Annotated in this window: 754 protein-coding genes, 26 tRNA genes, 3 rRNA genes, 2 other RNA genes and 13 pseudogenes (1 of these 798 only partly in view); 369 read left to right on the top strand and 429 right to left on the bottom strand. The window is 33.8% G+C overall.

The annotated features are described in order from the left end of the window. The 3 genes in view from RMAG_RS01625 to RMAG_RS01635 are tightly spaced (each overlapping or abutting the next) and all read left to right on the top strand, a layout consistent with a single transcriptional unit that may run on beyond the window. A protein-coding gene (locus RMAG_RS01625; RefSeq protein ID WP_011737720.1) for an AmpG family muropeptide MFS transporter crosses the window boundary here: on the top strand, positions 1–493 show its end. The gene continues 809 nt to the left of window position 1, outside the view; only the last 493 of its 1,302 coding nucleotides appear in the window; its start codon lies beyond the left edge, outside the window; the stop codon is at positions 491–493. Further along, on the top strand, positions 490–1,473 hold the full coding sequence (gene nagZ / locus RMAG_RS01630; protein WP_011737721.1) for a beta-N-acetylhexosaminidase: 984 nt from the start codon (positions 490–492) through the stop codon (positions 1,471–1,473). The genes RMAG_RS01625 and nagZ overlap by 4 nt, the downstream gene beginning before the upstream one ends. Next, positions 1,470–1,745 carry a hypothetical protein gene (locus tag RMAG_RS01635; RefSeq protein WP_011737722.1) on the top strand — a complete coding sequence of 92 codons (276 nt, stop codon included), beginning with the start codon at positions 1,470–1,472 and terminating at the stop codon, positions 1,743–1,745. Before nagZ ends, RMAG_RS01635 begins: the two co-directional genes overlap by 4 nt. 41 nt (positions 1,746–1,786) lie before the next feature. On the opposite strand, the gene uvrD is transcribed toward RMAG_RS01635, so the two are convergent. Continuing rightward, positions 1,787–3,943 (bottom strand): DNA helicase II, encoded by a 2,157-nt coding sequence (gene uvrD, locus RMAG_RS01640; RefSeq protein ID WP_011737723.1) that lies wholly within the window; start codon positions 3,941–3,943, stop codon positions 1,787–1,789. A 117-nt stretch (positions 3,944–4,060) separates the two neighbouring features. Here uvrD and RMAG_RS01645 point away from each other — a divergent pair, with 117 nt between their 5' ends. Then, the gene (locus RMAG_RS01645; protein ID WP_011737724.1) at positions 4,061–4,246 is read left to right on the top strand and encodes an Alvin_2107 family globule sulfur oxidation protein; all 186 of its coding nucleotides are present in this window, start codon (positions 4,061–4,063) and stop codon (positions 4,244–4,246) included. Between the two features lie 57 nt (positions 4,247–4,303). After that, positions 4,304–5,251: a KamA family radical SAM protein gene (locus tag RMAG_RS01650; protein ID WP_011737725.1), complete on the top strand. Its 948-nt coding sequence runs from the start codon at positions 4,304–4,306 to the stop codon at positions 5,249–5,251. Here the strand turns inward: RMAG_RS01650 and RMAG_RS01655 are convergent. Then, positions 5,243–5,797, bottom strand: coding sequence for a TlpA family protein disulfide reductase (locus tag RMAG_RS01655; protein ID WP_011737726.1), 555 nt, complete (start codon positions 5,795–5,797; stop codon positions 5,243–5,245). The two genes, RMAG_RS01650 and RMAG_RS01655, sit on opposite strands and share 9 nt — an antisense overlap. A gap of 12 nt (positions 5,798–5,809) precedes the next feature. On the opposite strand from RMAG_RS01655, the gene arsC reads away from it, so the two are divergent. Beyond that, complete coding sequence (gene arsC / locus RMAG_RS01660; protein ID WP_011737727.1) at positions 5,810–6,157, top strand: arsenate reductase (glutaredoxin); 348 nt, start codon at positions 5,810–5,812, stop codon at positions 6,155–6,157. Between the two features lie 25 nt (positions 6,158–6,182). Here the strand turns inward: arsC and RMAG_RS01665 are convergent, their stop codons facing one another. From RMAG_RS01665 to RMAG_RS01680, 4 genes are all read right to left on the bottom strand, one after another. After that, positions 6,183–6,842, bottom strand: coding sequence for a glutathione S-transferase family protein (locus tag RMAG_RS01665; protein WP_011737728.1), 660 nt, complete (start codon positions 6,840–6,842; stop codon positions 6,183–6,185). Between the two features lie 447 nt (positions 6,843–7,289). Next, on the bottom strand, positions 7,290–7,622 hold the full coding sequence (rsfS, locus tag RMAG_RS01670) for a ribosome silencing factor (RefSeq protein WP_011737729.1): 333 nt from the start codon (positions 7,620–7,622) through the stop codon (positions 7,290–7,292). Continuing rightward, positions 7,619–8,296, bottom strand: coding sequence for a nicotinate (nicotinamide) nucleotide adenylyltransferase (gene nadD / locus RMAG_RS01675; RefSeq protein ID WP_011737730.1), 678 nt, complete (start codon positions 8,294–8,296; stop codon positions 7,619–7,621). Before nadD ends, rsfS begins: the two co-directional genes overlap by 4 nt. Then, positions 8,293–9,015 (bottom strand): MBL fold metallo-hydrolase, encoded by a 723-nt coding sequence (locus tag RMAG_RS01680; RefSeq protein WP_011737731.1) that lies wholly within the window; start codon positions 9,013–9,015, stop codon positions 8,293–8,295. The genes nadD and RMAG_RS01680 overlap by 4 nt, the downstream gene beginning before the upstream one ends. A gap of 96 nt (positions 9,016–9,111) precedes the next feature. On the opposite strand from RMAG_RS01680, the gene RMAG_RS01685 reads away from it, so the two are divergent. The 6 genes from RMAG_RS01685 (at position 9,112) to RMAG_RS06120 (ending at position 10,810) form a co-directional block, all read left to right on the top strand. Further along, a tRNA-Ala gene (locus tag RMAG_RS01685) sits at positions 9,112–9,187 on the top strand. 21 nt (positions 9,188–9,208) lie between these two features. Then, positions 9,209–9,283, top strand: a tRNA-Glu gene (locus RMAG_RS01690). 63 nt (positions 9,284–9,346) lie between these two features. Beyond that, positions 9,347–9,421 (top strand) — tRNA-Glu (locus RMAG_RS01695). A gap of 32 nt (positions 9,422–9,453) precedes the next feature. Continuing rightward, complete coding sequence (gene rluD / locus RMAG_RS01700) at positions 9,454–10,398, top strand: 23S rRNA pseudouridine(1911/1915/1917) synthase RluD (RefSeq protein ID WP_011737732.1); 945 nt, start codon at positions 9,454–9,456, stop codon at positions 10,396–10,398. Positions 10,399–10,614: 216 nt separating this feature from the next. Next, the gene (locus tag RMAG_RS06230) at positions 10,615–10,689 is read left to right on the top strand and encodes a hypothetical protein (protein WP_422851292.1); all 75 of its coding nucleotides are present in this window, start codon (positions 10,615–10,617) and stop codon (positions 10,687–10,689) included. Continuing rightward, positions 10,679–10,810 carry a hypothetical protein gene (locus tag RMAG_RS06120; protein WP_268745598.1) on the top strand — a complete coding sequence of 44 codons (132 nt, stop codon included), beginning with the start codon at positions 10,679–10,681 and terminating at the stop codon, positions 10,808–10,810. The genes RMAG_RS06230 and RMAG_RS06120 overlap by 11 nt, the downstream gene beginning before the upstream one ends. A 358-nt stretch (positions 10,811–11,168) precedes the next feature. Here the strand turns inward: RMAG_RS06120 and RMAG_RS01705 are convergent, their stop codons facing one another. Together RMAG_RS01705 and mutM are read right to left on the bottom strand one after the other, a co-directional pair. Beyond that, on the bottom strand, positions 11,169–11,564 hold the full coding sequence (locus tag RMAG_RS01705; protein WP_011737733.1) for a S24 family peptidase: 396 nt from the start codon (positions 11,562–11,564) through the stop codon (positions 11,169–11,171). Continuing rightward, complete coding sequence (gene mutM / locus RMAG_RS01710; protein WP_011737734.1) at positions 11,552–12,361, bottom strand: bifunctional DNA-formamidopyrimidine glycosylase/DNA-(apurinic or apyrimidinic site) lyase; 810 nt, start codon at positions 12,359–12,361, stop codon at positions 11,552–11,554. The genes RMAG_RS01705 and mutM overlap by 13 nt, the downstream gene beginning before the upstream one ends. Positions 12,362–12,439: 78 nt before the next feature. Between mutM and RMAG_RS01715 the strand changes: the two genes are divergently transcribed. From RMAG_RS01715 to RMAG_RS01780, 14 genes are all read left to right on the top strand, one after another. Further along, positions 12,440–13,027, top strand: coding sequence for a urate hydroxylase PuuD (locus RMAG_RS01715; RefSeq protein ID WP_011737735.1), 588 nt, complete (start codon positions 12,440–12,442; stop codon positions 13,025–13,027). A 307-nt stretch (positions 13,028–13,334) separates the two neighbouring features. Beyond that, complete coding sequence (locus RMAG_RS01720; RefSeq protein ID WP_011737736.1) at positions 13,335–14,378, top strand: hypothetical protein; 1,044 nt, start codon at positions 13,335–13,337, stop codon at positions 14,376–14,378. Positions 14,379–14,746: 368 nt separating this feature from the next. Beyond that, positions 14,747–15,169, top strand: a complete 423-nt coding sequence (gene ygfZ / locus RMAG_RS06000) for a CAF17-like 4Fe-4S cluster assembly/insertion protein YgfZ (protein ID WP_235093698.1) — start codon at positions 14,747–14,749, stop codon at positions 15,167–15,169. 12 nt (positions 15,170–15,181) lie between these two features. Further along, positions 15,182–16,555 carry a sodium:proton antiporter NhaD gene (nhaD, locus tag RMAG_RS01730; RefSeq protein WP_011737737.1) on the top strand — a complete coding sequence of 458 codons (1,374 nt, stop codon included), beginning with the start codon at positions 15,182–15,184 and terminating at the stop codon, positions 16,553–16,555. After that, positions 16,542–17,246: a type III pantothenate kinase gene (locus RMAG_RS01735; RefSeq protein ID WP_011737738.1), complete on the top strand. Its 705-nt coding sequence runs from the start codon at positions 16,542–16,544 to the stop codon at positions 17,244–17,246. Before nhaD ends, RMAG_RS01735 begins: the two co-directional genes overlap by 14 nt. Before the next feature lie 30 nt (positions 17,247–17,276). After that, positions 17,277–18,476 carry a tryptophan--tRNA ligase gene (locus tag RMAG_RS01740; RefSeq protein WP_011737739.1) on the top strand — a complete coding sequence of 400 codons (1,200 nt, stop codon included), beginning with the start codon at positions 17,277–17,279 and terminating at the stop codon, positions 18,474–18,476. A gap of 2 nt (positions 18,477–18,478) precedes the next feature. Further along, complete coding sequence (locus RMAG_RS01745) at positions 18,479–19,207, top strand: pseudouridine synthase (RefSeq protein ID WP_011737740.1); 729 nt, start codon at positions 18,479–18,481, stop codon at positions 19,205–19,207. 356 nt (positions 19,208–19,563) lie between these two features. Next, the gene (ileS, locus tag RMAG_RS01750) at positions 19,564–22,332 is read left to right on the top strand and encodes an isoleucine--tRNA ligase (RefSeq protein WP_011737741.1); all 2,769 of its coding nucleotides are present in this window, start codon (positions 19,564–19,566) and stop codon (positions 22,330–22,332) included. After that, positions 22,333–23,412 carry a 3-dehydroquinate synthase gene (gene aroB, locus RMAG_RS01755; protein ID WP_011737742.1) on the top strand — a complete coding sequence of 360 codons (1,080 nt, stop codon included), beginning with the start codon at positions 22,333–22,335 and terminating at the stop codon, positions 23,410–23,412. Between the two features lie 6 nt (positions 23,413–23,418). Then, positions 23,419–24,009 carry a hypothetical protein gene (locus tag RMAG_RS01760; RefSeq protein WP_011737743.1) on the top strand — a complete coding sequence of 197 codons (591 nt, stop codon included), beginning with the start codon at positions 23,419–23,421 and terminating at the stop codon, positions 24,007–24,009. 2 nt (positions 24,010–24,011) lie between these two features. After that, positions 24,012–24,299 (top strand): Asp-tRNA(Asn)/Glu-tRNA(Gln) amidotransferase subunit GatC, encoded by a 288-nt coding sequence (gene gatC / locus RMAG_RS01765; RefSeq protein WP_011737744.1) that lies wholly within the window; start codon positions 24,012–24,014, stop codon positions 24,297–24,299. Between the two features lies 1 nt (position 24,300). After that, positions 24,301–25,743 (top strand): Asp-tRNA(Asn)/Glu-tRNA(Gln) amidotransferase subunit GatA, encoded by a 1,443-nt coding sequence (gatA, locus tag RMAG_RS01770; protein WP_011737745.1) that lies wholly within the window; start codon positions 24,301–24,303, stop codon positions 25,741–25,743. A 1-nt stretch (position 25,744) separates the two neighbouring features. Continuing rightward, entirely contained in the window at positions 25,745–27,175 is a 1,431-nt protein-coding gene (gene gatB, locus RMAG_RS01775; protein ID WP_011737746.1) for an Asp-tRNA(Asn)/Glu-tRNA(Gln) amidotransferase subunit GatB, read from the top strand. Between the two features lie 4 nt (positions 27,176–27,179). Further along, positions 27,180–28,553, top strand: coding sequence for a protein adenylyltransferase SelO (locus RMAG_RS01780; RefSeq protein WP_011737747.1), 1,374 nt, complete (start codon positions 27,180–27,182; stop codon positions 28,551–28,553). Here RMAG_RS01780 and RMAG_RS01785 read toward each other — a convergent pair. Continuing rightward, positions 28,550–29,182: a site-2 protease family protein gene (locus RMAG_RS01785; RefSeq protein ID WP_011737748.1), complete on the bottom strand. Its 633-nt coding sequence runs from the start codon at positions 29,180–29,182 to the stop codon at positions 28,550–28,552. The two genes, RMAG_RS01780 and RMAG_RS01785, sit on opposite strands and share 4 nt — an antisense overlap. Positions 29,183–29,217: 35 nt before the next feature. On the opposite strand from RMAG_RS01785, the gene RMAG_RS01790 reads away from it, so the two are divergent. Both RMAG_RS01790 and asd read left to right on the top strand, forming a co-directional pair. Continuing rightward, a complete protein-coding gene (locus tag RMAG_RS01790; RefSeq protein WP_011737749.1) occupies positions 29,218–30,897 on the top strand; it encodes a proline--tRNA ligase in 1,680 nt (559 codons plus the stop codon). Positions 30,898–30,904: 7 nt separating this feature from the next. Beyond that, positions 30,905–31,717: an archaetidylserine decarboxylase gene (gene asd, locus RMAG_RS01795; RefSeq protein ID WP_011737750.1), complete on the top strand. Its 813-nt coding sequence runs from the start codon at positions 30,905–30,907 to the stop codon at positions 31,715–31,717. Here asd and RMAG_RS01800 read toward each other — a convergent pair. The 7 genes from RMAG_RS01800 to ppa all read right to left on the bottom strand — a co-directional run bounded on the left by RMAG_RS01800 (position 31,692) and on the right by ppa (position 39,023). Beyond that, on the bottom strand, positions 31,692–32,948 hold the full coding sequence (locus tag RMAG_RS01800) for an HlyC/CorC family transporter (protein WP_041194918.1): 1,257 nt from the start codon (positions 32,946–32,948) through the stop codon (positions 31,692–31,694). The two genes, asd and RMAG_RS01800, sit on opposite strands and share 26 nt — an antisense overlap. A gap of 35 nt (positions 32,949–32,983) precedes the next feature. Beyond that, complete coding sequence (gene eno / locus RMAG_RS01805; RefSeq protein ID WP_011737752.1) at positions 32,984–34,261, bottom strand: phosphopyruvate hydratase; 1,278 nt, start codon at positions 34,259–34,261, stop codon at positions 32,984–32,986. Positions 34,262–34,278: 17 nt separating this feature from the next. After that, positions 34,279–35,373 carry a molecular chaperone DnaJ gene (gene dnaJ / locus RMAG_RS01810; protein ID WP_011737753.1) on the bottom strand — a complete coding sequence of 365 codons (1,095 nt, stop codon included), beginning with the start codon at positions 35,371–35,373 and terminating at the stop codon, positions 34,279–34,281. Between the two features lie 76 nt (positions 35,374–35,449). Beyond that, positions 35,450–37,357, bottom strand: a complete 1,908-nt coding sequence (gene dnaK, locus RMAG_RS01815) for a molecular chaperone DnaK (protein ID WP_011737754.1) — start codon at positions 37,355–37,357, stop codon at positions 35,450–35,452. A 76-nt stretch (positions 37,358–37,433) separates the two neighbouring features. Next, entirely contained in the window at positions 37,434–37,910 is a 477-nt protein-coding gene (coaD, locus tag RMAG_RS01820; protein ID WP_024792206.1) for a pantetheine-phosphate adenylyltransferase, read from the bottom strand. 23 nt (positions 37,911–37,933) lie between these two features. Beyond that, positions 37,934–38,551 carry a 16S rRNA (guanine(966)-N(2))-methyltransferase RsmD gene (gene rsmD / locus RMAG_RS01825; protein ID WP_236608576.1) on the bottom strand — a complete coding sequence of 206 codons (618 nt, stop codon included), beginning with the start codon at positions 38,549–38,551 and terminating at the stop codon, positions 37,934–37,936. Continuing rightward, positions 38,493–39,023, bottom strand: a complete 531-nt coding sequence (ppa, locus tag RMAG_RS01830) for an inorganic diphosphatase (RefSeq protein WP_011737757.1) — start codon at positions 39,021–39,023, stop codon at positions 38,493–38,495. The genes rsmD and ppa overlap by 59 nt, the downstream gene beginning before the upstream one ends. A gap of 2,636 nt (positions 39,024–41,659) precedes the next feature. On the opposite strand from ppa, the gene RMAG_RS05805 reads away from it, so the two are divergent. The 6 genes from RMAG_RS05805 to RMAG_RS01855 all read left to right on the top strand — a co-directional run bounded on the left by RMAG_RS05805 (position 41,660) and on the right by RMAG_RS01855 (position 49,207). After that, complete coding sequence (locus RMAG_RS05805; protein WP_187145681.1) at positions 41,660–41,812, top strand: hypothetical protein; 153 nt, start codon at positions 41,660–41,662, stop codon at positions 41,810–41,812. 308 nt (positions 41,813–42,120) lie between these two features. After that, the gene (locus RMAG_RS06130; protein WP_268745597.1) at positions 42,121–42,243 is read left to right on the top strand and encodes a hypothetical protein; all 123 of its coding nucleotides are present in this window, start codon (positions 42,121–42,123) and stop codon (positions 42,241–42,243) included. 1,372 nt (positions 42,244–43,615) lie between these two features. Further along, on the top strand, positions 43,616–45,778 hold the full coding sequence (locus RMAG_RS01840; protein WP_011737758.1) for a sensor histidine kinase: 2,163 nt from the start codon (positions 43,616–43,618) through the stop codon (positions 45,776–45,778). Positions 45,779–45,790: 12 nt separating this feature from the next. Further along, positions 45,791–46,366: a response regulator gene (locus tag RMAG_RS01845; protein WP_011737759.1), complete on the top strand. Its 576-nt coding sequence runs from the start codon at positions 45,791–45,793 to the stop codon at positions 46,364–46,366. A 6-nt stretch (positions 46,367–46,372) separates the two neighbouring features. After that, positions 46,373–47,746, top strand: a complete 1,374-nt coding sequence (gene trkA / locus RMAG_RS01850) for a Trk system potassium transporter TrkA (RefSeq protein WP_011737760.1) — start codon at positions 46,373–46,375, stop codon at positions 47,744–47,746. Between the two features lie 12 nt (positions 47,747–47,758). After that, positions 47,759–49,207, top strand: coding sequence for a TrkH family potassium uptake protein (locus RMAG_RS01855; protein WP_011737761.1), 1,449 nt, complete (start codon positions 47,759–47,761; stop codon positions 49,205–49,207). 21 nt (positions 49,208–49,228) lie between these two features. Here RMAG_RS01855 and dinG read toward each other — a convergent pair whose 3' ends face one another. From dinG to rlmE, 3 genes are read right to left on the bottom strand one after another with little or no spacing between them, the layout of a single operon-like run. Then, positions 49,229–51,286 carry an ATP-dependent DNA helicase DinG gene (dinG, locus tag RMAG_RS01860; RefSeq protein ID WP_011737762.1) on the bottom strand — a complete coding sequence of 686 codons (2,058 nt, stop codon included), beginning with the start codon at positions 51,284–51,286 and terminating at the stop codon, positions 49,229–49,231. Between the two features lie 4 nt (positions 51,287–51,290). Next, positions 51,291–52,262 carry a polyprenyl synthetase family protein gene (locus tag RMAG_RS01865; RefSeq protein ID WP_011737763.1) on the bottom strand — a complete coding sequence of 324 codons (972 nt, stop codon included), beginning with the start codon at positions 52,260–52,262 and terminating at the stop codon, positions 51,291–51,293. Positions 52,263–52,317: 55 nt separating this feature from the next. Further along, complete coding sequence (gene rlmE, locus RMAG_RS01870; RefSeq protein ID WP_011737764.1) at positions 52,318–52,941, bottom strand: 23S rRNA (uridine(2552)-2'-O)-methyltransferase RlmE; 624 nt, start codon at positions 52,939–52,941, stop codon at positions 52,318–52,320. Between the two features lie 70 nt (positions 52,942–53,011). On the opposite strand from rlmE, the gene typA reads away from it, so the two are divergent. Together typA and RMAG_RS01880 are read left to right on the top strand one after the other, a co-directional pair. Beyond that, positions 53,012–54,829 (top strand): translational GTPase TypA, encoded by a 1,818-nt coding sequence (typA, locus tag RMAG_RS01875; protein WP_011737765.1) that lies wholly within the window; start codon positions 53,012–53,014, stop codon positions 54,827–54,829. A gap of 83 nt (positions 54,830–54,912) precedes the next feature. After that, a complete protein-coding gene (locus RMAG_RS01880; RefSeq protein ID WP_011737766.1) occupies positions 54,913–57,966 on the top strand; it encodes an efflux RND transporter permease subunit in 3,054 nt (1,017 codons plus the stop codon). Between the two features lie 2,319 nt (positions 57,967–60,285). Here the strand turns inward: RMAG_RS01880 and RMAG_RS05535 are convergent. Beyond that, positions 60,286–60,469: pseudogene (locus tag RMAG_RS05535) on the bottom strand (DUF255 domain-containing protein). 1,944 nt (positions 60,470–62,413) lie between these two features. Here RMAG_RS05535 and RMAG_RS05655 point away from each other — a divergent pair. Further along, positions 62,414–62,575, top strand: a pseudogene (locus tag RMAG_RS05655) (hypothetical protein); the annotation flags it as partial. Positions 62,576–62,882: 307 nt separating this feature from the next. On the opposite strand, the gene leuD reads toward RMAG_RS05655, so the two are convergent. Both leuD and leuC read right to left on the bottom strand, forming a co-directional pair. After that, the gene (gene leuD / locus RMAG_RS01890) at positions 62,883–63,497 is read right to left on the bottom strand and encodes a 3-isopropylmalate dehydratase small subunit (protein WP_011737767.1); all 615 of its coding nucleotides are present in this window, start codon (positions 63,495–63,497) and stop codon (positions 62,883–62,885) included. After that, positions 63,497–64,897, bottom strand: a complete 1,401-nt coding sequence (gene leuC, locus RMAG_RS01895; protein WP_024792211.1) for a 3-isopropylmalate dehydratase large subunit — start codon at positions 64,895–64,897, stop codon at positions 63,497–63,499. Before leuC ends, leuD begins: the two co-directional genes overlap by 1 nt. Before the next feature lie 54 nt (positions 64,898–64,951). On the opposite strand from leuC, the gene RMAG_RS01900 reads away from it, so the two are divergent. From RMAG_RS01900 to RMAG_RS01910, 3 genes are all read left to right on the top strand, one after another. Next, the gene (locus RMAG_RS01900; protein WP_011737769.1) at positions 64,952–66,727 is read left to right on the top strand and encodes an N-acetylglutaminylglutamine amidotransferase; all 1,776 of its coding nucleotides are present in this window, start codon (positions 64,952–64,954) and stop codon (positions 66,725–66,727) included. Next, positions 66,720–67,160 carry a ribonuclease HI gene (rnhA, locus tag RMAG_RS01905; RefSeq protein WP_011737770.1) on the top strand — a complete coding sequence of 147 codons (441 nt, stop codon included), beginning with the start codon at positions 66,720–66,722 and terminating at the stop codon, positions 67,158–67,160. The genes RMAG_RS01900 and rnhA overlap by 8 nt, the downstream gene beginning before the upstream one ends. 1,294 nt (positions 67,161–68,454) lie before the next feature. Further along, positions 68,455–69,330, top strand: a complete 876-nt coding sequence (locus RMAG_RS01910; RefSeq protein WP_011737771.1) for a DUF3530 family protein — start codon at positions 68,455–68,457, stop codon at positions 69,328–69,330. Positions 69,331–69,457: 127 nt separating this feature from the next. On the opposite strand, the gene RMAG_RS05810 is transcribed toward RMAG_RS01910, so the two are convergent. From RMAG_RS05810 to RMAG_RS01920, 3 genes are all read right to left on the bottom strand, one after another. Further along, positions 69,458–69,604, bottom strand: coding sequence for a hypothetical protein (locus RMAG_RS05810; protein ID WP_157834502.1), 147 nt, complete (start codon positions 69,602–69,604; stop codon positions 69,458–69,460). Positions 69,605–69,969: 365 nt separating this feature from the next. After that, positions 69,970–70,155 (bottom strand): pseudouridine synthase family protein, encoded by a 186-nt coding sequence (locus RMAG_RS05440; protein WP_024792213.1) that lies wholly within the window; start codon positions 70,153–70,155, stop codon positions 69,970–69,972. Positions 70,156–70,293: 138 nt separating this feature from the next. Further along, positions 70,294–70,725, bottom strand: coding sequence for a type II toxin-antitoxin system RatA family toxin (locus RMAG_RS01920; protein ID WP_011737772.1), 432 nt, complete (start codon positions 70,723–70,725; stop codon positions 70,294–70,296). Here RMAG_RS01920 and smpB point away from each other — a divergent pair. The 6 genes from smpB (at position 70,724) to ispG (ending at position 74,690) form a co-directional block, all read left to right on the top strand. Next, positions 70,724–71,221, top strand: coding sequence for an SsrA-binding protein SmpB (smpB, locus tag RMAG_RS01925; RefSeq protein ID WP_011737773.1), 498 nt, complete (start codon positions 70,724–70,726; stop codon positions 71,219–71,221). The genes RMAG_RS01920 and smpB overlap by 2 nt on opposite strands. Before the next feature lie 170 nt (positions 71,222–71,391). Then, positions 71,392–71,685 (top strand): HU family DNA-binding protein, encoded by a 294-nt coding sequence (locus RMAG_RS01930; protein WP_422851290.1) that lies wholly within the window; start codon positions 71,392–71,394, stop codon positions 71,683–71,685. A 95-nt stretch (positions 71,686–71,780) separates the two neighbouring features. Further along, entirely contained in the window at positions 71,781–72,206 is a 426-nt protein-coding gene (ndk, locus tag RMAG_RS01935; RefSeq protein WP_011737775.1) for a nucleoside-diphosphate kinase, read from the top strand. Positions 72,207–72,254: 48 nt separating this feature from the next. Beyond that, positions 72,255–73,325, top strand: coding sequence for a dual-specificity RNA methyltransferase RlmN (gene rlmN / locus RMAG_RS01940; RefSeq protein ID WP_011737776.1), 1,071 nt, complete (start codon positions 72,255–72,257; stop codon positions 73,323–73,325). Then, positions 73,309–73,614, top strand: coding sequence for a hypothetical protein (locus RMAG_RS01945; protein WP_011737777.1), 306 nt, complete (start codon positions 73,309–73,311; stop codon positions 73,612–73,614). The genes rlmN and RMAG_RS01945 overlap by 17 nt, the downstream gene beginning before the upstream one ends. Beyond that, entirely contained in the window at positions 73,614–74,690 is a 1,077-nt protein-coding gene (gene ispG / locus RMAG_RS01950; protein WP_011737778.1) for a flavodoxin-dependent (E)-4-hydroxy-3-methylbut-2-enyl-diphosphate synthase, read from the top strand. The genes RMAG_RS01945 and ispG overlap by 1 nt, the downstream gene beginning before the upstream one ends. Here the strand turns inward: ispG and RMAG_RS01955 are convergent. The 3 genes from RMAG_RS01955 to trhP form a co-directional block, all read right to left on the bottom strand. After that, on the bottom strand, positions 74,677–75,171 hold the full coding sequence (locus RMAG_RS01955; protein WP_011737779.1) for a DUF2062 domain-containing protein: 495 nt from the start codon (positions 75,169–75,171) through the stop codon (positions 74,677–74,679). The genes ispG and RMAG_RS01955 overlap by 14 nt on opposite strands. Further along, positions 75,168–76,970: a 1-deoxy-D-xylulose-5-phosphate synthase gene (dxs, locus tag RMAG_RS01960; RefSeq protein ID WP_011737780.1), complete on the bottom strand. Its 1,803-nt coding sequence runs from the start codon at positions 76,968–76,970 to the stop codon at positions 75,168–75,170. The genes RMAG_RS01955 and dxs overlap by 4 nt, the downstream gene beginning before the upstream one ends. 61 nt (positions 76,971–77,031) lie before the next feature. Further along, complete coding sequence (trhP, locus tag RMAG_RS01965; RefSeq protein ID WP_024792215.1) at positions 77,032–78,387, bottom strand: prephenate-dependent tRNA uridine(34) hydroxylase TrhP; 1,356 nt, start codon at positions 78,385–78,387, stop codon at positions 77,032–77,034. Between the two features lie 59 nt (positions 78,388–78,446). On the opposite strand from trhP, the gene RMAG_RS01970 reads away from it, so the two are divergent. Together RMAG_RS01970 and grxD are read left to right on the top strand one after the other, a co-directional pair. Continuing rightward, on the top strand, positions 78,447–79,034 hold the full coding sequence (locus tag RMAG_RS01970) for a class I SAM-dependent methyltransferase (RefSeq protein ID WP_041194934.1): 588 nt from the start codon (positions 78,447–78,449) through the stop codon (positions 79,032–79,034). Between the two features lie 50 nt (positions 79,035–79,084). Further along, positions 79,085–79,414 (top strand): Grx4 family monothiol glutaredoxin, encoded by a 330-nt coding sequence (grxD, locus tag RMAG_RS01975; RefSeq protein WP_011737783.1) that lies wholly within the window; start codon positions 79,085–79,087, stop codon positions 79,412–79,414. A gap of 944 nt (positions 79,415–80,358) precedes the next feature. On the opposite strand, the gene RMAG_RS01980 is transcribed toward grxD, so the two are convergent. The 13 genes from RMAG_RS01980 to dnaQ form a co-directional block, all read right to left on the bottom strand. Beyond that, positions 80,359–81,006, bottom strand: coding sequence for a M48 family metallopeptidase (locus tag RMAG_RS01980; RefSeq protein ID WP_034416090.1), 648 nt, complete (start codon positions 81,004–81,006; stop codon positions 80,359–80,361). A gap of 405 nt (positions 81,007–81,411) precedes the next feature. Continuing rightward, on the bottom strand, positions 81,412–85,236 hold the full coding sequence (gene purL, locus RMAG_RS01985) for a phosphoribosylformylglycinamidine synthase (protein ID WP_011737785.1): 3,825 nt from the start codon (positions 85,234–85,236) through the stop codon (positions 81,412–81,414). A 1,335-nt stretch (positions 85,237–86,571) separates the two neighbouring features. Continuing rightward, on the bottom strand, positions 86,572–87,312 hold the full coding sequence (locus tag RMAG_RS01990; protein WP_011737786.1) for a YebC/PmpR family DNA-binding transcriptional regulator: 741 nt from the start codon (positions 87,310–87,312) through the stop codon (positions 86,572–86,574). Positions 87,313–87,350: 38 nt separating this feature from the next. Continuing rightward, entirely contained in the window at positions 87,351–88,301 is a 951-nt protein-coding gene (gene nadA / locus RMAG_RS01995) for a quinolinate synthase NadA (RefSeq protein WP_011737787.1), read from the bottom strand. A gap of 6 nt (positions 88,302–88,307) precedes the next feature. Next, entirely contained in the window at positions 88,308–90,059 is a 1,752-nt protein-coding gene (gene aspS / locus RMAG_RS02000; protein ID WP_011737788.1) for an aspartate--tRNA ligase, read from the bottom strand. A gap of 4 nt (positions 90,060–90,063) precedes the next feature. After that, positions 90,064–90,666 (bottom strand): DUF502 domain-containing protein, encoded by a 603-nt coding sequence (locus RMAG_RS02005; RefSeq protein WP_011737789.1) that lies wholly within the window; start codon positions 90,664–90,666, stop codon positions 90,064–90,066. Between the two features lie 54 nt (positions 90,667–90,720). Then, positions 90,721–91,497 (bottom strand): type I methionyl aminopeptidase, encoded by a 777-nt coding sequence (gene map / locus RMAG_RS02010; protein WP_011737790.1) that lies wholly within the window; start codon positions 91,495–91,497, stop codon positions 90,721–90,723. Further along, positions 91,497–92,435 carry a M48 family metalloprotease gene (locus RMAG_RS02015; RefSeq protein WP_235093717.1) on the bottom strand — a complete coding sequence of 313 codons (939 nt, stop codon included), beginning with the start codon at positions 92,433–92,435 and terminating at the stop codon, positions 91,497–91,499. The genes map and RMAG_RS02015 overlap by 1 nt, the downstream gene beginning before the upstream one ends. 232 nt (positions 92,436–92,667) lie before the next feature. Then, positions 92,668–93,276, bottom strand: coding sequence for a LemA family protein (locus RMAG_RS02020; RefSeq protein WP_011737792.1), 609 nt, complete (start codon positions 93,274–93,276; stop codon positions 92,668–92,670). Positions 93,277–94,315: 1,039 nt separating this feature from the next. Continuing rightward, positions 94,316–94,391: transfer RNA gene (locus tag RMAG_RS02025), tRNA-His, on the bottom strand. 1,799 nt (positions 94,392–96,190) lie between these two features. Then, positions 96,191–96,267, bottom strand: a tRNA-Arg gene (locus tag RMAG_RS02030). A 48-nt stretch (positions 96,268–96,315) separates the two neighbouring features. Further along, a tRNA-Pro gene (locus RMAG_RS02035) sits at positions 96,316–96,392 on the bottom strand. Between the two features lie 1,310 nt (positions 96,393–97,702). Beyond that, positions 97,703–98,371, bottom strand: a complete 669-nt coding sequence (gene dnaQ, locus RMAG_RS02040) for a DNA polymerase III subunit epsilon (RefSeq protein ID WP_011737793.1) — start codon at positions 98,369–98,371, stop codon at positions 97,703–97,705. Positions 98,372–98,441: 70 nt separating this feature from the next. Between dnaQ and rpoZ the strand changes: the two genes are divergently transcribed. From rpoZ to RMAG_RS05540, 4 genes and pseudogenes are all read left to right on the top strand, one after another. Next, positions 98,442–98,681: a DNA-directed RNA polymerase subunit omega gene (gene rpoZ / locus RMAG_RS02045; RefSeq protein WP_011737794.1), complete on the top strand. Its 240-nt coding sequence runs from the start codon at positions 98,442–98,444 to the stop codon at positions 98,679–98,681. Positions 98,682–99,044: 363 nt separating this feature from the next. Next, positions 99,045–99,185 carry a hypothetical protein gene (locus RMAG_RS05815; protein ID WP_157834517.1) on the top strand — a complete coding sequence of 47 codons (141 nt, stop codon included), beginning with the start codon at positions 99,045–99,047 and terminating at the stop codon, positions 99,183–99,185. Between the two features lie 904 nt (positions 99,186–100,089). After that, positions 100,090–100,215 (top strand): hypothetical protein, encoded by a 126-nt coding sequence (locus tag RMAG_RS06135; protein ID WP_268745603.1) that lies wholly within the window; start codon positions 100,090–100,092, stop codon positions 100,213–100,215. A gap of 38 nt (positions 100,216–100,253) precedes the next feature. Then, positions 100,254–100,427: pseudogene (locus RMAG_RS05540) on the top strand (AMP-binding enzyme); the annotation flags it as partial. 234 nt (positions 100,428–100,661) lie between these two features. Here the strand turns inward: RMAG_RS05540 and RMAG_RS02050 are convergent. Both RMAG_RS02050 and hemB read right to left on the bottom strand, forming a co-directional pair. Next, complete coding sequence (locus RMAG_RS02050; RefSeq protein WP_024792311.1) at positions 100,662–100,874, bottom strand: hypothetical protein; 213 nt, start codon at positions 100,872–100,874, stop codon at positions 100,662–100,664. 35 nt (positions 100,875–100,909) lie between these two features. Further along, entirely contained in the window at positions 100,910–101,896 is a 987-nt protein-coding gene (gene hemB, locus RMAG_RS02055) for a porphobilinogen synthase (RefSeq protein ID WP_011737796.1), read from the bottom strand. Positions 101,897–101,936: 40 nt separating this feature from the next. On the opposite strand from hemB, the gene thiC reads away from it, so the two are divergent. After that, on the top strand, positions 101,937–103,805 hold the full coding sequence (thiC, locus tag RMAG_RS02060; RefSeq protein WP_011737797.1) for a phosphomethylpyrimidine synthase ThiC: 1,869 nt from the start codon (positions 101,937–101,939) through the stop codon (positions 103,803–103,805). 243 nt (positions 103,806–104,048) lie between these two features. Here the strand turns inward: thiC and waaA are convergent, their stop codons facing one another. Beyond that, positions 104,049–105,305, bottom strand: a complete 1,257-nt coding sequence (gene waaA, locus RMAG_RS02065; protein ID WP_011737798.1) for a lipid IV(A) 3-deoxy-D-manno-octulosonic acid transferase — start codon at positions 105,303–105,305, stop codon at positions 104,049–104,051. A 53-nt stretch (positions 105,306–105,358) separates the two neighbouring features. Between waaA and cgtA the strand changes: the two genes are divergently transcribed. The 8 genes from cgtA to thiL are packed head-to-tail and all read left to right on the top strand — an operon-like array spanning position 105,359 to position 111,282. Next, entirely contained in the window at positions 105,359–106,366 is a 1,008-nt protein-coding gene (cgtA, locus tag RMAG_RS02070; protein ID WP_011737799.1) for an Obg family GTPase CgtA, read from the top strand. Further along, on the top strand, positions 106,359–107,129 hold the full coding sequence (proB, locus tag RMAG_RS02075) for a glutamate 5-kinase (RefSeq protein ID WP_011737800.1): 771 nt from the start codon (positions 106,359–106,361) through the stop codon (positions 107,127–107,129). Before cgtA ends, proB begins: the two co-directional genes overlap by 8 nt. Beyond that, positions 107,123–107,596 (top strand): 2-amino-4-hydroxy-6-hydroxymethyldihydropteridine diphosphokinase, encoded by a 474-nt coding sequence (gene folK, locus RMAG_RS02080; RefSeq protein ID WP_011737801.1) that lies wholly within the window; start codon positions 107,123–107,125, stop codon positions 107,594–107,596. The genes proB and folK (RMAG_RS02080) overlap by 7 nt, the downstream gene beginning before the upstream one ends. Beyond that, on the top strand, positions 107,593–108,375 hold the full coding sequence (gene panB / locus RMAG_RS02085; RefSeq protein WP_011737802.1) for a 3-methyl-2-oxobutanoate hydroxymethyltransferase: 783 nt from the start codon (positions 107,593–107,595) through the stop codon (positions 108,373–108,375). The genes folK (RMAG_RS02080) and panB overlap by 4 nt, the downstream gene beginning before the upstream one ends. Continuing rightward, entirely contained in the window at positions 108,375–109,211 is an 837-nt protein-coding gene (gene panC / locus RMAG_RS02090; protein ID WP_011737803.1) for a pantoate--beta-alanine ligase, read from the top strand. Before panB ends, panC begins: the two co-directional genes overlap by 1 nt. Positions 109,212–109,213: 2 nt before the next feature. After that, positions 109,214–109,792, top strand: a complete 579-nt coding sequence (locus tag RMAG_RS02095; protein WP_011737804.1) for an NfuA family Fe-S biogenesis protein — start codon at positions 109,214–109,216, stop codon at positions 109,790–109,792. A 51-nt stretch (positions 109,793–109,843) separates the two neighbouring features. Continuing rightward, a complete protein-coding gene (locus RMAG_RS02100; RefSeq protein ID WP_011737805.1) occupies positions 109,844–110,353 on the top strand; it encodes a hypothetical protein in 510 nt (169 codons plus the stop codon). Further along, complete coding sequence (thiL, locus tag RMAG_RS02105; protein WP_011737806.1) at positions 110,353–111,282, top strand: thiamine-phosphate kinase; 930 nt, start codon at positions 110,353–110,355, stop codon at positions 111,280–111,282. Before RMAG_RS02100 ends, thiL begins: the two co-directional genes overlap by 1 nt. A gap of 37 nt (positions 111,283–111,319) precedes the next feature. On the opposite strand, the gene dksA is transcribed toward thiL, so the two are convergent. Further along, the gene (gene dksA / locus RMAG_RS02110) at positions 111,320–111,730 is read right to left on the bottom strand and encodes an RNA polymerase-binding protein DksA (protein WP_011737807.1); all 411 of its coding nucleotides are present in this window, start codon (positions 111,728–111,730) and stop codon (positions 111,320–111,322) included. Between the two features lie 90 nt (positions 111,731–111,820). Here dksA and RMAG_RS02115 point away from each other — a divergent pair, with 90 nt between their 5' ends. From RMAG_RS02115 to RMAG_RS02135, 5 genes and pseudogenes are all read left to right on the top strand, one after another. Beyond that, positions 111,821–112,582: an HAD-IA family hydrolase gene (locus RMAG_RS02115; protein ID WP_011737808.1), complete on the top strand. Its 762-nt coding sequence runs from the start codon at positions 111,821–111,823 to the stop codon at positions 112,580–112,582. Then, a pseudogene (ilvA, locus tag RMAG_RS02120) lies at positions 112,566–114,062 on the top strand (threonine ammonia-lyase, biosynthetic). Before RMAG_RS02115 ends, ilvA begins: the two are co-directional and overlap by 17 nt. Positions 114,063–114,426: 364 nt before the next feature. After that, on the top strand, positions 114,427–115,677 hold the full coding sequence (gene icd, locus RMAG_RS02125) for an NADP-dependent isocitrate dehydrogenase (RefSeq protein ID WP_024792305.1): 1,251 nt from the start codon (positions 114,427–114,429) through the stop codon (positions 115,675–115,677). 639 nt (positions 115,678–116,316) lie between these two features. Continuing rightward, positions 116,317–116,841: a hypothetical protein gene (locus RMAG_RS02130; protein WP_011737810.1), complete on the top strand. Its 525-nt coding sequence runs from the start codon at positions 116,317–116,319 to the stop codon at positions 116,839–116,841. Positions 116,842–117,001: 160 nt separating this feature from the next. Continuing rightward, positions 117,002–117,077 (top strand) — tRNA-Asn (locus RMAG_RS02135). 74 nt (positions 117,078–117,151) lie between these two features. Here the strand turns inward: RMAG_RS02135 and RMAG_RS02140 are convergent. After that, on the bottom strand, positions 117,152–118,330 hold the full coding sequence (locus tag RMAG_RS02140; protein WP_011737811.1) for a pyridoxal phosphate-dependent aminotransferase: 1,179 nt from the start codon (positions 118,328–118,330) through the stop codon (positions 117,152–117,154). 60 nt (positions 118,331–118,390) lie between these two features. Here RMAG_RS02140 and uvrB point away from each other — a divergent pair, with 60 nt between their 5' ends. Both uvrB and queE read left to right on the top strand, forming a co-directional pair. Then, on the top strand, positions 118,391–120,385 hold the full coding sequence (gene uvrB, locus RMAG_RS02145; RefSeq protein ID WP_011737812.1) for an excinuclease ABC subunit UvrB: 1,995 nt from the start codon (positions 118,391–118,393) through the stop codon (positions 120,383–120,385). Next, complete coding sequence (gene queE, locus RMAG_RS02150) at positions 120,382–121,023, top strand: 7-carboxy-7-deazaguanine synthase QueE (protein ID WP_011737813.1); 642 nt, start codon at positions 120,382–120,384, stop codon at positions 121,021–121,023. Before uvrB ends, queE begins: the two co-directional genes overlap by 4 nt. On the opposite strand, the gene RMAG_RS02155 is transcribed toward queE, so the two are convergent. The 4 genes from RMAG_RS02155 to RMAG_RS02165 all read right to left on the bottom strand — a co-directional run bounded on the left by RMAG_RS02155 (position 121,024) and on the right by RMAG_RS02165 (position 124,496). After that, positions 121,024–121,371 (bottom strand): Hsp20/alpha crystallin family protein, encoded by a 348-nt coding sequence (locus RMAG_RS02155; RefSeq protein ID WP_235093716.1) that lies wholly within the window; start codon positions 121,369–121,371, stop codon positions 121,024–121,026. Between the two features lie 230 nt (positions 121,372–121,601). After that, the gene (locus tag RMAG_RS05820; protein ID WP_157834516.1) at positions 121,602–121,739 is read right to left on the bottom strand and encodes a hypothetical protein; all 138 of its coding nucleotides are present in this window, start codon (positions 121,737–121,739) and stop codon (positions 121,602–121,604) included. A gap of 976 nt (positions 121,740–122,715) precedes the next feature. Next, positions 122,716–123,813, bottom strand: a complete 1,098-nt coding sequence (gene aroC / locus RMAG_RS02160) for a chorismate synthase (protein WP_011737815.1) — start codon at positions 123,811–123,813, stop codon at positions 122,716–122,718. 606 nt (positions 123,814–124,419) lie between these two features. After that, positions 124,420–124,496: transfer RNA gene (locus RMAG_RS02165), tRNA-Arg, on the bottom strand. Between the two features lie 179 nt (positions 124,497–124,675). Between RMAG_RS02165 and pyrF the strand changes: the two genes are divergently transcribed. The 4 genes from pyrF (at position 124,676) to pdxH (ending at position 128,238) form a co-directional block, all read left to right on the top strand. After that, positions 124,676–125,371: an orotidine-5'-phosphate decarboxylase gene (gene pyrF / locus RMAG_RS02170; protein WP_011737816.1), complete on the top strand. Its 696-nt coding sequence runs from the start codon at positions 124,676–124,678 to the stop codon at positions 125,369–125,371. A gap of 19 nt (positions 125,372–125,390) precedes the next feature. Next, positions 125,391–125,467, top strand: a tRNA-Val gene (locus tag RMAG_RS02175). A 939-nt stretch (positions 125,468–126,406) separates the two neighbouring features. After that, positions 126,407–127,600 (top strand): 5-demethoxyubiquinol-8 5-hydroxylase UbiM, encoded by a 1,194-nt coding sequence (gene ubiM, locus RMAG_RS02180; RefSeq protein WP_011737817.1) that lies wholly within the window; start codon positions 126,407–126,409, stop codon positions 127,598–127,600. Positions 127,601–127,605: 5 nt separating this feature from the next. Further along, a complete protein-coding gene (gene pdxH, locus RMAG_RS02185) occupies positions 127,606–128,238 on the top strand; it encodes a pyridoxamine 5'-phosphate oxidase (protein WP_024792303.1) in 633 nt (210 codons plus the stop codon). On the opposite strand, the gene aroE is transcribed toward pdxH, so the two are convergent. The 3 genes from aroE to RMAG_RS02200 all read right to left on the bottom strand — a co-directional run bounded on the left by aroE (position 128,227) and on the right by RMAG_RS02200 (position 131,855). Next, positions 128,227–129,030 (bottom strand): shikimate dehydrogenase, encoded by an 804-nt coding sequence (gene aroE / locus RMAG_RS02190; protein WP_011737819.1) that lies wholly within the window; start codon positions 129,028–129,030, stop codon positions 128,227–128,229. The two genes, pdxH and aroE, sit on opposite strands and share 12 nt — an antisense overlap. A 31-nt stretch (positions 129,031–129,061) precedes the next feature. After that, a complete protein-coding gene (locus tag RMAG_RS02195) occupies positions 129,062–130,816 on the bottom strand; it encodes an Rne/Rng family ribonuclease (RefSeq protein WP_011737820.1) in 1,755 nt (584 codons plus the stop codon). A gap of 319 nt (positions 130,817–131,135) precedes the next feature. Continuing rightward, a complete protein-coding gene (locus RMAG_RS02200) occupies positions 131,136–131,855 on the bottom strand; it encodes a pteridine reductase (RefSeq protein ID WP_011737821.1) in 720 nt (239 codons plus the stop codon). Positions 131,856–131,869: 14 nt separating this feature from the next. On the opposite strand from RMAG_RS02200, the gene RMAG_RS02205 reads away from it, so the two are divergent. The 14 genes and pseudogenes from RMAG_RS02205 to RMAG_RS06235 all read left to right on the top strand — a co-directional run. After that, a complete protein-coding gene (locus RMAG_RS02205; RefSeq protein WP_011737822.1) occupies positions 131,870–132,964 on the top strand; it encodes a class I SAM-dependent methyltransferase in 1,095 nt (364 codons plus the stop codon). A 16-nt stretch (positions 132,965–132,980) separates the two neighbouring features. Then, positions 132,981–133,781 carry an undecaprenyl-diphosphate phosphatase gene (locus tag RMAG_RS02210; protein ID WP_011737823.1) on the top strand — a complete coding sequence of 267 codons (801 nt, stop codon included), beginning with the start codon at positions 132,981–132,983 and terminating at the stop codon, positions 133,779–133,781. Between the two features lie 715 nt (positions 133,782–134,496). Beyond that, entirely contained in the window at positions 134,497–137,034 is a 2,538-nt protein-coding gene (pepN, locus tag RMAG_RS02215) for an aminopeptidase N (protein ID WP_011737824.1), read from the top strand. Further along, on the top strand, positions 137,031–137,489 hold the full coding sequence (locus RMAG_RS02220; RefSeq protein WP_011737825.1) for a CinA family protein: 459 nt from the start codon (positions 137,031–137,033) through the stop codon (positions 137,487–137,489). Before pepN ends, RMAG_RS02220 begins: the two co-directional genes overlap by 4 nt. Next, the gene (gene dusA / locus RMAG_RS02225) at positions 137,476–138,444 is read left to right on the top strand and encodes a tRNA dihydrouridine(20/20a) synthase DusA (protein WP_011737826.1); all 969 of its coding nucleotides are present in this window, start codon (positions 137,476–137,478) and stop codon (positions 138,442–138,444) included. The genes RMAG_RS02220 and dusA overlap by 14 nt, the downstream gene beginning before the upstream one ends. Further along, positions 138,434–139,654, top strand: coding sequence for a cell division protein FtsA (gene ftsA, locus RMAG_RS02230; protein WP_011737827.1), 1,221 nt, complete (start codon positions 138,434–138,436; stop codon positions 139,652–139,654). The genes dusA and ftsA overlap by 11 nt, the downstream gene beginning before the upstream one ends. Positions 139,655–139,659: 5 nt before the next feature. Continuing rightward, positions 139,660–140,571 (top strand): UDP-3-O-acyl-N-acetylglucosamine deacetylase, encoded by a 912-nt coding sequence (gene lpxC / locus RMAG_RS02235; protein ID WP_011737828.1) that lies wholly within the window; start codon positions 139,660–139,662, stop codon positions 140,569–140,571. Positions 140,572–140,638: 67 nt separating this feature from the next. After that, positions 140,639–142,378 carry a biosynthetic-type acetolactate synthase large subunit gene (gene ilvB, locus RMAG_RS02240; protein ID WP_011737829.1) on the top strand — a complete coding sequence of 580 codons (1,740 nt, stop codon included), beginning with the start codon at positions 140,639–140,641 and terminating at the stop codon, positions 142,376–142,378. Next, complete coding sequence (gene ilvN / locus RMAG_RS02245) at positions 142,375–142,851, top strand: acetolactate synthase small subunit (protein WP_011737830.1); 477 nt, start codon at positions 142,375–142,377, stop codon at positions 142,849–142,851. The genes ilvB and ilvN overlap by 4 nt, the downstream gene beginning before the upstream one ends. A 44-nt stretch (positions 142,852–142,895) precedes the next feature. Next, positions 142,896–143,900 carry a ketol-acid reductoisomerase gene (gene ilvC / locus RMAG_RS02250; RefSeq protein WP_011737831.1) on the top strand — a complete coding sequence of 335 codons (1,005 nt, stop codon included), beginning with the start codon at positions 142,896–142,898 and terminating at the stop codon, positions 143,898–143,900. A gap of 52 nt (positions 143,901–143,952) precedes the next feature. Next, on the top strand, positions 143,953–144,699 hold the full coding sequence (gene pssA / locus RMAG_RS02255) for a CDP-diacylglycerol--serine O-phosphatidyltransferase (protein ID WP_011737832.1): 747 nt from the start codon (positions 143,953–143,955) through the stop codon (positions 144,697–144,699). Positions 144,700–144,853: 154 nt separating this feature from the next. Beyond that, on the top strand, positions 144,854–146,389 hold the full coding sequence (locus RMAG_RS02260; RefSeq protein ID WP_011737833.1) for a 2-isopropylmalate synthase: 1,536 nt from the start codon (positions 144,854–144,856) through the stop codon (positions 146,387–146,389). After that, complete coding sequence (locus RMAG_RS02265; RefSeq protein ID WP_011737834.1) at positions 146,386–146,805, top strand: uracil-DNA glycosylase family protein; 420 nt, start codon at positions 146,386–146,388, stop codon at positions 146,803–146,805. Before RMAG_RS02260 ends, RMAG_RS02265 begins: the two co-directional genes overlap by 4 nt. A gap of 37 nt (positions 146,806–146,842) precedes the next feature. Then, positions 146,843–146,963 (top strand): annotated as a pseudogene (locus RMAG_RS06235) (epoxyqueuosine reductase QueH); the annotation flags it as partial. 213 nt (positions 146,964–147,176) lie between these two features. On the opposite strand, the gene argF reads toward RMAG_RS06235, so the two are convergent. The 3 genes from argF to RMAG_RS02280 all read right to left on the bottom strand — a co-directional run bounded on the left by argF (position 147,177) and on the right by RMAG_RS02280 (position 149,514). Continuing rightward, on the bottom strand, positions 147,177–148,076 hold the full coding sequence (gene argF, locus RMAG_RS02270) for an ornithine carbamoyltransferase (RefSeq protein ID WP_011737835.1): 900 nt from the start codon (positions 148,074–148,076) through the stop codon (positions 147,177–147,179). Between the two features lie 12 nt (positions 148,077–148,088). Next, complete coding sequence (locus RMAG_RS02275; protein WP_024792301.1) at positions 148,089–149,246, bottom strand: aspartate aminotransferase family protein; 1,158 nt, start codon at positions 149,244–149,246, stop codon at positions 148,089–148,091. 64 nt (positions 149,247–149,310) lie between these two features. After that, the gene (locus RMAG_RS02280; RefSeq protein ID WP_024792300.1) at positions 149,311–149,514 is read right to left on the bottom strand and encodes a hypothetical protein; all 204 of its coding nucleotides are present in this window, start codon (positions 149,512–149,514) and stop codon (positions 149,311–149,313) included. Positions 149,515–149,673: 159 nt separating this feature from the next. Here RMAG_RS02280 and hpf point away from each other — a divergent pair, with 159 nt between their 5' ends. Together hpf and mgtE are read left to right on the top strand one after the other, a co-directional pair. Next, positions 149,674–149,970 carry a ribosome hibernation-promoting factor, HPF/YfiA family gene (gene hpf / locus RMAG_RS02285; protein ID WP_011737837.1) on the top strand — a complete coding sequence of 99 codons (297 nt, stop codon included), beginning with the start codon at positions 149,674–149,676 and terminating at the stop codon, positions 149,968–149,970. Between the two features lie 57 nt (positions 149,971–150,027). Next, positions 150,028–151,380, top strand: a complete 1,353-nt coding sequence (gene mgtE / locus RMAG_RS02290) for a magnesium transporter (RefSeq protein WP_011737838.1) — start codon at positions 150,028–150,030, stop codon at positions 151,378–151,380. Positions 151,381–151,504: 124 nt separating this feature from the next. On the opposite strand, the gene RMAG_RS02295 is transcribed toward mgtE, so the two are convergent. Continuing rightward, complete coding sequence (locus tag RMAG_RS02295) at positions 151,505–152,875, bottom strand: phosphomannomutase/phosphoglucomutase (protein ID WP_041194920.1); 1,371 nt, start codon at positions 152,873–152,875, stop codon at positions 151,505–151,507. A 58-nt stretch (positions 152,876–152,933) separates the two neighbouring features. Here RMAG_RS02295 and RMAG_RS02300 point away from each other — a divergent pair, with 58 nt between their 5' ends. The 3 genes from RMAG_RS02300 (at position 152,934) to RMAG_RS06310 (ending at position 156,267) form a co-directional block, all read left to right on the top strand. Further along, on the top strand, positions 152,934–153,311 hold the full coding sequence (locus RMAG_RS02300) for a SoxR reducing system RseC family protein (RefSeq protein ID WP_011737840.1): 378 nt from the start codon (positions 152,934–152,936) through the stop codon (positions 153,309–153,311). Between the two features lie 105 nt (positions 153,312–153,416). Continuing rightward, complete coding sequence (gene aceE, locus RMAG_RS02305) at positions 153,417–156,068, top strand: pyruvate dehydrogenase (acetyl-transferring), homodimeric type (protein ID WP_011737841.1); 2,652 nt, start codon at positions 153,417–153,419, stop codon at positions 156,066–156,068. A 25-nt stretch (positions 156,069–156,093) separates the two neighbouring features. Then, complete coding sequence (locus RMAG_RS06310; protein ID WP_148196286.1) at positions 156,094–156,267, top strand: HopJ type III effector protein; 174 nt, start codon at positions 156,094–156,096, stop codon at positions 156,265–156,267. Positions 156,268–156,397: 130 nt separating this feature from the next. On the opposite strand, the gene RMAG_RS02310 is transcribed toward RMAG_RS06310, so the two are convergent. The 5 genes from RMAG_RS02310 to RMAG_RS02330 form a co-directional block, all read right to left on the bottom strand. Further along, a complete protein-coding gene (locus tag RMAG_RS02310) occupies positions 156,398–156,721 on the bottom strand; it encodes a SlyX family protein (protein ID WP_011737842.1) in 324 nt (107 codons plus the stop codon). A gap of 461 nt (positions 156,722–157,182) precedes the next feature. Beyond that, positions 157,183–159,270, bottom strand: coding sequence for a polyribonucleotide nucleotidyltransferase (gene pnp / locus RMAG_RS02315; RefSeq protein ID WP_011737843.1), 2,088 nt, complete (start codon positions 159,268–159,270; stop codon positions 157,183–157,185). A 1,771-nt stretch (positions 159,271–161,041) separates the two neighbouring features. Next, a complete protein-coding gene (gene guaB / locus RMAG_RS02320) occupies positions 161,042–162,502 on the bottom strand; it encodes an IMP dehydrogenase (RefSeq protein ID WP_011737844.1) in 1,461 nt (486 codons plus the stop codon). After that, the gene (locus RMAG_RS02325; protein WP_011737845.1) at positions 162,502–163,152 is read right to left on the bottom strand and encodes a TIGR04211 family SH3 domain-containing protein; all 651 of its coding nucleotides are present in this window, start codon (positions 163,150–163,152) and stop codon (positions 162,502–162,504) included. Before RMAG_RS02325 ends, guaB begins: the two co-directional genes overlap by 1 nt. After that, complete coding sequence (locus tag RMAG_RS02330; protein ID WP_011737846.1) at positions 163,149–165,896, bottom strand: valine--tRNA ligase; 2,748 nt, start codon at positions 165,894–165,896, stop codon at positions 163,149–163,151. The genes RMAG_RS02325 and RMAG_RS02330 overlap by 4 nt, the downstream gene beginning before the upstream one ends. A 75-nt stretch (positions 165,897–165,971) precedes the next feature. Here RMAG_RS02330 and RMAG_RS06240 point away from each other — a divergent pair, with 75 nt between their 5' ends. Beyond that, on the top strand, positions 165,972–166,061 hold the full coding sequence (locus tag RMAG_RS06240) for a GIY-YIG nuclease family protein (protein ID WP_157834514.1): 90 nt from the start codon (positions 165,972–165,974) through the stop codon (positions 166,059–166,061). A gap of 825 nt (positions 166,062–166,886) precedes the next feature. Here the strand turns inward: RMAG_RS06240 and dnaX are convergent. The 8 genes from dnaX to RMAG_RS02365 all read right to left on the bottom strand — a co-directional run bounded on the left by dnaX (position 166,887) and on the right by RMAG_RS02365 (position 174,471). Further along, positions 166,887–168,476, bottom strand: coding sequence for a DNA polymerase III subunit gamma/tau (dnaX, locus tag RMAG_RS02335; protein ID WP_011737847.1), 1,590 nt, complete (start codon positions 168,474–168,476; stop codon positions 166,887–166,889). A gap of 33 nt (positions 168,477–168,509) precedes the next feature. Further along, an RNA gene (gene ffs / locus RMAG_RS05460) (signal recognition particle sRNA small type) lies at positions 168,510–168,604 on the bottom strand. Positions 168,605–168,617: 13 nt separating this feature from the next. Continuing rightward, positions 168,618–169,292, bottom strand: coding sequence for an N-acetylmuramate alpha-1-phosphate uridylyltransferase MurU (gene murU / locus RMAG_RS02340; RefSeq protein ID WP_011737848.1), 675 nt, complete (start codon positions 169,290–169,292; stop codon positions 168,618–168,620). Continuing rightward, positions 169,280–170,224, bottom strand: a complete 945-nt coding sequence (locus RMAG_RS02345) for an aminoglycoside phosphotransferase family protein (protein WP_011737849.1) — start codon at positions 170,222–170,224, stop codon at positions 169,280–169,282. Before RMAG_RS02345 ends, murU begins: the two co-directional genes overlap by 13 nt. Then, complete coding sequence (locus RMAG_RS02350; protein WP_011737850.1) at positions 170,217–171,050, bottom strand: aminotransferase class IV; 834 nt, start codon at positions 171,048–171,050, stop codon at positions 170,217–170,219. Before RMAG_RS02350 ends, RMAG_RS02345 begins: the two co-directional genes overlap by 8 nt. Further along, positions 171,050–172,177, bottom strand: coding sequence for a D-alanyl-D-alanine carboxypeptidase family protein (locus RMAG_RS02355; protein WP_011737851.1), 1,128 nt, complete (start codon positions 172,175–172,177; stop codon positions 171,050–171,052). The genes RMAG_RS02350 and RMAG_RS02355 overlap by 1 nt, the downstream gene beginning before the upstream one ends. A 795-nt stretch (positions 172,178–172,972) precedes the next feature. Further along, positions 172,973–174,112: a rod shape-determining protein RodA gene (gene rodA / locus RMAG_RS02360; protein WP_011737852.1), complete on the bottom strand. Its 1,140-nt coding sequence runs from the start codon at positions 174,110–174,112 to the stop codon at positions 172,973–172,975. Further along, positions 174,109–174,471: an Mth938-like domain-containing protein gene (locus RMAG_RS02365; RefSeq protein ID WP_011737853.1), complete on the bottom strand. Its 363-nt coding sequence runs from the start codon at positions 174,469–174,471 to the stop codon at positions 174,109–174,111. Before RMAG_RS02365 ends, rodA begins: the two co-directional genes overlap by 4 nt. Positions 174,472–174,550: 79 nt before the next feature. Here RMAG_RS02365 and RMAG_RS02370 point away from each other — a divergent pair, with 79 nt between their 5' ends. From RMAG_RS02370 to RMAG_RS02415, 10 genes are all read left to right on the top strand, one after another. Continuing rightward, positions 174,551–175,000, top strand: coding sequence for a tetratricopeptide repeat protein (locus RMAG_RS02370; protein ID WP_011737854.1), 450 nt, complete (start codon positions 174,551–174,553; stop codon positions 174,998–175,000). A 5-nt stretch (positions 175,001–175,005) separates the two neighbouring features. After that, positions 175,006–176,370, top strand: coding sequence for a glutamate--tRNA ligase (gene gltX, locus RMAG_RS02375; RefSeq protein WP_011737855.1), 1,365 nt, complete (start codon positions 175,006–175,008; stop codon positions 176,368–176,370). Between the two features lie 37 nt (positions 176,371–176,407). Next, complete coding sequence (gene glnD / locus RMAG_RS02380; protein WP_011737856.1) at positions 176,408–178,927, top strand: [protein-PII] uridylyltransferase; 2,520 nt, start codon at positions 176,408–176,410, stop codon at positions 178,925–178,927. Between the two features lie 95 nt (positions 178,928–179,022). Beyond that, positions 179,023–179,349 (top strand): thioredoxin TrxA, encoded by a 327-nt coding sequence (trxA, locus tag RMAG_RS02385; protein WP_011737857.1) that lies wholly within the window; start codon positions 179,023–179,025, stop codon positions 179,347–179,349. Positions 179,350–179,468: 119 nt separating this feature from the next. Beyond that, positions 179,469–180,731 (top strand): transcription termination factor Rho, encoded by a 1,263-nt coding sequence (gene rho / locus RMAG_RS02390; protein ID WP_024792294.1) that lies wholly within the window; start codon positions 179,469–179,471, stop codon positions 180,729–180,731. 212 nt (positions 180,732–180,943) lie between these two features. Further along, entirely contained in the window at positions 180,944–182,059 is a 1,116-nt protein-coding gene (gene lptF, locus RMAG_RS02395; RefSeq protein ID WP_011737859.1) for an LPS export ABC transporter permease LptF, read from the top strand. Positions 182,060–182,109: 50 nt separating this feature from the next. Then, positions 182,110–182,496: a preQ(1) synthase gene (gene queF / locus RMAG_RS02400; RefSeq protein ID WP_011737860.1), complete on the top strand. Its 387-nt coding sequence runs from the start codon at positions 182,110–182,112 to the stop codon at positions 182,494–182,496. Between the two features lie 20 nt (positions 182,497–182,516). Continuing rightward, positions 182,517–183,656, top strand: a complete 1,140-nt coding sequence (pcnB, locus tag RMAG_RS02405; RefSeq protein WP_011737861.1) for a polynucleotide adenylyltransferase PcnB — start codon at positions 182,517–182,519, stop codon at positions 183,654–183,656. A 641-nt stretch (positions 183,657–184,297) separates the two neighbouring features. After that, a complete protein-coding gene (locus RMAG_RS02410; RefSeq protein WP_011737862.1) occupies positions 184,298–184,522 on the top strand; it encodes an exodeoxyribonuclease VII small subunit in 225 nt (74 codons plus the stop codon). A gap of 49 nt (positions 184,523–184,571) precedes the next feature. Next, on the top strand, positions 184,572–185,426 hold the full coding sequence (locus tag RMAG_RS02415; protein WP_011737863.1) for a polyprenyl synthetase family protein: 855 nt from the start codon (positions 184,572–184,574) through the stop codon (positions 185,424–185,426). Here RMAG_RS02415 and RMAG_RS02420 read toward each other — a convergent pair. The 5 genes from RMAG_RS02420 to RMAG_RS02440 form a co-directional block, all read right to left on the bottom strand. Further along, positions 185,423–186,367 carry a beta-ketoacyl-ACP synthase III gene (locus RMAG_RS02420; protein ID WP_011737864.1) on the bottom strand — a complete coding sequence of 315 codons (945 nt, stop codon included), beginning with the start codon at positions 186,365–186,367 and terminating at the stop codon, positions 185,423–185,425. The two genes, RMAG_RS02415 and RMAG_RS02420, sit on opposite strands and share 4 nt — an antisense overlap. After that, on the bottom strand, positions 186,360–187,379 hold the full coding sequence (gene plsX, locus RMAG_RS02425) for a phosphate acyltransferase PlsX (protein ID WP_011737865.1): 1,020 nt from the start codon (positions 187,377–187,379) through the stop codon (positions 186,360–186,362). The genes RMAG_RS02420 and plsX overlap by 8 nt, the downstream gene beginning before the upstream one ends. A gap of 5 nt (positions 187,380–187,384) precedes the next feature. Continuing rightward, entirely contained in the window at positions 187,385–187,582 is a 198-nt protein-coding gene (gene rpmF / locus RMAG_RS02430) for a 50S ribosomal protein L32 (protein WP_011737866.1), read from the bottom strand. 16 nt (positions 187,583–187,598) lie between these two features. Continuing rightward, complete coding sequence (locus RMAG_RS02435; protein WP_236608574.1) at positions 187,599–188,024, bottom strand: YceD family protein; 426 nt, start codon at positions 188,022–188,024, stop codon at positions 187,599–187,601. 798 nt (positions 188,025–188,822) lie between these two features. After that, positions 188,823–189,524, bottom strand: a complete 702-nt coding sequence (locus RMAG_RS02440; RefSeq protein WP_011737868.1) for a lysophospholipid acyltransferase family protein — start codon at positions 189,522–189,524, stop codon at positions 188,823–188,825. 65 nt (positions 189,525–189,589) lie between these two features. On the opposite strand from RMAG_RS02440, the gene RMAG_RS02445 reads away from it, so the two are divergent. From RMAG_RS02445 to RMAG_RS02455, 3 genes are read left to right on the top strand one after another with little or no spacing between them, the layout of a single operon-like run. Then, positions 189,590–190,225, top strand: coding sequence for an HAD family hydrolase (locus tag RMAG_RS02445; RefSeq protein ID WP_011737869.1), 636 nt, complete (start codon positions 189,590–189,592; stop codon positions 190,223–190,225). Continuing rightward, positions 190,225–191,361 carry a DNA recombination protein RmuC gene (locus tag RMAG_RS02450; protein ID WP_011737870.1) on the top strand — a complete coding sequence of 379 codons (1,137 nt, stop codon included), beginning with the start codon at positions 190,225–190,227 and terminating at the stop codon, positions 191,359–191,361. Before RMAG_RS02445 ends, RMAG_RS02450 begins: the two co-directional genes overlap by 1 nt. Further along, the gene (locus tag RMAG_RS02455; protein WP_011737871.1) at positions 191,361–192,113 is read left to right on the top strand and encodes a YciK family oxidoreductase; all 753 of its coding nucleotides are present in this window, start codon (positions 191,361–191,363) and stop codon (positions 192,111–192,113) included. Before RMAG_RS02450 ends, RMAG_RS02455 begins: the two co-directional genes overlap by 1 nt. Before the next feature lie 21 nt (positions 192,114–192,134). Here RMAG_RS02455 and RMAG_RS02460 read toward each other — a convergent pair whose 3' ends face one another. Beyond that, a complete protein-coding gene (locus tag RMAG_RS02460) occupies positions 192,135–192,935 on the bottom strand; it encodes an inositol monophosphatase family protein (RefSeq protein WP_011737872.1) in 801 nt (266 codons plus the stop codon). A 13-nt stretch (positions 192,936–192,948) separates the two neighbouring features. Between RMAG_RS02460 and RMAG_RS02465 the strand changes: the two genes are divergently transcribed. Further along, positions 192,949–193,692, top strand: coding sequence for an RNA methyltransferase (locus RMAG_RS02465; protein WP_034416048.1), 744 nt, complete (start codon positions 192,949–192,951; stop codon positions 193,690–193,692). A 41-nt stretch (positions 193,693–193,733) separates the two neighbouring features. Here RMAG_RS02465 and htpG read toward each other — a convergent pair whose 3' ends face one another. Beyond that, entirely contained in the window at positions 193,734–195,584 is a 1,851-nt protein-coding gene (gene htpG, locus RMAG_RS02470; RefSeq protein WP_011737874.1) for a molecular chaperone HtpG, read from the bottom strand. A 136-nt stretch (positions 195,585–195,720) separates the two neighbouring features. Here htpG and RMAG_RS02475 point away from each other — a divergent pair, with 136 nt between their 5' ends. From RMAG_RS02475 to bioB, 6 genes are all read left to right on the top strand, one after another. Continuing rightward, positions 195,721–195,936 carry a tyrosine-type recombinase/integrase gene (locus tag RMAG_RS02475; protein ID WP_024792291.1) on the top strand — a complete coding sequence of 72 codons (216 nt, stop codon included), beginning with the start codon at positions 195,721–195,723 and terminating at the stop codon, positions 195,934–195,936. Next, the gene (locus RMAG_RS02480; protein WP_011737875.1) at positions 195,933–196,469 is read left to right on the top strand and encodes an L-threonylcarbamoyladenylate synthase; all 537 of its coding nucleotides are present in this window, start codon (positions 195,933–195,935) and stop codon (positions 196,467–196,469) included. The genes RMAG_RS02475 and RMAG_RS02480 overlap by 4 nt, the downstream gene beginning before the upstream one ends. After that, complete coding sequence (hemF, locus tag RMAG_RS02485) at positions 196,466–197,374, top strand: oxygen-dependent coproporphyrinogen oxidase (protein ID WP_011737876.1); 909 nt, start codon at positions 196,466–196,468, stop codon at positions 197,372–197,374. Before RMAG_RS02480 ends, hemF begins: the two co-directional genes overlap by 4 nt. Positions 197,375–197,386: 12 nt before the next feature. After that, complete coding sequence (locus tag RMAG_RS02490; protein ID WP_011737877.1) at positions 197,387–197,611, top strand: sulfurtransferase TusA family protein; 225 nt, start codon at positions 197,387–197,389, stop codon at positions 197,609–197,611. Positions 197,612–197,721: 110 nt separating this feature from the next. Further along, entirely contained in the window at positions 197,722–199,137 is a 1,416-nt protein-coding gene (glnA, locus tag RMAG_RS02495; protein WP_011737878.1) for a type I glutamate--ammonia ligase, read from the top strand. Between the two features lie 96 nt (positions 199,138–199,233). Continuing rightward, positions 199,234–200,202 carry a biotin synthase BioB gene (gene bioB / locus RMAG_RS02500; RefSeq protein WP_011737879.1) on the top strand — a complete coding sequence of 323 codons (969 nt, stop codon included), beginning with the start codon at positions 199,234–199,236 and terminating at the stop codon, positions 200,200–200,202. Here the strand turns inward: bioB and murG are convergent. Together murG and RMAG_RS02510 are read right to left on the bottom strand one after the other, a co-directional pair. Further along, positions 200,165–201,181, bottom strand: a complete 1,017-nt coding sequence (gene murG / locus RMAG_RS02505) for an undecaprenyldiphospho-muramoylpentapeptide beta-N-acetylglucosaminyltransferase (protein ID WP_011737880.1) — start codon at positions 201,179–201,181, stop codon at positions 200,165–200,167. The genes bioB and murG overlap by 38 nt on opposite strands. Then, positions 201,174–202,307 carry an FtsW/RodA/SpoVE family cell cycle protein gene (locus RMAG_RS02510; RefSeq protein ID WP_011737881.1) on the bottom strand — a complete coding sequence of 378 codons (1,134 nt, stop codon included), beginning with the start codon at positions 202,305–202,307 and terminating at the stop codon, positions 201,174–201,176. The genes murG and RMAG_RS02510 overlap by 8 nt, the downstream gene beginning before the upstream one ends. Before the next feature lie 128 nt (positions 202,308–202,435). On the opposite strand from RMAG_RS02510, the gene RMAG_RS02515 reads away from it, so the two are divergent. The 8 genes from RMAG_RS02515 (at position 202,436) to RMAG_RS02550 (ending at position 209,316) form a co-directional block, all read left to right on the top strand. Then, complete coding sequence (locus RMAG_RS02515) at positions 202,436–204,049, top strand: ABC-F family ATPase (RefSeq protein WP_011737882.1); 1,614 nt, start codon at positions 202,436–202,438, stop codon at positions 204,047–204,049. 952 nt (positions 204,050–205,001) lie between these two features. Then, the gene (locus RMAG_RS06245; protein WP_422851293.1) at positions 205,002–205,145 is read left to right on the top strand and encodes a YhjD/YihY/BrkB family envelope integrity protein; all 144 of its coding nucleotides are present in this window, start codon (positions 205,002–205,004) and stop codon (positions 205,143–205,145) included. Next, positions 205,146–205,724 (top strand): riboflavin synthase, encoded by a 579-nt coding sequence (locus tag RMAG_RS02520; protein WP_011737883.1) that lies wholly within the window; start codon positions 205,146–205,148, stop codon positions 205,722–205,724. 9 nt (positions 205,725–205,733) lie between these two features. Next, positions 205,734–206,807 carry a 3,4-dihydroxy-2-butanone-4-phosphate synthase gene (gene ribB, locus RMAG_RS02525; protein WP_011737884.1) on the top strand — a complete coding sequence of 358 codons (1,074 nt, stop codon included), beginning with the start codon at positions 205,734–205,736 and terminating at the stop codon, positions 206,805–206,807. A 10-nt stretch (positions 206,808–206,817) separates the two neighbouring features. Beyond that, positions 206,818–207,321, top strand: coding sequence for a 6,7-dimethyl-8-ribityllumazine synthase (gene ribH, locus RMAG_RS02530; protein ID WP_011737885.1), 504 nt, complete (start codon positions 206,818–206,820; stop codon positions 207,319–207,321). 2 nt (positions 207,322–207,323) lie between these two features. Then, positions 207,324–207,746 carry a transcription antitermination factor NusB gene (gene nusB / locus RMAG_RS02535; protein ID WP_011737886.1) on the top strand — a complete coding sequence of 141 codons (423 nt, stop codon included), beginning with the start codon at positions 207,324–207,326 and terminating at the stop codon, positions 207,744–207,746. 423 nt (positions 207,747–208,169) lie between these two features. Then, positions 208,170–208,538 carry a hypothetical protein gene (locus tag RMAG_RS02540; RefSeq protein ID WP_011737887.1) on the top strand — a complete coding sequence of 123 codons (369 nt, stop codon included), beginning with the start codon at positions 208,170–208,172 and terminating at the stop codon, positions 208,536–208,538. Positions 208,539–208,923: 385 nt separating this feature from the next. Continuing rightward, positions 208,924–209,316 (top strand): HIT family protein, encoded by a 393-nt coding sequence (locus RMAG_RS02550; protein WP_011737888.1) that lies wholly within the window; start codon positions 208,924–208,926, stop codon positions 209,314–209,316. Between the two features lie 11 nt (positions 209,317–209,327). Here the strand turns inward: RMAG_RS02550 and ssb are convergent, their stop codons facing one another. Genes ssb through RMAG_RS02565 form a run of 3 tightly spaced genes read right to left on the bottom strand, consistent with a single transcriptional unit; the run spans position 209,328 to position 211,795 of the window. Further along, positions 209,328–209,819, bottom strand: a complete 492-nt coding sequence (ssb, locus tag RMAG_RS02555; protein WP_011737889.1) for a single-stranded DNA-binding protein — start codon at positions 209,817–209,819, stop codon at positions 209,328–209,330. A gap of 14 nt (positions 209,820–209,833) precedes the next feature. Beyond that, positions 209,834–211,009, bottom strand: a complete 1,176-nt coding sequence (locus tag RMAG_RS02560) for an MFS transporter (RefSeq protein WP_011737890.1) — start codon at positions 211,007–211,009, stop codon at positions 209,834–209,836. 24 nt (positions 211,010–211,033) lie between these two features. Next, positions 211,034–211,795 (bottom strand): outer membrane protein assembly factor BamD, encoded by a 762-nt coding sequence (locus RMAG_RS02565; RefSeq protein WP_011737891.1) that lies wholly within the window; start codon positions 211,793–211,795, stop codon positions 211,034–211,036. A gap of 157 nt (positions 211,796–211,952) precedes the next feature. Between RMAG_RS02565 and RMAG_RS02570 the strand changes: the two genes are divergently transcribed. The 6 genes from RMAG_RS02570 (at position 211,953) to RMAG_RS02595 (ending at position 218,089) form a co-directional block, all read left to right on the top strand. After that, entirely contained in the window at positions 211,953–213,995 is a 2,043-nt protein-coding gene (locus RMAG_RS02570; RefSeq protein WP_235093706.1) for a RelA/SpoT family protein, read from the top strand. 78 nt (positions 213,996–214,073) lie between these two features. After that, positions 214,074–214,268 carry a Fe-S cluster assembly protein IscX gene (gene iscX, locus RMAG_RS02575; protein WP_011737893.1) on the top strand — a complete coding sequence of 65 codons (195 nt, stop codon included), beginning with the start codon at positions 214,074–214,076 and terminating at the stop codon, positions 214,266–214,268. Further along, positions 214,265–215,539, top strand: coding sequence for a Tol-Pal system beta propeller repeat protein TolB (tolB, locus tag RMAG_RS02580; RefSeq protein ID WP_011737894.1), 1,275 nt, complete (start codon positions 214,265–214,267; stop codon positions 215,537–215,539). Before iscX ends, tolB begins: the two co-directional genes overlap by 4 nt. Positions 215,540–215,549: 10 nt before the next feature. Then, on the top strand, positions 215,550–216,122 hold the full coding sequence (locus tag RMAG_RS02585) for an OmpA family protein (protein WP_011737895.1): 573 nt from the start codon (positions 215,550–215,552) through the stop codon (positions 216,120–216,122). Between the two features lie 6 nt (positions 216,123–216,128). Then, entirely contained in the window at positions 216,129–216,797 is a 669-nt protein-coding gene (locus RMAG_RS02590) for a tetratricopeptide repeat protein (RefSeq protein ID WP_011737896.1), read from the top strand. A 2-nt stretch (positions 216,798–216,799) separates the two neighbouring features. Next, on the top strand, positions 216,800–218,089 hold the full coding sequence (locus RMAG_RS02595) for an aminodeoxychorismate synthase component I (RefSeq protein WP_011737897.1): 1,290 nt from the start codon (positions 216,800–216,802) through the stop codon (positions 218,087–218,089). A gap of 301 nt (positions 218,090–218,390) precedes the next feature. Here RMAG_RS02595 and RMAG_RS02600 read toward each other — a convergent pair whose 3' ends face one another. Beyond that, positions 218,391–219,014: a MarC family protein gene (locus RMAG_RS02600; RefSeq protein ID WP_011737898.1), complete on the bottom strand. Its 624-nt coding sequence runs from the start codon at positions 219,012–219,014 to the stop codon at positions 218,391–218,393. A gap of 390 nt (positions 219,015–219,404) precedes the next feature. Beyond that, positions 219,405–221,285: an NAD+ synthase gene (locus RMAG_RS02605; RefSeq protein ID WP_011737899.1), complete on the bottom strand. Its 1,881-nt coding sequence runs from the start codon at positions 221,283–221,285 to the stop codon at positions 219,405–219,407. 319 nt (positions 221,286–221,604) lie between these two features. Between RMAG_RS02605 and RMAG_RS02610 the strand changes: the two genes are divergently transcribed. From RMAG_RS02610 to RMAG_RS05560, 5 genes are all read left to right on the top strand, one after another. Beyond that, positions 221,605–222,030, top strand: a complete 426-nt coding sequence (locus tag RMAG_RS02610) for a Fic family protein (RefSeq protein WP_011737900.1) — start codon at positions 221,605–221,607, stop codon at positions 222,028–222,030. A gap of 44 nt (positions 222,031–222,074) precedes the next feature. Further along, positions 222,075–223,049 carry a ferrochelatase gene (gene hemH / locus RMAG_RS02615; protein ID WP_102030523.1) on the top strand — a complete coding sequence of 325 codons (975 nt, stop codon included), beginning with the start codon at positions 222,075–222,077 and terminating at the stop codon, positions 223,047–223,049. Positions 223,050–223,324: 275 nt separating this feature from the next. Continuing rightward, the gene (gene nrdA, locus RMAG_RS02620; RefSeq protein WP_011737902.1) at positions 223,325–225,598 is read left to right on the top strand and encodes a class 1a ribonucleoside-diphosphate reductase subunit alpha; all 2,274 of its coding nucleotides are present in this window, start codon (positions 223,325–223,327) and stop codon (positions 225,596–225,598) included. 82 nt (positions 225,599–225,680) lie between these two features. Next, the gene (gene nrdB / locus RMAG_RS02625) at positions 225,681–226,817 is read left to right on the top strand and encodes a class Ia ribonucleoside-diphosphate reductase subunit beta (protein ID WP_011737903.1); all 1,137 of its coding nucleotides are present in this window, start codon (positions 225,681–225,683) and stop codon (positions 226,815–226,817) included. Positions 226,818–226,825: 8 nt separating this feature from the next. Next, positions 226,826–227,089, top strand: a complete 264-nt coding sequence (locus RMAG_RS05560; RefSeq protein WP_011737904.1) for a 2Fe-2S iron-sulfur cluster-binding protein — start codon at positions 226,826–226,828, stop codon at positions 227,087–227,089. A 349-nt stretch (positions 227,090–227,438) separates the two neighbouring features. Here the strand turns inward: RMAG_RS05560 and RMAG_RS02630 are convergent, their stop codons facing one another. The 3 genes from RMAG_RS02630 to RMAG_RS02640 form a co-directional block, all read right to left on the bottom strand. Further along, a complete protein-coding gene (locus RMAG_RS02630) occupies positions 227,439–228,113 on the bottom strand; it encodes a dUTP diphosphatase (protein WP_011737905.1) in 675 nt (224 codons plus the stop codon). Positions 228,114–228,527: 414 nt separating this feature from the next. Next, positions 228,528–229,115, bottom strand: coding sequence for a ribonuclease T (rnt, locus tag RMAG_RS02635; RefSeq protein ID WP_011737906.1), 588 nt, complete (start codon positions 229,113–229,115; stop codon positions 228,528–228,530). Further along, on the bottom strand, positions 229,105–229,527 hold the full coding sequence (locus RMAG_RS02640) for a GNAT family N-acetyltransferase (protein WP_011737907.1): 423 nt from the start codon (positions 229,525–229,527) through the stop codon (positions 229,105–229,107). The genes rnt and RMAG_RS02640 overlap by 11 nt, the downstream gene beginning before the upstream one ends. Positions 229,528–229,587: 60 nt before the next feature. Here RMAG_RS02640 and ilvD point away from each other — a divergent pair, with 60 nt between their 5' ends. Further along, on the top strand, positions 229,588–231,267 hold the full coding sequence (ilvD, locus tag RMAG_RS02645) for a dihydroxy-acid dehydratase (RefSeq protein WP_011737908.1): 1,680 nt from the start codon (positions 229,588–229,590) through the stop codon (positions 231,265–231,267). Positions 231,268–231,600: 333 nt separating this feature from the next. Here ilvD and rnr read toward each other — a convergent pair whose 3' ends face one another. The 5 genes from rnr to hflK are packed head-to-tail and all read right to left on the bottom strand — an operon-like array spanning position 231,601 to position 238,067. Then, positions 231,601–233,718, bottom strand: a complete 2,118-nt coding sequence (gene rnr, locus RMAG_RS02650) for a ribonuclease R (RefSeq protein WP_011737909.1) — start codon at positions 233,716–233,718, stop codon at positions 231,601–231,603. Between the two features lie 4 nt (positions 233,719–233,722). After that, complete coding sequence (locus RMAG_RS02655) at positions 233,723–235,039, bottom strand: adenylosuccinate synthase (protein WP_011737910.1); 1,317 nt, start codon at positions 235,037–235,039, stop codon at positions 233,723–233,725. 57 nt (positions 235,040–235,096) lie between these two features. Beyond that, positions 235,097–236,053: an ATP phosphoribosyltransferase regulatory subunit gene (locus tag RMAG_RS02660; RefSeq protein ID WP_011737911.1), complete on the bottom strand. Its 957-nt coding sequence runs from the start codon at positions 236,051–236,053 to the stop codon at positions 235,097–235,099. Positions 236,054–236,058: 5 nt separating this feature from the next. Continuing rightward, the gene (hflC, locus tag RMAG_RS02665) at positions 236,059–236,916 is read right to left on the bottom strand and encodes a protease modulator HflC (RefSeq protein WP_011737912.1); all 858 of its coding nucleotides are present in this window, start codon (positions 236,914–236,916) and stop codon (positions 236,059–236,061) included. After that, complete coding sequence (hflK, locus tag RMAG_RS02670; protein WP_011737913.1) at positions 236,916–238,067, bottom strand: FtsH protease activity modulator HflK; 1,152 nt, start codon at positions 238,065–238,067, stop codon at positions 236,916–236,918. Before hflK ends, hflC begins: the two co-directional genes overlap by 1 nt. A gap of 127 nt (positions 238,068–238,194) precedes the next feature. Between hflK and RMAG_RS02675 the strand changes: the two genes are divergently transcribed. From RMAG_RS02675 to aceA, 4 genes are all read left to right on the top strand, one after another. Next, complete coding sequence (locus tag RMAG_RS02675) at positions 238,195–240,399, top strand: LPS-assembly protein LptD (protein WP_236608564.1); 2,205 nt, start codon at positions 238,195–238,197, stop codon at positions 240,397–240,399. A 1-nt stretch (position 240,400) separates the two neighbouring features. Beyond that, positions 240,401–241,297: a peptidylprolyl isomerase gene (locus RMAG_RS02680; RefSeq protein WP_011737915.1), complete on the top strand. Its 897-nt coding sequence runs from the start codon at positions 240,401–240,403 to the stop codon at positions 241,295–241,297. Then, positions 241,298–242,041, top strand: a complete 744-nt coding sequence (rlmB, locus tag RMAG_RS02685) for a 23S rRNA (guanosine(2251)-2'-O)-methyltransferase RlmB (protein ID WP_011737916.1) — start codon at positions 241,298–241,300, stop codon at positions 242,039–242,041. It abuts the gene before it with no gap. A gap of 422 nt (positions 242,042–242,463) precedes the next feature. Beyond that, positions 242,464–243,768 carry an isocitrate lyase gene (gene aceA, locus RMAG_RS02690; protein WP_011737917.1) on the top strand — a complete coding sequence of 435 codons (1,305 nt, stop codon included), beginning with the start codon at positions 242,464–242,466 and terminating at the stop codon, positions 243,766–243,768. 365 nt (positions 243,769–244,133) lie between these two features. Here aceA and RMAG_RS05825 read toward each other — a convergent pair whose 3' ends face one another. The 5 genes and pseudogenes from RMAG_RS05825 to RMAG_RS02700 form a co-directional block, all read right to left on the bottom strand. Then, on the bottom strand, positions 244,134–244,295 hold the full coding sequence (locus RMAG_RS05825) for a hypothetical protein (protein WP_157834512.1): 162 nt from the start codon (positions 244,293–244,295) through the stop codon (positions 244,134–244,136). After that, positions 244,250–244,987 carry a hypothetical protein gene (locus RMAG_RS02695; protein WP_049752793.1) on the bottom strand — a complete coding sequence of 246 codons (738 nt, stop codon included), beginning with the start codon at positions 244,985–244,987 and terminating at the stop codon, positions 244,250–244,252. Before RMAG_RS02695 ends, RMAG_RS05825 begins: the two co-directional genes overlap by 46 nt. After that, complete coding sequence (locus tag RMAG_RS06250; RefSeq protein ID WP_422851291.1) at positions 244,951–245,142, bottom strand: hypothetical protein; 192 nt, start codon at positions 245,140–245,142, stop codon at positions 244,951–244,953. Before RMAG_RS06250 ends, RMAG_RS02695 begins: the two co-directional genes overlap by 37 nt. Positions 245,143–245,150: 8 nt before the next feature. Further along, positions 245,151–245,300, bottom strand: a complete 150-nt coding sequence (locus tag RMAG_RS05830) for a hypothetical protein (RefSeq protein WP_157834511.1) — start codon at positions 245,298–245,300, stop codon at positions 245,151–245,153. Further along, positions 245,293–246,307, bottom strand: a pseudogene (locus tag RMAG_RS02700) (P-loop NTPase family protein). The gene RMAG_RS05830 and the pseudogene RMAG_RS02700 overlap by 8 nt, the downstream one beginning before the upstream one ends. Before the next feature lie 62 nt (positions 246,308–246,369). Here RMAG_RS02700 and RMAG_RS02705 point away from each other — a divergent pair. Genes RMAG_RS02705 through lipA form a run of 3 tightly spaced genes read left to right on the top strand, consistent with a single transcriptional unit; the run spans position 246,370 to position 248,194 of the window. Further along, positions 246,370–246,648 carry a YbeD family protein gene (locus RMAG_RS02705; RefSeq protein ID WP_011737918.1) on the top strand — a complete coding sequence of 93 codons (279 nt, stop codon included), beginning with the start codon at positions 246,370–246,372 and terminating at the stop codon, positions 246,646–246,648. 6 nt (positions 246,649–246,654) lie between these two features. After that, positions 246,655–247,269 carry a lipoyl(octanoyl) transferase LipB gene (lipB, locus tag RMAG_RS02710; RefSeq protein WP_011737919.1) on the top strand — a complete coding sequence of 205 codons (615 nt, stop codon included), beginning with the start codon at positions 246,655–246,657 and terminating at the stop codon, positions 247,267–247,269. Next, positions 247,247–248,194, top strand: coding sequence for a lipoyl synthase (gene lipA, locus RMAG_RS02715; protein WP_011737920.1), 948 nt, complete (start codon positions 247,247–247,249; stop codon positions 248,192–248,194). The genes lipB and lipA overlap by 23 nt, the downstream gene beginning before the upstream one ends. A 90-nt stretch (positions 248,195–248,284) precedes the next feature. On the opposite strand, the gene RMAG_RS02720 is transcribed toward lipA, so the two are convergent. Beyond that, positions 248,285–251,689 carry an efflux RND transporter permease subunit gene (locus RMAG_RS02720; RefSeq protein ID WP_011737921.1) on the bottom strand — a complete coding sequence of 1,135 codons (3,405 nt, stop codon included), beginning with the start codon at positions 251,687–251,689 and terminating at the stop codon, positions 248,285–248,287. 7 nt (positions 251,690–251,696) lie between these two features. Next, positions 251,697–252,872, bottom strand: a complete 1,176-nt coding sequence (locus tag RMAG_RS02725; RefSeq protein ID WP_011737922.1) for an efflux RND transporter periplasmic adaptor subunit — start codon at positions 252,870–252,872, stop codon at positions 251,697–251,699. A gap of 196 nt (positions 252,873–253,068) precedes the next feature. Between RMAG_RS02725 and pdxA the strand changes: the two genes are divergently transcribed. The 4 genes from pdxA to RMAG_RS02745 are packed head-to-tail and all read left to right on the top strand — an operon-like array spanning position 253,069 to position 255,964. Next, positions 253,069–254,067 carry a 4-hydroxythreonine-4-phosphate dehydrogenase PdxA gene (pdxA, locus tag RMAG_RS02730; protein WP_011737923.1) on the top strand — a complete coding sequence of 333 codons (999 nt, stop codon included), beginning with the start codon at positions 253,069–253,071 and terminating at the stop codon, positions 254,065–254,067. Then, the gene (gene rsmA / locus RMAG_RS02735) at positions 254,060–254,812 is read left to right on the top strand and encodes a 16S rRNA (adenine(1518)-N(6)/adenine(1519)-N(6))-dimethyltransferase RsmA (RefSeq protein ID WP_011737924.1); all 753 of its coding nucleotides are present in this window, start codon (positions 254,060–254,062) and stop codon (positions 254,810–254,812) included. The genes pdxA and rsmA overlap by 8 nt, the downstream gene beginning before the upstream one ends. After that, on the top strand, positions 254,796–255,167 hold the full coding sequence (gene apaG / locus RMAG_RS02740) for a Co2+/Mg2+ efflux protein ApaG (RefSeq protein WP_011737925.1): 372 nt from the start codon (positions 254,796–254,798) through the stop codon (positions 255,165–255,167). Before rsmA ends, apaG begins: the two co-directional genes overlap by 17 nt. Beyond that, positions 255,167–255,964: a symmetrical bis(5'-nucleosyl)-tetraphosphatase gene (locus RMAG_RS02745; RefSeq protein WP_011737926.1), complete on the top strand. Its 798-nt coding sequence runs from the start codon at positions 255,167–255,169 to the stop codon at positions 255,962–255,964. Before apaG ends, RMAG_RS02745 begins: the two co-directional genes overlap by 1 nt. Here RMAG_RS02745 and dapF read toward each other — a convergent pair. Beyond that, positions 255,961–256,776 (bottom strand): diaminopimelate epimerase, encoded by an 816-nt coding sequence (gene dapF, locus RMAG_RS02750; protein ID WP_011737927.1) that lies wholly within the window; start codon positions 256,774–256,776, stop codon positions 255,961–255,963. The two genes, RMAG_RS02745 and dapF, sit on opposite strands and share 4 nt — an antisense overlap. Positions 256,777–256,863: 87 nt before the next feature. On the opposite strand from dapF, the gene RMAG_RS02755 reads away from it, so the two are divergent. The 16 genes from RMAG_RS02755 to fabF all read left to right on the top strand — a co-directional run bounded on the left by RMAG_RS02755 (position 256,864) and on the right by fabF (position 272,920). Next, positions 256,864–257,217: a gamma-butyrobetaine hydroxylase family protein gene (locus RMAG_RS02755; RefSeq protein ID WP_011737928.1), complete on the top strand. Its 354-nt coding sequence runs from the start codon at positions 256,864–256,866 to the stop codon at positions 257,215–257,217. Between the two features lie 6 nt (positions 257,218–257,223). Continuing rightward, a complete protein-coding gene (gene rseP, locus RMAG_RS02760) occupies positions 257,224–258,561 on the top strand; it encodes an RIP metalloprotease RseP (protein WP_011737929.1) in 1,338 nt (445 codons plus the stop codon). Between the two features lie 3 nt (positions 258,562–258,564). Further along, a complete protein-coding gene (gene bamA, locus RMAG_RS02765) occupies positions 258,565–260,853 on the top strand; it encodes an outer membrane protein assembly factor BamA (protein ID WP_011737930.1) in 2,289 nt (762 codons plus the stop codon). Between the two features lie 42 nt (positions 260,854–260,895). Next, on the top strand, positions 260,896–261,894 hold the full coding sequence (gene lpxD, locus RMAG_RS02770) for a UDP-3-O-(3-hydroxymyristoyl)glucosamine N-acyltransferase (protein WP_011737931.1): 999 nt from the start codon (positions 260,896–260,898) through the stop codon (positions 261,892–261,894). A 1-nt stretch (position 261,895) separates the two neighbouring features. Further along, positions 261,896–262,339: a 3-hydroxyacyl-ACP dehydratase FabZ gene (fabZ, locus tag RMAG_RS02775; protein ID WP_011737932.1), complete on the top strand. Its 444-nt coding sequence runs from the start codon at positions 261,896–261,898 to the stop codon at positions 262,337–262,339. 23 nt (positions 262,340–262,362) lie between these two features. Next, positions 262,363–263,154 carry an acyl-ACP--UDP-N-acetylglucosamine O-acyltransferase gene (lpxA, locus tag RMAG_RS02780; RefSeq protein WP_011737933.1) on the top strand — a complete coding sequence of 264 codons (792 nt, stop codon included), beginning with the start codon at positions 262,363–262,365 and terminating at the stop codon, positions 263,152–263,154. 17 nt (positions 263,155–263,171) lie between these two features. Then, on the top strand, positions 263,172–264,701 hold the full coding sequence (murJ, locus tag RMAG_RS02785; RefSeq protein WP_041194921.1) for a murein biosynthesis integral membrane protein MurJ: 1,530 nt from the start codon (positions 263,172–263,174) through the stop codon (positions 264,699–264,701). Beyond that, a complete protein-coding gene (locus tag RMAG_RS02790) occupies positions 264,698–264,967 on the top strand; it encodes an oxidative damage protection protein (RefSeq protein ID WP_011737935.1) in 270 nt (89 codons plus the stop codon). Before murJ ends, RMAG_RS02790 begins: the two co-directional genes overlap by 4 nt. Then, positions 264,960–265,571 (top strand): guanylate kinase, encoded by a 612-nt coding sequence (gmk, locus tag RMAG_RS02795; protein WP_011737936.1) that lies wholly within the window; start codon positions 264,960–264,962, stop codon positions 265,569–265,571. The genes RMAG_RS02790 and gmk overlap by 8 nt, the downstream gene beginning before the upstream one ends. A gap of 48 nt (positions 265,572–265,619) precedes the next feature. After that, complete coding sequence (gene rpoH / locus RMAG_RS02800; protein WP_011737937.1) at positions 265,620–266,462, top strand: RNA polymerase sigma factor RpoH; 843 nt, start codon at positions 265,620–265,622, stop codon at positions 266,460–266,462. A 69-nt stretch (positions 266,463–266,531) separates the two neighbouring features. After that, a complete protein-coding gene (locus RMAG_RS02805; RefSeq protein ID WP_011737938.1) occupies positions 266,532–266,819 on the top strand; it encodes a co-chaperone GroES in 288 nt (95 codons plus the stop codon). A gap of 12 nt (positions 266,820–266,831) precedes the next feature. Next, positions 266,832–268,466: a chaperonin GroEL gene (groL, locus tag RMAG_RS02810; protein ID WP_011737939.1), complete on the top strand. Its 1,635-nt coding sequence runs from the start codon at positions 266,832–266,834 to the stop codon at positions 268,464–268,466. Positions 268,467–268,702: 236 nt separating this feature from the next. Beyond that, positions 268,703–270,586, top strand: a complete 1,884-nt coding sequence (gene parE, locus RMAG_RS02815; RefSeq protein WP_011737940.1) for a DNA topoisomerase IV subunit B — start codon at positions 268,703–268,705, stop codon at positions 270,584–270,586. Further along, on the top strand, positions 270,579–271,271 hold the full coding sequence (gene queC, locus RMAG_RS02820; RefSeq protein ID WP_011737941.1) for a 7-cyano-7-deazaguanine synthase QueC: 693 nt from the start codon (positions 270,579–270,581) through the stop codon (positions 271,269–271,271). The genes parE and queC overlap by 8 nt, the downstream gene beginning before the upstream one ends. Positions 271,272–271,376: 105 nt before the next feature. Further along, positions 271,377–271,604 carry an acyl carrier protein gene (gene acpP / locus RMAG_RS02825; protein ID WP_011737942.1) on the top strand — a complete coding sequence of 76 codons (228 nt, stop codon included), beginning with the start codon at positions 271,377–271,379 and terminating at the stop codon, positions 271,602–271,604. Positions 271,605–271,681: 77 nt separating this feature from the next. Then, the gene (gene fabF / locus RMAG_RS02830; protein ID WP_011737943.1) at positions 271,682–272,920 is read left to right on the top strand and encodes a beta-ketoacyl-ACP synthase II; all 1,239 of its coding nucleotides are present in this window, start codon (positions 271,682–271,684) and stop codon (positions 272,918–272,920) included. A 49-nt stretch (positions 272,921–272,969) separates the two neighbouring features. Here fabF and RMAG_RS02835 read toward each other — a convergent pair whose 3' ends face one another. From RMAG_RS02835 to metG, 4 genes and pseudogenes are all read right to left on the bottom strand, one after another. Beyond that, positions 272,970–273,173 carry a hypothetical protein gene (locus RMAG_RS02835; RefSeq protein WP_011737944.1) on the bottom strand — a complete coding sequence of 68 codons (204 nt, stop codon included), beginning with the start codon at positions 273,171–273,173 and terminating at the stop codon, positions 272,970–272,972. Between the two features lie 23 nt (positions 273,174–273,196). Further along, positions 273,197–275,107, bottom strand: a complete 1,911-nt coding sequence (locus RMAG_RS02840) for a M3 family metallopeptidase (RefSeq protein ID WP_011737945.1) — start codon at positions 275,105–275,107, stop codon at positions 273,197–273,199. Positions 275,108–275,119: 12 nt separating this feature from the next. Continuing rightward, positions 275,120–275,207, bottom strand: a tRNA-Ser gene (locus tag RMAG_RS02845). Positions 275,208–275,248: 41 nt separating this feature from the next. Next, positions 275,249–277,230 (bottom strand): annotated as a pseudogene (gene metG / locus RMAG_RS02850) (methionine--tRNA ligase). Positions 277,231–277,314: 84 nt separating this feature from the next. Here metG and apbC point away from each other — a divergent pair. Continuing rightward, positions 277,315–278,397 carry an iron-sulfur cluster carrier protein ApbC gene (apbC, locus tag RMAG_RS02855; protein ID WP_011737947.1) on the top strand — a complete coding sequence of 361 codons (1,083 nt, stop codon included), beginning with the start codon at positions 277,315–277,317 and terminating at the stop codon, positions 278,395–278,397. 1,045 nt (positions 278,398–279,442) lie between these two features. Here apbC and fdx read toward each other — a convergent pair. The 17 genes from fdx to RMAG_RS05445 all read right to left on the bottom strand — a co-directional run bounded on the left by fdx (position 279,443) and on the right by RMAG_RS05445 (position 294,951). Further along, entirely contained in the window at positions 279,443–279,781 is a 339-nt protein-coding gene (fdx, locus tag RMAG_RS02860) for an ISC system 2Fe-2S type ferredoxin (protein WP_011737948.1), read from the bottom strand. Positions 279,782–279,804: 23 nt separating this feature from the next. Continuing rightward, the gene (hscA, locus tag RMAG_RS02865; protein WP_011737949.1) at positions 279,805–281,649 is read right to left on the bottom strand and encodes a Fe-S protein assembly chaperone HscA; all 1,845 of its coding nucleotides are present in this window, start codon (positions 281,647–281,649) and stop codon (positions 279,805–279,807) included. A 15-nt stretch (positions 281,650–281,664) separates the two neighbouring features. After that, entirely contained in the window at positions 281,665–282,180 is a 516-nt protein-coding gene (hscB, locus tag RMAG_RS02870; protein WP_011737950.1) for a Fe-S protein assembly co-chaperone HscB, read from the bottom strand. Between the two features lie 12 nt (positions 282,181–282,192). Next, complete coding sequence (gene iscA / locus RMAG_RS02875) at positions 282,193–282,516, bottom strand: iron-sulfur cluster assembly protein IscA (protein ID WP_011737951.1); 324 nt, start codon at positions 282,514–282,516, stop codon at positions 282,193–282,195. 6 nt (positions 282,517–282,522) lie between these two features. Then, entirely contained in the window at positions 282,523–282,900 is a 378-nt protein-coding gene (iscU, locus tag RMAG_RS02880; protein WP_011737952.1) for a Fe-S cluster assembly scaffold IscU, read from the bottom strand. Positions 282,901–282,959: 59 nt separating this feature from the next. Further along, complete coding sequence (locus tag RMAG_RS02885) at positions 282,960–284,174, bottom strand: IscS subfamily cysteine desulfurase (RefSeq protein WP_011737953.1); 1,215 nt, start codon at positions 284,172–284,174, stop codon at positions 282,960–282,962. A gap of 2 nt (positions 284,175–284,176) precedes the next feature. Beyond that, a complete protein-coding gene (locus RMAG_RS02890) occupies positions 284,177–284,596 on the bottom strand; it encodes an Rrf2 family transcriptional regulator (protein ID WP_011737954.1) in 420 nt (139 codons plus the stop codon). Positions 284,597–284,681: 85 nt separating this feature from the next. Then, positions 284,682–285,380, bottom strand: coding sequence for a serine O-acetyltransferase (gene cysE, locus RMAG_RS02895; protein ID WP_011737955.1), 699 nt, complete (start codon positions 285,378–285,380; stop codon positions 284,682–284,684). A 64-nt stretch (positions 285,381–285,444) separates the two neighbouring features. Continuing rightward, on the bottom strand, positions 285,445–286,284 hold the full coding sequence (locus RMAG_RS02900) for a lysophospholipid acyltransferase family protein (RefSeq protein WP_024792271.1): 840 nt from the start codon (positions 286,282–286,284) through the stop codon (positions 285,445–285,447). After that, the gene (locus tag RMAG_RS02905; protein WP_011737957.1) at positions 286,277–287,068 is read right to left on the bottom strand and encodes a tRNA 2-thiocytidine biosynthesis TtcA family protein; all 792 of its coding nucleotides are present in this window, start codon (positions 287,066–287,068) and stop codon (positions 286,277–286,279) included. Before RMAG_RS02905 ends, RMAG_RS02900 begins: the two co-directional genes overlap by 8 nt. 596 nt (positions 287,069–287,664) lie before the next feature. Continuing rightward, a complete protein-coding gene (locus RMAG_RS06255; protein WP_157834510.1) occupies positions 287,665–287,799 on the bottom strand; it encodes a M61 family metallopeptidase in 135 nt (44 codons plus the stop codon). A 119-nt stretch (positions 287,800–287,918) separates the two neighbouring features. Beyond that, on the bottom strand, positions 287,919–289,310 hold the full coding sequence (locus tag RMAG_RS02910) for a TolC family protein (protein ID WP_011737958.1): 1,392 nt from the start codon (positions 289,308–289,310) through the stop codon (positions 287,919–287,921). Then, positions 289,307–289,828, bottom strand: a complete 522-nt coding sequence (locus tag RMAG_RS02915; protein ID WP_011737959.1) for a shikimate kinase — start codon at positions 289,826–289,828, stop codon at positions 289,307–289,309. Before RMAG_RS02915 ends, RMAG_RS02910 begins: the two co-directional genes overlap by 4 nt. A gap of 196 nt (positions 289,829–290,024) precedes the next feature. Next, positions 290,025–290,954, bottom strand: a complete 930-nt coding sequence (locus tag RMAG_RS02920) for a branched-chain amino acid transaminase (protein ID WP_011737960.1) — start codon at positions 290,952–290,954, stop codon at positions 290,025–290,027. Between the two features lie 2 nt (positions 290,955–290,956). Then, on the bottom strand, positions 290,957–292,180 hold the full coding sequence (locus RMAG_RS02925; protein WP_011737961.1) for an aspartate kinase: 1,224 nt from the start codon (positions 292,178–292,180) through the stop codon (positions 290,957–290,959). A 1,789-nt stretch (positions 292,181–293,969) separates the two neighbouring features. Next, positions 293,970–294,131, bottom strand: coding sequence for a hypothetical protein (locus RMAG_RS05840; protein WP_162146612.1), 162 nt, complete (start codon positions 294,129–294,131; stop codon positions 293,970–293,972). Positions 294,132–294,756: 625 nt separating this feature from the next. Continuing rightward, complete coding sequence (locus RMAG_RS05445; RefSeq protein ID WP_148196292.1) at positions 294,757–294,951, bottom strand: hypothetical protein; 195 nt, start codon at positions 294,949–294,951, stop codon at positions 294,757–294,759. A 255-nt stretch (positions 294,952–295,206) separates the two neighbouring features. Here RMAG_RS05445 and RMAG_RS02935 point away from each other — a divergent pair, with 255 nt between their 5' ends. From RMAG_RS02935 to rsgA, 3 genes are read left to right on the top strand one after another with little or no spacing between them, the layout of a single operon-like run. Then, the gene (locus RMAG_RS02935) at positions 295,207–296,457 is read left to right on the top strand and encodes a M48 family metallopeptidase (protein ID WP_011737963.1); all 1,251 of its coding nucleotides are present in this window, start codon (positions 295,207–295,209) and stop codon (positions 296,455–296,457) included. Between the two features lie 34 nt (positions 296,458–296,491). Further along, on the top strand, positions 296,492–296,770 hold the full coding sequence (locus RMAG_RS02940; RefSeq protein WP_011737964.1) for a hypothetical protein: 279 nt from the start codon (positions 296,492–296,494) through the stop codon (positions 296,768–296,770). Between the two features lie 18 nt (positions 296,771–296,788). Beyond that, positions 296,789–297,745 carry a ribosome small subunit-dependent GTPase A gene (rsgA, locus tag RMAG_RS02945; protein ID WP_011737965.1) on the top strand — a complete coding sequence of 319 codons (957 nt, stop codon included), beginning with the start codon at positions 296,789–296,791 and terminating at the stop codon, positions 297,743–297,745. A 542-nt stretch (positions 297,746–298,287) separates the two neighbouring features. On the opposite strand, the gene RMAG_RS02950 is transcribed toward rsgA, so the two are convergent. From RMAG_RS02950 to RMAG_RS02980, 8 genes are all read right to left on the bottom strand, one after another. Then, positions 298,288–298,596: a DUF423 domain-containing protein gene (locus RMAG_RS02950; protein WP_011737966.1), complete on the bottom strand. Its 309-nt coding sequence runs from the start codon at positions 298,594–298,596 to the stop codon at positions 298,288–298,290. 848 nt (positions 298,597–299,444) lie between these two features. After that, a tRNA-Lys gene (locus tag RMAG_RS02955) sits at positions 299,445–299,520 on the bottom strand. Positions 299,521–299,606: 86 nt separating this feature from the next. Next, a complete protein-coding gene (locus RMAG_RS02960; protein WP_024792107.1) occupies positions 299,607–299,885 on the bottom strand; it encodes an HU family DNA-binding protein in 279 nt (92 codons plus the stop codon). Between the two features lie 47 nt (positions 299,886–299,932). Next, entirely contained in the window at positions 299,933–301,636 is a 1,704-nt protein-coding gene (gene rpsA, locus RMAG_RS02965; RefSeq protein ID WP_269077363.1) for a 30S ribosomal protein S1, read from the bottom strand. A 68-nt stretch (positions 301,637–301,704) separates the two neighbouring features. After that, positions 301,705–302,382, bottom strand: coding sequence for a (d)CMP kinase (cmk, locus tag RMAG_RS02970; protein WP_011737969.1), 678 nt, complete (start codon positions 302,380–302,382; stop codon positions 301,705–301,707). A gap of 279 nt (positions 302,383–302,661) precedes the next feature. Next, entirely contained in the window at positions 302,662–304,155 is a 1,494-nt protein-coding gene (lysS, locus tag RMAG_RS02975) for a lysine--tRNA ligase (protein WP_011737970.1), read from the bottom strand. Between the two features lie 237 nt (positions 304,156–304,392). Then, entirely contained in the window at positions 304,393–304,533 is a 141-nt protein-coding gene (locus tag RMAG_RS05845) for a hypothetical protein (protein WP_187145675.1), read from the bottom strand. A gap of 60 nt (positions 304,534–304,593) precedes the next feature. Beyond that, positions 304,594–305,031 carry a cytochrome c-type biogenesis protein gene (locus RMAG_RS02980; RefSeq protein ID WP_011737971.1) on the bottom strand — a complete coding sequence of 146 codons (438 nt, stop codon included), beginning with the start codon at positions 305,029–305,031 and terminating at the stop codon, positions 304,594–304,596. A gap of 35 nt (positions 305,032–305,066) precedes the next feature. On the opposite strand from RMAG_RS02980, the gene RMAG_RS02985 reads away from it, so the two are divergent. Further along, entirely contained in the window at positions 305,067–306,914 is a 1,848-nt protein-coding gene (locus tag RMAG_RS02985) for an ATP-binding cassette domain-containing protein (RefSeq protein WP_011737972.1), read from the top strand. After that, entirely contained in the window at positions 306,911–307,540 is a 630-nt protein-coding gene (locus tag RMAG_RS02990) for a haloacid dehalogenase-like hydrolase (protein ID WP_011737973.1), read from the top strand. Before RMAG_RS02985 ends, RMAG_RS02990 begins: the two co-directional genes overlap by 4 nt. 280 nt (positions 307,541–307,820) lie before the next feature. On the opposite strand, the gene uvrC is transcribed toward RMAG_RS02990, so the two are convergent. Further along, on the bottom strand, positions 307,821–309,605 hold the full coding sequence (uvrC, locus tag RMAG_RS02995; protein ID WP_011737974.1) for an excinuclease ABC subunit UvrC: 1,785 nt from the start codon (positions 309,603–309,605) through the stop codon (positions 307,821–307,823). 127 nt (positions 309,606–309,732) lie between these two features. Between uvrC and RMAG_RS03000 the strand changes: the two genes are divergently transcribed. The 4 genes from RMAG_RS03000 to hisD are packed head-to-tail and all read left to right on the top strand — an operon-like array spanning position 309,733 to position 313,503. Next, positions 309,733–310,317, top strand: coding sequence for an MlaC/ttg2D family ABC transporter substrate-binding protein (locus RMAG_RS03000; protein ID WP_011737975.1), 585 nt, complete (start codon positions 309,733–309,735; stop codon positions 310,315–310,317). After that, on the top strand, positions 310,317–311,576 hold the full coding sequence (gene murA / locus RMAG_RS03005) for a UDP-N-acetylglucosamine 1-carboxyvinyltransferase (RefSeq protein ID WP_011737976.1): 1,260 nt from the start codon (positions 310,317–310,319) through the stop codon (positions 311,574–311,576). The genes RMAG_RS03000 and murA overlap by 1 nt, the downstream gene beginning before the upstream one ends. A 5-nt stretch (positions 311,577–311,581) precedes the next feature. After that, positions 311,582–312,199, top strand: a complete 618-nt coding sequence (gene hisG / locus RMAG_RS03010; protein WP_011737977.1) for an ATP phosphoribosyltransferase — start codon at positions 311,582–311,584, stop codon at positions 312,197–312,199. Then, the gene (gene hisD / locus RMAG_RS03015) at positions 312,196–313,503 is read left to right on the top strand and encodes a histidinol dehydrogenase (RefSeq protein WP_011737978.1); all 1,308 of its coding nucleotides are present in this window, start codon (positions 312,196–312,198) and stop codon (positions 313,501–313,503) included. Before hisG ends, hisD begins: the two co-directional genes overlap by 4 nt. Before the next feature lie 569 nt (positions 313,504–314,072). Here hisD and ffh read toward each other — a convergent pair. Continuing rightward, a complete protein-coding gene (gene ffh / locus RMAG_RS03020; protein ID WP_011737979.1) occupies positions 314,073–315,467 on the bottom strand; it encodes a signal recognition particle protein in 1,395 nt (464 codons plus the stop codon). A gap of 62 nt (positions 315,468–315,529) precedes the next feature. On the opposite strand from ffh, the gene RMAG_RS03025 reads away from it, so the two are divergent. Then, positions 315,530–316,315: a cytochrome C assembly family protein gene (locus RMAG_RS03025; RefSeq protein ID WP_011737980.1), complete on the top strand. Its 786-nt coding sequence runs from the start codon at positions 315,530–315,532 to the stop codon at positions 316,313–316,315. Between the two features lie 44 nt (positions 316,316–316,359). Here the strand turns inward: RMAG_RS03025 and lepA are convergent, their stop codons facing one another. Continuing rightward, a complete protein-coding gene (gene lepA, locus RMAG_RS03030) occupies positions 316,360–318,147 on the bottom strand; it encodes a translation elongation factor 4 (RefSeq protein WP_011737981.1) in 1,788 nt (595 codons plus the stop codon). Between the two features lie 41 nt (positions 318,148–318,188). Between lepA and RMAG_RS03035 the strand changes: the two genes are divergently transcribed. From RMAG_RS03035 to RMAG_RS03045, 3 genes are read left to right on the top strand one after another with little or no spacing between them, the layout of a single operon-like run. Then, positions 318,189–318,638, top strand: a complete 450-nt coding sequence (locus RMAG_RS03035; protein ID WP_011737982.1) for a peroxiredoxin — start codon at positions 318,189–318,191, stop codon at positions 318,636–318,638. Beyond that, positions 318,635–319,339, top strand: a complete 705-nt coding sequence (gene ubiG / locus RMAG_RS03040; RefSeq protein ID WP_011737983.1) for a bifunctional 2-polyprenyl-6-hydroxyphenol methylase/3-demethylubiquinol 3-O-methyltransferase UbiG — start codon at positions 318,635–318,637, stop codon at positions 319,337–319,339. Before RMAG_RS03035 ends, ubiG begins: the two co-directional genes overlap by 4 nt. Positions 319,340–319,350: 11 nt before the next feature. Further along, a complete protein-coding gene (locus RMAG_RS03045) occupies positions 319,351–319,659 on the top strand; it encodes a hypothetical protein (protein ID WP_011737984.1) in 309 nt (102 codons plus the stop codon). Here the strand turns inward: RMAG_RS03045 and acpS are convergent. The 4 genes from acpS to rnc form a co-directional block, all read right to left on the bottom strand. Then, complete coding sequence (acpS, locus tag RMAG_RS03050) at positions 319,656–320,039, bottom strand: holo-ACP synthase (RefSeq protein ID WP_011737985.1); 384 nt, start codon at positions 320,037–320,039, stop codon at positions 319,656–319,658. The genes RMAG_RS03045 and acpS overlap by 4 nt on opposite strands. Further along, entirely contained in the window at positions 320,036–320,761 is a 726-nt protein-coding gene (gene pdxJ / locus RMAG_RS03055; RefSeq protein WP_011737986.1) for a pyridoxine 5'-phosphate synthase, read from the bottom strand. The genes acpS and pdxJ overlap by 4 nt, the downstream gene beginning before the upstream one ends. A 665-nt stretch (positions 320,762–321,426) precedes the next feature. Beyond that, positions 321,427–322,353 (bottom strand): GTPase Era, encoded by a 927-nt coding sequence (gene era / locus RMAG_RS03060; RefSeq protein WP_011737987.1) that lies wholly within the window; start codon positions 322,351–322,353, stop codon positions 321,427–321,429. Next, positions 322,350–323,015, bottom strand: coding sequence for a ribonuclease III (gene rnc, locus RMAG_RS03065; protein ID WP_011737988.1), 666 nt, complete (start codon positions 323,013–323,015; stop codon positions 322,350–322,352). The genes era and rnc overlap by 4 nt, the downstream gene beginning before the upstream one ends. A gap of 76 nt (positions 323,016–323,091) precedes the next feature. Between rnc and RMAG_RS03070 the strand changes: the two genes are divergently transcribed. Next, positions 323,092–323,754 carry a type I-MYXAN CRISPR-associated protein Cas6/Cmx6 gene (locus RMAG_RS03070; protein ID WP_011737989.1) on the top strand — a complete coding sequence of 221 codons (663 nt, stop codon included), beginning with the start codon at positions 323,092–323,094 and terminating at the stop codon, positions 323,752–323,754. A 968-nt stretch (positions 323,755–324,722) separates the two neighbouring features. On the opposite strand, the gene RMAG_RS03075 is transcribed toward RMAG_RS03070, so the two are convergent. The 5 genes from RMAG_RS03075 to RMAG_RS03095 form a co-directional block, all read right to left on the bottom strand. Beyond that, on the bottom strand, positions 324,723–325,517 hold the full coding sequence (locus RMAG_RS03075) for a thymidylate synthase (protein ID WP_011737990.1): 795 nt from the start codon (positions 325,515–325,517) through the stop codon (positions 324,723–324,725). After that, positions 325,514–326,293 carry a prolipoprotein diacylglyceryl transferase gene (lgt, locus tag RMAG_RS03080; RefSeq protein WP_011737991.1) on the bottom strand — a complete coding sequence of 260 codons (780 nt, stop codon included), beginning with the start codon at positions 326,291–326,293 and terminating at the stop codon, positions 325,514–325,516. The genes RMAG_RS03075 and lgt overlap by 4 nt, the downstream gene beginning before the upstream one ends. Before the next feature lie 15 nt (positions 326,294–326,308). After that, positions 326,309–326,385, bottom strand: a tRNA-Arg gene (locus RMAG_RS03085). 27 nt (positions 326,386–326,412) lie between these two features. Then, positions 326,413–326,718, bottom strand: coding sequence for an ArsR/SmtB family transcription factor (locus RMAG_RS03090; protein WP_011737992.1), 306 nt, complete (start codon positions 326,716–326,718; stop codon positions 326,413–326,415). Positions 326,719–326,746: 28 nt separating this feature from the next. Further along, complete coding sequence (locus RMAG_RS03095; RefSeq protein ID WP_011737993.1) at positions 326,747–327,328, bottom strand: ABC transporter substrate-binding protein; 582 nt, start codon at positions 327,326–327,328, stop codon at positions 326,747–326,749. Positions 327,329–327,431: 103 nt separating this feature from the next. Between RMAG_RS03095 and RMAG_RS03100 the strand changes: the two genes are divergently transcribed. Continuing rightward, positions 327,432–328,772 (top strand): S41 family peptidase, encoded by a 1,341-nt coding sequence (locus RMAG_RS03100; protein ID WP_102030520.1) that lies wholly within the window; start codon positions 327,432–327,434, stop codon positions 328,770–328,772. A gap of 631 nt (positions 328,773–329,403) precedes the next feature. Here RMAG_RS03100 and lepB read toward each other — a convergent pair. Continuing rightward, positions 329,404–330,288: a signal peptidase I gene (gene lepB / locus RMAG_RS03105; protein WP_011737995.1), complete on the bottom strand. Its 885-nt coding sequence runs from the start codon at positions 330,286–330,288 to the stop codon at positions 329,404–329,406. A 68-nt stretch (positions 330,289–330,356) separates the two neighbouring features. On the opposite strand from lepB, the gene RMAG_RS03110 reads away from it, so the two are divergent. Continuing rightward, positions 330,357–330,683 (top strand): TusE/DsrC/DsvC family sulfur relay protein, encoded by a 327-nt coding sequence (locus tag RMAG_RS03110; RefSeq protein WP_011737996.1) that lies wholly within the window; start codon positions 330,357–330,359, stop codon positions 330,681–330,683. A 646-nt stretch (positions 330,684–331,329) separates the two neighbouring features. On the opposite strand, the gene aroA is transcribed toward RMAG_RS03110, so the two are convergent. The 11 genes from aroA to msrA form a co-directional block, all read right to left on the bottom strand. Then, positions 331,330–332,637 (bottom strand): 3-phosphoshikimate 1-carboxyvinyltransferase, encoded by a 1,308-nt coding sequence (aroA, locus tag RMAG_RS06020; RefSeq protein ID WP_011737997.1) that lies wholly within the window; start codon positions 332,635–332,637, stop codon positions 331,330–331,332. A 6-nt stretch (positions 332,638–332,643) separates the two neighbouring features. Beyond that, complete coding sequence (locus tag RMAG_RS06025; RefSeq protein WP_011737998.1) at positions 332,644–333,498, bottom strand: prephenate dehydrogenase; 855 nt, start codon at positions 333,496–333,498, stop codon at positions 332,644–332,646. Continuing rightward, on the bottom strand, positions 333,495–334,559 hold the full coding sequence (gene hisC, locus RMAG_RS03125; protein ID WP_011737999.1) for a histidinol-phosphate transaminase: 1,065 nt from the start codon (positions 334,557–334,559) through the stop codon (positions 333,495–333,497). Before hisC (RMAG_RS03125) ends, RMAG_RS06025 begins: the two co-directional genes overlap by 4 nt. Positions 334,560–334,662: 103 nt before the next feature. Further along, positions 334,663–335,742, bottom strand: a complete 1,080-nt coding sequence (gene pheA / locus RMAG_RS03130) for a prephenate dehydratase (protein WP_011738000.1) — start codon at positions 335,740–335,742, stop codon at positions 334,663–334,665. A gap of 10 nt (positions 335,743–335,752) precedes the next feature. Beyond that, positions 335,753–336,910: a phosphoglycerate dehydrogenase gene (locus tag RMAG_RS03135; protein ID WP_011738001.1), complete on the bottom strand. Its 1,158-nt coding sequence runs from the start codon at positions 336,908–336,910 to the stop codon at positions 335,753–335,755. Then, on the bottom strand, positions 336,910–337,989 hold the full coding sequence (serC, locus tag RMAG_RS03140) for a 3-phosphoserine/phosphohydroxythreonine transaminase (protein ID WP_011738002.1): 1,080 nt from the start codon (positions 337,987–337,989) through the stop codon (positions 336,910–336,912). The genes RMAG_RS03135 and serC overlap by 1 nt, the downstream gene beginning before the upstream one ends. A 1,433-nt stretch (positions 337,990–339,422) precedes the next feature. Next, positions 339,423–339,872, bottom strand: coding sequence for a transcriptional regulator NrdR (gene nrdR / locus RMAG_RS03150; RefSeq protein WP_011738003.1), 450 nt, complete (start codon positions 339,870–339,872; stop codon positions 339,423–339,425). Positions 339,873–339,883: 11 nt separating this feature from the next. After that, positions 339,884–341,137: a serine hydroxymethyltransferase gene (gene glyA / locus RMAG_RS03155; protein ID WP_011738004.1), complete on the bottom strand. Its 1,254-nt coding sequence runs from the start codon at positions 341,135–341,137 to the stop codon at positions 339,884–339,886. A gap of 1,801 nt (positions 341,138–342,938) precedes the next feature. Next, positions 342,939–343,015, bottom strand: a tRNA-Pro gene (locus tag RMAG_RS03160). Next, positions 343,006–343,752, bottom strand: a complete 747-nt coding sequence (locus RMAG_RS05580) for a HesA/MoeB/ThiF family protein (protein WP_011738005.1) — start codon at positions 343,750–343,752, stop codon at positions 343,006–343,008. Before RMAG_RS05580 ends, RMAG_RS03160 begins: the two co-directional genes overlap by 10 nt. Continuing rightward, positions 343,749–344,240, bottom strand: coding sequence for a peptide-methionine (S)-S-oxide reductase MsrA (gene msrA, locus RMAG_RS03165; protein WP_011738006.1), 492 nt, complete (start codon positions 344,238–344,240; stop codon positions 343,749–343,751). Before msrA ends, RMAG_RS05580 begins: the two co-directional genes overlap by 4 nt. Before the next feature lie 41 nt (positions 344,241–344,281). Between msrA and RMAG_RS03170 the strand changes: the two genes are divergently transcribed. The 3 genes from RMAG_RS03170 (at position 344,282) to RMAG_RS03185 (ending at position 346,914) form a co-directional block, all read left to right on the top strand. Beyond that, positions 344,282–344,986 (top strand): DNA alkylation repair protein, encoded by a 705-nt coding sequence (locus RMAG_RS03170; RefSeq protein ID WP_011738007.1) that lies wholly within the window; start codon positions 344,282–344,284, stop codon positions 344,984–344,986. A 308-nt stretch (positions 344,987–345,294) separates the two neighbouring features. Beyond that, positions 345,295–346,377, top strand: a complete 1,083-nt coding sequence (locus tag RMAG_RS03180) for an AI-2E family transporter (RefSeq protein WP_011738009.1) — start codon at positions 345,295–345,297, stop codon at positions 346,375–346,377. A 66-nt stretch (positions 346,378–346,443) separates the two neighbouring features. Further along, positions 346,444–346,914, top strand: coding sequence for a hypothetical protein (locus tag RMAG_RS03185; protein ID WP_011738010.1), 471 nt, complete (start codon positions 346,444–346,446; stop codon positions 346,912–346,914). A gap of 99 nt (positions 346,915–347,013) precedes the next feature. Here RMAG_RS03185 and RMAG_RS03190 read toward each other — a convergent pair whose 3' ends face one another. The 15 genes from RMAG_RS03190 to RMAG_RS03260 are packed head-to-tail and all read right to left on the bottom strand — an operon-like array spanning position 347,014 to position 358,586. Beyond that, positions 347,014–347,301, bottom strand: coding sequence for an integration host factor subunit alpha (locus RMAG_RS03190; RefSeq protein ID WP_011738011.1), 288 nt, complete (start codon positions 347,299–347,301; stop codon positions 347,014–347,016). Beyond that, on the bottom strand, positions 347,301–349,643 hold the full coding sequence (gene pheT / locus RMAG_RS03195; protein ID WP_011738012.1) for a phenylalanine--tRNA ligase subunit beta: 2,343 nt from the start codon (positions 349,641–349,643) through the stop codon (positions 347,301–347,303). Before pheT ends, RMAG_RS03190 begins: the two co-directional genes overlap by 1 nt. Continuing rightward, positions 349,640–350,659 (bottom strand): phenylalanine--tRNA ligase subunit alpha, encoded by a 1,020-nt coding sequence (pheS, locus tag RMAG_RS03200; RefSeq protein ID WP_011738013.1) that lies wholly within the window; start codon positions 350,657–350,659, stop codon positions 349,640–349,642. The genes pheT and pheS overlap by 4 nt, the downstream gene beginning before the upstream one ends. A gap of 8 nt (positions 350,660–350,667) precedes the next feature. Continuing rightward, positions 350,668–351,144, bottom strand: coding sequence for an outer membrane lipoprotein (locus tag RMAG_RS03205; RefSeq protein WP_011738014.1), 477 nt, complete (start codon positions 351,142–351,144; stop codon positions 350,668–350,670). A 22-nt stretch (positions 351,145–351,166) separates the two neighbouring features. Beyond that, the gene (gene rplT, locus RMAG_RS03210; protein WP_011738015.1) at positions 351,167–351,526 is read right to left on the bottom strand and encodes a 50S ribosomal protein L20; all 360 of its coding nucleotides are present in this window, start codon (positions 351,524–351,526) and stop codon (positions 351,167–351,169) included. Positions 351,527–351,543: 17 nt separating this feature from the next. Then, positions 351,544–351,741 carry a 50S ribosomal protein L35 gene (gene rpmI, locus RMAG_RS03215; protein ID WP_024792114.1) on the bottom strand — a complete coding sequence of 66 codons (198 nt, stop codon included), beginning with the start codon at positions 351,739–351,741 and terminating at the stop codon, positions 351,544–351,546. A gap of 42 nt (positions 351,742–351,783) precedes the next feature. Further along, entirely contained in the window at positions 351,784–352,317 is a 534-nt protein-coding gene (gene infC, locus RMAG_RS03220; RefSeq protein WP_081425171.1) for a translation initiation factor IF-3, read from the bottom strand. Next, a complete protein-coding gene (gene thrS / locus RMAG_RS03225) occupies positions 352,311–354,209 on the bottom strand; it encodes a threonine--tRNA ligase (protein WP_011738018.1) in 1,899 nt (632 codons plus the stop codon). Before thrS ends, infC begins: the two co-directional genes overlap by 7 nt. A 31-nt stretch (positions 354,210–354,240) precedes the next feature. Next, positions 354,241–355,962, bottom strand: coding sequence for a single-stranded-DNA-specific exonuclease RecJ (gene recJ, locus RMAG_RS03230; RefSeq protein WP_011738019.1), 1,722 nt, complete (start codon positions 355,960–355,962; stop codon positions 354,241–354,243). Beyond that, positions 355,952–356,503 (bottom strand): Lcl C-terminal domain-containing protein, encoded by a 552-nt coding sequence (locus tag RMAG_RS03235; RefSeq protein WP_011738020.1) that lies wholly within the window; start codon positions 356,501–356,503, stop codon positions 355,952–355,954. The genes recJ and RMAG_RS03235 overlap by 11 nt, the downstream gene beginning before the upstream one ends. Continuing rightward, positions 356,496–357,482: an NAD(P)/FAD-dependent oxidoreductase gene (locus RMAG_RS03240; RefSeq protein ID WP_011738021.1), complete on the bottom strand. Its 987-nt coding sequence runs from the start codon at positions 357,480–357,482 to the stop codon at positions 356,496–356,498. Before RMAG_RS03240 ends, RMAG_RS03235 begins: the two co-directional genes overlap by 8 nt. Beyond that, on the bottom strand, positions 357,479–357,937 hold the full coding sequence (lspA, locus tag RMAG_RS03245) for a signal peptidase II (protein WP_011738022.1): 459 nt from the start codon (positions 357,935–357,937) through the stop codon (positions 357,479–357,481). Before lspA ends, RMAG_RS03240 begins: the two co-directional genes overlap by 4 nt. After that, on the bottom strand, positions 357,934–358,149 hold the full coding sequence (locus RMAG_RS03250) for a hypothetical protein (RefSeq protein ID WP_024792115.1): 216 nt from the start codon (positions 358,147–358,149) through the stop codon (positions 357,934–357,936). The genes lspA and RMAG_RS03250 overlap by 4 nt, the downstream gene beginning before the upstream one ends. Continuing rightward, positions 358,149–358,334: a hypothetical protein gene (locus tag RMAG_RS03255; protein WP_024792116.1), complete on the bottom strand. Its 186-nt coding sequence runs from the start codon at positions 358,332–358,334 to the stop codon at positions 358,149–358,151. Before RMAG_RS03255 ends, RMAG_RS03250 begins: the two co-directional genes overlap by 1 nt. Before the next feature lie 3 nt (positions 358,335–358,337). Further along, positions 358,338–358,586 carry a PucC family protein gene (locus RMAG_RS03260; protein ID WP_041194924.1) on the bottom strand — a complete coding sequence of 83 codons (249 nt, stop codon included), beginning with the start codon at positions 358,584–358,586 and terminating at the stop codon, positions 358,338–358,340. 235 nt (positions 358,587–358,821) lie between these two features. Between RMAG_RS03260 and RMAG_RS03265 the strand changes: the two genes are divergently transcribed. Beyond that, positions 358,822–359,604, top strand: a complete 783-nt coding sequence (locus RMAG_RS03265) for an enoyl-ACP reductase FabI (protein WP_011738023.1) — start codon at positions 358,822–358,824, stop codon at positions 359,602–359,604. 164 nt (positions 359,605–359,768) lie between these two features. Here the strand turns inward: RMAG_RS03265 and RMAG_RS03270 are convergent, their stop codons facing one another. From RMAG_RS03270 to RMAG_RS03310, 12 genes are all read right to left on the bottom strand, one after another. Beyond that, positions 359,769–360,170 carry a hypothetical protein gene (locus tag RMAG_RS03270; protein WP_011738024.1) on the bottom strand — a complete coding sequence of 134 codons (402 nt, stop codon included), beginning with the start codon at positions 360,168–360,170 and terminating at the stop codon, positions 359,769–359,771. A gap of 228 nt (positions 360,171–360,398) precedes the next feature. Continuing rightward, entirely contained in the window at positions 360,399–362,246 is a 1,848-nt protein-coding gene (locus RMAG_RS03275; protein WP_011738025.1) for a SurA N-terminal domain-containing protein, read from the bottom strand. 159 nt (positions 362,247–362,405) lie between these two features. Further along, a tRNA-Asp gene (locus tag RMAG_RS03280) sits at positions 362,406–362,482 on the bottom strand. A gap of 10 nt (positions 362,483–362,492) precedes the next feature. Further along, positions 362,493–362,568, bottom strand: a tRNA-Val gene (locus RMAG_RS03285). 133 nt (positions 362,569–362,701) lie between these two features. Then, positions 362,702–362,812 (bottom strand): hypothetical protein, encoded by a 111-nt coding sequence (locus RMAG_RS06260; protein WP_422851287.1) that lies wholly within the window; start codon positions 362,810–362,812, stop codon positions 362,702–362,704. A 194-nt stretch (positions 362,813–363,006) separates the two neighbouring features. Beyond that, positions 363,007–363,369, bottom strand: coding sequence for a DsbE family thiol:disulfide interchange protein (locus RMAG_RS06030; protein ID WP_340616146.1), 363 nt, complete (start codon positions 363,367–363,369; stop codon positions 363,007–363,009). Continuing rightward, entirely contained in the window at positions 363,348–363,536 is a 189-nt protein-coding gene (locus RMAG_RS06035; protein ID WP_235093652.1) for a hypothetical protein, read from the bottom strand. The genes RMAG_RS06030 and RMAG_RS06035 overlap by 22 nt, the downstream gene beginning before the upstream one ends. Continuing rightward, positions 363,536–363,958 (bottom strand): cytochrome c maturation protein CcmE, encoded by a 423-nt coding sequence (gene ccmE, locus RMAG_RS03295; protein WP_187145685.1) that lies wholly within the window; start codon positions 363,956–363,958, stop codon positions 363,536–363,538. The genes RMAG_RS06035 and ccmE overlap by 1 nt, the downstream gene beginning before the upstream one ends. Next, a complete protein-coding gene (gene ccmD, locus RMAG_RS06140) occupies positions 363,952–364,128 on the bottom strand; it encodes a heme exporter protein CcmD (protein ID WP_011738027.1) in 177 nt (58 codons plus the stop codon). Before ccmD ends, ccmE begins: the two co-directional genes overlap by 7 nt. Next, the gene (locus RMAG_RS03300; RefSeq protein WP_011738028.1) at positions 364,128–364,868 is read right to left on the bottom strand and encodes a heme ABC transporter permease; all 741 of its coding nucleotides are present in this window, start codon (positions 364,866–364,868) and stop codon (positions 364,128–364,130) included. Before RMAG_RS03300 ends, ccmD begins: the two co-directional genes overlap by 1 nt. A 47-nt stretch (positions 364,869–364,915) precedes the next feature. Beyond that, positions 364,916–365,575: a tRNA (adenosine(37)-N6)-threonylcarbamoyltransferase complex dimerization subunit type 1 TsaB gene (tsaB, locus tag RMAG_RS03305; RefSeq protein WP_011738029.1), complete on the bottom strand. Its 660-nt coding sequence runs from the start codon at positions 365,573–365,575 to the stop codon at positions 364,916–364,918. Between the two features lie 4 nt (positions 365,576–365,579). After that, complete coding sequence (locus RMAG_RS03310; protein WP_340616148.1) at positions 365,580–366,179, bottom strand: transglycosylase domain-containing protein; 600 nt, start codon at positions 366,177–366,179, stop codon at positions 365,580–365,582. A 207-nt stretch (positions 366,180–366,386) separates the two neighbouring features. Between RMAG_RS03310 and rpsF the strand changes: the two genes are divergently transcribed. From rpsF to der, 10 genes are all read left to right on the top strand, one after another. Further along, on the top strand, positions 366,387–366,728 hold the full coding sequence (rpsF, locus tag RMAG_RS03315; protein ID WP_011738031.1) for a 30S ribosomal protein S6: 342 nt from the start codon (positions 366,387–366,389) through the stop codon (positions 366,726–366,728). After that, a complete protein-coding gene (gene rpsR / locus RMAG_RS03320) occupies positions 366,728–366,982 on the top strand; it encodes a 30S ribosomal protein S18 (RefSeq protein ID WP_011738032.1) in 255 nt (84 codons plus the stop codon). Before rpsF ends, rpsR begins: the two co-directional genes overlap by 1 nt. Positions 366,983–366,991: 9 nt before the next feature. Continuing rightward, positions 366,992–367,444: a 50S ribosomal protein L9 gene (gene rplI / locus RMAG_RS03325; RefSeq protein ID WP_011738033.1), complete on the top strand. Its 453-nt coding sequence runs from the start codon at positions 366,992–366,994 to the stop codon at positions 367,442–367,444. A gap of 30 nt (positions 367,445–367,474) precedes the next feature. Continuing rightward, entirely contained in the window at positions 367,475–368,920 is a 1,446-nt protein-coding gene (dnaB, locus tag RMAG_RS03330; protein ID WP_011738034.1) for a replicative DNA helicase, read from the top strand. Positions 368,921–368,934: 14 nt separating this feature from the next. Next, a complete protein-coding gene (alr, locus tag RMAG_RS03335) occupies positions 368,935–369,987 on the top strand; it encodes an alanine racemase (protein WP_011738035.1) in 1,053 nt (350 codons plus the stop codon). Beyond that, positions 369,984–370,688: a metallophosphoesterase family protein gene (locus RMAG_RS03340; protein WP_011738036.1), complete on the top strand. Its 705-nt coding sequence runs from the start codon at positions 369,984–369,986 to the stop codon at positions 370,686–370,688. Before alr ends, RMAG_RS03340 begins: the two co-directional genes overlap by 4 nt. A gap of 349 nt (positions 370,689–371,037) precedes the next feature. Further along, positions 371,038–371,928, top strand: coding sequence for a 5'-nucleotidase (locus RMAG_RS03345; protein WP_235093666.1), 891 nt, complete (start codon positions 371,038–371,040; stop codon positions 371,926–371,928). A 1,636-nt stretch (positions 371,929–373,564) separates the two neighbouring features. After that, on the top strand, positions 373,565–374,833 hold the full coding sequence (gene hisS, locus RMAG_RS03350; protein ID WP_011738038.1) for a histidine--tRNA ligase: 1,269 nt from the start codon (positions 373,565–373,567) through the stop codon (positions 374,831–374,833). Then, entirely contained in the window at positions 374,830–375,438 is a 609-nt protein-coding gene (locus tag RMAG_RS03355) for a tetratricopeptide repeat protein (protein WP_011738039.1), read from the top strand. Before hisS ends, RMAG_RS03355 begins: the two co-directional genes overlap by 4 nt. Before the next feature lie 5 nt (positions 375,439–375,443). Then, positions 375,444–376,841 carry a ribosome biogenesis GTPase Der gene (der, locus tag RMAG_RS03360; protein WP_011738040.1) on the top strand — a complete coding sequence of 466 codons (1,398 nt, stop codon included), beginning with the start codon at positions 375,444–375,446 and terminating at the stop codon, positions 376,839–376,841. 460 nt (positions 376,842–377,301) lie between these two features. Here der and RMAG_RS03365 read toward each other — a convergent pair whose 3' ends face one another. Both RMAG_RS03365 and RMAG_RS03370 read right to left on the bottom strand, forming a co-directional pair. Beyond that, positions 377,302–377,508: a hypothetical protein gene (locus tag RMAG_RS03365; RefSeq protein WP_024792146.1), complete on the bottom strand. Its 207-nt coding sequence runs from the start codon at positions 377,506–377,508 to the stop codon at positions 377,302–377,304. Then, the gene (locus RMAG_RS03370) at positions 377,489–379,126 is read right to left on the bottom strand and encodes a CTP synthase (RefSeq protein WP_011738041.1); all 1,638 of its coding nucleotides are present in this window, start codon (positions 379,124–379,126) and stop codon (positions 377,489–377,491) included. Before RMAG_RS03370 ends, RMAG_RS03365 begins: the two co-directional genes overlap by 20 nt. Before the next feature lie 3,050 nt (positions 379,127–382,176). Here RMAG_RS03370 and msbA point away from each other — a divergent pair. Beyond that, positions 382,177–383,898 carry a lipid A export permease/ATP-binding protein MsbA gene (gene msbA, locus RMAG_RS03380; RefSeq protein WP_024792149.1) on the top strand — a complete coding sequence of 574 codons (1,722 nt, stop codon included), beginning with the start codon at positions 382,177–382,179 and terminating at the stop codon, positions 383,896–383,898. Between the two features lie 970 nt (positions 383,899–384,868). On the opposite strand, the gene RMAG_RS05850 is transcribed toward msbA, so the two are convergent. The 7 genes from RMAG_RS05850 to RMAG_RS06270 all read right to left on the bottom strand — a co-directional run bounded on the left by RMAG_RS05850 (position 384,869) and on the right by RMAG_RS06270 (position 388,259). After that, entirely contained in the window at positions 384,869–385,054 is a 186-nt protein-coding gene (locus RMAG_RS05850; protein WP_157834491.1) for a hypothetical protein, read from the bottom strand. Between the two features lie 392 nt (positions 385,055–385,446). Next, positions 385,447–386,511 carry an anthranilate phosphoribosyltransferase gene (locus RMAG_RS03385; protein ID WP_011738043.1) on the bottom strand — a complete coding sequence of 355 codons (1,065 nt, stop codon included), beginning with the start codon at positions 386,509–386,511 and terminating at the stop codon, positions 385,447–385,449. 4 nt (positions 386,512–386,515) lie between these two features. Then, positions 386,516–386,812, bottom strand: a complete 297-nt coding sequence (locus RMAG_RS03390; protein WP_024792150.1) for a Rieske (2Fe-2S) protein — start codon at positions 386,810–386,812, stop codon at positions 386,516–386,518. 5 nt (positions 386,813–386,817) lie between these two features. Beyond that, positions 386,818–387,426: a transglycosylase SLT domain-containing protein gene (locus tag RMAG_RS03395; RefSeq protein WP_011738045.1), complete on the bottom strand. Its 609-nt coding sequence runs from the start codon at positions 387,424–387,426 to the stop codon at positions 386,818–386,820. Continuing rightward, positions 387,423–387,737: a cold-shock protein gene (locus tag RMAG_RS03400; protein WP_011738046.1), complete on the bottom strand. Its 315-nt coding sequence runs from the start codon at positions 387,735–387,737 to the stop codon at positions 387,423–387,425. The genes RMAG_RS03395 and RMAG_RS03400 overlap by 4 nt, the downstream gene beginning before the upstream one ends. 172 nt (positions 387,738–387,909) lie before the next feature. Then, positions 387,910–388,101 (bottom strand): class I SAM-dependent methyltransferase, encoded by a 192-nt coding sequence (locus RMAG_RS06265; RefSeq protein WP_081425172.1) that lies wholly within the window; start codon positions 388,099–388,101, stop codon positions 387,910–387,912. Further along, positions 388,029–388,259, bottom strand: a complete 231-nt coding sequence (locus tag RMAG_RS06270; RefSeq protein WP_422851289.1) for a class I SAM-dependent methyltransferase — start codon at positions 388,257–388,259, stop codon at positions 388,029–388,031. Before RMAG_RS06270 ends, RMAG_RS06265 begins: the two co-directional genes overlap by 73 nt. Before the next feature lie 90 nt (positions 388,260–388,349). On the opposite strand from RMAG_RS06270, the gene RMAG_RS03410 reads away from it, so the two are divergent. Genes RMAG_RS03410 through RMAG_RS03420 form a run of 3 tightly spaced genes read left to right on the top strand, consistent with a single transcriptional unit; the run spans position 388,350 to position 390,525 of the window. Then, entirely contained in the window at positions 388,350–388,832 is a 483-nt protein-coding gene (locus tag RMAG_RS03410; RefSeq protein ID WP_011738047.1) for a redoxin domain-containing protein, read from the top strand. Next, entirely contained in the window at positions 388,814–389,488 is a 675-nt protein-coding gene (gene ung / locus RMAG_RS03415; protein ID WP_102030513.1) for a uracil-DNA glycosylase, read from the top strand. Before RMAG_RS03410 ends, ung begins: the two co-directional genes overlap by 19 nt. Beyond that, positions 389,488–390,525 (top strand): 4-phosphoerythronate dehydrogenase, encoded by a 1,038-nt coding sequence (locus RMAG_RS03420; RefSeq protein WP_011738049.1) that lies wholly within the window; start codon positions 389,488–389,490, stop codon positions 390,523–390,525. The genes ung and RMAG_RS03420 overlap by 1 nt, the downstream gene beginning before the upstream one ends. Here the strand turns inward: RMAG_RS03420 and RMAG_RS03425 are convergent. The 4 genes from RMAG_RS03425 to nirB are packed head-to-tail and all read right to left on the bottom strand — an operon-like array spanning position 390,522 to position 397,549. Beyond that, a complete protein-coding gene (locus RMAG_RS03425) occupies positions 390,522–391,979 on the bottom strand; it encodes a molybdopterin oxidoreductase family protein (RefSeq protein ID WP_011738050.1) in 1,458 nt (485 codons plus the stop codon). The genes RMAG_RS03420 and RMAG_RS03425 overlap by 4 nt on opposite strands. 9 nt (positions 391,980–391,988) lie before the next feature. Further along, positions 391,989–393,689 carry a bifunctional protein-serine/threonine kinase/phosphatase gene (locus tag RMAG_RS03430; protein ID WP_011738051.1) on the bottom strand — a complete coding sequence of 567 codons (1,701 nt, stop codon included), beginning with the start codon at positions 393,687–393,689 and terminating at the stop codon, positions 391,989–391,991. 2 nt (positions 393,690–393,691) lie between these two features. Then, entirely contained in the window at positions 393,692–395,158 is a 1,467-nt protein-coding gene (locus RMAG_RS03435) for an MFS transporter (RefSeq protein ID WP_011738052.1), read from the bottom strand. Positions 395,159–395,173: 15 nt separating this feature from the next. Further along, entirely contained in the window at positions 395,174–397,549 is a 2,376-nt protein-coding gene (nirB, locus tag RMAG_RS03440; RefSeq protein ID WP_011738053.1) for a nitrite reductase large subunit NirB, read from the bottom strand. Between the two features lie 279 nt (positions 397,550–397,828). Between nirB and RMAG_RS03445 the strand changes: the two genes are divergently transcribed. Further along, on the top strand, positions 397,829–398,278 hold the full coding sequence (locus tag RMAG_RS03445) for a molybdenum cofactor biosynthesis protein MoaE (RefSeq protein ID WP_024792154.1): 450 nt from the start codon (positions 397,829–397,831) through the stop codon (positions 398,276–398,278). 5 nt (positions 398,279–398,283) lie between these two features. On the opposite strand, the gene mobA is transcribed toward RMAG_RS03445, so the two are convergent. Further along, on the bottom strand, positions 398,284–398,868 hold the full coding sequence (gene mobA / locus RMAG_RS03450) for a molybdenum cofactor guanylyltransferase MobA (protein WP_011738055.1): 585 nt from the start codon (positions 398,866–398,868) through the stop codon (positions 398,284–398,286). 82 nt (positions 398,869–398,950) lie between these two features. Here mobA and RMAG_RS03455 point away from each other — a divergent pair, with 82 nt between their 5' ends. From RMAG_RS03455 to mog, 5 genes are all read left to right on the top strand, one after another. Next, positions 398,951–400,216: a molybdopterin molybdotransferase MoeA gene (locus RMAG_RS03455; protein WP_011738056.1), complete on the top strand. Its 1,266-nt coding sequence runs from the start codon at positions 398,951–398,953 to the stop codon at positions 400,214–400,216. A gap of 25 nt (positions 400,217–400,241) precedes the next feature. Beyond that, positions 400,242–400,724, top strand: a complete 483-nt coding sequence (gene moaC, locus RMAG_RS03460; protein WP_011738057.1) for a cyclic pyranopterin monophosphate synthase MoaC — start codon at positions 400,242–400,244, stop codon at positions 400,722–400,724. Further along, the gene (gene moaA / locus RMAG_RS03465) at positions 400,717–401,712 is read left to right on the top strand and encodes a GTP 3',8-cyclase MoaA (protein WP_011738058.1); all 996 of its coding nucleotides are present in this window, start codon (positions 400,717–400,719) and stop codon (positions 401,710–401,712) included. The genes moaC and moaA overlap by 8 nt, the downstream gene beginning before the upstream one ends. 34 nt (positions 401,713–401,746) lie before the next feature. Beyond that, positions 401,747–401,983 (top strand): molybdopterin converting factor subunit 1, encoded by a 237-nt coding sequence (gene moaD, locus RMAG_RS03470; protein WP_011738059.1) that lies wholly within the window; start codon positions 401,747–401,749, stop codon positions 401,981–401,983. Positions 401,984–403,866: 1,883 nt separating this feature from the next. Beyond that, on the top strand, positions 403,867–404,397 hold the full coding sequence (gene mog / locus RMAG_RS03475) for a molybdopterin adenylyltransferase (protein ID WP_011738060.1): 531 nt from the start codon (positions 403,867–403,869) through the stop codon (positions 404,395–404,397). Between the two features lie 307 nt (positions 404,398–404,704). Here mog and RMAG_RS03480 read toward each other — a convergent pair whose 3' ends face one another. The 12 genes from RMAG_RS03480 to RMAG_RS03535 form a co-directional block, all read right to left on the bottom strand. Next, complete coding sequence (locus RMAG_RS03480) at positions 404,705–406,948, bottom strand: nitric oxide reductase activation protein NorD (RefSeq protein WP_011738061.1); 2,244 nt, start codon at positions 406,946–406,948, stop codon at positions 404,705–404,707. A 12-nt stretch (positions 406,949–406,960) separates the two neighbouring features. After that, entirely contained in the window at positions 406,961–407,770 is an 810-nt protein-coding gene (locus RMAG_RS03485) for a CbbQ/NirQ/NorQ/GpvN family protein (RefSeq protein ID WP_011738062.1), read from the bottom strand. A gap of 98 nt (positions 407,771–407,868) precedes the next feature. Further along, the gene (locus RMAG_RS03490; RefSeq protein ID WP_011738063.1) at positions 407,869–409,251 is read right to left on the bottom strand and encodes a ribulose-bisphosphate carboxylase; all 1,383 of its coding nucleotides are present in this window, start codon (positions 409,249–409,251) and stop codon (positions 407,869–407,871) included. Between the two features lie 961 nt (positions 409,252–410,212). Continuing rightward, on the bottom strand, positions 410,213–410,560 hold the full coding sequence (locus tag RMAG_RS03495) for a hypothetical protein (RefSeq protein WP_024792157.1): 348 nt from the start codon (positions 410,558–410,560) through the stop codon (positions 410,213–410,215). Positions 410,561–410,950: 390 nt separating this feature from the next. Further along, positions 410,951–412,180, bottom strand: a complete 1,230-nt coding sequence (argJ, locus tag RMAG_RS03500; protein WP_011738064.1) for a bifunctional glutamate N-acetyltransferase/amino-acid acetyltransferase ArgJ — start codon at positions 412,178–412,180, stop codon at positions 410,951–410,953. A gap of 77 nt (positions 412,181–412,257) precedes the next feature. Further along, positions 412,258–413,874, bottom strand: a complete 1,617-nt coding sequence (locus RMAG_RS03505) for an ABC transporter permease (protein ID WP_024792158.1) — start codon at positions 413,872–413,874, stop codon at positions 412,258–412,260. A gap of 89 nt (positions 413,875–413,963) precedes the next feature. Next, a complete protein-coding gene (locus tag RMAG_RS03510) occupies positions 413,964–414,983 on the bottom strand; it encodes a Fe(3+) ABC transporter substrate-binding protein (protein ID WP_011738066.1) in 1,020 nt (339 codons plus the stop codon). A gap of 60 nt (positions 414,984–415,043) precedes the next feature. Further along, positions 415,044–415,700 (bottom strand): ABC transporter ATP-binding protein, encoded by a 657-nt coding sequence (locus RMAG_RS03515; RefSeq protein ID WP_011738067.1) that lies wholly within the window; start codon positions 415,698–415,700, stop codon positions 415,044–415,046. A gap of 62 nt (positions 415,701–415,762) precedes the next feature. After that, entirely contained in the window at positions 415,763–417,460 is a 1,698-nt protein-coding gene (locus tag RMAG_RS03520) for a multicopper oxidase family protein (RefSeq protein WP_011738068.1), read from the bottom strand. 942 nt (positions 417,461–418,402) lie between these two features. Next, positions 418,403–418,717: a hypothetical protein gene (locus tag RMAG_RS03525; RefSeq protein ID WP_148196294.1), complete on the bottom strand. Its 315-nt coding sequence runs from the start codon at positions 418,715–418,717 to the stop codon at positions 418,403–418,405. Positions 418,718–419,086: 369 nt separating this feature from the next. Further along, the gene (locus tag RMAG_RS03530; RefSeq protein ID WP_011738070.1) at positions 419,087–420,454 is read right to left on the bottom strand and encodes a di-heme oxidoreductase family protein; all 1,368 of its coding nucleotides are present in this window, start codon (positions 420,452–420,454) and stop codon (positions 419,087–419,089) included. Beyond that, on the bottom strand, positions 420,432–421,739 hold the full coding sequence (locus RMAG_RS03535; protein ID WP_011738071.1) for an imelysin family protein: 1,308 nt from the start codon (positions 421,737–421,739) through the stop codon (positions 420,432–420,434). Before RMAG_RS03535 ends, RMAG_RS03530 begins: the two co-directional genes overlap by 23 nt. A gap of 2,001 nt (positions 421,740–423,740) precedes the next feature. On the opposite strand from RMAG_RS03535, the gene RMAG_RS03540 reads away from it, so the two are divergent. Together RMAG_RS03540 and trxA (RMAG_RS03550) are read left to right on the top strand one after the other, a co-directional pair. Continuing rightward, positions 423,741–424,895 (top strand): cation diffusion facilitator family transporter, encoded by a 1,155-nt coding sequence (locus tag RMAG_RS03540; RefSeq protein ID WP_011738072.1) that lies wholly within the window; start codon positions 423,741–423,743, stop codon positions 424,893–424,895. A 513-nt stretch (positions 424,896–425,408) separates the two neighbouring features. Then, positions 425,409–425,762: a thioredoxin gene (gene trxA, locus RMAG_RS03550; protein ID WP_011738073.1), complete on the top strand. Its 354-nt coding sequence runs from the start codon at positions 425,409–425,411 to the stop codon at positions 425,760–425,762. A gap of 9 nt (positions 425,763–425,771) precedes the next feature. Here trxA (RMAG_RS03550) and RMAG_RS03555 read toward each other — a convergent pair whose 3' ends face one another. From RMAG_RS03555 to RMAG_RS06050, 10 genes are all read right to left on the bottom strand, one after another. Next, complete coding sequence (locus RMAG_RS03555) at positions 425,772–426,101, bottom strand: Spx/MgsR family RNA polymerase-binding regulatory protein (RefSeq protein ID WP_024792161.1); 330 nt, start codon at positions 426,099–426,101, stop codon at positions 425,772–425,774. Next, positions 426,098–426,727 carry a hypothetical protein gene (locus RMAG_RS03560; protein ID WP_011738075.1) on the bottom strand — a complete coding sequence of 210 codons (630 nt, stop codon included), beginning with the start codon at positions 426,725–426,727 and terminating at the stop codon, positions 426,098–426,100. Before RMAG_RS03560 ends, RMAG_RS03555 begins: the two co-directional genes overlap by 4 nt. A gap of 3 nt (positions 426,728–426,730) precedes the next feature. Continuing rightward, positions 426,731–427,141: a PGPGW domain-containing protein gene (locus RMAG_RS03565; protein WP_011738076.1), complete on the bottom strand. Its 411-nt coding sequence runs from the start codon at positions 427,139–427,141 to the stop codon at positions 426,731–426,733. Positions 427,142–427,182: 41 nt separating this feature from the next. After that, positions 427,183–427,308, bottom strand: coding sequence for a D-aminoacyl-tRNA deacylase (locus RMAG_RS06275; protein WP_148196298.1), 126 nt, complete (start codon positions 427,306–427,308; stop codon positions 427,183–427,185). Positions 427,309–427,504: 196 nt separating this feature from the next. After that, entirely contained in the window at positions 427,505–429,541 is a 2,037-nt protein-coding gene (gene glyS / locus RMAG_RS03570; protein WP_011738077.1) for a glycine--tRNA ligase subunit beta, read from the bottom strand. Positions 429,542–430,056: 515 nt separating this feature from the next. Then, a complete protein-coding gene (locus tag RMAG_RS03575; protein WP_011738078.1) occupies positions 430,057–430,449 on the bottom strand; it encodes an antitoxin Xre/MbcA/ParS toxin-binding domain-containing protein in 393 nt (130 codons plus the stop codon). Beyond that, entirely contained in the window at positions 430,449–431,330 is an 882-nt protein-coding gene (tolA, locus tag RMAG_RS03580; protein ID WP_011738079.1) for a cell envelope integrity protein TolA, read from the bottom strand. The genes RMAG_RS03575 and tolA overlap by 1 nt, the downstream gene beginning before the upstream one ends. Continuing rightward, on the bottom strand, positions 431,330–431,782 hold the full coding sequence (tolR, locus tag RMAG_RS03585; protein WP_011738080.1) for a protein TolR: 453 nt from the start codon (positions 431,780–431,782) through the stop codon (positions 431,330–431,332). The genes tolA and tolR overlap by 1 nt, the downstream gene beginning before the upstream one ends. Then, on the bottom strand, positions 431,779–432,450 hold the full coding sequence (gene tolQ / locus RMAG_RS03590) for a protein TolQ (protein WP_011738081.1): 672 nt from the start codon (positions 432,448–432,450) through the stop codon (positions 431,779–431,781). The genes tolR and tolQ overlap by 4 nt, the downstream gene beginning before the upstream one ends. A 279-nt stretch (positions 432,451–432,729) precedes the next feature. Beyond that, on the bottom strand, positions 432,730–432,867 hold the full coding sequence (locus RMAG_RS06050) for a hypothetical protein (RefSeq protein ID WP_422851288.1): 138 nt from the start codon (positions 432,865–432,867) through the stop codon (positions 432,730–432,732). A 98-nt stretch (positions 432,868–432,965) separates the two neighbouring features. On the opposite strand from RMAG_RS06050, the gene RMAG_RS03595 reads away from it, so the two are divergent. Then, a complete protein-coding gene (locus RMAG_RS03595) occupies positions 432,966–433,190 on the top strand; it encodes a S1 RNA-binding domain-containing protein (RefSeq protein WP_024792163.1) in 225 nt (74 codons plus the stop codon). Positions 433,191–433,756: 566 nt separating this feature from the next. Here RMAG_RS03595 and RMAG_RS03600 read toward each other — a convergent pair. Beyond that, complete coding sequence (locus tag RMAG_RS03600) at positions 433,757–434,269, bottom strand: lipoprotein insertase outer membrane protein LolB (protein WP_011738082.1); 513 nt, start codon at positions 434,267–434,269, stop codon at positions 433,757–433,759. Positions 434,270–434,346: 77 nt separating this feature from the next. On the opposite strand from RMAG_RS03600, the gene hemA reads away from it, so the two are divergent. Together hemA and prfA are read left to right on the top strand one after the other, a co-directional pair. After that, complete coding sequence (hemA, locus tag RMAG_RS03605) at positions 434,347–435,597, top strand: glutamyl-tRNA reductase (protein WP_011738083.1); 1,251 nt, start codon at positions 434,347–434,349, stop codon at positions 435,595–435,597. Then, positions 435,597–436,688 carry a peptide chain release factor 1 gene (gene prfA, locus RMAG_RS03610; protein WP_011738084.1) on the top strand — a complete coding sequence of 364 codons (1,092 nt, stop codon included), beginning with the start codon at positions 435,597–435,599 and terminating at the stop codon, positions 436,686–436,688. The genes hemA and prfA overlap by 1 nt, the downstream gene beginning before the upstream one ends. On the opposite strand, the gene RMAG_RS03615 is transcribed toward prfA, so the two are convergent. Beyond that, positions 436,680–437,468: a metal ABC transporter permease gene (locus RMAG_RS03615; RefSeq protein ID WP_011738085.1), complete on the bottom strand. Its 789-nt coding sequence runs from the start codon at positions 437,466–437,468 to the stop codon at positions 436,680–436,682. The genes prfA and RMAG_RS03615 overlap by 9 nt on opposite strands. 5 nt (positions 437,469–437,473) lie before the next feature. Further along, positions 437,474–437,881 (bottom strand): ferric iron uptake transcriptional regulator, encoded by a 408-nt coding sequence (gene fur, locus RMAG_RS03620; RefSeq protein ID WP_011738086.1) that lies wholly within the window; start codon positions 437,879–437,881, stop codon positions 437,474–437,476. A gap of 55 nt (positions 437,882–437,936) precedes the next feature. Here fur and RMAG_RS03625 point away from each other — a divergent pair, with 55 nt between their 5' ends. Further along, on the top strand, positions 437,937–438,395 hold the full coding sequence (locus tag RMAG_RS03625; protein WP_011738087.1) for an outer membrane protein assembly factor BamE: 459 nt from the start codon (positions 437,937–437,939) through the stop codon (positions 438,393–438,395). 102 nt (positions 438,396–438,497) lie between these two features. Here the strand turns inward: RMAG_RS03625 and RMAG_RS03630 are convergent, their stop codons facing one another. Beyond that, a complete protein-coding gene (locus RMAG_RS03630; protein ID WP_011738088.1) occupies positions 438,498–439,445 on the bottom strand; it encodes a S49 family peptidase in 948 nt (315 codons plus the stop codon). Between the two features lie 15 nt (positions 439,446–439,460). Between RMAG_RS03630 and ccmA the strand changes: the two genes are divergently transcribed. From ccmA to miaB, 8 genes are all read left to right on the top strand, one after another. Further along, a complete protein-coding gene (ccmA, locus tag RMAG_RS03635) occupies positions 439,461–440,057 on the top strand; it encodes a cytochrome c biogenesis heme-transporting ATPase CcmA (RefSeq protein WP_011738089.1) in 597 nt (198 codons plus the stop codon). Next, complete coding sequence (gene ccmB / locus RMAG_RS03640; protein ID WP_011738090.1) at positions 440,054–440,719, top strand: heme exporter protein CcmB; 666 nt, start codon at positions 440,054–440,056, stop codon at positions 440,717–440,719. Before ccmA ends, ccmB begins: the two co-directional genes overlap by 4 nt. Before the next feature lie 153 nt (positions 440,720–440,872). Then, complete coding sequence (gene metK / locus RMAG_RS03645) at positions 440,873–442,006, top strand: methionine adenosyltransferase (protein WP_011738091.1); 1,134 nt, start codon at positions 440,873–440,875, stop codon at positions 442,004–442,006. 121 nt (positions 442,007–442,127) lie between these two features. Then, positions 442,128–443,498 (top strand): adenosylhomocysteinase, encoded by a 1,371-nt coding sequence (locus RMAG_RS03650; RefSeq protein WP_024792165.1) that lies wholly within the window; start codon positions 442,128–442,130, stop codon positions 443,496–443,498. An 87-nt stretch (positions 443,499–443,585) separates the two neighbouring features. Beyond that, entirely contained in the window at positions 443,586–444,509 is a 924-nt protein-coding gene (locus RMAG_RS03655) for a glycine--tRNA ligase subunit alpha (RefSeq protein ID WP_011738093.1), read from the top strand. Position 444,510: 1 nt separating this feature from the next. Then, a complete protein-coding gene (locus tag RMAG_RS03660; protein WP_011738094.1) occupies positions 444,511–445,083 on the top strand; it encodes a YqaA family protein in 573 nt (190 codons plus the stop codon). A gap of 486 nt (positions 445,084–445,569) precedes the next feature. Next, a complete protein-coding gene (locus RMAG_RS03665; RefSeq protein WP_011738095.1) occupies positions 445,570–446,595 on the top strand; it encodes a mechanosensitive ion channel family protein in 1,026 nt (341 codons plus the stop codon). Positions 446,596–446,601: 6 nt separating this feature from the next. Further along, positions 446,602–447,936 (top strand): tRNA (N6-isopentenyl adenosine(37)-C2)-methylthiotransferase MiaB, encoded by a 1,335-nt coding sequence (gene miaB / locus RMAG_RS03670; protein ID WP_011738096.1) that lies wholly within the window; start codon positions 446,602–446,604, stop codon positions 447,934–447,936. 67 nt (positions 447,937–448,003) lie between these two features. Here miaB and RMAG_RS03675 read toward each other — a convergent pair whose 3' ends face one another. Together RMAG_RS03675 and RMAG_RS03680 are read right to left on the bottom strand one after the other, a co-directional pair. Further along, positions 448,004–448,678 carry an SCO family protein gene (locus tag RMAG_RS03675; RefSeq protein ID WP_011738097.1) on the bottom strand — a complete coding sequence of 225 codons (675 nt, stop codon included), beginning with the start codon at positions 448,676–448,678 and terminating at the stop codon, positions 448,004–448,006. Next, positions 448,679–449,146 (bottom strand): copper chaperone PCu(A)C, encoded by a 468-nt coding sequence (locus RMAG_RS03680; RefSeq protein ID WP_011738098.1) that lies wholly within the window; start codon positions 449,144–449,146, stop codon positions 448,679–448,681. Positions 449,147–449,483: 337 nt separating this feature from the next. On the opposite strand from RMAG_RS03680, the gene RMAG_RS06145 reads away from it, so the two are divergent. The 17 genes and pseudogenes from RMAG_RS06145 to RMAG_RS03755 all read left to right on the top strand — a co-directional run bounded on the left by RMAG_RS06145 (position 449,484) and on the right by RMAG_RS03755 (position 460,914). Then, a complete protein-coding gene (locus RMAG_RS06145) occupies positions 449,484–449,609 on the top strand; it encodes a hypothetical protein (RefSeq protein ID WP_268745591.1) in 126 nt (41 codons plus the stop codon). Between the two features lie 5 nt (positions 449,610–449,614). Then, positions 449,615–449,743: a PhoH family protein gene (locus RMAG_RS06150; protein ID WP_268745594.1), complete on the top strand. Its 129-nt coding sequence runs from the start codon at positions 449,615–449,617 to the stop codon at positions 449,741–449,743. A 131-nt stretch (positions 449,744–449,874) separates the two neighbouring features. Beyond that, positions 449,875–450,161, top strand: a pseudogene (locus tag RMAG_RS06155) (PhoH family protein). Then, positions 450,145–451,236, top strand: coding sequence for a tRNA 2-thiouridine(34) synthase MnmA (gene mnmA / locus RMAG_RS03690; protein ID WP_011738099.1), 1,092 nt, complete (start codon positions 450,145–450,147; stop codon positions 451,234–451,236). The pseudogene RMAG_RS06155 and the gene mnmA overlap by 17 nt, the downstream one beginning before the upstream one ends. Next, on the top strand, positions 451,236–451,850 hold the full coding sequence (gene hflD / locus RMAG_RS03695) for a high frequency lysogenization protein HflD (RefSeq protein ID WP_011738100.1): 615 nt from the start codon (positions 451,236–451,238) through the stop codon (positions 451,848–451,850). The genes mnmA and hflD overlap by 1 nt, the downstream gene beginning before the upstream one ends. Positions 451,851–451,926: 76 nt before the next feature. After that, complete coding sequence (gene rpsT, locus RMAG_RS03700) at positions 451,927–452,187, top strand: 30S ribosomal protein S20 (protein ID WP_024792166.1); 261 nt, start codon at positions 451,927–451,929, stop codon at positions 452,185–452,187. Positions 452,188–452,534: 347 nt separating this feature from the next. Further along, a complete protein-coding gene (xseA, locus tag RMAG_RS03705; protein ID WP_011738102.1) occupies positions 452,535–453,935 on the top strand; it encodes an exodeoxyribonuclease VII large subunit in 1,401 nt (466 codons plus the stop codon). Continuing rightward, positions 453,922–454,743 (top strand): peptidoglycan DD-metalloendopeptidase family protein, encoded by an 822-nt coding sequence (locus tag RMAG_RS03710; protein WP_024792167.1) that lies wholly within the window; start codon positions 453,922–453,924, stop codon positions 454,741–454,743. The genes xseA and RMAG_RS03710 overlap by 14 nt, the downstream gene beginning before the upstream one ends. Beyond that, positions 454,743–455,150 (top strand): RDD family protein, encoded by a 408-nt coding sequence (locus RMAG_RS03715; RefSeq protein ID WP_024792168.1) that lies wholly within the window; start codon positions 454,743–454,745, stop codon positions 455,148–455,150. Before RMAG_RS03710 ends, RMAG_RS03715 begins: the two co-directional genes overlap by 1 nt. Before the next feature lie 77 nt (positions 455,151–455,227). After that, the gene (locus tag RMAG_RS03720; protein WP_011738105.1) at positions 455,228–455,467 is read left to right on the top strand and encodes a hypothetical protein; all 240 of its coding nucleotides are present in this window, start codon (positions 455,228–455,230) and stop codon (positions 455,465–455,467) included. A 17-nt stretch (positions 455,468–455,484) separates the two neighbouring features. Then, positions 455,485–455,838: a cell division protein FtsB gene (locus RMAG_RS03725; protein ID WP_011738106.1), complete on the top strand. Its 354-nt coding sequence runs from the start codon at positions 455,485–455,487 to the stop codon at positions 455,836–455,838. A gap of 18 nt (positions 455,839–455,856) precedes the next feature. Further along, a complete protein-coding gene (gene ispD, locus RMAG_RS03730) occupies positions 455,857–456,576 on the top strand; it encodes a 2-C-methyl-D-erythritol 4-phosphate cytidylyltransferase (protein WP_011738107.1) in 720 nt (239 codons plus the stop codon). Next, positions 456,573–457,043, top strand: a complete 471-nt coding sequence (gene ispF / locus RMAG_RS03735; RefSeq protein WP_011738108.1) for a 2-C-methyl-D-erythritol 2,4-cyclodiphosphate synthase — start codon at positions 456,573–456,575, stop codon at positions 457,041–457,043. Before ispD ends, ispF begins: the two co-directional genes overlap by 4 nt. Next, positions 457,043–458,452, top strand: coding sequence for a UDP-N-acetylmuramate--L-alanine ligase (murC, locus tag RMAG_RS03740; protein WP_011738109.1), 1,410 nt, complete (start codon positions 457,043–457,045; stop codon positions 458,450–458,452). The genes ispF and murC overlap by 1 nt, the downstream gene beginning before the upstream one ends. Before the next feature lie 11 nt (positions 458,453–458,463). After that, on the top strand, positions 458,464–459,297 hold the full coding sequence (gene murB / locus RMAG_RS03745; RefSeq protein ID WP_024792171.1) for a UDP-N-acetylmuramate dehydrogenase: 834 nt from the start codon (positions 458,464–458,466) through the stop codon (positions 459,295–459,297). Beyond that, positions 459,294–460,175 carry a D-alanine--D-alanine ligase gene (locus tag RMAG_RS03750; protein WP_011738111.1) on the top strand — a complete coding sequence of 294 codons (882 nt, stop codon included), beginning with the start codon at positions 459,294–459,296 and terminating at the stop codon, positions 460,173–460,175. Before murB ends, RMAG_RS03750 begins: the two co-directional genes overlap by 4 nt. A 55-nt stretch (positions 460,176–460,230) precedes the next feature. Then, positions 460,231–460,914: a cell division protein FtsQ/DivIB gene (locus RMAG_RS03755; RefSeq protein WP_187145676.1), complete on the top strand. Its 684-nt coding sequence runs from the start codon at positions 460,231–460,233 to the stop codon at positions 460,912–460,914. 5 nt (positions 460,915–460,919) lie between these two features. Here the strand turns inward: RMAG_RS03755 and RMAG_RS03760 are convergent, their stop codons facing one another. The 4 genes from RMAG_RS03760 to RMAG_RS03775 are packed head-to-tail and all read right to left on the bottom strand — an operon-like array spanning position 460,920 to position 464,470. Next, complete coding sequence (locus tag RMAG_RS03760; protein ID WP_011738113.1) at positions 460,920–461,597, bottom strand: hypothetical protein; 678 nt, start codon at positions 461,595–461,597, stop codon at positions 460,920–460,922. A gap of 4 nt (positions 461,598–461,601) precedes the next feature. After that, the gene (locus tag RMAG_RS03765; RefSeq protein ID WP_024792173.1) at positions 461,602–463,116 is read right to left on the bottom strand and encodes a LysM peptidoglycan-binding domain-containing protein; all 1,515 of its coding nucleotides are present in this window, start codon (positions 463,114–463,116) and stop codon (positions 461,602–461,604) included. 35 nt (positions 463,117–463,151) lie between these two features. Then, positions 463,152–463,460: a BolA family protein gene (locus tag RMAG_RS03770; protein ID WP_011738115.1), complete on the bottom strand. Its 309-nt coding sequence runs from the start codon at positions 463,458–463,460 to the stop codon at positions 463,152–463,154. Next, the gene (locus tag RMAG_RS03775) at positions 463,457–464,470 is read right to left on the bottom strand and encodes a CDP-6-deoxy-delta-3,4-glucoseen reductase (RefSeq protein WP_024792174.1); all 1,014 of its coding nucleotides are present in this window, start codon (positions 464,468–464,470) and stop codon (positions 463,457–463,459) included. The genes RMAG_RS03770 and RMAG_RS03775 overlap by 4 nt, the downstream gene beginning before the upstream one ends. Before the next feature lie 80 nt (positions 464,471–464,550). Here RMAG_RS03775 and miaA point away from each other — a divergent pair, with 80 nt between their 5' ends. Next, entirely contained in the window at positions 464,551–465,468 is a 918-nt protein-coding gene (gene miaA / locus RMAG_RS03780) for a tRNA (adenosine(37)-N6)-dimethylallyltransferase MiaA (protein ID WP_011738117.1), read from the top strand. Between the two features lie 1,057 nt (positions 465,469–466,525). Here miaA and murD read toward each other — a convergent pair. Next, the gene (murD, locus tag RMAG_RS03785; RefSeq protein WP_011738118.1) at positions 466,526–467,827 is read right to left on the bottom strand and encodes a UDP-N-acetylmuramoyl-L-alanine--D-glutamate ligase; all 1,302 of its coding nucleotides are present in this window, start codon (positions 467,825–467,827) and stop codon (positions 466,526–466,528) included. A 58-nt stretch (positions 467,828–467,885) separates the two neighbouring features. Here murD and RMAG_RS03790 point away from each other — a divergent pair, with 58 nt between their 5' ends. The 7 genes from RMAG_RS03790 to RMAG_RS03820 all read left to right on the top strand — a co-directional run bounded on the left by RMAG_RS03790 (position 467,886) and on the right by RMAG_RS03820 (position 473,986). Then, entirely contained in the window at positions 467,886–468,545 is a 660-nt protein-coding gene (locus RMAG_RS03790) for a Bax inhibitor-1/YccA family protein (RefSeq protein WP_011738119.1), read from the top strand. A 19-nt stretch (positions 468,546–468,564) separates the two neighbouring features. Then, complete coding sequence (locus RMAG_RS03795; RefSeq protein WP_011738120.1) at positions 468,565–469,104, top strand: RNA pyrophosphohydrolase; 540 nt, start codon at positions 468,565–468,567, stop codon at positions 469,102–469,104. 84 nt (positions 469,105–469,188) lie between these two features. Further along, the gene (locus tag RMAG_RS03800; protein WP_011738121.1) at positions 469,189–470,466 is read left to right on the top strand and encodes a homoserine dehydrogenase; all 1,278 of its coding nucleotides are present in this window, start codon (positions 469,189–469,191) and stop codon (positions 470,464–470,466) included. Positions 470,467–470,476: 10 nt separating this feature from the next. Then, a complete protein-coding gene (thrC, locus tag RMAG_RS03805; RefSeq protein WP_011738122.1) occupies positions 470,477–471,541 on the top strand; it encodes a threonine synthase in 1,065 nt (354 codons plus the stop codon). Between the two features lie 35 nt (positions 471,542–471,576). Beyond that, positions 471,577–471,801 (top strand): AAA family ATPase, encoded by a 225-nt coding sequence (locus RMAG_RS03810; protein ID WP_011738123.1) that lies wholly within the window; start codon positions 471,577–471,579, stop codon positions 471,799–471,801. 26 nt (positions 471,802–471,827) lie between these two features. After that, complete coding sequence (gene cysM, locus RMAG_RS03815; protein ID WP_011738124.1) at positions 471,828–472,715, top strand: cysteine synthase CysM; 888 nt, start codon at positions 471,828–471,830, stop codon at positions 472,713–472,715. After that, on the top strand, positions 472,712–473,986 hold the full coding sequence (locus RMAG_RS03820) for a chloride channel protein (RefSeq protein WP_011738125.1): 1,275 nt from the start codon (positions 472,712–472,714) through the stop codon (positions 473,984–473,986). Before cysM ends, RMAG_RS03820 begins: the two co-directional genes overlap by 4 nt. On the opposite strand, the gene RMAG_RS03825 is transcribed toward RMAG_RS03820, so the two are convergent. Next, positions 473,973–474,395 carry a CopD family protein gene (locus tag RMAG_RS03825; RefSeq protein ID WP_011738126.1) on the bottom strand — a complete coding sequence of 141 codons (423 nt, stop codon included), beginning with the start codon at positions 474,393–474,395 and terminating at the stop codon, positions 473,973–473,975. The two genes, RMAG_RS03820 and RMAG_RS03825, sit on opposite strands and share 14 nt — an antisense overlap. Positions 474,396–474,738: 343 nt before the next feature. On the opposite strand from RMAG_RS03825, the gene RMAG_RS03830 reads away from it, so the two are divergent. Both RMAG_RS03830 and RMAG_RS03835 read left to right on the top strand, forming a co-directional pair. Further along, a complete protein-coding gene (locus tag RMAG_RS03830) occupies positions 474,739–474,921 on the top strand; it encodes a hypothetical protein (protein ID WP_024792176.1) in 183 nt (60 codons plus the stop codon). A gap of 333 nt (positions 474,922–475,254) precedes the next feature. Continuing rightward, positions 475,255–475,548: a hypothetical protein gene (locus RMAG_RS03835; RefSeq protein ID WP_011738127.1), complete on the top strand. Its 294-nt coding sequence runs from the start codon at positions 475,255–475,257 to the stop codon at positions 475,546–475,548. A 436-nt stretch (positions 475,549–475,984) separates the two neighbouring features. Here RMAG_RS03835 and RMAG_RS03840 read toward each other — a convergent pair whose 3' ends face one another. The 3 genes from RMAG_RS03840 to RMAG_RS03850 are packed head-to-tail and all read right to left on the bottom strand — an operon-like array spanning position 475,985 to position 478,942. After that, positions 475,985–476,320 carry a gamma-glutamylcyclotransferase family protein gene (locus RMAG_RS03840; protein WP_011738128.1) on the bottom strand — a complete coding sequence of 112 codons (336 nt, stop codon included), beginning with the start codon at positions 476,318–476,320 and terminating at the stop codon, positions 475,985–475,987. Between the two features lie 10 nt (positions 476,321–476,330). Further along, a complete protein-coding gene (locus tag RMAG_RS03845) occupies positions 476,331–477,620 on the bottom strand; it encodes a M16 family metallopeptidase (RefSeq protein ID WP_011738129.1) in 1,290 nt (429 codons plus the stop codon). Beyond that, the gene (locus RMAG_RS03850) at positions 477,617–478,942 is read right to left on the bottom strand and encodes a M16 family metallopeptidase (protein WP_011738130.1); all 1,326 of its coding nucleotides are present in this window, start codon (positions 478,940–478,942) and stop codon (positions 477,617–477,619) included. The genes RMAG_RS03845 and RMAG_RS03850 overlap by 4 nt, the downstream gene beginning before the upstream one ends. Positions 478,943–479,754: 812 nt before the next feature. Here RMAG_RS03850 and ftsY point away from each other — a divergent pair. Together ftsY and RMAG_RS03865 are read left to right on the top strand one after the other, a co-directional pair. After that, on the top strand, positions 479,755–480,711 hold the full coding sequence (ftsY, locus tag RMAG_RS03860; RefSeq protein WP_011738131.1) for a signal recognition particle-docking protein FtsY: 957 nt from the start codon (positions 479,755–479,757) through the stop codon (positions 480,709–480,711). A 1,142-nt stretch (positions 480,712–481,853) separates the two neighbouring features. Next, on the top strand, positions 481,854–482,060 hold the full coding sequence (locus tag RMAG_RS03865; RefSeq protein ID WP_011738132.1) for a hypothetical protein: 207 nt from the start codon (positions 481,854–481,856) through the stop codon (positions 482,058–482,060). 1,258 nt (positions 482,061–483,318) lie between these two features. Here RMAG_RS03865 and hemC read toward each other — a convergent pair. Further along, on the bottom strand, positions 483,319–484,233 hold the full coding sequence (gene hemC / locus RMAG_RS03870; RefSeq protein ID WP_011738133.1) for a hydroxymethylbilane synthase: 915 nt from the start codon (positions 484,231–484,233) through the stop codon (positions 483,319–483,321). A 464-nt stretch (positions 484,234–484,697) separates the two neighbouring features. Here hemC and argH point away from each other — a divergent pair, with 464 nt between their 5' ends. Beyond that, positions 484,698–486,140 carry an argininosuccinate lyase gene (gene argH, locus RMAG_RS03875; protein WP_011738134.1) on the top strand — a complete coding sequence of 481 codons (1,443 nt, stop codon included), beginning with the start codon at positions 484,698–484,700 and terminating at the stop codon, positions 486,138–486,140. After that, the gene (gene fmt / locus RMAG_RS03880) at positions 486,140–487,102 is read left to right on the top strand and encodes a methionyl-tRNA formyltransferase (protein WP_011738135.1); all 963 of its coding nucleotides are present in this window, start codon (positions 486,140–486,142) and stop codon (positions 487,100–487,102) included. Before argH ends, fmt begins: the two co-directional genes overlap by 1 nt. A gap of 771 nt (positions 487,103–487,873) precedes the next feature. Here the strand turns inward: fmt and RMAG_RS03885 are convergent. Then, on the bottom strand, positions 487,874–488,335 hold the full coding sequence (locus tag RMAG_RS03885; RefSeq protein ID WP_011738136.1) for a tRNA (cytidine(34)-2'-O)-methyltransferase: 462 nt from the start codon (positions 488,333–488,335) through the stop codon (positions 487,874–487,876). 80 nt (positions 488,336–488,415) lie between these two features. Between RMAG_RS03885 and clpB the strand changes: the two genes are divergently transcribed. From clpB to RMAG_RS05855, 4 genes are all read left to right on the top strand, one after another. Then, entirely contained in the window at positions 488,416–490,974 is a 2,559-nt protein-coding gene (gene clpB, locus RMAG_RS03890; protein WP_024792181.1) for an ATP-dependent chaperone ClpB, read from the top strand. A 556-nt stretch (positions 490,975–491,530) separates the two neighbouring features. Then, on the top strand, positions 491,531–492,184 hold the full coding sequence (locus tag RMAG_RS03895; protein ID WP_011738138.1) for an electron transport complex subunit E: 654 nt from the start codon (positions 491,531–491,533) through the stop codon (positions 492,182–492,184). Between the two features lie 502 nt (positions 492,185–492,686). Further along, positions 492,687–493,472 (top strand): peptide chain release factor N(5)-glutamine methyltransferase, encoded by a 786-nt coding sequence (gene prmC, locus RMAG_RS03900; protein ID WP_011738139.1) that lies wholly within the window; start codon positions 492,687–492,689, stop codon positions 493,470–493,472. 315 nt (positions 493,473–493,787) lie between these two features. Beyond that, positions 493,788–493,940, top strand: coding sequence for a hypothetical protein (locus RMAG_RS05855; protein WP_157834493.1), 153 nt, complete (start codon positions 493,788–493,790; stop codon positions 493,938–493,940). Positions 493,941–494,625: 685 nt separating this feature from the next. Here RMAG_RS05855 and rnpB read toward each other — a convergent pair. Next, positions 494,626–494,968, bottom strand: an RNA gene (rnpB, locus tag RMAG_RS05470) — RNase P RNA component class A. 86 nt (positions 494,969–495,054) lie between these two features. Beyond that, the gene (locus RMAG_RS03905) at positions 495,055–496,545 is read right to left on the bottom strand and encodes a fumarate hydratase (RefSeq protein WP_011738140.1); all 1,491 of its coding nucleotides are present in this window, start codon (positions 496,543–496,545) and stop codon (positions 495,055–495,057) included. Positions 496,546–496,624: 79 nt separating this feature from the next. Here RMAG_RS03905 and RMAG_RS03910 point away from each other — a divergent pair, with 79 nt between their 5' ends. From RMAG_RS03910 to mrdA, 4 genes are read left to right on the top strand one after another with little or no spacing between them, the layout of a single operon-like run. Next, positions 496,625–497,656 (top strand): rod shape-determining protein, encoded by a 1,032-nt coding sequence (locus RMAG_RS03910; protein ID WP_011738141.1) that lies wholly within the window; start codon positions 496,625–496,627, stop codon positions 497,654–497,656. A 35-nt stretch (positions 497,657–497,691) separates the two neighbouring features. Continuing rightward, positions 497,692–498,486, top strand: a complete 795-nt coding sequence (gene mreC, locus RMAG_RS03915; RefSeq protein ID WP_011738142.1) for a rod shape-determining protein MreC — start codon at positions 497,692–497,694, stop codon at positions 498,484–498,486. A 3-nt stretch (positions 498,487–498,489) separates the two neighbouring features. Then, complete coding sequence (mreD, locus tag RMAG_RS03920; protein WP_011738143.1) at positions 498,490–498,957, top strand: rod shape-determining protein MreD; 468 nt, start codon at positions 498,490–498,492, stop codon at positions 498,955–498,957. 38 nt (positions 498,958–498,995) lie between these two features. Further along, positions 498,996–500,795 carry a penicillin-binding protein 2 gene (mrdA, locus tag RMAG_RS03925; protein ID WP_268745592.1) on the top strand — a complete coding sequence of 600 codons (1,800 nt, stop codon included), beginning with the start codon at positions 498,996–498,998 and terminating at the stop codon, positions 500,793–500,795. 560 nt (positions 500,796–501,355) lie between these two features. Here the strand turns inward: mrdA and RMAG_RS05860 are convergent. Then, positions 501,356–501,532: a hypothetical protein gene (locus tag RMAG_RS05860; protein ID WP_157834494.1), complete on the bottom strand. Its 177-nt coding sequence runs from the start codon at positions 501,530–501,532 to the stop codon at positions 501,356–501,358. A gap of 37 nt (positions 501,533–501,569) precedes the next feature. Next, the gene (locus RMAG_RS03930) at positions 501,570–503,363 is read right to left on the bottom strand and encodes an ABCB family ABC transporter ATP-binding protein/permease (protein ID WP_024792182.1); all 1,794 of its coding nucleotides are present in this window, start codon (positions 503,361–503,363) and stop codon (positions 501,570–501,572) included. An 849-nt stretch (positions 503,364–504,212) separates the two neighbouring features. Between RMAG_RS03930 and ribD the strand changes: the two genes are divergently transcribed. The 3 genes from ribD (at position 504,213) to RMAG_RS03945 (ending at position 507,610) form a co-directional block, all read left to right on the top strand. Further along, positions 504,213–505,262, top strand: coding sequence for a bifunctional diaminohydroxyphosphoribosylaminopyrimidine deaminase/5-amino-6-(5-phosphoribosylamino)uracil reductase RibD (gene ribD, locus RMAG_RS03935; protein ID WP_011738146.1), 1,050 nt, complete (start codon positions 504,213–504,215; stop codon positions 505,260–505,262). Continuing rightward, positions 505,259–506,452 carry a bifunctional phosphopantothenoylcysteine decarboxylase/phosphopantothenate--cysteine ligase CoaBC gene (gene coaBC / locus RMAG_RS03940; RefSeq protein WP_011738147.1) on the top strand — a complete coding sequence of 398 codons (1,194 nt, stop codon included), beginning with the start codon at positions 505,259–505,261 and terminating at the stop codon, positions 506,450–506,452. Before ribD ends, coaBC begins: the two co-directional genes overlap by 4 nt. 945 nt (positions 506,453–507,397) lie before the next feature. Beyond that, positions 507,398–507,610, top strand: coding sequence for a hypothetical protein (locus tag RMAG_RS03945; RefSeq protein ID WP_041194926.1), 213 nt, complete (start codon positions 507,398–507,400; stop codon positions 507,608–507,610). An 846-nt stretch (positions 507,611–508,456) separates the two neighbouring features. Here RMAG_RS03945 and dnaE read toward each other — a convergent pair. The 25 genes from dnaE to RMAG_RS04075 all read right to left on the bottom strand — a co-directional run bounded on the left by dnaE (position 508,457) and on the right by RMAG_RS04075 (position 536,627). Continuing rightward, positions 508,457–511,891: a DNA polymerase III subunit alpha gene (gene dnaE, locus RMAG_RS03955; protein WP_011738149.1), complete on the bottom strand. Its 3,435-nt coding sequence runs from the start codon at positions 511,889–511,891 to the stop codon at positions 508,457–508,459. 161 nt (positions 511,892–512,052) lie between these two features. Further along, positions 512,053–512,373, bottom strand: coding sequence for a hypothetical protein (locus RMAG_RS03960; RefSeq protein ID WP_011738150.1), 321 nt, complete (start codon positions 512,371–512,373; stop codon positions 512,053–512,055). Between the two features lie 9 nt (positions 512,374–512,382). Then, complete coding sequence (gene soxA, locus RMAG_RS03965; RefSeq protein ID WP_011738151.1) at positions 512,383–513,198, bottom strand: sulfur oxidation c-type cytochrome SoxA; 816 nt, start codon at positions 513,196–513,198, stop codon at positions 512,383–512,385. Between the two features lie 27 nt (positions 513,199–513,225). Further along, entirely contained in the window at positions 513,226–513,528 is a 303-nt protein-coding gene (gene soxZ / locus RMAG_RS03970) for a thiosulfate oxidation carrier complex protein SoxZ (RefSeq protein ID WP_011738152.1), read from the bottom strand. Positions 513,529–513,560: 32 nt separating this feature from the next. After that, a complete protein-coding gene (soxY, locus tag RMAG_RS03975) occupies positions 513,561–514,004 on the bottom strand; it encodes a thiosulfate oxidation carrier protein SoxY (RefSeq protein ID WP_011738153.1) in 444 nt (147 codons plus the stop codon). A gap of 10 nt (positions 514,005–514,014) precedes the next feature. After that, the gene (gene soxX, locus RMAG_RS03980) at positions 514,015–514,362 is read right to left on the bottom strand and encodes a sulfur oxidation c-type cytochrome SoxX (RefSeq protein ID WP_011738154.1); all 348 of its coding nucleotides are present in this window, start codon (positions 514,360–514,362) and stop codon (positions 514,015–514,017) included. A gap of 315 nt (positions 514,363–514,677) precedes the next feature. Continuing rightward, positions 514,678–516,132 carry an anthranilate synthase component I gene (gene trpE, locus RMAG_RS03985; RefSeq protein ID WP_011738155.1) on the bottom strand — a complete coding sequence of 485 codons (1,455 nt, stop codon included), beginning with the start codon at positions 516,130–516,132 and terminating at the stop codon, positions 514,678–514,680. Between the two features lie 104 nt (positions 516,133–516,236). Continuing rightward, positions 516,237–520,424, bottom strand: coding sequence for a DNA-directed RNA polymerase subunit beta' (rpoC, locus tag RMAG_RS03990; RefSeq protein ID WP_011738156.1), 4,188 nt, complete (start codon positions 520,422–520,424; stop codon positions 516,237–516,239). 13 nt (positions 520,425–520,437) lie between these two features. Next, positions 520,438–524,520 carry a DNA-directed RNA polymerase subunit beta gene (gene rpoB / locus RMAG_RS03995; RefSeq protein ID WP_011738157.1) on the bottom strand — a complete coding sequence of 1,361 codons (4,083 nt, stop codon included), beginning with the start codon at positions 524,518–524,520 and terminating at the stop codon, positions 520,438–520,440. Between the two features lie 168 nt (positions 524,521–524,688). Then, positions 524,689–525,066, bottom strand: a complete 378-nt coding sequence (gene rplL, locus RMAG_RS04000) for a 50S ribosomal protein L7/L12 (RefSeq protein WP_011738158.1) — start codon at positions 525,064–525,066, stop codon at positions 524,689–524,691. 30 nt (positions 525,067–525,096) lie between these two features. Next, positions 525,097–525,609, bottom strand: a complete 513-nt coding sequence (gene rplJ / locus RMAG_RS04005) for a 50S ribosomal protein L10 (RefSeq protein WP_011738159.1) — start codon at positions 525,607–525,609, stop codon at positions 525,097–525,099. Between the two features lie 189 nt (positions 525,610–525,798). After that, entirely contained in the window at positions 525,799–526,494 is a 696-nt protein-coding gene (gene rplA / locus RMAG_RS04010; RefSeq protein WP_011738160.1) for a 50S ribosomal protein L1, read from the bottom strand. Between the two features lie 4 nt (positions 526,495–526,498). Further along, on the bottom strand, positions 526,499–526,927 hold the full coding sequence (gene rplK, locus RMAG_RS04015; protein ID WP_011738161.1) for a 50S ribosomal protein L11: 429 nt from the start codon (positions 526,925–526,927) through the stop codon (positions 526,499–526,501). Between the two features lie 88 nt (positions 526,928–527,015). Continuing rightward, positions 527,016–527,549 carry a transcription termination/antitermination protein NusG gene (nusG, locus tag RMAG_RS04020; protein ID WP_011738162.1) on the bottom strand — a complete coding sequence of 178 codons (534 nt, stop codon included), beginning with the start codon at positions 527,547–527,549 and terminating at the stop codon, positions 527,016–527,018. Positions 527,550–527,559: 10 nt separating this feature from the next. Continuing rightward, on the bottom strand, positions 527,560–527,931 hold the full coding sequence (gene secE / locus RMAG_RS04025; RefSeq protein ID WP_011738163.1) for a preprotein translocase subunit SecE: 372 nt from the start codon (positions 527,929–527,931) through the stop codon (positions 527,560–527,562). 16 nt (positions 527,932–527,947) lie between these two features. Next, positions 527,948–528,023, bottom strand: a tRNA-Trp gene (locus tag RMAG_RS04030). Between the two features lie 76 nt (positions 528,024–528,099). Next, positions 528,100–529,290 (bottom strand): elongation factor Tu, encoded by a 1,191-nt coding sequence (gene tuf, locus RMAG_RS04035; RefSeq protein WP_011738164.1) that lies wholly within the window; start codon positions 529,288–529,290, stop codon positions 528,100–528,102. Between the two features lie 39 nt (positions 529,291–529,329). Continuing rightward, a tRNA-Thr gene (locus RMAG_RS04040) sits at positions 529,330–529,405 on the bottom strand. An 18-nt stretch (positions 529,406–529,423) separates the two neighbouring features. Beyond that, positions 529,424–529,494 (bottom strand) — tRNA-Gly (locus RMAG_RS04045). Between the two features lie 17 nt (positions 529,495–529,511). Further along, a tRNA-Tyr gene (locus tag RMAG_RS04050) sits at positions 529,512–529,596 on the bottom strand. A 93-nt stretch (positions 529,597–529,689) separates the two neighbouring features. Beyond that, positions 529,690–530,910, bottom strand: a complete 1,221-nt coding sequence (locus RMAG_RS04055) for a malic enzyme-like NAD(P)-binding protein (RefSeq protein ID WP_011738165.1) — start codon at positions 530,908–530,910, stop codon at positions 529,690–529,692. Between the two features lie 594 nt (positions 530,911–531,504). After that, entirely contained in the window at positions 531,505–531,696 is a 192-nt protein-coding gene (locus RMAG_RS04060) for a hypothetical protein (RefSeq protein WP_041194927.1), read from the bottom strand. A gap of 1,263 nt (positions 531,697–532,959) precedes the next feature. Further along, positions 532,960–533,094 (bottom strand): hypothetical protein, encoded by a 135-nt coding sequence (locus RMAG_RS06160; protein ID WP_268745588.1) that lies wholly within the window; start codon positions 533,092–533,094, stop codon positions 532,960–532,962. Between the two features lie 272 nt (positions 533,095–533,366). Then, positions 533,367–536,180: an aminomethyl-transferring glycine dehydrogenase gene (gene gcvP, locus RMAG_RS04070; RefSeq protein ID WP_011738166.1), complete on the bottom strand. Its 2,814-nt coding sequence runs from the start codon at positions 536,178–536,180 to the stop codon at positions 533,367–533,369. 108 nt (positions 536,181–536,288) lie between these two features. Further along, positions 536,289–536,627, bottom strand: a complete 339-nt coding sequence (locus tag RMAG_RS04075) for a histidine triad nucleotide-binding protein (RefSeq protein ID WP_011738167.1) — start codon at positions 536,625–536,627, stop codon at positions 536,289–536,291. Positions 536,628–537,062: 435 nt separating this feature from the next. On the opposite strand from RMAG_RS04075, the gene RMAG_RS06175 reads away from it, so the two are divergent. Continuing rightward, positions 537,063–537,236 (top strand): hypothetical protein, encoded by a 174-nt coding sequence (locus RMAG_RS06175; RefSeq protein WP_187145677.1) that lies wholly within the window; start codon positions 537,063–537,065, stop codon positions 537,234–537,236. Positions 537,237–537,273: 37 nt separating this feature from the next. On the opposite strand, the gene RMAG_RS04080 is transcribed toward RMAG_RS06175, so the two are convergent. Then, positions 537,274–538,404 (bottom strand): NAD(P)/FAD-dependent oxidoreductase, encoded by a 1,131-nt coding sequence (locus tag RMAG_RS04080; protein ID WP_011738168.1) that lies wholly within the window; start codon positions 538,402–538,404, stop codon positions 537,274–537,276. A 537-nt stretch (positions 538,405–538,941) separates the two neighbouring features. On the opposite strand from RMAG_RS04080, the gene RMAG_RS04090 reads away from it, so the two are divergent. Further along, a complete protein-coding gene (locus RMAG_RS04090) occupies positions 538,942–539,523 on the top strand; it encodes a malonic semialdehyde reductase (RefSeq protein ID WP_011738169.1) in 582 nt (193 codons plus the stop codon). 425 nt (positions 539,524–539,948) lie between these two features. Here RMAG_RS04090 and RMAG_RS04095 read toward each other — a convergent pair whose 3' ends face one another. The 7 genes and pseudogenes from RMAG_RS04095 to kdsA form a co-directional block, all read right to left on the bottom strand. Then, entirely contained in the window at positions 539,949–540,659 is a 711-nt protein-coding gene (locus RMAG_RS04095; protein WP_011738170.1) for an MBL fold metallo-hydrolase, read from the bottom strand. Continuing rightward, positions 540,656–540,955 (bottom strand): annotated as a pseudogene (locus RMAG_RS04100) (YciI family protein). The gene RMAG_RS04095 and the pseudogene RMAG_RS04100 overlap by 4 nt, the downstream one beginning before the upstream one ends. Positions 540,956–541,507: 552 nt before the next feature. Beyond that, entirely contained in the window at positions 541,508–542,251 is a 744-nt protein-coding gene (gene dapB, locus RMAG_RS04105; RefSeq protein WP_011738171.1) for a 4-hydroxy-tetrahydrodipicolinate reductase, read from the bottom strand. A gap of 1,339 nt (positions 542,252–543,590) precedes the next feature. Next, complete coding sequence (locus RMAG_RS04110; RefSeq protein ID WP_024792101.1) at positions 543,591–543,923, bottom strand: hypothetical protein; 333 nt, start codon at positions 543,921–543,923, stop codon at positions 543,591–543,593. A 162-nt stretch (positions 543,924–544,085) separates the two neighbouring features. Then, positions 544,086–544,265 carry a hypothetical protein gene (locus RMAG_RS04115; protein ID WP_024792100.1) on the bottom strand — a complete coding sequence of 60 codons (180 nt, stop codon included), beginning with the start codon at positions 544,263–544,265 and terminating at the stop codon, positions 544,086–544,088. A gap of 311 nt (positions 544,266–544,576) precedes the next feature. Further along, entirely contained in the window at positions 544,577–544,720 is a 144-nt protein-coding gene (locus tag RMAG_RS05870) for a hypothetical protein (RefSeq protein ID WP_157834484.1), read from the bottom strand. Between the two features lie 283 nt (positions 544,721–545,003). Beyond that, positions 545,004–545,837, bottom strand: a complete 834-nt coding sequence (gene kdsA / locus RMAG_RS04120) for a 3-deoxy-8-phosphooctulonate synthase (protein WP_011738173.1) — start codon at positions 545,835–545,837, stop codon at positions 545,004–545,006. Positions 545,838–545,905: 68 nt separating this feature from the next. Here kdsA and trpC point away from each other — a divergent pair, with 68 nt between their 5' ends. The 9 genes from trpC (at position 545,906) to RMAG_RS04165 (ending at position 552,327) form a co-directional block, all read left to right on the top strand. Continuing rightward, complete coding sequence (gene trpC, locus RMAG_RS04125) at positions 545,906–546,703, top strand: indole-3-glycerol phosphate synthase TrpC (protein ID WP_011738174.1); 798 nt, start codon at positions 545,906–545,908, stop codon at positions 546,701–546,703. Further along, on the top strand, positions 546,700–547,110 hold the full coding sequence (locus tag RMAG_RS04130; protein ID WP_011738175.1) for an OsmC family protein: 411 nt from the start codon (positions 546,700–546,702) through the stop codon (positions 547,108–547,110). The genes trpC and RMAG_RS04130 overlap by 4 nt, the downstream gene beginning before the upstream one ends. Beyond that, positions 547,103–547,324: a hypothetical protein gene (locus tag RMAG_RS04135; protein ID WP_024792099.1), complete on the top strand. Its 222-nt coding sequence runs from the start codon at positions 547,103–547,105 to the stop codon at positions 547,322–547,324. Before RMAG_RS04130 ends, RMAG_RS04135 begins: the two co-directional genes overlap by 8 nt. 321 nt (positions 547,325–547,645) lie before the next feature. Beyond that, a tRNA-Ser gene (locus RMAG_RS04140) sits at positions 547,646–547,737 on the top strand. 17 nt (positions 547,738–547,754) lie between these two features. Then, positions 547,755–548,537 carry a thiazole synthase gene (locus RMAG_RS04145; RefSeq protein ID WP_011738176.1) on the top strand — a complete coding sequence of 261 codons (783 nt, stop codon included), beginning with the start codon at positions 547,755–547,757 and terminating at the stop codon, positions 548,535–548,537. A 332-nt stretch (positions 548,538–548,869) separates the two neighbouring features. After that, positions 548,870–550,009 carry an aminotransferase class I/II-fold pyridoxal phosphate-dependent enzyme gene (locus RMAG_RS04150; protein ID WP_011738177.1) on the top strand — a complete coding sequence of 380 codons (1,140 nt, stop codon included), beginning with the start codon at positions 548,870–548,872 and terminating at the stop codon, positions 550,007–550,009. Beyond that, positions 549,996–550,733 (top strand): alpha/beta fold hydrolase, encoded by a 738-nt coding sequence (locus tag RMAG_RS04155; protein ID WP_011738178.1) that lies wholly within the window; start codon positions 549,996–549,998, stop codon positions 550,731–550,733. The genes RMAG_RS04150 and RMAG_RS04155 overlap by 14 nt, the downstream gene beginning before the upstream one ends. Before the next feature lie 14 nt (positions 550,734–550,747). Further along, positions 550,748–551,239 carry a 5-(carboxyamino)imidazole ribonucleotide mutase gene (purE, locus tag RMAG_RS04160; protein ID WP_011738179.1) on the top strand — a complete coding sequence of 164 codons (492 nt, stop codon included), beginning with the start codon at positions 550,748–550,750 and terminating at the stop codon, positions 551,237–551,239. Further along, complete coding sequence (locus RMAG_RS04165) at positions 551,236–552,327, top strand: 5-(carboxyamino)imidazole ribonucleotide synthase (protein WP_011738180.1); 1,092 nt, start codon at positions 551,236–551,238, stop codon at positions 552,325–552,327. The genes purE and RMAG_RS04165 overlap by 4 nt, the downstream gene beginning before the upstream one ends. A 3-nt stretch (positions 552,328–552,330) precedes the next feature. Here RMAG_RS04165 and RMAG_RS04170 read toward each other — a convergent pair whose 3' ends face one another. The 6 genes from RMAG_RS04170 to RMAG_RS05875 form a co-directional block, all read right to left on the bottom strand. After that, entirely contained in the window at positions 552,331–552,705 is a 375-nt protein-coding gene (locus RMAG_RS04170) for a glutaredoxin family protein (RefSeq protein ID WP_011738181.1), read from the bottom strand. Continuing rightward, entirely contained in the window at positions 552,702–553,535 is an 834-nt protein-coding gene (folD, locus tag RMAG_RS04175; RefSeq protein WP_011738182.1) for a bifunctional methylenetetrahydrofolate dehydrogenase/methenyltetrahydrofolate cyclohydrolase FolD, read from the bottom strand. The genes RMAG_RS04170 and folD overlap by 4 nt, the downstream gene beginning before the upstream one ends. A gap of 3 nt (positions 553,536–553,538) precedes the next feature. Then, complete coding sequence (gene kdsB / locus RMAG_RS04180; RefSeq protein ID WP_011738183.1) at positions 553,539–554,273, bottom strand: 3-deoxy-manno-octulosonate cytidylyltransferase; 735 nt, start codon at positions 554,271–554,273, stop codon at positions 553,539–553,541. Next, entirely contained in the window at positions 554,273–554,452 is a 180-nt protein-coding gene (locus tag RMAG_RS04185; protein WP_011738184.1) for a Trm112 family protein, read from the bottom strand. Before RMAG_RS04185 ends, kdsB begins: the two co-directional genes overlap by 1 nt. Then, entirely contained in the window at positions 554,449–555,396 is a 948-nt protein-coding gene (gene lpxK, locus RMAG_RS04190) for a tetraacyldisaccharide 4'-kinase (protein WP_011738185.1), read from the bottom strand. The genes RMAG_RS04185 and lpxK overlap by 4 nt, the downstream gene beginning before the upstream one ends. Before the next feature lie 254 nt (positions 555,397–555,650). Further along, positions 555,651–555,800, bottom strand: a complete 150-nt coding sequence (locus tag RMAG_RS05875; protein ID WP_157834483.1) for a hypothetical protein — start codon at positions 555,798–555,800, stop codon at positions 555,651–555,653. Positions 555,801–555,871: 71 nt separating this feature from the next. On the opposite strand from RMAG_RS05875, the gene RMAG_RS04195 reads away from it, so the two are divergent. Continuing rightward, the gene (locus tag RMAG_RS04195) at positions 555,872–557,107 is read left to right on the top strand and encodes a lipoprotein-releasing ABC transporter permease subunit (protein ID WP_011738186.1); all 1,236 of its coding nucleotides are present in this window, start codon (positions 555,872–555,874) and stop codon (positions 557,105–557,107) included. Further along, positions 557,100–557,780 carry an ABC transporter ATP-binding protein gene (locus RMAG_RS04200; RefSeq protein WP_011738187.1) on the top strand — a complete coding sequence of 227 codons (681 nt, stop codon included), beginning with the start codon at positions 557,100–557,102 and terminating at the stop codon, positions 557,778–557,780. The genes RMAG_RS04195 and RMAG_RS04200 overlap by 8 nt, the downstream gene beginning before the upstream one ends. 1,633 nt (positions 557,781–559,413) lie before the next feature. Here the strand turns inward: RMAG_RS04200 and panD are convergent. The 6 genes from panD to infA all read right to left on the bottom strand — a co-directional run bounded on the left by panD (position 559,414) and on the right by infA (position 563,339). Next, positions 559,414–559,773, bottom strand: coding sequence for an aspartate 1-decarboxylase (panD, locus tag RMAG_RS04205; protein ID WP_011738188.1), 360 nt, complete (start codon positions 559,771–559,773; stop codon positions 559,414–559,416). Between the two features lie 9 nt (positions 559,774–559,782). Beyond that, positions 559,783–560,913 carry a sodium ion-translocating decarboxylase subunit beta gene (locus tag RMAG_RS04210; protein ID WP_011738189.1) on the bottom strand — a complete coding sequence of 377 codons (1,131 nt, stop codon included), beginning with the start codon at positions 560,911–560,913 and terminating at the stop codon, positions 559,783–559,785. A 15-nt stretch (positions 560,914–560,928) separates the two neighbouring features. Beyond that, a complete protein-coding gene (gene oadA / locus RMAG_RS04215; protein ID WP_011738190.1) occupies positions 560,929–562,758 on the bottom strand; it encodes a sodium-extruding oxaloacetate decarboxylase subunit alpha in 1,830 nt (609 codons plus the stop codon). Then, entirely contained in the window at positions 562,751–563,005 is a 255-nt protein-coding gene (locus RMAG_RS04220; RefSeq protein WP_011738191.1) for an OadG family protein, read from the bottom strand. The genes oadA and RMAG_RS04220 overlap by 8 nt, the downstream gene beginning before the upstream one ends. 23 nt (positions 563,006–563,028) lie before the next feature. After that, a tRNA-Leu gene (locus tag RMAG_RS04225) sits at positions 563,029–563,113 on the bottom strand. 7 nt (positions 563,114–563,120) lie between these two features. Beyond that, the gene (gene infA, locus RMAG_RS04230; RefSeq protein WP_011738192.1) at positions 563,121–563,339 is read right to left on the bottom strand and encodes a translation initiation factor IF-1; all 219 of its coding nucleotides are present in this window, start codon (positions 563,337–563,339) and stop codon (positions 563,121–563,123) included. Positions 563,340–563,508: 169 nt separating this feature from the next. Here infA and metF point away from each other — a divergent pair, with 169 nt between their 5' ends. After that, the gene (gene metF, locus RMAG_RS04235) at positions 563,509–564,330 is read left to right on the top strand and encodes a methylenetetrahydrofolate reductase [NAD(P)H] (RefSeq protein WP_011738193.1); all 822 of its coding nucleotides are present in this window, start codon (positions 563,509–563,511) and stop codon (positions 564,328–564,330) included. Positions 564,331–564,698: 368 nt separating this feature from the next. Here the strand turns inward: metF and RMAG_RS04240 are convergent, their stop codons facing one another. From RMAG_RS04240 to RMAG_RS04250, 3 genes are read right to left on the bottom strand one after another with little or no spacing between them, the layout of a single operon-like run. Continuing rightward, positions 564,699–565,142 (bottom strand): hypothetical protein, encoded by a 444-nt coding sequence (locus tag RMAG_RS04240; RefSeq protein ID WP_011738194.1) that lies wholly within the window; start codon positions 565,140–565,142, stop codon positions 564,699–564,701. Positions 565,143–565,180: 38 nt separating this feature from the next. Continuing rightward, entirely contained in the window at positions 565,181–565,927 is a 747-nt protein-coding gene (locus tag RMAG_RS04245) for a uroporphyrinogen-III synthase (RefSeq protein ID WP_011738195.1), read from the bottom strand. Positions 565,928–565,930: 3 nt separating this feature from the next. Next, on the bottom strand, positions 565,931–566,524 hold the full coding sequence (locus RMAG_RS04250; RefSeq protein ID WP_011738196.1) for a hypothetical protein: 594 nt from the start codon (positions 566,522–566,524) through the stop codon (positions 565,931–565,933). 59 nt (positions 566,525–566,583) lie between these two features. Between RMAG_RS04250 and RMAG_RS04255 the strand changes: the two genes are divergently transcribed. Next, positions 566,584–567,537: a calcium/sodium antiporter gene (locus RMAG_RS04255; protein ID WP_011738197.1), complete on the top strand. Its 954-nt coding sequence runs from the start codon at positions 566,584–566,586 to the stop codon at positions 567,535–567,537. After that, positions 567,522–567,992: a tRNA (adenosine(37)-N6)-threonylcarbamoyltransferase complex ATPase subunit type 1 TsaE gene (gene tsaE, locus RMAG_RS04260; protein ID WP_011738198.1), complete on the top strand. Its 471-nt coding sequence runs from the start codon at positions 567,522–567,524 to the stop codon at positions 567,990–567,992. The genes RMAG_RS04255 and tsaE overlap by 16 nt, the downstream gene beginning before the upstream one ends. Before the next feature lie 1,015 nt (positions 567,993–569,007). Here tsaE and RMAG_RS04265 read toward each other — a convergent pair. From RMAG_RS04265 to RMAG_RS04330, 14 genes are all read right to left on the bottom strand, one after another. Beyond that, entirely contained in the window at positions 569,008–570,708 is a 1,701-nt protein-coding gene (locus tag RMAG_RS04265; RefSeq protein WP_011738199.1) for a cobyrinic acid a,c-diamide synthase CobB, read from the bottom strand. Positions 570,709–570,730: 22 nt separating this feature from the next. Continuing rightward, the gene (nrfD, locus tag RMAG_RS04270; protein ID WP_011738200.1) at positions 570,731–571,933 is read right to left on the bottom strand and encodes an NrfD/PsrC family molybdoenzyme membrane anchor subunit; all 1,203 of its coding nucleotides are present in this window, start codon (positions 571,931–571,933) and stop codon (positions 570,731–570,733) included. Between the two features lie 25 nt (positions 571,934–571,958). Then, positions 571,959–572,690 carry a sulfate reduction electron transfer complex DsrMKJOP subunit DsrO gene (dsrO, locus tag RMAG_RS04275; protein WP_011738201.1) on the bottom strand — a complete coding sequence of 244 codons (732 nt, stop codon included), beginning with the start codon at positions 572,688–572,690 and terminating at the stop codon, positions 571,959–571,961. Then, positions 572,687–573,070 carry a hypothetical protein gene (locus RMAG_RS04280; protein ID WP_011738202.1) on the bottom strand — a complete coding sequence of 128 codons (384 nt, stop codon included), beginning with the start codon at positions 573,068–573,070 and terminating at the stop codon, positions 572,687–572,689. Before RMAG_RS04280 ends, dsrO begins: the two co-directional genes overlap by 4 nt. 29 nt (positions 573,071–573,099) lie before the next feature. Continuing rightward, positions 573,100–575,064: an NAD(P)-binding protein gene (locus tag RMAG_RS04285; RefSeq protein WP_011738203.1), complete on the bottom strand. Its 1,965-nt coding sequence runs from the start codon at positions 575,062–575,064 to the stop codon at positions 573,100–573,102. Between the two features lie 66 nt (positions 575,065–575,130). Further along, entirely contained in the window at positions 575,131–576,687 is a 1,557-nt protein-coding gene (dsrK, locus tag RMAG_RS04290; protein ID WP_011738204.1) for a sulfate reduction electron transfer complex DsrMKJOP subunit DsrK, read from the bottom strand. 1 nt (position 576,688) lies between these two features. Continuing rightward, positions 576,689–577,462 (bottom strand): respiratory nitrate reductase subunit gamma, encoded by a 774-nt coding sequence (locus tag RMAG_RS04295; protein WP_011738205.1) that lies wholly within the window; start codon positions 577,460–577,462, stop codon positions 576,689–576,691. Between the two features lie 73 nt (positions 577,463–577,535). Then, positions 577,536–577,859, bottom strand: a complete 324-nt coding sequence (locus RMAG_RS04300) for a TusE/DsrC/DsvC family sulfur relay protein (protein WP_011738206.1) — start codon at positions 577,857–577,859, stop codon at positions 577,536–577,538. 26 nt (positions 577,860–577,885) lie between these two features. After that, positions 577,886–578,182, bottom strand: coding sequence for a sulfurtransferase complex subunit TusB (gene tusB / locus RMAG_RS04305; RefSeq protein WP_011738207.1), 297 nt, complete (start codon positions 578,180–578,182; stop codon positions 577,886–577,888). A gap of 12 nt (positions 578,183–578,194) precedes the next feature. Continuing rightward, on the bottom strand, positions 578,195–578,593 hold the full coding sequence (tusC, locus tag RMAG_RS04310; RefSeq protein WP_011738208.1) for a sulfurtransferase complex subunit TusC: 399 nt from the start codon (positions 578,591–578,593) through the stop codon (positions 578,195–578,197). A 1-nt stretch (position 578,594) separates the two neighbouring features. After that, the gene (gene tusD / locus RMAG_RS04315) at positions 578,595–578,996 is read right to left on the bottom strand and encodes a sulfurtransferase complex subunit TusD (protein WP_011738209.1); all 402 of its coding nucleotides are present in this window, start codon (positions 578,994–578,996) and stop codon (positions 578,595–578,597) included. A 12-nt stretch (positions 578,997–579,008) separates the two neighbouring features. Further along, complete coding sequence (dsrB, locus tag RMAG_RS04320; RefSeq protein ID WP_011738210.1) at positions 579,009–580,082, bottom strand: dissimilatory-type sulfite reductase subunit beta; 1,074 nt, start codon at positions 580,080–580,082, stop codon at positions 579,009–579,011. Between the two features lie 72 nt (positions 580,083–580,154). Then, a complete protein-coding gene (gene dsrA / locus RMAG_RS04325) occupies positions 580,155–581,456 on the bottom strand; it encodes a dissimilatory-type sulfite reductase subunit alpha (RefSeq protein ID WP_011738211.1) in 1,302 nt (433 codons plus the stop codon). A gap of 218 nt (positions 581,457–581,674) precedes the next feature. Next, a complete protein-coding gene (locus RMAG_RS04330) occupies positions 581,675–583,108 on the bottom strand; it encodes a glutamate synthase subunit beta (protein WP_011738212.1) in 1,434 nt (477 codons plus the stop codon). A 165-nt stretch (positions 583,109–583,273) separates the two neighbouring features. On the opposite strand from RMAG_RS04330, the gene rplS reads away from it, so the two are divergent. After that, positions 583,274–583,627 (top strand): 50S ribosomal protein L19, encoded by a 354-nt coding sequence (gene rplS, locus RMAG_RS04335; protein WP_011738213.1) that lies wholly within the window; start codon positions 583,274–583,276, stop codon positions 583,625–583,627. A gap of 446 nt (positions 583,628–584,073) precedes the next feature. Beyond that, the gene (locus RMAG_RS05880) at positions 584,074–584,223 is read left to right on the top strand and encodes a hypothetical protein (RefSeq protein ID WP_157834488.1); all 150 of its coding nucleotides are present in this window, start codon (positions 584,074–584,076) and stop codon (positions 584,221–584,223) included. A gap of 1,225 nt (positions 584,224–585,448) precedes the next feature. On the opposite strand, the gene greA is transcribed toward RMAG_RS05880, so the two are convergent. Genes greA through carA form a run of 4 tightly spaced genes read right to left on the bottom strand, consistent with a single transcriptional unit; the run spans position 585,449 to position 590,960 of the window. Next, complete coding sequence (gene greA / locus RMAG_RS04340; protein WP_011738214.1) at positions 585,449–585,925, bottom strand: transcription elongation factor GreA; 477 nt, start codon at positions 585,923–585,925, stop codon at positions 585,449–585,451. Beyond that, positions 585,925–589,134 (bottom strand): carbamoyl-phosphate synthase large subunit, encoded by a 3,210-nt coding sequence (carB, locus tag RMAG_RS04345; RefSeq protein WP_011738215.1) that lies wholly within the window; start codon positions 589,132–589,134, stop codon positions 585,925–585,927. Before carB ends, greA begins: the two co-directional genes overlap by 1 nt. Positions 589,135–589,155: 21 nt before the next feature. After that, complete coding sequence (locus tag RMAG_RS04350) at positions 589,156–589,842, bottom strand: MlaA family lipoprotein (protein WP_011738216.1); 687 nt, start codon at positions 589,840–589,842, stop codon at positions 589,156–589,158. Beyond that, entirely contained in the window at positions 589,839–590,960 is a 1,122-nt protein-coding gene (gene carA, locus RMAG_RS04355; RefSeq protein WP_011738217.1) for a glutamine-hydrolyzing carbamoyl-phosphate synthase small subunit, read from the bottom strand. The genes RMAG_RS04350 and carA overlap by 4 nt, the downstream gene beginning before the upstream one ends. A gap of 118 nt (positions 590,961–591,078) precedes the next feature. On the opposite strand from carA, the gene RMAG_RS04360 reads away from it, so the two are divergent. Next, positions 591,079–591,348 carry a heavy-metal-associated domain-containing protein gene (locus RMAG_RS04360; protein ID WP_011738218.1) on the top strand — a complete coding sequence of 90 codons (270 nt, stop codon included), beginning with the start codon at positions 591,079–591,081 and terminating at the stop codon, positions 591,346–591,348. After that, complete coding sequence (thiS, locus tag RMAG_RS04365) at positions 591,345–591,545, top strand: sulfur carrier protein ThiS (RefSeq protein ID WP_011738219.1); 201 nt, start codon at positions 591,345–591,347, stop codon at positions 591,543–591,545. The genes RMAG_RS04360 and thiS overlap by 4 nt, the downstream gene beginning before the upstream one ends. Before the next feature lie 42 nt (positions 591,546–591,587). Here the strand turns inward: thiS and RMAG_RS04370 are convergent, their stop codons facing one another. Both RMAG_RS04370 and RMAG_RS06280 read right to left on the bottom strand, forming a co-directional pair. Further along, positions 591,588–592,634 (bottom strand): tRNA (5-methylaminomethyl-2-thiouridylate)-methyltransferase, encoded by a 1,047-nt coding sequence (locus tag RMAG_RS04370; RefSeq protein ID WP_034415865.1) that lies wholly within the window; start codon positions 592,632–592,634, stop codon positions 591,588–591,590. Between the two features lie 82 nt (positions 592,635–592,716). Next, positions 592,717–592,896 (bottom strand): 50S ribosomal protein L11 methyltransferase, encoded by a 180-nt coding sequence (locus tag RMAG_RS06280; protein WP_081425173.1) that lies wholly within the window; start codon positions 592,894–592,896, stop codon positions 592,717–592,719. A 587-nt stretch (positions 592,897–593,483) separates the two neighbouring features. On the opposite strand from RMAG_RS06280, the gene RMAG_RS04375 reads away from it, so the two are divergent. After that, positions 593,484–593,774, top strand: coding sequence for a TusE/DsrC/DsvC family sulfur relay protein (locus RMAG_RS04375; protein ID WP_011738221.1), 291 nt, complete (start codon positions 593,484–593,486; stop codon positions 593,772–593,774). An 8-nt stretch (positions 593,775–593,782) separates the two neighbouring features. Here RMAG_RS04375 and alaS read toward each other — a convergent pair whose 3' ends face one another. Beyond that, the gene (gene alaS, locus RMAG_RS04380; RefSeq protein ID WP_011738222.1) at positions 593,783–596,380 is read right to left on the bottom strand and encodes an alanine--tRNA ligase; all 2,598 of its coding nucleotides are present in this window, start codon (positions 596,378–596,380) and stop codon (positions 593,783–593,785) included. Between the two features lie 719 nt (positions 596,381–597,099). Here alaS and glmS point away from each other — a divergent pair. From glmS to galU, 3 genes are read left to right on the top strand one after another with little or no spacing between them, the layout of a single operon-like run. Further along, a complete protein-coding gene (gene glmS, locus RMAG_RS04385) occupies positions 597,100–598,947 on the top strand; it encodes a glutamine--fructose-6-phosphate transaminase (isomerizing) (protein WP_011738223.1) in 1,848 nt (615 codons plus the stop codon). A gap of 9 nt (positions 598,948–598,956) precedes the next feature. Next, positions 598,957–600,192, top strand: coding sequence for a glucose-6-phosphate isomerase (locus RMAG_RS04390; RefSeq protein ID WP_011738224.1), 1,236 nt, complete (start codon positions 598,957–598,959; stop codon positions 600,190–600,192). Next, positions 600,189–601,019 carry a UTP--glucose-1-phosphate uridylyltransferase GalU gene (gene galU, locus RMAG_RS04395; RefSeq protein WP_011738225.1) on the top strand — a complete coding sequence of 277 codons (831 nt, stop codon included), beginning with the start codon at positions 600,189–600,191 and terminating at the stop codon, positions 601,017–601,019. Before RMAG_RS04390 ends, galU begins: the two co-directional genes overlap by 4 nt. 23 nt (positions 601,020–601,042) lie before the next feature. Here galU and RMAG_RS04400 read toward each other — a convergent pair whose 3' ends face one another. The 21 genes from RMAG_RS04400 to RMAG_RS04490 form a co-directional block, all read right to left on the bottom strand. Continuing rightward, positions 601,043–602,941, bottom strand: a complete 1,899-nt coding sequence (locus RMAG_RS04400; RefSeq protein WP_011738226.1) for a polysaccharide biosynthesis protein — start codon at positions 602,939–602,941, stop codon at positions 601,043–601,045. A gap of 14 nt (positions 602,942–602,955) precedes the next feature. Next, entirely contained in the window at positions 602,956–603,516 is a 561-nt protein-coding gene (locus tag RMAG_RS04405) for a sugar transferase (protein ID WP_011738227.1), read from the bottom strand. After that, positions 603,513–603,716, bottom strand: a complete 204-nt coding sequence (locus RMAG_RS05885; RefSeq protein WP_024792137.1) for a hypothetical protein — start codon at positions 603,714–603,716, stop codon at positions 603,513–603,515. The genes RMAG_RS04405 and RMAG_RS05885 overlap by 4 nt, the downstream gene beginning before the upstream one ends. Further along, positions 603,700–603,957, bottom strand: coding sequence for a Rossmann-fold NAD(P)-binding domain-containing protein (locus RMAG_RS05455; protein WP_049752795.1), 258 nt, complete (start codon positions 603,955–603,957; stop codon positions 603,700–603,702). The genes RMAG_RS05885 and RMAG_RS05455 overlap by 17 nt, the downstream gene beginning before the upstream one ends. 446 nt (positions 603,958–604,403) lie before the next feature. Next, positions 604,404–605,147: a glycosyltransferase family 2 protein gene (locus RMAG_RS04415; RefSeq protein ID WP_011738228.1), complete on the bottom strand. Its 744-nt coding sequence runs from the start codon at positions 605,145–605,147 to the stop codon at positions 604,404–604,406. Continuing rightward, positions 605,144–606,292 (bottom strand): glycosyltransferase, encoded by a 1,149-nt coding sequence (locus tag RMAG_RS04420; protein WP_011738229.1) that lies wholly within the window; start codon positions 606,290–606,292, stop codon positions 605,144–605,146. Before RMAG_RS04420 ends, RMAG_RS04415 begins: the two co-directional genes overlap by 4 nt. A gap of 995 nt (positions 606,293–607,287) precedes the next feature. Then, complete coding sequence (locus RMAG_RS04425) at positions 607,288–608,160, bottom strand: glycosyltransferase family 2 protein (protein WP_024792140.1); 873 nt, start codon at positions 608,158–608,160, stop codon at positions 607,288–607,290. 409 nt (positions 608,161–608,569) lie between these two features. Continuing rightward, positions 608,570–609,208 carry a LicD family protein gene (locus RMAG_RS04430; RefSeq protein ID WP_011738231.1) on the bottom strand — a complete coding sequence of 213 codons (639 nt, stop codon included), beginning with the start codon at positions 609,206–609,208 and terminating at the stop codon, positions 608,570–608,572. After that, positions 609,198–609,653 carry an adenylyltransferase/cytidyltransferase family protein gene (locus RMAG_RS04435; RefSeq protein WP_011738232.1) on the bottom strand — a complete coding sequence of 152 codons (456 nt, stop codon included), beginning with the start codon at positions 609,651–609,653 and terminating at the stop codon, positions 609,198–609,200. Before RMAG_RS04435 ends, RMAG_RS04430 begins: the two co-directional genes overlap by 11 nt. Before the next feature lie 4 nt (positions 609,654–609,657). After that, the gene (locus RMAG_RS04440) at positions 609,658–610,602 is read right to left on the bottom strand and encodes a hypothetical protein (protein WP_011738233.1); all 945 of its coding nucleotides are present in this window, start codon (positions 610,600–610,602) and stop codon (positions 609,658–609,660) included. A gap of 90 nt (positions 610,603–610,692) precedes the next feature. Further along, positions 610,693–611,286 carry a hypothetical protein gene (locus RMAG_RS04445; protein WP_148196304.1) on the bottom strand — a complete coding sequence of 198 codons (594 nt, stop codon included), beginning with the start codon at positions 611,284–611,286 and terminating at the stop codon, positions 610,693–610,695. 131 nt (positions 611,287–611,417) lie between these two features. Beyond that, positions 611,418–611,579 carry a hypothetical protein gene (locus RMAG_RS05890; RefSeq protein ID WP_157834490.1) on the bottom strand — a complete coding sequence of 54 codons (162 nt, stop codon included), beginning with the start codon at positions 611,577–611,579 and terminating at the stop codon, positions 611,418–611,420. A 3-nt stretch (positions 611,580–611,582) separates the two neighbouring features. Further along, the gene (locus tag RMAG_RS04450; RefSeq protein WP_011738235.1) at positions 611,583–612,716 is read right to left on the bottom strand and encodes a class I SAM-dependent methyltransferase; all 1,134 of its coding nucleotides are present in this window, start codon (positions 612,714–612,716) and stop codon (positions 611,583–611,585) included. After that, positions 612,716–614,287 (bottom strand): glycosyltransferase family protein, encoded by a 1,572-nt coding sequence (locus RMAG_RS04455; RefSeq protein ID WP_011738236.1) that lies wholly within the window; start codon positions 614,285–614,287, stop codon positions 612,716–612,718. Before RMAG_RS04455 ends, RMAG_RS04450 begins: the two co-directional genes overlap by 1 nt. Position 614,288: 1 nt before the next feature. Then, a complete protein-coding gene (locus RMAG_RS04460; protein WP_011738237.1) occupies positions 614,289–614,636 on the bottom strand; it encodes a cupin domain-containing protein in 348 nt (115 codons plus the stop codon). 10 nt (positions 614,637–614,646) lie between these two features. Beyond that, positions 614,647–615,792: a hypothetical protein gene (locus RMAG_RS04465; protein ID WP_011738238.1), complete on the bottom strand. Its 1,146-nt coding sequence runs from the start codon at positions 615,790–615,792 to the stop codon at positions 614,647–614,649. 26 nt (positions 615,793–615,818) lie between these two features. After that, the gene (locus RMAG_RS04470; RefSeq protein WP_011738239.1) at positions 615,819–616,310 is read right to left on the bottom strand and encodes an HAD hydrolase family protein; all 492 of its coding nucleotides are present in this window, start codon (positions 616,308–616,310) and stop codon (positions 615,819–615,821) included. Beyond that, positions 616,300–617,628, bottom strand: coding sequence for a flippase (locus tag RMAG_RS04475; RefSeq protein WP_011738240.1), 1,329 nt, complete (start codon positions 617,626–617,628; stop codon positions 616,300–616,302). Before RMAG_RS04475 ends, RMAG_RS04470 begins: the two co-directional genes overlap by 11 nt. After that, the gene (locus RMAG_RS04480; RefSeq protein WP_011738241.1) at positions 617,618–618,574 is read right to left on the bottom strand and encodes a GDP-L-fucose synthase family protein; all 957 of its coding nucleotides are present in this window, start codon (positions 618,572–618,574) and stop codon (positions 617,618–617,620) included. The genes RMAG_RS04475 and RMAG_RS04480 overlap by 11 nt, the downstream gene beginning before the upstream one ends. 10 nt (positions 618,575–618,584) lie before the next feature. Then, the gene (gene gmd, locus RMAG_RS04485) at positions 618,585–619,676 is read right to left on the bottom strand and encodes a GDP-mannose 4,6-dehydratase (RefSeq protein WP_011738242.1); all 1,092 of its coding nucleotides are present in this window, start codon (positions 619,674–619,676) and stop codon (positions 618,585–618,587) included. Between the two features lie 53 nt (positions 619,677–619,729). Next, complete coding sequence (locus tag RMAG_RS04490; RefSeq protein ID WP_011738243.1) at positions 619,730–621,148, bottom strand: mannose-1-phosphate guanylyltransferase/mannose-6-phosphate isomerase; 1,419 nt, start codon at positions 621,146–621,148, stop codon at positions 619,730–619,732. 394 nt (positions 621,149–621,542) lie between these two features. Here RMAG_RS04490 and RMAG_RS04495 point away from each other — a divergent pair, with 394 nt between their 5' ends. Both RMAG_RS04495 and RMAG_RS04500 read left to right on the top strand, forming a co-directional pair. Continuing rightward, entirely contained in the window at positions 621,543–622,247 is a 705-nt protein-coding gene (locus RMAG_RS04495; RefSeq protein WP_011738244.1) for a hypothetical protein, read from the top strand. 1,434 nt (positions 622,248–623,681) lie between these two features. Then, positions 623,682–624,470, top strand: a complete 789-nt coding sequence (locus RMAG_RS04500; protein ID WP_011738245.1) for a glycosyltransferase family 25 protein — start codon at positions 623,682–623,684, stop codon at positions 624,468–624,470. Positions 624,471–624,480: 10 nt separating this feature from the next. Here the strand turns inward: RMAG_RS04500 and RMAG_RS04505 are convergent, their stop codons facing one another. After that, positions 624,481–625,716: an O-antigen ligase family protein gene (locus tag RMAG_RS04505; RefSeq protein WP_011738246.1), complete on the bottom strand. Its 1,236-nt coding sequence runs from the start codon at positions 625,714–625,716 to the stop codon at positions 624,481–624,483. A gap of 42 nt (positions 625,717–625,758) precedes the next feature. Here RMAG_RS04505 and RMAG_RS04510 point away from each other — a divergent pair, with 42 nt between their 5' ends. After that, entirely contained in the window at positions 625,759–627,408 is a 1,650-nt protein-coding gene (locus RMAG_RS04510) for a glutamine--tRNA ligase/YqeY domain fusion protein (RefSeq protein WP_011738247.1), read from the top strand. Between the two features lie 1,335 nt (positions 627,409–628,743). On the opposite strand, the gene surE is transcribed toward RMAG_RS04510, so the two are convergent. From surE to lptG, 4 genes are read right to left on the bottom strand one after another with little or no spacing between them, the layout of a single operon-like run. Then, positions 628,744–629,487: a 5'/3'-nucleotidase SurE gene (surE, locus tag RMAG_RS04515; protein WP_011738248.1), complete on the bottom strand. Its 744-nt coding sequence runs from the start codon at positions 629,485–629,487 to the stop codon at positions 628,744–628,746. A gap of 23 nt (positions 629,488–629,510) precedes the next feature. After that, entirely contained in the window at positions 629,511–631,733 is a 2,223-nt protein-coding gene (gene clpA / locus RMAG_RS04520) for an ATP-dependent Clp protease ATP-binding subunit ClpA (RefSeq protein ID WP_011738249.1), read from the bottom strand. A gap of 7 nt (positions 631,734–631,740) precedes the next feature. After that, on the bottom strand, positions 631,741–632,076 hold the full coding sequence (gene clpS, locus RMAG_RS04525) for an ATP-dependent Clp protease adapter ClpS (protein WP_235093694.1): 336 nt from the start codon (positions 632,074–632,076) through the stop codon (positions 631,741–631,743). Continuing rightward, positions 632,043–633,125, bottom strand: coding sequence for an LPS export ABC transporter permease LptG (gene lptG, locus RMAG_RS04530; protein ID WP_011738251.1), 1,083 nt, complete (start codon positions 633,123–633,125; stop codon positions 632,043–632,045). Before lptG ends, clpS begins: the two co-directional genes overlap by 34 nt. A 42-nt stretch (positions 633,126–633,167) precedes the next feature. Here lptG and guaA point away from each other — a divergent pair, with 42 nt between their 5' ends. Continuing rightward, on the top strand, positions 633,168–634,733 hold the full coding sequence (gene guaA, locus RMAG_RS04535) for a glutamine-hydrolyzing GMP synthase (protein ID WP_011738252.1): 1,566 nt from the start codon (positions 633,168–633,170) through the stop codon (positions 634,731–634,733). Then, positions 634,724–635,194, top strand: coding sequence for a tRNA adenosine(34) deaminase TadA (gene tadA, locus RMAG_RS04540; RefSeq protein WP_011738253.1), 471 nt, complete (start codon positions 634,724–634,726; stop codon positions 635,192–635,194). Before guaA ends, tadA begins: the two co-directional genes overlap by 10 nt. A 593-nt stretch (positions 635,195–635,787) precedes the next feature. Here tadA and fabG read toward each other — a convergent pair. The 4 genes from fabG to rplU all read right to left on the bottom strand — a co-directional run bounded on the left by fabG (position 635,788) and on the right by rplU (position 638,132). Then, a complete protein-coding gene (gene fabG, locus RMAG_RS04545) occupies positions 635,788–636,534 on the bottom strand; it encodes a 3-oxoacyl-ACP reductase FabG (RefSeq protein WP_011738254.1) in 747 nt (248 codons plus the stop codon). Beyond that, positions 636,531–637,463 (bottom strand): ACP S-malonyltransferase, encoded by a 933-nt coding sequence (gene fabD, locus RMAG_RS04550; protein WP_011738255.1) that lies wholly within the window; start codon positions 637,461–637,463, stop codon positions 636,531–636,533. The genes fabG and fabD overlap by 4 nt, the downstream gene beginning before the upstream one ends. Positions 637,464–637,551: 88 nt before the next feature. After that, on the bottom strand, positions 637,552–637,809 hold the full coding sequence (gene rpmA / locus RMAG_RS04555; protein WP_011738256.1) for a 50S ribosomal protein L27: 258 nt from the start codon (positions 637,807–637,809) through the stop codon (positions 637,552–637,554). 11 nt (positions 637,810–637,820) lie between these two features. Further along, the gene (gene rplU, locus RMAG_RS04560) at positions 637,821–638,132 is read right to left on the bottom strand and encodes a 50S ribosomal protein L21 (RefSeq protein WP_011738257.1); all 312 of its coding nucleotides are present in this window, start codon (positions 638,130–638,132) and stop codon (positions 637,821–637,823) included. 127 nt (positions 638,133–638,259) lie between these two features. On the opposite strand from rplU, the gene RMAG_RS04565 reads away from it, so the two are divergent. Both RMAG_RS04565 and RMAG_RS04570 read left to right on the top strand, forming a co-directional pair. After that, positions 638,260–638,748 (top strand): peptidylprolyl isomerase, encoded by a 489-nt coding sequence (locus RMAG_RS04565; protein ID WP_011738258.1) that lies wholly within the window; start codon positions 638,260–638,262, stop codon positions 638,746–638,748. Then, positions 638,748–639,467: a UDP-2,3-diacylglucosamine diphosphatase gene (locus RMAG_RS04570; protein WP_011738259.1), complete on the top strand. Its 720-nt coding sequence runs from the start codon at positions 638,748–638,750 to the stop codon at positions 639,465–639,467. The genes RMAG_RS04565 and RMAG_RS04570 overlap by 1 nt, the downstream gene beginning before the upstream one ends. On the opposite strand, the gene RMAG_RS04575 is transcribed toward RMAG_RS04570, so the two are convergent. The 5 genes from RMAG_RS04575 to RMAG_RS04595 are packed head-to-tail and all read right to left on the bottom strand — an operon-like array spanning position 639,432 to position 643,602. Beyond that, positions 639,432–641,237: a ribonuclease catalytic domain-containing protein gene (locus tag RMAG_RS04575; protein WP_011738260.1), complete on the bottom strand. Its 1,806-nt coding sequence runs from the start codon at positions 641,235–641,237 to the stop codon at positions 639,432–639,434. The two genes, RMAG_RS04570 and RMAG_RS04575, sit on opposite strands and share 36 nt — an antisense overlap. A 7-nt stretch (positions 641,238–641,244) precedes the next feature. Then, complete coding sequence (gene gcvH, locus RMAG_RS04580) at positions 641,245–641,619, bottom strand: glycine cleavage system protein GcvH (protein WP_011738261.1); 375 nt, start codon at positions 641,617–641,619, stop codon at positions 641,245–641,247. Between the two features lie 43 nt (positions 641,620–641,662). Continuing rightward, complete coding sequence (gcvT, locus tag RMAG_RS04585; RefSeq protein ID WP_011738262.1) at positions 641,663–642,739, bottom strand: glycine cleavage system aminomethyltransferase GcvT; 1,077 nt, start codon at positions 642,737–642,739, stop codon at positions 641,663–641,665. Next, positions 642,739–643,389 (bottom strand): inner membrane-spanning protein YciB, encoded by a 651-nt coding sequence (locus RMAG_RS04590; protein WP_011738263.1) that lies wholly within the window; start codon positions 643,387–643,389, stop codon positions 642,739–642,741. Before RMAG_RS04590 ends, gcvT begins: the two co-directional genes overlap by 1 nt. Before the next feature lie 3 nt (positions 643,390–643,392). Then, positions 643,393–643,602, bottom strand: a complete 210-nt coding sequence (locus RMAG_RS04595; RefSeq protein ID WP_024792227.1) for a PP0621 family protein — start codon at positions 643,600–643,602, stop codon at positions 643,393–643,395. An 85-nt stretch (positions 643,603–643,687) separates the two neighbouring features. Between RMAG_RS04595 and RMAG_RS04600 the strand changes: the two genes are divergently transcribed. From RMAG_RS04600 to RMAG_RS04645, 10 genes are all read left to right on the top strand, one after another. After that, a tRNA-Leu gene (locus tag RMAG_RS04600) sits at positions 643,688–643,774 on the top strand. Between the two features lie 220 nt (positions 643,775–643,994). Continuing rightward, on the top strand, positions 643,995–644,402 hold the full coding sequence (locus tag RMAG_RS04605; RefSeq protein WP_011738265.1) for a Rid family detoxifying hydrolase: 408 nt from the start codon (positions 643,995–643,997) through the stop codon (positions 644,400–644,402). 78 nt (positions 644,403–644,480) lie between these two features. Beyond that, a complete protein-coding gene (gene recG, locus RMAG_RS04610; RefSeq protein ID WP_011738266.1) occupies positions 644,481–646,541 on the top strand; it encodes an ATP-dependent DNA helicase RecG in 2,061 nt (686 codons plus the stop codon). Between the two features lie 31 nt (positions 646,542–646,572). Continuing rightward, on the top strand, positions 646,573–647,046 hold the full coding sequence (locus RMAG_RS04615) for a chorismate--pyruvate lyase family protein (protein WP_011738267.1): 474 nt from the start codon (positions 646,573–646,575) through the stop codon (positions 647,044–647,046). A 36-nt stretch (positions 647,047–647,082) separates the two neighbouring features. Continuing rightward, the gene (gene cmoA, locus RMAG_RS04620) at positions 647,083–647,796 is read left to right on the top strand and encodes a carboxy-S-adenosyl-L-methionine synthase CmoA (RefSeq protein WP_011738268.1); all 714 of its coding nucleotides are present in this window, start codon (positions 647,083–647,085) and stop codon (positions 647,794–647,796) included. 8 nt (positions 647,797–647,804) lie between these two features. After that, the gene (locus RMAG_RS04625; RefSeq protein ID WP_011738269.1) at positions 647,805–648,392 is read left to right on the top strand and encodes an anthranilate synthase component II; all 588 of its coding nucleotides are present in this window, start codon (positions 647,805–647,807) and stop codon (positions 648,390–648,392) included. A 3-nt stretch (positions 648,393–648,395) separates the two neighbouring features. Further along, positions 648,396–648,815, top strand: a complete 420-nt coding sequence (locus RMAG_RS04630) for a rhodanese-like domain-containing protein (RefSeq protein WP_011738270.1) — start codon at positions 648,396–648,398, stop codon at positions 648,813–648,815. Between the two features lie 6 nt (positions 648,816–648,821). Next, positions 648,822–649,070 (top strand): glutaredoxin domain-containing protein, encoded by a 249-nt coding sequence (locus tag RMAG_RS04635; protein WP_011738271.1) that lies wholly within the window; start codon positions 648,822–648,824, stop codon positions 649,068–649,070. A 2-nt stretch (positions 649,071–649,072) separates the two neighbouring features. Beyond that, positions 649,073–650,041, top strand: a complete 969-nt coding sequence (locus RMAG_RS04640; protein WP_011738272.1) for an NAD(P)H-dependent glycerol-3-phosphate dehydrogenase — start codon at positions 649,073–649,075, stop codon at positions 650,039–650,041. A 500-nt stretch (positions 650,042–650,541) separates the two neighbouring features. Beyond that, the gene (locus tag RMAG_RS04645) at positions 650,542–650,727 is read left to right on the top strand and encodes a hypothetical protein (protein ID WP_024792223.1); all 186 of its coding nucleotides are present in this window, start codon (positions 650,542–650,544) and stop codon (positions 650,725–650,727) included. Between the two features lie 434 nt (positions 650,728–651,161). Here RMAG_RS04645 and rpsI read toward each other — a convergent pair whose 3' ends face one another. From rpsI to RMAG_RS04660, 3 genes are all read right to left on the bottom strand, one after another. Further along, entirely contained in the window at positions 651,162–651,557 is a 396-nt protein-coding gene (gene rpsI / locus RMAG_RS04650) for a 30S ribosomal protein S9 (protein ID WP_011738273.1), read from the bottom strand. Positions 651,558–651,571: 14 nt separating this feature from the next. After that, positions 651,572–652,000: a 50S ribosomal protein L13 gene (rplM, locus tag RMAG_RS04655; protein ID WP_011738274.1), complete on the bottom strand. Its 429-nt coding sequence runs from the start codon at positions 651,998–652,000 to the stop codon at positions 651,572–651,574. Positions 652,001–652,115: 115 nt separating this feature from the next. Then, on the bottom strand, positions 652,116–653,711 hold the full coding sequence (locus tag RMAG_RS04660) for a phosphoethanolamine transferase (RefSeq protein ID WP_011738275.1): 1,596 nt from the start codon (positions 653,709–653,711) through the stop codon (positions 652,116–652,118). Positions 653,712–654,407: 696 nt separating this feature from the next. On the opposite strand from RMAG_RS04660, the gene RMAG_RS04665 reads away from it, so the two are divergent. Beyond that, entirely contained in the window at positions 654,408–654,971 is a 564-nt protein-coding gene (locus tag RMAG_RS04665; RefSeq protein WP_011738276.1) for a thioredoxin family protein, read from the top strand. A 664-nt stretch (positions 654,972–655,635) separates the two neighbouring features. Here the strand turns inward: RMAG_RS04665 and RMAG_RS04670 are convergent. From RMAG_RS04670 to RMAG_RS05895, 3 genes and pseudogenes are all read right to left on the bottom strand, one after another. Next, positions 655,636–655,821 (bottom strand): hypothetical protein, encoded by a 186-nt coding sequence (locus RMAG_RS04670; protein ID WP_024792221.1) that lies wholly within the window; start codon positions 655,819–655,821, stop codon positions 655,636–655,638. Positions 655,822–655,993: 172 nt separating this feature from the next. Next, positions 655,994–656,143: pseudogene (locus tag RMAG_RS06285) on the bottom strand (PhnA domain-containing protein); the annotation flags it as partial. Between the two features lie 31 nt (positions 656,144–656,174). Next, positions 656,175–656,339 (bottom strand): hypothetical protein, encoded by a 165-nt coding sequence (locus RMAG_RS05895; RefSeq protein WP_157834505.1) that lies wholly within the window; start codon positions 656,337–656,339, stop codon positions 656,175–656,177. A 336-nt stretch (positions 656,340–656,675) separates the two neighbouring features. Between RMAG_RS05895 and RMAG_RS04680 the strand changes: the two genes are divergently transcribed. From RMAG_RS04680 to RMAG_RS04690, 3 genes and pseudogenes are all read left to right on the top strand, one after another. After that, on the top strand, positions 656,676–658,496 hold the full coding sequence (locus tag RMAG_RS04680; RefSeq protein WP_011738277.1) for a DEAD/DEAH box helicase: 1,821 nt from the start codon (positions 656,676–656,678) through the stop codon (positions 658,494–658,496). Between the two features lie 163 nt (positions 658,497–658,659). After that, positions 658,660–658,827: pseudogene (locus RMAG_RS06290) on the top strand (SulP family inorganic anion transporter); the annotation flags it as partial. A 1,302-nt stretch (positions 658,828–660,129) separates the two neighbouring features. Then, complete coding sequence (locus tag RMAG_RS04690; RefSeq protein ID WP_011738278.1) at positions 660,130–660,333, top strand: cold-shock protein; 204 nt, start codon at positions 660,130–660,132, stop codon at positions 660,331–660,333. A 135-nt stretch (positions 660,334–660,468) separates the two neighbouring features. Here the strand turns inward: RMAG_RS04690 and RMAG_RS05900 are convergent, their stop codons facing one another. Together RMAG_RS05900 and RMAG_RS04695 are read right to left on the bottom strand one after the other, a co-directional pair. Next, positions 660,469–660,630, bottom strand: a complete 162-nt coding sequence (locus RMAG_RS05900) for a hypothetical protein (protein ID WP_157834504.1) — start codon at positions 660,628–660,630, stop codon at positions 660,469–660,471. Positions 660,631–660,736: 106 nt separating this feature from the next. Continuing rightward, the gene (locus tag RMAG_RS04695) at positions 660,737–660,988 is read right to left on the bottom strand and encodes a hypothetical protein (protein WP_011738279.1); all 252 of its coding nucleotides are present in this window, start codon (positions 660,986–660,988) and stop codon (positions 660,737–660,739) included. A gap of 286 nt (positions 660,989–661,274) precedes the next feature. Here RMAG_RS04695 and RMAG_RS05905 point away from each other — a divergent pair, with 286 nt between their 5' ends. The 5 genes from RMAG_RS05905 (at position 661,275) to RMAG_RS04710 (ending at position 665,604) form a co-directional block, all read left to right on the top strand. Continuing rightward, positions 661,275–661,442: a hypothetical protein gene (locus tag RMAG_RS05905; protein WP_157834503.1), complete on the top strand. Its 168-nt coding sequence runs from the start codon at positions 661,275–661,277 to the stop codon at positions 661,440–661,442. Positions 661,443–662,267: 825 nt separating this feature from the next. Then, positions 662,268–663,683 carry an exodeoxyribonuclease I gene (gene sbcB / locus RMAG_RS04700; protein ID WP_011738280.1) on the top strand — a complete coding sequence of 472 codons (1,416 nt, stop codon included), beginning with the start codon at positions 662,268–662,270 and terminating at the stop codon, positions 663,681–663,683. Between the two features lie 67 nt (positions 663,684–663,750). Then, positions 663,751–664,383, top strand: coding sequence for an endonuclease III (gene nth, locus RMAG_RS04705; protein WP_011738281.1), 633 nt, complete (start codon positions 663,751–663,753; stop codon positions 664,381–664,383). A gap of 254 nt (positions 664,384–664,637) precedes the next feature. Then, on the top strand, positions 664,638–664,760 hold the full coding sequence (locus RMAG_RS06295) for a DUF1841 family protein (RefSeq protein ID WP_422851294.1): 123 nt from the start codon (positions 664,638–664,640) through the stop codon (positions 664,758–664,760). Next, positions 664,750–665,604 carry a fructosamine kinase family protein gene (locus RMAG_RS04710; protein WP_011738282.1) on the top strand — a complete coding sequence of 285 codons (855 nt, stop codon included), beginning with the start codon at positions 664,750–664,752 and terminating at the stop codon, positions 665,602–665,604. Before RMAG_RS06295 ends, RMAG_RS04710 begins: the two co-directional genes overlap by 11 nt. A gap of 216 nt (positions 665,605–665,820) precedes the next feature. Here RMAG_RS04710 and hisH read toward each other — a convergent pair whose 3' ends face one another. The 9 genes from hisH to folB all read right to left on the bottom strand — a co-directional run bounded on the left by hisH (position 665,821) and on the right by folB (position 672,691). After that, positions 665,821–666,441 (bottom strand): imidazole glycerol phosphate synthase subunit HisH, encoded by a 621-nt coding sequence (hisH, locus tag RMAG_RS04715; RefSeq protein ID WP_011738283.1) that lies wholly within the window; start codon positions 666,439–666,441, stop codon positions 665,821–665,823. 6 nt (positions 666,442–666,447) lie between these two features. Beyond that, the gene (hisB, locus tag RMAG_RS04720) at positions 666,448–667,026 is read right to left on the bottom strand and encodes an imidazoleglycerol-phosphate dehydratase HisB (RefSeq protein ID WP_011738284.1); all 579 of its coding nucleotides are present in this window, start codon (positions 667,024–667,026) and stop codon (positions 666,448–666,450) included. A gap of 238 nt (positions 667,027–667,264) precedes the next feature. Then, on the bottom strand, positions 667,265–668,290 hold the full coding sequence (locus tag RMAG_RS04725; protein ID WP_011738285.1) for an aspartate-semialdehyde dehydrogenase: 1,026 nt from the start codon (positions 668,288–668,290) through the stop codon (positions 667,265–667,267). Positions 668,291–668,706: 416 nt separating this feature from the next. Then, positions 668,707–669,447, bottom strand: a complete 741-nt coding sequence (locus tag RMAG_RS04730; RefSeq protein WP_011738286.1) for a Nif3-like dinuclear metal center hexameric protein — start codon at positions 669,445–669,447, stop codon at positions 668,707–668,709. Further along, entirely contained in the window at positions 669,434–670,495 is a 1,062-nt protein-coding gene (gene hisC / locus RMAG_RS04735) for a histidinol-phosphate transaminase (RefSeq protein ID WP_011738287.1), read from the bottom strand. The genes RMAG_RS04730 and hisC (RMAG_RS04735) overlap by 14 nt, the downstream gene beginning before the upstream one ends. Beyond that, positions 670,492–671,244 (bottom strand): bifunctional hydroxymethylpyrimidine kinase/phosphomethylpyrimidine kinase, encoded by a 753-nt coding sequence (gene thiD, locus RMAG_RS04740; RefSeq protein WP_011738288.1) that lies wholly within the window; start codon positions 671,242–671,244, stop codon positions 670,492–670,494. The genes hisC (RMAG_RS04735) and thiD overlap by 4 nt, the downstream gene beginning before the upstream one ends. Next, positions 671,237–671,854 carry a thiol:disulfide interchange protein DsbA/DsbL gene (locus tag RMAG_RS04745; RefSeq protein ID WP_011738289.1) on the bottom strand — a complete coding sequence of 206 codons (618 nt, stop codon included), beginning with the start codon at positions 671,852–671,854 and terminating at the stop codon, positions 671,237–671,239. Before RMAG_RS04745 ends, thiD begins: the two co-directional genes overlap by 8 nt. A gap of 2 nt (positions 671,855–671,856) precedes the next feature. Further along, complete coding sequence (gene folK / locus RMAG_RS04750) at positions 671,857–672,339, bottom strand: 2-amino-4-hydroxy-6-hydroxymethyldihydropteridine diphosphokinase (protein ID WP_011738290.1); 483 nt, start codon at positions 672,337–672,339, stop codon at positions 671,857–671,859. Then, a complete protein-coding gene (gene folB, locus RMAG_RS04755; RefSeq protein ID WP_011738291.1) occupies positions 672,332–672,691 on the bottom strand; it encodes a dihydroneopterin aldolase in 360 nt (119 codons plus the stop codon). The genes folK (RMAG_RS04750) and folB overlap by 8 nt, the downstream gene beginning before the upstream one ends. Positions 672,692–672,745: 54 nt before the next feature. Between folB and plsY the strand changes: the two genes are divergently transcribed. Then, positions 672,746–673,339, top strand: a complete 594-nt coding sequence (plsY, locus tag RMAG_RS04760) for a glycerol-3-phosphate 1-O-acyltransferase PlsY (RefSeq protein WP_011738292.1) — start codon at positions 672,746–672,748, stop codon at positions 673,337–673,339. 674 nt (positions 673,340–674,013) lie between these two features. Next, positions 674,014–674,115 (top strand): hypothetical protein, encoded by a 102-nt coding sequence (locus RMAG_RS06300; RefSeq protein ID WP_422851295.1) that lies wholly within the window; start codon positions 674,014–674,016, stop codon positions 674,113–674,115. A 100-nt stretch (positions 674,116–674,215) separates the two neighbouring features. Here RMAG_RS06300 and RMAG_RS04765 read toward each other — a convergent pair whose 3' ends face one another. Continuing rightward, the gene (locus RMAG_RS04765) at positions 674,216–674,974 is read right to left on the bottom strand and encodes an ABC transporter permease (RefSeq protein ID WP_011738293.1); all 759 of its coding nucleotides are present in this window, start codon (positions 674,972–674,974) and stop codon (positions 674,216–674,218) included. After that, complete coding sequence (locus tag RMAG_RS04770) at positions 674,974–675,891, bottom strand: ABC transporter ATP-binding protein (protein ID WP_011738294.1); 918 nt, start codon at positions 675,889–675,891, stop codon at positions 674,974–674,976. Before RMAG_RS04770 ends, RMAG_RS04765 begins: the two co-directional genes overlap by 1 nt. 109 nt (positions 675,892–676,000) lie before the next feature. Here RMAG_RS04770 and RMAG_RS04775 point away from each other — a divergent pair, with 109 nt between their 5' ends. The 8 genes from RMAG_RS04775 (at position 676,001) to purH (ending at position 686,401) form a co-directional block, all read left to right on the top strand. Continuing rightward, entirely contained in the window at positions 676,001–677,509 is a 1,509-nt protein-coding gene (locus tag RMAG_RS04775; protein WP_011738295.1) for a dihydrolipoyllysine-residue acetyltransferase, read from the top strand. Continuing rightward, positions 677,509–678,921: a dihydrolipoyl dehydrogenase gene (lpdA, locus tag RMAG_RS04780; protein WP_041194943.1), complete on the top strand. Its 1,413-nt coding sequence runs from the start codon at positions 677,509–677,511 to the stop codon at positions 678,919–678,921. The genes RMAG_RS04775 and lpdA overlap by 1 nt, the downstream gene beginning before the upstream one ends. Then, positions 678,918–679,571, top strand: a complete 654-nt coding sequence (locus RMAG_RS04785) for a protein-L-isoaspartate O-methyltransferase family protein (RefSeq protein ID WP_011738297.1) — start codon at positions 678,918–678,920, stop codon at positions 679,569–679,571. The genes lpdA and RMAG_RS04785 overlap by 4 nt, the downstream gene beginning before the upstream one ends. A 3-nt stretch (positions 679,572–679,574) precedes the next feature. Further along, positions 679,575–681,956 (top strand): efflux RND transporter permease subunit, encoded by a 2,382-nt coding sequence (locus RMAG_RS04790; RefSeq protein WP_011738298.1) that lies wholly within the window; start codon positions 679,575–679,577, stop codon positions 681,954–681,956. A 55-nt stretch (positions 681,957–682,011) separates the two neighbouring features. Further along, positions 682,012–683,595: an L-aspartate oxidase gene (gene nadB / locus RMAG_RS04795; protein ID WP_011738299.1), complete on the top strand. Its 1,584-nt coding sequence runs from the start codon at positions 682,012–682,014 to the stop codon at positions 683,593–683,595. After that, the gene (gene def, locus RMAG_RS04800) at positions 683,564–684,124 is read left to right on the top strand and encodes a peptide deformylase (RefSeq protein WP_041194929.1); all 561 of its coding nucleotides are present in this window, start codon (positions 683,564–683,566) and stop codon (positions 684,122–684,124) included. The genes nadB and def overlap by 32 nt, the downstream gene beginning before the upstream one ends. A 464-nt stretch (positions 684,125–684,588) precedes the next feature. Beyond that, positions 684,589–684,819, top strand: a complete 231-nt coding sequence (locus tag RMAG_RS04805) for a helix-turn-helix domain-containing protein (protein WP_011738301.1) — start codon at positions 684,589–684,591, stop codon at positions 684,817–684,819. A 40-nt stretch (positions 684,820–684,859) separates the two neighbouring features. Continuing rightward, positions 684,860–686,401 (top strand): bifunctional phosphoribosylaminoimidazolecarboxamide formyltransferase/IMP cyclohydrolase, encoded by a 1,542-nt coding sequence (gene purH / locus RMAG_RS04810; protein ID WP_011738302.1) that lies wholly within the window; start codon positions 684,860–684,862, stop codon positions 686,399–686,401. 563 nt (positions 686,402–686,964) lie between these two features. Here the strand turns inward: purH and RMAG_RS05735 are convergent. Both RMAG_RS05735 and RMAG_RS05620 read right to left on the bottom strand, forming a co-directional pair. Beyond that, positions 686,965–687,141 carry a hypothetical protein gene (locus tag RMAG_RS05735; protein ID WP_148196308.1) on the bottom strand — a complete coding sequence of 59 codons (177 nt, stop codon included), beginning with the start codon at positions 687,139–687,141 and terminating at the stop codon, positions 686,965–686,967. 150 nt (positions 687,142–687,291) lie between these two features. Continuing rightward, complete coding sequence (locus RMAG_RS05620) at positions 687,292–687,450, bottom strand: DEAD/DEAH box helicase (RefSeq protein ID WP_081425175.1); 159 nt, start codon at positions 687,448–687,450, stop codon at positions 687,292–687,294. Positions 687,451–687,709: 259 nt separating this feature from the next. Here RMAG_RS05620 and RMAG_RS04820 point away from each other — a divergent pair, with 259 nt between their 5' ends. Then, positions 687,710–688,267, top strand: a complete 558-nt coding sequence (locus RMAG_RS04820) for a 5-formyltetrahydrofolate cyclo-ligase (RefSeq protein WP_011738303.1) — start codon at positions 687,710–687,712, stop codon at positions 688,265–688,267. 409 nt (positions 688,268–688,676) lie between these two features. Here RMAG_RS04820 and RMAG_RS04825 read toward each other — a convergent pair whose 3' ends face one another. The 11 genes from RMAG_RS04825 to RMAG_RS04875 form a co-directional block, all read right to left on the bottom strand. Next, a complete protein-coding gene (locus RMAG_RS04825) occupies positions 688,677–689,858 on the bottom strand; it encodes a UbiH/UbiF/VisC/COQ6 family ubiquinone biosynthesis hydroxylase (RefSeq protein ID WP_011738304.1) in 1,182 nt (393 codons plus the stop codon). Then, entirely contained in the window at positions 689,858–691,177 is a 1,320-nt protein-coding gene (gene pmbA, locus RMAG_RS04830; protein WP_011738305.1) for a metalloprotease PmbA, read from the bottom strand. The genes RMAG_RS04825 and pmbA overlap by 1 nt, the downstream gene beginning before the upstream one ends. 7 nt (positions 691,178–691,184) lie before the next feature. Continuing rightward, complete coding sequence (locus tag RMAG_RS04835) at positions 691,185–691,946, bottom strand: sulfite exporter TauE/SafE family protein (protein ID WP_011738306.1); 762 nt, start codon at positions 691,944–691,946, stop codon at positions 691,185–691,187. Then, a complete protein-coding gene (locus RMAG_RS04840) occupies positions 691,946–692,794 on the bottom strand; it encodes an HlyC/CorC family transporter (protein ID WP_011738307.1) in 849 nt (282 codons plus the stop codon). The genes RMAG_RS04835 and RMAG_RS04840 overlap by 1 nt, the downstream gene beginning before the upstream one ends. A gap of 38 nt (positions 692,795–692,832) precedes the next feature. After that, positions 692,833–693,129, bottom strand: a complete 297-nt coding sequence (locus tag RMAG_RS04845; RefSeq protein WP_011738308.1) for an RnfH family protein — start codon at positions 693,127–693,129, stop codon at positions 692,833–692,835. Then, complete coding sequence (hisA, locus tag RMAG_RS04850; RefSeq protein ID WP_011738309.1) at positions 693,119–693,850, bottom strand: 1-(5-phosphoribosyl)-5-[(5-phosphoribosylamino)methylideneamino]imidazole-4-carboxamide isomerase; 732 nt, start codon at positions 693,848–693,850, stop codon at positions 693,119–693,121. The genes RMAG_RS04845 and hisA overlap by 11 nt, the downstream gene beginning before the upstream one ends. A gap of 597 nt (positions 693,851–694,447) precedes the next feature. Further along, a complete protein-coding gene (locus tag RMAG_RS04855) occupies positions 694,448–694,879 on the bottom strand; it encodes a VOC family protein (protein ID WP_011738310.1) in 432 nt (143 codons plus the stop codon). Between the two features lie 1,978 nt (positions 694,880–696,857). Then, positions 696,858–697,907, bottom strand: coding sequence for a tRNA (adenosine(37)-N6)-threonylcarbamoyltransferase complex transferase subunit TsaD (tsaD, locus tag RMAG_RS04860; RefSeq protein ID WP_049752802.1), 1,050 nt, complete (start codon positions 697,905–697,907; stop codon positions 696,858–696,860). A gap of 13 nt (positions 697,908–697,920) precedes the next feature. Then, positions 697,921–698,646: an LPS export ABC transporter ATP-binding protein gene (lptB, locus tag RMAG_RS04865; protein ID WP_011738312.1), complete on the bottom strand. Its 726-nt coding sequence runs from the start codon at positions 698,644–698,646 to the stop codon at positions 697,921–697,923. A gap of 312 nt (positions 698,647–698,958) precedes the next feature. Further along, positions 698,959–699,711 (bottom strand): biotin--[acetyl-CoA-carboxylase] ligase, encoded by a 753-nt coding sequence (locus tag RMAG_RS04870; RefSeq protein WP_011738313.1) that lies wholly within the window; start codon positions 699,709–699,711, stop codon positions 698,959–698,961. Beyond that, positions 699,690–700,046: a diacylglycerol kinase gene (locus RMAG_RS04875; RefSeq protein ID WP_011738314.1), complete on the bottom strand. Its 357-nt coding sequence runs from the start codon at positions 700,044–700,046 to the stop codon at positions 699,690–699,692. Before RMAG_RS04875 ends, RMAG_RS04870 begins: the two co-directional genes overlap by 22 nt. A 47-nt stretch (positions 700,047–700,093) precedes the next feature. Between RMAG_RS04875 and truA the strand changes: the two genes are divergently transcribed. Beyond that, positions 700,094–700,837 carry a tRNA pseudouridine(38-40) synthase TruA gene (gene truA / locus RMAG_RS04880; protein ID WP_011738315.1) on the top strand — a complete coding sequence of 248 codons (744 nt, stop codon included), beginning with the start codon at positions 700,094–700,096 and terminating at the stop codon, positions 700,835–700,837. A gap of 1 nt (position 700,838) precedes the next feature. On the opposite strand, the gene metE is transcribed toward truA, so the two are convergent. Then, complete coding sequence (gene metE / locus RMAG_RS04885; RefSeq protein ID WP_011738316.1) at positions 700,839–703,115, bottom strand: 5-methyltetrahydropteroyltriglutamate--homocysteine S-methyltransferase; 2,277 nt, start codon at positions 703,113–703,115, stop codon at positions 700,839–700,841. A 98-nt stretch (positions 703,116–703,213) separates the two neighbouring features. On the opposite strand from metE, the gene RMAG_RS04890 reads away from it, so the two are divergent. The 3 genes from RMAG_RS04890 to RMAG_RS04900 all read left to right on the top strand — a co-directional run bounded on the left by RMAG_RS04890 (position 703,214) and on the right by RMAG_RS04900 (position 706,786). Next, positions 703,214–704,107, top strand: a complete 894-nt coding sequence (locus RMAG_RS04890; protein WP_011738317.1) for a LysR family transcriptional regulator — start codon at positions 703,214–703,216, stop codon at positions 704,105–704,107. A 102-nt stretch (positions 704,108–704,209) separates the two neighbouring features. Beyond that, positions 704,210–706,153, top strand: coding sequence for an SLC13 family permease (locus RMAG_RS04895; RefSeq protein WP_011738318.1), 1,944 nt, complete (start codon positions 704,210–704,212; stop codon positions 706,151–706,153). A gap of 27 nt (positions 706,154–706,180) precedes the next feature. Further along, positions 706,181–706,786: a carbonic anhydrase gene (locus RMAG_RS04900; protein WP_011738319.1), complete on the top strand. Its 606-nt coding sequence runs from the start codon at positions 706,181–706,183 to the stop codon at positions 706,784–706,786. A gap of 32 nt (positions 706,787–706,818) precedes the next feature. On the opposite strand, the gene rimM is transcribed toward RMAG_RS04900, so the two are convergent. The 3 genes from rimM to purB are packed head-to-tail and all read right to left on the bottom strand — an operon-like array spanning position 706,819 to position 709,077. Next, the gene (gene rimM / locus RMAG_RS04905; protein WP_011738320.1) at positions 706,819–707,388 is read right to left on the bottom strand and encodes a ribosome maturation factor RimM; all 570 of its coding nucleotides are present in this window, start codon (positions 707,386–707,388) and stop codon (positions 706,819–706,821) included. After that, positions 707,366–707,641 (bottom strand): 30S ribosomal protein S16, encoded by a 276-nt coding sequence (gene rpsP, locus RMAG_RS04910; protein WP_011738321.1) that lies wholly within the window; start codon positions 707,639–707,641, stop codon positions 707,366–707,368. The genes rimM and rpsP overlap by 23 nt, the downstream gene beginning before the upstream one ends. A gap of 59 nt (positions 707,642–707,700) precedes the next feature. Further along, positions 707,701–709,077, bottom strand: coding sequence for an adenylosuccinate lyase (gene purB, locus RMAG_RS04915; protein ID WP_011738322.1), 1,377 nt, complete (start codon positions 709,075–709,077; stop codon positions 707,701–707,703). Positions 709,078–709,187: 110 nt separating this feature from the next. On the opposite strand from purB, the gene acnB reads away from it, so the two are divergent. Continuing rightward, positions 709,188–711,746, top strand: coding sequence for a bifunctional aconitate hydratase 2/2-methylisocitrate dehydratase (gene acnB / locus RMAG_RS04920; protein WP_011738323.1), 2,559 nt, complete (start codon positions 709,188–709,190; stop codon positions 711,744–711,746). 52 nt (positions 711,747–711,798) lie between these two features. Here the strand turns inward: acnB and rpmG are convergent, their stop codons facing one another. Together rpmG and rpmB are read right to left on the bottom strand one after the other, a co-directional pair. Continuing rightward, positions 711,799–711,954, bottom strand: coding sequence for a 50S ribosomal protein L33 (gene rpmG / locus RMAG_RS04925; protein ID WP_011738324.1), 156 nt, complete (start codon positions 711,952–711,954; stop codon positions 711,799–711,801). 9 nt (positions 711,955–711,963) lie between these two features. Continuing rightward, positions 711,964–712,200 carry a 50S ribosomal protein L28 gene (rpmB, locus tag RMAG_RS04930; protein WP_011738325.1) on the bottom strand — a complete coding sequence of 79 codons (237 nt, stop codon included), beginning with the start codon at positions 712,198–712,200 and terminating at the stop codon, positions 711,964–711,966. Positions 712,201–712,320: 120 nt separating this feature from the next. Here rpmB and RMAG_RS04935 point away from each other — a divergent pair. Continuing rightward, positions 712,321–712,410: transfer RNA gene (locus RMAG_RS04935), tRNA-Ser, on the top strand. A gap of 518 nt (positions 712,411–712,928) precedes the next feature. Here the strand turns inward: RMAG_RS04935 and pyrE are convergent. Continuing rightward, complete coding sequence (pyrE, locus tag RMAG_RS04940) at positions 712,929–713,567, bottom strand: orotate phosphoribosyltransferase (protein ID WP_011738326.1); 639 nt, start codon at positions 713,565–713,567, stop codon at positions 712,929–712,931. 24 nt (positions 713,568–713,591) lie between these two features. Between pyrE and RMAG_RS04945 the strand changes: the two genes are divergently transcribed. The 10 genes from RMAG_RS04945 (at position 713,592) to fabB (ending at position 725,319) form a co-directional block, all read left to right on the top strand. Next, entirely contained in the window at positions 713,592–714,362 is a 771-nt protein-coding gene (locus tag RMAG_RS04945; protein WP_011738327.1) for an exodeoxyribonuclease III, read from the top strand. A gap of 842 nt (positions 714,363–715,204) precedes the next feature. Continuing rightward, positions 715,205–715,762 carry a tRNA (guanine(46)-N(7))-methyltransferase TrmB gene (gene trmB / locus RMAG_RS04950; RefSeq protein WP_011738328.1) on the top strand — a complete coding sequence of 186 codons (558 nt, stop codon included), beginning with the start codon at positions 715,205–715,207 and terminating at the stop codon, positions 715,760–715,762. 1 nt (position 715,763) lies between these two features. After that, entirely contained in the window at positions 715,764–716,216 is a 453-nt protein-coding gene (locus tag RMAG_RS04955) for an FxsA family protein (protein ID WP_011738329.1), read from the top strand. After that, complete coding sequence (locus tag RMAG_RS04960) at positions 716,204–717,418, top strand: bifunctional folylpolyglutamate synthase/dihydrofolate synthase (RefSeq protein WP_011738330.1); 1,215 nt, start codon at positions 716,204–716,206, stop codon at positions 717,416–717,418. Before RMAG_RS04955 ends, RMAG_RS04960 begins: the two co-directional genes overlap by 13 nt. Positions 717,419–717,465: 47 nt before the next feature. Then, the gene (locus tag RMAG_RS04965; protein ID WP_011738331.1) at positions 717,466–718,314 is read left to right on the top strand and encodes a CvpA family protein; all 849 of its coding nucleotides are present in this window, start codon (positions 717,466–717,468) and stop codon (positions 718,312–718,314) included. A gap of 10 nt (positions 718,315–718,324) precedes the next feature. Continuing rightward, positions 718,325–719,842, top strand: a complete 1,518-nt coding sequence (purF, locus tag RMAG_RS04970) for an amidophosphoribosyltransferase (protein WP_011738332.1) — start codon at positions 718,325–718,327, stop codon at positions 719,840–719,842. Positions 719,843–721,430: 1,588 nt separating this feature from the next. Then, positions 721,431–721,586, top strand: a complete 156-nt coding sequence (locus RMAG_RS05910; protein ID WP_157834487.1) for a hypothetical protein — start codon at positions 721,431–721,433, stop codon at positions 721,584–721,586. 814 nt (positions 721,587–722,400) lie between these two features. Next, positions 722,401–723,564, top strand: coding sequence for an O-succinylhomoserine sulfhydrylase (locus tag RMAG_RS04975; protein WP_011738333.1), 1,164 nt, complete (start codon positions 722,401–722,403; stop codon positions 723,562–723,564). Between the two features lie 28 nt (positions 723,565–723,592). Next, entirely contained in the window at positions 723,593–724,102 is a 510-nt protein-coding gene (fabA, locus tag RMAG_RS04980; protein ID WP_011738334.1) for a bifunctional 3-hydroxydecanoyl-ACP dehydratase/trans-2-decenoyl-ACP isomerase, read from the top strand. Next, positions 724,102–725,319 carry a beta-ketoacyl-ACP synthase I gene (gene fabB, locus RMAG_RS04985; RefSeq protein WP_011738335.1) on the top strand — a complete coding sequence of 406 codons (1,218 nt, stop codon included), beginning with the start codon at positions 724,102–724,104 and terminating at the stop codon, positions 725,317–725,319. Before fabA ends, fabB begins: the two co-directional genes overlap by 1 nt. Before the next feature lie 39 nt (positions 725,320–725,358). Here fabB and secF read toward each other — a convergent pair whose 3' ends face one another. The 4 genes from secF to serS are packed head-to-tail and all read right to left on the bottom strand — an operon-like array spanning position 725,359 to position 729,798. Continuing rightward, complete coding sequence (gene secF / locus RMAG_RS04990) at positions 725,359–726,285, bottom strand: protein translocase subunit SecF (RefSeq protein WP_011738336.1); 927 nt, start codon at positions 726,283–726,285, stop codon at positions 725,359–725,361. Beyond that, positions 726,282–728,129: a protein translocase subunit SecD gene (gene secD / locus RMAG_RS04995; protein ID WP_011738337.1), complete on the bottom strand. Its 1,848-nt coding sequence runs from the start codon at positions 728,127–728,129 to the stop codon at positions 726,282–726,284. Before secD ends, secF begins: the two co-directional genes overlap by 4 nt. 16 nt (positions 728,130–728,145) lie before the next feature. After that, positions 728,146–728,487 carry a preprotein translocase subunit YajC gene (gene yajC / locus RMAG_RS05000; RefSeq protein WP_011738338.1) on the bottom strand — a complete coding sequence of 114 codons (342 nt, stop codon included), beginning with the start codon at positions 728,485–728,487 and terminating at the stop codon, positions 728,146–728,148. A gap of 21 nt (positions 728,488–728,508) precedes the next feature. After that, positions 728,509–729,798, bottom strand: a complete 1,290-nt coding sequence (gene serS / locus RMAG_RS05005) for a serine--tRNA ligase (RefSeq protein WP_011738339.1) — start codon at positions 729,796–729,798, stop codon at positions 728,509–728,511. An 84-nt stretch (positions 729,799–729,882) separates the two neighbouring features. On the opposite strand from serS, the gene RMAG_RS05010 reads away from it, so the two are divergent. After that, positions 729,883–730,170: a rhodanese-like domain-containing protein gene (locus RMAG_RS05010; RefSeq protein ID WP_011738340.1), complete on the top strand. Its 288-nt coding sequence runs from the start codon at positions 729,883–729,885 to the stop codon at positions 730,168–730,170. Between the two features lie 29 nt (positions 730,171–730,199). Next, positions 730,200–730,832 carry a hypothetical protein gene (locus RMAG_RS05015; RefSeq protein ID WP_011738341.1) on the top strand — a complete coding sequence of 211 codons (633 nt, stop codon included), beginning with the start codon at positions 730,200–730,202 and terminating at the stop codon, positions 730,830–730,832. A gap of 403 nt (positions 730,833–731,235) precedes the next feature. Here the strand turns inward: RMAG_RS05015 and rrf are convergent. The 10 genes from rrf to gshA all read right to left on the bottom strand — a co-directional run bounded on the left by rrf (position 731,236) and on the right by gshA (position 742,601). Continuing rightward, a 5S ribosomal RNA gene (gene rrf / locus RMAG_RS05020) occupies positions 731,236–731,351 on the bottom strand. Positions 731,352–731,515: 164 nt separating this feature from the next. Beyond that, positions 731,516–734,420 (bottom strand): 23S ribosomal RNA (locus RMAG_RS05025). 326 nt (positions 734,421–734,746) lie between these two features. After that, positions 734,747–734,822, bottom strand: a tRNA-Ala gene (locus tag RMAG_RS05030). Positions 734,823–734,946: 124 nt separating this feature from the next. Next, a tRNA-Ile gene (locus tag RMAG_RS05035) sits at positions 734,947–735,023 on the bottom strand. A gap of 217 nt (positions 735,024–735,240) precedes the next feature. Further along, positions 735,241–736,786, bottom strand: a 16S ribosomal RNA gene (locus tag RMAG_RS05040). Together the 16S, 23S and 5S rRNA genes with 2 tRNA genes alongside form the textbook arrangement of a ribosomal RNA operon. Before the next feature lie 338 nt (positions 736,787–737,124). Beyond that, on the bottom strand, positions 737,125–737,625 hold the full coding sequence (locus RMAG_RS05045) for a rhodanese-like domain-containing protein (RefSeq protein WP_235093686.1): 501 nt from the start codon (positions 737,623–737,625) through the stop codon (positions 737,125–737,127). Further along, the gene (locus tag RMAG_RS05050) at positions 737,616–738,245 is read right to left on the bottom strand and encodes a response regulator (protein ID WP_011738343.1); all 630 of its coding nucleotides are present in this window, start codon (positions 738,243–738,245) and stop codon (positions 737,616–737,618) included. The genes RMAG_RS05045 and RMAG_RS05050 overlap by 10 nt, the downstream gene beginning before the upstream one ends. After that, complete coding sequence (locus RMAG_RS05055; protein ID WP_011738344.1) at positions 738,242–739,726, bottom strand: GAF domain-containing sensor histidine kinase; 1,485 nt, start codon at positions 739,724–739,726, stop codon at positions 738,242–738,244. Before RMAG_RS05055 ends, RMAG_RS05050 begins: the two co-directional genes overlap by 4 nt. 33 nt (positions 739,727–739,759) lie before the next feature. Continuing rightward, entirely contained in the window at positions 739,760–741,103 is a 1,344-nt protein-coding gene (mnmE, locus tag RMAG_RS05060) for a tRNA uridine-5-carboxymethylaminomethyl(34) synthesis GTPase MnmE (protein WP_011738345.1), read from the bottom strand. Between the two features lie 7 nt (positions 741,104–741,110). Further along, complete coding sequence (gene gshA, locus RMAG_RS05065) at positions 741,111–742,601, bottom strand: glutamate--cysteine ligase (RefSeq protein WP_011738346.1); 1,491 nt, start codon at positions 742,599–742,601, stop codon at positions 741,111–741,113. 111 nt (positions 742,602–742,712) lie between these two features. Between gshA and RMAG_RS05070 the strand changes: the two genes are divergently transcribed. Further along, on the top strand, positions 742,713–743,636 hold the full coding sequence (locus RMAG_RS05070) for a Nudix family hydrolase (RefSeq protein WP_011738347.1): 924 nt from the start codon (positions 742,713–742,715) through the stop codon (positions 743,634–743,636). Positions 743,637–743,853: 217 nt separating this feature from the next. Here the strand turns inward: RMAG_RS05070 and RMAG_RS05075 are convergent, their stop codons facing one another. From RMAG_RS05075 to RMAG_RS06075, 4 genes and pseudogenes are all read right to left on the bottom strand, one after another. Continuing rightward, a complete protein-coding gene (locus tag RMAG_RS05075; protein ID WP_041194930.1) occupies positions 743,854–744,066 on the bottom strand; it encodes a hypothetical protein in 213 nt (70 codons plus the stop codon). A gap of 16 nt (positions 744,067–744,082) precedes the next feature. Continuing rightward, positions 744,083–744,298, bottom strand: a complete 216-nt coding sequence (locus RMAG_RS05080) for a hypothetical protein (RefSeq protein ID WP_041194931.1) — start codon at positions 744,296–744,298, stop codon at positions 744,083–744,085. A gap of 399 nt (positions 744,299–744,697) precedes the next feature. Further along, positions 744,698–744,826 (bottom strand): hypothetical protein, encoded by a 129-nt coding sequence (locus RMAG_RS06165; RefSeq protein ID WP_268745596.1) that lies wholly within the window; start codon positions 744,824–744,826, stop codon positions 744,698–744,700. Between the two features lie 606 nt (positions 744,827–745,432). After that, positions 745,433–745,804: pseudogene (locus RMAG_RS06075) on the bottom strand (YaaA family protein); the annotation flags it as partial. 384 nt (positions 745,805–746,188) lie between these two features. Here RMAG_RS06075 and gltB point away from each other — a divergent pair. Continuing rightward, positions 746,189–750,688: a glutamate synthase large subunit gene (gltB, locus tag RMAG_RS05090; protein WP_011738348.1), complete on the top strand. Its 4,500-nt coding sequence runs from the start codon at positions 746,189–746,191 to the stop codon at positions 750,686–750,688. Positions 750,689–751,105: 417 nt separating this feature from the next. On the opposite strand, the gene RMAG_RS05095 is transcribed toward gltB, so the two are convergent. Continuing rightward, a complete protein-coding gene (locus RMAG_RS05095; protein WP_011738349.1) occupies positions 751,106–751,597 on the bottom strand; it encodes a dihydrofolate reductase in 492 nt (163 codons plus the stop codon). A gap of 53 nt (positions 751,598–751,650) precedes the next feature. Between RMAG_RS05095 and RMAG_RS05100 the strand changes: the two genes are divergently transcribed. Both RMAG_RS05100 and mfd read left to right on the top strand, forming a co-directional pair. Further along, positions 751,651–752,256, top strand: a complete 606-nt coding sequence (locus RMAG_RS05100) for a Maf family protein (protein WP_011738350.1) — start codon at positions 751,651–751,653, stop codon at positions 752,254–752,256. Positions 752,257–752,261: 5 nt separating this feature from the next. Next, on the top strand, positions 752,262–755,690 hold the full coding sequence (gene mfd / locus RMAG_RS05105) for a transcription-repair coupling factor (RefSeq protein ID WP_011738351.1): 3,429 nt from the start codon (positions 752,262–752,264) through the stop codon (positions 755,688–755,690). 32 nt (positions 755,691–755,722) lie between these two features. Here mfd and RMAG_RS05110 read toward each other — a convergent pair whose 3' ends face one another. The 7 genes from RMAG_RS05110 to RMAG_RS05140 form a co-directional block, all read right to left on the bottom strand. Continuing rightward, positions 755,723–756,664 carry a carbohydrate kinase family protein gene (locus RMAG_RS05110; protein ID WP_011738352.1) on the bottom strand — a complete coding sequence of 314 codons (942 nt, stop codon included), beginning with the start codon at positions 756,662–756,664 and terminating at the stop codon, positions 755,723–755,725. Between the two features lie 62 nt (positions 756,665–756,726). After that, entirely contained in the window at positions 756,727–757,647 is a 921-nt protein-coding gene (ispH, locus tag RMAG_RS05115) for a 4-hydroxy-3-methylbut-2-enyl diphosphate reductase (RefSeq protein WP_011738353.1), read from the bottom strand. A 359-nt stretch (positions 757,648–758,006) separates the two neighbouring features. Then, positions 758,007–758,855, bottom strand: coding sequence for an acetyl-CoA carboxylase, carboxyltransferase subunit beta (gene accD / locus RMAG_RS05120; RefSeq protein WP_011738354.1), 849 nt, complete (start codon positions 758,853–758,855; stop codon positions 758,007–758,009). 19 nt (positions 758,856–758,874) lie between these two features. After that, entirely contained in the window at positions 758,875–759,672 is a 798-nt protein-coding gene (gene trpA / locus RMAG_RS05125) for a tryptophan synthase subunit alpha (RefSeq protein WP_011738355.1), read from the bottom strand. A gap of 6 nt (positions 759,673–759,678) precedes the next feature. Next, on the bottom strand, positions 759,679–760,722 hold the full coding sequence (gene hemE / locus RMAG_RS05130) for a uroporphyrinogen decarboxylase (protein WP_011738356.1): 1,044 nt from the start codon (positions 760,720–760,722) through the stop codon (positions 759,679–759,681). A gap of 109 nt (positions 760,723–760,831) precedes the next feature. Then, the gene (gene rpmE / locus RMAG_RS05135; protein WP_024792196.1) at positions 760,832–761,044 is read right to left on the bottom strand and encodes a 50S ribosomal protein L31; all 213 of its coding nucleotides are present in this window, start codon (positions 761,042–761,044) and stop codon (positions 760,832–760,834) included. Positions 761,045–761,116: 72 nt separating this feature from the next. After that, entirely contained in the window at positions 761,117–763,519 is a 2,403-nt protein-coding gene (locus RMAG_RS05140; protein ID WP_011738358.1) for a heavy metal translocating P-type ATPase, read from the bottom strand. 233 nt (positions 763,520–763,752) lie between these two features. Here RMAG_RS05140 and RMAG_RS05145 point away from each other — a divergent pair, with 233 nt between their 5' ends. Together RMAG_RS05145 and glmU are read left to right on the top strand one after the other, a co-directional pair. After that, positions 763,753–764,385 carry a hypothetical protein gene (locus tag RMAG_RS05145; RefSeq protein WP_236608567.1) on the top strand — a complete coding sequence of 211 codons (633 nt, stop codon included), beginning with the start codon at positions 763,753–763,755 and terminating at the stop codon, positions 764,383–764,385. Positions 764,386–764,393: 8 nt separating this feature from the next. Further along, a complete protein-coding gene (glmU, locus tag RMAG_RS05150; protein WP_011738360.1) occupies positions 764,394–765,752 on the top strand; it encodes a bifunctional UDP-N-acetylglucosamine diphosphorylase/glucosamine-1-phosphate N-acetyltransferase GlmU in 1,359 nt (452 codons plus the stop codon). Positions 765,753–765,973: 221 nt separating this feature from the next. On the opposite strand, the gene trpB is transcribed toward glmU, so the two are convergent. The 8 genes from trpB to RMAG_RS06315 form a co-directional block, all read right to left on the bottom strand. Next, on the bottom strand, positions 765,974–767,179 hold the full coding sequence (gene trpB / locus RMAG_RS05155) for a tryptophan synthase subunit beta (RefSeq protein ID WP_011738361.1): 1,206 nt from the start codon (positions 767,177–767,179) through the stop codon (positions 765,974–765,976). Beyond that, a complete protein-coding gene (locus tag RMAG_RS05160) occupies positions 767,176–767,784 on the bottom strand; it encodes a phosphoribosylanthranilate isomerase (protein WP_011738362.1) in 609 nt (202 codons plus the stop codon). Before RMAG_RS05160 ends, trpB begins: the two co-directional genes overlap by 4 nt. Next, positions 767,784–768,491, bottom strand: coding sequence for a hypothetical protein (locus tag RMAG_RS05165; protein ID WP_011738363.1), 708 nt, complete (start codon positions 768,489–768,491; stop codon positions 767,784–767,786). Before RMAG_RS05165 ends, RMAG_RS05160 begins: the two co-directional genes overlap by 1 nt. Positions 768,492–768,501: 10 nt before the next feature. After that, a complete protein-coding gene (locus tag RMAG_RS05170; protein WP_024792194.1) occupies positions 768,502–768,684 on the bottom strand; it encodes a hypothetical protein in 183 nt (60 codons plus the stop codon). 700 nt (positions 768,685–769,384) lie between these two features. Further along, entirely contained in the window at positions 769,385–771,718 is a 2,334-nt protein-coding gene (gene topA / locus RMAG_RS05175) for a type I DNA topoisomerase (RefSeq protein WP_011738364.1), read from the bottom strand. Beyond that, positions 771,718–772,209 (bottom strand): Smg family protein, encoded by a 492-nt coding sequence (locus tag RMAG_RS05180; RefSeq protein WP_011738365.1) that lies wholly within the window; start codon positions 772,207–772,209, stop codon positions 771,718–771,720. The genes topA and RMAG_RS05180 overlap by 1 nt, the downstream gene beginning before the upstream one ends. Positions 772,210–772,215: 6 nt before the next feature. Beyond that, positions 772,216–772,488: a DprA-like winged helix domain-containing protein gene (locus RMAG_RS06305; protein WP_034415916.1), complete on the bottom strand. Its 273-nt coding sequence runs from the start codon at positions 772,486–772,488 to the stop codon at positions 772,216–772,218. A gap of 50 nt (positions 772,489–772,538) precedes the next feature. Further along, positions 772,539–772,655, bottom strand: coding sequence for a hypothetical protein (locus RMAG_RS06315; protein WP_479722934.1), 117 nt, complete (start codon positions 772,653–772,655; stop codon positions 772,539–772,541). A 731-nt stretch (positions 772,656–773,386) separates the two neighbouring features. Between RMAG_RS06315 and rpmH the strand changes: the two genes are divergently transcribed. From rpmH to kdsC, 7 genes are read left to right on the top strand one after another with little or no spacing between them, the layout of a single operon-like run. Beyond that, a complete protein-coding gene (rpmH, locus tag RMAG_RS05190; RefSeq protein ID WP_011738366.1) occupies positions 773,387–773,527 on the top strand; it encodes a 50S ribosomal protein L34 in 141 nt (46 codons plus the stop codon). A gap of 9 nt (positions 773,528–773,536) precedes the next feature. After that, entirely contained in the window at positions 773,537–773,857 is a 321-nt protein-coding gene (gene rnpA / locus RMAG_RS05195) for a ribonuclease P protein component (protein ID WP_011738367.1), read from the top strand. Then, the gene (yidD, locus tag RMAG_RS05200) at positions 773,858–774,073 is read left to right on the top strand and encodes a membrane protein insertion efficiency factor YidD (protein WP_011738368.1); all 216 of its coding nucleotides are present in this window, start codon (positions 773,858–773,860) and stop codon (positions 774,071–774,073) included. It abuts the gene before it with no gap. Between the two features lie 28 nt (positions 774,074–774,101). Then, positions 774,102–775,727: a membrane protein insertase YidC gene (gene yidC, locus RMAG_RS05205; RefSeq protein WP_011738369.1), complete on the top strand. Its 1,626-nt coding sequence runs from the start codon at positions 774,102–774,104 to the stop codon at positions 775,725–775,727. Between the two features lie 8 nt (positions 775,728–775,735). Then, positions 775,736–776,596 carry a TauD/TfdA family dioxygenase gene (locus RMAG_RS05210; RefSeq protein ID WP_011738370.1) on the top strand — a complete coding sequence of 287 codons (861 nt, stop codon included), beginning with the start codon at positions 775,736–775,738 and terminating at the stop codon, positions 776,594–776,596. A gap of 15 nt (positions 776,597–776,611) precedes the next feature. Further along, on the top strand, positions 776,612–777,136 hold the full coding sequence (ampD, locus tag RMAG_RS05215) for a 1,6-anhydro-N-acetylmuramyl-L-alanine amidase AmpD (RefSeq protein WP_011738371.1): 525 nt from the start codon (positions 776,612–776,614) through the stop codon (positions 777,134–777,136). Then, positions 777,123–777,656 carry a 3-deoxy-manno-octulosonate-8-phosphatase KdsC gene (kdsC, locus tag RMAG_RS05220; RefSeq protein WP_011738372.1) on the top strand — a complete coding sequence of 178 codons (534 nt, stop codon included), beginning with the start codon at positions 777,123–777,125 and terminating at the stop codon, positions 777,654–777,656. The genes ampD and kdsC overlap by 14 nt, the downstream gene beginning before the upstream one ends. Positions 777,657–777,919: 263 nt before the next feature. Here the strand turns inward: kdsC and RMAG_RS05225 are convergent, their stop codons facing one another. From RMAG_RS05225 to RMAG_RS05265, 9 genes are read right to left on the bottom strand one after another with little or no spacing between them, the layout of a single operon-like run. Continuing rightward, positions 777,920–778,336, bottom strand: a complete 417-nt coding sequence (locus RMAG_RS05225) for a F0F1 ATP synthase subunit epsilon (RefSeq protein WP_011738373.1) — start codon at positions 778,334–778,336, stop codon at positions 777,920–777,922. Beyond that, the gene (gene atpD, locus RMAG_RS05230; RefSeq protein ID WP_011738374.1) at positions 778,337–779,716 is read right to left on the bottom strand and encodes a F0F1 ATP synthase subunit beta; all 1,380 of its coding nucleotides are present in this window, start codon (positions 779,714–779,716) and stop codon (positions 778,337–778,339) included. Between the two features lie 21 nt (positions 779,717–779,737). After that, positions 779,738–780,601, bottom strand: coding sequence for a F0F1 ATP synthase subunit gamma (gene atpG / locus RMAG_RS05235; RefSeq protein ID WP_011738375.1), 864 nt, complete (start codon positions 780,599–780,601; stop codon positions 779,738–779,740). A 13-nt stretch (positions 780,602–780,614) separates the two neighbouring features. Then, entirely contained in the window at positions 780,615–782,156 is a 1,542-nt protein-coding gene (atpA, locus tag RMAG_RS05240) for a F0F1 ATP synthase subunit alpha (protein ID WP_011738376.1), read from the bottom strand. Between the two features lie 27 nt (positions 782,157–782,183). Further along, positions 782,184–782,735 (bottom strand): F0F1 ATP synthase subunit delta, encoded by a 552-nt coding sequence (locus RMAG_RS05245; protein ID WP_011738377.1) that lies wholly within the window; start codon positions 782,733–782,735, stop codon positions 782,184–782,186. 6 nt (positions 782,736–782,741) lie between these two features. Next, the gene (locus RMAG_RS05250; protein WP_011738378.1) at positions 782,742–783,215 is read right to left on the bottom strand and encodes a F0F1 ATP synthase subunit B; all 474 of its coding nucleotides are present in this window, start codon (positions 783,213–783,215) and stop codon (positions 782,742–782,744) included. A 33-nt stretch (positions 783,216–783,248) separates the two neighbouring features. Beyond that, entirely contained in the window at positions 783,249–783,482 is a 234-nt protein-coding gene (gene atpE / locus RMAG_RS05255; RefSeq protein WP_011738379.1) for a F0F1 ATP synthase subunit C, read from the bottom strand. A 24-nt stretch (positions 783,483–783,506) separates the two neighbouring features. Next, positions 783,507–784,361 carry a F0F1 ATP synthase subunit A gene (gene atpB / locus RMAG_RS05260; protein WP_011738380.1) on the bottom strand — a complete coding sequence of 285 codons (855 nt, stop codon included), beginning with the start codon at positions 784,359–784,361 and terminating at the stop codon, positions 783,507–783,509. Beyond that, positions 784,361–784,708 (bottom strand): ATP synthase subunit I, encoded by a 348-nt coding sequence (locus RMAG_RS05265; protein WP_011738381.1) that lies wholly within the window; start codon positions 784,706–784,708, stop codon positions 784,361–784,363. The genes atpB and RMAG_RS05265 overlap by 1 nt, the downstream gene beginning before the upstream one ends. Positions 784,709–784,892: 184 nt before the next feature. On the opposite strand from RMAG_RS05265, the gene RMAG_RS05270 reads away from it, so the two are divergent. After that, a complete protein-coding gene (locus RMAG_RS05270; RefSeq protein WP_011738382.1) occupies positions 784,893–786,188 on the top strand; it encodes an NAD(P)/FAD-dependent oxidoreductase in 1,296 nt (431 codons plus the stop codon). A gap of 481 nt (positions 786,189–786,669) precedes the next feature. Here the strand turns inward: RMAG_RS05270 and RMAG_RS06170 are convergent, their stop codons facing one another. Both RMAG_RS06170 and RMAG_RS05275 read right to left on the bottom strand, forming a co-directional pair. Continuing rightward, positions 786,670–786,804, bottom strand: coding sequence for a hypothetical protein (locus tag RMAG_RS06170; protein WP_269077361.1), 135 nt, complete (start codon positions 786,802–786,804; stop codon positions 786,670–786,672). Between the two features lie 570 nt (positions 786,805–787,374). After that, positions 787,375–788,193: an NAD(+) kinase gene (locus RMAG_RS05275; protein ID WP_011738383.1), complete on the bottom strand. Its 819-nt coding sequence runs from the start codon at positions 788,191–788,193 to the stop codon at positions 787,375–787,377. A gap of 123 nt (positions 788,194–788,316) precedes the next feature. Between RMAG_RS05275 and grpE the strand changes: the two genes are divergently transcribed. From grpE to tsf, 20 genes and pseudogenes are all read left to right on the top strand, one after another. Further along, on the top strand, positions 788,317–788,859 hold the full coding sequence (gene grpE, locus RMAG_RS05280; protein WP_011738384.1) for a nucleotide exchange factor GrpE: 543 nt from the start codon (positions 788,317–788,319) through the stop codon (positions 788,857–788,859). Positions 788,860–789,794: 935 nt separating this feature from the next. Continuing rightward, on the top strand, positions 789,795–789,992 hold the full coding sequence (locus RMAG_RS05920; protein WP_157834496.1) for a hypothetical protein: 198 nt from the start codon (positions 789,795–789,797) through the stop codon (positions 789,990–789,992). Between the two features lie 1,863 nt (positions 789,993–791,855). Continuing rightward, the gene (locus RMAG_RS05925; RefSeq protein ID WP_187145678.1) at positions 791,856–792,005 is read left to right on the top strand and encodes a hypothetical protein; all 150 of its coding nucleotides are present in this window, start codon (positions 791,856–791,858) and stop codon (positions 792,003–792,005) included. 195 nt (positions 792,006–792,200) lie between these two features. After that, the gene (locus RMAG_RS05285) at positions 792,201–794,426 is read left to right on the top strand and encodes a protein-disulfide reductase DsbD (protein ID WP_011738386.1); all 2,226 of its coding nucleotides are present in this window, start codon (positions 792,201–792,203) and stop codon (positions 794,424–794,426) included. 89 nt (positions 794,427–794,515) lie between these two features. After that, positions 794,516–794,965: a type II 3-dehydroquinate dehydratase gene (gene aroQ, locus RMAG_RS05290; protein WP_011738387.1), complete on the top strand. Its 450-nt coding sequence runs from the start codon at positions 794,516–794,518 to the stop codon at positions 794,963–794,965. Next, complete coding sequence (accB, locus tag RMAG_RS05295) at positions 794,966–795,373, top strand: acetyl-CoA carboxylase biotin carboxyl carrier protein (RefSeq protein WP_011738388.1); 408 nt, start codon at positions 794,966–794,968, stop codon at positions 795,371–795,373. Positions 795,374–795,378: 5 nt separating this feature from the next. Further along, positions 795,379–796,734 (top strand): acetyl-CoA carboxylase biotin carboxylase subunit, encoded by a 1,356-nt coding sequence (gene accC, locus RMAG_RS05300; protein ID WP_034415923.1) that lies wholly within the window; start codon positions 795,379–795,381, stop codon positions 796,732–796,734. Next, complete coding sequence (argC, locus tag RMAG_RS05305) at positions 796,727–797,749, top strand: N-acetyl-gamma-glutamyl-phosphate reductase (protein ID WP_011738390.1); 1,023 nt, start codon at positions 796,727–796,729, stop codon at positions 797,747–797,749. The genes accC and argC overlap by 8 nt, the downstream gene beginning before the upstream one ends. A gap of 9 nt (positions 797,750–797,758) precedes the next feature. Next, positions 797,759–798,112, top strand: a complete 354-nt coding sequence (gene erpA, locus RMAG_RS05310) for an iron-sulfur cluster insertion protein ErpA (RefSeq protein WP_011738391.1) — start codon at positions 797,759–797,761, stop codon at positions 798,110–798,112. 3 nt (positions 798,113–798,115) lie between these two features. After that, positions 798,116–799,252, top strand: a complete 1,137-nt coding sequence (locus RMAG_RS05315) for a citrate synthase (RefSeq protein ID WP_011738392.1) — start codon at positions 798,116–798,118, stop codon at positions 799,250–799,252. Between the two features lie 2 nt (positions 799,253–799,254). Next, a complete protein-coding gene (ubiE, locus tag RMAG_RS05320) occupies positions 799,255–799,995 on the top strand; it encodes a bifunctional demethylmenaquinone methyltransferase/2-methoxy-6-polyprenyl-1,4-benzoquinol methylase UbiE (protein WP_011738393.1) in 741 nt (246 codons plus the stop codon). A gap of 126 nt (positions 799,996–800,121) precedes the next feature. Next, positions 800,122–800,442 (top strand): SCP2 sterol-binding domain-containing protein, encoded by a 321-nt coding sequence (locus RMAG_RS05325; RefSeq protein ID WP_011738394.1) that lies wholly within the window; start codon positions 800,122–800,124, stop codon positions 800,440–800,442. 2 nt (positions 800,443–800,444) lie between these two features. Then, positions 800,445–802,049 carry a ubiquinone biosynthesis regulatory protein kinase UbiB gene (ubiB, locus tag RMAG_RS05330; protein ID WP_011738395.1) on the top strand — a complete coding sequence of 535 codons (1,605 nt, stop codon included), beginning with the start codon at positions 800,445–800,447 and terminating at the stop codon, positions 802,047–802,049. A gap of 153 nt (positions 802,050–802,202) precedes the next feature. Then, a complete protein-coding gene (locus tag RMAG_RS05335) occupies positions 802,203–802,871 on the top strand; it encodes a 50S ribosomal protein L25/general stress protein Ctc (RefSeq protein ID WP_011738396.1) in 669 nt (222 codons plus the stop codon). A gap of 16 nt (positions 802,872–802,887) precedes the next feature. Continuing rightward, positions 802,888–803,463, top strand: coding sequence for an aminoacyl-tRNA hydrolase (gene pth / locus RMAG_RS05340; RefSeq protein WP_011738397.1), 576 nt, complete (start codon positions 802,888–802,890; stop codon positions 803,461–803,463). Between the two features lie 23 nt (positions 803,464–803,486). Next, on the top strand, positions 803,487–804,578 hold the full coding sequence (gene ychF / locus RMAG_RS05345; protein WP_011738398.1) for a redox-regulated ATPase YchF: 1,092 nt from the start codon (positions 803,487–803,489) through the stop codon (positions 804,576–804,578). 31 nt (positions 804,579–804,609) lie between these two features. Then, complete coding sequence (gene gpmI / locus RMAG_RS05350; RefSeq protein ID WP_011738399.1) at positions 804,610–806,148, top strand: 2,3-bisphosphoglycerate-independent phosphoglycerate mutase; 1,539 nt, start codon at positions 804,610–804,612, stop codon at positions 806,146–806,148. Between the two features lie 26 nt (positions 806,149–806,174). Beyond that, positions 806,175–806,846 carry a ribulose-phosphate 3-epimerase gene (rpe, locus tag RMAG_RS05355; protein ID WP_011738400.1) on the top strand — a complete coding sequence of 224 codons (672 nt, stop codon included), beginning with the start codon at positions 806,175–806,177 and terminating at the stop codon, positions 806,844–806,846. Positions 806,847–807,074: 228 nt separating this feature from the next. Next, positions 807,075–807,761, top strand: a pseudogene (gene rpsB, locus RMAG_RS05360) (30S ribosomal protein S2); the annotation flags it as partial. 330 nt (positions 807,762–808,091) lie between these two features. Continuing rightward, positions 808,092–808,982, top strand: a complete 891-nt coding sequence (gene tsf, locus RMAG_RS05365) for a translation elongation factor Ts (protein ID WP_011738402.1) — start codon at positions 808,092–808,094, stop codon at positions 808,980–808,982. 2,089 nt (positions 808,983–811,071) lie between these two features. On the opposite strand, the gene RMAG_RS05370 is transcribed toward tsf, so the two are convergent. From RMAG_RS05370 to tpiA, 4 genes are all read right to left on the bottom strand, one after another. Continuing rightward, positions 811,072–811,596 (bottom strand): hypothetical protein, encoded by a 525-nt coding sequence (locus RMAG_RS05370; RefSeq protein WP_011738403.1) that lies wholly within the window; start codon positions 811,594–811,596, stop codon positions 811,072–811,074. 1,422 nt (positions 811,597–813,018) lie between these two features. Beyond that, positions 813,019–813,104: transfer RNA gene (locus tag RMAG_RS05375), tRNA-Leu, on the bottom strand. Positions 813,105–813,123: 19 nt separating this feature from the next. Further along, complete coding sequence (secG, locus tag RMAG_RS05380) at positions 813,124–813,489, bottom strand: preprotein translocase subunit SecG (protein ID WP_011738404.1); 366 nt, start codon at positions 813,487–813,489, stop codon at positions 813,124–813,126. Between the two features lie 2 nt (positions 813,490–813,491). Continuing rightward, on the bottom strand, positions 813,492–814,238 hold the full coding sequence (tpiA, locus tag RMAG_RS05385; RefSeq protein ID WP_011738405.1) for a triose-phosphate isomerase: 747 nt from the start codon (positions 814,236–814,238) through the stop codon (positions 813,492–813,494). Positions 814,239–814,754: the final 516 nt, after the last annotated feature.

Below are 814,754 nucleotides of genomic sequence, written 5' to 3' on the forward strand. Positions count from 1 at the left end.
TATAGCCACTTATTCAAAACTTCTAGGCTCAACTTTGACTATTATTTTTTCAATTATTGCAAGTTTTGTTAGCATTCGTTTTGGACTTCTTAAGGGCTTATTTATTGGTGGCGTGTCAATGGCGCTTACTAATTTGATGTATAGTTATCTAGCAACAATTGGTGCAGATAAGGAGTTTCTAGCATTAACCATATTTTTAGATAATTTCACTTCTGCCTTTTCAACTGTGACATTTGTGGCGTTCATTTCCTATTTGGTTAATAAAACTTATACTGCTACACAATATGCTTTAATGTCTTCTATGGGTAATTTGGGCAAAATTTTATTTGCCAGCAGCAGTGGCTTGTTGGTAGATAGCTTAGAAGGTAAGGATTGGGTCATTGCTTTTGGCGGTGAATGGGCGGTATTTTTTGCCATTACGACACTCATGGTAATTCCTAGCCTTATTATGCTATTTTGGATTGGTAAAAAATTTAAAGATTTATTTATATGATGGGTCCTATTATGATGGATGTGTCAGGATTGGCATTGACCACACAAGAGAAACAACAATTGATTAAGCCATCTATTGGTGGTGTTATTTTGTTTGGGCGTAATTTTGAATCTATTGAACAAGTAACTTTATTAATTAAAGACATTCGTCAAGTTAACCAAAACTTACTGATTGCTGTTGATCATGAAGGTGGGAGAGTACAGCGTTTTCGATACGGATTTACTCATCTACCAGCCATGTCAAAATTAGGTGCATTGTATGATAAAAATCCAGATATAGTGATAGATAAAGCATTTTCTTGTGGTTTTGTCTTAGCATATGAGTTGTTGGACATTGGTGTAGATTTTTCTTTTGCACCTGTGTTGGATATTAACTATGATACTTCCCAAGTGATTGGCGACAGAGCTTTTCATTCTAATCCTGATGTGATTGTAAAATTAGCAGGCAGTTTAATTAGTGGCATGCACAAAGCGGGTATGAAATGTGTTGGCAAGCATTTTCCAGGGCATGGATTTGTTACGGCAGATTCACACATTGACTTGCCAATAGATGATAGACCAATGAGTGATTTGTTACAAGATATGAAACCCTTTAAGAGATTAATTAACCATGGACTTGATGCGCTCATGTATGCTCATGTTGTTTATACTCAAGTAGATGACAAAATAGCAGGATTCTCCTCTAAGTGGATTAAAGATATTTTGCAAAATCAACTCAAATTTAAAGGTGTTATTTTTAGTGATGATTTATCTATGCAGAGTGCACATTTCATTAAAGATATAACCAATAGAGTGAAAACATCATTAGATAGCGGTTGTGACATGGTACTTATATGCAACCATCCAGAATTTGTTGCACAAATCATTGATAAAGATTGGGGCGTGAGTAAAAAATTACAATCAATGCAAGGTTTTTATAAGTTTAAATCAGATAAAATTAACCATCAACAACATTTAGCAAGCATTAGAGATTTATTATGAACAATGACAACACACAAAATTTTGAAATTAAGCTTCTAGGCGCAGTCAGAAAAACCCTTATTGCTGTTGCTAAAGACACCATGACCAAACCAGGATTAAAACACCCACTTAGCCAAGTAACGCAAAAAATGATAACCGATTGTTTAGATATCGTAACTAGTAGACAAATCGCTATTGAAAAATCCTTAGGTACGCACACTAGGATGAAGCCTGTTTATACTGATGAACAGGTTGTGCAAAGTTTTTCAGTTGATGATTTGAAAAAAGCTTGAATTAAAAACAATGTAATTACTGTTAATTTTATTCTTACAGTTTAAATAAATTCTAAATTAGCATATGAATTAATCAGCCATTTTGTACCCACTTGCTTAAATTTTATTTGCACTCTAGTAGAATCGCCTTGCCCTTCAAAATTTAGCACTGTACCTAATCCAAATTTGGCATGTTTAACCAAAGCGCCAATAGATATTTGGTCATCAGATTTTGGTGTAATATTTTTATTAAAAGTATTGTCATCATTGTAATTCTGTATTGTTGCACCAAATTTAGCTTTAATCTTATTTAAATATTTACTTGGAATTTCGTTTAAAAAACGTGAAGGATAAGCGTATAAAGATTGTCCGTACAAAAAGCGTTTAATGGCATAAGAGAGTGATAGTTTTTTCATAGCGCGAGTCATACCCACGTAGCATAATCGTCTTTCTTCATCCGTTAAATGAGGTTCATTCTTACTTTGTCTAGAAGGGAATAGGTCTTCTTCCATGCCAACCAAAAATACACAGGGAAACTCTAGACCTTTAGCTGAATGTATAGTCATGAGTTGTACATTTTGGTTAATAGACGCATTGGTATTGCCACTAGAATCTAGCGATGTTAAAGAAATAAATCCCATAACTTCGCTCATCTTATTATCTTGTTCATGGTTGTATTGTTTCGTTATGGTGATTAACTTTTTTAGATTTTCTTTTTTACTGCCGATTTTATCATTAGAATAATGCATAATTAATCCTGATGTATTAAGCAAGTTAGTTACTTTTTCAGATAAATTTAGGTGCTTTGTGTCGTCTGTTATTTGCTTAATTAGATTAATAAAGCTACTTAATGCATTGGCAGCGCGAGTTGGCAGGATGGATGATATTTGTATGGCTGCTTGAAAAAGACTGGTGTGGTTGTCTTGTGCAAATGTACGTATTTTTTTAACCGTTACATTGCCAATACCGCGAGTTGGAAAATTAACTACGCGTTCAAAGGCAACATTATCAGCCGAGTTCTCTATTAAACGTAAATAACTTAAAGCGTCTTTAATCTCGGTATACTCAAAAAATTTTAAACCACCATAGATAATATAAGGAATATTGTATTTTATTAGTGCCTCTTCAAAGATACGAGATTGAGCATTAAATCGGTACAAAATAGAGCAATCACTGGGCGATGCACCATTAGTGATTAATTTTTGAATATTGCTGATAACATAGTTCGCCTCATCCGTTTCAGTTCGCGCTTCATAGACATCAATCAATTCACCATTACCAGCATCAGTCCAAAGAGATTTACCCATACGATTGACGTTATGAGTAATCAAGGCATTAGAGGCGTTTAGAATATTACCAGTTGAACGATAATTTTGTTTTAAGCGGATGGTTTCAATGGGAGTAAAGTCTGTGCATAGTTTGGTAATATTTTCAATTTTTGCACCGCGCCATCCATAAATAGATTGATCATCATCGCCCACACAAAATATTTTATTATGACCATTAAACAATAATTTAATCCATTTGTACTGCACCGTATTGGTATCTTGAAACTCATCCACTAAAATATGCTCAAAGCGCGCTTGATAATGATTAAGCAAGTCTGTGTTATTTTTTAACAACTCATAACTACGTATCAGTAGTTCTGCAAAATCAATTAAGTCGTTTTCTTGGCAATACGCTTCATAAAGTTCAAACACTTCAAGATTTTTTTTAATAAAATAGTTATAATCAGGGTCAATATCTTGTGCGCGAATATCTTCGTTTTTTTGATTATTAATAAACCACTGCACTTTTTTAATGGGAAACTTAGATTCATCAATGCTATTTTCTTTCATTAGACGTTTGACAATACGAAACTGGTCTTGTGCATCTAAAATTTGAAATCCAGAAGTCAACTTAGACTTTTCGTAATGAGTGCGTAATAATCGGTGTGCCAAGCTATGAAATGTTCCCATCCACATACTTTGAATAGGGCGCCTTAATAAAGTACTTAGCCTTTCACGCATTTCAGTAGCAGCTTTATTGGTAAAAGTAACTGCTAAAATGGCATCAATACGAATATCTTTTTGTGTAATTAAATAGGCAATTCTATGGGTTAAAACTCTAGTTTTACCACTACCTGCACCTGCTAGTATTAAAGCATTTTTTTCATTATTGAATGTGACTGATTGGCATTGTTTGTCATTTAGGTCGTTTGTTATTTCGGATAAATTCATTATTTTTTTCTTGTCTTGGAATTAAATGGTTATAATATTATCTTTCTCTTATATCGGTTTAAAAGATGGGCTGATATAAGTAAACAAAATTATAAATACTATTAAGGAGTATCAGCAATGACTTACTATGAAGGCGTTAAAAAAATGGAAGAGATGGGTGTAAATGATAACTATATTCAAGGTTGGGTTGCAGGTTTTTTAAATAATCCTGAAATTGAAGAACAAAGAATTACTGATGAATGGGAGTCAGGCTATGAAGATGGTAAAGAGCATACAGATGCTAACTTTACTAATTTCTGCTAGATATTAAAACACTTATAAAAACTCTGTTATCGGAGTTTTTATGCCCCGCTAATAACTATGATGAAAGATAACTGGCAATATTATGCGAGATATACCCTTAAAGGCGCTAATCAAAGTAACGATTTTTTTAAAATAGAAGCATTTAAAGACCAAGATTTTCCTATTAAAATTCCCTTAGAATTTGCACAATTGATTGATAAAAGTAACAAGAATGACCCCTTGCTAAGACAAGTTATCAGTTCTAAAGTTTTATCAAAAAGCGAAAATTTTAGTTTGTTGCCACTAGAAGAAGAAAAATACTCTCCTGTGGCTGGGCTTATTCATAAATATCCAAATAGAGTGTTATTAATTACTTCACAAGTTTGCGCTATTCATTGCCAATATTGTTTTAGACAAAACTTTAACTATTCTGAGCATGATGCTATCAGCAATTGGAATGAGGTGCAAAATTATATTGTTAATGATGTAAAAATCAATGAAGTAATATTAAGTGGCGGTGATCTGCTGAGTTTGAGTGACGATAAACTTAGCATATTGATTGATAATATTGCAAATATTGCACACATAAAAACACTACGTATTCACACGCGCAGTATTGTTGTGATGCCTAGTAGAATAACTGACAAATTAGCAGATACACTTAACCAATCAAGATTAAATGTTGTCATAGTCTTGCACACAAATCATGCGCAAGAGTTGTCTGTGAAATTTGCACAAAAAATAACCAAACTAAGTGGCGTTACTTTACTCAATCAATCAGTTTTATTAAAAGGCGTGAATGATTCAATAAAAATATTGACAGAGCTTTGTTTGAAGTTGTTTGATTTGGGCATATTACCCTATTATTTACACATGTTGGATAAAGTTCAGGGTGCACAAGATTTTTTAGTTAAAGATGACGATGCCATTCAACTGCATCAGCAATTAAAAAACAACTTAAGTGGATATCTGGTACCTAAGTTGGTACGTGATAATGGTAATCATTCTAAAGATTGGTTACTTTGAAATGGCCTTTTCTAAAGCCATCATATCCATTTCACCCATTTGATAATCAACTAAATTTCCGTTTGGTCCATAGATATAAGTCGTTGGCATGCCAAGTATTTCGTCAAATTTTTTGAATTGAGCGTAGTTTTTATCGTCAAAAAGGATGATGGGATAATTTACCATAAATGTATCAGTGAACTCAATAATAGCTGCTTTGCCAGCCTGTTCATAATCAAGTCCTAAAATAAGAACTTTGTCCTTATTTTTTTCATAAAACTTAACAAAATCTGGAATTTCTTTTAAACAAGGTGGACACCAAGTTGCCCAAAAATTAACTACTAAATATTTACCCAGAGTGGATTTATTAGTGTGTATATTGCCGTTAAGGTCGGTTAGAGAAAAATCAGGCACTTTGATTTTTCTTTCTTTTTGCCACATGTCATCAATGCTGATTGCCTGAGCAACATTAAAAGCTAAAAATAGCGAGCATATAAAACCAATTTTAGCAATTTTATTGCCTAATTGAAATGCGAGCCTTGGGGGTATAATGAGATTTTTTGTCATATTTATTTAGTCATGAGTACAGTTATTTATCACAATCCAAGATGTTCTAAATCAAGAGCAATGTTAACTATTTTAGAACAAAAAAATGTTGATTTTGAGATAATTAAATATTTAGAAAATCCACCCACCAGTAACGAACTCAAGCAATTATTAACTGATTTAAATCTTGAAGCCAGATCACTCATGCGTAAAGGAGAGCCTGAGTACAAAGAACAAGGTTTAGATGATGAAGCTTTAACTGAAAATCAATTAATTAATTCCATGATCAAAACCCCAAAATTAATTGAACGACCCATTGTAAGAACAAGTAAAGGTGTTGTTATCGGTCGTCCACCTGAAAATGTTTTATCTATTCTTTAAAAAAATCTTGCTTAGTTGTAAGGCTTTAGTCAATAAGTAGGGTTAATAGATGGCCTTCACGTGCTTCAATGTTGGAATAATAGACATCATTTAGTCTCTCAACCACTGAATTTTTAACCACATCTACTTGTAATAACTCTTTACTCCAAGTACTTAGATGTTTAAACTCATTAAGTGATAAGATATTATTGGTAAATTCATTAATCCAGTTTAGACGCATAAATATTGGCGCAAAGGCTGCATCAATGATTGAAAAATTATTACCATTAAAAAACTTAGTATTGTTTTTAACAACTTCAACTTTGGCTAGTTTGTCAAACAAAGATTTTTTTGATGTATGAAATTTTTCTTCATCACCTGTTACTATGCCAAATAAATTATCAAATAGGGTTGATGAAAATTGAATCCATGAACGATTTTCAGCTTTTTGAATAGGATCGCTAGGGTGTAGATTAGTTTTACTAATATCATTAATAAATTCAGTAATCACAGAAGATTCAAAAATAATTCTTTCATCTACTTTTAACAAAGGTACTTGTTCAGTTGGGGAAATCTGCTTAAACCAATTAGGCGGATTCATTGGATTGATATGATTTAATTCAAAGTCAAGTTTTTGTTTATTTAGTAAAATAATAGCGCATTGTGCAAATGGACAAAGTTTAAAGCTGATCAGTTCTAGTTTCATAATTCCTCGATTGATTGTTGTATTATTCCTTGTTATAAGGATGCTTAGTAAGTAATGAACGGGTAGGATAAATTTTCTCTAGTAGTCTTGCATTGGATAATTCCATAATTGATGAGTAATATTTTTGATCAACTCTCTCAATTCATCAGCGCTATCAATTAGCAACATTATTGCTATTTTTTGTCAATTTAATAAAAAATGAGTCATAGATTTAGTGTTGTGTTGCTTGACACACTCATCAAATGCGATGATTAAATTAGAGCTTTCTATAGTTTTAACAAGTAATTCACCTTCTAATTCTTTAATTTACTACTATTTTTGACGGTTCAAAAGTAATCAAGTTAAAACTAAGAAAGGCGAGTAAGTAATTGTTTTTTATAATGATGAATTCTTGTTTGTATCTAGTCTAGCATTTTTTTACCAATTATAATTAGGTTTATTTTTATATTAAGTGTTTTTTAATTCTGACCAAAGTTTTTCTAATTTATAAAATTCCCTGGTTTTTCCCGTCATCACATGAACTACAACCTCTGCTAAGTCTATCAACACCCAATACCCAGTCTGAATGCCTTCAATACCTAGCATTTTCATATTAAGACGCTTGGCCTCAATTTTAAGATTATTGGAGATGCCACGTACATGTTGAATGGATCTACCTGTGGCAATAACAATAGCTTCAATATCAGCACTTTGTTCTAAAATTTTTAAGGTGACAATATCTTCGCCTTTTAATTTTTCAATGGTGTCGGTAACGGTTTTTAATTGTTGTTTTAAATTCATAAGGTGTCAATATAATCAATGATAGATTTTGGTAATAGTTTAGATAAGTTTTGTTGGTCGCGTATTTTATTACTCAAGGTGGTATTTATACGCCTTTGTAGGATGTTTAAAAGAATATCGTGAATAGCACTTGAAGAAATATCAAGTATTTGATTATTTGCAAAAAAGACAAATCCAGTCTTTTGTTTTGCTAAGTCACCAACTGTACTAGTTAATTTAAAACCATATTTTTCTTGATGTGTAAAAGTATCAGCTCTGGCAATTACTACTAGGTGGCAATATTGATAAAAAACTTGATATGCTTTCCAACTGCTCAGCGTATTAAAACTATCCACCCCCATGATTAAACAAATAGAGTCATTTTGATAGTCTGATTGAATGTGTTTGAGTGAGTCAATGGTGTATGAGTCTCTATTGTGGTTAACTTCTCTAGTATCTATTGAAAGTGTATTAAATTCTTCAACAGCCAAGCGCAACATATCCATACGTTGATTAACATTAAAATTAAGCTGCTTTTTATGTACAGGTTTAGCGCAAGGCATTAAAAATAATTTTGATAATCCTAGTTCAGTTTTAAGTTGAGTGGCATTTTTTAAATGTCCATAATGAATTGGATCAAACGAGCCGCCAAAAAAGCTAATCATTTTAAATCTAGGCTCTTTTGCAATGCTCATAACATAGCCTTAATTTCTGTTTGGGTGACAGCATCTGTGGGATAAGGAATTTTTCCTTGTTGCATGCTGTTAACATAATTTAAAAAATCGGCTTCGTTATCAATCAATAAAAAAGCATTTCCTTGTTTTTGCTCACCCATTGTTGTGTTAACTCTTGAGCCATAATCATGTCCACAATGTAGCATTACATTATCATCAATGCGCTTGAGTTTTTGCATGGAATGGAACAATTCATTAATATTGCCACCAGGCAATGAACAATGACCCGCCCCATAAACAAACAAAGTATCACCGGCAATAATATGCCCATCTAGTAAATAACAGATACCACCAGCACTGTGTCCTGGTGTGTTGATAATTTTAGCTGGTGTATTACCGATAAAAATAGTGTCGTTATTATCAACAGTTTCAGGCAAGCTATCAATTTGCAAATAGGGTACTTCATTAACACCCACTGTTATTTTAGCGCCTGTTGCTTTTACAATTTCATCAACAGCATTGGTATGGTCAAAGTGCCAATGAGTTAGCCAAATATCAGTGAGTATGTAACCTTTATTGTGTATCCGCTGAATAAACAAAGGTGCATCCCATGCTGGATCAACAATGGCACAGGTTTTTGTGTTATGGTCGAAGATAAAGTGAATAGAGTCTTCTAAAACACCGATGCAATAGAGAATCTCTAGTGTGTAACCTTTTTCTTTAAAAATTTGTATGTCCATGATGTTATTTTACCAATTATATCTTGACTAATTCAACTTAGAGATTATAATTTACGTTTTTTGCTGACAAGTCAGTAATTTGGTGGTGTGTTTTGTGGGGCTATAGCTCAGCTGGGAGAGCACGACACTGGCAGTGTCGAGGTCAGCGGTTCGATCCCGCTTAGCTCCACCATTGTCTTGATGTAAATTTTATGTCGCCTTCGTCTATCGGTTAGGACACCAGGTTTTCATCCTGGTAAGAGGAGTTCGATTCTCCTAGGCGATGCCATTTTTTTATCTACTTGTAAAATATTTAGTTTATTTACTTAAAGTTCTCAATTAAAATACCTTTGTCGCGTTCGTCTAGTCTGGCCCAGGACATTAGGATTTCATCCTAATAACAGGAGTTCAAATCTCTTACGCGACGTTATTTTATATCCATGTAAGTACTAAATCAACATGAGTTTGTTAAGTGTTATTATTCCAAATCGCTTCATTGGTCAGCGTATTGATGCTGCAATGGCACAAATGTTACCTAATTATTCACGTGTTAAAATCACCTATTGGATAAAATCTGGTGATGCCTTAATTCATCATAAAACTTTTAAACCTAAGGAAAAAGTTTTAGGTGGTGAAGTGATTACTTTATCAATAAAAATTGAAAAAACCAATGCATGGCTAGCGCAAGATATTGTCATTGATGTGGTGTATGAAGATGAAGCGATTATTATTGTTAATAAGCCAGTAAACTTGGTAACACACCCTGGTGTAAGTAATTGGACAGGAACGCTCGCCAATGCATTATTACATTATGATTCATCTTTAGCTAATCTTGATCGAGCTGGCATTGTTCATCGTTTGGACAAAAACACTTCAGGATTGATGGTCGTTGCGCGTAGTGAATATGCACAAAAGTATTTAACTAGACAATTACAAACCCATAGTATTTCACGAGAATATTCAGCCATTGTCTATGGTCATATGATTTCTGGCGGCACAGTTGATAAGCCAATAGGACGTGACCCTAAAGATAGAATTAGACAAACAGTGACTGAGAGTGGTAAAGATGCACTTACTCATTATCGCGTTATTGAACGTTTTGCACACCACACTCACGTTAAGGTAATGTTAGAAACAGGACGCACTCATCAAATTCGAGTGCACCTATCATTTATTGGACATCCGCTGATTGCTGACCCGATGTATGGTGGTAAAATTCGTTTTCCAAAAAAAGCAGACAAGCAATTAAAAAACTCACTTAAAAATTTTAATCGTCAAACTCTTCATGCCAAAAAACTCACCCTAATTCACCCAACATCTACTGAATTAATGTCATGGAAAGTACCATTGCCGCAAGACATGCAAGATTTATTGCAAGTATTGGCTAAATTTGATGCAAACTAAGTGTTAAGTTGTTTTCAAACCCGTGATATCTAGAAGATGACGCGAGTGTTAGTTATTATGATAATTTTAATCTCGTAACGCCGATACTACTGATGACGTATTTTAACTTACCTAACGTACCAAATGGCTGAATCAAACGCATTCTAATATGTCCAGTCTAATGATTATGAAGGAGACGCCATTATTACTTGCAAAAAAGGTATGGTTTGCGTAGTGATGACAGCAGATTGTTTGCCAATTTTTGCCTTTAATCAATTAGGCACACAAATTGGTGTTACTCATGCAGTTTGATGAGCGTAATTTATTAATACATTTTAGTGCAGCAATTTCATCAAAAAACCTTGAAATGAGTAAGGAAGTATTTGAACGATTTATTACCAAGGATAAAAAATTAAATGCAGCACTCATTTAAACAGGCGAAAAATTCCATCTGAACATCTATCAAGCTACAGACATTATTCTTAATGATTTAGGTATTAAGACAATCAGTGGCGGAAACCAATGTACCGTTGAACAGAAAAAAAGATTATTTTTCCTATCGACAAAATGGCGTATTTTATTTGGATGTGTTGACTTAATAATAATTTTTTTAAATATGGGCAAAAAATATATAATAGTGGAAAGGCAACAGTCTAAACAATAGTAAAACTAGACAACCACTTGTCAATGATTTTCTCAGTCTAGACAATATTAAGATTAGTAACCATAAACAATGACATAACAATGCTAAATGTTAAATGTATTTTATTTTTCATGATTATTGTCCTTTGTTATCTGAGTTTTCCACTTGCGTAAAAATCCATCTCCTTAGTAAATGGATTAAGGTGGTAATAATGCCGTGGTTTTTGTTTGCGCTGTTTTTGTTGCACTACACAGCCTATGATTTCAAACTCTCCTTTGAGTTCAATGTCATCATGTTGAGTATTTAAACAAATCAAAAATTTATTTGAGCCACGTTCAATATACTGACGAAAATATAGTTCATCATCAAAACGTACAACAGCGTAAGCACGATTATGAATTTGTATGCTAGGATCAATAATAACAATGCAATTTTCACTAAATTCTGGCGTCATATAGTTGCCTAAATTTTGCAGTGCAAATGGCTCAGAGTTGGTTGAGCAATTTGTTTGAAATAGTTTTTGTGGCGTATCTAAGTCTGACATTTTCTACAATAGAATGTGGATCGTTGGTTTTGTACAATTTTAATTATTTTACTCTTGCAAAAATGACATGTTTTATTTTCACAACCATACACAGACAAAGTCTGTGTGAAATATCCAGGATTACCATCAACTTGAGAAAAATCTTGCAAGGTTGTGCCGCCTGCTTTAATGGCCTGAGTCAAAATATCCTTAATACATTGAGTCAAGATTTTATATCGAGTCTTAGACACGTTACCTGCTTTACGTTGCGGATTAATACTCGCCATAAACAAACTCTCACAAGCATAGATATTACCAACACCAACTACGATTTTACTATCCATAATAAAATCCTTGATATTTTTCCGTTTGTTTCGTGATTTTTGATATAAATACCCATTATTAAATACCGCTTCCAAGGGCTCAACCCCTAATGAGTCTAGTAATTTGTGCGATCCATCTTTTGAAAACAGCACTGCACCAAAACGTCTCGGGTCATTCAAGCGCATACTTGTACCATTGTTAAATTGTAATTCAAAATGTTCATGCTTGAGTAGTGGTGTTTTAATATCAACCACCTTAATTGAGCCACTCATACCTAAATGGATAATTAACGTACCCGCCTCAAATTTAATCAATAAGTATTTAGCACGACGCTTAATTGTCTTAATTTTTTGATTAGCCAATATTGTTATTAAATTTTTAGGTATAGCCCAACGCAAATTTTCTCTATGTAGTATTACTCGGCTCACTTCTTGATTGATAATTAAAGGTACAAGCCCACGTTTAGTGATTTCTACTTCTGGAAGTTCAGGCATATAAAAAGGTTAAAAATTAACACATATCAAAAAAATACCCTATTATAATAATCAACTTTAACAACTATGGAGAGAAATATGTTTGATCGTATCAATTTAGTTCAGTGTAAAATAATACTTGGTTTTGTTACTACTGCGATTGTGGTTTATTTTGTAGGCATGGATGTCATTATTAATCAGCATTATGCTTTTAGCGTGTGGCTACATGTATTGGCAGGTATTGTTTGGATTGGTTTGCTTTATTATTTTAACTTTGTTCAAGGGCCAGGTATGGTTCAAGCGCTAGCCGATACTGATGGCCCTGGGACAGCAGCCATTGGAAAATATATTGCGCCTCGTGCTTTATTGTGGTTTCGCATGGCAGCAGTAACCACTTGGATTTTAGGTTTGGTATTATTAGTACTACAATCTCGTGGCATGGACGGTATTATTGGAGCGTTTACTCTTGCACAGGGTTATCAAGTTATTGGTATTGGCGCATGGATGGGCACCATCATGGCATTTAATGTTTGGTTTATCATTTGGCCAAATCAGCAAAAGATTTTATGCATGAAAGAGGCAACTGCAGAAGAAATTGTAATAGCAAAGAAAAATGCAGCATTGGCATCAAGCGTTAATGTTATTTTATCCATTCCAATGTTATTAACCATGCTTGCATGGCACTAAAATAAATCGTAGATTACAAAAAATAGAGTAAAACCTCAGTTTTAGCTATTTTTTAATTAGTGTCTATCTGTTGTATTTTTAACAAAAAGAATTTAGGCTTAGTTATAGAAGGATTTAAAGCATTTTAAAACAAGTAAAATTCATATTTTTGTAGTATTTTTACAATTTTTGTATTTTTTTTACAAAAAACTTGACTATTTAAAATAAATGCGTATAATTTATCACATCTTTGTAGTAATGCGAAGTAATGAAAGCTAAAAGCTGAAAATTTCTTTTGGCATAATTTTTAAATTTTTGGAGACAAAAAATGAAAAAACAATTATTAATTGCTGCTGTTGCAGCAACAATGTCAATAGCTGCTACAGCAGATGTTTCAATTACAGGTGATTCTTATGTATCTTTTGCTTCACGAAAAATTGGACTAGCTAATATTGGTGTTAATAAAAATCACGATAGCCAAGGCGTTCGTTTAAAGGTAGTTGGTTCTACTGGTGATACTAAAATTACTGCAGTTATTCGTAATGGTAGTCAAACTCGTGTAAATGAAGAACCTAAGGAAATAGATAAAAATAGAGGTCTTCACATGGATAGTCTGTATGTTACAACTAAAGTAGGTCCTGTTAATATTAAAGCTGGTGACTACTGGGGTACAATTGGTTTAGGTGCACGTTTTTCAAGTAGAAGTAAACCAAATTCATTTGCCGCATCAACTAAAATTGGCAATTGGAAAGTTGGCATGTATACTGGTGACGGTTCTAATAGTCTTGGTCGTGACAACAACACTAATATAAGTACTTCTGGCAAAGTTGGTCCAGTTACAATCGGTTTAGTGCACAACCCTAAAGATTTTACAGATATAACTCTTAAAGGTATATTTAGAGATATTTCAGTTGAAGTTGAGCGCTGGATCGATAAAACAGAAGTTAAAAACGATACAACTTTCGTTCGCATTGGTGGTAAGGTAAATAACTTTAAGTGGGATGTAGCACAAATTAGAAATGACGTTGTATATAGTGCTTTTGTTGAGAACAATGACAAGTTTACACCATTAGGTTCTATGTTAATCGGTAAAGGTGCTCGTGGTGGTACAGCAACAGCTACTGTTAACGTTGGTGACTTTACTAAAATCTTAGGTGTTGCAGTTAGTACTAAGTTAGCAGGTAATACAGTTAAAGCTATAATTACTAAAAATACTTATGGTACTATTGATGAAGTGACAGGTACAGAGTTAATTATTAGTCGTTCTGTAGGTGGCGCTACTTTTACAGCTAATATTGCTAAGCTTTCTGGTGTTGAGGCTCGTAATCTTAATGCTGCTAACAAAGGTCTTAGACTTGATGTTAAGTTTTAATTAAAGCTGCAAAAATCTAACTTAGATTTTTAGGAGTTTAAGTTAAGGTTAAAACCCTTAGTCTCTTATTTGAAGACTAAGGGTTTTTTATTTCTCTTTTTCATAAAAACATTAAAAACATTAAAAACATTAAAAACAGAGTAACTTTAAAAATAAGTGGTGTAGATGCACAGAGTTTTCTGCAAGGACAGTTAAGTAATAATATTGCTATTATTGAAGAGAATGAATGGCAATTAAATGCTTATTGTCAACATCAGGGTAAAGTAATTGCTTTATTTTGGGTTACCAAAGTTAAAGATAATTTTTATTTGAATTTTCCTAATAGTTTACAAAAAAAGGTACTAAAGCACCTTAATATGTTTATATTAATGGCAAATGTTGAAATAAAACAAGCTACTTTAAATATTAATCCACCGATTGATGTGATGAAACATCCTGAAGTGTATTTAATAACTAGTGAAAAGTTTGTGCCACAAGAGTTAAATTTAGACATTGATGAAGTTGGGGTTAGTTTTTCAAAGGGCTGTTATCCTGGGCAAGAAGTGGTTGCACGTTTACATTACTTGGGTAAGCCAAAACGATGTATGCGGTTATTTGAATGTGAGCAAGTGCTTAATGTGGGCGACAAATTGATTGCACTTGGCTCAAAATCAGCAAAAGCATCAGGTATTGTAGTACGTTGTGTAAAATTAGCTGACAAATTAAGGTATTTAGCAACGATTGAAGTTAAATATCAAGATAGTGAAATTACATGTAACTATGCTAAATTAAAAAGGATTAAAAAGGATTAAAAAGGATTAAAAATGATTAAGTTATTTAAGTTGTTAACACTTTTACCCATGAGCGCTTTTGCAACTAGTGAGCCGTTTTCAACCTTAGACCTAACCAGTCATTGGGTAGGTTATATGGCACTTATGTTGTTTGTGTTGGCTTATATTCTGGTAATGGTGGAAGAATTTACTCATTTTAGAAAATCCAAGCCTGTTATCTTGGTGGCGGGTATTATTTGGGGGTTAATTGGCTGGGTTTATTCCAGTCAAGGTTTACCACATTCTGCTGAAGTAGCGCTTAGACATAATATATTAGAATATTCAGAGTTGTTTTTATTCTTGTTAGTGGCGATGACTTACATTGAAGCCATGCGTGAAAGACAAATATTTGAAGCGCTTAAAGTTTGGCTGGTTAATAAAGGCTTAACTTTTAGACAACTTTTTTGGCTAACAGGGTTTTTGGCTTTCTTTATTTCTCCAATTGCTGATAATTTAACCACAGCGCTTATTATGGGCGCAGTTGTGTTAGCAGTAGGTGTGGGTAATCCACGTTTTGTATCTATTGCTTTTATTAATATTGTTGTGGCTGCCAATGCAGGTGGTGCGTTTAGTCCATTTGGTGATATTACAACGCTTATGGTATGGCAAAAGGGTATTGTTGAGTTTTCGCAATTTTTTAGTTTGCTAGTGCCATCATTGATTAATTTTGTTGTGCCAGCCGCTATCATGCATTTTTCTATTAAAAACGAGGTAGCCACGGTCAGTCAAAGCAAAGTTGATATTAAATTGGGTGGTATTGCCATTGTTGTTCTCTTTATTATTACCATTATTACCGCAGTTAGTTTTCATAATTTTCTACATTTACCACCAGCAATGGGCATGATGACTGGTTTGAGTTATCTTATGATTGCTGCTTATTTTATTCGTAAATCTGAACGTAAATTGCAACAAGATGGATTTGATGTGTTTAAAAAAGTAGCAAATGCAGAGTGGGATACTTTGTTATTTTTCTTTGGGGTGATTTTAAGTGTTGGTGGATTAGGTTTTATGGGTTATCTGGCGCTTACTTCTGAGACCATGTATTTATCCTTAGGGGCAACTTATTCCAATATTTTGGTGGGCGTATTGTCTGCTATTGTCGATAATATCCCAGTGATGTTTGCGGTATTAAGCATGAATCCTGATATGTCATTAGGTCATTGGTTGTTAGTAACACTCACAATAGGAGTGGGTGGTAGTTTGCTTTCAGTGGGCTCTGCTGCAGGAGTGGCACTAATGGGCCAATCAAAAGGACTTTATACGTTTGGCTCACATCTTAGGTGGACGGGCGTGATTGCACTGGGTTATGGTGCAAGTATTGGTGCACATTTATTAATGAACGGTACTTTATTTGATGTGCCAGTCTGAGTTATGTTTATTAGTTGATATTGGTAATACTGCTATAAAATGGCGCTTGAATGATGAAACTAATTCAGCACTTATTAAAGAATTCAATATAACTGAATTACCAAAAGCAGATGAAATTTTTGTTAGTTGTGTGGGTGATTGTCATATATTAAACGGGCTTAATAATGTGCATTTTGTTAAGACTGAGCGTATGTTTAAATCTTTAGAATGTGGCTATCAAATTCCGTCTACATTGGGTTCTGACCGTTGGTTGGCAATGCTGGCTAGTATTGAACGTTATCCCAAACAAAATTTGCTAATTATTGATGCAGGCACTGCTTTGACTTTTGACTTAGTATTAGCTAATGGCAAACATCAAGGAGGGCTTATTATGCCTGGTTTGAGTGTATTAAGACATAGTTTTTCTCAATTTTCTAGCGGTGTTCAACAACTATCTTTAAGCTTAACTGCAAACAATACTCAAGAAGGCTGGATATTTGGTACAAGCCAGATGCTGATGGGCGCTATTAATACACAAATTGAGCAACATTTGGATAATTACAGTGATTTAATTGTTGTACTAACATGTGGCGATGCTAAAATAATTGCATTAAAACTTCATTATCAGGTTAAACTTCATCAAAATTTAGTGTTAGAGGGCTTATCTAGCTATGCACAAACATATAAAGTCTTACATTCAACCTTGGTATAATTCACTCATTTAATTTTAAATCAAGACACAATGCAAGACAAACGAGTTTTATCAGGCATGCGACCTACGGGCCAACTTCATTTGGGTCATTATTACGGTGTTTTGAAAAATTGGCTAGCACTACAAAATGAATATGATTCTTACTTTTTTGTGGCTGATTGGCATACATTTACTACGCATTATTCAGATAAGATAGATTTAAATACTAACGTCATGAAAATGGTAGTTGACTGGTTGTCTGTAGGTATTAACCCAAACACTTCAACAATTTTTGTACAATCTAAGGTGCCTGAGCATGCAGAACTACACCTGTTACTTTCCATGTTAACGCCTTTAAGTTGGTTGGAGCGTGTACCCTCATATAAGGATCAACAGCTTAAATTAAGTACTAAAGATTTAGCAACTTATGGATTTTTGGGTTATCCTTTATTGCAAAGTGCAGACATCTTAATTTATAAAGCAGGACTTGTACCAGTCGGTGAAGATCAAGTGGCACACATTGAGCTGACACGTGAAGTGGCTAGGCGTTTTAATTATCTTTATGGTCGTGAAGTTGATTTTGAAGAAAAGGCTGAAATTGCCATTAGTAAAATGGGTAAAAAACAAGCTAAATTGTACCGCTCATTGCGTAAAGTCTATCAAGAAATAGGTAATGATGATGCTTTAATAAAGGCGCAAGCACTGCTACAGCAACAACAAAATATTACTCTGGGTGATAGAGAACGGCTTTTAGGTTATATTGAAGGCGTGGGCAAGATTGTTTTGCCTGAACCTGAATCATTACTAACAAAAGCTTCAAAAATGCCAGGTCTGGATGGTCAGAAAATGAGTAAATCTTATGGTAATACGATTTCCTTGCGGGATACTGCTGAGCAAATACGAGCCAAGATTAAGCACATGCCAACTGACCCTGCTAGAATTAAACTAACCGATATAGGCAATCCACAAAAATGCCTAGTATGGCAATTACACAAAGTGTATTCAAATAAATCAACTTGTGATTGGGTGGTGGAAGGCTGTACTAAAGCGAAAATAGGTTGTGTAGAATGTAAACAGCCTATTATTAATGCCATTGAAGAGGAATTAACTCCTATACAAGAGCGTATTGCTAAATATCAGGCAGACCCAGGGCTTATTAAGCAAATTATTTTTGAAGGTTCTGAAAAAGCTAGAAGTGTCGCCAAAGAAACCATGATAGAGGTTCGAAAAGCAATGGGCATTAATTATTAATCATGGCTGATAGGTTACAAAAACTTATTGCCAATGCTGGTTATGGCTCTCGTCGTTGGGCAGAACATTTAATTGAACAAGGACGTATTGAAGTTGATAATAAAACTGCCAGCATTGGTGACAATGCTGAAATAACCGACTGTGTTAAGATTGATGGGCAGAAAATTGATTTAAGTCGTTATCTTGAACAAGAAATAAAAGTGATTATTTTGAATAAGCAAGCAGGTGTTATTTGTTCTAATTTAGATGACAAAGGGCGAAAAAGTGTTTATAGTTTATTACCTAAAGAGTCACGCTGGGTTATGGTAGGGCGCCTTGATTTGAACACTTCTGGGTTATTACTTTTTACGAATAATGGCGATTTAGCTAACAAGCTCATGCATCCTAGCTCGCAAATTGATAGGGAATATGCTGTTAGGGTGTTGGGTCAGGTTGAGGATGAGGATTTAAAAAAATTGACTCAAGGCGTTAAGCTTGATGATGGCTTTGCTAAGTTTAGCCAAATAATATTTGGTGGCGGTCAAGGTGCTAATCGCTGGTATAAAGTCGTACTTAAAGAGGGAAGAAAGCATGAGGTTAGACGTTTATGGGAAGAATTAGGGTTTAAAGTATCACGTCTTATCCGTATTCGTTTTGGTGAGATTCGTCTTCCTAATAATCTTAAGGCTAATCAATATGATTATTTAAAACCTAGGCAAGTGAAGTTATTGCTTGATATTGTAGAACGATAACAATCCTATTTTTTTTGTAAAAACCTGATGCAAATCAATTACTGGCATAAATTTTTATTGATGGTTAGCTTGGCAATTACCTCGTTTTTATTGTTCTTTTTTATGAAAATGTTTAAAACTAAATCTTAGTTTTAAACAAAACATTCAAATATTTTTGTATTTTAAGGTTTGTGGTAGAATGAACTTATTATTCAATTAAAAAAATTCACATACCAATCATTAAATTAATATAGATAGTGTTTTTCTTTTAGTTTTAAAAAATGTTGTTTTTATCTTTTAGCGATGAATTGTCGTTTTTAAAAAACAGCTCTATCATGTATAATTGAAAGTTTAATCTTTATTTTTTTAAGAATTAAATGTCTGATTATAAATCTAGTTTAAATCTTCCAGCCACCCAATTTCCCATGAAGGCAAATCTTGCTAATCGTGAAGGTGGGTTTTTGAAAAAATGGCAAAATGATGGGCTTTATGATCAAATTCGTCAGCAGAATCAAGGCAAACCAAAGTTTGTTTTACACGATGGTCCTCCTTATGCGAATGGCGATATTCATATTGGTCATACAGTCAATAAAGTTTTAAAAGATATGATTGTCAAATCAAAATCTTTATCAGGTTTTGATGCACCGTACGTTCCAGGTTGGGACTGTCATGGCTTGCCAATTGAGTTTAATGTTGAAAAAAAATACGGCAAAGTAGGTGTTAAAATTGATGCTAGCACATTTAGGTCAAAATGCAGAAAATATGCTGACCAACAAGTGCTCAAACAAAAGCAAGACTTCCAACGCTTAGGTATTTTGAGTGATTGGGATAATCCATATTTAACCAAAGATTTTCAATATGAATCTGATATTGTTCGTGCTCTAGGTCGAATTGTTAAAAATGGTCATGTATCTAAAGGCTACAAGCCCGTACATTGGTGTACTGAGTGTGGTTCTGCTTTAGCAGAGACAGAGGTTGAGTATAAAGATAATCAATCAGAGGCGATTGACGTTAAATTTAGAATCATTGATGATTCAGTTTTTAATATGAATAAGCCAGTTTCAGTGGTTATTTGGACAACAACACCTTGGACATTGCCTGCTAATGAAGCCGTAGCACTTCATCCAGAGCTAAATTATGTATTGGTTGATATTGGTGATGAATACTTATTGCTTGCTCAAGCATTGGTAGAGACTTCAATTAGTCGTTATGGTATTGAAGCCACTATCGGCGAACAAACTTTTTCTGGTAGTGAGTTAGAAGGGTTAAAAATAAAACATCCGTTTTACGATAAGCAGGTGCCTATTATTTTGGGTGAGTATGTAACAATTGATGCTGGTACAGGTGCAGTGCATACGGCTCCTGCACATGGTCAAGAAGATTTTATTGTGGGATTGAAATACAATTTACCTGTTGAGTGCCTAGTAGATATCAAAGGTGTGTTTTTCAAAGAGACTGAACTTTTAGGCGGTCAGTTTATTTTTAAAGCCAATGATAGTGTGATTGAAATTCTTAAGCAGGCTAATACCTTAGTTAAGCATGAATCACTAATGCATTCCTATCCACATTGTTGGCGACACAAAACGCCTGTTATTTTTAGAGCAACCCCTCAGTGGTTTATTTCTATGCAGAAAAATGGTCTTATAGATACAGTTAATAGAGAAATTTCAAAAGTACAGTGGATGCCAGATTGGGGCAAAAAACGTATTGAGTTAATGATGGATAGTCGTCCTGACTGGTGTATTTCTCGTCAACGATTTTGGGGTGTGCCGATTACTTTGTTTGTACATAAACAAACAGGTGAGCTACATCCAAATACTCAAGCGTTGTTTGTTAGTATTGCAAATAGAATTGAAAAAGAGGGTATTGAAGCCTGGTTTAAGTCTGATGCTCAAGATTTTATTGGCAATGATGCAAATGACTATGATAAAACCACGGATATACTTGATGTCTGGTTTGACTCAGGCGTAAGTCATTTTACTGTGCTAAAGGCAAGAAAAGAGCTGTCTAATGTAGCTGATTTATATTTAGAAGGCGCAGACCAGCACCGGGGCTGGTTTCAGTTATCACTTATTTCTTCGGTTGCCATTAATGGTAAAGCGCCTTACAAAAACGTATTAACCCATGGTTTTGTTGTTGATAAAAACGGCAAGAAAATGTCTAAGTCGCTTGGTAATGTGATGAGCCCCCAAAAAATAGTCAATAATTTAGGTGCTGATGTTCTACGTTTGTGGATTGCTAGTACTGATTACACAAGTGAAATGACGGTTGGTGATGAGATTTTAAAACGCTCAGCTGATTCGTATCGCCGTATTCGTAATACAATGCGTTTTATGTTGGCAAATATGCAAGCTTTTAATCCTGTTGAACATTTGCTTGATAATAAACAGATGCTAGATTTAGATAAATGGATTGTTGCTAAAACTGCTAATTTACAAACTCAAATTATCAAGGCGTATGAACAATATAATTTTCATCATGTGGTTCAATTGATTTTAAATTTTTGTAGCAATGACCTTGGTGGTTTTTATCTTGATGTTATTAAAGACAGGCAATACACCACACAAGCAAACTCTTTAGCTAGAAGAAGTGCACAAAGTGCATTACATCATATTACGGAGGCAATGGTGCGTTGGTTAGCTCCAATTTTATCATTTACAGCTGAAGAAATTTGGCAAAATATGCCGAGTGAAAAAAATACTAGTATTTTTTTAGCATCTTGGTATCAAGATTTAACATTCGGCTATGAAAATAAAGCTATTGATATCACGCGTGAAATTAGTCCATTTATTCGTAAGCAAATGGAAGGTATGCGTGGTGAAAAGATAATTGGCTCTTCGCTTGAGTCAGAGATTGATATTTATTGTGAAACTGATATTTTTAGCACACTTAGTCAATTGGATGATGAACTAAGATTTATTTTTATTACTTCCTATATTAGAATTCATTCACTTAATGAAAAAAATGATGATTGTATTAAGGCAATAGAGGGTGTATTTATTAAAGTGAGTAAATCAAGACATGAAAAGTGTGTACGTTGTTGGCATCATAGAGAAGATGTGGGCAATAATGCTAAACACCCAGAACTTTGTGGTCGTTGCGTTGAAAATGTGGACGGTAAAGGCGAAATAAGGAAATTTGCTTAAATGAAAACACTTAACCTTGATTTGCAAGAAAAATCTTATCCTATATATATTGGTCAAGATTTATTGTCAGAAGGTAAGTTATTAACAAAACATATTAGTGGCAAGCAAGTCATGATTGTTACTAATACCACAGTGGCGCCCTTGTATCTTGAGAAGGTGCAAAACTTACTTTTATCGTTTGAATTTGCGCAAGTTATTTTGCCAGATGGTGAAAAATATAAGACGCTTGATACACTTAATTGCATTTTCAATGCGTTACTTAAGAATAGATTTGATCGTAGTTGCACATTAATTGCCCTTGGTGGTGGTGTAGTAGGTGATATGACTGGGTTTGCAGCGGCTAGCTATCAGCGTGGTGTTAATTTTATTCAAATTCCCACTACGTTGTTGTCTCAAGTTGATTCTAGTGTGGGTGGAAAAACAGGCATTAATCATGTGCTTGGTAAGAATATGATTGGGATTTTTCATCAGCCAAAGTGTGTATTGATTGATATAGATACACTTGATACTTTGAATAATCAACAATACTCAGCAGGTATGGCTGAGGTGATTAAATATGGTTTATTAGGTCATTTAAATTTTTTTAATTTTTTGCAAGAAAATATTAGAGATTTAATGGACAGAAATAAGCCTTTAATGGCTGAAATAATTTATCAGTCTTGTCAGTATAAAATCAATATCGTTGTTCAAGATGAGTTAGAAGTGGGTAAACGTGCTTTGTTAAACCTTGGACATACTTTTGGGCATGTGATTGAAAACATACTTGGTTATGGCATCTTCTTGCATGGTGAAGCAATTTCAGTGGGCATGTTAATGGCAGTAAAGTTATCTCATCTTGAAGGGTATTTGTCTATCAATCAAGTTGCTCAAGTTCAAGATTTATTAGAAAAAGCTAATTTACCTATCTTTATTATCGGTAAAATTAGTGCTTCTGATTTTATGAAAGTAATGTTAGTTGATAAGAAAGTGATTAATGGTAATATTCGCTTAATTTTATTAAAAGAATTAGGTCATGCTTTTGTTTGTAATCATTATAAAGATCAACTTTTAAATCAAGTAATTAATGAATTTTGCCAGTAGGATGATATGACAGATAAAAAAAACCCGGGGGTTGAAGATGATGAAGTGATGATTACTTCTAGTATTTCTGATTTAGAAAAAATGCTTGAAAGTGTTGAAAAACACGCAGATCTACGTACTGACACTAAGTTTGAAAAATTTTTTCTACCAGCACTTGCTGTATTTAGTGCTATCATTATAGGATTTTTTGTTGTTATTTATTCAATTACTTTGGATATGACGCGTTTGGCTAATTCAATGGATCCAGATATGGGTGGTAATATGTCATCTATGGTTAAAAGTATTAATAACTTGTCAAATAATGTTGAACAAATGACTGTTTCTGTGGCTTATATGCAAAAAGATTTTCAACGAGTTAATAAAAACATGAATATTATTGCCAGTAAACTTGATAATTTAGATGCTATTGCAGTAGACTTAACACAGGTAAGTTTAAAAATGGACTCTTTAGAGCCAATGCTTATTAATATGGAAGAGATGAATAAAAATATGGCAAATATACAAAATTCTATGCAATGGATGCAGCTCGATTTAAATATTTTACGTTCTTCATTTTCTAAGCCACTTAGGATTTTTAATAACATTCCAATGTTGTAGTCATGTCATTATCTGAAAAACAAATAAATCAGATTGCTTATCTCGCGCGTTTGTCATTAAATGAAGTGCAACTCAAAAACAACACACAAGATTTAAATGCTATTTTTAGTTTGATTGAACAGTTGGCTAATATTGAGACTGATGGTATTGAGCCAATGTTACATCCACTACATATGTTTCAACGTCTTAGAAAAGATGTTGTTATTGAAAAAGAGCAATCCGTATTATTTCAATCGGTTGCGCCAAAAACCAGAAATGGTTATTATTTAGTGCCTACCGTTATTGAATAATATGCATACAAAAACTATTGTTGAATTAGCACAAGGCTTTAAAGATAAAGATTTTTCTTGTGTTGAATTAACGCAGTATTATTTAAATCGCATTGATCAGTCAGATTTGAATGCTTTTATTACAGTAACTGACGAATTAGCATTAGCCCAAGCCCAAGTAGCAGATGATAAAATTGCTTCAGGTAATGCAAATATATTAACAGGTATTCCATACGCTCATAAAGATATCTTTTGTACCAAGGGTGTAAAAACCTCAGCAGGCTCTAGAATGTTAGATACTTTTGTATCGCCTTATGATGCAACCGTAAGTCAAAAACTTAATCAAGTAAATTTAGTGATGTTGGGTAAGACTAACATGGATGAATTTGCCATGGGGTCTAGCAATGAAAACTCGTTTTATGGTGCGGTTAAAAATCCGTGGAACTACTTAAAAATACCAGGAGGTTCATCAGGCGGTTCTGCGGCGAGTGTTGCTGGCGGGTTAAGCTGTTTTGCTACAGGTACAGATACAGGTGGCTCTATTCGTCAGCCTGCAAGTTTATGTGGTATTACAGGCATTAAACCTACTTATGGCCGAATATCAAGATATGGCATGATTGCTTATGCATCAAGTCTTGACCAAGCAGGACCGATGACTAAAACAGCACAAGATGCAGCTATTGTGTTAAATGTTATGGCTGGATTTGATGAAAAAGACTCAACCAGTGTTGAGCAAAAAGTGCCAGATTATACGACTCATCTTAATGATTCGATTAAGGGGTTAATCATTGGACTGCCAAAGGAGTTTTTTTCATCTGGATTGGATGATGAAGTGGCTAATAATATTATGGCTGCTGTTAAAGAGTTTGAAGCCATGGGCGCAATTGTTAAAGAGGTATCGTTACCTAATTTAGCCTATGCTATTCCAGTTTATTACATTGTTGCTCCTTGTGAATGTTCATCAAATTTATCGCGTCTAGATGGTGTTAGATATGGATATCGTGCTAAAAATGTAAAAAACTTAGAAGATTTATATTTGCGTTCGCGCTCAGAAGGCTTTGGTGAAGAGGTTAAACGTCGTATTATGATCGGTGCTTATGCTTTATCAGCGGGTTATTATGATGCTTATTATCTTAAGGCGCAGAAAGTACGCCATTTGATTAGTGATGATTTTAAAAAAGTATTTGAGCAGATTGATGTGATTATGGGGCCAGTTTCCCCTACAACTGCATTTGATTTAGGTTCAGTTAAAGACCCGGTTTCTATGTATTTGGCAGATATTTATACACTCAGTGCCAACTTAGCAGGCTTGCCAGGTATGAGTATTCCAGCAGGTTTTGCGCAAAATTTACCAGTAGGGTTGCAACTTATTGGTAACTTTTGGTCAGAATCTAGGTTACTTAATATTGCACACCAATTCCAATTACAAACTGACTGGCACTTAAAAACACCACAGGAGTGCTAGTATGGAATGGGAAACAGTTATTGGTTTGGAAATTCATGCACAATTAAATACCAAATCTAAGATTTTTTCAGCTGCCTCAACTCAGTATGGTCAAAAGCCCAATTCACAGGCTTGTGCCGTTGATTTAGGATTACCAGGTGTTTTGCCTGTACTTAATGTTGAAGTTATTAATAAGGCAATTAAATTTGGCGTGGCAATTAATGCGCATATTAATCAACGTAGTATATTTGACAGAAAGAATTATTTTTATCCAGATTTACCAAAAGGTTACCAAATTTCACAAATGGACAGGCCTATTGTGGGCGAAGGTAAGATTGAAATTACGTTTGATGATCAAACCAAGATAGTTGGTATTACACGTGCGCACTTAGAGGAAGATGCGGGAAAGTCTATGCATGATATGTTTGATGATGATACTGCAATTGATTTTAACCGTGCAGGTATACCATTGCTTGAAATTGTTTCCGAGCCTGACATGCGTAGTGCTAAAGAGGCGGTGATATATGCTAAAAAAATTCACGCCTTGGTGCAATATATTGATATTTGTGATGGAAATATGCAAGAAGGCTCATTTCGTTTTGATGCGAATGTTTCTATTCGCCCTAAAGGGGAAAAAGAGCTTGGTACACGTACAGAGTTAAAAAATATCAACTCATTTAAATTTTTAGAACGTGCGATTAATTTGGAAGTTGAACGTCAGCAAGACATTCTTGAAGAGAGTGGCAGTATTGTACAAGAAACTCGTTTGTATGATTCTGTGAAACATGAAACTCGTTCTATGCGCTCAAAAGAAGAAACCAATAATTATCGTTATTTTCCAGATCCAGATTTACTGTCTGTTGAGATTTCTAATGAATTATTAGAAAAAATTAGACAAACTTTACCAGAATTACCCACTCAGAAAAAAGCAAGGTTTGTTTCAGAATTAGGTTTAAGTGACTATGATGCAGATGTACTTACTTTGCAAAAACCTTTGGCTGATTATTTTGAGACTATGCTTGAGCATCATGCTAGTAATGCTAAGCTTTGTGCCAACTGGATCATGGGTGAATTATCAGCCTCTTTGAATAAGCATAAAATTGACATTCAAAACTCGCCTATTACTGCGCAAGCCTTGTCACTATTAATCAGTCGTATTAGTGATGATACTATTTCTGGAAAAGCTGCCAAAGATGTGTTTAAAGCCATGTGGAATAGTGAAGGTAATGCAGATGAAATTATTCAAGCCAAAGGCCTAAAGCAAATGATTGGTATGGGTGAAATTGAAGCAATTGTAGAACAGGTGATTGCTAATAATGCGCGACAAGCAGTTCAGTTTAAATTGGGTAATGATAAGATTTTTGGCTTTTTTGTCGGTCAAATCATGAAGCTTACTGCTGGTAAGGCCAATCCTAAACAAGTTAACGAACTACTTAGAAATAAGTTGTTTTAAAAACGTGCTAGATTTTGCCACGCTAGGTAGTGATTTTTTCTCAAACATTGATACTCAATCATTAAAACAACCTTTTTTGATTCATAAAAATCAAGCATTACAAGACAGACTTAAATTATCTATTAAGGATAATGAATTGTTAAATATTGCCTCAGGCAAAAATAAATTCCAATGTATGCAACCTATTGCTAGTATTTATGCGGGGTATCAGTTTGGTCATTTCGTACCCCAATTAGGTGATGGACGTTCTTGCTTAATAGGGCAAGTGCAAGGTCTTGAGTTATCACTTAAAGGCGCAGGACAAACTCCTTATTCACGTGGTGCGGATGGTCGTGCAGTGTTGCGTTCATCTATTCGTGAATATTTATGTTCAATCGCTATGAAAGGCTTAAATATTCCCACTACAGAAGCGTTAACATTAGTTGGTAGTCATAGCGAGGTTTATCGAGAAAATATTGAAACAGGAGCGATTGTTATGCGTTGCGCACCTAGTCATATTCGTTTTGGTCATTTTGAATTATTTGCCGTGCGTGGCCAAATTTCTCAAGTGAGACAATTAGCTGATTTTGTGATTGAACATCATTACCAGTATTGTCAAGGTGAAAATCAATATATTGATTTTTTTAATGAAGTAGTGCAGAAAACAGCAATTATGATTGCGCATTGGCAAGCGCAGGGTTTTGTACATGGAGTGATGAATACGGATAATATGTCAATTCTTGGATTGACGATTGATTATGGACCATTTGGTTTTTTAGAAACTTATAATCCTAAGTTTATCTGCAACCATTCTGATCATGAGGGTCGTTACAGCTTTGATCAGCAACCAAATATTGCTTTGTGGAATTTATCTCGTTTGGCTGATAGTTTATCAAGTTTAATTAATACTAAACAAGCGAAATTAGTGTTAGATAAATATCAAAACTACTTAGTTGAGTCGTATTCTGTATTGATGAGACAAAAATTTGGCTTGCATGAAAAAGACAAGCAAGATCATGTATTAATTACGCAATTTTTTGACATGTTGTATCAACATAAAAAGGATCGTACTAATTCCTTAAGGCAGTTGTCTAATGTGGATAAATTGGCCATTAATACTGATTTTAATGATTGGATTGAGTTGTATGATAAGCGCGTATCTCAAGAAAATAATCGCAATAGAATCAGCATGATGAATAGCGTAAATCCTAATTATATTTTACGTAATTACTTAGCAGAGGTGGCAATTCGAAAGGCAGAAGATGACAAAGACTATACTGAGATAGAAATTTTGTTTGATTTATTAAGTAAACCCTTTGAAGTTCATCAAGATATGGAATTTTATACTTATGAAGCACCTGATTGGGCGCAAGGGCTTACAGTAAGTTGTTCTTCTTAAATGAGACCAGTAACGCTAAACATAAATTGTTGGATGATTTTAACAATGGGAAAGACAACCCATTGAAATACACCTAAAAATAATAAACCCAACAAAATATACAAACCATAAGGCTCTAACTGGTCGTATTGATAAGATAGTTTTCTTGGTAGTAATGAGCTTACAATACGACCACCATCGAGTGGTGGCAAAGGCAATAGATTGAGCACTGCTAATATTAAGTTAATTTGAACACCAACTTGACCCATATCAATTAGAAATTGTGAGTCGATATTATTAACTACCAGTAAAATTATTACCAGCCATATAATTGCCATGATGAAATTTGACATGGGTCCGGCAATTGCTACCCAAAGCATGTCTTTTTTAGGCGATCTAAGTGCATTAAAATTAACAGGTACAGGCTTAGCCCAGCCAAAAATAAATCCTGAGGTAAGGTATAAAAATGCAGGTACTAAAATAGTACCAATTGGGTCAATATGTTTGATGGGATTAAGGGTAAGTCTGCCCATCATTCTAGCACTATGATCCCCAAGTTTTGAGGCAATCCAACCATGCGCTGTTTCATGCACAGTAATTGAAAATAATACGGGAATTGTCCAAATTAAAAGTGTTTGAATATCGAGCATAGGTAAAATTAGGTGTTTTCTTCTTGTTATTATAAATGAAAACAACGAAGCTTTTAATCCCGACTCAAAAAGAAGTGCCAAATGATGCTCAAATTATTTCGCATCAACTCATGATTCGAGCAGGTCTTATTTCTAAATTGGCATCGGGTTTGTACTCATATTTGCCAATGGGGGTAAGAGTACTACACAAAGTTGAAAATATTATTCGACAAGAAATGAATAAATCAGGTGCCCAAGAAGTGTTTATGCCTGTTGTTCAGCCTGCAGAACTTTGGAAAACTTCTGGAAGATGGGATAAATATGGCACTGAGTTATTGCGTTTTACCGATCGCCATCAGCGTGAATTTTGCCTAGGACCAACACATGAAGAAGTCATTACACACTTGGCAGCACAATATTTACGTAGTTATAAACAACTGCCAATGAATTTTTATCAAATTCAAACTAAATTTAGAGATGAAATTCGTCCTCGCTTTGGAGTGATGCGTTCACGAGAATTTATCATGAAAGATGCCTATTCGTTTCATCTTGACCAATATTCTTTACAACAAACTTATGATGTAATGTATCAAACTTATTGTAATATTTTTGATCGATTGAGTCTTGATTATCATGCAGTTTTGGCAGATTCTGGCTCAATTGGTGGAGATGCTTCGCATGAATTTCATGTGTTGGCAGAAAGTGGAGAAGATACCATCTGTTTCTCAGATGAGTCAAATTATGCGGCTAATATCGAAAAGGTTTCTTTTTTAAAACAGGAAAAAACTTGTAAGTCTACACTGACTGAGGAAAGAGTTCTAACCAAGAAAAAAAATAGTATCGAAGAAGTTGCTGAGTTTTTGAATGTTAATAAATCAGATTGCGTTAAAATTTTAATCATTAAAACCAAAGATGGTTTTAAAGCTTTAGCATTACGTGGCGACCATGAATTAAATGAAATCAAAGCGCATAATTTGTTTGGCAATTTTGAGTTTGCAATAGATGATGAAATTAAGAATTTAGATTTAAAAAAAGGCTTCATAGGTATTAAAGATTTAGACATTGATTTGATTGTTGATTATTCAGCTAGCGTATTGTGTGATTTTGTTTGTGGCGCAAATGAATGGGATTATCATCTAATGAGTGTCAATTGGCAAGGTATTGAATTTGTTGATGCTGATTTACGTAGCGCTGTAGAGGGAGATTATTCCCCAGATGGTAAGGGAAAGTTGATTATTAAACGTGGTATTGAGGTGGGGCATATTTTTCAGCTGGGTACTAAGTATTCTAGTGCTATGAAAGTTAATGTTATTGGAGAGTCTGGTAAAGCGATTACAACTACAATGGGTTGTTATGGCATTGGTGTGACACGTATTATTGCAGCCTCTATTGAGCAAAATTATGATGACAAAGGGATTATTTTTCCTCAAGCGATTGCGCCTTTTCAAGTCGTCATTGTGCCGATTAATTATAACAAGTCCACTCGTGTGAAAGCATTGTCTGATAAGCTTTATCAGCAGTTTATTGGGGCAGGCATTGAAGTCTTACTGGATGATAGAAAAGAACGTGCTGGTATTATGTTTGCTGATTCTGAGCTACTTGGTATTCCACATAGAATGGTGATTAGTGACACTCATGCTGATAATGGCAATGTGGAATACAAGGCAAGAGATAAAATAGATAAAATGCAAATGAAATTTGATGATGCCTTATCATTTATTCAATTCAAGCTATAAAAAAATTATGATTTGGTGGCAGTACGTTATTCCTCAGCATTGGCTATCAAGGTTAATGTTGCATTTTGCATGCATTAAAAATATTTGGTTGAAAAATAGGTTTATTGCTTGGTTTGTTAAGTCTTACCAGGTTAATCTATCAGAGGCAGTACGTGAAAATATTGAAGATTACCAGAATTTTAATGATTTTTTTACCAGGGCATTAAAACCAGATGCTAGAAAAATTGCCGACAGCCTGATTGTTTGTCCCGTTGATGGTAAGGTATCGAAAGTTGGTAATATTAATAATACTCAAATCATTCAAGCTAAAAACCATAAATATAGCGTTGAACAGTTGCTGGGCAATGATATTAGAAGTGTTGAATTCAGGGTAGGTTTTTTTATCACTATTTATTTGTCACCTAAAGATTATCATCGCATTCACATGCCTTATTATGGCAAACTAATTTCAATGAGTTATATTCCAGGTGATTTGTTTTCAGTGAATCAAACTACTGCTGAAAATGTGGACGGGTTGTTTGCTAGAAATGAACGTGTTGTGTGTTATTTTGAGACTGAATTTGGTTTGTGTGCGTTTGTTTTAGTGGGTGCTATTTTTGTAGGTTCAATGCAAACTGTGTGGCATGGTCAAATTAATCCACCTTATAAAAAACAAATTCAACATTTTGATTATTCAAATGAAGGAATAAGTCTTAAAAAAGGTCAAGAACTGGGTCGATTTAATATGGGCTCAACTGTAATTATGTTGATGCCAGATCAAACTAATAAATTTTCCTTAAAGGAAACTGAGGTAGTTAGGATGGGACAGGCTTTAGTCTGATTTTAACTAGTTTAATAGTTTGCTCAGAAATATGCATAATTTCAATCAATACATTGTCAATTTTTAAACTAACATCACGTTTAGGAATGCTTTGCAGTGTTTCTAAAATTAAGCCATTTAAGGTTTTTGCTTTAGTGACGGATAAATTTAATTGTAATAAATTGTTTAATTCTCGTATACTAATTCTAGGGTCGATCAAATAACTACCATCTTTTTGCTTGATGATCTCATCAATACTTTCATTTTGGTTTGAGGTGAATTGCCCTACAATTTCTTCTAAGATATCTTCTAATACAATCATGCCACACACCTCTCCATATTCATCCACAATCAAACCAAGTCGTCTTTTTTGTTGTTGAAAATGCGCTAATTGGTGAGCAAGGCTGGTACCTTCTGGCACAAAATAAGGTGTGCGAACCAGTGCTAATACATTGTCAATACTAAAATCACCCTTGGCGTATAAATTTACAATATCACGCATGTGCAATATGCCAGTAATATTATCACTTGATGTCTCATAAGTGAGTAATCTAGTGTGCTGTATACGTTCAAATTGTTTTAAAATTTCGTCAGGCTTGTTAATATCAATGCTGATTAACTCGTGTCTAGGAATCATAATATCTTCAACTTTAACCTTCTCTAAGTCAATAATATTAAGCAACATTTTTTGATAATTAGAAGCAATAATGGGCTTGGCATCATTAACCACCATTTTTAACTCCTCTGAGCTAATAAGATTGTCATGTGGTTCGTTTTTTATGCCAAATAATATCAATATCATCTTTGATAATTTGGCAATTAGCCAAACAAAAGGCTTAAATAACTTGATTAACGCTGTAATTATAATTGAGGCTGGTAAAGCAATTTTTTCAGGATTTTTAGCAGCAAATGTTTTAGGAGTTGTTTCTGCAAAAATCAAGATGATAAAAGTTAACGTCAAAGAGGCTGGTACAATTGAGCCTTCACCCCATAGTTTAATGGCTAGTATAGTTGTAATACTAGAGGCAAAAATATTAACAAAGTTGTTGCCTAATAAAATTGTACCAATTAGATGATCTAAGTCATTAAGTAAATGCTCGGTGCGTTTTGCATTTTTATTATTTTTGCTTAAGACTTTCAGACGATAGCGATTAATTGCCATCATTGAAGTTTCAGTACTAGAAAAAAATGCAGAACTTAATATCAGTCCAAAAAGGATGGTGCTAAGCCAAAAAGTTGAGAGTGATTCCAATCAGTTGTGTTGACTTATTATATAAAGTGATGAGTTTAATTTAAATGATTGAAAGCATCAAGCCCTGGATAAACTGCCTTAGCCCCTAACTCTTCTTCAATACGAAGAAGACGGTTATATTTTGCTAAACGATCTGATCTTGACAATGAACCAGTTTTGATTTGACCACAACCAGTGGCTACTGCTAAATCGGCAATGGTCGTATCTTCAGTTTCACCAGATCTATGCGACATAACTGAGGTATAACCAGCATCTGTCGCCATTTTCATGACTTGAAAGGTTTCAGTTAGGGTGCCAATTTGATTGACTTTAATTAAAATAGAGTTGGTAATGTTTTTCTCGATACCTTGTTTTAAAAACTTACTATTGGTTACATATAGGTCATCACCAACCAATTGTACTTTGTCACCTATTTTTTTGGTTAATAGGTTCCAGCCATTCCAATCATTCTCATCCATGCCATCTTCAATTGAAATAATTGGATAGTTTTCTACCCAGTTGGCTAAATAATCAACAAATTCTTCAGAATTGAGTGATTTGTTTTCAGAAACTAAATTGTAAGTGCCGTTTTCATAAAATTCTGAACTTGCTGCATCAATGCCAATAAAAATATCTTTACCTGCTTTGTAGCCTGCATTGTCAATCGCTTCTAAAATAACTTTAATAGCATCTTCATTTGAAGACAAATCAGGGGCAAAACCACCTTCATCACCCACTGTAGTATTCATGTTTTTAGCTTCTAACACTGCTTTTAAATGATGAAACACTTCAGCCCCATAACGTAGCGCTTCTTTAAAACTTGGCGCACCAGCAGGAATAATCATAAATTCTTGAATATCAACATTATTGTTAGCGTGCTCTCCACCATTAATAATATTCATCATAGGCACAGGAAGTTTGTAATTTTCACCTTGATTTAATGACATGTATAATGGCTTATGTTGTCTATTAGCGTTAGCATGAGCAACAGCTAATGAGACTGCCAAAATTGCGTTTGCACCTAATCTTGATTTGGTTTCGGTGCCATCTAAATCAATCATTGCTTGATCAATCTTGCCTAAATCCTCAATGCCAAAGTTAATTAAAGTATTACAAATTTCTGTGTTGACAAACTCAACGGCTTTTAAAACCCCCTTTCCTAAATAGCGCGTACCTCCATCGCGTAACTCTAAAGCTTCACGTTGACCCGTTGATGCACCAGATGGCACCATTGCACTACCGATTGTGTCATCATCAAGGATGACATCCACTTCAACAGTTGGATTGCCTCTAGAATCAAGAACTTCTCTTGCTTTAATTTGTTTAATGTTCACTAAATATCTCCTGTTTTTTATCCAAAAAATGATTTCATTTTATCAAAAAAGGAGTCTGATTCAGGATGATGTTTTTTACCACATGAGCTGGAAAACTTTTGTAGTAAATCTTGTTGTTTCTTATTTAGATTAACGGGGGTTTCAATCTTAACTTGACAGATTAAATCTCCAGAACCATCACGTTGAAGGTGGCTGATACCTTTGTCACGCAAGCGAAACAGTTTTCCAGTTTGTGTACCTGATGGAACTTTAATTTTTAATTTGTTCTCAAGTGTAGGCACTTCAATTGAGCCGCCTAGTGCTGCAGTTGCAAAGTCAATAGGAACTTCACAATATAAATCGTTATCTTCACGTTCAAAAATGGCGTGTTTTTTAACGTGGACTTGTACGTATAAATCACCACTAGAGCTACCTATAGTGCCTGCTTCGCCTTCACCACTCAAACGAATTCGATTACCTGTATCTACCCCTGCAGGGATTTTTACTGACAGTGTTTTTTGTTTACGCACCAAGCCTTGTCCACGGCAAGTGCCACAAGGGAATTCAATTTTTTGACCTGTGCCAGAGCAAGTACCACAAGGGCGTTGCACGGTAAAAAATCCTTGTTGTGTTTGTACTTGCCCTACGCCACTACAAATTGAGCAAGTTTTAACATTGGTGCCGGATTTTGCACCAATACCTGAACAGGTATCGCAAGTTTCATTTTTTGGAATGCGAATTTTAACAGTGCTGCCTTGTGCAGCTTTCTTTAAATCAATTTCTAAATCATAACGTAAATCTGAGCCACGATTGTTGGATTGTTGAGAACCACCACCAAAAATATCACCGAAAATATCACCGAAACCACCTCCGAATGGGTTGCCACCAGCAGATCCCACATTGGCGTTACCACCTACATGACCAAATTGGTCGTAGGCTTGACGTTTTTGAACATCAGATAAAATAGCATAAGCTTTTTGAATTTCTTTAAATTTTTTTTCAGCTGATGCCTTGTCGTTTTTAACACGATCAGGGTGGTGTTTCATTGCTAAACGCTTATAAGCTTTTTTAATTTGCTTAGCGTCTGCATTTTTTGCAACACCTAGTATTTCGTAATAATCTTTTTGTGACATGTTTGCCTTATTATTAAAAAACCCTCCTCAAGTGCTATCTCTTAGGGGAGGGTTTAGAGGTTAGATTTTAAACCTTTTATTTATCGTCTTTAACCTCTTCAAAATCAGCATCAACCACATCGTCATCAGCTTTTGACTTTTCTTTAGAAGTATTTTCAGCACTTGATTTGGCTTGTACTTTTTCAGTTAATGGTTGTGCTTTTTTACTTAAGGTTTGAATCTTGGCATCAATGGCTTTTTTGTCATCATTTTTAATGGCTTTTTCAAGTTCGGTAATAGCCATTTCAATCACTGATTTTTCATCATCAGAAACTTCATTTTTTAGTTCTTCTAGCGTTTTTTTGGTTGAGTGTATTAAAGAATCTGCCATATTTTTACTGGCGACCAATTCTTGGAATTTTTTATCCTCATCAGCATGTGCTTCAGCATCTTTGATCATTTTTTCAACTTCTTCATCGCTCAATCCAGATGAGGCTTTAATGGTGATCGACTGCTCTTTACCAGTATTTTTGTCTTTGGCAGATACATCTAAAATACCATCAGAATCAATGTCAAATGTTACTTCGACTTGAGGTTGACCTTTAGGCGCATTTGGAATGCCCTCAAGATTGAATTGACCTAATGATTTATTGGCACTAGACATGTTACGCTCTCCTTGTAATACATGCACAGTTACTGCAGATTGATTGTCAACCGCGGTTGAAAATATTTGGCTTGCATTAGTAGGTATGGTTGTGTTTTTCTCAATTAATTTAGTCATAATACCACCCATGGTTTCAATGCCTAAAGACAATGGTGTTACGTCTAGTAACAATACATCTTTAACATCACCACCTAATACGCCTGCTTGAATTGCAGCACCCATCGCTACTGCCTCGTCAGGGTTAACATCTTTTTTAGGCTCTTTACCAAAGAAGTCTTGTACCATTTTTGTTACTTTAGGCATACGTGTTTGACCACCTACTAAGATAACTTCATCAATATCACTTGCAGATAAATCTGCATCTTTAAGTGCAGTTTTGCATGGCTCAATAGTGCGTTTAAGTAGATCTTCAACCAATAATTCTAATTTAGCACGAGTAATTTTGATATTAAGGTGTTTAGGGCCTGAGGCATCTGCAGTCACGTAAGGTAAGTTGACGTCAGTTTGTTCAGAAGAAGACAGTTCAATTTTGGCTTTTTCAGCTGCTTCTTTTAGGCGTTGTAGTGCCATAGGATCATTGGTTAAATCAACACCTTGGTCTCTTTTGAACTCATCTACTAAATAGCCAATAATACGTTGATCAAAATCTTCACCACCTAGAAAAGTATCACCATTGGTAGAGAGTACCTCAAAGTGCTTTTCACCATCAATATCTTCCATTTCAATAATAGATACGTCAAATGTACCACCGCCTAAGTCATAAACAGCAATGGTTTTGTTACCTTTAACTTTATCAACACCATAAGCCAATGCTGCTGCAGTTGGCTCATTGATAATGCGCTTAACATTAAGACCTGCGATTTTTCCAGCATCTTTAGTTGCTTGACGCTGTGAGTCATTGAAATAAGCAGGAACTGTGATAACTGCTTCGGTGACTTCTTCACCCAAATAATCTTCAGCAGTTTTTTTCATTTTACCAATGACTTTTGCTGAAATTTCAGGTGCAGCCATTTTTTTACCTTTAACTTCAACCCAGGCATCACCATTGTCAACTTTAACAATTTTATAAGGTACAAGGTTAATATCTTTTTGTACAGCATCTTCGTCAAAACGACGACCAATTAAACGTTTAATTGCGTATAATGTATTTTCTGGATTAGTAACTGCCTGACGTTTTGCCGGCTGACCAACCAAAACTTCTTCAGAATCTTTTGGATAAGCAATAATGGATGGTGTGGTGCGATCACCTTCAGAATTTTCAATAATTTTAACGTTACCGCCATCCATAATAGCTACGCACGAATTGGTTGTACCTAAGTCAATACCGATAATCCTTGACATTTTTTACTCCTTAATATTTAATATACGCCCTATATAGGGATGGGCATTTTTTTTTCAAGGATTAGGGGTAAAAATTTTATAAGCGTTGCTTGAGCAATGCCTCTACTGATGTAGGTACAAAAATACTAATATCACCCCCCAATGTTAGAATTTCTCTCACTAAAGAAGAGGAAATATTAGCATACTTCTCAGCAGACGTCATAAATAGAGTTTCAATATTAGGATTAAGGTGTTTGTTCATGCTTGAGAGTTGAAATTCATATTCAAAGTCACTAACAGCGCGTAATCCACGTAAAATTACTTGTGCGTTTTGCTTAGCTACAAAGTCAACCAATAGCGTGTTAAAGCTTAATACTTTAATATTGCCAATATCTTTAAGTGTGGTATTGGCTGCATTAATTCTATCATCAATACTTAAAAAAGCTTTTTTTTTACTATTTTGAGTAATGCCAATAATAATTTCATCAAATAATTTACTGGCGCGTTTGATTAAATCAATATGGCCATTGGTAATTGGATCAAACGATCCTGGGTAAATTGCAATTTTTTTCATCATAAGATAATTCAGTTAAGATTTTATAATGGAGTTATTAAGCAATAATGCACTTGCCCTGTATGTTTTTGTTTATTAATTTGAATGTTTGTTGATAGCCATTCAGCTGCTTCATTTTTTAAAATTTTAAATTCAGATTCTATATAGATTTTTGTATTTGAAGTCATAAAATTACCTTTTGAAAATGCTTTTAAAGTTTTTGGCAGATAATTTTTATTAAAAGGCGGGTCTAAAAAAATAAAATCAAAAGTTTGTGTGCTTTTTTTAGATAAGAAATTTAGTGCATCTTGATTAAAAATACTTATTCTGTTTGTTTTTAGCAGCGTTTTATTTTTTTTCAAACTTTGATAGACATTGAAGTTTTGTTCAATACTAACGACTTGTCTAGCGCCACGAGATAGTGCTTCAAAGCTTAAGCTCCCACTGCCAGTAAACAAATCTAGGTAAGTTTTGTTGTGTGATTCAAATTGAATCCAATTAAATAAGGTTTCTCTTATTTTACCTGATGTAGGTCTTAAACTAGGCGTTTTTGGAAAGTTAAATTTTCTGCCCTGATATTCACCTGATACAATTTGGAAGGAATTATTGATGATAGGCGTCAAAAGAGTTTTGAAGCTCTTTTTTGGCTTCAATAGAATCACTCCAGCCATCAATTTTTACCCACTTGCCTTCTTCAAGGTCTTTGTAGTAAGTAAAGAAGTGTTCGATTTGATTTTTAAGGGTAACATCGACGTCGTCAATGCATTTGATATTATGATAAGATTTGCATGATTTATCAATAGGTACGGCTAAAATTTTAGAATCCTTTCCTGCTTCATCAGTCATGCGTAAAATACCAATCGGGCGCACTGTAATAACGCTATCATGGATTAGTGGGTAAGGAGTAATCACCAAGACATCGGCTGGATCGCCATCATCTGCCAGTGTTTCTGGCACAAAACCGTAGTTACAAGGATAGAACATAGGTGTTAATATAAATCTATCTACAAACATTGCACCTGTTTCCTTGTCAATTTCATATTTAATGGGTGATGAATTTGCTGGAATTTCAATAATAACATTAATTTCATTAGGTACATTACCTGCTGAGACTGGTTTTAAACTATTTTGCATTTTTCTGATTCCTTTTTAAAGATTAAAGCGAAACCTATTAAGAAAATAACTGAGCACTCACCATGAGTAAAACTTAACGATTATTTACTATTGGCAATGGTTCTATCGTATAAATTATACTAATTTTCTATATTTTGTATCAGTTTTTGTTGTTAGTGTTGTGTATTAACAATAATTTTAGCTTCATTCAGCTATTCATTTCTAACTAAAAATTCATTAAATGTAATTTTATACCAAAAAATAATGGCTCTTTTTTGAGCGCATAGCTGATTAATTTATCGTCACTCATTATTCATTTTCTAAGTTTATTCTTATGAATAGTCTGATGTTCTCTAAACATGACTAATTGTACGGTACAATAATATGTTTTTTGGTTAAACATGAAAATCTTTTGACGTTTTCCATGCGTTTTTAACGTCAGGATCTTAAAGATTGATATTTAATAAAAATTAACCTTCTTGTTTAATCCAGTATAACTCATGTTAAGTTTTTAATTGGTTTTCAAGTTGGTAGAATTTTTAAATAAATATCGTACATTATCTAACGTATACTCAAGCTCTTCATTTGGCAATGGACGTATGGTTCAATCTAGGTGGATATAAGTTTTTATAAATAGAAATTTTATAAGATTTGAGTCAGTGCTTGATAAGAAATTTGCATAGGTAAATTTATGCTGCAATTTTAGTGTCAAACAAACGTTTAGGGAGTTATTTGGACAAATAGTGCATGATCTTAATATCTTGACGTGCTGTGCACAATTCATAAGCAATCTTTTTGATAAAGCTTTTCAAATAGCGGGTTTAAATCTTCAATTGCTAAGATGTCGATATAATCAATTACACTTTTAATGATTATTTGTACCAAGTATAGTATTGGATAGTAAGTATTAACACGTTTAAATTCAGTATCAATGGCTAGTTTGATTTCGTGTTTTTAAATTTAGAAACTGACTTAGTTGTGCTTACATTTGAACCATTTGTCGTATTTTATATCGACAAAGCCACTCATTTACCAAATTATAAATTGATTTTTATGTGATTAATTTTAGATTATAAATTTTTTTATTGCATTCAAAATACTATAAAGTACAAAAATTTTCCTGATATCGAAAAGGCTTCGATACAAATGAATATTATATTATAGTAATGTATAAAAATTGTTAAAATTTGGAATGCACATACACATATTCGGACGAGTAAGCGGTTGATTTTACTAATCAGTATTTTTATAAAAATACGGAGGAAATAGTATGAAATTAAGACATATTGTCATAATAGTTATAAGTGGGTATTTTTTGTTATCTACAGTAATAGTTTAGATACAAATAAATTTTGTTATTGCAATAGTTAATAATGAACATATGGTTGAGATGCAAAAGTTAGGAAAATATTTTGAGGCGGATAATCCTAATATTAATCTTGAATGAGTAGCGTTAGAAGAGGACGTTCTGTGTCAACGTGTTATAACAGATATTACAATGCAAGGTAGTTAAGAAAAAAACCTTATCTCCAAACAGTATGGTTGATCGAATTACACTACGATTAACAAAAGAAATTGAGAGGTGAGTGCTTGAAGCAACAGGTTGTGTTGATAAGACCTCGGCTATGAGCGAGATATTTATTCAATGGGCGGAGAAAGATGTTGTTCTTTTTTATGTGCGTACCTGAGGATTTTTCAATGGCAATTTTTATACTGGCTAGATATTTAAGTATTTTTTGTATTTTATTATTTTGTAGATTAGCAGGTGATATGCGTCTCGTAAAATCGTTGTGTCAAATTTATAAAAAAGTTAACAAGTTTTGTATAAATTCTTATTAACCAATTGATTAATGCCTTTTTTGGAAAATATTTTGTTAATGTTTTGATGTATTAGCTAATGTCTAAGAGAAAATTAGTACGTAACTCAAAGATGGAATATAAGTTTCAGCATAATCCTAATCTTGGTTATGAGCCGAAGGTTCTTTTGGTTATATGTGTTATTTAGAACATGGTGCGTCCAATCCTCTAATTCATTGACATTATCATGAAGAGTATGAGTTATATTACATCGATAACACTGTAACAAGGTATTGTGGATGACTATATTGGCCTTTTAAGCCAAGTAATTTGACCGATACTAGCACATATTTTTCGTCATACTGTTGATTTTTATAATAATTTTAAGAGGCTTTACCGTTATTAGAACGCGCCAAACATGATGTGGAGTTTTTGGTATTAGTAATTTTTTGCAAAAAAATTAACACGTATTCAGCATACAACAGTCTTGCAATGCTTTAGTGAGTGTTAGATTTATTGGCTATCAGGAATACAACTCGTTGCTAAATAAACAGTTGCAGAATTTTGATGATGACGTAACATTGCACAAATCATCGAAATGGTGGGTTATATTATTGTTCATTATGCAGATGTATTCACGATATCAGAAGCTGCTGATCAATTTAGAATGAACTAAAGTTATTTTTCTAGGTACTTTTAACGAACTGTATGACTAACCCTCTTACTAATGGAAACTGATTAATATAATTAGTGCTGTTTGTTATGATGTTAGTTTTAATAATGTGCTAATTTTAATCGCTATTTTTAAGAAATTAAGGGCATTATATCTAATGAATTTAGACGTCAAAGTGAAGATAAATATGGGTTTACTTAAGTATATGGTGTGTGACGAGACTTTGTTTAATATGTTTGTTAAACAAGGTGAAGTCATTAGCAACATAAAGGGTGAGTTTCCTGTTAAACAGGTATTTAAAATGATTTTTAGGAGAGCGTTTGATGACAGTATTTGTTAAAGAGCTAGTGTTGACTGAATTTATCGGTGGTGTTATTAAAGTTAACGATGAAGGTTTAGAGGCTTTATATCCATAGAAAACACTTGAAATGATTATTGCACTATGATAGTAGTTGATTAATGCTGCGTATGTTGTTGCAATAATCTGTACAAAACTCGGTATTAACTTTTCATTGGAAAGCAGAGATAATTGTATGTTTGCAACTTCCATAAGCTTAAAAAATAAATGTCTAATATAAAATTATGTACTTAGATTTAGATTTAGGCATTTCCTGATTGAAAATAGTATTGATTAATATATAAAGGTAAATGATTGTTCAGAACAGGACCCAGATGATTGCTGGGAAGATTATGCGTCAGTTGTTAATCAACTTAAAGGCAAAAGGGTATCAATTAGAATGTATTAAATCAATGGGTACGGTGGACATATGATATGTATTAATGGATAGGTGTTAAGACCTTGTATTTTGTGGAATGATGAACGTAGCTTTTCAGAGTGTGAAATACTAACCAAAAAAGTGCACAATTGTTCACAATGTAGTGTTATTTGGTTACTGTATCAAAGTTACTTTGGGCTGTTAAAACGAAGTGTAATATTTCTTCAAGGGTTGATAAATTTTTTTACTAAAGGATTATTTAAACTATAGTTTTACGGGTTTATTTTGTAGTGAGTAATTATCATGCCAATTTAAAGCATACAATACATGCTTTTGCCTCACTGTCAGGCACTAGATACCTCTGTCTTTAAGCGTAGCAAATTCTCTATCATGGTTTGCAAATTTGGTATAAATAAAAGCGTTTTAATTATTACAAGAGTTAAAAAATAGCCATATAAAGAACGTCTATTTCTCTTTTACTATATTTGTCTTGAGAGCGTACACCTCATAATAACCCTTTAGCAATAGAATTGTTTCTTGAAATAATGACCTTTGCAAAAGATTACAAATATTTTAGATGGTAATTTGAGATTTTTTGATATTTTAAAAAAGTTTTCCTACCTCCCGCTGTTGTATTCATTCATAAAACTGACTTTAGTATGCAGTATATTACAAAAAATAGCGTCAAAAATATCAAGATTTGTATCAACAAACACGAATGCTTAATCATTAAAAGTAATGGACTAAATTTTCTTAAATTTATCGGTTATTATCAAGGAGTGTGTGTGATACGGTTTAATTTAATAAATATCAAAGTTTTTAATACTTTGTATATTTGTTTAAAGCAAACTTATGAGTTTATTTCAAGATTTTTAAACTATTTTTTAAAAGGACTGCAATGTTAATAACATTGCATTTACTCTTAACAAGATCGCTATAGTTTTGTTTTAAACTATAAGAAACTTTTAGCGTATTAGTTGTCACTGATGATGTATTTTTTAACTTATCGCTTTCAAGAGAAAGTTTTACGCCCTTTATTTGGTATAATATTGTAAGTAATATTTGTTTGCTTTTTATTACCTACTGCTGTATTTTCCTTATATCTCATATTTTTTAAAAAATTAGTTTTTGTTGAGTTAAAACTAACGATACTATACTATCTACAAAGTTTTGTATAAAAGTAATATGATGTTGTCAACAGGCGATACTATCTTGCCATGGGTAGCACTAACATTTTAATAATCAATAATTCAATATAGATACAATAGGTGTTATGTTTTATTAAAAATAGTAAGTTCAAGATTTGAAAAATGATGTTTTATTTATCAAAGTATTTAAATAGTAGACTGAGTTATTTGAGCTATCTTTAATGAATAACTTGTGAAGATATTTATTTAAAAAAATTATGACTATCTGCATTGTTTTCTATGATTTTTAGCCAATATTTAAGTTTAAAAAAAACACCGCCAGCATGGGTTTGGGTGTTTGTTTTTTTACTGTCTATTTCTGGCACGTTTTATTTAGGACTTAACCCTGATTTTATTGAACACTGGTGGGGGTATTTGGTTGGGTTTAATATCATTATGAGTTTTGTTGCTATTTATTATGTTTATGCGGATGTATTACGTCTTAAGCGTGATGTTAAGGGCGGTATTGTGGGTTCTAAATTTACTTGGTCATTTGTTAAAATTGTGCCGGTTTTGGTGATTGTTCCAGTGTTGTCTTTTTATATATTCTCATTTCAAACGATTCAAAACAACGTTAAAGATTCAGAAAAAGCTTTTAATGTTTTTAGTCAAAATTTTATTCAACAAGTCAATGGTTTGTATAGTGGTGTGCAAAAAATTAGAGATGAGCGTTATACTGAACAGACAAAAAGATTACTAACTTTAATTACCTCCTTTGGTAGCTTTCAAAAAGATGCTGAAAATTATGCACAAAGTATGCAGATATTTCTTGATGGTTTAATTGATAAGGGCTGGGCTTGTCAAATTACATTATTAAATGCTCAAGAAGAGGTGGTTGCTAAAACAGCAGATGTGACTAATTGTATGGCGATTGAAGAACAGCCATTGCCAGGCACACAGCCACGTATGATTAACGAAGACGAGACTGCAAACGTTATTCAAGTAAAAATGTCAACACGTTATCTTTCAAATATATCAAACCAAGATTTGTTTGTGGTTGATATGGTGTATGCAACTGATCCAGGGCTTTTAGGGTTTTTGTCACAAGTTAGAGGGTTTGCCAATGCAGCACAAAATATTAAGTTTGAAATCAACACTTCAATCACTCAAAAACGTTTTATGATTGATTTTTCATCTACTGTGTTACTGGCAATACTTAGCGCACTTATGGTAGTTTTTCGCATGATTGAACGGTTAATGAAGCCGCTGAATAATTTGTCCATAGCTACGAAAGAAATTGCTAAAGGTAATTATGATGTGCGCATTACTAAACAAAAAGAAAGTGAAGATGTACGTAGTTTGATTGAGCAATTTAATACCATGTCTAGACAAATCAAGGCATCTCGTGAGGGCTTGGATACGCATAATTTGTATTTAGAGACGATTCTTAAATATTCTTATGGTGTGATTGCACTCGATCAAAATAGGAAGATACGTCTTATTAATCCAGTGATTGGTACAATGCTGGGCATTGAAGATGAGAAATTATTTTTTGGTAAAAAATGTAGCACTATTGTTGATCGATATTCAAATTTAGAGCCTCTATTTTTAATGACACAAGATAAATTTAAACGAGATGAAAGTGAATGGAGTGAAGAGATTAAAATTACTTTAGCTAATCAACATTTGTTATTATCATGTCAAGGTGCAGCACTTAAAAATGACAATGAAACCTTGGGTTTTGTCATTGTGATTAAGGACATTTCGAGGTTAAATAGGACTCAGAAAAAAGCTGCTTGGGGAGAAGTGGCAAAGCTCATGGCACACGAAATTAAAAATCCACTAACGCCTATTTTATTATCTGCTCAGCGCCTTAGAAATCGATTTATGGACTCTTTAGAAGGCAAAGATTTAGATGTTATTGATAAAACTACAAATACTATTATTCACCAAGTTCAATCTATGGATACTATGGTGAGTGCATTTGCTGATTATGCTAACACCCCACAAATTGAAAGGAAGCCTTGTGATTTGAATATGTTAATTAAACAATCTATCGCACTTTATGACTCTCAAAGTAATATGAATATTGATTTTGATTTATTTGCTGGTATTCCACTACTACTTTTAGATAGTCATAGTATTTCTAGAGTGTTGATTAATTTAGTGAAAAACGCCAGTGAAGCAATGATTGACGGGCGTGATTTAAACGTTAAAATCATAACAGAATATTTACCAAAACAAGCCATTGTGCGTTTAAACACCATAGATGATGGTGATGGCTTTGATAAGTATGTACTTGATAGGGTATTTGAGCCTTATGTAACAACTAAAATTAAGGGTAGTGGGCTAGGAATGGCAATTGTGCAAAATATTATTAAACAGCATGAGGGTAAAATATTTGCTAGTAATGTTAAGCCCCATGGCGCTATGATTACCATCGAGTTTAATTGTAATAAATAAAAGGAAAGGATTATGGATAGGACATTAGCTATTGGTAGAATTCTTATCATTGATGATGAAAATATTAATGCAGAAACGATGATGGATACATTGGAAGATGTTAATTATCATGTGGTTCTTGCGGCTAATGCTAACCAAGCTAAAACTATTGTAGAAGATCAAATTTTTGACTTAGTTATGATGGATGTTTGGATGCCTGCTCAGGATGGTATGTCATTGTTAGAAGAATGGACTCAATCTGGTTTTTCTACACCGATTGTGATGATGTCTGGACATGCAGAACATCAAGATGTAGTCAAGGCAATTAAACTAGGTGCGGTTGATTTTTTGGAAAAACCACTGCATGATATTTTACCATTGGTACGTAAAATTCTATCTGAGCAAGTACTAGAAAAGTCTGAACATACTATTAATGGTATTGAATTTAATGCACCACTTAAAGAGGCAAGAAATATTTTTGAAGTACAATATTTCAATCACCATCTGCAAGAGAACAAGCATAATATTGCTAAAGTTGCAATCCTTGCAGGATTAGAAAGAACCACTTTATATCGTAAGTTAAAAGATTTAGGTATTGATAAAAAATAAAATAGTATGAAAATATTAATTTTAGGTGCAGGACAAGTTGGTGCAACATTAGCTAAATATTTAGGCTCAGATAATGATAATGACATTACCATTATTGATAAAGATGAATCTAATTTGTCAAATTTGCAACGTCATTTAGACATTAAAACTATATGTGGACATGCCTCGTATCCTAATGTTTTAGAAGAAGCGGATATTAAAAATATGGATATGATGATTGCCGTAACACGTTCTGATGAAGGTAATATGTTGGCTTGTCAGATGGCGCACACCTTGTATCAAGTAAAAAAGAAAGTAGCACGTATACGTACTGCTGAATATCTACATAGAAAAGAATTGTTCTCTCCTAATGCCATCCCAATTGATTTTATTATTACACCTGAAGAGTTGGTGACTAACTATATTAAACGTGTAGTTGAAGAACCAGGTGCTGAACAGGTGTTTGAGTTTGAAAATGGTTTGGTTCAATTGGTAGAAACTAGGGCTTATGCAGGAACGCCAATTGTAGGGCATCCTATTAAAGATTTGCATGAGCATTTGCCAAAAACACGGGTGCGTATTGTAAGCTTATATCGTAATGGTAGAGCAATTCCTGCATCAGGAGAGACGGTTATTCGTGACGGTGATCGGGTTTATTTTATGACGAAAAAAGCTAGTATTTCTAAAGTGATTAAACAATTTAGGCGTGAAGACAAGACTTATAAAAATATTATTATTGCTGGTGGTGGACGTATTGGCCTTAATTTGGCAAAGTTCTTAGAAAAAAACCATCACGTTCGTATTATTGAGATGAATAAAAAGCGTGTTAGTGAAATTGTTGATGAGCTTGAAAATACGTTAGTGCTTTTAGGTAATGCCTCAGATGAAGAGTTATTATTAGAAGAAGGTATAGAAAATACAGACTTATTTTTAGCCTTAACAGATTTTGATGAAATCAATGTTATTGTTTCAATTTTGGCCAAACGTTTAGGTGCACATAAAACAGTCGCTTTGGTGAAACGTAATGTTTATGAAGATTTGGCCAAACAAAGCGAAGATGTAGATATGGTTATATCACCTGACCAAATTACAGTTAGCGGCATTCTGGCACACATTCGTAAAGGTGATACTATGATGGTGTATTCATTGCGTCAAGGTAAAGCAGAAGCAATTGAGATTATTGTGCATGGCGATAAACACCATTCAGATGTTGTGGGTAAAACCATTGAACAAATTAATTTACCTGATGGTGTAGTTGTGGGCTCAGTGGTTAGGAATCATGAAGTGATTATGGGGTCGCGTACTTTAATAATCAAAGAAGGAGACCATGTATTGTTAGTGTTGACTGATATTAGTAAAATTCATGAAGTTGAAAAGTTGTTTGAAAGATATTTTGATTAATGATTGTTAAAAATGCAATTTAGTATTGTTTTTAAAACTATTGGTTTGTTGCTAATGGTGTTCAGTTTAACTCAATTACCACCCATTGTTGTTGACTTTATTTATGCTCAAAATGAAGCTTTATCTTTTATGGTTGCTTTTTCTTTAACACTACTCAGTGGTTTTGTTTTGTGGTTTCCTTTTAGAAACTCAACTAAAAATTTTAGAATTCGTGAAGGTGCGTTGGTGGTAGTGAGTTTCTGGTTTGTTTTATCCTTATTTGCTACCACACCATTTTTATTATCGGTATCTTTGGATATGTCCTTTAGCGATGCATTTTTTGAATCCATGTCAGGGCTAACAACCACAGGTGCAACGGTTCTTTCTGGGTTAGATGATTTACCTAAAGCGCTTTTATATTATCGCCAGCAGCTTCAGTGGTTAGGTGGTATGGGTATTATTGTTTTAGCAGTTGCAATTTTGCCAATGTTAGGTGTTGGCAGTATGGAGCTTTACCATGCAGAATTAAGTGGTATTTCTAAAGAAAGATTGACACCAAAGCTAACTCAAACCGCCAAAGCATTGTGGAAAATTTATATCAGTTTTACTGTCGTTTGTGCACTAGGATATTATTTTGCAGGCATGAATGCATTTGATGCAATTGGGCATAGTTATGCAACCGTTGCTATTGGTGGTTTTTCTACTCATGATGCCTCTATTGGCTATTTTAATTCTTATGCAATTGAGATGGTAGCAATGATATTTATGCTACTAGCAGGTATTAATTTTTCGCTACATTTTCTTGTTTGGCGTAAGAATAATTTATTTTTTTATTTAAAAGATTCTGAATTTAAAGCCTATTTATTAATTTTAAGTGCATCAATTTTATTAGTATCAAGCTATTTATTTGATAAAGGTTATTATCAAACCATTGAAGAGTCAATTAGATATGGCATATTTCAAAGTATTTCTATCATAACTACCACGGGTTTTTCTGGTACTAACTTCTCATTGTGGCCATTTGTGTTGCCTGTATTTTTAATTTTTGCTAGTTTTATTGGTGCTTGCGTTGGCTCTACAGGTGGCGGTATTAAAGTTGTTAGAATATTATTAATGTTTAAGTTAGCGATGAAGGAGATTAAAAAATTTATTCATCCTAATGCACAAATCAACATCAAGCTTAATCAAAAAAGTGTTCCTGAGAATACTTTGATATCAGTCTGGGGGTTTTTTTCTTTGTATGTAATCGTCTTTGTTATGTTAATGTTAATGTTAATGTTTACTGGTCTTGACCAGGTCAGTGCATTTTCAGCAACAGCAGCATCTATTAATAATTTAGGTCCAGGATTGGGTGACGTTGCTGATAATTATGGTAATATCAATGATACTGCTAAATGGATTTTAAGTTTTTCAATGTTATTAGGGCGCTTGGAAATATTAACTTTAATGGCCTTGTTACATAAGTCTTTTTGGCGTTTTTAATATATTCCAAACCAAGGAAAATTATTCCACTATAATATTGTAGCTTGGTAAAGCGTTTAATAGTTGTTTTCCATAAAATTTAGAAACTAAACGATTATCAAAAATGGTGATCTTTCCTGTGTCAGTTTCTGTGCGAATCAAGCGACCACAGGCCTGAATGAGTTTAAGCGACGCATCTGGTAAGGATATTTCCATAAAAGGATTCCTATTTTGTGATTCAAGATAAGTGGCTAATGTTTTATCAATGGGCGAAGTTGGTACACTAAAACGTAATTTGGCAATGATAACATGGGTAAGGTTGTCGCCTTTTAAATCTACTCCTTCAGCAAAACTATCTAGTCCAAAGATGACGCTACCTTTACCTTGTTTACGTAAGTCAGTGTGTTTTTCTAAAATGTACTTTTTGGGATATTTACCTTGAACAAACAAAGTGCAATCTAGCTTTTTTTCTATCAAATCTGCTACTATTTGCATTTGCTTATTAGAGGCAAATAATACTAATGAACCTTCATTACTATCAAGTCGTTTAAGTAATTGTAATGCTACTTCTTGTGTGTGCTCATACACTTGAGTTGGGCTGGCTTTAAGTTTAGCAGCGATAAAATCTACTTGGTCAAATACAAAAGGTGAGGGTAGACGTAAATATTGGTTTTCATTTCTTAGTAGACCTAATTGTTTGTTTAAGCGCTCAAAACTACCCAGCGATGTTAGAGTGGCTGAAGTGAGAACAGCACCTGAAACTTTTGACCAAATAAGCTGGTCTAGATTTTTTGAAATATTGGTTTGAGCACTATTAAGCAAGTAGCTATTTTTTTTATTTGCGAGTGTGCTTTTTTCAATCCAACGTGAATGTGGTGCTTTGTTTGGCTCGTCTGTTTGCAAGAAAGATGAAAATAAAGCAATAATACTGAGTAAATGTTGTTCGCATTCACCAGTTGCATTATTAATAGAATCACTGATGCTTTTGTCTATAACTGTTATTTTTAAATAGTCGTCCCAGGATTCTTTTAAAAGCATGAATTTAGTTTGAATGGCACCAATAAGTGTTAGAATATTTTCACTTATTTGGTTGATAGATTTATCAATAATACCCTGGTTGAATAAATAAATATTGTCATTAAATTCTAGTTTTTTAAATAATTGAATTAAATTAGTCAAATAATCATCAATTTGTTTGATGTCAATATCAGGCATATCTTGTTTGCTGATTTTGCATAATTGTTCACTAACTGCTTTAGTTTGTTTAACGCTGGTTTTAATAAGTTCAGTACTGGTAGTTAATGAAAAGTGAGACAGTGCCTTTGAATTTAAGTGGTGCGCCTCATCAAAGATAAAGATTGATTTGTTAACATTAGGTAGTATGGTGTTTCCTGTGCTAAGATCGGCCAAGACTAAATCATGATTAGCGACAATAACATCTGCTTTAGTAATTTTCTGTCTGGCTTTAAAAAAAGCACAGTTTTGATAAAATTCACAGCTTTTTGTGGTGCAAGTAAAACGATTGCAAGCTATTTTTTTCCAAATAGAGTGATCTGGAACACGCATTAAATCATCAATTTCTCCATTCCATTTTTTGGTTGAGTAATCATTTAGCATCTCATTGAGTTGCTCTAATTGATATTTTCCTGGCGGCTTATCAAACAGTGGTATTGATTCAAATAAAAAATTATCACTCGTGTTATTTTCACACACGTTAATTAAATTGTGAATACAAACGTAACGTGAACGCCCCTTAACTAAGGCATACTCAAAATCAATGCAACAATATTTTTGTACTTGTGGTATATCTTTAAAAAATAATTGTTCTTGCAAAGAGACATTAGCACTAGAAATAATCAGTTTCTTTTTATTGGCTTTAGCGATAAGAATACTACCAATTAAGTAAGCAAATGTTTTTCCTGTACCTGTAGGCGCTTCAATACATAGAATATTATTATTGCCTTTGTATTCTCCTGATAAAGTTTTAGAGATTTCAGCAATCATTCTATTTTGTGTTTGGCGTACTTTAAAGCCATCCATGTTTTTTTTTAAGCTCATAAATGACTGACGGATTTGAGCTTTTAGCTCATTTGAAAGCATGATTTTATGATTGGCGCTGTAAGGAAAGATCGCACAATAAAATCAATGCGTCTTTATAATCTGAGTCAGGTATTAGCTTGAGTGATTGCTTGGCAAGTTGGGCTGATTTGTGTGCTTGATTGCGAGTATAGTCAAAGGCTTTTATAGATTGCAGAATTTTAATCACTTGTACTATTTTGGAATTATCTGCTTGGTTAATAGCATCTTCTAGAAGTTGTCTATTATCACCGGAAGTATGGGCAAGTGCATAAATCATAGGTAGCGTGGTTTTCCCCTCACTTAAATCATCACCTACTTCCTTGCCCATTGTTTTTACATTTGACTCATAATCAAGCACATCGTCAATAATCTGGAAAGCATTACCAAGATGTAAGCCGTAGTCTTTTAATGCAGATTCTTGGGCTTTATCAACACCTGATAGTAGCCCACCAATTTGAGTGGCTGCTTGAAATAAACACGCCGTTTTTCGCTCAATCACTGCGTAATATTCAGTCTCAGTTAACTCAGTATTTTTGCAATTTAATAATTGTAATACTTCACCTTCAGCAATGCTATTGGTTGTTTTAGAAAGAATACGTATAATGTACATTGAATTAGGTTCAATCATCATTTCAAAAGCGCGAGAATATAAAAAATCACCCACTAGAACACTAGGTGCATTACCCCAAACTTCATTAACTGTGTCTTTCCCTCGGCGCGTTATAGACTCATCAACAATATCATCATGCAGTAAAGTGGCAGTGTGAATTAACTCTATCACTACTGCCATAAGGTAGTGGTGTGTACCTTGATATTCAGTTGCACGTGCACAAAGCAATAACAGCAGTGGACGTAAGCGTTTACCGCCAGCGTGAATAATATAATGACCCATTTGATTAATCAAAGCAACATTTGAACTTAAACGATTAATGAGTATTTCGTCTGTTTTTTGTAAATCTAATTTTAAGAGGGATTGAATATCGCTTAAACTTTTCATGGTGGTTATTTTACACGTACGTAGTATGGGTTATTAAAAAAACCAATGCTTGTACTCAAGTTAGCTTTAACTTACTTGTAAGCAAGTACACCTCTTTAGATCTTAATTTTGAGGCTTTTGGTTTGCGGATAGTAACAAAAGAAAAAGAAGATCTACACAATTTAACAAACTCGTTAAACCCATTTCCTTGAAAAACTTTGACAAAAAAATAGCCTAAAGGTGTTAAGGTTTTAATTGCCATATCTAGTGCCAGTTCACACAAGTACATGGATTTAGGAATATCAATTGAAGATTGACCGCTCATATTAGGTGCCATATCGCTTAAAACAACATCAACTTTTTTACTCATAGTGATATCTAGAAGTGTTTCATAAACACTATCTTTAGTGAAATCGCCACGTAAAAAATCAACTCCATCAATGGGCTTTATGTCCAATATATCGCTAGCAATAACTTGACCAGATTTGCCCACAATTTTTATTGCCACTTGACTCCAGCCACCAGGGGCGGCACCAAGGTCAAGCACTTTATCTCCTAATTTGATAAATTTATCTTTATTTATCACTTCTATAAGTTTGTAAACGGAACGAGAGCGATAGCCTGATTTTTGTGCCTTTTTTACAAACTCATCGTTTATATGTTCGCTCATCCAACGTCCTGAACTGCCTTTTTTTACCATATCAATAATTCCTAATATTGGAGAGTATTTTACGGGATAATGATATTTTTTTGCATTGACTTATCCCTGCATGAATACTAAATTAAGAAACATTGCCATTATTGCACACGTTGACCACGGTAAGACAACTTTGGTTGATAAATTACTTGAGCAATCTCAAACGTTTGATGAACGTTTTGAATCAACGGATCGAATGATGGATTCAAACGATCTTGAAAAGGAACGTGGTATTACCATTTCTAGTAAAAATACTGCGATTAAATGGCATGATTACCATATTAATATTGTAGATACACCGGGCCATTCTGATTTTGGCGGTGAAGTAGAGCGTGTATTGTCTATGGTTGATAGTGTACTTTTGCTTGTAGATGCACAAGAAGGCCCAATGCCACAAACACGCTTTGTGACGAAAAAATCCTTTGACCAAGGCCTAAATCCGATTGTGGTTATTAATAAAATTGATAAAGATGCAGCACGCCCTGATTGGGTAATTGACCAGGTGTTTGATTTATTTGATCAACTAGGTGCAACTGACGAGCAATTAGATTTTCCAATTATTTATGCTTCAAGTATTAATGGCTACGCCTCGTTAGAAGATGACGTACGTTTAGGTGATATGACACCTATGTTTGAAACCATTATAAAACACGTTAAAGCACCAGAAGTTGATATTAATGCGTTTTTACAAATGCAAGTTACTGCACTTGATTATTCCTCATTTATTGGGACAATTGCTATTGGTCGTATTACGCGTGGCACAATCAAGAAAAACATGCAAGTTGTAGTGGTTGATACACAAGGTAATGAACACAAAGCTAAAATTGCAAACCTTCAAGGTTTTCTTGGTTTAGAGAGGATTGATACAGATAGTGCACAAGCAGGCAATATTATTGCCATTACTGGAATCGAAGGTATTTCAATTTCAGATACAATTTGTGATCCTGAGGCTATTGAGGCGTTACCACCTTTGAGTGTAGACGAACCAACCATTTCTATGGCATTTCGTGTGAATGATTCTCCATTTGCTGGGCAAGATGGTAAGTTTATCACTTCACGAAATATCTGTGACCGACTAGAAAAAGAGCTCATTTACAACGTTGCACTTCGAGTTGAAAGTACAACTGATCCATCTGAATTTATTGTTTCAGGTCGTGGCGAATTACACTTGTCAATTTTAATTGAAACCATGCGTAGAGAGAGTTTTGAGTTGGCAGTGGGTCGTCCACAGGTTATTTTAAGAGAAATTGATGATGTGATTTGTGAGCCATTTGAGGATTTAAGTGTTGATGTAGAAGCCCAACATCAAGGCACTGTGATGGAAAAGTTGGGTGAACGTAAGGCTGAGCTAACTAATATGATTCCAGATGGTAATGGTAGAATAAAGCTGTATTTTAATATTCCTGCACGTGGCTTGATTGGTTTTAGAACAGAATTTTTAACAGCAACGACAGGCACAGGTCTGATGAATTCAACCTTTGATGCTTATAAACCTCAAAAGCAAGGGAAAATTGGTCAGCGTTCTAATGGTTCTTTGATTTCTATGAATCAAGGACAAGCAGTTGCTTATGCTATTTTTAACTTACAAAAAAGTGGTAAATTTTTTGTAGAACACAATACCGATATTTACGAAGGTATGGTAGTTGGCATTCATACACGTGATAAAGATTTAGTGATTAATGTTATGAAGGGTAAGCAATTGACCAATGTACGTGCATCAGGTACTGACGAAGCCATATCACTAATACCTGCTATTAAGCTTGATTTAGAACAAGCGTTAGAATTTATTGATGATGATGAATTGGTAGAAATAACGCCCCATAACATCCGTATTCGTAAACGTTTATTAACAGAGAATGAACGTAAAAGGGCGCGTAGAAAATCTAAATAAAAGGTAGCTTTTGCTTTTTTGTTATCAGAACCAGCATTAGTGCTAATGGTATACTCCTGTTATATTTTTTTGATTAAACGTTTATGGACAACATTCTTAATTTTTTCGTTAAGCAGAAAAAGTTAGCACTGGTCTTTACGGTTTTCATTATTGCTCTTGGTCTTTTGACATTAAGTGGCATTCAAAGAGATAAATTTCCAGCGGTAGATTTTGAAGAAATGAGCATTGTAACCATCTATCCTGGTGCCTCTCCTGAAGATGTTGAGCAGAATGTTACCAATCCAATTGAAGACGAACTGAGAAGTATTTCAGGGATTGATAAATTCAACTCAACTTCTAAAGAGGGAAAATCTAGCATTATCGTCACACTTTCTCAAGATATTAGTGATATTGAATCGTTAAAGCAAGAGATTAGGAATGCAGTTAGTCGTATTAAGTCATTACCAGAAGAAGTGAATGATTTACCTTGGGTAATTGATCGGAAAAATTCACTAAAAAGTATCTTAAAAATAAACATTAGTAGTGGTGAATTATCTTATCAAGCGTTGAGAGATATTACTGATGATATGGCTAATTCTTTAGCACTGGTTGAAGGTGTATCAAAAGTTGTTAAAGAGGGTTATCTTGACCGTGAAATTCAAATTAAGGTTAATCCTGATAGTCTGTATCAACATAAGCTGTCTTTGCCTCAAATAATTGAAGCGATTAAAAAGCGCAATAAACGCTACGCTGTTGGTAGTAATCATGATTACATTAATGAAAAAACTATTGTTGTTTTGGCTAAGTTTGATGAAATTCAAGCTGTGGGGAATGTGATTATCAAATCAACATTTGATGGACCTATTATTCGCCTAAAGGATGTTGCAAGCATTGTTGATGGAAACAAGGAAGAAACTTCTATTACTCGTGTGAATGGCACTAAAGGCTTTATTCTGAAAATTCGTAAACAAGAGAATGCCGATATAATTACCACGGTTGATTTGATTAAAGAAAAAGTGTTGAATTTAAGGGTTAAATATCCAACTAATCTGCAAGTTTTTTATTCATCAGATGAGTCTAAACATGTTCGTAATCGGCTTAATATCGTGATCAATAATGGCTTAATTGGTTTATTTTTAGTGTTGATTATATTGGCTTTATTTTTGTCACTTAAAACAGCTTTTTGGGTATCAATTAGCTTGCCAATATCTCTTTTGGGCACAGTGACTTTATTAGGTGCAACGGGCGAAACCATTAATCTTATTTCACTAGCTGCGATGATTCTAGTGCTTGGTATTGTGGTGGATGATAGTATTGTGATGGCAGAGAGTATACATCATTATAAACAATTAGGAAAAGATAGATATCAATCTACTGTGCGTGGGTTTAAGCGTGTCATTGCACCTGTAATAACGACAATTTTGACCACGATTTTAGCTTTTTCTTCGATGTTTTTAATGGGTGGTACAATGGGTAAATTTATCTATGTCATTCCTTTAGTGGTTATTTTTGCTTTAACCCTTTCTTTTTTAGAAATTAGTTTAGCATTGCCAGCGCATCTTGCTAGTAGTGATGAAAAAACTAAAGGCAAGATATGGTTTGCGTGTATTGAAGATTGGTTTGAAGGTTTTTTAACAAAAGTATTGAAATGGCGTTATGGTGTTGTTGTTATTTTTAGTCTTGTTCTGATAGGTACTTTGTATTTTGCTAAAACTCAAATGAAGTACGTACAATTCCCTTCAGTTGGAGCAGATAGTATTAGCGCAAGATTGCAAATGTCTGTTGGTACCTCGTTAGAACGTACAGAATCTATTTCCAAACAAGTAGAGAAAATGATTATAGAAGTTGTGGGTGAGGATTTAGACTCATTAACCAATAATGTTGGCCATTATTTTACTCATGTGGCTAAGTTTACTATTAAACTAGTACCATTTAGCATAAGAGTGCAAACGCCTAAAGCTTTACTTGTACAGTTAAAAGCACGTGTTAAGAACATAAAAGCTGCACAAAAATTAAAGTTTTCAATAGGTAGGCCAGGTCCTCCACAAGGTGAAGATGTAGAGATTAATTTGGTAGGTAGTGATAATATTCAGCGTCAGAATGCTGCTGATTCTTTAGAAAAAATATTATTAAATATTGATGGTATAGATAACATTGAGCGAGATGATGAACCGGGTAAAACACGTATCGAGGTGGTAATTGATTTTGAAAAAATGGCCAGATTCGATGTTGATTTTTCAACGATTAATGATTATTTAAAAGCAGCTTTTACAGGTATTAATGTCACTAACGTACGTTATGGTGATGATGACGTTGATTTTAGAATTTATCTGGGTAGTGATAAACAATCAGAGGACTTTCTAGCATTATTAAAAGTTAATAACCGCCAAGGCCACCCTATATTGCTTAAACAATTTATTTCGTTGCAAAAAATTAAGGGTGAGCCAAATTTTAATCATTTTAATGGGCAGCGCTCAGCCGTACTTAGCGGTAGTGTTGATGATGAGATAACTACTTCTAGTATGGTTGTTAGTCAAGCACTCAAGCGCCTAGATTTAGCTAACAAGTATCCTACAATTAGAGTGACTAGTGAGGGTGGCGATAAAGATACAAAAAAAGCAATGGATAACTTTAAAAAGGCATTTATCATGGCAATTTTTGTCATATTTTTATTACTAATCTTGTTATTTAATTCTTATTCACAACCAATACTGATCTTAATCATTGTGCCTTTTTCTATTATTGGTGTTATTTGGGCCTTTTTTTTTCATGGAGAGACGCTTAGCTTTTTTGCAATATTAGGTACACTAGCATTAGTGGGGGTTATTGTGAACGATTCTTTAGTGATGGTCGCCCATTTGAATTATTTAAAAGCAAAGTTTGCATCTACTATGAGTGTTTACGAGTGGGTTGTTCAAGGTGCAAAAGACCGATTACGCGCTGTTGTGTTAACAACATTAACGACTTTAGCAGGTGTAATGCCACTTGCTTATGGTATTGGTGGTACTGACTTTATTTTACAACCCATGGTGCTTTCACTTGGCTATGGCTTGTTGTTCGGCACATTAATAACACTTATTCTATTACCTTGTTTGTATTTAATTAATCATGATTTAATCAGCTGGGTAAAAAATTTTGGAGCGGGCTTTAAGATTTAGCCAATAAGTTGTTTTCAAGTAGTGTTTTACTTACTTAATCAACACAAGGGGCGTTACATACCTCATAAACCTTAACGGGTTCCTAGTACCTACTTCTCATTTTCGTATTTACTAATAAAAGATTATGACATTTGTTTAGCTTTTAAACTAATTAATCTTATTTGATTAATAATTTTTAACAATAGACGTTTGTGTTATATGGATTTAGTTTAACTAAATCCATATATGGTAGTAGGCTTTGTTGTGATGGATGCAGTTTCATCAACTACTTTGAAAAACGGCAAAGACTTTTACGATTATAATAAAAAATATAACTTAATGCTAAACCGCTAATACGTATGTCTATGAGTCGTTAAAATTTACCGTATTGAACAAAAATATCTGCAGCGTGATTTCAGCAACAAAGAGTTTCTTAGAATAGCAAAAGAACAATTTATTATTAATCAGCAAGAATAAAACATAATAACAATGATATAAAAAAATAGTAAGAATGAATAGAAAATTTATCACATTAAAGTGTTTATTTATAATGTTCTTTTGTGTTTCAGTGTTGTTTTGGTTTGCCAATGTAATTACCGATGATAATAGAAGTAAAAATTGTGATAATTTAAAAGTTAGTTTGCTAAAATCGAAAAATGATTTTTTAAGCTAAAAAAGTTATTTTCGTTGAAAAGAGAAAAATCGACAAATATTATGGTTAATGGTAGTAGAGAATTCGATTAATACGTTTTACGAAGTGGAAATAGATAAAGCAATATGAAAAAGTTAGGGTTTGCTTAGCTTACTATTTGAATGGTTGTGCTAATAATAGTGGAATATTGTTAGACGGTGAGTTTCGAGTGCTAGACATATTTTATCGCTACAAACTTGTAAAGTTTGCGAGTGACTTTAGTTTATATTTTATTATTGTAAATAGAAATTTTTTCTTTTTAGAAGCCTAAATCAAACAGTTCACCTTGCGGATAAGTGATATGGTTTATCGTTCAATAGTTAGTGTCAGTGTTGAAAATTTTAGTAGCAATTAAAGTATTTTTGTAGAGGTTTGTTAGAATTAATGTGCCAAAGTGGTTATAGTGTCCAAGGTTGATCAAACTGACTATTATGAAAGCAAGAATGTACACGATGTCTATTATAAATCGCTTAAATAGAGCTCAATTCTTCATTTAATTGGTTATTAATACCTAAAAATGAAGCCTTGTATTTTGGTTAATTTGTTTAGCTTTATCAATACCCTATAAGTTATTACGTTGGTAAAAAGAATTGCACCATCAAAACTTTATTTTTGGTTTATGTTAAATATTTTTTGTTATTGCTTGCATTAAAACTATTCTATCAAAGCCATTTTTTATCATTGGTTTGGTCAAACACAAATAAATAAGCGTAGTCTTTATAATAGAATAGAGGTTCAAAGTTAATTGACACTCTGTAAAGCTAGTTATTTTTATTGATTTGCCTCAAATAAACTACGAATCATTAGCGCATTCGATGACAGTAATATCTTGTTACCCGTAATAGGTCACTTTTTGTTTCTAATTTAATATAGCTTATTTAATAAGGTATCGATTGCTTTATCGTCTTTTGAATTGACATTATTGATATTTTTAAAGCGAATAACATGGCCCGATTCAAAATCGGTATTGTTTAAATTACGTTAACTTTTGTTGATTAAAAATAGTGTTTAGTTTATCAATTGATCAGATAAAAAAATACGCTTTCTTCACCTTAAGAATCAGCATTAATGGTAGAGAAAAATCCACCATTGGTATCTTGCATTTCTGTCAATATGTAATTTAAGGTTTACTTGGAAATGTGTTTGTATAAAGTATTTCTTGTTAGTACATAGGCGTAAGCATAAACTAGTTAAAGTTGTGCTTGATTGTATAACATTTTTTCAAAGTGTGTTACAAATCAAATGTTATCTGTTGAATGCCGATGAAAACCACTATCAACAACATATAAACCGCCACTTACCATCATATCTAGTGTTTAATTTATTCGCACTAGGATTTTATTTAGCAATAGCAATATAGATTCGTGTGGAAATTTTAGCGCTTATTCAAATACCCATTCAAGTTCATTAAAGTTCTCCAATATGGTTTTAATAGATTTGACAACAATGCTATTATCAACAATTTGGTGGGATGTTGTTTTTGGTTGATTGAGCTTTTGATTAATTTTAATTTCTTATTTGTTTAACTCACTTGCTTCATTCTTCCATAAATTTTGTACTTGTATCAAGATGTTTAACAATTATTTTTTAGGAAAATAAGCCTCTGTAAAAAATGTTTTACTATTAGGGAGTAGAATCGCATTGAGCGGCTAACCATAAGAGCGATTTAACAGTTGTGATACATTCATGTAGGTGTTATCAATATCAGAATGAATCTCATGATCCGCTTTAATAGTAACAAAATATTTGATTAAAAATGTTGCTATTTCAATATCATCAAAACTTTCCTTTTTCATTATGTGGCACCAATGAAATAGCGTAGCCAATAGAAATAAAAACAGGTTTATTTTTACGCTTTGCTTTGTCAAAAGCTTCATCTGAAAACTTATACTAATTAACAGGATTATGAATATGTTACAATGAATAAAGCTAGAATGATATGATCAACAAATTTAGCATGACTTTTCTGATTGAGATGTTGTGTTCTAGGTATGTAATCTTTACCCTTATCACGATAAGTTATTCTAACTCATTCATAAGGTGTGCCCATGTTGTTAGTATGGATATAAAAATCAAAGATATAAATATTCTAAACATACTTTGATGTCAATTTTTTGCATCAATTGGTAATATGCAGGTTATTGTTCATTTTAATAATCAAAAATTATCAATCGAATTTAAATATAAAATTGACACAAGTCTTAATCAAGGTAAGATTCATTTAAGTATTTGATTTTGTTGTCTAAGACTTGCTTGATTTTTAAATTTTATTAAACAAAGTAATTATTATTCAACATGCTTCTCTTTATGTAGTTTGACGAGTTAACTTGTAATTAGGTTTGAAGACTATTTTTATAATTAGCGACAGTAATCTATCTCAATTATTATCCAAACAATTAGACATTGAATGTATAAAACTGTGTTATTTTTCTTGTCTCGTCCTTGTAGTATTGGCGATGCTAAAATTGGTTATTTTAGAGATAGTGCGAAGTTATGTTAATACTTTTTAAGGAGTTATAGATGGAATGATGCTTACAAATATCAATAAGATGAACATATTAAATTTTATCTAGGTCGTATATTACTAGGAGAAACGAAAGTAAAATGTATTTTGTATCCCATAGATATTGTTATACGTACAGATTATGCCGTTAAAATTTCCCAAATATTGGATGTTGATGACAGTCTAGATAATGTCATTGATGTAAAAGAACAATTTGAAAATACATAAGGTAAAAAATTGTCTGCAAACGAATCTGTAATTCATATTCTATCTACTGCTGATACAGAGGTTTTAAAATTAAAATACAGACAAGTAGTGCCTATTTTTAGGCGTCTTGTTGTCAGCTATCTGTGAGTAGAAAATAGCATACACAAGGTTGTTGAAGATGATGAAAGCTTTATAAGATTCATTACATAAAGTAATGATAGTGGCGATAACATTGACAATCAAATTGTTAGAAGAGCGGTGTTATTATCTTAATTATTTTATTATCAGTTCACGAGTGTTAGGTGATTTTAAAATAAACAAACAGTAAAAAAAGATGGCAAAATATATGAACATTTAGCAGTAAACTAAAATAGATAGTCGTTTCTATTTGAATAATATTAGTCGTTGTGACAATGGACTTACTACAAACGTAAACAAACCTTAAAATCTATTGGAGCAAGAGAACTTAAACTTACTAGACATAGTGTCGAGTTGGCTGAGAGGTTAGAGTAATTAGGAGTTGATGCACATGCAAATTCTATTGTGGTTTATGATAATCAAGGCTCTCTTATTGATTATCTATATCCTCGTTTTAAAACATCAAACACTAGCTCAAGTTTTCTCAATTTAATGCTCTTTATTTTGGTAATAGTATTTGTTATTACACATCTGATAAAGGATATGATAAAAGCTTATTTTCAATTGTTAATGTTGTTGTTCATGAGTGAGGATATGCCATTACTATCAGGACTTTAATTTAATATATTTGAGTGAATCAGGTGTATTAAATGAAGCCTTTTAGATTGCTTTGGGTTTTATTACTATAGAGCGTTTTACGAGAACAGATAATTGGCTTATTTGTTTCGTAGATAAACCTTAGAGATCAATGAATAACTCAGAAGATAAGTATCACATCAAGATTATTTTGATTATGAAATAACCAAAGATGATTCTGTTTATTAGCCAATGGCAGAAGAAAAGGTTTATTATCCAAATACTCACAAAATCGATAATTAGGTTTTAATAGATGTGACTAATGTACTACGCCAACGGATTATAATGACTTTTGTGGTGTTCATATCAATAACAACGTGGCAAATAAAATGTTTTATTTGTTATCTGTGGGTTTGGTTATGCATAATAGCGTTAATGTTACTGGTATTGAACGAATATACAAGAATAGATTAGATTGGTTTAGGAAAGCGGTTGGTGTAACTGATGACAATTAATGATTTTTTTAAATGCTAAATGGATAATATCTTCAGTGGAAAGTGTTTTGTCATTGATAACAGGCAACATCGACATTTATTTGTGAGACAAAATAGCTAACGTTACTTTAGGAACAAAATCATTTACTCTAATTAGCTATCTAAATAAGGTTTTTCATCTTTGGAGATAAAGCCAGGTGTGTACATCTTCTTTAATTGATAAGTGAGTGTTAACGAGAATTATTTTTCGTTACCTATTGCATAAAAACTGGACATTTGGCATAGAATTTGGCACATTTTTTTTAAAAAATACCTGTGAATTTATCAATCATAACCAGTTGTATTTATTAAAATAGTCTTTCTCAAAAGCTTTAATATCATCTGTGTATTGTAAGGTTAAACCAATATCATCAAGACCATTGATTAAGCGTCTTTTTCGTTCTATGTCTATTTCAAAAAAATAAGTTTTACTATTCGTATGGATACTTTGGGCATCAAGATTAATCATAATTTCACCACTTAAAGTAAAAAATTCATCCATAATGTTATTATCTTGCACAATAGGTAGAATACCGTTTTTAAAACAATTGTTATAAAAAATATCTGCAAAACTAGGGGCAATAATTGCTTTAAAACCATAATCCTCTAATGCCCAAGGTGCATGCTCACGGCTTGAGCCACAACCAAAATTTTCTCGTACCAGTAGTATTTTAGCACCTTGATATTTTGCCTGATTCAACACAAAATCCATATTAAGTGGACGTTTAGAGTTATCCATGCCAACTTCACCATGGTCTAAATAACGCCACTCATCAAATAAATTAACACCAAAACCAGAACGTTTAATAGATTTTAAAAACTGTTTTGGAATAATCGCATCAGTATCAATATTGGCACGTTCAAGTGGTATAGCTATTGAAGTAAATGTAGTAAATTTTTGCATTATTTAACCTCTGAAAAATGACCAGTAATAGCACTTGCAGCCGCAATAGCTGGGCTAACTAAGTGGGTAAATGAGCCTTGACCTTGACGACCTTCAAAGTTACGATTTGAGGTGCTTATGCATCTCTCGCCTACTTTTAGCTTATCGGCATTCATGGCTAGACACATTGAGCAGCCTGCTTCACGCCATTCAAAACCACTATTTATAAAAATCTTATCTAATCCTTCTTTTTCGGCTTGTTTTTTAATTAATCCTGAGCCAGGCACAACCAAGGCAAGTTTAATATTGTTGGCAATTTTTTTATCTTTTAAAACACTAGCTACAATACGCAAGTCTTCAATTCGTGAGTTGGTGCATGAGCCAATAAAGACTTTGTCAATTTTAATGTCTGATATTTTTATATCAGCAGTGAGTTGCATGTAATTAAGTGCATTTTCCCAACTAACCTTTTCGGTATGATTTTTGGCGTTAGCAGGGTTGGGTATATACCCATCAATTGTTATTACCATTTCTGGAGATGTGCCCCAAGTTACTTGGGGCTTAATATCTTTTGCATTAAAATGTGCGATTTTTTCAAAATGTGCGTTTTTGTCAGAATGTAGTGTGTGCCAATATTCTACTGCTTTGCTCCATTTAGCACCTGAAGGTGCTAGTATACGACCTTTGACATAGTCAATGGTTTTATCATCAACAGCAACCATACCTACACGTGCACCTGCTTCAATTGCCATATTGCATAAGGTCATACGACCTTCAATAGATAAGCTTTGAATGGTGTCACCGCTAAATTCAATCGCATGGCCTGTGCCACCAGCGGTGCCAATTTTGCCAATAATGTAAAGCGCAATGTCTTTTGCGCTGACATGTTTGTTGAGTTTACCACTGACTTCAATATTAAAGTTTTTAGATTTAGATTGCCACAAACAACCTGTGGCTAAAACATGTTCAACTTCACTGGTACCAATGCCAAATGCTAATGCACCAAGTGCACCATGAGTTGAGGTGTGTGAATCACCACAGACAATGCTCATGCCTGGTAGGGTAAAGCCCTGTTCAGGGCCAACCACATGTACAATGCCTTGGCGAATGTCATTCATGGGTATTTCATTAATACCAAAAGTTTTGCAATTTTTGTCTAAGGTTTCAATTTGCAATTTTGAAATAGGGTCGCTAATACCATTAATACCTGATGAACGATTGGTTGTTGGTACGTTATGATCAGGCACTGCCAGGTTGGCACTTGTACTCCAAGGTTTTCTGCCTGCTATCGCCAAGCCTTCAAATGCTTGAGGCGAGGTTACTTCATGAATGAGTTGCCTGTCAATATAAATAAGTTCCGTTGAATTATCTCTACGTATGACGTGCGCATTCATCAGTTTATCATAAAGTGTTTGAGTCATTATTGATACGCAATACTTGATAAAATAACTCATTTTACATTTTCATTAAACTTTATGTGCGGACTTTGTGGGCAGTTAAGATTTGACAGCCAAGTGGTGAGTGGCGATGAACTTAAGGTAATGATGCAAAAAATTGCTCGTCGTGGCCCTGATTCTAGTGGTCTTTGGGTTGATGATAATATTGGTTTTGGGCATCAAAGGCTTGCTATTATTGATTTATCTAATCATGCTCATCAGCCAATGATTGATAAAAATCTTGGTTTGATTTTGATTTTTAACGGTACGATTTATAATTATCAAGCTTTACGTCAAGATTTAACCAAGCAAGGTTATCAATTTTTCTCGCATTCTGATACTGAAGTGATTATCAAAGCTTATCATTATTGGGGTGAGAGTTGTGTCACGCATTTAGATGGGATGTTTGCTTTTTGTATTTGGGATAAGATTCAAAATCAATTATTTATTGCTCGTGACCGAATGGGGATTAAACCGCTTTATTTTAATTTAACAAATCAAGCATTTAGCTTTGCTTCTAACATGCAGGCGTTGATAACACAAGGTATAGATAAAAGCATTAATCCTATCGCTCTACAGCAGCAACTTTCATTGCATGGTGTTGTGCCAGCACCTAATACGATTATTAATGGTGTGAATAAAATTAAACCAGCAACCACGTTAACCATTAGCGCTAAGGGTAAAGTTGTTGAAAGAACTTATTGGAAGCCAAAGGCCATACGCCCAAAGGAGACATTAACGGATGAGCAGTTTATTCAGCGCACGCATGAACTTTTAACAGACAGTGTTTTAAAACGCATGAATGCTGCAGATGTACCAATTGGCGTGTTGCTTTCTGGCGGTCTAGATTCATCACTCTTAGTAGCATTACTTAGAGAGGCAGGACATGAAAATGTGCGTACATTTTCAATTGGTTTTGAAAATATTGATGATGAGGTCGGGTCTGAATTTGAATATTCTGACCAAATTGTTGCCCAGTTTAAAACCCGACATGAAAAATATGTCATTAGTAATTCACAAGTGTTACCACGCCTTGGTGAAGCAGTTTCAAATATGAGCGAGCCAATGGTAGCTCAAGATGCAGTGGCATTTTATTTATTATCTGAACAAGTATCTAAGCATATTAAAGTGGTGCTTTCTGGCCAAGGTGCAGACGAGGCTTTTGCAGGTTATTTTTGGTATGAGCGCATGCAAGCACAGACAGGCTCTGAGATTGAACGTTTTACCAAGCATTATGTGGACAGATCATACGAAGAGTATTTGCAAACGGTTAATCAGCAATATCACAGTAACAATCATACCGAAACTTGGCTTCATTACGAATTTGCTAAGGCAAGTGCAGATACATTTATGGATAAAGTATTTCGCACTGATATTACTCGTTTAGTGGTAGATGATCCTGTGAAAAGAGTAGATAACATGACCATGGCTTGGGGTTTAGAGGCGCGCGTTCCATTTATGGATTATAAGTTAATAGAACATGCTTTGAGCGTATCACCGAGTTTAAAAATGCTTAATAAAGGCAAACATCTCCTTAAACAAATTGCTAGAGGTTTGTTGTTGCCTGATAGTGTAATTGACCGTAAAAAAGGTTATTTCCCAATGCCAGCACTCAAATATGTGCGTGGTGAATTTTTAGACTTTATGTCAGGCATATTAACTTCAAGCAAATGTATTAATCGTGGTGTGTTTAATCAGACATTTATTGCTAAAATAATTAATAAACCGCAAAATTATATGACTGCACTTAATGGTTCACGTTTATGGCATTTAGCATTATTGGAATATTGGCTGCAAATAAATATTGATGAATAAAATAATCATTTATACAGATGGTGGCTGTCGTGGTAATCCTGGTATTGGTGGCTGGGGTGTATGGCTTAAATACGGCGATTATGATAAAAAACTTCAAGGTGTGCAACAAGATACCACTAACAATCAAATGGAGTTGACTGCAACCATTAAAGCACTAGAGGTAATTAAATCTAACGACATTGCCATTGATTTATTTACCGATTCTAAATATGTGATAACAGGTATTAGCGAATGGATTAAAAACTGGAAAGCCAAAGGTTGGAAAACTGCCAATAAAAAACCAGTTAAAAATATAGACTTATGGCAGCGCTTAGATGTGCTTAATAATCAGCATAATGTTACCTGGCATTGGGTCAAGGGCCATAGTGGTGATAAGGGTAATGATATGGCGGATGCATTGGCTAATTTAGCCATGGATAAAATCAGTACTTGAGTTAAAATGTTCAATTAATAATTAAAATATTTAAATAACCTCAAAGAAGCTTGCAATCAAAAATAGTTATAATATAACGACAATTCCTGATTATTTAAATAAAAAATTAAGTGTGAGGAAATTAGTTATATTGTTCAGATTTTTTAAGTTTTAACGCTTTTTCTGATGTAAAAGATAGGGTTAAACCATTAAATGTTTATGGCTACGAAAGCATAAAGAGAAGTTATTCATAATGCTGTAAAAGATTCTTGCGATAGTAAAGATGATGAACGTGTTATGAATTATCTCTCAAATCACAATTTGGAAGACTATCAATAAGAAACTCAAAAAAAGGAGAGAAGTATGAAATTTCAAACATTAGTAATTAGCGTCATATTAGTGGTATTTTAATATTAACAGTAGTTAATGACAAATCAGTTAGCTTTGCATTCAGCCAATATATTCGTTTGCTCTAACTGTCGTTGAAACGGTAACAGAGTTAAATGTTATTCACGCTGTGTGTGATATTGTTAATGGTGATTGATGCGTGTACGTCAAGTTGGATTAAGAAAGACACGATTCCACAGTACCGTTTACCAAACTAAATTCTAAGGCGTTAGCTAAGGGACCTTATTGCTGTGGTAGAAATTTTAACCGAATGTTTTGGTATTTAAGACATGAATGGCGTATTTAAACTATAACAATATTAAAACTTTGTGTTTATTCTCTAATGGTTCATAGTGTGTTCAATCATCCGTAGCAATTAGAACATTGTTAACAATGGATTATCTGCAAAGTAAAATCAAATATTATCGTGATGGTATGAATGATTGGAGATTGTTAAGTTTGACAACTAAATAATTGATTGTCATTTGTTTCAAAAAAGGAGTGTTAATAGTACTCCTTTTTTATCTTAAATCTATCTTTTGTTAAGGTTCAAATTGCGTCTAATCGCTGGCATCAAATTGGTTATGATTTTATTCGTTCAAGGTCGTAAATGCTTTTAATTAGATCTTGCATACTACTCAGGAAAGTCATATTGGTTTAAGTGATTTGCTAAACAAGTCTTATCTTATGCACAAAATGAGCTTGCTATGTTTTATTATCAAAGTAAAAGCGTTAAGAAAAATATACAAGGTATATGGTTGGTAGTTAATTACAACTAAACAAGAAGATGAGTATGCGTAATTTAACCTTATCTCATTATTGTTAGAAAAAATAAGGTCAAATAAGTGTATTATTGGTTTAATCAAGCAACTAAAAACAATCATTCTTAGTGCTCAAGGAGTGTTGAAAAAATTAGGAGAGAAGATGTATGTTAAGTAAATATTTATTGGTTTTGATTGTATTATTTTCTCAGGTGAGTATTGCGTTCATTCCCAATATACTGCAATTACCAGAATTACCTATGTTTGGTGATTTTAACCCGAACCAGCTTAGAAGAAATTTCAATAAATTTATAGGTATTGAGCCTGACTATGCTCGTGAAGCACGTATGGTTCTTCAAATTGAAGACGCTGTTTTAGATGGGGAGGTTGAATACCTAACCTTAAAAAATAAGAATCAAGTTTTTAGTATTTATATACAAAGCGAGTTAGATAAATCTAAAGGTGGGGTGATTATTTTGCACAATCGTGGACAACACGCGAATTGGGGTGATTTGATCAAGCCACTTAGAGTTGGACTTGCAGAAAAAGGTTGGGATACTTTGTCAGTACAAATGCCAGTATTGGATAAACAGGCAAAATATTATGATTACGTTTCTATTTTTCCATATGCTCATGAGCGCATAGAAGCAGCGATTAATTTTTACAAACAGCTTGGTATTGATAATATTATTCTAATAGGTCATAGTTGTGGTGCTCATATGTCAATGAGTTATATTGATAAGTTTGGTGATGATAAATTTTCAGCTTATGTTGGTATTGGTATGGGTGCCACTGATTATAAGCAAAAAATGGTTAAGCCATTTCCATTGGATAAAATGCACATCCCAGTATTAGATGTATTTTCTGAAAATGATTTTGCTAGTGTTATTCGTCTTGCAAAGTTTAGAAAGGTTTTAGTGGAGGCTACTGGCAATACGCACAGTGCACAATTAGTTATTGAAAATGCAGGTCACTATTATCAAGAACAAGGTGCGGCTAAAAATCTAACTAATCAAGTGGGTATCTGGCTTGATACGCTGTAAATTTTTGTACCTAAAGTTTTACAAAAAACAAACTTCATTTTATTTTAAAATAAGGTGAAGTTTGTCTAGAATTTTAAATAATCTAATTCTTGTTGAAAAAAATTAGTAAGTTTTCTGGCTTTAATATTTAAAAAGCCTCTAAGTTGATTGCCAGTGTGGTTTTTAACCAATTGGCCTGGGTTTGTGTTGGGTTTAAAAAGCGTTGTTGATAGAGGACGTGAAACCAATAATTGCCTATTTTTACTAATACACCATAATTGGTATCTTTTGTCATTTTTTACAAACTATTATGCGTCTAAAAGTTACCATACTGATAGCTAATTTTAATTAAATAATGATTAATCAAGCTAAAATAGCTAAGATTCTTAACAAGTGACTTGTGTTCAGTTTTAGAAATCATTTAATCTATTTATAAAATTGATTTTTTCATCAATTCCTGTACTCATTAGCTTGATAAGTTAGTTTTAAGAGCTTCATAAGCTTTTTATCAATTTGAGATCTAATTAATCGTAAAGTTAGAAAATCAATATGGACTGTCATACGCCTAATTTGATGATTCTTACCTTCGGTGAAGGTTAACTCAATTCAAGAAGTGAGGATATTTTTACGTATACGTATGGGTTGCATACGATTTTACAGTCAACTTAGTTGTTTGGTAATTTTTGCTTTTGAGGATTTAATTTTAGCATCTTTTAATACAATATCAAGCATCAGGCTATTAATATTAGCATTAGTAATATTGTCATCAACTTGCATAATATAGGTTTTTTCCTTATCAAATTTTTGATTGGAAATTTTATGTTGTAATTTATCATCATCAGTCAATATAATTGAACTTTATGAGTCTTTGTCTATCAGTTTAATAGGACAAATATCTTTCATAGTAATATAAAACCAGACAAGGTATTATACTTTCACCATTAAATTGGTATAAAACGCTAAATGGCTTGTTAAAGATAGGTTTTAGCTATAGACTTGTTTGGCCCTTGTTACAAACGCATCCAGTTGAGAATTGGCAATCGAAGTAAAAATGGGCGATATGGCGATGTCTACTAGTTTTGATGAAAAATTAAACGCCAAATTGAGTTCAATTTTGCAGGCGTTACTACTTAGTTTTGTAAATATCCAAGCACCATTTAGATATTTAAATGGCCCCTCCTTAAGTCGCATATCAATTTTTTTATGGGGGATTAAAGTATTGATTGTTGTGAAAGTTTGATTGAAAACCCCTTTATTAATTTTAACCGAAGCTATAATTTGGTCATTAGATTGTTTTAAAATAGAAGCATCTGAACACCAATTAAGAAATTGAGGGTATTGATTAACTTGATTAATTAATTGATACATTTGTTCACAAGAATAAGTAACAATAGCATTTTTAGAAATATGATGCATGGCTAAAAACAATAAAAAAATAAAAACAAGTTTAAACATCATTGCGCTTAATAAAAAGGCAAGACATAACTATTTTATCGAACAAACCTTAGAAGCTGGTTTAAGTTTAGAGGGTTGGGAAGTAAAAAGCTTGCGAGACTCTAAAGTCCAAATCAAAGAAAGTTATGTTATTTTAAAAAATAACGAACTATTTTTGTTTGGTGCACATATTTCACCACTTAAGAGCGTGTCAACACATGTTAATTCCGACTCTACTCGTACTCGAAAATTATTACTCAATCGTTTAGAAATTAATCGTATTAAAGACAATATTAACCAAAAAGGAGCCACTATTGTACCACTTAAGCTTTATTGGGCTAGGGGCAAGGTGAAGTTAGAAATTGGCATGGCTAAGGGTAAAAAATCTCATGACAAACGTCAAGACATTAAGTTAAAAGATTGGCAAAGAGACAAGCAAAGAACGCTAAAAGAGACAAATAAAATTTTTAATTTTTAGTTTTGATTGGTGATTATTTATTTTTTATAAATTTGTAATTTACTAAGAAAAATGCCTTTATAATTTGAAGGTCTAAATGTTGGAGGTTGGCAATAGATAGTTTTTATTTGCTTTTCATTCTCTACCTCCTTTAATGGCCAACCTTTAGCATTTAGTATTTTTACAAATTAATTTTTCGAGGAGAAAAAATGAATAAATCAGAATTAATCGATGCAATTGCATTAGCAGCAAACTTATCTAAAGTAGACGCCTCTCGTGCATTAAATGCAACAACAGATGCTATTACTGGTGCTATGGCTAGTAGTGATGGTGTGCAACTTACTGGCTTTGGTAGTTTTGTTGTCAGAAATCGTGCAGCACGTACAGGTCGTAATCCACAAACAGGTGCAACGATTCAAATCAAAGCATCAAAAGTGGCTGCTTTCAAAGCAGGCAAAGCATTAAAGGAAGCGGTTAATAAGTAGACTTATTAATTAGTTTTAAAAAGCACCTTTAGGTGCTTTTTTATGTCTAAAATTTAGAAAAATTTTCGTTTTATTTACGATTAGTGGAGATTTCTATGGAACGTACTTTATCAATTATCAAACCAGATGCGGTTGCAAAAAACATAATCGGTCAAATCTATTCTCGTTTTGAAGAAGCTGGTTTTAAAATTGTTGCCAGCAAAATGATTCATCTTGATAATTATTTGGCAGGTGGTTTTTATGCAGTGCATAAGAATCGTCCATTTTATGGTGAGTTGATTGAATTTATGACATCTGGCCCAGTAATGGTTCAGGTTTTAGAAGGGGAAAATGTTGTTGTTAGACATCGTGAAATTATGGGCACTACTAATCCTAAAGAGGCTGATTCAGGCACTATTCGTGCTGATTTTGCAAAGTCTTTAGATGAAAATGCAGTACATGGCTCTGATTCTTTAGAAAATGCAGCTATTGAAATCGAGTATTTTTTTGGCAAAGATGGTGTATTCCCAAGAACTCGTTAACACTAATACACCTTTCTTGTATTAAGCAAGGATTGATGCAAAAAATATATGAATAAGAAAAATCTTTTAAGTTTTAATCAGAATGCACTGAATGATTTTTTTGTGGGTTTAGGTGAAAAGCCTTATCGTACTAAGCAAATCATGCAGTGGATTTATAAAGATCATGAGTTTGATTTTGAAAAAATGCTTAATTTTAGTAAATCTCTAAGAGATGAATTAAGTAAGGTAGTTTGTGTTGAGTTGCTCAGAGTTGTTAAACAAAATTTTATTCTAGATGGGGTAATTAAATGGGTATTGGCATTGGATAAAAACAATCATATTGAAATGATTTATATCCCTGAAAAAAACCGTGGCACACTTTGTATTTCTTCCCAAGTTGGCTGTGGCTTGGCTTGTACTTTTTGCTCAACTGGTATGCAAGGGTTTAACAAAAATCTCACAACGGCTGAGATTATTGCCCAAGTATTGATTGCCAGTAGGTATCTTAATTCCAAAACCAAACGTATTTCTAATGTTGTGTTTATGGGTATGGGCGAGCCTTTATTAAATGAACACGCAGTGTATAATGCTTGTGATTTATTACTTGATGATTTGGCGTTTGGTTTATCCAGGCGTAAGGTGACCATTTCTACTTCTGGTGTGGTACCAGCTATGCTACGTATGAGTGAACGAACTCCTGTGAGTTTAGCTGTTTCCTTGCATGCATCTGATGATCATCTGCGAAATGAATTAGTACCTATTAATCAAAAATATTCACTTGAAGAATTGCTAAAGGCTTGCAAAGTGTATTTGCAAGCTGGCACTCAGAAGCGCCATATTTTGTTTGAATATGTCATGCTTAAGGGTGTGAACGATTCTATTGAACATGCTAATAAGTTAGTAAAATTATTAAAAGGTATTTCGGCTAAAATAAACCTAATTCCATTTAATTCATTTGAGAAAACTCAATATCAAACATCAAGTGCACAGACCATTGAAAAGTTTCAAAATATTTTATATCATCAAGGCATTCGCACCATGACGCGCCGCACTCGTGGTGAAGATATTGGTGGCGCTTGCGGGCAATTGGCTGGAAAAGTGTTGGATAAAACCAAAAGAACTTATGATAGAAGGCATTGATTACTATCCCAAAAAAAGAAATAAAAAGCTTAAATTAAAATGGTGGATACTACTTATTTTGGCTTTTATGATAAGTATTTTTTGGTATTTAAATCAAAAATATGACACTAAAAAAATAAAAGAAGCACCTATTTTAATTATTATTAGTAAGGGCGAAAAAGAACAAAAAGAGATTACGAGTACCGTTATAATTGATAATCATTCATCGCTTGATTCAGATTCTAATAAAAAAATTATTAACCCAAAAGCACTAGATGAAGCAATTTATAATTATATCAAAAAGAATTAATGAAGCCAGTATATATAATTCAAAGAAGAAAATCTAAACAAGTATTTGTAGGTGATGTTGCAATTGGTGGTGATGCGCCAATTTCAGTACAAAGTATGACTAATACTGAAACGACTGATGTCAAGGCAACAGTTGCGCAAATACAGGCCATTCAAAATGCAGGTGCTGACTTGGTACGTGTATCTGTACCGACAATAGATGCGGCAGAAGCTTTTAAAATCATAAAGAAACAGGTCAATATTCCATTGATTTCTGATATCCATTTTGATTACAAAATTGCACTCAAGGTAGCAGAATATGGCGCCGATTGTCTGCGAATCAACCCAGGCAATATTGGACGAGAAGACAGAATAAGAGAAGTAGTGGCAGCAGCTATAGACCATAATATTCCCATTAGAATTGGTGTAAATGCAGGTTCTTTGGAAAAAGATTTGCAAAAAAAATACACAGAGCCAACGCCTGAGGCAATGGTTGAATCTGCCTTTAGGCAGATTGACATTTTAGATAAACTAAATTTTGATAATTTTAAGATTTCACTCAAGGCCAGTGAAATTTTTATGACTGTATTTGCTTATCAGCAACTAGCTTCTCAAATTGATAATCCATTACATTTAGGTATTACTGAAGCAGGATCTCTGCGTTTTGGTACGATTAAATCTTCGATTGGCTTGGGTTTGTTATTATCAGAAGGTATTGGTGATACAATTAGAATTTCTTTAGCCTCTGATCCAGTTGATGAAGTACGTGTTGGTTTTGATATTTTAAAATCTTTAAATTTACGCTCAAAAGGAGTTAATTTAATTGCTTGTCCATCGTGCTCTAGACAGAAATTTGATGTGATTAAAATAGTTAATGAGTTGGAGTCTCGTCTTGAAGGCATTACTGCGCCAATTGATGTGGCAGTGATTGGTTGTGTGGTTAATGGGCCCGGTGAAGCAAAGGCAGTGTCAGTCGGCTTAATAGGTGGTGAGCCGAATCTTTTGTATCTTGATGGTAAAACCCATTCTAAAATAACTAATGAAAATTTGGTGAATGAACTTGAAGCTCAGGTTAGAAATAGGCTTAAAAGCCCTTAACCCTTTTGTAAACCTTGTAGCGATAAATAAATTGTATCAATAAATAGCTAAGTACTGAACTGACGATAGAAACAATCAAACACCCAAGTAAGAAAGGCTGCCAAATAACATTAAATACTTGCCAAACATACTCAAGTGACATAACAAGGTCTTTCTCGATACTAACATCCAAGATCCAAGAACCAAGTTTATAGCAACCATAAAAAATAACTGGCATAGTAATAGGATTGGTAATCCAAACTAGTGCAATAGATAGTGGTAAGTTTGCACTAGATATAACTGCAATTGGTGCAGCCAATAGCATTTGGAAGGGTATGGGAATAAATGCACAAAATAGCCCAATTGCAAATGCTTTAGAGATAGATTTTCTATTAAAGTTCCACAAGCTTGAATGATGTAAATGCTTACCAAGCCAGCCTAAATGCTTATGATTTTTTAACTCATCTGGATTAGGACTGTAGCGTTTTAATAGTTTTTTCATGAATGTACAGCATTTATAATGCCTATTTCGTTTAATTCATACAAATCATACAATTCTTGTTGCTCACCTTGCTCGCTGAATTTGTCTTGCAAGCCTAAAATGCTTAAAGGTGTGTTGATATTTTTTTGATGTAGCAGTTCACTGATTGCACTGCCTGCACCACCTATGATGACATTATCTTCAATAGAGATAAGTTTGGTGTGTGAACTGGCTAATTTAATAATTAGTGCTTTATCAAGCGGCTTAACAAAACGCATATCAACCACAGTTGCATTTAGTTTTTTACCTGCGGTAAGTGCACTTTTGACCATAATACCAAAAGCAAAAATTGCTACATTAGAGCCTTCAAGTATAATTTTTGCTTTACCCAATGGAATTTTCTCATCAGTGATGTAATTTTTAATATCTGATGTTCCTTTAGGGTAGCGTATACAAATAGTACCGTTAGTTTCAAATGCAGTATTAAACATTTGATACATTTGCATTGCATTGCTTGGCACCATAATAGTTAAGTTGGGAATGCATCTTAAAAAACTCAAATCAAAACTGCCTGCATGGGTTGCGCCATCACTTCCTACTAATCCAGCTCGGTCAATTGCAAAAATAACATTTAGATTTTGCAATGCAATGTCATGAATAAGTTGATCATAACCACGTTGCAAAAAAGTAGAATAGATAGCTATTATCGGTTTTAAACCTTGAGTGGCAAGTCCACCTGCAAAAGTAATAGCATGCTGTTCTGCAATACCCACATCAAAATATTGCTTAGGATAATTTTTTTTAAATTCGCTCATACCAGATCCAGTGCACATAGCAGGCGTAATAGCAATTAGGTTTTTATGATGAAGTGCGGTGTTATTTAGCCAAACACCAAATACAGTACTATAACTGGGCAGATTGGAAGAGTTTGATGAAATAGGTGACACACTATGAAATTTGCACGGATCGTTCTCTGCTGTTTTAAGCCCGTAACCTTTTTTGGTAATAATGTGTAAGAGTCTTGGTTTTGTTTGTTGTTTTAGGTTTTGTAGCGTTTGGATTAATGTGGGTAAATCATGTCCATCAATAGGCCCAAAATAATCAAGCCCCAACTCCTCAAATAAAGTACTAGGCAGAACCATGCCTTTAAGGTGTTCTTCTGAACGTTTGGCAAATTTATGGATTTTAGGCATTTTTTCTAAAAATCCTAGTGACTTTGATTTCATGATTGAATAAACCTTTCCAGAGATAAGCTTGGTAAGATATTTATTCATAGCACCCACATTTTTTGATATTGACATATCATTGTCATTTAAGATAATGAGTAAGTCTGCATCACTATCACCTGCATGATTGAGTGCTTCAAATGACATGCCGCCTGTGAGTGCGCCATCGCCAATCATAGCAATAGATTTACTATTATTATTGTTAATACCGTTACCAATAGCAATACCTAAAGCGGCACTAATTGAAGTTGATGAATGTCCAGCACCAAAGCTATCGTGTTTGCTTTCACTACGTTTTGTAAAACCTGACAAGCCGCCCTTTTGACGTAATGTGTGCATTTTATCAAAACGACCTGTGAGGATTTTATGGGTATAAGCCTGATGCCCAACATCAAAGACAAAGCTATCATTAGGTGTGTCAAACACATAATGTGTGGCAATGGTCATCTCAATTGTGCCAAGATTGGGCGCTAAGTGGCCACCTGTTTTTTGAATACTCTCAATTAAAAACGTACGTACTTCTTCAGCTAAAGATTGCAATTTTGCAATGTCAAGTTGTTTAATATCTAGAGGAGACGTTATTGAATTTAACACCAAATTTAAATTTAACTTAAAAAAACATCATTATACTGGTAATAGTAAGGCTATTTTAAAACTACCAGGAAGGGCGGCGAATTTTTAGCAAAGGATCTTTTTGAATGTTTTTGTTTTTAATTTTAATCTTTTCATCAAAATTTCTAGCGATAAAGCCAAGTTCTGGCTTGATATCACGCATCGGAATCCACACTCTATAGCCACTACCCTTGGCAACATTTAACACTTCGTTATGTTCAGTTAGCATCGATTTAATAGTGGTATTAAAACAACCATTAGGCAAGATAACTTCAATAGAATCACCCACACTAAATTTATTCTTAGCTTCGATAAAAGCCTTGCCATCTTTATAATCTAGGATTTCTCCCACTACTTGTTGCTTATTTGAGCGTGAATAATTATCAAAATAAGTTTGTAATTCTTCTGGTTGGTGTCTTTGATAAAAGCCATCGGTATACCCTCGATTGGCAAGATTTTCTAGCACACCAAAGGCATCTTTATTAAATTCATGACCAGCAACAGCATCATCAATGGCTTGTCGATATACTTGTGCTGTGCGTGCAGCGTAGTAATGTGATTTGGTTCTACCCTCGATTTTGAGTGAATCAATCCCAATAGCTGTGAGTGTGTGTACGTGCTCAACGGCGCGTAAGTCTTTAGAATTCATAATATAAGTACCATGTTCATCCTCAAAAGCTGGCATCAACTCACCAGGACGACTTTGTTCTTCAAGTAGCACAATTTGATTTTCAGAAGTTTTAATTTCAACTGCTTTAATATCACCCTCAAGAGTTTCTTCGGCTTGTTTGACGTCATATTTCCAACGACAAGAATTGGTGCATGAACCTTGGTTTGGGTCACGGTGATTAAAATAACCTGATAACAAACAACGACCAGAATAAGCAATACACAGTGCGCCATGCACAAATACTTCTAATTCAATATCTGGGCATTCTTGGCGAATTTCTTTAACTTCATCTAATGACAACTCACGCGAAAGAATAATGCGATTAATATCCACATTTTTCCAAAATTTTACCGTTGCGTAATTAATCGCATTTGCCTGAACTGATAAATGAATAACTTGATTTGGAAATTTTTCTTTCACCATCATGATTAAGCCAGGGTCTGCCATAATCAAAGCATCAGGATTAAGATTAACGATAGGTTCAATATCTTTCATGTAAGTTTTAATCTTGCTATTGTGTGGAATGATGTTTGAGGCAACAAAGAATTTTTTATTATTTGCATGCGCCTCAAGTATACCTCGTTCTAAAGTCTTACTATCAAATGAGTTATTACGCACTCTAAGGCTGTATCTTGGTTGTCCTGCATAGATAGCATCTGCACCGTAAGCATAAGCATAGCGCATATGTTTAAGACTGCCAGCAGGAGAGAGTAGTTCTGGTTTTTTCATAGTTGTATATTTTATCATCAGCAGTTTATTAAATACCCTTATGTATAATGAGACGTGATATGTTTACAAAAAAAGATATTCCAAGATTAAAGCAAGATTTAACCATTCAAACAAATTTACTTGGGATTGATTTAACTCTAAAAACTCGCTGGGGTGTGTTTAGTCCTCGTTCTATTGATGATGGCACTGAATTATTCATGAAGCATTTAAGAATTTCCAATGATGATAAATGCCTTGATTTAGGCTGTGGTTATGGCCCTATTGGTTTAGCAGTCGCCAAGTCTTGTCCACAAGGAGAAGTGCACATGGTAGATAAAGATTTTGTTGCTGTTGAGTTGTCAAACATCAATGTCAAACTTAATCATATTAACAATGCACAGGCTTATTTGTCAAATGCGTTTTTAAGTGTTAACAAAACAAATTATTTTGATAAAATATTATCAAATGTACCTGCGAAAGTAGGCAGAGAACAGCTTAGTATTATTTTGTATGATGCTTATGATGCGTTAAAACCAAATGGTAAAATAATGTTTGTAAGCATTAATGGCTTAAGACATTTTATTAAAGACAATTTTAAATCCGTATTTGGTAATTATAAAAAACTCAAACAAGGACAAAAATACACAATTTCTCAGGCGATTAAATAGAAAATATGAGTAAAATACTCAGCAATTAAGTATTAAAGGAGTAATACAAGATGGACGTAATGGACAGAATTCAACAGCAAGTAGACAGTGCAGCAATTATACTTTATATGAAGGGTACGCCACAATTTCCACAATGTGGCTTTTCCGCTACAGCAGCGAGAACGCTTGCCTCAACAGGTGTTGAGTTTACCTATGTTAATATTTTTGAAGACCAAGAAGTCTTTCAGAGCTTACCTGTATTTGCAGACTGGCCAACATTCCCGCAAATTTATTTCAACTCAGAGTTAGTGGGTGGTGGCGATATTATTGTTGAAATGGCTGATATGGGTACTTTAAAGGGTGAAATGGAAAAAGCTAGCGAAAAATTCGACACCAAGTAGTGTTTTATAGTTATACATAGTAGTATCATTTTTTAAGAGTTTTATCTACTTTATTCTTAAAGTAGTAGGGAGTGGAGTTTTAACTATTTTTATCATGATAATAATAAAACTCTATCCTCTACTGCACACTTATTATTGTATCTGTATAATTCCTGTCAACAATAAATATCCAATATTTATTTAACTAAACCAAATGAAATATTTTATAGTAAAAAATTTGCCTAGAAATAAATAAGTCGCGCCGCTGGCAAGAGTAAATAAATCACAGATTAGTTATATTAGTGATTGTTAATCAATTTTACTTGGCCACAAATTATGATTTGTAGAGATACCTTGGGGATAAAGTTAAAATCTTCTTAGCATCACCTTTTAAGCTGGAGTGTAATTTAATTGTGTATGCCTTGGACAAGGTAAATAGTGCTTTAAAAGAAGGGCAATATTTCTTTATTGATTTAAGAGCGGAGTTGTTCCTATATGAGTTAAGCAGAAAAGAATTGATAATACTTGGGAATTTAACCTAAGAAAAATGTAAAAAAAATGGTGATTTTTGATTATGATGAGTGGTTTTGTAGTATGAATGAATTTTTTCTAATTTTTAATTCTGTTTTTTGATAGAGGAAATTTAAAATAAGCAATTTTTATATTTTATTAAGTAGTAGAAAATTGTTACTCTTGTCTATTCTTAGTTTTAGCTTAATATAAACCTTATACTCATAATTTATAACATGGTGGTTCATCAAGATGAAATATTAATTGATGTTTTTTACAAAATAACAAGTTTAAGCGTAGTTGTTTTCAGTTGCTTAAATAAGCCTATGTTAAAGCACACTATTCTATACATGATAAAATCATAGAAGAAGAATTAAACTATTTGAGTGAAAGAACAACTCACTTACAAACTTTAACCAAATAACTTTTCGAGAAAAAATTAAATTGAATATATTTTACAATCTTCTTAATTGATGGCCTTGTTCTTTAAGCCAATTCTTGGCTTGATGATAGTTAGGCAAAATAGATTTAACTAATTGCCAAAACTCACTTTGATGATGCTTGTGTTTGATATGGGCAAGCTCATGTACAATAACATAATCAATTACATTCATTGGTGCCATGATGAGTAGATAATTTAAGTTAATATTATTAACGTGACTACAAGACCCCCATTTGGTTTTTTGTGCTTTAAGATACACCTTTTTGTAATTAAGTTGGTGTAAGTCGGCATAGTAATCAAGTCTGGGTAGAGCAATGTTTCTAAATGTGTTTTTATACCATGTGTGAAAATGCGTTTTACCATCGCCACTTAAATAAAAGTTCGTACCATCAAAATGTATTTGTGGTTTTTGCATGTGTATGAGTTTAAGTGGGTAGGTGTTACCTAAATACAAAAGATCTTCGTCCTCATGGTAATGCATTTTTCGTTTGGTGTTTTTAATCAGCGCTTGTTTTTTTTCAATCCAGTGTTGCTTTTCACGGATAAAACTTTCAATTTTTTTGATACTTAGCCTGTTTGGTGTACGTATCAATAGTTCTGCATTGTCAGAAATTTGTAAGCTTAGTGTTTTTCGCTTAGAGCGAATAAGTTGATATTTCATGAGTTGAATCATTTATTAAAACCAGTATAGAATGTTATTTTAATTTGTATATGAAAAGCTCTTATCTAAAAGATAGTGGAGAAATCATGGCAATAAATAATAAAAAGGCAGATAATGACAATATACAAAATTCTTAACCAATAAAACTAGAACATGAAATATATGTTTATGATGCAATGGTGAATTAGTTTACATTCTGGCGTGACTAAGATTGATTTTTATAAAGTACTTGGCATGATTGATGGAGATGTGTAAAGTATTCAACGTTTTGTATTATCAATTGTTGGTTTGTTTAAATTAAATGGTATTTTTGAAAAAATATTTGAAGTAATTAAAGATAACGATACAGCACAAAAACTAAGTAGCAATTAATCATAACTTTTTAAATAATTGTTAAAGTTTGTATTAATCAACCCAAGCTCTAGCGTTTTCAAATATTCTCATCCATGGGCTGCGTTCATGCCAGTTTTTTGGATAGTGTGAGTTTTGTACCGTTCTGAATACTCTTTCTGGATGTGGCATCATGATGGTAACTTGTCCAGATTTACTGGTAACACCTGCTGTGGCAAAATCTGAGCCATTTGGATTGTGTGGGTAATTTTGTGTTGGTTTGCCACCATGATCAACATATTGCATGATTGAATGGTTTTTATCCATTTTAGGTGCAAAGCTTGCACGACCTTCGCTATGAGCAATGGCAATTGGCATGATTGAGCCTGCCATATCTTTTAAAAAAATTGAGTTTGATTGTTTAATTTTAACTGAGGAAAAACGCGCTTCAAACTGCTCTGAAACATTACGATGAAAACTTGGCCAGTGTGATGAGCCAGGGATAATGTCTGTTAAATTAGACATCATTTGACAGCCATTACAAACACCGAATGCAAAACTGTCTTTTCTAGAAAAAAAAGCTTCAAATTCATCTTTAGTACGCTCGTTGTACAAAATAGAGCTGGCCCAACCACGTCCTGCACCAAGCACATCGCCATAAGAAAAACCACCACAAGCTACCAAACCTTTAAAATCAGCTAGGAAGACTTTATCAGATAAAATATCACTCATATGTACATCAATGGCATCAAATTCAGCTTTTGTGAACGCAGCACTCATTTCTATCTGTCCGTTAATACCTTGTTCTCTTAGAATAGCAATTTTTGGTTTTACTGAGCTTAGGATATAAGGTGCTGAAACCGATTTATTAATATCAAAACTAGGGTTAATTTTGATACCTGGAGTATTATGAGCTATATTATTAAATTCTTGTTCGGCACAATTAGGTTTATCTCTTAACTTAGCGATTTCAAATGAAGTGGTTGACCATAAGGATTGTAATTTAGCCCTTGGTTTATTGTAAATAATTTTATCATTTACAATGATTTCAATTGTATCAGTATGATTAATCGAAGCAATTTTGTGTGTACAGTTTGACAATCCAACGTAGTTTAAAAGGTTAGTAACAGTCTGTTTATTTTTCGCTTTAACTTGAATAACACAACCTAACTCTTCATTAAACAAATCCTCAATTTTACCATTAGAAGTAATATTTAAGCCACAATGTGAAGCAAATGCCATTTCCATTAAAGTGGTGATAACACCGCCATCACTCCTATCATGATAAGCACTGATTAAGCCCTCTTTATTAAACTGATTGATGACTGTAAAAAAGTTTTTAAACACAGAAGCATCATCAAGATTAGGTGCATCTTTACCGACTTGGTTATAAACTTGTGCCAAACAAGAGCCCCCCATTCTATTTTTTCCAAAGCCAAGATCAATCAACAATAACTCGCTATCTTGGTCAGTTTCAAGTAGTGGTGTAAGTTGCAAGCGAACATCAGGGGTTTTAGAAAAAGCAGTAATAATGAGCGAAAGTGGAGCGGTGACTGATTTATCCTCACCTTGTTCCTGCCATGAAGTTTTCATGCTCATTGAGTCTTTACCTACAGGTACTGTCAAACCTAATTCTGGGCATAAATCCATACCTATAGCTTTAACGGCTGAGAATAATTTTGCGTCTTCATTTGTATGTCCATTGGCACTCATCCAGTTGGCACTTAAACTAATGTGGTGAATATCTTCTACAAAGCCACCTAATATATTGGTTAAAGCTTCACCAATTGTCATTCTAGCTGCAGATTCAGCATTACACAATGCCAAAGGTGTTTTTTCACCCAAAGACATGATTTCACCTTGGTAGTTTGTGTAGTCTGCTAACGATATAGCACAATCTGCAACAGGTACTTGCCACGGCCCTATAAATTGGTCACGTGCGACTAAGCCGGTGACGCTTCTATCGCCAATGGTAATTAAGAAATTTTTACTGGCAATGGTTGGAAGTTGTAATAGTCTAGAAATACCGTCATCAATAGTGATATTATTAGTATTCAATGCATTAAGATGATCACTTTCTGAGCGTACATTAATACTGATTTTTGGTGGATTGCCAAGCAGAACATCCATGGGTATATTAATGGGGTTGTTGTCAAATAATTCATCGTTCAAGATAAGTACTTGTTCCTTGGTTGATTCACCTAGCACTGCAAAAGGCGCCCGCTCACGAGTACAAATATCTGTAAATATCTTAAGATTTTTTTCCTCAATCGCTAACACGTAACGTTCTTGTGATTCATTACACCAAATTTCAAGTGGTGACATTTTAAAATCATCATTGGGAATAGCACGCAATTGGAATCGTCCACCTCTAGCAGAATCATTCACCAGTTCAGGCAAGCCATTAGACAAGCCACCTGCGCCAATATCGTGAATAGAAACAATCGGATTGTCTTTGCCCATATTGGTACAGCTATCAATCACCTCTTGAGCGCGCCTTTGCATTTCAGGATTAGCACGTTGCACTGAAGTAAAATCTAAATCCTCGTTTTGCTCACCACTTTTAATACTTGATGCTGTACCACCACCCAAGCCGATTAACATTGCTGGGCCACCTAAAACGATAATCTTACTTCCCACTGGAATATTACCTTTTTTAATGTGTTGTTCTTGAATATGCCCCAAACCACCTGCCAACATAATTGGCTTATGATAGCCACGCACGTCGCCATTCGGTGTTTTTTGTTCAAAAGTTCTAAAATAGCCCAAGGTGTTTGGACGACCAAATTCATTATTAAAACTAGCTGTCCCAATTGGTCCTTCAAGCATAATATCAAGTGCTGATTTAATTTTATTGGGCTTTCCATAATTAATCTCCCAAGGCTGTTGAGCATTTTTAATGTTTAAATTAGAAACACTAAATCCACATAAACCTACTTTAGGCTTGGAACCTTGACCTGTCGCGCCTTCATCGCGAATTTCCCCACCAGAGCCTGTGGCTGCTCCTGAATGAGGCGCAATAGCAGTAGGATGGTTATGAGTTTCAACTTTCATCAAAATTGCTCGATGTTCTTTTGAAGTGACGTATTTGCCCTTGGTATTTGCATAAAAACGTTCACCCTGATAACCCGCCATCACCGCTGAATTATCTGAATAAACACTTAATAACCCTTCTGGATGTTGATGATAAGTATTGCGGATCATAGAAAATAGGCTTTTTACTTGAGACTTGCCATTAATCATCCAATCCGCATTAAAAATTTTATGCCGACAATGTTCTGAGTTTGCTTGTGCAAACATCATCAATTCAATATCTGTAGAATTGCGCTTTAGTTTGGTAAAACTATCCACTAAATAGTTAATATCACCACTCGATAATGCTAGACCCAATTCTATATTAATACGTTCTAGTATAGATTTTCCCTCAGCTAAAATATTAATATTTGCTAATAGTCGAGGCTCAAAATTGTCAAAAATTAAATGCGCATCATCAATTGAACTAAGTTCTGATTCGGTCATTTTGTCCATGATGATAGATAAAATTGCCTTTTTATCTGTGATTTTTTTATCAAGATGATAAATCACCCCACGCTCAATACGATGCACCTTTTCAAGCCCGCACAAATGCAAAATATCACTCGCCTTTGACGACCAAGGCGAGATTGTACCAAGGCGTGGAATAATAATAATTTGCATGTCATTGGTTATTTCAACATAAGAGCCGTAACTTAAAAGTTCTTCAAGTGTAATTACTTCATTATCAGTCAGTAAACTTTCATAATTTACAAAATGCACAAACTCAGTATTGATTAATTTGACCCCAAGCCGAGCTATTTTTTTATTAAGCATATCTTGCTTAAAATCACTTAATGCTTGAATGTGTTGAATAGTTTTTATCATTTAAAATATTTTTATTCTAATTTTATTTTTGCACTTTTGGCAACTAAACCACCTTTTCTAGCAACAGTTTAATTTTTATTTAAACCTTTTATTTATTCATTTTTACTAGTCTCAGCAGTGGATGCTTCAGCTAACATATTGAGCAGCAATTCTAAACTACTTATATTATTCCTTAACGACTCTTTGTGTAGTCCTTTAAATTTTTTGTATTCTTGGGTATTTATCTTACTCCAAGATTGTAGAATTTCATTAGTTAAAATAGCATATTCAACATCTTCTTTGGTACTACATTTTTATCATTCATTAATCAAATTTTTGCGAATTTCAATAGATTTTAGTCTCTGATTAATTCATTTCCCATTATAACTCTTTTGATGATAACTTTGAATAGCATGATTAATTACAAGTTCTAAGTCGTAAATTTTATCAACTATATCATTACCAATCTTAGCTAGTCAAAATTTAAATGGCTTGACTTTTAACGAGGGAATAGATTAAATTAGTCTAAAAATAGCTTTAGTATTTGCCACATTAGTTAAATAATATTTTCAACTGCCATAATCTGGGGACAGCTCATATTCATTTTGTTTTAGTTTTTTAAAAAGTATTCCAATATTTACATGTAGGAGGTCTTAGCATTCACCATTGAAAATATCATTTTTGTTGATCTTCCTCCAATTTTTACGGATAGATTTATCTTGAAATATAATAGGCTGAGTTTTTTAAATGACTTACTTGGTATTTTGTAGTTGTACCACAGTCTTTATTAATAGTTACTTGGACTTGAATTTTAACTATCTTCTAAAACGTCAGTAATACAATCATTTAGTACATTATAATTTGGATCAAGACTCTTCTTATCTTTGATAATTGCTTGCATATTTTGACACTAATAATCAGACAAATAAGACTTAGAATTTTCAATGATCTTGATTGTATTTTTTAACTTAATATTTTTTTTACAAAATCTCGTACACCTGAGCCTTTTCTTTAAATAAAAGATTAATGGTGATTTGTATTTCATTTGATGGATGTTTACTATATTTTTTTGAAATGCTTCTTCATTGGTTTTTGAGCGAATATGCGAACACAAAATTTGTGCAATTTGTTTACGATATTTCTTTTCCTCTATATTTCAGTTTATATAAGGTATAAATTGCTTTTATATGTTAGAGGCTTCATTTTATTTTAAACCTTTCATTCATTCGCTGTTCAATTTGAATGTCAATTTATTTTTTTGTTTTTGGACGTATAGAAAATAAAATTAAACCACTATTAATATTTACAACAGTAATATTCCAAAATTTTTTAATCATTCATGTTTCATAAATCACATTATAACCGCACCATTACCTTATCGGAAATATCTGCATTATGATAGATTTTTTTGGTTTCGTCTAAATCTTCTAAGTGGTCAATTAATTTCATGAATTTTTCTGCATCACTCAGATTAAGTTCAACACGGCTGGCAGGTTCCATCGTTACTTCTGCGTGACTTGGTTCAAGCCCTGATGTTGTAAGTACATCTTTAATGGTGAAAAAATCTTCAGGTGTAGTGATGACATCGATGGAATCATCGTCATTGGTGATGATATCTTGCGCACCTTCATCAAGGGCTATTTCCATAATTTGGTTTTCATTGCCTGTATCGAAACTAATAAAACCCTGTTTGGTGAATAGATAAGATACCGAGCCATCTCTTCCTAAATTACCGCCGTGTTTTAAAAAAGCGTGACGTATATCAGATATCGTGCGATTACGATTATCACTCAAACAGTCAACCATAATAGCAGTGCCACCTAAGCTATAACCCTCATAACGAATTTTTTCATAATTATTCCCATCAAAATCGCCATTACCACGTTTGACGGCATTTTCAATGGTATTACGCCTCATGTTTACTGCTAAGGCTTTATCAATTATTATTTTAAGAGAATGATTATTTTCAATTCTACCACCACCTATTTTGGCAGAGATGACAATTTCTTTAATCAGTTTGGTGAATATTTTTCCACGCTTAGCATCTTGTGCGCCTTTTCGGTGTTGAATATTGTGCCATTTACTATGTCCTGCCATAATGATATTTCGTTAGTGAGGGTATAAATTTTTACTTTTTATACGGTAAAGTCAAGCAATTTTTGAATTGCATTTTTTGCTTTTTTGCAAATGTCGGTATTAATAAATATTTCGTTATTACCTATTTGCAAAGTATTTAAACAGTTTTCCAGTGTATTCATTGCCATCCATTCACAGTGCGCACACGACTCACAATCTGCGCCTTCGCCCATAGTGGGGGCTTCTATTAGTTTTTTATTGGGTGCAACTTCATGCATTTTATGAAAAATACCATTATCAGTTGCCACGATAAAAGTAGTTTCAGGCCTATTTTTAACCGCATCAATTAGTGCGCTGGTTGAACCGACAACATCTGCTAGATTTACTACAGATTGAGGGGATTCAGGATGAACCAAAACAGCCGCCTCAGGGTGTAATGTTTTTAAGACTTTTAGTGCATCTGCTTTAAAACGTTCATGTACCACACAAGCACCTTGCCACAAGAGCATATTAGCATTTGTTTGAGTTTGCACGTAGTGTCCTAAGTGCTTATCAGGCGCCCATAAAATTTTTTCCCCGTTGTCTTTAAGGTGTTTGACGACATTAAGTGCACTGCTTGAGGTAACAACCCAATCAGCGCGTGCTTTAACTTGTGCTGAAGTGTTTGCATAAACCACCACTATTCTATCAGGATGCTGGTCACAAAGTTCTGAGAATTGATCAATTGGACAATCTTCATCGAGTGAGCAGGTTGCATGGGAATTTAAGACCAATACTCTTTTTTCAGGCGAGAGAATTTTGGCAGTTTCTCCCATAAATTTAACCCCTGCAATAATAATAGTATGTGCATCACAGTTTTGACTAAAGCGTGCCATTTCTAATGAGTCAGATACAATACCGCCCGTTGCTTCTGCTAAGGTTTGCAATTTAGCATCTACATAATAGTGCGCAACTAAAACTGCATTGTGAGTTTTTAATTCAGTCTTAATTTGTTCTTGGGTTGATAACACGAATGATTAGTCTTTTTCTGGAAGATTGATCTTAACACTTAATTCACGCAATAATTTTCTTGATATACTGGTAGGTGTATCGGTTAAAAGACAAGCGGCAGTTTGAGTCTTTGGAAAAGCAACCACATCACGAATAGAGTTTGCACCTGTCATAATCATCATCAAGCGGTCAAGACCAAATGCCATACCACCATGAGGTGGGCAGCCATATTCTAGCGCATTCAGAAAAAAACCAAATTTATCTTGTATCTCTTGGTCGGAAATACCTAGTAGCTTTAGAACAGTTTTTTGCATATCAATTTGATGGATACGAATAGAGCCACCACCCACCTCAGAGCCATTAATGACTAAGTCATATGCTTTGGATAGGGCGGTAGTGGCAGTTTTTTCTAAAGTTTTAGCATCAACACTAGGAGCAGTAAATGGATGATGAGTGGTATTTAATGAGCCATCGTCACCCACTTCAAACATCGGAAAATCAACCACCCAAATAGGAGCCCATTGTGTATCGAATAAATCTAAATCTTTAGCAAGTTGTTCACGCAAATTACCCAAAGCTTCATTAACAATTTTGCTTTTATCAGCGCCAAAGAAAATAATATCCCCTGTTTTTGCATCTGTCATTTCGATAACTTTAGCGATTACTTCATCGCCTAAGAATTTTAAAATAGGGGATGCTGGACCGTTTTTATTAAGCTTGATATAAGCCAAACCTTTTGCGCCATAAATGCTAACGTATTTTGTATATTTGTCGATATTTTTACGGCTAATACTGGCACCATTTGGTACTTTTAAAGCGGCAACACGAGAATCATCGTAATTAGCCGGACCTGAAAATACTTTAAAATCAACGCCTTGCATTATTTTGTCTATGCTGACTATTTGCATTGAAATACGCATATCTGGGCGGTCTAGCCCGTATTTTGCCATGGAATCTGCATAAGTAATGGTGGGAAAATTATCACCTAAGTCAACATTAATGACTAATTTAAACAAGCCTCGTGTCATTTTTTCCATCATTGTCATGATTTCATTTTCACTCATAAATGAAGTTTCAACATCAAGTTGGGTAAATTCAGGTTGGCGATCAGCACGTAAGTCTTCATCTCTAAAGCATTTAACAATTTGATAATAACGCTCAAATCCTGACATCATTAAAAGTTGTTTGAATAATTGTGGTGATTGTGGCAAGGCAAAGAATTTACCTGAATGAGTGCGCGAAGGCACTAAATAATCACGCGCACCTTCTGGGGTGGCTTTGGTTAAAAACGGGGTTTCGATATCTAAAAAATCATGCTCATCCATAAATTCACGCATATAACGAGTAACGCGTGAACGTAAACGTAAGCGATTTTGCATGGTATCACTACGTAAGTCTAGATATCTATATCTAAGTCGCACTTCTTCTGAGGTGTCAGTTGCATCAATCTGGAATGGTACGGGTTTGGAAGTGTTAAGAATTTCAATATTTTGCGCTTTAATTTCAATTTTACCAGTGCTTAGTTTTGGATTAGTTAAACCCTCGCCTCTGGCAATAATTGTGCCTGTAATTTTTAATACAAATTCGTTACGAACGGTTTCAGCCAAAGAAAAATCTGCATTATCAGGATTGATAACCACTTGAGCAATACCGTGTTTATCACGCATGTCTAAAAAGATAACACCACCATGATCACGCCTGCGATTAACCCAGCCATAAATTTCTACTGTTTGGCCTATATTGTCTTTGTTTAGTTCGCCACAAAAATGTGTTCTCATAGTTTTACCTTTTTTGTATTGGCGTTACTACACCAGTAGAAATAATCAGTTTGAATGCTTCATCAACACTCATGTCAAGCTCAATCACATCATTTTTTGAAAGCATAATGAAAAAGCCAGAAGTAGGATTGGGAGTGCTAGGTACGTAAATATTAATAATTTTTTGTCCAACTTTTCTCTCTACTTCGCCACCATAGTTGCCTGTTTGAAAAGCAATAGTCCACATACCTTTGCGAGGATATTCAACCAATAGTGCTTTTTTAAGACTTTTACCAGAAGGGCTAAACACGGTATCTGAAAGTTGTTTAAGTGCGCTATAGATACTTCTAAATCCTGGAATTTTATTGAGTAGTTTTTCCCAAAGTTGGATTAGCTTACGACCAATAAAATTATTAACTAAAGCACCCGTTATTAGCATGATAAAAATAACCCAAATAATGCCAGATCCAGGAATGGTGTTGTCTAAATTAAATAAAGCTTCTGGTAGGTATTGGGTGGGAACAATATTATTGACTAATTCTAAAAAGAATTTAATAACAACAATACTAAGCCCTAAAGGTATCCAGAATAATAGACCAGAGATAAAATAATTTCGTAAGCGTTTCAACGGTTCAAAACAATAGCGATAAAAGACTATTTTAGCATAAGCACTGTACTATTTTTATACCGACTCTTCATCTCTGAGAGTTAAGATCTCGCATCCGTTTTGCGAGACTAAAATAGTATGCTCCCATTGTGCAGAAAGCGTGTGGTCTTTTGTGGTTACTGTCCAGTTATCAACTTTAGAAGTAATAACTTCAAACCCCCCTAGATTAATCATAGGCTCAATTGTAAAAGTCATACCTGCTTCAAGGATTGGACTAATGTCTGATTTTCCATCATCATAATGAACCACTTGAGGTTCAGCGTGGAACTCAGTTCCAATGCCATGTCCACAATAATCACGCACCACGGCGCAATTATTTTTATTCGCATGAGTGCCAATTGCCTTGCCAATTTCACCCAAATGAATACCAGGTTTTACTTGTTTAATACCGATGTATAAACATTCTTGTGCAATTCTACAAATGAGTTGTGCTTTGACGCTGGATTTACCAATGATGAACATTTTTGAAGTATCACCATGAAAGCCATCTTTAATAATGGTGATATCAATATTAATTATATCCCCTTTTTTAAGTCTCTTAAATCCAGGAATGCCGTGGCAAACTACATGGTTAACACTGGTACAAATAGATTTTGGAAAACCGTGATAATTAAGTGGCGCAGCAATTGCTCCCTGATGATTAACAATGTAATCATGGCAAATTTTGTCTAATTCATCAGTACTAATGCCAGCCTTAACATAAGGCGATATCATATCAATGGCATTAGCTGCTAAATATCCAGCCACACGCATTTTTTCAATATCATCCTTTGATTTAATAGCTATTGACATTAGATTCTATTTTGGATTCTTTTAATGCGCTTATCTAGTGGTGGGTGTGTGGCAAATAACTCACCAGACATTCCAAACAACATGGCATGAGTGTATTCTTCGGTATTGGGGTTTTCAAGTTTAGTTTTACCACTATTACCACTATTTTGCATAATCTCAAATGCCTCAACCAAACCATTAGGATAACGAGTAAATTGAACAGCAGAGGCATCAGCTAAATATTCACGTTGGCGTGACATTGCTGCTTGTAAAATACGCCCGAACCAAACCGTCATCATTCCAATTAATGCAATGATAGCGGCAATTGCAAATAATATTAATTTTGCTCGACCATCCATGCGGCGATTATAAGCGGCTTGATAAAATATCATTCTGGCGAGAAAAAACAATGCAGTAAAACCAAATACAAATGCACTGATTTGGATGTTAAGTTTGATGTCATGGTTGACAATATGTCCAATTTCATGAGCAATGACACCAGATAATTGAGTGCGATTAAAACTCACCATTGAACCTTGAGTAATGGCAACAATCGCTTCTTGAGTGGTTTTTCCTGCAGCAAAGGCGTTAATGGCATTATCTGGAATGATGTATAAGGCGGGAGCAGGAATGTTGGCTGCCAAGGCTTGTTCGGCAACAATATTAAGTGTTTGTTTTTCTTCAATTGACAGCTTGTCTTCATCACTAATTAGTTTGCCACCAAAGGCAAGTGCGACTTTATGTCCATTTGATTTTTGATAAAAACCAAATGCAGTGGCACTCAGCATTGCCAATAATACCATTAGTGAAAACTCCAAAAAACCAAGTAACTGCTCTTGATTCTGAAAGACGATTTGATTGGCAGCAATAAACTTTTCATTAAAGCTGTATTGTTGATATTCAGGCTGATAAAACTGTGCTAAATTCAGCCCAATAAACAAAGTGTAGCCAATTAACATAGACGAAATTAATAATAAAATAAGATATAAAGACCAAATGATTATCGTGTTCTTTTTGGCCTTGTCTTGATGTTCCCTAAAGTCCATTGTTAAAGATGTTTCCAGAAATCTCAGTGTGATTTAGAGAGTGTACTCCTTTTAATGCCCCTTTGAGGGATGGAAAAAAGCATTGTTTTATGTATTTCAGTGCGAGACTTGCCATTGCCCATAGGAGTGTAAATCGTATTAAGGTTTAAGCAAACAAGTCTTTAGGTGCTTGGTTTAATTGTTCCAAGTTTTCGCTAAATTCTAAATTTTGTGCATCTATACCAAAGCCAAATACACCAGCAAACAGTACATTCGGAAATGATTTTTTGTACTCATTAAACTTTTGAACTAAGTCGTTATACCCCTGTCGAGCACTGGCAATACGATTTTCTGTGGTGGTCATCTCCTCACTTAGTTGCATCATATTTTCGCTTGCTTTTAAATCAGGGTAGGCTTCCATTTTTAAGTTAAACCCACTCATTGCACTATCCAATGCTATCTGAGAACTGGCTAGATTTGTCATAACACTTGACTCACCTGGATTTTTTTTTGCCACTTTGTTGGCTTGTGTTAATTCTGCCCTAGCTTCAGTAATAGCAGTTAACGTTTCTCTTTCATGCTCCATGTATTTTTTGGCAACATCAACCAAATTGCCAATTAAGTCTAAGCGTCGTTTAAGTTGTATTGAAATTTGCTCAAAGCTATTTTGATACTGAGTTTTGTAAGAAATCAAGTTGTTATAAATGTTGATAATCCAAATAAGCAAAACAACAACAATTGTAATTAGCAACCAGTTTTGTGTTAAAAATTCCATCTTAAACCTTTTTAAAAATTAATCAATATTAATTATATAAGGCTATTACTATTTAAATTCAAGTCTTTTATTTCCTTTAATTTAATTTTGAGCGTTTTTATATTTAATGGGGAAAATAAATTCAATTGAAATTGCTTGTAGTTATAAACCTTATACATATACTTTTTCAATTCTGCTATAAAGTCTATCATGAATAATTGGATAGTCATAGCCACTTAAATGTTTTCTTATTTGATGGTTCCTATTTATTTTTATGTTGATTTATAATAAGGATTTGTTATGATTATGCGCTACTAAAGTCGCAAAATTAAATGCATTTTTTCATCTAGTGTAATAATGCCACTTTAGAAATTTTTCATTCAACAATGGCAATAGATAATTTTTTTCCAGTTTTTAGATACACAACCCTTATCCAATGCTGATTTTAAGGTTTATTTTAGCAAGGTAGTGGTAATCACTCAAAGTATCAAGTAATAATTAATTGTTATTTTTAATGATGATTTTTTTCTCAATCGTGTCGTGCATAATTTTTGTTTTAATTAAAATATCTCTTATTGGAGAGTATTAGAAGATTTTTATTCAAAGAGTTAGACGTCCGTGGGCAGCAGATGATTGAGAATTGTAGTTATTCTAAAGTGGTTTAGCAGCTATTTTGTGAATTGAGCGTACTGGCAATCATATTGGTAAATGGCATAAGCATAAAAATAAAATTACCATGCAACTTTAAGGGGGATGGTGTAATTAGTTTATTACTGATTGAAGTGACCGAAGTTATTGATAAGTATGATAACTTTGGTTAAATTTTAAGTAGAGGGAAAATTATTATCACCTTATACAATGCACAAACTAAGCGTAATTTTTCAGTCAGAAAAATTAGAGAAAAATTATCTCTAATTTAGGTGAAAAAGACGCTAGAGATTTGTTTAAAGAACATAGTGAAATTGCTATTCATAATGAAATGTGCATTTATTTTTTGATGATAGTGATTTAAATAAAATATTCTCTAATTGAACGTGTAAAAAATATTGCGAAAGCAAGATGGGGCGAGAAACGGGGTTTGAACCCGCGACAACCGGAATCACAATCCGGGGCTCTACCAACTGAGCTATTCCCGCCATAAACTATTACCTCAGGCTTCTTACCTTGAAGCGGTACTTCCAGATTCGAGTGTATGAGCTACGATTTATAAGGCCAATATTTTATACTTAAAAATCAAAAACTTAACTATTTTGAAGTATAATACTGCCAAAGCTACAGACCGCGCCATTAAAGGGTAAAAGAATATATTATACATATTTTAAGTGCGTTTCCGAGGACTTTAAATATAAACAATCATTTTGTTAACGTTAATAAAATGATTGTTTATATAATGAGGCAACATGACTGCCATAAAAAAGAATAGACGAATTATTTAATGTAGATAGAAGTGTTGTTAGCAAATATTTAAAAAATATTCTTAAATCTCAAGAACTATCTAAAAAACGAGTATGTGTAAAATTTACATATACCGCTCAACATGTTGCTATTAAAGAAAACATAAATTTAGAATACTATAACTTAGATGCTATCTTATCAGTTGACTACCATGTTAATTCATACCAAAGCCACTCAATTTAAAGAATTTTTAGAGCGTCTCCCCCAATCAGAGCCAAATACACTAGCAAATAACTGATATATTTTCTGAGTGCTGTGGATTATGATAATACTTTTGAAATCACTAAAAAATTTTCTAATGCAGGCTTGTAAACTTGTGGAAATGCTCCTGATGGTAGAATATTGAAGTCAGATATAGTTGTGGTAAAAAATTACTCAACAAAGATAACGTATTCACGCCTGAAACAGGGCTACTAAAAAACTTATTGATGATTTTATATTCTTGTCGTTTTTATTTGTCAAATTCATTTATTAAACCTTTAATAATGCTTTCTTATTGCTCTTACCATTGCCAGATAGTGCCACCCATTCTCTTTTGTTCTTTGGTTAGAGTTTCAACAGAGGCTTTTAATTTTTCTTTGGACTCAAGGTTTAAACGTTCTAGTTTTGCGTTGATTTTCCTTGTATTAGTGACGCCATCATTATCACTACAGTCTTATAATCTATTCTTTCCATCAATTCCATTTGCTTAATCTACAAACCTTGACGAATATGCCAACTCTTTAAATCCTTTTATTCTGGTACGTCATTTTTTCTAAGTTTTTCTATAATCTTGATAACTTTTTGTTCAATTTTGCAGATTAACTTTTGGAATAACTCATAACCTTAAACACTTCATTTTAATCATTAATTCTTGTGTTTTAATGCAAGCTTTCAAATTTAAGTTGTTCAAGCTCATACGCCATTTGTAACCTACTGTTTAGTAAATTATGGCAACAATAAACCTCATGAATACAGTCCATCTTTATACTCATGTCTCTACCATTTAAATGGGTAAAATAAACTTTGTTATTTTCTACTCCGCTATTATAGCCTTGAAGCCTTAGTTGACAGGTTTATTCTCTGACTGATTTTGTATATTTACTCAACTTTTAAAACTCCTTCTAGAGGATGACAGAAAGTAAAATACTGAATGCTAAAAGAATTGTTACACCTCTGGTTGTATTTTGTTTAATCGATATTATTAGTGCGGGGGTAGTTTCATAGATTTAAGATTGAAATCGAGTAACAAGTGTCGAGAATTGAAGAGGTATTATTTCATTTAGCTGGCAGTAGTAAGCCTCTCAGTCAATCTACTAACAAATTTGATAAATCAGTTAGGTTCTTTGAGAGAGATAGCATATACATACCACACCAAGGCATTGTCACAATTCAAGAAAATGTTATATGAGCGAATACTCAAAAATATGAATATGTTATATTTTTTTTGGTTTTTAAAAAAAGTGTATCTCCGTATCTTTTTGTTTATATCATTTTAAAGTGGCACGCCCAACACGATTCGAACGTGTGACCTACGGCTTAGAAGGCCGTTGCTCTATCCGGCTGAGCTATGGGCGCATACCAAAAGTCATTATTAAAGTCGCTCTAAATGCAAGGTATTTTTTTTGGTCGGAGTGGAGGGATTTGAACCCCCGACCACCTGGTCCCAAACCAGATACGCTACCAAACTGCGCTACACTCCGAAAAAAATGACAATTATACTTTGTTAAATTGAAATGTAAATGATTAAATTGCTGATGATTTGCAATTAATCAATCCCTAATTCATGACAAATAGCATCAATTTTTTGTATTACGCTTTTGTCAATTTCAATGGGCTCTTCCCATTCTTGATTAGTTTCACCAGAAAGTTTATAGTAGTATCAATGCCTATTTTTGAGTCAAGACTAGAGACTGGAGAGGTAAAATTAAAATAATCAATGAGTGATTATCAAAAAAAATAGCGCCATGATTTGAGTCCAATGTGTACGCTCAACGTCCAAGCTCTCCATTATTATACGCTTGGTATATTCTGGATATTGCTGTTGTAAAAGTGATATAAACACTTCATTAAGCAGTAGGTTCATCGATGGTTTTGCCTGTATAAGTGGAGTGATAAATGGAATTAATTCTGGTGATTATTCTTTACACCGTAAAGACAAGAAATTTTTCTACTTTGTTATAATAACCAGTATGGTCAACCAAAAGAGTCTTCGTTTACTATCTATTTGGATGGATGACACCTTCTAGGATAACCTCAATATTTTCAGGAATCTGTAAATCATTGTCCAAACACGTATAGACTTTGGTTTTTATGCCTTACAAAAGTTCCCAGCAAAGCCGTACACTTAATGTATCGGAAATGGGTACGTTGTAGTAAGATTAGCCCAAATGCTACAGCAACTGAAAAAGATTCGTTGGAATTTTTTTGTACCAATCTTTAAAATCGAGTGCAGCACTCATGATGCAATGGCTAACGTATAATGAGTTTATTTTTTCCAAAGACTTACTGGCAATAAATACCTAAATTTTGTCGTTTTTTATATGTTTCTTTTGTGAGTAGTACGGTGTTTTTAGATCAACAAGTTTGAATGGGTAATTTAGACAAATCAACCTTATTCTTTTCAATAAAGACAACTTGGCACTGAACTTTTTTTGACTAATTTAACAGACATATTGAGTACTTTTTTGTACTGGAAGTTTTTTAATGGTATCTTTAAATCTTTTAGGTTGTTTTAATTCAGTTAGCAGTTTTTCCAATTCTATTAATGTGATTAAATCTTTAATGACCAAATTCCAACAACATGCTTAATTGTACCAAATAAATTTTCAAATATTGGCATTTTTAAATAAAAGCTCAGGACCTTGTTTATTCAGTGTTCGGTGACAAATTTCAGTAATTTTTAAATAAGTGTCAATTTATGTTTGAATACGTTTGAGTTCACTTTATTTTTCTAATTTAATGATAAACTCACGTAAATCTTAACATTGCATTGGTATTTTCTTTAAATTAATTAAATTTTTTCAAAGTAACTAGCATGTGCTGCCAGTTCTTGTTTATTTGCATAAACAACTTTGATTTTGCCAATGGCGCGTTCTACTCGAATAATGTTATTAGTATTGGCTTGTTCATTGATCGTTTGTTCATTGTTAAATAAAGTCGATTGTCCCCCAGTCATCGCCAGATAAACTTGTGCTAAAATTTTTGCATCTAGTAGTGCGCCATGTACAGTTCTTGCGCTTGAGTTGATTTCGAATCGTCGGCACAAGGCGTCGAGATTGTGTAATGTTCCAGGTCGTTGTTGTTTAGAAAGTTCTAATGAATCAATAATGTTGCATTTATCCTCAATACGTTCATCAATGCCTATAAGTTTAAGTTCATGGTTTAGAAACCCAAGGTCAAATGGAGCGTTGTGAATGATAAGTGTTGCTCCTTCAATATAGGTTAAAAACGTCTTAACAATGGCTTTAAATTTAGGCTTGTTTGTTAAAAATTTATCAGTAATGCCATGAATTCGTACCGAATCGCCAACATTACGACTGGGCTGTATATATTCATGATACTCATTATTTTCAGTGATTTGTCTGTCTACAATTTCTGTACAACCAATTTCAATAATGCGATGACCTTCGGAAGGCTCAATACCCGTGGTCTCAGTATCTAGTACAATTAGTCTTTCCATCGAATATTCCTCGGACTTATTTTTGGTGTAAAATTATTTGATTTTATCATAAGTAATATTTATAAAAATTATGGCAAGAGTAACAGTTGAAGAATGTTTAGAACATGTGGAAAATCGTTTTGAGTTGGTATTGGTTGCAGCAAAACGCGCACATCAATTAAGTTCTGGTGATTATAAACCACTATTAGATGCAGGCAAAGATAAACCAACAGTAGTGGCATTAAGAGAGATTGAGGCAGGACTTATTGATGCTTCAATTTTAAGTGAAACTTATGAAATGCAAGAACAATTATCAGCACAGCAAAAGTAGCAGAGATAGTGCAAAGATGTCTGAAATTGAAGTTGAATTATCAACAATAGTAGTTGATAAAGTTACTGATGAAGTGACAGAAATTGAGTAGTAATTAATACTTGATTGCTTAAAAATGACGTATTTGCGTCATTTTTTTGTCTACAAAAACTTGCTATCTATATTAATAATACGTGATAGTTAACAATTTGATTTCTTATTATGCTAAGAAAATGAATCAAATTGATAAGTAGCTCAATGTGTGTATGAGAAATAGGATTAAGAGGAGAATATTATGGATTTATAATCATTAACTTTTTTATTTATAAGGGCGACTTTTGTTCTCTACGTCGATATTGCTTTCTGAGCAAAGGTAGAGACTGGATGAGCTCTGTAACTGATGGCGACATTCATCTAATTGCTAATGGCATGACAACAGCAGACTGGATGAGTGCAATATCATTCATATTCATGAAGTTTAATTATCTTTTTGGTTGCGGCGGTTCGGTTTTATTAATAAATTGAACGGATAATTATGTCTTATTAGTAATGTTATTTACCCATTATTTAAGAAAATACAACAACTGCACGCGTTGTTGCTATGATTTGTTTAATTATTACCTCAGTGAACTATGTTATTGGTCAAATGATATGAATATCTAAAGCTAATAATACTTATTTTTTTGGTAAGCTAATCAAGTGACAGAATTAATGACTTAGCACTACATAACTTCGTTGATGGTTACTCATCAGCAAAAATTGTGTGGTATCATCACTGACAGAACGTTTTGTACTAAAGTTGTGGCGTATAATACCCATGTTTAAAACATCATGACACATACATCCTATTACAGTGCCAATATTTTAGAATTGCTTGTTAATCTATAAGTGATATTGCTGACCTTTATTATACAAGTGGCATGGAAGCTATACTGTTAACGGTAAATATGCAAATTAAACATTTGCCTTTTATTAAAAAATAAGTGGTTGACGTAGTAGCGGTAGCGGATTTATTAAGAAAACAAAGTCATAACGTGGTATTTTAATTAATGAAATTCACTGTGCAGTTAGGCTTGAATAACTGGTTAAAATTTCCAAGCAAGTATCACTGCTATTGGTGAACACTTTGGATTCTAATGTAGATTAACATGACATTGCTTATTCTATTAGTTCAATAGGACGAGCTATTAATTAGTAATTATTAAAACAGACTGAAGAGCGTCCTGGTCAAACACCAGTAGCTTATGTATGGTTGGTGACTGGTTCATTGTCAAGATTAGAGTATAGAGTAAAGCATACATTCTGATCAAGCTTATTGACCAAAAAGGTTTGAGTAGTTCAGGTAGTAAAGACTTGATTTTGGTGTGTAAATTTATTAATTTTGCAACGTATTAAACATCAGACACGTCAAATTTAAGAAGAGCGTGATGTGAATAATTATGTATTGCTTGAAGAGAATTTTCAATTGGATAAAAAATATTTAAAAGATGCTTTTCATATTGTAGAACAAATGCAAAGTGCGATGGCTTCTCAGTACAAAACTACCTTGTTATAATTGAAAAGATTTAAGGGTCGTCAGGGGCACGTTGTGTTTATGTGTCAATTATGAATGGTGTTGAACCAATGAATGATCTTAAAACTGAATTGATTCAGTTGGTACGTCGTGAAATTGGATCTATTGCTACTGTGAATAAAATCCAATTTGTGCCGGGTTTTCCTAAAACGTGTAGTGGTAAGATTATGTGTAGAATTCTAAGAAAAATTGCATAAAATGATTATGATAATTTTAGCAATACTTCAACCTTGACAGAGTCAAATTATCAGAGATTTATAATTTTTCTTGAGCTGAAGTTAGTGAATTGTTTAAGGTTTTTGTCTTGATTCTTGTGTTATTTTTTGTAAAATTTCATCATTCAAAACATGGCTTTTACTGGTTGCTAATGAAAGCTTATCTTGTGTTTTTAATACTGAACGCATTTTAATTAGCTGGTTATTGAGATTTTACAATGTGTCTGTACTGCTGCTAGTGGCGGCAGAAGATTTGGCAACTTGCTTAGTATTATTAGGTTGAAGCGCTGTTAGTTTAGTGTTGTATTCTTGTGTAAGACTGCTGATTTCATTATTAAGTTTAATGACTTGGTTATTATGGATAAAATAACCAGCAACCAAAGCGATTGTTAAAACAATTGAGCTAAATGATGATTTATTTTTCATAATAACTCCTAAAAGAATTAAGATATATAATATTTTTACTTTAGCCAACCAGCAGCTTGTTTAGCATAATAAGTTAAAATACCATCGGCACCAGCACGCTTGAACGCCAACAAAGTTTCTAATACCACTTGTTCTTCCTTGAGCCAATTATTTTGTACAGCCGCTTTTAACATAACATATTCACCACTTACATGATAAGTAAAGGTAGGTATACCAAAGGTTTGCTTGACCCGATAAACAATATCTAAGTAGGGCAATCCAGGTTTAATCATGACTATATCCGCACCTTCATCAATATCTAAACCCACTTCACGAATAGCTTCATTAGAATTAGCAGGATCCATTTGGTAAGTTTCTTTGTTAGACGTACCTAAATTAACTGAAGAGCCAACAGCATCCCTAAAGGGGCCGTAATAATGGGAGGCATATTTTGCAGAATAAGCCAAAATACTCGTATGAATAAATCCATTTTCTTCAAGTGCTTTACGAATGACACTTATACGTCCATCCATCATGTCACTTGGTGCCACGATATCGCTACCTGACTGTGCATGAGAGAGGGCTTGTTTTACCAAGACTTTAATCGTTTCATCGTTGAGCACATAACCCTCATCATTAATCAAGCCATCCTGACCATGCGTGGTAAATGAGTCAAGTGCTACATCGCTAATCACTGCTAAATTTGAATATTTTTGTTTGATAGCGCGTATAGCACGTTGTGCCAAACCATTTGGATTAAATGCTTCTTGTGCATGTAATGATTTTTTTTTTGATGGAACAATAGGAAAAAGTGCAATGGCTTGAATACCCAATTCAATCAATTCGGCCGCTTCAATTAATAATTGATCAATACTTAAACGCTTAATATCTGGCATTGAATCAATACTTTGTCGTTTATTTTCACCTTCAATGATAAAAATTGGAAAGATTAAATCACTAGTTGTTAGGTTATTTTCACGTATTAATTTACGGGTATGTGCGTGTTTTCTCATACGACGTGGTCTATGGGTTAAAATTGTCATTTTAATTTCAATTTATAATATATCCATCGATTATACGTCAATGAGCCAATCAAGCAAAACTTTAAAAAATATGTCAAAAGTTAATGAAGCGTTTATCAAACCATTTCCCAGTTCTAATAAGATTTATGTGCAAGGGTCATGCAAAGATATTCAAGTACCTATGCGAGAGATTATACTCACAGATACCATTGGTGAGTTGGCAGAAAAGAATGCACCCATTCATGTTTATGATACCTCAGGTGTTTATACTGACCCTAATGTTAAGATTGATTTGCGTAAAGGTCTTGGCAGTATTAGATCCACTTGGATTGAACAGCGAAATGACACTGAAATATTAACCAAACTGAGCTCTAATTTTTCTAATGAACGACGAGATGATGCGGAATTAGATGTGTTACGCTTTGAGCATCTACAAGTGCCACGTCGTGCCAAAAATACCAAAAATGTATCACAGATGTATTATGCTAAACAAGGCATTATTACTTCTGAGATGGAATATATCGCTATTCGTGAAAATTGCAAATGGCAAGAATACAAAGACCAAATTGGTCAGAACGAAGGTGAGAGTTTTGGTGCTAATATTCCTGATGTAATCACATCTGAGTTTGTGCGCGATGAAGTGTCCAAAGGACGTGCGGTAATTCCTGCTAATATTAACCATCCAGAAACAGAACCGATGATTATTGGTCGTAATTTTATGGTTAAAATTAATGGCAATATCGGTAATTCTGCACTAGGTTCAAGTATTGAACAAGAGGTTGATAAAATGGTGTGGGGTATTCGCTGGGGTGCAGATACCATTATGGACCTTTCAACTGGTAAAAATATTCATGAAACTCGTGAATGGATTATTCGTAATTCACCTGTACCTATTGGTACTGTACCTATTTATCAAACATTAGAAAAAGTTAATGGTATTGCTGAGGATTTAACTTGGGAAGTATTTCGTGACACATTAATTGAACAAGCTGAGCAGGGAGTAGATTATTTCACCATTCATGCAGGTGTGCGCTTACAATATGTGCCACTGACCATTAATCGTATCATAGGCATTGTCTCTCGTGGTGGCTCAATTATGGCTAAATGGTGTTTAGCACACCACACAGAGAGTTTTATTTATACACACTTTGAAGATATTTGTGAAATTATGAAGCAATATGATGTTACTTTTTCACTAGGCGATGGTTTACGTCCTGGCTGTATTGCTGATGCCAATGATGCAGCGCAATTTGGTGAATTAGAAACTTTAGGAGAACTTACCAAAATTGCTTGGAAGCATGATGTGCAAACTTTTATTGAAGGCCCTGGCCATGTTCCTATGCAGATGATTAAAGAAAATATGGATAAGCAACTAAAAGAATGCGGTGAAGCACCATTTTACACACTTGGTCCATTAACGACTGATATTGCACCTGGTTATGACCATATTACCAGTGCTATAGGTGCCGCGCAAATTGGCTGGTATGGTTGTGCCATGTTATGCTATGTTACTCCAAAAGAGCATTTAGGCTTGCCTAATCAAGATGATGTCAAGCAAGGCATTATTGCTTACAAAATTGCAGCCCATGCGGCTGACTTAGCTAAAGGACATCCAGGTGCACAAATTCGTGATAATGCCCTTTCTAAAGCACGTTTTGAATTTAGATGGGAAGACCAATTTAATTTAGGATTGGATCCAGATACAGCACGTAAATATCATGATGAAACCATGCCTAAACAAGCTGCAAAAACCTCTCATTTTTGTTCTATGTGTGGCCCTAAATTTTGCTCTATGAAAATTACTCAAGAGATTAAAACCATAGATGCAGGAGAGATCGCTAAGATTAAAGCCATTCAAATAGAAATGGACAAAAAATCGGCAGAATTTTTAAAAAATGACAGTGAAATTTACATGAAAGAAGGTGCTTAAATTTTTTGTCAATTTAATTAGAAATTGATACTTAATTTGTTTAACTGTTATCTTAAATCTTAAGGTTTTTACAATGACAGTAGTCGTGTTTTGTGAAATACAACAAACTCTTTTTAGACATTTTTTTTCCTTGTTTTATGGCTTCTATATAGACAATTTTAGTAATATTAAAATAATAACATAACTGCTTTTACTTGGTTTTGATATCACTACAACTCATTTTTTTATATTGCAAGTTTAAAATCACGAGGTAAGAAATTTCTTGATTAATTGTAACGTATTTTTAACTGCACCTTGCTTACTATAAAGGTATTGTTGAGCATTATTGCCTAATACTTTGCATTGTTTTTCATCATTTAATAGCATTACTATTTTTTTAAATAAACCTGCCACATTTTGAATTTGAATGGCGGCGTTTTGTTTTAGTAGGTCTGATGATATTTCGGTAAAGTTAAATATATTAGGGCCAAATATAATAGGCTTGGCAAGAGTAGCAGGTTCAAGCATATTATGTCCGCCAGTGTTGCTTAAACTACCTCCCATAAAAACAATATCAGCAATATTAAAATAAGACATCATTTCACCCATAGAGTCTCCTAAAAGAATTTGAGCATTTTGAGTAGGTTGGTTTTCTGAGCGACGAATAACATTAAGATTAGCACTTTTGAATGATTTATAAACTACATCGAAACGTTCTGGATGTCTTGGAATAATAACAAGTAAGGCATCAATGGTGTGTTTATGCTTTAAATATTCATTAATAATTTGAGCTTCTTCACCTTCATGAGTGCTGGCAAAAATAACAATTTTACGTCTGCCAACCATTGCTTGTAATATATTATTTATTTTTATGTTGGGTTTTGTGCTTTGGTCAAATTTAATATTACCAGTTATGATTACATCATCATTTTTAGTACCCAATTCAATAAAACGATTAGCAGAATTTTTATTTTGAGCAGCGATTAAGGTGAATTTGTTTAAGGTTTGTTTGATTAAATTAGAGGTAAATCTTTGGTATTTTTCTTTTGATTGTTGCGACAATCTGGCGTTGATAAGTAGTATTGGAATGTTATTTTTGTTGAGTTCATGGGTTAAATTAGGCCAAATTTCTGTTTCTAGTAATAGGCATATTTTTGGGTTAATTTTTTTAATATAACGTTTGACAATTAGTGGCAAATCATAAGGAAAATAAAGATGAAATACCTTATTTTTATAATGATTAATCACTGCATTAGAACTTGTAGGTGTAGTCGTGGTAATCAATAATTGATGATTTGGATATTGTTTGATAAGTTGGTCGATAATAATAATAGCTGCTTTAAATTCACCCATAGAAACACAATGCACCCAAATAATAGACGTTTGTATCTTAGCAATTAAGCCAAGTCGCTCGTTAATTCTTTGCCTAAATTCAGGTGTTTTTATGCTTTTAATTATTAACCTTAAAATTATAAAGGGTAATAAAAGATATCCTATGATGTTGTAGAGACTTCGGTTCATTTGGGCAGTGGTATAATACAGCGTATTGTATTTTAGCGGTTTTGAAGTCCTTTATGAAATTTGTTGATTCTGCCAGTATTCGTATCGAAGCTGGCAAAGGCGGGGCAGGATGCTTGGGCTTTCGTAGAGAGAAATATATTCCTGACGGTGGCCCTGATGGCGGTGATGGCGGTGATGGCGGTCATATATATTTTCAAGGACAAGAGGGGTTTAACACACTTAGTGAATTTCGTTTTAAGCGTTTATTTAGGGCAAAAAACGGCCAGCCTGGATCAGGTCAAAACAAACGTGGGAAATCAGCGCAACATTTAACGGTTGAGATTCCATTGGGCACCAAAATTTACGACCTTGAAACCGATGAGTTGATTGGCGAGATGATTGAGCATGAACAAATCATACTAGTTGCTAAAGGCGGTTTTCATGGCTTGGGCAATACACGGTTTAAATCTAGCATTAATCGTGCACCACGTAAAACTACACCAGGCTCACCAGGAGAAATACGTGAGATTGGTTTAGAGTTAAGTATTATGGCTGATATTGGCCTTTTAGGCATGCCTAATGCGGGTAAATCAAGCTTGATTAGACAAATTTCAAATGCAAAATCTAAGGTAGCTAATTATCCATTTACCACGTTGCATCCTTCGTTAGGTGTGGTGTCTTATTATGATGAGCATATTATTATGGCGGACATTCCAGGTTTGATTGAAAATGCCAGCAAAGGTGTGGGTTTAGGTTTTGAGTTTTTAAAACATTTGTTTCATACAAAAGCATTGTTACATGTCGTGGATATCTTTCCAGTTGATGGATCTGACCCAGTTGAGAATTTTTTAACCATTGAAAAAGAGTTAAAAAAATACGATCAAAAACTGGCCAAAAAGCCAAGATTATTAGCGATTAACAAAATGGATTTGTTATCAGGGGGAGATAGAGAGACTGTGGTTCAAAGTTTATTAAAGGGCACTCGTTATAATGGAAAGGTTTATAGAATTTCTGCTTTAAATGGCCTGGGCTGTAAAAATTTAGTGGCTGGATTGTTTAAATTAGTGAAAGAAAATGAGTAAGCAAAGGTGGGTTATTAAAATTGGTTCTGCACTCTTAACCAATGATGGTAAAGGTCTGGATAAAACCGCTATTATCTCATGGGTAAGGCAAATTAAAGAATTAATCCAACAAAATATTGATATTATTTTGGTTTTAAGTGGTGCGATTGCCGAGGGTATGAAGCGTCTAGGTTGGAATGAACGTCCTGAAAATATACATAAATTACAAGCAGCAGCAGCGGTAGGACAAATGGGCTTAGTGCAAACTTATGAAACTTTATTTGCTCAGTATAATATTCATACCGCACAAGTGCTATTAACACATGATAATTTAGCTAATACTAATCAAAGTGATAATATTTCTGCCACTTTAAATACACTATTAAGTCTTGGCACAGTGCCAATTGTGAATGAAAATGACACAGTTGCTACAGATGAAATTAAATTTGGTGATAATGATACTTTAGCGGCATTAGTAGTAAATTTAGTGGGTGCAACTCAATTGGTTATTTTGACTGATCAAGGTGGTATTTATGATGCTGATCCACGTCAAAATGCTAATGCTAAATTGATTAACAAAATCCATGTGAATGACGAAAAATTAACGCAAGTTGCTAGTAGAGCATGTGGTTCACTAGGTTCTGGCGGTATGTATACCAAAGTATTAGCAGCCAAAATAGCCGCTAAATCAGATGTAATTACTATTATTGCCTCAGGCAGACAAGTCGATGTTTTGTCTAAACTGGGGGCAGGTAAACATATTGGGACATTGATTCATTGCTAGCATATATTGGATTAGGGTCGAATCTTAACCGTCCTAAAGAACAAATTAAAAATGCGCTGATTACGCTCAATTCTACTAAAGATGTTAAAGTGGTGGGTTTATCGAGTTTGTATCAATCCAAGCCGATTGACGATTTAAAGCAGCCTGATTATATTAATGCTATATGTCAGGTTGATACGCATTTAACTGCATTAGAGTTGCTGTATGTTTGTCAAGGTATTGAGACCAAACAGCATCGTGTGCGCGAAAAAAAATGGGGTGCAAGAACTATTGACCTGGATATTATTATTTATGGAGTGAAAGTGATTGCTTCTAAACAATTGATTGTCCCGCATTTACAAATGATAAATAGGGCGTTTGTATTGGTGCCATTAGCAGAATTAGAGCCTAATTTTAAAGTGCCAGTTTTAGGACATATTCAAGATTTGATTGCTAAACTAGATATCACTAAATTGATTAAATTATGAACATTGAAGCGCTAAATAATTTTAAACAATCTGGCGAGAAAATTACTTGCTTAACTGCTTATGATGCTTCATTTGCATCAGTTTTTGACGTATGTGGTATTGATATTATTTTAATAGGGGACTCACTCGGTAACGTTATCCAAGGTGGTGAAAATACATTAAATGTAAGTATGGATGATATGGTTTACCATACGAAAGCAGTTACTAAAGGTGCACAAAACGCATTAAGGATTTCAGACATGCCTTATCAAAGTTATACCAATTCTGAACAAGCTTTAACAAATGCCAAGCTCTTAATAATAGCGGGTGCACAAATGGTAAAATTTGAAGGTGGGTGTGAGCATGAAGCGTCTTTTAAAATCTTTCAGAACAATGACATTCCCGTTTGTGGTCATTTAGGCTTGCAACCGCAATCGGTAATAGAAATGGGTGGTTATAAGACGGAAGGTAGAGATAAGCAAAGTGCTGATAAAATTATTAAAGATGCTTTGGCTTTGGCATCTTGGGGTGTTAAAGTAATTGTACTAGAATGCATCCCTGCTAATCTGGCCAAACAAGTGTCACAATCTTTAAGTATTCCCACTATTGGTATTGGTGCTGGCGTGAATTGTGATGGACAAATATTGGTAAGCTATGATATGTTGGGTATTCATGTAGGATATGTGCCAAAATTTGTCAAAAATTTCTTAATTGATAGTGGCGATATAAAGTCTGCTGTTAATGCTTTTATCGAGGCGGTAAAAGATAAGTCCTTTCCAGGTGAACAGCACAGTTATTAATGCAGTTGTGTTATCAAAATACTCAAATAACCAAGCTGGTTAATAATTGGCACACGCAAGGCAAAACCGTTGCATTTGTGCCTACAATGGGTGGATTGCACCAAGGACATTTGTCATTAATTGACATTGCTAAACAAAAAGCTGATAAAGTTATTGTTAGTATTTTTGTTAATCCGGCCCAATTTAGTAAAAATGAAGATTTAGACAGTTATCCACGTACGATTAATGCTGATTTGACAGCATTAAAGGTAAACGTTGATGGTGTTTTTATTCCAAATATTAAACAAATTTATCCAAAGGGTATAAGTAAATATATTGATGTTGGTAAGATTGGACAAATTTTATGTGGTAGAACACGTCCGCATTTTTTTAATGGGGTGGCACAGGTTGTTGAAATATTGTTTGGAATTGTACGTCCTGATGTTGCAGTTTTTGGTCAAAAAGACTATCAGCAACTGTTGGTCATTAAGCAAATGGTCAAGAATTTATCACTGAATATATGTATAGAATCTGGTGAAATCATTAGAGAAAAAAGCGGTTTAGCAATGAGTACTCGAAACCAGTATTTGTCTAAAAATGAAGCTAAAATTGCCACAAATTTGCACAAAACTTTGTCTTATTTTAAACATGAAATTTTACAAAATAAAAAAGTTTATGTATTAAATGAATTGGCAAAGTTGGACTTAAAGCAACACTTTAAAATAGACTATCTTGAGGTATTAGATGCAAATAACCTTAAACAAATTACTGATAATACACATCAAATTGTTATATTATCTGCAGTGTTTTTAGGTTCTGTGAGACTCATTGACAATATAATTTTTAAAAAAGGATAATCATGTTTGATATTACTGATGAAGCAAAAGTTTATGTGGCTGATTTATTTGCTCAACAAGATGAAAAAGACCTTGGCTTAAAGGTGGATGTTGAAAAAGCCGGCACACCTGCTGCTGTAGTCACTTTTAATTTTTGCTTTCCAAAAGAGTTAAGTAAGACGTATAAAAAATTTGAATATGAAGGATTTTATGCCTATATTGATGAATTAAATTTTGAATATTTGAAAGATTCAGAAGTGGCATTAAAAGATGCAGGCACTGGCAAGAAATTAACCATTACTGCGCCTAATACCAAAGGCAAAGAGCCAAAAGAAGACGCTCCTCTTGAAGAAAAAATTAAATACGTTATTGCTGCTAATATTAATCCTGGACTTGCTTCTCATGGTGGTTTTGTTGAACTGGTTGAAATTACTAAGCATATGGATGTCATTCTTAATTTTGGTGGTGGTTGTCAGGGTTGTTCATCGGTTAAATCTACTTTAGAACAAGGGGTTGAAGCACAACTTAAGATGAGCTTTCCAGAGATTAAATCGGTGCGTGATGTAACAGACCACTCCAATACTGATAATGCTTATATATAAGTAACACTCTACTTGGTTTTGGGATAGTATAGTGTAAAATTAGAGCGGCCTATGATTATTACTATTGATGCTAGTGCTAAAGAGCGTAGAGACGCTAAAGTAGCACACGAATTGTTCACTATTAATATGGTTGTTGTCCATTTATTTCTTACCCTAGGCTTGATTAAATTGCTAAATACTAATATGAGCAGTGCAATTGGGTTGTCTATTTTAATTTCTTTTATAATTATTATTTATACTTATTTTCGGACTAAAAAAGCTAAAAGCAATGACCAGTATTTAATTTATTTACATTGGCAGCTTTCACTTAATCGTTACAAATTACTTATTGGTGCTTATATTTTTTATTTTTTAGTCACTTCGTTAACATTGATTATTTCAAACGATGCGCCTGTAAGTATGGATAGCACAAGAATTATTGATTCAATTTTGAATTTGTTGGGTGTGGTGCCATTATTTTTTTGTATTTTGATATCTGTCGTGCTAGGATCTGGCTCAATGTTTAATGCGGGTCGTGGTGAGGTTGATCAAAAATTGGCACAAAAATACCCACAAAGTTAGTGAATGAGTTTTCTTTAATTGAAACCTATTTTAATTGGGGTGGTTCAAATTTAGCTAATTTGGGTATCGGCGATGATTGTGCTGTTATTGATATAGACGCTAATTATCAATTAGTAACCAGTGTTGATACTTTTATTGAAGGCGTGCATTTTCCTTCAAATACCAGTGCCAGTGATATTGCTTACAAATCTTTAGCAGTTAATTTAAGTGATTTGGCAGCAGTGGGTGCACGTGTAAAATATTTCACACTTGCACTAACATTGCCAAATATTAACAAAAAATGGCTTAGTCAGTTCTCTACCTCACTTAAATCTTTAGCAGATGAATTTGGCATTGTATTGGTTGGTGGTGATACCACAAAAGGCATGCTCAGCATTACCATCAATGTTACTGGCGTGGTTAAAAAGAACAAAGCTTTATTACGTTCATCTGCCCAAGTTGGGGACTTAATTTTTGTGTCTAATACGATTGGTGACGCGGCTTATGCTTGGAAACAATTACAAAACAACCAAACGCCTTCTGAGTACGTTATTAACCAATTTAATAGACCAAAACCGCAACTATTTTTAGGGCAACAACTATCAGACATTGCCAATGCTTGTATTGATATTTCTGATGGTTTAGAGCAGGATTTAACACATATTTTGACTCGTTCTAATGTAGGTGCAAGTATTAATCTTGATGATATTCCATTGACCTATGAAGTTAAAACTTATATTGAAAAGACTAACGATTGGTGCTTAGTGCTTGCTGGTGGTGATGATTATGAATTATGTTTTACTGCACCAGTTAAAAATATGAATTTACTAAAAGCGTTACAAAATAAAAACAATATCACAGTCACTCAAATTGGTATTATTAACGATTCTATGGCGTTAACCAAAATTGGGTTTTTTGATAAGCAATGTTGTTCTTATCAACATTTTTAATTGGCGAACAGATATTTTCTGCTCATGGAATATATTTTTAAACTTCTTTTTTCTCTGCGATAGTTTTGCAATCAATACATTCATCAGCAGTAGGGCGTGCCTCTAGTCGCACTAGAGAAATTTCAGCACCACAAGTTTTACAAAAGCCATAATCGCCCAACTCGATAATATATAAGGTTTTATCAATCTTGCCAATTAATTTTCTTTCACGGTCGCGTGTCCTTAATTCTAAAGCAAATTCTTCTTCAAGGGTGGCTCTGTCGTTAATATCGGCAACTTGATTTGAATCTTTTTGGATATGATTGATGGTTGATTCGGCATCATCAACCAATTGTTTTCTCCATGTGTTTAATTTTTTTCTAAAATGTTCAAGCTGAGAATTGTTCATAAATTTTTCATTTTTTTTAGGCTGATAATTAGGAATTTCTTGGTAGTTTGGTTGTGACATAATAACTAGATTAATTAAAAAAAGTGTACTTATACCTAAACTGCCTTAAAATAGCAATTTATTTTTTAAGTTTTTCATTATAAATTTTTTATGGCATTAGAAGCATTAATTTTTGACGTTGACGGAACTTTAGCAAATACTGAGCATTATGGGCATTTGAAAGCCTTTAATCTGGCATTTAAAGAATTAGGTTTAGATTGGCATTGGTCAAACGAGATTTACCATAAATTACTCAATGTGACAGGAGGACAATTACGGATTAAATATTATCTAAAAAAATATAACCCAACGTTTGAACATCAATATTTGGATAATTTTGTTGCCTCTATCCATCAATTAAAAACTAAAATTTATGTACGTTTAACGAATCAGGGTGCAGTACCGTTGAGAACGGGCGTTAAGCGTTTGTTTAATGAGGCAAGAAAAGCCAATCTTAGGTTAGCAATTGCCACAACCACAACCCCTGAGAATGTTGATGCCTTGATTGCAAATACATTAGGATCTGAAGCACTAGATTGGTTTGAAGTGATTGGCGCTGGTAATATTGTGTCAAAGTTAAAGCCATCTGGTGATATTTATACTCATGTATTAAAGCAGATGAACTTAGATTCAACGAAATGCTTAGCATTTGAAGATTCACACAACGGTATCATCTCAGCAACACAAGCTGGACTTAAGTCCATTATTACGGTTAATGAATATACAGATAAGCATGAATTTGATGGTGCGTTGGTTGTGCTTGACCATTTAGGCGATAAATACAAGCCTTTTAACTTAATCAAAGGTGATGCGACTAATACAAGTTATGTTGATGTGGCATATCTACGAGAATTACATGCAACGCATTGTTGATTTAGTAAACGATACACGTGTTTATGATGTGGTGAGTGTTACGCCGTTGTCTTTTGCAGCTCAATTATCTAAGCAAACTTGCAACAGAATTTATCTTATAAAGAGAAGATAAACTGATTATTCATACCTTCAAACTTCGAGGTGCATATCAGAAAATTTTAAACCTATCTGCCGAGCAAAGCCTCTATAAGGAGTTGTAGCGTCAAGTGCAGGTAAGTCATGCACAAGGCGTTGCCTTATCTGCTAAAAAAATTAGGCATCAACGCAATTATTGTTATGCCACTTTCAACATCTAAGATTAAAGTTAACGCTGTTGAGCAATTAGGTGCAAAAGTCGTTCTGCATGGCGATGTGTATGATGACGCTTATCAATATGCCAAACAGTTAGAAAAAAGCCAAGATTTAGTCTTTATTCATGCCTTTGATGATGTTGAAGTCATGGCGGGATAGGCAACCATTGCTAAGGAGTTATTAGAGCAACTACCAAGCATGAATAAGGTTTTTATTCCTGTTGGTGGCGGTTTGATTGCTGGCATGGCAACTTATATCAAGCATTACATCTAATATTAAAGTAATTGGCGTTGAACCAGAAGATTCACCCACGCTTTATCAAGCATTGAAAAATAACAAGCGTGTGATATTAAAAGATGTGGGACGTTTTGCTGATGGTGTAGCGGTTAAACAAATCGGTAAGCAGACTTATCCTATTGCCAAGCAGATGGTTGATGAGGTAATTTTGGTTAATAATGATGAGATTTGCACCACCATTAAAGGTATTTATGAAGATGTGCGTTTAATTGCTGAACCTGCAGGCACATTGGCAACTGCAGGGGTGAAGAAATATATTAAAAAATAATAGTATAAAAAATGAAAATATTGTTTCAATTGTATCAGGTGCAAATGTTAATTTTGACTGTCTGCGTTATATTTCAGAACGTGCTGATTTGGGCGAGCATAATGAAGCTATTATTGCTGTTACTATTGATGAAAAACCAGGAAGTTTTTTAACATTCTGTCAGATGCTAGATAACCATGTAATCATTGAGTTTAATTATCGTTTTGGGTCTGATGCTCAAGCACGTATTTTTGCTAGTGTAGCTTTGAATGAGGGATTAAGCGAAAAGAAAGCCTTGCTGAATAAATTATCAAAATCATTCGATATGCTCTAGATATGAGTGATAATTCAATCGTAAAAACGCATATTAGTTACATGGCAGGTGGTCGTGCAGCTTGTGAAAATGAAGTTATTTATCGTTTTGAATTTCCTGAACGACCAGGCGCTTTACTTAATTTTCTAAAGAAAATTGGTAGTTATTGGAATATTTCATTATTCCACTATCGCAATCATGGCACTGATTTTGGTCGTGTATTAATTGGTTTACAAACCAGTGATACGTCCAAACTTGAGCAAAAATTTGATAAATTAGGCTATTTTTATCAAAATGAAACCAATAATAAGGCTTATCAATACTTTCTTTAAATGTAGTGAATATTGTCTAGATTTCTTTTAAAAAGGCTAATGCTGGTTATTTTAAAAAACTTTATCAACTAGATTGATCGAGTGATAAAAATTATTATTGAAAGCTGTCTTTTAATCATCAAGATTTAATGAAAATTGTAATAATTATCAATCAAATTGTTGGCTTTGTGGTGTATCACAAATAACACAATACATTATTATTTTAAAAACCAAGGTGTGACAGCTGAGTTTCTAAAGAGTAATTTTAAGTCCTGTTAAATATATCTAAAATTTAGATTTGAATAAATTTACAAAGCAAAAGAAATACTATTTAAATGGAAAAGGTGTTAAAATTATGCAGTTTTCAACTGCAAATCTAATCAGTATGAGTTATCAACATATTCAAGTACCCCAAAATGGTGAAAAAATTAGCTTTAAAAAGAGTGTTATCAAAGTACCAAATTATCCAATTATTACCTATATTGAAGGGGATGGTATTGGTACAGATGTATCACCAGTTATGAAAAAAGTAATTAATGCCATTGTTGCTAAAGCCTACAACGGTTCAAAAGCAATTCAATGGATGAATGTTTATGCAGGAGAAAGAGCAAATGATATTTATGGTGAATACTTACCACAAGAAACCTTGGATGCCATAGAAGAGTTTTCAGTGTCTATTAAAGGTCCACTAACTACACCAGTGGGTGGTGGTATGCGTTCTTTGAATGTAGCTATTCGTCAAACGTTGGATTTGTTCATTTGCCAGCGTCCAGTTAAGTATTTTGAAGGAACGCCTTCGCCAGTTAAAGCACCTGAAAAGATTGATATGGTTATTTTTAGAGAAAATTCTGAAGATATTTATGCAGGTATTGAATATCAGGCAGGTACTGCTGAGGTAAAAAAAATCATTGATTTTTTACAAAATGAAATGGGTACGACAAAAATTCGTTTTCCTGATACTTCAGGAATTGGTATTAAGCCAGTTTCTAAAGAGGGTACAGATCGTTTAGTGCGCAGCGCCATTCAATATGCCATTGACAATGATAAAGATTCAGTAACTTTAGTACATAAAGGTAATATTATGAAATTCACCGAAGGCGGATTTAGAGATTGGGGTTATCAGTTGGCATGTGATGAATTTGGTGCAACTACTCTTGGTCATGGACTGTGGAAGTCTTTTAAAAACAAAAATACAGGCACAGTAATTACAATTAAAGATATTATTGCAGATGCTTTTTTGCAACAAATTCTTTTGCGTCCTGAAGAATATTCGGTCATTGCTACGCTTAATTTAAATGGTGATTATATTTCAGACGCATTGGTCGCTCAAGTGGGTGGTATTGGTATTGCACCAGGTGCGAATCTTTCAGGCACAACAGCTGTATTTGAAGCAACACATGGTACAGCGCCAAAGTATGCAGGACTTAATAAGGTTAATCCAGGCTCAATTATCCTTTCAGCAGAAATGATGCTTAGGCATATGGGTTGGACACAGGCGGCTGATATGGTTTTAGAGGCAATGTCTAATGTTATTCAAAATAAAACTGTAACTTATGATTTAGAAAGACTTATGGATGATGCGACATTATTGTCATGTTCTGAGTTTGGTGATGCAATCATTGATTCTATATTATAAAATTATTGTTTACTAAAAGAGTTGCACTCTGTTTTCTAATTTGTACTATTCGTTCCAGTAGTCGCATTATCTGCATCGGCATTTTTGAATAACAATAATGGACTTTCTAACATGGGTCCGTTTAATGACGCTCAGGAGCGAGCTTTAATTATCAAATAATATGAACAATGATTCAGATTAGAGTTTTCTTATAATAATAAAAATATCACTAAAAACACACCTTATGCCTCAGAAGATGGCAATGTAACTGATTTATTTTCTACAATACTAAAGCGCAAGCCGATGGTTTTACTAAAGATTATGAAGATGGAAAGTTTGCATGAAATGCTGATAGCAGAAGTCAATAACTTCAGATAGTGTTAAATTAAAATCATCCTAAAGTAACTTTTTGTCCTTACTATATTTATATGCTGATTAATGATTAAATATTAACTAAATTTTGAATATTTTTTATCTAAAACTTATCTTTTTCACGCTTAATTTAATTAGTTTTAGTGAGCTTTTCTGGTTTCATTATTAATTAATATCATTGACTTCTAATATATTTACCATATAATGCTCTTATCAAGACCACAAAGTCTGATACTTAAAAACCTCTTTACAATAAGAGCGTTAATATTTTTAAATTTGGAGATTAATATGAAAAAAATAATTGCGATTGCTACTTTAGTAGCTGCTACATCAGCATCAGCTGGTTTCTTTAACAATGGTTCAAACAACAACGGTTACGGCTATGGTAACGGTGCTGATAACTGGGGTCCTTTTGACGGTGGTTCTAATTTTGGTCCAATGAATGGCGGTTCTAACTGGGGTCCTTTTTCAGGCGGTAATAATATGGGCCCTTTCAACGGTGGTTCAAACATGGGTCCTTTCAACGGCGCTAACAACTGGGGTCCTTTTTCAAATAACAACGACATGAATAATGATTCTGACTGGGGTTTCCATTACAATAACAAGAACAAAACTAAGAATATTTCTAATGTAACTGCTGATGGTAAATATTCAGGTAATGCTAATGCTAATGCTAATGGCGTTGCTAACGCTTATGCTAAAGGTCAAGCTAATGCATTTGCTAAAGCACAAGCTGACGCTTATGCTAAAGGCTATGCTGATGCTAAAGCTAACGTAACTGTTGACAGCCGTGATCAAGTGATTGCTAAGTAAGATAAGACGCCTAGTTAATGATTGTGATTGGGAGCTTTTTATTATAATAAAAACTTAAACTAAAGTGAATGGATAATATATAGGTGGATTTTAAAACTAAAAAAATAACTGATTTTTAGATTGCTTTAACGTGAATATATCATTATAATTTCACCTTCATTCCTCGATAGCTCAGTTGGTAGAGCAATGGACTGTTAATTCATTTGTCGCTGGTTCGAGCCCAGCTCGAGGAGCCATTAATGCGAGAAAAATCCTATCTATATGATAGGATTTTTTTATTTTAAAATATACTGATTTAGTGTGGTATTTTTTAGATCTTGTTAAGTTTTTCAATAGCTTGTTTTATGTTGTTCATACTTGTGGCAAACGAAAAACGTACATAGCCTGGTGCGCCAAAGTCTGAACCTGAAACTAATGCAATGTTTAACACTTCTAAGCAGTAAGTAGAGAGTTCAATATCATTTTTTAAGCCAAGACGACTAATTAATCCTTTAACTCTTGGAAAAGCATAAAAAGCACCTTGTGATTTTGAGCATTCAACGCCATCAATTTCATTTAATGCGTCAACAATAAAGTCATGTCTTTTCTCAAAAGCGTGAATCATTGTATTAATAATGCTTTGATCACCACTTAGAGCCTCTAAAGCAGCTGCTTGAGCAATTGAGCAGGGATTAGATGTGGATTGTCCTTGGATTTTTTTCATGGCTTTAATAATATTTTCTGGACCTGCGCCATAGCCTATACGCCAACCAGTCATCGCATAGGATTTAGAGACGCCATTGAGGATAATGGTACGATTTTTCAATGTTTTATCAGTCATAACGATATTAACAAAGCCATCATCATTACCCCAACGAATATGCTCGTAAATATCATCAGTGATGATTAATATTTTTTGATGTTTTTTTAATACGTTTACCAGTGCTTGTAATTCAGTTTGAGAATAAACTGCGCCTGTAGGATTAGAAGGGCTGTTAATGACAAATAATTTAGTGTTGTTAGTAATACTTGCCTCTAGTTGTTCTGATGTAATTTTAAAATCTTGCTCTAATCCTGTTTCAATAATGACTGGTGTTGCATCAGCCAAAAGAACTATATCTGGATAACTTACCCAAAATGGCGCTGGAATAATTACTTCATCACCTTGATTTAGCACAGCTTGGCATAGGTTATAAAACACTTGTTTACCACCTGATGAAACCATGACCTCAGCACTGGTGTAAGTTAGATTATTTTCTCGTTTAAATTTATCAATAATCGCTTGTTTTAATATAGGTGTACCATCTACTGCTGTATAGCGAGTTTGGCCGTTTTTAATTGCGTGTATGGCTGCTTTTTGAATATTTTCAGGTGTGTCAAAATCTGGTTCTCCTGAGCCCATGGGTACAATTTTAATGCCTTGAGACTTTAATTCATTGGCTTTTGCAGTAACGGTAAGTGTGGCTGAAGGTTTAACTTTTTGAACTCTATCGGAAAGATATACTGACATGGTTATTAATAAGAAAATAGATTAAAATTGAGTGTTTATGTTAATGAAAAAATCTTGCGTGTGAATAATAAATTTCAACTGATATCGAAATTTTCCCCTAGTGGTGATCAGCCAGAAGCGATTAAAACTTTGATTGATAGTGTGAATGCTGGCGTTAAGTTTCAAACCTTGCTTGGTGTAACTGGTTCGGGTAAAACCTTTACACTGGCTAATGTTATTCAACAAACTAAACGTCCTAGTTTGATTATGGCGCCTAATAAAACATTAGCAGCACAATTGTATAGTGAGATGAAAGAGTTTTTTCCGTATAATTCGGTGGAATATTTTGTTTCTTATTATGATTATTATCAGCCAGAAGCTTATGTACCTGCCTCTGATACTTATATCGAAAAAGACTCTTCTATTAATGAGCAAATAGAGCAAATGCGCTTATCTGCTACTAAGGCCTTATTAGAGCGTGATGATGTTATTATCATTGCTAGTGTGTCTGCTATTTATGGCTTGGGTAACCCTGAAAGTTATATGGCCATGTTGCTGCATTTGAGCGTTGGAGAAGTTACTAATCAGCGTGAGATACTTTTACGTTTGTCGCAAATGCAATATTCGCGTAATGACGTTACTTTAATACGTGGTCATTTTAGAGTTAAAGGTGAAGTGATTGATATTTTCCCTGCTGATTCTGAAGAACAGACCATACGGATTGAAATGTTTGATGAAGAAATTGAACAACTTTATTGGTTTGATCCTTTAACAGGGGAAAAACTAAAGTCTTTACAAAGAGTTACCATCTATCCACAAACGCATTATGTTACCCCAAAATCTAAAATTTTGAATATGTTAGATGATATTAAAGCAGAACTAAAAGATCGAAGAAGCGAGTTATTATCTGTTAATAAATTAGTTGAGGAGCAGCGTTTAACACAACGCGTACATATGGATATTGAAATGATGCGAGAGTTAGGGTACTGCACAGGTATTGAGAATTACTCACGTTATTTATCCAGTCAAAATCCTGGAGATCCACCCTCAACATTGTTGGATTATTTGCCAGATAATGCATTGGTAATTTTAGATGAATCGCATGTGACTGTTAGCCAGATTGGTGGCATGTATAAAGGTGATAGGGCGCGTAAAAAAACGCTTGTTGATTTTGGTTTTCGCCTACCAAGTGCTTTGGATAATCGGCCACTTAAATTTTCAGAATTTGAAGACAGAGTTCATCAATGTATTTTAGTATCTGCTACGCCTGCACAATATGAGTTGGAAGTTTCTAGTGTGATTGTTGAACAAGTAGTAAGGCCAACAGGATTGTTAGACCCTGAGATTGATATTCGCCCTGTGGATACACAGGTGGATGATTTGCTGAGTGAAATACGAATGCGTGTTAAAGCAGGTGAACGAGTATTGGTGACAACTTTGACTAAAAAAATGAGTGAGCAATTAAGTGATTATTTAAACGACCATCATGTTAAAGTTCGTTACTTACATTCTGATATTGATACAATTGAAAGGGTGGAAATTATTCGTGATTTGCGCTTAGGTATATTTGATGTGCTAGTTGGTATTAACCTATTACGTGAAGGTTTGGATATTCCTGAGGTATCTTTGGTGGCTATTTTAGATGCAGATAAAGAAGGTTTTTTACGTTCTGAACGCTCGTTGATTCAAACCATGGGGCGAGCAGCTAGAAATATAAATGGGCACGTCATTTTATATGCTGCTCGCATAACTAAATCGATGCAAAAAGCAATGGATGAAACCAAAAGACGTCGAATTAAACAGCAAGCTTATAATCTGAAAAACAACATCACACCTGAAGGTATTGCTAAGCCTATTATCAATATCCTTGATACAGATTTAACTAGCAACCAAATAGAAGAAGATAATGTTCAGAAAGTTTTTATCCAACTTTCACCTGTACAATTAGCAAAAAAAATTAAAATATTAGAAAAGCAAATGTATAGTTTTGCCAACGATTTGGCGTTTGAACATGCAGCAGATATGCGTAATCAGATTAAACAGCTGAAAGACACTCAATTTAAAAAAATATTTTGATTAACATCAAATTAAACATTAATGAAATATTTTATTCCCTTCAAGGTGAAGGGCGTGAAGTTGGCTTGCCAAGTGTGTTTATTCGTTTAACAGGCTGTCCACTTAGATGCACATACTGTGATACTGAATATGCATTTAAGGGTAATAACTTAATGGCAATTGATGAAATTATTAAAAAAATAAAGCAATACGATACCCCTTACATTTGTGTGACAGGTGGTGAGCCATTAGCACAAAAAAACTGTTGTTTATTGTTGAACGAATTGGTTAAAAATAATTATCAAGTATCTTTAGAAACAAGTGGTAGTATTAATATACAAGATGTTAATGTTTCAGTATCAATAGTTATGGATATTAAAACTCCAGATTCTGGTGAATTTGAACAAAATAAATACACAAATATTAAAAAATTAACCACCAAAGACCAACTTAAATTTGTCATAAGGTCACGTGCTGATTTTGATTGGAGTGTGGCTATTTTAAGCCAATATCCTACCGCTGCAGGTACATTATTCTCACCCGTATTTGGCGATATTACACCAACGCAATTGGCAGATTGGATTTTAGATCAACAATTAAATGTGCGAATGCAATTACAATTGCATAAACTACTTTGGGGTGATGAAAAAGGCAAGTAACTATTGAATAGTGATTTTTCGTACCTGTAGTTTTGGCTGCTTACGTTTTGGAATAGAGATAATTAAGATTTTATTGTTAAAGCTTGCATTGATATTATCAGTATCAACATCATGTGGTAACGTAAATGATTGGTAAAAACTGCTAGATGAAGCACTTGAATTATGAATGGTGTTTTGTATGTTCTTAACATTTCCCTTGATAAAAATACTACTATTGTTGGTAGAAATATCAAGGTTCTCTTTACTAAGCCCATTAACTTTTATTTGAATAATATAGTTGTTTGTTTGATTATCAAAGTATCTTCTACTTTTTGTGTCAAAGTTACTAAAGTTTTGTATTTGATTCATTTTGTAATTGAATTGTCGAAACTGTTGTTCGAAATCGCACCAAACATTATGATTTAAATCATTACCAAAGTGGTTATTATTACTATTGGCATTAATTACGCTGGAAATTATTAATATAGGTAGTAGTACTTTATTCATCATTTTTTTAGTAGTTGCTGATAAATGTATTATACTAACTAATACTTATGTTTTCAAGTCAATATGTCATCAGTAACATGATATATTGGATTTTATAATAATACATTCACCTCAACTAAGTCTTTAGCAATTTTTAGTAATAATTTATATTCAATACTTAGGTGTTTTAAGTAAAATTTCTTTCCTGATAATTTATTAAAAGCTTGTGAATTTTTTAAACTAATAGACATTTTCAGAGTCGTTTTTTAGGCTAAATAATGTTTATAAATTATATGTATTGGTAAATTTTGATGACCACAATAAACATCATACCAAGCAATACAGTAATAGGAATTTATTCAAAAAATTGAGAAAATAATAGAATGAAACTTAGCAAAAAGTACCTTACACAAAGACTGATAAATGATTATGACTATCTGACTTTGATATTAATAATATTTTGTCCTGCTATTATATAACCGCTCTATGCCACATAAAAATCCTGTGACTGTAAAGACAAGTAAGCTTTCAATTAAGCTAATGAGCACCAAAATTATACTATAAGGCAAAATGTCTACGGTTGTTAGAAATGGAAAAACTGGATAAACTGTCAGAGATGAATGTCATGTCATCCACTATTTTGGTGTCAAGATTAAAAATAATCGTTATAGCCACTAAAGTTAAAAGTAGGGTAGTTATTAGTTTTGGTAAATAATGAATAATTTCCATAGAGTAGAATTAATCCACCCGTGATCATTAGCACATTATTAGTAATCCAGTCTCTATCAGTCGTTTTAAAATGACCAATTTGTGCAAAAAAGATCATACTGTTTACGAAATCCTAAGAAAATAGGACGTGGTATTAGGCGAATGAATTTATCCAGTTTTAACAAACTAAATGCAATTTGCAAAAATCCCATCAATATCATAGTTGCAAACAAAGTATTGCACACCGCGTTATACAGCTAATGCAACTATCATTATAGTAAACGCATCTGTTGCATCCGAAATAATTCCTGGAAGACTGTCCAGTATTGAAAAATCATACCAACCATAAAGGTAGCTACAAATCCATTAAGGGGTGAGCAATCAGTGCAAAAAGCCACTACCTTTGATACTAAGGAAAGTGCAACAGTTAAACTTGATAAAAATTATTCTTGATATTATTAGGAGCGTATTAATTAATAAAAATGTATGTTCTTTATTTTGGGATTTGGGTGAATAAATTTATATTGAGGCTGGAATAATGGGCGTGATTGATGCAACATTTGAGTTTTGAGCTCGGTGGCGCATAACATGGTCCATAATGGTTATTGCTAACATGGCTTCAGCAATAGGTGTTGCACGAATACCTACACAAGGATCATGACGGCCTTTAGTAACCACTTCAATAGGTTCTCCATTTTTATCAATACTTTCAATTGGCAAACGTAAACTTGAAGTTGGCTTTAGTGCAATAGACACCAAAATATCTTGACCTGAGCTAATTCCACCCAAAACACCACCGGCATGATTTGACTTAAAACCTGATAGAGTAATGGCATCACGATGTTCAGTACCTTTTTGAGTAATTGCTTTAAATCCAGCGCCAATTTCAACACCTTTTACGGCATTAATACTCATCATACCATGGGCAATATCTGCCTCTAATCGGTCAAAAATAGGCTCCCCTAATCCGACAGGCATATTATTTGCTGTGATATTAATTCTAGCGCCCACTGAATCGCCTGATTTTCGTAAAGCGTCCATATATTCTTCTAATGTCCTAACTTTGCTAGCATCAGGGCAAAAAAATGGGTTATTGTGCACTTCAAACCAATCAAAATTTTCAGCCTTAATAGGACCTAATTGAGATAAATAGCCTTTAATTTCAATACCGTATACTTGTTTTAAATATTTTTTAGCAATACCACCACAAGCAACACGCATGGCAGTTTCCCTTGCAGAAGAGCGTCCACCACCACGATAATCTCTAAAGCCGTATTTTTGATCATAGGTGTAATCAGCATGGCCAGGACGAAATGTGTCTTTAATATTGCCATAGTCTTTAGAACGTTGGTCGGTATTTTGAATGATGAGTGCAATTGTTGTGCCCGTTGTTTTTCCTTCAAACGTGCCAGATAATATTTTCACTAAATCCTCTTCATGACGTTGGCTGGTATGACAAGAAGTGCCTGGCTTTCTAAGGTCTAAATCACCTTGTAAATCAGCTTCAGTAAGTGCCAGTCTTGGCGGGCAGCCATCCACAATGCCAATTAATGCTTCGCCGTGAGATTCGCCTGCTGTGGTGATTGTGAATAATTTTCCAATCGTATTACCACTCATTTACTACTCCTTGTTTGGACAATCGTGTCACAAATATTATCCAGTTTACTTTTTAGTTTGTGAAAATATGTTTTCCAATAAACTCTTTTATATCATTTGTAATTATGACTAGTCTAATTTTTACGTAGTTTGAATTATTTTTTAGCTTTGCCATAGGGTAAATTACAAGTTTTACAAAAAAAAATCGATTTTGTTGACATTTTCTTTAAATTTAGTTAATTTGTTTTCACCACTTATAAACTCAAAGTTTTCATTTTTTATATTACCATTCGTTACAAAAGACCATGCCTTGAACTTTTCGATATTTAGAACAATGGTATATGACAATATCGATAATTTTTTGATGTAGCTTAAATTGTACTGATCCACACAAGCATTAACCTTGATTCATAATAATTTCAGAAAAAATTCTAATTATACCTGTCTATTTAGTCAGTTTGTTATACAGCTAAACAAATCACAAAGTCACCATTAAAGGCCTCAAAAAATGCCCAAACTATGTCAATGATAATACCAATTAAATTTGTCACAATTGAAATTAATAACAGACCAATAGAGTATATAGCACCTAATACTAGAGTTTTTGTTATATTTTGAGATCTTTAATGGTGTCCTCGATGCGATTTGAACACATGACCTGCCGCTTAGGAGGCGGCTGCTCTATCCAGCTGAGCTACGAAGACAATGTGATTATTATCCATGATATGACTATTCATTGAAATCTTTACATTATTTTTTATCTACTCTTATTCGTATGGGTATCGAGTATTTTTTAAAGTGAACTTATGTTTTACAAAACTTCGTAATTGAAATCATAGTATAATTCAGATATTTTTTTACGTAGTATTTATTTCAAAATTACATGAAAAACATCAAGGTTGAAGACAGGCTTATTTTTGCCCTAGATGTACCAGAAGTTGAACAAGCTAAAGATTTAGTTATCCAACTGGATGGCAGTGTTAATTTTTATAAAATTGGCATGGAATTATTAATGACAGGACAATACTTTAGCTTGCTTGATTGGTTATTAGAAAAAGATAAGCAAGTCTTTATAGATTTGAAGTTTTTTGACGTACCAGAAACTGTAGGTAGAACAATTAAACGTTTAAGCCAATATGGGGCTACTTTTGCTACTATTCATGGTAATCAAGCGCTTATGGAAAAAGCTTCTGAAAATAAAGGTGAACTTAAAATTTTAGCAGTAACTGCACTCACCAGTCTTGATAGAGGTGATTTAGATGATTTAGGTTTTGATTGTGATGTGCAAGAATTGGTTATTTCTCGTGCCAAACGCGCTTTTGAAGCAGGCTGTGATGGTGTAGTATCTTCAGGCCTTGAAGTGCCATTTTTACGTGAATATGTTGATAACAAATTAATTGCTGTTACTCCAGGTATTCGCCCTGTGACTAATAATGACGATCAAAAACGCGTGGTTGACGTGGTAACCGCATTTAAGTCAAAATCAGATTATGTTGTTGTTGGTCGTCCAATCAAAAATGCCACTAGTCCATACCGAGCGGCACAAGATATTCAATTGATTATTAAAAGTTGTTTTTAAGTATAAAATCCATTTTTTTAGTCGCGTAGCTCAGTTGGTTAGAGCACTACCTTGACATGGTAGGGGTCGGTGATTCGAATTCACTCGCGACTACCATCAAAACTCTTAATTTTTTAAACACAGATTTATTAGAATAAAAAGTATTTTTTTTAAGTAAAGTTTCTTCATGTTAAAACTAGAGAGGTTAAAACCAGATCAATTTTTAAAAAGATATGTTTATTTTTAAGTTGAAATAATTTATATTTGCGGTTATTTTTACATATTGGACTAATTAAAAATAGTGTGAAACTAAAAGTCATTTGATACAAATGATAGGAATCATTCACAATGCTTGCATTTTTTCTTGTTACAAAGATTTAAAATTAGTTGTTATGTTGCTCTTATTGAACTTTTCCGTATTCTCTAGTAGAGATTTGTATGATAGAAGTATGCAATATTATGATGATGTAGAGCAAAATTATACCAAGGCTTTCAGTGCGTTTGAGTATGTACTAAAGTTGATTGATTTGGATGTACAAACTATATTAGGCATTATGATCAAACTCAAGTTGTTGATAAAAATTTGAATAAGACTTATCAATTTATGATCGTTGCAGTTAGAAAAGACCACAAACTTTCTCAATATAAGGTGTTTATTATGTACAAAAAAGCATTACTTAATAGGTTGCAAAAGGTAAAAATATACTTGTATAGTTTTTATATTGCTTAAAACGTTTATTAAGCAATTTTTCTTCTAAATTTAATTTAAGTATCAAATCAATAATAAAAATTAGAATCAGCAATTGAGAAATTGAATGAGCATTAAGCCTGAAGATAATAATGCACTGATATACATAGGCGGATAAATGCCGTGGGTTGTTAGTTTGTGTTGTTTTTTTAAGGGTAGAGGTGATATAGTAATAAAGGTTTAAGACTAAAGCCACTAATTTGTGAATTAATTATCAAATAGATAGTATGATTAAATTAGATAACAACATAAATCATGGCAAGTACTCATGGTTATAATAAGCCTATTATCTCAAATTTTTTTGTTTAATGAAAATTGATATTGTAATTATTGGTGGTGGTCCAGTAGGTTTAAGTTTTGCTAGTGCTATGTTTGATTCTAATGTTAAAGTGCTATTGATTGAAAGATCAAGTCTTGATTCTATTGCTGATCCTCAAGTAGATGGTAGAGAAATTGCATTAACGCATTTATCATTAAAAATTTTAAAGAAGTTCGGTGTTTGGGATTTGATTAATCAGGCAGAAGTCTCTCTTTTAAAAGAAGCGAAAGTGTTTGATGGAGATTCATCTTCTTTGTTAAATTTTACAATTAAGAATACTTCAATAGATGCTTTGGGTTATTTGGTGCCTAATTATCAAATCAGAAAAGCACTTTATACAAAGGTTAAACAGGCAAAAAATATTGATATTATCACTGATATAAGTGTTAAAAATGTAACTCAATTGGAGGATTATTCACAAGTTATTTTATCTAACGGTGATAAGATTAAGACTAAATTAGTCATTGCTGCCGACAGTCGTTTTTCAGACATTCGTCGAAAAGTTGGTATTCCAGCCCTAATGAAGGATTTTTCCAAAGTGATGATTGTTACCCAGATGAGTCATGAAATATCACATAACAATGTTGCTTTAGAGCGCTTTTATTATGGGCGAACACTGGCATTATTACCAATGGTAGACAAGTTTTCGTCTGTTGTATTAACAATTAAAACTGATCAATCTCAAGCAATGCTTGAGATGAGTGAGGTTGATTTTAATCAAATGATGACGCAATCGTTTAAAGGTGAATTAGGGCAGATGATGCAAGTAGGTGAGCGCCATTCCTATCCCTTAGTTGCAACACATGCACAAACTTTTATCGCGAAGCGTTTTGCTCTAATTGGTGATGCTTCAGTAGGTATGCACCCTGTGACTGCGCATGGGTTTAATTTAGGATTAAGAGGGCAAGATATATTAGCAAAATTGGTTAATGAGGCTTTGGATAATGGCCAAGATATTGGTGCTGAATCATTACTAAAGTTGTATGAGAAAAAGCATATTAATTTAACTAGATTGATGTTTTTTGGTACTAATGGTATTGTGGCACTATTTACTAATGATACGCCAGTGATTAAACAAGTAAGGCGATTTGTGCTTAAGTTTGTCGAGCATTTTCCACCTATTAAGTATCTAATTTCTCATCATTTAACACAAGATAAAAAACACAAATTTTTACCATTTTAATGAAAATTGATTTAACCAGTCTTAGGCATGAATTTACTCAAAGTGGCTTAAATCGAGCTGATTTGAGTAGTAATCCCTTTGAACAGTTTAAGTTGTGGTTTCAACAAGCCCAAGAAGCAAATGTGGTTGAACCAAGTGCCATGAGTTTAGCAACAAGTGATGATAGTGAAATAAGCATTAGAGTTGTATTGCTCAAATACTTTGATAGACATGGTTTTGTATTTTTTACAAACTATAATTCTAAAAAATCTAAACAACTTCAAATCAATCCAAATGTGGCTTTATTATTCCCATGGTTGGCCTTAGAAAGGCAGATCAAGATTTCTGGTTATGTAAAAAAAGTCAACACGTTTGAATCTTTAAAATATTTTTCTTCCAGACCAAAAGCATCTCAACTAGGTGCTTGGGCATCGCAACAATCATCAAATTTATCTTCAAGACAGATATTATTATCTCAATTTGAATCAATGAAGGTTAAATTTAGTAAAGGTGAGGTGCCATTACCTGATTTTTGGGGTGGTTATCGTGTCATACCATCAAAGATTGAATTTTGGCAGGGCAGAGAAAATCGATTGCATGATCGATTTATATATCAATTAAGCGAAGATAAGTGGAGAATTGAGCGTCTAGCTCCTTAAATTACTTAGAACTTGTTCAGTATTAGGTTTTACACCTGTCCAAAATTCAAAAGCTACTGCTGCTTGTTCAATCAACATACCTAAGCCATCGCTAATCATTGAGCCATGGTTGATTGTTGCCCAATCCATAAATGGCGTTTGTTTGCCATACATTAAATCGTAACAAATTGCATTATTGGCAACGCCAGAGGCGATATCAGGCATTTTCCCATAAAGTGATGTACTGGTGGCATTGATAATAATATTAACAGGGTCGTGTTTAATTTTATCCAAATCAAAACCGCAAGTCTTGCCAAATTTAGCAAAGTCTTTAGCCAATTTAATTGCTTTAAAAGGGGTCCGATTGGCAATCATAACGTGATTGGGCTGTTGTTTTAAAAGAGGCAATAAGATACCTTGTGTTGCACCACCTGCACCTAAAATTAGGATAACTTTATCTTTTAATTCAATACCAAGATTGTGAGTTAAATCATTGACTAGCCCAATACCATCAGTATTTTCACCAATGATTTTATCTTGTTCTATTTTTATAGTATTAACTGCACCTGCTATTTGAGCATTTAGTGTAAGTTCACTTGCAAATTTAAATGCATCTAGTTTAAAAGGCACAGTAATATTAAAACCATTTGCACCTTGATTGATAAATGCTTGTGCCGAAGATGAAAAATCATCAATAGGTGCTAAGATTTTATCATAACTAACTTCAAACCCAGTCTGTTGAGCAAACTGAATGTGAATATTTGGCGATAAACTATGTTTAATTGGATTGCCAAAAACAGCAAATTTATACATTATTAATCTTACTTTTTATTCACTTCAGTTTTTATTGAGATTTTTGTTGTTTGGTAGTATTATTTTGATTGTTATTCACATTGGGCCTCCTATTGTTAGGATTTATTCTATGTTTATTGGGTTGTTTTTTCTTCCTTCCAAACAAAACATTTTTTATTTTCTCAAATAAAGAAATTTTCTTTTCAGGAACGCGCGTGCTAGGTCTATTTACATTAATAGCTGGAATTTCAGCTTGATCTGAAAGACCATTCTCGGCTAGTACATGTTGTGGCTTTGAAATACTTTGATAGCTTTTATGCTGTGACCTTTTACTTCCTTTTTGTTTATTAATGGTGAAATTAGGAAATTGCATATATGGATTGGGTAGTAAGGTGATTTTAATGCCATGCTTGCCCTCTAATTTTATTATTTCTTGACGTTTTTCATTCAAAATGTAAGTAATGACTTCTATACTTGATTGAATGGTTAAGTGTGCTGTTTGCTTGGCAGCATTACAACCGTCTTCAAGCTGTCTTAAAATGGTTAATGCTAAAGTTGGAATGGTTGGTGTAGTGCCACGACCATGACAAGCAGAACAAGGTTTTTCGACTGATTCAGTGACTGAATTCATCAAGCGTTGTCTTGACATTTCAAGTAAACCAAATTGAGAAATAGTGCCGATTTGGATACGCGCTCGATCTGCATTAGTGGCTTTTTCCATGGCTTTTTCGATTGATACTCTATGTTCTTCAGAAGCCATGTCGATAAAATCAATCACGACCAATCCACCAATGTCCCTTAATTGTAGTTGTAGAGCAATTTCTTTAGTTGCTTCAAGGTTGGTGTTATAAGCGGTTTCTTCAATGTCAGCACCTTTAGTAGCGCGAGCAGAGTTGATATCAATGGCAGTAAGTGCTTCAGTCGGATCAAAGACAATGATGGCGCCTGTTCGTAGCGATACTTCTCGATTAAATACGCTTTTAACCTGAGCTTCAATGCCCATATGGTTAAATAAAGAATGTTCAGAAACATCAAAAAACTTTATGCGGTCCAGGTAATGTGGCAACACAAAACTGACAAATTCTTTGGCATTTTGAAAAGCTTCTAATTCGTCAATAATAACACTGTCAGTATCAGAACGAAGATGATCGCGTAATGTACGAATAATAATATCACTTTCTTGATAAATTAAGAAAGGCGCGCTGCGTGTTAAAGTCGCTGTATTAATTGATTTCCATAAGTCAGAAAGATAATCCACTTCCCATTGCAACTCTTCAAAACTTTTACCAGAACCTGCAGTGCGAATAATTAAACCTGAATGGTTAGGTAGAATAATTTTGCTAATAATTTCTTTTAAAGATTGTCTATCTAAAGCGACTATTTGTCTTGATATGCCATGATTTTTCGGATTATTTGGCATTAAAATCATATAAGCACCAGCAAGATTGATATAAGTGCTGAGTGCTGCACCTTTATTACCACGCTCTTCTTTTTCAATTTGAACAATAATTTCTTGCCCTTCTTTTAAAACATCAGAAATAGTTAGTTTTTCACCTTTAGCTTTGACATCATTGTGTAACGTTTCTGCAACTTCTTTAAAAGGTAAAAATCCTTGCTTTTCTTTACCGTAGTCAACGAATGCTGCTTCTAGTGATTGTTCTACTCGAGAAATTTTGCCATGATAGATATTACCTTTAGTTTTTTTATTAAGGCTAGTTTCTATATTAAGGCCAGTTAGTTTTTTGTTTTTGACAATACCTACTCTGATTTCTTCGGAATAAATTGCATTGATTAAAATATGATTCATGATTAAGTCCTAGTGTGAATGGATTTTGTTGCGCATATAAAGGCTCAACACTGGTGTGCTGATTTAGTGTTGAAATGTGATTTATTCTTATCATAAAATAATTAAAAACTTACCCCTTTAGGGGTAATTCTTTTTATTTAATCACTCAAAAATAGTTAATTTATTTTTGTATGGCAACAAAAAGTTCAAAAATATTTGTAGTATTTCTTATTTATTTTTGGCACTAAAAATATTTGAAACAATCTTTTTAGATGATGGAAGTTTAAACATCAATTTTACGAATTATATCATAAAATAGTATGAGATTTATCAAAAACCCTTATTGGTTAAGTGTACGACCGCCATCAACATTAATAATTTGCCCAGTAATATAGGTAGAATTGGCTAAAAATAAAATAGTATCAGCAATATCTTGCGCACTACCTTGCTTTTTTAGTGCAATTTTTTTTAGTATTTTGTCTTTTTGAACTTGTTTAAGTTCAGCTGTATTTTCTGGCCACAAAATTGACCCAGGAGATATTCCACAAACACGAACATTAGGCGCTAATTCTTTAGCTAGTGTTTTGGTCGTCATAGCAATGGCTGCTTTAGAAATGTTATAAATTGCATAATTTTTTAAAGGACGCTCGCTATGAATATCTACAATATTGATAATGCAACCTTGGTTTTGAGCTAATTTATCACTTAAAGTGCTGGATAAAAATAAAGGAGCCATAACATTGGTGTCCATAATGGATTGATAGTCATGCTGATTTAATTTACTGACGGGTGTTGGGTAAAACACTGATGCATTGTTAACTAAAAGATTAAGTGACTTAATGATATCGCAAAGTTTACTAACTTCTTGAATGTTGGATAATTCAGCTTGCAAGGTACTAGCAGAATTTTGGCGAATGTTGTTAAGCTTATTTGTCAAGTTTTTAGCATCTTTTGATGAATTTCTGTAATGAATAATCACATGGTAATTATTTTTGTGCAAGGTATGGCAAATTTGCGCACCAATTCTATGTGCCCCGCCTGTGACTAACGCTGTTTTCATATAAAATACGCCAAGTGAGTCTTGAACAAATTATTAAAAACACTATTATACAAAATGCTAACCCTATAAGTTTCGATGAATTTATGGATTTGGCACTTTATCATCCTACATTGGGCTACTATCGATCGGGTTTGGAAAAATTTGGCGAAAGGGGTGATTTTATTACCGCACCAGAAACTTCAGATTTATTTGGATTTTGCTTAGCCCGTCAATGTGCGCAGGTGTTAAATGGCACTAACGATATTTTAGAGTTTGGTGCTGGTAGTGGTGTTCTTGCTACTCAGATACTTTTCAAACTAGGAAGATTAAACAGCCTACCAAAGAAGTACTATATTTTAGAGTTAAGTGCTGAACTTAAACACAGGCAAGCGCAAGCCATTAATAAAATATTACCAGAATTAATGGATAGAGTGGTTTGGCTTGATGAACTGCCAGCAGATTTTTCTGGTGTAGTGATTGCTAATGAAGTGTTAGATGCCATGCCAGCAAAACGCATTGTCTATAAAAATAACCAATTTTATGAATTAGGTGTTGATTATTGTGGAAATGAATTTTGTTGGAAAATATTTGATTTACCTTATCAAAGTGATAAGACACTCTTGCCTAATAATATGGTTGAAGATTATAAAACTGAAGTCAATCTTCGTGCCATGGCGTGGATTAACTCATTATATATGGCTACCAATGAGGTACTAGTATTGTTGATTGATTATGGCATGGGTAGAAATGAATATTTTCATCCACAAAGGTTAAACGGCACCTTAAGGTGCTATTATCAACATAAGGCGAGTGAAAACCCGTTTGTAAATATAGGAGAGCAAGATATTACTACATCGGTTAATTTTTCTGATATTGCCGATCAGGCAAGTGTTAGTGGTTTTAAGGTTAGTGGTTATGCAACACAGGCGTTATTTTTGATTTCATTGGGCATTGATGAGTATTTGTTTGAACAGCTAGATGAAAATAAATATATCAATTTAGCGCAACAAGTTAAACAATTGGTTTTACCTAGCGCAATGGGCGAGAGTTTTAAAGTGTTAGCTTTAAGTAAAAAACTATCGATAAAATTAACAGGATTTATTGAACAAGACTTAAGCAATAAATTGTAAAAGGCTTTTATAAAATATGAATATTTTCCAAACAATCGTTTTGGCATTGGTTCAAGGTTTAAGTGAGTTTTTACCTATTTCCTCTTCAGCGCATTTAATTTTAGTGCCAGAATTAACCAATTGGACTGATCAAAGTTTAGCATTTGATGTGGTGGTACATATGGGTACTTTAAGTGCGGTGATATTTTATTATCAAGCTATGATTAAGTGTTTGTTTTTTGATTTTTATCACTCAATAATTAAACGTCAAACCATTGGAGAATCAAAGTTGGCATGGGGTGTGTTATTAGGTACTATTCCAGTAGGACTGGTTGGTATGATATTTAGAGATTCTATTGCAACTGATTTGCGTTCAGTAGAAATTATTGCTTATGCAACACTAGTATTTGGCGTGCTTTTAGGCTTTGCCAGTTGGTTTAGTCATAGAAATAAAAATCAAAAAAGTACAATTAGTTGGGTAGATATTGGTTTTATCGGTATGGCGCAAACCTTAGCATTAATTCCAGGAACTTCTAGATCAGGAATAACAATCACGGCTTGTATGTTGGTGGGGCTATCTAGAAAATTATCAATACAATTTGCATTTTTATTATCCATTCCTGTGATTAGCCTGTCATTAATACTTATATTGATTGATTTGTATCATCAGGCGCAATTGGTGAATGTTAGTTTATTGGCCATGGGCTTCGTGGTTGCAGCAATTAGTGCTTATGTAACCATTGTTTTTTTTATCAAGTTAATAGATGCAGTTGGTATGATGCCATTTGTTATCTATAGATTAACTTTAGGCATATTTTTATTTTTTTTCATTTTATGAAAACATATCAATTTTAATTTAAATCTTTTTTATCCTTAACTTTTCCCCTTGTTGTTATTTAATTGGAACAATGTTACTATCCGAAAATATTGGGATTATTTAGAACGTCAGACGTTTACTGCACTTAATCAATAACTTGTTGAATTTCACTCAATATGGAATGATTTTTTTGGCAATACTCAGTGTTCTGGTTGCTGACTTTATTCCGCTATTTTTTATTGGTTTGTTTTTTACTTTAATGATGGTTTATTTAAAAATAAATACAAAATGATAGGGCTGATTGGCTTTATTATTTTGTTAGTTTCAATGTTGTTTATACGTGAGATAATGAATCTAATATGTGAAGTATACAAATTTAGGTAGAAAAACCCTATACTAGTTGCAAATTCAGCACTTTGTTTGTTTTTGATGATTCCTTAGTTTAGGTTTAAAATACATGTCTGAAAATAGCTTTACAGGAGACCATGCTGCGGTTTTATTTACTTGGCCTGGATATTATTTATTTTTTGTTCATAATCGATGGCGTTGGCTCATTTTTATTATTGTTCTGGTTTTTTCATGTTAAGGCCGATGGCCGGCGCTCACTGGTTTAGTGATATTATGGTTGGTGATATTGGTATTGCCACAACGACTTTAGCGTTTGTGCTATATATACGCTGCTACCTAACTATATTAATAAAACACTTGAAAGCATAGTCTCTAAATTTTTAATAAAATGAATAAACTGCAGCCTATTTATCGTAAAGACTATACACTTAGTGAGTATTTAATTCATACCACAGAACTTGAGTTTGATTTAACTGAAACGCAAACTATCGTTACTTCTAAGATTAGTTTTTATAAAAATCCGAAGTCCAATAAAAAAACTAATATTTTGTTTTTAGATGGTATCGACCTTGAGTTGATTTCTATTTTAGTTGATAAGGCCAAGCCTGATTATAAGTTGGTTGAACAAGGGCTTGAGATCAATAACCTTGCTGATGAGTTTATTTTAGAGATTAAAAATTGCATTCACCCAGAAAAAAATACTAGTCTTTATGGTCTATATCAATCTAATGGTAATTTTTGTACGCAATGCGAGGCACATGGTTTTAGACAAATTACCTATTATTTAGATAGACCTGATGTGTTAAGTGTGTTTACTACTCACATCAAAGCTGATAAACAAAAATATCTAGTACTGCTCAGTAATGGTAATTTAATCAAGCAAATAAATGGCAGTACAACTTGGCATGATCCTACGCCAAAGCCTTGTTATTTATTTGCTTTAGTGGTGGGTAATTTTGCACTCAAAGAGGATACTTACATCACATTATCAGGCAATGAAGTAACATTAAAGATTTATGTTCAAGCGCATAATATTAATAAAACCCAATTTGCTATGGCGGCACTAAAGCGTTCATTTGCTTGGGAAGAGAAACGCTTTGGACTTGAATACGATTTAGACATTTATATGATTGTAGCCGTTGATGATTTCAATATGGGTGCAATGGAAAATAAAGGGTTGAATATTTTTAATACTACTTACGTATTAGCTAGTATAGACACAGTAACGGATAAAGATTTTATTGATATTGAAGCAGTGATTGGTCATGAGTATTTCCATAATTGGACAGGAAATAGAGTTACTTGTAGAGATTGGTTTCAGCTTAGTTTAAAAGAAGGCTTAACAGTTTTTAGAGATCAAGAATTTACCTCAGATTTACATACACGTTCTATTAAACGTATTGAAGACGTGAATACTCTACGCACTTTGCAATTTGCAGAAGACATGAGTTCAATGCAGCATCTAGTCAGACCAGAGCATTATATCGAGATGAATAATTTTTACACCTTAACTGTTTATGAAAAAGGTGCAGAAATTATTCGCATGGTACATACATTTCTAGGTGAGGTTGGGTTTCAAAAAGGTATGCAATTATATTTTCAGCGATTTGATGGTGATGCCGTCACTATTGATGACTTTATTCAAAGTATGAGCGATGCTAATAATTTTGATTTTGATCAATTTATGTATTGGTATTCGCAATCTGGTACACCTGAAGTCAGCATTGTCTCTGATTATAATCACAATGATAAAACGTTTAAAGTTTTCATTAGACAGCATTCGCAATGTGATTATTTTTTTCCGCTTAGATTTGCACTACTTGATGATACTGGCACTAAACTTGAAAGTGGCATATTAACAGTTAAAGACAAGGAGCAAATATTTATTTTCAACAATATGGATGTAGAGCCAACACCCTCATGGTTGCGAGGTTTTAGTGCGCCCATTAAACTGAAATCTGATTTAACTTTCAAACAAAAAATATTTTTAGTTAGGCATGATTCTGATGCTTTTAATCAGTGGGATAATGCGCAGCAATTATGGCTGTCTTTAATCCTAATACCTTCAAGTATTAACCAAGATTTGTTTTTTGATGCCATTGAAAAAGTTCTAAAAAACACTTTCCTAGATGGTAGCTGTGTATCGCTTGTACAAGATAAATCCTTAATATGTGAAATTTTAACCCTACCATCTGAACAATTTTTACATCAGCAACAAGAGATTATTGACGTATTTGAGGTTCATGACAAGCGTGAAAAAGTAATTAATAAAATTATTGAGAGGTTTAAGTTATTGTTTAGCAAAATTTATTCAAAGCTTAACATTTATCAACCTTATGAGTTAACGCCTGAAGCTGTTGGAAATCGAGCATTAAAAAATATTTGCTTATATTATCTAGCAATCAGTGGTGAATTTGAGTTAGCCTTTGAGCAATTTAAATCAGCCAATTGTATGAATGATAAAATGGCGAGTTTAAAGGCGTTAATAGTTAGTGATAATTCGTATAAAAATATCGCACTTGATGGATTTTATCATGAGTTTAAAAATGATACACAAGTTATGGATAAATATTTCTCTATTCAATCGTCTGCGTCAACAGCCAATGTTGAAAGCATTAAGGTCCTCATGCAACACAAATTGTTTTCATTTAACACACCAAACCGTTTGCGTAGTGTTATAGGTAGTTTTTCACAAAATTACGTTAATTTTCATAATCAACAAGGCTATGAACTTTTAACTAATATTATCATTAAGCTTAACCAGTCAAATCCACAAATAGGCGCAAAATTAACTTCAGTTTACAATCATTGGCAGCGATTTACCCCAAAATTAAAAGCCTTACAAAAACAACAATTAGAGAAAATTTTAGCTATTGAGAATTTATCTAATAATATTTTTGAAATTATTCAAGCAGCACTAAAGTGAACACATTAATTACCCTGTTAAAACAAAAGTCTCTCACCATTGCAGTAGCTGAATCTTGTACAGGTGGCAACTTATCTGCATTACTCACGAGCCAGAGTGGCTCATCATCCTATTTTGACAGAGGGTTTATTACTTATTCTAACCAAGCTAAAATTGATATGCTGGGTGTTAAGTCTACAACGCTAGACAGGTTTGGTGCAGTTAGTGAGCAAGTTGCATTAGAGATGGTACGTGGTGTAATTAAAAACTCATCTGCTAATATTGGTGTAGCAATCACAGGCATTGCTGGACCTACTAGCGGTATAAAAAATAAACCTATAGGTATGGTTTGCTTCGGTTTTTGTACTTTAAAAAGATGTTTTACTAGCATTAAACAGTTTAGTAGTAATCGAGCTGAAGTAGTACATACAAGTGTTGATTTTGTGATTAAAACGTTGGTTTATGAATTATCATAGTAAATTTTCAGTAGCGCCAATGATGGATTGGACGGATAGACATTGTCGATATTTTTATCGGCTAATATCAAAAAATGTTCAACTTTGGACTGAAATGGTAACAGCTAGAGCGATACTTTATGGGAATAAAAACCGTTTGTTGGATTTTAATGTGTGCGAACATCCGCTGGTGTTGCAATTAGGTGGCAGTGAGCCAAAAGAGATGGCGCAAGCAGCAAAAATAGCGCAAGATTGGGGTTATAATGAGATCAATATTAATGTAGGTTGCCCTTCTAATAGAGTGCAATCAAGTAACTTTGGAGTGTGTTTGATGCAAACACCGCAGGTTGTGGCGCAATGTGTTGATGCAATGAGACAAATGGTAGATGTGCCAATTACGGTTAAGTCACGTATTGGTGTGGATAATATGGATAGCTACGATGAATTGGTTAATTTTGTTGCAACAGTTGAAAGTTCTGGTTGTGATAATCTTGTGATTCATGCAAGAAAAGCTTGGCTAAAAGGTTTGAGTCCTAAGGAAAATCGTAGTGTACCAAAACTTAATTATGAGAGAGTGTATCAGATTAAGCGAGACTTTCCTCATCTTGCTATTGGTATAAATGGCGGCATTATGGACATGGAAAGTTCATTACAGCATTTAGAACACGTGGATAGTGTTATGTTGGGCAGGGCAGTGTATCATCAGCCTTATCTATTAAGAAAAGTTGATGGTTTGATCTACCAGAAAAAATCATCAATATTGAGTCGTGAACAAGTGTTATTAGCATTCATTGAATATATGAAAGTTCAACATGCTAATTCTGTACTAATTAGATCTATGACACGGCATATTTTTGGTTTGTATCATGGGCAAAAAAATGCTAAAAAATTTAAACGTTTGTTAAGTGGTAAAATAGTTAAGTTTGAGCACCTGTATGAATGGTTAGAATATACGGATAAAAATAATGACCAATAGTGATAATTTTTTTGCAAGTATTGACATAGGTACAAGCAAGATTGTAGTGTTAATTGCTGATGAGGAAGATGGCAAAATAGAGGTATTTGGCCATGGTATTGGACCATCAGATGGGGTAAAAAATGCGCTGATTGTTGATATTGATAAAGTGACAAAAGCAATATTAAAGGTGGTGAAAGCTGCTTATCTTAGTTGTAATACTAGAATCCATAATGTATCCACTAATATTTGTGATTTGCATCTAAGTACGATTAATCAGGATAGACAAATATCAGTTAGCGGTAAAAAAATCACCAAAGAACATGTTATTGAGGCAATTAAGACGGCATCAGCTACACCTATGCCTGCTAATAAGCAAATGCTGAGTGCGAGTATTAATCGCTTTACTATTGACCAAGATACAGCAACAATTGACCAGCCAATTGGACTTGAGGCAACTGTTTTGGGTGCTCAAGTGCATGTAAGCATTGTTTCAAACCAAGCCATGAATAGCATCCATCAAGCAGTTGAAAAAAGTGGCTTAGGACTTAGTGAAGTTGTTTTGAATTCTATAGCCAGTAGCAGAGTTTGTATTACTCAGGATGAGAAAGATAGCGGTGTTTGCTTGCTTGATATGGGGGCAGGTGTGAGTAATATTTCTGTGTTTATGGGCGGTGGTATTGCTTATAGTCATGTTTTTAAAATGGGCGGCAATCAAATTACCCAAAATATTGCCAATGCCTTTAATACCTCATTTAAAGAGGCAGAAAGACTCAAAATTGAACATGGATATGCCCAATTAAAGATAGCACCAGTAGATAAATTAATCCAGTTAAAACAGTTGGATTCTATTGAAAATCGCTATTTATCATTACACAATTTAGTTGAAGTCATAGAAAATTCTTATTTAGATATCTGCCACTCGATCAAGCAAAATCTAAAAACTAAAAAGTTAGATAGATCGCTTAAATCAGGATTTGTATTAACAGGTGGCGTGTCTTTAATAGATGGTTGTGAAGGGTTGTTTGTTAATTTTTTTAGAATAAGAACTAAGCTGGCTAAAGTTAATGTGAATAAAATCACAGGTAAAGATATGATTGTTTCCAACCCTATTTATACTTGCGCATTAGGTTTATTGATGCATGCTGATAATAACGCTTATTTAGAAGTAGTGCAAGCGTACCAACAAACTAACTTTGTGAGTAAAATAAAATCATTATTGGAATTATAAATATTGTGATTAAACAAAGAACCATTAAAAAAGAAGTGAAAGCCAGAGGTGTTGGCATTCATAGTGGCAGTGTTGTAAATATGACTTTAATTCCTGCAAAAGAAGACCATGGTGTGGTGTTTAGGCGCATGGATGTTGGTGGTAAATTGGTACGTGCGCATAGTGCGTTTGTTAATGAAGTAGTACTTTCTACGGGGCTTGAAAATCAAGGTGTTAAAGTGTCAACGGTTGAACATTTGATGAGTACATTTTCAGCCCTTGGGATTGATAATGTTTTAGTAGAACTTGATTCGTTTGAGGTGCCAATTATGGACGGCTCATCTGCTCCTTTTATTTTTCTAGTTCAATCTGCTGGTATTAAAGAACAAGATGCCTATAAAAAGTTTTTTGTCATCAAAGATACTATACGGGTGGAAAATGGTGATTCATGGGCACAAGTATCTAAATATGAAGGTTTTAAAGTGTCACTTGAGATTGATTTTGATCATAAAAAAGTTAAAGAAAGTGGGCAGAAGTTGAGTATTAATTTTTCTAAACAGTGCTATTTAAAAGAAATTTCACGTGCCAGAACTTTTGGTTACATGAAAGATGTAGAAATGATGCAAAGGCAAAATTTGGCATTAGGCGCCAGTATGGACAATGCAATTGCTTTGAGTGATGATGATGTTTTAAATGAAGATGGAATGCGTTATCAAAATGAATTTGTTAAGCATAAAATTTTGGATATTGTTGGTGACTTGTATTTATTAGGTAGCAATCTAATTGGACATTATGAAGGATACAAGACAGGGCATCTACTTAACAATCAACTATTATCAGTTATCTTAGCAAAACCAGATACATGGTCTATTGAAACATTCGAAGAAGAAGGCTCACCCATTCAATTTTATTCTGAAGATTGGAAAAATTCCTTGTAATAGTAGGTTTATGCTGACATTTCATTAGGTATAATTAATAGGTTTTTTACGCTCACACTGAAAAATAATGAAGTTAAATGGTGCTCAAATATTAATTAACAGTCTTAAAAGTGAGGGGGTTAAGTATATCTTTGGCTATCCTGGTGGTGCAGTTTTACACATTTATGATGCACTAAATGCGTGTAATGAGATTAAACATATTCTTGTTCGCCATGAGCAAGGCGCTATGCACGCAGCAGATGGCTATGCACGTACCAGCGGTAAGTGTGGCGTAGTGCTTGTTACTTCAGGACCGGGACTTACTAATGCAGTAACAGGTATTGCCACAGCCTATATGGATTCTATTCCCATGGTTGTCGTTTCAGGTCAAGTCTCTTCTGCAGTTATTGGTAATGATGCTTTCCAAGAGGTTGATGCGGTTGGCATTACTCGTTCGTGTGTTAAGCATAATTTCTTAGTAAGAGATATTAATGATTTGGTAGATGTTGTTAAAAAAGCATTTTATATTGCGACTACAGGTCGTCCTGGTCCTGTTCTTATTGATATTACCAAAGACACAACGATTGCTGAGGTTGAGTTTGAGCTTGGCGATTATCCTAAGTCAATTGATATGCGTTCATATCAGCCTAAGATAAAGATTGAAGCGGATCAAATAACCAAGGCAATTACGTTAATCGTTCAAGCAAAAAAACCTATTATTTATTCAGGCGGTGGTAGTGTGATTGGTAATGCTGATAAAATACTGCGTATTTTTACTCGTCATACAGGTTTTCCAATCACCCAAACTTTAATGGGATTGGGTGCTTACCCTGCAAGTGATAAACAATCATTGGGTATGTTGGGCATGCACGGCACTTACGAAGCTAATATGGCAATGCACGATTCGGATTGCATTATTGCTGTAGGTGCGCGTTTTGATGACCGTATTACTGGTAACTTAGACAAATTCTGCCCTTATGCAAAAATTATCCACATTGATATTGACCCGTCTTCTGTGGGTAAAAATGTGGGTGTTGATGTATCGATTATCGGACAAGTTAATGATGTTTTGAGTATATTAATACAAGCACTGAAAGACAAGCAATTGGCTGATATTACTCAATGGTGGGCTCAAATTGAGACGTGGCGTGCTGTTGATTCATTGGCATATAAAACTAAAATAGGTGTAATTAAGCCGCAAAGTGTGATTGAAGTCTTGTATGAAATAACCAAAGGTGAGGCGATTGTTACTAGTGATGTTGGACAGCACCAAATGTGGGCGGCGCAATATTACCCATTTGATAAGCCACGTCGTTGGATTAACTCTGGCGGTTTAGGCACAATGGGCTTTGGACTACCTGCAGCGATGGGTGCAAAATTAGCAGAACCTGAAATGGATGTCGTTTGCGTAACAGGCGAAGGTAGTATTCAAATGATGTTACAAGAACTTTCCACTATGTTGCAATACAACACTCCAGTAAAGATTATCAATCTGAATAATGGTTATTTAGGCATGGTACGCCAATGGCAAGAATTTTTTTATGACAAACGTTATTCAATGTCATATATGGATGCATTACCTAATTTTGTGAAGCTAGCAGAGGGTTATGGGCACATAGGTATTAAGATCGAAAAAGAGCTAGATTTAAAGCCAGCATTGATTAAAGCATTCACAGAAAAAGACAGAACGGTATTTTTAGATATTTTAACCGACCCTACGGAAAATGTATTCCCAATGATTCCATCAGGTGCAGGACACCACGAAATGTTGTTAGCAGGTCGTGATAAAATGACGTCAACTAATGATAAAGGGTTGAATTTAATATGAGATACATTATTTCAGTATTGTTAGAAAATGAAGTAGGTGCTCTTTCTAGAGTAGCAGGGTTGTTTTCTGCTCGCGGGTTTAACATTGAGTCATTCACAGTTGCAGCAACTAACGATTCAACTTTGTCACACATGACCATTGTCAGTATTGGCAATGATGGTATTATTGAGCAAATTGTTAAACAACTTAATAAATTGATCGACGTGGTTAGAGTGATAGATTTAACTGCCACTGAGCATATTGAACGTGAGTTGTTACTGGTTAAAGTGGATGTCAATCAACAAACACAGGCTGATATTGAGAAACAAATTGATGCTTTTTCATGCAAAATAGTTGATGTATCAGAAGATATTTATATAATTGAGTTGGCAGGAAGAAGTCAAAAAATTAATGATTTTTTAGCAAGCTTAGATGTGTCAAAAATTTTAGAAGTTTCTAGAACAGGCGTGACGGGTGTTTGTATAAAAAAATAAGTTAACAAAAAGCGTATTAGGCGTTAAAAAATAGAGGAAAAAAAATGAACAGATATTACGATAAAAATGCAGATTTAAATATTATTAAAGGCATGAAAGTTTCTATTATTGGTTATGGCTCGCAAGGTCATGCGCATGCAAATAACTTAAAAGATTCTGGTGTTGAAGTAGTTGTTGCACTTCGAGCTGATTCTGCATCTACTGAAAAAGCATTTGTTGCTGGATTAACTGTTAAATCAATTGAAGAGGCGACTGATTGGGCAGACTTGGTTATGGTTCTAGCGCCTGATGAATTTCAAGCTAAAATTTATACAAATAGTATTGAACCAAATCTTAAGCAAGGTGCAACTTTAGCATTTGCTCATGGTTTCAACATTCATTATAATAGAATTATACCACGTACTGATTTAGACGTTATCATGATTGCTCCAAAAGCACCTGGGCATACAGTACGTTCAGAATTTGTTAAAGGCGGCGGTATTCCGGACCTGATTGCAGTATTTCAAGATGCTTCAGGTAATGCTAAAGCTACTTCATTATCTTACGCCTGCGCTATTGGCGGTGGTCGTACTGGTATTTTAGAAACTTCATTTAAAGATGAAACTGAAACGGACTTATTTGGTGAACAAGTAGTATTATGTGGCGGTACAACTGCTTTAGTTCAAGCAGGTTTTGAAACCTTAGTAGAGGCTGGCTATGAGCCAGAAATGGCATATTTTGAGTGTCTTCATGAATTAAAGTTAATTGTTGATTTAATGTATGAAGGTGGTATTGCTAATATGCGTTATTCAATCTCAAATACAGCTGAATATGGTGATGTTACTCGCGGTCCTCGTATTGTGACTGCTGATACTAAAACTGAAATGAAAAAGATTTTGAGTGAAATTCAAGATGGTACTTTTGCTAAAGAATTTGTGGCTAATGTGGACGAGCTTCCAGCGCATCGCGATGTCCAACGTAAGCATCAAATTGAACAAGTAGGCGAGTCACTTCGCTCTATGATGCCTTGGATTAACAAAAATAAGATTGTTGATCAATCCAAAAACTAGTCATTTTAATCAAACTCTCAATTTGATTGGACGTTTTAGCGAATAACATATAATGGAAAGAAAAGCAAAAAGAGGCATTTACTTACTGCCCAATATTCTCACAACATTTGGGTTGTTCTCTGGTTTTTTTGCCATTATTCTTGCTACTAAAGGTCAGTATACTGATGCTGCTATTGCAATATTTGTTGCCATGTTATGGGATGGGCTTGATGGTCGCGTAGCTCGTCTAACAAACACTCAAAGTGAATTTGGCGCACAGTATGATTCTATGGCTGATATGATTTCATTTGTTGTGGCACCCGCGCTATTGATATATTTTTGGCTGTTGTCTGATTTAGGAAAAATTGGCTGGTTGGCCACTTTTGTCTATGTAGCGGCAGGTGCACTTCGTTTGGCTCGTTTTAATACACAAATTGGTATTGAGGATAAACGTTATTTCCAAGGATTGCCCTCTCCTGTTGCTGCTGCATTAATTGCAGGTTTGGTTTGGACCTTTGATGTGATTGGTGTAACTGATTATGATCAATATTTAATTTTAGCCAGTTGGATTATTTTAGTTGGCTCTGGCGTGTTAATGGTTAGCAATATTCGTTATAATAACTTTAAAGAGGTTAATCTAAAAGGTAGATCCTCGTTTAAATTATTGTTATTTACCACCTTAATTATTATTGTTGTTACTTTAGAGCCTAGTGCTATTTTATTTGTTTTCTTTTTTGTTTACGCATTGTCAGGTCTATTAACAACAATAATTGAAGTGAGAAAAAGACGTCATTTAAAAAAACGCACTAAAAAGGGTTGAATTTACCCTATAATTCCTCTCAGTATGACTAATCAATTTAAATTTTATTCTCCTATAGAAAGCATTTTTTTATTTCCACTAAGATTATTGCCTTAGAGTAATTATTATTTTGTGCACGATTGAAAAATCTTGTTTCTCACAATTTATAAACTAAATGCCTAATAAACTAATTATTTTTGATACAACCCTTCGTGATGGTGAGCAATCACCTGGTGCGTCCATGACTAGGGATGAAAAAGTACGTATTGCCAAAGTGCTGGAAAAAATGCAAGTAGATGTCATTGAAGCAGGTTTTGCTATTGCATCAGTGGGAGACTTTGAAGCTGTACAAACTGTGGCTAATGTGGTGCAAGATTCGATTATTTGCTCATTGTCCAGAGCGCTTGATAAGGATATTGATTGTGCAGGAGAAGCGTTAAAAGGTGCTAATGCATCGCGTATTCATACTTTTATTGCCACATCTGATATTCACATGAAGATGAAACTACAAATGACTCCTGATCAGGTCGTAGAACAAGCGGTTCGCGCTGTTAAGCGAGCTAAACGATACACGAATGATGTTGAGTTTTCGCCAGAAGATGCAGGTCGATCAGATGAGGATTTTTTGTGTCGTATTATCGAGGCGACGATTAATGCAGGTGCGACAACCATTAATATTCCTGATACGGTGGGTTATAACATTCCGCATCAATTTGGTGTAACCATTAAATCTTTGATTGGGCGTGTGCCAAATTCTGATAAGGCTATTTTTTCAGCGCATTGTCATAATGATTTGGGCTTGGCAGTAGCCAATTCGTTGTCTGCTGTACTAAATGGTGCAAGGCAAGTTGAGTGTACCATTAACGGTCTAGGTGAGCGTGCAGGGAATACATCACTAGAAGAGTTGGTCATGGCAGTACGAACTCGTCAAGATATTTTTGATTGTGATACCGATATTAACGCCACGCATATTTTGTCAGCCTCACGCTTAGTTTCAAGTGTGACAGGTTTTATTGTGCAACCTAATAAAGCAATTGTTGGTGCAAATGCTTTTGCCCATGAGGCAGGTATTCATCAAGATGGTGTGATTAAATACCGTGAGACTTACGAGATCATGCGCGCTGAAGATGTTGGCTGGAATGCCAATCAATTGGTTTTGGGAAAACATTCAGGTCGCAATGCGTTTAAAGTAAGATTGGCTGAACTGGGTGTTGAATTTAATAATGAGGAAGGTCTAAATGATGCTTTTAGACGCTTTAAAGAATTGGCAGACAAAAAACATGAAATTTTTGATGAAGATTTGCAAGCATTAGTATCTGAAACACAAACAGAGGCTTATGAAGCTATCAAACTAGTGTCTTTGAAAGTATGCACGGAAACGGGTGAAAAAAATACAGCAACTGTCGTGCTATCAATTGATGATAAAGAACAAACAGCAACGGCTAATACTTCAGGCGCAGTAGATGCTACTTTTATTGCGATTAGTTCATTGACAGGCATTAAAATAAATCTGCAATTGTACTCTGTTTCAAATGTTACTCAAGGTACAGATGCACTTGGTGAGGTGAACGTGCGCTTAGAATGTAATGGTCGTATTGTTAATGGGCAAGGAGTTGATACTGACATCATCACTGCCAGCGCAAAAGCCTATGTTCATGGTTTAAATAAAGTACTGGCTGCAACTAATAAGGCGCAGCACCCTCAAATATGAATGCGTCATTAAGATCTCATTATTTAGAGGTGTTTGGTATACCTGAGTTTTTACATATTCAAGTAAAAAATCAGGATTTAAACGTATCAAAAATTAATACACAATGCTTAGCGATTGAAACCAACCCCGTCCATTCATTTTGTAAAATAGGCAAGACTCAAGATTTTTTATTTAAAATGCTAGGCGCTATTGGACTTGAAAAATCTAATATTAGATATGTTAGCGCTAACATTAATGATTTAAATCAAATGCTTAAGCAATATAATGCAAAAATAGTATTATTGATGAGTTCAGACTTAAAGTCATCTTCATATAAGCATTTTGTTACCCACCACCCAAGTGAGGTTTTGACAAACGAGCAACTCAAACGTGAAACTTGGGAAGTTCTAAAAAGGGTTAAACAGTACCTCAAGTAGATTACAGTTTATCGGGTTCAAATGTCCTGTATTAATCATGTATTCTTGCTGTACACCTTGCTTGGGAAATGTCTTAGCTATCAAATATAGGCACTATAATATTCTTTTACAACCAGAATATTCATCCAATAGAAGAATATGAATTACGCAAAAAGAAAATATTTGTTTTGTGCTACCTGTTTTGATATGTACTTTGAAGCAAATACCCAAGATCAAGGGTCTAATATTGGTATCATCTTCCGCTATAAAGACATGAATTAAATTAACAACTAAGGGTATTTTTTGTTGAGATTTTAATTGGCACAAGAAGAATGTTAGAATTGTCTAAACGTGAAGTGTTCTATTAACAAGCAATAGAGCTTTAAAAATGATTAATTCAATAAATATAATAGCAATGCTTTTTGCACGTGCAAACGGTTTTCAGCTTCAAGCCAAACCAAGCTTTGACTACCATCAATCACATTAGTAGACACCTCTTCACCACGGTGTGCAGGCAAGCAATGCATAAATACAGCACTAGGTTTGGCTTTTGACATTAAGGCTGCATTAACAGAAAAGTCTTTAAAAGTAATTTTACGTTTTGTTTGTTCAGCCTCTTGTCCCATGCTTGCCCAGACATCAGTTACTACCAAATCAACCTTTTGGCAGGCTTTTTGTGCATCGGTGAATAAATGAATATGATTAGCATATTTTTCAATAAAATCTTGATCTGGTTGATAATTTTTAGGTGTGGCGATGTTAAGTTTAAAGTTAAAGCTTTTTGCTGCTTGCATATAAGTGTGACACATGTTGTTGCCATCACCAATCCAAGCTATGGTTTTATTGGCAATTGAACCATTGTGTTCTTGGTAAGTCATCATGTCGGATAGTAGTTGACAGGGATGGGATTCATCAGATAGGGCGTTAATAATCGGCACAGAGGAGTTTTCAGCAAAGGTATGAATATCCTTATGAGAAGAGATGCGCATCATGATGACATCAACCATTGAACTAATCACAATTGCACTGTCAATAATTGGTTCACCACGACCCAATTGAATATCTTTATCGGATAAAAATAAAGCGTGTCCACCTAATTGGGTCATGCCAGCTTCAAAGGAAACACGTGTACGTGTGGAGGATTTGTCAAAAATCATAGCTAATGTTTTATGCTCTAATATTTTGTTGATTTTTCCAGATTTATATTGCTTTTTGAGTGCAATTGCTTGTTTAATGATTTGAGTTAAATCATGATTTGGTAAATCATCCAGATTAATAAAGTGTTTTATCATGATATTTCCTGCTTATAAAGCATTGACCAAATCACTAACTTTTTTAATAAGAATATCAGCGTCAGATTTGTCAATAATTAAGGGTGGCAGTAAGCGTATTGATTGCCCGGTGATGTTAATTAAGAGTTGATTGTCTAGTGCTTTTTGTAAAAGCGTAGAACAGTCTTGGTTTAGTTCAATGGCAATCATTAGGCCTTTTGAGCGGATTTCAAGCACTTTGTCTGAATCTTTAAGTTTGTTTTTAAAGCTTGATGTGATATATTCACCCATCATTAAAACATTATCTAAAATATTGTCTTTTTCAATAACATCTAATACGGTTAGTGCTGTTTTGCAAACCAATGGGTTGCCACCAAAAGTAGAGCCATGTGTACCAGGTGTGAGTAATTTTGAGGCCTTACCTTTTGTAAGACAAGCGCCGATTGGTACACCATTGCCAAGCCCTTTTGCTAAAGTGAGTAAATCTGGTGTTATGTTATTATAAAAATGTGCAAATAGCTTGCCAGTACGACCTATGCCTGTTTGTACTTCGTCAAGAATTAACAACCAATTGTTATTAAAGCAAATTTCTTGAACTTGGTTTAAGTAATGCTCGTCTGGAATAATAATACCACCCTCGCCTTGGATAGGCTCAAGCATAATTGCAACAATGTTGTTATTGTTTTCATGGACTTTAATAGCGTTAATGTTATTAAAGTCAATGTGAATAAACCCGCTAACTAATGGTTCAAAACCTGTTTGTATTTTAGAATTTCCAGTGGCTGAAAGTGTTGCCATGGTGCGTCCATGAAAGCTTTGATTAAATGTAAGTATGGTTGGGTTGTTAATGTGTTGGGAGTGAGCATGTAACCGTGTAATTTTAATGGCTACTTCATTGGCTTCAGCACCAGAGTTAGCAAAAAAAGCGGCATCCATATTAGACAATTGACATAACTTTTCAGCTAAGTCTTCTTGGTGTTGAATATGGTACCAATTGCTGGTATGTAGTAAATTCGCAGCCTGTGTTTGAATGGCTTTTGTAATGTCTTGATGGCAATGCCCAAGGCCAACAACACCAACACCACAAAGTGCATCTAGATATTGCCTGCCTTTGTCATCTGTTAGATAGCAGCCCCTACCTTTGACGAAGGTAACTTTAAGCGGCATATAGTTTGACATTAAATATGACATTGTGTTTATCTCAAAAAAGCAAAAAGCCCCGAAACGGGGCCTTTTATTACCAATCAGAAAGTTATTATGACTGGTAGGTTAATGGAGGTGCCATTTCATCGTTAATTTCATCTAATTCTTTTTTGTAACCTTCATAAAAAGAACCTATTGGTGGATTAATCCACTCTTCATAGGAAAAGCCATTGGCTTGTGTATGAGCTCTGAACGTATTTTGTAATGCAATTCTTTTTGCACTTAATTCATTAGAATGTTGATTCTTTGCGTCCATTTGATCTCCTAAATTTCTAGGTAAATAAAACTGTTATTATATACCTTAAATAGGATTTAAGTGGGGTTTATTTGCTTTAAGCATGCACAAATACTTCACAATTTGGTTGGAGTTATGCTTTAATATAAGTTATTTTTCAATAACATTTAAGGAATGTGTATGCAGTTAAATATTTCTGGCCATCATCTTGATATTACCGAAGCAATTAAACAATATTCACTTGCAAAATTATTCAAAATAAAGCATCATTTTAATCAAGTAATTAATATTAATATGATTTTAGGGGTTGAAAAAGATGTACAAAAAGCCGAGGCAATAATCCATGTTAGTGGTGCAGATTTATTTGCAAAAGCAGAAAGTAGCGATATGTACAATTCTATTGATCAAATGGTTAATAAGCTAGATGCTCAAATTAGAAAATATAAAGAAAAATTAAACTATCATAGAAAAAATTAATAACAATCTAAGAAATATTGAAATATTCATATTGCTCAACAGATAAGAATAACGCCCATGTCAGAAGTTGAAAACACTTCTTTTAAAAATTGCCTTCGAAGATTAATGACATCTTTAGAGGACTTGGAGTATGAAGAAGCCACTTCCCAACTTGCAGCTTTATATCCAGCTGAAATTGCTCGTCTATTAGAAAGTGTACCACCTAAAGGTAGAACTCAACTTTGGTTGAATATTGACTCTGAAACCCAAGGTGATATTCTTAAATATTTAAATGAAAATGTCCAATCTAAATTGTTAAGTGAAATGAATGTTGACGGTATTGTAAAAGCCACAGAAGGCTTAGATATGGATGATTTGGCTGATATTGTTCCTGTATTGCCTGAATCTGCATTACACAATTTGTTATTAAGGTTGGATTATAAACATAAAAACCATTTAAAACAAGTCCTGTATTATCCTGAGAATTCTGCTGGCGGTTTGATGAATATTGATATTATTACTGTTCGTAGTGATGTGACAGTGCGCACAGTTATTCGTTACTTGCGCTTGTTAAAAGAAATGCCAATTGATACTGATCAGGTGTTTGTGGTTGATAGAACTTATCAATATTTGGGCTCTATTTATATTTCTACTTTGTTAACCAACGAGGCTGAGCAAAATATTGACTCACTTATTAATAAGAATTTAAGACCCATTTTAGCCACTACTAATGATAATGAAGTTGCTAGCCTTTTTGAAAAACGAAATTTAATATCCGCCCCTGTAGTTGATGAAAATAATCAACTAATTGGTCGTATTACTATTGATGATGTGGTTGATGTTATTCGTGATGAAGCTGAACATTCAGTGATGTCAATGGCAGGCTTGAATGAAGAGGAAGATGTATTTGCACCTGTTATGCAAAGCACTAAGCGTCGTAGTATCTGGCTTGGTGTTAATTTGATTACAGTCTTTATTGCTGTATTTTTTATTGGTCTTTTTGAAGCCACTTTACAAGCAAAAATTGCACTAGCAATTTTGATGCCAGTCGTAGCTTCAATGGGTGGTATTGCTGGTACTCAAACACTTATTTTGGTAACACGTGGTATTGCAATGGGCAGAGTAACAACATCTAATCTTAAAGTATTAATGAATAAAGAAGTGGCAATCGGCTTTTTTAATGGTATTGTCTGGTCTTTGGTTATTAGTGTGGCAACTTATGTTTGGTTTGCAGATTTGATGTTAAGTTTAGTGATTGCATTGGCGGTTATTGTTAATTTAATTTTTGCTGCTTTTTCAGGCGCATTTTTACCCCTATTATTAATTAAATTCAAAATTGACCCCGCACTTGCTGGTGGTGTTATTTTGACGACAATTACTGATGTGATTGGTTTTGTGGCTTTTTTAGGATTGGCAGCGTTGGTTATTTAGGATTGATATGTATTCATTAAAGGTTTTAAATGGAAATATAACTGTCTTTTAATCAAAGTTTAAATTTTTTTGTTCTCATGAAGTGATACTATGTTGATACTTCTCGTATTTTGTAAAGTGTTTTTTAAAAGTCAATAAGAATATCATTATTCTTTAACCATGCTTTGAATTTTTCTTGAATTTTTTTTAAGATTTTTTCATCATCTGCTTCAAAGCGCAACACCAAACATGGCGTGGTGTTAGAAGGGCGGACTAGCCCCCAGCTATTTTTATAATCTATGCGTACACCATCAATGGTAGTGATTTTTGCGTTTGGGAAATCAATATTTTTAGCCAATTTATTCATTGCATCAAATTGTTGACCTTGTTCGTCAAAGTGAATGTTAATCTCTGGTGTATTGATATTATCGGGTAATTCGGCAAATACTTCGGTACAAGTTTTTTCAGTTTTTGATAAGATTTCTAGTAGGCGTGATCCTGTATATAAAGCATCATCAAACCCATACCAGCGCTCTTTAAAAAATATATGCCCACTCATTTCGCCGCCAAGTGCTGCGTTAATTTCTTTTAATTTAGCTTTAATGAAACTATGCCCTGTGCGTGACATAATTGCTTTGCCACCATGTTGAACAATGTCTTTTGGTAGTAGTGATGAGCATTTAACATCAAAGACAATTTTAGCGCCTTGATTGCGTTTGAGAATGTCTCTTGAATATAGCATCATTTGTCTATCAGCCCAAATTACGTTACCTTTGTTGTCAATTAGACCTAGTCGGTCGCCATCGCCATCAAAGGCAAAACCCATATCTGCACCTGTGCTTTTAACTTTTTTGATAATATCTTCAAGATTATGAAGCTTAGAGGGGTCAGGGTGATGGTTAGGGAAATTGCCATCAACTAAGCAAAATAATTTTGTTACTTTAGCGCCTAGCTGCTCAAATAGTTTTGGTGCAATATTTCCTGCAATACCATTGCCTGCATCAACAATAATACTAAGTGACCTATCTAATTTAACATCACGTGTGATACGCTCAATATAATCTTGTTCAATGTCCATCTTAATTGAAGTGCCGTGACCTGAGGAAAAATTACTAATCTGAATACGCTGATAAAGCGCTTGAATACGTTCACTAGAAAGTGTCTCGCCTGCAATTATGATTTTAAAGCCATTATATTCTGGAGAATTGTGTGAGCCTGTAATCATCACACCTGAAGTACTGATTTTAGTATACGTTGCAAAATATACCAAAGGCGTTGGTACCATGCCAATATCCACAATATGACAACCACTTTCTTGAAGACCAACTTTTAAAGCTTGCATTAAATCTACGCCACTTAGACGACCATCACGACCAACAACAACATTACGCTCACCTTTGGCAATAGATTCACTACCAATTGCTAAACCGATGAGGTTGACATTTTTAGGGGATAAATCTTGCTTAACAATACCACGAATATCGTAAGCTTTAAATATTGACTGCGAAATACTCATTTTTTTGATAGAATAACGTAAAAGTAAAAGACTTATTTTAAACATAAAGGTTAATTAAGTGAAAGAACAGTTCGAAGTTATTGAGATTGATAATGAAATAATGACACTTAAAGTTAATCAAACAGGTGGTTGTCATAGTTGTGAAGCGAGTAGTGGCTGTGGTACAGGTATATTGGCTAATTATTTTAATCAGTATTCTGTTTTTAACAAGCCATACCAAAATGGTGTATCAGTGGGTGATTTTGTAACATTAGAAATTTCCTCAAGTGAATTATTTTTGCGTGCATTTATGCTTTATATTGCTCCGATATTGACCTTATTTTTAGGCGCTGCTATTGGTATGGCGTTTTTTCCTCAACAAGAGTTCTGGCATATTTTATTTTCAGGTATTGGCCTTATTGTAATGTTATTTAGTTGTCGATGGTTTTTCAAGTAGAAACTTTTATTTAATTTAAATGGTTATTTTCTTTTCTATAAAAATGCTTATGTTTCGTTAATTTATGGATAATTAAACCATTTATATAATATAAATTCTTAAATTATGCCAGGTCAAGACATCGATCCTTTAGAAACCCAAGAATGGTTAGAAGCTTTTAAATCTGTTGCTCGTGTTGAAGGCGATGATCGTGCTAAGTTTTTATTAAATCAATTAATGGACATGGCACATCATGAAGGTATGGATTTACCAACGGGTGTTAATACCTCCTATCTCAACAGTATTTCCAAAGAAAAAGAAGTAGCAACAGACATTAATGCAGACATTGAAGAGAGAATTTCAGCCATTATCCGTTGGAATGCAATGGTAATGGTTGTGAAGGCTAATCAATTACCATATGATTTAGGTGGACATATTGCTTCATTTGCATCAAGTGCAACTTTGTACGAAGTTGGTTTTAACCATTTTTATCGTGGTCCTGACGCTGAGCAAGGTGCAGATTTGATTTTCTTTCAAGGGCATATTTCACCAGGTATTTATTCTCGTGCTTATTTAGAAGGTCGCTTGACTGAAGCACAAATGTTGAAGTTCCGTCAAGAGGTTGGAAAGGAGGGATTATCTTCTTATCCACACCCATGGCTAATGCCAGATTTTTGGCAGTTTCCAACAGTGTCAATGGGTTTAGGGCCAATTATGGCAATTTATCAAGCGCGGTTTATGAAATATCTTCATCATCGTGAAATTAAACAAACTAACAAGCGCACTGTTTGGGCATATTTAGGCGATGGAGAAACTGATGAGCCAGAATCATTAGGCGCTATTTCAATGGCAGGCCGTGAAAAGTTAGATAATCTTATTTTTGTTATTAATTGTAATCTTCAGCGTCTTGATGGGCCTGTGCGTGGTAATGGTAAAATCATTCAAGAGTTGGAGGGTATGTTTCGTGGTGCAGGTTGGAATGTGATTAAGGTTATTTGGGGTGGCAAGTGGGATGCATTATTTGCTAAAGATACTCAAGGGCTTTTAAAAAAACGCATGGAAGAAGTTGTGGATGGTGAATATCAGGCTTACAAAGCCAAAGATGGTGCCTATGTACGTAAGCATTTTTTTGGTAAGTATCCTGAATTATTAGCCATGGTTGAGCACATGAGTGATGATGAAATTTATCATCTTAATCGTGGTGGTCATGATCCTTATAAGGTATTCCAAGCTTATCATGCAGCTAAAGCATGTCATGATAAGCCAACAGTTATTTTAGCTAAAACTGTTAAAGGTTATGGCATGGGTGAAGCAGGAGAAGGTCAAAATACGACACACTCTCAGAAAAAATTAGGACTTAAACAAGTTGAAATTTTTGCCAAACGTTTTGATGTGCCAGTTACTGAAGAAGATGTTAAAGCTTTAAATTTTTACAAGCCAGCACCTGATAGTGAAGAAATGGTTTATATGCGAGCTAGACGTGAAAAACTGGGCGGCTCATTACCAGTACGTGCATTTGACTTAGAACAAATAAAAATACCTGAATTGAGTGTGTTTGAAACACTACTCAAATCCAGTAACAATCGTAAAATGTCAACTACAATGGCACTTAATCGAGTGATGACGTTACTAGTTCGAGATAAGCAATTAGGTCCTAAGATTGTACCGATCATTCCTGATGAAGCGCGTACTTTTGGTATGGAAGGCTTGTTTAGACAATTGGGTATTTATTCTGCTTCTGGACAACTTTATCAGCCTGAAGATTCAGACAAGGTTATGTGGTACAAGGAGGATAAAAAAGGTCAAGTTTTGCAGGAAGGTATTAATGAAGCTGGTGCAATTTCTAATTGGATTGCTGCAGCTACAGCTTATGCAACACATAACACCACCATGATTCCGTTTTATATTTATTACTCAAAATTTGGTTTTCAACGTGTTGGAGATTTGGCTTGGGCAGCAGGGGACATGCAAGCTAAAGGCTTTTTAATTGGTGGTATAGCAGGGCGTACAACGCTTAATGGTGAAGGTTTGCAGCATCAAGATGGTGATTCTCAATTGGTGGCAAATACAATTCCAAATTGTGTTTCTTATGACCCAACTTATAGCTACGAATTAACGGTCATTATTCGTTCTGGACTTTATAGAATGTATGAAAAACATGAAAATATTTTTTATTACATCACCACAATGAATGAATTATACACACACCCAGAAATGCCAAAAAATACTGAAGAAGGTATTATTAAAGGCATGTATAAACTAAGTGTCATTGGTAAGAGTACTACACAAGTACAGTTAATGGGCTCTGGAACCATTTTAAGAGAAGTGGAAAAAGCCGCACAGATGTTAGCTGATGATTGGAATGTGAAATCCAGTATTTGGTCGGTGACAAGTTTTAACGAATTAACACGTGAAGCACAAGCTATTGATAGAGTGAATCGTTTTAATACAACCAGTATTGCACAAGTGCCTTATATTACAAAATGTTTAGAAAATGCCAAAGGCCCAGTCATTGTAGCAACTGATTACATGCGTAATTTTGCTGAGCAAGTGCGTAAGTATGTACCTAATCGATATGAAGTATTAGGTACAGATGGTTTTGGACGCTCTGATTCAAGAGCCGCACTTAGAGAATTCTTTGAGGTTGATGCTAGATATGTAACGATAGCAACATTAAAATCACTTGTAGATGAAGGTGAAATTGAAATCTCAATTGTCGCAAAAGCGATTGAAAAATATAAGCTCAATATCAATAAGCCCAATCCAATGACGGTATAAGTTTTAAATTAAGATAGGAAAAAACATGATTCAAATAAGTGAAGTGAACTTAAGAAAATTAGGTGTAATTATGAAATTTAAAGATCTAATAATGCTAATTAATGATGATTATGATTACACACTAACTGTATTTACCAATGATGAATTAGAAAATACAGTAGATGAGAATCAAGACAACGCTAAATTACTTTGCTACTAATTAATAGTACTAGAAACACCACATTGTTTTGGTCAACACCAAGAAGTATTTAGGACTACGTATAGTAACTTACATAGTAATATTTGTAACTTTATTACTTATGGCTGGGATAGATTGACTTTTGATGTTTCTATGTTGAATCGTAAATAGGTAGCAACCATTGTTCAAATAATTGGTAAGTTGTCAAATGCGGCGTCTGGTTGTTTGGTTGTTTATGACGACTCTCTTGAGTATTGTTAGATTGTCTAATTTTTATGGATAAATGTTTAAGTATTTCTTCCAATTCATCAATTTTTTTAGTTTGACGAAATGCCACATTGTTTAACGTCTCAATAGCATGTTCAAAGTGAACTAGTTTTTTTCTAATTCTATTATTTTTTATCCACAGCACTTTCCCGCTATATTCATAAACACCAAAACCAATCAATACAAGAATAATACCGCTTAATTGCACATTAGTTAAGGTTTTATGATTAAGTGTTGAGCTAAGTAATAACGCAAATCCAGGCGTAATAAGTGATTACAGTGCTATAAATAATAGAGAAGTTAGCTTTGGATATTGTTTCCAGTTAAGAGTCAACTGATTATAAATAAAGGTGTATTTATTATGAGTGCGTTAGTTGTTTGTTTCAAGTGCTGATATGTACACATTAATATATTTGTTTTACCGAGATAAATGCTTGAAAAGCCATGGTTTTAGTCATTTAGTACTCCTGGAATGAGTAGGTTTGAGGTGTTTAATAATGAATACAAGTCTAAGCAAAGCCAATTATTTTACTAAAACTCTTACTCTTGAGGTAAATAATACCAGATGACAATCACTAATAAAAAGACTGAAATTATTTGTATGATAATAAGCTAACCATATTAAACCACCCATTGGGTGGTTTAATACAAAACTAATTAGTTTTTAAGTTACTTTTCTAATAATACTTTACGAGATAATTTAATACGGCCTCTGTCTAAACTTAAGACTTTAACGTCAATTTCATCACCTTCTTTAAGGTGATTTTCTACTTTATCAACGCGTTCATGGGCAATTTCAGAGATATGTAACAAGCCATCTTGATTAGGTTTAATATTAATAAAAGCACCAAAATCAACAATTTTAACAACCTTGCCAGTGTAAACTTTACCTATCTTAGGTGTGGTAGTCACATCTTTTACCATTTGCATGGCTGTGTCAAAAGATTTTTGGTCATTGGAAAAAATATTAACATTACCATTATCATCCACATCAACACTAGCACTAGAAGTTGAAATGATACCTTTAATGGTTTCTCCGCCTTTGCCAATTAAATCACGGATTTTATCAGTTTGAATTTTAATAACGGCAGTTTTAGGTGTATTTTTGTTTGACGTGTTAGGTTCGCAAATGACTTGATTCATTTGCCCTAAAATATTCAATCTTGCTTCTTTGGCTTGTTTTAAAGCAATCTCCATAATTTCACGAGTGATGCCTTGGATTTTAATGTCCATTTGTAATGCATTTATACCACGTGATGTACCAGCTACTTTAAAGTCCATATCACCTAAGTGATCCTCATCGCCTAAAATGTCAGTCAATATGGTAAATCTATCACCTTCTTTAACCAAACCCATAGCAATACCAGCAACTGGTGCTTTGATTGGAACGCCTGCATCCATTAATGATAATGACGCACCACAAATACTGGCCATAGAGCTAGAACCATTAGATTCAGTAATTTCTGATACCACACGAACTGTATATGGAAATTCTTCAATTGAAGGTAAACAAGCAGCAATACCACGGCGCACTAAACGACCATGGCCAATTTCACGACGTTTGGTGGTGCCTACACGACCAATTTCACCCACGCAGTATGGTGGGAAGTTGTAATGCAATAAAAAGTAATCATTTTGACGTTCAGAAGATTCTAATTTTTCAATTAACTGAGCTTCACGTTTAGAACCTAGTGTGGTTACCACTAAAGCTTGCGTTTCACCACGAGTAAACAAAGCAGAACCATGTGTATTTTCTAAAACGCCTGTTTCTATTTTTAACTCGCGAACGGTTTCATTATCACGACCATCGATACGTGGATCGTTATTTAAGATACGCTCACGTACAGTTGATTTCTCAACTTTATTAAAGTATTTGCTGACTTCATCAATAGAATTTCCATTTTTATCTTCATTTACTAACGCTTCAATTGCAGCTGTTTTTATTTCACCGACTTTGACATGACGGTTAAGTTTTTCTTTAATTTTGTAGGCTTCGTTAATCTGCTTACCAAATTGTGATTTGATATTGCTTAACAAGACTTCGTTAGTAGCAGGTGCTTCCCAATCCCATTTTTGTACACCAACTTGTGTGACAAACTCAGCAATATTGGTAATGGCAACTTGGTATTGTTCATGTGCGTATATAATCGCATCTAGTATAATCTTTTCAGAAAGCTCGCTCGCTTCTGATTCAACCATTAATATCGCCTTATCAGTGCCTGCAACCACCATATCTAAATCTGAATCAACCAGTTCAGTATAAGTTGGGTTAAGGGTGTATTTTCCATTAGAATAACCAACACGAGCACTACCAATTGGCCCGTTAAACGGAATGCCAGAAATGCTTAGCGCGGCAGATACACCTAACATTGAAATAATATCTGGATCAACCTCTGAGTTTGCAGAAATAACTGTAATAAGTACTTGTACTTCGTTCATGAAACCGTTTGGAAACAGGGGGCGAATGGGACGGTCAATCAGTCTAGAAGTTAGTGTTTCTTTCTCGCTAGGTCTTGCTTCACGTTTTAAGAAACCGCCAGGAATTTTGCCAGCTGCGTAAGTTTTTTCAATATAATCAACAGATAACGGAAAAAAATCTTGCCCAGGATGCATTTTTTTAGAACCAACAACTGTTACCAATACTTGCGTGTCATCCATGCTTACTAATACTGCACCATGTGCTTGCCTGGCAATACGACCTGTTTCTAATGTAATTGTGTGCTTGCCCATGACAAAGCTTTTTGTGTTAATACCCATGAAACCTCCAAATAAAAGTTAAAAATAAGTTTATGGTTTGAACCTAATAAGCTTTATTTGAAATATATTCTAAGTACTGAAATAAGCAAATTTTTCTTTGCCTATAGTGAACACATTTTTAGATAAAACTTAAACTCAAATTAAACCATAAAACGAGGTCATTATACCCACGACAAAATATGGCCAAATTTAATATTGGACTGTTTGCTAGTGCTTTTGATTGTTTTTAAATTATTTTTTATATAATCAGACCCTAAATTTTCTCTTTAAGCAGGGTGAAGAGGGTGAATGAAAGAAAAAGACAATTATACTGATTATGTTGCTATTTTTCGGTATTATTGGTAGGAAAGTGTTTTGGCTCTTGGGTGTGTTCAATTAATATTGTGCCTGTACTGTTAATTAAGCATACAAAACGAAAGTGGTGGCATTTTTAATAAAATGCGTTATTGACTGTTAGAAATGAATTTGTTATTAGTGTAGTTAAGAAGTGTACTTGTTTGGAAATTGGTTTGAGAGCCTAATGTTTATGTTAATGAAAGTTGATTGTTAATGATTTAAAGTTGCTATTGTTTTTAATGAATAAATTTAATTGATATTGGTATTTTTTGAAGAGAATAAATAAATGAGTATTACAAGAAGAGCGTTTATAAAAAATAGCGCAATAGTAGTCACTGTAATAACTACTTGCATGACAATAGCAAGTGTATTGTGATTTAATAAGTTCAATATTCCAGAGTGACTAAAACTTCAATTAAGGGTAAAACCATTTATGATAAATACCATATCAACATTCATTGATATGGCGTTATTTTCCATTTAAGCGTGTTTGTCATATCACACACCACTTTTCACTATCAGAGTAAAGCTTTTATTATTGTCTAATGATTTTTTAATACTTCGTCAATGGGCATTACCGATTGTAATAATGATGCAAGTTGACGAGTGATAATGTTCATAAGCAATGCTTAATCTAGGTCAAAACCAAAATTTTGCATTTACTTTGTCTAACTGCAAAATAGTGAGCTTGTTGGCTTTGTAATTGTTGGTAGGTAGATTTTTAGTGTCGCTTTCAATAAAGCCTGTACTTTGTTTACCATTAACATCACTGGCTTTTTGTATTCAAAAATATTCATATTGACACAGCTCTAATGGACTCATCAAGGCTAGTATCACCACTCAAGCAAAGTTGAATGATTACCAGCAGTATTTAGAATTTGAGCTTTTGACTTGGTTGTGAATGAGTATTTTTATTTTTTCGTTAATGGTTAACAACTCATGCAACCCACTGCTTGATAAATAACACCGAATTTACTAATGTTTAATTTTTGTTGTTCTTTTGTGCCAGTTGTGTGCTTGTTTGTGTTTCTAACACAAGGCCTGAATCAAGCGTTATGTTAGTATACGCCTAGGAAACTAGGAGAAAGTAAAAGCTGGACTCCACACCCATATCTCGCAGGCGTGTAATTGCACTAACTATGTGGTATTTATACTTCGAGTCTTCAGTAGTGGTTATTAAGTTCAGTGTTATTTAATTCCGTCAACGCTGTATACAGCATAATTGTTTTTCCAGAGTAGATCCAGTGACCAATAAAATACGATGAGGTTTGTGTATTGAAGGTATTAAAGTCTACGTATATAGGAGGTGGATCTAATATACTTAGTTACTTAGTTGTAAACGTTCTGTTTGTCTATCAAGTAAGCGTAATATAAATTTTTCCGCATAATGAATGGTGGAAACATGCATATCCACAGATAAAAGAAAGCCTAATGATTATTGATGATAATTTGGTGCTTCTTTTGTAATGGAGACATCGTGAACATGGGATTCAACCATGCCTGCTGAGGTGACCTGTACAAATTGTGCATTTGTGCGCATTTTTTCTAATGTATCACAACCAGTATAGCCCATAGAAGATCTAACGCCGCCAACCATCTGATGAATGATAGAGCGCATAGAGCCTTTAAATGGAACGCGTCCTTCAACACCTTCCGGTACTAATTTGTCAGCTTTAAAATCTGATTGGAAATAGCGATCAGATGAGCCATGTGCTTGGTTCATTGCGCCTAGTGAGCCCATGCCGCGATAGGATTTGTAAGAACGTCCCTGGTAAAGTTCAATTTCGCCTGGAGATTCTTCAGTGCCCGCTAGCATTGAGCCTAACATAACGCAGTATGCGCCAGCAGCGAACGCTTTGGCAATGTCGCCAGAATAGCGAATACCACCATCGGCAATAATTGGTATACCCGTACCTTTGAGTGCATCTGCTACTTCTGAAATGGCGCTGATTTGTGGCACACCTACACCAGCAACAATGCGAGTGGTACAAATACTACCTGGACCAATACCAACTTTTACACAGTCTGCACCCACTTTTACTAAATCTAGTGCTGCTGCACCTGTGGCGATATTACCGGCAATAATAGACAAGTTTGGGTGTTTTCTTTTGGTTTTTACAACTCTATCAAGAACACCTTGAGAGTGTCCATGCGCAGTGTCAATAACAATAACGTCCACACCCGCTTCAACAAGTGCATCAATACGCTCGCTTGTACCAATAGTAACACCAACAGCAGCACCTACGCGTAAACGCTCTTCTGAGTCTTTACAAGCATTAGGAAAATCTGTTGATTTTTGAATATCGCTGACATTAATCATGCCTTTAAGGTTAAAGGCATGATCTGTTATGACAACGCGCTCAATGCGGTATTTTTGTAATAACGACCTTACTTCGCTCATGCCTGTTCCTTCTTGAACGGTAATTAATTTGTTTTGTGGGGTCATGACGTTTTCAACCAATTCACCCAAACGGGTTTCGAACCTTACATCTCTACTTGTCACTAAGCCGACAATAATATTACCCTCAAGCACAGGTAAAGCAGAAATATTATGCTGTTGCTGCATTTTTAAGACATCAGAAATGGTTTTTTTTGGTGAGATAGTGATTGGCTCTCTGATAATGCCTGATTCAAAACGTTTGACGCGACGTACTTCATTGGCCTGCTCTGCCACTGACATATTTTTATGAATAATACCAATACCACCTTCTTGGGCAATGGTAATAGCTAGTTTGGACTCGGTGACGGTGTCCATTGCTGCTGAAAGAATGGGTATATTAAGAGTGATATTTTTAGTTAATTGTGTTGTTAGGCCTACTTCTTTTGGCATAGTTTTTGAATGTGCGGGGGCTAACAATACGTCATCAAATGTGTATGCGGTTTTTAGTAAATTCATTAATATCTCCTACGATTAACAAAGTTTGGAAAAATGAAACCTATCATTATGCCAAAAAATAATACCAAGCTACCTACAATGAACCAATTACGAGAACTAGAATCTTGCGTGGCGGTACTGTTGCTTTCTAACAATTGAATCTCAGCTTTTAATTGTAATACTTTCGTGGTAAGCTTTTCGTTAGAATATTCAAGTTTTAATGCGTCTTTATAAATTTGCTCAATGTGTTGCTTTTCAGCTTGAGATTTGCTAATTTGCATAGAAAGTTTGATATTTTTATTTTTTAGTGTTTTAATTTGTTTTTCAAGTTCCGTGTTTCTTTTGCTTTGTTTGGTGGTTAGTAATTGGTTGGCATTGTGTCTTTGTCTAAGTTTTTCTAATTGTACTCTTGCTGGTGGATTGTTAGATAGATATCTTGAAATAACCCAACCTGTTGAATTCTCATACTTAACTTGACTCCAGCCGTCTTCAGTGGCTTGTAGGATGGAAAGTTTTGAGCCAGAAGATAAAGAACGCAATATGTTACCACCAAATGTTTTATCTTCGCGCATTGGAATGTCTACTTGGTCAGTGATGTAGACAAATGACCTGGCATTAGCAAGCGTACAGAGTAGTATGAGTGTTAATAATAAATGTTTAATTAAATTCATAAGTTGGATATTTTTTTAAGTTGATTGTTGAAATCATTAATAGTAGACAGTGTTATAGCTAGTCTTTTTTTTTCTATATTAATGATTGTTTTAGGTGCACCTTTTATAAAATTTCCATTGTTTAATTTACCCTCAAATTGACTTTTTTGTTTTTCTAATTTGTCAATTTCTTTATTAAGGCGTGCAATTTCTTGGTTTTTGTTTATCAAGCCAGCCAATGGAATAAAAATTTTCATACCACCAACCAAGGCGGTGGCTGATTCTGGTGCTTGCTCTGTGATGGTTAGCTTGTCAATACTTTCCATTTTTACTAGTGAGTTTAGGATGTTTATATTATTTGCTAGATATTGCTTATCTGTAGTATTAAAGTTTTGCACAAAACAAGGTAGTGGCTTTAAAGGTGGAATATTCATTTCACCACGAATTTGACGAATACCTAAAATAAAAGTTTGTAGCCATTTAATCTCTACCTCGGCTTTGACAGATATTAAATTATTAATTACTTTCGGATAAGATTGAGTCATTAAACTGATGTTATCATGGTTTGCAATGATATTACATTGCTCAAAAATTTCCTCAGTGATAAATGGAATGATAGGGTGTAACAAAGTTACTATTTCTCTTAGTACTTTGATTAAAGTGGCTCGTGTGCCTGCTTTAGTCGTATCATCTTGTAATAACGGCTTAGACAATTCAAGATACCAATTGCAATAGTCGTGCCAAACAAACTCATATAAAGTTTGGCTCATTAAATCAAGGCGATAATCATTTAAGTGCTTTTCAACGTTGGCTTTGGTATTTTGTAAACGAGATAAAATCCACTTATCAGCGGTTGATAATTGTGCATTAATATCAATGGTTTCACCTTCAAGTTTCATCAATACGAAACGTGAAGCATTCCAAAGTTTGTTGCAAAAATTGCGATAGCCCTCAACTCGCTTTAAATTAAATTTAATATCACGACCAAAAGAAGCTAAGGCAGCAAAAGTAAAGCGTAGCGCGTCAGTACCAAAGGCGGGAATGCCATCAGAAAACTCTTTTTTGGTTTGTTTTTTGGTTTTTTCTACCATTTTGGGTTGCATTAACCCTTGCGTGCGTTTTTTAAGTAAATCTCTCAAGGTAATACCATCAATTAAATCAATTGGGTCGAGCACATTGCCGTTGAATTTAGACATTTTTTGCCCTTGTCCGTCTTTAATTAAGCCGGTGATATAAATGTCTTTAAAAGGTATCTTACCTGTAAATTTAAGTCCAAACATAATCATGCGAGCAACCCAAAAAAAGATAATATCAAAGCCAGTGACCAACACATCGGTTGGATAAAAACGTGACAAATCAGACGTTTTTTTAGGCCAGCCTAGTGTTGAAAATGGCCATAGAGCTGAAGAGAACCAAGTATCAAGCACATCTTCATCTTGAATGAGTATTACACCTTCTCCTGCTTGTTTTTGCGCTTGTTCAAGTGAGTCTGCAACAAAGATATTGCCTTTGTCGTCATACCACGCAGGAATACGATGTCCCCACCAAATTTGGCGAGAAATGCACCAATCTTGAATGTTGTCCATCCAGTTAAAATAAGTTTTGTTCCAGTTTTCAGGAATAAAACGAATATCTCCATTTTTAACCGCATCAATGGCAGGCTGGGCCAATGGCTTTATTTTAACAAACCATTGGTTGGTTAAATAAGGCTCAATGACTGCATTTGTTCTATCACCACGCGGTATTATTGATTTATGTGGCTCGATTTTCTCTAGTAAATTTTGATTATCTAAATCTTGAATGATTTGCTTACGAGCCTCAAATCTATCCATACCTATGTAAGAACTATAAACTACGTTGTTAATTTTAGCATCATCAGTTAAGATGTTAATAACCTCTAAATGATGGCGTAGTCCCATCTCAAAATCGTTAAAGTCATGAGCAGGGGTGATTTTAACGCATCCTGTACCAAATTCCATATCGACATAATCGTCTTTAATGATTGGGATTTTTCGATTAGTTAAGGGCAAGTCAATGGTTTTGCCAATCAGATGTGTATACCGCTTATCATCAGGATGAACAGCAACGGCACCATCACCCAGCATGGTTTCAGGGCGTGTGGTTGCAACAACTATCACCTTTCCAGTATTGGTAACAGGGTAACGCATATGCCAAAGTGATCCTTGTTCTTCGGTGCTAATGACTTCAAGGTCAGATATAGCAGTGTGTAATATTGGGTCCCAATTAACCAAGCGCTTGCCGCGATAAATCAGTCCCTCTTCAAAAAGTTGTATGAATACTTTTTTAACAGCATTAGACAAGTCATCATCCATGGTAAATCGCTCTTTTTTCCAATCAACTGACGAACCAAGTCTGCGCATTTGTGAAGTGATTGTACCACCATATTTTGCCTTCCAATCCCAAATCTTATCAATAAACTTATCCCGACCAACCTCATGACGAGTCATGTCTTGCATTGTTAATTGGCGCTCAACCACCATTTGTGTGGCAATACCTGCATGGTCTATACCTGGTTGCCAGAGGGTTTGATCGCCATTTACACGATGATAGCGCGTTAATATGTCCATAATCGTATGCTGGAAAGCATGACCCATGTGTAGCGAACCTGTAACATTTGGGGGTGGTAGCATAATACAGTAAGCATTTTTGCTGGTGGTATTTGAATCAGACGAGAATAAGTTTTTATCTTCCCAAAGTGAACGAAATTTTGCTTCAATTTGTTCTGGATTGTAAGTTTTTTTCATTAAAAGAGTAAGATAGATTAAACCACTTGATTATATTATATCATCAAAATTAAATTGGTTAATAAAGCTTGGTTTGTGTATTTACTTCATTATGTCAACAACCCGCTTTATTGTGGTACTAGTAATGATATTAGCAAACGTATCAGACAACATAATGGCGAATAAAAGATGATGCGAAGTACACAGGTGTGTGAGTTGGTTTGTCAAGAAAAAGTGAGTAATAAAAGCCAGATACTTAATAAGTTGGTACGAAATTAAAAAAATGACTTACAAATTTTCTGTGAAGATTATAGAAGTCATTTTAAAGTTGTTATTAATTTATGAGTTAGTCATCATACGCTCATAATCCATAAAAGTTTTTATCGATGAGATTATTTAAACTAGGCCAAAAGATATCATCATTAAATTCACAGAAGAATTTTTAATTTTTTTAGATTAGCAGTGTGTGAAACAAAAAATAATTAAAATCTTACGTATTTCCATTTGGGTGAGAGTGAATTTCAGAGATGATTCTTATTAATTTAAAGTTGTCATCTAATAATTGCATAATTTTTTTTATATCATATTGCACAAAATTAAGCTTTAAATAAAACTTGGAACTATTGGGTGATAATATAGATAGTAAGGAATAATCATCTTTTTTAACTTGGTTAGTTTTTCAATATGAGATTTTCGGTTTTTTCATCTATTAAAAAGTGAAATACAGAACGATCATGTTTAAGAGTTAAACTCTAGAATATTTTCATGATGCTTTAACATTATTTGAAAGTTTTAATAATGATAAATTAATATAATTCTTGTCAATCAAATTATCATCCATTATTTCATTAAGGATTTTAATATCAATCATTATGTATTCACCGTTTAGGATGATTTCAACAGAACTGAGGTGGCTTTTCAGTGGCGAATAGATTTTTGATTTCTGCTTATGCTTTTTTCATATTGTCTTGTGCACTTTCTGGGCTTTTCATTGTCCCGGCTATTCCACCTTTAAACATGATTAATCTTCTTGATTGAGTTGATGTTAATTTTTGTATCGAATATTTTTTCTAATTTTTGCACGCCTTTATCATTCAAAAATTGTGTTTGTATTTTTGCCATTTTTTCATTATGCGCTTGAGTTTGTTTTTGTGCCAATGTTTGAGCATTGGGCTTGCCAAGATTAATCACTAAATTTAATGTTGAATTTTTTTGTCTAAGTGTTGTTAACATGCTTTTTTGTACTTGATCACTTAGTAAATTAGCAAATTGATTATCTAGAGTTAGTGTTAACGTTGCATTATTAGTATTGTCAAACAGTGTATTTTTTACCAATATTTGCGCACCGTTTTTAAACTCCAGTGTCTGGATAAGTGTTTCCCATTGTTGCTGATTGTTAATGTCAAGTATAGTGGGTTTTGTAATGCCTGGTTTTTCTTCTACTTTTGGTTGTAATTTTTCCTCAATTGGCGCTGATATTTTAACTTCAGACTTAATTTCTATCATTTTTTTTTCTGTGTTAGGTTGAGTGTCACTACGAAATGCTAACATTCTAAGTAGTGTCATCTCAAATCCAATTTGTTCACTAGGGGCTAGTGCCATATCTTTAGAGCCGTTGATTGACATTTGATAAAAAATTTGTAAATCAAAGTTTGATATTTGTGTGCTAAGATTTTGGATGGTCTTGTTGCTTTCAGTATTAACAATTTGTGAAATAGATATTTTGTGAAATAACGAGCTTAAATCTTTAAGTGCATTGCTAAGGTTTTCACCACGGCGAGATAAGTCTTTAATAAAATCAATTACAGCTTTGGCATCTTGGCTAAATAAATGTGTTGTTAATTTAATAATATCATCATGATGCACCAAGCCCAGCATGGCTTTAATGTCAGCGTTAGTTACCGTACCTTTACCATAAGAAATTGATTGATCAAGTAAACTCAGTGCATCGCGCATTGAACCATTACCAAAATCAGCAATTTGACCAAGAGCTGATTCTTCATAGCTTAGTACTTCAGCATTCATGATAAATTTTAACTGTTCTAGAATTTCATCATGAGTCAGTTGTTGTAATGTGAATTGCAAGCAACGTGATAAAACGGTTACGGGTAGTTTTTGTGGATCTGTGGTTACTAATAAGAATTTAACGTGTTCTGGCGGCTCTTCAAGGGTTTTTAAAAGCGCGTTAAAGCTGTTTTTGGAAAGCATATGCACTTCATCAATAAGATAAATCTTATAGCGATTTTTGCTTGGCATATATTGTGCATTTTCTAAAATATCACGCATGTTATCCACCCCTGTATGTGAGGCAGCATCAAGTTCAATTAAATCAATAGATTGACCTTTGTCAATTTCAACACAAGTAGCGCATTTGTCACAAGGCTTTGAGCTAATACCTTGTTCACAATTAATAGATTTGGCAAGAATTCTAGCAATCGTGGTTTTGCCAACACCACGTGTACCTGTGAATAAAAAACCGTGATGCAAATTATTAGCATCAAGTGCATTGATTAGGGTTTTTTTGGTGTGTGTTTGACCTACCAATTTAACAAAAGAATGCGGACGATACTTCCTAGCTAGAACTTGATAGTGCTCACTCATAAAAAATAGGATTGATTATATTAAAAGTGATAGCACCAAAAATATAATCCAACACAAAAAAAGTTATTACCGTTGCTTCTTTCCAGATCTGGCGGGTTTCATAACCATTCATTGTCGGCATACCTTTGATACCATCAAAAGTTATTTTACATTTAGTCTGACTAATTTGTTGGCTAATTCTAAACGTTTTGGTGTACCTATATCTTGCCAGTATCCAGTATAGTGTTCTGCACTAATTTGATTTTTAGCGATGGCTACTTTTAACACCTTTGAAAGTGCTAATTTTTTCTCAAATAAATAAAACTTGAATAGAGTGGGATGGTAAATACCAATACCAGAAAAAGTATAGGTTTTTGTGTTTGCTAAGATTAATTGAGTGTTGTTTAATGAAAAATCACCTGCTGGATTGTGCTTAGGATTGTCAATTAGTACAAGGTGAGCTAGTGAGTTTATTGGGAGTGTTAGAGTTGACAAATCATAATCACAAAGTACATCGCTGTTAATAACAACAAAAGGATTGATGCCTAACAAAGGCAATGCTTTTATAATACCACCTGCAGTTTCTAACGCGCCTTTTGATTCGTCACTATAGTGAATGTTGACACCAAATTTTGAGCCATTACCAAGATAAGACTTAATTTGTTCGCCTAAATGTGAAATATTAATGACTATTTTGGTAATACCAGAATTTTTTAAGGCGTTAATTGAATGTTCAATGAGTGTTAAATCACGAACCTTAATTAAAGGTTTTGGTATGTTTTTAGTCAGCGGCATCATGCGTTTTCCTCGACCTGCTGCTAGAATCATACCAAACATAAAAGTTCTTTAAGTACTGCAAGTTCTGGGTATTTATTGGCTATTTGTTGTACGTACTTTTTAACCAATGGTAGGTCATTTAAGTATTGGTGTTTGTTGTCTCTAATTGATAGACGTTTAAAGATACCCAATATTTTCAAATGACGTTGCAATCCCATCAATTCAAACTGTTTTTCAAATTGAAGAAATTCAATATCAATATTAGCTTGGTTATAGTAGTATTGTAAAAGCGCTTGCAATTCAAAGGGTTGCAATTCAAAGTAAGCATCTTTAAGCAGTGAACATAAATCATAAGTATTTGAACCAATTAGTGCATCTTGAAAATCAATCACACCCAAATCATTATCTTTTAGCGCCATTAAGTTGCGACAATGATAATCACGATGTACAAACACTTGTTCTGAATTGAGTGCATTATCAGACAATAACCGAAAAATATTTTGCAAATTTTGAAGATGAGCACTGGATAGTATTTTTGGTAAGTACCAGTCTATTAGTAGTTGCATTTCAGCGTTAAGCAGTTGTTTGTCGTATTTTTTAAGTGCTAGGTTTTTGGTATTAATAGTTTGTATTTTGATGAGTTCATTAATGGCTATTTTATATAAATCAAGATTAAAATTTCCATTTAAAGCTTGTAAAAATGTGGTTGATCCCAAATCCTCTAATAGTAAAAAACCTTGTTTTAAATCTACGCTGATTATTTTTGGTGCGTGAATATTATGCCGGTTAAGCAGTTTAGCAATTTTGATAAAAGATCCAATATTTTCCTTTAAGGAAAGTGCATCCATGGCAATAAAAGTTTCTTGCTGATACTGAACTCTAAAATAACGACGAAAACTAGCGTCGTCACTTGCATGTGTGAATTCAAAATTTTGATGACCAAAGAAATTTTTAAGCCAAATGTCTAGTTTATCAGGGTGTTCATCATACATTTTTTAAACTTTGGTAGTAATCATAAATACAGTTCCAGATATTACCAATATTGCCACGGTTGATTAACTTACCATCAACTTTGGTAATGGGCATAATTTCACGCGTAGAGCTAGAAATCCATAGCTCGTCTGCAATGTTTAGCTCATTCATTGAAAATGAGGTTTCTTTAATAGGAATATGACATGCTCTTGCACTTTTTAGTACTAAATCGCGAGTAATGCCAGATAGGATGTGAGCACTAGTCGGATGGGTAAATAGCGTGTTATTTTTGATTATAAATACATTAGAAGTCGCACCTTCAGTCACTTGATTGTCTCGATAAAGAATAATTTCTTCAACGTTTTTTTCTTTTGCTTGTTGTAAATACATGACATTGGCTAAAAGAGAAGTGGATTTAATATCACATCGATGCCAGCGAATATCTGGCTGGGTGATGGCTGAAAATCCTGCTTTAAGTGCTTGCTTGGTTTTGGTTAGTAAAGGATTAGATTCGATATAAACTGTTGGTGTTAAATCATTAAAACTGTATTTACGTTTATCACTTACACCACGACTTATTTGTAAATAAATTGATTGCTCTTTGTTATCGTAAAAGCCAAGAAGTTTACTCAGAATATTGTACCATTCTTTTAGATTATATGGGTTTTTGATTTTGACTGAATCAAGGCTTGCTTGTAAGCGTAATAGATGTGCATTAAGGTGAAATATTTTGTTGTTATAAACAGGAATGATCTCATAAACACCATCGCCAAACAAAAAACCTCTATCCATCACAGAAATATGTGCTTGGTTTTTTTCAATAAATTCGTTGTTTAAAAATATCACTAAAACCCAATAGCTCCAAGCATACGAGAGAAAAAGCTTGCTTGTTGTATATTTTCAAGCGCAATTAGTGGAATACTTACTATGGTTTTACCTCTAAATTGGATGAGTAATTTTCCAACAATATCACCTTTTTTGATAGGTGCTGACAAAGCTGTATCAAGTTGAATCACTTGGTCTGAAAGTTTAAACTGGCCACGTACTAGAGTAAAGCTGCCTACCTTTGATGTACCTACCTTTAGTGTATCTTTGGTTGCACTGGCAATAGGCACTTCTTTTTTGATATCTTTAATGGTTTGAGTTTCGAAAAAACGAAAGCCATAATCAAGAATTTTTTGTGTTTGAGAGGTTCGAGCGTTCACGCTACTAGACCCTAAAACAACAGAAATCAAACGCATACCAGCGCGTTTAGCACTGGCTACTAAGTTATAACCTGCTTTTTTAGTAAATCCAGTTTTTAGACCATCCACTGTATGATCGCTCCATAGTAGTTTATTACGATTACGTTGTTTAATGCCGTGGTAAGTGAATTCTTTTTGTGAGTACCACTGATAGAATTTTGGAAAGTCTCTGATCGTTGCTATTGCTAATAGTGTTATATCAGCGGCAGTGGTGTATTGATTATCGTTTGGCAAGCCAGAAGCATTCTCAAACCAAGAATTATTCATACCAAGTTGACGTGCATATTCATTCATATAAGTGGTAAACGTACTTTCAGTTCCTGCAATATGTTCAGCCAAGGCGACAGCAGAATCGTTACCAGATTGAATAATCATGCCTTTAAGCAATGTTTCAAGTTTAATGCTTTTGCCCACTTCTACAAAACTTTTTGAGCCACCTGTTTTCCACGCCTTTTTACTGATACGTACTTCATCTTCTAAGCTGATACGACCATCGTTAATAAATTGGAAAACAACATAGGCTGTCATTAGTTTGGTTAGACTTGCTGGTGCACGCTTGTCATGTTGTTTGCTACTTGCAATGACTTTTCCGGAATTATAATCAACAATACTATAAGCAGCAGTAGATATTTTCGGTGCTTTTGGAGTGATAAAGATTACTGCTTGAGTATTTAAGACAAGAGAAGATATAAGGATGACCAATGGTTTGATGATTAATTGATATTGCATAAAGTATTAGTTGTTTAGTTGTTTAATGCTTGTCTGAACTTATTTGATAGTTGATAAATTACCACAGTACATCTATTATCATGATTATAACGCGTTAGCACGTAAAAATTCTAAAAAGTGAACCAAGTTTCATTGATTTCATCTTATGGTGGGTAAACGCTAATTTGATTTTATTTTTAATATCTTGATGAGTATTCAAACTTTTATTGTGCCAATATTTGGATATTTTTTAGATTTGTTGACGCTTAATCTAGTGTATTTTCAGTGTTTTAATTGAAACGTAATAGGTCTTGCAAATTCACCCACATCATGCCACCATAAGAGTTTTGTATGAATAAAGATAGAATGAAGTTTTCACATGATATAAACTAGAATTTTTTTTCTATAATTGCCAAAGTTGAATACGTGTCTTTTTTGTTGCCGTAATTGGTCTCAATTAAAAATAGTAACAATAATTTTTGCAGATACATTATTCTAAGTTAATAGGGTAATGACATCGACCGACACTAATACCTGCTAAGGTATTAGCAATCAAAGAACAAATGATACCTAGGTTTATTTTTTGCCAATTAACCCAGTATTTACTTTTCAGTATGTTTAAGCGTTATTAAGTTACCTTGTCAAAAGTTGATGTCATTTTTAATACGTTGTTTAGTAATAAACAAATTTTTATCTACAAGTGTTAGCTCTTTATTTAAAAAAATAAAGAGTAATTCATCTTTGTTAAAACCATTTTTTTAATAAAATCATGAGTCGCTGGTAAAGTTTTAGCAGCAATCAAGCTAGAAAAATAAATTAATTTTGTAAATATCTTGGTGTTTTGTGCTTGCGAATTGCCATGACAATGCCAAAGCTAGACATTAAAGTGATGAGTGATGAACCGCCATAACTAATCAGTGGTAATGGCACACCCACTACAGGTAATAGCCCAGATACCATGCCAATATTAACAAAAATATAAGTAAAGAAGATGAGAGTTAAACTCGCACCTAATAGTTTTGAAAAATTATCTTCTGACTGGAAAGAAATTACCAATAATCGATAGATAATTAGCCCGTACAAAATAAATAAGAATATAACACCTATAAAACCCAATTCTTCAGCGATCACAGCAAAGATAAAATCAGTTGCATGCTCAGGTAGGAAATTAAGTTGAGATTGAGAGCCTTGCTCCAAACCTTTGCCAACCAGACCGCCAGATCCAATCGCAATTTTTGATTGCAAGATATGATAGCCAGAACCTAACGGGTTAGAACTTGGGTCAATCAAAGTTAGGATGCGTTTTTTTTGATAATCCATTAATAGATAGCTCCATGTAACATAAGCACCTGAGGTGATAATTGATGAAATTAGTGCAAAATTCAACCAATTATTTTTAAGAATTTGAACATGGATGCCTGAAAAAAACAACACGTAAAAGCCAGAAGCGCCAATTAATAGCGAAGTGCCCAAATCTGGCTGTTTGGCAATGAGTATTACGATTAAAATAATGGCAACAATGGATAAAAAAATAGGTAGTGGTTTTGGCGGCAAGGTTTTTTCACTAAGAATTGAAGCAATGGCGATAGGGACGATAACTTTCATAATTTCAGAAGGCTGAAAACGTATAAAACCCAAATTAAGCCAGCGTTGAGCGCCACCACTGCTTGAGCCAAAAACTAAGACTAAAATCAGTAAAAAGATACCAAACAACATCAAGTAAGGAGAAAGACGCCTAAGTTGGTAGGGTGGTATTTGGGCAATTACTAGCATCGCACTAATTGCTAGTACAAAATGAAACACTTGTTTATAAATAGTTTGTATAGAGCTCGCTGAGGCTGAATAAAGCACAACAAGTCCAAATCCACTGAGTATTATAATCAATAAAAATAAAGGCGTATCCATCTTAAAGTAATGCCAATAATGGCGTATTTTTGCAATACTTAATAATTTCATAACAATAACAAACCAACAGATCTGGTATCAGATAATAGTAAGTTAAAACTTCGACATGCTGATTTATTATTCATACTTTCAGTGCCAATACCCATTTGCCGAATAGCCTCTTGTTGTTTTGGGTGTAAAAATTGATGTGTTGCACCTGTGCCGATAATTAGTAAATCAATATCATCTTGATTAGACAGGGGAAATAATGAAATTTTATCAATATCATCAAGATGAGCCATATCAACTTCACAATAATAACGAGAAGAAATAAAACAAGGAATTTTAAACTGTGCATGTGCTAATTTAACATAGCGTTCTTCGATAGAAACAATACTGTTATAACTTGCTTCTTGTTGGTTAAATTCCATGATATTACAGTGACTATTTGGTGAGTAAAAGCATATTATAACAGTGTAAAATTAATTACTTTCTATATTAGAGAGGCAGATGTCAAATTTAAGCAATACAGACATATACGATGCAGATTTATCCAGCGGCGTTACTGCATTTGATACTAAGAATTTTACCATGGCGTATCAATTATTAGCCCCACTTGCCACAAAGGGTAATACTGAGGCTTTATGGCGTGTTGGTATGATGCAAATGAATGGTTTAGGTATGGTCGAAAACCAGCCTTTAGGATTTGAAAACTTCCTGCAAGCAGCAAGTCAAGGGCATGCATTTGCTCATCACATGCTAGGTGTAGCATATATGACTGGCGAAGGCGTAGAAAAAGATATTGTAAAGTCTATTGAGTGGTTTGAAAAAGGCGCTGAATTTGGCATTCCTGGTCCGATGTATGCACTAGGCATGTTGTTTGAAGATGATAAAGAGGTTAAACAAGATTTAGAAAAAGCGAAATATTGGTTTGACAAAGCTGATAGAGTAAGTCCATAATAATAATGAAATCAAGATTTGCTCCATCCCCAACAGGCTGCCTACATATAGGCGGTGCTAGAACTGCACTTTTTGCTTGGGTTTGGGCCAAAAAGCAACATGGTAAATTTGTATTACGTATTGAAGATACAGATTTAGAGCGCTCAAACCAAGCATCCGTTGATGCAATTTTACAAGGTATGAATTGGCTTGGGCTTGACTATGATGAAGGCCCTTTTTATCAAACAGATCGTTTTAATCGGTACAAGCAAGTTGTTCGGCAACTATTAGATGAAAAAAAAGCCTATTATTGTGAATGCTCTAAAGAGCGCCTACAAATCTTACATGAAGATTTAATCAAGCAAGGTAAAAAAGTCAGGTATGACGGTTGTTGTCGAGATAAGAATCTAAATGATGGTGTTGTACGTTTTAACAATCCAGAAGATGGTTTGGTGATTTTTAATGATGTGATTAAAGGGCAAATTTCAATCAATAATAAAGAATTGGATGATTTAATTATCGTTCGCAGCGATGGCACACCAACTTATAATTTAACTGTGGTAGTTGATGACCATGATATGCAAATTGATTGTGTTATTCGTGGTGATGACCATATTAACAACACCCCCAAGCAAATTAACCTTTATCAGGCATTAGGCTGGCATTTACCAGAATTTGCTCATTTACCCATGATTTTAAGCAGTGATGGTGCACGTCTTTCAAAACGTCATGACGCTGTAAGTATCATGACTTATCGAGATGCGGGATTTTTGCCTGAAGCTTTGCTTAATTATTTAGCTCGTTTGGGTTGGTCGTATGGAGACCAAGAAATATTTTCTATGGATGAAATTGTTAAATTATTTGAATTAAAGAGCATCAATAAGGCGCCTGCAAGTTTTAATCAGGATAAGCTTTTATGGCTCAATCAAAAAATTATTAAAAATTCTAGTGTTGAAAATTTGCTTAATAATTTAACTTGGCATCTGCAAAACCAGGCAATTACTATTACAAATGCGCCTAATATTGAAGCGGTTGTTCAATACTTGCAAAATAGATGTAAAACTTTGGTTGACATGGCAGGTGAAGTAAAAATGTTTTATCAAGATTTCGATACTTTTGATGAAAAACTTGCCAAAAGATACCTTAAAGATAAAACACCACTCAAGCATTTATTTGCAAAACTAGAAGCTCTAAGAATCTGGAAAGCCAACAACATTAAACAAGCTGTTAAAGAAGTGTGTTTTGAGCTTAACATTAGTTTTGGTAAAGTAGGCCAACCATTCAGGCTTGCACTAAGTGGTAATGGCAATGCAGGTAGTATTGATATTGTAGCTGAACTGGTTGGTAAAAATAAAGCGTTATCACGTTTAAAAATGGCGATTGATTCTTAAAAGATAGAATAAGCAATAGTAAAAAATACCCATAAATATGATAGATTTATCAATATTTAAAACTCAGTATCAAGCACTACAAGATTCAATCAAGGTTATTTTTTTAAATAATCCAGAAGTAACTCAAACACTTGTATTGTCTAGAAGTGAGGGGATTGATCAATTACTTAAAGATATTTGGCAAAGCTTGAACCTTTCAAATCAGTTATGTTTGGTGGCTGTTGGTGGTTATGGTAGAAGCGAATTGCATCCGTATTCGGATATAGATTTGTTGATTTTAATTCCTGATGATGCGCATGATACCTATCAACAAAGTATTGCTAGCTTTTTAACATTTTTATGGGATGTGAATTTAGAAGTAGGACATGCAACTCGGGATTTAAAGGATTGTATTAGTGTGATTGATGATATTAGTGTGGTGACTAGTTTATTAGAATCTCGTGTTATTTTAGGTAAAGTATCTTTATTTTTAAAGATGAAGGCTGTGATTAAATCTAGCGTTTGGTCAAATCAATCATTTTTAGTTGAAAAGCAAAAAGAACAACACAATCGTCATCAAAATTTATCCAATACTGCCTATAATTTAGAACCAAACATCAAACAAAGTCCTGGCGGTCTAAGAGATATTCAAACAATTGTTTGGGTAGCAAAGTGGTATTTTGATGTCAATACTTTGTTTGAACTGGTCGATAAGCAATATTTAACAACGACTGAGTATGAGTTATTAAAAATATCACAACTGTTTTTATTTAAAGTCAGATTTGCACTGCATATTATCGCTAATCGACGTGAAGACAGGCTTGCATTTCAATATCAAAAATCTGTGGCAACCATGCTGGGTTATGTTGATGGAGATTCTTTGTCAGTTGAAGCTTTTATGAAGGATTATTATCAAACTGTGACTAGAGTGTCGCGCCTTAATGACATTTTGTTACAATTATTAGAAGATGAGATTTTAAATACACAACGTTTGAACAGTCGCTTTATGATTAGTTATGGTTATATTTATTCAATTAATGATCAAGTTTTTATTCAAACGCCATCTGCTTTTATGGAAATATTTTTACTCATTGCTAAGCATAATTATGTGCGTGGCATCAGTGCAAAAACGCTTAGACAAATGCAAAATAGCATTAGTTTAATTGATTTTCATTATTACAAAAAGCGCAAGAATAATCGCCTATTCATTGAGTTATTACAACAAAATCAAGGAGTTAATAAAGCGTTAAAACTCATGAATCGTTATGGTATTTTAGAGCACTATATTCCTACTTTTGGTAAGATTATGGGTCTAATGCAGTATGATTTATTTCATGCTTATACAGTGGATCAGCATACGTTGTTTGTGATTCGTAATTTGAGGCGTTTTTTTGTACCTGAGTTTGCTAAGGAATTTGCGCTTTGTAGCGAGATAGCACAAGGTATTCAAAAACCAGAATTATTATTATTGGCAGGGCTTTTTCATGATATTGCCAAGGGTAGAGATGGAGAACATGCTCAGTTGGGTGCAATTGATGTGCGTGAGTTTTGTCAGCATCATCAATTAAAAACGAGCGATACTGATTTGGTTTCAAAGTTAGTTGAAAAGCATTTACTCATGTCAGCGGTTGCGCAAAAGCAAGATATTAGTGATTTTGAAGTGATTGAGCATTTTGCTGAACAGGTGGTCACAATTAAATTTTTAGAATTTTTGTATTTATTAACAAACGCTGATATTCGTGCAACAAAAGACGATTTATGGAATAGTTGGAAAGACTCTTTACTAAAAAAACTATTTTATAATACCAAAAAATACCTAGAAAGTAATAATGATCAGCGCCCAAGTGTAGATCAAAGAGCACAAGGTATTAAACAAACTATTATTAAGGATTCTATTGCTCAAGGTTATCAAATTAGTGATGTTGAAAGGGTATTGTCAGCTTTACCTAAAGACTATTATGTGCGTTATGAAATTGATGATATTTTATGGCATTTGAGTTTTGCCATTAAAATAACTTCGGATAAGATTATCGTTAGTTCTAAAATTTCACAACACAATGTGGTTGATATTTTTGTGCTGTGTGATGATTTTAAAGGCTTATTCTTTAAATTAATTAGTATTCTTGAAAGACTGGGTCTTGATATTGTGGATGCTAAAATTTTAACCACAAAGAATGGAAGAGTGTATAACACGATTAGTGTTTTGCAAGATGCAGCTCTTAAACACATCAATATAAATCAAGAAATCAAAAATGATCTGGATAATTTTGATGTGAGCATAAGAACAACTCATGATATATACACATATCGACACTTTGATCATAAAATGAAAGTTAGCTTTAATGTGAATGAACAGTGGAACTTAACCCAATTAGAGATCAATGTGATTGATAAGCAAGGCATACTTTCTAATATTGCCTATGTTTTCTTTGAATTAGATATTTCATTAATTAATGCTAGAATTGCCACTATGGGGGAAAGGGTTGAAGATGTGTTTTTTATTAGCAATGCTAAAAATCAACCATTAAGTATGGTAGAACAATTAGCGCTTAAAGAGGCCTTGGAAGAAAGATTGTAAAAAAATATTATGCGAGTTAAATAATGATATAATCTCATGCAGTCAGCAGTCCTGCTATTTCTTTTTTTCATTATCAGAAAAACATTACAAAAAATATGAACGATAAAATTAAAGTAGTGACTGACGCTTCTTTTGAAGCAAATGTTGTTAACTCATCACAAGTGGTATTGGTAGATTTTTGGGCTGAGTGGTGCGGGTCATGCAAGGCATTAATGTCTGTATTAGATGAAATTGCTGATGAATATGATGGTAAAGTCATTATTACCAAAATTAATATAGATGAGAACGATCAAACATTATTAAAGTACGGTATTCACGGTATTCCAACGATGTTGTTATTTTCTGATGGTGTTGTTCAAGCAACTAAAATGGGTGCACTTTCAAAAGCGGAACTTAGTACATTTATTGATGCCAATATTTAAAAAATTAAATAACTGATTGTTTTTATTTTAAATACTTAGTTTAACAAAACCTTCTAGGCGTTTTAGGTACATATCCTCTAGTTAAGTAAAAATGCTTAGCCCTTAATATGGACACATTCATGAAATTATCAGAACTCAAAAAATTTAGCCCAGAAGAGTTATTAGAATTAGCACAATCTTTAGGTGCAGAAAATATTTCTAGAGCTAAAAAACAAACATTAATTTTTATTATTCTAAAAGCTAAAGCGGCTAATGATGAAGAAATATTGGGCGATGGTATTTTGGATGTGCTGCAAGATGGTTATGGTTTTTTAAGATCAAGTGATGATTCTTATACCTCGGGTGCAGATGATATTTATATTTCTCCTAATCAAATTAGACGCTTCAATTTATCAATCGGTGATTTAGTTTCAGGAAAAATTAGAGCACCTAAAAAAGGTGAAAAGTACTTTGCTTTGATTAAAGTATTGGAAGTGAATGGTGAAGATCCAAATAATGTCAAAAACAGGGTGCTGTTTGCCTCACCTACACCTATTCATCCTAATGAAAGACTCAATTTAGAAATTGGCAATGGTGGTACCGAAGATATTACTGCTAGAGTGATTGATCTTGTTGCACCATTTGGTAAAGGGCAAAGGGGCTTATTGGTTGCACCACCTAAGGCAGGTAAAACCATGATTATGCAGAATATAGCTACATCTATTTCAGTTAATCATACAGAATGTGAATTGATTGTGCTTTTAATTGATGAACGTCCTGAAGAAGTAACAGAAATGGCACGCACCGTACGTGGTGAAGTGATTGCTTCAACATTTGATGAGTCAGCAAAACGCCATGTGCAAGTCGCTGAAATGGTGATTCAAAAAGCTAAACGGCGTGCAGAGCAAGGTAAAGACGTGATTATTTTGTTAGATTCAATCACACGCTTAGCACGTGCCTATAATACGATTGCCCCTTCATCAGGGAAGGTATTAACAGGCGGTGTTGATGCTAATGCGCTACAACGTCCTAAACGTTTTTTTGGCGCAGCTAGAAACATTGAAAATGGTGGAAGCATTACCATTATTGCTACTGCATTGATTGATACCGGTTCAAAAATGGATGAAGTTATTTATCAAGAATTTAAAGGTACGGGTAATATGGAGCTTCATTTAGAAAAACGTTTGAGTGAGAAGAGAATTTTTCCAGCAATTAATATTAATGCTTCTGGTACACGTCGTGAAGAATTAATTACTAATGAAAAAGAATTACAAAAAATATGGATTTTGCGAAAAATCCTGCATCCTATGGACACTGTTGAGGCAGCTGAATTTTTAATTGATCGCTTAAAATTGACCAAAACAAATGATGAATTTTTCGCTTCAATGTCGCAAAAAAAGTAATAAATTGATTTTAAAAATCATTGTCTAATTATGCTGAGCACTTATCAATCACTTTAAGTATACTCAAGGAGACTACCACACCAACCTAATATAATTTATGAACTCCATAAACAGCATTTTTCTTTAAAAGTGCACTATTTCTTATCTCTCATGAGGCGCTAAAGAGTGTATTTTCTAAGTTGTACTGGGTTGGTGTAGTGATCTCTTAAAATATGAAACTCCCTCCTATAGTAATTAGAACTTTTAAATTACAAAATAGCATTCTAGCTAGGTACTTAATGCGTAATGTATCGGTGCTTTTGAGTGTGGTATTTATTGTGATTAGTTTGGTTGTTTTTGGTAACCAATTAGTGCTGATAATTAAAGAAACTTCAAAGGAAGGTATACCTATTGCAGACTTGTTGCCATTGGTTGGTTTGAATATGATTAGAGATGTTGTTCTAATTTTGTCTTTATCTTTGTTATTGGCTATTATTTTGAGTGTTAGTAAGCTTTACAAGGCTTCAGAAGCCATTGTGATGAACTCATTAGGCCTAGGTGACAAGCATTTTATGGTGTTCATTCAGCCGCTTGTTATTGTTATTGTTATTTTTATTTTTATTTTAACAACAGTTGTAGTGCCTTGGTCTAAGCAACAAAGAGGCTTGATTATGGAACGTAGTGAAAATACACCTGAATTTTCTTTTATTAAAAAAAACGAGTTTCAAGAGTTTAAAAATAATGATATTGTTTTTTACGCATCAAAGGTCAGTGATGCTGATAATGCTAAAGAACAAAATATGGAAGAGATTTTTATTTATACATTGGTCAATAATGAGCCAGTTATAACTTTAGCAAAGCAAGCTCAAAAATACACCAACTTTAACACCAACAGTGTGTATTTACGTCTTAAAAATGGTACACGTTATCATGGCTTTCCTTCGAATAAAAATAAAAAAATCTTAAATTTTAAACTATATGATTTGCAAATTATTGATGGTAAGATGCAAAAATCTATTAGTACAGTTACGAAAGTAGAATCAAAGTCGACGTTTGAATTGTTATTTTCTAACAAACTTACAGAAATAGCAGAGTTTCAATGGAGAATATCTCAGCCTTTGAGTATTTTAATATTATCAGTACTTGGTGTATTACTTGGAAAAACTTCCCCACGGAGTGGTAAAAATTTAGGCGTACTGGTTGGTGTTGTTATGTTTATTGTATATAATAACGTTTTATTAATTGCTAAATCAACCTTAGAGCGAGGAGAATCTTCGCCAATTGTTGGGCTATGGTGGGTGCATTTAGTGATGTTGTTGCTGATTTTTATTTTTTATAAATGGAATTAAGAATTTTTTGAAGTGTAAAATCGCCTTTTTTCTTTGAAGGAAAAAGTTTAATGTCATATCAACCTAATAAAGTCTTAGAGGTTTTTGATAATCCTAAAATTGAACGAGATTTTATCATTCAAATTAATATGCCAGAGTTTACGTGCTTATGCCCAAAAACAGGACAACCTGATTTTGCCACATTGCATTTTGCATATATTGCTGATAAAGCATGTATAGAATTAAAATCACTGAAAATGTATATTTGGTTGTATCGAAATGAGGGTGCATTTCATGAAGCAGTCACTAACCAAATTCTTGATGATTTGGTTCAAGTAAGCAATCCAAGATTCATACGCTTAAAAGCAATTTTTAATATTCGTGGAGGTGTTTATACAACCATAATTACTGAACATAAACAAAAAAACTGGACACCTAAAGCCAAAGTTGATTTATAGCACTTGAGCTAGTATTTTTTATGAAAGCTATTCATCAAAGTATTAAGTTTGATAAAAAACTTCTAGACAAAGACGCTTTAAGGGTTATTAATGTTATTAATAAAGCAGGATTTAAAGCCTATCTAGTAGGTGGCTGTGTTAGAGATTTACTCTTAAATTTAAAGCCAAAAGATTTTGATATTGCAACTAATGCTAAGCCAGAACAAGTGCATAAATTATTTAAACGCTCACGTTTAATTGGTAGGCGATTTCGTTTAGTACACGTTGTGTTTTCAGCACGTAAATTTATTGAAGTGGCTACTTTTAGGTCGGGTAAGGTGCAAACCGCTAAAAACGGTGTTGTTATTCGTGATAATTGCTATGGTAATATTGAAGACGATGTTGTGCGTAGGGACTTTAATATTAACGCGCTTTATTATGATATTAAAACACAAGAAATTATTGATTATGTGGGCGGACTTGAGGATATAAAAGCGAAAGAAATGCATATTATTGGCAATCCAGGTATAAGGTTTGAGCAAGATCCAGTGCGCATGATTAGAGCTATTAGGTTTCAAACTAAATTAGAGTTCCAATTGAGTTATGAAATTAAGTCGGCTATTTTTGAACAAGCATCACTTCTTGGTAATATTTCTACAGTGCGTTTGTATGAAGAGTGTATTAAATTGTTTCATAATGAGTATGGGTTTGAAGTGTATGAGCGCTTAGAAAAATATGGTTTATTAAAATATTTATTTAAACAAACTCATAAGAATGAATTTATCAAAAAGGCCTTGTTAAACACATCGGATAGAATTAAAAAAAATCAATCTGTCACGCCTGTATTTTTATTTGCTGTATTTTTATGGCGGGCCTATAATGAGCGTTTTATTGCGCTTAAAAAGAAACAAAGTTGCTCGTCTTTAGCAATGAAACAGGCTTCTGAGGAGGTGATTATTAATCAAATTAAACAAGTTTCGTTACCCAGGTGGTTAAGTGCTATAATTAAGGATATTTGGCTAATGCAATCAAGATTGGAAAAAATGCAACCAAAAAAAGTCAAAGTATTACTAAGCAATCCACGTTTTAGAATGGCATACGATTTTTTATTATTACGCTCTATGAGCATTAACCCAGAATTAGTTGAAGCGGCTAAATTTTGGACCAAAGCCCAACAGTGAAATCAGTTTTAATTACAGGCTATTTAAGTGGTATTGGCTTATGTTTAGCTAAAGGATTAAAGCAAAAAGGCTATCGAATATTTACCACTGTCAAAAGTAATGGGGATATTAAAAAGTTAAAAAACTTTTGTCTTCTTATGTATCCATTCAACGTGTTATGAATCATGTTTATGAAAAATTTGATTAATATAATGGTACTTAACCAATGTATTTGTCTTGCATGAATTAACTAACTTGATGTTAGCAAAAATAAAAGCTAACAATCAAGACAGAATTATTTATTTAAGTTTAGTTTTATATTTTGTGGCAATGCCTTTTATGGGGTTTCGTATAACGCCTCTAAATTTTCCATTAAAAGTTTAATCGATACATTAAAAACTGGGATTATCAAATATCAAATACCAACATCCAGAAGGTTGATTGAGCCTAAGTTTAGAAAAAATATTGACATAGACGCTAGTGATTATCACAGCTACCAGTAAATGATTAAGCGTCTAAATACTGATAAATTAGCCGTTTATACTTTGCTTACAAATTTGGGTTACTTTTTAAATTAAATTATTTTCTATACTTGAAAAAATACTATCAATAAAAATAATAGATAAAATACTAAAAAAACAAGTAGTTGAGGAAAAGGTAAAATGGCAAAAAAATTTGATTTTAATCAGGGTTTAATCGATTTAGAAAAAATTGTAAAAACCATGGAATCTGGTGATTTAAGCCTTGAGAATTCGCTTGATTACTTTTCTAAAGGTGTGGCGTTAACCAAGCTATGCCAAAGTGCATTAAATGAAGCAGAACAAAAAATTTTTATGCTAACTGAGCAAGATAATTATACAAACGAAAATCCATTAAAGGATTTGTAAGATTTTGTACTACTCTAAGCGTTAAATATCGAACTAGGGTTTTTAAGAAATGGATTTTAATATTTACATCACAAGGGTTAATGCTAAATTAGACCAACACTTATCAGCACAAGGTTCTTTGGCTAAAGCAATACGCTATAGCACACTAGCTAATGGTAAACGCTTTAGACCTATTCTTGCTTATTGTGTTGCTAATATTTTTAACACAAATTTAAATTTGGTCGATTCCAGCAGTTGTGCTGTTGAATTTATTCATACTTATTCTTTAATTCATGACGATTTACCAGCCATGGATGATGATGATATACGTCACAATCAGCCAGTTTGTCACAAACGCTTTGGTGAAGCTCAAGCAATTTTAGCAGGTGATGGGTTGCAAGCATTAGCATTTGAAGTATTGGTTAATGATGATTTAATTAGTGCTGATATCAAAATTGAGTTGTTAAAGTCTTTGACTCACGCCTCATTTGAAATGGTAGAAGGTCAAGCAATTGATTTATCTATTATTGCAAAACAGGTGAATATTGCAACGCTAGAAACCATGCACCGAAAAAAAACAGGGGCACTACTAAGCTGTGCAGTTAATTTGGGGGCAATCGTTTCTAAAATGTGCAATAATAAGGACAGCGTTATTCTAAATACTTTCTCTAAGGATATTGGTTTGGCGTATCAAATTCAAGATGATGTGCTTGATATTGAAACGCCTGATGCGTTATTAGGTAAAAATCAATATTCTGATGAGTGTAAAGACAAACCCACCTATCCATCTTTATTGGGTTTGGATAAATCAAAACTTACCTATAAGAATTTATACAAAAAAGCCAGTGACGATTTGGGTTTGTTAAGTGTAGATGCGACAGAATTACAACAATTAACGGCTAATTTACAAACAAGATTGTTTTAAAATTGAACTAAGATACTACCCCAACTAAAGCCAGCACCAATCCCTTCAAATAATAGACTGTCACCTTTTTTAATGCGACCATCCCTAACTGCTGTATCAAGTGCCAATGGAATAGAAGCGGCAGAAGTGTTGCCATGATTTTCAAGGGTAACAATGACCTTGTTTATTGGGATTTTTATACGTTTGATAACGGCTGATATAATACGAATATTAGCCTGATGTGGCACCATCCAATCTAACTTGTCTGAGTTTAAATTGGCCTCTTTAAGTGTATCTTCTGCCAAAGAAGATAAACGGTTTACGGCAATTTTAAAAACTTCATTGCCAGACATTTCAATAAAGCCAATTTCATTAATATAATTATTACTAACTTGGAGTGAAGATAAGTAACTACCATCACTGAATAGTTTTGAGTGCAAGATACCAGTATCATTACTACCGCTTAACACCACCGCACCAGCACCATCACCAAATAAAACTGCAGTGGAGCGGTCATTCCAATTAACAATTCTTGATAAGGTTTCACTACCAACCACTAATACTTTATTAGCAGCGCCAGTTTTGATATATTGCTCAGCTGTGGTTAGTGCAAAGATAAAGCCTGCACAAACGGATTGTAAATCAAACGCAGGACATGAAGCACCAATTGCAGTTTGTAGCATAGTTGCTGTTGCAGGAAAAATTTTATCAGGTGTGGTGGTTGCTAGAATAATCAAATCTAAGTCTTTAGCATCAATACCAGCCATTTGAAGTGCATGATTGGCCGCTTTTTCGGCTAAATTACAAGTTGTTTCATTAGTAACTTTATGCCTTTGTTTAATGCCTGTACGTGTGATAATCCACTCATTTGTTGTATCAATAGTTTTTGATAAATCATCGTTGGTGACAATAGTGGATGGTAGGTAACTACCCGTACCAATGATTCTTGCAAATTTATTCATTGTGTTCTAATTCTTTTGAAATTTGAAGTGATATTTTGTCGCTGATTTTAGCATGAGCCTCAACGTAGGCTTCAGTAATCGCTGCTAAAAATGAATCAACATTTGCACTACCATGACTTTTAACAACAATACCTTGAAGCCCTAATAAGGAGGCACCATTATATTTACCAGGGTTTAAGCTAGATTTAAAATCTCTAAGTACGGGGGTTGCGATTAAGGCAACTAGTTTGGTTAATAGGTTTCGAGTAAATGCTTGTTTTAGATAGTATCCCATCATTAAAACCACACCTTCACTGGCTTTTAGTGCAATATTACCTTCAAAACCATCACAAACAATTAAATTTACTGTGCCTTTGTAAATATCATCACCTTCGACAAATCCTACATAATTCAGGTTAGAAGCTTTTAGTAACTCAGCAGTTTTTTTGATTTTTTCACTACCTTTCATGTCCTCTTCACCAATATTGAGAAGGCCAATAGTAGGTGATACAATATTTTCTATGTGTTTGACAGCAATTGAGCCCATTGTTGCAAATTCAATCAAGGCTTCAGGCTTTGAATCAACATTAGCACCCAAATCAAGCATGTGTGTATGTCCAATCATGGTTGGCATACGACCCATAATAGCAGGGCGGTCAATACCTTTAATGGTTCTTAATACAAAACGAGAAATGGCCATGAGTGCGCCAGTATTACCCGCACTAACGCAGGCATTTACTTTAAGTGTTTTGACTAGATTAATTGCAACACGCATAGAAGAATCTTTCTTTTTGCGTAATGCAATTGCTGGAGATTCGTTCATTAGCACAACCTCACTTGCGTGAATAATTGTATATCTTGAGCTAAATGTATTTGATAAATGTTTATTTAATTCAGCTTTGATGCTAGACTCATCACCCACGAAATACAAATATAAATCCTGAAATACATCTAATGCTTTAATACCTGCTTTAATAGTAACAGATATGCCATAATCTCCCCCTGAGGCATCAATTGATACCTTTATTGTCATGGGATTTAAGCGTTTATTTCTTGAATATCTTGCGTTTTTTTGATTACTTTTTTACCACGGTAATAACCGTCAACTGTAATGTGATGACGCAAGTGAATTTCACCCGTTTCTTGATCTTCTGACAATGTAGGATTTGTTAGTGCATTATGTGAGCGACGCATACCTCTTTTTGAGGGGGTTTTTCTACTTTTTTGTACAGCCATTTTCTTATTCCTTAGATTATTTGTGTGAGTTTTTTAATTGTTTTAATATCGCAAAAGGATTATGTTTCTCTTGCTTTATACGTTCTTTATCTTGGTACGATTGACATTTGTGTGGATGCATCGGACTCATTGGAATGGATATTAGCACCTCATCCGTTATAAATTCAATGGTTGAAAATGCCTCATCAGCATTAAGAATTGTCTCAAAGCTTGAATCTAGTGTCTCTCCCTGTTGTTCATTTTTCAAAAATCCAAGTTTAAAACTAGGGCTTAAACGAAGATTTACCTTATTTAAACAGCGCTGGCAATTAACCATAGCATTTAGTTTAACAACACCTTCAATACAAGGAATTGAATTGTTTTCAATATAAAAACTTAATTCTACTTTCATTTCATCATCAATATTGCTAAGTAATTTTTTCATTCTAGGAAAATCTTTCACTTGATATATATGTGAAAAATTTAATCCTTTTTTAGAAAAATTAAATAACTTTATAGTGTCTGGTATTCCTTGCATCAACCTTTACCAAAAAAAACAACCTGATCATTCTACCAAAAAATAGCTAATAATTTTATTCTTTATAGAAAAAAAATTATTCAAGCAGATTGTTGACTTGGCCGTACTTTTTCTTTTGAAGATGTATTAATTAGCTTATTTATCAAATTGTTGTAATTGATTATGTTGATTTGATAAGCACTTACAGCATCAATATAATCTAACTGAAATTGTTTTTTCTCATATTAGTGTGTTCAATTAATTTTTTTATTTTTATGCTTTATATTCCTTACAGATATTGTTAATAAACCAAATTTTTTCTGATAGCTTGCCAAGATTAAAAATTGTTCAATGTTTGCCTAAGTAGTCTTCTTATTATTCATAAAAGAGAGTTTTTATAGGTCAGGTTCAATATATTTCGATAATTGAAGTAATAATAATTTCTGTAGTTATAAAGCCCATAGCTATCATAAGAATTGAATTGCTTATTTCTTTTTAGGTTTTCGTTCGATAGTTAGTGCCTAATTAACCTTGCTTTTCAATCAGAAAATTTATATTTATTATTGTCCCACTCTGTTTTTAAAATTTTAAAGATCTTTTCTTGTTGTAATAAAGTAATTATTTTTTGATTAAATTTCTCTGTGCCTAAGTTTAATATACTAAAAAGTGTTAGTAGAGTGCTTAGTCCAATAATGTACTTTTTACAATGAGGGCAGGAGAGAATCGAGAGAAGGAAGTGTTGAATTAAAATTTTTCACTTTGTTTTTGAGTCCAATTTCTAATATTTTGAGTTAATTCTTTGACGGATTTTTCTTTTATATTAATTGGTTTTCCAATAATCACAGTGATAGTACCGGGGGTTTTTATGAAACTACCTTTGGGCCATATTGCGCCAGCATTGTGATAAACAGGTATGACATTACAAGAGGTTTTTTTAGCAATAGCTATAGCGCCATTTTGATACCGCCCTAATTTTTTATAGGGTTGGCGAGTGCCTTCTGGAAAAATTACCACAAAAATACCTTTTTTTAGTCGAGCCTTTCCTTCCTTTATAATTGTTTTTAACGCTTTTAATTTTTTGTCACGATTAATGACGATAGGTTTGAGTAACGCCAATCCCCAGCCAAAAAATGGTATCCATAATAATATTTGTTTAAGTACCCAAGTTTGCGGTGGAAATATTTGCTGAAATCCAAGTGTTTCCCAGGTAGATTGATGGTTAGAAATAATCACACAAGGTTTAGATGGAATATTTTCTTTGCCAATTACTTGAAGCTTGACATCAAGTGTGAATGCCAACCACCATAAGCAAAACATTGACCACTTAGATAAAATAGCGTAGCGAAACTTAAATGGCAAGAAGAACAAAATTAATGTAGTGGTTGCTAAAATTATCAAGGTAATAAATGAGCCTAAAAAATACAATAATGATCTAAAAAACAGCATGAGGAATTGCGAGCGTAAACGTTATAATTTATAATTCTAGAATTTTAACTGATAGAGATTGTAATATGAGTATTAACACCATTTTATTTGACTTAGATGGCACGCTAATTGACACCGCGCCTGATTTGGCTTATGCATTAAATATGTTACTTAAATATAATGGTCTAAGTAAAAAACCTTATGAAAAAATCAAGCCTCTAATCACGTTAGGATGCAAAGAATTAATTAAATTTGGCTTTGATTGTGATGAGTTTCATCCTGATTTTATTGATAGGCATCAAAAAATATTAAATATTTATAAGAATAATATTAGTCAATTTTCTAAAACATTTTCAGGTATTGATGCATTTATTAAAACCATTAAAACTAGGCAGATGTTTTGGGGGGTGGTTACCAATAAGCCTGAAAATTTGACTCATCTATTGTTAGAAAAACTTGATATAAATCCTGATGTGGTGGTTTGTGGTGATATATTAGCATTTAACAAGCCACATCCAGCGCCGTTATTGTATGCTTGCGCACAATTGGCGATTAATCCAAATCAATGTTTATTTGTGGGTGATGATAAAAATGACATGTTGGCAGGACAAAATGCCAATATTAAAACTGTAGCTGTTACTTATGGTTATTCAGAGGTGAAAAGAGATTGGCATTATGATTATTTAATTAACCAAGCAGAAGAATTATTGGCGTTAATATAGTGGATATACTAAGTTTATTATTGGGATTGACTATTGGTGTAGTGGTTGTTTATTTCTATTTGAACGCCCGATTGCAGACACTAAAATCTGATAAAATTCGTCTTGAAGTGTGTCTGGATGAAAAAATCAAGTCTTATGAAAATCAAATTGATTTAATTAATATTGCCAAAGTGCAGATAAGCAAAGATTTTAAAGCCATAGCGGGTGATATTTTGGTAAAAAATCGCTATGATTTGAGTATTAAAAATTCTGAATTGTTAACCCCTTTACAAGTGCAACTTAAAGAATTTAGAGATAAAATTGAAACAATTACTAGCGAGCAAATTAAAGAAAGAGCAACTCTATCTGTGCAGATAGAAAATTTGAAAAAAACCAGTATTGAAATACAAGAGACCACACAAAATTTAACCAATGCTTTGACTTATGACAACAAGCAACAAGGCGATTGGGGTGAGATGATTTTAAGTTCTATTTTATCTAGTTCTGGCTTACGAGAAGGGTATGAATTTGACGTACAAAAACAGTTTAAGAATGAATCAGGTGAGATACTTAAGCCTGATGTGGTTTTACATCTTCCTGAAGAAAAAGACATTATTGTTGATTCAAAAGTTTCGTTAAAGGCTTATAACGATTATATTACTAATCAGTCGAACAAACAATTGCTTAAAGCACATGTAGCCTCTATTGAAGCGCATATTAATGGTATTAGTATTAAAGAGTATGAGAATTTACAAGACGTACTAACGCTTGATTTTATTTTTGTGTTTATCCCAATTGAATCTGCACTTTTGATAGCGCTTGAGAAAAAGCCAGGCTTATTCACCATGGCATTGAAAAAGAACATTGTTTTAGTATCACCTTCAACGTTGATGATGAGTCTTAAAACTGTGCATCATATTTGGCAAACTGAGCGTCAAAATCAAAATTCTGAAGAAATTGCACGTCAAGCAGGTGCGATGTATGACAAATTATTTGGCTTTATCCAATCAATGGATGATATTGAGAAGCACCTTGATAAGGCCTCTAAAAGTTACAAAAAAGCCAGGGCTAAACTCTCTGATGGTAAGGGTAATCTTATTGGTCGTGCTAAAAAATTAAAAGAATTAGGCGTTCAAAGTAAAAAGAAACTAAATTAATGGAAATTTCAACTAATTATTCAATTACTAAAGGTGAATTAAGGGACAAAGTTATTTTAGTGACAGGTGCAAACCGTGGCTTTGGCAGAGCAATAACACTGAATCTTGCCAAAGCAGGTGCAAGCGTTATTATGCTAGGACGTGATTTAGGCTCGCTAGAAAGCACTTATGATGAAGTGTTAGATTTGGGCTATCAAGAGCCTATTCTTTATCCGCTTGATTTAGAAGGCGCGACCCCTGAACATTATAAGCAGTTACAAAAGGATATTTTGGATAGTTTTGAGCAACTTGATGGGCTTATTCATAATGCTAGTATTATTGGCACAATGATGCCAATTGAACAATATGATATTAAATTATGGTATTCAACTATGCAAATTAATGTTAATGCACCTTTTATGCTCACCCAAGCGTTAATTCCTGCACTTAATAAATCAAGTGATGCTCGTATTTTGTTTTTGTCTTCATCAGTAGGACGTTTTGCCAAAGCATACTGGGGTGCATATAGTGTGAGTAAATTTGCCATTGAAGGCATGAGTAAAACCTTATCTGAAGAATTAGAAAAAACCAATATCCAGGTAAATTCACTTAATCCAGGGCGGATGCGTACCAAAATGCGACAAATTGCTTATCCTGCTGAAAATGCAGATAATAATCCATTACCTGAGATAAAAAGCCCAGCGATTGTATATCTAATGAGCAAAAAAGCTAAAAAACTAAATGGAAAACAACTTATTTTATCTAGCGTTTAATGAAATTTAAAACTTTATTTTTTAACGTTGCAAATCAGCCGTTAAATGTGGATGAATGGTTTTTAAAATGGCCTTAAAAACTTGGTCATTTCCAGCCACCACGTTGCCTGTTTTTAGGTATTTATCTCGTCCTGAAAAGTCACCTACAAAACCGCCAGCTTCTTTGACTAAAAGCACACCAGCAGCAATATCCCAAATATTAAGCTCAATTTCCCAAAAGCCATCTAGACGACCCGCGGCCAAATAAGCTAAATCAAGTGCAGCAGAGCCAGCACGGCGAATGCCAGCAACTTTTGGGTGAATAGCTTTAAACATATTTAAATAAGCATCTAAATACTGTGGCGTTTTGAATGGAAAACCTGTGCCGATTAATGTATTTTCAAAACCATTGGTATGAGTGGTACGAATTCTTTGTTCATTTAAATAAGCACCTTCGCCTTTAGAGGCGGTAAACAACTCTTCTTTAAAAGGGTCATATACTACGGCGTGTGTCGGTTCATTATTTTCATACAAGGCAATGGATACTGCATATTGTGGAAAACCATGCAAATAATTAGTTGTGCCATCTAATGGGTCAATAATCCATTGAAAACGATTGTTACTTAAAATTTCACCATTTTCTTCACCTAATATTGAATGATTGGGAAAGGCGTATTTTAACTCGTCTATAATAGCACCTTCAGCGGCTTTGTCCACTTCGGAAACAAAGTCATGAATTGCTTTATTTTCAATCGTTAAAAGGTCAATTTGATTGTGATATCTTAAGATAATGTCGCCAGCTTTTCGAGCGGCTTTAACGGTAATATTAAGCGTAGGATGCATAACAGAAAATAAAATGAAAAAAGAAATGGATTATACCTTTGATAACGTACGTGTGGTTATGGTTAATACTACTGAGCCTGGAAATATCGGTGCAGCAGCCCGTGCGATGAAAAATATGAGTCTATCGTATTTGTATTTGGTTAATCCAAAAGGCTATCCATCAGCCATAGCCACAGCTAGGGCTAGTGGTGCAGATGACGTGCTTTCAAATGCCGTAGTTTGTGAGTCTCTAAAAGAAGCTTTGCAAGGTGTATATTTAGTGATTGGTGCTAGTGCGCGTCAACGTAATATTAAATGGCGGCAAATGGATGTTGTGGGTGCTTGCAGTGAAATTCAAAAAACCATTATGGCTGAAAGCCAAAAAGTTGCGGTGATATTTGGTACAGAAAGAACAGGATTGACTAATGAGGAATTAGACTTGTGTCAAATACTCATGACTATTCCTGGCAATTCTCATTATTTTTCTTTAAATGTTGCATCAGCCATTCAGGTATTTGCCTATCAAAATTACGTTTACAACACCACAATTGAATTTAAAAAAAGTACTAATAAATTGGCCAACTTTGACGAATTAGAAAATTTTTACGCACACCTTGCTCAAGTGTTAGAATATATTGAATATTTTGAAGATAAGCGTCCAAAAGCTTTGTTAATGCGTCGTTTGCGTCGTTTTTTTACTAGAGCGATGCCTGAAAAAGAAGAAGTGGCAATTTTTAGAGGTATTTTTAGAAACATTAAGCCTTTTAAAAAACTATAAAAACTCTATTTTCCAGGCTTTTATAGTTAATCTAAAACTGATTAATTAATCAGTTTATTTATACGCTTTACGAATTCAGCTGGATCTTTAAGTTGTACACCTTCTGATAAAACGGCTTGATCAAATAAAACTTTTACTAAGTCTTCATCAATTTTGGTTTTAAGTTTTTTAACCAGTGGATGGTTTGGATTGATTTCAAGAATTGGCTTAGTGTCTGGTACGTCTTGACCTAAGGATTTCATGATTCTTTCCATGTTACCACCCATTTCATTTTCATCAACCACTAAACAGGAGGGGGAGTCACTAAGACGAGAAGATACTTTAATTTCTTTAACCTGAGTATCAAGAATTTTCTGCATTTTTTCAATAACTTTTTCAAAGTTTTTAGAAACTTCCTCTTTGGCTTTCTTTTCCTCTTTAGAATCAAGACCCTCTAAGTCACCTTTGGTTATTGATTTCAGCGGAACATCTTCAAATTTTCCAAAATTATTCACCATCCACTCATCAACACGGTCAGACAGTAGTAGCACTTCAATATCTTTTTGGTTAAAAATTTCTAAATGTGGCGAACCTTTGGCAGCTTCATAAGTTTCAGCAGTGATGTAATAAATTGCTTTTTGGTCTTTTTGCATACTTTTTACATAGCACTCAAGCGTTGCTGTTTGTGCAGCACTTTCACTTTTATTAGTGGTAAAGCGTAAAAGTTTTGCAATTTTGTCTTTATTGGCAAAGTCTTCAACCACACCTTCTTTCATAACCATGCCAAATTCTTGCCAAAATTTTTCATAATCTTCAGGTTTATTTTTAGCCATTTTTTCTAATTCTTTTAAAACTCTACTGACTGAGGCTTTGCGGATAGTGTCAACTACTTTGTTGCCTTGTAAAATTTCACGAGAAACATTTAACGGTAAATCAGCCGTATCAATCACGCCTTTAACAAAGCGCAAATACAAAGGCATTAGGGCTTCATTATCCTCCATAATAAACACACGTTTGGCATAAAGCTTAATGCCACCTTTGCGCTTAGGTTCCCACATATCATGAGGGGCTTTTGATGGGATGAATAACAATGAAGTATAGTCTATATTGCCTTCAACTCTATTGTGTAACTGTGTTAGCGGTGCTTCAAAATCATAAGTGAGTGATTTATAAAACTCATCATAATTTTCCTGTTTAAGATCGCGTTTATCTTGACTCCAAAAAGCATTGGCCTTATTAATACGCTCATACTCTATGTCTTTGCCATCTTCACTGGCTTTAATCATCATAATTGGCACGGTGATGTGGTCTGAGTATTTTGAGATAATACCACGTAAGCGATAATCATCTAAAAATTCTTTTTCATCTTTTTTGATGTGTAGTGTCACTGAAGTACCGAAATTTAAACAATTAACTCTTTCTATTGAATATTTTCCCTTACCAGTAGAGGTCCATTTTGTACCTTTTTTACTTTTACTACCAGCTTTTCTAGTAATTAACTCAACTTTGTCAGCAACAATAAAACTAGAATAGAATCCTACGCCAAATTGGCCAATTAAGTTAGAGTCTTTTGTTTGTTTTTCATCTAAGCTTTTTAAGAATTTTTTAGTGCCAGAATTGGCAATGGTGCCGATGTTTTTATTAACTTCTGCTTCAGTCATGCCTATGCCATTGTCAGTAATGGTAATTGTGCTGGCATCCTTATTTGTATTAATGTGAATTTGTAACTCTTCTTTACCTTCGATCAAAGTATCATCTGATAAGGATTTAAATTTTAATTTATCAACCGCATCAGAGGAGTTAGAAACCAACTCACGCAAGAAAATTTCTTTATTTGAGTATAAAGAATGAATCATCAAATCTAATAGTTGCGAAACTTCCGTTTGAAACGTATGTATTTGTTTTTCTGCCATTTTTTATTCCTGTTTTGTGCGTGAAATATATCAATATGGGTGAATTACAAAAAAACAAGGGTTATTTTGTATAAACAAATTACTAATCTTGTTTAATATTTGAAAGTTGAGCGTCATTAACATGCAACAGTCTTATATGATAGTAAGAACTGTGCAAAATATGGTCAAAAAACGTGCACTAGAAGTCGGTATTAAAGTTAATATGTATCTACATATGTTACGCCATGCAATGATAATTCACTTTTTACAATCTAGTCATGATTTACGTTCTACTCAAGAATTTTTAGAATATTCTAGTATTAAATCTACCAAAGTGTATGGTCAGTGTTACCCAAAGGTTAAAAAATCATGAATTTTCAAACCAGACTTGCGGCATCTTTTTTAAAAACAGGTGGTGTGATTAGTAATCCTACTGACACTATTCAGGGAATGACTTGTTTACCAAAATTTGAGTCCTCTATGGCTAGAATATTGCAACTTAAACGGCGTTCAAGTGCTAAAGGCTTGATACTACTAGCCAGTGATATGCATTATTTTATTGATTATGTTGAAGATATCGCTTTATTGGTTGATGTAGTAATTAATGTTCAGCCAACCACTTATTTACTCAAGGCGAATGAGTATACCTCTGAATTATTAACAGGTAGTTTTGATACAATTGCACTTAGATTGACCAATAATCAACTCATTACTGATTTGTGTGTAGCCACTAATAGTGCCTTAGTTTCAAGTAGTGCCAATATTACGAACAAGCGTAGCGCAATAACTATGTTGGATTTAAAAGAATTCTTTAATAATAAATTAGATTTTATTATCCCGCCAAAAACTTATAATACTCAAGCATCAAAAATTATTGATCTGCAAACTAGAGAAAAAATTAGGTGATTGAAGAAATTAAAAAATATTTATTAATGTTACAATTCAATATTTGTGAACAGCTTGAACAAGTAGACGATAATGCTGAGTTTATTAAAGATGTTTGGGAAAAACCAAATAATACAGGTAATGGATTAACCAAAGTCCTAAGTAATGGCGCTGTGTTTGAGCAAGCAGGTGTTAATTTTTCAATCATTCATGGCAATGATATGCCAGCCTCAGCTACTGTATTAAGACCAGAGTTATCAGGGCGTAGTTTTACCGCTTTAGGTGTGTCATTAGTGGTTCATCCGCAGAATCCTTACGTGCCAACTTCACATGCTAATGTTCGATTTTTTTTCGCTGAAAAGGAAGGCGAAACTCCTATTTGGTGGTTTGGTGGTGGTTTTGATTTAACGCCGTATTATGGTTTTGACGAAGATGCTATTTTTTGGCATCAATCAGCCAAACAAGCGTGTGATCCATTTGGTAAAGATGTCTATTCAAAGTACAAAAAATGGTGTGATGATTATTTTTATTTAAAGCATAGAAGTGAACAACGTGGTATTGGAGGTTTGTTTTTTGATGATCTTAATGAAGGTAGTTTTGATGAGTGCTTTTCTTTTATGAAAAGTGTGGGTGATGGTTATATTAATGCGTATCGACCTATTGTTGAACGTAGAAAGGACACACCTTATACAGACCATGAAAGACAGTTTCAGCTTTACCGTCGAGGACGTTATGTTGAATTTAATTTAATTTATGATCGTGGTACTTTATTTGGTTTGCAAACAGGTGGTCGTAGTGAATCAATTCTTATGTCATTACCACCATTGGTGCGCTGGGAGTATAGATACGAACCAGATCCAGGTAGCGAAGAAGCAAGGTTGTATACACATTTTATTCAACCTCAAGATTGGATTAACATCCCTTAAGAGCTGAATAGAGTGAAACATAATCTTGATGCCAAGCGTTTGTTGTGTCCTATGCCAGTGATTCGCTTGAGCGAGATGATTGAAAAAATTAAAAATAGTGACATAATTGAGATACTCGCCACTGATCCTGGTGTATTGTATGACATACCTGCTTGGTGTAAAGTGCACGGGCATAGAGTGATTTCAATTAATGAAAAAACTAATGAGATTATTCTACTTGTAGAGAAAATAGGGTAGAATTACGTCCTGTTTTTTTAAAAAAAAATCAACAAGAACAATGCTTGCAACGGCGCAGGCTATTTTGACAAAGACTGTCAGAAAATATAAATAGTCAAAAAGGAGAAAGTATGTCTGCTAAAAATATAATGAAAATGATTGAAGATAAAGAAGTGAAATTCATTGATTTTCGTTTTACTGATACCATTGGTAAAGAACATCACGTGAGCGTTCCAGCACACGCCGTTAATGCTGAAAAATTAGAAGAGGGTCAGATGTTTGATGGCTCATCAATTGCTGGTTGGAAGCCTGTTAATGAATCTGACATGATTATGATGCCAGATACATTAACAGCAGTAATGGATCCATTTACTGCAGAGTCTACCCTTAATATTACTTGTGATATTATTGAATCAAATGACATGAAAGGTTATGAAAAAGATCCTCGTTTTATTGCAAAAAAAGCTGAAGCTTATTTAAATGAAACTGGCATTGGTGATGCTGCATATTTTGGTAACGAGCCAGAGTTTTTTATCTTTGATAGTGTTAAATGGGATACAGGCTTTGGTTTGGGAAAGGCATTTTATGAAATTCGTTCTGAAGAAGCTGACTGGGAGTCAGGCTCTGATTTAGAGGGTGGCAATAAAGGACATCGCCCTAGAATTAAGAGTGGTTATTTTCCAGTCCCACCAGTAGATTCATTGCATGATTTACGTTCGCAAATGTGTTTAGCAATCGAAGAAATGGGGGTGACTACAGAGGTTCATCACCATGAAGTTGGTACTGCTGGCCAATGTGAAATTGGTGCATTATTTAACACGTTAGTGAAAAAAGCTGATGAGACTCAAATCTTAAAATATTGCGTACATAATGTCGCGCATGCTTATGGTAAAACAACAACGTTTATGCCTAAGCCAATTGCTGTTGATAATGGCAATGGTATGCATGTTCATCAATCAATCTCTAAAAATGGTAAAAACTTATTTGATGGCGATAAATATGGTAATTTAAGTGAAATGGCATTGTATTATATTGCTGGTATTATCAAACACGCTCAAGCACTTAATGCTTTTACTAATGCTTCTACCAATTCGTACAAGCGTTTAGTTCCAGGCTTTGAAGCACCAGAAATGTTGGCATATTCAGCTAAAAATCGCTCTGCCGCTATTCGTATTCCTTTTGTATCTAACCCAAAAGGTCGTCGTATTGAAGTACGTTTTCCAGATCCAACAGCTAATCCATATCTTGCATTTTCAGCGATGCTAATGGCAGGCCTTGATGGTATTAAGAATAAGACTGAGCCAGGAAAACCAGGTGATAAAGACTTATACGAATTAACAGAAAAAGAAAAAACCGCTATTCCTAAAGTTTGTGGCTCGTTAGATCAAGCACTTGAGGCGTTAAATAAAGATCGTGAGTTTTTAAAAAAAGGTGGTGTGTTTACTGATAATGTTATTGATTCATTCATTGAATTAAAAATGACAGAAGTGACTGCACTGCGTGCTTCTCCTCATCCTGTAGAATTTGACATGTATTATAGTGTGTAATATTTAATAAAAATAAAAAAAAGCCACATAATTATACGGATTTTTTATTGTTTTAAACGGTAAAACACCGATAATAAATTTTACACTAACTTTATTATGGAAGAATTAAGAAACGATTGGACTTTAAAAGAGGTTGAGATACTATTTTCATTACCTTTTAATGATTTATTATTTCAAGCGCACAGAATTCATAGACAGAATTTTGATCCTAATCAAATTCAAGTTAGTTCATTATTAAATATCAAAACTGGTGCGTGTCCAGAAGATTGTTCATATTGTTCACAAAGCTCTAAATATGATACAGGTCTTGAACGTGAAAAATTGATGGAAATTGATTTGGTTCTTCAGCAAGCTAAAGAGGCGCAAGATATAGGTGCCACGCGGTTTTGCATGGGTGCTGCATGGCGAAATCCTACTGATAAGAGTCTAGCTAAAGTCATATTAATGATTCAAGGTGTTAAAACCATGGGTATGGAAACATGCGTAACCTTGGGTATGTTGACTCAAGAACAGGCATTTATCTTAAAAGAAGCAGGCTTAGATTATTACAATCATAATATTGACACCTCAAAAGAACACTATTCAAATGTGGTCACTACGCGTAATTTTCAAGATCGTTTGAACACTTTAGAGTCAGTACAAAATGCTAATATTCATGTTTGTAGTGGTGGTATTTTAGGCTTGGATGAAAGTCAGACTGATCGCGCTTCTATGCTTAGGTCATTGTCTAATTTAAGAACACATCCAGACAGTGTACCATTTAATTTATTAGTACCAATTCCAGGCACGCCTTTTGAAAATATTGAACCACCAACAGAAAGTGAGTTTGTACGCACTATTGCAGTAGCACGAATCATGATGCCAAAATCAGTTGTACGTTTATCAGCGGGGCGCACTAAAATGGGTGAGGCTATGCAAGCACTTTGTTTTTTTGCAGGCGCTAATTCTATCTTTTATGGCGAACAATTACTTACCACTGATAATCCAAATATAAACAGCGACAAAGATTTATTTGCAAGGCTAGGGATTAATCAAAAGAAAGTAAATAATTTACAATCTGTTTAGCTGCATTGGGCTTGGCAAGTTTGAGTGCATTAGTAGACATTTGTTTAATTTGATTTTTGTTAATATTGAGCAAAGTTTTTTCTAACAATTCAATCGTTAAATCTTTTTGTTCAATCAGTATGCCAGCGTTGCTATCTGCTAAAATCTTGGCATTGTAAAATTGATGATTATCAATGGCATGAGGCAGTGGGATTAAAATACTAGGCGTGGCTGACAGCATCAATTCTGATACTGTCATTGCACCTGCTCTACAAAGTACAACGTCTGCCCAAGCATAAGCGTTTGCCATATCTTTAATAAATTCGGTTACTTTCACAACGTTGTTTTTATACTGAGCTTTAACTGCATCAAAATGCAGCCTTCCAGTTTGATGCCAAATATTAATATTAATATTAAGCTGTGTGGAGATATCATTAATAGGCTTTGAGCCTAAAGAGCCACCGATGATTAATAAGTTTAATTTTTTGTTATTAGTTTGTTTGTCAACAGAACTGAACGCGATAGGATTACCAGAAGTGGTGGCGCTTTTAATAAAAGTATCATCAAATGCTTGAAAAGTTTTTTTAGCTATTTTGTTGAGTATTTTGTTGGTTGTTCCTGATATAGAGTTCTGTTCATGAATCACCAGTGGTATTCTAAAAATACAAGCCACTAAGCCACCAATACCAGAGGTAAAACCACCCATGCCAAGCACAATATTAGGTTTAAATTTTAGAAAAATGCCCATTATTTGCAACGTAGCGTAACTAAGTAAAAAAAGTGCTTTTATTAGGCTAACAACGCTTTTACCACGCAAGCCAACACTATTCACTGTGTGTAGCTTAATGTTGTGTTTAGGTACGATTTCGTTTTCTATACCAACATTTGAGCCCAACCATTGAATATGAGTTGAGTGATTTTTAAGCTCATTGGCAATGGCAAGTGCAGGAAATATATGTCCTCCAGTGCCGCCAGCCATAATGAGAATTTTTTTAGACATAGTGTTTTTGTTTAGAGTATTCACAGCGATTTTCCATATCAATTCTGAGCAATATAGCCAGTGATATCAGTGTAAATATCATACTTGACCCACCATAACTGATCAATGGCAAAGTAAACCCTTTTGGTGGAATTAAGCCAAGATTCATGGCGATATTAACGCTAAATTGCATACTTAGCCAAGTACAAATACCAAAGCCAACATAAGAGCTATATTTGCGATTATTTTTAAGCGCATTTTTGGCAATTTTAAACCCTTTAAGAACAATGTAAGCAAAGGCAAACAACACAAACCACATACCAATAATGCCTATTTCTTCACCAATAATAGCAAAAATCATATCGGTATGTGGCTCGGGTAGTTTGGTGTATTTTTGAATGCCATTGCCTAGTCCAACACCAGTCCAATCACCTCTAGCGATACCGATTAATGCTTGTTTAGTTTGCCATACTTTTTCAGATTCGTTAAGCCATAAATCTTCTCGCCAAAAAGAAATTAGTCTTTCAACTCGATTGGGAATTTGAAAAAGAATAGTAATAAAAATAGTAATAACGCTTGCACCGACTATGAATAATTGTTTTAAGTAAACACCAGCAGTTAGTAGCATAGCAAAAGCAGTTGCAGAAATAATAAAAGTTGCACCTAAATCTGGCTCTAGTAATGACAAAAAACTTGATGAACCAATGATAATAAGTGTTTTAATAAAGCCCATATAAGGTTTTCTTAAATCCTTTTCTTGTCTAACCAAAAAGCCTGCCATGAATAAAATCATCACCAATTTCATCATCTCAGAAGGTTGAAACTTAAACAGAACAAAATTAATCCAGCGTGTTGAACCCTTGACAGTTTTACCGATAGGTTCTGGTAAAAACACCAACGCTAGGCATATCAGCGTAATTATAAAAAATAATTTAGAGTGATTTTTATAAAAATATAAGGGAATTTTAAGCACAGTGTAACCAAGGCTTAAACCTAAGATAATAAAAACAGTTTGTTTTATAAAGTAAGCATAACTATTAAAATGTCCAAGCGAGGCAGAAAAAGACAATATCCAGCCAAAGGTTAGTAGTGCAAAAATTGCAAAAAGTAGATTTTTATCAGGTAGTTGTCCAGTTTTTTCAAACATGAGAGATTAATAATTTTATTATTTTCTAAGCCATTCGAATTATACGCTCAAGAGTGGATTTATTCATATTAGTTAAGAACTGTGTTACTATTATGGGATAATATTTGTTTTGTAAAAACAACAAACTTATGATTTCTACTGCCAATATCACCATGCAGTTTGGTGAAAAACTTTTATTTGAAAATATCTCTATTAAATTTCAAGGTGGCAACCGATATGGTTTAATTGGTGCGAATGGTTGCGGTAAGTCAATTTTTATGAAAATTTTGACGGGTGAACTTACGCCTAGTAATGGCACCATTCATATTAGTAATGGAGAGCGTTTGGGTGTTCTTCGCCAAGACCAGTTTGCTTTTGAGAATTTTCGTGTGATTGATATGGTGATTATGGGCCATAGTGAATTATGGGAAATTAAAAAAGAAAGGGATAGAATTTACGCTTTGCCTGAAATGAGTGAGAAAGATGGTATCAAGGTTGCAGAACTTGAAATGCAATTTGCAGAAATGGATGGCTATATGGCGGAGTCTTCTGCCAGTGAGTTGTTATTAGGCTTGGATATCCCAGAAGAGCAACATTATGGGTTGATGAGTGAAATTGCACCAGGTTGGAAATTACGTATTTTGCTGGCTCAGGCACTGTTTTCAAATCCAGAAATTCTATTACTTGATGAGCCAACAAATAATTTAGATATTAACTCAATTCGTTGGCTAGAAGGCGTATTAAAAGAACGCAAGGCGACAATGGTTATCATCTCCCATGATAGACACTTTTTAAATGGCGTATGTACACACATGTCTGATTTAGACTATGGTGCGCTTAATATCTTCCCTGGTAATTACGATGATTTTATGATTGCATCAACCGCTATTCAAGAAAAAATGCAAACTGACAATGCTAAAAAAGAAGCCAAAATCAAAGAACTTAAGCATTTTGTTTCTCGTTTTTCAGCCAACGCCTCTAAATCTAAACAAGCCACTTCAAGATTAAAACAATTAGATAAAATTATACTGGACGATATTAGACCCTCTTCAAGGATAAGTCCTTATATTATTTTCAATCAAGAAACTAAGTTACACAGAAATGTATTAGAAGTCGAAGGTTTGTTTAAAAGCTTCACTCTTCAAGGAGATACTGAAAAAGATAATAAACTTGAGGTTTTAAAAGACATTAGTTTCTTGTTTGAGGTGGGTGATCGCATTGCCATTATTGGTCAAAATGGTATTGGTAAAACCACATTACTGCGTACTTTGGTTGGTGAAATCAAGCCCGATAAAGGAAAAATTAAGTGGAGTGAAAATATTAACATTGGTTATTATGCACAGGATCATAGTAAAGATTTTGAAACTGATATGAATGTACTTGATTGGATGAGTCAATTCAAAAGTGAAAAAGACAACATACAGGCAATGCGTGCAGTACTGGGTAAAATGTTATTTGGTAAAGAAGACATTGGAAAGAGTATTAAGTCACTTTCTGGTGGAGAGAAAGGCAGAATGCTATTTGGCAAACTCATGCTACAAAACCCCAATGTATTAGTGATGGATGAGCCTACCAACCATCTTGATATGGAGTCTATCGAAGCCCTTAATCTAGCACTGGATAATTACAAAGGCACTTTAATTTTTGTTAGCCATGATAGAGAATTTGTTTCTTCACTGTCTACCAAGGTGATAGAACTCAAAGAGGATAGTATGCATTATTATTCTGGTAATTATGAGGACTACTTGGGCAATAAAAAATAAAGAGTTTGTTAGTGTTTGATATAATTATTTTTAACTTTTTGATAAAATAGAGCGAATAGTTAGGGTTAAAATACGATTATCAAAGGAATTAAATAATGCAAGACAATTCAATTTTTACAATCATAGTAGGTATTAATGGTTCAGGAAAAAACTTTGATACTGTATTTATCGCTAACCAATGTTAATATTAAGCAATTTTTAGAAACAAAATTAATGCCTAAAAAAAATGATCATAACATCAAACAGTGTAATAGTTTTGAAATTGAAACTATACTTGTGGGTAAAAATTATTAATCAATAAAAACAACAAGAATGGAATATTGAGCTTATTTATTTGTATTTACTAATGTTGATTTATCAAATTCAAAGAGTGGATGAACGAGCTAAAAATGGCAGTCATGATATTAAGATTATAAATATAAAAAAGAAGATACAACAGAAGTATTGGTAATTTAATCAATGAATACTATTAAGCTGTTGATAAAATTAAAAATAGTTGACGATATTTTGGAACATAAAAATGATGAATGAGAAGACAAAAAAAGTTAAAATAATTGAGGTAAAGGATTTTCTGGAATATCGCTATAAAATAGAATGTGTATTCTAATATTAACCTTTCACCATTTAAAATTAAAAAAGTTTTGATTCGGTAACTGTATTGACATTTTCAACTTTGTTTGCCATTGTTTCAATGCTAACTTTGGTGTTAGGTCTTTTATTTTTAGTCACGTCTTTATTGATGAGTTCTTATTTAAGCGTGTCAAAATTATTTGTTTTTATACGGATTGGCGGTATTTTTTATATCAAGTTTGCCAATTATTCTTTCAGCCATTGGGTTAAGCTTGTTGTATTATTTTATTCTAAATGAAAAAGTATCATTCAAAAATATGATTAAATCTAGTTTTGTTACTACATTTTTTTAAAGGTTTTAAAATGAATACTGTTAATTTATATCAACTATTTTTCTTTTTATGAAGTGATTTATGGTGCATTATCCATGCTATTGTTATTTATACTTTGGATATATTTTTCTTGGGTTGTGGTGTTATTTGGTGCAAGTAGCAGTTTTTGCTTTCATCAGACAAAGAATCAATAAATGTTTACAGGTATTATTCAAATCGTTGGTAAGATTAAAAGTATCAAGGCAGGCGTATTTTGTTTTGAGGCACAAGGTTCGTTTTTTAACGAGGTTAAAATTGGCGACAGTATTTCTGTGAATGGAGTGTGTTTAACCGCTATTGAGATAGGTGATGATTATTTTAAAGCCGACATTTCACAAGAAACATTCAGGTATACAATTTTTAATCACTTAGGTATTAACAATTCAGTTAACCTTGAAAAAGCACTAAGGCTTAATCAAGGCATTGATGGGCATTTGGTCAGTGGCCATGTTGACGGTATTGCTAAAGTTGTTGATCGATTTATTGAAGGTGAATCAACACGTTTTAAAATTAGTACGCCTAAGAATTTGATAAAATACATCTCTAAAAAAGGTTCTATTTGTATTAACGGTGTGAGTTTAACAGTCAATAATATTAACGATTGCGTGTTTGATATCAACATTGTGCCGTACACACTAAAAGCCACAACATTAGGTGGATTGAAAATAAATAACGAAGTTAATCTTGAAGTTGACATTATCGTCAGATACCTTGAACAATTATTACATCATTAAAAATTAGTTATGAAATCTAGTATTGAAGAAATTTTAAAAGACTATAGCCAAGGCAAAATGATTATCCTAATGGATGATGAAGATCGTGAAAATGAAGGGGATTTAATAATCCCTGCTACAACTGTTACTAAAGAAGATATTAATTTCATGGCGACTCATGGTCGCGGTTTGATTTGCTTAACCTTAACACAAGAGCGCTGTAAACAGCTTAATTTATCACTTATGGTCGCGCAAAATAATGATACGAATGGTACTAACTTTACCATTTCAATTGAGGCGGTAGAAGGTGTAACCACAGGTATTTCAGCAGCAGACAGAGCTAAAACAATACTTGATGCAGTGGCAAAAGATGCTAAACCTGATGATATTGTACAACCAGGGCATATTTTCCCACTTATGTCACAACCAGGTGGGGTTTTAATTCGAGCAGGACACACAGAAGCAGGGTGTGATTTAGCACGCCTTGCAGGACTTGAACCAGCCAGTGTGATTGTTGAAATCCTCAATGAAGATGGTTCAATGGCTCGACGTGATGATTTAGAAATTTTTGCCAAAAAACACGACATTAAATTAGGTACGATTGAAGATTTAATTTCTTATCGAGTTGAAAACGAAAAAACCATCGAACGTATTAATGAACGTGAATTTAAAACTGAATTTGCCATTTTTAGATTAATTTCATTTCTTGATAGTATTCACAATGAAACTCACTTAGCCTTGATTAAAGGAAAAATTAGCAGTAATACTGATACTTGCGTGCGTGTACACATGGAAGATGCTTTTAAGGATGTGTTACAAGAAAAGTCAAACAGTTTTAGCGTTATCGCTGCATTAAAGTACATTGCTAAATTAGATAGTGGTGTTTTATTGCTACTTAGAATGCAAACCGACCAAAGTATTTTAGAAAATATTGACAACGTTAATGGCAATATTCGTGATGATATCAAAACATATGGCGTTGGTGCACAAATCTTATCTGACCTTGGCATTAAAAGAATGAAAATTTTAGGCAGTCATAGAAAGCTTTATGGCTTAAAAGGCTTTGGTTTAGAAGTAACTGAATACATAGACACCAGCAAGTAAAGGAATAATAATGAAATTTAAATTTAATAAAAACGGAAATAACAATTTTCTTGCAAAAGCAAAAGTTGCGATTATCGTGGGTTATTTTTACCAAGATATTGGTGACAAGCTATTATCAGCAGCACAAGAAACCTTAGCTAAATATGGCATTAATGCCAATAATATCAATGTGTTTTACGTCCCTGGTGCATTTGAAATTCCGTTATTGGCTAAAAAATTAGCAAGTCAAAAACTAAGTAACAAAAATTTATACGATGGTATTGTGGCTTTAGGTGCAATTATCAATGGTGAAACCCCGCATTTTGAGTTTGTTTGTAACGAATGTGCTCGTGGCGTGTCAGATGTTTCTTATCAATATGAAATCCCCACTGCTTTTGGTATACTTACTACAAATAACATGGAGCAAACCATCGGTAGAGCTGGTGGTTATAAGGGTAACAAAGGTGAAAAGGCAACCATGGCAATGATTGAAATGCTCTATTTAATGCAACAAGTAGACACTCAAACTTTTTAACCATGACCTTTAAAACCTCAAAGCAACGCTCTCGAGAGCGCGTAGTACAAGCTCTATATCAATATCTAGTATCAGGTGGAGAAATATTGCAAATTGAACAACAATTTTTAAACCAAAAACAAGGCAAAATCTCAAAAGCTTTCTTTTCAAATTTATTCATCAATATTCTAAAAAATAAATCTTTACTAGATGAGATTATCGCACCTACCATTAACCGAGAAACTGAACAACTAGGCGCTGTTGAACACGCTATTTTATATCTAGGCGCTTTTGAGCTCAAATTTAGCCCAGGAGTGCCTTATAAAATCGTGATTAATGAATCACTTGAATTGGCAAAACTGTACGGTGCAGAGGGTGCGCATAAACTTATTAACGTTTCATTGGACAAACTGGCTCAAACACTACAACCTAGAATAGACGAATAGATACTCAAAGGTTATACTTTGATATCTTAGTTAATAGGCTTTACAATAAAGAACCTAGTTTTAGATTGATAATCTCCTAACAGCACTTGTTAGATATTAATATGTATACTTTCTTATCTTTTTTGATATATCTATAAATCCTGAGTAAGCCGTATTTGAAAGAAATACTATTTTTTTGATGTTAAGTGGATAAATCATTTTTGTTAAACTTATTTAAAATACTTTTGGATGTATGAGGTACCTGTAAACCATGTTGTTTACTAATCCTAATCATGTACCAGTAGAACAACCTTGAGTTGCCAAAACTTTATGTTGATTATCGATATTTAGATGATCCTCACCTTTTTAAATTTAAAGCTTAATTTGCATAAATATATTATTATGTTATAATATAAATTGAATTAATTAAATGGAGATATGACAATGAAAAAGATTTTTACAATAGTGCTATTGACATCCACTTTAAGTGCGAATGCATTTTGGAGTAGCAACAATACCCCATGGGGTAATGGTTACAACAATTATAACGCTTATGGCTATCAAGAAGATAATGGCATATTTGGCTACAACCCATATGATTTTTGGGATCCTCGTTGGTATGCAGAAGAAATGGGTAATATGTTTGATGAATTTGATAATAACGGTTGGAACAACAACAACTATTATGGTTATGGTCGTAATGGTTATGGTCGTAATGGTTATGGTTTCGCACCTAATGGTTATGTAAATACCCCATGGGGACCTGGTGTTGCACCTGAAATGACTATGCCAGTAGTACCAATAGCAAGATAGTATAAAAGTTATGGTTAAAATCAGGCATTAGGTTTTTAATGACGATTGATTAATAATTAAGGAGTGAGAAAATAATGACAGTTTTCTTGCTAACATTGAAACTTAATGCTACTGCAAATTGGGGTATTAATTGGAATAGTAATATTCCTATAAATTTTGGAAACAACACACCCTGGAACGGCAATAGTTTTAACAATCCCGTTGAAGTAATGAATAACAAACCTTTGGAATTATGTCTACAACCAAGAAATTACAGTAATCGTTGAAACAGAAAGTGACGAGCCTTTCAGCATCAATTTCATAGTAAAACTGGCTATACCGGTTTTTTATTGTCTAATTTGCCCAAAACATTATGTTTATTAATATTAGCTTAGAATAATAAAAAATGGATATAAATTGTTTATTTTGTCAATTGAGTGAAGAAAGAATTATTGGACAATGTGATTTAACCATTACGTTTTTAGACTCTTATCCTGTTTCTCCTGGACATACGTTGATTGTCCCTAAAAGACATGTTGCTACTTATTTTGATATTACCGAACAAGAGCAAAATGCAATTGCCAAAGCCATTCAAAAATCAAAATTGATTCTTGATGAGGAGTTTTCTCCAGATGGTTTTAACATTGGTATGAATAATGGTGAAGTAGCTGGGCAAAGTATTATGCATTTACATGTGCACATGATTCCTAGATATAAAAATGATGTTAAAAATCCTAAAGGTGGTGTGCGCTGGGTGATTTCAAATAAAGCTGATTATTGGAGTAATTCAGATAAATAACACATCCTTTTTTAAAAAGGAATGTCATCATCAAACTCAGAATTATCAACAGGTGCGATAGGATCTAGGACTGGCGCTGTTGCGGTTTGTTGTTGTGGTACAGGTGTAGAAGATGCTGATTGTTGAGTTTGAGGTGCACCACCACCTATATCAACATTGTCGTGACGATCTAACATTTGTAATGTACCATTAAAACCAACAACTATTTCAGTTGTGTAGCGGTTAGTACCAGTTTGGTCTTGCCATTTACGTGTTCTTAAATTACCTTCAACGTAAACTTTAGAGCCCTTATGTAGGTATTGGCTAGCAATCTCAGCTAATTTGCCAAATAAACTAACACGGTGCCATTCAGTTTTATCAACCTTTTGCCCTGTGTTTTTGTCTGTCCAACTTTCACTGGTTGCAACAGATAAAGTGGTTACTGCTTTACCATTAGAGGTGTATTTCAATTCTACATCTTGGCCTAAATTGCCTACTAAAATTACTTTGTTGATTCCTGCCATTTTTTTTGCTCCGATTAATTTTCTGTTACCTGTTTTATGGGTATTTTTTGCTTTGTTATTAGAATAATTATCCACCAAATAATTGCAATAAATGTGGTAAGTAAGAATACATTATTTAGATTAGATATGTTGTAAATCCATCCACCAACAATCCCGCCAACGAATGCACCTAAAAACTGTGATGTAGCGTATAAACCCATTGCTAAGCCGCGTTTATCAGAACTTGCACTTGAGGCTATGAGTGAAGGTAGAATGGCTTCTAATGTATTAAAAGCAATAAAGAATAAAGTTAAAAGGATGAAAAATAAAGTATAAGTAAGCTGTATTTGATAAAACAAAATTTGACTGATAATCAGTAGTGCAATGGCGCTTAAAAATATAGGTTTAATTTTTTGATATTTGGAAATCAGAATAATCATTGGCAACATGCCAATAAAGGACAAAATAATAATAGGTAAATACATTTGCCAACTGTCTTTAATCTCAACAATATTGTTTTCTCTTAAAAAGATCGGTATAGCGATAAAAGCACAAGTTAGAATTAAATGTAGTGCAAAAACGCTAAAATCTAGCCGTAGTAAATCAATATTGATTACTTTTTTGATGTTTGCAATTGACAAGGAATATTGCTCTTTAGGTTTGGCATTGGGTAGAGTGCTAACAATGATCAACGCAATAACAGAAAGCAAAGCAATCACCCAAAATAAACCAGATATGCTCAGATTAGAACTGATGATAGGGCCTAGTAGTAAGGCTAACATAAAGGCTATGCCTATTTGAACACCCACAAAAGCATTGGCTTTAGAGTGTTGATTTTCACTAACAAAATCTGCTAAAAACGCCATCAATACCGCTGAAATAGCACCTGCACCCTGCAGAGCCCTGCCAATAACAATGCCTATGATGTCTGTTGATTTAGCAGCCACAACACTACCAATAAAAAAGATAATAAGACCAATAATGAGCATAGGTTTTCGACCATACTTGTCTGATAAATAGCCAAAGGGAATTTGTAATAATGCTTGAGTTAAGCCATAAATGCCAATAGATAAACCTATTAAGTAAGGCGTGGTACTGGTATATTCACTGGCATAAACTGAAAATATAGGAAAAATCATAAATAAACCTAGCATACGTGTGGCCATGATTAAAGAAATCTTAAACGCGAAAGCTCTTTCTTGTTTGTTCATTGAAGTAAATTAAGAATCTTAGTCCTATAAAGAGTAGTGTGGTGTGTACAAAGGATAACTATTCTTTAGTACGCGGCGCGCATCTTTTGCCAGTATGTTTGCGCTAATAGCGTCATAATTATAGGCCATTAAATGTAGTGCTGCAGGTACTGAAGGTGTGTTTGGATATTTTTCAATGATAAACTTAGTACGGTTGATGGCAGCAATATTAGCCCCTCTTTTGGTGTAATAAATAGCCACAAACAGCTCATGTCTTGATAAAATGTTTCTAAGTATAACTAAATGGATTTTGGCTTCTTCGGCATATTCAGTTTTTGGGAATTTATAAATCAATGCTAGATAGTAGTTAAAGGCATCACGCACTGAATTAACATCGCGTTGGGCGCTATCAGTAAGATAGTCATCTAAAAACGAGCGAGACTTGTCTTGTGAAACAGCGCCACGTAAATAATAAGCATATGGGGTTGAAAAATGCTCTGGATAAAGCTTAATATAGCTATTTAAGCGATCAATTGCTTGATTGTAATCTTTGCTCTTGTACAATGCATAAGCAATTTCTAATTTAGATTGTAGTGCATATTTTGAGCCAGGGTAAGCTGCTTGCAGTTGTTCAAAAATCTCAATAGCTTTGTCTGTTGAGCCTGATGAGGCCTCTTCTTTAGCTTGAGCGAAGAATTTTTTTGGCAGCCAACCTTTGGTAATAGATTCTCTTTTGGCCTCTTCTTGCCAAAAACAACCATTAAGTAATAATGTTAAAAAAGGTAGAATAATGAATAATTTTTTCATAACTCAATGTATTATTTATTGCAGATATGTGAGGGCATTATACTGATGTGGTTGTATTATAATGGTAGAAATTTATCCTTAAATTTAACTATATTGAATGAATTTGCCTGATAGAAGAATTCTAATTAGTGAGCTGTGTAATACGTTAGAAAATTATATGTCTAAAGAACAGATTGAGGGTGTTTATCAGGCTTATATTGTTGCAGCAACAGCGCACGATGGTCAATATAGACAATCGGGTGAGGCTTATGTGTTTCATCCCATATCAGTTGCTATGATTTTGGCAGAGTTAAAACTAGACTACTATTGTATTGTTGCGGCAATATTGCACGATTGTATCGAGGATACTTCGGTTACTTATGAGCAAATTAAGCGTGATTTTAGTGATGAAATTGCACATATCGTAGAGGGTGTATCTAAACTAACTGGGTTAGAATTTCACTCAAACACGGACAAGCAAGCACAAAATTTTAGAAAGTTGTTCTTAGCCATGAGTGATGACATGCGTGTTATGATAATTAAATTAGCAGATCGTTTGCACAATATGCGAACACTTGGCTTCATGCGTCGGGATAAGCAACTTAGAATTGCTAAAGAAACAGTAGAAATACATGCACCCATTGCGCGTCGTTTAGGTCTTAATAGTATTAGGGTTGAACTTGATAATTTGTGTTTTGCTATTATTTATCCATTTCGTAATAAGGTTCTGGTCAGTCAAATTAAAAAACAATGTGGCAATCGTAAGAAAATTATCAGCCACATCCAAACTGAAATAAAAAACCGATTAGATCAAGAAGGTATACCTAATGCTAAAATTAATGGTCGTAGAAAGCAACCTTGTAGTATTTATAAAAAAATGAAAATTAAACATTTAAAATTTTCTCAGGTATTAGACATGTATGCACTTAGGGTTATTGTAGCTGATGTTGCACAATGCTATCAAGTTCTAGGTATTATTCATAATTTATATAAGCCACTACCAGGTAAGTTTAAAGATTATGTGGCACTACCAAAATCAAACGGCTATCAGTCGTTGCATACAGTACTATTTGGCCCTAATAAAATTTTTATTGAGGTGCAAATTCGTTCATCTGATATGCATTTTATTTCAGAATATGGGATTGCTGCGCATTGGCACTATAAGAGTAACTCTAATCATAAATTAGAATTGGCTGATAACTGGTTAGGCTCATTGCTAGATATTCAGCAAAATTCGGGTACTTCTATTGATTTTTTGGAAAAAACTAAGGCAGACTTATTTCCTTCCGAGGTGTTTGTTTTTACCCCAGATGGGGACATTATTCAGCTACCTTATAAATCAACTATGCTTGATTTTGCCTATATGGTACATACTAGTATTGGCAATCACACCCTTAAAGCCAAGGTTGACCAAGTTAATACATCCATTTCTACCGAATTAAAATCAGGACAAACCATTGAAATTATCACTGATGATAAGGCAACTCCTAGGTCTTCTTGGTTGCAAATTGCTATTACTGTAAAGGCCAGATCCTCAATTAAAACGTATCTTAAAAACGAATCTGCTGCTGAACTAATCCAACTAGGAGAGTATTTATTAACCAATGCACTGGATTATCAAAATATAAACACAGATGGCATTGATGAGATTCAGTGGTTAGCATGTCTTAAAGCGTTAAATTGTGACTCTAAAGAAGACATGTATATGAAAATTGGACTCTCTGAGATTTTAGTATCAGTTGCACTAAACAAGTTGCAAGGTACTAATGCCAAGCATGTAATTCAAAAAATTAGCATTCATAAAGCACAAGGCAAAGCCATTAGTTTTGCCTCTTGTTGTCATCCTATTCCTGGCGATAAAGTGGCTGGCGTTTTAAGCACTTCTAAAGGCATGGTAGTGCATAGAGTAATTTGTGCTAACTTGGTTCGTATTAAGAGCAAAAATGCACAATGGCTTAACATTGATTGGCAAACGGATAAAGACGAGGAATTTAAAGCAATGATTAATATTAATGTTGCCAACAACAGAGGCACACTTGCCTCTATTGCCAGTATTATTTCAAAAATGAATATCAATATTGAGTGCTTAGAGATTCAAGAAAAAGACAATTCTATCAAATCACTCAATATGGTAATTAGTGTTACACATATCACTCAATTAAATGAGGTCTTCGTGCAGTTAAAGATGCTTAAATTTATTCGAGATGTAAGTAGAGTGTGATTTAAAAAAGCTACTAAATTTTTATCCATACCAAGCCTTAGTTTGGTTAAAATTAAGATTTTACTAAAGGTATTTTTTATGAATTGGACAGACTCCCTAGATATTGCAATAGCTTTAGATGAGATTCATCCAGGGATTAATCCTAGTATTGTTAATTTTGTTAATCTTAAACAGATGGTAATTGCACTAGATGGTTTTGATGGTGATGAAAATAAATCAGGTGAAAAAATCCTTGAAGCTATCCAAATGAACTGGATAGAGGAAAGAGAATGAAGCAACTGCTTGTTCTTATTTTATCACTTTATACTACTCTTGCTTGGACAGTATTAGAAGTTACCATTCTCAAACAAGATGAAAACGCTTTTCCCATTGTTATTTCTGATTTTTCTGTTATAGGTGATGCAAATCAAGGCAAAATCATTGCACACGTTATACGTAATAACTTTAATCGATCAGGTGAATTTAGTGCCTCTAGTGTAAATTATGTGATTAATAATAAGCCCAATTTTGATAAATGGAAAGCAAAAAAAATTGAAGCCATTGTGCTTGGTAAGCTAGAAAAAATCAGTAAAAAAGTTTTTAATGTAGAAATTGAACTACTAGATGTTTTTTCTAAGAAAATACTTTATAAAGATAAATTTGTCGTACACAATAGAGGTATCAGAAGAATTGCACACTACTTGTCTGATCAAATTTATCATGTCTTATTAGGCGAAAAAGGCTCTTTTGATACGCGCTTAGCTTACATTTCCGTTACCAATAAAGGCAAAGGCGAACGTGAATATCGTTTAGAAATATCAGATTCTGATGCGCAAAATCCACAAACCATCCTAAAATCTAAGAAACCTATTTTATCACCCGTTTGGTCACCTGATCAAAATAAAATTGCTTATGTTTCTTTTAAAAACGCTCGCTCAGAAGTGTTCATCCAATATCCATTTGTACGTCGAAAAACACAAAAACTGCCTTATTTTGATGGTATTGCCTCAGCACCATCTTGGCATCCAAATGGAAAAAATCTTTTGCTTACTCTATCCAAAAACGGCAACAAAGATATTTATTCTTATCAATTATCCTCTAAAAAACTAACAAGGCTAACCACAGATGTGGGCATAGATACTGAGGCAAGCTATTCATCAGAAGGAGATAAAATCGTATTCACCTCCAACCGTTCTGGGCAGGTGCAAGTTTATATTAAAGATTTAAAAACTAATAAAATTAACAGAGCAACCTTTAAAGGCAGATATAATGCCAAAGCCGTTTTTTCACCTGATGATAAAAGCTTGGCTATGGTGCATAGGGTAGGTAAAGATTACCGTATTGCTTTATTAGATATTGCCACTAAGAATTTGACCATTATGACAAATAATCAATTAGACGAATCGCCGTTTTTTTCACCAAATGGTAGTATGATTATATTCGCTACCAATAAAGGTAGTTCTAGTGTACTTTCTGTGGTTTCAATATTGGGTCGTCAAACTTTTGAACTGGCTAGCAAAGCAGGTGAAGTTAGAGAGCCAAATTGGTCACATTATTTAAAATAGGAGGCGTTAAATGTCAAAAATAATATTTCTAACAACAACAATAGTGCTGTTGTCATCATGTTCATCAGTGGATGATTTGTATAAAAAAGTATTGTTCAAGCCAAGTGTTGTTGTCATTGAAGACAGGACGGAAAATACACAAGAAAATGTTATTGAGGTGGATCAATCTAGTTTTGAATCGCAAGGGTTTTCTAGAAGTAGTGTAGATATATCAAGTATTGTCGAGCCAGTTGTTGTAGCAGATTTTAGAAAAACAAACGTTAGTTTTGTTTTGTATTTTTCCTATGATGACACTGAGATTGATGAAGACTCAACCAAGCAAATCGTCAAACACGCAAACTTTATGCGTAACAATCCAGAACTAAATTTACGTCTAGAAGGGCACACAGATGAGCGTGGTACACGTGAATATAACTTAGCACTGGGTGAAAATCGGGCTTTAAGTGTTAAAGAAATATTAGGCTTGTATGATCTTTCTTCAAGAGTTAAAGTTATTAGTTTTGGTGAGGAAAAGCCCATACTGCAAAGACATGATGAGGATGTATGGCAGAAAAACAGACGTGTTGAGTTTATTTATCAATAAAGATTAATGTACTATTTTGGTTTGATTACTTTTTTAAGTATTTTTGCTTGGCAGCCTGTCAGTGCAGGCATTAATACCGATAAGATGGTAATGAATCACAATCAAAAAATAAAGCGCTTGATGCGTAAAAATAAATCTTTATTGGGAAAGATTGAGCTTTTAGAACAACAGCAAAAAATAAGCACTGGAAAAATCAAAGAGTTATTTAACTTAATCACTTATCAAAAATTCAGTACCACCATTGGAAAAACCACGCTTAGAGTCAGAGAGTATGATCAAAAAGCCAAGCGCATTTATACGCAAGCACGCAGTTTATTAGTGACGGATCAATACGATCAAGCTATTAAATTGTTTAAACAATATTTAGCTACTTATCCAAATAATAATTACACTTCAGATGTGCAGTATTGGTTAGCTAAGTCTTATTTAGCTAAAGATAATTTTTACAATGCTAGAAATGCTTTTGTTGCATTTCAAAAACAAAATCCATTACACTATAAGTTTTCAAACTCTTTGTTTGAGTTGGCTAGAGTATATATAGAACTTAACCAACAAGATAAAGCACGTAGTTTGTTAAACACAATGCTGGTTAAATTTCCATCGCATAAAATAATTAATAGAGCCAAACAACTGCTTAGTAAAATCATCATTTCTAAGCCAAAAATAAATAAATAAAAATGAAGGTTATGCCCATTCCTGATGTTACTTTAGAGGCGTTATCTTACGCTAACCCTGTACGTTATCCATTTTTGTTAGAAAGTGTTAAACATAATGCTAATAACCGTTTTTCGATACTATTTGCACACCCTGGTAAACAAATTGTACTAAACCACTTAGAAGAATTTAATTTTTTAGACGAGCTCACTGTTAGTATTGATACGCCATTTATTCACAGCGACTTACCCTTTACTGGTGGTTGGTTTGTATATCTTTCTTATGAATTAATTGGGCAAATAGAGCCTACTTTAAAGCAAATAATGCACACAAGTGGCCAGCCTATTACTATTGCCGTGCAAATTTCCACAGCCATTATTATTGACCATACCAGTCATAAAACTTATTTATTAGACCAATTTGACAACCAACATAGAATAGAGCAAGTGTTAGCAGATATTGGACAATTAAAAGCCATACCTGAACGTAAATTAGTGGGCACTTTGTTTTCTGAAAAGGGGAGTAAATTTTTATCAGGCGTAGCAAAAAGTCGTGAGTATATTAAAGCAGGGGATGTTTTTCAAGTCAACCTCTCAAGACAGTGGCAATATCATTTAACTAATGACATTGCCCCAACCCAAATTTACAAAGCATTAAAAAAAACTAATCCCGCTCCATTCTCCGTACTGGCACAATTCCAAACGTTTAGTATTATTTCCTCCTCTCCAGAGCGTCTATTTAGTGTGGATGGTAACGTTATACAAACCCGACCCATTGCAGGTACCCACCCTCGTGGCATAGGTAGTGAGGACAAACGCCTAAAACAACAACTCATCAATCACCCTAAAGAACGAGCAGAGCATATTATGCTGCTTGATTTAGAACGTAATGATTTGGGCAGAGTGTGCGAATACGGCAGTATCAAAGTTGATGAAATTATGGTGTTGGAAAGCTATCCTTTTGTGCATCATATTGTTTCAAACATCAAAGGAAAAATCAAGCCAAATACCACTATTAAACACTTAATCAGCGCACTATTTCCAGGTGGTACCATCACCGGTTGTCCTAAAATTCGTTGTATGCAAATTATTCAAGAACTTGAACAAATGCCACGCCAAGCATATACAGGTTCTCTGGGTTATATTAGCAGTAACGGAAAAATGGATTTTAACATTCTTATTCGTACCATTAGCAAACAAGACAATCTATTAACTTTAAGGGCGGGGGCGGGTATTGTATTTGATTCTATTGCTAAACAAGAACTGCAAGAAACTAAGCATAAAGCCAGGGGTATGCTTCAGATTTTTACATAACGCTTAAATTCAACTTTTTTATTAATTCTGAATTTTTGTTTTTTACATCATATTCAAGCATACTTGCTCAATAATGAAACCTTTGATCTTTATTGAATATAACTCTTTTACTTAGCTTTTTGTTAAGTTTTATTTTGTGTAAAAGTATCAATTAATGACTTATTTCATATTCAATTTTTTCTAAGATATCAAGGAAAAGGTCTTTAAACATTGAATATAAAAATACTGTTTTAAAAAATATATTAGGCATGTGAGTGTTTTTAAGTAATTAATGTTTTCCTTGATATCTTTTAGAAATTTATTAGTTTACAGTCGAAATATAGATAGCACCATCAATACCAACTATCAACATTTGCACCCCAATTACAGCCAAAATCAAACCCATTAAACGAGTAACAATACCAAGCCCATCTCTGCCTATTATTAATAATATTTTCGAACTAAAAATAAAACAAAAAAAAGTGATGAGACATAGGAATGCAAATACAGATATTGTTACAGAAGTTTCTCCCCATCCTTCTGCTGCTGAATAATTCATTGCTGTTGCAATAGTTCCTGGCCCAGCAAGAAGTGGTACAGCTAGAGGTGATACGGCTACATTTGAATGATTACTTTCTTGAGTTGTATGTAATTTTGAAACATTTCCTTGAAGCATATGATATCCAACAAGAAATACTAAAATACCTCCAGCTATTCGTAATGCAGGAAGAGTTATTCCAAAAAGGTGGAAAATTGATTTACCTAAAACAGAAAATAGTAAAATTATAACAAAGGTGATAATGAGAGATTTAATGGCAACTTTAGTTTGTTCATGTTTTTCCATGTTTCTTGTTAATCCAGCGAAGACTGCTGTGCTTGCAATAGGATTCATAATGGCAAAAAATGCCATGAAAATTGTCACTGCATGCTCAAATAATAGATTCATTTTTCTAATACCTTTAGTGAACTAATGCCAAAACTCAGCTGACGACTTGGAACCAGCGGAAAGACGGCCATCAGATAGAGTGCCTTAGTGGTTTGCATAGGGTTTGTTGAGGTTTGCATGGTTTATTTTTACTCTTCTTAAAAATGATAAATATTTTTTGTTGTATGTTTTTTCTTTTAGAATGATGCGTGTTTTTAAACAAATTATCTAGAGTCTGCTTTATTTTAAATTCTCAAAATCGGGTTAATCGTCTGTTATACACAACCGCTCTGCGGTCACATCTAATTACAGTAACAAAAAATAACCAACTCAATTCACGATCTCAATTTAGCAAATATAATAACAGAATAATTAAAATTTTTAGTTGATATTCTTTGTATTTTAATAGTGTTAAGGTTGAAATTTTGATGTTATGGGGTAGCGACGTTCTTTACCAAAGGCATTTTGGCTAATCTTAGGTCCGGGTGCACTTTGTCTGCGTTTGTATTCGTTGTTAAGTACCATTTGGATGATACGTTTAACAGTTTGTTCATTAAAACCCTGTTTGATGATGCGTTCAACGGAATATCTTTGTTCGATAAACAGTTCCAGAATTGCATCTAGTTCGTCATAGGGGGGTAGTGAGTCTTGGTCAATTTGATTAGGAGTAAGTTCGGCAGAAGGTGCTCTGTCGATAACACGCTTTGGAATGATGGTTGATAGGGTGTTTCTGTATTTGGCAAGTTGATAAACTAAGGTTTTACTAACGTCTTTAAGAGGAGCAAAGCCTCCAGACATATCACCATATAAAGTAGCATAGCCTACTGCCATTTCAGATTTGTTGCTCGTGGTGAGTACGATTTTTCCTAATTTATTAGAGATTGCCATTAGTAGTGTGCCACGTATACGAGCCTGTAGGTTTTCCTCAGTGGTGTCAGCTTTCATGCCGTTAAATAATATGTTAAGTTGTGTGTTAAAGCTATCCACTATAGTGTGAATGCTGATTTCATGATAATCAATATTCATTGCTGTGGCTTGAATTTTAGCATCTTCAAGACTCATGCTTGAGGTGTATTCATAGAACATCATAATGGCTTTAATGTTCCTAGTACCAATGGCATCAGCAGCAATAGCAAGGGTTAGTGCAGAATCGATACCGCCAGATAAGCCCATTACCACGCCATTAAAAACTCCGTTTTTTTCAATGTAGTCTTTAGTGGCAAGTACCAAGGCATTATAAATGGTTTTTTCAATAGGATCAGTGTCAGGTAGTGTGGTAGGAGAGGTAAAGCTAACACTTTGAATTTTTTCTTTAAATAAAGGCAATTGCAAAGTGATATCGGCATTTGAGTTCATGACAAAAGATGCGCCATCAAATACCAATTCATCTTGTGCGCCAACCATATTAACGTAAATAAAATTAGTTTTGGTTGTCAATACGCGTTGTTTAATTTGTTCAATTCGTTGTGAGTGTTTACCAACTTGGAATGGAGAAGCGTTAATACTAATGATGATTTGTGCACCCTGATTAGCCGTGGTAGAAATAATCTTTGGTGTCCAAGCATCTTCACAGATGACTAGCCCAATTCTTTTACCTTGGCATTCAAAAATAAAAGCCTTATGACCCGGTTCAAAATAACGTTTTTCATCAAACACGCCATAGTTTGGAAGGTTTTGCTTGTGATAAACCCACAGTTTCGAGTTTTGAACAAGATAAGCACCGTTGTATAAAACGTCGTTTTTCTTTGAGGGCGCGCCAAATATAATAGAAATATCTTCAGAGATAGTTTGGCTGATCAAGGTTACTTTATCTTGAACTTGTTGGATAAACTCTTCACGCAATAATAAATCTTCAGGAGGGTAACCAATCAGTGATAATTCTGGGAAAACCAACAAATCACAGCCTCGAATATGTGCCTCTTTAGTTAACTTGATAATTTTTTGAGTATTCCCATCTAAATCGCCAACAATGGGGTTAATTTGTGCAATGTCTATTTTGATAGATTTTGAGTTATTTGCAAGTTTTTCTAGTTGCTCTTTCCAAAATATGGTCTTTGATTTACTGCCAGTAATTTTTGCATGTTCCAGTTTAGTGTGGGCGACGACTTCTGCAGGATTGATGTTTAAAATATTAGCAAACAGCCAAGCATGTGTTTCAGAAAGAGCGGCTTTTCCTGATTTATATTTGCTTAAATTGGATTGATTAATTGAATACTTTTGAGAGATTTTATAGTCTGAAAAGCCAGTTTTATTGCGCACTTTAGATAGATAATCCTTAGTTTTATTTGTCATTATTAACACCTTTATTTGAATGTAATTTTTACTTATTATAGTTAATTTTTACTACTTATATTTGAACATTAAATTAGTTAAAAAATACTAATCATGGTAAAAACACCATAAATACTATATAAGCTATTAATTTATGATGAGATTATAAATAATCAACTAAACAATAAATGAGCCAAATTCATAAACATTTATTGACGGAATCAAGCTTAGCAAGTTTAAATTTAGCCGTCTAATTTAACATCTTACAAGTTTAACAACCAAAAAATCAGAAGTTTTTGGGTAAACTGTTCTTATTGTCTTTAAATTAATTTATCTAGTGATGGGCTTATTCAGTAAACATAAAAAAAAACGAAAGTTTGATAAAAATCAGGACTGGAGTAAAGGTTTTAAACGCAATAATACGTTTAAAAATATTGTAAAACAACAAGGTTTAAATTTTAAAGAAAACATTGATATAGATAGTGATTTATACGTATCTTGTACTAAGAAAGGACTAAGTTGTAATTATGCAGAAATAAGCTCAGACCAAATAAAAATTTTAAAACAATGTAGCATTGAAAGTAGTGCTGATGAGTTGATGAAAATTTTAAAAAGAACACATAAGACGAGATTTAAAAATGATATTTTAAATCCACTACTTGAATATGGCTTTTTTGAACGAACTATTCCAGAAAAACCTAAAAGCCCAAAACAAAAATACAGACTTACTAAACAGTTTGTTAATGTTATTAAGATAACAAATTAGCAAATTGATATTTCAATGTAGTGATGTTGGCCTTGTATGATCTAATGAAAATAGGTATTTTACTAACCAATCTTGGTACACCAGATGCACCTACAAAGGCTGCTTTAAGGAGATTTTTGTCTGAATTCTTATCAGATCCTAGAGTGATTGATCCGCCTAATAAATTAATATGGTGGCTGGCATTAAATGTCGTTATTCTCAATATAAGGCCTAAAAGATTAGCCAAAAATTATGCCAAAATTTGGAATAAAATTGGCATCGGTTCTCCATTATTAAGTATCACCAAATTGCAATTAGAAGGTGTTAAAAAAATATTACTTGAACAGCACGAAAACTTAGTCTTTGAAATGGGCATGCGTTATGGAAACCCTTCTATTTCATCAGCTTTAGATAAGTTACGTGCCAAAGGTTGTGAAAAAATCATTGTTCTGCCACTTTATCCTCAATATTCGAACACAACAACACTTTCAACATTAGATGCCATTAACCAAACATTAGACTCTTGGGTGCAAAAGCCAGAAATAGCCTTCATTGAACATTATTATGACAATAATGGCTATCTTCAATCTCTTACTAATTCAGTGTTAGAGCATCAAACTAAGCATGGAAAGCCAGATAAATTAATGATTTCATTTCATGGCATTCCTCAACGATATGTTGATAATGGCGATGTATATTATGATCATTGTGTTAGTACGGCTAAATTACTCGCTAAAAAGCTAGATTTGGATGAAAGTGACTACTTATTCAGCTTTCAATCTATTTTTGGACGAGAGCCGTGGACTAAACCACAAACTAAAGAAAGATTAAAAACATTGGCCGGTGATGGTGTTGTACATATTCAAGTTATTTGCCCAGGGTTTTTGGCCGATTGTTTGGAGACCTTAGAAGAGATTGAATGTGAAAATCGTAATTATTTTATCCAAGCTGGTGGTCGTCAGTTTAGCTACATTTCTGCATTAAATGACAGAGACGACCACATAAAGATGCTCATCGATTTAATTTCCACTCATTTATAACTACGTTAAATAATGATTTTTTAAACTGGACTTTACAAGAAAAACAAATGAAGTTAGCGAAATAAGTATTAGAAGCCTTCAGGTAATGGTACCTTAATGGATATTTTCTTAGTTATGTTGGTATTAAATATGAAATAAATGATCAAATTGTCAAAAAGTATTTTTACTCATAAATTGCAAAATTTAGTACTTGCAAAAATAATTCAAATACACTATATTTAGTTTTAATTAACTTTTATTAACACTATATGTAGTGTTTTTTACTAGGAGTACTAATGAACCAAGACATTAAAGTCATCAAACGTAATGGACAACAAGAATCCATTGATATGGAAAAAATTCATCGTGTTGTGCACTGGGCTTCACAAGATTTAAAAGGCGTTAGTGTGAGCCAAGTTGAAATTAACGCACAGTTGGCATTTTTTGATGGTATTAAGACGGAAGACATTCATGAAACCATTATTAAATCAGCAGCAGATTTAATCTCAATAGAGGTGCCAGATTACCAATATTTAGCGGCACGTTTGACTATTTTTCATTTGCGTAAAAAGGCATTTAAATCCTTTACCCCGACCCCGCTTTTTGAACATATTAAAAAATTCACAGATTTGAGTATTTATGACAAAGAGATTCTTAATAAATACTCAAAAGAAGAAATTGAAACCCTAGGCGCCTATATTGATCATTGGCGTGATATGAATTTTTCCTATGCCGCAGTTAAGCAATTAGAGGGCAAATACCTAGTCCAAAATCGTGTTACTGGAGAAATTTACGAATCTCCACAATTGCTTTATGTATTGATAGGCATGTATCTATTCCAAGAGTATGAAGCCAGTATACGTATGGATATTGTGAAACGCTTTTATGACGCAGTAAGTTTATTTAAAATCTCTCTTCCTACCCCTATTATGGCGGGTGTTAGAACGCCCATACGCCAGTTTTCATCTTGTGTATTAATTGAGGTGGATGATGACTTAGATTCAATTAGTGCTGGTGCTGGTGCTATTGTAAAATATGTTTCTCAGCGTGCTGGTATTGGTATTAATGGCGGCAAAATTCGTGCAATTGGCAGTCCTATTCGTGGTGGCGAGGCAATACATACGGGTTGTATTCCTTTTTATAAACACTTTCATACTGCGGTTAAATCTTGCTCACAAGGTGGGGTACGTGGTGGCGCAGCCACTTTATTTTATCCTTTGTGGCACTTGGAAGTTGAAAGCTTATTAGTGCTAAAAAACAACACAGGTACTGATGAAAACCGCATTCGCCATCTTGATTATGGTGTGCAATTTAACGGACTAATGTATCAACGCTTTCTAAAAGATGATGATATTACTTTATTTTCACCACATGATGTACCTGGTTTATACGATGCTTTTTTTGCCAATCAAGAAGAATTTAAGCGCTTATATGAGCAATACGAACAAAATGATTCGATTAGAAAACAAGCTATTAAGGCCAGAGAACTATTTGCTAAGTTCATGCAAGAACGCGCTAATACAGGCCGCATTTATCTACAAAATGTTGATCATTGCAATACCCACAGTGCCTTTGATGCCAAGCAAGCACCTATCAAACAATCTAATCTTTGCATGGAAATTACTCTGCCAACTAAACCTTTGTACTCAGTTCAGGACGAGCAAGGTGAAGTGGCACTTTGTACACTATCAGCAGTCAATCTTGGTGCGTTAGACTCTTTAAATGAAATGGAAGCACTAACTGATATTATTGTGCGCTCATTGGATTGTTTGCTTGATTATCAAGACTATCCAATTAAAGCGGCTGAACTGTCTAGCAAGAGCCGCCGTACACTTGGAATTGGTGTTACCAATCTAGCTTATTATTTAGCCAAAAATGGCGTGAAATACTCTGATGGATCAGGTAATCAACTTATTCACAAAACTTTTGAGGCGTTGCAATATTATTCATTAAAGGCTTCAAATACATTGGCAAAAGAATTAGGCGTTTGTCCATTATTTTCTCAAACTCAATATTCACAAGGTATTATGCCCATTGATTCTTATAAAAAAGACATTGATGCGTTCTGTGATTGTAAATTAGAACTTGATTGGGATACTCTACGCCAAAATATTAAATCAACAGGGCTTAGAAACTCAACTTTAACAGCTCTTATGCCATGTGAAAGCTCATCACAAATTTCCAATTCAACTAATGGTATTGAGCCGCCTAGAGGGTTTGTCTCTATCAAACAATCTAAAGACGGTATTTTAAAACAAATTGTTCCAGAGTATGAAAGATTAAAAAATCAATATGAATTACTTTGGGACATTAAAGATAACGAAGGTTATCTACAACTTTGTGGGATTATGCAAAAGTTTGTAGATCAATCTATTTCTACCAATATGCATTATGATCCTTCACAATTTGAAGGCAATAGAGTTCCGATGAAATTATTTTTAATGGATTTGTTTAGGGCTTATAAATATGGCATTAAAACACTTTATTATCATACAACTCGTGATGGTGGTGATGACTGGCAAGAAAAAGAAGAAGATAATGCATGTGCAGATGGTGTTTGCAAATTATAAAGTGAATATAAACCATCAATATTAAATCCTAAACAAAAGATTAAAAGTTTTTGCTTAGAAATAAAAATAAAGGAGTTATATTATGTCGTACAGCATCTTTAACAAAAAAATTAGTAATACATTAATTCAACCTATGTTTTTTGGTGATAGCATGAATGTTACGCGTTTTGATAAGCAAAAATTTGAGATATTTGAAAAACTTACCGAAAAACAACTTTCATTCTTTTGGCGTCCAGAAGAGATTGATGTTTCCAAAGATAAAATAGATTTTTCTAAATTACTGCCTAATGAAAAACATATTTTTGTCTCCAATTTACAATATCAAATTTTGCTAGATTCAGTACAAGGCCGTGCCCCTAATATTGCTTTTTTACCGATTGTATCATTGCCGGAAGTAGAAAATTGGATTGAAACTTGGTCATTTTCTGAAACCATTCATTCGCGTTCCTATACACATATTATTCGCGCTATTATTAATGAGCCAGGTGTGATATTTGACGATATTATGAAAACGGATGAAATTATTCAACGTGCTGAAAGTGCCTCCAAACACTATGACGGGCTTATTAAATATACTCAGGCGTATTTACTACATGGCACAGGCAAGCTTAAAATTCAAGAAGAAGAGGTGTCAATTGATTTATATTGTTTGAAAAAGCAACTCTATCTTACGATTATGTCAGTCAATATTCTTGAGGCAGTACGATTCTACGTTAGTTTTGCTTGTTCATTTGCTTTTGCTGAACGTAAGGTTATGGAGGGTAATGCTAAGATTATCAAAATGATTGCTCGTGATGAAGCGCTCCATTTAACAGGTACTCAACACATGCTTAACTTGATGAGTAGCGGCAAAGATGATCTTGATATGCAAAAAATTTCCAAAGAGTGCCAAGATGAAGTAATCACCATGTTTAGAGAAGCTTGTGAGCAAGAAAAAGATTGGGCAGAATACTTGTTCCGTGATGGTTCCATGATTGGCTTAAATGCGCAGATTTTAAAACAATATTTAGAGTATATCACTAACGTACGTATGAAAGCTTTAAATTTAAGCCTCATATTTGATGAATGCACTAATCCATTACCTTGGATTAACCACTGGCTAGATTCTGACAATGTTCAAGTTGCGCCGCAAGAAACTGAAATTACCTCTTATTTGGTCAGCGCTATTGATAATACTTTAGATGAACAAGACTCTGATTTTAACGACTTTGAATTGTAGTTAATTAAATGTTTAGAATAGAGGTTGATAATATTAATAGCAAAACTGAGTCATTATATGTCTATGGAGATCGTTCCATTCTTACCGAGCTTGAACAGCATAACGTGTTTATTAACCACTCTTGTCGTCAAGGGTATTGTGGTAGTTGCATATTGCAACTCTTATTTGGTGACGTCATTCATCAGGATTCTTTTATACCTTTATCGAAAGGGGAAATCTTAGCTTGTAGAGCGATACCAGTTACAAATATTAAAATTGGTTCAAGAGATTAAGCGAGTTTAAATATTCCAAGACTTCACTAGCTTTGAGCACACTCTTCTTTAGTTATAATTTCACCAATTGCTTTTAAGTTAAGATCAGCAGCTTGAATTTCATCTTCCGGTATAATTTTTTTGTTTTTGCGTTGTGGTTAAAATACCAATGTCCAACCAAAAATAGAAATTGACTATTTATTTAGAAATCTGTTGTACTAATGATTGCTTCACTTTACCATTGCCAAGATCATACATAATAGGTGGATTAATAGTGTCAATTTTAACAAAGATGCACTATACTTACGTGTTTTTAATATAAAGAATGAATTTTAATATTCTCGGCTTAATTTAAAAAAATGTGTACAATTTAGCCACTTATTAAGCAAGGATTTATAACCAAATTGTACTCTTTTTCTAATTCTTTGTACAATTGTTCTGGCATTAAATCAGGATGTTCTTTCATGATACGAAAGGCAATAACGTTGTCCTCCATCGTGCCCCAATTCTTAATATAAATACCTTCTTTATAGCCATGTTTTTGTCTAAAGGTATTGAGTTGATTCTTAACAAGATAGCGTTTGTAAAGTTCTGGCACATCCATACTCATCGTTGCTAGCGCTTTAAAGAAAAGTCCTGTAATTTCATATAAAGTATTTTTAGATTTATCTACATTAGCACCACTTGCTGCGGCCACCAGTTTTTCTAAAATTTCTATCACAAGTTCTGGGTTTGCCTCTCTTTCTGGCTTTATATTTTCATAATTTTGAGCAAATTGAGTATCACCAAAATGAATGGCCTCAGACATAATAAAATGCCAAATATCCACCAATTCAACTTTGGCGTTATCCAAATCGTGCGCTCTTTCAATATCTTTCCAGTGTTTCCAATTAAACGAATCAATCGCTTCAGTGGCTTCCATATAAATACAACGCAACCAAGAAATGTAACGCCCATCTTTGGTTATGCCGCTACTCCACTCAGGGCCGTTAATGTTGTTATTTAATTGCTTTTGCAATTCAAACATTTGCTTAATTTGATTCATTAATAAACCCTTATAGTAATTAATATGAAAAATATCAAGAATTATAATGTAACACTTATCAAGTAAAAAAATAATTATGATTTGGGTGAGTATTTATAAATTTGATATCTATCCAATACATACAAAATTACATACTTATTATCTAATTATCAATTTAATGAATTTAGTATTAACCAACATGATTTATTTTTTAATAACTTACTGAAATGATTTCTGGATGCACCAACTATTAGTAGCTATTCACTAGACTTAGCCAAACTTGCATAAAAACAACCGAATACTCAACCTAGATTTGAGTTAATCAATTTTTTAACATTTAACATTAGGTTTTTTATTACCATGCTTTCTTATAAATCGTTTCGTTTCTAGATTTTGAGAATAGACAAGGATTAATTCACACGCTTATTTTGGCATTTAAATTGGTTTGGTATTAAAAATCTTACAAAATAATTCAGCTGTTTTTTGTGTATCGTATAGTGCAGAATGCGCACAAGAATCGTCCCATTCAATATTAGCCTTACGCATAGCCTTAGCTAGTACAGTTTCGCCATAATGTAAGGCTGATAAGCTAACGGTATCTAGAGTTGAAAACTGATGAAATGGACTCTTGAGTTTGCACCTATCAGTTGCAGCGTGCAAAAAACCCAAATCAAAAAAAGCATTGTGCCCTACCAAGATAGCACGAGTACAGCTCTCTTGCTTGAGCTCAGCATACACCTTGGTGTAAATTTGCTTAATGGCGTCAATTTCTTTAACCGCCATTCTAAATGGATTGTCAACATCAATGCCATTAAACTTTAGCGCACTAGATTCTAACATACCACCTTTAAAAGGTTCAATGTGAAAATGCTGCGACCCTTTTGGATATAAATTATTCATTTTATCAATACCAATCACAATAGCGCAAATCTCCAACATAGCATCAGTTTTCTCGTTAAAACCACCTGTTTCAGTGTCAATAACTACTGGCAAATAGCCACGAATTCTGTCTTTAATTAACATCTTTAAAAAAAATTGATGAGTTACGATCTTGATTAAATAAGACTTGACGTTTTTTGGGCAAATCAGTAATTTTCATTTGGATAAAGCCATTTTTAATAAACCAATCTGTGCCATATTTAGTCAATGCAAAAACCTTAGAAAATTTTTCAGCTTTTGCTTTTTTCATAATCTTATTAAGCAGTTTTAATGAAAGTCCTATTTTTTGCGATTTTTTAGACACCGCTAATGAATAAATCTCCCCTACATCCTCTTTACAGTTTTTAAGACCTGCACAAGCAAGTAATTGATTATCGTCTATTAAATAAACAAAATCCCCAATGTTTTCATTGATTTGAGCCTTGGTTCTGGGTAATATTTTTCCCTCCTCAACAAAAGGCTTAACTAGGGTAAAAATTTGTTCGGCTTTAATCAATCTGACGATTCAAATGTTTAATGAAACGCCTATTTTAGTCTAAAATTTAATCTTTTTATCATGCGAAGAAAAATTATGTACAACCCAAGAAAATACTCCTCACAAGTTGTTGACGGATTTGAACGCGCGCCAAGTCGTGCCATGCTTTATCCAGTTGGATTTACAAAAGAGGATTTTAACAAGCCTCAAGTCGGCATAGCAAGCACTTGGTCAATGGTAACACCGTGTAATATGCACATTAATAAATTGGCTGATGAGACATTAAAAGGGGTAAATGCCACAGGTGGTAAAGCCATTATTTTTAACACTATTACTATTTCAGATGGTATTTCTATGGGCTCTGAAGGCATGAAGTACTCTTTAGTCTCACGTGAAGTTATTGCCGATTCAATTGAAACTGTGGTTGGTTGTCAAGGTTTTGATGGTGTGGTTGCAATTGGTGGTTGCGATAAAAACATGCCTGGTTGTATTATTGGTTTGGTACGTCTTAATCGCCCTAGTATTTTTGTTTATGGAGGCACAATCCAGCCGGGTAAAAATCATACAGATGTGGTGAGTGTTTTTGAAGCAGTTGGCCAATTTGCCAATCATACAATTGATGCGATTGAATTAGAAAATATTGAAAAAATAGCTATCCCTGGTCCAGGCTCTTGTGGCGGTATGTATACGGCTAACACTATGGCATCAGCGATTGAAGCATTAGGTATGAGCCTGCCAAATTCTAGTGCGCAAGATGCTATTTCAGATGATAAAAATAACGACTGTGTTCAAGCTGGACAGGCCGTCCTTAATTTATTAAACAAAGACATTAAACCTCGTGACATTATGACCATGAAGGCATTTGAAAATGCTATTACCGTAATTATTGCATTGGGTGGCTCAACTAATGCTGTATTGCATTTAATTGCCATGGCAAGTGCTGCTGAGGTTAATCTTAAAATTGATGACTTTACTCGCATTGGCCAAAAAGTACCCGTTATTGCTGACCTTAAACCATCAGGCAAATACATGATGAGTGAATTGGTTAAAATTGGCGGTACATTGCCGCTAATGAAAATGTTACTTGATGCAGGATTATTGCACGGAGACTGCCTAACAGTAACAGGAAAAACTCTAGCTGAAAATTTAGAAAATGTTAAGCCATACGCTGATTCTCAAGAAATCATTAGAGCACTAGACAACCCAATAAAAAAAGATTCACACCTTAGAATTTTACGTGGCAATCTTGCAACCGATGGTGCTGTTGCAAAAATTACTGGCAAAGAAGGTTTGAGTTTCAAAGGCAATGCGAAATGTTTTTCTCGTGAAGAGGATGCGCTTGAAGCCATTTTAAATAATCAAATAATAACAGGTGATGTGATTGTTATTCGCTATGAAGGCCCTGTCGGAGGTCCTGGTATGCGCGAAATGCTCGCCCCTACTTCTGCAGTTATGGGCAAAGGCTTAGGTGATAAAGTTGCGTTAATTACCGATGGTCGTTTTTCTGGCGGTACACATGGTTTTGTAGTCGGTCACATCACCCCTGAAGCCTTTGAAGGTGGTGTACTGGCTGTGGTTAAAGATGGAGATGAAATCTTAATTGATGCACAAAACAACGTTTTAGAGTTATTAGTTGAGCAAGCAATTATCGATAAACGTCTATATAATTGGACACAACCCAAACCAAACTACACCAAAGGTGTATTGGCTAAATTTGCAAAGTTGGCTAAATCTGCCTCTGAAGGTGCAGTGACTGATTAGTCGCTTAACTTTAAAATTATACGCATAAGCGTCATTGGTGTAAATCTCATAAATGGTCGACTGGAATAATTTATTAGGAGCGCAGCTTACACAATGTTATTTTTTCAAGTAGAGCTTGAAACTAGAATATTTTATTTTTTAGAAAATATTAATGTAGTACTTTCCATTTATAGCATTTAACTATTATCATAAGGACATATTTCTTCCTTATATCACTATTTTAAAAATAAAACCTATACAAACGTAATAATATTTTTATCTAATTATGCTTTTTATAAAAATATTACTATAAAATTCAGTTTTTAATCGTTCTACTAGAAAAATTATCGCACATTATTTAGTTGGTACAAATGCCATCTGTCTATCGTCAAGATTAACAGAGGCGACTTGAATTTTTATGGTATTGCCTAGTTGGTAAATTTTTCCAGTGCGTTCACCTTTGAGTTGATGGTGAATATCATCGAAAATATAATAGTCATCTTTCATGTCACGTATGGCAATCATACCTTCTACAAATACGTCGGTAAGTTCGATAAAAATACCAAAACTAGCAACGCCAGAAATAACACCATTAAAGGTGTTACCTATTTTGTCACGCATGTATTCGCATTTTAGCCATTGTTCAACATCACGTGAGGCGTCGTCTGCTCTACGTTCGGTCATGGATAAGTGTGCGCCAATTTCAAGCATTTTTTTGCTAGGTTTTCTGCTCTTTTTATCTAAAACGCGCTTAATGGCACGATGTACCAAAAGATCAGGATACCGCCTTATGGGTGAGGTAAAGTGGGTATAGTTTTCAAATGCCAAGCCAAAGTGTCCTTCGTTAACAGGGGTGTAAACGGCTTGTTTCATGGTACGTAAAACAACTGTTTTAATGATGGTTTCATCGTCTCTACCTTTGGCACTTGCAAGCACTTTGGCAAAGTCTTTAGAATCTGGCTGCGTACCACCTTCAAGTGTTAAGCCAATGGCAGTTAAAAATTGGCGAGTAACTTCTACTTTTTCTACTGTGGGTTTGGGATGAATTCGGTATAAAAAGTCCTCATTATGATGGTTTAAAAATTTAGCACTTGCTTGATTGGCCATCAACATGCATTCTTCAATCAGTTTGTGAGCATCATTACGAGAGCGAGCAATAATGTTATCAATTTTGCCGTTATCGTTAAATAAAATTTGTGATTCAATGCGATCAAAATCCATTACCCCGCGCTTAATTTTAGCGTATTTAAGTGCTTTGTATAAATCATACAGTGTGTTTAAATTATCCATCACTGATGCGTATTGTTGAGTGAGGTCTACATCATGGTGTTCTAAAATTTGGCTAACCTTGGTGTAGGTTAATCGCGCGTGTGATAACATAACGGCAGGATAAAACTTATAATCCAATAAATTTCCATGAGTATCAATATTCATTTCACAAGTCATACACAAGCGCTCAACATCAGGGTTAATTGAACATAAGCCGTTCGATAAGACTTCAGGCAACATTGGTACAACGTGGTGTGGAAAATATACCGAATTGCCACGATCTGTAGCATCTTTGTCTAAGTATAAGCCTTCTTTTACATAGTGTGATACATCGGCAATAGAAACAACCAATTTCCAGCCTTTGCTGGTGGTTTGTGCGTAAACAGCATCGTCAAAATCACGAGAATCTTCATCATCAATAGTGACTAATTTCATTTTAGTAATGTCAATTCGACCTTTTTTATCACTATCGGTTACTATACTTGGTAATTTATCGGTTTGTATGAGTGCTTCTGGTGAAAAATCAACCGGAATTCCATTGCGATAAAGGGCGGAATCTGTCTCTACGCCTTCATCCATGTAACTACCTAAAATTTGGACAATTTCACCTACTGCTAGGCTTTTTAGGGTTGGGGATTTTGTGATTTTAACAATTACGATTTGCTCATCAAGATGCTCTCTATTAATCTTTGAAATGCTAATATTGTGCTTAATACGCTTGTCGTCAACTACAACATAAGCTCCATCTTTTTCAAGATGTAAGCGTCCAACCACAGTTTCAATACTTTTTATAACTTTAATAATTTGTGTGTCACCGCGTTGGTTAAGCAAGCGTACTTTAACTCGGTCGCCATGAAAAACCAATTGCATTTGCTTTGATGATAGTCTTAAATCTTTACCACCTTTATCTAGTGTAATAAAACCAAAGCCTTTTGGATTGGCAATCACTGTACCGGTCATCACCCAGTTTTTTTCACTAAATTTGTGATACACACCACGCTGATCACAATTTAGCTGCTGATCACGAACCATAGCCCTAAGGCGGTGCGTTAAGGGTTTTTTTTGATGATGGTCAATGGACAATAAATTGCATAGTTCGTGTAATTTATGTGATTTTTTTTCAAAAAAACTAAGGATATATCCTCTTGAAGGGATTGGTTTGTTGTATTTTTTTGACTCTCTTTTATAATAGGGATCTGACATTTAATTACTCAAATGGATGTTTTAAAATTAGGGTTTGTAAGCGGTCTGGACCAGTGGATAAAATATCAACTGGAAGATTGGCTAATTGTTCAATTTTTCGAATATAGCTTTGTGCCTCAACGGGTAATGAATCAAACGAATCAGTACCAATGGTTGAGGTTTTCCACCCGGGTATTTTAATATAGATTGGTTTGGCTTTAGCATAGTCTTCGGCAGAAAATGGGGGGATGGTTGTTTCAACACCATCAATCTCATAAGATGTGCAAATTTTGATTGTTTCCAAGGTGTCCATCACATCAAGTTTGGTTAAGCAAATACCCGTCACCGCATTTAAGTTAAATGAGCGTTTGAGCGTTACCATATCTAACCAACCACAGCGACGTTGACGACCTGTGGTTGCACCAAATTCATGGCCAACTGTGCCCAGCACTTTGCCAATTTCATCACCCTTATCAAGGGCGACATCATAAATCAATTCAGTTGGGAATGGACCACCACCCACACGTGTTGTATAAGCCTTAACAATGCCTAATACATAATCAATATCTGTTACGCCAATACCTGAGCCAGTGACTGCAGCACCAGAGGTTGTGTTTGAGGAGGTGACAAATGGGTAAGTGCCTTGATCAATATCTAATAATGCACCTTGTGCGCCTTCAAATAGTATATTCTCATCATTAGCAATGTGTTGATGAATTTGCTCTGTTACATCAACAATCATATGTTTGGTTTGCTCTACTTGAGATAAGACTTCATCTAACGTGGTTTGATAATCAACAGGGTTTGCATTATAGTAATGAGTCAGAAAAAAATTATGGTATTCCATCACCTCTTTAAGTTTTGAAGCAAATAGGTTTGGATCTAATAAATCACTAACACGTAAACCACGACGAGCAACTTTATCTTCATAAGCAGGACCAATACCATTACCTGTAGTGCCAATCGCAGCCTTGCCACGCTTTATTTCACGAGCATTATCAAGCTCAATATGATATGGTAAAATTAAAGGACAGCCTGGGCTAATTTTTAAGCGCTTTGTTGTATCAATATCAGCAACTTCTAACTCTGCAATTTCTTTTAACAAAGCAGACATTGATAACACTACACCATGACCAATTAAACACTCAACATGGTTGCGTAAAATACCAGAAGGAATAAGGTGTAATATAGTCGTTTTTCCATTAATTACCAAGGTATGGCCAGCGTTGTGTCCACCTTGAAAGCGTACTACACTAGCCACTTTATCTGTGATTAAATCAACCACTTTTCCTTTGCCTTCATCACCCCATTGGGTGCCAATAATAACTACATTTTTTGACATGCTAATTCCTAATTATAACTAATGTTTTTTAAAAGTAAATTTACTTAAAGTTATTTTCTAAAAATGATTTTGAGATAAAAATTTCAAATCAAATGAAAAGCCAGTGGCTGCTCTTGATTTACCAAAAGATTTGCCAATACCATTATAACGACCACCTTGTGCCAATGCTTTAGAATAGTTTTCGTTATAAGCTGAAAATACAATACCGGTGTAATACTCATGAATTTGCAATTCGCTAAGGTCAAAAATGGCTTTAATACCTTTGGTATTGAGTTGTTTATCAATAGCAATTAAATCCTCAATGGCTACCTTGGCTTGATTAAGATGGCTAAATATTGTCAATGCCTCGCTTAAAATATCCGACTTTCCTTCTAGTTTTATCAAACGAATAAATAAATCAGCATTTTTAAGCGCATTTTTGTTTAAAAATACTGCTAAATCTGGGGTTGAACGGCATGAGAAAATTGTTCGTAATTGTGCAACGGTTTGTATTGAAATGTTTTCTTGTGCTATCAGTGCATCAAAAATTGTAACATTACCCAAACTAAGCACAATTGGGCTAATTGATAATAGTTTTAAGCTTTTTAGCATTAACCCAATCACTTCAACATCAGCGCTAATTTTATCTGAGCCATATAACTCAGCACCTGCCTGAATGGGAGATCGTGAGGCATAAAAATCATCCGCTTTGGTTTTTAGGATTGAATTGATATAACAATATTTTTCGACTAAATCGCTACCACGTTTGGCATCAATGCGTGCAATTTGTGGGGTAATATCAGCATGCACGCCTAACATTTTACCACTAATAGGATCTAATAATTTAAAAGTTTTCTCATCAATAGTATCACTGGTTAGCAGTAGTGAATTAACATGTTCAACCATAGGTGGGATAACCAAGCCAAAACCCTTGTCAGCATATAAGTCTAAAAGCTGACGACGCAGAGACTCAAAAACTAATGCTTGATCGTCAGTGAGTTCATCTATGCCTTCAGGTAGCTGCCATGCCCCCATTTTAATTATTTAATTTGCGGGCTGAAGTGACGGAAAAATTCTGTATTTGGATTGAGTATTAAAATATTGCTTTGATTGGAAAATGATTTCTTATATGATGCTAACGCACGATAAAAAGCGTAAAAATCTGTGTTCTTATTATAAGCTTGTGCATAGTTATTTGCACTAGCTGCATCGCCCTCACCTCGAATTTTCTCAGAATCACGATAAGCATTTGCCAAAATAATGGTACGTTTTTTGTCAGCAGCAGCTCTAATAATTTCAGCCTTTTCTGCACCTTTCGATCTAAACTCTTTAGCCACTCGTTGGCGTTCTGCTTGCATACGACGATAAACTGAATTAGATACCTCTTGTGATAAATCAATTCGCTTAATACGCACATCAACAATTTCAATACCAAATTGAGCAATGTCTTTTTTAGCAAGCCTGACAATATTGGACATAATTTCACTACGTTCGTTAGAAACTACATCAGCAATCGTACGTTTTGAAAATTCACTTTTAAGGCCAGTTTTAATAATTTGTGTTAAACGATTATTGGTCCTTACTATATTACCACCTGTTGATTTGTAGAACTGCTCAGCGTCAATAATACGCCATTTAACATAAGAATCTACAATTACATTTTTCTTCTCACTTGTTAAAAATCTTTCGGCTGGTTCATCTAAAGTTTGAATGCGATTGTCAAATTTTATAATGTTATTAACAAATGGCATTTTGAATTTAAGACCTGGAGATTCCTCAACGGTAATAATTTCACCTAAACGTAATTTAATAACCGTTTGGGTTTCGTTTACTGTGTAAAGTACTGAACTTAATACTAAGAATAAAACAGCAATTATTGCTAAACCTATTTTTTGCATTATCTAGCTCCTCTATTACGGAAAATTTCTCTAACATTACCACCTTGATTGTTGTGTTGTGTTGATGATTCTTGGGTATTTATTTGTCTAGCATTAATCAATTTGTCAATAGGTAAGTACATCATACTATTAGCTTTAGAATCAACCACTACCTTACTGGTAGAGGCCAGTACATTTTCCATAGTTTCGCGATATAAGCGTTCCCTAGTAACTTTAGGTGCTTTTTCATACTCAGCTAAAATTTGTTTAAAGCGTGATGCTTCACCTTCTGATTTAGAAATCATTTCAGATTTATAAGCTTTTGATTCCTCAAGCATACGTGCAGCCTTACCACGAGATTTTGGCAAAATATCATTGGCATAAGTTTGCGCTTCGTTAATCAAACGTTGTTTGTCTTCACGAGCTTTAACCGCATCAGAAAAGGCAGATTGAACCTGTTCTGGTGGCTGTGCATCTTGCATATTAACTGTTGTTATCAACAAACCAGTTTTATATTTATCCAATAAGTTTTGAGATTTTTCTTTAATATTATCAGCGATATTAGCTCGACCCTCAGTTAAGATGTAGTCCATAGTATTTTGACCAACAACTTGTCGAATAGCGCTTTCAGATACGTGACGAAGTGTTGTGTCTGGATTAGCAACATTAAACAAATAAGCTTGAACATCATTTATTCTATATTGAATCGCAAACTTAGCTTCAATCATATTTTCATCTTTAGTCAGCATTAAAGATTCGGATGAAACATTACCACCAAAGCGTCGATTGTTATTAACCACATTACGATAACCAATTTCAGCTGTTCTGACTTGTTCAACATTAATCCTATTTAAAGTTTCAATTGGATAAGGGATATGCCAATGAGGCCCTTGAGAAGTTTCTTCTTGGAATGCGCCAAAACGCAACACAACACCTTTTTCAGCTGGATCGATAATATAAATACCTGACAACAGCCAGACCAATAAAACCAAAATTAATATATATTTAAAGCCACCTCTTGAAGGAATTTTAGATGTGCCAGCGCTTGATAATTTTTTATTATTAAAGAGACCATCAAATTTATTTTTAAAATCTTTAATCACTTTCTCTAATTCTGGTGGTGTTTGATTACTACCAGACCAAGGGTTTTTATTATTGTCATTCCAAGTCATTTTATTTATGTGTGTCCAAATATAGTGAAAATCGGGGTTATTTTACCCAAACTAAAGCAAGTTTATGCAATTTATTATTACGGCATATAATGTTAAAATAATAATTTTCATAAAAATTACAACCATCATGAAAAAGCAATTAGCTCTTTATTTATTGTTCATTCTATTGTCTAGCATCATTAGTGCCGAAAGTTTAGTGTTAGACTGCCAAAACAATGCTTTACTTTTTCAGAAACAAGTACTTTCAGACAAAATTAAAGATCTTGATGTTCAAGCAAATTATAGTGAAGTTGTTAAAGATGATCATTACCTTTTAAAAGGTAATGTTTCACTAAATTCAAGCACATATTTTCTAAGTGCTGACGAAATTAGTATTAACAAGTTTAGTAAAACATCTATAGCAACTGGTCATGTTAAATTTCAAGACAACGAACTTATGCTTACTGGTGATAAGGCTGTGGTTGAAAAACAAGGCGAAGTAACTCATACAACACTAAATAAGGTCAAATTTCATTATCCTAATTCAATGATAAATGGTCGCGCTCAAGTTGTGACTAATGATGGCACTAAGCAAGTATTTAGTTCAGGTAGCTATAGTTTATGCCCACTTGGTAATTCTGACTGGCAAATGAAGGCTGGCAAAATCACATTAAATTCTTCAGCAAACAAGGGTGTGGCAGAAGATGTTACTATTGAGTTTTTAGGAAAGACTATTTTTTATTCTCCTCATTATGAATGGGTGTTGGAAGGTCGTGGTTCTGGATTTTTAGCACCAACATTTGGTAGTTACAATGAATCAGTCACCAATAAGGGCAACAACTACCAAGTTAGAATTCCTTATTACTTTAATGTTGCTCCTGATCGCGATTTTCTTTTAGTACTAAACCAGTTATCAAGTCGTGGTAGTGCACTTGAAGGCAAATATCGTCAACTTATCACTAACAATGGTTACTTAGGTTATGGGCGTTTTGAAATTGAAGGTCTTTATTTAGATAAAGATAAAATTACTGACAATAGGCGCTGGCTATTAAATTCAAAATTAGACTTATTTAGTACCAAAACTAATTTAAGTATTATTACTAATCGAGTGTCAGATTCGAATTATTTTAAAGAAATTACTCATAGTAATATTTCGGATACAAAATTGCAATCTCATGTTGATTTATCTTATAAAAACCAAAAGAAAAATTTAACCATGTCTTTATTTGCTGAGTCAGAGCAGCTCATTAATAATGGTAGTGCTTCGTACACGCGTGCACCAGAATTATCTTTTAACAAAGGTTATAAAGTTTTAGGTGGGCGCAATGTTAATTTATCATTGATTAGTACAAAATTTATACATAAAAACTCAAACATCACAACCAATAAAACTGGAGTGCGCACTTATGTACAGGCAAAATTTAGTCGTTCATTAAGGACTAATAACTATTCACTCACCCCAAGTTTAAATTTATCAACAACCGATTATACGATGAATGATGTTGCTAATCAAAAGCGCAATATTGCTAGTTTTAATCTTGATTCTAAATTTTTCTTAGAAAGAAAAATATCCTTATTTGGTACAAATTTAACCCAAACTCTAATTCCAAGACTGGCTTACAATTATACACCTAAAAAAGACCAAAGTGTACTTCCTAATTTTGATTCAGATGATAAAAATGATTCATATGAAGGTTTATTTTCAGGGAAAAAATTTACAGGTATTGATAGAATTGCCAGTGCTAATGACCTTACCTTTGGTCTTGAATCAGATTTTATTGACGAAGAAATGGGTGATACTTATTTAAGTTTAAAAATAGCTCAAGTATACCGATTTGATGACATAGGTATGAATGGTAGTGGCGTTTTAACTAGCCAAAGAAAATATTCTGATGCTACCATGTCGGCTAATTTAATGATACGTGATTTTGCTTTTAATAATTCACTGCAATACAATCCAAAAACCAACAAAATAAGTAAACGTAATAGTTCGGTTGGTTACATTCTAAGCCCTAAAAAATTTTTAACTTTGGCACATCATAATGATAATGGTAAAAAATTAGCTGAATTATATGGCGCTTATCCACTAACACAGAAAATACATGTGTTTGCTGGCATTAATCGATCCATTAGTGATTCAATTACTAACAAAGAAACCACAGGAATTGCTTATGCATCTTGCTGTTGGGCGATGCGTTTAGCGCACTTTAAAGAACATGTTAGTGGTAATGATTATGCTTATGTGACCAAATTCGAGCTGGTTCTTAAAGGATTGAGCGTTACCTCTTCAAATTTATACAAACGCCTAAAAGAAGATGTACCTAATTACTTAGTTAATCTTGATAATTTTTAAAATGAACAAAACTTTACTACTAATTTGTGCATTTTCATTGAATGCATTTACCATACCTAACAGTATTATTGCCATTGTTAATGATGATTTGGTCACTTTTGACCAAATTAGTGTTGACATTAAATCTAATCATACCAAAGTGCAAAAGTTAGTCTTGGTCAATCAACAAATAGACTTAATTTTGCAACTACAGAAAATTAAGCAACTAAACATTACGCCAAAAGAAAATGCGATTAATAGCATGTTAGGCAACATTGCCTCAAATAATAATTTAAACTTAATGCAATTACAATCTCTACCTAAATTTGATGAAGTTATTGACCATGTAAAACAAAGTTTATCGTTAGAGGGTCTTAGACAATTTATTGTTGAAAATCTTGATATTAAACTTACTGAGGTTGAAATAATTAAGCAATTGATTAAAACCCCTAATCATTCAAACAAATTAACGCAACAAATAAAAATTGCACAAATCGCCGTTAATTCTATTGATCAAGTAGACTCATTATTGAGATCAAAAGATAGCTTGATTAAAGACTTCTTAATTGATCTAAGCGAGAAAATTAACAAAGGTGATTCATTCTCTACTTTAGCAAAACTTTATTCGCAGGACGCTTCTTATAAAAATGGTGGTAAATCTGATTGGCTTAATCTATTAAAATTACCGGAAATTTTTAAACAGAATTTAAAAAACCTTTCAGTAGGTGATTTATCACAGCCATTTAAAATAGGACAAGTCTGGAGAATTGTTAAAATTATTGATAAACGTAGTGTTGATAACTACTTGATTGAACTTAAAACTAAATTAATACGTCAAAAAGAAAATATCTATTTTAATGATTGGATAAAAAAATTAAGAAAAGAGGCTTATATTGAAATTTTTGACAATAAGTTATAGATGTCAAAATCAATTATTATCACTAGTTTTCACGCTGTTCAAGCGCAGTTAAAATCAAATCCTACATGTTTTATTAAGGTCTTTATATTAAATAAACGGTGTGATAAACGCTTAAACACTCTCACCTCTGAGTTTAACAATTTTGGTATTAGTGTTCAGCGGTGTACCAAAATTCAATTAGATAAATTAAGTAATCATCAAACCCACCAAGGTGTTGCAGCTGAAATATTATTACCTACCCTACCCGACCAAGGCGAGTTAATCTCTTATGTGTCTAAATTGGATAATGCTGGTTTTATTTTAATACTTGATTCTATTCAAGACCCTAGAAATTTAGGCGCTTGCTTGCGTAGTGCTAACGCAGCTGGGGTTCATTGTGTAGTCATTAACAAAAATGGATCAGCGCCTATTAATTCACTGGTACATAAGACTTCTGCAGGTGCGCTTAATCAGCTAAAAATTTTCCAGGTAACCAATCTATCTCGCACCATTAAGGCGCTACAACAAAAAAACATTTGGGTAATCGGTTTAGATGGCTCTGTTAATATCTCCATTTATCAAATAGATTTAACTATACCAAATGCTATTATTATGGGCGCTGAAGGCTCTGGACTTAGAAGGTTAACCAAACAATCTTGTGATCAATTAGCTAAAATTCCCATGCAAGGCAAGGTGGAAAGTTTAAACGTATCTGTTGCCACAGGAGTGACACTTTTTGAGGTAAATAGACAGCGTCTTCTATAGGCTCAAATTATGTGAATTTTACGCACATATTTGGTTAGCAATGAAAACAACTATTATCAGTTAAAATTGAAAATAAAAAACGAAGCTGTTTCATCACAAGCATCCAGAATGATTAGTGTTTTTAAATGGCACTTAAAAACAAAGGTTGTGTATCAATGCAATAGTTTTGGTTTACAGTACGTATAACGTAGTTATAATCAACAAAAGTTTGTGGTATTTGATACGTGGTTGAATTCTACTCTAGTGCAAATTTTTTTCAAACTTAACATGGTCTTTCCTATAGAAAAAATATGTAAATTTTTTCTATTTATTGTTTTTTCACTACATGAAAAAACAACCTTAAATTCAAATCACCTATGTATGATTGATCTTGAAATAAACGTATAACAAACTATTTTAAAATAACACTAGGGGGATTGTTTATGAATAGACAAGAACAAACAAATGTATTGACAAAAGACTGGGCTGAGAATCCACGTTGGAAAAATGTGAAACGCGCTTATAATGCGAAAGACGTTGTACGTCTACGTGGCTCCATACAGCCTGAATATACTTACGCACGATTAGGTTCTGAAAAATTATGGAAACTGATTAACGATTCTTCTAAAAAGGGTTATGTTAATTGTATGGGCGCAATCACAGCAGGTCAAGCGATGCAGCAAGCAAAAGCAGGTATTGAGGCAATTTATTTATCAGGTTGGCAAGTTGCTGCTGACGGTAACACATCAGAAACCATGTATCCTGATCAATCCTTGTATGCGTATGACTCAGTACCAACAATGGTGCGTCGCATTAACAATACCTTTAAACGTGCTGATGAAATTCAGTGGGCAAAAGGTATCAATCAAAACGATCAAGAGTATGTTGATTATTTTCTACCTATTATTGCTGATGCTGAGGCTGGGTTTGGTGGTGTATTAAATGCTTATGAGTTGATGAAAAATATGATTGTCAATGGTGCAGCAGCCGTTCATTTTGAAGATCAGTTAGCTTCGGTTAAAAAATGTGGACACATGGGTGGCAAGGTTTTAGTTCCCACTCAAGAAGCGATTCAAAAACTCACTTCAGCACGCTTAGCAGCAGATGTAATGGGTATTCCTACGATTGTATTAGCACGAACTGATGCTGAGGCAGCAACCCTATTAACGTCTGATGTAGATCCTAGAGATGAAAGATTTGTGACTGGTAAACGTACTCCAGAAGGATTTTATATTGTTAAAAATGGTCTTGAGCAAGCCATTTCACGCGGTATTTCATACGCACCATATGCTGATTTAGTATGGTGTGAAACTGGAAAACCAGATTTAGGTTTTGCTCGTGAATTTGCTCAAGCAGTATTAGTTAACAATCCAGAACAACTATTAGCATATAATTGTTCGCCCTCATTCAATTGGAAAAAAAATCTAAACGATAGTCAAATAGCCTCCTTTCAAGAGGATATTGCCGCCATGGGATATAAGTATCAATTCATCACTCTAGCTGGTATTCATAATATGTGGTATAACATGTTTGAACTTGCTCATGAGTATGCTCAAGGTGAAGGCATGAAACATTATGTTGAAAAAGTTCAGGAGCCTGAATTTGCAGCAGCAGAAAAGGGCTACACATTTGCTTCTCATCAACAAGAAGTGGGGGCTGGTTATTTTGATGATGTTACTACTGTTATTCAAGGCGATACATCTTCGGTAACCGCCTTAACAGGTTCAACAGAGGCGGCGCAATTTTAAAGTGTTAATCTTGTTTCAAATTTGCTTGAAGTAGCATCTTTTTAGAAAAATTACAAAAAAGTAGTTCTTAAAAGATAATTAACTAAAATGTCAGGTGAATCTGCTATAAGATTGATGTTATTAGTGCGTAATAGGATTTATATTTTAACAGATTTAATTAAAAATAGCAATGGTTATGAGCTTTGGTGAGAGTATTTCGGACGTCATGATAATAACATTAATTAGCATGCACGACCTAGAAAAATCACTCATAATTTCTCTCATGAGAAGTTACTTTACCTTATCAAATCCATAGACTATATTGTTCGCGAAACATCTAGCATTAATGAATAATTGTGTTTTATGGCATAAAATTTTTCATGTGATTAATTTAATTGAATACGATGACCACACGGTATATTTTCCTTGCCTTTAACAAGCCACATCGCTGGATAGCTTTGTTCAAATTCTGGAAACTTGCCTTTGGCATCAGTAAAATAAATCAGTACACTGGGTATGGTATCTTGTGTATTAACATAATCAAACACAGGATTAAAATTAGTGCCTTTACCCGCCGCCTAATGATGCTGGAAATGTCAGCGTCCCAAGCTTCAAAATGCCATATCAGTTCTTTACTAACTTTTTCATCACAAGCAATTAATGTAATTGAGGCGAGTATATTGCTTTTAATGGCATTAATTTCTGTTATAAATTCATCAATTTCATCTTGATGAGATTGAGCCAGAAGTGTCAATGGCAACAGTAATATCAATTTGGTTAGATCTAAGTGATGACAATATTGCATTGCCACACTAAGACGTGATGGTCTAGCATAGGAGAAATCAATTAATTTAACAAATCCACCGTCTAATTTTCCCACTTGTTGTGCACTTGAAGCAAGATTTTTTTGCCATTTACTGCTTAATTGTTGAATTTCATCTAGTGTTAAAGGACTTGGCTTATCTACCAAGCCAGAAGAGTTTATATTGTTTTGGTGATTATCTTTGTTATTGTCTTTTAGACTATCCTCACGCAATCCACCATCAGACTCATTTGCGTCATCTTTTGGATTGTCATCATATAAATACTGATCCATAGGTTTAGTATCAATACTATCATCAATCATTGGGTATATTACTTCTGCAATCATGCCTTGATATTTATGAAAAATAGGTAAATCAAGTGGCGGATGAAACCCTTCTTTTACCAAAAGTGGATTAATGGCAAAATCACAAGCCAAATCCCATTTGCGTTAATGCACAATTGCATGGCTTCATGAATAAGAACAAACTTAATTTGCTGGTCAATAAAACTTGGATTATAATAAAAGCTTTTAGCGTCAGTTGCACTCGTCTTACACCAAGAATCAGCGGTTTTAAGTGGTAGCCGAAGCACTAAATTACCTAAAAAGGTTTGTCAAGAATAAGTTGTGTACGTGCTTTAATTAGCTTTTCCTCAACTGCTTGCAAATCAATCTTATCAATGTTATTTTCAATCACAACATCTTCGACAATAACCCTTTCCTGTGGTTCAAGTTCAATAGCTTTAATCAAACATGATATCAGCAATTTTATTTGCCCAATCAGTAAATTCAGGGATGGTAAAAATATCGCTACCAATACCACGTTGCATATCTGATACCAGCATAACACCCAATTCTTTTTGTGGAAAGTTTTTAGCAAAATTAAGAATATGGCCCCATACTTTTTCAGCATAATTAGTGTCTTAAACGCTGATTGCTCTACCTGCTATTGCTGCACAAATTGCATATTGCAAATCAAGCTCTTTAGGAATTGAGACACTTTCGCCATTAATAATAGCTTCAAGATCAGGCAAATTAGACATGTGTTCAACAAACGTAGTAATTTCAAACCCCTACCACTTCGCCAACACAAGCACTAGCAGCTTGTCTAAATAAAGATAAATCAGTGCCAAATTTATTCAACGCTCTATGTACAAATTCCCAAGTTCTTGATGATGGAAAAGCAACTGGGTTGTGTTTAGCGTCAAACTCAAATAAATGTTCAGGACGATAACGTAAAAAACCAATAATACGTTCATCAATGTTGTTTTTATATGCCCACGTCACCCAATCATTCAAGTCAACATCAAGCTCAAAATGCGAAAATCGATTTGCCAAAGGTGCAGGCATGGCCTCGATCACCTTGGCGATTTCCTGCAGCAAATATCACCCCCCAGCCCTCAGACACAATATAATCGCCTAAACGGCGGTCAAGAATAAGCTGATATGGTTGGTGGTGCTGAGGTAATTTCATCAAGAAATAAAATACCTTGCTCGCCATGACGCTTTGAATCGGGTAATAATGAAGGCACTGACCAGTCAACTAAATCTCCATTTTTAAATGGTATACCACGAAGGTCACTAGGCTCCATTTGTGATAAGCGAATATCAATAATATTAACCCTATTCTTGGTTGCCACTTATAATTTTGGACTTTCCAATTCCTGGTGCACCCCATAACATAACGGGTGTATGATAACCTTGCATCACTGATACTAACTCTTCATTAAGAATTTTACTGACTTGTTCTGGACGCATGAATACTTGAAATTATTAAAACAGGCCCTATTTTACAGTAACAAAATATAAAATCACTTGACATGACTACCATTAATCTTACTTCAGAAACACTATTCAATTTTCCTTGTGATTATCACATTAAAGTACTTGGCAAGGATTGTGAAGCACTTCAACGTACTATTTACAGCATTGTTGAGCGTTATACTGACAAATTACATCCTAATCAAATAACAAAAAAGCACAGCTCTAAAGGTAATTATATGTCTTTTAGCATTCATATTATCGCCAGTAGTAGAATTCAATTGGATGCCATTAATCAAGATCTACAAGACTGTCATTTAGTGTCTTATGTTTTATAAATTCTTATGCGTATTATCGACCTAGGGCGTCAAAATTATTTAAACGTTTGGGAACAGATGAAAATATTTACTAATGCTCGTAATAAAAATACTCAAGATGAACTGTGGACTGTAGAACACAATCCTGTGTTCACACAAGGTATTTCTAGTAAATCAGAACATATTTTGTCAAGTAGTGACATTCCTATTATTCAAACTGATCGTGGCGGACAAATTACTTATCACGGTCCTGGTCAAGTGGTTATTTATTGCTTAATTGACCTTAAGCGTCTTGGTGTTGGAGTTAAAAAAATGATTGAAATCATTGAAAATTCAATCATTGATTTATTAAAAACCTATGCTATTAAAGCACATCTAAAATCAGACGCACCAGGTGTGTATGTTGATAATGCTAAAATTGCAGCACTAGGTTTAAAGATTAAACAATCAAGAACTTACCATGGCTTGAGTCTTAATGTGGATATGGATTTATCTCCGTTTATGCAAATTAACCCTTGTGGATATCAAGATTTGAAAGTAACACAACTCTGTAATTTAACGGAAAATAGAGATACCTTAAATACCATTGCTGAGAAACTTAGCCAAATACTCATTAATCATGTTGCAAGAAATAGACATTAAAAGCCTAAAAGGTAAATCTAAAGTGGTGCGTTTAAAAATTAAGCCTGATTCCGAGAGATTGCCCATTAAAAAACCAAATTGGATTCGCATTAAGCACGTTGCTAGCCAAAAAGTTGAGCAATTAAAAAAAACACTTCGATCACAGAAACTATTTACAGTTTGTGAAGAAGCACAATGTCCAAATTTAAGTGAATGTTTTAACCATGGTGCTGCCACTTTTATGATTATGGGGCAAATTTGCACGCGTCGTTGTCCATTTTGTGATGTTGCTCATGGCAAACCAAAAGCACTCGACGTAGATGAACCTAAACATCTGGCTAATACCATTAAAAAAATGCAGCTTAAGTATGTGGTAATTACTTCAGTGGATAGGGATGATTTACGTGATGGTGGTGCTCAACATTTTAAAACGTGTATTGATAATATCCGGCTAAGCACACCCAAAGTGAAAATTGAAATTCTAACTCCAGATTTCAGAGGTAGGATTGATAAAGTGCTTGAAGTCTTTAAATCTTGCTCACCTAATGTATTTAATCATAATCTGGAAACAGTACCAAGCCTATACCAAAAAGTACGTCCTGGTGCAAATTATAATTATTCATTGAGATTGCTAAAAGCATTTAAACAACAACACCCATTTGTCATTACCAAATCAGGATTAATGTTAGGAGTGGGTGAAAGTGAAAAGCAAGTTATTAATGTTTTAAAAGACTTACGCAAACACAATGTAGATATGCTAACTTTAGGTCAATATTTACAGCCAAGCAAACATCATTTAGCTGTTGAGGCGTACATTCATCCGAATCAATTTGATAAATACAAAAAAATTGCACTTAAATTAGGATTTTCTCAAGTTGCTAGCGGACCTATGGTGCGCTCTTCTTATCATGCTGATTTACAAATCAAAGGCGAATTAATAAGTTAAAAATTAGTAGGAAAAAATATAAACAGGAAAATTTTCTGAGTGTCATCTTTCTCTTTTGTGTAATAAAAGGTGTGAATGTAACGTTTCGAATCATAAATCGCTCTTGTCTTCTTTCTTCAATAATTCGTTTTTAGCTTGATCTTTTCTATCTAAAACCGTTTTTATCCACTCTTTAGGATCTTTGTCTATTTTTTTAGCTTTGACTGGTTTTTCAACATTGTATTTTACATCTGCATCTGCATCACCAGGAAGAAGTCCCATGTTAACTGCAATATTTCTACAAGCAGCCTCACCAGCAGATAAAGTACCTAGTGGGATTACGACCAAAGTAAGCACAGTAGAAACTAGCACACCAAACAATAACGAAATTGCCATGCCTTGAAAGATGGGATCTGACAAAATAACACTAGAACCTCCAACCAATGCAAATGCAGTAATCATGATAGGTCGTGTGCGTGAAGAGCATGAATTAATCACTGAATCAAAAAACGGCATACCCTTGGCATATTCTTGAACAGTAAAGTCAACCAATAGAATAGAATTTCGTACAATAATACCTGCCAATGCAATCCAGCCAATCATTGAAGTGGCTGTAAATTCTGCACCTAACAACCAATGACCTGGAACAATGCCTAGTAATGTTAATGGAATTGGTACCATAATAATAGCTGGGATAATAAAGTTACCAAACTGCCATACAACTAACATATAAATTACCACCAGTGCTACAGCAAATGCACTTCCCATATCACGAAAAGTCTCATAAGTAACCGTCCATTCACCCGTCCATTCAAAACTTGGAACAGTTTGATCTGTTGGCGGTCCTAGATATTCACCTTGTAATTGTTTGCCATCAATCGTTTGATATTTAAGCAACAAATCATCCACACCCATCATTGCATAAATTGGCGCGCTTAAGCGACCTTTAGGCTCTCCCAACACATATTCAACATCTGCTAAGTCTTTGTGGAAAATTAAGTCATCTTCCTTTTTATAACTAAACGAACCCAACTCTGAAATTGGAATCATACCACCATGTTGCGAAGGTACAGGTAATTGAGTTAAATAAGACAATTGAGAGCGTTTAGATAACGGTATTTGTAGGCAAATACGAGAAGGTTCAAGTGCATTCTTTAATCGAATCGTGCCTACATTAAAACTACTCATAGCCATAGAAAGTGTTTCTTTAATGGTCATAACACTAACACCAAATCGAGAAGCTTTTGCCGTATCCACTTGAAAATTAATAACTGGATATTTATCACGCATTAAATTATCAATATCTGTCATTGTGTTAGATTCTTTAAATAATTCCGTCAAATCATTTGCAAGTTTATGACGTGTTTCTTTATCTGGACCATATACTTCAGCAACTACGGGGCGTAATACCGGAGGACCTGGTGGCATTTCAACAACAGCATAATTAGCACCTGCATCTTCCACAATTTGTTTAACCAAAGTTCTTGCTTCTAAAGAAATCTCATGACTAGAACGATCTCGCTCTGACTTTTCAACCAACTGAATTTGCAATTCACCCTCTGAGGGAGATTGTCTTAAATAATAATGCCTTACTAGTCCGTTAAAATCAAAAGGCTTGGCAGTACCTGAATAAGATTGAACGGCAACCACTTCTGGCATATTACGCAATACTTGTGCCATTTTATGTAAGGTTGAAGCAGTATTCGCTAATGCTGTACCATCAGGCATGTCTAACACCACGCCAAATTCAGACTTATTATCTAATGGCAACATTTTTACAGGAACCGAAGTGGTATAGAACATTGACATTGATATAAAAAAAACAACAACCAATCCAATTAAAAAACTCCAGCCATATGCCTTTATATTGAACAGTTTAGAAATGGTTGAATGAAAAAAATCAAACATAATCTTCGTTTCTTTTTCTTCTTTTTTGTGCATTTTTCGCAATACATTTAAAGGTGGCGCAAACACCATAATAAAATAAGGCGTAAAAACGAATGCTGCAAATAATGAAAACATCATTGCAACCGATCCCAGTACTGGGATTGGAGCCATATACGGACCCATCATACCACTCACTGCTGCCATGGGTACCAAAGCCGCCACCACAGTAAAAGTTGCTAAAATTGTTGGGTTGCCCACTTCACGTACTGCGTCAATTGCAGTGCCAATGGTAATTTTATTATCAATCAGCCATCGCCTATAAATATTTTCGGTAACAACAATTGCGTCATCCACCAAAATACCAATTGAGAAAATCAAAGCAAATAAACTCACCCTATCAATGGTCATGCCTAACATCCATGCAGAAAAAATGGTCATCAATAATACAACTGGAATAACCAGTGTGACAACAATAGCTGGACGAATACCCAAAGCAAACCAAACAAGCATAGTCACTGCACCTGTGGCAATAAATAATTTTTTAATCAAAGCGTTTACTTTGTTTTTTGCAGATTCTCCGTAGTTTCTAGTAACACTAACCTCTACATTATCAGGAATTAATCTGCCCTTTAACGCTTCAACTTTGGCGAGAATATTTTGTGCTACTTCCACGCCATTGGTGCCATATTTTTTTGCAATAGCAATGGTTACAGCTTGTTCGCCAGTAGCTTTTTTACCTGTTTTGTTTGCTTTTCCAGTATAATAACTAACCATATGCTCGGCATCTTCTGGAGCATAATACACATCAGCTACATCACGTACATAAATTGGCTTACCATCGCTAACTGTAATTACCAGGTTTTCAATATCTTCAACTTTACTAAAAAAATCACCTGAATAAACCTCCATCCTAAAGCCATTTAGCTCAATATTGCCTGTGTGTCCCCTGACGTTAGCATTACCAATTGTGTTGGCGATTTGTTGAATAGAGATACCATGTCCAGCTAAACGACCTGGATAAGCATCAATATGAAAAATTTCCTTACGCCCCCCAACAATAAAGCCATTGTTAGTATCTTTAACCTTAGCAAGTTGTTGTAACAACTCCAAGCTCAATGAGCGTAACTGTCCATCATCAAGTGATTTTGACCAAAGCGTTAAATTAATAATTGGCACGTCATCAATTTCTTTGGGCTTAATGAGTGGTTGCTTAGCACCTGGCGGCATAAAATCAAGATTTGCCAACATTTTGTCACGTACTTTGATAATAGAGGCGTTCATTTCCTGGCCCACATCAAACTCAACAGTAATAATGCCATGACTTTTATCACTAACAGAATAAACATGCTTAACGCCCAAAATATTTGACATTAAACGCTCTAAAGGCTTAACAATAATATTTGACACTTCCTCAGAAGAAGCCCCTGGATATTCGACAAATAAGTCAATAAGTGGCACAGAAATTTGAGGGTCTTCTTGTCTTGGGGTTGAAATTAAACCAATAATGCCTGCACTCAACATAGCGAAAAATATGATAATGGATAATGGCGAAGTAATGAAAGCCTTAGAGAGCTTTCCAGCAATACCTAACTCAAAATCTTCATAGACCTCGTAATTTTTATTTGTCATAATTAAATTAAATACTCATGCCTGAAACCATTAAGATGTTTGGATTAGCCACAATTCTTTCACCAATTTTCAAACCTGACAAAACGCTTTTTTTATTTTTGCCAACTTGTTCACCTAAACGTATGAATCTTAATTCTGTTTTATTGGTTGATGAATTAATAACGAACACGCTTGGCAATGAAGAACGCCACATAATAGCCACTTCAGGAATGGTGGGTGTTAGTACACCAGAGTCTGTTTCAAAAATTTCTACTTCTGCATATGCGCCTGACAATACTGGCACATTTGCTGGCAAATCAAACTTAACTTTAACACTGTGTTTGGCATTATCTGCAATGGGATAAATTTGTGAAAGTTTAGCATCAACCACAATGTTGGCAATATCCAATTTAATACGGTATGTTTTGTTAAGTTTTAGACTTCTGACTAGTCTTGAAGGCACATTCACTTCAACTTGAAGATTTTTAATATTGGCAAATTTTATTAAAATTTGACCAGGCTGAACAACATCACCCTTATTAATACTTTTAGCCACAATCACACCGTCAAATGGTGCACTAATGTTAACATCTTTTAAGCGTGATTCAACTTGCTTTAAGCGTGATTCAACTTGCTTGAGTTTATTTTTGGCTTGCTGATAGTTTGTATATCTAGAGGTTCTATTAGCAAACTTGTCAAAATCTGGATTACCTTGACCTGATATTTTTAACATAGGATCAGTAAACATTGAAAACATACCTGGTACGCTACCAAACATACCACCTGAGTTTGGGGATACGATTGATTGTGAATATTGAACACCTGCATTTCTAAGTGCTTCATTGGCTGAGGCAATTTCTGCATAAGCTGAATCTCTTTGTGCTTGAATAGATTCTTGTTCTAATGTGACTAAAATCGAATCTTGTTTAAACATGTCACCTTCTTGACCACCAATGCTTAACACATCGCCAGAAACTTGAGCAACCAAATTAACCTGCGAAGAAGAAATGACTGAACCGCCTAAAAGTACTCTTTTATCAAGTGACATACCACTCACAACCTGGACATTATAAGCAGATTCAAAATTATTAACACTTTGATTTACGTTTCTAAAAGGTGCACCAAATGATGTGATTTGCGTCTGAGAAGATAACGAAAACATCAATAAAATTGATGTGAATAGTAGTAAAACTGATGAGTTCATAATTGGTTTGTTTTTTTTAAAGTGAAAAAAATAAACTTTAACGAGAATTTTATATGATTAAAATACACTGTATCTATTATTTTCTTTAAAAAAGACAAATTGCTTTTATCATAATTGGTATAAATATTTGTTTTTAAATAACTTTATTTACTTTTATGGACAAATTTCGCTATAAAAACCTCACAATATTGACCTAATGACGACCATTGCTTTCACCGTTGGAGAACCATCAGGCATCGGACCTGATTTGGCTGTTATTTACGCTCAAAAAAAATCAAATAAAAATCTTTTGTTATTTGCAGATCCAGATGTCTTATTAAATCGTGCAAAACAACTTAATTTAAATATAAAAATCGTTGAATCTGAACAAGCTAGTTCAGCTTATGAACTGCCTATCTATCCAATTAAAGTTAACACTCCTGTAAAGTGCGGTATTTTAAACAAAAACAATGCGCAATATGTGTTAAATACACTTGATCGCGCAACTGAGTATTGTCTTAACGCACAATGCGATGCTTTGGTTACTGGACCGGTACATAAAAGCATTATTAATCAAGCGGGAATTCATTTTACAGGCCATACTGAATATTTAGCTAACTTATCTAATACTGATAAAACAGTCATGATGTTGGCAACAAGTGACTTAAAGGTAGCACTAGCAACCACGCACATGCCACTTTCAGAAGTACCTCAAAATATTACCACGCAATCTTTACAAAAAACCATTAGTATTATTCATCAATTCTTATTAAATGACGGTATCGATACACCTAAGATTATTGTGTGTGGTTTAAACCCACATGCAGGCGAAGATGGCTATTTAGGCATGGAAGAGATTGAAATTATCAACCCTTTAATTAAAAAACTAAATAGCCAGGGGTGCGATCTTGTAGGTAGTGTACCTGCTGATACAGCCTTTACACCTGATGCGCTGATTGGTGTTGACTGTGTACTTACTATGTATCACGACCAAGGTTTGCCAGTACTAAAAACATTAGGATTTAAAAAAGCGGTTAACATCACACTGGGTTTGCCATTTATCCGAACCTCAGTGGATCATGGTAGTGCACTTAGTCTTGCTGGTACTGGAAATATTAGCCTTGGTAGTTTGAATACTGCGCTGAATTATGCACAAATACTAATAGCCAATCGTAAAAAACGCCAACTTTCACAAGTGGCATCGTCTTATGCATAAAGCCTGTAAGCGTTTTGGACAAAACTTCCTTGTTGATCATAGAATTATTGATCGTATTATTGCCACCATCGCCCCAAAACGTGATGATAATTTATTAGAAATCGGTCCTGGACAAGGCGCCATAACACTACCTTTATTAGATTATGTAGACCAATTAAACGTCATTGAAATTGATCGAAATTTAATTTCAATTTTAGAATCACTTAAACATTCTAATTTAATCGTTCATCAGGGCGATGTGCTTAAATTTGACTTAAACGTCGTACCCATACCAATCAGGGTGATTGGAAATTTACCTTATAATATTTCCTCTCATGTTCTTTTTTATTTACTTAAAAATTTAAACAAAATAAAAGACATGACCTTTATGCTGCAAAAAGAAGTTGTAGAAAGGATAGCAGCAAATAATGGCTCTAAAATATATGGACGTTTAAGTGTCATGATGCAGGCGTTTTTTGATGTTCAGATGATTTTTATTGTACCACCAGAATCATTCAATCCTGCACCAAGAGTAGAATCTGCCGTTGTGCATTTAAAACCCTTAACACAGCCAAAAACTAAAGACATTAAAATACTTGAAAAAGTTGTAAAATTAGCATTTTCACAACGCAGAAAAACGCTTAAGAATTGCTTAAAATCAATACTAACTCAAAAGCAAACTAATATTGACTTATCTCAACGTGCCGAAATGTTAACAATTGATAATTTTATTACCTTAACAAAAGACTATGAAAAACAACATTGAAATAGAGGTTAAAGTGACTTATTTGGAGCATCAGTCTGATGTTTATGCAAGTCAGTACTCCTATGCTTACACCATTACAATTATTAACAAGGGCAATGTTGGCGTGCAACTTTTAACACGTCATTGGCGTATTCAAGATGAAACTGGATATATTGAAGATGTTATTGGCGAAGGTGTGATTGGTCAACAGCCTCATTTGGCGTCAGGAGAATCTTTTCAGTACGCCTCAGGTGCTATTATCAAAACCTTAACTGGTTCCATGAAAGGCTCTTATGGTATGGTTGATGACTATGGCGAGCGTTTTAATGTGCAAATTCCTGAATTTGTGCTCAGCAAACCTTATACGCTACATTAATGTCAGATTATTTAATTGGCGATATTCAAGGTTGTTTTGACGCTTTACAAGCCTTGTTAAAAACAATTAAATTCTCAAGCGATAAAGACCGACTATTTTTTTTAGGCGATGTAGTTAATAGAGGTAAAAAATCTCTAGCAACATTGCGTTTTATTAAAGATTTAAAAAACAATGCTTCAATGGTGTTAGGTAACCATGATTTTTATTTATTGGCCTGCTCACTGGGCAGCAAAAAGCCCAATGAGAAAGACACATTTATGGACATTATCAATGCCAATGATGCAGATTCATTGCTAGATTTTCTGCATAACCAACCTTTAGTAATTAAATACAAAAATGTCCTTATGATTCATGCTGGCGTACCACCAAATTGGGATATTGATAGGCTTCTTCAACAATCTAAGCAAGTGCAAAAACATCTTCAAAGCACTAACATTTCACAGTTTTTAGATAAAATATATGGCAACAAACCTAATATTTGGTCTAAAGATTTAACCGAACTGGAACAATGTCGATATACTATTAATGCTCTAATGCGACTACGCTTTTGCAAAGCAAATGGTGAATTAGAATTTAGTCATAAAATGAATTATACACATCCACCAAAAGGTTTTAAAGCTTGGTTTATACACAAAAATCGATTGTTAAAAAATATCGATATATTCTTTGGTCATTGGTCTAGTTTGTCAGACGTTAATCAAACACATATTTATCCTATGGATCATGGCTGTATTTGGCACGGACGATTAAGCGCTATCAGACTAAAGGACAGGAAAGTCTTTTCTATCAGTTGTTAAATTTCTACCTTACCTTCAAATACAAATTGTACAGGACCTGATAAAAATACATGTCCACCTTGTATGTATTCAATCAAAGTATCGCCACCATTTAAGTGAGCAACCACATTTTCTTTTAATAAGCCTTGTTCAACACCATAAACCACCGCTGCACAGGCGCCAGAGCCACAAGCTAAAGTTTCACCAGAACCACGTTCATAAACACGTAAGTTAATTTCATGAGTATTCAGAATTTGCATAAAACCAATATTAGCCTGATTGGGTAGCAATTCACTTTGTTGAATTCTGAGTGCAATACTACTAACATCAACTGTATTAACATCTTCAACCAACATGACACAATGAGGGTTGCCAATTGAGACAGCACCTAAATCAAACCCTTCAATTTGATAATACGTGCTTTGTTGGGGAACTAGGAGTAGGATATCAGCTGGATTAAAACTTGGTTTCCCCATGTCAACACGCACTGTATTGTCATCATTCAAGTACAAATTAATAATACCAGAACGAGTTTCTACAACAATTGGATTGTTGTTACTTAAACCTTTTTTACTAACAAAAAACGCAAAACAACGTGCACCATTGCCACATTGTTCCACCTCTAAACCGTCAGCATTATAGATAACATAACGAAAATCAACATTTTTTGTGTTGCTAGTTTCAACCAACAATAGTTGATCAAAGCCAATGCCTAAATGTCGATTGGCTAAATTTGCTATTTGTTCAGCATTAAAAGTAATATCACCAGCAAGGTTGTCAACCATCATAAAGTCGTTACCAAGTCCATGCATTTTTACAAAATTAATCAGCATATTATGTATTATCCACTTATAACTCTCAAGGTTAAGAATAATTGAGTTCTGATAAAATACTGCTTAATTTTCATGTAAAGGCAGCCAATGCAAACACCAACTAATATTAATTTAAACAAAGTAAAAACCTTATTAACCATCACCTTTGACAAGATTGATTATCCACTTAGTGCTGAATATTTGAGAGTTTATTCACCCTCAGCTGAAGTAGTTGGCCATGGCAAGGGGCAAGAAATTTTGCAACTTAATAAAAAAAACGTAACTATTCTACGTATTCAGCCAACAGGTAATTATGCCGTTATTTTATTTTTTAGCGATAATCATGATAGTGGTATTTATTCCTGGTCACACTTGCATAAACTTGCTTTGAATCATGACAAACTTTGGCATAAATATTTACAAAGACTCAAAGATGCTGGACACACTTACCCACAATTATAAACCCTAATGGCTTTTATTTCATCCCTAGGGTTTTTCTTAATTACCATTGGTATTTTGGTAACTGTTCATGAATTGGGTCATTTTTTAGTTGCTAAAAAACTTAACGTCAAAGTGTTGCGTTTTTCTATTGGGTTTGGCAAGATTTTAAAATCATTTAAGTATGGCGAAACGCAATACACACTGTGTGTGCTCCCTTTAGGTGGTTTTGTTAAAATGCTTGATGAAAATGAGACACTAGTTGAAGCGTCAGAAAAACACCGTGCTTTTAATCAGCAAAGCGTTTATAAACGTATCATGATTGTTGCAGCTGGACCGATTGCTAATTTTCTTTTAGCTGTTATCCTCTATACTGTTGTTTTTGTTATCGGTGTTAATGGCGTTAAGCCTATTGTGGGTACACTTGAAAGTCCTAGTATTGCCCAGCAATCAGGCATTAAAATAGGCGATCAACTACTGAGTATTAATGGCGTTTTAACACCAACTATTAGTGAATTTTCAATTAATTTTATTCAGTCACTGGATGAGAATCATCTTTATGTTGATGTTATTTCCGGCGCTTCAAATCTTAAAAAATTAGAATTTAACTTATCTGGTGATTTTTTATCTAATCCAGAACAAGGTGTTGATCGCTACTTAGGGTTTAAATTTGCCATGCCTAAACTTGAGGCTATTATTGACCAAGTTGTGCCTAATTCGCCTGCTTCAATAGCAGGCTTACAAACAAATGATAAAATTTTAAGTGCAAACCATGTTTATATCAACTCATGGTATGATTTTGTTAATGTCATTCAAAATAGCTCAAATAAAGAAATTAATTTGCAAATTAAACGCAATGGTAATATTTTAAATACGATACTGACACCAAAAATTGAGAACGGTTTAGCCAAAGCAGGTGTTAGAGTTTTGGTGCCTACTGGTTACTTAAATAAATGGCTTGTGCTAGTTAAAAAAAATACATTTGACGCTTTTATAGCAGCTAATGAGAAGGTCTATCAACTCACTCTGCTTAACTTAAAAATGATTAAAAAGATGATTATGGGTGACACATCGCTTAATCAAATTAGTGGTCCTATTAGTATTGCTAACTATGCCGGAAAAAGTGCTCAAGTTGGCTTTACATCATTTTTATCTTTCTTGGCACTTATCAGTATTGGTCTAGGTCTGCTTAATTTATTACCCATTCCATTATTAGATGGTGGACATTTGTTTTTCTACTTAATAGAGCTTATTAAAGGCTCAGCTATTAGCCAATCATTTCAACAAGTTTTAACAAAATTTGGCTTATTTATTGTTATATCACTAACGGTTGTTGCTCTGTATAATGATTTGTCACGTTTATTATAATTTATGAAAAAAATTATCACCTTATTTATCTTAGTAGCAAACATTTTAGCTTGTTCAGTTACGTTAGCAGCACCTATTAAAAATATTGAAATACTAGGCCTTAATGTTATTTCTAGGGGTACAGTTTTAAGCTATCTTCCAATTGAGAAAGGTGATAATTATAACAATCAAGTATCAAGACAAATTATTCGAGCTCTGTATAAAACTAATTTTTTTAAAGACATTGAGGTTTCTCAAGAGACTCAAATTTTGAAAATTAAGTTAACAGAAAACCCGCATATTAAATATATTGAGGTGATTAATTATTCAAATAAAGTAATTCAAGAAAAGTCATTAAATCAAATTTTGAAAACCAGGGGACTTTCTCAAGGTAAAATTTTCAATAAAAGACAACTTGATAAATTAATTACCCAACTAAAAGCTGTATACACATCAAAAGGTTATTATGACGTTATTATCGCCAAAACTATTAAGATTGATACACAAAATAGAGTGGGTATTGAGCTTAATATTAGTGAAGGTAAAGTAGCAAAAATTAGCTCAATGAAAATTACTGGCAATCATATTTTTGATGAAAACGAGTTATTAAATTTATTTGAAATTGGACAGGCTGACTTTTTTGTTATCAATTATTTCACCGAAAAAGACCATTACTCTAAAGTGGCATTAGATGCTGGCATTGAATCTATGAAATCATTCTATATTAACGCTGGCTACCTTGATTTTAAAATTAATGAAGTCAAAACAGATTTATCAGAAGACAAGCAAAGTATTAGTATTAACCTTCAGATTAGTGAAGGCATTGAATACAAAATTGGCACCATTCAATTTACAGGAGACTTACTTAATAATTCTATTGAATATCTTAGAAAATTATTGAGTTTTAAAAAAGGTGATGTGTTTGAACGCAAAAAAATGATGCAAAGTTTGCAAGCCATTAACGACATATTCTCCAATCAAGGCTATGCTTTTTCTGATGTCAAAGTTGCAACATTAGAAAACACAAGTGCACATACGATTAATTTAAGCATTGACATAGCGCCCAATAAAAAAGTTTACATTAACCGTATCACTATTGTTGGCAATACTCGTACTCAAGATGAAGTTATTCGTCGTGAAATTAACATTCATGAGGGCAGCTTATACTCTAATACTGAACTTAATGAATCTATCGAAAAAATAAAACGCTTAGGTTTTTTCTCCGATGTAAAAATGCAAGTTTCAAAACTTGAAGGCTTTAAAGATAAAATTAACTTACATTTTAGTGTTGAAGAAATACAAACCGGCATTTTTTCAATTGGCTTGTCACACTCCAATAGTACAGGTGCATCGCTCAACTTAGGTGTACAAGAAAGAAATTTTTTAGGTACAGGTAATACACTAAACCTTTCTTTATCTAATTCTAAAGCAGCAAGAGATATTAGTTTTTATTTTTCTGATCCATATTTTACTCAAGATAGACACAGTATTAGTTACGGCGTATTTTCAAAAAAATTAGACGCATCTGAACTAAAGTTGGATGAATATAAGATTGATGAAAATGGCTTTAGTTTAGGCTATAGTGTACCAATAACAAAAAAAATAAGAATTGGTGCTGACTTAAGAGCTTCAAAGCGTGATATTAACTGTGGAACAACCCTTTCTGATGATCATGAACCAATACAATGTGCCAGTGAAGATGAAACTGAACTGAAATTGGGCTTGAATTGGAGCAACAATACACTAAATGACTTTAATTTTCCAACCAAAGGACAAAAAAATAGTTTAAATTTTAGTCTGGCCTTACCTGTGGCAGATTTTCGTTATTATAAGTTAGATGCTTCTCATAAAAGTTATTATCCATTGAAAAATGATTTAATTCTCTCCTTTAAAGGTAATCTAGGCTTTGCTCAGGGTTATGATGATAAAGAGCTCCCTTTCTTTAAACGTTACTATGGTGGTGGTTCTTCATCAGTGCGTGGGTTTGACTTTAACTCCTTAGGAATAAAATACATAGGTAGTGATAAAGTCAAAGGTGGTGAACTTTCTTTTCTGACTAGCGCCTCAGTCATCTCGCCAATAAAATTTATAGATGATAATAAAAACATGCGTATTAGCGCCTTTGTTGATTTAGGGTCGATTAGTGAAAAAGCCTCTGGTTTTGACTTGTATGAATTACGTCTTTCAATAGGTGTTGCATTTTCTTGGCTAACACCTATTGGACCATTAGGCTTTTATGCTGCCAAGCCTTTAATTAAAAAATCAGGCGACAAAATCAAAACGTTTGACTTCACATTAGGCACTAGTTTCTAAATCAAACGTATAATTGTATTTTGATTTAATCTAAATAAAATAATGTACACATTGGGGGAAATTGCTAAAACTATTAACGCCAAACTCGTGGGTGACGCCAATATTGAAATTACAGGTATTGCTACAAGTTTATCTGCCAATCAAACGCAACTAACCTACATCAACGGTAATAAATACAAACAAATGTTAATAAACTCTAAAGCTGGTGTTGTTATTCTTAATAATAATTTGTTAAAGAACTGTCCTACTAATGCTTTAGTGGTTGATAATGTCTACTTAGCATTTGCAAAAGCCACACACTTATTTAAAAAACAAACTGTGCATTGTCAAGGTACTCATTCAAGTGCCAAAATCAATTATGCAAAAATAGCACCAAACTGCATTATCGGTAAAAATGTTGTCATTGGGAATCACTGCACCATTGCTCCAAATGTTGTCATTGAAGATGATGTTATTATCGGTAATTACACTTTGATTCAGCCAAATGTAAGTATTTTACAAGGCTGTTCAATTGGTAACAATGTTGTTATATCCCCTGGCGTAGTGATTGGTTCAGAAGGATTTGGTAATGCTCAAGATCAACAAAAACACTGGTATAGTATTGCACATCTTGGTTATGTTATTATTGGCAGCAATGTGAGCATTGGTGCCAATACAACCATTGACCGAGGCACGATTGAAGACACTCAAATTCACAATGGTGTGCAAATTGACAACTTAGTACATATTGCACATAACGTTATTATTGGTCAAGACTCTGCCATTGCTGCTACAGTGACCATTGGTGGTAGCTGCACGATAGGAAAAAGATGTATGATAGGTGGTGGTGCAACTATTGCCAGCCACATTAGTTTAGTAGATGATATTATTGTGACAGGTGCTAGCACTGTTGATAAAAATCTATCTGAGCAAGGACATTACACAGGTTTCACCTCTATTAATAAGCATCAAAAATGGAAGAAAATACAAGTATGGCTGTTAAATCTTGATAAAATCGCTCATTATTTAAATATTAAACTTAAAGAATTAAAGGGAAAATAACATGGAAATGAGCATTCAAGACGTCAAAAACTATCTACCCCATCGTTATCCTTTTTTACTCATTGATAGAGTACTAGAGCTAGAAATTGGAAAATCAATTGTGGCATTAAAAAATGTTACCTTTAATGAGCCTCAATTTACTGGGCACTTCCCTGAACAACCAATTATGCCTGGCGTTATGATTGTTGAAGCCTTAGCCCAAGCAACAGGAATTTTGGCCTTTAAATCTGAGGCAGGTAAGCCAATTGATGGACAAATATATATGCTTGTTGGTATTGATAAAGTCAGATTTAAACGCATGGTTGAACCTGGAGATCAGTTACGTTTAGAGGTAGAGGTCATAACAATTAAACGTGGTATTTGGAAGTTTAAATGCAAAGCAACTGTAGATAATCAAATTATTACGAGTGCTGAACTAATGTGCACTCAAAGAACAGCAGGTTAATTAAAAAAATTAAGGAGTGTAAGGTGGCTATAGATCCTAGTGCAATTATAGATCCTAGTGCAAAAATTCATAAAAATACTGAAATATGTGCTTATGTCATTATTGGTGCTAATGTAGAAATTGATTCTGGCACAATTGTTGAGGTGCACGTTGTTATTCAAGGCCCAACTAAAATTGGAAAGAATAACCATATTTATTCTTTCGCCTCAATAGGTGGAGATCCACAAGATATTACTTATGTAGAAGGTCAAGAGTCTAGTTTAATTATTGGCAACGACAATCTCATTCGTGAATTTTGCACCATTAACCGTGGCACCGAAAAAGAAAATTCCATCACTCGAGTGGGCTCTAATAATATGTTAATGGCTTATGTTCATATTGCCCATGATTGTCAGGTAGGTGATCACATTATTATGTCCAATAATGCCTCTCTTGCAGGTCATGTTAGAATCCATGATTGGGCAATTTTGGGTGGCTTCACCTTGGTTAAACAATTTTGTATGATTGGCATGCATACCTATGTTGGTATGGGTTGCCAAATCAACAAAGACATTCCTGCTTATATGGTCGCCTCTGGTGTGCAAACTCGGGTTAGAAGTATTAACGTCGAAGGCATGAGACGACGAGGTTTTAGCCCTAATGCGATTGCAGCCATTAAACGTGCCTTTAAGGTTGTTTATCGTGAATCTGGCTTATTAGACCAATCTCTTAAAGAATTAGAACAATCAGAATCTGACCATCCAGAAGTGGTACAATTTGTTAAATGCATTCGTAGTTCTAAGGTTGGTATTATGCGTGGCCCAACTGAAGAATAATATTTTAGAGATGCTTTTTGGATAAGTCTTTTTTAAAGTCCAACAGTATTATCGCTGCCATGACTTTTCTTTCACGCATACTAGGCTTGGTGCGTGATTATTTTATTGCCCGATATTTTGGTGCCAACGGTCTAACTGATGCCTTTTTAATCGCTTTTAGAATCCCCAATTTTTTTAGACGTCTATTTGGCGAAGGTGCTTTTTCACAAGCTTTTGTACCTATTTTAGCCGAAGCTAAAACCAACAATACACAGGCCGAGGTTCAAAATATTATTAACCACATTGGTACAAAATTTCTTTTTGTGTTAATTCTGATTACACTCATTACAGTTGTTATTGCACCCGTCATCATTTTTATGTTCGCTTGGGGTTTTTACTTTTCACCCGACCCAATGCAATTTAACCTGGCATCAGATATGTTAAGAATTACCCTTCCTTATTTGTTATTCATCTCTTTAACAGCTTTTTCTGGTGCTATTTTAAATACTTATGATCAGTTTGCAGTGCCTGCATTTACACCAGTTTTACTCAATATTTCTATGATTTTGAGTGCTATATATTTATCTAAACACATGGACACCCCCATTATGGCACTGGCATGGGGGGTATTTTTTGGTGGCATTACACAGCTTTTGTTTCAGATACCTTTTTTAATAAAAATAAAAAAACTACCCAAATTAGCACTTGGCGATCATCAAGCAATTAAAACCTTAAAAAAACGTATGTTACCCGCTCTATTTGGGGTTTCAGTATCACAAATAAATTTACTAATCGATACCATGATTGCTTCAGTTCTTGTCAGTGGTAGTGTTTCATGGTTATATTATTCGGATAGGCTATTAGAACTACCTTTAGCACTTATTGGCATTGCTTTAGCAACAGTATCTTTAGCCAAATTAAGTCAGCATTTTGCTGATAAAAATGATGAAAAATTTGCACAAACAATCAATAATACTTTAACAATTGGATTATTACTTGGACTACCTGCTTGTGCTGGATTGGTATTGCTTGCTGAGCCTCTGATTATTACCTTGTTTCAATACGATCAATTTGATGCATTTGCTGTATTCCAATCATCATCAAGTCTGATGGCTTATGGTTCAGGATTAATGGCTTTTATTTTTGTTAAGATTTTAGCGCCTATTTTTTTATCCAGAGGAGACGCCAAAACACCAGTTAAAGTTGGGGTCATTGCAATGATATCTAATGTTTTCTTAAACGTTATTTTAGGTTTTTATTTTGCTCATGTAGGTCTGGCAATAGCCACTTCTATTTCTGCTTTACTCAATGCCAGTTTGCTCTATTACTATTTAAACAAGCAATCTATTTTTAATGTTTCTAGTAACTTATATCAAACTTTTTTTAAAGCCCTGGTTGCAAGCTTTATAATGACTGTCTTTATTTTGATTTTTGGATCAGAGGTTGAACTTTATTTAAAAGCTGATGTTAGTTCAAGAATAACATTGCTTGGCACAACTATTGTGCTTGCAATTATTATATATTTTGCCAGCTTAAAACTGTTAAACATAGGAATAAAAAAACAATGAATACTGTAAAATGCATTAAATTAGGCCAACAACTTGAAGCCTTGGATAGAGCGCCTTATCCTGGTGAATTAGGTCAAAAAATATTAAGTAACGTATCCAAACAAGGCTGGAAACTCTGGCTTGAATACCAAACCATGTTGATCAATGAAAACAACTTAAATTTGATGGATTCAAATGCACAAAGTTATCTTAAAGAACAAATGGATAAGTTCTTCTTTTCAAAAGAAGACGTAGATGATATTCAAGGTTACAAGCCCAATGAGTAATGGCGTGTTGTTTGTTATTTCCGCCCCTTCAGGGTGTGGAAAAACTTCATTAGTTAAAGCGCTCATTAAAAAAATTGATCATTTGTGTGTTTCAGTTTCACACACCACAAGAGCGCCACGCTTAGGTGAAGTACAGGGTGAAAACTACTTTTTTGTTTCTAAAGATGAATTTAATAAAATAAAAAATAACAACGGCTTTATTGAATCAGCACAAGTGTTTGATAATGATTATGGTAGCGCCAAACAATTGGTTCAAAATTTGTTAAATAATGATTCTGATGTTATTTTAGAGATTGACTGGCAGGGTTTTAGACAGATTAAACAAACTTTTAATCACTCAGTTGGTATTTTTATTCTCCCACCTTCTCAAGCGGTATTAAAAAAACGCTTAACCGATAGAGGACAAGACAAACAAAGTATTATTGGCAGAAGAATGCATGATGCAGACAATGAAATGCAACATTTTAATGAATTTGACTATCTAATTATTAATGATAATTTTGACGTAGCTCTGAATAATTTATCAATCATTGTTCAAGCCGAACGTCTAACGTTAGCACAACAATCAATCAAACACAAAGATTTGCTTAAAACATTGATATAGCCTATAATATCGACCCTTTCTAATATTTATCGTTAGTTATTTAACAAAATGAATCAAGAATTCGCATTATTACCTGCTAAAAAAATCTCAAATTTGGAGGTTCAAAAATATCCACCTATCTTAAACAGTGAACAAGAACATGAATTAGCCGTTAAATTGTATGAAAATCACGATTTAAGTGCAGCCAGAAAATTAGTTTTGTCGCACATGCGTTTTGTCGCCTTTATTGCCCATGGCTACAAAGGCTATGGCCTTGAACAGGCCGATCTTGTGCAAGAAGGTACCATTGGATTAATGAAGGCAGTTAAGCGTTTTAATCCAAATAGAAATGTACGTCTTGCCTCATTCGCGGTGTATTGGATTCGTGCAGAAATTCACGAATTTATTTTCAAGAATTGGAAAATCGTTAAAGTTGCCACAACCAAAGCACAACGCAAATTATTTTTCAAACTTAAACAAGCCAAAGCACATATTTATAGTTCATTGAACGAAGAGCAGGCAGATAAAATTGCTAATGATTTGGGTGTACGTCGTAAAGATGTATTGGAGATGGAATCGCGTTTGCAATTTAACGACGTAACATTTGAAGTGTCTGATGATGAGGATTCTCTCGCACCAGAACAATACTTAACCAATGAAAACGTCCAAACACCTGAACAGTTGTTACTAATAAACGATTCAAAACAGAATCAACAGCAGCAACTTTATAAAGCCTTATCATCATTAGATGAAAGAAGTTTAGATATTTTACAATCTAGATACTTGAAAGAAGAAAAAACAACCCTACATACTTTAGCAGACAAGTATGGTATCTCAAAAGAAAGAGTGCGCCAACTTGAAACTAAAGCTATGCAAAAGCTTAAATCAAACTTACAAGAGCAATCTCTTTAAAGACTGATTTTTAAGTTCAAGCATTAAGCTTAAAAATTATTTATTTGTTTATTAATCTAGGAGAAAAAAATGAATATTCGTCCCCTTCACGATCGTGTGATTGTCCGTAGAACACAAGAGGAAAAAACCACTGAAAGTGGATTAATCATTCCAGATTCAGCCACAGAAAAGCCTTCAAAGGGTGAAATTTTGGCGATTGGTAACGGCAAAATTAACGATAATGGTGATGTTATTGCATTAGATGTTAAAGTTGGAGACCAGGTATTATTTGGTCAATATGCGGGTAACGAAATTAAAGTAGATGGTGAAACATTGCTAGTTGTACGTGAAGACGATATTGTCGCAATTATTGAATAAAGGAGATTAAAAATGTCAGCAAAAGATATAAAATTTGGCTCAGAAGCTAGAAATTTAATGTTAGATGGTGTTAATATGCTAGCTAACGCAGTTAAAGTAACACTAGGACCTAAAGGTAGAAATGTTGTACTAGATAAATCATTTGGTGGTCCCACAATTACCAAAGATGGTGTTTCTGTTGCTCAAGAAATTACCTTGGAAGGTAAATTTGAAAACATGGGTGCACAAATGGTCAAAGAAGTGGCATCAAAAACCAATGATATTGCTGGTGATGGAACTACAACAGCAACTGTACTTGCACAAGCGCTTGTTATTGAAGGTGTTAAATCAGTAGCGGCAGGCATGAACCCTATGGACCTTAAACGAGGTATTGACAAAGCAACAGAAACTGCTGTTAATGCGTTGCGTGAGTTCTCACAACCTTGTAATGATACAAAAGCCATTGCCCAAGTTGGTACCATTTCTGCAAACTCTGATATTTCTGTGGGTGATATTATTGCTGATGCCATGGAAAAAGTGGGTCAAGCTGGTGTTATTACAGTCGAAGAAGGTTCTGGTTTTGAAAATGAACTTGATGTGGTCGAGGGCATGCAGTTTGATCGCGGCTATTTATCACCTTACTTTGTTAACAATCAAGAATCAATGACTGCTAATCTTGAAACACCTTTTGTATTATTACATGACGGTAAAATTTCAAATATTCGTGATTTATTGCCTACATTAGAAGCAGTTCAAAAATCAGGCAAAGCTTTGCTAATCATTGCCGAAGACATTGATGGTGAAGCGTTAGCCACGTTAGTAGTTAACAATATGCGTGGTATTGTTAAAGTTGCAGCGGTTAAAGCTCCTGGCTTTGGCGATCGTCGTAAAGCAATTTTGGAAGACATTGCCGTACTAACAGGTGGTATGGTTATTTCAGAAGAAGTTGGTTTGTCTTTAGAAAAGGTAACTGAAGAACATCTTGGTACTGCTAAACGCATTGAAATTGGCAAGGAAAACACTGTCATTGTTGATGGTGCTGGCAAAAAAGTCGATATTGATGGCCGTATTGCACAAATTAAAGCACAAATTGAAACTACAACGAGCGATTATGATAAGGAAAAATTGCTTGAACGCTTGGCTAAATTATCAGGTGGTGTTGCTGTGATTAAAGTAGGCGCTGCTACTGAAGTTGAAATGAAAGAAAAGAAAGGCCGTGTTGATGATGCGTTACACGCCACTCGTGCTGCTGTTGAAGAAGGTGTCGTTCCTGGTGGTGGTGTTGCCTTGGTTCGTGTTATTAAAGCCTTAGATGGATTAACGGGTGATAATCATGATCAAAATATTGGTATTGACATTGCTAAACGCGCTATGGAGGCACCATTACGCCAAATTGTAACAAATGGTGGTGGTGAGGCTTCTGTTATTCTTAACGAAGTTGCCAAAGGTAAAGATAATTATGGCTACAATGCAGCAACAGAAAAATATGGTGATATGCTTAAGATGGGCATTTTAGATCCAACAAAAGTTGTTCGTGCAGCGTTACAACATGCTGCCAGTATTTCAGGTCTTATGATTACAACTGAGGCGATGATTACTGATACTCCTCAAGATACACCTGCTACTGCTGCAGCACCTGATATGGGTGGCATGGGCGGTATGATGTAACAATTTTTTTATTTAAGTAAATAAAAAGCTCCATAAAATGGAGCTTTTTTTTGGTATGATACTTGTAAAATTATCATATTCAAACATTAAGACCACTGCATTAGCCTAGCATAACCTATGAAGCACATAAAACAAGGACCCCTCTTACCTAAAAGCTCGTCAAATAGTGAGCTATTCGCCTTATTTTTGTATGGGGAATGCACTATTTTTTACACCCTAAGTTGTATTAATTCATTATGAGTAACTACGATTCATCCTCTATTGAGATTTTAACAGGTCTTGAAGCAGTACGTAAACGTCCAGGAATGTACACTGAAACTGAGCGCCCAAACCACCTTGCCCAAGAAGTTATTGACAATAGTGTTGATGAAACAATTGCAGGATATGCTTCTAAAATTAGCGTTATTTTATACAAAGATGGTTCTTTATCCGTTGAAGATAATGGTCGAGGTATGCCTGTGGATATTCACCCTAAAGAAGGAAAATCAGGTGTTGAAGTTATTTTAACCAAACTCCATGCAGGTGGAAAATTTTCAAATGATTCATACCAATTTTCAGGCGGCTTACATGGTGTTGGAATTTCAGTGGTTAATGCCCTATCCACCTTAGTAGAAATCTGGATTAAAAGGGACGCTAAAGAACATTACATCACTTTTTCAAACGGTTTTAAGCAAACAGAACTTGAAATAACTCGCAAAGTTGGAAAACGTAACACAGGTACCACTGTTAAATTCAAACCTGATGCACAGTTTTTTGACACCATTAAATTCTCTGTAACCAAATTACGCCATAATCTACGCTCTAAAGCGGTTTTATGTCCAGGTTTGGAGGTTAATTTTTATAATGAAATAGATGAAGCAACAGATAAATGGATTTACAAAGAAGGCTTAAAAGATTATCTGTCTATATCTTTAGATGTTTTAGATTGCCTACCACCCACACCATTTATTATTGATTATAAAACTGACGAACAGCAACTTAATTGTTCGCTTGCATGGACGCAATACAACACCAATGTTGTGGCTGAAAGTTATGTTAACCTTATTCCAACCATTGGTGGTGGTACACATGTTAATGGGTTAAGATCAGGGCTTAATGAAGCCCTAAAAGAATTTTGCGAATTTAGAAATTTAATCCCCAAAAACATCAAACTCACGCCTGATGATATCTGGCAAAAAATTGCTTATACATTATCTATTAAAATATTAGACCCTCAATTTTCCGGACAAACTAAAGAAAGACTTTCCTCTAGAGAGAGTGCTAGTTTTGTTGCCAATGTCGTTAAAGATGCCTTTAGTCTTTGGCTAAATCAACATACTAGCATTGCAGAGCAAATCGCTCAATTGGCTATTGCCAATGCACAAGCAAGACTTAAAACTAATAAAAAGGTCATTCGCAAGAAAATAATTAGCGGTCCTGCCCTGCCTGGAAAATTATCAGATTGTACTAGTACTGATCTTAATCAAACAGAAGTATTTTTAGTTGAAGGTGACTCTGCAGGCGGTTCTGCCAAACAGGCAAGAGACAAAGAGTATCAGGCTATTTTACCACTACGCGGTAAAATTTTAAACACTTGGGAGGTTGATTCTGAGCAAGTATTGGCCAGTAACGAAATTCATGATATTGCCATTGCTATTGGTCTTGAGCCTAATAGTGAAGATTTATCTGGCTTGAGATATGGAAAAATTTGTATTCTTGCTGATGCCGATTCAGATGGCGCACATATTGCTACGCTCATTTGCACTTTATTCGTAAAACATTTCCAAAAACTTATTCAAAAAGGACATATATTTGTTGCAATGCCACCCTTGTATCGTGTGGATGCAGGAAAATATGTTCATTACGCCCTTGATGACAATGAACGAGATGCTATTATTAAAAAAATAGAAAATAAAAACAAGCATGTTAAAATTCAAGTTCAGCGTTTTAAAGGTTTGGGTGAAATGAATCCATATCAACTAAGAGAAACCACCATGCTACCTGATACTAGGCACTTAATTCAACTCACATTAGATGATCCATTGCAAGTTTTTCAAACTATGGACATGTTGTTAAGTAAAAAACGCGCAGCTGATCGAAAAAAATGGTTAGAAGAAAAAGGTAATTTGGCTAATGTCTAATACTAGACATAAAATCAAGGCCGTTATTCTTTTATCTGGTGGGCTAGATTCTACTACAACTTTAGCTATTGCCAAAACAAAAAACTTTGAATGTTATAGTCTGAGTTTTGATTATGGACAAAAACAAAAGTCAGAGTTAAAATCTGCTGAGAATTTTGCCAAAATTTTTGGCTCTATTAAACATAGAGTTATGAAAATATCTTTATCTAATATTGATTTCTCTGCCTTAACAGATGATAAAATAGACATACCAAAATTTTCTAAAAGCGATGATATTCCGATCACTTACGTACCTGCTCGTAATACTATTTTTTTATCCTATGCACTATCATGGTCAGAAGTATTAGACTGTCAGCATATATTTATTGGTGTTAATACACTGGATTACTCAGGTTATCCTGATTGTAGAGAGATTTATATCAAAGCATTTGAGGTAATGGCTAATCTTGCCACTAAACAAAGTATTGAAGGGAAAAAATTAACCATTCATACGCCGCTAATTCATTTGAATAAAGCACAAATTATCAAAAAAGGACTTTCTCTTGGCATTGACTATTCACTAACAACAACATGCTATCAGGCAGATAAAAGTGGAAAAGCTTGTGGCATTTGTGATGCGTGTGAATATAGAAAATTAGGCTTTATAGAAGCAAAAGTAGCAGACCCAACCCGATATCAAATTTAGCATTATTTACATAAAATACTTTAATAAAAAATTTTAAATTTAATCTTGTATAACCTCTTTTTGACGATAAAATAATAGCTATTAAAATAGTTAAGGAAATAACAAATGAGTATTGAACAAAGAGTAAAAAAAGTTGTAGCTGAACAATTAGACGTAAGCGGCGATATTGATAACAATGCTTCTTTTATTGATGATTTAGGTGCAGATTCTTTGGATACTGTTGAATTAGTTATGTCTCTTGAAGAAGAATTTGACTGTGAAATTCCTGACGATCAAGCTGAAAATATTACCACAGTTCAACAAGCAATTGATTACGTTAACAATAATTTATAGTTTTCGTTTATCAACTTAACGCAATAAAGTTATTTTTCTTAAAATTAAGTGCTTTTTATATTAAGTTTTAAAACATTATGGGTAAAAGAAGAGTTGTTATTACAGGTATGGGTATGGTTTGCCCAGTCGGTTTAAGTGTAGATGAATCTTGGGATAATATTCTTAAGGGTCATTCTGGCATTGCTTCACTTACTAATATCGATACCAAAGGTCAATCGGTTACGTTTGGTGGCTCGGTCAAAGGTTTTGAAATTACCGACTACTTAAAGCCTAAAGATGCCAAAAAAATGGACACTTTTGTCCATTACGGTATGGCCGCTGGCATTCAAGCTATTGAAGACAGTGGTATTGAAGTTACCGAACAAAATGCCCATCGTATCGGTGTTACTATCGGTGCTGGCATTGGTGGTCTTGGTACAATTGAAAAAACTGCAGATTTATTCAGAGAAAAAGGAGCAAAGCGCATTTCACCTTTTTTTGTCACCTCTTCAATTATCAACATGATTTCAGGCAATCTTTCTATAAAATATGGCTTAAAAGGCCCTAATTTTGCTATTGTGAGTGCCTGTAGTACAGGCACTCACAATATTGGCGGCGCTTCTCGTTTGATTGAATATGATGATGCTGATGTAATGATTACTGGTGGTGCTGAAATGTCAACCACCAACTGTGGTTTAGGTGGTTTTGCTGCAGCACATGCATTGTCTACTCGTAATGATGACCCAATAAACGCTTCTCGCCCTTGGGACAAAGACAGAGATGGTTTTGTGCTTGGTGATGGTGCAGGTGTTGTGGTGTTAGAAGAGTTCGAATACGCTAAAGCACGTGGTGCAAAAATTTATGCACAAGTTTCAGGATATGGCATGAGTAGTGATGCTTATCACATAACACTACCTTCAAAAGGCGGAGAAGGTGCGGCCAGATGCATGCAAAATTCACTAAAAAACTCAGGTATTAACACCGATCAAATTGATTATATTAACGCACATGGTACTTCCACGCCATCAGGCGACCAAGCAGAAACAGATGCTACTAAATTGGCCCTTGATAAGCACGCTTATAACATTGTCATGAGTTCAACCAAATCTATGACTGGGCATTTATTAGGTGCTGCTGGTGGCATTGAAGCCATCTTTACTGCACTCGCCATTAAAAATCAAATTGCACCACCAACCATTAACATCATCAATCAAGACCCAAATTGTGATTTAGATTATTGTGCTAATGAAGCACGAGAAATGACAATCAATCATGCCATTTCTAACTCATTTGGATTTGGTGGCACTAATGGCTCAATTGTATTCAGCAAAATTTAACAGCTTCATTCACATTAACGAAGATTAAAAAATTACTTGAAAATGTTGATTATTTTACTGTTGTCAAGTCAACACTTTTGATTTTATCAGCATCAGAAATTAACTCATAGATTGTAATTGTACCATTTTGAATACTATTAAGTGCAACTTCCTTATTCATGACTAAAGACCAGCTTTCATCAGTTGCAATAAACTGTACAGCGCCACCAATCAATGCTAAGATAATAACAATACTGAGAATAAATTTAATCATATTTTTCCTTAATTAAGTATGTGCTAAAAAATACCATTTGCTTGCAATAAAGCATTAATCGAAGGCTCTTTACCTCTAAACTTTATATATTGTTGCATAAAATTCAAACTACCACCTATCTCCAAAATATTATACAAGAAATCTTTAGAGGCGTTAGAGCCAATACCGCCTTCCCCTTGTACATAATAATAAGCATCAGCTGCTAAAACTTCTGCCCATTTATAACTAAAATATCCTGCTGCGTAACTCCCTGAAAAAATATGACCAAAAGTGTTTAAAAATCTATTTTCATCAATGCTATCCATCAGCGCTGTTTCTGATCGAACTTGGGTTAATACTTCATAAGTATCTGAATTTGACATGTGTGTTTTAAGATCCCACAATGAAAACTCACACTGTCGTAACATAGCCAATGCTGAATGGAAATTTTTAGAAGCAATGAGTTTATTAAACAAATCATCGGGCAAAGATTGCCCAGTTTTGTAGTGCTTTGAAATTAAGGCTATGACTTGTTTTTCAAACGCATAAAATTCCATATATTGGCTAGGAAGTTCCACACCATCCCATGGCACACCAGATATACCTGCAGCACAAGGGTATTTAACCTTAGTCAATAGATGGTGTAACGCATGTCCAAATTCATGAAATAGAGTAACAATCTCATCAAATTCAAATAAAGCTGGTTTGTCTTTAGTGTAGGAATTAAGGTTACAAACCACAAAAGCAACAGGTTTATGAGGTTCAATTAAAGGTTGATAATCTGTCATCCATGCGCCAGAACGCTTGTTTCTTCTAGCGTATAAATCAAGATAAATTCTACCAATGAGTCCATTTTTATCACTAACATTTAAAACTTTAACATCAACATGATAGCTATCTTGCTGTATTTTCTCAATTTTAATTTGATATAAATTTTCAATAGTTGAGAATAGTCCGTTTAATACACTACTCTCTGGGAAGTATGGAGTTAGATCAGATTTTTTAAATCCAAATTTTTGCTCTTTAAGTTTTTCACTATAAAACCCAAAATCCCACGGTTTTAAATCAATTCCTGAAAGCTTCTTTAGTTCTTCTAACTCTAATTGCGCCTGAGGCTTTGAACGCTCTACCAAATTATACAAAAACTGAAGCACTTCATCAATTGTACTAACCATTTTAGACATAATAGATAACTGCGCATAATGCTCAAAACCTAAGATATTAGCCATTTCAGCGCGCAATGATAAAATCTCATCCATAATTGGCTTGTTATTATAATCAGTTGAAGTAATACCCAATTCTGAAGCTCTTGATACATAAGCTCTATACACTTCTTCTCTTAAATCTCGGTTGTCTAAATAAGTCATAACATCCATATAAACAGGCATTTGTAAACTTAACTCATAACCCTTATCAGTTTTAATTTTTTCTAGTTCATTATCACTATAGCCTTTTAACTCATCTTTATCTACAATTTTTTTCCACTCATTAGTGGACTTTAAAACGTTTCTAGAAAATTCATTACTAAGTAGACTTAGTTTTTTCTTAATGGATTTAAATCTATGCGCAAAATTGCCTTCCAAGTCCACACCTGAAAGCTCAAAGCTCTTTATGACATCTTTAACGATATGTTGTTGTTGCTTATTAAGATTAGTTTTTTTGAGTGTTTTATAAGCTTGATATAAACCTTTGTTGGTAGATATATTAGAATAAAAATTAGTAATGATTGGCAATGTTTTTTCATATTGTTGATTAAATTCATCACTAAACATGACTGCATTTAAGTGTGAGTTAACACTAGTGAACTTATCCAATTCAAGAGCCGTTTGATCAGTAGCTGCAACCACACTATTCCAACTAGTACCAAGGCTTGCTTTTTCTACCACCTTAAGCCCATTTCTGGTTAATTTTTCAATGGTTTTGACAATATTTTTAGGTTGGAAATTTGGTTTCATAATAAATTAATATGGTGGAAGGAGTGGGATTCGAACCCACGGTACACAAAGGTACACACACTTTCCAAGCGTGCTCATTCGGCCACTCTGAAATCCTTCCGAAAAAAATTATTTTAATCAAAAATGGCTAATATTTCAAGGTTAGCTGATTTTCATACCTAGTTTGACATTAGAATCAACTGACAAAATATGCAATGATTCACCATCACCTGCTGCAAAGCACCATACCTTGTGAAATACCAAAACGCATTTTTCTAGGTACTATGTTTGCAACCATAATGGTGAGCCGTCCTTCTAATTCCTCATTTGTATAATACGCTTTAATGCCTTGCAAACACATTGCGTGTTTCTTGTTCGCCAATATCTAATGTTAATTGTAATAATTTATCCGTGCCTTGTACATTTTTGGCTTTGATAATTTTAGCAACACCTAAATCAATTTGAATCATATTATCATTCTAGTATTTATTCTACGCAACTACTTGCATGTTTTGTTTTGAAGCTTCAATAACTTGCTCAATTTTTTCATCTTCAATACGTGACATTAAAGGTTTGAATGTATTAATTTGATGCTTGGTTAAAGGACGTTTTAAATCCTGCCAATTGAACGCATCTATATTTAAAAACATCTCAGCTTGTTTTGCCATAACAGGCAATACTGGTTTAAGATAAGTCATTAACACTCTAAATAAATTAATAGCAAGTGAAGTCACGTCATGCACTTGTTTAGTATCTTTTTTTACCAGTTGCCATGGCTTATGCTCATCGATATATTGATTAGCTTTATCGGCTAATTTCATAATCTCACGCATAGCTTGATTATAATTACGCGCTTCATAGTGTTTTTTAATGATATCACCACAAGCAACAAATTCATGATAAAGCTCAGGATCAATAGCATAATCAGATAAAGTTTTGTTAAATTTCTTAACAAGAAATCCCGTACTACGTGAAGCAATATTAACCACTTTACCTACTAGGTCTGAATTTACACGTTGTTTAAAATCAGTCAAATTAAGATCTATATCGTCAATTTTAGCAGACAGTTTATAGGCGTAATAATAACGCAAACATTCAGGATTAAGATGATTAAGATAAGTTCTAGCCTGAATAAATGTGCCACGAGATTTGCTCATTTTTTGTCCGTTCACGGTTAAAAATCCATGTACAAAGATTGCACTTGGCGTACGATAATTCGAGCCCATCAATATAGCCGGCCAAAAAAGTGCATGGAAATAAACAATGTCTTTACCGATAAAATGATAAAGCTCTGTATTTGAGTCTTTATTAAAGTATTCATCGAAATCCAAACCCTGTTCATCACAAAGCTTTTTAAAACTTGCCATATAGCCAATCGGTGCATCTAGCCAAACATAGAAATACTTGCCTTCCACATCAGGAATTTGAAAACCAAAATACGGCGCATCACGAGAAATATCCCATTGTTGAAGGCCTTGTTCAAACCACTCAGATAATTTGTTGCTAACTTCATCTTGTAAATGCCCTTCTTTGATCCACGCTTTAAGTTGCGTTTCAAATTGAGGCAAGTCAAAGAAATAGTGTTCCGAGTCTTTAGCGATTGGAGTTGCATCTGAAATAATAGATTTGGCATTTTTTAGTTCTGTTGGCGAATAGGTTACCCCACAAATTTCACAATTATCACCATATTGGTCATTAGCACCACATTTAGGACAATCACCTTTAATGAAGCGATCGGGTAAAAACATCTGTTTTTCAGGATCAAACGCCTGAGAAATGATACGTGTTTTAATAAAACCAGCATCATTTAACTTGTGATAAATATTAGCAGAAATGTCTTTATTTTCCTGACTATGAGTTGAGTGATATTTGCTAAAACCTATTGAAAATTCTTTAAAATCTGCTTGATGGCGTTCACTCACACCCTTAATTAACGTCTCAGGAGTAATACCAAGCTCATCAGACTTAAGCATAATGGGCGTGCCATGTGTATCATCAGCACAAACATAATAACACTCATTACCCATCATTTTTTGAAAACGCACCCAAATATCAGCTTGAATGTATTCCAATAAATGCCCCAAATGAATTTCACCATTAGCATAAGGCAATGCTGAGGTAACGAGAATTTTTCGCGATGTCATGTTAATAGGCTTGTTAATATTAAGGGTGGCTTATACCATTATACGATAAAATATCGCTATTTTACTTAATTGGATACAACAAAGATGGCAGATTTAACGAACAAGGAAATTGAAAATATTTTATCCAAGGTTGTTGATATTTATACCGAACAAGATATTGTTTCTTCAAATATCATTAATGATATTAACATTGATGGTGATAAAATTCAGGTTAACATTGAACTTAATTATCCTGCTAATAGTTACCACGCTATCTTATCCAAAACCATTACCGATACATTAGCAAAAAATGGTATTAACCATGTTAGTGTTGATATTAAAACCAAAATTGTTAAGTACATAGTTCAAAAAGGTGTTGATGTCCTGCCAGAAGTTAAAAATATCATTGCAATTGCCTCGGGTAAAGGTGGCGTTGGCAAATCAACCACTGCAGTTAATTTAGCATTAGCACTACAAATGGAAGGCGCAAAAATTGCTATTTTAGATGCTGATATTTATGGCCCTTCTCAACCTAGAATGCTAGGCGTTAGCAAAGTAAAGCCAGAATCCACTGCTGAAGGAAAATTATTACCTATTTTGGGCCATGGTATACAAAGTATGTCAATCGGCTACTTGGTGGATGAAGACAATCCTATGATTTGGCGTGGTCCTATGGTTACTCAAGCTTTAGAGCAAATGCTAAGAGACACCTTATGGCGTGGTATTGATTATATGATCATTGACTTGCCACCAGGCACAGGTGATACACAACTAACACTATCACAAAAAATTCCAGTAAGTGGTTCTGTGATTGTAACAACCCCGCAAGACATTGCACTAATTGATGCTAAAAAAGGCTTAAAAATGTTTGAAAAAGTTAACATTCCTATTTTGGGTATTGTTGAAAATATGTCATTACATATTTGCTCAGAATGCGGACACCAAGAGGCTATTTTCGGAACAGGTGGTGGTGAAACTATGGCTGCTGATGCGAATGTTGAATTTTTAGGTGCTCTCCCTTTAGAGATGGATATTCGAACTGATGTTGACGAAGGTACGCCAACAGTTATTAAAGATCCAGAAGGCAGAATATCTGAGATTTATAAAGAAATAGCTAAAAAAGTCAGTGCCAAATTAACCCAACAATCTCGCGCAACCAATGCTTTCCCAAGTATTACCATTGAATAATATTAAATAAGTAAATATGGATTATACAAAGTGGCTTTAAGGTAGATTTATTTGGCATCATATAATGTGTGGATATGATTGCCCATATACTGTTCAGCAATCAAAATGACTGGTATCTTATATGACACGTACTAAAAGCGGTTGCCAATACAAATGAATCTATTAACACATTAAGTAGTATTAAGAAATCATTAAAAGTGAACATCAATAAAAATATTGTGATACTATTTATATCAATGGTTTAGACAGCCTTGATTTTGTCAAAATATTTCACTCAAATAATCTAGAAAAAACTTTGTTAATATAGTGAAAAATCCGCCAATTAATGGGCTTGAGTAGTCAGTTGGATGTCATAACCTGTGCTAAGTCCTTTCAGTATTAATCAGCGATAAAGTTAGTACGTTGGTATTCTAGACCAATGTTTAAACGTTTATGTGCAGATTTTTGATTTCATAATCGGTAAACTCTAATACCCACGATTGCCATGTCATTTTCAACCAAAATACGATGACCAATATCTAAGTTAATGGTTTCACCAGGGGTGAATTGATCTTGAAAAAGATTAAGTCTTTGCTGTTGTAGTTAGCTAAGTTGAATGGTTTTAAATACTATAGTCAAGTTCTTTTGAATTAAATCCATGAATATTAATTTCAATACGACCATAACCAAACTGATTAAAAAACTTGTTAGCTTTGTTATTAATCAAACCTTCGGTTTTAGTAATGGCTTGTGCTTTTTAAGTCTGAAAATATTTTATTGCTTAATTCTTTAGTATCCATAGTGTACCATAAAGTTCTTTGAATAAGGTGGTGATTGTTAGCTATCTTTTGTGCTCAGTGTTTAAATATAGATAAGTAAATTTATAAAAAATATTGGTGTCTTATATGCTAATGGAGAATAAAAAGGTAGAAAAAGTGAGTGATGGCTTGAAGAAAGCTCGAGTGTCTGGGGTATTTTTGAACGTGCTTGTTGCTAAATTTTATGATATTAAGTGCTTCTTGTATTTGAAAGTATTTTTTAGTGTTTTACTTTAAAAAATAATATTTTAGTGGTTTTCAGAGACTTGGTTAATGGTGTATTTTGGAATTTCAATCACTAAATCAGTGTCACCCATAATCGTTTGGCAAGATAGACGAGAATTCGGGTCTAAGCCCCAAGCTTTGTCTAATAAATCATCTTCTATTTCATCTGATTCCTCCACTGAATCAAACCCCTCACGTAGGTAAATATGACAAGTTGTACAAGCGTTTGACATTTCACAAGCGTGTTCGATTTCAATGTCATTAGCAAGTAGCGCATCGCAAACACTAACACCTGATTGAGTTTCAATAACAATGCCTTCTGAGCATAATTCATGATGGGGTAATACAATGATTTGTGGCATATTAGGTTTCCTAAATATTTTTCTTAAAATTCATCAACATTATGACCTTGCATGGCTTTCATAACGGTGTTGTTCATACGCATTTCAACAAATTTTGAGCAGGTGTTCTCAAGATTTTCAAGGGCAGTTTTAATAGCTTTTTCATCATCAGAATGAGCCATGTTAAACAGTATCGTTCTTGCAGTTAAGATATTGTTAAGCATTTTAACATCAAGCATGTGCTTATCTTTTTTAAGTGCTAAATCTATTGCTTGAATAGTTCTGTTTGCCTCTACTTGTGTTTCATGAAGTTGTCTAGTTTGAATATCAGTTTTGGCAAATAAAATAGAATCTTTTAGCATCTTTTCCATTTGTACATCTGTTAACCCATAAGATGGCTTAATGGTGATATTTGTTTTAACACCCGATATTTGCTCAACAGCACTCACAGATAACAAGCCATCAGTATCCACTTGAAACTCAATTTGAATACGAGCACTACCTGCTACCATTGGTGGAATACCTTGCAAATCAAATTTAGCTAATGAGCGACAGTCCTTAACCAACTCCCTTTCACCTTGCAATACATGGACACTCATTGCTGTTTGCCCGTCTTTAAAGGTGGTAAATTCTTGTGCGCGAATAATCGGAATTGTAGTATTACGATGAATGACCTTTTCCACTAATCCACCCATCGTTTCAAGCCCAAGTGACAATGGCAATACATCTAATAACAACACATCACCTTGTGATTTATTACCAGCCAAAATATTGGCTTGTATCGCCGCACCTTTAGCAACAACTTCATCTGGATTAATGGAGCACAAAACCGGTTTATTGAATAAATCACTTACCATAAAGCGAACTAATGGCATACGCGTGGAGCCACCTACCATAATAATGTCCTTAATATCTTCAACATCAACTTGCGCATCTCTAATAGCTCGTTTGGTTAACAATAAGGTGCGTTTAATAAGTACTTTGGCTAAAATTTCAAATTTTTTCTTAGTAATGCGATAAGATTTTTCAATACAGTTAAATTTTGCAAACTCATGGTTACTCAGAGTTTCTTTGGCGGTGCGTGAAAATTGCTTAATTTTCTGCATTTGAGTAGGTGTAAGTTTATTAATACCCAATTGCTTGATGCAATCATCAACAATCAGTGCATCAAAATCATCTCCACCCAAAGTGGAGTCACCGCTTATTGCTAATACTTTGAACACACCCTTGCTAAAGCTTAAAATTGAAATATCAAACGTACCACCACCTAAATCATAAATTGCATGTACACCCTCTTCACCAGATTCCAAACCATAAGCAACTGCTGCTGCCGTTGGCTCATTAAGCAAGCGCAAAGTTTTAAGTCCAGCTAAAGTTGCTGCATCTTTAGTTGCTTGACGTTGTGCATCATTAAAATAAGCAGGTACAGTGATTACTGCGCCAAATAGCGCACCACCCAATGATTTCTCAGCACATTGCTTAAGTGAAGCTAAAATACTAGCAGAAATTTCAACTGCAGATAGATCCCCTGTAGCAGTATGAAATAATACATTATTGCCATTTTCAAGCAATTGATAAGGGCAATTTTTAAATGTACTAACTTCTTTATAACTCATGCCCATAAAGCGTTTCACTGAAATAATAGTATTAGTCGGATCAGTTTTTGCATAATGGTAAGCATTACAACCAACTGTTAATTTATTATCCTTACCACAATGCACAACCGAAGGTAAAATTGTCTCATTGTTCTCATGGATGAGAACTTTACTTTGACCACTCATCACAGATGCAACCAATGAATTAGTCGTGCCTAAATCAATACCAATCGCTAACTTATGCTGATGTATTGCGGATACTTGACCAGGTTCTGATATTTGTAATAAAGCCATTATTGATATTGATTGCTACAACCACTCATCCATTAATTGTTTTGCATGAACATTTAATTGCTCATAAAATTTTAATTCCCTAACTAAGTCTTTAATCTCATTTAATGCTTTTATATTAGCAAATGAAGCTCTAATACTGTCTATATTGTGTTTAATTTTTTCATCTATTCTTTCAGTAAAATTATCTAAAGCTGTTTCGTCTTTGCTGATTTGAATTGACTCTAAAACCTCTCTTAGCTCAATTTGAGACATTAAAAAATCAACCGTCATTGTTGTGTCTTTTTCGTCAAATACGTTAATACCATTTAATTCTAATAAATAACTAGCACGATTAAGTGGAGATTTTAAGGTGTCAAATGCTGTGTTAATTAACGAAGTATTTTGTAATGCCAAAGCCCTTTCTTTATTACTACCAGAGACAAATTTATCGGGATGAAATTTTACGACTTGTTGTTGGTATTCAATGTTAAGCTTAGTGATATTTATATCAAAATCAGCTGCTAATGAAAACAACTCAAAATAGTTTTCCATTTTTTTAAAAAACTAAACCGTAAAAGATTCGCCACAGCCACATTCAGCTTTAGCATTTGGATTGTTAAACTCAAAACCCTCATTTAAACCTTCTTTAATATAATCAACTTGCGTACCATCTAAATAAATTAAACTCTTTGCATCGACAATAACTTTAATGTCGTTGCCTTCAAATACAGTATCATCGTTGTTTGTATTATCAACAAATTCTATGTTGTAACCAAGACCAGAACAACCTGTAGTTTGTACGCTCAAGCGAATGCCTATGCCAAAACCACGATTAGTTAAAAAATCAGCAACACGCTCTACCGCACGATCAGTTAAAGTAATTGCCATTATTGATTAGGCTTTGCTTTTTATATCATTAATGGCTGCTTTTATGGCATCTTCAGCCAAAACTGAACAATGTATCTTAACGGGTGGTAAGGATAACTCTTCTGCAATATCAGAATTTTTAATTTCTGCCGCTTCATTTAGTGTTTTTCCTTTAACCCATTCTGTTAATAATGAACTTGATGCAATGGCAGAGCCACAACCATAAGTTTTAAACTTAGCATCTTCAATCACGCCATTATCATCAACTTGAATTTGCAAACGCATCACATCACCACATGCGGGTGCACCCACCATACCTGTGCCAACATTTTTAGCGTCTTTGTCTAATACGCCTACATTACGTGGATTTTCATAATGATCCATTACTTTTTCACCATATGCCATCTCTTTTCTCCTTTTTAGTCTTGTTGTTAGTCGCTAAACCATGTATTTATTACATTCATTTAATGCGCTGTCCATTCAACTTTACTGATGTCAATGCCATCCTTGAACATATCCCAAAGCGGAGATAAATCACGTAATTTATCAACTTTAGTACGTACCAAATTAATAGCCTTATCAACTTGTGCTTCAGTTGTATAACGTCCAATGGTAAATCTAATTGATGAGTGTGCCAATTCATCACTCAAACCTAGTGCACGCAAAACATATGATGGCTCAAGACTTGAACTAGTACAAGCTGAACCTGAAGACACAGCAATATCATTAACAGCCATCATTAGTGATTCACCTTCAACATAGTTAAAACTGATATTTAAATTGCCTGGAATACGATTTTTCATATCACCATTGATCACAACCTCTTCCATATTAACAAAACCTGCTAATAAACGATCACGTAATTGTCTAATTTTTGAGTTTTCCTCTTTCATCTCAGCTTGTGCAATCGCAAAAGCCTCACCCATACCAACAATTTGATGTGTGGCTAAAGTGCCTGAACGCATACCTCGCTCATGCCCACCACCATGCATTTGTGCTTCAATGCGCACACGTGGTTTACGACGCACATAAAGCGCACCCATTCCTTTAGGTCCATAAATTTTATGGGCTGAAAAACTCATTAAATCAACGGGTAATTTTGATAAATCAATCGTCACTTTTCCTGCTGATTGTGCCGCATCAACATGAAAGAAAATCTTATTTTCACGACAAAGATTACCAATAGCCTCAATATCTTGAATCACGCCAATTTCGTTATTAACATGCATGATTGACACCAGTATAGTATCTTCACGTATTGCTTTTTTTAAAACATTTAAATCCAATAAGCCATTGGGCATCGGATCTAAATATGTTGCTTCATAATTTTCACGTTCTAATTGCCGACAAGTGTCTAATACAGCCTTGTGTTCAGTTTTTAAAGTGATGATGTGGTTACCTTTTTTGTGATAAAAATGCGCAATACCTTTAATAGCTAAATTATCAGACTCAGTTGCGCCTGAAGTCCAAACAATTTCTTTTGAGTCAGCGCCCACTAAATCAGCCACTTGATGTCTAGCTTTTTTAACAGCCTCATCAGCTTTCCAGCCGTAATAATGAGAATTTGATGCTGGATTACCAAAATTACCATCCGTAGTTAAATATTGCATCATTTTTTGAGCAACACGCTCGTCAACGGGTGTTGTTGCTGAATAATCCATATAAGTAGGTGTTGACATATTTACACTCCTTTGTTTGAGCTATGATCGTCAATCACCATTTGCAAGGTTTTACCGTTCAAAAATGTTCTAATTTGTTGACTAACTTCGCACCATAATTGGTGAGAAATGCACTGACGCCCATTGTTACATCCTTTAATGCCTTTACAACGACGCAAGTCAATATTTTCATCTACCGCTTCGATAATTTGAGTTAAATTAATATCAGAAACCTTGGCATCAAGCAAATAACCACCGCCTGGACCACGTACACTTTTAACCAATTCAGCACGACGCAATTTAGCAAATAATTGCTCCAAATAAGACAATGAAATATTTTGTCTTTGTGAAATAATATCTAAAGTAATGGGTTTTCCAGTGTCGTTAGATGCCAAATCTAACATTGCAATTACTGCATAACGACCTTTGGTTGTTAATTGCATATCATTCCTAATCCTAGTTAATAACAGGATTGATTATACACTTAACCAAGTTATTTAGTCAAGTAAAAAATTTAATATTAAATGGTTATTTACTTTCAATCTCCAAATCGTTTACAGAAGTGTCTTGCTGATCTTTGATGTTTAATTTTTTTGACACTTTGTGCAATTGAGAATCCACGTCATGCAGGTGTGCTAAGATAGAATTAATAGCCTTAACAGTAGGATCATAAACATCACCACCCACAGCATAAGAATCAAAATGGTTTGATTTAACTTGTTGGTCTTTCAATACACGACCAGGTACACCAACAACCGTTTGAAATTCATTGATAGACTTAACCACAACAGAATTTGAACCGACTCTAACATGATTACCAAGTGTAATAGGACCTAGTATTTTTGCACCAGCACCAATCACGACATTATTACCTAGGGTAGGATGGCGTTTACCTTTTTGCCAAGTTGTACCACCAAGTGTAACACCATGATATAAAGTACAGTCATTACCAATTTCAGCAGTTTCACCAATAACTACGCCCATACCATGATCAATAAAAAAACGCCGACCAATAATAGCACCTGGATGGATTTCAACACCTGTAAACCATCTTGCTAGTGATGATATAAATTTTGCCAACCATTTAAATTTTAATCGCCATAATCGATGGCTCAAGCGATAAAATAACATAGCTTGTACACCTGAATAGCAAGTTATAATTTCAAAGGTGTTTCTGGCAGCAGGATCACGATTAAAAATACTTTTAATATCTTCAAAAAATTTCATGTTCAAATTATATCACACAACCCTAATGTCTTAAATTTCGTTTATATGTAAAAGTCTTTATTGACTAATATTTAACGACCGATTTAAAACGCTTGTAATTCCACAAATATTGTTCTGGTTGGGTTATGACCAAATCTTCAATGGCTTTATTCATCAGCGACACATCATCTTCAAGTGTATTGGTGTCAGACAGTATTTTTACTGGTTTAAGGTTAAGCTCATAGCCTTTAGCGATGGGCAAGCGTTTTGCCCATGCCATTACTACTTGAGCATTATTCTTTCTAGCAAGTCTAGCCAATAAGGTCATTGTACGTGTATTTTGAGAAAAAAATGGTGCCAAAATACTGCCTACTTCTCCAGGGTCTTGATCGGGTAATATAGCAATAAGTTGCTTATTATTAATTGCTCTTTGTAATTTAATAATGCCTTTTTTATTGGCTGACGCCATGAATAAATCGCCCTGCTCCCGTTTTGAAAGTAATAATGCGTTTTGCTGCTTGTTTTTTAACGCCTTATACATAAATACGACTGGTTCAGATAATGATACCATTCTAGCCACCAATTCCCAACAACCAAAATGAGGCACTAATAAGATAACAGTCTTGTCGCTTTTAAGATATTCTATGCCTATTTTTTTTGTAATATACTTGGCATTATCATCAAAATTTCTAAACCAAATAAATCCAGACTCACTTAAACTCTTACCTGACTCTATCAGTGATTTTTTAATTAGTATTTGTTGTTGCTCTAGGTTAAATTTTGGAAAACAAAGTTGAATATTCTTACTCACCACAGCTCTGGAATCAGACTTTGTTAAATATAAACATTGGCCAATCAATGTACCAATAAAATGGTTTAATCTCAGTGGCATAATTGAAAAAACCCAAAGAATAAGCCTAATCATTCAAACATTCCTTAGCCTCATTTAGCATGGGTTTCATAGCACTTAGTAGATTTTTATACAAATTTGGCGTACGCTTTTCTTCAGTTAACAACCAATGTTTAAAATGTACTCGTTCGGTAGGCATTTGGTAGCAAGCTGGGCAAGAATCTTTAATTACAGGCAAACATATTGTTTTGGCAAAATTAGCTAATTGTCTTTCTCGAACGTACGCTAATGGTCGAATAATACGCAAATCCTTTGCGTCGTTAATATAATGTGCTTTCATGGTCTGAATTTTGCCATTATGACATATTGACATTATTAATGATTCAGCCAAATCATCTAAATGCTGTCCCAATGCTAAAACATTATAGCCTTCACGCCGTGCCACTTGATACATTAGTCCTCGTTTAATACGAGCACAAAAAGAGCAATATGAATTACCCTTCATGCTTTTTTCGGCTTGTTTCATAATTGGAAAGGATTCAAAAAAATAAGGTACGTCAAATTTTTTAAAAAAACTTTTCAAAGCCTGTGGCTCAAAACCATCTACTTGAGGGTCAATCGTGACTACACCAAGTTCAAAACTAATTGGGGCTGAAGCAAGAAAATGGCGCAAAATATGGAATAAACTCAGCGAGTCTTTACCACCAGATACTGCCAAAAGTATTTTATCCCTCTCTTTAATCATTTTAAAATCACTAATTGCACGCCCGACTGGTTTAACTAATAATTTTGGTAAAATCATTCTAAGTTTAATAGTGTGTGTGTTTTTAGGATTATTTATTTTACTTGTGAAGACCATTTTTATCTTTCTAGGGTTTCTGCACTCAAATAATTTTGAGTGCTTAGCATACAAGAAGTCTTTTCGCTATTGATTATGTTAACGAATATCTAAAATAACAATTCATCTCCTAAAATCTCTATTTCAATTACTTCATGAATAGCGTACTAATTGATTGTTGCCAGCCAAACTATGCTTACTCACTTTTTCACGGTTAACCATGATGATTTTATCACTTAATAGTATTGTCTTCTAGTCCAATGTGTCATAACTAGACTCTGCTAAAGATTGTTGCACTCGCGTTATGGTTTAGGCAAAAAGGGGTTAAGTATTTCTTTGGCGTTAAAATTTGGACGTATAATAAAGATAGTTTATCATAATATGACATAAAACCTTCAAAAATACACAATTGACACGTGTAGTTTTTCTGTTAATGGAAAAGCAGATTTGATGGTTTTTAAAAGTTAAAAATAAATATGATGAGTGTACATAATTGACAAATCCTTTGCTAAACATTTGATATCTACATTGTACTTTCTAGTAATTACCATTTTATGGTTAGTCTCTTACATCAAACTCTAAATCTACCATTTCTACAGGATAGTCAATCTTGATAATTATAAGCGATAAAGTTCATATAATTTTTTAACTGGTATTTTCTGGTGGTGGTTTTTGGCTTTAATACTGATAATATTTTTAGCAAAATAACGAATCAGGTAACTACCAGGAGTCCAATTGGATGATAAGAACAATTGCCCTATAATGAATTAGAGTTATTTTAGTGTTAGTAAAACCTTAAAAACATAAGTATGAGCGTTTTATAGTAACCATGTATTTAATGTTCATAAAGCGTTTCTTAAAGCAAAATTCATCATGGCAATAATTGATCAATAGTCGCCTTGAAATCAAGCACTGATTGTTGATATTTTTTTGCTACTTGGATGTGGTTAAGATTTACACTTTGCTCATTGTTTTGTGCTGAAATAACAAAACTTGTTTGAGAGTTGGTGTTGTTGTATCTTCGTTTTTCCTCTTTAGTGCGCGCCTTGGCAATTTTGATTTGCATTTTATTGGATTCAAGTATTTCCACCAAATACTGAATTTTTTGCTTTAATGCTTTTGCTTTGGCATGGATGTTTAATAATTTCTCTTGCTTTTGCTCTTTAGCTCTAGCAAGTTTTATTTGTGTTTTTTCAATGGTCGACTTGGCTTGCGTACTACCAATAGGATAACTCAACTCCAAACCAATATTCCACGATGGACTTTGATTAAAAATAGAATCTATATAACGACTATCTTCACCTTCACTACTAATACCAAATTTCAAGTCAAGTTGTACTTTCGAATTATTTCTGTCACTCTTTAGTTGACGTTTTAGTAAGTCTTGACTTAAATCAGCTATTTTTAATATTCTAGAATTAGTTAACAAATATTGTTTAAGATTGTCATCATTAGTTGTATAGCGTTGATATAAATCAAATTCAGCTTTAACATCAGAAAAACTAATGTCTAAAGTAATGGCCATTTCATGGCGCAAAATATTTAAATCTTGCTGGGCTTGAAGTTGTTGCTGTTTAGCACTTTGATAAGCATCTTCTTGTAACAATACATCAACCTTATCAACGACTAACATGGTAAATTTTTGTTTAACCAGAGTCAATTCTTGAATGGCTAAATTTAGCCGTTGATTATTAATCATTAAACGCACTTGAGCATAAGCTAAATCAATAAATTTTTTTAGTTGGGTAAGTATAAAAACCTCTTGTTGCTCAGTAGCTTCAAGCTTAGATATTTGTATGTCAATATTAGATAAATCTATATTTAGACGATCATTAATACCACTTGCATTTTTCAAAAGTGGATGAACATAATCAATAGAAAATTTATTTCTATTGGTGTTTAAACTGGCAGTTGTAGCCTTATTTTTATCTTTCCAACTATGCTTGAGAGTAATATTAGCACCTAAACTTACTATTTTTTTAGTTGCTGAAAAATCAACTAAAGTGGTATTTAAATTATTATAAGTCGTTATGGATGAAATATTATTCACATCTTCACTCTTAAAATTAGTGTTTACGCTAACGATCCAATCTTGATTAGCCGTGGTTGCTTGTTGATCAATTTTCTTAATTTGTACAGATAAATCAAGCTGTGTAAAAAAAGGATGCGTATCTTTTAAACGCTTAATAAATTCATTTTGTGTTATTGCTTGAACATCAAGACAAGTAATAAAAATCAACGCAGTCGTTAGGTTTTTTTTCATGCTGAAACGACCTTTTTAATCTCGTTAATAATAACATATAACTTCTTATCTGTGGTATCAATCACCACATCTGCTACCTCTTGATATAAAGATTCACGCTTTGATACTAAATCACGAATGATTTTTTCTCGATTGCTTGATTGTTCAAGTAGTGGCCTAGATTTAGAATTTATGGTACGTTTGAGCAATTGTTCAATTGTTGATGATAAATACACTACAAAATTATCATGTTTAAGCATTTCTCTATTTTTAAGATTAATGACAATACCGCCGCCAGTGGCAATGATAATATTCTTAATCTCACATAAATCAGCCAACATTTGTGTTTCGCGTTTGCGAAAGCCTTGTTCACCCTCTACATCAAAAATATGCTCAATGGCCACACCTGTACGTGCTACTATTTCAAAGTCTGAATCAAAAAAATCACGCTTAAGAGAGCAGGCCAAACGACGACCAACTGATGTCTTGCCAGAGCCCATCGGTCCAACTAAAACAATATTTGACGAATTACCGCTCATTAAAGTTTTTTCCCGTAACTGGTACTACAGTACAACAAGATGCTTTATCATTACTGTTGTATTTTAAAAATGTCTTGGGGTGCAGGTGCATGTTTCACTTTTGCGCCTTTAGTGGTGGACAATGAAATGACAAATATTTTTCTTCCACAACACTAAAACTCACATGTTTTTTGAAAATTATCTACGAATAAATCCATTAACAAAACCCCTTGGCAATCCAGTGTTGGTATTGCTCATTTCTACCATAAACAGAATCAAAATATAAGGTTTGCAACTGTTCAGTTACTGGACCGCATGTACCTAAACCGATTGTACGATTATCAAGTTCACGAATAGGGGTTATCTCTGCCGCTGTACCTGTAAAAAATGCCTCATCTGCAATACACACTTCATCACGAGTGATACGTTTTTCAATCACTTCATAACCCAAATCAGTTGCCAATTTGAATACAGTATCACGGGTAATACCTGCCAGTGCTGAAGTTAAATCAGGTGTGTAAATAACATCATTTTGCATAATAAAAATATTTTCACCACTACCTTCAGCCACAAAACCATCAACATCTAACATTAATGCCTCATCATAGCCATCAGTTAAAGCTTCTTGCAAAGCCAGCATTGAGTTAATGTAATTTCCATTGGCCTTGGCTTTAGTCATAGCAACATTAACATGATGGCGCGCATAACTTGAAGTGCGAATGCGAATGCCATTTTTCATATTATCTTCACCTAAATACGACCCCCATTTCCAAGCAGCAATAATGGTATGCACTTTAAGTCCATCAGCACGTAATCCCATGCCTTCCGAGCCATAAAAGCACATAGGGCGAATATAGGCACTATCAAGATTATTTTTAACAACTGCATCTTTTTGGGCTTGGTTAAGTTCGTCTTTGGAAAATCCAATATTCATGTTCATAATTTTGGCAGAATTAAACAACCTGTTGGTATGTTCTTCAAGGCGAAAAATTGCTGGTCCTTTTTGGGTTTCGTATGCACGAACTCCTTCAAATACGCCCATGCCATAGTGCAGAGTATGAGTTAATACATGGACTTTGGCCTCACGCCAATCTACCCACTCACCATCAAACCAAATTAAACCATCCCTATTGTCAAATGTATGCATTTTTATTCCTTATCCAATTCAAACACAACGTGTAATGAACGCACTGCCAATTCCAAATACTTCTCATCAATCACCACTGAAATTTTAATTTCGCTGGTGGAAATCATTTGAATATTAACACCCTCATTATGCAATACCTCAAACATTTTCGAGGCAATACCCACATGAGAGCACATACCAATACCCACTAATGATACTTTAACTACTTTATTATCACTTTGAACAGCTATTGCGCTTAATTCTTGACACAAACGATCTAGAATTTTACTAGCGATTTTAAAATCATTTCTATGCACAGTAAAAGCAAAATTAGTCAAGCCTTCACGTGCTGATACACTTTGCACAATCATATCAACTTCGATATTAGCTGCGCTAATTTGGCTTAAAATTTTAAATGCAATACCAGGCTTATCTGGTACACCGATTAAACTTAATTTTGCCTCATCTTTATTATAAGCAATGCCTGAAATAACTGCCTGTTCCACAATATTCTCCTCACTGGTAATTAACGTACCTACTGGATTGTCAATCAAAGATGACAATACCCTTAATGGTACTTTATATTTTGATGCAAGCTCCACTGAACGAATTTGCAAAACTTTTGAGCCAAGCGACGCCATTTCTAACATCTCTTCATAACTCACAACATTCATTTTTCTAGCATTTGGCTCAATACGAGGATCAGTTGTAAACACACCATCTACATCAGTATAAATTTGGCATTCGTTAGCCTTAAGCACAGCCGCAAGTGCCACAGCAGTAGTATCAGAACCACCACGACCTAACGTGGTAATGTGTCCATTTTCATCCACACCTTGAAATCCTGCTACAACAACAACTTTGCCTTGAGCTAGGCTTTGACAAATACGATGATCATCAATCGACTTGATGCGTGCTTTACTATGTTCAGAATCAGTCATAATACGTACTTGCGAACCTGTATAAGAAATCGCATCACAACCTAACTGTTGCAACGCCATAGTAAGCAAAGCAATCGTCACTTGTTCACCAGTCGTTAATAAAACATCCATTTCTCTTAGAGAAGGTGTATTTTGAATAGTTTGTGCAAGTGCAGTCATTCGATTGGTTTCACCACTCATGGCAGATACACTTACTACCAATTGATTGCCTGTTTCTTTAAATGCTTTGATTTTTTGTGCAACCGCCTGAATACGTTCAGCCGAAACGACTGAAGTGCCACCGTATTTTTGTACAATTAACGCCATTAATTATAATTCAATCAATAATTATCAAAATTATACGTTAGCAATCACGCTTTCAGTAATAAAAAAGCACTCTATCCATTATTAAAATAAGTCTTGTTTGTCAATCAAAAAAGTCCACAAAAGCAACCTTTTTTTAAAAAATTAACGTTTAATTATTACTTATTATTAAAGACATATTTTGGCTTGAAAGTATAAACTAGCAATAAAATGGTTGTTAGTGCAATCAGCACATCAATAATTAACGCCTCAGAAATAAAAATAGCTAATACCTAAATATTTACTAATTGTGTCATCAATAATGGAATAAAGCTTACTAATAATACTAAAATAGATGCAAACACTGTGTGTAATGCTCGTTATTTCTAGCGTATTTTTAAGAGAAGCAACCCATTTTTCACCAGTAGAGAGTATTTCTTACTGGTATTGGTCTCTAACAAGTCATTAAAAACCTCAGCATTGTTAAATGCACCTTGCGGACTATCCTCTTTCTCATTCCAGCAACGATTTTCTTTTACCATTGCTATCTACACACACAAGTCGGCAACATTGGAAAATACTTCGACTTATCTTTAATCGAAATGTCGACTGCTACCATTCCCGGTATTATCCTGTCCAAACGATATAAGTCAATATTAGCATCAGAATCATACTAAAACGTAGTGCGTGAATAATTAAATCCCTATTTCAATTTCTGGTATTACAGATTCTGCAGTAGATGTTAATATTTTAGTTTATATAATCGACCAAACAATTGGAATAAATTTTAGCTTGTCAGTAATAAATTTAGTTAAAAAATTAATCATTAGATTTTCTAATTTAGAGGTTTCGCATAGATATTTTTTTATCTTTTGGGCAAAAAGTTACCATAAAAATTGGTATAATGGTGGTCATGGTAATCAAAATTGTGAACATATTAAAATAAGTATCAGACCTATTAAAAGAAAATATCCGCAAACAATAAAGTAAAAAAATCAATCATGTTGCTTACAATCGCTAAAGTTTCAAGAATAATAGTGGCAGCAATTACACTTTGTGTTGCATCAACTGGACTCAGATTTTAAATATGTAACTCATTCACCACCTAACAACTTACACTGCACGCCCTGTCAATAGCAAGCAACAACATTAGTTTCAACACCATCATGGTGGTAAGTTTATATTCGGTAAATCTTATTAAACCTAGCATAATTAGATTTGTTAATTACGTCAATGAGTTGGAAAATCGAGCCATAATAGACTTTATTTAACTGCTAAAGTGCAATGATTACAACTAAAAGTGAGATTAAAAACAAACGCCATTTCTGTATCAAGTTATATAACATAAATACTAAGAAATATGGTTCACCATCAATTTTGTTACCAGATCAATCGTAGAAGAAACCCAAAGCAAATAATCGGTTTTAATTGTGTCAGCACTGAATTATTTTCAATATATTAATAAACCACGATTGATACATATTAGATGAAATATCCCACTTACCGCCTGCATTTTCACAAATTTCTTGTGTCATTTTTACTGGTTCAGATTCGTTAAGTCGTAATTCTATTTCAAAATCATAATTGACAATTTCATCCGAATCAACATAAGGATTATTGCCACTAATACAATCTTTCTCAACATTTAGTATTCAAGTAGTAATACGCAAATATTTTATTTGTTTTATGCTGTATCAGAATAATCAGTTGGATTAATCGTATCTAATAGCTTAATATCAACTACCTTATCATCAAACACATCTTGAATCTCCACATGAAAAGTAGAATCTTTAATATCTCCATCAAAAAATATTTATATTTTGGCTTCTGATTTAGATAAATCACCTAAACTATATGAAAGTGTGTGGGTTGTTGTGACCAAACCATACTGAGAGTTAGTGGCATCAACAGTTGAATTGCCAAAATTACCAATGGTTGAACTAAATCTACTAAACGTAGAGTCTTCATAAATCATTTTGTCTATCACTTTTGTTTGATTGTCAACGAACTGGTAAATAATGTCACCAAAGCAATGGTTAGTATTTTATTCATCTGTTTCATTTTCTTTCCTCGTTTAAATCGTTCAGTATTGACAGTTATTTAGTTTTTTAGACATTTTTTTAGCGTTCTAGTCGACCATAAATTTTTTATTTTGTACTTAAAGGTTTTTCCATGCCAATAGTACAAAACCACCAATAATTAACATATTTATCAACTAAATTGTCCGAAACCAAATTTCTCTCAATTGCTTTAATCTTATTACCATTTTTTTAAAAGTAAAAAGTACAATAATCAACAAATATTATATCAATATAACTAATACGATTGTCATATCACTAATTAAATTTTTTAGTAGTTGGCTTGAGTTTGTGAACTTTTTACCATCGACAGAACAATCTGCTTTAATGTCGGTATTTTAAATGTAGTTACGTTTCATGTTTTCCATCATACCCAAGCAGTCATAAAAACTATAGGTTTCATGTTTAAGTTTTCGTAAAATAACATCACCAAAAGTAAAGTCTGAAACGCCACCGTATTATCACGTACAGGCTGGGTAAACGGCGAACTTTGCGAATAGAATGAATAAAAATTTCATACGACTACAATTTATTTTGATTTTTAAAATCAGTAATCGGCATACCCGCACCTTTAAGTTTATCTGAGCGAAAAATTGGCAAGTCTTGTGCATTAATAATATTAGCAGATTTTGGTTTATTATTTAAATAACGCTCTAATATTAGCGTTAGTGGTTTTGAATCTTTTGACCTTGAAATAAGTGCAGTAATATCTTTCACCTTACCTGGTGATAGTATAATTATTAAAACAATAAAAATGATTAACAAAATGAGTTTGTATCATAATATCATCAGCTAATAAATAATTAGATGAGTACACTAAGTTCTTATTAATGCTTACTTAAGCCTACTCCTGTATTAAAACAATTGGTAAAAATACTAATAATACTATTTTTTTTAAAAATAAGCAAAATTATAATACTTATCAAAACCTGTTTATCTAGGTAAAATAGCAGTTTTTTGTTTCAAAAAAATATGAAATTTAATCTATTCACTCTAATTTTTTTAATAGCTACTTTTAGCTATGTTATTACTTTGTTGTGGCTAAATGTTAGACAAAGTAAGGTAGTTATTCAATCATTTGATAAAATACCTAATGAATTTAGAAAAAAAATTACGCTAGAAGAACACCAAAAAGCAGCTAAATATACACAAGCAAAGCTTAAACTAAATTATTTTGAAATTATATTTTCAACTGCCGTGTTACTACTATGGACACTTGGTGGTGGATTGAATTACTTAGATAATATTTGGCAAGCGCAAATCAACAATATTTTGTACACAGGTGTGGGTTTTGTAATAAGTTTGATGGTAATAGGCAGTTTGATTGATTTGCCATTTAGCATATATCGAACTTTTGTATTAGAACAAAAATTTAAGTTTAATCAAACCGATACGAAAACTTTTATCATGGATTTACTTAAAGGCGTACTACTCATGCTGATTATTGGCTTACCACTGATTTTTGCCATTCTTTATTTAATGAGTGTTATGGGTGAATATTGGTGGATTTATGTTTGGTTGGTTTTCACTGGATTTTTGCTATTGATATTTTGGCTTTATCCCATTTATATTGCACCCATTTTTAATAAATTCAAGCCACTAGATAATGTTGAGTTAAAAACCAAAATTAACAATCTACTTGAACGTACAGGATTTAAAAGTAATGGCGTGTTTGTGATGGACGGATCTAAAAGGTCATCGCATGGTAATGCCTATTTTACAGGTATTGGAAAAAACAAACGTATTGTATTTTTTGACACACTACTTAAAAGCATGAATGACGATGAAGTTCAAGCAATTCTTGCTCATGAACTGGGGCATTTTCACTATAAGCACATAAAAAAGCACATGATTAGTTCATTTACAATTTCCTTGCTTGGTTTGGCCTTTCTTGGTTATTTGATTAATCAAGATTGGTTTTTTCATGGGCTTGGTATTAGCAATCCATCAAATCATACAGCTCTTATTTTATTTACACTAACTATACCAGTGTTTAGTTTTTTTATTGCACCTGTTAATAATTACCTATCACGAAAATATGAGTTTGAAGCTGATGCTTTTGCTGCTAAACATACCAATGCAGACGATTTAGTATCTTCGCTGGTGAAGTTATATAAAAATAATGCCATAACCCTCACGCCAGATTATTTATACTCAACTTTTCATGACTCTCATCCAAGCGCATTAATTCGCATTAATCAGCTCAAGACTTACAAACAATAAACGGTATACTTAAAATCGATTAGAGGAAGAATCTATGAACCAATTATTGTTAAGCACAATGTTAATTGCATCAAATGGCACACTTGCCAATGAAGAAGGTAGGGAGTTACACAAGGAATCTTGTATTACCTGTCATATTATTGAACATGACGATACTTTTTACACACGAAATAATTCGCGTTTACACAATCATTTTGAGTTACGTCATCAAGTGAGAAATTGTGTTAGTGTATTTAGCATTGATTGGTTTCCTGATGAGGAAAAATCAGTTGTGGATCATTTAAACAGTGAATATTATAAGTTCAAAAAATAGTACACAACTTTACCTCTAATGCACCATCAAAAGTGGCGACTTAAAAAAACTCAAGTTGAACGTATTGCTAGAACAAATAAAGCCTCAAATAATTTTGAAGAATTACCCGTTAATACTAATAAAAAACAAACAGGCTTGGTCATTACTCGTTATGGACAACGTTTATTAGTTAAAGCAAACTCAGGTGAGTTATATCAATGCACTGCTAGGCGAAATATTGACTTATCTATTGCTGGTGATCAAGTTATCTTTCAAATAACGCAGTCCAATCAAGGTATTGTCACCGCCCTGATTAAGCGTCATAATCAACTTCATCGCGCACATAAACTCATTGCTGCCAATATTGATCAATTATGGTTGGTGGCTGCCATTGAACCGCATTATCAATTTGAATTAATTGATCGCTATTTAGTGGTAGCTGAAAATGCAAAATTGCCTATTAATATAGTAGTCAATAAAATTGATCTGGCAAGTGATATGAAAAAAATTAAATTTGATTTTTCTATGTATGAAAATATCGGCTATTCTGTGAATTATTTAAGTGTTAAAAAACAAATCAATATTAATCAACTTAAAACTCAGCTTAATAAAAAATCTAATATTTTTTTAGGTCAATCTGGTGTAGGAAAATCTTCATTAATCAATGAGTTAATACCTAATTTAAATTTAGGTGTTAACGAAATATCTGCTAAAAGCAAACTTGGTAAGCATACAACAACTAACACCATACTTTATAACATACCTTCAGGTGGTGATTTAATTGACTCTCCAGGCATTCGTGAATTTCAATTAGATGAACTCATCAATCAAGAAATTTTAAATGGGTTTAAAGAATTTAAACCGCTCATTAATGCCTGTAAATTTAGAAACTGCGCTCATATCTTTGAACCAAAATGTGCAATTAAATTAGCAGTCAAATCAGGCAAAATTCACCAGAAACGTTACCAATCTTACTTGACTCTAGTTTCATCATAAAACAAGATTAATCATTCAAATTTTATCAAGTAAATCATTATCTAATATTTTACTAACTTGAGTGCGCATATAAACCAAATAATTTTTAGTAAATTTAATAAAGACTGCCAAATCTATTAGTACACTATGTCCTGGATGATTATTTTAGATTGTAAGGTTTCAAGCCTATCCTAGGATTTAATTTAGCCAACTCAGAAAGGTATACGTACAGTCTTTTGGTCAGTAGAAGGGTTTTTAATTCATCTGTGTTAATTATTGACGTAACTGATTCTAACATTTAATTGCCACTAATAATGCCAATATCAGCATGAGTGTCAATCAGTATAAAAATGCAACTAATTGCTAAAAAAATAACGATACATCATTCCAATTTTTGGATGAAAAAAATATTTATTAGTTATGACAGATAAGAACTCAATATTTTGGAATTATCTTTTTTACAAAATAAAGATTGAAGTAGATAGATGTTATTTTAGTTTGTTAAAAATAAAAGAAAGTCTTACCAGGCTTAGCCAGCCAAGTATCAATAGCACACCGCCTATTTATGTAATAAAGAAAAAACCTTGTAGTTTGGTAAAAGTATATAAGTACAAACTACCTGAAAATAACACAATACCTGCTATAAAAATCCAAATACTTTGATCGATAGACCTAGACTTAAATGAGACACGCTGCGAATACATAGCTAATATTGCAATCATTAAAGTATGATACATTTGATAAGTTATCGCTGTTTGTATGCGTGTAATATCTTCTACTTGCATAATACCCTTTAAAATATGCTCTGACATTGCGTCCATTATCACTACTAAAGCACCACCTAATGCTATAAATATCCAAAAAAAATTCATCAGCTATTTTTCTTATTTATATAAAATATTTATAATTACACGTTTAAATTAAACAGGTTGTCTGTTTGAATTTTATTTAAAGAATAAAACAGTATCATCACCATAAATACGCCTCATTTATTGACAGGATAGTTCAAATAGTCATTTTTCTAAAAAGCATATATGTATTGAAGTTGAGCACGTTGATCATATCAACATAGTAAAAGGCCTATCTAACTCAAATCCAAGCTTGTCAAAATATTCTATCATTTCAGTTAAGGCAATAAAATCATAATGATTATTAAAAATTAAGGTGTGGTTTGCATAGAAATTGTCGATAATGTAAATCGTATCTATATTTTTCTTGAATACCGCTTAAATAACATTCAACAAGTACGAAAATTAACTCACATTGAGTACAAATAAAATAATCTAAATCTTTGTTCTTAACAATAGTATTTTAAATCAGTTGATTGGCATAAACTGGAATATACACATGCTCCATGTGTACAGTTTATCCTTTGGGTCTCTTTATGTTTCAATACTTACACTGAAATGCAATGTTTCGTCTGCCAATTATTTTCTTATTAATGCATTTAACATGAAACAATAAATGGATTTTCTTGTTCATCTTGAGATTACAACTCCTCCACCTACTATTAAATTATCAATACTTCGCAAGGCTTTCATAGGAATATCTTGAACGGCTTTTGGATGATGAATACCATATAATCATATTTCGGCTTTACTGACACCTCTTAAGAGTAACCTATTTTTCATGTCCTCCAGTGCGCCTCTCTAATCCTAGAATAATGTCACCAAAACCTTGAATAAATGACATACAATAATTTTGAATCCATTTTAAGGCATGGTGGGGCGTGAGCGACTTGAACGCTCGACCAGCGGATTAAAAGTCCGATGCTCTACCAACTGAGCTAACGCCCCTATTTATTTAACGATCTAAAATTTTAACACTTTACGTAAAAAAAATGAAATTATACATTAATCACACCTTATGAATTAATCAAAAACTAGGTTTTATTAACGATTTCTTTAAGTAATTTACCAGGCTTAAAAAACGGTACAAACTTCTCACCTACTTGTGTCCTTTCACTAGTTTTAGGGTTAATACCTTGACGAGGCTTACGATGTTTCTTGTAAAAACCACCAAAACCTCTTATCTCAATACCTTGACCAGAAACAATACCTTGCGTTAATTCTTGCAAAATTACTTCAACCGCTATTTTGGCATCAATTTTAGACAAATCAGAACTATCTGATAAGTTTAAAATAAGGTCAGTCTTTTTCATATATAGGTAAAAACAACCACATATCATTATATAATTGTTTTTAAATACTACTTATTGTCTTTTGCTTCTTTTAGTAAATCACCTAATGTAGAACCAGATGCATCAGAAGATTGTTTGTTGTAATTTTCCATTGCTGCTTTTTCTTCAACTGAGTTTTTAGCTTTAATACTGACTGAAATATTACGAGTCCTTCTGTCAACATTCACAATCGCAACCTCCACTTCTTCGCCAATTTTTAATATCGAGGTTACGTCATCAACACGATTTTCTGAAATTTCACCTGCTTTCAAATAGCCTGTAATATCTTCACCCAAACTAATGATTGCACCATGTGAATCAACTTCCATAATCACACCCTTAACAATTGAACCTTTTCTATTGGCAGATGCGTATTGCATGAAATTATCTTCTAAAAGTTGCTTAATACCTAAAGAAATACGTTCTTTTTCAGCATCAATATTCAAAATAATCACTTCCAATTCTTGTCCTTTAGAATAACTAGATACCAACTGGTCTGAGGATTGTTTTTCCCATGAAATATCAGCTAAGTGAATCAAACCATCAATACCACCTGGAAGACCAACAAATAAGCCAAAGTCAGTGATTGATTTAACACTAACAAGGATTTTGTCACCTTTGTTATGTGTTACCTCAAATGATTCCCAAGGGTTTTCTTGGGCTTGCTTCATAGATAATGAGATACGGTGCTTGGACTCTTGAACATCTAATACAACCACTTCAACTTCTTGACCTAATTTAACAATTTTAGAAGGACGGGCATTGGCATTTGTCCAATCCATTTCACTCACATGAACTAAGCCTTCAACACCCTCTTCAATACGCACAAATGCACCATAATCTGTTAAGTTAGAAACCGTGCCTGGTACTTTCTTGCCGATAGGCAAGCGATCTGAAATATTGTCCCAAGGGCTGGCAGTTAATTGTTTAAGTCCCAATGATACACGTATTTTTTCTTTATCGTAATTAAGCACTTTAACGATAATTTTATCACCAATTGTTAATTTTTCAGATGGGTGGTTAACACGTTGCCAAGAAATATCTGTAATATGCAACAAACCATCAACACCACCAAGATCAATAAATGCACCATAATCTGCAAGATTTTTAACAAGACCTTCGATTTCCTTGCCTTCTTCAAGACCTTCAAGTAGTATTTCTCTATCGGCAGAGTTGGCTTCTTGTAATACAGCTTTTCTAGAAATCACAATATTGTTTCTAATTTCGTCCATCTTAATAACAGTAGCTTCAATTTCTTGACCTATTAAGTATGAGAAATCTTTTACTGGGCGTATATCAACTAATGAGCCAGGTAAGAATGCTTTAACTACACCAATATCAACCGTCAAACCACCTTTAACAGCACCAGTTACAACGCCAGTTACAACTTCCTTAGAATTCATCGCCAATTCAAGTGATTGCCATAATTTAATACGCTTAGCATCTGTATATGACAACAAGGTATTGCCTAAGCCATCATCAATTGATTTAAGTGCAACTTCGACAATATCGCCCTCCTCAACCTCTAATTCTCCTTGTGGATTTTTAAATTCATCTAGAGAGATAAAACCCTCTGATTTAAGTCCAACATTAATAATCGCTTTTTCACGATTAATACTAACAATAGTCCCCATTAAAAGAGAACCAACTTTTACGTTTTGTTGTTCTACACTATTTTCAAATAACTCAGCAAATGATTCTGACATATTATTATTTTGATATTGACCGGTAATTTTTAAGCTATTTACGGTATATACGCTTAATACATTATCGGATAAATTTATTAAAAAGGCTTAACCGCTTAAGCCTCAATTAATGCTACCACTTGAGTGATAACCTCATCAATAGATAACTTAGTGGTATCAATGATAAGTGCATCTTTTGCAGGTTTAAGTGGAGAGTATTTGCGCAAACTATCATGCTTATCTCTTACTTTCACCTTTGCTAAGATTTGTGAAATTATACCCTTACTACCTTGCATTTGCATTTGTCTTAAGCGCCTATTAGCTCGCTCATCAGCACTTGCAGTTAAATATACTTTAAATAGTGCATTAGGAAAAACAGTTGTACCCATATCTCTACCATCTGCTACCAGACCTGGAGCTTTGGCAAAGTCTTTTTGCCACTTTAAAAGAGTAGCACGAACCATGCCAATAGAAGCAATTTTTGAAGCCATCCCTCCTATTTTCTCTGTGCGTAAAATATTAGAAACATCTTTACCATTAAGATAAACACTCACAAGTTCATTACCTAGTTTGGTTTTAAATTCTAAATCAATGGTTTGTGCAATTTTCTCCAAAGCCTCTTCATTAGAAATATCAATTTTTCTAGCATCAACCGTTAAAGCAAAAGCACGATAAATCGCCCCAGAATCTAACAAATTCCAGTTTTGTTTTTGTGCTACAATTCTTGCCACAGTACCTTTTCCAACCCCACTTGGGCCGTCAATGGTTAAAATTGGTATTGTATTTTGACTCATTTATCCACACCTCGAAATTCAGACACACTGACGTTTATCAAGTTTTTTATAAAAGTCCTGATTAAGGTCAAAATTAGCACTAATTGCTGTACCTATTTAGTAGAATCAACAAATCTTCTGATTTTTTTGACAAATTTTCATTTCGTGAAATGATTGTACGATTACCAACATAGACTAATAAGAATCTTGATTCATTTGCTTACACCATTAAGTTCAAACAATTAATATTTTTCATTTTACTTCAGAACTCCAAAAGAACACTTTTTTAGTTGGCTCGTTTTACTTACCAATTTCGGAGCGCATATGTGGAAACAGAAGTACGTCACGAATTGATGGTGAATTAGTGAATAACATTACTAATCTATCAATGCCAATACCCTCACCTGCTGTAGGCGGCATGCCATATTCTAGAGCACGAATATAATCAGCGTCATATTGCATGGCTTCATCATCGCTTGCATCTTTTTCTTCAACTTGTTTTTTAAAGCGTTCAGCTTGATTTTCAGCATCATTTAATTCAGAAAAGCCATTGGCAATTTCACGACCACCAATAAACAATTCAAATCGATCAGTAATAAATGGGTTATCGTCATTGCACCGTGCTAGTGGTGATACTTCAGTTGGATATTCAGTGATAAAAGTAGGTTGAATGAGCTTTTCTTCAACAGTAGCTTCGAAAATTTCGATTTGAATTTTGCCCAAGCCCCAATTTTCTTTGACTTGAATACCTAATTTTTCTGCTATTTTTTTAGCGTTGTCCTGATTTAAATTGGTTGCTGTTAGATTTGGGTTGTATTGTAAAATTGAATCAAACACACTAATACATTCAAATGGCTTTGAAAAATCAAAATCATTACCTTGGTAATGAATATTGGCGCTACCATAGACATCAAACGCAATACCGCGGAATAATTTTTCTGTCAAATTCATTAAATCATGATACGTAGCATAGGCTTGGTAAAATTCAATCATGGTGAATTCTGGATTGTGCCTCGTGGAAAGCCCTTCGTTTCTAAAGTTACGACTAACTTCAAATACCCTGTCCATACCGCCAACAATTAAACGCTTCAAATAAAGCTCAGGTGCAATACGTAAATACATAGGCATATCTAATGCATTATGATGAGTCTCGAATGATTTGGCTATTGCGCCACCTGGAATAGTTTGCAACATAGGTGTTTCTACCTCGATAAAATCATGATTATTAAAAAAATTACGAATATAGCTAACAATTTGACTACGGCGTTTAAACGTATTGCGTGACGTCTTGTTCATAATCAAATCAACATAACGCTGACGATAACGAGTTTCTTGATCGCTCAGTCCATGAAATTTTTCAGGCAACGGGCGCAGTGATTTGGTTAATAATTTAATATCACTAATACGAATTGATAGTTCACCTACACTGGTTTTGAATAAAACACCTGTAGCACCAACAATATCACCAATATCCAATTTTTTAAACTGCTCATTATAAAAATTTTCTGGCAACTCATCACGAGTGATAAAAAGCTGAATTTGTCCACTAGAGTCCTGTACATGGACAAAACTAGCTTTGCCCATCACACGTTTGAGCATCATCCGACCTGCTATAGATACTTGTACGTTTTTTTGCGCTAACGCTTCTTTAGAAGAACTATCAAATTTTTGAATAATATCTTGCGCTAAATTTTCAGGCTTAAAATTATTAACAAATGGATTGCCAGCCTCTCTTAATAAAGCCAATTTTGATTTTCTTTCAATAATTAATTTGTTATTATCTTGGTCGCTCACTAGGCCTCCTTTTATATGTGTTTCTTGTTCTAGTTCTATTTTGTGCCAATACCTTTGCTTTAATGATTAAATCACTTAGTTCATTTTTATTACTCATGATAACATCATAATCAATTTTATGACGTTATCATCGGCTCGATATTCGTATAAAACAACCTTTAAAATTGTGCAAATATACCCTGACATATTAAAATCACCTTCGTTGTTATGTCGATATTATAGGGTTTACATTTAGCACTATTTTTGCAAATAATCTTCAACATCCAACAATATATCTAAATCTTCACTGGTAATAATCATGAGTGATGCTGAACTGTAAGCAATAAACAATAGATGACACAACTCAATTAAATGACCTTGTGTAATAATATTATTCACTTTTTATGTAATTTCAAACAACGCTATGTTCACAGATTTTAATAAGCAGTTACTACTGATTCATTTTAATAAATTTTTAGCCTTAGATGTGTCCACAGTGCTTTTAATACTAGACTTTTTAACCAATAAAGAACGTACCAAAAAGAACAAGCCTAAAACCAAAAATACAAAAGGTGCAAACCATAATAAATAGGTATTTTTATTAACTGGCGGTTTAAACACGATAAAATCACCATATCGATCAGTCATAAATTTACGAATATTATCATCGGTATTTTGCTTTAATATTAACTCTCTGACTTTTTCACGTAAATCTTTAGCCAATCCTGCGTTTGAGCTGCCAATGCTTTGACCCTGACAAACTGGACAGCGAATTTCGTTGATTAATGCTTGATAGCGTTGTTGTTGATTATTAACAAAACTTTTAACTTCAACATTCTCAGCATGGGCAGGATTAATAAGTTCTAATAGAAACAAAAATTGAATAAAATAACGCACAATAAAATTGTGTTTTAAATTAATAATTTTAACCTATGCCATTGATTACGCTTGACAATATTTCTCTTAGTTTTTCTGACAAACCTATCCTAAACGAGATAAATTCAACCATCCATAAAGGCGATAAAATCGCACTTATTGGTAGAAATGGTGAAGGAAAATCTACTTTTATGCGTATTCTTGCTGGCACAATTGAGCCAGATGATGGTAAATTAAAAATAAAAAAAGGTACCAAAATTAGCTATTTAGAACAAACACTGCCACAAGATAATGATAAAAATCTATTTGACATTGTGGCAGAAGGTCTGGGAGAAATTGGCATTATTCTCAAAAAATACAAGCATTTAATTAATGATGGAAAATTAGAAAAGGTTGACGAGGTACAAGAAAAAATTGATCAGTTAAATGGTTGGCAATATTTACATAAAATTCAAGCTATTCTTAATCGTTTTACACTCAACGCTGATACGATTTTATCCACACTTTCTGGTGGTTGGAGAAGGCGTGTTATGCTAGCTCAAGCGTTAATTCAAGAACCAGATGTGTTATTGCTTGATGAACCAACTAACCACATGGATATTACTGCCATCCTTAATCTTGAGTGTATGTTAAAAGATTATCATGGTACTTTAGTACTTATTAGTCATGATCGCTCATTTGTTAAAAGTATTGTTAATCGTGTGTTTGATCTTGATCGTGGAAATTTATCAGTATTTAATTGTGATTATATTGATTATGTCAAACGCAAAGGTGAACAACTGCACGCCGAAGAAATTGCTAACACACGATTTGATAAAAAACTTGCACAAGAAGAGACTTGGATCAGACAAGGCATTAAAGCTAGACGCACTCGCAATGAAGGACGCGTTCGCGTTTTACAATCTATGCGTGAATTATTTATAAATCGCCGTACGAAAAAAGGCCAAGTTAAAATCCATGCACTAAATGATGAAAATCGCGCCTCCAAATTGGTGTTTGAAGTTAAAAAAATTAACTATCAAATTGCCGACCTAACCTTGATTAAAGATTTTTCTATGCCGGTACTCAAAGGTGAGAAAATTGGTATTATTGGCGACAATGGCACTGGAAAATCAACCTTTATTAAGCTTTTACTTGATGAGTTGCAACCCAATAGTGGTTTTATTCGTCGCTCTAAAACCATTCAACTAGCCTACTTTGATCAAATGCGTGAGCATCTTGATCCTAACATGAAAGCTATGGATTTCGTCTCTGAAGGTCGTGAACGTATTGATATTGGCGGAAAAAATAAGCATATTATTGATTACTTACGTCAATTCTTATTTACTGGAAAGCAAGCCATGACAGCAATTAAAATGTTCTCTGGTGGTGAAAAAAATCGTCTCATGTTGGCTAGAATCTTATCCAAACCCGCTAATTTATTAGTGCTTGATGAACCAACAAATGATCTTGATGTAGAAACACTTGAATTGTTAGAAGAAATGTTGATAGATTATAGCGGTACTTTAATTTTAATCTCTCATGATAGGACTTTTTTAAATAATATTGTTGGCTCTACAGTTGTTATGGATGGTAATGGCATTATCAATCAATACGCTGGTGGTTATAATGATTATCTGATTCAAAAACAAGACAAATTAAACCAGCAAAAAGATAAGCCTAAAATTAAAATAACTAAAAAACCAACAGAAAATACTAAAAAATTAAGTTACAAACAACAGAAAATACTAAAAAATTTACTAAAAAAAATTGAGAAAGTTGAAATAAAAATTGAGAAAGTTCAATTACAATTATTAGACCCTGAGTTTTTTCAACAAGAAAAATCTCAAGATTCCTTAATCGCACTTGCCAGATTAAAGTTTGATCTTGAAAGATATTATGAGAAATGGGAAGCTTTGGAATGATACCATTAATCGTTGACTTGGACCATACATTAATTAATACAGACTTATTGTATGAGTCTTCAATGGGTGTATTAAATAAAAATCCACTACTTATTTTTATTTATCCCTTTTGGTTCTTGCATGGAAAAGGCCACTTAAAAGAACAATTAACTAAGCGATTTTCTATTGATGTCAGTACCTTACCTTACAATCAAAATGTCATTGACTATATCAAAAAACGTAAAAAACAAGGTGACAAAATCATCCTTGCTACTGCTTCACACAAACTATACGCTTTTGCTGTTAGCAATTATCTTAAAATAAAAAAAACTCAGGCAAAAAATAAACAACAAGATTTTGATCTTTTTACTCACAATGACCAACAAACAACCGTTAAAAAAATTGATTTATTTGATGACGTCATGGCAAGCAACAAAAATTTTAATCTATCTTCATACAATAAAGCAGAAAAACTAATTGAACGTTTTGGCGATAAAGGTTTTGACTACATGGGCGATCATATGCGTGATTTACCTATTTGGGAAGTATCCAATTTGTCAATTTTAGTTAATGCTTCAAACAAAGTGATTAATAAAACTAAGCATCTTAATACGCTAATTTTATCAAAAAAAGTGCACTATTTTTAAAACTGCTACTTTTTTAGTACAATTCTAAAAGATAAAGTGTTAATTTACGCAACTTAATATTCGCTTTTTAAATAAAAAAGTTCAAATCGTTATATCTTATCTTTAGACCCTTTCAATTAAATATGATAGAATACCTAAAAGCAGGTATATAAAGCTTGTAACAATAAATGTGACAATAATTACTCTGGTTATTTTTAAATTTTTTCCAAAAACTCGATTGTTAATCCACCACACAAAATAGCTAATAACAAAAACAATGATAAGTATTCTAATAAACATATTAACTTTTTATTTTTTTAACTATTTTAGTCGCTAATACTAAATTAATACCGCTGACTTTTTGAATTTCATGAATAGATGCTTTTTTTATTTCTTGCAAACCACCAAAATAATTAAGTAACGCCATTCTGCGTAATTTTCCTACACCTTTAATAGATTCTAATATTGAGGTTGTACGTCTTGAAGCGCGTTTCTTTCGATGATTTTTAATCGCAAAACGGTGTGATTCGTTTCGAATGTGATTGACTAACATAAGCGCAGGGTCATAAGGTAGTAGATTGATTTTATTGACATTATCATCTTTAATCGTAATTAAAGTTTCAAGCCCTGCCTTTCTATTTTCTCCCTTGGCAATGCCTACCAATTGCACATCATCCACGCCAATTGAATTCATCACCATAATAGCCTGATTAAACTGTCCTAATCCGCCATCAATAAAGATAATATCTGGTAAAGGCTTTTTATCCTTTAGTAGTTTAGAATAACGCCTATACACAACTTGATTCATTGCAGCATAATCGTCACCAGGGATAATGTTTTTAATATCAAATTGGCGATATTGACTCGCTTTTGGTACACCTTTTTCAAACACCACGCATGAGGCAACAGTTGCCTCACCCATCATATGGCTAATATCAAAGCATTCAATATAATTAGGTAATTTGCCCAATCCTAAAATAACTTGCAAATGAACAAGTGTTGATTTTTTTCTAAATTTTGATAATAAATTTTGATTAAGATTTTCCTTAGCGGTTAAATTGGCAATATTTAGATAATGCTTTTTGTCTTTGTTCGGTGTATCAATAATATGTGTATTTAAAGCCGAAGCAATTATTTTTTTATCACTCAATTTATGGCTAATTAATATTTGTTTTGGGGTATTTTTACCCAAATAATATAAAGGCAAAAACGCAGATAAAACTTGCTTAATATCTTGGTTATTTGAGTTTTTAGGTAAAATAAATACTTGCCCAATTTGCTTACCAGAGCGTATAAATAACACCTCAACACCGTTTACCCCATCTTGTTGAGCGATACTAACCACATCTAAATCATTACTAGAACTTGAGGTGTGTTGTTCTTGGATGGTGCGTAAATCAATCAATTGGTCACGTAAACGCGCTGCCAATTCAAACTCTAGATTTTTAGAGGCAAGTTGCATTTTTTTTGACACTCTTTCTAGGGTTTCTCTGCCTTTACCAGATAAAAATAAAGACATCATCAATACATCTGATTGATAATTTTCATCGCTAATTTTGTTAACGCAAGGTGCACTACATAGCCCTATTTGATATTCTAAACAAGGTCTGGAACGTGAGCGATAAGTGCTATTGGTACATTGTCTAACTTTAAAGATTTTTTTAAGTAGACTGAGCGAATCTCTAACCACATGAGCCGAAGGGTAGGGACCGAAATATTGAGCACTCTGACACTTTTTTCCTCGATAAAAACCCACTCTAGGATGTTTGTCATGGCTGATAAAGATATAGGGATAACTTTTTGAATCTTTTAATAAAATATTATATCTTGGCATATGTTGCTTAATTAGTTCAGATTCTAATAATAAAGCCTGAGTTTCCGTTGCAGTAACGATTACTTTAAAATCTTTAATATTTGCAACTAAAACCCTGGCCTTGTTCTGCTCATGTGTTTTAACAAAGTAGCTTGATACTCTATTTTTTAGATTTTTAGCCTTACCGACATAAATCACTTGATCTTGTTTATCAAACATTTGATAAACACCAGGATTAGTAGTTAAATTCTTTAGCTTTTCTTGAATTAGCATCTATACAAAAAACACTTACAAAGGTAAAATTTGGTTTAAGTTGACTTCTCTTTTAAAAATTGTGATTAAAACACTACTCATTATATTGTCTATTTTTCCTATAAATTTTGTTTTAGCAATAGACAAAATGTCAAATATAACTCATCAAGCAATTGTGAATATTATTGATCCGCCTAATTCAGCTGCGCTTAATATTATGGTTAGCGTCCTAAGCTCTTTAAAAGAATTAAAAAAACAAAAAAAAGACACTAAACAAAATGTTGAAGCCTTAGTTCGATTAAAACTTCTACCTAATATTGCTATAGGTGTGTTCACTAAAATTGCATTAAGTAAACATTGGGATGGCTTGAATATCCAACAAAAACAGTTCTTTCAATACTATTTTTCAGAATCTTTAATTCAAGATTATGTGGGTATTTTATCCAATTATGACAAACTTGATAGTGTTCAAATCTCAGTAGACCCTGACATTAAACATAAGGATCATAAAGCCATTGTAAAATTAATTATTAACATTAACGATAACCTAAAGCCTAGTATTATTTTTCTAAGAATGATACGCCTAAATATTTGGCATATATATGACATCGTGTTTTCTGGCGTAAGTATTGTTAAAAATTATCGTGCTCAATTTAACTCATATATTAAACACAAAGGTATTGATAGCTTGATTCTAAAGTTAAAAAAGAAACTTGAAAGATTGTCTAAATAATGTATAAGCTTATTATTAATGGTGGCATTGCGCTAAATGGCCACGTTAAAACCGCAGGATCAAAAAACTCATCTTTACCCATTTTATTTGCCTCAATATTGGCCAATGGCCCCATTACTTTAACCAATACACCACATTTAAGTGATGTTTCAACCACACTTAGGTTATTAATGGACATGGGCGCAGAATTTATACTAGAATCAGATAATTCTTTGTTTATAGATAGCTCAAATTTAACCAACTTAGTTGCTCAGTACAATTTAGTTAAAACCATGCGTGCTTCAATTTTAGCACTCGGGCCAATGCTTGCTAAATATTGTAAAGCAAAAATATCTCTACCTGGTGGCTGTGCAATTGGTTCACGTCCTGTTAATTTACACTTAAAGGCATTAGAAGATTTAGGTGCTTTTATTAAGGTTGAAAATGGCTATATTTACGCCACAGCTAAAAAACTCATTGGCACTGAAATACATTTTGACCAAATCTCAGTAACTGCCACTGAAAACATTATTATGGCAGCAACTTTGGCAACGGGCATAACTACAATTTATAATGCCGCACAAGAGCCTGAAATTGTAGATTTGATTAATTGCTTAATTAAAATGGGCGCTAAAATTTCTGGCGCTGGTACTTCAATTATCACCATTGAAGGGGTTGATGAATTATCAGGTGTGACTTATGCAGTTTGTCCTGATCGGATTGAAGCAGGCACTTATCTTGTTGCTGCAACCATCACAGGTGGCAAAATTACAATTAAAAATGTATGTTATCAATCAATGCGTGCTATTCTTGTAAAATTACTTGAAACTGGCGCGGACATTAAAACTGAAAAAAATTCAATCACACTTGATATGAAAGGAAAACGACCCAAGGCTGTTAATATCAAAACCAGTACGTATCCAAATTTCCCAACAGACATGCAAGCACAATTTACAGCACTCAACGCTATTGCTGATGGTTATAGTACCATCACAGAAACCATTTTTGAAAATAGATTTATGCACATTCCTGAATTATCACGTATGGGCGCAAGTCTTGTTTTAGAGGGTAACACTGTTGTCTGCAAAGGGGTAAAATCTTTAACGGGTGCGTATTTAATGGCAACTGACTTAAGAGCTTCAGCATCCTTAGTATTGGCAGGACTAGCAGCAATAGGCACCACAACGATTGAACGTGTTTATCACCTAGATCGTGGTTATGAAATGATTGAGGAAAAATTAAAACTATTAGGCGCTCAAATTGAACGTGTACAGGATTAAAAATTATGCTAACGATTGCATTATCCAAAGGTAGAATTTTAGAACAAACACTGCCTTTACTTGAAAAATCAGGTTTAATCATTGCTAAAGAAGAACTAAACTCACGTAAATTAATTCTTGATACTAATCTTACTGACGTTCAAGTCATTATCATTCGTGCAACTGATGTACCTGTCTTTGTACAACACGGCGCTGCCGATATAGGTATTGCTGGAAAAGACGTCTTGCTTGAGCATGGCGCTAATAATTTATTCGAAGTGCTAGATTTAGACATTACTAAATGCAAACTGATGGTGGCTGCTGAGTCAAAAGACAAGCTCAAGCAAAACACACTTAAAATAGCCACCAAATATGTCAATTCAACTAAACGTTATTTTCAAAATAAAGGCCAGTCTTGTGAAATAATCAAACTTTATGGTGCAATGGAATTAGCACCTAAGGTTGGCTTGGCGCATTGTATTGTTGACTTGGTCGATACTGGAAACACCTTGAAAGCCAATGGTCTTATTGCAGTTGAACGCATTGAAGAAATTAGCTCACGCTTGGTGGTAAATACCGCCTCGTTTAAAACCAAAAATGCACAAATTAAGTCTTGGATTCAAAATATTGAGTACAACTTGTGATTACTAAATTAACCTCAACACAATCTGATTTTCAAGAAAAACTTACTTCATTGCTTGTATGTAATAGCTTTTATAACAAAGAGGTCACTCAAACAGTTGATGATATTATTACTAATGTTCGTAATAATGGCGACAGCGCTTTAATTGATTACACAAATAAATTTGATGGTGTTAATGTCTCTAACATGAAAAATTTAACTATTAAATTGCCTGCGCTTAAACAAGCATTTAATACACTAAATAAAAAGCAGAAATCCGCACTAACCATAGCAGCAAACCGCGTACACCTTTACCACGAAAAACAAAAGCAAAGCACTTGGACCTATATAGAAGATGATGGCACAATGTTGGGACAAAAAATCACACCACTTGATCGTGTTGGTTTGTACGTTCCTGGTGGAAAAGCAGCTTACCCCTCTTCTGTTTTAATGAATGCTATTCCAGCTAAAGTTGCTGGTGTAGAGTCCTTAATTATGGTTGTGGCAACGCCCAATGGAATCAGCAATTTATTGGTATTAGCAGCAGCATACATTTCAGGCATCACTCAAGTATTTACAGTGGGTGGCGCACAAGCAATAGCAGCACTTGCCTATGGCACACAAACCATACCAAAAGTAGACAAAATTGTAGGTCCTGGTAATATTTATGTGACAACAGCCAAGCGTGCAGTATTTGGCCAAGTTGGTATTGATATGATTGCTGGCCCTAGTGAGATTTTAATTATTTGTGATGGAAAAACTAATCCTGACTGGATTGCCATGGATTTATTTTCTCAAGCAGAACACGATGAAGACGCACAATCAATCTTATTATGTCCAGATACTGACTTTATTAATCAAGTTGAAAAAAGCATTGCTAAATTACTACCTACCATGGATAGAAAAGCCATCATTAAGACTGCACTTAAAGACCGTGGCGTACTCATTCACACAAAAGATATGAATGAAGCCATTACTTTATCTAACCAAATTGCACCTGAACATTTAGAGCTGTCTGTTGAAGATCCACAAGTTATGTTAAATGACATAAAACACGCAGGCGCAATTTTCATGGGTCGCCACACTTGTGAATCATTAGGGGATTATTGTGCAGGGCCAAATCACGTACTACCCACATCAGGAACAGCACGCTTTTCATCCCCTTTAGGTGTGTATGATTTTCAAAAAAAATCAAGTTTGATTATGGTATCACGCCAAGGCGCAAATACATTAGGTAAAGTAGCTGCTATTTTAGCGGATGGTGAGGGTTTACAGGCCCATGCTCAATCTGCAAAATATCGAATAATTCATCAACACAAAATATGACATTAACCATCTGTCAAATTAATGTCTTTTCAAAAACTAAACTATTTTAAAGTAACCATATAACAGCTTGTTCACTTTAAAAGCGCTCATCTGATGAACTTATGTAATCAATAACAAGTGAACATGATTAAGTATTCCACGCTAAATTAATCAAATTAGGTGATTCACGCCCTCTAAAAATAGAGAATTGTCAGAAATAGATTTTACAGATTAACAAACATTCGAACAAATTTTAAGCTCATTTTCAATAGCATCCATTGCATGTCTCAAATTTGAAGATTATATTATCATTTTAAAACGGACAAAGCATATTAACTGCAAAACTAGATTTATTTTTATTAAGACAATGGCTTTTAGAGCTGTTGTTATCACAACAAAAGGACGTAATTTCAACTTTGTCATTCAATATTTTACACCAAAATATGGTATTAATGAAAATCCTGTTACGTTGCAAGATAACTTTCAAAACAAGATGGTTAAATTAGACGTTAACAATCTAAATTAGAGAGTAAAAATTTCTGATAAATCTGTAAAATACATGGAAATGTTCTATTAAAATTTAGCAATCCTTAAAAAAGAAATTTGTTACCAACACCCATATTAGACAATTTAATTTTAGAAAAATCAGGCATACCATCAGTACCTGCCATTTTAGCCATCATTTTTTGAATCTTCCCGCTACTCATTTTTTTTTGCATTTTTTCAAATTGTTTGATAAGTTTATTAACTACTTGAATGTTCGTACCAGAGCCATTAGCAATGCGCATCTTGCGCGAACCTTTAATCAGTTTAATGTGGTTACGTTCTTTAGGTGTCATAGAATTAATAATAGCGATCATTTTCTTAGTTTCAGTCCCAACTATCATTTGATTTTTAACATTTTGTGGAACTTGACCCATGCCTGGAAGTTTGTCCATCAACGCTTCCATGCCACCCATTTGCTCCATTTGCAAAAGTTGATCACGCATATCAGATAAATCAAATTGACCTTTGGCCATTTGCCGAGTGTACTTTTGCACTTTTTTATGGTCAACCTTGCGTGAAATTTCTTCTACCAGAGAGAGTACATCACCCATACCCAAAAGCCTTGAAACTACACGTTCTGGATGAAATGGCTCCAATGTATCAATTTTTTCACCAACACCTAAAAACTTAATCGGTTTGCCAGTAATATGACGTACAGACAATGCTGCACCGCCCCTAGCATCACCATCAATTTTGGTAAGAATAACTCCTGTTAATGGTAACGCATCAGCAAACGCTTTGGCAGTATGTGCCGCATCCTGACCAGTCATAGAATCAACCACAAACAAGGTTTCAATTGGATTGACTTTTTTCTGTAAGACTTTAATTTCATCCATCATTTGCTCATCTATATGCAAACGTCCCGCAGTATCAACCAATAAAACATCAAAAAACTGTTTTTGTGCATACTTTTTAGCACTAGCTACAATATCTGAGGGCTTGTCATCAATCGTTGATGGGAAAAAATTCACTTCAACTTGCTTGGCCAATACTTCTAATTGCTCAATGGCAGCTGGACGATAAACATCAGCACTAACTACTAATACTTTTTTGTTTTCACGCTGTTTCAAATAAAGCGCAAGCTTAGCAATTGAGGTGGTTTTGCCCGCACCTTGCAAACCTGCCAGCATAATAACAGCTGGCGGTTGAATTTTTAAATCAAGCGATTCAGCCTCTCCGCCAATAATCTCAGTTAATTCAATTTCAACCAATTTAATAAATGCTTGTGCTGGTGTTAATCCTTGTCCAACCTTAAGACCTAATACTTTAGTTTGAACTTGATCTAAAAATACTTTAATTACCTCAAGTGCAACATCAGCTTCAAGCAGTGCACGGCGTACTTCACGAATCGCCTCTTTAATGTTAGATTCAGATAGTTTATTTTTTCCTTGTAAAACTTTAAAACTATTTTGTAGACGCTCGGTTAAATTATCAAACATTTTTTAATAAATAAAACTAAAGTACCGTATTATAGTGCTTTATATTAATTCAAAAGTTAATTATGTTTTTATCTTACTTTGCAATAGCTTTGTATTTGGCTGCAGCCCTTTTACTAATGCGTTATTTTGTGAAAAATGAAACCCAACACCAGCATCAAAAAACCATTTTTTTATTGGTCAGTTTTGCCATAATTGTACAAGCGCTCACTTTTAACCATTTTTGGAGTGAAAAAGGTATTATTTTTGGTCTGGCAAATAGTGCTTCATTTGTTACTTGGATGATTGCTGTTTTGTTGTTTTTATCATCATTATCCAAACCTGTGCATGTATTAGGTATATTGGTTTATCCATTAGTGGCATTCACACTAGTCTTTAGTATTATCTTTCCAGATACAACAAGTAAAGTCATTCCGCTGAACATTTCTTTACACGTATTTTTATCAATAACTGCCTATGCCCTATTGGCTTTAGCAGTGTGCCAATCTGTATTGTTAAAAATTCAAGAAAAGCACTTACACGCAAGAAAAGTTAATGACTTTATTAACAAACTGCCAGCATTACAAACCATGGAGACGTTACTATTTCAAAGCCTTAAAATTGGTTTTTATTTATTAACCTTATCACTACTTTCCGGTTTTATTTTTATACAAGATATATTTGCTCAGCACTTGATACATAAAACCGCTCTTTCAATCATTGCATGGATTATTTTTGCCACACTTGTATTTGGTAGAAAAGCCTTTGGCTGGCGTGGAAAGCAAGCCATCACTGCCACACAAATTGGTTTTGGTATTTTGGTTGTTGCTTATTTTGGCTCTAAGTTTGTTTTAGAGCGCCTTTTGAACTAATACTTATTTAAAAATAATACTTTAAATTTGCAAACTTAAAAACTTTAGTCAATATGTAAAACAGCTAGAAATACCTCTTGAGGAATGTTTACCTTACCCACACTACGCATACGTTTTTTGCCTTTCTTTTGTTTATCAAGTAGCTTTCGCTTACGCGAAATGTCACCACCATAGCATTTAGCAGTCACATTTTTTCTGAGTGCTTTTACATTTGAGCGTGAGATAATCTTAGAACCAATACAGGCTTGAATAGTAACATCAAACATTTGCCTCGGAATGAGCTTTTTCATCTTTTCAACCAACTCTCGTCCTTTATGTACAGAATCATTTCGATGAATAATAAGTGCTAACACATCTACTGGCTCTTGATTAATCATGATGTCTAAACGAATTAAATCAGATTTTTGATAACGCTCAAAACGGTAATCCATGGAAGCAAAACCACGTGATATAGATTTTAATCGGTCAAAAAAATCAAACACAACTTCATTAAGTGGCAATTCATAAACAAGGGACACTTGCCCACCCATATAAGTAATATTTTTTTGTACACCACGTTTTTCTACACACAAACTAATTATCACACCTACGTATTCGTCAGTCACTAAGATATTTGCAGTAATAATTGGCTCTCTAAATTCAGCAATACTTTGATTGATTGGTATTTTTGAGGGGCTATCTATTCTATAAATAACCCCTTTAGTGTCAAGAATTTCATAAATAACAGTCGGTGCAGTGGTAATTAAATTAAGATTGTATTCGCGCTCCAAACGTTCTTGAACAATTTCCATGTGTAGTAAACCTAAAAATCCAATGCGAAAACCAAAGCCCAGTGCATCTGAATTTTCAGGCTCATATTGTAACGCTGCATCGTTTAGGCGAAGTTTTGCCAATGCATCACGAAACTTCTCATAATCTTCGCCAGAAATGGGGAAAATACCTGAAAATACACGAGGTTGTACTGGTTTAAAACCTTCCAAAGGTTTTGATGCAGAATTTTTAGCACCTGTAATAGTATCACCCACTGGTGCACCATCAATATTTTTAATACTGGCAATTAAAAACCCAACCTCTCCTGCTTTTAAACTGTTTGTTTTTTTACGCTTAGGTCTGAACACACCCACTTCATCTACTAAATGTTCTTTACCATTTGAAAAAATCTTAATTTTTGTTTTGGTTCTAATTTCACCATCAATCACACGAATTAAAGACACTACACCTAAGTAATTATCAAACCAAGAATCAATGATTAAAGCTTTAATGGGTGAGTCAATATTACCTTTTGGGGCGGGTATTTTTTCTACAATTTGTTCTAAAATATCCTCAATACCCATGCCTGATTTAGCACTAGCATAAACCGCATCATGCGCCTCAACACCAATTACATCTTCAATTTCATCCACCACACGATCAGGGTCTGCTGCTGGCAAGTCAATCTTATTAAGTACAGGTACTACTTCTAGCCCTTGATCTAGTGCAGTATAGCAATTTGCAATCGTTTGCGCCTCAACCCCTTGCGATGCATCAACAATAAGTAGTGCACCTTCACAAGCAGAAAGTGAGCGAGATACTTCATAAGAAAAATCCACATGACCAGGTGTATCAATAAAATTCAGCTGATAAGTTTCATTATTTCTAGCCTGATAATCAAGCGTAACACTTTGAGATTTAATCGTAATACCACGTTCTTTTTCAATGTCCATAGAGTCCAGTACTTGTGCTGACATTTCCCGATCGCTCAAACCACCACAAAATTGAATAAAGCGATCAGCAATAGTTGATTTACCGTGATCAATATGAGCAATAATTGAAAAATTACGAATGTTTTTCATGTGATAAAATATGGTTTTTATAAAAACATCATTATACAGTTATGAATAAAGTTCAACCAATTACCTGTACTGCTACAAGCGATTTAGAAATAAATATTCCTGATACTCAAGGACGTCATATCGTCTTGTATTTTTATCCCAAAGACGCCACCCCAGGGTGCACCACTGAAGGACAGGATTTTAGAGACAATCATCAAGCCTTTGCAGATGCCAATACGGTGATTTATGGTGTTTCAAAAGATGATTTAACCAAGCATGAAAAATTTAAAGCCAAACAAAATTTCCCTTTTGAACTGATTACTGATGTTGGTGGCACTTTGTGTGAATTGTTTAATGTTTGGCAGTTAAAAAAGTTTATGGGGAGTGAATATATGGGTATTGTAAGATCAACTTTCTTGATTGATGCCAATGGCAATATTCTTAAACATTGGAATAAGGTTAAGGTTAAAGGTCATGCTGAGGAAGTTTTAGCTTATTTACAAGCATTATGAGCAACATTGATTTTAACGAGGTTGATAAATTCGCTGCTCTAGCATCACGCTGGTGGGATAAAAACTCTGAATTTAAACCCCTACACGACATTAATCCACTCAGGCTAAATTATATCAAAGAGAAATGTGGCTGCTCACTCAAAGGAAAAAAAATCCTTGATGTTGGCTGTGGTGGTGGTATCTTAGCAGAGTCTCTTGCTTTAGAAGGCGCGATTGTGACAGGTATTGATATGGCAGAAGCAGGTTTAGAAGTTGCTAAATTACACTTAATTGAATCGGACTTAGAAGTGGATTATCAAAAAATACCTGTAGAAAAATTTACCGAGCAATACACCGAAAAATTTGATGTTATTACCTGTTTAGAAATGTTAGAACATGTGCCTGACCCCAGTTCAATTGTCAAAGCTTGTAGCAAATTAGTCAAACCTAGCGGACAAGTATTCTTTTCAACCATCAACCGCAACATCAAATCTTATTTGTTTGCTATTATCGGTGCAGAATACATCCTCAAACTCCTACCCAAAGGTACGCACGACTGGAATAAATTCATCCAACCTAGCGAAATGGACGAATGGGCAAGAGACTCATCTTTATCACTTAAAAGCATGATTGGAATAACCTACAACCCCTTAAAAAAAACCTACAAATTTGAGAATGATGTAAGTGTGAATTATTTGTCTTATTATCAAAAACAACTGTAGATAAATAAAAAATGAAAAAAATACTCACTTTTTTATTACTTACCACTACTGGTCTTAATGGATTAGCACTTTCACCCAACAAAATGCTAGCAATTGTTGGTGCGGTGAAGTATTACAATGAAAACTGTGGAGGGTTAAATTTAGCAGGTTTACGCAGAATGAATAAAGGCTTGAAGCGCTTTAAAATGCATAAAATCCCTAGACCCTTACTAGAACAACATCCTTTATCTATATCTAGTTATCAAACCGCAGAAAAATTTGGCTGTACTGGCACTAAGAATGAGGCTTATAAAGCGGGGTTTGGTCAATATATCAATTAGTCTTCTGTTTCTAGAATGACAAACGCTACAGTGTTAAATTTCTCATCCGATAGGCTTAAATGCGCCTGTTTAATGTTTTTATTTACAAGATATAAACGTAATTTTTCGCTAAGAAAAAAATTCGGTTTACCATTTTCATTATTACGTACGGTTAAATCTTGAAAACTAATAATCTTGCCAATGCCCGTACCTAAAGCCTTTGCAAAAGCCTCTTTAGCGGCAAAACGCTTGGCGCAATAAGCGGCACTATCGCCTTTATTGGCGAATAGGGCTTGTTCGTGTTCGGACAATACGCGCTTGACAAAACTTTGTTTGTTTTTGCTTAATATATGTTCAACACGTTTGATATTGATAATATCGATACCTACGCCATAAATCATAATCTCGCCTCTAGCATTAATGTTTTCATCTCACGAGTAGCAACTTCAAGACCAACAAACACGGCTCTGGCAATAATTGAATGTCCAATATTGAGCTCAACAATTTCAGGTAATTTAGCAATAGAGGTTGTATTTTCCAAGGTCAATCCATGGCCTGCATTGACTTGCAAGCCAATTGAGTGCGCATAAGTGGTCATGGTTTTAATTTTTTCAAATTCTACTAGTTGCATCTCATTAGTTGCATTAACATAATGTCCAGTATGTAACTCAATCACAGGTGCACTACACTCACGCGCTGCATCAATTTGATCTTTTTGCGCGTCAATAAACAAAGAGACAATAATTTTTGACTCGCTCAAACGTAGGCAAACATCTTTCATTCTGGATATTTGCGATGCTACATCAAGTCCACCCTCAGTGGTTAACTCCTCACGCTTTTCAGGTACTAAACAACAATCTTGGGGTTTAATTTTGCTAGCAATAGTAATCATCTCATTTGTTGCTGCCATTTCTAAGTTCATTTTTGTGGTGAGTTGATTACATAGAATTTCAACATCAGCATCTTGAATATGACGCCTATCCTCACGTAAATGTAGCGTAATACTGTCTGCACCTGATTTTTCACACAATAAAGCCGCTTCTATCAGCGAGGGGTAGTTTGTACCTCTGACCTGTCTAATGGTGGCAATATGATCAATATTAATGCCTAAATAAATACTCATTGTTTTTATGGTTTAGTAAAAAGAACTTATAGCCTAAAAGAGAGTGTGATCACTGTTTGTTCAAATCACGATAAACCTTTAATTATTGTGAATTTGGACTATTTTCAATTACTTCTATTAATAATTCGTTAATTAATTTTTCCGATATTTTACCCAAATAATTGGATATAAATTCTACTTGGGACTAATATTCGTAATAGCTATTTAGGTTAATTTCATTGTCATTAATATCAGTTTCAAAATTAATGTCGTAATCTAACTCAGTTAATAGACTATTTTCAAATATCCTAAAATACCAATGCCTAGCACTTTGCTTTAAATATCCCAGACGCTTGACTCAAAAATTATTGATAACGTTCAAATAACCCAGAATATAGGTCTTATTCATGTAATAATCTTGATATTAACTCATTTACATACATACCCAATATCAATTTCTTCGCCCTTAAAATTTTTAAATACATCATCAATTTATCAATGGCTTAATATCTTTGACTCAACCCCCACTACCTGAAAATAAAATACTTAAATGTTGAAATATCTAAAATATAGGTTTTGAGCTTATCCACTAAACGAATTTTTCCAAAATTATAGGTAAAAAAATCAAGCAGTAGATGAATCTTAAAAGTCCGACGATGAATTAAAAAATAGGAGTTGGTTCAACTTTAATTATATCCCAATGAAGCCAGTGCGCGCTTATCATTAGACCAACCTTGTTTGACTTTGACCCAAAGTTTTAAGAATACTTTTCTATCTAAAAAGCCTTCAATACTTTTTCGTGCTTCAGTGCCAATTAGTTTGAGCATTACGCCCTTGTTGCCAATCACAATATTTTTTTGTGAGGCTTTGTCAACAAAAATACGGGCAGAAATTCGCTGTAGGTTGCCATTTTGTTCAAATTGTTCAATTTCAACAGTTAAATCATAAGGCAACTCATCTTTTAAATGACGCATAAGTTTTTCTCGAATAAATTCAGAAACAATAAATTTTTCACTTCTATTAGTTATATAATCAGCATCAAAAATAAGAGCTTGTTCTGGTAAATAATGCAAAACTAATTTACGCAATGCGTGGATATCATTCTTTTTAAATGCCGATAAGGGAAATAAATCTGTTGGTTGGTATTTTTGAGAAACTTTATCCAAAAATGGCAATACCTCTTTCGCATATTTTAATTTGTCAATTTTGTTAATACATAAAATAACGGGCGTCTTTATTCGAGTAATATGTTCTAAAACCCTTGAATCCTCTTTGGTCCATTTACCCACCTCTGTCAGCCACAAAATAACATCCACATTTGCTATGGTTGAACTGGCCGCTTTGTTCATATAAGAATTAATAGCTTTGCAATTACCCATATGAATGCCTGGCGTATCTACAAATACCATTTGATAATCATCAGTTGTGTCAATGACATGGATGCGGTGACGCGTAGTTTGTGGACGATGCGAAGTGATGGATAATTTCTGCCCAATTAATTCATTAACAAGCGTAGATTTACCAACATTAGGTCGTCCAACAACTGCAATAAAACCTGACTTAAAATTTAACTTAGTGGTTTTATTGCTTATTTTAAATTGTTTAGGATTCATGATTCTTTTAATTTTTTTAATAAGGTTTGTGCACAAGATTGTTCCGCTTTTTTAATGCTTTTGGCAGATTGACTAACTTGCAAGTTTTGGTCCTTTAAAAGGCAATTTATTGTAAATATTGCATTATGATCTTTGCCTATTGTATCAGTGAGTTCATATTTTGGCAAAACATTACCATATTTTTGCAAGTATTCTTGTAATTGTGTCTTTGGATCCTTTAGCGAATCATCTGGACTAATATTGTTTAATAACATCTCAAAAAGATCTAAAACAACTGTACTCGTGGTCTCAAAATTAGAATCTAATAACACCGCACCAAATATTGCCTCAATAGCATCTGCTTGAATAGATTCTCGTCTGTAACCACCGCTTTTCAATTCACCAAAGCCTAAAATTAAACTGTTTGATAATTCTAATCCAGCACTTAACTGTGTCAAGGTTTGATCTCTAACTAAGTGTGATCTTAATCGGGAGAGTTTACCTTCATCAATATTTGGAAAACGCTGATAAAGCTCTTTTGAGATTATCACACCTAAAATACTATCACCTAAAAATTCTAAACGTTCATTATTGTTTTTTCCCATGGAACAATGTGTTAAGGCAAGTTTTAACAAAGACAAATCTTTAAATTGATAATTAATTTTTTTTTGTAATTTTTTCATTACTTTGTATCAGGTTTTGTAAACGAGCAATTCGTTTATAATATGTTTTTTCTTATTACAACTTAAGTATTTTTTTATGTTTTGGCAAGAAGACACTAAAAAGGAACATTTTACGCTGCCTGAAACCATACAAGATGCGGTGTTTAATATCTTTGCTAAGATTTTACCTATTAATCATAGCTTTTTACTAGCACAAACACTACTTAAACACTTACCATGGCTTGATGAGGTGGATGCTGGTATATTTAATATTAGTGTGGCAGATGGTAATGGCTGGACACAAAATCACAAAGATGGGTTTTATTATCCTTCCAAACGCTCAAAACTAACCATTAGAGTGCCAAAAGACAAACTTTATGAAACCCAGCAATTACTTGGAAAAACACTAGATTTAGGCAAATATCAAATAAAAATTATCAAATCTTTGAAACCAAAATTACTCAGTGACATGCCTGTACTGTTTTCAAAAAATATTGCTTGTAATGAAGCAATGAGTGAAGACGATTTCTTACAGGTGACTTTTGAACAATTAAAAATACTTGGTATTTCTGTTAAAAAAATGATGGTTGGTCTTGAAAAGAACATTAAAACCGACACTCACATTATTCACACTCGTTCACTAATGATAGCTGATTTAAAAAAAGATGAATCAGTATTATTACAAGAAAAAGGTCTTGGTGATTATCGATTATTAGGCTGTGGGTTGTTTATTCCTCACAAAGACATCACAAGCATTTAACTTACACTAAAAATATTTTTGTACTACAATTAATTAACAACTTCTAAAAATAAATTGTGCGTGCTTTAATATATTATTTTCTTTACTTCTTTCATTTTAATCTATTGCAATTAAATCTTTAGGTGTCAAAATCGTTCACGAGATGCCTAATTGGTTTAAAGCTTCTTTTGTAGATTTTTCTGAAGGTTTGAAAAGTAGGTAGCAAACAATAACAAATATATGATGATTTACTTTTATCAAAATAGCTGCCCTTATTACACTAAATTTATTGAAGATAATTTTCACAATACTTCTTTATAGTCTAAAAACTACAAAAATATTTTGACATTTTTGACTAATTGTCAAGGTAAAGAATTGATGGAAAAATAATTTTCAGCTTTGATGAAAGTACAATTCACCTCCAATCAACGTACTTAAATTCAATGGCTATCAATCAGTTGAAAATTTAAATCAAGGTTTTTACAATTATACTAATAACCTTAAAAAAAAGATAAAACGGATAACCTAAACAAAAATTCATTATTAAAAACAGAACCACATATGCTATCTCGTAGAAAAACCTTGCATATACAAAACTATTTAGTTGTTTTTTGAAGAGCCTAATTGTTAAGAATGCAACACCTTTTATCAAACGCTCATGCAGATAGAACAAACCAAAGCCTTATTAAAAACCATGCAAATGGTATAACTCAATACTCTATCAGACACTAAAATTATTATTCCATCAGATAAATGAACCACCCCTAAAAAATGGAATGAAGATTTAAAACTTACTTATAAGCTAGCCATTATGTTTTTAAAAAAACAAGATAAAGAAATTATCAGAAAAGATGCTTTTTAAGGCTTATCACTTCCACGGTATTATGACTTACATCACTTCAGGGAATACAAACACCAACTAAACTTTCAGTGTTATTTATAAGATAAGTTTTACGCTCAAGATATTACAGTGAATATTTAGAAATAATTTAAATTGCAACTGTCGCTTTAATGTATGCATCAAACACGTAATTTATAAACTCAAAATCCTCAAAATTGTAATCAAAAATACTGTCAGGCTTGTTATTGATTTTAAGTGTTGCTAGTGTTTTTGGAGTGCGAGCTAATTGTATTTCTACTTGTTTAGTATGATTGGAATAAATATGACAATCACCGCCACTCCAAATAAAATCACCCACTTCCAAATCACACTGTTGCGCCATCATGTGGGTTAGTAATGCATATGAAGCAATATTAAATGGTACACCAAGGAAAACATCTGCACTTCTTTGATACAACTGACAAGATAGCTTCCCAAGCGCAACGTAAAACTGAAAAAATGCATGACAAGGTGGTAATGCCATATTTTCCAATTCACCAACATTCCAAGCTGAAACAATAATTCTACGAGAATCTGGCGTATTCTTAATTTGCTCTATCACTTGCATAATTTGGTCAATACTTTCACCTCTAACATTTTGCCAATTTCGCCACTGTACACCATAAATTGGGCCTAAATCCCCGTTTTTATCTGCCCATTCATTCCAAATTCGCACACCATTTTCTTGTAAGTATTTAATATTAGTAGCACCGCTAAGAAACCACAACAACTCGTGCACAACTGAAGGTAAGTGTACACGTTTGGTGGTTATAAGTGGAAATCCATCAGATAAATCAAAACGCATTTGGTATCCAAACAAGCTGGTTGTTCCTATGCCTGTTCTATCGGTTTTATTGGTGCCAGTATTTTTAACCAGCCTTAAAAAATCTAAGTATTGTTTCACATTGTTTCCTTTTTAAGATATGCTTTTCTCAATAGCATAATGCCAAGTGCTACCATTGGTAGACTTAATAATTGTCCCATGGTAAGCCAACCAAAAGCCAAATAACCTAACTGCGCATCTGGCACTCTAACAAACTCAATTATAAATCTAAACAACCCATAGAAAATCAAAAATAATGCTGAAATTGACATAGATGGATACAATTTATTACTAAATACCCAAAGAATAATAAATAAAATTAAACCCTCTAAAAATGCTTCAAGTAATTGTGATGGATATCGACTCACACCTTGTTGTTCAATGTACATACCAAATGGACTAATCGTTGTTTTGCCCCAAAGTTCGCTATTAATAAAATTACCTATTCTACCAAAGCCTAATCCTAATGGCACAAGTGGTGCAACAAAATCCATTGTGGTAAAAAAAGCTTTGTTATATTTTCGATTAAATAAAATCATTGCCAATAACACGCCCAAAAAACCACCATGAAAAGACATGCCACCATTCTGAATAGAAAAAATTAACAAGGGGTCGGATAAAAAATTTGGTAAATTGTAACACAACATGTAGCCCAAACGACCACCAGTAACCACACCAATTGCACCATAAAAAATTAAATCTTCAACTTGTTGTGCATTCCAGTTGTTGAGTTGCTTAATACGATAACTTGCTAATAAGTAAGCTGTAAAAAAAGCCATTAAATACATCAATCCATACCAATATATTTGTACAAAACCTAAATCTAGTGCAATTGGATTAATAACTGGGTAAGTCATGCTTAATACTCCTAATGGTGCGCTCGAGGTGATTCGAACACCCGACATTTAGCTTCGGAGGCTAACACTCTATCCAGCTGAGCTACGAGCGCATAGATAAAAGTTTGTTAAAATTAACTCTACTCAGAGCAGAATACTGCTTGTATATTGGACATCAATTTTAAAACTTTTGCATCTTTAACCCTACACAGTATTTTATTACCATCACGCCGAGATTCGACAATATTTTTAGTTCTAAGAATGTCAATATGTTGTGAAATATTAGATTGTGAAGAGCCTACTTTTTTTACAATTTCTAATACGGGCAATTCGTCATTCTTTAGTGCACATAAAATCTTTAAACGTAGTGGGTGTGCCATTGCCTTTAAAGCTCTTGTTGCTTTTTCAATATCTTCTCCTTTTTCTAGTAATGCTATTTCACTCATAATTAACTCTCTATTTCTTAAAAATTAATTAAAGTCTACCTAACATGCCATAAATACCATATCGCCTAACTTTGATTAATACCATCTTTTGATAATAGTTGATTAGGCTGCCATTATTAAGCACAATATCAAAAACTTGCCATTGCTTATTTTCGTTTTGATGGAATAACAAATCAAGATAAATATCACCAAATGAAGCATATCTATTAACTTTAAGTTGTACTGAAATTGAACCACCCATCATTAGCCTAGCAGATATAAATTGAAACGAGGTAGAATTTATTTGGGATAATCTTGTTAATAAAGTTGACATCATATTGTTTTTTATCCTATTGACAAAAAACCTGGTCTCTTCTTCATCCAAGCGATTATTGGTCACCAATAAAACCTCACTGGCAATGTGTTTAAAGTCAAACAATGGTGCAATTTCTTTTTCGACAAAAAAATTAAGCATTTTTGGCGAATACGCTACCGTTGTTAACTGATTAAGCTTTATAATTGCTGTTTGTATTGCCTGAACTGGACTATTATCTTGTGCTACTTTTTCCGCAAAAGAAGTTAATGAGGTAAACATCATTAAAGCTAACAAAATTACATTTAATCTTTTCATTTTTTCTCCATTTGTTAAAAACAAAACCAAGTAAAATTAATTATTAATAATATTGATTTCACAGTATTATATTTAAACTTTCTATAAGCAGATGATTATATCTATGACTTTCTTAAACTTTTTTAAATATTCACTATTTTTAACTCTTTTTTGTACATTTTTTGGCATTTGTGCACCAGTATTAGCTAAAAATGATGTTGAAAAACAAAAAATAGAAGCTTTCTTTAAAGACCTAAAGACGTTTACTGCTGTTTTTAGTAATATTAAACAGCTATACGTTGATGATGTTGATAATAAAAAATTATTTAACCATGCCATAAAAGGTATGGTCAATGGATTAGACCCACATTCAGACTATCTTGAACCTGAAGAACAAAAAAACCTACTTGAAAACGCCTTAGGAAAATTTGGTGGTCTTGGTATTATTATTGGTATGAAAAATAAGACCATTCAAGTTATTTCTCCTATTGACGATACGCCGGCTTATAAAGCCGGCATCCAAACAGGTGATTTAATTGTCAAAATTGGTGATAAGCCAGTACGTGGTATGACTTTGGAGGATGGTGTTGGGTTAATGCGTGGCAAAGCGGGTACTGACATCAAAATTACTATTGTGCGTAAAAATAAGAAACCATTTGTTGTTAATATTACTAGAGAAATAATTACTATTATCTCAGTTAAAGGCTATTTATTGGAAAAAAATATTGGTTATATACGCATCTCTAGTTTTCAAAACCCAACAGCGAAACTACTCAAACAGACTTTTAATGACTTAGTTAAAGAAAACAATGCCCAACTTAGTTCATTAATTCTTGATTTAAGAAACAATCCAGGCGGTGTTTTGAATGGTGCAGTTGATGTATCAAATTTATTTCTTGATAAGAAGGGACTGGTGGTTTATACTAAAGGCAGAATTCCAAGTTCAAACCTCAAATTTAAAACAAAACCAGGTGACATCATGCAAGGATTGCCTATTGTTGTGCTAATCAATGAAGGCTCAGTTTCTGCATCAGAAATTGTTGCAGGCGCATTGCAAGATCATAAACGTGCTATTATCATGGGCAGTACTTCGTTTGGAAAAGGTTCAGTACAAACTATTCTTGAACTTCAAAAGGGTTATGGACTTAAACTCACAACTGCCAGATATTACACGCCAAATGGACGCTCTATTCAAGCTAAAGGTATTGTGCCTGACATTAAACTAAAAAACATTAGTCTAGAAAATGAAGCAGAAAAATCAGTGGTTGAGATCAAGGAAAAAGACCTTAATGGTCATTTAGAGGCTGAAAATCCTTCTGAATTATCCCCTGAGGAAATATTAAGCACCCAAAAAAAGAATAAAGAAAAACAAAACAAAACAATCATTGAAAAATTGAAAAAAGATTATTTTGTGCATGAAGCTACAAATTTATTAAAAGCTTTAACGATTTTAAACAATCAATAATAACAATTACTCTTCCGTTACAAACAAAAAAGTCGATTGTTTGGAAGACAATAACAGCTGTTAATTACAGTATTAAAAGCTATAAAGAAGGGGCAACTGTTGTATTACTTCTTCAAGGCAATGTAACGATAGGTTGTTGTTGATAAATACAACCTTATCACTCTTCTATACGAGTTGCTATTAGACAAGTTTTGAATATATTATTAAGATAAGTGCCTTCTATAGGAGAGTAAACTGATTTTGAAAATAACTTAAAAAATATTAAATGTTTATTGGTTGCAACGAGGAAAATTACAACCTAGAAACGACATTAACCACGACACGCTAAAAATGAATTGGCTAATTTTATTATTTCACAAGATGTCATTCAGCCATTGGCTGTACGCAAAAATTAGGCTGTTGTCGAAGCCGCAAAAATTTCCGGTTTAAATGAAGCTTCCGTTATCATTCGTTTACTATTGACCTGATTGAAAATATTCAATACGAATCCTTGATGATATAAATAGATCATGCTCGATCTTTTTATTACTAACAAAAGCAGCAACCTCTAAGTAAAATATGGCTTCAAAAACTGAAATTAAATCAAACGGTAATCAATAGATGAATTAGATAATATTCTAAATCACATTAACTAATCAAAACTACCGATTCTATCAAGCTTTAAAGATTCATCCCAATGCATCCAAATGCCAAATGCTTTGCCAAAAATATATGATTCTGGTACAAAACCCCAAAAACGAGAATCACTGCTACGAGCGCGATTATCACCCATCACAAAGTAATGCCCTTCTGGTACAGTTAACCTGACATCTTTAGAGTGGTAATTTGGGTTTAGTAAAATATCATGCGGATTGTTGTCTAATAATTCACGCTTATGCTTAAAGCCAGTCATGGTTGAACCAGACTCAATACCTCGATATGTACCAATATTTTTATTGTCAATTTTTACATCATTCACATACAAGCTATCTGCACGGTAAATTATTTTATCACCTGGAATACCAATGACACGCTTAATAAAATCAGCACCCTGATATTTTGAATTTTTTTCATAATTAGGATACCTAAATACAACAACATCACCCCTTTTAGGCTTTGAAAACTCGATTATTTTTTTATTTAAAATTGGAATACTAACGCCATAATCAAACTTTGATACCAAAATAAAATCTCCTGTTAATAAGGTTGGCATCATTGAATTTGAAGGAATTCTAAAAGGCTCAATAATAAAACCTCGAAACAAAAATACCAATAACAATACTGGGAAAAATTCAGCTGACCACTGTACTATTTTAGGGCGATTTAGATACTTTTCAGATTTATTAAAACGCAGAAATAAAGAAAAATAAAGAAACCTCAAAAAAATTGATTTTTGCGCTCTATTTGTAACTGGTGTTTGTATGTGATTAAAAAATAATTGATCAATAGTCACAATAAAAAAAGCCAATGCTAGAAATAAAGCCAAGAATGAAGAAACATCCCATGCAAAAAAATGTGAAGCGTTTTCAATTGTCATAATAAAAATAAGCGAATTCAAAAAGTAATTATTATATAATAATTACTTTTTAATTTATGGAGAAAGAAATGGCATTAGCTAATTTAGAAAGAGATGACCATGGTTACCTAAAAGATCTTAATGAGTGGAACGAAGACATTGCTCGTGAGTTGGCAGAAGAAGAAGGTGTCAACTTAACAGATGATAGCTTTAAATTAATTAATTTTTTACGTAATGAATACATCAATAATAATGCCAACCAGCCTAACGAGCGTAATATAGTTAAAGGCTTAAAAGATAACTGGAAAGGCAAGTTAAAAACTAAAGAGTTATATACATTATTTCCAAAAGGCCCTGCCAAGCAAGCGGGTAAAATTGCTGGATTACCTGAAACTAAACGTAAAGGTGGTTATTAATCTTTAATAAAATCTGGCGTTGATACTTTTTGGCATTACTTGCTGAGCTAGCTTATCTCTTTCACAAATTCATTAAAATCTTCTAGAACACTTTAAGAAGTTCTTAAGCACCCTTAAACCATCATTCAAAAAATGGAGCCAGATATACTTTTCTAGTTTCATTATCCTTTCAACACTTGCTAAAAATGAATTAACTACACCTACATTAATATCAAAAAATGATAAAATCTTGATGCTTAAATCTTAATTACACATATGATAAGTTGATTTAATCATTACATCATCATTTGCACACCAATTGAACCATCCTATTACCTTCAACTATCGTGTTAATTTACGGATTTCTTTCAATGATTTTTACAAATTTGTATATTGATTAGTCCCTTCATATAAACCTTTTTACCAAGTACTCCACTCCAAACTGTGTTATTTATTTTAGTGTTCGTGCATAAAATCTTACTAATTTCTTTATTAGTTGCGTCTGATAGTGATTTTGAAGGATGCTAACTAAACAATGTAAAATAATCAATATCGATGTAAACAACTTTGCGACAAAAACAAGATGACATAGCCTGGCAACAAAATCTAATACAATCAAAATACGACATAATAAGCAAAAACAAAAGATGAGTATATTGATAGTACTTTATGAATTAACTAAATTAATATTCATTCCTATTTGGTTTGCAAGCTCAACAAAATTAGGAAATGAAGTTTTAACATTATCTACATCTTCAATTTCAATAATGTACTGGCATCTTAAAGAGGCAATGGCAAATGACATAGAAATGCGGTGGTCATGATGAGATTCAATCACAATGCCTGGTTTTGAAAAAACCCCACCTTGAATCTTAATGCCATCTTCAAGCACTTCGTTTTTGATACCAAGAATGCTTAAACCGTCTGCCATCACTTGAATACGGTCAGATTCCTTAACTCTTAATTCTTTAGCGTCAGTCAGTATGGTTTCGCCCTTGGCGCAGCTTGCTGCAATAAAAATAACAGGGAGTTCATCAATGGCTAGTGACACTAATTCCTCAGGGATGCGAATACCTTTTAGCTGCTCTGATTGAATACGAATATCAGCTAACAACTCTCCACCAATTTCACGCTCATTTGATAAGCTTAAATTAGCACCCATTAACTTCAAAATATCAATAACACCTATTCGTGTTGGGTTAATATTAACACCAGTAAGGGTTATATCTGCTTTTGGTGCGATTGATGCTGCCACCATAAAAAATGCAGCTGAAGATATATCACTTGGCACTTGTATTGCAAAAGCGTTTAACTGGGTACCACCTATTAAACATATTTTATTTTTATTAACATCTATCTTGTAACCAAAACCTTTTAACATGCGCTCAGTATGATCTCGTGTGGGTGCTAATTCTTTAATGCAAGTTTCGCCTTTTGCATATAAACCTGCTAAAAGCACACAAGATTTTACTTGAGCTGAAGCCACTAGCAAATCATAATGAATACCATTTAACGCTTGTCCGCCCTTAATTTTAAGTGGTAATTTGCCATTATTACTTTCAATCATCGCACCCATTTTGGTTAAAGGATTAATAACCCTACCCATCGGACGTTTTGAAAGTGACTCGTCTCCGCACAATTCACTATCAAATTTTTGCGCCGCTAATATGCCAGATATTAAACGAATGGAAGTGCCAGAATTACCTAAATCAAGTGGCGTCAAAGGTTTCTTTAACCCATTAAGGCCAACACCATAAATAGTAACATTGTCACCATTGTACTCAATTTTAACCCCCATGTCTTGAAAGGCTTTTAACGTTGATAATGTGTCTTCTCCTTCTAAAAAACCACTAATTTTAGTAACACCATTAGCTAAAGAACCTAGCATAATGCTTCGATGGGAAATTGATTTATCACCAGGAACTTTTAAACAACCAGACAATGAATTGGTTGGCTTTACAACAAATTTACTCATATTTTTTTAACTATCCAACCAGTTATCTCGTGCAGATTTAGCCTCTTGAAAAAGCTTTTCCAGTGCTTGTACTTGATTATTTTTAATCAAGTTTGATATTTTTTCTAACGTTTGTTGATAGCCTTCAATGTGCTTTACAATTTCCTTAGAATTATTAATGCAAATATCACGCCACATAAGTGCATCTGATGAGGCAATACGTGAAAAATCCTTAAACCCTCCTGCCGCATAACGACAAGCATTTGGATTGTTGCTGATTAAATAATCCATCAACCCATACACCAACATATGTGGCAAATGAGAGGTCATGGCCAGTAAATTATCATGCTTTGTATCACTCATAATTTCTACTTTAGCACCGAGCGAACGCCATAGACTACTTAATATATCCACTGCTTGAGCATCTGCATTTTCTTCTGGCGTTAAAATAACACGTTTATGGTTAAATAATTGAGCATCAACTGCCTCAATACCGCTTTTTTCCTTGCCAGCAATTGGGTGAGCTGGGATAAACCTGGCTGGCATTTGAGAAAATACCAATTTAGCAATTTTTATCACACTACCCTTGGTACTACCAACATCAGAAATAATAACCGATTCATCAATATGAGGCTTAATCAATTCTAAAATAGCTTGAAAGCTATTCACTGGCGTTGCAATAATAACCATTTGCACTTGTTTTAAAGCTTGAGCAATATCTAAACTATACGCATCAATAATGTCCATTTCTTGTGCTTTCTTTAGATGTGACTCCTGCCTAGAAAAACCAATAATAGTTTTAACTTGATTAACTCGTTTTAATCCAGCTGCAAAAGAACCACCAATTAACCCAACTCCAATAATGCAAATTTTATCTATCATAAGATTGATTTTAATGCCTTTAAAAAATCATTATTTTCTTTTAACGTACCAACAGACACTCTTAAATAATTCCCCATTTCCACTGGTCGTACAATAAAGCCCTTTATCAGTAACTTTTGATAAGTGTCGGTTGCATTATCAACCTTTAGTGCAATAAAATTTGCAAAAGATTTAATATAAGAAAGTTTTAATTCATCAAGCCCTTTTGATAATTGAATTAATCCATTTTTATTAGCGAGTACTGACTTTGTTAAAAAAGAATCGTCAGCTAATGCTGATATAGCAGCTGTTTGCGCAATATGATTAACATTAAATGGCTGGCGAATACGGTTTAAATAATCAGCTATCTTGGCGCTTGATACGCTATAGCCCACTCTCAATCCTGCTAAAGCATAAGCTTTAGAAAAAGTGCGGGTAATGATTAAATTATCAAATTCTTTTAGCCATACAATCATTCTATCCTCAACATTTAAATATTCAAAATAAGCCTGGTCTAACACCACAACAGCTGATTTTGACACTTTTTTTAAAAACTGATGAATGCTCTCATCGCTTAAAAGCGTGCCTGTTGGATTGTTTGGATTGGCAATGAAAATAAGTTTGGTTTTATCACTAATTGCCACAAGCATTGCGTCTAAATCATGCCCAAAATTCTTAGATTTTGTCACCACTGCCTTTGCACCAAGCGCTTGAGTCACCAAAGAGTAAACCATAAACGCATATTCTGAAAACACCACTTCGTCATCAGCATCACAAACATAAATCCTAGCAACCAATTCTAAAATATTATTTGAGCCATTACCTAATGTAATGCAATTAGTATCAACATTCAAATGCTCACTAATTGCTTGTTTTAGTTCAAAGCCATTGTTATCAGGATATCTACTAACCTCGGTGATGGCTTTTTGTATGGCTTTTTGAACTCTAGGCCCGATACCCAATGGATTTTCATTACTAGCAAGCTTAATAATATGTTCCAGCTCCAGTTCACGACGCAACTCAGAAATGGGCTTACCACCTTGATAAGGTCTTAAAGACTTTATTGCCAAGCAAACACTCATAGTAAAAATTCTTCAAATAAAAAAGAGTTTTGTAAATGTATAAAAGAAAAAGCCATTCCTTTAAAAATCAATATTTTCATAACGATTAATACGAAAAATCACCTTATAAAACAGCAACAGGATACGAGCCAAGTACACTAACTTTAAGTACTCTACTAGCAACTTCTGCTAATGCTAGTTTTACTTTTTTATCGTCTTTATGCCCTTCAATATCAATTAAAAATAGATACTCCCACTTAACACCAGGCATGGGGTGTTTTGCCAGTTGTATTATATTAATATCTTGCTGTTTAAATGGCTCTAATAAATCAAAAAGCGCGCCAGATTCATACTTGGTCACAACCAAAAGCGAAGTTTTATCTTCACCAGAAGCAGGAACACCATCTTTGCCAAGAATTAAAAAGCGAGTAACATTGCCAACCTTATCTTCAATATTTTTAGCAATTCTTTCTAACCCATATAAACTTAATGCCGCTTCTGAAGCAATAGCTGCAGCACCGACTTCATCTTTAACAATACGCGCAGCCAATGCATTTGATGCCACTGACTTTAACTCTGTGTTTAGATAGTGATTACTTAACCAACGCTGACATTGATCTAATGCTTGAGAGTGAGCATAAATAACTTTAATCTCTTGTGATTGATTTGCACTCATTAATTGATGCTGAATTGAAATTTCTACCTCGCCACAAATTTTCAAATTTTGAGAATAAAGCATATCAACCGTAGCACCAATCACACCATTAGATGAATTCTCAATAGGCACAACGCCATAATGTGCATCACCCTTTTCAACTTGATGAAAAATCTCATCAATACTTGCACAATCAAGTGTGGATACACTATGCCCAAAATATTTAAGTGCTGCCTCTTGTGTAAAAGTGCCTTCAGGACCTAAATAAGCAATACTTAATGGCTGCTCAAGTGCAAGACAAGCTGACATAATTTGGCGAAAAATATACGCCATGTCTTTATCTTTTAATAAGCTGTCATTTCTTTTAATAATTGAACGTAGCACTTGTGCCTCACGCTCAGGTCGATAAAAAACACTATTATCGTCTGAGTCTTTTTTCACTTGTGCAACCTCAGAAGCTAATTGCGCACGATTACCAATTAGTAATTGGATTTTTTTATCCAATGCATCAATCCCATCGCGCAATTCTAACAGTGTTTTTTTACTCATACTTTATCTCTTAAAGACCCCTAACAGTCAATATATCTTTTACTTGTTTTAAATTATTAAAAACCGAAGGTGAAATTTCATGCTCCAAATCAACCAAAGTATAAGCAATATCACCTTTCGATTTGTTAAGCATATCAACAATATTAGCACCAGAATCTGCAATGGTTGTTGAGATTTGACCCACCATATTAGGAATATTTTTATGGGTAATAGCCAGTCGTTCCTTGCCTGCTCTTGGCATTGACGCTTCTGGAAAATTCACCGAGTTGAGAATATTACCATTTTCCAAATAATCTCTTACTTGATTTATTACCATAATAGCACAGTTATCTTCAGCCTCTACTGTTGACGCACCTAGGTGTGGCAAGGCAATCACTCTGTCATGATTTTTTTTATCATCAATCGGAAAATCAGTCACGTAATACTTAACTTTACCACTATCAAGTACAATCATTAAAGCCTCCTCATCAACAATACCATCACGGGCAAAATTAAGAATTGTTGCATCTTTTGGCAATAAAGCGATACGCTCTTTATTTAATAAGTTTTTAGTACCTTCAAGTAATGGTATGTGGAATGAAACAAAATCACTGCGTAAAAACAACTCATCAACACTTAACACTTGCTCTACACCTGCAGATAACTTCCATGCACTTTTAATAGTTATATTTGGATCAAAACCAATAACGTCCATCCCCAAAGCATATGCTGCATTAGCAATTTGTACGCCAATCGAACCCAAACCAACAATCCCTAAAGTTTTACCTGGTAATTCAGAGCCAGTATAATTTTTCTTGCCTTCTTCAATAGCAGTTTTTAAATTATCAAGTGGCAAACTGTTAACATAATTCCAAGCTTGGCAAATATTACGACTTGCCAAAAGCATAGAACTAATGACCAATTCTTTTACTGCATTAGCATTCGCACCCGGTGCATTAAAAACCACCACACCCTTGTCGCTCATTTTATCCAGTGGAATGTTATTAACGCCTGCACCAGCACGACCAACAGCTTTAAGGTTGTCATTAATTTCTATATCATGCATTTTTGCACTACGCACTAAAATTGCATCAGGATTACTCATTTCTGCAGCAATTTCATAATCCTTCCTTGGTAATTTTTCCAAGCCAATTAGTGAAATGTTATTAAGCGTAAGAATCTTAATCATTAGGTATTTTCCTTTTCAAATACTTTCATAAAATTCACCAATTCATTAATCCCATCTTGTGGCATAGCATTATAAATACTAGCACGCATACCACCTACACTACGATGGCCTTTTAAGGTGATTAAATTATTAGCAATTGCTTTTTCCAAAAAAAAGCCATTGAGGCTTTCATCAGCTAGCAAAAATGGCACATTCATCCAAGAACGATATTTTATTGCTACAGGATTTGAATAAAAATCAGAACCATTAATAGCATCATAAAGGGTTTTTGCCTTAGTTTGGTTAATCTTGGCCATAGCGCTCAATCCGCCTTGTTGTTTAAGCCATTCAAACACGCGAGAAGCCGCGTACCAAGAATACGTTGACGGTGTGTTATACATCGAATCATTATTCGCTTGAGTTGTATAGTCAAACAATACAGGTTGATTAGCCAGCACATTACCCATCAAATTCTCTCTAACAATTACAATGGTAAGTCCTGCAATACCAATATTTTTTTGCGCACTTGCATAAATAACACCATACTTTGACACATCAACCTCACGCGACAAAATACTTGATGACATATCAGCCACAAGCGGCATGTCTACCTCTGGCACATAGTCAAACTCTAAACCTGCAATGGTTTCATTAGGTGTATAGTGCAAATAAGCGCCATCAGGATCAATATTCCAATTTTCAAAGACATCGATATCGGTGTATTTATTGTCTGAACTATCGGTGCAAATATTTACCTCGCAATAACGCTTACCTTCAGTAATTGCCTTTTTAGACCAATGACCAGTATGTGCATAATTAGCCTTAGTTTTTCCCTGAAGTAAATTAATCGGTACCATTGAAAATTGAGCCGATGCACCACCTTGCAAAAACAAAACTTTATAATGGTTGGGAATGCCCATTAAGTCTCTTAAATCTTGTTCTAATTTTTGCGCCATTGCTATAAAATAAGGATCACGATGCGAAATTTCCATCACTGATGCTTTAGTATTGCCATATTCTAATAACTCATCTTGCATTTGTTTTAGTACCTGTGTTGGCAACATAGCAGGGCCAGCACTAAAGTTATAAACTTGGCTCATTTTTACGAACTCCTTGTTTAATAAAATTAAAAGCTTAGATGATTTTATCAGAACTCAGATATTTAAGCATATTTAAGCATATTTAAATTTGCACTTTTTTAGTTATATGGAAGTAGGTAAAAATCTTACCCATAATATAATGTTTACCGCTAGTCTTAATGCAAATATAGTTTTAAGATCTATTCCTATTTATCTTAACACCGAATATCATACTGACAGCCAAGTTATTAGTTCGATTTCTTCGACACTTACTTTAATGCAAGTAATATTAAAGCAACAGACATTTCTAATAACTATACCAAGCGTTGGTTTACACCAAGTAGTGCGCCTACTATCTTTATGCGTAGACTATTCAGTCCATACTTTAGTTTTTTTGTTGATTGTGAGTATTAAAGCACTGCATTAATAAATGACGCAGTGAAATACGGATCAACAAGTATTACGCTTAAACAATATTAAGATTAAAATCATCAAAGACTCTAGTTCTATTTTATATAACTCTAGCATTAGTATTATCACTAAAAAAAGGTGCTAATAGCGAAAGCGTACACTAACACTAAATTTGACACGCAACTCTAAAACTTACACACTATCAACAAGTAGTGTCAATAAAAATAGCTTTGTGAAATTTACTCATAATAAATACACAACTGATGGTATTGATACGCGCAATAGTGACACAATTAATGACAAAAACGCTACTGTTATTAACTGGAAGTACTTCACCTGTTAAATCCACTTCACCAAAAACAACCTAATCTTTAGGAATAACCCTATCCCGCAAACTAGACATAATTGCCAGCATGACTACCAAATCTGATACAGTTTCATTCATCTTAACCACCAAACACATTAACAAATACATCATTAAAGTTGATTTACAAAACACTACCATTATTAATGAGTTACTCTGACTCAGAAAATACTAGGGTCACCACCAATCAACAACCTAAAGTACGATTAAGCTCACTTAGCCCTATTTTCTGATTTGATATCTGATAAATTTTTGATTTTAGAGGTAGACAGGTCTTTAAAAATTGTATATTTTGATGGCGTAATTTGTAACAATACAATCTCTTTTAGCGTATTCCAAGATTTATAATCTAGGTACTCTTACCCATTGATAACGCGAAGAATCACATTCACAAAAGACAAATTCAATTTTTGTTTTTTGTCATTGTTCCAACACACCCTTGTCAAATAATAATTGATAAAAGCGTCTTAGTTGTTTCGCCAGATATGTCCGCATTAATAATCTTATAACGGGTTAATTTTGATAAAACTACAGGATAACTTTTATTTTTAATAACGTCTTTACCAAAAGTTAAACTATCGCCAAACGCTAAAATAACACTTTGAGGTAGTATTAGCTTAAATGTTTTTCACCACAAGCGCTTAATAATAAAAAACACAGACCTTAAAAAACGCATAAATTATCTCATTAATCTATCAATTTCTTTTTTAAACGCCTCAATATCTTGAAACTGACGATAAACTGACATAAAACGAATATATGCTACCTTATCCAACGCTTTAAGCTCTTCCATTACCCACTCGCCAATCTTAATACAAGACACTTCACGATCAGCTTGAGTCATTAATTTTAGCTCAATGCGTGCAATGGAGGTTTCAATTTGCGAGGTTTTAACAGGGCGTTTTTCTAAGGCTTTTAATAAGCCAGAACGCAGCTTGTCTTCACTAAACGCTTCTCTAGAATCGTCACTTTTAATCAAGTGTGGCAAATTAAGATCAACCGTCTCACGCGTTGAATAACGCTCACCACAAGAAACGCATTCACGACGACGACGCACTTGAGAACCATCATCAATTAAACGTGTGTCTAATACTTTAGTATCATCAGATTGACAAAATGGACAACGCATATAGGCTTAATTTAATTATAAACTGGGTGCTTAACACAAAGACTAGTGACTTTTTCTCTAACCTGGTCAATCATAGCCTCATTCTCTAAATCTGCACAAATATCACACATCCACATGGCTAAATCGGCACAATCAGCTTCATTAAAACCACGCGTTGTCACCGCTGGCGTACCCACACGAATACCACTAGTTACAAAAGGAGACTGTGGATCATTAGGTACAACATTCATATTAACTGTAATATACGCACTATCTAAGGCAGCATCTACTGCTTTACCTGTTAGCCTTTGGTCAATAAAACTTACTAAAAACAAATGGTCATCCGTACCACCAGACACCACATCAAAACCGCGTTCAATAAATATATTAGCCATCACTTGTGCATTAATCTTTACTTGCTTTTGATAAACTTTATATTCATCACTCATTGCCTCTTTAAAACTCACCGCTTTAGCAGCAATAACATGCATCAGTGGCCCACCTTGAATACCAGGGAAAATAGCAGAATTAAGTTTCTTCTCAATTGCCTCATTGGCCTTAGCCAAAATTAAACCACCGCGAGGGCCACGAAGTGTTTTATGCGTAGTTGTTGTAGTCACATCTGCAATTGCCACTGGAGATGGATACTCACCCGTTACCACCAAACCCGCAACATGTGCCATATCAACCATTAAATAAGCGCCAGCAGTATCTGCAATTTCTCTAAAATATTGCCAATCAACTACACGTGAATACGCTGAAAAACCAGCAATAATCATTTTGGGCTTATGCTTCTTTACCAAAGCTTCAACTTGCTCATAATTAATCTCACCTGTTTTCTCGTTCAAACCGTACTGAATGGCATTAAAATTTTTACCCGAAAACGAAGGTGCAGCACCATGCGTTAAATGCCCGCCATGCACCAAACTCATACCTAAAATTGTATCTCCAGGTACTAACAATGCCTGAAAAACCGCAGCATTCGCTTGAGAACCAGAATGCGGTTGAACATTCGCATAATCTGCACCAAATAATACCTTAGCACGATCAATCGCCAATTGTTCAACTGTATCAACATATTCACACCCACCATAATAGCGCTTACGAGGATAACCCTCAGCATACTTATTCGTCAATTGCGAGCCTTGCGCCTCCATCACTGCAGGTGAGGTGTAGTTTTCACTAGCAATTAACTCAATATGTGCCTCTTGGCGAACCTTTTCTTGTGTAATCGCCTGATGGATTTCAATATCTACTTTAGCTAACGTTTGAGATTTATTGAACATAATTTTCCTCGCAATATAATGTTTAAAATTTAAACAATCAATTTTAACGTACAAATATAAATAAAGAATAAATTATCGCTCAAATATTAACAACCTTTAGCTGTTGAATTTAAAAATAGTCAAAGTATAATATTATACTTTACCAAAAAATGGACACTATGAAGATAAAGTCTCACTTTCGTATTTCTTGCATATGAGATGTATATCATTACTTATTAGTGGCTGTTGGAGAAAATTACAAAAATAGCCCCATCTTTTACTATTGTAACGACACGAACTGCATATACCAAAAGTTTTCATATTATTTGCTTGTAATAAAATCTTGAGTGAGTCTATTATTTTTGATTGCTATTCATCAGACAATACCTCATACGCTTTAACAAACATAACAGTTAAGGTTATTTTATTAAATATCTGTTACCATTTAAGAGATATTTTTAAATGATAAATACATTTATCACTATTATCAACCTGCTTAAATAATAACCTTTTCTTAAAAACTTTCAAAGTTTGAGAAATAGTATAGTACCATTGGCTTACTATCTTGTGGAAAAACATCTATTAATATTTAATTTAAAAAATTACCATCGAATTAAGTTGTTGTAAATTATGGGTATAGGATTTATATTGAGTCAATACTAAAGACAAAATATGAATAGTAATATTCTGTGGTTTGATGAAGTTCAAAGACTATTATTTTATATTTCTTCTTCTTAACAGTGTATTTGTGCTATCTGAAAAACCATTGACACTATTAAACCATTTATCATACCCAATAATCGCTATTTTCTTACACTTTCCCTGAATCAAATTCCCTGCTGCAGCCAACTCTTTCCTATCGAACCCATACAATAAAATTCTCTAATCTTCAATATTGGTAAAAAAATATTGTCCTTTTTTAAGTGCATTGTTAACTTCATCCAAGGCGTATACAATTAAGTTACCTTCTGGCTTAGCTTAAAAAGCGGTAGCAAAAAATTCTAATTCTATCTTCAATAGTATTCCACAAATCAAGTTTTACTACTAAGATATATTGATTTACAATCACTAAAATATAATAATTATTGATATAGTTTATTCACCAACTTGCCTGTAGCATGGAGACCATAAAAAATAATCTTAATCAACTTACTCGTTTTTCTTTTATTCAAAGTTGCACTCACAACTGCATAAACTCCTCAGGAATAACTTGTAGAATTCACCTTATGTGGGTGTGAGATAGAGAATGGATTTTGTGGTTTCATAGTTTTTAATGTTAAGATAGTAACTTAATACTTAAATTTTAGACGCTGTGTTTAGCGATCGAATGGAATGATTTATTACAATTGACACTCACTACGCATAGTTTCTAAGATTTTTTTGCTTCTTTTACTTTATTTCCCATCATATTTTTTTAAAATATTTTAAATTTATTTCATTACAAAAATATATAGAAACTAGATTTTTTTATTTTTAAAATCTTACATTGAGTTCAAATATTTTTATAACATGATTCAATTGTCTTTCCACGCACTTTTACTGTAATACAAAAATTATCAATTGCTTGAATTACTGCTATTTGAAAATATGCTACTCTTAAAATCCTATTAATTTTTGGAACAAAGTAGAAAATTTTTGCAGACTTAGAAAAAAATAAACTTAGTATAGAGATAGAATACGAAAAGCCACAGTGATTAATCATGTTGCTATGTTATCGCCATAATTAATAAACACATCTAAATCAAGCATTGTGGCAAATATGTCAGCTATGATGATTTTAGGTTAATCGCCAACCAAACACTTTATTCACATCGCTTTTAATTGGTCGGGACGACAGGATTTGAACCTGTGACCACCACACCCCCAGTGTGATGCGCTACCAGACTGCGCTACGCCCCGTTAGCACAGATTTTACAAGATTCATCTTTATTTATTTTAATTTTTCTAAAAGAAAGATCTAACGCATCAATTAGCATTAATTTTCCTACTAATTTCTCGCCCAAATTTAAAAGGACTTTAATGGCTTGCAAGGCTTGCAACGAACCCATTATACCTGCAACGGGTGACAATATACCATTGTCAACACAATTCTCATCAAAATTTCCCTTTACTGAATACAAACATTGATAGCAGGGCTGTGTTTGCTCGTAACCTTTAAATACAGATAATTGTCCTTCAAAACGGATAACTGCTGCTGATACTAGAGGTATTTTTTGCATAACACAAGCCTTATTAACTTTAAAACGAGTGTCAAAATTATCAGTGCCATCTAAAACCACATCAGCTTTAGCCACCCAATCATTTAGATTATTTTGATGAAGTGCTGTAATCGTCGTGACTTTGATATTAGGGTTAATAGCAAGCATTTTATCTTTAGCAGAGTCAACTTTTTTTCTACCAATATCATCTATAAAGTGGATAATTTGCCGTTGTAGATTTGACAATTCAACTTCATCAAAATCAGCAATGATTAAATTCCCAATTCCGGTAGAGGCTAAATACAAAGCACTGGGTGAGCCCAAACCGCCCATGCCAATTAAAAGTAAAGTAGAATTTTTAAGGGTTTGTTGCCCTTTTACTCCAATCTGGGGTAAAAGTATCTGACGAGCGTATCTGATTAGTTCTTGGTCGTTCATTGATTAAAGTACTTGTTTAGTTTTGGTGCAATTAGCATTTGGCAATAAGGTTGTGATGAGTTGTTATTAAAATAGTTTTGATGATAATTTTCAGCAGGATAAAACACATCTAGTTTTATAATCTGCGTTACAATTTTATCACTCATTTGATTAACCATATCAATTGCTTGGGATTGTTGCTCGTCATTAGTATAAAAAATGGCAGAACGATACTGCGTGCCACGGTCATTACCTTGTTGATTTTTTGTGGTCGGATTATGTATTTCAAAAAAAATGTTTAGTAACGTCTTGAAAGATACTTTTAACTCATAAAATTCAACTTTAACTACCTCAGCATGTCCAGTTGTACCTGTACAAATATCTTGATAAGTAGGGTCAACAGTGTTGCCATTACAATAACCAGAAGTGAGCTTAACAACCCCTTCAATGCGCTGAAAAATTGCCTCAACACACCAAAAACATCCACCAGCAAAGTAGGTTATTTGCATGTATGATTGTCCACTAATAAATTAAAGTATTAGTATAACTGATGAGCAGTGATAAGATTATCTTGCAACTAAAATATTTTACAACCGAGCAAAGACGGCAAACCAATGAGTGGTTTTTTAAAACTGGTAAGGGTGAGTATTCTGAGTTTGATCAATTTATGAATGTACGTATGCCTCAAATTAGGCAAGTTGCTAAACAGTATTTTAAGGATATTGTTTATGATGAAATAGACAAACTTATTCACCACCCCATTCATGAAATACGCCACTGTGGTTTGATTATATTAGTGAATAAATATCAATCGGGTGATGAGGCGTCTGTTTTTAAGTATTATCTAAAAAATATCAACTCAGTTAATAATTGGGATTTAGTTGATACCACCACGCCTCATATTATGGGGGATTATATTTATCATCATCAAGACCAATTACCATTGTTGTTCGAGTTTTCAAAATCTAATGATTTATGGAAAAAACGCATTGCTATTGTCGCTACCTTTGTGTTTATTAAGCAAGGTGAATTTAAGCCAACTTTTAAAATTGCCAAAACCTTATTGATTGATACTCATGATTTAATTCACAAAGCCACTGGTTGGATGCTCAGAGAAGTGTACAAAAAAGACCATCAAGCAATGCAGCTATTTTTGCAAGAAAACTATAAGCAACTATCCAGAATAACTTTAAGATACGCCATAGAGCTCATGGTCGAAAACCAAAGATTACTCTATTTAAAAGGTAAATTTTAATGTTTCAAATCAGTTTTTATATTCCTGAAACAAAACTAGAAGTTGTAAAAAATACTATATTTAAAGCGGGCGATGATAGGGTTGATGATTATTAAAATTGCGATTAAAAAACGATTGGAATGGGTCAATTTAGATTCATTAAAAATTCCAACTCAGAGATTGGACACTTTGGATAAACTTGAAACTGTAAAAAAATACAAAGTAGAAATGGTATGTACAAATAATCATCTTAACTCGGTTATCAGTGTCATAAAATTTACACACCCTTACGAACAAGTGGCTTATTTTATTATTAAAATGGAGAACCAATGAATACTAATACGCAAAAACCTTTTGAACATGGATTTATGTTAAGCTTATTATTCTTGGCTATTGGCGGATTAATTTGGCTATTCACCCCTTTTATCTCGGCCTTATTTTTATCACTCATGATTGCTATTACAACTTTTTCAAAATATGAACAATTACAAAATAGATTCTCATCCAATAACTCAGCATTACTAACAACACTACTGGTAACGATTGTTTTAATTTTACCACTAGGTTATATTTTATTAATAAGCACGTTGGAAATTTCCACTTTAATACAAACAATCAATCATGATTTAAACTTTGATAAAATTACTCAAATTTTAAATCAAACTGTTACTAAACTCCCCTTATCAGACTTCATTAAAAACACTTTAAGCAGTACATTAAATAACAATTTAGAAGCCTTGTTCATTGGTGTTAAAGATTTCTCAATTGTCATACTTAAAAGTATTGTATCACTATCGTCACATTTTATATTATTTTTAATCATTGTTATTTTTACACTTTATTACTTTTATATCGATGGTAAAAAAATTGTAACACGTATAAAAAGCTTATCGCCACTTGAAGCACATTTAAACAATATTTTACTAAATCAATTTAAAAATTTATCCATTACACTAGTAGGTAGTGTGTTTTTAATTGCACTATTACAAGGCATGATATTCTCAATCACGATTATAATTATTGGATTACCTGCTTTATATTTTGGTATTGCGATGGCGATGGCTAGTTTTATACCCTTATTGGGTGGTTTAATTATTTGGCTACCATTGAGTTTGTATTTATATGCCCAAGGTCAAATCACTGATGCGCTAATTGTTGCACTCTCTGGAGCTGTTGTAATTGGTTTTATTGTTGATAATTTAGCTCGACCTAGCATCATCAAATTCTTATCTAAAAAATCCAATGGTACAAATACACTAGACCACACTCTAATCACGGTATTATCTACCCTATCTGGCATTATACAATTTGGTATTTTAGGTTTGTTTATTGGTCCTATTATTGCTGCAATGGCAATTAGTATTTTTGATATTTATAGCATTAGATATAATAAAGATAGATTTGGCTTATAGTATGCTTACCAAAAATTGCTTATTATATTTGACTATAATAGTGAATTTTAACCAAGCGTTATAACCATGCTCAAAAGACTTGTTGAATTTTTAAAAAATAATTATCCTAATTATAATATTAAAGAATATTTAGATGCAAAATATATCCAACTTAACAACCCTCAACTTAAACAAATTGCTAATGCACTTCAAAGTGGCGAGTTAAATACAAAGCCTGCATCAAATTGCAGTGCAAGTCACTTTATTTTTCATTTTGGCTCAACCCTTGTTTTGCTACAAAAATATACAGCAAATTCAGACGCTATCTATCAAGCAGAACTCGCCTGGGAAACTGACTTTATATCAGTTAGATCTGTTAGAAATAAAGTCAAAGGCTTTTATTTTATTAATTTTGAATTTGATGATGATTACAACACAACCTTGCAAGAGACAAAAAAAACTATCGAAGGTCATGTGAACAATACTGATAAAAATCAAGAAATTATTAACAAGATAATGCCAGTATTAAAAGGTTTTATGTCGGCTATAAGTGATTGACATATAGTTTATAAATATCACTTATAGATTAACAAGCAATTCTAAAATATTGGTAAAATTTTAGCACTGTAACTTACACTTTTTAAGATACGTTTACGATTATTCTCCTTTTTGAGTAGCTGATTTAAGCTTTAATCCTGATTTAAATACTACTACTTTCCTGGCTAAAATTTCAACCAATTCGCCAGTTTTAGGATTCCTGCCTGGTCTGGAAGATTTCTCTCTAATAACAAAGTTACCAAAACTAGATAGCTTTACTGACTCTCCAGAGGCTAGAGTTTGTTTGATTTGATCAAAAAAATCATGCGTAATTGCCAATGCTTGAACATGGGTTATGTCCATACTTTTTACCAATGCACTGGCAATATCTTTTTTAGTAATTGACATTATCTGAGTATGGCTGAATATTGAGCTTGCATTAACACCAGTACTTCATCAACTTTAGCATTAAGTTGGGCCTCTGTTAATGTTCCTTCTAATGATTGATAAGTTAAACTAAGTGCAACACTTTTTTTGCCTGACTCAACCACTCCTCCTATGTAAACATCAAACAAGTTAACATCAACAAAATATTGCTGCTGCATGGCTTTAACACTTTGAATTAATTCAGCCACAGGCACAGCTTCATCAAGCACCAAAGCAATATCACGCCCAGATTGTTGGTACGGTGAAAGTGCTTTATATTGAGCAATATTACGAGATTTTATACTGACCAAGTCAATTTCAAACAGATAACATTTAGATAATGATAATTGTTTTTGCACCATTGGTGATAGCGCACCTATCCAACCTACTTGCTCACTATTTAATATAATTTTGGCTGTTTGCCCTTTTTGTAAAGCTGCGTGTTGTGCTGTTTCAAAGGAAAATTCAGCATTTGTTAATGCCAGTAATGATTCCAAATCAGCTTTAATGTCAAAAAAATCTAAAGGCTGTAAATCAGACGACCACTGTGCATCAAAGCGATTACCTGTGACAATAGCGGCTAATTTATTAGATTGTTTATCTGTCTTAATACCATCAAAACACAGACCAATTTCAAAAAATCTAGCATCCGTATGTCCGCGCCTTTGGTTAGATTCTACTGTTTGTAATAAGCCTGATATAAGTGAGGAGCGCATGATTGACATATCAGCTGAAATTGGATTTGAAAGCCTGATTTTTTTTGTATCTGGGCTGATTAAATTTTGATACTTTTCAGAAATAAAACTATAGGTAATGACTTCTTGATAACCGCGATTAACCAAGCTTTGCATAATATCATACTGGTCAACATTAGTCTCAGAAGTGGTACTAATGTTGGATTCTAAAGACAGTTTTTGAACGGGTAATTTATCATAGCCATATAGCCTTGCCAATTCTTCAATTAAATCAACAGGAATGCGAATATCAAATCTAAAACTTGGAGGGATAATGGTCCATGAATTATTGGTTTGTTGTGATATTTCAAATCCAAGATTAATAAATTTTTGTTCAATCCATTTGGCATCTAACTCAAGACCTAAAATCTTTTTAATTTTTTCTTGGCTGATCGTAATTGGCTTTAATTCTGGCAATGCGTTCTTATCAATACAAGCATTAACTTTACTTGCTTGACCACCACAAATTTCAACAATAAGTTGTGTGGTACGATCCATTGCCAACTCAGTTATATTAAAATCCACACCACGCTCAAAACGCAAGGATGACTCGGTATGTAAGCCATAACTTCTGGCCTTTCCTGCAATAAATACTGGCTCAAAAAAAGCACTTTCTAATAAAATATTGCTAGAATTATTTTTAATAGAGCTAGTCATACCACCCATAACACCTGCAATAGCAAGCACTGAATCACTATCAGCAATGACTAAAGTATCTTCTTTTAACTTTAGTGTGGTTTCATTCAATAATTCAAGTTGTTCACCAGATTTTGCCATTCTGACTTTAATATCACCTGTTAACTTTGACAAATCAAACGCATGCATTGGCTGACCCAACTCTAACAAAACAAAGTTGATAATATCAACCACAGGGGAATGAAGTTGTTGACCAGAGTGTACTAATTTATCAGCCATCCACTTGGATGTTTTAACTGTATTGTCAATACCTATAATGGTTCTTGTTAAATACTTTGGACAAGCTTGCGTATCGCTAACACTAGCACCAATGACACAATCACCTTGTGTAAATACTTCAAATTCTGGCAAATCAAAAGCCAAATTATAATGAGCACTCACTTCACGTGCAACACCTAAAACTGAAAAACAATCACCACGATTAGGTGTAATATCTAATTCAATAACATGATCATCAAGATTTAAATACGTTTTAATATTCTGTCCAATGGGTGCATCATCTTCAAGCTCAGCCATACCTAATTCAGATTCTGAGCAAATCATACCAAACGACTCAACACCTTTAAATTTGGTTTTTTTAATCTTAACACCACCTGGAAACTTAGCACCAACCGTAGCAACAATCACTTTTAAGCCTGAACGAATGTTTTTAGCGCCACAAATAATTTGTAAATTTTCAGCCTCACCCACATCAACTTGGCACAAATTTAGTTTGTCAGCATCAGGATGTTTATCACAAGAAATAATCTGACCCACTACAACACCTTTAAAAGCTAATGCAATAGGCACAATACCATAAACTTCAAGCCCTGCCATAGTTAATTGTTCTGCTAATGCTTCATCAGTTACATTAGGATTAACCCATTCACGCAACCAATTTGATAAAATATTCATCTAAATTGCCGTAAAAAACGACTGTCATTTTCAAAAAAAAGACGTAAATCATTCACACCATAACGCAACATTGCCAAACGCTCAATCCCTATACCAAATGCCAATCCGGTATAAACTTCTGAGTCAATATTGACTGATGATAATACATTAGGATGAACAACACCACAACCTAATACCTCAAGCCAACCCATTTTTTTACAAACTCGACAGCCTTTACCACTACAAATAACGCATTCAATATCAGCTTCTGCAGATGGCTCAGTGAATGGAAAATATGAAGGACGAAAGCGTACTTTCAATACTTCTTTTTCAAAATAAGCACGCAAGAAATCAATCAATAAACCCTTAAGTTGTGCAAAATTTGCATGTTTATCAACAATCAAACCTTCAACCTGGTGAAACATAGGGGTGTGTGTAATATCTAAATCACGACGATAAACCCGCCCAGGTGCAATGATACGCACTGGTGGTTTTTGTTTTTCCAACGTGCGAATTTGCACAGGGGATGTGTGCGTTCTTAATACCGTATTTTTATCAAAATAAAACGTATCATGCATAGCACGTGCCGGATGATGTTCGGGAATATTAAGCGCGGTAAAATTATAAAAATTGTCTTCTATTTCAGGACCCAGTACCACTTCAAAACTATTTTTTACAAATAGAGATTGAATACGATTAAGCGTTATTGTGATTGGATGTAACCCGCCCATTTCAGCATGTCTCCCTGGTAAAGACACATCAATTTTTTCTGCCAAAAAACGCTTTTCTAATGCAATAAGTTCTAAATTATTTTTTTTATCAGCTAGTAATACTTGTATATTAACTTTAATCTGGTTAATGGCTTCGCCCATTTTAGGACGCTGCTCTTTTGAAAGTTTACCTAGACCTTTTAATAAGGTAGTTAGTTCACCTTTTTTGCCTAAAACATTGGTTCTTAAATCTTCAAGATCTTGAAGATCTTGTGCTTTTTCAATAAAGATCTTAGCTCTATCAAGAATAGCCTCTATCACAACCATTAACCAAATTATTGACGTGTCAAACGCACTGTTTGTTCACCATAAGTAACATAAACTTGATCGCCTACTCTTAACTCTTGTTGAGATTTTTGCACAAAAGATTTGATTTGCCCACTACTCAACTTAATCAAAAATTCAAATCCAGTTTCAGTAGTTACATTTTCTTCAATAATTCGACCCACCATAGCACCAAATAAACCACCTACAATAGCAGCAGGTATTTTATCTCTTTTACCACCCACTGTACTTGTAGAAACAGAAACACCTAAGGCCGTACCAACACCAGAGCCTAAAGCTTTAGAACCAGATAATATAATAGGTTTAATAGAAATAATACGCCCTTCTAATACACTAGACAATTGACCAATTTCGGTAGAAGAATAAGTATTTGCACCTCTTTCATCTTGGGTAAATCGATTCATTGACGATTGACAAGATGAAAGAAATATAATGGATAACGCTAAAAAGACAATTTTATTCTTCATATTTAGCTCCTATTATTATTTATTATACAACTAAAGCCTGTTTTGCTTGATCTGCAATTTTTGCAAATGCCGTTTTATCAAAAATAGCAATGTCTGATAAAACTTTACGATCAATTTCAATATCTGCTTTGCTTATACCATCAATCATTCTTGAATAACTTAAACCGTTATTACGTGCCTCAGCATTAATACGCACAATCCAAAGTCTGCGAAATTTACGACGTCTTTGACGACGATCACGATACGCATATTGTCCTGCTTTAATAACCGCTTGTTTAGCGACGCGATATACTTTAGATCTTGCGCCATAATAACCTTTAGCTTTCTTTAAAATTTTCTTATGTTTAGCGTGCGCTTGCACACCTCTTGATACTCTTGCCATTTTCTTATGCTCCCAAATTAACTATAGGGTAACATTTTACGAACCATTGCTACATCGGCTTTCTCAACCATGTCTGGTGCGCGTAAATTACGTTTTCTAGAAGAACTCTTCTTGGTCAAAATATGACGTAGGTGAGAGTGTTTACATTTATAACCACCACTGGCAGTTTTTTTAAAGCGTTTTGCAGCTCCTTTATTGGTTTTTAACTTTGGCATCATTTACTCCTTTTATTGTCCACCCTATCAAACTTTTAAGTCTTACTTTTTCTTTGATTTAGGCGCCAGCATCATGCCCAGCTGACGACCCTCTAATTTTGCCTTTTGTTCTACATTGGCAAATTCTTCTGTATCCTTTTCAATTCTGTCTAACATTTCCATGCCCAGCTCTTTGTGTTGTATTTCGCGACCACGAAACCAAATACTAACTTTAACTTTGTCACCATTGTCTAAAAATTTCACCAAATTCTTAAATTTAATTTGATAATCGCTCTCTTCAGTACCTGGACGATACTTAATGGTTTTAACTGTGTTTCTTTTTTGTTTCTTTTTAGCTTCCTTCTTTTGTTGCTTTAATTCATAAAGAAATTTACCAAAATCCATAATTTTGCAAACAGGTGGCTGAGCATTCGGGGAAACCTCTACTAAATCTAATTCAGCCTGCGTTGCTTTTTGCTTCGCAATATCGATATTAACAATACCAAGCTGCTCACCTTTGGCGTCAATCAATCGAATTTCTGCTACTCTAATGGCATCATTAATTCGAGTTTTTATTTTATTTGTTTTTTTTATAATATCTCCTGGTTTATCTTTTCTACAAAAGCTTCAATACTCATTACACCTAAATCTTTACCACCACGTTGTCGCACTGAAATTTGATCTTTTTCCATCTCACGATCACCAACTATTAAAATATAAGGATAACGTTGTAATGAATGCTCGCGTATTTTAAAGCCTATCTTCTCATTTCGCAAGTCCGAAATGACTCTAAGTCCTTGTTTTTTTAACTTTTTAGTTATATCAATAACAAAATCTGCCTGTTTTCCAGAAATATTAATAACAACTGCTTGGATAGGCGTCAACCAACAAGGGTACGCGCCCTCATAATGTTCAATCAAAATACCCACAAATCGCTCTAGAGAACCTAAAATTGCACGATGTAAGACAACAGGGGTTTGTTTTATATTATTTTCATCAATAAACTGTGCATCCAAGCGTTCTGGCATAGAAAAATCTACTTGCAAAGTACCACACTGCCACTGTCGTTCTAGGCAATCTTTTAATACAAACTCAATTTTAGGTCCATAAAATGCACCTTCGCCTTTTTGAAATTCCCATTTAATGACTTTGGCATCAAGTGCTTCTGCTAACGCTGCTTCAGCCTTATCCCATACCTCATCTGAACCCACATGATTTTCTGGACGAGTTGAAAGTTTGATATCAACTTTATCAAAACCAAAATGCTTATACACAGCAAAAGTCAAATCAATAAAGGTTGAAACCTCAACTTGAATTTGCTCAGGCGTACAAAAAATATGGCCATCATCTTGTACAAAATTACGTACACGCATAATACCATGCAACGTACCTGAAGGCTCATTACGATGGCACGAACCAAACTCTGCCAAGCGTAGTGGTAAATCACGATAAGATTTTAAGCCTTGATTATAAATTTGGATATGTGCAGGACAATTCATGGGTTTCACTGCATAATCACGATTTTCAGAGCTAGTAGTAAACATAGTATCGCCAAATTTTTCCCAATGACCTGACTTTTCCCAAAGGCTTTTATCAATTAATTGTGGTGTATGCACTTCTTGATAGTCATTGTCTTTGAAAATACCACGCATATATTGCTCAATCAATTGGCATAATGTCCAGCCTTTAGCGTGCCAAAATATCATGCCAGGTGCTTCTTCTTGTATGTGAAATAAATCTTGAATTTTACCAATTTTACGATGGTCGCGTCTTGAGGCTTCTTCCAATCTGTGTAAGTGTTCTTCTAAATCTTGCTTGGTAGCCCAAGCTGTACCATACACACGTTGTAACATTTCATTATTAGAGTCGCCACGCCAGTAAGCACCTGCTAATTTCATTAATTTAAAAGCTTTTAACTTAGCAGTCAAAGGCACATGTGGCCCACGACAAAGGTCAATAAAATTCCCTTGCTTGTACAAAGACAGTGTTTGGCCCGCAGGAATTGATTCAATAATTTCAGTCTTATAGTACTCGCCCTTATCTTTAAAAAATTGTATCGCCTCATTACGACTCATTTCAAATCTTTCAATTTTAAGATTTTGTTTAACCAGTTTGTGCATATTTTTTTCAATTTTAGCTAAATCACTCTCTGAAAAACCATCTTTATATACAAAATCATAATAAAAACCATTGTCAATCACAGGTCCAATTGTCACTTGCGCCTTTGGGTAAAGCATTTGCGTGGCTTGTGCCAATAAGTGCGCTGTAGAGTGGCGAATAATCTCAAGCCCTTTGTCATCATTCGCTGTAATAATCGCAAGATTAGCATCTGTTTTGATTAAAAACGAAGTATCAACCAACTGGCCATCAACCTCACCAGCCAATGCAGCTTTAGCCAGGCTCAAACCAATAGACTTTGCTACTTGTGTCACGCTAACTACTTGCTCAAATATTTTTTGAGTCCCGTCTGGAAGAGTAATAATTGGCATTACAAGAATATGAAAATAAAAAGGCTGTATTTTACCTTGATAATATGTTTATTTGCTCAATCATTAGTTGTAATGAAATACTACCTCGCCAACTATTAATGGATAATTTATAAGCCACTAAAGCTTGCATGGATAACAATGGTGGTTGAAAAAATGCAATAGCGTCAAATACTTGAGTATTACCTTTAAGTTTCAAGAGAAATTTTAGGTGTTTTTCGCCAACTATTTTTTGCTCAATAATTTCAAACTCACCATAAAAAATTGGTTCGTCAAACCCTTGACCCCAAGGTCCAGCATCGACTAATAATTGTGCATTGTCTAAAGACAAGTCAAATGCTTCTAATTCGCCATCAGTTAGTAACTCAACTTTAGGCATTCGATTATCTAGATGAGTTTGAATAACATTTTCAAAAGCTTGCTTAAAATCAGTGAAATTTTCAGGTTTGATACTCAATCCTGCTGCCATGGCATGGCCACCAAATTTTAAAATTAAATCAGGGTTTTGCCTATCTAATAAATCTAATAAATCTTTAATATGTACACTTGGAATAGAGCGAATAGAGCCTTTTAAGTCACTATCAGACTGGGCAAATATCGCAACTGGACAATGATAATCCTCTTTAAGTTTACCAGCTACAATACCGATAATACCCTCATGCCAAGAGGGATCAAATAAACTAATGGCAAACCTATCACTACTCATATTTTCTTGTGTAATAGATAATTCTTGCGCATCAACAATAGCTTGTGCTTGGTCTTGCATGCGAGCTTGTTCTTGTTTGCGCTGTTGATTGAACGCTTCTAACTCTTGAGCATAGCGCCTAGCATCATTAATATCTTCAGTTAGCAAGCATTTAATACCACGAGAAATATCATTCAAACGCCCAGCTGCATTTAGGCGTGGTGCGACTGAAAAACCTAAATCACTAGCACGTAAGGTTGCACTTGGTCGATTTGAGATTTCCAGTAGTGCCAAAATACCTGGAGCGCATTTTTTTTGTTGAATGCGTTTAACGCCTTGGTTGACCAAAATTCTATTATTTTGGTCAAGTTTTACCACATCAGCTACTGTACCAAGTGCAACTAAATCCAACATATTTCGCAAATCTGGCGGGGTAATTTTATAATTGGTAAAATAATTACACTTAATCAAATGAGTTTTAAAAGCTGAAAACAAGTAAAAACACACGCCAACACCTGCTAAATTTTTGCTTAAAAACTCACAGCCTTTAAGATTGGGATTGATAATGATATCTGCTTGTGGCAGAGTCTTACTGGGTAAGTGATGATCAGTGATAATCACCTGAATATTTGATGATTTTGCCAGTTTTACTCCGTCAAAACTTGAAATTCCATTGTCAACTGTGATGATCAAATCTGGTTGTTTTTCTTGAATGGCTAATTTTACAATCTCTTCACTCAAGCCATAACCATGTTCAAAACGATTAGGCACTAAGAAATCAACAAACTTTGCTCCCATCATACGTAATGACTTAACTGCTACAACAGATGCAGTTGCCCCATCACAATCAAAATCGCCAACAATTAAAATACGTTTTTGATTAAGTAGGGCTTGCTCAAGTAAAACAAGTGCAACATCTAGTTGGAGAAAATTAGGTTTTAAAAGATGGATAAGATTCAAAGACAAATGCGACTCATTAATACCACGAGCGGCGTAAATTTTCTTTAAAAAAGTGGGAATGTCATCTGAATATGAATCAAGTAAATTTTGATCTATTATTCTAGTAAGCATCACTCACTGCTCGAATATGAGCATCAAAAGATTTGTCAGAACTTTTACTACCACCATAAAAAAATGGTAAATCAATCGCAATATTAACATCTTGCTCGTCCGCGCTCCAATAAGATTTGCGTTTGGTGTTTGGAAAAAAATCTGGATTGATAAGCAAGTCATTATCACCATAAATCAATAAAGTTCTCAATTCTGACTCACTGGGTAAACGCCAAGCACTTTGTTTACATAACTTAACTGTATTTAACGCATTAATAAACGCCTGAGTATTGCAGTTTTTACCCCAGTGGCAATGATGGCTATAATCGCCATTATCAACCCCTGATTTACCATCAAACCAAGTATAAGTGTTATTCGTATCTTGTAATCCTTTATCGCTTAATTTGACCTCCCATACCAATTTAGAATGCTGGTCAAGTACACACCGATGATTTTTAAATTCGTTTTCAAGAATATTCCCTTGCGCTGAAACCCTAATTAACTGCGCATTCACAATTGAAACACAAGCAAAGAATGACAAAAAAGCGATTATTTTATGCATTGATAATCAGCTGTTTAATTTTATCTGCACTGGCAGGTGCCATATTTAAGCCATTACTAAAATGCCCAGTATTTATTAATAAATGCTCAAATTGCTCATGCTTACCTAGTATAACTTTACCAGAAAGGCTTGCCGGTCTAAAGCCAGACCACTGATATTCAATTTTCGCATTAAGTAAAGCTGGAAACCTTTGATAGGCGAATTCATGAAGTAATTTTTGCACACCAATATCAATACGACCATCAAAACCAACATTTTCCATAGTGGAACCCACCAGTATTCGCCCATCTGCCCTTGGGATAATGTACCTACCTTGATCTAGCACAATATTTTCTACCACGTCCTTAGTTGATTTTAGAACAATCATTTGTCCTTTCATCGGAAAAACCTCATCAGTAAGTCTCAGCAACTTTGAGCTCCATGCACCAGAACAAACAATAACGTCCTGTGCAAAATAATCTTTATTTTTGGTTTTCACACCAATCACTTGATTGTCTTTTATCAATAAATCATTTGCTTGAATATGTTCAATGATATTCACCCCTTTATTCAAAATATCAACCTTTAAGGCTTTTAATAATCTTGGATTTCGAACCTGGGCGATATTAGCAAACAATACACCATCAGCATGATGTTGGTAATAAATATTGTATTTATTTATCCATTGTATTGCCAGAGGCAAATCATATTCATCCATCATCAGCAAGCCAGATTTTAGATATTGAGCGTCAATGCCTGTGTCTTCAAAAATTTGCAAACATAAGTCTGCATAAACCAATTGTGAAGCAAAACTTAATTCATTGGTCAAATCATCATAATGCCAAGGGTACAATGGACTAATAATACCACCACCCGCCCAAGATGATTCTTTACCACACTCACGTTGGTCTAACAAGGTAACACTAGCACCTGCCATTACTAGCGTTCTTGCACTCATCATACCAATAACACCGCCACCAATCACTAAACAATCACTCATTTTTTCCAATCCACTATAATCAACACCACCACGCCAACACTGATAAAAATATCAGCAAAATTAAAAATTGGGTAATTAAATCCAGCATAGTAAAGATCAATAAAATCAACAACAAAGCTATTGGCAATTCGGTCAATCATATTGCCAATCGCACCTGACAAAATCAACACCAAACTGACAAGTTTTAACTGATGCTTTAAAGATGTTTTTAATATCAAAACACTAATAACAATACTGGCAATCGCAGAAACACTTGATAAAAAATAACGCTGCCAACCGCCACTGTCAGCCAAAAAACTAAATGATGCACCGTAATTACGAGTAAAAGTAAGCGACAAAAATTCATTAATGGCAATTGAGTTGCCAATGCTTAAATATTCACAAGCCAATAATTTTGTTAACTGGTCAAAGACAACTAGTAGTGCAACTAATAAAAAATAATGTTTTATTTTCACGCTTTATTTGGGTTAAATTTTAATATAACAGCAATGGGTATCACAAACCATACACCAATAACAATCCAAAGTAAACTACCGAGCTTTCTGTAATTTTGTACACTAGTTATAACACCGTTTGTAATAATTTCTTTACTAACAACAAAAAATTTGTTTAAATATTTAGTGAGTAAACCACCAGCGGTAAGTGCAATATTCATCAAACTTGTCATCAAGGCAAACCAAGTGCCTTTTCTCCTTCTGGAGCATGAATAGCCACTAACGTTAACATAAACACTTGGGATATATAATTAAAAGGTGAAGAGATGGCCACACCTAATGAAAATCTTGCGAAAACCTGAATAGTAGCAAGTTCTTGATTGATTTTATCCTGACTTTGAGATTTATCAGCAGCCACATCTTATATAATAAATCCTACTATAGTGATGATACTGGCAACCACATAAATAAACTTTTTACCCTGCACAATAACGTAATCACCGACAACAGCAATCATAAGTACAGAACTCAGTGTAATTAGAATAGCACCTATATAAACATAAGACTTTCGATTAGATCCAAAAATTTTAATACTATCAACCATCTGTCCAAAAATCATCTTAACAGTCCATGGAACCGTCAGTCCATACAACAAGCTCGGCCAAGTCAAATGCTGACATGTCTAAAGCATTCTTCACCCAAAATTCTCAGCAATGGCAGTAAAAACACTACTACCATAAGAAAAATAAATCAATAATAGCAGGATATAGCCCATTCTAAGCATTCGAATGGGCGTTAAGAAAATATCTAACATTTGTAAAATAATAATAGTAAGAAACAGTTAGGTATTATAGGTGTTGTGTAGGTTATAATTTATTTTTTATCAAAAACAAAATTGGAGATTTATGGGCTTCTTAACTGGGAAAAAAGCACTTATTGTTGGTGTTGCATCAAATCGCTCTATTGCTTGGGGAATTGCACAAGCAATGGCTAATCAAGGCTGTGAAATCGCACTTACTTATCAAAACGAAAAGCTTAAAAAACGGGTTGATAAATGCGCTATAGCTTGCCAATCAACCATTGTTATTGAATGTGATGTTGCTAGTGATGAAGGTATTGAAAAAACCCTTAAAAGATTAAAAACTCATTGGGATAATTTTGATATCATCATTCATTCAGTTGCATTTGTACCGCGTAAAGCGTTAGATGGTAACTACATCCAAGCAACTACTCGTGAAAATTTTGCCACGGCACATGATATTAGTTCATACAGCTTTACTGCACTTGCAAAAGCCGCTTATTCCATGCTTAATGACAATGGCGCTTTATTAACAGTCAGTTATTTAGGTAGTATCCGCGCCATTCCAAATTATAATGTAATGGGTGTGGCAAAGGCTTCACTTGAAGCTAATGTTCGTTATATGGCGGCAGCCTTAGGGCCTGAAAGAGGCATTCGCGTTAATGCAGTCTCATCAGGGCCAATTAAAACTTTAGCGGCATCTAGCATTAAGGATTTTGGCAAACTGCTTGATTATGCTGCAGATAGTTCCGCACTTAAACGCAACGTAACCACTGAAGAAGTGGGCAATGCTGCTGCATTCTTGTGTTCTGATTTAGCCTCAGGCATCACTGGCGAAATAACTTATGTTGATTCTGGTTATAACTTTTATGACAAAGGCCCAAACTAATAAATAAAAACAACCACTAATCAAATAAACCCTGCCTCTAAAAACCTATAGAGACTAACAAAGGATTGTTTTTAAAGGTACTCTATGATATTGACTTTTACTTGTTTTAAAATACTTTTTATGCCTTCTTGCCAACGAAAAATAGCCATACGTTTTTCATTCGTTTAAACCAATGATAAGAGTCTAATTGGTGACATGGTAATCATTAAAGTATATGTGCCCCTTCTATTACTGTAATCCTTAATAGAAAAATGGCATAATTTAAAAAAATTTATCGGATTTATAATAACATTCATTAAGCGCAAAATAACAATGCTGTAAGTAAGCTGGCTTGTAATGATAGACTCTGGTTCTAATAGTTTTATCAAAACTAACCAAACATATGAAAATTTCGCATTAACACGTTCAATTAAAAGCTCTTCATGTCCTGTAAATACTGAATCAGATAACAATATCATGTGCAATATTAATTTAATCATTTGGTCTTTTGCTAAATATAAAAGTCCTAATTTAGCAAATATTGATGACAAGCCACCTATTCTTTTACCAAGAAAAAAAATTTCCAATACCTTTAACCCGTGACATCTTTGATAATACTGTTCATAAGAGTATATTATTTAGTTTCAATATTACCTGTCGTATTGTAAACATCTATCAGAATAGTTTTGGCAATGCTTGAACTGTATAATGGCAAAAGCCTAAAAACCTTGACAATTTTCACAAAATTCGCTATAAATTATTTTTTAAATTAAAGGAATACTATATTTTAATAGTTAAAAATAAATAATTCTAGATTATAAATTTCTACTAAAAATTTTAATTTTTGCTTGAGATTTAAGCGTTTCAAGGATATTTGCAAATATCTCATTTGATTCAAAAATTAATAAAGACCTTTCAAGAGTGGTATTAACTGTCTTTGTATCTGTCGTTTTAACACCTAATAATTTAATTATAACCACATTACTTTCATCCAAATCTTGAGCGCTATAGCTAAAATTACCATTAGTTGACTTAGCCAATGCAAACACTTTATTGATAATGGCCATCTTAACTTTGCTGGAATCTCGTTTCACCCAATCAACATGATTCCATTTAAGTTTATTCTTATTCATTAATTTTTTAAGTGTATCTTTATCATTATGAACCAATAAATCAACAACATTCTTGGCAAGATTATCAACAAAAATTTTAGCCAGTAGTGTCATTAAATGTGCATTAATTTCATCTTTAACTTCAATAAAGGATTTTTGTCTTTGTGCTAATTTTTCTCGTACACGAATAACCATTAATTTATTTTTTGATAATTCTAAAATTTCTGAGTTTTCACCTTTGTTAAGAACCGTATCACTAAATGCAGTAACAACAATTTTTTGGTTTAATTGAGTATTCTTCCTGTCAAAAAAATCACTCACTTGAAGCTTTAAATTCATTTGATCAACAATTTCCTCTAAATTTACCTCGTAAGCCAAGTGGGTTAATTGTTCAGTTAAACTGTAAAACACTTTTTGTGCTTGTGTTTGAGTGTATAAATCAAGTAATTCTGATTTAACCGCATCAAATGGTTTAAGTGTTTTGACTTTAATATTGTTAAGTTTAATAATATGATAACCGAACTCAGATTTAACTAAATCACTAACCTCGTTAAGTTTCATTGCAAATACTTTTTTCTCAAATTCTGGCAACATAACACCACGAGTAAAAAAGCCTAAATCTCCTGCGTTAGCTTTAGAAGCCGTATCTTGAGAGTATTGCTCAGCAAGTTTAGCAAATTTACCACCATTGTTTAATAGGGCAATAACTTTTTGTGCAGTTGATTTATCTTCAAGCAAAATATGTTGCGCTTGTCTTTCTTCCTCTCTAGTAAAACGCTCTTGCTCATCTTTATAAAAATTAAACAATTCATCATCACTTACTTTAATATTTTTTGAAATTTTATTTAATGACAACTCAACAAATTCTATTTTTACTTGCTCTGGTGCGAAAAATAACGCTTTTTTATTATTATAAAAATTTTTGACACTTTGCACATCAACCTTAACTTCTTTAACGTAATCATCAGCGTGAATAGCAATATAACTGAATTGTCGTTGTTGATCATTCAACTTTTGTAATTTCGCAAGTTCTGTTGGTATTACGAAAGCAGAATCTAATAAATTGTATTTAATTTGAGTTTCGGTTAATTCTTGTAACTTTATCGCCTCATATTTTATTGTTGTATAACCATTGAGTCTTAATAATTGCTTATATTTTTCTAATGAAAATCGCCCTTTTTTTTTGAATAAATTATTGGCTTGAATAATAGTATTAAGTTCATTGGCAGTTGTTTCATACGACAATTCGTTAGATAATTGCTCAAGCAAATATTTATCAATCATTTGATTAAGAATGGATTGCTTTAACATGGCATCAAATTCTGTGTCATATTTTTTGTCCAGCTCTTGTTGTAAGCGTCTTTTTTGCGGATTAAATTTTGCAAGAAATTCTGCTTTTGAGATGTCAACACCATCAACAGAAGCAATAACAATATTTGAAACACCAGTGAAGTATTCACTAATACCGAATAAAACAAAAGGAATGGTAATTAAACCAACAATTAAATAAGCGACCCAGCCCTTGGTTTTGTTTCTAATTGAACCTAGCATAATGATGTGTGTTAACGGTTAATTGATTAATAATCTAAAAACCGTTTATTTAATAAAAAACGAGAATTATAAACGAAAATATTTGTATTCTACATGGGTTTGTTATGTTTTTAAAATTCGGATGTTGGACAAATCGGAAACCATAACAAAGAAAAATTATGGCGGAGCGGACGGGGTTCGAACCCGCGACGTCCTGCGTGACAGGCAGGCACTCTAACCAGCTGAGCTACCGCTCCGAAATTTTTTTGGTGGGCGCTACAAGATTTGAACTTGTGACCCTCGCCTTGTAAGAGCGATGCTCTACCAACTGAGCTAAGCGCCCAAAAAATATATCCATTATACGAAGTACCGAACGAATTATACTTAAAAAAATTCTAAGAATTAACCGATTCTTTAAGTAATTTATCTGTTTTAAATGCAGACTTAGAAGTCTCAATTTGGATTACTTCGCCTGTTTAAGAATTACGAGTAGTATACGTTGTATGATCACGAATAACAAAACTGCCAAAATCTGTAATAGCTATATTATCGCTACTGGCTAATACTGAGGTAATTACGTCTATCATTGCATTCAATACATAAGCTTGCATCTACTTTTGTTAAATTGAAAATTTGTGCAATTTCTACAACTAAATCTGATTTATTCTTTTGTATATGAACCTTATTTTTATTTAAAAAACATCAAGCTTTAAATTAAACTTAAATTATTTATTAAATATCAGAACTGTCAATGGATCTTGATAAAAAATATACTAAATTTTTATCTTGTACTATTTTTTAGTTGGCTAATTAGTGGCAAGATCTGCCTTTCCCAAATTCGTGGCGTTAATTCACCAACACACTTAAAACGAATAATACCTTGCTGGTCGATAATAAAAGTTTCAGGTGTGGCATAGACGCCTAACTCAAGGCTAAGTTTACCTAATTGGTCAAATACAATCGAATCATACGGATTGCCAAGTCTAGTTAAAAAGATATTGCCATCATTTTTGGTGTCTTTGTAATTGATTCCCAATATTTGCAATGAATTAGTTTTGGCTATTTGCATGAGCATTTCATGTTCTACTCTACAAGTAACACACCAAGAAGCCCAAATATTAACTAAAGATATTTTTTTTTTAATTTATCTTGAATAGCATAAATTTCAGCAGTATTAAAGTCTTCAACTTGTAAATTTGGAAATGTTTTACCAATCAAAGGCGAAGGCAATTTTTTAGGATTAAGTCCAAGACCTATATATAAAAATACAGCTAATACAACAAATAAAACTAAAGGTAGAAATTTTTTCATTATTTATTTTTAGCTTTTTCTAATGCATCGGCCACTTCTGGTGGCATGTAGCTCTCATCATGCTTGGCGAGCACTTCAGTTGCTATGAAAATACCATTAATTAAAGAACCAGTTGTAATAATACCCTGACCTTCTTTAAATAAATCAGGCAAAATTCCTGAATAATTAACACGAAAGGTGTTGACATAATCGGTGACATCAAACGTAACTTTAACACCGTCACGCTTAACACTATTTTTAGCGACCATACCACCTAAACGAAAACTCTTACCTTTTGGGGCTTTGCCTTCGGTAACATCAGTAGGAGAAAAAAAGTACAATAAATTTTCGTTAAAGGCTTTTAAGCCTAAATAACCTGTCAAACTCACACCTATTACCAATAAAGCAACCAATGTCATTCTATTTTGTCGTTTTGTCATGATTGCCTCTCTCTTAAATATTTAATACGTAACTGTTTGATTGCATTTTTGTGAATAGAGTGCGTGCGTATAAATAAAGTTGCAATCACAATCAAGGTTGTCAAATAAGAAAACCAAATATAAAAAGCGTACTTTCCATACGGAAGAAAAGAAAAATATTCTGCTAAGATCACTATCTATGCTCCATAATTATTTTTTTAACCCAACTAGAGTTTTGCTCTGTCACCAATACCTCGTCTCTAGCCCTCATCAACATAAGCGTGCCATATAAAAACTTAAATGCTACGCCCATTAATAATAATGCAATCAACATATTAGCATCTTGAATAGCCACTTTATTAATACTGACTGATGCACCTTGGTGTAATGTATTCCACCACTTAACCGAATAATGAATAATAGGTAAATTAATCAAGCCCACAAGGGCCAATACTGAAGAGGCCTTAGATGCGGTTTTAGGATTGTCAAATGCATTATTAAGTGACATATAAGCCAAATATAAAAACAGCAAAATCAACTCTGAAGTTAGGCGTGCATCCCACACCCACCAAGCACCCCACATCGGCTTACCCCAAACTGCACCAGTAATCAAAGCTAAAAAAGTAAACGCCGTCCCAATGGGTGCTGACACTTTAGCAATTACATATGCTAATTTAATTTGCCAAATTAAGCCAATACCGCCAGAAATCACCAATACCAAATAAATAAACATACTCATCCATGCAACAGGCACATGAATAAACATAATACGATAAATCTCACCTTGCTGGTAATCAATAGGTGCAACAATCAATCCCCAGTACAAACCAATCAGTGTTAAAACAATGAAAGGAAATAAAAACCAAGGGATGATTTTTTGACTAATTTGATAAAAGTTTTTAGGCGAAGCAAACGCTTTAATCCATTTCCACATAAACCAATCCTGTTAGTTATTTAAACTTGAGACCTTTGATAAACACATTATTTTAGCGACTTATGCGCAACATTATTACGTAAATAAGTTGGCAATGCTAACTTATTGCTAAAATTAATGTTGTTGTTAATATGGACTAAGTAAAGTGCTATAAGGTTTTCAGCTTTTGGATAAAAATCGGCAATATAAGTACTAATGCCTGTTTGTTGAATAAGCTCATTTTCATAAGCACCCCATCCACTACCCACGCCAATAAAATCTTTTCCAAGTATGTCCACCTCATTAGGCTTTTGTAAACTTTCCTTAGATAAAACTTGGTTTTGATAAATACCCCAATATATCTCATTCATACGCGCATCAAATGCAATGGCAATCTTGTTAGTATTGTATTTTTTAAACGCACCAAATCCAAGTAACTCAAGTGTTGAAAACCCTATTGTAGGAATATCATGTGCCAATGATATACCCTGAACTACACTAACGCACATCCTAACTCCTGTAAAAGAACCAGGGCCTTTGGTGTAAATAATACCACCCAAGGCAGATGGTGATAATTGGCCCGCTTTAAAAACCTCATCACAAAGTGATAATATTAGACTTGAACTTTTCTCCACACCTTGAACAAAACGAGAAAATATTTTATCTTGAGTGTGCAGACTCACTGAACACGTATCAGTACATGTATCAATTGCCAATAAATTCATCATTTTGCTATTTTACAATTTTCTCAAACTTCTGATAGATAGATAAAACCAATTGCTTACGTTTAAGTAATCTTAACGAATGTCTAACTGGATGATAATAATCAGGACCTTTAACCAAAGCCACGAGCATAGCCATTTCTTCTAAGGATAACAATGCCAATTTTTTATTAAAATAAAACCGAGTAGCATTGGTAAAACCATTAATACTTATATTGCCTTTTTGACCTAAATATACAGTATTTATATAACGATTGAGTATGAATTTTTTATCAAACGAATGTTCTAATAATAATGCCATCAATGCTTCTTTAACTTTTCGCCCTAAACTTCGTTCTCTATTTAACAAGGTATTTTTGATTAACTGCATCGTTATGGTGCTCGCACCGCGAAGTGGCTTGTCATAAAATATATAGTCACGAACAACTCTAATAATTTCTTTAAAATCTACACCAGGATGTTTAAAAAATGATTGGTCTTCCACCAGTAAAAGCATATTAATCATCGATTTTGGTTGTTGCTCAAAACTCAAAGCATTTGTGCTTGTATTATAAGAGAACGCATCATAAAGCAACTGGCTTAAATGGTTTAAATACACGACAAAAATCACTGCACTTAGTAAAATTAGAGTGATGAAAAATTTTGTAATAGTTAATTGTTTAAACAAAATAGTAAAATTAGCTGAATTTTAACAAAATTCACTCAATATACATCGTTAAACGATTGTTAAAAACAAATAACTAGTATAAAATTCCCCCTTCCTTGCTTGAGAGCGCAGTGTTCCAAGTTACTATATAACCATAAGGAGACACAACTCATGAGACATTATGAGATTACACTTATTGTCCACCCTGATCAATCAGCTCAGGTAGGCACAATGATGGAGAAGTACAAAGAAATCATCACTACTGGTGGTGGTAAAATTCACAGAAAAGAAGACTGGGGGCGTAAACATTTAGCATACCCAATCAAAAAAATTTATAAAGCACATTACTTAATGATGAACATTGAATGCGATCAAGAGGTACTTGATAAGCTTAATTATAATTTTCGTTTTAACGATGCTATTCTTCGAAATTTAATCATTTCTGAAGATGGAGTAATCACCACACCTTCGATAATGATGGCTAATAAAGACAAAGAAAAGGGGAGATCATAATGGCCAAGCAAGTAAAAAGAAAACGCAGACCTCAAATTAAAATTAACACTTTTTGCCGTTTTACGGCAGCAGGTATTACAAGAATTGATTATAAAGATGTTGATACACTGCTTAAAAACATTAATGAAAGTGGAAAAATTACACCATCAAGAATGACAGGCACCAGTGCCAAATTTCAACGTCAACTAACAACTGCCATTAAAAGAGCTAGATTTTTAGCCCTTATTCCTTATACTGACAAACACAAAAAGTAGGAGTCTATCATGCAAGTAATTTTATTAGAAAAAATTCAAAAATTAGGCGACTTAGGCGATTTAGCCAATGTTAAGGCGGGCTATGCTCGTAACTTTTTAATTCCTCGAAGTAAAGTTAAGCCCGCAACTAAAACAAACTTGGCTAAATTTAAATTAATTAAAGCCGAACTACAGGCTAGCGAAGCTAAAATACTTAAAAATGCACAAGTGATTGAGAGTAAGATGACAGGTACTGTTTGTACCATTCAAGCCAATGCAGGGGAAGAGGGCAAATTGTTTGGTTCTATCAATACCAGTGATATTCAAATAAGCCTTGCAGCAAGCGGTTTTGAAGTTGAAAAGCGTAATATTAACATGCCCGAGACAATTCACCATACAGGTAAATATGAAATCAGTGTTGATTTACATACAGATATTACGGTGAGTATTAAAGTTGTTATTGAGGGCTTTCAAGAAGCATAAAAAGCCAACTAAAAGGTACTTTAAAAGCCAATGAATACCAAAAACGTCAAAATACCACCCAATTCAATTGAATCAGAACAATCTGTTTTAGGTGGCTTATTGCTACACAATGAAGCATGGGATCGTGTCGCAGATATTTTGACCGAGGCAGATTTTTACAATGCCTCGCATAGAATTATTTTTAATGCCATTACCATTCTATTACAACACGAGCAACCTGCTGACATTCTCACAGTTAAAGAACAAGTTAAAAAAATAGGCTCTGAAGAAACCATTGGTGGCTTTGTCTATTTAGCTCAAATTGCTGAAAATACCCCTAGTATTTCTAACATTGAAGCATATGCTAAACACGTACGCGAATTATCCGTTTATCGTCAACTGATTGTTGTTAGTCACGAAATTGCTGACACTGCCTATCATCCAAAAGAAATTGAAGTTCAGGAGCTTATTGATTTTTCTGAGAAAAAAATATTTGAAATTGCTGAACAAGTGACTCGTGGAAAACAAAACATTACTAATGTAAGAGACATTATTAAAGATGTTGTCAATCACGTACACGAAATGCAAGAATCTAGCAGCATAAGTGGTTTAGAAACTGGTTTTAGTGAATTAGATAAATTAACTTCTGGCTTACAAAATGGCGATTTAATTATCATTGCTGGACGCCCTTCTATGGGTAAAACTGCTCTTTCAATGAACATTATTGAGCACGTTGCTATTACTGCTAAAGAACCTAAACCAGTCGTAGTATTTAGTTTAGAGATGCCAACTGAACAGTTAGTAATGCGTATGATTTCATCATTTGGTCACATTGAAGGCTCAAAATTACGCAATACTATGACTGAAACTGACTGGAATAGCTTTAATCATGCCGTATTAGCCTTGGAAAAATCTACAGTTCTTATTGATGAAACCCCTTCCATTACACCAACAGAAATTCGCGCAAAATGTCGGCGACTAAAACGCCAATATCCTGACTTGGCACTAATTATGGTAGATTACTTACAACTGATGACCGTACATGGAAAAAATGAAAATAGGGTACAAGAAATCTCTGAAATTTCCCGTTCTCTTAAAGCCTTAGCCAAAGAAATTAACATACCCGTACTTGCTTTGTCACAACTTAACCGTGCTGTTGAATCACGCCCCAAGGCTGGTAAAGGTCGTATACCACAAATGTCTGATTTACGCGAATCAGGTTCAATTGAACAAGATGCTGATATTATTGGTTTTATTTATCGCGACCAACAATATCATGATGACACCTATTCAAATCCAGAAGAGGTAGGTAAGGCAGATTTAAAAATTGCCAAGCATAGGAACGGCGCTACTGGACTAATCAAACTAGCTTTTATTGGCGAATATGCACGATTTGAAAATTTAGCCAACGAAGAGCAATTTCACGACATAACTGATGAACAAATAGACACAGTTTATGCACATAATATGGCTAATTTTGACCAAGAGCCTTTTTAATAAAAACTTTACCCATGCGCGCCATTGCCTCAATTTCGCAATCAGCATTAAAACACAATCTTTCAGTTGTAAAAAAAAATTCACTCAATACTAGAATAGTTTCCATGGTGAAAGCCAATGCTTATGGCCACCATATTGATTTAATTGACCCAATTATTAATCATTCTGATTTGTTAGGTGTTAGTGAAATCCTGGAAGCAGAAAAATTACGCAAAACTACAAATCAGCCAATTTTACTTCTATCAGGCGTCATTAAAGACCAAGAACTACAACAAGCCATTAAACTAAATTGCCAAATTGTTGTACACGATAAAACTCAACTATCCGTTGTTAATAACACCAAACAAGCTATAGATATTTGGATAAAAATTAACACAGGTATGAATCGACTGGGCTTGTCTACCAATGAATATAATCACTGTATAAAGTTACTAGGAAATAATCCACTGATTAATATCCAATGTATCATGAGTCATTTCGCTTGTGCTGATGAAATTAACCACCCAATGAATCAATCCCAACTCTTTGAATTTAAAAAATTAACAGATCCTGTTGTTGCCAAACGCTCAATGGCAAATTCTGCTGCAATTTTGTCAAATTCAGCCTCACACTTTGATTATGTTCGCCCTGGAATTATGTTGTATGGCGTTTCTCCTTTTAACATTATTAATCACAATCTTAAACCAGTTATGCAACTATCGGCACCAATTATGTCAATTAAAACCATCAAAGCTGATGATTCAGTTGGCTATGGCGTTACTTGGACAGCCGACAAATCAACAGCCATAGCAACTATCGGCATTGGCTATGGTGATGGTTACCCACGCCATGCTAAAAATGGCACACCTGTACTAATTAATAACACCTTATGTCCACTTGTTGGTCGCGTATCAATGGATTTAATTTGTGTTGATATAAGTAACATTAATGCTAGTGTTGGAGATAATGCAATTCTTTGGGGTAATAAGCAATTACGCATCGAAACCATTGCAAAACATAGTGCTACTATTGCTTATGAACTACTAGCAGGTATTAGCTCTCGAGTTACCTTCATCAATGCTATATGATGAGCCATAGTTTTGTTCAAATTAGTGATTGTCATATTGATAATGTTGAATACGCTATGGGTGTTAATACCCATGTCAATTTAAAAAAAATCATCAATAAAATCATCAATATCGATACTGATGCCTTATTAATTAGTGGCGATCTTACCCACAATGGTACAATCACCTCTTATAAAACTTTACAACAAATACTTTTTCCTGTTCAAATAAAGCTATTAGTAATATCTGGCAATCATGATATTGATAACAATCTGAATACTATTTTTTCTAAAAATTTATTCAGCCAATTCACACTTAGAAAATGGGAAATTATCAGTACAAATTCAGTGCAAACATCAAAAACCAGTGGATTTTTAACAAAAAATGAACTTAAAAAACTAAACTTTAATTTAACACAATCAATTGCCAAATATATACTCATTGTCTTACATCACCCTATCGTACCAATGAACAGTACTTGGGATGATTCACTGTCTTTAGAAAATCCAAAAGCATTGTTTAATGTGCTTGATAAATACCCTAAAATACAAGCCATACTGTTTGGCCATGCACATCAAGCTGCTGAATTTAGCAGATTAGGGGTAAAAATTATTTCATGTCCATCAACTGCCTTACAATTTAACAATGAAACTAGAATTGGCTTTAATCATTACACGCTATATGATAATGGACAACTAACAATTGACACACAATGGATATGAAACAACATTTTTTAAAATCTTTACACAGTCAATAAAAGCCAAAAATTTACGCCTAAGTTTCGCAGTTGTTTGAATTGAACTATCAAAAAATTTTAAAGCTTATTCCATCATTAAAACAAACCACTCATGATCGTATCAATTAAGCACAATAGCGAAAATGACTTACACTTTCCAAACATCAAATTTAAAATCTATTTTGACGCAAAATTATTAGAAGTCATCTCTGTACACAATCAAACTACACTTAATCGCACCCATATTTAGCACAATGTCCTGATATACATATATAATAAGAAAAAAAATTTGAAAAATAGTTGAATTTTTGTTTTAAAAAATGCCAAGAAAAACCATGAGAAACACTACAAAAAATAAATTGGTCATTGCAATTTCATCAAGGGCCTTATTTAATCTTGATGAATCGCACAAAATCTTTAAAGAACATGGGGTTGAGGCTTACGCCAAACATCAAGAAAAAAACGAAAAAGTTGTTTTGCAACCTGGAGTTGGTTTTTCACTGGTTAAAAAATTATTAGCACTCAACACCACAAAAAACCCCATTGATGTCATCCTACTTTCACGTAATAGCGCTGACACAGGCTTACGTATTTTTAACTCCATTGAACATTTCGGCTTAAATATTTCAAAAGCAGCCTTTACCTGTGGTGAAAGTACGCACAATCTTGTAAGTGCATTTAAAGCAGATTTGTTCTTATCAAGTAACTACCAAGATGTGCAAAAAGCTTTAGAATCAGGTTTTGCAGCAGCATCAATCGTCGGTTCTAGCTCACAAAAACCACATGAAACTCAATTGCGTATTGCCTTTGATGGCGATGCAGTTATTTTCTCAAACGAATCAGAACGAATTTTTCAAGAAAAAGGATTAAGAGCCTTTGTAGAAAACGAAAAAAATTCAGCCAATATTGTACTCAAAGCTGGACCATTTAAGTGCTTTTTAATGTCATTACAAAAAATACAATCTGCCTTCCCAGTAACAAACAACCCAATCAGAACTGCTTTAGTAACCGCACGCTCAGCGCCATCACACAAACGCGTTATTCACACCATGCGTAAATGGGGTATTCGTATTGACGAATCTTTTTTTCTAGGTGGACTAGACAAAGGCATATTTTTAAAAGAATTTGGCGCTGATATCTTTTTTGATGATCAACATCAACACTGCCAATCAGCCTCCAAATACGTACCAACAGGACACGTCCCTAACGGTATTAGTAATCAATAAAAGATTTATGTCTATCATTAAAAAACAGTAGCACTAAATTTATTAATGCAAAAAAGTATGAATGTATTCTTTGGTTAGGGTGATTTGACTGATATAATGACAAGCTTTGTTTATATTCAGTATGAGTGAGTTTATTTGATTGTTCATAAAAAGATTAAATCTAAGCGAAATCTAAATTATCATGACCTTGTAGATTAGCCTTTACTACTTTCGTCGTAAGTAATAGTGTTATTGGTTGTAACGTTGGATACAACTTAACCGAGATCATGTATGTTTGATATTGGGATCAGCGCCAAGAATACCTCTAATGTAAACGGATGAGTCGTTCTCAATGATTTGTAATTTAGCTCTTGGTAACAATAGATTTCTAATCTAATTAAACCTACAGTTTGGTTTAATTAAACATAGAATCATTGTTGCTCGTTATCTAGATTTCTATCAAACACTCGATCAGGTAAGTCATTGTCATTCATATCAATTAACATAGAATATCTATCATTTTTGTGGATTAGGCAGTTTTTTCAATCAGCATCTAAATTGCTTTACCATTGTTTACCTGAATAAAGCCTTGAAATATTTTTTTTTCAGCATTTAATCCCTCTTAATATACTTTTTCGTAAACACTTACTTTTATTAGGCAAACATTCTTGTATGCTAAAAACCCTATGTCATTATTTATATTATAACAAAAATTATTTATTCTAAGATAGTCAATTTTATAAGTGAGCATGTTTGTTTCCTACTTAACGTATCCTTATATATCGTAATAATAATTTTTTATAGAGTAAGAGGAACTTTTCTAAATTTTTATAAACACTACTATTTGATCTATCCAAATTATAATTAAACGACACTCTATTATCTTCATAATTAATGTGAAAAATTATTGGACACAAACTAAAATATTTACTCCTACATAACCGATTTTTATAGAATTTTATGCTATTTATCTGTAATCAATAATTTTATTAACCACTCAAACCATAACAATATTGCCTTGAGTTTCAATCTTTGAATCTATGGTATTACCATATTCAAAGGTTTGTAGTAATTTGGTTTGTACTATCCAGTAGTTGCCATTATATTTAATTTTTCTGAAGTTGTTAATTTCGGTGCAATATTCTGAACTAGCTTGTCCATTGTTACCTAATATTGCTATGAGTCGTTGATATCATTGGTAACAATGATTTTTGAACAGCGGTTGATTGTGGATAAATCAAGTGTTGTAATCAGATCGTTCATCTCAGTAACGATGGTAATCTCCTTTAGAAATTAGGCCATTGATTTATTTGAGTTGGTCTTAGTTTAGTGAGGGCAGAAAGCCCAAGAGTAGTATTTAGATTATATTCATCACCAACAGCATTAATGAGATTGTTACTATTGAAAGTGTTTTTGGATTGATTGGATAAAGATTGACGGAGATATTATTACTAAGTTCAAGAAAAAGATGATAAGAGCAAAAACAACAATACCAAAAGATAGATAGCGGTAATTAATAGACATGAATACTCTTAAATGTTTGAGGAAATTTATAGGAATCCTATCATATAAATATATACTTAATTTATTTTTTATTTTTCTAATCTACAAGATAGAAATTGGTAAAATATTAAGAACTTATAATACTTACCAATAGATGAGTAAAAAAATCCAAGCCATTCGTGGCATGAGTGACTTATTACCTAAAGATTCTGCGTTTTGGCTATCCTTAGAAAGGACAATATTTGATTTGTTTATTAGTTATGGTTATCAAAATATTCGCACGCCGATTGTTGAAAAGACGGATACTTTTTGTCGTGCGATTGGCGGGGCTACGGATATTGTTGAAAAGGAAATGTATTCGTGGATAGAGTCAGGTGGTGAGTCATTAAGCTTAAATCCTGAAGGAACAGCCGGTTGTGTGCGTATGATGATTGAACATAATTTACCCAGAGAAGGGATTCAAAAAGTCTTTTATCAAGGGGCGATGTTTCGACGTGAACGACCACAAAAGGGGCGCTATCGACAGTTCCATCAAGTAGGGCTTGAGGTATTTGGCGCAACTAATGCCAAAGTAGATGCTGAACTTATGATGATTACACATACTTTGTGGCAAGTTTTAGGTTTGAAAAATATTGTATTGGAGATTAACACTTTAGGCTCTAGTGAGACCAGGGTTGCTTATAGAAAAATATTGATTGCGTATTTTAATCAGTATAAAGACCAGCTTGATGAGAATAGTTTAAAACGATTAAAAACCAATCCTTTACGAATCTTAGATAGTAAGAATAAAGCAATGCGCTCTTTAATTAACAATGCACCTAAATTAATGGATTATTTAGACAAAGAATCAGCACAACATTTTGAGCAATTTAAGACTTATTTAGATGCCTTGAACGTCACTTATATAATTAATACCTGCTTGGTTCGCGGATTGGATTATTATAACCGCACTGTGTTTGAGTGGACGACAACTAATTTAGGTGCACAAGGTACAATTTGCGCTGGTGGACGATATGACGGTTTAGTTGAAAAAATGGGTGGCATACCCACACCAGCAGTTGGCTTGGCGATTGGTTTAGAGCGTTTGATATTGCTATTAGAAGTACAAAACTTAATGGCAATTGAGCCCACTTTGTCTATTTATTTAGTTGCATTAGGTGAAAAAGCACAAATTAAATCGATGCAAATAGCCAGTACTTTGCATGATGCATTGCCTAATGTAATCCTTTATAATGACCTCACTTTGGGTAGTTTTAAAAGTCAGTTAAAAAAAGCAAATAAGATCAAAGCATATTTTGCATTAATCTTGGGTGAACAAGAGTTAAACAATAATCAAGTTAGTATCAAACCTCTAAAAGGTCAAGGAACGCAACAAACCATGGATTTAGAAGAAGCGATTAAATATTTAAAGGAAAACAAATGAAAAATTTTATTAAAGCAGACAAGACTGAAGAAGAACAAATTAAACGATGGATTAAAGAAAATACGTTACAAATTGTTGTTGGTGTTGCCTTAGGTTTGGGCGGCATTTTTGGCTTTGATGCTTATAAAAATTATCAACACTCTCAATTGATTAAAGCACGAAGTATTTACTTAACACTTGTCTCTAATCCTAACGACACACAAGCCTACGAACAACTAAAAAACAACCATGCAAGTAGTGGCTATCTTGATCAGGCGACATTAATTTTAGCTAAAAATGCAGTGGCTAATAAAAATTATATGCAGGCACTTGAATACCTTGCTCCGTTGAGTGATACAAGTAATATTTCTATTGCTAAAGTTGTCAATATGAGAATAGCCAGCTTATATTTAGAAATGGGCCATTATAAACAAGCACTTGGTGCGCTAAACACTGTACCTAATAGCGCATTTGATGGCTTGTATAATCAACTTAAAGGAGATATTTATTTAGCTGATAAGCAAATTGACAATGCTAAAAAACATTATAAATTAGCTCTAAATCAAATTTCTAAAGACTCTAAATTGCAAAATTTGATTAAAATTAAGTTAAACGACCTTAACTAATTCCTATGGGTTTGCCTATTATTTGCCTTGTTGGACGACCTAATGTTGGTAAATCCACGCTGTTTAACCGCCTAAGCCATTCACGCCAAGCATTGGTATCTGATTTTGAAGGGTTAACTCGCGATCGTCAATATGCAGAAGTGCTTTTGGATAATGATACGCAAACTTTTGCCACAATTATTGATACAGGTGGGCTTACCAATAAAAACAATCTAGTTGATAGTAGTATCCAAGGTCAAGTACTGAATGCGTTAGAAGAGTCAGACATTATTTATTTTATAGTTAGTAGTCGAGATGGTGTGATTGGTCTTGATTTAGAAATCGTATCACGCCTTAGAAAGCTAAAAAAAAATATCATCTTAGTCTGTAATAAAGCTGAAGGTTTAAATCCAGCCTTAGCTGCTGAATTCTTTGAGCTTGGACTGGGCGAACCTATGTTGATTTCAGCCGAGCATGGTCAAGGTATTGCTGATTTAATTGACACTACTCTGCCCCTACTACCTAAAGTCACCATTGATGAAATAGTGGAGGTAGAAGGTATTACTGTAGCCGTACTTGGTAGGCCTAATGTGGGCAAATCAACATTAATTAACCGTATTTTAGGGCAAGAACGCGTACTGGTAATGGATTTTCCAGGCACTACACATGATAGTATTTATATCCCTTTTGAACATGAAGGACAAAAATATACATTCATTGACACAGCAGGCATTCGTCGTAAACGTTCAACCCACGAAAAAGTTGAAATATTCTCCATTATTAAAGCCATTGATGCCTTAGAAAGGGCTCATGTTGTTATTCTTGTATTAGATGCACAAGTTGGAGTGATTGAACAAGACGCAACCCTATTAGGTATGATTATAGATAAAGGGAAAGCGCTACTTATTGTCATTAACAAATGGGATGGTTTGGATGATTATCAAAAGCAAGAAGTTAAACGCAAATTGGAAATTAAACTTTCTTTTATAAATTATGCTAGCGTGCATTACATTTCTGCTCTACACGCCTTTGGTGTGGGTAAATTATTTACACCCATCAACCAGTCTTATCAAAACGCTGGTGAACAACATTCAACCTCAGTATTGAATAAAATTTTAGAAAAAGCCAATCAGGATCATCAACCACCACCTGTTAAAGGCAGAAGGCTAAAAATTAAATACGTTAATCAAACCGATGTATTTCCACCTACATTTACTTTTCATGGTAATCACTTACAAAATGTGCCAAATGCCTATGAGCGTTATTTAAAGAATTTTTTTATTAATGCCCTACAGTTGACCAACACCCCTATCAAGATTAAATACAAAAGTAGTGACAACCCTTTTAGAGATAGAAAAAATATATTGAATGCCAGACAAATTGGCAAAAAACGTCGTCTCATGAAATTTGTTAAAAAACGTTAAGATGTCTTAAAATTAGCATGTACTAAAGAGCACGCTTACGTTGGCTTTTTTCTGCCTCAATTACTCAAAGTTTCACCACGTTTTGATAAAAACACAGCATTATTCGTTAGCAGTGTTTTATAATTTTTATTCATTTTAAAGACAAAAACAACTCTAAATAGTCGCTATGATAACTCAGACTCGGCTAGCTTTTGCGTAACATGTAAGGCTTTCCTATCAGCGTTAAGTGGTCATGCACAATCTTGTCTTTTGAATCACTTACCTAATTTACTTGTATGCACGTCCATCAACGATAAAAGCATTCCATTGATGGTTGTCAATTAAGCGCACTTACAAAGGTGAATCTGTTCTACACGTGGCTTTTTAAGCAGATTCAACATATGTTGAATACTAAAAAATATTTATTTTGACTATCAATTTTTATTTTTTTTACCTAAAATCAACAATAATTTTTTTTACTTTATTCATTTGCACGTTTAATCTCTTGTGTTTTAGATTTAAAGTTTATTTCATATTTACCTGTTACTGGATCAACAAAACTAATGGTATTGCTGGATAACATAAGTACCATGTCAATCGTTGATAAGCACAAAGATAATAAATAACGCGTAAAAAGAGCAGTCGAGTCAATATTTTTATAAATTGGTTTAAGACAAAATAAGGTCATGTGCTTTATTGGCAGCTTTAATAAAACTTTCAAACAGTGGGTGTCCATCACGTGGATTTGAAGTGAATTCTGGATGGAATTGACAAGCAACAAGCCAAGGATGGTTTTTAATTTCAACCATTTCAACTAAAGTACCATCGATAGAACGCCCAGAAACTATTAAACCTGCTGTTTCCAGCTGTTTAATTAATGAATTATTAACCTCGTAACGATGGCGGTGGCGTTCAGTAATAACCGACTTGATATAAATCTCTTGTGAATTGGTACCCTCAACTAAAACACACTCTTGCCCCCCAAGACGCATTGTACCACCAAAATCTGAGTCTTTATTTCGAGTTTTTTTATGTCCATCCATATCTTGCCATTTTGTTATTAAATCAATTACAGGATAAGGTGTGCTGCCATTAAATTCTGTACTATTGGCGTCAGTCATATTCGCCATATTGCGTGCATATTCAATCACAGCAACCTGCATGCCAAGACAAATACCCAAATAAGGCACGTTGTTTTCACGAGCAAATTTAACTGTGGCGATTTTTCCTTCAACGCCACGATTACCAAAACCACCTGGCACTAAAATCGCACCCATCTCAGATAAACAATCAGTGCCATTTTTTTCAATCTCTTCAGAATCAAAATAATGAATATTAACTTTAGTTTGTGTGTGTATGCTAGCGTGGATTAAAGCTTCAGACAAAGACTTATAAGACTCTGTCAAATCCATATATTTGCCCACCATGGCAATATCAACACTAGATTTAGGGTGTTGTAATTTTTCAACCACATTATCCCAATCACTCAAATCGGTTAGCTTGCAATTTAGTGATAATTTTTTCACCACCACATCATCCAAACCTTGCTCATGCAAGGCTCTTGGTACTTTATAAATCGTATCAACATCCAGTGAAGTAAACACAGAATCTTGCGGAACATTAGTAAATAGTGCAATTTTGGCACGCTCAGCGTCTGGTAACTGATACTCAGATCGACAAATCAAAATATCAGGCTGAATGCCAATACCTCTTAGTTCTTTAACAGAATGCTGAGTTGGCTTAGTTTTTAACTCACCTGCTACTTTAATATAAGGCAATAATGTTAAATGAATAAACAACACATTATCACGACCTAGCTCAAAACCCATTTGCCTAATTGCTTCCATAAATGGTAGCGACTCAATATCGCCTACCGTACCACCAATTTCAACCAAAGCAACATCAGCCCCTTGTCCACCTACTTGAGTCAAGCGCTTAATTTCATTGGTAATGTGTGGAATGATCTGAACCGTATCACCCAAATATTCACCACGACGTTCGCGTTCAATAACATTTTCGTACACACGGCCTGCAGTAAAATTATTTTTCTTGCCTAGTTTAGAGTGAATAAAACGCTCATAATGGCCTAAGTCAAGATCTGTTTCAGCGCCATCATTGGTTACAAAAACCTCACCATGCTGAAATGGACTCATGGTGCCAGGGTCAACGTTAATATAAGGATCAAGTTTGAGCATGGTAATGTTCAATCCACGTGATTCTAAAATTGAAGCTAATGACGCACTTACAATACCCTTTCCTAAAGAGGAAACCACACCACCAGTAATAAAAATATATTTTGTTGACACAAGAAAATTAGCAAAGTTGAAAGGGTTATAATACCAAAAAAACACTTGCCTAAATTTTAAATCTTACCGCTACTCAAGATTATTAGGATTGTATTCATAATCATTGTCATCATGAAACTTAAATAATCCGTTTCTAGATAAACCAACAATACCACCCCCAAAGCTTTAAATCACCGCTTTTAAAAAACCTTTAACTTCTTTGCTTAATATTTCAATTAGGCCACTACCTTTATTATTTTGACAATACTAATAAAGTGCCTTTACTTTTTCCGTAGTATTTTTATAAATCTATCCAAATTTTATATAAAAAATACTAATTCTATCACTCTGTTAAATAACAAAATCTAGATAAAAATTCTTAATCCTCCATATTGGCTTTCATATTGAATTATCAATCTTCTCGTCCACTATCTGCATTTTTATATCATAAACTAATACTATCTTGGTTTTCTAAATAATGTACGAATGTTTTTTAAAAATCAAATACATAGTTCAAATAATACTTATCTAGTGCATATTTTTGTACGCTTATTTAACTCATAATTATCAGAATACGTATATTTTGGCAAAATAAAAAATCAAATCTATTCTATATTTTTTTAACTTTTTCTAATGCCTTATCATTTCGTATTGGCTTGTACTCTTTTAAAGCTCACTCAATCACTATCAATATCTTTTAACAAATCGTTACAAATAATGGTATAAAATAGTTTTTTTAAAAAACTGTTTTAACCAAACATTCATTGCAGATTTTAATTTACCATATGAGCGATAACGTTACCAAACTTACTTTACTCCTCTTAATTGACAATATCAAGATAAAGCAATAAATCATAAAATTTCTTAATATCGTTATATGAAAATTCATGATTCAATATATTTGCATTTTTTAACTGATTGATAAAATCATCAAAAACCCTAATATTGACATTAATAATTAAATTATTTTGAACACTTTCCCCAGTATATCGTTATTATAAATACCAAAAATTGATTAGCAAGTTTAACAAAAGCTTGAGTAAAACTATCACCATTATCATTATAATCAGCACGTGATAAAAATATAGATAGAATAGCAATATCACTCAAATCTGGTTTAATATTTGCGTGATGAATTTTGGCTTATTATCACCATCTTTTCTCATTATAATTGACGTTTCTTCCTTTGAATATGAAGGAAGTATAGCAATAACTATGATTTAATAAATTATTTTTATAATGCTTCACCTCAGGCATACACAACACCCTACCTAATACTTGCATCCTTGGAAAGTTTCATCCTGTAGTAACCATGCTTGAAAATTAGAATCCTTTCAAAGGTGCTATTTTTACAACATTATCTAGATTTTCTTTTATTTTATTGGCTGAATTACCATTGGGTATCCACACAAAATACTTATCAACATCAACCATCATAATAGTTTTTTCACTATTTATTATGGATTTAAACACCAAAAGAATACTTTGATTTCCACCCTGAAAAAGTTGATAAAAAATTGTTTTTAATTGTTTTACTGCTTTATCTTAGAAGTTTTTTAATTGTATTAGACAATCCCTATACTTTTATAAATACCTAAGTTTGGTTCGAAAATATCCTCAGCAATAATATTACTGTATTCACTAAATTTATTCTTATATTCACCTTTAACCTATGAAAATACATGTAATTTGCAAAGTTTGTCTTGAATGATTAAAAATTCAACCAGCTCAGATGAATCTACTTTATTTACACTAAAATAAATGGCTGTTAATTGCTCAAATGATAAAAATATTCGGCTTTTGCCTTGTTAAACGTATTTTCTTAAAGTGCTAATACACGCCACCTAATAAGTTAATTTTATTTTCGTCAGAAATAGTATCAGTTTTATAAAATTTTTTACACTTTTAGCGTGATATAAATCTTATATAATCCGTTTAATACACCCATAAGTAACCTGATCACAAATATCATTTTCATTGTTAATAAAAAGAATAAATAAAAGATTAAGCTTTCTATCTTAGGGTATTCAAATGCCTTTTGTTCATCAATAATATCAAGTAAGGCATTACTACCTCTTTCACTTGTTCCAATAACATTAGAAAATCTTGAAACCACACAAAATTTATTTTAGTAATTCTTTAGAAGTTTTTCCATCATTATAAATCTCATGAATAGTAAATCCATCACTCTTAATCTAAAAAATTGTGCCTTTTCTATTTCTTCATTAACTGTTTTTGCGACTATCTAAAATTAAAATGATTTTTAACTTTCACATGATTGAGTGGCGTATTTTTGTATTTATAATTTTTAACATTAAAATATACACTTCCATTGAAGAATGTTAGAGAATTTAACGGATTAAAAGCGTCATATAAGTAGCCTCATGCTCTTTTTTTAAATTTTTTTGTATAAGAAAAAATATAACCTACATTTAAATAAAAATTAACTTTTTTACCTTCTAAGGTGTTGGATTTTTCCTATATATATTTTATAAAAAAATTTTTCTCTCAAAAAATATTGTCACAAAACAGTCTTAACTGAGCTTGCTCATTATCGTCAATGAAGATAAAAATCATTCCATCATCAAGCAAATATTTATCAAGTATAAGGTGTTTTGCCATAAAACTTAGCTATTTAGAATGGCTAAAACTATTCTCTTTGTCTGCAAATCTGTTGTTATATTTAAAATCTTTATTATTTGTGTGTAGGGTGGATCGATATAGGTGACATTGATTTTATTTTTATAAATGTAACTTAAAATAAATAAGAAATGATAATTCACCCTCAATTAGAATATGTTATTTTTTAACAGACAAATCTACCTCATCATTCACAATATTCACATTTATATCTGAATATGAATTATCATTTTTGACTTTTTAAATAGGAAAAGTATTTTTTTCTATGGTTTCAGGATAAACTGCATCTCTCGCGTGATTGAAGGTGTTTAATTTTATTTTCAAATTTTTCAATCTTTTGTTTCAACTTATTTTCTTGTATGTTTATTGTCTATCAAGGATTGATAAAACTAAAGTCGCTATAATACCTTAATCCAAAATTAATAATGCCCATGCAATACAAACAATTCATCTACCATCTATTTATTTATTTAAAACCGCACGTTGGTAAACTGGTCTTTACCTCAGTCATGATAATGCTGGCAACAGTGCTTGAGAGTTCGGTGCCAGAAATCACAGGTAGAATTGTTGATGAGTTATTTGCAACTCAACGTGAATCAAGAACTGCGTTTATTTATGCTTTTGCTTTGTTTGGTATTGTTGTTCTTAGTTCATTGTTTGCACTTACTTCTACTGCGGTTAGTTCTTGGGTATCTAATAAAGTGATTATGGATTTACGCGTTACCATGTTTGCTAAATTACTGAAATTACCTAAGTCGTATTTTGATCAACACCCTACGGGAAAAACATTATCTAAACTAACTTTTGATGTTGAGCAAATTGCAGACAGTGCTTCAACTATTTGGCTAGATTTTATTAAATCATCAATGACTGTCGTTATTCTAATTAGTTATTTATTTTATAAAAACTGGCAGCTAAGTTTAACGCTTTTAGTGCTTCTACCACTGATGTATTTAGCTGTTAAACTGTCTTCTAATCGTATGCGTCGTTCAAGTATCAAGGTGCAGAAATCAATGGGTGATATGACACATTTACTTAATGAAAATATTTCTGGCAACACCTTGGTTAAAATTTATCACGCTCAATCTCAAATAAGTGAAAAATTTAACAGCCTGATTAAAAATATTCGTCAACAACATTTTAAAGTTGATATGAGTAGTAGCTTTAATACCGCTTTCGTTAATATTTTAATTGGCTTATCTTTAAGTAGCGTGGTGTATTTTTCCTCCACTTCACTACAAATGAGCGCAGGTGAATTTTTGTCTTTTTTTACTGCAATGGGTATGCTACTTAAGCCTGCTAAAAGTTTAGTTAATATCAACAAACCTTTACAAAATGCAATGGCAGCGGGTGAAAGTGTATTTGGACTTATTAACGAAAAAAAAGAATCTAATGTTGGCACTAAAAAACTAAAAAAACCTAAAGGCGCTATTCAATTTAACGACGTATCATTTGGTTATAACCATAATACAATCGTTCTTAAACGTATCAATCTAGACATCAAATCAGGTGAAACAATTGCATTTATTGGCGCAACAGGTAGTGGTAAAACTACTATTATTAAATTATTGATGCGCTTTTATTCACCAAAACAAGGTTCTATTACTGTTGATGGTATAGATATTAATCAGTTTGAAATTGATTCATTTCGCTCAAATATTGCCTTTGTTGATCAAAATGTGCAATTATTTAATGATTCTATTAGAGGCAATATTGCTTTAGGACAACTAGGAACCATGTCAGATAAACAAATCAAACTCTCAGCAATTGCTGCCAATGCTGATGAATTTATTCAACAACTAGAACATGGGTTTGATACGCAAATTGGTGAAAATGGCGTGTCACTTTCAGGCGGACAACGCCAACGACTTGCTATTGCAAGGGCAATTGCTAAAGACAGCCCTATCTTAATTTTAGACGAAGCGACCTCAGCATTAGATAACGTTACTGAAAAACAAGTACAAAATGCGATTCATGAAATGCAAAAAGACAGAACTACTATTATTATCGCCCATCGGCTAAGCACCATTCAAAAGGCCGACCGTATTATTGTACTGCGTCATGGTAGTATCATTGAACAAGGAACTCATCAAGAGCTATTAGAGCATCGAGGTGAATATACTCAACTGTATAAACACCAATTTGAAAATTAATGTTTAATAACAATTATTTTACACTCATGTATATCGTACATAATATGGTTAATACCGCAATGCCATAGTTTGAATGTTTGCATTCTAAAAATAGCATCTAATCGACCGTAATCATTAATTGAAATAATCTCTACATGTCGATTGAACGAAATAGAATCCTCAGCCGTGCTAATCACGAATTTCAGAAATTTACTTAGTTACTTTTTATTTTGTAAAAATACCGCACTTATCTAGTTTAGCTCCTTGATTCATCTTAATTTCAAGCAATTTTTCATCACAAAACACCATATTTAGACACATCAATTTGAAAAACAATATCTACACCACTTTCGTCATTGTATTACATAAATTAGGTAATTTTTCCATTTTCTCCCATTAGTATTAAAAAATCTAACTGACTTATTTTATTAACCACGACTTCTAAATTTCTCTTGACTATTAAAAGATACTGCGCTTGTTCTGCAAGGTTTAAACCTTTGCTACTTTCATTTAATTGTCAAATATATACAATTGGATAAATAGAATGTATTAAAAATTGGTTATCCCACTCAATTTGGGTTGAATTATGATTTTTTGGTACAAGCCCCACCACACCTGATCACTCACTTTAGAACCGTAATCGTCAATATAGAATCGCCCTTCTTATAAGCGTTCATCGTATACCCTACTTAGATGCATCTCAGCCACATACTTCACTATTAATGACATTTAAGTAATATCAAATACATCACAATCAAAATTTTAACAATTAATAGTAATTCTCAACCCTATCATAAATACTTGTTTGGTATAAAATTTATAATTCAAAAAACACCTTAAACTATCAACACGACGATCACATTGCAATGAAACAATACCTAAATTAACACCATTATCTCTACCATCTTCATAAGTGCACGAATAAATACTGATGGTTTAATAAAAGTAAATAAGGGTTTTTGATTAAACAGTTCTTACTTTTTTATCTCCTTCAATACTGATTACGCGCAAACATATTGGTATTACTCAATTCTATTACCATCTGCCTCTCGCAGTTTTTAAAACCTACTATGTCAAGCATATACTTAATCATGTATTTTTTCATTAACGTCACAACAGATGCAGATTCAAAAGTGTAGTTTGAAGTATTACTTAACGCAGTCACAATTTCACCCATAATAAAAAAGGTTGATTAGATTTAAAAAAATTTTAAGTGATTAAAATCTGGCTATTTTTTTGTAAAATATTCTGATCTTACATCAATTATGCTCGTCTATTCAGAATAATCATGACAATATCTAGATCTAAAATAGACAAAGTTGTACTTACTAAATCTGAGTTAGTTTATATTTGTCCATTCTCACTTAACCACACAGCAACTCAACGGAGTAAAAAAATGAAAAAATACTACACTCGCCAATACAATGTAATTTTCCTCTTCGACGTCACAAAATTTATACGGTAATGAGCTTAAAAAAATACGATACCCATAAATTAATTAACAACAATTTTAATATTATTATTCATTTTTTCTACTTTTTTTGTTTTATGATGCTTTTTAAAGTTTAGTCATAAACGATTCAATGCTTTACCAGAGTCTAAGACTACTCTTGTTATATGAGCAGCTTCAACTAATGAACTAACTTTTTTAGTATGCCAAAGAATCAAACTAGCAGCCAAAACTAAACCATCATAAAACAGCCCTTTTTCACCTGAAAGGGCATATTTTCCTAATTTAACTGTGTAATCTGCCAAGGCTTTAATGTCATTATATACATCTAATTCACTAGGAAATGAAATAGTGCGCATGTCTTGATTAATACCCAACGACTTGGGGTCAATATCTACTCTGTCTTGCTCAACCAAACCTTGATAAGAAATCATTAAACCTTTTTGACGAAGTGAGGGAATTACGCCACCTTCAACGCCACGAATTAGCAACGATGTATCCATGCCTGAAGCAGTTACTAAGTGTGCATAAATAGGGGGATAAGGCTTATGCACATAACCCAAAATAGAATGCGTTTTTTTACCACGCAATGGTCCAATTAAGGTTTCTACTGTATTAATTACACTGCGTTTAATAATTTTATTACGCAAAGGAACAAGGTTGTGTAAACCTTGGCAGTAATTTTCTTGATCAATATATGACCAACCAATATTATCATCTTCAAGTCGAGCTTTTGCTTGTATAGTTGAATGTTCAACCTCTAAACCCAAAGCCTCATTAATATGTCGATGAGTAAGTCCATATTTTGGTGATACACTATTCAAACCATGAATAACGGTGGGTAAACCAAGCTCAGCCAATAATGCTGGTAAAAATGATGAAATTGGGATGGATCGATTATAACCACTATAGGGATCACCTAAATCTACCAAATCATTAACCATTACCTGTTGCTGATCAGATTCGTTAAGAATAGCAGCAAGAATACCTTCATTCTCTTCACGTGTTTCATGTTTCATACGAAGTGCAATTAAAAAGATAGCTGATTGAACGTCATTAATCTCACCACACAATATACCTTGCATGCCTGCTTTAGCTTCTTCAAAATCAATATTTTTACTCAAATCAGGACCTGTTGCTATCCGTTGAATAATTGAGTGTATCAGTGTTTTGGACGTTTTCATAATTTTAAATATTAATAAAAATTTTATTATTTTCTTGTTTAGCAGGATAGACGCGTAAATTATCAACATCTACCTGTGCACTATCCCCTGTACTCAAATCAAAGCTAAATCCATGTAATGAACATTTGATTCGATTGCCTTTTAAACAACCTAGCGTTAATTTAATATCTTCATGTGGACAGCGATTATCTACACAATACAACTCACCTTGATTAAGTGTAATCAATAAATTCCTATTTTCTACGATAACTTCAATCATTGTGCCTTCTTTTGGTGCCTGGTCTAAAATTTTTACCCACATAAAATCTAGAAGAGTCTCCAAACATTATTACCATCTAATTGCAAGGCACATTGTTTAAGTTGGTGTTTATAACGCTGTGCATTGTCATCAACACTGCGTGCTATTTTTAGCAGCCATGGTTTAGCAGAATAAGTTTGTTTATTAAAACCAGCATGTCCTTCATGATAAGCAAGATACTGATTGTAAGTATCTGATTTATCAATGTTAGAACGCTCACTGGACTGATCAATATACCAACCAATAAAGTCTATAGCATCATCAAAATTATCACGATTAGCATTTTTATTGTTCGTTTTTAGCTGATACCATTCCCAGGTCGTGTCTTTAACTTGTGCAAAACCATAGGCACTACTTACTCTAAACCATGGTAAGACACCAAATAGCTTATTTCTTGGTGGTTTTGCATCAGATGCAAAATGAGATTCTTGATACATAATGGCCAACTGAACATGTATAGGCGAACCATACCTTCTCTCGCTAGCTTTAACTGCTTGATACCAACTCACTTGCTCATCCATTAAATGGCAAATATTGTTCACTTGTATGGCAGGCGTTGAAAAACATCCGTTAAGTGTTAGTGAAATTAACACAATGAGTAAATATTTTTTTATCATACAAATATTTTATAAACAACAATCGCTTGAATTATAAATAAAATGAAAAACATACCTTTAACAGAAACATTTGATAACGGCTTAGACTCAGAACTAGGCATCTTAGCACCTTTTTCTAGATTAACATCCATTGCCACCCAGCCCTTCTCAGAGTTTTGTGCGCTAAACACAACGTGTGTATTAACTTTTAGACGAGATTTGTTAAAAACATTTTTTTGATGAATGAAATATTTTTCACCATCATCACCCGTAATAAAACCATATCCTTTAGTGCCAAATTGCGCCACTATTCCTTTTATTTTCTTTGTCATTTTTCCTCTTATTTTTTACGCAAATAATATGTTTCTTTTTCAAAAAAATCAACATTTTTAATGTCATTAAAACATTGTAACTGCTAACACTAAACCCTTTAAAACGCAACCACCTCCACTTTATTAACCGCATAAAGTGGCCCACTTACTTGTGATTGAGGATAATTTAAGGTTAATAATAACGTCCACAATCAATGGGCATTATAGCGTATAAGTGGAATGCATATTTCGCTCTTAAAATTAAAGACAATGCGATTAAAAACGTCCTATCATACACAACACTAACATGATTCAAAACATTAGCATCAAGGTTAAAATAATTACCACAATAAATATCAATATTTTTGAAGAAAAAACCACAAATTTATCACTTTTCTTAGTTGAAAAAAGCTTATTCTCTACAAAAAACTGTTGAGCAATAAACTCATTTAATTCAACACTCAACACTTTAAAACTTTTTTCTAAAAAATACAACATATTAACGCTTTTCCCACATAATGGTACAAATACACAAACATTAATACTTAGTTTTAAGCTAGATTAATTTTTATATTAACCTATTTTTTCTTCTTGTTAGCATGCAATCCAATCGGTCATATATAATAATAATCCATGAAAAAAAGAAAAATAATTTTACAATGGCTACTGGTTATTATTGCTATTTTTAGTTTTCGTGCTTATCAGCAACGTAATTTGAATAGTGGAATTGTACCAAGCTTTAATAGCAAAACTTTAAACGGAGTGATTGTTTCATCACACTCAAATGAGACGACTTTGATACATTTTTGGGCCACTTGGTGTAGCATTTGCCAACTTGAAAATGACAATATTCAAACCATAAGTCGTGACTATAGAGTGCTTAACATTGCCATGCAATCTGGCTCTGATACTGACTTAAAAGCATATACACAAGAACACAACATGAAAATAGACAATATCATTAATGATAATTCTGGCTCTTTGTCAAAATTACTTGGCGTTAAAGCAACACCAACGAATTTTTTCATCTCGAAAGATAACCAAATTAAATTTAGCGAAATAGGTTATGTGAGTACGCTTGGTTATCGCTTAAGGTTATGGTGGACAAGTTTATGAATATACAAAACTGGCATCCAAGCATCAAAACATTGCTTGAAACACAATCAATGATTGATTTAAAGCGATTTTTACAACAGCAAAAACAAGCCAAAAAAGTCATTTTACCCTATTCCAAAAATTGGTTTAAAGCGTTTGAGTTAACTGCATTTTATAAAGTTAAGATCATTATTCTTGGACAAGACCCTTATCATGGATTGGAACAAGCTCATGGTTTGAGTTTTTCAGTCGTCCAAGGCGTAAAAAAGCCACCATCACTTGACAATATCTTTAAAGAATTATATAGTGATTTAAATATTGAGCCTAACCAAAGTAGCGATTTAACGCATTGGGCAACACAAGGTGTTTTACTGCTTAATAGTGTTTTAACTGTTGAAGCTCACAAGGCAGCTTCTCATGCTAACCAAGGTTGGGAGGTATTTACTGATAGCATTATTAAAACCCTAAGTGAAGAAAGGCAACATTTAGTATTCATACTTTGGGGCGCTTATGCACAGAAAAAAGCAATATTTATTGATAAAGATAAGCACTTAATCCTTACTACCACACACCCCTCTCCTTTATCAGCGTATCGTGGTTTTTTAGGATGTCGGCATTTTTCAAAAGCCAATGATTATCTTAAAATGCATAATCAACAAGTGATTAGTTGGTCATAATGAAACTGGTTATTGACGATGCTTGCTATGCTTATAGGGAAATTTTTGACCATTTTGGTGAAATTACAGCTATTTCTGGTAGCGATATTAATGCCAACTCAGTTAAAGATGCAGATGTATTGATTATACGTTCACGCACCAAAGTTAATCAAGAATTATTGAGCGGTAGTCAGGTGAAGTTTATCGGCTCAACAGTTGTTGGGTTGGATCATATTGATCAAAACTATTTAAAGACTAAGGGTACTCAATTTTTCTCAGCTCAAAGTTGTAACTCAATGGCAGTGGCAGAATTTGTGATAAGTACTATTGTTAATTTAGTAGATGAATTGAATTTTGATTATCAAAAAAAAACTTTAGGCATTATTGGTGTCGGCAATGTGGGCACAAAATTAGCAGAAAAAGCCAAATTAATGGGTATTAAAACTTTGTTGAATGATCCACCACGCCAAATACGTGAAAATCTAGACAACTTTGTTGATTTAAATACAGCATTAAGCGCTGATATTGTCACCTTCCATACACCATTAACCGTTAATGGTGAACATCCATCCTATCAACTGCTTAATGAAAATAATTTTCATCACATTACAAACAAAACTATTCTTTTTAATGCAGCACGTGGTGGTGTAATAAAAGAAACAATATGGAAAAAACATAAAACACTTGCTAATATTATTGACTGCTGGGAAGATGAGCCCAACATTAATCCGAGTTTACAAAATACTGCCTATTTAGCCACGCCACATATCGCTGGACACTCAGTTGATGCAAAATTTATGGGTAGCTTTATGGTATATGAAGCATTATGTACTTTCTTAGGTAAAAAACAAGATAAAAATATCAGAAATTTAATTAATCTTAGTGAGTTATCCATCGATAAGAGCAATTTAAAAGATACTTTAAATGAAATTTATGATTTTCAACAAGATGCAAACGCCATTAAGGATGTCAACAACTTTGAAGACTATCGTAGAAACTATCCCATTCGTTATGAATGGCATCATTTTAAAAGCAAAACCGTCCTTCCCATTGCTTAACCTTTAAAACAAGGTTGTTTAGAATATTTATCCAATTCAACGGTTTTGTTTTTAAACAATTCAGAGTTGGTTACATGATGCATAGAAATAACTTCATTAGAAACCTTTGTCATTTTATTAAGAGTTTTGCTTTTTCCTGTCCGTGACATTGAGTGCCACTGGGTTAAAAGTCTAACATTGTTAATTGAATCATTATCGGTACGGTTAGTGACTTTAATATCTACCAATTCTTCTTTAACTTTAATTCTAGGCTGCCAAGACTCATCAATATGCATTTGTTGCCAAATATCATCTGCTGATTGATAATCAAATCCATCAAGCCCTAATTCTTTAGCAAGTAAACAAATAATCTCCCAATCAGGTTTTGAGTAACCAGCTGGCGGTAAAAAGGCATTTTGCTTTAAGTATCTGCGTTCTGAGTTTTTTATGTGCCCTATTTTTTCTGACCAACTACATGCTGGCAAAACAATATCTGCATCGTCAGTGGTTAAGGTTCTTGTAAAATCAGACACAATTAATGTCTCAAATTGTCGATAGTTAATCATACTATGTGCAGGATTTGTTGCCATTACCCATAAGGTTTTAATTTGATTATTGGAAAAAAATTCAGTTGCGGTTAAATCATTTGTTCGTATGCCAATTTCACGACCACCCATGGCATTACATTGCCCTGTTAAAGACAACACGCCACAGCCAGGTTTATTGATATTTCCAGTGATAATATGTGCATTAATTAAGGCATTGACCTTATCAGTTGCATCGGTTGATTGGGTTAATCCTTGAGAGTAAACACTAAGTACTTTTTTCTCTTTAAACCAAAACTGGTGTGGCAGGTTATTAATAATGTCCATGTCTTTACCAGGTTCAACTTGAATAAATAAATCAGATTTTTTAGCTGTGGTACTTTCATAGACATCAACACAAACCACAAAAGCCTTGGATTTTTTAATATGATTAAACACAATAGGGTGACAATCCGCAGTATTACTGCCAATAATAAAAATAGTTTGTGCCTGATAAATATCATCAAATGACACAGGTACAATATCAGCACCATAGGCTCTTTTATTGGCTTCAACAGTAGAGTACATGCACAACCTTGAATTACTTTCAATATTGTCAATGCCGTAAGCCTCTGAAAATTGTTTAGCAACATAAAAATCTTCCATTAACATTTGCCCAGACAAGTACAAAGCTATTTGATGTTTTGGTGTTGATTCAAACGCTTTGGCTATGGCTTTAATGGCCTTATTCCAACTGCCTAATGATGGATTGATTAATCTCATATTATCCGTACCTACTGTTTCTAATAAAGTCTGCCCTTTAATACAAAGCATACCTTGATTAACAGGAGAGTCTTTATCTCCTGTTAATTTTAATACAGACCCAGTTCGGGTAATTTCAATGCCGCATCCCACACCACAGTAAGGACAAGTTGTCTTAAAATTCATCATTCTTCTCTTTTACTTAATAGCTAACATTAACAACAAAATAAAATTTAATGCAAACGATAACACACTTAATAGTCGATATTTTGTTAACTTTAATTTTGGTTGTTTATTCTTTTGAGGTGATAAAAATACTGAATTTGGATGTTCTAAGTCATATAAAAATTCTGACAAAGTCTCATACCTTTCCGCATAATCTAGGCAACACGCCTTGCGTATAGCGCCATCAATCCACACAGGTAAATTTGGATTGTATATCAACACTGGCTCATAAATTAATTTAGATAATTTTTTAAAACTCAAACTCTTATCTAATTTATTTTGATAAGGCAGATGAGATGAAAACATCTCATACACAATCACACCTAAACTAAATTGATCAGAGGCTTGTGAAACACTTTCATTTAAAATTACCTCTGGCGCAGTATAACCCTGCGTACCCTGATTGCCTATGAAATTAATAGGATTAACTAATTCTGCCACACCTGCAATTCTGGCTGAACCAAAATCAATAATCTTAATTTGACCAATTTCATCAATCATGATATTTTCTGGTTTTAAATCACAATGCAACATTTCTTGACGATGAAACGCTCGAAGTCCTTGAATAATTTGCTTCACAAAACCAACTACCACTTCAATATCAGAATGTTTATTTTTATCCATCCACGCTCGTAAAGTTTGTCCCTTAACATACACCATAGCATAAGCCAAAAAGTTAGCCTTTTTATGACTGTTATAAATTTTAACAACATTGGGGCTTTGCACTCGTTGCCCTACCCACTTTTCATACATAAAATGTTGTAAGTATTCTGGCTCATCTTCAAAATTAATAGAAGGGGTTTTAAGGGCAACTAACTGCTCAGTACTAATATCTTTAGCTAGATACAGTTGCATTTTTGCACTTGAAATAATTAAAGATTTTATCTCAAAGCCATTAATTTTCATTCCCTTGGTTAATTCAGGTGGTACAGGTTTTTGGGTTAACTCATCAAATACTTCATCTAAATTTTTCTTTGGCAATTGCTTAATCGTTATGATCATAGCCGAAGCATTATCTTGAGAGTCTTGCTTAATTGCTCGCTCAACAATCTTATCAACAGACGAGGCTTTGTTCATTAATGTTTCTAGTAATGTATGTTGCAAATAATCATGCACACCATCAGTTGTCATTAAAAATTGATCACCCAATTCAAGATTAAAAGTTTGGTAGTCAACATTAATGCTTAAATCAAAACCCATCGCTCTTGTTAAATAGGTTTTTTCCTTGTTAAGGCTTAAAATATGATCTTTAGTCAGTTGTATTAACACTCCTTTTCTATAACGATAGATTCGTGAATCTCCTACATGAAAAATATGTGCGATATTTGATTTAATAATAACCACACTAAGTGTACATAACATGGATGAAATTTCACCAAAACGCATTGATTGGGAGTACAGCCAATTATTAAGTGCTGAGATTACTTGACCAGCTGAATGTTCAACACTCCAAGATTCAGGGGTTGAATAATAATCACTTAAGAATCCTTTAACACAACAACCGCTTGCTTCTTTAGCTCGCTCACAAGCACTCACACCATCAGCAATAGCGCCTACAATCCCTTTGTATTCTAGCGCTTTAGGGTTGGGTACATAGTAAGCGCAGGCATCTTGATTTTCCTCCTTAACACCTGCAATGCAATGCGAATTAACAATGACTTTTAATTGTTTCATAATTAATTTAGCTTGATTATTTCAACCGTTCCATCGTCTAAAATCTCAGTCATGTGCCCTTTTGGCTCTTCTAAAAAGATAATAATCAGTGCTAATACTAGCGAACTAACCATGCCAATTAGCATAAAAAACTCATCATAATCTACCAAAGAATTTGCAGTTAAGAACAATACTGCGCCCACATTACCAAATGCACCAGCCATGCCTGCAATCTGACCTGTTAGCCTTCTTTGAATCAGTGGCACCATGGCAAATACTGCACCTGAACCTGCTTTGGAAAAAATACCACCAACAATTGTCAACACTACCACTAAATGGATAGACCAGCTTTTATCCACATTACTTAACGTTAAAAAACTTAAAGTAATACCAAAGAAAAGGACAACTAATGTTATCTTTCGACCGTATTTATCACTCAAATAACCACCACCCGGTCTAGCAAATAAATTAATAAATGGATACACACCCGCCAACAATGCAGCTGTAATTTTTGGCAATTCAAACCAATCAACATAAAACATGGCTAGAACTGAAACCACAGCCAATTCAGTACCAAAAGTAACCAAATAAGCCCAATCTAAAATCGCCACCTGTTTAAATTTATATTGATATTGCTTAGGTATAGAATTCTTTAAATGTTGCGCATTAACAGTCCAAGTTTTAAACACTTGAAAAACAAACACAAATGCAAAAACAATATACACACTAAATTCCATATTTGATGAAATTATATTCATTTTTTCAGGTGATAATTTCCAAGTGAGCAGCGACAAAGAAAGATATAAGGGTATGTTCATTAAAATATACAACACTAAATCCGAGTAGCTACTCACTTCCATTGCGCCTATTTTTTTAGGTTTAAAATAAGTTGATCCTTTGGGCGTATTAGTGACATTAAAGTAATAAAAAATACCATAACCTATTGCCAATACACTAGCAATGATAATCGCATAACGCCAACCATCAATCTCGCCAAAACTACTTGCGATAAAAGGTAACAACATGGCCGCACCTGCTGAACCAAAATTACCCCAACCACCATAAATACCTTGTGCAGCACCCGTTTGTTTTGCTGGAAACCACTCAGAAATCATACGAATACCGACTACAAATCCAGCACCAATAAAACCTGATAAGAATCTAAGCAAAGCAAGTTGTTCATAAGACTGCATCCAACTAAATGCAATTGAAACAAGCCCACCTAAAACTAAAATAGAGGAGAACATAATTTTAGGCCCGAATTTATCAACCAGCATACCAACCACAATTCTTGCTGGAATAGTCATGGCAACATTAAGAATCAGTAGCACTTTTGCCTGTTGCTCACTCAATGATAAGGCTTGTTGTATAAATGGCATCATTGGTCCAAGGCTAAGCCATACAACAAAGGTCATAAAAAAAGCAAACCAAGTTAAATGCAAAATGCGATATTTGCCCTTAAATGAAAATAAATTTAATTTATCTTTCATGATTAACTCCTTATATCATGCTGAACGCCTATGGTCTATTGTTTCCCATGGATTTTTAATGGTTTTAGGTAGTAAGTCTGCGTAGTGTTTGATCATTGAAGGTGTCTTTAGTTTGGATTGAATATAGTCTAGACCCACACGTTCTTCAAAATGTATCACACGTTCAAGATAATTAGCCTCAATACGATATAACTGCACAAAAGCCTTAAGATATTCAATCACCTCTTCTTCAGTTTCAAAAAATCTGTCTTTCAAACAAGCCTTAGTTCGAATCCCGCAAGCTCCTGCCACATGAATTTCATAACCTTTTTCAGTACAAATCACACCAAAATCTTTAATCGTAACTTCGGCACAATTACGCGGGCAACCGCTCACACCCATTTTAAATTTGTGTGGCATAAAGTGTGACCAAACAGCATCTTCCATTTTAATAGAAAGCCCCATAGAATTTTGTGTACCCATCATACAATGATCTGTGCCAACACAAGATTTACACGTTCTAGTAGCCTTTCCATAAGCATAACCAGCTTTCATGCCTGCCTCAGTCATTTTGTCCCATATATCATTTAAGTTCTCCTTAGGAATACCTAATAAATCAATACGCTGCCCACCAGTTACTTTAATCGTTGGAACTTCATATTTAACAGCAATATCAGCCAATGCTTTAAGTTCTTTAGGTGTTGTCAATCCACCCTGCATTTGTGGCACAATGGAATAAGTGCCATCTCTTTGTTTATTGGCATGCATTTTTTCATTGTGCGGTCGTTCATCATCATTATGAATATACGCTTCATTAAACTGTGAAGATAAATAATAATTAATGGCCGCACCACAAGCCTCACAAATATCGTCAAAATCAAGTGCATTTCGAACGTCATTAACACTAACAACTTTATCTAAAACTCTAATATATTGACGCACTTCTTCTGTTGAATATTTTGTACAATCACACAAGACATCTTTGCTTAATATTTCAGCACTAGCAACAAAGCTAAATACTTGTTTAGCCACTGAAGTACAGCCACCACAACCTGTTGCACAACCTGTTTCTTCTTGTAATGCCTTAAAAGTATCACAACCACCTGCCACTGCACTTACAATGTCACCTTTAGTAACACCTATGCAACCACATACTTGTTCATCTTCAGACATCTTTTCAACACCTTTGGCACCTGTGCTTGAATCGTCAATATTAATATCACCAAATAGTAAAGTTTTGCGAATACTGGCAATGTCTGTTTCTTTTTTAATTAAGTCAAAATAAAACAACCCATCTGTTGAATCACCAAATAAAACTGCACCAACCAATTTGTTATCTCTAATAGACAATCTTTTACGAGTGTTAAGTGCATGATCCTTGGAACACATAACCTCATCTTCAAGATTATCAAACTCTCCTGCTGAGAAGACATCCACACCTGAAATTTTTAGCTTGGTAGAAATATCTGAACCTGTGTACATATGATGAGACACCTCACATATCTGCTCAGCACACACACGTGCCTGTTCAAACAGTGGTGCTACCAAACCATACGACATACCTCGGTGCTTAATACACTCACCCACTGAGTAAATAGCAGGGTCAGAAGTCATCATTGTGTCACCCACAATAATACCTCTGTCTGTCTGTAACCCTGCAGCTTTTGCTAAAGAATCTTCAGGAATAATGCCTACCGACATAACAACCATATCAACATCCATTGTCGTTCCATCCTCAAATTCCAGGGCTTTAACTGTATTTGTTCCAATAATTTTATTGGTTATCGTACCTAACTTGAATTTAATATTTTTCTGTTCTAATACTTTTTGCAATAAGACACCAGATGAAGTATCTAATTGCATATTCATAATAGAATCCATGTTGCCAATCACAGTAACATCAAACTCTAACTCATTAAGTCCATTAGCAGCCTCAAGCCCTAATAAACCCGTACCAATTATTGCTACTTTTTTAGCTTGACCAGATTTTGATTGCATATACTCAACATCATAAATATCTCTAAACGACACCACGCCCTCTAACGTTTTACCTGGCAATGGTAAAATAAAAGGCCTTGACCCCGTGCAAATCACTAATCGATCGTATACCACTGAATATGATATCTTCCCATTGGTTAATAAAATACTTTTATTAAATCTATCAATAAACGACACCAAGCAACCTGGCTTAAAGGTAATGTTATTTTGAGAGAAATAAGACTCATCATGCGTCTTTATATCTTCAAAATCTTTCTCTCCTGCTAAAACAGATGAGAGCATAATTCTGTTATATGGTAACACCTTCTCCTCACCAATAATAGTGATTTGATACATCAGTGGGTCAATTTTTAACACCTCATCAACCACCTTCATGGCACTCATTCCAGATCCAACTATGACTAAATTTTTCATGCTATTTTCCTGCCTTGTTTTAATGTTTTATACTTTTTATAAAGCAAAAAGCCAGTTATCGCATTTATATACATAAACATAAAAATACAATAACTGGCTTCAATACCTATTTGCCAACTCTACTTTGAAATTGACGAAAAAAAACGTTTACTTAATAATCTCATTAAGAAAAATTAAGTAAACGTCTGTGTTTGTTGTTGCCCTTCATTAGGTAACTGTGTTAAATTATATCAAAAAATTAAGTTAAAATGTACCAATTTATTGTAAAGGTTTTTTAACATAGACAAAATAATTATACAGCAACAAGATTTTGACTTATCAACAGAGATAGTACTGATCAAAAATAACCATTCTGATATTGGCGCAGTGGTCAGTTTTGTTGGCTTTGTACGTGATTTAGATGATAGCCAAATTCAAAAAATGACGTTAGAGCATTATCCTGAGATGACTGAAAAAGCACTAAAATCTATTATTGATGAAGCCAAAAAACGTTGGTCTATTGGTAATATAACTCTTATTCATCGCGTGGGTGATTTAAATATTAATGATCAAATTGTATTGGTGATTACAAGTAGCAAACATCGTCAATCTGCTTTTGCATCTTGCGAATTTATTATGGACTATTTAAAAACTCAAGCACCATTTTGGAAAAAAGAATACGCTCAAAATAAAAGCAAATGGGTTAAAGCAAAAAGTAGCGATAAAAACCAAAAAAATCGTTGGGAGTAGTAACCTTACTGTTTAATTTTAAAATCTTCAGGTGAGTTTAGATTAATAAACATGTCTGCTTGATCTAAAAAATCAACTTTTTGTGCATGATTACTCTTAAACCACATACCAGTCTTGCGATTACCTTGTGTTAAAAATTCACTCAAATTATCTTTTAAATTAGTCTTAATTAATGAAAAAGTAGGATGCATTTTTTGCCCCTGCATTGCCACACAAATGTTGACATCAGATTTTTGCATATTTTCCAATAATCTAGCCACAAGACTTTGATTAATAAACGGCCCATCACATGGCACAACCAATAAATATTTTGTCTTGACTTTAATCAAAGCCGACAAAATACCAGCAAGTGGCCCTTGAAACCCAGGCAAACTATCAGTAACAACTTCACCAAATTTTTGATATGCAAAAAGGTTTCTATTGGCACTCACTAATATATTATGGACATCTTGATGGATAATATCGACCACATAACTAATCAAAGGCTTATCATTAAATAAAATTAAACCCTTATCTTGAACGTTCATACGTGTAGCTCGACCACCTGAAAGTATGACAGCAGTGATGTCACTTTTAACGATGTTTTTCATATGGGTATGTTGTTTGTCAAATGTATAGGCTGTATGATACAATCAAACAATTAACTTAAATTATAAATCAAAAAAAATTATCATGAACAACCAACAAGTTGATTGTGGTTGTGACACAATGTCACAACCTTTACTTTCTATTGATGAGGCTTTAGAAAAATTAACAAATTCTGTTAAAGTTACCAATAGCACTCAATTAATAAGGCTTGATGATGCATTAAACAGAATTCTAGTTATTGATGTACATGCCAATATTTCTACCCCTAGTTTTGATAATTCTGCCATGGATGGCTATGCTATTAATCTTAAAATAAATCAAATAAACACGCCTGGTGGATTTACATTTGAAATTACCGGTCGTATTCTTGCAGGTAGTATTGGAAATGCACTAGCACCAGGTTGTGCAGCACGTATATTTACAGGTGCGCCCATACCAAAAGATGCTAATACAGTGCTTATGCAAGAGGAATGCGAGTTGATTGAAAATAAATCAAAAATTAAAGTTTATCGACCCATTTCACTGGGTGAAAACATCAGGCCTATGGGCAATGATATCCAATCAGGTAATATAATCTTATCTAAAGGAACACAACTACAACCACAAGATATTGCACTAGCTGCTTCTGTGGGTATAGACAAACTTGAAGTGTTTCATAAAATTAAAGTCGGTGTTTTTTTTACAGGTTATGAGCTAGTCAACCCTGGAGATACATTACAACAAGGGAAAATTTTTAACTCTAATCGCTATTTATTAGTGGCACTACTAAACAAACTTGGTTGTAAAATTACCAACTTGGGTAGTATTAAAGATACTTTTAATGCCACTTGTAATGCGCTAAAGGCATTAAAATCTGATTGTGATTTAATCATAACCACAGGTGGTGTGTCTGTTGGTGAGGAAGATTATATTAAACCTGCTATAGAACAATTAGGTCAATTAAACCTATGGCGTATTAAGATAAAACCAGGCAAGCCAATTGTTTTTGGCAGTCTAGGGCATTGTGCTTTTATTGGACTACCAGGAAATCCAGTTTCTGCCATGGTCACTTTCTTACTCTTTGCTCGACCTTTTATTAAAAAAATGCAAGGTGCAAGTCACTATCTAAATACCACTTTTAAAACTCAAGCAAACTTTGATTGGCACAAGCCAAAACCTAGACGTGAATTTATACGTGCACGCCTTGACCATACAACCTTTCCTACCAAGGCTAATCTGTATCCAAAACAGGGATCTGATGTACTTAGCTCTATGGTGTGGGCGGATGGATTAATAGAAGTTCCAGAAAAAATCACCTTTAAACGAGGCAAAGTTCTAAATTTTTATCCACTAAATGAGATGTTATCATGAGTGATAAGCAACCAAGCTAGTCCAAGTGGATAAATTAACCCATATTAATCAACAAGGTGACGCGCATATGGTTGATGTGTCTGATAAAAAAATTACCACACGTGAAGCAACTGCCATGGCAATAGTTAGTATGAAACAATCAACCCTTGAGCTGATACTATCTAGCTCAAATACTAAAGGAGATGTGCTCGTTATAGCACGTATTGCTGGCATCTATGCTGCTAAAAAATGCTGGGATTTAATTCCACTTTGTCACCCATTAATGCTGTCAAAAATAATGGTTGAGCTTACACCTAATGAAAAAAATGCCACGATTGAGATTAAAACACTTGTTAAACTTGATGGTAAAACTGGCGTAGAAATGGAGGCACTCACCGCAGCAAGTGTAACAGCACTAACTATTTATGATATGTGCAAATCAGTAGATCGTTTTATCAAAATTGGAGAGATTCAATTACTAGAAAAAAAGGGTGGAAAATCTGGTCATTGGAAACTTGAAAATGTCTAAGTTAATTGACAAGTTTGGTAGAGAGATCAATTACCTAAGACTTTCAGTGACTGAACACTGTAATTATCGATGTTTTTATTGTCGTGATGATGAACATAAGCCAAATTGTAAACGTAAAGACATTCTAAGTTATGAAGATATTGAAAAAATTGTTCAACTTTTTGCACAATTAGGTATTACTAAGGTTAGATTAACAGGTGGTGAACCTCTACTACGAAGAGGTATTTCTAAAATTGCTAAACTCGTTAGTCGTATTGATGGTATTGATGATGTTCCCTTATCAACCAATGCACATCTATTAGAAAAGTTTGCTAAAAAGCTTTATCAAAATGGCATCAATAGAGTAAACATTTCTATTGATTCTCTCATTCCTAAAAGATTCGAAGAAATTACTCATGGTGGTGATTTAATACAAGTTACTAAAGGCATTGATGCAGCAATACAAACAGGTATGGCACCAATTAAAATTAATGTAGTAACAATGCGTGGCGTTAATGATGATGAAATCGAATCAATGATTGATTTTGTCGTTAGCAAAGGCATTGATATCCGCTTTATTGAAACCATGCCAATTGGATTGTCAGGTATAAAAGCACTTACTCAACATATTAGTGAAAAAAACATTTTTGCTAAAATCAACAAACACCTAAACAATCAATTAACCCCCATCGCATCTAATAAAACTGCTGGTCCTGCTCATAATTTTAAAATTAAAGACACAAACTCTACAGTAGGTATAATCAGTGCCGTATCAAACTATTTTTGTCAAACTTGTAATCGTGTTAGACTGAGTACCAAGGGAGATTTAATCTTATGCCTAGGACAAGAAGATTCAATTTCTTTAAAAGATGCTGTACGTTCAAATTTAACAGACGAAGAAATTAAATGCATGATTCTAAATGCAATTAATAAAAAACCTGAAAAGCATGAATTTAACTCTGTTATTGACAATATTAGTAATCGGCAAATGGTAGAAATTGGTGGATAAAATAATACTCAAAAAATCTTACTATAAATAAATTATGAAAATTTTATATTTTGCTTCACTTAAAGAATCCCTTAAACTGTCTAGTGAAGAGATTATTCTTACTACTAACACCACAACAGCACAATTAAAAAAACAACTCATTGACAGACATGGCAAGCGTCATTTTCCAAATAATATTCTTTGTGCGGTTAATCAAGAAATCGCTAATGATGCGGTTATTATCAGCGAAACAGATAAAGTGGCTTTTTATCCACCAGTCACTGGTGGATAAAAAAATGGGCATGATAATAAACGCATAACCAAACTAATGTATTACTTCACCGCCGTTATACTGCATACATTTTAAAAAATGCATATAAAACTTGATTTTTATGCTACAATTTTCTCTTGAGCGTGATACTTTCTGACATCCTTGGTAACAGTTCTTGCTGCAATTATGCCGTTAATATTATATAACAATCCAATCATTATCTGTCACACTAATCTTTTTGGCATTAATTTCACTTATCTATACTTCTACACCACCACAACTAAGTGTAAGGATCAATAAGTTATCAGAATAAATAGAATAAATATCCCATTTTTAATACAGTGTAATCCAGTTCAAAATTACTTAAGAACGTTTATCATTATTCTCATTAATAAGGCACAACTGTTTTAGTATTAATAGATGGCCACCATCCACTTGTGGTCTTGATAAAAAACTACTGCATATCTGTTATTTTTCTTAACTCCTCCCAAGTTTTAACAACAATTTGTCCACTGGTTTAGGTGCTAAAGATAAAATAACTTTATCTTCGGTATTCTAAGCAATACCCTTGCCTATCTCTACACATCAACGCTCCTAATAAAACAAACACGTCTTTTACCTAAATAATCAGGACAAATCTATGAAAATTTTTTAGCTAAGTTTTTATAAATATCCCAAAAATACTCCCTGACTCTAAGATAGGATCTACTGCTTTAAACAGTGGATGAATAAATGGATACATAATAAGACTAACTGCCACAATACAATCACATCATTAACATATTATATATGCCACGATAAATCATATCCATATGGGTAGCAATGATTAACAATAGCCCCTAAAATAATCATTGATTTACCTTGTGTTTTCTGAAAATTCTCTAACAATACAACTGGTTTGTTCTTTTAAACACTCCTGTTATTTTTTAGCATCAATTAGGCGCATAATTAATTTAACTGTCTTAATTGACACGCTTCTCATTAAAACAGAATCATGATCTGTGTTTGTAAATATTTCTTAATCGTATGCTTTATTATTAAAATATGGAAAACCAACGGATACGATTTTGTTATTGTCATTTTTTAAAGTTATTTTTGGGTCAATATCTACACCATTCATAGTATTTTTATTTTCAATATTTTACTCTCCAGAGCTATCCCATAAAAGGCCAACCAGTTCCTGTTAGAACAACGACTTCTAGTATCTTTTTCTTCCAATATTAGCAAAAATGGTATCTATATATTCTTGATATAATTGGTTAAATATTCATTTTTGTTGATTACGTGATACTCTTTTAAAATTACATGTCCCATTATCCTAAGGGCTGTACCTGTACCTTTTAATATTTATGAATTACAAAGCTCCATATTCTTACGTAGATAAAACCAACAATGATCAAAACAAAAAAATAACACTCAAACATTGCCTCCTCTGTAGTTGTTTTAATAACCAAAGTGGTTTATGAGTAGGATAAAAAAAATAAACTAACTAGTGAAATTCGCTACCAGCCAAATGCATGAATAACATCTGAAGGTAATACAAAAACTGCTGCTAGTAATGCTACAGTGGTTGATTTGAATCCATATTCATTAATATAATATTTTATCATTCATAAAGAAAGAGCAACAAAACCACCAAACATCAATGAATAATATTGCATATATTTACAAAATATAGGGATTTAATGTTTTTAGCTGCTCTTTTATAATAATGTTTGACGTAATTCTATGGTATGGATCTTCGTAAATAAACATCCAATACATAATCACAATCATAGTAACCATAAATCTTAAGTCAAAAAAATAATTTAAATTTGGTTAAAATTTACTAATTAGACTATTTTTTAACAATCTCTTGAATGGTAAAATTAATGAAAAAAAATAACTAACTGATCTTAAAACATATGAAAAAAATAAACATTAAAATTGGTTTTATCACCATATCTGATCGTGCTGCTCGTAACGAATATGAAGATATTAGCGGTCCTGCCATGCAAGATTGGATTAAAAATGCCGTTCTATCTCCTTATGAAATAGAAGCCATTATTATTGAAGACGAACAATCTTTAATTGAAAAAACTCTGATTGATTTTTCTGATAATAAACATTGTCACTTAATCTTAACTACTGGCGGCACTGGACCTACAACGCGTGATGTAACACCAGAAGCAACACACGCCGTGTGTGAAAGAATTTTTGATGGCTTTGTGCAACAAATGCGCACTGTGTCGTTACGTACTGTGCCAACAGCTATTTTATCGCGTCAAACCGCAGGTACACGTGGTAGTAGTTTAATTATCAATCTACCAGGTAAACCGGCTGCAATTGCAGTATGCTTGGGTGCAGTGTTTTTGGCAGTACCCAAATGTTTAGAGTTGCTCGATCAGTCTAATATTCAGATTGATTTGGATTTTATAGAGCAAAAATTTGAATAAAACTAACTGGAACTTTTTCCTAAGTTGCTGGATAATACGCTTAATGACTGGTAAACATTCTGTCTTTTGGTACACTTCTTTTAATAAAACTAAATCCAAAATACCTTGACTAACACATCCATGAACGCATCCTTTTCATTGTAAAAAACAATAATTTGATCCATCATTATTTCTAATTGATGTAATATAGGCATTTACCAATGTCTTAGTTATGTTGTCACTACGGCTCTAGTTTTTGAATAAGGATATAAATCAATATTGTTGGATCATGCGATGGATAAATAAACCGAACCGTATTAAATAAACATTACTTAGTAAGTGACAAAAACAATTTTGGCAACTCTTGAGGTAAAGACTCAACACGGTCAATCACAGAGTAGTGCGAGCCGAAAATATCAGCAATATATTCATCTGCTTTTTTATCCAAACTAATACAATAAGGGTACATACCTTTTTGTTGGGATTCTTGCACGGCTTTACGCGTATCTTGAATTAGGGTTTTTGGGTCATGAACATCAATATCAGCAGGCTCTCCATCGGTCAAAATCAACATTAATTTTTTATCACTTTGCTGTAAATTTAAGTAATGTGTGCCGTGACGAATGGCAGCACCCATTCTAGTAGAAAATTCTGCCTTCAAATCAGCCAAACGTGCTTTAACTGCATCATCCCAATGCTCATTGTAGCCTTTGATATGATAATACATAATCTTTTTACGAGTATCAGAATTAAAACCAGCAATGGCAAAGTTATCACCCAACTGCTCCACTGCCCAAGCCAACAAAGACACCGCCTCTTGTGAGAGTTCTAAAATAGTTTGTCCAGATTGCCCTACAACTTCATTTAATGACTCTGATAAATCTAACAACAATAACACTGAAACGCTACGAGAATCGTGTTCAAAATTAACATTTATTCTGGTATCTGGTTGAGAACCATTTTTAATATCAATCACACTACGTAATGCAATATCAAGATCTAGCTCAGCACCCTCTTCTTGATAACGTAGGCGTTTTTTATTTTGTGGTTTAAGCAAATCTAACACTTTTTTAAGTTGCTTAACCAAAATTGAATGTTTGTCTAAAATTTGTTCAATTTTTAAAGCATTAGTATGTGAATGTAGTCGCTCATACACAGCCGCCCAGTCAGGTTTATAAGCCTCGTAAACATAATCCCATTCGTCATAATAATGTGCTGGTATTACTTCAATACCTTCCTCATCTTCTTCAGATTTTTTCTGGCGTTCAAAGATGTTATCCTCTTCATCAAATTTTTCAATAAACAACCACATTGAACGATTATCATCTCGATAAGTCACCTCGGTATTTTCAAAATAAACACTGGCCAATGCATCTGAAGCACTTCTTGTTTTAATTAAATACCCAAACCCAAGGCTTAAACTGTCTAATGTTTCAGTCTCCCCTAGATTCATTAACCTCTTAAATTTTTCAACATAATCTAAGATAATTTGATTTTTATAAGGATGATTTTCATCAAGTAGTGCACGTATAAGCATAATAGCGCGGTGTCTCAAACAAGATTGATGCTTATCGTCACAATCAAACTCATCAACAATTGGAATTAGACTTAACCATAAATTTTTCAAACCAGGGTAAGTTTGAATGGCTAAATACTCGACCCGAGCATCTTCAAAAATCTCGGTAAAAAATCGTTGCTGTGGTGAAATATTATCGGCTACAATCTTGGTGGTAAATTGATGATGTACAATCAAGTGTGCCACTAAAGCCATATAACGTTTACAAGCATTAATACCATTTAATGGCTCATAAATATCAGGCAAACGAATAACGCTGTCTTCTAAATAAGGGTGAAAATGTTCTAACTTTTCAAAATTTGGAGAATATGGTGCGTACATAAAGTCCGTTTTCCAAAGTGCACACTGAAACAAATTAATTTCTCGCTCAATATCATTAAACAACAAACCCTTTCTTTGGCGTTGAAATACAGCTTTTGAATCTGCACTTGATAATGAAAAGTATTCCTTTTGCCGCTCAGGATGATCTTGAAAATATCTTAAACCGTAATTAATCCACTCATAAATACCTTCAAATTCTAATTGCTCCAACAACAAATTCATATTATCAAGCATAACTATTAATGATGGGGAAGCGTATGTATCATGAATACCATGCACTGAAAATGTGGTTTTGCTTAAATGATATTCAATTAAATTCAGATACTGATCAAGTTGATCATTGTTTGTATGTTCAATAACATCAATAAAGCTATTTAAGAATGGCTCAACTGCTCTTTTATTGGGTGTTCTAGATATTTTTTGATAGGCAAAATTAACAATTTTTTGAATACTACCATCACCATAGAATTCACCTATCCAGGGCATAGTCTTCAAAAAAGAAATAGATAAAGCGTCACCCTGCCCAATTTTTGCTAAAAATTCAGCACCGTTGTAGTACTCAATTAAACTTTGTTCTGAGAGTTTCTGAATGGCTTGCTCAATATTTGCAGAAAATACTCTTTGAACCGTATTAAAAGCACAATTTAAGGATTTATGTTGACTTACTTTAACCATATTAAATAACTTTTAGTCAAAAATTGCATCAATTACACCGTTCATGGTGGTTCGAATTTCTGCATCATCGGTTATTGGACATACTAGTGCCATATTACAAGCATCTTTCACACTAACACCTGATGCAATTAATACACCTGCATAATTAAGCAGTCGTGTGGACGCGCCTTCATCAAGCCCATGACCAACCAAATTACGAGTCGCATGAGCAAATTTGACTAATTTAGTTGCAATATCAGCATTAATACCTGACTCTTTAACAACAATACTAGCTTCTAATTCAGCATTAGCATAATCAAAATTCATTCCAGTGAAGCGCTGCTTAGTTGATTGTTTAAGATCTCTCATCAATGATTGATAACCTGGATTATATGAGATCACCAACTGAAAGTCTGGGTGCGCTTTAACAAGTTCACCCTTTTTATCCAACATTAGTTCACGTCTATGGTCAGTAAGAGAATGAATAACTACCATTGTATCTTGGCGCGCTTCTACAATTTCATCCAAATAACAAATTGCACCATGACGTGCTGCTAGTGTTAATGGGCCATCTACCCAGCGAGTACCATTAGCATCTAGTAAAAAACGACCGATCAAGTCTGAAGCAGTGATATCTTCATTACAAGATACAGTGATAATGGGCTTGTCTAATTTATAAGCCATGTGTTCAATAAAACGAGATTTACCACAACCTGTTGGTCCTTTGATCATCACTGGTAATTTTGCATTATATGCTGCAGTATATAGTTCTACTTCGTTTGATTGAGCCTCATAAAAAGGTTCTAATTTAATTTCAAATTGGTTAATATCGAAATCTGACATAACTCTATCCTAAATTTATAATGTTTATATTTTAATACTTTATATATAAAAACCTCTGCATGTAAGCAGAGGTTTTTATAAACTATTTATTACAAGTTTTACTTGTGAATACCTAGCTTATCTCTCCAACCAGGATATAGAGAATCAGCATCGTTCGGGAATGATTCAAATGCACGAGCAAATTCGTTATGGTCTTTAGCAAACTCGATTGGATCAGCTTTAGCCATCCAACAATCGTATGCTTGACGTAATGACTTAGCACCCGCCGCAGGAGAGTCAATATGACCGTAAGAACCACCACCAGAAGTATTGATTACATTGCCATGACCTAGATTTTCAAAGAAACCTGGAAGACGTAATGCATTCATACCACCGGAAATAATTGGTGTTGTTGGTTTCATACCAAACCACTCTTGATGATAAACCGGACCATCAGCACTATCACGTTCAATCATATATGCAATATTTCTATCATCAGCACCGCCTTCCATCTTACCATAACCCATTGTACCCACATGGATACCAGACGCGCCCATTAGGCGAGAAAGTTTACCTAAAACAAAAGCAGTATACCCACGCACAGAGCTTGGGGAGGTGATAGCTCCATGACCTGCTCTATGATAATGCAAGTATTGATTAGGGTAATTACGACGTGCAGTGGTAATCATACCACAACCACCAACATAACCATCAACTAAAAAAGCCACATGATGCGCATTTTCAGCAAAAGTTTCTAAGATGTAGTCAGCACGAGCACACATCTCATGATGATCATCGGCGGTAATGTTAGCAGAGAAAATTTTAGCTTCACTGGTTTCATCTTGCGCACGCCTCATAGCGTCAGCAACCAAAGGTGTTACATCTTTCATACGAGCATAAACTTGATTACCTTGAGGTTCGTCATTCTTAATAAAATCACCGCCCAACCAAAATTGGTATGCTGCTTCAGAAAAAGGTTTTGGACGAAGACCTAACTTAGGCTTAATAATTGTTCCTGCAATATAACCACCATCAGTTCTAGAGCGGCCTAAAATACTCCATAAATCAGTAATATCCAGAGAAGGGCCGTCAAAAATTTCTAAGAATTTTCTTGAAATCCAAAAATCTTGGATTTGAGCACACTGCACATCTCCCATACCTTGATTATTGCCAATAATCAGAGTGAGTAATGATACAACCATAGCACGACCGTCAATTAAGTTACGGTCAAACAAGTTATTAGGATATGCAATTTTCATGGTGCCTTTAGCTTCATCAATTTCATACACCATCGCATCTAAATCTTTAGTGAAATCATCAGTAGTTGACACTTCCACATTAGTGCCTGTTGAACTTTCGGCAGCAAAATGAGCTGCTGTTTCTAAATAACCACCAAAACCAGGCATTGGTGTCATAGTGTAAGCAACAAGAAAATGATTACCTTCTTTAATTAATGTTTCTTCGTCTAATAACAAATCAGCATATCTATTAGATTGATCCATTGTGGACTCCTGTCTATTAAAAAACACCCATGATACAAGAACATTTAAATAATGTAAAATAATATTTACTATGATGTTTATAACAAATAAATCCTATCAAAATGATTAATATATATTGAAACAACTGCATAGCTTTGAGTCGGTATCTATTCAGTTTTACCAAAGCTAGCAAAGAGCTTAATATTACGTAACCTACTGTATATACAAATCCAACAACTACAAAAAAATTGATTCTTATTTGCTCAATATTAAAGGCAAAAGTATTCACCCTACTTTTATTGGAAAAACTATATCAAACTTGCTTGAAAGTGATTAACAAACTAGAACAAATCAAATCTGATATTGAGCAAACATTAGACCCTCATTCTGGACATCTGTAAATTGTAGTTGTCACCACAACTAACTTATTCATTAGCCATATCTTGGAAAAATTTAAACCGCAATATCCAAAAATAACTTTTCATTTAGAGTGGCTAATCATAAATTGCTACTTGAAAAACTAAGTAACAATAAAACCGATAAAACACTTATGTGTAAAGCTTTAATTACCTATGAATAAGGCTCAGGTATACGTATTACAGGCATACAATTTAATTCAAATATTGAAATTAATTCTAACGAAGCAATCATTAAAGTAGTTAAAATAAGGTTACATATCGGTTTTTTCTCTAAACATACAATTAAGTTAGAATTATAATAAACTCTTACTCATTGTCAAACGCTTTAAAGTATTCATTATTGCAAGTAGTCAAAACAATAATTTTTTAAATAAAAATACAATCTTTACTAAAATAGAGAGACATAATATTTTTTCCATCAACGGCTATTTTACGAAATAATGCCAGCCGTTATCAATGTCAATTAACCACTAAAAAATACAATGATTTTATTATGACAAATTAGTATTCGGTCTTCAAAATGGTATTGCAAACCTTTTTGCCAGTGTAATTTTCTCAATATCTTACCAAATTTTCTTCATGTCATTAGCACTATCACCATGGTTTACTCTGGTGACATCTTGTTCAATAATCTGGTCTTCATCTAACACACCAGTCACATAATGACAAATGCGTAACACGAGAATATGGATTTGCACCTGTAAATAATGGCAAGAAGCTATAATCAATATTAATAATTTTATTTTTATATTGATTGCGTAGGTTTTAAGGAATAATTTGCATATAATGTGCCAAAAAACAATTACATCCAAATTAAATGTATTGACTGTCTTGCTCATTTCAACAATATCATTATTTTTAGTTGCTTGATGAATATCCACTCTAAACGGTACACCATACCAAGTGGTCAATTTGAAAAGCTTACCATAGTTATTAACAGAATACCAAAAACTTCACCTCCTAACTTGAACTCATAAACACGATGCAATAAATCTGCTACATAGTGAGAAGAATTAGAGCCCATAATTAATATTCTTTTAAACTACGCTGCATCACTTAATCGTCAGACTATATTGTATTGATTGACAACTAGGATGAAGGCATTTTTAAATTCACTCAATGAATAAGAGAAAGATCTTGATTCAATTTTAATACACACAAAAAATGTTGATTTTATTCATCAATATGACCGTAAGCTTCTTAAATTACCCTAATGCTTAAAAATAAATTGACTGACTACAGCTCTACTAAAGCATGTTCATCTGAACATGAAATTAAAAGTTTAAAAACACTCATGATCATTAAGTTCTATATTCTGCATTAATTTTTATATAGTCATAAGAAAGATCAGTTGTCCATACACTTTCTTTTGAAGCACCTTTACCAATTTCAATGGTGATAACAATTTCAGATTTTACCATTTGCGCTTCACCTTGCGTTTCAGTGTAGTGAGTATTCAACTCCCCTGTTTTAATCAAACACACGTCGCCTAAATAAATACTCACTTCTTCAACTTTCAAATGTGCAATATTGGCACGTCCTACTGCTGCTAAAATTCTCCCCCAATTTGCATCAGAAGCAAATAAAGCAGTTTTAACCAAAGGTGAATGTGCAACCGTATAGGCTACTTCAAGACAATCTTTGGTACTTGCTCCACCCTTAACACACACTTCAACAAATTTAGTTGCACCTTCACCATCTTTAATAATTTTATGTGCTAACGTTTTGGTGACAGTATTTAATGATTGTTGAAACTCATCCATACAATTATTAATTTTAACACTAGATGCGCCAGTCGCACTTAACGTACAAGCATCATTAGTAGAGGTGTCGCCATCTATAGTAATACGATTAAAAGATTGATTAACGGCCTGAGTTAAGCAATCTTGCAACTCAGATTGAGTGGCTTTAATATCAGTAAAAATAAAACTAAGCATGGTTGCCATATTAGGGCGAATCATGCCTGAGCCTTTAGCAATACCAGTAATGGTAATTAAATCATCACCTATTTTAAATTGTTCAGAATGCACTTTATCGACCAAATCAGTCGTCATAATGGCTTGTGCCACTTGGGATAAGTTATTTATTACCAAACTAGAAACCAATATAGGTATATTATCCTCAAAACAAACCATAGGCAACACTTGCCCAATCACACCTGTTGAAAATGGCAATACTTCTTCGGTCTTAATACCCAACTCTTTTGCCACCAATTCACAAACCTTATAAGCATTTTTAAGTCCTACGCTAGCACTATCTAAGCCTGTACCTGCATTGGCGTTACCACTATTAATGACTAACGCTTTAATAGTATGATTAAGATGATTTTTTGCCACCAATACAGGCGCAGCGCAAAATACGTTTTGCGTAAAAACAGCTGCAGTTTGTGTGCCTTTTTTCAAGCTAACAATAGATAAATCTAGCTTTTCAGTGTCCTTAGTGCTTGAGTTTGTCGATAAATTTTGTGCACATTTAATGCCAGAATTGATTGCTGCACAAGTAACGCCGTTAATGTTTAATAAATCATCCATGTCGTATAAAAGTTTTAGCCAATTAAGACTTGTTTTTTGAATACTGTTATGAATGTATAGATAAATAACATCATGAATTATTGTTTATAACTTTGTTTTGAATATTTTTTATCTAATAATTGAAATATCAACATTAGTACTACACCAAATAGAACCATTATAAGTGCTGGTACAGCAGCTCGTTCAAACAAACCTTCAGTACTTAATTCATAGACTTGAACTGCCAATGTATCCCAGCCAAATGGACGCAATAAATAAGTGGCTGGTAATTCTTTCATCACATCAACGGCAACCAACAAACCACCTGCAAAAATTCCTGGTGTTATCATGGGTAGGTATATTTGCCAAATAAGCCGGAAGCGTGACGCACCAAGTAGACGTGCACTTTGGATAAATATGGGCTTGATTTGTTCGGTACTAGCTTTAATTGAACTATAACCAATTGCCATAAAACGAGATACATAAGCAAATAACAACAAAACAATAGAGCCAAAAATAATATGATTAATACTTTGACCGCCAAAATATACACTGATTGCTGACATTTGATTAATACCATATAATAATCCAACAGCCATAATTGAGCCTGGTAGTGCATAGCCTAACATTGACATGCTAATCAAACCTTTAAGCCAAGGACTATTTCTTTTACAATGACTGGGTAATGCCAATATAATAGCAACACTAATCGTTATTAAAGCGGCTGATATAGTTAGAACCGAAGTTGAAATAATCAAATCAACATACTTAATACTCCATTCCTCACTCACAGATGTCCAGCCCCAAATGATTAATTGCAATATAGGCATAGCAAAAGAAAATACAAACACACTAAACACAAACAAACTAATCAACCAACCAACAACACCTAAAGCATGATAAGGTCTTTTATTAGACACGTCATTTGAATAATATTTTGCTTGACCACGTGCTTTTTTTTCAAAATAAATTAAGAAAAATGCTACTAACACTAATAATGATGCTAATTGTGCTGCCACTTCAATGGAACGAAAATCACCCCAAGCCGAATAAATTGCCGTAGTAAAAGTATCAAAATTAAACAAACTAACTACGCCAAAATCAGCCAGTGTTTCCATTAACGTTACTAGTAATCCAGCAGCAACAGCTGGACGCGCCATGGGTAGAGATATGTTAAAAAACACACGTAAAGGACTAGCACCTAACAATTGACTAGCTTCGATTATATTAATTTTTTGACGTTTAAATGCTGCACGTGCCATTATGTACACATAAGGGTAAAATACCATTGTAAAAGTAAAAATAATCGCCCACGATCCAGTGCGAATATCAAATCCTGGCAAGCCCAATACTTCACGAATCCACACTTGCGCATAACCAGAATAATCAAACACACCTAAATATACAAAAGCCAATACGTATGCAGGAATGGTAAAAGGCAAAAACAACGCCCACTCTAGCCATAATCTACCTGGAAATTCTACCATCACCACAAAATATGCCAAAAGTGTACCCAAAAGTGTAACGCCTAATCCTACACCAATAAGCAAAACCATAGTAGCAGTGATTAAACTTGGCAATAAAACAGTGGAAAAATGTGCCCACAATTCACGCTCTGGAAACAACCACGACAAAGCCACGACAAAAATTGGCATAGCCACTAATAGTGCTAATATACTAATCCAAATTTTTGATTTAAAGCAGTTTTTTCCCAAAATACTTCTTTTAATTTTTATTAATACTATTTTAAAAAAGAAAAACCTAAGATTTTCCCAAACCTTAGGCTTGTAACATAAAAAAGAGTCTACTTGTAACCTTTTATTTGCATTAACTTCACTGCATCGGCTTGCAATATACCCGTTTGTACTAAATTCATTTTATCTTGTTTGAACCAGCCCCAACTTGATACCACTTCATCTGAAGCAACATTTTGATTGGCTGGGTATTCTTTATTAAGTGATGAGTAAATGGCTTGCGCTTTAGCACTTGACAACCATTCTAATAATTTAATAGCACCCTTGACATTGGTAGCATATTTTATCACGCCAGCACCTGATACATTAACATGTACACCTGTGGTATCCTGATTTGCCCAAAATAGCTTCAATGGTACATTAGAATTTTTAGCAATTAGACGACCAAAATAATAAGTATTTACCAAACCAACATCACATTGACCTGAAACAATTGCATTCATAACATGAGAATCTTTAGCGTTGGGCGTAGCTGCCAAATTATTCACCCAACCACTAATAATATCGCCCACTTTATTTTTTCCTTGATGATAAATCATCGATGCCACCAATGATTTGGTGTAAATTTTTTTACTGCTTCTTAAGCACAATCTACCTGACCATTTAGTATCTGCCAAATTCTCATAAGTGGATAAATCAGTTGGATTAACACGTTCAGTGCTATAAACAATGGTTCTTGCACGTACTGACAAACCTGTCCACAGACCTTTAGGATCTCTCAAATGGCTTGGAATATTGCTTTTTAATGTTTGTGTTTGCACTGCTTGAAATAAATCTTGCGTGGCTGCATACCAAAGATTGCCAGCATCTACAGTCATAAACATATCGGCTTTGGTATTTTTACCTTCCAATTTCAAACGTTCAATCAACGCACTACCTTTACCCGTTAAATACGTCACTTTAATACCTGTATCTTTTGTAAAAGACTCAAATAATGGTTTAATTAAGTGCTCTTTTCTAGAGCTGTATACAGTAATTAAATCTTCACTTTTTGTTTGTGCTAAACTAGCATTAGTTATTGTCAGTGCCAACATTATCAATGTTAATGACACACATATTTTTATATTCATTCTTATTTTTATCCTTATGAAAAATTAATCAAGTTACACAATAACAAACAATATCTATTATTAATTAACAGTCAACTGCCTATTCTCAATCACCCCTACTTTATCAGCAAAAATAGTCGCCTCATGTTTATCATGTGTTACTAAAATTGAAGTGATATTAGTTTTTTTTAAAATACCTCTGACTTGTAACACTATTTGTTCTTGAAGGTTCTTATCTAAACTAGAAAACGGCTCATCCAATAATAATAATTTTGGCGAGGGTGCTAATGCACGAGCCAAGGCAATACGTTGCTGCTCACCACCTGAAAGTTGGTGTGGATATTTTTTTTCGATGCCCTCTCCCTCTAAGCCAATCATCAAAAGCAATTCTTTAATCCTTGCTTTTTGTCCGTTGTTTGATAAATGACGAATACCAAAAGCAATGTTTTTTTTAACATTCATATGCGGAAATAATGCATAATCTTGAAACACCATGCCTATTTCTCTTAATTCTGTTGCTATATTATGTACGCCATTGCTGGATAATTGCTTGCCATCCAAAACTACTTGCCCACTTTGCACCTCATCAAGACCAGCAATAAATCTAAGTGCTGAACTTTTTCCACTACCACTATCACCTGTTAATGCGAAAATATCACCTGTAACAAGGCTTAAATTAAATTCATTTAACACTTGAGTGGCTTGATAAGTAATTGATAAATCGTTAACTGATAGCATTTAACAATAAAAATGATAATGATTCGCGTCATTATATAAGATAACTAAAAAAAATGCTATGATTAACTAACCTTGCAAAAAGACTTTAACGGTATTCTTTTATTGTTATCAATATCAGTTATGACAGTGTCAAAATCCTCTGGCTCTACTACCAAAAACTGCCCCATCATGCCTGCATCCTCATGTTCTAATATATGGCAATGGTACATATAAGGGTATTGAGTATCGGCGTAATGGTCAAATTTAGCAATCACTCGCACTGCTTCTTCTGGCATAAGTAATACAGTGTCTTTCCAACCACGCTCATTTTCATTAGGTGGTGTTGGGTCCGAGCCATCGCCTTGTTCTCTGTCAATAATTTGAAACTGAACGTCATGAATATGAAAAGGGTGCGCAGTGTGTGCACCATTGGTAATTCGCCAAATTTCAATATCGCCTTTTTTAACCACTTCATTAATCACATTCATGTCCATTTGCATGTTATTAATTAAATGCAGCATATGCTCGCCTTCAAGTGCAATATCATTGATAGTTTTAAACATCGAAGTAAACACTCGTCTATTGATTTTAAAACCACTCATAACTGTTAATCCAAAATGTCTAGTTTTAACGGCATCTGATACTTTTAATCGGGTTATTTTAGTGAGCTTACTAGGAATTTTTTTAACGACATTGATACTAGTTGATTGATTAACATGAATGCTCATGATATCAAAATTGACTTTGTCTAACGTATCTACTGAATGCGATAAACTACCTGTGCCACTCACTTTAAACGGCCCGCCAAATTGGTGTCCATTAAGCTTTTGTTTGTCATAATATTCAGCACTAAAACTTTTTAATTGTAATGTTTTTCCCTTACTTTTGCCCAAATCAAGCAAAATTTCTACACGCTCTGCAGGGCCTAATAACACTCGAGTAAGTGTCACTGGTTTTTCTAAAAAACCACCATCACTGGCAATTTGATAAAACTGAATATCGTCTTCAAAACCTAAATTATAAATTCTTGCATTAGAGCCATTGAGTATTCTTAGTCTAATCACTTGAGCAGGTACATTTAAAATAGGCACGGGTCTGCCATTCACCAAAATTGTATGACCCTTCATGCCGCCTGATTTATCAAAATCACCTTTGTTTAAATAAAACAATTGGGCATTTTCATCAAACCGCCTATCTTGAATCACCATTGGTAAATCGTCAATACCATAGGTTTTAGGAATATCTAATAATTTGGATGTTTCATCATCAATTAAGAAAAAACCTGCCATACCTTTATACACTTGCTCACCCGTATAACCTTCAAGATGTGGGTGATACCATTGGGTTGAGGCTAATTGATTAATGCGCCAGTTAGGTTTCCATGTTTTGTTAGGTGGAATAATTTGATACGGACCACCATCTTCTTTAGCTGGTAAATGCAATCCATGGAAATGCGTGGTGGTGTTAACTGACAAATGATTGGTTATTTCAAAACCCACATCATCTGTATTATTCACTCGAATGGTTGGGCCTAGAAGGCTATTACCATAGCCTAATACATGCGTTAATTTGTCTTTAAAAATTTCTGTTGTGTTGTAATTAATTGAAAATTTAAAGATTTTTTTACCATTAATAATTTTAGGCTTAATGAGCGGCGGTACAACAAAAATCCTATCTGCATAATCAGGTAGGATTAATTTGACGGATTTTTTATCACCACAGTCTATCGCCAAAGCGCTGCTAGCTAATATGGATGTTTTAATAAAATCTCTACGTTTCATTGTTATCTTCTTTTTAGTCTTAAAACCTTACAGATTTTGAAAGTTTTTCATCTATTCTTTTCTAAACCAAATTTAATATTAGTTTATATTTTTTAAAGGGTTAATGTGTCAAACAATAAATACAAAATTGATAAAAAACTATCAAAATTGGCATTAAGACGGCTTCTAAAATGGTGAATTTAATGTTGTAGTTGAGAAATTAAAAATCGCTCAATCACATTGCTAAAACCTAACTTAATATGGGAATGTCTTAGATTAGATTCTAACAATGAAAACACAAAAGTAAATAAGTTATATCATAAAACACCCACAAAACTGCCAAATAAAAATATAAAAACACCTGTCACAAAACCAATACTCATAGAATAACGAAAGCTAAACAACAAGGATTCCACAGGATACACTCAATAAAACGTCAATGGATTTAAAACCTTAGCATTATATGATGCACTTTATGAAACGCCAACAATCACGGTACAAAGTACAATAGATGTGATGTAACAGCGGGTAAAATCTCTTAAAATGAACGAATTAAGCGTAAATAGCACTCACTTACACATAAAAAACCATCTATATGTATAAAACCGTATTGATCTAATAAGGTAGTATTGGCAAATAATACCACTTTTTTAGCACCCATCAGTATTGGAAAATAACATATTTTTATTTTGGGTAGCACTTTAAAAAAATAAAATTAATCATCAACGAACTTAACAAAAACAGCCAATAAATTTGTTTATGAGGGTTTATTAAGTATTCAAGTGGGTTAATCTACATCAGCATCCAACACCTTAGAGACAAATCCTAGCCATTCATTTAAGAAATGCAATAAGCCTTCATAAGGATTAGTATGAGCGTTTATCCTTGTTATTAACAAAATTAAACTCGGACATATTATTTGCATTAACAATCGAATCGTTTAATATTAATGAACTGATTAATCTATTTTCTTGCTTTTAATTGACACGTAATATCGCTAAAATCTTGATAATCTGATGAATTAATAACCTGAGCTTGCGTTGCAAGAATGACTTTAATGGCATTCATGCTATTGTCACTAATTACGTATTCTGTCCTATAATTATTTGCTCTATTCTTAAATTTCTTACTCAAACCAGTCACATCACTAACCAAAGTATTTAACAAAATTGTACTAACGTATTGTTTCCTTTCAAGAAATTTTGACTGATGAGTTTTATAATCATTAAATATTTCAGACAAATAATTAATGATTGGCTGAGCAATCATTAACGCCATATTTTTAATCCTTTGATGAGACAAATATTTTGTAAAAAATATGTATTCCAAAGCGTTGATGGTTTTATGTGAATGCTTATACATAGCGCATCACCCCTATAGAGGTAATTAAATCTAGTTGGAATTTTATATTTTTATATGTCTAAATAATCCTCATTTAAATCACCCAGTAAATAAGTGGTTTCAACTTTTTATCAAATTACCTTTTGACGGCTGTTTGATTAGATTGGTTAATACTATCAATCAATAACTCAGCATTTTTAATAACTAATACTATATTAACAATAAAAACTTGGTTAAAGAACTTTCTCACCAACTGTATTTACACCAACCGACCACAACCAAAAAAACAACCGTCATCAAGTATCCTTATATTTCATTCAAAAATTGCAATATTTTATCCCTACTACTAATAGGTAAATTCATAAACAAAGTTTTAGATTTCTCAGCCTCGCCGCCATGCCAAAGGATTGCTTGTTCAAAGTTACGTGCACGACCATCATGCAAAAAATTCTTATTATCTTTGAGCATTAAAGCGACTCTGCCCAATCTCCATAATGGCGGTGTACGCCATTCATTGCCCAAAGCATCAAACTCTGAACGAGAATCTGCCAAACCCTCTCCCATATCATGCAATAAAAAATCACTATATGGATATATAGTGGTGGTACTAGGTAGTAAGTAACTTGAAATGTGGCATTGTAAACAGCCAATTTCAGAGAATAGTCTTTGTCCTTGATACTCTTTAACAATAGATTTTGGCAGCTTTAAGTTTGTCAAATAATAACTAATGGCACTTAATCTTTGTGCTGTCAGTTCATGCTTTTCCCCATCTTTTGAAGCGTTAATACATTCAATTTGTATTGGCATGCACGACTGATGTTCATGAATAGGATTGGTCAACCCCATATCATTAATAGCAGCATTGGCCAATTGATGTCTTATCGTTGGAGTAGAAGCTTTCCAAGTATAGCGACCAATCTCCACTTGCTTGGTTTGACTTGACCAAACTCGATTGGCTTTACCAGAAATACCATCATGATTAGCATCATGAACATCTTCATTGGCTAGGATTTGCGCATCAGTAATTTGCTCTAATAAGCCCAATCCAACAAGTGCTGGGGCAATCCTAGCACTAACAATTGTATTAGGGTGTAAATCACCATAACCCAAATTTTTTAACTTAATTATTGGTTGTTGTAAGGTAACAATAGTGCCATCAGGATAATGAATATCTTTAGTTGAATAATGCACTAAAGGTTTAGCTTCAAAAGGCACACCTGGAACACCATTAATACTAATTTGAGCGCCATAACTCGGCTCAGGAATAAAGCCAAATTTAGCTATCATTCGTTGATGTTCATCTGTGCCATTTGACAATATAGACAAGCGTATCACATGCGACCTATCAACGATATTCTTTGTTTCAAATACCTTACCACGACCATTTTTTGCATGACAATTAATACAAGTATTGGCACTAAATAACGGACCTAATCCGTCACGTGTTGTTGCAGAAGGTGCCTCCACCCAAGGAATACGAAAAAAACTTTTACCTAAAATAAACTCATCCACCTCATCATTATTTAAGTCAGGCTGAATTTGTGTAAAAGATTGATTTAATACACGGATTGATAAATCTTCCAAGCCATTAGCAAAAACCCTTACCATTAAACTAACAGCAAGAATTGATATACTTAGAACTAATAAATATTTATAGTTTGGTTTCCTGTGCATCTATTATATCTTCAACCGTCAAATCAACACCATTTGATTTTGCCACATAAATCATTTGATCACCAATGGCCCTTAACTCATTTTTAAGTTTTTTGATTTGTCTAGATTGAGTATCATTCAGACGAATTTGATAATCAAAATGACGACTCACTTGTGCCAATGTATTCATTTGATTAATTTTGGCATTAACAGATGCAATCAAACTCATCAACTTAGTTTTATCTTTCATGGCATCAATAGGTGCTACGCCATAGTCAACGCTATTATAAGTACCAAACAACAAATTCTTAAAACCTTGGAAATTTTGTGTAATATCACGATGTGTGTTATCAGAAAAACAACTATGTTCATCCTCTTCAGAAGGCGTAAGCACTGCCACTGCAATACGTTCGTTAGCAAGTTCAGACTTAATAAAAACACCCAAACCAGAAAAGATTTGCTTTAGCGCTACTTTTGTATCAATATTCTTAGTTACATCAGAATTTTTACCCAACAACGCCGCCTTGTAATTAGTGCTATCACCATCTGCCCAAGCTAAAACCATTGATTCTAAATCAGAAACAATCAGGCTTGCTGCTGCGTTTAAATATTGCTTACGACGATCAGCATTCGCATTAATCGTATAATCAGAAAGTGCTCTTTGACCTGCTACCAACGCACCATTTGTTACACCATCTTTCATAAAATTAGTATAATCTTGATCTTGACCCCATAATAAAAATTCAATAGCATGATAGCCCGTTGCAACATTAGCATCACCACCATTTTCATTAAGAGCTGCTAATACACTAGGAGTAATTGTACTAACATCAATCGCTAAAGGATTTTCACCACCTAGATTTAACATACCTTTGGTATCAATAATATTACCAGTTGTTTTTTTACCTTTAGCATTCGTCGTATAATCAATCATATTTTCATCTAACGGCCAAGCGTTTAATTGTCCTTCTGGAGCACCATAAGACGTATGCCAGCCTTCCTCTGCATCAATAGGTCCATTAGACAATCTGAATGCTTCTATTTGTCCATAAGATTCACGAGCATTTAACCACGCTGCTTTAGCATTTTCCATTAAAACTATTGTGGGACGATTAGTAAAATATTTTAACTTTTCTTTTAGTGTTTTAGCATCATTTAAAGCATCCGTGTAGTTTGCCGTTGCAATGTTTGCATAAGTGATCAACAACGGACTGACCTCTTCACTACTCAAAAATGTGCTTGTAATAGAGATTACCATTACCACTGTTAAGGCAGATGAAATTATTAATTTTTTTTGTACTTTCATATTATTTCTTCTTAAATTATAAAAATTTTACTCAAAATAGCTGTTTCATTAGAGTTCGTAAACAACTTTTAACCATTGACTGATTTTTGTTCATCCACTTTATTTTGTCAAAAAGACAATAACACTTTCTGCTGGTGAAAGAGTATAAATCAAATCTTTTTTCTTATCAGTGCCATCAATCTTACTATAAACCAAGTTAAAAGACTAGCATTCATGCCTTCCAATACGACCTATACTAGCTATAAAGACGCTGATGTTGGTATAATCATTGTCTCATCTAAAATAATATCGTTTTCTTTAGTGAGGGCCCATTCTTTCCTCTTCTTTTAACTTTGATTGTGCCATCAAACTACTCATTTACTATGTGTAAAACAGTCAGTTCTAAATCACCAAAATCAACCTTGTTATTGCTTGAACTATACCATTTCAATCAAACCGCTAACTTTTTCCTGATAAATTTGTTGTATTTATGGTTATTTTTAACTTTTTATTTTTCATTTGTCTTTCCATGTTAAGTAGTTACCTCTACAAGGCTTGATAGCATAATCAATTTACCCATTAAGTTTGAAAGGGTAGATGATAAACCCGTCATGCATTTTTTGGTTTGCCTCATACTTAGACTAAAAGCATGAGGCAATGTTTAAATGATTGCTATCGGAGATAATTAGCGAAGAGAGATAAACAATACATTTATAACCTACGCTAATTAGCCAACTTATCAAAATAAGCCAAATAATCTTTCAAATCTTTTTGTGACAATATTAAATATTCCTTTTGCATTGTATCTCTCCATCAAATTGTATTTTTTGTTAATAGGCATCTTCTCTTGAAAAACTTAAACACAAATAATACTTATTATCATTTGCAATTGCAAGTTATTTATGTAAAAAATACATTTTTAGTGAAATAACATAAAAAACAGCACGAAAAATCGTACTATTAAAACGTTTAAAACAAACTAGATTTACATTTGTGATTGGATATAATTTTTCTAGCCAATAAGTGTGTTCTTACTCGATATCTTCTAACTAACTTACTAGCATAGTACGTGTAACAAAGTCTTTCTCTTATTCGCACAACTTAATAGCAATCTTTAAATCGTTTACCACTTCATACTCAAGCTTAATGTTAAGCCAGTTTGCTTTTTCACTCGTTCAAACCTTAAACAGCCATAGCTTTAAATCAATCAAAACCGCTACTTAATGATTTATTACTCAAGTAAATTACCTTAGGTTATTTGCACTATTCTTATTAATGAATGATGATATTTCACCATTTTAATCTTAAAATTAAGAATGCAATTTATTACATTAATAATCAATTAAATAAACATTATTACAGTCAAGAGACGGTTCTTATTCATCAATCTTATATTTTACGTTTTGTAAAATATAATCATATTGAAAATCAGCATTAAAAAAGATTTAATCTCAACACTAAGAGTTAGCTACAAGAAAAACTTGCCTGACATTCTCTTAAAATAACAATCAGAATCAATCATTCTACAACTAAAAGACAGTTATCAACTCATTGTATGGTTACGGTTTAAGGTCAAGTGAAACGCTTAAACTTAAAATAAAAGACATTAATTTTAACGCCAATCAAATCACTATTTCTAACTCTAAGTATTTTAGAACTTTATCTATTTCCACTAAAATTATTAGCAATTTGAAAAAGAGTAGATGGGTTATTAATTAAATTCTCCATTATTAATAACGTGTTTAATTATAACCATTCTTTGATAGTAAAAAAGGCAAAAATAATCATTAAAATCAGAGCATAAACATTCAGGTACCCTTTTATGCAGTGTATTTATTATAAAATAAAATTGATTTTTAAAACTGTGTAGAAACTTTTGAATCATAAATATATATGTTCTACTATAATTTTGCTTGCAAGCTGCACAAAAAGAAGGCTCTAATAAGCCATTATCGTCACTAGACATGGTTTAATAATTGCATATTTAAATAGAGATAACATAAAATAAAGCGATCATCATTCATGATTTTTATCACTTTGGATTTAGTTAAACGCACACAAGCCAGTCAAAAAGTCACCCTTATGGGTGCTGTTGTTGATCTTTTATTAGCAGTATTTAAAATTATTGCAGGTTTTATTGGCAATTCTGGTGCTTTAATTGCAGATGGCATTCACTCGTTTTCTGATTTATTATCTGATGGCTTGATTTTATATGCCACTAAACATTCAGCCCTTGATGCTGATGAGGAACATCCTTATGGGCATAAACGATTTGAAACGGTTGCCACACTAGGTCTTGCAATTATTTTAGCCATTATTGGCTTGAGTGTTATCTTTAATGCCATGACTAGATTGGCTAACCCTTATTCACTTTCACATAGTTCACTGCTTTTAAGCATTGGTACCTTGTCAATTTTTTCTAAAGAGGCTTTATATTGGTATACCTTAAAGGTAGCTAATACTTATAAATCTGACTTATTAAAAGCCAATGCTTGGCATCACCGTTCAGACGCATTGTCTTCAATTGTAGTGTTGATTGGTATTTTTGGCAGTTTAAATGGCTATCCATATTTAGATAGCATTGCAGCTATTGTTGTAGGTTTGATGGTTATTTACATTGCCTGGAAATTGGGTTTAGATGCAACCAAAGAACTGGTAGACACCTCCATTGATGCACAACAAGTGACACAATTAAAACATGCACTAGGGAAAATTAGTGGTGTTAATAGTGTTCACTCTCTACGTACTCGCAAAATTGGACATACTATTTCTTGTGATGTACATGTGCAAGTTGATCCATTTTTAAGTGTTAGCGAGGGACATATTATTAGTGTTAGTGTTGAGCGTGTGGCTAAAAAATGCTTGAAAGATTTAAGCGATGTAACTGTGCATATTGACGTAGAGGATGATGAAATTAATGCACCCTACGAGGCTTTGCCAGAACGCGCACAAGCATTGGAAATTTTGACTAAAGCCTTATTTAATAACGAGTACGATGATGAAGTTAGCCGTATTCAATTACACTATTTAGAGGGCAAAATTTATGTGGATTTTTACTTACCGCTTAAATGTCTTCAGCCTGATAATAGTGCCGATAAAATACTAGTAAAATTGCAAGAAACCGTTAACAAACTGAAGGGTTTTGGCAAGATTAAAATTTATTTTAGTCAAGATTAAAGACAATGATAAGCTAAATAACATCTACTTGAGACACTTTATTAAACTTTAACAATTCGCGATACTTGTTCTTTAGTAACATGTACTTTTCCAACAATAGCTTTTTGATTTGATTAAGACCGTACTCAGCTAATCAACCTATGATTTGAACCTTCTGATAAAATAATAGCGCCTCGCGCATGCCCAAGTTTAATTGTTGCATCAGGATTTTGATTATTAGGAAACATAAAAGCACACTCAATCACCACAATAATATCAGGCTGATATTTCTGAATAATTTGCTAGATTTCTACAAAAATAGTCGTAATGCACTCAGGTAACGTACTTTTGATGTGGATACAACCATTAGATAGATAATTAAATTTAAGTTTATTAGCTTCAATTAAGTCAAAGCCTGTTATTCTTGATCCGAGATCAACCATTAAAATTTTCATAAAAAGATTGGGTTTTGCTTAACATATATTATACCTTTATGATATACTTTTATTTTTGTAAGTTTTAGGGATAAATCAAATGGCAGTATTAGAACTAAGTCAAAGTAATTTTGACGAAACCATTCAAAATAACAATATTGTTGTGCTAGATTTTTGGGCACCATGGTGTGGCCCTTGTAAACAATTTGCATCCACTTATGATGAAGTCTCTGACAAAATAGATGATGTTATTTTTGCCAAAGTAAATACTGAAGATGAGCAAGAACTGGCAAGTAATTTTCAAATCCGTTCCATTCCAACTTTGATGATTTTTAGAGAGCAAGTTGCAATCTTTTCTCAACCAGGTGCAATGTCAAGTACTGACTTGCAAGCTGTTATTGACAAGGCAAAAGCGCTTGACATGAATAAAGTACGTGAAGAAATTAAAAAATAATAATAGTAGTTAGCATAACTTTGAATAAGATTTTTTGCTAAACCCAACCATAATATCATTATTCGTTACCAGCACTGGACGTTTGATGAGTGTTGGATTTTTTAATACTAATTCTAAGGTAATATTGTCTTTTTCTTTATCATTTAAGTTTCGGTAAGTAGTAGAACGCTTATTGATTAATTTTTCTAAAGTAAGCTTATCTACAAATGTTTGCAACTTAGTTTTATCAATCGGATTATCACGAAAATCAATAAATTCAAAATCAATTTGATGATTAATCAAGAATTTTTGTGCTTTTTTAATGGTGTCACAGTTTTTAATGCCATACATTTTAATCATTGAATTATTTTATTATAAAATTCTAAAATTTTTTTATTTTCATCATCAATAATACGTAAACCTTTAGTTGGATAATACCAATACGACACACCCTGAATAGACAGCTCTATTCTACTAGGCTCACCAAATAGATTAACAATCACCTCTTTTGATAAATTTGCTTTAGGTATAAAGGTTAATGACTTAATTTTTAAATTAAACATTAATACTTCAGCAGTTAAACTAAACGTTGTTTTTCTAACACCTGAAGGCATAACCATTGATTTTTTAATGTTGTTGTTCAAACGTTCAATACATTTTTGATCAAGCATTAAACTTAAAATAACACTAGCACCAATACCACCCATTTTAGTACTGAAAAAAAACGCTTCTAGTTCTGGCATTTTGCCCTCGCTTTCAAACAAAGAAACCTCAACCTCAGAGCCAAATAAATGCATTGCATCGGTAAGATTGCTACTACCCATGGTTAAATTAAACACAACCGTATCACCTTGATTATTGATAAAACTCTGCCATGGCATAGATTGATTTCGTGGTATTTTCATATCACGAGTCAGTAGGTAAAACAACGTAAATATTACCACTACTGCTAGTAACACTATTGATATTATTTTACTTTCTTTCATGAATTATCGCTTAAATGGAGGCTTGTTAACTTTAGAGCGCAGCCAGTTGAGTGTTTTAAAAATTGGGTGGTGATTGATTAATTTAAGCTCTAATTGTCGCTTACCTGGAAATTCCATTAAAAATAAACCTAATAAAATTGATATCAATCCTTGACCTGGAGTCACCAACATAATAATACCAGCAATCAGTAATATAAAACCAATCAGTGTTTTAATTATCAATTTGATTAAATCAAAGGGTTTGTTTATTTTTAATTGCGTTTTTGAGTTTTTTAGAAAATAATTTGATGGAATTAATCCTAATAAATAAGGTATTAATAATAAACTAATAATAAAAACTACGCTAGAAACGATACCAATCATCATGAGTACGTCTTCAAATTGACTTAAAAGTGTCATGATGTCATCTAACATGATGCCCTCTCATTTGAGTCAAAAAATAATCAAACAACACTTTAGCTTGTTCTGGTGACTTGGTAGTATAAAAACCAGACCTTATAACTGAATTGACATTTAGCCGCTAAGGTAAATTGAGAAATGACCAATAAACCACCTGATACTTCTTTAATTGATAGATTCATCTTTTTGATTTACATCATAAAATATTCGATATAATGACAATCGCTTAACTATTTTTTTACTTATACTTGCTCATCAAACTTCTCAATGTTAACAAAAACTAACAACCCTTGGTTAATTCAGCCCTGCAATTTTACCATTCATTTCAACTTTAACATTCGTAAAGCGTTAAATTAAAACTTTCATTGTTAGATAAAGTTATAAGCTAAGGTGTGAAACATCAGCGACTGACAAAAATAAAGACCTAACCCAATTGATTAAGTTTAAGCGCGCTTGTCTTAATACGACATCGTCTGTATTGACCATCACTTTATCAAAAAACTCATCAATTATATCTTTAAAGGCGATAAGTTCTTGTATATTCTTGGTGTAGTTAGTAGAATTTAAGATACGCTTGGAAAGGCTTTTTGTTGCCTTAAATAACGCTTTTTCTGCTACTTCTACCAAGGCCGAATCATCAACCTTAATTAATAAGTTTGAATAATTTTTTAATATATTAGCAATGCGTTTATTTGTTTCAATCAGATTTTCAAATGCTTGATTATTGGTAAATGTATTAAGTGCCTCAACACGTAAATGAAAATCATAAGGTGATTCTGGACAAACTGCTAATACCGCTTCAAAAACTTGTATATTAACCTTTTGTTCTTTGTAATAAGCTCGTAAACGCCTCATCATAAATTGATAAATATCATCAACACTATTGATATTTACAGCAGATGAATTCTCATTTAATGATTTGCTAATCAGCTCTTTAAGATTAAGATTAAGTTTTGACTCTATCATAATCCTTAATAAACCTAACGCCATCCTTCTAAGTGCATACGGATCCTTAGAGCCAGTTGGACCTTGACCAATACCAATAATGCCAGTAACTGTATCTAACTTATCAGCAATCGCAACTGCTAAACCTTCACTTGTATTCGGTAAAGAATCGCCTGAAAATCTTGGATGATAATGTTCACTAATAGCCGAAGCTACCGCTTTATTCTCTCCATCATTAAGAGCATAATATCCACCCATCACACCTTGAAGGTCAGCAAACTCACCCACCATATCTGTCACCAAATCACTCTTACAAAGCAGGCCAGCACGAGCACTATCTTTAACATTAGCGCCAATAACAGTAGCAATATAACCTGAAAATATCTCAATACGTTTGATTTTATCACCCATTGAACCCAAGGATTTCATAAACAAAACTTGATTTAATTTATCCAAACGAGATTCAAGCGTATGAGCTTTATCTTGTGTCCAGAAAAACTCTGAATCAGCCAAACGTGAACGGATTACACGCTCATTACCATCAATAATAACCGATAAATTGCTAGATTCGATATTGGCAACTGAAATAAATACTGGCATTAAATTACCATCCACATCTAACATATGAAAATATTTTTGATGCGATTTCATTGCAGAGATTAGCGCCTCTTCCGGTACATCTAAAAATTTAGATGAAAAATTACCAGAAAATGCACGTGGATATTCAACCAATGCACAAACTTCATCAAGTAAGGATTCGTCAATAACTGCTATGGCATTGTTATTTTTCGCCACCTGAATCACTTGCTTTCTAATTATCTCTTTGCGTGTATTAAAGTCAACTTCAATTTGCGCTCTTTCAAGAAGGATTTTTTGATAATCCTTAGCACAAGTAATATCAAATATGCGCTCACCAGTAAAACGTAAGCCTCTAGTTGTATTGCCAGAAGCCAAACCCATAATTGAAGCTGGCACAACATCAGAACCTAGCATCATAATCAACCAATGCGTTGGGCGTACAAAATACGTATCCAAATTACTCCAGCGCATGGGTTTAATAATAGAGATATTTTGAATAGCAATATCAACAGTAGATTCAAGTAAATCTATTGTTTTTAAGCCTTTTTGTTGCTTGGTAAAAAAATAATATTGTGTCTTGCCAAATGTTTTTTGTACTAACACATTCTTAGCTACACCACAAGATTTAGCAAAGCCTTCAATATCTTGATCAAACGCACTAATTGATGGACCTTTACGCTCAATAATTTGGTCATTTTGTTGCAATTGAAGATTACTAACCAATACCGCTAAACGACGAGGAGTAGCAAAAGACTCAACGCTTGAATAAGACAGTTTAAGCTTATCAAGTTCAGTGGTTAAATTGTGCGTAAACGCATTGGATAATTGCTGTAAGCATTTTGGTGGAAGTTCTTCACATCCGAGCTCCAATAAAAAATCTTTTGTATTCATAAAGGTTTGTAGGTATGTTTTACTTAGATAATTTAAAATCTTAACTTATGAGCCAATAAATCAATCAGCACCCGACGCGCATATAATTTGCCTGGCATCAAATCGCTTATAAATATCAGCAAAAAAGACCTTGTACTTCTTTGTAAGCTAAAATATCACTAAATGATATAATTTCAGCGCCTGATTTAATGTCATTCAAAAGAGCCAGGTCACCATCTTTTGCAATAACTTGTTCAAATTAATTCACTTCATCAACCATAACTTTAGACGCCTGGTAAACTTTATTCTGATACAAATTTGACGTGGTTTTAATTGTTTTTTCTTGGCTTGACTTGGACTTAATTGGTTTGCCAAATACAGTCATGCCAAGAAAACTTAGAAAAATAAATCAGTTCTTACTTGTCCGAACAAATTCTTACCGCCAGCATATCATTTTGCATCAAAATTTCAACCAGAACTACCTAACTTCTTGTGCCTCAGTATATACTTTAAGTATTTCAGTTTGAACTTTAATTTCAATTTTTCCACCCTTGAGTACAATCCAAAAAATGCCAAACACGCATCATGCCAATATCACCACTCAACATGAGTTCCAGTGGTGTTTTATGTTTAAATTTTTTAACCGAACGCTTAAGCCAAATTGCCCCATATTCTTTATGGGTTGGAAAAGTTGTACCCAAAGACTCGCTAATCCCTAAAATTATTTCAGTACGTTTTGACAATTGCTCATCAAAATCAAACGACTTATCTAAACGCCTGTATAGGTACAAATGTCTAGACTTAATAATCCCATCTAAACCTAATAATTTAAGTTGCTCAACATTTTCTAAATGCCAATTTTCTAAGATTTGAGACAACTGTAAAGTAAGCTTTGACTGAATCTTATCATCTAACTTGGAAATCTCCATTAATTGACCTTAAAATGAAACAAGACTTGTGCATCAAATACACTCTTATCAGGCGCGTATGGTAATGGCGAAGCTTTATAAACAGCACGCTCAATTGAGTCTTTAAATGATTGCGCCTTAGCACTATCATCAACATTACAAAATCTAAGGTTAACACTTTTTACCTGTCCATTCAAATCTTGCAAAATTTCAACATCACAACTCCAACTATCTTTGGCACCTTGATAGCGCCATTTTTCTTTTATTCTTAAGGCAATTTGATTGATATAGTTAAACTTTAGCTCATTTAAAATATTCTCTTGAGCAAGTTGTCTATCTTGGTCTTCTTCAGCTTGAATCTCTTTTTTTAATGAACGATTATCTTGCTCTTTTTTGAATTTTTTAGCTTCAACTTGACGTAATTTTTCAATTGCTTGTTTTTTCTTTTCCGCTTCAAGGGCTTCCTTTTCAGCCAACTTCTTTTTCTTTAAGGCTTGCTTACTTTTACTCTCGGCCTCTTTTCTTTTTCTTTCAGCAATGGTTTTGGCTTTTCTCTCTTGTTTAACTTTTACTTTAAGTTTTTTCAAACGTTGTTGTTCTTTATAACGTTCATTCTCAACTTTTTTTTCTGCACGTTGTAACGCTTTAAAGCGCTTTTCTCGCTTTTGCTTAATTTTAATTAATCGCTGTTTTTCTTTTTTAATCTCAGTTAAATTAATCGTCACTGCTTTAAATGTCACGTTTGATTTGGCAATCTGTTTTGGAATTTCCCAACGTTGAACATTTGAAAATAGCAAGCCAATAACTAACCCAATATGAAACACAATTGTTATCCAAAAAGCAAAAGGGTGTTGCCTAGCAATTTTAGGCAATTTAATTTTTTTAAAAAAATTAATATTCATTATTTTGCATCTGGAGATTCAGTCACAATACCAATCTTATCAACTCCATTTTTTTGTAAAAAAGACATTAAAGATACAACAGAACCATAAGCCACTTGCCTATCACCACGAACAAACACTTTCATTTGTGGATAGATTTCAAGCCGGGCACTAACGCGCCCTGCAATAATGCCTAATGGCAATTTTTCCCCTTTAGCGATATCAGAATCATCCTCATTAAATGAATTGATGAAATATTTACCTTGCTTATCAATGGTAATAATTGTAGGCTGTTGTTGCGTGAAATCTACCATTTTCGCCTCAGTAGAAGGTAAATCAATCTCAATACCTTGCTCAATAATAGGCGTAGTCATCATAAAAATTACCAACAGCACTAGCATCACATCAATATATGGAACAATATTAATTTGTGCATCTATGACATGTCTGTGTCGTTTTGGTAATTCAATCATTGTCTATTTTGTCTTTGAAACAAAACAAACAATTGTTCAACAAAGGCTGTATATTTATTGTTAATTGACTCAACTTGAGAAATTAAACGATTGTAGGCAATGGTGGCAGGAATAGCAGCAAATAAACCAAATGCCGTTGCAATAAGCGCCTCAGCAATGCCGGGAGCAACAATGGCGACGGTTGCTTGCTTAACTGATGCCAAACCAATAAACGAGTGCATAATTCCCCAAACTGTGCCAAATAAGCCAATATACGGGCTAGATGAGGCAATCATAGCTAGAATACTCAAACCGCTATCTAAGCGGTTAACTTCGTTATTAGCCATGGTATTCATAACTCGATAAGCGCGCTCAGCATCTATTATTAATACTTGATTAAAATCTGAGGTGGTGTGAGTAAGTTCTTGAAAACCTGTGCTAAAAATACGCTCCATTGAACTTTGATTAATATCTTTTTTAAGCGTTTGGTATGCTAATTTTTCTAAATCAATATTGGCTGAAAAATTTTGATGAAACAACTTAATATTCTTGTTAGTATCAATCAGGATTTTCTTTTTTGATAAGATAAGAGTCCAAGAATAAATACTCATCAATATTAAAATTAACATCACCATTTGCACCACAAAGCCGGCACTAAGAATTAAACTAAAAATTGACAAACTATCCATTTATTTTCTCCAAAATTGCACTAGGAATAGCACAATGTTAAAAACTAATTGTATTCAAACAAGCCACGGTTATTTACGCTTTAAATAATACCTTATTTTGCTCTAAGCCTATTATTTTTTATGAAAAAACTAGACTGGTGCGTCGTAATTTTTCTATTTTAGAATGAACAGTTAATAAATCATTAAATTTGTCTGAAAGCAAATACTCAGCTAAGTGATTTGACAACAAAAAATAATTGTTTGATGACACATCAATTGATCTTATTCAAAGCCTAACTCTCATAAAAATTCACTCCTCTCCTCTTTCGATAAATTTAAAGTAACTAGCATAATAAAATCTTGTTGAATCAAATACGATTCTACCATGTCTTCTAAGGTACCACGTTTCTCACTAATAGCAGTTTCCAGTGTGTCCAAACCTACCTACCAGAAAACTTATTCATCATAATAGAAAGATAGTCACAGTTTAATTGTTCAAGTTCTGTTTCATCCATTGTTAGTGTTTCTTTGGTAATTTGGGTGAAGATATTACAAGCTATTTGAAAGCAGGTGAAATTTCAGAAAATTGTGTTGATGATGTAATCTTGATATTAAAAATTGGCGAAGAAGTGGAGGTTGCAATTGTGAATGTTGATAGAAGGACTCGTAATATTTCAGTCAGTATTAAAGCTAAGAACTCAGTTGAAGAAAAAGAAGCAATGAAAAATTACAACAAACAATCTTCTGATGCAGCAGCTTGATGAATCACACTATTAGTTTTTATATCAGCAAAATCACGAACATGGCGTAAAGTGATTGGCAATTCAACGATCTTGTAAGAGACTAGCGTCAGCACGAGTTAGCACCAATTAACGTAAAAATAGATAACGCAAATTGTACGGAATACCCTCGCCCACCGTAATATTTAATTTAAAATTTTCTAAATATCTGAGCAGAGGATTTCCTCAATCACAGGATTAAAACGATGAATTTCATACGGTTTAAGTTTAGTCAAAATTACTGCCAAATATCCTGAACCTCTAATGTCAGATCAAATGTTTATTTAATGCCTGTAGATATTTGATTAGCAATCACATTTACCAATATGATTTTACCAAACCAAGAGAGCTATAAATTAAACAATGATCCAGTGTGTCCTTACGTTTTTTTGCCGCTTTAATAAATAATGCCATTTATGACTTACATCAATCATCTCCTCCAATATAACTCTCTAAAAACCGGACGCATTGAAGTCATCATTACCTTGGTTTTACTCACCTATACTAAAGAATCTTCTTCTATCATGCTAAATTACTTAATCTTTATGCTATTTTAACTTATGAACTTCATTAATCAGTAGTTTGATTTTGATGAGTTTGCTCAGATGATTAAAACGAATCACTTTTGGATATTGAATATCATCAATCAATTGATAACTACTAATTTTAATCTGCCAATGACGAGTGCTATTTATCTCATTTTTAAACAATATCTTGGCTAAAGTATCAATAGGCAAGTACCACCCCATCTCATTAGTCATCCATTGATTAAAAGTTAAATTGATTAGCTTATCATTAACCAACAGCTTTTTCTGACTAGACTCAATCAAAATTTGACCAAAACCAAAAGCTGTGCTTAGTATAAGTTTATAATCATGATGGTCAAAACTCACTTCAAAACCTAATGTTTTTGTATCACTATTAACACTTACACTTAATCTGCCATATACTTTCCAAATACTCGGTAAAGTTTGTTGATATTCTAACTTTGTAGGATGGATATTAAGTGTTGAGCAGCTTGATAAAAACAAAGTAAAACACGTAATTATTATTCGTTTCATATAAGTCGCTCATTGTAGCGTGAAACTTACCCTTTGGGTATAATCAAACGTTTATTTGAGTTATTTTTGTTAAATTTATGTCACAAATTGCAATTTTAAGTGTTAATCACCAGCTCGTGCCTGTTGAAGTGCGAGAAAAAGTTGCTTTTACACCGGATAAATTAATTCAAGCACTAAATAATCTTCATCATATTGACGGTATTGATGCCTGCATTATTCTTTCCACCTGTAACCGCGTAGAAATTTACGTTGCTTCTAATCATAAAAACTCTGAAGAACTATTAAGTAATTATCTTGCCAAAACACACAATATTAAACGTGATATAATAGATTCTTACTTAAATTATTTTGAAGGCAATGAGGCGCTTACACATTTATGCAATGTCGCCACAGGTCTTGATTCATTAGTATTGGGCGAGCCACAGATTCTAGGCCAATTAAAAAATGCCTACCACATAGCAAAAGAAGTCAAAACTCTGAATAAGCTATTAGAAAAACTATTCCAACATACATTCTCAACCGCCAAAAAAGTACGTACTAATACTCAAATTGGTGCTTCACCTGTCTCAATTGCCTATTGTGCAGTTAAACTTAGTGAAAAGATTTTTGAGCAGTTATCCGAACAAACTGTTTTACTCATCGGAGCAGGAGAGATGATTGAACTGTGTGCACATTATCTTAATCAAAAAGGAGTCAACAAGATGATTGTTGCCAATAGAACCATTGAAAATGCAAAAAAAATTGCCCATTTATATCAGGCACAATCTATCGGTTTAAAACAATTTTCATCCTTTGTGTACAAAGCAGATATTATCATTTCTTCAACAGCAGCTTCAATGCCAATTATCGGTAAAGGCTTAATCGAAAGTGCTTTAAAAAAGCGCAAACACAAACCAATATTTATGCTTGATATTGCCATTCCTAGAGACATCGAGCCTGAAGTGGGTCAATTAGATGATGTGTATTTATACACCATTGATGATTTAGGACAAGTGGTTAATGATAATATTGGCAATAGAGAAAAAGAAAAAGGCTTGGCTCAAGAAATCATCGTTAAACAAAATCAAGTCTTTAATAAGTGGTTGGATACTATACCTAATGAGCAAATGGTACAATCTTACCAATTTGGTGCAAACTCAATTAAAAACGAACTATTAGAAAAAGCCATCAAACAACTAAAAAATGGTGCTAATTCTGAAGATACTATTCGTAAACTTGCTGATCAATTAGCCAACAAACTATTACATTTACCCTTTAAAAATATTAAACAAACTTCCATTGAAAATTTATCTCAATGTGAAGGTTGTATACCTTATATTAAAAACTAATGCATGCATCCATCTTTGCCAAATTAGAGCAGCTATCAATGCGCCTTGAAGAAGTGGATGTTATGTTATCCAACCCAAAAGTTGCTAGTGACGTTAAAAAATTCACAAAGTTATCTATTGAACGCGCTCAATTAACCCCAGTTAATCAACAATTTCAAGCTTACTTGTCACATCATAGAAATTTAGAAGATGCAAAACTAATGCTACTTGAAGACGATATGGATATAAAAGCTATGGCCAAAGAGGAAATGCTTGATGTTAAAAAAAAATTAGACCATCTTTATTTAGAGCTTAAAAAATCTCTCTTACCAAAAGATCCTAACGATTCTCGAAACATTATCATTGAAATTAGAGCAGGTACAGGTGGCAATGAAGCTAGTATTTTTTCAAGCAATTTGTTCAAAATGTACAGTCGCTACACCGAAAAGAAGAAATGGCAAATAGAGGTCATAAGCTCCAGTCTTGGCGAGCATGGTGGTTTTAAAGAAATTATTGCTCGCATTAGCGGGGTAGGTGTTTACTCAAAATTAAAATTTGAGTCTGGCGCACACCGCGTACAACGCGTACCAGAAACTGAAAGTCAAGGTCGAGTACACACTTCAGCATGTACAATTGCTATTATGCCTGAGGTTGAAAATATTGAAGAAGTTAACATTAATATGAGTGATGTTCGTGTTGATACCTTTAGGGCCAGTGGCGCAGGCGGCCAACATGTTAATAAAACTAATTCTGCTGTACGCATAACACACATCCCAACTGGTACTGTAGCTGAATGTCAAGATGGTCGTTCGCAACATAAAAATAAAGCCCAAGCTTTGTTAGTATTAGCATCACGTATTTTCGATCTACAACAACAAGAGCAACACAAAGAACAAGCATCAACTCGTAAGGAATTGATAGGTAGTGGCGACCGTTCACAACGTATTCGTACCTATAATTATCCACAAGGACGTATTACCGACCATCGCATTAATTTAACCTTATACAAACTTTCAGAAATTATGGAGGGCAATTTAAATGCAATTATTGAGCCATTAATCGTTGAGCAACAAACCAGTCAATTAACAGAATTGAATGATGTTCTAAGTTGATCTTTTATACATAAATTGTGACAATATAAATAATCCACCCAAAGCAATTACAATTGCCGGACCTGTGGCCAAATCATAAGCCATTGAAGTACCAAGACCAAGAGCAACTGCAACCATAGAAACAATAACTGATTGAAATACCATACCACTGGGAGTATTAGCAAATACTCTAGCAACAGCTGGTGGAATAATTAGCAGGGAAGTAATCAAAAGCACACCCACAATTTGCACTGAAACAGAAACAGCTAACGCAATCATTAACATAAATAATAACTGATAAAAATCTCGATTAAGTCCTTGTGCAACTGCTAGTTCTTCATTTAAGGTTAATAATAATAAACGTTGCCAAAAAATAATGAGCAGTAAGCCAAGTACAATTAAAATTACATACACCCAAATAATATCAGCGTTTGTAATAGACAAAATATCACCAAATAAGAGTGAAAAATAATCCATATTAGTGTTACCAATAAAACTTAAAACAATAATACCTAATGACAAAGCAATGTGTGAAAAAATACCCAAAATAGCATCATTAGATAAAAATTGTCTTCGTTGCAAAATGACAACAAGTATTGCAAATATCACACCCACTATCACCAAACTAAAATGAACACTTAAGCCACTAGCAAGTCCTAAAGATACACCTAAAAGTGCTGAATGTGAAATAGATTCTGAAAAATAACTCATACGTTTCCAAATAACAAAACAGCCTAATGAACCTGCAATAATTGAAATACCAATAGCTGCTAGAACGGCCCTAAAAATAAAATTTTCCATAATGATTAGTGGCAGTCTTTACAAAGTCCATATAAATACAAACAATGATCAGTAAGTTGATAACCATATTTGTTAGCGATATCATGTTGATGCTGCTCAATAACCTCATCAGCAAATTCATCAATTTTGCCACATTTGACGCACACTAAATGATCATGATGATCTACATTTGATAACTCAAACACACTTTTTCCATTGTCAAAATTAAGTTTATTAACCATACCTGCCTCTTCAAATTGAGTAAGCACTCGATAAATTGTTGCCACGCCCACTTCTTCACCTTGCATGATTAAAGTGCGATAGATATCTTCAACACCCATATGATGATTTTCACTAGTTTCTAAAATTTCCAAAATCTTTAACCTTGGTAGTGTGACTTTAAGCCCTACACTTTTTAGATATTGAGCATCCATATCTAGCATCCTTAATGTAAAATTAGTCATTGATTTTAAATCAAAAAACTAGTAAATGAATAAATTAACTTTGATTGTATTTTTATTGCCATTCTTATCTGCATGTTTGCCTAAAATGTCAGATATATCATTATTAACACTGTATAAAGATGATATCCACCAAGGCTCAGTGCTAGAAAGGTTTAAAATCAATCAACTGAATTTAGGCATGTCTAAAACACAAGTGCAAGATTTAATTGGATCACCAAGCATTATTGACTCCTTTCACAATAACCAATGGGACTATATTAACTACTCTACTTTGCATAAAAAGGATAACATTCACTATCGCTTAGTATTAAAATTTAATGATGACATATTAGTACATATTAACACAACTAATATCGGCTCATTATCACAACTCACTGATAAAGAAAAAGAGGCAGAAAATAAACGTATCAGCTATGAAAAAAAGGAAAAAATTACTAAAGAAAAAACGTTAACCAAAAAAGTATCAGAGAATTACGCTAAATAGTCCAAAAAACCCATTCGTAAATTTGCAAATTATTGAGAAACAGCACTAATAATGAAAAAATGATCAATACAAAAACATCTTAATATAAGTTCTAATAATTACTTACTGTAAAGAGCCAATGGGATTTTGAGATATTAATCTATCGTTAATAGCCAATACAATATCTTTAGCACTTGCTTCTGTTAGCTGCTCCAACAGAGTCTTTTCTTTTTCAAATAAAATTCTTGAGTCAATGCCAATAATATGCTTAGCAATATAGTTTGCGTCTGCAATACCATCTATTAACCCTAGTTTATTAGATTCTTGTCCAAGCCAAATTAAGCCTGTGAATAAATCTTTATGTTTTGATAATTTATTACCCCTACCTGCTTTAACCGCATTAATAAAATTTTGATGCGATTTATCTAAAATACTAGTTTGAATGTGCATTAATGTTTTTTCATCTTCTGGAGAAAAAGAGTCTAACAAGCCTTTATATTTTCCTGCAGTATAGAGTCGTCTTTTAATGCCTAATTTTTTAATAGCATCAACCGCACCAAAACTAGACATAACTACGCCAATACTACCAATAATTGAAGATTCATCAGCATATATTTCATCAGCAGCTGAAACAATATAATAACAACCTGAGGCGCAAATATCTTCAATAACCACATAGATTTTTTTATCAAATTGCTTTTTAAAACGCACAATAGCTTTGTAAATTCTACTAGATTGTACGGGTGAGCCACCTGGTGAATTAATTCTTAAAATAACAGCTTTTGCATTTTCTGACTCAAATGCACTGTGCAACAATTCAATAGCTTCATCAGCATCAATTGAACCTGAACTTTGAATAGTGCCACTTAACACCACTTCAGCAACAAAAGGGGACTCTTTTTTAAGTACAGTTTCTAATATTCCACTTCCACTCACACCAATATAAGATACAAAATAAAAATAACCAACAAATAATAGGCTAAATATAATACGCCAACGACGTTTAGACTTATTTTGGCGTACAAATTCTTGTGCAATATCGGCTAGTTGTTCATCAGCGGTACGTTTCATATATAATCTTCGTTTATGTTGAAAATAGATAATCTTAGTTGTCAAAAAGGCTACAACCTTTTATTCAAGCATCTTTCTTTCGAGATCAACTCAGGTGACATTTTACGCATTACTGGCACCAATGGTAGCGGTAAAACTTCACTGCTCAAAATTTTAGCAGGCCTAAACGTGCAAGAGCAGGGCGGGGTTTTTTTAGACAATCATGCAGTCAAATCAGAAATCTATCAAAAAGAAATTTTTTATTTAGGTCATTTATCAGTACTTAGTGGGGAATTAAGCGCACTTGAAAATCTTGAATTTTTAACTGGGCTTAATAAATCTACCAACCAAGTACAATTAATTAAAGCATTAAGTAACATTGGTTTAAAAGGTTATGAAGATGAATACTGCGCCAAACTATCAGCAGGAGAAAAGCGCCGTGTGATCTTGGCAGGATTATTCATCTCCAATGCTAAAGTTTGGCTACTAGATGAGCCTTTTACTGCACTTGATTCTAATGGTGTAGCCATTATTGAACATAGAATCAACAAACACTGCGAACAAGGCGGTTTGTGTCTATTTACTACACATCAAAGTTCAGCCTTACTTAATCAAAAGGTGTTAGCACTATGAATATTTACCTTAAAGCCCTAAAGCGTGACTTACGTATTGCTATTCGCAACCCTTATAACATATTAAACCCGCTGTTATTTTTTATAATATCGGTGTCACTATTTCCCTTAGCCATCAGTTCTGAAACTACCACATTTGCTCAAATTGCAGCGGGTATTATTTGTGTTGTTTCAATGCTCTCAGCACTACTCTCACTAAATGCTTTATTCCATCACGATTTTGAAAATGGCATTTTAGAACAAATGGTGATTTCTCACCATTCATTATCCTTGCTCATTTTGTCAAAAATTACCGCTCATTGGATTTTAACCGGTATTCCTATTATTCTACTATCACCTCTATTGGGTTTGTTTTTATTTCTTGATGGCGATGGTATTTGGGTGCTAATGATAACACTATTACTAGCCACACCAAGCTTGAGTCTTATTGGTGCTATTGGTACTTCACTGATTGTTGGTATTAAAAATTCTGGCATGTTATTATCTTTACTGATACTACCTTTATATATTCCTATTCTTATTTTTGCTTCAAGTGCAGTATCTCAAGCACAATTTGGCTTAGAGATTACGGGTCAATTGTATTTTTTAGCTACAATTCTCATAATAAGTTTAATGACCGCACCTTTTGTTAGTGGCATTGCCTTAAAGATAAGTTTAGAATAATTCATCATTTATGCTATAATCCCAATTACACGCTGATTTGCCCCGATTGCTAGCGTTGTTGCCCAAAAGGTAACCAAAACAAGCTAAAGTAGGTGTTCTTCTTTGTTGAAAACCCGCTTTAAAGATTTTTCGTTTTTACAAGGAGAATAAAAAATGATATTCACTTCTGAATCTGTCTCTGCTGGCCACCCTGATAAGGTTTGTGATCAAATTTCTGATGCCATCTTAGATGCAGCATTGACACAAGATAAGAATTCACGTGTTGCTGTTGAAACTTTAGTTAAAGACAATCATGTCGTACTGGCAGGTGAAATTACCACAGATACCAATATTAACTTTGAACAAATTGTACGCAATACCATTATTGATATTGGCTACAATTGTGATGAATATGGCTTTAATGGTCACACTTGCGATATTACTAATTTATTGGGTAAACAATCTCAAGATATCGCCTTAGGCGTTAACGAATCATCTAATCACGAACAAGGTGCAGGCGATCAAGGTTTAATGTTTGGTTATGCTTGCAATGCCACTGACGTATTGATGCCAGCACCTATTTTGTATGCACACCTTTTGGTTGCACGTCAAGCAAAATTAATGAAAGATGGTACATTACCATGGCTGCGCCCTGATGCAAAATCTCAAGTGTCCATGATTTATGATGGTCATAAAATTAAAGGTGTTGATACTGTTATTTTATCAACCCAACATGATAACGATATTTCGCTTACAGATTTGCGAGAAGCCATCTTAGAGAAAGTCATAAAGCCAGTACTACCTAGCGAATGGCTAAGTAATAAAACCCGATATCACATCAACCCAACAGGTCATTTTGTCATTGGTGGTCCAATAGGCGATGCAGGTCTTACAGGCCGTAAAATTATTGTTGATACTTATGGCGGTATGGCTCGCCATGGTGGCGGTGCATTTTCTGGCAAAGACCCGTCAAAGGTTGATCGTTCTGCAGCATATGCAACACGTTATGTGGCTAAAAACATTGTTGCCTCCGGCTTGGCTGACAAGTGTGAAATTCAAGTTTCTTATGCCATTGGCGTGGCGGAACCTACCTCAATTAATGTGGAAACCTTTGGTACAGGAAAAATTAGCAATCAAGCAATTGAGCGTTTAATACACGAACACTTTGATTTACGCCCTAAAGGCTTAATTACAATGCTTGATCTTAAACGTCCTATTTATCAAAAAACTGCTAGTTATGGTCACTTTGGACGTACAGAAAATGACATTAGTTGGGAAAAAACTGACCGTGCTCACTTATTGAAATAAATCATTGTTGGTATAATGATCAATATGCCAAGGAGCGTTGCATTGAAAAATCAAAACAACGCTCATTTTTTAAACCCTTTATAGAAACAAAAAAATGAGTAAACGACATACAGCAAACCAGATGAACAACCCAACCTTAAACAATCGAGATTACAAAGTCGCTGATATGGCACTAGCCGATTATGGTCGTAAAGAAATAGAGCTTGCAGAAGCAGAAATGCCAGCATTAATGACACTTCGAAAAAAATATCAAAGCACACAACCCTTAAAAGATGCGAAAATTCTTGGTTGTATTCACATGACCATTCAAACCGCTGTTTTAATGGAAACATTGATCAATTTAGGAGCACAAGTACGTTGGTCAAGTTGTAACATCTTTTCAACCCAAGACCACGCTGCTAGTGCTATGGTAGCAGCCAATATTCCAACCTTTGCTTGGAAGGGTGAAACTGAAGAAGAGTTTTTATGGTGCATTGAGCAAACTATTTTAGAAAATGGCAAACCTTGGGCGGCTAACATGGTGCTTGATGATGGTGGTGATTTAACCCAAACGCTACACGAGAAATATCCAGAAATGCTGGATAACATTCATGGTATTTCTGAGGAAACCACAACAGGCATTCATCGCTTATTAAAAATGATGGAAAAAGGTTCTCTTAAAGTGCCTGCTATCAATGTAAACAACTCAGTCACCAAATCAAAAAATGACAACAAATACGGTTGTCGCCACTCGCTAAATGACGCCATTAAGCGCGGTACTGACATGCTCATGTCTGGTAAAAAAGCACTGATAATTGGCTATGGTGACGTTGGCAAAGGCTCTGCACAATCATTACGCCAAGAAGGTATGATTGTTAAAATCAGCGAAATTGACCCAATTTGTGCAATGCAGGCATGTATGGATGGTTTTGAAATTATTTCTCCCTATATCAACGGTATCAATAAAGGTTCAATTGATGGTATCAATAAAGACTTGTTAAATACAACTGATTTAATTGTCACTGCCACAGGCAATATTAATGTTTGCGACAATGCCATGCTACAAACTCTTAAGCCAGGTTCAGTAGTTTGCAATATTGGACATTTTGACAATGAAATTGACACTCAATATATGCTTGATAATTGGCTTTGGGACGAGGTAAAGCCTCAAGTTCATCGTATTTTTAGAACAGACAATAAAAGTGACTATTTGATTTTATTATCCGAAGGTCGTTTAGTTAACTTAGGCAATGCAACAGGACATCCAAGTCGCATCATGGATGGCTCATTTGCCAACCAAGTCTTAGCACAAATACATTTATTTAATGCAAAATTTGCCGATAAAGGCGGTGATATTTATGTTAAAGTACTGCCTAAAAAGTTAGATGAAGAAGTGGCTTCAGGCATGGTAAGTGGTTTTGGTGGTGTACTTACAGTTATGACAACTACTCAAGCTAACTACATTAATGTCCCTAAAAATGGCCCATTCAAGCCTGAAAGTTATAAGTATTAATATCAAAAACGCTCAAAAAAATATTTTGATATAAAACTTTTTATGGTAATTTGCGGTAAAATTTTTGTTATTTTCTGTTGAATTATAATGTCAATTTTAAATTTGGATGCTTGCGCTTCATTTCAAAATTTAATCTCAAAACTACAAACTTTTTGGGCTTCAAAGGGATGTGCTTTATTGCAGCCCTTTGATATGGAAATGGGCGCTGGCACCTTTCACTCCGCTACGTTTCTAAGAGCTATTGGTCCTGAGCCTTGGAAGGTGGCTTATGTACAGCCTTCTCGTCGTCCCACTGATGGTCGTTATGGTAAAAATCCAAATCGTTTACAACACTATTACCAGTTTCAAGTTTTGTTAAAACCTTCGCCCATTGACATTCAAGATTTGTATTTAGAATCTTTAACTGAAATCGGTATTAATTTAACCAACCATGATGTACGCTTTGTGGAAGACAACTGGGAATCAGCAACTTTAGGAGCTTGGGGCTTAGGCTGGGAAGTTTGGTTAAACGGCATGGAAATTTCTCAATTTACCTATTTTCAGCAAATTGGTAGCTTGTCTTGTAAGCCTGTATCGGGTGAGCTTACTTACGGCTTAGAACGTTTAGCCATGTACTTACAAGACGTTGATAGTGTATTTGATTTGATTTGGGTTGAGGGTGTTAGTTATTTTGATGTATTCCATCAAAACGAAGTTGAACAATCAAAATATAACTTTGAAATTGCCAATATCGAGGTACTATTCAGGCAATTTGATGAGGCTGAAGCCATGCATGAAAAATTAATTAAAGCGTCATTGCCTTACCCTGCCTATGAACAAGTAATAAAAGCATCGCATTTATTTAATTTACTTGATGCACGCCATGCTATTAGCACGACAGATCGTGCACGGTTTATTCGCAAAATACATGCCATGAGTCAAAAAGTAGCACAAACTTACTATAATTCACGTAAAAATTTAGGTTTTCCAATACTCAAGCAAGACATGAAAACCAAGTCAAGTAAAAAATAACATGGATATATTTTCCAAAATTTATTTAAGAATTCTAAACTGGGCTGAAAGTAGATATGCTATTTATTATTTATCAGTGATTAGTTTTTTAGAATCTAGCATTCTACCCTACCCTCCGCCTGATGTAATATTAGCACTCATGGTACTCAAACGTCCTGATAAAGCCTGCCATTTTGCTTTTATTTGTACTATTTTTTCAGTGCTTGGCGGCTTGGTCGGATATTTTCTAGGTGAAGTGTTGTTGCAATTTTTATTGAGCTTTGAACTCATCAAGCCAGAATCAATTGCATACATCAAAAAAATTTTTGATACTTATGGTATCTGGATGGTTGGCATTGCAGCATTTAGTCCTATTCCATACAAACTGGCTACCGTTACTGCTGGCACTATGTCCATGGCATTATTGCCATTTATTATTATGTCACTCATTACACGTGCAGCTAGATATTATTTAATTATCTCTCTGGTTAAGGCTTATAGACAACAGTGTGATCAGTGGCTACAAAAATACATCGACCGTTTGAGTTATATCCTAATTGTAGTTTTTGCACTAGGTATTTGGTATGCTAGTTAAATTTTTAACCCTTAAATTTGTCTTTTTGTTAATAATAGTTTATTTTCCCTCTCAAAAAAGTTATTGTTCTCGAAAAATCCATCAACTTACAAAATATTAGTCAACACTAAGAGAACAAAACAAAAAAATTATTAAAGAGATAAGCAAAAAACTAACAGATGGTCTATATTCCATTTAAAAGCAATATCAGTAAAGCCTTCTCAGTAAGAAACAAACATTTGGGCTTAATTTTTGATACTAAAATTGGATAAAATATACGTGCTATTCGTAATATCAAAGTGGTATATGTTGGTAATAAAATAAAAAGTCATACTAAAATAGCCCATTTATATTTTTCAGTCACAAAATAGAAAAATGGTGATACTATTAAAAGGGTCAAATAATTGACATCACTAGCAAAATGTCGTTTTACTTTGAAATGAAAAATTTTAAATAGCCGCTTAAGTATCTGAAATAACAAGCCAAAAGTTAGTTAAAATAGAATTCATGAATGACGTTTTACAAAACATAACCATCTATCAATCCATTGGTGCTTTATTCGTTGTTGCGTTCACTGCGCACTTGACACTTAGCTTTATTTTTAACAGCATTGCTAAACATGCTAGAAAAACAAAGAACCAACTAGACGACCATTTAATCAAAGCAATATTACCACCACTTAAAATGTTGATTTGGTTTGGTTTAATATTTTTATCAATTAATGTATTTACAGACCAAGTTAAAATCTTGGCTAGTGTTATTACCTATATTGATATCATGCCCATCTTTATCATTACTTGGGGAGTTGTTCGAATGGTATCAGGCATTGAAGCTTACTTAATTGAAAAAAATATTCATATTAATAATGATTCAATTAGGCTGTTTTCAAGATTGGCTAAAATTTTAATTATCATTGCCATTGCCTTAGGTGTTGCGCAGTATTTAGGTTTTTCAATCTCTGGCCTACTTACATTTGGTGGTGTTGGCGGTATTGTTATGGGTTTTGCTGCCAAAGATATGTTATCAAATATTTTTGGCGGATTAATGATTCAAATGGACAAACCTTTTTCAACAGGTGATTGGATTCGTTCTGATAAATTTGAAGGCACGGTTGAAAAAATTGGCTGGCGTATAACACGCATCCGAACTTTTAGTAAAAATCCTGTCTATATCCCCAATTCAATTTTTACCACCATTCCCATTGAAACGCCATCACGTATGACCAATCGTCGTATTAAAGAAGTGATTGGCATTCGCTATAATGACATTGAACAACTTCCTATTATTATGAGCGAAATAGAACAAATGCTTAAAGAATATGTAGACATTGATCATTCTCAACCACTAAGAGTTTATTTTAATCATTTTAATGCCTCATCGCTCGATTTCAATGTATATGCTTTTACCAAAACCGTTAATAAAACCACCTATCAAAAAGTAAAAGAGAAAATCCTATTAAGCATTGCACAAATTATTACCAAACACAAAGCTGAGATTGCCTACCCCACTCAAACCTTGTATATTCAAAAATAAAAATTTATGAAAAAATTATATATTCGTACTTTTGGATGCCAGATGAATGAATACGATTCTAATAAAATTGCTGATGTACTTAACCATTCCCATGGTTTGGTGCTAACTGATGATGCAGCTAGTGCTAATGTGTTGTTGCTTAATACTTGTTCAATTCGTGAAAAAGCCCAAGAAAAACTATTCCATCAACTCGGTCGTTGGCGCAAATTAAAAGATAAAAATTCTAATTTAATCATTGGCGTAGGTGGTTGTGTTGCCTCACAAGAGGGTGAGTTAATTCTAGAACGCGCTCCTTATGTGGATATTATTTTTGGTCCACAAACCTTGCATAGATTACCAAGTATGCTAAACGAGGTTTTAACGCCCACGCCCGGCATGAGTGTTAAACCATCAATTGATATCTCTTTTCCAGAAATTGAAAAGTTTGACCATCTACCAAAACCAAAAACCAGCTCCGTTACTGCTTTTGTCTCAATTATGGAGGGCTGTAGTAAATATTGTACATTTTGTATTGTACCTTATACACGCGGTGAAGAAGTATCACGCCCATTTATTGATGTTATCAACGAAGTTAAAATTTTAGCCATCCAGGGTGTTAGGGAAGTTAATCTGCTTGGACAAAATGTAAATGCCTATCAAGGTTTAATGGACGATGGAGAGATAGCTGATTTGGCATTATTAATTAATATTGCAGCGCAAATTGATGGCATTAAACGTATTCGCTATACCACTTCACACCCAACTCAATTTAGCGATAGTTTAATCGAGGCTTACATGGAGGTGCCAAAATTGGCTTCACATTTACACCTACCCATTCAAAGTGGCTCTGACAAAATTCTTAGATTAATGAAACGTGGACACATGGTCATTGAATATAAATCAAAAATTAGAAAATTACGTAAAATTCGCCCAGATATCTCTATATCAAGTGATTTTATTATTGGTTTCCCCGGTGAAAATGAACAAGATTTTCTTGATACCATGACACTGATTGATGAAATTGGCTTTGATAAATCATTTAGCTTTATCTATTCTGCTCGCCCTGGAACACTCGCTTCAAGTTATCTTGATGATGTTGATATGGATGTTAAAAAACAACGTTTAGCCTTAGTACAAAAAACAATAGACAAAAATACTGAACGTATTTCTAAATCAATGGTCGGCAGTGTACAAAAAATATTGGTAGAAAACGTAGCCAAAAAAAGAGATAACCTATTTGGACGTACAGAAAATATGCGTAATACGCACTTCAAAGGTGATAAATCCCTGATTGGTCAAATTGTCAATATAAAAATCACCCAAGGTCGTGGTAATTCTTTAGTGGGTAATTTGATTGCCTAAATATATTGTGATTTGACAAAGTGTCAATTTAGAATAAATCCTCACAAATCACTAACAAAAAAAAATTTTAATAGTTTTTAATTAGCAATTCAATATCATCTGCCATTTCAAGCGGATTGTGTGGAGATGGAAAACCAGCAAAAATTTTTCCATCTGGACTAATCAAATAAATCCAAGCAGTATGATTAATCAAATAATCAGATTCCAACACACCTTTTAACAACGGCTCGTCATTTCTAAGAACTATTGTCTTGCCATTTTTTGAATAAACCACTCGTTCATAATAAGCACCAAAATCTTGCACCAATTGGTCAATCTGACTTTGATCTCCAGACACACCTAAAAAACTTTTATCAAAATGAGTGACATAAGTTTTTAACACTTTAGGCGTGTCTCTAATTGGATCAAAAGTAATGGTTACAAGATTGGGCACAATGCTTGCACCTCTTTTAATCAAAATAGATTTGAGTATTGATATATCCATCAAACCAGTAGGACATACGTCTGGACAATGAGTGTAAATAAAATACAATAACGTCCATTTATCTTTAAAGTTTTTGTTATTAAATTTATTATTATTATGATCAATCAACGAAAAAGATGATAATTCTTTATCAGGATTGTAAAGTATAAAAGAAACTTTAAGTTGTTTTGCTAACTCTTTGTAATTGTTGTCAAAATTAATATACAAAGACAAGGCGATTACTGTCGTCACAACAACAATTAATACTTTTTTAAACATTTAATACTCGTGATGGTTCATCATATTATCTTTGCTTACTTTAGCATGTAATGTTTTTGACAAATCATTGCTAAATACCAACTCAATTATAACATCCTCCTCCTCACTTGGTACTAACTCAGGATTAATCATCATAATATGCCAACTGCCTGGCTTTAAAACCAATTTATTATGGGCAAGAATAGGCATAAAATCTTGTTTAATCATTTTCATCATGCCATTCTTATACTCAGTTTTATGTAACTCAAGTCGTTTATATCCACTGGCATTTGCAGATAACAGTTTAATATCATGGTTAGAATTATTGTGAATTTCCATAAATGCACCTAATGCAGGTGCATTTGGTGGTGCTAAACGTATCCATGGGTTATAAACAGTAATATTATCCGTGTCATGACTCATTGAACATGCTTGGGTAATAATTGATAAGGATAAAACTATCATCAAACTTGATATCATTTTATTCATTGTTTTTCTCTTAAGTTATATTGGTAAAATTTAAAAACATCATTGTATCATAATGAGGAATTTTGACATTCTTAAACATGATCTAATTGGTTATTATTACTTTTTTGATAAAACAACTTAATGAAATTCACATTTAATATTGATAATACAAAATAACTGGCTAATATTTACGGCTCATTGGACAAAAACTTAGAAACCATTGCTAAAAGTTTTGATGTTAAAATTAGCAATAAAGGTATTGATTTTAACATCATTGGAGACAACAAGAGTTTAGCCAAAAAGCTACTTCAAGACTTGAAGATACTAGCCTCAAATAATAAATCTTCATGATATTAAGATGGGCATCAAAACACAAGCTAATTCTGACTCATCAAGCAAGATTATTAGTATAAAAACTAAGCGTAAAGTAACACTAGGACCTATTTATCCATATGCAAAACATCAACCAACAAAATTACGTTAAACGCTATTAAAAATCAAAATTGTACTTTTGGTACTAGTAAGAGCTATCTTGCAGTAGCATGTATTGTTGAAGCGCTAGAAAAATCTGATGTACGTAGACTAGTTTTAGTGCATCCTATGGTTGAAACAGAGTAAAAATTTGGGTTTTTACCTAGCGATATGAATGAAAGAATTGATCCTTATTTACACATATACAAAATGATGAACTTTGAAAAATCATCAACCTACTAGATAAAAACGTGATTTAAATCACGCCACTGACGTTTATGTGTGGTAGGTCTTTAAATGAAACATTTATTATTTTAAATGAGGCTCAAAACATCGCTATAGAGTAAATAAAAATATTTTTAATCCGACTTGGGTTTGGTTCAAAAATGATAATTACTGGTGATGTAACTCAAATTGATTTACACAAGCACAATCAAGTTTGTTACACATAATAAAAGTGCAAAAAAATAAACATAAAATTTTATTTTGTCATTTCGAATCAAAAAACATCATCAGACACAAGTTAGTACAATGTATTGTTTTGGCATATGAAAAATTTGAATAAAAATACTAAAATTATAGTTGGACTCTCAGGTGGAGTTGATTCCTCAGTAGCCACACTATTATTACTTAAACAAGGCTATCAAGTTGAAGCATTGTTTATGAAAAATTGGGAAGAGGATGACAAAAGCGGGTATTGTAGCGTCGAACAAGACTTATCTGATGCACAAAAAATAGCTGACAAACTTGACGTAAAATTACACGCTGTTAACTTCTCAGCAGACTATTGGAACGATGTGTTTATCCATTTTCTCAAAGAGCATAAAAAAGGTCGTACGCCTAACCCTGATGTTTTGTGCAATCAAAAAATTAAATTTAGAGTATTTTTAGAACATGCACTATCACTAGGTGCAGATAAAATTGCTACGGGACATTATGCTCGTATTGCTGAAAAAAATGGCACTTATCAACTCAAAACAGGTTTGGATGATAGTAAAGACCAAAGTTATTTTTTGCATCTTTTAAACCAATATCAACTCTCAAAAAGCCTATTTCCATTGGGTGAAATTAATAAAATTGACGTACGCAATATTGCCATAGAAAATGGCTTTGTTACTGCTAACAAAAAAGATTCAACGGGTATTTGTTTTATTGGTGAACGCAATTTTTCTGAATTCTTAGCAACCTATCTATCAAAACAACAAGGCGATATTGTGGATGAACAAGGACAATTTATTAAACATCATCAAGGATTAGCTTTTTATACTATAGGTCAGCGCAAAGGCTTAAAGATTGGTGGTGGTTTTGGCAAATCAGGTGAGCCTTGGTTTGTAGCAGATAAATGTATTGAACGTAATGAGCTGATGATTGTACAAGGTAATCATGCACTGTTATACCACCAAATTTTAAGCGCCTCCAAGCCTCATTGGATTAGCACACCACCAACATTACCACTGATGTGTAGTGCCAAAATACGTTACCGTCAGCAATCACAATCTTGTATGATTAGCCAAAATGACAACAAGCAAATAAAAGTTGTTTTCAAGCAACTTCAACGTGCAATTACCCCAGGGCAATCTATTGTTTTTTATGATAATAAAACTTGTCTTGGTGGTGCAATTATTGAGTTCAGACTATAATGAATAAATTACGCAACCAAACCTTGGCACTAGCCAGTATACTACAAACCACAACGCTGGTTGATCAACTCGCTTCAACGGGCGCTTGTGATGCAAATAGTAATCAAGCTAGCTTAAAGAGTATTATAACCAGTAGCACCAAACTTGAAGAGGTGTTTAATTCTAAGCAAGATTTGTTGGTTGGTATCGCTGCGTTAAAAGTTGTATTGGGTAATAAAACTAAACGTATACAACAAGTCATTCTTTATGCATTGGCTTTAATCAACCTTGAAAAGAAATTGATGAAAAATCAAACACTACTCAATCAAATCACTTTGGAAATTGACTTGATTAAAAATCAAGAATTCTTCGAGATTTCTCATGCAAATTCAGTAGCACGTTTGGCTCAACTTTATAAGTCAACCTTGGGTGGTTTGAATCCTAGAATTATGATCAATGGTGAACAAATCTACTTATCCAATAAACATACTACAAACCACATTAGAGCGTTGCTATTAGCAGGTATTCGGGCGGTATCTTTGTGGAAATCCCAAGGTGGTAAAACTTGGCATTTACTATTTAATAAGAAAAAGATACTTAATTTGATTAGCTCATTAGAGGGATTGAATAAATAATCCTAACACTCTCTAGACTTTTAGCATCTAAGACTTTATAATTATGCTTTTAATATATTTTATATTTCTCTTAATAATGGCCAATTCAGCAGGTTCTAGAAAACGCGCAAGACAAGCAGTCAAACGTAACAAACACAATTCACAAATTCGCGCTAAAGTTCGTACTTTTATTAAAAAAGTTGCTTACGCTTTAGAAGCGGGCAACAAAGAACAAGCACAAAGCGGTTTTAGCATCATGCAAAAAATAATTGACCAAGCAGTAAACAAAGGCTTAATGCACAAAAGCCAGGCGGCAAGAAAAAAATCACGCTTAAATGCACAAATTAAAGCATTGTAAAATTAGTATTTAAAATTTTACAAAATCCATTTAAAAGAGGGTTTTTGTGTTTACGCCTTTATAATATTCAAGACATTTTTAAAAAAACGTGGTTTTCACCCATTTATTTTCTTGAATAGCGACATGATAAACGAGTATGACAAAGCATTATTTAAAAGCAGCAACCCCCCCGATAAATCATGTTTCAAGAGCCGATTAAAAAGCCTTTAAGGTTCATACCTACATTCTCACAGTAGTTTATTTGGCTCAAATATAATCAATTATGTTCGAAATGATCTTTATAATTTTGCCCGTACGAAGATGATGGTACAGGTACAGTATTTACCCTCTTAAAACAAAACTAGATCATGTTTAATATTGATGAAATTTACACGATCTCTAATTTTTTGTTCTTATGCAATAAGACCATTGAGGATAAAATTCCTACTTGTTGGTTACAAGGAGAAATATCCAATTTAACACGCCCAGAATCAGGTCATTGGTATTTTTCTCTAAAAGACAGTAAAGCCCAAGTGTACTGTGTTTTATTTCGGTTTAATCAGCGTCATATTAAGTTTAACCCTAAAAATGGCATGGAAGTTTTAGTTCACGTCACACCTACTTTATACAAGGCACGAGGTAATTTTCAGCTCATCATACAACATCTTGAACCCGTAGGTATTGGTAATTTAAACCTTGCCTTTGAGCAACTAAAAAATAAGCTTGTTAATGAAGGCTTATTTGACAACATTCATAAAAAACCATTGCCTAATATTATTAACACCATTGGTGTTATTTCTTCATCAACAGGTGCGGTTATTCAAGACATTATTAAAGTATTGAATAACCGTTATCCCTTTTCTGATATTTTATTATTTGATTCAATGGTTCAAGGTCAAGGCTCAGTGAAAAAACTCACAAATGCTTTAAATGCAGCTGACCAATCAGGCAAGTGTGACGTTATTATTATTGCCCGAGGTGGTGGCTCATTAGAAGACTTATGGGCGTTTAATGAAGAAACACTAGCAAGAGCAATCTTCAAGGCAAGCACTCCAATTATTAGTGCAATTGGCCATGAAACTGATACCACAATTTCTGATTTTGTCTGTGATATTTGTGCACCTACACCAAGTGCTGCTGCCATGTTAGTCACACCTGATCGACTAGAATTACTCGCCAATACTGATAAGTTATATATGCGATTACATCAATCTTATCAACAAACTTTGCATGATTATCAATCTGTTCTTAATCAACTTAAATTAAGAATACCAATCTCAAATAAACAAATTGCTTTTTTTAGTCAAAAACTTGACCATGTAAGCATCAATCTTAACAATCATGTAAAATCAACACTTGTATTGAATAATGCCAAACTTAACTCGATATTTTCTGCCTTAAAACAGCACTCCCCTATTGAAGCCATAAAACATATTAAGATTTTAAACCAAGTATCTTTTGCTCAACTCAAACATCAAATCAAACAAATAATTAACATTAATAATAGCGCTTTATATTTAGCAAACGAAAAACTTAAAAAAGCAATAGCCACTTTGACCGATAAGCATAAAACCACATTATCCATTCAAGCTAACTCACTCCATCATTTGTCACCACTTAATACACTTTCGCGAGGGTTTAGCATTACCACTAATGCAAAAAATCAAATATTATCTTCAATAACTGATATTAAAATTAATCAAGCCATTACCACTCAATTAGCTGATGGAAAACTATATTCTAATATTAAAAAAATTGAAAAAAATTAACTTCATCATCTTACTGTCATTATCCAATATTACATTGGCTAATATCAACATTGAAAATACACCCATACCTGGCGGCATTGCTGTGGTTGATTTTCAAAGCAACCATTCAAATCCAAAGGCTTTTTATAGTAATATTCCTATCTACACTCAGTATATCAAAAACCAATACTGGCAAGCATTGATAGGCATACCACTACTCTCAGAAGTGGGAGAGAAATATATCACTATTAAAGGTTTTTTCACTCAAAAAATCACATTTACAGTATATGGGCATCACTATAAAGAACAACACATCACTCTTACTGACAAAAAGAAAAAATACGTCAATCCAAATCTTAAACACATGGAGAGAATTAAACGTGAACGCCCTATTTTGCTGAAAACAAGGAAGCTATTTTCTAAAAAATCTTTATTTAATGGACAATTTATTCGACCTGTAAAAGGTGTTATTACCAGCCCCTTTGGGCTTAAATGTTTCTATAATGAACAACTACGTCGAGCGCACACAGGACTAGATTTTTCAGGCAGTGTAGATACACCAATACACGTACCAGCAGACGGTATAGTGATACTCACAGGGTGTTTCTTCTTTAATGGTAATACCGTATTCATTGATCACGGACAAGGGTTAATTAGTGTTTATATTCACATGAATAAATACTTAGTTAAACAAGGCCAGCTGGTTAATCAAGGGGATAAAATTGGCACCATTGGTCAAACTGGACGTGCCACAGGTCCTCACCTACATTGGGGCATTTATCTCAATCAAACTACAGTTAATCCAAATTTATTACTTAGGTGTATTTAATGAAATCTAATGTGTCTTTATTGCGTAGACTAGGTGCTATGTCCTATGATATTTTCTTGGTGTTTTCTTTAATGTTTTTTGTCACTGGGGTCATTATTATTGTTTTTTTTAATACCAAAGCACCAAATGGCAATACTTTATTTTATGTAGTAACAATACCAATAACTTATCTATACTTTACTTGGTCGTGGGTTAAAGGTAGGCAAACATTGGGCATGAAGGCTTGGAAGTTTCAAATTAAACAAATGAGTGGCAATAATATCACTCACAAACAAGCATTTATTCGATTCATTAGCGCAATTTTTTCTTTTACTATTTTTGGCCTTGGGTTTTTATATCAATTATTTAACAAAGACAATAGAACAATACATGACAAAATTTCTAACACCATTTTAATAAAAAATTGATTTGTATCAATATTACAAACAAAAGAGCTATGCTATAATGTTGCTGATTTATTATTTTAAGTATTGGAAATAAGAAAATGAGTTCAACAGTTGATAATAATAACGTAAGAGGCAATATTCTTATGTTAAGCACTTTAGTTGTAACTTTGGTATTACCATTAGCATTAATCATCCTATCCTATATTGGTATCATCTCCGGCACGGCTGAATATGTTTCAGCATTTGCAGTTATTACATCTATGATTTATATTATTGGCGGCACCATTTGGATGTTCGTCCAAGATTCAAAAGATAGCGCTCAGCTCTCTGATGGCTAATACTATTACTCATTAACTTGAACATCAAAGCATTTATACAGTCTGTTAAAGGGCTGAAAAAAAATCCAAATAAATTATTTGGATTTTTTTATAACTATCAAATAACAATTATTCTTTTAGTACTATTAATCACACTTATTCGTCAAAGCTTTTTGGTTAATAATTTTCCTTTCATACTGTATGATAAACGGCAAATTATTAACCAAAATATTTCAATCAATCAAACACTTGATGAGAAAAATAAACAGTTATCAGTTAAGCTTGAAGCTGAATCAGAAGCTAATATGGAAATTTTAGAATCTATTGCTAGATATAAATTTGGGTTGCTAAAAGAGGGTGAAAAGTATTACCAAATTAACCAATCAAGATAAACCTTAATTAAAGAAAAAATGCCTAGCCATTATTATTTAATCATCCCTGCTAGTGGTGTAGGTGTACGTATGCACCCTGAAAAGGACGGTCTTAATGAACAACCAAAACAATATCTAAAATTAGACAATGGATTAACTATACTTGACCAAACTTTAAAAACCTTACTTAGTATTAATCAAATCAAGAGCTGTGTTATTGCCATTAAAAATAAAGACCATCTGTTTGCTAAATCAGCCTTTAATAACCACCCAAAATTACTAACCATAGTCACGGGCGGTAAAGAGCGCATGTACTCTGTTCTCAATGCGCTAAAAGCACTCATAGATTTTGCTAAAGATGATGATTGGGTATTGGTTCACGATAGTGTCCGTCCATGTGTTAAAGCATCAGAAATAATCAATTTAATGAAGCAGCTCAAACACCACGCAACTGGGGGATTACTTGCAACTAAAGTTGTTGACACCATTAAACAAGCTGACAATAATATTATCAATACCACCATTGACAGATCAAATCTTTGGCAAGCTCAAACGCCACAAATGTACCGTTTTAGCGTATTATTAAAAGCCTTAAATACTGCCATCAAGGATGGTATTAATATCACCGATGAAACCAGTGCTATTGAACATTTAGGACTTGAATCAATTTTGGTTAAATCTAGTAAAAGTAATATTAAAGTTACCAACCCAGAAGATTTAATATTGGCAAATTTTTACTTAAACCAACATCAAAAATGAAAATAAATACTGGACTAGGACAAGACTCTCACGCATTTTGTGATACAAATAAACCACTTGTTTTAGCTGGTGTTGTGTTTGATTATCCAAAAGGTCTTGATGCTAATAGTGATGGTGATGTAATTTTTCATTCAATCACAAATGCAATTTCTTCTATTACTGGCGTTAATGTATTGGGCGCTAAAGCAGATGTTTTATGCAAGCAGGGTGTGACTGATAGTGCTGAATATTTAAGATTGGCATTTAACGATTTGAACCACTGTAAAATTCAACATATTGCTATTTCCATTGAGTGTTTATATCCTAAAATTTCTCCCATGATTGAAAAAATGAAGTTTAATATTTCTAAATTGCTGAATATTACACTTGAAGATGTAGGCATTACTGCCACTACTGGCGAGGGACTAACTGAATTTGGTAAAGGTAATGGTATTCAAGTTTTTAGTATCATTACAGTGACAGAATAATGAAAGATTTGCGTATGGTGTTTAAATCTAGAATGAATAATATTCATTTTGTTGGTATTGGCGGTTCAGGCATGAGTGGCATTGCTGAGGTGTTGCATAACCTTAATTATAGCGTGTCTGGATCAGACATTAGCCAAAATAAAATCACCGATAGATTAGAAAAAATGGGATGTCAAATTTACCATAAGCACCATCAAGATAATATAAAAAATGCACAAGTGATAGTTGTATCTAGTGCGATTAAGGATAACAATCTAGAGGTAATAAAAGCACATCAACTTAACATTCCAGTTGTGCCTCGCGCGGAAATGTTGGCAGAATTAATGCGTTTTAGATTTGGCATTGCAATTGCAGGTACTCATGGAAAAACAACAACTACCAGTATTATCACTCACATACTTAATGTGGCTGAACTTGACCCGACTTATATTATTGGGGGGATATTAAATTCAAGTGGGATTAATGCCAAATTGGGTGAAAGTGACTATTTAATTGCTGAGGCGGATGAGTCTGATGCTTCATTCTTGCACTTACAACCCATGCTAAGCGTGATTACTAATATTGACTATGATCATATGGTGACTTATGACAATGATTACCAAAACTTAAAAGATGCCTTTATTAAATTTAGTGCTAATTTACCATTTTATGGTGCTTGTATTATGTGTGCAGATGATGAAGGAGTGAACGAGATATTAAACAGCATTCATCGTCCACTAATTACATATGGTTTTAATAATGGTACTGATATTCAAGCCGTTAACGTAAAACAAGTGGGTATGCAAATGTATTTTGATGTTATTTATGATAAATATACAAAACAAATCCCTATCAAGTTAAATTTAATTGGCAAGCATAATATTCTTAATACATTAGCAGCGATTGGTATTTGCTGTGAACTTAATATTAAAACTAACATTATTCAAAAAGCATTAGCTAATTTTTCTGGTGTTGCTAGACGGCTTGATCATCATGGAAAATTAAATATCAATAATGCTCAAGTGTCTTTATTTGATGATTATGCTCATCATCCAAAAGAAATTAGTGCTGTGTTTGAATCTCTTAAAAACACTTATCAAGATAAACGTTTAGTTGTTATTTTCCAACCACACCGCTATTCTCGTACGCGTGATTTGTTTGATGATTTTGTTTACACGCTCAGTAGCGCTGATATACTCATATTGTTAAACATATATCCAGCCCAAGAAAAGCCTATTGCCCATATTAATTCCTCCACTTTGGCTAATGCAATTAGAAGAAGCTCTGGCTTAAACCCAATGGTGATAAAAAATCCAAAAGAAATTTTAACTGTACTACCTAGCATTGTTAATAACAACGATATATTATTAATTTTAGGTGCGGGAGATATTCATATTCTGCCCGATTTACTAAAGTCCAACTATATTTAAAGATAGCTATTTTGCTATTGCATAACGAACCTATGAGTTTACACTGTTCATTTAGAACAGGTGGATTGGCGCAAGATTTTTTTATTCCCAATGATGTCACTGATTTATCTAATTTTCTAAAAGCCAATACTAAACCATTGTTATTTTTAGGATTGGGTAGTAATTTAATTGTACGTGATCAAGGTTTTGAAGGTGTAGTAATAAAATTAAGCAACCTAAAACAAATAAACATTGAAAAAAATACTCTTTATGCTGAGGCAGGTATAACACTAGCAAAACTATCTAGATTGTGCCGTGTAAACCATTTATATGGTTGTGAGTTTTTATCTGCCATTCCAGGTACTGTCGGCGGAGCACTGATGATGAACGCAGGCACATTTGGCTCAGAGTTCTGGCAATACGTTGTTAGTGCCACTACCATTAACCAGTCAGGTGTTATATCTAAACGAACGAAAGATAATTTTGACATTGGGTATCGATATGTTCATGCTCAGTACGCCAATGAATACTTTATTAATGCAACATTGGAATTTAACCAAAAAGAGCCTCAGCAAAATATTAAGCAATTATTAAATAAGCGTAATCAACACCAACCAATTGGTAAGGCAAGTTGTGGTAGTGTGTTTAAGAATCCAAAAAATAATTTTGCAGCAAAATTGATTGAACAAAGTCAATTAAAAGGTATTTGTATAGGTGGTGCTTGTGTATCAGACAAACACGCTAATTTTATTATCAATCAAAATAAAGCCAGTAGTGCTGACATCATAAATTTAATTACTTACATCCAACAAACCGTAAAATTAAATTTTGGTATTGATTTAGAGTTAGAAGTGGTGATTAAATGATTGCAGTGCTAATGGGTGGAAATTCAGCAGAAAGAGCAGTTTCTCTTAAAAGCGGTGAAGCCGTTTACCAAGCACTGATCAACCAAAATATTAATTGCTTTGAATTTGATTGGCATGGGTACAACTTATCAGAACTTTGGCAACAAGAGTTTGATCAAGCGTTTATTGTTTTGCATGGTCGTGGTGGTGAAGACGGGTATATCCAAAAACAACTAGAAAATCGATGTATTCGTTATACAGGGTCTGACTCAAATGCTAGTCATAATGGCATAGATAAAGCACGTACTAAAATCATTTGGAAACAGCATAATCTTACGCTTGCACCCTCTATTGTTGCAAGTATTCATAAACCCATTGAGCCCATTGACTTCCCACTGCCTTGGATGGTTAAGCCCACTTTAGAGGGCTCTAGTATTGGTATTAGTAAAGTTGATAGTCAAATACAATTAAATAACGCATTAATGCTTGCTTGGCAATACAACTCACATGCTTTAATTGAACAATGGATTGAAGGTGACGAATACACAGTGGCAATTTTGGGCGATAAAGCCTTACCTGTTGTTAAAATTATAACTGACCAAGGTTTTTACGATTATGAATCAAAATACCACTCGAATAAAATTCAATACTTATGCCCTTGTGGTTTAAGTTCATCCCAAGAGCAAGTATTACAAGTCATTGCACTTAAAGCATTTTTTGCTATTAATGCTAAAGGATGGGGGAGAGTAGATTTTATTATTAATCAACACAATAAGCCTTATTTATTAGAGATTAACACCGTTCCAGGTATGACATCACACTCATTAGTTCCTATGGCAGCAAAAGCAATGGGCATGAGTTTTAATAAACTGGTCGTGGCAATTATTAATGAAATATAAACGTAGAAATAGACGCAAAAAATCTATTTATCAGATCATATTCAAACTATTGTCTATGATTTTTTTATTAGTGCTCATTACATGGGGTGTACAAAACACCCATCCAATCGAGTTCTTAAAAGTTGATATTAATTGGGAGATTGATAAAAATTTTCCAGTCACACAGCAAGCATTAGAACAGCATATATCTCCATTAATCACTGAAACATACCAACTAAATTTACACGAAATTAAACACGAATTAGAACACCATCCATGGGTGGCAAATGCAAAAGTAAAGCGTCTTTTTTGGAATTTCATAAAAATAAAAATAAGTACGCAGCAAATTAGTATGCGTTGGAAAAATAAAAACTGCCAGAATGATGTTAAAACACAAATTTGCCAAGGTTATATCTCCACTAAGGGTGAGTTATTTACACCCAATAAAATGATAAAATCAGATGCCATCATTGCCATTTCAGCACATAATAAAAACATTACAAAAGCTCTATTTGACAATTATCAAACTTACCAAGCTATTATCAAACCAATGATTATTGCATCTATCTTAAAAACTAATATTGATACTCTTTTTATTAAACCTCATATTAAAGTCATATTAGGTTATCAAAAACAGCAAAAACGACTTAAGAATTTTGTTAAAGTTTATAAAAAATTGACAAAATCAATTGCACACGAAAAACTTAATCGCGCTATATTTGATATGCGCTACGCTAAAGGCTTTAGCCTCAAGTTTTAACATTGTTATTTAACAATAATCTGGTAACACAATGCCAAGCTAATCAATGTCCAATAAAATACAATTATTTTAACCACCCACCCTAATATATCAGGAAGTCCAATTAGTGACACAAGGAATGAAAAAATCATACTCGCCAATGCTGGCAAAACAATCTGTAAAAAGAACAAATTAGCTTGAGAAAAAAAATTCAAATGCCATTTATATTTTGAAGGCTGATCAATAGCAATGTTAATAAAATTCAAAGCAATTGGAATAACCAAAAAATACATAATTAACTGCAAAAAAGCAATGCCACTGATAATTACTGGTGCCATAGTCACCAAGCCAATAAACAGAGTCAACCCAACAAAGCGGATAATTTTATTAAAATTAAGTTCTGGAACAATCCCAGAAACGCTATTTTGACCCAAAATAACCAAGCGATACACATTGATTGAAAGTGTTAAATAGCCATAACAAAACAGTAATAAATATATCATCATATTATCGGGCAACTGAATATCAGCAAACCCCTTATTGCTAAAGACGTTGTTCATTATGTTGAACATATCAGGCAAAATTGTTAAAAAAGGAATGGAGATTAATACTGGTAGAATAGAAATTTCTAGTATTTTTTTCCAATTCATGAATGCAAAGGCAACACTTGCTAACATTATTTTATTAATCGGTAGTGCATTCATATTTTTATTTCATATTAGAGTTAACAACGTTAACAATGATGATTAATTTTTGTTTAGGCTGTAGTGGTTTTTTATCCGTCAACTGATTCCATTTTTTAAGCTGACTAATCTGCACACTAAATTTATGTGCAATGGTGGATAAATTATCACCACTTTTAACGTAATAAATAATCTTTCTATCAATATTTATACCCACATTCATTAGCTTTGATAAGTCTTTAGGTTTGGTTGAATTATACTGCCATAATATCAACTTTTTACCCACTTGAAGTGGTTTGTTTTTAGTAATATGATTCCACTTTACGATACTACCCACATGAGTATTGTACTGTTTGGCAATACTCCATAAACTATCACCACTAATAACAGTATGAACAATTCTAACGCCCATTTTTTTTGCATTCATTCTTTGCACTTCTTTTTGCGCTTCTGACAATGAACAATACTGGTCATTTTTTTGTGGAATTGGCACAATCAAGTATTTGCCTACTTTAACCACATTACCGTGCAAATTATTCACACTCTTAATCTGACTTATTGTAGTGTTGAATTGATGGGCAATCTTGCTTAAACTATCACCTTGATTAATCTGATGACGTACCCATTTCACTATAGCTTCTTTAGAATGTTTGGCTAAATTCTTTTTAAAAGTTGCAATTGTATCAATTGGCAATAATAAATTATAACCCCCATCACTTGGCGTTGCCCAGCGTTTAAGTCCTGGATTTAAAGTATACAATTGCTCTAAATCTAGCTGTGCCCACTCAGAAATTAATGCCAAATCAAATTGCGAATCAAGCTTAATAGCTTGCACTTGAGGTGTGTTACTAACTGTTGTAATTATTTGCCCATATCTCTTAGGATGCTTAATGAGTTGCGCCATTGCCAATAATCTTGGCACATAACCTCTGGTTTCTTTTGGCAAGTCTAAGTGCCAAAAATCAGTCGGCCTGCCTTGTTGTTTGTTTTTAGCAATGGCTTTTTGTACGCGTCCAGGACCTGAATTATAAGCAGCAATTGCTAATAGCCAATTTCCATTAAATAGTTTGTTAAGATTTTTCAAATATTTAACGGCCGCCTTAGTTGAAGCCAACACATCACGACGCGCATCATACCACCAGTTGTTTTGCAAACCATACAACTTTCCAGTCGAAGGAATAAACTGCCACAAACCTGAGGCTGCACCGTGTGAATAAGAAAATGGATAATAAGCCGACTCAACAATGGGCAACAAGACGATTTCAATGGGTAATCCAGCACGTTCTACTTCTGTTTTCACTAAATACAAATAAGGTTTTGCACGCTTGGTAACACGAGTTAAATAATCAGGATTTTTTTTAAACCAATCAATATGCCAGAACAATTCCTTTTGACTAGGTGCATGTAACGTATAGCGATTAGCAATATAGCTCCAAAGGTCTTTTTCGACAACCAAGTCGTTGGTATTAATTTGAACTGGTTTTGGCGTTACTTTTACAATAATCGTTGAAACTGTCGCACCTTCACAAGCAGTAAACAATAAGAATGAAAGATAAAAAAACCGTTTAAAAAACTTTAAAATTTTGAACCGCCTACACACTTAGGCGAATCTGGTATACTATTTTTCATCCGCCACTCATCGATCGTATAAGTATGCATTGCCAATGCATGAATATGACCCATTTCCTCTTTAAGTAACCGGTTAATAAAGCGATGTCTTTCAATTAATTTAAAATCGTTAAAATAATCACTCACAATAATTAATTTAAAATGGGATTCCCTAGCAGATCCAGAATGATTATGAGACTCATTAATTACCTCAAGATGATTTGGATCTAATGCTGTTTTTAATTGTTCGATTAAATGTTGTTGCATATTACTCATAACGTATTACCCTCAAAGGAAAATTCAAAAGCATCAGAAAAGAAGTTTTCTTTAAACATACCTCGTTTCACAAACGTATTTGATGCGGCTTTAACCATTGCTGGCGGACCACAAGCATAAACTTCATAATCTACTAAATGCTCAAAATCAGCCAACACGCTTTCGTGCACATAACCAGTTCTTCCTTTCCAAGCACTATTCGCTTGTGATAATACAGGAATAAAACTAATATTTTCATGGCTTTTGGCCCACTGTTCAGGCAAATCAGTATACAAACCCTTCTCATCTCTTACGCCCCAATAAATATGAATCATTCGTCTAGATTTAGTTTCAATTGCATGCTCAATCATGGCTTTCACAGGGCCAAAACCAGTCCCACCTGTCACTAAAATAATGGATTTTTTACTTTTCTCTCTAAAATAAAAATCTCCCTTTGGTCCTTCAATTTTAAGTAGTGATTTCTCTTGCAACTCATTAAAGATAAAATTAGTAAATTTACCATCTTCAATTAAACGCACGTGGAGCTCAATCAAGCTAGTATTACTAGGCGCATTAGCAATGGAAAAAGCACGGGGTTCAAAATCAGGATGAATTAAATCAATATACTGTCCTGCCAAATATTGCAACGACTCAGAACCAAGAATCTTTAAAAACACTTGTACCACATCATGATTAAAATGCTTGATACTTCGTACCTTGCAAGGAAAAGTTCTCACTTCAATATCTGCAACGCTATCTAACTCAGCCACCACCAAAGTAACATCAGATTTAGCCTTACATTGGCACAATAAAACCATACCTTCTGCCACTTCTTCTGGAGTAATACCAGAAGGTATTTCACCTACGTAACCAACCTCACCCTCAATAATAATCGCCTTACATTTACCACAAAAACCTTTTTGACAACCATAAGGAAAATTTAACCCACGAGCCAACGCATCATTTAGAATATTGTCTTTACCCTTGGTTTGGAAAACTTTACCACTAACTTGATTTTCAATTGTAAACATATGTTTGTATCTAATAAATTTTGTGCTGACATTATAATGCAGGTTATGTTCCATTAATGCTCAGTAATTAAAAGCTTTTTATGCCAATCAAAATCAACAAAACCGTGATATTTTTAATGGGTCCAACTACCTCAGGAAAAACTGATTTAGCCATTAAACTAAGCCAACAATTCAAAACTCGACTCATTAGCGTTGACTCTGCCCTTATTTACAAAGGCATGGATATTGGTACTGCAAAACCAGACAAGGCAACCTTAAAAAAATACCCTCATCACTTAATTGATATTTGCAACCCAGAAGATTCATACTCAGCCTTTAACTTTGCTCGCAATGCTAATGCACAAATAAAAACCGCTTTTGCCAATAACGAATTACCAATTTTGGTAGGTGGTACGTCATTTTATTTTCACGCATTAGAATATGGTCTATCCAAATTACCAGAATCAACCCCAGAATCCAAAGAAAAATTTAACCAATTACTTAAAAGTAAAGGTACAATTAAACTACACCGAGATCTAAAAAGAATTGATCTTCAAGCTGCCAATAGAATCCACCCAAATGATGCACAAAGAATCACGCGTGCACTGGAAGTATTTGACTTAAGTGGCAAAACACTCAGCAAACTACAAGGTAACAAAAAACCTATTATTAACCACCCTATTAAAAAAATAATCCTCATGCCAGAACGAAGCGAATTACATCAACGCATTGAAGAACGTTTTTTATCAATGATGGAACATGGCTTTTTAGATGAAGTAAAACATCTCAAACAGAATCCAAACCTTCACGAAAACCTGCCTGCCATCCGCTGTGTCGGCTATCGCCAAGCATGGCAATATTTAAACGGTAAAATAGACAAAGCAGAAATGATAGAAAAAGCCATCATTGCCACCCGCAAATTATGTAAACGCCAAAATACTTGGCTAAAAAGTGAAAAATACGTCTTTATTTTAAAAAGCCCTAGTCCTGTCAAAGTAGTTACATTTATCAATTCATAAAACAAATCTCAAAATAGTTGTGATTTTCATTTAAATGGTAGTTGGTTACAATCACCCCACTTAAAGCCTTCTAGGTTTTTACCATTTTTTCTAGCCAAAAGAATGATATTTGTCCTGGAGTTTTTTCGATGGATTGACTCTTTTCCAATAAAAACCTTAATCCGTCCAAATTATTTAAGTTTGTTAGCTTGATTTATGATTTTTTGTTGTACGATTTATTTACACAAACTTTTATGCACAGGTTGTGTGATACTGATTTATTATTAAAGAATTTTTTGATGTAAATTATTATCCTCGATAATTGGTAAAATAGTGAAATATGGCAAATATTTTTTATTACAAAAAATAATGACTGCGTTGTTTTTTTGATATTCAACAATTAAAGGCTAGGAAATATTAATAGTACTATATTCTGAAATTAACACACCAATGTGTAATTCATAAGGATTACCCAGTTCATTAAGTAGTTCTTCTTTGTCAAAATTGTCACTTAATTCTTGTGGTAATAAATTAAATTAGATTAAATAATGTATCATTTTTTACTTACGCCTTGCTCAACGCTGTAAACTCATGTCTCGGTGTTTTTAGGTTTGGGTATTTTTTCACAACTTTATTAAAAACATGTAAACCAAAATCTATAATTTATTTCACCCATCAATGCCTAGTAGATAGAATTACTACCTAAATCTAAGTCTAATATTTTTTTAACTACCACCAGCGTATAATACTAACAAGTGAAGAAAGTATATAAAATAAAAATATAATAGAAAACTTAAGCGTAAAAAAACTAACAAGAAATTTTTAAAAATCTTGCATTTTGCGTTTGATGCAGATTAAAGTACACTCTAGCAATTTGTGCATTCTAAAATTAATTATGCATTATTGCTTGTCTTTTTGAAAAAATACAATTTTATAACTTTTTCAAGTTACAATTTAGGCCGATTGTAAGCAACTATCTCTTAGATTTTACTTTTCATATCAATGAAATATATTTTTCATAGGCAACGTTTTTTATAACAACCAAAGCCCTTCCCTCAGTGAAAGCTTTTTTTAATGTCTAAATTATACTAAATACACACTCTTTAAACGCCCTCCCACGATGCTCAAAATCATCAAACATATCAAAACTAGCACACCCTGGAGATAACAAAATTGTGCCATTATTAATCATTGAATGGGCGACATTAACTGCATCTTTCATGGTTTTAGCATGGCTGGTATTCGTATTAATTTCTTGCTCAAATTGTTGAGCGCTTTGCCCTATAAGAATAACGCTAGTAATGCTTTTATTAATAAGCTTAAATAATGGAGTATAGTTTTCTTGTTTTGCAATGCCGCCTAGGATTAATACAATGTTTTGATGTTTGCGCATTAAGGCTTGGATTGCTGTTATAGTGGAAATTGCGTTAGTAGCTTTTGAGTCGTTGTAATAATCAATATTTTGTTTTTTTGCTACCCACTCAAGTCGGTGTTCTAGTCCTTTAAAGTTTTTAATACTTTGTATCATGGATATTATTGGCAGTCTGATTTGGTCACCTAAGGCAAGAGCTGCAAGTATGTTTCTTGTATTGTGTTCGCCAATCAATTGCACTTCGTTAATGCTCATTAGCACATTGTCGCCTTTGAGTAGATAGTAGGTATCATGACAAGTGACTGTACCAAAATCATCTGCCTGCTTGGGTATGCTAATACCAAAACACTTGGCATTTACTTTTGGGGGTGTGAGTGGTTCATCTAAATTAATCACTAAGTGTTGACAATGTTGATATAGGCTTAATTTAGAATTGATGTAATGTTTAAAATTTTGGTACCGATCAAGATGATCAGGAGTTATGTTAAGTACAACACCTACTATTAAATTTAGATGATGGCTATAATCTAGCTGATAACTGGATAGTTCTAATACATAATATTCTATTTTTTCATTTAAACAATCTAATACGGGCGTACCAATATTGCCGCCCATAGCAACTTGCATGCCAGCATTAATAATCATTTGTGTCAATAGTTGTGTAACTGTTGACTTTCCATTAGAGCCAGTAATACCAATAATGGGTGCTTTTGCAAATCTTGAGAATAACTCTATATCACTAATAACGGGAATATTTTGCTCTTTTGCCCAAATAACAATGGACTCGTTTTGGGCAATACCAGGAGAGATGAAAATTTCATCAACTTTTTTTAATAAATCTAATGTCCAAGATCCGAGAGTAAGAAGTGATTTTGAAAACGCGTCAGGATATTTAGATAATAAAGGTGGATTGGTGCGGCTGTCAGCAATTTTGTAATCAATATTTTGTTCTGATAAAAAACGAGCGATTGAAAAACCTGTTTTTCCTAAACCTAAAACCAGTTTCATACATTTATTTTTGCTGTAAAATAGCTGTATTTTACGCTTTCAAATAAGGAATTAAATCATGAATACAAACGTCAACACTCAAACACGTGGTATTAGCACCAATAGCATTTTAAAAAATACATATCAATTGCTTTCTACAACCTTATTATTTAGCGGGCTAATGGCTTATCTTGCTATGTCCTTAAATCTGCCACATTTTGGCCTTTTAATCACTTTTGGCGGTTATTTTGGCTTACTGTATTTAACCAACAAACTTAAGAATTCGAGTTACGGAATTTTAGCAGTATTCGCATTAACAGGCTTTATGGGGCTAACATTAGGTCCTATTATTAACGCTTACACAGATACCTTTTCAAATGGCTCTGAACTGATTGCTATAGCAATGATTGGCACAGGGATTATCTTTTTATTATTGTCTTTTTATGCCATCACTTCAGGTAAAGATTTTAGTTTTTTATCTGGTTTCTTAACAACGGGTATTATTGTGGCATTTTTAGCAGGAATTGCTGCTTATTTCTTTGCTATACCAGCATTATCATTAACTGTATCTGCAGTATTTATTTTACTAATGAGTGGCTTGATTTTATTTGAAACTTCAAATATTATTCGTGGTGGCGAGACCAATTACATCATGGCAACAATAACACTATTTATTTCAATTTATAACTTATTTTTAAGTTTATTGCAGTTGCTAGGTGTATTTTCTGGCGAAGATTAATCATTGATGTAAAAACAGTATGATTGATAGTGAGGGCTATCGGGCTAATGTTGGCATTGTTATTACTAATGACAAACAACAAGTGCTTCTAGCCAAACGCTTAAAACAAGATTCTTGGCAATTGCCACAAGGTGGCATTGATTTTGGTGAGAGTGAGTTGGATGCACTTTTTCGAGAACTTAATGAAGAAATTGGCTTGTCCTTTGAACATATAAGTATTCTTGCCAAAACACCTAAATGGCTACGTTATGATTTTCCTGATTATCACATAAAACACAAACAAAAACCTGTGTGTATTGGTCAAAAACAAGTTTGGTTTTTATTGCGTCTTATCTCAAATGAAAACAACATCAAGCTAAACATGCATACACAAGTAGAATTTGATGATTGGGCATGGGTAGACTATTGGCGCCCTATTGAAGATGTGATTGATTTTAAAAAACCAATTTATGAAGATATGCTAAAAGCTTTAGCACCTGTTCTTTTTAATAATCAACACAAAATTCCTAATCAATACTTGCGCCCACTTAAATGTTCAGCGATTATTTTAGATAAATAAACCAACGCTACCTTCAATAGCTCTATATATAAACATCCTATTGGTATAATGCCTTTTTAGTTTTATTAAATATGGATTTTACTTGTGAATATTGGAATTTTAGGGCTTGGTACTGTCGGTGGTGGCGTGGTGAATGTGTTAAACAAAAACCAAGCACAAATTACACGCCGATCTGGCGATAATATTAACATCACTCATGCAGCTGTAAGAGATACAACCCAAATACGTATTTGTCCTACTGAGGATATTAAGTTAACTCAAGACCCATTTGAGATTATTAATAATAATGATATTGATGTCGTTTTAGAATTAATGGGTGGCACAGGTTTAGCTAAAGATTTGGTCGAACAAGCCATTGAAAATGGAAAACATGTTGTCACAGCCAACAAAGCTTTAATTGCTATACATGGCAATAAACTACTTGCCTTGGCAAAAGATAACAACACGCATCTTTTATTTGAAGCGGCCGTTGCTGGTGGTATTCCTATCTTAAAAATTTTAGAACAAGGTTTAAGTGCCAATCAAATTGAATTAGTTGCTGGTATTATCAATGGTACAAGTAACTTTATTCTAACTGAAATGCGTAATAAAGGTAGAGACTTTGGAGATGTTCTAAAAGAGGCGCAAGCATTGGGTTACGCCGAAGATGACCCTACTTTTGATGTCGAAGGTATTGATGCGGCACATAAATTAGCCATCCTCGCTTCAATGGCGTTTGGCTGTGAGTTACAATTTAATCAAGTTTCAACTGAAGGTATTAGCAAAATTAGTGGTGAAGATATTACTTTTGCAACGGAATTGGGTTATACCATTAAACACCTGGGTATTGCTAAAAAACTAGATGGAAAATTACAAATGTATGTACACCCAACTTTAGTGCCTAAAACTCATTTACTATCTAATGTTGATGGCGTTATGAACAGTGTATTGGTCAAAGGTAATGCAGTTAGTGAAACGCTTTATTATGGTGCTGGTGCTGGTGCTGAAGCAACAGCAAGTAGTGTTATTGCTAATTTGATTGATATTATCAAGGGCACTGTGAATCATGATATTTTAGGCTGGAAATCATTAAAAAACATTCCAAATTGCAACACTGGAGATATTGAAAGTATTTTCTACTTGCGTTTATTGACCACTGATAAACTAGGGGTTTTGGCAGATATTACAGCAACTTTAGCCAATCATAACATTAGTGTAGAGTCTGTTATACAAAAACAAATTGACCAGAAAAATAACGCGCACATTGCTATCATTACCAATCTTACAAAAACTAGTGAACTGAACAAGGCAGTGGCAGAAATTCAAACCCATGACTACATCCAAGAAGATGTTAAAATTATTTTTGTTAAAACACTTAATTAAGGAAAAAATAATGAGATATACCGGTTTAATTGAACACTATAAAGACAGACTTCCCGTGGATGACAGCACTCGAATTATTAGTTTAGGCGAGGGAAATACACCACTCATTCGGCTAGAAAATATTCCTAAAGAATTAGGTAAAGATGTTGATATTTATATTAAATATGAAGGTCTAAACCCCACGGGTTCATTTAAAGACCGAGGTATGACTATGGCAGTTACCAAAGCAGTAGAATCCGGTTCTAAAGCAATTATTTGTGCTTCTACAGGTAACACCTCAGCATCTGCTGCGGCTTACGCTGCGCGTGCTGGTATTAAAGCGTTTGTGTTGATTCCTGAAGGAAAAATTGCACTAGGTAAATTAGCACAAGCAATGATTCATGACGCTGTTATTATTCAAATTAAAGGTAACTTTGACGATGGCATGCGTTTGGTTAAAGAGGTGGCTGAACATACACCAGTATCAATTGTTAATTCAATTAATCCATTTCGCCTACAGGGTCAAAAAACTGCTGCCTTTGAAATTATAGAAGAGTTTGGCTGTGCGCCAGATTATCATTGCCTGCCTGTGGGCAATGCAGGGAATATTTCAGCACATTGGATGGGATATACAGAATATCATAAAGAAGGTAAAGTAAACAATATTCCTAAAATGATCGGCTATCAAGCAGCAGGCTCTGCGCCTTTTGTTAAAGGTGCAATGATAGACAACCCAGAAACCATTGCAACTGCTATTCGTATTGGCCATCCACAAAGTTGGGATTTGGCACACAAAGTTGAAAAAAAATCAAACGGCTGGTTTGATTCATTAACCGATGAAGAAATTCTAAACGCAAAAAAATTACTCACTGAAAAAGAAGGTATTTTTTGCGAACCAGCTTCAGCAATCTCACTAGCAGGTGCAATGCGTGACATTAAAAACGGAAAAATTGAAAATGGTTCTAAAATTGTATGCACTTTAACAGGTCATGGCTTAAAAGACCCTGATATAGCAATTTCACATTGCACCAATCAAATAATTAACATCAACCTAGTAATGAGCGAAGTCAAAGACACTATTTTAAATAATATGTAAAAATATGAAAATAGAACTATTAAAAAAATGCTGAGATGACTAACATTACTCGTTTTTGCGTTATTATTGGTGTTAATGGTTTTGGAAAAACCATTTTATTCAATATATTTAGTTTTTTGAAAGATGTACTTGCTACTTATGTTAATACCGTTTTCCATAAACGAGGCAGCTTTAGTAAAGTTACTAGTCGTAGTTCTGAAGATAATATTGAATTTGAGATAAAATTTAGAACAAAGAAAGAGTTGCAACAAATCTATTAGTTTTTCATCTTTAGTATCCAAAAATTATGCATTATTTAACCATTGAGCAGACTATTGGCAATACACCTTTAGTCAAACTTAAGCGACTCAACCCTAACTTATCAAATACCATCTTACTCAAACTAGAAGGTAACAACCCCGCAGGTTCGGTTAAAGATAGAGCTGCACTTAACATGGTTTTAAATAGTGAAAATCGGGGTGAAATATCTCCTGGTGATACCTTAATTGAAGCTACTAGTGGTAATACTGGTATTGCACTTGCGATGATAGCGGCTATTAAGGGTTATAAAATGATTTTAATTATGCCTGATCATCTTTCAAAAGAAAGACGTAATGCCATGAGTGCTTATGGCACTCAACTTATCTTAGTCACTCAAAACGAAGGCATGGAGGGCGCTAGAAATTTAGCTGATAAAATGGAAAAACAGGGTAAAGGTAAACAACTTAACCAATTTTCTAATCCAGATAATCCAAATGCTCATATCAATACAACTGCTGAAGAAATTTGGCAAGATACACAAGGGTCAATCACCCATTTTGTCGCTGCCATGGGAACAACTGGCACGATTATGGGTGTATCAGATAGTTTAAAGGCAAAAAATCCAGCCATTAAAATTATTGGTGTACAGCCTGAAGATGGCGCGCAAATTGCTGGCATTCGCCGTTGGTCAAAAGCATACTTACCAAAAATATTTGATCAATCTAAAGTAGATACTATCATAGATATTTCACAAATTTTAGCAGAGCAAATCACACGGGACTTAGCAACAATGGAAGGTATTTTTGCTGGTGTATCCTCTGGTGGCGCTTTATCAGTAGCCATTGAGTTATCCAAACAAATTAACAATGCCACCATTGTTACTATTGTTTGCGATCGGGGTGATCGTTATTTATCAACTGGACTGTTTAGTTGAAAAGATATCTCTCGCACCAACTACCCAATAAATTAAAAATCTATATATCCTTGATACTAAGTAGTATTATCACTGTTATTGCTATTGATTTTTTCCTTACCTCTAGTGATTATGCTCAACACACATTCAAGCATTTAATTGCCTCAAAGCCTTATTTAAGTTTTGTTATTACTCCTGTTGTATTTATATTGATTGTTTATATTGCTAAGTATTTCTGTCACTATATTCAAGGTAGTGGCATTCCACAATTAATTGCCGCCAATGATTCTCGCAACAAATCCATACGTGAAAAACTCTTATCATTTAGGATGGCAATTGGAAAAATTGTGCTTATTTTTATGGGCATGCTTGGTGGTGCGTCTATTGGCATTGAAGGCCCTAGTATTCATATTGGTGGCTCAATATTTTTTGGCTTTAATCAATTCATTAAATTCAAACGTAAACTGCTTATCCATTCACTTATTGCAATTGGTGGTAGTGCTGGGCTTATTGTCGCCTTTAACGCACCAATTGCGGGTTTTTTGTTTAGTTTTGAAGAGATAGGCCGTCGACTCAAAAAACAAGCACTAATTTTAATCGCCATCATTAGTGGTTTGGTTTACTTATTGGCAGTTATATATCGTGGTAATGACGTCTATTTAAATGATATGTCAACTTATTTTATTGATTTAACACTAATTTGGCAATTACTACCATTGGCGATATTTTCTGGAATTTTAGGTGGTTTATTCTCAAAAACCACTCTTTACTTAATTAAGAAATTTATTGCACACACTAAAACTAAAGTTGTCATGGTTGCCTTAATATTAGGTTTAATTATTGCGTTATTTAACTACCTTTCTAAAGGTCAAATTGCTGGCTCTGGTCGTGAAGAAGTGTTATTAATGTTAGACGGACATCAGCTAGGTGCTGACTTTGTTATGATGAAATATCTATCAACGCTAAGTTCTCTAGCTTCCACCATTCCTGGTGGTTTATTCATGCCCAGTATTTCTATTGGCGCTGGTATCGGCAGTGAAGTGAGCCATTATTATTCACAAATTAGCCCTCAAATTACTATTATTATGGCGATGATTGCTTATTTAAGTGCTGTTATTAGGGCACCACTTACTAGTGCATTTGTTGTTTTAGAGATGACAAATACACTTAATTTACTCATTCCAGCGCTAATTATTGCCTTTATTACCAATTGGGTGTCTAAAAAAATATCTACACAACCAATCTACGAAGCATTGGCTAAGAGTTACTTAAAGTTAACTAAAACGGCCTAACCACAACAAGGATAACAACACCCACCAATATCAGCACAGGGAACTCGTTAAACCAACGATAAAATACATGAGAGTGGGTGTTTTTATCAGCCTTAAAAACACCCACTAAATGACCACAATAAAAATGGTATGTAATCAACAAAATCACCAATAATAACTTAATGTATAGCCAATATTGAATTGAATAATATGCCCAATTCTCAACACTCATCCATAATCCTAGTACACTAACTAAGATAAAACTCGGCATCATAATGTATTTATAAAGCTTACGTTCCATCACTTTAAAACGTTCAATACTAAGTTTATCTTTGCTCATTGAATGATAAACAAAAAGACGTGGTAAATAAAATAGCGCTGCAAACCAAGTAATCACACTAATAACATGAAAGGCTTTTATCCACAACATATAATCTACACTTTTTTAAAGCTCCTTTTAGGTAAACACACAGCATCTAAAGCACATATTATAGTAAATTAAATTAACTTTATTTAACTTTATTTACAGGAAGGTTTAATTAAAAATAAGCGTCGTTAACAAGCATTATATTCACGCTTAAAATTAATCAAAGTATAAGCTAATAATAACGAATTTCTTAATCAACCAGATATTGCAATGAGTAATTTTAGAAAACAAAACAATACATTAAAAATGTTCTACTCAAGATTATAATAACATTCGTTTTGATGCTTTATAATATTACTTCATGTTCAACTGATGCGACCAATTGTTAAGTAGAATACCTCCCTGAGTGGACATCACGCTAGATTCTAAACAAGAAATATTAAACATTGTTCAAACTCTTTTATATTCAGTTGAGTTAATCATCATTCCTCGTGACGGGCTGGCTATACAAGTGGCGTCTCCTAAAACACACATCACTGTTATTAATACTGAAAACTCAGCTTCATCACAACATTATACACAATATTAATTTTGACACAGGTATGGTTAAATACGTTAGTAAACTGATCAGTCAACACAATTTAGTATTTACAGTTAACCCAAAAACCTCTCAAGATATTTGCACAATTTGTAGTAATGTTACTGCAGGCGTTAAAAAATCCTAAAACTGGATTCAATAATTGATAACTTATTGTCTTGAACAATAATAATGCCAGATGTCTCATGATTACAAGTAAAACCAGAACCTTGAGCATCAATCATTGTTAATATTAAAAATAGTATTGATACCAATACTGATATTGATTTTATTGGTATAAAGTACTAAAATGCACGTTATATTAAAATCGTAACAACACAAGTTGTGATTTCCTACATTAATGAATTCGCTCGCTCACTTGATGATTTGCTCATGAGCGATATCTTTATTGATATTCACAACCAAGTCAAAGTCATTCATCAAGAATATCGTGAAGTGCGTTTATTTGTACACGCTATGCATCTGGCCTCAAGCGTTGACAGGATTATCTCTAACGAATACTGCATTGATTTGACTAAATACCAATATTTATCCGATGAATTCAAACAAGTATTTACTTCATATAAAGAAAAATCAATACCAAAAATTGTCCAAATGGAAAATTTAACAACACATTAGGCGATGAAATAAACAATAAAGAAGGGCTAGAAACACTTTGCAATCCGTAAGTAAAAATCAGAGAGAAAATCACAAAATCCAGCCATCAGTTATTAATTTAAAAAAAGTCTGCTAATTGAGTAATATACAGCACCAAAATAACTAATAAATAATTTTGAATCAAGCACTCGCAAATACTTTAGCAGCCAACCAGCAAATCACTGAATAAAACGATAAAATTAAAAACCCAGAAAATAATCTCCACATAGCCAAATAATTTTAAAAAACGATTTTCCTTGCAAACTTTGATTTCAAATTTTAAAATACTAACATATTAGTTATTTTGTGCACTTTTTCCTAATGTTACCTTAGTAATTAAAAAAATATCCTGATTTGATCATTGAGAATGACTTATTGTTTTTTGATTTTTCAGTGTTAAAAAGTTCTTTCATTATTTCTAAGCCTCAACATATACCCAAGCATCTTGTCCAGATTGAAACTTACCTTTAATACGTTGATAGGTATCTACTTCATATTGATCGGATTTGAACAGTTCTATTTGCGTTATTTTAAATACCACGCCATCAACACAATCACCCATACTAAAAACAGCAATTGGATGATAAGTTTTACCGCTTAATTCAATAACCGATATATCTTCAATTTTTATATAGTGCAGTTGATAGTCCAATAATTGATCTGTATAACCCTCTAACACACGCCCAAATGTTTCTAATTGTACCAGTACATTTTGCAACGTTCCATAAGAAAAAAGTAATTCAATTGTGCTCATTACACTTTTTCTATTGAGTCTGTCCAACACTTAAAATAATAAATTTATCCATATTGATTAATCGGCTAAAAGCCATTTGAATATCTTTGGCACTAATGTTTTTAATTTTATCAGTAAAACGACTTAAATAATCAAAAGGCAAGTCGTAAAAACCAATGATTGACAAATACGTTAAAATACTTGCATTGCTCGCAGTTTTTAGGGCAAAACCATAAATAATATTATTTTTACCATCTTGCAGTTGCTGACTACTAATTGGATGATTTAAAAAGTTTTTCAGTGTTTTAATGACAATTTTTTTGGCTTGATCAGCTTGGTCATTTTTAGTTTGCAATTTTACTAAGAAAAAGCCATTCGATTTCATCTTGGTAAAATAACTCACCACCGAATATGCTAAACCTTTTTGCTCACGAATGTCATCACTTAAAATAGAAGTTAACCCACCGCCACCCAAAATATGATTGCCTAAATATAACGAATAATAATCAGAGTGCGCTCGATTAATACCCGTTTGTCCGATTAACAAATGCGTTTGCTTAGATGGAAATTCAATATGAATATTTTGTGATTTTTTAAGCGCCTTAACAAGTGGATTACTTTGGGCTTTTTTACCACTATTTAAGCCATGGGAGATTTGTCTAGCAATTTGTTTGGCTTTAGTTCTGCTAATATTACCCACCAAAGCAATGGTTAAATTTTTGGCCACATAATATATCTGGTAGTGTTGAGCCAAATCAAGGGTAGAAATATTAACAAGCGATTCTTTGGTTCCAATTTTCGTATGCCCGTAAGGATGTCCAGCAAAAACCGCTTTATCAAAAGCAAGTGATGCTATTGAAGCAGGCGATTGTTTAATAACTTTAACTAAACGCAAAACTTGTTTCTTTTCACGGTTTAAGTATTTATGTTTAAACACTGGTTGAGTAACAACTTCAGTTAATATGTCTAACGCTATTTGCAAATTATCTTGACGTGTTAATGTACGCAATGAAACAATTGACATATCTTTTAAAGAATGCGTGGAAAATTGCGCACCTACTGATTCAAACAGTTCAATAATTTGTTCTTGTGAATGATACTTACTTGCTGTACCCAGCAAGCTATTAGTTAAAGTTGCCAAACCAAATTTAGCGCCATCTCTAGAACTAGCTGCATCAAAATTTAAGGCAATATCAAGCATAGGCAAACCTTGAGTTTGTGCAAACAATACTTTAGCACCTTCAGGTGTTGTCCAATGTATAATATTCAACTTAGCTTGTGCTTGAGTTGTTATTAGCAATAAAATGATTAAGAATTTCATTTAATGCCTTGTGGTATCAGCTCAACATAATTAAACGTATCAAAATCTAAATATTGCTTAGCAACATTAGCTATATCTTGAGTGCTTACTTGATTCATTTTATCCACATAATTTGACAACTTATCAATCTCCAATCCTACACTAGAGAGCATACCCAAGTAATATGACTGAGTAGAGACTTGGTCTTGTTCAAAAATAAAATCAGCTTCCAGTTGCACCTTAGTACGCCTTAGTTCGGCTTCAATTAAATGTGGCTTTTCAATCAGCTTCTTTACTTGAGTTTTTATCGTTTTAAGGATACTTTGATTACTAATCCCTTGTGCAGGAACAAAACTAATGGTGAATAAAGTATCAAATTTATCATACAATCTATAACCCGCACTAATATCTGACACTATTTGTTGATTTCTAATTAATGTTTTTGATAAGCCATTATCTAAAATATAAGCCAACATTTCTAGTTGATACGCTTTGTCTTCACTGTCCGTTGTAACTAAGCTTGGTACATGAAAACTTATTACATAAAATGGCAACTCTGCTTTAAGCTTGAGCGTTCGTGATTGTTTATTAAGTGCAATAGAAGGCCTCTTTTTATTATCATCAATATTTGGATTGGCCTTATATTCACCAAAATATCGGGTTGCGTATTTAATCACACACTTTGGGTTAACATCACCCACCACAACCAATGTTGCATTATTAGGTACATAATAAGTTTCATACCAATGGCGTAAATCAGATAAATGATAATTTTCTATATCTGATTGAAAGCCAATAATGGGCGCATGATAAGCACCCTTTGAGTCAAAAGAAATTAGTTGTAAATTTTCATACACTTTTGCATTAGGATTATCCTCAACACGTAACCTACGCTCTTCAATTACCACCTGTCTTTCCTTGATTAACTCAGCGTCTAAAAAACTCAAATGACGCATTCTATCAGCCTCCATCTTAATAGCAAGTTCTAGTTTTGATTGATGCATTTTTTGATAATAAGCAGTATAATCTTTCGAGGTAAAAGCATTTTCATCACCACCATTACGCGCAATAATGCGGGAGAACTCTCCTGATTTATAATTACGTGAACCCTTAAACATCATATGCTCAAGCATATGCGAGATGCCTGTTATGGGTTGAGATTCATAACTAGCACCCACTTTATACCAAAGTTGAGAGATAAATACAGGTGCACGATGATCAGTTTTAATAATAATTTTTAAACCATTATCAAGCACTGCCATACTCACATTTGAGCCACCAAATTCTTCAGAAAATACCAAATGATGAATGAATAAGGCAATATACGCTATGAATTTAATCATCTTTTGCAATTAATCCTAAAACCAAGAAGCAGTAACCGCAATCAAACTATAAATTATCAGTTCAATATTCATAAACGATTTCACCTGCCAATAAAAATGCACAATAACCATTATAATAATCAAATAAATAGATTTATGTAGATTTTTCCAATACTTGCCTAAATAACGTACTATTTTATTAATTGAAGTAATTGCCAATAAAAACAACAAAATAAAGGAACTAAATGGTTGTACAAGGTCGTTTCCTTATGTTTTTTTGTGAGAAAAGACTCTCAGACTCTCTTCTACCAATTACACGTTCACACGCTTATAACCAACGTGGACGATTCATTGTTAGGTTAACATTGGCATAAGATGCAATATTCATTAGAAGCTTGATTTTTCCAAGTATTGAGTGATACAGTTTCTTGAAAATGAATTAAAACAATCTATTTAATATTTTTAAAACCATACTTCCAAGACACAACCAAGAGCAGTGACGCATCATTTTGGCTGGATAATGTTTTATCATACAAACCAAGCTAATAAGCTCAAAAGCTCAAAAGCTCAAAAGATTCATTACTTCAGCAATTATCATAAGGCCAGTCCAAATAGGTTGTTTTTTACCATAGTATTTTGTATTTTAACATAAGCAAGGTTTTGTACGGTGATTAAGATAGTGAGTCTCATCGATTACATAGCATTCAGTAATTTTTTCATCATTCATATTGTCGAGAGTACTACTTTTGGTTATACGTCGTCAAATACGCAAAGTTTTACTTTTATAAAAATAAAAGAATAGTAAAATTAATTTTTTTTATACTTGAATTGTTATGTTTAATTTTTTTAAAAAAAATCAACCCCAATCAGAAAATTTAGACGTGGATAAGTCAACTTCATTAAAGCAACTCCTAAATAAATCTAGACAAAAGTTAGGGTCTAGCTTATCTTCTTTATTATTAGGTGAAAAAGAAATTAATGAAGATTTATTAGAAACACTAGAAACGCTATTAATCACTGCTGATATTGGCATTAATACTACAGATAAAATACTAGAATCTGTACGTAAAAATGCCTCTAGAAAAACCTTAAAAGATACTGAAAGCTTATATCAATTCTTAAAAGATACATTGGACAAATTATTGATCGAAGATAATCAACTTAAGACTAATATTAATGAAACTTTTGTTATTCTAATTGTGGGTGTTAATGGTGCTGGTAAAACCACCTTGATTGGTAAATTGGCAAAATCTTTTCAAAATCAAGGCAAGTCGATTATGTTAGCAGCAGGCGATACCTTTCGTGCTGCAGCCGTTGAACAACTTAAAATATGGGGTGAGCGTAATCAAATACCCGTGATTGCACAAACAACGGGTGCCGATTCAGCTTCGGTTATCTTTGATGCTTATCAATCAGCACAAGCTAAGAATATTGATATTCTAATTGCCGACACTGCAGGACGATTACACACGCAAGACAACCTTATGCAAGAACTGGCCAAAATTAAGCGCGTCATTGCCAAACAAAATGCAGACGCACCACATGAAACTATGCTGGTTATTGACGGCAGTTCAGGGCAAAATGCTATCAATCAAGCCCGAGAATTTAACAAAGCAGTTGTTCTAAGTGGTATTAGCATAACTAAGCTAGATGGTACTGCCAAAGGTGGGGTATTATTTGCGATTGCCGATGAACTTAATCTACCTATTCGTTATATTGGCGTAGGTGAAGGGATTGATGATCTTAAAGTCTTTCAATCCAAGGAATTCATCAACGCTTTATTTGATTAAATGATACAATGATTGAAGACTCTGTGTGTTTTATAAAAAAATTCTTTATTTATTACTAATATTTGTTTGCTCTTATTCTTCATATACAACGGATGTTCATACTTTTTTGATCAATATTTTAATAACTATTCTGAAAATTTAGAAGATGTCATGTAAATGTCAGGCCTATTGTATCGTACAGGATTTGACAATGAAAAATATTTCTTACTGTTGGTAAAATATTTTGTTGAAAAGGCCTTCAAAAGTGAAAGATTTATATGCTACAAACATCAATATCAGTGATTTTATTAGTCATCTATCGTCAGATAAAATCCTTATAATTAATCTCGTTTTAATCAAAATTATTTTGTGCAAACATACTTGAATTTTTAGATTGCTGTCATAACTTGTTACAGCAATCGAAATACCCAATCCATTTCAGTTTAAAACAAACACTTGAAATCAGCAAAAATCAAAGCTCTGAAGTACAAAAACAAAAATCAATCATCGACACAGATTTTATTGATTTATAACTGACATAAAGAGATCAATATTCTGATAATATTAACATCATACATTGTTTTTTTGATACAATTTTAGTTAACATGTAACTTGAAACTATGCTTGAATGCTTAACAAATAATATACAAGATGATTTTGACATTAATAAACCATCAGAAATTGGATTACTTAAAGCAAGTCATTACTTAATTTAGATGCCAGTAAACGTATAAAAGTTGAAATTGAACAAATTTTCAAGCATGCAAAATTGGCAAATATTTTAGGTATTAACTATAAAAATTACTCTGACGATTTAACCAAACTTAAATTAAAACATTATTTTATAAATCCTTTATACCACTTGATAAGTTAAGAAAAAATGCATTCAAAAATAACACTACAAATTGTACACCGAAATTTATCCTCAATCAAGCATCAAATTAGCAGCTATAAAAACGATTATGGTGCTGTGATTAAGAGCAACGTTAGAATGAGTGAATAGGCCCTTATTCACATGAGAAAAATAGAAAATTACGTTTGGTATTAATTTAACCATGCCACTTGGTAACAACACCAGACAATAAAGTGTTACAAAACTTAACATACAAGCCGAGTAAACTAAACTGGATATTAAATAATTTAAACAAAATTTATTTTCACAAGTGCTCACACTTAACGAGTTAAAAAATACAAAATCACTTACTACTAAACTTAATTATCATGATTTATATGAACACGCTAAAACACATTATGAAATGGAGTTGAAAAGCGATATTGAAGATACGCTCACTCAATTCACCAATGTAGAATACAAATTAGCAAAAAACCAATTTGGTTTTGTTATTATTTTTGAAAACTTACCTTTTTAGGCAATATTTACAAGAGAAGCTCCATGAAAATTAAATTGATTATTTTGCTGTTATTTATTAATATAGATACATCAGTATTAGAAATATATCCACTGGTTTTTGGTGAAATTATCATGATTAAATCTGTCTGAAGTTTTGTTAAACAAGGCGATTTACTGACACAAATTGACAATGCGTAAGCAAAACTAGAACTAGACTACAAAAAACCTATCAGCAAAATTTTAATGATAAATAGTTGGATATTCAACAAACACAGGAGTTATATGACCGCCTAGTTTCTTTACACAAGAATTTAGAAATCATACAATTGGTTTTTGACAAATAAAAACGCAAATTAAAAGCGTACAATATCAAAATTGTTGAAATTGAACTGAAAAAATACCAAATTTACGTACTCATATCTGGCGCCATTAAAGCCACACCTAATTTAAAAAATACAATCAACACTAACACGCCGAAGGTGCTAATAATTTTAGAATAATTAAGGGCTTATTTTCTGATATTTTGCTGAATTTTGACCATACCCATTTTTAATAGATTGACTTGTTGAGTAAATATCTAGTCATGCCAGTATAATAAATCTTCAGTATTAATTTAGTTATTTTCAGTATTAAAAGCTCGTTTGATTAATTTTTTTAAAGATTGTACATACTTAATTTTAAATAAGATTTAAATTCTATACTGCATATTCGTTTTGTTAAAAATCTCATCAAATAACTACTGTAAATGGTTAATAATTTATTGAGTATACTTATCAACCTCACGCTCAAAACTATTCTGCTCATCTTGCTTTAATGATTGATTGACATCTAAATAAATCTTAATGTTGTCTAACTTAGTACACGTGAGTTTTGATATTGGTCAAAATCAATCACTGGATTTTCAATCTTGTCACTAATATGTGTTAATTTTTTCATAACTAACCACGCCTAGTACAATAACGGCTATTAATGAAATCAGTACAAACAATAAGTCAATACGTTACACGATAATAAAAAGTTTTCTCAATAAATTTCAACATGCTCACTTACTCATACTCAACGTCTAAATTGGGTAACCGAGCCTTCATTATGTGTGATTAAAGCAATCATAACAGTTTTACAAATATTTGACCATTGCGGCGGGTGATAATGATTCATCGAAATCTTAATAATAACCTACGTTTTTAAAGCCAAAAGTTTGATGCAATTTACTATCAAGCATTATCCAGCTTGATAATTTAGACAACATCTTTAAATCAGATAGCGTATTCATTCTTTTAGTTTTTTAAAATATCTTTAGCACCTAATGATATGAGTTTATTTGCCAATTCAACACCCAAAGCCTCTGCTTGAGAAACATGACTCAAAATCTGTTCTTTTAATATCACACCAGTATCAACATTACCCACCAAACCTGTTAACATTATTTGCTCATTATCAATCAAAGCAAAACCTGCAATCGGTACCGAACAACCACCCTCAAGGCGTGCATTCATAGCTCTCTCTGCGCTTACCATGTAGGTGGTTTCAACATCAATCAAAGGCTTAATTAAATCTAAAATTTCTGTATCGTTTTCACGAATTTCAATACCCACTACTCCTTGCCCTACGGCAGGCAAGCTTTGCTGGTCAGAAATTTGTTGCTTGATTCGACTCTCAAATCCTAGACGAATAAGCCCTGCACAAGCAAGAATAATGCCATCAAATCCACCTTTATCTAATTTTTTTAATCGAGTATTAACATTGCCACGTAAATCTAGAATTTTTAAATCAGGTCGAATAGCTTTAAGTTGCACAATACGACGTATTGAACAAGTACCAACTTTAGCATTTTGTGGTAAATCATCAATACTTGAAAAATCATTGGAAACAAAGGCATCAAAGGGATTTTCACGTTTTAAAATTGCCCCTAACTTAAATCCTTGTGGTATTTCATAAGGCACATCTTTCATAGAATGCACGGCAATATCAGTTATACCCTTCATCATACTAACTTCTAATTCTTTAATAAACAAACCCTTACCACCAATTTTTGACAAAGGTGAGTTTAGAATTTGATCACCCTTAGTTGTCATTTCCACTAGAATAACTGTTAGATCAGGATGGTGTTTTTCCAGTCTAATTTTAACATTCTGAGCTTGCCATAACGCCAATGGAGATTGTCGAGTTGCAATTTTTAGAGTTTTGTTCATGGTTGAAAGAGTTTATATTAAAATATATACTTGCTTCTAATTTTATCACGTCGCAAAATTTAGCAGCACTACCACTGAAAAAAAATTCTTAGAAGATGCTCAGTTAGTGTATAAAAATGAAACACCTATTTTAATAATGTTTTTCTATTCCTAACTACTATTATTGTCAAAAAATCATTACGTCAATGAATGAATTTGATGAATATAAAAACAAAGTTATTATTCTCCATATTAATGCTAACACACTAAAAAATACGAAGGACTCTTATAATATTGACACCAATCACGGTGGATTTACCTTTTAGAATGACATTAATTTTTACCCCATAGTATTTCTTATAAACAATTATGATGCAAACTAAGGCAAAATAGTTGACGTATCCAGTATGGATTATTATTAGACTGAGCTTGTCAATGTGATTGACAAATCAATCACTAAACTTAAACCAATTAAAGGCAGAATTATGACGAACGACACACAATATAAACGACACAAAACAGTCCTCAAGGAGGAGTCTAGACGGACAATACAAATTAATAAATCTTGGGGCGGGCGTTTTAATGAACCAACAGATGAATTTGTTAAAATTTTTGGAGCGTCAATATTCTTTGACAAGATTTTAGCGCCTTATGATATTCAAGGCTCAATTGCTCATGCTACCATGTTGCAAGAAGTTGGTTTGCTCACTGAAAATGAAAAAAATAAAATTATTAAAGGCCTTGAGAGAATTCTAAGTGAAGTCAAAACTGGTGAATTTAAGTGGTCAATAACACTTGAAGATATACATATGAATATTGAGGCACGTTTAGTTAAGATGATTGGCGATACAGGCAAAAAACTACATACAGGACGCTCTCGTAATGATCAAATTGTAACTGATATTCGCCTTTATTTACGCGACCAAGTTGATGATATTACCAACGAAATTAAACGCTTACAACTGGTATTAGCTGATTTAGCTGAAAAAGAGACAAATACAATCATGCCTGGCTTTACCCATCTTCAAGCCGCACAACCAATCAGTTTTGGTCATCATATGATGGCTTATTTTGAAATGTTAGCGCGTGATGTAGAGCGTCTATTTGATTGTCGCAAGCGCATCAACTCAATGCCGCTAGGATCGGCTGCATTAGCAGGTACCACTTACTCGATTAAACGCACACGTACAGCTGAATTATTAGGTTTTGAACGCATTTGCCTTAATTCACTTGATGGAGTGAGTGATCGAGATTTTGTCATTGAATTTTTATCCACAGCAAGTATCATAATGATGCATCTTTCACGCTTTTCAGAAGAGTTAATTTTATGGTCAAGTGCACAGTTTAATTTTATCGAATTGCCTGATAGTTTTTGCACAGGATCATCCATCATGCCACAAAAAAAAAACCCAGATGTGCCTGAATTGGTTCGCGGAAAAACAGGCCGCGTGTATGGTAATTTAACCTCATTGCTTACAATTATGAAATCCCAGCCACTGGCTTACAACAAAGACAATCAAGAAGATAAAGAACCATTATTTGATACGGTTGACACTTTAAAAGCCTGTTTACGTGTGTTTGCAGACATGATACCAACCATTCAAATTAAACGTGATAATATGTATAACTCAACCAAACAAGGCTACACTACAGCCACTGATTTAGCTGATTATTTAGTTAACAAAGGCTTACCCTTTAGAGATGCGCACAAAGTAGTTGGAAAATCAGTTGCTTACGGTATTGAGCACCAAAAAGATTTAAGCGAGCTTAGTTTGGAAGAACTACAAGCATTTGATAGTCGCATTGAAAACGATGTATTTGAAATTCTCTCACTAGAAGGTTCATTAAATGCACGTAATCACTTAGGCGCAACTAGCCCCAATCAAGTCAAACAAGCCATAAAAATAGCAAGAAAAACTTTAAAATAATGCATCTTAAAAGTACTTTTTTCAAGGTGCGTATTGTCTTTGCAGGCACACCTGAATTTTCGGCAGGTATATTAAAAACATTAATAAACACCAAGCATGATATCGTTGGCGTATTTTGCCAGCCTGATCGTCCTAAGGGTCGTGGCAGAGTGTTAACAACTTGCCCTGTTAAAGAAAAAGCATTAGAACATAATTTAAACATTTTTCAACCTGAAAATTTAAAAAACGACAAGATCCAACAAATTTTAACCAAACTCAATGCAGATATAATGGTAGTAGCAGCTTACGGACAAATATTGCCTGCTAAAATCCTCAATACGCTTAAATATGGTTGTCTTAATATTCACAGCTCGTTATTACCACGTTGGCGTGGTGCAGCACCTATTCAACGTGCAATTTTGGCAGGTGATAAAATCACAGGTATCAACATCATGCAAATGAATGAGGATTTAGATACGGGTGATATCTTACTTGAAAAAACTTGTTCAATCACACTCATTGATACGGCACAATCTCTACATGACAAACTGGCTAAACTTAGCTCTAGTGCTATTATTGAAGTTTTAGATAATCTTGATAATTTATTACCAACAGCACAAAGAGAAAACAACATCACTTATGCCGCAAAACTCAAAAAAGACGAAGCCTGGATTGATTGGACTCAAAGTGCAATACAAATTAATCGACAAATTAGAGCATTTAACCCCTATCCTATCGCCCAAACCTATGCATCAAGTAATAAATTTGATACTAAGGTTCTACGTATTTTATCTGCCTCCGTAGTAATGACGAATGGTAATTACAACCCAGGCAGTATTATTAAACACAACAAGAAGGCATGTACTGTTGCCACTGGAGGTGGTGCACTAAATCTAAAAACCTTACAACTTTCAGGCAAAAAAGCGCTTAACATCAAAGATTTTAGTAACTCCTATAAGCTTACTCAGTTATTTTCGAATTAATCTACTGAATACTGTACCAGTAGTCTTCTTTTCCGTATGTTAAGTATGATACAATTATATTTAACATGTCTACTGGTTAGAGGTTTTGGCAATAACTCCAACCTTTTTATTACTTCACAAAACCACATCCACCCACCACTAGCAAAACAATTAAAGTTGATAATTTGACACTAGTTCGGCGTCTGAATAAATTCCAATATCAATTTATGTGGATTTTGAGTAACTATTGGGTTGATTTTTTGTTTTAACAGGCATTGCTAACGTATTCACTTTGGTTATAAATTGATATTTTAGTAAAACTTGTCACCATTGAAAAATGTGGTATATTTTATGATGAAATCACCCTAAAGTGTTGTCAAAATACTATACAACCTATATTTTTAACCTATTCTAATATGTCTAAACTCACTTCCACATAAAGAAAGATAAGTAAGTATTTTATCAGTTTTCCCAGTGGTGGATATGGTTTTGTACCTGCTGAATTTACATCTTAATTTATACCTAATCCAAATCAAGAAAATATACATGGCTAATGTTTTGATTATAAAACATCATTGTTTTACCTTGAATATCACATATTTATTCGGTAAATTATTACCATTCAAACGTTCAAGCATTATTTTTAATGCCCTAACACTTTAAACGCATTGGTTTGAATAATTTAGGACTAATACTGGTTGATTTAGACGTAACATCAGAAAAATGATGATACAATAAAATTACATAACTATTAAACCTGTTAATGATGAAAATAATATCAATGCAATAAATTTAAGCACTCTTAGCTCCTTTAAAACCAATTTGTCGCCAAGCTTCATATGCCACAATAGAAGCACAATTTGACAAATTTAAACTACGAGACTTATCTTGCATTGGTAAAGTGATGCCCTTATATTGGTTTAATATGTCTTGTGGAAGTCCTCTGGTTTCTGGACCCAAAAGCAGTGAGTCACCCGCTTGATATTTAACATCTGTATAAATAGTTTTAACCTTTGAACTAACTACAAATAGATTTTTAGGTTTCTCCTTTTCCAAATAGTCATCAAAATTATCATATTCACTGACACACATAAGCTCTTTATAATCCAATCCTGCCCTCCGTAATTTTTTATCCTCCATTTCAAACCCGTAAGGTTTGATAAGGCGTAGATTTGCACCCATGTTGGCACACAAACGAATAATAGCACCAGTATTATTGGGTATTTCAGGTTCGAATAACACTAAATTTAACATAATATTTTATTTTAGTACTTGAAATGCATTAATCATCCCATAGATAGTTAGTTCATTTCATGAGAAACATGAAAAATTCTATGAATATTGATAAACTAACTGTGCAATTTCAGCAAGACTTAAGCATTGCACAATCCATCGCTGTTGCGAAAAATAATAGTTCCATAGAAGCGGTGCATATTCTAAGTGCTATGTTACGAAACACTGATAGTAATATTGGTAATTTACTTCTCAGCACTAATATTGATACTCAAAAACTCAAACAAGAAATTGATAAAGAAATTGATACATTGGCCACGATTAACAGCCTAAATGGTGATGTTAATATTTCTCAAAATCTATTACACCTATTAAATGCAGCTGAAAAAATAGCCACTGATAAAAATGACATATATTTATCAACCGAACTATTCTTATTGGCTGTCATTCAAGGCAATGACGCAAGCACAAAACTATTAAAAACTACTGGTGTAAATGAAGCAAATTTAAACCAAGCAATTGACAACCTTAGGAGGGGTAAAAACGTGAATGACCAAAACGCAGAAAACAACCGAGATACACTGAAAAAATACACTCAGGATTTGACCCAATTGGCCATTGATAGTAAACTTGACCCTGTGATTGGTCGTGATAGCGAAATTCGCCGTGCCATTCAAGTTCTGCAGCGTCGTACTAAAAACAATCCAGTACTGATTGGTAAGCCTGGCGTGGGTAAAACCGCTATTGTTGAAGGTTTAGCACAACGCATTATTAATAACGAAGTGCCAGAAGGAATCAAAGGCAAGCGTGTTTTATCACTAGACATGGCGGCACTGGTAGCAGGTGCTAAATATCGAGGCGAGTTTGAAGAGCGACTAAAAGCCGTACTCAAAGAATTAGAAGCCGAACAAGGTCAAGTCATTTTATTTATTGACGAATTGCACACTGTGGTCGGTTCTAGCAAATCTGATGGTGCTATGGATGCAGGCAATATGTTAAAGCCCGCCTTAGCCCGTGGTGATTTACACTGCATGGGCGCCACTACACTAGATGAGTACCGCCAATATATTGAAAAAGACTCAGCCTTAGAACGCAGGTTCCAAAAAGTATTAGTGGACGAATCAACTGAACAAGATACCATTGCTATTTTACGTGGTCTAAAAGAAAAATACGAAGTGCACCATGGTGTGGAAATTACCGACCCTGCTATTATCGCTGCTGTTACCTATTCAACCAGATACATTACTGACAGACAATTGCCAGATAAAGCCATTGATTTAATTGATGAAGCTGCCTCACAAATTCGCATGGAAATTGACTCAAAACCAGAATCAATGGACAAACTTGATCGTAAACTAGTACAACTTAAAATTGAACGTATGGCGCTTAAAAAAGAAAAAGATAAAGCCTCTAAAGTACGATTAAAAGAATTGGTTGCATTAATCCAGTCACTGGAAAAAGAATATACTGATTTAGAGGAAATTTGGAAAAAAGAAAAATTAGTCGTTCAAGATGCACACCATCTTAAAGAAGAACTGGAGCAAGCTAAAGCAAATTTTGAAAATGCACATCGCAATAATGATTTAGCCAAAATGAGCGAACTTCAATACGGTATTATTCCTGAATTAGAGAAAAAAATAGGTACTACTGAAAATGCTGATACGCAGCAAATGACGCTACTTAGAAATAAAGTCACTGAGGATGAAATCGCCCACATTGTTGCCCGTTGGACAGGTATCCCTATGGATAAAATGATAGCGGGTGAAAAAGATAAACTATTAAAAATGGAAGCTATTATTCACAAACGCCTAGTCGGTCAAGATAAAGCCGTTAAAGTAATTTCTAATGCCATACGTCGTGCACGCAGTGGTCTGTCTGATCCTAACCGACCTGATGGTTCATTTCTATTTATGGGCCCTACTGGTGTGGGAAAGACTGAACTCACCAAAGCCTTAGCAGACTTCTTATTTGACACTGAGCAAGCTATTGTCCGTGTTGATATGAGCGAATTTATGGAAAAACACTCGGTTGCACGTTTGATTGGCGCACCTCCAGGCTATGTTGGCTATGAGCAAGGTGGTATGCTAACCGAGGCTGTGCGTCGCAAACCTTACTCAATCATTCTACTGGATGAGATTGAAAAAGCCCATTTAGATGTATTTAACATTCTATTGCAGGTACTAGATGATGGTCGCTTAACAGATGGTCAAGGTCGCACGATTGATTTTAAAAATACTGTTATTATTATGACTTCAAACTTAGGCTCATACTTGATTCAACAAAATCCAGGTAAAGATATGTCCGCTGAACTTTCTAAAATTGTTAACGAGCACTTTAGACCTGAATTTGTCAATCGTATTGATGAAATTATAACCTTTAAAATGCTAGAAAAATATCAGATCAAAGACATTGCACTCAAGCAAATTGAAATCCTATCGGTACGCTTGGCTAAGCTTAACCTTAAACTAACATTGAGCAATACAGCCATAAATATGATTGTTGATAGAGGCTATGACCCTGTATTTGGTGCCAGACCACTCAAGCGCACAATACAGCAGTTGTTAGAAAATCCTTTGTCGCAAAAAATACTTGCTGAAGAGTTTTTATCAAATTCAGCCATTCACGGCGATGTTAAGGATGAACAAATCGTTTTCTCTTAATTAGTTTTTTATCTGATTAATATACATAGAAGCAACTATTCTGTAGAATTTTATGATAAATAAACAATCATTTTTCTACATTTTAAAACAACAACGTTATAAAGCCAATCTGTCACAAGAAAAACTTGCTGAAAAACAAATTTGTCAGTACATTGTATTTCTCTGCTAGAATGCAACAAACAGCAGCCAAGTTTGACTACTTTTATTAAAATTGTACATGAGCTTGAAACTTTACTCAGTGAATTAATTAACTTGATTAAATAAAAAGCCACCTTGTAAACGTAACATAAAAATTATTTATGATTTTAACTTTACTAAAAGTAATCTTCCTTCATTTAAAATAAAATATCGAAAATGATTTGAGTTGATTATCTCTTTAAGTTTTTCGTTTGTTATCTCTTCAAACGCCGCAAGAGGCAAGCTTTGATTTAATTTAACCACCATAAATCAACAATTATTATTGCCAAAGTATTAGAGATTAGCGCTGCAGAATTAATGTATATTATGGAAAACGACCTAGTAAATCAACACACGATTAAGTATATAATTAAACACCGTGAGTGACTATATCAAAATTATAAAAAATGGGCTGTGGAATAACAATCAAGCCTTGGTTGTGCTTTTAGGTCTATGCCCCTTATTAGCAGTCACCAATAATATTGTGAATGCAATCGGACTTGGGTTGGCAACCACGTTTGTTTTAGTGTCCTCTAATATAACCGTCTCTATTTTTCGTCATCAAATTTCAAAAGAAGTTCGTATTCCTATTTTTGTCCTACTAATTGCTTCATTTGTAACGATTGTTGAATTGCTAATGCAATCATATTTTTATGATTTATATTTAGTATTGGGTATTTTTGTACCACTAATTGTCACTAACTGTGCTATTTTAGGACGTGCTGAGGCATTTGCTAGTAAAAATACTTGGGGAAAATCTGCAATAGATGGATTAATGATGGGTGTTGGTTTTTCTATTGTGCTTATTGTATTAGGTGCAATGCGTGAATTGATTGGCAGCGGCACTTTATTTGATCAATCTGCATTATTACTGGGGGGTGATTTAGGCAACACACTTAATGTTACTGTATTTAAAAATTATCAAGGTACTTTACTAGCCACTTTACCACCAGGAGCATTCATTGGTTTAGGACTTATTGTTGCAATGAAAAATAGATACGACTTAAGAAGAGTGGAATTACAAAAAAATTAACATTACTATTAATTAGCTTACTATAATAATAAATACTTATGCATAAGCTACAATGCAACCAAAACAAAGGCGATAAAACCTCTATTTTTACCTCAAAACTACCTTTTAGTAAGATTCAACTTATGCACCCTTTTACATCACATACTGTAGATTAGATATCATTAACGTTAAAAAAATCAGCAAAGGCACCATCTTGATTTGATACACGTACAAACTATTACAGGCGTTATCCCAAACCATCATTAACCCTTGAAAGGGTACTAGAAATTAGAAATTATGAAAGACTTATTGAGTGTTAAAATTGACGAATTACCTTATTTTTCTTATGTCAAAACTTTAATCATGTATTACAATAGCATCTGGTGCAGTAAAATACCAACTACTGTAACGTATTTTCTTAAATATAGCTATCCCTACTACTCTACTGCAAAAGTTAAATACTTTCGAGGTAATATGCAAAATTGGAAAGCATTAGAATTAACAACTGTTAATTTATAAATCTTTGATTAGTATTCAAGACTATTTAAACAGTGACATAATTGATATTGTGCCACTACTATCTCTGGCTCTTAATAAAAACCACGTTCAGCTTATTACTCATTATGATTATCAACCAAATAATGAGGAAAAAACTCAACTCAATCAACTCATCAAACAAAGACAATTTGGTATACCTTTTGCTTATTTAAGTGGCACAAAAGGGTTTTATCATCTTGATTTTAAGGTCACCCCTAGCACTCTAATCCCTAGACCTGAAACCGAACTCTTAATCGACATTGCTTTAGGTTTATTTGATAAAAATCAAACCTGTAAGGTACTTGATTTAGGTACTGGTAGTGGTATTATTATTATTACTTTAGGCGATAAAAATCCACAATGGCATTTAACTGCAACTGACTCTTCAATTAATGCACTTGATATTGCTCAACAAAATGCAAAAACAAACATTAACTTCCAATTAGGCAGTTGGTTTAAAGCTACACCTAATCAAATATTTGATTTAATTATCTCCAACCCTCCTTATATCAAACAAAGCGACCCTCACCTTAATGATTTAAGTTTTGAGCCGCAAAGTGCGCTTGTATCTGGCAAAGATGGCTTGGATGATATTCGTACTATTATTAATAATGCACCACAACATCTTAATAAAAAAGGATATATTTTGTTAGAACACGGCTTTGACCAACAACAAGAAATCATACAACTATTAAGTAATAATTTTTTCAACATTCAAAAATTTAAAGACTACAATCAACAAGATCGTGCCCTTTTGGCACAAATTAAATAACTGCTGTGATAATGACAATCAAAAATAAGCCAAGTAAGCTTCATATTTTTATTGATGTGGTTAAAAATCCACTTAGCATTTGATATGGCCTGATTATTAAAATTGACCCTAAAAACAAAACACAAAACACAGATTAGTATTTTTGATATGGTTAAATCTGGTCAATACGACCTTAAGTAGTTTGGCTCGTATTATATTGAAAAGGCAAAGACATTAACATTTTATTTTTCACTTCCATATCCTTTAACATAACAGCAAACGAAAAACATACTTTGTTTGAATATGGTGGTGGTTAAGAATTGATGAACAAAGTCTATGCCAAAGCACGAACTAAAATCTATTATCGGTGATAATACTGTCAACCAAATGGAATGGTTTTGGTTTAAAAAAGAAATTAACTTGATTGAAGACTTGCAAGAGCTAAAAATACGTATCCTTGGATTTGAAAGCGAATATTTTAGCAGATGAGTTACATACTGCACTAGATCTTGACACAATTAATTCCTTAGAATGAGTTGTACTAAGCGCATAAAGTGGCAATTTTGATGGTTTATTCTATCGCTTTATCCTAAAGCCATCCCACTCAGTTTTATTTTGTTTACCATATCTGAGCTTACTTTCATCAACAACCTCAAAAAGTTTAAACCATAATAGAAACCATCAAAATTACTTCAATGGTCTTTACTATTCTAATCAACGCAACCTCCTAACAAAAAATGAATTTTATTCTCATCATCCTCATTCTTGGCTTTTTATTGATTTTGTATAAATTTCACTAATTATCGTCCCTATTTTTCTACCTCATTGCTTAGTCGAATCGATATTGACATGACCTAGTATGCCATTTTAATTACCATAAATTTACAAACCTATTTTTTCACTCCGCTCTTTGGCTTTAGTTTGTTCTATCTTAAAGGTATTGCACTAAATCAATCCAAACAATGGATATCTGCAAAGGTTTTATACCATTAGATTATGGTTTTAATGAGTCTTATTTTGTTTCCAACTTGGTATAATTTTGCTGACTTTTAAAGCCCATCAATCCTTACTTTGTTGTTTATCCAATGTTTATTCAAGTTGTTTTATAGATTAAATCCACCTTGCTATTTTCCCTGCTGAGTAAAAATGCAGTAGAAAGCAGAAAGACGAAGTAAAAAGAAGTCGGTCTATAAGCCGGGTTCTGTAATAGATGGTCATTCATCTACGTGTTTTGTTGCCAAAACGCTTTAGCACTCTACCCACCAACTCAGCGAGCAACGTCATCATCAGCCTATTTGAGCTTGCTCCAAGTGGGGTTTACCTTGCCACGGTTGTCACCAATCGCGCGGTGCGCTCTTACCGCGCCTTCTCACCCTTACCTATTAAAAATAGGCGGTCTAAATCTCTGTAGCACTTTCCGTTATGTCACCATACCTAGCTGTTAGCTAGCACTTTACTCTATGGAGCCCGGACTTTCCTCTGAAGAATCAAGCTCCAGCGACCATCCGACCAACTTCAACGTTATTATACGCCAAGACTATATTTCTAAAATATTTGAATTTTCTCGAAAAAAGATAACTCTACTTGAACTCTAATAACTCATTTAGTAGGTTATCTGAATATCTTGAAAAATACTATGAATATTATTACCTTGAGTATCAACTGCAACTGTAACCGGCATGTCTTTAACTTCAAATTCATAAATTGCTTCCATACCCATCTCTTCAAATGCAATTTTTTTAGCCTTTTTAATAGACTTAGAAATTAAATAAGCCGCACCACCTACTGCAATAAGATACGTAGCCTTGTGTTTTTTAATGGCTTGCATACTGGCCTCGCCACGTTCTGCCTTACCAATCATACCTAAAATATTAGTATTATCCAACATCATATCAGTAAATTTATCCATACGCGTAGCAGTAGTAGGACCTGCTGGACCAATAATTTCATCACCAATGGCGTCCACTGGGCCAACATAATAAATAAATTTATTGTCAAAATCTACACTATCTGGCAAACCTTCACCATTATCAAGCATTTGTTTAAGGCGTTTATGTGCTGCATCTCGTCCAGTAATAATTGTACCTGTTAATAACAAGGTATCACCAATACGCCATTGAGTCATTTGTTTACACGTTAAATTGTTTAAATCAATTTTTTTATATTGAGCATAATCCATCTCTAATTGAGGATAATTGTCCATATCTACTTGTGGTATTTTCACCACACCTGAACCATCAAGTGAAAAGTGTAAATGACGTGTTGCTGCACAATTAGGAATCATTGCCACTGCTTGAGAGGCGGCGTGAGTTGGATAATCTTTAATTTTGACATCCAATACTGTTGTCAAACCACCCAAGCCTTGCGCGCCAATACCTAAATAATTAATTTTATCAAACAATTTAAGGCGTAATTTTTCAAGGTTACTTGGGTTTGATTTTTGCACAATATCTTGAATATCAATAGGCTCCATCAAACTTTCTTTTGCCATTAACATGGATTTTTCAGCTGTACCACCAACGCCAATACCAATAATACCTGGTGGACACCAACCAGCGCCCATGGTTGGTATGGTTTTTAACACCCAGTCAACAATATTATCATCTGGTGCAAGCATGCTAAACTTTGCCTTATTTTCAGAACCACAGCCTTTAGCTGCCACAATAAAATTAAGTTGATTACCCTTAACAACTTTCATGTGAATAACTGCCGGTGTATTGTCTTTGGTGTTAACTCTAGTAAATAAAGAGTCTCTTACAATCGAAGCCCTAAGAGGGTTATCTACATAAGTAAATGCCTGACGAACACCTTCATTAATCATGTCTTCTAACGATAAATCAGCCGACCAAGTGATCGCCATACCCACCTCAACAAATACATTCACAATACCAGTATCTTGACATATTGGACGCTTACCTAAGGCTGCCATTTTTGAATTAATAAGAATTTGTGCAATAGCATTTTTTGCAGCTTTGTGAGTTTCTTTTTCATAAGCATTAGCCATGGCCTGAATAAAATCAGGACTGTGATAATAAGAAATATATTGCAAGACATTAAAAATGCTTTCTATGACATGTTTTTGCTGAATTTTCATATTTATAAGGTGTTAATTATTGCTGATAATTTGTAGTATTATATCTCTTTATTTTACGAATATTTAACTGGGAAATTTTATGTTTGATTTTTTAAAAGGTCAAAGTCTTTCCATCGACTTGGGTACAGCTAATACATTAATTTATATGGATGGTGCTGTAGTACTTAATGAGCCATCAGTGGTTGCCATTCATAATGACAAAGGGTCGCTAGAATCAACTGTTATTGCTGTAGGTCAAGATGCTAAAAATATGCTAGGTAGAACACCAGGCTCTATTGAAGCTATCAGACCAATGAAAGATGGTGTTATTGCTGATTTTAAAATTACTGAAAAAATGTTACAGCACTTTATTCGTAAGGTTTTGCGTTCTGGTTTTTTTTCACCCAGCCCTAAAGTACTTATTTGCGTGCCTTGTGGCGCAACTCAAGTTGAACGTCGTGCTATTAAAGAAAGTGCTGTTGGTGCTGGTGCGCGTGATGTTTATTTAATTGAGGAGCCAATGGCAGCAGCACTAGGTGCAGGTATGGCGATTGAAGAGGCTTCAGGTGCTATGGTTATTGATATTGGCGGTGGCACAACTGAAATTGCAATCATGTCATTAAATGGTATTGTATATTCTGACTCACTACGCGTAGGTGGTGATGTATTTGATGACACGATTGTCAAATTCGTACGCCGTAAACACGGCATTATTATTGGTTACTCTACTGCTGAGAAAATCAAAGAAGAGGTTGGTTCTGCCTTTAAATCAAATGCTATTAAAAAAATTCAATTTAGGGGCCGTGATGTTGCCAAAGGCATTCCAGTGAGTTTCAACATAACCAATACTGAAATTTTACAAGCCTTACAAGAACCACTTAAAATGATTGTTGGCGCTATTAGAACTGCGCTAGAGAAAACTCCACCAGAGTTAAGCTCTGACATTGCTGAAAATGGTTTAGTCCTCACAGGTGGTGGTGCACTTTTAGACGGCTTTGATAAGCTTATTGCTCAAGAAACCAATCTACCAGTGCGCATTGCTGACGATCCACTCACTTGTGTTGCTCGTGGTGGTGGTGATGCGCTTAATATGATATCTGAACATAATATGGGATTTTTAGCTGTTGAGTAGTTAAATATTGATTAACGATTGATCGGGTCGCCAACATGAAGTTTTTTAAACTTTTTATCCCTGTCATTATCGCTATACTACTTATACTATCTGATTATAAGTTCTCATATCTTAACTACCTAAGACAACCAATTGCAACCCTAATATCACCTATCTATATGATGGTAAATTTACCTTCAAAAATTTATATTTGGATTGATGAGCAAGGTACTAGCAAAGATCAATTAATTAGAAATAATAATAATTTACACCGTAAACTATTAAAACTCAAAGCTAAATTACAAACCTATAACGCTTTAACGCTCGAGAATAAAAAACTTCAAGCGCTTTTAGATTCAAGTTATACCGTCAAGCAACAAAATTTTATCTTGGCAAGAATAAGTGCACTCAGCCAATCTAGGCTTAAAAAACAAATTATTATTGACAAAGGTAGTAGTAACGGTATTAAGGTTGGTCAAGTTGCTTTAAGCGCTAAAGGTATTATTGGACAAGTATCGCGAACAACGCCGCTATATTCAACCATATTAATGGTCAGCGATCCTACGCAACACGTGCCTGTTAAAAATGAACGTAATAGTATTCGTGGTATTAGCAGGGGTGTTGCTGAAAACAATCATCTACTAAATGTTGAATTTATCGAGCCTAATTTGGACGTTAAAGTGGGCGATATATTTCTAAGTAGCTCAATCGGTTCAAAATTTCCTAATGGATATCCATTAGGAACAGTAATTCGCGTAGAAAAACACCAAAACGAGCCTTTCTTGCATATCCAATTAAAACCTACTCAAGCACTAGAGCAACTAGAATTTGTCATTATTGTGACCGATTAACCAATGAACATACTGGACCCTTATATATTTCTAATTAAGATTACGTTTTTTGCATTAATTTTAAGTGTAATACCCTTAAATGACATATTATTAGATGCATCTGCATTTTGGTTGTTACTTTTTTATATCTACTGGTTGGTATATTTTCCAACCAAAAATAAATTTTTTATTGCACTAATTCTTGGCGTGCTTGTTGATGTTTTACATGGTGATATTTTGGGACAAAATGCCTTGGCACTCATATTTAGCAGTCTATTTATTAGTAATGTCAAACAATCATTTTTTGTATCCAACTTAAGTACTCAACAAATCTATGTGTTTATATCTAGTAGTATTTATCTAGCATTTTTCTTACTAACCTTTGTATTAACACAAGATTTTATCATCAACTATTATTTATTTTTAGCGCCGTTTACTAGCGCATTGGCTTGGCCAATCGTTCGGTTTTTATTATCAAAATGCAAGGTATAAATAATACTAAATTTGAAAACAAAACATTCTTTTATAGAATGAAGTTAGCGCTTATTTTTATGTTTTTACTAACTACTTTGTTAGTGATTAGAATTTACAATTTACAAATAGTAAATCATGAATATTACTTAGAAGAAGCCTTGGGTAACCAAATGCATACTCTACCCATAACACCCAGTAGAGGAAAAATATTTGATCGCCATGGTAATATTTTAGCTACTAATAAGCTGGCATTTCGACTAACCTTAACACAAGAAAAAACTAAAAATATTATTAAAACACTACAACAACTTAAACAATCTGGTTTTATCAACGATAATGACATCAAAATCTTTAATAAAAATGCAAAGCGTTATCAAAAATTTCATAGCATCCCAATCAAATATAACCTTAATGAGACTCAGGTTGCAAAATTCTTAATTAACAACACTTTTATTGGCGTAGATATAGAACCTTATTTTCATAGAATTTATCCCAATCAAGATTCCGGCGTTCATGTCATTGGTTATGTTTCCAGAATGACTAAGAAAGACAAAAAAAATTACGATAAGAAAAACTATTTAGGAACCTTATTTGTAGGTAAAACTGGCATTGAAAAACAATACGAAATACTACTGCATGGCACTAATGGCTTACAACAAATTGAGCGAAATGTAAATGGCAGAGTTATTGACACCAAAATTATTAAACCTGCTATTTCTGGTGAGAATTTATATCTAAGCATTGACTTAGATATGCAAAAAAAAGCAGAAACATTACTTAAGGGAAAACGTGGTTCAATTGTAGTTATAGATATTAGAAACGGAGAAATATTAACGCTAGTTAGTACGCCCATCTATAATCCAAACTGGTTTGTTAATGGTATATCACATACTAACTATAACCAGCTACAAACTTCAGCAAATATCCCTCAACTTAACCGTGCCGTTCAAGGGCTATATCCACCAGGATCTACGATTAAACCTATGGTAGCTCTAGTAGGTTTGGAAGAAGGAGTTATTACTAATAAAAGTAGTATATTCTGCCCAGGTTATTATAAATTACCCAACGTTAAACGCAAATTTAACGACTGGAAAAAAATAGGACATGGGCACGTAAATGTTAAAGACTCAATCGCACAATCGTGTGATGTTTTTTTTTATGATTTGGCAGATAAGTTGGGTATTGATAAATTACACGATAATTTAGACTTATTTAATTTTGGCCGAAAAACAAGCATTGATATTCCTGGAGAAAGTGCTGGTATTCTACCCTCTAAAGCTTGGAAAAAAATTAACAAAAATGAGCCTTGGTATCGAGGAGAGAGCTTAATTACAGGTATTGGCCAAGGATTTATAGCTGTTACTCCTTTGCAGCTTGCAGTCGCCACAGCAGCGATTGCCAACAAGGGGCTTTTGTTTCGGCCGACCTTGCTTAAAAATACTCAGGTACCTGGAAATATAATCATTGAATCTAAGAAGAAAGATCATCATATACAAATTCCAATAAAAAATATTCAAAATTGGGAAGATGTAATTGACGGCATGAAACAAGCCGTCTATGGTCCTAAAGGCACTGCTAGAAGACTCAATAATGGTTTAACCTATAGTTTGGCTGGAAAAACTGGAACTGCACAAGTATTCGGTCTTGACGCTAAAGAGCAATATATTGCAGAAAAACTTGATGAAAAATTACGAGATCATGCTTTATTTACTGGCTTTGCCCCTATTGAAAACCCAGAAATAGTTATCGCTATTATTGTTGAAAATGCAGGCAATGGTAGCTCAAAAGCAGCACCAATTGCACGTCAAGTGTTTGATGTGTATTTTAACAAACAACTAAATAATACTTTTCCTTAATAAATCTCGTTTAATTTAAAATGTTAAAGTTTGCATTTTAAATTGGTCTAATTGTGTCTGGTTAATTTTATTATACAAAATAATAATTTTAACTTCAGGTGAGCTGCTTTCTAAGGTTGTTAGTAAGAACTCAATTCAATTTACTTATCTTATCTCGAAGCTCTGGATTGTGACTAAATTTAGCCACCAACACTTGATAGATAATTTTCAATACTTCCATTATCTCTTCTTTGGACTCATCCACATTCAACTCTCCCATGCAAAACCACAACCGGTCAAACCCTATTTCAGCCGATTATGCTCATTTTTTAAGCGCTACAACCCAATATAAAGACAATTTCATAGATTAATTAGCTTTTATTTTATTAGCAGGATAAGGTGTACACTCATCAAAAATAATAACAATATCTGAGCCGAGTCTATATTAAATTTACATAGATTCTTCTGGATTTATAAAAATCTTTGTCTCATCTTTGGGTGAACAAAAATACACACTTTTTTATTAATTTTTCTTATCTCTACCAAACTGAACACCTAAAAACCACAAGAATCCGTTAGTATCAGACTTGCCAGTACATAACGTGCAAATATTCATGCTCCTTAATAACATCTGTGCCTAGTATAATTGCCAAGAAAGGTGCTCCATAAAATAATTTATGCATCACTTCTTCTGGTGTCATAGCTTTAACTGTATCATAGCTACTAACTGGCATAAACTCTGAAATATCAAACGCCACTCTCCCTGTCAAAAATTATTTTACTACGATTGTTAATTCAAATTTCATCACTTTTTTCATTAACTTGTAACCGCCATAATTTGGCATATTCACCATTAAATTCCAACAACTGAGCATGTGTGCCACTTTCCTGCACTTGTCCATCACCAAGCACAATAATTTTATCACTATCAACAATGGTAGAAAGACGGTGTGCAATTACTAAAATAGTATGCTTTCTAGACAACTCTTTTAATGACTTTTGCACCATCCTTTCTGAATAGGAATCTAGTGCCGATGTTGCTTCATCAAAAATTAGAATGGGTGGAGTTTTTAAAAGCACTCTAGCAATCGCCAAACGCTGTTTTTCACCACCAGAAAGCTTCAGCCCACGTTCACCAACTAACGTATCATAGCCCTCAGGAAGCTTATCAATAAAGGTGTCAATAAAACTAAGCTTGGCTACTTTTTCTACTTCACATTGGCTTGCACCTTGTCTACCATAGGCGATATTATAATAAATACTTTCATTAAACATCACCGTATCTTGTGGCACAACGCCAATGACCGATTGTACTGAACGATGATCAAGAGTTTTGATATCTTGTCCATCAATTAAAATTTGGCCATTAATCACGTCATAAAATCTGAATAATAATTTGGCCAGTGTTGACTTTCCAGATCCAGATTGACCTACAATGGCTACTTTTTGTCCTGGATCAATGACAAAACTAACATCCTTCAATACTTTATCTTTGCCTTCATAGGCAAAAGAGATGTGCTTAAATTCGACCTTTCCTTGACTGATTTTTATTTTTGGTGCCTCTTTAGAACTACTCACATTTGGTTGACGATCAAGCAAATCAAACATATTATTCATGTCAATAAAATTATGCTTAATCTGCCGATACACAATCCCCAAAGAACCCAAAGGAATGAACAATTGTAGTAACAATGCTTGAATCATAATCATATCACCAAGACTCAAACTTTTATTAACCACACCCTGAGATGCTGAAATTAAAATGATGGTCACACCTACTGCAATAATTGCCCCTTGGACAAAGTTAAGTGTCGTCATTGACGTAAAACTTTTCGTGGCAAAATTTTCCCAACGAATCATGATTTCATCGTAACGATTAACTTCAAAGTCTTCTTGATTAAAATATTTAACCGTCTCATAGTTAATTAAACTATCCACTGCATTGGTATTGGCCTCAGATTGCATATCATTCATCTGATAACGATACTTCATCCGCCAAGTTGTAATAGCCAGTGTAAACCCGACATAAAAAATCACAGTCAATAATGAAATACTAGCAAAAAAAAAATCATAATTCAGCCACAAAATACCAATTACTAAGCATATCTCAAAAAATGAAGGAATAATATTAAACACAAAAATCGACAACAAGGTCGATACACTTTGAGTACCGCGGTCAATATCACGAGTAATACCACCAATACGACGATCCAAATGGAAAGACAAATCCAGTGTGTGTAAATGCTTAAATACACCAAGTGCAATCAAATGCATCGCATGATAACGAACGCGCGCAAAAATCGCATCACGAAACTCATTAAATAACGAACTAGCAAGCCTAAGCGTACCATAAGCAAAAAGCAACCCTAATGGTAAAATCAGTAAAAGATTAGTTTGATCTAAAGAGTCAACAATTTCTTTTAAAACAACAGGTACTGCAACATTAGCAAGCTTTGCAGCAATTAAAAATAACGTTGCCAAAATAACACGCACACGCATTTTTAGTAAATAAGGTAGGAGCTTTTTTAAAACTTTAATATCTCTAGTTTTAAAATTATAAGCCTTGGTTTGTTTATCAGTACTACGCATCATTTATCGGATAAAAATACACCTTTATCTTGCTCATACATCTCGTAATCATAAACGCTTTGCACAATATTTTCTTCATAATTTTTACATCTTGAGTATGCGTCATTATGAACGCTATAAAAATAAGAATTCTAATAAAATTAATATTCAGTATATTACATAATTTGTAATTTTATTGGCGTTAATGAAAAATACACTAAATATGATAATAAATGCAATTAATAGCAAAAATCTAAAAATTCCTAGTTTGTAAAAGATTGATTATTACATGCCGCTCAGTGTATAAATAAAATAATGAATACAATTTCTTAATAAGTGTATATTTTTAAATATTTTGGACATGCTTAACCACAAAAATCAATAAACCTATATAAACAATGATTTTCCAAACACCAATCTAAAAAGAATATTTAATGAGCATAAAGCTTCATACTCAAATCAATTATTTCACTTTCAAGTGAAATCTCCTATTTATAAAGGATTTAAAATCCTGCTTGTTTGAAAAGTAATGTGACTTTATTTTTTAATACTTAAAACACGTATTTCATTGCCTGGTTTTTCATCTCAGCAATCATCTACAATATCAGTGTTATTTTACCTGATAACTCAGGACCATAAATTTAGGTTACTCCTAGATAGATCGCCATCTTAAACTGCCTGTAGAAACTACCTCATATCGCTTTGAGCTTAATCCTCGCCAAAAAACATAACTGAGTTTTTGTCAAATTGCTTATCAATCTGCGTAAAAGCTGTCATTAGGACTTATTTTTTCTATTCATCTACATTGTTTCTTCTAGGTAAAATGTTGTTAATTCTTATGTAAACTGTTTTCATAATTGTATCTGAAATATGTCAGCAACTTTTTCAAAAAATGACACTCAAAATATGGTGATTGCTCTCAAACTTGCCAGCCAAGGAAAATACGGTGTAAAGTCCAATCCTATGGTCGGTTGTGTGATTGTAAAACATACAAAAATTATTGCCAAAGGCTACCACCAAACCTTTGGTAAAGCGCACGGGGAAATTAACGCCTTACAACAAATTAACCACCAAGCTCAGGGTGCTACATTTTACGTCACCTTAGAACCTTGTTCACATCAAGGAAAAACTCCATCTTGTGCACAAGCCATTATTCACTCAGGCGTTAAAAAAGTTATTATTGCTATGCTTGATCCCAATCCACTGGTCAATGGTAAAGGCGTTGTCATGCTTGAAAATGCAGGTATTGAAGTTAAAATTGGCTTGTTAGAAAATGATGCATTAACTCTTAATCAAGGATTTATCAAATACATGAAAACCAATAAACCTTTTGTGCGTTGCAAAATAGCCATGAGTCTTGATGGCAAAACCTCAATGAGCTCAGGTGAAAGTAAATGGATTACTTCAGAAGTCACAAGATTGGACGTACAAAAACTACGCGCTAACCATCAAGCAATTATGACTGGATCGGGCACAATTATTAATGACAACCCTTTAATGACAGTGCGTCTTGATAATATCAATTTAACGCCACTACGTGTTGTGATTGATAGTAAAAATCAAATAACAAATACCTCCCTTAATATATTTAACGCCGACGCACCAACACTAATCTTAAACCCAACCAACACTAAAACACTTTCCTCTGGAAAACTGGACCTTGGTAATGTTTTAACTCAATTAGGCAATCAAGGCATTAACAATGTCTTACTTGAAGCGGGGCCTAAATTAATCGGTTCTATGATTAAAAGCAACTTAATTGATGAATTTATTATTTATATGGCACCCATATTGATGGGTAGTAATGCCAATTCAATGCTTAATCTAGTTATTAAAAATATGGCTCATAAAATTAAGTTGAATATTGTTGATGTTAGAATGGTGAGTAATGACATAAAAATAACAGCCACTTTAAAATGAACAGCCTAACTAATAAACACATTATCCTTGGTGTTAGTGGCTCTATTTCAGCTTATAAAGCACCTGATATTGTACGCCGATTGCAAGATTTAGGTGCTCAGGTAAAGGTGATTCTTACTAAGGGAGGCGCTAAATTTATAACTGAATTATCCTTACAATCAATCTCAAAAAATAAAGTTCATTATAATTTATGGGATGAAGATGCTAAACTTGGCATGGAACATATTGAACTTGCCAAATGGGTAGATGCTATTTTAATCGCTCCCGCCAGTGCTAATACTATTGCCAATATCGCTCTAGGAAAAGCTAATGACCTATTAAGTAGTGTCATTTTAGTAAGTGATACGCCGCTACTCATTGCACCCGCTATGAATCTAAAAATGTATCAATCTCATGCGCTTCAAGATAACCTGTCAACACTTATTAGTCGTCATATAATCATCATTAAGCCAGAATCTGGCGAACAAGCTTGTGGTGATGTTGGTATAGGCAGACTTGCAGAGCCATTAAGTATTGCCAAACAAACGGCTAGTCAGTTTATTAACACAAAACTCACTGGTAAAAAAGTGTTAATTACTTTAGGTGCTACTATTGAAGCCATTGACCCGGTTAGATTTATTTCTAATCACAGTAGTGGAAAAATGGGCATGGCATTGGTCAATGCTTGTATTGAAATGGGTGCATCAGTGACTTGTATTTATGGCAATATCACCACTATTCTAAATCCAAAATCTAACAATATACCTATTATTAGTGCACAACAGATGCATACTAAAGTTATGGATAACATTACTGGTCAAGATATTTTTATTGCTTGTGCAGCTGTAAGTGATTTTTTTGTTAAAAACGCAAAAAATCAAAAGATCAAAAAAGATGGAAAAAATTTAATACTTGAACTTCTTCCAAACAAAGATATATTAGCAGATGTTTGTAAATTAAAAGAAAAACCTATTTGCATAGGCTTTGCTGCAGAAACACAAAATACATTAAAAAAAGCTAAAAAAAAGCTAAAAAATAAAGGCTGTGATGCCATCATCCTTAATGATGTTTCAAATGCTTACTTTGGTTTCAATGTGGATGAAAATGAGGTAGTTTTTTTAAGTCAAAATTTAAACAAAAAAATAGCAAAAAAAAGCAAAAAAAAAGTGGCAAAAAAAATTCTTGAAATTTTTATTAAAGAATGCTTATAAATACCAAAAAATGCTGTTAAATCAACGCCCAATAGAGTTACTCACAAAACTGTGGATAAATATGTTAATATCTCGTTAAAAGACACTAAAAATGTTGATATATTGCACCTTTTTATGGTTTTGAATAAAAATTAATCAGTTTTAATTTTTAATTAAAAATCAATTATTTATAAAAATTTATAAATAATTGATAATTGAGAAAATGTCTATCAATTGATTTGAAAAAAATTTAGAGGAAAACTTAACTAGTTTTACGCGTTAAACCAAGGGTTTCATAATATATTTAGCGATGATAAATCAATAATGATATTTTACAAAAAGCCTTGATTAGTGTCAACTATTTATGCTAATTTATAGTCTAAGTTTTTTACTTGATATTGTGGTATTTTCATTTAAAAAATACCTTAACAATATCAAACCTTGAATGATATATAATTTTTGCCATATTTTTTTCTATTTTCATCACTTTCAAACAATACAAAACGTATCCAAATTCTTTTACTAGGTTTTGTTTGGATAGGAGTGTTTTCTGCTTATATTTTAAAATCTAAAGTTAGCACTGTACATTAATTAATATTATTGGAAAACCATCAAATAAAAGTTCAATAATTCTTAAATGGAAAAATGAAACTGCAAACTAATGAGCAATGACGTTTTTGAGTAACACTAAAATGTACAAAATTTAGGTAGTTTTGACTATGAATAATAGTTATTTTACAAAAAAATTGACACAAAAAGTAGCATTAACAACAGAATAATTAAGCCAAATAATAACTCATCGATTAACAAATTTAGGAAAAACATTAAACAAACCTTATCTAAATTTTAAAAACTACAATTTGTTAGTGTACTTAATGCATTTGTTATTATAATATCTGAGTACAACTGGATACTCTTAAAAACCACCAACATCTCACATTTTAGTGAGAGGCTTCCGGATTCTTAGTGGTCTCAATACATACACATAATTTAGTTATAGGTAGCTATTTTGGTATCTCCTTGATTTATGCACTAATTGCAGGATTTTCCATACCTATCTCACGTGACGAGGTGTTTCTATCTATTAGACGTTATCATTCTATTTTACAACTTTATGACATGGTATTTTTATTGGCGTTTGTCATTAATCCAGTCAGTATTTTTAGAGTGGCATTTTGACTGTCTTTTTATGTAGTTTCTATTATTATTTACGACGCTAGTCGACATAAAAACAGGCACTAGATTATTCAGCTTATCTATATTCAACTACTAATTAGTCTTTACTATAATGCTTTTAATTGTTTGGTTTTTTAATTTTGGATAATCTTTTTACCATTTTACAACCTAATCATTATCCCAAATATTTAGTTTTATCAGCACACTATTTACATTCATAGGTTACAATATTTTCCCATTTACAACTTTCTTTGCTAGCCCCACTAGGTTTTGATATTGCCAATCAACTCCTAATTGCCTTATCATTTTTACTTGAATATTTGCAAAACTTTAATCAGTGGTATTACACCAAAAAAGTATCAAAGTGCTAAAACTAACTATTTTCAGCGCTTTAATCTATCATAAACTAGCACTAGTTTTCTTATTACTTTGAATTTCACCCTTTTTAAAAAAACCAAAGAATCAGTTGTTATTACGATTCTTGATATTGATCAAGAGTTTGCAAATGTGATTCGTACCCAAAATTTAATATAGGTGATGCGGTCATTATTCCTACTTACACTCAAAACAAATCCAATATTTGTATAAAATTATTACTTCTCATGGTGATAATGATCATATCTGTGGTTTAAAGTCTGTTTTAAAAATATTTAATATATTTTTAGCACCTAAAAAGATTAAAGCAATTACAACCTTACACAAAAAAGTAGTTGTAAATAGATACAAAAATTATAACATAAATATTTTAAATTCCAGTTATCCTGGAAAAATTGAGGTTTTTCTAGATAAAGATACTACAATTAATCAACATAGGCTAGATTATGCACGCTACTAGCAGCGTCAATGCAACTAATGATAGTAAATTCTGCTAACTTGATCTTGAGCCAAAGCATTAACAGCGTCAATTAATTGTTGATTAGGTGCTACCAAATAGGCTTTATTTAGTAACATACTGCCTCTTAAATTATCAGTCATATAAGAGATTTTAACAGGGCAATTACCTTTATAATCAAGTAACACTTTAACAAATTTATCAAAAATTGACTGATGTTTAGCGTTTAATAATACTTCAAAGCCCCTAGCATAGCTCATTTTAACTTCTCCAATATTTTCAATTTTATCAACCACTACTTGCCACTGATCTCTAAAATTTTTATTAATTTTTCCTGAAATTACCACTACTTCATCAACAATAAGTTGATCACTTACTAAACCTAGGGTTTTGGTAAATATCACGGCATTTAATAGCTTAGCACCATCTTCAACCGTAATCAAAGCAATTTGTCCACCACTCTTAGTAGCACGATAACGTAGTTCTGAAATTAATGCCAATATACGCATATCTTTATTATTTCTAAAGACAATTTTAGAGGGTAATATTGCTCCAATATGCTTTAAATCAGTTTTATATTCATCAGTAGGATGGTCATTAAAATAATAACCCAACACGCTTTTTTCTAGTTGCAGCCTCTCTTTAAACGAAAAACTTGATGCTGAAAGATAGTTCATCTCATATTCATTATGTTGTTCAATATTGGAAAATAACCCTTTTTGACCACTAAAATAATCATTTTGCTTTTGTTCTGCTTGTCTAATGGCTATCGGATAAGTTTTTATTAAACTCGCTCTATCCACACCTAACACATCAAAAGCGCCACTATAAATCAATGCCTCAATGGCACGCTTATTCAAATAACGCTTTTCAATTCTAGAACAAAACTCAAATAAACTTTTGTAAACACCATTAGTATTGCGCTCAAATACAAGCGCATCAACCAATGCGCCACCTACACCTTTAATTGCACCAAGGCCATATGCAACTGTTTTTTCATCATTAATACTAAATTCATAATTAGATTCACACACATTTGGACCATTGACTACCAAGCCCATTTTCCGAACCTCGCTAATGGTAAATGAAATTCTATCTGTATTATCCATCATGCCAGATAAAACTGCCGCCATAAAAGGCGCAGGATGGTGAGATTTAAGCCAAGCAGTATGGTAAGACACATAGGCATATGCTACCGAATGAGATTTATTAAAACCATAGCCTGAAAACTTATCAATCAAATCAAAAATTTCATTGGCTTTTTTTTCATCAATGCCTTTTTCAGCAGCACCCTTAACAAATACGCTACGCTGGCGACTCATCTCACTGTCTTTTTTCTTACCCATCGCACGTCTAAGTAAATCTGCACCACCTAAAGAGTAGCCTGCCATTACTTGTGCTGATTTCATCACTTGTTCTTGGTATAAAAATACACCGTTGGTTGGTTTAAGGATTTGCTCTAACATCGGATGTGGGTATTTAACCTGCGCACCATGCTTTACATTAATATAATCATCTACCATACCTGCATCTAATGGACCTGGACGATATAGTGCTAACATGGCAACGATATCTTCAAAATTATCCGCTTGCAGCTTCTTTAAATAACTACGCATACCTTCAGACTCTAATTGGAAGATACCTGTTGTATCACAACGCTGAAGCAACTCATAAACCTTTTTATCATCTAATGGCAAAGCATCTAAATCAATCGGTTCATTTGATAAGCCTTTGGCACTAATTAGCTTAACAGTCTTATGAATAACCGTTAAATTGGACAACCCCAAAAAGTCAAATTTAACCAACCCAATCGCTTCAATATCATCCTTATCAAACTGAGAAACCACGCCATCATTTTCACCATAACCTTTATACACTGGACAAAAATCACTAATTTTGCTTGGTGCAATTACCACACCACCTGCATGTGTACCAACGTTTCGCACTAAACCTTCTAACTGCTTAGAAAGATCAATTAATGCCGTTACGCTTTCTTCTGAATCATAACGAGCTCGTAATTCCTCAGAGCCTCCTTCTTCAGGCTTACTCAAGGCTTTTTCAAGTGTCATTTTCAAATCATTAGGAATCATTTTTGATATTTTGTCACTAAACCCATAAGGATGGCCTAGGATACGCCCTACATCACGTACTACACCTTTGGCCGCCATCGTACCGTAAGTAATAATTTGTGAAACCTTTTTATAACCATATTTTTTAGCCACATAATCAATCACTTCATCTCGACGATCAGTGCAAAAATCAATATCAAAATCTGGCATTGAAACCCGCTCTGGATTTAAAAAACGTTCAAATAACAATTCATGCCTAATCGGATCAACATTAGTAATCCCTAAAACATAAGCCACTAAAGAGCCAGCACCAGAGCCACGACCAGGACCTACTGGAATGTCATTTTCTTTTGACCATCTAATAAAATCTGCAACAATTAAGAAATAACCCGGAAATCCCATTTGAATAATAACATTAAGCTCAAATTTTAAGCGCTGGTAATAAACTAGCGTATCAACTTTTAAGTTTTGTAAACGCTGAACTAATCCATGTTCTGACTCTTCACAAAAGAATCGTTCTATGGTTAAGTCTTTTGGCACAGGAAAATCTGGCAAATAATTCTTTTTGAATAACTTAAAATGCACATTGCAACGTTTGGCAATTTCTAATGTATTTTCTAAAATTTCTGGTAAATCAGAAAATAGTTCATGCATTTGCTCGGATGATTTTAAAAATTGTTGATTAGAAAAGTGTTTCTCACGTCGCACATCGTCTAAAAGGCCGCCCTGAGAAATACAAATTCTAGCCTCATGTGCATCAAAATCACTTTCATTTAAAAACTGCACATCATTTGTTGCCACAACAGCGATGTCAAGCTCGAGCGCCAATTTAACACAAAGATGCAAATGCTCTTCATCAAATTCCCTTGAAGTTCTCTGAACACTTAAATAATAACGCTCAACAAGAATAGTTTGCCAAAATTCAGCTTTTTGCTTGGCTTCAATCATTTGATTTGATATTAAGTATTTAGCTACATCACTATAAATAGGTGTTGCAATCATAATCAAACCTTGGTTATGATCAATTAGTTGTTGTTGCGTTACACTAACGCACTCAAACGAACGTCCTTGAGTATAAGACAAAGAAATCAATTCAGAAAGATTAAGGTAACCTTGATAATCTTGACACAATAATAAAACCGAATAAAACTCACCTTCTTTATCTTTGATATTAATTCTAGCACCAAATATTGGTTTGATGTTAGCAATAGTGGCTTTTTGATAAAATTTAACTGCAGTAAAAAGGTTAGATTCATCCGTTAGTGCAATTGAATTCATGCCAATCTCTTGTACTTTTTCAATCAATTTTGGAATGCGAATCAAAGAGTTCTCAACTGAGAATTCACTTTGACAATGTAGATGCACAAAATTAGAATTAGTCATTAAAAGTAATTAAAATAAATTTGATGAAATGTTGATTCATTTTACAAGTCTAAAGAACTTTTTTTATTTTAATAAAATACTGGAAGTTTTAAAAATACATCAGACAAAATAAAAAATACCCCGTCCAATATTGAAGTATTTTTTTAACTCACTAAATTTCCTTAGAACCTAGGTCCAGCTGTTTTTGCCAATTCAGTTTGTGCTATTGCATTAATTATTTGCTTATGAGCTTTATTTGCTAAAGAAATTGCTGCAGCATTTTTACCTGCTTTATACAATCTTTTAGCTTTTTTAATCATTTTTTCAGTATCACGCCATGCCATATTTGCAGCAAGATTGACTTTATAATCAGTCTCAGCCGCTTTAATGACAGATTTAAATGAACCAGAAGAACCGTTATTCCAATTATGCGAATCATCCAAAAAATCGGCCTGAACTATTAAAGCAAACAGTATCAAAATTGTTAATAATACTTTTTTCATTAGTGACCCCTATTTTCTGTATCTATCAGCAGTAATTTCAAGACCATTACTCATTGCTTGATGAAAGAATTCCATATTACGAAACGTTTCTGTCTGAGCTTTTAATGGCTTAGCACGCATGTTTTTCAAACAACCATCATAACGACGATGTAGCGTACCCATACTAGCCCATTTTGTACGATACATAGGTAGGTGGGTAGTATGACCCAAAACAGGAGATAAAATATCAGCACGTGCTTTTTTGCCTGCGTTATACACATGACAATCTGCACAAGACATGTTGAACTGACCACGCTTAGTATAAAAGAAAGTCTTGCCCTTCTCATAAGCCTCTTGAGCACCAGCAGACTCAACTTTTACATTAATCTTTTGTCCAACTGCCTGATCTGAAATCCAAGCACTAATACGAGCAATTTTACCTTTCTTAGAATCTAATTTCTTACCAATTTGTTGTTGGTAACACTTCTTAATCGTACCTTCAAGTGTAACCACTTGCTGAGTTGCTTCATCGAAGTATGGGTGTTTGATACGAGCTGCTGCTGGATCTTTAAGTGGGCTACACTTACTAAGACCAAACTTCAAATACTCCTTGCCACCTTTCTCTACTGCTTCCTCATAAGGAGGAATACCATCTAAGATTTCTTCAAATTGTTTTCTTGAGTTTTGATCAATCGCATATACACCATTAGTGTAGTCTGCAAACTCAACACTCGGAAGGATTGTTTTAAAGTGGTTAATAAGGGCTTTTTGATCAGATGCAACATTAGCTAATACCGTACTAACCAACAAACCCAAACTAGCCACTGTGGTTATTAGTTTTTTCATTAATTTCTCCTCAATAATTATAAACAGCTACTTAGATTTTACAGTCGCAGAACCTGTTTTACCTTTATTATCTGTATATTTAAGTTCAATAATATCACCCTTAACACCAGGAACGTTAAACTTAAAATATGGGTTTTTAGAAATTGAACTACCGATATCAGCATCTACAACCTTGTTACCATTGTGTAGTACAACCATATTTTCAATATAGTTAGCTGGTATAATTTTACCTTTTTTCTTACGTAAACCTGTCTCCATAGGGTGTTTAATTAAACACTTAATACCAATAATGCCTTTTCTAGCCTTGGGCTTTAATTTAATACTTGCCATTTTTATATTCTCCTTTTAATATGATTAGTTAATTAACCGCCACAACCACCAATTGTTACCTTGACTTCTTGAGTTTTAGAAGTTGTTATTCCATCTGCTGTCACTAATGCTACCACTGTAGAAGTTTTATCCATCTTAACACGAGTAGAAACATAACCCTGAGCACCAGATAAATTAAATGAAGCTACTAAAGGGGTAGGGTTATTTTTAATATAAAAAGAAATATTTGTTACTTCTTTCATTTTAGAAGCGTCTACTGTCATTGGTACTACTGCACCATTCTCAGCAATCTTAGGCGCTTTAAATTTGAATGAACCTTGACCAGCATTTGCAACCGTAACACTTGCTACATCTGATTTAGCCTTAAAACTTGTAGAATTAGCGAAAACTACACTTGGTGTCAGTAAGCCTGAGCCTACTACTGTAGCAAACACAGAACCTGACATCGCATTTTTTAGAAATAATCTTCTTTTCATCCTACTCTCCTTATTTTGAATAAATAAAATCTGTAATTTGATCAATTTGCTTCTCGGTTAGTACTTGGTGCTTACCAAATGGAGGCATAATTGAATATGGATTCTTAATAGTCGCATCCCAAATTTGCTTTCTTAAATCAGTTTTATTCGGAAATCTTGCTTTCATCGCAAGTAGTGGCGGCCCAATTGTTCCTGGCAAACTACCGCCTGGAATCATGTGACATGATAGACAATTACCCAACTTACGACCAAAAGTTACCTCTTCGCCCGTCATTTCTTTAGCACCTACTTGTGTTGGCAACATAAACAATATTGCCAATGTCACGACTGCTAAAATAGAAGCAATGGTTTTCTTCATATTTCTCTCCTCTTTATATAAAAAAACAAATCCTTCAAATCAAGCTTCGATGAGAAGAATGATATAGCACTTAAAAATACTTTGCAACTCTTTTATTAAAGCGTTATATTATAATATTCTAGTATTTCTAAAAATAATGTCATGCAATGCCCATCGTTTTATAATTTTATTTCAAGATAGTTTTTCACACTAACTATAAGTAATACCATTTATAAAAATCAGTATTGCTTGCAGTTAGTTTAAAATGCATACATTTACAGAAAAAAGAAAATAAACTGCCAACCAATAAGAGATTATTTAGTTAACCTTTTCCTTTTAAACTTGCTGCGCAGCTTTGATAAGTGCTTGAGCTTTATGCATAGTCTCATCCCACTCTGACTGTGCTATAGAGTCATAAACAATGCCAGCTCCAGCTTGGATATAAAGTATTTGATTTTTAATTATAGCAGTGCGAATAGCAATTGCCATATCCATACATCCATGCCAAGATAAATAGCCAATTGCACCTGAATAAATATTACGTTTTAAAGGCTCGACCTCATTAATAATTTCCATAGCTCGTACTTTAGGCGCACCACTGAGTGTGCCTGCTGGAAAGATTGCTTTTAAAACATCAATCACGCTTACATCATCTCTAAGCTCACATTCAACGTTCGATACAATATGCATCACATGCGAGTAACGTTCAACAAACATTTTATCAGTCAACTTAACTGTACCAGTTTTTGCAATACGACCTAAATCATTACGACTCAAGTCAATCAACATTAAATGTTCTGCAATTTCTTTTTCATCATTTAGTAAGTCTTGCTCCAATGCCAAATCTTGGACATTATTCTTACTACGTGCACGAGTACCTGCCATAGGTCTAACAGTTGCACGTCTATTACTATCCACACGAGTGAGAATCTCTGGTGAAGAACCAATAATCATAATATCATCCAAGTTGAGATAATACATATAAGGTGATGGATTGAGGCGTCTAAGTTGCCGATATAACTCAATTGGTGGCGCTTTGAATGTTGCACTAAGCCTTTGTGAAGGCACTACCTGCATGACATCACCAGCCTTGATGTATTGCTGAATGGTATCAACTGAGGCTTTATAGTTTTGCTCACCAAAGCTAGAGATAAAATCTGCACTACTAAGATGATCAGATTGATAATCTTTTTTAATTAAAGGTTGATTAATCTGATGCTCAATTTTATTTAATCTTAATTGCGCATCTTTAAAACTTTGCTTGACAGGATTAATGTGCGTCATTAAAAAAGCTTTATTAGCTAAATTATCAAATACCACCAAATCATTAGACACCATAAGCATAATATCCGCAATATTAAGCTCATCTTTTTGCTTGATATGTTTTAATTTTGGTTCAATATAGTGAATAATTTCATAACCAAAATAGCCTACCAAACCGCCATTAAATTCTGGCAAAGTGTCAATTTTTGGCACCTTATATTGCTGCTGATATTGTTCAATCCATAGTAGCGGATCTTCTACAATGAATGGCTCTGTATGTTCTGAATTTTTTCCAATACAAACCTTATAACCAAATACTTTAATAACGGTTTGTGCACTCAAACCAATCATAGAATAACGACCCCATTTTTCTCCACCTTGTACAGATTCAAAAAGATAAGAATAAGGTGTATCTGCCAATTTTAAATACAAACCTAATGCGGTATCAGTATCTAGGACCACCTCTTTAAAAACGGGAATATGGTTATAGCCTTGTTCAACAAATTGATTAAAACTAGATTGATTCATATAAACAGTATTTATGTAGAAATTCTAAGTATTTTAAACCTTGTAATAAAAAACCACATTAATCAAAATTAATGTGGTTTTTTATTTTTAAGCAAAAGTTGACGTTACCCCTCTTGTGCTTGCTCCTCTGCTTCGTTTAATTGATCAGCCAGTGCCTGCTGTGCATCAATCGTTTGCGTAATACTTGCAACATATTGAGCACGACGCTTTTGATGATGTTTAAAACCTGTCCCTGCTGGAATCAATCGACCCACAATCACGTTTTCTTTCAAACCTTGGAGTGTATCCACACGTCCTGTTGTTGAAGCTTCTGTTAACACACGAGTTGTTTCTTGGAACGAAGCAGCAGAAATAAATGACTCAGTTGCTAAAGATGCTTTGGTGATACCCATTAACAATCTTTGATAGATGATTAGTTCTTTACCTTGTACTTCTAATTGCTTATTAGTTTCAATGACTCGAACATATTCAGTAGTTTCGCCATTAACAAATGATGAATCACCTGCATCAAGAACCTCGACTTTACGTAGCATTTGTTTAACAATGACTTCAATGTGCTTGTCAGAAATATTAACACCTTGTAAGCGATAAACATTCTGAACCTCTCTAACAACATAATTAGCCAGAGCTTCAACACCCAATAGACGTAAAATATCATGCGGATTAGATGGACCATCTGAAATCACATCGCCTTTTTCAATTGTTTCACCATCAAATACATTAATTTGACGCCATTTATGAATCATCATTTCAATGGCTTCTCCTTCTGAATTGGTAATAATTAAACGATCTTTAGATTTAGTAGAGCTGCCAAAGCTAATAACACCAGTTGCTTCTACAAGAATTGAATGATCTTTAGCCTTGCGTGCTTCAAATAAATCAGCAACACGTGGTAAACCGCCCGTAATATCACTTGTTTTAGACAAATCTTTAGGAATTTTAGCTAATACTTCACCTGCCACAATTACTTGATTGTCATCTAAATTAATCTTAACAGTTGAAGGTAGATAATGTGTTGATAGTACAACTTCAGAATCACTTTCCTCAACCATTTTAATTAACGGCTTTAATCCTTTTGCTGCCGTGGATCTTTCAGCTTCATCAATCATCTCAAAGAAAGTTAAACCCGTCAACGGATCAGTATTTTTATTAACCGTCACACCTTCAACAAAATCTACAAAAATTACACGACCTGCTTGCTCAGAAATAATAGGGTGCGTATGCGGGTCCCAATCAACAATTTTGTCTTTTGCTTTAACCTTACCACCTTCTTGCACATGCACAATCGCACCATAAGGAATTTTATAACGCTCAACTTCTTGACCTTTGTTATTACGAATGGTAACCTCAGAAGAACGAGAAATGACCACTAAATTATTATTTTCATTGGTGATAGATTTTAAGTTTTCAAAGTGTGCAACACCATCAGTATTAACATTGACACTACTAATTGTAGTAGAAGCAGACGCAGCACCACCAATATGGAAAGTACGCATGGTTAACTGCGTACCTGGCTCGCCAATGGATTGTGCTGCAATAACACCAATCGCCTCACCAACACCAATTTTATGACCACGAGCCATATCATTACCATAACATGATGAACATACACCGTAGCGTGTATCACAAGTAATAGCTGAGCGAACTTTAATAGACTCAATACCTAATTCATTAATCTTGTCTGAATCATCCAAAGAAACCAAATGACCTTTTTCTAAAAATACCTCTGTTGAATCTGGCATTAATATATCTTCTGCTGTCACTCGACCTAATGTTACTACACCCAAAGTTTGTACAATATTACCACCATCAATCACTGCTTTCATAATCAGTCCATTGTCGGTACCACAATCATCTTCAGTAATAACTAAGTCTTGTCCAACATCCACTAAACGTCTAGTTAAATAACCAGAATTTGCTGTTTTAAGTGCTGTATCAGCTAAACCCTTACGTGCACCGTGTGTAGAAATAAAGTACTGCATATTGTTTAAGCCTTCACGGAAATTTGATGTAATTGGTGTTTCAATAATTGATCCATCTGGCTTCGCCATTAACCCACGCATACCTGATAACTGACGCATTTGTGCAGAAGAACCTCTTGCTCCTGAATCAGCCATCATATAAACCGAGTTAAATGAGGCAAGTTTTTGAGTTTTACCATCAGCATCAATGAAATCTTCAAAGCCAATTTCATCCATCATGGCTTTTGCCACTTTTTCAGAAGTACGTGACCAAATATCAATTACTTTATTATAGCGTTCACCATCAGTTACAACACCTTTAGAAAATTGTTCCTGAATATCTTTAACTTGAGTCTTTGCCTGTTCAATCATCTTGGCTTTAGAATCTGGAATAATCATATCATTTGAGCAAAATGAAATACCTGATTTAGTTGAATATTGAAAGCCCATGTACATCATTTGATCAGCAAACACAACTGTTTGCTTTAGCTCTTGCGTACGATAACAAACATGAATTAAATCAGAAACTACTTTTTTACTAATAGCCTCATTGATTAAATCAAATGATAAGCCATTTGGTAAAATTCTTGAAAAAATCGCACGGCCCACTGTAGTATCAACGATACGTTTAGTACTTGACTCAAATTTACCATCAATCTTTTGATAATCTTGAATGCGTAATTTAACCTTTGCATGCAAGGTAACATTACCAGACTCATAAGCATTAAGTGCTTCGGTTGCATTTGCAAAAATTAGTCCCTCACCTTTTTGATTAATCATCTCACGAGTCATATAATAAAGACCCAAAATAACATCTTGCGAAGGCACAATAATAGGCTCTCCACTGGCAAGGTGTAATACATTATTAGATGCTAACATTAATGTTCTTGCTTCTAGTTGTGCTTCCTCAGATAAAGGCACGTGTACTGCCATCTGGTCGCCATCAAAATCAGCATTAAATGCACCACATACAAGTGGATGCAACTGAATGGCTTTACCTTCAATTAATAATGGTTCAAATGCTTGGATGCCTAAACGGTGTAATGTTGGTGCACGATTTAGTAATACTGGATGCTGATGCACGACTCTCTCTAAAACATCCCATACTTCTGGTGATTCGCTTTCAACCATCTTCTTAGCAACTTTGATGGTTGAAGCCAAGCCCTTGACTTGCAATCTATTATAAATAAATGGCTTAAACAATTCTAATGCCATTTTTTTAGGTAAACCACATTGATGCAGTTTAAGATATGGTCCACAAACAATCACTGAACGACCTGAATAGTCAACTCGCTTACCTAATAAGTTTTGGCGGAAACGTCCTTGCTTACCTTTAATCATATCTGATATAGATTTTAAAGGACGACGATTATTACCCATTACAGAGCGACCACGACGACCATTGTCAATTAATGAATCTACTGCTTCCTGTAGCATACGCTTTTCATTACGAACGATAATTTCAGGCGCATCAAGTTCTAATAAACGTGCTAAACGATTATTGCGATTAATTACACGACGATATAAGTCGTTAAGATCTGAGGTCGCAAAACGACCACCATCTAATGGCACTAAAGGACGTAAATCAGGTGGAAGAACAGGCAATACTTTTAATACCATCCACTCTGGCTTATTGCCAGATTGAATTAATGAGTTAACTAATTTAAGGCGTTTATTATATTTTTTAAGTTTAGTTTGACTTTTTGTATTTAAGCTATTTTCACGTAAATTAGCCGCTTCAACCTCAAGCTTCATGTCTGATAAAACATCTTGAATAGCTTCCGCACCCATTTTTGCCTCAAACTCATCATCACCATATTCATCTAGTGCATCAAAATACATCTCTTCAGTTAATAACTGCTTGTGTACGAGTGATGTTGAACCTGGATCAGTTACTAAGAATGCTTCAAAATAAAGCACGCGCTCAATATCCTTCAATGTCATATCCATCAACAATCCTAAACGCGAAGGTAAAGACTTTAAATACCAAATATGCGCAACTGGTGCTGCTAATTCAATATGACCCATGCGCTCACGGCGAACCTTTGAATGCGTTACCTCAACTCCACATTTTTCACAAACAACATTACGAAACTTCATGCGCTTGTACTTACTACACAAACACTCAAAGTCTTTCATGGGACCAAATATTTTAGCACAAAATAAGCCTTCTCTTTCAGGCCTAAACGTACGATAATTAATAGTTTCAGGCTTTTTAACTTCACCATATGACCATGAACGAATCTTCTCAGGAGAAGCCAGTCCAACTCTAATTGCGTCAAAATCTTGCTCTTTTTGCTCTAACTTATGAATTTTTAATAAATCTCTCATTGAATTCTCCTAATTAGTGTTGTTCTAACTCAACATCAATACCTAACGAACGAATCTCTTTCACTAAAACATTAAATGATTCTGGCATGATCGACTCTGTTAAATTCTTACCATCAACAATACTCTTATACATTTTTGCTCGTCCTCCGACATCATCAGACTTTACCGTTAACATTTCGCGTAATGTGTGCGCTGCGCCATAAGCTTCTAATGCCCATACCTCCATCTCACCAAATCTTTGACCACCAAACTGAGCCTTACCACTGAGTGGCTGTTGTGTCACTAGTGAATAAGGGCCAGTAGAACGCGCATGCATTTTATCATTAACCAAATGATTTAGTTTTAACATATGCATATAGCCGACAGTCACATGGCGATCAAATGGTTCGCCTGTACGACCATCGTATAATTGCTCTTGTCCAGATTCTGGTAAGTCAGCTAACTTAAGTAATGATTTAATATCTTTTTCTTTAATACCATCAAATACTGGTGTTGCCATTGGCACACCTTCGCGAAGATTGCTTGCCAATTCAATAATTTCTTCATCACTAAATGAGGCTAAATTTTCTTGTTTGCCATACGAGTTATAGACCTCATCTAAGAAATCTCTAATCTGTTTAACCATATCAGTTCGTTTTTCATCTAACATGGCGGTAATTTTATATCCTAAACCTTTAGCGGCATAACCTAGGTGAACTTCTAATACTTGACCCACATTCATACGTGATGGCACTCCTAATGGATTAAGTACGACATCTATGGTGGAACCGTCTACAAGATAAGGCATATCTTCAACTGGAGATACGCGCGAAATTACACCTTTGTTACCATGACGTCCAGCCATTTTATCACCTACTTGGAGTGTTTTACTGGTTGCTACGTAAACTTTAACCATTTTCATAACACCTGGTGGCAATTCTGCACCTTCGTTAATTTTAGCTTTTTCTTCTTCAAAAAATTTCTTAAATTCAATTTGCTTAGCTTTAGCTTGTTTAATCAATGCTGCTACCTCTTTATTAACAGCCGCATCTTCAACTTTAAGCTTTGAAATATCTTTGTTATCAAGTTTTTTCATCAGTTTAGCGCTTAACTTTTCACCTGCTTTAATATCACCAGCAACCTTACTTAGCATATTACCAGAAAGTTTTAAACGCACACGACGGAAGATATCACCATCAATAATACCAAATTCATCGTCAATGTCTTTTTTAATTCTCTCTAAACGTTCTGCATCAATACTTAATGCTCTATCATCTTTTTCCACTCGATCACGTGTAAATATTTGAACATCAATAACAACACCCGATTTAGAGGCGCCAACACGTAATGATGAATCTTTAACATTGTTAGCTTTTTCGCCAAAAATAGCTCTGAGTAATTTCTCCTCAGGAGAAAGCACTGTTTCGCTCTTAGGAGTTACCTTGCCTACTAAAATATCGCCACCTTTAACACGAGCACCCACATAAACAACACCCACTTCATCCAACTTAGCTAGTGCTAACTCACTAACATTTGGAATATCTGCTGTAATCTCTTCAGGACCTAATTTAGTATCACGTGAATAGGCAGTTAACTCTTCAATATGAATTGTTGTATAACGATCTTCTTGTATAACCTTCTCTGAAATTAAAATTGAATCTTCAAAGTTATAGCCGTTCCAAGGCATAAAAGCAATTTTCATATTTTGACCCAGTGCTAACTCGCCCATATCAGTTGATGGACCATCTGCCAAAACATCAGCAGCAGAAATTTTGTCACCTGTTTTAACTAATGGTTTTTGGTTAATACAAGTATTCTGATTGGAGCGTGAATACTTGGTCAAATTGTAAATATCAACACCCAGTTCACTTGCTTTAGTTTTCTTAGAATCTACACGAATAACAATACGTGATGCATCTACCGCCTCAACCACACCAGAATGTTTAGCAGTCACACAAACACGAGAGTCTGTTGCTACAACACGCTCAATACCTGTACCAACCAATGGTTTTTCAGCTTTTAACACAGGAACAGCTTGGCGTTGCATATTTGAGCCCATGAGTGCACGGTTCGCATCATCATGTTCTAAGAAAGGAATGAGCGATGCTGCTACCGATGCAATTTGCTTAGAATCAATATCGATTAACGTAACTTTTGATGAATTTACCAAAACAAACTCATTTTTATGGCGACAAGAAATAAGATCGCTCATTAACTTGCCCTTATCATTCACTATTGCATTTACTTGTGCAATTGTATGTGTGATTTCATCAATGGCTGAAACATAAACCACCTCTTTAGTCACTTTACCATTTTTAACCACTTGATAAGGCGTCTCTAAAAATCCATAACTGTTTGTTTTAGCATAAACAGCCAATGTATTAATCAAGCCAATATTAGGGCCTTCTGGTGTTTCAATTGGACACAAACGACCATAGTGCGAAGGATGCACATCACGTACTTCAAAACCAGCACGCTCACGAGTTAATCCACCAGGACCTAAGGCAGAAATACGACGTTTATGAGTAACGCCTGATAAAGGATTCACTTGATCCATAAATTGAGACAACTGAGAAGAACCAAAAAATTCTCTAACTGCTGCAGATACAGGCTTAGAATTAATTAAATCTTGTGGCGTTAATTCGTCTGTTTCAGCTAAATTTAAACCTTCTCTAACTACTTTTTCAACCCTAACAAGGCCAACTCTAAACTGATTCTCAATCATCTCACCAATTGCTCTTACGCGTCTATTAGCTAGCGTATCAACATCATCAACAGAATCATTACCATCTTTAATATTAATGAGTAACTTAATAACACTGATAATATCATCATTGGTTAATACATGTTCACCTGTTTCAGAACCAATGCCCAAACGACGATTAAGCTTCATACGGCCAACTTTTGATAAATCATAGCGATCGTTTTTAAAAAATAAATTATTAAATAATAGATTAACCGCATCTTCAGTGGCAGGTTCACCCGGACGCATTACATGATAGATCGACATACGAGCTTCAATCTCAGTTTGTGTTTCATCTAAACGCAATGTATCTGAAATATAAGCGCCTGTCTCAGAAGCGTTAATATAAAGGATTTCTATTTTTTTAATTTTATTGATGTTTAATAACTCTAATACTTCTTCAAGAATAATAGTATTGGCTGATATTAAAATTTCACCCGTGTCTTTATCAAAAATATCAGCAGAAATTACCTTATCAAGTAAATACTCTAATGGTACATTAATTGATTTAATACCTACTTTTTTCAATAACTTGACATGCTTAGCAGTAATTCTACGACCTTTTTCAACTATCACATCTTGATTAGCAACAATATCAAATTCCGCAATTGTACGTTGCAGACGAATCGGTACCATGTTTAAATCGCATGATTTAGCTTTTAATTTAATAGTAGTCTTTTCAAAAAAGGTTTCAAGAATGCCTTCACTACTTAGACCCATAGCGCGTAATAATGTAGTGACTGGTAATTTTCTACGTCTATCAATTCGAACATACAAATGTTCATGATGATCATATTCAAAATCTAACCATGAACCACGGTAAGGGATAATGCGAGAAGAAAATAAAATCTTACCTGAAGAGTGTGTTTTACCCTTATCATGCTCAAAAATAACACCAGGAGACCTATGCAATTGAGACACAACAACACGCTCAGTACCATTAATAACAAAGGTACCCGTTTCAGTCATTAGTGGTAATTGTCCTAAATAAATATCTTCTTCAATAATTTGCTTAATCTTGCGTTTTTTCTTCAAAGTTGAACCATTTTTATCAAACAAAACTAAACTTAATTTAACGCGCAACGTAGATGCAAACGTTACACCACGTAACTTACATTCTTCAACATTAAATTTAGGCTCTTGTAATTCATAATCAACATATTCAATTTGTGCATAACCATTAACCGCAGTAATCGGAAATACCGATTGGAAAACAGCATGCAAACCAATATCTTGCTTAGTTTTACTATCTTTTTGGATAAAACTGTTAAATGAATCAATTTGGATTGCTAGTAAATCTGGTTCGGTCAAAATTGATTCTCTAGAACCAAAGTTATTTCTAATTCGCTTTTTTTCGGTGAATGAATAAGCCATGAATACCTCGTATTGAGTTGATCGTATTATATAAAAATTTCTTCTTAATCAACAAACTTCAACTTATATTTTTAAAAAACATCTCATTGAGTCTGTACTTTAATTTAGTGTGCAAATAAAATACCAAAACCCCCTTCTCGGGGATTCTAGATTTTTACGCTTAACTAATTATTTTAGTTCTACGCTAGCACCAGCTTCTTCAAGCTGCTTTTGGATGTCTTCAGCTTCTACCTTAGATGCACCCTCTTTGATTACTACTGGCGCAGACTCAACCATGTCTTTAGCCTCCTTTAGACCCAGTCCAGTAATACTACGAGCCATCTTAATAACGGCAACTTTCTTCTTTCCAAATGAGGTTAACATAACATCAAACTCATCTTTCTCAACTACTACATCATCTATTGTATCTGCTACAACTGGTGGTGCTGCAACTGGTGCTGCACTTACACCAAACTTTTCTTCCATTGCTGATACTAACTCAACAACATTCATTACCGACATATCGGCAATTGCATTTAAAATATCTTCATTGGTTAATTTAGCCATGATATTTACTCCTTTTATTTATGATTATTTTTAATCGCAAACTGCTGACACTACTCGAGTTACTTTAGTTGGAAACTCAATTAAGGTTCTAACTAGCTTTTCAACTGGTGCTAACATTAACGTCATTGTGATACCAATTGCCTGATCTTTAGTTGGCAAGTCTGCAATACGTTGAAGCTGATTTGATTTTACAAATTCACCTGAAACGCCCAAACCTTTAACGACTAAATTTTTATTTTCTTTAATAAAGTTTTTGAATACTCGTGCTACTGCACCTGGATCTTCTTGTGAAAAACCCAAAATAATTGGCCCACTAAGAACCAGAAATACACATTCGCATTCTGTCTTTACCAATGCTCTTTTTGCTAGTGAGTTCTTTACAACACGTAAAGTCACGTTAGCATCAATTGCACTTGAACGTAAATTAGTCATTTGCTCAACTGTCAATCCGCAATACTCAGCAACACCAACAGAAACTGACACTTTTGCTAATGAGTTTACTTGCTTGACAATTGCTTTTTTTGCCATTAGATTTAGAGCCATTTACCTCTCCTGAACAATTTAAAAAAAGCCATCTTTTGATAACTTTCACCATAGAGTATTTGCATACCCTCTACATAGGCAGATTGAAAAACCAATCAATTAAATAAACATACCAGAAGATATGTTTACACCTATGGTCTTTGAGATCGTGCAAGATAAATCTTGCGACCCAAAAAATTCTAATAAAACTTAAATATCTAAACTTGCTAAATCAACGCTAAGCCCTGGCCCCATAGTCGAAGAAATGCTTAATTTTTTAAAATAAACACCCTTAGCTGAGCTAGGTTTTATTTTTTTAAGTGCTTCCATTAAAACATTAATATTTTGTGTTAGTGCACTTACATTAAATGACACTCTACCAACACAAGCATGAACAATACCAGCCTTGTCAGCACGATAACGCACTTGACCTGTTTTAGCATTATTAACAGCGGTTGCAACATCTGACGTTACTGTACCAACTTTAGGATTAGGCATTAAACCACGAGGGCCTAACACTTGACCTAGACGACCCACAACACCCATAGCATCCGGAGAGGCGATAACCACATCATAGTTTAAATCACCGTCTTGCATAGATTTCATTAAATCTTCCATACCAACAACGTCTGCACCAGCATCTTGCGCTTTAGCTATGTTATCACCTTGAGTGAATACAGCAACACAAACTGTTTTACCCGTACCATTTGGAAGCACAATCGCACCACGAACATTTTGGTCAGATTTCTTAGCATCAATACCTAAATTGATACTCATATCAATAGATTCGTCAAATTTTGCTGTTGCACATTCTTTTAATAAATTTAGTGCATCATTGATTGAATAACACTTATTAGACTCAACCTTGACTAAAATATCTTTTTGTTTTTTTGTTAATTCAGCCACTTACTCAACCCTCCACCGTAATGCCCATTGACCTAGCTGTGCCAGAAATAATATGAACTGCTGCATCCATATCATTTGCATTCAAATCTTTCATTTTCATACTGGCCACTTCTTCTAATTGAATACGAGTAATGTTGCCCACTTTATCTAGATGAGGAACACCACTGCCTTTTTTAATACCCGTTATTTTTAAGATTAACAAAGCTGCTGGTGGTGCTTTGGTTACAAAAGTAAAACTACGATCACTATAAACAGTGATCACAACGGGCACCTTCATGCCCTTGTCAATATCTTGAGTTTTTACATTAAATGCTTTACAAAATTCCATAATATTAACACCATGCTGACCCAATGCAGGACCTACAGGTGGTGATGGATTTGCTTCTTGTGCAGCCACTTGAAGCTTAATATAAGATTCAATTTTTTTCGCCATTTTTCTTCCTTGAGTATTTTGCCTCGTTTTGGGTACAAACGCCGATTAAGCTCCCCTGTCAAATCACAACTTTAAAAGCTGCTTGTCTTTAAGTCTTCTCTACTTGAGAAAATTCCAATTCTACTGAGGTAGAACGGCCAAAAATTAGCACCTCTACTTTCAGAAAATTTTTTTCGTAATCAACTGCCTGAACTAAACCATTAAATTCATTAAACGGTCCATCAACAACTAAAATTTCTTCACCTGGTTGATAAGCCACTTTAGGCTTAGGCTTATCAGCACCTTCTTGCACACGTGCAAGAATTTTATCAACTTCACGTTGCGTAATTGGAGAGGGTTTACCTGATGAGCTACCAATAAAACCAATCACATTATTAGTATTTTTAACTAATAACCAACTGGGCTCAGTCAATTCCATATTCACCAGCATATAGCCTGGAAAAAACTTACGTTCAGCCGTTTTTTTTTGCCCATCTTTTAACTCAACAACTTGCTCAGTCGGCACAAAAACTTCACCCACTAAATCTTCAAGACCTTCTCTAATAACAGACTCTTCAATTGCAATCTTAACCTTCGCTTCAAAACCACTTCTTGCATGAAGCACATACCATTTTTTAGACATTTTAGCCCTCTTAATTTGTTAACAACTGCACCATCCACGAGAGCAGCATATCAACTATCCATAAGAAAATAGCCACAATCACAACAGCAACCATAATCATGCCTGTGGTTTTAATAGTTTCATCACGCGTGGGCCAAACAACTTTGCGTAATTCAATTTTTGTCTCGATTAAAAATGAATTAAAACGCATACCTTGGGGCGATTTAAAGAATACAAAACCTGCCAACACAAGACCCGTTAATAAAACCAATACTTTGTATAGCATTGTATTTAATCCTAATGGATTTAAAAAAAACAATACAAAAAATGCAATCACAATTAGGACTGATACAATCATTCCTAATTGTGATTCTTTTGCTTGTCTTTCTACTGCTTTAGTCACATTACATCCTTAAACATGGCAGGCAAGGAGGGATTTGAACCCCCAATCAATGGTTTTGGAGACCATTACTCTACCAATTGAGCCACTTGCCTATAAATCTTAAAGACTTGAATCAGTGTCCAAGCCAACTTTATTTTTTTAAATCTATTTAAATTTTAACTTTTTTAATTAATCCGCCACCTTAGAAACTACACCCGCACCTACTGTACGACCACCTTCTCTAATAGCAAACCTTAAACCATCTTCCATAGCGATTGGTGACAATAACTCTACTTGCATTTTCACGTTATCGCCTGGCATAACCATCTCTACACCATCAGGTAGCTGACAAGCGCCTGTAACATCTGTTGTTCTAAAATAGAACTGTGGACGGTAGTTGTTAAAGAACGGGGTATGACGACCACCTTCATCTTTGCTTAAAATATAAACTTCTGCTTCAAACTTTGAATGTGGCTTGATTGAACCTGGCTTGGCTAATACTTGACCACGTTCAACCTCTTCACGCTTGGTACCACGAAGTAAAACACCCACATTGTCACCTGCTTCACCTGAATCAAGTAACTTTCTAAACATTTCAACACCGGTACAAGTGGTAGTTTGTGTGTCTTTAATACCAACGATTTCTAACTCATCACCAACATTAACAATGCCTGCTTCAATACGGCCTGTCACTACAGTACCACGACCTGAAATTGAAAATACATCTTCAATTGGCATTAAAAATAGCTTGTCTGTGTCACGCTTAGGAGTTGGAATGTAAGTGTCTAGTGCTTCTACTAATTTAATAATAGAAGGCACGCCAATATCTGACGTGTCATCTTCTAAAGCTTTAAGTGCTGAACCAAAGATAACTGGGGTGTCATCACCTGGAAAATCATATTCATCTAGTAACTCACGTATTTCCAATTCAACCAATTCAACCAATTCTTCATCATCAACCATATCGGCTTTATTCATGTAAACAATGATGTAAGGTACACCTACCTGCTTAGATAATAAGATATGCTCACGAGTTTGAGCCATTGGGCCATCTGTAGCAGCGATGACAATAATAGCGCCGTCCATTTGAGCAGCACCTGTGATCATATTTTTAACGTAGTCAGCGTGTCCTGGGCAGTCAACGTGTGCATAATGACGAGCTTCACTTTCATACTCAACATGGGCTGTTGAAATAGTAATACCACGTTCTCTTTCTTCAGGAGCATTATCAATATCTGAATAATCTTTAAATTCACCACCATGTGCTTTTGACATAATTTTAGTAATAGCAGCTGTGAGTGTGGTTTTGCCGTGGTCAACGTGACCGATTGTTCCGACGTTGACGTGTGGCTTGGTTCTTTCAAATTTTTCTTTTGACATTTTATTACCCTGCGTTTAACAAATTAAATTTTAAATTTTTGGAGCTCACCAGCGGATTTGAACCGCCAACCTCTTCCTTACCAAGGAAGTGCTCTACCAACTGAGCTAGATGAGCACAACCACTCCATCTTGAAGCGGGTAACGAGAATCGAACTCGTCTCATTGGCTTGGAAGGCCAAGGTAATACCAATATACGATACCCGCAAACCTATTATGCCTTATGGTGGAGGGGGAAGGATTTGAACCTTCGAAGGCAGAGCCGACAGATTTACAGTCTGTTCCCTTTGGCCACTCGGGAACCCCTCCAAAAAACAATCAGGAATTATCCCATAGCTATCTTTAGAGTGCAAGTGTTAATTTGACATTTTTTTTGTTTTTTAAAGATTGTCTCTTCGTTAATTACAAACGTGAAACACCACTTGAAACAGCGGCATCAAATACTGCTTTTGGCACCACATCTATCAACCTTGGATCAAAAGGTTTAGGGATAATATAACTTTTACTAAACACCATAGACTCTGCACTATAGGCTTTTAAAACACTACTTGGTACTTCAAGTTTTGCTAAATCTTTAAGCGCATGAACTGCTGCTATTTTCATTTTTGAATTGATTTCACTAGCTTTTGCATCTAGTGCACCTCTAAAAATAAAAGGAAAACCCAATACATTGTTAACTTGATTTGGATAATCACTTCGACCTGTTGCCATAATTAAATCATCACGCACTGAATTGACATCAGAAGGTGAAATTTCAGGGTTTGGATTTGATAAAGCGAAGACAATAGGTCTATTTGCCATAGATTTAATCATCTGTTTTGATACCAAATTAGCAGCAGCAACACCAATAAAAACATCTGCACCTTGCATAGCATCTGCCAAAGTTTTTTTATCCGTTTTTACACTATATTGTGCTTTAATTTGGCTAACATTTTCCATATCTTGAGAAATAACACCTTCTCTGTCAACCAATAAAATATTGTCCTTTGATAAGCCTAATTCACACAATAAATTTAAAGTAGCAATACCTGCCGAACCAGCACCCAAACAAACAAACTTAGCAGTTTCAATATGCTTACCTTGAATTTCAAGCGAATTTAACAGACCTGCTGCAATAATAATAGCTGTACCATGCTGATCATCGTGAAAAACAGGAATATCAAGTGCCTCAATTAAACGCTTTTCAATTTCAAAACAACGAGGCGCTGAAATATCCTCAAGATTAATACCACCAAATGTTGGAGCAATATTTTTAACCGTTTGTACAAATTCATCAACATCTTGAGTATCAATCTCAATATCAAAGACATCAATATCTGCAAAATATTTAAACAATACTGCCTTACCCTCCATCACAGGTTTAGATGCTAACGGTCCCACATTACCAAGTCCCAAGACTGCAGAGCCATCAGAAATAACAGCAACCAAATTACGCTTAATGGTAAAGTCATAAACTTTGTTTGCATCCTGTACAATCTCACAAACAGGCGCGGCAACCCCAGGTGTATATGCCAAGCTAAGATCTTCACGCGTTGCTAGTGGCTTATGTGATGAAACAATAATTTTTCCTGGACGATCACCTTGATGGTATTCTAGTGCTAATTGATGAAGTTTTGAGCTCATTAGTGGTTTTTATGTTAAGTTAAAAGTTAATATTGTTATTATCCAAGAATCTTATTCATTCTTGTAATATTTTGTGATGATACATCTTTAGGTCAGACATGTGCACAATACCTGCGATTTAAACAAACATCAAAGGCTTCAGATTGTATTTCTAAAATGAAGTGTCAATTTCATAAACTGCAAATTCACCTTGAGTGTTTACATTTTTTGTCACCAAATATACAATGTAAAAATCATTTATTTGTAATTCCTAAACAGCTAGGCTTAATAAATCCAAAATGTAAGTACTCCTTAAAGTCTAGCTCCTTCTTATTGGCGCTTCCATACTTCCATACTACAATAAAACTATGATTCTTATCATCACGTTTTACTTCACCTTCTGAAAAAGCACTCCACTCGAGCAGCATGCACACCACAAAATTCTTCTCTATTTAAGGGCGTCTTTATATATCAATACACCTATGTCAGACACTTACTATACACTCTAAAATTCGACAGGATTTTTCTCAGTTTTTGGTGAAAATATTCAGAGAAATGTTTCACTTCAAACACGTTCATTAATTACTCAATTCTAATCTTAGCAGTACTTAAGGCTTATTGAACTTTTTCATGGTTGAGCTCAATTTTATTAAACTTGTTTCTAGCTAAATAATTAGCAATGATTTGTGGCAAGATAAAATAATCATCTGCTAAATCTTGCATAAGCACAGAAGAATTAAGTCGATTAACGTCATGAGCTGAAAAATTAACCTCGCTAACGGCAAACAAGTCATTGAATATGGTCATTAAATTATAATCCATCCATAAAATAATGTGATTCTGGATATATTTTCATTGATGTTAAATAAAGACCATCATCTGTGATTTACAGATACATTTCAAACAAATTACCATATTTTTTTTCAACCTGTGCCAAATCTATTTTTTTAATAACGCCACTAAAATCTAAGTACACATCACACCTTCCATAAATCTTAATCCCAAATATCACAAATATGCTTAACAGTGCGTGAAAGCCACATCACGGCAGAAACTATTGCAACCCCTAGCATTTAGTGGATAAATAATAAGAACTAACACACCACCTGTACACAACACAATCCGTTATATGCGTATTTAATTAACCACTCAACAAATCACGTGCTTTTTCAGCAATTTTCTAAAGGCCCAACAGATTCATTTAAATTTAATCGATTCATAAAACCACACTCATTGGAATAGAGATGAAGCCAACTAGTAGAATTAATACAAACAAGACAACCAGTAAATGGTAAGGTTTATCTGAAATTCACAATATTTGTAATATATTAGTCAACGTATGATGTAAATTATTAGCATCACAAGTTGAAAAAATAACTAAATCATACATTTGTACAAACTTGGCCCATATGAGGGGGTTTATCTATATAAAATGAAAAACACAAATAATGTGTCAGTACCAGTCCAAACAACAAATCTAAGAACGCCCTGAAGATAAGGTTTTTTGATAAGCCTGCCCTTTGCTAATATTATTAACAAGCTGACGAGGTAATGCCACAATAACGTGAAAACTAAGCAACATAATCAATATTTAGTATCATTAAATGGTAAGTCAACTATAAAAACCATCAAAAACACTTTGACCAAAGTGAAAATTTAACAAGCTTAACATACGGAAAATAACATAAAAAAACCAAAAAATCTATACAAAGGCCATCAGTTTTTTAAAATAATGTTAGTAAAATTCATCAAATTCCACTCTAGACTGTAAACGTCCCTTCTTAATAGTTCTAAGGCAATTGTTATAACGCAAAATAGGATCTGAACAATATGATTGTGTCATTTTTTCAACCATTTCATACTGATCAATTGCTTCTATTAACTCCTCGTAAGTAAAAGATTATGACATTGGGTTTTAAGCAACGCCCTATCTTTTCGCTCAAGAAAAATCTCTGTGTAATAATGTCGATGAAATTTTGAGTCTAATTTGGTGATGGTTTGTATAATCTTCTTATCTTTTATTTGATGTCATCATGTAAATACTATTCTGTTAAAAACCATCAAAGTATCTTAATTATCAGAATCAACTGCAAATACATCAATATAAATACTAATCACCGAATCTAATTCACGTAAAACTCGATATTCGCGCGCTTTGTCCAGTACAGTACTAATTGAATCTTGATAAATTAAGTGATAGTTCATAGATAAAAATTTTAGTTATTTTTTAAAAATATTCTACACTTACTTTTTATTTATACCTTAACTATCACTATTTAACTTCCATAAGGCTTGCCTAAATAGTTCCACAATATTTAAATACTAGTCCTATTTTTTGACTAACATCAATCTTAGCAAAAGATAACATTGCAAACCAATTACTTAATTAACTTTGGCTTCTTCACCAAAATAACAAAATGTTACTTTAACCCGTTAGAACGGCTAAATAAAACACAAAAACAAAATGTAAAAACTATTCATTCAAAATTCTTAATGTCTGGACATGAACAAAATAAATTTCGATCGCCATACACATTATCGATCCGTTTAACAGGTGGAAAGTATTTATTTTGTTTCAACGAGTCTATTGGATATAACGCTTCTTCTCGTGAATAAGGATATTGCCATTTTCCAGCCATTTCAATTGCTATATGTGGGGCATTTTTAAGAAGATTATTGTTTTTATCCCACTCGCCTTTAATTACTTTTTGAATTTCGGTATAAATACTAATCATTGCTTTAATAAAACGATTAATTTCACGCAGTGATTCACTTTCTGTAGGTTCAATCATGAGTGTGCCTGCCACTGGAAATGACATAGTTGGCGAGTGAAAACCATAATCCATCAACCGTTTGGCAATATCTTCCTCAGAGATGCCACTCTGTTCTTTTAAAGGGCGGATATCAATAATACACTCATGTGCGACCATATTATGATCACCTTGATACAAAATCGGAAAATAATTTTTCAGTTCGTTAGCAATATAGTTAGCACTTAAAATTGCAACTTCAGTGGATTTTTGCATGCCGTATTTACCTAGTAGCTTAATATATGACCAAGAAATTGGCAAAATTGAAGCGCTACCATACATAGCTGCGGATACAGCGTTAGAATTTTTAATCAATGGATTGCCTGGTAAAAATTCTTTCAAGTGCGATTTAACGCCAATAGGTCCCATACCTGGACCACCGCCACCGTGCGGAATGGCAAACGTTTTATGTAAATTAATATGTGACACATCTGCACCAAATTCACCCATACGAGTAATACCAACCATGGCATTTAGATTTGCACCGTCTAAATATACTTGAGCACCATGGGTGTGAATAATCTCGCATATTTGTTTAATTCCAACCTCAAATACACCGTGGGTAGAAGGATAAGTCACCATAATAGCTGATAATTTATCTGCATATTTTTCAGCCTTTATTGTTAAATCTTGAATATCAATATTGCCAGATTCATCACATTTAACAATCACTACTTTCATACCTGCCATGACTGCACTAGCAGGATTAGTACCATGTGCTGACTGAGGTATTAAACAAATATTACGCCCTTCCTCACCTCTAGATTGATGATACGACTTAATTACTAAAAGACCTGCAAATTCACCTTGAGAGCCTGCATTGGGTTGTAAAGAAACTGCATCGTAGCCTGTAACTTCTACTAATGCTTGCTCTAAATCTTTAAACAATTGCTGATAGCCTTTGGTTTGATTTTCTGGTGCATACGGATGCAAATTAGAAAAACCAGGCAATGTAATTGGATACATTTGCGTCGCAGCATTAAGCTTCATAGTACAAGAACCTAGTGCAATCATTGATTGATTAAGGGCGATGTCTTTATTTTCTAAACGTTTCAAATAGCGCATCATTTCAGTCTCACAGTGGTAGTTACTAAACACAGGATGAGTTAAATAATCTGAAGTACGCAAATTATCTTTAGTAATATTAAAAAGCAAATTTTTTGACTGACAATAAGAAACACTACCTGCTGATAAAATTGACACAAGGAGTGATAATTCATCAACTGTTGTAGTTTCATCAAGTGCAATGCTTAATTGGTTATCATTAATTAAACGTAAGTTAATGTTATTTAATTGTACTGAATTAAATAAACTAATAGCATCGGTCGTATTAACAGTAATTGTGTCAAAAAATTGCTTTGTAACTAACTCAAAGCCCGCATCAAGCAAGCTTCTAGCAAGATTATTAGCCTTAGCATGCGTACTTAATGCAATTTTTTTCAAACCTTTAGCGCCATGATAAATACCATAAGCGGCGGCTAGTACTGCTAATAAAACTTGAGCAGTGCAAATATTACTAGTAGCTTTATCTCGACGAATGTGTTGCTCACGAGTCTGTAGTGACATGCGCATTGCTGGATTGCCTAAAATATCTTTAGACATGCCAATAAGCCGACCTGGTATCATGCGTTTAAACGCATCACGTGCACTTAAAAATGCCGCATGTGGCCCACCAAAGCCCATAGGAACGCCAAAGCGTTGAGAGCTTCCTACTGCAATATCAGCCCTCATTTCTGCAGGAGTTTTAATGAGTGTTAATGCTAAAAGGTCACAAGCAACAATGGTTAATACATCATTATCTTTTGCCCTAGTAATATCAGCGGTTAAATCTCGAACTTCACCATTTGTACCTGGATATTGCATTAAACAAGCAAAACAATCACTAAAATCATGGTATTGAATGTCTTTAATAATCAATTCAATACCTAACGGCTTGGCACGAGTTTGCAAAATGGTAATGGTTTGTGGATGAGTGTTAATATCAATCAAAAATTGATTGGATTTATTCTTTTTATTAGAACGCTTAGTCATCATCATCGCCTCAGCACAAGCAGTTGGTTCGTCTAATAATGAAGCATTAGAAATATCCATACCCGTTAAATCAATAATCATTTGCTGGAAATTAAGCAACATTTCCAAACGGCCTTGAGAAATTTCAGCTTGATAAGGTGTATAAGCTGTATACCAACCTGGGTTTTCTAAAATATTGCGCTGAATAACGCTCGGCATCAACGTGCCATAATAACCTTGACCAATAAAGTTAGTTGCTAAGATATTTTTAGCAGCAAGGCTTGAAGCCAATGCCAAAGTATCCCGCTCAGTCATACCTTCATCAAGTGCCATTCGATTACCAAATAAAATATTTTTAGGAACTATTTTTGATATCACCTCATCAACAGATGAGCAACCAATGCTACTTAACATAGTCTCAATATCATTTGTACTTGGGCCAAGGTGTCTGGCTAAAAATTCATTACTCATAATGGATAAAATATTTCAATAAATTTAAGGGCTAGATTTTATCTGATTAGAAGTTTATTTTCCTTATAAAAAATAAGGCTTATAAATATCTTTTTTAAAAGATGCTTATCATCCTGGTGGCCAGGTCAATGCTCGTCCACCTAAACAATGAAGATGAATATGGTAAACCGTTTGTCCACCTTGTTCATTACAATTCATCACCACGCGATAACCCCCATCAGAAAAACCTAACTCTTTAGCAATACAACTTGCTGTTAGTATTAATTTTCCTAATAATTTCGCATCATCAGTATCATTTAAAGTTTTAATGTGTATTTTTGGAATAACTAAAAAATGATGGGGCGCTTGTAGATTAATATCATAAAAAGCAAGAACATTTTCATCTTCATAAATTTTATTGACTGGAATGTCACCATTAATCATTTTACAAAATAAACAATCATTCATACAATTACGCCATAAAAAACAAAGAGATATCCTATTTTATCCTCATTTAATAAATACACAAACCGCTTTTCTTATCAATTTATATTAATATAAATTAGTTAAATTAAATACTTTAAAATATATTTTTTAATAAAAATGTATAAAACACAAGATATGTCAAAAAAGCCGACAAACAAAGAGATTAAAAACACCACTTGCCATATGTATGCTTGTCTCTAAACCACACTTTAGACAAGAGTGTGGTTTGCGCTAAGGGTCTTCGCATTATTAAATAATATTCGCCTACTCTACTTGTTTAACCAAGCCACTTAAAAGAAAAAATGGCGCGTAACGTGGTGAGTCACAATTTGAAGCAATTGAATGGAATGAGGCTTTTGAAATTATGGGAAAACATCTACCCAATAGACCCTAAAAAATTCGCTTTATTTACAGATCGTGACCAAATATAAGCAAGGACTGTTTATCAAACAATATGGCACACCAAACTATGCTGCTCATAGTGGGTTTTATTCAGTTAATATGATGGTTGACATAATTTACACCATTAGTGGTTCGTTTTTTAAGTTTAGTAATTCAGACTTGGAAAGAATGACGGTAAGTTTATTTTAATCAAACAAGTGTTATAGGCTATCTATTGTCAAACGGTTTAGTTTCTATATTGACGTAAATACCACCAACCAAAAATCTGTTTGGCATAATGCATCAAACGACAATTTGGTAACATTAATCCGCCTTTTAGTGTACGTGATATGTACATACCTTTATTATTCGAATCAATAATACACATTAATTCAATCTTAAAAGTATGACTAGGGGAGTTATTATTCAGAACCTCCAACACATTTTTAGCAGCAGCAGTAGCTTGTAAATCCGCCATGTGTGCTTGCTTTGGCATCCACTCTGGCCCTGAAAAAGAACCTGAATCACCTGCTACAAATACCCTATCACCACCTTGAACTTGGCAAAACTTATCTGCTTTAAGTAGACCACCTTCACTACGCTCAAGCTCGGTATTATCAAACCACTCATTGCCTGTCATTCCTGGCATAAACAAAATCAAATCTGTGGCAAACTCACTGCCTTCAGTGATAACTTTATCAACCTCAAAAGCCTTCATCTTGTGTCCAAGATACGTTTTGATTTTACGCTTTTTCATCTCATTTAATAAACTCTTAACTGCCCTTTCACCCAAGCGAGCCCCTGGCTTTTTTGTAGAAGTAAAAAAAATTAAATTAAACTTATCGCGTCGACCTTCTTGCCGTAATTGCGTATCCAGACCAAACAAAAACTCAAACATCGGACCACCACGCATAGCACTTAGCTCCTTGGGGTTGCTAGCAAAACCAATGGCAATATTACCACTATCCATAGCCTGGATTTTATCACGTATTTGCTCAACAGCACTCAGTCCTTCACACGGCGTAATAACGTGCTCAATACCAGGCAACTTCTTAAGAAACTGCCCACCTGAGGCAATAATAAGCGCATCATTCTCATAGTCATCTGTTGAGGTAATCACAGTTCTAGCATGGTTTGACAAACCTGTGACTTCACTAGCAATATGGCGAACATTCATACGTTTAAAAAAACGTTCAAGTGAAATAACAATGTCTTTTTTACTAACTATATCTGATGGTATCCAAATCAAACTTGGCATATAAATCAACTCTGCTTTGGGTGATATTAAAGTAATTTGTACGTGTTTGTCGTTTTTTCTAAGAGTTCTAACAGCCGTTAATCCTGCAAAGCCTGACCCAATAATGATAATTTTTTTCATCCTTGAAAAATCTCCAATGTTTAAGTTGTGTTTGTTTCCATGTTGGCAATACTGTAAAAATGCATCATCATTTGTGGCCACTGTTCTCTGACTTCAAACAGATTGGTAAAATTTACGTGATGCACTTTATCTTGCTATTTAATCGGACAATACACAACCAAACCTAGAATCACGTGAAATAAACTCATCAACCTTGACAATATTCCCATCAATTTCTTTTGATAAAGCATTCCAATCATTCATTGAATCTTGATTGTTTAACCGAAATCACATAATTATTCATTTTATCCTCTTATTTATTATGACAAAAATGACCATTGGCTCTTTCACGCTTTTTACAATTATATAGACTTTCACTAGTTTCATCAGCAATTGAGACAATTTCATCTTGAACGGAACTAAACGTACTATCTTGTTCATATTTAAATTTTATGCCCATCTTTATTAAATAGTTTTTGAATTTGTTCGAAAGTTTGACATCAAAATATATATAATCTAACATATTATTTTTTATAATTAATAGTTGAGGGTATTTTAATGCTTAATAAGGATGCACTAGATACTTTATTTAGCCATGCGAGAAGTCACAATGGCTGGTTGAAGCAAGACATATCTGAGATTCAAATTCATCAAATTTATGAACTAATGAAATTTGCTCCGACTGCAGCTAACAATTGCCCTGCGCGCATTACTTTTGTTAAATCAAATAGTGCAAAACAACGTTTAAGATCACATCTTGATGAAAGCAATATTGATAAAAGTATGAATGCACCAGCCATTGCTATTATTAGCTATGACACAGAATTTTATGAAAAATTGCCGTTTTTATTTCCCCATACTGATGCCAAAAGTTGGTACCAAGATAAGCCTGAAAAAATAAAACTAGCAGGGGAGATGAACGCCACTTTACAAGGTGCTTATTTCATCATGGCAAGCCGTGCTGTGGGGCTAGATTGCGGCCCAATGGGTGGCTTTAACAACGAAACTTTGGATGATGAGTTTTCCCCAAATGGAAAAACCAAATCTATTTTTTTATGTGGCATTGGCTATGGCGACCACAATAAAATCTTTCCAAGACTACCACGTTTAAGCTTTAATACAACATGTAAAATTATTTAACCATTTTTGTTTTATACGCAAATCTTCGGTAATAAACTATATTTCTTACAAAAAAATCGGTAATTTTTTAGGAGTAATGATTTGCCTTCAACCTCAAATGATATTCTAGTTATTTCAGCAATGCCGTAATTATAGTTTCCAAAAATAATAGATCCGCCGCAGGTCTTGTTATGCTATATCTTCCATACTCATAATCAATGATTGTGTCACTCTTGTTAACTAAAAAGCATAAATATTAAATCTTTTCCTTTTCTTTATACCAATAAAAAATATACCGCCTATCACTGGAATTGAGCTGAATTAACTGTCTCCTGAATTCGATGAGTCTTGAAAGGGTAAATTCACGTTTAATTCTTGGAATTCTAACCACAGCAAATACTTCTTAAACAACGTAATGCCTAGATGCAAATCTAGTGAATAGTTCTTCATAATGTCTTAATCGTAATTTTTGCACCACAAGCTTGATTAGCAAACACTGCAACATGGATTTTTTTAGGAAAATCTAATTTCATTGTATTGACTCGACGAGTAAACTCTTGCTTATTTACATTCGAACCAATCATTTCGTTAAATTGTTTTTCTTCCCAAATTGAACTCACCGTTCTACCACCATAATCATGAGCAGGATAAACTAAAGTTTCATCAGGTAAAGTGAATATTTTTTGAATAGAGTCAAATAATTTTTCCGCCGAACCGCCTTGAAAATCACACCTACCACAACTTCTAATCAACAAGGTATCTCCTGTAAAAATTTGGTTATTTACCACATAAGACATACAACCATCCGTATGTCCAGGAGTTGCCATGGCACTCAAAGTATAATCACCAAATGACAAGGTATCATTATCATTAAGTAAAATATCCGCACATGTAATTATATTGGCTGAACCTAGTACAATTTTAGCCTGCATAAAGTGCTGTTTTAATGAACAAGAACTGGTAATGTGATCAGCATGCACATGCGTTTCAAGAATATATTTAAGTTTCAAATTTAATTCTTCAATCAAATCGATATCACGCTGCTTAGTTTCATCTACTGCATCAATGATAATAGCATCAAAAGTTTGCATATCTGCCAAAAGATACGTATAAGTTGAACTGATTTTTTCAAATAAAGGGCGTAGTAGTAAACTCATAATAACACCTTCTTAAATAGTTTAACAATAACGCTTTCTAAACGCCAAACTCAATATAAGAGTCCATATATTTTCAAATTTTTGCAGCTTCTAAAAAATCAAACTCTGCCACTACTAACGAGCCTATAAAACCTTCTTTACCAAGCTCATTGGTATCAATAGTAGGATGAGGTTCCTTCTAAAATTAAACGCATTTGATCTTTCAAAACTTCTAATCGCTTAATATATTCTGGACGTACTAACATTCTTTTCTCTAGTAAATTCTCAATATCTTGTGAAATAAGAACACACAACATAACTTCTTTAATATCTCCCCCACCAATTACGCTGATTAAGTACCAAAAACACAATACCTAATAACCTAATATATAAGCAACATATCCTTTTGCTCATTCCAAACATCACCTTAAGAGCCTAAAAAACTAAGGCAAGCACACCAAAAACCACAACAATAAAATAATTACTCACCCATTTTTTACATACGTTAACCTCAATCATAGTATAGGAGAAAACATCAATCAAAAATACCCTAAACGATCAAAATTATTTTGTCCCTCAAGAGTAACAAAATCAAAACCTAATGTTAAAAATAAATGATTAACCTCAAACGAATGGCATCAGTTCAAAAGTAAAGTCTCTACCAATAGTGCACTAATAAAAAACAAACTCATTAATACATAAACAAAATTTGAAACTAGAATAAGTAAGTATTAAAACAATCAACACTAGAATATTTTCCGTCCACTAAGTAATTCTATCATAAAGGCTAATTGCTAATATAGTAAATAAAACTATAAAAATTGCCAATAAAACGAGTAGCACTTTATGTGCATGTGGTCACATTTTTTTTAAGCAATCTCCAATACGTCTTTCATTGAATAAACGTAGCCTTTGTCAGAGGGCGTTTTATCCAACCAAATTGCCGCACGAAGCGCCCCAAGTCCAAAGGTCATTCTTGATGAGGCCTTATGAGTAATTTCTACACGCTCACCATGCATAAAAAAATTCACTGTATGCTCACCCGCCACATCACCACCACGGATTGTAGAAAACCCAATTGTATTTTTATCTCTTACCTGTTCAATGCCTTCTCGCCCATAAACAGCGCACGTTTTTAAGTCTCTGCCCAATGTATTAGCAATCACCTCGCCCATCTTTAATGCAGTACCACTAGGAGCATCTATCTTAAAGCGATGATGCATTTCAATAATTTCAATATCGCTATCTTCTCCCACTACTTTTGCCGCCATTTCCAAAAGCTTTAAAGATAAATTAACACCTACGCTCATATTAGCTGAAAACACAATAGGTATATTTTGTGCAAGGGTGATTAATTGATTCAATTCATTATCATTAAAGCCTGTAGTACCAATAACCATTTTCTTACCTGCCTTAGCGCAAATTGATAAATAACCAAGTGTAGCTACTGGAGAAGTGAAGTCAACTAGTATATCAAATTTATCCAAATAATCAATTAAATTATGACCCTGATCAATCTTAACGCCTAACTCAATCTCATCTAATTGCTCAATGGCTTCAATAATCGCTTGACCCATTTTACCATTACTACCTGATACCGCTATTCTTACCATTACCTCATCTTTTATTAAATCAAGTTGTAATTATACAACGTAGAAAATTTCTTATCTATCTTAAATAAAAGCACACTACAGTTGCTTTAATTAGTTATTTTTGGTTAATCCGTAATATTTAAAGGTAATTTCACTACCAACAACAGATGGATATACTCCTTCAATATTTATAAACCCAGAACTAATTTTAACAACCAGTTTTTTTAATTTTGCATTTAATCGAGCCAATTTTATCTTTATATTTACCTTTTACACTCAATATCTCAATGACGATACATCTCTCATTATGATATTTTTTAACCTTTAAAGCACTTGATAAACGCCCAATTTTTATAATGCATTTTAAGATTACGAATCCACAACACACTCGCCCTTATTATCAACCACTTTATCTAAAAAATTACTCAACTATTACTTATATTTATTCGCCATTAATTTCAAAATATGGAAAATTTGTCGTTCAAAACTTTGACGGATTAAATGTTTTCCCATTTCAATTGATTAGTTTTTTCCCATACAAAAACCATCTAATATCATCTAATTTTTCACTCATAACCCAAATAATCATATCAAGATTTTTACCATACGTTTTAAGTAAAAATAAATTAGATTTGTTTGCAAGAGTTAAACAAAGCAAAACTAATAAGAATAACAATTTACTATTCATTTTTTAATTTATTTGCTCAAGAGCTTGTAAAATATAAGGATTGATAATCTCATCAATATGAATTGTGGTAAATAATTGTTATCTTTTTTTGGTGTACAATTTTTAAACGGAGGATTTAACTTTGGCAACAAATTCTTGAAAATTATTTGTTTTTAAAGTGACTAATAAATCCAAAAAACGAGCACTATAATATTTTTCAACTTTAACCTACCACACACCATTAATTTATAACAGTTTTTCTTCATTATTAAATAAAAAATACGTCATTTATGTTAATGCCTTATTGTCAAAGACAATATAAGCTAGTGTACTTACTCGTCTTTGTGCCTGCAATGCTTCTAAAACTTTCTCATCTACCGAATATTCTTGATTTATAATTTGTTTAAATTACTTTAACAAATATCTACCATTTGTTCTTATTTTAAGATTTTTTTGATAATACTGCTCAAGTTTAAAACTTTGAATTCACCCACGATTATGGCATCTATCTCTAGTAAACCGTCGCCAATAATTTTCCACAAAGTTTTATACTGGTGACACTGCCAATACCATATACAGATAAATTTTGATACGCACTGTTAATACTTTTTGATTTTTAGCCTAGTAAAACATCAATAATATGTCCTTACCTAAAACGCTACTCAGTACAATAAACAGTTGATAAAAATATCTTTACTTACTCGCTAATATCGCTACGCTCAACATTAAGGTTAAGGTTAAGGTTAAGACAACTATCACATTAGGTTTGGCATTTGGATATTTCGTCATCAAAATAATGACTGAGTGCTTGATGTCTACAATTTTAAAAAACGCATATTTTTTAATTAAACTAAATTTTTGATAGGCTATATTTCGATAAGACTCATTCTCAATATTAACAATAAAACACCACAGTAAGCCAAAACTTTGCATGGAGTGAAGCAACAGAACCTCACTCTTTAACCAATCTCTACCTGCTCTATTCATTTCTTGATAATAATCCTCCATAGTTTTAGGAATAGACATGTGCGCCACAAAACAAATGTTGCTTTTATCAATTCCTCATGCCAAATGCAATCGTGACAACCATAAAATTAACCTCATCATTCACAAATTCACTAAATACTTAGCAACGCTTTTCAGTTGAAAATCCAGCATAATAGACACACTCCTTTAAATCTTGAGTACTTAAAATGCATTTAATGACTCAGTATTTTTACGTGACAGCGTATAAATAATGCCTTGTTCATATTGATGATTTTGCAAAAAAAATCTAGCATTTGCTGATATTCGTTGCCTTATCGGGGATTGAATGCTAATAAATAAATTATCTCGATAAATTTTGCCACGAATAATATTCGTCGACATGCTTAAACTGCAGTTGATTAATAATATTTTTTTACTTGCGTAGTTACCGTTACCGTAAAGACAATAATGCTCACTTCTGGAAAATGAAATTTTAATAAATCAGATTGATGATAATCTATTCGAAACCCATGCTCCATCCACTCACGCAATGCGTCTTATCAATGACAAAAAATGATCATTTTTCAAGCGTTCAAGCGCAACAAAAACAATTTTTACCACGTCATTTTGTAAATCATTCTACTTTTGTATGATTTGCTCCATATCTTGCATAGACGACATCATAACAGAGCGAATTACTTTTTTCTTCTAAGCTAAATAAAGGTAAAAATAGGACCCCTTCCATCGACAATACTGGCAATTAATTGTAACAACTTATCCAGCACTATTTCTTGCAATGGACAAAACCCATAAAACCCAAAAGTATTTTGTAATATTTGATGCTTACTTTTAAGCATGGATTTCTTTATCTAGGTATTTAAAACAATATCATATAATCTTCAAATAATACCATTTATAAAAAATACAAAAAACGAAAGTTTTTAATATATAGTTCGTACTATGCAAATTGGATATTATTTATTAACTGAAATTAAAAGAATTCAAAACAACAAAAGAATAAATTGATAAAAAACTTTATTAAAGGAATAACACTATCATTAGATCAACAACAATGCAAAAGATTTTTTTAACACCTTAAGAGAAGTAATAGACATTAGTTACATAAATAACTAGATGTTTTTACAAACTATCTTCTAAAAAGCTATTTTTCTTAGTTACATTATCTAATTCCTGCAAGATTTTAAGTAGTTCATCCATTTTATTAATCGGTATAGAATTAGGACCATCACTCTTGGCATTCGTAGGATTTGGGTGGGTTTCCATAAAAATACCACTAATACCAACAGCAACAGCTGCTCTTGCTAAAACTGGCACCATTTCTCGCTGACCACCTGAAGTTGTGCCTTGTCCACCAGGCTGTTGTACTGAATGTGTAGCATCAAACACCACAGGACAATTTGTATTGCGCATACTTACCAAACCACGCATATCAGAAATCAAAGTATTATAGCCAAACGAAGTGCCACGATCACACACAGTAATTTGTTGATTACCTGTAGCATGGGCTTTTTCAACCACATTATTCATATCCCAAGGGGCTTGAAATTGACCTTTTTTTATATTAACAGGTAACCCTTGTTTACAAACATTTTGAATAAAATTAGTTTGGCGTACCAAAAAAGCAGGCGTTTGCATCATATCAACCACACTTGCTACTTCATCAAGTGGTGTGTCTTCATGAACATCGGTTAAAACAGGAACACCAACCTCATCTTTAACTTTTTGCAAAATTCTTAGACCTTGCTCTAGCCCCAAACCTCTAAAACTATTGACACTAGTTCGATTTGCCTTATCATAGGATGACTTATAAATAAAGTTGACACCCAAATTATTGGTGACTTTTGCCAAATAAGTCGCTGTTTCCATTACTAAGGCTTCAGATTCAATAACACAGAGTCCTGCTATTAAAAAAAATGGCTGATCAATACTTACTTCAAAATCTAGTAATTTCATGGCTTAAGTCTTGCTTAAAAATTTAAAGTTTAATTATAAGTTACACAATTCATTTAAAATACTTAATCATGATAAATACCTCTGATATTTTAAAAAAAATTATTGCCAAAAAGCGGCAAGAAATTATACAATGCATAAAAACTATGCCTTTGACAGAGGTTATTGAGCAATCAAAAAACGTACCAAAAACACGTGGTTTTTACCAAGCACTCAAAACTAAAGTAGATGTCAAACAAAATGCTGTCATTGCTGAGATTAAAAAATCCTCCCCTTCAAGAGGAGTTTTACGTAAAGATTTTAATCCAGTTGAAATCGCCAAAAGTTATGAATTAGGGGGCGCCACTTGCTTATCTATTCTTACTGATAAAAAATTTTTTCAAGGTGATAATCAGTATTTAATTAATACAAGAATAGCCGTGTCACTACCAATTTTACGCAAAGAATTTATTATTGATACTTACCAAGTTTATGAAACACGTGTAATGGGTTCAGATTGTATTTTACTCATCGCTGCTTGTTTAACTGACGCACAAATGAATGAGCTTTCATCATTAGCAATCTCTCTAAGTATGGATGTATTAATTGAAGTGCACAATTTAAAAGAACTAAAACGCGCACTCAAACTTAACCTGCCAATGATAGGTATTAATAATCGAAATCTACACACGTTTGAAGTATCTTTACAAACTACAATAGACTTATTAAAAGAAATCAAGGGAGACACTTTGGTCATCACCGAAAGTGGTATTTTAAACGCTGAAAACGTAGCACTAATGAAATCAAACAATATTCATAGTTATCTGGTGGGTGAAGCGTTTATGTGCCAGCCCAATCCAGGACAAACATTACGAGAGATTTTTACATGAAAACAACCATTAAATGGATTGATAACATAATGATGGTTGGAGAGTCAGACAGTGGTCATGCTGTGGTTATGGACGGCCCTGAAAAGTTGGGCGGCAAAAACTTGGGCATTCGTCCCATGGAAATGCTGTTACTTGGCATGGGCGGTTGCATGATCGTTGATGTTATTTCAACCTTAAAAAAAATGCGTGAAAAAGTACAAGATTGCTATGCAGAAATTACCGCTAAACGTGCAGATAAGCACCCAAAAGTATTTACTAAGATTCATATTCATTTTGTTATAAAAGGAAACCTAAATGAACAAAAAGTAGCTAAAGCAGTCAGTTTATCTACAGATAAATATTGTTCTGCTTCCATCATGCTAGGGAAAACTGCCATCGTTACACACAATTTTGAAATTCATGAATAATACTTGGGGTTGGTTTGGTACAGTTACCGGTATTACAGGCGGCTTATTAGTAGCACTTAACTTTGAATGGTCTAAATTTGGTTATTTTTTTTTTATGGCATCAGCCATCAACTGGATCATTCAAGGTTCTAAAAATAATGACAACTCTCTAGTATTGCTTAATACAGTCTTTGTTTTCGTTAATATATTGGGAATTTATCATTGGTTTTTCTAAAATTATTATTCATTTTAGTCTTTAGTTTTAATCACAGTTTGATGCAAACAACAAACATTACCAAAAAATCAAAGCACTAGATAGTAAGATACTTAACCTCATAAAAATTAGTTATAACGAGCAATGGAACAAGTCAGAATAAGCTATTTTCAATATAAAAATAAAGCTCAAAGCATTTATAGAAGAAAAAGTCAAATTTAAATGCGACTCAGACTTAACACCCAACCCAAAGTACGCTACCGAAAAATCAATCTAAAATACCAGCATGGTTTCTAAAACTCGGTATTTAAATTTTAACAACTTAGCGTATAATGTCTCCCCGGAGGGTTGGCCGAGTGGCTGAAGGCGCGCCCCTGCTAAGGGCGTATAGGGTTTATCCCCTATCGAGGGTTCAAATCCCTCACTTTCCGCCATTATTAAAAACTTAATTATGATGATTGACACACCACTAGTAATTGCGAGAAAAACTTACCACTCTCGCTTACTGGTCGGTTCAGGAAAATACAAAAATTTAACACAAACAAAACTAGCTACTGAAGCCGCTCAGGCTGATATTATTACCGTTTCCATTCGTCGAACCAACATTGGTCAGAACAAGAATGAGCCAAATTTGCTAGACGTTATTAGCCCCGATAAGTACACCATTTTACCCAATACTGCAGGTTGTTACAACGCCAAGGATGCTGTACGAACCTGTCAATTAGCACGTGAACTTTTGGGTGGACATAATTTGGTTAAATTAGAAGTATTAGGTGATGAAAAAACACTCTATCCTAATATTGTTGAAACCTTATCCGCTGCACAAATATTGTTCGATGATGGTTTTGATATCATGGTTTATACCAGTGATGACCCAATCGTTACCAAAGAATTGGAAAATATTGGCTGTGTAGCAGTAATGCCACTTGCCTCACTTATTGGCTCAGGTCAAGGCATTATCAACCCAACAAATATCAAACTCATCAAAGAACACGCAAATGTACCAGTATTAGTTGATGCAGGCATTGGTTGTGCCTCAGATGCCACTAAGGCCATGGAATTAGGCTGCGATGGTGTACTAATGAATTCAGCCATTGCCAATGCAAATAACCCAATCTTAATGGCAAGTGCCATGAAATATGCCGTCATTGCAGGACGTAAATCTTTCATTGCAGGCAGAATGATGAAAAAGGCTTACGCATCAGCCTCTTCCCCAATGGAAGATTTAATTTAAGTTGTTCAACAATTTAGAACAAGAACAACAAACTAGCAAAAATAAAACACCTTAATTAATTTATGTTACATTATTTTTATAATAAAAATAGAACTCTTATTGTATCTGACAAATTCAGAACTTAATCTAAAAAAATTTCTTATTTAAATAGTTTTTTATTACGTTCACGTTTAATATTTTTTTTAAGCTCGTATTTAATGGATTTTCAAGCACTCTAGGTTTTTATTTTTTATAATGTGAAAAAGCTGAATATTTTTTTCATAGTGTCTAGATAATTAAGAGATTAGTCATATCGTGTTATACAGTTACTTTACAAACTATAAAATAGGTTCATGAATTTTTCACAAAAATTATCAAACCTTAAACAGAGTCATCTTTATCGCTCAAGAAAAATATCTAAAAATACACAAAATACTCAGATGACTATCAATGGAAAACCGTTGATAAATTTTTGTTCAAATGATTATCTGTCGCTTGCTAGCCATCCACAAGTTAAAGAAGCCTTCAAACAAGGAGTTGATAAATTTGGCGTTGGTTCTGGTTCATCGCACTTAATCAGCGGACATACACCGGCGCATCATGCATTAGAAGAAGCATTAGCTGATTATACGGGACAAAAAAAAGCTTTGTTATTTTCAACGGGTTATATGGCGAATATTGGGATATTTTCTGCGCTTAAAGATGAACTTGATTGGGTCTTACAAGATAAACTTAATCACGCTTCACTCATTGATGCTAATCATTTAATTGGCTTGCCGCTTCAGCGCTATTTGCATAATAATGTTGAATCATTAAAGAAAAAAATAGGTAAGCAAACTGAACTAGCACCACACAGCATTACTTTTGGAGGGCAAGGATTGGTTGTAACTGATAACATATTTAGTATGGATGGTGATCAGGCTAATATTAAAAGCATTGAAAAAATTGTAAAAAAATATAACGCGCTTTTGATACAGGATGATGCGCATGGATTTGGTATATTTGAGCCAATCATTCCAAAAAATTCGATTTATATGGCAACACTAGGTAAGGCTGCAGGCACAATGGGGGCGTTTGTAGCTGGTGATGAGGATTTGATTGATTTTTTAATCCAAAAATCACGACCATATATTTACACAACAGCAATTGCACCCGCCTTATGCGTTGCTACGCTAAAAAGTTTGGAACTGATTAAACATGGCGATCAAAATACTAAATTATTAGCCAATATTCGTTATTTTAAGAGTTTTTCTAAAACGTTAAATTTACCCATTACAAATTCTAATAGTGCTATTCAGCCATTCATTATGGGTAGTAGTAAAAAGGCAATTCATATTTCAAAAAAATTGATAAATGTAGGCTTTTATGTCAGTGCCATTCGTCCACCAACTGTACCAAAAAACACAGCACGTTTAAGAATAACACTAAGTGCCCGCCATACACAAAGTCAAATTAAACAACTACTTACCCAACTTAAATATGCTATACAGTAACACACAAGGTTTTGGAGTTGATTTAGTATTGCTTCATGGTTGGGGGTTTAATTCAGAACTATTTAACACTTTGGTTGATAATTATAAAAATCAATACCGCATCACCATTATTGATTTACCTGGGCATGGTAGAAGTGCTAATATTGATGGTGGGATCAATGAATGGTGTAATGAAATTATCAAAATTTTGCCAAAAAATTCTATTTTATTAGGTTGGTCATTAGGTGGATTACTTGCCATAAAGATTGCCAGTAAGATAACTCTTTCAAAGCTTATTCTTGTTGCATCAACGCCTAATTTTATCCAAACAGACTTTTGGGAATTTGGTATATATTTGAATAATTTTGAGAAATTTTCAAACACCCTGAAACTAAATCTATCTAAAGCTTTAAAACGTTTTATTAGTTTACAAACTAAAGACAAGTTAAAACTTAAAGAGCTAAATAAAGCTATTGAGCAATACCCAGTAACAACACAAGCACTTAATCAAGGCTTGGAAATCTTATTCAATACAGATCTAAATAATCAATTTAAAAAACTATCTATACCAATAGAAGTGGTGCTGGGCAAATATGACACCTTAGTACCCGTTAAAATTAGCCATTGGTATCATCAAAATAACATCAAAACATTGATATTAAACACTGGGCATTTGCCTTTTTTACATCAAGATTTTGTCCTACCCTCAATGCTTGAAGTTAAGTATAATCCCAACAATACTTAACTTTTTGGAAGCTTATGAGTGCACTAGTAGGTGTTATTATGGGTTCAAAATCAGATTGGCCAACCATGAAAAATGCAGTGAATATACTCAAAAAACTTGGTGTATCACATGAAGTTAAGGTGATTTCTGCACATCGTACGCCTGACTTGATGTTTAACTATGCATCTAGTGCGCTTGAGCGCGGACTTAAAGTAATTATTGCAGGTGCTGGCGGTGCGGCACATTTACCGGGCATGGTTGCAGCAAAAACCATTGTGCCAGTGTTGGGCGTGCCTATTCAATCATGCGCACTCAGTGGTCAAGACTCTTTGCTATCCATTGCTCAAATGCCTAGTGGTATTCCTGTTGGTACATTAGCTATTGGTGAGTCAGGTGCTAAAAATGCAGGTATTTTAGCGGCGCAAATCATTGCAAATTATGATGACACTATTAAGACAAAAATACTTACTTTTAGAACTCAACAAACACAAGAAATTTTAGACCATCCAAATCCATCAATAAAATGAAAATAGGCATATTAGGCGCAGGGCAGCTAGGTAGAATGCTTGCACTTAGTGGCTATTCACTAAATCATCAATTTGGATTTTCTGGTAACACCACTTATGAACCTGCCGCATTACTTGGATATATGTTTGCCAAAAAGAACAACCATAAAAATATTAACTCCTTAGTAGAATTTGCTGATGTTATTACTTTTGAGAGTGAAAACATTGATGTTGGCATTGTTAAAAAAATTAACAAAAAAGTACCTGTTTATCCCAATGAGAAATCCCTATTTATTACGCAACATCGTGGTCGAGAAAAGGCTTTATTTAATCAGCTAAACATTCCTTGCGCGTCCTATCAAATGATAAACTCTGAAGCAGATTTACAAATGGTAGTTAAAACAATTGGTTTGCCCGCAATCTTAAAAACTGCGACCGAAGGGTATGATGGCAAGGGTCAATTTTTCATCTATAAAACTAGTCAAATTACTAAAGCTTGGAAAAGTATGAATGGAGCTGAATCAATTCTAGAAGGGTTCGTAAATTTCAAACGTGAGCTTTCTTTAATTGCTGTGCGTGATGCGAACAATAACCACAAATACTATCCACTAGTTGAAAATACACATCATGAGGGTATTTTAAGACTAACCATTGCACCTGCTCAAAATATTGACAAAAAAGTTCAAAAAACAGCGCAACATTATATGCAAACTTTGCTTGATGAAATGAATTACATTGGTGTCCTAACCATTGAACTGTTTGAAACTGAAAATGGCTTGGTGATTAATGAAATGGCACCACGGGTACATAACTCTGGACATTGGAGTATTGAAGGAGCTAACACCTCACAATTTGAAAATCATATCCGCGCTATTACCGGTATGCCCCTTGGTGATACTACACAAACATATCCATTTTGTGCAATGATTAATATTATTGGCCAACTTGGAGATATTGATAACGTGCTTGAAATGCCAAATGCACATCTACATTTATATGATAAATCTGAGCGTAAAAACCGAAAACTTGGTCATATCAATATAACCGCTAATTCTAAAACTAAGTTAAAGAATAGCATTGCAGAGTTAAAAGACTTTTTACCTAAATAAATATTAGCCAAAATGTTTATTTAGGTAAGCACTAATATCATTAGATTCAAACATCCACTGCACTTCATCACCCTTAATAATCTTTAAGCAAGGCACTTGAACCTTACCTGTTTCTCGTTGCATTTCATCTCGGAATTCGCTGCCAATAGTTTGTGCATTACGCGTAACAATGTTTAGATTCAATCGTCTAATCATTCGACGAGTTTTGACACAAAACGGACAACCAAAAAACTGATACAATTCAATATTAATAGTTTGTTCATCTGCTTTTTTTTGTTGTGTACTAGTACGCTTAACCTTACTAGTCGGAATCAACCAACTAATAAAAGCAATAATAGCACCTAAGCCATTTCTAAGTCCTTTTAATAAAAATTTCATATTTTTCCCTCATATGCGATTAATGTATTTTCTAATAATGCAGCAATGGTCATTGGTCCAACACCACCTGGTACTGGAGTAATCCAGCTAGCAACCTGCATAACAGACTCAAAATCAACATCTCCAACCAATTGATTATTATCCAATCGATTAATCCCAGCGTCAATCACAATAGAGCCTGGTTTTATCCAGTCTTTTTGAATCATCTGAGCAATACCAACTGCAACGACAACAATATCTGCTTGTTTTAATTTGTTAGAAAGATTTTTAGTCTTGCTATTACAAATAGTAACCGTTGCTTGAGCATTTAACAACTCACACGCCATTGGACGACCAACAATATTAGACGCACCCACCACCACACAATTTTTACCCACTAAATTCACTCCAATCATTTCAAATATCATCATCACGCCCTTAGACGTACATGGGCGTAAAAAAGGTTTATTTTGCATCAATTTACCAATATTTTCACTATGAAAACCATCTATATCCTTTTTAGGTGAGATTGCTTCAATCACTAAATTGGCATCTAAATGCTTTGGAAGGGGTAATTGCACTAAAATGCCATCAATTTTATCACTATTATTCAAACACTCAATTTCAGATAATAATTCTGCTTGAGTGGTATTGATAGGTTTGTTAATTTTTTTTGAATAAAAACCCACTTCTTTACAAGCATTATCTTTATTACGAACATAAACTTCTGAGGCCTCATCATCACCAACTAAAATAACTGCTAGTCCTGGTTTTCTATCAAGCGCATCAACTTTTAATTTAATATTTGCTCGTAAATTCTGTGCAATTTGTTTGCCGTCAATAATATTCATAATTCAGTTCAACTCTTTTCTTACCTTGTCTAAATCACATTGTATATCAACACCATGCCCAATACCATCACAAGCTGGCGCCACATGAATATCAAACCCTTCATTAAGTACCGTTAATTGTTCTAATTTTTCAACTTGCTCATATGAAGACTTGCTCATGGTTAAGTATTGTTTGATAAACCATGCTCGATAGGCATATATACCAACGTGTTTAAAGCACAACTTTAAATCAAAATCCTTTGCTTCTCTAAAAAAAGGAATGGCAGCACGTGAAAAATATAAAGCTTTGCCAGCTTTATTAAAAACTACCTTAACACAGTTAGGATCAAGATATTGTTCCTTATTAGTAATTTGTTCACACAAAGTTGCTATTTGCATAGAACTGGTTGCTAAGTTATTAGCTACTTGGTCAATTACACTTGGGTTTAACATTGGCTCATCACCTTGTACATTAACAATAATTTCATCATTATCAATGTCTAACACTTCCAATACTTGTGCAATTCTTGATGTGCCAGAAGTATGGTGTTCGTCAGTCATACAAGTTAAAGCGCCAAAATCATTGGCAACTGTTTCAATGCGCTTGTCATCGGTTGCAATAATTACACGATTTGCACCACTATTAATTGCATTTTCATAGGTTAATTGAATTAAAGGTTTACCATGAACATCTTTAAGTAGTTTAGCTGGTAATCTACTTGATGCATATCTAGCAGGGATAATAACGGAAAAATCCATTACTTTTTATTAGTACCTTGCTCTAATTGACACGCCTCTTCAACTAGCAAAATTGGAATGCCATCTTCAATTGGATAGGCCAAGCCACTTACTTCACAAATAAGCTCATTACCTACTTGTTTAAGTGGAGCTTTACTTTTAGGACATACTAATAATTTTAATAAAGCTTCGTCAATCATAATTTAGCGTCTAGTTTTTTTAAAAAATCATCACTCAAATCAGCCTCAACTTGCAGGTACCACATTTGATCGTTTTCGAATTGAGTACATTTTACACAATCCTTAGCAGTCATAAGAATTGGATGATTGTCTTCAAATACTAAATCACTTTGTTGATAAATATAATGGTCAGCAAATATATGATGCTCTAAATTAATACCCAATCTGATTAATGCATTAAAGAAACGTTCAGGATGGCCAATGCCAGCAACACCATGACAATATTTACCTTTAAAATAATTCAGTGATTTTTCCTCACCTGTTTTAACATTAACAAACATTTTTAATGTCAATTTAACGCTAAACTCACCTGCACACAAACCAGCATTATTTATCACAAAATCAACACTTTTAAGGCGAGTAATTGACTCTCTTAAAGGGCCTAATGGCAAGAAAAATCCATTGCCAAAACGCTTAATACCGTCAATAACAACAATTTCTACATCTCTATCCATTTTGTAATGTTGTAAACCATCATCACTGATGATTAAATCAACTTGGCATTGGTTGATTAAATCCTTAACTGCTTTCGCCCTATTCTTATTAATCATCACTGGTAAATCTGTTTGCAAGGCAATCAGTAACGGCTCATCGCCTGATAAATAGACGTTGGTGTCCTTATTTACCAATAAACTACCTTGATGATGCGCACCACCATAACCACGTGATACTATACCCACTTGCTTACCTTGTTGTTTAAAATACTGCGCCAATGCAATAACGATTGGTGTTTTCCCTGTGCCACCTACTGTAATATTACCTACCACAATCACAGGATATTTAAATTTTTGAACTTTAAAAAAATTAACTCGATAAAGCCATTTTCTAAACACTGATACTAAATAAAAAATACCCGATATTGGCAATAGCGAATAATTAATAATACCTCGAATGTTTAAATTCATTGTTGTCTAATACTCGTTTTGAGCTTGATATTTTTTCTCAGTGAATTTCAATACCTCTGTAGCAACAGACAATATCAAAATTGAGATAATCATAATGAGTAAATTAAACTTATCATTCGTCATTAAAAATTTCATATCAATTACTAAGAAACGAGTAATATTCGTAATGACAATAAATATCACTGATATTTATGGATTTTAAAATAAATACCCGTCATTTACACCTAGCTCTAAATAAACAAAATTAAAATATCTTAAAGTAATGCAAAGCCAGACTCATGCTGCATAATAATAAAATATTCATGAATGGCTGACCGAATAATTATTGCACCTACCACAGACAACCCTACAATATGGAATATTTCAATAAGAATATCACCCAGTTTTTTAATTTTATCTTCCATTGTTGGACTAATTATACATCTCTTTTATTTAGTCATTTATAAAATACTAATTATGACAAAATATCACCCTAATGAGTATCGAATTTACAATTTCTAATCAATATTTATGTTCTAGTCGGAAAAAAGGTTTTGTATCCTTTATTTCTGGGGTTTCTATGGTAGGTTTGATTTTATCTATCGTTACCTTGATTACAGTGCTATCTGTCATGAATGGGTTTCACAAAGAACTTAGAGATAGAGTGTTAAATGCTATTTCTCATTCGTATATTACTCAATACAATAATTTAATTAATAATTGGCAAGATTTACAAGCCAAAATCAACCAACATCCTAATATTATTAGCACCTCGCCCTATATTGAAAAATATGCTTTACTCAGTGCAAAAAATGGCACCCAAGGTATCAGTGTACGAGGTATTAAGCCTGATTTGGAGAAAAAAACTTCTATTTTGTTAAATAGAATTAAGTCTGGTAATGCTAACTTGCTTAAATCAGACATTTTAATTGGCGCAGGACTGGCAGCGCAATTAGGCGTGATTATTAATGATAAAATTACACTACTAACACCTAAATTATCTTCTAATATTATAGGCATTCAATCCAGGTTTAAACGCTTTACCATTAGTGGTATTTTTGATGCTGGCATTAGCGAATATGACAATAATTTAGTATTTATTAGCTTAGAACAAGCTCAAAAGTTGTACTCTATGAAAGGCCAAGTCTCTGGCATTCGACTCAAGGTTGATGATCTATTTAATGCTAAGAAAATCACTCAAGAGGTTGTTGCTAGCTTACAAAGCAATCAATATTATGGCATTGATTGGACTGAACAAAAGGCCAACTTTATTAAAGCGCTTAATCTTGAAAAACAGATGATCGGCATTATATTATCGCTCATTATTGTAATGGCTGTTTTTAATATTGTTTCTATGATAGTTATGATGGTGGCTGATAAAAAAGCCGACATTGCTATTTTAAGAACTCTTGGCATGACACCCAATCGTATTGTAAAAATTTTTTTTTACCAAGGTCTGACAATTGGCCTAATTGGTATTACCATTGGTAGCATTTTAGGTATCTTACTATCACTTAATATTGAAATGGTTGTTAGTGGTATTGAGTCCATTTTAGGTTTTCAGTTCTTTCCAAAAGATGTATTTTATATTACTCGATTTCCTTCTGAAATACACATGATAGACATCGAAAAAGTTGCCTTTGGCAGTTTTATTTTAGTCATAATTGCTTCTATTTATTCAGCAAAACGTGCAGGAAAAATTGATATTGTCAAGACATTAAATTATGAATAAAATTATTGAGTGTAATAATCTTAGTTACAGTTACTTTGATGGAAAGAAAGAAATACCCGTACTTAACAACCTCAGCTTAAGCATTAAGAAAGGTGAATCAATTGTAATCTTAGGACAATCAGGCTGTGGTAAATCTACTTTACTTAATCTCTTAGCTGGTATCGATAAACCCACTCAAGGAGAAGTACTCATAAATGGCAACAATATAGGCTTATTAAATGAAAATGATACCACGTTATTACGTGGCAAATATTTAGGTTTTGTGTATCAATTTCATCACCTATTGAATGACTTTAGCGTACTTGATAACGTTGCAATTCCTGAACGAATACAAGGGAAAAATCAGCAATCCGCCCAAACTAATGCCAAAAAAATACTCTCAAGGATTGGGCTTGAACATCTTCTTAAGCGCTTACCAAGTGAGCTTTCTGGTGGTGAGCGCCAACGCGTTGCTATCGCAAGAGCTTTAATTACAAATCCTGGTTGTATTTTGGCAGATGAACCCACTGGAAATTTGGACGTTAAAAACGCTCATGAAGTGCTCAATTTAATGCTAACACTTAATCACGCCCAAAACTGTGCGCTAATTATTGTCACTCATGATGAAAAAATAGTTGCAAAAATGGACAAAGCATTTGTCTTAAATCATGGGGTATTAATCCCTCTAATCTAGACATAAAAATATGCAAACACATCAATTATAAATGAGTTATTCACTTGAAGAAGAACATATTGTTTTTCCTATTGGTAGCAAGCACAGATAAAGAAATTTGTTTATTTCACACTCCTCGATTGATTAATGATTTTGGGACAATTCTTATTTCAGTTATACTGACACGACAATCTAAGCTAACATGCAAAGAATACTAAAAATACCAAAAGTTAAAAAAATCAACCAAGAAATATAACACCAACAAATTATTGAAAAAAATGATTATATCACGTTTTTTAATAAGGGGAAAGCCTCCAGTTAGGAAAACACTCATGTTAATAACAAAAATAAGCATTAACACAAATGATGATATGACTTTGATTGTTTTTTCAAGAGCTTTATGATAAAAATATCAATCTAAACCTCAACTAAAAATTGATGCACAATTTATACGAGCTCATTACTAAAGTATTACCTAACATAAATTGAGGGTTTGTTGTATTAATAAGCCAAAGGCTTTATTATATTTTGTAAAATAATTTTTTCATTTTAAGCGTTAATGTGTGTGCCAATTGTTCTATTTTTTAGGTACTTGTTGACTTTAATATTAATAACATATTCATTGTTATTTTTATCCGGTAATAAATAAGAGTTTTAGCCAATATAGATAAAGAAGCAACGATTTTAAGAATAATAGTCTGAAAGCCAAAAAATGATACTTCTAATCTTTTGTTCTTTAGATGCTATAAAAAATAAAAACACCTTACTCTTGATTAAGCACCTGTGCCAATTGAAAAAACTAATTTTAAACTTCTTAATATAAGGAATGTCTAGATATTACAAAGTTTTCAACCTAAATTGATGCAAGTTTGGAGCTTGATTCCCTGCACAAGCCTTAACGCCACTCTGTTTAAGTGCATAAAGGCCACGTCATCATTCTTACCCATATATATTAATGCAAATACAACACCATTATCGGTTAATTGACACACGGTAATTATGGAATTAATTCTATAACTCTGTTTTTTAATTAATTATATTAGCAGCAATATTGAAAACTATTTTAATAGTTGTTGATTATCTATTTTTAAATTATATGTCAGCGAAAAATAGATATGAAAAACCATTCACTAGGAATCACATATTTAGGCAATCTAGGTTCAAGACAAGTATTATAACTGTACCCAGAATTGTAATCACTTGTTTGTATAAAAGCAACTAAACGAATGATTCGTTCATTGTGTTCTAGTAGCAAGTCTTTACATTTAAAATATCTATTAATTGTCCAATAACACCTAAATCAATGCTATGTATCTTGATACTCGATAAAAATCGCTTTACCGTCCCACTGATAAAATATATCTCCAGTAGCATACAATGTACACTTTTTAATAGTAAAACTATCACGAAATACTCTGCCCACTAACTTCTATTGGTCCGTAAGTATTAAATAATTGTAGATTAGGAAAATGAGAAAGCAATAAGTAAGTAATATACTTCACCATACAACGCTTTTTAGAGGTAACTAATATCAATAGGAACAAAAGAAATTTCAAGTATTAAGCTAAAATAATAAGAGAATAAACTAGACTTGACGAAATCAGTGCATCATCCCCGCCTAGTTTTTTAAGAACCAAACTTTAAATGATTTCTTTCATGAACTTATCTTAGTCAAAATATTTTGATCATTAACATAACACAACCTAGGCGTATAACTTTCAAGTTCTTTTTCAGAGTAAACGCCATACGCAGCAATAATTAACATATCACCTACATTTACCTTATGTGCAGCAGCACCATTAACAGAAATAACACCAGAATTATCCTTACCGCGAATTGTGTAAGTCGTAAAACGATTACCATTGTTAATATTGTAAATTTGAATTTGTTCAAATGCACCAATATCTGCTGCATCTAGCAATACACCATCAATTTCACAAGAACCCTCATAGTCCAACTCAACTGCAGTTGTTATTACTTTATGCAATTTAGCACTCAAAAAGGTTCTTTTCATGAAAATAAACTAGCCTAAAAACTGGATCATAATACCTGCTGCAATCGCTGAACCAATCACACCAGCAACATTAGGACCCATTGCATGCATTAATAAAAAGTTATGTGGATTATCCTCTAAACCCACCTTATTAGAAACACGAGCCGCCATAGGCACTGCAGAAACACCCGCAGAACCAATCAAAGGGTTGATTTTATTTTTACTAAATATATTCATAAGTTTTGCCATTAATAACCCGCAAGCCGTGCCAATAGCAAAAGCCACCATGCCTAAAAGCAAAATGCCCAAAGTATCTAATTGTAAGAATTTATCCGCCATCAGTTTTGAACCCACTGCCAAGCCTAAGAAAATAGTCACAATATTAATCAAAGCATTCTGTATTGTATCGCTCAAACGGTCAACCACGCCAGACTCTTTCATTAAATTGCCAAAGGCAAACATGCCCAGTAGTGGCGCTGCATCAGGCAATAATAAAGCCACTAGCATTAACAACATAATAGGAAAAATAATTTTTTCAGATTTTGACACTTTACGCAATTGCACCATCTCAATTTGACGTTCTTTTTTAGTTGTTAGGGCGCGCATAATTGGCGGTTGAATAAGTGGTACTAACGCCATGTAAGAATAAGAGGCAACCGCAATTGCACCTAACAAATCAGGTGCAAGTTTCGAAGCAACATAAATACTGGTTGGGCCATCAGCGCCACCAATAATGCCAATAGCAGCAGCGTCAGTCAAGCTAAAATCAAAAATACCTATTACTGTTAAACCAATAGCACCCAATAAAGTCGCAAAAATACCAAATTGAGCTGCTGCACCAAGTAGTAATGTTTTAGGGTTGGCTAATAATGGAGCAAAATCAGTCAATGCACCCACACCCATAAAAATAATCAATGGAAATGCGCCAGACTCAATACCTACCACATAGAATACATGCAAAATACCATTGCCTTCGGCAATACCTGCATCTGGAATATTAGCCAAAATCGCACCAAAGCCAATAGGCAATAATAACAATGGTTCAAAATTTTTAATAATTGCTAAATACAAAAGTAGCATTCCAACTAATAACATTAAGCCCTGTCCCCAAGACATTTGATAAAGACCTGTATTAATCCAAAATGTGTTTAATTGTTCCATGCTAAGATTTACAAATCATACGAGTGTTAATAAAGTTTGGCCTACGTCAACTGTATCGCCTTCCTTAATCTCAATACCAGTCACAACACCGCTTTTAGCGGCCTTAATTTCAGTTTCCATTTTCATAGCTTCAAGAATAATCAAAACATCGCCTTGATTAATTTTTTGATTCACCTCAACCATTACTTTCCAAATAGCCCCTGATAATGGCGCACCAATAGACTCACCCTCTGTTATTGGTGCTGTGTTAAGTATTTCTTTTTCTATTAGCGTTGATGTTTTTGTTTGATCAGAAGATGTCTTCATTGAAGTAATATTACCCCCTGCTGAAACGTCAACAGTATAGGAATTACCTTTAAATGAAATGGTATAAGTCCCTTCATTTTTATTAGGTTTTTGGCAATTATTACCTGCTTGTAGCACTGGCTCAAAGAAATCAGAATTATTTCTATTTTGTAAAAATAAGATACCTACTTGCGGAAATAATACGTAAGTTAATAAATCATCAACTTTGTCTTTAGACAAAGTAATTCCTTTTTCAGCAACAATTTTATCAAATTCTTGCTCAAGAATATGCATTTCTGGTGCAATATTATCAGCAGGTCTGCAAGTAATCAGTTTACTACCATCCAAGACCTTAACTTGCAAGGCCTGATCAACAGGTGCTGGTGTTGCACCATATTCACCTTTGAGCACACCAGCAGACTCTTTAGTAATCGTCTTATAGCGTTCACCAGTGAGTACATTAAGTACAGATTGTGTACCCACAATTTGAGAAGTTGGTGTTACTAATGGGATATAGCCCAAATCCTTACGTACACGTGGAATTTCAGCCAACACTTCATCCATCTTATCAAGTGCACCTTGTTCGCGTAGCTGGCTTTCCATATTGGTCAGCATGCCACCTGGAACTTGGGATAATAAAATTCTTGAATCTACCCCTCTAAGTGAACCTTCAAACTGCGCATATTTACAACGTACTGGTCTAAAGTAAGCATCAATCTCTTCTAGTTTTTTCAAATCTAACCCTGTTTTTCTTGGACTATTTTCTAAAATAGAAACCACAGAATTAGTCGCACTATGACCATAAGTCATACTCATAGAGCCAATAGCAGTGTCAACACGATCAATGCCAGCTTCAACAGCTTTAACAATGGTAGTAGTGGATAATCCAGTTGTTGCATGAGCGTGTAATTGAATAGGAATATCAACAACTACCTTTAACTCTTTAACCAAATCATAAGCCACATACGGCTGCAATAAACCTGCCATATCTTTAATACAAAGAGAATGTGCGCCCATATCTTCAATTTTCCTAGCCATGTCTAGCCAAGTTTGAGCATTATGCACTGGGCTGACTGTATAAGAAATAGTGCCTTGAGCATGCATACCTAATTTAATGGTTTGGTCTATTGCAGTTTTAAGATTGCGAATATCATTCATCGCATCAAAAATCCGAAACACGCTTACACCATTTTCAACACTTTGATCTACAAATTTACGCACCACATCATCACTATAATGACGATAGCCTAACAAATTTTGGCCTCTAAGCAACATTTGCTGAGGTGTGTTAGGCATTACTTTTTTAATCTCACGGATTCTATCCCAAGGATCTTCCCCTAAATAACGAATACACGAATCAAAAGTCGCTCCACCCCATGATTCCATTGACCAATAGCCAATTTTGTCTAATTTGTCTGCAATTGGCAACATATCATCAATACGCATACGTGTTGCAAATAAAGATTGATGCGCATCTCTAAAAACAAGTTCGGTAATTTCTACCTTTTTGCCTTGTGCACTATCTGATTTTTTAGTTAATTTTTTAAAAAAATTAAGCATAATCTTTATGTCCCCTATGCATTTTAATTGCTTGCTCAATGACAAATTTAGTCTCCTCATCTATCTCATCTTCAAGTTCAGAATTGTTATTAAAATCCTGCTGATCATGAACTTTACTTTGAAATTTTTGAATAATCATAGACATTAATTTAGTAACGCCAACCAACAAAGTTAAAAACAAGAATACAAATCCCATACCAAACAAGGTTAAATTAAGTGCTTGAACTATAAAATCTGTTTGTTCCATATTATAATTTTTTTATATTAATTTGGTACCGATGGACGGAATCGAACCGTCACTCCAGAAGGAACCGGATTTTGAATCCGGCGCGTCTACCAATTCCACCACATCGGCAATATTTTTATTTGTGTCTAAAAATAATTCTTCCTTTGGTTAAATCATAAGGCGTCATCTCAACGGTTACCTTATCACCTGGAAGAATACGAATATAATGCTTGCGAATTTTGCCAGAAATATGCGCCAAAATACGATGACCATTTTCTAACTCAACCGTAAAAATCGTATTCGGTAATTTTTCTTTAACAACACCTTCTAACTCAATGTAATCACTTTTTGACATAAATCGCTATAAATTTACAACTAAATAAATTCGGTTATTTTACCCGATTGTTAGAGGATAGTTAAAAAATCATAAATCCAAAATATAACTTTTACAGAAATTGGAAGCCCTTAAATCTTAATTGAATCAGTTATAATAAGGACACTTTTATTATGGATGTATTGCACTAATGAAAATCAGTTTTGAGTTTTTCCCGCCCAGAACAAACCAAGCTAAAGAAAAACTAAACCAAGTTAGACAAAGTTTAAGTGTGGTATCGCCTGAATATTTTTCAACCACTTTTGGTGCAGGTGGAACAACACAAGATGCAACCCTAGGAGCGGTGTTAGATATTCAAAAAAATGACAACATTCCAGCTGCACCACACCTATCCTGTATTGGCTCAGAAAAGTCTAACATTGTTGAATTATTAGATCAATACAAATCTACAAATATTAATCGTATTATTGCATTAAGGGGCGATATTCCTTTAGGTATAGGCGATATTGGTGATTTTCATTATGCCAATGAATTGGTTGAATTTATCAGATCTGAATATAATTACTACTTCCATATTGAGGTAGCAGCTTATCCTGAAATGCACCCACAAGCCAAAAATATTGTAAGTGATCTAACACACTTTGTTAACAAGATTAAAGCAGGTGCTAATGGTGCAATTACACAATACTTCTATAATGCTGATGCCTATTTTAGATTTAAAGATGATGTACAAAAATTAGGTGTGGACATCCCGATTACACCAGGAATTATGCCAATTACTAACTACACTCAATTGCTTAACTTTTCTAATATGTGTGGCACACAAATTCCAAAGTGGATTTTAGAACGACTCAAACTTTATGAAAACGATCTAGAATCGCTTGGTGATTTTGGTTTTGATGTTGTTGCTAATTTATGTCAAACACTCAAAAGCCAAGGTGTGAATAGTTTTCACTTTTACTCAATGAATTGTGCAGAACCTTCTCTTAAACTAGCAAAAAGTATCATATAATTACTTAACGATGGATTTTATTCTTTCAAGGCATGTTAATAAGGCATAGTTTTATAGCTTAGACGACTGTTAACTAACTATGAAACCCACATAACAATTTTCTATTAACACTTAGATAAATAATAATGAGTTAAATTCTTTTTAACTTTAGTATTTACTGAACAGAACGCTAATTCATATTGAGTTTTAATTGGACTTTTATTTTTTAATAGTTTCAATTTTTAATGGCTTATCCTCGGTGTTAAAAAGTTCCGAAAATTACAACATAAAAAATAAAGTACAAATAATTAATAACGTTTTATAATTAAAAAATTATATCTAAAAACCTCCGATGTGTTTTATCATAAAATTTACTTTAAATCATCAACCTAATTTAAACTAGATTGATTTCTAATCCAATACTGAAGTTTATGTAAAGGCTCTTTGTCTTGTGCGTGGCAACACTTCTCAAGCACATATAAACGACTATCTAATTCTTCAAATACCATAACATAGTGTTCATTCTTTAGCTCTTCTTTGTAAAGTTTAGATTTAAGCGAAGTGATAATGCTGATTAACATTTGTTCATTTTCTTGTTTAACAGTATCGGCTGCACAAGTTTTAAACATAGCATTCGCTTTAATTTGTTGCATTTTTTGTATATGTTTATCTTGTTCTAAATGCAAGTTTATTTTAGGATAGGCCAACCTAATACTATCCGTTGTTACGTAACCTTCATGAGTTTGCAGTTTGCCAGAATTAATTTGTACTTGAATTTGGGCGCGACTCACCCCAAGCTTTCGTGCTGCTTGTGAAACGCTTAATTTAATCACATTACTCTCCAAAAAAAATCATCAAAGTGATTGATAAATTAACTGTATTTTACTGGTTTGTCAAGTGTATTAAGATTTGTTAATACTGAAATAATGCCATTATTACTAGTATTCGGCGTGACTAGCACTTTGTTAAATCCAATTGAATTGACATAAGTTTTTATTCTATCACTTAAAACAACTAATAAATAGTTTTTAAGCCTATCAACATCAAGAATCTGACTGGATATTTTCACTAGTAATTTCATACTATCTATACTAGTAATGCTAATAACGCCTTCATTTCTTGATAACAATTCATCAAGTGATTGACGATGTAAAGAGTTAATATTATGATTCACACGTTCATACACTTCAACGTATTCAACTTGATTATTTTGTTTAATTAGTCCTTGTTTTAAGACTTCTCTACCACTTTGACCTCTAAAAATTAGAATTGTTTTATGATACAATTGAGCTACGCTATCAAGTGCTAAGAGCGCTTCACTGGAAGCTTTTTTTCTAGGAAAATCATCAATCTCTATATCATTCTCGCTTAATTTTCTAGCAGTAGCACTACCCACTGCAAAAATCTTATGATAACTAATTGTTTTAAGAATTTTTAAGCCATATTCAACAGCATTGACACTAATAAAAATAATCACATCATAATAATTATTTTCTACCTTAGCATCAATAGAGTTAAGCTTTAATGTTGGAAACAAAAGTGGTTTATTGCCACTTTTAGTCACCATAGATTGTAACTCTTCTACTTGTAAAAGTGGTCTAGTTAATAATACATTCACTAATTAGAATCCTAATATTTCAGCAATAATTCGTATTTTATTCAACGTTTCACTTTCTGCATGTTTGCAAATAAGTACAGTTTTAGTGTTAATAAGCAATATATCTTGCAAAAAATTCCGAATTTGCTTTTCATCCAAAACGTTAGAAGTGTAACGAATGGGCAATTGATTAAAATGTAAATATTTGTTTGTAATTAATTTGGTATTTAAATCAAGTTTTAGTTTTTTATTAGACTGGAGGCATAATTGATAATCACTTAATATCGTCATTACTTCATCACTTGGCTGCTCATCAAGTTCACAAAATAAATTAAACTGAGACCGATATTGATAAATCAGTTTAAGTTTTGATGTAAGTTGAGTTACATCTAATAACTGCGCCTGTTCAATGGATATAACCAATTCAAACACTTCATCAAAGTCTTCTAATTCTGTAAATATTTGCTCTAGATCTTCTTCAGTATCAATTTTTAAAGCCAAAGCTTTGAATAAGATTGAGTAATAGTCAAAACGCCATTCATTAGGCAAATCATCAGGGTAAAAATCATCAAGTAAATCTAAGCCACTACGGCCAATTAAGAATTCTGTTTTGTTCATTTGGATTTATATGTCTTTATAATAAGTGAAAATTTTATACAAAGATTTCTTTATTAATTATGTCGAATATTCTACTACCAATTATTGCTTTATTATCAGGATTTGTACTTTTAATTTGGAGTGCAGATAAATTCACTGAGAATGGGACAAAAATTGCTAATATTTTCAAGATATCGCCACTCATTATTGGATTAATTATCTTTGGGTTTGGCACTAGTACGCCTGAAATGCTAGTGTCAGCACTTGCTGCTATAGAAGGTAATACAGGACTTAGTATTGGCAATGCTATTGGTTCTAATATTTTCAATATTAGCCTAGTATTAGGTATTAGTGCAATTATTAGCCCAATTGAAGTACAAGGGGATGTTTTTAAAAAAGAATGGCTATTTTTAATGGTTGTCACACTTTGTTTGGGGCTATTGTTGTGGGATTATCGTCTTGATTTTACAGATGGTATGATTTTATTGTCTTTATTGGTTTTATTTTTTGCTTATACTATAAAGCAAGCAAAAAATAAAATGTATCACGAATTTGACGAATTCGAACACAATGTAAGCAAAACTCAGGTTAAAAAAACTTGGATAATGTTGATTGTGAATTTGGTGAGTTTGATCTCTAGCGCAAAACTTGTGGTTTGGGGCAGTATAGAAGTGGCTAAAGTATTTGGTGTTTCAGATTTAATTATTGGGCTTAGTGTAGTGGCACTAGGTACCGGTCTACCAGAACTGGCAGTATCAATCACAAGTGTTTTAAAAAAACAATATGCAATGGTGATAGGCAATGTCATCGGTTCTAATTTATTTAATACCATTGCGGTATTGGCTATACCAGGATTGATCCACCCATCAGATGTACCAGTAGAGGTTATTAGCAGAGACTACCCAGTCATGTTATTGTTGACTATTCTACTGTTTATTGTCTCTTATAAATTTAACAAAAAACACATTATTAATCGTTTTAAAGGGTTTGTTCTTATTGGTATGTTTGGTCTTTATATATGGCAATTATTTTGAAATTAACCCTTCACAGTGAATTTGAGACTTATGATTTTGCGCATCAATTGGCTCAATGTGCTCAATTAATTAATAATTGCATAGTTATTTATTTAGAAGGTGATTTAGGAATTGGAAAAACTACTCTAGCTAGAGGATTTATTCAATTTTATGGGTTTGATCGAGTTAAAAGCCCCACCTATTCTCTGGTAGAAAGTTATATTAATGACAAAGTCAATATTCATCACTTTGACTGTTATCGATTAAGCGATGCACAAGAATTAGAATATATTGGTATTCGAGAATATTTAGCGCCTAATCACATTCAACTGATTGAATGGGCAAATTTAGGCAAAGGTATGATTGCTCCAGCAGATATGGTAATTAAAATCACTAATGATTTTGATAAGCGTGAACTGGAAATTATTGCATATACACAAGTTGGAAGTCAGCTACTCACATGCATCAATTTATAAGAAATCTCAAATACAATTTCTTTTAATTCAATAAACAAAGAGGATTTGTTTGTATTGAAAAATACATTTATTCGTCTTATTCTCTTTATTAGTAATGTTTATGCAAACAATAAAACCACGTTATTTAACTTTCATTTTTGAACATCGCCTAAGCGAGCTAGAATTGTCATTAATATTAAGCCAAATATTAAATTTTCAATTAATGGACAAAAAAATAAGTTGTTTTAAAAATTAAAAATCACTTAATCGAACTTATAAAAGCTCTTTTATCAAGATCAGTACATTGGAAAAATACGTTAATATTTACGTTCGAAACTGCTAAAAAATTACACCCTAAAGCTCAATAATCAGGGAACCAACCAAGTAAGGTTAAAAATATAACAAGTCATGGTCATGAAAACTCAGATACGCTGGGTTATCGGTATTTAAAAGAAAAGTATACTAACCCTGAAAATTACTCAAAAATCAATCGAACCGAGGCATGAAAACCATCTTTATTAGACGATGGATTATTATGTTAGTTTGACTAAACCAACTATGCTTCGTTATTTATTTCAATTCATAATGATTTGATTCAGTCAAATGTACAAAAACTAGAAGTGCTTCAGTTTATACTTTGTCAGAACGTGACGGCTCAACCAAATTTGCTAGAGATTTAGAAAAATTGAAAAATATAGCTGATCAATTTGTGGTTAATGAGGCGTTAATTAAAGAAGATCAATTTGAATAAAATTTTATGGAATTTTTTAGAAAAGATCTAGACATTCAAAGTTAAAAACTAGGATTTAAAATTCTCAAACGAATAAGTGAGGGTTTTAGTTTATTTGTATAAAAAATATCGCAAAAGGTAGATTTTGTTATCTTAAAAACACCTTTTATTCTTTCTGTATTAGTTGAAACTGCGTTTATTTCTAACCCTGAAGCCGAACGACTTAACAATTCAAAACAATAGGATAAGATTGCCAGTACAACTTATCAAGACATCCTAGATTATTACAAATAAAACCTGAATGAGCTATTTTTTATTTGATTTATCAGGTGCATGTCCTTCTTTTGGCGGCTCGTAGTTTGGATCATTTGGGTTCATAAATATAAAATGATAATCGCTATCTTTATCTATTTTGTCAAAATCCACCACCATGCCTTCAAGCAGTGTTTTCTGCTCATAAACAAAAATATACTCAATATCATTAGATTTAAGATGAATATCATTGTCATTGCGAGCATCAAAGCCCATTAGGTATTGGAAGCCTTCATCAGTTTTATCAACAGCAAAACGAATTAATAGTCCCTGTGTTTCTAGATTATAGGCTGATAAAATAATTTCATTCGCTGCTTTTTTTGTAATTATAATCATGATTTTTTTTTTAATCTTTCTTATAAAGTTAACAAATTGTACAACCCACGCATTACCAGTTACATTACGTAAGTGTGTATACGAAGCCAAAAGATTGTGCTTAATAATGCCATCAAACTTATTATCTATACCCACACCGCGCAAAACCTTAAAAGCATAACGTGTATTGACGTTAATATTTTTAAGCTTTGAGTAATGAAACTCGTGAGCATAAATACGCTTAGACACGTTAGACCAACAATGCTCATCGGTTGGTGTCAACTCAACATAACCCCTACCAACAGGTTTGGGTGTCATATACGTATTTGCATCAATCACACCTACCATTGGATGGGTTTGTTTATTATAGGTAATACTGTTAGTTAAATACATCAAGCCACCACATTCAACATATGTTGGCAAGCCTTGCTCTATTTTGGTTTTAATATTTTCTAGTAAGAGTTGATTGGCATTTAACGCTTTAAGTTGCATTTCTGGAAAACCGCCGCCGATAAATAACCCATCACATACTGGCAAATTATGATTTTTAAGTGTGTCAAAATATTTTATGTTAACACCTAACGACTCAAATTTATCCAAATCATCTTGATAATAAAAACTAAACGCTCTATCTTTAGCAATAGCAACCGTGATTTTTTTCTTAATTGTATTAGTATTAATAATTTGCTTATTAAATTTAATACAATTTAAATTCATTAATACGTTAAGGTCAACTTGATCTATAATAATACTAGCAACTTTGTTGATAAAAGTTTGCAATTGTAATGTTTCATTGACAGGTATTAAACCCAGATGACGCTCATCAATCACTAGTGATTTAGAACGACGCACGCAGCCTAACAAAGGAATATCAGTATAATACTCAATAGCTTGAATTAATTTTGACTCATGGCGCTCACTGGCTACTTTATTAAGGATAACACCAACAATATCTAAATTTTTATCAAACGCCTGATAGCCACTAAGTAATGGTGCCACACCACGGGTAATACCTGTGCTGTCAATCACTAATACCACAGGAATATTTAACAATTTAACAAGATCGGCATTGGCATCACCACCAGTAACACTCATACCATCAAACAAGCCCTTATTGCCTTCAATAATAGTAAGATCACTATTGACACTTTGATTGTTATACAATTGGATGATTTCATCATCAGTCATGTTGTAAAAATCTAAATTATAGCAAGGAACGCCACTGGCTTGAGTAAGCCAAATAGGGTCAATATAATCAGGTCCTTTTTTAAAGGTTTGAACCTTTAAAGATTGTTGTTTAAATGCAGCGCACAATCCCAAACTAATAATAGTTTTACCTGAGGATTTATGAGCAGCAGATAAGTAAAATGATGAAGGCATTATCTACCCTATTATAATCAAATTAGCTTTTATAGTGCGGATCAGCCACATCATCAGCCAAACTCTCTGGCAAGAATGCTAAAAATTTAACTAAGAATGTCACTACAATGATTGCCAAAGCAATGCCACCAATACTAAGAAAAATTTCTGGTAACGAAGCTGAATATTGAGCAATACCACCATAACCTTCTAAAATTTCTTTACCTGGAAATAATTCCATAGGATATTCTTGACCACCGATGATAATAACATACAACTGAATAAGTCCACCAATAATAATTAACACAGAAGCCAAGCCTAACATTGAGCGATTACCCTTAGTGGTCGGATGATAAATCAATACTATTGGAATTAGGCCGCCTAAAATAATTTGCCCATACCAAAATAATTTTGTATAAATACTGCCATCAAAAAGAATAAAACTTTCAATACCCATATTTTCTGCTAAGTACAAACTACCCAAATGATATATAGTCACAAAATACATTACCGCTGCGACAAACACACCCAAAAGGTTACTCAAACGATTAACCACAGCATCCCCTAAAAGCCTGTTAGTCCACTGGTAACTTACTATTAAAATAAGTATGAAAAATGCTAAACCAAAAGCAAAAGACATAATGATAAACATAGGCGCCATAATAACAGCGTCGTAAGCCTGTTTAGCAACTAAAAATCCAAAAATAGAGCCTGTGCCTGTGGTTAAAATTAAGCGCCAACCAAAAGCGATCAAGCCAGCTTTTCGGCTAAATTTATTCATGCGGCGTTCAAACAGTAACCACAAATAAACAGCAACCACAACAAAAAAACCATTATATAAAATAATGTTCCAAGCAAAAATTGATTTAAAATTATATTCAGTCATGGCAATAATCAAACGATCTGGACGACCTAAATCAAGCACTAATATCATTAAACCACCAGCTAATAACGATAACGCAACTAAGCCAGATAAGCGTGATAAGGGTTTATATAATTTTTTATTAAACACAGAAGAAATTGAAGCCACGTTTAGCGCACCACTCGCCGCTACTATCAAAAACAAGGCAAACACATGTGGCATGCCCCATACAATACGATTGTTCATACCAGTCACAAAATGACCATGATGCTCCATATAATATGCACTACCTAATGCAGTTAAAATTAAAATCAACAGTCCTGCAACTAGTATATAGAATCCTAAACTTTTTCCTTCAATTTGTTCAAAACGAATATTGCTCATAAAATTTCCAAATTAAATTTATTATTTAAATACCACTATAGCGCACGCCAGTATTTAAATTAAGATCTGCTCTAATTTGTGTAGATTGAACTGTTTTCAAGGTTTGATTAATTTTACTTGACACGTCATATAAATCACCAAAAATAACAGCATCACTGTTTACACTTTCAACACAAGCAGGCATCTCACCTTTGTCAACCTTGTGTACACACATTGTACAAGATTCAACAGTGCCTTTACCACGAGGCATGTGTTCTTTTTGATTGTTTAGTGTCTCATGTACAAACGAGCGAGCGTCATATGGACAAGCCATCATACAATAACGACAACCAATACATAAATGCTTATCTACCAATACAATCCCATCTTCACGCTTCATAGAGGCATTTGTTGGACAAACATCAACACAAGGTGGCTCTTTGCAATGTTGGCACATCAATGCAAGATTACTAACTTTACCAGTGGCTTTATCTTTAACCTTTAGTTTTTTAATCCAGTCTGGTTTTTGATTGTCTGTTGAGTGTACCTCAGAGCCCCATCCTTGCTCCTTTTGACAAGCGCTAACCATGCCATCAATATCAACTTCACTTAACTTATTAGTATCAATCAACATACCCCAGCGTTTTTCATTGGTCACCGGTGTTTTATTAGTACTGGCAAACGCTGTCAAGGTAATACCACTAGTAACTATAGCAACACCAATTGTTGTTGTGCTCGTGGTTTTAATAAAATCGCGACGATTTAATATTTTACTCATAATGAACCTTCCTTTGGTTTCGTGCGGTGACAACTAAAGCAATCAAGACTAACACCGACTTGTTCATGACAATCTGAACAAAATTGATCCTTCTTATTAACTGAATAGTACTGATTGATTGTCTTATTTTTATTAGCATGGCACGACACACAACCTTTTAAAGAATATTCATTCGTTCGTACACCTTGGCGCAAGGTTTTATCACGCTTATGACGTAAAAATTCAGGATGCATTTTTCGAATAATCGAAATACTTTCATGAAATACTTTGCCAGATGCCTTAATAGAATTGGCTTGCTCACCAAGATTATCATGTTCGTTAGTATGCGCAAACACATTACCTATCAACAAACTTAAAAAAACAACCAGCAAATGATTCATAATTTTTATTACACTTAGATTAAATCGAATTATTCACCAAGGCCCATTTGAATATAACCAGTCGGACAAACGTCAGCACAAATATGACAACCAATACACTTATTGTAATCAGTATCAACATATCTACCCAGAGTTGCCTTGTCTTTCTTAACCTTAAAGACCGCATCTTGAGGGCAATACATCACACAGTTATCACATTCAAAACACAAACCACAAGACATACAACGAGCTGCTTCTTTTTGTACTTCCTCTTCAGTGTAACCAATTAAACGTTCATCAAAATTACCTAGTACGTTGTCAACATTTACCAATTTATGATTGCGTTGATTGCGTTGTTCATAATCAAAATGACCCAAAAATAATTCCGTATGTGGAATAATGGAGGCAAAAGCCCGATCTTCATAATTATGCACCGCAAAATCAGCAGTATCTGTTGAGACTGCAACATTAGAATCTAACTCATAAGATTCAGGAGAAAGGTCCCATTCTTTTAACTTATTCATTAAATCAAAATAACTAACATCAATCTTAGGGCGAGTATGCTGATCAGCGCCCACGAGATAATCACCAATACTTTCAGCAACAATTGATGCTTGACCAATAGCAGTTGTTAATAAGTGTGGACGAACCACATCACCACAAACAAAGAAACCTGGTTTATTAGGTACTTGATAGTTCTTATCTGCATCAATAAATCCATGTTCATTAAAAAAGGAAGTGTCCATACCTTCAGAATCAACACCTTGACCAATGGCAGAAACAATCAACTCGCACTCAGTATCAAATTCAGAGCCTTCAATTGGCGTATTTCCATCTTTTTCTAAACGAATCATACGTAGTGCAGTTGCACGACCATCTTTCTCTATAACTACTTCAACAGGTTGTAACTGTCCTTGAATTTCAACACCCTCACGAGTTGCATCATCAATTTCTTCTTGCGCTGCTGGCATATTTTCAACGGTAGAACGTGTTGTTAACAATACGTCTGCACCTAAGCGCTTAGAAGTATCGACCACATCATGCGCTGTATCACTAAAGATAATATGTTCAGGACGGTCTTTTTCAGCAGCATTATTAATATTACCCAAGCGGCGTGCAACTGACACAACATCAATTGAAGTATCGCCACCACCAATACAAATCACCTTGCCTGTAATGTGTTTCAAACGACCTTGATTGTACGCTTCAAGAAAAGCAACACCAGAGACACAATTTATTGCTTCACCACCTGGAATAGGCAATGTACGACCGCTCATAGCGCCTATTGCAAACAAAACAGCATCAAATTCTTTTTCTAATTCGTCAATAGTAACGTCAACACCAACTTTCGTGTTCATTCTAGTTTCAACGCCTGTATTGATAATACGATCAATCTCATAAGACAATACATCACGTGGTACACGATAATCAGGAATACCGTACATCATCATGCCGCCTAATTGATCATATTTTTCAAATACAGTTACACTGTGGCCTTGACGACGTAATTTAAGTGCTGCTGCCAAACCGCCACAACCTCCACCAATAATAGCAACTTTTTTGCCTGTATCTTTAACATCAATTTTAAACGTATAACCTTCAACTTTTGCATTATCGCCAATAAACTGCTCAACCGCATTAATACCGACCGTATCTTCGACTTCATTACGATTACAACCATCTTCACAAGGTGCTGGACAAACACGACCCATCACTGATGGAAATGGATTTGAATCTGTAGCGCGTTGAAATGCGTACTCTTGCCAAGATAAGTCACCAAAAGGCTTCTCCATGCCGCGAACAATATCTAACCAGCCACGAATATTATGTCCTGAAGGACACGAACCTTGACAAGGTGGCGTTTGAGTGACATAAGTAGGGCACTTATGAGAGGTGTCTTCTTTAAAAATTTTTTGACTCCACGGCACTGTTTTTAGTTCATCACCATCATCGGTATATAATCTGAATGTGTGATTATAGCCCTTAGTTGGTACGCCATATGGGTTCTTTTGCATATCAAATCTCCTTATTTTCGTTTAAGTTTCTGCTGTTTCTACCAACGTGGCATCATCAGTATCAGTTTATGGTTGGTCCTTTTGGGCTTCTGTTTGTGGCTTATCCATAATAATTGCTTCACTCACTAACTGGTGAACACTCACAATCATGTACGGGTCAAAATCAAATTTAGGTAGTACTTTAGAAAATTGCGACTTACAAATGGCACAAATAGCAGCCAGTGTATTAACACCATTATTTTTTTCAACTGCTTTCAGTGCTTGCATTCTTGGCATTGCACCTTTCACACGAATTTCCATTAAATCGTCTGTTAATAAACCACCACCACCACCGCAACAAAAAGTAGCCTCTTTAATTGTGCTACGTTCCATATCAACATAATTATTACACACAGCTTTAATAACATCACGTGGCAAAATAAATTGACCACCTGAAATACCACCCATATTAGTTGCACGGGCAACATTGCATGAATCATGAAAAGTAACCGTTCGATCATCATTAGCAGACTTATTAAAGGTTAATTTACCTCTTTGAATTAAGTCATGGGTATATTCAATAATATGTTGTGGTTGTGGATAACGAGGATCTAATTGGTTTTGTAATTTTTGACCAAATTCATCGGCAGCACCTGCACCTACGCCTGATAGAGTATTCCAAAAACTATAAGCAACACGCCAAGCATGTCCACACTCACCCACCATAACCCGTGACACTTCTAAATCAAGTGCTGCCTTACGAATACGCAAAGCAGCCTTACGCATTACATCATAAGAACCAATAAACATACCAAAGTTTGCACCTTCAGAAGCATATGAACTTAACGTCCAACTAACACCATCTTGATGAAATACTTTACCATAACCGATTAACCCATCAATATGAGGTTCAGCAAAAAAGTCTGCCGATGGGGTGATTAATAAAATTTCTGCCTTTTTTTGGTCTAAGGGGTATTTAACGGCAATCCCACCTGTCTCTTCTTCAATTTCTTCTTCAAGGTCAAGCAATGTATCACGCAAAGCTGGCTCAGGTAAACCCAAGTTATTGCCAATTGTTAAAGCCTTGCCTAAAATTTGATTACAATATTTTTGACCTATGCCAACCGTATCTAACACTTCACGAGCTGCCATTGAAATTTCAGCTGTATCAATACCGTATGGACAAAATACTGAACAACGACGACATTGTGAACACTGATGAAAATAGTTATACCAATCATCTAACATATCATCGTCTAATTCTTTAGCGCCTACCAATTTAGGAAAGTATTTACCTGCAAAAGTGAAATGACGACGATAAACACTTCTAAATAAATCTTGACGTGCAACTGGCATATTTTTTGGATCTGAAGAGCCTAAAAAATAATGACACTTATCGGTACAAGCACCACATTTAACACACGAATCTAAAAATACTTGTACGGAGCGATATTTAGATTTAAGTTCACTCATTTTATCAATAGCAACTTGCTGCCAATTGTCTACCTTTTCACCAGGAAAACCTAATGAATTTTGAAATTCTTGCGTGGATTTGAACGGTCCTTCGCCATCCATAATATCTTCTTTTAATTCAGGAATTTCAAGATAAGTGGGTAATACCGGGATGTCAAATTCTTTTTTCATATTATTCGTCTTTACCTAAAGTTTGTTCTAATTGTGTTGCATGCTCTTGCTCTTGCTTAAGTGCCCAAGATGAAATATGACGTTTTGAGCGAGCATTATCCACTTGATTTAGTGTAGGGCTAAAGAAAATACCTGGCACGTGTAATAATTTAGAAATCGGAAAAATTGCCATCAATACAAATACCAAGAAAATATGTACTAAAAAATGCACTTCTATTGGTAGGTTTGCCCAATTAAAATTCACTAAACCTGAGGCAAATTCCTTCACCATAATAATATCTGTATGATTGCTGGTAAATGTCATCACAGCACCACTTATGCCAATAATAAGTAACATAATCAACATTAAATAATCACTCGGTGCTGAAATATAACGAATACGCTCAACAAAAATACGACGCAACATAAGTCCAACAAGACCAATCACCATAGTAAAAGCAGCATATTTAAATGGTTGGGTTAATAAAAATATACCAGGCAAGTCACCTATCCAAAAATAACGTATATGGCGAATTAAAACCAATAACAGGCCGATATGAAACAACCAGCCAAACAACCAAATCCATTTGTTTGATTTAAATAAACTTTCAAATAAAACTACTTCACGTATCATAAGCATAATCACACCTATTTGTGTTAACGGAGTTGGTGCTGTTGGAATTTTAAGGGGAGCTGGCGTTATCCAAAATTGATAAATTTTTCTCGCCATTCCAACAAGGAATACAATTAATGAAATATAAAATAAAGCGATAAAAATAATGCTTATTATGGACATTTTATTCTCAAATTCAATGATTAAAATATTAAAAAACACCTATTAAAGCAGGTGTTTTATTATTTGTATTGACTTAAATACAGCCAGTTGGTTTTGGCAATCCAGCGAAACGACAACCTTGTTTACCAGGACCATATGGGAATAAAGAATACAAATACTTAGAGTTGCCTTTGTCTTTGCCCATTCTTTTAGCGATTGCTTTGGTTAGTACACGTACTGCAGGTGCAATTTGGTATTCTTCAAAATAATCACGTAAGAAATTAATCACATCCCAATGCTCGTCACTTAAATTAACATCGTCATCTTTTGCCATTTTCTCAGCAATTTCTTTAGTCCAATCGCCCAAATCTACCAAAAAACCTTCTTCATCTACTTCTGCACCTAAAATATCAGCCATTTTTTACTCCTATATAAAAATTTAAGTTAAACCCAAGAAACCACAGTTCCATGTTCAACAACTAAATCAACAAAACCTGCATAATCAACTAATTTGATATTATCAGCAAGTTTTGAAGAAATTCCTCTTGCTTCAACATCACCTTGAAGTGCATAAATTCTACCTTGAGCGGCAAGATCAGCAATCATTAATGAGTTGATATTTTTCGCAGCAGAAATAACACCATCTTCAATTAATAAAATAACACTTATATCATCAATTGTATTAAGGCAAGATTTGAGTGAATTTCGCTCGAAAGATGATTTATTAACAGTATGCAACATATTCAACCCTCCTTAGAAACTAAGACATACATCTTGTTCAGACATAATTTTTGAAAGTTCAACATTAGAAACCACTTTAATGCTTGGTTTTTTTACCCAATCATCATCTTCATACACTAAAGGCATTAAATCATTTAAACTTAGCCCCCTTTCTTCTAAAGACTCTGCTGACACATAAAGCTTATTAATATCATAATCACCCAATGCATGAAAAGTTTTGGAAAAATTCTTCATGCCAATACCATTGGCATTTTGTCCTTCAGCAATTTGGTATACACCATCATCAATAAAAGCCAAAGAGACATCTTGTTCGAATGCTGCAGCAATTAATACCACTTCTAGTGATTCAATTGCATACACTGTGCCAAATGAAGAACGGCGATTTAAATACATAAATTTCTTAGTTGCCATCTTAATCTCCAAATATCACTAAACGATCTGAACGAATGCCCGCTTCAATCAACTGACCTAAGCCAGAAATACGAAACGCTGGATGAATGTTATTACCATCAATACCATTCTTGCTCGCCTCAGATTCATCTAACATACCGCGACGAAGTGCTGCTGCTATACACACAACAAGTTCAGGCTCGCCATCAGTGTTCTTAATATCCAACTCTGCCCACTGGTTAACAACATTACGATCATCTTGTGGTGGCAATGTAAAACGTGATGCATTATTCACGCCATCATGATAGAAAAATACACGAAAAATTTCATGGCCTTTTTCAATCGCTGCTTTGGCAAATTGGTACGCCGTATCAGACGCTTGATGCTGATACGGTCCTTCGTTAATTTGAATAGAAATCTTCATAATAATCGATATTTAGAAACGAATATGTGCAGAAGAATTCAACTCATGACGCGCGCCTTTCCAATCATTGATATGAAATTTAGTGAACGGTAAGCCTGTTTTTTCAAAAAATGCTGGCCAACCAATACGATCAACCCATTCGCCCATTCTTTCCCAATCGCGCGCATCTTTTTTATAAACAGATAAGATATTCTTAACCACAGCACCAACTTCTGGCCATCTTGGAGGGTTGTTAGGCAAATTAGAAGCCACTAATTTATGAAACGAAGGCTTAGACCTCGCATTTGAGTTCTTACCACCAATCCACAACGCAATCTTAGAATGCTCAGGATCATTGATTTGCATTGGTGGACATGGCGGAAAACATGCACCACAACAGATACATTTCTTCTCATCAACTTCCAATGTTGGCTTACCATTAACCATCGCAGGACGAATCGCTGCAACTGGACAACGCGCAACAACAGTTGGACGTTCACACACATTAGCCACTAAATCATGATTGATTTTAGGTGGTTTAGTATGTTGGATATTAAGTGCGATATCGCCTTGGCCACCACAGTTAATTTGACAACAAGAAGTGGTCATGTGTACACGATTAGGCATTTCTTCTCTAGTAAATTCCTCATGCAACTCATCCATGAGTGACTTTACAATACCTGAGGCGTCTGTACCTGGGATATCACAATGCAACCAACCTTGGGTGTGTGAAATCATAGTTACCGATGGGCCTGTGCCACCTACAGGGAAGCCTGCTTCAGTCAATGCAGCAATTAGCGCTTCAACTTTTGTGACATCAGCCACCATATATTCAACATTAGAGCGCATGGTAAAACGAACAAAGCCATCTGCAAATTCATCGGCAATATCAGCTAATTTTCTAATAGAATAAACGTCCATTTGACGTGCAGTACCGCAGCGAACTGTCCAAATTTCTTCATTATTTTTTGAAGTGTGGTGCAATACACCTGGACGAGGACGATCATGGTAAGCCCACTGCCCGTAATTACGACGCATCGTCGGATGCATATATTGAATAGGATCAGGGCAGCCTGATTCGATAGGCATTCTTGGTGCTTCAGCCATTTTATTTCTCCTAGTATATAAAGTTAGGTGAAATTTACGTTCACCTAAAAAATTGTTATTTAAACGATGTGCTTATGCACTTGCCTCTGCTTTATTTTCAAACCACTTAACAGCCTCTTCGTCCCATGTGTCCATACGAACATAAGATGAAGTACGTGTAGAATTAACCATATTAGGGTCTACATTAAGACCAATACCTTCAAGGAAGTTAACCACGCCAATACGTTCAATCATTTCACCAGTTCTTTCATGCTCTAGTGCGTTTTCAGCAAAGAAATCAATCACTTCACCTGCTAAATCTTCAATCGCTTTAAAATCATCTGCTGTATCCATTTTCATAAATGGCACAATAACTGAACCAAACAAGTCACCAATCTTAAGTGTACGCTTACCACCCATAATAATCATTACGCCTTTATCATCACCTGTTGCTAAGATAGGCTCTACATCACCTTTAACAATATATTTATGAGTTAAAGGACTGGTAACATTTAAACAATGCATGCATTTAACGCAGTTCTTGTTATCAATTGTAATTGAATTATCTTCATTAAGTGTCATAGCACTAGTAGGACAACGAGAAGTAATGTTATCAATAACATAACTACGACCTTTATCTGCAACCATCGCTTTCCAGAGATCTTGATTAATTTTAATATCATCTCTCCAAGTACCAATAACTGCAAAGTCAGCACGTTGAACTGTATTCATACAATCATTTGCACAACCTGATACTTTGAATTTCATTTTGTATGGTAATGCTGGACGATGCATGTCATCTAAAAATGCATTAACCAAGGTACGCAAAACTGCTTGCTCATTAACATTTGACATTTCACAACGTGAAGCACCGACACAAGACATGCCTGTACGCACTGCAGGACCAGCACCGCCCAAGTCAAAACCATAATCATTAAATGTATTAAAAATAGTCTGTGTTGTTGCTTCAGTTGCACCTTGTAACATAATGTCACCTGATTGGCCATGAAATGCAATCAAACCAGAACCACCGTTATCTACAAACATATCACACATATCTCTTAATAAAGTTGATGTGTAGTGCATGCCTGCTGGTGGTTGAACGCGTAAAGTGTGAAACTCGCCTGCTGCAGGGAACTTATAAGTACCATCTTCGTTTTTTAATTCGTTAAAACGTGGAATAATGCCGCCACCATAACCAATAACACCAACTGTGCCACCTTTCCAGTAGCCTTTTTTAGTTACATATGAAGTTTCTAGCGTACCCAATACGTCATGTGCCATTTCAGCGCCAGCATGACTGTCACTTGCTAATCTTTTAAGACCTGTAACAAACGAAGGCCATGGACCATTTTCCAACTCATCAAGGTTGGGTGTGTTATATAATTCTGCCATTTTATCTCTCCAGTATATTTAAGTAAATCCCCTTAGCTTTTTCCAAAAGAATGTGTGAACGAAATAAATTATACTTAAATGAAAAAAAATACCAGCGTTTATTAGTGGTACTAACCACTATCCCTTAGGGAATAGATTGATTTTATTTTTTAAATCAATAATAATACCTGTTAATATAGGGGTAATGGCAAGTATTAAAAGTAATACTAGTAAGTATTTCATGCTAGATACTCATTAACTTTAGCAGCAACACCACGACCCTCATTAATAGCCCATACAACTAACGATTGTCCACGACGACAATCTCCAGCGGTAAAAATGCTTTTTTGTGACGTTATATATTGACCGTATTTGGCCTTATAATTACCACGCTCATCAAGTTCAATATTAGCATCATCACTTAAATAATGTTCAGGAGATACAAAGCCCATTGATAATAAAACCAATTGTGTATTCCAAATTTTTTCACTACCATTAATTTGGATTAATTGCCCGTCTTTAAAGTCAACATTAACCGTTTTTAAACCAATGACAAAGTTTTGATCATCTTTGATAAACGATTGAGTCATTAAATGATATTGTCTTGGATCTTTGCCAAATATTTCTGTTACTTCGGCATGTCCATAATCCACGCGATAGATTAATGGCCATAGTGGCCAAGGATTGTTTGACGCACGCTCAACTGGTGGTTTGCCCATTAATTCAAAATTCACAATCGATTTTGCACCTTGGCGTAGCGCCGTGCCAATACAATCTGTACCTGTATCGCCACCACCAATCACAATCACATCTTTACCTTTGGCAGATAAATCTGATTCGTCTACACTTCCAGTATCTAATAAGCTTTTAGTGTTTTTAACTAGGTATTCCATCGCTAAATGCACACCTTGTGCTTGGCGATTATCCACCAATAAATCGCGTGCTTTGCTTGCGCCTGTGGTTAATACAAGCGCATCAAAATTTTGTTGTAATTGTATGGTGGTAATGTCCTTGCCAACATCGACATTTGTTATAAATTCAACCCCTGAATCTTGCATTAATTTAACACGGCGATCAACTACATCTTTACCAAGTTTCATATTCGGAATACCATACATTAATAGGCCACCAATATGGTCATCACGCTCAAATATAGTAACGCTATGACCGATTTTATTTAACTCATCTGCCGCTGCTAAACCTGCAGGACCAGAACCAATAATAGCAATTTTTTTACCCGTTCTATACTCAACTATATAGGGCTTAACCCAACCTTCATCAAAACCTTTATCAATAATGGCTTGCTCAATATTCTTAATCGCAACTGCAGAATTATTAATACTCAATACGCAAGAACCTTCACAAGGCGCTGGACAAACCCGACCTGTAAATTCTGGAAAATTGTTGGTTTTTAATAAACGTACTAGTGCTTCTTGCCATTTATTATGATAAATTAAATCATTAAATTCTGGAATTAGATTATCAACCGGGCAACCATTTTCTGATTGACAAAAAGGCACGCCACAATCCATACACCTTGCACCTTGTTCTTGAAGATGAGCCTTGTCATGATAACCTGTAAAAATTTCACCATAATCTTTAATACGCAAATCCACAGGACGATAAGCCTCGGTTTTTCTATCAAATTCTTTAAAGCCAGTTATCTTTCCCATGACAAACAAACACTAAAATATAAATCTGAAAGATTATGCCATATTTTGCATAAAATTGCACCACTCAAAAGCTAAATAAAATTATATGACACTCTTGTCTTGTTCACTGATCAAAATAACAGTATAATCGCTTCTTTTTTATAAAAATTTATTAGGAGCGCTCAAATGAATTTAATTGATCAAATTGAGAGCGAACAACTAAAATTAGACCTACCTTCATTCTCATCAGGCGATACTATTGTTGTACAAGTAAAAGTACGTGAAGGTGAGCGTGAAAGATTACAAGCGTTTGAAGGTGTTGTTATTGCTAAAAAAAACCGAGGCATTGGTTCAGCATTCACAGTTAGAAAGATTTCTCATGGCGAAGGTATTGAAAGAGTTTTTCAAACCCACTCAAAAATGATTGATTCAATTGAAGTAAAACGTCACGGTAAAGTTCGTCAAGCCAAACTTTATTATCTTCGTAGCCTTACTGGTAAGAAGGCTAGAATTAAGGAAAAACTCCAGCTTAAAAAATGAACGAATTTCTTTTGGTAAAAAATATCAGTTTTACCGACATTTTTTACAATAAATAACGCAATACTAGTTAACCAATTTTTGGACAACTACTGGCTTTCATCAAACGCTATCGAATTATCGTTTTGATCTCAATTTATTTTCAAAATGGGTTAATAAATCACTCACTAACATTAACGATACACGCCAATTAACATCTATGAGTATTGCTACATAAGCCAGAATACTCATCTGTTTATGTATTTTCTACCAATACTTAATTAAAACAAAAGTCATAAAAAAATCAGACTGATAAATTACAGCACTCTAAACAAGCACAAAAATTATCTATTTTTTAAATATTAATGAGATTGAAAGACTGCTTAATATACTTAATTATAATACTATTTTTTATTACGCGCCCAAGCCATGTTAGAGTTTTATACGCTTGTAGACTATGTGTCTCGGAGTTGATTAATTTGAGTTATTATCATATTAATCTAGCTAATGAATATATTCGTATTCATGATAAGGGCGCCATGGATGAAGTGGCAATGGATTGTTTTAGTAAATTACGAAAAAATACAAAATCATTTTTATTAAAAAAATGGCTAAACTGATAATTACTTTCTAGCTAATCGTGACGCCAATATAAGCCGACAAAATTCATTTTACATCAGCTATAAAACAGGTATTAACAAACTTCTATCGCCACATACACTGCGCTATGTTTTGCCATACATTTTAAAAAAAGAACAACCTTACATAGTGTACAATTAATGCTCGAACATAGTAATATTTTTAGAACACAAATTTTATACTCACATTCAAAATACCTAGTTTTAAATTACAGCATAAAAAAACACTACCCCAGAGAGTAGATGTCTTGATAATACTAATTAAAAAAGATTTCGTCTCCTAAATTAGTTTGGTTAAATGATATCAACATTAATACTCTTGCTTATAAAAAACATACAAAATTAAAAATAATTAGTGGAAATAAACATCGATATATATCATCCAAATATAGTAAAAACAAAAGAACATCACCTAATGTTAAAACAATATTAACTACATTTTAACCTCACTAATTACTAAAAATACTTTTACCACTTCTAGATCTTCAATGATACCATTTTTTTTCATAAAACATAACAATTAGAGTCTTTTTTATTACAAAATCTGTAAAATAGTTTTTTGTTAAAAATTAAGATTCTTTGCAAGAATATAATTATCCAATCTATCTAACATCCTATATCAACTATCAAAAGATAGACTAAAAATATTGACGACTTTATAATGTGGATTATTTGAAATAATAATATACATGTGAAATATATTCACTTTATTATTACTATTTAATGATATCGTTATGCCATTCATGATAAAATATTTGATAATGTAATTCGATTTGGATACATCATAATTATTACATCAAATATTAAATCACTTTTCAACAATATAAAATCCTCTTGAATGACTTCTATAGTCAGACATAAAAAATAAATATTATTGGTTGTTTGACAAAACAGCATTAAAAACATATTCTATTTTATATCACTAACATGTTGTTCTAAATATTTACGGGCACTATGCTTTAAATAGTCTGTTGCTACAATTATTTTTTAACACCTTGAACACTAAATGTGTCAAATAAGTGCTGTAGAATAGGTTTTTATTAAATAATAGTAAGACATTTGACACATCTAAAGTAAGTGATTGTAGACGATATCCTGTACCAAACAACCAATAAAACAACAATTGGAATTCATTGAATGTCTTTCATAATATTTTTTCCATTACTGAGTTTCGTATCTGTAATCATTATAGTACAATTTAAAAATATTAAATATACTCAACACTTAATACTTCATAAACAATATCACCCTTAGGTGCTTTCACTGTTACTTCATCACCTTCTTCGTTGCCCATTAATGCACTAGCAATTGGTGAATGACACGAAATTTTACCTAGTATAATATCAGCTTCATCTTCACCCACAATTTTATACGTGGTTTCACTATCATCTTCAATGTTCATTAGGGTAATAGTAGTACCAAAAACACAACGACCATCTTGATTAAGTTTAGTAACATCAATCACTTGCATACGAGAAAGCTTTGATTCAACTTCTTTGATTCGACCTTCAATAAAGCCTTGCTCTTCTTTAGCGGCGTGATATTCAGCATTTTCTTTAAGATCACCATGAGCGCGTGCTGTGACAATATTTTCAATAATACGTGGACGGCTAACATTTTTAAGTTTAAGTAATTCCGCTTCTAGTACTTTTGCACCAAAAACAGTCATTGGTATATTTTCCATTACAAGTGTAGTGATTGAAGTTTGGTTATGGTAAGTTTATTATTAACTTTCAAACCATCCAGTATAGCAAATGCGGCTGCCACTGTGGTAGTAAATGGTACTTTATGCACCAATACTTGGCAACGAATTGCTGCAGCATCTTCCACTCCTTGAGTGTCTTCAGTTGAATTAATGATCAAATCAATGTCATCATTTTTAATCATATCAACAATATGAGGAGAGCCTTCTGATACTTTATTGACCACTTCACACTCAAGTCCGGCCTCATTTAACATATCCCTATTACTACGCGTTGAAACCAAGCTAAAGCCTTGTGCTAATAATTTTTTACCTAAATCAATCAATTCATTACGGTCAAGTTTGCGTAAACTAACAAACACCTTGCCATTTTCTGGTACACGACTGCCTGCTGCTAATTGAGCTTTATCAAAAGCTGAGGCAAAATCTTTACCAATGCCCATTACTTCTCCTGTTGAGCGCATTTCAGGACCTAAAACCGGATCTACACCTAAAAATTTATTAAATGGGAATACAGCCTCTTTGACACTAAAATGTTTAGGAATAATCTCTTTGGTAAAATTCTGTGCTTTAAGCGACACACCTGACATCACACGTGCAGCAATACGTGCCAGTGGTACTCCAATTGCTTTAGAAACAAAAGGCACTGTACGAGAGGCACGTGGATTAACTTCAATAATATAAATCTCACCATCTTGATAGGCTAACTGGGTATTCATTAAACCAATCACATTTAATTTTTTAGCCATGGCAATAACCTGAATACGCATTTCATCCAACACATCACTGGCTAGCGAATAAGGTGGAAGTGAACAAGCAGAATCTCCTGAATGAATACCTGCTTGCTCAATGTGTTGCATAATACCGCCAATCACCACATCTTCACCATCACAAATTGCATCAATATCAACTTCAATGGCATGGTCTAAAAATGAATCTAACAAAACAGGAGAATTATTTGATACTTGAACTGCTGTATACATATAATGTTCAAGACTGTCTTTATCATAAACAATTTCCATTGCTCGACCACCAAGCACATAAGAAGGTCTAACTATTAATGGAAAACCAATTGCATCTGCAATATCTTGTGCTTGTTCTAATGAACGTGCTGTGCCATTTAGTGGCTGCTTAAGCTCTAATTCTTGCAACATTTTAGAAAAACGTTCTCTATCTTCAGCTAAATCAATGGCATCTGGCGTTGTGCCAATAATATTTGCACCATTTTTTTCTAATGCATCAGCCAATTTAAGTGGTGTTTGACCACCATAATGCACAATAATACCATCTGGGTTTTCAATATCAACAATGGTCAGAACATCCTCTAAGGTCAATGGCTCAAAATACAAGCGGTCTGAAATATCGTAGTCAGTTGAAACTGTTTCAGGATTGCAATTCACCATAATCGTCTCAAACCCATCTTCACGTAGCGCTAATGATGCATGCACACAACAACAATCAAACTCAATACCTTGCCCAATACGATTGGGTCCGCCACCCAAAATCATAATTTTTTTCTTATTAGTTGGATTGGCTTCACATTCGAGTTGATAAGTTGAATATAAATAAGCAGTCTGGGTGTCAAATTCTGCCGCGCAACTGTCCACTCTCTTAAACACAGGTTTAATATTAAGCGCACGACGACGCTCACGCACTGAAGACTCACTACAACAAAATAATTGTGCCAAACGTGCATCAGAAAAACCTTTACGTTTCAAGGTAAACATTTTATCAGCATCAATATCAGTAACATTTATGCCATCAATTTGCAATTCAGTTGAAACAATATCTTGTATTTGCGTCAAAAACCAAGGGTCAACTTTAGACAAATCAAATACTTCTTCAACACTCATGCCCAATCTAAAGGCATCAGCCAAATAAAAAATACGTTCACCTCGAGCTGAAATACACTCAGAACGTATTTTATTGCGTGCATCATAAGCGTTCAAATCAATAATAGGGTCTAATCCAACCTTGTCAGTCTCTAGCCCTCTTAATGCTTTTTGTAAAGATTCTTGAAAGGTTGAACCAATAGCCATTACTTCGCCAACAGACTTCATTTGCGTGGTTAAACGATCATCTGCTTTGGGAAATTTCTCAAAGGCAAATCTTGGAATTTTAGTTACTACGTAATCAATACTTGGCTCAAAAGAAGCGGGTATTTTACCACCTGTAATTTCATTATCAAGTTCGTCTAAAGTGTAACCTATAGCTAGTTTTGCAGCCACTCTGGCAATAGGAAAGCCTGTTGCTTTTGATGCCAATGCTGATGAGCGAGATACACGTGGATTCATCTCAATAATGGTTAAACGACCATTTTTTGGATTAAGCGCAAATTGCACGTTTGAACCACCTGTATCAACCCCAATTTCACGAAGCACTGCCAATGAAGCATCACGCATCACTTGGTACTCTTTATCAGTTAGTGTTTGTGCAGGTGCAACAGTAATTGAATCACCCGTATGAATGCCCATAGGGTCAAGATTTTCAATAGAACAAACAATAATACAATTATCTTTGCTATCACGCACTACTTCCATCTCAAACTCTTTCCAGCCAAGAATAGATTCTTCAATTAAAAGTTCATTAGTCGGTGAAAGGTCTAAACCTCGTTCGCAAATTTCAACAAATTCCTCTTTGTTATAAGCAATACCACCACCACTACCACCCATAGTAAACGAGGGACGAATAATGGTTGGAAAACCTACCGTTTTTTGTACAGTATGTGCTTGCTCTATATTATGAGCCACAGCGGCTTTAGGCATATCAAGGCCAATTTTTAACATCGCCTCACGAAATAAATCACGATCCTCCGCTTTATCAATGGCTTCTTTTTTAGCGCCAATCATTTCTACACCGTGTTTCTCAAGCACACCATGACGTTCTAAATCAAGTGCACAATTAAGTGCAGTTTGCCCGCCCATGGTCGGCAACAAAGCATCAGGTTTTTCTTTTTCAATAATTTTTTCAATCGTACGCCACTCAATTGGCTCAATATAAGTTGCATCTGCCATTTTCGGGTCGGTCATGATGGTAGCTGGGTTGGAATTAATCAAAATAACACGATACCCCTCTTCACGCAATGCTGTACAGGCTTGCGCACCAGAATAATCAAACTCGCAAGCTTGACCAATCAAAATAGGTCCAGAACCGATAATTAAAATACTTTTAAGATCTTGTCTTTTTGGCATTAGTGTGTGTTTTAAATTAGGTCAGAAGTCATCATTTTCAATAGGCGGATTACCATCAAAGATATCAAATTGTCTTTTTTGTAGATAAGAAGAGCGTGTTGCAATATAAACATCATCTGAATTTTTCAGTAAAACCGTTACTGGTAATAGCTTGACTCTAGTATCAACGGCTTGGGCGAGTAGTAAGGCCACTTCTTCAGTGGTATTTAACTCTTTGGTTACATCAATATTTTCAGTAATATCAACATAAGTACCCGTTGAATCGCGCATGGTTGATGGACCTAAAACTGGTAAAACAACGTAAGGTCCACTTGACACACCCCACACTGCCATCGTTTGACCAAAATCTTCATTAGTTTTTTCTAACCCAATATCACTGGCAACATCAAACAAACCAACCAATCCAATGGTGCTATTCACTAAAATCCTGCCAAACGTACTTACACTGTCAAATAATTTAAACTGCAAAATTTCATTACCCAACGTGTAAATATCGTTTAAATTAGAAGAAAAATCACTAACTCGATTTTGCATCGTTTTGGGTATAGATTCTTTATAAGTCCTAGCTATAGGCTCAAAGAAATTTTCATCTAAGGCTTGATTAAACTCAAAAACTACTCTATTTGATGCCTCAAATAAATCAACATCTTCAGCCATGGTAATTGTACCGAATATCAATAACAAAAAGCTCCTTAATAAATTTTTCATTCGCTCATTTCCTTAATAAATATATCAAATAAACCACTCATATCGTGTGGCCCTGGCGAGGCTTCAGGATGTCCCTGGAAGCCAAATGCTTTTTTATTAACAACACTAATACCTTGGATGGAATTATCAAATAACGAACGATGTGTTACTTCTAAATCGTTTGGCATATTTTCCTCTGATACTGAAAATCCATGGTTTTGAGAAGTGATCATCACTTCCTTAGTATGTAAATTTTGCACAGGATGGTTAGCTCCATGATGGCCAAATTTCATCTTTTGCGTTGTTGCACCAACTGCCAAAGACAATAATTGATGTCCTAAGCAAATACCAAACAACGGCACATCTTTTTTTAACAAGATCTGAATGTTTTTAATAGCATAATCACATGGCTCAGGATCACCTGGTCCATTAGATAAAAATACACCATCAGGATTGCTTGCTAATACTTCAGATACTGATGTTTGTGCATTAACAACAGTCAATGCACACCCTCTATCTACCAGCATTCTTAAGATATTTTTCTTTATCCCAAAGTCATAAACCACGACTTTAAATTTAGTATTTAGCTCATTAAATTTGGAATTTTCTAGCGAATAAGAGCCTTGATTAAACTCATACGACTGAGTGATTGAAACCACTTTTGCCAAATCCATATTTTTAAGGCCAACAAACGATTGAGCCTTGACAACAGCTGCATCTTGGTCAATATAACTACCTGTAACAATACAGCCTTTAAGTGAACCTTGTTTACGCAAGTGACGCGTTAGTGCGCGTGTATCAATATCACTAATAGCAACAATATAATTTAATTTTAAATACTCACTTAAAGGCATATTTGAACACCAATTACTTACCGCCAAGGGCAAATCACGGATAATCAAACCTGCTACATGAATCTTATCTGATTCTTCGTCAACTGGATTGGTACCTGTATTACCAATATGTGGATAAGTCAATGCAACAATTTGCTGCGCATACGATGGATCAGTTAAGATTTCTTGATAACCCGTCATTGAGGTATTAAACACCACTTCACCTAAAGTTTCACCATTAACGCCAATAGATTTCCCATGAAAAACCTTCCCATCTTCTAATGCTAATAAGGCAACTTGTGACAACTAAAAATACTTCCGAATAAGAAACTTCGGATATTTTACCATATTATCGTATTACTTTGGTATCCAGATACACGAATCAAAATGATATAATGGCACTTATTAATAAATAAGAGACGTTATGAAGATAGCCGTTGATAATATCAAATGTGGTGGTTGTGCAGACACCATTACTAAAAAATTAACAACAACTTTTGATACAGAAAATATTGATATTAACCTTGAACAAGGAGTTATAAATCTTGACGTAGACGAAGTTAAAAAAGACGAAGTTGTCAAAGTTCTACTCAATCTTGGCTACCCTGAAATCAACTCAATATATGGGTTTCGTTCTGCCAAAGCTAAGGTAAAATCCTTTGTTTCTTGTGCCATTGGTAAAATGAACATATGACACTCACCCTAAATGGTAAGTCGCTAAAGGTAGCTGATAATTTAAACGCACATGATTTGATTGTTCAACTAGGTTATGAAAATCAACGCATTGCACTAGAAGTCAATGAAACTATTATTCCCAAATACAAACATGTTGAATTTACCCTAAATGAAAGCGATAAAATTGAGATTATTAAAGCGGTGGGTGGTGGTTAATATTTAGTTTTTAAGCAATGCACGAATACCTCAGCTAACCATTTAAATCATCCAATCTTTTTGAATTTCATCAGCAGAAAATGGCTTAACACTCAATTGTTGTCCCACGCCAATATTAAGTTTAACTTCCACATCAACCAACTTCTCTTCTCTGCATTGAGAATAGCGTGCTAATATTTTAGCGGCAATTTGCAAGTCTTCTTGATTTGGCTCGCCGTCAATCAATGCCAAGGGACCATTACAACTGGTCGGATACAAATTAGCATATTGATTACGATAGCCTTCTAGAAATTTAACTTCACCTTCTTCACGGGCAACAATCATTTTAAAACGTGGATTTGGGCGAATGTGTCTGCCAACTTTAAGCATAATTAAATCATCCAATTGATAATCACGATTGCCACGCGATTGCCACATATCGACCAACTTATCTGAGTATTGTTTGTCAGTTAAGAAACAACAACCACCTGCAGGTGTGGTATAGTCATTGAACCTATATTGCTTGGCTAAAGCTATTTGTGGCTTGCGCGTACGTCCTGAAAAATCCAGTAATTTTTCTCTGTCCACCCAACCTTCAAGTTCTGCCTTAGTGGCTGGCAAATGTTTTGCACATAAAGGCCTTAGAAGCAAATCATTCGCGCCTGATTCTGTTTGGACAATGGGCATAGCTTCTTTACGCTGTGACATGGGACGTTGACCCATAACTTCACCTGTAATGATAAAATCAAACTCATACTCAAGTATCCATTCTTTAGCTTTTCTAACCATAAAACTCTTACAATCTAGACATGGATTCATATTTTTACCATAACCATGCTTAGGATTTAAAAGTACGTCACGATATTCTTCAATCACATCAATAATATGTAATTTAATGCCCAACTGTTCTGCTACCCATAAAGCATTGTTACGCTTTAGTTTGTCTTTTTTTTGCTTGCGAATAGCATGCGTATGCCCTTCCACGCAAAAACCAGTAAAAAAGTTAATACCTTCTATATAAATTCCTTGATCCAGCATTAGTTTAGTGCTTAATAGAGAGTCTAGTCCACCTGAAATTAACGATATAGCTTTAATTTTTTTGTTTATCATGCTTTGTTTTCCAATGTCATCTACGATACCACTCATCTTTTTGTTTAATGTTTAGTGTTGAAAAATAATCTCTACTTGGGGCTTACAAAATATCAGATAGTACAATTTTTCCGTCTGATTTAATTCTCTTGAAAAGATATTCAGACAAATCAACCAAGGGATTAGCTAAGATATAAGCAATCAATAAATCAACTTGATTTAACTCGTCTTCTCTGTCACTGTATGATATAGTTATTTTAGATTCAACATGGTTAGTTTGAATATTATTTGTAGTCTAAAAGCACCTCTTGTAGTTCGTTATCAATGGCGATAATTATTTCTTTTACACCTATAAATTGCCAAAACACCAGTATCAATCATAGTTAAGTCCTTTAGTGAGTTTTGATCCAAATATTGCAAGCACAAATCTTCGTTTGCTACGTACCTGTTACAAATACCAAGCTAGGTCCATAATAACAGCCTACTTTTAGTAGAATAAATACATCTTCTCACAAAAGACAAATCCAAATACTTTTTACACTCATCTTTTTAAATACGATTTCTAGTAGTTCAAAAGAGGTTTATTCAATATTACAAATTGTCTTAAACATCATAAAATGAATCGCTAAAGATAATAGACAAAGCATCCAAATCTTTCAACACCTCAGAAATAAAATCTGTTTGGTCTTTGCTTATTCTAATAGTAAGTTATATTCAGTCCATAACGAGCAAATTATACCCTAAGAATATTACGAAGATCCCATCTCATACCTTTTTTACAACCTTGATGGATATTTTTATAAAAACCAAGTGAGCTATTAAGGTATTAGGTACAATAAGTATACTTTTCATAAAATAACAAGGTAAAAAATGGAGCTAGAGAGAACAGGCAATGGCTACTTAGTTGATCCAACAATTTGGACAGAAGACATTATGCATGAAATGGCCAAAGAAGATGATATTGAATTAACTGAAAGTATGGTTAATCAAATTCTTATAGCCAGAAAATATTTTGAGGAAAATTCATCAGTACCACCCATCAGAACCTTTGCCAAAGTTATTGGTATTGATAAAAAAATCCTATTTAAGGAATGGTTAACTGGCCCAATGAAGCCTATTACCAAATACGGTGGTATGCCCCAACCAACGGGTTGTGTTTAATCTCTGACTTAAATTAATGATTTAACTGAGGCAAGTGCCTTGGCTAAATATTCAGGCTGAGTACCCCCGCCTTGTGCCATATCTGGACGACCGCCACCTTTTCCACCAATTTGTTCTGCAACATAGTTAAGAATTTTTACAGCTTGATACCGCTTAGTTAAGTCTTTCGTTACACCTACAACTAACGATACTTTATCATTACTTACCACTGCTAATACGATAACAGCCGAACCTAGTTTGTCTTTGAGCTTATCAGCAATGTTACGCAAATCTTTGCCACTAGACCCTTCTACGACAGTCGAAAGTAATTTAATATTTCTCACTTCTTGCACTTGTCCAATCAAATCATCTCCTTGATTGCTGGTTAATTGTTTTTGGAAAATGGTAATTTGTTCTTCCAATTCTTTTTGCTGTTTAATAAATTGTGTGACTTTTTCTACCACTTGTGCATTGTTTGACTTGGTCATTTGTGAAATTTCACTCAAGCTATTTTGCATTTGATTATCAAATTGGTACGCATCATAGCCTGTTAACGCTTCAATACGACGCACACCAGCAGAAACACCACTTTCTGAAGTAATTCTAAAAAGTCCAATATCGCCGAGTTGCTTCACGTGAGTGCCGCCACATAATTCCACTGAAAAATCATCTTTACCCATGGTTAAAACACGAACAGTATCACTATATTTTTCACCAAATAGCGCTATTGCGTCTTTTTTTTTTGCATTTTCAATATTAATAATATCGGTATGTACTTTTGTATTTCCTAAAATCTTACGATTAATCATGCCTTCAATTTTATTGATGTCTGATTTAGTAATCACCTCATCATGCGAGAAATCAAAACGTAGTTTTTCACTATCGACCAAAGAACCTTTTTGCGTTACTGTCTCACCCAGAACAATGCGAAGTGCGGCATGTAATAAATGTGTTGCTGAATGATTTCTAGCAATACATTTACGAGATTTTTTATCAACATTGGCTTGTATTGTATCACCCACTTTTAAAACGCCCTTGTTTAAAACGCCATAATGTTCAAATACGCCTGATTTTTGTTTATTTGTATGATCCACTTTAAACTCAATTTTTGCATTAGACAGAACGCCGCTATCGCCAACTTGGCCACCTGACTCAGCATAAAAACTTGACTGAGCTAAAACTACAATTCCATATTCACCTGCTTTAATTTCTTCAACCAATTTACTATTTTTAACAAGTGCTAGAATTGAAGAAATATTCTCCAATTGTTCATAACCTAAAAACTCAGTTACTCCTATGATATCAACATTTTTTTTAGATATTTTAAAATCTCCTGCTTGTCGAGCGCGGTCTCTTTGTCTGGTCATTTCAAACTCAAAACCTAACATGTCAATGGTTAAATGACGCTCACGAGCAATGTCTGCTGTTAAATCTATTGGAAAACCATAAGTATCGTAAAGTTTAAAAACTGTTTTACCATCAATCTCACTACCATTAAGATTGGTGATTGCATCTTCTAAGAGTCTCATACCTTGGTCTAACGTTTGTGAAAAACGTTGTTCTTCACGCTTTAGTACCTTTTCAACTTTAGGTAAAGCTTGTTTTAATTCCGGATAAGCATCTTTGAATTCCAATGCCAATACTGGCGCCAAACGGTAAAAAAATACTTTGTCAATACCCATCTTATGTCCATGACGAATACCACGGCGAATAATACGACGAAGTACGTAACCCCTGCCTTCATTTGAAGGGTTGACGCCATCAACAATCATAAAAGCAGTAGAACGAATATGATCAGCAATCACACGCACCGAGGCATTATTATTTTTAATATTATTGGATTTAGGTGTTAGGTTTACAATAGCCTTAACAAGACTTTGAAAACCATCTGTATCGTAATTGTTATTCTTATGTTGTAACACAGCGGCTAAACGTTCCAAACCCATGCCTGTATCTACACAAGGTACAGCTAATGGTTTTAAATGACCATCTTCTTGTTTATCAAATTGTGTAAATACTAAGTTCCATATTTCAATATATCGGTCACCATCTTCATCAGCATGCCCTGGTGGGCCACCGGCAATATGCTCACCATAATCATAAAAAATCTCACTTGATGGACCACACGGGCCTGTATCACCCATTTGCCAAAAATTATCTTTAGTACCACAACGAGAGATTCGGTTTTTAGGAAAGCCAATTTCATTGATCCAAATATTTTCTGCTTCATCGTCCTCTTCAAACACACTCACCCAAAGTTTTTCCTTGGGTAGGTTTAACTCTTTTGTCAGAAATTCCCAAGCATAATAAATAGCTTCACGTTTAAAATAATCACCAAAACTAAAATTACCCAACATTTCAAAAAAAGTATGGTGGCGTGCTGTATAGCCAACATTTTCAAGATCATTGTGTTTGCCGCCAGCACGCACGCAACGTTGAACCGATACAGCACGCATATATGGACGCTTTTCCACGCCACTAAATACATCCTTAAACAGCACCATACCTGCATTAACGAACAATAAAGTTTTATCATTATGAGGAATAAGTGATGCACTAGACTCAATCGTATGACCTTTTGACTCAAAATAATCTAAGAATTTTTGTCTAATTTGTGCAGTTTTCATTTTGCCAAAAGCGCTTGATAAAAGTCCGCATTATACGCCGTAAAAGCCTATACAATAAGGGAAGTATCTCCTGCACTCTTGAAGAGTAATATCAATATCACCTGAAAATGAATCAATCATAATGGTTGGTTCTAATGAGCAATAGTTCTTCATCAATAATCACATCTATATACTTTTCTAATGTATCCAATAAAGCATGTACAACACCATGATTAGACACTCTAAGACCAATGGTTTTTTCTTAGTACGTAACAACGTTATGTATACCTTGTAAGATACATATGTATACGCTAGGTAGAATTTTCTTGAGCAGTCTAAAAATATTATTCAACTTGGTATATTTACCAATGTGTACCAAATCATGTATCATACGTCTAATTTTAGTATGCGTCATTTAACACCCATTTTTACCCGCTAAAAACATCTGAATACTGATTTCATATCCTTACAAATACTTTCTTGAATCAGAATTTTGGCAAAATGTGTTCGAATAATCATGCCTATTTTAGCAAGCACTTTGGTTTTTTACATAGCATTAATAATATCAGCTCCGCTCAAACTACGCACTATCACACTACTTCAGTAGGCAATAAAATACCATCTAAATGATACGAGTGATTGTGTAAGCCGATGATTACAAGTTGTTTATTATAATCTGTCTGTTTTGTAAGCATAATTGACTATAATCTCAAACATAATTACTTAATACAATTAATATCATGTGTGGAATCGTTGGCGGCATTTGTAAAAACAATATCACCCCAATTCTACTTAGTGGGTTAAAGCGCTTAGAATATCGTGGATATGATTCAGCAGGCATTGTCGTCTTGTCAAACGACAATAAACTAAGTCGTGTGCGTGTAGTAGGTAAAGTGATTAACCTTGAAACTAGTATTCAAAAACAAAGTCTAAAAATACAAGGTAATATTGGTATTGCACACACTCGTTGGGCAACCCATGGCGAACCATCAACACAAAATGCACATCCTCATATTTGTTTTGGCACTGTTAGTGTTGTACATAATGGCATTATCGAGAACTTCCTTAAACTCAAACAAAAGCAAAAAGAACAAGGTTATGATTTTACTTCAGATACCGATACTGAGGTGATTGTTCATAGCATCCATCAAGCTCTAAAAACGTCAGTAAATTTACTTAAAGCCACCCAAAAAGCTGTAAAAATCTTTGAAGGAGCTTATGGTTTAGGGGTAATATCATCAGAATACCCAGGGCATATCGTTGTTGCTAAAAATGGCTCACCACTCATTATAGGCATCAGTGATGAAGGTAATTTTATTGCCTCAGATCAGGTGGCTTTACTGGACATCACCAAGAAATTTATTTTTTTAGAAGAAGGGGATGTTGCCGATATTACGTTTGATTCAATTACTATTTACAATAAAGATGGTAGACAAATCAATAGAAGCATTAAAACTTCAAATCTTAACAGCAAACAAATTGACCTAGGTGATTATAAATATTACATGCAAAAAGAGATTTTTGAACAACCGCAAGCAATTCGTGACACGTTAGAATCACGAATTACCAAAAATACCGTGTTGCTTTCTGCCTTTGGTTATCGTGCTAAAACCATTTTCAAAAATACAAAGCACATTCAAATTATTGCTTGTGGTACTAGTTATAACGCAGGCTTAGTCGCTAAATACTGGCTTGAAGACATTGCAAAAATACCAACTAATATTGAAGTGGCCAGCGAGTATCGCTACCGTAATCCTATTGTACTTGATAACACTCTATTAATCACTATTTCTCAAAGCGGAGAAACTGCTGATACTTTAGAAGCACTAAGATCTATCAAAAAGCGTTACAAGAATATTCACACATTAACCATTTGTAATTGTGCAGAATCTTCCTTAACACGTGAATCTGAACTTATCTTATTAACCCACGCCGGCCCTGAAATTAGTGTAGCTTCTACTAAAGCCTTTACCACGCAACTGGTATCTTTAGCATTATTTTCAGTTGCCATTGGCAAATGTCATAAACAAGTGGATAAACAACAAGAAGCCTCTATTGTAGATGGTCTAAATCGCTTGTCAGGTTTGATTAAAAAAACACTTGAACAAGAAAATAAAATTATTAAACTCGCACAATCTTTTAAAGACAAGTTTAATGCCATTTTCTTAGGAAGGGGAACAATGCATGCTATTGCCATGGAGGGTGCGCTTAAACTTAAAGAAATTAGCTATATTCATTCGGAAGCTTTTCCAGCAGGTGAGCTTAAACATGGCCCTATTGCTCTAATTGATAAAGATACACCTGTTATTGCAATTGCGCCTAATGACCAACTATTAGATAAGCTCAAATCAAACTTACAAGAAGTCAAATCTCGTGGTTCACAAATGATTGTTTTTGAAGATGAAATGTCCAATGTACTTCCTATGAAAAATATGACTGTCATGTCAATTACACATAACCTTGGTAGAATTACAGCGCCTATTATTTTTACTATTCCTTTGCAACTACTAAGCTATCACGTTGCATTAATCAAAGGCGCTGATGTTGATAAACCTCGTAATCTGGCTAAATCAGTAACTGTAGAATAACGTAATATTATGATTAGCGTACTAGGTTTTGATTCTGATTTTGACCCTTGTCTTTTGGGTCGAATTATCAATGAAAAAAAAGAAATTGGTTATTATAATTTACCTAATCAAGATACTACCTATGTTCATCATTATTTAAAACAACTAAACAAAAGGCAAGATTTGAACAGCATTATTGATATTGTTGTTATCGGTATTGGTGGGTCAAGCTTAGGCGCTAAAGCGGTTTATCATTTTATTAAACCCATAAGACAATTAAAACGAAACCTGCATTTTATGGATAGTACCGACCCTGTTACTATTACCAATATTTGCAATAGTATAAACATGGGCTCAACACATTTTATTGTTATCTCTAAATCAGGCACAACTATTGAAACAATTGCGGCTTATAAGCACATTCTTGCAATAATTAAAAGCGTCCAACTCTCGTATTTTCCCTTTACTTTTATTACCGACCAAGGTTCACTACTAGCGCAACATGCTCAAAAAGTTAATGGCTTAATTATTAATATACAACAAAATATTGGTGGCAGATTTTCACTCCTAAGCAGTTCGGGTATTATCCCATTGGCATTGACAGGCATAAAAATTGATTGTTTGCTAAAAGGTGCTGCAAAAATTAAAGACAGTTTTTTTAATCAAGGTTATATGCAAAATGCATTGCTCAAAAAAGCAACTTTTTATGCCAAAAACTCTTCAAACTATAACATTAATGCCTTATTTTCTTATACCGATTCACTTAAATATTTTAATGATTGGTATGTACAATTATGGGGAGAAAGCTTGGGTAAGAAACAAGAAAACTCAGCCCTTAATGTTGGATTAACACCTATTGGACTAACTGGACCTAAAGATCAACACTCTTTTTTACAATTATTGTTTGAAGGAACCAGAGATAAAAGTGTCACCTTTATTAAACTTAAAACCTTTGACAATCACCAAAAAGTACCTAATATTACCTTAGAAAAATTAGAAGCGTTAGATCTAATTAATCAAGTTGAATTCTCAACCTTAATTAATATGCAGTCTGACGCTCTTATAGAATCCTTAAAAGAACATACAAGAATCCCACTTGATGAAATTATTTTGCAAAAACAAGATGAATTTAGTATTGGTCAACTGATTTATTACTACGAATTATTAACATCACTTGTTGGGGACTTACTCAATATTAATACTTACAATCAGCCTGGTGTAGAATCTGGCAAAAACATCCTCATTAAAAAACTACAACAATTATGATTAAAAAATGTCTTTTCCCTGCAGCAGGCTTTGGTACTAGATTCTTACCAGCTACAAAAGCAGTACCCAAAGAAATGCTACCTATTCTGACCAAACCATTATTACAATATGCCGTAAAAGAAGCACTTGATGCTGGCATGAGCAATATGGCTATCGTCACCGGCAAAGGTAAGCGAGCCATTGAAGACCACTTTGATCGATCTTTAGAGTTGGAAATGCAAATTCAAGGTACGCAAAAAGAAGTACTATTAAAAGAAATTAATGCCGTTTGTAACAATTCTACCTTTACTTATGTCAGGCAAAAGCAAATGCTAGGATTGGGACATGCCATTCTCACTGGTGAACCGCTAATTGGTAATGAACCATTTGCTGTCCATCTAGCTGATGATTTATGCACATCAGAAAATGACAATGTACTAACTCAAATGATTCAAATGTACAACAAATATCAATGTTCAATCGTGGCTATTGAACAAGTGCCCATGGATCAAACACATAAGTACGGCGTAATTACTGGTGACTTGGTTAACAATACTAATGACACATACCGTGTTACTAGTATGATTGAAAAACCAAATCCAAAGGATGCACCCACTAATATGGCTATCATAGGTCGTTATATCTTAACGCCAGATATTTTTAACATCCTAAAACAAAATAAACCTGGCAAAGATGGTGAAATTCAAATCACCGATGCGCTACTCACCCAAGCAAAACAAGGCAGAGTGATTGCTTATAAATTTAAGGGCAAGCGGTTTGATTGCGGTAGTATCCAAGGTTATGTTGAAGCAACAAACTACTTTGCTAAACAGCAAGGTATTATTTGAAGTTTATATTCTTGAAACGGTTCTTACTTTTTTAGAACAGGTAAGGATTGGTTATTAAATAATAAGTCACTAATACCGCACTGTGGCTTAAAACCTGGTACAATTTGTATCAGTAATAAACGTAATTTATTTTGATCATGGCTAGTAATAGCAAGTTTTATATCATCTAATAACAATCTTAACTCTCTCCAAGAGAGCATATTTTCTTGAGCTTTCATAATCATTGAGTGACTAGTATTCAACGCATTGTCATCAATTAATAATTCTTCAAAAAGCTTTTCTCCTGGACGAAGACCTGTGATTTTAATTTCAATATCTCCATTTAAGTTGGTTTCATCTTTAAGCTCTAATCCCGTTAAATGAATCATCTTTAAAGCCAAATCATAAATTCTAACGGATTTACCCATATCAAGTACAAACACATCACCACCAGAACCCATAGCACCTGCTTGAATAACCAATGCCACTGCTTCAGATATGGTCATAAAATAACGAACAATTTCTTTATCAGTCACCGTTACTGGTCCGCCTTCTTTAATTTGTTTTTTAAACAAAGGAATAACCGAGCCGCTAGAATCTAGCACATTGCCAAACCTCACTATGCTAAACCTTGTATCACTTTGACATTTTGACAATGCTTGCAATACCATTTCAGCACAGCGTTTAGTGGCACCCATGGTATTTGTTGGACGTACGGCTTTATCAGTGGATATTAGCACAAATGTTTCAACCTTGTTATTAATTGCAGCTTGTGCACAATTGAGCGTACCAAAAATGTTATTCATTACGCCTTCAGTATGATTAAACTCCACCATAGGCACATGTTTATAAGCCGCAGCATGATAAACTGTCTGCACTTTAAATTGCTTACACACTCTTTCTACTCTGTCTTGGTCAACCACAGAACCTAATATTGGAAATACCTTGGCGCTATCACTCAATTCTTTATCAATGGTATAAAGTACCAATTCACTTTGCTCAAATAATATTAGTTTGGACACGCCGAGGCTAATAACCTGTCTACACAGCTCTGAACCAATTGATCCACCAGCACCTGTTATCATCACAACTTTGTTTTTGATATTCACTTCAAGTAGAGATTGATTAGGACTGATAGGCTCTCTACCCAACAATTCACCAATACTCACATCACGTAAATCATCAACTTTAACTTGACCTTGCGCAAGTGCAGACACACCTGGCAAAATCCGTACAAGAACTGGATATGATTCTAATAGATTGATAATTTCATTACGCCTTTGACGTGACACTGAAGGCAATGCCAATAAAATTTCATTGACACTATATTTGTATATCAATAATTCAATATGCTTAGTGCCATATACTTTTACACCATTAATATATTGCTTATTTAAATCCTTAGCATCATCAATAAAGGCAACAGGCTTATACTCTTTTGATTGTAATAATGCCTCAGATAACTGCCTTCCAGCCGCTCCAGCACCATAAATAATAACATTTTTCTTGCTATTTTTAAGAAAAGTACCCACATCAGATAGCGCCCATCTAGCCAACATTCTCAATCCACCAATTGCCATAATTGCCAGTAATCCATTAATAAGTATAACTGATCTTGGAATGCCTTCTACGGCAGTTATAAAGCCAACTACGCCCCATATCAGTGCATATAGAGATACGGCCTTAATTACTGACCATAATGCCTGAAGCCCTAAAAACCGAACAATACCATGATAAAGTCCAAATTGAATAAAAATTGGAATAGCAATCACTGGTGCGCCAATAATCACCAAAAAAAGATCGCTTTGTGGCCAATACCAATATCCAAGTCTAAGAGAAAAGGAAACTAGCAATATACTGACCAACACAACTGAGTCAATCAATAAAACAATTAATTGCTTAATAGTCCTAGGCAATGTTGTTAATTTCTTAAATAGTTTCATTATTTTAAGCACCTTTAATGAGACACGTTTTCTCGTTTAATAACTTTTAAAAAAGTCATCCATAATATTCTTATGTCAAACCAAAATGACTGATAAGCTATATACTCTATATCTAAATTAACTTTATCAATAATTGACAATGTATCTCGCCCATTAACTTGCGCCCAACCAGTGACGCCCGGCAATAATTTATACACTCCTTTTTTAGTGCGCAAAGCAATTAAATCCTCTTGGTTAAACAGTGCAGGTCGTGGCCCCACAAAGCTCATATCACCTTTTAAGATTGAATACAATTGTGGCAATTCATCCAAACTTGTACGTCGCAAAAACTCACCAATAGGCGATAAATAAGTACTTGGATTGTTTAACAAGTGTTTTGCTATAATGGGGGTATTCATTCGCATTGTACGAAACTTTGGCATATTAAAAATAATATTATTTTTTCCGACTCTATCTGACCAATAAAGTATACTGCCCTTTAAGGTTGATTTAACTAATACAGCCACTACAATAATCGGCAACAACATTAACGAAGTACAAATTATAACCAACAACAAATCAAATCCTCTTTTCATTTGCTACCCCTTAAGCGTTCCACCCATAATGACAACACAGGTTGCCAACCTAATAAATTCCTTATCTTAGAATTATCTACTTGAAGTAATGAAGATAAGTAAATTGCATTTAATTTTTTACTCAATAAATTAGCAATAAAAATCATAAAGCCTACAGGAATTAACAATAAATATGGATTTTTATCAAAGGCTTTTTTCAATTTTTTTAAGTAGCTGCGTGGTAGATAAATCTTGATCATCAGAAATTAAAAAAACTTCATTTAAAACTTTTTTATGACTTACGCAAGTAATTATAAAATCTACCAAATTATCAAGCGTTATTAAAAAACGAGTATTTTTAATCAATCCCAATGTTAAAGGCATTAAAAATTTTGAACTTAACCAATTAATCAACCTACCAAAATTACCAGGCATATTAACATCATAAACTAAAATAACCACCTTTAAACCTGTCTTATTTAATAATTTAAACCCACTTTAGATTCATATTTACTAACGGCATAAGGTTCTTATGAATTAAGCTTTGTTATTTTCTGTGAATTCAATATTGCTACTATTGACATTAATCCTAATAGAGCTAATAAAAATTAATCTTTTTACTTTATTAATAGCTGATTACGTTACCAAATTCAAATTTGTATTTATTTGTTGAAATTCATCAAGTACTGACATCTTCTTTGGATCAAGTACATCTGCTTTACCTGCTAGACGCATCACAACATCAATGCCACCTAAACTGTGCGAAAATACCCAATCACAAACTGCTTAATCCTATTAGAAAAAATATTTATTTTTATACGAATAACGACAGATAAATTACCCCCTTATTAAGTAATTCTTTAGACAACGCTACCTACAAAACCTGTCGCCTGAGAGTAATATGTTCATTATTTTTTCAACAATCCTACTATTTTTTGCAGATACTTAGATAAAATTTTAAAAATATTAGTTTTAATACCATTTTCTTTACAAACCCGTAGAGTTTCAATATTATTTATCCAAATACTACTTAAAGAAGTACTAACGCCACCTATTCGCATTTTGACAATTACTTCTGGTAAATAATGATAACTAATTTTATATGTATATAAAAAACGCACTAAAATATCAAAGTCAGCAGCATTTTTTAAATCTGTTCTAAACATACCATATTTTTGATAAACTTCTTTTTTTACAAAAAAAGTAGGGTGAGCTGGCATCCAACCATAGGCAAACTTATTAGGACTAAAGTAACTATTATCATATCGCCTAATCACTTTTTCTAAATTGTTAGGTCGTACGTACACCAAATCTGCAAACACACAATCCACTTTTTTTTCAAATACTTTGATAATTTTTTGGATGACAAATTTATTAATATAAAAATCATCGGAATTTAAAATTCCAATAATATCACCAGTTGCTAACACAATTCCTTTATTCATGGCATCATAAATACCCTTATCTGGTTCAGATACAAATTTTGTAATTTTATTTTGATAATTTTTGATAATTTCAATTGTTCCGTCTGAAGAACCGCCATCAATAACAATATACTCAATATTTTGATAATTTTGACTCAAAACAGAATCAATAGCATCCTTTATAGTGGTTTTATTGTTCCAGACTACTGTTATGATTGATAACTTCAATTTTCGTCCAATATTTGTTTATAAATCTCTATTTGCTTCTTAACCACGTAACTATTTTCAAATTTTTTAGCTTTTAATATTGCATGATTACTCAAAAAATCATAATCTTTATATTCAAAAGACTTTTCAATAACATCTTTAAGTGTAATTTTTGAACAAATAAACCCATTAACACCGTCTTGTATAAAATCTTTTCTAGTGCCTACATTAAACCCTATAACTGGCACACCAAAGTTCATAGCTTCAATCATTGTTAACCCAAAAGTTTCATACAAAACTGAGGTTTGAATTAAATATTTGACACTTGAAATTATTTGAAGCGTTTTCTCTCTTGAACATTTTCCTTTGAAAATAATATTACTCTTATTGTATTGATTCCTAATATTCTCTTCATCATCTCCACTACCTACAATGATTAATACAAATTGTTCATCTAATTTTTCCCAAACCTTTAAAAGCTCATAAATTCCTTTAGACTCTTCTAGTCTACCAACATACACATACCCGTTTTTATTGTCACCCCTACTAAACGACATATTTAAACTATTGGGCTTAAGAATAATCTTTTTTTCATCTACACCCAAAATCTTGATTTTTTCTTTTTGAAAATTTGTTAATACAAAAAAATAGTCAATATTATCGAAAACCTTGATAAATTTATAAAACCAGAATGACGACTGTGCCAACATACTTTGAACCAGTGATTTTCTAAAGCATTTATTTAAAATACCTTTAAATGAAAACTTATGCTTAGTACATAATTCGCACACTCCATAACCATCTCTATAAAATGTACCAGATATACACCAAAGGCGATAGTTATGTAAAGTATGGATAACTTTAGCACCACCATTTTTAGCGGCCTTAAAAATACTGGGTGTTAAAAGTGGATAAAAATTATGTACATGAACAATATCAATATGGTTTTTTTCAACCATTTTTCTTATCTTTTGATAATATTTAAATGAAAACCAAATACCAAAAATAAGCTTAAATTTACTAACACCATCATTAGACACGTCAAAAGAAAATACATTTTTTCTTTCTAATATTTCTTGTAAAAACTGTAATTCATTGTTATAAACAATATCTTCACCACCTATTTTACTAGACTGATATTTATTATGAACGATTAAAAGTTTCATATTTTGGTTGATATATGTTTCTATCTATTTAGAATTTCTATTTTTAATAGAGAATCTCTTAAGACCACCCAATAGTTTTTCCAATTCAACCACAATTTTGTGAGACAATAACGGGTAATTTAAAATGAAGCATCTCTTCTACAACTAACCCATAAGCCTCTTAAATATTTGGTAATTACATATATCATTTTCAATAAAATAATTTTTGAATTTTTTATTGTTTACAAAACCTTCAAATATTGTATTTTTATTTTCAATACTTTAAAGATGATTTTTCACTTTCGCCAGTATCTATTATAGCAAATTGATGCTCTTTTAAATCGTTAAAAACCTTAATTAATAATTCTATATGTAAATTGTCTGAGACAAATACAATAGAAATAATGTAATTTTTAAACAATAATATAAGCAACATTATTTGTACACAAATGAATAATAATATTGTAGGGTAATAAATAAAAATTATCTTGATGAAAGCAAAAAAATATACTACCAATAAAAACAAACAACAAAATATTAAAAGTATTATCAAGCTCGAATGGCAAATTAACAAAAATACAACTATCAATTGTATAAATATATTTTATATATTCTTGTCTATTCCAAATAAGATTAATCTAGTAAAAAAATAAAGTAGGTAAGAAACATGCGTATTGAACAAGGATGAAAAATCTATCCCAATAAATATTACCTATAGTTCATCAAAAATATTAACACTTTCTCTATGTAAAACATATCTTTTTACTGATTTTACAATTAGCTCCAAAAAATAAAAAAGAAATATGAAGTAAAAAATATTTAACAAAAATACCTTAATGTTTAAATAAAATTTAATAAAAAACAAAAACATACACTAAAAGTGAAAGTTGACATACCCAAAAATAATAGTAAGTATTCCCAGTACCTTTAAATTATCAATCTAATTAATTTTTTGCATTATAATTTAACACACACTTACACCAAAAATAATTTACCCACCTCAACTCAACTATTATTTATATTTTCTTCAATAGAGTCTTTATATAAAACTTTAATAAAGACCAATATTTTATAAAATAAAGAAATAAATTACTTGCCACCTTATTATTGTTTTTAATTTGACAATATTCCTTAAATATTTCTAAAATCCTGTCATTATTCAACCCATCAGCACGCCATCTAGCAACAATAATATTTTTAGTCAATACTTTAGGAAAATGGTGATATGAACGTAATAGGTGCTCATAATCCATGCAAAAAACATTATTTACATCAAATAAGCCATATTTTTCAAAGTAGCTTTTATGTGTAAAAAGACCTTGATGGGGTATAGACATTCTAAATAAAAGTGATTTTTTATTAAAATTACTAACATGCTTTGAAACATATAGCTCTTTACCATTTATATCCACTCTTTGCACTTTTGCACTTATAAGCACATCTTCTTTTGTATTAACATTGTTAAATACTTTTTCCAAAGCGCAGGTAGAATAAAAACCATCACTATCACCTTGAAAATTTATATATTCACCTTTAGCAGCCATAACGCCTTTATTAAAAGCATCAGCTATACCATCGTCTTTTTCACTCACCCAATAAGCGATTTTATCTTCATATTTTTTGATAATGTCTACAGTTCTGTCCGTTGAGCCACCATCAATAATAATGTATTCAATATTGCCATAAGTTTGTTTGATAACACTTTTAATGGTTTCTTCTAAAAATTTATCACCATTAAAAACCACAGTCACAACTGTAATTAATGGCTTGTTAGGGTGCAACTTTTTAGAATATTTATGAGTTTTTGTTTTGTCTTTATTATCGTTTTTTGGTAAAGATAGGTCTGATTTAGATGGATTTTCCAGTATGATTTTTTGGTGATTATTCATATTTACACCTAAGGTCGATTTTTCACTATAAAAGTTTCTATTTATATTTCTTTGTCAATATATGCCAATAAATTTTTATTGGTAATTTTTCTTAAATTAATAATATCAAAAAAGACAAAGTGTCTTTTTCGTTAAGCTGATAGACAAAAGCTCTTTCATCGTAAATAATAGCAATACCTATATCACTTTCTTTTTTGTAATTATCTGTGGCTCATGAGCCAAAAATAATAGATTTTTCATTAGCTTCCAAGATAACTTAAAATTTGACGAAAAAAACTGCATGACTCCTACTTTTTCAACGATTGTTAGGTTATCTATTGCTTAGTACTTTATTCTAATAATCTAAAATATTTATAAAAATCACATGTCATCTTTCATAGTTTTTCTGCTTCATGAGAAATATTTTAAATTAAAAAATTCTTAATATTTTCTTAAAATAATTAATTAAAAAATTTGGTAATACAGATTTTATTGCCTTTTTTACTTTAAATTTTAAATTTACAGCAACTGCCGGTTGATTTTTTTTTGGTATATTCCAGTCTAAACCATAGATCTTTTCTAAAAAATACATTGGATTTTTGGGTACGTTAAATTTTGTATCTAAAAAATTTATTGTATCAAATTTTTCTAAATAGAATGAATTAATACTATCTGAATTACAAACCCTTCTTCCTAATATTTTCTTTTTAAAAAAATAAATATCAATATAATCATCATCTCTAATGATAGATAAAAGATCTCTTTCGTATCTAGCAACTACAAAGCCATTATTTTTTAATTCAAATAATAATGACAACAAAGTCTCTCTATTTTCATCAAGACAAAAGACATCAACATCTTCATCATATTTAATGAAATTCTTTTCTCTTATGGCACCAAGTAATGTTCCATAAGTCAATCCAAAAGAAACATTGTTTCTATCTAAAATTGTTTTAAAATTAAGTAAATTATTTTTACAAACATCTAAATCAATAATTTTTCTACCATAAAATAATTCAATTGGAGTGTACTTATAAGTACCTCGATTTGTAGAAATCTCATTTATCATATTTGGTTTTTTTAACCTCAAAAATACTAAGAAAATCCTCTTTTGAAGTAGAGAGGAATTCAATTAAAGATTTTTTTAACTCAGTTGTAGATATATCTTCTGTCCTATCTAAATAAACAACTTCACAATAATTACTTAAAAAATTAAATTCACCTTTCCAGTCATTCCCTATAGCAAAAACATCAACCCCATATTTTTTTATATCTTTAATTTTTTGCCCCCATGCTTCTTCTGGAATTACTCTATCTACACATTTAATATTTTTAACAATTTCAATGCGTTGCTCAAAAGGTATAAGTATCTTTTTCTTTTTAACAAGATTAAATTTCTCTGTTGAAACAGCAACAATTAACTCATCCCCCATATTTTTTAATTTTTTAAGTAATTTTAAGTGTCCAATATGGAACATATCGAAAGTTCCATAAGTAATGATTGTTTTATGCATAAAATTACCTAATATTAAGAAATTTTTTAATTAGCATGGAAATAATTTTCTTAACCTTAACAAAAGTTTTTTTTATTTTTTTATTTTCAAAAGAAAAATCATAAGTACTGTTTGCTAATACATATTTAGGATGAGACAAGGGGAAATATAATTCTTTTGTTTTAGTAAATTCCTTTGGAACTTGACCAAATGTATGTGTTGCGTTATCTCCAAATCCAAAATTTGCAACCATATTATATTTAGGAAATATACTCAACTGTCCCTGAGATGCTAGAGAAAAATACCATTGCCAATCCCAAGCACTTACTGCGCCAGATTGAATGGTTTTTACTACATTATTCCAATATACAATACTATGTTTTCCATATCCCATATTCTCAATGATTATATTTTTACTACAACTATCTAACCAACTCATATCAAAATCCATATTTTCCCAAGATCTTCTCCAAGCCGCCCATCCCCAGCATGCCTTATATTTTGAAAAAGTATAAGAGTTTTTAATAAATTCTTGCCCTATATGATTGGTACCACTGATCATTCCAATTCTATTATCATTCTGATATCTTATTAGCAATTCTTCACAATACCAAAAGAAACTTTGTCTAGGAACGCAATCATCTTCAAGTATTACTCCCGACTCTTCGTTTTTAAAAAACCAATCTATGGATAATTTAACATTGGGGCCACATCCTTGATTTTTCTTCTGAAAAAGAGTTTGAACTTTACAATCCCAATCAATATTTGAAACTATGAAATCTCTTACGTCCTGAGTCTTTTCACGCTCTCCTTCTTCCTGTTCTCTTGCTCCATCTGCTGCTATGTATAACCTGGGTGGTTTTGCTTTTTTTATAGTTTCAAAAACTTGTTTTGTGTTATCAAGTCTATTAAAAACTAAAAATAATACTGCCGTATTAAGCGGGTACTGAGGTGTAAATTTATTTCTCATACTATCTCTAGAACCAACCGCCTTATTATTTTAAACAAAAAAAATTCTATTTGACAACTTGGCATATCCTTTTTTATTTTACTTAAAATATTAATCTATCCAAGTAAACTTTATCCTTCTCAAAATAGAGTAAATAAAAATTATTTTTACGATTATAAAATTTGGGATAATTTTTCTAAAAATGGATAATTTTTTCCTTTTCTCTCTAAATTCAATTAATTTAATTTCATACCTAGACATGCTATTCTTATACAAACCTCTACTTATCAATGAGTAACCATCATTCCCATGATCATCATCAATACTTGCAAAAAGTTCATATTTTGGTATGGCCAATGTGATTGGATAAAACCCAGTATCCGTAGATCTTTTTTCAAAATCAAATGGGGTTTCTTTTGACCATCGTTTTAATTTCGGATGATTTGTTCTAATAATTTTATTAAACAATTTAACACTAGAAATACTAACTGCAGATAGTACATAAAAGTATCGGCTAAATTTTTTCTCTATGACATGGATGTTTTTCATATTCATATCATATATATTCAAATGATTTGTTGCATGTGAAACTATACATTTAAATTTATCTTTAGTACCATTATGCCACCAACTATATATTAAATGATCAACTTTATTCTCTCTCATATCAATCAAAATATCATCAAATTTTTCAATATTAGCCATATTAATATGATCTTCTATCCAAAAAAATACAAAATCTGTATCTATTTGAGGTAACATCTCTCGTGTATCATAAAACCACCCTTTTCTAGATTCTATTACATATGGATACAGCGCCTCACTAAGTTGTTCTTTTAAAAAAAAATAGTTTTAAGTTTGTAACTACCTCTAACATTTATCACCCATTTTTGGGCTTTAATATCTTTAAATGATTCAAATGAATCTTTCATTCTTTGATATCTCTCTTCATTGTTAATTCTAAAATTAGCAAAAATAGTTAGAGTTGGTGTGTTCAAATCTTACTCCATAAACCTTACATTATGATTAATATTTTTCAAAATATCTTTTTTTATTTCATTGTTATAAACGCCAGCTTTAAGTATCACCATGGGATTTTCAATATTTTTTAAAATTTCTGGTGATGCAACTTGCATATCTGTGCCATACAATCTTTTACCTTGTTTATTTGGATCATTATCCAATAGGCAAACCATTTTACTAGTATTTAAGCCAAAGGCTATTAGGTATTGAGAAAATACATGAGCACCAAACAAATAAATCTTAGTGGTGCTATTTTCTATTCTTTTATTCAAATTATGTACTAATACTTCATGATATAAAATATAGTCTAAATATAGTTTTTTATTTTCTTCATATAGGCTATCATTTAATTGAATAGGTTGTACAGATGAATCTTTTATAGTGCCATAAAAAATACTATGATCATCCATAAAATATTCTTTTTTATCTATTTTAAACCCATGTTTAGCAAGTAGATATTCAACATAAGGCTCTGTTAAAAAAATTGTATGTTCAAAGTTAATACAATTTGTATATTTTCGCTCTAACATCACTTTCATATTTGGAATACTAAAAATTAATTTTTTTCCATCTTTCATGAGCTTAGATAAATATTTTATAAAAGCATCTGGTTCATAAATATGTTCAAATACATGGGAATGTACTATTGTGTCATAATCATCTTCAAATATAAAAGTATCATCAAAAAAACATTTTATAAGATTGACTTTTACTCCACTAGCTAGAATAGGATTTGGTTCTACAATGGTCCAATTTGAGCTGTTAATATCTTGGTACTTTTTTGATAAAATCCCATGAGCCCCTCCAATTTCAATCAAACTATTTGGATTATAGTAACTTAAAAATTTAGCAAATGCATTATGATGATTGTCCCATATTTTTCCTACAGCCCCTGCATGATTTTCAGGATATAGTATATTTAAAGGAATCAATTCTTTTAATTCAATCAATCCTGAATTTTTAAAAATAACCCAAGTCATATCAGCAACCAAGTCTTCCTTTTGTAATTGTTTAGTACACCCCATATAAACTGGAAAATTTCTCAAAGTATGCAAAATTTCTAAATTTTCACTCTTTGTAATTTCGCATCTATTTCTAGTTCTTATTTCCACTAACCTTCTCCTAAAATCTCATTTAACATATTTTTACCAAGATAAAAAAGCAATAAACTGTATGGATAATGATGAAGTGTTGCAATATTAAGATAAATTAATGCTGTCATTAATTGCACTCTCTTATAACTATATCCTTGTTGTTCAATCCATTTTTTAAAATAATTTTCACAATCAACTAAATTTTGTTTTCTTAAAAAATCATAATAAACTGTATTTAGTCTATGATCCACTTCAAATAGATTTTTATCAACCAATTCATGTGACACAATAATGCCATGATTTAATTTTGCAAAATCATAATAAATATCACCATAGTCCATAATTCCACCAAAATTTTGCCTCCAATCAATTAAAGTAAATGGTATTTTACTTTCACTATTTATAAGAATATTTTCAAAATGCAAATCGCCATGAAATCTAACAGGAATACCACAAGTTAATTCATTCCAATTAACTTTATCTAATAAATTAAAAATTTTAGGAATTTTATTACCATTTATTATTTCTTCTAAGTCTATCTGCTCAAAAATTGTAAAATATTGTTTCACTCTTTTGTATGTTTTTTCTTTATAAAACTTCATACAAATATCTTTAAATTCTTTTTCTTGATTTTTATCTAAATCTTTTTTAATCCAAAACTTTTCCATCCAATCAAGATAATACTTAAAAGTGCTTATTGTAGGATTCTTAGAAAGAACTTCACCTTTAACCTTGTTATATGAATACATATTAGTAGTTGAATTTATTATACTTGGTATAAAGTTTTCCAAACCTTTTGCTCTTTGCACTCTATCTTTTATAAATAACTCATCAATAGAAAATTTAACAACTTTATCAGCCACAAACCAAATAGCTTCTTCTTCTTTTTCTAATATATTTGCATCAATATTTTTACTAAAATACTCTCTTGTTTTATTTAATTCATTAATATTGCCAGTGTCAAACCATGTAAATGTAATTGGTTCAATCCCCTTATCTATTAAAAACCTAAGACCATAACTTTCGCCTATTTCAATTGAGCCTTGATTTATCCCGCTATTCATAGCCTTCCAAAACTCTTTATAATCATAAATCCCAGCTAATCCTATATAGGCCTTAACATCACCCTTTGTACCTTTTACACATATCTCCACTACATCTCTTTTTTGAGTTCTTATTGTTCGATATTGACTATTATTTTTAATTTTGGCTTGACCCATCCAATTGTGTAATGGAGGTTTAATATTCTCTAAAACTAGAGTATCATTTGAACTAAATATAAAAGGGCATTGTAAGTATTTTTCACATTGAATAATAGTATAGCCAAGACCAGAGCCCTCGCCTTCATACAAATTAACATCAACAAAAGTAAATTTTCTATTCGAATAAGCTAGAGTTAAATAATCTTTAACAGTTTGCGCTTTATATCCTACAGGTATAATAAATTCTACATTTTCATCAAATTTTTCAATAATATATGAAATTACAGGTTTATGAGCAACTGATATTAAGGCTTTATTAACATTTTTTGTCATACCTTTCAGTCTATTACCAAGCCCAGCAGAAGCTATTAAAACTTTATATTGCATACTAATCTCGTTTATATCTATCTTGTAGTCTAACAACATCTTTTAATTCTGGCGTTGAGATTTCAAAATAAATACTATCTTCCAATGCTTCCATTCTATGAATTTTAAATGGATAGAGAGTTAGATAACTATTTGGTTTCATAACAACTTCATCAAGTTCGTCTATTTTATCTCCAATATATACTTTTAAACTCCCAATTAAAAGATACACTGTTTCAGTTTTTATCTCATGGTATTGTAAACTGCATGCATGCCCTTTATACATTGTTAGTTTTTTAAACACATATTTCTCATTTTTTTCTAGAAGATCCTCTTTTCCCCATGGTTTTTTTGTAGTTACCAGTTCCATTTTATATCCTTCATATCATTTTAAATAATTGTATATATCTTGTCATAGATTGTTTAATCAATGTTTTTAAATATTCATCTAAATTTATATTCTTCCGTAACAATCCACTTACAACTTTTTGTTTCATTTCAATTATTTGTTCATTTGAAAATATATAATGCCCGCAAATAATAGTTTTATCAATTGCTGTAGTTTTACTATCTTCCAATATCCATTTTTTCCATTTATTTGAGGATACAGCTATATTTACAAATAAATCAAATTCTTTTTTATATCCAAAAGTATTTAAAAGGTATAAAAAACCTTTTGTTTCAACTACACCAAACTCTGGTGCTACATTTGAAGCGCGGATGCCTAATATTGGTCTTAAAGACAACGCCTCATTGCTGAGATAATCAACATTATGTTCTTTTAACATCACATCATATTTCTTACACAGAAATACAGTCTGTTTTAAATGTTCAAGCGATAAATTACTAGTAGTTATAATATCATCTTTAAATATCCCTACATTTTTACACTCCATCACTTTTGTACCTGTTTGAGCAACTACAAAAGTTGGTTTTGTTATTTTATTTTTTTTATAAAATTTTTGAGTTTCATTTAAGAAATATTCAAATTGTTCAAGGCTTTGTCCATAACCATCTTGCTCTTCGGTTCCTAATTCAAATTGTATATTTTTATTATTTTGTTTGGCAAACTCAAAGGTATGACCATATAGTTCAAATAATCTATTTAAGATTTTATCTATTGTTAAATTTTCACCTTGAATTGGAATACTAGGATCTAAATGTAGAAAATTAAATTCAGCTAAAATATCATTTTCAAGTGATTTTTTCGCAGAAATCATAGAATCTAATATATTTAAATTATTTTCTATTTCAGATATGCCTTGCCAAAGACCGCCATGATCCCTTGCTAAAAAAATTTTGTTTGCATTTTTATTTTTTACATAATTTACAAATTTTTCAGTAGTGAAATTTTCTACATAACCACCTCCAAATTCCTTACTATCTATTTGTCTTCTACTGGCAATAAGGATCTGGGGTATATTAAATTGTTTAGATAATTCTATACTAGCATCAATACAATTTTTACTCATAGGGCCACTACATAGTAATGTGGCTTTTTTATTTTTTAAAAAATCTTTTATCATGCTGTCTAGTGTCCACTTAATCTAATTTATTTATTTGGTAATTCATCTAGAATATATGGCTTAAAAAAATTTTCTAATATATGTAAACTAGCTTCTGCAACGGCACGATTCGCACCACTTCTCTTAGTAATAAAGTCCGCTACACTCTTCACATATTCATCACCATTTGCAGGGGCAATACAATAAGCTACTTTTTTAAACACATAATGATCAAATATACCATCTCCCATATAAATTACCTCTTTTAGGTCCCATTTCTCTTTAATCCAATCAATTCTTTTAATCGTACTTACTAAATGAAGTGGTCTTTTCATATCGTCCACTATTCTAGATTTTGATATTTCAAAACCTCTATGATCTCCTGTTACAAAATGAATATCAAGATATGGCTCTAGTAATGATAAAGCATCATTATCATCCGCCCCAAACACTTTCATGATTTTTCCATCTGATGAATAGTAAAACCTTCCATCTGTCATTACACCATCTACATCTAATATAAAAATTTTAGGACTCACTATTTACCTCACTAAATTTTAGCTTCCAAAATGAAAATATCGCCACAATCATTAACAATACATTGCTCCTTGTAGATCTCATTATTAAATCAAATATAAAAATATTAAAAGTAAATGATACAAATGTAGCTATCATTGCCCCATTAATACCATATATTGGTATTAATATATAATTCAAAATTATATTTAAAAAGCTAGCTAATGCAATTGTATACAACGAATATTTTTGCATATTCTCATTTAATAAATAACTACTTCTACCTACACCAAAAAATGCAAAAAACAATCTGAATCCAAAAATTGCAAAAATAGCTCCAGCTTCTACATACAAACCTCCATATAAAAGAACAACCACACTTTCCCCAAAAAAATAAATTGGTAGTGATACTACTAAGAACATACTCATCATCAATCTATAAAAATTAAGCGTTCTGAAGCGATAAAGATTTGGTGATATTTTTTTAGTACTAATAATAGCAGGTAAAAATGTACTCTGAATTATCATTGGTAGAAATCCAAATATTGCCATTAACTTAAACGCTATACTGTAATATGCTACTTTAGCAAAACCAAGCATTTCTTTTAACATAATTTGATCTATATATGATTGAATTGACAATGCTAAACCAGAGATAATCAACGGCCAACTATCTCGTAATAAACTAACTGCCATTTCTTTTCTAAAAACTAATTTTTTAATTTCTAAAATTGAATTCTTTAAAAAAAATAACCCAACTGCCAATATAAAACTATCGAACAAAATAACCCAAACAAAGGCTATCAATGATGCTTCATTTAAAATAAGTACTATTTTTATGATAGAGGATATAAAAAGAGTAACTACATTTACATATACCACATACTTACTTAGTACTTTAGCTTGAAAATACATATCTATCACATTAAAACTTTGAAAGATGGTGGCTGAGGCTATAATGAATACTAAAGCATTAGTAAAACTGTCATTTGAGGTGAAATTTATAGCAATAGCTAAGATCAATAGTACGAATAATGCACCTATAAATTTTAACCAAAACGCTGTTCCGATAAGTTCATTTATACAATTTTCACCCTTAACTAATTCACGCACCACTATTCCATCAAGACCAAGTGTGGCAATGACTGCAAACAAACCCACAAAACTTTGAGCATAACTGAACAATCCGAACTGCTCTGGACCTAGGTACCGGACAACCCAAATACCAACGAACAATCCTATAGCCATACGCAGAATTTTTTCCCCAAACAGCCATGATGTATTTTTAAAATATTTCATAAAACCACTATGGTTTTTTAAGTCTTTAATTTTATTTAGCATTATTCATAAACCATCGATAAGCTTTATCTAAACCATCTTCCAAACTAGTTGTTACTTGCCAGCCTAATTTACTAATTTTATTAATGTCCAACCGTTTTCTTAACGTACCATCTGGTATTTTATCATTCCAAATAATTTTGCCTTTAAACCTTGTTACTTTTTTGATTAATTCTGCTAATTGCTTGATGGTGATGTCTTCACCAGTACCGATATTAATATGCGATAACATTGGATCAGTGTTATTTTTGTAAGTATTTTTATTAAAAGAAATAACAAAAATACACGCTTTTGCCATATCATCAACATACAAAAACTCTCGCATTGCTTTACCTGTACCCCAAACTGCCACTTCATTAGCATTATTAATTTTTGCTTCGTGAAAACGACGTATTAAAGCAGGAATGACGTGGGAATTTTTAGAATAGAAATTATCGCCTATGCCATATAAATTAGTAGGCATAACTGAGCGAAAATCAGTATTATGTTGCCGATTGTAGGATTCACAAAGTTTAATGCCTGCTATTTTAGCAATCGCATAAGGCTCATTAGTAGGCTCTAATGTTGATGTTAGTAAGTATATTTCTTGTATAGGCTGTGGTGCATATTTTGGATAAATACAAGAGCTACCTAAAAATAATAATCGTTTTATTTTATTTTGATAGGCACTGTGAATAATATTAGCTTCTATCATTAAATTGTTATAAATAAAATCAGCAGGGAATTCATTATTAGCATAAATCCCACCAACTTTAGCGGCAGCTAGAAAGACATATTGTGGTTTTTTTTTGGCGAAAAAATTAGCCACTTGTTGTTGATTAGTTAAATCCAACTCATTATGAGTTTTATAAATTAAATTTTTAAAATTTTGGTTTTTTAATTCTCTAACGATTGCTGAACCGACTAAGCCTTGATGACCAGCAATATAAATTTTATCGTTAAGCTGCATCTTGGATTAATTATTCGTTAAAATTAGGTATTTTAAAGCCGTGCCTTTTAATCAAGGTATCGCGCTTAGCAAGATTAATGTCATTTTCCATCATCTCACGTGCCATCTCCTCTAAGGTAATTTTTGGCACCCAGCCTAGTTTTTCTTTAGCTTTGGTTGAATCGCCAAGTAATGTTTTTACCTCAGTTGGTCGGAAATAGCGTGCATCAACCGCAACAATTAAATTACCAGTTTCCATATCATAACCTTTTTCATTCATACCTTTATCTTCCCAGCGGATTTTTTTATTTAAATGACCCCAAGAAAAATTAACAAAATCACGTACAGAGTATTGAACACCAGTAGCAATACAAAAATCATCTGGCTCATCCTGCTGTAGCATGAGCCATTGCATTTCTACATAATCTTTAGCGTGTCCCCAATCTCGCTTAGCATCCATATTGCCAAGATAAACTCTATCTTGCAAGCCTAGTGAAATACGAGCCAATGCTCTGGTGATTTTACGAGTAACAAATGTTTCTCCACGTATCGGCGATTCATGATTAAACAAAATTCCGTTACAAGCATACATACCATAAGCTTCACGATAATTAACTGTAATCCAATAAGCATAAAGTTTAGCAACTGCATAAGGAGAACGTGGATAAAAAGGCGTAGTTTCTTTTTGTGGTATTTCTTGTGCCTCTCCATATAACTCCGAAGTAGAAGCTTGATAATAACGAGTTTTCTTTTCCAAACCTAAAATACGAATTGCTTCCAATATACGAAGTGCACCAAGACCAACAGTATCTACCGTATATTCTGGTATTTCAAATGAAACTGCAACATGTGATTGTGCACCGAGGTTATAGATTTCATCAGGCTGGATTTGTTGAATAATGCGTACTAAGCTCATTGAATCAGATAAATCGCCATAATGGAGAATAAAATTTCTATGAGAAGTATGTGGATCTTGATAAAGGTGATCAATACGATCGGTATTAAATGATGAAGAACGGCGTTTAATACCATGAATCTCATAACCCTTCTCTAATAAAAATTCTGCTAAATAAGCACCATCTTGACCAGTTATACCTGTAATTAATGCTTTCTTTTTATTCACTATTTAGGCTCTAAAAAAATTTCAACATATAATATATTTATACACTCTGTTATTCACTTTTTACTACGAGCATATATGTCTTCAAATCTAACGATATCATCCTCACCCAAATAAGCACCGCTTTGCACTTCAATAACCTCCAATGATTTTCTGGTTTTATTTTCCAAGGCATGTATTATACCAATAGGAATATAAGCTGATTCTCCCTTGCCCAAGGTTAATACTTTTTTACCATTTGTAACAGTTGCTGTACCATTTACAACCACCCAGTGCTCTGCACGTTTGTAATGCATTTGTAGTGATAATTTTGCACCTGGATTGACATGAAGCTTTTTTACTTGAAAGTATTTGCCTGAATCAATAGAGTCAAACCAACCCCATGGTCTAAAAACTTTTCGGTGCATTCCATTCTCATGTCTGTTAGAATTTTGTAATTTTACAACAATAGATTTTATCTCTTTAACCTTATCTTGACTAGCAATAAAGGTAACATCAAGTGTATTCACAATAATTAGATTTTCCACACCAAGTGTGGCGACCATGTGGTGATTTGCGTTAATATAAGTATTAATCGTATCTTTAGTAAAAACATTTCCTGAAATGACATTATTATTACTATCTTTTGTGCCAATATTATAAAGTGCTGACCATGAACCAATATCATTCCATCGTGCATCCAATGGCACAACAACAACATGACTACTTTTTTCCATTAATGCATAATCAATTGAATCACTTGGTGATTTAGTAAATGCTTGTTTATCTAAGCGAATAAAATCAAAATCTAGTATTGCATTATCAACTGCCTTATTAACTGATTTAATAATGTCGGGCGAATAAATAGTTAACTCATTAATCAGTGTGTTGGCTTGAAACACAAATATACCACTATTCCAAAAATAGTTATCTTGCTCTAAATATGATTCTGCAGTTTTCAAATTAGGTTTTTCGATAAATTTTTCAACTTGATATGCACCATCAATATTAATTTCAGATGATTTGATATAACCATAATTGATATTAGCCTGCGTTGGCACAATACCAAAAGTAACCAATTTTCCTGCTTGAGCTTGCTTAATAGCAATATAAACTGTCTTATGAAAAGTTTTAATATCTTGAATAATATGATCAGCTGATAGTACAAATAGTATTATATCGTCTGATTGTTTAATTGATTGCAATGCTGCAGCCGCAATAGCGGGAGCGGTATTTTTACCAATCGGCTCAAGTAAAATTGTTGGACTTTTAATACCAATTTCCCGACATTGTTGTGCAACTAAAAAACGATGGTCAATATTACAAATAATCATGGGATCCATAAAATTATTTAACCCATCTAAACGCAAAATTGTTTCTTGCAATATACTTTTATCACTCACTAAAGACAAATACTGTTTAGGATGTTGCTTATGAGATAATGGCCATAATCTCTTACCAGAACCACCAGATAAGATAATTGGCATTATATTCATAAATAATATCCTTGAATAAATGAGTTGAAACTAATTACACTCACCACCTAATCGTTTTCCTAAATAAATCACACATATAAGTTGGTATTATCTGTTATTCTGATAACAGATAATACCAAATGTTATTATTTAATGCTTTTTTATATAAAATCTAATATTGGTCAATCACGATAACGTTCTAAACGATACACCGTATGTGTCCTTTATTAAAAATAATATTCTACCAATTATGGTATTATAACGAAATAATTCACTAGATCCAAACTGGAGTTTTGCTTGATTAATAGAGATATAAATTCTGATCAATTAATGTTTATTTGTAATATAACCAGTAATTTTATACAAAAAAAATAATTTTCAAAAAGAACAAGTGAATAAAGTTAATATTGTATGCATGAAATGGGGTGATAAATTTTCTGTTGAGTATGTTAATCGACTCTTTGGCATGGTTTCTCGTCATCTTTTTATGCCGTTTCGATTTGTGTGTTTCACTGAAAATAGTATAGGCATACGAGACGAGGTAGAAGTACAAGATTTACCAAAATTAGACCTATCACCTGGATTGCCAGAAAGGGGTTGGCAAAAATTAACTGTATTTAAAAAAGACTTTGGTGGCTTATCTGGACCTACTTTATTTCTAGATTTAGATATAGTGGTGGTTGGAAATTTAAATGATTTTTTCACTTATCCTGGTGACTTTCTAATTGCCCATGATAAGAAAAATCCAAAAAAAATAGAAGGCAACTCATCAATATTTAGGTTTGAAATTGGGCAACATTCAGAAATTTTAAGTCATTTTGAACAAAATTATGAATTAGTGAAAACCGAAGTACGCCATGAACAGGCGTACTTATCACGTGAAATGTACAAACAAGACAAATTGAGATATTGGCCAGATGAATGGGTACCAAGCTTTAAGTATCGCTGTTGTCCTTCTTGGATAAAGTCTTGGTTTCAAACACCTTTTATACCCAAGGGTTCAAAAGTTGTTTTATTTCATGGCTTACCCAATCCCCCCGAAGCAATTATTGGATGTAGTGGAAAATGGTATCGACACATCCAGCCATCGTCCTGGATTGAAGAATATTGGAAAATCTAATGAACGCTACAAAAATTACTATTTATATTATCAATTTAGATAGAAGTTCTATCGGATTATCTTATATAGACAAGTAATCATTTAAATTAAAAATGTCATTTAAAAAGATGGCAGCAATTGATTCTCACCAAATTCAACCTCAAATATTACAATCTTATTAATAACAATCAAGCTCTCATTATACGACTTTATTTACAGGAGAAATTATCTGTGCTCTTACTTAGGAATGGCTTAAGCCATAACTCTCTAATCTGATTATGATTTAATCATAATCACAGGTGGCGTGTTTGTTGGTAAGGAAAATTATATTAAACTTGCTATAGAACAATTAGATCAAATAAATTTATACTGTATTAAGACAAAACCAAACAAGCCACTTATTTTTGGTAGCCTAGAGCATTGTGCTTTTATTGGATTGTCATGAAATCCAGTTTCTGCCATGGCAATTTTCTTACTCTTTGCTCGGCCTTTTATTAAAAAATACAAGGTACAAGTCACTATCTAAATACTACTTTTAAAACTCAAGCAAACTTTGATTGGTATAAGCCAAAACCTATACGTAAATTTGTACGTACACACCTGACCATACAACTTTTTCCAACCTATATGTATTGTAAGAGGATGATGTTAAAATGCATGATAGCATTAAGAATATAATTGAAATTATATTTCAACATTTAGATGAAAAATTTTTGATTAATCTGTCTGGCAAAAAGGCATGCTAGAAAAAGAAAAAACATTAATAATATTGTGTTTATTCGTTATCAAACACCGTCACTTAAAAACCAAAATACTATTTATGGTAAATTAGCTACTCAAAATTTTTAAGATACCTGTCGACACACTAAAATAAATGCTTTAATTTTATAATGTACAAATTTAAAGTTTGGATTAAGGTTGTGTTTCTCTCTCCAATATTTTTAAATAGGTGGTTCAACAATTTTAACCAAAAAAATAAAAAATCTGTCCAATAAGATTAGTATGGATTTTAAAAGCCAGAAAAAACAACTTATTACTGCATAGAGAGATAATATACACTTATAATGATTTTCATAATATTGAAACACACGATGGCTGGTTTTTGTAACTGATATTTTTTCAGATTACTCTGATGATAATGCACTTAAGGATTTATCCATAGCATGTCCATACCTACTAAATACTATCAAAATATAAAAATGGGCGTTTCATTACTAATGCACAAAACAACAAGGATAATAAAGAAAAAATACCAACCTCAATATAGAAGGAATAATACTTTAATGTTTACAATTGGTAATGGCGACACGCTTATAAATATGGTTTGGCGTATTAATAATTAACATTGTAGGTCAAATATTGCTTGAAGCGCTTCTAAGATTACAAAAAATTGACACTGTCTTGTCTATAAACATTTTAAACGCAAAGCATATGCTAAAAATAGGATGATGGTAGATGAATATTTTTGTTATTAATTTAGAAAATTCTGTAGAACGTCGCAACTTTCAACAAGAACAGTTATTTGCACTTAAGTTAGATTTTGAGTTCTTAGATGCAATATCAACCACTGATGTAAGTACAACAATTCACAAACAGTATTGCCAAGATTGGCAACGCCCCTTAAAGGCAACCGAAGTTGCTTGTTATTTTTCTCATCGCTGTGCATGGAATAAGGTAATTCAATCAAACCAACCAGCCTTAATACTAGAAGACGATGCGTTACTATCAAAATGTGTACCCGAATTACTTGCAAATCTTTCTGATAAAAAAAGTATTGATTTAGTCAATCTTGAAAACAGAAGTAGAAAAAAATTCATCTCAAAATCTAATGTACTCCTCGAATGTAACTCAAAACTTCTTCGTCTTTATCAAGATAGAACAGGCGCTGCTGGATATATTCTCTATCCAAATGGAGCAAAAAAACTCATACAATGCGAAAAAAGAAAAGGAATTGCACTAGCTGATGCACATATTACTGCTTGTAATAGCATCAAAGCCTATCAAGTAGAACCAGCGCCCATTATTCAACTGGATCAGTGTAATTATTATGGATTAAACAACATCTATCCAGAAAAAATATTCACTTCAACTATTGATAATTGTAACAATCTACAAGGCAACTTATATTTTCGAATAAAAAGAGTTTATTTTCAGATAAAACTAGGGTTACGTCAACTATTGTTAATAACAAAATCAGAAAGACGATATGTAAAACTTAAAAAAGAAGATTTTTTACAAAAATAAGATAAACCTACTAAGAAGTAAGTCTACTTTTTGTAGGCACAGGAAGTAAAACACCTAAGAAAAATACAACGAAGCTCCGCATTACATTGTGAGAATATATACTGTCGGTAATAGCGTACACTGATAAGGCAATAATAAATAATAGACCAATTGCATTTTTAGTAAAATCCTTATTAGTTCTTAATCGTTTGAAAAATATAGCCAAAGGTAAAAATAACAACATTAATAACACCAGCAAACCCACAATACCAAATCCAACTAGGGAATTAATATAGTCATTATGTAGCATTTTTTGACCTTTAATAAGTCCTTTTTCATAACTACCAGATGTATATCTACTAGCTGCAAGCCCAGTATTTTGATAACCATAACCAATTATTGGTTGTTGCTTAAAAGCTGCCAAACCACCACGCCACATTGATAATCTTAGATCTATAGAACCATACGAATTTTTATTTTTAGAAAAAGTTTTAATCTCTTCAAAAGCAACGTTAATTCTATCATTAACTTGTTTACTATGTATAAAAAAAACTGTTGTAATAACTGCTGTTACCACAATTAGTAACAAGCCTTTCTTAGTTAAGCATCCTTGAATAAACCAAATAAATATAACACTGAAAAATAACACTAAAAATATCATCCATGAGATACGTGTACCACTTAAAATTATAGAGTATGACGCCAATAAGAAAATAAGAAATGAAAATAATTTTTCTTTATTAGTTTGACTCCAAACATCAATGATAGCAACAAAAGCAAAAAATACCATAATAAAGCCAAATATTGTGGGTGAATCAGCCCCTGCTTCTACCCTGTCAATACCTAAGTAAGAATTCTGGTAAACAGCATAGATACTTCCAATAATAATACTTAGCTTAATTGCTAACACCATATGCTTAAAATTGACATTACATTTAAAAATACTATATGCCACAAATGGTGCAACTAAAAAATGAATATTGGAACCAATTTTGCTAATTCCATGGCTTGGATTATCCGATAAAATTACAGACATGACAATAGACAAGAAAAACACAAAAATCAAATAACTATACAACTTTAACTGATCATGCATAAAAGGAAGTACTTTTTCATATGTAGAGAAATATATGCCAAAAATTATCAAAATAAAAATTATCAACTCTGACATATATTTAACATTTAACACAAATAACGGCATTGATAATACTGTCAATTGCAAGAAAGTAAATCTAACGATATTTGGATATTTGATTGATAACTTCATAACATGAATTTTACTATTATTATTCACTATAATACAAATCTTATGAATAAGGCCATCCACACCAACTTTATCCGCAACAAAATTGATAACGATTTGGAGCAAAAATTGTATACTTCCATTCAAACACGTTTTCCGCCTGAGCCTAATGGTTATTTGCATATTGGACATGCTAAATCAATTTGTCTAAATTTTGGTTTAGCAAAAGATTACAAGGGGCAATGTAATTTGCGATTTGATGATACTAATCCTGCTAAAGAAGATGTTGAATTTATAGACGCCATTAAAACAGACATTAAATGGCTTGGATTTGCATGGGATGGTGACATTAAGTACAGTTCTCATTATTTTAACCAGTTTTATGAGTATGCCATTGAACTTATTAATAAAAATCTAGCTTACATTTGTTTTTTAAATGCAGATGAAGCTCGCACCTATAGAGGCACTTTAAAAAAAGTTGGGGAAAATAGTCCTTATAGAAATACATCAATTCTAGAAAATTTAGAATTATTTGCAAAAATGAAAGCAGGTGAATTTTTAGAAGGTGAGTGTGTACTACGTGCCAAAATTGATATGAGTAGTCCATTTATGTGTATGCGTGACCCAACTCTATACCGTATTCGCTTTGATAAACATCATCAAACTGGTAATCAATGGCGTATTTATCCAATGTATGATTTTGCTCATTGTATTAGTGATGCGATTGAAGGTGTAACTCACTCTTTATGCACATTGGAATTTCAAGACAATCGGCGCCTATATGATTGGATACTAGAAAACATAAATGATTTTAATAAACCTAATCGTCCACATCAATATGAGTTTTCACGGCTAAATTTAGAATATACCGTCATGTCAAAACGTAAATTACAAAAATTAGTCGAAGATGGATTGATACCTGGCTGGGATGATCCACGTATGCCTACGCTCTCAGGGCTTCGTCGTCGTGGTTATACTGCGACCAGTATTCGCGACTTTGTCAATCGAATTGGTATTTCTAAAGTGGATAGCATTACAGACATAACAATTTTAGAAGCCGCTGTACGTAATGATTTAAATATCAAGGCACCACGTACAATGGGCGTGATTGATCCAATACGTATCATTATTGAAAATTATCCAGAAGGCAAAATTGAAACCTTAAAAGCCCCCATTCATCCACAAAATGAGACAATGGGTAAACGTGATATATTCTTCTCTCGTGAATTATATATTGACAGGGCAGACTTTAAAGAAATAGTTCCTAATAAAAAATTTAAACGACTGGCAATCAATAAAGAAGTACGTCTACGATCTGCTTATGTAATTCATGCAACTACTTTTGACACCGATTTTGATGGTAATATTACCATCGTATACGCAATATACGACCCTAATACATTGGGTAAAAATCCTGCAGATGGTCGTAAAGTCAAAGGCGTAATTCATTTTGTTGAGGCCAGTAAAGCGTTCAAAGCAGAATTTAGATTATATGAGCGATTATTCACACTTGAAAACCCTGGTAAAAATGATCACTTTGAACAGTTATTTAATCCTCAATCACTAATCACCAGTTATGGTGTAGTAGAACCTAGTATGGTTAATAGCAAACCTGAATTCGCTTATCAGTTTGAACGTGAAGGATATTTTTGTCGAGACAATCAATCAAGCGATGAACTGATATTTAACAAAACGATAAGTTTACACAACATTTAGTGTGTTTAATTCTTAAAAAATAGTTTAATTATTTGACTTAGTGTTGTATTTATCGGTGTTACATTACTAGCATCTAGGGCTGGATATCATGGTTTTTATGATTCTAGATTTATCAAACTATATACTATAACTTTTGGCATTGGTTTTTGTTTATTTACACATTATGGCAAATCATCATTTTTTTATTAGATACTAGTAGTATTTTCTGTGTTTTTATCAATAAGTGGCTGCTATGGCTAATTGTTTTTATGCATTTTCTTGTTGTTCTATTTTTAGAACTAAAGTGTAAAAAAATAACTACATTTGCTGGAACCGAATTAAAACCATTTCTTTATCATTGCCTGTATCTATATTATTGATTTTTATGTATACAGAAAGCATAAATTAAGTTATTTAAATCCACTTCTACGTTTAATTATTGCTCATATTTTTTCAAACCTTAAAGCTACACAGTGGTTTAATAGTCTTTGAAACGAATTATACAAAATATCACTTACTCAAAGTAAGTAGCATACTAATACAATAATAGAAAAAATTATATACGCTACTTCAATATTATCTATAAATAATTTACACATTATTTGAATTCAAATTTATATCTATTCAGATTGCCAACAACTTTTAGTTGATTGGTATCTAGAATTTAATCTAATAAAACTTGATACTTGTCAATAAATATCTATTGATACTGTTCACGTCAAGTTTTAAAACGAATGATTTTTATCATTTATAATAACACTCATAACCATAAACACCCATATGCGATAATGTAAAAGACTCACTATCGATGTAAATGATATTAGGAAAATCATGAGTTGGTAGTTGGTTTTTTAACCACAGAAGTTTTGTCTTATTTAAAATTCAATGCTTATTCCTTAGTTATTTACAATAATGTTGAATAAAAAGCCATAACTGAATACTGAAAAATTACTCACACCATACCAACTAAAGGCTATTAACAAAAATAAAGCTAAGAACACTCAAACTATAACACTATTTTACTGTCTTTTTTGAGTGTATGATAAAAGATTTAATAAACCAATAAACAGCGCTCTAGATAATCATAGATTTAAATAAATTGAACTAAATCATCCAAAAATATTTTGCCAAAGTATGAAAGTCAAAACTAGATGTGAAACTTTTAAAAACCTCAAAAATGAGACATTTATACATACCATTAACACAAAAACAATTTTTTACTAACGCTAGATTTTAAACAACAGTAATAACATCCTAAAGTTAACCACAACGCATTTAATGTTCAATTATCCATCACCCATGAATAACAAAGAAATCTAGTAATATTAAAATTAAACTAAATAAATAAGATTGTTATTATTTGATTTGATTTAGCCATTTTGACACCGTATCAATCTCATTATATTTAGTTAAATCAATTTGTAAAGGAGTGACTGATACATAATAATTAGCAATGGCATGAAAATCTGTACCTACGCCATTATCGGCCTCTTTACCATTTTCACCAATCCAGTAAAGAGTTGGGTCATCTTTATCAGCAACACTTTGCTCTGACATATGGCGTTTTCCTAAACGCGTTGTTTGAAATCCTTTAATATAATTCAAAGACACATCTGGTACATTGACATTTAGCACAGTATCATGTGACAACTGAGTATGAGATATTTGGTTAATTAATTGTTTTGCAATGATGCCTGCCGTCTCAAAATGTTGACCTTTCCAACTTGCTAGTGATATCGCCACAGATGGCAAGCCTAAAAATCGACCCTCTATCGCGCCAGCAACGGTACCTGAATAAATTACATCATCACCCAAATTAGCGCCAAAATTAATACCTGTCACCACTAAATCAATTTTTTCATTTAAGAAGCCACATAGAGCTAAATGCACACAATCACTTGGCGTTGCATCAATTTTATAAACATTGTTTGATATTTGAATTGGCCTTAAAGGATTATCAAACGTGAGTGAACTACTAGAAGCTGATTTATTTTCACTAGGCGCAACCACAATAATCTCATGTTCTTGTGTTAAAGATTGAGCAAGCTGCACAATCCCTGGAGCTTGATAGCCATCATCATTGCTAATTAAAATTTTCATCTTTAATTAGAAAATGTTTTGCATCATGATTGTATTGCAAGGGTAATTCTGTCTTTTTTAACACCAATTTTCACCAAGCCACCATTGATTAATTTACCAAACAATAACTCATCTGCTAGCGGCTTACGGACTTCTTTTTCAATCAAGCGTGTCATAGGTCGTGCACCCATCTTAGTATCATAACCATGCCTTGCAAACCATTTTCTGGCAGCCTTAGATACAATGAGCGAAACTTGTTTATTTTCTAATGCTTCTTCTAATTCAAATAAGAACTTGTTTACCACATAAATAATGGTTTGTTCATTAAGTGCATTAAAATAAATAACTTCTGATAAACGATTTCTAAATTCTGGTGTGAATGATTTCTTCAATTCAGTTTCATAATCTAATGAATGGTCTTGTTCACTAAAACCCATTGATGCACGTTGAACACTTTGCGCGCCAGCATTTGATGTCATCACTAAAATTACATTTCTAAAGTCAGTCTCTCGACCATTAGCATCAGTCATTTTGCCGTTGTCCATGACTTGCAGTAATAGATTAAAAATATCCATGTGGGCTTTCTCAATCTCATCAAGTAGTAGTACAGCATATGGGCTGGCATTAACCGCTTCAGTCAGTAAACCACCTTCATCATAACCTACATAGCCTGGTGGTGAACCAATTAGTCTAGAAATTGAATGACGCTCTCCATACTCACTCATATCAAAACGCAACAACTTAACCCCCATAATTCGAGCCAATTGCTTGCAAATTTCTGTCTTACCCACACCCGTTGGACCCGCAAAAAGAAAAGATCCCATTGGTTTATCAACTTGCGCCAAACCTGAACGTGACAACTTAATCGCCGTAGATAGGCTACTCAGTGCGTAATCTTGTCCAAACACATCTAATTTAAGCTCTACTTCTAAGTTTTTAAGTAAAAATTTGTCATCATTAGTCACTTGTTTAGACGGAATACGCGCTAATTTGGCAATAATATTTTCAATATCACCCACACCAATATTAATTTTACGTTTTGATTTAGGCTGAATTTGTTGATAAGCACCTGCTTCATCAATCACATCAATGGCTTTATCTGGTAAGCGGCGATCATTCATATAACGATGAGACAATTCAGCAGCAGAGCTTAATGCCGCCACTGAATATTTAACTTTATGATGATTTTGGTAATATTTTTTAAGACCTTGCAAAATTTTGACAGTATCTACTACTGAAGGCTCATCAATATCAATTTTTTGAAAACGACGTGACAATACATGATCTTTTTCAAATATTTTTCGATACTCTTCATAAGTGGTTGAGCCCATACATCTAAGTGTACCATCAGCTAATGCAGGTTTTAATAAATTAGATGCATCCAATGAACCACCAGAAACGCTACCTGCACCAATCAATGTATGAATTTCATCAATAAACAAAATAGCCTGTGGAATTTTTTCCAAATCTGTTAGTACTATTTTAAAGCGTTTCTCAAAATCGCCTCGATATTTTGTGCCTGCAATGAGTACGCCAATATCTAGTGAATAAATACTAGCTTTCTTTAAAACGTCTGGTACTTTTCCTTCAATAATTTTTAAAGCAATACCTTGTGCAATAGCTGTTTTGCCAACACCAGCAAGACCGACAAACAGTATGTTATTTTTACGACGTCTAGACAATACTTGCACTGTACGAATAACCTCTTCCTCCCTACCAAATAGGGGGTCTATTTTCCCAGATTTAGCTTTTTCACATAGATTTATTGTATAAATTTCCAATGAGGATTGTTTGGGTTTTTTCTTACCTAGTTCAATTTTTGACTCACTTATAATAGGTTCTGACACTCTATTTAAAATACCTTTCATGGCATCTAAGCGTGAAATATTATTAAGTTTTAACAAATAAACCGCATAGGACTCCTTTTCAGAAAAAATACTCACCAGTACATTCATTGCATATATCGTATTTCTTTGTGCAGATTGTGCCTGATAAACACTACGTTGTAAAACACGTTGAAAACCTATTGTTGGCACAATATCAATATTAGAATCAAGTGCAATGAGCGGTGTATGTGAATCAATATAACACTCTAATTCATTTTGAAATTCATCAGCATCAACTCGTTTATTTCTTAAAAAAGTGATCACTTCATCTATATTAAGCAATGCTAGAAGCAAATGCTCAACCGTTACAAATTCTAAACGATTATTACGCGCTTGGGTCATAACATAATTAATTTCTTGTTGTAATCCTGTCTCAATCATGATTTTATTATATCTTCAACTCACGCAATACACATATTAATGGTTGTTCATTTTTACGTGCAAACTCTATCACCTGCGTTACTTTAGTTTGTGCAATATCATATGAAAAAATACCGCAAATTCCCTCTCCCTCTATGTGAATTTTAAGCATAGTTGCTTGGGCTGCTTCTTCACTTTTTGAAAAAAATTGTACAAGCACATCAATCACAAATTCCATAGTTGTGTAATCATCATTTAACAACAATACTTGAAATTTATTTGGTTTTTTAAACTTTGGTTTTGAAATTTGTACTAGTACCTTTATCATAATTAAGTAGCTGATTTTTTCTTTAACAATGCCCATACAAAAACTAACATCAGCAATGTTGGTATTGAGGCGCTCAAGAAGTGATTATAATCAAACCGAAGTGACAATACACCACCAATACGCGAAGCTAACTCAAAAAATAAGCTCATCATCAAACCTAAGAAAATATTTTTACCAAGTGATGCGTCACGAAGTGAACCAAAAACAAACAACATTGAAAATAATATCATCGCAATCAAAGTAATAGGCTTCATAAGACGTTTGTATATTTCTACTTCAAAAATATCAGCAGCAAGATGATTAATTGTTAAAAAACGTATTTGTTGATAAAGATGCCAAGTTGATAATTCACGCGGGTCTTTTTTAAGATTTTCTATCAGTTTTTTATTAAACGACACTTGGACACTGTATTTCTCAAAATTATTTTCAGAAAATGTTGTTAAATTACCATCCTTCCCAAACTGATAATGGATTGACTGACTAAGTTCTAAGTTATCTCCATTAGAAATAGCACTATCAGAATGTACGATAGAATCCAACGTATCTGGCGCTCGTAATTTAATGAGGGTAACATCTTGGAATGATTTACCATCAAAATTTTTCTTAACATGAATAAAAAGCTCACTGTCTTTCAACCAAAACCCCTGTTGATTCTTAAACGTTATATTTTCCCCTAATGCTTTAGCGCGTAAACTTTCTGCATATTCAATAGTTATTGGTGTAACCAACTCGCCTATAAAAATAACAATGGCAATAAACATCAATGCAGCCCGAACAACAATATTTGAAATTTGCATGATTGATACACCTGCACTTCTAATAACAACCAACTGAGAAGTAGATGCCAGATGACCCAATGCCAAAAGCGAGCCTAATAAAATAATAACTGATGAATACGAATACACAACTGCAGGAATATCTGAAATCACGTATTTTGTAACTTCAAATACCGTATAATTAGCCTGTCCTATAAACGTAACCTCTTCAAGAAAGTTAAAAAATGCATAAATACCTAACCAAACTAGCATAACGGCTGATGTGTAAAAGGCCATGGTTTTAACAATGTAGCGGTCTAAAATTTTCATTAAAATAGTCGTCTTATAATAGAATTATTTAACGCTGACACCATGATGAACAATATTCACCTTGATAAAATCCTTATTCTTGATTTTGGTTCTCAATATACCCAGCTTATTGCCCGTCGTGTGCGTGAAATTGGTGTTTATTGTGAATTATTTCCCTATGATGTAGATAGTGAATTTATTAAAAAGCTCAATCCTAAAGGTATCATTCTTTCAGGTGGTCCTGACACAGTCACACTTGATAATGCTGCCAAAGCACCAAGTATTATATTTGATCTCAACATACCGATACTGGGTATTTGTTATGGCATGCAAACTATGGCGATACAACTTGGTGGTCGTGCCACTTCAGCCAACAAACATGAATATGGTTTTGCCAAAGTTCGTGTTCGCAACCACTCACCATTACTAAGTGACATTAGTGATGAAGGTCATGGTTTATTAGATGTATGGATGAGTCACGGAATTGAGGTAGAACAATTGCCAAATGGATTTAAACTAATTGCTTCTACAGATAACTGTAATATAGCAGGGTTTGCTAATGTAGAAAAACATTATTATGGCTTACAATTTCACCCAGAGGTTACTCATACCAAACAAGGTGAACGCATTTTAGAACGCTTTATCAGCGGTATTTGTCAATGTGAAAAAAACTGGACAACGGACAATATCATCGCTAAATTAGTACAAAACCTTAAAGATCAAATTGGCAATGCTAATATTTTATTAGGACTATCTGGTGGTGTAGATTCCTTAGTAGTTGCCGTACTTTTGCAACAAGCAGTGGGTAAGCAACTCACTTGTGTATTTGTTGATAATGGCCTTTTACGTTTCAATGAAGGAAATGAAGTAATGCAAATCTTTGCACAAAATATGGACATGAAAGTCATACGTGCTAATGCTCATAAAAAATTCTATGACGCATTATTAAATGAAAATGAGCCTGAGGCAAAACGCAAAATTATTGGCCGTGCATTTATTGAAGTGTTTGAAGAAGAAGCTAAAAAACTCGATAACATCCAGTTTTTAGCTCAAGGTACGATTTATCCAGATGTTATTGAATCAGCAGACGCAAAATATGGCAAAGCTAAACTTATTAAATCACACCATAATGTTGGTGGCTTACCAAACGATTTACAATTCAAATTAGTGGAACCTCTAAAAGAATTATTCAAAGACGAAGTGCGTAAAATTAGCGTTAAACTAAGTATCCCACCACATATTATTTATCGCCATCCATTCCCAGGTCCTGGCCTAGGTGTACGTATTCTAGGGCAAGTGAAACAAGAATACGCCAATATTTTAAGACAAGCTGATGCTATTTTCATGGATGAGTTACATAAAAACAATTTATACGACACAGTCAATCAAGCCTTTGCTGTATTCCTACCTATTAAATCAGTTGGCATTACTGGAGATGAGCGTCGTTATGACTACGTTATTGCATTACGTGCTGTTGAAACCATTGATTTTATGACAGCTCGCTGGGCAAGATTGCCGTATGATTTTCTAGATTTAGTATCTAACCGAATCATGAATGAAATCTCTCGTATTTCACGTGTAGTTTATGACGTTTCTGGGAAACCACCAGCAACCATTGAATGGGAATAAGCGCACCGACTGATGCGCAATGGATGACGCTTGCTATTGAACAAGCTAAACAAGCACAAAAAGTAAATGAAGTGCCTGTTGGTGCTATTTTAATACAAAACAATCAATTAATTAGCAGTGCATACAACCAGCCCATTTCAAACAACGACCCAACTGCCCATGCAGAAATACAATTATTACGCGCTGCAGGAAAACAACTAAACAACTATCGATTGTATGACACAACCTTATATGTTACTTTGGAACCTTGTACTATGTGCTTAGGTGCTATAGTGCATGCACGTGTATCATACATTGTATTTGGCGCTTATGATCAAAAATCAGGCGTTTGCGGGTCGTGTATAAATTTGCAAAACAGTCAATGTTTTAACCACTCAATAAATATTCAGGGTGGTATTCTAGCTGACCAATGCAAAGATCTATTGCAACAATTTTTTAAAAGTCGTAGAATAGACTCCTAATTATAGTTACGTAATTTTTTAAACTACATTTAAAATAATTTAAATACATATTCATTGAAAAACTTCCATCTCTTAAAAACTGTCTCTAGTTATCAATAGTCATCATTAATTATTTTGGATAAGTATAAAGGGTAACTTTCATTATGTTTTTGAATATAGGTATTTGTATATTTACTTAATTTTTTCTTATTAACACCGTTTCTCCAAAATAATTCTAAAATTGATATTTCTTTATAATAATCAACCTTTAAATTTTAAATGTATTGCTAGTATTCTTTAGCTTTATTTCACTGATTAAATAAGTAAAAGCTAGTTCTGTTTAGATTTGTGAGGACTATTGTTTTTAATGATTGCTAGAGTTTTTTACTAGTGCTAAAAAATATATTAAGAAGTAGATAAATAATAATATCTAAAAAGCACTCGTTTTTACAGTTAAAACCATATAGCACAATCAAAAAATCCAACTTATCTATTTTTTCAGGTTTTTTATTGAGCCCTTTTTCTTTGTAGTAATTCTTCACTCATATCATTAAATTTTTAATTCCTTATAATTAAAATCGTTATTATCAATTCCTTGAGAAATGATACCAATTTTAAACCGTGTACATGCCGCCATTCACATGTAATGTCTGTGCTGTGATATAGGAGCCACCATCACTTGCTAAAAATAATACTACATTTGCAACTTCATCAACTGTACCTAAACGATTCATTGGAATTTGTTGTGATAAGGCCACTTTTTGTTCTTTAGGTAGTGCATTAGTCATATCTGTTTCAATAAAACCAGGAGCAACTACATTAACGGTAATATCACGAGAGCCCACTTCACGAGCCAATGATTTGGTAAATCCCATAATGCCTGCCTTAGCAGCGGCATAGTTAGTTTGGCCTGCATTGCCCATAGCACCAACAACAGAAGCAATAGAAATAATACGACCCGCTTTTTTCTTCATCATACCACGCAATACGGCTTTTGACATTTTATAAACAGAAGTCAAATTGGTATTCATAATATCATCCCATTCATCTTCTTTCATGCGTATGAGTAGATTATCACGGGTAATACCTGCATTATTAACCAAGATATCAATAACGCCATAAATACTAACAATAGACTTTATTACCTTAGCAATTTGATCATTATTAGTCACATTAAGTATCATGCCTATACCTGTCATTCCATTATATTTTAATGTTGCACTAATTGAATTTACGCCTTTATCACTAGTTGCCGTACCAATGATAGTTGCACCTGCTGCACCCAAAATCAAAGCAATTGCTTGACCAATACCACGACTTGCGCCTGTTACTAATACGATTTTTCCTTTCAAATTATTCATGATAAAATTTCCTCTAAAGCTATTTCTATGCTGACTGAATCCAATATGGCATTAGCCGTTAATGATTTTTCAATTCTTCTTGTTAAACCTGTAAGTACTCTACCCGGGCCAGATTCAATTAATTTTTCAACGCCCATATTGTGCATCGCTTGAACGGTATTTGTCCATAATACTGGTCTATGTAGTTGTGCGACTAATTTAGTTTTTATATCATCAACGTCAGTTGCTTTAAGTGCATCAAAGTTATGTAACACATCAATACTATTTTTATTAAACTGAACGACATCTACAATGTTTTTAAACTCAACTGCTGCATTGTTCATTAATGAACAATGTGATGGTACACTAACTGACAATATCGCCGCACGCTTAGCGCCTGCAGTTTTCATCAATTGACAAGCAACCTCTACAGCCTCTTTATTGCCTGCAATAACCACTTGTCCTAATGAATTAAAGTTAACCGCTTCAACAATACCACGACCTGAATAATCCGCACATAATTTAACCACAACGCTATCCTCCAAACCCAAAATAGCCGCCATTGCACCCACCCCTTCAGGCACTGCTGATTGCATCAATTCTGCGCGCTTTTTAACCAGTTTAATACCATCACTAAATCCTAGAGCGCCCGATACTACTAAGGCTGTATATTCACCCAAACTATGACCCGCCATACAAATAGGAAATAAATCATGTTTATGGGTAAGTGCCAAATAAGTGGCATAACCTGCAGCCAACATGGCTGGTTGAGTATTTTGTGTTTGATTAAGGGCGTTTTGATCTTGTTGTGTTAATGCCCAAAGATCAAAACCCAATGCATCACTCGCCTCAGTAAATATTTCTTTTACAATGAGATAATGATTAGCAAGTTCTGACAACATGCCCAAAGATTGTGATCCTTGACCTGGGAATATAATAGCGTATTTCATAAAATTTTAAACAAACGAAGTAGCCATATTTTAATTAACAAAAAAAAGCGCTCGAAAAGCACTTTTAAAAAAATATTAGTGCGTGAAATTACGCAGTTTCAATCGAAACATACTGATGCATAAATTTACCTTTTTTAGCAAAAATAACTTTACCATCCATTGTGGCAAACAATGTGTCATCTTTACCCTTGCGAACATTAGTGCCTGGATGAAATTTAGTGCCCCTTTGACGGACTAAAATATTACCAGATAATACAACTTGACCACCAAATCTTTTAACACCTAGACGTTTTGATACGGAATCTCTACCGTTATTAGTGCTGCCACCTGCTTTTTTATGTGCCATAAATTACTCCTTCATGCCTTAATTTTAACAATTTCAATTTCAGTAAACAATTGACGATGACCTTGTTGTTTCATTGAATGTTTACGACGACGGAATTTAAGAATATGCACTTTTTTCTCTTTGCCTTGTGAAATAATTTTTGCCTCAACAGTTACTTTAGGCACAAAAGGTGTACCCACTCGAACATTATCACCATCGGCAACCATTAATACCTCTTTGAAAGTAACTTTTTTACCAGATTCAATTTCTAATTTTTCAATTTTTAAAGTTGTACCCTGTTCAACTCTAAATTGTTGACCACCTGTCTTAATAACTGCGTACATAACTAGCCCTATAATATATTGCTTAAAAAAAGAACGTAATTATACTTGAATGTTTATAGCTTTATGAAGTTTGTTTAATGAAATTATAACGTATAATTACATTTTTTCTTCAAATGCATTTTAACACATGGTTATTTTTGAAACCAACATGGGCAAAATTCATATTGACATTGACACTAAAAACGCACCAGTCAGCGCACAAAATTTTATTGATTATATAAATGATGGCTTTTATAACGATACTATTTTTCATCGTGTGATTAAAAATTTTATGATTCAAGGTGGTGGCTTTACAAAAGACATGAACCAAAAAAATACCAAATCTGAAATTGAAAATGAAGCTAAAAATGGTTTAAAAAATACCAAATATTCGCTGTCTATGGCCAGAACTTCTGCGCCACACTCTGCCAGTTCACAATTCTTTATCAACACATCTGATAACTCATTCTTAGATTTTCCTGGTCAAGATGGTTGGGGCTATTGCGTATTTGGTGAAGTTGTTGAAGGCTTTGTGATAGTTGACAAAATTAACCAAGTTGCTACTAGCAATAATAGTGGTCATGGTGACGTACCAAATGACTCTGTCATTGTCAATAAGGCATACGACGTTTCATAATGATTCAAACGCTTATCATAGCGGATTTACACCTTATTGCTAATGAGACGGACAAAACCCGTCTTTTTATTAAGTTTTGCCAAGAGCAGGCAATTATGGCTGACCAACTTTTTATTCTTGGAGATTTATTTAATGTTTGGTTGGGTGATGACTTATCAATTGATTATTATCAAAAGGTTGTCTTAGCGTTAAAAACACTAAGTCTTAAAACTAAAATTTTTATCATGACTGGGAATCGTGATTTTTTACTAGGCGATGACTTTGTCAAACAAACTCATTGTATTTTGATTGATACGCCTTACTTACTTGAAACCAATAACCAACAATATATACTCACACATGGCGATGAGTTATGCACTGATGACGAGAGCTACCAGTATTTAAAGAACGTATTACAACACCCAATCACAAAATTTATTTTTTTGCATTTGAAAGCAAAATTACGCTTAAAAATTAGTGCTCAATTACACAAAAAAAGCATTAAAGCTCAAAAACATAAATCATACGAGATTATGGATGTCAATACAACAACCGTCAATCAATTAATGCAAAAATACCCTGGTGCAAATCTTATTCACGGACACACACATCGATTAGACACTCATGTTAATGATGACTTTACTAGATACGTATTAGGAGACTGGTCAAATAACCAAGGCAATGCAATTAAAATTAATCATCAATTAAATCGCCTTGAAATTAGCACGACAATCAACTAAATCAACGGTTGTTACCTTTAACGCTACCTTTTCATCTAGCTTAGGCAAAATTTTAAACTTAATTTGTGTCATCATACCCAGTTCAGGAATCATAAATAATACTTTATCACCACGTGTATCTATCACAATACCTTCGCCCTGCCATGATGGGTTATAAAGTAAATAAACGCATTTGTAATGGTCATTACTAGAACGTACTGTTCTACCAACAGTGGACATGATGGTATTATGAATGCCAATAATCTTTTTAACATCTTCCTTGCCTAGTGTATCTTCACCTTTAATGAAACAGCTAAGCTGCTGATGTGCAAGCAAATCAAGATACCTTCTAAGTGGACTAGTAATACGTAAATACACTTTAAGGCCTAGTCCAAAATGTGGCAAATTCTTTGTGGATATGGCTGAGTGTCTAAAAAATTTTGTAGCTTTAAACGATTCAGATAAAGATAATACGTCTTTATTATCCAATGTTTCTTGTGGAAACTTGCCTTTATCTTGAATTACATAAGGCATAACAATGTCATTATCAATAGAAAATTGTGCAACAACACGACCTGCCATTATCATCATTTCAGCCACTAATTCACGACTTTGACTTGAACTTTGTGTCAAAATTGATACTTGGCCTTGCTTAAATTTAACATCAACATTGGGTAAATTTAAACTGATTGCACCACAATTGTCTCTATATTTTTTATGCGCCTTTGTAATACTTTGTAATTTGGATAAATGTTCATTAGACACTAACATCTCATCTGCATCATCGTAATTTATATTAGTCACTTTAATTAAACTATGGACCACTTCAATATGATCAATTTCACCTGATTCTAAAGTAAACCCTATCGACAAAGCGTTTGACGTTTCAGCCAACCCTAATGCACACATTTTTGTCGCAGAAATAGGCAACATATGAATAATTTGTTCAGGCAAATATAAATTAGAAGCACGCTCTTGTGCATAAGCGTCCAACTCAGAACCAACAGTAGCAATCAAGGACACGTCAGCAATATGAACAAAAATCTTATCTCCATCAATACTAATTGCATCATCAGCATCATTTGAATCAGCATTATCTATTGCATAACTGGATAAATACGTTAAATCAACCCGCTCAATTTGTGCCATGCTAACATCAATTTGCTCATCCTTAGAAATATTATAACGTGCCGGATATGGATTAAAGCTTGGCTTGAAATAGTCAAGTCTTAATAACAATTTATACGCAGATTCAGGCGTATTTTCTATATCAGAATTGGCCAAAATCTTAGCATACTTAGATTGATTTAACGCAACTTTTACAATTTCTTCAATGTAAGGTAAATCTTGCTCATCAAAGGTATTGTTACTAATATTATCCACACAGTGTTTAAGGTTTTTAGCCTCAAAAATTTGAACGTCACGCTTAGTTTGGATGCTTTCAACTTGAGAGGTTGGGCGTACAAAAACTTTATCTTTTTGCCAATAAAGATATAAACCATCTTCAATTAAAATATAACTACACCAAGCATTTTTGGCACTATATTCGTCAAACAACCATTGTGTTATTTCTTCTAATGTTAATACTTCTTTTTGAAAATTTTCAAGAACAGTAATATCTGCTTGTACACAAGCACCACTTATTTGAACAAATTCAGGATGAATAAAACGGAAATCTTTTTCCCGTACCGATCGCAAAGAACCATCATCAAACTCTAATGCAAATTTATGCATCGTTTGACTAACAATACGCGCAGATTTGCCTTTATAGGCAACTAAAGCGTTAATCAATTTAAATCTAGTCTAGTATTTGCGCATAAACAGCGACATTCATCAAATCATCAACTGAATGAGACTTAAATTTGACCAGCCAACCATCATCATAACAACTATAATTAATCAGTTCTGGCTCGTCATCAAGTGCCTTATTGACTTTAATAATTTGCAAATCAGCAGGTGCATAAACACCACTAGCTGCTTTAACAGATTCAACCACACAAAATTCATCCTCAATAGAGACCTCATCATCAATGTTGGGTAATTCCACAAATACCATATCACCTAATAGTGCTTGTGCATGATCAGTAATACCCATGGTATAAGTGCCATCGCCATGATCTAAAATCCACTCGTGAGTTTGTGTGTATTGTCTATCGTCTCTTATTTCGCTCATGTTGTTCTCCTAAATTTTCTCAAGCAGGACTTTGCTTACTTACTTAAACCAATACTTTTCCATTACGCACGAATGGCAATTTGACTATTTTAGCGTAAACTTTCTTTTTTCGTATCTCAATTTCACATACGCCAAAGCTACCCTTAGGTACACTTGCCAGTGCAATTGCCTTACCAATAGTGGGTGAAAATGTGCCTGAAGTTACCTCACCTTCGCCTAGACTAGTTATTACTTTTTGATGATTTCGAATTATACCTTTACCTTCTAAAACTAACCCAACAATAGTCTTTTCAACGCCTTTTTCTTTTAATATTTCTAATGCATCACGACCTATAAACGCACGATTTTCATTAGTTAGATCAATTGTCCAAGTTAATGCTGCTTCAAGTGGTGAAACCTTATCACTCATCTCTGAACCATACAAACTCATACCCGCTTCTAGACGCAAGGTGTCACGCGCACCCAAGCCACAAGGCCTAATACCTGCTTCAAGTAACATTTTCCAAGTAAATTTTGCTGAACTTGAAGACAGTATAATCTCAAACCCATCTTCGCCTGTATAACCTGTACGTGCAATGAATAATCCACCCAAACTAGCCGCATTAAATGGCTTTAACTTACCACAAACCTCTTCAACCCCTGGCATAGCTGTAAATACCTTTACCCTTGCATTTGGACCTTGTACAGCAATCATTGCTAGATTAGACATACACTCAACCGATACATCAAAACCACTTGCCTGGGCGTTAATCCAAGTCATATCTTTTTCGGCAGTGCCTGCATTAATTACTATACGATAATATTCATCATCTTGGTAATAAATAATCAAATCATCTATCACCCCGCCTGACTCATTTAACATGCAACTATATAACGCCTTACCTTGTATTTTTAACTTATCAACATCATTAGCAATCAAAATTTGCAAAAATGCTTTTGCTTCGATGCCTTTAAAATCCACCACACTCATATGCGAGACATCAAACATACCTGCATCACGGCGTACTTGATGATGTTCTTCAATTTGTGAACCGTAATTAAGCGGCATTTCCCAATCTCCAAAATCAACCATCTTTCCTTGCGACTCTATGTGCATTTGATACAAAGGTGTTTGTCTCATTATTTTTTATCCTCTTTAATGTATTTTTTAATAAAAATTATCGTTATAATAATCAATGTAAATGTCAACCCCATGGTGCCAAATAGTTTGAAATCAACCCAAGATTCTTCAGTATGCTGGGCAACAATACAAAGCTGTTCCATCGTTGTATTTACACAATCCAGCTCTGTCAATTCAATTTTAGAATCAAGTTTAGTAGCAGTAAATAACGCCTCTCTAGCACCTAAAGCAAGATTAACATAATGAGCATTAAAAATTGCAATGCTTGTAAAACCAAACCCCCATAACCAACTAAGCTGGTGCCACATATTTTTTGGCAATTCTAATTCTTTACCCAACATTCTTTGTAATAGAGTTTTCTTGCCAATCCACATACTTAACACCAACACAAAAGCAAACACCACATACAACACACTAACCTTCCACATTAAAAATGCAGGGTCTCTAAGGGCAAGTGTTATACCGCCTAAAAACACCAATAAACCAAATGTTATTAAATGGATATTTTCAAACTTACCCATTCGATAACGGGTAATCATTATCTGCAAAAAAGTTGCACCAATCATAGCATAAATTGCCATATACAAACCCATCGTCCTATAAATAACAAAAAATAGGACAATAGGGAAAAAATCAAGTAAAAATTTCATCACTTACTCTAAATGTTCTTTTGAGCAATACACCTTATTATTTTGAATAATTGCCTCATTTTTAGGAATATGAACCTTACAAACACTACAAGCGAGCATTTTATTAATCGATGTTTTTTGGTCAATACGATCAGTTGGTTTTCTAAACTTTTTTAAAAGTAAAAATCCTGTCCACACAAGTAAAACAATAATAATTAACTTAACAATTCCCATACAATTCAACCTTGACAAAGAGCGAAATTTTACCAATGCTTAGTATATAATTGACTCTTTTTATATGTTTATAATTCACAAAATTGCCCGGGTGGTGAAATTGGTAGACACACAGGACTTAAAATCCTGCGGCTTCACGGTTGTGCCGGTTCGATTCCGGCCCCGGGCACCATACTAAAATCAATCTTTGTATTGCAACTTTCAATAGTTGCACGACCAACACCTGAATACAATGAAAATCTGACTACATTTCACTAATAAAGAAGTGTAGGGTTACTAGTTATCTATGTAACTACTTTTCAAGGTGTTTGAATAATCTTTTATCAAAAAAATTCATCTTAACTCATCAAAGGTTTCGTATAATTAATACATTCTAACTTAAGTACTTTATCATGCAAAAACATATTATTTCAACTAGCAAAGCCCCTAAAGCAATTGGTACTTACTCTCAAGCAGTGCATATTACTGGCGGTTCTAGCGTTTATTTATCCGGACAAATCCCTCTAATACCAGAAACAATGGAAATAATCAGCGACAGTATCGGCGAACAAATTAATCAAGTATTTAAAAATTTAACGGCTGTTTGTCAAACATCCAATGGCGACTTAAAAAATATTGTCAAACTTAATATATATCTCACTGATCTTAACAATTTTCCAAAAGTCAATGAAATTATGTCTACTTATTTTGATGAACCTTATCCCGCACGTGTGGTGGTTGGTGTTAATGAATTACCCAAGGGCTCAATGGTGGAAATGGATGGAATTATGGCAATAGAACCCTATGATTACACCTACTAAATGTATCATAAAATGCAACTTTCTAAAATAGCTTGGCAACAATTTTTATGGTTTGTTTAGATAAAACTTCTCTTACTCATGCATCAGTTATTTAGTCCAATCATTGTATTAAATGGATTAGGCCCAAAAATACAGCAAAAACTAAACGCTATTGGTATTTTTAATTTGGAACATTTATTGTTTCATCTACCAACACGTTATCAAGACAAAACCAAGCTAACTAAGCTAAATCAAGCTCAAGTAGGTGATGAGGTGTTAATTCAGCTAACCATAGAACATATCGAACAAGTATCAACTCATCAGCGACAACTGTTATGCTACTTATCTGATTCTGGTCATCAAGACTTATTACTTCGATTTTTTCATTTTAATCAAAAACAAAACTTCATTCGTGGTGATATCATCCAATGCTTTGGTGAAATAAAAATTGGCAAAAATAGCTTAGAAATGCACCACCCTGAATATCGATTAATCTCTAAAGGGCAGGCTCACTTACTAGAAAAAACACTCAGTCCCATATATGCATTAACTGCCAATATTCACCAAGCACAAATGAAAAAATGGATTGATATTGCATTAGAGACTTTACAACAATCAAACTTATATGACAATTTTAAAAATCTAGCAAATAATTCTATGCCTACTCTTAAACAGGCTTTGAAGACACTACACCATCCTAAAGTTAATGATAATATCGAACAAATTACTAATTTTAACCACCCTTCACAACAACGCCTGATTATTGAAGAGTTATGTGCACAACGACTTAACTTACTCCAACTCAAAGATAAACGTAAATCCAAAAAGTCTAATATCTTTAAGATTAAAGACGTTTTAACCAAAAAAGTACTAAACGTCTTAGGGTTTCAACTAACGAAAGCACAACAGCGTAGCATTGATGAAATTAATTCAGACCTTGCATCGAACTTTCCAATGCTTAGATTATTACAAGGTGACGTAGGATCAGGAAAGACTATTGTAGCCGTATTTGCTTGCTTACAAGCAATCGAAAATGGATTTCAAGTTACCATTATGGCACCCAATGAGGCACTTGCTTCACAACATTTACAAGAATTTTCAAATTATCTAGACCCTTTGGGTATTGATATTGCATTTTTAACTGGTTCACAAAGTGCAACACAAAGAGTAGAACGACTTAAAAAAATTATCATTGATGAAGTAAAAATTATCATTGGCACCCACGTATTCCTTCAAACTCAAGTTGTTTTTAATAAATTAGGTTTAGTGATTATTGACGAACAGCATAAATTCGGTGTACATCAACGCTTATCACTTGTACAAAAAGCACACAATACACCCCATCAACTGGTCATGACTGCCACCCCTATTCCAACCTCATTAATCATGAGTGCCTATGCAGATTTAGATTGTTCAGTGATTGATGAATTACCTCCTGGCAGAAAACCCACTAAAACCATTGCACTTAGCAATGATAAAAAAGACAAAGTGATTGAAAAAATCAAACAAGTTTGTACTACTGGTAATCAAGTATATTGGGTATGCACACTAATTGAAGAATCAGAAACGCTTCGTGCTAAATCTGCCACCAGTACTCATCATTATCTACAGGAAAATTTAAAAGAATTAACCGTAGTGCTGATTCATGGAAAGATGCACAAGGATGAAAAATCCACTATTATGGATCAATTTCTAAAAAACAAGATTGATGTTTTAGTCGCCACCACAGTCATTGAAATTGGGGTTAATGTCACCAACTCACCACTCATAGTGATTGAAAACTCTGAAAGATTGGGACTTTCACAATTACACCAATTACGTAGCCGTGCAGGGCGAGACACTAATACTAGCGTTTGTATTTTAATGTATCAGGCGCCACTCAGTCACAGTTCTTTTGTACGACTTGACACCTTAAGACAAACAAATGATGGCTTTAAAATTGCACAAAAAGACTTAGAGCTTCGTGGCCCTGGTGAGATTTTAGGCACACAGCAAGCAGGTATCGCTAATATGAAAATTGCCAATATTGTGCGTGATAGATATCTACTCAAACAAGTATATTTTTACTCAGAAAAATTCTTAAAATTAAGAAAAGACAAGCAGCAAGCACTTATTACTCGTTGGATTACTGATGATAAAAGCCAATATGGTAATACTTAAAAGTGCTTAATTAACGTAAAATAACTCAACTATGATTAACACAAAAAACTTGATATGGACAAACTTAAATCAAGTGAGCAATATACCTAACCACGTTCTTATTTGGCTTAATGACCACCAATCCTTAACTGCTAAATTAAAGCAAAAATTTAATCATTTTTCCATCAATGTTTTATCACAAATAGAGTCTTTTGTATATGCTAATGAAGCAGAATTGCTTGACTGGAACGGCCAATCTATTGTGCGTGAAGTAGAACTTTTAGGAGATAATCAGGTTGTTGTATTTGCCAGATCAATTATCCCCATCACTAATGACACAAAAAACTTATTAAAAATTGGTAGTAAACCTTTAGGCGAGGCATTGTTTAATGATAAAAGTATTAAACGTAGTCAACTACAAATCACACACACACATGATACTTGGGGTAGAAGGTCTATTTTTACCATTGGTTCAACTCAAGTATTGGTCAGTGAATTTTTTATAAAAAATTTATATGCTGTATAAACCTTATAAAAATAAACAAATTGGTCAGTCTAACTAATGCGTGATAATATCTTCACTAAAGAGAATGACTTAGTTAATTTCGCCTTTGATTCACAAGTGGCCAATGTGTTTGACGACATGGTTAAACGCTCAGTGCCAGCTTATCAATCTATGATTGAGATGATTAGTTTAAGTGTTAAAACTTATGGCCAAGACAATACTAATTATTATGACCTTGGCGCTTCAACAGGTGCCACTTCCATTGCCTTAGGTATCAATAACCCACACTCAAATAATCAAATTATTGCCCTTGACAATTCACCAGATATGGTTAAAAAATGCCAGCAAAATTTAGCAGGTAAAATTGATAATGTTGATGTAATTTGTGGTGATATCCTCGATATGAAGTTTGAAAATGCATCTATTATTGTACTTAATCTAACCTTGCAATTTATTGCACCAAACAATAGACAAGCCTTAATTAATAGGATTTATAAAGATTTAAATACAAATGGCGCATTAATTATTTCTGAAAAAATTCATTTTAATGATCAACAAAAACAAAAACAGATAGCCAAATTACATTTAAATTTTAAACGCGCCAATGGTTATAGCGAGCTTGAGATTACAAATAAACGTCAATCGATTGAAAATGTACTAATAACAGATAGCAAGCAAACCCACTTTAAGCGATTTAACATGGCAGGCTTTAAAAACAGTATTTGTCATTTTCAGTGTCTTAATTTTGTTTCCTTTTTAGCGGTAAAATAACACACAGTATGTTACTGATGATTGACAATTACGACTCATTTACCTATAACTTGGTGCAATATTTTGGAGAGTTGGGGCAAGCCGTTGAAGTGTATCGTAACGATGAAATTACAATACAAGACATTGAAAAACTTGCACCTAAATTTTTGGTAATTTCACCAGGCCCTTGTACACCAAATGAGGCTGGGATTTCAATTGAAGCTATTAAATACTTTTCTAAGAAAATGTCAATTTTAGGGGTTTGCTTAGGGTTTCAGGCTATGGTTCAAGCTTTTGGTGGACATATTATTGGTGCAAAAAAAATTATGCATGGTAAAATGTCTAGTATTAACCATACTAATAAGGGTATATTTACAAACCTTAAAAATCCACTCAATGCAACACGCTATCACTCCTTGGTAGCACAACAATCAACTCTACCCAACTGTTTTGAGATTACCTCATGGACTAAAGATAACAAGGGAAAGATAGACGAAATTATGGGCATTAGACACAAAGAACTTGCCATTGAAGGGGTACAATTTCACCCAGAATCAATTTTAACTGAACAGGGTCATGAAATGTTGAACAATTTTTTAACAGGAAAAACTTTATAAACCATGGAAATACTTGAATTTTTATTTGCTGATGAGCAAATGTTTACAACCATTACACTTATATTATTAATTGCTTTACTTGTTGGCAATATTGTTGTTGATAAATTAAAAAAATATGAAGATATTGATGCTAATGGGGCGGTCACACTCATGAATAATAACGATCTTATCCTATTAGATGTTAGAGAAGAAAAGGAGAGAAAGATGGGGTATATTGCTGGTGATATTCATATTCCACTTACTAGTGTTAAGGGTAAATTATCTTCATTGGATAAGCGTAAAAAGCTACTAGTATATTGTCGTAGTGGCTCTCGTTCAGCACATATTGCTGGATTATTAACACGCAATGAGTTTAAAAATGTATACAGTTTAAAAGGCGGTTTTCAAGCATGGAAAAAAGCCAAACTACCCATTAAAATTTAATTAGTTATGAAAAAAAATATTATTTATTGCTCATATTCTTGTTTTTTTTGTCAAAGAGCTTATCAATTGCTTAAAAAAAGAGATATTTCTTTCAAAAAATACCACGTTAAAAATATAGGAGACTGGAATGAAGTCAAGGAAAAGATAGGTAGAAAAACCGTACCAAAAGTGTTTATTAATGATTTTCACATAAGTAGATTTGATGATTTATTAACTGCAGAACAATCTGGAAAATTAGATGAAATTCTAAATTAACCATGAGTAAAAACCTTAGTATTATTGGTGCTGGTGCTTGGGGGAGTGCTCTAGCCATTGCTCTTTATGATAATTTTGATACAATTTATCTACATGCCCATACTCAAGATGAAGTCAAAATACTAAAACCAAAATATTCTGCACTTTATCCTAACAATATAAAAATTACCTGTGATTTTTCTAAATTACAAAACTCCAAAGACATACTAATTGTTACACCTAGTTATGCATTTTCTGAGGTATTAGAAAAAATAAAACCACTAATTAGTAGCGCTCATCAGATTGCTTGGGGTACTAAAGGTTTTGATACCACCAAGAGATGTTTTTTATATGAAAGTTTTGAGCGTATATTCCCTAATCGCAATGGTTGTGTTATCTCTGGACCAAGCTTTGCTTTTGAAGTGGCAACGAATAAACCTACTGCATTAGTTGTGGCATCCGTTGATAAAAATACTAGAAAGCACTTTGCAAAATTAATACAAACAACCACCATACGTGCTTACACCAATGCTGATATTATCGGTGTAGAGATTGGCGGGTCAATTAAAAATATTTTAGCCATCGCTGCTGGTATTGCTGCAGGATTAGGTTATGGTATTAACACCCAAGCAGCATTGATTACTAGAGGCTTAGCAGAGATGTCACGCCTAGGGGTAAGTCTTGGTGCAAAAAACTCTACCTTTGTTGGCTTGTCTGGTTTGGGAGATTTAGTGCTTACTTGTTCAGATGATTTATCTAGAAACAGAAGGTTTGGCAAAGAATTAGCCTTTAATCATAGTATTAAAAGTGCATTATACAATATAGGAAGTACGGTTGAAGGTCTTAATACACTTGAGCTTATTTTATCTATTGCCAATAAAAAGCAAGTGGAAATGCCAATTTGTGAACAAGTTTATCAGGTTACACAAGGCAAGATAACGCCTACTGAAGTAGTCAACTATCTAATGTCTAGAGAGCAAACTAACGAATGAAACTAGACTTGTTTAGGCATAACGTGCTATTGAGTGGGTTCGTGTATTTATCCTGCTAATTAAGATGATCCTTTTACCAAAAAGGACTGACAGTAAACGTTTAATTCTACTCAAGGAAAATTATAGGATTGTATTGCCAGTTCACTTTTAGTACATTGCTGAGTTTGCTAAGTATTTGTCTAAAAATAAAAATACGTATTGCAAAATTTCAACAACTTTAAAGAATTTAGTTTTAGCTATTGACAAGAGAAAAGTTATAATTCTATTGGTTAAACATTGTTTGATAATTTTAAATTAAACTATGTTAATCACCAACCACCTAGCAGAAAATCTTTATGTTTTTCAAACACGAGTTTTGCCTTACTTTTAAGGCATTGAGCTTTCATAATAATAATAAACCACGTACGCTGGTTCTATATCCTATTTATTAAATTCTATCTATTAAAAAAATATTTACAATGGAAGTCATTTATGTTATACATCCAATTTAAATCATTAGTATGATGCTTAAAGCCACTTCAATTCAAGCAAATAAATTTTTGGGTTTAAAATCATGGATAAATTCTTTTGAAACACCAAGCTTTAGTCAAAGAAAAATTGCATTTTTTAATTATCTACTTCCTATGATTGAAAAAGCACTAAAAGTAATATTAAATGTTATCCAAAACTCCATAATATTAGCATAAACAGAAATAGAATTGGTGATGTTTAACAATTTTTTAAACACTAGTGTAACTATTTTGGTATTTTGTGCTTCAAGCCTAGTTGTGGCGTTACACCTAAACAACGTCCTGAAAATGCTACGCACAAGATTACAATATTCTCTTCAGCATCCAATTCTGTAGAATATTAATCGGCACTTTGCCTACACACTACTTATAAAAATTAGCTAATACAAACGTAATAACCATCTACCATCAGTATTACTTTATCATAAAGGCTGTGATTTTACTCTAAAATTAGCTTTGCTTATATTGAAATAAGCATAAAGTATTACTAGATATAATAAATCTCAATAATGCGATTTTATAAATTATAAAATCGCATTATTGAGATAGACAATAAAAAACCTGCATTTATTTTGGATAAATATAGGTTTTTATGAATGCTTAAAAATGACTTAACGCTTAGAGAACTGCTCACTCTTACGCGCTTTTTTACGACCGACTTTTTTACGCTCTACAATTCTAGCATCACGTGTTACAAAGCCTGCTTTACGTAATTCGCTTCGCAAATCATTATCATATACCATTAATGCACGAGTCACTCCCAATCTAATTGCACCGGCTTGACCTGTATCACCACCGCCTTTAACCATGATATTAAAATCAAACTTATCTCTCATTTCAACCATATCTAATGGTTGATTGATAATCATTGAAGAAGTTTCACGTCCAAAGTATTCATTCATTGGACGCCTGTTAACCATAAAAATACCTTTGCCTTTGGTCATATAAACACGAGCTACTGATGTCTTTCTTCTTCCTGTTGCATAATAAGTTTCTGTCTTTGCCATAATATTTTTTTATCTTAAATATCTAAAACTTGAGGTTGCTGTGCACCGTGTGTGTGTTCACTACCTGCAAATACCTTCATTTTTCTAAACATATCTCTACCTAAAGGGCCTTTTGGCAACATACCTTTCACTACTTTATTGATAATTTCCTCTGGCTTTTTGGCTTGTAAATCTTTAAATGCAATTGATTTTAAGTTGCCAACATAACCCGTATGGTGGTGGTACATTTTATCTTCAAATTTATTACCTGTTACCTTAATTTTTGAGGCATTGATAATAACAATATAATCGCCTGTATCCGTATGCGGTGTGTATTCAGGTTTATGCTTACCACGAAGACGAGAGGCAATTTGCGTTGCAAAACGACCTAAGATTTTACCGTCAGCGTCAACGAGTAACCAATCTCTTTTTACTTCATGTGCTTTAGCACTAAATGTTTTCATAATCCAATTTATCTTTTCATGTAGAATAATCGGGCTATTATAATCACTTTTAACTTTAAATGTTAAACTATATTTCAATACCAATATAATTAATCGCATAGCCAATGCCGTTAGTTTATTTGATATAACTAATATAATCCAACTTTTCTTTGTAAATAAGGGTATCTACATTCATCAATCCTAACAATGTGTGAAACATACCATCATGAGAAAGTTTGGTATTTGCTTTTTTATTTAACAATTCTGCATCAACATCTTTAAAAAACTCATCACCAAACCACAAAATTGAGCCAACATGAATTTGTTCCTTGGGAGCGATAAAATAGGGCATTCCATGCAGATATAATTCATTCTCTCCCAGAGATTCCCCATGATCACTCATATAAAACATAGCGGTTTTAAATAGACTTTGGTTATTTTTTAAAAAATTGATTGTTTTGGATAAAAAATAATCTGTATAAACAATGGTATTGTCATACGCATTGCTAATTTGCACATTTGTGCATTTGTTAAGCTGATTGGTTTCACATATAGGAGTAAATATTTTAAACTTTTCAGGATAACGTTTGTAATATGCTGGGCCATGACTACCCATCATGTGCAAAATAATAAGCATGTCTTTGTCATAATGAGCATCAACATATTGTTGCAAACCAACCAGCATCCCCTCATCTCTGCATTCAATATTACAAACTGTATTCAAACTCTTTGATTTAAAATCTTGATAAGTGAGACGATCTGCTACACCCTTTGAGTTAGAATTGTTATCTCTCCACAAGATTTTCACGCCTGCATAGCTTAAAATATCAAGTGCATTACTCATATTTTTACCTTCGACATGCGTATAGTCACTTCGACCTAAGTTTGAAAACATACATGGCAATGAATAGGCAGTATCCGTACCGCAAGAATACATTTGTCTTAAACTAATCACATTTTCATTTGCAAGCAAAGGATTAGTCATTCTTTGATATCCATTCAAAGAAAAACGATCTGCTCTGGCTGTTTCACCAACAACCATAATGATTAATTTTTTCTTATCATCAGCTCGATTGATTAATGCATCTTGAGCAATTACCTTAAAAGGAATAGTGGTAGTTTCAAATTTTGAATTGATATGTTTACCAATAGCATATAAATAATAAGTTGGATTAATATATAGACGAAGTTGCTTATTTTCTCGAATAAAAGAAGTGTATGATTTAGAAAATATCGAAGTTATCAGAACAAACATAACCAACAAAATAACAATTACTTTTAATTTAGACCATAATTGTTGCAGAAAATTTTCTTTAATAATTTGAACCTTATAAATCCAATAACTAGGAATTAGCCCTAACAAAATAGCATATGCAATTAACTCAAAACTAAATAAGTCGACTGACTCTGCCACACTGGTTTCTAGACTATTAGCAATCATATTATCATCAAAGATAATGCTATAATTATTGGCAAAATAAGCAACAATAGCCGAAACAATAAGCAATAAGATTAATATTGGCTTGACGCTATATCGATAACAAATTAAGAGTAACCCTATCACTAAAAATACAAGCAACCAGAGTAATAAGGAAGCCACAAATGCGATATTATCAACCAAAGGATAAATCTCAATCACTTCTGAGAAGAATTTAAAATTGCCTATCGTAGTTAAAAATATCGCAACAATAAGTACTAAATTAGTTGTCGTTATTCTTTGTAAAAGCTTCATTAATAGCTAAATTGAGTATAAATAATGATTATTATATTGTCTAAATCATAATGACACAAAGCAATGATTAATTCACATGCCCATTTAGACTTTGACCATACAGTACAATCGTCGAAAATGCAGTATCAATTGTATCTAGCGTAGGTAAACAAAACTGAAATATTATTAGATTAACGAGGATTAGTACGATTAGCAAAATCTCATATTTTAATTATTGGTCTTGATGATGCTTGTACAGAAGCACTCTATAGAGCTGGTATTAACACATTAATCTTAGTTCATTTTGATATTTTATAAACGTACCTTAATCGTCAAATTATTGCACTTAATTCAACACTTAACCATGCCAAAGTAGACGTGCTTGCTGATAGATTATTTTATATCAAACCCTATCAAATCTGAGTTTTATTGCAGGTTGTATTGATACAGGTGGAAGACTTAATCTCACTCAAATTAAAATTTCGCGTATGGATAAAATCCAGAGCTGTGCCTTAGTTACGTGAACAAGCTTCAGCGCCAATTAAGGCATTTACACATACTGATGCCACTCTTCTGATAGATTTAGAGCAGCAAATGGTGTAATTTCGTATATGCCTAATATTTTTAGGGTTGATGATGCAAGACATACCATTCAAACTCTATTAAAATCATAATCTCTAAAAATAAAATCTTGTCTGTTTCAAGAAAGAGGAAAAAATGGTTAGTACAAAAACCCCAATTTGTGATTTTAATACCCCGGCAATCGACTTTAGTTTAAAAGGTGTTGACGAAAAAATGCACACTTTAAAAAGTTGCAAAGGTAAAAACGGCCTATTGGTAATGTTTATTTGCAATCATTGCCCTTATGTTAAAGCAATTATTGATCGTATTATTTATGACACCAGAATATTCAAAGCAATAGGAATAAATTCTGTTGCAATTATGTCAACCAACCCAAATGAATATGAGGTTGACTCTTTTAAAAATATGCAAAAAATTGCCATGAGTATGAACTTCCCATTTCCGTACTTGATGGATAAAACTCAGCAGATTGCTAATGCCTATGGCGCTGTATGTACGCCTGATTTTTTTGGCTATAATGCTGATTTAAAATTGCAATATCGTGGTCGGTTTGACGCTTCACGTAAAGAATCTATAGCAGTAGGTATTAAACGTGATTTATTTGATGCAATGAGTCAAATAGCCACAACTGGACAAGGCCCTAAAGAACAAATTCCCTCAATAGGTTGCTCAATCAAATGGCTGCATAGTGTTGATTAAGTATATTGCTGTGCAATATGGTTAAAAACGACCCTGACATTAAAAATTTATTACCCTAGGTTTTATCTAAATCTATGTTGGCTTTAATTTGATAATTTCATCAATCGTCTTACTTTGCTTTATCAAGTTTTTCATACGCCACCAACATGTCTTAATAACGCACTAAAGACGTTTTATCGCCTAAGACCCATAACCCAAAAGTATAATTTTTGTATGCTCATCAATTTGGTTTAAAACCTGATTAACATTGCCAATCATGCCTTTAACACTACCGCCATTTGAAGCATCAATAAAGAATATAAACCATTAAAAAATATCTCCCATGTGTACAATATTTATAGTTTTACAGAAAACAATACCATCACCATTTGGTATGTGAATTATCTTGATGTGTTACTTATATTTTTTGATTGTTTAAATGAAGGTAATGCTATCATTAAATATAATGATAGCAAAAGTAACTTTGGAAAGGATGGGTATTTCTTATTAAAAGCCTTAATAAAATTATCATAACCCATATGCTTTGAACCTCGTCATGCATCACAATAATAACATCTACCTTAGCCATTTTTTCATTACCACCCCACGTATTAATCACAAATTTAATCGTCTAGATTGTGATTTTAACCATAGTAACTTGAATTTTTGTGCTCAAAGGCGCAAGCTAGTCATCAGTATCAACTGACAAATCAATATTGCTATCCTTGCCTGTTAGCATATACAAGTTATCACTAATTTGTTGTATTTTGATTAGTCTCTGTTCAAAATCATAACCCTTAGCAAACACTAAATTGGTTGCAAAATAAATAAAGAAAAGTAGACTTAACAGAGATATTTTTATAAATTTCATGTCTATTATCCTATTCGATACCCAACGTAGAAAAATCAACATGACTACGATTCTTTCACATCAAACAATTCGATCAAATGTTGGTTATTAGCATACTGTTCACTTAGTTATTGTAATTATGAAATATTCATATTTATGTCTTTTAAACAAATTTCATCAAAATAACGATTCTCTACCCTTCTATTTTGCCTTTAATATGCTCAATATTATTAGTTACTAATGATATATTACGTGTTGCACCACGTTTAACAGTAAAGTTTGCGCCTTTAACTGTAGATCTTTGGTTAGAATTAATCGTATTACTGGAGTCTAACTGAGTTTCATGACTATTTTTGTGTTTTAATGTTTATTGGTCATTTAGTATGCTCATCCATTACTTGCGCCCAAGTTAATGTTTCACCATCTAAATAAAGCATATCAAGCAAGTCCTGTGCTAATTTTTCACTACTTAACTTAGTCAATATACGCCAAGTTACTACTTGTATCGCTACTATTGACGACCACGCAGAATCGCTCAAGTAATATCAATGGTTAATATTTCTCTGCATGGGATTAAATAGAGTTATGACAAATGTTGCAAATTAAAATAGATTGATTGTCGCTATTCTAAAGGCATCACTGCAAATACTGATAAATCATGCTTATTGCTACACAACTCGCACTTGGATTATAACACGGCTTAATAATATTTGTTCAGTACCCATAAAATTGCCCATTTATATTGGAGCACTTTAAATTTAAATGCTAAAAACGAACTGTATTTTAACCGATAAATACAGCAAAAACTAATATAGTTCGCTTAAGCATTACCTAAATAGGTATAATTTTGATCTTCATTTATCCCACAAAATCACATGTCTGAAAATAAACCTGACCATAAGCCATTATCCAAATTTAAATGTTTAGGATTGTCTAATACCATTTTAAAAGTATTGGATGCTATTGGCTATGAAACACCCTCTCCCATTCAAGAACAATGCATCACCCACTTACTAAATGGCGAAGATATTATCGGTCAAGCACAAACAGGAACGGGGAAAACAGCAGCATTTTCTCTACCACTGCTTGACAAAATTGACTTAGGTATTAACATGCCACAATTATTAATTTTAACGCCCACCCGTGAACTTGCCATTCAAGTATCAGAAGCAGTACAAACCTATGCTAGAGGCATGAAAGGTTTTCATGTATTGCCTATTTATGGCGGACAATCTTATGATATCCAACTAAGACCACTTAAACGTGGTGTACATGCTATTGTTGGTACACCTGGTCGGGTGATGGATCACATTAAAAAAGGCACTTTAAAACTAGATCATCTCAAATCCTTCGTGCTAGATGAAGCCGATGAAATGCTAAAAATGGGCTTTATCGATGACATTAAATGGATAATGCAACGCATTCCTGAACAACGACAAATTGCCCTATTCTCTGCCACAATGCCAAGCGTTATCAAAAAAGTAGCTGAACAATTTTTAAACCAACCAAAAATTGTTAAAATAAAAACTAAGACAGAAACAGCGACCACCATTACCCAAAAATACTGCATGGTTGGTGGTTTATCACAAAAATTAGAAGCTTTAACTCGTATTCTTGAAGTTACTACCTTTGATGCAATGATTATCTTTGTAAGAACCAAAACACTCACTACAGAATTGGCAGAAAAATTATCCGCCCGTGGCTTTTCAGCAGAGGCCATAAATGGCGATATTCAACAAAACCAACGAGAACGTATTATCACTAACTATAAAAAAGGCAAAATTGACATTCTTATTGCTACTGATGTTGCTGCTCGTGGTTTAGATGTAGAGCGTATCTCGCACGTGGTTAATTACGACATTCCTCAAGATGCTGAATCTTATGTACACCGCATTGGCAGAACAGGACGTGCAGGTCGAAAAGGTGACGCAATTTTATTCGTATCAAATCGTGAAAGACGTATGCTCAATACTATTGAGCACATTACTCGCCAAAAAATCACCCCTATTGAACTACCCAGTGCAAAGATTATTAATGCCAAACGCATTGAAACATTCAAACAAAATATAGCACAAACTATCAACAATCAAAAATTAGATATATTTAAAAAATTAGTCAGCGAATTCCAGCAAGAAAATCCAGAAATTGAAACCTCAAAAATTTCTGCTGCCTTAGCATTTATTGCGCAAGGTAATGAGCCATTACTATTATCAGAAAAAGAGCCAAACTTTAATAACAATCAAATACCAAAAAAAGAAAAAATAATCCCTATTAAAGCCGACCCACTAAAAGACTTTCCAAAAATTCAAATGTGTCGTTATAAGATTGAAGTGGGCAATAATAATAATATTAAACCGGGTAATATTTTAGGTGCCATCGCCAATGAAGCTGACATAGATAGTGAATATATTGGCTCAATTCAAATTTTTGATCATTGCTCAACTATTGACTTGCCAGATGAGATGCCAAACGAGATATTTGAAGTTTTAAAAAATAGCGTGGTTTGTGGCAAACACTTAAACATTGTCGAACTCACTGAAAAAAATAACAAAACCACTATTGGAGGACGGTCAAAAAAACGTAATTTTAGCCGTGTAAAGTTCTCAAAGAGTAAAAATAATAACCGATGTAGCAATAAAGACTATTACGGCAAAAACAAAAAAAACAATAAACACGGTAGAAAATTAAAATTTTAACACCAAGACAAAGCATAATCGAAAGATTAATTGACGCTGTTATTGTCCTGCTTAAAGGTGCAGTATTCGTTATTATTTCTAGATTATTCCCTGGATATGGGTTATATGCCGCAATATGTACTGTTCAGCTCATCATTGTATTTAGTTTTAGGGTCAAACCGTAGCCATTTCCATCATAGTTTTTTCTGTCATTAGTCATCACGCCGAAACAGACAGTGCTGAATTTGCATCATTAGCACTCGCACTCGCTTTTCTTGCTGACGTTTATCAATTGGTATTTAGCTTAACACGCTTAGGTGTAATGGTTAATTGTGTTTCACACACGTCATAATTGTCTTTACAACAAATGCGGCTATTTTATTTGCCAGTAGACAGTTAAAACACATTATAGGCATCAAAGGTTGAGACGCTAATATTGTATGATTATTATCTTAACGAATCTCATCACAACCGTTTTAACCAAAAAGTTCTTTTCAAAATTACCTAATTTACTATTAATGGTTAGTAAGTGCGCCTATCTTATATTTCAAAGACTTCATCCCACAAATTAAGTTTGGGGATGAAATGCCTACGCATTTACCACCTTTCTTCATACTAAATTTTTCATTCTCTACGATTAAAATCCTCGCTCCTAAAATGTTTACTGTCGTCTTGCTCGATTTAATTGAGGCGTTTTCAATCAGTCGTACCATGACAATAAAATCCAATTAACATATTAACTCCTAGCCAAGGATTTATTGGTCAAGGTATGTCAAATATATTTGATAATTTTATGTCTAGCTATTTAGGCTCTAATTTATTTACGCATTCATGGATCAATTTTGAATCAGCTACAAGAATGTCCTTATTCACTATTTTTTCTGTTATTATATTAATATAATAGTCATTTATACTACTTATTGCATCACTCACCGCTTATTTACCCATTACAGCTATAGTAAATGTTATTCTTATGGTTGCCTATAATTTGATTAATTTTTATCATATTCGTTAAACCTTAAACTTTAGGATGTAAGAGTCTGCCATCCTAATAACCAACTTTTTAGCAACCTTCTTTCTTGAGCTAGAATTTACTATTTGCTTGGAAATTTTACTCTCATTAGTTTTATTTCTTAGCAGGGCTTACACACCTACCATTTCTAATTTATTCTTAGACAACGCCAGAGCCAACGACAAATCGTAGAAAATGAACCTATTAATCATATTTTGATTGTTACTAGTGGTATTAATTTTATTGACTCTGACGAGCACAGAAATATTCATTTTAGAAAATAATCACCTAATAAAAACAGTAGTGACTTATATTTTATCGGTTTAAGACTTCCATTTATGAGTTTACCACTAAGTCGTATTTCATTCAATAAACTGGTAGATAAATACTTTTTTGATTCAAAATTACAAGTCATTAATCATCTTCATATAACCTTCAAGTGCTTATTTTTAATGAATATCAATCTTAATAACAAAAATATATGCTATAATCGAATTCGCTGTGAAGAATATGCTCATAAAAAAATGAATTTTGGGCTACAGTTGCTATTTATATCTATGTTGTTGATTGATTCATTATCGGTTTTCGTACTCTATAAAGGTGGTTTATTTTTTCGGTAATTTTTAACTTATAGGAGACACAATGTCTACAACAGGAAAAGTCAAATGGTTTGACGCAAAAAAAGGGTTTGGTTTTATTGAACAAGAAAATGGTGACGATGTATTCGTTCACTTTCGCGCTATTCAAGGCGATGGCTACAAATCATTAGAGGAAGGTCAAGAGGTAGAATTTGACCTAGAACAAGGTGAAAAAGGTCCACAAGTTACGAACCTTTACCCAAAATAATTTGTTAATTATTTAAATAAAAACCCAGTTTAATCGCTGGGTTTTTTATTGTCTGTAATAATATTTTTAAATTGTCTTTTATTGCAAATAAAAAACTTCTCGTTAAGAAGAATAAAATTTACCTACTATCTCTTTTTACTCAATCTCTATAGTTTCATATTCATGACCCACATCAGCATTAGATAACTCATTTAATTGATATGTGTCAGGAACGATGAGTTTATTAATACCAATATTAAGATTATTTGCATCAAAAAATAATAATATTGCACCAGATTCAAAGATATTATTATTCATATTTAAAATATAACTAAAATTGGAACCAACATCTATATCGCACTTTCTTCACTCACAAGTAATACTCTTTACTACTCGTATAATATAACTTCTTTCATTCATATTGTTATAATCTAATATATCTGAAGCGAGAAATTGTAAAAAATTTGGTATTATCATATAGATAAGTTATATCAGAAATACCATTATCAAGCACAAGTGTGCTGCCTTGATTTACATAAAATATAGTGTTTTCATAAATATATGACATATCAATATCTTCAAGATATAAAGTACCCAAGAAGTTTACTGCTGAATCTAATAAAACACCGGTATTAACATCAGAACCAAACACTCGATAAAGACGAACCACTTCCACAAGTAGCAAATGTTAAAATCAGTAACTTTTTTCTTTTAAAGTTATTGATTATTTACTCATTTGTTCTATTAGCTTGTTATGTGCATCTAAAAAGGTAATAGCGATAATTTTTCCTATATCAGTACTTTCATAACTACTACCCACCAACATTAAAGCCTATATTGATTTTCTTTGCTATATCTTCAGTAGCTGTTTTGCAGTCTTGCTTTAACAGAAATATTCACTACCAATCAATACCTCTATAGGCTTTAAAACCCCAGTAGTAAGAGCGCCAAGGGTAATATTTGTGCCACTAGTATTATTATCTGAAAATATAACGCTTGATATTATCATCCAATCAGAACTTATCATACTGCCTAATGCTGTATTTTTGTTACTAGCTAACTCTCCAACAGACGCAAGCTTCCTTTCTCTTTCTAATACTTTGAATACTGCTCCTTTATCTATTACTTAAAAACAATTACTTTTTGCTACCATTAATTTTATTATTGGAATAGGACTAGGTAAATTATATTATGTTAAAACAGCACAAAAATTCTTAGAAAATTCTGGCTCAACCAATACTGCCAATTTCTAGCGATCTAGAATATTTTTTAACTCTTTAGTTTTAGCGATAATCGTATTATCAGCCTTACCTATTTTTTATATTTGTACTTAATATATTGAATATATTACATCCGGCTGTTAATAACATTGTTATTGTTAATATTTTTTCGCTTCTCTTTTTTAAAAGTATTGATATAATTTACATATGAAATTACTAGCAATACAAATAAAGAAATTTCATCAATTAAAAAGGTTTTCTAAAAAAAATTGACTGGAAAAATTGGTATAACCAGTTCAACAATTTCTCAGTATGAATCCACATCATCATTTAATGTCAAATCCAGTCTAAAAAAAATTAGAAAAATAGCACAAGAATTTGACATCTCATTCGAATAAATAGCAACAGAAAAGAGTTTGTAGAACATAGAGAATTACTTAATTGATGTTACCGATATCTAAAAAATAGGACATGCTACTCACGGAGGAGCAAAAAAATTACTACATTTGTAATACACGACACCCAAAAGACTAGCAAGAAAAATATACAAAACAACACTTAATACATTAAGTCTTGTCATTTTAAAACACACAACAATAAAACAAGGGAGTTGATTATTTGTTTTGAACTACAAAATTTATATAAAATCCATCTTGAAACCAAAATCCTTTCGTAGACTACGCAATGTAAAATAGAAATATACTTTATTCTTCGGGTAAAAATTGATAAAAAAATATGAAAACATTTTATTGGTACGACTATGAAACTTTTGGTATTTCGCCAAAAATAGACAGAATCTCTCAATTTGCTGGCATCAGGACTGATGAAAATTTTAATATTATAGATGAGCAAATGTTTTACTGCAAACCAACTAATGATTGTTTGCCATCTCCTGAGGCTTGTTTTATAACTGGTATTAGCCCACAATTATGTGAACAAAAAGGCATGATTGAGCATGAATTTATTAAAAAAATTCATGCTCAATTTTCAACATCAAATACATGCATTGTGGGTTACAATTCAATTCGTTTTGATGATGAGTTTACTCGTCATACACTGTATCGTAATTTTATAGACCCTTATACTTGGCATTGGCAAAATGGTAATACTCGTTGGGATATATTAAATGTTGTGCGACTATGTTATGCGCTAAAAAAAGACACAAGCCTTAAATGGGTGTATGATAAACAAGGCAATCCAGTATTTAAACTTGATCAATTATCACTTGCTAATGACATTGAACATGCAAATGCACATGATGCCCTAGCTGATGTTCATGCCACTATTGCTATTGCTAAAATTATCAAACAAACACAACCTCAGTTATTTAACTACAGTTTTAGTTTAAGAGAAAAGAAAACAGTCGCCTCTAAAATTAGTCTATTTGAGCCAATGTTACATACAACTGATATGCATCCAGCACAATTGTCTTGTACTCGATTGTCTGTTGCGCTGGCTTATCATCCTGAGTATAACGATCGAGTTCTTATGTTTAACCTTGATCAAGATCCTTGTGTTTTGTTAGAGCTCGACATTGAAGCGCTTAAAACTTTAACGTTTACCAAACAATCTGAATTATCAAAAGAAGTGGAAAGACTACAAATCAAAGAACTTATTTTTAATAAAAGTCCAATGTTCGTTCCCAATATTTATAAACTTGAACCAAAAATTATTAAGCAGTTAAATATTGACATGAATCAATGCATGCAGCATCTTTCTTTTATCAAAGACAACCAACTTAAAATTGGTAAAATCGTGCAAGATTTATACAAAAACGATCAAAAACATATTGCGCTAAAAGAAGTAGACCAATCACTTTATGATGGTTTTATTGATAATACTGATAAGCGTATTTGTAATCAAATTCAAGCCTTATCCGTTCATAAATTAAAAGAATTTCATCCAAAATTTAAAGATGAGAAGCTCTCAAGATTATTCATGCATTTTAAAGCTAGAAATTACCCCAATACTTTAACTGAAAACGAAAAAGAAGATTGGTTTGAAATCGTTCAAGGGCGGATTCAAACGAATCAAAATGGTTACATAACTATTGATGATTACCTTCAAAAAATCAACACAATGAGAACGCAACATCCACATCAAGAAAAACTATGGCAGCAGCTTGAGGCTTATAGTAAATTGTTCTTTTAGGCTATTTTGCCTTATTTTTAAATCTAGAGTATAATGTTTGTCATTGAGAAAAACAAGCAAAGAAAAAATGAACTCTGAAACACGTACAAAAATGTTTGGAAGGTTGCTTAAAAAGATACCTAATCCAACCACAGAATTAAATTATTCAACACCATTTGAATTGCTAGTAGCTGTTACATTATCCGCACAAGCAACGGATAAAAGCGTTAATAAGGTCACTGATAAATTGTTTCCAATTGCCAATACACCTGAAACTATTTTTGAATTAGGTGAAGACACACTTAGAGATACAATAAGAGCCATTGGCTTGTTTAACTCAAAAGCTAAACATATTATTCAAGCTTGCAAAATTCTGATTGAAAAATACAGCTCAAGCGTACCAGAAACTCGTAAAGAATTAGAAGCACTGCCTGGTGTTGGTCGTAAAACTGCCAATGTTGTGCTTAATACTGCCTTTGGCCATCCAACCATTGCAGTGGATACGCATATTTATCGTGTAGCAAACCGCACTGCTATTGCCAGTGGTAAAACCGTATTGGAGGTAGAGAAAAAATTGGTTAAATTCATCCCTGATGAATACCGAGTGCCTGCGCACCACTTAATGATTCTACATGGTCGTTATACTTGTAAAGCTCGTTCTCCATTATGCACAGAATGTATTTTGCTTGATCTTTGCGAATATGAAGAGAAAAATCTATAAATATTTTACACTCAAGATAGAACGCAACAGCGACAATTCCTTTCCAATATTTGGAAAAGTTTTTAAATAAACGAGTGTTCTTGACCTATTGAAAACTCAACTAACCTAGGCAATTGAAATACACCCTGAGTATCAAACTGATTATTTTACAGAAAAAGGCAAGGATTAATCCTTATCTGATTAATCTACGTCTATCTTAAAGAAAACAATTTTCAATTAACCAGACACTGGGCATTAAAAAGATTTATCAAAAAATATTAACCAAAACTAAAGACCCACATGAAACAAAGCACAAAATGATAAATTGTATTGTACAGATATTTTTTTCCGAACAGAAAAACAACACGCCGATGGATTATCAGTCTTATGTCTGTTGAGTTACACATTGAAAAACATCTAGGTCAAACACTCATCAACAAACAATTCATTGGTACAGGGTTATTTGATGCCTATAAAGTGACACTAGATGATGGTAATCACGTTTTTATTAAATATCAATCTAGTGCCAATCAACAATTACTATCAGAAAATAGTGCTCTTTCAATATTGAATAAAATAATCCACACACCAAAAGTATTAGGTAATTGTGAACATTGCTTAATTTTAGAATGGATTGAAACCGAGCACAATATAAATATACAGTCACAAATTGGCGTTGAATTGGCCAAACTTCATCAAAATACCCATAACTATTTTGGCTTTGAATTTGATAATTATATTGGGCAAACACCACAATATAATGGGGTTGGTAAATACATCAGTGATTGGTCGATGTTCTTTTGGGAATTTCGTTTATTATTTCAAATTGAACTTGCCAAGCAAAATAATTATTTAAATGCACAAAACTACAAGCAACTACTAAGCGTAGAAAAAATATTACCTAATTTATTAGATATCAATATCACTCCAATCTTACTACATGGAGATTTGTGGTCTGGTAATGTTTTGAGTGAAAAAAACAATCCTTATTTTATTGACCCTGCTAGTTATTATGGTCACTACGAGGCTGATTTTGCCTTAACTTTTATGTTTGGTGGATTTTCAAATGATTTTTATAACAGTTATACAACCATCTTCCCGCTCAAAAAAGGGTTTGATAAACGTAAACCTTTGTATATGTTATATCATTACCTCAATCATCTTAATATTTTTGGTTATAGTTACCACACAAATGTGATGGATTGTTATGGGAGAATTGCTGAAGTTACACGGTTTGGGTAAAAACTGAATAGCAATTAAACAAAGATTTACAAGAAATAAGTACAATTTCTACCTACAGCAAGTTAGGTGGGCCGTATTTATGTTTTTTGTATACACTAACTAACACACTTTGAGAATAGAAATTAGCTTGATATTGTTCATAATAAAAAACTTTGGCTTATTACTGAGTTGGATAATTATAAGATTGAGTAAAGCAAACTCAAAAACAAAAAATGATTAACCCTGTCGCCAATTAACAAAATTACTCAGTAATTGCAAACCATCATGTTGTGACTTCTCAGGATGGAATTGCACTGCAAATAATTTATCTTTAGCAATGGCACAAGTAAAATCAACCCCATAATTAGTCACCCCGGCAACCATATTTGCTTGGCTTGTTTCTACATAGTAACTATGCACACTAAAAAAACGTGTATTATCATCAATATTATGCCAAAGCGGATGCTCTATTGACTGTTTGACTGTATTCCAGCCCATGTGTGGCACTTTAAGATTATTCTTAGAAAATTTAACAATACTACCTGGCACAATAGACAAGCCATCAGTACCGCCATTTTCTGCACTAAAATCAAACAAAAGTTGCAAACCTAAGCAAATACCTAAAAATGGTTTCTCATTAATACAACGCTTAATTACATCAATTAATTCATGCTCTACTAAAGCCTTCATACAAGCGCCTATTGCACCTTGTCCTGGAAAAACAATGCAATCAGAATTCATGATTAAATCAGCATCATCAGTTAAAAATACTTCGTCGTTCGGAGCAACATATGCAAGTGCTTTTTGCACACTACGCACATTACCCATACCATAATCAATAATTGCAATACTTTGCACGAATGTTTAAAGCGAACCTTTAGTTGAAGGTACACTTTCTTGACGTTCATCTTTTGTTATTGCCATACGTAACGCTCTACCGAATGCTTTAAAAATGGTTTCAGCCTGATGATGAGAATTAACTCCTTTAAAATTATCAATATGCAATGTAATTAGAGCATGATTAACAAATCCTTGGAAAAATTCTGAAATCAAATCAACATCAAAAGTACCAATCATAGCACGCGTAAAACTCACATTTAAATCCAAATTAGCGCGACCAGAAAGATCCAACACAACGCGTGATAACGCTTCATCTAGTGGCACATAAGAATAGCCATAACGGGTAAAGCCTTTTTTATCGCCGACTGCTTGAACAAAGGCTTGACCCAATGTAATGCCAATATCTTCAACACTGTGATGATCATCAATCTGTGTATCGCCATCACATTTAATGGTTAGATCCATTAATCCATGCCGTGCAACCTGATCTAACATATGATCTAAAAATGGCACGCCAGTATCTATATTTGCTTGACCAGTACCATATAAATTGAGTTTAACACTAATGTCAGTTTCATTGGTTTTTCTAGAAACTTTAATCATATTTATTCCACAAGTTCAATTATCTTTTTATTATAACTATTGACAGCAATAATCGCCCATATAATACAAAGATAAATAATTTAAATATAGAAATAATAAAAACCAACAATTGTAATAATAACCAGCATAATCAAAACACTAATAATCCTCGCATAAAATAGTCCAATTGATTCTAAAAATATGGCTAAAAGAACAGCAACAACAAGACTTTTAGTGGGTAATTTTTGTGATGATACAATTATAAATACTCTTCAATTAAAATTTCAGCAATTTGTACCGTATTAAGCGCTGCACCTTTGCGAATATTATCAGAAACTACCCATAAGTTTAAACTTTTTTCACAAGAAATATCCTCACGGATGCGACTCACAAACGTATCATCATGGTTAGTTGCCTCCACAAATGGCGTAGCATAGCCCCCATCTTCACGATTATCCATAACTGTAACACCGTTTGCTTTTGACAAAATATTAGTGGCTTCAGCTGCAGTAATTTTTCTTACAGTTTCGATATTAATCGCTTCAGAATGCCCATAAATAACAGGCACACGTACTGCTGTGGGATTAATCAAGATGTCTTCATCTTCAAAAATTTTTTGAGTTTCCCACACCATTTTCATCTCTTCCTTGGTATAGCCATTGTCTTGAAAAACATCAATATGTGGAATGATATTAAACGCAATCTGCTTTGGATATACCTCAACATCAACCTCAGTATTGCCACTTAATAATTTAGTAGTTTGGTCAATTAATTCACTAATAGCTTTCTTTCCAGAACCCGATACCGCCTGATAAGTCGCCACATTGATACGCTTAATCCCCACCATATCATAAATCGGCTTGAGTGCCACCAACATTTGAATGGTGGAACAATTTGGATTGGCAATAATATTACGCTTAGTGTAATCCGCAATCGCATGTGCATTAACCTCTGGCACGACTAAAGGGATATCCTTATCACGACGAAAATGTGCCGTATTATCAATTACCACACACCCTGACTCAGCTGCAATCGGTGCATATTTCTCAGAAATACTACCACCTGCTGAAAACAACCCTATTTGCACTTTCGAAAAATCAAAGGTACTTAAATCTTGTACCGTCCAACTTTTACTCTGACAAAACACTTTCTTACCAGTAGAATTGGCACTCGCTAAAGGATATAAATTATTAATTGGAAAGTTACGCTGTTCTAAAATAGAAATAATCGTTTCGCCCACCGCGCCTGTTACACCAACAACGCATACATCAAACTTCTTACTCATAAGTATAAAAATTGAAAATTATAAATTAACAGTATTATACTTGACTTGCAGTTATTTTTTTTATTACCAAATTCAATGTTAAACAACTTATTTTCTTTAGTTTGAGTCTTTAAATATTGTTGTCTCCATTCTGTATATCAATAATTTTACTAAAATAGCAATAGTGCGATAAAAATACTCGCTCGTTAATTTTTTTTAAGATAAAGTTTAGTATCCTCTGATAAATTATATGATCTTAACACCTGCTCTATCTTCTTGGTTTTAGATTTATTTATTTTTTCACGAAATCTCTTAATATGAAAAATCACAGGACTTATCTTAACAATAAGAAACTACAATCATCATAATAGCAGTAATAATCAACACCTCATGCTTTGTGGCACTCCTGTTAGGATTTATTGAATATCTATATTCATTTATACAATATTATCAATATCAACAAATTTATGCTTAAGTCCAAAATTTTTACTAAGGTGTTGACATAGGGCTTGCACCCCATAACGTTCAGTGGCATGGTGTCCAGCAGAAATGAAGGCAATATTATTTTCTTTAGCGATGGCGGGGGTTTGTTCTGATACTTCACCCGTTAAAAAACAATCAGCGTTAATATTAATAGCGTGGTCAATGTAGGTTTGTGCGCCACCGCTACACCACGCGATGCGTTTTAATATTTTATCATCCATACCAAAAACTAACGGAGTACGGCTTAAAACTTGTTTGATGATATTAGAAAAACTGCCTAGCGTGATGTCAATTTCCCCTTGCCAGACTAGTGTATCCCCAATTGGCATAGGATTTTTAATGTCAAAACGTTGGGCAAGTTGAGCATTGTTGCCTACTTCAGTATGGGCATCTAAAGGCAGGTGGTAAGAGAATAGGTTAATATCGTTATCTAACAGTGCTTTGATGCGTTTTTTTTTAATACCTGTTATAGCTGAATTTTCATTTTTCCAAAAAAATCCATGATGAACAAACAGCGCATCTACCCCTTCATCAATTGCTCTATCAATCAAATTTTGATTAGCACTCACACCTGAGATGATTTTATCAATATTAGATTTGCCTTCAATTTGTAAGCCATTGGAACAATAATCATTAAATGCATCTACATTAAGATAGTCATGGCAGTATTCGGATAAGGTTTTATTCCCAATCATAGAAACGTTTTACAAGATTGATAAAGGTTTGGTTTTGTGTTTGCGTACCAATGGTGGCACGTAGGCAGTCTGTTAATGCCGGAATACTGCTTAAATCTTTAATTAACACCCCATTCACTTTTAAAAATTTAAACAAGAGATTGGCATTCTGTGTTTTGAATAAAATAAAATTAGCTTGTGATGGATAAACTTGCAAACCACTAATTGCACCAAGCGTGGATGACAACTTGATGCGTTCTTTGAGGATAATTTGAGAGTTCTGGTTGATTTCCTTTTTTTCTTTGAGAAGAAAATTCGCACTCACCTGTGTAAGCGTATTGATATTGTAAGGCAGGCGTAGTTTATCCAATGCTGCCACCATGTCTTGCGCAGCAATCAACAAACCTAGACGTAGCCCTGCAAAACCGATTTTTGACACAGTTCTAAGCAATACTAGATTTGGATATTTTTTAATATCCAGCAAAAAACTGTCATTAGCATAGGCATAATACGCTTCATCAAGCACCACTAAAGCATTACTTGAGGTGATAATTTTCTCGATAACTGTTCTATCAAACGCATTTCCTGTTGGATTATTTGGATAGGCGATAAAAATTAATTTAGGACTGTGAGTTTCTATCACTCTTTGCATGGCATCAGCGTCAATCTCAAAATCATTCGTTAATGCAACACTTAGATAATTAAGCCGTGTAAATTTTGCAATCATCCCATACATGACAAAACTTGGGTCAACACTTAGAATGGTATCCCCCGCATCACATGCCAATGCTAATAGTTGAATCAGCTCATCCGAGCCATTACCAAGTAACACACCAAATTCATCAGGAATATCCATTAACTCACGCAAAGTTTGTTGCAACTCGTTTGCACTGGCACTGGCAGGATAACGGTTTAGTTGTATATCTGCCAAATACTGCCCAATTAACGTATTTGATAAGGAGAATGGCGACTCCATCGCATCCAACTTCACCATATCATTAGAAAAAGGTACATGATAAACATTAATTGCTTTAATATCAGGGCGCAGCCAGTTGTTAATAAAACTCATAGTGGTGATTGTCGATTAGGATGATATTGCATTTTACCAATACTTTTGGCATTTAATAAAGCTTGATAGGTATAGTCCAATGCGCGCTTACAAGCAATTTCAACACTCAAACCCAATGCAATTAATGTGCTTATTACACTTGAAAGTGTGCAACCAGAACCGTGATAACTGCCTGATAGTTTTTTATAAATAAAACTTTGAATAAGTATTCCGTGGCGATATAAACAATGTTCAATCACATCATCAGATGAATCAGTTTTGGTGAGTAAAATCCAATTGCAAAAAAGTTTTTTGATGGCTTTTTGTTCATCTTGCTCATCTGCCAGAATCTTCAATTCTGACAAATTAGGAGTGATAACTTTTGCCAGTGGCAACAAATATTGTTTTAAAGCATCAATTAAGGCATGATCTAAAAAATCACAATCACTACTAGACTTCACAATTGGGTCAAGAATAATAGTTTTATTTTTAACCAACTTAGCAATAGTTTTAATTTGCTTAATTGAGGATAATAAGCCAATTTTCACCACTTTAAAATCAATATCAGCTTGTAAATGCTTAAATTGCTTAACAATCAAGCCACAATCAACCTCAACCAAACTTTCAATTGACACTGTGTTTTGCACAGTAAGATTAGTAGTAATAACAAGTGGTGTTACGCCAAATTGATTGATACTTTCAATATCAGCAACTAACCCTGCACCACCACAAGGATCAAGTCCTGATAAAACTAAAACTACATCATTCAAGTTTGCTTTCTTTTTTGATTAAAAAATCCACGACTTTTAGCATGTTAGTATGTGAACCTGCATGTGTGGCATCGATTAAATACTTGCCATTAATAACCATAACCGGAACGCCAGTAACCTTATATTTAAGTGTATTTAATTTAGATTTATTGACTTTAATTTTCACACTAAAGGAATCGAATGCTTTTTCTATCTTGGTTTTATCAACACCAAAACTTGTCACCCAGCTAATAAAACTCTCTTTAGAGTTAAAGCGTTTATTCTTTGTGTGAATTGTATCAAATAACACCTCATGCAATTTTTCAACTAAGTTTAATTCTTCTAACACAAAATAAAAAATCGCCCCATTCAGCCAACGCTTAGAAAATATAGCTGGTTGGCGCACAAACTCAACATTGCTAAGTTTAGTTTTGAACCATTCATTCATTAGAGGCTCAAAATTATAACAATGTAGACAATAATACCAAAATAACTCGCGCACCTCAATTTTATTGCCCGTTGTGGTTTTGACTGGCTTATCAAGCACTACATAATCTATACCAGCTTCATAATCCTGCGAAAATGCAAAACTAGAAAATATAATTAGTAGAGAAAATAGTATCTTTTTCATAGTTATTTCTTGTTTAAGATTTCAATATTATACGATTTTAACTCATCCATAGTTGCACGTAACTGCGTATAAGTTTTATGCTGCTGTGGATGAGTTAAATTTGGACTTAATTCTGCCAATGGCATAAGTACAAAGTTATATTTCAAAATATCATCTCTTGGTAGGTTGTGACTTTTGTCAATAATCATGTCATACAAAATTAAATCAAGGTCAATTAAGCGTGATGAAAATTTTGAAGAACACCTATCTCTACCAAGATTATCTTCAATTTTATGAAAAATACTAACTACTTCAGAAATTGTTAAATTAGTCGGTACATTAACACCAATATTATAAAAATTATTACCTTCAAAACCAAAGGCTTTAGATTCATAAACTCTAGAAAAAACTGTGTTTTCAAACATTGCTTTAATAGTGTCAATAGCCTTAGACAAATTTTTCCTACGGCTTTGATTTGAACCAATATTGATGTGAATATTAGCCATTACTACGCTCACGCTCAATGATAACACCCACTCCGTGTGCACCTGTCAATACTTCTCCTTTGTTTAAAGTAAGTTTTACCCAGGTAACTTCAAATTCTTTCAATACAATTTGGGTGATTTTTTCTGCCAAGGTCTCAACCAACTGGAACTCACTATTTTGCACAAAATCAATCAAATACTTTGACACTGCTTTATAATTCAAGGCTTGGTCAATATGATCAGTTTTACTAGCAGCCTTAACATTAGCTGACATTTCAATATCTAGTACAATATCTTGACGAATTTTTCTCTCCCAATCGTAAATACCAATGACGGTATCAATTTTTAATCCTTGTATAAATACAATATCCATAGTAACATTTTGAGCAACTAAAATTACCCACTCAATTAAACCAAAAAAAGTATCATGTTACCTGAATTGCTCTTTATCGTTCTTCTTCTCCTTAGCTATCTAATCGGTTCAATCTCAACAGCAATTATTGTTTGTAAAATGTTTAATCTACCCGACTCCAGAACTCAAGGATCAAACAACCCAGGAGCAACTAATGTATTACGCATTGGCGGTAAAAAAGCGGCCGCAATTACACTCATTGGTGATGGACTCAAAGGTGCAATTCCAGTACTAATCGCACATTACTTAGCCTTTAACATGCTTAATGTTACTTGGGTTATTTTGGTAACATTTTTAGGCCATGTATATCCAATTTTCTTTAGCTTTAAAGGTGGAAAAGGAGTTGCAACTTTTTTAGGCGCTCTGCTTGCTCTTAGTTATCTTACTGGGCTTAGTTTTATAATTACTTGGGTTTTTGTAGCAAAAGTACTAAAAATTTCATCACTCTCAGCACTAATTTCTACTGTGCTCACTCCAGTTTATTTTTATCTAATTACTAATAATTTAGCTTCTACTTATGTCATTATCTTAATCTGTCTATGGATTTTTTATACCCATCAAAGTAATATTAAAAGACTACTTAATAGCCAAGAAAATAAAATCAATTAACGCTCAAAACTTAGTACTTATCCATTAAAATAAGTAAAATATTGCATTCATTAAAAATAATATCACGTCTGAAAATACATTGTTAAGCTTATCAAAAATAGCAGACGATTACCCTTATTCTAAAAAGATGAGTGTTGAGAAGTGAGAAAGTGAAAAATATTCACTGAAAACTGAACTACTAAAAAATGCAAGATTGGATAAAAATTATTTAAAAGCTTCGACGTAGCTAGCTTTATGGACGCCTCAATCCACGTACCGTACATGTTATTGCGCTAAAAAATCATTAAGTAGAGTTAGGGTAATGGTATTTACAGCGTATTTTCCCACTAATGAGAAATGGTACTTTAACCGATCTTGGTATAATAGAGTTTGGTGTAAAATTTGTCATGAGTTTTTTGTAAAAACTCAGAATATCTTGAATTTATGCGATAAACGTCTTTATTGAAACGCATGTTTATTAATGACAGTTTTATATTTTCTAAATATTAGATTTCTATCAGTTGTCAGGAACAGTTAAGACGCTTTCACCTACGTAAAAATGACTCTTAAAAAAGATGGAAACTAAGTGAAATAGATTTACAACCACTAACCAAGTGGAATCAATATGCTTTTTATACCAATACCGCTACTCACCTTGAATTGTTGTAAAGTCAGATGACAAAAAACGTGCGAGAATCAATTGTATTAAACACTTTCTTTATCATCTAAATTATCTTAACAAAGATACTAAAATAATTTTCGAACCTGACTCGAAAATTATTGAAAATGAAAAATAGGAAAAAATTTTTAAAATAATTCCGTTTTTCACCAATTTATAGTATCAGTCATAGATTAGTACTATATTCTTAATATTTTTTCTTTCTAAGGTTAACCCAATTAAGCCTTGATATTTAAGCCCTTTTTAAGCAAATAAAAAGCAAACATTGCTAATACAGCAATCATGCTCAATAAAACTAAAATTGACACCCAAAACTCAGAGGTACTAATGCCCAAAAACCCCAATCTAAAACTATCAACCATATAATAAATTGGATTGAATTTAGATATATTTTGCCAAAATTGTGACAATATTTCCACACTATAAAACATACCGCCAAGATAAGTCATGGGCATCAAAATAAAAGTCGGAACAATAAAGATGTCATCAAACGATTGGGCAAATATAGCATTAATAAACCCTGCCAATGAAAACAAAACTGAAGTGAGTAAAAAGGTAATTAACACGATGAGCATACTGTCTACTTCAAAATCAAAAAAAAACCACACAGAAGTAAAAACTCCTAATCCAACTACAAAACCACGTACCACGCCACCAGAAACATAACCTAATAAAATAACCCAGTAAGGCACAGGTGCAATTAACAACTCTTCAACGCTATGGTTAAATTTTGCTAGAAAAAATGATGTCACTGTATTGGCATAAGAATTGGTAATAACGGTCATTAAAATCACGCCAGGAATAATATAATGCAAATAATCTACACCTTGCATATCGCCAATGCGCTCACCCATTAAACCACCAAAAATCAATAAATACAATGACGTAGTAATAATGGGTGGAAAAATAGTTTGCACCCAAATACGAAAGAATCTTAGAATTTCCTTAACAACAATAGTTTTATAAGCAACCCACATTACTCCTCCTTATTGGTTAGACATAAAAATAAGGCTTCTAAACGATTTTGCGTACTACGAACGTAGTCCACATTAATACCCTGAATACTCAAGTTTTGCAATACATTGGTGATATTAACATCTGAGCCTAATGTAACTTGTAATGAATAATCATCTAAGCGTTCACACTTAAAATTATCAGTTACTATTGTTCGAGGTAGTTTTGTTGAGCTTTCCAAAATCAGCACCTGTTGGTCAACCTGTGACAATAACGCCTTCATACTAGTTTGCTTAATTATTTCGCCCTCATTTAAAATAGCAATATTACGACAAAGTGACTCAGCCTCTTCAAGATAATGTGTGGTTAAAATAATGGTCATACCTTGATCATTAAGTTTACTCAAAAAACGCCACATTGAACGACGTATTTCAACATCAACACCTGCGGTAGGCTCGTCAAGAATTAATATTTTAGGTTGGTGAATGAGTGCTCTTGCTAACATCAAACGACGTTTCATACCACCTGACAATGATTTGGCCATATTAAAACGTTTATCCCAAAGCCCCACCTCCTTGAGTAAAAGTTCAGCTTGAATTTTAGCTTTTGATTTAATAATGCCATAATAACCCGCCTGATTAATCAAAATTTCCTCAATAAATTCAAAAGGATTGAAATTAAACTCTTGTGGCATTAACCCAATCAATTTTTTCACCTGATTAGCATGGCTATTTTGATTAAAACCTAATACCTCAATATTACCTGAAGTTTTATTAAGCAGCCCGAAAATGATGCCAATAACTGTTGTTTTTCCTGCGCCATTACTGCCCAATAATGCAAAAAAATCACCCTGCTCGATACGAAGATCGATACCTTTTAGTGCCTCCAATTGATTGGCATAAGTTTTTTTTAAACCCTGAATGAGTAGTGCAGCCGACATAATGAATATAACCTATAAAAAATCAAAACATTTTAACATTTATCCCTTTTCATTAGTTATTTTTGCGATAATTACCCACTTTAAATTGTTTTCTAAATATGCAAAACTTATGACAAGTATAAAAAATATAACATTGCCTGATATTGGCGATTTTGACAAAGCTGAGGTAATTGAAATTTTAGTCAACATTGGCGACAAAATAAACACTGATGACAGCATAATTACTTTAGAAAGCAACAAAGTTTCTATGGAAATTTCAAGTCCTTTTACAGGTATTGTCACAAAAATTGAAGTCAATATTGGCGACAAAATTAAACAAGGTAGCGCTATTTTGAGCGTTGAAAGAAAAGATAATAAAGTTCAAAATACCAAAAATGAAAATTTTAAGTCCCAAATTGTACCCGTTGTTATGCCTGATATTGGTGATTTTGATGAGGTTGAAGTGATTGAAATTTTAGTCAGCATAGGTGATAAACTATCTAAAGAAGACAGCATAATAACTTTAGAAAGCGATAAAGCCTCAATGGAAATCCCAACGCCAGTTGCAGGCAAGGTCATCGATATTAATGTTACACTGGGCGATAAAATCTCTTTAGGTGCATTAATTCTTAACATTGAAAGTATAGGCGTAGAAAAAGCACTCGAAACATCTATCGAAACTAAAGCGCAAAGCCTTGTGTCCGAACCGATACCAACACCCATAACAACAAATACTAATCAAACTGTCTCAATTCTACCCAAAGGCAATTCGCACGCTTCACCTTCTATTCGTAAGCTGGCTAGAGAGTTGGGTGTTGATTTATTATCTGTCACTGGCACAGGGCAAAAAGGCAGAATTTTAGATGCTGACCTTAAAGACTATGTTAAACAAATAATGATCTCTGGTAATTTAAGCAGTGTTATTCCTAAAACACCAGTGATTGATTTTTCTAAATTTGGCGACACTGAAACATTAGCATTGTCCAGAATTAACAAATTATCAGGCAAACATTTGACTGCCTGCTGGCTAAACATCCCCCACGTTACCCAATTTGACGAAGTCAATATTAATCAAATGGAAGCGTACCGACAAGAACAAAAAGCCAACGGTATTAAACTCACCCCCTTAGTTTTTATCATGAAAGCACTGGTTCAAACGTTAAAAAATCATCCAAATTTTAATGCATCACTTGATGAGTCAGGTGAAAACCTGATTATTAAAAAGTATTTCAATCTAGGTATTGCAATGGATACACCAAAAGGTTTAATTGTGCCAGTTATTCACGATGTTGAACAAAAATCCTTATTTGATTTGGCTAAAGAACTTTTTAAAACTTCAAAAAATATACGAGAAGACAAGTTAAGGCCTTCTGATATGCAAGGCGCAGGCCTAAGCATTTCCAGCTTAGGCGGTATTGGTGGTACACAATTCACCCCCATTGTTAATGCGCCAGAAGTGGCTATTTTAGGTGTATCACGCTCATATTTCAAACCCACTTGGGATGGTGAAAATTTTACCCCCACTTTAACATTACCACTAGCATTATCCTACGACCACCGCGTGATTGATGGCGCACAAGGTGGACGGTTTATGGCAGAGTTAAACAACACTTTGCAAGGCATGAAGGGAATCCTATGATTATAAAAACTCAAATTGTTGTGATTGGTTCTGGTCCTGGCGGTTATACAGCTGCATTTCGAGCGGCTGATTTAGGTAAACAAGTTGTCTTAATTGAGCGTTATGACGCTTTAGGTGGTGTGTGCCTAAATGTTGGCTGTATTCCTTCTAAAGCACTCCTTCACACTGCCAAAATCATCAATGAAGCAAAAGAAGCCTCCCATCTAGGTGTTACGTTTAATGAACCAAGCATTAATATTGACGACGTACGCACAAATAAAACCAACATTATCGCTAAATTAACAGGTGGCATCAAAGCTTTGGCAAAAGCAAGAAAGATTAATGTTATAACGGGTTATGGTAAGTTTATCTCATCCAATCAACTTGCAATCGAAAATAGCGACGATATCATTGAATTTGAACAATGTATTATCGCCGCAGGTTCACGAGTTACCAAAATCTCTGTCTTTCCATTTGATGATGCTCGTGTGATGGACTCAACAGATGCATTAGACCTAACCAACATACCAAAACGCTTGCTTGTTGTTGGGGGTGGTATTATCGGCCTAGAAATGGCAACAGTATATCACGCACTGGGTAGTGAAATATCAATTGTTGAATTATCAGACCAACTCATTACTAGCGCTGACAAAGATATTGTCAATCCACTATTTAGACGCATTAAAAAACAATATACCAATATCTTTTTAAACACTAAAGTAATCAATATGAATGCACTAAAAGAAGGCATCAAAGTCGGTTTTGAAGGCAAAAACGCTCCAGAATTTGACATCTTTGATAAAGTTCTAGTCGCCATTGGTCGCACTCCTAATGGTAAATTAATCAATTGTGAAAAAGCAGGCGTTGAAGTCAACGATTGGGGCTTTATCCCAACAGACAAGCAAATGAAAACCAACGTTCAAAATATCTACGCCATCGGCGATATTATTGGACAACCCATGCTTGCCCACAAAGCCGTACACGAGGCCAAAGTCGCAGTAGAAGTCATTTATGGACACAAATTAGGCTTTGATGCTCTCACAATTCCATCCGTTGCCTACACCGACCCAGAAATCGCCTGGACAGGAAAAACCGAAAAAGAACTTAAAGCTGAAGGTATTTCTTATGAAAAAGGTGTATTTCCTTGGGCAGCTTCAGGCCGTAGTTTAAGCATTGGTAGATCTGAAGGCATGACCAAAGGCTTGTTTGATACAAAAACAGGTAGGATTTTAGGCATGGGTATTTGTGGTACTAATGCAGGTGAGTTAATTACTGAAGCAACACTTGCTATTGAAATGGGTTGTAATATGGATGATATCGCACTCACCATCCACGCTCACCCAACTTTAAGTGAAACTATTGCCTTTGCAACTGAAATGGCACAGGGTACAATCACAGATTTATTACCGCCAAAAAATAGGAAGCAACTATGAATACAAGGCAAGCAAGAGAAAACGTCATTGAGCAACAAATTCGTCCTTGGGGTGGATTAAATTATATTGCTAATAATGCACTTAAAGACACACAAAGAGAAGATTTCGTACCAGAGAAATATAAAAATCTTACCTTTGCAGATATTGAAATTCCACTTACTGATAAAGCAAAAATGCTTTTTCCAAAAATTGAAGGACGCTTACTAGATGCGCTTAATATTCAAAGAGATGAAACTGTATTAGAAGTGGGCACAGGTAGCGGTTATTTAACAGTTGTTCTATCAAAATTATGCAAATCTGTAACCAGTATTGAAATTAATGAGGCACTTAGTCATAGTGCTCAAGAAAAAATCAATGTATTGGGCATTGATAATATTAATTTAAAAGTGGGAGATGCTTCAAAGGGTTGGTATTCTGATGACTTTTTTAATGTGGTTATTGTTAGCAGTTCAGTGCCTAAAATTACAGGTCGTTACTTTCACTTATTAAATGTGGGTGGTAGAATTTTTGTGATTGAAGGTACTGGAAATATCATGAGTGCAAAATTGATTACTCGTATTAGTGAACATAAATGGAATACAAAATCCTTATTTGAAACACAATTAGATCCCATGCAAGGGTTAGAATCATCAGCCAGTTTTGAGTTTTAAAACATGAATGTGTTTTTTGGATTTGTTCTGAAAAAACCCTTATTAGGGCTTGCACTTTTATCACTGGTTACTATATTTTTTATTGCTCAAATACCTGATTTTCAACTGGATGCCTCTTCAGATTCTTTAGTACTGGAGGGTGATGAAAACCTACGCTATTACCAAAGTATTAAAAAAAATTATGGATCTGATGATTATTTGGTTATTTCTTATCAGGTTGAAGGTAATTTACTGGCATCTGAACAACTCAACCATCTTAGAAAATTTAGACAAAAATTAATCAAAATTAATCAAGTCAAATCGGTGACGACTATCTTAGATGTGCCACTCTTTAGATCACCCCCATTATCTTTAGCTAATTTAGCTGATGAAAACATCAGCATTGATAATAGCAATGCTGACTTAATCTTAGCCAATGATGAATTTAAAAATTCACCTTTATATGCTAATAATTTAGTCAGCAAAGATGGCAAGACAACCGCCATTTTAGTGGTGCTAAAAGACAACCATAAGTTCAAAAAATTACGTGAAAATCGTGACAAAATGCGCATTAAAATGGCTGATAATAAATTGTCAGATGACCAGAAATTAAAACTTAAAATTATCGAAAAGCAAGTTTTAAAAAATACCATTGTCCAGAGTGAATTACAAACACAAACAATTGCCAAAATTCGAACCACTATTAGTCAACATTCAGACAAAGCCCGTCTATTTTTAGGCGGTTTACCTATGATAACCAGCGATATTGTGGCTTATATTGGTAGTGATTTGATCATATTTAGCTTGGCAGTTATTGGGCTAATGAGTTTAATCTTAATGATTATTTTCAAAAGTATTCGCTGGGTTATTATACCAATTGGCATCAGTATTGTTAGCGCTCTTATCATGACTGGTATTTTGGCTTATTTAGGTTGGAAAGTTACCGTTATTTCATCTAACTTTTTTTCATTATTACTGGTAATGACACTTTCTGTGATTATTCATCTCGTGGTTAGATATAGAGAAATTGCTCAACTAAATCCAGATCTTGACTCAAGCCAACTCATTAAAGACACTTTGTTACAAATGTTTAAGCCCTGTCTTTTTACAACTTTAACCACGTTTGTGGCTTTTGGTTCTTTACTTATTAGTGGCATCAGACCCGTAATTGATTTTGGCTGGATGATGTCAATTGGTGTCACCATTGCCTTTATGTTATCATTTCTTGCTTTTCCAATGATCATGAGTTTATTATCAAAAGAAAAAATTTCAAAACACAAAACAGAATTAAGTGTCACTACTTCATTGGCTAAATTTGTAGAAAAATTTGGCAATCATTTGTTGGTGGTATTGATAATATTTGTAATAGGTGCTTGGTTTGGGATTAGTAAACTTAGTGTTGAAAATCGTTTTATTGATTTTTTTAAAAAAAACACGGAAATCAACCAAGGTTTAACCTTAATTGATAAAAAACTAGGTGGCACCATTCCGCTAGAAATTATTTTTGATGATTTGGCAGAAGACTATTGGTTTGATGAAGATTTACGTGATGAGATACATGAAGTTCATCAGTATCTTGATTCTTTGAAAGAAACTGGCAAGGTTTTATCAATTGACATTCTGATGCAACTCTTAACCCAAGCCAACAATGATGAGAAGCTTAATGGATTTTTCTTAAACATTATCCGCCTTCAACTACCTGAAAGCGCTAAAAAACAAGTATTATATCCTTATTTATCTGAAGATAGCAGGCAACTCAGAATGGTTGTCCGTATCCTAGAAACTAATAAAGAGTTAAAACGTAGTGAGTTGATTGATAAAATCAAACACCATATTTCTACTAATCTTAGGTTTAAAGCAGATAGTTTTCATTTAAATGGCATGTTTGTTTTGTATAACAACATGTTACAAAGTTTATTTGAGTCGCAAATCAAGACCATTGCTATAGTATTTATGATGATTTTTATTATGTTTTTGTTTATTTTCAAATCAATTAGTTTATCTATTCTTGCACTAATTCCAAACACTTTGCCGTCGCTTTTTATTCTTGGTATTATGGGACTATTGAATATTTCACTAGATTTAATGACCATCACCATTTCAGCGATTGCCATTGGCATTGGTGTTGATAATGCCATTCACTACATTCATCGTTTTAAGGATGAATTTAAAAAAGATAGAGATTATATAGCAACAATGTATCGTTCTCATGCTAGTATTGGTTTGGCAATGTTTTATACGTCAATTACGGTAACAATGGGCTTTTTAATTTTAGCCTTATCTAACTTTATACCCAGTATTTACTTTGGCGTATTTACTGCCATTGCAATGCTCAGTGCGCTACTTACTAATTTAACTCTACTACCCAAATTAATACTCATGGTAAAGCCGAAAATCAATCTATAAGGCGTTAACGAATTAAAAAAATTATGTCAGTAACATTCATTTATCATTAATACCTATGTCAAAACAACATAATTTTGACGTTCTAATCATTGGTACAGGCAGTGCAGGATTAATGAGTGCACTGCAGTTGTCAGATAATTTAAACATCGCATTGATTGCAAAAGATAAGATATTAAAAGGCAGTTCATACTATGCACAAGGCGGTATATCTGCCGTATTAGATGTAAATGATAACTTTAATACTCACGCACAAGACACCCTGTCAACTGCAAAAGGTCTGGGTGATAAAACTGCCATTCACTTTATGGTTGAAAATGCACCCAAAGCTATTACTTCATTAGAACATTCTGGCGTTAAGTTTACCAAAAATAAAGAAGGGTACCATCTAACTACCGAAGGTGGTCATAGTCATAGAAGAGTAGCACATGTTGCTGATAAAACAGGGCAATCAATCCAAATCAATTTACTCAAAAGCGTTAAAGAAAAAAGTAACATAACACTTTTTAAAAACTATATTGCCGTTGATTTGTTAATCAAATCTCACGGTTGCTATGGCGCCTATATTCTTAATAAGAATACCTGCCAAATTGAAAATTTTATCTCCCATAAAACCATTATTACCACAGGTGGCGCATCAAAGGTTTATCTTTATACCTCCAATCCAGATACATCAACGGGTGATGGTATTGCCATGGCATATCGAGCAAAATGCGTGATTACTAATATGGAATTTACCCAGTTCCACCCTACCTGCCTTTACCATCCTCACGCAAAATCTTTTTTAATTACTGAGGCACTTCGTGGCGAAGGTGGCAAATTAGTCTTACCAAATGGTAAAGCCTTTATGCATGAATTTGATAGTCGAGAAGAGCTTGCACCACGTGATATTGTTGCTCGTGCCATTGATGCGCAAATAAAAGCCCATGGCCTTGATTGCGTTTATTTAGACATTTCATTTAAAAACAAAGATTGGATTAAGCAACACTTCCCGACTATTTATAAAAAATGTCAATCGTTTGGTATTGATATCACTATAGAACCCATTCCTGTTGTGCCTGCAGCTCATTACACTTGCGGCGGTGTACAAACTAATCTTTATGGTCAAACTAATGTAGACAATTTATATGCTGTTGGAGAGGTAGCATACACAGGTGTGCATGGTGCCAATCGTATGGCGAGCAATTCTTTATTAGAATGCATGGTATTTGCCAAATCTTGTGCCAATCATATTAACCAACAATCAATAACATTAACGTATAAAAAATTTAGCCAATGGGATGCCTCCAGAGCAGCGCCTTCAAAAGAAAAAGTTGTGGTGTTGCATTTATGGGATGAAATTCGCCGTATTATGTGGAATTTTGTTGGCATTGTACGTTCTAACAAACGCCTAAAATATGCACAACATCGGCTTAAGCAAATTCAAGCAGAAGTAAACGATTACTACAAACTTTATTTAATCTCTAGTGATTTAATTGAGTTAAGAAACCTTGTTCAAACTGCACAATTAATTGTTCAATCTGCAATTTCTAGAACAGAAAGCAGAGGATTGCATTACAATGAGGACTATCCACAACAAGCAAACCAAGCAATTAACACCATAATTAAAAATCATGATTCTACCCATCTTAAACTACCCTGATAAACGTCTAAGAACCAAAGCCAAACACGTAAATGTGATTGATGAAACTATACAAACTTTAATCAAGGACATGTTTGAAACCATATACGCCAAAGATGGTATCGGCTTAGCTGCCACTCAAGTTGACCAACATTTACAAGTGGTGGTGATTGATTTGGAACCAAACTCGCAAGATGACTATCAACTATTTTTAAAAAACTTCCAAAGAAGCTCACACAAGCAATCACAAAAACATCATCCTTTGTGTTTTATTAACCCAAGAATTAAAGAAAAAGACGGGCAAGAAAAACACATCGAAGGTTGTCTATCCGTACCAGATTTTCAAGCAGAAGTGCAACGCGCTAATCATATTAAAGTTGAAGCACTCAATGAAAAAGGAGAGGTATTTACTCTGCAAGCAACAGGGTTACTTGCTATTTGTATTCAACATGAACTGGATCATTTAAAAGGTGTTTTGTTTGTTGATTATTTATCCAAACTCAAACAAAAACGCCTATTAAAAAAAACAAAAAAAATGACTAAAAATTAGTCTGTATAAGCTTGATTCGCAAGTATTATTTGGAGGTAGCTACAGAGGTACAGCATTAACAACCTCAGAAATGGTGTGTAATATCACACATTAAGAATGTGGTGTATCAAATTAATATTTCAGTAATTGCCAGTGTAGATAAAGCTAAATAAGTTCTGGAATATAGTGGTGCTATAACTGATAGGGAGACATAGTGAAACCCTTGGATTATTAATGAAATTGATCATTTTCTTAAAACTGAATAGTATGTTCCAAACCATATCACTTAAAAGCCATTCTTAGTCATATTCAACAAATTTATAAATTTTATGACAATTTTTAGGTTTAAGACTCGCTAGAAAGCACATTTTTTGGTATGCTACGCACCTTGAATAAAAAATATGCCAGCAATTTTAGCAAAGCACTAATCTAATTAATAAGCAAAAATAATAATTCAACCTACTTGAAAAGTACCTGCAATAATTATGAGCTCAACTGATTTACCAACCTGTATAAATGCAAAACTTAAACGTTATTTTAAACAATTGGATGGCGAGCAAGCAAGTGGCGTGCATAAAATGATCATTAATAATGTAGAATCTATTGTGATTAAATTTGTACTTGACTTTGTCAAAAATAATCAAAGTGAGGCTTCAAGAATTCTAAGTATTAATCGTGGTACATTAAAGAAAAAAATCCAACGATACAAACTCTAACACTTTATAATTATTTTTTTAACTACTTGTCAAATTTTAAATGTTTATACAACGTGCCTTAATCAGTGTTTTTGATAAAACTGGATTGATTGATTTTGCCCAATTTTTGGCAAATAAAAATATCGAAATTATTTCCACAGGTGGTACAGCCAAACTGTTGAATAAGCATCATATTCCAGTTATTGAAGTATCAGACTACACGGGATTCCCTGAAATGATGGCAGGTCGCGTTAAAACCCTTAATCCTAAAATTCATGGAGGCATTTTAGCGCGCCGCGGGCTTGATGAGGATGTAATGGCAGAAAACGACATTAAACCAATTGACCTAGTTGTGGTTAATCTATATCCATTTCAAGAAACGATTACTAAGGCTGACTGCACGTTAAAAGATGCGATTGAAAATATTGATATTGGAGGCCCAGCAATGCTAAGATCAAGTGCCAAAAATCATATATCTGTTACGGTTGTAGTAGATAATACATATTATAAAAAAGTCATGAGTGAAATTAGTAAATCAGGCAATACCACGCTTGAAACTCGAATCAAACTAGCCCTTAAAACATTTGAACATACAGCAGCTTATGACGGCGCCATTGCTAATTATTTAGGCAAAGAAGAAGACGGTTTTTCTAACACCATCAATCTACAATTTAACAAGGTTCAATCAATGCGCTATGGGGAAAATCCACACCAAAATGCTGCATTCTATGTTGAGAGTAACATCACTGAGGCTTGCGTAGCATCCTCAACACAATGTCAAGGTAAGGAAATGTCATACAATAATATGGCAGATGCAGATGCAGCGCTTGAGTGTGCACGTAGTTTTGATGAGCCGTGTTGCGTGATTGTTAAGCACGCCAATCCATGTGGTGTTGCCGTATGTGCTAACATTTTTAATGCTTATGATAATGCTTTTAAAACCGATCCAACTTCAGCATTTGGTGGCATTATTGCCTTTAATCGTAACCTAGATAAAAAGACAGCACAACGTATTATTGAGCGTCAGTTTGTTGAAGTCATTATTGCGCCTAATGTTGATAATGACGCTAAAGAAGTGTTATCAGCCAAACAAAATATACGTGTACTAGAGTGTGGTGATTTAAACATAGAAAAACCTTCACTAGATTATAAACGTGTGACTTATGGCTTGTTAGTACAAGATAAGGACTTAGGCGTTATCACAAAAAATGATATTAAATACGTCAGTAATTTAGCACCCAATAAAGACCAAATTAAAGATTTATTATTTGCTTGGAAAGTTGCCAAAGTGGTTAAATCAAACGCCATTGTTTACGCTAAAAACCAGATGACCATTGGTGTTGGTGCGGGTCAAATGTCTAGAGTCTACTCTGCCAAAATAGCTGGCATTAAGGCAGCTGACGAATCTCTCACTATTGAAGGCTCTGTAATGGCGTCTGATGCCTTTTTCTCATTTCAGGATAGTATTGACGCAGCAGCACAAATCGGCATCAAAGCCATTATTCAACCAGGTGGCTCAATGCATGATTCCGAAGTTATAAAGGCAGCAAATAAGCATACTATTGCAATGGTATTTACAGACATGCGCCATTTTAAACATTAGCTAAAAAACAACTATGTCAGTCGATAAAATTAAGGCCTATCCACAAAATACAAAATCCATCGCTAATGGTAAGCTTGATGTGCTTGCACAGGAGTAGAAAAATACTAAAGATTAAAAAGAGTGTTAGAGAATTGGCGAACATGATAAAAAAATATGAAATCCCTGATTAAACCTAAATTTATTAATGAGGTGTTGTAGGTGCGCTAAAGAACTCTCACTTTAAACGACCTGCTTTTTAATTTATCACGACTTATCTTTTTTAATGCAGTTTTAACCAATTCTGAACTTACCGCAACATAAGACTACATTAATCTTACCAATTTGGTCAAAAGTAACACTCCCTTTTCCAAGTTATATCACCTGAGCGTAATTATTGATTTTTTAAATAATACTCACTTGGTAATGGGTCAAAAATAATCCCATCCCCCAATATTTAACTCCAACACATTAAGTTTGTAAGTTTTCTCTATCATTATACAAAGTACAAACAATACCAACAGCCTACTCTACCAGTACGACCAATGCGGTATGTACGAACTTGTTCATTATGAGCAATATTAAAATTAATCAAGTGAATCAATATCCAAATCACGAACTGCTACATCAGTTGCCATAAGAATAGGCATGCTTTTATTAGAAAATATAATCAATGCTTGATCGCATTTTCGCTGATCAAGATAACCACTCATTACCAATACGTAAAACTTATAATAAATTAATTTATCAGTAACTTCTTGCATATCGCTTTTGGTATTACAAAAAAACTAAACTAGATTTAGACTTGTATTTTGCCAATAAAAGCTTAAAAGCCGTCAATATGCGTTCCATCCCTGCTTAATTGGTCGATTCTTCATGTGTTAATGACACCTTAACCATAACTTCATTACGTACTATGCGATACTGGAAGTGCTATTTAGATAAGTCACATTAAATAATAAAGTTTGTTGATTGACGAATATTATTTCAATAATATTATCAATGAATCCTTGAAAACCCATATCTAACATACGATCTGCCTCATCAAGTATCAATATACTAACATGATTCAATTTATACCTTTTCGCAAATACTCTTCAATGCACCCAGAGCAAATCCGAACACCATAAGTTAATGAGGCGATTTGCGATCCAAAAGGTGTACTGTCATTATACAGTGCTAAAATCTTAATATTATGAATGACTCTGACAAGTTTTTGAATTTCAATTGCTACCTGATTAACCAACTCAAAAGTTGGACACAAAACAATGGATTGTACTTTAAACGATTTAACATCTAATTTTTATAATTTAAAAGTTATAATACTTAATTATGCAGGCATTAAGACTCACACTTAGACAAAAAAGACGTGCTATTAATCACAGCAACCGAGAAAAATTAGCCAAACGCTTATTATCCCAAACACAAAGATTAGTCACTTTCAAACATGGACAAAAAATTGCCATTTACCTACCAAATGACGGTGAAATTGATACTAAATATATTTATAACTTCTTAAAAAGACAAGGCTTTAGTATCTATTTACCGATATTAGTTAATAAAAGTCTTAAATTTTCTAAAATTAATAAGCATTTCAAAAAAAATATATTTAGCATTAAAGAGCCTGTTTTTACCCAAATTTTAAGTGCCAAACAAATAAACATTATCTTTATGCCACTGGTGGGCTTTGATAAAAATAAAAATAGAATTGGTATGGGTGGTGGCTTTTATGATCGTACACTTACCTTTAAAAAACCTCAACAAAATTATAAAAATCCAAAACTTTATGGCTTGGCATTTGATTGTCAAAAAGTATACAGACTCAACGCCAATCCTTGGGACGTACCGCTTAATGCAATCATCACTCCAACAGCAATTTACACCAAATAAGCAAAAACTTTAATACTGCTTAGAATAATGGTATCTGAAACAACATACGTAAACCCTTTGAATCACGTCAACACATATCTATTACATTCATACTTTAAACCTACATTTGCCCGTCACACTTAAGTACAAATATAAGAGGTAACATTCTAACTATTAATTTTTCATTTTATTTCTTCATACCCTCTAAAAAATACTAATGAATAAAAATTAGGCATATCTAGTATAAACAATAGGTCTTTCTAGCTCAGTAAACGCGTCATATCCAACCTATCTTACACATCAGTTTTAGTTTCATTTACGTGGCTAGTAACTGGAGGTAGTGAGACTGAAAAGTTGACGAAAGAAAACAAATCAATCAAGAGAAACTTAGAACAATAAGAAAAATTAGTAAATTTTTTTCAAGCAGCTATTAAATATTAAATGGTGTGTCACCTGAAGCTTGTTTTTGCAAGAAATATTTTAAAATAGGGCTTTCGTTAATAAGATTCATACCAAAACCACGTAGCCACCTAAGTGGCTCACTATTTTCTTTATAAATCCAATTAAGTCCAGTTATGGTTTTTGCCATGAGCTCATTATTCAATCTCCTAGCTCTGGCATATTTTCGTAAAACTAAATAATCACCTAAAAGTTTATTATTTGTTTGTAATTGTTGTGATAATTCTGCAACATCTAAAAAACCTAAATTAACCCCTTGACCTGCAAGAGGATGCATATTATGTGCAGCATCACCGATTAATGCCAGATTATGTTTTACATAATCTTGTGAGTTACGACCAATGAGTGGGAAAGCTTGAATGTTGCTGATAACTTTAAATCGACCAAATTTATATTCAACACCTTGGGCAAGCCTGTCAGCAAACTGCTTAGCTGAAAGTTGTATAAGCTCATCAGCTAAATGATTTTCTGCTGACCAAACAATGGATGCTTGACGTTCGCTAAAAGGCAGCAAGGCAATAATACTATCTGATAAAAAACGCTGCCAAGTTGTACTTTGAAAACTTTGTAATGATTCAATATTACAAACAATAGCTTTTTGCTGGTAATTATTCTCAATATATTCAATACCTGCCAATTCTCTAACGTTTGATTTAGTGCCATCTGCACCAATCAATAAACCACATGTTATTTTCTGATTACTAGTTAAATCAAGCTGATAGCCATCATCAATTTTATGAATATTAGTTAATTTTGTACGAATAAATGCAATATGGGCTTTTTCTAACTCTGTATATATTGCAGATTGTATGGCATCATTTTCAATAATATAGCCCAATTGATTAACACCCTCATTTTCTTTATTAAAATTTAAACTACCATGAGAGTTTTGATCCCAAATATACGTATCGGTGAACGCATATTTACGCTTAATTAACTCCCATACGCCAATATTTTTTAAAAATATCTCTGATTTAGGTGTAATTGCACTAACACGTGTGTGGCACTTATCCTGCAATTCTGGATTAGGGTTATTAGGTTCAATAACAGTAATCTTTAAGCCTTTATTAACCATAGATAAAGCAAATGCCTGTCCCACCATGCCACCACCGATAATGACAATATCATATTGCAAATTATTTTCAGGGTGCATTACATCTCTCCTGCGATGGTCATCTGATTCACTAAAACAGAACCAACCTTAATATTACTACGATGGTCAATATCTGAGCCAATATGTTCAACGCCTAATAGCATTTCTTTAAGATTACCAGCAATTGTAATACCTGACACTGGGTATTGAATTTTTCCATTATCTACCCAAAAACCCAAAGCGCCACGAGAATAGTCACCCGTTATGTAATTTACGCCTTGTCCCATCAGTTCAGTTACTAATAGCCCTTGGTGCATATCTTTAATCATCTCATCAAGACCGCCTTCAAATCCATGCCCAATCATAACATTATTTACCCCGCCTGCATTTGCTGTAGTTTTAAGACCCAACTGATTGGCTGAATATTGCCCCATAATATAACTTTGTACTTGGCCGTCTTTGACAAAATATTGTCGTCTTTTTAGCACACCATCTTGGTCAAAGGCCTTCGCACCAATGGTTTTTTTAACCAATGGATTTTCTAATAAACTAATACCACTAGGCATTATCTTTTGCTCAATACTGCCTAATAAAAATGTTGATTTTTTATATTGGCGAGCACCACTTAACGCGCCCATTAATTGTGAAAATAATCCGCAAGACAAACGTGGTGTGAAGATAATTGGGCATTTTTTCGATGTGAGCGATCTTGTTCCTAGCTTGTTAATAGCCAACTTTGCTGCTTTTTGACCTACCACTTCTGGTGATTCTAAATCATTATTATCTAATGCCACTGTATATTCATAGGCCGTTTGCATATCCTTGTCTTGCTTAGCAATAATAGCACAATGCAATGAATGCTTAGCACTTTGTTGTGCTGCCATCATGCCATGTGAGTTTACATATAAGCCCTTGCCTTGGTAACTTGATAATTCGGCACCATCTGAGTTATCAATATACTTTTGGTCTAATGCTTTTGCTTCACAACGCATGGCCAGCTCAATACTATCACTTGAGTCTAAATCCCACGGGTAATACAAATCTAAATCAGGTGCATTAAACGCCATTAATTCTTTTGGTGCCAAACCGTTAAATTCATCATTTTGTGTGTATTTAGCAATCAAACAAGCAGATTCTATGGTCTTACTAATGCACCGTTTGCTAAAATCAACACTAGATGCGTGTCCTTTTTTATTGCCCATATAAACATTAATATCAAAACTCTTATCTAAATGATATTCTAAAGTTTCAACCTTGCCTAATCTAACAGAGGTAGAAATACCAGAACTTGAGCTTAACAAAATTTCATAATCAGTAATATCATATTTTTTTAATAAATCAATAGTAAGTTGCGCGGTGTTTTCTAATAAGGATGCCATGATAAAATTATACCAAATAATCAAAATCTGTAGACTTGTAAAAACTCGTAACGCCTTGCGAAGGCTTTATCATACGCATGTTGTCAAATATCATAGATTTAATCGGCATCCATAATGCCATAATACCTAATATAATAATCAACAAGCCAGATAAATGCCGAACCAAAGATTTTTGAATTAAAAAACCCAGATGGGTAGATAGACTTGCCATTAACAACAAACTTGGTAATGTCCCTAGTCCAAATGTTAGCATAATTAAACCACCTTCAAGCATAGAGCCAGACAAAATAGCAAAACTAAGCGCACCATAAACTAATCCACAAGGAATGCCCCCCCATAATAAGCCAGTAAAAAACGCACTTCTAAGGCTTCTAATTGGTAAAAAGCATCGGGTTAATGGTTGTAATTTTACCCAAAGTTTAGCGCCAAATTTTTCCAATATTTGAATACTGGATGACCAATTACCAATATATAGTCCCACCATAACCATCAACACACCTGAAAATATTCGCAAAACCTTATCAAACATACTCATTTGTAAGGTTTGTGCCAATAGTGTACCAATTAAGCCAAAGATAGCTCCTATCAGCATATAGCTTAAAATTCTACCAAGGTTATAATTTAGATGAAAAAGTACTGCTTTTTTTGGATTATCCCTTACTTGTGGATCAAGTCCAGCACTGAGCATACCCACTACACCACCACACATACCTAAACAGTGCACGCCACCTAATAGCCCCATTAAAAAAACACTAATAAAGATATCCATTAAGTGTTACCAGCATTCAACGAGCGCTCTACTTCAAGCAAATGAATACGTCTAGAATCCGTTTTTAAAATTTTAAAATCAAAACCTTGTAGTGATATTTCATCCATCTGCTCAGGTAAACGAGTAAAACCTTTAATTACCAAACCAGCTACCGTGTCAATATTTTCAACTTGTAATTTAACCCCAAAGAACTCATCAAATTCTTCAATAGGTATATTGGCTTTAAGCAAGAATCTACCTTCACCAAAATCAATAATACTATCTTCTTCTAAATCGTGTTCATCTTCAATCTCGCCCACAATTTGTTCTAATACATCTTCAAGAGTTACCAAGCCCGCAATTTCACCATATTCATCCATCACAATTGCCATATGTGATTTTTTTTGTTGAAAATCTCTTAATAATGCACCAAGGGTTTTGCTTTCTGGAACAAGAATAGAATCTCGTAAATATTCTTTATAATTAAACTCAGAGCGCTGATCACCTGCCAAAAACTCAAGTAAATCCTTAGCCAAAATCACACCTTGAATTTTGTTCTTATTGCTGTTAATAATTGGAAATCTAGAGTGTGAAGATTTAATCATAATATCAAGTAAATCTTTAGTAGTTGCTTGATATTCAATCATCACCATTTTTGATTTTGGCACCATCACATCACGCACTTCTAGCTTTTCAAGCTGCATCGTACCTTCAATAATCAAGCGAGAATGGGAGTCAATGACATGATTTTTTTCCGCCTCTTTGAGCACCTGCAAGAGCTCATCAGTTGTACGTAGTGGTGTACGCAGATAACGTTTTTTTAGCCTTTGTAAAAAGGAGGGTTTCGATAAAGACTGTTCTTCATTCATTAACGTTTATGTATATCAAGGCGTTATTTTAACAAAGTTCAAGTTTTTTTACCACTGCGCATTTTTTTACCTTGCGCGGCCCGCTCCTTACGCACCACTTTAGGGTCAGCAATGAGTGTGCGGTAAATCTCAACTCGGTCTTTCTCTCTAAGTATTGTATCAAGTTTGGCAATTTTGCCAAAAATACCAGTTTTGTCTTTGATAAGATCAATCTGCGGATAAATATCCAATATACCAGACACCTCAATTGCTTGCTTTAAGGTCGCCCCTTCATTCATTCTTAACTCAAGTAAAGTTTGCTTATCTCTTAAAGCGTAGGCAACCTCAATTTGCATCGCAAAATTGTTGTGCTTGTTTAAAATCAAGCGTTCCTTCATAAATCGCCCGTCCAATAATCGCCCCCATAATACCATGGTGCGCTTCAACTAATAATCCGAAGATATCTTCCATATTGCTAATTCCGCCTGAAGCAATGATGGGGATTGAGGTTTGTTTAGCAAGGTCAACTGTAGCCTCAATATTCACTCCCTGCATCATTCCATCACGCGCAATATCCGTATAAACAATAGAACTTACCCCATATTGTTCAAATTTTTTAGATAAATTCACCACATTCAAATCCGTTTGTTGTGTCCAACCTTGTGTTGCCACTAAGCCATCATTCGCATCCAAACCCACAATCACCTTGCTAGGGAATTCACGACACAACTCAGACACAAATTCAGGATTTGTTACCGCCATCGTGCCAATAATCAAATAATCAATGCCTGCTTCAATATAAGCATTCGCAATCTGCATGTTACGAATACCGCCTCCAATTTGCACCGGTAAATCAGGAAATGCTGATACAACTTCAGTTACACTAGATACATTGACAGGCCTTCCTTCAAATGCGCCATTAAGATCCACCAAGTGCACTCTGCGTGCACCTTGTTTTACCCACTGTTCCGCCATTTCAACGGGGCTGTCAGAAAATACCGTCGTATCTTCCATCAAACCCTGTCTTAAACGAACGCATTGCCCATTTTTTAAATCTATTGCTGGAATAACAATCATACTTTTCTCTTAATTATTGTGTCAGCAATATCCAATCACTTCAACTAAATATTGCTAATTAGTATTCTCACCATTTTTAAAATATGATAACAAATCCTAGCAGATAGGTACAATTTATTAATCACACCTTCTAAATAACCACTTATTTTTTCTTGTCTTTCTAGTTACGCATTATAGCTTTTAAATCCTTGCTCACTCTATTAATTTTTTTAACCAAGTAGTGCTTCTTTTAGCAAAAGAAAAGTATATTTAACCAATAATCTTAAGAATATAAACCTATTAATTTAAGTGAAGTCTTTATAAAGCATTTATAGTTTGGCATTACTCTTTCCTTTGTCCTTATTTATTGCCATTAATCACTAAGACTATATTTTTAGCAATAGAGCGGGGCGAAATCAAAGGAAGTACTATAAAAAATTCTATAGCCCAAACTTAATCCAAATAGAAATTACGTTAGAATTAAAACCGAAATCTATTAAATTCATAAACAAAGAAGTAAGCCCAAACATGGAAAGTCGTTATTAGCGCATAAAGAATACGCTGTACTTTACTTTTAAACATTTTATATTTTGCTTAATTAGTAACTATTATGAACACTTACCATTCACCAATGGTCGGCATGCTAACCCATGGTTCTTGTATTTCCAATGCATCACCCTCTTGCAATAGTTCAATTGATATATTATCAGGTGAGCGCACAAAAGCCATATGCCCATTTTTAGGCGGAAAATTAATAACAACACCTGCATCCATCAACTGCTTGCATGTCCCATATATATTTTTTACTCTAAATGCTAAGTGTCCAAAATTCCTCCCTTCAACATATTTCTCTTTATTCCAATTATGAGTAATTTCAATTAATGTGGAGTTTGGATAATTAACATCTTCATCTGCTGCCAAAAAAATAAGCGTGAACTCCTCCTGTGGATAATTCTTCCTACTAACTTCAATCAACCCTAAAACATCACAATAAAAATGCAATGTTTTATCCAGATTAGTTGCTCTAATCATGGTATGTAAATACTTCATGCTTATTTCCTATTGTTCACAGAATTGAATTTTCTCAATTGACTTGAGGAACTTTGACACCATATGAATATCAATTAATTTATTTTTTATAGTCTCTAAATGCTCCTATATTTTATACCCATATCATTAGAATGCCTAACATTAAGCAAATTATAATCATAAAAAACCATGAGATTTTTTGTTCATTTACTTGTTTATAAAGCGACTTTAACATTTTAATTTTCGACTTTAATCCTCAAAATACATTTCAGAAATGATTAAAATTTTATTTTTATCGCAAATTGTACAAATTGATTTTTTATCAGAAACTATAAGCAACTACTAATTTGAGTCAAATACCACCTAGATTCCAGAATACAAACCATACATTAAAGTTTTACTTACAAAAAATTGTAGTAAAGTAACTAACTCTTTTTATCAATTTTAGAGAAAAAATCTTAAAAATATAATTGTTGTTCAGTCATGCCTTACAAACTTCTAATATTTCTTTTATCACCTTTTCATTCATAATCTACAAGAGCAACAATCATACTATTATTTGCTCCTGCAAAAATATTGTCATCAACTTCAATACGGCTATTCACTTACTTTAATATAATTTGCACTCTTTTTAAGAAACTCATCCTCTAAAAGAAACGCATATTCTTCTTTTACTCAGATACTATTTTTTATCATTTGTAAAAAATGTAATAGAACGCCCGTAAAGTAATGATTTTCTATTTTCAAGATAATTATTTTTGTTATTTTCATAAAAATTTTGAAGAATGCTGTTAAAATTGTTGAACAATGGTATTAGTATACTGCCTTTCTACATTTGTGTTGATGCAATCAAAGAAGGAAAGCTAGAAATTAAAAATTTACCTAAAAGCGCTAATAACATATAGATTGCATATCAGAAAGAAAATTTGAAAAACAAAAGCATTGCATTATTTATTAAAACTCTAGTTAGCAACACCTAACTAAATTGCTACCAATCCATAAGTTTCAACACAATAAAAACAAACGAATAAGTCGATAAGTATTAAAATCATACTTTGTTGGTGTTTTAGTTATCAAATCGCCGGCACTTAATTATCTCAATTAAATAAATTTTTCAATAACACTAAATAATGGTTGTTGTCTTGACTTATGGCAACTAGTTTTTCTATTTAACCAAATGTAAGTTTGTCGTTAGGTTTACCTTGTCTTTTTTAATTGAATATTGTAAGCCTTAATAACTCTTTTTCTGATAATTTCATTGGTCTCGCTATTTTAAGTATTTTTATTAAGTAATGCTTCTTTGAGCAAAGGTAACACGTCTAACATCATATCAATTCTATCCAAAAGCGAACCTGATATTTTGTTTTTATATTTGGTAATTTAGTCTGTTGTATAGTAGCATTTACTGGTGCCGTCGCCATAGAATCCACACATACAGATACTCATTGCGTCAATAAGTTATAAATTTACAGGAAAGTGACTTATTAGACAATCCGAGATAGGTAGATTTTTCCGTTTTTTAGGGGTTGGCGTAAACTTTCTAGAACACCTCGAGAAAGTTAGAATAATTCGTCTAAAAAAATGCTAGTAAAATTTTACCTGTGAATAAAAGTGCATTCTAAGACTTTATCGACACTTAGTGGCGACATGATTGGTAAACATCTTGCCAATATTATTTTTACTGAACTAGACAGACTGATTAAAAGTAAATTATGCACCACTACTTTCAGCAATTTTAAGTGCACGTTTTGCGTAATGCCGTTCCTTAACTTGAGAAAAATTATTAACATCTTGTAAAAATCACATATTTTAAGAAAATAAACATATGGGTAAATAATGGCTTTGTCAACAAGTGCATATTGATTTCAATTTTGAGATCATAATTGTAGTCTTTGCTCACACACTACGCCTTCAGGCAAGTCACCTAAAATATGCGCTTCAATAGCTACCAATGACGCATCAAGCCCTATTTGATACACGAGTAAATAATTTGCTTAGTTTACTCAATTTGACTTAATTCTTCTAAACTCCATCTGGGCTTGATATTAATTTCATGATGAGTGTCATGCTGCCCGTGGCTTAGTCGAAAATACCCAACTAAGGCTATCATAGCGCCATTATCAGTACAAAACTCTTGCCTTGGATAAAAGACATTTACATCCAACTTTTGACCCATTTGGTTAAGCTTTTTACGTAAAGACAAGTTTGCACTAACTCCACCTGCAACTACAAGTGTTGCGTATTTAGTTTGTTCCAACGCTCTTCTGCATTTAATCATGAGCGTTTGTGTAGTAGCCACTTCAAAGGCTTTAGCAATATCTTCTTTTTTGCTAGGATACTTGGCAAAAGTATTACGTACAAATGTTTTAAGCCCACTGAAGCTAAAATCAAGGCCAGGACGACCAACCATAGGACATGGAAACTTAAATGCACCGTAGTTGCCTTGCTCAGCAAGCATCGCTAAAGCAGGACCGCCAGGATAGCCCAAACCTAAAATCTTTGCTGTTTTATCAAATGCCTCACCCACTGCATCATCTAAAGATTCGCCCAGAATTTTATATTGACCAATAGCTTTAACATCAATCAGCATGGTATGACCACCTGAAACCAATAAAGCTACAAAGGGAAATTCAGGCTGAGATTCTTCTAGTAAAGGAGTTAACAAATGTCCTTCCATATGGTGCACAGCCAAGGATGGAATATCCAAACTCCAAGCTAAAGATTTAGCCACAGCACACCCTACCAAAAGTGCACCTGCTAAGCCAGGTCCGGCTGTATAGGCAATACCACTTAAATCTTGCAGAGTAAATTTTACGTCTGCTAAAACTGCTTTAATTAAAGGCAACACTCTTTGAATATGATCACGTGATGCTAGCTCTGGAACCACACCACCATACTCAGCATGAATTTTAACGGATGAAAATAATTCGTGCCCAATAAGACCTAGCTCAGAATGATACAAGCCAATACCTGTTTCATCACAAGAGCTTTCTATGCCCAACGTAATAAAGTCAAGTTGAGTGGTTTGTTGATCCTGATTATTGTGCATTGTAGAGACAGAACTAGTCATGCCCGCCTAAATAAACTTCACGAACTTTTTCATTGTAAAGAATTTGCTCTTTATTACCCTGTGCAATAATCACACCATTGTGTAGCACATAGGAGTAGTCACAAGTATCCAGCATTTCACGATAATTATGATCCGTAATTAAGATACCAATATCTTTATTTTTTAAGTGGTAAATAATTTTTTGAATATCACCAACAGAAATTGGATCAACGCTTGCAAATGGCTCATCAAGTAGTACAAATTTTGGATTCGTTGCCAGCGCTCTAGCAATTTCTACTCTTCTTCTTTCACCGCCAGACAGGCTAATACCTTTAATATGATGAATATGTTTAATATTAAATTCTGCCAACAACTCTTCTAATCGATGAACTCTTTGCTTTTTATTGAGACTAAAGTTTAATTCTAACACCGCCATAATGTTATCTTCCACAGAAAGCTTACGAAAAATAGAAGGCTCTTGGGGTAAGTAACCAAGCCCTAAATCAGCACGCTTATGCATAGGCAAATGATCAATTCTTTTTTTGTTCAAAGATACTTGACCTGAATTTGCCCTAACCAAGCCACAAGTAATATAAAAACAAGTAGTTTTCCCCGCACCATTCGGACCTAATAATCCAACTACCTTACCACCTTGTACAAAAAATGAAACATCGTTAACCACACTCCTACCTGCGTAAGATTTACTAATATTTTGTATGCTTAGAACATTACTAGACATAATGATTGATACTGATCATAATTAACGATTTTAACAGTTAAACAGTTATTATATTTAATACTAAAAACCTAAACAAAATAATAATCAAGAACAAGCAAGTGTTAGCACACAATGAACTGGCGGTGATATGAGAATCTGCTAAAATTGTTAATATCAATGGCAATATTGAAGCAAGTGAAAAAAATTGTCATTACTAATAATGGTAACGTTACTGGCGATATAAGTACACCAAGAGTTATTCATAAAAAATAACTCTTGCCTTAGGTGGTGTTTCAATGACAGGCACAAAAGTAAATATTACGCCAATCAACACTAACAAAGATGTAAAAACTCAGATGAATAAATCGATTTAACGCCGTATTGAGTTTCAACCAACAAAACGCCTTGATGATTGATCCCAAGGCAAGTACCGTTAAATAACTGTCTCTTGCTTATATGCTTAACTTGTTTATCTAATAAATAATCTACTTTCGCCCACTTAGCATAAAACTCATCAAAACCACTTGATTCAAAAATATCAAAATATTCTAAAATTTTGTTAATTAAATTTTTACTCAAATTGAGCTTATCAATCGGCGTTGAAATTATTTGTTTCAGATCTATCCAAGATGTTTCGCACTGAAAATTTTGATTAAAATTAACATTCAGCCCCAAACCAATAATGACTGATTGATAATCGCCTTGTAGTGAATTCTCAATCAAAATACCTGCCAATTTCCTATCTTCAAAATAAACATCATTTGGCCATTTAAGTTTCAAATCAGAAATACCGTATTTTTCTAACACATCAACCAATGCTAGACCAATCACCAAGCTTAACCCGTTCAATGAAATATTACTAGGAAAAACATAGCGAATTGATAAAATAATGCTTGTATCTTTCTGGCTCAACCACGTTCGGTTGTATTGACCCTTTCCACGAGTTTGCTCAGAAGCAATGCAAATTTGTGTTTTTGTGCAAAAGGCTAACTGAGATAGATAGTCGTTGGTACTGGATATTGAATCAAAAGTAAAGCATTCAACATCATCGCTCAAATAATTAACTAAATCAGAATAATTAACCATGATATAACAAGTAGAGTTAATGACAACCACACCGCTGCAGAGCCCATATCCTTTGCAGCACCCGATAATACGTGATATCCATCACCAATTCTATCAACCACTGATTCAATAGATGAGTTTAAAACTTCAATAATTAACACTAAAAATATAGGCGCAATTAATAGCACCTTATCAACGGATGAGTCCCCTAAGAAAAATGCCAAAGGAATTAACACAATACTTAACCATAATTCTTGCCTAAAAGCTATTTCAGATTGATAACAAAACTTTAAGCCCTTCATAGAAAAGCCAAAAGCATTGATAATTCTACCCAGCCCTGTTCGTTCATTTTTCATGTAAACTCATTTAAATAGTTAACTTAATTTTACCAAAAAATTGAATCATGAAAATAGCATTAGGTGTTGCATACTTAGGCACAAACTTCCACGGATGGCAGTGTCAAAAACCTAACATCCGCACTGTTCAGCAAGTAGTTGAACAGGCTCTATCAAGCGTTGCCAATCACCCCGTTAGGGTATTTTGTTCTGGTAGAACCGATGCTGGCGTGCATGCCACCTGCCAGGTTATTCACTTTGAAACCAACATTAAGCGCGAAAATAAAGTTTGGCTATTTGGTGGCAATGCTAATCTACCAAGTGATGTTAATTTCACTTGGGTAAAACATGTTAATGATAATTTCCACGCACGATTTAGTGCCATTGCTAGACAATACAACTACAAAATACACAACACAAAAGTTCGCTGTTCCATCATAACAGCTCATTCATTATGGGAATCAAAAAAATTGGACATAATGGCAATGAATAAAGCCAGTAAATATTTAATTGGCAAACATAACTTTTCAGCCTTCAGAGGTAGTTTATGTCAAGCGAAATCCTCCATTAAAACCATTGAATTTATAAAACTAAACAAATGTGATGACAACATTCTACTAGACATAAAAGCCGATGCCTTTTTACATCATATGGTACGCAACATTGTTGGCACATTACTCAAAGTGGGTAAAGGTGAAAAATCCATTGAATGGGTGAAAGAGATACTGGATAATAAGCAGCGCAAGCAAGCCGCCCCTGCCGCCCCGTCCCATGGTCTTTACTTTATTAAAGCTTTTTACTCCAATTTATAAATCAATTTTTTCGAAGCTGTTGGCTGGCTAACACCATATTAGTTAATGCAAGATTTACCTCATCCCAATGTCTAGTTTTTAAGCCACAATCAGGATTGACCCATAGTCTTTTAATAGGGATGTACTTTGCCGCTTTTTGCATGAGTTCAACTATAGAATCAACCGAAGGAATATTAGGAGAATGAATGTCATAAACGCCTGGGCCTATTTCATTAGGATAATCAAACTCATCAAATATATCTAATAATTCCATGTCCGAGCGAGAAGTCTCAATAGTGATAACATCAGCATCCATCTGCGCTATTGCCTCAATAATATCATTAAATTCTGAATAACACATATGTGTGTGAATTTGAGTTTCATCACTTACACCATTAGCACTGACTCGATAAGCCCTAATTGCCCAATCAAGATAAGTTTGCCACTGAGATTTTCGCAGTGGCAAACCCTCTCTTAATGCCGCTTCATCAATCTGAATGATATTTATATTAGATTTTTCAAGGTCCAATACCTCATCTCTAATAGCCAAAGACAACTGCAAACATGTTGTCGCTCTTGGCTGGTCATCACGCACAAATGACCAATTCAACATCGTAACAGGGCCTGTAATCATGCCTTTCATAGGCTTATTAGTGAGTGACTGAGCGTAGGTTATCCAATCTAGCGTCATGGGTTTTGGACGAAAAATATCACCAAAAATAATCGGTGGCTTGACACAACGCGAACCATAAGATTGCACCCAACCAAATTGACTAAATACATAGCCACTTAGTTGTTGTCCAAAATATTCCACCATGTCATTACGTTCAGGTTCACCATGCACCAAAACATCTAAACCCAAGTGTTCTTGCACTTGCACACAATACCTAATTTCAGAACGCATCGTTTGCATATATTGCTCTGCTGATAATTTACCCAATTTATAATCGTGTCTGGCTTGTCTAATCTCTAGCGTTTGTGGAAACGAACCAATGGTCGTGGTTGGATATAAAGGTAAGTTAAATTTTTCACTTTGCAATTTTGTTCTACTCTTATAATCAGATTGACGATTACCCAGTTCATCATTTACTTTAGCAATGCGTTCTTTAACTTTAGCGTTATGCACAAGTGGTGAATATTTTTTAGAATTAATGGCATCAATATTATTTGCTATTTCTTTAGTTACACTTGCTTGACCTTGATTAAGTGCTTGTGCTAATAAGCTTAGTTCTTCTAATTTTTGCACAGCAAACCCAAGCCATGATTTAATATCGTCATTCAGTTCTTGCTCGCTGTCTAAATCCACAGGCACGTGCAATAATGAGCAAGACGGGGCTAGCCATAATCTATTTTGTAATTGCTGGTGAATAGGTTCTAGCCACAACAAGGTTGTACTTAAATCTGTTTTCCAAATATTACGACCATTTACCACACCCAATGATAAAATTTTATCATCTGATAGACTATCAATCAGCAATTGAACCTCATCTTTTGCATTAATTGCATCAATATGTAACCCGTCAATAGGTAAGCCACAAGCAAAGCTTAAATTATCCTGTAAAGTACCAAAATAACTAACAAGTAACAATTTAATCGGACTATTTGCCAATATATCATAAGCCTTCCTAAACGCCACTTGCCAATCTGTTTCTAATTCTGTGACCAAAATAGGTTCATCAACCTGTATCCACTCTATGCCTAACTTTACCAATTCATCAAATAATTGCGTATACACTTTAACCAATGAGTCTAATAAATCTAGTTTATTGATTTTATCTTTAGACTTGCCTAACCATAAGTAAGTGACTGGGCCAATAACAACAGGCTTAACCTTTACACCTTGCGCTTGCGCTTGTCTAATTTGTGCAATCAGACGTTGTGCTTGGAGTGCAAAGTTTGTCTCTTGACTAAATTCTGGTACAATATAGTGATAATTGGTGTCAAACCATTTGGTCATCTCACCCGCTTGAATACAAGTACGCTCAGACTCATTAATAAAGGCGCGCCCACGCGCTACTCGAAAATAGTTATCTAGCTCATTATCTGATAAATTTTCAGCACGTTTTGGGATATTACCTAATAAAAAACTCATATCCAAAACATGATCATAAAAAGAAAAATCACCTACTGGCACCCAATCTAATTTATTTTGATTTTGCCAGTATTGCTTGCATAATGTACTAGCAGTTTGCAATAACTCATCTTGAGAGATTGCATTTGACCAATATTTTTCTAATGCAAATTTTAACTCCCGATGTCTACCAATACGTGGAAAACCCAAATTGTGTATTGTAACCATAATTGAGATTCCTACTGAATTAAAGTCAAAGATTATATAAGGGCTACTATATAAAGTAAAATGATTATTTTTAACTTAACAATGAATTATATTCATATATGATAACGCTTAAACATTTAAAAATCATCCAAGCATTACATGAAAATAGCACTTTAACGCGCGCTGCAAATGTGTTATATTTGAGTCAATCTGCCTTATCCCACCAAATTCGTTACTTAGAGGAAAAACTGGGTGTTACACTCTGGGAACGAAAAGGTAGAAATTTACTCCTCACAAAAGCAGGTGAATTATTATTACAAACTGCACAACAATTGTTGCCAATTTTAGAACAAACTGAGAAAACTTTGAAAGCCTATGCACAAGGTCACCAAGGTATTTTACGTATAGGCGTTGAATATTATCCTTGCTATAAGTGGCTAACAAAGGTCATTGGTGTGTTTTTGCAAAAAATGCCTAATGTTGAAGTAGAAATCATCAACAAATTTCAATTTTCTGGGCACGAAGGGTTGCTCAATTACCATATTGATATTCTAATTACACCTGATATAGAGAAAAAAGCAAACATTCACATTGAAACACTCACCCAATATAATTTGGTACTTTTAGTTGCTGATAAACACCCACTAGCACATAAAAAAGTAATTATACCAAAAGACTTAGCTCATAAAACTTTACTTACTTTTCCTGTGCCACTAGAACGACTCGATATTTTAACAAAATTTTTAAACCCAGCACATACCAAGCTCAAATATATTAAAAAAATTGAATCCATTGAGATCATACTACAAATGACAACGCTCGGACGTGGAGTTTGTATATTCCCAGAATGGCTGGCAGATGAATTTATTAAAAAAATGCCTGTTAAAAAAATTCGTATAAGCGCCAACGGGCTTAGTCAAAAACTCTTTGCAATTTTGCGTAAACAAGACAAAGAAATTAATTATATTCAACGCTTTGTCAAAATTAGTAAGAAGGTAGTCAATAAGACCTAAAAAATTACTTAATCAGTAAAAAACTTGTTTGGTGATGATTAATAATGTTGTGATTATGGTATAATTTTTTCTATTATTTTTTATGCTTAAAAAATCAAAATCATGTTAAATAAACAAAATATTTTAGCTATTATTTTTGCTATTTTTGCCGTGTGGCTTTCAACAATTGCACCAACTACTCCCATCTCTTGGATGTTGGGCATTCTAGTATTAACAATTTATTTGTTTACTTTTGAAGTGTTAGAAATTGATGAAGCCTCCATTACTATTATGATTATTTTAGGATTAAGCTCTATACCATGGATTCATACTTTAATGGGTCTAGAAGAAGGTTTGGTTGATAACCAGAGACTGTTTGATGGATTTTCTTCTAATGCAGTTATGTCAATTATTGCGGTAATGATTATTGGTGCAGGCTTAGATAAGACAGGATTAATGGGCAAGGTTGCTACTTTTATTCTTAAAGTAGGGGGTAGTTCTGAACCAAGAGTGATTCCAATCATCTCTTCTACCGTTGGATTTATCTCATCTTTTATGCAAAATGTAGGTGCAGCTGCACTATTTATCCCTGTTGTGAGTCGTATTTCATCACGCTCTGGTATTCCAATATCACGGCTATTAATGCCGATGGGATTTACAGCAATTTTAGGTGGTACAATAACCATGGTGGGTTCTAGCCCTTTAATCTTGCTAAATGATCTAATTCTAACCACTAATCAGGGATTAGAAGTTGGACAACAAATGGATACCTGGGGATTGTTCTCTGTAACCCCAATAGGTATTGCATTAGTTATAACAGGTATTGTGTATTTTGTTATTGTTGGAAGGTTTGTTTTACCTGCAGCTAAAAAAAACCAATCTGAATCTGTATCAGCCATTGAACACTTTCATCAAGTTTACAACATAGATTATGATTTATTTGAGGTTAATGTCCCTAAAGACTCTAACTTAATTGGCATGATGCTTGATGATATTGAAACGGCTACTAAAATCAGAATCATCGCTATACAAACCACTGAGGGTAGAACATTTATTGGTCACCACTCAGTTGAGCGTAGCACTACAATTAAAGCACAAATGACTTTAGGTGTATTGACAACAAAAGAACATCTGGATGCTTTTGTTCAAGGCTTTCATCTTGAACTATCAGATACCATTAAAAAATTCTCTAACTTATTATCTACACAAGAGTGTGGGACAGCAGAAATTGTCATTCCACCTAATTCTTCTCTCATTAATCAAAGTGCTAGAGATATATGGTTACGCAAAACTTATGGCATTGCCATGGTGGCATTACATCGTGGTGGAGAAACCATGCAAGAAGGCGAAGGCATTCGTGATATACCCTTTCAATCAGGCGATACACTAATTGTCTACACACGTTGGGTTGACTTAGACAGGTTGCAATCAAACACCGATTTTATTGTTATCACCTCTGAATATCCAAGACAAGAAGAGTATCGCCCTGAGAAAATTAAATGGGCAAGTATTTTCTTTGCCGTTGCGCTTTTTTTAGTATTATTTACTGATATTAAACTTTCTATCGCGCTCATGACTGGCGCCTTAGGTATGATTTTATCTGGCGTTCTTAAAATAGAAGAGGCCTATCGTGCTGTTTCTTGGAAAACAGTATTCTTATTAGCAAGTCTTATTCCACTAGGCATGGCAGTATCAAAAACTGGTACTGCTTTATGGATTGCACAAGAAACAGTTAAAGTGGTTGGAGATATGGCACCTTGGGTCATACTAACCTCAATTGTCATACTTGCAACTTTTTTTACTTTGGTGATGTCCAATGTAGGCGCGACTATTCTCTTAGTGCCGATTGCTGTTAATATTGCCATTCAAGTAGGAGAAAATCCTGCAGTTTATGCACTAGCAGTAGCTATTGCAACTTCAAACTCATTTTTAATTCCCACCCATCAAGTAAATGCTTTAATTATGGGCCCTGGTGGCTATAAAGTAGCAGATTTTATCAAAGCTGGAAGTCTTATGACAGTACTATTTATCATCGTTATGATGTCAATGATGAGTATTATTTTTTAAAATAACCTTTGACTCCGTTTTTACAACATGAAACATTTAAATCCAACACAAGCAAAAAAAAGACTGATTGATGGCAATCAACGCTTTGTTAATGGCACTACATTGCATTATAAATTTCATCCCCATAGATATATAAAAAATATACAAGATCAAGCGCCTTTTGCTATTGTAGTAGGTTGTTCTGATTCGAGAGTGCCAATTGAGACTATTTTTGATCAGAGTTTTGGCGATTTATTTATTATTCGCATTGCAGGGAATATAGTAGCTCCATCACAAATGGGTAGTGTTGAGTTTGCAATCTCAAAATTTAAAGCCTCCTTGATTATGGTATTAGGGCATTCTAACTGTGGTGCTATTGGCGCTACTATTGATGAGTGCATTAATAAAACATATTTATCAGGCAGTCTTCATTCTATTACTGATAGGATCAAGCCATCAATCCTTCCCTTAATTAGCCTAAATTTGCCAAATCATAAATTAATGAATAAGGCTATTAAGGTTAATACTATTAATTCTGTCAACCAATTACAAAATCAATCACTAATCATTAAAGAGGCTATAGAAAATAATAAATTAGAGATTATAGGCGCTAACTACTCTTTAAAATTAGGTACAGTTCAGTTTCTGACTTAACTTTTTTAGACTTTTGAATTGAATCAATCTGTTTAAAAATTCTCATCCCAATCAACTAAAATAATTTGATTATCTATATCTACTTTAATTAAAAATGGCGAAATATAAGGCACCCAATGTTCTCTCTCTCCATTAATCACAAGTACATTGTTTGAACCAGTATCAACTAGATTGGACACCTTACCAAGTATAATTTTTGCTTTATTGATTACTTCTAAACCAATGAGATCATCCCAATAATACTCGCCTGATTTAAGTTGTGGTAATTGTGATTTTTTAATGTACAAATCAATGCCTATATAAGCCCTAGCTTGCTCTTTATCAAAAACATCTTTGATTTGTGCCACAATGGTTTTAGCTTGCACGCAACCTTGAATAATCTCTAAGGTTTGCCAATTAGCATCAACATTGATATGCCACGGCTGATAAAATAGAATATTTTCTCTTGGATGAGTATGGGAGAAAATTTTTACCCAGCCTTGAACACCAAAAAGACTATTAATCTGCCCGATTAATAGTCTTTTGTCATCAAATGTGAAAATTTCTGAATTACTCAGCGACCTTTTTCGCTCTTGATTGTTAGGTAGCAACACGTTTTTCATAAATTGAAGGGTCTTTGAACTCTTTAACAAGCTGTTTAACACGATCAGAAATTTGTGCACCTTTTGATGTCCAATATGCAAATCTATCTTTTTCGATAGTCAGTCTAACCTCTTGTCCATGAGCAACTGGATTAAAATATCCAAGTCGCTCAATGTAGTAACCACTATCTCTACGTTTTCTAGAATCTGTTGCTACAATTAAATAAAAAGGTTTTTTCTTGGCTCCACCTCGGGCTAGTCTAATTTTAACCATGAATTTTTTACTCCTTTTGTATTATTAATTGCTTATACCAAAAAACATAAGACACGAAATTATATCAGTTTCTTGATTGCGTTCGCTAGTTTTTGTGCATCACCCGTATAAGTCATAGGTGTTAGTTCAGACAAGGCTGTTTTTACTTCATCTGGCATATCAAGATCTTTGATAAAATCTGCTAACACTTGCGCACTAATCATTTGACCACAGGTAAGATCTTTGAGTTTCTCATATGGATTGTCAATGCTATAACGACGCATCATTGTTTGAATTGGCTCGGCTAATACTTCCCATGAATTATCTAAATCCTGAGTTAATTTCTCCTCATTAGTCTGCAACTTACTAATACCATTAACAATGGATGCATACGCTACCAAGCAATGTGCACAACTCACACCTAGGTTTCTAAGCACAGTTGAATCAGACAAGTCCCTTTGCCAACGTGAAATCGCCAATTTATCTGCTAAGTGCGTATTAAGTGCATTCGCAATACCCAAATTACCCTCACCATTTTCAAAATCAATCGGATTGACTTTATGTGGCATGGTAGATGAACCCACTTCACCGGTAATAGTTTTTTGCTTGAAATAACCAAGCGAAACATAACCCCAAATATCACGACAAAAATCAATCAAAATCGTATTAAAACGATTAACTGAATGAAAATACTCCGCAATATAATCATGAGGCTCAATTTGCGTGGTATACATAGAGTAATTGATACCCAAACTTTCAATAAAATCCTGAGAAATTTGCTGCCAATCTAAATCAGGATAAGCACAAATATGTGCATTAAAATTACCCACAGCACCATTAAACTTGCCCATAATTTTTACACTTTTTAGTTGCTTGATTTGTCTTTTCAAACGATAAGCAAAATTAGCCATCTCTTTACCTACAGTACTTGGAGAGGCAGTTTGCCCATGCGTACGAGACAGCATTGAAACTGATGCATTATCTTGCGCCAATTTAACAATGAGTGACAATAACTCGCGCATTTTAATTAGCATGACATTACGCCCTTCTAACAACATAAGTGCATGTGATAGATTGTTAATATCCTCAGATGTACAAGCGAAATGAAAAAACTCACCAACAGCTTCAAGCTCACTATTGCCTTTGATTTTATCTTTCAAAAAATATTCAACCGCTTTAACATCATGATTGGTTATGCGCTCAATCGTCTTAACTGATTGAGCATCAACCAATGAAAAATTAGCAACAATATTATCTAAAAACTTAACCACTGCTTGACTAAAAGTCGGCACTTCCGCTATACCAGCATTATTTGCCATGGCTTGCAACCATCTAATCTCAATTAGAACACGATATTTAATTAAGCCAAACTCACTAAAAATATTATTCAATACTTTGGTTTTATCAAAATAGCGTCCATCAACGGGAGATATAGCGGTCAATTTGGTTAGTTTCATAGAATTATTTTGTAAAAACTGTACAAATTTTTCATCATATTAAAAAACAAAAAAGAGACAGAAATAAAATGATAAAATTATACGCTTTATTATTTTATTCAAAGACTTAGATGAAATCAGCCTATCTTCAACATGTTAATGAGCGTCAACAAAACAATTTACCACCACTTCCCTTAAATGCACAACAAACTAAATCAATGGTTGAGCATTTAATCAAGGATGATGATGCACCTTTCTATCTTGATTTATTAACCCATCGGATACCGCCTGGTGTTGATGAATCAGCCTATATAAAAGCCAATTTTTTAAACAGTGTTGCTAAAGGTAAGCAAGCCTGTCCTAGTATTTCTCAAGCATATGCTACTTTTCTTTTAGGCACTATGATGGGCGGTTACAACATTGAGCCTCTGATTGAACTACTGGATATTACTGCTACAAGAAAAAATGCACAAACAGCACTGGCAAACACCTTATTGATTTATGGAGCATATCAAACTATTTTTGATAAATCTCAAACTAACCCTTACGCCAAGAGTGTTGTAGATAGCTGGGCAGATGCACAATGGTTTAACAAAAAAGCACCCTTACCTCAGAAAATTAAATTGAGTGTTTTTCGTGTTAAGGGCGAGATTAATACAGATGATTTATCACCTGCAACACAAGCTTGGTCACGCCCAGACATTCCTTTGCACGCACAATCCATGTTGATTAAAAAAATGAATAAACCACTTGAGATGATTAAAAAACTCAAACAAAAAGGTCTACCATTAGTCTTTGTGGGTGCTATTGTTGGCACAGGTTCTTCACGTAAATCTGCCATTAACTCAGTGCTTTGGCATATGGGTCATGCTATTGATTACGTACCCAATAAGCACAGTGGTGGTGTTCTATTGGGCGGTAAAATCGCACCAATATTTTTTAATACTGCCCAAGATTCTGGAGCCTTGCCAATTGAGTGCGACGTTACCAAAATGCAAATGGGTAATGAAATCACAATTTATCCATTTGAGGGAAAAATTACCGATAGCAATAATGAAACCATTTCAACTTTTGAACTTTCGCCAACCACCCTATCTGATGAAGTGCGTGCAGGAGGGCGAATTCCGCTTATTATTGGCAGAGGCTTAACTGATAGAACTCGTCAAGACCTAGGCTTACCCATCTCAACTACTTTCTTACGTCCAAAAGACGTTACCCAGAATAATATTGGTTACACATTGGCACAAAAAATTGTCGGCAAAGCTTGCAGTGTAGATGGCATTCGTCCAGGCACTTATTGCGAGCCACATATGTCTAGCATAGGCTCTCAGGACACTACAGGGGCAATGACACGCGACGAATTAAAAGAATTAGCCTGTCTTGGATTTTCAGCTGATTTAGTCATGCAAAGTTTTTGCCATACAGCTGCTTATCCTAAACCTATTGATTTAGAACTACAGCATTCACTACCTGATTTTATACACTCACGTGGCGGTGTGTCACTCAAGCCAGGTGATGGTATTATTCATTCATGGCTTAATCGTATGTTATTACCTGACACAGTAGGTACAGGTGGTGATTCCCATACGCGCTTTCCTATTGGTATTAGTTTCCCAGCCGGGTCTGGGCTAGTTGCTTTTGGCGCTTCACTTGGCGTATTGCCATTGAACATGCCTGAATCTGTTTTGGTACGCTTTACTGGTACAATACAACCAGGAATTACTTTAAGAGATTTAGTCAATTCAATCCCGTATACAGCCATACAAAAGAGCTTATTAACAGTTAAAAAATCTACCAAGAAAAATATCTTCTCAGGTCGTATTTTAGAGATTGAAGGATTGAGTGATTTAAAAGTAGAGCAAGCATTTGAACTGGCTGATGCTTCTGCAGAGCGCTCTGCCAATGGTTGCACAATTAAGCTAAATAAAGAACCTGTAATAGAATATCTAAACTCTAATATTGCTTTATTATCTTCGATGATTAATAAGGGCTATGAGGATAAAAAAACTCTCGCTAGACGAATTCAGGCCATGAAAAAGTGGCTAGATATGCCAGAATTATTGATGGCAGATGTAGATTGTGAATATGCCGCAATGATTGAAATTAATCTTGATGAAATCAAAGAGCCAATTTTAGCGTGTCCGAATGATCCAGATGATGTCAAACTACTTTCAGAAGTAGCCAATACCAAAATTGATGAAGTCTTTATTGGCTCTTGCATGACCAATATTGGTCACTTTAGGGTAGCTGCACAACTATTAAAGGACAAGTCAGAGCTAATAACCGAATTATGGATTGCGCCACCCACCCGAATGGACGAAACGCAACTTAGGGCAGAAGGTGTATACGATACATTTAACAAACTGACCAAACATACCGAAATTCCTGGTTGTTCTTTATGCATGGGCAACCAAGCACGAGTCAAAGACAATGCTACAGTGATATCTACCTCAACACGCAACTTCCCTAATCGTTTAGGCGATAATGCCGATGTCTATTTATCTTCTGCTGAAGTAGCAGCAATTACCGCTAAACTAGGACACATTCCAACAAGAACAGAATATCAACAAGCAATAAAGGACATCAAACCAATGGAAACACAAATTTATCAAAATCTAAATTTTAACCAATTAGATGAATACAAAAATGAGGAAAATAATGTATCACCAGAAATCATCTTAAACTCATAGCCAACAAAAAAGTTACAAAAATGGCTTTTTATTAAAATTTAATGAAAGTAAATTACTTAATTTTTGCTTCTTTGTACACTACGTGCTTTCTAACAACTGGATCAAACTTTTTAATCTCTATCTTTTCTGGATGAAGACGCTTATTTTTAGTCGTTGTATAAAAATGGCCTGTTTTGGCTGATGATACTAATCTAATTTTCTCTCTCATAACTAACTCCTAAACCTTTTCGCCACGTATACGAATTTTTGCTAATACAGTGTCAATACCTTTTTTATCGATAATGCGCAATCCTTTCGCTGATAGCTTTAATTTAACAAAACGATTTTCATTTTCCACCCAAAAGCGATGCGTATGAAGGTTTGGATAAAAACGACGACGCGTTCTATTATTCGCATGAGATACATTGTTACCACTTATTGGTCGCTTACCCGTAACCACACATACCTTCGCCATAATCAACCTATCAAAAAATCTAAAAAGGGGATTATACTTAAAATTATTCAACTTTCAAAACTAAATTATACAAAAGCCCTATTTACTATTACTTGAACAGACTGTATTATACTCGTAGTTGGAGGGATGGCAGAGCGGCTGAATGCACCGGTCTTGAAAACCGGCAAGGGTTAATGCCCTTCTAGGGTTCAAATCCCTATCCCTCCACCATTAAAATCATAGGCCCTATACCACTCATCCAAATAACTGCGTTTACATTCGACGTAGGCTAATGTTTAGCTATATTAGTTTGATGTGGTATTAAGCTTATTTTCATAAAAATTGCCAATTTATTTCGAGCCAACAAAAAATCCACCTAGTTGAAACTTTTTATTAATAACTACGTTTACCACTTTTGGTGTGAAAAAATCCATCATTTTAAAGATACTGACTATCAAACTACCATAGTTGAATTTTACCTCTGAAGACTGTAGATAAATATCCTAACGAATCAAAACAAACACTATCAATAAAATAAAATTTCTCAAGTTTATACGTCACAAATCATTCAAAATGACAAAGAAGATAGAACTTAGCGCCACCCATATCTCTAAACTTTAAGACAACAAAATTTTAAACCATGATTTTATAGTACCTAATCACACTCAAAAAATCAGCAAAACGCTTTGCATTGTCAGTATGGGATCAGCACACCACATTCATTAAAACTAGTGGTAGTTGCTTTAACCCTAAACACCATAACAATCTCGATACACCTCAATGCGCTCAATTAACGCATGGTCATTGCCTTGCTTTAAATAATCAACCAAGTGCGATAAATTAATAATACTTAAAACTGAAAGCCCAAAATTCTGCTCAACTTCCTGAATAGTAGATTGTTCACCCTTGCCTTTTTCCTGACGGTCAACCGCTACAATCACACCCTTGGCAGTTGCACCATTTGCTTTAATAATACTCATCGCCTCGATAATAGCAGTACCTACCGTGATGACATCGTCAATAATTAAAATATTACCCTCAAGTTGGTGACCAACAATATCTCCGCCTTCGCCGTGTATTTTGACCTCTTTGCGATTAAAACTATAAGGCACGTTTTTACTAAAACCATCATTAAGTGCTATAGTAGTTGCAGTTACAAGTGGAATACCTTTGTAAGCTAGACCAAACAAAACATCAAAATCTAAGATGCTATTTTCAATCGCTGTCGCGTAAAATTTACCCAGTTGAGAAAGGTGTTGACCCGTATTAAATGCCCCAGTATTAAAAAAATAAGGGCTAACACGACCAGATTTTAAGGTGAATTCACCAAATTTAAGCGCACCACTGCCCAACATAAAATCTACAAAATCTTTTTGATACTGTTTCATGGGTTTTCCTATAAAATTATTTCGATGAAAAGAATTATAACGGCTAATGTTAACGGGATTCGTGCCGCTGAACAAAAAGGTTTTTTTGATTGGATCAAAATCCAAAATGCAGATGTGATTTGCTTGCAAGAAACCAAAGCACAAGAAAACCAATTGGATGAGCGATTTTATCCAAAAGAATACCATTGCTATTACCAATCTGCCAAGAAAAAAGGCTATTCTGGAACAGCAATCTTTACCAAACAAGTCCCCATTCAAGTCATTAAAAAAAGCCCATGGGAAAACATTAATTTTGAAGGGCGATTTATTCGAGCTGACTTCGAAGATTTGTCAGTTATTTCAATTTACATACATTCAGGTAGTGTCAAACAAAAACGTCAAGATTTAAAAATGGCGTTTTTAACTGAGCGATTTATGCCTTACTTACAAGAAATTAAGATAAGCGGACGCAAGGTAATTATTTGTGGTGATATGAATATTGTACATCAAGAAAGAGATATTAAAAACTGGAAAGCCAATCAGAAAAATTCAGGATGCTTACCAAAAGAACGTGCTTGGTTGGACGAGTTGTTTTTTGAAGTTGGTTTTATTGACAGCTTTCGTGAAGTCAATCAAGAAGAGAGGCAATATACTTGGTGGAGTAATCGTGGTCAAGCATGGGCGAATAATGTTGGCTGGCGTATTGATTATCAAATCCTCACACCGAATCTCAAAGACACTATTAAAAGTGTCAGCATTTATAAAGACGAGCGTTTTTCAGACCATGCGCCACTTATTATAAATTATAATTTATAAAGAAATTTATTCTACTGTCAATATTGATTGCTTTTAATGACTACGCCAATAATCATAATTCTACATTAAATACATAACTACCAATAGTTTAAACAAAGAAAATACAAAGTGATAAAAACAAGAGGCCTTGATTTAATAGCGACATTTGAACTCTTAATATTTCTAAAGACTGAGTTGCTCGGAGCAGTGGTAGTGTTAAATATTAATTGATTGGTTCAACATTGTTAAATTAGTAATTAAGTGATGTATTGTGGAGAGATTATGACGCATATTATTCCCATATCTTACAAGTTTGAATAGCAAAGCTCGATGATTACAGTTTATTTCATCAAGCTCGACACAAATAACTTGGTTAAAACCACTTAATGCTAACATTAATAGTTCTGTAACTGTATTAATTTTATGTGACATAAGAGTAAAAATCTACTACCTATAAGGTAGTAGATCTCATTTATCCATAAAAGGAGACAAGAGCTTATTAGCTTTAAAAAGTCTGTTCGATTCTCTTCAACCTACCATAAACAATTTCGTCCATATTTATTTTAGATACGAAAAACCGTTGTAATAACAATAAGTAGGAACTCGTTCATTATATTTAAAACTTGTGAATATACCGTGTATTATTTAACTGTCAAACGGTAAAATAACGTCGTGTTATTCATGAATAACTTTTTATAAAAATTTGTTATTTTATTTTTTTGGTAACAGTCCAACTAAATACTGTTTATTATTTTTGCTAATATTTTGACAAACCAAAGAAGAATTCAAATTTTTGTACGCTATTCTAGCATGTTAACACTTGAGTAAAAAACTGGGGGGTTGACTGAATTTTAGCACAAATTATGAGGTTGGATTTATCCAAAGATAAAATCAATTTAGATGCTTTGTTCGTCAAACAACAAAAAATTGATTTTGACAATGGTGATAGTTTACTGAAAATAGCAATTAATATGCCTGATATAAATTTTTTAGACATTGAAATATACGAGACAAGTATTAATAGGCTAATTAATAAAACACATAAATATCAATTAAGCAATCTTAAAATTATTCAAGTAGATGCGCATACAAAAGACAATAATTTTGATAGTTTTCAGCTGTTTTTATCTGGTCCATGGTATAAGAAAAAATACCATAAACTCCGACTAGTGCAAACTGCATTTTTAGATTTATTGTCAAAAACAATAATACATAATGGAAAAATCCATATAGCGACTGATTGGGTGCGTTATGTTACTACGATGATGAATGCCTTAAAAAATCACCTCCACTTTAAAAACACACAAAACGACCCTATCTATTCGCTAAGACCTGGACATCGACCCATTACTAAGTTTGAACGACGAAGCCATAGGCCGGGACACGACGTTTTGGATTTAATTTTTAAAAACGAGAAATAATATGGTTTTTACAATATTTGTAGTAATGACTTTGCTTGAAATTTATGTGCTTGCCTCAGTAGGTGATGCTATTGGTGGACTTTCAACAGTTTTATTAGTCATCATCACTGCGCTCATTGGATCTTTTTTATTAAAACAACAGGGCTGGTCAACAATGGCTAAAGCGCAAAATGCAATCGTAAATGGTCAACCGCCTGTCTTTGAAATGTTTGAGGGTGTGGTAATTTTGGCATCAGGTGTATTATTATTAACTCCTGGTTTTATTACTGATACGATTGGGCTTTTAGGTTTGTTACCTTTTTCAAGGACCTATTTTATTAATCAAATTTTGAAAAAAAATGCAAAAAAAATATTTAGTAAAAATCGTTCTGGTTTTTTTCAAAAAACCCAAAATACTCACCCTAAACAACATAATAAAGACAACACCATTGAGGGTGAATTTTGGGAAGACTAAACACTTTAGATGATTGGCTAAATTTTCAAAAAAATCTACATTTTAAGAAGATTGATTTAGGACTGGAACGTGTTACAAAAGTTTATCAAAAGCTTTTTCCAAAAGGTATTTCTTTTAAAGTAATCACGGTTGCTGGCACAAATGGTAAGGGCTCTACCGCTGCTTTTATTAATGGTATTTACCAACAATCAAACTTTAAAGTTGCCAAATTTAGCTCACCACATATTCTTAAATACAACGAACGTTTTGTAATTAATGACGCGCAAGCCACTGATGAGCAAATTTGCTCAGCATTTAATAAAATAGAGCAAATTAGAGGTAAAACCACACTCACTTATTTTGAATTTTCAACTTTAGCTGCACTAATTATTTTTGAACTAGAAAAAGTTAATATAGCTATATTAGAAGTGGGGCTAGGTGGTCGGCTAGACTCGGTTAATATTGTTGATAATGACGTGAGTATTATTACTAATATTGACATTGATCATGTGGATTATTTGGGTGATACTCGTGAATTAATTGGGTTTGAAAAAGCAGGCATCATGCGCAAAAATATACCTTGTATTTGTGCTGATATCAATCCACCCGCTTCAATTAGTCAATATGCTCATCAAATTAAGGCACAACTAGAATTCGTCAAACAAAGATACACAGGTAGTATTGGCTTAATTGGCAAGCACCAACAGCAAAATGCAGCCACTGCAATACTTACTGTGCAAAAATTGCATAAAACATTGCCAATTAGCACTATTGAAATTGAAACAGGCATTAAATGTACACAACTTGATGCTAGATTTCAAATAAAAATCATTAATAATAAAACCGTTATTTTTGATGTTGCGCATAATGCGGCTGCCGTTAAAGTATTATCAGCAGAACTAGCAAAGCAAAAATGTTCTACTATCGCCATATTTTCAGCCTTAGAAGATAAAAATATTGGTTTGATGATTAATAAAATTAGTGTGATTATTGATCAGTGGCTGTTAGTGCCACTTAATGTTAGTCGGGCAATAGGCATGAAAGCACTTAGCAACCAGTTTGATTTGACACAAAATATACGCGTTTGCGATAATATGCAAGATGCTATTAATCAAGGGCTTAATGACAATCAACATCAGCGTATTGTTATTTTTGGATCATTTCATGTTATTGCTGATGCATTGAAAATATTGACACCATTTAAAAAAAATGAAGAAGAATAAATCTTGTAAAATTATAATTAATTGCAAGCACCCATAGGAGGGATTTGATGAATGAGTTTTTTGCCGATATTTGGACTATAATTGAACACTTAGTTTGGTCCGACTGGATAGTCATTGCTATTTTAACAATATTCCTAGTATTAGGCTTTAAACGTGGCATGGCAAAAGAGCTCATCAATTTAGGATTTTTATTGTTGGCCATTTTAATTGCGTGGCTGTTTTACCAAACATTGGCCACAAAGCCACTCATCACTTGGCTAATATTATCACACCAATCTCATTTAGCCATCTCATTTGGAATAATTTTTATTGGTGTTGTGATCATCAAAAAAGTGATTTACAAATTAACACATTTGTCATCAACCATTGATAATCCTTGTATACTGAATAAGTTGTTTACGCTGATGGTTATTTTAGTGGCAATCGCAATGTTTAGTTGGTATTACTTAGAGGTTGTGTCTAGGCTGGATATTTTGGAAATACTGATTAGCAATGAATCTATTCGCATTGGCTTGTCATTTTCAATTGTATTTGCCTTTACCTTTGGTGTTTTAATTTTTATATCAAGTGTGCTAAATATTTCTATTGATGAAGCAAAACCTTGTTTCTTATCGCCTTTTTTTAAAAAAATACTTAAAATTTTGCAAGTAACCGACATTAAGCTTAATGCCAGAAATATCAATAGCACTCAAAACAATTTACTAGGCTCAATTGTGGGCTTAATCAAGGGTAGTTTGACAATTTTAATCATGATATTTGTATTACAAAGTATCAGCCTGGTTTCACAAAAATATTATTGGATTGAGGCTCATGGTGCTTTAAGAACCTTTCAAAATATAGCTTCAAACATTAAACCTAAGCTATCACAATACTTATTATTTATTGAAAACAATTAGGAAATAACTTATGTGTGGCATCGTTGGCATTTTATCTACCACTAAAAAAGATACAGCTGTTTATATTTATGATGCACTGACTATTTTACAGCATCGCGGTCAAGACGCAGCAGGTATTGTTACTTCTCATAAAGGGCGCTTTTATATGCGTAAGTCAAATGGTCTGGTTAGAAATGTCTTTAGAACTAAACATATGACGCAATTGTTAGGCGATATGGGCATTGGCCATGTCCGTTATCCTACCGCAGGTAGCTCATCCAATGCAGAAGCACAGCCTTTTTATGTTAATTCGCCATACGGCATTGCGTTTGCACATAACGGCAACTTAACCAACACTGAACAATTAGCTCAAGAACTATTTGAGCAAGACCTTCGTCATATCAACACCAACTCTGATTCAGAAATTTTGCTAAATGTATTTGCCAGTGAATTAACCAAATTACAAAAACAACGCATTAACGAAACTGATATTTTTAACTCTGTTAAACAAGTACACAAGCGTGTACGCGGTGCTTATGCAACTATTGGCATGATTCCTGGATATGGTATTTTTGGTTTTAGAGATCCTAATGGTATTCGCCCATTAATCCTTGGTAAACGCACCACTAAAGGCGGTACTAAATATATGCTAGCCTCTGAAAGCGTAGCGCTTAGTGCACTTGGTTATGAAATTATTCAAGATATCAAACCAGGTGAAACAGTCGTTATTGACAGGGCAGGCAATACATTTATTAAACAATGTGCGGAAAACCCCAAGCACTCACCTTGCATCTTTGAATTTGTTTATTTTGCCCGTCCAGATTCGGTCATTGATAATATTTCCGTGTACAAATCTCGTTTAAGAATGGGAGAAAGGTTAGCTATAAAAATTCGTAAAGAATGGGATATTAATGATATCGATGTCGTTATTCCTATTCCTGACACCTCTAGAGTAGCTGCTTTACAACTGGCACATAAATTAGACGTTAAATACAGTGAAGGCTTAATTAAAAATCGATATATTGCCCGTACTTTTATCATGCCAGGGCAAAAGCAGAGAAAAAAATCTGTGCGTCAAAAACTCAGCACAATTGAGCTTGAATTTAAAGGAAAAAATGTATTATTAGTTGATGATTCCATTGTACGTGGCACAACCAGTGAACAAATCGTACAAATGGCTCGCGATGCTGGCGCTAATAAAGTGTTTTTCGCCTCAGCCGCGCCTGCCGTGCGCCATCCAAATGTATATGGTATTGATATGGCTAGCAACAAAGAATTTATTGCTCACGATAGAGACACCAATCAAATCTGCAAAGCCATTGGTGTAGACAAACTAATTTATCAAGATTTAGATGATTTAATTTGGTGCGTACAACAAGGTAACAAAGAAATTACCACGTTTGATTGCTCTTGTTTTAATGGTCAATATGTAACCGATGATATTGATAAAAATTATCTTGAACATATTAAATTTTTACGAGGTAATCTTGAGAAAGAGGGAAATAACACCTTTGAAGCCTCTGAATTGATTGGTAATGACGTAGAGTAAACAGCATCTAAAAAATAACTTAATTATGAACAAAATTAAGCTAAAACTCATAAGAGTAAATAGTAAGAAAATATAAAAAAATGCACATGACTTAGATAAGTTAGTACTCTCTATGTTAGAGAGCGGATATTTTTAAGCAGAGCCTAATAGTTGTTATTCCCAAAGATAGTGAATTTTTTAAGATCAGCACAGTGAAAATAAAAATAGTGAACACATAGTTGTTGAAGGCAATAGAAAACCTTCTACAATTCAAGGAATATTAAATTAAAGTATGCCGTTACTGACACCTTTAGAAAAGATTCTAAAAAACTACCTGTTACTTTATCCGAAAAGAAATGATATTTTAGATTTTTTTAGAAGTGCATTATTCATTAGGTGTCAGAAAATAGAATATTTATGAGAGGGCTAAATTTATTGTATTTTTTAAGTATGATAAAAACCTATCTATTTATGAAATTCAAAAGTCTATTGGAGATAGAAGAAATTCAGTAAAACAAACTTATAGGTGTTACTGCTTAATAGAAATATTATAGGGTGATGATGAAAGTTTCAAAAAGATTTTCTTTTTTACAGTAACTGGATAAGAGTTAATTAAAAAATTTAGGATTAAAAAGCTGTAAAAATGTTGAAAAACTAATTCCAAAGGGCTAAGATTTTAATATTTTAAAAGAAACTTTAAATGTTGATAATACTTATGACATGATAGGTAGAGAGTTAATAGGTATTAATAAATTATCCAATCTAATGGACATAAGCAGTATTATTACTTCCGATGAAGGTAAAAAATTAAAAAATATTGTTAACGATATTAATAGTAAATTTGGAAACTAATAATGAATTTTAATATAGAATAAGAGTAAGACTTACTTGATAACTCATATATTTCTAAACATAAATTACGCAGTAAATTAACAATAAAAACTGCGACATTAAAAAAATACTTAATTTTTTTGGATACAGTATTTGTTTTTTGATGACACAATTCAAAAAATTGAATTAAAGTAAGGATGCCTATTGTGTTTATCCATTATGAGGGAAATGATGAGCATAAAAAATAGTTACTTTTCTGAAAAAATTGTCGCTAAAGCTCTATTTTTTTTATTTTGTAATAACCCAGAGTATGAGTTTTGTGATTAGTCTAGAAATAACCCATTCTCCATAGAAACATTGACAAGTAAAATGGGTGAAGTTTTTCATAGAAAATTGAAAAATGATAGTAGCATACAAGAAAGAGATGGGTACTGTTATTTTGTATTTTAGAAAAAAATTGATGATAAGCCAGGAAGCTTAATCGTATTGACACAATGTAAATTTAAAAGATAATGAGTAAAGGTAAGGTGGTATAATTCAGATTATGGACGATATAATTATTGAGTCTTTATTAATCCAACTGTAACATACACAATAACTGATTTATTAACAAAAGAACAGACAAAATTAAAGGTGTTATGTTCAATAGAGTAAGAATAATAAAACCTCTTACAAGCTTTAATAGTAAAAAATTCAAAAACTTCAATGAAGTTCATAGATTTATTTGCAGAACTTAGCGGTTTTCATATGGTTTTAGAAAATCTAAGACACAAATGGTATGTTTACAAGTAAAATTAAACTGAATTTACAAAAACTTTATGAAAAAACTGACATTCATAAAAAACATACCAAAGCACGATATTTTATGCTGATTTTTTGTTGCCAACCTTTTTCTAAAGCAGGTAATCAACAAGGTTTAAATGATAAAAAATAGAAACTTATTCAAATATATTATTGAAATGTTAGAAACATTATTAGTCATGATAATAAGGAAACAATTAACACATAAAAAATAAATTAATAGAATTGAAGTGTACAATTGATAAAAATATACATCCCCATAACTATACAAAAATTTAACAATACAGAAAAATATTGTTTATTATAAATTCTAAATTTGGACTAGCTAATTTCAATTAATCTTAAAAAAATTAAAGTTATTGAATTATAGAAAGAATTTCTACATATGCCAATTTAGAGCATGGAGCTCGGTGTAACCTATCCATTTTAAAAAGAACATTTTATACAACAATAAATTTAAAGGTGGTTTTGATAGAATTCTTAAAAAGAAAGACGAATAATTAAAATTATTACTAAGGCATGCAAGAAAAAGAAATAGAATTTACAAATTGAAAAAGAAATACATAAAAAATAATAGGCAGTTTTACAAAAAACATAATAAAATTTTAAAATAAATTACCAAAGTAGTAATATCTTTTTTTTCATAAAAAGTTTTCAAAAATTTGAATGGAATAAAAAATGGTAGAAATATTAATCAGAATTTAATATAATTTAGAAAGTCTAGGCATAATAGTGAAAAACAAATTTTTCCCTTCATTTATAACTGTTGGAACGCAAATTTCCATCATAGGTTAAGATATGCGTTATCTAATAAGGGAAGAAAGAGTAAAATTATATTTTTTATATAAAAAATATAATTTTACCGCAAGATTTAGCAACTTGTTTTTCAACATTGGATAAGTACGGTAGATGTTGTTAGAATCATCACAAAAAAATTTCTAAAATAAATGAACACAAAATTCAATACCAAAGCCATACGCACAGGGTACCGAACCACCACTGAACAGGAGCATTCTGAAGCAATATTTTTAACCTCTAGTTTTGTTTTTGATTCAGCTGAACAGGCAGCCAACTGCTTTTCTAAAAATGAGCCTGGAAATGTATATTCACGTTTTACAAACCCTACAGTAGACGCTTTTGAAAAAAAATTAGCCGCACTTGAAGGTGCACAAGCATGTGTTGCAACTTCATCTGGCATGGCAGCAATCTTTGCCACCATCATGGCGCTGCTTAAATCAGGTGATCATATTGTTGCTTCTCGTAATATGTTTGGCACCTCAATTGTGTTACTAAACACCATTATTACTAAATTTAATATTGATATTAATTTTGTAGATTTATCTGATTTGTCAGCATGGGAAGATTCAGTAAAAAACAACACAAAACTTTTTTTACTTGAAACACCATCTAATCCACTGGGTGAGGTTGTAGATATTGCTATGCTTAGTAAAATATCAAAAGCCAATCATATTCTTTTGACGGTTGACAATACAATTTTAAGCCCTGCGCTACAAAATCCTATTGCCTTAGGCGCTGATATTGTGATTCACTCAGCCACTAAATATATTGATGGTCAAGGCAGATGCCTAGCGGGCGCCGTAGTCGGAAATGTTAATATTATTGAACAAGTTCGTGGATTTGTGCGCACTACAGGCCCGAGTTTAAGTGCTTTTAACGCCTGGATTATGCTTAAAGGGCTAGACACCCTAAGTCTTAGAATGAGAGCGCACTCAGACAATGCACTTAAACTTGCCTTCTGGCTTGAAGCCCAAGATCAGATAGAAAAAGTCTATTATTTAGGTTTACCTTCGCACCATGATTACAACTTAGTCAAATCCCAACAATCTGGTTTTGGTGGTATTGTATCGTTTGAAATTAAAGGTGGGAAAAAGTCAGCCTTTAAAATAATCAACGCCACCAACATACTTTCCATTACTGCTAATTTAGGTGATACGAAATCTACAATCACCCATCCAGCAACCACAACACACGGACGCTTAACCGATGAAGAAAGACTTGATGCTCATATAACTGATGGATTAATCAGAATATCCGTTGGTCTAGAAGACATTAAAGACATCATTACTGACATTAAGCAGACAGTGGTATAATCTAGGAAAAATTTTTACATAAAACACAATGCAAAATTCTTTTTCCTATGATGAATTAATTAAATGTGGCAATGGTAAATTATTTGGGCCAGGCAACGCTCAACTGCCAAAGCCACCAATGTTGATGTTTGATCGCATTAGCCATATCTCTAGTAAGGGTGGCGAATATGGCAAAGGTGGGGTTATTGCCGAATTAGACATTAACCCTTATTTATGGTTTTTTGAATGTCACTTTAATGAAGATCCAGTTATGCCTGGCTGTTTAGGGTTAGATGCTATGTGGCAATTAATTGGCTTTTATCTAGGCTGGTTAGGTGGTCGTGGCCGTGGTCGTGCGCTTGGCGCTGGCAATATTAAATTTGTCGGTCAAGTATTGCCCAGTGCAAAGAAAATCACCTATAAAATTGACTTATCACGCGTTATTGCACGCAAATTGTACATGGGTGTTGCTGATGCAACCATGGAAGTGGATGGAAAAATCACTTACGAAGCCACCAACCTTAAGGTTGGATTATTCGCAGATACTAGAAAAATGTAATGAACAGAGTTGTTGTCACAGGAATGGGAATTATTTCTAGTTTGGGTGCAAACTGCATGGAGGTTTTAACCTCTTTAAAAACGGCAAAATCAGGCATTAAATTTGATGAAAACCAAGCGCAAATGGGGCTTCGTTCACACGTCTCTGGCGCCATTGCTGAATTAGATTCTAGTGAAGTTATTGACAGAAAAATGAAACGCTTCATGGCTGATGCTGCCATTTATAATGCAGTTGCCCTGGATGAAGCAATTAAACAATCAGGATTAACACCTGAACAAACATCAAATGAACGTACTGGACTTATCATGGGTTCTGGTGGCGCTAGCAACCAAAATGTAGTAGAAGCAGCCGACATCTTAAGGAAAAAAGGCATTAAACGAGTCGGCCCTTATCGCGTACCACGCACGATGGGCTCTACAACTTCAGCTTGTCTTTCAACCCTGTTCAAAATTAAGGGCATTAATTATTCAATTAGCTCTGCATGCTCAACCTCTACACACTGTATTGGCAATGCTATGGAACAAATTCAAATGGGCAAACAAGATGTGATGTTTGCTGGTGGTGGTGAAGAGCTAAACTGGTCGCTCACCATGTTATTTGATGCAATGGGCGCTTTATCTTCTAAATACAACCAAACCCCTTCAAGCGCTTCTCGTGCCTTTGATACGAATCGTGATGGTTTTGTTATTTCTGGTGGTGGTGGTGCGTTAGTACTTGAATCATTAGAATATGCACAAGCTAGAGGTGCAATCATTCTTGCAGAACTCACAGGCTATGGCGCATCGTCTGATGGCTATGATATGGTTGCACCGTCAGGTCAAGGTGCTAAACGTTGTATGCAACTTGCCATTTCAACCGTTAAGGGTCCGATTGATTATATCAATGCACACGGCACTTCTACTCCTGTGGGTGATATTAAAGAATTAAGCGCCATTAAAGCAGTGTTTGGCAATAACATACCAAATGTAAGCTCAACCAAATCCCTTTCCGGACATGCATTGGGTGCAGCAGGAGTGAATGAGTCAATTTACTCATTACTAATGCTACAAAATGATTTCATGACAGAATCTATTAATATTAAAAATCTTGATAAAGCGGCTGAAGGTGTACCAATTGTACGAACAACAACCAAACAATCACTCAAGAGAGTCATGTCTAATAGCTTTGGCTTTGGCGGTACAAATGCTTGCCTAGTCTTTGAAAAATTCAAGCAATAAACGAAAAAACTTCTTAACAAACATTCAAATATTACTTAACTATGGTCGTGAGTTAAGTGCTTTCTTTTCTTTTTCAGATGGCAATAAATCTTCCTTAGTAATGCCTAATGCAAGAATTATTGAACTGGCGACATAAATAGAAGAATAAGTGCCCACCACCACGCCAATTAGTAATACTAAAGCAAAATTATGGATAATTTCACCACCTAAAAAGAACAGCGCTAACAATACCAATAAGGTAGTTAAAGAGGTCATTATTGTTCTAGATAATGTTTGATTAAGTGCATCATTAATAATCTTAGGAGAATCAACATAACGTGTTGATAAGAAATTTTCACGAATTCGGTCAAACACTACAATAGTATCATTTAAAGAATAGCCAATGACAGCTAATATAGCAGCCAACACCGTTAAATCAAACTCAATTTGAAATAATGAGAAAAAACCTAGGATAATAATAACATCATGAATAAGGGTAGCAATTGAGCCTAATGAAAAACGATATTCAAAACGTATTGTCACATAAATCAAAATACCAATCAACGCATATAGCATTGCTAAACCACCATCATTAGTGAGTTCATCGCCCACTTTAGGGCCTACAAATTCGATTCGACGAATATTAACATCATCGCCTAATAAATGGATGATTTTTGAACTTAGTTTAGCACTAGAAATTGATTGTGGCTCTAGGTGAATTAAAACCTCATTAATTGAACCAAAATATTGGACATTGGCTCCTTTAAAATTTGCCTTAGCCAGCATGGCTCTAATCTCAGATAAATCAACATCTTGTTGATAGCCTACTTCAATTAAAGTACCGCCAGTAAAATCAATACCTAGCTTAAATCCGTTCATGGTCAATGAAACAATACTAGCAGTAACCAATAACACCGAAAATATAACGGCATAAGTGCGCTTACCAATAAAGTCAATCGTTGGAATGTTTAGTGCTTTTAAGCTCATATTGAAATCTCCTCTAACTTTTTACCACCGTATATTTTATTAATGATTGCACGTGAGACAATAATGGCTGTAAACATGGAAGTAACAATACCAATTGACAAGGTAATCGCAAAGCCTTTAATTGGCCCGGTACCAAAACTAAATAAAACTAATGCTGCAATTAATGTTGTAATATTAGCATCTGCAATGGTCAGTAACGCTTTATCATAGCCGTTTGAAATGGCTTTTTGAATTTTGCTATTTACGCACAATTCTTCTTTAATACGCTCAAAAATTAATACATTGGCATCTACCGCCATACCTACTGTGAGTACAATACCTGCAATACCTGGCAATGTCAGTGTGGCTTGTAATAAAGACAAAACAGACACAATCATCACCAAATTAAATGTCAAAGCCACATTGGCCACAATTCCAAATATACGGTAACGTATAGCCATAAATAACAAAACCAAAACAAACCCAACCAATACTGATGTCATGCCTTTAGTAATATTATCCGCACCAAGACTTGGGCCAATGGTGCGTTCCTCAATAATTTCAATTGGTGCCGAGAGTGAGCCTGCCCTTAATAATAACGCTAAATTACGAGCTTCCCGAGCACTGTCAATCCCTGTAATTTGAAATCGTGATGAAAACGCACTCTGAATTGTGGCAGCATTAATAATATCTCTAGTGGTGGTATGTTTCTTAATGGTTTTTCCATTTTTAATTATGGTTTCAACCTTATTTTCAATAAAGACAACTGCCATACGATGATGTAAGTATTTTTTAGTTGTGTTAAGCATTGCTCTACCACCAATACTATCAAGTGTGATATTCACCATTGGAATGTTATTTTCTTGATCAATACTAGACGCCGCACCCGTAATATTCTCACCCGTTGTGATAACGCGATCCTTTAACAATAAAGGGCTGCCATCTTTAAAATAATAGAGTTTTGAACCAATTGGCACACGTCCCGATTGGATGGCAATTTGTGGGTCATTTTTTTCATCAACCAGTCTAAATTCTAAAGTTGCCACCGTACCTAAAATCTCTTTTGCTCTGGCTGTATCTTGTACACCTGGCAGTTGGACCATAATACGCTCTGAGCTTTGTTGAATAATTGGTTCTGTCACGCCTAACTCATTAACTCGATTACGCAATGTTGTAATATTTTGTTTAAGTGCACTTTTTTTAGCTTGTCTTTGTGCACTTTCGCTAATACCTATATTTAACGATAATTCATCCGAATTATTATCAAGCATCACTAAATCACCCAATTCTAATTTAATTAACTGAGCTGCTTTGTCTTTTAATTCAGCGTGTTTAAAACGAATAACAATACTACCATTTTCTTGCTTGATACTCTTGTATAGTCTATCCTTACGCAATAAAACACGAAGCTCATTATATACTTTGTTCATTAAAGCTGAAATTACCGTCTCCATATCAACTTCTAATAAGAAATACACACCGCCCCTAAGGTCCAAACCAAGCGACATGGCTTTACCGCCAAGGATTGTCAGCCAAACTGGCACAGAAGGCGCTAAATTTAACGCCACCACGTAACGACGGCCTAATGCCTGCTTAAGCACGTCTTTAGCTAAAAGCTGTTGTGTATTATCCTTAAACCGCACCAAAATTCTTTGATTGGTTAATTCAACAGATTTAAACTCAATTTGTTGAGCTTTTAATACATTTTTAATTTTATTCAAATCTTGGTCAACAATCAAAGTATTTCCTACACTTGATACTTGAACTGCTAAATCAGAGCCGAATATATTTGGCAACGCGTACAACATTGAAAGCAATAAAACAAATATAATCAATGCATTCTTAAGCCTTGAGTAATGATTCATAATGGTTATCTTTTAATTAAATTTTAGCACTGCCTTTTGGCATTTTTTGGTTAATACCTTGCTTTTGCAGCTTAACCACAATACCATCAGCAATTTCCAATATTGCAAAAGATTCATCCACAGAAATAACTTTACCAATCACACCACCATTAGTAACAACTTCATCGCCCTTTTTTAATGTTAGTAATAACGTTTTATGTTCCTTGGCGCGTTTTTGTTGTGGTCTGATGAGTAAAAAATACATCAACACAAACATAACTAATAAAAACGGCAATCCACCCCATGGATCTGAAATACTACCCTCTGATACTGAACCTTCTGCAAATACAGGTGCAATGATTAAATCTAGTAAATTCATTTTATTTCCTTATGTAAAAAATTAATTAATAACTTTTAGACTACCCATGTAGCTTTGTAAAACAAAGGGTATTTTAATACTTCTATCGGCTTGTTGATGGTTTTCTAATACGGCCACTAACGTTCTACCAACCGCCAAACCTGAACCGTTCAATGTATGTAATAATTCTGGCTTATTAGTTTCTTCATTCTTATATCTCAATTGTAAACGTCGTGCCTGAAAATTCTCAAAACAAGAACAAGAAGAAATTTCACGATAAGCATTTTGCCCAGGTAACCACACTTCTAAATCATAGGTTTTAGCGGCAGAAAAACCAAGATCCCCTGTACATAAATTGACCTTTCTATAAGGTAATTCTAATGCTTGCAAGATGCCTTCAGCGTGCGCAGTTAATTCCTCTAAAGCTTGATACGAGTCTTGCGCTTTAACCACTTGCACCAACTCAACTTTTTCAAATTGATGTTGACGAATAAGGCCACGAGTATCACGTCCATAACTACCTGCCTCTGATCTAAAACTAGGTGTATGCGCCACAAACTTAAGCGGTAAATCGCTCTCTTTGACAATCATATTACGCATCATATTAGTTACAGGCACTTCAGCGCTTGGAATCAAATACAATGTCTTGGCTTCTCCCTGCTCTCCATGCAGGTACGTTTTAAATAAATCAGCTTCAAACTTTGGTAACTGGCCCGTACCAATTAAAGATTCTGCATTTACTAAATAAGGCACATAAGCCTCGGTATAACCATTTACTTCGCTATGTCGATCCAACATAAATTGTGTCAATGCACGATGTAGACGTGCAATTTTCCCAGTCATGACAGAAAATCTAGTACCAGAGATCTTAACTGATGTCTCAAAATCTAACCCATACATTTCACCCAAATCAACATGATCTTTTACATCAAAATCATACTGACCTGGTTCCCCCCATTTTGACACTTCAACGTTATCCTCTTCACTCTTACCCCAAGGTACAGAATAATGAGGAATATTTGGCATCAATAAAACAATCGCATCAATATCAGACTGAATTACTTGCAAATTTGATTTTACTAAATTTAGCTTATCACTTAAATCTGCAATATTCTTCAATAAAGGTTTGACATCTTCTCCAGAAACTTTGGCTTTGCCAATCGCCTTAGACTGTATATTACGTACATTTTGCAGGTTTTGAGTTTCGATTTGATTTTTTTTTCTATTATTTTCTAATTCAATTAATTGGTTAACATCAAAATAAAAGTGTCTCTTTTTTAGGGCATCAGCAACAGCCTTTATGTTTAATCTTAATTGCTTTTTACTTAACATTGTAATATAATTATTTCCTAAATTTAGATTAAACGCCTAATTATACTAGGTTTGACTTTAAAAACTAACTTCGAAAATTATACTATGTTTAATTCATTTTCAAGTAGTGATGCTTGTAAACTGTTAGCTAATGGTGCTCAATTAGTTGATGTTCGTTCTAGTAGCGAATTTGCCCAAGGCGCATTACCAAATGCAATCAATCTGCCACTACAATCCATCATGAGTGCTGACCAAATCATCGACCGTAACAAAGTCATTATTCTTTATTGCGTTACAGGCACTCGCTCATCAATTGCTAAAAATTATTTAATTCAAATAGGTTATGAAAATGTTAATGATTTAGGCTCCTTTAAGAACTATAACTGCGAATAGTACACACAATAATGGTATAAACTAGTACCATGAGAGTTAAAAGCACTTGGCACAAAACCCAAGTTAAAACCATTGACGATATTGCCGGTGCGTTAGCATTTAACTCGTGGCGTATTACTAAAAATCATTTAGAAGATCTAATTAACGAAGCTTTCATAATTGAAAAAGCACAAGTATTTGACATAATTTCTGAGTACTTATGCTTTCTAATTCAGTGTATTGATAGATTAGTATTTAACAAATTAGATGCTAAGCAACGTCAATTATTGATTATCAAGTTAACCAAACAATTAGCTATTTATTTTCACGAAAACAAACAAGATCGTATTGGCCCAGGTAAATTTTGGAAGGATTTTATTCAAATTTATAATGCTAGGTCTCAAGATTACGCCAATTATGAATTTACAAATAATAAGATTAATTATCACTTCTTAAGATATTTTGCAGAGAAAATTAAAAAAGCCATGACTCATGCCGATTCAGAATGGATTGTCCAACAAATTATTGAAATCCAAGCCCCAAAAGCCTTTAAATCAATCAAAAAAAGCGTTAAAAATTTAGTAGCAGTTGAAAAAATAATATCCAAAACTGAACAAATAAAAAATAAAAAAAATAAAATTCCCAGATCTAAACGCAAATCAACCTACCCTGACTTGCAATAAACCCAATCCACCCAGATAATGCTCAATGATATCAAAGCTAACATAATTGCAATATGCTAAATTGTGGCGGGCATAACAACATTCTAAATGCAAAAGTCTAATTTATAACGAAGAGTGCATTCATAATTTATATGAATGGGTGTACAACTAACTCGTTCAATAGAAAAAAATGATGAATTACTAGTGGTTGATTTTTGGATAACTTAATACGGGCTGCAAAACATTCGCCCCATTTTTTTAAAAATTCGATTTATCAAAATAAAAACTGCATCTCCAGCAAAGCCCAATATTAGTCATCTTTAAAAATGGTAAAGAAATAGACCGCATCTCTAGCGCTAAGTGTACTAGATTTTACTAATTGAATTAATCAACATATACAGGAAAAACCATTTAGGAAATAAAAACCTAGCAATGTCCTACTCTCACATGGGGAAACCCCACACTACCATCGGCGCTAAGTGGTTTCACTTCTGAGTTCGGGATGGGATCAGGTGGGTCACACTCGCTATTGTCGCTAGGCAAACTGGCTTTTAAAAAAAATTAAAAAGTTTTTATATCTTGGCTACAAGTAAACCAGAAGATATAACAATTAAACACATTACACAAAGTTTATAGCTTATCAGCGTATTGCATGACACATCAGCACAAAAATTACAGATTCACTCAAATAATTTAGATGTTATATGGTCAAGCCTCACGATCAATTAGTACAGGTTAGCTTCACACGTCGCCGTGCTTCTACACCCTGCCTATCAACCTCGTAATCTTCGAGGGATCTTAAGGAGCGTTTAACGCTCAGGGAGACCTAATCTTGGGAGGGGCTTCCCGCTTAGATGCTTTCAGCGGTTATCCTTTCCACACATAGCTACTCGGCAATGCGACTGGCGTCACAACCGAAACACCAGAGGTGTGTCCATTCCGGTCCTCTCGTACTAAGAACAGCTTCCTTCAAGTCTCCAACGCCCACGGTAGATAGGGACCGAACTGTCTCACGACGTTCTAAACCCAGCTCGCGTACCACTTTAAATGGCGAACAGCCATACCCTTGGGACCTGCTTCAGCCCCAGGATGTGATGAGCCGACATCGAGGTGCCAAACACCGCCGTCGATGTGAACTCTTGGGCGGTATCAGCCTGTTATCCCCGGCGTACCTTTTATCCGTTGAGCGATGGTCCTTCCACTCAGAACCACCGGATCACTAAGACCTAGTTTCCTACCTGCTCGACGTGTCAGTCTTGCAGTCAAGCACCCTTTTACCTTTGCGCTCATTGCACGATGTCCGACCGTGCTGAGGGTACCTTTGCGCTCCTCCGTTACTTTTTGGGAGGAGACCGCCCCAGTCAAACTACCCACCATGCATTGTCCCCGGTCCAGATAATGGACCTAGGTTAGAACCCCAACCATGCCAGGGTGGTATTTCAAGTATGGCTCCACTTGAACTAGCGTTCAAGTTTCAAAGCCTCCCACCTATCCTACACAGGTAGGATCAGAGTTCAATGCAAAACTGTAGTAAAGGTGCACGGGGTCTTTCCGTCTGGCCGCGGGTATACTGCATCTTAACAGCAATTTCAATTTCACTGAGTCTCGGGTGGAGACAGTGTAGCCCTCGTTACGCCATTCGTGCAGGTCGGAACTTACCCGACAAGGAATTTCGCTACCTTAGGACCGTTATAGTTACGGCCGCCGTTTACTTGGGCTTCGATCAAAAGCTTCGGACGAATCCTAACCTCATCAATTAACCTTCAAGCACCGGGCAGGCGTCACACCCTATACGTCCACTTACGTGTTTGCAGAGTGCTGTGTTTTTAATAAACAGTCGGAGCCACCTGGTATCTTCAACTCTTACTAGCTCATTTAGCAAATAAAATCACCAATAAGAGCACACCTTCTCCCGAAGTTACGGTGTCATTTTGCCTAGTTCCTTCACCCGAGTTCTCTCAAGCGCCTTAGAATTCTCATCTCGTCCACCTGTGTCGGTTTGGGGTACGGTTTCATATAACCTGAAGCTTAGAGGATTTTCCTGGAAGCATGGTATCACGCACTTCCCCCAAAAGAGGGGTCGTTATCACGCCTTGAGCCTTAGAACTCAATCTAAGGTTCCCGGATTTTCCTAAGAACCTACTCTACACGCTTGAACCTGGACAACCATCGCCAAGCTGCGTTAACCTTCTCCGTCTTCCCATCGCAGTTATATAAAGTATGGGAGTATTAATCCATTTCCCATCGACTACGCATTTCTGCCTCGCCTTAGGGGCCGACTAACCCTACGCCGATTAACGTTGCGTAGGAAACCTTGGACTTCTGGCGAGGGGGTTTTTCACCCCCTTTATCGTTACTCATGTCAGCATTCGCACTTCTGATACCTCCAGCAAACTTCACAGTTCACCTTCAACGGCTTACAGAACGCTCTCCTACCATCGCAATTTATTGCGATCCGTAGCTTCGGTATGTAGTTTTAGCCCCGTTAAATCTTCCGCGCAAACCGACTCGACCAGTGAGCTATTACGCACTCTTTAAAGGAATGGCTGCTTCTAAGCCAACCTCCTAGCTGTCTGGGCCTTTTCACATCGTTTCCCACTTAACTACAATTTTGGGACCTTAGCTGACGGTCTGGGTTGTTTCCCTTTCCACTACGGACGTTAGCACCCGCAGTGTGTCTCCCATGCTAATACTTGTCGGTATTCGGAGTTTGCAATGGTTTACTAAGTCTTGACGACCCGCTAGCCATAACAGTGCTCTACCCCCGACAGTAATACATGAGGCTCTACCTAAATAGATTTCGGAGAGAACCAGCTATCTCCGGGTTTGTTTGGCCTTTCACCCCTATCCACAACTCATCCCCTCATTTTTCAACATAAGTGGGTTCGGGCCTCCAGTTAGTTTTACCTAACCTTCACCCTGGCCATGGATAGATCACCCGGTTTCGGGTCTACTCCCAGCAACTAAACGCCCATTTAAGACTCGGTTTCCCTACGGCTCCCCTAATTGGTTAACCTTGCTACTGAGAAGTAAGTCGCTGACCCATTATACAAAAGGTACGCAGTCACAGAATAAATCTGCTCCTACTGCTTGTATGCATACGATTTCAGGTTCTATTTCACTCCCCTCCCGGGGTTCTTTTCGCCTTTCCCTCACGGTACTTGTTCACTATCGGTCATTAGAGAGTATTTAGCCTTGGAGGGTGGTCCCCCCATATTCAAACAGCGTTTCACGTGCGCCGCCTTACTCGATTTCACATAAATTAAATTTTCCTATACGGGACTATCACCCTGTATCGTTGAACTTTCCAGAACATTTTAGTAATTTAAAATATGCTTAAGGGCTAATCCCCGTTCGTTCGCCGCTACTAAGGGAATCTCGGTTGATTTCTTTTCCTCTAGGTACTTAGATGTTTCAGTTCCCTAGGTTTGCTTCCTTAACCTATATATTCAGTTAAGGATAATGATCTTATGACCATTGGGTTTTCCCATTCGGAGATCTCCGGGTTAAAGCTTATTTATCAGCTAACCGAAGCTTATCGCAGATTATCACGTCCTTCATCGCCTTCTAATGCCAAGGCATCCATCGTATGCACTTATTCACTTGACCATATAACTCTAAAGTATCTGTTATGGCTAGTATTTCACCCTGAAGTCACAAATTGTGATAAATCACAATCGGTGAATTCTTTACTTCATTGCTAGTTTTTACACTAGCGATGAGAATCCATATTTTTTGAAATTGTTATGTCAATGCAATACACCAATGAAAACTGTCATCACAACAGTCTTTCGCGTTGTTATATTGTATATTTATAAACTTTACTTCATGTATTAAATTGTTAAAGAGCTCCATACCCGAAGGCATGGTATAAAAACTTAAACAAAGCAACGATTTAAAATTGTCTTGTTTAAGTTTTTAAATAAAAGAATATTTGGTGGAGCCAGGGAGGATCGAACTCCCGACCTCTTGCGTGCAAGGCAAGCGCTCTCCCAGCTGAGCTATGGCCCCTCACTTGTCTATTTTTCATTCTACGTGACTACAGTAAAAATTGTAATCCTGTATTTTACAAGAAAGACTCAACTGGGCTTGTGTTAAAGTTATTGAAAGTCTGACATGGTTAAAACGCAAAATTTGGTGGGTCTGGGTGGATTTGAACCGCCGACCTCACCCTTATCAGGGGTGCGCTCTAACCAACTGAGCTACAGACCCAAAATTACTTGTCTATTTTTCATTCTTCTACGTTATTTTCTTCACTCAGTTTGCTATATAGCTATTACCACACTCCTACCTTCACTAAAAAAAATGCCTTGAATAATAAAAAAATATCCTACGTAATTACTATAAAAGTTATCATGAAAAGTGTAATGTAATTCTTCTTATCTTTATAATCATCAAACAACTTGTTGTGGACACTCATACTCTTTATTAAGGAGGTAATCCAGCCCCACCTTCCGGTAGGGCTACCTTGTTACGACTTTACCCCAGTCATGAATCACACCGTGGTAACCGTCCTCTGTAAACAGTTAGACTAGCTACTTCTGGTGCAACCCACTCCCATGGTATGACGGGCGGTGTGTACAAGACCCGGGAACGTATTCACCGTAGCGTTCTGATCTACGATTACTAGCGATTCCGACTTCACGGAGTCGAGTTGCAGACTCCGATCCGGACTACGAAAAGATTTGTGAGATTAGCACTACCTCACGGCTTAGCGACCCTTTGTCCTTCCCATTGTAGCACGTGTGTAGCCCTGGTCGTAAGGGCCATGATGACTTGACGTCGTCCCCGCCTTCCTCCGGTTTATCACCGGCAGTCTCCTTATAGTTCCCACCATGACGTACTGGCAAATAAGGATAAGGGTTGCGCTCGTTACGGGACTTAACCCAACATCTCACGACACGAGCTGACGACAGCCATGCAGCACCTGTATTCGCATTCCCGAAGGCACCTCTCCATCTCTGAAAAGTTTGCGATATGTCAAGACCAGGTAAGGTTCTTCGCGTTGCATCGAATTAAACCACATGCTCCACCGCTTGTGCGGGTCCCCGTCAATTCCTTTGAGTTTTAACCTTGCGGTCGTACTCCCCAGGCGGATAACTTAACGCGTTAGCTTCGCCACTAAAGGGCACTTCCCCCCAACGGCTAGTTATCATCGTTTACGGCGTGGACTACCAGGGTATCTAATCCTGTTTGCTACCCACGCTTTCGTACCTCAGTGTCAGTATTTGTCCAGAAAGCTGCCTTCGCCATTGATGTTCCTTCTGATATCTACGCATTTCACCGCTACACCAGAAATTCCACTTTCCCCTCCTATACTCTAGTTTGCCAGTTTCAAATGCAGTTCCCAGGTTGAGCCCGGGGCTTTCACATCTAACTTAACAAACCACCTACGCACGCTTTACGCCCAGTAATTCCGATTAACGCTTGCACCCTCCGTATTACCGCGGCTGCTGGCACGGAGTTAGCCGGTGCTTCTTCTAAAAGTAACGTCAAGACTAATGGGTATTAACCATTAGTTTTTCTTCCTAATTGAAAGTGCTTTACAACCCTCAGGCCTTCTTCACACACGCGGTATTGCTGGATCAGGCTTGCGCCCATTGTCCAATATTCCCCACTGCTGCCTCCCGTAGGAGTCTGGACCGTGTCTCAGTTCCAGTGTGGCTGATCATCCTCTCAGACCAGCTAAAGATCGTTGCCTTGGTAAGCTTTTACCTCACCAACTAGCTAATCTTACGCAGGCTCATCTGATAGCGAAAGCATATAAATAGAGGCCTCCTTTGCTCCGTAGAGATTATGCGGTATTAATCCGAATTTCTTCGGGCTATCCCCCACTTATCAGGCAGATTCCTACGCGTTGCTCACCCGTCCGCCACTCGACGCCTACTAGTAAACTAGTATCGTTTCCGTTCGACTTGCATGTGTTAAGCATACCGCCAGCGTTCAATCTGAGCCAGGATCAAACTCTTCAGTTCAATTCTAACTATTTAGAACATTAGCAATATTTAAATGAATGAATTTGCTTTACGTTCAATTTTTTTAAAAGCTTATTTGCTTTAGTTTTTAAATGTGCACTTGCACAATTTTATTGTACGAGTGCCCACACAAGTTGTTTGATAGTTTTTTTTTAAAGAACAACTACAACATAAACAGTCAAAGCAATTTTTGATGCAATTAAAGTTCGAAAGTATACAGCTAACTGATAATCTGTCAAGCGTTATTTTAAACTTTTATTTTTCGACTTCCTTGCATTAAAAACAAAGATTGTTTATGAACAGTGAAAGTGCAGAATTATACTAAGAAAAACACTGGCTCAAGTGTTATTAACATTGTTTTTACAAGGAGTTAATTTATCTTCTGAAACTACTCTATTAAGCCATTTATCGGCTTCGTCAATATCAACAATTGTATGATTGACATTCACCATTTCAAAATCATTATCGTTCCAACCCTTAATGCCCATTTTTAATGAACGTACCTTAGTAAAACCCATTTGTTGCATAGTAAAGACTGTAAGTGTGCTACGATTACCTGAGCGGCAAATTACAACAATATTTTGGTCTCTTGCTTGTGCCAACTCGGGCACAGTGTCATCATAATTCCAAACACAAGCGCTCTCAAGTACGCCCCTAGGTACATGAATTGAACATTTAATGTGCATCGTATCAAATTCATTTTGCTCGCGAATATCTAGTAATATTAAATCGGTATTGTGCTTAATTTCTTCTTCCAAATTCCATGGAAACACTTCATCCACTGTTGCTAGTGCTTGTGCCACTAGTTTTTGATATCCATCCATTGACTCTATTTGCAATAGTCTTTTTGTGTCACCATGACTGCCACTTCAACGCGTGAACTAAGTGATAATTTTTTAAGAATTGACTTAACGTGAAGTTTGACTGTGCCATCGGAGATGCCTAACTCTCTAGCAATAACTTTATTGCTATAACCACTAGATACTTGACAGGCAACTTCTTTTTCTCGACTAGTTAAGGAATCAAACGAAGGTTCATTATCGGTTAATTCGTCTCGCAGAGCTTTTGCTAGTATATATGTCATGTCTTGTGCAACAACAATTGAGCCTTTAACAACTTCATTTAAAGCATCGACCAACTCATCTGGATCCATATCCTTTAATAAATAACCTTGGGCACCATGTTTAAGACAATTACGTAAATCATACTCTTGAGTGCTGGTGGTTAACATTACAATTGGTGTAGTGATATTTTTTTCTTTAAGCGTTTTTAATACTTCGAGTCCAGACATTTGTGGCATACGTAAATCTAGTAGAATAATATCCACTGATAAAGAAGGGATTTCTGCCAAACCTTGTTCTGGAGAAGCAGCGGCACTGGCACTAATTTGTTTAGACTCTAATAAGGCAATGAGCCCGTTACGAAATAAAGTGTGGTCGTCAATAATATAGATTTTCATGATAATTTCGGAAGGTTGACGATAACGCATGTACCTTCATCGACTTCTGATTCAATTTCAATACTAGCACCAATTCTTATTGCTCGTTCTTTCATAATATTCATGCCAATATTATTCCCCATTATTTCGCTTTCATTTTGGTCTTTTTCAAATCCAATGCCATCATCCTCAATAAGCAATTGACAATTAGGTTCTACCAAAAGCAAAACACGCACATTGCGAGCTTTGGCGTGTTTACGTATATTAGATAATGCTTCTTGAATAATACGCATAATTTGCATTTCTACTTCTGGGGATACTTGCAGCTTACCCTCAACTTGTAAATAAGTAGTAATGCCTTCTTCTGACATAAATCGATTGAGTAAGTTTGTCAAAGAAACCTCAATCCCTTTAGGGTCTAATGGCATACGAAAATTACACATCAGTTCACGCAACTCTTGATTTGCTTGAGTAATATTAGACTGTAAACTCAATACTTTGTCACTCGCATCAGATTTTTTGCCTGTTTTAAGCATATTCCCAAGTACCGTTACTTGCAATTTTAAACTGTAAATAGTTTGAGCTAATGAATCATGTATCTCTTGTGATAAAAATAAACGTTCTTGTGACAATTCCATGCGTTTGGTTTGAGCATCTAGGCGGGCTTTATCTAATGCAATAGCGATATTTTCAGCAATAGAACTAAGAAGCGCACGTTCATCAAAAGTCAGTGAGGGCAATGTATCAAAAAATAAATTAAAAGTGCCCAGTGTTTTTCCATGATACTTAAGTGGAATAAATATCGTACCAACACTTGCTTTGGTTTGAGATTTTTTACCAACGCATTGTGCACAAGTATGTACACTAAATTGCACATAAGTATCACTTGCCATAGCGATTTCGCCACAAAAACAATCTGCACTTAATACATCTGTCACCTGACCTTGTCTATCAATAACACCTTGTGTCGCAACCAGATGGAGCTGACCATCGTCAGATAAACTGCGTGCAGCACCTGATGAAGCGCCAATCATATTAATAAAAATATGTAAAAAGTGTGTAAATAATTCGTCAATCGAATGCATTTTATTAAGTTTTGATGACACGCTATACAGTGTCTCTAAAGAAGCAGATTTTTTACTTAAACGTTGAATTTGCTTGTTTAAAATGCTTTCCATGTCATCATATAGATGTTGATTTTCATCAATCAAATGATTAATGGCTTTTGCAACAGGCTGAAATGTGGTTCTTTGATGATCGCTTAAACGTACGCTTTGATTAGATTTATAACCATCTATCCAACTTTGTAAATCACTAAATGGTGATAAAAAATCTTGACGAATGGACAAGTAAAGACCTAAATAAACCAACAGAATTAGGACAATCAATAACATATCCACGATATTAGTCATTGTATAAGCAAGCACCACTTCATACATCAACAAGGGCGAGAACAAAATCGTGACCAAAAAGTAAATATAAAATTTTATTTTAATATTCATATTTTTAGTTTCAAACTAAAAGGCAATTTTCCCTTATTTCCCAATACAAAAAGAAGAAAATATTTCACCAAGCAAATCATCTGATGAAAACTCTCCAGTAATACTACCCATGAATTGACCAGCAAAGCGCAAATCTTCAGCCATTAACTCTACTACGCCATTTTCTAATTGCATAATAGCGTTGTCAATAGATGCTAATGATTCTTCTAGAGCAATGATATGACGCTTTCTGGACAGCACAACTCCTTCTGAAAAATCTTCTAATCCTGCAATATCGGACAACTCTTTTCGTAACAGCTCCATACCTTTTGAATGCTTAGCTGAAATTGACAATTGAACGATATTGTTAATCATTTCTTTCTTAACAGCACCACTTATTAAATCCACTTTATTTTTGATTAGCAATAAAGGTTGATCATCTATATTTTTAGGCAGTATTGAAAAATCTGGCTTGTCATCTTGCGCATCAAACACCATTAACACTACATCAGCACGCTCAATTTCAAAATGCGCTCTTTTGATACCTTCTTTTTCTATCTTATCATCACTATCATGAAGACCTGCTGTATCAATAATATTAAGCGGCATACCATTTACACAAATGGTTTCTTTTAATACATCACGTGTTGTACCTGCAATATCAGTCACAATAGCGCTAGATTCTTGTGTGAGCGCATTCAGTAATGAAGACTTGCCAGCATTGGGCTTGCCAGCAATAACAACATTTAGCCCTTCTCGTAAAATTACGCCTTGTGTGGCAGATTTTAAAATAGTTTCAACCGCTTGTTTAATACCTTTTGCTTTAAGTTTAACTTGTTCAAACTGTAAAAAATCAATTTCCTCATCTGAAAAATCAATAGTCGCTTCAACAAAAACTCGAAGTTCGACAATAGATTTGGTAAGTGCATTCACTTGATTAGAAAACTCGCCTGACAAAGACCTAAATGCTGACTTGGAGGCACGTTTTGAATTGGCATTAATCATATCTGCCACCGCTTCTGCTTGCACCAAGTTCATTTTTCCGTTTAAAAAAGCACGTTTTGAAAATTCACCTGGATCGGCCGGTTTTGCACCCATCGATATAACAGATTCTAATAAACAGCACATTACACTCATACCTCCATGACCTTGAAATTCTAATATATCTTCGCCTGTAAATGAATGCGGCTTAGGGAAAAAAAGAGCAATACCTTTATCTATTTCATCGTTTTCTTGGTCAAAAAATAAACCATAATGCGCATAACGCGGCTTGGGAACAAATCCAAGCATTTTTTTTGCAATCACTTTGCATAACGGCCCTGATACACGTACCACACCAATACCACCTTTACAAACACCACTAGCCAATGCACAAATTGTTGTTTCACTACTGTTCATTAATTTTTTAGATATTTTTAAAATACTCAGTTAAAAATATATCAAAGTCCACTAAATCAGAGGCTTCAATCTGTTGCTGCTTTTTGCATGAAATTTTTGCCTCATGATCCAAATAATCAAAGTGTTTTTGATTGATTGTATTAGATAAAAAATCACTTCTATACTGCTTAGATAATAAATTAGTATAATCAAAAAATCCCTTGTTACACTCTTTCATATGGCTAAGTATTATCGCAGAAGGAGTTAAATCTGGATTATTAATACGACATGCTATATTCCGAACAGACACTTGATGGCTTTCACTTAGTAAGATTGCACATTGCTCAATTTTAGTCATAATATCGTTTCCCCACTTTTGAAGTGAAGTCTGTTTACCTCTATGCATTAACATTAATTTAGGGTTACGTCCCTCATGGGCAACTAATTGGTCATTAGTGTTAATTTCAAACTGCCCTGAGGTAGAAATAACACAGGATGTCTCAAGTAAACAAAACAACATAAAGGCCTCTAGAAAATAAATTTGTGTCTTATCGATACCTAGTGGCAAGAGTTGATTGATATCTATTGATCTTAACTCAACATAACCAATACCACTACCACTTAACGTATCTAGAGGCTTTTTATCTAACTCAACCAGTGGTTTTGGGCGTACAGAAGCATAATACTCATTTTCAATCTGCAAAATATTGGCATTAAGTTGTTGATATTTCCCATGGCGCTTTAAACCAATCGTTTCATACTCAGAACAAGAGGTTTGCATGCCTACTTTAAGACTATTTATATAATGGCTCAAACTATTGTAATTGGCCTTAACACCTGCCTCATTCTCAGCCAAATTCTGATAGCCAATATCCCCCATACGTAAAGAAGTGGCATAAGGCTCATACAAAGTTGACTCATTAAACTCAATCAGTGAATGAGCATGATAGCCTTTTAAAAATGATTTACACACAGCAGGCGATGCGCCAAATAAATAAGGAATTATCCAACCATAACGCACTATATTACGGGTTAAGCCCATATAGCTATTATCAATAAATGACCTTAATGCCTCTGTAGGAGCGAACAACATTTGATATTTTTGCCAAAACTCATGAGAAAATGAATAATTAAAATGGATACCTGCAATAATTTGCATCACACTGCCGTAACGATTTGCCAGCCCTTGACGATAAATTGTTTTCATCATGCCTTGGTTAGAAGTACCATATTGAGCAATAGGAATGGTGGTTTCACCACGGATGGCACAAGGCATGCTTGTCGGCCAAAAGTTTTGATCCTTAGGCAAATGATAATACAAATAATGCTGTGTGTCTTCTAAAAAAGACAGCATTTCTACCGCATTACTAAACGGTGGCGTTACCAATTCTATTAATGACTCAGAAAAGTCCGTAGTAATATTAGGGTGTGTTAATGCACAACCAAAAGTTTGAGGATGTGGCGCTTGAGAAATACCACCCTTTCTTGACACACGTAACCCTTCTTTTTCTAGACCCATTAAATTGCCCTTCAATAGCCCATTATATGGCTTTAATTGTTGAATTTTTTCCTGTAATTGCAAAAGAGACTCAAATGCTAAAATAGAGTTATTTTACATCAGGAGAAACTTATGGAAATAATCAAGACAGTTGTGGGTGTTTTACGCAACAAAAACCAAGAAATACTCATTTCAAAACGTAAAAAAGAACAATTTATGGGTGGCTTTTGGGAGCTTCCTGGCGGCAAAATTGAAACTGGAGAATCGCTAAAACAGGCTATCATAAGAGAGTTAAAAGAAGAATTAGGCATACAAGTTAATCAATTAACCCTTCATAAAACTATGATGCATAAATATGAAGATAGAGCTGTTCAATTAAGTATTTATAACATAAATGAGCACCAAAATACGCCTTTAGGTATTGAAGGTCAAGCAATATCTTGGGCTAGTGTTGATGAATTAAATAACTATAAACTATTGCCCACCATGAAAGCATTTATTAGCTCTATCACCTTGCCCAATAAATACTGGATCACTCCATCAAGCAATCACCAAAGTGATGAATGGATGGGAAAATTTAATCAAAAGCTCAATTCAGACATAACACTGCTTCAACTGAGAAGCAAGATAGAGTTAGATAACTCCTTTATTAGAGAGCTTAACAACAAATGTAAGAAAAATAACATCAAATTACTGCTTAATACCATTAATAAAACCTTCAATGAACCCTATTGCGATGGTTGGCATCTCACCACTACTGAAATGCTTAAATTGAGTAAAAGACCTTGCGCTGATAATAAACTATTGGGCGTATCCACACACAATCTAACTGAAGCACTAAAAGCTCAAACAATGGGTGCTGATTTTGTTGTCATCTCCCCCGTACAAACCACCAAAACTCATCCAGACACTATTTCTCTCGGCTGGGATATAGCCAAAGAAATCGTAGATAAACTCAATATTCCTGTGTACTTTTTAGGCGGAATGGCACTTAAAGACCTAGAAAAAACCCAACAACTTGGTGCGCAAGGGATTGCAGGAATTAGTGCTTTTTAGAAATACCAATTAAAGACGCTTATAAACACCTTTTGATGTCCGACTTTCACCACCAAAATAACCAATCTATCATTATTAATTTCATAGATAGTTCGATAAAATCGATTATTATCTTTAGTTTAATTGTACTGGAACTTTTTGTAAGATTTTCAATTTTATTTTGAATAAATTATGTTTTACAAGTCGTTTTAAACACTTAATAACACTAGATCTAAATTCAATTAAATATTGCATCTAGACTCCTAACTGTACCCACATCTTTGAGAAAAAATATTATCATCATACGTTGCCAAAGCTTTTTTGTATTTTCAATAGTAGCAAAATCCTTTATAACATCTGCCGTAAAACCATTTGAAAATTCTTCAGTCACTTCAGAATGAACTGCACTTCCAAATGTTGGAATATCATTAGTTTTAGCTCTATTATCCAAACACCATGGTCAGTAGCTACATTAATACTAATAGTTGAGTCACTACTTTTAAAAGAATAGTTTGCACATCCATAATCTTGATTTGATTTTTGGTTAAATAAATTCTACCATCAATAATGTCAAATGAAGTTCTACAATCATACTGGTCTGTGTCTTCTTCGACACTTTTAACTAATATTGCTTTTAAACCATCGTTAAATTTATTTTCATACATTGATAATGTTGTAGTCATTCCACTCTTTTTCTCTACCTCAGTGTATAATGCACATGCCTTCGCAAGTTTTTTTCTGTGTTTCTATTCTATTAAAAAATAATTCGTTATCAACTCTACTTTTGCGTTTTTAATATAGCCCTATAATGCCCAGTAAGATGAATTTTTTACCAGGATTTTCTTTCTTTATTTGTTTAACATTCCTAACCACCATTAGGTAGCAGACGAAATGTACTTATCTCGTTCAATCATTGGTAAATAGAAGTGCAATATTTTCAAACTTACTAAGGTATTAGATGTATCGTTTGAATGGATAGCAACTGGCGTAGAAAATGAACCCTAAACAAAGGGGCTCTAGTAACTTTTTAAGTGCTACAACCGCTTAGGGTTATGTCCTTTACAAACATATTCTTTAGAATATTAAGCTCTAGTTAAGATAAATACATCATAAAATTCAACGTCAACCTTGGTGACAGTTTTTACTAGTTCATTAAAGTCAGAGCCAATAATCATGACATCATCAACCAATAAAACTTTTTTACAAAACATAACTTGTATACTAAATACTCCTTTAATTTCTTTTTTTCGTTACTCTAGATTTAGTGATGATAGTGGTTTGGTGACCTTTATACGCCTAGCACTTTGCGTGTCAATAATTGTATTAGTATTTTTAATAATGGCTCTATAGTAGTTCAAGTTATAGCCTCGATCTTTGACTTAGAGACAAGGAAATAATGACATCATAATTACTGTTTTTTTAATTATTGAACGGTATAAATCATATAATTAATGGGTAAAATAATCATCAATACACAATTGGTGTTTAATAAACTGTACACAAGCGTGAGAATAACCATAGAAAACATAAGTTTTGTAAAAGGTAGGAGAGTTTTGGATCAAATACTCGTCATAAAGGCTTAAATTAGAGGAAAGTTTAACTACGAAGATTATCATTAACAACAAAACTAGATTCGCACGTTTTACACACACAAAACTTTGCAGTTTCGAAGCAAAGTAGGTAAAATTTATTGGGAATTAACCTCTGATAAAAACCCATATTGTATCATCAGACATATCTGTTCTAAATTGATAATCTTCTTTGTCAAAACTTTTCAAATCCTCTGATTGGGTGGTTCTGTTTTTCCTCTGGCGCGCTTAACATAAATACCAAATAATTTTATAAGCATTATTTTTAAACTCTTTAAAAACGACGCTTATGATTTTGGCATTCAAGGCTCTTTGATCAATACCTTTAGAATATTCATTAGAGGTAAGATTAATGATGATGTCGGTTTCATTTTCATTTAATATAGTTGAAATCTCACCACTCCAAAACTCATATAAACTTTTACCCTTAGTGTTGTTTTCAAGCCGAGCCCCAATCTCCAAACGATAGGGCTGAATTAATTCAAGTGGACGAATTACGCCATATAAGCCTGACAACATGCGTAAAGTATTTTGCGCAAATTCTAAATCTATCTTTGATAAAGAGAGGGCATCAATGCTATTATAAATATCGCCCTTGAATGCAAGTAATGCTTACTTAACATTGGTCAGATTAAAAGAGATTGAAAATGTTTGAAAGCGTTCATGGTTTAAACTTGCCAGTTTATTACTAATTGACATCAGCTCCGCTATCTCATCTTGGGTTTTGTCTTTGAAAAGATCAATTAATATTTTAGATTGTTTAATTTGGCATATTTACGTGTATTTATCAATGTTAAAAGTAGAAAAATCTTGGATTTTTGAAGGGTAAATAATGGCTAACATTAGATAAAAATTGATTGACATTTTTACCTTAATATTTTTAATAAATACATCATTAAAATGGTACATTAGAGCTATTAATAGAATATTTTATACGTTATAATTAGGAGATTTTTTTAATTTTTATTTTGTAGATTTTAACCTATGAGCACCCAATTATTACACCCACCTAAAGCATACGGCCTTTATCATCCAAATAATGAAAAAGAGAATTGTGGCATAGGTTTTATCGCCCATATTAAAGGCGAATCTTCACATCAAATTACCCTTGACGCTTTAGAAATGTTATCCAGAATGGACCATCGTGGCGGTTGTGGTTGTGAAACTAATACAGGTGATGGTGCTGGTATTTTAACCAACATTCCGCACAGGTTTTTTATTCAAGAAATTAAGCGTTTATTTGGTGTATCGGTTGAAAAAAGTGCTTACAGTGCTGGTAATATTTTTTTACCACAAGACGACAAGCAAAGAGCACATTGTATGGATTTGTTAGAAAAATCTGTTGCACGCGAGGGTCAAACTTTTATTGGCTGGCGTGATGTTCCTATTAATACTGATAAAGCCGATATTGGCAATATTGCTAGAAAATCCCAACCCATAATCAAGCAGTTAATTATTGCGCGCGCCGAGAAAATTGACACGCCAGCTTTTGAACGCGCACTATTTATTATCAGAAAACACACCTCAAATATCATTAGAACAGATGAAACTTTGTCCCAAGCATTATTGTTCTACATTTGCAGTCTGTCAAGTAGTCTTATTGTTTACAAAGGTATGTTGATGGGCTCTCAAATACTTGATTTTTATCAAGACTTATCTGCTATTGAATATTCAACCTATTTAGCAATGGTGCACTCACGTTTTTCGACCAACACATTCCCTTCATGGGATAGAGCACAACCTTGTCGCTATATGTCACACAATGGTGAAATTAACACTCGCCAAGGTAATTATAACTGGATGCATGCTAGAGAAGGCGTACTGAAAAGTGACCTCTTTAAAGATGACCTGAGTAAAACTTTGCCTGTTATTGAAACTGAAGTATCTGATTCTGGCAGTTTTGATAATGTGTTAGAATTTTTGATGATGAATGGCCGTACTTTACAAGAATCAGTACTAATGATGGTACCAGAAGCTTGGCAAAATGACAACAATATGAGTGCTTCAAAGAGAGCGTTTTATGAATATTTCTCTAACGTTATGGAGCCTTGGGATGGACCTGCCTCCATCGCCTTTACAGATGGCGCTTATATTGGTGCAGTACTTGACCGTAACGGCCTTCGCCCTTCACGCTACTATTTAACTCATGATGGGCGTGTTATCATGGCAAGTGAGGTGGGTGTGGTTGATGTGGCAACTGATAATATCAAAACCAAGGGTAGATTACGTCCAGGCAAGATGTTTTTGGTTGATTTTGACAAAGGAAAGTTGATTGATGATGAAGCGATAAAATCTGAATTTTCCTCAAAAAATCCTTACCAAGAATGGTTAAATGATCAACAAATATTCTTATCAGAATTACACTGTGAAATTGAGACTCATGGCTTTCATCCAGAATCATTAATTCATCGTCTAAAAGCATTTGGCTATAGCACTGAAACCTTACAATTTATGCTGTTACCGCTAGTTAACGAACTACGTGACCCTGTAGGCTCTATGGGTAATGACTCAGCGCTGGCGTGTTTGTCTAACCAATCACGCATTATTTATGATTATTTTAAGCAGTTATTTGCACAAGTAACCAATCCAGCAATTGATTCTATTCGTGAAGAAGTGGTAATGTCATTACGTTGTTCTATTGGACCAGAAGGCAACTTATTAAACGACAATGCTGAAAATGCACACCGCTTAGTTATTGACCATCCAATTTTAACTAATGAGGAGACCGCCGCATTAAGACACTGCAATCATCGTGGTTGGACAAGCAAAACTATTGACATAACTTACGATATTAATGAAGATAAAAAAGTATCTGAATTATTAGATAATATCTACGCTCAAGGTTCTCAAGCTATTAAAGATGGACACAGTTTAATTGTATTGTCTGATCGTAATATTAGTAAAAATCGTGTTGCAATATCTAGTCTATTAGCCTCTTCTGCCCTACACAGATACTTAGTTGCCAGTGCTAAACGTACTCAAGTAGGTATTATTGTTGAAACGGGCGAAGCTCGTGAAGTTCATCATTTCTGTCTGATGATAGGTTTTGGTGCGGATGCGATTAACCCATACCTTGCATTTGAAGCATTATGGCAAGCGCGTTGTGATGAAATCATTGACATTGAAAGTGATGATGCTATTATATCTGCCTATCGAAAAGGCATTGCCAAAGGCATGCTAAAAGTCATGGCAAAAATGGGCATTTCTACTTTAGAGTCTTACAAAGGTGCACAAATTTTTGAAGCAGTAGGTCTAGCTCCAGAAGTGATGGATAAGTGTTTTTTTGGCACAGCATCTCGTATTGATGGCGTTAATTTTGACATCTTGCAAACAGAGAGTGAAAAACGTCATCAATACGCTTACCAAACATACTCTTTGGATAATTTAGGTCAATACCATTGGCGTAGTGGTGGTGAAAAACACATGTGGAACCCACAAGCAATCTCCAATTTACAATTAGCAGCGCGCAACAATGATGAATCAGCTTATTGGGCATTTTCCAAACACGCCAACGAACAAGGTACACACAACTCAACATTGCGTGGTTTGATGTCGTTTAAAAAATCCAACCCAATTTCTATTGATGAAGTTGAAGGTGTTAAAGAAATTGTCAAACGTTTTGCCACAGGCGCGATGAGTTTTGGCTCTATTTCAGCAGAATCGCATGAATCATTAGCCATTGCTATGAACCGATTAGACGGCAAATCAAACACTGGTGAGGGTGGTGAAGATACCAAACGCTGGACACCAGATACTAATGGCGACTCACGCCGTAGTGCTATTAAACAAATAGCTTCAGGGCGTTTTGGTGTTACTATTGACTACTTAAATAACGCAGATGAAATTCAAATTAAGGTCTCACAAGGTGCAAAACCTGGTGAAGGTGGTGAGTTACCTGGTGCAAAAGTAGATAAAAGTATCGCCTCAATACGTCACTCCACACCTGGCGTAGGACTTATTTCCCCACCGCCTCATCATGATATCTATTCAATTGAAGATTTGTCGCAACTTATTTTTGATTTGAAACGCTCTAATCCAGATGCACGCATTAGTGTGAAGCTGGTTGCAGAAGTAGGTGTGGGCACGATTGCTGCAGGCGTTGTTAAAGCAAAATCTGATCATATTGTTATCGCTGGTCATGATGGTGGTACCGGTGCTTCACCACTTACTTCAATCAAGCATGCGGGTTTACCATGGGAATTAGGCTTGGCTGAAACTCATCAAACACTAGTGATGAACGGCTTACGCTCACGCGTGGTTATTCAGACAGACGGACAGTTAAAAACAGGTAGAGATGTTGCCATTGGTATTCTTTTGGGTGCTGAAGAGTTCGGATTTTCAACCGCACCATTGATCACCCTAGGCTGCATTATGATGCGTAAATGCCACCTAAATACTTGCCCGGTCGGCATCGCTACACAAGACAAAGAATTACGTAAAAAATTTACAGGCAAGCCTGAATATGTGGTGAACTACTTATTTATGGTGGCACAAGAGTTGCGTTTAATCATGGCAAAACTTGGTTTTAAAACCGTTAATGAAATGATTGGCCGTGTTGATATGCTAGAAACGAATCAAACGCTTAACCACTGGAAGCAAGAAACAATTAATCTAGACGCCTTATTAACACCTGCTAAAAAGTCCAATAAAGACACAGGCACTTATCAAACCATTGCTCAAGACCATCAATTGGAACAACAAATTGACAATATATTAATTAAACAATCAAAATCAGCCATTAACAATGCTGAAAAAGTTTGTATTAACTCTATTATTACCAATGTTAATCGTGCTGTAGGCACAATGCTCTCATCACACATTGTAAAAACACGAGGTGGCAATAATTTAAAAGATAACACCATTCATATTAATTTTAAAGGCTCTGCGGGTCAATCTCTTGGCGCTTTCTTAGCAAAAGGCATCACCATAGAAGTTGAAGGCGACGCCAATGATTATGTTGGAAAAGGACTTTCAGGTGGTCACATTATTGTTTATCCACCTAAAGATTCAACCTTTAATGCTGAAAATGAAATTATTGCTGGCAACGTTTGTGGTTACGGCGCAACAAGTGGTGAAATGTATTTATCAGGTTGCGTATCTGAGCGATTCTGTGTACGTAATTCAGGTGCTATTGCTGTAGTAGAAGGGGTTGGTGATCATGGTTGTGAATATATGACAGGCGGTCACGTTATTATTTTAGGCGAAGTGGGTCGTAACTTTGGCGCTGGTATGAGTGGCGGTATTGCTTATATCTACAATCTAAATCATACATTTGAATTTATGGTCAACCCAACCATGATTGATCTTGATCCGATGGATGATGAGGCACAAATAAGATTGAAACAATACATTAACAATCATGCTAAATATACTGATTCAAAAGTAGCTAAACGTATTCTTGACAACTGGAACGATGAAATCATGCATTTTATCAAAATCATGCCAAAAGATTTCAAGCGTGTTTTGACTCAAAACTCTAACTAACAAATCTTAAATAAAATAAACATGGTAACAACAAAAACATCCACCATACTGGGTTAATAGCCTCAAAACTTGAAGAAAGTTCAGATTTTTTTAGCTCCGAGCTGAAAAAAGGTACGTAGAAATAAAGCATACACGGCTATTTTTATTAGTGATGCATATTTTTTGACTAGTCAAATCAAAGAAGACACATCAATTTCAATCAGCCAGCCTATACAGCACTTAAAATTAAAAATGAATAGAGTCTAAATACATTCTACCAATAATTATTAAATAACAACGTTGATTTTGAATTCTCATCAGCTCAATAAGGACAAGAGACCGCCAAACATATAATGTGTTATGAGCCAAGTGGTATTCTAGTGAAATTTATTATTCAAACAATTAAATTGTTACTTCAACAATAGGTTATGTTAACTTCTAGTGTATACTTTTTTGTAAGATCACAAAATTATGAGCGTGTAGATTTTTCTCATCAGGTTGATGAGATTCACGACTAAGTTCGCTAAATTTAGTGCGGTCAAATTCTGGAAAGTACGTATCACCATCAAATTTACCATTAACTTCTGTGATATAGATTCTATCAACCTTATCTATCATTTGTTCGTAAAAAGATACACCACCCATAATCATTAGTTCATTAGCGCCATTAACCAGATTTAATGCTACGTTAATGCTACCAACAACCTCACAACCATCAACTTTAAGTTTTGTATTGCGACTTACAATAATATTGCGACGATTAGATAGTGGTCTGCCAATGGAGTCATAGGTTTTACGTCCCATTAAGACAGCTTTACCTATTGTTGTTTTTTTAAAATAAGCCAAGTCAGCTGGCAAATACCAAGGCAAAGCATTATTTTTACCAATCAGCTGATTGTCATCCATTGCAACAATAATAGATAATTTCATAGGGAAAGTTTTAAATAAAGTAAAATACGGATATTTTACAAAAATCACTCACCATGGTGCCACTAATTCTTGCCTCAAGCTCACCTTTTAGAAAAATGTTACTTTCCAAGCTAGGTCTGGTCTTTAATACATATTCGCCAAAAATTAATGAATCAAGGGAAAAAGGTGAAACACCCAAACAATTGGTTTATCGTTTAGCTCAGGAAAAAGCCAAAGAAGTTGCAAAAATACACATTGGCTTGATTGTTGCTTCTGATCAAGTAGCAACACTTAATGATGGCCTTAATGCTGATGATAAAATACTGACTAAGCCAAAAAACCATGAAAATGCCATTAAACAACTACAGCAAAGTTCTGGAAATATAGTAACTTTTCTTACAAGTTTGACACTTTTAAATACAAATACCAATAATATACAAACTAAAGTTGAAACTTTCAAAGTGATTTTTAAAGATTTGAGTATTGAACAAATTGAATATTATCTTAAAAAAGATACTCCTTATAACTGTGCAGGTAGTTTTAAATCAGAAAATCTAGGCATTAGTTTATTTAAACAAATGACTGGTAATGATTCAAATAGCTTGATTGGCTTGCCACTTATTCAACTCATTACAATGCTAGAAAATGAAGGTATCGATATTCTAACTAACAATAATTAAGCGTCATGCAATATCTCTATCCTGATAAGCTCAAATGCTTTCAATCGAATCAAAAAACCTATTGGGGCTCACTGTACGGTAGTGCAGATGCACTAGCATTAATTGAATTTACAAATCAACAACAGCAAGTTATTTTAGTCATTACTGATGACACTGGACATTTTGACAATCTTTATAAATCTTTAAACTTCTACAACACAAACTTAGAAATTTTAAAATTTGATAGTTGGGAAGTGCTCGCCTATGATCACTTTTCACCTCATCCTGATATCACATCAAGTCGATTAAAAACCTTATCAAAACTTAAAAATCTTAAAAATGGTATTATTATCACTACATTAGAATCATTATTTTCATACTTATGCCCGTTAGAGTTTAGCGAAAAATATAGCTTTAATATTAATATTAATGACAATATTAATATTAAAGCTTTTAGTAAAAAACTACTAAAAATTGGCTACAACCGTGTAACCACCGTAATGGAACATGGTGAATTTAATATTCATGGCTCATTGATTGATTTATACCCAATGGGTGCAAAAACACCTTACAGAATTGATTTGTTTGATCAAGAAGTAGAGTCTATTCGCACCTTTGACACCTCAACTCAACGCTCTAAAATGGAAGTGTCTAAAATTATGCTATTGCCTGCCAGGGAGTTTGCCACAGATAGTACTAGTATTGAACGCTTTAAAGTCAATTATCAAAAAGCATTTAATGACGATGGCTTTATTTATACTGAAGTTAGTGAAGGTAGGTTACCAAGTGGTATTGAATTTTATTTACCACTCTTTTTTAACACAACCAATACCTTGTTTGATTATCTAGTGGATAACGCCATTATTGTCACATCAAAAGGGTTTTCAAGTTTAGTGGATAAGACCTATAGCGAGATACATGAACGATTTGAAAATGCTAAAAAATCATTAGATAGGGCGCCACTTGATATTCATAAAGTTTTTCTGTCCAAAGAATTACTATTTAGAGAAATCAAACAAAAATCACAGCATATCATTAGCACATCAAAACTAGAAAATAAAAACCAGAATTTTAATTTTAACTCAAGCTTATTGCCCTCAATACGTATTGAACCACAAACAAAAAACCCATTAAGAAAATTTTTAGCCTTTGTTAAAAAATTCACTAACAAAAAAATATTAGTTGTTTGTGAATCGCGTAGCAGGCAAAATGTGCTCAGAGATTTATTCACTAGTCATCAACTTGATACCCATAACGTTAAAAACTGGTACGAATTTAGTAAAAGTAGCAAACTGCTTAACATTACTAATGAAAATCTTACCAATGGCTTACTCACTGATGATATTGCCATTATTACTGAAGAGAATTTATTCGGTCAAGAAGTGGTTCAACAACAACGTCGTCGTGTCAAGCACAAAGATTTTGATGAAGCAATTAAAAGCCTAGTTGAGATTAAAATGGGTGATGCTATTGTGCATGAAAATTATGGTGTAGGTAGGTATTTAGGGCTTAAACCCCAAATCTTTGATGATCAATCACAAGATTTTCTTACCCTAGAATATGCTGATAATGCAAAATTAATGGTGCCAATAACCTCACTCAACCTAATCTCCAGATACGCTGGAATCTCATCGGAGAATGCTCCATTACACAAGCTAGGAACAAATCAATGGAGCAAGGCTAAGAAAAAAGCAGGTGAGGCTTTGTTTGATGTGGCAGCTGAATTATTAGAAATTTATGCCAAACGAGCCTCTAAAATAAGCTTTGCTTTCCCTAAGCCGAATGATGCTTACTCCTCATTTGTTGCTAGTTTCCCTTTTGAGGAAACACCAGACCAACTAAAAACCATGGATGAAGTTTTAGCAGATATGCAATCATGCAGGCCAATGGACAGATTGGTCTGTGGCGATGTTGGTTTTGGTAAAACTGAAATTGCTATGCGTGCGGCATTCTTAGCGGTTGAAGCGGGGAAGCAAGTGGCAATTTTGGTTCCAACCACGCTATTATCTAACCAGCATTATCAATCATTTGTTGACCGCTTTATTAACCACCCTGTTGAAATTGCAGCGCTTTCAAGGTTTCAAACTCAAAAAGAGAAAAAACTAATTATTAAAAAATTAAATCAAGGAACAATTGACATTATCATTGGTACTCACACAATTATTCAAAGCACTATTAAATACAAAGATCTTGGCTTGATTATTATTGACGAAGAGCATCGTTTCGGTGTTAAACAAAAAGAGGCATTGAAAAAAATACGGGGAGAAAGTGACATTCTGACCATGACTGCCACCCCTATTCCACGCACATTGAATATGGCGCTAGGTTCATTAAGAGAGCTGTCCATTATTGCCACCCCCCCTGCCAAACGTAGTGCCATTCAAACGTTTGTACAAGAGTGGAATAACAACAACATCAAAGAGGCAATTACACGTGAAATGCACCGTGGCGGTCAGGTATTTGTACTACATAACGATATTGATTCAATTGACAAAATGGTAGAAAATCTCAAACAAATTATGCCAAAAATTCACGTTCGTATTGCCCACGGACAAATGCCAACGCGTGAACTAAAAAAAATTATGAGTGATTTTTATCACGCACGTTTCCAAATTTTGGTTTGCACCACAATTATTGAAACAGGGATTGACATTCCAAATGCTAATACCATCATTATCAATAATGCACAAAATTTTGGTCTGGCACAATTACACCAGCTACGAGGTCGTGTTGGTCGTTCCCATCATAGGGCTTATGCCTATTTAATTATTAAATCTTATCAATTATTATCCAAAACAGCCAAAAAACGTCTAGATGTCATTGAATCTTTAGAAGAGCTTGGTGCTGGATTTATACTAGCCAATCACGACCTTGAAATTCGTGGTGCGGGTGATTTATTGGGCGATAATCAATCTGGAAAAATTAACGAAATTGGCTTTAATCTTTATCATGATTTATTAAAACGTACCATTGACACCCTGCGTTCTGGCAGGAAAATTAACTTTGATGATCCAATCAGTCATGAAGTGAAAATTGATTCTGGTTTGCCATCTATCATTCCAGAGACGTATATTTTTGATGTACACCAACGACTTGTACTCTATAAACGTATTGCAAGTTGTCAAAACAATAAAGAACTTAAAGCATTACAAATTGAGATGATTGATCGTTTTGGATTATTACCAGATTCAACCAAAAATTTATTTGCCAATACTAAACTCAAGCTCTTTTCACAAAAAATTGGCATTGATAAAATCAGTCTCTATGAAAACAAAGCTATCATCACCTTTGGCAATAAAAATACCATCGAACCAATAAAAATAATCAACCTTATTCAAAAGCAAACGAAAAAATATCAGCTAAAGGATCAAAACCAATTAATTATTAAAGAAGAGATGCCTGAAGATATTAGACGAATCGAGTTGATAGAAAACCTATTAAAAACACTAAGTTAATTTAGTGTCAAAAGAAATAACTATTGTCTTAACTAAAACAACGATTCACCATAATTATCTTGATAGCGATTTCCAATATCAGCCATATCAAGCTCATGGTTTTGCGTACCTAAATGCGCCATCTTAATGGCGCCCAATAACCCTGCTAATTGACCAATCGTTCTCCAATTCATATCATGCATTAAACCGTACAACAACCCGGCACGATAAGCATCACCACAACCTGTAGGATCTTGCATACTATCTGCCTTAGCAGGGATAATATTAATTAATTTACCATCGGTATGAATTTCTGAACCCTCGTTACCTTTGGTAATAATCAAAGCGTCAACTTTGGAAGCAATGGTTGACAAATCTAGCCCAGTTTTAGTTTGTAACATTTGTGATTCATAATCATTGAGTACTATATAAGTAGCTTTCTTAATAAAATTAACCAGCTCTTTGCCTGAGAACATTAGCATGCCCTGACCTGGATCAAAAATAAATGGAATTTTTAATTGTTTAAATTGTGTCGCATGCTCAATCATCCCAACACGTCCATCAGGAGATACAATGCCAATATCAACCGCACTGACATCAGATACCTTATTTTGGTGCGATTGATCCATCGCACCAGGATGAAAAGCAGTAATTTGATTATCACTCATATCAGTGGTAATAAATGCCTGACCTGTATATTGATCTTTGAGAATTTTTATATATGAGGTATTCATACGATGCTTTTTCATCCACGTTAAATAGGGCGTGAAATCACTGCCTACTGTTGCCATTGGCACTGAATTAGCGCCCAATAAATGCAAATTATAAGCAATATTGCCAGCACAACCACCAAACTCTTTGCGCATAGTTGATACTAAAAATGACACATTGAGCATATGCACCTTATCTGGTAAAATATGATTTTTAAAATGATCACGGAACACCATAATACTATCAAAAGCGTACGAGCCACAAATTAATGCTGTTTTTTTCATGTTATTTTTAAAAATAGGTCAACGTCTTTGTCTAAACTTAGTTTATTTATTAAAAAAAAATCTTATCTTAATTCTTTTGGTACTGGAAAATGAATATTCTCCTTCGCGCCATTTACTTCAATAACTTTAGTGACGCCCTTGTCACACAAATAATGAATGACTTCTTGAACCAAAACCTCTGGCGCCGAAGCACCTGCGGTTACACCTATTGTGTTCACGTCTTTAAGCCACAACTCATCAATTTCATCAGCGTCATTAATCAGATAGGCAGGAATATCCATTTTTTCCGCAATTTCTCTAAGACGATTTGAATTAGATGAATTACTAGAACCTAATACTAATAATATATCAGAAGATTGCATCAAAATTTTAACACCATCTTGACGATTTTGTGTGGCATAACAAATATTATCTTTCTTAGGTGCATCAATAGTGGGAAATTTTGATTTTAAATAATCCACAATATGTTTAGTATCATCAATCGAAAGTGTGGTTTGTGTTGTATAAGAAATAGGGGTATTTTTTGATAAATTCAAACGTCCAACATCCTCAATTGTTTCCACTAATTGAAGCTCCTCATTAGATTGCCCTAACGTGCCTTCAACCTCTGGATGGCCTTTATGGCCAATCAAAATAACTTGATGTTGTTGTTTTTGTTTTCTGATAACTTCTTTATGCACCTTAGTCACCAAAGGACAAGTGGCATCATAAATAGTTGCGTCTATATCCTGAGTTTGCTTGCGTACTGCCATTGACACACCATGTGCACTAAAAATAACCACTTGCTCATTAGGTACATCAGCAATATCTTCAACAAAAATAGCACCTTTGGCCTTTAGTCCATCAACTACAAATTTATTATGCACCACTTCATGACGAACATAGACAGGTGCACCATGTAACTTTAATGCACGCTCCACAATTTCAATTGCACGATCAACACCAGCACAAAAACCACGTGGATTTGCCAGTAAAACTTTCATTATTTTTGAAAGATTTTTACCTGAAAAGAAACATCACTACTTGCCAGTGAATTATTAAAATTAACGATAATATTGCCTCCATCAATTTTATCAATACAAACCACGTAAGAATCCCCTAGGTATTTTAAACTTAACAACGATTCTACTCAATTACCATAATTTGTAGAAAATATGAACGCTTTCATAACTTGAAAAGTTTTTTCTATTTCATTACAAAATACCTTTAATATACTTAAAAGAAGGATTTTCAATTTACTCACTTGAGCATCAATAACACAGGACTCTAAGCACGAATTCTCACCCAAGACTCGTCAACCAAAGCGCCATTTACATGACCAAGCTTGTAGAGGATTTTGTATTTAGCCATTATTAAACGTTATAGCGCTTAATATTTTATGTACTTGAGTGCGCAACTCAGACCGGTGCACAATCATATCAATCGCACCTTTTTCTAACAAAAACTCACTACGCTGAAAACCTTCTGGCAATGACTCTCGAACGGTTTGTTCAACCACTCTAGGGCCAGCAAAACCAATCAACGCATTTGGTTCAGCAATATGAACATCACCTAACATGGCAAAACTAGCAGAAACACCTCCCATGGTTGGATCAGTTAAAATCGAAATAAAAGGTACTTTTTTATCACTCAGCAATTTAATCATTAAAGCTGTTTTGCTCATTTGCATCAGTGAAAACAAACCTTCTTGCATACGCGCGCCCCCTGAAGCTGAAAAACAAATCAGTGGTACATTGGTTTCAATGCTTATTTTTGCAGCACGAACAAACTTCTCTCCAACCACAGAACCCATAGAGCCGCCCATAAATTTAAATTCAAAAGCAACGACCATGACTTTTATGCCGTTAAGTGTTCCTGTTTTAACCACAAGCGCATCTTTTTCATGAGTAGTCTTTTGTGCTTGTAAATAGCGGTCTTTATATTTTCTTTGATCTTTAAATTTTAAAGGGTCAACTGGGCTCAAATTAGCAGCAATTTCTTCTTGTCCCTGCTTGTCTAAAAAACTATCAATACGCGCCCTAGCAGTAAGGCGCACGTGATAATCACACTTAGGACAAACATAATTCAACGCTTTTAACTCTTCTGAATAAAGTGTGGTTTCACACTTAGGGCACTTACTCCATAAACCTTCTGGAATATTTTTCTTCACTACACTGGTAATAGAAGGTAAGATTTTTTCTAACCAACTCATACGCCTTTCCTTATTTTAATTATTTAATTGCAGTAGAAATTTCATCTGCAAAATATCCAACATTTGCTAACATTTTATTCCTATCATTTGCATATTGTTCAACAAACGCAACCAGTAATGAACCTACAATAACTGCATCTGCATACTTAGACACTGCTTTTGCACTTTTAGCATTTTTAATACCAAAACCTACCCCAATAGGCAAATTAATCATTTTACGAACTCTTAAAAGGTACATTTTTACTAAATCAACATCCAAATGCTCTGCACCTGTCACACCTTTAAGGGAAATAAAATAAATAAAACCTGAGGCAATGGTAGCTAAAAATGCCAAGCGTTCATCCGTTGTTGTTAGTGCAACCAAAAAGATAAGGTCAATATTAACATCATCAAGACTCCGCTTTAAATCATGCGCCTCTTCTGGTGGCATATCTACCACCAACACACCGTCAACAGCGCTTTCACTAGCAGCATTAGCAAAGGCTTGATAACCAAAAGCCTCAATTGGATTAAGATAGCCCATTAACACAATGGCGGTTGTATCGTTGCTTTGTCTAAACTTTTTAACTAGACTTAGCACATCACACAAACCCACCCCATCTGCCACCGCTCGTTCATGAGACTTAGCAATTATAGGGCCATCAGCTATTGGATCTGAAAATGGCACACCCAATTCAATCACATCCGCACCATTTTTGACCAAAACTTGCATTAGTTCAAAAGTATTATCAAGCCCACTATCCCCCGCAGTAATAAAGGGAATAAATACTTTTTTGCCAACAGGAAGCTGGGTAAAAATTGTACTTAACCTTGACATTATGCGTTATCTTTTACTAAATTCATGTACAACATCTACCAGAACTTTCATGTGTTCAGGATTTACATCAGGAGAAATGCCATGACCTAGATTAAACACATGGCCTGTATCACCTTGAAATTGTGATAAGATTTTTTTGACTTCTTCGCGTATTTTTTCAGGAGATGCATACAAAACACAAGGATCTAAATTACCCTGAAGTGCTACCTTAGCGCCAATACGTTGTTGTGCATCATTCAACTCCACTGTCCAATCCAATGCTACGCCATCACAACCACTGTTTGCAATTTGCTCTAGCCACATTGCACCACCTTTCGTAAAGAGGGTAATTGGAATGGTTTTACCATTAAATTTACGCTTAATTCCATTAACAATCTTGGTCATATATTGAAGTGAAAAGTCCTCATAACTTTGCTTATTCAACAAGCCACCCCAGGTATCAAAAATCATCACCGAATCTACGCCTACTTGAATTTGACCATTTAAATAGTCAATAATTATATCTGATAATTTATCTAATAACTGGTGCATGTACACAGGATTTTCATACATCAGCCCTTTAACTTTAACAAAGTTCTTACTTGAACCACCTTCAACCATATACGTGGCTAATGTCCACGGACTGCCTGTAAATCCAATCAATGGCACCTTGTTATTTAAAGCTTTTTTAATGACTGATACAGCGTCAGTGACATAAGACAATTCGTTACCTACATTGGGCTTTTTTAATTGTTCAATGGAGGATAATGTATTGAGTGGATTTGAAAATTTAGGGCCTTCGCCTTCTAAAAAATACAAGCCTAAGCCCATTGCATCAGGAATAGTTAAAATATCTGAGAATAAAATTGCTGCATCTAAATCAAAACGATCAATAGGCTGCATAGTGACTTCACATGCCAGCTCAGGTGATTTACATAACGTTAAGAAATCACCTGCTTTTATACGTGTTTCTCTATATTCTGGTAAATAACGACCTGCTTGGCGCATCACCCAAATAGGCGTGCGTAAAGTAGGTTTTTTTAATAAGGCATTAATATAATCAAACAACATGAGCCTTCAATATAAAAAGTAAACGCTGTAATTATAATGATTTTGATTGTATATCTTTATCAACCAGTGGAAAGCAACTTTCGCAGTTTTTTTATTGAATTTTGTATTTTTATCTCTTAAAACTAGCATAACGCGATTTAAACTTCTCAACACGACCAGCGCTATCCATAATCTTTTGCTTACCTGTATAAAAAGGATGACAATTAGAGCATACATCTAAGTATAGCTCTCTTTTGTCAAGAGTTGAACGTGTCTCAAAAACATTGCCACACGAGCAAGTTACTTCAACATCATTGTAATTAGGATGAATATCTGTTTTCATGTTATGTAAACCATTTCTAATAATAAAAGAGAACAAATTATATGCTATTTGAAACTTATTCATATGCTATTTTTACTTGTTTCTTAGACGCGCAGCATTGCCAATCACAATTAATGAACTAATCGGCATAACAATGGCTGCAAATAGTGGCGTAACCTTTGCCATCATAGCTAATGGTACCATAAAAGCATTGTATAGTAACGCAAAAATAATATTTTGTTTAATAGTGTTGTTAGTGTGTTTTGCTAAATTAATCAGCTCAATAATTGAACTAAGTGTGGGTTTTAAGATAACTAAATCTGCACTATTAATCGACACATCACTACCTGCACCAATCGCAATACTAATATCAGCCTGTACCAAGGCAGGTGCATCATTCACACCATCACCCACCATAAGCACCGTATGATTTTGTTGCAATTGTTTTATATAATCAGCCTTATCTTTTGGCAAGGCCTGCGCAATTACATGTTCAATCCCCAGTTTTGAGGCAATTGTTTGGGTGACTATTTCGCTATCACCACTTAATATACTCACTTGTTTACCTATGAATTTAAGCTGATTAACAACCTCAGCAGTATCTGATTTAATTTGATCTTTTAAAGCAATAAAACCCAATACATTAGATTCGTTAGCACACCAAATACAGATCACACCTTGTTGTCCTAGTAGTCTGGATTTATTTAACAAATTAGCATCCACTTGATGTTTGATATCTACATAAGACAAATCACCGATTTTATAACTTTGCTGATTAATAACACCGCGTACACCCTGGCCATGATCGGCATAAAACTCACTCACTTCTAAAGTACTATTGGCCATATCGACGCCAACAATTGCTTTAGCTAAAGGGTGTTCAGAATGCTTTTCAATGCTGACCATGATATTGATAAAATTGATTTTATCAATCAAAGTTTCAATATGACTGATACTAAATTCACCCTTGGTGAGTGTGCCAGTTTTATCAAAAACAACCCAATCTACCTTGCCTAGCACCTCAAATACGTCATTATTTTTAATGAGTATTTTTTTTTTAATTGCCGCGCCACTTGCAACTGCAATACTCATTGGCGTAGCCAACCCAAACGCACAAGGACAGGTGATAATTAGCACACTGGTGGCACTTAACAATGCCAAATCAAAATCATATGGATACCAATAAATAAAAGTTACTATTGCTAAAAAAATAGTCGTACCAACAAAATAGGGAATAACCTTATCCAGTGTGCAAATAATTGAGCTCTTATTGTACTGCATGCTTTCAACCAAGCTAACAATTTGCCCTAAAGCCGAATTATTTAAAGTTTTTGTTACCCTAATCATAAGACTACCACTGGTATTAATCGAACCAGAAAAAACTTCATCACCAAATTGCTTCCTAACTAATAAAGACTCTCCTGTTAATAGTGACTCATCCACTTCACTATCACCTGATAAAACAATACCGTCCACCGCTAAACGTTCTGCAGGCTTAATCAACACAGTCTCATCTATTTTAATTGCACCTACTGGTGTAATTTTTACCTCGTCTTTACTGACCACATAAGCAACCTTAGGTTGTAACTGTTGCAAAGCGTTAGAAGCCGATAGCGTGGATTTTTTGGCTGAACCTTCAAAATAACGACCAATTAAAATCACAAAGATAAAATTAACTACCGTATCAAAATATACCTCATTTTTAGTAGACACCCCCAATAGCACATACACAGAATAAAAATACGTACTCAACACCCCAATACTAATCGGCACATCCATATTCATAAAACAATTTTTAAGCCCAAAAAAAGCATTTTTAAGAAACGGCATGCCCGCATAAAATAAAGTAGGTGTGGCCAATGTAAAACCCAGCCACTGAAAATAATTATGATATTCCCCACCTGCTGCACCTGTATACATGGCAATTGAAATCCACAATAAATTCATCATCGTAAATGCGCTAAAACTAATACGATAAAGCATGGCTTTATTAGCTTTATTGGCAATAGACTCGGCTATATTTTGCTCGTACGGCATAGCTGCATATCCAAGATCTGCTAATCTTTTCATAATAACAGACAGTTGAATATCAACATCAACCCAACTAAGACGAATACGCTTATTAATTAAACTTACTCGCACCCAAATAATCCCATCAAGTGTACCAATTGCTCTTTCAATTAGCCACACGCAAGCAGCGCAATGAATGGTATCGCTAATCAGAATGATAGTTTTAGTCCTCTCATCAGAAAGCTCTAAAAAAGACTGTTGAAAAGCATCTGCATCATAAAATTCTACTGGATATTCCAAATCAACAGCAGGCAGCAATGAATTGGTTTGTTGATGATAAAAAGAACCCAAACCGTTCAAATAAATAGTTTGACATACGTTTGCACAGCCAGCACAACAAAAGTCTTTTTGCTTGTTTTCAATCGACATTTGGACTTTATTATGGTTAGTAACTTCTAATCCACAGTGATAACAGACATTGCTCATGGTGGTTGATTTTATTGTATTTATGCCTCTAAGCGTTTACAATATCAGCCCAGACTTATTAACTTTGATACAATTTATGCAACACATAAAACAACGATTTTTTAATGATGACTAGTCGCCCCTCTTGCTTTTTAAACAAAAAGCTATACTCTGCACTTTTTAGGCATATAAATCAACCCTTTGCACCTACCACTGTGCATAAATTTTCCATAAAACTTGTAACACTACTTAGTTTGTTATTAATTAGTACTCAAAGTATCTCTAAATCACCAATTCGTCTTTACAAACAATACCTAATTGGCACGCCAAAAGTATATTTACAAAAGTCGTACCCATTAAAAGATTGCTCTGCAAAATACGAAAAAGGAACACTGTGCATGCAAAAACATTCATTAGCCGGAGAAGAAGCTGAAATTGCTTTTCGATTCTTAAACGACAGGCTTATATCAATTGTTCTAATAATGCCACTAGCTGATATCAGCAAAGTTAAGAAAATATTCTATGCACTAAAAACGCAGTTTGATTTAGTATTAATCGAACAAGGCAATAATAAATTAGATATTATCAAAATTAGCACCAACACTTTTAACAAGCATAAACTTGCTAAAATAATTGCTGATTTTGAAAATGAAGCCTACCAAAAACACAATATTAAATACACATTCATCAGTAAAAAGGATTTTATTATTCAATCACGTAAATCACGCAATTTTACTGATATTTTTAAGAATACACCCATGCAAATGCGCGCCGCAACTTACAGCATAGTCTGGAAAAATAGGCAAGTGATTGGCACTATTAGTTTTATTGTGCCTAATATTACTCAATCTTATCTTGATCAAAACCCAATTGTAGAGGACTTCTAGGCTATTTTATGAAAAATATTCACGCTATTATTTTGGCCGCAGGCAAAGGCTCGCGTATGAACTCATCTAAACCAAAAGTTTTGCAAACCTTATCAAATAACACCTTATTGGGGCATATTTTGTCTCAAGTTAAAGGCTTGTGCGATAAAGTTCATGTAGTTTATGGCTTTGAAGGCAACCAAGTACAACGAAAAATTAACGATTCCAATATCAACTGGGTAGAGCAAACCGAACAGTTAGGTACTGGACACGCCGTTGCTCAAGCAATGCCACATATTGAGGACAATTCAATTTCACTCATATTATATGGTGATGTTCCTCTGATTAAAAAATCCACACTAGCTGATTTAATTCATAAAGCACAACAAAGTGGCCTTTCTTTATTGTCTGTAATTTTAGACAATCCAACTGGATATGGACGTATCATTCGTAAAGACAAGCAAATACAAGCCATTGTTGAACAAAAAGATGCAACTAATACGCAACTAAATATTAATGAAGTGAATACGGGCATTATGGCTGTTCACTCACAATTATTAAAACAGTATTTAAGCAAAATCAACTCAAGCAACGCCCAAGGAGAGCTTTATTTAACCGATATTATTGCTTGCGCAATCACTGATGGACAAATTGTTTCATCCATTATTAGCAAAAATAAATTTGAGATAGCGGGTGTAAATGATAAAGTACAATTGGCAGAATTAGAACGTATTTTCCAAATAAATCAAGCAACACAATTTATGCAACAAGGGCTTAGTTTAAAAGACCCAAATAGGTTTGATTGTCGAGGTGTATTCACCTTTGGGAAAGATTGCGAGATTGACATTAACGCGCTCATTGAAGGCGAGGTAGTACTAGGAGACAATACTATAATTGCACCGAATTGTATTATAAAAAACTCCAAAATAGGCAATTGTATATCAATTTTATCAAACTGCGTTATTGAAGATTGCGTTATTGAAGATGGCGCCACTATTGGTCCATTTGCACGCATTCGTCCAAACACTCACATCAAAACTTATGCCAAAATTGGTAATTTTGTTGAAGTTAAAAAGTCCATCATTGGTGAAAACACCAATGTTTCTCATTTAAGCTATATAGGCGATGCCATTATCGGCAAGAACGTCAACATTAGCGCTGGTGTCATAACTTGTAATTACGATGGTATTAACAAACATCAAACCATCATTGGCGATGGTGCATTCATTGGTTCTGATTCTCAACTAGTTGCACCCATCAAAATTGGTAAAAATGCCACAATTGGTGCAGGTTCCACCATCACTAAAGCAGCACCTGATAATCAATTAAGTTTAAGTCGTACCAAACAAATCAGCCTAAAAAATTGGCAACGTCCGACTAAAAAATAAATGCACTCTGTCTCACATTTAACATAGGCTTAAATATCTTTAAGATAGGTTTTTTATAAATAGTCAGGGCTTATGTGATCCTATCATTTTTTCTTGACGCCTCTTGTTAAGATTTATTTAAATAAAATTTATAGCGCTTTAAACAACTCATTTTAAAAAAGATACAAATTGATACTATCAAAACAACCTTCTTAGGGGATATTTTTTATTTTTCAAATAAATTAAAATTCAATGCCTTCAATTTGTGCAATAGTATGAATATCCTTATCACCACGGCCTGAAAGGTTAATAATGATATGTTTATCTTTACCTAATTCTTTTGCAAGTTTAATACCATAAGCCACAGCATGAGAAGATTCCAATGCTGGCAAAATACCTTCAACTTTGGTGAGTACATGAAATGCTTCTAATGCCTCTTTATCAGTAATTGCCACGTATCGTGCACGCCCACTATCTTTTAAATATGCATGTTCTGGACCAACACCAGGATAATCAAGACCTGCCGAGATTGAATGTCCTTCAATAATTTGTCCATTTTCATCTTCCATTAAATAAGTACGATTACCGTGTAAAACACCCACACTACCTGCACAAAGTGGAGCGGAATGTGCAGTTGGACCTTTTTCTAAACCATATCCTGCTGCCTCAACACCATAGATTTCAACTGAGGCGTCATCAATAAATGCATGAAACAAACCAATCGCATTTGAACCACCACCCACACAAGCTACCAAAACATCAGGCAAACCACCCACTTGTGCAGCAAATTGTACTTTTGTTTCTTTACCAATAATACTTTGAAAATCTCGTACCATCATTGGGTAAGGATGTGGACCTACGACTGTACCAATAATATAGAACGTATCATCAATATTCGTCACCCAATCGCGCATCGCTTCATTAATTGAGTCTTTAAGTGTTTTTGAACCTAAAGTAACTGGAATAACCGTAGCACCTAACAACTTCATGCGAAAAACGTTGAGCGCTTGGCGAGCCACATCCACCTCACCCATATAAACCACACATTCTAGCCCCAGACGCGCTGCAACCGTTGCCGTTGCCACTCCATGCTGACCAGCACCCGTTTCAGCAATAATGCGTGTTTTACCCATACGCTTAGCAAGTAGTGCCTGACCAATGGTGTTGTTAATTTTATGTGCACCCGTATGATTTAAATCTTCACGTTTAAGATAAATCTGAGCGCCATCCAATTTCTTGCTTAAATTTTGTGCATGATAAAGTGGCGTTTCACGACCTACATAATGCTTTAAATCCTGTTCAAACTCACGAATAAAATCTTCATCATCTTTAAACTTAGCATAAGCATCTTTGAGTTCAGTAACAGCTATCATGAGTGTTTCTGCAGTAAAAATACCGCCATATTGCTCAAAATGACCCTTATCATCTGGTAAATTGTAACTACTCATAGATTTGCTTTTTGCATAAATTGTTTAATCTTGTTAATATCTTTAATACCTTTTTCACTTTCAACACCACTTGACACATCAACCGCATAAGGATGTACTTGGTCAATAGCATCAGCCACCGTATTAGGGCTAATCCCGCCCGCTAAAATAATAGGCAGATTAATATCAACTTTAGCCAAGTGCCAATCAAAATGCTCGCCTGTACCGCCATAAATATTTTTGTTAAACGTATCTAATAACAAACCACTAGCCTGATGGTACTCATCTGCCATTTTAGTGATATTAGTATGCTCATTCACACGCAAAGCCCTAATAAACGGCATGGCATATTGAGCGCACTCATGTGCTGACTCATCGCCATGAAATTGCAAAGTATCCAGTGGCACTTCACACAATACTTCATCAATAAAGTATGCATCCGCATTCACAAACAAGCCCACACGATTCACAAAGGGGGGTAATACGCTTACAATATCAATCGCAGTTTCGATATCAACACAACGTGGAGATTTGTCATAAAACACCAAGCCAATTGCATCAATACCAAGTATGGTAGCTTGATTGGCATTATCTGCATTAGTAAATCCACAAACCTTAATCTTCATTACTTACCCTCAGCATCTAATTTTGCTTTAATCTTATCTCTATCAACCCACCAATCATCAGCCACTAACTGGTCAATAGCACCTGAAAGTTTTTTCAAAAATACTTTTGGCTTGTCTAATTGTAAGGTTTTACGCCATAAATCAAAAGCTGATTGATTAGTAACATGAGAATGCTCACCCGCAACAGATGCCATCATTTGTGATGCAAAAAAAGTTAAATCATCATCCGCACCACAACGCATGGAAGTAATATAATTCGCCGTTGCAGCGGCAATAGCGCAAGTATCTGCCTCTTTTGGCGACTCCTCAACCAAATATTGTAACATTACAACAGTCAACTCTGGGTTAATTGGAAAGGTAACACCTAACCACAACGCATGACCTAAGGCTTTCAAAGCATCTGGTCCTTCGGATAAAAACATTACATCACAGGCTTCAACCGCCAACTCCCAAAGCTCATTATCCCTTGCGATATCAAAAGCACTAAATGCCTTTTTCCAAGCATCTGAACCCTTATAACGCTCAATTTGGATTCTACCAATCTCTAATAAATTTTTAATTTTCTTCTCAGCAGGCGTATCTGCAGTTTGCGCTTGGATTTGTTTTTCAAAAAAATCCAGTCTAGACTGAAGTTGCTCTTCATTGGCATATAAATCCTCACCACTTTCAGCATCAAAAATCTGCCCTTTATTTAAGTATTTTCCCATCAGCTGTTTCCTAATAAAAGGCCGCCTCTAAACGGTCCTCCCAATTATCAGGCACATCCACATAATCAGGCTTCACATCCATCTTAAAAAACCGCTCATTGGATACTTTAGACACTTGCTTCAAAACTATAACCAACACCTCAAAACTTTCAACCTGTGGATTAGCAATAATTACTTCACTCAACAATAACATTTTACCATATATTCATATAAATATCTTTGATTCATGATTTGTATACAATCTTCATATTCATCTACCTTTCCAGCAAGAAAATTTTTTACCATTAACTTGACTGTATCTACACATAAATTCTGTAAATTTTCTATTAAAATAAAGTTGGTTGGTTATTTATTGTTATCAATATATTCATATCCAATATCTAAACAATCGACTTCAAACAGTTCATCCTTTTCATCAAAATCTGAACATATAATTTTGAATAGAAAATAAAAATTATAATTACATTCTATATATTTAATACTTGTTCTTTTATAATCTTCTTATTTGCCTTATTTTATATTTTCCACGACTTTGAAATTCAAGATAATTTTTATCTCTTAAAATTTATAACTATTACCTTACCATTGCTTGAATATTATTATTTTCTGTATATTTCAACTTTAAAAATTTCTAAAATTGATAAATACCGTTCAAATTAAAACTATTTTTATCATAATTCAAAAAAGCTTAGGTTTAAGTCATTTTACAATCCTTCTATCATTGTTAAATATACACCATCAATAATTTTATTTATCCAGCTTTCACTTAAAGCCATTATTTTTTGAGAATTACTATTATATACATTGGCAATAGATGAATAAAGATTCAAACTCATTGTTACTTTGGAAGTAGTGTTTTCAAAGATCGGCATAATTCATAATTAAAACTGAATCTATTTTTTAATAACTTTTTTCTTTTTTCTAGGCTTAGCTTTGGCCTTTATTTTTCCAGAAACGGCTTTTTTGCATTCTTTAAGAGTTAAGTCGACTGGATTTTTATTGCCGAAGACTTTTTTAATGGTGATATTTTTTTGACCTTTTCCTTTCTTTTTTCCGTTCCAGATATAAGGGCCAAAGCGGCCTTTGAGGACTTTGATATTGGAATCATCAAAGGTTTTAATTATACGTTCGGCGTCGAATTTCTCTTTATAAGCAATCAATTCTAGTGCTTTTTCTAGGCTAACTTTTTCTGGGATATCTTCTTTGAGTGAAACGTATTTTTTGTCATATTCGATGTAAGGGCCAAAGCGGCCATAGTTGGCTTTTATGGTGCCAAAATCATCAGTTTCTCCGACGGTACGTGGCATATTGAATAATTCTAAAGCTTCATCAAGAGTGATACTTTCAATGTCTAATGAGTCTCTGAGTGATGCAAAAATTGGTTTATCTTCGTCGTCTTTATGGCCGATTTGGGCGAAAGCACCGTATCTACCAAAACGTACGCTAACGAGTTTACCACTTTTTGGATCTGTACCGAGTTCACGCATGCCGTGTGTTTCTTCTCTGGAAATATCAGCAGCATCTTCTATTTTTTTATGAAAAGGAGTATAAAAATTCTTAACCACACCTTGCCACGAAATATTTTGTGTGGCAATGGCATCAAAATCATTTTCAAGTTTAGCAGTGAATTCATAATCAATGATATTATTAAAATATTTGACTAAAAAATCGGTGAGTAAATAAGCAACATTAGTTGGAAATAGTTTATTTTTTTCAGCACCAGTTACTTCACTTGGTTGTGATTGAATGATTTGGTTGTCTTTGATTTCAATAAGTTGATACCCACGCTCCACACCTTCTCTAGTCTCTTTTGTGACATAATTTCTGTCTTGTACTGTAGATACCATAGTGGCAAATGTTGAAGGCCTGCCGATACCCATTTCTTCAATTTTTTTCACCAATGAAGCTTCAGTATAACGTGGCTTGGCCCTTGAAAAACTCTCCCTGGCTTTAAAACTAGCTAAACTCAACATATCTTCCTTGTTTAAATCAGGTAATAATTTATTTTCTGACGAGAAATAATCATAAACTCTTAAAAACCCTGGAAATGTCAATATTTCGTCATTAGCTAAGAATTTTTCATCAAGCCCTGAAATATTGATTTTTATTTGAGTTTTTTGTAATTGAGCATCACTCATTTGGCAAGCCAACGTGCGTTTGTAAATAAGGCTATACAATTTAGCGGCTTGATCTTCAATACCAAAAATACTAGGCTTAGTTAAATTAGTTGGACGAATTGCCTCGTGTGCCTTTTGTGCGCTTGTATCTTTGGTTTTATATCTTCTTATGTGATGATATTCACTGCCAAATTCTTTTACAATAATTTGACCAGTTACATCAATTGCTATTTCTGAAAGCGTAAATGAATCGGTTCGCATATAAGTAATAAAACCTTCACGATACAAATTTTGCGCCAAGGTCATGGTCTGTTTAACTGAAAAGCCTAATTTTTGAGAAGCTTCTTGTTGTAAAGTCGAAGTAATAAAGGGTGGTTTTGGTGAACGTTTATAGGACTTTTTCTCAATTGATGTAACGGTTAAATTGGCTGATAAAAAGGCATTAATAAAATCCAACACTTTCTTTTTAGATTCAAACTCTTTGCTCAGTTTAACCTCAAACAACCCACCACCTTCACTCGTCAGTTCTGCTTTAACTTTATAAGTAGAATTTGTGATATGTTGGCTAATTTCTCGCTCTCGTTCGACAACAAGGCGCATCACTGGAGATTGCACCCTACCAGCGGAACGTGCACCCGAAATTTTGCGCCATAGAACAGGAGATATTTCAAAACCCACCAATCTGTCAATAATACGGCGTGCTTGTTGAGCATCAACAAGCTGATAATCAACCGTTCTAGGCTCTACAATAGCATGAGTAATTGCACTTTCGGTAATCTCATGAAAGACAATTCTTGGAGTGTCTTTGGGTAAATTGAGCGCTTCTAGTAAATGCCAAGCAATGGCTTCACCTTCGCGATCCTCATCCGTTGCGAGATAGACTTTTTCTGCTGCTTTTACAGCCTTACGTAAATCAGCGACAACTTTTTTCTTATCCGTGGTAATTTCATAGGTGGGGGCAAAATTGTTTTCAATATCAATGCCCATATTTTTCTTGGGCATGTCACGAATGTGACCAATACTAGATTTAACGCTAAAGCCCTTGCCTAAAAACTTTTCAATGGTTTTAGCTTTAGCAGGAGACTCAACAATAACAAGATTTTTTTCCATTATTGAATAGTGCGATTGTCATCAAGAAACACGATAGATTCTAGCCATTGCGCTGATATTTCGTTATCAACACTATTACCTAATACCATCATAACTACCCATTTAAGATCTTCTAAAGAGATACTGGCACTACCCAATGACATAATTTGATCAATAATCATTTCTCTCTGATTGGCATCTAATTGTCCAATATTTTCCATAAACAACAAAAATCCTCTAGATTTTGCATTGAGTTTTATTTTTTCAGCCTCAGTATAAATACGCATACTACCTTCATAAATCGTCTTGAATGGCTTAATCTTACCATCTTGAATGGCGGCAATATTTTCTAGCCAGCTAAGCGCTTTATCAATGCGCATTATGTCAAATCCAATGTCTGAAAGGTGTGCTTTTAGCTCGATATCATCAATTTCATGAATAGAGTCTTGCCCTGCCTCTTCAAAAAGATAATCAAACATATATGTTAGAACATCAAGAATATTATTTGTCATAAAGTCTCACTTAATTAGTGCGTAGCCTGACACTATAATTTTAGCTACCTTATTTTCAAGCTCAAGTAATAAAAACACTCGAGTAATTATCTGCGGACTAAAGTTGGTTTTTTCAATCAACTCATCAACTGTCACCGCATTATAACTTAGACATTTTAATAGTATAGCGTCTATTTTGTCTACATTTTTTAGATAAGTTAGGTTCTTTTTTAAGTAAAACTGACAAACCCAAGCCCTTTGTTTTGAGTGACTCGGATAGTATGCCCTCAATATTGTCAATTAGTTTAGCCTCTTACTTAATGAGTCCATGGCATCTCTTTGATAATAGGTTATGAATTGAAACTAGGTATTGCAAACACGTCTTTGCTTTGTTTAACAGTTAATTTCGCAGTAATCATGGTGCCACTTTTAATGTTTATCTTTACTGTTAAACCATCAAGACTCAATCCACTGATCTTAAAAAGTTACTGGCCATAAGAGAGGCCAATGGAAAGTTCTGAAATAAAGTACACCACACATTGAAATTTGGTGTGCCAAAGATTTATGCTTTGCTAGATAAATTCTATCAAACTCTGTACCCAGGAAACTGCAATCATTTGTGGTCTGCATAAAGCACCAATACAACTTAAATAATTCAAAAACAAGGGCATACACTATCTTCATCACCTAATATTAGATTCCTGCTACCAATAATAGTCAACTATGATTTTGACAAACATTCAACATCGCCTCTAACATAAAACAGTGTTGACGGATCTGAAATGGTTTTTAGTTGTTTAAGGTATTTTTCATCAGTTAAAATTAAAATGTAATAATTATCGTTCTTTGTACAATCAGTGTCTGCTTGAACCAATGATTTATCAGCTTATTGCAACAAGTGTGCTAATACCTCTTTTTTAAATAAGTTCAAATGCTTACGTCACTCATCAGATACTTCAAAACACTTAATTCTAATGATTCAAAATATTTTTACCTAAATACAAGGCCATCTTTAATAATATTAATCAATGAATAATACAACATTTAAGCTTTTATTTTAATCCTAAAATGAACTATTGTAGCATTTTAAATATAGATATAAAACGATATAATATTAAAGCTTAAACAAGGCAACAAATATAAGTCTGGTGAATTAAATTATGGTAGAATTGTTTGATCTAATCAAAGATTTTCTATTATGAAGCAAAAAAGAACCTTTCAACCAAGTGTTATCAAACGTAAACGTACACATGGTTTCAGATCAAGAATGAGCACCAAATCAGGACGCGCTGTTATTAATGCACGTAGAAAAAAGGGACGTAAGCGTTTAGCAGCTTAGCTAATTTAAGTGTCCCTTAGGCCAATATGCAACTTATATAAAGCTATTTTTAATCATGGTAAAATGACCAAAGGGCAATACTGGAAAATCATCGCAAAAAAAATTGATAGGCCTACACCACGCCTTAGGCTTGTCATTTCAAAAAAAGTTCATAAATTAGCTGTTGATAGGAATAGAGTCAAAAGAATTGCACGAGAAACCTTTAGAACGCACCAGAATGACTTAAATCATTGGGAGTTTGTAGTGATGGTAAAACATTCAAAACCCACTAAAAACTCCATAATAACCGATGATTTACTACATTTATTCAAAAAAATAACCGCTCATTAAATGCATTACTTACTCTTAATGCCCATTAAATTTTATCGATTATTTATTAGTCCCCTACTAGGTTCTAATTGTCGTTTTCAGCCAACTTGCTCGCAATATGCTTATGACGTAATTCAAACGCATGGATTTTTTAAGGGACTTGGCCTTAGTTTAAAACGTATTAGTAAATGTCATTCATGGCATGATGGTGGGTTTGACCCCGTACCAAAAAAATAATGCCGCTCTTTAATTAAAGAATAATCTTATGAACAATCAAAAAAATTTTCTTATTGTTGCTATTTTTTTAAGTGTTTTTCTCTTATGGGATAAGTGGGGGGTAACACATGTAGTGGGTGCAAACGGTAATTTAATCAGCCAAACAAAAATTAAAGACGCTAGCACAATAAACAATTCCTTGACAAATAAGAACCTAAACGCGTCCAGCATTATACATCGTAATGCCGAATTAGATCTTCCTAATACTATTACAAAAAATCAAGCTCCATTTACAACAGTCGTAACAGATTTACTAACTCTAGAAATTAGCCACAAGGGTGGCACTATCCAAAATGCATGGCTTAATGATTACCCAATAGAGATTAATTCTGAACAAAAATTTCAACTGCTCAGTAATAAAGCTGATGAAATATTCCAAGCACAAAGTGGTTTATTGCCGCAAGGACAAACCCCTACCCATCACTCAATATTTAGTTCAAAAAATAGCCATTATCAAATGGATGGCAATAGCTTGGTTGTGCCTTTCACTTGGAAAAGTGAGAATGGTATCAAAGTCATCAAACGATATCACTTTAACAAAAACAGCTACGTGATTGGTATTGATTACCAAATAACTAATACTACTAACAATACACTAAATATAACTAGTTACACACAATTAGTTCGCAATGCGCTCGACCAGTCCAATATGATAATACCAACCTACACAGGTGGTGCAAGGTTTGATGATCAGGATGTATATGAAAAAATAGAGTTTGAAGATTTTAACGACCAACCAAAAACCACCTCTAAAGGCGGTTGGATAGCAATGATTGAGCATTACTTTTTTGTGGCTGCAATCCCAGATGTAAACCAAATACATACTTATTCATCAAAGATTATCAATGGTGAGTATTTACTAACCGTTGTAAACCCAGAATTAGTAATTGCACCTGGTGCAATAGTAACTCTACCAAGCAGTAGCCTTTATATCGGACCTAAAGAGCAAAAGCAAATTAACAATGTTGCTCCAGGCTTAGACAAAACTGTTGACTATGGTGTGTTGTTTATTATTGCCAAGCCATTATCTGAGCTACTTAACTGGATTTATTCAATAATTCACTCTTGGGGTTATTCTATTATCACCCTTACTTTGTTAATTAAATTAGCGTTTTATAAACTCAGCGAAAAATCATACCGCTCAATGGCAGGCATGCGACAGCTTGCCCCAAGATTAACAAAACTTAAAGAGACCTATGGTGATGACAAGCAAAAACTAGGTCAAAAAACTATGGAATTATATAAAAAGGAAAAAATTAATCCTGCCTCTGGCTGTTTACCCATTTTAGTACAAATTCCTGTATTTATTTCACTCTACTGGGTGCTATTAGAAATGGTTGAATTGCGTCAAGCACCGTTTTGGTATTTAACCGATTTATCAGCTCAAGACCCTTACTATATTTTGCCACTTATTATGGGTGTTTCAATGTTTGCTCAACAAAAACTAAATCCACCGCCGCCTGACCCAATGCAGGCAAAAATTATGATGGCATTGCCTTTTGTATTTACCATTTTCTTCCTATGGTTCCCATCTGGATTGGTGCTTTATTGGGTGGTCAATAACATCTTATCAATCACCCAACAATGGGTGATTAATAAACGCATTAATGGCTAAAAATTGTTATGTCCATTCTCATAAATTTAGATGAATATAAACATTGGCGAGATGAAAAACTAGCAAATGCTAGTACTAAGATTGAAGCTTGTCTGATTGAAATTAGTAACCCCTTTGAACTCACACACTCAGAAAAAAATAAAATTAAGCTTTTGTGTCAGCAAAATAATTTTGCCTTATTTAACATTGGACAACAAAGCAACTACCCGCAAGCCATTATTGCTATTAACAAACAGCTTGGATTGATAGATTATGACCCGCATTTATACGTCCAAAATCAGGGCTTAGCGTATATTACCCAAAGTGTAAAAAAAGACCAAGTAGAATTTATTCCCTACACTAATAAAGCCATTGGCTGGCATACAGACGGTTATTACAACACAATAGAGCAGTGTATACGTGCCTTTTCTTTGTTTTGCATCACACCTGCAAACTGTGGTGGAGAAAATCAATGGATTGACCAGCAAATGGTTTATTTACAGTTAAGGGAGTCTAATCCAGATGTTACTAAGGCGCTTACTCATACCCAAGCCATGAGCATACCAGAACACACTGTGAACGGTATTATCAGGCGTAATAGCTCCATAGGAGCTATTTTTTTTATTGACAAGCACAGCTCACAACTTTATATGCGTTATACACAAAGAAAGAAAAACATCAAATTTTTAGATGCCCAAGAAGTTAAGCAAGCCATTACCATTTTGGATGCGTATTTAAGCACAACCACTGAATATCACTTTAGTCATACTATGACTACTAATCAGGGTATGTTGTGCAACAATATTCTCCACAAGCGTTCTCGATTTATTGATAGTTCACTCAAACCAAGGTTGCTACTCAGAGGTCGTTACTTTAATCGATTAAGTTAGGGTTATAATTGAGCGATGATTAACAATCACCGACTTGAAAACATCAAACAAATCAACTCACCAAACTTTAATAAAAGGCCTAACCAAGCCATATCTTTGATTGTTATTCATAGTATTTCACTACCACCTGGAAAATTCAATAACAACCATATTGAAAAATTTTTTACTAATCAACTTGATACCAGTCAACATCCTTATTTTAAATCCATTAAAGACCTAAAAGTATCCGCACACCTGCTGATTAAACGTAATGGTATGATAATTCAATTCGTACCTTTTAATCAGCGTGCTTGGCATGCAGGTAAATCAAATTATAAAGGCAAGCATAATTGTAATGATTTTTCGATCGGTATCGAATTGCAAGGAGATGACAATACATCGTATGAATTGGTACAATACAAAGTCTTAAACAATGTGATAGACTTATTAAAATCTCATTATCCAATAAGTACTATCAAAGGTCATAGTGACATTTCTCCGATAAGAAAAACAGATCCTGGGCCTTATTTTAAATGGAGTAAACTACATGCAATTACTTGATAAATTAAACGAACAAGCCAAAAATATCAAACTAATTATTTTTGATGTAGATGGTGTATTAACAGATGGTGGCTTATATTTTTCTGACGAGGGCGTAGAGCTTAAACGTTTTAATTCGCTTGATGGATTGGGCATTAAACTACTCAAACAAAATGGAATTGAAGTAGCTGTTATCAGCGCCAGAAGCTCTAAAAATATAACATACCGGATGAATGATTTAGGTATTGAACATTTTTATCAAGGACAAGATGACAAGGTTGTTGCTTTTAATAATCTTATCAAAAAACTATCACTTCAAGCTAAACAAGTTGCTTATATGGGTGATGACATCATTGATTTACCCATTATGAGAAAAATTAGCCTACCAATTGCTGTTGCCAATGCCCATGAACTGGTTAAAAAAAATGCTTGTTTTATAACTAAAAAAATAGGCGGCCATGGCGCAGTAAGAGAAGTTTGTGATTTATTATTAAAAGCTCAAAATACCTTTAACAAAGCTATGAGAAAATACCTAATATGACCCTTTTTCAACAAAAGTTTTACCAAATCCTTAAAGATAAAGTTCCTGCTGACTTTACAAATTCATTAACCACCCACAACGTCTATAAAGCTTAGCTCTTCAATGAAAAAATTTTTCACACCCGAAAATTTCTTACCATCATGTAATTAAATTAAATGGAGGTTTAGGTGATTTTACGCAAGATATTAAAATTAAAAAGGGTGTTGAAGTGGCTAACAAAAAAATTTGATCAATAGTATTTTTTAAACTAAGAATTATGGTTCTTAAATTTTCTTACTACGTATCTTGTTAATCATTTGTAATTGTGCTATTGACTCAGCAAGTGCTACTTGTATTGCTGAAATATCTTGACTTTCAGTTGCATTTTCTATTGCCTCTTGTGCGCGTTGTTTAGCCTCTAACGCTTTAGACTCATCTAAATTATCTGCTCTAATTGCAGTATCAGAAAAAATAGTCACAACATCTGGTTGGACTTCTATAATGCCACCAGAAATATAAATAGACTCTACACCTTTATCAGTTTCTACTCGAACTTCACCTGGTTTTAAGATTGATAAAAGTGCCGTATGTTTTGGATAAATACCTAGCTCACCTGTGGACGCGGGCGCAAATACACACGATACCTCACCCGAATAGAGAGATTCTGTTGCACTAACGACATCAACATGAATAGTTGACATTTATAAGCCCTCCTTATTGGTTTCACGAACCTCCTCAATTGAACCTATCATGTAGAATGCCTGTTCTGGGAAATCATCCATTTCACCATCAAGAATGGCTTTAAATCCAACAATTGTGTCTTTAAGAGATACATATTTTCCTGGCGCACCAGTGAAGACTTCTGCCACAAAAAATGGCTGAGATAAAAAACGTTGAATTTTACGAGCACGAGAAACTGAATGCTTGTCTTCTTCCGATAACTCATCCATGCCTAGAATCGCAATAATGTCTTTTAATTCTTTGTAACGTTGCAAAACGCTTTGTACGCCACGAGCTACATTATAGTGCTCTTCTCCCACGATTAATGGGTCTAATTGACGCGAAGTAGAATCGAGTGGGTCTACCGCAGGATAAATTCCTAATTCTGCTACCTGACGTGATAATACAACCGTTGCATCTAAATGAGCAAATGTAGTTGCTGGCGATGGGTCAGTTAAATCATCTGCAGGTACATATACTGCTTGAATTGAAGTAATTGAGCCTTTTTTAGTTGAAGTAATACGTTCTTGCAATGCACCCATCTCACTTGCCAATGTTGGCTGATAGCCCACTGCTGATGGCATACGACCTAATAGTGCCGATACTTCCGTACCTGCAAGTGTATAACGATAAATATTGTCAATAAACAATAATACATCATGACCTTCATCACGAAAGTATTCTGCCATAGTTAGTCCTGTTAAAGCCACACGCAATCTGTTTCCCGGTGGCTCGTTCATTTGACCATACACTAAAGACACCTTATCAAGCACATTTGACTCTTTCATTTCGTGATAAAAATCATTACCTTCACGAGTACGCTCGCCCACACCTGAAAATACTGAATAACCAGAATGCTCAATCGCAATATTACGAATTAACTCCATCATATTAACAGTTTTCCCAACACCAGCACCACCAAACAAACCAACTTTACCACCTTTGGCAAACGGGCAAATTAAATCAATAACTTTAATACCTGTTTCTAATAATTCTGCTGCAGGTGCCAACTCATGATAAGCAGGCGCACTTCGGTGAATAGCCCAGCTGACTTCTTGACCAATGTCGCCAGCATTATCAATCGGCTCTCCCAGCACATTCATAATACGCCCTAATGTCTTAACGCCAACAGGAACCTTAATAGGCCCACCTGTGTTGGTAACTTTCAAACCCCTTTTTAAGCCTTCAGAACCGCCCATGGCAATTGTACGTACTACGTAGTCACCCAATTGTTGCTGAACTTCTAAGGTCAACCCTGTTTCTGACACTTTTAAGGCGTCATAAATTTTTGGCATACTGTCTACTGAGAATTCGACATCAATAACCGCACCAATAATTTGTGTAATTTTTCCTGTATTCATTTTACTTTTCCTTTTTAAACTTTAAACAGCAGCAGCGCCACTAACAATCTCAGAAATTTCTTGTGTAATTGCCGCTTGCCTTGCCTTGTTGTAAATCAACTTTAATTCTTTAACCATATCACTTGCATTATCAGTCGCACTTTTCATTGCAATCATGCGCGAAGATTGCTCACAAGCAATATTTTCAATCAAGCCTTGATAAACTAAAGCTTCAATATAACGCACCAGTAACGCACTTAAAACTTCTTGCGCATCAGGTTCATAAATATAGTCCCAATAATGGTTTATATTGTTCGACTCACCTGCCACCATTGGTACCAACTGCATAATGGTGGGTGTTTGGGTTATGATGTTTTCAAATTTGTTGTAGGCCACTGATAATTGCTGGATTTCGTCTGCATCAAACTCGTCAAGCATGACTTTAATCGTGCCTAACAAATCATCAAAATGAGGCGTATCACCTAAATCTGTTAATACAGATTTAACGTTCAAGCCCAAATTTTTAAAAAATGAGGTTGCTTTTTTACCAATGGTACAGATGTCAACCTCAATACTCTTGGCTTGATATTCAACAACTTGTTTTAAAATATGCCTAAATAAATTAGTATTCAACCCACCACATAAACCTCTATCACTTGAAATAATAATAACACCGATACGTTGAAGTTTTTCAGAACTATTCATGTAAGAATATTCAAATTCTGAATGTGCATAGGCTAAATGCCCAATAACATTGGAGATTTTTTCACAATAAGGACGTGATGCCAACATTCTATCTTGAGCTTTTTTCATCTTAGAAGCTGCGACCATTTCCATGGCCGAAGTAATCTTCTGGGTATTTTTAATACTCGAAATTTGTGTTCTAATTTCCTTTCCAGCTGCCATTATCTACCCCATTCTACCAAGTATGATTTTGCTTAAAGTCATCAATTGCCGCTTGTAATTCGTTTGAAATTTTATCATTGTAATCACCTGTATCATTAATTTTACTCATTAATAATATTTGGTTTGCGTTCATATAAGCGATTAGTGCCGCTTCAAAATCAACCACTTTATTTACCTCAATATCATCTAACAAACCTGAATTGACAGCAAACAATGAAGTTGCCATTTCGGCAATTGATAAAGGCGAGTATTGATTTTGTTTCATTAATTCTGTCACGCGCTGACCACGATCAATTTGTGCCTTGGTCTCTGAATCAAGATCAGAGGAAAATTGTGCAAAAGCTGCCAATTCACGATATTGCGCCAAATCAAGACGAATACCACCACCTAGTTTTTTAATAATATTGGTCTGCGCTGAACCACCAACACGTGATACTGATAAACCTGCGTTAATCGCTGGACGAATACCTGCATTGAATAAATCTGTTTCTAAGAAAATTTGACCATCCGTTATTGAAATAACATTGGTAGGAACAAATGCTGATACATCTCCACCTTGCGTTTCAATAATTGGCAATGCTGTTAAAGAGCCTGTTTTACCCTTAACTTCACCATTAGTCATCTTTTCTACATATTCTGCATTAACACGTGAGGCACGCTCAAGCAAACGTGAATGTAGATAGAACACATCACCTGGATAAGCCTCACGCCCTGGTGGACGTTTAAGCAATAAAGAAACCTCACGATAAGCCCAAGCTTGCTTGGTTAAATCGTCATAAACAATCAGCGCATCTTCGCCTCGATCACGAAAATACTCAGCCATAGTGCATCCTGCATAAGGTGCAATATATTGTAGTGCAGGCGCTGATGCTGCGCCTGCAGTCACAATAATAGTGTTTTCCAATGCGCCGTATTCTTCTAATTTACGCACAACCGCCGCTACTGATGAATCTTTTTGACCAATAGCAACATATACACAACGAATACCGCTGTCTTTTTGATTGATAATCGTATCAATCGCTACAGCTGTTTTACCTGTTTGACGATCGCCAATAATTAACTCACGCTGACCACGACCCACTGGCACCATTGCATCAATCGCTTTAATACCTGTTTGAATAGGTTGGTCTACTGATTTACGATTAATCACGCCAGGTGCCATTATTTCTAACGGTCGTGCGCCTTGAACATCAATATCATCTTTACCATCAATGGCCTTACCTAATGGATTAACCACTCGCCCTAACATGGCTTCACCAACAGGCACTTCAACCAAACGATTGGTGCATTTAACGACATCACCTTCTGAAATATGCAAATAATCACCCAGAATAACCGCACCAACACTATTTTGCTCTAAATTAAGCGCCATACCAAAGGTGTTATTTGGAAATTCAAGCATCTCACCAAATTGTACATCAGCCAACCCATGAATACGGACAATTCCATCACTCACACTAACCACACTACCCTCTGTACGCACCTCAGCGTCAAAGTCAAATCCTTCTATTTGTTTTTTAATTAGATCACTAATTTCATGAGCGTTTAATTGCATAGCTCTTCCTCTTTAAGTTTTAAAAATTTAGTGTGTTTTTGATAAACGCAACTCCAACTCATTCACTCGAGCTTTGATTGACATATCGATAACTTTATCACCATCTTTAATAATAACACCACCTACTAAGTCTTTATCTATAACGGCATCAATGTTTACTACTTTGTTGTATTGATTTGTCAAATCTCTCACAATTTGCTTTTTTTCAAGCTCGCTTAACTGATAAGCACTAATAACATTAAACATTTTGGCATCATTTGTTGTATTTATCAAACTTTCAAACAAGGTGGCAATACTTGGCAAAGCATTGATGCGATTATTGTTTAATAATATGCCAATAAACGTTACTTCATGCCCGCTCAATTCTCTTGCCAATATTGACTTGAGTAATTCCTTAATAACACTTAATTTATCTTGTTTTAAAACGTTAGGAAAAGCGATAAATTTACACATCTGCTCATCAATAAGTAACTGTGCACCTGCATCTAAAACCATTTTCCACTGCAAATACGATTTATCTTGCTGTGCCAACTCAAAAATTGCATTAGCATAAGGTTTGGCAATGACGACTAATTCCATAGCTAATTACGACAGTGATTGTGACAATTTACCCAACATTTTTTGGTGTACTTTCACATCAACTTCCTTGGCAAGTACTACACTAACACCTTGCATAATCAAGTCAGACATTTGATTTTTTAACTCATTACGAGTTTGAATTGTATCTTGTTCAAGCTGCGCCTGTGCTTGCGCCTTTACTTTACCCGCTTCTTTTAAAGCAACATCCTTCGCATCTTCAACCATATTTGACGCTTGACGAGTGGCATTTGCAATAATCTCAGCTGCCTGGTCTTTAGATTGATTAATCATTTCTTGAGCTTTAGCTTGCATTTCTTCTTGTTCAGAACGGCCACGCTCCGCCGCCAATAAACCACTTTCAATACGTTTTTTACGCTCTTCCATGGTCATCACAATAGGAGGCCAAACAAATTTCATGCAAAACCAAGTAAACATGGTAAACATGATTAATTGCCCAAACATTGTCAAATTAATATTCATAACTCAACCCTTACATTTTAAATCATTTTTATTTTATCCTGCAACCGCAAATAAAATATACATTGAAATACCAACAGCAATCATTGGCACCGCATCCACTAAACCCATAACAATAAACATTTGCGTTCTAAGCATTGGAATTAACTCTGGTTGACGCGCCGCCCCTTCTAAAAATCTTGCACCTAAAATACCAATACCAACTGCTGCACCCAGCGCACCTAAGCCCATTAAAATTGAACCTGCTAAAAATAAAATACTCTGTTCCATTTTTTACTCCTATTTATAAAAAAATTAATGCTTTTTTTGATGAGCCATGTCCATATACACAATGACCAAAGTCATAAAAATAAAAGCTTGTAACAATACAATTAAAATATGGAAAATTGCCCATGGCAAAGACAAACTCCACTGAACCCAGAATGGCAATAAAGCGATGAGAATAAAAATCATCTCTCCTGCGTACATATTACCAAATAAACGTAATGCCAATGAAACAGGCTTGGCAATTAAATTCACCCCTTCTAAAAACAAATTAAACGGCAACATCATTTTACCAAACGGATGAAAGGTTAATTCTGCTGCAAAACCTCCTGCACCTTTTTCCTTAATGCTGTAATAAATAATAAGAATGAAAATACCAATTGACATACCAAGGGTAGCATTCGGGTCAGCAGTTGGTACCATCTTGAAGAAAACGTGATGTGGATCAGCACCAAGCCAAACGCCGATTTGCTGTGCTACATATGGCAACCAGTCGACTGGAACCAAATCCATGGTGTTCATTAACACAATCCAAATAAAAGTAGTGAGTGCTAATGGCGCAACCATAGGATTTTGACTATTAAACGAGCCACGAACATTATCGTTAATAAAATCAATTACACTTTCAATAAAATTTTGCGCCCCTGAAGGGGTATCGGAGGTCATTTTTTTACCCACTTTATAAAAAAAGATTAAAAATAAAGCGCCCAATATAAAGGAAATACTCAATGTGTCAAGATGAAAGGCCCAAAAACCCATTTCTTTTGCTTCGCTTGTAGTGTGCGCAAACCTCCAATGTCCATCTGGAAATTGACCATATGTCAAATTTTGTAAATGGTGCTTAATATAGCTACCAGAAGTTATAACTTCATTTGTCGCTGACATTACTTATTTATAACCTTATCTATTAAAAAACCAACTTGACCCAAAACCAAGCCAATAATTAGCGCCTCTGGTGATAACTTTAAAATCAATAAGCCGAATAAAGTCAATGCCACCAACATAGCCATACGCATAACAACACTCACTACTACCATACTAACGCTAGCTCCTGCGCTAATACCTAATTGTCTTCTTTGTTTATTTGTGCTCCTATTGATTAAACTTGTATTTAACAAGCTAATCATACTGCCATAAATTGCTGCTAAAGCCACACCATTAATGGCAAAATAAACACCCACTGTTAACAACATGCCTAATTGTGCCTTTGGCCATCCATTATCTGTTGCCAAAATATCTATCGTCCTTACCAAAGACTGAGATTATACTAGTCTAGCTTATAAAAAATCGTTTTTTTGTAACTTTAATCAATTAAATCACGTCTTGCACTTATAGTTAATAACATTAGCGTATTGTGATATATTTGACAAGTGTGCATATTATCAGAATAATTGACCTCATTTTGAGGAGAGAAGCATGGCCCATGTTGTTGTTATTGGTGCAAGCACAGGCGGACTACCTTTTGCCTATGATATTAAAAAAACATTAGGAAAGGATCACAAGGTAACGGTTATTTCCAACAATCCAAACTTTAACTTTATTCCTTCAAATCCTTGGCTAGCAGTTGGTTGGCGCAGTGAAGAGGACATTAGTTTTTTACTTGAACCTCATTTGAAACGCAAAAATATTGGGCTTATTATCGGCGAGGCCAGTGAAATCAAACCTAATGATAATCAAGTCATGGTTGGCGATCGGATTGTAGATTATGACTATCTAGTGCTAGCAACAGGTCCTAAATTAGCCTTTGATGAAGTTGAAGGCTTAGGCCCTGAGGGCCATAGCGTTTCAATTTGTACCACTGCCCATGCTGAATCAGCACGCCAAAAGTGGGAAGAGTTTTGTTCGAATGGCGGTGGTCCAATTGTTGTGGGCGCGGTGCAAGGCGCTTCCTGTTTTGGTCCAGTTTATGAATTTGCATGTATCATGGATACTGATCTTAAAAAACGAAGTATTCGTGATAAATGCCCCATCACCTTTGTGACTGCAGAGCCTTATATTGGCCATCTAGGTCTGGGTGGTGTGGGTGATTCAAAAAGTCTGTTAGAATCAGAATTCAGGAAACGCCATATCAAGTGGATTATCAATGCCAAGGTGACTAATGTCACCATAGATAATGTAACCGTAGATCAAGCTAACGACGAAGGAGAAGTGATTAAAACTATTGAGATTGCCACCCAATATACCATGATGTTGCCAGCCTTTAAAGGCGTCGATATAGTTGCAAAATTAGCCGATGTAGATGCAGGATTTGTTAATCCACGTGGCTTTGTTATGGTGAATGATTATCAACAATCCCCTGTTAAAAGTAATATTTTTTCAATTGGTGTAAATATCGCTATTCCACCTGTTGAGGCAACTCCTGTTATGTGCGGCACGCCAAAAACAGGCTATATGATTGAATCCATGGTCACCGCTGTTGTACATAATATTGAAGAAATGCTTGCCAATAAAGCGCCTTCTCATATCCCAACTTGGAATGCTGTTTGTATTGCTGACATGGGTGATACAGCTGCAACCTTTGTCGCCATGCCGCAAATTCCACCTAGAAACGTTACTTGGGCTAAAAAAGGTAAAATAATGCACATTGCTAAAATTGCCTTTGAAAAATTTTTCATTCGCAACATGAAAACAGGTAACTCAGAACCTGTCTATCAAAAGTACATTTTTAAAATGCTAGGCATTGAGCGTTTAAAGAAAAATAGACACTCCTAATTTTATTTTTTAATAAAATGCATACAAGATGCCTTTTTATACTAAATAGTTAGGCGTATCCTTGGTTTTAAAAAAAAGTATTACATAACTATGATTTGTACTCCATCTTTGTTTTGTGATTTTTACATACGTAAATACTACTAACCAAAGGCAGGTTACTTATGTTAAATGAGTAACACTCACTTAAAAGTATAGGTGTACTCGCGGTCATTTCAATCACTGAACCATCTAGTGAAATACATGATAATTCACCAATTGAAATGACTTTTTTAAAGGCTAAAAATCTTGCTTCATATTGGTTTTGATTAAAAAATCAACCGACTCTGCAGCATTTAAACGCACATCGTTAGACTTGTCGCTTATGTGATTAAGTTTTATAACTCATGCGTCTTGATGGTTCTAATCTTATTTTACTGTGTTTTTCTTGATAATCTGTTTTAAGTTCATAAAGCGAGTGTATGTTAATTTCTATCTCGTCTAATTACAACTCAATATTATTTTTGATGGTTAATAATTCAAGAATTTGATGGCCGTATTTTCTGTCTAAATCATGTAACTCACTAAGATACATATCTAGTGTTTTAACGGTTTCATCATCAATAGATAAGCTATTCAAATAATAATGAGGTTCATAAATACTCTCTTGAGTTTGCAACTGAGCGCTTGAGCGTAATAGGCTAACATCTCAGTAATATTTAATCATTAGAGCATCTCATTTTCAAGCTAATTTACTTTCTCAATTAACACTACACTATTTGCACTGGCCTTAAATTCAGCCTCAATCGCGCTTAACTTTTATTCACTAAATGCTCATCATTTAATTCTTTGAGTTAGTGAATGAGCAATTCTTATTGTTGCAACCTCATTTGATAGTTATTATTCAAATCATCAATTTTCTCACTCACTTGTTTGTGCATTCACTACCAAATTAAACGAGGTGCAAAACTTACGTATCAGAGCACGTATCTAATAATTACCGTTGTTGATTGGAACGTAATAAAAACTGATGCTAATTCAACTTTATCTGCACCAAAGTAGCCATCACCCATGGCCACTCAACCAATGTAAAATAATGGATTTTCCTACATCTATTTCACCTGTAACAACACTCATGCCTTGCTTAAAAGACAAGTATAAAGTCTCAATAACCGCTAAATTTTTAACACTTATTAAGACAACATCTCAATTAGAGTTTATGACCCCAGTGTAATTTAGAACGAATAATCTCAAAATAATCATAATCCTTTGGATGTAATAAATAAATAAAACTACTGTGCTGAAACACACGAATATCTTGTCCAGCTTTAATAGCAACTGAAATTTGCCCATCAAAACTAACAATTGCCCCATCGTCTGAATCTTTCACTTGAATCACTATTTCACTATTGCCTGGCATCAATAAGGGACGATGGCTCATAGTATGCGGGCAAATTGATACTAAGCCAATGGCATTCACACCTGGATGCATAATAGGACCGCCGCTGGATAGTGCATAAGCAGTTGATCCTGTTGGTGTGGTAATAATCAAACCATCAGCGCGTTGATTGTTGACAAATTTATCATCAATATAAACATCAAACTCAACCATCTTTAAATGTTCTTTTCGATGAATAACTACATCATTCAATGCCAAAAAATTATCTAGTGTTTCGCTATTCTGCTTTATTTGACAAGATAGTAGACAGCGCTCCTCTTTGGTGTATTTACCATTTAACACCTCAGAAACGATATCAAACATACCTGTTAATGGCACATCTGCTAAAAAACCTAGTCGTCCAAGATTAATGCCCAAAATTGGGATATTGTTATCAACAAAACTACGTGCCGCATTAAGTAGCGAACCATCACCACCTAAAACAATAATTAAATCTGCTTGTTGGGCAATACTTTTATCATCAAATACCACACCCACGCCTTGAGTTGATAAAAATTCACTCAACTCAATAGCTGTACCTTTACTCACAGAATCGTTAGGTTTGGTGATAATACCAATTATGTTAAACATAATTGTTAATCATTAAGATTGAATTCTTTAAAATAGTCACCATATAATCAAGCACTTTGTGGATAATTTTAATCTTATCCATAATCAATAATTCTAACAAATATACATGAATTGAGCATCAAAATGACAAAAAAAAAATCAACAGAAAAAGAAGATATTAACCCTACCATTAAAGCAGTCTCACAAACACCTAAAGAAAAAGAAGATAACCTGAAAGAACAGTTGATTCAGGCACAACAGTCTGCTAAAGATAACTGGGATAAACTTTTAAGGTCTCAAGCAGAAATGGAAAACTTAAAACGTCGCAACGCTAAAGATGTTGAAAATGCACACAAGTTTGCACTAGATAGTTTTGTTAAAGCATTACTTGAGGTCAAAGACTCGTTAAGCATGGGAATTAAAACCGCACAAGAAGAAAAAGCCACCGTTAAGCATATTGTTGAAGGTCTAGAAATGACTAATAAAGTTTTTCTCTCAACCCTAGAAAAATTTGGCGTAGTAATGATTAACCCAGAAGACGAGGCCTTTAACCCAGAATTACACGAAGCCGTTACCATGATACCCATGCCAGGTAAGGACTCAAATTCTGTTTTAGAAGTCGTACAATTTGGTTTTACTTTAAATGGTCGTTTGGTTCGCCCAGCAATGGTTGTGGTAGCCCAATAGATAATAAGTTTTTATAACTTAACAAGGATTCCGGGTAAAATTCAATAAAAACTGATGAATTTAGGAGCTATTTAGACTTAAAATATTTTATATCATAATTCTCTTATAACAACAGTATAAAGAGCGTTTTGACAGTTTTAAAACAAGGATATAACGACATATATTCATCAAACACTTGCATAGATATGTTAATGTAATGATTTTATATTTAGATTGAACTAGAGTAGTTGTAAAATTGATTCTAAATATAGAAAAAATTGACAATAATAGAATTAATTATAAGGAACTAACAGGGTAGATTACACAATTAAAATGAAAGAGATATAGAATATTATATAGACAATCAATTAGTTGATTAATCTCGGAAGGATTCTAGGCCATAAAAATTCCGACAAACGTACCAGGGTCTAAAAAAGTTATGGTTGTTGCAATCTGTATGTTCTACAGTCTAATCGTGCTGTTATAATTATAGAAGCAAAGTGACCAAATGAAAAATTATTTAAAGTATTAGAATAAGCAATAACTTACGCGAAAAAATATCCGCTTCTATTTCTATAGAAGGTGGTTAATTAAGAAATTTGCAAAAGTAAATAATATTCTAAAGGACTAGGAGCAGAAAGGGTTTCAATGTTCGCTAATTTAATATTTTTAAAAATACAACTGGAGATAATGAATAGTATAGTAGGCCTTTTGGTCTAATTTAGAGGATAAACAAGGAAAGATGTTAGTAGGCTCTATTAAAAAATACATAGTAATCTATTTAATGAAGTAGCCATTAGAGACCCAAAAAGATTAGAACCTATAATAAAAATATTGTCATATTTTCATTTATCATCAAAAAATAATGATGTTAAAAAGGTATTGATTGGGTATTTTAGATAATTAAAATACAATTCTGCTTTTGGCGTGATAATTTAGATGTTACAAAGATTACTATGATTATGCTTGATGATGGGCATTCAAATATACTTAAAGAAGGTTCATCATATAGCAGACACTCTCAAACTAAAGAAAAATATAATATTGTTATTATCAATATTTCGTTTTCACAGTTCACAGATTGTTTTTCAAGTTATTCAATCATACCTACCTCAGATAAGAACGACGACAGTCCAGGGGTTCAGCATTGCTAGAGGTATTAAAGCCGTCTTAAAATTCAAGAACCGTGATTATATTGCTCCTATAAGTTTTTATACAAAAACGATCCCTCCAAACTTCAACAGAGCAAGAGTATATTGTAAATAATTTTACGATAGAAAGAATTATTGAATTATCTCCAAAATATTTCAATCCTTATACTGAAACACAAATAGCGACATTGATAATCAAATATAGTAAAAAATAAATAAGCAAATAAAAATATATATCACACTATTGCCAATGATGACTATAGAACACCTATGCTTGGAAAGCATGATTGATAATAACGAAGGTAAATTTAGTAAATGGTTTTAATTCCAAACAAATACACTCGTTTACACAAAAAATGAATACTCATTAGATGCCCTTCCAATATAAAAAATGAGGTAGTGTTGCACCCAATGATAAATAGCGCCCATTACGATGGTTTTTGATTTAGCAAAAGAACATATAGATTTTTATTAAAAAAATAATTTCAGAAAAAAGTTATTTTTGTTTCCAACAAATACTGCTATTATCCCAACCATAGGCAAAACTTCTTTATTAAACCATATGGGCATTAACATTTAAAAAAAGATTTATTAAATTCAACATTTGACAGAGGTTTACTCAAAAGATGAAATGCACCTATTTTGTCTATTCCATTTTTTTTTAAATTAAAGAATAGACAGTATTGTATATGATTTAGGTTATTCTGCCATCAAGAAGACAATGCTAGAGAAAATACTTTTTCCCAAAACAAAAAACCTACTAAGATTAAGAAAAATAAAAGTGACAATTGGAAAAAGCGAGTTTGTAGATATTCCCTATTTTTTATTAGTGCATTAATCAAGCTCAAATATTAAACCAAAGAACAGTGTATCAAAAATCCTACAACTTTTTGTTGATACTTTTGAGCAACCCTAAGAAAATTTAATATAGACACGATTCGGTCTTTAAACCAGAATTGCATGAAGCAATTACCGTGACACTCACCCCAAACAAAGACTCAAGCATTATTTTAGAAATCGCACAGTTTCGCTTTACTTTAAATGGCTGCTTAGTTCATCCAGTCATGGTAGTAATTCAATAGGTTATAATTGAAAAATATGACTGTGAAGACTATTTTTTGGTCATATTAATTCTAAAAACTATTGATTCTAATTTCAATGGGGTGATGATAGCCTATAAGAAGTAAATATAATGAGTTCTGAATATTGTTTATCAATTGGAGGACGTTATGAAAGCATATAACTTAAAGTTTATTATTTTTCACTATATTAACATTTACTAGCTCAACCCAGCAAATAAAATAAAGCGTGACCACTGGTAGTATACCCTACATAATGTTGCCTTGGTTTTAAGACAGTTTTTTAGAGATTACTGATGATCTTGATGAAACAAAATAGTGCAATAAACATGTGTTGTTATTTTTTCATTCAAATAAATGTCTTTATTATCAAATGATAAAATATTTTATATCAACTCGCCGCTTAAAAAATTTATTTAGCAATATTTTGACTTACTTACTATTAATATTCGAAGCGACAAAGAAATGGCAATTAATGAAGATCAATCCTTAAAATGGGAAGAATTAACAGCATAAGTTGAAGTCTAATATACACCGACTATGATTTTTTAAATCAAAAAAATAAAATGGTAGAACGAACAAATGACTATCGTAAGCCTAAAAAATTGAACCAAATAAAAAACGAACGACTACCAACCATAAAATCATGAGATATTTCAAATAATTACCATTCTAAAAATACCATCGAGCATAATTTTTGAAAATAAAAGCTGCGACGCTTGTGCTTATTTTTATAATACAACGTTCAAAGACAGTTCTGTCGTCAAATAAATTTAACGCCTTTAGTATGGCTGTTGATGCTAAGACAACACAGGCTATTATTGATAATAATGGCAATCAACCCATACCGCAACCTAAACTTAAACTTAACTACCGACCTGATATTATTTTGTTTAATGAGAGCGATGAATTTACTCGTATTAATGGATTTTTATAAAACTTTTATTTTCAAGAAGTATTGCACTACATGAATGATAATTTTATCAAAAATTTGCAACTTATAATGTCTATCTTGCTTATAGATACAAAGAGAGTTGTCTAAACAAGGTATTGACATTTATAAATAATATTTACTTACTGCAACTAAGTGTATAACATAGTAAAGTACAATTGATTCTTTGAGGAAAGAGGTATGAAACATTTATTATTACCCTTATTTTTATTATTATCCGCATTTTCATTAACACAAGCAGAAGATGATTTGTTGCCAGTAGACAAGGCATTTGCCTTTAAGGTTAAAGTGGTTAATAACGAAATACTGCTTAATTGGGACATTGCCAAAGGTTACTATCTTTATAAAGAAAAGATTAAGATTTCTGCTAATCTTTCAATCCAACTAGGTAGTGCTAAATTTCCAACAGCAAAGATTATAAATGATGAATTTTTTGGAAAAATTGGGATTTATCGTGATAATACCGTGGTGGTGGTTCCTGTGCTTAAAGGTGATGCCAAATCTATTTTATTAACCGTTATTTATCAAGGTTGTGCCGATTTAGGTGTTTGCTACCCACCTATTATTAAATCGTTTGTGCTTAACATTAACTCAATACGTTCGACATCTTTAGCTGATAATGCATTTAATCTATTTACACGAGCTACTAACAAGACGCAATCAATTATTGAAAAAATCATCCCAATTTCTGATGAACCTCTATCTGCAGACGATGCATTTAGATTTTCAGTGGTAGCAATTGATGCCAATACACTACTAGCAAGATGGACTATTCATCAAGAATATTATTTATACCATGATAGGTTTTTCTTTGATATAAAAGGGGCAAAATTTGGCGATATTGTCCTTCAAAAAGGACAAATTAAAAACGATAAATTTTTTGACAAAATTGAGATTCACAAAGGCCTATTAAAAGTTAAAATTCAGCTCACTGATGTCAACACTCAACCAATTACTTTTATCGTTAAATATCAAGGTTGTTGGGAGAACGGTGTTTGTTATCCACCACAAGAAAAAACCAAAGAAATTATGTTGCCTTATCAGACTGACAACTCTAATATCAATATCGTACCTGAAAAAGCCAAAATACTCAATGTCGCGCAAGTTGAATTAAACGAAATTGGACAAATTACCGCACTATTCCAACAAGACAGCATATTGTTAGTATTAGCAAGTTTTTTTGGCTTTGGTTTACTACTGTCATTAACTCCTTGCGTGTTTCCAATGATTCCAATTCTGTCAGGCATTATTGTGGGCCAAAAAGAAGAAGTTAGTACTAAAAAAGCGCTGATTATGTCCATTGTGTTTGTATTATCCATGAGCATAACCTATTCAATTTCGGGTATATTAGCAGGCTATTTTGGTGAAAATTTACAGGCATTGTTCCAAACTCCTTGGATACTGTCTATTTTTAGTTTAATTTTTGTTGTCTTGGCGTTTTCCATGTTTGGTTATTATGAAATCCAATTACCTGCCAATTTACAAGGAAAAATTACAAAAATAAGCAATGATCAAAAAGGCGGACACCTGATTGGCGTCACTGTAATGGGGTTTTTATCAGCACTTATTGTGGGACCTTGCGTTGTGCCACCGCTAGCAGGTGCGCTGATTTATATTGGACAAACTGGTGATGCATTATTAGGCGGATTATCGCTGTTTATAATGAGTTTAGGTATGGGTGTGCCGCTTGTTGCGATTGGTGCAGGTGTAAGTAAACTTCCTAAAGTAGGCGGCTGGATGTATAGTATTAAATACATCTTTGGTATTTTAATGCTGGCCGTAGCAATCTATCTACTTGATAGAATTATCTCACCTCTTGCTTCACTTGTATTATGGGCGATGCTCATTACTATATCACCAATTGCGATGGGTACATTGAACACACAAACAAGTGCCTCAAGCTCTTGGCAACGTATTTTTAAAGCATTAGGTTTAATCATACTGGGCTATGGTGTCTTACTTTGGATGTTGATAGCACGTGGTGGTGGTGATATGTTGCAACCGTTATCAAGCTGGAGTACATCAAGTATAGTAACTGAATCAGTCCATATAAAATTTAAACGCATCAAATCGATGGATGAACTAGATCAAATTCTAGAAAAAGAGAAAAGTAGCGACCAAATTGTTATGCTAGATTTTTATGCTGACTGGTGCATTTCTTGTAAAGAGCTTGAGCGCTTTGTATTTTCTAATGTTAATGTGGTTAACGAAATGACTAATGTCACTACACTTCAAGCCGACGTAACTGAAAATAATACCAACGATAAAGCATTTATGAAACGATTTGGCCTTGTTGGTCCTCCTGCTATTTTGTTTTTCAAAAATGGTATTGAAAATCGTTCACAAAGAATTATTGGTGAGATTAACGCGCAAAACTTTCTCAGTCATCTCAACAAAACCAAATAAAAAAATGACGATAAAATGACGATAAAACTAATCATCGTACACGATATTGGTGGTAAAATCAGTTTTATTTAAATTTTACTTACCAACAAATGGATGTTCTGTTATTAAACGGCCCCAGTCTTAATCTACTTGGCACTCGTGAACCTAATTATTATGGTGTACAAACACTGGATGACATTATCAGTAATCTTGCAAAAATAACAAATGACGCTGGGCTTACACTTCAACACCATCAAGATAATTCAGAAGCAAGATTGATTGAACATATTCACAACGCCACTAATAACGGAGCTCAATATATCATTATCAATCCTGCAGCTTTTACACACACGTCAATCGCTTTGCGTGATGCCATGCTCGCTGTGAATATTAAGTTTACCGAAGTTCACCTATCTAATGTATACAAACGTGAAGACTTTCGCAAACGATCTTATTTTTCAGATATTGCACAAGGTACCATTTCTGGCTTTGGCGCCCAAGGCTATGAATTTGCACTACAAGCTGCAATTCAACATATTCAACAATTAAAGGGATCATGAATGGATATTCGTAAAGTAAAAAAATTAATGGAATTGCTAGAACAATCTGGCATGAGTGAAATTGAAATTGTTGAGGGTAAAGAATCCGTCCGTATCTCTCGCTATGGCAATGCACCAATGGCAACACCAGTGACAATAGCACCACCATCTAAAGATAGTACAACAACAGCAAATGGACATCCTATCACTTCGTCTATGGTTGGTACTTTTTATGGCGCAGCATCGTCCACTTCTGATGCTTTTGTTAAAATTGGTCAACACGTCAATCAAGGTGATACGGTTTGCATCGTTGAAGCCATGAAAATTATGAACCAAATCGAGACAGACCAATCTGGAATAGTCACTGAGATCTTATGTACAGATGGTGATGCAGTTGAATTTGGCCAAACACTAGTCGTCATTCAATGACACCAATGAACAAAATTCACAAGGTTCTCATTGCTAACCGTGGTGAAATTGCGCTTAGAGTTTTAAGAGCTTGCAAAGAACTAGGCATCAAAACCGTTGCTGTATATTCAACAGCGGACAAAGACCTTAAACACGTGCGTTTGTCTAACGAGGCTGTGTGTATTGGTCCACACCAATCAAAAGATAGCTATTTAAACATCCCCGCACTGATTGCTGCCGCAGAAATTACTCACGCTGATGCCATTCATCCTGGCTATGGTTTTTTATCTGAAAGTGCAGATTTTGCACAGCAAGTTGAAAAAAGTGGTTTTATTTTTATCGGCCCTCATGCAGATAATATTCGCGTTATGGGCAACAAAGTTGCCGCCATTAAGACTATGCAAAAATCTGGTGTGCCTTGTGTACCTGGATCAAATGCTGGTTTGACTGAAGACGCCGCTCAAAATACCAAACTTGCTCGTAATATTGGCTTTCCAATTATCATAAAAGCCTCTGGCGGTGGCGGTGGTCGTGGTATGCGTGTGGTTGAAAAAGAAACCAACCTACTTGATTCAATTGAGTTAAGCAAAATAGAAGCACTTAACTTTTTTAACAATAGCGAAGTGTATATGGAGAAATTTTTAACCACACCTAGGCATATTGAGATTCAAATATTAGCTGACGAACATGGCAATGTTGTGCACTTAGGCGAGCGTGACTGTTCAATGCAAAGACGTCATCAAAAAGTGGTAGAAGAAGCACCAGCACCTGGCATCACATCAGAATTGCGCCAAAAAATCGGCAGTGCTTGTACGGATGCTTGCAAAACCATTAACTATCGCGGCGCTGGTACGTTTGAGTTTTTATTTGAAAATGATGAATTTTATTTCATTGAAATGAACACTCGTATTCAAGTTGAACACCCTGTCACCGAAATGATTACTGGCATTGATATTGTGCGCGAACAAATACTCATTGCCGATGGTCAAATACTCCAATTTACACAGGATGATGTGAAAATCAAAGGCTATGCGATTGAGTGCCGTATTAATGCTGAAGACCATAATAATTTTATGCCCTCACCAGGGAAAATCACTCAATATCATATCGCTGGTGGTTTAGGCGTACGTGTTGATTCACACGTATATAACGGTTATACCGTGCCATCCCATTATGACTCTATGATTGGCAAGTTAATTACTTTTGCTGATACTCGACTAGGTGCTATTATAAAAATGCAAAATGCACTTGATGAAATGGTGATTGATGGCATTAAAACCAATATCGTCTTACAAAGACAAATTATGGATGATAAAAATTTTCAAAAAGGTGGTATGAATATTCACTATCTCGAAAAAATACTGGAGACCCAGTATGATTAAAGTAGGCATTGTTGGCGCTACCGGATACACAGGATTAGAGCTTATACGCCTTTTAAACAACCACCCAAATGCAAAAATTATTGCTTTATGTTCAAGGGTAAATACTGGCAAAGCCGTTATTGAAGAATTTCCCAGCCTAATAGGTTATGTTGACCTTGACTTTATTATACCAGATGATAAGACATTATTTGAATGCGACGTCATTTTCTTTGCCACACCGCACGGAGTAGCCATGAATAGCGTTGGCCAATTTCTAGACAAGGGCATAAAAATAATTGACTTAAGCGCTGATTTTCGAATTAAAGACAGCTCCACATGGAGCAAATGGTACGGCATAGTACACACACAAAGCGCTTTATTAAAAAATGCCGTTTATGGCTTGCCTGAAGTTTATAGCTCACAAATAAAAAACGCTACCTTAGTTGCTAATCCTGGCTGCTACCCGACTGCAATCATACTAGCACTTAAACCCCTGCTTAAGGCAAATTCCATTAACACAAAAAGCATTATCGCTGATTGTAAGTCAGGTGTTAGTGGAGCAGGTAGAAATTCTAATATTGCCACACTTTTTTGCGAAGTAAACGAATCCTTAAAGCCTTATAATGTTAATCAACACCGTCACAAGCCTGAAGCACAACAAGTGTTAACAGACATTGCAAATACAGATGTGGATTTTATCTTTACTCCACACTTGATACCCATGACCCGGGGCATGCTTGCCAGTGTATATGTTGATTTAACAAAGGACATCGATGTACAAGAATTGTTTAAAAATCACTATCAAGATAATAGATTTGTCCATGTATTATCAGTTGGTGTTTATCCACAAACTAAATCAGTTAAAGGCACAAATAATTGCCATATTGGCATCCAAAAATCAAATAACAAACTTATTATTATGACAGTTATTGATAACATCAATAAGGGCGCCTCAGGTCAAGCTATACAAAACATGAACCTCATGTTTGGAATTGATGAAGGCTTAGGATTAGAACAAATTGGCTTATTACCATAAGGGAGCAACATGGAAACAAAACAAGCTTTAGAAAAAGCAGATATTATTTTTAGCGACAATGCCGCTAAAAAAGTATCAACTCTTATTGAAGAGGAAAAAAACGAAAACTTGCATTTGCGTGTTTATATCACAGGCGGCGGTTGCTCTGGTTTTTCCTATGGCTTTAATTTTGATGAAACCTACAAAGAAGGCGACTCAAGTGTTGAGAATAACGGTGTGCAATTAGTAGTTGATCCCATGAGTTATCAATACTTAATTGGTGCAACTGTTGATTACTTGGAAGACTTACAAGGCGCACGTTTTATTATTCATAACCCAAATGCCAAAACCACTTGCGGTTGTGGCTCATCCTTTTCGGTATAAATTATGATTGAATATATTCCAGGTTTGGCAGGTGTTCCTGCAACAGAATCTTCTATCTCTTATATTGATGGGAAAAACGGTATTTTGACTTATCGTGGCTACTCAATTGAAGACTTGGTTAAATACGGCTCTTTTGAAGAGGTATCTATGCTACTTAGAGATGGAGAACTGCCAGACAAAAACAAACTAGACAACTTTAAAAATATTTTACACAAGCGTTATGAAGTAAAGCGCAATATCCGTTCCATGATGTGGTCTTTGCCTGCCAATGGACATCCAATGAATGTTTTACAAACTACTATTGCCGCTATGGCGACATTCTATCCTGATGCAGGCGCACAAAATCCTGACTCTGTCTATACGCAAGGCGCACTGACTAAAATCATTTCTAACATGAGTACTTTAGTAGCAATGTGGGCACGTATTAGTGCTGGCTATGATCCTATTCCACCTAGCAGAGGAATGTCATACGCTAAGAACTTTTTATATATGTCGTTTGGGGAAGAGCCTGATGATGATATTGTCAAGCTTTTTGATGCTTGTCTAATTCTACATGCAGAACATACAATCAATGCTTCAACTTTTTCTGCTATGGTAACTGCTTCAACGCTTGCCAATCCCTTTGCTTCAATTTCGGCTGCGGTTGGTACTTTAGCAGGCTCCTTACATGGTGGTGCAAATGAAGATGTGCTTAAAATGTTAGATGAAATTGGCGATGCTAAAAATGCTCGTGCTTATATTAAAAATCGCTTAAAAAACAAACAAATCATTTGGGGTATGGGACATAGAGAATATAGCGTTAAAGACCCTCGTGCAAGTATTTTACAATCCATGATTGAAGACTATGTCAAAAAATCCAACATGCATTTTTCTAAACGCTTTGAAACTGCATTAGAAGTAGAAAGAATTTGTGAAGATTTGCTATCAAGCAAAGGCGTTTATCCAAATGTAGATTTTTACTCAGGTATTTTATATGCCGAAATTTTCAAAATTCCACAAACACATTTTACGCCTATTTTTGCCATGGCTCGTTCTGCTGGCTGGACAGCTCATTGGCACGAACAAGTTGGACATAATCGCATTTTCAGACCCGCACAAATCTACATAGGGTCTAATTTTAGAAATTATTCTAAAAAATAATCATGAAAAATACCACACATTTTGGATTCAAGAAAGTTGCCACAAACGATAAACAAAGTTTGGTTAGGAATGTTTTTAACTCTGTCGCAAGTAAATATGACTTAATGAACGATATCTTGTCTTTTGGCGCGCATCGCCTTTGGAAACATTATACGATTGCTTCAAGCAACGTTAAAATTGGCAATAAAGTACTAGACATTGCTGGTGGCACAGGCGATTTAGCCATTGAATTCAGGAAAAAAGTGGGTGACAATGGACAAGTCATACTAAGTGATATTAACGCTATTATGTTGAATGAGGGCCGTAAAAACTTAACTAATAAAGGTATTATTGGCATTGAATTTGTGCAACTCAATGCGCAGTACCTACCATTTAATAGCAATACATTTGACTGTATAAGTATTGCCTTTGGCCTTAGAAACGTAACTGATAAAGACCAAGCCCTCAAAGAAATGTATCGTATTTTGAAGCCTGGCGGCTGTTTGTTGATTTTAGAGTTTTCAACAACCGATTCTGCATTATTAAAAAAATTCTATGACTTTTATTCATTCAATATTATGCCAAAACTCGGTAGTATTATTGCTGATAATGAGGCCTCATATCAATATTTAGCTGAATCAATCCGTAAACATCCAAACCAAGAGGACCTTAAAAGTATGGTACTAGATGCCGGTTTTGACTTTTGCGAATATAATAATTTATCATATGGCATTGTTGCCTTACATAAAGGCGTTAAAATATAAACCTCGATGCAAGCCTTAGCAATTTTCTGGCATAAGCAAACCGCTATCCTTGAGCAAGTATTAAATCGCTTAATTATTAACGGAGAGTTGACATGAGTGCGCTTAATGACAAAATGATTAGTTTTTTTGCAAGACTTACCATTAGATGTACACTTTGTATGTACCAATGACCAAGTATTTATTTTGTCCGTCACTGACAAATATACAAACATTTATATTAAGCTCAAATCCATGGTATTTGTATCTTTGTTCTATTCTGAAAATTTAACTGAGTTGTTTAGACAAGATAAAGTTAGCATTCATGGTGATGTTAAAACCGCTCAATTATTTGTTAATTTACTAAAAGTAATAGTATCAAAATACACAGGCGATATAATTAAAGATGGACCGTCTACCTTGTTAATCAATCCAATTAAATCTGAACTATACAAACATAAAAACAGTTAGCCATGCACAGCCTTCTAAGATTTATTAAAATTTCTCGTGTGTTAATGCGCTATCGCCTTGATTCTTTGGTACTATCAACATCACTACTGAAAAATTTCAAGCCTTTAGTGTATCTTATTCCTTGGCATTACTTTCCCGTTAAAAAATACACGCGGGGCCAACGTATTCGCTTAGCACTAGAAGAACTAGGGCCCATATTTATCAAATTTGGACAAACACTTTCCACTAGGCGTGACTTACTACCAGAGGATATTGGCGATGAATTAGCAAAATTACAAGACAATTGCCCCGCTTTTGATTCAATAAAGGCTAAGCAAATTATTGAACAATCATTGGGTGCGCCAGTTGAAAATTTATTCAAACGCTTTGACATTAAACCTCTAGCCTCAGCCTCAATTGCTCAAGTACACACCGCACTAACAAATAATAATCATGAAGTGGCGGTTAAAGTGGTCAGACCAGATATCAAAAAAGTCATCCGACGTGATATTAAATTAATGTACGCCTTAGCAAGGCTATTTAATAAACATCCGATTAGTAAAAAACTACGTCCTATAGAAGTCGTGTCAGAGTTTGAAGGCATTATCCTAAATGAGCTAGACATGCGTATTGAGGCTAAGAACTGTGAAAAAATTGGCAAAAATTTTAAAAATTCTAATCTGCTTTACATTCCAAAAATTTATCCGGATTTATGTCATAAAAACATTCTAACTACTGAACGCATTTATGGTATTCCAGTTGGTGATATTAAACAACTAAAAGCCAATCATATTGATATGAAACGATTGGCAGAAAAAGGTGTGATTATTTTTTTTACTCAGGTTTTTAAGCATAATTTTTTCCATGCTGATATGCATCCTGGTAATATTTTTGTCAATACTAATGGGCAATATATAGGAGTTGATTTTGGTATCATGAGCACGCTTACCGAAGCTGATAAAGACTTTCTAGCGAATATTTTTCTGGCTTTTTTTAACCAAGATTATAAAAAAGTAGCACAAACCTACATTGACTCTGGTTGGATAAACCCAACAACAAACATATCTTCCTTTCAAGCTGCTATTAAAAGAATTTGTGAACCCATGTTTGAAAAGCCCTTGGGGGAAATCTCTTTTGGACAAGTGTTGTTTGAACTTATTCAAGAAGCCAAAAATTTTGATATTACCATTCAGCCACAACTATTATTATTAGACAAAACTTTATTAAACATTGAAGGACTTGGCAGACAGTTATATCCACAGCTTGATTTATGGACAACTGCAAAACCATTTCTAGAAGATTTAGTTAAAGAGAAACACAGTATAAAAAATACCTTTGAAAAAATAAAAGACCAGGCGCCGAAACTTCTAAAAGACATTCCAGAACTGCCTGCTTTGGCTATTAATGCACTCAAACAATTAAACAAAATAAAAGATATGGGGTATCTTTATACTCAGCAAACCGATAGTATTGTTAATCAACTCAAAGACAATGCAAATAAGCAAACTTACGCCATCTTTGCTGGCGCTTTGGCTATTCTTAGTGGTATTTTAGCGATTAATACGTTTTGGCTGTCAAGTTTGTTCAGTGGTATTGTTACTTTTATATTTTGGTTTAAGTCTAGATAGACAATTTTCCTAATTCAAACATAGAAAATTTGCTATTTTACTTTTAACTATATTTTCGGGTAAAATGAACTCCTTGATATATTTGGTCGCAAAATATATCTTTTATATAGTAAGCGCCTGTTGCGGTGTTTTTTATTTTTTTGGAGTATCGACATGAGTTTAACAATTAACGCTTTAACAAGGGATGATCAAGGCAAAGGTGCGAGCCATCGCCTACGTCGCAATCATAAAATCCCTGCTATTGTTTATGGTACTGGTAAAGCCCCTAGGAATATCACCTTAGATGTTTTTGAAATTACCCGTCTATTAGAAAACGAGGAGTCTTACACTTCAGTACTTGATTTAATAGTTGACAAGAAAAAAGAGGCTGTAATTATTAAGGATTTACAACGTCATCCTGCTAAAAACATCGTCACTCATGTTGACTTTCTACGCATTAACTTAAAACAAGCGATTGTCACTAGCGTTCCTCTACACTTTAATGGAGAGGAAAATAACGAAGCAATGCGTCTAGGTGCAATTCTTAACCAATTTGTTACTTCGGTTGAGGTCTCTTGCCTACCAACAGACTTACCTCACGCTATTGATGTAGATATTAGCAACCTTACAATGGGCGAACATATTAGTTTTACAGGTCTTAACATACCAAAAGGGGTGGTCATTACCGCACTAACACATGGTGATATTGAGACACATAATCGAAGTGTTGTTGCCATTCAAGAGCCTAGAAAAATAGCCGAAATTGAAGAAGAGACATCTATTATTGTTGAAGATGAAAATATCGAGAGCAATAACGCTGATAAAAACAAATCAAATTCATAATTTAAACTAAACCAATATGACAATAAAACTGATTGTTGGTCTAGGTAATCCGGGTAAAGATTATCAATCTAATCGTCATAACGCTGGTTTCTGGCTCTGTGAAGCCTTAGCTCACCTATATGCTGGTAATTTTAAAAAAGAAACTAAGTTTTTTGGCGAAGTTGCCCAGATTAATATATCTGGACGCAAGGTTCGATTACTTAAACCTACTGTATTCATGAATTGCTCGGGACAATCTATTCAGAGTATTGTTAATTTTTATCAAATAAACACCAATGAAATATTGATTGTCCATGATGAACTAGACATTGATCCTGGTATTGCAAAAATTAAATTTGATGGCGGACATGGCGGACATAATGGCTTAAGAGATACTATTCAAACCTTAGGTACTAAGGCGTTTCACCGACTAAGAATTGGTATAGGTCACCCAGGTGATAAATCACAGGTAACCAACTTTGTATTACATGCGCCTAGTAAAGGTGAATTAGAAAAAATACAAAATTCTTTGAATAATTCATTGCAAATCATTGAAGATATGATTAATGGTAACTTTGACAAGGCCATAAAAACTTTACACACAAAAGAATAAATAATTTATAGGAATGATAAAAAATGGGATTTAAATGTGGCATAGTGGGCTTACCAAATGTTGGGAAGTCAACCTTATTTAATGCATTAACTCAGTCTGGTGTTGGGTCTGCTAATTATCCTTTTTGTACAATTGAGCCAAATGTTGGTATTGTGCCTATTAATGACTCGCGCTTAGACGAGTTAGCAAAAATTGTTAATCCTCAAAAAATTCTATCCACCACAATGAAGTTTGTTGATATTGCCGGATTGGTTAAAGGCGCTTCAAAAGGCGAAGGGTTGGGCAATAAATTTTTAACCAATATTCGTGAAACAGACGCCATCATCCACGTTGTTCGTGCCTTTGATGATGATGACATTATTCACGTATCAAAAAAGATTTCACCGCTTGATGATATTGAAATTATCAACACTGAACTTATTTTAGCTGACTTCGACATGCTTGAAAATTTATATCAAAAAGCTTTAAAAAAAATCAAGTCAGGTCAAAAAGATGGCGCCCCCCTTAAAAATCTATTGACAAAAATCTTGTCTGTACTTGAAACTGGTAATAGTGTACGCACACTCTCATTTGACGAAGAAGAATTAAAATTACTAAAAGGCTTTCAACTGCTCACCATTAAACCCGTCTTATACGTTGCCAATGTAAACGAAAACGGCTTTATTGATAACGCTTACTTGAAAATAATAGAAAAATTTGCCCACAGCGAAAATACACAAACTGTTACTATTTGCGCTAAAACTGAAGCTGAAATTGCCGAATTAAACAAAGATGAAAAACAAGAATTCCTATCTGAAATGGGGCAAAGTAAATCAGGGCTGGACAAATTAATTAAAGCTGGATATCAATTATTAGGACTACAAACGTATTTTACCGCTGGTGTACAAGAAGTACGTGCATGGACAATTAATACTGGTGACAGTGTTTCACAAGCCGCTGGAAAAATTCACGGTGATTTTGAAAAAGGTTTCATTCGTGCCCAAACCGTTTCATTTTCTGATTTTATTGAGTTTGGTGGTGAGAAAGGTGCAAAAGATGCTGGAAAATTACGCTCAGAAGGCAAAGAATACATCGTTCAAGATGGCGATGTGATACACTTTCTGTTCAGTGTGTAAATTTATTTAATCTTGGTACAAATTATTATTAATGAAATCTAAAAAACAAACAAAATTATTATTAATTCTAGATGGCTGGGGGTATTCTGAAACAATCCAAAACAATGCTATTGCACTAGCAAATACACCAGTTTGGGATAAATTAAACCAAACCTTCCTACACTCTTTAATTCACACCAGTGGAAAAGACGTTGGCCTGCCTGGTAAGCAAATGGGAAATTCAGAAGTAGGGCATCTTAATCTGGGCGCAGGACGCATTGTGAAACAAGACTTTACTCGCATTTATAACGAGCTTCAAAATGGTGATTTCTTTAGAAACCCAATCTTAAAAAATTCATTAGAATACGCAAATGATAACAACAAAGCGGTTCATATTATGGGGCTTTTATCTGATGGTGGAGTACACTCGCACGAAGAACAAATCCACGCTATGTTAGAAATGACACACAAACAAGGTTGTAAAAATGTCTATTTACACTTATTTACAGACGGTAGAGATTGTGCGCAAAAAAGTGCCGAAAAATACATTCAAAAATTTGAAGAAAAAATGGCTATTCTTGGTACGGGGGAAATTGTTAGCATTATTGGCCGATACTTTTCAATGGATCGGGATAATCGCTGGTCGCGTATTCGTTGTGCTTATGAACTTATCGCCAAAGGCAAGGCAAAATTTTTAGCTCAATCTGCCCTACATGCTGTTGAATTAGCATACGCACGCGGTGAAACAGATGAATTCATTCAATCAACCTCAATTAAAATTCCGATCTCAATTAAAAAAGGAGATGTGTTAATTTTCATGAATTATCGTGCAGATCGTGCTAGGCAAATTACACGCGCCTTTACTGATGAAAATCTTCAAGGGTTTTCACGTGGAACATTCGTCCCAACCCAATTTATTTGTCTAACTGAATACAAAAAAGACTTTAACCTTCCAGTGGCTTATCCATCTTCTAAACTAAACAATGTTCTAGGAAAATATTTATCAAATTTAGGTATGACCCAACTTAGAATTGCTGAAACTGAAAAATATGCACACGTCACTTTTTTCCTCAATGGTGGTGTTGAGCAAGCTTTTAATGGCGAAGACCGCATACTAATTCCTTCACCCGATGTTGCCACTTATGACCTACAACCTGAAATGAGCGCATTTGAACTAACCGACGCATTGATTGAAAGTATTGAAAGCCAGAAATATGATTTAATTATTTGCAATTTTGCCAACACTGACATGGTGGGGCATTCTGGCAAACTAAACGCTACCATTAAGGCTGTTGAAACCATTGATAGTTGCTTAGGTATTATTCATAAAGCTATGTTTGCTATTAGTGGCGAGATACTAATAACCGCTGATCATGGCAATGCAGAACAAATGATTAACCCGAAAACTCATGAAGTGCATACAGCACACACCAACAACCCAGTCCCTTTAATCTTTGTTAGTGAGCGTAAAGCAGACATTTCCGAACCAGAAAAAGGTGCATTATCAGACATTGCACCAACATTATTAGCAATGATGGATATTGAAAAGCCAAATGAAATGACTGGTAATAGCTTATTAACTTTTAAGTAAAATACTACTCATACAGGGAGAAATTCATGAAACAAACTAATTTTATTGCCCCTTCGATTCTTGCAGCAGACTTTACCAGACTAGGCGAAGAAGTTGATAACGTACTTAGAGATGGCGCAGATATCATCCACTTTGACGTCATGGACAATCACTATGTACCAAATTTAACCATCGGTCCTCTGGTATGTGAAGCACTTAGAAATCATGGCGTTAGTGCGCCAATTGATGTTCACTTAATGGTGAAACCAGTTAATAGAATTATTCCTGATTTTATTAAGGCTGGTGCATCATATATTACTTTTCACCCTGAAGCGTCAGAACATATTGATAGAACATTAAGTATGATTCAAGAAGAGAGTTGTAAAGCTGGCCTAGTATTTAACCCTGCAACACCACTACACATATTAGAAAATGTCATGGATAAACTAGACATGATTTTATTAATGTCAGTTAACCCTGGTTTTGGCGGACAATCTTTCATCCCCCATACATTGGAAAAATGTCGTAAAGTCAGAAAACTGATTGATGCAAGTGGCAAGAATATTCGTTTAGAAATTGATGGTGGTGTAAAGATTGACAACATTCGTGAAGTAGCTAAAGCTGGTGCAGATACCTTTGTTGCTGGCTCTGCAATCTTCAGCACTGATGATTACAAGAAAACCATTGATGCAATGCGTGTAGAGCTTACTAAAACTTAATTAACTTGAAGAGTCATCCATAATTTTCGGTATAATTATTCGCTTTATTGAATCTATTGTTACGCTAAATCACAATGGGTTTAAAAGTCAAGTTAGGCGATCTGACTTGTTTTAATGTATCACACAACTCGACATATTAGTCAGGGTGCTTTTGCAAAAGAGTTGACTGGTATAAGTTGTGGAAGAAAGTGCTAATAGGCGCTTAGATTAACCCTTGGAGAAAATATAATGGCAAAAACGTCAATGAAAAAAATGCTAGAAGCTGGTGTACACTTTGGTCATCGTTCTCGTTTCTGGAGCCCAAAAATGGGACGCTTTATTTATGGCACTCGTAACGGTGTTCATATTATTAACCTAGAAAAAACACTACCTCTGTTCAATGATGCGCTTAACTTTGCAAGTAAAATTACAGCAGTTGGTAGATCAATTTTATTTGTAGGTACAAAAAGAGCAGCAAGCAATATCATCAAACAAGAAGCCATGCGTTGTGGCATGCCATATGTTAATCACCGCTGGTTAGGTGGCATGATGACGAATTATAAAACTATTAAAGTCTCTATTAAACGCCTAAAAGATCTTGAGTTTTTAGCAGAAGAAAATTTTAATCAATTTGGTAAAAAAGAAGCGCTGATGATGACGCGTGAAATGGAAAAATTAGAACGCAGTCTTGGCGGTATTAAAGATTTAAATGACATTCCAGATGTTATCTTTGTGATTGACATTGGTGTTGAAAAAAATGCAGTCGCAGAAGCTAAAAAACTACACTTACCCATTATTGGCATTGTAGACACTAACCACAGCCCTGAAGGCATTGATTATGTTATCCCTGGCAATGATGACTCCATCAGAGCAATTGGTTATTACGCAAGAGAAATTGCAAATGCTATTTTAGAAGCCAAAGCTGCTACTAGCACCTCAATTGAGAAAAAAGTTTCAGTCAAAAAACTAGAAACTAAAAAACCTGGCTCCAAAAAAACGCCTATTGAACAGGTACCAGCAAAAGAAGAGATCATCAAAACGTCTATCAAAGAAGACAAGCCTGAAACACTAAATAAAATAGCTCTTAATACAATGAAAAAAGCTGACTTGATTGCTTATGCTGAAACACAAGGTGTCACTATTAACAGTACTGACACTAAGGCGCAAACTATCGAAAAGCTTGCATAGTTTATAACAACACATTGATTAATATATATTTTTATTACTTATAAGCAAAAAATACACAACACAAACAGGAGATTAATTATGACAATTACAGCCTCTTTAGTTAAAGAATTGAGACAAAGAACAAGTGCAGGCATGATGGACTGCAAACAGGCCTTAACTGAAACTAATGGCGACATGGAAGCAGCCATTGACTTAATGCGCACCTCTGGCGCTGCCAAAGCTACTAGAAAGGCAGGTCGTATTACAATTGAAGGTTTGGTTAAAGTTAATATTAGCGCTGACAAGAAAACAGTCACTATTTTAGAAGTTAATTCTGAAACTGATTTTGTTACCAAGGGCGATGTATTTATTGGTTTTGTTGATATGCTAGGCACACTAGCACTTAAAACAACACCTATCAACATTGAAGAATTTTTATCTCAAACGCTAGATAATGGCGACTCATTAGAAAAAGCACGTGAGGACATCATTGCAAAAGTAGGCGAAAATATTGCAATCAGACGCGTACAAACAATCACAACCAATAATGGCGTCATTGGCACATATAAGCATGGCGAACGTATTGCTGTAGTAACGGTATTAGAAGGTGGCGATGAAGTGCTAGCAAAAGACATAGCAATGCACATTGCTGCTAGCAAGCCAGAGTGCATTTCTGAAGCAGAATTATCTACAGATCTTCTAGAAAGAGAAAAAGCAATCTTTGTTAAACAGGCCAAAGAATCAGAAAAGCCAGACAATTTTATTGAAAAAATAATTGTTGGTCGTATGAAAAAATTTGTGAATGAAATAACCTTATATGGTCAATATTTTGTTAAAGATCCAGACACAACAATAGGTAAACTTGTACAATCAAACAATGCACAAGTTAAGTCTTTTGTGCGATTTGAAGTTGGTGAAGGCATTGAAAAGAAAGAAGAGAACTTTGCTGATGAAGTTATGGCACAAATTCAAGGGGCCAATACTGATTAAAAGGTGTTTATTCACCTTACCACCAAAAAGGGCACACCCATACACAATTATCTGTTTGTTTCAACCAATTAAATAAAGCAATTAGAATATCATTTTTCAGACAAAATAGATTAAGGCAGCTATTAACAATATTAACCACAAAGCATCATAATAGGTCGATTATCAATACGCTTGACACTGGCAAAAATGATAAATGTAGGTAGTAAAATGACCATTAATATTGATCCTGATACTCTTTCTATATTTCACGCAATGAACCAATTTTTTTGATGTACCCAATGAGAGTTATGGATTTTAAAATAATATTATTAGCAGTTTTTGAAAACCAACATTTACAGTGGCGTTAGTGCGATAAATAGAAGAGAATTTAAAAAATAAACGTGGCTGCTTTGGTATTTCAACATCTATTATTTACTGAATAAGATAAATTGAATAACAATATTTAAACCTTCAAATTAAGCTGTGGCTCATAGGCTGACAAAGACACAACTAAAGAAGTTCTGTAAATTAATTTAAGAAAAGAATGTCACAAGTATGGTACAATAATTTTACATCAATTGTGGAAAAATCTACCACTTAGGAAAAATAGTAGACACTAAAAAGCATTTACTAGAAAAACATAAGCAAAAAATGATAATATACAATTTTTTCACACCTGTCTAAAAGAATTTCCAGCGTTGATAAAATCAAAACCCTACCAATATTAGCTTAATATTATTTAATAAACAATTATTTTCTATGGTAGGAGATAGTGCTTATGAAATTAAATAAAAAACTTTAAACACAATCGGTTTAGAGTATATTACCGTAAAAATTAAATAATTCGATATGGAATACACATTGATCAAAACTATCAAGCTTAAATAATTTAAAGACTCATTAAAATGTACCTATGCTACATAATTTCAATTTGAATTTGTCACACAACATCAAGTTTGATTTAATTTACGTCAAAAAACCGCTATTGAAACTCAAATAAACGATATTAGTTTCTAGTTTCTAAATCGATAGCACAGAAACTAGCCGTCCACATACTACAGTAGTGTAGTTACAAAAAAATAGGAAGTGTTCTATTTTACTCTGTTGCAATCACTAATCATAAAACTTGAAAATCTCAATATTTTTAAGTAATAGTCCTATAGTTACCTTATGCTCTGTCACTAGGATTCCATGAAAATTTATTTACATAAAAAATAACGGATCATTAACACTAAAATTAAATTTTAAAAGTCTAAAACCTTCTTAAGCAGTGAGACAAACCTACATAATATAACATTACAAATATAAACAACCTTATTTCCATTATTATTGCCACTTTAATTTTTAATATACCAATTGCTTGGCTAGAATTTACGTTCGTTAGCTACACATCTTTTATATCGTCACTATTTATCTCGCATAACATTAGTTTGTCCATTATGGATAAGTAATCTTCTCATTCCTTATCCATATTATTCAAAAAACATTACTAAAGATAATAACGCATAGCTTGATAATCTATACACTAGGATAGATCATTGCCTTTATTAGATATGAATTAGTTTCTGGTACTATATTAAGTTATACGTTTATTTATATCAGATTATTCTTTGAGGTGATTGTCATTATTATTGTCTGGCTATATTTCAACCACTTAGAAAACCAAAAACTCTTGAAAAATCAAGCAAAACTCAGTGATGTTAACTTTTAATTAAATCTGCTGATGCTAAAGGTGTTATATTTTTAATTAATATTAAAGATATAACATACTTTAAATTACAAAGCAAAGGATAAAGAATAAAGAATATTTAATCAACACTAACATTAAGCAACTGATTAACCAATTAGATCCAAATTATTTTTGTAGTATTCGTCGCGAAACCGTTCTGAACTTAGAATTTATTAGCAAATAACTGATTTATGTGGTTTTGTTCCGTCCAGGGCCCTATTACTAAATTTAGCCTCTATATTATTTTATGTCTGCCGTTTATCAAACAAGTCATACAAAAATATCCGGCATTTTTTTTAAGACAATAAAGACCACTCAAAAGAGTGGTCTTTATTTAATCTTACCGCTAGATTAATCTAGCGGTCAATTATTAAAAACGTCTTACTTAACAATCACTTGATCACGACTATCAGCAGTTACATTAGCTTTAGCGTCAGCATAACCTTTAGCATAAGCATTAGCTTGTGCTTTAGCAAATGCATTAGCTTGACCTTTAGCATAAGCATTAGCAACACCTTTAGCATTAGCATTAGCAGTGCCAGTATACTTACCATCAACAGTTGCATTAGAAACATTCTTAGTTTTATTCTTGTTGTTGTAATGGAAACCCCAGTCAGAATCGTTATTCATGTCGTTATTATTTGAAAAAGGGCCCCAGTTGTTACCACCATTGAAAGGGCCCCAATTAGAACCACCATTGAAAGGGCCCCAGTTGTTACCACCGTCAAAGGGGCCCCAGTTAGAACCGCCATTCATTGGACCAAAGTTAGAACCACCGTCAAAGGGTCCCCAGCGGTTTGAAGCGTTACCATAGCCGTAATCATTGTTGTTTGAACCATTGTTAAAGAAACCAGCTGATGCTGATGTAACAGCTACCAAAGTAGCAATTGCAATTATTTTTTTCATATTAATCTCCAAATTAAAAAGTATTAACTCTCTTATTGTTAAGAGGCTTTTAAGTATTAGACTTTATGGTCTGATGAGAGCATTATATAGCAAATATATAAGAAGTCAATTATATTCTAATATATATTTTAGAAAAGCTTACAACATAAAATTAACAGAGTAAATTACTATTTAAAAAAATTAGACTGTTTTGGCAAAGTATACGCTAAACACAGAACTTCCTTGCCAAGTATTACTTTTTAAATAAAACACTAGCATACGCTTTTGCGCATGTGTTAAACAATCACTAATACAAGATTAGTTCCATTTTTTTACCGATAAAACACTTAATTAGTCATGTTAATGCCTTACAGGAATGAAAAACCATAGTCTCGAACCTCAAAACATACATTCAAACCTTCTGGTCCTTTTCATAAAAAACATAATTTTTATGACATGTAACATACAGCATGTATCATTTTTCATTAATATCAAATTAAAACAAAGACTAATAATTTCAATACCAAGTATTAGCACCTTTGATGATATTTTGGTAATCATTTTCATCGTAAAAAATATGATTAATTGCCACACACCTCATGGGCTAACTTAGTGCTTTCTAGACGTGAAAGCGTAATAATATTACCTATTTTTTCTGACTGATCATAAGATGATTGCATAGCTCATGTAATGCATTAAAAATAATACTTTTACACATCATTGATATCATCCAAAATGCTAAAAAATAACTAATGGCGCTTGAATAAATTTATTTTTCCATAATGACTACTAGTAATACAGAAATATCCATTTGAAAATCTTAAATAATTTGTTGTATTTTAAATCATAATTTCGGTTTTTTCTGAAAAAACATAAATACAATTATTCTTATGCTTCACTTAACTCATCTACAAAATCTTTATATAGAAGAACTCTTAAATAATGCATTGCTTAGCTCTCTCTTTGTTTTTTCTGGTGAATTTCTACTTTGGACTTAGGTAATTGTTCAAACAAATCTTCAACAATTAAACTGTCTTTATTATCATAGACATTTCTAGTATAATCAGCAATTAATTGTTATCTCTTCAATATAAAGCAGTTAATTTTAAAGTTTTAAAAAAATTATTGGTTTAAATTGCAATTAGAAGCTTTTCATCCTGATCAGATTAGCTCCTTAAATTATCATATACTAAACACATCAGGTCTATTTTATGCAAAAAACTTTCCGTTAAAGTATCCATGGTTAGGTGTTAAATTGAGAGTCTATTACTAATACCAACAACAATATAAGTCATAATAACTTATTTTTAATAATCAAAGATAAAATCTTAAAAATATTCTTTCCACACGATACCGCCAATTCGTTTCATGTTCAGATATAAACTCTCTAAATAATACATCAATTTATTAAAAAATTATTGATACGAGACACTTATCAAAAAGTGGTGCCGATGGCCGGAATCGAACCGACACAAGCATAGCTTACTACCCCCTCAAAGTAGCGCGTCTACCAATTCCGCCACATCGGCATATAAGTTAGAATAATTACTAGTTTGAAATATCACTAATATCTGATTCAGTTAAAATGGGCGTAACAACCATAGGTACGTCAGACGGAACTGCACCTTCTATTGTTGTAACTCGCTCCATAACACTTGTTAGTTCGTTATTAACACTACTATCATTGGTTGCTAAATAAGCCAACGTCAAACTGGTTAGAAAAAAGCCAAAAGCCAAACTAGTAGTCAGCTTGTAAAGAAATGAATTTGCACCTCGTGCACCAAAAACCGAACCAGAAGTACCCGCACCAAAAGCAGTACCTGCATCAGCACCTTTACCATGTTGTATTAAAATTAAAGCAATTAAACCTAATGCCAATAGTATATGAACAACTAAAATAAGTTGAAACGACATCATTAACCTGCTTTACAAATTTGTAAGAAATCTTGTGCTTTAAGTGAAGCACCACCTATTAGACCGCCATCAATATCTTTACAATTAAGTAATTCAGCTGCGTTTCTAGAATTCATGCTACCGCCATAAAGAATTGAGGTTATTTGTGCAATATCAGCGTCGTATTCAGCTAACATTGAGCGAATAAAGGCATGTGTATCTTGTGCTTGCTGTGGCGTTGCGGTAACATTTGTACCAATTGCCCAAACAGGCTCATAAGCCACAATAATATTTTTAAACGCCTCAATACCAACCCGATCAATCACTACTTGAATTTGTTTTGAAACAACCGATTTCGTATTATTAGACTCTCTATCTTCTAACAATTCACCGATACAGAAAAGTGGGGTTAAATTATTATCCAATGCAACTTGTACTTTTTGCGCAACAATCTCATCGGTTTCACCATAAAGACTTCTACGCTCTGAATGACCTACAATAACGTATTTTGCACCAAAATCTTTAATCATATCAGCACTAATTTCACCCGTAAAAGCACCTAATTTATTGACATTTAAGTTTTGTGCACCTAAATTAAGTTGTGAATCTACAACCAATACTTCAACCTGTGACATATAAAGTGAAGGCACACAAACGATGACTTTGGATTTAACATCTGCCATGCCTGAAAGAATACCTATAACCAATGTATTGGTCGCTTCTTTTGAGGCATTCATTTTCCAATTACCCGCTATGATTATTTGACGCATAATAATTATCTTTAAAAAATTGAGATGATGTTACGCTATTTAGTTATAAAAATCAATCCTAAGGTATTAATGTCAAGATTTAAAACCAAAATATAAGACCAATAAAGCCATTAAAATACCAAAAAAAATACATAAAATCTAACGCTGAATTAAATGATACTGACAAAGACACATTTTTAAAAAGCATCACTAAAATCATGAGTATTACTTTAGCAAGTTTTGATTTTAAATCATTCAATAAATTAATCACCAAAACTTTAGACAATTAACCATTTTTTTTGTCTTAAAAAATAACAAAATTGTTGTTAACAACAATTCATCAATTGAACCTAATTGTATCTACAATCAATTCAATCTTTAATTCATTTTATAATCAAAAATATGCACCAATAAAGTAACTACAGTAATAATGAATAGTAAAAAAACGTCGAAATGACAGCTGCCAAAACCATATGGAAAAAATTCCACAATAATTTTTCAAACCACCCATTGATTAACCTAATATCCATAACATAA

Origin of the sequence: Candidatus Ruthia magnifica str. Cm (Calyptogena magnifica) (assembly GCF_000015105.1) — a bacterium.
In the GTDB taxonomy this organism is placed as follows: domain Bacteria; phylum Pseudomonadota; class Gammaproteobacteria; order PS1; family Pseudothioglobaceae; genus Ruthia; species Ruthia magnifica.

Bases quoted from the DNA above. Each gene is read 5' to 3' on its own strand.
- nagZ (WP_011737721.1), top strand. From the start codon at position 490: ATGATGGGTCCTATTATGATGGATGTGTCAGGATTGGCATTGACCACA.
- RMAG_RS01635 (WP_011737722.1), top strand. From the start codon at position 1,470: ATGAACAATGACAACACACAAAATTTTGAAATTAAGCTTCTAGGCGCA.
- uvrD (WP_011737723.1), bottom strand. From the start codon at position 3,943: ATGAATTTATCCGAAATAACAAACGACCTAAATGACAAACAATGCCAA.
- RMAG_RS01645 (WP_011737724.1), top strand. From the start codon at position 4,061: ATGACTTACTATGAAGGCGTTAAAAAAATGGAAGAGATGGGTGTAAAT.
- RMAG_RS01650 (WP_011737725.1), top strand. From the start codon at position 4,304: ATGATGAAAGATAACTGGCAATATTATGCGAGATATACCCTTAAAGGC.
- RMAG_RS01655 (WP_011737726.1), bottom strand. From the start codon at position 5,797: ATGACAAAAAATCTCATTATACCCCCAAGGCTCGCATTTCAATTAGGC.
- arsC (WP_011737727.1), top strand. From the start codon at position 5,810: ATGAGTACAGTTATTTATCACAATCCAAGATGTTCTAAATCAAGAGCA.
- RMAG_RS01665 (WP_011737728.1), bottom strand. From the start codon at position 6,842: ATGAAACTAGAACTGATCAGCTTTAAACTTTGTCCATTTGCACAATGC.
- rsfS (WP_011737729.1), bottom strand. From the start codon at position 7,622: ATGAATTTAAAACAACAATTAAAAACCGTTACCGACACCATTGAAAAA.
- nadD (WP_011737730.1), bottom strand. From the start codon at position 8,296: ATGAGCATTGCAAAAGAGCCTAGATTTAAAATGATTAGCTTTTTTGGC.
- RMAG_RS01680 (WP_011737731.1), bottom strand. From the start codon at position 9,015: ATGGACATACAAATTTTTAAAGAAAAAGGTTACACACTAGAGATTCTC.
- rluD (WP_011737732.1), top strand. From the start codon at position 9,454: ATGAGTTTGTTAAGTGTTATTATTCCAAATCGCTTCATTGGTCAGCGT.
- RMAG_RS06120 (WP_268745598.1), top strand. From the start codon at position 10,679: ATGCAGTTTGATGAGCGTAATTTATTAATACATTTTAGTGCAGCAATT.
- RMAG_RS01705 (WP_011737733.1), bottom strand. From the start codon at position 11,564: ATGTCAGACTTAGATACGCCACAAAAACTATTTCAAACAAATTGCTCA.
- mutM (WP_011737734.1), bottom strand. From the start codon at position 12,361: ATGCCTGAACTTCCAGAAGTAGAAATCACTAAACGTGGGCTTGTACCT.
- RMAG_RS01715 (WP_011737735.1), top strand. From the start codon at position 12,440: ATGTTTGATCGTATCAATTTAGTTCAGTGTAAAATAATACTTGGTTTT.
- RMAG_RS01720 (WP_011737736.1), top strand. From the start codon at position 13,335: ATGAAAAAACAATTATTAATTGCTGCTGTTGCAGCAACAATGTCAATA.
- ygfZ (WP_235093698.1), top strand. From the start codon at position 14,747: ATGGCAAATGTTGAAATAAAACAAGCTACTTTAAATATTAATCCACCG.
- nhaD (WP_011737737.1), top strand. From the start codon at position 15,182: ATGATTAAGTTATTTAAGTTGTTAACACTTTTACCCATGAGCGCTTTT.
- RMAG_RS01735 (WP_011737738.1), top strand. From the start codon at position 16,542: ATGTGCCAGTCTGAGTTATGTTTATTAGTTGATATTGGTAATACTGCT.
- RMAG_RS01740 (WP_011737739.1), top strand. From the start codon at position 17,277: ATGCAAGACAAACGAGTTTTATCAGGCATGCGACCTACGGGCCAACTT.
- RMAG_RS01745 (WP_011737740.1), top strand. From the start codon at position 18,479: ATGGCTGATAGGTTACAAAAACTTATTGCCAATGCTGGTTATGGCTCT.
- ileS (WP_011737741.1), top strand. From the start codon at position 19,564: ATGTCTGATTATAAATCTAGTTTAAATCTTCCAGCCACCCAATTTCCC.
- aroB (WP_011737742.1), top strand. From the start codon at position 22,333: ATGAAAACACTTAACCTTGATTTGCAAGAAAAATCTTATCCTATATAT.
- RMAG_RS01760 (WP_011737743.1), top strand. From the start codon at position 23,419: ATGACAGATAAAAAAAACCCGGGGGTTGAAGATGATGAAGTGATGATT.
- gatC (WP_011737744.1), top strand. From the start codon at position 24,012: ATGTCATTATCTGAAAAACAAATAAATCAGATTGCTTATCTCGCGCGT.
- gatA (WP_011737745.1), top strand. From the start codon at position 24,301: ATGCATACAAAAACTATTGTTGAATTAGCACAAGGCTTTAAAGATAAA.
- gatB (WP_011737746.1), top strand. From the start codon at position 25,745: ATGGAATGGGAAACAGTTATTGGTTTGGAAATTCATGCACAATTAAAT.
- RMAG_RS01785 (WP_011737748.1), bottom strand. From the start codon at position 29,182: ATGCTCGATATTCAAACACTTTTAATTTGGACAATTCCCGTATTATTT.
- RMAG_RS01790 (WP_011737749.1), top strand. From the start codon at position 29,218: ATGAAAACAACGAAGCTTTTAATCCCGACTCAAAAAGAAGTGCCAAAT.
- asd (WP_011737750.1), top strand. From the start codon at position 30,905: ATGATTTGGTGGCAGTACGTTATTCCTCAGCATTGGCTATCAAGGTTA.
- dnaJ (WP_011737753.1), bottom strand. From the start codon at position 35,373: ATGTCACAAAAAGATTATTACGAAATACTAGGTGTTGCAAAAAATGCA.
- dnaK (WP_011737754.1), bottom strand. From the start codon at position 37,357: ATGTCAAGGATTATCGGTATTGACTTAGGTACAACCAATTCGTGCGTA.
- coaD (WP_024792206.1), bottom strand. From the start codon at position 37,910: ATGAAAAAAATTGCAATTTACCCAGGATCGTTTGATCCAATTACCAAT.
- ppa (WP_011737757.1), bottom strand. From the start codon at position 39,023: ATGCAAAATAGTTTAAAACCAGTCTCAGCAGGTAATGTACCTAATGAA.
- RMAG_RS05805 (WP_187145681.1), top strand. From the start codon at position 41,660: ATGGGTTTACTTAAGTATATGGTGTGTGACGAGACTTTGTTTAATATG.
- RMAG_RS06130 (WP_268745597.1), top strand. From the start codon at position 42,121: ATGATTGTTCAGAACAGGACCCAGATGATTGCTGGGAAGATTATGCGT.
- RMAG_RS01840 (WP_011737758.1), top strand. From the start codon at position 43,616: ATGATTTTTAGCCAATATTTAAGTTTAAAAAAAACACCGCCAGCATGG.
- RMAG_RS01845 (WP_011737759.1), top strand. From the start codon at position 45,791: ATGGATAGGACATTAGCTATTGGTAGAATTCTTATCATTGATGATGAA.
- trkA (WP_011737760.1), top strand. From the start codon at position 46,373: ATGAAAATATTAATTTTAGGTGCAGGACAAGTTGGTGCAACATTAGCT.
- RMAG_RS01855 (WP_011737761.1), top strand. From the start codon at position 47,759: ATGCAATTTAGTATTGTTTTTAAAACTATTGGTTTGTTGCTAATGGTG.
- dinG (WP_011737762.1), bottom strand. From the start codon at position 51,286: ATGCTTTCAAATGAGCTAAAAGCTCAAATCCGTCAGTCATTTATGAGC.
- RMAG_RS01865 (WP_011737763.1), bottom strand. From the start codon at position 52,262: ATGAAAAGTTTAAGCGATATTCAATCCCTCTTAAAATTAGATTTACAA.
- rlmE (WP_011737764.1), bottom strand. From the start codon at position 52,941: ATGGTAAAAAAAGGCAGTTCAGGACGTTGGATGAGCGAACATATAAAC.
- typA (WP_011737765.1), top strand. From the start codon at position 53,012: ATGAATACTAAATTAAGAAACATTGCCATTATTGCACACGTTGACCAC.
- RMAG_RS01880 (WP_011737766.1), top strand. From the start codon at position 54,913: ATGGACAACATTCTTAATTTTTTCGTTAAGCAGAAAAAGTTAGCACTG.
- leuD (WP_011737767.1), bottom strand. From the start codon at position 63,497: ATGCAAAAATTTACTACATTTACTTCAATAGCTATACCACTTGAACGT.
- leuC (WP_024792211.1), bottom strand. From the start codon at position 64,897: ATGACTCAAACACTTTATGATAAACTGATGAATGCGCACGTCATACGT.
- RMAG_RS01900 (WP_011737769.1), top strand. From the start codon at position 64,952: ATGTGCGGACTTTGTGGGCAGTTAAGATTTGACAGCCAAGTGGTGAGT.
- rnhA (WP_011737770.1), top strand. From the start codon at position 66,720: ATGAATAAAATAATCATTTATACAGATGGTGGCTGTCGTGGTAATCCT.
- RMAG_RS01910 (WP_011737771.1), top strand. From the start codon at position 68,455: ATGTTAAGTAAATATTTATTGGTTTTGATTGTATTATTTTCTCAGGTG.
- RMAG_RS05810 (WP_157834502.1), bottom strand. From the start codon at position 69,604: ATGACAAAAGATACCAATTATGGTGTATTAGTAAAAATAGGCAATTAT.
- smpB (WP_011737773.1), top strand. From the start codon at position 70,724: ATGGCTAAAAACAATAAAAAAATAAAAACAAGTTTAAACATCATTGCG.
- RMAG_RS01920 (WP_011737772.1), bottom strand. From the start codon at position 70,725: ATGCATCATATTTCTAAAAATGCTATTGTTACTTATTCTTGTGAACAA.
- ndk (WP_011737775.1), top strand. From the start codon at position 71,781: ATGGAACGTACTTTATCAATTATCAAACCAGATGCGGTTGCAAAAAAC.
- rlmN (WP_011737776.1), top strand. From the start codon at position 72,255: ATGAATAAGAAAAATCTTTTAAGTTTTAATCAGAATGCACTGAATGAT.
- RMAG_RS01945 (WP_011737777.1), top strand. From the start codon at position 73,309: ATGATAGAAGGCATTGATTACTATCCCAAAAAAAGAAATAAAAAGCTT.
- ispG (WP_011737778.1), top strand. From the start codon at position 73,614: ATGAAGCCAGTATATATAATTCAAAGAAGAAAATCTAAACAAGTATTT.
- RMAG_RS01955 (WP_011737779.1), bottom strand. From the start codon at position 75,171: ATGAAAAAACTATTAAAACGCTACAGTCCTAATCCAGATGAGTTAAAA.
- trhP (WP_024792215.1), bottom strand. From the start codon at position 78,387: ATGAAAAAACCAGAACTACTCTCTCCTGCTGGCAGTCTTAAACATATG.
- RMAG_RS01970 (WP_041194934.1), top strand. From the start codon at position 78,447: ATGTTTACAAAAAAAGATATTCCAAGATTAAAGCAAGATTTAACCATT.
- grxD (WP_011737783.1), top strand. From the start codon at position 79,085: ATGGACGTAATGGACAGAATTCAACAGCAAGTAGACAGTGCAGCAATT.
- RMAG_RS01980 (WP_034416090.1), bottom strand. From the start codon at position 81,006: ATGAAATATCAACTTATTCGCTCTAAGCGAAAAACACTAAGCTTACAA.
- purL (WP_011737785.1), bottom strand. From the start codon at position 85,236: ATGATAAAAACTATTCAACACATTCAAGCATTAAGTGATTTTAAGCAA.
- RMAG_RS01990 (WP_011737786.1), bottom strand. From the start codon at position 87,312: ATGGCAGGACATAGTAAATGGCACAATATTCAACACCGAAAAGGCGCA.
- aspS (WP_011737788.1), bottom strand. From the start codon at position 90,059: ATGAGAACACATTTTTGTGGCGAACTAAACAAAGACAATATAGGCCAA.
- map (WP_011737790.1), bottom strand. From the start codon at position 91,497: ATGTCAATAGCTATTAAATCAAAGGATGATATTGAAAAAATGCGTGTG.
- RMAG_RS02015 (WP_235093717.1), bottom strand. From the start codon at position 92,435: ATGTTAATTGGCTACACTTTGTTTATTGGGCTGAATTTAGCACAGTTT.
- RMAG_RS02020 (WP_011737792.1), bottom strand. From the start codon at position 93,276: ATGGAATTTTTAACACAAAACTGGTTGCTAATTACAATTGTTGTTGTT.
- dnaQ (WP_011737793.1), bottom strand. From the start codon at position 98,371: ATGGAAAGACTAATTGTACTAGATACTGAGACCACGGGTATTGAGCCT.
- rpoZ (WP_011737794.1), top strand. From the start codon at position 98,442: ATGGCAAGAGTAACAGTTGAAGAATGTTTAGAACATGTGGAAAATCGT.
- RMAG_RS05815 (WP_157834517.1), top strand. From the start codon at position 99,045: ATGAGCTCTGTAACTGATGGCGACATTCATCTAATTGCTAATGGCATG.
- RMAG_RS02050 (WP_024792311.1), bottom strand. From the start codon at position 100,874: ATGAAAAATAAATCATCATTTAGCTCAATTGTTTTAACAATCGCTTTG.
- hemB (WP_011737796.1), bottom strand. From the start codon at position 101,896: ATGACAATTTTAACCCATAGACCACGTCGTATGAGAAAACACGCACAT.
- thiC (WP_011737797.1), top strand. From the start codon at position 101,937: ATGAGCCAATCAAGCAAAACTTTAAAAAATATGTCAAAAGTTAATGAA.
- waaA (WP_011737798.1), bottom strand. From the start codon at position 105,305: ATGAACCGAAGTCTCTACAACATCATAGGATATCTTTTATTACCCTTT.
- cgtA (WP_011737799.1), top strand. From the start codon at position 105,359: ATGAAATTTGTTGATTCTGCCAGTATTCGTATCGAAGCTGGCAAAGGC.
- proB (WP_011737800.1), top strand. From the start codon at position 106,359: ATGAGTAAGCAAAGGTGGGTTATTAAAATTGGTTCTGCACTCTTAACC.
- panB (WP_011737802.1), top strand. From the start codon at position 107,593: ATGAACATTGAAGCGCTAAATAATTTTAAACAATCTGGCGAGAAAATT.
- panC (WP_011737803.1), top strand. From the start codon at position 108,375: ATGCAGTTGTGTTATCAAAATACTCAAATAACCAAGCTGGTTAATAAT.
- RMAG_RS02095 (WP_011737804.1), top strand. From the start codon at position 109,214: ATGTTTGATATTACTGATGAAGCAAAAGTTTATGTGGCTGATTTATTT.
- RMAG_RS02100 (WP_011737805.1), top strand. From the start codon at position 109,844: ATGATTATTACTATTGATGCTAGTGCTAAAGAGCGTAGAGACGCTAAA.
- dksA (WP_011737807.1), bottom strand. From the start codon at position 111,730: ATGTCACAACCAAACTACCAAGAAATTCCTAATTATCAGCCTAAAAAA.
- RMAG_RS02115 (WP_011737808.1), top strand. From the start codon at position 111,821: ATGGCATTAGAAGCATTAATTTTTGACGTTGACGGAACTTTAGCAAAT.
- icd (WP_024792305.1), top strand. From the start codon at position 114,427: ATGAGTTATCAACATATTCAAGTACCCCAAAATGGTGAAAAAATTAGC.
- RMAG_RS02130 (WP_011737810.1), top strand. From the start codon at position 116,317: ATGAAAAAAATAATTGCGATTGCTACTTTAGTAGCTGCTACATCAGCA.
- RMAG_RS02140 (WP_011737811.1), bottom strand. From the start codon at position 118,330: ATGTCAGTATATCTTTCCGATAGAGTTCAAAAAGTTAAACCTTCAGCC.
- RMAG_RS02155 (WP_235093716.1), bottom strand. From the start codon at position 121,371: ATGAATCAAATACAAAACTTTAGTAACTTTGACACAAAAAGTAGAAGA.
- RMAG_RS05820 (WP_157834516.1), bottom strand. From the start codon at position 121,739: ATGTCTATTAGTTTAAAAAATTCACAAGCTTTTAATAAATTATCAGGA.
- aroC (WP_011737815.1), bottom strand. From the start codon at position 123,813: ATGAGTGGTAATACGATTGGAAAATTATTCACAATCACCACAGCAGGC.
- pyrF (WP_011737816.1), top strand. From the start codon at position 124,676: ATGAAAAACATCAAGGTTGAAGACAGGCTTATTTTTGCCCTAGATGTA.
- ubiM (WP_011737817.1), top strand. From the start codon at position 126,407: ATGAAAATTGATATTGTAATTATTGGTGGTGGTCCAGTAGGTTTAAGT.
- aroE (WP_011737819.1), bottom strand. From the start codon at position 129,030: ATGTATAAATTTGCTGTTTTTGGCAATCCAATTAAACATAGTTTATCG.
- RMAG_RS02195 (WP_011737820.1), bottom strand. From the start codon at position 130,816: ATGAATCATATTTTAATCAATGCAATTTATTCCGAAGAAATCAGAGTA.
- RMAG_RS02200 (WP_011737821.1), bottom strand. From the start codon at position 131,855: ATGAAAACAGCGTTAGTCACAGGCGGGGCACATAGAATTGGTGCGCAA.
- RMAG_RS02210 (WP_011737823.1), top strand. From the start codon at position 132,981: ATGAATATTTTCCAAACAATCGTTTTGGCATTGGTTCAAGGTTTAAGT.
- pepN (WP_011737824.1), top strand. From the start codon at position 134,497: ATGAATAAACTGCAGCCTATTTATCGTAAAGACTATACACTTAGTGAG.
- dusA (WP_011737826.1), top strand. From the start codon at position 137,476: ATGAATTATCATAGTAAATTTTCAGTAGCGCCAATGATGGATTGGACG.
- ftsA (WP_011737827.1), top strand. From the start codon at position 138,434: ATGACCAATAGTGATAATTTTTTTGCAAGTATTGACATAGGTACAAGC.
- ilvB (WP_011737829.1), top strand. From the start codon at position 140,639: ATGAAGTTAAATGGTGCTCAAATATTAATTAACAGTCTTAAAAGTGAG.
- ilvN (WP_011737830.1), top strand. From the start codon at position 142,375: ATGAGATACATTATTTCAGTATTGTTAGAAAATGAAGTAGGTGCTCTT.
- ilvC (WP_011737831.1), top strand. From the start codon at position 142,896: ATGAACAGATATTACGATAAAAATGCAGATTTAAATATTATTAAAGGC.
- pssA (WP_011737832.1), top strand. From the start codon at position 143,953: ATGGAAAGAAAAGCAAAAAGAGGCATTTACTTACTGCCCAATATTCTC.
- RMAG_RS02260 (WP_011737833.1), top strand. From the start codon at position 144,854: ATGCCTAATAAACTAATTATTTTTGATACAACCCTTCGTGATGGTGAG.
- RMAG_RS02265 (WP_011737834.1), top strand. From the start codon at position 146,386: ATGAATGCGTCATTAAGATCTCATTATTTAGAGGTGTTTGGTATACCT.
- argF (WP_011737835.1), bottom strand. From the start codon at position 148,076: ATGATAAAACACTTTATTAATCTGGATGATTTACCAAATCATGATTTA.
- RMAG_RS02275 (WP_024792301.1), bottom strand. From the start codon at position 149,246: ATGTCATATTTAATGTCAAACTATATGCCGCTTAAAGTTACCTTCGTC.
- RMAG_RS02280 (WP_024792300.1), bottom strand. From the start codon at position 149,514: ATGGACGCAAAGAATCAACATTCTAATGAATTAAGTGCAAAAAGAATT.
- hpf (WP_011737837.1), top strand. From the start codon at position 149,674: ATGCAGTTAAATATTTCTGGCCATCATCTTGATATTACCGAAGCAATT.
- mgtE (WP_011737838.1), top strand. From the start codon at position 150,028: ATGTCAGAAGTTGAAAACACTTCTTTTAAAAATTGCCTTCGAAGATTA.
- RMAG_RS02295 (WP_041194920.1), bottom strand. From the start codon at position 152,875: ATGAGTATTTCGCAGTCAATATTTAAAGCTTACGATATTCGTGGTATT.
- aceE (WP_011737841.1), top strand. From the start codon at position 153,417: ATGCCAGGTCAAGACATCGATCCTTTAGAAACCCAAGAATGGTTAGAA.
- RMAG_RS06310 (WP_148196286.1), top strand. From the start codon at position 156,094: ATGATTCAAATAAGTGAAGTGAACTTAAGAAAATTAGGTGTAATTATG.
- pnp (WP_011737843.1), bottom strand. From the start codon at position 159,270: ATGGGTATTAACACAAAAAGCTTTGTCATGGGCAAGCACACAATTACA.
- guaB (WP_011737844.1), bottom strand. From the start codon at position 162,502: ATGAATTTACTAAAAACCGCATACACATTTGATGACGTATTGTTAGCC.
- RMAG_RS02325 (WP_011737845.1), bottom strand. From the start codon at position 163,152: ATGAATTTAATTAAACATTTATTATTAACACTCATACTACTCTGTACG.
- RMAG_RS02330 (WP_011737846.1), bottom strand. From the start codon at position 165,896: ATGAAAAAAACTTACAATCCAGAACAAATTGAAGCAAAATTTCGTTCA.
- dnaX (WP_011737847.1), bottom strand. From the start codon at position 168,476: ATGAGTGAGCACTATCAAGTTCTAGCTAGGAAGTATCGTCCGCATTCT.
- murU (WP_011737848.1), bottom strand. From the start codon at position 169,292: ATGTTTGGTATGATTCTAGCAGCAGGTCGAGGAAAACGCATGATGCCG.
- RMAG_RS02345 (WP_011737849.1), bottom strand. From the start codon at position 170,224: ATGTATGATGAACACCCTGATAAACTAGACATTTGGCTTAAAAATTTC.
- RMAG_RS02355 (WP_011737851.1), bottom strand. From the start codon at position 172,177: ATGCAATATCAATTAATCATCAAACCATTGGTCATCCTTATATCTTCT.
- rodA (WP_011737852.1), bottom strand. From the start codon at position 174,112: ATGAAATTATTAAGTATTGCAAAAATACGCCATTATTGGCATTACTTT.
- RMAG_RS02365 (WP_011737853.1), bottom strand. From the start codon at position 174,471: ATGGAATTTAACCAACAAGAAGCAAGTTATAACAGTATTGTTTCTATC.
- RMAG_RS02370 (WP_011737854.1), top strand. From the start codon at position 174,551: ATGTCAAATTTAAGCAATACAGACATATACGATGCAGATTTATCCAGC.
- gltX (WP_011737855.1), top strand. From the start codon at position 175,006: ATGAAATCAAGATTTGCTCCATCCCCAACAGGCTGCCTACATATAGGC.
- glnD (WP_011737856.1), top strand. From the start codon at position 176,408: ATGATAGATTTATCAATATTTAAAACTCAGTATCAAGCACTACAAGAT.
- trxA (WP_011737857.1), top strand. From the start codon at position 179,023: ATGAACGATAAAATTAAAGTAGTGACTGACGCTTCTTTTGAAGCAAAT.
- rho (WP_024792294.1), top strand. From the start codon at position 179,469: ATGAAATTATCAGAACTCAAAAAATTTAGCCCAGAAGAGTTATTAGAA.
- lptF (WP_011737859.1), top strand. From the start codon at position 180,944: ATGAAACTCCCTCCTATAGTAATTAGAACTTTTAAATTACAAAATAGC.
- queF (WP_011737860.1), top strand. From the start codon at position 182,110: ATGTCATATCAACCTAATAAAGTCTTAGAGGTTTTTGATAATCCTAAA.
- pcnB (WP_011737861.1), top strand. From the start codon at position 182,517: ATGAAAGCTATTCATCAAAGTATTAAGTTTGATAAAAAACTTCTAGAC.
- RMAG_RS02410 (WP_011737862.1), top strand. From the start codon at position 184,298: ATGGCAAAAAAATTTGATTTTAATCAGGGTTTAATCGATTTAGAAAAA.
- RMAG_RS02415 (WP_011737863.1), top strand. From the start codon at position 184,572: ATGGATTTTAATATTTACATCACAAGGGTTAATGCTAAATTAGACCAA.
- RMAG_RS02420 (WP_011737864.1), bottom strand. From the start codon at position 186,367: ATGAATAAATTTGCAAGAATCATTGGTACGGGTAGTTACCTACCATCC.
- plsX (WP_011737865.1), bottom strand. From the start codon at position 187,379: ATGACAATAAAGGTATCAATTGATGCCTCAGGGGGAGATTATGGCATA.
- rpmF (WP_011737866.1), bottom strand. From the start codon at position 187,582: ATGGCTGTACAAAAAAGTAGAAAAACCCCCTCAAAAAGAGGTATGCGT.
- RMAG_RS02440 (WP_011737868.1), bottom strand. From the start codon at position 189,524: ATGCTGTTTTTTAGATCATTATTGTATTTTTTAGGCTCATTTATTACC.
- RMAG_RS02445 (WP_011737869.1), top strand. From the start codon at position 189,590: ATGAGTATTAACACCATTTTATTTGACTTAGATGGCACGCTAATTGAC.
- RMAG_RS02455 (WP_011737871.1), top strand. From the start codon at position 191,361: ATGGAAATTTCAACTAATTATTCAATTACTAAAGGTGAATTAAGGGAC.
- RMAG_RS02460 (WP_011737872.1), bottom strand. From the start codon at position 192,935: ATGCATCCTACGCTTAATATTACCGTTAAAGCCGCTCGAAAAGCTGGC.
- RMAG_RS02465 (WP_034416048.1), top strand. From the start codon at position 192,949: ATGAAAAAAGAAATGGATTATACCTTTGATAACGTACGTGTGGTTATG.
- htpG (WP_011737874.1), bottom strand. From the start codon at position 195,584: ATGGCAGAAAAACAAATACATACGTTTCAAACGGAAGTTTCGCAACTA.
- RMAG_RS02475 (WP_024792291.1), top strand. From the start codon at position 195,721: ATGATAGTAAGAACTGTGCAAAATATGGTCAAAAAACGTGCACTAGAA.
- RMAG_RS02480 (WP_011737875.1), top strand. From the start codon at position 195,933: ATGAATTTTCAAACCAGACTTGCGGCATCTTTTTTAAAAACAGGTGGT.
- glnA (WP_011737878.1), top strand. From the start codon at position 197,722: ATGTCTGCTAAAAATATAATGAAAATGATTGAAGATAAAGAAGTGAAA.
- bioB (WP_011737879.1), top strand. From the start codon at position 199,234: ATGGAAGAATTAAGAAACGATTGGACTTTAAAAGAGGTTGAGATACTA.
- murG (WP_011737880.1), bottom strand. From the start codon at position 201,181: ATGTCTAAAAAAATTCTCATTATGGCTGGCGGCACTGGAGGACATATA.
- RMAG_RS02510 (WP_011737881.1), bottom strand. From the start codon at position 202,307: ATGTTTGAAAAAACTGGACAACTACCTGATAAAAATCTACTTTTTGCA.
- RMAG_RS02515 (WP_011737882.1), top strand. From the start codon at position 202,436: ATGATTTCTACTGCCAATATCACCATGCAGTTTGGTGAAAAACTTTTA.
- RMAG_RS02520 (WP_011737883.1), top strand. From the start codon at position 205,146: ATGTTTACAGGTATTATTCAAATCGTTGGTAAGATTAAAAGTATCAAG.
- ribB (WP_011737884.1), top strand. From the start codon at position 205,734: ATGAAATCTAGTATTGAAGAAATTTTAAAAGACTATAGCCAAGGCAAA.
- ribH (WP_011737885.1), top strand. From the start codon at position 206,818: ATGAAATTTAAATTTAATAAAAACGGAAATAACAATTTTCTTGCAAAA.
- nusB (WP_011737886.1), top strand. From the start codon at position 207,324: ATGACCTTTAAAACCTCAAAGCAACGCTCTCGAGAGCGCGTAGTACAA.
- RMAG_RS02540 (WP_011737887.1), top strand. From the start codon at position 208,170: ATGAAAAAGATTTTTACAATAGTGCTATTGACATCCACTTTAAGTGCG.
- RMAG_RS02550 (WP_011737888.1), top strand. From the start codon at position 208,924: ATGGATATAAATTGTTTATTTTGTCAATTGAGTGAAGAAAGAATTATT.
- ssb (WP_011737889.1), bottom strand. From the start codon at position 209,819: ATGGCAGGAATCAACAAAGTAATTTTAGTAGGCAATTTAGGCCAAGAT.
- RMAG_RS02560 (WP_011737890.1), bottom strand. From the start codon at position 211,009: ATGAACAAACAAGAAAGAGCTTTCGCGTTTAAGATTTCTTTAATCATG.
- RMAG_RS02565 (WP_011737891.1), bottom strand. From the start codon at position 211,795: ATGAAAAAATTATTCATTATTCTACCTTTTTTAACATTATTACTTAAT.
- RMAG_RS02570 (WP_235093706.1), top strand. From the start codon at position 211,953: ATGTCTAAAGAACAGATTGAGGGTGTTTATCAGGCTTATATTGTTGCA.
- iscX (WP_011737893.1), top strand. From the start codon at position 214,074: ATGAATTGGACAGACTCCCTAGATATTGCAATAGCTTTAGATGAGATT.
- tolB (WP_011737894.1), top strand. From the start codon at position 214,265: ATGAAGCAACTGCTTGTTCTTATTTTATCACTTTATACTACTCTTGCT.
- RMAG_RS02585 (WP_011737895.1), top strand. From the start codon at position 215,550: ATGTCAAAAATAATATTTCTAACAACAACAATAGTGCTGTTGTCATCA.
- RMAG_RS02590 (WP_011737896.1), top strand. From the start codon at position 216,129: ATGTACTATTTTGGTTTGATTACTTTTTTAAGTATTTTTGCTTGGCAG.
- RMAG_RS02595 (WP_011737897.1), top strand. From the start codon at position 216,800: ATGAAGGTTATGCCCATTCCTGATGTTACTTTAGAGGCGTTATCTTAC.
- RMAG_RS02600 (WP_011737898.1), bottom strand. From the start codon at position 219,014: ATGAATCTATTATTTGAGCATGCAGTGACAATTTTCATGGCATTTTTT.
- RMAG_RS02605 (WP_011737899.1), bottom strand. From the start codon at position 221,285: ATGACAAATAAAACTAAGGATTATCTATCTAAAGTGCGCAATAAAACT.
- RMAG_RS02610 (WP_011737900.1), top strand. From the start codon at position 221,605: ATGGGCTTATTCAGTAAACATAAAAAAAAACGAAAGTTTGATAAAAAT.
- hemH (WP_102030523.1), top strand. From the start codon at position 222,075: ATGAAAATAGGTATTTTACTAACCAATCTTGGTACACCAGATGCACCT.
- nrdA (WP_011737902.1), top strand. From the start codon at position 223,325: ATGAACCAAGACATTAAAGTCATCAAACGTAATGGACAACAAGAATCC.
- nrdB (WP_011737903.1), top strand. From the start codon at position 225,681: ATGTCGTACAGCATCTTTAACAAAAAAATTAGTAATACATTAATTCAA.
- RMAG_RS05560 (WP_011737904.1), top strand. From the start codon at position 226,826: ATGTTTAGAATAGAGGTTGATAATATTAATAGCAAAACTGAGTCATTA.
- RMAG_RS02630 (WP_011737905.1), bottom strand. From the start codon at position 228,113: ATGAATCAAATTAAGCAAATGTTTGAATTGCAAAAGCAATTAAATAAC.
- rnt (WP_011737906.1), bottom strand. From the start codon at position 229,115: ATGTTAATTAAAGACAGAATTCGTGGCTATTTGCCAGTAGTTATTGAC.
- ilvD (WP_011737908.1), top strand. From the start codon at position 229,588: ATGCGAAGAAAAATTATGTACAACCCAAGAAAATACTCCTCACAAGTT.
- rnr (WP_011737909.1), bottom strand. From the start codon at position 233,718: ATGTCAGATCCCTATTATAAAAGAGAGTCAAAAAAATACAACAAACCA.
- RMAG_RS02655 (WP_011737910.1), bottom strand. From the start codon at position 235,039: ATGTCAAAAAATGTAGTTATTATTGGCACCCAATGGGGTGATGAAGGC.
- RMAG_RS02660 (WP_011737911.1), bottom strand. From the start codon at position 236,053: ATGGGGGCATGGCAGCTACCTGAAGGCATAGATGAACTCACTGACGAT.
- hflC (WP_011737912.1), bottom strand. From the start codon at position 236,916: ATGCAAAAAATAGGTTTAGCAATAATTGCTGTTTTATTCTTAGTATTA.
- hflK (WP_011737913.1), bottom strand. From the start codon at position 238,067: ATGACTTGGAATGACAATAATAAAAACCCTTGGTCTGGTAGTAATCAA.
- RMAG_RS02675 (WP_236608564.1), top strand. From the start codon at position 238,195: ATGAAAAAGCAATTAGCTCTTTATTTATTGTTCATTCTATTGTCTAGC.
- RMAG_RS02680 (WP_011737915.1), top strand. From the start codon at position 240,401: ATGAACAAAACTTTACTACTAATTTGTGCATTTTCATTGAATGCATTT.
- rlmB (WP_011737916.1), top strand. From the start codon at position 241,298: ATGTCAAAATCAATTATTATCACTAGTTTTCACGCTGTTCAAGCGCAG.
- aceA (WP_011737917.1), top strand. From the start codon at position 242,464: ATGAATAGACAAGAACAAACAAATGTATTGACAAAAGACTGGGCTGAG.
- RMAG_RS02705 (WP_011737918.1), top strand. From the start codon at position 246,370: ATGACTACCATTAATCTTACTTCAGAAACACTATTCAATTTTCCTTGT.
- lipB (WP_011737919.1), top strand. From the start codon at position 246,655: ATGCGTATTATCGACCTAGGGCGTCAAAATTATTTAAACGTTTGGGAA.
- lipA (WP_011737920.1), top strand. From the start codon at position 247,247: ATGTTGCAAGAAATAGACATTAAAAGCCTAAAAGGTAAATCTAAAGTG.
- RMAG_RS02720 (WP_011737921.1), bottom strand. From the start codon at position 251,689: ATGACAAATAAAAATTACGAGGTCTATGAAGATTTTGAGTTAGGTATT.
- RMAG_RS02725 (WP_011737922.1), bottom strand. From the start codon at position 252,872: ATGAACTCATCAGTTTTACTACTATTCACATCAATTTTATTGATGTTT.
- pdxA (WP_011737923.1), top strand. From the start codon at position 253,069: ATGACGACCATTGCTTTCACCGTTGGAGAACCATCAGGCATCGGACCT.
- rsmA (WP_011737924.1), top strand. From the start codon at position 254,060: ATGCATAAAGCCTGTAAGCGTTTTGGACAAAACTTCCTTGTTGATCAT.
- apaG (WP_011737925.1), top strand. From the start codon at position 254,796: ATGAAAAACAACATTGAAATAGAGGTTAAAGTGACTTATTTGGAGCAT.
- RMAG_RS02745 (WP_011737926.1), top strand. From the start codon at position 255,167: ATGTCAGATTATTTAATTGGCGATATTCAAGGTTGTTTTGACGCTTTA.
- dapF (WP_011737927.1), bottom strand. From the start codon at position 256,776: ATGCTGATTAATTTTGTAAAAATGCATGGACTTGGTAACGACTTTATG.
- RMAG_RS02755 (WP_011737928.1), top strand. From the start codon at position 256,864: ATGCAAACACCAACTAATATTAATTTAAACAAAGTAAAAACCTTATTA.
- rseP (WP_011737929.1), top strand. From the start codon at position 257,224: ATGGCTTTTATTTCATCCCTAGGGTTTTTCTTAATTACCATTGGTATT.
- bamA (WP_011737930.1), top strand. From the start codon at position 258,565: ATGAAAAAAATTATCACCTTATTTATCTTAGTAGCAAACATTTTAGCT.
- lpxD (WP_011737931.1), top strand. From the start codon at position 260,896: ATGTACACATTGGGGGAAATTGCTAAAACTATTAACGCCAAACTCGTG.
- fabZ (WP_011737932.1), top strand. From the start codon at position 261,896: ATGGAAATGAGCATTCAAGACGTCAAAAACTATCTACCCCATCGTTAT.
- RMAG_RS02790 (WP_011737935.1), top strand. From the start codon at position 264,698: ATGAATACTGTAAAATGCATTAAATTAGGCCAACAACTTGAAGCCTTG.
- gmk (WP_011737936.1), top strand. From the start codon at position 264,960: ATGAGTAATGGCGTGTTGTTTGTTATTTCCGCCCCTTCAGGGTGTGGA.
- rpoH (WP_011737937.1), top strand. From the start codon at position 265,620: ATGAATCAAGAATTCGCATTATTACCTGCTAAAAAAATCTCAAATTTG.
- RMAG_RS02805 (WP_011737938.1), top strand. From the start codon at position 266,532: ATGAATATTCGTCCCCTTCACGATCGTGTGATTGTCCGTAGAACACAA.
- groL (WP_011737939.1), top strand. From the start codon at position 266,832: ATGTCAGCAAAAGATATAAAATTTGGCTCAGAAGCTAGAAATTTAATG.
- parE (WP_011737940.1), top strand. From the start codon at position 268,703: ATGAGTAACTACGATTCATCCTCTATTGAGATTTTAACAGGTCTTGAA.
- queC (WP_011737941.1), top strand. From the start codon at position 270,579: ATGTCTAATACTAGACATAAAATCAAGGCCGTTATTCTTTTATCTGGT.
- acpP (WP_011737942.1), top strand. From the start codon at position 271,377: ATGAGTATTGAACAAAGAGTAAAAAAAGTTGTAGCTGAACAATTAGAC.
- fabF (WP_011737943.1), top strand. From the start codon at position 271,682: ATGGGTAAAAGAAGAGTTGTTATTACAGGTATGGGTATGGTTTGCCCA.
- RMAG_RS02835 (WP_011737944.1), bottom strand. From the start codon at position 273,173: ATGATTAAATTTATTCTCAGTATTGTTATTATCTTAGCATTGATTGGT.
- RMAG_RS02840 (WP_011737945.1), bottom strand. From the start codon at position 275,107: ATGAAACCAAATTTCCAACCTAAAAATATTGTCAAAACCATTGAAAAA.
- apbC (WP_011737947.1), top strand. From the start codon at position 277,315: ATGGCAGATTTAACGAACAAGGAAATTGAAAATATTTTATCCAAGGTT.
- fdx (WP_011737948.1), bottom strand. From the start codon at position 279,781: ATGCCACAAATCATTGTATTACCCCATCATGAATTATGCTCAGAAGGC.
- hscA (WP_011737949.1), bottom strand. From the start codon at position 281,649: ATGGCTTTATTACAAATATCAGAACCTGGTCAAGTATCCGCAATACAT.
- hscB (WP_011737950.1), bottom strand. From the start codon at position 282,180: ATGGAAAACTATTTTGAGTTGTTTTCATTAGCAGCTGATTTTGATATA.
- iscA (WP_011737951.1), bottom strand. From the start codon at position 282,516: ATGGCAATTACTTTAACTGATCGTGCGGTAGAGCGTGTTGCTGATTTT.
- iscU (WP_011737952.1), bottom strand. From the start codon at position 282,900: ATGGCATATGGTGAAAAAGTAATGGATCATTATGAAAATCCACGTAAT.
- RMAG_RS02885 (WP_011737953.1), bottom strand. From the start codon at position 284,174: ATGTCAACACCTACTTATATGGATTATTCAGCAACAACACCCGTTGAC.
- RMAG_RS02890 (WP_011737954.1), bottom strand. From the start codon at position 284,596: ATGCAATTAACAACCAAAGGTCGTTATGCAGTAATTGCAATGTTAGAT.
- cysE (WP_011737955.1), bottom strand. From the start codon at position 285,380: ATGAAATTTTTTGAAGATATTAAAAGTATTTTTAATCGTGATCCTGCT.
- RMAG_RS02900 (WP_024792271.1), bottom strand. From the start codon at position 286,284: ATGATTAGGCTTATTCTTTGGGTTTTTTCAATTATGCCACTGAGATTA.
- RMAG_RS02905 (WP_011737957.1), bottom strand. From the start codon at position 287,068: ATGGTCTTCACAAGTAAAATAAATAATCCTAAAAACACACACACTATT.
- RMAG_RS02910 (WP_011737958.1), bottom strand. From the start codon at position 289,310: ATGAAAAAAAACCTAACGACTGCGTTGATTTTTATTACTTGTCTTGAT.
- RMAG_RS02915 (WP_011737959.1), bottom strand. From the start codon at position 289,828: ATGAGCGGTAATTCGTCAAATATTGTTTTAGTTGGACCGATGGGCTCT.
- RMAG_RS02920 (WP_011737960.1), bottom strand. From the start codon at position 290,954: ATGCATACATTTGACAATAGGGATGGTTTAATTTGGTTTGATGGTGAG.
- RMAG_RS02925 (WP_011737961.1), bottom strand. From the start codon at position 292,180: ATGGCGTTAATTGTACAAAAATACGGTGGCACTTCAGTCGTTTCGGCT.
- RMAG_RS05840 (WP_162146612.1), bottom strand. From the start codon at position 294,131: ATGATTTATGAAGACTCTACGTTTAGTAGATTTAGTTCAACCATTGGT.
- RMAG_RS02935 (WP_011737963.1), top strand. From the start codon at position 295,207: ATGAAATTTAATCTATTCACTCTAATTTTTTTAATAGCTACTTTTAGC.
- RMAG_RS02940 (WP_011737964.1), top strand. From the start codon at position 296,492: ATGAACCAATTATTGTTAAGCACAATGTTAATTGCATCAAATGGCACA.
- rsgA (WP_011737965.1), top strand. From the start codon at position 296,789: ATGCACCATCAAAAGTGGCGACTTAAAAAAACTCAAGTTGAACGTATT.
- RMAG_RS02950 (WP_011737966.1), bottom strand. From the start codon at position 298,596: ATGAATTTTTTTTGGATATTTATAGCATTAGGTGGTGCTTTAGTAGTG.
- RMAG_RS02960 (WP_024792107.1), bottom strand. From the start codon at position 299,885: ATGAAAAAGACTGACCTTATTTTAAACTTATCAGATAGTTCTGATTTG.
- cmk (WP_011737969.1), bottom strand. From the start codon at position 302,382: ATGAGTCAAAATACAATACCAATTTTAACCATTGACGGCCCAAGTGGG.
- RMAG_RS02985 (WP_011737972.1), top strand. From the start codon at position 305,067: ATGCCATTGATTACGCTTGACAATATTTCTCTTAGTTTTTCTGACAAA.
- RMAG_RS02990 (WP_011737973.1), top strand. From the start codon at position 306,911: ATGATACCATTAATCGTTGACTTGGACCATACATTAATTAATACAGAC.
- uvrC (WP_011737974.1), bottom strand. From the start codon at position 309,605: ATGCTAATTCAAGAAAAGCTAAAGAATTTAACTACTAATCCTGGTGTT.
- RMAG_RS03000 (WP_011737975.1), top strand. From the start codon at position 309,733: ATGTCAAATATAACTCATCAAGCAATTGTGAATATTATTGATCCGCCT.
- murA (WP_011737976.1), top strand. From the start codon at position 310,317: ATGTATAAGCTTATTATTAATGGTGGCATTGCGCTAAATGGCCACGTT.
- hisG (WP_011737977.1), top strand. From the start codon at position 311,582: ATGCTAACGATTGCATTATCCAAAGGTAGAATTTTAGAACAAACACTG.
- ffh (WP_011737979.1), bottom strand. From the start codon at position 315,467: ATGTTTGATAATTTAACCGAGCGTCTACAAAATAGTTTTAAAGTTTTA.
- RMAG_RS03025 (WP_011737980.1), top strand. From the start codon at position 315,530: ATGTTTTTATCTTACTTTGCAATAGCTTTGTATTTGGCTGCAGCCCTT.
- lepA (WP_011737981.1), bottom strand. From the start codon at position 318,147: ATGAAAAACATTCGTAATTTTTCAATTATTGCTCATATTGATCACGGT.
- RMAG_RS03035 (WP_011737982.1), top strand. From the start codon at position 318,189: ATGAATAAAGTTCAACCAATTACCTGTACTGCTACAAGCGATTTAGAA.
- ubiG (WP_011737983.1), top strand. From the start codon at position 318,635: ATGAGCAACATTGATTTTAACGAGGTTGATAAATTCGCTGCTCTAGCA.
- RMAG_RS03045 (WP_011737984.1), top strand. From the start codon at position 319,351: ATGAAAAAAATACTCACTTTTTTATTACTTACCACTACTGGTCTTAAT.
- acpS (WP_011737985.1), bottom strand. From the start codon at position 320,039: ATGATTTATGGCGTAGGTATCGATATTATCAATATCAAACGTGTTGAA.
- pdxJ (WP_011737986.1), bottom strand. From the start codon at position 320,761: ATGAGTATTTATTTAGGCATTAATATTGATCATATTGCCACCATTAGA.
- era (WP_011737987.1), bottom strand. From the start codon at position 322,353: ATGAATCCTAAACAATTTAAAATAAGCAATAAAACCACTAAGTTAAAT.
- rnc (WP_011737988.1), bottom strand. From the start codon at position 323,015: ATGAAAAAATTACAAAAAAAAATTAATTATCAATTTAAAGATTTGTCT.
- RMAG_RS03070 (WP_011737989.1), top strand. From the start codon at position 323,092: ATGTTTTGGCAAGAAGACACTAAAAAGGAACATTTTACGCTGCCTGAA.
- lgt (WP_011737991.1), bottom strand. From the start codon at position 326,293: ATGACTTACCCAGTTATTAATCCAATTGCACTAGATTTAGGTTTTGTA.
- RMAG_RS03090 (WP_011737992.1), bottom strand. From the start codon at position 326,718: ATGAGTGAAATAGCATTACTAGAAAAAGGAGAAGATATTGAAAAAGCA.
- RMAG_RS03095 (WP_011737993.1), bottom strand. From the start codon at position 327,328: ATGAAAAGATTAAATGTAATTTTGTTAGCTTTAATGATGTTTACCTCA.
- RMAG_RS03100 (WP_102030520.1), top strand. From the start codon at position 327,432: ATGACTTTCTTAAACTTTTTTAAATATTCACTATTTTTAACTCTTTTT.
- lepB (WP_011737995.1), bottom strand. From the start codon at position 330,288: ATGACAATTGAAAACGCTTCACATTTTTTTGCATGGGATGTTTCTTCA.
- RMAG_RS03110 (WP_011737996.1), top strand. From the start codon at position 330,357: ATGGCATTAGCTAATTTAGAAAGAGATGACCATGGTTACCTAAAAGAT.
- aroA (WP_011737997.1), bottom strand. From the start codon at position 332,637: ATGAGTAAATTTGTTGTAAAGCCAACCAATTCATTGTCTGGTTGTTTA.
- RMAG_RS06025 (WP_011737998.1), bottom strand. From the start codon at position 333,498: ATGATAGATAAAATTTGCATTATTGGAGTTGGGTTAATTGGTGGTTCT.
- hisC (WP_011737999.1), bottom strand. From the start codon at position 334,559: ATGAGTGTTTGCTTGGCAATAAAGTCTTTAAGACCTTATCAAGGTGGT.
- pheA (WP_011738000.1), bottom strand. From the start codon at position 335,742: ATGAGTAAAAAAACACTGTTAGAATTGCGCGATGGGATTGATGCATTG.
- RMAG_RS03135 (WP_011738001.1), bottom strand. From the start codon at position 336,910: ATGATTAAGATTCTTACGCTTAATAACATTTCACTAATTGGCTTGGAA.
- serC (WP_011738002.1), bottom strand. From the start codon at position 337,989: ATGAGCCAAGTTTATAACTTTAGTGCTGGCCCTGCTATGTTGCCAACA.
- nrdR (WP_011738003.1), bottom strand. From the start codon at position 339,872: ATGCGTTGTCCATTTTGTCAATCTGATGATACTAAAGTATTAGACACA.
- glyA (WP_011738004.1), bottom strand. From the start codon at position 341,137: ATGTTCAATAAATCTCAAACGTTAGCTAAAGTAGATATTGAAATCCAT.
- RMAG_RS05580 (WP_011738005.1), bottom strand. From the start codon at position 343,752: ATGAACGACCAAGAACTAATCAGATACGCTCGTCAGATACTTTTACCC.
- msrA (WP_011738006.1), bottom strand. From the start codon at position 344,240: ATGCAAATAACCTACTTTGCTGGTGGATGTTTTTGGTGTGTTGAGGCA.
- RMAG_RS03170 (WP_011738007.1), top strand. From the start codon at position 344,282: ATGAGCAGTGATAAGATTATCTTGCAACTAAAATATTTTACAACCGAG.
- RMAG_RS03180 (WP_011738009.1), top strand. From the start codon at position 345,295: ATGAATACTAATACGCAAAAACCTTTTGAACATGGATTTATGTTAAGC.
- RMAG_RS03185 (WP_011738010.1), top strand. From the start codon at position 346,444: ATGCTCAAAAGACTTGTTGAATTTTTAAAAAATAATTATCCTAATTAT.
- RMAG_RS03190 (WP_011738011.1), bottom strand. From the start codon at position 347,301: ATGTCAATTACTAAAAAAGATATTGCCAGTGCATTGGTAAAAAGTATG.
- pheT (WP_011738012.1), bottom strand. From the start codon at position 349,643: ATGAATATTTTATCAAATTGGTTGCGTGAATGGGTTAATCCTAATGTA.
- pheS (WP_011738013.1), bottom strand. From the start codon at position 350,659: ATGGTTGTGATAGAGGCTATTCTTGATAGAGCTAAGATCTTTATTGAA.
- RMAG_RS03205 (WP_011738014.1), bottom strand. From the start codon at position 351,144: ATGAAGAATAAAATTGTCTTTTTAGCGTTATCCATTATATTTCTTTCA.
- rplT (WP_011738015.1), bottom strand. From the start codon at position 351,526: ATGGCAAGAGTATCAAGAGGTGTGCAAGCGCACGCTAAACATAAGAAA.
- rpmI (WP_024792114.1), bottom strand. From the start codon at position 351,741: ATGCCAAAGTTAAAAACCAATAAAGGAGCTGCAAAACGCTTTAAAAAA.
- thrS (WP_011738018.1), bottom strand. From the start codon at position 354,209: ATGCCAATTATTACTCTTCCAGACGGGACTCAAAAAATATTTGAGCAA.
- recJ (WP_011738019.1), bottom strand. From the start codon at position 355,962: ATGCTTACTAGAATAATAGATCAAAATTTACTTGATTCATATTCAGAT.
- RMAG_RS03235 (WP_011738020.1), bottom strand. From the start codon at position 356,503: ATGCATAAAATAATCGCTTTTTTGTCATTCTTTGCTTGTGTTTCAATT.
- RMAG_RS03240 (WP_011738021.1), bottom strand. From the start codon at position 357,482: ATGAGTGATTGTTTAGTGATTGGTGGCGGTGTTATTGGTATGATGAGT.
- RMAG_RS03250 (WP_024792115.1), bottom strand. From the start codon at position 358,149: ATGACAAGTTTGATGAATATTGCACTTACCGCTGGTGGTTTACTCACT.
- RMAG_RS03265 (WP_011738023.1), top strand. From the start codon at position 358,822: ATGGGCTTCTTAACTGGGAAAAAAGCACTTATTGTTGGTGTTGCATCA.
- RMAG_RS03275 (WP_011738025.1), bottom strand. From the start codon at position 362,246: ATGCTAGGTTCAATTAGAAACAAAACCAAGGGCTGGGTCGCTTATTTA.
- RMAG_RS06260 (WP_422851287.1), bottom strand. From the start codon at position 362,812: ATGATAGACGTAATTACCTCAGTATTAGCCAGTAGCGATAATATAGCT.
- RMAG_RS06035 (WP_235093652.1), bottom strand. From the start codon at position 363,536: ATGAAAAAATTTCTACCTTTAGTTTTATTTGTTGTATTAGCTGTATTT.
- RMAG_RS03300 (WP_011738028.1), bottom strand. From the start codon at position 364,868: ATGTGGAAATGGATTAAAGCGTTTGCTTCGCCTAAAAACTTTTATCAA.
- tsaB (WP_011738029.1), bottom strand. From the start codon at position 365,575: ATGATGAATTTATTGGCAATTGATACATGTACTGATACGTGTTCAGTG.
- rpsF (WP_011738031.1), top strand. From the start codon at position 366,387: ATGAGACATTATGAGATTACACTTATTGTCCACCCTGATCAATCAGCT.
- rpsR (WP_011738032.1), top strand. From the start codon at position 366,728: ATGGCCAAGCAAGTAAAAAGAAAACGCAGACCTCAAATTAAAATTAAC.
- rplI (WP_011738033.1), top strand. From the start codon at position 366,992: ATGCAAGTAATTTTATTAGAAAAAATTCAAAAATTAGGCGACTTAGGC.
- dnaB (WP_011738034.1), top strand. From the start codon at position 367,475: ATGAATACCAAAAACGTCAAAATACCACCCAATTCAATTGAATCAGAA.
- alr (WP_011738035.1), top strand. From the start codon at position 368,935: ATGCGCGCCATTGCCTCAATTTCGCAATCAGCATTAAAACACAATCTT.
- RMAG_RS03340 (WP_011738036.1), top strand. From the start codon at position 369,984: ATGATGAGCCATAGTTTTGTTCAAATTAGTGATTGTCATATTGATAAT.
- RMAG_RS03345 (WP_235093666.1), top strand. From the start codon at position 371,038: ATGAGAAACACTACAAAAAATAAATTGGTCATTGCAATTTCATCAAGG.
- hisS (WP_011738038.1), top strand. From the start codon at position 373,565: ATGAGTAAAAAAATCCAAGCCATTCGTGGCATGAGTGACTTATTACCT.
- RMAG_RS03355 (WP_011738039.1), top strand. From the start codon at position 374,830: ATGAAAAATTTTATTAAAGCAGACAAGACTGAAGAAGAACAAATTAAA.
- der (WP_011738040.1), top strand. From the start codon at position 375,444: ATGGGTTTGCCTATTATTTGCCTTGTTGGACGACCTAATGTTGGTAAA.
- RMAG_RS03365 (WP_024792146.1), bottom strand. From the start codon at position 377,508: ATGACCTTATTTTGTCTTAAACCAATTTATAAAAATATTGACTCGACT.
- msbA (WP_024792149.1), top strand. From the start codon at position 382,177: ATGCAATACAAACAATTCATCTACCATCTATTTATTTATTTAAAACCG.
- RMAG_RS05850 (WP_157834491.1), bottom strand. From the start codon at position 385,054: ATGGGTGAAATTGTGACTGCGTTAAGTAATACTTCAAACTACACTTTT.
- RMAG_RS03385 (WP_011738043.1), bottom strand. From the start codon at position 386,511: ATGAAAACGTCCAAAACACTGATACACTCAATTATTCAACGGATAGCA.
- RMAG_RS03390 (WP_024792150.1), bottom strand. From the start codon at position 386,812: ATGTGGGTAAAAATTTTAGACCAGGCACCAAAAGAAGGCACAATGATT.
- RMAG_RS03395 (WP_011738045.1), bottom strand. From the start codon at position 387,426: ATGATAAAAAAATATTTACTCATTGTGTTAATTTCACTAACACTTAAC.
- RMAG_RS03400 (WP_011738046.1), bottom strand. From the start codon at position 387,737: ATGACAAAGAAAATAAAAGGAATAGTGGCGCAATTTGGCACTAAAGGA.
- RMAG_RS03410 (WP_011738047.1), top strand. From the start codon at position 388,350: ATGAAAAAAAGAAAAATAATTTTACAATGGCTACTGGTTATTATTGCT.
- ung (WP_102030513.1), top strand. From the start codon at position 388,814: ATGGTGGACAAGTTTATGAATATACAAAACTGGCATCCAAGCATCAAA.
- RMAG_RS03420 (WP_011738049.1), top strand. From the start codon at position 389,488: ATGAAACTGGTTATTGACGATGCTTGCTATGCTTATAGGGAAATTTTT.
- RMAG_RS03425 (WP_011738050.1), bottom strand. From the start codon at position 391,979: ATGATGAATTTTAAGACAACTTGTCCTTACTGTGGTGTGGGATGCGGC.
- RMAG_RS03430 (WP_011738051.1), bottom strand. From the start codon at position 393,689: ATGAAACAATTAAAAGTCATTGTTAATTCGCATTGCATTGCAGGTGTT.
- RMAG_RS03435 (WP_011738052.1), bottom strand. From the start codon at position 395,158: ATGAAAGATAAATTAAATTTATTTTCATTTAAGGGCAAATATCGCATT.
- nirB (WP_011738053.1), bottom strand. From the start codon at position 397,549: ATGAAAAATTTAGTCATAGTTGGATCTGGAATGAGTGCCATGAAGGTG.
- mobA (WP_011738055.1), bottom strand. From the start codon at position 398,868: ATGAAAAACATCGTTAAAAGTGACATCACTGCTGTCATACTTTCAGGT.
- RMAG_RS03455 (WP_011738056.1), top strand. From the start codon at position 398,951: ATGAACAACCAACAAGTTGATTGTGGTTGTGACACAATGTCACAACCT.
- moaA (WP_011738058.1), top strand. From the start codon at position 400,717: ATGTCTAAGTTAATTGACAAGTTTGGTAGAGAGATCAATTACCTAAGA.
- moaD (WP_011738059.1), top strand. From the start codon at position 401,747: ATGAAAATTTTATATTTTGCTTCACTTAAAGAATCCCTTAAACTGTCT.
- mog (WP_011738060.1), top strand. From the start codon at position 403,867: ATGAAAAAAATAAACATTAAAATTGGTTTTATCACCATATCTGATCGT.
- RMAG_RS03480 (WP_011738061.1), bottom strand. From the start codon at position 406,948: ATGGTTAAAGTAAGTCAACATAAATCCTTAAATTGTGCTTTTAATACG.
- RMAG_RS03485 (WP_011738062.1), bottom strand. From the start codon at position 407,770: ATGTCAGATTTCGATATTAACCAATTTGAAATTAAATTAGAACCTTTT.
- RMAG_RS03490 (WP_011738063.1), bottom strand. From the start codon at position 409,251: ATGGATCAATCTAATAGATATGCTGATTTGTTATTAGACGAAGAAACA.
- argJ (WP_011738064.1), bottom strand. From the start codon at position 412,180: ATGGATGATTTATTAAACATTAACGGCGTTACTTGTGCAGCAATCAAT.
- RMAG_RS03510 (WP_011738066.1), bottom strand. From the start codon at position 414,983: ATGAATATAAAAATATGTGTGTCATTAACATTGATAATGTTGGCACTG.
- RMAG_RS03515 (WP_011738067.1), bottom strand. From the start codon at position 415,700: ATGCTATCAGTTAACGATTTATCAATTACTTATCAAGCCACTCAAGTG.
- RMAG_RS03520 (WP_011738068.1), bottom strand. From the start codon at position 417,460: ATGAAACGTAGAGATTTTATTAAAACATCCATATTAGCTAGCAGCGCT.
- RMAG_RS03525 (WP_148196294.1), bottom strand. From the start codon at position 418,717: ATGGCGTTAATGATTGCTCAGCCAATCATTAATTATTTGTCTGAAATA.
- RMAG_RS03530 (WP_011738070.1), bottom strand. From the start codon at position 420,454: ATGCACAGGAAACCAAACTATAAATATTTATTAGTTCTAAGTATATCA.
- RMAG_RS03535 (WP_011738071.1), bottom strand. From the start codon at position 421,739: ATGAAAGTACAAAAAAAATTAATAATTTCATCTGCCTTAACAGTGGTA.
- RMAG_RS03540 (WP_011738072.1), top strand. From the start codon at position 423,741: ATGATTTTTATCACTTTGGATTTAGTTAAACGCACACAAGCCAGTCAA.
- trxA (WP_011738073.1), top strand. From the start codon at position 425,409: ATGGCAGTATTAGAACTAAGTCAAAGTAATTTTGACGAAACCATTCAA.
- RMAG_RS03555 (WP_024792161.1), bottom strand. From the start codon at position 426,101: ATGATTAAAATGTATGGCATTAAAAACTGTGACACCATTAAAAAAGCA.
- RMAG_RS03560 (WP_011738075.1), bottom strand. From the start codon at position 426,727: ATGAAAGAAAGTAAAATAATATCAATAGTGTTACTAGCAGTAGTGGTA.
- RMAG_RS03565 (WP_011738076.1), bottom strand. From the start codon at position 427,141: ATGTTAGATGACATCATGACACTTTTAAGTCAATTTGAAGACGTACTC.
- RMAG_RS06275 (WP_148196298.1), bottom strand. From the start codon at position 427,308: ATGAATCTATCAATTAAAGAAGTATCAGGTGGTTTATTGGTCATTTCT.
- glyS (WP_011738077.1), bottom strand. From the start codon at position 429,541: ATGAATACAAAAGATTTTTTATTGGAGCTCGGATGTGAAGAACTTCCA.
- RMAG_RS03575 (WP_011738078.1), bottom strand. From the start codon at position 430,449: ATGGAGATTTCCAAGTTAGATGATAAGATTCAGTCAAAGCTTACTTTA.
- tolA (WP_011738079.1), bottom strand. From the start codon at position 431,330: ATGAATATTAATTTTTTTAAAAAAATTAAATTGCCTAAAATTGCTAGG.
- tolR (WP_011738080.1), bottom strand. From the start codon at position 431,782: ATGATTGAATTACCAAAACGACACAGACATGTCATAGATGCACAAATT.
- tolQ (WP_011738081.1), bottom strand. From the start codon at position 432,450: ATGGATAGTTTGTCAATTTTTAGTTTAATTCTTAGTGCCGGCTTTGTG.
- RMAG_RS03600 (WP_011738082.1), bottom strand. From the start codon at position 434,269: ATGAAACGAATAATAATTACGTGTTTTACTTTGTTTTTATCAAGCTGC.
- hemA (WP_011738083.1), top strand. From the start codon at position 434,347: ATGTCACAAATTGCAATTTTAAGTGTTAATCACCAGCTCGTGCCTGTT.
- prfA (WP_011738084.1), top strand. From the start codon at position 435,597: ATGCATGCATCCATCTTTGCCAAATTAGAGCAGCTATCAATGCGCCTT.
- RMAG_RS03615 (WP_011738085.1), bottom strand. From the start codon at position 437,468: ATGGAAAATTTTATTTTTAGGGCCGTTCTAGCAGCTATTGGTATTTCA.
- fur (WP_011738086.1), bottom strand. From the start codon at position 437,881: ATGGATGCTCAATATCTAAAAAGTGTAGGGCTTAAAGTCACACTACCA.
- RMAG_RS03625 (WP_011738087.1), top strand. From the start codon at position 437,937: ATGAATAAATTAACTTTGATTGTATTTTTATTGCCATTCTTATCTGCA.
- RMAG_RS03630 (WP_011738088.1), bottom strand. From the start codon at position 439,445: ATGAAACGTACCGCTGATGAACAACTAGCCGATATTGCACAAGAATTT.
- ccmA (WP_011738089.1), top strand. From the start codon at position 439,461: ATGTTGAAAATAGATAATCTTAGTTGTCAAAAAGGCTACAACCTTTTA.
- ccmB (WP_011738090.1), top strand. From the start codon at position 440,054: ATGAATATTTACCTTAAAGCCCTAAAGCGTGACTTACGTATTGCTATT.
- metK (WP_011738091.1), top strand. From the start codon at position 440,873: ATGATATTCACTTCTGAATCTGTCTCTGCTGGCCACCCTGATAAGGTT.
- RMAG_RS03650 (WP_024792165.1), top strand. From the start codon at position 442,128: ATGAACAACCCAACCTTAAACAATCGAGATTACAAAGTCGCTGATATG.
- RMAG_RS03655 (WP_011738093.1), top strand. From the start codon at position 443,586: ATGTCAATTTTAAATTTGGATGCTTGCGCTTCATTTCAAAATTTAATC.
- RMAG_RS03660 (WP_011738094.1), top strand. From the start codon at position 444,511: ATGGATATATTTTCCAAAATTTATTTAAGAATTCTAAACTGGGCTGAA.
- RMAG_RS03665 (WP_011738095.1), top strand. From the start codon at position 445,570: ATGAATGACGTTTTACAAAACATAACCATCTATCAATCCATTGGTGCT.
- miaB (WP_011738096.1), top strand. From the start codon at position 446,602: ATGAAAAAATTATATATTCGTACTTTTGGATGCCAGATGAATGAATAC.
- RMAG_RS03675 (WP_011738097.1), bottom strand. From the start codon at position 448,678: ATGTTTAAAAAAGTATTAATTGTTGTTGTGACGACAGTAATCGCCTTG.
- RMAG_RS03680 (WP_011738098.1), bottom strand. From the start codon at position 449,146: ATGAATAAAATGATATCAAGTTTGATGATAGTTTTATCCTTATCAATT.
- RMAG_RS06145 (WP_268745591.1), top strand. From the start codon at position 449,484: ATGGGCATCAAAACACAAGCTAATTCTGACTCATCAAGCAAGATTATT.
- mnmA (WP_011738099.1), top strand. From the start codon at position 450,145: ATGAAAAATTTGAATAAAAATACTAAAATTATAGTTGGACTCTCAGGT.
- hflD (WP_011738100.1), top strand. From the start codon at position 451,236: ATGAATAAATTACGCAACCAAACCTTGGCACTAGCCAGTATACTACAA.
- rpsT (WP_024792166.1), top strand. From the start codon at position 451,927: ATGGCCAATTCAGCAGGTTCTAGAAAACGCGCAAGACAAGCAGTCAAA.
- xseA (WP_011738102.1), top strand. From the start codon at position 452,535: ATGTTTAATATTGATGAAATTTACACGATCTCTAATTTTTTGTTCTTA.
- RMAG_RS03715 (WP_024792168.1), top strand. From the start codon at position 454,743: ATGAAATCTAATGTGTCTTTATTGCGTAGACTAGGTGCTATGTCCTAT.
- RMAG_RS03720 (WP_011738105.1), top strand. From the start codon at position 455,228: ATGAGTTCAACAGTTGATAATAATAACGTAAGAGGCAATATTCTTATG.
- ispD (WP_011738107.1), top strand. From the start codon at position 455,857: ATGCCTAGCCATTATTATTTAATCATCCCTGCTAGTGGTGTAGGTGTA.
- ispF (WP_011738108.1), top strand. From the start codon at position 456,573: ATGAAAATAAATACTGGACTAGGACAAGACTCTCACGCATTTTGTGAT.
- murC (WP_011738109.1), top strand. From the start codon at position 457,043: ATGAAAGATTTGCGTATGGTGTTTAAATCTAGAATGAATAATATTCAT.
- RMAG_RS03750 (WP_011738111.1), top strand. From the start codon at position 459,294: ATGATTGCAGTGCTAATGGGTGGAAATTCAGCAGAAAGAGCAGTTTCT.
- RMAG_RS03755 (WP_187145676.1), top strand. From the start codon at position 460,231: ATGATTTTTTTATTAGTGCTCATTACATGGGGTGTACAAAACACCCAT.
- RMAG_RS03760 (WP_011738113.1), bottom strand. From the start codon at position 461,597: ATGAATGCACTACCGATTAATAAAATAATGTTAGCAAGTGTTGCCTTT.
- RMAG_RS03770 (WP_011738115.1), bottom strand. From the start codon at position 463,460: ATGAGTAATATGCAACAACATTTAATCGAACAATTAAAAACAGCATTA.
- RMAG_RS03775 (WP_024792174.1), bottom strand. From the start codon at position 464,470: ATGTTTACAATTGAAAATCAAGTTAGTGGTAAAGTTTTCCAAACCAAG.
- miaA (WP_011738117.1), top strand. From the start codon at position 464,551: ATGCCAATCAAAATCAACAAAACCGTGATATTTTTAATGGGTCCAACT.
- murD (WP_011738118.1), bottom strand. From the start codon at position 467,827: ATGAAACTGGTTTTAGGTTTAGGAAAAACAGGTTTTTCAATCGCTCGT.
- RMAG_RS03790 (WP_011738119.1), top strand. From the start codon at position 467,886: ATGAATACAAACGTCAACACTCAAACACGTGGTATTAGCACCAATAGC.
- RMAG_RS03795 (WP_011738120.1), top strand. From the start codon at position 468,565: ATGATTGATAGTGAGGGCTATCGGGCTAATGTTGGCATTGTTATTACT.
- thrC (WP_011738122.1), top strand. From the start codon at position 470,477: ATGAGATATACCGGTTTAATTGAACACTATAAAGACAGACTTCCCGTG.
- RMAG_RS03810 (WP_011738123.1), top strand. From the start codon at position 471,577: ATGACTAACATTACTCGTTTTTGCGTTATTATTGGTGTTAATGGTTTT.
- cysM (WP_011738124.1), top strand. From the start codon at position 471,828: ATGCATTATTTAACCATTGAGCAGACTATTGGCAATACACCTTTAGTC.
- RMAG_RS03825 (WP_011738126.1), bottom strand. From the start codon at position 474,395: ATGTTGTGGATAAAAGCCTTTCATGTTATTAGTGTGATTACTTGGTTT.
- RMAG_RS03840 (WP_011738128.1), bottom strand. From the start codon at position 476,320: ATGAGCACAATTGAATTACTTTTTTCTTATGGAACGTTGCAAAATGTA.
- RMAG_RS03845 (WP_011738129.1), bottom strand. From the start codon at position 477,620: ATGAAATTCTTAATCATTTTATTGCTAATAACAACTCAAGCACAAGCT.
- RMAG_RS03850 (WP_011738130.1), bottom strand. From the start codon at position 478,942: ATGATTAAATTCATAGCGTATATTGCCTTATTCATTCATCATTTGGTA.
- ftsY (WP_011738131.1), top strand. From the start codon at position 479,755: ATGTTTAATTTTTTTAAAAAAAATCAACCCCAATCAGAAAATTTAGAC.
- hemC (WP_011738133.1), bottom strand. From the start codon at position 484,233: ATGAACAAAACTCTAAAAATTGCAACTCGACAATCTCCATTGGCGTTA.
- argH (WP_011738134.1), top strand. From the start codon at position 484,698: ATGACGAACGACACACAATATAAACGACACAAAACAGTCCTCAAGGAG.
- fmt (WP_011738135.1), top strand. From the start codon at position 486,140: ATGCATCTTAAAAGTACTTTTTTCAAGGTGCGTATTGTCTTTGCAGGC.
- RMAG_RS03885 (WP_011738136.1), bottom strand. From the start codon at position 488,335: ATGTTAAATTTAGTGTTATTCGAACCTGAAATACCCAATAATACTGGT.
- clpB (WP_024792181.1), top strand. From the start codon at position 488,416: ATGAATATTGATAAACTAACTGTGCAATTTCAGCAAGACTTAAGCATT.
- RMAG_RS05855 (WP_157834493.1), top strand. From the start codon at position 493,788: ATGCCAAAGCACGAACTAAAATCTATTATCGGTGATAATACTGTCAAC.
- RMAG_RS03905 (WP_011738140.1), bottom strand. From the start codon at position 496,545: ATGAAAATTCAGCAAAAACATGTCATAGAAAGCATTTTTAATGTCTTG.
- RMAG_RS03910 (WP_011738141.1), top strand. From the start codon at position 496,625: ATGTTTGATTTTTTAAAAGGTCAAAGTCTTTCCATCGACTTGGGTACA.
- mreC (WP_011738142.1), top strand. From the start codon at position 497,692: ATGAAGTTTTTTAAACTTTTTATCCCTGTCATTATCGCTATACTACTT.
- mreD (WP_011738143.1), top strand. From the start codon at position 498,490: ATGAACATACTGGACCCTTATATATTTCTAATTAAGATTACGTTTTTT.
- mrdA (WP_268745592.1), top strand. From the start codon at position 498,996: ATGAAGTTAGCGCTTATTTTTATGTTTTTACTAACTACTTTGTTAGTG.
- RMAG_RS03930 (WP_024792182.1), bottom strand. From the start codon at position 503,363: ATGCGTAGTACTGATAAACAAACCAAGGCTTATAATTTTAAAACTAGA.
- ribD (WP_011738146.1), top strand. From the start codon at position 504,213: ATGTCAGCAACTTTTTCAAAAAATGACACTCAAAATATGGTGATTGCT.
- coaBC (WP_011738147.1), top strand. From the start codon at position 505,259: ATGAACAGCCTAACTAATAAACACATTATCCTTGGTGTTAGTGGCTCT.
- dnaE (WP_011738149.1), bottom strand. From the start codon at position 511,891: ATGACTAATTCTAATTTTGTGCATCTACATTGTCAAAGTGAATTCTCA.
- RMAG_RS03960 (WP_011738150.1), bottom strand. From the start codon at position 512,373: ATGAAAAAAGTATTATTAACAATTTTGATACTGTTTGCTTTAATAGTT.
- soxA (WP_011738151.1), bottom strand. From the start codon at position 513,198: ATGAAAAAACTAATAACCACAGTGGCTAGTTTGGGTTTGTTGGTTAGT.
- soxZ (WP_011738152.1), bottom strand. From the start codon at position 513,528: ATGGCAAGTATTAAATTAAAGCCCAAGGCTAGAAAAGGCATTATTGGT.
- soxY (WP_011738153.1), bottom strand. From the start codon at position 514,004: ATGAAAAGAAGATTATTTCTAAAAAATGCGATGTCAGGTTCTGTGTTT.
- soxX (WP_011738154.1), bottom strand. From the start codon at position 514,362: ATGAAGAAAACCATTGCTTCTATTTTAGCAGTCGTGACATTGGCAATA.
- trpE (WP_011738155.1), bottom strand. From the start codon at position 516,132: ATGAATCAATCTAGTTTTAATCAATTTGTTGAACAAGGCTATAACCAT.
- rpoC (WP_011738156.1), bottom strand. From the start codon at position 520,424: ATGAGAGATTTATTAAAAATTCATAAGTTAGAGCAAAAAGAGCAAGAT.
- rpoB (WP_011738157.1), bottom strand. From the start codon at position 524,520: ATGGCTTATTCATTCACCGAAAAAAAGCGAATTAGAAATAACTTTGGT.
- rplL (WP_011738158.1), bottom strand. From the start codon at position 525,066: ATGGCTAAATTAACCAATGAAGATATTTTAAATGCAATTGCCGATATG.
- rplJ (WP_011738159.1), bottom strand. From the start codon at position 525,609: ATGGCTCTAAATCTAATGGCAAAAAAAGCAATTGTCAAGCAAGTAAAC.
- rplK (WP_011738161.1), bottom strand. From the start codon at position 526,927: ATGGCGAAAAAAATTGAATCTTATATTAAGCTTCAAGTGGCTGCACAA.
- nusG (WP_011738162.1), bottom strand. From the start codon at position 527,549: ATGTCTAAAAAATGGTATGTGCTTCATGCAAGAAGTGGTTTTGAAGCG.
- tuf (WP_011738164.1), bottom strand. From the start codon at position 529,290: ATGTCAAAAGAAAAATTTGAAAGAACCAAGCCACACGTCAACGTCGGA.
- RMAG_RS04055 (WP_011738165.1), bottom strand. From the start codon at position 530,910: ATGAGCTCAAAACTTCATCAATTAGCACTAGAATACCATCAAGGTGAT.
- RMAG_RS04060 (WP_041194927.1), bottom strand. From the start codon at position 531,696: ATGACCATATTCAATGACTTGTTTGCCGTTAGCGAGGTTAATTTTTCA.
- RMAG_RS06160 (WP_268745588.1), bottom strand. From the start codon at position 533,094: ATGAACTATCACTTAATTTATCAAGATTCAATTAGTACTGTACTGGAC.
- gcvP (WP_011738166.1), bottom strand. From the start codon at position 536,180: ATGAGTAATGAATTTTTAGCCAGACACCTTGGCCCAAGTACAAATGAT.
- RMAG_RS04075 (WP_011738167.1), bottom strand. From the start codon at position 536,627: ATGAATGATTGTTTATTTTGTAAAATGATTAATGGTGACATTCCAGTC.
- RMAG_RS04080 (WP_011738168.1), bottom strand. From the start codon at position 538,404: ATGAAAAAAATTATCATTATTGGGTCAGGCTTTGCAGGATTAACGGCT.
- RMAG_RS04090 (WP_011738169.1), top strand. From the start codon at position 538,942: ATGCTTAATAAGGATGCACTAGATACTTTATTTAGCCATGCGAGAAGT.
- RMAG_RS04095 (WP_011738170.1), bottom strand. From the start codon at position 540,659: ATGAGTTTACTACTACGCCCTTTATTTGAAAAAATCAGTTCAACTTAT.
- dapB (WP_011738171.1), bottom strand. From the start codon at position 542,251: ATGGTAAGAATAGCGGTATCAGGTAGTAATGGTAAAATGGGTCAAGCG.
- RMAG_RS04110 (WP_024792101.1), bottom strand. From the start codon at position 543,923: ATGTCTATTCCTAAAACTATGGAGGATTATTATCAAGAAATGAATAGA.
- RMAG_RS04115 (WP_024792100.1), bottom strand. From the start codon at position 544,265: ATGTCGACGAATATTATTCGTGGCAAAATTTATCGAGATAATTTATTT.
- RMAG_RS05870 (WP_157834484.1), bottom strand. From the start codon at position 544,720: ATGCTTAAAAGTAAGCATCAAATATTACAAAATACTTTTGGGTTTTAT.
- kdsA (WP_011738173.1), bottom strand. From the start codon at position 545,837: ATGAAATTACTAGATTTTGAAGTAAGTATTGATCAGCCATTTTTTTTA.
- trpC (WP_011738174.1), top strand. From the start codon at position 545,906: ATGATAAATACCTCTGATATTTTAAAAAAAATTATTGCCAAAAAGCGG.
- RMAG_RS04130 (WP_011738175.1), top strand. From the start codon at position 546,700: ATGAAAACAACCATTAAATGGATTGATAACATAATGATGGTTGGAGAG.
- RMAG_RS04135 (WP_024792099.1), top strand. From the start codon at position 547,103: ATGAATAATACTTGGGGTTGGTTTGGTACAGTTACCGGTATTACAGGC.
- RMAG_RS04145 (WP_011738176.1), top strand. From the start codon at position 547,755: ATGATGATTGACACACCACTAGTAATTGCGAGAAAAACTTACCACTCT.
- RMAG_RS04150 (WP_011738177.1), top strand. From the start codon at position 548,870: ATGAATTTTTCACAAAAATTATCAAACCTTAAACAGAGTCATCTTTAT.
- RMAG_RS04155 (WP_011738178.1), top strand. From the start codon at position 549,996: ATGCTATACAGTAACACACAAGGTTTTGGAGTTGATTTAGTATTGCTT.
- purE (WP_011738179.1), top strand. From the start codon at position 550,748: ATGAGTGCACTAGTAGGTGTTATTATGGGTTCAAAATCAGATTGGCCA.
- RMAG_RS04165 (WP_011738180.1), top strand. From the start codon at position 551,236: ATGAAAATAGGCATATTAGGCGCAGGGCAGCTAGGTAGAATGCTTGCA.
- RMAG_RS04170 (WP_011738181.1), bottom strand. From the start codon at position 552,705: ATGAAATTTTTATTAAAAGGACTTAGAAATGGCTTAGGTGCTATTATT.
- folD (WP_011738182.1), bottom strand. From the start codon at position 553,535: ATGAATATTATTGACGGCAAACAAATTGCACAGAATTTACGAGCAAAT.
- kdsB (WP_011738183.1), bottom strand. From the start codon at position 554,273: ATGGATTTTTCCGTTATTATCCCTGCTAGATATGCATCAAGTAGATTA.
- RMAG_RS04185 (WP_011738184.1), bottom strand. From the start codon at position 554,452: ATGATTGACGAAGCTTTATTAAAATTATTAGTATGTCCTAAAAGTAAA.
- lpxK (WP_011738185.1), bottom strand. From the start codon at position 555,396: ATGAATTTAAACATTCGAGGTATTATTAATTATTCGCTATTGCCAATA.
- RMAG_RS05875 (WP_157834483.1), bottom strand. From the start codon at position 555,800: ATGGAAGATAAAATTAAAAAACTGGGTGATATTCTTATTGAAATATTC.
- RMAG_RS04195 (WP_011738186.1), top strand. From the start codon at position 555,872: ATGAGTATCGAATTTACAATTTCTAATCAATATTTATGTTCTAGTCGG.
- RMAG_RS04200 (WP_011738187.1), top strand. From the start codon at position 557,100: ATGAATAAAATTATTGAGTGTAATAATCTTAGTTACAGTTACTTTGAT.
- panD (WP_011738188.1), bottom strand. From the start codon at position 559,773: ATGAAAAGAACCTTTTTGAGTGCTAAATTGCATAAAGTAATAACAACT.
- RMAG_RS04210 (WP_011738189.1), bottom strand. From the start codon at position 560,913: ATGGAACAATTAAACACATTTTGGATTAATACAGGTCTTTATCAAATG.
- oadA (WP_011738190.1), bottom strand. From the start codon at position 562,758: ATGCTTAATTTTTTTAAAAAATTAACTAAAAAATCAGATAGTGCACAA.
- RMAG_RS04220 (WP_011738191.1), bottom strand. From the start codon at position 563,005: ATGGAACAAACAGATTTTATAGTTCAAGCACTTAATTTAACCTTGTTT.
- infA (WP_011738192.1), bottom strand. From the start codon at position 563,339: ATGTCAAAAAGTGATTACATTGAGTTAGAAGGTGTTGTTAAAGAAAAA.
- metF (WP_011738193.1), top strand. From the start codon at position 563,509: ATGAAAATCAGTTTTGAGTTTTTCCCGCCCAGAACAAACCAAGCTAAA.
- RMAG_RS04250 (WP_011738196.1), bottom strand. From the start codon at position 566,524: ATGAACAAAACAGAATTCTTAATTGGCCGTAGTGGCTTAGATTTACTT.
- RMAG_RS04255 (WP_011738197.1), top strand. From the start codon at position 566,584: ATGTCGAATATTCTACTACCAATTATTGCTTTATTATCAGGATTTGTA.
- tsaE (WP_011738198.1), top strand. From the start codon at position 567,522: ATGGCAATTATTTTGAAATTAACCCTTCACAGTGAATTTGAGACTTAT.
- RMAG_RS04265 (WP_011738199.1), bottom strand. From the start codon at position 570,708: ATGCCTTCATCATTTTACTTATCTGCTGCTCATAAATCCTCAGGTAAA.
- nrfD (WP_011738200.1), bottom strand. From the start codon at position 571,933: ATGAGCAATATTCGTTTTGAACAAATTGAAGGAAAAAGTTTAGGATTC.
- dsrO (WP_011738201.1), bottom strand. From the start codon at position 572,690: ATGAGTAAAATATTAAATCGTCGCGATTTTATTAAAACCACGAGCACA.
- RMAG_RS04280 (WP_011738202.1), bottom strand. From the start codon at position 573,070: ATGAATCATTTGCTGGTTGTTTTTTTAAGTTTGTTGATAGGTAATGTG.
- RMAG_RS04285 (WP_011738203.1), bottom strand. From the start codon at position 575,064: ATGCAAAAGAACCCATATGGCGTACCAACTAAGGGCTATAATCACACA.
- dsrK (WP_011738204.1), bottom strand. From the start codon at position 576,687: ATGAAAAAAGAATTTGACATCCCGGTATTACCCACTTATCTTGAAATT.
- RMAG_RS04295 (WP_011738205.1), bottom strand. From the start codon at position 577,462: ATGTCCATAATAAGCATTATTTTTATCGCTTTATTTTATATTTCATTA.
- RMAG_RS04300 (WP_011738206.1), bottom strand. From the start codon at position 577,859: ATGGCTGATATTTTAGGTGCAGAAGTAGATGAAGAAGGTTTTTTGGTA.
- tusB (WP_011738207.1), bottom strand. From the start codon at position 578,182: ATGTTGCATACTGTTAATAAATCATCTTTCGAGCGAAATTCACTCAAA.
- tusC (WP_011738208.1), bottom strand. From the start codon at position 578,593: ATGGCAACTAAGAAATTTATGTATTTAAATCGCCGTTCTTCATTTGGC.
- tusD (WP_011738209.1), bottom strand. From the start codon at position 578,996: ATGAAGATTTCTATTCAAATTAACGAAGGACCGTATCAGCATCAAGCG.
- dsrB (WP_011738210.1), bottom strand. From the start codon at position 580,082: ATGGCTGAAGCACCAAGAATGCCTATCGAATCAGGCTGCCCTGATCCT.
- dsrA (WP_011738211.1), bottom strand. From the start codon at position 581,456: ATGGCAGAATTATATAACACACCCAACCTTGATGAGTTGGAAAATGGT.
- RMAG_RS04330 (WP_011738212.1), bottom strand. From the start codon at position 583,108: ATGGGAAAGATAACTGGCTTTAAAGAATTTGATAGAAAAACCGAGGCT.
- rplS (WP_011738213.1), top strand. From the start codon at position 583,274: ATGAATTTAATTGATCAAATTGAGAGCGAACAACTAAAATTAGACCTA.
- greA (WP_011738214.1), bottom strand. From the start codon at position 585,925: ATGGAAAATATACCAATGACTGTTTTTGGTGCAAAAGTACTAGAAGCG.
- carB (WP_011738215.1), bottom strand. From the start codon at position 589,134: ATGCCAAAAAGACAAGATCTTAAAAGTATTTTAATTATCGGTTCTGGA.
- RMAG_RS04350 (WP_011738216.1), bottom strand. From the start codon at position 589,842: ATGAAAAATTTATTAAGGAGCTTTTTGTTATTGATATTCGGTACAATT.
- RMAG_RS04360 (WP_011738218.1), top strand. From the start codon at position 591,079: ATGAAGATAGCCGTTGATAATATCAAATGTGGTGGTTGTGCAGACACC.
- thiS (WP_011738219.1), top strand. From the start codon at position 591,345: ATGACACTCACCCTAAATGGTAAGTCGCTAAAGGTAGCTGATAATTTA.
- RMAG_RS04370 (WP_034415865.1), bottom strand. From the start codon at position 592,634: ATGATAAACAAAAAAATTAAAGCTATATCGTTAATTTCAGGTGGACTA.
- RMAG_RS04375 (WP_011738221.1), top strand. From the start codon at position 593,484: ATGGAGCTAGAGAGAACAGGCAATGGCTACTTAGTTGATCCAACAATT.
- alaS (WP_011738222.1), bottom strand. From the start codon at position 596,380: ATGAAAACTGCACAAATTAGACAAAAATTCTTAGATTATTTTGAGTCA.
- glmS (WP_011738223.1), top strand. From the start codon at position 597,100: ATGTGTGGAATCGTTGGCGGCATTTGTAAAAACAATATCACCCCAATT.
- RMAG_RS04390 (WP_011738224.1), top strand. From the start codon at position 598,957: ATGATTAGCGTACTAGGTTTTGATTCTGATTTTGACCCTTGTCTTTTG.
- galU (WP_011738225.1), top strand. From the start codon at position 600,189: ATGATTAAAAAATGTCTTTTCCCTGCAGCAGGCTTTGGTACTAGATTC.
- RMAG_RS04400 (WP_011738226.1), bottom strand. From the start codon at position 602,941: ATGAAACTATTTAAGAAATTAACAACATTGCCTAGGACTATTAAGCAA.
- RMAG_RS04405 (WP_011738227.1), bottom strand. From the start codon at position 603,516: ATGAAAAGAGGATTTGATTTGTTGTTGGTTATAATTTGTACTTCGTTA.
- RMAG_RS04420 (WP_011738229.1), bottom strand. From the start codon at position 606,292: ATGAAACTTTTAATCGTTCATAATAAATATCAGTCTAGTAAAATAGGT.
- RMAG_RS04425 (WP_024792140.1), bottom strand. From the start codon at position 608,160: ATGAATAATCACCAAAAAATCATACTGGAAAATCCATCTAAATCAGAC.
- RMAG_RS04430 (WP_011738231.1), bottom strand. From the start codon at position 609,208: ATGATAAATGAGATTTCTACAAATCGAGGTACTTATAAGTACACTCCA.
- RMAG_RS04435 (WP_011738232.1), bottom strand. From the start codon at position 609,653: ATGCATAAAACAATCATTACTTATGGAACTTTCGATATGTTCCATATT.
- RMAG_RS04440 (WP_011738233.1), bottom strand. From the start codon at position 610,602: ATGAGAAATAAATTTACACCTCAGTACCCGCTTAATACGGCAGTATTA.
- RMAG_RS04445 (WP_148196304.1), bottom strand. From the start codon at position 611,286: ATGGCTAATATTGAAAAATTTGATGATATTTTGATTGATATGAGAGAG.
- RMAG_RS04455 (WP_011738236.1), bottom strand. From the start codon at position 614,287: ATGCAATATAAAGTTTTAATAGCTTCTGCTGGGCTTGGTAATAGACTG.
- RMAG_RS04460 (WP_011738237.1), bottom strand. From the start codon at position 614,636: ATGGAACTGGTAACTACAAAAAAACCATGGGGAAAAGAGGATCTTCTA.
- RMAG_RS04465 (WP_011738238.1), bottom strand. From the start codon at position 615,792: ATGATAAAAGATTTTTTAAAAAATAAAAAAGCCACATTACTATGTAGT.
- RMAG_RS04475 (WP_011738240.1), bottom strand. From the start codon at position 617,628: ATGCTAAATAAAATTAAAGACTTAAAAAACCATAGTGGTTTTATGAAA.
- RMAG_RS04480 (WP_011738241.1), bottom strand. From the start codon at position 618,574: ATGCAGCTTAACGATAAAATTTATATTGCTGGTCATCAAGGCTTAGTC.
- RMAG_RS04490 (WP_011738243.1), bottom strand. From the start codon at position 621,148: ATGAATATAATGCCAATTATCTTATCTGGTGGTTCTGGTAAGAGATTA.
- RMAG_RS04495 (WP_011738244.1), top strand. From the start codon at position 621,543: ATGAAATGGGGTGATAAATTTTCTGTTGAGTATGTTAATCGACTCTTT.
- RMAG_RS04500 (WP_011738245.1), top strand. From the start codon at position 623,682: ATGAATATTTTTGTTATTAATTTAGAAAATTCTGTAGAACGTCGCAAC.
- RMAG_RS04505 (WP_011738246.1), bottom strand. From the start codon at position 625,716: ATGAAGTTATCAATCAAATATCCAAATATCGTTAGATTTACTTTCTTG.
- RMAG_RS04510 (WP_011738247.1), top strand. From the start codon at position 625,759: ATGAATAAGGCCATCCACACCAACTTTATCCGCAACAAAATTGATAAC.
- surE (WP_011738248.1), bottom strand. From the start codon at position 629,487: ATGAAAATTTTAATTAGCAATGATGATGGCTATCAAGCTCCAGGGATT.
- clpA (WP_011738249.1), bottom strand. From the start codon at position 631,733: ATGATTGAGACAGGATTACAACAAGAAATTAATTATGTTATGACCCAA.
- clpS (WP_235093694.1), bottom strand. From the start codon at position 632,076: ATGGGCATTGTTAAAGAAAAAATCAGCTACTTAATTATGATAAAGGTA.
- lptG (WP_011738251.1), bottom strand. From the start codon at position 633,125: ATGAAAATTTTAGACCGCTACATTGTTAAAACCATGGCCTTTTACACA.
- guaA (WP_011738252.1), top strand. From the start codon at position 633,168: ATGATGAACAATATTCACCTTGATAAAATCCTTATTCTTGATTTTGGT.
- tadA (WP_011738253.1), top strand. From the start codon at position 634,724: ATGGGAATAAGCGCACCGACTGATGCGCAATGGATGACGCTTGCTATT.
- fabG (WP_011738254.1), bottom strand. From the start codon at position 636,534: ATGAATAATTTGAAAGGAAAAATCGTATTAGTAACAGGCGCAAGTCGT.
- fabD (WP_011738255.1), bottom strand. From the start codon at position 637,463: ATGAAATACGCTATTATATTCCCAGGTCAAGGATCACAATCTTTGGGC.
- rpmA (WP_011738256.1), bottom strand. From the start codon at position 637,809: ATGGCACATAAAAAAGCAGGTGGCAGCACTAATAACGGTAGAGATTCC.
- rplU (WP_011738257.1), bottom strand. From the start codon at position 638,132: ATGTACGCAGTTATTAAGACAGGTGGTCAACAATTTAGAGTTGAACAG.
- RMAG_RS04565 (WP_011738258.1), top strand. From the start codon at position 638,260: ATGGTTATTTTTGAAACCAACATGGGCAAAATTCATATTGACATTGAC.
- RMAG_RS04570 (WP_011738259.1), top strand. From the start codon at position 638,748: ATGATTCAAACGCTTATCATAGCGGATTTACACCTTATTGCTAATGAG.
- gcvH (WP_011738261.1), bottom strand. From the start codon at position 641,619: ATGAGCGAAATAAGAGACGATAGACAATACACACAAACTCACGAGTGG.
- gcvT (WP_011738262.1), bottom strand. From the start codon at position 642,739: ATGAGACAAACACCTTTGTATCAAATGCACATAGAGTCGCAAGGAAAG.
- RMAG_RS04590 (WP_011738263.1), bottom strand. From the start codon at position 643,389: ATGAAATTTTTACTTGATTTTTTCCCTATTGTCCTATTTTTTGTTATT.
- RMAG_RS04595 (WP_024792227.1), bottom strand. From the start codon at position 643,602: ATGGGAATTGTTAAGTTAATTATTATTGTTTTACTTGTGTGGACAGGA.
- RMAG_RS04605 (WP_011738265.1), top strand. From the start codon at position 643,995: ATGCAAAAACATATTATTTCAACTAGCAAAGCCCCTAAAGCAATTGGT.
- recG (WP_011738266.1), top strand. From the start codon at position 644,481: ATGCATCAGTTATTTAGTCCAATCATTGTATTAAATGGATTAGGCCCA.
- RMAG_RS04615 (WP_011738267.1), top strand. From the start codon at position 646,573: ATGATTAACACAAAAAACTTGATATGGACAAACTTAAATCAAGTGAGC.
- cmoA (WP_011738268.1), top strand. From the start codon at position 647,083: ATGCGTGATAATATCTTCACTAAAGAGAATGACTTAGTTAATTTCGCC.
- RMAG_RS04625 (WP_011738269.1), top strand. From the start codon at position 647,805: ATGTTACTGATGATTGACAATTACGACTCATTTACCTATAACTTGGTG.
- RMAG_RS04630 (WP_011738270.1), top strand. From the start codon at position 648,396: ATGGAAATACTTGAATTTTTATTTGCTGATGAGCAAATGTTTACAACC.
- RMAG_RS04635 (WP_011738271.1), top strand. From the start codon at position 648,822: ATGAAAAAAAATATTATTTATTGCTCATATTCTTGTTTTTTTTGTCAA.
- RMAG_RS04640 (WP_011738272.1), top strand. From the start codon at position 649,073: ATGAGTAAAAACCTTAGTATTATTGGTGCTGGTGCTTGGGGGAGTGCT.
- RMAG_RS04645 (WP_024792223.1), top strand. From the start codon at position 650,542: ATGATGCTTAAAGCCACTTCAATTCAAGCAAATAAATTTTTGGGTTTA.
- rpsI (WP_011738273.1), bottom strand. From the start codon at position 651,557: ATGGCAAAGACAGAAACTTATTATGCAACAGGAAGAAGAAAGACATCA.
- rplM (WP_011738274.1), bottom strand. From the start codon at position 652,000: ATGAAAACATTTAGTGCTAAAGCACATGAAGTAAAAAGAGATTGGTTA.
- RMAG_RS04660 (WP_011738275.1), bottom strand. From the start codon at position 653,711: ATGAAGCTTTTACAAAGAATAACGACAACTAATTTAGTACTTATTGTT.
- RMAG_RS04665 (WP_011738276.1), top strand. From the start codon at position 654,408: ATGGTTAGTACAAAAACCCCAATTTGTGATTTTAATACCCCGGCAATC.
- RMAG_RS04670 (WP_024792221.1), bottom strand. From the start codon at position 655,821: ATGAAATTTATAAAAATATCTCTGTTAAGTCTACTTTTCTTTATTTAT.
- RMAG_RS04680 (WP_011738277.1), top strand. From the start codon at position 656,676: ATGTCTGAAAATAAACCTGACCATAAGCCATTATCCAAATTTAAATGT.
- RMAG_RS04690 (WP_011738278.1), top strand. From the start codon at position 660,130: ATGTCTACAACAGGAAAAGTCAAATGGTTTGACGCAAAAAAAGGGTTT.
- RMAG_RS05900 (WP_157834504.1), bottom strand. From the start codon at position 660,630: ATGAATAATAATATCTTTGAATCTGGTGCAATATTATTATTTTTTGAT.
- sbcB (WP_011738280.1), top strand. From the start codon at position 662,268: ATGAAAACATTTTATTGGTACGACTATGAAACTTTTGGTATTTCGCCA.
- nth (WP_011738281.1), top strand. From the start codon at position 663,751: ATGAACTCTGAAACACGTACAAAAATGTTTGGAAGGTTGCTTAAAAAG.
- RMAG_RS04710 (WP_011738282.1), top strand. From the start codon at position 664,750: ATGTCTGTTGAGTTACACATTGAAAAACATCTAGGTCAAACACTCATC.
- hisB (WP_011738284.1), bottom strand. From the start codon at position 667,026: ATGATTAAAGTTTCTAGAAAAACCAATGAAACTGACATTAGTGTTAAA.
- RMAG_RS04725 (WP_011738285.1), bottom strand. From the start codon at position 668,290: ATGAGTAAGAAGTTTGATGTATGCGTTGTTGGTGTAACAGGCGCGGTG.
- RMAG_RS04730 (WP_011738286.1), bottom strand. From the start codon at position 669,447: ATGATTGGGAATAAAACCTTATCCGAATACTGCCATGACTATCTTAAT.
- hisC (WP_011738287.1), bottom strand. From the start codon at position 670,495: ATGAGTTTTATTAACAACTGGCTGCGCCCTGATATTAAAGCAATTAAT.
- RMAG_RS04745 (WP_011738289.1), bottom strand. From the start codon at position 671,854: ATGAAAAAGATACTATTTTCTCTACTAATTATATTTTCTAGTTTTGCA.
- folK (WP_011738290.1), bottom strand. From the start codon at position 672,339: ATGGCTAATATTCACATCAATATTGGTTCAAATCAAAGCCGTAGGAAA.
- folB (WP_011738291.1), bottom strand. From the start codon at position 672,691: ATGGATATTGTATTTATACAAGGATTAAAAATTGATACCGTCATTGGT.
- plsY (WP_011738292.1), top strand. From the start codon at position 672,746: ATGTTACCTGAATTGCTCTTTATCGTTCTTCTTCTCCTTAGCTATCTA.
- RMAG_RS04765 (WP_011738293.1), bottom strand. From the start codon at position 674,974: ATGTGGGTTGCTTATAAAACTATTGTTGTTAAGGAAATTCTAAGATTC.
- RMAG_RS04770 (WP_011738294.1), bottom strand. From the start codon at position 675,891: ATGTCGGCTGCACTACTCATTCAGGGTTTAAAAAAAACTTATGCCAAT.
- RMAG_RS04775 (WP_011738295.1), top strand. From the start codon at position 676,001: ATGACAAGTATAAAAAATATAACATTGCCTGATATTGGCGATTTTGAC.
- RMAG_RS04785 (WP_011738297.1), top strand. From the start codon at position 678,918: ATGAATACAAGGCAAGCAAGAGAAAACGTCATTGAGCAACAAATTCGT.
- RMAG_RS04790 (WP_011738298.1), top strand. From the start codon at position 679,575: ATGAATGTGTTTTTTGGATTTGTTCTGAAAAAACCCTTATTAGGGCTT.
- nadB (WP_011738299.1), top strand. From the start codon at position 682,012: ATGTCAAAACAACATAATTTTGACGTTCTAATCATTGGTACAGGCAGT.
- RMAG_RS04805 (WP_011738301.1), top strand. From the start codon at position 684,589: ATGAGCTCAACTGATTTACCAACCTGTATAAATGCAAAACTTAAACGT.
- purH (WP_011738302.1), top strand. From the start codon at position 684,860: ATGTTTATACAACGTGCCTTAATCAGTGTTTTTGATAAAACTGGATTG.
- RMAG_RS05735 (WP_148196308.1), bottom strand. From the start codon at position 687,141: ATGCAAGAAGTTACTGATAAATTAATTTATTATAAGTTTTACGTATTG.
- RMAG_RS04820 (WP_011738303.1), top strand. From the start codon at position 687,710: ATGCAGGCATTAAGACTCACACTTAGACAAAAAAGACGTGCTATTAAT.
- RMAG_RS04825 (WP_011738304.1), bottom strand. From the start codon at position 689,858: ATGCACCCTGAAAATAATTTGCAATATGATATTGTCATTATCGGTGGT.
- pmbA (WP_011738305.1), bottom strand. From the start codon at position 691,177: ATGGCATCCTTATTAGAAAACACCGCGCAACTTACTATTGATTTATTA.
- RMAG_RS04835 (WP_011738306.1), bottom strand. From the start codon at position 691,946: ATGGATATCTTTATTAGTGTTTTTTTAATGGGGCTATTAGGTGGCGTG.
- RMAG_RS04840 (WP_011738307.1), bottom strand. From the start codon at position 692,794: ATGAATGAAGAACAGTCTTTATCGAAACCCTCCTTTTTACAAAGGCTA.
- RMAG_RS04845 (WP_011738308.1), bottom strand. From the start codon at position 693,129: ATGCAAATTGAGGTTGCCTACGCTTTAAGAGATAAGCAAACTTTACTT.
- hisA (WP_011738309.1), bottom strand. From the start codon at position 693,850: ATGATTGTTATTCCAGCAATAGATTTAAAAAATGGGCAATGCGTTCGT.
- RMAG_RS04855 (WP_011738310.1), bottom strand. From the start codon at position 694,879: ATGAAGTATTTACATACCATGATTAGAGCAACTAATCTGGATAAAACA.
- tsaD (WP_049752802.1), bottom strand. From the start codon at position 697,907: ATGCACAATAATCAGGATCAACAAACCACTCAACTTGACTTTATTACG.
- lptB (WP_011738312.1), bottom strand. From the start codon at position 698,646: ATGTCTAGTAATGTTCTAAGCATACAAAATATTAGTAAATCTTACGCA.
- RMAG_RS04870 (WP_011738313.1), bottom strand. From the start codon at position 699,711: ATGGTTAATTATTCTGATTTAGTTAATTATTTGAGCGATGATGTTGAA.
- RMAG_RS04875 (WP_011738314.1), bottom strand. From the start codon at position 700,046: ATGAAAAATGAACGAACAGGGCTGGGTAGAATTATCAATGCTTTTGGC.
- truA (WP_011738315.1), top strand. From the start codon at position 700,094: ATGAAAATAGCATTAGGTGTTGCATACTTAGGCACAAACTTCCACGGA.
- metE (WP_011738316.1), bottom strand. From the start codon at position 703,115: ATGGTTACAATACACAATTTGGGTTTTCCACGTATTGGTAGACATCGG.
- RMAG_RS04890 (WP_011738317.1), top strand. From the start codon at position 703,214: ATGATAACGCTTAAACATTTAAAAATCATCCAAGCATTACATGAAAAT.
- RMAG_RS04895 (WP_011738318.1), top strand. From the start codon at position 704,210: ATGTTAAATAAACAAAATATTTTAGCTATTATTTTTGCTATTTTTGCC.
- RMAG_RS04900 (WP_011738319.1), top strand. From the start codon at position 706,181: ATGAAACATTTAAATCCAACACAAGCAAAAAAAAGACTGATTGATGGC.
- rimM (WP_011738320.1), bottom strand. From the start codon at position 707,388: ATGAAAAACGTGTTGCTACCTAACAATCAAGAGCGAAAAAGGTCGCTG.
- rpsP (WP_011738321.1), bottom strand. From the start codon at position 707,641: ATGGTTAAAATTAGACTAGCCCGAGGTGGAGCCAAGAAAAAACCTTTT.
- purB (WP_011738322.1), bottom strand. From the start codon at position 709,077: ATGAAACTAACCAAATTGACCGCTATATCTCCCGTTGATGGACGCTAT.
- acnB (WP_011738323.1), top strand. From the start codon at position 709,188: ATGAAATCAGCCTATCTTCAACATGTTAATGAGCGTCAACAAAACAAT.
- rpmG (WP_011738324.1), bottom strand. From the start codon at position 711,954: ATGAGAGAGAAAATTAGATTAGTATCATCAGCCAAAACAGGCCATTTT.
- rpmB (WP_011738325.1), bottom strand. From the start codon at position 712,200: ATGGCGAAGGTATGTGTGGTTACGGGTAAGCGACCAATAAGTGGTAAC.
- pyrE (WP_011738326.1), bottom strand. From the start codon at position 713,567: ATGAAACAGTATCAAAAAGATTTTGTAGATTTTATGTTGGGCAGTGGT.
- RMAG_RS04945 (WP_011738327.1), top strand. From the start codon at position 713,592: ATGAAAAGAATTATAACGGCTAATGTTAACGGGATTCGTGCCGCTGAA.
- trmB (WP_011738328.1), top strand. From the start codon at position 715,205: ATGAGGTTGGATTTATCCAAAGATAAAATCAATTTAGATGCTTTGTTC.
- RMAG_RS04955 (WP_011738329.1), top strand. From the start codon at position 715,764: ATGGTTTTTACAATATTTGTAGTAATGACTTTGCTTGAAATTTATGTG.
- RMAG_RS04965 (WP_011738331.1), top strand. From the start codon at position 717,466: ATGAATGAGTTTTTTGCCGATATTTGGACTATAATTGAACACTTAGTT.
- purF (WP_011738332.1), top strand. From the start codon at position 718,325: ATGTGTGGCATCGTTGGCATTTTATCTACCACTAAAAAAGATACAGCT.
- RMAG_RS05910 (WP_157834487.1), top strand. From the start codon at position 721,431: ATGTTTACAAGTAAAATTAAACTGAATTTACAAAAACTTTATGAAAAA.
- RMAG_RS04975 (WP_011738333.1), top strand. From the start codon at position 722,401: ATGAACACAAAATTCAATACCAAAGCCATACGCACAGGGTACCGAACC.
- fabA (WP_011738334.1), top strand. From the start codon at position 723,593: ATGCAAAATTCTTTTTCCTATGATGAATTAATTAAATGTGGCAATGGT.
- fabB (WP_011738335.1), top strand. From the start codon at position 724,102: ATGAACAGAGTTGTTGTCACAGGAATGGGAATTATTTCTAGTTTGGGT.
- secF (WP_011738336.1), bottom strand. From the start codon at position 726,285: ATGAGCTTAAAAGCACTAAACATTCCAACGATTGACTTTATTGGTAAG.
- secD (WP_011738337.1), bottom strand. From the start codon at position 728,129: ATGAATCATTACTCAAGGCTTAAGAATGCATTGATTATATTTGTTTTA.
- yajC (WP_011738338.1), bottom strand. From the start codon at position 728,487: ATGAATTTACTAGATTTAATCATTGCACCTGTATTTGCAGAAGGTTCA.
- serS (WP_011738339.1), bottom strand. From the start codon at position 729,798: ATGTTAAGTAAAAAGCAATTAAGATTAAACATAAAGGCTGTTGCTGAT.
- RMAG_RS05010 (WP_011738340.1), top strand. From the start codon at position 729,883: ATGTTTAATTCATTTTCAAGTAGTGATGCTTGTAAACTGTTAGCTAAT.
- RMAG_RS05015 (WP_011738341.1), top strand. From the start codon at position 730,200: ATGAGAGTTAAAAGCACTTGGCACAAAACCCAAGTTAAAACCATTGAC.
- RMAG_RS05050 (WP_011738343.1), bottom strand. From the start codon at position 738,245: ATGAAAATCTATATTATTGACGACCACACTTTATTTCGTAACGGGCTC.
- RMAG_RS05055 (WP_011738344.1), bottom strand. From the start codon at position 739,726: ATGAATATTAAAATAAAATTTTATATTTACTTTTTGGTCACGATTTTG.
- mnmE (WP_011738345.1), bottom strand. From the start codon at position 741,103: ATGAACAGTAGTGAAACAACAATTTGTGCATTGGCTAGTGGTGTTTGT.
- gshA (WP_011738346.1), bottom strand. From the start codon at position 742,601: ATGGGTCTAGAAAAAGAAGGGTTACGTGTGTCAAGAAAGGGTGGTATT.
- RMAG_RS05070 (WP_011738347.1), top strand. From the start codon at position 742,713: ATGGAAATAATCAAGACAGTTGTGGGTGTTTTACGCAACAAAAACCAA.
- RMAG_RS05080 (WP_041194931.1), bottom strand. From the start codon at position 744,298: ATGACTACAACATTATCAATGTATGAAAATAAATTTAACGATGGTTTA.
- RMAG_RS06165 (WP_268745596.1), bottom strand. From the start codon at position 744,826: ATGTTTTGTAAAAAAGTTTTATTGGTTGATGATGTCATGATTATTGGC.
- gltB (WP_011738348.1), top strand. From the start codon at position 746,189: ATGAGCACCCAATTATTACACCCACCTAAAGCATACGGCCTTTATCAT.
- RMAG_RS05095 (WP_011738349.1), bottom strand. From the start codon at position 751,597: ATGAAATTATCTATTATTGTTGCAATGGATGACAATCAGCTGATTGGT.
- RMAG_RS05100 (WP_011738350.1), top strand. From the start codon at position 751,651: ATGGTGCCACTAATTCTTGCCTCAAGCTCACCTTTTAGAAAAATGTTA.
- mfd (WP_011738351.1), top strand. From the start codon at position 752,262: ATGCAATATCTCTATCCTGATAAGCTCAAATGCTTTCAATCGAATCAA.
- RMAG_RS05110 (WP_011738352.1), bottom strand. From the start codon at position 756,664: ATGAAAAAAACAGCATTAATTTGTGGCTCGTACGCTTTTGATAGTATT.
- ispH (WP_011738353.1), bottom strand. From the start codon at position 757,647: ATGAAAGTTTTACTGGCAAATCCACGTGGTTTTTGTGCTGGTGTTGAT.
- accD (WP_011738354.1), bottom strand. From the start codon at position 758,855: ATGAGTTGGTTAGAAAAAATCTTACCTTCTATTACCAGTGTAGTGAAG.
- trpA (WP_011738355.1), bottom strand. From the start codon at position 759,672: ATGTCAAGGTTAAGTACAATTTTTACCCAGCTTCCTGTTGGCAAAAAA.
- hemE (WP_011738356.1), bottom strand. From the start codon at position 760,722: ATGTTGTTTGATTATATTAATGCCTTATTAAAAAAACCTACTTTACGC.
- rpmE (WP_024792196.1), bottom strand. From the start codon at position 761,044: ATGAAAACAGATATTCATCCTAATTACAATGATGTTGAAGTAACTTGC.
- RMAG_RS05140 (WP_011738358.1), bottom strand. From the start codon at position 763,519: ATGAGCAATGTCTGTTATCACTGTGGATTAGAAGTTACTAACCATAAT.
- glmU (WP_011738360.1), top strand. From the start codon at position 764,394: ATGAAAAATATTCACGCTATTATTTTGGCCGCAGGCAAAGGCTCGCGT.
- trpB (WP_011738361.1), bottom strand. From the start codon at position 767,179: ATGAGTAGTTACAATTTACCAGATGATAAGGGTCATTTTGAGCAATAT.
- RMAG_RS05160 (WP_011738362.1), bottom strand. From the start codon at position 767,784: ATGAAGATTAAGGTTTGTGGATTTACTAATGCAGATAATGCCAATCAA.
- RMAG_RS05165 (WP_011738363.1), bottom strand. From the start codon at position 768,491: ATGGGAAAATACTTAAATAAAGGGCAGATTTTTGATGCTGAAAGTGGT.
- RMAG_RS05170 (WP_024792194.1), bottom strand. From the start codon at position 768,684: ATGTTATTGTTGAGTGAAGTAATTATTGCTAATCCACAGGTTGAAAGT.
- topA (WP_011738364.1), bottom strand. From the start codon at position 771,718: ATGGAAAAAAATCTTGTTATTGTTGAGTCTCCTGCTAAAGCTAAAACC.
- RMAG_RS05180 (WP_011738365.1), bottom strand. From the start codon at position 772,209: ATGACAAATAATATTCTTGATGTTCTAACATATATGTTTGATTATCTT.
- rpmH (WP_011738366.1), top strand. From the start codon at position 773,387: ATGAAGCAAAAAAGAACCTTTCAACCAAGTGTTATCAAACGTAAACGT.
- yidD (WP_011738368.1), top strand. From the start codon at position 773,858: ATGCATTACTTACTCTTAATGCCCATTAAATTTTATCGATTATTTATT.
- yidC (WP_011738369.1), top strand. From the start codon at position 774,102: ATGAACAATCAAAAAAATTTTCTTATTGTTGCTATTTTTTTAAGTGTT.
- RMAG_RS05210 (WP_011738370.1), top strand. From the start codon at position 775,736: ATGTCCATTCTCATAAATTTAGATGAATATAAACATTGGCGAGATGAA.
- ampD (WP_011738371.1), top strand. From the start codon at position 776,612: ATGATTAACAATCACCGACTTGAAAACATCAAACAAATCAACTCACCA.
- kdsC (WP_011738372.1), top strand. From the start codon at position 777,123: ATGCAATTACTTGATAAATTAAACGAACAAGCCAAAAATATCAAACTA.
- RMAG_RS05225 (WP_011738373.1), bottom strand. From the start codon at position 778,336: ATGTCAACTATTCATGTTGATGTCGTTAGTGCAACAGAATCTCTCTAT.
- atpD (WP_011738374.1), bottom strand. From the start codon at position 779,716: ATGAATACAGGAAAAATTACACAAATTATTGGTGCGGTTATTGATGTC.
- atpG (WP_011738375.1), bottom strand. From the start codon at position 780,601: ATGGCAGCTGGAAAGGAAATTAGAACACAAATTTCGAGTATTAAAAAT.
- atpA (WP_011738376.1), bottom strand. From the start codon at position 782,156: ATGCAATTAAACGCTCATGAAATTAGTGATCTAATTAAAAAACAAATA.
- RMAG_RS05245 (WP_011738377.1), bottom strand. From the start codon at position 782,735: ATGGAATTAGTCGTCATTGCCAAACCTTATGCTAATGCAATTTTTGAG.
- RMAG_RS05250 (WP_011738378.1), bottom strand. From the start codon at position 783,215: ATGAATATTAATTTGACAATGTTTGGGCAATTAATCATGTTTACCATG.
- atpE (WP_011738379.1), bottom strand. From the start codon at position 783,482: ATGGAACAGAGTATTTTATTTTTAGCAGGTTCAATTTTAATGGGCTTA.
- atpB (WP_011738380.1), bottom strand. From the start codon at position 784,361: ATGTCAGCGACAAATGAAGTTATAACTTCTGGTAGCTATATTAAGCAC.
- RMAG_RS05270 (WP_011738382.1), top strand. From the start codon at position 784,893: ATGGCCCATGTTGTTGTTATTGGTGCAAGCACAGGCGGACTACCTTTT.
- RMAG_RS05275 (WP_011738383.1), bottom strand. From the start codon at position 788,193: ATGTTTAACATAATTGGTATTATCACCAAACCTAACGATTCTGTGAGT.
- grpE (WP_011738384.1), top strand. From the start codon at position 788,317: ATGACAAAAAAAAAATCAACAGAAAAAGAAGATATTAACCCTACCATT.
- RMAG_RS05920 (WP_157834496.1), top strand. From the start codon at position 789,795: ATGATTATGCTTGATGATGGGCATTCAAATATACTTAAAGAAGGTTCA.
- RMAG_RS05925 (WP_187145678.1), top strand. From the start codon at position 791,856: ATGGCTGTTGATGCTAAGACAACACAGGCTATTATTGATAATAATGGC.
- RMAG_RS05285 (WP_011738386.1), top strand. From the start codon at position 792,201: ATGAAACATTTATTATTACCCTTATTTTTATTATTATCCGCATTTTCA.
- aroQ (WP_011738387.1), top strand. From the start codon at position 794,516: ATGGATGTTCTGTTATTAAACGGCCCCAGTCTTAATCTACTTGGCACT.
- accB (WP_011738388.1), top strand. From the start codon at position 794,966: ATGGATATTCGTAAAGTAAAAAAATTAATGGAATTGCTAGAACAATCT.
- accC (WP_034415923.1), top strand. From the start codon at position 795,379: ATGAACAAAATTCACAAGGTTCTCATTGCTAACCGTGGTGAAATTGCG.
- argC (WP_011738390.1), top strand. From the start codon at position 796,727: ATGATTAAAGTAGGCATTGTTGGCGCTACCGGATACACAGGATTAGAG.
- erpA (WP_011738391.1), top strand. From the start codon at position 797,759: ATGGAAACAAAACAAGCTTTAGAAAAAGCAGATATTATTTTTAGCGAC.
- RMAG_RS05315 (WP_011738392.1), top strand. From the start codon at position 798,116: ATGATTGAATATATTCCAGGTTTGGCAGGTGTTCCTGCAACAGAATCT.
- ubiE (WP_011738393.1), top strand. From the start codon at position 799,255: ATGAAAAATACCACACATTTTGGATTCAAGAAAGTTGCCACAAACGAT.
- ubiB (WP_011738395.1), top strand. From the start codon at position 800,445: ATGCACAGCCTTCTAAGATTTATTAAAATTTCTCGTGTGTTAATGCGC.
- RMAG_RS05335 (WP_011738396.1), top strand. From the start codon at position 802,203: ATGAGTTTAACAATTAACGCTTTAACAAGGGATGATCAAGGCAAAGGT.
- pth (WP_011738397.1), top strand. From the start codon at position 802,888: ATGACAATAAAACTGATTGTTGGTCTAGGTAATCCGGGTAAAGATTAT.
- ychF (WP_011738398.1), top strand. From the start codon at position 803,487: ATGGGATTTAAATGTGGCATAGTGGGCTTACCAAATGTTGGGAAGTCA.
- gpmI (WP_011738399.1), top strand. From the start codon at position 804,610: ATGAAATCTAAAAAACAAACAAAATTATTATTAATTCTAGATGGCTGG.
- rpe (WP_011738400.1), top strand. From the start codon at position 806,175: ATGAAACAAACTAATTTTATTGCCCCTTCGATTCTTGCAGCAGACTTT.
- tsf (WP_011738402.1), top strand. From the start codon at position 808,092: ATGACAATTACAGCCTCTTTAGTTAAAGAATTGAGACAAAGAACAAGT.
- RMAG_RS05370 (WP_011738403.1), bottom strand. From the start codon at position 811,596: ATGAAAAAAATAATTGCAATTGCTACTTTGGTAGCTGTTACATCAGCA.
- secG (WP_011738404.1), bottom strand. From the start codon at position 813,489: ATGTCGTTTCAACTTATTTTAGTTGTTCATATACTATTGGCATTAGGT.
- tpiA (WP_011738405.1), bottom strand. From the start codon at position 814,238: ATGCGTCAAATAATCATAGCGGGTAATTGGAAAATGAATGCCTCAAAA.